Here is a 922746-nt window from a genome sequence, read left to right on the forward strand (position 1 = left end):
ATGCCAGACATAACTCAAATTTGGTTTGAGGCATCGAGTAAGATGCAACACTATTTAAGTGGACCAAGTTATGAAACTTGGATTAAACCATCCAAACCCATTAGTATTGAAGGGAATACATTTACTATATCTACTCCAGAAAAATTCATGCAAGAACGCTTAAGAGCAAATTATGTGGATATTATTTCTGAAATTATTGAAGGTGTCACTGGCCAACGCTTTAGCATTCGTGTCATTGTGGAAGGCGAAGAAAATGATGCCTCTGCTTCAGACAATACAAAAGCGGTAACAGAGTCCCGTGCCGATTATAAACAACACGGTGAACTCAATCTTAATCCTAAATACGATTTTGATTCTTTTGTTATTGGTAGCGGTAATCGTTTTGCTCATGCAGCTTCATTGGCTGTAGCGGAAGCACCAGGTAAAGCTTATAATCCATTGTTTCTTTATGGTGGTGTTGGCTTAGGTAAAACCCATTTAATGCACGCTATTGGTCATTATGTGCTAGAGCATAATCCCAATTCACGAGTGCTTTATTTATCATCTGAAAAATTCACAAATGAGTTTATTAACTCTATACGTGATAACCGCGCAGAAGAATTTCGTAATAAATACCGGAATGTTGATATTTTATTGATTGATGATATTCAATTTATTGCAGGTAAAGAACAAACTCAGGAAGAATTTTTCCATACGTTTAACGCTTTATATGAAGAGCAAAAACAGATTATCATCTCTAGTGATCGTCCACCTAAAGAAATTCCAACTTTAGAAGATCGTTTACGTTCTCGTTTTGAGTGGGGGCTTATCACAGATATTACCCCGCCAGATTTAGAAACGCGAATTGCAATATTACGTAAAAAAGCGGATACTGATAGCTTAGATATTCCTAATGAAGTGATGCTTTACATTGCAAATCAAATCGATACCAATATTCGTGAGCTTGAAGGTGCTTTAATTCGCGTTGTGGCTTACTCATCACTTGTTAATAAAACGATTGATGCTAGCCTTGCAGCAGAAGCATTAAAAGACATTATCCCAAATTCTGCTCCAAAAATTATTACTATTGCTTCGATTCAAAAAGAGGTAGGCGAGTTTTATCATGTAAAACTTGAAGATTTTAAAGCAAAAAAAAGAACGCAGTCTATTGTATTCCCTCGACAAATAGCAATGTATCTTTCAAGGGAACTAACTGATTCATCATTGCCAAAAATTGGTGAAGAATTTGGTGGGCGAGATCATACAACTGTCATTCATGCCCATGAAAAAATTTCAACTAAGCTTAAAACTGATGAAAAACTAAGACGCGAATTAGAGTCAATTAGTAAGACTTTAAAGGTATAAGCATGCTTTTCTCCCTGTGTATAACTCATGATTTTCATGCACGTCCATCCACAGGTTATTAAAGGCTCTAACTTTTGACGCTCTAAGTACTAACGGACTTATCCACATATCCACAGGCCCTACTACTACTACTAACTTAATTATTAATATATAAAAGGAGATTCTTCCATGAAAATTACAATTAAACGTGATTATTTAATTCAAGCCCTTAACGAGGTAACACGAGCAATTTCATCAAGAACAGCAATTCCAATATTAACAGGTATCAAACTAACGATTAATGATGAAGGTGCTATTTTAACGGGTAGTGATTCTGATATTTCGATTGAAGCGTTTATTCCTTTAGAAAAAGACGATGAACAATTGATCACTGTTGAAAAGTACGGTAGCATCGTTTTACCGTCACGTTACGTGACAGACATTGTTAAACGTTTACCTAACGATGAAGTTTCCATTGAAGTAACAGAAGGTTTCCAAACATTGATTACTTCTGGAACAGCTTCTTTTACATTAAACGGTTTAGATGCAAACGATTATCCACAATTACCTGAAATTGGAAATGCACCGACATTAAAAATTCCAGCAGATATGTTGAAAAATTTAATTCGTCAAACAGCATTTGCTGTAAGTACTGTTGAAGTACGACCAGTATTAACAGGTGTTAACTGGATTTTAAAAGAAGGAACATTATTATCTGTTGCAACTGACTCACATCGTTTAGCATTACGTAAAATTAATGTTGATTTACCTGAAGAAGCGAAGTTCAATATCGTTATTCCTGGTAAAAGCTTAACTGAATTGAATAAAATTTTAGATGATACTACTGAAAAAGTAGAAGTAGTTGTTAATAACAATCAAATCCTTTTCAAAGTAACCGATGTTTTATTCTATTCTCGTCTTTTAGAAGGGAATTATCCTGATACAACACGTCTTATTCCAACATCAAATACAACAACAGTTGCGATTGCAGCTAAAAGTTTATTACAAGCAATTGATCGTGCCTCATTATTAGCACGTGATAATCGTAATAATGTTATTAAATTAGTTTCAACGGATAATAAAGAAATTGAAATTTCATCAAACTCGCCAGAAGTAGGTAATGTTAGTGAAGATTTAATTCCTGTTAGTTTTGAAGGTGAATCAATTTTAATCTCATTTAACGGTAAATATATGATTGATGCGTTACGCGTGTTTGAAAATCAAGATGTTAAAATCGAGTTCTCTGGTTCAATGCATCAATTTGTGATCCGTCCAGTTGATCATGAAGAGGGCAACGATATTTTACAGCTGATTACACCGGTTCGTACATTCTAAACAATCTAATAAACGACAAAAAAAGTTATCCACATGTGGGTAACTTTTTTTGTGTTCTAAAAGCGTTATACGCGATTTAAAGTAAAAGTAAGGACCTAAGCTCTAATGTGATTAAAATAAGAATTTAGAAGTCTCTGAGCGCTGTATGGCCTCATTTTTACAGCAGTGTTAAGAATTTACTATTTACTTTGCTATCTCTAAATGAGTTAACAAACTGTCTCTAATAAAGAACTTGCAGTTTCAGTAATAAAAAAGCGTTTTAGATGACTATAAAAAACATATAAATTAAAGGATAAAACAAGCATAACGAACACGTTAATCCACTTATAAAAAACATTATTCTTTGTATTACGACTAAAGACCATAGGCAATGTTAATAAACCAAATGGTGCGATTGGGATAGATATTATCATGATAATGGCTAATAACCAACTTTCATCAGCGTTTTTAGAAATTGTTACTTTATTTTCTGTTTGTTCTTCTTTTGTTAAATCAGCAATGGATAGTTCATAAAAAGCACTTAATTTTTTTAAAGTTTCAATGTTCGGAGTACCTGTGCCATTTTCCCATTTCGAAAGAGACTGTCGTGAAAAATTGAGTGCATCAGCAACTTCTTGTTGCGTTATTTTTTTTCGTTTACGCGCTTTTTTCAGTCGATTAGCCAGCATAATATCGCTCCTTAAAATAAAAAATGAAGTTATCTTTATTATAACAAAGACAACTTCATTTTTTACTAGTTAATTTGACTAAAAAAATGTTATTTCCCCCAAATTTAAAAATCACTTTATTTTTAGGTAAATAAGAAATACGCGTTCATATTTTTTTACTTCAGAATCAATATTGTTTTCATCAAAAGTGAATGTATTGTGTATTTTATTGGAAAATGCAATTGTTCCTAATAAGTTTTCACCTTTTTTTAATGTTTCTTTCCCTGCAAAAATACTGCTTTTATTTTTATAGACTTGGTTAGCTAAGGTGATATCGCTTAAAGAGATGTATTCTTTAGCGCTAATACCATATCTAAAATATTCTTTGTTCCCTTCAGAAAGAGTCCCTATAAAGAGACTGTCTGTTACACCTGAAAAGGTATGAGTATCTGCTTCTTGTTTAACACCATTTTGATAGCTAATAGTATAAACTTCAAGATCTAATGGTTTACTTAATTTATAAGTGGTAAGATCATCGAATAAAAATTCAAACGAGCTGTCTTTAACTGTTTTGATGGTAATTTCATTAGCATCTTTCTTAGCTTCGTCTTTATTGACAGTCTGAAAAATAATAGTTGCTACCCCGATAACGATTATTACAGAGCATAGTATAATTAATAAACGACGCATTTAGTATCAATCCCATCTTTGTTTATTTTATAATTTAAATATACATGTATTAAATAAAAAGTAACGCACCAAATAGTAGCAATACTACTTTACATAATGGCATTGGTGTTGCACTGCAGAGATAAAAGGTAATAACCTTTTAAAAGTTATAAAATAAAATTAGTATTTTTAATAGATATTTCCTCGGAAATACAAATTTTTCGCTTTAAAAGGCGTAAGCAAACCGGTAGCAAACAATTCTTTCTTGCTATGTAGTTTGAAATAGCAGACGATATTAACAGATAAAGGAGTGTGCCTATGAATAACTTTGGTGAGAAGTTAAAAATGTTACGGGAACAAACTGACATTACACAAGAGAAAGTCTCTCAAAAATTAAACGTCACAAGACAATCTGTTTCCAATTGGGAAAACAATAAAAATTATCCAGACCTAACGACCTTAGTAACTCTTAGTCAGCTCTATAATATTTCTTTAGATGATTTACTTAAAGATGAAAATAACGTGGTTAAATCCATGAAAACTGAATTGAATTCATATCGTTCTTCAGAATTAATAAAGCTGATTATTTTTTCGGTACTAGCATTTTTATTACCCATTATCGGTATTGTATTTGGCATTCTTTTGCTTTGTACTAAGAAAAGAGTTGAATATTATAGAATAGCTAAAATAATCGGTACAATTAGTTTGATATGGCAAGCTGTTCCAATTGTTCTTGCTGTAATAAATTACAGTACCTTCTAAATTGAACGTAAAAAGTACTGAAATGTGAAATTAAGTTAATTTGCCCCTTATTTTCCTTGTAACAAATTTTTAAACTATCGTGTATATCTCTATATACAGTCATAAAAACAGCATATTGCTGTTTTTTTTGACGTTTATTTGTAATCGCCTATGAAATCTAGTAAAATAGAAGTATGAATTACTAAACTCGAGGTGAGATAAATTGGAAAAAGTAAATATCAATACAGAATATATTACACTAGGCCAAATGCTGAAAATTACTGACATCATTTCTTCAGGTGGTATGGCCAAATGGTTTTTAAGCGAGCATGAAATCAATGTGAATGGCGAACCTGACAACCGTCGTGGTCGTAAGCTTTATCCTAATGATAAAATAGAGGTTATTGGCTTCGGAGAATACCAAATTTTTCAAGCTGACTGAGAGGGGCAATTATGTTTCTAGAAACGATGAGTATTGATCATTTTCGAAATTATGATCATGCCGAACTGGAATTTGGTCAAGATGTCACTTTATTTCTAGGGCAAAATGCGCAAGGGAAAACCAATGTGCTCGAAGCGATTTATACTTTGGCAATGGCTAAATCTCACCGTACGACAACAGATAAAGATTTAATACAATGGCAAGCGGAGTATGCTAAAATAGAAGGTAGAGTCCGTAAGCGCGGACAGTCTGTACCAATGAGTCTTATCGTTACTAATAAAGGGAAAAAAGCAAAAGTGAATCATCTGGAGCAAAAGCGATTAAGCAATTATATCGGTCATTTAAACGTTGTTATGTTTGCACCAGAAGATCTTTCATTAGTTAAAGGCTCACCAAGCGTTCGACGTCGTTTTATCGATATGGAACTCGGTCAGATGTTACCAATCTATCTATACGATTTAACGCAATTCCAGCGAATATTACAACAACGCAATCATTATCTCAAAAGATTACAGACACGCAAAACGACAGACACAACAATGCTTGATGTCTTGGATGAACAATACAGTGAATTAGCAGCTAAAATTACACTGAGACGTCGCGATTTTGTAGTGCAACTATCGGAGTACGCAATCCCTATTCATTCGGAAATCTCACGACAAAAAGAAACGTTAGAGATACATTATGAATCCTCAGTAAAATTACTTGAGGCGGTCGCAAAAGATAAAGAACTTGATGAAGTGCGTGCACAGTTAATCACTGATTTGCAAAGCAAGCGTCAACGTGAAATCGACCGTGGTGTATCTTTAATAGGACCACATCGCGACGATTTAACTTTTATTGTAAACGAGCGTAATGTCCAAGTGTTTGGCTCTCAAGGTCAACAGCGTACAACTGCATTAGCTGTTAAATTAGCAGAAATAGATTTGATTTTTCAAGAAACAAATGAATATCCGCTTTTGTTATTAGATGATGTATTAAGTGAACTTGATGAGCATCGTCAAACACATTTGCTAAACGCAATACAGGGTAAGGTACAAACTTTTGTTACAGCAACAGGAGTAGAAGGCATTCATCACCAAACTTTGGCGGATGCTACTTGCTTTTATGTAGAAGAAGGAACCATTAAAAAAATGGATGAGGTGGATAACGATGACAGATAAACATCTAAATGATATCGATAATAATGGTGGGGATTACGATGCAAGTCAGATTCAAGTATTAGAAGGATTAGAAGCTGTTCGTAAACGTCCAGGTATGTATATTGGATCAACAAGTGCACGTGGACTTCACCATTTAGTTTGGGAAATCGTCGATAATGCAATTGATGAAGCACTGGCAGGTTATTGTGATGAAATACATATTACAATTGAACCAGATAACAGTATTACAGTTGTCGATAATGGTCGTGGAATCCCTGTTGGGATCCAAGAAAAAACGGGTCGACCAGCAGTAGAAGTTATCTTTACAGTCTTACATGCCGGAGGTAAATTCGGTGGTGGTGGATATAAAGTTTCTGGTGGTTTACACGGTGTTGGGGCTTCTGTTGTTAATGCTTTGTCAACAAAATTAGAAGTTACTGTTTCTCGAGATGGCCAGTTGTATTACCAATCATTTGAACGTGGGAAAGTAATGGAAGACATGTCAATCATTGGTGAAACTGAAGGTCGTGGAACAAAAGTCCACTTTTATCCTGATGATGAAATTTTCACTGAAACAACTGACTTTGACTTTGATACATTAGCAGTTCGTACACGAGAACTTGCTTTCTTAAATAAAGGTTTAACTCTGATCATTGAAGATAAACGTGAGGAAAAACCGGCTAAGAAGAAATATTACTATGAAGGTGGTATTAAATCTTACGTTGAGTTCCTTAATGGGAAAAAAGAATTGTTACATGAAGAACCCATTTATACAGAAGGCGAAAAAGACGGTATAACTGTCGAAGTAGCTATGCAATATAATGGTGGATTTGCTAGCAATATTATGTCGTACGCGAATAATATTCATACGTATGAAGGGGGTACACATGAGTCAGGTTTTAAAATTGCACTGACACGTGTTGTTAACGACTACTCACGTAAGCAAAAATTATTAAAAGAGGCTGAACCAAACTTAACGGGTGACGATATCCGTGAAGGATTGACAGCAATTATTTCAATTAAACACCCTGATCCACAGTTTGAAGGACAAACTAAAACAAAACTGGGGAACTCTGAAACACGTAATATTACAGATCGTTTGTTCTCAGCCGCATTTGAAAAATTCCTCATGGAAAATCCAGATGTAGGTCGCAAAATTGTTGAAAAAGGAATTATCGCTTCTCGTGCAAGAATCGCAGCAAAACGTGCGCGTGAAGTTGCTCGTAAGAAGAGCGGTTTAGAAATATCAAGCTTGCCAGGTAAATTAGCGGATTGTTCATCACGTAAACCTGATTTGAGTGAACTTTTTATCGTCGAGGGTGACTCGGCTGGTGGTTCTGCTAAACAAGGTCGTGATCGTATGTTCCAAGCTATTCTACCTATTCGTGGGAAAATTCTTAACGTTGAGAAAGCAAGTTTAGATCGCATCTTAGCCAACGAAGAAATTCGTACAATATTTACAGCAATGGGAACTGGTTTTGGTGGCGAGTTTGATGTCGCAAAATCACGTTATCATAAATTGGTTATTATGACGGATGCTGATGTAGATGGTGCACATATTAGAACGTTATTATTAACGCTATTTTATCGTTATATGCGCCCACTCATCGAAGCTGGTTATGTTTATATCGCACAACCACCGCTGTATAAGATTGCTTATGGTCGTAAAGAACATTATGTATACAGTGATAAGGAATTAGAAACGTTCTTAGCAACTCTCCCTGAAAACACTAAATATGGCTTACAACGCTATAAAGGTTTAGGAGAGATGAATGCCGAGCAACTATGGGAAACAACAATGGATCCTGAACATCGTGTCTTGTTGCAAGTGAAGTTAGCGGATGCAATTGAAGCAGATGAAACATTTGAGATGTTAATGGGAGATCGCGTAGATCCTCGTCGTCAATTTATCGAAGAAAATGCAGAGTACGTTGATAACCTTGATATTTAAGCATCTATTACCCGGGAAATAGGAGGTTCTGATTCATGTCGGATACACCAGAGCAAAGAGTGGAAGAAGTTAATTTAAGTAAACAAATGAAAACAGCCTTTTTAGATTATGCAATGAGCGTTATTGTAGCACGTGCCTTACCAGATGTTCGTGATGGTTTGAAACCGGTCCACCGTCGTATTCTTTATGCGATGAATGACTTAGGTATGACAAGCGACAAGGCTTATAAAAAGTCTGCACGTATTGTTGGTGAAGTAATCGGTAAGTATCACCCACACGGTGACTCTGCTGTTTATGAAACAATGGTACGTATGGCGCAAGACTTTAGTTATCGTTACATGTTGGTAGATGGCCATGGTAACTTTGGTTCTGTCGATGGTGATTCTGCAGCGGCAATGCGTTATACAGAAGCACGTTTATCTAAAATTTCTAATGAATTATTACGTGACATTAACAAAGACACGATTGATTATGTTGAAAACTTTGATGGCAGTGAAAAAGAACCTGCGATTTTACCCGCACGTTTTCCAAACTTGCTTGTTAACGGTTCGTCAGGTATTGCTGTAGGTATGGCAACAAACATCCCGCCACATCAATTGGGTGAAGTAATTGATGGCGTTTTAGCACTCAGTCATAACTGGGATATCACTATCCCTGAATTAATGGAGCATGTTAAAGGACCTGATTTTCCAACAGCAGGTTACATTATGGGTGCAAGTGGTATTCGTCGTGCGTATGAAACTGGTAAAGGTAGCATTACAATGCGTTCTAAAGTCGAAATTGAAACTAAGCCAAATGGTAAAGAGACAATTATCGTAACGGAATTACCTTATCAAGTAAATAAAGCACGTTTAATTGAGCGTATTGCTGAATTAGCGCGTGAAAAACGTATTGTCGGTATCAGTGATTTAAACGATGAATCAGATCGTACAGGTATGCGTATTGTAATTGAAGTACGTCGCGATGCAAGTGCGAGTGTCATCCTTAATAACCTTTACAAGATGACGGCCTTACAAACAACGTTTGGTATTAATATGTTAGCGTTGGTCAACAATCAACCAAAAGTATTAAATCTAAAAGAAATGTTATATCACTACTTAAAACATCAAGAAGTTATCGTTAGACGTCGTGTAGAGTTTGATTTACGTCGAGCACAAGCACGTGCACATATTCTTGAAGGATTACGTATTGCTTTAGATAATATCGATGCAATTATTAAATTAATTCGAGCATCATCTTCAGATACGATTGCCAAAGAAGGTTTGATGACTCAATTCAAATTGAGTGATAAACAATCCCAAGCGATTCTAGACATGCGTTTACGTCGTTTAACCGGATTAGAACGCGATAAAATTGAAGAAGAATACCAAAATCTAGTTGCGTTGATGTCCGAGTTAGAAGGCACACTTTCAAGCAAGGAAAATCTTTTACAAGTTATCCGTGAAGAGTTGTTAGAGATTAAAGAACGCTTTAACGATATCCGCCGTACTGAAATCACCGTCGGAGATATTTTATCTGTTGAAGATGAGGATTTAATTGAGCAAGAAGATATTGTCATCACGATCACTAAGAACAACTACATTAAACGTTTGCCAGCATCAACTTATCGTGCGCAAAATCGTGGGGGTCGTGGTGTTCAAGGAATGGCAATTCATGAGGGTGATTTTGTAGAGCAATTACTTGCAACATCGACTCATGATACCATCCTATTCTTCACAAACACAGGTAAAGTATACCGAGCAAAAGGTTACGAAATTCCTGAGTTTAGTAGAACAGCGAAAGGCTTACCGGTTGTGAACTTATTGGGCATTGAAAAAGATGAAGAAATCAGTGCAATGATTTCGATTAAAGATGTACCAGAAGATCACTTTATTTTCTTTGCAACGAAGCAAGGTGTTGTTAAACGAACACAGTTAACACAGTTTGCAAACATCCGTACAAGCGGCTTACGTGCCATCGATTTACGTGAAAACGATGAATTGATTCGTGTGCAAATTACCAATGGTGCAAACCATGTTATTATGGCAACACACTTAGGTCAAAGTATTCACTTTAGTGAAGAGGATGTCCGAATTATGGGACGTACAGCTGCCGGAGTTCGTGGTATCCGCTTAAATGAAGAGGATTACGTTGTCGGGATGGAAGTTGTTAAACCAGAAGATAAAGTTTTAATCGTTACTGAGAATGGTTACGGTAAACAAACACCGATTGCACAATATTCTGTCCAAGGACGTGGTGGTAAAGGTGTTAAAACGGTAAGCATTACAGATAAAAATGGTCCGCTTACAAACATGATTACCGTTCATGGCGAAGAAGATTTGATGATTATGACGGTTGAAGGTATCCTTATTCGTATGTCAGTGGATTCGATTTCTGAAACAAGTCGATCAACAATGGGTGTGCGCTTGATTCGTTTAGATGATAACGATAAAGTTGCAACGATTGCACCGACTGAAAAAGAAGAAGATGAAGTAGTTGAAGATGCTATTGCTGTCGAAGGTGAAGTTACTGAAACAGCAGTGGTAGATGAAGCAGTTACTGAAGAAACGAATACTGATGAACCTAAAACTGAAGAATAAGTAATGAATAAATAAAAGCTGTTTCGACATCTATTGTTGAAATGGCTTTTATTATTTTTTGTAATTGTGTCTAAAATATGAACATGATTGTTAGGAAATAGGGTTGTTATAAATTGGTCGAAATTGTGTCTGCACCGTAACGTTACAATTTTTTTGTTTTTGAAAAAAAACAATTTCGATTAAATTCATTGATGACAAAGACTTGCCAAGGATATTGATGATAAAAATTGATTGAAAAAATACCCTATTAGGGTTATATTAGTGTTGGTAGTCTTTTGTCTAAAATTAAAACTTTTTGTTAATTTATTTCAGATAAAAGCATTTATAAAAGATAGGGCGAATTAGAAGTTTCTATCTAAAATATGAGAAAGTGGGGGATTATATTGGCAAAGCGTTTTAAACTGCTCTTATTAACAGGTATATTAAGTATTGCAGCATTAGTAAGCGGATGTAGTAACATAGCAGTTTTGGATCCAAAAGGACCTGTTGCAAAAACACAAAGTGGACTAATCATGTACTCAATTATTTTCATGCTTGTGATTGTAGTAGTCATAATGATTTTACTTGCCGTTATGCTCGTTAAGTATCGCGAACGTACGAACTTATCAAACTACGAACCGAATATGCACGGAAGTTTAAAATTAGAAGTTATTTGGACGGTTATTCCGGTCTTAATCGTCATTGCCTTAACAGTTCCAACCGTTAAAGCAATTTATTCTTTAGAAAAGGCACCTAGTGTAACTAAAGATCAAAAGCCGCTTGTTATTCATGCAACATCAGCTGACTGGAAATGGTTCTTTAGCTATGAAGATAGCGATATTGAAACAGTTAACTATGTAAACATTCCTGTTAACCGTCCTGTTGAGTTTAAATTGGTAGCGGCTGACACAATGACATCTTTCTGGGTACCTCAATTAGGTGGTCAAAAATATGCGATGACTGGCATGCAAATGGACTTGTTCTTACAAGCCGATCATGAAGGTACTTATAAAGGACGAAATGCTAACTTTAACGGCCGTGGATTTGAAGGTCAAAAGTTTGACGTTGTCGCTCAATCTGATGCTGACTTTAATGCATGGATTAAAAAATCTCAAAAAGCGCCTAAACTAACTCAGGATAAATACGATAAAATGTTAATTCCTGGTCACGAAGAAGTACAAACTTTTAGTGGAACACATTTAGGTTTTGCTAATCATGTAACGGATCCGGAATATGTTTTCTATGCATGGAAGAGATATAACTATATCCCATTGAATCCGCACAACCCGAACCAAAAACAAGAACTTTCAGACAAACCTTTACTACCAGCACGTAGTAAAACAATTACAAATGCTCGATACACAGAAGATGGTAAGATGAAACATGGACCAACAACTGCTAAAACATCGCAATAAAAAGGATGTTTGAGAGCGAGATAATTTTTAACAATTCAGAGGAGGTTCAAAACAAATGGCGGACATTTTATCTGTATTAAGTGAGTACATCATTACTGGTGACCCACTTATACTGGGAGCACAAATTTCCATTGTTTTTGCTAGTATTGCGATAGTAGCAGGCTTAACATACTTCAAAAAATGGAAATGGTTGTTCAGTGAATGGATTTCAACAGTAGATCATAAACGCATCGGTGTAATGTATATGATTTCTGCAATTATCATGTTATTCCGTGGAGGCGTTGATGCATTAATGATTCGTACCCAATTGGCTTTGCCAGGTATGAAATTTTTAGATGCACAGCATTATAACGAGGTATTCTCGACACACGGTGTTATTATGATCATCTTTATGGCAATGCCTTTCTTACTTGGTTTAATGAACCTTGTAATGCCATTACAAATTGGGGCGCGCGATGTCGCTTTCCCAGTATTAAACAACTTAAGTTTCTGGGCGTTCTTCTTAGGCGCAATGCTATTCAATATTTCATTTGTTGTCGGTGGTTCACCAGATGCTGGTTGGACAAACTATGCGACACTTGCCACAACACCATTTAATGCAGGGTATGGTATCAACTTCTACTTACTCGGTATACAGTTATCTGGTGTGGGTACGTTAATGACAGGTATTAACTTTATTGTTACTATAATGCGTATGCGTACAAAAGGTATGACATTATTAAACATGCCAATGTTTACTTGGACAACTTTAATTACAAGTTTAATCATTATTCTAGCTTTCCCAGTATTAACAATTGCTTTAGCGTTACTTACATTTGACCGTTTATTCGGTTCAGCATTCTTCACACTTGCACAGGGTGGTATGCCAATGATGTGGGCTAACTTATTCTGGGTATGGGGTCACCCTGAGGTGTATATCGTTGCGATTCCTGCATTTGGTATCTTCTCAGAAATTATTGCAACCTTCTCTAAAAAGCGTTTGTTTGGTTACAACGCAATGGTTGGTTCAATCTTAGCGATTTCATTTTTAAGTTTCTTAGTATGGGTTCACCATTTCTTTACTATGGGTAATGGCGCGGCAGTTAACTCATTCTTCTCAATTACAACAATGTTGATATCCATCCCAACAGGGGTTAAGATATTCAACTGGCTCTTTACGATGTACAAAGGTCGGATTTCGTTTACAACACCAATGATATGGGCAATTGCCTTTATCCCTAACTTTGTTATTGGTGGGGTAACAGGGGTTATGCTTGCAATGGCAGCTGCGGATTATCAATATCATAATACGTACTTCCTTGTTTCGCATTTCCATTATGTTCTAATAGCAGCGACAGTATTTGCTTGTTTTGCTGGTTTCATTTATTGGTACCCATTAATGTTTGGGCATAAATTAAATGAACGTATTGGACGTTGGTTCTTCTGGTTCTTCATGATTGGGTTTAATGTCTGCTTCTTCCCTCAATACTTCTTGGGATTAAACGGTATGCCTCGTCGTATTTACACATACAGTGCAGCTGATGGCTGGACAACATTGAACTTTGTTTCTTCTATAGGAGCATTATTAATGGCGATTGGTTTCCTTATCTTGGCTTACAACATCTACTACAGCTTCCGTTATTCAAAACGTGAAGTTAGCGGAGATGCTTGGGGACAAGGACGTACGCTTGAATGGGCAACAACGTCAGCGATGCCACCATTCTACAACTTTGCGGTTGAACCTGAATGGAATGATCATGATGATTTCTATACACAAAAAGAGAAAAATAAAGTGCGTCAATACACTGAAAAAGACTATAAACCAATTCATATGCCAAGTAATACATATTTTGGTATCGCAATTTCATTCTGTATGTTTATCGGTGCAGCTGGACTTGTATTCTACTGGTATTGGTTAGGAATTGTTGGTTTAATCGGTATCTTCGCTTGTATGATTTACCGTTCATTCACATCGGATGATGGTTATTACGTATCAGTTGAAGAAATTGCTGCAATTGAAAATAAAATCAAAGCAGATCAAGCAGCAGATAAGGGGGGTGAAGCATAATGTCAGCACATCAAACTGATGTCAATAAACCTTTGGAGTACCAAGATCATCAAGGTCGTTTAAATATCATTGGCTTTTGGATTTTCTTAGGTGCTGAGGTAGCGCTTTTCTCTACGCTATTTGCTACTTATTTCGTAATGAAAGCTGGTGGTTCTGATGCCGGCTTCCATCCAGCGGATATGTTTGAACTGCCCCTAGTATTAATTATGACTTTCTTGCTTCTTGCAAGTAGTTTCACATGTGGTCTTGCATTGCATGCCATGCGTGATCAAAAATGGGGTCAATTTATGACCTACCAAATCATTACGCTAGTATTAGGTATTGGCTTTGTTGGTTTTGAAATTTATGAGTTTGCACACTATGTTGGCGAAGGCGTAACATTAAGTGTTGGATCATATTGGTCATCGTTCTTTGTCTTACTAGGAACTCACGGTGCCCACGTTTCTTTAGGTATTTTCTGGATTATCGGGTTATTAATCCAATTTAAAATGCGTGGTGGAATGACACCTAAACTTGCTTCTAAATTCTTTGTTTCAAGTCTTTATTGGCACTTCTTAGATGTTATCTGGATCTTTATTTATACAGGTGTTTACTTATTCGGACTTATGCAATAGAAAAGGAGGTAAGGAATATTATGGCAGAAAAAACTTCAGCAAAATCACATAGTGGGTTTCCCTGGAAACACGTTATTGGGTTTGTTTTATCAATCGTTTTAACTTTGTTAGCCGCTGTTGCCGCTTATTCTGGTTTAAGCGTTAATATTATCCTTGTGTTTATCTTCATCATGGCATTTGTACAAGCAGGTATCCAACTGTTCATGTTCATGCATGTGAATGAAGAAGATGCGGATCACACGCAATTGGGGAACTTCCTCTTTGCGGCAGTTATCGCTGTTATTATTGTAATTGGCTCATACTGGGTTATGGAAATGGCTCACGCGAACCACCTTATGTAAGTATTACTCGCTGACTCTCTGCAATAGAGAGTCAGCATTTTTTTATCAAAAGATGGGAGGTTAACTATATGCCCTTTAAGCGAACACTCTTGATAATTTTAGAGTTGGTCATTGTCTTTTTCGTAGGTTGGTTTTTAAGACATTCAGTCTCAGTTGTGGCAGGAACAGCTTTGGTAATTATCGGAACACTCTGTGTTATGTGTTTATGGTACCTATATCCAAGAGTAACTGGCAAAACAAAGCCAAAGTGGCAAAAGATCGTGATGGTTATAGCTGACGTGAGTTTAGTGGCAATCAACGGCTTATTGTTGAAATAATCTGACTATTTAAATACTAGTCTCAGGTTGTTGACAAGTGCTTGTTTTACTGTTAATCTCGTAATTAATATTAAAAATAAAGGGGATGGATGCGCGGTGTGGGAAAATAAATTTGTTAAGGAAGGTCTAACATTCGACGATGTTTTGTTAGTTCCGGCTAAATCGAACGTATTACCAAATGATGTTGATTTAAGTGTTGCTTTAACACCGACTCTTAAATTGAACATTCCAATTATCAGTTCAGCAATGGATACTGTAACAGAAGCTAAAATGGCGATTGCAATGGCACGTCAAGGCGGGTTAGGTGTTATTCATAAGAACATGTTGATTGAACAACAAGCCGAAGAAGTTGAAAAAGTTAAACGTTCTGAAAGTGGCGTTATCATTGACCCATTTTATTTAACTCCAGACAATCAAGTTTTTGATGCAGAACACTTGATGAGTAAATACCGCATTTCAGGCGTGCCGATTGTTAACAATCGTGAAGATCGTATTCTTGTTGGTATTATCACAAACCGTGATATGCGTTTCATCCAAGATTATTCAATCTTAATCAATGATGTTATGACTAAAGAAAATCTTGTAACAGCAAAAGTAGGAACAACACTACAAGAAGCTGAACAAATTCTTCAAAAACACCGTATTGAAAAATTACCACTTGTTGATAATAAAGGTGTTTTGAAAGGTTTAATTACAATTAAAGATATTGAAAAAGTTATCGAATTTCCAAATGCAGCCAAAGATACGCTGGGTCGTTTACTTGTTGCCGCAGCTGTTGGTGTTTCTAATGATACTTTCCAACGTGCCACACAGCTTGTAAAAGCAGGTGTTGATGCTTTAATCATCGATACAGCACATGGTCATTCTGTTGGCGTAATGAAAAAATTCGAGGAAATGCGCGCTGCATTCCCTGACACAAACATTATTGCTGGTAACGTAGCGACAGCAGCTGCTGCTCGTGACTTATTTGACCTTGGTGTTGATGTTGTCAAAGTTGGTATTGGTCCTGGTTCTATTTGTACAACACGTGTTGTTGCAGGTGTGGGTGTTCCTCAAATTACAGCGATTAATGATTGTGCTTCTGTTGCCCGTGAGTATGGTAAAACAATTATCGCTGATGGTGGTATTAAATATTCAGGCGATATCGTAAAAGCAATCGCAGCTGGTGGGAATGCAGTAATGTTAGGTAGTATGCTTGCAGGTACTGATGAATCACCAGGTGATACAGAAATATATCAAGGTCGCCGTTTTAAAACATACCGTGGTATGGGTTCATTAGCAGCAATGGAAAATGGTTCGAAAGATCGTTACTTCCAATCTAATACAGATGCTAAAAAATTAGTACCTGAAGGTATTGAAGGTCGTATGGCTTACAAAGGTTCATTATCTGATGTTATCTTCCAATTAATCGGTGGTTTACGTTCAGGTATGGGTTATACGGGTTCTGATAGTATCTATGATTTAATTGAAAATGCTCAATTTATCAAAATGACGGGTGCTGGCTTACGTGAGTCTCATCCGCATGATATTCAAATTACAAAAGAGGCTCCAAACTATAGTATCCAAAGCTAGTTAAAACTAAAACAACTGTTTGAACAGTGTGAACTTAAAATTCCGTAAGGTATCTAAGTGACACCGTCAACAGTTGTTTTTTTGAATTAGAGGATAAAAAACTATCATTAAAAATGACTGTTTTAAAACGATTAAGGGGGACAAATAATGAAATTGATAATTGAGACGGATGTAATGGCAACGATGCGTGATGGTGTAAAATTGGCAGCCGATATTTATCGACCTGATGATAATAAACGTTACCCGGTTTTATTGAGTCGCCTACCTTATAATAAGACCTATTCATTTGATTTTATGAGACCACACGTCTTAGCGAGCCAAGGTTATATCGTTATTTTACAAGATGTACGTGGTCGATACGCATCTGAAGGTGTGTTTGAAGGCCCTTATATCGCGGAACAAACTGATGGTTACGATACTGTTGAATGGGCAGCAACATTGCCTTATAGTGACGGTAAAGTAGGCATGCTAGGCTTATCTTACTTTGGGTACACACAGATGTTAGCTGCGATGACGCAACCGCCACATTTAACTGCAATTGCTCCCACGATGAGTCAAAATAGCTTTACGGAGGTCAGTCAAGACCATAATGGTGCAACTGAACTATCAATGTGGCAAACATGGAGTTTAGAAAGTATCGCAGCCAACCTATTGGAAAGAACCTATACAGATCCTAAAGAATTGGCAACAAAAAGATTAATCTTACAAAATAACATTACGAATATTCCCTACACTTACGATAGTTATCCTTACGAACAGTGGCAACCTATTACCAGTCTATTTCCTGATTTTTACTTGTTTGATATGTACCGCAAGCCATTAACAGATCCATTTTGGGATAAAATTACTGTTAAAAATCAGTATGAGAAGGTCAAAACGCCTGGTTTACACATCGCTGGTTGGTATGACTGCTTTTTAAAAGGGACGCTTGAAAACTTTAAAAATGGTCAGCAAAAAGGGTTGGGAGATCAGTTAATTATTGGCCCTTGGGTGCATGGTGATTTTAGTGCACGTAGTGGTGAACTTTATTATGGAGAGCAAGCACGAGCAGAACTCTATCGTTGGCACCTTGAATGGTTTAATCACCAATTAAAAGGTCTACCGTTGATGGATTCAACACCCGTACGCTATTTTACAATGGGAACAAATGAATGGCATTCTGCAACGACCTGGCCTCCAGCGAACACTAAAGAAAAACGCTATTATTTAAATCGTCGTGAGCTCGTGTTAGAGCGTTCTGCATCAGAAAGTTCACTAAGTTATGAACACGACCCTAAAAGCCCTGTCAGGACACGTGGGGGTGTAACATTCATGCATGGGTTGGAAGTTGAGGGTCCGAAAGAGCAATTGCCAATTACTTCATTAAAAGATACGTTATCTTTTGAAACAGAAGCTTTAAAAGAGCCTTTGAATGTGACGGGGAATGTGCGTGTTTTATTGGAAGTAAGTACAGATGCTACCTCTGTTGATTTTACAGCTAAATTGAGTGACGTATATCCTGATGGTACAGCTTATAATTTAACAGATGATATTGTGAGAATAAAACACGTTAATAAAAATGAAAGATTCACCGTTGAAATTGAATTGTGGGGAACGAGTAATGTCTTTTTAGAAGGTCATCGTTTAAGGTTGGATATAGCTTCTAGTAACTTCCCACGCTTCGATGTTAATCCAGGAACGGGCGGTTCATTTTTCGATTCAACAGAAACAGTGGTAAGCAAACAAACAGTTTATGTGGGTGGCAACAACATTTCCCAGGTAATTTTACCGATTGTTACTTTTTGATAACAGGCTGTAATAGTCGTCATATCACTACTATTAAGGGTTGGAATGTGATAAAATAGCCTAGTAATTGCACAACTTAAGTGTGCGAATAAAATAGGAAAATATAAGATACTGGAGGCCCTTGATTACGATGTACTTTAAAAAAATCATTACGTTTATGTTAGTTACAGTAGTTGCAACAACATCATTCATTTTGCCTGCGCAAGCAGCGTCAAAAACAAAAGCACCACTTGATATTCAGGCAAATGCGGCCTTTATGATTGAAGCCTCAACTGGAAAAGTGTTATACAATAAAAATGGCGATAAACAATTAGGAATTGCTTCAATGACTAAGATGGTTACCGAATATTTATTGATGGAAGCTATTAAAGAAGGGAAAATTAAATGGGATGATCAATTACCAATTTCAAAATCAGCCTATAATGTTTCTCAGGATAATACACTTTCTAATGTACCTTTACGACAAGATAAAACCTATTCAGTTCGTGAATTAACAGAAGCAATGTCTATCTATTCAGCAAATGGTGCAACGATTGCAATTGCTGAAAAATTAGCCAATGGTGATGAAAATAAATACATTAATATGATGGATAAGTTAGCTAAAAAACTTGAATTGGGTCCTCATAATTTTGTGAACTCAACAGGTTTAAGTTACGAAGATATTCGTGGGAAAACAACTCAAAAAGATAAAGGTGAAAATGAATTAACAGCTCGTGGTGTTGCAAAATTATCACGTGCATTAATCCTTGATTATCCTGAAATTTTAGATTTTGCTAAAGTAGAAGAAAAAAGTTTCCAAGCGGGGACTTCTGATGAAATTAAAATGGAAAACTGGAACTGGATGTTACCAGGTCTGATAAATTCTGATAAGAACTTACCTGTGGATGGTTTGAAAACGGGGACCACTGATCATGCAGGCATGACGTTCGCCGGAACTGCTGAGAAGAATGGTATGCGTTTAATTACAGTTATTATGAATGCAAAAGATAAGAAAAATCCTAAAGACGAACATAGTGGTATTCGTTTTGTTGAAACGGCTAAAATGATGAACTATGGCTTTAACAATTATGATTTGATTAGTAAAGGGCTTGGTAACCAATTTAAAGTTAACGTTTATAAAGGCGATAAGTTGACTGAAACATTGACTACTCAAAAAGAACCGAAATTTGTTGTTCCTAAAAACGCTAAAGTTGAGACAGCTGCCAAAATGACTTTAAAAGAAGATAAAACAAATAGCAACGGTGAGCTTGTTGCGCCAGTTGCAAAAGGTACTGTTGTAGGCAAAGCAGTTGTTGCAGCGAATGATCCGTTTAACTATGGTTACCTCGATAATTCTGAGGGTGTAACAATTGATGTCATCACAGATCATGATATTGAAAAAGCCGGTTTTTTCCTTCGTAGCTGGCGAGTGACTAAAGACGGATTAAATGTTGCTAAAAACTACGTTGTTGATGGAGCTAAAGGTTGGTTTAAGTAGGTCTTTGTTATCAAGTTACTAATGAACCTTTCTATTTTTATGAAAGTATTGTAGAATGGTTGTAAGTTAATAGATAAAACGATGATAAGAAATAGTAATAGAGGTTGTTGTTGCAAAGAGAGTCAGTGGTTGGTGTGAACTGATGAATAACCCTTTATGAATCCATCTTTGAGTGAACAGTGGAATGAGCGTGCTCTATTAAATTGTTCCGGTGATAAGCCGTTAAACAAATTAAGTGGGAAAACAAAGCAATTGTTTTGTTTTCCAATTAGGGTGGCACCGCGATAGATACTCGTCCCTTCTTGTTATGACAAGAGGTAGGACGAGTTTTTTTATACACAAATTTATTTAGGAGGTTTTACAAAATGTTAGATATCAAGGTTTTAAGAACGGATTTTGAAGGTGTAAAAGCCAAATTGGCACATCGTGGTGAAAATTTAGGTGACCTCGAAAAATTTCCAGAGTATGATACTTTGCGTCGTGAGTTAATCATTAAAGCAGAGGAGTTGAAGAGTGAACGAAACCGTGTATCGGGTGAAATTGCTAAGAAAAAGCGTGCGAAAGAAAATGCTGACGCTGAAATCGCTGCAATGCAAACAACAGGTGAAGCGATTAAAGCTTTGGATGAACAATTGGTGGAAGTTAATACTAAATTAAACCAATTAATGTTATCTATTCCGAATATTCCACATGAGTCTACACCGATTGGTGAAACAGAAGATGACAATATTGTTATCCGTACAGGTGGTACACCACGCGAGTTTAACTTCGAACCAAAACCACATTGGGATTTAGGAACAGATTTAGATATTCTTGATTTTGAGCGTGCGGGTAAAGTAACAGGTAGCCGTTTTGTATTCTATAAAAAAGCGGGTGCACAATTAGAGCGTGCGTTAATTAACTTCTTTATGGACATTCATGCAAGTGAGCATGGGTATGAAGAGATGTTACCGCCGTACATGGTAAACCGTACAAGTATGACGGGAACAGGTCAACTTCCTAAGTTTGAAGAAGATGCGTTCTTAATTGAGGATAACGACACTTTCTTAGTGCCGACAGCTGAAGTTCCTGTGACAAACTATCACCGTGATGAGATTCTTAAAGCGGATGAACTACCCATCAAATATGTAGCTTACAGTGCGTCATTCCGTTCAGAGGCAGGTTCTGCAGGTCGTGATACGCGAGGTCTTATCCGTCAACATCAATTCAATAAAGTTGAAATGGTTAAGTTTGCTAAGCCAGAAGACTCTTATGCGGAGTTAGAAACATTAACACAAGATGCAGAGGATATCCTTAAGCGTTTAGAGTTACCGTATCAAGTCTTGAGCATGTGTACTGCAGACTTAGGTTTTACAGCAGCTAAGAAATATGATATTGAAGTTTGGATTCCAAGCCAAAATGTTTACCGTGAGATTTCTTCATGCTCAAACTTCGAAACGTTCCAATCACGCCGTGCGAATATTCGCTTCCGTCGTGAAGTGAATGGTAAAGTAGAATATGTGCATACAATCAACGGTTCTGGTTTAGCAGTTGGCCGAACAGTCGCTGCAATTATGGAAAACTATCAAGAAGAGGACGGTACAATTACAGTACCAACAGCCTTACAACCTTATATGCGTGGTCTTAAAACAATCAAGTGAGAAGGAGTCGAATAAATTTTGTCGAAACAAATAACGTATTATTTTATCCGTCATGGTAAAACTGAGTGGAATGAACAAGGTTTAATGCAAGGATGGGGAGATTCACCGCTCATTCAAGTTGGAATTGATGGTGCTAAGGCAGTAGGAGATGTGTTAAAAGATGTTGATTTTAACGCTTGCTTTACTAGTACAAGCGGTCGCACACAACAAACCGCTGATTATATTTTAGCGAACCATTCAGATGTACCCCGTTATGCGAAACCTGATCTACGTGAAATGTACTTCGGTATTTGGGATGGAATGTCATCAACAGCAGCTAAAGAGTACGAAGAATTCCATACGATGCGTGACACACCCGCGAAGTATCGTGCGCAAGTAAGTGGTGGTGAAACCTATCAACAAATGTTAGACCGTACAATGCGAGTATTAAAACGTATTGAAGAGACGGATGTTGAAGGAAACGTTCTGATTGTTAGCCATGGTATGGTATTACGTCAGTTGATGTATGTACTAGGTGGTGGCGATTGGCGTGAACACCGTGATAAGAGTGAAAATATCCTTAATACGAGCATAAGCATTGTTGATTATAAAGATGATACATACACTGTTCGTGAAGTGAATAAGATAGACCACCTTGAAGGTTTAGGGTTGGACTAAAAATTAAGTGAGTTAGTATAATGGCTTAGTTTTAGATTACTTTATTTAAAAGCTAAAAGCATCGTAATGACATGATATAAATGTCATTACGATGCTTTTTTTGGGTGAAATAGCAAATACTCATTTGAAAAATTGATAACCAGACGTTACAGAATTTCATCGTGCTTTTCCAATCTCTACAGTTCTGACCAGCATATTTTACTTTTAATGTTGTTCTCTAGCAAAAACCAAACAACTACAGCAAAATTTCAAAAATAACATTTTGATAAAAAGAATCAAACTTTTATTTTCTCCAATTTTTTTGTAGCTGACCGTTTGTTTTACTTTTATTTTTTTCTCCAGTAAAATATGCCAAAACTTGTGAGATTTCAAAGCAACTCCCAGCGATAAAAATAATCGCCGGTCGTGCTTTTCCAATCCCTACAGTTCTGACCGACATATTTTACTTTTAATGTTTTCCAGTAAAAAAGCCAAACAACTACAGCAAAATTTCAAAAATAACATTTTGATAAAAAGAATCAAACTTTTATTTTCTCCAATTTTTTTGTATCTGACCGTTTGTTTTTACTTTTAATGTTCTTGTTCTCTTAAAACGACGCGCATGATTTTACCAGAGTTTGTCTTAGGGAGTTCATCTACAAAACTAATTTTACGCGGATACTTGTAGGGTGCGGTAATCTTTTTAGTGAAGTCTTGTAATTCCTTAACTAGCTCATCTGAAGCGGTATAGTTTTCTGTTAATACAATGAATGCTTTGACGACAGCGCCGCGTAATTCATGTGGGCTTGCAACAACACCAACTTCTTTTACAGCAGGATGTTTGGTTAAAGCGTCTTCGACCTCAAAGGGTCCAATTGTATAACCCGAGCTAACGATGATATCATCGTTACGACCTTGGAACCAAAAATAATTATCTTCATCATAAGTGGCGCGGTCACCGGTTACGAAATAGTCGCCGCGGATAGCTTTAGCTAAACGTTCAGGTTCTTTGTGATAGGTCTTAAATAAGGCGGGATAACTGCGTAAAATAGCAATATCACCAACTTCACCTGGTTTTACACGTTGTCCATTATCGTCAATAACGTGTGTGAATTCTGGTAGGAGAGGTTGCCCCATTGAACCTGGACGAATTTCTGCATCTTTAAGTGTTCCGATAATCAATGTGCTTTCTGTTTGTCCATAACCATCACGAACTTTGAGCCCAAATTGATCGTTAAATATTTTGATGACCTCACGGTTGAGTGGTTCACCTGCTGAAACAGTACTGCGTAAATCAGGTAGTGTGAAGCGTGAGAGCTGCTCAACTTTTGCAATTAAGCGGTATTCTGTTGGTGTACAGCATAACACGTTAATATGATGCTTTTCTAAAAGAAATAATTGTTTTTCAGCGTTGAAGCGACCTTCGTAAAGGAAACCAGTTGCTCCGCGTCCTAAAACAGATAAAAAGGGTGTCCAAATCCATTTTTGCCACCCTGGACCAGCAGTCGCCCAAACGATATCGGACTCACGTATGTCTAACCAGCGTTCAGAAGCAGTACGTAGATGGGCAAAACCCCAGCCGTGAACATGAACAACACCTTTGGGATTGCCAGTGGTTCCTGAAGTGAAACCAATCAATGCAGGATCGTTACTTTTGGTAACAATATTAGTAAAGTTACTATTTTCATTCGCACTTAGTAAGTCGAAATTTTCCCAGTTAGTGAGTTTTTCACCCACACTTATTTTGAGCGTTAACTCAGGACAATCGGCAGCTGCTTTGGACACTTCCTCGTGGTAATCATGATGAGAAATGACACCTTTAATGTCAGCGAGTTCAAAACGTAACTTCAAATCTTTTGCTTTTAACATTTCTGAACCTGGGCTAATAACAGCGCCAACTTTCCAAAGAGCGATATAAGCGATATACGTTTCAATTGAACGATGCATCATTACGAGAAACCCATCACCTTTTTTTACGCCTTTTTTAACCAAAGCGTTTGCAAGTTGATTCGCTTTATTGAGCAATGAACGATAGCTGATTTTTGTGACATCGCCATTGTCTTTCTCCAAAATAAGCGCTGTTTTATCTGAGTTGTATTTTTCAATGTCATCGACAATATTGTAATTGTCAGGTGCAAGTAAATCATTTAATTCCATTTTTTAACACTCCCTCTTAGTACCTGATACTAATGACAGGTTATCATTTTCTGACAATTGAGTCAACAGTTGAATCTCGAGAAATTTTAAGTAATATATGATAAATTAGAACAGAGACGTAAAAAGGAGTTAATTATGACGACAAAAGAAGAGTATATGCAGATGGCATTGGAAGAATCAAAAAAAGCAGAAGCAATCGGAGAGGTGCCTATTGGTGCTATTGTTGTTTTTGAAGATAAAGTTGTTGGACGTGGGCATAACTTGCGTGAAACGAGTCAAGAAGCAACGAGCCATGCTGAAATTTTGGCTATTCAAATGGCGTGCCGTGAGATTGGCTCATGGCGTTTGGAAGAATGCGATATTTATGTCACATTAGAACCTTGTCCAATGTGCAGTGGTGCTTTAATTCTTTCGCGTATGCGTAAAGTTTATTATGGTGCAGCTGATGAAAAAGCAGGTGTTGCAGGAACTTTAATGAACCTACTAACGGATGAACGTTTTAATCATCAATGTGAGGTGGAGTCAGGCGTGTTGGAAGAAGAATGTGGTCAAATATTAACGAACTTCTTTAGAGGGATCAGAGCACGACAAAAAGAAGCAAAACGGTTACGTCGCTTAGCTGCTGAAAAAGAATAAAAAAAACTCCATTTCTGGAGTTTTTTTATTGGTTTAATTTAATCACCGTTGAAGATTGAATTTTTCACAACGACATAATCGACGTTACGGATAGCATCTAATTTTTTCCCACCAGAGTAAGAAATTGCTGATTGTAAATCTTGTTGCATCTCAACAAGGGTATCATTTAGACTCCCTTTATTTTCAACATGCATTTTTTTACCTTCAACGTTTTTCTTTTCACCTTTTTGGAATTCAGAAGCGGATCCGAAGTATTCTTTATAGAACTTACCTGCGATTTCAATCGTTGTACCTGGTGATTCTTCATGACCAGCAAATAAAGAACCGATCATTACCATCGATGCACCGAAGCGAACAGATTTAGCGATATCACCGTTTGTACGGATACCACCATCGGCAATAATTGGTTTAGAAGCAGCTTTGGCACACCAGCGTAATGCTGCTAATTGCCAACCACCAGTTCCGAAACCAGTTTTAATCTTAGTAATACAAACTTTACCTGGTCCAATACCAACTTTTGTTGCATCAGCTCCTGCATTTTCTAGTTCACGAACAGCTTCAGGTGTTCCGACGTTTCCAGCAATAACAAAACTATCAGGTAAATGTTTTTTTAGATGTTTAATCATATTGATAACAGCGTTTGAGTGGCCGTGGGCAATATCGATTGTGATGTACTCTGGTACGAGATTTTGAGCTGCAAGCTCTTCGACAAATGGGTATTCTTCTTCTTTTACACCAATGCTGATTGATGCTATAAGTGATTTTTCATGCATTTGAGCAATGAAGTCTGCGCGTTTTTGCGGTTCAAAACGATGCATTATATAGAAGTAACCGTCTTTAGCTAATTTTTCGGCGATTGTTTCATCAATGATTGTTTGCATATTTGCAGGGACAACCGGTAGTTTAAATGTGTGTTTTCCTAAAGTAACAGATGTATCACACTCTGCGCGACTATCTACGATGCATTTTGCGGGTATTAGCTGAATATCTTCATAATCAAATACGTTGTCCATAATATACACTCCTAAATACGAATGAAATTTAATCCGTAATAATAATTGTTCGTCCTTTAGTAATTTACACTATTTTGAGATAATTGTCAAAGATAGAAATTTATGAATAATCAATCATAAATTACCGGTTATTAATAGTTGGAAAAGGGAATTATAAAAAGGCCTCAACAAGTCATATTTTAGCTAAAAAAAACATTTTTTTGATGTTTTGCACAGTTATTAAGTAAATTGTGTCGGTTAGACAAGAAATAGATGTTATTTAGATGCAATTCGTTCACAAATATAGGTCTAAAGTCTTATCCTAAATGAAGTGATATGTTCTATTGTTGAGGTATGGCATTTTAGTATGTATTTATATATGAAATTTAATAGGTTCGGAGGAGAAAAAATGGATCAGTTACTATTAGCACGTTTTCAATTTGCATCAACTACAATCTTTCACTTTCTATTTGTTCCATTAAGTATTGGTCTTGTATTCATGGTTGCATTGATGGAAACATTACACGTATTTAAGAAAAAACCAGTCTATCGTAAAATGGCGATATTCTGGGGGCATTTATTCTTGCTCAATTTTGCTGTGGGTGTTGTTACCGGTATTATACAAGAGTTCCAGTTTGGGATGAACTGGTCTGATTACTCTCGTTTTGTAGGGGATGTTTTTGGTGCGCCTTTAGCGATTGAAGCACTCTTAGCATTCTTTATGGAATCAACATTTATTGGTATTTGGATCTTTGGACGTGATCGTTTATCACCTAAAGTTCATTTGATGAGTATTTGGTTAGTGGCACTTGGAACTATTTTATCAGCTTTCTGGATTTTAGCAGCCAACTCGTTCATGCAAGAACCTGTAGGTTTCCAAATGGTTAATGGTCGTGCAGAAATGAATGATTTTGCCGCGTTATTAACAAATCCGCAATTGATGGTGGAATTTCCACACGTTATTTTCGGTGCGCTTTGTACAGGTGCTTTCTTTATCGCAGGTGTCAGTGGTTTCCAAATGGCGAAAAAACGACACATGGAATTCTATAAACCATCATTACGTATTGCTTTGATTGTTGCATTGGTAGGAGCACTTGGTGTTGCATTTAGTGGGCATTGGCAAGGTCAGCACCTTGTAAAAACACAACCAATGAAAATGGCTGCAGCTGAAGGGTTATGGGAAGATTCGGCTGACCCAGCAGCGTGGTCATTGATTGCTAATATTAATGTTAAGGAACAAAAAAATGATTTTGATCTTGAAATACCTTATGCGCTAAGTTATCTTTCGTATTCGAAGTTTAGCGGTAGCGTCGAGGGAATGAAAACATTGCAAGCGAAGTATGAAAAGAAATATGCAAGTGTGGCAGGTGAGAATATGAACTATATTCCGCCAGTTAAAACAACATATTGGAGTTTCAGAGGGATGGTATTTTCAGGCATGGCAATGTTATTTATGGCTGCGCTTGGTTTATTCCTAGACTGGAGACGTAAGTTAGAAAGCAGCACGCTTTATTTGAAATTATTAGCGCCTGTGATTGCATTACCATTCTTAGCGAATTCATTCGGCTGGGTAATGACAGAGATTGGTCGTCAGCCGTGGGTTGTATTTGGCTATCAAACAACTGCGAATGCGGTATCACCTAACGTTTCTGCAGGAAGTATTTTATTCTCAACGATTCTCTTTATTGCTATTTTTGCTATTTTGGCGGCAGTTCTTGTCTTCTTGATGGTGAAAACAATTAAAGCAGGACCTTATCATGATGAAGAGCATCAAGATAAAGAAACAGTAGATCCATTTGAAGAAGGAGGTTACAAACATGAGTCTTAATGAATTTTGGTTCCTCTTAGTTGCTGTGCTGTTTATCGGATTCTTCTTCCTTGAAGGATTTGATTTTGGTGTGGGTATGAGTATGCGTTTTTTAGCAAAGGATGAAAAAGAGCGTACAATGCTTGTTTCAACAATTGGACCTTTCTGGGATGCCAATGAAGTTTGGTTGATTACTGCTGGGGGCGCACTGTTTGCGGCTTTCCCGAACTGGTATGCGACAATGTTCAGTGGTTACTATCTACCGCTATTTGCCGTTTTAATGTTGCTGATTGGTCGAGGTGTATCCTTTGAGTTCCGTCGTAAGCACGATCATCCAAAATGGACACCGACATGGGACTGGGTCATCTTCATTTCAAGTACACTTATTCCACTGTTGTTCGGTGTTTTGTTTACAAGTATGTTAAAAGGTATGCCGATTGATGCAGAAATGAACATGTATGCTGGCTTTACAGATTATATTAATGTTTACTCTGTTTGGGGCGGTATCACTTTAATGTTGTTATGCTTCTATCATGGTTTGTTATACATTACATTGCGTGTTGACCACAGCATGCGTGAACGTGCGCGTAACTTAGCTGTGAAAGTAGGTTTAGGTGTATTGGTTTCGCTCGTAGTCTTTGTACTTCTTTCAATGAAATACACTGATATTTTTAGCCATAACCTTGTAGGCGTATTGATTACAATTGGATTTATTGTTGTGAGTTATGCCTTATCGTTATTATTCACACTTAAAGGTTCTGAAAAATTATCATTTACTTTCTCTGGTCTCGGTATTGCCGGAACAATTTCACTGATTTTTGTTTCATTGTTCCCACGTGTAATGGTCAGCAGTTTAGGTGAAGCATTTAACTTAACAATTTCCAATGCATCAAGTGGTAACTATTCGTTAAAAGTAATGACAATTGTAGCTATTACATTGTTGCCATTCGTTCTTGGTTACACAATTTGGAGTTATTACGTTTTCCGCAAACGTATCACTCAAGAAGATGAACACATTTATTAATGGATAAAAGTCTTTTTAAATATAAAGGCTTCAAAATAGTGATGGTAGCCTTGATGATCTTGTCGATTATTCAAGGTTTTTCCATTATTATGCAGGCGATTTACTTAGCAGGTTCCTTAAGCGATTTGTTTGCGGGACATTCATTTCAAGAAGTGAGAGGACAGTTGCTAGGATTTCTGATAATGATCGCTGTACGTTATTTGATAACAGCTGTCAAAAGCCGCATTGCTTATCTTTTTGCTGCTAAGACAGGGACCGCTTATCGTGAAGCTGTCATTGAAAAGTTATTTCAATTAGGCTCAGGTTTTTTAAGTCAGATGGGGAGTGGGCAGACTGTTACGCTGATGATGGAGGGGGTTGCCAAGTTCCGTCGTTATTTAGAGTTGTTTATCCCTAAATTTTCCAGTATGGCAGTTATTCCGTTGATGATTGGTATTTACATGCTGTTTGTTGATTTGAAATCAGCGATTGTTTTAGGCGTGACGTTTGTTATTTTAATTTGTTTTATGATTTTGTTAGGTTGGGCTGCACAAAAAAATGCGGATGCCAAATGGGAATCGTATGAAAAATTAAGCAACCACTTCGTAGATTCTTTAAGAGGAATTGAAACATTACGTTATCTGGGGATTAGCCGTCGACATGAAAAACAAATAGCCTTTGTGAGTGAAAACTATCGTAAGTCAACGATGTCAACTCTACGGGTGGCATTCTTATCTTCATTTGCTCTAGATTTTTTCACGATGTTAGGTGTTGCAACAATTGCTGTCTTTTTAGGTGTGCAGCTAATTGATGGCACAATGATGCTTTACCCTGCGTTACTCTCATTGATTTTAGCGCCAGAATTCTTTTTGCCTGTGCGTGAAATTGGAACGGATTTCCACGCCTCACTCGATGGTCAGGAGGCTGGTAAAGCATTACAAGAAGTGTTGGATATACCTGTTTCACATGAAACAAGTTCAACTATAAAAGAATGGTCAACAGACAGTGAGTTAATACTTAACGGTGTTGTAATTAAAGGTGAAGAAGAGCGTGAAAGATTACGTATTGATAAAAAAATAGAGCTTTCTGGAGTGTGCAACATCGGTGTTATAGGTGCTAGTGGTTCAGGAAAGTCGACATTTGTTAGTTTATTAGGCGGTTTTTTAGAAGCGCAAGCAGGTGATATACAGGTGAATAAACAAGATATAAGTAGTTTGGCACAAACTGCTTGGCGAGAACAAGTGACATTTATACCACAACATCCGTATATCTTTAATTTATCGTTGCGTGAAAACATTCGTTTTTATCGTCCGACAGCCACTGAAGCTGAAGTTATTGAAGCGGCAGAACGTGCAGGTTTAAATGACTTGATTGATAGTCTAGAGTTTGGTCTTGATGCTTTCGTTGGTGAAAGTGGTCGTCAAATGAGTGGTGGTCAAGAACAACGTGTAGCACTTGCACGTGCTTATATCGAGGAACGTCCGGTGATGTTACTTGATGAGCCGACAGCGCATTTAGATATCGAAACAGAATCAGAGTTAAAAGAGACGATGCTGCCATTGTTTGAAAATAAGCTGGTGGTATTAGCAACACATAGGTTACATTGGATGAATGAAATGGATTGGGTTATCGTCCTTGATAAAGGGCAAGTGGTTGAGCAAGGTCTTCCTCATGAATTATTTGCTAAAAAAGGGACGTACTATCAGTTGGTACAAGCCCAGTTAGGAGCATAAAGATGTTACAAGATAGTTGGATTCGCCCTTATGTAAAAAAATACCGTCGGATGTTCATCGGAGTGCTAACCTTGGGAACACTGACCTTTATCTTATCGGGAGCGTTAATGTATGTCTCAGGTTATTTAATTACAAAGTCAGCTACGCAACCCGAATCAATTTTAATGGTGTATGTACCAACAGTTGCCGTACGGGCATTTGGAATAGGACGTTCGGTATCGCGTTATACTGAACGTCTAACGAGTCATAACTTAATTTTGAAGATTTTAGCAGAAATGCGTAGCCGATTGTATCGCGTGATTGAACCACAAGCATTGTTTATTCGCAAACGATTTAAAACAGGTGACATGTTAGGAGCCTTATCGAATGACATTGAACACTTGCAAGATTATTATTTAAAAACACTCTTTCCTGCAGTGGTATCACTGATAATTTATGCGATTGTGATTGTGGCGATAGGTGCTTGGTCGATTCCATTCGCGATTTTACTAGGTTGCTTAATTGGTTTACTCGTATTTGTGGGTCCATTGCTTTCGATGTTGTATGTCGGTGCCAAAAACGAACAGTTAAAGGCTGGTCGTGGGCAACTTTACAATAAGTTTGCAGATGCTATTTTAGGGATGAGCGATTGGATATTTAGCGGACAGTCACAAGTGTTTGTGAAAAAATATGATTTATTAGAAGAAGAACTATTAGTAATAGAAAATCGTAAAAACCGTTTTACAGCCTATCGTGATTTTTTAAGTCAGTTAATCATCGGTATTGGTGTGGTTTTGATTATTTGGTGGTCGAATGAGCAAGTTGGTTTAGGTGTCTTTTCACCGACGCTTGTCGCTGCCTTTGCCTTAGCGTTGTTATCGCTAGGAGAAGTCTTTATGCCGGTAGCAAGTGCAATAAGTGAACGAACCAGCTATGTGGCCTCTGTACAACGTCTACATGCAATGGAAGATAACAGCTTACCAAACTGGGAGGCTGAAGGGAAAGAAGCAGAAAAAACGATGATTTTTCCTGAAATGGCGCCATTAAAAGTTGAACGGTTAGGGTATCAGTATCCTGGCAGTGCAGCGAAGGTAATTAATAATCTAAGTTTAACGATTCAGCCCGGCGAAAAATGGGCGATTATTGGTCGTTCTGGCACGGGTAAATCAACATTGTTACAATTACTGCAAGGAGTGCTTCAAGCTGATTCAGGTTTTGTAACATATGGTGATATTAATTTGGCGACAGTGGGTGTTCATGGGTCAGATTTGATGGGCGTATTAAACCAAAAAGCTTATTTATTTGATACAACCGTCGAAAATAACATTCGAATGGGGAAAATGACTGCGAAGTCAGAAGAGATTCGAGCTGTTGCTAAGCAAGTAGGACTTGATGATCTTATTAGTCAGCTGCCTAATGGTTATAAGACGCAAATGCAAGAGGCTGGTGAGCGTTTTTCTGGTGGCGAGCGCCAACGTATTGCTTTAGCGCGAGTACTCTTACAGGAGACACCAATCGTTATTTTAGATGAACCCACTATCGGCTTAGATCCAATTACAGAAAAAGAATTGTTAGCTACAATGTTTGAAACATTAAAAAATAAAACAGTTATCTGGGTGACTCATCACTTAATCGGTGTAGAAAAAATGGACAATATTATCTTTTTAGAAAATGGCTCAATTGAGCTAGAAGGTAAACATAATCAGCTTTTAGCGACAAATGAACGTTATCAAAGATTGTATCAATTAGATAAACCATCTTTTGATTTTGAACGTTGAGCTATTATTTATAGTTAATACTTGCGCTTTTGTTAAATAATAGGTAAAATATGTATATCGTGCTAGATGGGATGTTAGCGGTATCCTGTAACTCGCAATCCGCTTAGCGAGATTGAATTCCTCTTGGGAGGACGTTAATAGGGATAGCAGCCAGAAGTAAGTGATGTTGAGGCTCGGGTCTTACGCAATGAATCTCCATGAACCATGTCAGGTCCGGAAGGAAGCAGCATTAAGTGGATCAATTCATGTGCCGTGGGGTAGCCTGAGTGGAGTTAACTGCTTGTGTAACGTGTTTTTATTGCGTTCGATGAGAGGTGCACGACTTATTATAAAAGTTGATGAACCATCATAATATAAAAAAAGGCTCTGACAGCAATTTGCTGTCAGAGCCTTTTTAGACTGTAAAGAAATTACGCCATCTATATTCAGAGCTAGGTCTCAAGGCATTTTCCAAAACGATTATACAGAGAATTATTTTATTGAGTTTTCAAAAGGCGTTTAATAGTATTATTTCCGAGGGAATTATTTTTTTGTGAAAGCAATTTTCCGACCTTTTAGAATAACGAAAAAGTAAATTGTAATAAACAGATAAGTTATCCCAGCAAACAGCCAATTGATAGTAGTAATCGTTTTATTGGAAACTAACGAGATTATGCTACTTCCAATATAGATTAGGAGTAGTGTTGACAGCAATGCTATCAATAAGATGATGAACATCCTTTTGAAATTAAACGTATCCGTAAGTTTTTCTTGTAGTTTAATATCTGATTTAATCAATTCATCTAAAGACACATCATACATATTGCTTAGTGTAATTAAGTTAAACAAGTCAGGGTAACTTTTACCACACTCCCATTTAGAAACAGCTTGGGTTGTGACATTTATTTTTTTTGCGAGTTCTGTTTGAGATAAACAGGCTCTTTTGCGAAGTTCACGTAGCTTATCTGAAGTTTCCATAACTAATCCTCCCTGTTTTATTTTTACTTACTTATATCTTAACGAAGAGAAGGTTTAAAAGATAGCAACCGCTAGTTGAAGACTGATTCTCTAAGTATAAGTTAAGTGGTTTTTTTAATTTAAATGTGTGGATTTTTAATATTATAGACATATTATCGAAAAAAATCGAAATATCCTGTCGTATTTTAGTTTATTTTTGAATAAAATAATGTTATCGTTAAATTATAGCTTAAGCAAATGCCAAATTGCTTCAGTGGTTAATTTCTAATGTTTCTCCCTTTTTACAGGGCCAATCGTTTTGCCAAACGATTGGCTTTTTTTGCGTCTAAAAAAGAGTTGTAAGTTATTTTATGTTAGATAAAACCTGTTTTTGATTGAAGAAAACCGTTATTGGAATAGTAGCAAAGTGGCGACTTTATGTTGTATAATATAAGATATGAAGTAAACAAAGGGAGTTCTTGATGATGAGCTATCGTGCTATGTATCGTGTGTGGCGTTCGCAAACATTTGCAGATGTTGTAGGGCAACAACACATCACGCATACGCTACAAAATGCTATTTTGCAAAATAAAACGTCGCATGCCTATCTTTTCTCTGGTCCACGAGGAACAGGTAAAACAAGTGTCGCTAAAGTTTTTGCTAAGGCAATTAACTGTGAACATAAAACTGAAGCGATGGAACCATGTAACACTTGTGATGTCTGTCAATCAATTACAAATGGCACGCTCGATGATGTCTTAGAAATTGATGCGGCATCAAATAATGGTGTAGATGAAATTCGTGACATTCGCGACAAGGTGAAATATGCGCCTACGCGTGTGAAATATAAAATTTATATTATTGATGAGGTTCATATGTTATCAACAGGTGCATTTAATGCTTTGTTAAAAACATTAGAAGAGCCCCCATCAAATGTTATATTTATTTTAGCAACAACAGAACCACATAAATTACCATTAACGATTATCTCACGTTGTCAACGCTTTGACTTTAAACGTATCACTACTGCTGATATTGTGGGGCGCATGCAATTTATTTTAGATACTGAAAAAATTACTTATGAAGAAGAAGCATTACAAATTATTGGGCGTGCTGCAGAAGGTGGTATGCGTGATGCGCTTAGTCTGTTAGATCAAACAATTGCCTATAATCCAGCCGAAATTCTTGTGGAAAATGCATTGATGATTACAGGTGCCTCATCACAACAATTATTAACTAGCATGGTATCTGCTGTTGCTAGTGGTGATGCTCAAGGTGCAGTGAAAACGTTGTTGCACCTCTTGAATGAAGGTAAAGATGCTACGCGTTTGGTAGAAGATTTATTGCTGTATTACCGTGATGTTATGTTGTACAAACAAGCACCGGAATTTACAGAAACCTTTGAACGTGTAACAATTGATGAAGCTTTTAAAGAAGTTGCCGAACACGTTGAAACGGCATTGATTTATCGTTATGTAGCGCAATTAAATGAGGCACAACAACAAATGCGATTCTCTAATCATCCTCAAATATATTTGGAAGTGACGTTAGTCAATATGTCGCAAGAGTCGATTGGGACAGCGATAAAAACACCTACAAATGCAGAGGTAACTAATACCGATTCTGAGGTGTCGCATGGTATAATTGAAGCGCTCCAACAACAAATTAAACAAATGCAAAGTCAAATTAGTGATTTGTCGAGTAGAGAGCCTGCTCAAGGCAATCAACCAGCAGTTAAACCAGCTCGTTCTGGCGGTCGCTCTGCACATTCATCAGGTCGTCGGGCAAAGGTTGAAACAAATGCAATCCATAACGTGTTGGATAATGCAACAAGTGATCAACTAGGATTGATTCGTCAAAATTGGTCGGATATTCTTAATATGTTGATGAAATCACAAGCAGCATTATTGGCTGAAGCAGAACCAGTTGCAGCATCTGATCAGTCGTTTGTTATCAAATTTAAATACGACATTCATTGTCAAATGGCAATGGGAAATGCGACATTTGTAGAGGATGTTAAGGCCCATGTGCTACGACTAACTCAACAACAACTTAACATTGTTGGTGTGCCAGAGGAAGCGTGGGAATCAATTCGCTCTAATTTTATAGCGAAAAGAAAATCAACAGACTCAACCGATTCAACGAATACATCAGAAACAACAGATGCAATTGACAGTATGGAGACACCAGTAACAACCAATGTTAGTCCCGCAGTGGCACAAGCAGTGGCATTGTTTGGAGAAGAACTTGTTGAAATAAAAGAAGATTAATAAGGAGGCGCTAATTATGCGTGGAATGGGAAATATGCAAGGTATGATGAAGAAAATGCAAAAAATGCAAAAAGAAATGGCTAAAGCACAAGAGGAGTTAGAAGTAACACTTTTTGAAGGAACAGCAGGCGGCGGTGTTGTTAAAGTAACTGTTGCTGGAAATAAAATGGTACAAAGCGTTGTTTTAGATGAAGACGTTGTTGATCCAGAAGATATCGAAATGTTACAAGATCTTATCTTAACAGCTACAAACGAAGCGCTTAAAAAAGTAGAAACACAAACAGCTGAAACAATGGGCAAATATACAAGTGGTATGAATATCCCAGGATTGATGTAACCGTTTAAAAATCAATACAAACACACCTTTTGTTAGAATTGACGAAAGGTGTCTTTTTTAATAATAATTCAATTATAAAGGACTGACAGGCATGCATTACCCAGAACCAATTACGAAATTGATGGATAGTTTTTCTAAATTACCAGGAATCGGTCCTAAAACAGCGTCACGTCTTGCTTTTTTTGTACTTGATATGAAAGAAGATGACGTGCTAGATTTTGCGCAAGCGCTTATTAAAGCAAAGCGTGACCTTGGTTTTTGTTCAGTATGTGGACATATCACAGATACCGATCCATGTTATATTTGTGAAGATAAAACACGTGACCGCAGTTTAATTTGTGTTGTTGAAACACCGCAGGATGTTATTGCAATGGAAAAAATGCGCGATTTTGGTGGATTATATCACGTGTTGCACGGTACAATCAGCCCGATGGATGGTATTGGACCCGAGGATATAAATGTCCCTCAATTACTTAAAAGATTGCAAAACGATGAGGTCAAAGAGGTTATTTTAGCAACGAATCCAAATGTTGAAGGTGAAGCAACGTCAATGTATATTTCACGATTGATTAAGCCTTCAGGTATTTCAGTGACAAGGATTGCTCATGGTCTACCTATGGGTGGAGATTTGGAGTACGCTGATGAAGTGACACTTTCAAAAGCAATGGAAGGTCGCCGTGAATTATAAACAATTAAAGGAGTCATAAAAATGGCTAAGAATAAAAAACGTAAGCTACACAAAGAGTACGATGAAAAATTATTACAACTTTCTAAGCAAACACATGACAATTGGAAGTTAGCGGAACATTTATATCAATTAAGTGACGATACGAATAATGCTGTTGCTTTTAATGAACAACGCACGAAAGCGATGTACTATTTTGTATTGCGAGAAGTGCGTTATCAAAACCTTGCAAGTAGTCCCAAGTATATGAGACGTTTTCAATATTAAGGAATCTCTAGGCATCATATAAAGCGTTCTCATGAGACTGTACTAGTTTCCATATAGCTGTTTTGTGTATATCTAAATAAAAAATAGTAGTATTTGCTATAAAAAAATGTGAAATCTATGCTGATTTGCGATATAATGGGTTAATATAATATTTAAAATGAGGTTTTTAGATGTTATAAGAAGCGATGATCATCCGATTTTCACAGAAATAATTATTGAATGGGGTAATCATTATGACAAAAGGTTTTTTCATGACACTAGAGGGACCAGAGGGATCTGGAAAAACAACCGTTGCCAAATTGTTAGTCGAACGCTTAGAAAAAGAGGTTGAAAAATCGATAGTTCTAACGCGTGAGCCAGGAGGTATAGCGATTGCTGAAAAAATTCGTGATGTCATATTGGATGTCTCACACACGATGATGGATGCGCGAACTGAAGCGTTGTTATATGCAGCGTCAAGACGTCAGCATCTAGTGGAGAAAGTGATGCCGGCCTTAACTGATGGTAAAGTAGTTGTTTGCGATCGTTTTGTAGATAGTTCGCTTGCTTATCAAGGGTATGGTAGAAATATTGGTGTTGATAATGTTTGGGAAATGAATCAGTTTGCAATAGCTGATTTGATGCCACAAGTAACTTTTTATCTCGATGTGCCTATTGAGGTTGGGTTTGAACGTATTTATGCAAATAAAGATCGTGAAATTAATCGATTGGATCTTGAGAAAAAAGAGTTCCATGAAACTGTTGTTGAAGGATATCGTCAAGTGATTGAACGTTTTCCAGAACGAATCGTTGTGATTAATGCAAATCAAGCAGTTGAAGAAGTAACAGAGGCAATTATTCAGACGCTAAAACAGCGCTTTCCCGACATATTCAGAACTTTAAAAGGAGGAATTTAAAATGAAATTAATTTTAGCAATTGTACAGGACCAAGATAGTGGAAAACTGCAAACTAAGTTAATGAAAGCTAAATTTCGTACTACTAAGTTGGCGACAACAGGGGGCTTCTTGAAAGCCGGAAACACAACATTTATTATTGGTACAGAAGATGAAAAAGTGGACGACGTCTTAGAAATAATCAAAGAAAATTGTAAAGCAAGAGAACAAGCTATTTCTCCTGTGGCATCACTAAGCGTAACCGTCGACACTTATGTACCTTATCCAGTTGAAGTACAAGTGGGTGGCGCAACAGTGTTCATCTTACCAGTAGATCATTTTTATCGCTTCTAATCTAGGACAGAAAAAAACCTCTAACAAGCACTAACAAATATCTTTGTTAATTACGAGAGGAATGTTTTAAAAAATGTCAGTAGACCAGAAAAACACAGATACAGGATTTTTCGGACACCCTAAAGGGCTGTCTACGCTCTTCTTTACCGAACTATGGGAACGTTTTTCATACTACGGTATGCGTGCGATTTTAATCTACTATATGTACTATTCAATTTCTAAAGGTGGATTAGGTCTTGATGAATCGTTGTCAATTGCGCTGATGTCAATTTACGGTTCGTTAATCTATATGACGGGTGTTTTAGGTGGTTGGTTAGCCGATCGCGTATTTGGTACAAGAAAAGCTGTTTTCTATGGTGGTATTCTTATCATGGTAGGACATGTTGTACTATCATTACCTAATGCAGGTGTTACGGGATTATTCAGTTCAATGGTGTTTCTAGCTATTGGTACAGGGTTGTTAAAACCTAACGTGTCCTCGATGATTGGGGATTTATATTCACCCGAAGATGCGAGACGCGCAGGTGGTTTCAGTATTTTCTACATGGGAATTAACCTTGGTGGTTTCCTTGCGCCGTATGTTACAGGTTCATTAATGAAAATAAGTTTCCATGTTGGTTTCTTAATAGCTGCTGTTGGTATGGCTCTAGGTTTAATTTTCTTTGTAATCACTCAAAATAAATTTTTAGGTGATGCAGGGAAAAACGTACCAAATCCAATTGCAAAAGAAGAGCGTGGTAAAGTTACATTACTCTTCGGATCGATTTTAGGTGGTTTATTAATCATCGCATTGGTTGGTTATCTAACAGGAACACTAATCGTTGGAAATGTTATCAATTTTATTAGTTTTGTAGCGATTTTGTTACCAATTCTTTACTTTGTAGTGATGTTGCGAAGCAAAAAAACAAACACAGAAGAGCGATCGCGTTTATTGGCTTATATTCCATTATTCCTAACTTCTGTAATGTTTTGGATGATTCAAGAACAAGGTTCAAGCGTACTCGCTGTGTTTGCAAATAAACGTGTTTCACAAACGTTGTTTAATTTTGAAATTTCACCAGCGTTTTATCAGTCGTTTAACCCGCTCTTTATTATCTTCTTATCGCCTGTTTTTGCTCTGATATGGACAAAATTAGGTAAGCGTCAACCGTCTACACCACGTAAGTTCTCTCTAGGGTTACTGTTTGCTGGATTTTCATTTTTAATCATGATGATTCCCGGTCTTATTGGTGGCACTGCAGAACACACTGCAAGTCCAATCTGGCTTATTTTAAGTTTCCTTCTGGTAACTGTCGGAGAACTATGTTTATCACCAGTCGGTTTAGGTGTTACAACACAATTAGCACCACGAGCATTTGCTGCACAAACAATGGGTGTGTGGTTCTTATCTAATGCTATGGCACAAGGTATTAATGCTCAAATTGGTCAAATATTTACACCGGACATTGAAGTTCAATATTTCGGTACACTCGGAATAATTGCTGTTATTGTTGGTTTAATTATGTTTATGGTTACACCGCAATTACTTAAGTTAATGAAGGGTGTTAAATAATAGCAGCTCATAATAAAAAGTCGTGAAATAGATTATATTTCACGACTTTTTTGTTTTTTAAAAGTATTTATACGCAAGCAAAAGCTACTCTAATGAAGAGATTCTTAGAAAAAAAGACAATTTTGGTAACTAAATATAATAGTCTAGCTATCTAATGAGTGCTAAAGAGCCGTTTAAGTTGTATAATAAGAGAAGATGATTTTCAATAAAAGGAGAAGGTATACGTGAACATGCAAGCTGAATATCTAAAAAGACAACCTGTTGTGATGCGTATACTTACCCAAAGTATCACTGAAAATCGACTGGGTCATGCTTACATATTTGAAGGAGCACGAGGAATTGGGAAACGCGAAGTTGCTTCTTGGTTAACAAAAGCACAATTTTGTATGCAAGCTTCACCTGAAAATAGGGTATGTAATAAGTGTGTAAACTGTCGACGGATTGAAGAAAGTAATCATCCAGATGTTCACTTTGTTGAACCAGATGGTGCCTCGATAAAAACACAACAAATTAAAGATTTACGCCAAGCCTTTGTTAAACGAGGTATGGAATCAGATAAAAAAATAATTATCATTGATCAGGCTGAAAAAATGACTGCGAAGTCAGCGAATAGCCTGTTAAAATTTATTGAAGAACCAGAAGCTGAAGTTTTGATTGTTTTTTTGACAACAGCTGTTCAACGTTTATTACCTACTATTCAATCACGTTGCCAATTATTGACGTTTCAGCCACTTGCAACGGAGGTTTTAGTGCGTGAATTAGAAACGCAAGGTATATCAGAAGCACGTGGTCGAGTTGTTGCACATTTAACTCAGAGTAGTTCTGAAGCAATCGAGATGGCCCAAGACGAATGGTTTGTTGAAGCGCGTAAACATGTGGTTCAACTTTATGGGTATCTGAGGGTTGCCGATCCAATGGCGTTGATTTATATTCAAACAGATTGGATAGGTCATTTTAAAGAAAAAAATAACACGCAGTTGGGTTTAGATTTATTGCTTGCGTTGTATGAAGATAAATTGCATCTACAATTGGTGAGTGAACAACCGCTGATTTGTATGCAGCAAGAAAAGATGTTGAAGCAAGACGCATTGAATACAAAATTACTCACAACCACTTATGAGATTGAACAGATTTTAACTGCAAAGAAACGAATAGAAGCAAATGTAGGCGCACAATTAGCAATGGAAGAGCTTGTGTTGACCTTTGTAGCAATAAAAAATTAGGAGGGAACTAAATGATAGAGGTCGTAGGCATTCGTTTTAAGCCTGTTGGTAAAATATATTATTTTGAGCCACCGTACAAACCGCTAAAAGAGGGTGATGCGGTCATCGTTGAAAACTCTCATGGTTTGGAATTTGGTAAAGTTGTTTTTACCAAACGTGAAATGGATGAAGAAGATGTTGTTTTACCACTGCAAAAGGTGATGCGAAAAGCAACGCCAGCAGATATTGATAAAGTGATTGAAAATGAATCACGTGAGAAAGAAGCTGTTGTTCTTGCAAAAGAACGCATCAAAAAAAGAAAATTAGATATGCAATTAGTAGATGTTGAAATTGCATTTGATCGACATCGAATGATTTTTTATTTTACAGCAGAAGGTCGTATCGATTTTAGACAACTTGTTAAGGATTTAGCCGCTGTTTTTAGAACGCGTATTGAGTTGAGACAGATTGGTGTTCGTGATGAAGCCAAATTATTAGGTGGAATCGGCCCTTGTGGACGAATGCTTTGTTGCTCTACCTTTTTAGGTGATTTTGAACCCGTATCAATCAAGATGGCGAAGGATCAAAATTTATCGTTAAATCCAACGAAAATATCTGGTCTTTGTGGTCGATTGATGTGTTGCTTAAAATATGAGAACGATACATATGAAGAAGCTAAAAAAGCGATGCCTGATGTTGGGCGTAAATTGGTTACTGCTGCAGGAAAAGGGCGAGTAACAGGCTTAAATATGTTACAGCGTATTGTGCAAGTTAAATTAGAAGATAATGCTGGAGTAGTTGAATATTCATTAGAAGAATTAATTGAAATGAAGAGTATAAAAGGTTAGTAAAGGGCGGATGTTGTATGGATAAAAAAGCTTTTTTTGATTCTGTGACAAACATGGAAGAACAGATTGGTGATCTATATGGTCAATTGAGTGGCTTAAAAGATAATTTACAAATTGTTTTGGAAGAAAACAATCGCTTAACTATCGAAAATACACATTTACGTGAGGCGCTAAATCAACAGCAGGATGTGCCGGCCGAAGATGGTGGCGATAAAGTGTCAGAAACAACGCAAACAGTAACGCCTGATCAATCAGCAGGGCATGATAATCTTATGCAATTGTATAAAGAAGGCTTTCATATTTGCAATGTGCACTTTGGAAGTCCCCGTACAAATGGTGAAGACTGCTTGTTTTGTCTCGGTTTTTTAGGACATAAAAATCAATAATTTCAAAGAGTCGCCGTTAAAATAGGAGGCTCTTTTTTTGCATAACAGCGTTATCGTATCAAGGAGGAGTAAGAGTGGAAGTAATTTTAAAAACAGATGAACGTCTTGATCATCTATTGGCGCAATCATTGCGTATTATTCAAAGTCCCAGTGTTTTTTCATTCTCATTGGATGCAGTTTTGCTAGCTAATTTTTGTCGTATTCCCTATAGTAAAGGGAAAATAATGGATTTATGTAGTGGTAATGGTGTTATCCCATTATTGCTTAGTTCAAAAACAAAGGTCACCATTGACGCGCTTGAAATACAACCCCGTTTAGCAGACATGGCCCAGAGGTCAGTTGAATATAATGAACTCTCACAGCGTATTCATATCTATGAAGGTGATTTACGCGAGGCGACTCAACAGTTCGATAATGAAAGTTATAGTTACGTGACTGTCAATCCGCCTTACTTTTCAACACCTCCTGCAGGTGAAAAAAACAAGAATGAACATCATACAATCGCGCGACATGAAGTGATGTGTACGCTGGAAGATGTAGTGCGTACAGCGAGTTCATTAACTAAACAAAATGGTAAAGTAGGCATGGTTCATCGTCCAGAACGTTTGATTGAAATTATTGATTTAATGCGCCGTTACCGCTTAGAACCAAAGCGCATTCAATGGGTACATCCAACGCCTGATAAAGCAGCGAATACTATTTTAGTTGAAGCGATTAAGGATGGGAAACCCGGTGTCATCTTTGAACCGCCTATCTTTGTTCATGAAGCAGATGGCTATACAAAACAAATCAAGGAATGGCTATATGGAACAAACTAAACATTATTTTTATGTGTTGATGTGTGCAGATAATACTTATTATGGTGGTTACACAACTGATATTGTGAGGCGAGAGGCCGAACATAATCGCGGTTTTGGTTGTAAGTATACATTCACTCGTCGCCCTGTAGAATTAATCCATCACGAAGTATTTGAGAATCGTTCATTAGCGATGAAGGCGGAGTATGCCTTTAAAAAACAATCGCGTCTGGCGAAGGAACGTTATCTAAAAAGCAAAAAAGTAGAGGAGAGTTAACATGCAAACGCAACAAAGTTTTCAGCCGTCTGATGCGGGGAAGTTGTACCTTGTGCCAACACCGATTGGTAATTTAGAAGATATGACATTTCGTGCAATTAAAATACTAAAAGAAGTAGATGCAATCGCTGCGGAAGATACACGTAATACGATTAAACTACTTAATCATTTTGAAATTAAAACACCCATGGTCAGTTATCATGAACATAATAAACGTACACGTGGCGATGAATTAGTTCAACGTTTACTTGTAGGTGAAAATATTGCACAAGTGAGCGATGCAGGCATGCCATCTATTTCAGATCCTGGACATGAGTTGGTACTAGCAGCGACAGCTGTTGGAATAACTGTTGTGCCGTTGCCAGGGGCAAATGCGGCGTTAACAGCTTTGATTTCTTCAGGAATTACGCCACAACCTTTTCTATTTTATGGCTTTATCTCACGCTCTAAAAAGGAACGCCAAGAAGAAATTGAGAAATTAGCTAAAAAACCAGAAACTTTGCTTTTTTATGAGTCACCGCATCGTTTGAAAGAGACATTAAATGCTCTTTATAAAGGGATGGGAAATCGCCAAATAACACTTTGTCGTGAGTTGACTAAGCGATATGAAGAGTTTATTCGTGGCACGATTGAAGAAATCATTGAGTGGGCCAAAACATCGGAGATACGTGGCGAGTTTGTGATTGTAGTTGCTGGTAATAATCATGTGGTTGATGAAGATGTTATCACGTTTGATCACCTTAGCCTAAAAGAACACGTCGAAGAAATAATGGCGCAACAAAACTTAACGTCAAAGCAAGCCATTAAAGAAGTTGCAGTATTACGAGGCATCGCTAAACGTGAAGTATACGCGGAATATCACGATATAGATGAAAGTGAAACTAGCTCGCTTGGTCTCTAAAGAATGAAAATTACGGGTGTATTTTGCTATAATTTTATTTTTTTCTTCTATTAAAATGTTTATTGAAGTATGAAATGCTATAATGTTATAAATAGTCTGAGGAAAATATAGAAATTCCTGGGAAAGTAATGATTATCATGAGGAGGGCTTCATTTGCCAATCGAAAAGAAACCATTTTATTTAACGACACCGATTTATTATCCAAGTGGCCGTTTACATATCGGACATGCATACACGACAGTTGCGGGAGATGCAATTGCACGATACAAACGCTTAAAAGGTTTTGATGTGTTTTATCTTACGGGAGTTGACGAACATGGTCAAAAAATTCAACAAAAATCAGATGAACTTAATGTAACGCCACAAGCTTATGTTGATACAATGGCAGAAGGTATCCAAAAATTATGGAAAAAATTAGATATTTCAAATGATGATTTCATCCGAACAACTGAAGATCGTCATAAAAAAACAGTTGCAGCTATTTTTGACCGTTTATTAAAACAAGGTGATATATATTTAGACCAATATGAAGGTTGGTACAGTATTCCAGATGAAACGTTTTACACAGAAACGCAATTGGTTGATGTTGAACGCGATGCGGACGACAATATTATCAAGGCGAAAAGTCCAGATAGTGGGCATCCTGTGGAACTAGTAAAGGAAGAATCTTACTTTTTCCGCGTCAGCGAATATGCTGATCGTCTATTAAAATATTATGATGAACATCCGGATTTTATCCAACCAGAATCACGTAAAAATGAAATGATTAATAACTTTATCAAACCAGGTCTTGAAGATTTAGCCGTTTCACGTACAACATTTGATTGGGGTATTAAAGTGCCGAGCGATCATAAACATGTCATCTACGTGTGGATTGATGCGTTGGCTAACTATATCACGGCATTAGGATACGATAGTGATAATCCTGCGAAATTTGATAAATACTGGCCAGCTAACGTACAAATAGTTGGGAAAGAAATTGTACGTTTCCACACAATTTATTGGCCAATTATATTAATGGCGTTGGACTTACCATTGCCAAAACAAGTATTTGCACACGGCTGGTTATTGATGAAGGACGGTAAAATGTCTAAATCTAAAGGTAATGTCGTTGATCCCGAAGTTTTGATTGATCGTTATGGTTTAGATGCATTACGTTACTATCTATTACGTGAAGTACCTTTTGGATCAGATGGTATTTTTACACCTGAAGATTTCATTGATCGCTCAAACTTTGACTTATCAAACGACCTTGGTAATTTATTGAACCGTTCGATTTCAATGATCAATAAATATTTTGACGGTGAAATACCAGCGTACGAAGCAAATGTTACTGAATTTGATGAATCGCTCGTTAATTTTAAGGATGAAATGACAATCAAATTTGACAGTGCCATGGACGGTTTCCAATTTTCAGTGGCTTTAAGCGAACTTTGGGGTTTTGTGCGTCGTACGAACAAATATATTGATGAAACAGCACCTTGGGCGTTGGCGCGTGATGAAGAAAAACGTCATGAACTTGCAAGTGTTATGTCTCATTTAGCTGAGTCATTGCGCATTACAGCAGTGATGTTACAGCCGTTCTTGACGGAGGCACCGAAAAAAATGTTTGAACAATTAGGTTTGGATGCAACTGGATTGAATGATTGGTCAACTGTTGAGGGTTTTTCAGCGATACCTGCAGGAACTAGAGTCATTGAAAAGGCAGTACCGATGTTCCCTCGTTTAGATACAGAAGAAGAAGTTAAATTCATCGTGTCACAAATGGGTGGCGGCCAAGTTGAAAAAACAGAGGCAGCAGCGGTTGAAGTAGAACATTTACCTGAAATTACAATTGATGATTTCCGTAAAATGGAATTGCGTGTTGCTGAAGTTATAGAGGTAGAAAAAGTTAAAGGAACAGATAAACTCCTTTGCTTCCAATTAGATGCAGGCGAAGGTAAATTACGCCAAGTTATCTCAGGGATTGCAGAATATTATAAACCGGAAGATTTAATTGGCAAGAAAGTTACCATTGTAGCGAACCTTAAACCAGTTAAATTGCGTGGTAAATTATCAGAGGGCATGATTTTGTCTGGCGAACATGATGGCAGATTACGCGTCATTGAAGCTAATTCTGAACTGCCTAACGGGTCTTTAATCAAATAAGGATAAATTATATGACTGAAGAAAAAAGAGCAGTCAGCACGTTATACAAACGAATAAAGACGAGGGTAGAATTATCCCTGTCTCTGACGGGGATGAGGATGTAATATCCTCGTCTTTTTTTAAATTGAGGAGGAAGAATAGATGTTATTTGATACACATGTACATATTAATGACGAAGCATACAATGATGACCTGGAAAGTGTTTTAGAGAACGCTAAACAACATGATGTAAAATATATGGCCGTTGTAGGATTTAATGAAGAGACCATTAAACGTGCTTTAGAATTAGCGGATCGTTATTCATTCGTTTACCTTATTTTAGGTTGGCATCCTTGTGATGCAAATGATTTTAAACCTGAGCATTTACAATGGTTAAGAGAACTTTGTTCACATCCCAAGATGGTTGCACTGGGAGAAATGGGGCTTGACTATCATTGGGACACAGCTCCAGAAGCTGTTCAAAAAGATGTTTTTCGTCAACAAATTCGCTTAGCTCATGAAATGAATAAACCTATTGTTATTCATAATCGTGAAGCAACAGCGGATACTTTGACGATTTTAAAAAAAGAGCATGCTGAAAAAGTAGGTGGTATTATGCACTGTTTTGGCGAGACAGAAGATGTTCTAGCTGAGGTTCTTAAGCTAGATTTCCATATTGGTATTGGGGGCACAGTTACTTTTAAAAATGCGAAATTGCCTAAAATCGCGGCTCAAAAAGTACCTATTGATCGTTTATTAGTTGAAACAGATTGTCCTTATTTAGCACCAACTCCCCATCGTGGCAAACGAAATGAACCCGCTTATGTTCAGCTAGTTGCTGAAGAAGTTGCTCAATTAAGGGGTGTAGATTACAGTGAAATAGCTGAAAAAACAACTGAAAATGCTCTTTCCTTATTTAGAATTAATGAAAATCAATGAAAATTCACAAACGATGGGTAGTAGAATACTTTATATCAGTGATGAAAACAGCTGTTTAAGAGAAAGTATGTGAAAAGTGTTACATACTTGTAACACTAATAACATATAAACTAATAAAAAAAGCCTGCTAAATCGAATGAGTGCTGATTTAGTGGGCTTTTTGGCGTTTTTGATACATTTGCAACATTTTGCAATATTTAGATTGTGTTAGAGAGCTGTTTTGCGCTAAAACCCCTATAAAACAACGATTAAGAGTGTGTTTCTTTTTTTAAAGCTTCCTTTTATTTGGGCGGTTGCAATTGAGAGGTCACTCCATCTATACTATGTGAAGTAGAAAGGGGGAGCAAAAAAAATGAAAGTCTTAAAACAAATTTTGCCCCACTGGTCAATTAGCGTAGCGTTGATTGCCGTATTGATAGCGAGTTCGAGTATTATTTCAACAACAAATAAATCCGTGATGACGGTTCATGCGTCAACAACAACAACTCAGGCTAAAGCTCCTGTAATTAAACCAGGTGCACTAGTATCAGAAATTGTTAAAGTTGATGTTATCGATTCAAAAGGAAACAAAATAACTTTTTCAGCGATTAAAGGTAGTACGCTAGAAGCAGCAATGAAATTAGCTAAGGTTACAGTACCTACAACTGATGAATTACCAATGCCGCTTAGCACAGTATTAGAAAATGATATGAGTGTTGTTTTAACAGCGACTAACGAAACGGTTAAAAACAAAAACATTCGTTTTAAAACTGTTGAAAAAGAAGATGATTCTCTAGCTGAAGGTAAAACTAAAGTCGCTCAAAAAGGCGAACAAGGTAAAAAAGAAATGACATATGAAACTGTTGTTGCTAACAACACAGTTCAATCAACTAAAAAAATATCTGAAACAACTGTTCAAGAACCAGTTGATAAAATTGTATTAGTAGGTACGAAAGTGAAAGAAACAAAAGAAGTCGTTGCTACAAAAACAGAAAAACCAGTTGCTGAAAAAGAAGAGAAAACAACTCAAGCTGCAACTTCAACTGAAGAGATTGTAGAAACAAAAGCAGAAGCTCCAGCAGCTGCAACAAGTGGTCGTACGATGCAAGTAGAAGCAACAGCTTATACAGGCGGTGGCATAACAGCGACGGGTATTAATCTTAACGATAACTCAAAAGTTATTGCTGTAGATCCCTCAGTTATTCCATTAGGCAGTCGTGTGTTAATTGATGGTTATGGTGAATACATTGCTGGTGATACTGGTGGTGCAATCAACGGTAACATTATCGACGTATACGTTGCTTCGCATAGTGAAGCTATTTCGTTTGGTCGTCGTGCATTAACAATTCATGTCCTTAACTAAAACATTTTAAGCTGTTTACTCTAACGTTTTAATTAACGAGAGTAGGCAGCTTTTTTCTGTTGTGGTAATATAAGTAAGAGATTAAATGAAGTGAAGGACGGTTTCTATGAAAATTAAAGAAATTATCGTAGTAGAAGGCAAGGATGATACAATAGCGATACATCGAGCTGTTGCGGCAGATACAATCGAGACAAATGGTTCAGCAATATCAAAAAAAACGCTAGAACGTATAAAGAAAGCCCAGGAAATAAGAGGGGTTATTGTTTTAACGGATCCTGATTTTCCGGGGAATAAAATTCGTCAAACCATCGACCGATATGTTCCTGGCTGTAAACATGCTTTTATTGAGCGCGGGGCAGCTCAATCAAAACGAGCAGGTGCTAGTTTAGGTGTAGAACATGCATCAGACGACGTTATCAGGGAAGCTTTAGCGAATGTTTACACGACCGATAACGAGGCATTCACGTCAGAAATAACGCAAGAAGAATTGATCGCTCTAGGTTATTTGGGTGGGCCAGGTTCTAAAGAGAAACGCGCGATTTTAGGTGATGTTTTGAAAATAGGTTATACAAATGGTAAACAATTAATGAACAGACTGCGAATGTTTCATATTACGCGTGAACAATTTGAAGCCGCATTAGCAGAAATAGAGAAGGGACGACTAAAATGACACGACAATTAGCAATTGCAACACCAACAAGAACAAAAGAAATTCTACAAAAATATGATTTTATGTTTAAAAAAAGCTTAGGTCAAAACTTTATTGTTGATACGAATGTGTTACTTAACATTGTAGACGCTGCTGGCATCGACGAAAACTCGAATGTGATGGAGGTTGGACCAGGTATCGGTGCTCTTACAGAGATATTAGCACGACATGCACACCGTGTATTGGCTTTTGAAATTGATCAGCGTTTACTGCCAATCTTAGATGATACGTTGTCAGCTTATGATAATGTACATATTCATCATCAAGATGTTTTAAAAGCAGATGTTTCTGCATTGATTGATGAGTATCTTCCAGCTGAAGGCGGAGTAGATGTTGTCGCTAATTTGCCGTACTATGTTACAACCCCCATTATTTTGGGATTATTAAAAGTACCGCGTATTGATTCATTTACTATCATGCTACAAAAAGAAGTGGCGGATCGTATTTCAGCAAAACCTGGAACAAAAGCTTATGGTAGCTTATCGATCGCTATTCAATATTATATGACCGCTGAAGTGGCTCTGATAGTCCCTAAGACGGTTTTTATGCCGCAGCCTAATGTTGAGTCAGCCGTGGTGCATTTACGACGTCACGAACAGCCAGTGGCACAAGTGGACGATGAAGAATTTTTCTTCACTGTAACACGCGCTTCGTTCCAACAACGTCGTAAAACACTGTGGAATAATTTAACATCAAGTTATCCGCAATTGAAGGAGCAAAAAGAAACTTTCGAAGCAGAATTAGCAACATATGATATTGCTCTTATTCAACGTGGTGAGACATTATCTATTCAAGATTTCGCTAATTTATCTAACATTTTGAAAAAATATGTTCAAAATCCTGAGAACTAGAATACTGACAGCAAGCCTTTTAGCGTTCTGTTTTTGATGAAAAAGAATAAAATTGTAACCTTTTCAAAAAAAATAAAAAATATCGGTAAAATCAATTGACTTGACGGTGTAGTACTGATAAAATAGTTGGTTACTTGATAAAAATGTGCATTTGTGCTATCATTAGGTATAGTGAGGTGGATGCGCATGTCAAAAACACTGGCAACTATCAAAAAAAATCTTGATAGTCATTTAGGTGATCGTTTAATGTTAAAAGCAAATGGTGGTCGTAAAAAGATTGTTGAGCGTAGTGGAATTTTATCCGAAACGTATCCGTCAGTTTTTGTGGTTGAGTTAGATCAAGACGAAAACAATTTCGAACGTGTTTCATATAGTTACGCAGACGTTTTAACAGATGCAGTGGAAATTGTATTTGATGAAGTAAAAGCGATCGAAGCGTAAACTAGATTAACAAAAATGAGTTATTTTTCATGTGGCGAACACTGCGTTTGCCTTTTTTTATGCCCTTTTATACTTATCTTTTTTCAATATCTGCCAATAATCTTCTTTAATATACAGAAAACATGCTATAATAAAAAAATTAAGTTTAAGTGCGTATAAAAGAAGTACTAACGAGTGCGGATTTCTTATCATAAATGAAAAAGTGGGAGACGACGGCGATGGATATTACAGTGAAAGCAACAGCTAAACTCAATTTAGCTCTAGATATTTTAGGGAAACGTGATGATGGTTATCATGAATTGGAAACAGTAATGGCAATGGTGGATTTAGCCGATTACCTCGATTTTTCGTTGCGTTTAGATGGTAATATTAAGTTGGAATCCAGTTCTAATGCAGTTCCTGAGGATGGGCGTAATTTGATAGTTAAAGCAGGACTTTTATTGCAACGTCGCTTTCAAGTCACTAAAGGTGCAACGATAAAGTTAGATAAAAAAATTCCAATTTCAGCAGGTATGGCCGGAGGTAGTAGTGATGCTGCGGCAACGCTACACGGTTTAAACCAACTTTGGGAATTGAATTTATCACTTGATGAACTCGCTGAAATAGGTGCTGAAATTGGTTCAGATGTATCTTTTTGTGTATATGGTGGCGTAGCCATGTGTAATGGACGTGGTGAAAAAATCACACCCTTACCTTCGTTACCCCCTTGCTGGGTTGTTCTTGCTAAACCGGCTATATCTGTTTCGACTCGAGACGTTTTTTCACACTTAGAAGTCAATGACATACAACACCAACATTCTGAAAAGATGTTAGCTGCTATTGCTTCGGGGGATTATTATCAGATGGTGGAAGCGCTAGGGAATGATTTAGAAGACTATTCTTTAGAAAAGTATGCCGAAATTTCTTATTTGAAAAAACAATTTGAAGCCTTTGGGGCAGATGCAGTGTTGATGAGCGGGACAGGTCCGACGGTTTTTGCAATTGTAAAAACTGAGAAAAAAGCGAAAAGACTATATAACAGTGTCAGTGGTTTTTGTAAAAATGTGCACATGGTACGATTTTTAAAACCGCAATTTGAATAAAAAACAAGCATAATGCCATTGTTTCTATTATAATAAAATATATACGAATGAAATCGATAAAAAAACACTGAATGTTTGTGTTTAAGATTGTAGAAGGGTGTGAGACGGTGAAAGTAAGAAGAAGTGAACGATTGATTGATATGACTCAGCATTTATTGACGCATCCAAGAACGCTTATTTCATTAAGCTTTTTTGCGAATCGTTATGAATCAGCGAAGTCATCAATTAGCGAGGATTTAATGATTGTCAAAAAAACGTTTGAAAATAGAGGGATCGGTACGTTAGAAACCTTACCTGGTGCTGCTGGTGGTGTGCGTTACCTCTCGAAAATTAGCCGTGAAAATGCAGAGCTTTTTGTTGATGATTTATGTCAACGCATCGCAGATAAAGAGCGCTTGTTACCAGGAGGCTACTTATTTTTATCTGATATTTTAGGCGAGCCAGAAACGCTGCACACAATCGGTAAAATTTTTGCATCTAAATTTGTGGATACAAAAATTGATATGATTATGACAGTTGCAACGAAAGGAATTCCGATTGCACAAGCTGTAGCGAGTGAACTTAATGTTCCGTTCGTTATTGTGCGTCGTGATAATAAAGTGACAGAGGGTTCGACAGTAAGTATCAATTACGTATCGGGATCGTCGAATCGAATTGAAAAAATGGCGTTATCCAAACGCAGTCTACCTACAGGCTCAAATGTATTAGTTGTAGATGACTTTATGAAAGCTGGCGGAACCGTCAATGGAATGAAGAGTTTGTTGGAAGAATTTGATGCTAAATTAGCTGGTATCGGTGTGTTGGTTGAAGATGAAAATGTGGGTGAAAAACTGGTAGATGATTATGTATCGGTAATTCGTGTGCAGAACGTGGATGTTCGTCAACAATCGATAGAAGTTGAAAAAGGTAATATTTTTAATTCGCCAACAGATAGTAAATAAGAAAAAAATCATTATTAAAAAGATAGACGTTTACTTTGAAGTAATGATGGGTAATTGTTAAAGAATCCTCTAGCACGGTGACAGACATCTTAGAGGTGTTCGCCCATCATGAATAAAGGACGTGTTAAAAATGGAAGTAACTGACGTTAGATTGCGCAGAGTTGAGACAGACGGACGAATGAAAGCGATCGCATCGATTACATTCGATGGTGAATTTGTTGTGCACGATATCCGAATTATCGATGGTAATAATGATTTATTTGTTGCGATGCCAAGTAAGCGTGGTGCTGATGGTGAATTTAGAGATATTGCCCATCCGATTAACTCAGATACACGAGCTAAAATTCAAGAGGTTGTTTTAGCGGCATATGCAGCTGCGGAAGAAGAAGCTAAGGCGAAACTAGCAGAATCGACAACGGAAGATATTCCGGTTGATGATGAGTGATTTTTATAATGATTAAGAGTTCAGGCTAAAGAAAACGTTGTGATTCGAGAGCGTTTTTCTTTAGCCTATTTTTTTATTTGTGCTTATTACCTTGAAAAAAACACGAATTTAAGCTATCATATTGATGTATATAACCTTTTCCATAATTGGAAATAAGGAGGATTCGGAAGATGCCAAATCACTACGCAATCGTACTCGCCGCAGGGCAAGGGACGCGTATGAAGTCTAAATTGTATAAAGTTTTACATCCTGTTTGTGGCAAACCGATGGTTGAACATGTGGTTGAGCAAATCAATCACTTAAATGTTGATGAAATTGTGACGGTCGTTGGTCATGGTGCAGAAGCAGTTGAAGCGCACTTGAAAGAGAACAGTTCTTTTGTTCAGCAAACTGAACAGCTTGGTACAGCCCATGCTGTTATGCAGGCACGACCACTTTTGGAAGATAAAGAAGGAATTACACTTGTTTTATGCGGAGATACACCACTTCTAACGAGTGATACATTATCTGAATTGATTATGTATCATAACGAAAAGAAAGCTAAAGCGACTGTCTTAACTGCAGTAACGGAGAATCCTACAGGCTATGGTCGTATTGTTCGAAGTGATTTAGGAATTGTTGAACAAATTGTTGAACAAAAAGATGCAACAGATCAAATTAAAGCGATTAAAGAAATCAATACGGGTACTTTTTGTTTCGATAATAAAGCTTTGTTTGCTGCGTTGCAAAAAGTAACGAATGACAATGCTCAAGAAGAATTTTACTTAACAGATGTTATTGGTATTTTACGCGAGCAAAATGAAGTTGTTGCTGCTTATAGCATGCACGATTTTTCAGAGTCGCTTGGTGTAAATGATCGTGTTGCGCTTGCTGAAGCTCAACGTTTGATGCAAAAACGTATCAATATAAAACATATGCAACAAGGTGTTTCGATTTTAGACCCATTAACAACTCATATCGGTAGTGATGTTGTTATCGGCGCCGATACAATTATAGAACCGGGTGTTCGTTTGAAAGGGCACACTGTTATCGGAGAAGATTGCGTTATTTCAGGAGATACAGAAATTATCGACTCGACGATTGGTGACAAGGTTGTTATTCGTTCGTCATCAATTGAAGAAAGCGTTGTTGGTAATGAGGTTCAAGTTGGACCTTATGCTCACTTGCGTCCACAATCTAAATTAGGCGATACAGTTAAGATTGGTAATTTTGTTGAAGTTAAAAATGCAACAATAGATCAAGGTTCTAAAATACCACACCTTAGTTACATTGGTGATGCGGATGTCGGCCAAGATGTTAATATTGGCTGTGGAAGTATTACAGTTAATTATGATGGTACAAATAAACACCGTACATCGATTGGTAATCAGGTGTTTGTGGGTTGTAACAGTAACTTACTGGCCCCAGTTACGATTGAAAGCCATTCATTCATTGCAGCAGGATCGACTATCACCAAAAATGTACCAGAGCATGCATTAGCAATTGCTCGTGCGAGACAAACAAACAAAGAAGGCTATGCCAAAAAATTTGGCTATTCTAAAAAATAAACTGTGGAGGTTCTCATGTCTAAATTGTACGAAGATTCAAAGCTCAAGATTTTCTCGTTAAGTTCTAATCCTAAACTAGCAGAAGAAATTGCCAATAAGGTTGGTGTACCACTCGGTAAGTCATCGGTCACACATTTCAGTGATGGTGAAATCCAAATTAGTATTGAAGAAAGTATTCGTGGTTGCCATGTATACATTGTTCAATCAACATGTGGTCCAGTTAACTCGAATCTAATGGAATTACTTATTATGATTGACGCACTTAAACGTGCTTCAGCAGCTACAATTAATATTGTAATGCCTTATTATGGTTATGCGCGCCAAGATCGTAAAGCGCGTTCACGCGAACCAATTACTGCTAAGTTAGTAGCGGATTTAATTGAAAAAGCGGGTGCCACTCGTGCAATCATGATTGATTTACACGCTCCTCAAATTCAAGGCTTTTTCGATATGCCAATTGATCATTTAACTGGTGTGCCATTATTGTCTGAACACTTTAAAAATACAATTGATACAAGCAATGTCGTTGTTGTATCACCTGATCATGGTGGTGTAACACGTGCGCGTAAAATGGCGGATAAATTAAAGGCGCCGATCGCTATTATTGATAAACGTCGTCCTCGTCCAAATGTGGCTGAAGTTATGAACATTGTTGGCCATGTTGAAGGCGCGACGTGTATTTTAGTAGATGATATTATCGATACAGCAGGAACAATTACTTTAGCTGCTCAAGCATTGCTAGATAGTGGCGCTAAAGAAGTTTATGCATGTTGTACGCACCCTGTATTATCAGGACCTGCAATCGAACGTATTAGCAATTCTAATATCAAAGAAATGGTTGTAACAAACACGATTGTTTTAACTGAAGATAAACAATGTGATAAGATTACACAAATTTCTGTTGGTGAATTGTTAGGCGAAGCAATTCTACGCGTTCACGAAAATCGTTCAGTGAGTGATTTGTTCGAATAAAAACAGTGAAAACCCCTTTCGGAACATTCCGGAAGGGGTTTTTTGTATTTAATTTATTTATTAAGCGGTGTAAAAGAGTCTGCAATGATTTTTTTCAAAGTGTTGGCAGAGTGGGTCAATTCTGCTTTTTCTTTTTCGTTTAAAGGAACTTCGGCAATTGTATTGATACCTTCACGTCCGATAACAGCAGGTGTTCCGAGATAAACATCTTCTATCCCATAATGTGATCCATCCATGTAGGCACTTACTGGTAATACAGCATTTTCATTGCGGAAAATAGCTCGTGTAATTCGAGCCAAGGCGCTTGCGACACCATAGGAAGTTGACCCTTTTTTCTCAATGATAGAATAGGCTGCATCACGAACTGCTACACGGAAATCTTCTTTGGCTTGATCCGTGAAGTCAGGAATCCATTTTTCAATAGGTAAATTTCCGATGCGAATATTAGACCAAGCGATAAAACCAGTATCTCCATGCTCACCTAGCACATAACCGTGAACGCTACCCGCTTCAATGTTGATTTTTTCAGCAAGTGTTTGACGAAGACGAGCTGTATCCAATGAAGTCCCGGAACCGATGACGCGTTCAGCAGGAAAACCGCTCCATTTGTAGGTTGCGTAGGTAAGAATATCAACAGGGTTCGCAGCTAATAAGAAAATACCATCAAAGCCAGTGGCCATGACCGAATCGATAATGCTTTTTAAAATTTTCAAGTTGCGTGTCACTAAATCAAGGCGTGTTTCTCCGGGCTTTTGTGCTGTGCCGGCAGTAATACAAATAATATCTGCATCAGCACAATCGCTATATTCAGCTGAGTACACTTTTTTTGGTGAAAGAAAGGGCAAAGCATGTCGTAAATCGAGCGCATCTCCCTCTGTACGATTTTTATCGACATCGAGGATACCTAATTCATGACCGATACCTTGATTAACCAGTGCGAAAGCATAGGCAGAACCAACAGCACCGTCACCTATTAAAATGACTTTTTGATTATTAGAAATTCCCATCTCTATTACCTCCTTATTATATGTACAACTTGTTACAGTTTTATTATAAGGTTATCTTTGATGCGATTGCAAGGCTTGGCAAATAACAAAAAGATAAGTTGGTTTCGGCGTTAATAAACGAAAAAAAGGGGTATATTATTAGGCCTTTTTAAAATATGATGGTTAGAATAAATATAAACGGGTATATTAATAGAGAAGTCTATTACAACAGGAGGAATTGATTATGACCATTGAATTGAAAACTAGACCGAGATCTTTAGAAAACCATTCAGAAGCAAAAAGTATTCGTAGAGCAGGCGCAGTGCCGGCTGTTGTTTATGGCTACGGTATCAAAAATACCAACGTTGCTGTTGATGAGATTGATTTGATCAAAGCGTTGAGAGAAAATGGACGTAATGCAGTATTGACACTTGAATTAGGCGGAAAGAAAACGAATGTCATTTTACACCAATACCAAAAACATCCGTTAAACGGTGAATTAGTACATGCTGATTTTTTAGCAGTTAACATGAAAGAAGAGTTAGAAACAGAAGTTGCTATTCGATTAGTAGGTGAACCGAAAGACAAGGCGGGAGTATTAGAGCAAGTATTATACAATGTGCTCTTATCCGCTACGCCATCTAATGTACCTGAGAGTTTAGAAATCGATATTTCGAAACTCACTATCGGTGATGTGATAACTGTGGCAGATTTAACAACAGCCAAAGAATATGCTATTTTAGCAGATGCTGAAGATGTTGTGGCTATTTTACAGGCGCCACAAAAATTAGAAGAAGCAACGGATGAAGTTGCGGAAGCCGCTGAACCAGAAGTTATTAATGGCGGAGAAGAAAAAGAATAACCATCAACTCATGATGGTATCCATATAAAATAAAAAGCGAGCCGCCATTGATTTGATATCTTTGGTGGTTCGCTTTTATTATGCGTATTATGAATGAGTGAAATCGGCATTTAAGACTTCCGATTCGGGTTCAATATGAATTAAAATCTCTGCTTGTGAAAAATGTTGTTGAATTGAATATTCAATTTCATCACATAGTTCATGCGCGCGTCCGACTGACATTTCTTGTGCAACGATTAAATGGAAATCAATGTAAATCTCAGTGCCAGCTCTACGTGTTCTAAAATCATGGTATTCAATATAATTTGATTGGTATGTTTCGATTGCGTCCGTAATGAGAAGTTCTTCTTTTGTTGAAAGACGTGAATCCATTAATGGTGGAAAGGATTCTTTTAGTAAGACGGTTGCTTCATACATGATATATAATGCAGTCAACATCCCGATGACAGGGTCAAGCCATAACATACCTGTATAGTGAACTAACAAAAGACTCACAGCAACACCAAGCGAGGTGAGTACATCAGTGGTTAGATGAAGGGCGTTTGATTTCATAGCAACCGATCCTAATTTGTCAGCTGAACGTTTAACTAAATACCCCACAATCCCATTGACTAATGCCCCGAATAACATGACGCCAATACCTAAGAAAGGTAAGGTTATTTCCGCAGGGTGTCGCAGTTTGTCGATACATTCAATGATAATCCAAATTCCGGCAACATAAATAAGTAATGTTTCTACAGTACCGGAGAGGTTTTCAGCTTTTCCATGGCCATATGGGTGTTTTTTATCTGCTGGTTGACGTGCGATTTGAATCGAAAAATAAGTGAGTATAGAAGCGAATAAATCCATTGAAGTGTGGATTGCTTCTGAGATGATTGCAACGGAACCTGTAACGAAGCCAACAATGAGTTTAAGGATAAACATAGTTAGATTACTAATGATAGATAATAGCGTGATATTAGTGTGTGATTTCATAATGAAACCTCCAGTCAATAAGTTTGTACATGCGTAACGAAATCATGTTTTATTATCATAGCATGTGGGTGATGAGTGGGTCTATAGCAACGTTTTTAGCTATGAGATAGAGTCTGAGCCATGTCAACTAATGTTGGTTAACTGCAAAAGAAAACGAGTGTTTCACATGGAACTAAACTGAAGATAGAAGTTAAAAGTAGGGGGTGAAAGAGAGCTATGTTATAATTATAAAAAGTAGTTATAAGGAAATGTGTGTGCTGTTTTAAACAGTAATGCTCAATTGTTCAACAAGTAAACCACTCTGATAAAAGTTTGGTGTTATTTAAGTGTTCCGAGGTAATTGCACATGATAAATGGAGGAAAGTTAAAATGAAAATGATTGTAGGTCTGGGAAATCCAGGTAAAAAATATGAAGACACACGCCATAATGTTGGGTTTATGGTGATAAATGAATTAAATGAACGTTTCAATGGTTCTTTCAAGGTAACAAAATACAATGGTGAAGTCAGTACGATAGTGCACAAGGGTGAAAAAGTGCTATTGGTTAAGCCACTCACTTATATGAACGAATCAGGGCAGTGTATTCGACAATTAGCAGATTATTATGAAATTCCAACTGACGATATTGTTATTGTTTATGACGATCTTGATCTACCAGTAGGGCAGTTACGCCTACGTCAAAAAGGTAGTGCAGGCGGCCATAATGGAATTAAATCAACCATTCAACATTTGGGCACACAGGATTTTAAACGTGTGAAAGTTGGCATAACACGTCCAGATGATGGAAATATTATCAATTGGGTATTAGGGCGATTTAGCAAAAAAGAACAACCGGATGTAGCTATTTCAATTAAAGAGGCAGCTGATGCGTTAGAAATGTGGTTAACTGCTGATTTTATTCAAGCGATGAATCGCTATAATCAAGCTGCAAAATAAGGAGAATCGAAGCATGTTGAGTCAAATAAAACAGCAATTCATGAAACAACCTGAAATGAAACAAGTCACACAAATGATTTCTGAAGATGGACGACCACAATTAGTGACTGGCCTGACGGGTTCAGCGCGCTCACTTTTCACAGCGCTTATCGCGGAATCGCTTAATCGCCAAGTCATTTATGTTGCTCATAATTTATACCAAGCACAACAAGTTCATGAATCGTTGCGTTCATTTTTATCGGAACAACAAGTGAAGCTTTACCCTGCGGATGATTTTGTAGCAACAGATATGAGTATTTCTAGTCCTGAACTTCGAGCACAACGATTGGAAACGCTTGAATTTATGCAAAGTAATACGACGGGTGTTGTCATTATACCGATATCAGCCTTGAGAAAACGAATGACTCCCGTGTCACAATGGACAGAAGCAAAACAAGTCTTTACTATTGGTGATGAAATCGATCTGACGTCATTCCGTAAACAAATGGCTGAGAGCGGTTATTTATATGTAGAAAAAGTGAGTTTACAAGGCGAGTATAGCATCCGTGGTGGAATTATTGATATTTTCCCGATGACAGAAACAAATCCGTTGCGTGTAGAACTATTTGATACAGAAGTAGATTCTATTCGTGCGTTTGATGTCGATAGCCAACGCTCATTAGATACGCGAGAAAAAATTGTTTTGTTACCAGCCAAAGAATGGTTGCTTAACGAGTCTGATCGCTCATATCTTACAAAAGAATTAGCCAAAGAACTAAAAAAAGCATTAAAAAAGGTCAAAGAGGAAGCAGATCAGTTGCACCTCATTGAGACGATTGAACATGATATCGCAAATATAACAGAGGTTATGTTACCGACAGATATCTTAAAGTATAATGCATACTTCTATAAGAAACCCGCAAATTTATTAGATTACACAGCTGATAATGCCGTGCTTATTATTGATGAATTATCACGTTTACAAGAGGCTGATGAACAGCTGCATCAAGAAGAAATCAACTGGTTGATGGATGGAATCGAACGCGCAGAAATTTTACCGCAGACAAGTTTACATCAGTTGTTTGCAGATACGTTAAAACATGCGGTTCAATCGCGTGTTTATCTCTCGTTGTTTCAAAAAAAAATGGGAAGCCATCGACTCTACCTTTCAACTAATTTTGTACATAAGCAAATGCAACAATTCCATGGTCAAATGCCGGCAGTCCAAACAGAAATGGCAAGTTGGCAAAATAATGAAATGGCCACTATTGTGGTTGTACCCACGGAAGAGAGACTAGGTAAAATCAGCCAGACATTTAGCGACTACGATATTTCAACGCAATTATTGAACGAAACCGATGAATTGGTATTTGGGCAAGTGCAACTTGTTGTGGGGCAATTAAACGAAGGCTTTGAATTACCTTTGGGACGTCTCGTTGTAGTGACGGATGCTGAATTATTTGGTCATAAAACAAAACCAACGATGAAAAGACAGAAAATGTCGAACGCAGAACGTATTAAAGATTATAATGAGCTCAAAGTAGGCGATTACGTTGTGCATGTCAGCCATGGTGTGGGCCGTTATGTCGGGATGGAAACATTAGATATAAAAGGTGTACACAAAGATTATTTATTAATTATTTATCGTGGTGAAGATAAACTATATATTCCTGTTGAACAACTAGAATTGGTGCAAAAATATGTCGGTTCTGAAGGTAAAACACCGAAGTTGAATAAATTAGGTGGTGCAGAGTGGAAACGTGTCACAGCGCGTGTTCAAAAATCAGTCATCGATATTGCGGATGATTTGATTAAGCTTTATGCTAAACGAGAAGCTGAAAAAGGTTTTGCTTATAGTCCAGATGACGCATTAATGCATGAGTTTGAAGAAGCCTTTCCTTATGAAGCAACAGAGGATCAAGGGCGCTCTGTTAAAGAAATCAAACGTGATATGGAAAGTATTCGTCCGATGGATCGTTTGTTAGTCGGAGATGTAGGATATGGCAAGACTGAAGTTGCACTAAGGGCAGCGTTCAAGGCGATGATGGATGGTAAACAAGTGGCTTTCTTGGTGCCAACCACCATTTTAGCGCAACAACACTATGAAACGATGATTTCCCGCTTTGCTAATTTTCCGATCAATATTGGTATACTGAGCCGCTTTCGTACTAAGAAACAACAAGAAGAGACACTAGCTGGTTTAGGTTCTGGCAAAATTGATATCGTTGTTGGAACACATCGGTTATTATCAAAAGATGTCGCTTACAGGGACTTGGGATTGTTAGTCGTCGATGAAGAACAGCGTTTTGGTGTAACTCACAAAGAGAAAATTAAACAGTTACGAGCAAATGTGGATGTACTGACATTGACAGCAACACCCATACCGAGAACGTTACACATGTCGATGGTAGGTGTTCGTGATTTGTCTGTTATTGAAACGCCACCAGCCAATCGCTACCCCATCCAAACTTATGTGGTCGAACAAAATGATATCTTGATCAAAGAAGCAATTGAGCGAGAGTTATCTCGTTCAGGACAAGTGTTTTATCTACATAACCGTGTGGATAGTATCGTTCAAAAAGCAGATCGTATTCAAGCTTTAGTTCCGAATGCACGCGTGGGATATGCACATGGACAAATGACTGAAAATGAATTGGAATCGACTATTTTACGCTTTTTAGAAAATGAATTTGACGTACTGGTAACGACAACAATTATCGAAACGGGTGTCGATATCCCTAATGTTAATACATTGTTAGTTGAAAATGCAGACCGTATGGGCTTATCACAATTGTATCAATTAAGAGGGCGTGTCGGTCGTTCAAATCGTATTGCTTATGCTTACTTCATGCACGAAAAAAATAAAGTGTTGCGCGAGGAAGCTGAAAAACGTCTCCAAGCAATTAAAGAGTTTACAGAATTAGGCTCAGGCTTTAAAATAGCGATGCGTGATCTTAGCATACGAGGTGCCGGAAATATCTTAGGCGCACAACAACATGGCTTTATTGATTCAGTAGGATTTGATCTTTACTCGCAAATGTTGAGCGATGCTATCAATGAGCGTATGCCACAAGTTGGTGAAAAACAAGGCGAATCCAGCACAGTGGAAATTGACTTGCCACTGGATGCGTATATTCCTGACTACTATATCGAAGACAGTCGCCAAAAAATTGAAATGTACAAACGCTTCCGTCAGATAACGACGACGGAAAATATTATGCAATTACAAGATGATATGATTGATCGTTTTGGGGAGTACCCACAACAAGTCGCTGATTTGTTTATCATTTCAGAAATTAAATTGAATGCTGAAAAAGTAGGTATTCAAACAATTAAATTGAAGAAAAATAGTATCGAGTTATTACTGAGTGAAGAAGCAACACAATTAATAGATGGTGCAAAAGTGTTTAAAGCTTTGGATATGTTGGGACGTCAGTCAGGTGTTGGAATGACAGAACAGCAGCTAGCGGTGACGTATCGTCTTCCAGGCACAGACCCAGCACAATGGTTGCCAACTTTAAGTAAATTTATTGAACAATTAACGTATGCAACTAAGGATGAAATAAAGTAACGACAAAGGAGTGAGGAGAATGGGGACCAAAATAAACACAACGCTTTTTCAAGGTGCCCTCATTCTAACGTTGGCATCATTACTTTCAAAATTATTGTCAGCTGTTTATCGTGTACCTTTTCAAAATATGGTCGGCGATGAAGGGTTTTATATTTTTCAACAGGCGTATCCTTTTTATGGTATAAGTATGACATTATCTTTAACAGCTGCACCTCTCTTTATTTCTAAAGTTGTTGCTGAATACAACGGTGATTATAATGCTCAAAGATGGTTCTTGGAACGAAGTAAACGTTATTTAGGGGTGTTGGGTTTTGTGTTATTCATAGCCCTTTTTATTGCGGCTCCTTGGTTAGCTAATACGATGGGTGATCCCAGTTTAACGGGTATTATTCGCGTAACAAGTGTCACGTATTTACTGTTACCTTATTTAGGCAGTTACCGCGGTTTTTATCAAGGGGATAATGATATGACGCCTACCGCAGTATCTCAGGCGGTAGAGCAGGTTGTGCGTGTTGCAATTATCATTGTGGGTGCCTATATAGGTGTATATGTTTTAGATGTATCGCTTTATCATGTGGGTGAATTGGCCATGTCAGGTGCGATTATTGGTGGTGCAGCCGGTGCAATTATATTGGCAGTGTTCGATAAAAAGCGCCGTGGTTTACAGCAGATACCTACAATGCGACCGGAAAACCTCCAGTTACCACGTGGAATTTGGCGGGACATGTTTGCCGTGATTATAACGAGTGCTTTACTGATTTGGTTTCAAATGGCAGATGCTTTTCAAATTTTTCGTTTGTTAGTTGCTAGCGGGATTGAGACAGATCAAGCTAAAATTCTTAAGGGAGTGTATGATCGGGGGCAACCATTAATACAATTAGGTGTGGTGGTTGTTACGAGCTTTAGTCTTTCTATCATACCGATGATATCAAAAGCACGCATTCAGCGTGAACGTGTTAAATTGCAACGTTTGGTTTCTTTCTTCATGCGAACAGGAATTGCATTGGGTTTGGCAATTACTGTGGCGTTAGTTGTGATGATGCCAACATTGAACTATACATTGTTTGCTGATTATGAAGGTGTTGATGTGCTGCAAGTTTTTGTAGCAGGGCTGTTTTTATTAACCTTGTTAGTTATCATTACGAGTGTATTGCAAGGATTTAATAGTATGAAGGCACCTGCAATTGCAGCGGTGTGTGGCATAATTATCAAAGTAATGTTGAATGGTGTTTGGTTACCTGAACATGGTATTATAGGAGGTGCATGGGCGACGAATAGCGCTTTGTTGGCCAGTGTATTGATTAGCGTTGTGATTTTAAAACAATCAATCAATTTTGAATGGCCGTCATGGCAGTTTTTAATTAAATTAAGCTTTAGTGTAGCACTGATGGCGGCGCCTTTAATTATTATTAATTATTTGCCGTTTGTAACAAACCATCGAATTGTTGGTCTAGTAGTGTTAATTATAGCTAGTTTGATAGGTGCGTTGCTGTTCCTGTTTAGTGCGAGTTACTTACGAGTGATTACCAGACAAGATATTGTGATGCTGCCGATGGGTAGAAGTGTAATAAAGCTTATCAAAAAAATGAAAAGGTGAGGATATAATATGGATGTAACAATGAGATTAGATAAATTTTTGAAAATATCACGAATTATTAAACGTCGTGCTGTCGCTAAAGAAGCGGCAGAAAAAGGCCGTATCCAAATCAATGGGAATGTCGCAAAACCAAGTGCAAATGTAAAAGTTGGTGATGAGCTTACTATTCAGTTTGGTGCTAAAATAATTACAGCTAAGGTGGAACGCCTTGATACATCAACAAAAAAAGAAGATGCGGAAAAAATGTATACCCTTTTAAGCGAATAAAGAGATTATTTTCAATAAGTATTACTTTAGTCAATATTTGAATGGTATAATATTGATTAGATGATTAAGTCAATTGTTTTTATCTTTTTTTGTTATAACTAATAGACAAAAAGAGCTAAACTTGCTATTCTAAGCATATAACTACTTATTGTCGAAAGTGAGGTCAGATAATGCCGAAATCGAAGCCATCAGTTACACAGATGAATAATGAATACGTTCAAAGTAAAGCGAAAGACGAGAAACGTCATCAGAAATTCAAACTGATATTCAGACGTCGTGTGTTGTTTTACTCCGTAGTCGCAACGTTGGTTATAGGTATTCTTGTTTTTAATCTTGTGAAACAGCAACACTTGTTGGCGACAAATAAAAAACAAAGTACAGAGCTACAAACAAAATATAACCACTTAATGCAGCAAGAAACAGCATATAAAGAGCAAGTGGAGCAATTGAAAGATCCAGAGTATGTTGCTAAACTTGCTCGCAGTGAGTATTATTTATCCAAAAATGGTGAAATCATTTTTACGATACCATCAAAAAAAGATTAGGCTATAAAGGAACAAAAATATAGATATTATAAAATTAAGAAGGAGCATTCTATTTATGTCGATTGAAGTAGGTACTAAGGTAACGGGTAAAGTGACAGGAATTACAAATTTTGGAGCTTTTGTTGAACTTGAAGGTGGAAAAACAGGTCTTGTTCATATCAGTGAAGTTGCAGACAGCTATGTTAAAGATATTCATGATATTTTAACTGTTGGTGACGAGGTTACTGTTAAGGTAATGAACGTTGGGGATGATGGTAAGATTGGTCTATCGATTCGTCGTGCCATTGATAAGCCTGAAAGTGAAAAAACGACAACAACATCAAGTTATTCTTCACGTAAACCGAGAGCAGCGGTTAAAAAACCAACTTTCGACAAACCAGAAGATTTTGAATCGAAAATGTCACGCTTCCTTAAAGATAGTGATGAGCGTCTTACGACTATCAAACGTCAAAGTGAGTCTAAACGTGGCGGTAGAGGCGCACGTCGCAGCTAATATTTGCACGAATTGAGCTTGAAAGCAGAGCTCGTCGTCAATTTTGAGCATCGCTGTATGTTTACGCGATGTTCTTTTTTTATTAAGGAGAGGCTATGATTTTTAATAAGCAGGTAGAGACATACAGCCAACAGCACGAATTACTACGCCCAGGCGATCATTATCTCCTGGGTGTTTCTGGTGGCGTTGATTCAATCGTATTATTACATTATTTTGTGAATAACCCTATGCTTAATAAACAGCTGACAGTGGTGCATGTTAATCATCAGTTACGACCAGAAGCTGACATGGAAGCGAAGTTTGTGCGGGAGATTTGTGAAGCCTATGATGTTCCATTTATGGAAAAAATAATTGATGTACAAGGTATTCAAAAGTCTGAAAAAATCGGTTTAGAAGAAGCCGCACGTCAAGGACGTTACCGTTGTTTTGAAGAAGTAATGGTCAGTGTTGAAGCGTCTTCGCTAGTACTCGCTCATCATGCGGATGACCAGGTGGAAACGATATTAATGAGATTAACACGCGGCAGTCAAGGTAGCGGTTACGCAGGTATGCCGATTAAAAGAGCATTTAGCAGAGGTCAATTAATTCGACCTTTCTTAGCTGTTACAAAAAAGGATATTATGCTTTACGCTAAGGCTAATAAGTTAAAACATGTGGAAGATGCATCGAACGCTGAAGATGATGCTACTCGCAATCGATTCAGACATCATGTTGTACCTTTATTGCAACAAGAAAACCAGCAAGTTGCAAAGCAGTTTTCAGCTTTTCATGAGGAGCAAACAGATTTAAGTGAATTTGCTACAACAATGATGCTAAAGCAAATAGAGGATGTTATCCTAAAAGAAGATAAACGATATGTTGTACAAATTGAAAAATTTAAAAAGCTGCATAAAATCATCCAAACTTTAATGATACGACAGGTTATCCGAGAATTATTACCGGATAATAGTGTGAGTATTAGCAAAAATAACATTATTGATGTGTTGGATTTATTGAAAGCAGCGTCTCCGTCTGCTAAACTATATTTACCTTCCGGATTACAATTGTTCCGCGTTTATGACGAAGCTTATTTCCAATTTGATAACATGGAGAAAAGTGAACGCTTTTATTATGAAATGCAACCATTAACAACAGTCCAGTTGTCGGGAAACGGCTCAATTAGCTGCGAAATACTAACAGAAGATACAATAATACATCCTGAAAAAACACAGTTGGTGCTAAATGCAACAGACATTGAATTTCCGCTGATTATAAGGTCCCGTTTACCTGGTGATCGTATAAAACTAAAAAAAACGGGCGGTACTCGCAAGCTGAAAAATATTTTGATTGATGAAAAAATACCGCAACATTTACGAGATGGTATCCCTGTTGTGACAGATGCAGCTGGTGAAATCATTTGGTTACCCACTTTAAAACATTCCGCCTTTTTGGCGTGTGTCAATAAAAAGCAACAACAATACTTGATTCAATATAATAGTCTATAGGAGGACGAAATTAGATGCGTGAAGATATTTTAGAAGTACTTATTTCAGAAGAAGAGATTGCCCAAAAGGTTGAAGAGTTAGGAAAAGAGCTTACAGCTACTTATCAAGATAAGTTTCCATTAGTTATTGGGATTTTAAAAGGTGCAACACCATTTATGATGGATTTAGTACGTACAATTGATACGCAAGTAGAATTTGATTTTATGGATGTTTCAAGCTATGGTGCAGGCGTATCTTCAAGTGGTGAAGTTAAAATCATTAAAGATTTAGATGCTTCAGTTGAAGGTCGCGATTTAATCATCGTTGAAGATATTATTGATAGTGGTCGTACATTAGCTTACTTAATGAACATGCTGAAAAATCGTAAAGCTCGTTCAATTAAATTAGTAACACTGTTGGATAAACCAGCTGGACGCGTTGTTGATATTGAAGTAGATCATGCATGTTTTAACGTGCCAAATGAATTTGTCGTGGGTTATGGTCTTGATTATGCAGAACGATATCGTAACTTGCCGTACATCGGTATTTTAAAACCTGAAGTGTACACGGATTAATTATAAGTGAATAAAGGTCAAATTATTGGGAAAAGAAAATCCTTTATGCTATTATTAATGTAGCTTTTTAAGACGAATTGCAAGGGGTAAACTCCTGAGCTTTAAGTAAAATTAAGTATTTTAAGAGTGTAAGTGCGAGTGGGAAAATTTGTATCAGTGGAACAAAATAAATAGCTCTTTATGCTATTAGTGGGTACTGTTGATCAGAAAAACACTTACATCAGAGGAGGTAAGGAATGAACCGTATTTTTAAACAAGGTATACTTTATGTCATTGTACTCGTTGTTATAGTGGGGATTGTTAACTTTATAAGTGGCGATAAAAACCAGCAACGTGACATTCGTTACGATGAATTTACAACTGCATTAAAAGACAACAAAGTTGAGTCGTACTCAATTAAACCAAGCCGTGGTGTTTTTCTTATTGAAGGTACATATAAAGACAGCGCAGCGAATAAAAGCGATAAGAAAGATACTTTAGAATTTACAACATTTTCTGTCGATTCTGAAGTAACTGTTGCTGATATTAAGGCAGATACTGCTAAGGGTGTTAAAACTGAGGTTCTTCCTCAGGATCAACCAAGTGGTTGGGTAACATTCTTAACAACATTACTACCATTCTTGTTATTGTTACTCTTCATTTTCTTTATGATGAGCCAAGCACAAGGCGGCGGTGGCGGCGGTAAGATGATGAACTTTGGTAAGAGTAAAGCGAAAATGTATGATAACTCTAAAATCAAAGTGCGTTTTTCTGACGTAGCGGGTGCTGATGAAGAGAAACAAGAACTTATTGAAGTTGTTGATTTCTTAAAAGATCCACGTAAATATGCAAGTCTAGGTGCAAGTATTCCTAAAGGTGTTCTTTTAGTAGGACCTCCGGGAACTGGTAAAACATTGCTTGCAAAAGCTGTTGCAGGTGAAGCCGGTACACCATTCTTCTCAATTAGTGGTTCTGATTTCGTTGAGATGTTTGTTGGTGTTGGTGCTTCACGTGTACGTGATTTGTTTGAACAAGCGAAGAAAAATGCACCGTGTATTATCTTCATTGATGAAATTGATGCTGTTGGTCGTCAACGTGGCGCTGGTGTCGGTGGTGGACATGATGAGCGTGAGCAAACATTAAACCAGTTACTTGTTGAGATGGATGGTTTCCAAGGAAACGAAGGAATTATCATGATTGCAGCAACTAACCGTGCGGATGTTCTTGACCCTGCACTTTTACGTCCAGGTCGTTTTGACCGTCAAATTACTGTTGATCGCCCTGATGTTAAGGGACGTGAAGCTGTACTTAAAGTGCATGCTCGTAACAAACCATTTGCTGACGATGTTGATTTGAAAGCAATTGCACAACGTACGCCAGGTTTCTCTGGTGCTGACTTAGAAAACCTTTTAAACGAGGGTGCTCTTGTTGCAGCGCGTCGTGATAAAACTAAAATTGATATGTCTGATATTGATGAAGCAACAGACCGTGTTATTGCGGGTCCTGCTAAGAAAAATCGTGTTATCAGTAAGAAAGAACGTAAAACAGTTGCTTTCCATGAAGCAGGCCATACGATTATTGGTACTGTTCTTGATGAAGCCGAAGTGGTGCATAAAGTAACGATTGTCCCTCGTGGACAAGCCGGTGGTTATGCTGTCATGATGCCAAAAGAAGATCGTTTCTTGTTAACTGAAAATGAATTGCTTGATCGTATCACTGGCTTGCTAGGTGGACGTGTTGCTGAAGATATCACTTTTGGTGAAGTATCAACAGGCGCAAGTAATGACTTTGAACGTGCAACTGAAATGGCTTACCGTATGGTAACCGAATGGGGAATGAGCAAAAAAATCGGACCTCTTCAATTCAAAGGTAGCAATGACAATGTATTCTTAGGTCGCGATATGAATAGCGGAAAAGGTTTCTCTGACCAAATCGCTTATGAAATCGATACTGAAGTTCAACGCATTATCACAGATTGTTATACACGTGCGAAAGATATCTTAACTGAACACGAAGTGCAGTTAGGTGTTATCGCTAATAAATTACTTGAAATTGAAACGCTTAACGCGAAAGAAATCCGTAGCCTCTTTGAAACAGGCGAAATGCCAGCTGAAGAAGAAGCAGAAGATACAACAGCAGTTGTTGATGCAACAGCAAACGTATCGGTGGATGAAATTGGCGATAAAGAAACAACAGATGCTGTTGATAAACCAACAATCGATACAACTACTGCTGAAACAGTAAATGAATCGACAATTGATAACCCAACAACAGAAGATAAAAAATAAAAATTAGCATGAGTGAGCCAGGGAATGCGTGGCTCACTTTTTGTTTAGAGGAGCTATGGAAATGAAAGATTATTTAATTAAAGCAGTTGCTTGTGATTCACAAGTTCGTGCTTTTGCAGCAATTACAACAAATACTGTGGGAGAAGCTCAAAGCCGTCACAATACTTTGCCGGTCACATCGGCAGCTCTAGGACGTTCGATGACAGGTGCATTGATGTTGGGTATGAGTGGAAAAGGTGATCAAAAAATCACTTTGAAAATTGAAGGTGATGGACCAATCGGCGCTATTATTGCCGACAGTGATGCACATGGTAAAGTGCGAGGTTATGTACAAAACCCGCATGTTCATTTTACAGAGTTGAATGAGAGCGGCAAACTTGATGTGCGTCGTGGAGTTGGAACAACAGGTACGGTTACAGTAACAAAAGACATTGGTATGCGTGAAAAAATTAATGGGCAAGTGCCGTTGATTTCAGGTGAAATAAGTGAAGATATCACATATTACTTAGCGACAAGTGAACAAATTCCTTCGGCAGTTGGCGCAGGTGTTTTAGTTAATCCAGATGCAACAATTCAAGCATCTGGCGGTTTTATGATTCAATTATTACCAAATGCATCTGATGAAGTTATTTCACAAATTGAGAATAAACTAGCAGCAATGCCAACAATCTCTAAATTAATAGATGAAGGTCGTACGCCAGAAGAAATCTTAACTGATATTCTTGGCGATGATGTTAAAGTTTTGGAAAAAGTTCCTGTTGAGTTTGAGTGTGTGTGCTCTAAAGAGCGCTTTTCATCAGCAATTGTGACTTTAGGTGAAAAAGAAATTCGTGATATGATTGAAGAAGATGGTGGGGCAGAAGCAAGTTGTCACTTCTGTGGTAATAAATACGATTTTTCAGTCACAGACTTAGAGGGTTTAATCGAAGAAACAAAAAACAAATAAACAGTCTAATCTTGACAAGAATACTAGGAATTGATAAAGTTGATTTAACAACAAACTGAAGGAGTGTTAAAAATGGCAATTTATAATTCTGCACTAGATTTAGTAGGAAGCACACCGATTGTTAAGTTAAATCGCTTAGTCAAAGAAGGCGACGCTGAAGTTTATGTGAAGCTTGAGTATCAAAATCCTGGCGGAAGCGTTAAAGATCGTATTGCGAAAGCGATGATTGAAGATGCTGAAAAAGCAGGTTTGTTAAAAACAGGCGATACTATTGTTGAACCTACGAGTGGGAACACAGGTATTGGATTAGCTTTTGTTGCAGCAGTCAAAGGTTATGCCTCTGTGTTTGTGATGCCTGATACAATGAGTATTGAACGTCGTAAACTTTTAGAGGCCTACGGTGCTAAGTTGGTTTTAACACCAGGTGCAGAAGGAATGAAGGGCGCCATTGCAAAAGCAAAAGAACTGTCGGAAACAGACGGTTATTTTATGCCTCAACAGTTTAGTAATCCTTCCAACCCAGCTATTCACGAAACCACAACAGGACCTGAAATTCTTGCTGATTTTGGTGATAAAGGTTTAGACGCCTTCATTGCAGGCGTTGGAACAGGTGGCACAATTTCTGGTGTTGGCCATGTATTGAAAAAAGCAAATCCTGACGTGAAAATTTATGCATTAGAACCATTGGAGTCGCCTGTACTTGCAGGTGGTAATCCCAGTCCTCATAAAATCCAAGGTATTGGTGCAGGTTTTATCCCAGATACTTTAGATACAGAAGTTTATGATGGTATTTTACAAGTATCAAGTGAAAATGCATTAAAAACAGCACGTCTTGTTGCGAGTCAAGAAGGTCTGCTAGTAGGTATTTCTTCAGGTGCAACTATTTATGCAGCATTAGAACAAGCAGCTAAATTAGGTGCAGGTAAAAAAATATTAGCGATTGTTGCGAGCAATGGGGAACGATACTTAAGTACACCTTTATATGAATTTGATGATCAGGTTTAATTCAAATTAAACGATACATTATTTTAGCACTTTGATACAGCCGATTTAGGTTGATTCAGAGTGCTTTTTTTATAAAAGCTTTTTTTTATAAAACAGTCATATGATTTTATACAATAATAACGTAAAATAGAATAGGTAAACATTGTTATTTTCGAAAGGGGTTATTACTAATGACGCTTTTGTGGAACAGGCCCCACCCTACCTATGTGATGGGGATATTAAATATTACACCAGATTCTTTTTCTGACGGTGGTCAATTCAATACAACGACTTTAGCGGTTAATCGTGCATTGGAAATGGTAGAAGATGGTGCTCATCTGATAGATATCGGTGGGATATCAACGCGCCCAGGTTATTCGGAAGTGCCGTTAAAAGAGGAGTTAAATAGGGTGTTGCCTATTATTGAAATGATTTCTTCTAAAAGTAATATTCCACTGTCTATTGATACTTATCGTGCTGAAACAGCTTATCAAGCGATTCAAAAAGGAGCATCATTGATTAATGATCAATGGCGAGCAACATATGATAATGAGATGGCAAGTGTAGCAGCTGAACAAAATGTTCCGATTGTGTTAATGCATAATCGTCAAAAGTCAGACTACAAACATTTTTTTGAGGATTATTTGGAAGATATGGAAGAAAGTATAACTATCTGTTTAAAAGCAGGTGTGCCGAAGCAGCATATTATATTAGATCCTGGTTTTGGATTTGTAAAAACAGCGCAACAAAATATAGAAGTAACACGTCGTCTAGGCGAGCTTGCTAACTTGGGATATGATGTTCTTTATGCGGCCAGCCGCAAGCGGACAATTGGTGCGATGTTAGGTGATTTGCCCGTCGATCAAAGAATGGAAGGAACAGGTGCAATGTCAGCTTATGCAGTGATGCAAGGCGCTGCAGCTGTGAGAGTACATGATGTGAAAGAAATAACACGAATGATGCGTGTGATTGATATTATGAAACGAAAGGTTGAGTGGAATGGATAAAATATTTTTGAAAAATTGTGAGTTTTATGGTTTTCATGGTGTGTTACCCGAGGAAACAGCTCTAGGTCAAAGGTTTGTTATATCGTTAATATTAGAGATGGATACGCGTATACCAGGCAAGAGTGATGAGGTATCTGATACAGTGAGTTATGCCGATGTATTTGATACTATGCGTGTGATAGTTGAGGAAGAGTGTTATAAATTATTGGAAACGTTAACGGATCGATTAGCGATGGTTATTTTAGAGCAGTATCCACTAATTGAGTTTGTCACTGTTACTGCGGAAAAACCACGTCCACCTATTAATGGCCATTTTGAGTCTGTGGCTGTTGAAATTAAACGTAGCCGTAAGGATATCGAATGATGACAGTGTATCTCAGTTTAGGTAGTAACATGGGAGAACGAATTGACTTTTTAAGCGCTGCAATTAAACGAATCGGCGAAATTGAGGGTGTAAAAGTTGTTAATTGTTCGTCCGTATACGATACGCCACCATGGGGATACATTGAACAGGCTACTTTTTATAATTGTGTTCTCGCCATTCAAACTGATTTAGAGGCAGAAGTGTTGTTGCAAAAGTTGTTAGCAATTGAAAAGGATTTAGGTCGAGAGCGTTTGTTCAAATATGGTCCGCGTGTGATCGATATTGATATTTTGTTATATGGTGATGAGATTCATGATAGTGAAACGTTATCTGTACCGCATCCGTTCATGTATGAACGTGCATTTGTACTGGTACCACTACGCGAGATTGCACCTGAGCATGTGCCTTTAGACAGTCCAGGACTGAATGATACATCAGGTATTGTTAAAGTATCTGAACCCTTGCAATAATGTTGCGTGGCATCATCTAGTTATGTTAGTATGAGTATGCTGAAAAGAGTTTGTTTTCAAAAAGACATTAGACATTAGGCTAGTGTTTTTTTATAAGGTTTTTTGTAGTCATTGTGAAAATATTGGTAAGTAATTGATTTCAAAAAGCGTTCGATAGAGTGCCTAACTAAAATGTATAAAAGAGGAGTGTCCACTGTTATGAATCAACCACATGAAGAAATGAATGATCAGTTACAAGTGCGTCGTGAAAAATTACAACATTTATATGATGAAGGGATTAATCCTTTCGGACAAAAATTTGAGCGTACAGCTGATTCTAAAACAATTAATGAAAAATATGCAGAAATTGATAAAGAAGCATTAGAAGAACAAGCAATTGAGGTAACTATTGCTGGACGTTTAATGACAAAACGTGGAAAAGGAAAAGTCGGTTTTGCTCATATACAAGATCGTTATGGTCGTGTTCAATTGTATGTTCGTAAAGATGCTGTTGGTGATGCGGACTATGAATTGTTTAAAACAGCGGACTTGGGTGATATTGTTGGTATCACAGGGTTCTTGATGCGTACTAATACAGGTGAATTGACTGTTAAAGCCACATCTTACATGATTTTAAGTAAAGCGCTGCGTCCGTTACCAGATAAATACCATGGCTTAACAGATGTAGAACAAATATACCGTCAACGTTACCTTGATCTTATTGCGAATGAAGAAAGTCGTGAGCGTTTTGTTCAACGTAGCCAAATTATTCGTTCATTGCGTGACTTTTTTGCTCAAAAAGAATATATGGAAGTTGAAACACCAACACTGCATTCAGTTGCAGGTGGTGCAGCAGCGAAACCGTTTGTTACACATCATAATGCCTTAGACATTGAAATGAATCTTCGTATTGCGTTGGAATTACATTTGAAACGCTTAATCGTCGGTGGCCTTGAACGTGTTTACGAAATTGGTCGTGTATTCCGTAATGAAGGAACAAGTACTCGCCATAACCCTGAATTCACGATGCTTGAATCTTATGCAGCCTATGAAGATTTCCAAGATATCATGGATCTAACAGAAGGTGCATTCGTTTACTGTGCTAAGGAAGTATTGGGTAAAACAGCGATTACTTATGGCGAATATGAGTTAGATTTAGGTAAAAAATGGACTCGTATTCATATGGTAGAAGCAATTAAACAATATTCTGGTGTTGATTTATGGGAAGTAGATACAGAAGAAGCCCGTCGTTTAGCCAAAGAGCATAATGTAGCAATCACTGAACATATGACATATGGACACGTTGTTAATGAATTTTTCGAAACGTTTGTTGAAGAGAAATTGATTGAGCCGACATTTGTTTTCGGGCATCCGTTGGAAATCTCGCCTTTAGCGAAGAAAAATGTTGAAGATCCACGTTTTACTGATCGTTTTGAGTTATTTATAGTAGGGCGTGAACACGCCAACGCATTTAGCGAGTTGAATGACCCAATTGATCAAAGAGAGCGTTTTGCTGCTCAAATAAAAGAGCGTGAAGAAGGTAATGATGAAGCTCATGAAATGGATGAAGATTTCTTAGAGTCTTTAGAATATGGTATGCCGCCTACTGGTGGACTTGGTATCGGTGTTGATCGAATGGTGATGTTATTAACGAATGCCGCATCTATTCGTGATGTATTGTTATTCCCGACAATGCGTCCGCACGATAAATAAGCAGTTTAAAAAGCCCAATAGAACTTGTTCTGTTGGGCTTTTTATATCTTTTATTAAATATATATAAGAATTTGCAGATAGATGATTGACAACGTCTTGTTATCGTTGTATTATATAAAAGTTACCACTTCTAAAAGAGATAAAACATTTTAAAAAGTATTTAAATAACTATTGATTATATCAAATAGTTATGATAATATTATATAAGTTGAAACGAGCTAATAGTGTTCGTACTAAACTTTTCAAAACCGTTGACATCCCTTGATAGACATGGTATGATTTAAAAGTTGTGTTAGTCAAATGACAAACAATAACAACTGAAAAAATAATAACAAAAGTTGTTGACTTTGAACTTCTTCTTATGTATAATAAAGAAGTTGTCACAAAAGAGACAGCGATTGACCTTTGAAAACTGAATGAACGAAAAGACATATTATATGCTTAAACTCTTCGGAGTTTAACCAATTAATTTCGTAACGCAAACAAGTAACAAATTTTTAGCTAGCGAACTAGTTAAGGATCATTTGATGGTTTAAACACTATCACTTTTTAACGAGAGTTTGATCCTGGCTCAGGACGAACGCTGGCGGCGTGCCTAATACATGCAAGTCGAACGAACGGATAAAGAGCTTGCTCTTTTGAAGTTAGTGGCGGACGGGTGAGTAACACGTGGGTAACCTGCCTCACAGCTGGGGATAACATCGAGAAATCGATGCTAATACCGAATGTGCTGAACATCATAAGATGTTCAAGTGAAAGACGGTTTCGGCTGTCACTGTGAGATGGACCCGCGCTGGATTAGCTAGTTGGTAAGGTAATGGCTTACCAAGGCGACGATCCATAGCCGACCTGAGAGGGTGATCGGCCACATTGGGACTGAGACACGGCCCAAACTCCTACGGGAGGCAGCAGTAGGGAATCTTCGGCAATGGACGAAAGTCTGACCGAGCAACGCCGCGTGAGCGAAGAAGGCCTTCGGGTCGTAAAGCTCTGTTGTTAGAGAAGAACATGGGTGAGAGTAACTGTTCACCCCTTGACGGTATCTAACCAGAAAGCCACGGCTAACTACGTGCCAGCAGCCGCGGTAATACGTAGGTGGCAAGCGTTGTCCGGAATTATTGGGCGTAAAGCGCGCGCAGGCGGTCTCTTAAGTCTGATGTGAAAGCCCCCGGCTCAACCGGGGAGGGTCATTGGAAACTGGGAGACTTGAGGACAGAAGAGGAGAGTGGAATTCCAAGTGTAGCGGTGAAATGCGTAGATATTTGGAGGAACACCAGTGGCGAAGGCGGCTCTCTGGTCTGTTACTGACGCTGAGGCGCGAAAGCGTGGGGAGCAAACAGGATTAGATACCCTGGTAGTCCACGCCGTAAACGATGAGTGCTAAGTGTTAGGGGGTTTCCGCCCCTTAGTGCTGCAGTTAACGCATTAAGCACTCCGCCTGGGGAGTACGACCGCAAGGTTGAAACTCAAAGGAATTGACGGGGGCCCGCACAAGCGGTGGAGCATGTGGTTTAATTCGAAGCAACGCGAAGAACCTTACCAGGTCTTGACATCCTTTGACCATTCTGGAGACAGAACTTTCCCTTCGGGGACAAAGTGACAGGTGGTGCATGGTTGTCGTCAGCTCGTGTCGTGAGATGTTGGGTTAAGTCCCGCAACGAGCGCAACCCTTGATTTTAGTTGCCAGCATTTAGTTGGGCACTCTAAAGTGACTGCCGGTGTAAGCCGGAGGAAGGTGGGGATGACGTCAAATCATCATGCCCCTTATGACCTGGGCTACACACGTGCTACAATGGATAATACAAAGGGTCGCGAAGCCGCGAGGTGGAGCCAATCCCATAAAATTATTCTCAGTTCGGATTGCAGGCTGCAACTCGCCTGCATGAAGCCGGAATCGCTAGTAATCGTAGATCAGCATGCTACGGTGAATACGTTCCCGGGCCTTGTACACACCGCCCGTCACACCACGAGAGTTTGTAACACCCAAAGCCGGTTTGGTAACCTTCGGGAGCTAGCCGTCTAAGGTGGGATAGATAATTGGGGTGAAGTCGTAACAAGGTAGCCGTATCGGAAGGTGCGGCTGGATCACCTCCTTTCTAAGGAATAGGAACACATCTTCGGATGTGATAATGTTACAAATTAATTGTTATATGTTATGTCTAGCGTTCATTTAGTTTTGAGAAGTCAATCTTCTCCAAAGGGCCTATAGCTCAGCTGGTTAGAGCGCACGCCTGATAAGCGTGAGGTCGATGGTTCGAGTCCATTTAGGCCCACCATTAAATTACATACCCTTAAACGGGGCCTTAGCTCAGCTGGGAGAGCGCCTGCCTTGCACGCAGGAGGTCAGCGGTTCGATCCCGCTAGGCTCCACCAATTTTAAATTTGTTCTTTGAAAACTGAATACTAATTGATATTAAATAGAAAGACCAAGTAACAACCGAGACTCATTTTAGGTGATTTATAATCATCAGATCGTATCGCACGATCAACCAGACATGTGTTCATCATGTCGAACTTTGCCTCTTCGGAGGCAAGGTAAAGGAATACAACCATTGAAGTGTAGGAGTCATCTTACATCGAAAGACATTGTAAACCTGAAGGTTAAGTTAGAAAGGGCGCACGGTGAATGCCTTGGCACTAGGAGCCGATGAAGGACGGGACTAACACCGATATGCTTTGGGGAGCTGTACGTAAGCTTTGATCCAGAGATTTCCGAATGGGGAAACCTACTATGCTTGATCGCATAGTGTCTTCAACTGAATACATAGGTTGTTGACGGCAGACGCAGGGAACTGAAACATCTTATTACCTGCAGGAAGAGAAAGAAAAATCGATTTCCTAAGTAGCGGCGAGCGAAACGGAAACAGCCCAAACCAAAGAGCTTGCTCTTTGGGGTTGTAGGACACTCTACACGGAGTTACAAAAGAAACGTTTAGTTGAGTAACCTGGAAAGGTTAACCAAAGAGGGTAACAGTCCCGTAAACGAAAAGCGTTTCTCTCCAGAGTGGATCCTGAGTACGGCGGGACACGAGAAATCCCGTCGGAATCCACGGGGACCATCCCGTAAGGCTAAATACTCCCTAGTGACCGATAGTGTACCAGTACCGTGAGGGAAAGGTGAAAAGAACCCCGGAAGGGGAGTGAAATAGTTCCTGAAACCGTGTGCCTACAAGTAGTTAAAGCCCGTTAATGGGTGATAGCGTGCCTTTTGTAGAATGAACCGGCGAGTTACGTTTACTAGCAAGGTTAAGTTGATAAGACGGAGCCGCAGCGAAAGCGAGTCTGAATAGGGCGAATTAGTTAGTAGGCGTAGACCCGAAACCAGGTGATCTACCCATGTCCAGGATGAAGGTAAGGTAAAACTTACTGGAGGTCCGAACCCACGTAAGTTGAAAATTGCGGGGATGAGGTGTGGGTAGCGGAGAAATTCCAATCGAACCTGGAGATAGCTGGTTCTCTCCGAAATAGCTTTAGGGCTAGCCTCGAGGTTGAGAGTCATGGAGGTAGAGCACTGTTTGAACTAGGGGCCCATCTAGGGTTACTGAATTCAGATAAACTCCGAATGCCATCGACTTATACTCGGGAGTCAGACAGTGAGTGATAAGATCCATTGTCGAGAGGGAAACAGCCCAGACCACCAGTTAAGGTCCCTAAATATACGTTAAGTGGAAAAGGATGTAGTATTGCTTAGACAACTAGGATGTTGGCTCAGAAGCAGCCACCATTTAAAGAGTGCGTAATAGCTCACTAGTCGAGTGACACCGCGCCGAAAATGTACCGGGGCTAAACGTATTACCGAAACTGTGGATGGACATCTAAGATGTCCGTGGTAGGAGAGCGTTCTAAGGACAGTGAAGTCAGACCGAGAGGACTGGTGGAGTGCTTAGAAGTGAGAATGCCGGTATGAGTAGCGAAAGACGGGTGAGAATCCCGTCCACCGAATATCTAAGGTTTCCTGGGGAAGGCTCGTCCGCCCAGGGTTAGTCGGGACCTAAGCTGAGGCCGATAGGCGTAGGCGATGGACAACAGATTGATATTTCTGTACCAGTCATTAATGTTTGAGCGATGGGGGGACGCAGGAGGATACGAACGCATGCTGATGGATATGCATGTACAAGCAATTAGGCAGGGAAGTAGGCAAATCCGCTTTCCGTGTAAGCTGAGTTGTGATGTGGTGGCACCTAGTGCCGTAGGTTCTGATTCCACACTGCCAAGAAAAGCCTCTAGTTAGTTAATGACTGCCCGTACCGCAATCCGACACAGGTAGATGAGGAGAGAATCCTAAGGTGAGCGAGAGAACTCTTGTTAAGGAACTCGGCAAAATGACCCCGTAACTTCGGGAGAAGGGGTGCTCTATTAAGGTGAAAGCCTGAGAGAGCCGCAGTGAATAGGCCCAAGCGACTGTTTACCAAAAACACAGGTCTATGCAAAATCGTAAGATGACGTATATGGGCTGACACCTGCCCGGTGCTGGAAGGTTAAGAGGAGTGCTTAGCGCAAGCGAAGGTGCGAATTGAAGCCCCAGTAAACGGCGGCCGTAACTATAACGGTCCTAAGGTAGCGAAATTCCTTGTCGGGTAAGTTCCGACCCGCACGAAAGGTGTAACGATTTGGGCACTGTCTCAACAAGAGACTCGGTGAAATTATAGTACCTGTGAAGATGCAGGTTACCCGCGACAGGACGGAAAGACCCCGTGGAGCTTTACTGCAATCTGATATTGAATGTTTGTGTCACTTGTACAGGATAGGTAGGAGCCTTAGATTCCGGAGCGCTAGCTTCGGAGGAGGCGTTGGTGGGATACTACCCTTGTGACATGACCATTCTAACCCGCACCCCTTATCGGGGTGGGAGACAGTGTCAGATGGGCAGTTTGACTGGGGCGGTCGCCTCCTAAAGAGTAACGGAGGCGCCCAAAGGTTCCCTCAGAATGGTTGGAAATCATTCGCAGAGTGTAAAGGCACAAGGGAGCTTGACTGTGAGACCTACAAGTCGAACAGGGACGAAAGTCGGGCTTAGTGATCCGGTGGTTCCGCATGGAAGGGCCATCGCTCAACGGATAAAAGCTACCCCGGGGATAACAGGCTTATCTCCCCCAAGAGTCCACATCGACGGGGAGGTTTGGCACCTCGATGTCGGCTCATCGCATCCTGGGGCTGTAGTCGGTCCCAAGGGTTGGGCTGTTCGCCCATTAAAGCGGTACGCGAGCTGGGTTCAGAACGTCGTGAGACAGTTCGGTCCCTATCCGTCGCGGGCGCAGGAAATTTGAGAGGAGCTGTCCTTAGTACGAGAGGACCGGGATGGACACACCGCTGGTGTACCAGTTGTTCCGCCAGGAGCATCGCTGGGTAGCTATGTGTGGAAGGGATAAACGCTGAAAGCATCTAAGCGTGAAGCCCCCCTCGAGATGAGATTTCCCATCACTTTATGTGAGTAAGACCCCTGAGAGACGATCAGGTTGATAGGTTCGGAGTGGAAGTACAGCAATGTATGGAGCGGACGAATACTAATAGGTCGAGGACTTAACCTTATTAATTTTTAAAAAAGCGAAAATGACGATTGGTTGTCGCAAATTCTTTCTATATCAATAAGTATTCAGTTTTGAGAGTGCAAATTCTCTTGATAATTTCATATTATCCAAGCAATAATAAATTTTAGATAAGCAAGTTGTTCTAGGCGTTTATGAATCGATTGAGGAACATACTTATGGTATGTGACGATTGAGAGGAAGAAGACAACGAAGAAAAGCGAAGCTTAGGTAGAATTTAAAAACTGTTTGGTGACGATAGCAAAGAGGATACACCTGTTCCCATCCCGAACACAGTAGTTAAGCTCTTTAGCGCCAATGGTAGTTGGGGGTTTCCCCCTGTGAGAGTAGGACGTTGCCAAGCAATGGGGGATTAGCTCAGCTGGGAGAGCATCTGCCTTACAAGCAGAGGGTCGGCGGTTCGAGCCCGTCATCCCCCACCATTTTTTGCCGACTTAGCTCAGCTGGTAGAGCAACTGATTTGTAATCAGTAGGTCGCGGATTCGACTTCTGCAGTCGGCATTCATCTTTTTTAAAAAGATGCTGTCAAAAAATAATATCTAACTTGTTGAAAAACAAGAGCCGTTAGCTCAGTTGGTAGAGCATCTGACTTTTAATCAGAGGGTCGCTGGTTCGAGCCCAGCACGGCTCATAGTTAGCGGATGTGGCGGAATTGGCAGACGCACCAGATTTAGGATCTGGCGCCGCAAGGCGTGGGGGTTCAAGTCCCTTCATCCGCATTATGCGAAAGTAGTTCAGTGGTAGAACATCACCTTGCCAAGGTGGGGGTCGCGAGTTCGAATCTCGTCTTTCGCTCCATTTATATTTTTTTGTTTATTTACACCCTTGCCGGGGTGGCGGAACTGGCAGACGCACAGGACTTAAAATCCTGCGGTGAGTGATCACCGTACCGGTTCGATTCCGGTCCTCGGCACCATATATAGCGCCCATAGCTCAATTGGATAGAGTACTTGACTACGAATCAAGCGGTTAGAGGTTCGACTCCTCTTGGGCGCATTATACATACGGGAAGTAGCTCAGCTTGGTAGAGCACTTGGTTTGGGACCAAGGGGTCGCAGGTTCGAATCCTGTCTTCCCGATACGTGAAACAACTCATAATTTATGGGTTGTTTTTTTGTTGTTTAAAAAGATAATTAAGCCACTATTTAATATAAGCTGCTAAATTACCCAAGTTATGCTTGTTTGTATTTTAAAGCATTCGGCTTTACTTCTTAAAAAGTAATGGGGTATGATATGTTTTATCCATTCGAGTTGGATGAGTTGATATGTTTGCACTCGGAATTGCTATTCAGTATAATGAGTATAAGTCAAATTAGGTCAATCAAATTTTGACGGAAACTTGGAGGTTGATACTGATGAGCAATATGTCGGATGTTATAGAAGCCTATATTAAAAGATATCTTGAAGCAGAAGAAGCGATAGAATTAAAACGCAATGAAATGGCACTACATTTTCAATGCGTCCCCTCACAAATCAACTATGTGATTAATACACGATTTACAACAGAACGTGGTTATACAGTTGAAAGTAAACGTGGTGGCGGTGGCTATATACGTATTGTAAAAGTACGATTAAGTACTCATAGTCAATTAGTAGAAGCTTTGTTACATTTGCTTGAGGATAAGGAAATTACGGAAAATGTCGCTACAGATGTCACTTATCGACTGTATAAAGAAAATGTTGTCACAGAAAGAGAAGCTAACTTAATGATGGTTTCTTTAAGACAAAATTTATTAGGTGATAAAACAGGCGATAACGAAATAAGAAAACAATATTTACGTGCTTTTCTTGAACATTTAAAATACGCAGAATAAAAAATAGAAGTAATTATAAAGGAGTGGCTGATTATGTTTGGACGATTTACACAACGCGCACAAAAGGTTATTGCGTTATCGCAAGAAGAAGCAATACGTTTACGTCATAGTAATTTAGGAACGGAACATATTTTATTAGGTCTCATTCGTGAAGGTGAAGGCATTGCTGCTCAAGCTTTAAAAGAATTAGGGTTAGATACTGCCAAAATTGAAGCAGCCGTTGCAGAGCTAATCACAGAAGGTCAGGATGATGTACAAATCATTCGATATACACCGCGTGCTAAAAAAGTGATTGAACTTTCAATCGATGAAGCCCGTAAATTAGGCCATACTTACGTTGGGACAGAACATATCTTATTAGGATTGATTCGTGAAGGTGAAGGCATCGCTGCACGAATTTTTAGCAACTTAGATATCAGTCTTAACAAAGCGCGTCAGCAAGTACTACAATTGTTAGGTGTCAGTACACAACCTAACCAAGCAAATAGAGCTAATGTGCAAGGAACGCCTACTCTAGATGGTTTAGCTCGTGATTTAACTGAAACAGCACGAGAAGACAAATTGGATCCCGTTATCGGTCGTTCAAAAGAGATTCAACGTGTGATTGAAGTATTAAGTCGTCGTACAAAAAACAACCCAGTACTTATTGGTGAACCGGGTGTGGGTAAAACAGCAGTAGCTGAAGGACTCGCTCAACAAATTGTTAATAACGAGGTACCCGAAACGCTTCGTGGAAAACGTGTCATGACATTAGATATGGGGACAGTTGTTGCGGGAACAAAATACCGTGGTGAATTTGAAGACCGTCTTAAAAAAGTAATGGAAGAAATTCGTCAAGCAGGTAATGTTATTCTCTTTATTGATGAATTGCATACTTTAATTGGTGCAGGTGGTGCTGAAGGTGCAATTGATGCTTCAAATATTTTAAAACCGTCACTTGCCCGCGGTGAGTTGCAGTGTATTGGTGCAACAACACGTGATGAATACCGTAAATATATCGAAAAAGATGCAGCTCTTGAACGCCGTTTCCAACCAGTTCAAGTCGAAGAACCGTCAATTAAAGATTCAATTATGATTCTGCAAGGTTTACGTGATCGTTATGAAGCTCATCATGGTGTTGAGTTTACAGATGAAGCAATTGAAGCTGCTGTTACAATGTCACAACGCTATATTCAAGACCGTTTCCTACCAGATAAAGCAATTGATTTAATTGATGAAGCTGGCTCAAAAGTACGCTTGAAATCATTTGTAACACCTGTAAATGTTAAAAAACTTGAAAACGAATTAGCGAGTATTCGTCAAGAAAAAGACGCTGCAGTCCAAGGACAAGAGTTTGAAAAAGCAGCTGCTTTACGTGATAAAGAAAAACACTGTGCTAACAACTTGAAAGAATGCAAAGAAACATGGGACAGTGAAAAATTAGGCGATCACCAACAAGTTGATGCGCAAGTCATTGCTGAAGTAGTTGCTAGTTGGACAGGTATTCCGGTTGCGAAATTAGCAGAAACAGAATCACAACGATTATTAAATCTTGAAAAAATCTTGCATGAACGTGTTATCGGACAAGATGCGGCAGTTAAATCAATTTCTAAAGCAGTTCGTCGTGCGCGTGCGGGACTTAAAGATCCAGCGCGTCCAATTGGTTCATTTATCTTCCTTGGGCCTACAGGTGTAGGTAAGACCGAATTAGCACGTGCATTAGCTGAAGCGATGTTTGAAGATGAAGATGCAATGATTCGTATTGATATGAGTGAGTACATGGAGAAATTCTCTACGGCACGTTTGGTAGGAGCGCCTCCAGGTTATGTGGGTTATGAAGAAGGCGGACAGTTAACAGAAAAAGTACGTCAAAAACCATATGCTGTATTATTGCTTGATGAAATTGAAAAAGCCCACCCAGATGTCTTTAATATTTTATTACAGGTATTGGATGATGGTCGTTTGACTGATTCAAAAGGTCGAGTAGTTGATTTCAGTAACACGATTATTATTATGACATCTAATATTGGTGCACATGAGATAAAAGTGGATAAAACAGTTGGCTTTGGAGCAGTAGACCCTTCAAAAGATTTTGATGTCATGCAAAAACGCGTGTTAGCGTCATTGAAAAATGCATTCCGTCCTGAATTCTTAAACCGTATTGATGAAAATGTAGTGTTCCATTCACTCGGTGAAAAAGAATTAACTAAAATTGTTAAATTGATGGTTACACAACTTGAAAAACGTTTATCTGAACAAGATATTCACATTTCATTAACACCGAAAGCAATTAAAAAGATTGCCAAAGAAGGTTATGATCCAGAATATGGTGCACGTCCAATTCGTCGTGCCATCCAAAAAAATATTGAAGATTTACTTTCTGAAGAAATTCTTCGAGGCAATGTTATTAAAGGACAAGCAATTTCAATTGATTTAGATAAAGATGATACGTTCATCGTCAAAAAACCGCGTAAAAAAGCAGCGGTTAAATCAAAAGAAACAGCAAAACCAAAAACAAAAGCAACAAAAAAAACAGCGATTAAAACAAAATAAAACAATGTGTGTAAAGTTTGAGCAGAGGTCTAGAACCTCTGCTTTTTTTATTGAACTATAGATACAATTAATATCTGAATCCAATTTGAGAGATATAAGAGCCAGTTTCTGTATTTTGTTCGTTTTCAGAATAGGCTTATACCTGTTGTTTCCCTTAAAATATGTTAAACTTATTAGAAAATATACTATTGTAAAGAAGGTGCGTTATGGCAAAGAAAAAAGCGAGTACTAAATTTGTCTGCAACGCCTGCGGATATGAGTCTCCAAAATGGATGGGGCGTTGCCCTAACTGTAGCGAATGGAACCAAATGGTCGAATTTGTTGAGGCAAAAGTCCAAAAAGGACGAACTAGTTTTAATCATACAGAAGAAATGGAAAGTCAGCAGGCATTGCCTCTTTCTAAAATAACAAGTGAAACTGAACAACGTATCTTAACAGATATGCCAGAATTGAATCGTGTCCTCGGCGGGGGATTAGTTAAAGGTTCATTGGTGTTGGTCGGTGGTGACCCAGGGATTGGTAAATCAACACTATTGTTGCAAGTATCAGCACAACTCACAACAGCAAAACGCAAAGGCCTTTATGTTTCGGGAGAAGAATCAATCAAGCAAACAAAACTACGGGCTGAACGTTTAAATGTGGATGGGGATTTATTATATGTTTATGCGCAAACCGACTTAGAAGTCATCTCTAAAACAATTCAGACTTTACAGCCGGAATTTGTCGTGATTGATTCGATCCAAACCATCTATCACCCTGATGTGACAAGTGCAGCAGGGAGCGTCACACAAGTAAGAGAGTGTACGTCAGAATTGATGCGTCTTGCAAAGACGTTAAACATTGCCATCTTCATTGTCGGTCATGTGACAAAAGAGGGGACAATTGCAGGTCCACGTATGTTAGAACATATGGTTGACACTGTTTTATACTTTGAAGGTGAACGCCACCATGCCTACCGGATTTTACGCGCCGTAAAAAATAGGTTTGGATCTACCAATGAAATGGGTATCTTTGAAATGCGCGATGTCGGTTTGGTAGAGGTCGACAACGCCTCAGAAGTGTTTTTAGAAGAGCGTTTAGAAGGAGCTGCTGGTTCTGCAGTTGTTACCTCAATGGAGGGGACACGTCCTGTTCTGGTAGAGATTCAAGCATTGGTGTCACCGACTGTTTATGGAAATGCACGTCGAATGGCAACAGGAATGGATTATAATCGTGTTTCTCTAATTATGGCGGTACTTGAGAAACGTGAAGGTTTAATGCTTCAAAATCAAGATGCCTATCTTAAAGCAGCAGGTGGTGTGAAGTTAGACGAGCCTGCAATTGATTTAGCAATAGCAATAAGTATTGCATCGAGTTATTATGATACACCAACAGCAGCAATGGATTGCTTTATTGGTGAAGTCGGTTTAACGGGAGAGTTACGTCGTGTTGCTCGTATTGATCAACGCGTACAAGAAGCTGCAAAACTAGGTTTCAAACGTATTATTATACCAGCGAACAATATCGGTGGTTGGACATTCCCTGCTGAGATTGAAGTAGTAGGTGTATCAACATTAAAAGATGCGATTCATAAAGCATTTCCAAATAGATAAAAAGGAGGAGTTAGCGTGGCTAAAATATTAATTTATATCTGTTATGCTATTGTAGGGAGCACACTCGGCGTTGTCGGAGCCCCTTATCTATGGCATGCAATTTTTGGCAATGATGTATCACCGTTTTTAGACAACTCGATTGTTAATACGATTATTGGTCTTATAGTGTTTGTAGTATTATTTTCTTGGGCAATTAAACATATCGAGCGTGGTTTAAGAACAATTGAAAGTTTCCTTGCAAAAACATCGAATACAAGCGTTTTGTTCGGTAGTTTAGGATTGATTGTAGGTTTGATTATTTCATTTTTACTTAGCTTACCAATTGGCCAAATTGAAGTGCCAATTATAAGCAATGTTTTACCAATCTTATTAGCGATTTTCTTTGGGTATTTAGGTGTTCGCATGGGGATTACTCGTAAAGAAGAATGGATCAATATCATAACGCTTAAAAATACTGGTAAGAAGAAACAAGCTGAAGCAGTTGTTAAAGAAAAAGAAATTAAAGAAAAACCGAAATTTCTAGATACAAGTGTTGTCATTGATGGTCGTATTGCTGATATTATCCGTACAGGATTTTTAGAAGGGCCTATTATGATTCCGTTGTTTGTGCTAGAAGAATTACAACATATTGCAGATAGCTCAGATTCACTGAAACGTACAAAAGGTCGACGTGGATTAGATATACTTAATGCATTGCAAAACGAAAAACAAGTTGAGGTTAAAATGTTTGAAGGCGATTATGAAGATATTACAGAAGTGGATAGCAAACTTGTTCGTGCAGCGAAAGAATTCGAAGGAATTGTTGTCACTAACGACTATAACTTAAATAAAGTGTGTGAGTTCCAAAAAATTCCTGTATTGAATATTAACGATTTAGCTAACGCAGTAAAACCCGTCGTATTACCTGGGGAAAAATTAAATTTACTTGTCGTTAAAGACGGTAAGGAAAGAAACCAAGGAATTGGTTACCTTGATGATGGAACGATGATTGTTGTAGAAGAAGGTCGTCGCTATATCAACCAGACCATTGATGTTGTGGTTACTAGTGTGTTACAAACATCGGCTGGTCGTATGATATTCGCTAAAGCGCATAAATAAGCGAGGCTAAATTATGGAAAAATATGATGCAATCGTATTGGCTGCTGGTGTTGGTCGCCGAATGGCAGCAACAAAAAATAAAGTCTTATTAACACTTGATGATGGACGAACGATTATAGAACATACTGTAATGGCATTTTTAGAGGACAGCCAGTGTGCGAGAATTGTGTTAGTTGTACAAGCCGATGATCACTCCGAAATAACGGATATCATTGCCAACGTTGAAGGTAATGAAAACATTATGTTAGTCATTGGTGGACGAGAACGCCAAGATAGTGTGAAAATAGGGTTGCAAGAATTACAAAATGGTGCGAATATAGTAATGGTACATGATGGTGCTCGCCCCTTTATTCAAAATGAAACACTTGAACGAGTGTTTGAAAAAGCACGGGAAACTGGTGCTGCAATTGTGGGTGTGCCAGTGAAGGATACGATTAAACGAGTGATCGAAGGTGCTGTTGTAGAAACAGTTGAGCGCGCGTGTTTATGCCAAGCGCAAACACCACAAGCATTTCGGCTAGAGCTATTAAAAGCTGCGCATAAATATGCTGAAGAAGTCGCTTTTCTAGGTACTGATGAAGCGTCACTGGTTGAACAACTAGGTATCACCGTTCACGTGGTCAAGGGTTCTTATCAAAACATTAAAATAACAACACCAGAGGATATGGTACTAGCGCAAGCTATTCTTAAACAGTTAAAAGAGGAGCGATAACGATGAGCGTGAGAATTGGTCAAGGATACGACGTACATCAACTTGTTGAAGGGCGTTTACTTGTCCTTGGAGGAATTGTGATTCCTCATACAAAAGGACTGTTAGGTCATTCTGATGCCGATGTTTTATTACATGCTATCATAGATGCATTACTGGGAGCTGCAGGACATCGTGATATTGGGTACTTCTTTCCAGATACAGATGACGCGTTTAAAGATATCGATTCAAAACAACTGTTGCGACAAGTTTGGGTGAAAGTGCAGCAAGAGGGTTATCAGTTAGGTAATATTGATAGTACCATCGTGGCGCAAAAACCACATCTTTCAATTCATATCCCGTTAATGCAACAAACAATTGCGGATATTATGAAGGTAGACCCAACACAAATAGGTATTAAGGCAACAACCAATGAACACCTCGGCCCTATTGGTCGGGAAGAAGGGATTGCTGCATTAGCTGTGGCACTCTTAGAAAAATAAATTAAAAGCAACATTCCATAAGGAGGAATTTTACAGTGAGTAAACGTATTCGTGTGCGTTATGCACCAAGCCCAACAGGACATTTACATATTGGTAATGCCCGTACAGCAATTTTTAACTATTTATATGCCCGTCATGCAGGTGGCGATTTTGTTTTACGTATTGAAGATACAGATTTAAAACGTAACGTCGCAGATGGTGAAACAAGTCAAATCGAATTTTTACAATGGTTAGGACTTGAGTGGTCAGAAGGCGTAACAAATGAAGGGCAAACAGGCGAGTTTGGACCTTATCGTCAATCTGAGCGTAATGAAATTTATGCGGAATTGATTGAAGAATTGTTAGAAAAAAACTTAGCCTATAAAGCTTACGATACAGAAGAAGAGTTAGCAGCAGAACGTGAAGCTCAAATCGCTGCAAGCACGATGCCACGTTACTCTGGTCGTGATGCCAACTTAACAGAAGCGGAAATCGCTGCCTATGAAGCAAAAGGCCTAAAACCAAGTATTCGTTTCCGTGTACCAGCAAATCGTACGTTTGCTTTTGACGATATTGTCAAAGGGAATGTATCATTTGAATCAAAAGATATCGGTGACTGGGTTATCTGCAAGAAAGATGGTATTCCAACTTATAACTTCGCTGTTGTAGCAGATGATCATCTGATGGAAATGACACATATCTTGCGTGGGGATGACCACATCTCAAATACACCAAAACAATTGATGATTTATGATGCATTTGGTTGGGACGTGCCTGTCTTTGGCCATATGACATTAATCGTAAATGACCAACATAAAAAATTAAGTAAACGTGATGAGTCAATCATCCAATTTATTGAACAATATGCGGAATTGGGTTATTTACCAGAAGCGTTATTCAACTTTATTACAATGTTAGGTTGGTCACCAGAAGGTGAAGAAGAAATTTTCAGTAAAGAAGAGTTTATTAAAATATTCGATCCTGCTCGTTTGTCACATTCACCAGCTGTTTTTGATAAAGCGAAGTTACAATGGATGAACAACCAATATGTTAAACAACTGAACTTGGAACAAGTGGTTGAGTTGGCATTACCATTCTTGCAAAAAGCAGGTCGTTTACCAGAAACGCTTACTGAGGAACAACATGCTTGGGCGACAAACTTGATTTCTCTTTACCACCAACAAATGAGTTATGGCGCTGAAATTGTTGAATTGACAGATATGTTCTTTACAGAGCATGTGACATTTAACGACGAAGAAAAAGAAGTGTTAGCTGGCGAAACAGTACCAACAGTTTTAGCAGCATTTGCCGCACAATTAGAAGCGTTAACTGACGAAGAATTTGTGGCTGAAAACATTAAGCCAACAATTAAAGCGGTACAAAAAGAAACAGGCGTGAAAGGTAAAAACCTCTTTATGCCAATACGTGTCGCAACAACGGGACAAATGCATGGCCCAGAATTGCCACAAGCAATTGAAGTGTTAGGTAAAGAAGTTGTACTTGCTCGTCTGCGTAAATTAGCGTAATTATTTTTCAGTTGCATGAATGTTATATTCTGCGTATAATTAAGTTAACTATAAAATGATCGTCAATAAGAAGAAGTAATCGAATCCGTTTTTTATAGAGACAATCAGCTAGGCTGGAACTGATTGAAAGACACTCGATGAAATGCCTCTTAGAGACTCTATTTGAATTAAGTAGGATAGAGCGTTCACTGTGCGTTAAACAGATAAGTTGGGAGTGTTCGATTGCTCCAAACAGAGTGGAACCGCGTGAACACGTCTCTGTCATTAGACAGGGGCGTTTTTTGTGCGAAAATCAAAAGAATTCGAGGGATAGTTTATGTTTCGTCATATTAAAGAACAACTTGATGTTGTACTATTGAATGATCCAGCAGCCTCTTCACGCTTGGAAGTGTTTTTGACATACTCGGGTGTGCATGCAATTTGGAGCCATCGACTGGCACATTTTTTCTACCGTCATCGCTGTAAATTGTTGGCACGTATTATTTCACAAGGGAATCGATTTTTTACAGGTATTGAAATTCACCCAGGTGCTAAAATTGGCCGTCGTGTGTTTATCGATCATGGTATGGGATTGGTTGTAGGTGAGACATGTGAGATTGGTAATGATGTTATCTTGCATCATGGTGTTACCTTAGGTGGAACAGGGCATGACACGGGCTGGCGTCATCCGATTATTAAAGATCGAGCATTTATATCCGGTGATGTGCAAATACTGGGTCCAATTATTATTGGCGAAGATAGCAAAATTGGGGCAGGTGCAGTGGTCATTAATGATATACCTGACAAAGCTACTGCTGTTGGCGTACCTGCGAGAGTCATCCGTATAGGTGATAAACGAATTGACGTAGCCGATAAAGCAAAACAACTTGAAAATCGAATCGATGAATTAAATACTGAATTAAAAAAATTAGTAAAAGAAGTAGCAGCAATTCGCGAAGGAAAAGAGGAGAAATAATGAGTATACAAGTTTATAATACGTTGACCCGACAAAAAGAAGTTTTTGAACCGATCAAAAAAGGCGAAGTGAAAATGTATGTGTGTGGACCGACTGTTTACAACTATATACATATCGGCAACGCGCGTCCTATTATTGTGTTTGATACTGTTCGTCGTTATTTTGAATACCGAGGATATAATGTGAAATTTGTTTCGAATTTTACAGATGTTGACGATAAGTTAATTCGTGTGGCAAATGAATTAAAAATGACGGTACCTGAAGTGGCTGATCGTTTTATTAAAGCCTATAAAGAAGATACAAGTGCATTAGGTGTAACGGAAGCGGATGTTCATCCACGTGTTACAGAAAATATGCCTGAGATTATTTCATTGATTGAAACGTTAGTGGCGAAAGATTTTGCTTACGAAAGTAACGGTGATGTATATTACCGTACGCGTAAATTTAAAACATACGGACAATTAGCACAACAATCATTACATGATTTGAAAGTTGGCGCTCGTGTTGAAGCGGATGAAGCGAAACAAGATCCACTAGATTTTGTATTGTGGAAAGCAGCGAAACCAGATGAAATTAGTTGGACAAGTCCTTGGGGCGAAGGTCGTCCAGGCTGGCACATCGAATGTTCAGCAATGGCTGAAAAATATTTAGGCAAAACAATTGATATCCATGCGGGTGGACAAGATCTGACGTTCCCTCATCATGAAAATGAAATTGCACAGTCTGAAGCGGCACATGATCAAACATTTGCACGTTACTGGATGCATAATGGTTACATGAATATTGACGATGAAAAAATGTCAAAATCGGTAGGAAACTTTATCACCGTTCATGATATGTTAAAAACACATGACCCCATCGTCTTCCGATTCTTTATGCTAAGTGTCCATTATCGTAACCCCATCAACTATAGCCCTTCATTGTTGGAAGACGCTAAAAGTGGGTTAGAACGTTTGCAGACAGCTTATTTTAACTTGAAGCATCGTTTGTCTGTTGCGTTGGAAAATGAGCCTGTTGATGCGGATGAATGGTATGAACAACTCAATGATGTTCAACGTGATTTTGAACATGAAATGGATGATGATTTCAACACAGCGAATGCCATTACAACGCTTTACGATTTAGCAAAACGTGCTAATATTTATATAGCTAAAGATCAGGTTGGTTTTGGTGTTTTAGAAGCCTTCATGCATGCTTTTGAAAAATATTTTGCTATCTTAGGCTTAACGCTAGAAGTGCAACACACTATTTCTGATAATCATTTAAGTGATGAAGCAATTGAAGCGTTGATTGAAGAACGTGATACTGCTCGTAAAGAGCGTGATTTTGAACGTTCTGACGAAATTCGTGACTTGTTTAAAGAACAAAACATTACATTAGAAGATACCCCACAAGGGACTCGCTGGAAAAGAGGATAAACATGGCTGATTTAAAACAACTGAATGGATTAGCGTTAGCCTATATGGGTGATGCGATTTTTGAAGTTGCTGTACGTGATCATTTATTACGTCAAGGAAAAACAAATCCGAACCGTCTGCATACAACAGCGACACAGTATGTAAGTGCTAAAGCACAAGATCAAATTTTGAAACATTGGCTAGCGACAGAAGCACTCACTGATTTTGAAGTAACAATCGTAAATCGTGGACGTAATGCCAAATCAAAAACGGTTCGTAAAAATACAGATTTAATGACATATCGTTATTCGACCGCTTTTGAAGCATTGATAGGTTATCTTTATTTAACAGAAGCGACGGAACGTTTAAATGAATTAATGAATTCAGCGATTGCTTTTCATGACGCTGTAATTGAAAAAGGAGGAAAATAAAATGGCAGATGATATTATTGCAGGACGTAACCCCGTCCTTGAGGTATTACGCTCAGATCGTGATATTAATAAAGTATGGTTACAAGAAGGAACAGAAAAAGGTGTAGGTTCACAAATTTTAGCACTTGCTAAAAAACGTGGCGTGCAAGTACAGATGATTCCTAAACAAAAGATGAGCCAATTAACAGATCAAGTGCACCAAGGAGTTGCAGCTCAAGTTGCAGCGTATCAATATGCTGAATTAGAAGATTTATTTAAAGCCGCAGAAGAAAAAGGCGAAGATCCTTTCTTCTTAATCTTGGATGAATTGGAAGATCCTCATAACTTAGGTTCGATTATGCGTACTGCTGACACTGTAGGTGCACACGGTATTATTATTCCCAAACGTCGTGCAGTTGGTTTGACAGCGACTGTTGCGAAAGCTTCAACTGGAGCAATTGAACATGTACCCGTTGTTCGTGTAACGAATATTGTTCGTACGATTGAAGATTTACAAAAAAGAGGCGTTTGGATTTTCGGAACAGACGCATCAGCAAAAGAAGATTATCGTTCAATGGACCCAACTTTACCTTTAGCATTAGTTATCGGAAGTGAAGGTCGTGGGATCTCACGCCTTGCTGTTGAAAAATGTGATTTCTTGGTGAGCTTACCAATGCGTGGACATGTAACATCATTGAACGCTTCAGTTGCTGCCAGTTTATTGATGTTTGAAGTCTTGCGTAAACGTTTGCCACTAGGTAAGTAATATGAAGACGATTCTGTTTGTCGACGGATATAATGTCATTGGCAATTGGGAACATCTTGAACGGATTAAACGGCAATCCATTGCGCAAGCGCGCGATCAATTGCTTGAAGAATTGGCAGACTACATTGCTTACACAGGCTATCGAACAATTGTTGTGTTTGATGCGCAATTTGTACAGGGTAAAGAAAGTGAAAGCATGTATAAGAAAATGAAAATTGTCTTTACAGAAGAAAACCGTATCGCAGATGAATATATTGAAGCGCATGCACGTGATTATATGAATGCGTCTACAAATGTAATTGTTGCTACAAGTGATGCGACTGAACAGTGGCAGATTTTTGGGCAAGGGGCGTTAAGACTTTCAGCGCGAGAGTTGTTGATTGAAATTCGTGAAATGGCTAGCCAAGTTCAACAAGATATTAAGGCTATCCATCAGAAAACACCTAAATTGACATCTAATTTAGATCCCAAAACCAAAGAAACGTTAGAACGCTGGCGTCGTGGAAGTATGCCTAATGATTGACGTTTTTCACGTACTTACTTATAATGAAGTCACTTAATAGATTGATGAGACATGAGGTGAATGCTAATGTCAGTAGATTCAATACAACGTGAAGAAGAAGCGCGAATGATTGTTGCAGCTAAAAATGGTGACTTAATGGCATTCAATCAGTTGTTAAAGCAGTTCAATCCACTTATAAAAGGCGTTGTTAGCAGCTACTATTTAAAGATGGGCGACCGCGATGATTTAATGCAAGAAGCTTCAATTGGTTTTTTTAAAGCAGTCCGAGACTATGACTTTGAGGCAGAGGCATCCTTTCGAACCTTTGTGAGATTGTGCATTGATCGACAACTTATTACAGCAATAAAAAGTGCAACACGAAAAAAACACGAAATGTTAACAAATTCACTATCTTTGGACATGCCTCTAGCGACTGATGCATCAGAAGATTGGACGTTGTTAGATATTATATCAGCGCAAAAAGCATACGGATCACCGGAAGAAGCGCTAATGGAGCAAGAAGGAGAGTCGCGCTTATTAAAAAAACTTAATGAGCGTTTGACTGCTTTTGAAAAAAAAGTCGCGGTGGAATATATTTCTGGTAAAAGTTACCAAGAAATTGCTAAAGCCTTGTCGAAGACGGAAAAATCGATTGACAATGCTCTGCAACGGATTCGTAAAAAAGCTAGTTTACCTTAAAAGTGTTATCGGCTGAATTTGACAAAAAAAAACGAACGTGTTACGATTTTTTATAGATTAAGTACAGAAACAAGAGGAGTGTCAAACGTGCAAAAAAAAGCATCCTTAGCGTGTGTGGAGTGCGGTTCTCGTAATTATACAATTACGTTGGGTGCATCAGCTCGTACAACTCGTTTAGAAATGAATAAACATTGTAAATATTGTAAAAAACATACAAAACACCGTGAAACAAAATAGTAGAGATGAGAGAGAATTGAGGTAATTAACCATGGCAAGCAAACAAGGTTTTTTCAAAGGCGTTAAAAGTGAATTAGGAAAAGTAGTTTGGCCAACAGGCAAAGAAGTAATTAACTACACAACAATCGTTGTTTTCACTGTTGCCTTTTTAGCGTTATTCTTTATGCTAACTGACTGGGGCATTGGCTCATTAGTTGAAATGATTACAAAGGATTAACTTTTATTTTGGCAATGATAGTGCTATACTAGGACTACGAGAGAAACCCGCATGCGAAAAACGGGTTTTTTATTTTGGTGAAATTAACTATTTTTATATGAGGAGGGTTGAGAAAGCTCCAACGGAGACTTTCTAATAAATTATGAATAAAGATTGGTATGTAGTACACACTTACTCTGGTTACGAAAATAAGGTGAAAATCAACCTTGAAAAACGAATTGAATCAATGGGAATGGATGATAAAATCTTCCGCGTATTAGTTCCTGAAGAAGAAGAAACAGAAACAAAAAATGGTAAAACAAAAGTTGTTAAACATAAAGTATTCCCAGGATACGTATTAGTAGAATTAATTATGACAGATGATTCTTGGTACGTTGTACGTAACACACCAGGCGTAACAGGATTTGTTGGTTCAGCTGGTTCGGGTTCTAAACCATCACCAATGCTTGATGAAGAAATCGAACGCGTATTCCGTAACATGGGCGTTGAAGATAACACAGTGGAATTAGATTACGTATTAGGCGATACAGTAATGGTTAAAGAAGGACCGTTTGCTGAATTTGCAGGTAAAATCACTGAAATTGATGAAGCTAAAGGTAAAGCACGTGTTATCGTTGATATGTTTGGCCGTGAAACACCAGTCGAAGTTGATTTCGATCAAATCGAAAAACTTTAAGAAATGAAAGTATCTTTAACATTTCTCTAAAAAATTGGAAAAACAAAAACATTCATTAGACTAGAAATCTTAAATGAGGGTTGACTGATTCACGTCGACTTTACTATTTAGATTTCAGCTCTAATGTTTTTTGTTGTTCTGAAATTACTGTTATCGTTGCGAGTTTACTCGCTTACGAGAACAGTATGGGACGGGGCTTATCATGGGGAATTGAGTGCCATTTCTTTATTAACAGGAATTGAGTACCATTAGATCGAGGTGCTAGAGAACAAAAACAACGTTAGAGATACCGAATACCAAAATAGATTCTACGGTCGAAAATAAAAAACCAGTGTTAGGGAGATACATTTTTAAATATATCAGCGTTAGCTATTCTGCTAACGATAAAAAATACAGTATTAAACGGATGGTTGACTTCACATCATTTTCAGTAAAGGGTGGAACTCGAGATGCTCAGCTAAGTTTATACAGAAAATGATATTATTTTTTTGTATGAATAAATATAAGGGCGGCATGTTACTATATCAAATAAAGACAACTATTATTGAAATATTATGTTGACGAAATCATTTTGAGATGATAGAATTCAAAGGTACGTGTTCAAACGTATCAGCCAAGAGCAAAGATGAGTGGGAGGGTGTAAAGCACCCAATTTAACCACATCACTGACTTAAGGAGGTGTGTCTCATGGCTAAGAAAGTAACGAAAGTAGTAAAATTACAAATCCCTGCAGGTAAAGCAAATCCAGCGCCGCCGGTAGGTCCTGCGTTAGGTCAAGCAGGTGTTAACATCATGGGCTTCTGTAAAGAGTTTAACGCTCGTACACAAGACCAAGCAGGTTTAATTATCCCTGTAGTTATTTCTGTATTTGAAGATCGTTCATTTACATTTGTAACAAAAACACCACCAGCAGCTGTTTTACTTAAAAAAGCAGCAGGTCTTGAAAAAGGTTCTGGTGAACCAAACAAAGTCAAAGTTGCAACTGTTAAACGCGATAAAGTACGTGAAATCGCTGAAACAAAAATGCCTGACTTAAACGCAAGTAGTGTTGAAGCTGCTATGCTTATGGTTGAAGGTACTGCACGTTCAATGGGTATCACAATCGAAGATTAATCTTTGAGGATGCTTTTGAATAGGCATGTTTTGTTTTAAAAGGTTGTGCTTTTGGTACGACCTTAAAGGTGGGAGGAAATTCCGCTAATACCACATTTGAGGAGGAGAATAAAAAATGGTTAAGAAAAGCAAAAAATATATCGAAGCTGCTAAAAAAATTGACGCAGATAAAGCTTATGTTGCATCTGAAGCTCTTGATTTAGTGCAAGAAATTGACTTTGTTAATTTCGACGCAACAATCGAATTGTCATACCGCTTAGGAGTAGATCCTAAACAAGCGGATCAACAAATTCGTGGCGCTGTTGTTTTACCGAACGGTACTGGTAAAACTCAACGTGTTTTAGTATTAGCAAAAGGCGCTAAAGCTGCTGAAGCTGAAGCTGCTGGTGCTGATTACGTAGGTGAATCTGAATACCTTGAGAAAATCCAAGGTGGATGGTTTGATTTCGACGTAATCGTTGCAACTCCAGACATGATGGGCCAAATTGGTCGTTTAGGCCGTGTATTAGGACCTAAAGGTTTAATGCCTAACCCTAAAACTGGAACAGTTACAATGGACGTTACTAAAGCTGTTAACGACATTAAAGCTGGTAAAGTTGAATACCGTGTTGATAAAGTAGGTAACCTACAATTCATCATTGGTAAAAAATCTTTCGGTACTGAAAAATTAATGGAAAACTTCAAAGCTGTACATGAAGTTGTTCTTAAAGCTAAACCGTCATCATCTAAAGGTGTTTACATTAAAAACTTAGCAGTTGCTTCAACAATGGGACCTGGTCTTAAAGTTGATCCTTCAACTCTTGGTTAATAGTTGACAACATCCGATTGTTCTGATATTATTTAGAACATTGGTGATAACTAAATATCTCTTACCGTAGACAGTAGGGAACGCTTGCGTTTTAAAAACCTACCGAGGATTTTTTGATTGCTGATTTATCAGTAAAACCTCTGACGCTATCTACGGTGTGCAGAGGTTTTTTATTGCTTATAATGAAGTGTCAATAATTTTAGAGGAGGTGTAAATTTTGAGTCAAGCTGCTATTGAAGTCAAAAAAGGTTTGGTTTCTGAAATCCAAACAAAATTAGAAAATAGTGTATCTACTATCGTCGTTGACTATCGTGGTCTTACAGTTGAGCAAGTAACCGAATTACGTAAACAATTACGTGAAGCTGGTGTTGAACTTAAAGTGTTGAAAAACGGTTTAGTTCGTCGTGCTGCTACTGCTGCAAACTACGAAGGTTTAAACGAGGTTTTAACAGGTCCTAACGCAATCGCATTCAGTAATGATGACGTTGTTGCTCCTGCTAAAATCCTTTACGATTTCGCGAAAGTGAATGAAGCGTTAGAAATTAAAGCTGGCGTAATCGAAGGTAACGTGGTTAGTGCTGAAGAAATTAACACTATCGCTTCCCTACCATCACGCGAAGGTTTACTTTCAATGTTGGTATCAGTTTTACAAGCGCCAATGCGTAATTTCGCAATGCTTACTAAAGCTGTTGCAGAACAAAAAGAACAAGAAGAAGCATAAAAAAACTATAATAATGGAGGAATAATATCATGGCCTTAAATATTGAAGATATCATTGCATCTGTAAAAGAAGCAACTGTTGTAGAATTAAACGATTTAGTAAAAGCAATCGAAGAAGAATTTGGTGTAACTGCTGCTGCTCCTGTAGCTGCTGCTGCTGCTGGTGCTGCTGCTGAAGAAAAAACTGAGTTTGATGTTGAATTAACATCTGCTGGTTCTTCTAAAGTTAAAGTAATCAAAGTAGTACGTACTGTTACTGGCTTAGGCTTAAAAGAAGCTAAAGAAATGGTAGATAACGCTCCTAAAGTAATCAAAGAAGCTGCTGCTAAAGCTGAAGCTGAAGAAATTCTAGCTCAACTTGAAGAAGCTGGCGCAAGCGCTGTTATTAAATAATTATTATTTAAAACGAAGCGTAAATACAGAACTGTTTGTTTAAGTTGTAACTAACCTGTCTAAGGATGTGTTAGATATGATTGTTGGTGTGTCTTGCCGTCGTTGATTTATATCAATTGCGGTAAGTAAATCAACAAGGGCTTAATACAAACAGCTCTTTTTTTCTTTATTTATAAGAATAAGATTCCTCTATAAAGAAAAGGAGGGATAAAAATGGAACGACACTATTATACGAAGAATACAGATTTAGCACATGAACGAAAACAGCTTGAATTTCAACTTAGAGGACAAGCTTTACGTTTTACTAGCGATGCAGGTGTGTTTTCTAAAAACACAATCGATTTTGGAACGCGCGTATTACTCGAAGCCTTTGAAATGCCAACGATAGCGGGAGATATTCTCGATGTTGGTTGTGGATATGGGCCTATTGGTTTGGCTTTAGCGAAAGAAGCGAGCGAACGAACAGTGCATATGGTTGATGTTAATGATCGAGCGTTGGAATTATCGCTTGAAAATGCACAAATTAACGGAGTGGCGAATGTGAGTGTGTACGAAAGTGCAGCTTATGCTCAGGTTGAAAAACAAGATTTCGCAGCGATTTTAACAAACCCTCCGATTCGGGCAGGGAAACAAGTTGTGCACGAAATTTTAGCGCAGTCTTATGAGTATTTAAAAAGCGGTGGATCGATTTGGGCTGTGATTCAAAAGAAACAAGGTGCGCCATCGGCACAAGAGAAGTTGATTACTGTTTTTGGCAACTGTGAGATTGTAACGAAAGAAAAAGGCTATTGGATATTACGCAGCGAAAAGTCTTGACAGTAGTACGGTATTGTTGTATGATATTATAATGCCAATATAATAGGTATCATTGGGCGGTTTTTTTGTTGGCCTAAAAACCTAATGATAGCTTTTTAAGGTTGGAAACAGGCTATATAGCGGTGTTTTCAGCTATGGATAAACGGTGTATTGCACTGTTTAAAAAATACGAATCTTTGAGGGGTGAATGGGTTGACAGGACATGTTGAACAGTATGGACGTCATCGCCAACGCAGAAGTTTCGCACGTATCAGCGAAGTGTTGGAGTTACCAGATTTAATCGAAATTCAAACAGCTTCTTATCAGTGGTTTTTAGATGAGGGCTTAAAAGAAATGTTTCATGATATTTCTCCGATTGAAGATTTTGCGGGGAACTTATCTTTGGAATTTATTGATTATTCGTTAGGAGATCCCAAGTATTCAATTTGGGAATCAAAAGAGCGTGACGCTACTTACTCCGCGCCATTACGTGTGAAATTGCGTTTGATTAATAAAGAAACTGGCGAAGTGAAAGATCAAGAAGTCTTCATGGGTGATTTCCCATTGATGACGGAAATGGGTACTTTCATTATCAACGGAGCGGAACGTGTTATCGTTTCGCAATTAGTACGTTCTCCAGGCGTGTATTTCCATGATCGTATGGATAAAAATGGACGTCAAGGTTACGGGTCAACTGTGATTCCGAACCGTGGGGCTTGGTTAGAATTAGAAACTGATGCTAAAGATGTTGTTTACGTACGTATTGATCGTACGCGTAAATTACCTGCAACAGTATTATTGCGTGCATTAGGTTTCAGTACAGATCAAGAAATTGTCGATTTAATCGGTGATAACGAGTACTTGCGCAATACGCTTGAAAAAGACAACTCAGAAAACACTGACAAAGCGTTGCTAGAAATTTATGAGCGCTTACGTCCTGGTGAACCACCAACAGTAGAAAATGCTAAAAACTTATTGTACACGCGTTTCTTTGACGCACGTCGTTATGATTTAGCAAACGTTGGTCGTTATAAAATTAATAAAAAATTACATCCACAAAACCGTCTCTTTAATCAACGTTTAGCAGAAACATTAGTCAACCCTGAAACAGGTGAGATTGTTGCTTCTAAAGATGAGATTTTAGATCGTCGTAAATTGGATGCAATCATGGAGCAATTAGAGTCTGGTCTTGGATTCACGACTTTAACACCTCATGGTGGAGCACTTGAAGAACCAATTACTATTCAATCTATTAAAGTCTACTCTCCTACAGATGAAGACAAAGTGGTTAATGTTATTGGTAACGCGTACCTTGAAGATACAGTTAAGCATGTAACACCTGCTGATATTGTTGCTTCTGTAAGTTACTTCTTTGGCTTGTTACACGGCATCGGCGAAACAGACGATATTGACCATTTAGGTAACCGTCGTTTACGTTCTGTTGGTGAGTTGTTACAAAATCAATTCCGTATCGGTTTAAGCCGTATGGAACGTGTTGTACGTGAGCGTATGTCAATTCAAGATATGACTACAATTACGCCGCAACAATTGATTAACATCCGTCCAGTTGTAGCAGCAATTAAAGAGTTCTTTGGTAGCTCTCAATTATCACAATTCATGGATCAAACGAACCCGCTTGCCGAATTGACACATAAACGTCGTCTTTCAGCATTAGGACCTGGTGGTTTGACACGTGAACGTGCTGGTTTCGAAGTGCGAGATGTACATTATTCTCACTACGGCCGCATGTGCCCGATTGAAACGCCTGAGGGCCCGAACATCGGTTTAATTAACTCATTGTCTTCATATGCACGTGTAAACCGTTATGGCTTCATTGAAACGCCATACCGTCGTGTAGACCCTGAAACAAACGTTGTAACTAACGATATTGATTACTTGACTGCTGACGAAGAAGATAACTACGTTGTAGCTCAAGCAAACTCATTGTTAGATGAAAACGGTCAATTCTTGGATGAAGAAATCAAAGCGCGTTTCCGTTCTGAAAACTTAGCGGTAACAAAAGAACGCCTTGATTACATGGATGTTTCACCTAAGCAAGTTGTATCTGCCGCAACGGCATGTATTCCTTTCTTGGAAAACGATGACTCCAACCGTGCCCTCATGGGTGCCAACATGCAACGTCAAGCTGTTCCATTATTAAACCCTGAAGCGCCGTTTATCGGTACAGGTATGGAACACGTTGCTGCGCGAGATTCTGGAGCAGCAGTTAAAGCGAAACATGATGGTATCGTTGAACACGTTGAAGCGAAATACATTAAAGTACGTCGTATTGCAGAGATTGATGGTGCGGAAACAGAAGGACAAACTGATGTTTACCAACTTCAAAAATTTGCACGTTCTAACCCTGGTACTTGCTATAACCAAACACCAAGCGTAAGCGAAGGTGACCGTGTTGTTGTTGGTGACATCTTAGCTGATGGACCATCAATGGAACTTGGTGAAATGGCTTTAGGTCGTAACGTTCTTGTTGCTTTCATGACATGGGATGGTTACAACTATGAAGATGCGATTATCATGAACGAACGCCTTGTAAAAGACGACGTTTATACATCTGTTCATATTGAAGAGTATGAATCAGAAGCGCGTGACACGAAGCTTGGACCTGAAGAAATGACACGCGATATTCCAAACGTCGGCGACGACGCTTTGAAAGACTTAGACTCACGCGGTATTATCCGTGTTGGTGCTGAAGTTAAAGATGGTGATTTATTAGTTGGTAAAGTAACGCCTAAAGGTGTAACTGAATTAACTGCTGAAGAACGTCTATTGCATGCAATCTTTGGTGAAAAAGCACGTGAAGTACGTGATACATCACTTCGTGTACCTCACGGTGGTGGCGGTATTATCCTTGATGTTAAGACATTTACACGTGAAAACGGCGATGAATTAGCACCAGGCGTAAACCAATTAGTACGTGTTTATATCGTACAAAAACGTAAGATCCATGTCGGAGATAAAATGGCTGGACGTCACGGTAACAAAGGTGTTATCTCACGTATCCTTCCAGAAGAAGACATGCCTTATCTTCCAGATGGCACACCGGTTGACGTAATGTTAAACCCATTAGGTGTACCTTCTCGTATGAACATCGGACAAGTTCTTGAGTTGCACTTAGGTATGGCTGCTAGCAAATTAGGCATTCATATTGCAACACCTGTATTCGATGGCGCGAGTGAAGAAGACGTATGGAGCACAGTTGCAGAAGCTGGTATGGCAGAAGATGCGAAAACAATCGTATATGATGGTCGTACAGGTGAAGCAATGGATAACCGTGTTTCTGTTGGTATCATGTACATGATTAAATTAGCCCACATGGTTGATGATAAATTACATGCTCGTTCAACAGGACCTTACTCACTTGTTACGCAACAACCTCTTGGTGGTAAAGCACAATTTGGGGGACAACGTTTCGGTGAGATGGAAGTTTGGGCACTTGAAGCTTACGGTGCAGCTCATATCCTCCAAGAAATTCTTACTTACAAATCTGATGATGTTGTTGGACGTGTGCAAACATACGAAGCCATCGTCAAAGGTGAGAACTTACCACAACCTGGAATTCCTGAATCATTCAAAGTATTGATTAAAGAATTACAAAGTTTAGGTATGGATGTTAAAATGATGTCTGCTGAGGATGAAGAAATCGAATTACGTGAGCTTGATGATGAAGATTACGTAAAAGATGATGAGTTCTTAACACCATCTGCAGCTGTTAAAAAAGATGAACCTATTCAAGAAGAAACAAAACAAGACTAATTTAATGAAAACATGCGCACGAGCTGTATTTACAGTTCGTTATGCGTGTTTATATAAGAAAATGTCGGAGTTTTAACAGATAAACAAAAAACGATAGGGAGGTTGACCCCTTGTTAGATGTTAATAATTTTGAGTATATGAAAATAGGTTTAGCGTCACCTGATAAAATCCGCTCGTGGTCTTTTGGCGAAGTCAAAAAACCTGAAACAATTAACTACCGTACTTTAAAACCAGAACGTGATGGTCTTTTCTGTGAGCGTATCTTTGGACCAACCAAAGACTGGGAATGTTCATGTGGGAAATACAAACGCGTACGTTATAAAGGTGTTGTCTGCGATCGTTGTGGCGTTGAAGTCACAAAATCAAAAGTCCGCCGTGAACGTATGGGACACATCGAACTTGCTGCACCAGTATCACATATTTGGTACTTTAAAGGAATCCCAAGCCGTATGGGTCTTGTCTTAGACATGTCTCCTCGTGCGTTAGAAGAAGTTATCTACTTTGCATCATATGTAGTAACAGAAGCTGGCGATACTGCTTTAGATAAAAAACAATTATTATCAGAACGCGAATATCGCGCATACCGCGAAAAATATGGTCAATCTTTCCAAGCAGGAATGGGTGCTGAAGCAATCAAACGTCTTTTAGACGCTGTTGATTTAGAAGGCGAAGTTACTGAATTGAAAGAAGAGCTTAAATCAGCTCAAGGTCAACGTCGTACACGTGCTATCCGTCGTCTTGAAGTATTGGAAGCTTTCCGTCACTCCGGCAACAAGCCGAGCTGGATGGTATTAGACGTGTTACCTGTTATTCCACCGGAAATTCGTCCGATGGTACAACTTGAAGGTGGCCGTTTTGCAACAAGTGATTTAAATGATTTATATCGTCGTGTTATCAACCGTAACAACCGTTTGAAACGTTTACTAGACTTAGGTGCTCCAAGCATCATCGTTCAAAACGAAAAACGTATGTTACAAGAAGCTGTTGATGGCTTGATTGATAATGGTCGTCGTGGCCGTCCAGTAACTGGACCAGGTAACCGTCCATTGAAATCATTGTCACACATGTTAAAAGGTAAACAAGGGCGTTTCCGTCAAAACTTACTTGGTAAACGTGTTGACTACTCTGGTCGTTCAGTAATCGTCTGTGGACCTTCATTGAAAATGTACCAATGTGGTTTACCGCGCGAAATGGCAATTGAATTATTCAAACCATTCGTAATGCGTGAATTAACTCAACGTGGATTAGCTCACAACATCAAGAGCGCTAAACGTAAAATCGAACGTCACTCACCAGAAATTTGGGACGTTTTAGAAGACGTTATCCGTGAACACCCAGTGTTACTTAACCGAGCACCTACGCTTCACCGTTTAGGTATCCAAGCGTTTGAGCCAATCTTAGTTGAAGGCCGTGCGATTCGTCTTCACCCGTTAGTATGTACTGCATACAACGCCGATTTCGATGGTGACCAAATGGCGGTCCATGTACCTCTATCACCAGAAGCACAAGCTGAAGCACGTATCTTAATGTTAGCAGCAAACCACATTCTGAACCCTAAAGATGGTAAACCAGTTGTAACACCATCTCAAGATATGGTTCTTGGTAACTACTACTTAACATTAGAGCGTGAAAACATTGTTGGTGAAGGTCTTGTCTTTACTGATATTAACGAAGCAATGATTGCTTACCAAAACGGATACGTGCATTTGCACTCTCGTGTTGCGGTTGCAGCAGCTTCATTAGGAAATGAAACGTTCACAGCTGAGCAAAACAACCAGTTGTTGATCACTACTGTTGGTAAAATGATTTTCAACTCAATCTTACCACCATCATTCCCTTACTTGAATGAACCAACTAAAACGAATCTTGAAGTGGCTACGCCGTCTCAATATTTTGTTCCTACTACAACAGATGTGAAAGCACATATTGAAAAACAAGCGTTCTTATTACCTTTCAAAAAGAAAAACTTGGAAGAAATTATCGCTCAAATTTTCAAATTGTTCCACATTACTGAAACTTCAAAAATGTTAGACCGCATGAAAGATCAAGGTTTTAAATACTCGACACTTGCTGGTATTACAGTTGGTATCTCTGATATCATCGTCGTGAAAGATAAACCTGAAATTCTTGCTGCTTCTCATGATGAAGTGGATAACGTAACAAAAATGTTTAAACGTGGTTTAATGACAGACGAAGAGCGTTATGAACGTGTTATTGCGATTTGGAATGCAGCAAAAGATCAGTTACAAAACAAACTGATTGCAGGCTTAGATCGCTTAAACCCAATCTTCATGATGCAAGACTCTGGTGCCCGTGGTAACATCTCTAACTTTACGCAGTTAGCTGGTATGCGTGGTTTGATGGCCGATCCTTCTGGACGTATCGTTGAATTACCGATCACATCTAACTTCCGTGAAGGTCTAAACGTTCTTGAATACTTTATCTCATCACATGGTGCTCGTAAAGGTTTAACGGATACAGCTCTTAAAACAGCCGATTCAGGTTACCTTACTCGTCGTCTTGTAGATGTTGCGCAAGATGTTATCGTGCGTGAAACAAATGACGGTTCTGATCACGGTCTTCTTGTTTCTGATATTGTTGAAGGACCAGAGGTTATCGAAACATTAACTGAACGTCTTGAAGGTCGTTATTCTGCGAAGACAGTACGTCATCCAGAAACAAACGAAGTAATGATTCGTCCTGATGAATTATTCACACAAGAAATTGCTGAAGCAATTCCTGCTGCTGGTATTAAAGAAGTATGGATTCGTTCTGTATTTACATGTAATACTAAGCACGGTGTAAGTAAAATCAGTTACGGTAAAGACTTGTCAACCGGCTCAGAAGTTGAAGTTGGTGAAGCAGTTGGTATCGTTGCCGCACAATCTATCGGTGAGCCTGGTACACAGTTAACAATGCGTACTTTCCATACTGGTGGGGTTGCCGGATCGGATATTACACAAGGTTTACCTCGTATTCAAGAAATCTTCGAAGCACGTAACCCTAAAGGTCACGCTGTTATTACTGAATTAACTGGTGAAGTTAAAGCAATCGAAGAAAAAGCTAACCGTCAACGTGAAATCACTGTTACAGGTACACAAGAAACACGTACTTATACTGTACCAATGGTTGCTCGCTTGAAAGTTAAAGTCGGAGATGCAGTTCGTCGTGGTGATCCATTGATGGACGGTTCAATCGACCCTAAAGAATTACTTCATGTAACTGATGTTATCACTGTTGAAAACTATCTATTAGGTGAAGTTCAAAAAGTTTACCGTATGCAAGGTGTTGAAATCGCCGATAAACATATCGAAGTAATGGTTCGCCAAATGCTTCGTAAAGTACGTGTTCTTGATCCAGGTGAAACTGATATTTTACCAGGAACATTAATGGATATCAGCGCGTTTAAAGATGCCAACACAGATACAATCCTTTCTGGTGGTCAACCAGCTACGGGTCGTCCAGTGTTACTCGGTATTACTAAAGCATCTCTTGAAACTGAATCATTCTTATCTGCGGCTTCATTCCAGGAAACAACACGTGTGTTAACTGATGCAGCAATTAAAGGTAAGCGCGATAACTTAATCGGATTGAAAGAGAACGTTATCCTTGGTAAACTTGTACCAGCTGGTACAGGTATGCCTAAATATCGTAAAGCTGAAGCTAAACTCGTAGGCGCACAAGTTGCTACTGCGACAGAAGGTTCTGCTGAATAAATAAATTTTGTTTAACATTGGCGTTCGCACTCTCGCTAAGAGGGTGTGAACATTCTTTGTTAAAATAAAAATTCATTTGCGGTTGACGGATAGAATTCTAAATGGTAAGATATTTAAGGTACTTCATTTAGAAGTCATGAGATTTATAAAAACATGATCTGGTCGTTGTAGTTAACTACAACATTTTATTTTAAAATAAAAATGATACGCTTGGATATGTGTGCTTATTAAATCACAACAAACTATTACAATTTTCGGGAGGAGGAAAACAAAAATGCCTACTATTAACCAATTGGTACGTAAGCCGCGTAAAGCGTCTGTATCAAAATCAAAATCACCAGCATTAGGTAAAACTTACAACAGCTTCAAAAAAGCGCAATCAAACGTGAACTCTCCACAAAAACGTGGTGTATGTACGCGTGTTGGTACGATGACACCTCGTAAACCTAACTCGGCTTTACGTAAATATGCACGTGTTCGTTTGACTAACTCAATCGAAGTAACTGCATACATTCCAGGTATCGGTCACAACTTACAAGAACATAGTGTTGTTCTTATTCGTGGGGGACGCGTAAAAGATTTAGCTGGAGTACGTTATCACATCGTTCGTGGTGCTTTAGATACTGCAGGAGTAGACGGTCGTCTACAATCGCGTTCTAAATACGGAACTAAGAAACCTAAAAAATAATCTAACTAAGAAGGGAGGACATCTCAATGCCTCGTAAAGGTCCTGTTCAAAAGCGTGACGTTTTACCAGATCCAATGTACAACTCGAAATTGGTAACTCGTTTAATCAACAAAATGATGGTTGATGGTAAGCGCGGAAAATCACAAGCAATTTTATACTCAGCATTTGCTAAGATTGAATCAACTACTGGAACTCCAGCAATGGAAGTATTTGACCAAGCAATCAACAACATTATGCCAGTACTTGAAGTTAAAGCACGCCGTGTCGGTGGAGCTAACTACCAAGTGCCAATCGAAGTTCGTCCAGATCGTCGTTCAACTCTAGGGTTGCGTTGGTTAGTAAACTATTCACGTCTTCGTGGAGAGAAAACAATGGAAGAACGTTTAGCTAACGAAATCATGGATGCTGCTAACAACACTGGAGCAGCTGTTAAGAAACGTGAAGATACACACAAAATGGCTGAAGCCAACAAAGCTTTCGCTCACTACCGCTGGTAGGATTAAACAAGCAGTTTTTAGTACGTTTAGGAACTGCTGTTTAATTTAAATTACAATATGGAAGGAGAAATACCATAATGAAAAGAGAGTTCTCCTTAGAAAATACGCGTAACATTGGTATTATGGCTCATATCGATGCTGGTAAAACTACTGTTACAGAACGTATTCTCTTTTATACAGGTAAAATCCACAAAATTGGCGAAACACACGATGGTGGCGCGCAAATGGACTGGATGGAACAAGAGCAAGAACGTGGTATCACTATCACTTCTGCTGCAACAACAGCTGCATGGAAAAATCACCGTATCAACATTATCGATACACCAGGACACGTAGACTTCACTGTTGAAGTTGAACGTTCTTTACGTGTACTTGATGGTGCTGTGGCAGTACTTGATGCTCAATCAGGTGTTGAACCACAAACTGAAACAGTATGGCGTCAAGCTACTACTTACGGTGTTCCTCGTATTGTATTCATCAACAAAATGGATAAAATCGGAGCAGACTTCTTATACTCTTTAGGTACATTACATGACCGTTTGGATGCAAATGCAGGCGCAATTCAATTACCTATCGGTGCAGAAGATACGTTCAAAGGTGTTGTCGATTTAGTTGAGATGCAAGCTTATCTTTATGAAAATGAGTTAGGTGACGATCCTCATACTGTTGCTATCCCAGAAGATATGCAAGAGTTAGCTGAAGAGTACCGTGATAAATTAGTTGAGTCTATTGCAGACGTTGATGAAGCTATCATGGAAAAATACTTAGAAGGCGAAGAAGTTTCTACTCCTGAGCTTAAAGCTGCGATCCGTCGCGCAACACTTGCGGTAGAATTCTACCCTGTAGTTTGTGGTACTGCATTCAAAAACAAAGGTGTTCAACCAATGTTAGATGCTGTACTTGCTTACTTACCAGCTCCAACTGATGTACCTGCAATCGAAGGTACAACAATGGATGGCGAGCCAACTTCTCGTCCTTCATCAGATGAAGCAGAATTTTCTGCTTTAGCATTTAAAGTTATGACAGACCCTTATGTTGGTCGTTTAACATTCTTCCGTGTATACTCTGGTGTTTTACAATCCGGTTCTTACGTATTGAACTCATCTAAAGATAAACGTGAACGTGTTGGTCGTATTCTTCAAATGCATGCAAATCACCGTGAAGAGATTCCTGAAATCCACGCTGGTGATATCGCTGCTGCTGTAGGACTTAAAAACACAACTACTGGTGATACTCTATGTGACGAGAAACATCCCGTTATCTTAGAATCAATGGAATTCCCAGAACCAGTAATCTCGGTTGCTATTGAGCCTAAATCAAAAGCAGATCAAGATAAAATGGGTCAAGCTTTAGTTAAATTAGCTGAAGAAGATCCAACTTTCCGCGCTGAAACTGACCAAGAAACTGGTCAAACAATCATCTCTGGTATGGGTGAACTTCACTTAGATATCATTGTTGATCGTATGCGTCGTGAATTTAACGTTGAAGCTAACGTTGGTGATCCACAAGTTTCTTACCGTGAGTCATTCAAAACTTCAGCATCAGTTCAAGGTAAATTCGTTCGTCAATCAGGTGGTAAAGGTCAATACGGTGACGTATGGGTTGAGTTCTCTCCTAATGAAGAAGGAAAAGGCTTTGAATTTGAAAACGCAATCGTTGGTGGTGTTGTTCCTCGTGAGTACATCCCAGCAGTTGAAAAAGGTTTAGCAGACTCAATGGCCAATGGTCAATTAGCTGGTTACCCATTAATCGATGTTAAAGCTAAGCTTTATGATGGTTCTTACCATGATGTCGATTCAAATGAGACAGCTTTCCGTGTCGCTGCATCTTACGCATTGCGTGAAGCTTACAAAAAATGTAACCCTGCATTGTTAGAACCAATTGAACTTGTTGAGGTAGTAATGCCTGAAGAGTATCTTGGTGATATCATGGGTGACATCACAAGTCGTCGTGGTCGTGTAGACGGTATGGAAGCTCGTGGAAACGCTCAAGTTGTCCGCGCATTCGTACCATTATCTAACATGTTTGGATATGCTACTGACTTACGTTCTAAGACTCAAGGTCGTGGTGTTTATTCTATGCAGTTTGATCATTATGAAGAAGTTCCTAAATCTGTAGCTGAAGAAATCATTAAAGCCAATAAAGGTGAATAATTGATTTTTTACTGATTTTGAAGTATAAATATCATAGGTGGCATTATTACTGCCTATGATGTTACTTAAACTAAAAATAACTTATATATCCAAGGAGGAAATATCAAAATGGCAAAAGAAAAATTCGATCGCTCAAAAGCCCATGTAAACGTTGGTACTATCGGACACGTTGACCATGGTAAAACTACTTTAACTGCAGCTATTACAACTGTATTATCTAAGAAAGGTTTCGCAGAAGCTTCAGCATACGACGCTATCGATGGCGCTCCTGAAGAACGTGAACGTGGGATTACTATCTCAACTGCACACGTTGAATACGAAACTGAAACTCGTCACTACGCTCACGTTGACTGTCCTGGACACGCGGATTATGTTAAAAACATGATCACTGGTGCTGCTCAAATGGATGGTGGTATCTTAGTAGTATCTGCTGCTGATGGTCCAATGCCTCAAACACGTGAACACATTTTACTTTCTCGTCAAGTTGGTGTTCCTTACATCGTTGTATTCTTAAACAAATGCGACATGGTTGATGATGAAGAATTATTAGAATTAGTTGAAATGGAAGTTCGTGACTTATTAAGCGAATATGACTTCCCTGGTGATGATATTCCAATCATCCAAGGTTCAGCTCTTAAAGCATTACAAGGAGAACCAGAATACGAAGCTAAAATCGACGAATTGATGGCAGCTGTAGATTCTTATATCCCAACTCCAGAACGTGACACTGACAAACCATTCATGATGCCAGTTGAGGATGTATTCTCAATCACTGGACGTGGAACTGTTGCTACAGGCCGTGTTGAACGTGGTGTTATCAAAGTTGCTGACGAGATCGAAATCGTTGGTATCCACGATACTAAAAAATCAGTTGTTACTGGTGTTGAAATGTTCCGTAAATTGTTAGATTACGCTGAAGCTGGCGATAACATTGGTGCATTATTACGTGGTGTTTCTCGTGAAGATATCGAGCGTGGACAAGTACTTGCTAAACCAGGTACTATCACTCCTCATACTTCTTTCACTGCAGAAGTATACGTATTATCTAAAGAAGAGGGTGGACGTCATACTCCATTCTTCAACAACTACCGTCCACAATTCTACTTCCGTACTTCTGACGTAACTGGTTCAATCACGTTACCAGAAGGTACTGAAATGGTTATGCCTGGTGATAACGTTTCTATCACTGTAGAATTACACGCTCCAATCGCTATCGAAGATGGTACTAAATTCTCTATCCGTGAGGGTGGACGTACTGTTGGTGCTGGTGTTGTAGCATCAATCAACAAATAATAATTAATTATTTTACCGATACAGGTTTTCCTGTATCGGTTTTTTTATGTGTTAAATTAAGCAGGAATGAACGGAGTTGTGTTAATCTATTGATGTAGCAAAATCATGATGTTCCAATAAAGAGCATTGGAAGGGTGTGCCAACTGAAAATGAAGAAAATATATAATAGAAGAAACGGGTTTTTTGTAACACTGTTGCTTGTTGTTGTCGTTATGCTAAGCGCATGCGGACCTAGGAGCAGTGATCAATCAACTGCAGGGGAAAAGGCATCCGCAAAACAACCAAGCATTGACGAGCCGATGAGTGCTGTTGTATTTATTCATGGGTACAACGGATCTGAGAATAGTATGGCACCGATGATCAAGCGCCTTGCTAAAAAAGAAAAGTCCTTTGCTAGTGGTGTAACGTTTACAATTGAACCAAATGGTAGTTACGAGAAAAAAGGTGAGTTTGTTGCTCATAAAAAGAATCTCGTTAATGTAGTGTATGCTGATAGCCAAACAGAGGCAGCTACCGAAGGTGAACAACTCGCAACAGTGATGAGTGCTTTGCGTGAGGCGGGGATAAAGACTGTTGATTTTGTAGCTCATTCTATGGGAGGGACAACAATCACGTATTATCTTGAATCTCAACCAGATGAAACAAAAGTGCCGAAAGTGGAAAAGTTTGTTGCAATTGGAACGCCGTTTGCTTGGGCAGGAACAGCTGCAGCGTCTGAAAACAATGTATTGGAACAAAATAAAGTGGATTTGCCGACTAATCTGTCAGTTTATGGTATTATAGGGAATGTTGGTGATGAATCAGATGGTACAGTACCATATGCTGATGCGCATTTCGCTAAACGTTTGTTTGCTAATTATCAAGAGGCGATTATAACAGGTGATAAAGCAGCGCATAGTAAGTTACGCAACAATGATAAAGTGGATGAAATTATTCTGCGATTTTTGACGAACTAAAAAAGAATTAAGAAGCACTTGAAAGTTAGTCCGAAATAATGTATAATTGTAAAAGTGTGAAACCAAAGGGGTTCGTATGCCTATTACGGGCGAACGAAATCTAGCAGTGCCCACAAAAATGTTGAAGTGGGAGGTTGCGATACACCCGGCCGCTTTGTCATGGCGCTTGTATTGGAAATTTCCATGGAATATGCTTGGACAACAAGCAAAAAGGAGGGAAAATAATGGCAAAACAACAAATTCGTATTCGTTTAAAAGCTTATGACCACCGTATTTTAGATCAGTCAGCAGAAAAAATCGTTGAAACAGCGAAACGTGCAGGTGCGGAGGTATCTGGCCCGATTCCGTTGCCAACAGAACGTTCTGTATATACTGTTATCCGTGCGACTCACAAGTATAAAGATTCTCGTGAGCAGTTCGAAATGCGTACTCACAAACGTTTAATCGATATCGTAAACCCAACACCAAAAACAGTTGACTCGTTAATGCGTCTTGACTTACCAAGTGGTGTGGACATCGAAATCAAATTATAATTCAAACAAAAAAACAGGAGGTGTAACCCATGACTAAAGGAATCTTAGGTAAAAAAGTAGGTATGACACAAATTTTTACTGCTAACGGTGAATTAATTCCAGTAACTGTAATCGAAGCAACTCCAAACGTTGTTTTACAAAAGAAAACAGTTGAAACTGATGGCTATGAAGCTATTCAACTTGGATTTGACACTAAGCGTGAAAAATTGTCGAACAAACCAGAGCAAGGTCATGCAAGTAAAGCTAATACTGCTCCTAAGCGCTTCGTTAAAGAATTTGACGGCGTTAGCTTAGACGAGTATGAAGTTGGTTCAGAAATCAAGGTTGATATATTCGCAGCAGGTGACGTCGTTGATGTTACAGGTACTTCGAAAGGTAAAGGTTTCCAAGGCTCAATTAAACGCCATGGTCAATCACGTGGACCTATGTCTCACGGTAGCCGTTATCATCGTCGTCCTGGTTCAATGGGTCCCGTTGCACCTAACCGCGTATTCAAAAATAAAAAACTTCCAGGACAAATGGGTGGTACTCAAATTACAATCCAAAACCTTGAAGTTGTACAAATCGACTCAGAACGTAACTTGATCTTGATCAAAGGAAACGTACCTGGTCCTAAAAAATCTTTAATCCAAATTAAAAAAGCTTTAAAAGCTTAATTAATGATTCAGAAAGGAGGAACTAGAAATGCCTAAAGTAGCACTTTTAAAACAAGATGGTACAAACGCTGGTGAGTTAACACTAAATGATTCTATTTTTGGAATCGAGCCTAACGAAAATGTCGTATTCGATGCAATTATTATGCAACGTGCTTCATTACGTCAAGGTAACCATAAGGTTAAAAATCGCTCTGAAGTACGTGGTGGTGGTCGTAAGCCATGGCGTCAAAAAGGAACTGGACGTGCGCGTCAAGGTTCTATCCGCTCACCTCAATGGGTTGGTGGTGGTGTTGTATTCGGTCCTACTCCACGTAGTTACTCTTACAAATTACCTAAAAAAGTTCGTCGTTTAGCTCTTAAATCAGTTTTATCTGACAAAGTTGCAAACGAAAAATTGGTAGCTTTAGAAGGCTTAGCTTTCGATGCACCAAAAACTAAAGATTTTATCGCAGCATTAGCTGGTCTTAAAATCGAAGGTAAAACATTAGTAGTCATTGATGACGCTAGTGTAAATGCAGAAATCTCTGCACGTAACCTTCAAGGAGTTACAGTTGTCAAAGCAGACGGAATTAACGTATTAGATATCGTTGCACACGATAACCTAATCATTACTAAATCTGCTGTTGAAAAAATAGAGGAGGTGCTTGCATAATGGATGCACGTGACATCATTAAGCGCCCAGTCATCACTGAACAATCAATGACTTTCGTTGAAGAAAACAAATATGTTTTCGAAGTAGACGTTAAAGCTAACAAAGTAGCTGTCAAAAAAGCTATCGAAGAAATTTTCGATGTTAAAGTTGCTAAAGTTAACGTTTTAAACTACAAAGCGAAATTTAAACGTATGGGTAAATACGCTGGTTATACTAATAAACGCCGTAAAGCGGTTATTACATTAGCTGAAGGTAGTAAAGAAATTACATTATTCGAAAACTAATACAGTAAGGAGGATAACCAATAATGGGAATCAGAAAATATAAACCAACCACAAACGGTCGTCGTAACATGACTTCACTTGATTTTGCAGAGATTACTACTAATAAACCAGAGAAATCGTTGCTACAATCTAAGTTCCGTCAAGCTGGCCGTAACAACCAAGGTAAAATTACTGTTCGTCACCATGGTGGGGGACATAAGAAACAATACCGTATCATCGACTTTAAACGTAATAAAGATGGCATTCCAGGACGCGTTGCAACGATCGAATACGATCCAAACCGTACTGCTAATATCGCTTTAATTCATTACGCTGATGGAGAGAAACGTTACATCATCGCTCCTAAAGGTCTTGTTGTTGACATGGTAATCTATTCAGGCGAAGGCGCTGATATTAAAATCGGTAACGCTTTAGCTTTGAAAAACATTCCAGTAGGTACTGTCGTTCATAACATTGAACTTAAACCAGAAAAAGGTGGACAACTTGTTCGTTCTGCCGGTACTTCTGCTCAAGTTCTTGGTAAAGAAGGCACTAAATACGTACTTGTACGTTTAAACTCTGGAGAAGTTCGTATGATCTTGGCTGAATGTCGCGCGACAATCGGACAAGTTGGTAACGAACAACACGAATTAGTGAACATCGGTAAAGCTGGTCGTTCGCGTTGGTTAGGTAAACGTCCAACAGTTCGTGGTTCTGTAATGAACCCTAACGATCACCCACACGGTGGTGGTGAAGGTAAAGCTCCGATTGGTCGTAAATCACCAATGTCTCCATGGGGTAAACCAACTCTTGGTAAGAAAACACGTAAGAAAACGAACAAGTCCGATAAATTTATCGTTCGTGGACGTAAAAAATAATCGTTACGCAGCGTAGCTTTTGCTACGCGGCCATTATCCGAAGGGAGGCAATCTAATGGGTCGTAGTCTTAAAAAAGGACCTTTTGCTGATGATCACTTAGTTAAAAAAGTGGAAGCTGCAAAAACGTCTGAGAAAAAAGTTGTAATTAAAACTTGGTCACGCCGTTCTACAATCTTCCCATCATTTGTCGGCACTACAATTGCTGTCTATGATGGACGTAAACACGTTCCAGTTTTCATTCAAGAAGATATGGTTGGTCATAAACTAGGTGAATTTGCACCTACACGTACTTACCGTGGTCACGGTAGTGACGATAAAAGAACTCGTTAAATTTGAGAGGAGGGTTTTCCAATGGCAGAAATCACATCTGCAAAAGCAATTGTAAAAACAGTGCGCATTGCTCCTCGTAAAGCACGTCTAGTTGCTGATTTAATTCGAGGCAAGCAAGTTGGAGAAGCTATCGCTATCTTGGCATTAACGCCACGTGGTGCTTCACCAATTATCACTAAAGTATTAAACTCTGCTATCGCTAACGCGGAGCATAACTATGATTTAGACATCAACAAATTAGTTGTATCTGACATTCAAGTGAATGAAGGACCAACGTTGAAACGTTTCCGTCCACGTGCGATGGGTCGTGCAAGTCAAATTAACAAACGTACAAGTCACATCTCTGTAGTAGTGACAGAAAAATAAAGGAGGGATAGTCGTGGGTCAAAAAATTAATCCAATAGGTATGCGTGTTGGTATTATCCGTGACTGGGATGCCAAATGGTATGCTGGTAAAGATTACGCAGACTTATTACACGAAGATTTACACATTCGTGAATATATCGCTAAACGCTTAAAAGATGCTTCAGTTTCACGTGTTGAAATTGAACGTGCTGCAAAACGCGTTAACGTTTCGATTCATACTGCTAAACCAGGTATGGTTATTGGTAAAGGCGGAGCTGAAGTTGAAACTTTACGTAAAGCATTAAACGACTTAACAGGTAAACGTGTTCATATCAACATCGTTGAAATCAAACGTGCTGATCTTGATGCTAAATTAGTTGGGGAGAACATTGCTCAACAATTAGAAAACCGTGTATCATTCCGTCGTGCACTTAAACAAGCTATGCAACGTACTATGCGTGCAGGCGCTAAAGGGATCAAAACGCAAGTTTCTGGTCGTTTAGGCGGAGCTGACATGGCTCGTACAGAACATTATAGTGAAGGAACTGTTCCTCTTCATACATTACGCGCAGACATTGACTACGCATGGGAAGAAGCAGATACTACTTTTGGTAAACTAGGCGTTAAAGTTTGGATTTACCGCGGTGAAGTCCTTCCAACGAAGAAAAATATTGAAAAATCGGAAGGAGGCAAATAAAGATGTTAGTACCTAAACGTGTTAAATATCGTAGAGAACACCGTGGGAAAATGCGTGGTTTTACTAAAGGCGGCGCAGAAGTAGCATTCGGTGAATACGGCTTACAAGCTGTTGAATCATCATGGATCACTAACCGTCAAATCGAAGCATCTCGTATTGCTATGACTCGTTTTATGAAACGTGGCGGTAAGGTTTGGATTAAAATCTTCCCTCATAAATCATACACTGCTAAAGCAATCGGTGTTCGTATGGGTTCTGGTAAAGGTGCTCCTGAAGGTTGGGTAAGTCCAGTTAAACGTGGCAAGATTCTTTTTGAAGTTGCCGGCGTTCCTGAAGATGTAGCTCGCGAAGCTCTTCGATTGGCATCACATAAATTGCCAATCAAAACAAAATTCGTAAAACGTGAAGAAATTGGTGGTGACTCAAATGAAAACTAAAGAAATTCGTGACTTGTCCACTACTGAAATTCAATCAAAAGAAAAAGAGTTAAAAGAAGAGTTATTCAACTTACGTTTCCAACTTGCAACGGGTCAATTAGAAAACACTGCTCGCATTCGTCAAGTACGTAAAGCAATTGCTCGTGTTAAAACTATCGTTCGCGAACGTGAATTAGCGTAAATTAACTTTTTAAGTTATAATAAAATCTTTTGAGAAGGAGGATTACACTCATATGTCAGAAAGTAATCAACGTAAAGTATACACTGGCCGTGTTGTTTCAGATAAGATGGACAAAACAATTACTGTAGTAGTTGAAGGTGTCAAAAAACATAAGTTATACGGCAAACGTGTGAAATACTCGAAAAAATTCAAAGCACATGATGAAAATAATACAGCTAAAGTTAACGATATCGTTCGTATTGAAGAAACTCGTCCGTTATCAGCTACTAAACGCTTCCGCATCGTTGAAATCGTGGAAACTGCTGTTGTTATCTAATCGCGTTAAATCAATCGTGCATATATCGCAAGTCGATGTTGCATAGAAGGAGGAATATCAGTGATTCAACAAGAAAGTAGAATGAAAGTCGCTGACAACTCTGGTGCTCGCGAAGTTTTAACAATTAAGGTACTTGGTGGATCTGGCCGCAAAACTGCTGGCATCGGTGATATCGTTGTAGCTACTGTTAAAAATGCAACACCAGGTGGCGTTGTCAAAAAAGGTGAAGTTGTTAAAGCTGTCATCGTTCGTACTAAGTCTGGCGCTCGTCGTCCTGACGGTTCTTACATCAAATTTGACGAAAACGCATGCGTTATCATCAAAGATGACAAGAGTCCTAAAGGAACTCGTATTTTCGGACCTGTTGCACGTGAATTACGTGAAAGCAACTTCATGAAAATCGTTTCTCTTGCTCCAGAAGTACTTTAAGAAATACATGCAACCCATTCCGAGTGAAAAAGGAGGTGCCTATAGATATGCATCTAAAAAAAGGTGATAAAGTTCAAGTATTAGCAGGAAAAGATAAAGGTAAACAAGGCGTTATCTTATCAATCATCGCTAAAAAAGATCGCGTCATTGTAGAAGGTATCAACATGATTAAAAAACATGCTAAACCATCGAATGATAACCCTCAAGGTGGTATTTTAAATATCGAAGCACCGATTCATATGTCAAACGTTGCTCTTCTTGACCCTAAATCTGGTAAACCAACTCGCGTTGGATACAAGATTGTTGGAGACGAAAAAGTACGTGTAGCTAAAAAATCAGGTGAAGTAATTAAATAATCTCTTTAAGAAAGGAGGACTACATTATAATGAGTCGCTTCAAAGACATTTATAAAAAAGACATTGCACCTGCGTTAGTAACTAAATTCGGATACGAATCAGTTATGCAAGTGCCTCAAGTAGATAAAATCGTTATCAACATGGGTGTTGGTGATGCAACTTCAAACGCTAAGTTATTAGACAAAGCTGTTGAAGAATTAACATTAATCGCAGGTCAAAAACCTGTTATTACTAAAGCTAAGAAATCTATCGCTGGTTTCCGTTTACGTGAAGGTGTTCCAATCGGAACTAAAGTTACTTTACGTGGCGAAAAAATGTACGAATTCCTTGATAAATTAGTATCTGTATCACTTCCTCGTGTACGTGATTTCCGTGGTGTTTCTAAAAAAGCATTTGACGGTCGCGGTAACTACACTTTAGGTGTTAAAGAACAATTAATTTTCCCGGAAATTAGTTTTGACTTAGTTGATAAAACTCGCGGAATGGATATCGTTATTGTTACAACTGCTAACACTGACGAAGAAGCTCGTGAATTATTAACTGGATTTGGATTCCCATTCCAAAAATAATAAACATTGCGTAGGCGATGTAAAATAAGGAGGCAACATTGTGGCTAAAAAATCAATGGTAGCTAAACAACAACGCACACCTAAACATGCGGTTCAAGCGTACACTCGCTGTGAACGTTGTGGTCGTCCGCACTCAGTTATCCGCAAATTTAAACTTTGCCGTATTTGTTTCCGTGAATTGGCTTACAAAGGTCAAATTCCTGGTGTTAAAAAAGCAAGCTGGTAAGTATTCAGTATTGGAAGGAGGTTAATTAAAAATGGTCATGACAGATCCAATTGCAGATTTCTTAACTCGTGTTCGTAACGCTAACATGGTTCGCCACGAGAGCTTAGAGGTTCCGGCTTCTAACGTCAAAAAAGAAATCGCTGACATTCTTAAACGCGAAGGTTTTATCCGTGAAGTTGAGTATATCGAAGATGACAAGCAAAATGTTATCCGCGTATTCTTAAAATATGGTGCTAACGACGAACGCGTTATTACAGGTTTAAAACGTATTTCTAAACCAGGTTTGCGTGTATATGCGAAAGCTGATGAAGTTCCTAAAGTATTAAACGGTTTAGGTATCGCTATCGTATCAACATCAAACGGTTTATTAACAGATAAAGAAGCACGTGCCAAACAAGTTGGCGGCGAAGTACTCGCTTACGTGTGGTAATAATTTAGAACATAAGGAGGTGCAAACATGTCACGTATTGGTAAAAAACCAGTCGTTATTCCAGCTGGCGTAACCGTTACTATCACTGATAACAATCACGTAACTGTAAAAGGTGCATTAGCAGAATTAACAAATCAATTTGACTCAAATCTTACTATCAAACAAGAAGGCGAAGAGATTACGATCGCTCGTTCTTCTGAAGATAAAAAAGTACGTGCTCTTCATGGTACAACTCGTGCGTTAATCGCGAACATGGTAGAGGGTGTATCTACAGGCTTTACAAAAGGCTTAGAACTTATTGGTGTTGGTTACCGTGCTCAAAAGCAAGGTACTAAACTAGTTCTTAACGTTGGATACTCTCACCCAGTTGAGTTTGAACCAGAAGCAGGTATTGAAGTTGAAGTTCCTGCCGCAACATCAGTAATCATCAAAGGTTCTGATAAAGAAAAAGTTGGCGCATTAGCTGCTAACATTCGTGCGGTACGTCCACCAGAGCCTTACAAAGGTAAAGGTATTCGTTACGTAGGCGAGTATGTTCGTCGTAAAGAAGGTAAAACTGGTAAATAATGCTGCCTAGCATTTTTACTAAGTCTATGAGAAAAAGAGGTGACTCATTGTGATTACGAAATTGGATAAAAACAAAACTCGTAAAAAACGTCATGGCCGCGTCCGTTCTAAAATTAGCGGAACTGCTGCATGTCCACGTTTAAACGTATTCCGTTCAAACACTAACATTTATGCTCAATTGATCGACGACGTTAATGGTGTAACTTTAGCTAGCGCATCTAACATCGAAAAAGATTTCGACGTTAAAGGCTCTAAAACTGAACTTGCTCAAGCTGTTGGTAAATTAGTAGCTGAACGTGGTGTTGCTAAAAACATCGAAAAAGTTGTCTTTGACCGTGGAGGTTACTTATATCACGGACGTGTTGCAGCATTAGCTGACGCAGCTCGTGAAAACGGTTTGAAATTCTAAAAAAGGAGGTAAATACATTCATGGCTTATATTGATCCAAACACATTAGGAGAATTGGAAGAACGCGTTGTTACTATCAACCGTGTTGCAAAAGTTGTAAAAGGTGGACGTCGTTTCCGTTTTACTGCTTTAGTAGTTGTCGGTGACCGTAATGGACACGTTGGTTTCGGTACTGGTAAAGCTCAAGAAGTTCCAGATGCAATTCGTAAAGCAGTTGAAGATGCTAAGAAAAACTTAGTTGTTCTTCCAATTGTTGGAAGTACTATTCCACACCGTGTACTCGGTAACTTTGGCGGCGGTTCTGTTCTTATGAAACCTGCAGCAGAAGGTTCTGGTGTAACAGCTGGTGGACCTGTACGTGCTATCCTTGAATTAGGTGGCGTTGCTGATGTATCTTCTAAATCTTTAGGTTCAAGCACTCCAATTAACATGGTACGTGCGACAATCGAAGGAATTAAAGAACTTAAAACAGCAGAAGACGTAGCTCGTTTACGTAACATCTCTGTTGAAGAATTATTAGGATAAGGAGGTACTACATTATGGCTGAAAAATTAGTAGTAACATTGAAACGCAGCTTAATCGGACGTCCTCAAGATCAACGTGATACTGTAAAAGCTTTAGGCTTAGGTAAAACTAACAGTACTGTTGAGAAAAACGATACTCCTGCGATTCGCGGCATGATCAACAAAGTGTCTCATTTAATTGAGGTCACTGAAAAATAATACAGTACTCCTTTAGGGGAGTGTTGTAAATTTTTTGTTAAAATATATAAGGAGGTGCAATATATAATGAAACTTCATGAATTAAAACCTTCTGAGGGATCTCGTAAAGTACGTCACCGTGTTGGACGTGGATCTTCATCAGGTATGGGTAAAACTTCTGGACGTGGACAAAAAGGTCAAAACTCTCGTTCAGGTGGTGGTGTTCGTTTAGGTTTTGAAGGTGGTCAAACTCCTTTATTCCGTCGTTTACCAAAACGTGGTTTTAACAATATCAACCGTAAAGATTACGCAGTTGTTAACGTTGAAACATTAAACCGTTTTGAAGATGGAACTGTAGTAACTCCTGCTTTATTAATTGAAACAGGCGTAATCAGTAAACAATTAAACGGAATTAAAGTGTTGTCGAACGGTACTTTATCTACTAAACTTACTGTTCAAGCACATAAATTTTCACAAGCTGCAAAAGAAGCTATCGAAGCAGCTGGTGGTAGTGTAGAGGTGATTTAATGTTTCAGACATTTATGAACTTCTTCAAAGTAAAAGACATTAGACGTAAAATTCTTTTTACTTTGGCATTATTGATCGTCTTTCGTATTGGGGCGCACATACCAATTCCTGGTGTTGATGCGTCACAATTAAAAGCGTTGAATACATCGCTAGTAGGTTTCTTGGACTTATTTGGTGGTGGCTCGCTATCCAACTTCTCAATTTTTGCTGTTGGTATCATGCCGTATATTACGGCGTCTATCATTGTGCAATTGTTGGAAATGGATGTCGTTCCAAAGTTTGCTGAATGGGCTAAACAAGGTGAAATGGGCCGTCGTAAGTTGAATCAATTTAAACGCTATTTAACGATTGCACTAGGCTTAGTACAATCTTTCGGTGTTTCATATGGTTTCAACAATATGACAGGCGCTACACTTGTTCCTAACGCTTCTGTCGGTCAATTCGCATTAATGGCTATCATCCTAACAACAGGAACTATGTTCTTGATGTGGATGGGTGAACAAATTACTGAAAAAGGTATCGGAAACGGTGTATCAATCATTATTATGGCTGGTATTATCGCAAACGTTCCTTCATCAGTTGGTCAATTGCTTACGACACAACTTGCTAAAACAGGCACACCGCTTTTCATCACTGTGATTGAAATGCTATTACTTGTTGTAGCTGTAATTGTTATCGTTGCGTTAGTTGTATTCGTACAACAAGCGTCACGTAAAATTCCTGTTCATTATTCAAAACGTGCGTCTACTCCGACTGCCCCTCGTGGTGCTCAAGTATCGCATTTACCTTTGAAAGTGAACTCAGCAGGTGTTATTCCGGTTATCTTTGCTTCAGCGTTTATCATTACTCCTCAAACACTCTTGACCTTTGCGGATCAAGATAAAGGATGGGTACAAACATTAGGTAAAGTATTTAACCTTCAACAACCAGCAGGAATGGTATTATATGTTATCTTGATTCTTGCTTTCACATACTTCTATGCATTCATTCAAGTGAATCCAGAAAAAGTTGCTGAAAACTTACAAAAACAAGGTGGCTATGTACCAACAATTCGTCCTGGTAAAGATACAGAAAAATATCTATCGTCAGTGCTTATGCGTTTGACATTCGTAGGTTCAATTTTCTTAGCAGCAATTGCAATCTTACCAACAATTGGAACACAGCTGTTTGGCTTACCTCAAGGCTTAGGCATTGGTGGAACATCACTACTTATCATGGTAGGGGTTGCGCTAGACACTATGAAACAATTAGAAGGACAACTTGTGAAACGTAACTATAGAGGATTTCTTAAGTAAGTGTTAAATGGGAGCAAGATTATTCTTCGCTTCCATCTGCCTTACCCTCAGAAAGATTTATAGATCTTTGCAAGGTAGCAACAATATTCGAAAAACAAAGCATGCTTTGGCTTTGAAGAATGGGAGAAAAACCAATATGAACTTAGTTTTAATGGGGCTTCCGGGTGCAGGAAAAGGCACGCAAGCTGAGCGCATTGTTGCTCAGTACCATATACCGCATATTTCAACTGGAGATATGTTCCGCGCTGCAATTAAGAACGGAACAGAGCTTGGTTTGAAAGCTAAAGCGTTTATGGATGAAGGAAATCTAGTACCTGATGAAGTAACGAACGGTATTGTTCGTGAACGTCTTGCACAAGATGATGCTAAAGAAGGCTTTTTGCTTGATGGTTTCCCAAGAACTGTCGCTCAAGCTGATGAATTAGAAAAAATCTTAAAAGATTTGAATCGTAGCTTAGACGCTGTCATCAATATTCAAGTTGATCAATCATTATTAATGGAACGCTTAACAGGTCGATGGATTTGCCCGACGTGTGGACGTACGTATCACGCGACTTACAACCCGCCGAAAACTGCTGGTGTTTGTGATGATGATAACGCAACATTGTATCAACGAGAAGATGATAAACCTGAAACAGTTGAAAATCGTTTGGCTGTTAATACGAAACAAACCCAACCATTGCTTGATTTTTATAACCAATTAGGTTATTTAAAAGAGATTGATGGTGGACGAGCGATAGATGAAGTCTTTAAGGATATTAATAAACTATTATCGAAATAGTTGTTAAAACGCCCGAAGTCTAGTATAATGGATAACTGGCAACGAATTGTTGAATTTTATTACTTTTATGTTGTAATGTGTTCAATTATACGTAGAAATAATGCGTCTTTTTCGTAAGATCCCGTTATTTTTAGAAGTGTCAAGTTGGTTAAGTAATAACTAAACTTCCGAACGGCGGATAAAGACGATTCCAAAGTTCAAGACAAAAAGGAGGTAACGAGGTAATGGCGAAAGAAGATGTAATTGAGGTTGAAGGTGTAATTAAAGAAACTTTACCGAACGCTATGTTTAAGGTTGAGTTAGAAAACGGTCATGCGGTACTTGCTACTATTTCAGGTAAGATTCGTATGCACTATATTCGTATTTTACCGGGGGACAAAGTAACTGTTGAACTTTCTCCGTACGATTTAACGCGCGGAAGAATAACATACCGTTTCAAATAATCTGAACTCCGGCATATTGAAGGAGGTATTCTACGATGAAAGTAAGACCATCCGTGAAACCGATCTGCGAAAAATGTAAAGTTATTCGCCGTAAGGGTAAAGTCATGGTAATTTGTGAAAATCCGAAACATAAACAAAGACAAGGTTAATAATTAGGGAGGTGCACATAAATGGCACGTATTGCTGGAGTGGATGTTCCACGTGAAAAACGCATCGTTATTTCATTGACATACGTATTCGGTATTGGTACGACTACTGCTCAAAAAGTTTTAGAAGAAGCAGGCGTTAACCCAAATACTCGTACTCGTGATTTAACAGAAGACGAATTAACTAAAATTCGTGAAGTTGTTGATACAGTTAAAACAGAAGGTGACTTACGTCGTGAGGTCGCATTAGACATCAAACGTTTACAAGAAATCGGTTCTTTCCGAGGAATTCGTCACCGTCGTGGTTTACCTGTTCGTGGTCAAAACACGAAAAACAACGCTCGTACTCGTAAAGGTCCATCGAAATCTATCGCTGGTAAGAAAAAATAATAATAAGCAAGGAGGTCAACTAACAAATGGCACGTAAAACAAACACTCGTAAACGTCGTGTGAAAAAGAATGTTGAATCTGGTATTGCACATATCCGTTCTACTTTCAATAACACTATCGTTACATTAACAGATATGCAAGGAAACGCTTTAGCTTGGTCAAGTTCAGGTTCATTAGGTTTCCGTGGTTCTAAAAAATCAACACCGTTCGCTGCTCAAATGGCTGCAGAAACTGCTGCTAAAGTAGGTATGGAACATGGTTTGAAAACATTGGAAGTAACAGTTAAAGGTCCTGGTTCAGGTCGTGAAGCTGCTATCCGTGCTTTACAAGCTGTTGGTCTTGAAGTAACTGCTATTAAAGATGTTACTCCAATTCCTCACAATGGTTGTCGACCACCAAAACGTCGTCGTGTATAATTAACAATTGAACATTGCTTTAATTACTAAATTATATTCAAATTGTAACAAGACGTTTATCATGGGAGGTATAATAAATGATCGAAATTGAAAAGCCGAAAATTGAAACGATTGAGATCAGTGAAGATAGCCGTTATGGGAAGTTCGTCATTGAACCACTAGAACGCGGTTATGGTATCACTTTAGGCAACTCCTTGCGTCGTATCCTTTTATCTTCATTACCAGGTGCAGCGGTTACTTCTATCCAAGCAGACACAGTTTTACATGAATTCTCAGCAATTGATGGTGTCGTTGAAGATGTAACACGTATTATCTTGAACTTGAAGAAACTTGCTTTGAAAATCTATTCTGATGATGAAAAAACATTAGAAATCGATGTTCAAGGACCAGGTGTGGTTACGGCAGCTGATATTAACTTTGATAGTGATGTTGAAATCTTAAATCCAGATTTACATATTGCAACTCTTAGTGAAAATGCACATTTCCATATGCGCTTGCATGCAAGTCGCGGTCGTGGATACCGTCCAGCTGATCAAAACAAACGCGAAGATATGCCAATTGGTGTTTTACCAATCGATTCTATCTTTACGCCAATTCTTAAAGCTAACTACCAAGTTGAAAATACTCGTGTAGGTCAAAATCCTGATTTTGACAAATTAACGTTTGACTTAACTACTGATGGAAGCATCGGCGTTAAAGAAGCGATTAGTTTAGCTGCTAAAATCTTAACGGAGCATTTGAACATCTTTGTTAACTTAACAGATGAAGCTCAAAATGCAGAAATTATGATTGAAAAAGAAGAGAGTAAAAAAGAAAAAGTGCTCGAAATGACAATCGAAGAACTCGATTTATCAGTTCGTTCATACAACTGTCTAAAACGTGCTGGTATTAATACTGTGCAAGAATTAGCAGATAAATCGGAAGAGGATATGATGAAAGTACGTAACCTTGGACGTAAATCACTTGAAGAAGTTAAGGTTAAATTAACTGATTTAGGATTAGGTCTTCGTAACGAAGATTAATTAAAGGAGGCAAAACACTAATGTGTTACCGTAAATTAGGCCGTACAAGCTCGCAACGTAAAGCTATGTTACGTGATTTAGCAACAGACTTAATTATCAACGAACGCATCGAAACTACTGAAGCTCGCGCTAAAGAACTTCGTAAACTTGTTGAAAAATTAATCACTGCTGGTAAACGTGGAGATTTAAGCGCTCGTCGTCGTGCAGCTGCAATCGTACGCCATGAAATCGTAGGTTATGTAGAAAAAGAAGTTACAGATAAAGAAGGAAACACAGTGACTAAGGAACGTCCAGTATATGCATTGCAAAAATTATTTGATGATGTAGCAGGTCGTTACACAGAACGTCAAGGTGGTTACACTCGTATCTATAAAAAAGGTCAACGTCGTGGCGATGGCGCACCAGTTGTCATTATTGAATTGGTAAAATAATACAAATTCGATCATTTATATGAAAACGTCTAAAGCATTGGCGTGTTATGATAAGGTGATTGATTTATTCATCATCTTGTCTAGCGCTGTTGTGCTTCTTAATTCTTTGCGGAGACTAAGGAGCACGGCTTTTTTTGTTTTTAAAATGTGAGAATATAATTTGGCTTTTGAAAATCGATCTATTCGATGGACAAAGGTCCTTTTTATATTTCCAGAAAAAAAGAGTGATTTGTTATCTTTTTTTATAGAAAGTTAACAAATCAGTCTTTTTTGCGTTGTTTTTTTTGATGAACGTGTTAGAATAACAGTTAATAATGACATTTTTTGATAGAGGAGAACTCAATGAACACAAAAGATATAGTAACTTTGGAGAACATTTCGTTTTATTATGATACAGAACCAGAGAAACAAGTGTTACATGATGTTTCACTTCAAGTTAAACATGGTGAGTGGTTAGCGATTGTGGGGCATAATGGATCTGGTAAATCGACAATGGCAAAAATTATCAATGGACTTTTGTTTGCGCAGTCAGGTAATGTGACGATTGCTGGCTATGATATGACCGAAGAAAACATTTGGGACATTCGCCGTCAAGTGGGAATGGTTTTTCAAAACCCTGATAATCAATTTGTCGGAGCTACTGTTCAGGATGATGTTGCTTTCGGATTAGAGAATAATGGTATCGCTCAAGTCGAGATGGTGGAACGGGTTGCTCAAGCGCTCGCTGACGTCGGTATGACAGGTTTTGAAACATATGAACCTATTCGCCTGTCTGGGGGTCAAAAACAGCGTGTAGCGATAGCTGGAGTGGTTGCATTGCGCCCTCAGCTCATTATCTTAGATGAAGCGACATCTATGCTTGACCCTGAAGGTCGAGAAAGTGTATTAGCAACGATTAAGCGTCTAAAAGAGCAACATGATTTAACAGTTATCTCAATCACACATGATTTGGAAGAAGCGAGTTTAGCGGACCGTATGATTGTGATGAATAAAGGCGAGTATATGATGGAAGGTCATCCCTCAGCTATTTTTAAAGAAACAGAAAAATTACAAGCAATTGGATTAGATGTCCCATTTGTTAATCAATTGCAAAACGATCTAAGTAGACAAGGCTTCGTTTTCGAAGATGTTTATTTTTCGGAAGGAGAATTAGTGAACGCCTTATGCCAATTACGTTTGAAAAAGTAGGATACACGTACCAAGTCGGTGGTCCGTTTGAGAAAACAGCATTGAAAGACATTTCTTTTTCTGTGGAAGACGGGACTTATACGGCGATTGTCGGTCATACTGGTTCTGGTAAATCAACTCTGTTACAACATCTAAATGTGATATTGCAACCAACTGCGGGGAAAGTTATTTTTGATTCACGTGAAATTATTGCGGGTCAAAAATATAAAAACTTAAAAGAAATTCGTCAAAAAATTGGTGTTGTTTTTCAGTTTCCAGAAGCACAGTTATTTGAAGAAACAGTTGTGAAAGATATCATGTTTGGACCAATGAACTTTGGTGTATCAAAAGAAGATGCGAAAAAACGTGCAGAAAGCTTATTGCCAATCGTTGGCTTGCCAGAAAGTATTAAAGAAAGTTCGCCGTTTGAATTATCAGGCGGACAAATGCGTCGTGTAGCGATTGCAGGAGTGTTGGCGATGGAACCTGACATCTTAGTCCTAGATGAGCCAACTGCTGGCTTAGACCCGCGTGGACGTCGTGAAATGATGGATCTTTTTAATCGTTTACACAAGGAACAAAACATTACGATTATTTTGGTTACACATAATATGGATGATGTGGCAGAATTTGCCGATAAGATGATTGTGTTACAAGCGGGTAAAGTGAGTGCTGTTGGCGAACCACGTGCATTGTTTGCAGAAGATGAGCGCATGCATGGTTTGGCAATTGGACAACCGAGTGCACTCGTTGTACAACGTCAAATTGAAGCACAAACAGCTGAAAAATGGCCGGTGACCTGTTTAACACGGGCAGAATTAGTGGCGTATTTAACGACTGATTGGCGAGGGGGACAAAACGATGAATAATATGATTTTGGGTCGTTTTATTCCGGGGAACTCGTGGCTACACCGCATTGATGCGCGTGCAAAATTAATGGCGGTTATGTATTTTATTATCATGGTCTTTTTTGCGAATAACATCTGGACGTATGCTTTATCCTTCGTTTTGGTATTAGCGCTCTTATATATTTCGAAAGTACCGTTTTTGTTCTTTATCAAAGGATTACGCCCGATATTGTTTCTTATTTTGCTTACCGTTATTTTACAACTATTTTTCACAAAAGATGGGAATGTGCTGTGGCATATTGGGCCGTTGTATATCACTGATTTTGGTATTCGTAACGCGATATTTATTGCGCTGCGTTTTGTGCTCATTATCTTTATGACAACACTCTTATCCTTAACAACAAGCCCAATCGAATTAACAGATGCGATTGAAGCGTTATTAAATCCTTTACGAAAAATCAAATTCCCTGTGCACGAGATGGCATTAATGCTGAGTATCGCATTACGTTTTATCCCCACGTTGATGGATGAAGCTGAAAAAATAATGATGGCTCAAAAATCTCGTGGTGTTGAATTTAACAGTGGCTCTCTTCTGGCCCGTGTAAAAGCAATTATTCCGTTATTGATACCGCTCTTTATCAGCGCTTTTAAACGCGCGGAAGATTTAGCAATTGCGATGGAAGCTCGTGGTTACCATGGCGGAGAAGGGCGCACAAAGTACCGCATTTTAAAATGGGAAGCACGTGATACACTACTGATACTAATTATGGTGTGTTACACAATAGCACTCTTTATGTTGCGAGGAGGTTAGTATATGACACGTTATAAAGCAGTGATTCAGTATGATGGTTCAGGCTTTTTAGGCTATCAAATTCAAGCAACAGGTCGGACAGTTCAAGAAGAAATTCAAAAGGCATTAACAAAAATGCATAAAGGGCAAAAGACGGTGGTCAATGCATCAGGCCGCACCGATACAGGTGTTCATGCAAAAGGCCAAGTGATCCATTGGGATTCACCCTTCAGTATTCCTGTTGAAGGGTATTATCGTGGATTGGAGACGTTGACACCAGATGATATTGCAATTGTGTCAGTTGAAGAAGTCGCGGCTGATTTTCATGCGCGTTACGATGTTAGTGGTAAGGAATACCGTTATTTTGTGAAACGTTCACCACAACATGATCCTTTTTCCCGTCATTATGCATTGCGCTATCCATTTGATTTGGATGAGTCATTAATGAATCAAGCTGCACGTATTTTGGAAGGGGAACATGACTTTACAAGTTTTTGTTCTGCTCGAACAGATCGTGAAAGTAAGGTCCGTAATCTCTACGCAATTAAAATAATGCCCACAGAAGATGGTTGGATTTTCTCTTTCTCAGGCAGTGGTTTTTTATATAATATGGTGCGTATTTTAGTCGGTGCGTTACTGTACGTTGGGCAAAAAAAATTAACACCTGCGGAAATTAAAGTTGCGCTCGATAAAAAAGATCGAACTGCTTTAGTGAGTAGGACTGCACCACCACAGGCGTTATATTTATGGGAAGTTTTTTATGAGAAGGATAATAAAAAATAATAATGTGATGCTTGACTTAAGAGGTGAAACATTGTAGTATTGAATATGGTATTGTTTACCCCATGATAAGCCCCGGAAACTTATTATGCTTATATAACAATGACAGAGTTTTTAAATAAAAAAAAAGAATGAATTTATCATTTAGGAGGCAAAACAAATGCGCACAACATATATGGCAAAATCAGGCGAAGTACAACGTGACTGGTATGTCGTAGATGCAACTGACGTTCCACTTGGTCGTTTATCAAGTGAAGTCGCTGCAATCTTACGCGGTAAAAACAAACCAACTTTCACACCACACATCGATACTGGTGACTTCGTTATCATTATCAACGCTGAAAAAATCGCTTTAACAGGTAACAAAGCTGATGGGAAAATTTACTACCGTCACTCTGGTTACGCAGGTGGTTTAAAATCAATTACTGCTGGTGAACTTCGTACAAACCGTCCTGACCGTTTGTTAGAATTATCAATCAAAGGTATGTTACCAAAAACAACTTTAGGCCGTAAACAATTTACAAAATTGAACGTGTACGCTGGTACTGAACATCCACATGCTGCTCAATCACCAGTTGAATACAAAGTACGCGGATAATAGGAGGAGAAAAATAATATGACACAAGTACAATATTATGGAACTGGTCGTCGTAAAAGCTCTGTTGCCCGTGTTCGTTTAGTTCCTGGCGATGGTACAATTACAATCAATGGCCGCGATGTAGAAAACTACATCCCATTCGAAGTTTTACGTTCAGTTATCAAACAACCTTTAACTCTTACTGAAACTGTAGGTAACTACAATGTTTTCGTAAACGTTGATGGTGGTGGATACACTGGTCAAGCAGGAGCTATCCGTCACGGTGTTGCTCGTGCGTTATTACAAGTAGATCCTGAATACCGTTCAACTCTTAAACAAGCTGGTCTCTTAACTCGTGACCCTCGTATGAAAGAACGTAAAAAACCAGGTCTTAAAGGTGCACGTCGTGCTCCTCAATTCTCAAAACGTTAATAACAACTTTTGGATGTTTCGCACAATTTTGTTGCGAAGCATCTTTTTTATTTAGATAAGTAGAAATGAATTTTATTTATTGTAAAAAACATTCGAAATAAAGGTGGTATGGAAGATGGATAAACAGGCAAAAGAGAAATTATTAGAGTTGATTAAAAAGAAAAAAACCGGTGGCGGTAGATCGAAAAAGATGGCTGCACCAAAGAATGATGTGAAGAATATGCGTAGTGGTCCACATATTTTTAATAAGTAGGAGAAGTATTGAAGCATCGGCTATTGGCGGGTGCTTTTTTTAATTGGAGTCAGTGTTAAATAACGTTGTTTTCCAAAAAAAAGTAAAATAAGTCATTTTTGCAGCTGCCTTTTTTGGTAGCTGTTTATTTTTAGTCGTTTTTTACGTGAGGGAAGTTGCTGCGGTGACTTAATTTTTCAGTGATTTTAAAAATGTCGCTATTTTTTGCGGAAAATAACCATCAGTAAAATTTAACCAACACCGTAAATGATAGAGGCCTTGTTTATGTGGAAAAATGTAAACTAGCCCGAAAATGATAACTTTGTTAAACTAAGAGCAGTTAATTTTTAAGGGGGCATAAAAATGGATGTAAAAGAATTTCAACAATGGGTGAGTGATTATTACGAAAAACGTGGTTGGTCGGAGCTAGATATCTTTGTTCGCATTGGTTTTTTAGCAGAAGAAACAGGTGAAGTTGCGCGTGCGATTAGAGCATTAGAAATTGGTCGTGACCGGCCGGACGAGATTGTTACATCTGTGGAGCAAAATAAAGCTAACTTAGTTGAGGAATTGGGCGATGTTTTGGGTAATGTAATCGTCATTGCAAATAAATATAATATTTCATTAGAAGAGGTATTTAGCTCTCATAAAGAAAAATTGGCTAAACGTTATGCCAAAGAAGAATAATGGGCTCGGGTTTATTAAATGAGTAGGAGGTGAGAGCGTGTCATTATTAAAAACACATTTCGGTGTTTACGCCGTTTTTTTTCAAGAAGATAAATTGTTATGTATCAATAAAGCAACTGGGCCTTATCGATATCGTTATGATCTACCTGGCGGCAGTCAAAAAAGTGGTGAAAGTTTAATTGAAACATTAGCACGTGAAGTTCTGGAGGAAACAGGTTATGAAGTAATTACGAATGAGAACAATCGTTGTTATGACGTATTTGTAAAAGAAGAAGGAACGGCTCTAACGGTTCATCACATGTTTGTTCTGTTTGATATAAAAGCTAAAGCCATTCATGATAAAGTTGCACAATTACAATGTGAAGTTAATGATTCTGCTGGTTTTGAATGGATCGGTCTTAATAAGTTAAATAGCGACAATGCGTCGCCACTTGTACTTAAAGTGCTACAAGAACAAAAAAATGATAAGACAACGAATATAAATGAAGCTGTACATTATGAAGCATGGGAAGTTAAAGCTGATAATTGCTAAAGTTATAAAATAGATGTCCACAACTTATACAGTGTAAGTGCATAAGTTTTCTGTGAAAGAGTTATCCACATGTGGATAACTCTTTTTTTAACAGCTAAAACTATCTTTCGATTGTAAGATAACTTAAAATAAGAAGAGAGAAGCTAGAGATAGAAATGAGGGTGAGAAATGGTGCCGAAAATTGAGATGACAGTTAAATCTGCCAAAATAGCATTAGAAACAATTGAAACGGTTGATTTTCATGTGAATGATGATTTAAAAGTGTTATTTATTTTGGCTGATCACTTAGAGGTTTTAAAGCAAGGGAAGGTCATTTTATTAAAAGCGGGTGACATTTTTCTTGTTAATCCCGGTGAAATAATTGGGATGGTGGGAAGCTCTAAAAACCGTGTTTTAATGCTGAATATACAGTTGCTGGAGTTTGAAAAATTAGTCGGTCAGTTTAAGTTAACCCGTCCACTCTCGTTAAGTTATCATCATGATGCCTATAAAAATTTAACGAAATTACTCTCCCGCTTGTATATTGAACAAATGCAAAAGAAAAAAGGCTATCAAGCAATAATTAATGGGTGTGTCTCTTTAGTTCTTGGGACATTGCTGCGAACATTAACAATTGAGCCGCTATCATTTAATCGAACGATAGATAATGATAATAAAATTAAAAACAGAGAAGTGATGGCCTATATTAATGAACATCATACCGAAAAATTAACTTTACAAAAGCTGGCGGATCACTTTTATGTGAGTAAATTTTATCTGGCACATCGTTTTAAAGAAGATTTAGGAATGTCAGTAGGTAAGTACCTTAAGGAGATTCGTTTGTTATACGCGATACGTCAGTTGGAAACGAGTCATTTATCGGTGGGAGAGATTGCGATTAATAATGGCTTTCCAAATGTGCGAAGTTTTAGTGATGTTTTTAAAGAACGAAATGGAATGACACCAACAGAATTCCGTAAAAAGAAACCGATTTTATTTACTGATACGCCAGGTATAGAAGAGTCAGATGTCTATCAATTACTGGAAAACTATATAACAATTGAGGAAATAAGTGAATTAAAGAAACATGATTTTGAGCTTTTTAATAAGAGCATCGATCTTTCTCGCGTTATTGGAAAAATGGCTATTAAAAATTTTGTTGTCAAACTAAATCCACTTAATTTAACAAATACAACTGCTTTGAAACTGATGCAATTAGGTGTGCGTTATATTGCTGTGGAAAAAATCATTTTGAAAGTTAAACATAATGCTAAAAAAGAAATCTGTTTTAAAGATGTGACCGATATAATTGATAATATTTTACAACAGGGGTTCTTACCCTATATTCAGTTACAGACAGTGGATTGGGAAGCGATAAAACCATCTGAAAAAGCTGTTTTTTTAAAAGTATTAAAACAACTGTCTTATCATCTACAAAGTAACTATCCAGATATGACAGGTTGGGTCTTAGAGTTTAGATGTTTTTATGAAGAGGGAAACGATAGTTCACTTTGTAGAGAGTTAGTCGAGGCAATTCCATATTTTGTAGAGATAATCCCTATCCATCTTCATTTTCCGAGGCATCCACATAACATTGCTGACGTTGAAAATAACAGTGGTATTATGATAAAAAGTATTGATGATTTTTCTCAAGTCAGAGAGCTGCCGTTAGAACAGGCAATGGTTGCCTTGGAAGCACCTGCAATTATTGATCGAATTGTAGAGATGGAAAATATTAAAGGTCAGACAGCAATACTTAAGCAAATGGCATCGTTTGATCAGGATGAGTATTTGATAAAAATGACCGAGCTGACAATGGCCAATTCTACAGTATGGTATATGCTTAACCAGCTCAAAAGTGACGGTGCTTATTATATACCACTTTCGTTAGATGCTACGCCGCTTTTTAATTATTTTCCAACAGAATTAGCAGCGAAAATGGCTCTCATGGACGCGTATGGTTTTTTCAAAGTGAACATTCATGCGTATCAATTCATCAGTGAACTATATCGAGAGATTGTATACCAAGATGAACATTGTATTGTTACGAAGAGGCGAGAAAATTATCGGATTTTAATGGTTCGTCCCGAAAAAAGTAGTCGTCGTTTATCACCCAAAATTAAACAACAACAAGACGAATTAATAGTGCTGGATAAAACAGCAACTCCTTCGTTAATGGATGTTATGGCTTATAATAACGTACATCAACCAGCAATCGAAATAGAAAAAATAATAGAAGAGAATTACCATTTAGAAGTATCCTTACCGTTATTGGGCATTTATTATATTCAATTAGATAAAATGCTGGATTAAACTGTTAAATATTGCTGTCTATCGTTACATGGTGTAATGATAGGCAGCAATATTTTGTTGTTTTTCAACAATAAAACAACCTCAAAACTGTAAGCGTTATCATATAATGATGATGTAAAACATAATTGGGGGGTTAGTCTGATGAATGAGAAAAAAGAACGCAAACTAAAAATAGCAAAACAAGTAAAAACTGACAAAGAATTAGCAAAAAAACAACGGCTAATGTCAAAGAATTTAACAGTAACTGAACGTGATGAATTAAAAAAGAAAGCTAAAGCAGTTAAAAAGGTAACACAAGAGGAATTTAAAACTTTAAGTAAATCAGTGAAAAAACAACGAAAAAAAGATGCAAAGCTCTATCGTAAAATTAAAAACAGACCACGAAATCTCATGATTTGGTCGGTTGTTGCGCTTGCGGTTGTTGGTGTCGGTATTAAAGTAGGTCCAACTGCTGCACATATGTATAATGTGATGACAGGTAAAAACATAACAATTAACACAGAGACGCCGGCAGGTGAAAAAGCTCGAGCTGCAGGTAATGAAGTGGCTCGTAAGATCGCTAATGAGGGTATTGTATTGATGAAAAACGAAGATAGAAGTCTACCATTAGACGATAAACCGTTAATGTATTTGGAACAGCTTCATTTGATTTCCGTTACGGTGGAGGCGGTTCTGGTGGCATTGATACATCAGAAGCCGTTAATTTATTTGATGGTTTGAAGAATGCGGGCATTGAGTATAATAAACAATTATATCAATTTTATACAGAACTCGATGAGGTTAAGGCACTCCAAAAGCAAAAAAATGAAAATGGTTTAACGCAAGTTCTGAAATCGATGGTTTCAGGAACCGATAAAGATGAACCGAATGTTTCTTATTTGAAAGATAATGTGCTAAAACAGGCTAAAGATTATTCAGATAATGCCGTGGTATTACTTACAAGTTCGGGTGTTGAAAGCAGTGATATGTCAGAGGAGCAGTTACGATTAACGGCGAATAAAAAAGCGCTAATTAAAAAAGTGGCAGAAAACTTTGAAAATGTGACTATTGTCGTCAATGCAGGTAATGCGCTTGAATTAGGTTATCTAGAAGAATTCCCGCAGATTAAATCGATTGTTTGGGTGGGGATACCAGGGCCATTCGGTACGGAAGCTTTGGGTGATGTATTAGCGGGTAAAGTTAATCCATCGGGACGTTTAACAGATACGTATGCCTATAATAGTCAATCAGCGCCAGCAACTGAAAATTTTGGTGATTATAACTATACAAATTTAAAACAGTCATTTGTTAATTATCAAGAAGGGATATACATTGGGTATCGTTTTTACGAAACGTATTATAAAGGCGATGAACAAGGCTATCAAAAAGCAGTACAATTCCCTTACGGACATGGTTTAAGTTACACAACATTTGATTGGAAAGTAGCCAGTCAAAAAATGACTGACAAAAAAATAAGTGTTGAGGTAGAAGTGACAAATACAGGTAAGGTAGCAGGTAAAGACGTCGTACAACTTTATTATTCAGCACCGTATACAAAAGGTGGTTTAGAAAAAGCGGCAGTTGCTTTAGGTGCCTATGATAAAACAAAGGAGTTACAACCTGGAGAAAAACAAACGTTGAAACTATCATTTGCAACGAATGATATGGCGTCATACGATTCTCAAACAGAGGAAGCCTATGTGCTAGATGAGGGTAAGTATCAGCTTAAGTTAGCAAAAAATGTGCATGATAAAGGAAAAAAATTAACGTATGAGGTTGCGAAGCGTCAAGTTATTAAAGAAGATTCCGCAACGGGTACGACAATCAAAAATCAATTTGAGGCAAGCGAAGCAGGATTAACCTATTTATCACGTGATGATTGGAAAGGAACCTACCCGTCAGATAAAAAAATCAACGATGAAGCGCCACAATTTGTTTTAGATGATTTAGCAAAAACGCCAACAGATTCTAAGTTGGATATGCCGGCGTTTGGCAAAGATAATGGTCTGAAGTTAAGTGATTTAAAAAATCTAGCACATGATGATCCAAAGTGGGAGCAGTTCTTAGATCAATTTACGAAGGATGAATTAATTAATTATGTTGTAAAAGGAGCGTATCAAACAGAGGCGATTGACCGTTTAGGGATACCAGCTTCAATGTTATTGGATGGACCGGCTGGACTGAATTCGTTCTTCAAAAAGTTCAAAGCCGCCTCGTTCCCATCGGAAAATGTTTTGGCAGCAACATGGAGCAATGCGCTTGGTTATGAGATGGGTGAAGTAGTTGGAAAGGAAGCAAAAGTATATGGCGTTCATGGTTGGTATGCGCCTGCTGTTAATCTTCATCGAACAGCAATGGGTGGACGTAACTTTGAATACTTTTCAGAAGACCCGCTATTATCAGGAAAGATGGGGGCTGCTGTAATAAAAGGAGCGCAAGAGCAAGATATTATTGTATTTATGAAGCATTTTGCGATGAATGATCAAGAAAAAAATGCTCGCTCAGGTTTATATGTTTGGGGGAACGAACAATCGATTCGTGAATTGCATTTACGCCCCTTTGAAATAGCCGTGAAAGAAGGTAAGAATTTAGGAACAATGTCAAGTTTTAGTATGATTAATGGTAAATGGGCAGGTGGCAATACAGAGTTGTTAAATGATGTATTACGTGATGAGTGGGGCTTTAAAGGGATGGTTTCGAGTGATGCTGTTTTTGGTTTCATGCATGCGGATGATGCCATTGTAGCGGGTAATGATTTAATGCTCGATACAATGAGTGCGCCTAAAAATATAAAACGGATTGAGCAAGCCTATAAAGCAGATCCATCTGGCACAGCATTAGGGCTTAGAACGAGTGTGCATAATATTTTATATGCGTTATTACAAACATATTTAATTAAATAAAAGTTAGAGCAGAGGGGGTGAATCACGTTGAAATATGAAGCGTTGATTAACAAGATGACACTAGAAGAAAAAGCATCACTGATGTCAGGAGAAAATTTTTGGAATACAAAAGCGATTAAACGCTTAAATATCCCAGGGATCATGATGACAGATGGACCGCACGGTTTAAGGAAACAAGGTGGGAAAGCCGATCACTTGGGACTTAATGCGAGTATTCCAGCCACGTGTTATCCGACTGCAGCCACGTTGGCGAATAGTTGGGATAAGCAACTGGTTGAAGAAGTGGGGCAGTTTTTAGCGCGGGAATGTGTCTCTGAAAATGTGAGTGCCATACTAGGTCCCGGTTTAAATATAAAACGTAATCCGCTTTGCGGACGTAACTTTGAATATTTTTCAGAAGACCCATTTCTAACGGGAACTTTAGCGAGTGCACAAGTAACGGGGATTCAAAGTGAGGGTGTAGCAGCTTGCCCTAAACACTTTGCGGTTAACAGTCAAGAACACATGCGTATGACGATCGATGAAATTGTGGATGAGCGCTCATTGCGTGAACTTTATCTAGAAGGCTTTCGTAGAGTGGTAGAAAAAGCGGCGCCGCAAATGATGATGTCATCGTATAATAAAATTAATGGTATCTATGCCAATGAACATCCTCATCTTATGAATGAAATTTTGTATGATGAATGGAACTATCAAGGTGTGGTTGTGACAGACTGGGGCGGCAATAATGAGCGTGTAGCAGGTTTAAAGGCGGGTAATCAATTGGAGATGCCCGCTACTAACGGCATTACTGATAAGGAAATTGTTGAGGCTGTTACGGACGGTAATCTTGCGGAAACGATTCTTGATGAAGCTGTTGATCGCATGTTATCACTTGTTTTCACGACTCATGCAGTGGCAGAAAGAGAGTTAACAATTGATTTGGAAGAACATCATCAGAAGGCTGTGGAAGCTGCAAAACGTTCAATGGTATTATTAAAAAATTCAGCTGAAATTTTACCGTTACACCCACAAGAAAAAGTGGCCATTGTGGGTGATTTTGCGAACAAACCACGTTACCAAGGTGCGGGAAGTTCTTTGATTAATCCCACGCAACTTCAAAGCCCGTTGGAACTGTTGGAGAAAACGCAGTTGGATGTAGTGGGCTATGCACAAGGTTTCAAGCGGATGGGTGGCAAAAGCAAATCGTTAATCAAACAAGCGGTTGAACTTGCTGTAAATGCAGATAAAGTGTTAGTGTTTATGGGGTTGGATGAGAGTAGTGAAGCGGAGGGGATAGATCGAGATACGCTTGAATTACCTGACAATCAATTACAACTTATCAACGAATTACTAAAAGTAAATCAAGAAATCGTAGTTGTCTTAGCAGGTGGTGGCGTTCTTGAGTTGCCTTTTGCTGATGAGTCAGGTGTGAAAGGTCTAGTGCATACGTATCTTGCAGGTCAAGGAAGCGCAGAAGCTTTGATCGCAGTGTTATTAGGTGAATACAATCCTAGTGGAAAGCTCAGTGAAAGTTACCCCTTTACCTATGGGGATGTTCCATCAGCACCCTATTATCCAGGGCGAGAAGCGACGTCTGAACATCGTGAAGGTTTGTTTATTGGTTATCGTTATTTTGATACGATGAACGTGCCGGTGCGTTATTCGTTTGGTTATGGTCTATCCTATACGCAGTTTGCCTATTCGAACATTGTTCGCACAGATCTAAGTGTGTCGTTTAATATAACGAATACGGGGAAAGTTGCGGGTGAAGAAATCGCCCAACTTTATGTTGAAAAGGCCGATACAAAAATCATTCGAGCAAAACGCGAATTAAAAGGGTATGCAAAGGTGAGGCTAGAACCCGGTGAGACTAAAACGATTACAATAAATTTGGACGAGCAAGCTTTTGCTTATTATAGTGTGATGCATGAAGATTGGGCAATTGAAGCGGGGGTATACCGTATTCAAATAGGAAGTTCACTACAAGATATTCGTTTAGAAACAACAATTGAATGTGCTGCTAAAAATGAGAGTGATGAATTTAATCTAGATAGGTATCCTGAATATGCATCTGGAAATATTCAGGCGATATCCGATGAGGAGTTTCACAAACTATTAGGTTATTATCCGCCAGCTGCGTTATGGTCACCTGCTGATCCATTGGGAATGAATGATACTATTGCACAAGCTAAAAATAAAAATTGGCTTGGTAAATTAACCTATGGCACAGTGATGTTAGTGAAAAACTGTCTAACTATCGTTAAACAGCCTCTGTGGGCGAATAATATTTACTTTGTATTGAACATGCCATTTCGACAGATTGAACGTTTCACTGGAGGCAAAGTTAGTCGTAAAAAAGTAGAACGTTACTTACGTTGGATAAACGGCAATACAAAGTAGTTTAAAAAGATAACTACTAATACTATCTTCTTAGTCTGAGCACCTTCCAAATAATTTGGAAGGTGCTTTTTTATTTTTCAGCAAATTTTTTTCTAGTACTTCAACTAAAACAATGGTTTGGTACTTAATTGCTTGAGAAATCTTCGTCCCATACTGTTCTCGTAAACGGATAAATCCGTAACGATGTCAGTAATTTCATAAACGCAAAAAAATCACTACAAGACCTGAAATTTCTAGTCTAATGAGTGATTTTTTAGCATTCCAATTTGGATAAAGTAGAATGAGCTTGTTATTCTTTTACTTTTTCTCCAGAATTCCAAGCTTACTTTATCAAAATTTCATAAACGCAAAAAACTCACCAGACCTGAAATTTAAGTGCTTTAGTAGGCGTGAATCAGCCTACCCCAACTGAAATTTCTAGTCTAATGAGTGATTTTTTAGCATTCCAATTGAGATAAAGTAGAATGAGCTTGTTATTCTTTTACTTTTTCTCCAGTTGGAACACCTATCCTCCAGATAAATTTCAAAACAAAAAAACATTAGACCTGAAATTTAAGTTTTAAATAGACATGGACCAGTCTATACTAACTAAAATTTCTAGTCTAACGAATGTTTTTTTATTTTTCCAATTTATTGAAGGATGAGCTAGGTGTTTTCACTTTTACTTCAAAAATGGATTTGTTGCTTTTTCATGTCCGATTGTTGTGCTGTCACCATGGCCTGGATAGGCTGGCAATATATCGGGTAAAGTAAGTATGTTATCGCGGATACTTTGTACGAGTTGTTCTTGACTGCCTAAGTAGAGATCAGTTCGTCCAATACTTCCTTTAAACAGGGCGTCGCCGCATACGATAAAGTCTTCAAAAACAATGGTTACGCTGCCTGGTGAATGTCCGGGTGTTTCAACGACATGAAAAGAAATATCACCTAGTGTATAGGTTTTACCTGTTTCAAATAGTTCTTCGGCGGCTTTTGCTACAATCGGGTTACCGCTGCCTGCTGAAAGATTTAACTCAGGATTAACAAGCCATTCTTTTTCAATGGGGCTGACATAGACCGGAATTGTGTAAAGGTCGCGTATAGGTTGTAAAGAGGCGATATGATCAAAATGCGCATGTGTCAATAAAACTGCGACTGGTTTCGTTGCTGTTTTCTCTATTGTTGCAACGATTGTCTCATAATCTTCACCAGGATCGATAATTAAGCTATAACGATCATTATGTACGATATAACAGTTTTCTTGAATGTTTCCGTTAACGATACGTTCAATTTTCAACATAAAAAACCCTCCTTCTATTAGATGCAAAACCATTATAACATGAAATAAATTTCAAATAGAAATCATAATGTTCAAGGTTGTTCACAAATTAAGAAACTTTATTACAAATAATTAATAATTAACTTGAAATATAATTTCATGTGCGATACACTTGTTTTGTAAACGTGTACATATCTATATTAAAGGAGTGGGAATAAATGATTGAACATTTAAACACTGAAAAACGTAACGAGAAAACAGCGGACTTAGATCAGATGTCTGTCTTAGAGATACTAACTGTGATGAACCAAGAGGATGAAACAATTCCGAAAGCGATTGCTAAAGAATTACCTGCGATTGAAAAAATGGTCAAAGCGGTTATTACGGCTTTTGAAAAAGGGGGTCGCTTATTTTATATTGGTGCTGGAACGAGTGGTCGTTTAGGTATCCTTGATGCGGTTGAATGTGTGCCAACGTTTGGTACTGAACCGGAAATGGTACAAGGCTTAATTGCGGGTGGCGCGAAAGCGATTAAAGATGCAGTTGAAGGTGCTGAAGATTCAGAGGAATTAGCGGTTGCTGATTTGAAAGCTGCCCAATTAACTGAGAACGATGTTGTCATTGGTATCGCGGCGAGTGGTCGTACACCTTATGTTATTGGTGGTTTGGATTATGCGAAAAACATAGGTGCAACGACGGGAAGTATAGCGTGTAACGCACCTGCTGAAATTAGTGAGCATGCTGATATTGCAATTGAAGTTGTATCAGGGGCAGAGATACTAACGGGTTCAACGCGTCTAAAAGCTGGAACAACACAAAAATTAGTGTTGAATATGATTTCAACGACAGCAATGATTGGTATCGGTAAAGTATATAAAAACTTAATGGTAGATGTTCGTTCAACAAATATTAAATTAGTGCGACGTGCCAAAAATATCATTAAAGATGCAACAGGTTGTGATGAAGCGACAGCTGAACGTGTGTTTGAAGAGAGTAATCACCATGTGAAAACGGCGATTGTAATGGTATTAACAAATATGAGTTATGAAGAAGCGACAAATAGCTTGGTTGAGAATAAAGGCTTTGTCCGTCGCACAATTGCAAAAGACTAAGGGGGGAACATAATGAGTAAAGAAACAGAATTAGCACAACGGATTTTAGGGCAAATTGGTGGCCTTGAAAATATTAGAGTTGTCAATCACTGTATGACACGTGTGCGTTTGAGTTTGCGTGATAACGATCAAGTCCAAATGGATGCCTTGAAACAAGTAAAAGGTGTGATGGGTGTTGTTGAAGAAGATACCATTCAAATCATCGTGGGTCCTGGTACGGTTAACAAAGTTGCGAAAGCGATGACGGATATGACGGGCGTGGAATTGGGTGCTGAGATTCCAACGGGGAATACGCACACAAGCGGTGGCAGTAATCGTGAAAAAGTAGAAGCCTTAGCTTCAGAAAATAAAGCGAAATATAAAAAAGGCGGCAACGGACGATTTAAACGTATTTTAGCGACAATTTCCGGTATTTTCATTCCGTTAATTCCAGCGTTTGTTGGTGCGGGGTTAATTGCGGGTATTGGTGCAATTATCTCGAACATGTTAGTAGCAGAGCGAATTCATGGGATGCAATGGGAGCAAATCGTTTTAGTGTTGAATGTCATTAAAAACGCATTGTTTACCTTCTTAAATATCTATGTCGGTATTAATGCAGCGAAACAATTTGGTGCGACGTTGCCTCTGGGTGGTGTCATTGGTGGTGTTGTCTTGCTTAGTGGTGTGACACCTGATCAAACGATCCAAAATATCTTTACAAATGAACCTTTGATTGCTGGTCAAGGTGGGATAATTGGTGTAATACTTGCTGTTTACCTCTTATCATTTATTGAAAAAGGGTTACGTACGTTTGTGCCTAATGCGATTGATATTATTGTGACACCAACGATTGCATTGCTTGTGACAGGTCTGGCGACAATCTTCTTGATTATGCCGGGCGCAGGTTATATCTCAGATGGTTTGTTAACAACAATTAACTGGGTGATTGGTACAGGTGGCGCAATTTCCGGCTTCTTGTTAGCGGTATTGTTTTTACCGATGGTAATGTTTGGTTTACACCAAGTGTTAACGCCGATTCATATCGAAATGATTGCTCAAACAGGAATGACAACATTATTGCCGATTATTGCAATGGCAGGTGCCGGTCAAGTTGGTGCAGCAATTGCGTTATGGGTTAGATGTCGTAAAAATAAACCGTTAACAAACATCATTAAAGGTGCTTTACCAGTTGGTGTGCTTGGGATTGGAGAGCCACTCATCTATGGTGTAACATTACCATTAGGACGTCCATTTATTACTGCTTGTTTAGGTGGTGGTATTGGTGGTGCTGTGATTGGGTTATTCGGTAATGTGGGTTCAATTGCAATCGGACCGTCAGGTGTTGCCTTGATTCCGCTAATTAATACAGGTCATTGGATGATTTATATTTATGGCTTATTAGCTGCTTATGCTGCAGGTATGGTATTAACCTATTTCTTTGGTGTACCAAAATCAGCAATGGAAGCGATTGATGAAGACTAGAGAAAAGCAGACTGCTAATAAAAGTCTGTTCCAGATTGTAGACAAAGTATCGAAAAGCTTCTTTTTTCTTTGCAGATGATTTAAACGACTTTGACTACGATATGAGAAGGCTGAATAGAAATGCTGTTATAGTAGGAACAACGAGCGAGTGACGGTGCGCGTACTAATGGTACGTAATCCCAAGCAAGCAAGAAGTGACGACCTGGAACAGTGTTTATCTTCAGTCTCAAGCAGACTGCTAATAACAGTCTGCTCTTTTATTTTAAGGAGTGATAATATGTTGGGTTTTTTAGTATCATTAACAGAACAAAGTATCGCAGAAAATAAGCGTTTGATTAAACAGATGTCAACCGCAGGTAGTCGTTACGTGTTTACTTCGTTACAAATGCCTGAAGAAAGGGACCGTGATTTAACAGCTGTTATAAAAGAGCTAGGTGACTGTATGAAAGAGCAGCAGTTACAATGGATAGCTGACGTATCGCCCGCAACATTTGAACGTTATACTGAAGCGGATTTAGCATCATGGGGATTCACTGGTTTAAGGATTGATGATGGCGTGACAATGAGACAAATTGCGGGGATGACACAACGATGGCAAATTATTTTGAATGCCAGTACCTTAACGGCTGCTGATTTAGCCGAACTAACAGCGGAACAGGCTGTATTTGAAAACTTAAGTGCCTGGTATAATTATTACCCACGTCCTGAAACGGGATTGGCACGTGAGGCAGTGAGAGCGCATACGAGCTTCATCAAAAGCCATGGTTTAACAACAGGTGCATTTATTCAAGGAGATGGTCAACAAAGAGGGCCGATTTTTGCTGGTTTGCCAACATTAGAAGCACATCGTGACCTGCATCCATTGGCGCAGTACTTCAATCTGCTAGATATTGGTATCGATACGGTTTTAATTGGTGATTTGAGTTTAGCTGAATCAACATTAGTACAGTTTAAGAAATGGTTTAATGAACGCATTATCCAGTTACATGTGACCGTTTTAGAAAATACCGTGGATTGGTTATCACCTGTTTATCAAGTGAGACGTGATGTGGCACGCGATGTCATCCGAGCAGCAAATAGTCGCATTGAATTTTCTAACCATTATCATCCAATAGCACCTGCTAACTGTCAGGAACGTTTACGAGGAAGTGTTACGATTGATAACGCTGCTTATTTAAGGTATGAAGGTGAATTACAAATTATACTCGGTGATTTGTTAGCGGATGAGAAGGTGAATGTTGTGGGTAGAGTAGTAATGGAAGAACATGTACTATTGCGCTATGTGAATAAGCCAAACTCTCGCTTCACATGTGTCGTACGATAGTGATAGAATAGAAATAATGAAGAGAACGGGGGAGAATGGATGAGTGGGTTAATCAGTCATCGTATAGAAATGAATCTAAGCAAGCTATCTAAAGTGGAACAACAGGTGGCGCAGCTTATTCTGGATAAAGGCCATGCGATTGCACAACTATCAACGCAGGAAATTGCAAAACAAGCACAAACCAGTCCTGCATCAGTGGTGCGTTTTTGTCGTTCGATGGGATTGAAGGGCGTACCTGAGTTAAAGATGGCCTTGTCTGCTGAAAGTGGTCAGGATAAGATGACAGGTTACTATGACATCCGTTCAGATGAAGCCCCCGATATCCTTATACGTAAGTTAAAAGCCAATACCATTCAAACGTTAGAAGATACACTTGCCATGGTTGATGTGAAGCAGCTTCAAACGATAGCGGATAAGATGGTTGAAGCGGAGACGATATTTATATTTGGTATCGGAGCTTCTTGGCTCGTAGCAGAAGACTTTATGCAAAAATGGTTACGATTAGGTAAACATGTTTATGCGGTACAAGATACCCATTTAATGGCAACCATTATGACGACAGCGCCTAAGAAAGCGATGTTCTTTGGTATCTCATACAGTGGTGAGACAAGAGAAGTCATCAAGTTGCGCGATATTGCTAAATTTAATGGGATACAAACAGTTTCGTTAACAGGATTTGGTAGCAATACGCTAAATCGTGAAGTAGATCATGTATTACAAACATCTCATGCGCCAGAAGCCCTTTTAAGGAGTGCAGCAACGAGTTCAAGAACGGCGCAAATGTTTATTGTTGATTCGCTCTTTTATGTATACGCAGCTAAGGATATTGCACGTACACAACAGCTGTTACAGGAAACGCGCGGAACTATTGCCGATTTAAAATGAGAGGATGATCAAAATGAAAACTAAAAGAAGTATGCAGCTGAAAGTGTTTTATTGGGCGTTGATGGCGATCCTTTTTACCATCGTAGCATGGCTGAATACAGAACCTTTTTATCGTTGGATTGCCATTACGTGGGTTGTTATCTGCATCGTGTATATCTTTGTGTTGATTAGAAACTATCATAGAACAAAAAATGCACCCTCAAAAACAGAGGATGCATCAGAGTGAATTCAAGCAGTAAATCGTACACACGGTTTACTGCTTTTTTAATTGAAGAAGAATAAACATCCGCCGATAATAGCTAGCCATAGTAACGTATAATAAACGTCAACGCGTGAAAAAGTCGTTGTGTAATAAAACGTACGTGGGCCAGTCGTGAATTTTTTTGCTGACATGGCGACTGAGATTCGAAAGGCTCTGCGAATTGATTGAGATAACATGGTAATGCTGTAACGTTTCATTTTTTCCCAAACACCACGGGGCCCCTTAATACGAGAAACGCCACGCACACGCATTGCTTTATTTAAAATCGTAATCTCTTCTGCCATGATAGGAATCAATCGAAAGACTGTGAGGAAACTATATGCAATAAAGGTAGGGACTTTGAATTGTTGCATCGCTGAATAAAAGAATAAAACAGGGTTCGTCGTTGTAGCGAATGACAACCCGATTAATGAGAAAAACAATGTACGTAAGATAATCATCGTTCCGTGAGCTAAACTTTCACTAGAAATGCGCCACCATAAAAATTGAAATAACACATCATCTCCAAGGCCAAAGAGAATGACGGTAATACCACTGAAAAATGCTAAAAGAACAAAGGGTAATAATAAGCCTACCTTCCATTTTAAAGTTAAGGGCGAAAAGATGAGATATACCAATAAAGCACAACCAGATAAAGCAGCTAAGAGAGTCACATCACGTAAAAAAATCGTTAATAATGTGATGATAAAGAAAATTAAAAACTTATAGGCCGGATTTACACGGCGAAAGAAAGCTGTTTCAGTTACCATCGTCAAACCCCTCCTTTTACAGTAGCGATACCATCTTTGACATTGATCACACCTGTTGCGTAACGCTCGATGATTTCTGGCTCATGGGTAATCATTAGGATGGCCATGCCTTTTTTGCGCCAATGTTCTAGACTCTCAATCAAGCGGAAGGTATTACGGGCATCTTGACCAAAAGTGGGTTCATCTAGTAATAATAGTTGTGGTTCTGTAATAACGCTTGAAGCAACGCTTAAACGTCGTTTTTGCCCCATTGATAATGAGAGCGGATGAATTGCTTGGCGTGCCGTCAGGCTGAAATAGTCTAAATAGGCGAGGATACGTTCCTCTTTAGCCTCTTCAGTGAGTTTTTCGAATTGTAAGCCAAAGGCCAAATCCTCTTTTACTGTATCACATACAAATTGATAATCAGGATTTTGGAAGACGAAGCCCGTTGTTTCTTGTGAACCATTTGGGAAAGTGAGTTTTCCGCTTGTTTTAAGCAAGCCGCGAAGTCCTTCTAACAAGGTGGATTTCCCTGAGCCGTTCTCCCCGGAAATACAAAGCCAATCCCCCGTTTGAACAGTGAGGTTATCTAGGGAAACCACTGTTTGTTTTTTTCGTTTTACTTTGAACTGTGAAGCGGTGAGTAAATTTTCAGGAGATGCGATAGGAATACGCTCGAATTTTGGAGCAAGTGTCCAACTTTCAGGGTGCCAAATCCCGGCATCGTGCAGATAGTCTGTATGTGTTGTCAAAATTTCAGCAGTAGGTCCATCCGCTATAATGGAGCCATCTTCTGACATAATGACTATGCGCGAGACATAATCGATAATTTCGGTAATCTTATGTTCCACTACGATGACCGTTTGTTGCTGAGTGAGCTGTTTCATTTGTTCCCAAAAATACTGTGTTGCTTCAGGGTCAAGCATTGCTGTGGGTTCATCTAGGTAGTAGAAATCACTTTTCAGAGCTAATAAACTCGCTAATTGCAAACGTTGCTTCATTCCGCCTGACAATTTATTGATGGCGGTATGTGTATCCGTTGTAACGTTAGCAAGTGCCATGTAATGAGCAATACGCTCCGGCATCTCTGCTGAGGGAATTTGTTGATTTTCAAATACGAACGCAATTTCTTCATCCGTGTAAGGCATGTTGAATTGCGCATCAGGATCTTGAAAGAAATACGCGGTGTTATCAGGGACACGTAAATCATCCCATTTAGCAGGGACATCAATAATGGTTGGAATAAGCCCAGCTAATACTTCGAGTAAGGTGGATTTACCAGCACCACTAGGGCCTAAAACTAAGATTTTTTCACCGCTTGTATAAGAAAAATCCAGATTTTTAAGAAACGCTTCTTTCATACCTGGAAATAACAGTCGTAGATTTTTTGTGCCATACTCGTTATTTGAGAGCATCGTAGTCATCCTTTGTGATGGGACGTACCATTTGAGCAACACCTGTTTTCTCCATTGCTTTAGCAAGGTAGTAAGTTAAGAAACCGGTAATGATGATTGTACCAATGAAGCGGAAAACAATGATAAGAGTCAAAGCCCAAGGTTGAACAGCGAGGTAACCATATGGCCAGTCAATTAAGAAAGAAGCAAGGCAAGCTAGTAAGCCTGATATAATAGCCGTATCTAATGTGAAACGACGGTAACGCGTCATCAAAAAGATGAGTTCACAAGCAAGTCCTTGACCAATACCGTAAACAAAACTTTGCATCCCCATACCTCCTGCTAAAAATGTTTCAATTAGCGCCGCAGCTGCTTCTGCTATTAAGGCTACACCAGGTTTGCGGATAATTAACATTGCAAATGGCCCGGCCATGAACCAAAACCCATAAATCACTTGTTCCAATTGTAAACCAAAGGGTTTTAATAAATCATAAGGAATCGTACCTACTTTATAAATAATCCCGAACACTAATGCAATGACAATCGCTACCAAGGTATCCTTTAATGTGAGTGTCTTTTTCATCTGAATCTCCCCTTTTATCTTATTTTAGGGCATAAAAAAAGCCCCGTTTACATTACCCAAAACCAGGGTTGTAAGCGAAACGTGTTAAAGGTACAGACTTAACCTTTATAATAAATAGACGTTTCCACTTTCCTACGCTGGTATTAACCAAATCAGGTTCAAAGGGATTAGACATACCGTCTATCTCAGCTAAATGAATAGCACCCCTAGTGGATAAATATAAGTTGGTTAAAATATAACACAGACGTTTCACATTAGCAAACGCCGCTCTTTTGTTAACTTTTAAAATAAAAGGTTGACATTGTTGGTGAGGAAAGTTAAAATTTACTTATTCGAGGAATAGGGGAGATTCAGATGAAAACACATTCAATTGCATTTATAGGGATAATGATAGCAGTACTTATTATTTTAGGATTTATACCACCGATCACGATAGGAATCATACCCGTTCCAATTGCAGTACAAAGCATGGGTGTCTTATTAGCAGGATTGTTATTAGGTAAGCGGAACGGTACTATCGCAGTATTGTTATTGTTGCTGCTTGTTGCAGTAGGTTTACCTGTTTTGGCAGGAGGTCGTGGTGGGTTCGCGTTGTTTTACAGCCCAACTGCTGGTTATATAATTGCTTATCCAATCGCTGCTTTTTTAATTGGCTGGTGGAGTGGTAAGTTAGGCGAAAAGCCCTCATTTCTTCGGTTGTTCGCAGTGACTGTTATAGCTGGGGTGCTAGTCATCGATTCATTTGGAGCAATTGGTTTACACTTTGTTACGGGTATGCCTTTAAAAGCTGCATTCTTATCGAACTTGGTATTTATTCCAGGTGATTTACTAAAAGCGATATTGAGCGTTATCATTTTACAACGATTACCCAAAAATTTACGCTACAAGTTAAGAGCCTAATAAAAAAGTCCTATATCGGCTATGGTTAGCGATATAGGGCTTTTTGTTGTTTCTGGAATAATCAATTAGAAGTGTTATAATGACTGTAAGTTAATAATTAGTGTATGAGTGTTAGTGCCAGATATAAATTGATAAAATTTTATAAAATACGTCAATAAAAGGAGAACGATATGACAAGAAAAAAATGGCTTGTTGTGGGCGGTGTGATTGTTGCATTGGTTTTGGTAGCGAGTGTTTTTGGTGTGAAAAAGTATCAAAATGCTAAGGCCGAACGAGAAAAATTAGCAGCTGTTCAGACTGTTGCTAATAATTATGTGAAAAGTTTGCAGTCAAAAGATTTTAAGAAGTTAACAACACTATTATCCAATGATAGCATTAAAGCTGAAGGTTTAGACGAAAAAGAATTGGTAACAAAATACACTAATATTTATGAAGGTATTAATGCTACGATTACGAACATTAAGGCAGATGAAGTTAGCTACGATGAAGCTGATGATAGTTACTCGTTTTCTTATGATATGAAGATGACAACAACTCTTGGTTCATTACCCGTTAAGCGTTATACTGTCAAATTTGTATCAGATAATAATGAATGGAAGGTTAAATGGCTCACAAGTTTAATTTTTCCGGAAATGAAAAAAGGTGACAAATTACACATTGAAACGTTCTCTCCAGTTAGAGGGACGATTAGTGATAAAGATGATGCGCCATTAGCGAAAGACAATGATGAAGGAATACGAAATTATGAATTAGGAGCAGCGGATTCAGCGATAACGGGTTATGTTCGTCCTGTAACAGCAGATGATATTAAAGATAATCCTTTGTTAGGTGAGCATGATGTGATTGGAGCTGCCGGTTTAGAAGAAACCTTTGACAAAGAACTACGTGGTGAACGTGGAGGGAAAATTAGTATCGTTAAAGAGGATGGAAAAGAACGTGCTGAACTACAATTGAAAGAAACCAAGAATGGTAAGGATTTCACTACAACAATTGATAGTAAGTTGCAAAAGGCTTATTATGCTGCGTTTGCAAATGATAAAGCAGCAGTGACAATGCTTAATCCACAAACGGGTGAAGTGATGGCAGCAATCAGTACGCCGTCATATAATCCAAACGACTTTGTTAAAGGTTTAAGTGCTACTCAGTGGGAGGCATACAATGATGCTGACAAAAAACCATTATTAAATCGTTTAACTGTCCGTTATGAACCAGCTTCTACTTTCAAAGCATTGACGGCTAGTGCAGGGATAGAGCACGGGACATTGATTCCAGATGAGGAATTGAATATTAAGGGATTGAAGTGGCAAGCAAGCAGCGATTGGGGCGATTATAAAGTAACACGAGTAAGTGATGTTAATCCTGTCGATCTTAAGAAGGCACTCGTATACTCAGATAATATTTACTTTGCACAACAAGCTATAAAAATGGGGCAGAAAGCATTTACTTCAAAAATGGAACAATTTGGTTTCAATGGAGAGGATAAATTCCCGCTTGAGACAAAGGCGCCACAACTCTCAACAGATGGTTTGAAAAGTGAGGTGCTTCTGGCGGACACTTCTTATGGACAAGGGCAAGTATTAATGTCACCTATCCAGTTAGCGCGTAGTTATACTCCTTTTGCGAACAGCGGTAAGCTTATAGAACCACAATTGATGAAAACAACAGAGAAGAGCCCAGAAACAAATGCCATATCTGAGGAAACAGCAAACATAGTCATGAAAGATTTAGAAGCAGTGGTGTCTGATTCGCAAGGTACTGCGCATGAGTTGCGAATTTCAGGCCATAGATTAGCTGCTAAGACGGGGACGGCTGAAGTGGGTAAATTGACTCAAGACAGTAAAGGTTCCGAAAATTCTAGCTTGGTTGTTTTGGACGCAGATAAAAAAGAGTATGTATTAGCAGGTATATTAGAAGGTAGCGATAAAAAACCAAGTCATCATCTTATAAAACAAGTGAAAAAAGTTTTGGAAGAATATTATAATTAATTAAACAAAGAGTATTCTCGAATAAAGAGAATACTCTTTGTCGCTTTATATAGAAGAGAAATACTTTTAGTGGATCATTATTACTGAGTTAATGCTGGTTTAACAACAATCATAGTCGTTCATCTTAAGGTAGGTAATTGTCGGTTTTTAATGGATTTATCTAGCTTAGAGTGGCTGTTAGATGTTTTTTACAATGTACTTTGTATTCTTAAAAAGAAAAAGATGATAAAGTGTTGACTTAATACAGTATCTGTTATATTATATAAAAGTTGCATCAAACAGAAAAGCAAGTTTTCAACTGTGATTAAGTCGTATAACTGAATGTTAAAAACGCCTTGACACGAAAGAGATTAGCATGCTATACTGTAAAAGTTGCATCAGACAAAAAGTTTTGTTGCTTCAAAAAATATTATAAAAACTTGTTGACATAATGTCGGCAATGAAGTATTATTAAGAAGTTGTCAAAAAGAGTTTGACGGCGATTGACCTTTGAAAACTGAATGAACGAAAAGACATATTATATGCTTAAACTCTTCGGAGTTTAACCAATTAATTTCGTAACGCAAACAAGTAACAAATTTTTAGCTAGCGAACTAGTTAAGGATCATTTGATGGTTTAAACACTATCACTTTTTAACGAGAGTTTGATCCTGGCTCAGGACGAACGCTGGCGGCGTGCCTAATACATGCAAGTCGAACGAACGGATAAAGAGCTTGCTCTTTTGAAGTTAGTGGCGGACGGGTGAGTAACACGTGGGTAACCTGCCTCACAGCTGGGGATAACATCGAGAAATCGATGCTAATACCGAATGTGCTGAACATCATAAGATGTTCAAGTGAAAGACGGTTTCGGCTGTCACTGTGAGATGGACCCGCGCTGGATTAGCTAGTTGGTAAGGTAATGGCTTACCAAGGCGACGATCCATAGCCGACCTGAGAGGGTGATCGGCCACATTGGGACTGAGACACGGCCCAAACTCCTACGGGAGGCAGCAGTAGGGAATCTTCGGCAATGGACGAAAGTCTGACCGAGCAACGCCGCGTGAGCGAAGAAGGCCTTCGGGTCGTAAAGCTCTGTTGTTAGAGAAGAACATGGGTGAGAGTAACTGTTCACCCCTTGACGGTATCTAACCAGAAAGCCACGGCTAACTACGTGCCAGCAGCCGCGGTAATACGTAGGTGGCAAGCGTTGTCCGGAATTATTGGGCGTAAAGCGCGCGCAGGCGGTCTCTTAAGTCTGATGTGAAAGCCCCCGGCTCAACCGGGGAGGGTCATTGGAAACTGGGAGACTTGAGGACAGAAGAGGAGAGTGGAATTCCAAGTGTAGCGGTGAAATGCGTAGATATTTGGAGGAACACCAGTGGCGAAGGCGGCTCTCTGGTCTGTTACTGACGCTGAGGCGCGAAAGCGTGGGGAGCAAACAGGATTAGATACCCTGGTAGTCCACGCCGTAAACGATGAGTGCTAAGTGTTAGGGGGTTTCCGCCCCTTAGTGCTGCAGTTAACGCATTAAGCACTCCGCCTGGGGAGTACGACCGCAAGGTTGAAACTCAAAGGAATTGACGGGGGCCCGCACAAGCGGTGGAGCATGTGGTTTAATTCGAAGCAACGCGAAGAACCTTACCAGGTCTTGACATCCTTTGACCATTCTGGAGACAGAACTTTCCCTTCGGGGACAAAGTGACAGGTGGTGCATGGTTGTCGTCAGCTCGTGTCGTGAGATGTTGGGTTAAGTCCCGCAACGAGCGCAACCCTTGATTTTAGTTGCCAGCATTTAGTTGGGCACTCTAAAGTGACTGCCGGTGTAAGCCGGAGGAAGGTGGGGATGACGTCAAATCATCATGCCCCTTATGACCTGGGCTACACACGTGCTACAATGGATAATACAAAGGGTCGCGAAGCCGCGAGGTGGAGCCAATCCCATAAAATTATTCTCAGTTCGGATTGCAGGCTGCAACTCGCCTGCATGAAGCCGGAATCGCTAGTAATCGTAGATCAGCATGCTACGGTGAATACGTTCCCGGGCCTTGTACACACCGCCCGTCACACCACGAGAGTTTGTAACACCCAAAGCCGGTTTGGTAACCTTCGGGAGCTAGCCGTCTAAGGTGGGATAGATAATTGGGGTGAAGTCGTAACAAGGTAGCCGTATCGGAAGGTGCGGCTGGATCACCTCCTTTCTAAGGAATAGGAACACATCTTCGGATGTGATAATGTTACAAATTAATTGTTATATGTTATGTCTAGCGTTCATTTAGTTTTGAGAAGTCAATCTTCTCTATAAAAATTTGTTCTTTGAAAACTGAATACTAATTGATATTAAATAGAAAGACCAAGTAACAACCGAGACTCATTTTAGGTGATTTATAATCATCAGATCGTATCGCACGATCAACCAGACATGTGTTCATCATGTCGAACTTTGCCTCTTCGGAGGCAAGGTAAAGGAATACAACCATTGAAGTGTAGGAGTCATCTTACATCGAAAGACATTGTAAACCTGAAGGTTAAGTTAGAAAGGGCGCACGGTGAATGCCTTGGCACTAGGAGCCGATGAAGGACGGGACTAACACCGATATGCTTTGGGGAGCTGTACGTAAGCTTTGATCCAGAGATTTCCGAATGGGGAAACCTACTATGCTTGATCGCATAGTGTCTTCAACTGAATACATAGGTTGTTGACGGCAGACGCAGGGAACTGAAACATCTTATTACCTGCAGGAAGAGAAAGAAAAATCGATTTCCTAAGTAGCGGCGAGCGAAACGGAAACAGCCCAAACCAAAGAGCTTGCTCTTTGGGGTTGTAGGACACTCTACACGGAGTTACAAAAGAAACGTTTAGTTGAGTAACCTGGAAAGGTTAACCAAAGAGGGTAACAGTCCCGTAAACGAAAAGCGTTTCTCTCCAGAGTGGATCCTGAGTACGGCGGGACACGAGAAATCCCGTCGGAATCCACGGGGACCATCCCGTAAGGCTAAATACTCCCTAGTGACCGATAGTGTACCAGTACCGTGAGGGAAAGGTGAAAAGAACCCCGGAAGGGGAGTGAAATAGTTCCTGAAACCGTGTGCCTACAAGTAGTTAAAGCCCGTTAATGGGTGATAGCGTGCCTTTTGTAGAATGAACCGGCGAGTTACGTTTACTAGCAAGGTTAAGTTGATAAGACGGAGCCGCAGCGAAAGCGAGTCTGAATAGGGCGAATTAGTTAGTAGGCGTAGACCCGAAACCAGGTGATCTACCCATGTCCAGGATGAAGGTAAGGTAAAACTTACTGGAGGTCCGAACCCACGTAAGTTGAAAATTGCGGGGATGAGGTGTGGGTAGCGGAGAAATTCCAATCGAACCTGGAGATAGCTGGTTCTCTCCGAAATAGCTTTAGGGCTAGCCTCGAGGTTGAGAGTCATGGAGGTAGAGCACTGTTTGAACTAGGGGCCCATCTAGGGTTACTGAATTCAGATAAACTCCGAATGCCATCGACTTATACTCGGGAGTCAGACAGTGAGTGATAAGATCCATTGTCGAGAGGGAAACAGCCCAGACCACCAGTTAAGGTCCCTAAATATACGTTAAGTGGAAAAGGATGTAGTATTGCTTAGACAACTAGGATGTTGGCTCAGAAGCAGCCACCATTTAAAGAGTGCGTAATAGCTCACTAGTCGAGTGACACCGCGCCGAAAATGTACCGGGGCTAAACGTATTACCGAAACTGTGGATGGACATCTAAGATGTCCGTGGTAGGAGAGCGTTCTAAGGACAGTGAAGTCAGACCGAGAGGACTGGTGGAGTGCTTAGAAGTGAGAATGCCGGTATGAGTAGCGAAAGACGGGTGAGAATCCCGTCCACCGAATATCTAAGGTTTCCTGGGGAAGGCTCGTCCGCCCAGGGTTAGTCGGGACCTAAGCTGAGGCCGATAGGCGTAGGCGATGGACAACAGATTGATATTTCTGTACCAGTCATTAATGTTTGAGCGATGGGGGGACGCAGGAGGATACGAACGCATGCTGATGGATATGCATGTACAAGCAATTAGGCAGGGAAGTAGGCAAATCCGCTTTCCGTGTAAGCTGAGTTGTGATGTGGTGGCACCTAGTGCCGTAGGTTCTGATTCCACACTGCCAAGAAAAGCCTCTAGTTAGTTAATGACTGCCCGTACCGCAATCCGACACAGGTAGATGAGGAGAGAATCCTAAGGTGAGCGAGAGAACTCTTGTTAAGGAACTCGGCAAAATGACCCCGTAACTTCGGGAGAAGGGGTGCTCTATTAAGGTGAAAGCCTGAGAGAGCCGCAGTGAATAGGCCCAAGCGACTGTTTACCAAAAACACAGGTCTATGCAAAATCGTAAGATGACGTATATGGGCTGACACCTGCCCGGTGCTGGAAGGTTAAGAGGAGTGCTTAGCGCAAGCGAAGGTGCGAATTGAAGCCCCAGTAAACGGCGGCCGTAACTATAACGGTCCTAAGGTAGCGAAATTCCTTGTCGGGTAAGTTCCGACCCGCACGAAAGGTGTAACGATTTGGGCACTGTCTCAACAAGAGACTCGGTGAAATTATAGTACCTGTGAAGATGCAGGTTACCCGCGACAGGACGGAAAGACCCCGTGGAGCTTTACTGCAATCTGATATTGAATGTTTGTGTCACTTGTACAGGATAGGTAGGAGCCTTAGATTCCGGAGCGCTAGCTTCGGAGGAGGCGTTGGTGGGATACTACCCTTGTGACATGACCATTCTAACCCGCACCCCTTATCGGGGTGGGAGACAGTGTCAGATGGGCAGTTTGACTGGGGCGGTCGCCTCCTAAAGAGTAACGGAGGCGCCCAAAGGTTCCCTCAGAATGGTTGGAAATCATTCGCAGAGTGTAAAGGCACAAGGGAGCTTGACTGTGAGACCTACAAGTCGAACAGGGACGAAAGTCGGGCTTAGTGATCCGGTGGTTCCGCATGGAAGGGCCATCGCTCAACGGATAAAAGCTACCCCGGGGATAACAGGCTTATCTCCCCCAAGAGTCCACATCGACGGGGAGGTTTGGCACCTCGATGTCGGCTCATCGCATCCTGGGGCTGTAGTCGGTCCCAAGGGTTGGGCTGTTCGCCCATTAAAGCGGTACGCGAGCTGGGTTCAGAACGTCGTGAGACAGTTCGGTCCCTATCCGTCGCGGGCGCAGGAAATTTGAGAGGAGCTGTCCTTAGTACGAGAGGACCGGGATGGACACACCGCTGGTGTACCAGTTGTTCCGCCAGGAGCATCGCTGGGTAGCTATGTGTGGAAGGGATAAACGCTGAAAGCATCTAAGCGTGAAGCCCCCCTCGAGATGAGATTTCCCATCACTTTATGTGAGTAAGACCCCTGAGAGACGATCAGGTTGATAGGTTCGGAGTGGAAGTACAGCAATGTATGGAGCGGACGAATACTAATAGGTCGAGGACTTAACCTTATTAATTTTTAAAAAAGCGAAAATGACGATTGGTTGTCGCAAATTCTTTCTATATCAATAAGTATTCAGTTTTGAGAGTGCAAATTCTCTTGATAATTTCATATTATCCAAGCAAGTGAGATGAATTCACTTATGAAGCGAAGGATTTCTAGACGGCTTTGAGTCGATTGAGGAGCATACTTATGGTATGTGACAATTGAGACGATAAGACAACAACGAAATACACAGCTTACTAAGAGAATGGCATCAAAAAACGTTTGGTGACGATAGCAAAGAGGATACACCTGTTCCCATCCCGAACACAGTAGTTAAGCTCTTTAGCGCCGATGGTAGTTGGGGGTTTCCCCCTGTGAGAGTAGGACGTTGCCAAGCAATCTATCATGTGATTTATGCTTGACATTGATCGCTAAACATGGTAAGATTAAATAGCTGTTCAATCAGCGATTGACCTTTGAAAACTGAATGAACGAAAAGACATATTATATGCTTAAACTCTTCGGAGTTTAACCAATTAATTTCGTAACGCAAACAAGTAACAAATTTTTAGCTAGCGAACTAGTTAAGGATCATTTGATGGTTTAAACACTATCACTTTTTAACGAGAGTTTGATCCTGGCTCAGGACGAACGCTGGCGGCGTGCCTAATACATGCAAGTCGAACGAACGGATAAAGAGCTTGCTCTTTTGAAGTTAGTGGCGGACGGGTGAGTAACACGTGGGTAACCTGCCTCACAGCTGGGGATAACATCGAGAAATCGATGCTAATACCGAATGTGCTGAACATCATAAGATGTTCAAGTGAAAGACGGTTTCGGCTGTCACTGTGAGATGGACCCGCGCTGGATTAGCTAGTTGGTAAGGTAATGGCTTACCAAGGCGACGATCCATAGCCGACCTGAGAGGGTGATCGGCCACATTGGGACTGAGACACGGCCCAAACTCCTACGGGAGGCAGCAGTAGGGAATCTTCGGCAATGGACGAAAGTCTGACCGAGCAACGCCGCGTGAGCGAAGAAGGCCTTCGGGTCGTAAAGCTCTGTTGTTAGAGAAGAACATGGGTGAGAGTAACTGTTCACCCCTTGACGGTATCTAACCAGAAAGCCACGGCTAACTACGTGCCAGCAGCCGCGGTAATACGTAGGTGGCAAGCGTTGTCCGGAATTATTGGGCGTAAAGCGCGCGCAGGCGGTCTCTTAAGTCTGATGTGAAAGCCCCCGGCTCAACCGGGGAGGGTCATTGGAAACTGGGAGACTTGAGGACAGAAGAGGAGAGTGGAATTCCAAGTGTAGCGGTGAAATGCGTAGATATTTGGAGGAACACCAGTGGCGAAGGCGGCTCTCTGGTCTGTTACTGACGCTGAGGCGCGAAAGCGTGGGGAGCAAACAGGATTAGATACCCTGGTAGTCCACGCCGTAAACGATGAGTGCTAAGTGTTAGGGGGTTTCCGCCCCTTAGTGCTGCAGTTAACGCATTAAGCACTCCGCCTGGGGAGTACGACCGCAAGGTTGAAACTCAAAGGAATTGACGGGGGCCCGCACAAGCGGTGGAGCATGTGGTTTAATTCGAAGCAACGCGAAGAACCTTACCAGGTCTTGACATCCTTTGACCATTCTGGAGACAGAACTTTCCCTTCGGGGACAAAGTGACAGGTGGTGCATGGTTGTCGTCAGCTCGTGTCGTGAGATGTTGGGTTAAGTCCCGCAACGAGCGCAACCCTTGATTTTAGTTGCCAGCATTTAGTTGGGCACTCTAAAGTGACTGCCGGTGTAAGCCGGAGGAAGGTGGGGATGACGTCAAATCATCATGCCCCTTATGACCTGGGCTACACACGTGCTACAATGGATAATACAAAGGGTCGCGAAGCCGCGAGGTGGAGCCAATCCCATAAAATTATTCTCAGTTCGGATTGCAGGCTGCAACTCGCCTGCATGAAGCCGGAATCGCTAGTAATCGTAGATCAGCATGCTACGGTGAATACGTTCCCGGGCCTTGTACACACCGCCCGTCACACCACGAGAGTTTGTAACACCCAAAGCCGGTTTGGTAACCTTCGGGAGCTAGCCGTCTAAGGTGGGATAGATAATTGGGGTGAAGTCGTAACAAGGTAGCCGTATCGGAAGGTGCGGCTGGATCACCTCCTTTCTAAGGAATAGGAACACATCTTCGGATGTGATAATGTTACAAATTAATTGTTATATGTTATGTCTAGCGTTCATTTAGTTTTGAGAAGTCAATCTTCTCTATAAAAATTTGTTCTTTGAAAACTGAATACTAATTGATATTAAATAGAAAGACCAAGTAACAACCGAGACTCATTTTAGGTGATTTATAATCATCAGATCGTATCGCACGATCAACCAGACATGTGTTCATCATGTCGAACTTTGCCTCTTCGGAGGCAAGGTAAAGGAATACAACCATTGAAGTGTAGGAGTCATCTTACATCGAAAGACATTGTAAACCTGAAGGTTAAGTTAGAAAGGGCGCACGGTGAATGCCTTGGCACTAGGAGCCGATGAAGGACGGGACTAACACCGATATGCTTTGGGGAGCTGTACGTAAGCTTTGATCCAGAGATTTCCGAATGGGGAAACCTACTATGCTTGATCGCATAGTGTCTTCAACTGAATACATAGGTTGTTGACGGCAGACGCAGGGAACTGAAACATCTTATTACCTGCAGGAAGAGAAAGAAAAATCGATTTCCTAAGTAGCGGCGAGCGAAACGGAAACAGCCCAAACCAAAGAGCTTGCTCTTTGGGGTTGTAGGACACTCTACACGGAGTTACAAAAGAAACGTTTAGTTGAGTAACCTGGAAAGGTTAACCAAAGAGGGTAACAGTCCCGTAAACGAAAAGCGTTTCTCTCCAGAGTGGATCCTGAGTACGGCGGGACACGAGAAATCCCGTCGGAATCCACGGGGACCATCCCGTAAGGCTAAATACTCCCTAGTGACCGATAGTGTACCAGTACCGTGAGGGAAAGGTGAAAAGAACCCCGGAAGGGGAGTGAAATAGTTCCTGAAACCGTGTGCCTACAAGTAGTTAAAGCCCGTTAATGGGTGATAGCGTGCCTTTTGTAGAATGAACCGGCGAGTTACGTTTACTAGCAAGGTTAAGTTGATAAGACGGAGCCGCAGCGAAAGCGAGTCTGAATAGGGCGAATTAGTTAGTAGGCGTAGACCCGAAACCAGGTGATCTACCCATGTCCAGGATGAAGGTAAGGTAAAACTTACTGGAGGTCCGAACCCACGTAAGTTGAAAATTGCGGGGATGAGGTGTGGGTAGCGGAGAAATTCCAATCGAACCTGGAGATAGCTGGTTCTCTCCGAAATAGCTTTAGGGCTAGCCTCGAGGTTGAGAGTCATGGAGGTAGAGCACTGTTTGAACTAGGGGCCCATCTAGGGTTACTGAATTCAGATAAACTCCGAATGCCATCGACTTATACTCGGGAGTCAGACAGTGAGTGATAAGATCCATTGTCGAGAGGGAAACAGCCCAGACCACCAGTTAAGGTCCCTAAATATACGTTAAGTGGAAAAGGATGTAGTATTGCTTAGACAACTAGGATGTTGGCTCAGAAGCAGCCACCATTTAAAGAGTGCGTAATAGCTCACTAGTCGAGTGACACCGCGCCGAAAATGTACCGGGGCTAAACGTATTACCGAAACTGTGGATGGACATCTAAGATGTCCGTGGTAGGAGAGCGTTCTAAGGACAGTGAAGTCAGACCGAGAGGACTGGTGGAGTGCTTAGAAGTGAGAATGCCGGTATGAGTAGCGAAAGACGGGTGAGAATCCCGTCCACCGAATATCTAAGGTTTCCTGGGGAAGGCTCGTCCGCCCAGGGTTAGTCGGGACCTAAGCTGAGGCCGATAGGCGTAGGCGATGGACAACAGATTGATATTTCTGTACCAGTCATTAATGTTTGAGCGATGGGGGGACGCAGGAGGATACGAACGCATGCTGATGGATATGCATGTACAAGCAATTAGGCAGGGAAGTAGGCAAATCCGCTTTCCGTGTAAGCTGAGTTGTGATGTGGTGGCACCTAGTGCCGTAGGTTCTGATTCCACACTGCCAAGAAAAGCCTCTAGTTAGTTAATGACTGCCCGTACCGCAATCCGACACAGGTAGATGAGGAGAGAATCCTAAGGTGAGCGAGAGAACTCTTGTTAAGGAACTCGGCAAAATGACCCCGTAACTTCGGGAGAAGGGGTGCTCTATTAAGGTGAAAGCCTGAGAGAGCCGCAGTGAATAGGCCCAAGCGACTGTTTACCAAAAACACAGGTCTATGCAAAATCGTAAGATGACGTATATGGGCTGACACCTGCCCGGTGCTGGAAGGTTAAGAGGAGTGCTTAGCGCAAGCGAAGGTGCGAATTGAAGCCCCAGTAAACGGCGGCCGTAACTATAACGGTCCTAAGGTAGCGAAATTCCTTGTCGGGTAAGTTCCGACCCGCACGAAAGGTGTAACGATTTGGGCACTGTCTCAACAAGAGACTCGGTGAAATTATAGTACCTGTGAAGATGCAGGTTACCCGCGACAGGACGGAAAGACCCCGTGGAGCTTTACTGCAATCTGATATTGAATGTTTGTGTCACTTGTACAGGATAGGTAGGAGCCTTAGATTCCGGAGCGCTAGCTTCGGAGGAGGCGTTGGTGGGATACTACCCTTGTGACATGACCATTCTAACCCGCACCCCTTATCGGGGTGGGAGACAGTGTCAGATGGGCAGTTTGACTGGGGCGGTCGCCTCCTAAAGAGTAACGGAGGCGCCCAAAGGTTCCCTCAGAATGGTTGGAAATCATTCGCAGAGTGTAAAGGCACAAGGGAGCTTGACTGTGAGACCTACAAGTCGAACAGGGACGAAAGTCGGGCTTAGTGATCCGGTGGTTCCGCATGGAAGGGCCATCGCTCAACGGATAAAAGCTACCCCGGGGATAACAGGCTTATCTCCCCCAAGAGTCCACATCGACGGGGAGGTTTGGCACCTCGATGTCGGCTCATCGCATCCTGGGGCTGTAGTCGGTCCCAAGGGTTGGGCTGTTCGCCCATTAAAGCGGTACGCGAGCTGGGTTCAGAACGTCGTGAGACAGTTCGGTCCCTATCCGTCGCGGGCGCAGGAAATTTGAGAGGAGCTGTCCTTAGTACGAGAGGACCGGGATGGACACACCGCTGGTGTACCAGTTGTTCCGCCAGGAGCATCGCTGGGTAGCTATGTGTGGAAGGGATAAACGCTGAAAGCATCTAAGCGTGAAGCCCCCCTCGAGATGAGATTTCCCATCACTTTATGTGAGTAAGACCCCTGAGAGACGATCAGGTTGATAGGTTCGGAGTGGAAGTACAGCAATGTATGGAGCGGACGAATACTAATAGGTCGAGGACTTAACCTTATTAATTTTTAAAAAAGCGAAAATGACGATTGGTTGTCGCAAATTCTTTCTATATCAATAAGTATTCAGTTTTGAGAGTGCAAATTCTCTTGATAATTTCATATTATCCAAGCAAGTGAGATGAATTCACTTATGAAGCGAAGGATTTCTAGACGGCTTTGAGTCGATTGAGGAGCATACTTATGGTATGTGACAATTGAGACGATAAGACAACAACGAAATACACAGCTTACTAAGAGAATGGCATCAAAAAACGTTTGGTGACGATAGCAAAGAGGATACACCTGTTCCCATCCCGAACACAGTAGTTAAGCTCTTTAGCGCCGATGGTAGTTGGGGGTTTCCCCCTGTGAGAGTAGGACGTTGCCAAGCAATCTATCATGTGATTTATGCTTGACATTGATCGCTAAACATGGTAAGATTAAATAGCTGTTCAATCAGCGATTGACCTTTGAAAACTGAATGAACGAAAAGACATATTATATGCTTAAACTCTTCGGAGTTTAACCAATTAATTTCGTAACGCAAACAAGTAACAAATTTTTAGCTAGCGAACTAGTTAAGGATCATTTGATGGTTTAAACACTATCACTTTTTAACGAGAGTTTGATCCTGGCTCAGGACGAACGCTGGCGGCGTGCCTAATACATGCAAGTCGAACGAACGGATAAAGAGCTTGCTCTTTTGAAGTTAGTGGCGGACGGGTGAGTAACACGTGGGTAACCTGCCTCACAGCTGGGGATAACATCGAGAAATCGATGCTAATACCGAATGTGCTGAACATCATAAGATGTTCAAGTGAAAGACGGTTTCGGCTGTCACTGTGAGATGGACCCGCGCTGGATTAGCTAGTTGGTAAGGTAATGGCTTACCAAGGCGACGATCCATAGCCGACCTGAGAGGGTGATCGGCCACATTGGGACTGAGACACGGCCCAAACTCCTACGGGAGGCAGCAGTAGGGAATCTTCGGCAATGGACGAAAGTCTGACCGAGCAACGCCGCGTGAGCGAAGAAGGCCTTCGGGTCGTAAAGCTCTGTTGTTAGAGAAGAACATGGGTGAGAGTAACTGTTCACCCCTTGACGGTATCTAACCAGAAAGCCACGGCTAACTACGTGCCAGCAGCCGCGGTAATACGTAGGTGGCAAGCGTTGTCCGGAATTATTGGGCGTAAAGCGCGCGCAGGCGGTCTCTTAAGTCTGATGTGAAAGCCCCCGGCTCAACCGGGGAGGGTCATTGGAAACTGGGAGACTTGAGGACAGAAGAGGAGAGTGGAATTCCAAGTGTAGCGGTGAAATGCGTAGATATTTGGAGGAACACCAGTGGCGAAGGCGGCTCTCTGGTCTGTTACTGACGCTGAGGCGCGAAAGCGTGGGGAGCAAACAGGATTAGATACCCTGGTAGTCCACGCCGTAAACGATGAGTGCTAAGTGTTAGGGGGTTTCCGCCCCTTAGTGCTGCAGTTAACGCATTAAGCACTCCGCCTGGGGAGTACGACCGCAAGGTTGAAACTCAAAGGAATTGACGGGGGCCCGCACAAGCGGTGGAGCATGTGGTTTAATTCGAAGCAACGCGAAGAACCTTACCAGGTCTTGACATCCTTTGACCATTCTGGAGACAGAACTTTCCCTTCGGGGACAAAGTGACAGGTGGTGCATGGTTGTCGTCAGCTCGTGTCGTGAGATGTTGGGTTAAGTCCCGCAACGAGCGCAACCCTTGATTTTAGTTGCCAGCATTTAGTTGGGCACTCTAAAGTGACTGCCGGTGTAAGCCGGAGGAAGGTGGGGATGACGTCAAATCATCATGCCCCTTATGACCTGGGCTACACACGTGCTACAATGGATAATACAAAGGGTCGCGAAGCCGCGAGGTGGAGCCAATCCCATAAAATTATTCTCAGTTCGGATTGCAGGCTGCAACTCGCCTGCATGAAGCCGGAATCGCTAGTAATCGTAGATCAGCATGCTACGGTGAATACGTTCCCGGGCCTTGTACACACCGCCCGTCACACCACGAGAGTTTGTAACACCCAAAGCCGGTTTGGTAACCTTCGGGAGCTAGCCGTCTAAGGTGGGATAGATAATTGGGGTGAAGTCGTAACAAGGTAGCCGTATCGGAAGGTGCGGCTGGATCACCTCCTTTCTAAGGAATAGGAACACATCTTCGGATGTGATAATGTTACAAATTAATTGTTATATGTTATGTCTAGCGTTCATTTAGTTTTGAGAAGTCAATCTTCTCTATAAAAATTTGTTCTTTGAAAACTGAATACTAATTGATATTAAATAGAAAGACCAAGTAACAACCGAGACTCATTTTAGGTGATTTATAATCATCAGATCGTATCGCACGATCAACCAGACATGTGTTCATCATGTCGAACTTTGCCTCTTCGGAGGCAAGGTAAAGGAATACAACCATTGAAGTGTAGGAGTCATCTTACATCGAAAGACATTGTAAACCTGAAGGTTAAGTTAGAAAGGGCGCACGGTGAATGCCTTGGCACTAGGAGCCGATGAAGGACGGGACTAACACCGATATGCTTTGGGGAGCTGTACGTAAGCTTTGATCCAGAGATTTCCGAATGGGGAAACCTACTATGCTTGATCGCATAGTGTCTTCAACTGAATACATAGGTTGTTGACGGCAGACGCAGGGAACTGAAACATCTTATTACCTGCAGGAAGAGAAAGAAAAATCGATTTCCTAAGTAGCGGCGAGCGAAACGGAAACAGCCCAAACCAAAGAGCTTGCTCTTTGGGGTTGTAGGACACTCTACACGGAGTTACAAAAGAAACGTTTAGTTGAGTAACCTGGAAAGGTTAACCAAAGAGGGTAACAGTCCCGTAAACGAAAAGCGTTTCTCTCCAGAGTGGATCCTGAGTACGGCGGGACACGAGAAATCCCGTCGGAATCCACGGGGACCATCCCGTAAGGCTAAATACTCCCTAGTGACCGATAGTGTACCAGTACCGTGAGGGAAAGGTGAAAAGAACCCCGGAAGGGGAGTGAAATAGTTCCTGAAACCGTGTGCCTACAAGTAGTTAAAGCCCGTTAATGGGTGATAGCGTGCCTTTTGTAGAATGAACCGGCGAGTTACGTTTACTAGCAAGGTTAAGTTGATAAGACGGAGCCGCAGCGAAAGCGAGTCTGAATAGGGCGAATTAGTTAGTAGGCGTAGACCCGAAACCAGGTGATCTACCCATGTCCAGGATGAAGGTAAGGTAAAACTTACTGGAGGTCCGAACCCACGTAAGTTGAAAATTGCGGGGATGAGGTGTGGGTAGCGGAGAAATTCCAATCGAACCTGGAGATAGCTGGTTCTCTCCGAAATAGCTTTAGGGCTAGCCTCGAGGTTGAGAGTCATGGAGGTAGAGCACTGTTTGAACTAGGGGCCCATCTAGGGTTACTGAATTCAGATAAACTCCGAATGCCATCGACTTATACTCGGGAGTCAGACAGTGAGTGATAAGATCCATTGTCGAGAGGGAAACAGCCCAGACCACCAGTTAAGGTCCCTAAATATACGTTAAGTGGAAAAGGATGTAGTATTGCTTAGACAACTAGGATGTTGGCTCAGAAGCAGCCACCATTTAAAGAGTGCGTAATAGCTCACTAGTCGAGTGACACCGCGCCGAAAATGTACCGGGGCTAAACGTATTACCGAAACTGTGGATGGACATCTAAGATGTCCGTGGTAGGAGAGCGTTCTAAGGACAGTGAAGTCAGACCGAGAGGACTGGTGGAGTGCTTAGAAGTGAGAATGCCGGTATGAGTAGCGAAAGACGGGTGAGAATCCCGTCCACCGAATATCTAAGGTTTCCTGGGGAAGGCTCGTCCGCCCAGGGTTAGTCGGGACCTAAGCTGAGGCCGATAGGCGTAGGCGATGGACAACAGATTGATATTTCTGTACCAGTCATTAATGTTTGAGCGATGGGGGGACGCAGGAGGATACGAACGCATGCTGATGGATATGCATGTACAAGCAATTAGGCAGGGAAGTAGGCAAATCCGCTTTCCGTGTAAGCTGAGTTGTGATGTGGTGGCACCTAGTGCCGTAGGTTCTGATTCCACACTGCCAAGAAAAGCCTCTAGTTAGTTAATGACTGCCCGTACCGCAATCCGACACAGGTAGATGAGGAGAGAATCCTAAGGTGAGCGAGAGAACTCTTGTTAAGGAACTCGGCAAAATGACCCCGTAACTTCGGGAGAAGGGGTGCTCTATTAAGGTGAAAGCCTGAGAGAGCCGCAGTGAATAGGCCCAAGCGACTGTTTACCAAAAACACAGGTCTATGCAAAATCGTAAGATGACGTATATGGGCTGACACCTGCCCGGTGCTGGAAGGTTAAGAGGAGTGCTTAGCGCAAGCGAAGGTGCGAATTGAAGCCCCAGTAAACGGCGGCCGTAACTATAACGGTCCTAAGGTAGCGAAATTCCTTGTCGGGTAAGTTCCGACCCGCACGAAAGGTGTAACGATTTGGGCACTGTCTCAACAAGAGACTCGGTGAAATTATAGTACCTGTGAAGATGCAGGTTACCCGCGACAGGACGGAAAGACCCCGTGGAGCTTTACTGCAATCTGATATTGAATGTTTGTGTCACTTGTACAGGATAGGTAGGAGCCTTAGATTCCGGAGCGCTAGCTTCGGAGGAGGCGTTGGTGGGATACTACCCTTGTGACATGACCATTCTAACCCGCACCCCTTATCGGGGTGGGAGACAGTGTCAGATGGGCAGTTTGACTGGGGCGGTCGCCTCCTAAAGAGTAACGGAGGCGCCCAAAGGTTCCCTCAGAATGGTTGGAAATCATTCGCAGAGTGTAAAGGCACAAGGGAGCTTGACTGTGAGACCTACAAGTCGAACAGGGACGAAAGTCGGGCTTAGTGATCCGGTGGTTCCGCATGGAAGGGCCATCGCTCAACGGATAAAAGCTACCCCGGGGATAACAGGCTTATCTCCCCCAAGAGTCCACATCGACGGGGAGGTTTGGCACCTCGATGTCGGCTCATCGCATCCTGGGGCTGTAGTCGGTCCCAAGGGTTGGGCTGTTCGCCCATTAAAGCGGTACGCGAGCTGGGTTCAGAACGTCGTGAGACAGTTCGGTCCCTATCCGTCGCGGGCGCAGGAAATTTGAGAGGAGCTGTCCTTAGTACGAGAGGACCGGGATGGACACACCGCTGGTGTACCAGTTGTTCCGCCAGGAGCATCGCTGGGTAGCTATGTGTGGAAGGGATAAACGCTGAAAGCATCTAAGCGTGAAGCCCCCCTCGAGATGAGATTTCCCATCACTTTATGTGAGTAAGACCCCTGAGAGACGATCAGGTTGATAGGTTCGGAGTGGAAGTACAGCAATGTATGGAGCGGACGAATACTAATAGGTCGAGGACTTAACCTTATTAATTTTTAAAAAAGCGAAAATGACGATTGGTTGTCGCAAATTCTTTCTATATCAATAAGTATTCAGTTTTGAGAGTGCAAATTCTCTTGATAATTTCATATTATCCAAGCAATAATAAATTTTAGATAAGCAAGTTGTTCTAGGCGTTTATGAATCGATTGAGGAACATACTTATGGTATGTGACGATTGAGAGGAAGAAGACAACGAAGAAAAGCGAAGCTTAGGTAGAATTTAAAAACTGTTTGGTGACGATAGCAAAGAGGATACACCTGTTCCCATCCCGAACACAGTAGTTAAGCTCTTTAGCGCCGATGGTAGTTGGGGGTTTCCCCCTGTGAGAGTAGGACGTTGCCAAGCCAATTATCCGCAATAGCTCAGTTGGTAGAGCACACGACTGTTAATCGTGTTGTCGTAGGTTCGAGCCCTACTTGCGGAGTATTTAGAAATTAGAGTGCAACTTAGTTGTGCTCTAATTTTGTATAATGCCGTTTTAGCTCAGTTGGTAGAGCGCATCCATGGTAAGGATGAGGTCGCCGGTTCGATCCCGGCAAATGGCTTCTATTATACATATAAGAGGATCACTATCATACGATAGTGATCCTCTTTCTTATTTGTTTGCAATAAAGTTCGGTGCTTGTAAAGCAAGGCTAGTAAAGTAGTTTACAATAGGTAAGAGTATTTTATCGTCAGCTTCAAACTTGGGATGATGTAGCGCGTAAGGTCCACCAGAACCAATGAAAACGAAGGCTCCTGGTATTTGAAGTTGGAAATTCGCAAAATCTTCACCTATAGATAATGGGGACATTGAGGTTGTTGAAAAACCAGATTCAGAAGCAACTAATGTTGCGAAATCGGTTAATTCTGGGTTGTTATTTGTTGCTGGTGAAAATTCTTCTACCCATTCTAAATCGATTTTTGCATCGTTTGTGACGGCTAATCCAGCTAATATTTGAGACATACGTTTTTTTATGGTTTCAACAATTGCGGGATCAAATGCACGAACGGTGCCACTGAGACTGACTGTTTCAGGAATTACATTTCTATTGTTCCCACCGTGCATTTGAGTAATACTCACTACCGCATTTGTTTGTGATGGAAGGTAGCGACTAATAATTGTTTGAAAGGCAGTAAGAACTTGTGCTGCTATAATAAAGGGATCATTACCTTCATTTGGTTTAGCAGCATGTGAACCTTTACCCGTTATTTTTATGTCAAAGGCATCGACTGAAGCAGTAACAGGGCCATGAGCACTTGCAACTGTTCCAATTGGGAGCTCTGGATCATTATGCCAGCCAAAAATAGCAGATACATCGTCTAGAAGATGTGTTTTTAACATCTCAGCAGCACCATAGGCAATTTCTTCGCCGGGTTGGAAAATAAAACGGATAGTGCCTTTTATTTTATCTTTTAATTGTGACAGACGGATTGCCGCACCTAATAGAACTGTTGTATGTAAATCGTGTCCACAAGCATGCATTGCACCTTTATTTAATGAGCGAAAAGAGATATTACTTTCCTCTTCAATGGGTAGAGCATCTATATCACCGCGCAATGCAATGACTGGACCAGGTAAATCACCTTTTATCTCAGCAATAATCCCTGTTGGCATAGAAAGAGGTAGAATATCGATATTGTGTGCAATTAGTTGCTCACGAATACGTCTGGTAGTTTCAAATTCTTGTTTAGAAATTTCAGGATGTTGATGTAATTCATGTCGGAAATCAATTAAATAAGTTTCAAATGTTGTCATTGTAAGCCTCCTCTAGATGATATTAATATTAATCTGTAAAATAATAAAAATCAAATTTAACAATTAGTAACTTACTTACTTTTAGTTAGACAAAGAAGACGGAATATGTTTTAATAGAGTTATAGTAATTAAAGGGAGTCGATTAATATGAACTATCAAAGTGATATGCAATTAGGAACAGTAGCTTTAAACATAACTAATTTAAAAAGAGCTGTCGATTTTTATAAAAATACGCTTGGTTTAACTGTATTATCTGAGAATGAAAATTATACTGATTTGGGAATAAGTGAGGATACTATGCCACTTATTAGATTAGTAGAGGGTGCAACCAATAATTCTAATACGGATCATGCGGGCTTATATCATGTTGCAATTTTACTACCCACACGTGAAGCACTTGCTCAATTTGTGTACCATATGGCAACCAATAACTTTGAAATTGGTGGTGCAGGTGATCATTTATACAGCGAGGCTTTTTATTTGAATGATCCTGATGGAAATGGCATTGAAATTTATGCAGATCGTCCTTATGATACGTGGGATATAAGTGAAAGTGGCATGATTACATCTGCAACGAATGCAGTCGATGTTAATGATTTGTTAACAGAGATTAAAGAACCATTTTGGGATGGTATGCCAAAGGGCACAATTGTAGGACATGTCCATTTACAAGTAAGTGATATTGCCGAAAGTCGTAAATTTTATCATGAAATTCTGAATTTTGATATTAAAACTTTAATACCGCGTGCTTTATTTATGTCCCGAGGTTTATATCATCATCAAATAGCAACTAACAATTGGATTGGACATCAATTAGACCCACGTTTAACTGAAGATGTTGGTTTGATTTACTATACGATGATATTTGATAATCGTGAGCAAATCATAGCGAAATTAGTAGCTGGAGGTTATACAATTAATAATAAAGCTGCAGGTGTATTTGTTGTTGATCCTAATGGAATAACAATAAAATTAGAGCAAAGTTCTAAGCGTACGTAAATGTCACTTTGGGTAGATTTTTTGTAAGATTCATCGATGGTTGCCGCGTACTTTTTTATGTATAGTTGATGGTAGATACTATAGGTAAGAAGGAGCGATAAATAAATGAAATATTTTTTAGGTGTATTAATACTAGCCGTACTACTTTTTGGTGGCTATAATTGGTATATGGGACAAACGAATGATTATTATGTGAAAATTACAAATGAAGGTAAAAAAGTTGTGACAAAAGCTGATAATGAAACGTACACTTCCTATGCATATGAATTGAATGGTTATGATGAGGACGGCACAAAAAAAGTAATGGCGTTTAATGGCAATTTAGAGAGACCACTTAAACTTAATCATTATTTAAAGGTCAGTGAATTTAAACACAAAAGCGGTGTTAAAACATATGAAGAAGTACAATTTAAAGATATCCCAGACAAAGCAAAAGCTCCGCTAAAATAGATATATATTTTACAAAGAACAGATTTTTGAAAACAATTCTAAAAATCTGTTCTTTTTGTAGTGTTTATAGTGTAGAATAAGGATAAGTAATATTTTTCAAGGTGTTATTTTTCGTTATATGGTTAAAATATGTTTTTAGGGAGGCGCTTATAATGGTTAAGAAAAAGTGGAAACGCAATGAATTGTTAGAAATTTTAGACAATGAGTTTTTATCTACCCAGGAAGTCTTAGATACATTACAAATCACCAAACAAGCGCTCTATTCACTTGTGCTCCGAAATAAAATCGAACAAGTGCAAAAGGGCAGTGTTAAACTCTATTTTAGATCAGATATTGAAAAAAGACGAATTGAACAAGCTGCACTTAGAAAGAAATATCGACCTTACGATTTCAAAGAAACATCAAATTAACAATCCACAGACTTACATAGTAAAACGCAAGACTATTGTTTTAATTCAGTAGTCTTTTTTGTACGTGAAAACTAATAAAAATACAATCAAGTTGTATAAATATTCATTTTAAGATATAATAAATAAAATAAATGAAATAAAAGGTGGTTAGTATAAATGCCGACATTGAATTCATTAACAGCAGATAATTTACTGACAGAGAAAGAAATATTAACCATACTAGACCTTGCTTTTAAATTAAAAGCTCAAAAAAAAGCAGGGAAACGTCCCCAGTTATTAGCAGGTAAAAATATTGCTTTGTTATTCGAAAAAACTTCAACGCGAACTCGTGCGGCATTCACTGTCGCGGCTAATGATTTAGGCGCTTTTCCAGAATTTTTAGGCAAAGCTGATATTCAATTTGGGACCAAAGAATCGTTAGAAGATACAGCAAAAGTATTAGGTCGCATGTTCGATGGGATTGAATATCGTGGGGCTAAACAATCTGTCGTAGACGGTTTAGCGCAACATTCAGGCGTACCTGTTTGGAATGGTTTGACTGATGAATGGCATCCAACACAAATGTTCGCAGATCTATTGACTCTAAAAGAACATTTTGGGTATTTAAAAGGTCTCACGGTGTGTTTTGTAGGAGATGGACGTAATAATGTCGCTAATAGCTTAACCATCGGTTGTCTTAAAGTAGGCGTTAATGTTGTTATAATTGCACCAAAACAATTACAGCCAGCAGCAAACATTGTCGATATCGCACAGCAATGTTCACAGATATCTGGAGCAACCTATTTTGTTTCAGATAACATAGAAGATGTTAAGGGTGCGGATGCTATTTATACAGATGTTTGGGTCTCCATGGGGGAAGAAAATCAGTATGAAGAGCGTATTAAACTTCTGAAAAACTATCAAGTAAATGAAGCGCTGATGACAGCTACCGGTAAAAAAAGCGTGTTTCTTCATTGTCTACCTGCTTTTCATGATTTGGAAACTGAAGTAGGAAAAGAAGTGTATCATAGTTATGGTCTAGCAGAACTGGAAGTTACTGATGCTGTTTTCCGTTCGAAGGATTCATTGGTTTTTGATCAGGCTGAAAATCGGATGCATACAATTAAGGCGATTATGGTTGCGAGTTATCATCAATTATAACGGTTTATTATGCGTATATACTACGGGAAATGTAATAGAATATGATTGTTATTTGTAAAATCATTGAGTCTTGGTTTTACTAGGGTTAAAAAAGAATCTTTTGAAAAGGTTCTTTTTTTTGAGAATAATGTAAAAAAGTTACTAGTTATAAGGCTCGTGGTATAATAAACTTATTGAAAAAAGAGAAAAGGAAGATGTGTTATGAGCTTGTTAACGGGTATACAAGAGTGGCGTTGGATAAATCAAGCTGCTCCTTTATCAACTGAATCGGCCCTGTATTCATTTGCAACTGATGACGTTTTAAGTGAAAGTATCAGCAAAGAAATGGGGATGTCAGGATTACTTCGTTCGTGGTGTCATCCTAAAACGATTGTTGTAGGTATTCAAGATCAAAGACTGCCTTATTTTAAAGAAGCAGTGCAGTTTCTAAAAGAGTCAGGTTATGATGTGGTAATGCGCCATTCGGGTGGTTTGGCTGTTGTATTGGATGAAGGTGTCTATAATTTATCGTTAATCCTTAATGAGCCAAAGGAGTCTATCAGTATAGATGATGGCTATGAGGCAATGAAAGCCTTGATTTCAGAGATGTTCGCTGATTTTCCAGTGGAAATTGAAGCTAAAGAAATTGTACACTCATATTGCCCAGGGAGTTATGATTTAAGTATCAATGGTAAAAAGTTTGCAGGCATTTCACAACGTCGTGCAAATGGTGCAATTGCAGTGCAAATCTATTTAAGTGTAAACGGTGATCAGGCGCAACGTGCAGATTTAATTCGTGACTTTTATGCCATTGGGAAAAAGGGAGAAGAAACGCGTATTCAATACCCAGTTGTGAAAAATGAAGTGATGAGTACATTAAGTGATTTATTAGCAATCCCTCTTAGCTTAGAAGACGTCAACCAACGATTGTTAACGTTGATGCAAACAAGTGAGATACCCTTAACAGAGGAAGAATATGCACGGTTGCCCTATTTTATGGAACGATTAAAGAAACGAAATCAAGCGATTGTTGACTATTAAATACCAAGAGAGGTGAGGGCATGATTAATAAATTAAAGGATGAAAAAGTCATTAAAGATCCGATTCATCGTTATATCCATGTTCAGGATACTTTGATTTGGTCGTTGATTCAAACAAAAGAAATGCAAAGATTACGTCGTGTTAAGCAATTAGGAATGACTAATTTAACATTTCCGACAGCAGAACATAGTAGATTCACGCATTCTTTAGGTGTTTATGAAATCATGCGCCGCATATTAGGTATTCGTGAAAATACGAATGGTTGGGCTATCACTAAAGATACAGAAGAGTATCTGGTTGCTTTATCAGCTGCCCTTTTACATGATGTTGGACATGGTCCTTTTTCGCATACATTTGAAGCTGTTTTTGATACAGATCATGAGGAATACACAAAAAAGATTATTTTAGATCCACATACTGAAGTCAACCAGATATTATCACAAATCAATGCTGATTTTCCGATGAAAGTTGCCAAGGTAATTGATAAATCGTATGAAAATCAAGTGATTGTTAACTTGATATCCAGTCAGATTGATGCCGATCGGATGGATTATTTACTGAGGGATGCTTATTTTACGGGTGTTAGTTATGGCACCTTTGATATCGAGCGTATTTTACGTGTGATGATGCCTTTTGGCAATACAGTTGTGATAGAAGAAAAAGGAATGCACGCTGTCGAAGATCATGTGATGAGCCGTTACCAAATGTACATGCAGGTATATTTTCATCCGGTAACACGCAGCGCGGAAGTGATTGTTAACCAAATATTTAGACGAGCAAAGGCATTATATTTGAAAGGTTATCAATTTAAACATGAGCTATTTTTGTTAATTCCTTTCTTTGAGCGCACAGTATCTTTAGCAGATTATTTGAAGTTAGATGATGATGTCATGCGTTATCATTTCTTAATTTGGCAAGAAGAGGAAGACTCGATATTGAGGGATTTATGTTCACGTTATATGAACAGGAAACTTTTTAAATACTGTGATTATGATCCAGATACAGATAGTGTTTTTTATGAAAAATTGCGTCAGCTCTATCAAGAAGTTGGGTATAATCCTGAGTATTATATACAAATCCATTCTTCAAGTGATTTACCCTATGATTTATATCGACCAGGTAAGAATCAACGGTTACCTATCACGATAAAACAAAAAGATAATACATTAATGGAACTGTCTGAATGTTCACCCATTGTCAAAGCAATCAGTGGTAAAACTAAGACTGATATAAAAATATTCTATCCAGAAGATATAGAGACAAAGGCCACTGAAAAACAAATGATAGCTATTAAAAAGCTTATTTCAGCACATAAAAGATCAAAATTATAAGAGGCGGTAGTTATGAAAAAGAAAACAACTCCCTTGAGTTACGGGAAAATCAGTAATGTAAATACCTTGCGTGGTTTACGTATGGATCCAAAGTACCAAGAAGAACAAGAAGTATGGCTCGTTGAACAGAAACGAACAGATACAACCAAGCCTGTAACAATAGCAGAAAATACTTTTGCAAACTTGGAACAAACACTGCAGCAACTGCCAATTAGAGAGCGATTACAGACGATAAGTATTTGGACATCCAGCTGGCTGGCTACAAAACAAAAACAACACGTTACATTAGCTGTTGACGATATGATGACGTTATTACAATTATTAGAAAACACAGGTGAACGATTATCAGATGAAGTGATTGTCCAACAGACAGCCCTATTGTTAGGTGTATTACGCCGCTTAATACGCAACGCATAAAAAAACTACTATCCGAGGATAGTAGTTAATATTTGTTCAATTGGTGAGCAGATAAAGCTTGAAGCGGTTTAGATATCGCTTTTCAATACGCCTTCAGTGGCATAATCTGATTTAGCCATATCTTCCAAAATAATATGGATGTTTTCTTTTGGGGCATTAGCAGTGCGAGAAATAGCTTCAGTTACTTCTTTTACAAGCGCTCGTTTTTGTTCGATTGAACGTCCTTCAAGTAGTTTGATTGTTACGATGGGCATTAGAGTACCTCCTGTAATATGTGATAACTTAAATATACGCCAATTGAAAGAAAAAATATAGCGATTCACAAAAAAGAATTATTTTCATAAATAAATGAAAGCTTTAACTGGTATATGAATTTAAATTGCAAGAAACAATCAAAAAACCATTTATTTGTGATAAAATGGCATATGGTATTGTTTTTAGAAGGAGTCGATAATATGACAAATAAAAACAATGAAATGAAGCGACAACCTGTGAAAATTAATCTTGTAACTGAAATAACAGGTGAACAGGAAGAGAAAGTCGCACAATTCTTTGAAGGCAGTGTTTATGAAGATGGTGCCACACTATATTTGCGATACAATGAGTATATGGACGGTAACGAGGTGCGTACAACTATTAAGTTGATGGCCGATCGTGCGTTGATTATCCGACGAGGAGCAATCAATATGAATTTACCACTAGTACCTGAAACAACATCTGTTGGGACCTATGAGACGAGTCAAGGTAAAATGCGTTTGGCAACCAAACGAACAATGATTCATCGTAAACAAGTGACAGATCGTATCTATCAAATAGAACTGCATTATGACTTACACAGCGAAGATGGACAGCATAGTATGGGAACATTTCAAATGAAATTTAGAATTGAGGAGGAAATAACGAATGAGTATTAAGTTACAAAAAGAAGCAGCGATTCGTCAAGGGATTGCTGACGCAGTTATTGCAGCAGGATTAACTGATGCTGAAAATATGCCGTCGATTATATTAGATACACCTAAGGACAAAACACATGGTGATTTTGCAACTAACATTGCGATGCAGTTAGCAAGAGTCGCAAAAAAAGCGCCACGTGCAATTGCAGAAGCTTTGGTTGAAAAGTTAGATACAGAGGCGTTGAATATTGAAAAAGTAGATATTGCAGGACCAGGCTTTATTAATTTCACATTAAACAATGCGTATTTAACAGAATTAGTTTCACAAATCATTACTGAAAAAGATGCCTATGGACAAAGTGAATTTGGTGAAAAAGAACGTGTGTTGATTGAGTTCGTTTCGGCAAATCCAACAGGTGATTTACATTTAGGTCATGGACGTGGCGCAGCTATCGGTGACTCGTTAGCCAACATCATGAATAAAGCTGGCTTTGATGTATCACGTGAGTATTATATCAATGATGCGGGTAATCAAATTATGAATCTCGTACTTTCAACTGAAGCGCGTTATCATGAGGTGTTAAATGTTGAATGGGAATTTCCAGAAGATGGTTATCGCGGACAAGATATTTTAACGTTAGCTCAACAATTGGTTGATAAATATGGCGATCAATTTATTGGCGAAGATAAATTAGAAGAACGTCGTCGCGTTTTCCGTGAAGAAGGTTTGGCATATGAATTAGCTAAATTGAAAAAAGATTTGAGCGATTTCCGCGTTAATTTTGATACGTGGTTCTCGGAACAAACGTTATATGATGATAACAAAGTATTGCCGACGTTGGATGTTATGAAAAAAAGTGGTCGTATCTTTGAAGAAGGTGGAGCAACTTGGTTTAAATCAACTGAATTTGGCGATGATAAAGACCGTGTGTTAATTAAGTCAGATGGTAGTTACACTTATCTGTTCCCAGATATTGCCTACCATAAAAATAAATTTGATCGCGGCTTCGATACATTAATTGATGTTTGGGGAGCGGATCATCATGGGTATATCGCGCGTATGAATGGGGCAATTCAAGCGCTAGGTTATAACGCGGATCAGTTTGAAGTCCAAATTATTCAATTAGTTCGTTTAATGAAGGGCGACGAAATTGTTAAGATGAGTAAGCGTACTGGTAAATCAGTGACTATGCGTGATTTAGTTGATATGGTTGGATTAGATGCTGCGCGTTATTATTTTGCAATGCGTTCAAGTGATACTCATTTAGATTTCGATTTAGATTTAGCAACATCACAATCAAGTGAAAACCCTGTCTTTTATGTGCAATATGCTCATGCACGTATTTGTCGTATGCTTTCTTCAGCAGCTGAAAAAGGTATTGTTGGCGGTTATGCTGATTATGATGCATCACTTCTTGAAAATGAAAGTGAACTTGCTGTATTGAAAATGCTTGGTGATTACCACAGTGTCGTAATTGAAGCAGCTAAAAAACGCGCACCACAACGTATTACACGTTACTTACATGATTTAGCAAGCACATTCCACCGTTTTTATAACCATTCGCACGTAATTGATGTGGAAAATATTGCACAATCAAAAGCGCGTTTAGCTCTTTGTGAAGCGGTTCGTATTACATTACAAAATGCATTATCATTGATTGGCGTTTCTGCACCTGAAAAAATGTAATTGAGGTGATTAGGGTGAAAAAAAGCATTATTTGGCTTGTTTTGTTTATTGCGTTTAGTATTACGCTCTATTTTGTGTACGATAAAATGCTCGGATCAATCCCGATAATGCTACTCAGTGTACTACTGTTTGTTTTGAGTTGGGATTTGTTGAAAAAATAGTCATAATGTAGTAGAATTAGATTTATATTGTATAAAATAGGCAAATTATGGTTAAAGCCCTATATTTGTGCGTTTTAATTTAGCGCGGTAACAAACATTGGTAGATGTAAATTTGAAAGGACGTGTCGATTTTGATCTTGAATCATTTGACGGATGAACAACGCCAAGAAATGTCGTTGATAGAACTTGCGTATCACATTTTAGATGAGAAAAAAGAAGTTATGCCATTTAAAGACCTCACGACTGTTATGAGTGAATTTAAAGGGATGAGCCAAACGGAAATGCAAGAGCGTTTAGTTCAATTCTATACAGATTTGAATACTGCTGGAACATTTATCTCATTAGGACATAACACATGGGGCTTACGCGATTGGTATCCATTAGATGCAATCGATGAAGAGGTTCAAGAGTTAGCGAAACCTAAAAAACGTCGTAAAAAAGCAGCAGTTGCTGAAGTTGACGAAATCGAAGATGAAGAAGAAGACTTCGAAGAAAAAGAACCTGAACTTGGTGAAGAACCAATCGTATTATCTGATAAAAATGCAGATGATGACGATATCGATGGTGACTTAAAAGATCACTTGCCAGACGGTATTGAAGGCGAATTGACAATTGTCGATGATAAAGATGAAATTTAATATCGTATAATCACTTGACGAATTAAATATTTTTCGGTATTATTCTTTTTGGGCTCCTTACATTAAATTAAGGACAAATAAGTAATCGTAACGAAGTGCTCCCTTACTTTTTTTATTAAGTAACGGGGGCACTTTATCTTTTTTAACACGAGGTAAGCAACCTGACAGTAACAGTAAAAATTCGCCGATTTATAGCGATAATTCAAAGGAGGAAACGAACGTGACGAAGTATATTTTTGTAACAGGAGGCGTGGTTTCGTCTATTGGAAAAGGAATCACAGCCGCATCTTTAGGGAGATTATTAAAGAACCGAGGATTAAGTGTCACTATTCAAAAATTTGACCCTTATATTAATGTGGATCCAGGGACAATGAGTCCTTATCAACATGGTGAAGTATTTGTAACTGATGATGGTGCGGAAACTGACCTTGATTTAGGGCATTATGAGCGTTTTATTGATATTAACCTTAATCAAAACAGCAATGTAACAACTGGTAAAATTTATTCAGAAGTATTGAAAAAAGAACGCCGTGGCGATTATTTGGGCGGAACAGTTCAAGTTATCCCGCATATTACAAATGAAATTAAAGACCGTGTTTATCGCGCGAGTCGCTTAACAAAAGCGGATATTGTTATCACGGAAATTGGTGGTACTGTTGGTGATATTGAATCGTTACCATTTATTGAAGCCATTCGACAAATTAAAACAGAAGTGGGTTCAGAAAACATTTTATACTTGCATACTACTTTGATTCCTTATATCAAAGCTGCAGGTGAAATGAAAACAAAACCAACACAACATAGTGTTAAAGAGCTGCGTAGTTTAGGAATCCAACCAAATATTATTGTTGTGCGTGCAGATCGTCCGATTACAGAAAGCATGCGTGAAAAATTAGCGATGTTCTGTGATATTAAAAAAGAAGAAGTTATTGAGTGTATTGATGCACCGACATTATATGAAATTCCGTTAGCGTTACAAAAACAAAACTTAGATCAAATTGTTTGTGATAAGTTAAATATTGATGCACCAGAAGCGAACATGGAAGAGTGGGGCGCTTTGGCGGCTAAAGTTCAGAATCTGTCTAAAGAAGTTAATATCGCGTTAGTAGGTAAGTATGTAAGTTTGCAAGATGCTTATTTATCAGTAGCAGAAGCGCTTCGTCATGCGGGTTATAGTCATGATGCTAAAATAAATATTGATTGGGTACAAGCAGAAGATATCACTGCTGAAAATGTTGCCGAGGTATTAGGTAAAGCTGATGGTATTTTAGTTCCAGGTGGTTTTGGTGATCGAGGTATCGAAGGTAAAATTCAAACAATAAAATACGCACGTGAAAATAAAATTCCGTTCTTCGGTATTTGTTTAGGTATGCAATTAGCAACAATTGAATACGCACGTCATGTAGTTGGTTTGGAGGGTGCTAATTCAGCAGAGATTGATCCTGAAACAAAACATCCAATTATTGCATTGTTACCAGATCAAAATGGTGTTGAAGATTTGGGTGGAACGCTTCGTTTAGGTCTTTATCCAAGTGTTCTTAAAGCGGGAACAAAAACGGCTGCTGCTTATGGCAATGTAACAGAAGTCGAAGAACGTCACCGTCACCGTTATGAATTCAATAACACGTATCGTGAGCAACTTGAAGAAGCAGGTATGATCTTCTCAGGTGTTTCACCGGACGGTCGTCTTGTTGAAATTGTCGAACTTGAAAATCATCCTTGGTTCATAGCAGCGCAATTCCATCCGGAATTCGTTTCTCGTCCTAATCGTCCTCAAGGTTTGTTTGCAGATTTTATCGCAGCATCTATTAAAACTAAATAATATAACGGAAAGTGATTGTCTCATTACCAAAAATGAGACAGTTGCTTTTTTTGTCTTTTTTTTGAAACATATAAATACCAATAAAGAATAGTAATTAAAATACAAAGTAATCGTATGATGTTATACTAAAGTTAATTATAAAGATGGGTATAATGCTATACTTACATCATTCGTTAAGATATAAAGGCAGAATGTCTACAACAATAGAGTGAGATTCCATAAAAAAAGTGACCTAGCGATATGATATGAAAATTAATTTAAAGGAGTAACCTATGACAACAGATGTATTTAAAATTAAGGGTGGCAAACCATTAAATGGAAAAGTAAAAATAGATGGATCGAAAAACAGTGCGGTTGCGTTAATACCTGCTTTGATTTTAGGTGATGAACCCGTTATTTTGGAAGGCGTACCAGATATATCAGATACACATACTTTGTTTGAAATTTTGTCAGAAATTGGTGGAACTGTCACCGAATTAGCACCAGGTACTTTTGAGATTGATCCTCGAGCAATGGTTTCTATGCCGTTGCCGGAAGGTAATGTGAAAAAATTACGTGCTTCTTATTATCTGATGGGAGCAATGTTGGGTCGTTTTAATGAAGCTGTTGTCGGTTTACCGGGTGGCTGCTATCTTGGACCCCGACCGATTGATCAGCATATTAAAGGTTTCGAGGCACTGGGTGCAAAAGTAACGAATGAACAGGGTGCCATTTATTTGCGTGCTGAAAAAATGTTAGGTAACCGTATGTATTTAGATACTGCAAGTGTGGGTGCGACAATTAATCTAATGCTAGCTGCTGTTAAAGCAGAGGGGCAAACAGTGATTGAAAATGCAGCGAAGGAACCTGAAATTGTAGATGTGGCATCCTTATTAAATCAAATGGGTGCACGTATTGTTGGAGCAGGGACGGATCGTATCCGTATTGTAGGAGTGGATTACCTTCACTCTTGTCGTCATGTTGTTATCCCTGATCGTATTGAAGCGGGAACATATATGATTATGGCTGCTGCTACAAATGGTCATGTGCAAATTGACAATGTTATCCTAGAGCATCTTGAACCGCTTGTTGCTAAGTTGCTAGAGATGAATGTGCCGCTTGAATTGGGTGAGGATTACGTTATTGTGAAACCGCATGAGGAATTGTTACAACCTGTTGATATTCAAGCGATGACATATCCTGGATTTCCGACAGATTTGCAGCAACCATTTGTGACGTTATTAACACAAGCTGATGGCGCTTCTGTTGTTACTGATAACATTTATTCTGCACGTTTTAAACAGGTCGATGAATTGAATCGTATGGGCGCGCATATATATGTCGAAGGTCGAACAGCGATCGTAAAAGAGGCTGCAACACTTAGTGGAACAGTTGTTACTGCTTCGGATTTAAGAGCAGGTGCTGCGCTTGTTACTGCAGGTTTGATTGCATCTGGTGAAACAATTATTCAAGAAGTCAGCCATATTGAACGTGGCTACTCTAATATTATTGAAAAATTACAAGGTTTAGGTGCGGAAATTGAGCGAACGTCGCATAAATAAAATAGATAAAGGTGTGAATGAAATGGCAGAGATGTCAATGGCGCAATTGGAGAGGCAGACGCTAAAAGAGCTTTATTCAGTTGCGAAATCGTTAAAGTTATCAAATTTTAGTAAGTTATCTAAAAGAGAGCTTATTTTAGAAATTATTAAAGTGAATGTTGAAAATGATGGTTTTGCATTCATGGAAGGCGTTCTAGATATCATCGCCTCAGAAGGATTTGGGTTCTTGCGTCCGATTAATTATGCACCAAGTTCAGCAGATATTTATATTTCTGCATCACAAATCCGCCGTTTTGAATTACGTAATGGAGATAAGGTACAAGGGAAAGTCAGGGCACCTAAAGAAAATGAACGTTATGCAGGTTTATTGAAAGTTGTTTCTGTGAATGGTGAAAATCCTGAAGTAGCAAAAGATCGTGTACATTTTCCGGCGCTAAAAGCCCTATATCCTGATCGTCATATGAACCTGGAGTCTTCGCCAGAAGATGTATCCGCGCGTTTGATTGATTTGGTGGCGCCGATTGGTTTTGGCCAACGTGGCTTGATTGTTGCACAGCCTAAAGCTGGGAAAACAATGTTGTTGAAAAAAATTGCGAATGCTATTAGTATTAACCATCCCAAGGCGGAGTTAATTATGCTATTAATTGATGAACGACCTGAAGAAGTAACAGATATTGAACGATCAGTTAATGCTGAAGTGGTGAGTTCGACTTTTGATGAAGTGCCTGAAAATCATGTGCGAATTGCAGAATTGGTTTTGGAGCGTGCTAAACGATTAGTGGAACAAAAGCGTGATGTTATTATTCTAATGGATAGTATTACACGCTTAGCGCGTGCCTATAATCTTGTTGTCCCACCGAGTGGTAGAACATTATCAGGCGGAATTGATCCGGCTGCGTTCCATCGTCCGAAGCGCTTTTTTGGAGCAGCGCGTAATATCGAAGAGGGTGGCAGTTTGACAATTGTCGCTACAGCCCTAATTGATACCGGTTCACGGATGGATGATATTATTTACGAGGAGTTTAAAGGGACGGGTAATATGGAGTTACATCTGTCGCGTCAATTATCAGAACGGCGTATCTTCCCAGCCGTTGATATTAGATCTTCGGGTACTCGTAGAGAGGATTTATTACTTTCTAAGGATAAATTGGAACGTTTATGGAAAATCCGTAAAGCGATGCCAGCTCAAGGCGATAATTTAGAGCTAACAAATCGCTTTATTAAATACATAAAACAAACCAAAACAAATGAGGATTTTTTCGAATACATAGCGAAACAAGAACAAAAAAAGAAATAATTACGTGGGATTTTAATTTTATAATTTCAGCTTTGGTTTGTTTGCATAATTGACTTTTGCGTAGTATAATGTTTTTATGTGCCAATAGGGCGTAAATAACTCTGTTTCAGATGATTCAGGGCAAAGGAGTGAAATAATCATGAAAAAAGGTATCCACCCAGAGTATAATAAAGTTGTATTTATGGATTCAAGTACTGACTTCAAATTTTTAACTGGTTCTACTCGTACTTCAGAAGAAACAATCGTATGGGAAGATGGCAACGAATACCCAGTAATTCGTGTTGAGATCAGTTCTGACTCTCACCCGTTCTACACAGGTAAACAAAAACATGCCGCTGCTGACGGACGTGTTGATCGATTCAACAAAAAATACGGCATCAAATAATTATCATACAAGCTATGGTAAAGGCTTCTTGAATATAGCCTAATTAAGAACACCTCTTATGAAGGGAAGCTTCCCCATAAGGGGTGTTTTTTCTCTTTCAGCATTTTTAGCTCGGTGTCACTCATTGTTGTATCTGCGCTTGCTTAATCACATACAGTAAGTATGTTCATGTCGCATTGCTCGATACGCCGCGATTGCCATCCGAGCTAAAAACGCTGATTATAGAAAGTGTTGTCATCGCTTAGTGTTGTATCTGCGCTTGCTTAATCACATACAGTAAGTATGTTCATGTCGCAGTGCGCGATACGCCGCGATTGCCATCCGAGCTAAAACGCTGATTATAGAAAGTGTTGTCGTCGCTTAGTGTTGTATCTGCGCTTGCTCGATAGGCTACGATTGTTATTTGAGCTAAAGCTGTTGATCATTGTGAAAAAAAGGACGAACATTTTTTAAAGAGAGTAGTTATCTTTTGCTATAGCTTGTATAATAAATAAGGTAGATATTTTATAAATAAGGGGTAGAGTTGATGGCACAATTATTTTTCAGATATGGTGCAATGAATAGTGGCAAGACGATTGAAATTTTAAAAGTTGCGCATAACTATGAAGAGCAACACAAAAAAGTGTTAATTTTAACATCGAGCGTAGATGATCGCGACGGGGTAGGTTATGTTTCTAGTCGTATTGGCATGAAGCGTGAAGCGATTGCAGTTGGAGCGAATACTGATATTTATGAATTGGTAAATGCTTTAGATGAAAAGATATATTGTGTGCTATTCGATGAATCTCAATTTGTAACAAAACAACACGTGGAACAAATGGCTCGTGTCGTAGATGAATTGAAAATACCAGTGATGTGTTTTGGTTTGAAAAACGATTCGCGTAACGAATTGTTTGAAGGATCGAAGTATTTATTAGTCTATGCTGATAAAATAGAAGAAATAAAAACAATTTGTTGGTTCTGTGAAAAAAAAGCGATTATGAACTTACGTATTAATGCAGATGGTACACCGAATTATGGTGGTGAACAAATTCATATTGCAGGCAATGAAAGTTATTATCCCGTTTGTCGACGTTGTTATAAAAACCCGAAATTGTAGAAAAAGGAGCGATTAGATAATGTATGATCGATTACAGATGGTGGAAGATCGTTATGAATCACTCAATGAATTATTGAGTGATCCAGCGGTAACAAGTGATACAAATAAATTGCGTGATTATTCGAAAGAGCAATCATCAATTGCTGAAACGGTTCGAGTTTACCGTCGTTATAAGGAAGTGCAAGAACAATTAGCAGGCGCAAAAGAGATGTTTAATGAGAAATTAGATGATGAAATGCGCGAAATGGTAAAAATGGAAGTAGCGGAACTTGTGGAAGAAAATAGCGAGTTAGAGCAATCGCTTAAAATTCTATTATTACCAAAAGATCCCAATGATGATAAAAACGTTATTATTGAAATTCGTGGTGCAGCTGGTGGAGATGAAGCGGCGTTATTTGCCGGTGATTTATTTAATATGTATGCACGTTATGTTGAAAGTAAAGGCTGGAAAATTGAAGTGCTTGATTCAAACGAAACGGGCGTTGGGGGCTACAAGGAGGTATCAGCGATGATTACCGGCCAAGGTGCTTACTCTCGATTGAAGTATGAAAATGGCGCACACCGCGTACAACGTGTACCTGAGACTGAATCTGGTGGTCGTATCCATACGTCAACTGCAACGGTGGCTGTAATGCCTGAAGCAGAAGAAGTAGATATTGAAATTGCTGATAATGATGTGCGTGTTGATATTTATCATGCAAGTGGCGCGGGTGGGCAACATGTTAATAAGACAGCATCAGCTGTTCGTTTAACTCACCTTCCGACAGGGATTGCTGTAGCGATGCAAGATGAGCGTTCACAGCTTAAGAACCGTGAAAAAGCATTTAAAGTATTACGTGCGCGTGTATATGATAAAATTTCATCTGAAATTCAAAGTGAAATCGATCAAAATCGTAAATCTGCTATTGGTACAGGTGACCGTTCAGAGCGTATTCGTACGTATAACTTCCCGCAAAATCGTGTAACAGATCACCGTATTGGATTAACAATTCAAAAATTAGATCAAATTTTAACGGGTAAAATTGATGAGTTTATCGATGCTTTAATTATGGAAGATCAAACAAGTAAACTTGAAAGCCTAACGAATTAATGAAAGTGACAGAGTGGCTCGCCCAAGCCAAAGCCACTTTGCAGACAGCTGAGTTAGAGCCTGTTATTTCTGAGGTGTTAATGCAACGGCAAATGGGTTGGACAAAAACACAGATGGTGTTGTCGAGACATGAATTAGTGCCAACGACAGTGCTTGCTATGCTAGATGAACAATTATCGCGTGCGCTGGCTGGTGAACCCGTTCAATATATCACGGGTGAAGAAGTTTTTTATGACCGTGTTTTTTCTGTGAGTGAGGCGGTTCTGATTCCGCGACCCGAAACAGAAGAATTGGTCGAGCATGTATTATCAGTGTTGAAAAAATTTCCTGACGATGCACGTGTGGTGGATGTGGGCACCGGCAGTGGTGCAATTGCGATTACATTAAAAAAAGAACAACCGACATTGCGCGTTTTTGCGTCGGACATTTCTGTTGAAGCGCTTGCTGTGGCTGAAAAAAATGCGCAAACATTGGCAGCAGAAATTACATTTGTTCAAGGTGATTTATTGCAGCCGTTGATTGATAGTGGTGAAAAATTTGATGTTGTTGTTTCGAATCCGCCTTACATCGCTTATTCGGAAACGGATGTTATGGATGTTTCGGTGATAGAGTACGAACCACATCTTGCGCTCTTTGCAGAGAATGACGGGCTCGCTTTATATCAACGATTGATTCAACAGTTACCCTCTTGTTTGAAAAAGGGTGGCGTTGCAGCTTTTGAAATTGGTTACCATCAGGGTGAAGCGATAAAATCAGCGTTAGCCGAGGCTTATCCACAAGCAAAAATAGCAGTGGTGAAAGACTTGTCAGGGAATGACCGTGTGGTATTGATGGAAACATAGAAGCGTAAGGTCAGTGTGTTTGGCTTAATCACGCGTTTGTAAATAATTATCGCAGTTAAGAAGAGGTAAAACAGTTTTTCTTATTTTTAGATACTTACTAAGGTTAGGGCGTGCCCTGACCTTTTAATTTATAAAAAAATAACGATACCAACAAGTTATCCACAGTTTATAAACAGTTCAATCGCTCTAAAGTGCCTTTATTACAGTAGAAACGATGTAATGAAAATGTAATATAAAAAAGTTGTTGATAGTTATCCCTTTATTACCAGTGACTTTAAAGGTTATGCACATAGTTATCAACAAAAAACACACATTGACAAAATTGTTATCCACAGTCTGTGCATAAGCTGTGTGTATCATGGTATTTAAAAAAAGGTTGAAGTGTATTTGGATGTTAATGTTCGCTTTTAAATCATTTTAAATCAATTTATAATGTTTTAAAGAGTTATTATAACTTAAAGACGAACGATTTCCGTTATTTTTGCTGAAAAATAAACATTAAGTTAATAAAATGCTATTTTTATAGTGACAAAAGCGTTGCTCATCGTTACAATAGAAACTATATGAAGGGATGTATGAAAATGAAAACGTCATTTAAAGAAGCAACAACGACTGATATTGATGCTGCGGCTGTGCTCTTGCAAGAAGGAGAGTTAGTGGCATTTCCGACCGAAACGGTTTATGGTTTAGGTGGTGATGCAACAGTATCGGATAGTGTGAAAAAAATATACGAAGCAAAAGGTCGTCCATCGGATAATCCATTGATTGTGCATGTGGCAGAACGCACGCAGTTAGATGCGTTTGTGACTGACGTTTCTGATGAGGCTCAACGTTTAATGGATGCTTTTTGGCCAGGGCCACTCACTATTTTGTTGCCAGTTAAAGAAGGGGCGTTAGCACCAGAAGTAACCGCAGGTCTATCGACGGTTGCTGTGAGAATACCTTCTCATCCTGTTGCTTTGGCGATTTTGAAAGCTGCGGATCTACCTATCGCAGCGCCTAGTGCGAATACATCGGGTAAACCTTCACCAACCAAAGCAAGTCATGTGAAAGAAGATTTAGCGGGACGCATCGCCTGTATCATTGATGGCGGTACGACGGGCGTAGGTGTCGAATCGACCGTTTTAGATTGCTCAGGCTCACAACCTGTTATTTTACGACCAGGCGGAGTAACAAAAGAAGCCTTGGAAAATGTTGTGGGACCTGTATTAACAGATGTGGCGCTCAAGCAAACGACGGCGGCACCCAAAGCGCCGGGAATGAAATATACACATTACGCCCCAGTAGCGCCAGCTTATCTAGTTGATGGGACGACGGATTACTTCCAAGCCTGCATTCGCCTGTTTCAATTAGAAGGTGAGGTTGTTGGCGTTTTGGCGACAACAGAAACCCTTGCAGATCTGGATGCTGATGTTAAAGTGTCCTGTGGTACGCAATCTGATTTAGCGAGTATTGCGGCGGAGCTTTATGATGGTTTACGAACGTTCAATCATCATGAAGAAGTCACTGTTATATTAGCAGAAACATATGCGGAAGCAGGCATTGGTCAAGCCATTATGAATCGTTTAGAAAAAGCGGCCGGTCACCGTTATCTTCGTGCGACCGATCGTTAAAGTAAAGTAATCCAAGAAAATCTTCTTGTTACTATAGATAGCAATTAAACGCTCACGAGGCGTAATCCTAAGGAGGAACATATTATATGTCAATTTTATCGCATTCTGATTCAGCTGTTTTTGAAGGGATTCAACAGGAAAAATCACGTCAACGTGCAAAGATAGAACTTATTGCCTCTGAAAATTTTGTTAGCCAAGCTGTAATGGAAGCTCAAGGGTCTGTATTAACAAACAAGTATGCGGAAGGGTATCCGGGTCGTCGTTTTTATGGCGGTTGTGAACATGTTGATGTCGTTGAAGATATTGCGCGTGATCGTGCTAAGGAACTTTTTGGTGCTGAACATGCAAACGTTCAACCCCATTCAGGTGCACAAGCAAACATGACAGTTTACTTTGCGGTATTGGAACCTGGTGATACAGTGTTAGGCATGAACTTGGCTCACGGTGGTCACTTAACTCATGGAAGTCCTGTTAACTTCAGTGGGAAATACTATAATATTGCTGCCTATGGTGTTGATCCTGAAACGAAAGAAATTGATTATAATGACGTGCGTGAAAAAGCGTTAGCAAATAAACCGAAAATGATTATTGCAGGGGCAAGTGCTTATCCTCGTGCAATTGACTTTAAAAAATTTCGTGATATCGCAGATGAAGTAGGGGCATATTTGATGGTAGATATGGCTCATATTGCAGGTCTTATTGCTGCGGGTGAACATGAAAATCCAGTGCCATATGCGGATTTTGTCACCTCAACAACGCATAAAACACTTCGTGGACCTCGAGGTGGTTTGATTTTATGTAAGGAAGAATATGCTAAAATCATTGATAAGACATTATTCCCTGGCGTTCAAGGTGGGCCATTAATGCATGTTATCGCAGCGAAAGCTGTTGCATTTGGTGAGGCTCTGCAACCAGATTTTAAAGATTACGCAAAACAAGTCATTGTGAATGCGAAGGCAATTGCAAAAGCGCTTCAAACGGAAGGTGGCGAAATTTTAACAGGTGGTACTGATAACCACTTGTTGTTATTGGACACACGTTCGTTTGATTTAACAGGTAAAGAAGCGGAGCATATTTTAGACGCTGTAGGTATTACAACGAATAAAAATGCGATCCCGTTTGATCCGGCAAGTCCGTTTATTACTAGTGGTGTTCGTATTGGCTCAGCCGCTATTACTTCACGCGGTTTTGATGAAGAAGCGTCATACAAAATTGGTGAGTTAATCGCGAAATCATTGCGTAACCCAACAGATGAAGCGATTCAAGCAGAAGTGGCGAAAGATGTTCTTGCATTAACAGATTCATTCCCGCTTTACGAATAAAGAGTAACGTTATGCGTTTTATTCAGTTTTTGTGTAGCTTATTTGATTAAAAATATTCCAGCATTTTGGTACAGTCATGATGATTGTAAGGAAGTGCTGGGATTTTATTGTGCACACAATGTCGCAATGTAATTGTTTTTATATGATTAAGAACCGTATTTAAAGTGTTTTTTTCTGTTTGAAAAAAGAATTTCATTAGACAAATGCGAGCTTTCTCTATACAATAGAAAAGAAGTTTATTAGTGAACGGAGGAATTATTAATGGGAATAGGACAAGTACATGTAATGGATCATCCATTGATCCAACACAAGTTAACAATTATTCGTGATAAAGCAACGGGGACAAAGGTTTTCAGGGAAGTTGCTGATGAGATTGCAATGTTGATGGCGTATGAAATTACACGTGATTTAGAGTTAGAAGATACAATGGTGGAAACGCCAGTTGTAACTGCAAAAGCAAAAACATTATCAGGTAAAAAATTAGGTGTTGTTCCAATTTTACGTGCAGGACTTGGTATGGTTGAAGGTGTTGTGAATATGATTCCAGCAGCTAAAGTAGGTCACATTGGTATGTATCGTGACGAAACAACGTTTGAGCCGGTAGAATACTTTATTAAAATGCCGTCAGATATTAGCGAACGTACATTGATTGTTGTTGATCCAATGTTAGCTACAGGTGGATCTGCTATCTTAGCAATGGATGCATTGAAAAAACGTGGTGCAACTAATATTAAATTTATGTGTATGGTTGCGGCTCCTGAAGGTGTTAAAGCTTTACAAGAAAAACATCCAGATGTAGATATTTATATCGCTGCATTAGATGAAGGTCTAAATGAAGATGGTTACATCGTACCTGGTTTGGGCGATGCTGGCGATCGTCTTTTCGGAACGAAATAATATGGTGAATCCGGTGAAAAAACTCAAGGTCATGCCGATTTTCGGAACGCGTCCAGAAGCTATTAAAATGGCGCCCGTTATTGCAGCACTAAAGCGCTTTTCGGATATTGAAACGGTTGTAACAGTAACAGCACAACATCGTCAAATGCTCGATCAAGTACTGGAGATTTTTGATATTCACCCCACACACGATTTAGACATCATGCAAGATAAACAGACATTAAGTGGTATCACAAGTCGAGCATTACTCGGATTAGAAGAAGTTATCGCTGCTGAAAAACCAGATATTATTTTGGTTCATGGTGATACGACAACTACTTTTTCGGCTTCGCTTGCCGCTTTTTATCAACAAGTTAAGGTGGGTCATGTCGAAGCAGGGCTACGTACGTACCAAAAGTACTCGCCTTTCCCAGAAGAAGTGAATCGCCAAATGACATCTGTTTTGACAGATATTCATTTTGCACCAACGCAACAAGCACACGATAACCTCATTAGTGAAAATATTCCGGCTGATAACGTTTATATTACGGGTAATACTGTGATTGATGCTTTGGAAACGACAGTTACCGAAGAGTATCATCATCCTGTATTGACGGAGTTAAACGGTGCGCCTTATATTTTGTTGACCACACATCGTCGCGAAAATTTAGGTGAACCAATGAAACGTATTTTCCGAGCGGTACAGGGAATTTTAACAGCACGTGAGGATGTGCATATTGTTTTTCCAATTCATCTTAACCCAGTGATCCGTCAAATGGCGGAAGAGATATTGGGCGATAATAAACGTGTACATTTGATTAAACCACTAGACGTATTTGATTTCCATAATCTTGCTTATCGCTCGAAATTGATTATGACAGATTCGGGTGGTGTTCAAGAAGAAGCGCCAAGTTTAGATGTCCCTGTTCTGGTGTTACGTGATACAACAGAGCGTCCAGAAGGCATTGAAGCAGGCACTTTGAAATTAGTAGGTACTGATGAAGCTTTAATTTTATCTGAAGCACTGCATTTGCTGAATGATGAAGAAGCGTATTCAAAAATGGCGACGATTCAAAATCCTTATGGTGATGGGAAAGCTTCGGAACGTATCGTAGAAATTATACGTTATGAATTTGGACAGCAATCCGAAAAACCACAAGAATTTTTATAAAAATAAAGGATGGTAAGCTACTTGTTAGCTACCATCCTTTTGTTTAAGGTTAAACTGTTTTTTGATATGCTGAAATGTCAAGCGTAGCAAGGGTCCGTTAAAATATGCAATTGTTACCATTAAGTTAAACTTTGTGAATAGTATTGTTTTGTAGGTTGATTTTATGCTAGGATTACAGCAATGAATGCTTTGAAAATGTTCTTTGAAATCCGAAATAAGGGTAAAAGCGAACACTTTTTGAACATTTTGTGAACACTTGCAATTGTGCCGAAAATGTGTCCAAGTGTAATATTGACAACGCTTGCTGGTTGTTGTAAGGTGTTATTATGGGAATTGTAACGCTTTCAATGGATTGCAAAGGGCAGGGTATTTGATATTGTACGTGTCTGATGTTGGCTTTTGAAGCTAACAAAAGACATAATGACACTATATTTTCCGCATGCTTGTTCTCGTGATTTTTCTCAGGTAACAGGCATTTTTTGTGCGTTCATAAAAAATAATAATGTTTCATTGAGAAGAAATAAAGAGACAATTTACATGATGGCTAATAACTAAGAGGGGGTGAGAGAGAGCATGGAACATGAACAACCCATTATTTATATTGGTGGCCTAGGTTTTAACTTAGCAAATATATTGCCAATGGCTGCAACGTTTTTAATTGTATTGTTGCTGGCAATCATTTGTACGCGTAACCTTAAAATCAAACCGACTGGAAAACAAAACTTTATTGAGTGGATTATGGATTTTGTGAAAAATATCATTAAAAGCAATATGGATTGGAAAACAGGCGGTCGTTTTCATGTATTAGGAATAACACTCTTAATGTATGTGTTCGTTGCCAACATGTTAGGACTGTTTATCACAGTAACAATTGATGGCACACAGTGGTGGAAATCACCAACTGCGGATCCATTAATCACATTAACCTTAGCGGTAATGGTGGTAGGTCTAACACATCTTTATGGTGTGAAACAACGTGGTTTAGGTGGGTATCTTAAAGGTACTTATGCGACACCGTATGCATTCTTGTTACCATTCAAACTGGTGGAAGAATTTTCGAATACCTTAACGTTAGGTTTACGTTTATACGGTAATATTTACGCGGGTGAGGTATTGCTTACTTTAATCGCGACTCAGTTATCACATATGAACACAGGGGTTTACATTTTATCGTTCATCCCATCTGTCGTATGGCAAGGATTCTCGGTCTTTATCGGGTCAATTCAAGCCTTTATATTCACAATGTTAACCATGGTTTATATGGCACATAAAGTGAACGACGATCACTAGTTTTAAACAGTAAGTGAACACAATGAATAAAAAAAATTAGCAACATACAAATGAGGAGGAAATTTATTATGGGTTTAGGTGTAATTGCAGCTGCAATAGCAGTAGGTTTAGGTGCTTTAGGAGCAGGTATTGGTAATGGTTTAATCGTTTCAAGAACAGTTGAGGGTATTGCTAGACAACCAGAGGCACGTGGTGCTTTACAAACAGTTATGTTCATCGGTATCGCAATGGTAGAAGCTATTCCAATCATCGCTGTCGTTATTGCTTTCATGGTTCTTAACAAATAATTAGAGTATACACTTTTATATTTGAAATTAATTAGTAATTGAAAGGAGTGGACTGCTCGTGTTAGGAACACAATTTACCATTGGTGCGGCAAAAGGCGTGATGTGGGGAGATGCAATCTTCCTAATCATAAGTTTCGTACTCTTACTTATTTTGATTCGAATCTTTGCTTGGAAACCGTTAATGGATATGATGAAAAAACGTGAAGAACATATCGCTGCCGAAATCGACAATGCTGAAAACGCACGTGTTGAATCAGCAGCTATACTTGAAGAACAACGTCAAGCGTTAAAAGCGGCACGTGTTGAAGCGCATGAATTAATTGATAGTGCAAAACATCAAGGCGTTTTAGAACGTGAAAAAATTGTTGCTGCTGCAAAAGAAGAAGCAACACGCTTATACAACGAGGCGAAAGCTGACATCAATAGCGAACGAGAAAAAGCTGTTGCGGAAGTACGTGGACAAGTTGCCAATCTTTCAGTCTTAATTGCGTCTAAAGTAATTGAGAAAAACCTGAATGAAGCGGATCAAAGCGAACTCGTAGCAAGTTATATTGATGGGTTAGGAGATACTAAATGAGTGTAAACATTGGGATTGCTAACCGTTACAGTATGGCACTTTTGGAAGTTGCAAAAGAAAGAGACAACGTTCAAGAGTTAACTGCTGAAGTAACAGCAGTCAAGGATATTCTTGGTCAAAATCCTGAATTCATCTCTTTTTTATCTTCACCAGCAGTGTCAATGAAAACAAAAAAAGAAGCCGTTAAGGCAGCTTTTGAATCAGCGGATGACGTTGTGTCAAACCTGATCTATGTATTGATTGATAACAAGCGTGCAGGACTTTTGCTAACAATTATCGACCATTATATTTCGAGCGTCAACGCTTACTTAAACGTAGGCGAGGCAGACGTTTATTCTGTTGTGGAATTATCTGAAGCAGAAGAAGCGAAACTTGCTGACGCATTTGCGAAATTTACTAACAATAAACAAATGATCTTGCGTAAGCACATTGATGCTTCACTAATCGGCGGCGTTAAAGTTGTTATGGGTAGTGTGGTTTATGATGGAAGTTTACGTTCTAAATTAAATGGTTTAGCACATCAAATTAAGATGTCATAATAGCCGTGAGAGGTGAGACTAAATGAGCATTAATGCTGAAGAAATTAGCACGATAATTAAGAAACAAATTTCGAATTATCAAGCAGACATGAACGTAACAGAAGTGGGTACAGTTACTTATATCGGTGATGGTATTGCACGTGCACATGGTCTTGATAATGCAATGGCCGGAGAGTTACTTGAGTTCTCTAACGGAACAATGGGTATGGCTCAAAACTTAGATGAAAATGATGTTGGTATCATCATTCTTGGACCTTACACTGATATTGCTGAAGGTGACGAAGTTCGTCGTACGGGTCGTATCATGGAAGTGCCAGTTGGAGAAGAATTGCTTGGCCGTGTTGTGAATCCATTAGGTATTCCAATTGATGGTTTAGGCGAAATCAAAACAACTAAAACACGTCCTGTAGAATTCCAAGCACCTGGTGTTATGGATCGTAAAAGTGTTTTCGAACCTTTCCAAACAGGAATTAAAGCGATTGATGCTCTTGTTCCAATCGGTCGTGGTCAACGTGAGTTAATCATCGGTGACCGTCAAACAGGTAAAACTTCTTTAGCAATCGATGCTATCATTAACCAAAAAGGTCAAGATATGATCTGTGTTTATGTTGCAATCGGTCAAAAAGAATCAACTGTTCGTGGTGTTGTTGAAACATTGCGTAAACATGGTGCGCTTGAGTACACAATAATTGTATCAGCAAGTGCTTCTTTACCTGCTCCATTATTGTATTTAGCACCTTATTCTGGTGTTGCTATGGGTGAAGAATTTATGTACAACGGTAAGCATGTCCTTGCAGTTTATGATGATTTATCTAAACAAGCAGCTGCATATCGTGAACTTTCACTCTTGCTTAAACGTCCGCCAGGTCGTGAAGCATACCCAGGTGATGTTTTCTACTTACACTCGCGTTTATTAGAACGTGCAGCTAAGTTGAATGATGCATTAGGTGGCGGTTCTTTAACTGCGTTACCGTTCGTTGAAACACAAGCTGGAGATATCTCTGCTTACATTCCAACAAACGTTATCTCAATTACAGATGGTCAAATTTTCCTTGAGTCTAACTACTTCAACGCAGGTATTCGTCCAGCGATTAACGCCGGTCTTTCAGTATCACGTGTTGGTGGGGCTGCTCAAATCAAAGCAATGAAAAAAGTAGCGGGTAACCTTCGTCTTGACTTAGCTTCATATCGTGAGCTTGAAGCCTTTGCACAATTCGGTTCAGATTTAGATGAGCAAACACAATCTAAATTAGAGCGTGGTAAACGTACAGTTGAATTGCTGAAACAAGGATTGAACCAACCGTTAGGCGTTGAGAAACAAGTTGTGAGTCTTTACTCATTAACACGCGGTTTCTTAGATGACGTTCCTGTTAAAGACATCAACCGTTTTGAAGGTGAATTAATCGCATTTATTACGAATAATCACCAAGGTCTCTTCGATACAATTATCGAAACTAAAGGCTTACCAAACGAAGATGAATTAAAAGCAGCAATTACAGAATTTAAAGCAACATTTATTGCATCCGAAGTCTAGAAACTGGAAGCAGCAAACATGAAAAGGTGGTGAAATGTTTTGGCTTCTTTACTTACGATCAAACAACGTATTTCTTCTACTAAGAAGACAAGTCAAATAACGAGTGCCATGAAGATGGTCTCGGCATCTAAACTTGGTAAAGCTGAACGTAACGCCCGCAATTACGAGCCTTATGCAGATAAGATTCGTAACATTGTGGCGCATCTTGCGTCAAACAATTCAGCAAGCGATCCGATGCTTGAAAACCGCCCAGTTCATCGAGTAGGTTATATTGTTTTAACCGCTGACAGTGGATTGGCAGGTGCTTATAGTAGCAATGTTATTAAAACGGCTGTTAAATTGATTAAAGAAAGACATAACAATAATGCTGATGAGTACGAAATTATCGCGTTAGGAAATATGGGACATCATTTCTTTAGCAAAAACGACTATAATGTAGCGTTGCAAATTACCGGTATTTCGGATCACCCAAGCTTTAATGAAATTCAAAATATTGCGAATGATACAATTCAGTTATTTGTAGAAGGTCGAATTGATGAGTTACACATGATTTACAATCATCACGTTAACCCAATCACGCATGAACAACGCACTGTTCAACTATTGCCAGTGGCAGCAGTTGAAGGGGCTGAAACCTCAGGGTTGAGTTCATACGAATTCGAGCCTTCAGAAGAAGCTGTGTTAGAATCTATTCTTCCACAATATATTGAAAGCTTAATCTTTGGCTCTATTTTAGACGCTAAAGCAGCAGAACATGCTGCACGTATGACTGCGATGTCAAGTGCGACTGATAATGCAAATGAAGTTATCGGTGACCTTACATTACAATATAACCGTGCGCGTCAAGCTGCAATCACGCAAGAAATTACTGAAATCGTCGGCGGAGCTGCCGCGTTAGAATAATGATTGAATTGAAACAAGGAGGAGAAAACATGACTGTAGGACATGTAACTCAGGTAATGGGACCAGTAGTAGACGTTCGTTTCCCTGAAGGTAACTTACCTAAGATTAATAGCGCACTTCGCGTAAAAAGTGAAACGACTACGATTACACTTGAAGTAGCCATTCAACTTGGCGATAACGCCGTACGTACAATTGCAATGTCATCAACTGATGGTTTGCAACGTAACGCAGAAGTTGTGGATTCTGGTTCACCGATTACGGTACCAGTTGGTGAAATCACTTTAGGTCGTGTCTTCAACGTTTTAGGAGAAAACATCGACTTAGAGGCACCAGTGCCAGCGGATGCAAAACGTTTACCGATTCACCGTGAAGCACCTAAATTTGAGGATTTATCAACTCAAACTGAAATTCTTGAAACAGGTATTAAAGTTGTCGATTTATTAGCACCTTACGTTAAAGGTGGTAAAATTGGTTTGTTTGGTGGAGCCGGTGTTGGTAAAACCGTACTTATTCAAGAGTTAATTAACAACATTGCACAAGAACACGGTGGTATTTCAGTATTCGCCGGTGTTGGTGAGCGTACGCGTGAAGGGAACGATTTATTCTTTGAAATGACTGATTCAGGCGTTATCGCTAAGACTGCAATGGTCTTTGGTCAAATGAATGAGCCACCTGGTGCGCGTATGCGTGTTGCTTTAACTGGTTTAACAATTGCGGAATATTTCCGTGATGAAGAAGGCCAAGATGTTCTTTTATTCATCGATAACATCTTCCGCTTTACTCAAGCTGGTTCTGAAGTATCTGCCCTTTTAGGTCGTATGCCTTCAGCAGTTGGTTACCAACCAACATTAGCAACTGAAATGGGACGTTTACAAGAGCGTATCACTTCAACTAAAAAAGGTTCTGTTACATCGATTCAAGCAATTTACGTGCCAGCGGATGATTATACTGACCCTGCTCCGGCAACAACATTTGCCCATCTTGATGCAACAACCAACTTAGAGCGTAAATTAACTGAGCAAGGTATTTACCCTGCGGTTGATCCTTTAGCATCTTCTTCTCGTGCATTAAGCCCAGAAGTTGTTGGTGAAGAGCATTATGAAGTTGCGACTCAAGTTCAACAAGTATTACAACGTTATAAAGAATTACAAGATATTATCGCAATCTTAGGTATGGATGAAATTTCTGATGAAGAAAAACTAATCGTTAACCGTGCGCGTCGTATCCAGTTCTTCTTATCACAAAACTTCCATGTTGCTGAACAGTTTACAGGTCAAAAAGGTTCATACGTACCTGTAGCTGATACAATCAGTGGCTTTAAAGAAATCTTAGCTGGTAAATATGATCACTTACCTGAAGATGCATTCCGTCTTCTTGGTGGGATTGATGATGTTATCGCGAAAGCGAAAGAAATGGGTGTTGAGGTTTAAGACCTCAATAACAGCCTCATTTTAAGGAGGAAAACGTATGGCTACTTTACAAGTGTCGATTGTTACTCCTGATGGTCCAGTTTTTAATGGTGAAGCAACAATGGTTAGCGCTGTAACTAAAAGTGGAGAACTTGGTATTTTACCAGGTCATATCCCGTTAGTTTCTCCAGTTGATATCGATATCGTTCGCATTAAAGATGCAGAAGGTAAAGAACACTGGATTGCGGTCAATGGTGGTTTTTTAGAAACCGACGGCAAAGAAGTTAACATTTTAGCTGAGTCGAGTGAAGCTGACGAGGACATTGAGTTATCACGTGCGGAGCGTGCGAAACAACGCGCTGAAGAACGTCTAACACATACACAATCGAATCAAGAAGAAATGTTAAGAACACAATTGGCATTGCGTCGTGCGATTAATCGAATTAACGCCGCGTCGCATCGTTAATTAAAAAAACTGAAGGGCTTTTGCCTTTCAGTTTTTTTTGCATACAATTGTATAAAATCGCCAGATAATGAGCACCTTTAAACAGAGGGCTGTTAAAAATTTCACGTGTCATTTTATGCTATTTTACGATATTATTGAAAAAACCGTTATTTTTTCATAAAAATAAGCACCAATGAAGATTCGTTCATGTTATAAAGTGGAGAACCATAAGGTTTTGAGATAGTTAATGTGATTGAAATAATAATTCTGTCAAACAGTTATGTATTTTTGTAAATAGATTGGAATTTTTGCTATAATAAAGGTTGTATAGAAGGAGGTTTTGCAAAAAGTGAATGTTGTCACGGATTCAGCAATTTTGACATTGGTATCACATTTAGTATTTATGGGGATTGCATTCTTCTCGTTGCAAGCGCTAGATTTAGAAAAGATGATTCGTAAAAATAAAGTAGTGCAAGCACGTCTGTTATACATTCTTCTTGCTGTTGCTTTAGGTTACGGCGTTAGTTCATTTTTCTTATCTTATCTTTTAGCTGCACAAAATTTACCATCCTTTTAAGTGATTTACAATTGCAAAAGACTTAAATCTTTGAAATCAAGGAACGAAGTATGGAAAAAAAGTGCACATCGTGATAGTATTAAGAAGTTAGAAAAAACATACAAAATGAAATTTTAGCATAAATAATACAGAAATATAATCTAAATGGTTAGTTAGCGGAGGGATTTTAAATTGGAAAAAATTATCGTTAGTGGGGGAAAAAGACTTGAAGGTTCTGTTCATATTGAAGGAGCCAAAAATGCAGTATTGCCAATTATTGCAGCGACTTTATTAGCAGAAGAAAATCAAGTGACATTACATAACGTACCTAAGTTATCAGATGTTTATATGATTAATGAATTATTGCGTTACTTACAAGCTGATGTTGTGTTTGAAGGGGATAAAGTAACCGTTGATGCAACACGTACAATCGGATCGGAAGCACCGTTTGAATATGTAAGCCAAATGCGCGCTTCAATGGTAGTAATGGGACCGATGTTAGCACGTACTGGTCGTGCACGTGTAGCGTTACCAGGAGGCTGTGCCATTGGTTCGCGTCCCGTTGATTTACACTTGAAAGGTTTTGAAGCAATGGGTGCTGTTGTTAAAATCGAAGATGGTTATATGGAAGCAGCAGCAGAAAAATTAACTGGTGCAAACATTTACTTAGATTTTCCAAGTGTAGGTGCAACGCAAAATATTATGATGGCAGCAACATTAGCTGAAGGTACAACTACTTTAGAAAACGTTGCACGCGAACCTGAAATTGTTGACTTAGCAAACTTTTTAAATAAAATGGGTGCAAAAGTTATCGGTGCAGGAACAGAAACGATTCGTATTGAAGGCGTAAAAAAATTACATGGTGCGGAGCATTCAATTATTGCCGATCGTATTGAAGCCGGCACATTTATGATTGCTGCAGCAATTACAGAAGGTAATATTTTCATTGATAACGCAGTGCCTGAGCATGCTGTTGCACTTATTGCGAAATTGCGTGAAATGGGCGTTGAAGTAATTAGTGAAAACGAAGGTCTTCGTGTGATTGGACCAAAAAAATTGAAACCTGTAGATGTTAAAACAATGCCACACCCAGGTTTTCCAACGGATATGCAATCACAAATGATGGTTGCGCAAATTTGTGCGGATGGAACTTCAATGATGACAGAAACAGTTTTTGAAAATCGTTTTATGCATGTTGAAGAAATGCGTCGCATGAATGCAGATATGAAAATTGAAGGCCGTACAGTTATTATGAATGGTCGCAAACCACTTCAAGGTGCAGAAGTTTCAGCAACTGACTTACGTGCAGCAGCAGCCTTAATTTTAACAGGTCTTGTATCTGATGGTTATACTCGTGTTACTCATCTGGAATATTTAGATCGTGGTTATACAGATTTCCATCTTAAATTACGCGATTTAGGAGCAACAATTCATCGCTTTGATGATGAAGCAATGACTGAAGAAGAAGCAATTTCACAACTTCAAACGGTTTAATCGAGGGTTTTGTGAGAATGAAATAAGTGAAAAAGTCTGATACTGTGTAAAACAGTATCAGACTTTTTAAGATATACGTCGGCATTCGACAGTAACTATGATATAATGATGTGATTGTAATTATAGAAAACAGTGAATATTAGGAGGAAATATAAAGATGGCAAAAGATATTGGAATCGACTTGGGGACCGCCAACGTTTTGATTTTTGTAAAAGGTAAAGGCATTGTCCTTAATGAACCCTCAGTTGTTGCATTAGATACAGCGACAAATAAAGTGTTAGCAGTTGGAGAAGAAGCCTATCAAATGGTTGGACGTACACCGGGAAGTATCGTAGCAATTCGTCCGATGCGTGATGGTGTTATCGCTGATTTTGATATTACTCAAGCGATGTTACAGTATTTCATTAACAAGTTAAAAGTTAAGAGTATGTTCTCACGGCCACGTATTTTAATTTGCTGTCCAACGAACATTACAAGTGTTGAACAAAAGGCGATTCGTCAAGCAGCAGAATCAACAGGTAGTCGTAATGTATTTATCGAAGAAGAGCCAAAAGTAGCAGCTGTTGGTGTTGGAATGAACATATTTGAACCAAGCGGCAATATGGTAATCGATATCGGTGGAGGTACAACAGATGTTGCAGTACTTTCAATGGGTGGTATTGTAACAAGTGAGTCATTAAAAATGGCAGGTAACACACTTGATAACGACATTCTTAATCATGTAAAACGTGAACATAATTTATTAATCGGTGAACGTACAGCTGAAGCCATTAAAATTACTATTGGTACAGCAACTCCGACTGATACTGAAGAAACAATGGATATTCGTGGACGTGATTTATTAACAGGTTTACCACGTACATTAACAATCAATGAAACTGAGATTCGTGAAGCAATGCGTGAATCAGTTTACGCTATTGTAGATACAGCTAAAACAGTCTTAGAGAATACTCCGCCAGAACTTTCTGCAGATATTATTGATCGTGGTGTTGTTGTAACAGGTGGTGGGGCTTTGTTAAGAGGCCTTGATAAATTACTTTCTGATGAATTGAAAGTACCAGTTGCAGTAGCTGATTCACCATTAGATGCAGTTGCAATGGGAACAGGCGTATTATTAGATCATTTAGTTAACCAAAAATAATGAGGAGGTAGTTCATAATGATGACAAGTAATGAAATTAAACAAGCGTTACCACATCGTTACCCTTTTCTATTAGTCGATCGTGTTATTGAAGTAGAAGCTGGGAAACAAGCACGTGCGTATAAAAACGTTTCGCATAACGATCCCTTTTTCGAAGGTCATTTCCCGCAATTCCCAGTGATGCCAGGTGTTCTTATTTTAGAAGCATTGGCACAAACAGCAGGATTAGCAATGGCGAATAAAGAAGAGACTAACAAAATTGGATTGTTTGCAGGTGTTGATAAATGCCGCTTTAAAAAACAAGTTGTACCAGGTGATCAGTTGCATTTAGCAGCTGAAATCACACGACAAAAAGGTGCGATTGCAAAAGCACACGTTATTGCGACAGTTGATGGTGAAATCGCGTGTGAAGCAGACATAATGTTTGCAATGGCTGAAGTGTAATAAAAGTGAAACACCCTGTTCATTCTTCAAGAAATTGGAAAAACTAAAAAACATTCGTTAGACTAGAAATTTTAGTTAGGATAGACTGGTCCATGTCTATTTAAAACTTGAATTTCAGGTCTAATGTTTTTTATTTGTTCTGAAATTTCGCAAGAGAATAGGTGTTTCAACTGAAGATAGGCAATAAAGCGAGAAACACTAATACTACCATTTAGATTTCAGGTCTCGTTATATTATTGAATCCCGTTATGAAATTTTGATAAAGTTGGCTTAGTTTTTGGAGGAATGCCTACTAAAGCACTTAAATTTCAGGTCTTGTAGTGGTTTTTTTATAGGTGTATGAAATTTTAAGTTTTTTTGGTTGAAGTACTAGAGACGATAAAAGTGAAACACCCTGTTCATTCTTCAAGAAATTGAAAAAACTAAAAAACATTCGTTAGACTAGAAATTTTAGTTAGGATAGACTGGTCCATGTCTATTTAAAACTTAAATTTCAGGTCTAATGTTTTTTATTTGTTCTGAAATTTCGCAAGAGAATAGGTGTTGCAACTGGAGATAGGCAATAAAGCGAGAAACACTAATACTACCATTTAGATTTCAGGTCTCGTTATATTATTGAATCCCGTTATGAAATGTCGATAAAGTAAGCTTAGTTTTCTGGAGACATGTCTGTTTCTGATTCGAATTTCAGGTCTCGCTTTAATTTTATGTCTTTACGATATCTCGATAAAGTAGTTTCAAACGATGATACAAGCCGTAAGCATGTGATGCTTACGGTTTTTTTGATGATTGTGGTCTAATTGTGATAAACTGTTAAAGAGAATATAAGAACGGTGGAGATTAATATGGCACGTAAAATCACAGTGTTAGGGATTCCTTTTTATAATACAAAATTACAAGAGATGGTTTCTGAACTAACGGATAGAATTGATTCGCAACAAAAAACATTTGTAGTGACCGCCAATCCTGAAATTGTTATGAAAGCATACGATGACCCATCGTTTAAAGCACATATTACACAAGCTGATTACATTACTGCTGATGGTATCGGGGTAGTGAAGGCGACCGAACATCTAAAAGAGCCTTTGCCTGAGAGAGTAACAGGGTTTGATATGTTTCAAAACCTGTTAGAAAGAGGGAACGCGAAGGGCTATTCGCTTTATCTCGTGGGTGGTACAGAAGAGGTAATCAATAAAACACATAAAGTCGTGCGCTCTTCTTATCCAAATATTAACTTAAAGGGATCACATAGTGGTTTTTTTGTGACAACAACAGAACGGTGTGACGTTCAAAATGCTATTATTGATAGCAAAGCAGATATGGTATTTGTAGCGATGGGCAGCCCGTATCAAGAGACCTTCATCACCGAAATTTTACCGCAAATACAAAAAGGACTTTTCATGGGAATAGGCGGAAGTTTTGATGTATTAAGTGGCACTGTCAAACGCGCTCCGCTCTTCTGGCAAAAGTTAGGATTGGAGTGGTTTTATCGCTTAGCTTCACAACCCACACGTCTTTGGCGTATGAAAGATTTGGTGCGTTTTTATCTTGCGGCACGTAAAGAAGCTAAACGATAGGAGGTCACATGATGAAATTCGTTGAAATGAAAATATATCGTATGAAACTGCCGCTCGCGCAGTCGTTTTCTAATTCGCAAACAACATTAACCTACCGTCGCTTTGATTTAGTGCGTTTGACTACAACAACTGGAGAAGTTGGCTGGGGTGAGACCGTAGCTTTTGAGACGCCTTGGTACACCTCCGAAACAGTGACGACTTGCCATGATGCGTTAGTGAATTATATTTGGCCACTTATCAGAAATAAAGAAATTGCTGACCCGAAAGCGCTTAATCTTATTTTAAATAAGCTAAAAGGGCATCATATGGCCCGTTCAGCTGTCGAAACATCCTTTTGGGGTATTTATGCAAAAAAAAACAAACAACCGTTGTATCGGCTTTTAGGTAGTGATAATGCCGCTGTTGCTGTTGGGATTAGTCTAGGTATGAATAATTTAGAAGATTTAATGCAAGAAGTACAAGCAGCTGTTGAAAAAGGCTATACCCGTGTTAAAATAAAAATAAAACCCGGTTGGGATATTCTACCCGTTCAAACAATCCGTCAGTCTTATCCGCATTTGAAATTAATGGTGGATGCGAATGGGGCCTATGATCTAGCAGATGTTGACGTGTTTAAAGCATTAGATGCCTATGATTTGGAGATGATCGAACAGCCGCTCGGAGATGATGATTTTATTAATCATGCAAAACTTCAACGTATCATCCGGACAAAAATATGTTTAGATGAAAACATCCATAGCATAGAAGATGTTAAAGTGGCACATCAATTAGGTAGTGCTCGTGCCATCAATTTGAAGTGGGCGAGAGTCGGCGGTTTGTTTAACGCGTTAGAGATTATTCAATACTGTCAAAAGCATGACCTATTGGTGTGGTGTGGCGGTATGTTTGAATCAGGTGTTGGTCGATCATATAATTTAGCATTGGCATCGCTTGAGGGGCTGGATTTCCCTGGTGACATATCAGAATCTTCTCGGTATTGGTCGGAAGATATCGTTGAACAGCCACAAAAATTGGTAGAGGGTCGTTTACTCATACCAAAAATTAGCGGAGCTGGATTCAACATTAGTAAAAAGCGTGTAGAGAAATATAGTGAAAAAATAGAGTCGTTCATCTGACTGGATTTTCAGAGGTGTTCTTGAGGAGGAAACAAAGTGGTTACAATTACTTTGATAGTAGTATTTTTAGCATCGGTCATATTAACACCGCTTGTGCGTAAATTTGCGTTTGCAATCGGGGCCGTTGATGTACCGAACGATCGACGTGTCAATAAAAAAGCAATGCCAACATTAGGTGGATTAGCTATTATTTTAAGTTTTTTAATTGGTTTTGTCATATTGCCTGTTGATTTGAGTTCGTTTTGGCCTATTTTAGTCGGAGCTTTTGTTGTGACATTAGTAGGTGTATTGGATGACCGCTTTGAATTGACAGCCGGCATGAAGCTATTTGGGCAATTTTTAGCAGCTTCTGTTGTTGTATTTGGTGGAAATCTAATGATTAATTACTTAACCTTACCACTAATTGGTCAAATTAATTTTGGTTGGTTTGCCGGACCTTTCACCATTATCTGGATTATTGCCATTATGAATGCAATCAATTTAGTTGATGGTTTAGATGGTTTAGCAGGTGGTATCTCATCAATCGTCTTAATCTCAATTGCGGCGATGGCGTATGTATTGAATGATTTTATTGTTTTTCCGTTAGCGATGGTGCTTGTTGCTGCCATTCTAGGTTTTTTAATTTACAATTTCCATCCTGCCTCTATTTTCATGGGAGATACAGGCGCGCTCTTTTTAGGGTACATGATAGGTGTATTATCTGTGATGGGCTTTAAAAATGTGACGTTTATCTCATTGATTATCCCAATTATGATTTTAGGTGTACCATTTTCAGATACATTTTTTGCAATTGTAAGACGACTAGCACAAAAAAAATCGATTTCTGAAGCGGACCATTCACATCTGCATCATCGTTTATTGGCACTAGGCTTTACACATCGCCAAACAGTAATATTAATTTATGCTTTAAGCGCACTGTTTGCGATTGGCGCCTTTACTTTTTTTATCTCGTCTTTCGTCGGCTCAATTATGTTGTTTATACTATTGCTACTAGCGTTGGAGTTACTTGTAGAGTTTGTCGGTTGGATTAGTCCAGAATATCGTCCAATCATTAATTTTTTCCAAAAATGGATGAGTAACATTACAAAATATCGCAAAAATAAACGCAAAACGAAGTAAAAGCAACTTATTGTTGCAAAACGTGTTTGATTTTCATAAATGAATGAAAAACCCTTATAAAACGGCGTTTCACAGCCGGTTTATAAGGGTTTTTTTTTTGATTTGGCAGCTATTAAAATAAAAAAATAGCGTTATTTTAATAATTAAATGTAAAAATATGGGAAAAAGTGGTGAGCTATTGCAATTCATGTTCAAAAATTGACGTGTAATGAACTTTAGTTTCAATGAGATTGACGATAAGATTAGTCATAGGGAAAAACAAATGGTTCTATATAGAACTGAAAAACATTTATTGAAGGAAGATTAGATTGAATAAGAAGAAAATTTTTGGCATAGCAATGAGTATCAACTTAATTGCGTCACCGCTATTGGTGGATGTAGCACCTGTTTTGGCAAAAGCAGATGAGAAAACTCCGCAAAAAGAAAGCCGTTTTGTGAATCAAAACATTAACTTGTTGAAAAATCCAGAAATGGCACCAGCAGCAAATGGTTTAGGTGTTTTAGGTTATAACTTATATAGCTATAACATTACAACTGGAGAGTTAGATGCATCTCAAAACAAATCAGGTACATATGGAACACAAGTAAACCATGACACGTATGTTCAACAAGCTGAAAGTGGCAAGTTACGTTTCACCACTGATCTTGGAGGAGTTCAGGTTATTAAAGGAACAGATGGACCTGTCGTAGAACAACAAGTGCCTGTGATTGCCGGTCAAACATATGAGTTTTCTTTTAAAGCTCAATTAGAAGGAGATAGCAGCTATTGGACACGTAAAGACTTTGCTGTTCTTTATTCAATGGGAGCGGCTCTTACCAAAGATATATATGATGACACAGCTACACGTACTTTTAAAACAACTTATACAGCAACGAAAACAGGTACAGTTCCAATTCGTTTCGGAATTTACCGTTCATACCGTGCGAATACCGCAGGAGCAACACAACATAACTATGTGTGGGATGCTAAGGTAGTTAACGTTGACAAATCAGCGCCAGCAGCACCAAAAGCTAACCGTCTCGATACAGATAGTAGTGCACTAACAGGAACTGCTGAAGCAAATACATCGATATTGATCAAAGATAGTGCAGGTCAATTACTTTCAACAATAAAAGTTGATGCGAAAGGTAACTACTCATTCGATGTTAAAAACCCCGCGTATAACACTGTCTACTATATTGCTAACAAAGATATCGCTGGTAATATCAGTGATGATACAAAGGTGACTGTAGCACAAGGTAACGTTATTGCACCTGTATTAGATCGTGTGGATGATGAGATGGCAACTGTGGTAGGTCACACAGAACCAAAATCAAAAGTAACTGCAACATATAATAATGCGCAAAATGAAATGATTACTTCTGAAGCAATGGCTGATGACAACGGTGATTTCAGTTTGGAAATTAAGAGTGGTATTAAAGCAGAAACAGATTTCAAGGTGATTTCAGAGCTTAACGGCGTGAAGAGTAAAGAAACTTCTTTCCATGTTATTGAGAAGACTTATGAAACAGCTGTTGTAACTGTTGATAATTTGTTCGTAGATAAAACACACGCAGCGATTATTAAGGGCATGGATGAATCAATTATTGCAAATGCACAAGCTGATGTTGATTTAGTGAAAAATGCTGATCGTAAAGCAGAATTGCAAGTATTAGTGGATTCAGCAACAGCGATGTTAATCGAACGTAATAAACAATCAGCATTATCAACAGATATGGCAGACGTTTTTGCAAATGCTGAAGAAACAGTATTAGTTGACGGTGTAACAGAAGAGCAATTAGAAAAAATTGGTGCAGCAATTGCTGATTTAACAGATAAAGAGAAAGCAGCAGAATTTGAACAACGATTAGAAAATGCTCAAACGTTATTAACAGAACGACGTCATCAAGAAGCAGCAACAGCGGCGATTGAAGCGTTATTCACTGATAATACACATGAAGCGATTGGCAAAGATGTTGTAAAAGAAGCAATCGATGCAGCGACAGAATTAGTATCTAAAGTAACCGATGCAGATAAAAAGGCAGAGTACACAGAACAAATTAAAGTGGCACAAGAGTTATTAGATACTCGTATTGAAAATGCTCGTCTATTAGGATTAGCAAATGATGCAGTAGCAGCATTATTTACAACAGCTGATAAAGCAGAATTGATTGCTGGTATGACTCAAGAAACAATCGATGCAGCTGCAGAAGTTGTTGCAGGTGTAAACGATGCAGATGAAGCGGCTAGAACAGCGTTAGAGTCAGATATCAAACATGCAACAGCATTGTTAGTAGAGCGTCACAATCAAGAAGCCGCAACAATAGCAATCGATAAGTTGTTTGCAGATGATACTCATTCTCAAATGCACCCAGACTTAACACAAAAACAAATTGATGCAGCACAAGCATTGGTTGATAAAGTGAAAGATGCTGAACCATTAGCGAAATTCACTGCAGAAATCAAAGCAGCTCAAAAATTCCTTGATATTGAAAACGCACATCTTGCACACTTAGCAGCGACTCAAGATGCTGTTGAAAACTTATTCACAGGACCAAACCATACAGCTATTAAGAGTACAACAGATCAACGTGAAATTAATGATGTTCAAGCATTAGTTAACGCGGTTGCTTACCCAGAAGAAAAAGCGAAGTTACAAGCAGAAGTTGATAAAGCACAAGATTTCTTGACTAACACAACAGCTGTTGTTATAGAAAAAATCGCTGCTCTTTCAACAGATTTAATTGCAAATGACAAACTCACAGCAAATGGTGCAGTGGCAATGATCACAGACCAAACGCAAATCGATGATGTTTATAATGCGATTGTTAAAATGCCTGCAAGTGTAAAAGATAAAGCAACTTACACAGCGCAAGTTAAAGCAGTTGAAGATTTATATAAAAACCGTACAAATGAGCAAGTCGGAAACCTCGCGCAAAATAATGAGTTTGACCTTGGTATTACAGAATGGACAACTTGGATGTCATCAACAGCAAAACGTCCAACAACTGTTCGTGATGGTGCTGAAGGCAACAACGTTATTAAACTAGAAGGTAACTCAAGTGCTGAGCAAATTATCGAAGATTTAGATCCAAATACAACGTACACATTAACTGCATACGTTAAAGCAGATAAAGGTGGACGTATCAAGTTAGGCGCTAAAAACTTTGGTGGTGTTAATACACTTGGTTCAAACTTTACTCAAGATAAATACTCTAAAGGTGAAGTAACATTTACAACGGGACCAAATAATACAAAAGCAACAATCTATCTTTATAACCCAACAGACTTAAACGGTTATGCAGATGTTGTATTACTTAAAAATGCATCAAGTGATTTAAATAAACCAGTTGTTAGTGCAGCAGTTGACGCGCTTTATGTTAACCAAATTGTAGCGGGTGGCGGTAAAGCACAACATGTCGTTCAACAAGGTGCATTACATGCAACAACAACAGTAGAAAAAATCGCTGCAGCAAAAGCTTTAGTAACTGCTTTAGATGATAAATATACAATTAAAGCAACATTGCTTGATACATTAGCTGAATCAACACTCTTGTTACAACAACGTGAAGATAATAAACACAGTAACCTTTTAGTGAACAGCGATTTTGCAGCTGACTTCTCTAACTGGAAAGTATGGACAGGTGGAACAACTGCTCCTGTTATTACACAAGACAGCAACATGACAGGTAATGTTGTAGAAATTTCTCCAAATTCATCACTAGAACAAAAAGTGCAAGGATTGAAAGCCAATACAACATATGAATTGACTGTACAATCAAAAACAGATAATAACGAACCATTCAGTATCGGCGTTAAGAATACGGGTGCTGCTACTCCAACGGTTGCATTGATTAACGGCCGCACATATAACGAAGCAGTTGTTAAATTCACAACAGGTGATAACCCTGCCAACACAACAGTATACATGTACAAATCTGGTGGTAACGGTAAAGGTTACGCAGGTTTAACAACAGTTCATGAAGTAGTAAGTAATGATGATGTTGTAGCAGAAGTAACAAACTTGTTTGTGAAAAACAACAAGAAACAGACAGCGTTAAACTGGAAAGTTACAACAGAAACTTTAGATGAATTACAAACAAAAGTTAACGTGATTGAAGATGTTGTTGTTAAAGAACGCATGAACAAACGCTTGAAAGAAGCGCAAGAATTATTAGCAAAAGTAACTGCTGAAAGACTTAACAATCAAGTGTCTACAAACGCTGATTTCTCTCTTGGTTTAGATGGTTGGAAACCATGGAATAGCGCAATTGCAAAAGTTCCAACAGTAGTGGAAAACACAGCATCATTTGATCAAGCACTCACACTTAATGGTGAAAGTAGTGTTGAACGTACAATTACATTAAAACCAAACACAGCTTATAAATACACAGTTTATGGTAAATCATATGAAACAGAACGTGTAGCAATGGGGATGAAAGCAATGGCTGATACTGTTGTTAACAGTGTGTTGATTGATGATTCGGCAGTTGATGCTGAAACAACAATTGAATTTACAACTGGACCAGCAACAACATCAGGTCGTCTCTTCATCTACAAATCTGTTGGTAGTGTTGATACATTTATCCAATCAGTACGAGTAAGTGAAGTAACAAAATAATAAATGGCTACCATTTAACACCATGACAATACAGATAAAGCTGAGTTTACACTTGTAGACTCGGCTTTATCATCTTTTTTAAATGAAATAGGAGGAACAAAAAATGAAAAAAAAGCTTGTTATATTAGTTACCCTAGCTATCTGCCTAATTATGGTAGGTTGTGCTAACACAAACAAAGAAACCAAAGCAATTACCGATTGGAAAAATGATGACGGTAATGTTTCTGACAAAGAATTTAAAGAATACACAAAAAATAATAACAGCCTTAGCTATGAAAAAGATAAATTCGTGATTAAAAAGAGCGAAAATGTCAATAAAGCCACTGCTGATGATACAAACATTACAACTTATAGCGTTTCTGATGTTTATTTGCCTAAAGATATGGCACGAAAACTATTAAAAGATGACCTCACAAAAACAGAGTTGCTAACGAAATATATAGGTGCAGCACAAGCAATTACTGTTGATGGGGATAAAACGACTGTATCTTTTGTTACAGGACCAAGAGGTTATGAAAATATAACTTTCGTTTTTGAAAAAGATAAATTAGTTGATAAAAAGAAAGATTTCTAAGAGACAGAAGTTCCTTCAATCGCAGTAGATGAAATAGAGTGAAAAACCGAAGAAAGCTGTGCGATGTATGAGGGAAAATAGGGAAAAAAACGAAACGGATAAAGGAGTAATTTATGACAGAGACAATCGGTGTTAAACAAATTTGGAACATTATTTCCCGGGGAAAGAAAATATTATTCGCCAGCACATTTATATGTTTACTCATTTCAGCTACTTACGCATTTGTGATCGCCACACCTATGTATTCAAATAGTGCGCAAATATTGGTCAATCAAACGAATCGAACGACAAATGGTCTAGCAGATGTCCAAGTGGATTTGAGTCTAGTAGATACGTATACCACCATTATTACAAGTCCGCGTATTTTAAACGAGGTCAATCATCAATTAAACGGTGATTACAGCATTGAAGGTTTAACGAAAATGTTACGCATCGAAAGTGATGCTTCTTCACAAGTCATCAAAATATCTGCAGTGGCAACGAGTCCTAAAATCGCTACAGAAATAGTAAATACAGTTGTTCAGGTATTTAAAGAACAAGTACCTACCATTATGTCAGTTAACAACGTATCAATATTGTCCGAAGCACGTGTAATGAATAAACAAAAACAAATACAACCGCAAAAACAGATGATTATGATTGTTGGCTTTTTAGCAGGGATTATCAGCGGTGTGTTGATTGTGCTCGCTCGCTTTTTCTGGGATACAACGATTAAAGAGCCCGAAGAATTACAAGCTGTGTCTGGTTTACCACTCTTAGGTGTGATTCCACATTTCAGCCAGGATGATGTTTTTGAAGAAAGGGGACGCAAAAAATGAAACGAAAATTAAAGCAAAATCTTATTACATTTTACAATTCAAAATCACCGGTATCTGAACAGATAAAGGCGGTGCGAACGAGTCTTAATTTTGCGACTATCGATCAAGATGCACAAGTCATTTTAATTACGTCACCGACACCTTCTTCAGGAAAATCCGTTGTCTCTTCGAATTTAGCAGTTTCTTATGCACAACAAGATAAAAAAGTTTTGATTATCGACGGTGACTTAAGAAAAGCAACGCAGCATTACCAATTTAAAGCAGATCCTTATCGCGGCTTATCTTCATTGTTAATCGGAAAACTATCGATAGCAGATGCAATTCAAGAAACGTTTGTACCCAATTTATCAGTCTTAACAAGTGGTCCGATGCCCCCCAATCCTGCTGAATTATTATCAACAAATAAACTTGATACATTAATGGATGAATTCAAAAAAAGCTTCGATATTATTATTATCGATACGCCGCCTGTCATTAATTTAACAGATGCAGTCGTTATTTCACGAGTAGCAGACGGTATCATTTTAGTGGTTCGAGCAAACCATACGCAAAAAAATGAAGTATCACGCAGTGTGGAAATTTTAAAAACAACGAATAAAAAATTATTTGGAACGATACTGAATGACGCGAAGCATGAAGTTTCTGATTACTATTATTACTAAGGAGTGACGACAATGATTGATTGCCATTCGCATTTGCTACCCGAACTTGATGATGGAGCAACAAATAAATATGTTGCCATTACAATGGCAAAACAAGCAGTAAGTATGGGTATAACAGATGTTATTGTTACACCACATTATAAAACCGCAGAATATTCCGTATCGAAAGCAGAAATGTTAATCGCACTTACAAATTTTAAAAATGAGTTGGAGTTAAATGATATACAACTTGTTTTACATGCCGGACAGGAGGTTCGAATCTATGGTGAATTGGTAACTGATCTAGAAGCCGGCAATGTTCAAACATTGGCTAATAGTCGTTATGTGTTGATTGAATTTCCAAGTACATTTATTCCAAGTTATACGAAACGTCTTTTTTATGATTTATTAGTTGCGGGATTTGTGCCAATTATTGCACATCCTGAAAGGAATCAAGAGTTTAGGAATAACAGTGATTTATTATTCGAATTAGTGAGTAAAGGCGCTTTAGTACAAATAACTGCCGCAAGTTTTATTGGTGATTTTGGTCGAGCCGAAAAACGAGCTGCGATAAAATGGTTGAAGCAAAAGTTAGTTCATTTTATTGCATCGGATGCTCATAATGCAACAAAACGCAGTTATAAACTGCAAAAAGCAATGAAAAAAATTACAAGGCTAACTTCAAAAGAAGAACAACGACGTTTGCAAGATAATACGCAAAAAATTATTCGGAATGAAGCATTGGTGATAGATAGTGACGGAATCGGTTCATCACAAAGATGGTGGTATCGAAAAAAACGAAGAGAATAGAGGGAATAAAATGGTGGAAAAAATATTGATTACAGGTGGCGCAGGATTTATCGGATCACACTTGGTCGACCTTTTAGCAACAAAAGGTTATGACGTTTATATTGTAGATAATTTAAGCAGTGGTCGTATGGAGAATGTGAGTACGCGTGAAAATGTCTTTTTTATAATGGGTGATATTCGTAATGTTGATTTGATGAAATCACTTATTATCAAGCACCAATTTGATTATGTTTTTAACTTAGCGGCAGTTGCAAGTGTGGCTGAATCAATTGATAACCCACTAGAAACACATAAAGTGAATCATGAAGCAGTCGTTCATTTATTAGGTTTATTAAGAGAATATAACAGCAATCTTAAACGGTTTATTTTCTCATCATCAGCTGCAGTATATGGTAATTGTCCAGAGTTACCGAAAAAAGAGACGTCCGATATTCGTTTGTTGTCACCCTATGCAATCGATAAATATGCATCTGAGCAGTACGTTTTAGCATACGGTCGTTTATATGACTTGCCAATGGTAGCCGTTCGTTTCTTTAATGTTTATGGTCCGAGACAAAATCCAGCATCAGATTATTCAGGTGTGCTTTCAATTGTTAAAAATTGTTTTGAACAAAATAAACAGTTCACGATATATGGAGATGGTAGACAAACACGAGACTTTGTTTATGTGAAAGATGTTATTCAAGCCTTGGAGTTAGTAATGTTAAAAAATGAAATGCAGCATGCGGTCTACAATGTTGGAACAGGTCGTTCGACTAGTTTGAATGATATTATCGCCGCATTATCTAAGAGTTTTGAAAAAGAACTGAACATAACAGTAAAAGCCAGCCGTGCAGGTGATATTAAAGATTCATTGGCGGATATATCAGCGATTACGTCGCATGGTTATCAACCACATTATGATATTAATAGAGGATTAAGTGAATACGTGAAGGAGGAATTAGAAATATGTTTCAAATAGCCAATCGTAGTATTTATAACTATACTAAAAAAATTCAACATTTAGAAAGTGTACATACACCTTATATCAAAATAAAACGTTTCAGTGATGTGAGTATCAGTTTATTGCTTTTTATTCTGACAGCACCGATTATTTTAATTGCAGGGATTGCTATTCGTATAGAATCGAAAGGCAGTATGTTTTATCGACAAGAGCGTGTCGGTTTTATGGGACGTCCAATTATCATTATTAAATTGCGTTCAATGTACACTGACGCTGAAAAAAATGGTGCGCAATGGGCTAAGGAAGAGGATTCACGCGTCACAAAGATAGGGGCATTTATTCGCAAAACACGCATTGATGAATTGCCACAACTATTAAATGTTATACGAGGGGACATGAGTTTGATTGGTCCACGTCCAGAACGTCCGATATTTACGCGTCAATTTTGTGCAGAAGACTTTGGTTTTGAACGTCGTTTAGTTGTGAAGCCAGGTTTAAGTGGCTGGGCTCAGGTTAACGGTGGGTATGACATAACCCCGAAAGAAAAATTGCAGCTTGATGTAGAGTATATCCGTAACTATGGCTTAAAGATGGATATGCAAATATTTTTTAAAACAATAAAGGTGGTATTTAATGGTGATGGAGCAAGATAAACAGTTAGTCAGCGTTATTGTACCAACGTATTGTCGTCCAGTAGCGATTATTGAACGAGCAATTGCTTCAATCGCTGCTCAAACATATGAACGAGTTGAAATAATATTAGTGGATGATAACGCAGAACATCCGGAGTATCGTGAAAATAATCGTCGGGCATTTAGTAACAGAGATCAGCTTGTTTTAATAGAAAATGAAAAAAATCTAGGTGGTGCTTTGAGTCGCAACGCAGGAATTGTTGCGAGTCAAGGTAGCCATATTACTTTCCTCGATGATGATGATAAATATCTCCCTGAAAAAATAGCCAAACAGTTGGCATTTATGCAAGAAGTCGCATGTGATTTATCATTCGCAAATCTCAATATCGTGAATCAACAAGAAAAAACAGTGGATTATCGCGAATTTTCTAACCTCGTTGATTTTAAAACAGACACCCTCATGAAATACCATTTGCAACACCATATTACAGGCACGCCAACGTTTATGTTTAAACGGGAAGCGCTTTTTAAAATTGCGCTTTTTGATGATATCAGTATGGGGCAAGAATACATACTCATGTTGAAAGCAATCGAACAAAAATTGACGATTCGCTATTTTGATAGTTGTGATGTTGTTGCTTATCGTCATGATTTAGGTAGTATTTCACAAGGTCGTAATAAAATTATTGGTGAAAAAAACATGTATAAAATAAAAGAAACATACTTTGATCAATTGAATACAAAAGAAATTAATTATGTGAAATTTAGACACCGTGCAGTTTTAACAGTGGCTTATAAACGTAATAAACAAATAACAAAAGCATTAGGATTGGCTTTATATACCGCGTGTTCACACCCGTTGGTATTAATGCAATCTGTCTATCAATTTATAAGAAAGATTCAAATGAATCGACAGGAGTTGGAAAAATGAGTGTACAACAATTAATAGATAATAAAGCAAAAGTAGCCGTTATTGGCTTAGGATATGTGGGCATGCCCTTAGCAGTTGGTTTTTCTGCTAAAGGAATCGCTGTGATTGGTTATGATCTCAATGAAACACGTATTGCGGCCTATCAAGCAGGCATCGATATGACCAATGAAGTGGGTAATGAGGTCATTGCTGCGACAACTGTTGAATTCACGGCAGATGAAAGCAAACTGCAAGAGGCGATGTTTCATATTATCGCGGTACCAACACCAGTTAATCAAGATAAAACACCCAATCTTTACCCGGTTGAATCTGCGAGCCGTACAGTCGGTCGTCAGTTAAAAAAAGGGTCGTATGTTGTCTATGAATCAACAGTTTATCCAGGTGTCACAGAAGAAGTATGTATTCCGCTTTTGGAAGAAGCGTCGGGTTTAATTTGCGGCAAAGACTTTTTTGTCGGTTATTCTCCAGAACGTATTAATCCAGGCGATCAAGAAAATCGTTTAGAAAACATTGTGAAAATTGTATCAGGAACAGATGCTGCGACATTAGAAACAATTGCAAATCTGTATGAAATTGTTGTTGAAGCGGGTGTACACCGTGCCAGTTCGATTAAAGTAGCCGAAGCTGCTAAGGTTGTTGAAAACAGTCAACGTGATATCAATATTGCTTTCATGAATGAATTATCGAAGGTGTTTGACCGTATGGGCGTAAATACTTTTGAAGTAGTGGAAGCGATGAATACCAAATGGAATGCGTTAGGTTTTTATCCAGGGCTTGTTGGCGGTCATTGTATCGGAGTTGACCCGTATTACTTCATCTATGAAGCAGAAAAATTAGGTTATCATTCACAAATCGTCTTAGCAGGTCGCCAAATTAATGATTCAATGAGTGAATTTGTATCAGAAAATATTATCAAAAAAATCATTGAAGCTAACCTGTTAGTGAAAGGTGCCAAAGTCGTTATTTTAGGTGTAACGTTTAAACCGAACACACCAGATATTCGCAACTCGAAAATTTATGAAATCGTCCAAGGGTTGTTAAGTTATGGCGTTGATGTACAACTGTGTGATGCGTTAGCCAATGGAGCAGATGTACAAGAAATGTACGGTTTGCCATTGCAAACAATTGCTGATATTAAAGACGCGGATTGTGTTGTGATGGGCTCAGTACATGACGAGTATCAAAAATTAACCCCAGAAATTATTGACACGCTGTATAAACAAACAAATGAGCAGAAAATAATGATTGAAATGCAGAGTCGCTTTTATAATGAGTATCATGCAAATGCTGATTACTTATATTGGAGTTTATAAGGAGGAATTATGACAACCATTGAATTTTTAGTTGCCACAATGAATCAACCTCATTTAACTTTTTTTGAGAAAATGAACATTAATACGCAGGCAGTAATTGTAAACCAACTGACGCATAAAACTAAGGGTTCCTGTGTTATTCCTGAAAAGGAAGCGGTCAAATGTATCAGTTATGAAGGTAAAGGTCTCAGTAAAAGTCGCAATATTGCGCTACAACAAGCGACAGCAGATATTGTCGTTGTAGCTGATGATGATGTGCAGTACGTTGATGATGTTGTCGCAATCATTGACACCGCTTATCAGACTTATCAAGAGGCTGATATGATCTGTTTTATTGTAGAACGCACAGGTACACCTACACCAAAAAAATTCCGCACAACTTCTAGTGAGGAAAACTACCTCTCAATTTTAAAAGTGTCATCCGTGGAAATAACTTTTAAACGTTCAGCTATTGAGGAAAAAGGTTTGTTATTTAATGAATTAATCGGTGCGGGGGAAGCACTCTATTGTGGTGAGGAAAGTGCCTTTTTATATGCAGCTTTACGCGCAGGTTTGACCGTTCGGTATGTGCCCATAAAAATCGGAACCACAGATATGAGTACATCCACTTGGTTTAGTTCGTATAATCAACAATATTTTGAATCAAAAGGTGCCGCATTCTATGCAATGACATCGAGGTGGTACCGTATTTTAATGATACAATTCATCATCAGGAAACAAAAAATAGTCAAAGGTGACTACAGTTACTTTGCAGTCTTAAAGATGATGAGTAATGGTGTGAAGGCATATAAAAAGGCACGGGATGCCAAATAGTTATTCAAAATAAAGGGAGAGTGTTTAATAGTGACATTACAGGATAATCGTCAATGGAAATGGTCAGAAATATTTGTATTGTTAGTGATGCTCTCACTTTATTTTGGTATTTTTAATATCTATGTGGGTTTTTCCGTTAAGTTGTACATGATAGTGTTGGGAATTGGGGCGATATTTAGTATCAAAACGCTTGCTTTTGATAAATTATTATTCTTTGAAACACTGATGATTGCCTTTTTTATGATCTCGATTTTCTCTGCACTCCAATTTAGATATCCTGCAGAACAGTTGCGTTTTATCGTTGTTGTGCTGATTTTGCTCAGCTATTACTTCATTATGCGAGGCACTCTTGTCCGCCTCTCAATAAAAAAAATTGAAACGATGATCGAAATATCTGGATTAATCGGAATTAGTATTTCATTAGTATATTATGTGTTGGGTATTATGCAGGTAAACATGGTTTTTAAAGGAAACGGTATTCAAGTCTTAGGCGCGTTAATTGACCGTCAGGCACCTCGTTTAACAGGTGTAGCAAGTACGGACCCTAATATATTTGTGTTGTTTGTGACGTTGTATTTCTTCTACACATTTACACATTTAAATAAGTTTCGTAATATTCTTGGCTTTATTTTAACTTTATCGGCCATCGTCTTAACTTTTTCACGTGGCGGATATGTCGGTATTGTCTTAGGCGCAGTGTTGTTGCTCTTTATTGGTAAAAATTATGGTAAAAAAATAAAGATCGTTATGGGTGTCTGTATAATTGTAATAATTGCGTATTACTTTCAAAACCAATTACCAATCAATCCTTTTGAACAGTTAGAAAATCGGTTTTCATCTATTGGCTCAGATGGTGGGAGTGGCCGTAACGTATTATGGGCCAATGCGTGGCACACGTTCACACAACATCCACTTTTAGGAATCGGCATCAATAGTACGCTAAGTTATTCCCTAGATCAAGGTGAGTTATTGGCACGTTATATCCATAATACTTATTTAGAGATATTGTCAGAATTAGGAATCGTAGGCTTTATTACGTATTTCTCTTTCTGTATAATGCTACTTTACACATCGCTTAAATTAATTAAGCATAAAGTGTATTTTTTCTTGCCGGTATTTGTTGCGTTGTTTGTGCAGATGTTTTTTTTATCGGTGGAGTACAATGAAATGTTTTACCTCTGTGTGGTGCTGCTCTATCGGTATGCGAAAGAATATAAAATCAATGGTTAATATGTGTATAAGGAGAAAATTATGAAAATCGCTAAAAATTTCATCTATAATACCAGTTATCAAATTTTGGTGTTGCTGTTACCGTTAGTGACTGTGCCTTATATTGCGCGTGTATTAGGACCAGAAGGAGTAGGGGCGAAAAGTTATACTTTTTCAATCGTCCAGTACTTTATTTTAATTGCAATTTTAGGTTTGGACGCTTATGGTATCAGGGAAGTTGCTAAAGTCAAAGACAATCGTAAAAAGTTGAGTGAGACGTTTAAAAGTTTATTTATATTGCGTGTAATGACCGTGAGTGTCGCCTTTATTTTATTCTGTTTATTTATGTATTGGAACACGGAATTCATCTCTCTTTTTTGGATACAATCGCTTTATATTGTTATTGTGGCTTCAGATGTCGCATGGTTATTTATGGGTTTGGAACAATTCAAAAAAATTGTTATTCGTAATACAATCACAAAATTGGCAGGATTAATCGCCATCTTTATGTTCGTCAAACAAAAAGAAGATTTACCGCTCTATATCATTATTTTAATAATTTCCCAAGTAGCAGGACAAGTGACATTATTTCCCTATATACCAAAATATATTGACCGTGTAAAAGTTTCTTGTCTCAGTGTTATCAAGCATTTGAAACCGACGTTAGCCATTTTTATTACACAATTGGCGATGCAGGTGTATCTTGTGTTAAATCGGACACTGTTGGGAATTTATAGCACCACGAGCGAAGTAGGGATTTTTGATAGTTCGTATAAAATTATCAGCATCGCACTCGCTTTGATGACGTCTATTAGTACAGTGATGTTACCTCGTATCTCTGCGCTTGTATCAGAAGGTGAGCACGCCACTGTGCGCTTGTTTTTGAACCGGACGTTGAGTATCACGTTGTTATTTGCTGTTGGACTCATGTTCGGCATCGCCGGAATATCTGGGAATTTTATGGGATGGTTTTTAGGGGCAGGTTTCACAGGCGCAGGCAGTGTTTTAGTGTTACTAACACCAGTGATTCTATTCTTAGCTTGGGGTTCAATTATCGGTAATCAATTTTTACTGCCGATGAATCGGATGAGGGGATATAGTATTGCGGTATGTTCAGGATTATTCGTCAATGTAATCATCAATGTGCTGTTGATACCACAGTACGGAGCTCAGGGAGCGGCTGTGGCAACTTCTATATCAGAAGGCGTTGTTCTGTTAGCGATGATGATTATTGTGCGTGAGAGCCTTGATCAGTGGGTTTGGTTAAAAGAGCTAACGTTACTTATCATAGCAGGCGGCGTGATGGTGAGCGCTCTGTTAGTTATGAATAAATTACCAATACAACCAGTGGGACTAACGTTTTTACAAATTATTGTGGGGATAGGGATTTATCTTGTTATACTCTATCTCTTTAAAACAAAAACATTGAACTGGTTGCTTGATAAAATAAGCGTTGTAATTAATAAAAGACGTCAGAAATAGTGTTGTTTTTTTAAAATAGTCATTATACTCTTACTAACAGATTATGAACGTATTTAAACTATCCATTCTAATGTGAAGAGAGTCGTTACTGTGATATTAGCATTCCTGAATATTAGGGGAAGTTCATAGTTTTTTAGTTAGAGGCAATTATAGTGGTGTGTTGGGGTAAATTGAAGTGTTAAAACGAATATAATTCAGGACCGATTTGATTAATTATCATTTAATGAAAAATCTCTTATTTTTGAATCTAATAAGTATACAATTCCGATGAAACAATAAGAGGATCCAAACAGAATAAAGAAAATATTAGGATTAATATATAGTGAGAGCCACCCGAAAAAAAGTGAACCCAGAGGCATTGTTATAATGCTGATGCTTGCTTTAGTACTGAATACTTTCCCTAAATGTTGTTCAGGTATAAGTATTTGATAAAAAGGTTTATTAGAAACATGTGTTACTCCTAAAAATATAAAAGAAATCGCTAATGAAACGATAATGAATTTCGAAGAAACAAACAGAGCATTAGCAAGCAACGTTACCCCGAAAAATAAAGTTGCAAATACCTGTATTCTACCAATAGTATATTTTGAAAGAACAATTTTGCTAGCTATTGTTGAGCCTATAAGGGTTCCTATGGCCATTGATGACATGATGAATCCATATAAGATCGGACTATTCTGATCGTTTGCAATTATAACTTGGTAGATGCTTAACCCACCAAAACAGAAATTGACTAGAGCACCCCCAAGTGTGAGTTTCAAAATTGATTTTTCTGAGAAGATGTATTTAAAACCTAAAAAAACAGTTTTGTTTTTTTCAGTAGTTAAAATTTTTGGTAGTTTTTCTTTATAATTAATTTTAGAAAATGTAATAATTGCAATCATGAGTGCAAATACATCAATCATTAATAAATATAATAGCGATAAATATTTCAGCATAATACCTGTTAAGGCATTGAAAACATAATCAACCGCATTATATGAAAAAGACATGTACATCTGCGCATGGGCTAAATCTTTTTTTGAGACCAATTTAGGAATAAAGGCATCTTGGATAGTGTAGGTATTCATCCCAAAAAAGGAAGCCGTCGCTACTATGATACAGATGATATAAGGGTTTTCAATACCATTGAAGACAATGAGAGTTAATGCCATAATAGGTAATAGTTGTCCCCATTCACAAATAATTAATAGCATTCTTTTATTGTATTTATCGATGTATGGGCCGATTAAAAAAGAAAGTGCATTAGGTATAAAAATAGCGAAGTTAAATACACCTAACACCTAACCATAAACCAGAATCAGTAACCTGCATGATGTACCAAGAAAGTGCAATATAATAAATGCTATCCCCTAGATTACTCATTGTTCGCCCCAACAATAAATATTTGAAATTTACATTTTTAAGCATCTGTTACCTCCAAAAAGTCCATAAAATTTTCAAATGTAATTTTTTCTATATGCGATAGTATTAATTGAATCCAAGCATCATAAGTGAGTCTACATGTATAGAGGTCTAGTTTTATAATTAGGAGAGGTATTGAGAGGTTATTTAATGTAATAGAAGTTCATTTCTATTACTAGTTATATACTAGCATCTATTACGCGCTAAGTAAACTGATAATTCTGTTTAATTTAAACTTTATAACTAAAAAAATAATTAGATTTTATCTTTAAGTAGTTATTTTTAGTTATATTTATATTTGATTTTATGCTAAATCGTTTCAACAATTTCTATGAATTGATTCTTTGTAGTTTATCTTTAATAAGGATAGGTACTCTTAAGGAATCAACATAAGGAGTGGTACTCAATTGCTTGAAGGTTTGGTACTCGCTGTCGCTGCGTCCCATACTACTCTCGTAAAGCGAATAAATTCGCAACGATATTAGCACCCATACTGTTCTCGTGAGCGAATAAATTCGCAACGATAACAGCAATTCGTAATGATAACAACAAATAAACAGCTACCCAAAGGTAGCTGTTTATTTTTGTTTTATTGATTTTTGAAATAAAAATACTATTTTACAACAAGCTTTTATTTAAGGAGTAACTGCTGGTGTTTCAGTTCCGATTCCAGTGTCAGTTGTTACTTCGTCGCCTGTAGTGTTCGTTGCATCTGGGAAGGGTAGATCAAAATCCAATTCCTTCGCTAAAGTATTAGCAGTTTTATGTAGCTCTTCATTGTCTAATCGGTAGTAGTAAATATTATCAATTGTTGAATCTGCACCTTTTAAGTTGAGTGATTTAACTTTGAAATCGTCTTTATTGTTGATGGCATATTTTGCAAGTGACATCATCGTTTCGAAATCCATATCAGTTTTCATGTTATTTCCAACTGTATCAATGATCGAACCGTATTTTGAAATAGATCCCATTTGTAACGCTTTTTTGATAATGGCTTCAATAACAAGTTGTTGTCGTTTACCACGTTCGATATCGTTATCAATATGACGTGTTCGAGCAAGAGCTAATGCTTGCTCACCATTTAGTTCTTGTAGTCCTTTTTTCAGTGTGATTGCGCCCGCTTTATCCTTTGAATCTTGCTCAGTAAAGGATACAGGTACATCAACTTCAATACCGCCTAAAGCATCGACAATCTCTAAGAAAGATGTGAAGTTGAAACGCACGTATTTATCAACGGGTAGTTGTAACGTGTTTTCGACAGTTTTAACACTGAGTTCAGGTCCGCCGTATGCATGAGCATGGGCAATTTTTGTCCATTGTTCAGTGCTGTTTTCTGTGCCTGGTACAAGAACATAGGAGTCACGCGGAATACTAAGTAATGTGAGTGCATGTGTTTTTATGTTTAAAGTTCCATATAATAAAGCATCTGAGCGAGCATTACCTTTAAAGTTACGAACATCGCTATCATCAACTCCGATGATAAGAAATGACATATTATCTTTAGCTGCTACGACGTTTTTAGTACGTAAATCAGAACCTTTACCGTCACGTATTGAAGAGAATGCCTTATCAAACGCATTTTCGCCTTTTGAATAAAGATAAGTTGCATAGACTGAAACAACCATAATTATAAGCATTATTGGAATCATAATCGAGAAAAGAATAATTCTTCTTCGACGAAATTTTTTGTGCTTATTCTGTCGCAAATCGGACATTTAGAAAACCCCTTTTTTATATAGTTCATATTTTGAAAAACTGAACAGAATGACATCATTATTTCATTATACATAAAACAAATGTGTAAATATAGCTAGTTTAGATTAAAATTAGGTAAGAAAATTCTTTTTTTGCAAAATAAAATAAGAAATATGGATATTTTTATCAAGTTCAACATTAAATTCCCAACTTTGAAATTGTTGCTCAAAGTTAAACGAACGCAGCAATTCTTTTGAAGGCATATTGGCGCTATCTACTTTTGCGTAAATAGAGTCATCAGTTAATGACCAAATAAAAGGCAGTAGACATAAAAAAACTTCGCGCATAAAACCTTGACGACGATACATCGCATGTAGTTCATAACCAATTTCAATCCCTTTAGGTGTCCAATCATTAATGCCAACGGTACCAATTAGTGAGCCGTTAGCTTTCAATCGAATGGCATAACGTATTGCGAAACGATCGTCTTCAAGCATTTTCACCATATCTTGAACAGTACTTAAATCGTCAAGCGGTTTAACGTGTAGATAATGCATGGTTTCAGCTTCAGACCATAATGAGAGCAAATCAACAGCGTCAATCATCGTGAGTGGTGTAAGTGTTAAACGCGAGCTATCAAGAGCGCGTTTAAAAGTCGAAGAACTTTTTAGCATGGCACCACGTGCTCTTGGTATAAAACATCGCCAATCGTTATATTAGCAGTCCCGTTTGTTACATTTATCAACCAATCTGAAATCTCACTTACTTCGGAATGTTTGACATAAATAGAAAGTGATACATTTTCACTGTAGTCTATCTTTTGTATGCCTAATGCTTTTTTTTGTAATAGATTTTCGAGAATCGGCAATAGCGGGTAGGCGACAGCACACGTTACAATTGTCATTAATTCACAGCGAACAATTCCAATTGTATTGAGTGTCTCGCTGACAGCACTGCCATAAGCACGTACTAAACCGCCTGCACCGAGTTTGGTACCACCAAAATAGCGCGTTACAACAACGGTCACATTTTTCAATTGACGTTTTTTTAGAACTTCAAGCATCGGCACGCCAGCAGTGCCACTTGGCTCACCGTCATCATTTGCTTTTTGAAACTGGTCTCTATCTCCAATAAGATAGGCTGAGCAGTTGTGTGACGCTTGGTAGTGCGCCTTTTTTATGCTCTGAATAAAGTGCTGTGCATCAGCTTCGTCAACTGTTCGTTTTACGTGAGTAATGAAACGAGATTTTTGAATAATTATTTCATGACTTCCGTTAGTTTTTACAGTTAAATATGTATCTAGCATGGGGAAAACCTCTCTTTTGAAATTTAAAAGTTATTTGTAAATCTTAAATCACCGTCGTTTAAAAATTAAATGAATACAAAAACAGGCTCACTTTTACTTTGGTGATATTTTTTTATAGCTGAGTGAGATGGTACTTTTGTTTGATGAAGCTTAACATCTTACTATTTATTATAGAGCTTATTGAGAAACCATTCAAATATCTATCGTATATTGTGTGAAAATTGTTTTTTTTATTTCTTTTTTAGAGCTGCTGAACTTATTCTTAGAAAGAGATAATGTTTTTTTTATTCATTTTTTTGTATGGATGTTAGCTATCACAGTTTGTTTTTAGAAAGGAAGTCTTTTATTTATAACGTTTTGAATTGTTTAATAGTTTAAAGTAATGAATTATTATTCAATACCCATTGGTTTGGTGTGCATTATCTATGCCAAATTGATATTAATAGGTACTATTTGAAAAGTAAATAAAGTTTGTTTGTTAGGTCAAATTTACTTATAATAGAAAATATATAAACGGTTTTTATGGGCTAAAAGAATCATGACTGAGTATTTTATTTTTTATGGTTAAAAAACACAACTTGAGGATGAGGGTAAATGCAGACAACAATAATGATTATAGATGATCACCAGTTATACCGAGAAGGATTACGACATATTTTAAATGGAGATGATGACCTACAAGTTGTTCATGTAACGACTCTATCTGATTCAATCATTGCTGAGTACGAAGAGTATAAACCGCAAATCGTTTTTGTGGATGGTAATTCTGAAAAAAATACTATTTTAAATGAAATGTTAATTTATATGAGTGATAAAGAAGAAACGCAAGTTGCGTTATTATCTGATTTTGTTACCAATCAAGAAATTGCAGCAGCGATTCAAAAAGGTGTGGTAGGATTCCTACTTAAAGATATGGACAGCCAAGAGTTTATTGCTGCTGTAAAAGAATTGAGTAATGATAATGCGTATATTCATCCTAAAATAAGTAAACGTTTACTTTTGCTACTATCAAAAAGTTCAAATGATAGTATTAGTTTAGGGAGTTTATCGGCTTCAGATGTTCAGTATCCGTTGCATATTTTGACACATCGAGAGTGTGAAGTGTTACAATTATTGGCAGCTGGGAAAAATAATCGTGATATTGGTGTGGACCTTTATATCAGTGAAAAAACTGTGAAAAATCATGTCAGCAGTATCTTGAAAAAATTAGATGTTGCTGATCGAACACAGGCTGTTTTGAAAGGTATTCGCAACAACTGGGTGGGGATTAGTTAAAGGAGAGAAAGAGATGAAAATAGCACTTGTATCTGATACGACTGCAACGCTTGATCAAGCAGTCATTGAAAAGTACGCGATTCATACCGTACCGTTAACCATAACGATTGATGGGAAGTCTTATCGAGAGCAAGAAGATTTAACGAATAAAGAGTTTTATCAGCTTTTAAAAGAAAGTGACGCGTTACCAACAAGTTCTCAACCTTCGCCAGGCGAATGGTTATCACTTTACGAACGCTTAGCGAAAACACACGATGCCATTATTGTTTTAACATTATCTGAAAAAATTAGTGGTACGTATCAAACAGCTCATGCAATGGCACAAGAAGTGAAAGATGTTGATATTCATGTGATTGATTCCAATTACAGTAGCCGACCACAAGCTTATCTTGTTGAAGAAGCAGGGCGCATGATTGCTCAAGACCAGCCAATCACAGCCATTCTCGCGAAAATCGAACAGATGATTGATGCGATGGATGCTTATATTATTGTTGATGACTTGAACCACTTGGCAAGAGGCGGACGGATGTCTAGCGCAACAGCATTAGTTGGAAGCATGTTGAAAATCAAGCCAGTCATTCGTTTTGTGGATAAAAGCTTAGTAATGTTTGAAAAAATTAGAACACAGAAAAAAGCGATTGCTCGAGTTGAAGTGTTGTTTGCTGAAGTTTACAAGAATGATAAGCAGCTGCGTGCAACCGTATTACATTCGGATGTAGAAACGAAGGCAAAAGCTATCTATAATGAAATGATTGTGAAGTACCCAGAAGTAGAATGGGACGTTAGTGAGTTCGGTCCTGTTTTGGGAACGCATTTAGGCCCAGGTGCACTCGCTATTGTTTGGACAATTAAATAATCGATTTGCTATTATACTATTTTTATTAAATTATAAACGTATTTGTGAGGTGTTTAACGCTCGCAAATACGTTTTTTGTGTTTTAACAGGGAGAAAATCCAAGGGACAAGAATAGTGGGAAGATGGAGGTGATTAAAAATGAAGAGTAAAGGGCAGTTGCACTTGGTTCCAATAAACTGCGAGGTCCTTGAAGGATGGCAAACGTTTCCGACATTTGAAAAGGAACAGTGTTGGCGATGTGGAAGTGATACAAACAAAGAAATTATTCAGGTGACGCATGGCGTGTCGGAACCTTATTATTATTGTCGGTCATGTTTAGCTGTTGGATCGGCAAATACATGTCAAAAATATATATGGCAGCCGCCGTTACAGCGTAAAGGTACTGACGTTAACTTGCTTGAATGGGAGGGATGTCTCACACCAGAACAATCAGTTATAAGTAACCACTTGAAAGAAGCAGTAGAAAAAGGCTGTGAACGGTATTTTATTTGGGCAGTTACAGGTGCAGGTAAAACAGAAATTTTATATGAAACCATCGCTTTCTTTTTACAAAACGGTGGCCAAGTTGCCTTTATAAGTCCACGGCGGGCAGCTTGCATAGATGTTTCTAAGCGGCTAAAAAAAGTATTTAGTCGAACGCAGCAGGTGACATTGCACCAAACGAGCGAAGCAGTTTATAAAGATGAACAATTAGTCATTGCCACAGCGCCACAAATGTGGCGTTTTTACTGTGCCTTCGATTTAATCATTATTGATGAAGTTGATGCGTTTCCTTATGTTTCCAGTTTGCAGCTTCAGTATGGTACAAAACGTGCGCTGAAGAAAACGGGTAGCAGCGTGTTGCTTAGTGCCACGCCCACGAAAACACAAAAGCAGGAGATGCGTACTGGCATTTTACCGTATGCTCATCTGAACAAACGATATCACGGATATGCTTTGGTTGTGCCACGTCTTAGGTTAGATGTACAAGGTGCAAAATGTTTAATGCGTGGGATAATACCCGATAAACTGAAAAAGTGGTTGCTAAAGCATGAGAAGCGACACGTTCTTATTTTTGTCCCAGAAATCAGCTGGATTTCATCATTGGTCACTATGTTAAAAGAGACGGTGGACATTAATGTTGCAGGTGTTAGTGCTGAAGATAAGGAACGTGAACAAAAAATTGAAGCATTTCGAACTAGAAAGCTACGTCTTTTAGTGACCACTACTATTTTAGAACGTGGTGTTAATTTTACGGATATTGATGTGGTGATTATGAATGCACATCATCGTCTTTATAATTTAGCTGTATTAATACAAATTGCAGGTCGTGTTGGTCGATCAAAAAACTTTCCTACAGGAGCAGTTATCTGTTTTCATGCGGGCAAAACGGCAGCTTTGAATAGTATGATCAAAGAAATAAAAAAACATAACCATGAGGCAGCCTCAGATGGATGATTGTTTATTGTGTGGAGGTTCCAGTGAAACTGTATCCTGGACATTATTTTTTAAAACAACAGCAATCTGTAAAAAATGTCGGATACGCTTTAAAAAATGGGAGGCGCAGTCAGAAACGCCATTGATTAAAAGGAACGAGCGATTTTTAATGAAGCAAAGTGGTTTACAACTTAAAATTCATAGTCTGTACGAGTATGATGAAACAGCTCAATCTTTTATGACTCAATTTAAGTATCAAGAAGATTGGTTACTTGCTGGCTGCTTTCGAAAGGAAGTCCGTCAGTTATTGCAGCTGCACAAAAGTAAAGCAGTTATCGTACCAATTCCTCAAGCTGAAAGGAGTAAGCGTTTTTTTAATCAAACAGAAGCGCTTTTAAATGAAACGAAAATGAGTTATGAACCGATACTGATGACAAATTCAGCAAAACGACAAGCACGAAAAACGAGAATAAATCGTTTGACAGCAACGGATGAATTCGAATGTATTCGAACGTGTTCCCGAACGCAAGCCTTGCTGTTTGATGATGTTTGTACGACAGGTGCAACCCTCTATCGAGCCCAACGCTGTTTATTGAAACAAGGGATAGAAGTTATTGGTGCATGCGTTCTTTTTCGTGTCAAAAAATGATGAATAATAGTCTATAAATGAAGTGTTTAAATATTTGCATAATTTAACGAAACAAGGTAGTATAAGTGTAAGGATAAGTATAGCTAATCAATAGCTATCAGTACTTATCTGGCTTGTATTTTAAGGAGGAATTATTATGTTGAATTATAATATCCGTGCTGAAAATTTTGAGGTCACAGACGCTATCCGAGGTTATGTTGAAAAGAAAATTTCTAAATTAGAACGTTATTTTGATGACATTCCCGAAGCTAATGTGAATGTAAAGATGAAAACATATTCTGATAAAACAGCAAAAGTTGAAGTCACTATTCCTTTACCTCGTTTGGTGTTACGTGCCGAAGAAGCGAGCGAAGATTTATATGCAAGCATTGATTTAGTATCTGATAAATTAGAGCGTCAAATTCGAAAACATAAAACAAAAATTCACCGCCGTTCACGTAAAGGAAGCGAATCTGTAAAAACAGAAACAGTACCTCCTACGGATGAACACGAAGCGGATTTTGATATTGTAAGAACAAAACAATTTCAATTGAAACCAATGAACAGTGAAGAAGCTGTCCTACAAATGAACATGTTAGGTCATGACTTTTTCATCTATAATGATGCTGATTCAGAAACAACAAATATTGTTTATAAACGTCGTGATGGCAAGTTTGGCCTTATCGAAACGGAATAGACGAACTTATTAAGGCGATAGTTTGTTGGATGTATTGAAGGAACATGTCAAGCGATTGCTAAACAACTTAGACCTTTCATTGCTAACACAGCGATTGAAAGGTCTTTTTACGTCAGATTGAATAGAAACGCTAATCTAGGTCGTTGCAACTTATTCATTCGGGATTGCGTACAATGAGTACGCGCACCTTCATTCGCTCGTTGCGTCTACTATCTCAGCATTTCTATTCAATCTGAACAGTTCGAAAAATGAAAAGTGGATGTTAATCTAGGTCGTTACAACTTATTCATTCGGGATTGCTACTAAAAGCACCTTCAAACTGCTCAGCACAATGATAAATTGGAATTTATAAAAAATGCTTTCCAGACTAGAAATTTTCAGTTGTGTTAGTTTGCAGTGCTAGAAAACAATGAGTACGCGCACTTTCATTTATTCGTTGTGGATACTATCTCAGCACCACTATGGAAGTCTGGAGTAAATGCGGGAGCAATAGTATCGTTTTATCACGAGACTTAATCGGATAACAATTAAAAGTGCAACCGTTGGTATATTCTCCAAGTATAGTAAGAGTGATGAAATGTATGCCGTTTCAATCAGGTGTTTTGAGGTGCTTCTGAAAATAAGTATAAGTTATGAATGTTCATGGAAAAAGCGCTTAAAGTAGAAGAGTGATACATTAAATATTTGTGTACTATAGCTAAGAAGTGTTATTATAAGCAATATATATTACTATTTGATGCCCAATTTGAGGGGCACTAATAAAGAGGAGAGACATAATGGCTGGACTATTAAAAAGATTATTTGAGTCAGGTAAAAAAGATGAGCGACATTTAGAAAAAAAAGCAGATTTAGTTGAAGCCTTTGCAGATGAAATGTCAGCTTTAAGTGATGAAGAACTTAAAGCTAAAACACCCGCGTTACAAGCGCGTTTTCAAGCAGGTGAAACATTAGATCAATTATTACCCGAGGCATTTGCAGTGGCTCGTGAAGGTGCAAGACGTGTATTAGGTATGTACCCATTCCGCGTTCAAATAATGGGTGGCGTAGTTTTACATGAAGGTAATATCGCAGAAATGAAAACAGGGGAAGGTAAAACATTAACTTCAACATTACCTGTTTATTTAAATGCGTTATCAGGTAAAGGCGTTCATGTTGTTACTGTCAATGAGTATCTTGTTAGTCGTGATGCTAAAGAGATGGGTGAATTGTTTGAATTCCTTGGTTTAACAGTGGGTATCAACATCAATGCATTATCAACGGATGAAAAAAGAGCACAATATGCGTGTGATGTTACTTATTCAACAAATAATGAACTCGGCTTTGATTATTTGCGTGACAACATGGTTGTTTATAAAGAGCAAATGGTACAACGTCCACTTTCGTTTGCTGTTATTGATGAGGTTGACTCGATTCTAATTGATGAGGCACGTACACCGTTAATCATTTCAGGTGAAGCTGAGAAATCAACATTAGGTTATACGCGAGCATCAGCTTTTGCAAAAACGTTAACAGAAGATAGCTATATCTATGACTTGAAAACAAAATCTGTTTCATTGAATGAAGACGGAATGGATAAGGCTGAAAAATACTTCCAAGTTGATAATATCTTTGATTTATCAAATGCAGCGACTTTACATTACATTGCACAAGCGCTTAAAGCGGAAGTGACAATGCATAAAGATGTTGACTACGTTGTTCAAGATGGCGAAGTGTTAATCGTTGATCAATTTACGGGTCGTATCATGGAAGGGCGCCGTTTCTCTGATGGCTTGCACCAATCCTTAGAAGCTAAAGAAGGCGTTGCAATTAAAAGTGAATCAAAAACAATGGCAACAATTACGTTCCAAAACTACTTCCGTATGTATGCTAAATTGTCAGGTATGACAGGTACAGCTAAAACAGAAGAGGAAGAATTAACGGATATTTATAACATGCGTGTTATTCAGATTCCAACAAATAAACCAATTCAACGTGAAGATCACGCTGATTTAATTTACGGATCAATTAAAGCTAAATTTGAGGCAGTTGCTGAAGATATTGCAACGCGTCATAAAAATGGGCAGCCTGTACTTGTAGGTACAGTAGCGATTGAAACTTCTGAATTAATCTCAGATAAATTAACGCGTAAAGGTATCCCTCACAATGTCTTAAACGCAAAACAGCATGAGCGTGAAGCGGATATTATTATTAATGCCGGTGAAAAAGGCGCAGTAACAATTGCAACTAACATGGCTGGTCGTGGTACCGATATTAAACTAGGCGAAGGTGTTGTTGAAGTTGGTGGCTTGGCCGTTATTGGTACAGAGCGTCATGAGTCTCGTCGTATTGATAATCAGTTGCGTGGTCGTGCCGGTCGTCAAGGTGACCCAGGTGCAACACAATTTTATCTTTCAATGGAAGATGAATTAATGAAACGTTTCTCATCTGATAACGTTAAACGAATGATGGATCGTTTTATGGCTGAAGACGAAGCAATCCAAAGTAAAATGCTAAGTCGTGCGGTTGAATCAGCACAAACACGTGTTGAAGGGAATAACTTTGACTCACGTAAACAAGTCCTGCAATACGATGATGTTTTACGTCAACAACGTGAAGTTATTTATGGTCAACGTTATGAAGTTATCACAACAGAAGATAGTCTTGATGATATTATTTTAGGTATGATCGAGCGTGTGGTTTCTAACCTTGTTGCTGATTACACATCAGGTCTTGAACGAGAAGAATATAAATTAAAAAATATTGTTGAGTTCATTGAAGCTAACTTACTGAATGAAACTGATGTAACAGAAGCAGAATTGCAAGGCAAAGACCCAGAGGAAATTGAAACTTATATTTGGGATATTGTACAAAAAGAATATGATGTTAAGCGTGCATTGTTAGATGCAGAACAATGGCTTGAGTTTGAAAAAGTGGTCATGTTACGTGTTGTTGATACTAAATGGACAGATCATATTGATGCGATGGATCATTTACGTGAAGGAATTAACTTACGAGCGTATGGTCAAATCAATCCTTTACAAGAGTATCAAGCAGAAGGTTACCGTATGTTTACAGCAATGGTTGAAAGTGTTGATGATGACGTTACGCGTTACGTAATGAAAGCTGAGATTCGCCAAAACCTTGAGCGTAAACAAGTTGCTAAAGGAAATGCTGTTTCAGGCGAACAATCATCAAGTAAAGAAGTTAAAAAAATGCCAACACGTAAAGACCAACATATTGGTCGTAATGATGAATGTCCATGCGGCAGTGGTAAGAAATATAAAAACTGTCATGGTCGTGGCGAGTAAACGAACGCAATATTTAAAAAGAACGTGCTAAGGGCATTCATGTGCTGAGCACGTCTTTTTTAAAGTAACTAACAATAAAGGGGAATGGACAATGGAATTAGCAGAAATTAGAAATGCATTGGAAAAATCACGCGAACAAGTCACACAATTTAGGGGGTCACTTTGACTTAGAAGAGCTTGAAGCGCGTATTCAAGAAATTGATGAAGTGATGTCAGAACCAGGATTTTGGGATAACCAAGAAACCGCACAAAGTAAGATTAATGAATCAAATAGCTTAAAGGCACAATATGAAGTGTTCCATCAAATTGATGAAACACAAGAAGAATTAGAAACGATGTACGAAATGCTTAAAGAAGAGCCTGATGAAGAACTATTGGCTGATTTGGAAACAGAATTAAAGGCTTATCAAAAAACGATTGCTGATTATGAATTGAGTCAATTGTTAGATGGTACGTATGATCGTAATAATGTGTTGTTAGAATTACATCCTGGCGCAGGTGGTACGGAGTCACAAGATTGGTGTGATATGCTATTGCGCATGTATACACGTTGGGCTGAAAAACATAAATTCAGCGTACAAACACTGGATTATCAAGCAGGTGATGAAGCGGGCGTTAAAAGTGTTACCTTATTAATCAAAGGTGAAAACGCTTATGGTTATATGAAATCTGAAAAAGGTATTCATCGTCTGGTTCGTATCTCGCCGTTTGATTCAGCTGGCCGTCGACACACGTCATTTGTATCTTGTGATGTTATGCCAGAATTAACAGATGAAGCAGCAATTGAAATACGTCCAGAAGATTTACGAGTAGATACCTATCGTGCATCAGGAGCTGGGGGTCAACATATTAATAAAACTGATTCGGCGGTACGATTGACACATATTCCGACAGGTTTAGTGACAGCGTCACAATCAGAACGGTCACAACTTAAAAACCGCGATCATGCAATGAGTATGTTGAAAGCGAAAATCGCTCAAAAACAAGAAGAAGAAAAAGCACAACAACTTGCTGAAATTCGTGGTGAACAAAAAGAAATTGGTTGGGGTAGCCAAATTCGTTCATACGTGTTCCATCCTTATTCGATGGTGAAAGATCATCGTACAAATGCTGAAACAGGTAATGTACAAGCTGTAATGGATGGGGACATTGATTTATTTATCGATGCATATTTACGTTTAGGTTTTGCAAATTAAAATCATGTAGGGGGATTTGACCGTGGGAGCAATTGAACGCCATGTGCCAAAATATATTGTTGAAGCGTTATTTGTTATACTAGGTTCATTTGTAATTGCCATCGGTTTTAATGGCTTTTTACTTCCCAATCAAATTGCATCAGGCGGTTTTAGCGGGGTCAGTATTGTTGTAAGTGCCTTAACAGATTGGAAGCCAGCTTACATTTTATGGGCGTTAAATGGGACGTTTTTTTTAATCGGTTGGTTAGTACTAGGTAAAGGCTTTGCAGCTAAAACTTTTTTAGGCACCGCATTGTTACCGTTGTTCTTTCTATTGACGGAGGGATTGCCAGCCTTAACACATAACACACTTGTTGGCGCCATTTTTGGTGGATTGTTAGTCGGATTAGGATTGGGCATTGTTTTTTTAGGAAATGCCTCAACAGGTGGAACGGATTTGATTGCAATGATACTCCATCGCTTCGCCAAAATATCTTTAGGTAAATCAGTCGCTGTGATTGATGGGCTAGTTGTTATCAGTTCAATGCTTATTTTTAGTGTTGAAAAAGGACTGATTGCGCTAATTGCACTTTATGTCACCATCAAAGTGATCGATATCGTACAGTTAGGTATCAAGCAAAAAACAGCTAAAAATGTGATGGTTATATCGCGCAAAGAAGCAGAAATTCGTGACGGTTTAATCAACCAATTAAAATTAGGCGTGACACGTTTGGATGCTCAGGGTGGTTATTCGCAAGTTAATAATGGTGTGTTGATGATTATTATACCAACGCCTGAATTTCAGCGCGTGAATGATTATGTAATGGGCATTGATCCTCAGGCATTTGTGATTGTGATGGATGCGTCAGAAGTGCAAGGATTAGGATTTACTCGTGCTCGAAATGCAAATGACATCGCATTGTAATAGGAATGAAGTTAAACTGCAAATAATCCATGTTATACTAATAAAGTTGTAAAAAAAGTACAGGGAAGTAGGAGACCATCACTATGATAAAAATGGAAAATGTTTATAAAAAATACAGTAATGGGATTTCCGCTGCAAATGGTTTTGACATCGAAATTAAACAAGGAGAATTTGTTTATATCGTTGGTCCAAGTGGCGCAGGGAAATCGACCTTTATTAAATTAATATACCGTGAAGAACAAGCAACTTCCGGACAAATTAACGTGAATGATTATGATTTAATTAAAATGAAAAATAGAGAAGTACCATACTTACGTCGTGGGATTGGTGTAGTCTTCCAAGATTTTAAATTGCTACCAACACTCACTGTCTTTGATAATATTGCCTTCGCGATGGAAGTTGTTGAAAGTGATAAAGAAACAATCAAAACACGTGTTATGGAAGTCTTAGATTTAGTTAACTTGAAGCACAAGGTACGTATGTTACCAAGTGAACTTTCTGGTGGGGAGCAACAACGTATTTCAATTGCACGCTCAATTGTTAATAAACCGAAAGTGATTATTGCCGATGAACCAACCGGTAACCTTGACCCTGATACTTCATGGGAAATTTTAAATATTTTAGAAGAAATTAATCGTCAAGGAACAACGATTGTTATGGCAACGCACAATAGAGAAATCGTTAATACGCTAAAACACCGTCTTATTGCTATTGAAGATGGTCGTATTATTCGTGATGAAGCGGAAGGGGTGTATGATTTTGAAGCCTAGAACAATGGGACGTCATTTTAGAGAGAGTTTTAAAAGTCTTCATCGTAATGGGTTGATGACTTTTGCAGCAATTAGTGCTGTAACTGTTACACTCGTTTTAGTTGGTTTCTTCATGATTACAATGTTGAACGTCAACAAGTTAGCATCCGATGTTGAAGATAATGTGAAAATTAATGCAAATGTTGATTTGTCTGCAAATAAAACAGATAAACAACAGATTGAAAAGGATTTACAAAATTTAAATGGAGTGGCCAACGTCACTTACTCATCAAAAGAAAATGAATTAAAGAAAATGGTTAAAGCTTATGGCGATAGTTTTGAGCTATTTGAACAATCAAATCCTTTACACGATGTGTATGTCGTTGAAGCTAAAACACCATCAGATGTTGATCAGGTAGCGAAAGCTGCTGAAAACGTCAAAAATGTTGACTCAGTTTCTTATAATGCAAAAACAGTTGGAAAAGTGTTTGATGTTGTGAAATGGGTGCGCTATATTGGTGTTTTCTTAATTGCAGCTTTATTATTAACAGCGATGTTCTTAATTTCTAACACAATTAAGATTGCGATATACTCTCGTCGAACAGAAGTAGAAATACAAAAACTTGTAGGTGCAACAAACGGCTTTATCAGATGGCCATTTTTATTAGAAGGTGCATGGATTGGTTTCCTCGGAGCAATTATTCCGATTGGACTCACATGGGCAGTTTACTATCAGGTCTATAAATTTGTGATGCCATCATTAGCATCAACGTATTATTCATTGTTACCTGTAGGTCAAATGGTAGGAATCGTAACGATTACAGCCTTAGCAATTGGGATTATTATTGGGATGGTAGGAAGTATCTTATCTATTCGTAAATTCCTTAAAATATAAAAAGAAGAAAAACCAATCGAGTACATTAGTGCTCGTTTGTTGGTTATCTTCAATCCGAAGTCCCAGAATATTTCTGGGGCTTTTTTTAGACGCAATTTCACAACATGTTTTGAGAGTTTTTTTTCCTCTAAACCTTAGTCTTAATGAAAAACACATACTTGCGTAATGATTGTAAAAGAGGTAGCGATAGGAAAGTAAGGGTCTATATCTAGTATCAATCGAAACTTTGTCATAACAATAAACGACTGTTGTCTATCGACATGAGAACCGTGTAACACAACTGTAACAAAAGACGCTATAACGTAAATTGTAATGTATGAAAGGATGCTATAGAATGGTATAAGTAGTCAACACGCATATATATATAATTGTTCGTTAAAAATAAATAAAAAACATGATTTACGAGAGGGGAAACAACATTTTGAAGAGTTCAAAAATTATCGCTATCGCATTAGCAGCAGCTATTACAGTATCACCATTTGCAGGTATTGCTTCAACAAGCGTTTCAGCAAGTGAATCAAGTGCAACAATCGCATCTAAAAAAGCAGACATGAAATCACAATTGGCTGATATCGTTCAACAAGAATCAGAAGTTTCTGCTAAAGTAGCAGCGAATCAAAAAGAGTTTACGCAATTGAAAAAAGATCAAGTTAAACTTGAAAAATCAATTGAGGAAACAAAAGCAGCAATTGATAAACGTAAAGGTAAATTAGAAGAACGCGCACGCGCAATGCAAACTTCTAGTGCAACAACATCAATTGTAGATTCAGTTCTTGAAGCAGACAGTATTACTGATGCAGCAGCGGCTGTTATAGCATACTCGAAATTCCAAAGTGCTGATGTTAGTATTGTTGAAGCACAACAAAAAGATGAAAATAAATTAGCGGCAGATAATAAATCACTTAGCGCTAAAATCGATAACCAACGTTCAGTAATCGCTTCAAGCGAAGTAGCAGCTGGTAAATTAGCAGCACAAAAAGCTGAAAAAGAAGTACTTGTTGCTAAATTAGCTAACGATGAAAAACGTGCTCAAAAAGCTGAAAAAGTAGCAGCAGAATTAGCAGCAGCAGCTGCAGTACAACCAATCAAAACAGATGTTAAAGAAGTTGCAAAAGCAGATGAAAAAACATCAACTGTTGCAAAAGCAGAAACAAAAACTGAAAATGTCGTATCTGTAGTTAACACAAGCACTAACAAAACAGACGATACTAAAAAAACAGAAAACAAACCTGCTAAAGAAACAACAGATAACAACGCTGGTTCAGTCGTTTCTGGTGTTTCAGGAGCAATCCAAGAAGCTTACAAATATGCTGGTCAAGCATACGGTGGTGGCGCAGTACCTGGTAACTTTGACTGTTCAGGTCTTGTAATGTATTCATATGCTAAAGCTGGTATTAGCTTACCGCGTACAGCAGCAGCACAATATGGTGCAACGACTCGTATCTCTGAAAGCCAAGCACAAGCAGGCGACTTAGTATTCTTCTCTGATGGCGGAATCAGTCACGTAGGTATTTACCTTGGTGGCGGTCAAATGTTCAACTCGCAAAATAATGGTATCCAAACAGATAACATTCATGGCGCATACTGGGGCGAGCACTTAGCTGGTTTTGGACGTATTAACTAAATGAAATAGTATGTTTCTCTCGTGAAGCAACTGATATAGATAGATCCACACTAACCATGTGGGTCTATTTTTTTCTTTAGAGAACTGTAGGGGTATGTTATGATAAAGATACCATATTAAGTATGAAGGAGATGGGGCAATGGAGCTGTCAATAATTCTGGTCTATATAACAGCAACTGTACTTGTAGTTAACATGTTACTTGCACTTTTAACTGTTTTCCTTGAGCGCCGTGAATCTTCAGTGATTTGGGCTTGGCTTTTAGTGTTGACGTTTGTACCAATAGTAGGTTTTATTTTATACCTAATTTTTGGTAGGAATTTATCACGAGGAAAGATTTTTGACTGGAAAGCGCAAGAGCGTATAGGGATAAATGATATTATAAAATCGCAAATTAACCTCATTAAAGAAGGCGTTTTTCCGTTTGTAGAAGATACACCGGAGAAACATAAAGAAATGGTTTATCTATTGTTAGTTAATGATGGTGCACCGCTTACACAAGATAATGATGTTGAAATATTAATCGATGGTAAGAAAAAATTCGAATCGTTATTCAGGGATATAGAAGCTGCAAAAGATCATATCCATTTAATTTATTATATCTTTAGATTTGATGAACTCGGTACGAGTTTGGTGGATTTATTAGTGAAAAAAGCCAAGGAAGGTGTCGAGGTTCGTTTTATCTATGATGCAATGGGATCTCGTTCTGTCAGACCTTCGGCTTTTAAAGAATTAGAAAAACATGGTGGAAAAGCCTACCCGTTCTTCCCATCTAAATTACCGTTAATCAACTTTCGCTTAAATTACCGCAATCATCGTAAATTAGCAATTATAGATGGTGAAATTGGTTATATCGGTGGGTTTAACATCGGGGATGAATATTTAGGTAAATCGAAGAAATTTGGTAATTGGCGAGATACGCATTTACGTGTCAAAGGAAGTGCCAATTTTGCGATGCAAGCCCGTTACATTATGGATTGGAATTCAGCAGCAACTCACAAAGCCGACAAAATTAAATACGATGAACGTTATTTTCCTTTGGCTTATAAACATGAGGGGAATATACCAATGCAAATTGTATCAAGTGGTCCAGATACTGATTTGGAACAAATTAAAAATGGTTACATAAAGCTGATAAATTCTGCTAAGGATACTATTTTTATCCAAACACCTTACTTTATTCCGGATAACAGTGTGTTAGAATCTCTTAAAATTGCTGCATTATCAGGCGTAGACGTTCGCGTGATGATTCCATCTATGCCAGACCATCCGTTTGTATACTGGGCAACGACAAATCACGTGAGTGAGCTGTTAAAGTGTGGTGCAAAAGTTTACCGTTATAATGATGGCTTCTTACATGCGAAAACAGTGATTGTTGATGCAGAAGTATCTTCGGTTGGGACAGCAAATATAGATAATCGTAGTTTTAGATTGAATTTTGAAGTGAATGCCTTCATATATGATGAAGAAATGGGTCGAGAATTACATAATATCTTCTTGGATGATATGTTAGTGTCATCTGAAATGACATTGGAAGAATATGAAAAACGATCAAACTGGATTAAATTTAAAGAAGGCGTTTCTCGTCTTCTATCACCGATTCTTTAAATGGAGGTGCATGATTTGGGAAATATCACAACAAGCTTACTCTCGTACTTTATACATCCACTACTTTGGATAGTACTCATCACAACAGTGCTTGTTGGTATTATTCGTGTGAGAAAAGAGCGGCAATTTTTTAATACACGCTTATACCCGGCAACATTAGAAAGCACACGCTTACTCCTGATTGGACTTGTTTTAGGTTTAATTGTATCTGCTATGACCTGGTATACGGGCATTATTGTCGATGTTAGTTGGTTGCTGTTATTCAATATAGTGAGTGTGGTGTTATTTGCTACTTTAGGCTATCGTGGCTTAACAGCAAGTTATACATTGGCACTTACTACATTAGGGTTGATTGGTATCAACTTATTATTGTTAATTAAACCAGAAGACAGTATTACTGCTGTTTTTTCAACGCAGTTAATCATGCAACCGAATATATTGATTGGATTGAGCATTTTGTTAGCAGTCGGTTTATTTATTGAAGGGTTCTTACTTTATTTATTTTCAAGAAAACCGCTACAACCAGAGCTAATTAAAATCCGACGTGGTACAATAAAAGGGCAATTTAAATATAGAGGTGCTTTTTTATTACCAGTTTTTATGCTTTTTCCTGTAGCAAAGGATGGTTTTTTTAGTACGAGTGAGTGGTGGCCTATCTTTTCAGTTGGTAAAATGGAATTTTTACCATTGTTTGTACCGCTTGTCATTGGTACACGTGTCATTGTTCGTTCGCAACTGCCCAAACGCTTATTGAAAAAGCGGATGTTTGCAATTATTGCTTTAGCAGTAATAGTAACGTTGTTAACAATAGTAACATACTTCTATAATTGGTTTACCTTAATGCCATTTGTAATGGCGCTGTTAGGTCATATTGCGATTGATATTTACTTTTGGGTAGTGGATGAACCGGATACGGAACGTTACCATCAAACGTCTAAGGGCGTGTGTGTGATAGGAACCCGAGAAGATACTGCCTCGCGTAAAATGGGGATTTTACCAGGAGAACTGATTACCTCGTGTAATGGCAATCCTGTGAAGAATAGACAAGAGCTTTATGATGCATTAAATATTAATCGGGCCTATGTTAAATTAACAGTGTGTGATGAATTTAATGAACCGCGCTTTGTCGAAACCGCTTTATTTGAAACAGATTCATTTGAATTGGGATTATTATTTATTGAAGAAAGTGTTGTAGAGGAGATGAAAGATAGTGTTGAAAGTTGATGGAGATAAATTAAAGGTGTTTGCCTTGAGTTCAAATGAACCGTTGGCACAAAAAGTTGCAGATGAATTAGGCGTATCTTTGACTAATATTGGGTTGCAACGTTTTAGTGATGGTGAAATAGCAATTAATATTGAAGAAAGTGTACGTGGTGCAACGGCTTATCTTGTGCAATCAACCGTGGATCCCGTTAATGATAACATCATGGAATTATTGATCATGATTGATGCCTTGAAACGTTCGGCAGTAAAAACAATCAATGTTGTGATGCCTTATTTTGGTTATTCACGCCAAGATCGCAAAGCGTTAGCACGTGAGCCAATTACGGCTAAACTAGTAGCGAATCTTATTGTTGAAGCAGGCGCACATCGTCTAACAACCATTGATTTGCATGCAGCGCAATTACAAGGGTTTTTCAACATTCCAATTGATCATTTAACAACATCACACTTATTAGCTGATTATGTGAATGAAAAATACGGTCAAGAGAATATTGTGGTTGTTTCACCAGATCATAGTGGCGTTTCGCGCGCGCGTAATTTTGCAGAAAAACACGATTGGCCAATTGCTATTTTAAATCGTAAACCACGCCCTAATAAAAACCAAATTTTAAATATCATAGGTGATGTAGAAGGCAAAATGGCAATTGTTGTGGATGATATTATCGATACGGGGTACCGCACAATCAGTTCAGCAGATGCCCTAATTGCAGCGGGCGCTAAAGATGTCAAAGCCTGTGCAACACATGGTGTTTTATCAGCTCATGCGAGCCAACGTATTGGAGACTCAGCAGTAAGTGAGTTAATTTTAACAGATACTGTTCGTTTGAAAGATGAGGATCAATCAGATAAAATCAAGGTTTTAACAGTTGCACCAATGTTGGCAGAAGCGATTGAAGCGATTCAAAATCATCATTCAATTCATTAATCAATCGTTCGTTTGAAAGAGAGAGTCAGTGCGAGTTAGTTTGTTTTACGACAAATTTCTGTGCATTGGCTTTTTTTCATAGCGTAAATCATGGTATAGTGAAAATGCTAGAAGCTCGTAATTATAATGATGAAAAGGTAGGGTGACTTAAAGTGGCGCATATTTTAGTGGTAGATGATGAACCAACGATTGTGAAGTTACTAACGTTTAACATTGAACAAGAAGGGCATACGGTGTCATCGGCAACAAACGGGACTACCGCATTGGAGATCGCTTCAGAACAGGCAATCGACTTAATCGTATTAGATTTGATGTTACCTGGTATGACAGGTATTGATGTGTGTAAGGAATTACGCAAACAAGAAAATTATACGCCAATTTTGATGTTGACTGCTAAAGATGGCGAGTACGATAAAATTATCGGCTTGGAGTTAGGCGCGGATGATTATATGACGAAACCATTTAGTCCACGTGAAGTAACTGCCCGTATTAAAGCAATATTACGTCGTGTTGAAATGTCGCCAACTGAGGCGCGTGCTGGAAAAACAGTTGAAACCGTCATTGAAATTGGAACATTGCGGATTGATCGTGAACGTCACACTGTGTATCGCGCAGGTGAAAAACTGACATTAACACCTAAAGAATACGAATTATTATGTTTTTTAGCCGAGAACAAAGGCAAGGTATTTGGCCGTCACCATCTACTAGATGTTATCTGGGACTATGATTATGCCGGTGAAACACGGATTGTTGACGTGCATGTGAGTCACCTGCGTGAAAAAATTGAAGAAGACACCAAAAAGCCACGTTACATTGTTACTGTACGAGGGTTTGGTTATAAAATGGATGATGTGCAATGAAACCATTATGGCAACGCCTCGTGCTTGTTTTTTGTATCATTACAATTTTAGTAGTCGGTGTACTCGGTTTTTTCAGTGCGTCAATTATTAAACGTAATTATATTGAAAACCGTGAAGCGCAAATGCTTCAAAGTGCAAAATTAATGATTGAAAACATTGAGGCATCAGGTATTTCGATTAAAGAACCGAACGAAGCGCTTAACGCACAGTTACATAAAGAAGGTGGACTACTGGATTCGCGCTTAACGATTGTCGATAAAGCTGGGAATGTGATTGCAGATACAGAAGAAGACTACCGACAAATGGGCAACCATAAAAATCGCCCTGAAATAAAAGCGTTGTTGTTGGATAAAAATCTTACATCAGCTTCTAATCAACGTCAAAGCAGCAGCTTAGGATACAGCATGCTTTACACAGCAGTCCCAATTATGGAAGACGGTAAATTAGTTGGTTTTATGCGTGTAGCCGTGAGCCTTGAATTAATTGAATCAGCCATTACGCAATTGCAAATCAGTCTGATTATTATGGCAGGTGTTATTATTGTAGTGGCAACGCTCGTCATTATTATCATGGTGCGACGAATTGCCCGTCCCATCACAACAATTACAGACGTAACGCATAGTTTGGCAGAAAAAGACTATTCGCAACGCGTGATGTTATTGCCTAGTGGGGAAATTGGAGAATTAGCAAAATCGGTCAATTTACTTGGAGAAAAATTACAAAAAAATGTGTCTGAAATACAGGAAAAAGAACTGCGTTTAACAGGTGTGTTGAACAACCTCGTCAGTGGTGTTTTATTAGTCAATATGGAGCATCGTATCACCTTGGCTAATCCAGCCATGTTTGAACTGATGGAAAAAAATCCGCTCAATCATAATTATTTTGAAGTTTTGCCAAGTTACCAGTTAAGTAATCTCATCAAACAAGCATTTAAAACGGGAGATAAACAACAAGCAGAAGTGATTCTTTATGGTCACAACTCAGAGAAGCGTGTGGATGCTAATGTTGTACCCATTCAAGATAAACACAATCAGCGTTTAACAGGTGTTATATTGGTCTTGCACGATATTACAGAGATTCGCCATTTAGAAACGTTGCGTTCTGAATTTGTATCGAATGTATCACATGAATTAAAGACCCCTGTCACGTCAATCAAAGGCTTTTCTGAAACACTCTTAGATGGTGCAGTAGAAGATCCTGAATTACGCAAAGAATTTTTAACAATTATTCGAGATGAAAGTAATCGTTTAACCCGTTTGATTGAAGATATTTTACAATTATCTAAAATTGAACAACAACAGATTAAGCCGCATTTTGAAAGTGTGGATTTTGTCGATGTTGTTCAACGGGTACTCAAAGTTGTGCGTAAGCCATTAAAAGAAAAGCGGATTGAACTGGTGTTAAATTTACCAGAAAGTTACCCACTCACAAGCGAGAGTGATGGTCTGCACCAGATTGCGTTGAATTTGATTAGCAATGCGATTACCTATACACCTGCAGATGGCCGTATCGAATTGTCAATCGAAAACGCAGTAGAACAGGCACACGTTGTATTCCGTGTCAGTGATACAGGTATTGGCATTCCAGAAGACGATCAACAGCGTGTGTTTGAACGATTTTATCGTGTGCATAAATCAAGAGAACGTGAAACAGGTGGGACAGGATTAGGCCTATCGATTGTGAAGCATTTAGTGGAACGTTATCATGGTGAAATTACTTTAACATCAGTGGAAGATGAAGGCACAACCTTTGAAGTTATTTTACCGACCCATCCTTTAAATTAATATAAAAGACGACCTTTACATAAACTTTACAAATTCTCAATAAACTATTGATGTTTATTGATTATGATGAGTTTAAGAGAAAAGGGCGTCTTTTTTTTATGGACGTCAAAAGAGAGTAGGGAATAAACAATGAGTGAAATAACAAGATCAAATAAAAAAAACCTTGAACGATTTGGGAAAATAATTAGTTTTATCTGTGTATCTGTCATGGCCATTGGTGCATTAGTCATTATTTATTTTGTTGCCTCAAAAGGATTATCAACCTTTTTTGTCAATAAAGTATCAATTTGGTCATTCTTAACAAGCCAAGATTGGCAACCGTCAAAAGTAGATGCCAGTGGTAATCCGTTAGTGGGTGCATTGCCGATGATCATCGGATCATTTGGAGTAACGCTCTTGGCAGCGCTCATTGCAGCCCCTCTTGCTATTGGAGCCGCCATTTTTATGGTAGAAATATCACCTAAATTTGGTAAACGTATTTTACAACCCGTGATTGAATTACTCGTTGGTATTCCATCCGTTGTCTACGGTTTAATCGGATTGAGTGTAATTGTACCGATGATGCGTCATTTCTTTGGAGGGACCGGCTTTGGTATCGGCGCCGGAACGCTCGTGTTAACAGTAATGATTTTACCGACAGTCACAAGTTTATCCGTGGATGCCATTTCAGCCGTTCCACGACATTATCGTGAAGCATCACTCGCTTTAGGCGCGACTCGTTGGCAAACAATTTGGGGTGTTATCCTTAAAAGTTGCCGCTCAGGTTTATTAACCGCTTTAGTATTTGGGATGGCACGTGCGTTTGGTGAAGCCTTAGCCGTTCAAATGGTAATTGGGAATGCAGCGATTATGCCAACATCATTAGTAGAGCCAGCCTCAACATTAACAAGTATTTTAACAATGAGTATGGGAAATACAATTCCAGGTCAGCTTGAAAACAATGTGTTATGGTCACTCGCGTTAGTCTTGTTATTAATGTCACTATTCTTTATTATCATCGTTCGATTGATCGGAAAGCGAGGGAGCATTAAATGAATTCAAAATTAAAAGATCGGTTTGCAACATCAATCCTCTATGTGATTGCCGGTATTATTTGTGCATTGCTGTTAGGTATCATCGGTTATGTTTTGGTACTAGGCGTGCCACAAATTAGTTGGAATTTTTTAACAGCCCCGTCCGAATCATTTTCAGCAGGTGGTGGGATTGGACCACAGTTGTTCAACTCCTTCTATCTTTTATTCTTAACTCTATGTATCAGTGTTCCGATTTCATTAGGAGCAGCTATCTATCTGTCGGAATATGCGAAAGATAATTGGATCACTAAAAGCGTGCGTTTAATGGTAGAAGTATTATCATCATTACCCTCTATCGTTGTGGGACTCTTTGGCTTCTTAATCTTCGTTATCTACTTCGGTTGGAGTTTTTCAATCTTGTCAGGTGCCTTGGCATTGACGTTGTTCAACTTACCCATCTTAGTACGTGTAATGGAAGAATCGTTAAAATCAGTTGCGTCAACGCAACGTGAAGCCGGTTTAGCATTAGGGTTAACACGCTGGGAAACAGTTATTTATGTGTTGGTGCCAACAGCTTTACCAGGTATTATCACAGGAATCATCTTATCTGCAGGACGTGTTTTTGGTGAAGCTGCAGCCTTAATTTATACAGCTGGACAAAATGCACCTGCTTTGAACTTTGCGAATTTTAATATCTTTAGTCAAGAATCGCCATGGAATATTATGCGGCCAGCTGAAACGTTAGCTGTACATATTTGGAAAGTAAACAGCGAAGGGGTTGTACCCGATGCCACCGCTATTTCAAACGGGACAGCAGCTATTTTGATTATCGCGATTTTATTGTTTAATGTATTAGCACGAGTGATTGGAAAATATGTCTATCGTTTGATGACATCATCATAAAGGAGTGACGGAAATGTCAGAATTTGCAATTGAAACAAAAAAACTTAATGTCCACTATGGCGACAAACATGCCATTAAAGATGTCAGCTTGGCTTTTCCAAAAAACCAAGTTATTGCCTTAATTGGACCCTCAGGCTGTGGGAAATCAACTTATTTACGCTCACTCAACCGTATGAATGATGAAATTGAAGGGTGTCGTAGTGAAGGTCCTATCCTTTACCATGGACGTGATGTAAATACAGCTGCAGAAGATTTATATGAACTACGTAAAAATATCGGTATGGTGTTCCAAAAACCGAATCCTTTTACCAAATCTATCTACAAAAACATTACATTTGCGCTTAAACGCCACGGTATTAAGGAAAAACACGTGTTGGAAGAACGTGTTGAAAAAAGCTTAAAAGCCGCAGCCTTATGGGAAGAAGTAAAGGATACATTAAATAAAAGTGCTCTCAGTTTGTCAGGCGGACAACAACAACGTTTGTGTATCGCGCGAACAGTCGCAACGGAACCCGATATTTTGTTGTTGGATGAACCAGCATCAGCCCTAGATCCCATTTCAACATCTAAAATTGAAAATTTAATTACACAATTAAAAGAGCATTACACTATTATTATCGTGACACATAATATGCAACAAGCCGCACGAATTTCAGATAAAACAGCCTTCTTTTATCTGGGTGAAGTGATTGAATATAATGATACAGCAACGATATTCACGAACCCATCGCATGAAAGAACACAAGCGTATGTTTCAGGAAACTTTGGTTAGGAGGAACAGTCATGACAGTTGTAGAAACGAAAGCATTAAATTTATTTTACGGTAACAAGCAAGCGCTGTTCGACGTATCGCTTACGTTCCCTAAAAATCAAATCATTTCTTTAATAGGCCCTTCAGGCTGTGGGAAATCAACCTTTTTGAGAACCCTTAACCGTATGAACGACTTGATACCGAATGTGAAAACATCCGGCGACATTTTTGTTAAAGATATCAAAGTGACCTCTTCACGTACTGATTTAGTAGACCTACGTCAACGTGTAGGAATGGTGTTCCAGCAACCGAATCCTTTTCCATTTTCAATTTATGACAACGTTGCTTATGGCCCACGCTTACATGGGACAACAAATAAATGGGAACTCGATAAAATTGTGCAAGAAAGTTTGATGAAAGCATCGTTATGGGAAGAAGTACAAGATCGTATGCACACCTCAGCCTTAGGGTTATCAGGTGGACAACAACAACGTTTATGTATTGCGCGTGTGTTGGCAGTCAAACCAGAAATCATCTTGATGGATGAGCCAACAGCCGCGTTAGATCCAATATCAACAGCAAAGATTGAATCCTTGATTGTTGAATTGAAAGAGAAATACACCATATTGATTGTGACACATAATATGCAACAAGCATCACGTATCTCTGATTTAACAGCCTTTTTCTTAAACGGGCACGTCGTTGAATACGATGATACTAAAAATATCTTTTTAAATCCAAAAGAGAAAGAAACACAAGATTATATATCTGGCCGCTTTGGCTAAGAAGGAGGGTTACTTATGAATGGACGTCAATTGTTAGATCAAGAAATGAGAAATTTACAACAACAACTAGCTGAGATGGGATTGCTTGTAAACGAAGCAATTTTGAAAGCAGGAAAGGCATTTGCTACAAAAGATGCCGATGCAGCGAACGAAGTGATTCGTAACGATGAAGTAATTAATGAGAAAGAACAACAATTGGAGCAACATATCATTGAAGTGATTGCGCTTCAACAACCAGTAACCCTTGATTTACGTCGAGTGATTACGATGATTAAAATCAGTGCCGATTTGGAACGAATGGGCGATCACGCCGTTGTATTAGCTAAAGCCGCACGCTCAGCAGAAAAGCACGACATTGATATCTCGTTAAAAGAATGTGAAAAAATCACGCAATTATTGAGTGAAACATTAACAGAAACACTGGAAGCTTATGGTGAAATGAACGAGGAGAAAGCTAAAAAAATCGCCCTCAAAATCTTTTCAATCAACCAATTATCTCATCAGCTTGGCAAACAAATTTTATCAAACATTGTACCCTATCCAGAACACGTTAAACCCATCTCAAAATTATTTAATGGCATTAAAAGCTTTGAACGAATAGGCGCCTACACATTAAACATCTGTGAATGGGTCATCTATTTGAAAACAGGCACGATGGTCGAACTTGAAGAAGAAGAGTAAAAGTAAAAGTAAAAGTAAAAGTGAAAGAACGACAAGCTCGTTTTACTTTATCCAAATTGGAATGCTTAAAAAAATCACTCATTAGACTAGAAATTTTAGTTGAGGTAGGCTGATTACCGAAAGAAAGCTAAGCGCGCCTTACTTTATTCAAATTGGAATTTATAAAAGCTCGCCTCTCGAAAGACTAGGAATTTTAATTAGGATAGACTGATTCAGGTCTATTGCCAATTTAAATTTCAGGTCTAAGGTGAGTCTAATAAAGTTATGAAATTTTGATAAAGTTGGCTTAGTTTTCTGGAGGAATGCCTACTAAAGCACTTAAATTTCAGGTCTAGTGATTTTTTTGCGTTTATGAAATTTTGATAAAGTAAGCTTGGAGTTCTAGAGACAGAGTAAAAATATCTTCAAACTCGCAAAAAAACACGGAATTTGAAAGTATCGCAAGGGTTGTTAACTTTAACTAAATGTGGAGAAAGAGTATTTTGATTTTTAGTCAGAATGCTCTTTTTGTTTTTTTAAAGTTAATTAAGTAATTAACCATTGATAAAAAGTTGAATATTTGTTATTATATGAATAGATAGTCATATAACGATATAACGTGTGCTATTATAATAATAATCTTTATATAATGGTGTCGATCGAATCACTATATGGGTAGATAACAATATAAAGGGGGCTTTCTCGATGGAAAAACATAAAATAACGGGAATAGATTGTGCGAATTGTGCGTTAGAATTAGAACGTGATATTCGTAAAGTTCCAAATGCCAAAGAAGCCAAATTAACATATGCAACAGAAACACTGGTGTTACCAGAAAATGTTGATTTAGATCAGGTCTCTAAAGTTTTGGCACGTGAAGGTGCAGCGTTTGCAGAAATACCAAACAACCACTCAGATCATGACCATGGACACGACCACGATCATTCTGCTGGGAGTCATAAGAAAGAATTAACGCTATTGGCAGTATCAGCTGTTTTATTTGCTGCTGTTATGATGATGGAAGCTAATCTTCCGCGTTGGGCAGAGTTAATCCTCTACTTAATAGCGGCCAGTATTAGTGGTTATACAACCTTTTTAAGAGGGTTGCGTAATCTATTCCGTTTCCGTTTTACAATCGATACATTAATGACTATTGCAATGATTGGTGCCTTCTTAATTGGTGAATGGCGCGAAGGAGCAATGGTAGCGATTTTATTCGGTTTAAACGAATACTTAGAAGGTTACGGTATGCGTCGTGCACAACAGTCAATGAAGAGTTTATTGTCGTTGGCACCAGAAACAGCGACGCTGATTATTGACGGTAAAGAGCGCGAAGTTGGTATTGAAAACTTAGCAGTTGGCGATAAAGTTATTGTTAAAGCGGGTGAAAAAATCCCATCTGATGCCCGTGTTTATTCAGGCAGTAGCAACGTCAATGAAGCTGCAATTACAGGAGAAGCTGTTCCAGTTAAGAAACGGGAGGGCGACGATGTTTTTGGTGGCGCAGTTAATCAAGATGGTACGTTGATATTAAGCATTACAAAGGTATACAAAGAATCATCGATGGCGAAAATTTTTGCTCTAGTAGAAGAAGCTCAAAGTCAACAAACGCCGTTAGAGTTGGCGATTGATAAGTTCGCTCGTTTTTATACCCCTGTTATTTTAGTATTAGCGATGCTCGTGATGTTAGTACCGGGTGCAATTACAGGTGATTGGAATCTATGGGTCTACCAAGGGTTAGCGATTTTAATTATCGGTTGTCCTTGTGCACTGGTTTTATCATCACCCATTGCTCTAATGGCTGGTTTAACACGTAGTGCAAAAATTGGCGTACTCGTTAAAAGCGGCGTGTTCCTTGAACAACTTGCGAAGTTAGATGAAGTGGTAATGGATAAAACAGGGACATTGACTAAAGGTGAATTAAGCGTGGTATCAACATGGTTAGCGCCGGCTGATCCAACGATTAATGTCTTTGAAATTGTTCGTAAAATGGAAGGTGAATCACATCATCCACTTGCATTAGCGCTTATTACAGAAGCCGAAAAACAGGGGGCCAACAATACCTTAGCAGATGGGTCTGTTAGAACAATCGCGGGTAAAGGCCTTGAAATGACAACTGAAGACACAAGTTATTTCTTGGGAAATAATCGTTTGTTTGAAGAAGCAACGTGGTCTATTGATGCAAAACATGCGTATGATTTAATGCTTAAAGAAGGTATGACCGTTGCTATATTGGGCACAAAAACAGACATTCTTGCTATTTTCGGTATTCGTGATCAATTGCGTGAGGAAGCAAAAGAAACAGTGGCTGCGCTTAAACGCAGTGGTGTTAAACAAGTGACAATGCTCACAGGAGATAATGCAGAGAGTGCGCAATTAATGGCAGAAAAAGCAGGGCTTGATCAGTTTAAAGCTAATCTATTACCAGAAGATAAAGTGGCTTATATTAAAGAAGCAAAAGAAAAACGTTTAGTGGCCATGGTGGGTGATGGTATCAATGATTCACCTGCTTTAGCAACTGCACAAGTTGGGATTGCGATGGGTCAAGGGAGCGATTCAGCAATTGAAGTTGCAGATGTCGTCTTAATGCAGAGTCATTTAAAACGTTTACCATTTGTTGTTGATATTGGACACAAAGTACAACGTGTCATTCATTGGAACATTGGTATTGCGTTAGGATTGAAAATCATCGCGCTATTATTGACGATTCCAGGCTGGCTCACATTGTGGTTTGCTATCTTATCAGATATGGGAGCAACAGTGCTAGTAACGTTGATAAGTCTCACGCTTTTAATTCCAAGTAAAGCCGAAAAAGAATTGTTGGTTGGAAAGAAAGTTGAAGAGTAATAAGTTAAGCTAAGTACCATAAATTAAAACCACCTTTAAAGAGGTGGTTTTTTTACGATGACTAAAGTGGGCAAAAAGACCTGTTTTATGATATGATTACGAGAAATAGAAAAGACTGAAGGATGTGAAAATATGGGAATTCATCACTTTTTTGGTAGCTTATCCGATTTAGAATTAATCGTACGTTGCCCAGGTAAATTTAAATATCAACCACATAATGTGGCAGCACATAGTTTTAAGGTGGCTCAAATTGCACAATTTTTAGGCGTTGTAGAAGAACAATCCGGCCAAACGATTGATTGGCGTTCGCTCTATGAGAAATCATTAAATCATGATTATTCAGAATTGTTTATTGGTGATATTAAAACACCTGTAAAATACGCATCTGTAGAACTTCGTGAAATGTTAAGCGATGTTGAACATAGTATGACTCAAAATTTTATTAGCAAAGAAATTCCTGAGCGTTTTCAAGCTGATTTTGCACGTTTTTTTAAAGAAGGTAAAGATGAAACGTTAGAAGGTCAAATTTTAGCTGTCGCAGATAAAGTTGATTTACTTTACGAATCTTATGCTGAAATTCAACAAGGCAATAGTGAACCGCTTTTCTTTGAAATTTATGCTGAAGCATTGGAAACAATCATCAAATACCGTCATTTAGCTTCTGTTACTTATTTTATTGAAGAAATCTTGCCAGATGTATTAAAACAAAATGATGCCAGCGCAAGTCATCTTGCAACCACTACACAAGCGTTGTTGAAAGAAGCGACACGCAAATGAGTTTAGATGTTTTTTTATCGGCACTATTGTTGCCGATGTTAATGGTTATCGTATTAACAAAAGTAACATATAGTCGCATTATGGCAGTTGTTTTAACTGTTATTCTGATTATGACGAGTGCTTTTTTAGGGTATACAAATAGCCTAGCAATAATCATAGTAGATGCTTTTTCTATTACAGTCGGTTTAATAATTGTGAATTACTTTAAAAAGAAGAATGAGGAAGGAAAAGAGCAATAAACACGATTGTTGTTCTTTTTCTTGTCGTCTTTAAAAAACCTTTAATAAAAGTAATCGTACTTTTTAAAAAATCTGATAGCGTTTTTAACGCTATTCTTTTTTTTCTTAAAAAGCGAACGTATTTTCGCTTTTTGGTGTTTTTTCTGCTAAAATCAGAGTATGAATATATTAAAAGGAGCGTAAATAATGGGTAACGAGACATTTAAATTAGAATCACCGTATCAACCTGCGGGTGATCAACCACGAGCAATTGAAAAATTAGTGAAAAACCTGAAAAATGGCGTTAAACAGCAAACTTTGTTAGGCGCAACAGGAACAGGGAAAACATTTACTGTCTCGAATGTGATTCGAGATTTAAATAAGCCGACCCTTGTCATCGCTCACAATAAAACGTTAGCAGGGCAACTTTATAGTGAGTTCAAGGAGTTCTTTCCGGAAAACGCTGTGGAGTATTTTGTTAGTTATTATGATTTTTTTCAACCAGAAGCCTATGTGCCATCAAAAGATCTTTATATTGAAAAAGATTCGAGTGTGAATGACGAAATTGATCAACTGCGACATTCTGCTACCGCCTCATTACTAGAGCGTCGCGATACAATTGTTATTGCCAGTGTATCTTGTATCTATGGTTTAGGTGATCCAAAATCTTATTTTGATCGTCTGATTTCTTTACGTGAAGGGATGGAAATTGAACGCAATACATTATTGCGTCGTTTGGTCGACATTCAATTTGAACGTAACGACATTGATTTTCAACGCGGGCGTTTTCGTGTGCGCGGGGATGTTGTGGAAATTTTCCCAGCTTCACGTAGTGAACGTTGTTTGCGTATTGAATTTTTTGGCGATGAAATCGAACGAATTCGTGAAATGGATGCCTTAACAGGCGAAATAATCGCTGACCGTGAGCATGTAACGATTTTCCCTGCGACTCACTTTGTGACAGCACCTGAAAAAATGGAAGTAGCGATGCAAAATATCCGTGTTGAGTTGGCTGAACAGCTCAAATACTTTCGTGATGAAGGGAAGTTAATTGAAGCGCAACGTTTGGAACAGCGCACAAACTATGATTTAGAAATGTTGGAAGAAATTGGTTATTGTTCAGGAGTGGAAAACTATTCACGACAAATTGAATTACGCCCGCCAGGTTCAACACCTCATACATTGATTGATTACTTTCCAGATGATTTCCAAATTATTATTGATGAATCGCATGTGACAATGCCGCAAATTAGAGGGATGTTTAATGGGGATCAAGCGCGTAAACAAATGCTTGTCGATTATGGCTTCCGTTTACCATCAGCACTTGATAACCGCCCGTTACGCTTGGAAGAATTCGAAGAACACGTCAATCAAATTACTTATATTTCAGCAACACCAGGTCCTTATGAATTGGAACAAAATCCAGATGTTATTGAACAAATTATTCGTCCGACAGGTTTGCTTGATCCCGAAGTTGAAATCCGTCCAATTGATGGTCAAATTGACGATCTTATTGGTGAAATTAATAAGCGGATTGAAGTGGACGAACGGGTATTAATTACAACTTTGACAAAACGAATGTCGGAAGATTTAACAGATTATCTCAAAGAGTTAGGCATTAAAGTGCAGTACCTCCATTCAGAGGTGAAGACGATTGAACGTTTAGAAATATTACAAGATTTACGTCGTGGTAAGTTTGATGTGTTAGTTGGAATTAACTTGTTAAGAGAGGGAATTGATATTCCAGAAGTTTCTCTTGTTGCCATTTTAGATGCCGATAAGGAAGGTTTCTTACGTTCTGAGCGCTCACTTATTCAAACGATGGGACGCGCGGCTCGTAATGCCAACGGTCACGTGTTAATGTATGCGAATCGTATTACTGATTCGATGCAAAAAGCATTGGATGAAACGGAACGTCGTCGTATTATTCAAAAAGCTTATAATGAAGAACATGGTATTACACCAACGACGATTAAGAAAGCGATTCACGAAGTTGTTTCTGCGGGTAATACGGATGTCGTTGAAGAGGTTGAAGAAGTAATCGATACACGTACAATCGCGGAATTAGAAGATGACATGAAAGAGGCAGCCCGTATGCTCGATTTTGAAACGGCTGCAGCGATTCGTGATAAAATATTAGCACTCAAAACAAGTGATGAAGAAGAGTAGGGAGGCCATACGAAATGGTGAGAAAAAATGAAATCAGTGTGCAAGGCGCACGCGTTAATAACTTAAAGAATATCGATGTGGTAATTCCGCGCGATAAATTAGTAGTGATCACTGGGCTATCAGGCTCTGGTAAATCATCGTTAGCATTTGACACGCTATACGCTGAGGGACAACGTCGTTATGTTGAATCATTGTCGGCATACGCACGTCAATTTTTAGGTCAAATGGATAAACCTGATGTGGATACAATCGAAGGCTTATCGCCTGCGATTTCAATCGATCAAAAAACGACGAGCCATAATCCGCGTTCAACAGTCGGGACAGTAACTGAAATTAATGATTATTTACGTTTGCTTTATGCACGTGTCGGCCATCCTATTTGTCCAAATCACAATATCGAAATTAAAGCGCAAACGATTGAGAAAATGGTTGAACGTATTATGGCTTTGCCAGAACGCTCACGTATTCAAATATTATCACCGCTTGTTCGTGGAAAAAAAGGTGAACATAAAAAGCTCTTACAAGATATCAAAAAAGAAGGTTATGTTCGTGTCCGTGTTGATGGGGAGCTTTATGATGTCTCAGATGAGATTACGTTGGAAAAAAATAAAAAACATAATATTGATATTATTATTGACCGTATTGTTGTAAAAGAAGGCATCGAAACACGTTTGTCAGATTCATTGGAAGCCGCTTTACGTTTAGCAGATGGTTATGCAGTCATTGATGTCGCTGAGAGTGAGGAACTACTCTTTAGTGAACATTATGCGTGTCCTTATTGTGGTTTTAACGTTGGGGAACTTGAACCTAGACTGTTTTCTTTCAATGCACCATACGGATCATGTGAAACATGTGATGGGTTAGGAAGAACATTAAAAGCGGATATCGAGTTAGTGATACCTGATATGCAGAAAACACTTAATGAAGGTGCGTTTGTCGCATGGAATCCAATCAGTTCAAAATATTACCCACAAATGTTAGCAAGTGCGTGTCACGATTTTAATATCGATATGGATACACCGTTTGCGGACTTAAGTGCGGATGATCAACAGCTGTTATTAAACGGTTCTGGTGAGCGCTTATTCCATTTTCATTACACCAACGATTTTGGGAATACCAAAGATGTTGATATTCCGTTTGAAGGTGTGATGACAAATATTGAGCGTCGTTACAAAGAAACAAATTCTGATTTTGTGCGTGATACAATGATGGGTTATATGGCAGAACAACCGTGTAAAGCGTGTTCTGGTTACCGTCTTAATGAAAAAGCGCGTTCAGTTAAAATTGCAGGACGCCATATTGGTGAAATTTGTGAATTGGCAATTGTTGATTCGGTTAAATGGGTTGAAGCACTTACTTTAGGTGCACAAGACGCTCAAATAGCAGAACCCATCGTTAAAGAAATTTGTAACCGTTTAGGTTTTCTTGATAACGTCGGTTTGGAGTACTTAACTTTAGCGCGTACAGCAGGAACATTATCAGGTGGGGAAGCCCAACGTATTCGTTTGGCAACTCAAATCGGTTCAAAATTGACAGGTGTTCTTTATATCTTAGATGAGCCTTCTATCGGGTTACATCAGCGTGATAACGCGCGTTTGATTGATGCATTGAAAGAAATGCGTGACATCGGAAACACATTAATTGTCGTTGAACATGATGAAGATACGATGATGGCTGCCGATTATTTAATTGATGTTGGCCCTGGTGCGGGTGAACATGGTGGTGAAATTGTTGCTGCTGGAACGCCAGAAAAAGTCATGAAGAACCGCAAGTCATTAACCGGGCAATATTTAAACGGTAAAAAGTTTATTACGGTTCCAACAGAAAGACGTAAAGGTAACGGTAACTTCTTAAAAGTAACCGGGGCAACAGAAAACAATTTGAAGAATATTGATTTTACAGTCCCATTAAATACCTTTACAACAGTAACCGGTGTCTCGGGTTCTGGTAAAAGTACTATTGTGAATGAAATTGTGCGTAAAGCATTATCGCGTCATGTCAATCGTGCGAATGTTAAACCTGGTAAACATAAAAAGATCACAGGTATGGAACACATTGAGAAAATAATTGATATTAATCAATCGCCTATTGGTCGAACACCACGTTCGAACCCAGCGACGTATACAGGTGTATTTGATGACATTCGTGATTTATTCACCGCGACAAATGAAGCGAAAGTACGTGGCTATAAAAAAGGTCGTTTTAGTTTTAATGTGAAAGGTGGTCGCTGTGAAGCTTGTCGTGGCGATGGTATTATTAAAATTGAGATGCATTTCTTGCCAGATGTGTATGTCCCTTGTGAAGTTTGTCACGGTAAACGTTACAACAGTGAGACGCTCGATATTCATTATCGCGGTAAAAATATTAGTGATATATTGAATATGACGATTGAAGAAGGCGTTGAATTTTTCCAAAATGTGCCGCGCATCGAACGTAAGTTAAGAACAATCGTTGATGTTGGTTTAGGTTATGTTCGTCTAGGTCAACCAGCGACAACTTTATCGGGTGGTGAAGCACAACGTGTTAAATTAGCCTCAGAGCTACATAAACGTTCGGCTGGTAAATCATTCTATATCTTAGATGAACCGACAACAGGTTTGCATGCTGATGATATCAAGCGTTTATTAACAGTGATGCAGCGTTTAGTCGATAATGGTGATACGGTGTTGGTGATTGAGCATAATCTTGATGTGATTAAACAAGCCGATAATATCATTGATTTGGGACCAGAAGGTGGAGCTGGCGGTGGACAAGTAATCGCAGTTGGGACACCGGAAGAAATTTGTAAAGTCCCTGAATCATATACAGGTAAATATTTAAAAGAAGTACTAGAACGTGATAAGGCACGCGTGAGTGCCACAGTGAAAAAAGCTAAAGCGAAATAAATTGAATCATAACGTGTTGAGAAGTCAGCTTCTCAGCACGTTTTTTTGTTTGGGCGCTATCATTTAGGGAGTAGGTAAATTTTTATAGCTGGCTATTTTTCACCTTGAGGATATAATTGGAACGCGACACTAAAAAATAGTTAAGGGATGATGTACGATGGATGGAAGGATGCTCAATTGACATCATAAGCAAATGAATTTGCAACGGTGTTAGCAAAGGATTGGTACTCAATTGCTTACGCAATCTCCGTCCCATACTGTTCTCGTAAAGCGGATAAATCTGCTACGATGTCATTAAATGAAGGATTGGTACTCAATTGCTTACGCAATCTCCGTCCCATACTGTTCTCGTAAAGCGGATAAATCTGCTACGATGTCATTAAATGAAGGATTGGTACTCAATTGCTGCCGCAATCTCCGTCCCATACTGTTCTCGTAAAGCGGATAAATCCGCTACAATGTCATTAAATGAAGGATTGGTACTCAATTGCTGGCACAATTTCCGTCCCATACTGTCATTGTAAGCTCATGTCTTCGCAACAATGACAGTAGCAAGTCCGATACGAAAATCAACCTTAGGTCCTATGACAAAAAAGCTGTTGTGCTTGATAATAGAGATATAAGAGAGAAGACCTCTCATAATAAATAGAGGCAGACAGGGGCGATTATAATGGAGAATGAAAGAAAACGAATTTTAGAATTTGTGAAACAAGGTGTAATTACGACAGAAGAAGCGCTTGTTTTATTAGAGAATATGGCTAAAAAAGAGGGCGCAACTGTTGCTGAAGAAAAAGTGAACCGTACAGATTCACAAAACCAAGAGCAAAATAAGCGTACGGAACCGCAAAATGAAAAAGCTCAATCACAATATAAACGTAATGATTCCAATGAATGGGAGCAACATAAAGAACAATCTACAAAAGAAACGTCCGAAGGTACTGACTGGAATCGTATGGGTGACCAAATTGGTAGTTTCATGAATGATGCATTCAAACAATTGAAAGAAGTGGCGGTACCTTTTCTGAAATCAGCTCGCTTAGAACGTCATTTTGTATATAACAAACCAACTGCTTCTAATATTACACTCGATGTTTTTAATGGGCATGTTGAGGTTGTTGAAAGTGATAATGAAGACATCCATCTTTTTGTCAAAGCGCAAAACTATAAACCAATTAAACAAGAAGATATGGAAAGTTACTTTTTCAAACAAACAAGTTTACAAAATGATGACGATAATTTTGTGTTTAAATCACCTTCGAAAGGGATCCGTGTGGATGTTGTTTTACAATTACCAGCGGGTAAATATGATCTGATTTCAGTTAAAAGCTTGAATGGTAATATTTCTATTAGTGAACTTAGCTGTAATGATTTATTAGCAAAATCAACGAACGGCAACATTATTATAGGTAAATTGGATGCGACAGATGCAGAAATTCAATCAGTTAATGGTGAATTACGCATTGATAAAGCAACATTGCGTCAAATTGAAATGACTACTGTTAACGGGCCGATTCATTACACAGGTGATTCTAAACAAGTTGAATTACAAACTAAAAACGGTTTGATTAATGCCCGCATTGAAGGTATTGATACAGAAGAAGCGAAGATCCGCACAACGGCAGGTACAATTAAAGTTGCTGTACCTAATGACATCGGTATTGATGGCGATATCCGTTCGAACTTTGGTAAGATTCAATTAAATCTCTCGGATTTTGATATTTTACAAGACGAGAAAGATAAAGTGAAAAAACATACCATCTTTAGTAAAATGCCTGTATCACCAGGTAACATTACACTGGTGTGTGATAGTTCAGCCGGTAATGTTCAAATAGAAGAATATAGAATATAGGAGAGTGACAAATATGAGTAAAAAATTAACTAAATCACGTAGTGATCGTAAACTAGCAGGTGTATGTGGTGGCTTAGCAGCTTATTTTAATATTGATGCAACGATTGTACGTCTAATCTTTGCTATTGGCGCCTTGTTTAGCTTTGGAACATTATTACTTATCTACATTGTGTTATACTTTGTATTACCTGATGAAACGGCAGGCAATACATATCGTTCAAGTACAGAAGACGAAGCCAATAAATCATGGTAAAAGATAAAAAGGAGTGAGCAATATGAAATGGTTAAGTGGGATTGTTATTAATGCCATCGTGTTTATCGCCATTGCAGGATTCACTCAAAGTTTCCATGTGGCATCGATATGGGTTGCACTTGGTGCAAGCTTTGTTCTAGCAGTGCTAAATATATTACTAAAACCAATTTTAATTATACTAACACTGCCAATTAACTTTTTAACACTCGGTTTTTTCACCTTTGTTATTAATGCGTTTTTATTACAATTGACATCAAAAATCGTAGGTAGCAGTGCTTTCCATATCGATACCTTTGGTATCGCTCTTCTAATCGCAATTGCGATGACAATTGTAAATATGGCAATCAGTTCGGCGTTTAGAAAAGAAGGTTAACAGTAAGCAGACTTCTGCAAGATTAGTAAGCAGGCACTATAAGCAAGGTGTAACGACCTAAATGAGTGTTTGTCTTCAGTCTGAAGCAGTGAATCGCATAAGCGGTCCACTGCTTTTTTTGCTATTAATGTAACGCTGTCATTAGTCAGAAAGCTCAACAAATGGTAAACTAGAGAAAAAGAGCGAAAGAGGTGACAGGTTTCAACGAAGTATCGTTGAGCCGTAAATTATGGTAGAACCAAGTGTAACTGTAGAAGCCTTATATGAAAACATGGATTTTAAATTATTAGCAGGAGAAAAAGGGTTAAATCATGAGGTACAAGTCAGTGATTTATCACGTCCAGGCCTTGAATTATCGGGTTTTATGAACTACTACCCAGAAGACCGTATTCAATTATTTGGGATGGCTGAAACATCCTATTTAGAAAATTTGACAAGCGCTGAAAAAACAGTGCTATTTGATAAATTATGTACGCCGCGCACTCCCGCGTTTGTCATTGCGCGTAGCTTACCGGCACCACAAGAATTAGTAGATATTGCCAATGAACGTGGTATTCCCGTTTTAAGTTCAAAACTGAAAACAACGCGTTTATCAGTGTATATTACGAACTTTTTAGAAACTGAGTTGGCACCTATATCAACTATGCATGGTGTACTTGTTGATATTTATGGTGTGGGTGTTCTCATTCGTGGAAACTCGGGTGTAGGCAAAAGTGAAACGGCATTGGAATTGGTTCAGAGAGGTCATCGTTTGGTGGCTGATGATTCAGTTGAAATCCGTCAACTTGATGGCATTACTTTAATTGGTCGTTCACCTAAGTTAATTGAACACCTTTTGGAAATTCGTGGTTTAGGTATCATCAATGTGATGGATCTGTTTGGTGCGGGTTCAGTACGACCAGATAAAAAAATCTCATTGGTGATTGAATTAGAATTATGGGATGCACAAAAACAATACGATCGTGTGGGCTTAGAAGAACATACGACGGGGATTTGCGATGTTCAAGTTCCTAAAATTACAGTGCCTGTACGTCCAGGACGAAACCTTGCTGTCATCATCGAAGTTGCCTGTATGAATTTCCGTTTGAAACAACTGGGAAATAATGCGGCGCGTAAATTTACAGACAGTCTAACACAAGAAATCCAAAGTAAAAATAACAATAACTAATAATCAGTTAAACACTAACGAGGTGAAATTATGACAGAACCACTTAATCCAATTGCATTACAAATTGGTGGATTAGCTATTCATTGGTACGGCATTATTATTGCATCAGCAGTAGTCATTGCTTTTTTATTAACGATTCCTGAAGCTAAAAGACAAAATTTTGATCATGAAAAATTTATTGATTTACTTATTTGGGCAATCCCACTGGCAATTATATCGGCTCGTATATATTACGTGGCCTTTGAATGGTCATACTACAGTCAGCATCCAGGAGATATCATCAAGATTTGGGAAGGCGGTATCGCTATATACGGCGCTTTAATCGGAGCTGTTGTGACTGCTATTATCTTTACGCGTATTAAGAAAATTTCTTTTTGGCAAATTGTTGATATTGCAGCACCATCCCTGATTATTGCCCAGGCAATCGGTCGTTGGGGAAACTTTATGAATCAAGAGGCATATGGAGAAGCCGTATCGCGTACTTATTTAGAAGGTCTACACTTGCCAACGTTTATAATTAACCAAATGAACATTGAGGGCGTTTATCACCACCCAACTTTCCTTTATGAATCACTTTGGAGCATTGTCGGTTTTATCGTCTTGTTGGTGATCCGTCGCTTGTTACCACTCAAAAGCGGTGAAGTATTTATTAGTTATGTGATTTGGTACTCATTTGGACGTTTCTTTATCGAAGGAATGCGAACAGATAGTTTAATGCTCGATATTTTTGGAGCAGATTTACGTGTATCGCAAGTATTAGCGTTGTTATTAGTACTTGGTGGCATTGGTTTATGGGTGTATCGTCGTTTGACGAACAAAAACTTGCCTTACTACAAAGATGCTGAACGCTAATACCACTATTTAATTCACTATTTTCTTTACAACTGTACTGAAAATTATCTTTAGACAGACGTGCTTTCTATTTATCAACCGTTGATTTTTATAGGCGGATAATAAGATGAAGCTTTTCTGATGAACGATCATAGAATTATTTTCAGCTCAAGCCCCAGAGATATTCTGTGGGCTTTTTTTAAATTGTAGGGTGGTTTCTATAGGTTGGATTCATTTAGTTGTTTTGTTCAAAGTGTTACAATTAGAGTGAATCATCAATCAGAGGAGGGTGTTTTTAATGGATAAAACTAAAATCGAAACGCTGATAGAGGAAGTCCCGAAAGGGTTATTTATTAATGGCCAATGGCAAGAAGCTGATGGTGGAAAACAGACAGAAGTAATTAACCCAGCAACAGGGCAAGTGATTGCTCATGTAGCAAATGCGGGTGAAAAAGAAACCGAACAAGCGATTACAGCAGCTGAAAAGGCTTTTCCGAAATGGTCTGGTTTAACAGCCGATGAACGTGGCGCGTGGTTACATAAAATGGCTGACGCAATTCGTGGTGCAGCAAAAGATTTAGCGGTCGTGATGACCATTGAACAAGGGAAACCATTAAATCAAGCCGAAGCGGAAATTTTATCTGGTGCCGCTTGTCTGGATTGGAACGCAGAAGAAGTGAAACGTTTGAAAGGTGAAACAATTCCAGGGCCAACTGGAGAACTCTTACTTGTGCAACATGAACCTTTGGGTGTCGTCGCAGCAATTACGCCATGGAATTTCCCATCGGCAATGATTACACGTAAAATGGCACCTGCAATTGCTGTAGGGAATACAGTGGTACTAAAACCATCGCCAGAAACACCGTTATCAGCGCTTGCATTAATGGCGTTGTTTGATAAAATTGGATTGCCTGCTGGTGTTGTAAACATTGTAACAGGTGATGCAAAAGCAATTGGTGGTGTACTAACCGCAGACAATCGTGTGCGTAAATTAACGTTTACTGGTTCGACTGCAGTGGGTAAAATGTTATTTGCGCAATCAGCAGATACGGTTAAAAAACTATCATTGGAACTGGGTGGTCATGCGCCGTTTATCGTGTTTGAAGATGCAAATGTGGATAAAGTAGTCGCTGATTTAGTAGCGGCTAAGTTTAGAAATAACGGTCAGGTGTGCACATCTCCAAATCGTATTTTTGTTCATGAATCAATTCAAGCGACATTCACTGAAAAATTAGTGTCTGCAGTAGAGCAAGTTAAAATCGCTAACGGTTTAGATGAAAATGCCAGCGCAGGTCCACTTATTCGTGAAGATGCGATTGAAAAAATTGATAAGCAACTTGATGATGCTAAAGGAAAAGGTGCAAAAATTCTTAGCGGTGGTGAACGTTTAACCGGTGCTGAGTTTGACGATGGTTATTTTTACAAACCAACTGTGATAACAGGTATTACAAAGGAAATGGCTATTTTCTATGAAGAAACCTTTGGCCCGGTATTACCGATTATTACATTTAATGAAGATGATGAAGTGATTGAAGCGGCTAACGATACACTGTACGGTTTAGCAAGTTACTTCTATACGAATGATATTGGTCGTATCGCTGAAGTTGGACGCCGTTTACAATATGGTATGGTTGGTGTCAATTCAATCAATATCTCATATCCACAAACACCGTTTGGTGGCGTGAAACATTCTGGTTTCGGTAGAGAAAATGGTGCACAAGGATTGTCTGATTATATACAAGTCAAATTTTTAAATATTACCTATAAAAAATAAAGAGTCTAAAATTAATAACAGGTATATAGCTCTGCTGTAGTAGGTTCCCTGTTTTATCTTTTTATTGGCGTTTGTTCGTCTGTTGCAGAGGGTAAAATATGATATACTTACATACGGAAATAAGAGAAGTGAAAGGAGTGCAGATATGCCTGAATCAGATTCAACGCGAATACATTTTTTAAATCCTACGCCCGAATTTTATTTTTCTAAAGGTACGAAAGCTTTTGAACAGAGTGACTTGCCGGCAGCGATTAAATATTTAACGCGTGCAGCAGGGTTAGCCCCTAAAAACACGTTGATCATCTGCCAACTTGCAATCTGTTACACTGAAAATGGTGAATGTGAAAAATCAAACGAGCTACTAAGTGACGCATTAAAAATAGAGTATAAACCTTATTTTTATTATTTTATGGCGAATAACTATGCCTATTTGGCAAATTTCAAACAGGCAATCTACTATTCAAGACGTTATCTTCAAGAGAAGCCACGTGGTGAATATGCAGGGCCTGCCCGAGAATTAGTTGCGGTTTTAGAGGAACGGTTTGAAGCGGAGCAACAAGATGAAGCAGTTAAACCACTCGTTAGAGAGAGCACGCCGTTGGAGAGACAACAACAAGCAGTTGTAGATCAAGTCGAAAGTTATGTGAAAGAAGGTTATGTGGATAAAGCCGTCCGTTACTTGGAAACGGCAATGTTGACAGAAACCTTGCCGATATATGCACTAGAATTAAGTGTATTATATTATCGGAACAATCGAAAATCCGAAGCAGAGGCACTGATTGCTGGTGTTGAAACAGCATACGAAGGTCATTATTTAGCACGATGTCATCGGGCAATTTCAGCGTATTACAGCGGTGATTGGCAGTTGTTTCAAAGTTACGTGACACAGTTGGAAGCAATTTATCCATTTACAAGCCATGAGCAGTTGCAATATGCGATTGTTAAAACGTTGGCGAAAGATTATGAGGATGCTCTGGCTATTTTCACAAAATTAAATGAAAATATTGGTGCACATCGCAAATTTTATTTTTATGCTTCTAAAGCAGCTTTTTATTCTGGAAATCAAGCGTTGGCAGATTATTATTGGCAACAATTCGGTAACTATGATACGACCGAACCCTATGCTAATATTTGGCGTGAAATGAGTGATGACAATATAATTGAGGCGGATGCTCAACTAATGTTTTCACTGCTGAACAGCACAGAACAAGCAGACCGTTTAATGGCGTTGATGCTGGTTCATTTGACGAAAAACAAAGTGGAAGCTTTATTGTTTTCGTATCATTTTACACCTGGCTTTTTCACGGAAATGGAAAAAGGCTTTTATGCAGATGCTTCTATAATAACTAATTCAAAGCAAACATTGGCTTATAAAAATGGTGGTTTCACCAAACAAGTTGCTTTAGCTTTGAGTGCAGAAGGTTGTAAAGTTACACGTGAAACAATTGATGTCTATAAGCTTTTGTTCAGATTTACAACTGAGCAAACAGAAAAAGGTATTATCTGTCAGGAAGAAGACCAAGAAGCTTTAGTTGCGGCATTATTTCATGAAAATCAGCAAAAGATGGCAGATAAATTAACCAAAAGAACACTGATAAAACGTTTTGGTGTTACGCAAGGGCAGTTAAATAAATATATAAAGAAAATACAAGCATATAAATAGACGCATCCACTAGAAATAATTAGTATAGAGATATGAAGTTTAAGAGGAGGATGACTATGTCAACCGAAGAAAAAGTATATGATGTTATTATTATTGGTGCAGGACCAGCGGGAATGGCTGCGGCACTTTATGCTTCTCGTTCAGAATTAAGTACATTAATGATTGAACGTGGTGTGCCAGGCGGTCAAATGGTTAACACTGCAGAAGTTGAAAACTATCCTGGTTTTGGTAATATTACGGGGCCAGACTTATCAACAAAAATGATGGATGGTGCTAAACAATTTGGTGCTGAATATGCCTATGGCGATATTAAAGGTATCGAAGATCACGATACTTATAAAATTGTAACAGCAGGTAAAAAATCATTTAAAGCACGTGCAGTTATTATTGCAACAGGTGCAGAACACCGTAAAGCTGATGTTGCGGGTGAAGATGATTATAGTGGACGTGGTGTATCATATTGTGCAGTATGTGATGGTGCCTTTTTCAAAGATCAAGAATTGATTGTTGTCGGTGGTGGAGACTCTGCTGTCGAAGAAGGAACTTACTTAACGCGTTTCGCAAGCAAAGTAACAATCGTTCATCGTCGTGATAAATTGCGCGCATCACCACTTATTCAAAAACGTGCCTTTGATAACGAAAAAGTAGATTTCGTATGGAATCATACGATTAAAGAAATCAAAGGTGATGATAAAAAAGTATCATCAGTTGTTCTTGAAAGTACGACAGATGACACCACTCAAGAAATAAATGCTTCAGGTGTATTCGTTTATGTTGGGATTATCCCGTTAACAGAACCATTTAAAGATTTAGGTATCTTAAATGAAGAAGGTTACATTAAAACAAATGCAAACATGGAAACAGAAATTCCAGGTATCTTTGCAGCCGGTGACGCACGTGATACAAACTTACGTCAAATTGTTACTGCAGCAGCCGATGGCGGAATTGCTGGACAATTCGTGTTGAAATACCTTGAAGAATTGGAAGAACGTGTAGCAGAAACTGCAAATAATTAATGAAAATAACGTTAAACCCGTTCAGAACGGATTAAATGTGAGAAAACACTATTTTGACATTCTTTGTCAGGATAGTGTTTTTATTCGAAAATCAGTAGAATTAGTTATTTATGCGGCTATCTTTTAGGGCTGTCAGACTGAAGAAAAGTAGTAATCCATCGTATCGTGGTTTGCTGCTTTTTTTTATTTGTATTTTAAGGTCAGAAATCCCTTTTTAAAACAATTTTAAGCTTATAAAAAAAGCTATAATATTGTCGTAAGTATTTTTGGAATAATACTTACGCTATTGAATAAATAATAGTAGTAGAAAAAGGGGTAGAAAAATGAAAAAAATAGTGATTACTTTATTATGTACCACTTTAATCTTGACGAATGTTGTTATGATGAATAGTGAGGTACAGGCAAGCGAAGACGGAACAGTGTTGTTTGAAAAGGGGATAGTCGATGAGCTATCACCCCAACCATTGGTAAATGTAGCAATTGAAGAAAAAAACGAACGATTTATTGCTGAAACAGATGAATCGCAAGTAACGATACCTAAAGATATGGAAGAACCCGCTATCTTAAGTGATAATGAAGAAGGTCAATCACTCAGTATGCAGGTGAATCTTGACGAAAAGCAAAATGAGACGATTTCAGCCGAGGATACCGTTGTTTATGAAACAAAAAACACGAGTTTAGGTATAGATGCGTTCGATGGAGGCCTAAGGCACACCTATGTGATGGAAAATAAAGAGGCACCCAATACATTTGAAGTTAAATATGATGCAGATAATATATCGCACCTTGAGTTGTCTAAAGATGGAGAAGGTAAAACAGATGGTTCGATTCTGATTTACGATAAAGCGGGTGAAACATTAGCGGCTTTAGATATTCCTTGGGCTAAAGATGCTAATGGTAAGGATGTTGAAACATACTATCAAATAAATGAAAACAATACAGTTAAACAAGTTATTAAAGTAACGGATGAAGTTGTTTATCCAGTCATCGCAGATCCAACAACATTTACAACATATTTTTCTAGCGGTAAGTGGATAGTTCGAGGTAAAGGTAAATATAATAGAAGTCTTTCATTGGTTCCTAAAGCAAAATTAAGAGCATCAGGCGCGTTTTCTTTTTCTTTACCATTTGTAGTATTGTCCAATGCCGTTGCAAAAGATTCTTGGAATAAGGTGTATAATAAATATAAAAACAGTAAGCATTGGGAAAAAACAACTGGGATGAAGAATCAATATATGTGTCATTTTAATTTTGTTTGGGGGAAATCAGCCTTTAACTTAGAACCTAAGAGACCTGTGAAAAACTATTTAATGACAGTCGCAAATGGCTGTAATCCAAAGTAGGGTGTTGCTATATGAAAATAAACATAATGAGTTTAAGGATAATCGCGATATTAACGCTATTAGTTTCTATAGCGTATTGGTATGTGTTAGTATATAAAACGGATTTTATTATAATCGGAAGTACCTACTTAAATATCTATAATTTAGTACAAACATTTAGTTTTCTATTTTCATTTATAATATTGATAGCGACAGCATTTCCATTCTTCAAAAAGCAGTGGTTTATGTTTTGTACGATTGTAATTCTTGCTACAAGTATTAGTGTGCTTGTTTTTTTCCACCCAACTATGACCAAATTTTAGCAAATCAAGATAGAACAATAGAAACACAAAATATAAAAGAAATTACATGGGATGAATTAAAAGAATTAGAAAAGGAAAGCGATCATAATCGCTTGGTTTATGTTGGACGGGAAGATTGCCCCACTTGTCAAAAATTCAAACCTGAAATAGCCGTAGTTGCTTATAATAATGATTTTATCGTTTATTATTACAATACGACGAAAGACAGACAGGAAGCAGACTTTGATGATAAAATTAAACACTTGAAAATTGATCGTGTTCCAAGTGTTTTAATAGTTGGTAAAGGCAAGGTAACTAATATAACAGATAAGATTACAGACAGTGAGGAACTAGACGCCAAATTCGAGTATTTAGATGAAAATAAAGGTAAATTATTTAAGTAAGGGCTGTTGACACCGTTGCTATTACCGTTGCAAATTTATTCGCTTACGAGGGTAGTATGGTTGCTAATATCGTTGCGAATTTATTCGATTTACGAGAGTAGTATGGGACGCAGCGACAGAGAGTACCAAACCTTGAAGCAAGCGAGTACCATTCTATAAAAAAGTACCTTTCCATAAAAAAGTAGTATTCCTCTATTCATTACAGTCACACGAAAAGTGAGGCTGTTTTTTTGCGTAGTAACGTTGTTATTAAAAGTTCTTTTCACAGGAAATAGCGTAGCTGTCAGTATTGTTCTTTTTTTGTTTATTAAATCCACTTTAAACTAAGAGAATGTGGTATTATATAATTAAGAGCCGGGTGTGTCATTTTATTGATAACAAAGAGAGACATGGTGAATGATATGAGAAAAAGACGAATTGTAATTATAGGTGGCGGTACAGGGTTACCAGTCATTTTAAGAGTACTACGTAAGCATTATTTAGATATTACTGCAGTGATAACTGTTGGAGACGATGGTGGTAGCTCAGGTAAAATAAGAAAACAAATAGATGTTATTCCACCAGGCGATATTCGTAATGCATTATCTGCTTTATCAGAAAGTGAAAGTAGTATTGCGCGCGTCTTTCAATATCGGTTTCAAAATGAAGGCGAATTAAAAGGGCATGTGGTAGGAAATCTACTATTAGCAGCTTTAGCAGATATGCATGGCGATGCTTTGGAAGCAATTGCGGATCTTAGCAATATTTTGAATGTTAAAGGTGTGGTGTTGCCAGCAACAACAATTCCTCTGCAACTCCAAGCGAAAATGACGGATGGCAGTGTTGTTGTTGGAGAATCTAATATACCAAAAGTTCGTAAACCAATAGAGCAGCTGGAAATTGTTCCTGATGATGCACGCGCATCACAGCGAGTTGTTGATGCCATCAAAGAAGCAGATTTAATTGCGTTTGGACCGGGAAGTTTATATACCAGCATTTTACCGAATTTATTAGTTCATGATATCGCGCAAGCAGTGATATCATCAAAAGCTCAAAAAGTTTATGTCTGTAACATTCTTACACAATTGGGTGAAACGGAAGGTTTTTCAGATGCCGATCATGTGAGAATATTACACGAACATGTAGGTGAAAAATTTATTGATCATGTATTGGTTAATGAAAAAACAGTTGCACCAGCCCTTATTTTCCCAGAAGGTGTCACGCAAGTAGATTCGAATATTAAAGGAATGGAAGACCAAGAAGTCGCGCCAATTTTTGATGACTACCTTGATACGTCAGACGGTTTTGTTCGTCATGATGCCGAGCGTGTGGTTGAAAGATTAATTGCCTTGATTGATAAAAGTCGTCATTCTTAAAGAAAGAGGTTAGTGTGATGTCTTTTGCATCGGATACAAAAAAAGAAATTACGCAGTTAAGTGTTTCTAATGAAGAAGCGCGCGCAGAGTTATCTGCTATTATTCGTATGAATGGTACGTTATCAATTTCAAACGGTATCAGTGTCGTGAACATACAAACGGAAAACGCAGCGATTGCACGTCGTATCTATTCGTTATTGAAACAAGTCTATAATCTGCCAATAGAATTATTAGTGCGTAAAAAAATGCAGTTGAAAAAAAACAATGTTTATATTGTGCGTTTGAAAGTAAACGCAACAAAAGTATTGGCAGACCTTAACATCACAGAAGGCGGCTTTATATTTTCGGATGAACTCCCATTATTTTTAAATACAAATCAGCTGTATGCCCGTGCGTATTTAAGAGGTGCTTTCTTAGCGAGTGGTTCAGTTAATAACCCAGATAAAGCATCGTATCATATGGAAATTATGACGGTGTACCAGGAACATGGTGAAGCTTTGCGTGAATTATTTAATCGCTTTGATCTAAATGCGCGGATTTTAAGTCGCAAAAAAGGTTATATTATCTATCTGAAAGAAGCTGAAAAAATCACGGATTTCTTGAATTTAATAGGTGCCCATGTCGCCTTGATGCATTTTGAAGATATTCGCATCTTACGTGATATGCGAAATTCAGTGAATCGGTTAGTCAACTGTGAAACGGCGAATTTAAACAAAACAATTAGTGCAGCTGTTCGTCAAATTGATAATATTAAATACATTGCTAATACAGTGACGGTCGAGGCACTGCCTGATAAATTACGTGAAATTGCGCAGTTGCGCGTCAAGTACCCAGATGTTTCTTTAGCAGAATTAGGCGAAATGTTATCGACAGGACCGATAAGTAAATCGGGTATTAACCATCGTCTACGAAAAATCGATCAAATTGCTAATCGTTTAAAAGCAGGGGAAGAATTGAAAGATATTGCATTTAAATAAAGAAGGAGTGTGTCAAGCGTGTTTCATAATCAAAAGATATTACCAGCTGTACGCTCTATGAAAGATTTTGACAAAATGCTGAAAACGTCGTTTGAATACGGCGTTATTTTAAATGTCCATATTAATATGTTGGAAAGCTTGGTTGATTATGCCAATCGCTCAGGCAAAAAAATGTTTTTACACGCAGATTTAATCAGTGGATTAAAAACAGATGAGGCAGGGACAGAATACTTGTGCCAGAAAATAAAACCATATGGTATTATTTCGACGAAAGGTAGCGTGGTAATGGCAGCAAAACAAAAAGGTGTTGTTGCCACCCAACGTGCATTTATCTTAGACTCGAGTGCATTGGAACGCAGTATAAAAATTATTAGTAAAACCGATCCCGACTATGTTGAAGTTTTACCCGGTGTCGTACCGAAAGTAATTAAGATGGTGATTGAAAAAACAGGTAAACCTGTATTTGCGGGTGGTTTAATTGATACTGCAGAAGAAGTAGAAGCCGCTTTAGCAGCAGGGGCTTCGGCAATCACAACATCTAATTATGAATTGTGGCAAATTTATGACGAAAAATGATTGACAGCGCTTACAATTAAATATACACTATATTTATAAGTTAATAGTTATGTGTTGAGAAAACCGAGAACAACGAAACTTTCCTTTACGTAAGGGATGAGTTTCGTTGTTTTTTTTGAAAGTGTTTCTTCCATACTATGCTTAACAAGTACCTAATAGAAAAATAAAAAATAGAATGGGGAGTGTTAACATGAGAAGAATAATTGCACATCGAGGGCTGCCACAACTAGCCCCGGAAAACACACTGTCAGCATTTGAAAAAATGCAAGACTACCAAATTGAGTGGTTTGAAACAGATGTCAGTATCACGAAAGACGAACAAGTCATTATTATTCATGATGATTATTTGGATCGTACAACTAATCAAAGTGGTCCTCTAGATCAAGCAACTTCTGAAATCGTTGATATTGCAGATGCTGGTTCTTGGTTTGACCCTTCTTTTAAAGGAGAACGTATTCCTCGTCTCGAAGAGTTGATAACATTTATTAACCAGAGTCGAATGAATGTAAACATTGAATTGAAAGCAGTGACTGGAGCAGCAGGAAATCGTTTGGCAGATAGTTTAGTAAAACAGTTATCGGATGCAATTCAACTGATAAACCCAGCGGTTAAGGTAATTGTTTCGAGTTTTAATCCATTGATGTTATTGAAGATGAAAGCTTTACAACCGCAATTAGAATACGCTATTTTATTTGAAAATCATACTATTTATGAGGATTGGCCACTCATTGTTGATGCTGTTGGCGCAAACTACGTTCATCTAGAAAGTGACGGCTTAACACAATCATTGGTAAAAACTGTTATAGAGCGTGGCTATCATCTTAATGTATGGACAGTTAACACGAAAGATCGCGCCAATGAGTTATTTAATTGGGGCGTAGAGGGCATTTTTACGGATAATGCAGAAAATTTTGTTGCTAAAAAAACAGTGGTGACGTCTTATGAATAAAATAGGAGCGAAATTAGGTTTTAAAACAAAAGAACAATTTTTAGGTTTTTCAGCAGTAGTGCTTTCTGGTCAATTAATATATTCGTCGTTTGAGGCTTTTAAAGGGACTTTTTATGATTTATTATTAGAAATATTACAAGTGAATAATGCGCAATTAGGTGTTATTTTTAGTTTGATAGGGATTTCAATTTTCTTTTATATTCCTGGTGGTTGGATTAATAACCGCTTTTCAGTCAAATCAATATTAATTGTTGGTTTGGTGATAAGGATGCTTACTACCTGCATTATTATCTTTTTCACACCGACCTTCACAGTGTTGAAAATTGTCGCTGTTATTTGGGGACTTGTTGATGCCTTCTTTTGGCCTGCTGTTCTTAACGGTGTTGTGTTGTTATCAGGTGAAAATAATAAAGGTGTCGCCTTTGGTATTTTAGAATCGGGTAGGCGTGCACTTGAGATGTTCATGAATTTATTAATCGTTGCGGTAATGGCTTTGATAGGAGGTATCGCTGTATTTAAAGGCGGTATGCTGGTTTATAACCTACTGATCATTCCAGTTATTATTATCATTATTAAATATGTGCCCGTCAACGGTATTGCAGCAACTGAAAAAACAGCACCTGAAAAGAAAAAATCAATTGAAGCTTTAAAAGGGATGTTAGAAGTAATTAAAATGCCGACCGTATGGCTCGCTTCAATTACAGCACTAACGATTTATTGGTCGTATATCAACTTGATATACACCGTACCTTATCTACAAGCAGTATTTGGTATTAGCCGAAGTCAAGCGGCGCTTTTTGGAATTATCAACACGGGTGCAATGGGAGTTGTTGCAGGTATTATTTCAGGAGCATTATCCGATTATGTCTTTAAATCATCATCTAAAATGATGTTTGTTGCATTGTTTATGACCTTTTTAGCATTGTTAACCACTTTGTTGATTCCTAAAACGCCAGCTACGATGGGGATTAGTATCGCGCTTTTAATGGTCTTCTCTTTCTCAATCTTTTTAGCGAAGTCTGTTATATTAACACCAATCGCAGAATCAAAAATACCGGAAGAGTATTCGGGCTCATCAATGAGTATTGGTTCATTCGCTGCATACGCCCCTGTTTTTTGGGCTTATAACCTCAACGGGACCATAATTGATAAGTATGAAGCAGTTGTTGCCTATGAAAAAATATTTCAAATAGGAACAGCCGTCGCCTTATTTGGAGTGGTGTGTTCGTTGGTGTTGGTTATTGTCAATAAACGCAGTGCGCGTAATGTAGCGAAGTAAATATCTTTATTCGTAGTATAAAGCGGGTATTATCGTGAAAGAAGAACATATCAATAAAATATGTCTGAAATATGTCAAAATCAATTGACAACGCTTTCATTGTGATTTATACTTAGGTTAAGTTAATGGAGACGTGATGAGACACTGAGATCTGCGGGAGAGAACCTATACTATTAGGGTATTTCATCGCGGATTTTTTTGTATGAGTGATAATGAGTAGTGCGCTTTTAATAATTTTTAATAAACCGTCTCAATATCATGTTATCTGTCTAGAGGGCAGATCTTACGTTCATTACATAAATAGGAGGTATTATTATGGATACAAGTTTAGGGTTACAATTTGTAGGGGAAATATTAGGGACATTCATCTTGATTTTATTCGGTGGAGGTGTTGTCGCTGGTGTTGTTTTAGATAAAACAAAATCAAACAACGCAGGATGGGTTGTCATCACAATTGCTTGGGGTCTTGCAGTAGCGATGGGAGCTTATGTTTCAGGATATCTTAGTTTAGCACATTTAAACCCAGCTTTAACATTAGGTTTAGCATTCGCAGGCGAATTCCCTTGGGCAAACGTACCTGCTTATATTGGTGGACAATTTATCGGTGCCTTTTTAGGTGCAACAATTGTTTGGTTACACTATTACCCACATTGGAAAGCAACAAAAGATCAAGGTGCTAAATTAGGCGTATTTGCAACTGGACCAGCAATTCGTCACTACACATCAAACTTATTTGGTGAAACAGTAGGTACATTCGCATTAGTATTTGGAATTATGTCAATTGGAGCAAATGAAATTAGTGCAGGATTAAACCCATTAATCGTTGGTTCATTAATTGTTGTTATTGGTATGGCTCTTGGTGGAACAACCGGTTATGCAATTAACCCTGCCCGTGACTTAGGTCCTCGTATCATGCATGCTATTTTACCAATCTCAGGAAAAGGTTCATCTGATTGGGCATACTCATGGGTACCCGTTGTAGGTCCTATATTAGGTGCAACAATCGCTGCAACAGCGTATAATGCAATTATCAACCACAACGTTAGCGTTTGGTTATATGTAAGTGTTGCGGTCTTAATCGTATTTGAATTCATCGCAATGTCAATGGATAAAAAACAAGCATAGAGAGTTATAAGTTTACAGGTTCAAAATACAGCGACACAAAGGAGAAATAACATTATGGAGAAAAAATATATCTTAGCATTAGACCAAGGAACAACAAGTACACGTGCGATGATCTTGAATAAAGAAGGTAAAGTATTAGGAACAGAGCAACGTGAATTCACACAACATTTTCCGCAGTCAGGTTGGGTAGAACATGATGCCAATGAAATCTGGAGTACTGTATTAGCAACGATGTCAGGTGTTTTAGTTAAAACAGGCGTTAACGCTCAAGAAATTGCAGGTATTGGGATTACAAACCAGCGTGAAACAGCTGTTGTTTGGGATCGTGAAACAAGTAAACCAATCTATCATGCAATTGTGTGGCAATCACGTCAAACAGTGGATATTTGTACAGACCTTAAAGAAAAAGGTTACGAAAAAATGGTAACGGATAAAACTGGTTTATTACTCGATCCTTATTTTGCAGGAACAAAAGTACGCTGGATTTTAGATCATGTTGATGGGGCACAAGAACGCGCTGAAAAAGGCGAGTTGGCTTTCGGAACAATTGATACTTGGTTAATTTGGAAATTAAGTGGCGGTAAAGCACACGTAACAGATTATTCGAATGCAAGTCGTACATTGTTATATAATATTTACGATTTAAAATGGGATAACGAATTGTTAGAAATGCTTAACGTGCCAGAATCAATGTTACCAGAAGTACACGACTCATCATATGTATACGGCAAAACGATTGGTTATCATTTCTTCGGACAAGAAACACCGATTGCAGGCGTTGCTGGTGACCAGCAAGCTGCGTTATTTGGTCAAGGTTGTTTTGAAAAAGGTATGGGTAAAAACACATACGGCACAGGTGGCTTCTTGCTTATGAACACTGGAGACGCAGCAATTAAGTCTAAAAATGGTTTGTTAACTACGCTCGCGTGGGGAATTGATGGGAAAGTTAGCTATGCACTTGAAGGTAGTATCTTCGTTGCTGGATCAGCTTTACAATGGTTACGTGACGGTATGCGTATGGTTAAAACAGCACCTGAAACTGAAGATTATGCAACGCGTGTTGATTCAACAGAAGGTGTTTATGTTGTACCTGCCTTCGTTGGTTTAGGAGCACCTTATTGGGATGCAGAAGCTCGTGGGGCAGTGTTTGGTTTAACGCGTGGAACTACGAAAGAACATTTCATTCGTGCGACGCTAGAATCATTAGCTTATCAAACACGTGATGTTATTGATAGCATGGAAAAAGATTCAGGCATTAAATTAGAAACGCTTCGTGTTGATGGTGGTGCGAGTGCGAACAACTTCTTAATGCAATTCCAAAGCGACTTGTTACAAGTGCCGGTGGAACGTCCTGAAAACAAAGAAACAACTGTTTTAGGTGCTGCATTCTTAGCTGGATTGGCCGTTGGATTCTGGAAAGATAAAGAAGAAATCCAAAAATACTGGAGCTTAGAAAAACAATTTGAGCCAGTAGAAGGTACTGAAAAAGAAGAATTGCTTTATGAAGGATGGAAAAAAGCAGTGAAAGCAACACAGGTTTTCAAATAGGCAAAACGTGTAACTAAATTTAACGTTTTTGTGTACGAAAGCTGTTACTTCAGCTGGATACTTGTAAAAATAGATAATTTGTGATACACTTGTGTCAAGTTAATAAATTGGTCGGAGATTCCGAGAGACTGCACAAGTTTAGTTTGATACTAAGCGCTGTTGCAGTCTCTTTTTTTATATCTTCACTCAAGGCCAAACTTAAATATAAGGAGACGATAATCATGGCAACAACATTTTCAGGATTAGATCGCAAAAATAAATTAGAACAATTGACTACCGAAGAATTTGATATTCTTGTTATTGGTGGCGGTATTACAGGTGCTGGTATTGCGCTTGATGGTGCAACACGAGGCTTGAAAGTTGCCGTTGTAGAAATGCAAGATTTTGCTGGTGGTACTTCAAGTCGTTCGACAAAATTAGTACATGGTGGTTTACGTTACTTGAAACAATTCCAAATTGGAGTGGTTGCTGAAGTAGGTCGTGAGCGTGCGATTGTCTATGAAAATGGTCCTCATGTAACGACACCAGAATGGATGTTATTGCCATTCCATAAAGGTGGAACATTTGGTTCGTTCTCTACATCAATTGGTTTAAAAGTATATGATTTCTTAGCACAAGTTAAAAAAGGTGAACGCCGTAAAATGTTGTCGCCAACTGAAACATTGAAAAAAGAGCCACTTGTTAAAAATAAAAACCTCAAAGGCGGAGGATATTATGTTGAATATCGTACGGATGATGCACGTTTAACAATTGAAGTTATGAAAGCTGCGATTGCCAAAGGCGCGTTAGCAATTAACTATGTTAAATCAAACAACTTCATTTACGATGACAACCGTCAAATCATTGGGGCAGATATTGTTGATGTTCAAACAGGTGAAGCTTATAAAGTGAAAGCAAAACAAGTTGTTAATGCTGCAGGACCTTGGGTAGATGAAGTGCGTGGAAAAGATTATGCTAAAAACAATAAACAATTGCGTTTAACAAAAGGTGTACACATTGTGTTTGATCAATCCGTTTTCCCATTACGACAAGCCGTCTACTTCGATACACCCGATAAACGTATGGTATTTGCGATTCCACGTGATGGCAAAACTTATGTTGGAACTACAGATACTGTTTATGAAGCAGATAAGTTACACCCTAAAGTAAACAAAGCTGATCGTGATTATATTATTGAAGCGATTCATTATATGTTCCCTAAAGTAAACATTACAAAAGACGACGTTGAGTCAAGCTGGTCAGGTGTTCGTCCGCTGATTTTTGAAAAAGGGAAAGACCCATCAGAGATTTCACGTAAAGATGAGATTTGGGAAGGCGAGAGTGGTCTTTTAACAATTGCAGGTGGTAAGTTGACTGGTTACCGTAAAATGGCTGAGAACATCGTTGACGTTGCTGTAAAACGTATGCCAGGTCATGGCTTTAGTGAAAAAACCCAAACAGAACACTTACCAATTTCTGGTGGTGACTTCGGTGGTTCTAAAAATTACGATTCATTTGTAGCTAAAAAAGCAAGAGAAGCAGTTAACTTTAACCTTACTGAAGAAGAAGGTCATTTCTTAGCTAGCAAATATGGTACAAACGTTGATGCGTTGTATGCTTATGCTAAAGCATCACAAGAAGCAGATATCGATCCAATGGTTGATGCTCAACTAATGTATGCAATCGAAAATGAAAGTGTTGTACGACCTGTTGATTTCTTTATTAGACGTACAGGTGCTGTGTTCTTCAACGTAAAATGGGCTCAAAAATGGGAAGCACCAGTTATAGCTAAAATGGCACGTTTGTTTAACTGGACAGATGCTCAAATCCAAGAATACACAACAGATTTAGATATCGAAATTAAAGATTCAATCAAACCGGTTGATGAAGATTAAACGGTTGATTAAATAAATAGTCTTTGTCGTTCACATTTCCGAAATGACAATACGCCCAAAGCCCACTACAATTCTGTAGTGGGTTTTGAATTGGAAATAAAGACCAATCTAGGTCGTTATTCCTTGCTCATTCGGAATTACGTACTACATGTACGCGTAACATCTTTCGCTCGTTTTGCTTACTATCTTAATAGGCTAATTAAGTCCGCTGTTAGTCTGCAGTGGGCTTTTTGGCTGTTAGGTTATTATCTGTTGCTAACAGAAGTGACGTTGCTTAAAAAGCTAATGAGTAGGCGATTTTGGGCATTAAAAAACACCCCCTATTAAATCCGGATGATCCGAAATGTAATAGGCGGCGTTGAGTATTAATTAAGCTTTTTGTTTTGCAAATTTAGAGAATATTAATGTAAGGATGAATGGGATAACAATCGCTACTAGCATACCCAGAGCAAAGATTGCCCAACCTGGTTTCATAATTGATACGATACCTGGAAGCCCACCGACACCAATACTGAACGCTTTTACTTTTGCGACAGTGATGATACAACCAGCAACACCAGAACCGATAATTGCGGCATAGAATGGGTAACGATAACGTAAGTTAACCCCAAACATCGCGGGTTCGGTAACCCCTAATGAAGCGGTTAGTGCAGATGTACCCGCTAATGAACGATTTTTTTTCTTTTTGAAGATAAAGAACATGGCTAATGCAGCAGCACCTTGAGCAAGGTTAGACATGACTACGATTGGCCATAAGAACGTGCTACCTGTTGAACCAATCAGCTGTAAATCGACAGCTAGGAAAAGGTGATGCATACCTGTAATAACAAGCGGTGCATATAACGTACCATAGATAAGGCCACCAAGAGCTGGCGCGAAATCGAAGATATTAACGATACCTGTTGTAATTAAGTTTGCAATAAACATTGTTACAGGTCCAATAACGATGAAAGAAAGGATACCAGTAACAAGTAATGAAATTGGAGCAACTAGTAAGAGCTGGAATGAATCTGCGATACGTTTTTTCAAGAACAATTCAATCTTAACTAAAACATAGGTAGCAGCAAGTATAGGAAGAACTTGTGCTTGGTAACCAACTTTTTCTATATGCCATCCAAAGAGGTTCCATGTAGGTACATCGCCAGCAAGACGAGCATCAGCTAAACCGTATGCATTTAGTAATGCCGGGTTAACAAGTACAAGTCCAAGAACGATACCGAGCAGTGGGCTACCACCGAATTTCTTACTTGCGGACCACCCAACTAAAACGGGTAGGAAGGCAAAGGCGGTTCCTGCAATAATGTTAATCATATCAGCAACGCCAGCCCATTGTGGGTAGGCTTCGATGACAGGTTGTTTCATGAAAATATCTGGGCCAGTTAAGAGGTTGTTAACACCTAGTAGTAAACCGGCAGTAATAATTGCAGGTAAAATAGGAACGAAAATTTCAGCAAGACCTAATAATGCTTTTTGGAACCAGTTTGATTTTTCTGCGGAAGCTTGTTTTACTTCTTCTTTTGTCGTATCCGTATCGATACCTGTTAGTTCAGCAAAAACGGCAAATACTTTTTCGACCGTTCCGGTACCGATAATAACTTGGAATTGACCGTTAGCAGAAAATGAACCTTTAACAACATCAATATTATCTAACGCAGCTTCATCGACGATTTTTTCGTCTTTTAAAACTAAACGTAAGCGTGTAACACAATGCGTTGCTGTGATAATGTTTTCCTTACCACCAACGGCATCGATGATTTTTTGGACTTCTTCTCTTGAAAATGACATGATGTTCACCTCATTCTTTCGTATTTGTAAGCGCATACAGATTTAGCAATATATTGCTCAGTTAATTAACAACTCAATCTTACCTTGTATATACAAGGTTGTCAATTTATTTTTTCGGACAGAAAAAAACACCTAAAACAAAGTTCTAGGTGTTTCATATTTCTGAGAGAATGAACAAGGCATTTTACTTTTTATTTAAGTGCTTGGCTACTAACAACGATATCATCGATTAAACCATATGCTTTTGCTTCTTCAGCAGTCATAAAGTTATCACGATCAGTATCTTGTTCGATTTTTTCAATCGGTTGACCCGTACGTTCTGAAATAATTTTATTTAATTTAGCACGTGTCGCCAAGATATGGCGCGCTGCAATTTCAATTTCAGTTGCTTGACCTTGAGCACCACCTAAAGGTTGGTGAATCATGATTTCAGCATTTGGAAGAGCGAATCGTTTACCAGGTGCACCTGCAGTTAAAAGGAATGAACCCATTGAAGCGGCCATACCCATTGCCATTGTTTGCACATCAGCTTTAACAAATTGCATCGTGTCATATATTGCCATACCAGCGGTTACACTACCACCGGGTGAGTTGATGTATAAGTAGATGTCTTTGTCAGGGTCTTGAGCATCAAGGAATAACAATTGTGCAATGATAGAGTTAGCAACATCATCATTAACTTGGCTACCTAACATAATAATGCGGTCTTTGAGCAGGCGTGAATAGATATCGTACGCGCGTTCACCACGTGATGTTTGTTCGATTACTGTTGGAATTAAGTTCATATTGTAGACCTCCCTTTATTTTAACAAGCTATCAATTATACTACACTCTAGGTCAGCCAAGGTCAAATGAATAGACTTGCTAGTTTTGTAGTTTTTAGATAGGCTTTTATAAACTAAAAATGAACGTTGTTTAGTGTTATTTATACACAACATTTTGATTTAGTTATATAATCGTTTTGAGAAACGTTTATATAGGATATTCTATCACATTTAGTAAGATAATAACGAGTGTAAGACATTGACACTCTTGTATATACAAGTTAAAATAGAAGTGTAAAAGGAAGGTGGAATTTGTGATGACGAAGAAAAATTGGCGCGAAGCCAGTATATATCAAATTTATCCAAAAAGTTTTAACGATGCTAATGGAGATGGTATCGGAGATATTCAAGGGATACGTGAAAAAATACCCTATCTAAAAGAATTAGGTATCGATATGGTATGGCTTACGCCAATGCAACCCTCTCCTCAAAAAGATAATGGGTATGATGTTTCAGATTATTGTGCAATCAATCCAGTATACGGTACAATTGAAGAATTTAAAGTGTTGTTAGAAGAGTTACATGCAGAAGGTATCGATATGATGTTAGATATGGTGCTTAACCATACATCCACGGAACATCATTGGTTCCAGGAAGCAAAAAAATCAAAAGATAATCCTTACCATGATTATTATATTTGGCGTGAAGGTGAACCTGAAACGCTACCAAATAATTGGCAATCAAAATTTGGTGGGAGTAGCTGGGCATATAATGATGCAACATCGGAATTCTATTTGCACCTATTTGATGTGACTCAAGCTGACTTGGATTGGCGCAACCCTAAAGTGCGTGAAGAAATAAAAGCCGTATTGAAATTTTGGGCTGATTTAGGCGTAGATGGTTTCCGTTTAGATGTGATTAACTTGATATCAAAAGACGACACATTCCCAGACGATTATGTTGGTGATGGGCGTCGTTTTTATACAGACGGTGAGCATGTCCATGCTTATCTAAATGAAATTAATACAGAAGTCTTCACACCATATGGTATTTTAACTGTTGGTGAAATGTCATCAACTTCAATGGAAGCATGTATACAATACACGCAACCAGAAAACAAAGAATTAGATATGACATTTAACTTCCATCATTTAAAAGTCGATTATAAAGATGGTGATAAATGGCAATTAAAAGATATGGATTTTAGCCAGTTGAAAACATTGTTAAGTGATTGGCAAACAGGTATGCAAGCAGGTGGAGGTTGGAATGCATTGTTCTGGTGCAATCACGATCAACCCCGAATTGTTTCACGCTATGGTAATGATTCTGTTGAATACCGTGAAAAATCAGCAAAAATGTTAGCGCTAGCTATGCACGGTTTACAAGGAACACCCTATATTTATCAAGGTGAAGAAATTGGAGCAACAAATCCGAAATGGCGTTCAATTGACGAGTTTATGGATGTTGAATCAACTAATATGTTTGAAATCATGATTAAAGAAGGCCGAACAGAGGCAGAAGCCTTTGAGATTGTTTGTCAACGTTCACGCGATAACAGCCGTACGCCAATACCTTGGAGTTCAGCAGACAACGCTGGGTTTACTACTGGAAAACCATGGTTGAAAATAGCAGAGAATTATACTACTATTAACGTAACGGAAGCACTCGAACGAAAAGACTCAGTATTCTATTTTTACCAACACTTGATTGCTTTGCGAAAAGCTGAAAAGACGTTAGTTAACGGTCTTTTTAAACGTCAAGATCAAGATGATGCGGCTGTTTTTGCTTATGATCGAGTAGATGGTAAAGAAGTATTGCGCGTTGCGGCAAACTTTACAGATGAAACAGTAACGTTTGAGTGGTCAGAAGATATTCGTCTAGCGGAGACTTTGCTGACAAACTATGAAGGAGAGGCGACAACGTATCAAACCAAAGTACAGTTACGCCCTTACGAGAGCATTATCTGGAAAGGTGAAACGTTAGCCTAACAGGTTCAAGAATATGGGAAATAAGAATAAATTCATGGATATCTATAAGGATCTAGCTCGTGCAATTGATGGGAAAGTGTATCGTGTCGGAGAGCCTTTGCCTAGTGAAAACGAATTGGCACAAAAACATAACGTGTCACGAGAGACGGTTCGTAAAGCTTTAAGACGACTAAGCGAAACAGGCTATATTCAAAAACGACAGGGAAAAGGCTCAATTGTATTAGATAAAACACGGTTTGATTTTCCTGTCTCAGGTTTAACAAGTTTTAAAGAATTGATGGATACTAACTTGTCTGATAATTATACAAAAATCATCCGTAATGAGGAGATGTTTTTGCCGGCTGAACTCGCAGATTCTATGGCAATGCCGCATGACTTTCCTGTTATTCGCCTCACACGCGTACGTTATATTGATGGTGAAGCGGTTATTATTGATGACGATTATTTGTCGAAGAAGTATGTAGAATCGATTCCGGATGAACGTGCTATGATTTCAATTTATGATTATATGGAAAATGATTTAGACTTGAAAATTGATTTTGCACATAAGCAATACACAGTAGAACCTGTTTCTAAGGAAGATGAAACCTTGCTTGATCTCCATGAAGATACACATGTTGTGGTAGTACGAAGCGATGTTCATTTAGAGAATACTGAATTTGTTGAATACACTATTTCGCGTCACCGTTTAGATAAGTTTCGTTTTGTTGATTTTGCGCGACGACAACACTAAATTTAAACAAACGCTTGTCACGATAGAGTTGTGATTGACTTTAATGCTATTGACCTATAAAATAACAAGTGTATTCTAAAATGGATACACTTGTTTATATTTTACAAAAGTAACAACCAACGCCCTTGTAGTATAATGGATAGAACATAAGATTCCGGTTCTTAAGATGGGGGTTCGATTCCCCCCGAGGGCATACTTAGTTAAGTTTTTAAAATGCACGAAAATGTTTAAATGCGGTATAACAGCGTTTTCCCGTTATTTCCAAGCATGAATATAATCTATTGTGAATCAATATTAATTTTATTTTGACATTATTTTGACATTCGTTTATATAATTTTTTTCATAAATTCATTAACTTTAGTGTATTCTTTTTGTTCCATCTCATCCATAACGTGCGAGTATGTTTGAAGTGTAGTAACGATGGTTTCGTGTCCTAATCTTTTTGAAACGTATTTGATATTACAGTCATTGTATAGAAGTAAAGTCGCATGAGTGTGCCTTAAACCGTGACAGGTAATGACTGTAATATTTTCTTTTATACATATGTTTCTTAAGCATTTATTAACAGCATTGTTAGTTATCGGTTTAACTCCGTCATCTGTAAATACTAGATTGTTGCCTGAAAGTTCAACAATGCGGTTTTGTCGCATTTCAGCAAGCCAAGCGACTGTATTATCATCTATAGTAATTGTTCTATTAGATGATGCATTCTTAGTTTTCTTAAATCCACTATTATCAAGATAGTTCCAAGTTTTGTTTATTTTAACCGTTTTGTTTTTCAAATCTACACAGTCCCATGTTAACCCTAATATTTCAGAAAAACGACAACCTGTAGCAATTGCGAATTTTATAAAGTACCTGGACTTGTATTTTAGTGTAAGATTTCGATTGACTGCTTGTAATAATATAGTTGTTTCTTTTTCTGTAAGACACTTTAAAGTATCGTTTTCGTTTTCTCTCCCCGTTAATTCTATTCGAGCGGTTGGATCACGTGCTATTTTACCTTCTTCAAACATCTCTCTTATAAATGATCTAAAGTAAGTATGCCGTTTACGCGTCGTTTCTTTATGATGACTATCTCCAAAATCGTTCAAAGCTGCCTGATACATTTCTTTGGTTAAATCTTTTAGTGCTGTGTCGCTGAAATACTGTTTCGCGAACTTAATTGCGTAAAAATAGTGCTTGTCGTTTTCGATTGTCCGTTTCCCTTTTTTGTATATTTCGAACCATTCTTGGAACGATTCAACAATATCATTATTACCGGCATTTACATCATGACCTTGAAATAATTTTTTTTCAACTTCTGCTGCAGCTATGTTAGCCAATTTTTGGTTAGAAAAACCTGACTTCGATATTGTTTTATATTTACCGTTCTTTTTATAAGAAATGCGATAGCGATAATTACCTTTACTCAATTTTTGTATACTTGCCATAGTTTTAGGCTCCTTTCTATGGTAAAATAGAAAACATAAAGAACCCCCAAATGGTACTTTATACACAATTCACTTTTGAATAAGCACTCCTTAACTTTGGTCGGTTGGGGGAGTGCTTATTTTTTTAGTTTTTAACTTTGAACTCTTTAGGATTTACGATCATTCTGTTTTCCGTAAATAAAACATCGTCATCAGAGTAGTGCATTTTTATATCGAGCGACATGGCATCAGGCGTTCCTATAGTTGTTGCTAAAGCTCCTGATGCAGCGCCATAAAAAACTTGACCTAAACCGTCAGCAGCTTTTTGCTTTTGTTCTTTAGAAACGTATTTAATATCTTGACTTACTTTAACATCGACAGCAATGCTAGTACTATATTTTTTTACTGAGTAGCTCGATACCAAAACAGAAATAGAGTCATTTGCATCGATACTCATCTTAACCAATTCTTTAAATTCTTTTTGATATTCTTTCCATTGATCCTCGCTCATTTTATCGTCTTTCACTTCTTTTTTACTGACTTCTTTTTTGTTATCACTAGCTTTGTTGTTAACTTCGTCCTTTGCTCCTATGCCTATCCCTACGAATATCATTACCAAACTAACTAACATAATTAAAAGTAAAACTTTCACATTCTTTCTTCTGAAATAATTCACGAAGAACAGAACTAAGCTAACAATAAAGATAATTACTGAAATAACACCTACAACTAACATTAAAATTCCTCCAATATTCTTTTTTTATAAAACAACTTTGCCAATAATACGTACGCGTTCAGGCGATAGCTCTCTGTCGTCGTATTTGCTGTTTAACGATTTAAGTATAACAATATTGTCATCGTAGTTGAAATAAACTTTTTTACAAGTGACACCATTACCATCAATATCTACGATAGCGACCTCGCCATTTTCAACTTCGCATTGTTGTTTGTAAAAAACAATTGACCCATCATGTAACAAAGGTTCCATTGAATCACCTTGAATAACTAGTGCGCAATCAGCATTGCGAGGGACATTAGTATCTATCGTTTCATCATATACAGCATCGCCATAACTTACTTCTGTCGGGTTTGCTGCTGTCTTACCTAACACGTAAACTTTTTTATTCTTATCTATAGAAGTGACATTGCTATTTTGTTCTTCTAATTGACGTGAAGCGTAGTTGTAAACTTTCGTTTGACGTTGTTCGTTTAGTTGGCTGTAGATAGACGTAATGTCTTCATCTTCAAACCCAAGAATGTACTCAGATGTACTATCCAAAACACGAGCGAAGTCTTCAACTTTGTTTAAAGGGAACTCTCTTGTTTTATTGAAATAACGAGATAATGCAGATTTAGCCATGCCAACCCTTCGTGCTAATTCACTTAAAGAAAGCTCTTTTTTATTTTTTAAATCAGTTAATATAGTAATTATTTCATCGTTTGAACGCATGTTGTAACCTCCATTTGAATTATATCTACATTATAGCACCGTTCCCAAACGGATACAATAGTTATCTTTTTGAATTCTTTTTGAATGTTATTCCGTTTTTATTGTTGACATACGGGAACGGTGCGTGTTATATTTTAAATGTTCCCAAAAGAGAACGAGAGAAGGAGGTGTAACTTATGACAATTGATTTAAAAAGAATTAAAGCAGAACGTATCGCAAAAGGTTTCACTCAAGATGAGATGGCGGAACAATTAGGTTGGAAAACAAGAACACCATACGCTAAAAGAGAAAACGGTTTGGTGGGGATAGGCGCGGATGAGTTAGGACGTATTGCACACGTATTAGGTTATTCAACAAACGAGTTAGGTATTTTTTTTACCAAGAACGTTCCCGATGAAGAACGAAAATTACAAAAAGTATAGGAGGAAAACAAATGCAAATTCAAAATAAAAAGCCCCGAACTAAAAAAGTTCAGAGCTATAAAAAGATTGACGCTAATAAATTAAGTTGTGGGAAACTTAATTTTCACCTTTTAAAACACCTATCTCAACCAAAAGATTGATTGTAGCGACAAGAGTATTTTTGGTAATGCTTTTCGCTAATAATTCTGATGAAGAATTAAGTAACATTAATTGTTTTTCGTTCAACGGAACATCGGCTTGTTCAAATAAAGAAGGAAGAACAGTTGTTAAGGTAGCTAAACCGCCTGTGTCATAAACTTCATTAGTTTTAGCAGAAATGATTTTTTCAAGTTCAGTAGCGTTCATATCAATATCACCTCCTTTCACATTAATTATAGACGAAAGGAAATACATTATAAAGGAGAAAAAAATGCAAACAATCGAACGAACAATCACAAGTAATGAAGTATCTGAAATGGTAGGGAAGGAACACAGCAAGTTAATCAGAGATATTCGCACTTACGTTGGTTATTTAGCCGAAGCCAAAATTGGCTCGGGCGATTTCTTTATCGAATCATCTTATTCAGATTCAAACAAGCAAGAACGTCCGAATTATTTACTAACCAAACAAGGTTGTGAAATGGTATCAAACAAATTAACAGGAGCTAAAGGTGTTCAATTTACAGCTAGATACGTATCGCGCTTTAACCAAATGGAAAATCATATCAAGCAACAATCAGACACATCAAACCTTAGTCCCGAACTTCAAATGTTCAACGGTATCTTTCAATCGCTCGTTAAACAAGAGCAAGCAACAAAGCAACTCGAAAGTAAAGTGGATAACATCAGCGACATTGTAGGTGTTAATTATACAAACTGGCGTGAAGAATGTAACAAACTTATCAATAAAGTAGTTAATGTAAGAGGCGGTTTTGATGAACACAAGAACGTTCGTAGTGAAATTCACAAAGAAGTGGATAAGCGAGCAGGGGTTTCATTAAGTATACGACTAACTAATAAGCGCCGCCGAATGGCAGACAATGGTGTGAGTGTTTCTCAACGTAACAAGCTTAGCAAGACGGATGTTATTGCAGAAGATAAAAAGCTAATTGAGATTTATACAGTTGTTGTTAAAGAGTTGGCAATAAAATACAAAGTGTTTTAGGAGGGACTTAGAAATGACACGAAATGAAGAAATGAAAGTGAAATTATCTGTCGAAGGTATTGACGCAATGCAAATTAAAGTGGGGAAGTTAGCAGAAATATTAAAAGAAGCCAAAACGTTGGCAGACGAATTGGCTTCTATGGAGATTGAAATAAAAACTAAAGATTAAGTTTGATTTTTTTACCACAAGAACACGTTGTGCCGTTCAAAGGGACTTTGATTTTTTTCTGACAGTTAGGACAATCGATTTCTATACCGTTGTTATTGTCGATTACCTTTTTAGCGAGCTCTTTAGGATCATTAAGTTGTTTCATTAGTTTATCAAGTCCTGTAATTTTAACACCCATATCAATCACCACCTTTCACTTAAATTATATCACGATAAAAAACATTACTGGAGGAACATAATATGCAAGAATTCGAAAATGTAAAACAAGCGTTGCGAGCTGCATTTGATTTAGTAGATGCAAAAGGAATTACAACAGACGGAGCAGTTGCTACTACAGAACAAGTACAAGAACTTATTAAAGAGAACTTGGTTAACCTTGCTGACTTGCTAGGTATGGAAGAGTTGTATCTTGATTAAAAGATAGGAGGGAATTAAAAGTGGAAGTACAAATTGAAGAACGATTAAAAATTATTGAGAATTTGTTAAAAAGACAAAATCTTAACGAGATGACAAATTGGACAGTTAAAGAGTTAGTTGAATCTACCGGGCGTTCATCACGATACATCAAAGAACGTTTGCTTCATAACTCAAAATTCATGCCTAAACTTGAGTCGGAAGGAGTTGTGATATATCCGGAGGGTGTCGGTGGAGCAATAAACATCAACACAAAGAAAATGTTGCACTTCATCGAAGTCAATCACTCTAAAATTTTCGGGAGAGAGGTGTACAAGTGATGCCAATCACATTTTGGATTTTAGTATCACTATGGTCAGCAGTAGTTTTTGGAGGCACGCTGTACTACATGTTTTTGCAAGATTACTTAGCAGAACGTAAGCGATACAAAGCACAAGATTACCGTTTTAACAACTTGATGCGAGAAATCAATTCAATACGTTTTGATGCGAAAGGAGAAGCGAAATGACTTACATCCTTTTAGCAATATTAGTAGCCAACATCACCAACACATATCTCATTTTAAAATATATCAAATAGGAGGAATCGAAATGAAAATCACTTTCGAAGGTACGCCAGAAGAAATAAAAGAAATGCTCCAAGCTATTGGTAGTAGCAAGGAGCAAAAAGAAATCAGTTTTAACATCAATGATAGCGTAAGAAAAAAATACTCACAATCAGAAAGTGCTGAAGAACCTACAAGAAACGGTGTAATCGGTCATTCCTAATTAATTAAAAATATCGTTTCTTAGAAAATCCCAATTTTCTTGGGAAGCCCAACCATAATAATTTTTTTCAAGTGCGCAAATGAAAATAAAATCATCGTTATCCAAAACTGGCTTCAATTTAAGGTACATTTGTTCACTAGTTAAATTAGTTTTAACTAACCAAACAGATTTTTGAAATCTTATTGATGAGCCGAAACTTTGAATAGTTTCATAAACTTTTTCGTAATTAGCGCCAGGTGTCCCTAAATCATAAGTTACAACAAAAGGTTTGTACATGATTACACCTCCTTATCAATTATTTCAGCTACAAATGCTGATAAGCAAATTATAGCAAACAACCATCATAGGAGGGAGAAAATAATGAACATTGAAGAATCGAACAAAAAAATCAAAGTATTCAAAACAAGGAAGGTAGAGTGCCGATGTGGCAAGGAATATCACAGAGAAGTAGCTAATTATTGCTCAAACTGTGGAGCTAAGCTGTCTACAAGAAAGGAAGATGAGTGAAATGAGGTTCACATTAACAAGCATTGGAGAGGTGCAAAATAACTTCTCTAAAATACTAGGCGAACGACTGTTGAAAATAACTAAAGTTAGTGAAGATACAGGCATCGCAAGAAGTACATTAACTCGTATTTACTACAAAAAAAATAAAGCGATTAGCTTTGATGTACTTGTTCTACTTTGTGATTACCTGGACATTGAATTGTCGGAATTAATTAGCTACAAACCGCTAAGAAAGGAAGAACGATGACCATTTTAAGTTTTGCATTATCAGTCATAGCATTAGCGTTATCAACATCAACATTAACACTAGCTGTTTATCTTTATCTAGCTAAAAAAGGAAAGTAGGTGGAAGAATGCACGTTCCAGACAATTACGATCAATACGAAGCGTACGAAAGGAGATTGAGTGAGGCTGAAAGAGCCGAAGAAGAGGAGTTGTTAGCGATGGAGTACGGAGAAATTAAGTGTAATCAGTTTAGAGATGAAGAGTTTATTCATTCAAAAGAACAATAAAAAAACACCCTTGGCAGAGGGTGCATCAACAAATATTAATACCAAAAATATAACACACATCGGAGGAAATGGAAATGAAAAAAAGACAACGCAATAAAGTAAAAGAGAATTTTCTGAGCGAAGAAGAGTTGATGGTTGTTCAATTATTCAGAACTTGCGACAAAGTTTGGTTTACTAAGCATGGTTTCGAGAGTCGTGGAGAAGCCTTGTCTTATGGTTCGATACTCGGTGAAATAAAAGTTGTAGAACTTACAGATAGCGATGTTTACTCTTCTAAAAAAGGGAAGGTTGAAGTTAGTGCTTTCCGCTGCAATAAAGAGGTGGCTAACAATGACTGAAAACAAACTCCCTAAATTTGAAGCACCAGAAGCAAATGTTTTCGATGAAATAACAACAGAAATGCAAGTATCAGAAGCGATTGGTTACATTGATTGGACATCGTACCAAAAACAAAAAAATCAAGAAATGTATGAGGAAGCTGTAAAACCGTTCGTTGAACGAATAGAACATGCAGATGCTTGGTTGAAAGAACAAAACGACAAGTTAGAAACGTCTGTATCTAACCTCACAGTCAATTTAAAGGTATATCTTATGCGAGATAACCAAAAGCGTGTAGAAAGCGGCAAGAAAGCACGTAAGACTGTGAAAACACCATTCGGTAACTTTAGCTTAAAGAAACAACAGCCACAATTTGTAAAAGAAGAAAAGCTCTTGATGGAGTACGCAAAAGCAGCTGGCAAAGTTAACGAGAAAACAACGGTATCTATTGATTGGGCAGCTATCAAAAAAGAAAGTCAAATTATCGATGGGAAAATCATTGATCCAAACGGCGAAGTTGTACCAGGAGTGAAAGTAGTCGAACAGGACGATAAAGCAACGGTAACACTAAACAAGGGAGTTGATGAGTGATGAACAAGAAAGAGTTGCAGGATAAATTTGAATTGATGGAAGAAATGGGTGCCGATAACTTTCATTTCAGCCTTGAAGAAGTTTTAGGGAAAACTGATTATACAGTGGTTCAATCTTTTTACATCGGCGTAAAACCCGCTCACGAAGTATTACCAGAACTTGAATCATTTTTAGAAGAACAGGGTTATAAAGATGTGATTGAAAAGCTAGAAGAAATCCAACTAGAAGCGAGTGGTGATGAGTAATGAAAACTAGCGAAAGTATAGTTAAATTGTCGGTAGGTTTAACGAAATTAAGAGCGGAAATTGTGCAACCTAAAAAAACGGCAAATAATCCATTTTTCAAAAACAGTTATGTGCCTTTGAACATGGTAATGGCTGCAATAGACAACGCATCTAAAGGGACAGGGGTTTCTTATATAAACATGCCAGTTAGCGGTGAAAAGACTATCGGGACAGTTTTGCGTATAAATCATGAATCGGGCGAATTTATGGAGTTTGACCCTTTCATGATGCCGCTTGAAAAAAACACAGCTCAAGCAGCGGGTAGTGCATTAACTTATGCCAAGCGTTACGTTTTATCAGCAGCTTTTGGTATAGATAGCGAAGTTGATGATGATGGTAATGCGGCAAGTGGAAACAACGGAAATAACAACTCAAATCAACAAAAGCAACAAAGTAAACCTAAAGAAATCACTAAAGTACAGATTGATAACATCAAAACTAAAGCTAATCAACTTGCAGAAAAAAATGGCGGAGATTTAGGGGCAGTATATCAAGCGTTGAAAATAGCAGACGTTAACACGTTATCCAAATCATACGCAGATGAATGTATAGCTACTTTAGATCAATGGCTAGGAGGCGTGTAAATTGGCACAACGAAGAATGTTTAGCAAAGATATTACAACAAGCGACATTTTTGTAGACATGCCGATGTCTAGTCAACTTTTATATTTCCATTTGGGAATGGAGGCTGACGATGAGGGGTTCATCGGAAACGCAAAAATGTTAAGTAGGGCTTACGGATCAAATAATGATGATTTAACACTGTTAAAAGCTAAGGGTTTTATCATCATGTTTGATAGTGGAGTTAGCGTTGTTAAAGATTGGAACTTAAACAACAGAATACGAAAAGACAGAATAAAAGAGACGATTTATCGCTCTGAAAAAAGTCTGTTAACCGTTGATTCTCTAGGCGTTTACCAAGTTGGCAACCAAATGACAACCAGTTGTCAACCAATTGACAACCAAATGTCCGCACAGTATAGGTTAGGTAAGGTTAGGTTAGTAGAGGTTAGTAAAGATATTGTTCCGCAAAGCGAAACTGTTTCTCCTTATAAAATAATAATTGATTATCTAAACGATAAAACAGATAAAAAATTTAGAGCTAGTGCCGATAAAACAAAAAGATTTATAGATGCTAGATTGAAAGATGGTTTCACCGTAGATGACTTTAAAAAAGTTATTGATAACAAATGCTTTGAGTGGATGATTCCAGGTAAACAAATTAACGGAACGCCAGCAAGCAACTATTTAAGACCTGAAACCTTGTTCGGGACTAAGTTTGAATCTTATCTAAATCAAGGAGGTGGAGAAAGTGCAATCTATTCAGAAGATGTCAACAAATTCAGCAATGCGCCAGTTACAGACGATGACACACTCCCTTTCTGATGAAGAACTAGCAGAAGTGAGAGCGCAAGTTGAACGTGAGAACAATCAATTCCGTATCAGAGCAATTGAAGCTGAGAACAAAAAGAAACAAGAAGCTATTTTCAAAGGCAGCTATATCAGTGAACGATTGAAAGAAGCAACTTTTGATAATTATGTCTCAGAGAACAAAGCACAAGAAAAAATCAGATTAACGTGTAAGCGATATGTTGAGATATTCGACAAAAAAAAACCGATGAACCTTTTTTTAACAGGAAACTATGGCACAGGTAAAAGTCATTTAGCCGCAGCGATACATCAAGAGTTATCCAGTAAAAAGAAAATGAACAATGAAACGCTTGTTGATCAATACGAATACAAGTCATTGTTTATTAACTTACCCGACTTAGTAGACGAGCTTACATCGGGTTACGCAGATAACTCACGTAGAGAAAAGTTTGAAAGTATTAAAAATGTGGACCTATTAATCATTGATGATTTTGGTGCAGAAAAGAAAGACAACGAACGCGGCTCAATTAGTAGCGACTTGTTGATGATATTTAAAAATAGGGATGAATCAAAGCACACAGTGATAACGACTAACTTAAAGCCAAAAGAGATTTTGCAACGTTATGGCAAACGTTTGGCTGAGGTTGTGCTTAATGACCGAGTAACGACGACACTCGTTTTCGATTGGGAGAGCGAACGTAATATAAATACATGGTAAAACACGCACAGGAGGCTTTGTATGGCATTTAACTACATTGGTGGGGCAATTGCCCCTCATGCGACTATTAACTGGTTAGAGAAAGGCGTAGCGAAGTTTAAAACAGTTTGTTATGACGAACAAGAAGTTTACGAGGCAACAAAAGCATTTGTTAATCAAGAAAGTAGCATGAACGCTTTAGCAGATGACTTCGATGTTGAACGTTATGAAAAGGAGAGTGCGGAATGATTCTTTGTAAATTTTGTTATACGGATATCACTAAAGAAGAGGGTTATGTAAGTTGTTATGCTCAAAGAGAGTTAATTACGCAGTCTGCTTCTGAAGAGTCTGTAGTAACTGACAAAGATGTAGAAATATTTAGCAAATACGCAAAAGTAGAGGTGACGGACGATGGACATTGAAATATTCGATAGTTTAAATCAACAAGGGAAGCTAAACGTATGTAGAGACCTTAATTCATTCGTTACTTATAACGGTATTTCTAAAGATACTATCATCCACATATTCAAATGGCTTTACAGTGTATCAGTTGAAGAAACCGAGGTGACGGAATGAAATTTATAAAAGTTGTAGGTACGCCACCTATTTACATTGCAGTTGATAAAATAACCGTTGTTTACCATAGCAAAAATTCGGGGCGCACACGTATTAAGTTTAATAGCAACGATAATTATGTACTTGTCTCAGAAACACCCGAACGAATAATGCAGATGATTAAGGATGTGACGGAATGAGGGAAATGTTTTTCAGGGCAATAAGTAAAAAAACAGGAGAATTTGTTTATGGTGTACCAGCGCCAAATAGTTTTGGAAAGTATATTTTTATGGTGTGTTTAACACTAGATGATACATGTGCTTATCCGATGTCAAAGTTGCCAGATTTCTGCGAAGAAATTATACCGGAAACATTAGGCGAGTATTCGGGGGTTCGCGATGGAACTGGAGAATTTATTTTTGAGGGTGATAGTGTTGAATTTTGTGACTTTGATTCGCTGAGAACAGGTGGCAATACAAGCGATAAAACTCGTAAGGCAAAGGTTGTATTTATACAGGGTGGCTACTTTGTTAAAGATGGCGATTATGAAGCATTGCTATATGATGCCTTGATTAACGACTCGGACTTAACAATCATCGGAAATATATATCAAAATAAAGATTTATTGGAGGACAAATAAATGAATAAAACAATGTTAACTGGAAGATTAGTCAAAGATGTTGATTTAAAATATACACAAGGTGGTTCAGCAATTGCAACTGCTACGGTGGCAGTTAAGCGGGGCTATAAAAATAAAGAGGGGGAGTATGAAAGTGACTTCCCAAGAATCAAAGCGTTTGGTAAAACAGCAGAGTTTTTCGCTAACTATTTCAAAAAAGGCGATGTGGTAGAAATTTGCGGCTCAATTCAAACTGGAAAATATGAAGATAGCGACGGTAAAACAATATATACAACTGATATTGTGGCTGATGGTTATGGCGGCGTTGGATTTGCGCTTAAACAGTCACATGATAACGCACAACAAACGCAACAACAAAATGGTAATCAGTATAACCAAAATAGCCAAAGTGGCTCACAGGGGCAAACAAGCAACTTTAGCAATCCGTTTGCTAGTGGCGGTCAATCATACAATATCGATGATAAAGACCTGCCTTTCTAATATGAGAGAAGCTAATAGATTAGCGGCAATCCAAAAAATAACTAAAGAAGTAGGCGTACCGACAAGTATTAGAGAGTATGCCTATGACAATGATAAGTTTAATTTTTGGGTAGGAAATCAAGAACTTTATGGAACGGTCTATCATGGCGAATTAAAGATTGAATGGAGCAAGACTGTTGGAGGACAAAAACAATTAACTTTATTTTAGGGGGTAAACATGAAACTAACTTTTGATATAGAACCAGTTGCCCAGGGGCGACCAAGATTTTCGTCCTTTGGTAAACATATGAGAGCGTATGATCCACCACCATCAGCAATGTTCAAAGGTCAATTGAAGCAGATGGTAATGCCTATGTTACCAACTGACTTCGTTCCGTATGACACAGCTATAAAAGTCGACATAGCTTTTTATAGACAGGATAAGAAACGGTTATCAAAATCTGAAAAAGAATTGAAAGAAAAAGGTAAATATCGACCAGTAACACGACCAGATGTTGATAATTATGCTAAAGGCGTATTAGATGCGTTGAGTGGGATTGTATACACAGACGATAATATCATCGTTGATTTGCATGTAAGTAAGCATTACTCAGATGAACCTAGAATCGAGTTTGAAATCGAGGTGATTTAGATGCGTTATATGTTGAGGAATAACAAGAAGATGGAATTTATTAAACAACTTGCTGATGCTCGCAAAAGAGGTCATAAAGTTATCAAGATAAAAACTGAAACTAAAACGCGCGGAAGTGCTGAAAGAGATGCTTATTCGTATAAACGATATAAAAAACATGAAACGAGCGTTGACCTTATCTATGTAGCATTAATAGAAATGAGTGATAAACATGCACAAACTAGCAAAAATACACAGGTTTAAGCACCATGAGGGGCAAACGCTAATCTACGCAACGATTGACGAGTTGGTATCAGAGGATAAGTTCAATCAATTCAGAAACGCAAACACAGGTTATTTAGAGGTTGATATTGATTTCAAGGATAATCGCAACATATCTGTTGAACAACGCAAAAAGATATATGCCTTGTTGAGAGATATAAGCAGATATAACGGTCATGGTGTTAGTCGTAATAAAGAAACTCTGAAAAACGATTACATCGCCGATAAAAGAATAGAACCTTTTAGCCTAAGCGATACATCAGTGTCCAATGCTAGGGAGTTTATAAGCTATCTGATAGAGTTGTGCTTTTTGTATGACATACCATTTAAAAACAAAGGTATACACATGACAGACGACATCAATCGTTATCTGTATTTATGTTTAAAGTTTCGTAAGTGTGCAATTACTGGCAGACCAGGAGAGGTGCATCACATCGACACGATAGGCGCAGGGCGTGATAGACGGCATGTAGATCATTCGCAACACAGACTTGTATGCCTAAGTAGGGAAATGCACATAAAAGCTCATACTATGGGGTGGGAAGAGTTCGCAGCATTACATCACATCGATGGTATAAGGTTGACAGCTGAACAGGTTAAGGAAATTAAATATAAATAAGGAGTGAGGTAATGACTTTATCAGAGGACAAAGCTAAAAAAACAGCCTTAATATTAAAAATAAATAATCTGATTGATAAACACAGACGCGAAAACAGACGTAAAGTTTTCGGAACAGAAGAAACTGTCGAGGTAGGTGTGAAACTTGCGTGCGGGTGTGATACTTGCTCGGAAATAGAAAAACTAGGCAACGAATTGAGCGAATTAAGAACGAGAAAAGAAGAAGATAGAATTGTGAAAAAGAGCTACACCTATACAGTTAGCAAAAAAGGTGAGAAAACAAAAATTTACAAAACGATAAAATCACTTTCTAAACATCTTGATTTTGAGATAGGTATGATTGAATCTCGATTCAGACGGTGCGTAAATAATGAAGTTGAAGTAAATGATTTTGTGATAAAAAGGAAAGTTATTGCAAAATCTTATAAATATAAGAAAAAGGCAAAGGAAAGTGATTTATTACGTTCTAGCATTTTAGAGAAGGAGGCATATTTATGATTTATGAAGGTAAGGAGTATAAAGAAGTAACAGATGGTAGTGCTGAAATTGGCGATTTAATTCATGTCACTAATACGAGTGGTGCAGAATGTGATGTTTGGTGTTTTTCGAATGATGATAATTTTGAAACACCTTGCGTAGGAGGTGCACTTCCGGGTAGCTATTATTGTTTAGATAATGAATTCGATGACTATAAACGCTACCGTTATCTTAAAGATGTTGAGGAAACACCTGTTAAGTTTAAATCAGGTGACCGTGTGAGATTAACAGAATTTGAACTAAATGGACAAATTAACTTCGGTAATTTTAATGGATATGTTGACGGGGAAAAATTTGACGGAGATTATAAAGTTAAATTCGATGATGGATCATTTGTATTTTTTCCACAATCATCGCTTGAATTAATCAAAAGTTATACGATAGGTCAATTAAAAGCTTGCGAGGATTTCAAAAAAATGATAGATGAATTAAAGGCTATAGGGCCGTTAAGGAATGACGTTGGAGTAACACCTACAAATGCTGTGCCCAAAAAAGTTTTGAAATCACCATTAAAAAAAGAACAAATAATCCCACTAACAAACCCTAAAAAAGAACACGAATTAATCAATCAAACATCAAAAAATATCAAACAAACCGACACGGTCAATTCACCATCGCTATCAGAAAACATCAATGATCTATTCGCAGAAATAAAAAACATAATCGTTTATAAAAACGAGAATTATGGCGATTCATTTTCTAAACAATATAAAAAATATGGCATTGTAAGTGTAGAGATGCGATTAAACGATAAATTTATGCGATTAGAGCAACTTGTAAAAGGTGAGAAGGACAAAGTAGGGGAGAGTATTGAAGATACGCTAAAAGACATTATAGGTTATGCAACATTAGCTTTGATTGAGTTGAAGGACAAGGGATGAGAGGTGTCGCGGTATTTACTTTCAAAGACATGTCACAAATAACACTGGACATAGAAGATACAGAGGGATGCTTGTTTGCATTAGGGGGTTTAACGATGATAGTTGTTAACGAAACAAGGAGCATCTCGTATAACACGTCAGATATAGCTCAAGTAGAAATTAACGATTGTGGGGAGGATGAGTGATGTTGGAACAAATTGAGTTGATAGATAAGATACAAGAATATAGAGATACTCAGCCAAGTGACTTGAATCTTAAATTGACGGAAGAAAGCATTGTATTGTTGATCACAGCATTTAATAAAGAGGTGCTAAAAGCAGGTGGTCGTATAGAACCTAAAGTGACACCCGGCTATTCTATTATGCCGCCTAGTTTCAGCAATGAATTTCACAGCTCAACCGAATCTGCTGCTTTAGATAACATTGAAAACTTTGAAATGGTAGATTACTTTTTCAATAAGATACAAATGGGGCAAGAAAGTATTGACTGTGTACTTAATTCAGATAGGAAGAGCAGACGGAAAAGAATATTTGCGATGCGATTTATACAGGGGATGGACAGACCGAGCATTATGGAAGAACTAGCAATTGAAACAACTGTCTATCATGAGGATATGGCAATGGCTATCACACAATTTGCTTGTGCTTTAGGTATCGAAGTTAAGAAAAGCTGAAAAACGGACTTTTTGCGGACTTTTAACGGAGTTATATGAATTTTTAACGTGATAAAATGGTATTAGGTAAGAATCTCGTAAGCGAGTGTTAGCGTAGCTGAAAGGAAAACGGTATATGCTTCACAGGGCTTGACTAGAGAGCGACACTCTAGCGAGATGTAGGTAGAATAGGCTCGGAAAAGCCACTACCGAAACACTGTTTGCAGCTGGCACGCTTAGTGCAATCCTTTGTGAGTATCGATTTAAAACAACAACTCTCGGCGATAGTGGCGGAACAGGTAGACGCATTAGAGTGGCATCGGCTAACACTGAATGCATGCAAGGTGCAAATCCTTGCCTATCGCATATCCCGACGTTCTGAAAATAGAACAAAATAATAAAACGTAGACGTACGTGTATGTGGCTATACGGGTCTTGCTACATGCTTTAATGAGATATAGCTCAATGGTAGAGCAACGGCTTCCAAACCCGTGTGTTACAGGTTCGAGTCCTGTTATCTCAGTAGAAAAAATAAAAGGAGTGATACAAATGGATAACGAACAGTTTGTAAATTACTGTAAAGAGTTAGTCTATAAATACACGAAAGAGAAGTTGGGTACAGGTATTGCTTTTACAAAAGATGATGTATATGTCGTTTGGTTGAGTAAGACATTGCAAAACAACAAAGCATTGCTAAGCACGAACGTGAGCGACGGTATGTATTACGAAGTTACTTACAACGGAGATAAACAAGAAGCTTACTTTGATGCATATAAGAAACAAGAAAACATTAAGTATGATTTAGCTAACTAGACATCCAATCGGGTGTCTTTTTTCATACATTAAATTAAGTAAAGGAGTGGTTGATATGAATAAAACAAGTTACATGCAGATTGATCTATTTGAGTTAGGTAAGCAATTAGAAGCAGGCAATGCAGAGAACTTGTTCATGGAAAGTGGCGACAGTTTAATTTGTTGTGCGGGTTGTAAAGTGTCTATTAATTCAATTGCAAATAATAAATGGTTTTTGCGTTGTGAACAAGAAGAGCGAAGTGAGGCTGTAAAAAACATTACAGTTACATTAGATTCAAAAGAACTTGGCGCTGTATGTGGTTATCGCCCAGAAGTGAGTGAATAACCTACAGCATTGAAAGGTGGTGATGGAAAGTGAGGAAACTTAGTCTTAAACAACAGATATTTGCTGATGAGTACATCATTACTGGTAATGCAACAAAGTCAGCTATCAAAGCAGGTTACAGTGAAAAGTATGCAAACACAAACGCAAGTAAATTACTACAAAATACTACAATCAAAGCATATATAGAAAAAAGGTTGGCAGAATTAAAAAAAGAGCGTACTTTGACAATGGAAGAAGCATTGGAGTTAACGAGTTCGATTGCAAGAGGTGAGCCGCAACGTTTCGTTACGCGTTCTAAAGACCCGAAAACAGGCGATGTGTTAGAGGAAGAAGTCAACGAGTTCTCGGCAGGCTTTAAAGAGCGTAATCAAGCATTGGAACACTTCTATAAAATTAATGCAGCGTTTATTGATAAGCAACAAGTGGAGTTATCGGAAGTTCCAACGTTTATAGATGATATCAGCGGTGATGATGATGGTTAAAAAGTTATCCGAGTTAATACCTAAGCCGTTCCATTCTGTTTGGAGTGCTACCTTAAGCGAACAGATATTAAACATCGTGTGCAAAGGTGGTCGTGGCTCAGGTAAGTCTTCAGATATAGCTCATGTTATTACGCAATTATTGATGCGTTACGCAGTTAATGCTGTAGGTATTCGTTACGTTGACAATACGCTTGAACAATCGCTGTATGAGCAAATGAAGTGGGCTATTGAACAGCAGGGCGTTACACACTTGTTTAAGTTCAATAAATCACCTTTAAGGATCACTTATATCCCTCGTGGGAATTATATGATATTCCGAGGTGCTCAGAACCCTGAACGTATTAAGTCACTTAAAGATAGTAAGTTTCCTTTTGCTATCGGTTGGATTGAAGAGTTAGCAGAGTTTAAAAATGAAGAAGAAGTCACGACTATTACCAACTCGCTTTTACGTGGGGAATTAGGTAATGGTCTTTTTTATAAGTTTTTTTACAGTTATAACCCTCCCAAAAGGAAACAATCATGGGTTAACAAGAAGTACGAGACTAGTTTTCAACCCGAAAATACATTCGTTCATCATTCAACGTACAAGGACAACCCTTTTATAGCTAAAGAGTTCTTGAAAGAGGTTGAAGCAGCAAGAGAACGCAATCCTAGACGTGCTGAGTGGGAGTATGACGGTAAAGCTATTGGTTCGGGTGTTGTACCATTCGATAATCTCAAAGTTGTTGCTGGGTCAATTACCGATGATATGACTGCTAATTTTGACAACGTAAGAAACGCAGTCGATTTTGGGTATGCAACTGACCCGCTCGCTTTTGTCCGTTGGCATTACGATAAGAAACATAATTGCATCTATGCGATTGACGAGTATTTTGGGCAAAAGATTAGTAATCGTCAGTTTGCTAAGTGGGCCCAATCGAAAGGTTATCAATCTGATGAAATATATGCAGATAGCGCAGAGCCTAAGTCGATTGCAGAGTTAAGGCAAGAACACAGTATGCCGAGAGTAATCGGTGTTAAGAAAGGCCCTGACAGCGTTGAATATGGTGAGGAGTGGCTAGATGATTTAGATGCCATTTATATTGATCCGATTAGAACACCTAACATTGCAAGAGAATTTGAAAACATCGACTATCAAACTGATAAAGATGGCAATCCTAAGCCACGCTTAGAAGATAAAGACAATCACACGATAGATGCAACGCGTTACGCTTTCTCAAGAGATATGTTGAGTGGTAACAAAATCAAACTATTTAAAGGAGGTTTATAAATGGAGTATATGAAAAAAGGTTTTGAGCCTTTTGAGTTTCCGAGAGATGAAGAAATTACAGGCGAAGTTATTCAAGAGTACATCGATAAGCATACGGCAGCATTACGAAGACTAAAAGTGCTTAACGATATGTACAAAGGTAATGCAGCTATATTCGAACGAGATAACAAGGCTTTACACAAGCCGGACAACCGAATTGATATTAACTTTCCAAAGTACATCACAGACACGTTTTGTGGTTTTTTTAACGGTATACCAGTTAAGAAAAAACATGAGGACGAAACTTTCTCAGAAGCTATTACTAAGTTTGATAACATGCAAGATATGCAAGATGAAGATGCAGAGTTAGCTAAGTTGGTGAGTATATTCGGTTATGCTTTTGAGTTGCTTTATCAAGATGAAAACACACAGACAAATGTTGTTTCGGTGTCTCCATTAGACATGTTTATTGTTTACGATGAATCGATTGCTAGTAAGCCTTTATTTGCTGTAAGATACGGCCTTAACAGTCGTACAGATGCTGTTGAAGGTGTTCTTTATACAGAAGAAGCATTCACACAGTTTAAAGCTGATGGAGATAACCTTGTTTTTGGAGAAACAAAAGAGAATATATATGATGGATTGCCGGTTATTGAATACATTTTCAACAAGGAGCGTATCGGCATCTTTGAAACAGTCAAATCAATGATAGATGCACATGACAAAGCATTGTCAGAAAAAACGAATGATGTTGATTATTTCAGTGATAGTTACTTGAAAATACTCGGTGCTGATTTAGATGATGAAACATTAGTAGCTATCAGAGATAACCGAATCATAAATTTACCTAATGCTCAAACAGGCGTTGTTGTTGAATTTTTGGATAAACCCGATTCTGATGCACAGACTGAAAACTTGTTAAATAGATTAAAGGAGCATATTTTCCAAATTGCAATGACAGCTAATATCAGTGATGAAAACTTTGGTAGTTCAAGTGGTGTTGCATTAGCTTATAAATTGCAACCAATGAACAACCTGGCTGCTGCTTTTGAACGTAAGTTTCAAGCGGGTATGAATAAACGCTACAAATTGTTCGCTTCATTACTTACTAACGTTCCCGATAAACTTTCCGATGCTTGGAGTGATATTGAATATAAATTCACTCGTAACATGCCTAAAAACATCCTAGAAGAAGCGCAAACAGCAGTTCAATTGGCAACTATCGCATCAAAAGAAACGGCGCTATCTGTATTATCCGTAGTGCCTGATGTTCGAGCTGAGATAGATCGCATGGATTCCGAGCGTAAAGACAGCATCAATCTTTTAGATTATCAGCAAGAAGTGCCTGAGAAAGAAACTGTTGAAATAGTCGAAAAGGAAGATAGCTAATGAAATCATCATCTTACTGGAAGAAACGTGAAGAAAAAGCGATTCAAGAACGTATTGATTTCGATACAGAAAAAGCTTTGAAGATTAAGCGTATGTTAGATCAAACGATGAAAGACATCGAACAAGATATTCTTGCAGATATGTCACGGTACAGTTTAGGAACAAGCACAGACTTTCCGGAAGTGATGCAACGTGTGAGTGATTTTGAAGTAAAAGAGTTCTCAAGCATAGCTAAACAGATGGTTAAAGATAAGGACTTCTCGAAACAGGCTAATTCGCTGCTTAAGGTCTACAACTTAAAAATGCGTATAAATAGACTAGAATACATTAAATCCAAGATAGGGCTTGCTACAGTGTCGTTAGGTGAGGATTTAATCAAATACTTTGATGAAGTGTTCACCGAAGCAGTAATAAACGAGTTTAAGCGTGATGCTGGTATATTGAATAACGCTACAGGAAGCTCTGTAAGTTATCTAAAACAAGCAAGGCGTATAGTTGACGATTCATCATTCGTTAATGCTTATAGCCGCAACGTGTGGTCAAATACACAACTATTACAGCTTGATATAGAAAAACTACTCTTTAAACATTTAGCGACTGGATCACATAGCAGAATTTTAGCAGCAGATTTAAGAAAATCTTTCGATGTATCTAAATATCAGGCAGAGCGTTTAATGCGGACAGAAGTCGCAAACGCTCAAATTAACGCGCAAAAAGACAGCTATAGTACAAATGAAATTGATATGTATGAGTTCATAGCAGAGCCAAGCGCGTGTAAGTTGTGCAAGCCGCTTGACGGTAAAAAGTTCAAGGTAAAAGACATGGAAAAGGGAAAGAACGCTCCTGTCATGCATCCTAATTGCAGATGTTCAACAGCACCTTATGTTGATGATAAAGCCTTCTATGACGACTTATTGAACAGAGGTGTCATAAACGAACAAGAGTACAAAGAGGCATTCGAAACAACTAAAGCGGCAAATGATGCCTTTGACGAATTGCTCAATAAAAGAAAAGGGAGAAGATAACAATGAATCTTGTGAAAATCGATAAAGGTCTTCATGTAAATGGAACAAGAATCGAACATTTTTCCGATGTTAATATTGCTTCTAATATGGATGGGCTTACTAAGTTCACAATATCTTTTTATGGAACTCTGGATGGCGTAGATAATATAGAGCCATCATTGGAATTTAAATCATCAAAAAATGGTATAGGTATGAGCAAAACGAACGAGGGTTAATTACTAACGTCCGTTTCCGTTTGTTGTGGACGTTAAATAAAACACGAGTAGTCTCCCAAGACGTTAAATGCGAGTGGAGGTAATCGTTATGGAACAAGATAATTTATTAAAGTTAAACATTCAATACTTTGCCGAAGAAGGTGACGGAGGTAGTCAAGGTGGTTCTGATCAGACCAATGGCGATGAAACTGGAACAGGCGAAGACGGAGCAACTAACGGTGCAACTGATGATAAAGGCTCTGATACAGGAACTGATGATAACACAGCTAAAGTATTAGAAAAGTTAAAAGCGCGCATCGGTAAAGAACAAGCAGAAAAAAATGAGACTAAAACGCAGTTAGAACAAGCAATGGCTCGAATTCAAGAGCTTGAACAAGGTAAGAAAGGCGTTAAAGAAAAGTCTGCAGAAGAAAAATTAGCAGAAGCACAACAACAGAAAGATGATGAAATTGCATCACTTCAAAAGCAAATTAAACTTTCTTCTATGACACAAGAAGCTGACGAAGTTTTAAAAGAGGGCGGTTTAGTTGTGCCTAAGGACGTTTTAAAATTGATTGTTAGCGATGATGAAACAAAGACATTCGATAATGTCAAAACGTTCTTAACATTCTTAGAATCTCAGCAACAAGCTTGGGAAACAAAACGTAACACTGGTACAACACCTAAGAAAACAGGTGGAACACAAGGAACAGTAACAACAGAGCAGTTCAATGCTATGAGCTATCTCGAAAAGGCCAAGTTAGCATCTGAACAGCCTGAAAACTTCAAAAAAATAACAGGAGGTCATTAATATGACAACGAAATTAGTAGATTTAGTAAATCCAGAGGTTATGGCACCAATCGTATCTTACGAGTTAAAAAACGCTTTGCGATTCACGCCATTAGCACAAGTAGACAACACTTTAACTGGTACGCCAGGTGATAAATTGACTTTTCCAGCCTTTACTTATATTGGCGATGCTACGGATATCGCAGAAGGCGAAGCGATTCCATTGGATAAAATCGGAACGACTACAAAAGAAGTCAAAGTAAAAAAAGCGGCAAAAGGTACAGAAATTACAGATGAAGCAGCATTGAGCGGATATGGAGACCCTGTCGGTGAATCCAATAAGCAACTAGGTTTGTCATTAGCTAACAAAGTAGATAATGACCTTTTAACAGCAGCAAAAGAAACGACTCAAAAAGCAACAATTGAAGCGACGGTTGAGGGATTATCTACAGCACTAGACGTGTTTAACGATGAAGATGGACAAGGATATGTTTTGATTGTAAGTCCCTTAGATGCTAGTAAATTACGTTTATCAGCAGGAAAAGAGTGGTTAAATGGTACAGAGTTAGGCGCTGAACGATTAATTTCAGGTTCTTACGGTTCGCTATTAGGTGCTGAGGTTGTTCGTTCTCGTAAATTAGCAGAAGGTGAAGCTCTGTTATTCAAAGTCGTTGCTAATCAACCTGCGCTTAAATTAGTTAGCAAACGAGCTGTGCAAGTAGAAACTGATCGTGATATTACACGTAAAGTTACTATCATTACAGCTGACAATCACTATGCAGCTTATTTATACGATGAAACTAAAGTAATTGACTTAACGATCGCAAAAAAGTAGTTGACCCACAAGGAATCACACTGGACAAAACAGAATTAACTTTGGAAGTGGGACAAAGCGACACGCTAACAGCAACTGTTGTGCCTGAAAACGCAGAGGATAAAACAGTTACGTTTACATCTGGCAACGACAAGGTTGCGACAGTTACACCTAAGCAAGGCAAAGTGACAGCTGTTGCTAAAGGGGCTACCGAAATCGAGGGTGTCACAGCTAATGGCATTGTGGTTAAATTGCCTGTCACTGTGACAGAGCCGGCAGGAGGTTAAACCTATGTCAGTGTTAGAAGACGTTAAAAAGATGTTAGGCGGCAATGTAGACGAACAGTTGGAAGTTATTAACCGAAGAACAACCGAGCGAGTAGTTAGCTTGATTGGGCTTGAGGATGACAATAAAAAATATGTTGAGATTGTCGCAGCTGTAGATACTATCATTTACGAAGTATCTCTCAAACGTTTTAACCGCATTGGTAATGAGGGTATGCAGTCCTATTCACAAGAGGGGCTGTCTATCTCATTTCCCGATTCTGATTTTGATGAATACCAAGACGAGTTGAGTCGGTGGCGTAAGAAAATATCTGATGAGACAGATGGTAAATTCGGGAGGGTGTCTTTCGTATGAGATATAACGATGAAGTGACCTTCGTTAAAAAAGGTAAACAACAGTATGATCCTGATAAAGGCGAGTGGAGTGATGGTGCTAAAACTGAAACAGTTGCTAATGTCAATGTCACTGATATAGGCACTGATAGAAGTTTAGTCATTTTTGGGAATATTAGACAAGGGGCTAAAGTCATTAGGACTTTGCCTCTTTTTGATGTTCCAGAGTTCGATTATATCGTTATCGAAGGATTGTCATATCAGCAAGTAACACTTAGAAGCCCTTTGTTCAGAAACAGCATCATCTTAGAAGAGGTGACAGTAGATGAGTAGAGCTTTTAAGATAACAGGGACTAAAGAGCTGCAAAAGGCGTTGAGAGCTAAAACGAGTTTGCAAGACGTTAAAAATGTTGTTAAAAAGCATACGGTAGGATTAGAAGCTGGTATGAAAAGAGAATCGCAAAATGTATTGACTGGTCATTATGAGGGCGGTAAATTTGTCAAGCCCACAGGGCAAACCAAACGAAGCATAACAAGTAACTTTTCAGAAAATGGGATGACTGGCAGAGTCGGACCAACTACAGACTATTCTGAGTACCTATTTTATGGAACACGATTTATGGCTAAACGTGATTTCATGAGCAAGCCTTATAAACGACAAAAAACTATTTTCATTAAAGACTTATCAGCCTTGCTTAAGAAAGTGAAGTGATTGTCATGATAAAAACACGAGATCAATCTATTTTTGATGAGGTTTTTAAGCGATGCCAATCTTTAGGATATGTCACGTACGACTACAAACCAATGAACGAGGTAGGTTATCCCTTTGTTGAAATCGAGGGAACAACAACTAACCACGTTGCCAACAAAACGGATGTTAAAGGTTCTATCGAGCTGACTTTATCTGTTTGGGGTTTGCAGCAAAAACGGAAGCAAGTGTCAGATATGGCAAGCAACATCCTTTACCAATCATCGCTTATACAAGCCACAGACGGCTATTATTGGTCGTTGGGCTATAATCAGTCAACTATCCAACTAATGGACGACACAACAACAAATACACCACTTAAAAGGGCGATAATAACGCTAACTTTTACTGTGAGATAAGGAGACTATAAAATGGCAGAAGCAAAAAAAGGAATTGACGTAATACTTTTGTATCGAGTATTGAAAAACGAGGCAAAAGAAGCTGCATGGAAAATGGCATTTCAAACTGAACACAGCAATGGAAAAAGCCGTGATGCGGATTCTACTGCAACCAAAGATGGTCCTATCCAAAATATGGCAGCTATCGAGTACGATTTTTCGGCAACTTCTATTGTCGCAGTCGGTGACAAACATATCGACGAATTAGACGATGCATTTGATAACAGCGAATTAATCGAAATTTGGGAAATTGATAAGGCTGAAAAAGGAACTGACACAGATGTCGATAAGTACAAAGCAACATACTTTCAAGGTTATGTATCAAGTTTTTCTAAAACACCTAACTCTGAGGATGCTTTGGAACTTGAAATCGAGTTTGCGATTAACGGCATCGGACAAAAAGGTTATGCAACATTAACAACAAATCAAGCTGAAGTTGTATCTTATGTGTTTAAAGATACTGTCAAGGTAGAAGGAAGCTAGGGAAATCCTAGCTTTTTTTAATTTAAAGGGGGAATTTAAAATGGAATTAAAAATCAACGGTGAGATTAAAAACTTTATTTTTGGAATTAAATTTGTACGAGAGTTAGATAAGAAGTTCTTTATTGAGAACAACGGTATGAAGTTTGGTACAGGTTTATCAACGAAACTAATTGAAATTCATTCAGGCAGCATTGTAGCGCTTGCTGACGTTTTGTATTGTGCAACATCAACAGAACCCAAGCGACCGTCTTTAGAAGACGTTGAACAGTATTTAGAGACATGTGAAGACATCGAAAAAGTGTTTGATGATACCTTAGCTGAAATCGAAAGCAATAACGCGGGAAAGCTAATAGCGAGAGATACGAAAAAAGCGATGAAAGCGAAGTAGAAGTAGATTCATTAGAGAACTATGAACAAATCATCATCAACTGTTTCAGATACCTTGACATAGCAGATTTAAAAACAATAGAACGCATGTCGCTATATGAATACACTATGAAAATGACTGCTTTTAAATTAAAGCTAGTGGATCAAGAGTATATATTGCATAAGACAGCTTGGTTAGCACAACAAGTCAAAGCTACTAAAAAAGTTGGTAAGGATATAAAACCTTATTATCAATCTTTCGATAAGTTTTTCGACTATGCAAAACAAGAGCGTTCTGCTTTAGGTGAAACAAACGAGGAATTAAAAGACAGTAATTTATCTAACTTGCTTAGGAAAGCGAATAAATAAGAAAGGAGGTTAAATATGGAAACTCATAAAATTGAAGCCATACTGAGCGCTGATGACCGTAATTTCAGTTCGGGTATGTCAAGAGCTGAAAAAGCGGCAGGAGCTGTCGGTAACGGTGCTGATAAAGCTGGTAAGGCAACAGGTAGAATGGGCGTTGGTTTAGGCACTATGCTCAAAGGTGCAGGAGTTTTTGCTATCGTATCAGCAGGTATTAACGGAGTTAAAGGCGCTACTAGTGGAGCTATAGACCGCTTCGACACACTTAATAACTCCACAAGGTCTTTTGAAAACATGGGCTTTAAAACAAAAGAGATAACAGGGACGATGGATGCTTTAAAAGGAAGTATTCAAGGCTTGCCAACGCCTTTAGATGGAGCTATAAAGAACGTTCAATTATTAGCTGCTTCTACTGGTAACTTAGGCAAATCCCAAGAAGTGTTCGCAGCGATGAATAACGCTATATTAGGATTCGGCGGAACAACAGACCAAGTCCAAAATACAGTCACTCAGTTATCACAAGCGTTATCTAATGGCAAGGTCGATGCTGAAACATGGAACTCAATGATAAACGGCGGTATGGGTCCGACCCTAAATGCTTTAGCTAAGACATTCGATATGACAACAGGCGAAATGAAAGCAGCGTTATCAGACGGAACGATTTCAGTAGAGCAGTTCCAAGATAGCTTAATTCAGTTGAATGAAAAAGGTGGAGGCGGATTGAAGCCTTTATCTAAAATCGCACAAGATGCGATGGGTGGTATTAAAACTGGTATATCTAACGCAAAAACAGCAGTGGTCAGAGGTCTAGCTACTGTTATAACTGCTATTAACGATAACTTACAAAAGATGAACTTGGGTTCTATCGGTGAAATTATCGGTAAAATCGGTAGTTCATTTGAAGGAGCAATGACGACATTTGCTGCTTATATACCTGTTTTAATGGGTAAAATCGGGGCGTTTGTTTCGTTTTTTAAAGCACATAGCGAAACAATTATTCCGATAATAAAAGTTGTAGTTGCTACTTTGCTAACGTTCGGAACTTTAGTATCTGTTATCAGAGCAGTGCAGAATGCGATAGTTGCTTTTAACCTTGTTATGACCGTGATGACAGGCCCTATAGGAGCTGTAATATTAGCTATCGGTGTTTTAGTGGCTATTGGAATGTATCTTTATAATAATTGGTCGTCTATTGGTCCATTGTTGAGCGGTATATGGCAAACTTTTAAAGATACGACTGTAGCAATATTCAATAGTGTTGTTGAATTTTTCAAAAAATGGGGACCGATGATGTTAATCGCTTTGGGTGGTCCAGTGGTATGGATCGTGGCACTAATCGTTAAAAACTGGGATAAAATCAAAGCAGTAACTTCAACAGTTTGGAATGGCATAAAAGATTTCTTTATTGGTTTGTGGGATGGTATAAAATCTATCTTCTCTAATGTGTTGAATTGGGTTGTCCGATTCGTTTCATCTCAATTTTACGCTGCTGTTGGCTTGGTCAAAAGTATTTGGGGCGGCATTTCTGGTTTCTTTAGTGGAATGTGGGATAAAGTCGTTGGTCTTTTTCAAGGTGGCGTGAACAATGTCAAAGGTTGGATAGATAAACTTTTAGGCGTATTCAATAAGATAAAAGAGTTTAGCTTGGCTGATGCAGGTCGTGCGATTATTGACGGCTTTGTTAACGGTTTGAAAGCAGCATGGGAAGCTGGGAAGAAATTTGTTAGTGGCATCGGGGATTGGATTAAAGACCATAAAGGACCAATTTCTTATGACAAGAAACTTCTAATTGAGAACGGACAAAGTATTATGTTCGGTCTTGATAAAGGCTTACAGGGTGGATTTGGTGATGTTATGGGAAACGTTAACGGCATGGCAAAATCAATCGGCAGTTCTTTTACAGCAGATGCTAACCAAGCTAACAAAACAGCAGTCACGCCTTTGGATTTATCCGTTAAAATTGGCAAGCAAGATTTTAAATATTTTGTTGAAGATATTTCACAACAAATGGGCGGAGATGCTCAAATAAACAAACAGTTCTAGGAGGTGAGTATTTGTATTATTTTAAGGACACAAAAAAATATCCACTCGAAACATTTAAATTCATACCGACATCCGCCATGTTTTATGACGGATTACTACTGGAAGACTTAATCGAGGGTTACACAACTTTAAAGGTTGAAGGACGAGAGATGACTTCACTGACTATCGACAGCACAGCTGTTAAAGTGGGGGCAATTGTAAGCAATCAAAAAATAAACACTCGTTCTATCACTGTCACATACCAGCTTAAAAACAAGAGCAGTCAAGCTATACAAGAAGATTTTAAAAAAATGATGGCGCATTTATATCGTGAAGAAGATGTTGCTATTTATTTTGAGGACGAACCGACAACGCTTTATTACGGACGTTACCAATCTGCTGAATCTGTCGATGGTAGTAGCAACAGTATCATTAGTTCATTTACTATATTCTGTTCAGACCCTTATAAATACGGCTCTCAAATCGTTTCTGCAGGAGTTATCAATACAGTGTTACGTCAACCAGTAATGCCGATGAAAATAGAAGCAACGGTCACTAAGAGTGGACCTATGAAGATTGTTAAAGGTAGTCAATCGATAAGCATGTCACGAGCTAATTTCAAAGTAGGCGATAATGTTGTTATTGATTTTGTTGTTGGGAAAGTATTTGTCAATAATTTAAACAGAACTCGATTTCTAGATTTAGATAGTGACTTCTCGAACTTTAAATTGAATTCAAACGATAAAATTACATGCTCGTCAGCTAATTTGAAAATATACTACAGGAGTGTTGATTTATGAGTGTTTACTTTTTTGACAATAAACAGCAATTAATTAAAATCAAGAACAGCAGAACGTTATTACAATGTTTACAAGAAAAAGAAATCACAAGCGATAAATCAGACTTGATGAAAGATATATTGACTGTTAGCTGTTTGCATGATGCGGAGCTTGAACAGTGCCATTTCATGGCTGTTAGAGAAAGCAAGGGCATTTACTCGCTTTATAAAATTTTAGAAGAAGAAATTGATTCTGAAATAATGAACTTTAAAGGCGTCAACTTCGGAGCTGAGGAGCTTAACAATTACGTTGTATCTGATGCACGTCCAGTTAAGAAAACAATCACAGATATAGTTAAGCAAATTTTAACTTACACTGATGACGAGTGGCTGATGACTGGTGGTGTCGATAAAATAGGTAGTGCTAATTTTTATTATACTTCGGTTAAAGAAGCTTTGAAAATAGTGCAACAATTAGGTTGTGAATTACTGTTCTTTTGTGACATTGATGGCTCTGGAATATCCAGTAAATGGGTAGAAGTGAGAGAGAGAATCGGAAAAGAAAGTGATGATCGTTTTGAAGTAGGCTCTACAGCTATAAAAGTCGTTAAAACAAAAGACCGAACCAATATCGTTACTAGCCTAGTTGGTCGAGGAAAAGGCGAAGAAGTTGGCGATGGTTACGGCAGACGATTACAATTCGATACAGTCGAGTGGACAAAGCCTGTGCCAAAGCCAAAAGGACAAACTTTCATTGAAATCAAAGAACTTACTGAACAATATGGCATCCCCACAAAAACTGGAAAGATGCGAAAGCGTGAACAAGTTGTTATTTTCGATGATATAGAGGATAAAAACGAATTGTTAAACGCAACGTATCAAACGTTATTAGATAATTCTCGTCCTTTAATTCAATTTTCTAGTGAAGTGATTGGTGCTAGCTCGATTGGCGATATAGTGACTATCCATGATTATGATAAAAACTATCATTATCAAACTCGTGTGTTTGCGATTAAAAACGACATCCTTAATAACAAAATCGAATCTAGTTTAGGCGACAATCTAAAAGGGTCGTCAGCATCTAATCAGTTATCAAAAGCAAGCAGCGGTATATCAGAACTAAAAAGCATGAAGATGAATTTTTACGATTCAACAGAAATCAGCAAATGGCAAAGCGATATTATTCGTGGAGCAAAAGGCGGTTCAGTGCTATTGATGTCACCGTGGGACACGAATAAAGGGAAATCAAGAGAGCCTTATCAGATGGTTATCATGAACAAAGGTAGCCTAAAAGAATCCAATCACTTCTTAGTGATGAACTCGGAGGGCATCGGTTTTATTAATGGCGATTTTGATAAAGATAAATTTGAAACAGCTTGGACAATCGACGGTACTTTTAATGCTAAATTTATACGCGCTGGTGTGTTAAGCGGTATTTTGATTAAAGGTAATATTATAAAATCTTCTGATGAAGGTGATTTCCAAATTGTGTTAGATGGAGGCGAACTTACTTTTGAAAAGAAATACGACAGCGAAGATATTGACGATCAGCACGGCCATCCTATGCTTACTATGAAAGCACTATACACAGACGATAAGCTTAACGGTATCTCTATGGTGCAAATACCTAACTACTCTTTCGGCATAAATTCGGGAGGTTTGATGGTATCGAAACCAGTAATTGAAATACCTAAAGAGTCAACGATTGACAGTAGAAAGTTGAATCTTTTTGGAGAAGTTAGAGTGGTAGGTGACTTTTATGTCAACGGTGTAAAAATTGACAGCAACGGTGGAAGTGGCGGTAGTGGTGGCGGCTCTGGTGGCTGGAATGGTCAATATCCACCTGAGATAACAAGTGACGTTGATAAGCGAGCTTGGGCTATTTGGAGTACGTTAAGAGGGCATGACTACAGTAAAGCGGCATCTGCAGCTATACTCGGAAATATACAAGGTGAATCGGGTCCTCAAATGAACCCCGACACAGAACAAGTCGGAGGTCCTGCGTACGGACTTGTTCAGTGGGATGGTTCAGCTTATCCACTTGTTGGTCAACCGACCTACAATGGTCGTGAATACGTTCAAAGGCTGATGAAAGCTGCAAATATCGCTGACGATTACAGAACAATTGGGTCGCAAGTTAATCTAATTGAATGGAGCATGAAAAACGGTCAGTGGATAGGCGCAGTAGAACCTAAAACAGTCAGCGGATTCAAGGCTTCAACATCGCCACGAACAGCAGCAAGGGCATTTCTTTATAACTTTGAAAGACCTGCAACAGGTCATCCCGAACGTGAAGATTATGCGCAGACTTGGTATGACAAGTTTAAGGATTTAAAACAGCCTGGTGGAAAATACGGCATGCCAGTTGGGCCAGGTTATCAAATAACTTCGTGGTTTGGTAATCGTGACAATCCGAAAGACCCAGGTAACCTAGAAACACATAAAGGCATGGACTTCTCAGATAAAGTCGGAAGCCCTATTTTTGCGGTTGAAAACGGGGAAGTTATCGCTTCATTACCAACAGCATCAAGTGGTGGTTTTGGTGAATATATTGTTATCAAACATTCAGACGGTAACTTTACAGGTTACGCACACATGACGTTGAGAATGGCAAGTCAAGGTGCTAAAGTATCGAAAGGTCAACAAATTGGGACTATGGGTTCTACAGGTGAATCAACAGGGTCTCATCTGCATTTTAGTGTAGGCGATGGCCTTTTTGGTAACTATCAAGACCCAGCTCCTTATTTAGGATTGAAAAGGCCTTAAAAAAAGAAAGAGGTGCAAAAATGGTTGAATTAGATAAATATTTACCTGTTAATCGTGAGGAAGCTTTTCGCAATGGAGTAAATAAAAATTTCGCGAAAATAGAACAAGGATTTAGTCAACGCGATGCAGTGATGGCTAATCACCAAACAAGTCAGAAAAGAGCGCATGATTCCGGGCAAATTACGCATGACGGATGGACCATTGAAAAAGAAATGAAATATCGTGCTGCACAAGTAAAAAATCTTGTGGTTGGAGCAAACGGTGACGGTATAGCTGAGACGAAAGATGCGCGAGTTGATTTATATGCAGAAATACATGCAACTTTATCAGAAAGGCTTTTATCAGACTTTAAACGATTAACGAAAAGATTAGACCGTGTTGTACATGTCGATGATTTTGGAGCTGTAGCAGACGGTAAATCTGATAGCACACAAGCGTTTAAAGATGCGCTATCTGGCGGTAACGTTAGAGTGCATATCGGCGCAGGGACATATATTGTTAACGAAAGTGTCAAAATGCCCTCTTATAGCCAATTGATTGGACAAGGACAAGGTATTTCAGAAATCAAGTTATCTGATGATGCACCGGCAAAAGAATTGGTAATTGTTAACGCTGACTTCAAAACACGAAAAAATACGCATATACACATTCGGGATTTAACAGTAAATGGTAACAAAAAAAGACAAGGTGGAGTTTTAGCGCCTGCGGGCGGCTCTAAGTCGTCAGGTATACGTTTAGCAGGTGTTAGGTATGGATACATTGAAAATGTAGATACAAAAGCAACGCTTTTACACGGTATTGACATAACAAACGCAACAGTTGACGAAGAATATCCTTATACAGGCGATGGCACTCGTGGCAACGATACAGGAAGTCAATATATTTGGATTGATAATTGTACAGCTACAGATTTCGGTGATGACGGCATTACAACTCACCATAGCGACTATTTGCAAATCACTAACTGTTATTCCCATCATCCCACACTAAACGATGACGGTACTGGACGAGGCAATAACAATGGATTCGAAATTGACGACGGTAGTCGCTATGTATTCTTAGCTAACAATAAATCGGAAGAATGCTTTGGTGGACTTGAAATTAAAGGACACGCAGATATTAGTGCTGCACAAGGTATATTTGTTAACGGTCATACATCTATTAGAGATAATCGTTCGTATAATTTCCGACATATCGGTCACCATTCTGCGACAGATGAAGAAAGTAAAACAGCGTACGACATCGTAGCTAAAAACATAGTATCTCTTTATCCTTACGAAAATAATGTTTATCAAGGTTCCAAGTCACGCGCTTTAGTTGTAAGTGCATATAAAAATGTAGTAATTGATGGCTTTACTGCGATTGGTGATAAAACACATTCGGACGATCAACCTGTTATCGCCTTTCAATACCGTTCTGAAAATATTACGTTTACGAACGTTAATATTCGAGGATTTGTCAATGCATCAGAAGATATAAGCATCATTGGCGGTGGTAATAGACCTGCAGGTGTCACGCTATCTAATATCAATATTTATAAATCGGCAAAAATTGGTATAAGCAATGGTTCTAGCATTTACGATACTAAAATTTCTGGTGCAAGTCTTGTTGGAAATGGAGGTTTAGCGATTGTAAGTTATAACAACACATTACAAATTATCGCTGTTACACAGTCGGGATACGAAACAGCAGCAAAAATAGCAGGTCGTGATTACGCTTATATGCCTACAGTGGTAAAGGGTGGTTTTTCCGCAGCGAGTACATCCGCTGGTTCGCTTCATGAAACTGCGGCAGTGATAGCATCTACAGGCGCATCATATGCTCATGACACAAAAACTTGGCTTTTGGGTGTTTCGGATGGCGCTAACGCGTATGGCTCACGTGCAGGGATAATAAACTCATTAAACAGCGAAACAGAAAAAGACGGTTATGCTCAACTTGTTTTTAACTCAAACGGAGTTAAAGCGCCAGGGAATTATCAGGCAGTTGGCGGATATGGAGAAGGAGAAGCATCCACATCCAATGTTAAAATCAATCTCAACACTTTTAACGGAAATATTAAATCAGCAGGAACAGTCACAGGGTCATCGTCATTTGCTGATTACGGCGAATATTTCGAGAGCCTTTCGGGTGAATCGATTCCAAATGGAACAGTAGTAGCATTATCAGGTCGTTATATCGTGCCAGCGGAAAAAGGAGATAAACCGCTAGGTGTAATTTCTGGTACAGCTGGCATCGTTTTGGGTGAAAATACTTATCACCACAAAGGCAAATATCTAAAAGATGATTTTGGCGTTACATTGTATGAATATAGAGATATTGTGGAAAATCATACAGATGAAAATGGTGATGCTTTTGAAAACAAAGTCACTCGTTGCATGCCAGTTGAAAATCCAGATTATGATAGCGACCTGAAAGAATCATATGCGTCTCGTTCGGAACGTCAAGAATGGAACGTGGTTGGCTTGTTAGGTCAAGTCTATGTGCGTATTGACAACACTGTAGAATCAGGTGATAGTTTAGATTTTGAAAAAGGGCGCGCGACGAAAAGTGATAACGGACATTGGCAAGTAATGAGCATCACAACACCTTTTGAACTTTCAAAAGGATACGGCGTTGCGTTAGTTATTGTTAAATAAAGGGAGGTTTATAGATGAGCATTACAAAAATAGCAAAAATGACGACAGAAATAACTGCAGATTATCAAAAACTAAGCGACTTAAATGTCGCTTTTTATAATCAAGATATTAATACATCGATTTTACAGTTTAATGTGACACGCAACGATGCGCCAGTTCCTTTAGGTAAAACTAACGTTGATGGTTATATCGTTTTGCTGCATGAGGATGGCAGCCGCATACAAGACAACCTTGTGATTGTTGACGAAATGGAAGGTGCTATTCAATACACAATCCCACGCGAATTTTTAAAGCATACTGGCAAGGTATTAGGACAAGTATATGTTGCTGTCAAAGGTGTAGACGACACAGCAGTTATGCGACAGTTTAGTTTTGATATTGAGCAGGATTTAATGACAGCTTTTAGCTCAACTAAAAAGTTAGAGTATATAAAAACTTTTGATGATTTACAAACGAAAATAAAGCAGCGTGTCGAGGCTATTGAAGAAGCAATTTCTAACGGAGAAGATTATGTCGCTCAAATGATCGAAACGCTTGATACAGGTAAAAAAGAGATTGCTGCTACTGTCGTAAAAGCTAATGCAGACATTAACAAAGTAGCTACTGGTGCTACTAAAAACATTACTGATACTAGTAATACAGCAGTTGCAACTGTAAATGCCAAAGGTGATGCAGTTTTAAAAACATTCGCAGAGAATGGACAGACGTCAAAGATTACATCTGATAATGGCACATCGCTAACGTTGAATAATTATGACTTATTAAACATCGAAGATATTAAGAATTTTGATGGATATGTTACAAAAGCAACAAACAGTCCGACAGTAGTTAACGACGGCTACCTCAAACGTAAATATAGAACAGGATATATTGAGGTCGCTTACAGTCCGTACAACGCAAATGTGACATACCGCAACGCTTACCATTTCGGAACTAAAGTTTGGTTCGGGTGGGAGAAAATTATCTCTCAATCTGACACAAGCACGTATCAAAAACAAAAAATTACGAATGATGCTGGTGACGCAAAAGTATACCTATCCGGCACTACAACAGATGTGTATGCAGAGTTACTTAAACTAGAGAAAGGTTTTTATAGTGCTTACATCGGCTCAACAGCTGCCAATTCAGCGGAATCTACAGTCCGCGGCTACGTATTTGTACAAGAAAAAGGTCGTTGGATAAGTGTTTCTGGAGTTGGGTCAAATAATAAAACTTATTCTCTGCATTTTGCTGATGGTACGTGGACAGGCTGGGAATCTGCTGTAAAAGCGCAAGAATTAACAGCAATTAAACCAGTGACTTTGTGGCAAGGCTCTGCAAACAGTGTGTCAGACACTGCTTACAATCTTACTGCAGCTATTAACACGTTTAGAGTTGCTATGGTAACTTATAAAACTGCATCAGGCAACAACAAAGTACAAACGTTTAGCGTTGCAACAGACAGTAATCGTATAGTTATCAGCGAAACTAATATAGCTGACGCTGATGCATCTTCAGCTTTGATTTACGAGTGCCGAATCGATACATCAGCATCGACAAGCTTTAAAATCATCGCAGACAATATTTTCAACATTAAAACTAGCGTTGCAACAACAGATGCAAACACACACACGATACTGAAAATCGAAGGAGTGATGTAACATGCAAGTATTATTAGATGATAAAAAAGCAATTTTAGCGTATGCAGTCGTCGGCGAAATCGATGGCGCTGTACAGATTGACGATACACAAATCCCGATTAATTTTGAGGATGATTTCAAGCCTCTTTATTTTGTGTTAAAAAATGATGAAGTAATTAAAAATGAAGATTTTGAAAAAAATGATGAAGTAATCGGCGACGACGAAGTGCCGACCATCGAAAGAATTTCACAGTTAGAAAACTTAGTTTTACAGTTATTGAGTGGAGGTGATGAGCTATGATGACTTTTTTATTGAGCATGTATAAACAAAAACGTATTGATAACGAGTATCTAAAAAAAGTCGTTAAAAACGGTCATATCACAGCAGAGCAATACAACAACATTACAGGGATTGATTACACCAAAGAACAGGCGGGAGATGATTAGGTGGATTTGAACGAATACTTAAAAGGTATCGCATCGCTCGTATCATCTATTATTGTCGTTGGCGGCGCTTTAATTTGGATTTACAAGAAGTTGGTATCTGATCCGGACAAAAGAATAGCAGAACAGATACAACGCGAAAACTCTGAATCATTAAAAAAAACAGTTCAGCCGCTAACGCAATCAATCGAATTACTGAACAACAATCTTAAACAATCGGAAAAGGATAGAGAACAGCTTAATAAAAAGGTTAACTTGCACGACAACGTTCTAAACAATCACGAAACACGTATTACTGTTTTAGAAGAATTTAAAAAAGGAGTGACCGATAAATGAAAGTAAATTGGCACAGCAAAATTTTATGGACATCACTAACAGCACTGTTTGTTGTATTTATACAGCAAGTGGGTGCTGTTTTTGGTTGGTCTTTTGACAGTGAAAAAGCGCAACAACTAACAGGAATCATCAATACAGTATTAACGATTCTAGCAACACTAGGAATCGTATATGACACAACAACTAACGATGAAAAAGGAGAATAACATGACAAAAACAATAAAATTAATTACGGCAGGTGTTTTAGCAGCAGGACTATTTTTAGGGAGTATTGTCACAGTGTCAGCAAATGATATTAAAAATCCCAAGATTGCGGATGTATCGGAATGGCAAGGCAACATTAACTGGTCGCTTGCTAAGGACGATTTAAACATGGCTATCATTAGAGCGCAATACGGAACAAACTACAAAGATAAGTATTTAGACCGCAATCAATCAGAAGCAATCAAACATGATGTGCCATTTGGGACTTATGCATACGCACGTTATATCAATGCTGCTGATGCAAAAACAGAGGCACGAGCGTTGTATAATCGCACAAGTGATAAAGCAAAGTTTTACGTTATCGATGTAGAAGAATTTACCGTCACATCTGGAACGATGCGTGAAGCAACAAATGCTTTTGTGAAAGAATTACGATCATTGACCAATAAAAAAATCGGGTTATATGTAGGACATCACACTTATACGCAATTTAATTTAGATACTAGCAAGTTTGATTTCGTTTGGATTCCTGCTTATCGCTCATGGGAACCCGACTATAAGCACGACATTTGGCAATACACTGATGGCGGACAGGTAAAAGGTATTGTTGGCGGTGTTGACTTAAACAAGCTATCAAACGCTGATAAACCACTCTCATACTATGTAGGAAAAACAGAGGCGAACGAGCAAGCTAATCAATACACTGCCGGCGGATTTAAAGTTAATCAGCAAGTGAAATTAAAATCAACAGCTACGAAATACCACACAGGTCAAAAAATCCCTGATTCAGTTAAAAATAAAAAATATAAAGTACTAGAAACAAAAGTAGTTGCTCAATCACACTCAAAACAAGCTGTATTGCTGAGTGGCATTAATAGTTTGGTATTAGCACAAGATGTCGCTAAAGTAACTACTGCAGCAACTGGCAGCTATTACAACGCAAATCCTAAGCGTGTCACACTCACTAAAGCATCCACTTTGCGTAAAATCAATGCGCAAAACGGTAAAGATTGGGACAAGCAGTCAAACAAAGTCGCTAACTTTAAAAAAGGCACAGAATTTGTGATTAAAAGCATCAAAAAATCAAGTGCTGGAACACCTCGTTTAGTCACTCAATCTGGACACTTACTCACTGCTAACAAATCGTATGTTAAGCAAGTATCAGCAACGCCTACAAAACAGTATCACACTGTAAAATCGGGCGATACAGTAAGCGCAATAGCAACTAAATATAAAACTACAACATCAAAAATTAAGAGCTTAAACAAGCTATCAAACGTTAACAAAATCTATGTCGGTCAAAAATTACAGGTAAAATAAAACTAAAGCCCCCAGCTCCTTAGAGTTGGTGGCTTTTTTGTTTATTAAATATTATTTTAGCAATTGTTGACATTATTTTGACAGGAAAGGAACAAAAACACCGTTAAATGCTTCTGTATCAATCTTTTTCCACGCAATATGATTCCCCCCGAGGGCATAAAAAGCACTTTAGAATGAAGATAAACATCAATCTAGGTCGTTAATCCGCATTCATTCGGAATTGCGTACCCTGATGTACGCGCAACGTCATTCGTTTGTCGAGCCTACTATTCTTAAATTTTCAGTTGAATTTTGGTATTTAGTAGATAAAATATTTGAAAAGTTATTGTATAATAGTTTGGAAATTTTCGATTGTGAAAATTCGAAAAAAGAATAATCGTATACGAATATCTGAAGTGGGCACTGTGTCAAATAGTGTGGATGAGAAAAAACAGATTAAATTAACAAGCATTTTGGATTGTAGATCAAATTCTACAATCCTTTTTTGCTGTTTTCTTATCTGCTTAAGCATTAGAACAAAGAAGAATTCGATTATGGAAATTAATCAGGTTAAAAAAAGTTTTATTCAGTTTTTTTTTATGAATGGTATAGATATCGGTTAGTAAGTAAATTAATTCAATTTTTTTGTTTAACTTTATCATAACTATTTTAAAATAATTTGCGACTATTTTTTTTGATAACTATAAATGATTAAAGGTCATTTTTTAATAGGTATTTATATGTTAAAGTGGTTTATAAGTGCAACAAATATACGGCTAGTATTACTGCTGCAAAACTGGAACAGAACAAACCTGTGGAAAGGTGCGAGTAAAATCAAACAATATAAAGTAACTTCTAAATTAGGAAAAAATGCGACAACAGCTAAAAGAAAATCGGCAGTTGCATAGGGCTTAAAGCAAAAAGGAGAGCCTTATAAACTTAAAACAGCTTTGACTAATGAATCCAGTTGGTATTGTTCGAAACTTACTCACAAAATGTTGGATAAACAAGGATATGATCTGAGAGCTGATATCTTGAATTTTTATGTAACGCCATCAAATATTAAAGATGATTTAAACACAAGAGAAGTTAAAAACTGGGGTTCGAAATTACCGTCCGCTTACTAGTTTTTAAATTTAATAGAAGGGGTGTCTTATGAAGTTGAAAATTCTTTTGCTTATTTTCATCGTTATCTTAGCTGGATGTTCTCAACCAGAAACGAAGGAAATTACTTCTGAAAAAATAACGAACTTTAAGCCGGGTTCATCAGGTAATTTATTTTTATTTTATCCGTCTGATAATAGGGTGTCACAGTTGAAAACCTATGTAAAAGAAGTGGATAATGCAGGTGAAGTTATAAACGTTTTTTCGATTGAGGATGCTGATTTTAGACGCGCAGAACCTTTTCAAAATCCGCTTTATCCCAATACAATTTATTTGAGTTTATTTGGTGAGGCAAAAATCGAAAATTTTTTCTATGAGTTTGATTTAGATACAAAGACTTTTGCAAAGAAAAAAATAGACTACTTTAAGGAACCGCTAGGGGTGTCTAATGTTTTTCACTATGGTAAACAGTTGAATTTTTCAACCATTTTATCGCATGAAACGGGAGAGAAAAACGAAAAGGATGGTCTTTTCAATGTTTCTATTTCTAATATCGATTCAGAAAAAACTGTCGAAACGCCTTATGGTGCTTCACCGGCATATACACCGTTACTAGGGTTTAATAATAATGTGTTTTATGGTGCTAATCTTACATTGAATAAAAAAGATGAGTTCACTGGGAAGGGCATTGTTTCAACTAATCTAGAAACGGGGGAATTTAAATTTTTAAATCCTGAGAATGATACGACTGCTTCGTATCTACCTTTTTATACAAATGATGATTTTATGTTCTTCTTATCTGATAGTGGTGTTTTCTATAAGTATGATAAAGACATGCGCGTTACGCATCACAAGTTTTTAACGTCTGAACAGCTCGATAAGGGCTATAGTATTGATATTGAAAATAAACCGTTATTTATCAACAAACATGAGGCGTTATATACGGTATCTCATTCAAAAACGGCGCTTCTTTTGTTAATAGATATAGATACTTTATCTTTTAAAGAAATACCTATCAAAGGTTCGTATGAATCGATACGTTTAATGTCATATGATAACACCAAAGATGAGATATACATATTGGGCGAAAAGGGGGATTCAGCTGACTTACTAACGTTAGACGATATAACCTTACATATTGAAAATAAATTCAAGGTCGATTATCCGCATTTATTGGATTTCGTAATCAAGTATTGAGTTTAGTTTGATTTCAAAATACTAATTCAGCTAAGAAAATAAGAATGAAAAGTTAAGATAGATACTAATAATCGAGTTCGAAATAGCCCGAAAATGATTATTATGTATAATGTTTTTAAAACACTATTGTATAATAGGGCTTTTTATAGTAACGTTAGATAGGTTAAACTAACTTATTGGGGGTAATCTATAATGAATAATAATTTAAGTATTGAAGAACAACTTTTAGTTAATTCTGAAGTTGCAAAAAAGGGAAAAAATATCGTTTTAGCATATGTTTTAGCAATATTTGTAGGTATTTTAGGAATCCATCGTTTTTATTTAGGTCGTAAAGGATCTGCTATTGCGATGTTAATCATCGGTTTGTTTTCTTTCGGATTAATAACAGGTGTATGGGTAATCGTTGATTTATTCTTAATCCCAGGTATTGTAAAAGAGAACAACGCTGTTATTGAAGCAGAATTAACAAATGAAATTATTGCATCACGTGAACAAAACTAAGTGATGCTAGTCGTATTAAATTATCACAGTAAAATGTGATAAACAAAAACACTTCTTGTAAATTCAGTTTTCTGAATGCGTAAGAAGTGTTTTTTGATGCAAAATATCGTACTTTAGGTGAAAAAACAGTACAGTGCGGTTGTTCTTCTTAATTTACAGCATAAAAAAAGCGCTAGCGAGAGGTCGCTAACACCTTGGGCTATTTCTGTTTTTTATCAACAGGTGTTTTTTTCTTTGCCTGAGACATACGGTATTTACTAATATCCATTAATACCATTAATAGAAGCACACCGATAACAATTAACAATAAACTACGATCTATTTTTTGGTCACTGAGTGCAGTGAAGACCAATGCTAATATGGGTAAGATATAATACCAGCCTTTTTTTAGCCAAGCCATGTTTAAACCCCCTCTAAAAATCACTTTCTTCTATAGTAACATGTGGATTATGAGATGTCATATCATAATATCTTTGCATAGCGTTGACTCAACAGAGAAGAGATAGCTTGAATGTGTACTTTTATTGTCAGTAGCTTTACGATTAATTCTAGTTACTAGTTGAAATATTATGTTATATCTGTTATTATAATGGTGTAAGTTAATACTTGTTGCACAGGTATAACTTATAGTGTTTCATTTTTTTTACCTATAGTGGGACGCGAAAATGACCGCTGGGTCAAAAAACGTCCAGATAGCGAGGGATGCCTGAACATGCATGATTTGTTGAAAGTTCAAAAACGTTTAGTACCAGACATGTTCATGGTTATGCAAAAGAGATATCGGATTTTAAGATCGATTTACTTTTCGCAGCCAATCGGAAGACGTGCGCTTGCAGAGATGCTCGACATGTCCGAAAGAGTCTTACGTACAGAAGTTGCTTTTTTGAAGGAACAACAACTGATTACAATGGCGTCTGCTGGCATGTCTATCACAGATACAGGTAAGGAAGTGTATCATCAATTGATTTCGGTTATTGATGAAACATCTGAAATCAGACAACTCGAAGAAGCTTTAGCTGAGAAGCTAGGCATCGCAAGAGTGGTCATTGTTCAAGGCGATAGCGACTCAGCATCTTGGGTAAAACAAGATCTGTGTCGTGAAATGGTTAACGAATTGGACAAAGTTTTAATTGATGGTGATGTTATTGCCGTCAATGGTGGAACAACGATGGCTGAAATTGCTGGGATTGCACCATCAAATTTTGCAAACGGACGCGATTTATTGTTTGTCCCAGCCCGAGGCGGTTTAGGTGAAGATTTAAGAAATCAAGCCAACACAATTTGTTCTCGATTAGCTGAGAAAACACTCACACGTCACCGGGCACTCTATGTTCCTGAACAAGTGACAGAATCGACGTACCGCTCATTACTTGCAGAACCAACAGTACGTGATACATTGAATTTGTTGCATTCAGCAAATGCAGTGCTACACGGTATTGGGGATGCAGTGACAATGACGCAGCGTAGGCATTCAGGTAACAACACTCTCGAGATCATCAAAGAAAAGCAAGCCGTTGGTGAAGCTTTTGGTTATTATTTTGATGAAAAAGGGAATGTAGTATATCAAGTGCCGACGATTGGATTACAACTTGGAGAGTTAACGAATATCCCACACGTTTTTATTGGTGCTGGTGGTAAGTCCAAGGCGAAAGCCATCGCGTCATTTGTCAAACACGCCCCTTATCATGCGATATTATTCACAGATGAGGGCGCGGCACATAAGCTTTTAGAAGGCTAACCCTTTTAAAATATAGAACTTTCAATCATTGAAGGAGGAATTTACTCATGACAGTAAAAGTAGGTATTAATGGTTTCGGACGTATTGGTCGTTTAGCGTTCCGTCGTATTCAAAACGTAGAAGGTTTAGAAGTTGTGGCAATCAACGATTTAACTGATGCTTCACAATTAGCACATTTGTTAAAATATGATACAACTCAAGGTCGTTTTGACGGCGAAGTTGAAGTGAACGATGGTTTCTTCAACGTTAACGGTAAAAAATTAGTTGTTTCTGCTCAACCAGATCCAGCTCAAATCCCTTGGGGAGACTTAGGCGTTGATATCGTATTAGAATGTACTGGTTTCTTCACTACTCAAGAAAAAGCTGAATTACACTTAAAAGGTGGCGCTAAAAAAGTTGTTATCTCTGCACCTGCTTCAGGCGACATGAAAACAATCGTTTATAACGTTAACCACAGTGAATTAGACGGTTCTGAAACAGTTGTTTCTGGTGCTTCATGTACTACTAACTGTTTAGCTCCAATGGCTAAAACTTTAGAAGATTCTTTCGGAATCACTTCTGGTTTAATGACTACTATCCACGCTTACACAGGTGACCAAAACACATTAGATGCTCCAAACCGTAACGGTGATTTACGTCGTGCACGTGCTGCTGCAGCTAACATTGTTCCAAACACTACTGGTGCTGCTAAAGCAATCGGTTTAGTATTACCATCATTAGTTGGTAAATTAGACGGTGCTGCTCAACGTGTTCCAGTTCCTACAGGTTCATTAACTGAATTAGTAACTGTTTTAGACAAAAAAGTTACTGTTGAAGAAGTAAACGCTGCTATGAAAGCTGCTTCTGACGCAATTCCAGAAACATTCGGTTACACAAATGACCCAATCGTTTCTTCTGATATCGTAGGTATTACTTATGGTTCATTATTTGATGAAACACAAACTAAAGTTATGACTGTTGGAGATACTCAATTAGTTAAAACTGTAGCATGGTACGACAACGAAATGTCATACACTGCACAATTAGTTCGTACTTTAGCTTACTTTGCTAAATTATCTAAATAATAACTATCTGAGCTATATACATTCGCATAAGATATGAATATTAGCGGAAACGAGAGTTTCCGCTTTTGTTCAATAGTCGTTTAAAAGCGATGAATTATATAATAAAACTGGAGGCTATGACACATGAACAAAAAAACAATTCGTGACATCGATGTTAAAGGTAAAGTTGTCTTCACTCGCGTTGATTTTAACGTGCCACTACAAGATGGTAAAATTTCTGACGATACTCGTATCCGTGCAGCGTTACCAACAATTAAGTATTTAGCAGACAACGGCGCTAAAGTTTTATTAGCAAGTCACTTAGGTCGCCCTAACGGTGAAGTTGTAGAAGAATTACGCTTAAACGAACCAGCAAAACACTTAGCTGACTTACTTGGTAAAGAAGTTAAAAAAGTAGATGAAGCATATGGTGCTGGCGTTAAAGCTGAAATTGAAACAATGAACGATGGTGACATTTTAGTTCTTGAAAATGTTCGTTTCTACCCAGGAGAAACAAAAAATGATCCTAAATTAGCAAAAGAATTTGCTTCATTAGCAGATATCTTTGTAAACGATGCTTTCGGTGCAGCTCACCGTGCGCACGCTTCTACAACTGGTATTGCTCATGAGATTCCTGCAGTTGCTGGTTTCTTAATGGAAAAAGAGTTAGAAGTTCTTAGCAAAGCAATGGAAAACCCTGATCGTCCATTCACAGCAATTATCGGTGGCGCTAAAGTTAAAGATAAAATCGGCGTAATCGAAAACTTGCTTGATAAAGTAGATAACTTAATCATTGGTGGAGGTTTAGCATATACTTTCGCTAAAGCTAAAGGCCTTGAAATTGGTAAATCATTACTTGAAGCTGACAAACAAGACTTAGCGCTTTCTTTCCTTAAAAAAGCAGAAGAAAAAGGCGTGAAATTCTTGGAGCCAATCGATGTTGTTGTCGCTGATGGATTTGGTGAAGACGTACCGCGTAAAGTTGTACCAATTACTGAAATTCCAGCTGACTGGGAAGCTCTTGATATCGGACCAAAAACTGTTGAATTATACAGCAAAGTCATTTCAGAATCTAAATTAGTTATCTGGAACGGACCAATGGGTGTATTTGAATTAAACGCTTTTGCTGACGGTACTAAAGGTGTTGCTCAAGCATTAGCTGATTCAGATGCATACTCAATTATCGGTGGTGGAGATTCTGCAGCAGCAGCTGAAAAATTCCACTTAGCAGATAAAATGAGCCATATTTCAACTGGTGGTGGTGCTTCACTTGAGTTTATCGAAGGTAAAGTATTACCAGGCGTTGAAGCATTAAACAACAAATAAGAACGAACAATCATTTAAGCTGAAAGGGAGTTTTATTAATGCGTAAACCAATTATTGCAGGTAACTGGAAAATGAATAAAACAGCTGCTAAAGCGGCACAATTTATTGAAGAAGTAAAAGGCAATGTACCGTCACACACTGAAATTGATTCAGTTGTAGCAGTTCCTGCTCTTTTCTTACAAGAAGTTAGTCGTTTAACAGAAGGAACTGAATTACGAGTTGCTGCTCAAAACAGCCATTTTGAAGATGAGGGTGCTTTCACTGGTGAAAACAGCCCATTCGCAATTGCTGATTTAGGCGTTAACTATGTTGTTATCGGTCACTCTGAGCGTCGTGAGTTTTTCAACGAAACTGACGAAGCTGTTAACAAAAAAGCGCATGCTATCTTAAAACATGGTATGACACCAATCATCTGCTGTGGTGAAACATTAGAGCAACGTGATGCTGGTATTACAAATGATTTTGTTGGTGGACAAGTTAAAGCAGCTTTAGCTGGCTTAACTGAAGACCAAGTAAAAGCATCTGTTATTGCTTACGAACCAATCTGGGCAATCGGAACTGGTAAATCTTCAACAGCTGAATTAGCAAACGAAACATGTGCTGCTATTCGTGAAGTTGTAGCAGAAGCTGTTTCTCCAGCAGCTGCAGCAGCAGTACGTATTCAATACGGTGGTTCTGTTAAACCAGAAAACATTGCATCATATATGGCTCAAAGCGACATTGATGGCGCTTTAGTTGGTGGCGCAAGCCTTGAATCTGCTTCATTCTTAGCATTATTAGAAGGTGCTAAATAATGAGTAAATCCCCTGTTGCAATTATTATTTTGGATGGCTTTGGTTTACGTAATGAAACTGTAGGTAATGCAGTAGCACTTGCTAATAAACCAAACTTCGATCGTTACATGGCTGAATTTCCACATGGTCAATTGAAAGCTGCCGGCTTAGATGTTGGGCTTCCAGAAGGCCAAATGGGGAACTCTGAAGTAGGCCACACAAACATTGGTGCAGGACGTATCGTCTACCAAAGTTTAACTCGTATTGATAAAGCAATTGCTGACGGTGAGTTCCAAACGAACCCTATCCTAAACAAAGCCTTTACTCATACGAAAGAAAATGATTCAAACTTACACTTGTTTGGCTTGTTGTCAGATGGTGGTGTTCATAGCCATATTAATCATATGCTATCACTATTAAGCACAGCAAAAGAGCAAGGCGTAAAAAACGTTTATCTACATCTTTTCTTAGATGGACGTGACGTAGCACCTCGTTCGGCATTAGGTTACATTGACACTGTTAATGAAGCTATTGCTAAACTTGGTTACGGCGAAATTGCTACAGTTTCTGGTCGTTTTTATGCAATGGACCGTGATAAACGTTGGGAACGTGTTGAAAAAGCATACAACGCTATCGCAAACGGTGTAGGAGAAACAGCAGTATCCGCAAAAGAAGCAGTTGAAGCTTCTTATGCTGCTGGAAAAACAGACGAATTTGTAGTGCCAACTGTCATCACAAAAGATGGTCAACCAGTTGCAAAACTTAGCGAGAACGACGCTGTTATTTTCTTTAACTTCCGTCCAGACCGCGCAATTCAATTATCAAATGCCTTCACTGACAAAGAATGGGAATTCTTTGATCGTAAAGGACATATCGACAATGTGAAATTCATTACAATGACATTATATAACCCAAGCATTGATGCGGAAGTGGCGTTTGCGCCAATGCCGATGACTAATGTTTTAGGTGAAGTGTTATCAAATGAAGGGTTAGCACAATTACGCATTGCCGAAACTGAGAAATACCCTCACGTTACTTTCTTTATGAATGGTGGACGTAACGAGGAATTCCCGGGAGAAAGTCGTATTTTAATCAACTCGCCAAAAGTTGAAACATACGATTTACAACCGGAAATGAGTGCTTATGAAGTGGCTGATGCGCTGGTTGCAGACATCGAAGCTGATAAGAACGATGCCATTATCTTGAATTTTGCCAATCCAGACATGGTAGGCCATTCAGGTATGGTTGAACCAACAATCAAAGCAATTGAAGCCGTGGATGAAAACCTTGGTCGCGTTGTAGATGCTATCCTTGCAAAAGGTGGAGCAGCGATTATCTTCGCAGATCATGGTAATTCTGAAACAATGACAACGCCTGAAGGCGAACCACACACTGCACATACAACTGTGCCAGTACCTGTGATTGTCACTAAAAAAGGCGTGACATTACGTGAAGGCGGACGCTTAGCGGATGTTGCACCAACGATGTTAGATTTATTAGACGTCAAAAAACCAGTTGAAATGACTGGAGAATCACTCATTATCAAATAAAACATCACTTGATTTTGTTTTTGAGAAAAAACAAGGTAGAATAGAAATGTAAATAAAATAACTTAACTTAAAAGGAGAGAATTATATTATGTCAGCTATTATCGATGTATATGCACGCGAAGTCTTAGACTCACGTGGTAACCCAACAGTAGAAGTAGAAGTATTCACAGAAGCAGGCGGCTTTGGCCGCGGAATCGTTCCTTCAGGAGCATCAACTGGTGAGTATGAAGCAGTTGAATTACGTGATGGCGATAAATCACGTTACTTAGGTAAAGGTGTTACTAAAGCAGTAGCAAACGTTAACACTACAATCTCTGAAAAAATCATTGGTATGGATGTAACTGACCAACCAGCACTTGACAAATTAATGATTAAATTAGATGGTACTAAAAACAAAGGTAACCTCGGAGCAAACGCTATTTTAGGTGTTTCAATTGCAGCAGCACGTGCAGCAGCAGACGAATTAGGTATGCCTCTTTACAAATATCTTGGTGGAACAAACGGTAAAGTATTACCTGTACCAATGATGAACATCATCAACGGTGGTTCTCATGCTGATAACAGCATCGACTTCCAAGAGTTCATGATTATGCCAGTTGGCGCTCCTTCATTCAAAGAAGCATTACGTATGGGTGCAGAAATCTTCCACGCATTAGCTTCTATCTTGAAATCAAAAGGTTTAGCTACTTCTGTAGGTGACGAAGGTGGTTTCGCTCCTAACCTTGGTTCAAACGAAGAAGGATTTGAAGTTATCATCGAAGCAATCGAAGCAGCTGGTTACAAACCAGGTGAAGACGTATTACTTGCTATGGATGCAGCTTCTTCTGAATTCTACGACAAAGAAAAAGGTGTTTACGTATTAGCTGATTCTGGCGAAGGCGAAAAAACAACTGCTGAAATGATCGATCTTTACAAAAACTTATGCGAAAAATACCCAATCGTATCTATCGAAGATGGCTTAGATGAAAATGACTGGGATGGTTTCAAAGAATTAACTGTTGCTTTAGGCGACAAAGTTCAATTAGTTGGTGACGATTTATTCGTTACAAACACTGAAAAATTAGCTGAAGGTATTGAAAAAGGAATCGCTAACTCAATCCTTATCAAAGTTAACCAAATCGGTACATTAACAGAAACATTTGATGCAATCGAAATGGCTAAACGTGCTGGTTATACAGCAGTTATCTCTCACCGTTCAGGTGAAACAGAAGATTCAACAATCGCTGATATCTCTGTAGCTTTAAACGCTGGACAAATCAAAACTGGTTCATTATCACGTACTGACCGTATTGCAAAATACAACCAATTATTACGTATCGAAGATGAATTAGAAGATTTAGCTGAATACCATGGTAAAGCAACATTCTACAACATCAACAAATAATAAATGACTAATAGGAAAAGCCTCACTCCCGCAAGGGTGAGGCTTTTTTGCTGTCCTTGTTACTGTTATCGTAGCGGATTTATCCGCTTTACGAGAACAGTAGGGGTGCTGACATTGTTGCGAATATATGAGCTTACAAAGACAGTATGGGACGGAGCGCAAGCGAGTACCAATCCTTATGCCTTTATCGTTGCGAATTTATTCGCTTTACGAGAGTACCAAACCTTCAAGCAATTGAGTGTTAATTCCTTAGAGCAGGCGAGTGCCAATCCTTATGTTAATTACTTAAGAGTACCAATCTTTTGCTAATATCCCAACGTGTTCATCTGATTTTTAATTTATAAATATATATCATGTTCTATAATTTAGTGTGCTAGCGACATATAGTCAGCGACGCACTAAATTATAGATTTTTTTATGAATTTAATTTGAGAATAAGAGCATTCAGATGAATTAAAAGAGATGAAAAATGTGATGGAAGATTATTATCTTAGTGGATTGAAACAAAGTGAAATTGCTAAAAAAATAATTTATCGAAATCAAAAGTATCACGCTTAATTAATGAAGCGAAGGAAAAAGGTTATGTTGAAATAAAATAAATAGTCTTATTCAATGTGTTCTTTAGTTAAATCACATGACAGGTTAGTATCTGACTTTTTTTGACAAATCAACATTTTTTCAAAAACAAATAAACTTTTTCGCATCCCAAAATAGATATGTATTTTAAAAATTCAAAAAAAGATGAATCCAATTCAAGCTATAGAGGGCGTGGCTTTACATCGATTTTTAAAAAATAAAGTGAACAAATTATGCAGAATAATTCTGAGTTGAAAAGTCGGAATAACAGATACCCCCTAGACAACTAGGGGGTATAAGCGTTATAATTGACTCAAGAGATATTTAACTTTTAACTTTTAAAAATGTTTATTTTTGAAAAAAAAGGGAAATGCTAAAGAAGTATTTGTTATATCTCAATGAAGCCTTTTAAAATCGAAAGGGGTGCTGGAATATGGTAACAATATATACTACTCCAAGTTGTACATCTTGTCGTAAAGCAGTTGCTTGGTTGAAAGAGCATAATATTCCATTTAAAGAACAAAACTTATTTAAACAAAAACTATCTCGTGATCAATTAAAAGAGATTTTAAGCTTGTCTGAAAATGGAACTGATGATGTGATTTCACAAAAATCAAAAGCATTTCAACATGTAAAGAAAGACATTGATAACTATACATTGGATGAACTTTTCACTCTAATGATTGAAAATCCAACTATTATGAAACGTCCAATATTGATTGATGAAAAAAGACTTGAAGTAGGCTTTAACCAAGAGGATATCCGCAGCTTCTTACCACGTAAAGTAAGAAACTATGAACTCTCTGAATTACAAGCTAAACTTAATCTTGAAGAAGCAATCTAATAAAAACAGTAAGTGATTCTATAACTAGGAAGGCGTAACTCATAGGGTGCGTCTTTTTGTTTATAGAAAAATGTAAGGGGGATATTTGTGTGCAGTACGTTGAAGAGGGTGTGAACCTGTTTGCGAGGAGCAACACGTTATACTTTAATAATGGGAACAAGCTCTATAAAAAAACTAATCAAAGACCTGTAGAACTTATTAACGATGAAAATTACATCGCAGCAAAGTTTGGGGAAGCTTGGATTGCTGTGTTTGAAGTGATAGAAAAAAAGAATGAAAATTGGTTAGATGTTCACGCACAGTTTTATGATGATAAGCTGTTAGTTGCGATGCCCTTTCCAACAAAAGAAATCTACTTGTTTGATAAGTTAGGCCTTATTGTAACACACCATTTTTTAGAGGAGCCCATCTCGGCTATCGATATCAATAAACGCACAAAAGAAATTATAACATTGAGTGATGATGGCAGCCTACTTTCTTATTATAGCTATGAAAATAATGTGTTGGTATTGGTTAAACAACTGCAATTAAAAGTGCAATACACACAAATGTGTTATTGCCATAAAGGCATTTTACTTGTTAATACTTCTGAACAAAAAGTTATTCTTTGTAATGAAGAAACAGAGTCAGATTGGTTGAAGTTTGAAGGTAAAATATTTGATATTATTAGTTTGGATAAACCTGTATTTTATGGGATGTTTTTAGGTGGTATTTATCAAATTGAACCAGCAGAACTTATTGTATAATAAAGAAGAGCAGATTAATCTAAACAATAAAAAACCACAAGATTATTATTTTGTGGTTTTTTATTGTTTAGATTAACATTTCAGGAGAAATAATAATGAGAGTTTTTAAATGCCTGTGGGTGAATCTTTTTTAGATTTGTCAGTTTGACTAATTCTAATGATAAGGTGTTTGCAAAAGACCATGCCCCAATTTCTTTGACATTTTGTAGTTTGATGAGGTGTAGTTTTTTTGCATTATTAAATGCATAAGGTGGTATATTTGTTATATCTGATGTAATTAATATTTCTAAGCTATTCCAGCAGGAATAATTTAATACATTGTTTGATATTGAGAAGCTATTAGGTCCTTCAATAGTGAGATGTTTTATACTATTGGTGCCTTTATCGATAATGGAATCTAATGCTCCGATGAATTCTTGGAAGGTAATTTTTTCTAGGATACGAACAATAACATAAACCTTATTATTTTTATTGCTAAATGATGAAATACAGAACTTTTCATTGTAAGTATTTTCGTTACACATACTATTAATACACCTCCATAACTGTTTATATAGTGTTTTCGTTACTACGCTGTAATAAACTACTTGTTTATTTTAAATGAAATAATTTTTTAAAAAACATTTTTTTTTTAGAAAATAATAAAATAAAAGAAGAATGATAAAAATTTGTACTTTAATAAAAAGAATGCTAAAATTCCATACGGATAGAAAATAACGTAAGAGGAGAGAATTTGATGATAAATATGCATGATTTTTTAGAAACAAATGATCGTAATAAATTATATTTAATACATTTTCTAGAAGCAGATATGAATCATTACTTTCCGATAGATTCGTTAATGAAAAACTTGGGTATATCAAGATTTAAAGTTGAAAATTTGATTGAGGAATTAAATGTTGAATTAGCTGAACTCAAATTAAATAAACTTGAAATTATTAACATTCATTTTGTAACAGCAACCAATATCAACGAAGAAACTATTATACGTTTGAGAAGAAGTTATGTGAGAAAATCATACTATTTCTGTTTGTTTGAGGAATTACTTTATAGGAAGACAAGTCTAGCAGAATTTGCAGAGAAGTTTTTTATAAGTGAATCAAAAGCATATGATGTTAAAAAGAAATTATCTAGTATGTTAAAACCGTTATCTATATCAATAAAAAATGGACAGATACAAGGTGATGAGGAAAAAATCAGACTGCTTTATTTTGATGTATATTACTTTTTCTTTAATGGATGCAAAGATATATTTAAAGTCAGAATAGATGAAATTAAAGAACATGAAGAGATTATTTCAAATTTAAAAGGGAGTATACCTTTAAGTCAGGAAGAAAAGATATATATTTTCATGAGGATTATTAATAAAAGGATTAAGAATGAAAACTATGTTGAAATCTCCTCTACAGATTTCAATAGTGAAAATGATACTTTAAAAGCTTATCAAAAATACATTCCTATGAAAGATAAGGATATAAAAATACAAGAAACACTTTATTTTTCACGGTTTTTATATGCTGAAAACTTCATACCGATTGAAGATACTGATATAGGTAAAGCAAATATACGCTTAGTTAATAAGATAGGTACAGATTTTTCTGAAAAAATAGTGAGAGAATTGTTGCAGGAGATCAATGCAATTAATGATAGTGAAATATTGCCTCAGTTAATGGCGAATATCAATCGTATTAACTTTCGCTGGATATATTTTCAATATTCGACAAATACCTTTATAACGGATAACCAATGGAAGTACTTTGAAGAAGTGTATCCAGAATATTTTGAGTTTGTTATTTCATTTATTGAAAAGGCGGCATTTATTAAATCTGAAAGTGCAAAAAAAACATTGTTTTATGATTATCTTTTTGCGATTATAACGATAGTACCAATCTCTTACCTTTCAAGAAGTATTAATATATGTATCGACTTTTCAAGAGGAAAAACTTATACTGACTATATATCAAATAATATTTTACAGTTTCAGTCAATGGACATAAATATTAGTACTAAACCTGATGATAAAACGGATTTATATATCAGATTATAATTCTGAGTTTGTATCTTGTAATCAAATAATATGGAAAGAGCCACCCACTAATAAAGATTGGAAGAATTTTGGGAATACGCTTGTATTTATACGAAGGGAGAAACAACGTGAAAAAGCAAAATGAATTCATTGGTTTCACAATAATATTTTTGAGCGCCACGATTATTATGTTACCTCATTCGGTACAAGCTGCTGATACATATAGTGCGAATGATTCTATTAAAATTAATTTCAGGAATAAAAAAATGGTGAAAGAAAAAAAAAGCAAGCCAGATGACACACAAAAAAATTTCAAAAAAATTGAGCAGCAATTAGCTATAATGCAAGGAGAAAAAATTGAAGATGATAATACTGATACGTATTTAGGTGGTTTTTTCTCTTCATTAGCCGGAACGGTTTTTTTTGCAGAATAAGTAAATAATATAAATTAAAGAAGGAAAAAACATGTTGCAGATACTGCGACATGTTTTTTTGTTTTTTAAAAAAATAATAAAAAAATAAAAAGAAAAAAAAGAATATACTACGTTACACTAAATATTAGGGTATTAAGTTTATATACTGTTTTGATAGTTTAAGCTTAATTAAAGTATACAAATAATCGTTGTATGATTTTGAAAAATAAATTTAAGAATTTTGGAGGAAAGAATATGCATAAAATTAAAGAATCATTGACTAAACAACTCTTAATAATTGTGGCAGTGATTGTTGCAATTAGCCAGATAGGAATTATTTCAGTTATTGCCGATGTAAATGAACCAACTAGTGATGTTCTCATTACATCTGAAAAAACAAACGTTGGAATTGACGAAGTTTTTAAAGTGAATGTAAAAGGAGATGAAGTTGATCTTACCGATTTCAAAATCTCATATCCAAAATCATTGACACTAGTGAGTGAAAAAAACATCAACAAAAAACATATTGAATACCAGTTTAAAGCTTCTACTGAAGGTGAATTTACAGTAAATGGATTACTAAAAGATAAAGAATTAGAAGGCGTAACAATAAAGGTGAAAAATGAGAAAGAAGCAGAAAAGGCCAAAGAAGCAGATGCTACGCCTAAAGCTTCTTTAAATAAATCAGTTGTCGCGGAGAAAGATCCCATCGACAAGGGAACTAAAAATGCAACATTAGAATATGATGTTAATTTAAGTGCGCAAAAAGATGTCGATTTTTCGTCAGGTGAAAATTATTTAGGGTTTCCGTATAAAGTTACAATAAACTCGACAGCAAATGCAACGAATACTCTTGCAGGTGTAAACTTAACTTTCAAGATTCCTTCGGGTTATAAGTTATCCTCAGATGGCGAAAACTCAGGGATAGTTACAGGTCCTGATTCGATTGTAAAGGAGTATACAATCAATGACGACGGGACAATCAATATTGTGCTAAATGAGATTACTAAAACAATTGCTGAATTTACGATTGCGATTGTTCCCATCACGGATGCCGGTAGTGAAGCTAATATTCATGATAGATATGATGGTGAGATTCTTACTGGATCAATTGTAGGGTCAGAAACAGTGTCGGGTAAGGTACCACAATCAGAGCAACAAACAACATTACACGGCACAACAGATTATGCTGTTAATAAAACAGCAGCCACTGCCCCAGGTTCAACGAATCGACTAGTCACCTATTCATTCAATGTTAATCGTGTAGGTTCTAATAAAGAAATTACATTACAAAATTTAAAATTAGAAGATAACATCCCGGCAGGTGCAATTATTAAGAGTAGCAATAATTCGGGTGGTAAGTGGATCATAACAGGTGATCAAAATACAGGATGGAAAGCGATTTGGGAAAGGGACAAACAGTTTTACGGTGCAGGTAATTCCCTATCTTCACAAGATGGTGAAATACCATCACTAGTAGTGGAGTATCCTGAAGATAAATTTCCTGATGATACAAGGCCACCTAAAAACATCGTAACGATGTCGGCTAATGATAATAACCCTGAGAGTACAGAAATAGTAGGGAAACCTAGTGAAGCACAAGGTCCAATCTTATCCAGTGGTGAGGATGATTCTAGCGGTCTTGATAAAAAGATATTAACCAACACATGGTTATCAGGAAGTATTTATTCTAACTATGAGGTGAATGGTAGTTTTGTTGCAGATAAAAATTCGAAAAAAAGTGTTAAAAATATGACAATTGAAGACAGTATGGATCGTTTTGGGAACGGGGTTTTTTGGAGCCATTTTATAATTTCAAATATAAATATACAGTTAAATACACCGATTGTAGAGGGTGATACAAAATTGACTGTGAGTTATAAAACAAATAAAAACGGCTGGAGAAACGCTAGTGATGCAAAAGCTAAATCGGTTTTAAAGATAGGTTTTCATGTTGTAGGGAGTCTTAATTATGCCCAAACGGACAAATCAGATTTACAGATTGATTTACAACCGGGTGAAGTTTTAACTGGTTGGAAAGTATCGGTAGTAAATGAAAAAGATAAAGCTGAGAATGTACAACCGAAAATTATTGTAAACGGTATTTCTTCTTTTGCGAACATTTTTGATCAAACAATTGACCATAGCATTAAATCGATACAAAACACTGCTAGCCAAGAAGTTGAGTTTAAAGATGGTTCGATAAGCGAAGAAAAGACATCTGAAGCAAAAGTTAATTTACAACCCAATTTAAACTTAAATACGATTGTCAATGTCCCTTCTACATTAACAGTTGGAAAGACAAATAATTTTACAGTTTACGCGAATAATCTAACACCAGAAGAAGATGTTGACGGTGCAATTATGAGGGTAGTTCTACCTGCAGGAGTAACTTTGGATTCTAGTAAGGGTGTTAGTGCAGCTGAAAAAAAATTAGGTGCACCATACAATATTGACGTTCCTCAACCAGGTAACGATATTGATATTACGACAGAAGTATTGCCAGCGACGGCTGATTATAACGCATCTCGACAAGTTGTAGTGTTCAAGTTCAAAAAAGCATTAGCAACATTACAAAAAGCAGGTTCCGCATCAGATAGAAATATCGGGAATTCAGGCTTTAAGTATAACTTACCTGTTAATGTTTCTCAGGTTGCATATGATGCTTTTATTGAAAATAATCAAAAAGCGCCAATAGAAAGTTGGATTACTACTGATTCCGAAAAATTCAAAGACTATTCGGTCGTTGCCTATGGAAGCCGAAATCATCAAGACATTCATGATTTTGATAAAAATAGAGACTCGATTGTATGAGACAGTAAGTTTTCACAGGTGATTAGTGACGGAGGGTTGATATTATCTAAATCAGTTGAGGGCGCAGTTAACACTGGTTTTTCTGATCAAGCAACCACTAGTAATGGCGAAAATGCAACCTGGAAATTACTTTTGAATAATACATTATCAACTCAAGTAGTTTCTCCTGTTATTTTCGATGATATTAGTAAACTAAATGGGAATTCCGATTTTATAACGAAGTTAACTGGACCAATAGAAGTTAGTAAGGGTGCAGTTGTAGAGTACTCTAAAGATGCCACATCTAGTAATAATGGTTCTTGAAGTAGTGATTGGAAAGAGGCTAAATCTTTTAAAATCACTAAAAATGTATTGAATATTGGAGAAAAAATAGAAGCCTTTGTTCCAGTCACAAGTCCTATAAGTGCAAAACAAGGTGAGCTAACAATCAATACTGCTCAGGGTGAAGCTATTTTAAATGGTAATACGTTACCGTTCACTTCAAATGAGGCACAAATTAATATAGTAGTCGATACAAACACTGTCGTGTTAAGCAAAACAGACGATACTACAAAGGAAAAATTACAAGGTGCAGTTTTTGACTTGCAAGATTCGAACGGAAAAGTGTTGCAAAGTGGTTTAACAACAGATGATGAAGGCAAGATTACTGTTGATGAATTAGTTGTTGGAACATATCAATTTGTGGAAACCAAAGCTCCAACAGGTTATGAGTTGGATGCCACACCGATTAAGTTCGAGGTCAAAAAAGGCCAAACAGAAGTGGTACAAGTAAGCATGACAAACGAATTAACAAAAGGTGGTTTCGTATTAACGAAAACTGACGACAAAACAGGCGAAGCTTTACAAGGTGCTGCTTTTGAATTACAAGACACCGACGGAAAAGTATTACAAAGTGGTTTAACGACGGATGCTTCTGGTAAAATAGCTGTTTCTGATTTAACACCCGGCAACTATCAATTAGTCGAAACGAAAGCCCCAACAGGTTACGAGTTGGATAGCACACCGATTAAATTTGAAGTTGAAAAAGGTCAAACAGAAGCTGTTCAAGTAAGCATGACGAACGAATTAACTAAAGGTGGTTTCGTATTAACTAAAACTGACGATAAAACAGGCGAAGCTTTACAAGGTGCTGTTTTTGAATTACAAGACACCGACGGAAAAGTATTACAAAGTGGTTTAACGACGGATGCTTCTGGTAAAATAGCTGTTTCTGATTTAACACCCGGCAACTATCAATTAGTCGAAACGAAAGCCCCAACAGGTTACGAGTTGGATAGCACACCGATTAAATTTGAAGTTGAAAAAGGTCAAACAGAAGCTGTTCAAGTTTCGATGACAAATACATTAACAAAAGGTGGGTTTGTTTTAACAAAAACCGATGATAAAACAGGCGAAGCTTTACAAGGTGCTGTTTTTGAATTACAAGACACCGACGGAAAAGTCATTGAAAGTGGTTTAACGACGGATGCTCCAGGAAAAATAGCTGTTTCTGATTTAACACCCGGCAACTATCAATTAGTCGAAACGAAAGCCCCGACAGGTTATGAGTTGGATGCCACACCGATTAAATTTGAAGTTGAAAAAGGTCAAACAGAAGCTGTTCAAGTTTCGATGACAAATACATTAACAAAAGGTGGGTTTGTTTTAACAAAAACCGATGATAAAACAGGCGAAGCTTTACAAGGTGCTGTTTTTGAATTACAAGACACCGACGGAAAAGTCATTGAAAGTGGTTTAACGACGGATGCTTCAGGAAAAATAGCTGTTTCTGATTTAACACCCGGCAACTATCAGTTAGTAGAAACGAAAGCCCCAACAGGTTATGAGTTGGATAGCACACCGATTAAGGTCGAGGTTAAAAAAGGCCAAACAGAAGCTGTTCAAGTAAGCATGACGAACGAATTAACTAAAGGTGGTTTCGTATTAACGAAAACTGACGATAAAACAGGTGAAGCTTTACAAGGTGCTGTTTTTGAATTACAAGATGCCGAAGGCAAAGTCATTGAAAGTGGTTTAACGACGGATGTTTCTGGTAAATTAGCAATCGATCAGTTAAAACCAGGCAACTATCAATTAGTAGAAACGAAAGCCCCAACAGGTTATGAGTTGGATAGCACACCGATTAAGTTTGAGGTTAAAAAAGGTCAAACAGAAGCGGTACAAGTAAGCATGACGAACGAATTAACAAAAGGTGGCGTTATTTTAACGAAAACAGATAACGTATCAGGCGAAGCTTTACAAGGCGCAGTATTTGAATTACAAGATGTCGAAGGCAAAGTCATTGAAAGTGGTTTAACGACGGATGTTTCTGGTAAAATAGCTGTTTCTGATTTAACACCCGGCAACTATCAATTAGTAGAAACAAAAGCCCCAACAGGTTACGAGTTGGATAGCACACCGATTAAGGTCGAGGTTAAAAAAGGCCAAACAGAAGCTGTGCAAGTAAGCATGACAAATACATTAACAAAAGGTGGGTTTGTTTTAACAAAAACCGATGATAAAACAGGCGAAGCTTTACAAGGTGCTGTTTTTGAATTACAAGACACCGACGGAAAAGTATTACAAAGTGGTTTAACGACGGATGCTTCAGGAAAAATAGCTGTTTCTGATTTAACACCCGGCAACTATCAATTAGTCGAAACGAAAGCGCCAACAGGTTATGAGTTGGATAGCACACCGATTAAGTTTGAGGTTAAAAAAGGTCAGACAGAAGCTGTACAGTTAGCAATGACAAATGAGTTAAGTAAAGGTGATGTTATTCTAACAAAAACAGATAACGTATCAGGCGAAACTTTACAAGGCGCAGTATTTGAATTACAAGATGCCGAAGACAAAGTCATTGAAAGTGGTTTAACGACCGATGTTTCTGGTAAATTAGCAATCGATCAGTTAAAACCAGGCAACTATCAATTAGTCGAAACGAAAGCGCCAACAGGTTACGAGTTGGAAACCACACCGATTAAATTTGAAGTTAAAAAAGGTCAAACAAAAGCCGTGCAATTAGCAATGAAAAATGAGCTAAGCAAAGGTGGGTTTGTATTAACTAAAACCGATGATCAATCAGGTGAAGTTTTACAAGGTGCTGTTTTTGAATTACAAGATGCCGAAGGCAAAGTCATTGAAAGTGGTTTAACGACCGATGTTTCAGGTAAATTAGCAATCGATCAGTTAAAACCCGGCAACTATCAATTAGTAGAAACCAAAGCGCCAACAGGTTACGAGTTGGAAACCACACCGATTAAATTTGAAGTTAAAAAAGGTCAAACAAAAGCCGTTCAATTAGCAATGACAAATGAGCTAAGCAAAGGTGGGTTTGTATTAACTAAAACCGATGATCAATCAGGTGAGGTATTACAAGGCGCAGTATTTGAATTACAAGATACTAATGGCAAAAAAGTTCAACGAAATTTAACCACGGATAGTGCTGGTAAAATAGCTGTTGCTAAATTAAAGCCAGGTAAGTATCAATTAATAGAAACAAAAGCACCTCAAGGTTATGAATTAGATGCTACTCCGGTGACATTTGAAGTTATGGGGAATCAAAAAGAAATAATTAAGGTAGCTAAGACAAATAAAGCGATAACAAATGAAAAAGAGGTCGTTCCCCCAGTACCAAATAAAAAACTTCCTAGTACTGGTGATGAAAAAGAGTCTATGCCATACGCAGGTATCCTGCTTTCAGTCTTGTCTTTCGTATTGTTATGGAAGAGACGTGTACAACATCGTCAATAAATAGGTAAGAAGATTTTTCGAAGATTCTTAAATCTAGCATCTATATTTATTAAAAAGTAGTAAGCCCAACAGGGTTTACTACTTTTTTTTATGAAAATATCAGGGTGGAATGGTGCTGTCAAATAGTAATATAAGGAATGGTACTCTTAAGAGCATTAACAAATGGATTGGTACTCGCTTTCGCTCCGTCCCATACTGGCCTTGTATGCTCATGTCTTCGCAACAATGTCAGCACCCATACTGTCCTTGTAAGCTCATAACTTCGCAACGATATTAGCACCCATACTGTTCTCGTAAAGCTCATAACTATTGATTGGTACTCAATTGCTAGAAGGAATGGTACTCGCTGTCGCTGCGTCCCATACTGGCCTTGTATGCTCATGTCTTCGCAACAATGTCAGCACCCATACTGTTCTCGTAAAGCGAATAAATTCGCAACGATATTAGCACCCATACTGTTCTCGTATAGCGAATAAATCCGCTACGATAACAACAAAAAAGCTGCACAGAAGTGCAGCTGTAAAAATTACGTATTTTAAAGTGAAAATTAATTCATTATAAGGGATGCAGTCGTAGCAGCCGTAGCGTGCACTAAGTCGGGGCCTGACAAAATAATTTGTAAGCCACGTTTACCCGCAGAAACAGCGATTTTTTCTTTTTCAAGAATCGACTGATGCATAAAAGTAGGCAAGCTTTTTTTCATGGCGAGTGGAGAACAACCCCCTCGTATATAACCGGTAATAGGGAGTAATGTTTTCACTTCAATCATGTCCACGCGTTTATTACCACTGATACGGGCAAGTTGTTTTAAATCAATATGTTCATTAGCAGGGATACAGGCGACAAGATGCCCTGTTTTATCACCGATTAATACAAGTGTTTTGAAAACAGCATCTGCTTCCATGCCGATTGACTCACTTGCATGAGTAGCATCAAGTTGTTCAGGATGCCATTCATAGCTAGTAATATCGTAAGTGACACTCAATTTGTCTAATTCACGCATTGCATTTGTTTTTTTGCTTTTTGCCATCTGCTTCTGCCATCCTTTAATTTACTTTATCTAAAAAATCCTCATCATACAAATAAGTATAGATGTTGTGAATCAATTCGTCGGGTGTATCACCTTTAATTACTTCGCCTTCGACTAATGCGTAAGGGGAAGTTGCGCAGGTATCGCAATAAGTGAGACAGCTATAACTAACAACGTCTAAGCGGTCATCGTTTTCTAATTCTTGTAGTGCTTTTTCTGCGCCAGATAATAAATTATTCACGCAAAATTCAATCAAGGGGTTCATTAAATCACATTCTCTTTCTTTCGGGAAACAGGCGTATAGCCGTTATCTTCCATATAGCGATATACTTTCTTTAAACGAGGTTGCCCTTCTGTTAATATCTCATTATCAACAACTACTACCGGATAAAATAAATCCTCTTCAATGATTTGATGGGCCATATTTAAATGAATGTCATCTTCTGGAGGCGAATAAATATCGATATAGGTCACTGAAAATAGTTGGTCAGGAAACTTGCGTCCGATAGCAGCACGTAGCCACCCTTCAGTATCCTTAGAAGAAGGCATGTTCACACAACTCGGGCATAGTATAGTAGCACCGTATACAAAAAATTCGACGTTTTTTTTCATACGTATTGTCCCCTTTATTGGTTGTTTACCCTTATTTTAAGTCAAAAAAATAAATTTAGCCATTAATTGGATTGATTTGAAAGATTTCTACAGTCGCTTTTTATGACCAAAGACTTTATAATGAAGAAAGGAATACTATTTGAAAGGCAGGTGGGCAAAGTGAGTCAAGAAGAGCAGATTGAAATTGAACGAACGCTCGATAAATTGCGCCCTTATTTACTCAAAGATGGTGGAAATTGTGAATTTGTAGATTTCCAAAATGGTATTGTTGAAGTGCGGTTATTAGGTGCTTGTGCAACATGTCCAAGTTCCGATTTCACTTTAACGGCAAGCATTGAACAACGTTTGTTAGATACACTACCATATATAAAAGGCGTTAAACAAGTTTTTTAACAAGGAGGCAGGAATGATGACGACAGAACGAACAGTTGATTTCACAGAGAATGCACAAAAAGAAATAAGAGATGCAATGAAAAAAAACGAACTTGAAGGTTATGCTTTTAACCTTTACTTAGAACGTAATGAATACGGTGGTTTAGGCTATGGTATGCAATTAACGGATGAACAGGTAGCCGATGACGTGGAAGAAACTTTTGAAGGCTTTGTATCGGTTGTTCGTAAAGAAGATGTTCCTTTCTTAGCAGGAACAACAGTTGATTATGGCGTTCAACATGGTAGCGAGGGTTTTATTATCGATAATCCTAACATACAGCAACAACAATCTGGTTGCGGATGTGGTGGTCATGGACATGATCATGATCATGGACATTCACATGCTCATGCAGAATCAGGTTGTGGTTGCGGTGGACATGGTCACGGACATTCACACGTAGAAGAAGCGACAGAAGAACGCACATGTAAATGTGGACGTAAAGACGGTAGCAATCCTAACGGAGAATGCCAGTGTCAGAAAGAAAAAGCATAAAAACTGATTGAAGTTTAGACTAAAACAACATGTTATAATTTTTCATAAAAAAACCAGAATATCAAGTGATATTCTGGTTTTTTTTTTTACTATAAGATACTTTTTAAAGCCCATACTTTTGAGCGCCAACGATAAGCCATTAATCCTCCACGGAGGCCCTCATCGATGATGTAAGCAATCCAAATCCCAGCTAACCCTATGTGTAACGGAACACTTAAAAGATACGCAAACGGCAAGCTGACAATCCACATGATAATCAAACCAACGATGAGTGGAAAACGAACATCACCCGTTGCATTAAGTGAGTTAATTAAGATGATATTTGTTGCCCGCACCGTTTCGAGTACCAACCCAAGTAAGAAAAGATTTTTGGACAATTCGATAACTTCGGGATCGTTTGTGAAGAAGCTCATAATTGGTGTTGAAAAAATATAAAGCAAAAAACTGCCGATAAGTGCGAGCGCAGTTCCAATAATCCAGCCATGCCAACCTTGACGATAAGCTTGATCGGGATTTCGAGCACCGACTTGATGCCCAATCAAAATCTGTGTTGCTTGCCCAATTGAAATGGGTAATAAAATGACGAACTGTGAAATACTAGAAACATAAACTTTTGTTGTCAATGCAGTTGAACCCAGCACAGCAACAATAGTAGTAATAATAATTTGAGAACCATTATACGAAATCGATTCACCAGAAGATGGGAGACCCAGTCTTAAAATAGCATAGCTAAGTTTATAGGTGACATCTTTTACTTTTTTAAATGAGAAGGTATAGCCTACGTGACGTTTGAGAAGGTATAGAGCTAATAATAACCCCACAAAGTTAGCGAGGGCAGTTGCAATACCAACACCTGCCATACCTAATACAGGGATTCCGAAAGGTCCAAAGAGGAACAAGTAGTTTCCGATTACATTTAAAATACTCGTAACAACAGGAACATACATGGCTTGTTTAACATAGCCGTGGCTTCTTAATATAGGAAGAATGGCTACTTGGATCGCAATGACAATAGATGCACCACCGATCCATTGTAAGAAAGGCGTTCCTAATGCAATTAAATTATCATCGAGTCCTAACCAGCTTAAAAAGTGTGATGAAAAGAAGAGGAATACAACAGTGAGAATAATACCTAAGATAGCAGCTAGTACTAATCCAGTTGTAATAACATGCTCAATTTCTTTTCCACGTTTTGCGCCTAACAACTGCGACACCAGGATTTGTAAACCAACAGAAACAAACCCATAAATATAGATTGTTAAGACGATTATTTGGTTGGCGACACCTGCAGCTGTAGCTGCTTTATCAGAATAAAAACTCAGTTGAAAGATATCGATGTTTGTCATCAAAACTCTCAAAAATTGTTCTGTAAAGATAGGCCAAGCGAAGGTTAATAAAGCAATTGTCATCAATTTGATAGACATTTTGCCAGAGAGATTAAATTTAGATTGCATAGTACACTCCTTCATAACAAATACATTTTACACATCTTAACTATTATAAACCTCTATCTCAGAGTTGCAAGTGCCATATTTCTTTATACTAAGGTTACAATCTTTGATATAATAGTGATAAACGTACGTTATAAGGAGGGAATCGAGTGTTTAAAAACTCTAAATTATTTTTTTGGACAGTAGAAATTTTAGCAATTGCATTATTGTTATACTTATTTACACAGATGTCATTTTTATTTGGTCCGATTCGAACATTCATTTCCACTATTTTTATGCCAATGTTATTGGCGGGTTTTATTTTTTATATGCTAAACCCAGTGGTTGGATTGATAGAAAAGTTGAAAGTTAAACGAATATGGGCAATTGTTATAGTATTCTTTTTAATTATCGGGGTTATCGGCCTCTTTGCTTACATGATTTTTCCACCGTTAGCGAATCAATTAGTGGAGCTTGGAAAAGCTGTACCTGGTTATTGGAGTAAAGCAAATGATTATTTTGATAAGTTATTAACAAATCCACAAATTCAAAATCTTGATATCGAAAATATGTTAAAAGAAGCAAATCTTAATGTATCTAAAATAGTCAATTCCATTATATCTAATGCAACAAGCAGTATTACAAGTATCATTGGTGTGATTGCGAGCGTAACGATTACAATCGTAACAGTACCATTCATTGTTTTCTTCATGTTTAAAGATGGTCATAAATTCAGCGGTAAGGCTGTGAAATTTTTCCCACGTGCTGTTCAAGAAGAAGCGGGAACAATATTATCACAAATGAGCAAAACAATTTCATCTTATATCAGTGGACAAACGTTAGATTGTCTTTGTGTAGGTATTTTGACATTTGTTGGTTATTTGATTATCGGTCAACCTTATGCATTGTTATTAGGTGTTATTGCCGGAAGCACAAATATCATTCCTTACTTAGGACCATGGATAGGTTTATTGCCTGCTGTGATAATTGGTATCTTTATTTCACCATGGCAAGCCATTGCCGTTATTATTGTTGTTTTAATTGTACAGCAAATTGATTCAAACATTATGAATCCATTGATTGTGGGTCGTTCATTAAACGTCCATCCGTTAACAATTATTATTGTGTTGCTTGTAGCTGGTAATCTTGCGGGATTATTAGGAATGTTGCTTGCAGTGCCAACATACGCTGTTGCTAAAACAGTTATAATTAATATCGCTAAGATGTGGCGTTTAAACAAAGAAAGTCGTCTGGAAGTTAAAGAGCCTTAGTGTTCTTAAAATTTAAAATATGATAAAATAGAGACGAAAATGAGTATAAAAGGGGCGAATATAAAAATGAGTAAAACATTAGTTTTTGGACATAAAAATCCAGATACAGATACAATTACAGCAGCGCTAAGCTACGCTGCCTTAAAACAAGCTTTAGGATTTGACGTAGAGGCTGTTCGTTTAGGAACGATTAATCCTGAAACACAATTTGCTTTAGATTATTTCAAAGCAGAGGCACCACGCCTTGTTGAAACAGTGGCTAACGAAACCAACCAAGTTATTCTCGTAGATCACAATGAAGCACAACAAAGTGTGGATGATCGCGCGGCTGTTACTATTACTGAAGTGATTGATCATCACCGTGTTGCCAACTTTGAAACGCTTGATCCATTGATGATGCGTATCGAGCCAGTGGGTTGTACAGCAACAATTATCTTGAAACTTTACACTGAAAATAACATTGTACCAACACAACAAAATGCAGGATTAATGTTATCAGCTATAGTATCAGATACATTGTTATTCAAATCACCAACATGTACAGAACAAGATGTTGCAGCAGCTGCAATTTTAGCTGAAATAGCACAAGTTGATGTTCAAGTATACGGCTTAGACCTTTTAAAAGCAGGCGCAGATGTTAGTACAAAAACAATTGATGAATTAATTACATTGGATGCGAAAGAATTTGATATGGGCAACCAAAAAGTTGAAATAGCACAAGTTAACGTTGTTGATCCATTAGATGTACTTATTCGCCAGCCTGAAATTGAACTTGCCATCAACGAAAAAATCGCAAGCAAAGGATTAGATATGTTCTTGTTTGCAATTACTAATATTTTGACAAACGATTCAGTTGTGCTTGTATTAGGTACAGCAGCAGGTAAAGTAGAACAAGCGTATGATGTTCAACTTGTAAATAACTTAGCAACATTACCAGGTGTTGTTTCACGTAAAAAACAAATTGTTCCTATTATTACTCCTTTCTTTGAGTAAAAACGAAAACAGCCCGTTCAATGGCTCCTAGCTTGGAGAAAAATGAAGGAGGCTATCTGTGCCTGCTGATTTTTTTGAAAGAGAGTGAGGCATTGGCTGTTGCAGTTGGAGAAAAGTAAAAACGAAAACAGCCCGTTCAATGGCTACTAGCTTGGAGAAAAATGAAGGAGGCTATCTGTGCCTGCTGATTTTTTTGAAAGAGAGTGAGACATTGGCTGTTGCAGTTGGAGAAAAGTAAAAACGAAAACAGCCCGTTCAATGGCTACTAGCTTGGAGAAAAATGAAGGAGGCTATCTGTGCCTGCTGATTTTTTTGAAAGAGAGTGAGACATTGGCTGTTGCAGTTGGAGAAAAGTAAAAACGAAAACAGCCCGTTCAATGGCTACTAGCTTGGAGAAAAATGAAGGAGGCTATCTGTGCCTGCTGATTTTTTTGAAAGAGAGTGAGACATTGGCTGTTGCAGTTGGAGAAAAGTAAAAGCAGAGCACACTTGTTCAACAATGGATAAACCTAAAAACCTTGATGATTAACTAATAATCAAGGTTTTTTCTCTTGTGTTTTTACTAAGGTTAGCATACAATTAAACGTAATGGTTACGTTTTAGATGCAGGGAGTGGAAATGATGGATTATATTCAAGTGAAAGATATTATGTTTAAATACGATGATGAACCTGTGTTATCCGATGTTTCATTTCATATTAGTGAAGGTGAATTTGTGTCATTAACAGGAGAAAACGGCGCGGCAAAATCAACGTTATTAAAAATTGTTTTAGGCCTATTAAAACCAGCAAGTGGTGAAGTAACGCGAACATTAGTGAATACTGAAGGTGAAAAATTTCAAATTGGTTATTTACCACAACAAGTTGCTTCATTCAATGAAGGATTTCCAAGTACAGTAATTGAATTGGTACGTTCAGGACGTTTTCAGAGAGGCAAGTGGTTTAAACGCTTGTCACAAACGGATCATGAAAAAGTAGAAGAAGCTTTGCGTTCTGTTGATATGTGGAAGTATAAAGATGCTCAAATCGGTGAGTTATCTGGCGGTCAAAAACAACGTATTTGTATGGCACGTGTTTTAGCTGCTGAGCCAGATTTATTTGTTTTAGACGAACCTACAACAGGAATGGATAAAGAAAATCGTAAAAACTTTTATAAATTAATGCGTCATTATGCGGATTCACATAATCGTGCAATCTTAATGGTGACTCATGATGATGAGGATTTAACACGATATGTCGATCGTGAATTACGCTTAACACGAAAGGAAGATACCGAGTGGAGATGTTTTTGCATGAATTCATGCAGCGCGCATTCATCGCAGGAACATTAATTGCGATTTTAGCACCGCTGTTTGGTTTATTTGTTATATTAAGAAGGCAGTCGTTGATTGCTGATACACTCGCACATATTTCGCTTGCCGGAGTAGCTGTTGGTTTTACAATTGGCGTCAACCCAACATTAACAACAATTGCGGTTGTGGTATTAGGTGGCTTGACGATTGAAGTAATGCGCAGTTTTTTCAAGACATATTCTGAATTATCAATTGCAATCCTCATGTCTGGTGGTTTGGCAATTGCGCTTGTATTGACTAGTTTTAACGGTGGAAATTCAACTGCGAGTATTTCACAATATTTATTTGGATCGATTGTTACAATCGATGCTGAAAGTGTTTTTTGGTTATTGGGACTTGCTATTGTGGCAGTCACACTGTATTTATTATTCCGTCGACACATGTATGTGTTAACATTTGATGAGGATACAGCTTATACAAGTGGATTAAACACACGTTTGATTTCAATGGTATTTAGTGTGCTTACAGGTTTAGCAGTAGCGATTATGATGCCGATTGTAGGCGCATTATTAGTCTCATCATTAATGATTTTACCTTCAGCTATCGCTATTAAATGGGTGAAAAGTTTTGATTTCGCTATCATATTGAGCATTGTAATGGGATTAATTGGTGTTTACAGTGGATTAACGATGTCTTACCAAGTGGGATCACCACCAGGCGCATCGATTACGATTGTATTAATTGTGATGTTTATTATATCAATGATTGTTCGCACAATTTGGTTGCGTAGCAAGGGACGAAAATACAAATAAGAAGAGGTGAAACGATGACAAATGTTGTATTAGTAGGCGTAGAATTGCCTCGAGTAAATGATTTTGCTGAATCGATGATAGAACTCCATGGCTTAGCTGAGGCAGCTGATTTGAATGTAACGCATGTACTCACGCAAAAACGTGAACGTGTCCATGCGGGAACTTATCTAGGTAAAGGTAAATTAGCAGAGTTACAAGGTTACTTAGAAGGCACTGAGAGTGAAGCTATTATTGTGAACGATGAATTAACACCTAGTCAAATCAAGAATCTAGAAGCGGTACTGGAATGTGAAATAATGGATCGTACGATGTTGATTTTAGCTATATTTGCAGAACGTGCACAAACTCGTGAAGCAAAATTACAAGTGGAAGTTGCACGACTACAATACCTGATGCCACGTCTTGCTGGAATGGGTATTTCAATGAGCCGTCAAGGTGGTGGTTCATCAGGATTGGCAAACCGTGGTGCGGGTGAAACAAAACTAGAACTTGATCGTCGAACAATTAGTGATAAAATCAACCAGTATCAGCGAGAGCTGAAAGTCGTAGCAAATGAGCGCGATAATCAACGTCGTTCACGTCAGAAAAAAGGTTTGCGTGTAGCAGCATTAGTCGGGTACACAAACGCAGGTAAATCGAGCATTATGAATACTTTGGTTTCTTCATACCATCCGCAAACGACAGAAAAACAAGTGTTAGAAAAAGATATGTTATTTGCAACGTTAGATACTTCTGTGCGTCGAATCCATCCAAAATACCATCAACCATTCTTGTTGACTGATACAGTTGGTTTTGTTGATAAATTACCAACACAATTGGTAAAAGCATTCCGGTCAACACTTGAAGAAGTTGTTCAGGCCGATGTGTTAATCCATGTGATTGATGCTTCTAGTCCTGATTCTGAAAAACGCCAACGTGTGACAGAAGAAACGTTGAAAGCAATCGGTGCAGAAGACAAGCCAATGATATATGTTTGGAATAAAGCTGATTTGGTACCTGAAGTATCTCAGATTATGCCGAAAAATCATCTTTGGGTATCAACTTATACAGGTAAAGGTATTTCTGAACTGATGAGTGCTGTTGAAGCTGAGTTATTTGCCGATGAAGAGCAGCATGTTTGGTTAGTTCCGTATGATCGTGGCGATGTTGTTGCACTTATGAATGAAGAAGCCCGTATTATTGAACTTGAATATGTCGAAGAAGGCACACAAATCACTGCGATTACACCTCAGCACTTTATAAGAAATTATGGAGAGTTTATCGTCAAATAAAAAAACGTTGTATCTCATGGGATACAACGTTTTTTATTTATTTATTTTTAAAGATTTTCTCGATTGTTTTGTATTGTTTCTCTGTTAATAGAGGCTCATATTCTTCAAGTAATTCATCGGATTCAGCTGCTGAGAACGAACTGAAATCTTCTTTTTCTAACTCTTTGACCAACTCTTTAAATTCATCGTCAGCCATATTAAAATCGCCATCAAGTTCTTCATCAAGTTCTTCATCAAGTTCTTCATCAAGTTCTTCATCAAGTTCATCACTTAGATAAGGCGCTAAAATAGCCTCGATTTCCTTAACATTAACGATTTCTTTTTTCGCAGGTAGTTTAATGGCTACCTGTTTATCATTGGGTTTATAGTTATATAAAACCTCAATTAAGTCAATAAAACCTTCATCTTTTTTATCAAAAGTAGAAGTCAGTGCCACAGCAAGATCATTTGTTTTAGTATTTAAATTAAATTTAGCATCAAGCGCTTTAGGAAGATTTTTAATCATTTCATCGAAATCAGGGATAACGAATTCTTTGTATTCTTTTTTAGATTTAGAAAGTGTATTGAATTTTTCAGCTAAAACAACAACATCTTTTTTAGTTAGTTTAAAAGTAACCACATCATTCTCTTTTGTGAAACGTTCTTCGTCTAGTGAAGTGAAATAGTTAGATACCTCTTTTTGAAATTCCTTAGTAAGATTTGTTGCGCTTTTGCTGTCTATTTCTAAAGTATCTGCATCAGAAAGTTTAAGGTACTTACCGTCAAAAGTGCTAAGAGTCTTTTCATCAGAGGGTAATTCTGAGTTAAACTGAGAAGCTATTTTTGAAATCCCTCTGAAAATATCTAAAGAGAAATACATATCGTCATTTTTACTTATAAATTCTAACGGTATTTTTTGTCCGAGTGCTTCAATATTTAACTTTGTATTTGTTGCTTTTTCCGATACATCGTGTTGCATCGAGCCGGTTACTTTAATGTCCTTTAATTGAGTAACCATCACGTTGGCTTCAGGCGAATCTTTCATATCCGCTGTTAGTTTAATATCTTTAATGGTCATTGAGATATCGTTGCTTGAATTCTCTGTAACGTTCTTTTTCGTATAATCAAAAAATTCTTCTTTAGCAGATTTACCACAACCTGCTAAAATAATAACGCTCAAGATAATCAGTAACGCTAACTTTATTTTTTTCATTTCCCCACTCCTTAGTTATAAATGTTCATATTATAACTATAACAATCTTGTTATTTATTACAAGTTCATAAAGTGTAGTGTAATCTTCAAAAAAACAAACACTTTAAAAGCAATCAAATTTAAGTAAAAAACAATTCTTTCTAAAAAAAAACGTTGTACTTCATGGGATACAACATTTTGTTATTATTTATTCTCTAATAAAGCTTTTTCCATCGCTTTATATTGTTTAGGTGTTAGAATTTCTTTATAATTTGCTAAAAGTGAATCGATATCATTTTTGGTTAAAGCACTTAAATCTTCTGTTGTGATTGCTTCTAGCAACTGATTAAATTCAGCATCATCGATTTTAACATCGTCATAAGAAGCGTTCAATTGGGACTCTTCAGTAGCAGCTAAAAGCTCGGATACTTCATCCATTGTCATAATGTTTTTCTTAGCAGGTACCTTGATAGCAACTTTTTTATCATTAGGTTTTAGCGTATACAATAATTCTACAGACTTAATTGGTACTTGCTCATTTTTATCAAATTCAATAAGCATTGTCATATCAGACGCTTGGGATTTAGTGTTATTGTTTATTTTAAGAGTGATGTTTTTTGGTAATGATTTTATGACTTTATCAAGATCAGGAATAACATACTCAGCATAAGTCTTTTTCGATTTCGCAACTTTATTGTATTCTTTAGCTAATTCGACAATGTCTTTTTTTGTGATAGAAAACGTAACAACATCATCTTTTTTAGTGAAGCGCTCTTCACTTAGCGAGTCAAAGTATTTTGTTACTGATACTTGATAATCCTTACCAAATGCTTTTGCATTTTTAGTATCAATATCCAATTCGTTTTTTTCGGAGATGTTGATGTATTTACCTTCAACCTCTTTAAATGTTAATTCATCAAACGGTAAACTAGCACCAAACTGAGTAGAGATATTTGCAATCCCTTTTAAAATGTCTAATGAGAGATACATATCATCATTTTTGCTAATAAAGCTTAAGGGTAGCTTTTGACCAAGTGCCTCAATTTTCAAGTCAGTGGCAGATAACTTTTCTTTAACATCTTGCTGAATAGAACCAGTTACTTTAATGTCTTTCAATTGAGTCACCATGGCATTAACTGACGGATCACCACTCATATCAGATGTTAATTTGATATCTTTTATCTTCATTGAAAAATCATTGCTTGAACTTTCTGTAGCTGTTTTTTTAGCAGCATCAAAAAATTCTTCTTTAGCAGACTTACCACAACCTGCTAAAACAATAATACTTAATAAAACAAGTAGAGCTAACTTCATTTTTTTCATTAATTTCCCTCCATGTAAAGCATAGTCATATTTCTATTTAAATATAACAATTAGTAGGGGGAACTACAATTTATGATTTTAGCTAAAATCATAAAAAGAAAAATGTTTTCAAATCTTTACAGACAGTGTAGACTAAATACAAGATAACATTCAGAAAAAGAGGTGAGTGAATTCATGGTTAAAACAGTGAGAATTGGTCATCTTACAATTGGAGAAGGGGCACCCAAACGCTGTGTTTCTTTTATAGGTAATAATAAGGCTGCTATTAAAACAGAAATTATGTTGTTTAAGCAAAAAAAACAGGCGATTGATATGATTGAATGGCGTGTTGATTGTTTGGATAAATGGCAAGAGCGAACAGAATGCGAAGCAATTGCACAACTAATTAAAGCTGAGATTGGAGAAACACCAGTAATTTTCACTTGTCGAACAATGCGAGAAGGTGGTCTTGCACAAGTAACCGCCGAATCTTACAGTGAATTATTAAATTGGGCAATAAATACCTCCTTTTTTGATGCAATTGATATTGAGCAGGCATGGGAAGAAGAGATGAGTGGTTCATTAATTCAAAGTGCAAAATCAAACGGTTTAGTGTCATTAGTATCTCATCATAATTTTGAAGAAACACCTTCGATAGAAGCAATGGTGACGTTATTGTCAAAAGCAGAACAATTAGGTGGCGATATCCCTAAACTAGCGGTAATGCCACAAACTAAAATGGATGTATTGCGATTGCTAGAAGCAACCCTATTATTGTCAGAGCGCTCAAAAGCACAACCAGTTATCACCATGTCAATGGGAGAATTGGGACAAGTTAGCCGTGTTATTGGTTCGTTTAGTGGGTCAGCACTGACATTTGGATCGTTGCAGCAAGCTAGTGCACCAGGCCAAATTGAAGTTGAAACACTTGCACAAATAATGAACTAAGGAGAGAAGCAGATGATTCGTCACGTAGAATTGAAAGATGCAGAAGCGATACAAACTATTTATAATGATGCTGTACTCAACACTACAGCTATTTATGCTAATGATCCTGTGACAGTCGCTAATCGCGAGCAATGGATTAAAGAAAAGTTGGCTGCGAACTGGCCATTATTTGTGTTTGAACTAGAAGGTCAGGTTGTAGGTTATGCTACATATGGTGTATTTAGAGATTATCCCGGTTACATACATACCGTAGAACATTCAATTTATGTTAACCCACAATTTTCAGGGCGTAAAATTGCAACATTGTTGATGACAACTTTAATTGCAGAGGCTCGTCAACAAGGTTATCACACGATGATAGCAGGGATTGATAGCTCTAATGAAGCAAGTATTTACTTACATAAGAAATTAGAATTCGAGTTTTCAGGACGTTTAAAAGCAGTCGGATATAAATTTAATCGCTGGCTCGATGTTGATTTTTACCAGTTGATTTTGCAAGAAAACGAGTAAAAAGAAGAGTGACCTAACAGTTAATTGGTTAGGCCACTCTTCTTTTTGGTTTTTTTGAAGCTTAAATTAAATTATTTAACTCATTTTTTAATTGTCTGCTTTTGTGCTGGGCATAGAAGTAGAATCCGATTATATGTACTATCAAAGTTAATAAAATAATGCCTATCCAAAAGGGTTTCATCAAGTTAAACATATCTATAGAATATAACCTTACTCCTAAAAAAACACAAAAAATATTAGCTACTGTACTAATTAAAATATTAGTTGAAGCTTTGAATATTGAGTAATTCCATAAATATGGATAAATAATGCCAAAAACTAAGCCGAATAATATGCCAATTAATAACAGGTTCCATATAAATGTAAAAGGAATATTTTGTTTTAAATTACTAATATTGGCTAACAGAAAAATCCAAATGATGCTTCCTAATGTTGCTTGGTTAAAACTGTTTTTTAGTGTATGTGTCATGATAATCGCTCCTTAATATTTTTTGCATAGTGTCTACTAACTAAGTACGTGTTTTGTTTTTTAGTAACAACCTCTAACCTAGAATTTGCGCTAACATTAAACGAAATTATATCATCTACATTTAAAATAGTAGATTGATTAATTCGATAAAATAAGTGTTTTTCTAAATAGGTTAACTCTTTCAATTTTTTATTGAAGTAATATTTCTTTCCTTCGGAAGTTGAAATTTGACTCAAGTGCCCTAAAGATGTAATAACTTCTATATCGGATAATTGAATCAACACATTTCTACTGCTCTTAATTTCTATTACACTTATTTTTTTGGATTTTTTTAGGCATTCGTGCATATTTTCTACAATATGTTCATTTAAAGGGTGACTTATTATATCTATTTGATTAGTCACTTTATTGTTATCCCAGATATTATTTATTTTCATTTTGAGTACCTCCTATAAAGAATTTATCATACTTCTTAAAGAAAGATTATATCTATTCGATTAGTTGCAAAAACAATTAACTTTGTTGCAATTTATTTTGGGGCTGACCATTTATTTTTACTTTCGTTATTTTTGAGTACTTCAATCTAAAATATCTTAAAATTGCATAACGGGATTTAATAATATAACGAGACCTGGAATTTAAACTGTAGTATTAGTGTCCCTAACTTTACTGTCTGTCTCCAATTGCAACACCAATTCTCTTACAAAATTTCAGAACAAACAAAAAACATTAGACCTGAAATTCAAGTTTTAACTCTTTATCTCTATAACGTTGTTCTTTGTCTCCAGAACTCCAAGCTTACTTTATCAAAACTTCATAAACGTAAAAAACTCACTAGACCTGAAATTAAAACTGAAGTGTAGACGTGAACCAGTCTATAACAGTTTTAATTCCTCAGTCTAACGAGTAATGAATGTTTTATTTCTCTAACTACAACAACCGATGTTTTTAGCTATTTCAAAAAAATCATCAGGGATAGGTAGCTTGTTTCATTTTTCTACAATATCTTCGACACCAAACAGGTTGTTTTCATTGTGAAATCTTCCAATTTATCAATGTTTTTACGAGGTTGAATATACTTTCGCTTAAAAGTAATCAGAGTAGTAAGGGACGTCTGTTGGTATAATACTTTCAAGTAATTGAACGTGTTCAGGTGATGCTTGTAAACGCCCGATTTTTTGCAAATACGTGGGGCGTTTATAACCTAGGAACATCGTTGTAAGTGTGGGAATATTAATAACGGAATCAGCTTCTTTATCAGTAAGCGCGATTGTTATTTTGCCATCACAAAATGTGAGTCGATACGTATGACGATTCCAATCAGCTAAAGGATCTTCAACTTTAAAAAGCCATTCACCGTTTATTTTTGATAACGTTTTGAATGGGAATTTCTCAAGGAAAGGTAAAACATCAACAATTCTTCCCATATAATAAGGAGAAATTGTTTCTTTGATCTCACTATCATCTAATAAGAAGGCAAGTGGCTCATCTGTATAAGTTGAACCTTTAACTTCGGTCACCATTGAGAAATGAGCTGAAATGAAGTTCCATAAACCAATACGGGCTTCTTCATTCAGAAAGACCATTTCTTTCAGGTAAAAGACCTCATCGGCTAATCGATAAAATAAAAATCCAGTAGGCGTGCCTTCAGTATCACGGTAAACAGCAGCCATCATTTCATCTGATTCCCAGCGCCAGTATTCATCCCATGCGAGTTGGTTACGAATCATACTGCCGTGTTGCTGTGACGCAAAGCGATTATAAATATCAAAGATAAGTGGATCATCACATTCAGTACGTTCAACCATGCCTAATACTTGTTTCGTTTTAGGGAGCTGTGTATCTTTTACAGTAAATGTCATTTTATCACTGATTATTTCCCAACCTTTGCGACGGTAAAACGGAATTGAGTAGGGATAAAGATACGAGATATATTGCTGGTTTTCACGCATTTTTTCTAATGCACTCACCATCAATTGATTCATTAAACCAAGTCCAGCATATTCTGGATACGTACCAACACCTGTAACACCACCCATTGCATATTCTGTCCCAAAAATATTGACTGTAAAAGGATAAATAGCGATTTGTGATATTAATTTTTGTTGATCAAACCAACCGATGACATCGGCTTGTTCAAGCACTGGTAATTTTGCTTGTTTAATTTCATCTTCTTCCCAGCCAAATGTTTGTAAATCATCACTTGTTACTTGAAAAACGTAACGTAATAATTCATTAAATTGTGTGACATCATCTTTGTTAACTAGTTTCAATTCAAAATTATGTTTTAGAGCTTTCGGCTCCATAGTTTCGACCTCCAAATTTTTTCAAAAAAAGTTTATCTAACAATAATATACCATAGAGAGCGGTATTAAAAAAAGAACTCTCCTTTTTTATGGTAATCCTTTTAAAATACTAACAATTTTATGCTGTAAATAGTTAAACAATGGTAGCGTTTGCATGTTCTTAATCTAAAAGTGATATAATTATAGACCTTTGTCACAGAAAAAACAATAGTAATTTTGTAAAAAGTGTATTAGACTTAATAAGAATCTATTGAGGATATTTAATTGGAGGAAATTAGTCGCATGTCAATTCAAGAAAATCAGAAAGAACTGAAACAAGGATTAAGCGGACGCCATGTACAATTCATCGCTTTGGCGGGTATGATAGGAACGGGTATTTTTAAAGGAAGTGCAGAGACACTACAAAAAGCTGGACCAGCAGTTGTCTTTGCGTATCTTGCAGGTGGTTTATTACTGCTGATTGTGATGACAGCTTTAGCTGAAATGGCATTGGCTCATCCCAAGCATAATGTGCAAATGTTAATTCATAAAGCAATGGGATCACGCAGTGCTTTTGTAACGGGATGGCTTTATTGGGTTAACTGGGTGATTGTTACCACAGTTGAAATCGTTGCTGCAGGTAGTTTTTTACAGTATTGGTTTGATATGCCATTGTGGGTATTGTCACTCATCTGTGGTGTGCTTATTATCGCCATTAACTTAACGCAGGTGAAAAATTATGGTGAATTAGAATTTTGGTTTGCCGGTATTAAGATAACAACATTAATCTTGTTTATTATTTTAGGGGCATGTTTGATTTTTGGTATCGTCCCAAGTTCGGCAGTTAGCCCAGCAGAAAATCTTACTGGAAATGGTGGCTTCATGCCATTTGGTTTAACTGGTGTGGCATCAGCGTTTCTAGTTGTTGTCTTTTCATATGGTGGCGCGGAACTTGTTGGCGTAGCAGTGACAGAGACAAAAGATGTTGAGAAAATATTACCACGCGTTATTCGAGGCACTGTTTTCCGTGTCATCACGTTCTATATTTTCCCTATCTTAATTATTTGTGCGCTCATCCCATGGAATTCAGTAACTGGTGAAGTTAGTCCGTTTGTGCAGGTGTTTGATATGTTACATATCCCAGCAGCGGCAGATATAATGAATTTTGTTTTGCTTACTGCTGTGTTATCGGCAGCCAATTCAGGTATTTATGCAACAAGTCGTACATTATATTCAATGTCACGTAGCGGTGAAGCGCCTGCCAAATTTGGCGAGCTATCAAATAAAGGTGTGCCACGTAGGGGGATTCTGATGACAAGTATCTTTATTTTTCTGGGTGTACTTGTGGCCTACTTAACTGAAAGTCGTGCTTTGAATTTATTGATGCAAATACCTGGTTTTACAATTATGATTGTATGGTTAGCTATCTGTGTATCTCAAATCATTCTGCGTAAACGTTCGACAGAAATACCATCATTCAAAGTGTGGTTTTTCCCATTCACAACTATTTTTGCAATTGTTTGTTTCAGTATCATTTTTATCTCCTCACTGCTCAATACAGAAAACCTTGTTGGATCAAGTGTTTGCGTGGGAATTATGGTTATATTGATTATTGCAGCTTTTATTCACGATAAATATAAAAAACAAAGTCGATAATCTTAGGAGGCCTCCGTTCAAATAGAATGGGGGCCTTATTTTACAAGCTAAACAAGGATTGATATGATAGAACAAAGAGAAGGGGGTAATAAGTTATGGGGTTATTAGTGCAAGTATTAATGTATTTTATGTTGGCTTTAGGCGTTATTCAACTTTTCAAGCGCAATATTGATTGGGCTGTGATGTGGTTGTTAATTGGTGCGGGTTTGTTCATTTTAGTAAAATTTTATGTTTAGAAAGAAGCGTTGAGAGTGAAAAAAGTTAGTCTTTATATTATTTTAGGAACACTGTTATTTAGCTCGATGGAAATTGTGTTGAAGTTAGCAGGCAGCACTTTCCATCCGTTGCAGTTAAATTTAATTCGTTTTACAATTGGAGCCTTCGTCTTATTGCCTTTTGCTTGGCATCGATTGCGTCAACAAAAACGACATATAGTTTGGAAAGATGGTCTACTCTTTGCAGTCACAGGTTTTATCTGTGTGATTGTGAGTATGACTTTTTTTCAATTGGCAATAGAACAAACAAAAGCATCCACTGTGGCAGTGCTCTTTAGCTGTAATCCTTTGTTTGCTATTCTTTTTGCTCTTGTTTTTTTGAAAGAAAAAATCACACGGATAACAACAATTTCATTGAGTTTATCAATCGTTGGATTACTTTTTATCGTGAATCCGTTTGAATTACATGATGGCTTAGGTATTACATTTGCATTACTCGCAGCAGCGACATTTGGTCTATATAGCATATTATCTCGTTGGGGTTCAAAAAGACGAGGTTTTAATGGCTTAACAATGACCTGCTTTACTTTTTTTGCAGGTGCGTTTGAGTTATTACTTTTAATTGGTTTAACTCACATCCCATTTATTAAATCTGCATTAAGCAGCCATAAGCAATTAGCAGAATTTTCGGCAATCCCAATTTTTCAAGGGATTTTCAGTGAGACGCTATTACTGCTACTTTATATCGGTATTTTTGTAACTGGAGGGGGTTTTGCTTTTTATTTTCTAGCGATGGAAGCCAGCAGTGTTTCGATGGCTGCGTTAGTTTTTTTCATTAAGCCAGGTTTAGCCCCGCTACTTGCGCTTTTAATTTTAAACGAAGTAATTACTAAAAATACAATTGTTGGTATTTGTATCATTTTAGCAGGTTCTTGTTTAACCTTTATCGGTGAAACTAAACAGAAAAGCAGACGGGTATAACAGGTCTATTATCAAGAGTAACATTAAAAAACTTTTTGTTTGATTCAGAAAAATGGATCAACCAAAGTTTTTTTTTGCTAATTTACTTGTGAAAAAGTGAGAAATATACAAAAGTCAGGTCGTTCATCTTGATACAATAGAGAGTAGTATAGTATTAGAAAAATCGAAGAAATTGAAGCAGCAGGAGCGATTTTGGATTCAAGTAAAGAGGCTGATATGAGAATGAAAGGGCTGTATTTTGCTAAAATTGAAGAGTCAGGTAAGAAACAACCCAAATATTCATTGGTCTTTAAATTCCAAGTTAAAAAATGAAATAATGACATCATCCGGTTGTTAGTGAAACGCTTCGATTATAGTAGACGTTAGAAAAAATTCTAATGTGCTTATCATGATGGAGCGTTTTAGATTTTTTACAGTACATTTACTAAGTGACTACAAAAAAATCCGCCTGAACTTTGGCGGATTTGCTAGTTATGAGCCACTATCATCAGCTGAAAATGGTAAAACGCTTATGAAAACTTATGTCGTTCAATCTGAAAAAAGAAGGCTACACGCATTATGCTATTGACCGAACATGCTTGTTGAATGCATCGGTTGTACACGTGTTTTTGGGTTGATATAATTCATGGCATTGTTTACTGCAGTAGGCGCTTCACCAAGTCCAGTAGCAATTAAAGCAACTTTACCAGGATAGGTACAAACATCACCCACCGCATAAATCCCCTTACGATTTGTTTCCATACGAGAGTTGACAACGATTGTGTTTTTTTCCAATTCTAACTCCCATGTCTTAATGGGGCCAAGCGTTGAAATAAAACCATAGTTGACGATAAAATCATCAATCTCAACAGCTGATTCTTCGCCTGATTTCATTTTTTTCAAAAGGACGCTTGTAAGATGTCCCGCATCGGCAATTGTTAAGTCTGTGGGTACATAAGGCGTAATCAACTTAACTGATGAATCTCGTAATCTTTGCACACTACTTTCGTGTGCACGAAAGGCATCACGTCGATGAATTAATGAAACGGATTGCGCAATCGGTTCTAACATTAACGCCCAATCCACAGCAGAATCGCCGCCGCCGCATATCGCAACGTTTTTCCCCGCAAAACGGTTCATATCTTTAATATAGTAATGCACGTGTTGACCTTCTAAAAGAGATGCGTTTTCGATATCAACACGACGTGGTTCAAACGCGCCGTTTCCGGCTGTTATAATAACTGTTTTCGATAAATGCACACCTTTATTTGTCACAAGTTGGACACAACCATCGTCGGTATGATTAAGTTCTAAAACCTCTTCTTCTAAACAAATGGTCGGTTTAAAGGACTCTGCTTGTTCAATTAATCTATCTGCTAATTCTTGAGCTTTTATCTTAGGAAATCCTGCCACATCATAGATGAATTTTTCAGGATAAAGCATTGAAAGTTGACCACCCAAAGTGGGGAGCGTCTCGATTATTTTAACTTTAGCGCTTCTTAAACCACCATAAAATGCTGAAAATAAACCAGCGGGTCCACCGCCGATAATTGTAATATCATATAGTTCTTCATGTAAATCCGTCAACGTAAATACCCCCATTTTAATAATATGATTCGAAAAAATAATCACTTTCTACATATAATACCATAAAAAAAAGTAAGGATAGGCGAATTTTGATTTTGATAAAAAATGAAATGTGACCATTAAATGAATTAATTATTCTCAAAGGCTTGAAAAGATATGTAAAAACCGATAGAATTGGTAATGGAAATGTGTTTTTTTAGTGTGAACGACATCTACACAAATATAATTATATGAAAAGAGTGATTTACAGTGGCGAAGAAGAAAATTGTCATTTTAGGTGCAGGTTACGGCGGTCTCCGTACTTTACGTAATCTTCAAAAAGCAAAACCAGATGCAGAAATTACAATCATTAACAAAAATGATTACCACTACGAAGCAACATGGTTACATGAAGTAGCGGCGGGAACGATTGAAGCTAACGATGCTTGTTTCCCAATTAAAGATCAAGTAAAAGGTGATACAAAATTCATCCAAGATGCAGTGGTAAAAGTGAACAAAGATGATAAAACTGTTGAATTAGAACAACATGGTCTTATCTCATACGATTACTTATTATTTGCTCTTGGTTTCGAATCAGAATCATTTGGTACACCAGGTGTTGAAGAATATACATTACCAATTGCTGATATTCCATCAACAAAACGTATTCGTGAGCACATCGAAACAAAATTTGCTGAGTGGAAAACAACACAAAATGATGAGTTATTAACTATCATCGTTGGTGGTGCTGGATTTACTGGTTTTGAATTCTTAGGTGAATTAACAAACCGTATTCCTCATCTTGTGAAGCAATATGATGTTCCACGTGAAAAAATCCGTATCATTTGTATCGAGGCAGCACCAAGCGTATTGCCAATGTTTACAAAAGACTTAGCAAACTATGCTATTTCACGTCTTGAAGACCGTGGTGTAGAATTCAAAATTGGTCACCCAATTAAAGAAGCTACGCCAGACTCAGTTATTTATGCTGATGGTGAAGAGCTTAAAGAAATTAAAGCAGCAACATTCATCTGGGGTGCTGGTGTTCGTGGTTCAAGCGTTGTCGGTGCTTCTGGCTTTGACGAACGTCGTGGCCGCGTAATGGTTAACGCAAACTTAACTGTTCCAGGTAACGAAGAAATCTTAATCATTGGTGACTGTTCAGCTGTTATGGATCCTGCAAACAACCGTCCATACCCAACAACTGCTCAAATTGCTATTCAACAAGCTGATTACGCAGCAGCAAACTTAGTAGCGCTTATTAATGGCCAACCATTAAAAGACTTCGTTTACAAACCTAAAGGAACTGTATGTTCATTAGGCGATAACGATGCAATGGGTCTTGTTGGTGACAAACCACTTAAAGGTTACCGTGCATCAGTTATTAAAAAAGTAATCGATGACCGTTCAATCTTAATGCTTGGTGGTATTGGAACAATGCTTAAAAAAGGTAAATTCCAATTCTATAAATAAGAAGTAGAAAAAGCACTGATACAAACGTATCAGTGCTTTTTTTGTGCAAAAAAGCTAAGGCAAGAATGCCTTAGCTTCAACATTAGAGATGATATAAGTAATTAACAAGGAAACCAATTGCAATACCTGTCAAGATACCGAAGAAAACTTCAGTCGGTTTATGACCTAAAACCTCTTTAAGACGTTGAAGACCAGCTTCGGGATCTTTTTCGGCATTTGCTTTTCCTAAATTAGTAATTGCTTGGAAGTCGGCAATTAGTTTGTTGATTGTAATCGCTTGTTCACCGCTTTGACGACGAACACCCATTGCATCAAACATCACGATAACGCCGAATATTGCGGCGATAGCGAAGTAAGGTGAGTTCATTCCGTACTCGATAGCTAAAACAGTCATCAGCGCACACACGGCCGCTGAATGTGAACTAGGCATACCGCCAGTTGCAGTCAGTAGCGACCAATTAGCACGTTTGTTCATGAGTGCTTGAATGGGGACTTTAATTGCTTGAGCAAAAAAGATTGCGATCAAGGCTGCCATTAAAGGCACGTTATTCCAAAAATCCATTTAAATGCCTCCTTTATGAATTAATTCGTGTTGTCATCATCATCGTCATTCAATTCTTCTGTAGGGCTAAGTGGCGTTTTAATTTCAGCTTGAAACGCTTCTGCTTCCTCTTGTTCATGTTGCAATAAGCGCTTATCGCGCATCGCATCAACAAGTTGAGTTAATTGAATTACTTTTTCATAATCTTCTTCTTCACGAACTTCACGCTGGAGTCGTTCAGCACGTAATGCTTGTATTTCTTCTTTTTTCACAGGATAGAGTTCATCAATTTTGTGCTTTTTAGTTAAAGGCACACCGATATGGTAAGCCGAACGTGTGATTAAATGGTTGGCAATCGGAGCTGTTAAAAAGATGAAAACAAGTGCCAGTATAATTCTTGGCAATAAATTGACCGATGAAAAATAAGTGAAGTATAACGATAAAGCTAACATCATTATAGTGATACCGAGTGTGTTCCCAATACCAGCGGCATGTGCTCGCGTATAAGTATCGGGTAAACGAATTAAACCGATAGCTGCAATAAGACTTAGTATAGACGATAAAATGATTAAAATCGAGATAATAATCTCAAGACTTAGTTCGATCACGCACAATCACCTTACCTTTCTCTTCAAAACGAGCATATGAGACAGTTCCAATAAAGGCGAGTAGACCGATTATTAGAAGAACATCAACAAATACAGGTGTGTTTTGAAGCATTGAAATCAAGGCAGCGATTGAAACCAAGGCGATACCAATACAGTCTAATGCTAAAACGCGATCAGCTATAAAATAACCTTTAATGACGCGATAAAGAAATAGCAGGATGGATACACCAAATAAAACGAGTGATATATAGATTGAGGCCTGTAATATCATTTGCGAAACACCTCCACAATATGACGTTCGAAACCGTTACGAATTTTACTACGCTCTTCTTCAGGATCACTAAGATCGATACAGTGAATATAGAAAGTATGTGAATCTTCATCCACCTCAATACATGTTGTACCGGGTGTGAGTGAAATGAGTGATGTTAGCAACATAACTTCCCAATCTGATTCTAGAACGGTACGGTATTTGAAAATACCGGGTGTAATATCGATATCTTTTGCAAGGATGACTTTCGACATGGCAATCGAACTTGTCACCACGTCACCCAGGAACATCACGATTAAACGAACAATTGAAAACGCGCGTTCAAGGTAAAAGCAACCTTTGAAAAAGCGACGCATAGTGAATAACATGATGATACCGATGATATAGCCGATTAAAAAAGTACTGAAGGTGAAATCCGCCTGTAGAAACTGCCAGAGTAAGGCAATGAGGCTATTAAGAAAAATTTGAAAAACCATTTAATTGCCTCCTAACACAGATTGGATATAAATCATTGGGTTAGCCAATGAATCGGCAGCTATTTGGACATACGGTGTTACAAATTGTATACCAATTCCAAACGCAACCGTTAAACATACGAGCAAGATAGTGGGGAACATCATTTGACGATAGCCGTATACCATATGACGCGGGCCACGTTCCTTACCCCAAAATCCGAGGATGAAGATACGTAATAATGATAAAAGTACAAATAGGCTAGAGATCAAAATCAATAGTCCACCGACGATATCGCCACTCTGGAAGACACCTTTAATCAGGTAAAGTTTTCCAATGAAACCACTAAACGGTGGAATGCCTGCAAGGCCAAGCATAGCGATAAAGAAGATAAAGGTTAGACCTGGATAACGAAGGATCAAACCAGAGAAATCTCGAATATCTGGCGTTCCCGTTATGAATAGGATAACACCGATAATCATAAAGAGTGCGACTTTGATTAACATATCATGAATCGTATAAAAAACACTCCCAGTCATTCCGTCTAATGTGTGGCTCGAAAAGCCGACAAGAATAACGCCAATAGCAATAAGAATATTATAAATTACGATATTTTTCATATTACGGTAACTCATAGCGCCAATAACACCAATGATGATGGTTAAGTAGGCAGACCAACGGAGGAAACTCCATTCAATACCTGGTTCGGCAGAGAAGAACAAGCTGAATGTACGCATGATTGCATATAAACCAACCTTTGTAAGAAGGCCTCCAAAAAGCGCAAGAATGGGCATAGGCGCACTTACATATGAGCTTGGCAACCAGACGAACAGCGGGAAAATACCGGCTTTTGATCCAAATACAAACAGAAAGAAGATGGCAATCACACTGATTAAACCAGCATCCGCTTGTCCTTGGACTTCGCTCAGCTTTTGTCCGATATCTGCCATGTTCAAAGTACCAACTACGCCATAAAGCATCGCGACAGACACAATGAAAAAGGCAGAAGCAATCACGTTAAATACCAAGTACTTTACGATTCCTTGAAGCTGGACACGAGTACCGCCTAACACAATGATGCCATAAGATGCCATTAACATCACCTCGAAGAAAACAAAGAGGTTGAAAATATCACCCGTCAAGAAGCTTCCGTTTACACCTGTGATCATGAAGAATACAAGTGAATAGTACAAACCTTCTTCACGTGGCACGCTAATCGTTTTGATTGAATAAAGAATAATAAACGGAAGGATGACCGTTGTTGTTAAAACAAGTAATATTGCTAACATATCAGCAACGATACTAATACCAAAAGGTACGGGCCAATCACCCATTGTCACAACTAATGTTCCTTCTTTAATCACTTTGGTGAAGGTGAAAATTGTAAAAGCAAGTAAAACCAAACTCCAAATAATTGCTGCTGGACGCTGGTACTTGATTTTATGCGGTAGAATCAATAAGCAAATCGCAGCAACAAAAGGTATTAGGATGGGAAGTAAAGCAAAGTTAGTCATCATCATCATCATTTCCTCTCGTGCGGTTTACCATATCTGTTCCAATTTCTTGGTAAGCCCTGTAAGCCACTACTAAAAAGAGAGCAGTGACAGCAAAACCAATTACAATGGCTGTTAAGATTAAGGCTTGCGGAATCGGGTCGTTGAACAGTTTGAGTCCATCTAATAAGATAGGGGCACTACCGTTCTTAATGCCTCCAATAGTTAAAAGAGTTAAGTTCGCACCGTGGCTAACGATAGCCGTTCCGATAATAATACGTAAGATATTTTTCGATAGGATGAGATAAACACCGGCTGTAAACATTAAACCGATTAATAAACTCATTAATAACTCCATTTAATCACTCTCCCCAATCGCTAAGATTATTGTTAAAATGGCACCGAGTACAACCATCAATACGCCAATATCGAAGAGGGTAGAAGTGTAAAGTCCAGTATGGCCAAAAAGAGGCAAGTCTACATACACGGATGAGTGCGTTAGAAATGATTGGCCTTTAAAAAGACTAATACTTGAACTGATAAGGATAATTAATAAACCGGAACCAGCAAGACGTAACGGGTTAAACGGTAAAATTCGTTTGACGAGATTTAAATCGTAAGCAATTGCCAGTAAAGCGAATGCAGAAACGATAATCAAGCCACCAATAAACCCTCCCCCTGGAAGATTATGTCCAGAGAAAAAAGAATCAGCACCAAAAATTAAGATGATAAAGACGATAATTTGAGAAGCCATTCGGAGTAAGACATCATTATTCTTCATGTTGTTTATCTCCTTTGTTGAGACGTAAGCGAATTAATGAGTAGATGCTCATCGCAGCCACCGTAAGTACAGCCGATTCGAAGAATGTATCGAATCCACGGAAATCGACCAGGGTTACGTTGACCACATTTTTACCGCCGCCCTTAGTATAGGCATTTTCAATGAAGTAAGGCGAAAGAACTGAATCGAAAAATGTTGTGTTGAATGATGAAAAGACAACGATAAACATTACGAAACCAACAGCCATACTAATCCATAAACGCCAAGAGAACGGTGTTATTTTTTCTTCATCTTTACCTATTTGCGGCAAGAAGCGGAAAGCAAGCAGATAAAGAATAACTGAAATTGTTTCGACAACTAACTGTGTTAAAGCTAAATCAGGTGCACGCGCGATCATAAAGATAATTGCGATGAGATACCCAAGAGCACCTAGCAAAATAACAGAGGTTAGACGTGCTTTAGAAAGCATAATCGCTAACAATACAACGACAGCAGCTGCAAAAATCAGCCAATCAACAACATCAATCGGTGAGAGTTTAGCTGTCGAAAAGTTCAATGACGACGTGGTGGTTACACCAATAATTGTCGCAAAGATAAACGTCATAAAGAGAATAATCAGATAAAAGCGTAAATTCCCATTCATGACACTTGTCATTGAACGATAAGATAGTTTTTCAAAGTAGTAGTTACCACGGTTATAAACATCATTCCAACTGAATAGAAAGCGTAATGGGCGTTGGATGAGTGGTTTCCATTTGAGGTACGTTGCCGCTAAAATAGAACCGATAATTATAATAGCAATGGTTAACCAAAGTGCCGGAGTGAAACCGTGCCATAGAGATAAGTGTAATTGATAGTCCGGATTCAATGTTGTTTTAACACTATGTATTGCGGGTGTAATCAACGGTGTTGCTAAGAGATTTGGAAATAAGCCACTTACAACAACAATGATTACCAAGATTAATGGAGAAGTCGCCATCCCGATGGGTGTATGTGTCGCTTTTTTAGGTTGTAACCATGGTTTCATTTTTCCAGTGAAAGGACGGAAGAATAAAATCATGCTGTAGACAAAGGTGATGACACTTGCAATCCAAGCAACAAACAAAAAGATGTAAGAAAGCACAGTTAATGAAGGTGCTTGAATAGTCGAAAGATTAACAAAGGATTCTAAAAACATCTCTTTGCTGACAAAACCATTAAATGGTGGAATTCCAGCCATGGCAAATGTACCGACAAAAGCGAGTGTTGCAGCTAAAGGCATCACGTTCATTAAACCGCCGAGACGACGTATGTCTCGTGTGCCTGTTTCATGATCGATAATACCAACAACCATGAATAATGCGCCTTTGAACGTTGCATGGTTGAATAAGTGTAAAAGAGCAGCAGCTAGAGCAGCGACATAAAAACCGTTCGCCTCACGCAGTGAGTTTGAACCGAGCCCTAATAAAGACATGATTAAACCTAATTGACTGATGGTTGAATAGGCGAGAATTCCTTTTAAATCCACTTGTTTTAAAGCATTGAAGGAACCCCAGAACAATGTCGTAAGACCCACGATCATAATAATGACTGACCAAGACTGGTGAGTGGGTGCGAACACCGGAGTCATTCGAGCAACGAGATAGATACCTGCTTTAACCATAGTCGCGGAGTGAAGGTAAGCGCTAATCGGTGTTGGCGCTTCCATCGCATCGGGCAGCCAGATGTGGAATGGAAACTGTGCTGACTTTGTAAAAGCTCCGAGCAAGATGAAAATCATCGCGAGCATGAAGAATGGAGAGTTACTAAAGGTTGAAGCTTCTGCTATAACGGTTTGAATACTAAAGCTACCCGCAAGGTTAGAAAGAATACTCATTCCCCCGAGCATCATCAAACCACCGAAAACGGTAATATACAATGCTTTTTTTGCACCATAACGTGAACGCTCACGTTTATGCCAATAGCCAATCAATAGGAAGGAACTGATCGAAGTCATCTCCCAGAAAAGGTACAGCACCATCATATTATCTGATAGTACAAGACCAAGCATTGCTGTCATGAAGATTAAGAGGTAAGCATAGAAGTAGTGCAGTTGTTCTTTCTTCTTGCTGAGGTAAAAGATGGAGTACAGTGTTACTAAAGCGCCTATACCAGTAATCAGTAAGACGAAAAGTAGACTCAGCCCATCCACACGCAAAACGTAGTTGATGCCTAGGTCAGGAATCCATTTCATAAGGTAAACAAGTGGTTGTGAGGTCAGGTCTCTTGATAAGAAACTAAGGAAATAACAAAACAATCCAAAAGGTACAACGAGAACTAACCATCCGAGATGCCATTGTTTTAAATACTTATGTGTAAATGGAATAAGGGCAGCTACGATGAGTGGTAATAAAACTGCTAAGTGTAAAAAATTCACAAAAATGAATCGCTCCTTTCAAAATATCTAATATCAATTAAAATTGATAGTTACTAACAAGTATAACGAAAAAAATAACGCTTAACAAATGATAGTTAATGAAGCTCAATATTTCGTTTACGATCCGAACGTATACTAAGACGTAATAATCCGTAGGTTAAAATAAACATAAACGCCGTGAAGTAAAACACGAATGAGATGTTGAACAGGCTGGCGAGTTCTCCGCCAATAACCGGTCCAATCACATTTCCGAGGAAACGTGCACTCTGGTTATAACCAAGTACTTCACCTTGAATTGAAACAGGAGATGCTAATCTGATATAGGCGGTGGTTAACGGGATTAAGCCACCGATAACAATCCCAAATAAGAAACGTAAGAAAATAAAAAGTGTCATTGAATTGATAAAAGCTAAAGGTATAACCGCAAGTGCTGAACCGAGTAGTAGATAACCAATTATTTTTTCATAACCATGTTGATCACCTAAAATACCCCACCGTCGCGTCATAATTAAGTTACCAAAACCAGTTGCTGAAAATGCAAGCCCTGAGAGTAACGCGATGTTATTGGTGTGCGGTGCGAGTTCTTTAACATATAAAGCTAACAATGGTTGTAAACTAAAGTTTGCGATTTGTACCATACTGGTTGCGACCATCATCATTAACAATACACGTATATGTAGGATGTATGAAATTGTGTTTGGAACTTTTTCGCTTTTCTTTGAAGTAGCAGTATGTGATACAGTATCTTTCAAAACAAAGACAACAAGAAAGAAAACAACCAGTAACGAAGCACTGCTTATGTAGAATGTTTGTTGAAAGCCGAATACATCGGCAAGATAACCTCCGATTAGAGGACCAAATAACATACCAGTAACACTACCTAGTTGTAAGGTACCAAGCACGCGACCGGATTCTTCACGTGGTGTTTGTCTAGCGATAAAAGCATTTGAAACACCGACGAATCCCGTTACAATCCCCATGAATATTCTGAGGAAAAAGAGATGTGACACTGAACTTACTTGGCCCATTAAAAAGAGCGAGATAGATAAGCCTAATGATGTGAAAATCAGAATAGGTTTGAAGCCATGACGGTCACCAATTTTCCCCCATAGAGGTGAAACAAGGAAGGCGGCAAGAAAAGTCACGCCAAAAATATAGCCAGACCAACGTTGGACAGAATCTTGTGAAAAGTTACCGAAGGTTTCAATATATAAAGATAAGAAGGGCATAATCATTGTCATACTGATTGAAACCAGGAAATTGGCACCCATTAACAAGTATAGATTTTTTTTCTTTTGAGACATAAAAAGCAAATCCTTTCTATTTATATTTGTCATATTAAATTAGGAAAAATGCAACGCTTAAAAGGGATAACCTTACGAACAAATAATTGATGTTTAAGGTAAGTAGTCACCTTACATCTTATATCGAGTAATGGTATGAAATGAAACTGTTTTTAATATAGCGTCACTGATTTGTGTAGCTGTTCCTTCACTTTCAGGCGCAGTGAATAAAAAATTATCCCACAGTTATAAATTTTTCGTTTGGTTATAAGGTTGTTCAATGTTAAAATAAAGTGAAATAAATTATAAAGGAGATTGAATTATGTCATTCCCACAATTAACAACTGAAGTACAAGAAAATGAACGCCTTGTTGCGTTTGAAACAAGTAAAGGTACAATTAAAATTAAACTTTTCCCTGAGGAAGCACCAAAAACTGTAGAAAACTTTTTAACTCACGTTGAAAATGGTTACTACGATGGTTTAATTTTCCACCGTGTTATTAAAGATTTTATGCTCCAAGGTGGCGACCCAACAGGAACTGGCATGGGCGGCGAAAGCATCTGGGGAAGCTCTTTTGAAGATGAATTTTCTCGCAACCTCTTTAATTTCCGTGGTGCGTTATCAATGGCAAATGCTGGACCTAATACAAACGGTAGTCAATTCTTTATCGTTCAAGCAAGTGAAGTGCCTAAAAACATGACACGTCAAATGAAAGATGCAGACTTCCCGGAAGAAGTTGTTAATGCGTATAAAGAAAATGGTGGTACGCCATGGTTAGACTACCGTCATACAGTCTTTGGTCAAGTAGTTGAAGGTATGGATCTTGTTGATCTTATCTCAGATGTACCAAAAGGTGCACAAGATCGTCCTGTTGAAGATGTTGTGATCAACACAATCAAAATTGTAAAATAATAGGTATGATAATGAAGCATTAGCTATCTCTTAAAGAGGAGGGCTAATGCTTTTTTCTTTGACACCTAATTCTTTAAAGGCAGCCACAATTTTAGTGATTCCCTCTGTTACAAGTACTGATGAAGTGGCGATATTGACGCGAATAAAACCATCACCTTCGATGCCGAATTGAGAACCCGGTGTGACACCCACACCTTGTTTTGCTAATTCCGCCATTACAGCATTTTCTGCGATGCCTGTTTTACGATAATCAATCCACAATAAATAAGAAGCATCCAGTGGTGTTGTTTCTATATAAGAGAGTGTTTGTAAAAGATTGTGTGAAAGAGTGATCATTTCGGTTAAGTGTGTACGTAGTTCTTCTAACCAATCGCCCCCAGTCTGATAAGCAGCAGCCATAGCAGCAGCTCCAAAACGGTTGATTGATGGATAAGAGCGTTGTTTGCGGATTTGTTCTAAGCGTTGTCGTAAAAGCGGGTCCTCACAAATCATAAAGGCAGCATTTAACCCTGCTAAATTAAATGTTTTTGAAGGTGCCATTAACATGACGGTTTTCACCGTTTTTAAATCCAAAGAAGCGGTAGGTGTATGCTTTTTAAAAGCGAGGTCTGCATGGATTTCATCTGATATAAGCGACACTTGATGATCGTCACATAAAGCGATGACGTGTTCCAGTTCAGTTTGTGACCAGATACGTCCAGCCGGATTATGCGGTGAACAAAGTAAAAATACGGTCGTTTTTGGATCCGCTAGTTTTAAGGAAAGGTCAGTGAAATCAATTTCATAACGATTGTTGTTGTAATTCAAAGGCGAAGTCACAACATTTCTATTGAGTAGTAAAGGGACCTCGCTAAAGGGATGATAAACAGGTGGTGTGATGAGGACGTTCTCGCCTGGATTTGTGAGCGCCTCAATAGCGACCGAAATACCGGAAACAACATTATGGTTATAGATGATGCTAGTTGAATCGATTTTCCATTGGTAATGCGACAACAACCAAGCTTGAATTGCTTTATTAGTTGATTCAGGCACAAACGAGTAGCCGTAAATGTTGTGATCAACAACGGATTGTAAAGCTTTAGTTACGCCTATCGGTGGTGCGAAATCCATATCTGCTACCCACATAGGGAGGACATCCGTGCCATATATTGCTGTGGATTGATCCCATTTTATAGAGTTTGTCTTTTTACGAGTAATTAAATGATTAAAATCAGTCATGATTGATCGCACCTTTCTGTTTTTTTAAGGACTATTTTAATTGTACATCAATATCAATGCCAATAAAAATATAAAAGCGCATAATATAGTAGAAGCTAATTGAATTTTGAAGAAGGTAGAAGATGCTTAGTAAGGGCTAAAAGTGCTATAATTAAAACAATTAAAAATATATCAGATTAGAAAGAAGGCACATTATGGCTAAGTTCAAGGTTGGTGACGTTGTTGAGGGAACTGTGGATGGCATACAAAAGTATGGCGCATTTATTAAATTTCCTGATGAGACACAAGGATTGATACATATTTCCGAAGTGACACATGGTTTTGTCAAAGATATAAATGACTACTTGCACGTAGGTCAGAAAATCAAAGTGGAAATCGTTAGTATGGAAGAAGATAAGAAACGTATGAGTTTATCTCTGCGAGCGATGGAAGATCATGAGAATAGCGAAGAGGGTAAAGCAGGATTCGAACCATTAAGAAAACAAATGCCAATTTGGATTGATGCTTTTTTACCAAAAGATGGGATTAGCGAATAGCACCTCTAGTGTTGTTGATAAAACAACATGTTAATTACGAGAAAGAATTCGTCACAAACTATTCGTAAATTAAATGTCAATTGAAGTATTTTTTTATTGAAAAAAGCACGTCATTGGTATAAGGTTAGTATGTTAATAAAAAATACTGGAGGTTTCGAAATGACTCATATTAAATTTGATTATTCAAATGCGTTGAAATTTTTCGGTCAACATGAAATGGACTATCTACAAAGTGCTGTAACAGCTGCCCATAATGATTTACATAATGGTACAGGTGTTGGTAACGACGCACTAGGTTGGATTGACTTGCCAACAAACTACGATAAAGAAGAATATGCTCGTATTCAAGCAGCTAGCAAAAAAATCCAAAGCGATTCAGAAGTATTAATCGTAGTCGGTATCGGTGGTTCTTATTTAGGAGCACGTGCAGCTATTGAATTTATTAAAAGCTCATTTAACAACGTCGACAGCAAAGAAGTTCGAAAAGCTCCACAAGTATTCTTTGCAGGTAACAGCATTAGCTCTACCTATTTACATGATCTAATCGAATTTGTTAAAGATAAAGATTTCTCGGTTAACATCATTTCAAAATCAGGTACAACAACAGAACCAGCATTAGCGTTCCGCGTGTTGAAAAACTTGTTAGTAGAAAAATATGGTAAAGAAGAAGCAAAATCACGTATTTATGCTACAACAGATAAAGCAAAAGGTGCATTGAAAACAGAATCTGATAACGAAGGTTACGAAACGTTTGTTGTACCAGATGATATCGGTGGCCGATTCTCAGTGTTAACAGCAGTAGGTCTTTTACCAATTGCAGCAGCTGGAATCGATACGGATGCTATCTTAGCAGGTGCACGTCAAGCAAGTGAAGACTTACGTAGTCCGAAAATCTCTGAAAACATTGCTTACCAATATGCAGTAGCGCGTAATGTTTTGTACAGCAAAGGTAAAACTGTTGAGATGTTAATCAACTATGAACCAAGCTTGCAATACTTTAACGAATGGTGGAAACAATTGTTTGGCGAAAGTGAAGGTAAAGATCAAAAAGGTATCTATCCTTCGTCAGCAAATTACTCAACAGATTTACACTCTTTAGGTCAATATGTTCAAGAAGGTCGTCGTATTCTTATGGAAACAGTTGTTAAAGTTGCAGAACCACGCTTTGATATTGATATTCCATCTGATGAAAAAAATCTTGATGGTTTGAACTTCCTTGCTGGTAAAACAGTTGATTATGTAAATGAAAAAGCTTTCCAAGGTACTTTGTTAGCACATACTGATGGTGATGTTCCTAACTTTGTAGTAGAAATCCCTAAATTAGATGAATTTTCTTTAGGATACTTGATTTACTTCTTTGAAAAAGCAGTTGGTCTTTCTGGTTACTTATTAGGAGTTAACCCATTTGATCAACCAGGTGTTGAAGCGTACAAGAAAAATATGTTTGCGCTTTTAGGAAAACCTGGTTTTGAAGCAGAAAAAGCTGAACTAGAAGCCCGCTTAGATAAATAAATATTAGCTAAACCGCTTGGGGACTATATCCCTGAGCGGTTTTATCTTTTTTTTGATTTAATACACATAAAAATGTTGCCAAAAGTATTGGTTATCATATATACTAAGTAAACAGTTCGCAAAAACATATGCACTATCTAGAAGCGGTTTAAATGTTTCTTATGAGAAAAAGTTTTTTATTAAGAAAAACTGTTGACATATAAATGCGTAGCTGATATGATAGTATTTGTTGAGTGAGAGACGCTTATAGCAAGCGAAACACCTGCTAAACATTATTTAAAATAATGTTGACACAGAGCACACAACGTGATAGTATTAAGAAGTTGTCAGCGAGAGTTTGACAGCGATTGACCTTTGAAAACTGAATGAACGAAAAGACATATTATATGCTTAAACTCTTCGGAGTTTAACCAATTAATTTCGTAACGCAAACAAGTAACAAATTTTTAGCTAGCGAACTAGTTAAGGATCATTTGATGGTTTAAACACTATCACTTTTTAACGAGAGTTTGATCCTGGCTCAGGACGAACGCTGGCGGCGTGCCTAATACATGCAAGTCGAACGAACGGATAAAGAGCTTGCTCTTTTGAAGTTAGTGGCGGACGGGTGAGTAACACGTGGGTAACCTGCCTCACAGCTGGGGATAACATCGAGAAATCGATGCTAATACCGAATGTGCTGAACATCATAAGATGTTCAAGTGAAAGACGGTTTCGGCTGTCACTGTGAGATGGACCCGCGCTGGATTAGCTAGTTGGTAAGGTAATGGCTTACCAAGGCGACGATCCATAGCCGACCTGAGAGGGTGATCGGCCACATTGGGACTGAGACACGGCCCAAACTCCTACGGGAGGCAGCAGTAGGGAATCTTCGGCAATGGACGAAAGTCTGACCGAGCAACGCCGCGTGAGCGAAGAAGGCCTTCGGGTCGTAAAGCTCTGTTGTTAGAGAAGAACATGGGTGAGAGTAACTGTTCACCCCTTGACGGTATCTAACCAGAAAGCCACGGCTAACTACGTGCCAGCAGCCGCGGTAATACGTAGGTGGCAAGCGTTGTCCGGAATTATTGGGCGTAAAGCGCGCGCAGGCGGTCTCTTAAGTCTGATGTGAAAGCCCCCGGCTCAACCGGGGAGGGTCATTGGAAACTGGGAGACTTGAGGACAGAAGAGGAGAGTGGAATTCCAAGTGTAGCGGTGAAATGCGTAGATATTTGGAGGAACACCAGTGGCGAAGGCGGCTCTCTGGTCTGTTACTGACGCTGAGGCGCGAAAGCGTGGGGAGCAAACAGGATTAGATACCCTGGTAGTCCACGCCGTAAACGATGAGTGCTAAGTGTTAGGGGGTTTCCGCCCCTTAGTGCTGCAGTTAACGCATTAAGCACTCCGCCTGGGGAGTACGACCGCAAGGTTGAAACTCAAAGGAATTGACGGGGGCCCGCACAAGCGGTGGAGCATGTGGTTTAATTCGAAGCAACGCGAAGAACCTTACCAGGTCTTGACATCCTTTGACCATTCTGGAGACAGAACTTTCCCTTCGGGGACAAAGTGACAGGTGGTGCATGGTTGTCGTCAGCTCGTGTCGTGAGATGTTGGGTTAAGTCCCGCAACGAGCGCAACCCTTGATTTTAGTTGCCAGCATTTAGTTGGGCACTCTAAAGTGACTGCCGGTGTAAGCCGGAGGAAGGTGGGGATGACGTCAAATCATCATGCCCCTTATGACCTGGGCTACACACGTGCTACAATGGATAATACAAAGGGTCGCGAAGCCGCGAGGTGGAGCCAATCCCATAAAATTATTCTCAGTTCGGATTGCAGGCTGCAACTCGCCTGCATGAAGCCGGAATCGCTAGTAATCGTAGATCAGCATGCTACGGTGAATACGTTCCCGGGCCTTGTACACACCGCCCGTCACACCACGAGAGTTTGTAACACCCAAAGCCGGTTTGGTAACCTTCGGGAGCTAGCCGTCTAAGGTGGGATAGATAATTGGGGTGAAGTCGTAACAAGGTAGCCGTATCGGAAGGTGCGGCTGGATCACCTCCTTTCTAAGGAATAGGAACACATCTTCGGATGTGATAATGTTACAAATTAATTGTTATATGTTATGTCTAGCGTTCATTTAGTTTTGAGAAGTCAATCTTCTCCAAAGGGCCTATAGCTCAGCTGGTTAGAGCGCACGCCTGATAAGCGTGAGGTCGATGGTTCGAGTCCATTTAGGCCCACCATTAAATTACATACCCTTAAACGGGGCCTTAGCTCAGCTGGGAGAGCGCCTGCCTTGCACGCAGGAGGTCAGCGGTTCGATCCCGCTAGGCTCCACCAATTTTAAATTTGTTCTTTGAAAACTGAATACTAATTGATATTAAATAGAAAGACCAAGTAACAACCGAGACTCATTTTAGGTGATTTATAATCATCAGATCGTATCGCACGATCAACCAGACATGTGTTCATCATGTCGAACTTTGCCTCTTCGGAGGCAAGGTAAAGACGAAGTTGTTTTTTTATCAATCGAGGAAGAACGAGCACTCGTAAGTAATTGTACTTCGGTACATGTCTGAGAGCGCGCAATTCTGACAAAGAGAGATAGGAAAAGAAGTAAGTCTGAAGGTTAAGTTAGAAAGGGCGCACGGTGAATGCCTTGGCACTAGGAGCCGATGAAGGACGGGACTAACACCGATATGCTTTGGGGAGCTGTACGTAAGCTTTGATCCAGAGATTTCCGAATGGGGAAACCTACTATGCTTGATCGCATAGTGTCTTCAACTGAATACATAGGTTGTTGACGGCAGACGCAGGGAACTGAAACATCTTATTACCTGCAGGAAGAGAAAGAAAAATCGATTTCCTAAGTAGCGGCGAGCGAAACGGAAACAGCCCAAACCAAAGAGCTTGCTCTTTGGGGTTGTAGGACACTCTACACGGAGTTACAAAAGAAACGTTTAGTTGAGTAACCTGGAAAGGTTAACCAAAGAGGGTAACAGTCCCGTAAACGAAAAGCGTTTCTCTCCAGAGTGGATCCTGAGTACGGCGGGACACGAGAAATCCCGTCGGAATCCACGGGGACCATCCCGTAAGGCTAAATACTCCCTAGTGACCGATAGTGTACCAGTACCGTGAGGGAAAGGTGAAAAGAACCCCGGAAGGGGAGTGAAATAGTTCCTGAAACCGTGTGCCTACAAGTAGTTAAAGCCCGTTAATGGGTGATAGCGTGCCTTTTGTAGAATGAACCGGCGAGTTACGTTTACTAGCAAGGTTAAGTTGATAAGACGGAGCCGCAGCGAAAGCGAGTCTGAATAGGGCGAATTAGTTAGTAGGCGTAGACCCGAAACCAGGTGATCTACCCATGTCCAGGATGAAGGTAAGGTAAAACTTACTGGAGGTCCGAACCCACGTAAGTTGAAAATTGCGGGGATGAGGTGTGGGTAGCGGAGAAATTCCAATCGAACCTGGAGATAGCTGGTTCTCTCCGAAATAGCTTTAGGGCTAGCCTCGAGGTTGAGAGTCATGGAGGTAGAGCACTGTTTGAACTAGGGGCCCATCTAGGGTTACTGAATTCAGATAAACTCCGAATGCCATCGACTTATACTCGGGAGTCAGACAGTGAGTGATAAGATCCATTGTCGAGAGGGAAACAGCCCAGACCACCAGTTAAGGTCCCTAAATATACGTTAAGTGGAAAAGGATGTAGTATTGCTTAGACAACTAGGATGTTGGCTCAGAAGCAGCCACCATTTAAAGAGTGCGTAATAGCTCACTAGTCGAGTGACACCGCGCCGAAAATGTACCGGGGCTAAACGTATTACCGAAACTGTGGATGGACATCTAAGATGTCCGTGGTAGGAGAGCGTTCTAAGGACAGTGAAGTCAGACCGAGAGGACTGGTGGAGTGCTTAGAAGTGAGAATGCCGGTATGAGTAGCGAAAGACGGGTGAGAATCCCGTCCACCGAATATCTAAGGTTTCCTGGGGAAGGCTCGTCCGCCCAGGGTTAGTCGGGACCTAAGCTGAGGCCGATAGGCGTAGGCGATGGACAACAGATTGATATTTCTGTACCAGTCATTAATGTTTGAGCGATGGGGGGACGCAGGAGGATACGAACGCATGCTGATGGATATGCATGTACAAGCAATTAGGCAGGGAAGTAGGCAAATCCGCTTTCCGTGTAAGCTGAGTTGTGATGTGGTGGCACCTAGTGCCGTAGGTTCTGATTCCACACTGCCAAGAAAAGCCTCTAGTTAGTTAATGACTGCCCGTACCGCAATCCGACACAGGTAGATGAGGAGAGAATCCTAAGGTGAGCGAGAGAACTCTTGTTAAGGAACTCGGCAAAATGACCCCGTAACTTCGGGAGAAGGGGTGCTCTATTAAGGTGAAAGCCTGAGAGAGCCGCAGTGAATAGGCCCAAGCGACTGTTTACCAAAAACACAGGTCTATGCAAAATCGTAAGATGACGTATATGGGCTGACACCTGCCCGGTGCTGGAAGGTTAAGAGGAGTGCTTAGCGCAAGCGAAGGTGCGAATTGAAGCCCCAGTAAACGGCGGCCGTAACTATAACGGTCCTAAGGTAGCGAAATTCCTTGTCGGGTAAGTTCCGACCCGCACGAAAGGTGTAACGATTTGGGCACTGTCTCAACAAGAGACTCGGTGAAATTATAGTACCTGTGAAGATGCAGGTTACCCGCGACAGGACGGAAAGACCCCGTGGAGCTTTACTGCAATCTGATATTGAATGTTTGTGTCACTTGTACAGGATAGGTAGGAGCCTTAGATTCCGGAGCGCTAGCTTCGGAGGAGGCGTTGGTGGGATACTACCCTTGTGACATGACCATTCTAACCCGCACCCCTTATCGGGGTGGGAGACAGTGTCAGATGGGCAGTTTGACTGGGGCGGTCGCCTCCTAAAGAGTAACGGAGGCGCCCAAAGGTTCCCTCAGAATGGTTGGAAATCATTCGCAGAGTGTAAAGGCACAAGGGAGCTTGACTGTGAGACCTACAAGTCGAACAGGGACGAAAGTCGGGCTTAGTGATCCGGTGGTTCCGCATGGAAGGGCCATCGCTCAACGGATAAAAGCTACCCCGGGGATAACAGGCTTATCTCCCCCAAGAGTCCACATCGACGGGGAGGTTTGGCACCTCGATGTCGGCTCATCGCATCCTGGGGCTGTAGTCGGTCCCAAGGGTTGGGCTGTTCGCCCATTAAAGCGGTACGCGAGCTGGGTTCAGAACGTCGTGAGACAGTTCGGTCCCTATCCGTCGCGGGCGCAGGAAATTTGAGAGGAGCTGTCCTTAGTACGAGAGGACCGGGATGGACACACCGCTGGTGTACCAGTTGTTCCGCCAGGAGCATCGCTGGGTAGCTATGTGTGGAAGGGATAAACGCTGAAAGCATCTAAGCGTGAAGCCCCCCTCGAGATGAGATTTCCCATCACTTTATGTGAGTAAGACCCCTGAGAGACGATCAGGTTGATAGGTTCGGAGTGGAAGTACAGCAATGTATGGAGCGGACGAATACTAATAGGTCGAGGACTTAACCTTATTAATTTTTAAAAAAGCGAAAATGACGATTGGTTGTCGCAAATTCTTTCTATATCAATAAGTATTCAGTTTTGAGAGTGCAAATTCTCTTGATAATTTCATATTATCCAAGCAATTAACAGGTAATGTATCTGTTAATATGAATTTTGTAAAAGCGAGTTATTCTAGGCGTTTATGAATCGATTGAGGAACATACTTAGGGTATGTGACAATTGAGATGAAGAAGACAACAACGAAAAACGAAGCTTAGATAAAATTCAAAAAAACGTTTGGTGACGATAGCAAAGAGGATACACCTGTTCCCATCCCGAACACAGTAGTTAAGCTCTTTAGCGCCGATGGTAGTTGGGGGTTTCCCCCTGTGAGAGTAGGACGTTGCCAAGCTGATTATCCGCAATAGCTCAGTTGGTAGAGCACACGACTGTTAATCGTGTTGTCGTAGGTTCGAGCCCTACTTGCGGAGTTAATATGGAGAGTTGTCCGAGTGGCCGAAGGAGCACGGTTGGAAACCGTGTAGGCAGTGTAAACTGTCTCAAGGGTTCAAATCCCTTACTCTCCGTACTAGACACTCCGAATATAACATTATGTCTTAAGGCCCGTTGGTCAAGCGGTTAAGACACCGCCCTTTCACGGCGGTATCACGGGTTCGAATCCCGTACGGGTCATTGCTTATACTATTATAAGTAGCAACATTGAAAGTCAGGGGGCTTAGCTCAGCTGGGAGAGCATCTGCCTTACAAGCAGAGGGTCGGCGGTTCGAGCCCGTCAGCCCCCACCATTTTTATTAATATTATCGCGGGATGGAGCAGTCTGGTAGCTCGTCGGGCTCATAACCCGAAGGTCGTTGGTTCAAATCCAGCTCCCGCAATTGCAAGTTAGCTTGCAAACAAGTTTTTGGTCTGGTAGTTCAGCTGGTTAGAATGCCTGCCTGTCACGCAGGAGGTCGCGGGTTCGAGTCCCGTCCAGACCGTTAGTTTTATGGCTCAGTAGCTCAGTTGGTAGAGCAACGGATTGAAGCTCCGTGTGTCGGCAGTTCGACTCTGTCCTGAGCCATTGCAACATCTATATGGAGGAGTAGCGAAGTGGCTAAACGCGACGGACTGTAAATCCGTTCCTTAGGGTTCAGTGGTTCGAATCCACTCTCCTCCACCATTTTTTATTTATATATTTTTTGATAGGGGCATAGTTTAACGGTAGAATAGAGGTCTCCAAAACCTTTGATGTGGGTTCGATTCCTACTGCCCCTGCCATTTTTTTACATTTAAACTATTATTACTATTATGGCGGTTGTGGTGAAGTGGTTAACACACCTGATTGTGGTTCAGGCATGCGTGGGTTCGATCCCCATCATCCGCCTTTTTTATATAGATAATATCCTTGGGGTGTAGCCAAGCGGTAAGGCAATGGATTTTGATTCCATCATGCGTAGGTTCGATCCCTGCCACCCCAGTTAATTAAATTAATTATTTTGCGAAAGTAGTTCAGTGGTAGAACATCACCTTGCCAAGGTGGGGGTCGCGAGTTCGAATCTCGTCTTTCGCTTTTTATTTTGTGGCGGTATAGCCAAGTGGTAAGGCAGAGGTCTGCAAAACCTTCACCACCGGTTCAAATCCGGTTACCGCCTCCATTATAATTATAATAAGTATATGCCGGCGTGGCGGAATTGGCAGACGCGCTGGACTCAAAATCCTGTGACCGCAAGGTCGTGCCGGTTCGACCCCGGCCGCCGGTATACTTAGAACCCCAACGCTTTTCGGAGTGTGAGAGGGTTCTTTTTTTTGTTTAAAACTGTTTTGAGTGACCACAAAGTGTCCATTCTCTTGTATAACTGATTAAAAAGGCTCTATAATTTATAGTGTTAGCGACATATTTCGTCACCAATACTATAAATTATAGAGCCTTTGTTTATCCTTTTTCTATTTAATTTTACCAGTGAAAATAGATTTTAGAAAGCCAATAAATGTTTGCTTGAATTTCAATTTATTTATTTGGTCACCTTGATTTCCAAAACGCATATTTGAAGATATTGAGAAGTAAGAAATACGTCCATCCATTTCTAATTTCACTTGATAACAGGGTATAATTCCTATTGTGCGTAATTTGAAGACACAAAAAGTATCAGGTTCTAACTGTATCATTTTGTATGGTTTGAAAATAATAGGAGTATAATTTTTTTTAAGACGTTTACGAAGATTAGTTTCAATGGTTGAATCTGTAGTAGCATTATACTTGTATAATTTTACATTTAGTTGCTTGTCATGAGAACCGAAAATCCAATAGAAAGTATCCACTCCTTCGGAATTATCATCGTAAAATAGAGTGCTTTTTTCTTTTTCATTAAATTTTTCATATTCTTCTTTTGATGATTTGCGTATTATAATATCTTTATATGAAAATCTTTTTTCGGTATACCAAATCCACAGGACTCCCAAAAGGAAAAGAGCACTAATGATCACTTTCCAGCCCAATCCCTTAATATCAAAATGAAATAACTCAGTAATTATGGTGTCCCAATTCATGAACTCACTCCTATATTATTTTTAATAAGTATATCAAAAAATAAATTATTATGGTAATAATTATTTCCAATTTCACTGTGAAGCTAATAAAATAACTCATCCAATCTATCAGCAGTATTTTTCTGCTTATTAGGAAACAGATGCCCATAAACATCCATTGTAGTTGTAATAGAAGCATTACCAAGACGCGCCTTAATGATAAGGGCGTCTCTTTGTTATCGATTAATAGTACTACATGTGAATGACGGAAATTTTTTTGAGAACATGCAAGCAGAAGAAGCAAAAACATTAGAACAAGATACAACAACGTTAGAAAATAACAGAGAATCGCAAGAAGATGCTATGAATGAATCAGCAACAAATACAGCTGATGCTACAGATGTTATTGAAGAAGTACGTCAATTAGAAGCAACACCACAGCAAGAAAGCGCACGTAAAGAAAAAGAAGCGGTTAAGGAAGTTGAGACTGATACAAAGAATACTGAGGATTTAACACCAGATGAAACACGTCAGGAGGCAGACCATGAAGAAGTTAATCGGACTGAGTAGCCTATTGCCAATGTTGATTTTAGTGCCAGTGTTGTTAATCGTTATCGTGTTTAGTCGTGGCGATACAGAAATGAATTTAGGAGGAGAAGGAACGTTAATTGGCGTAAATGCTGAGACACTTGCCTTCAAAGAACCAATTTTAAAAGAAATGCAGAAACAACAGCTCGATAAAAAATGGTTCAATCTCTTATTAGCCCATGTCATGTAGGAAAGCCATGGTGGGTTGTTAAGTGATGATATTTTTCAATGCTCTGAAAGTTTAGGACTACCACCCAACTCATTAGGTGTTAAAGAAAGTATTGTGCAAGGTATTTCATTCTTTAAAGCACAACTCAAAGCCGTTGCATCCACAACAGGATATGAGCCATCACCAACAAATGAAGGCGATATGAATATTTCTTCCGTTTTATATCAATTTCCAACGTTTGGTCCATGGCTCAAAAAAGAACGTAATAGAAAATGGTCAGAAGAAGCCAATTATTACTTTTATAAAAATATCGTGGCAGGCTTTGGTGCAGGACCAGGAGATAAAGATTATTTAAAAAATATCCTCCAATACTATGATTGTAGCAGTGGTAATCTCGTTGGTGGTGGCACAGGGAAGTACATTATTCCCGTAGATAATCCGATTGTAAGCTCAGGTTTTGTTGATCGCATCAATCCAGTGACAGGTCAACGGGAACAACATAAAGGCTTAGATTTTGCACAACCGATGAATTCAGCCATTAAATCCGCAGATGATGGCGTGGTAGTTTTTGCTGGAATGGGAAGCAATAGCAATGGCTTTAATAATTATGGAAATGTTGTGTTGTTGGAACATAAGAAGAGTAAAGAATGGACACTTTACGCCCATCAAAATGCTGTCAGCGTGACGAAAGGACAGAAAGTGAAACAAGGACAAGTCATCGGTAAAGTCGGTAGTACAGGGCAATCAACAGGGGCTCATTTGCATTTTGAAATCAGAAAACAACAATGGGGCGGACAAATTGATCCTGCACCAATTCTAGGAGTAACCGGAAAGTAGGGAGGAAATGAAACGAAAAGTGATGATAGCCGTAGCGATTGTTTTAGTGTTGTTTTTAATCAGTCGCTTAATCAGTGTAACGAATAATAACGAAGCGCTGCTCGTGAGTAATCAACAAATTGAGAAAGAGAAGCAAGCCAAAGAACGTGAGTTGAAAAAGCTCCGTTCACTTTCTAATGCTAAGGAAGAACCAGCAACAACACTCGATGAAATGAAGACAATCAAAGACATTAATTATCAATTGATGGAGTCATTGTTTGCCTATGAATCGTTGGATGAACGTGATAAACAAATAACACCTTATGTAATAGAAGAAACAAAGAATAACATGACACGATTCAAAAGTGATTATGACCAAAACGATACAAGTTCATTACTCTTATCAAGTGAAGCATTTGTCGCAAAATCATTCAATTCAAATGAAATAAATGTTATTAATGATGTTGTATCTGAACTCACTTTTAATAAAGAAGCACAGAAACAACATATGTATGTTAAAGTGAAATATGTAAAAGATACAGGTCAATGGCAAGCGAAGAGTTTTAATTTTTCGAAGTATGTTGAAGATTGAGGGGAAAACGGATTAGAGCAACTGCCAACTTAAATTAACCTCTTTTAATGATAGTGCTACTATTGTTAAAATTAAAAATTATGCTCCTATATCAATATATATTGTATAACTTCATTTATTTAAAATGTAATGAATGTTATAATTTTAGAATATTGAAATTAAGAGAGGTGTATTATATATGGCTACTAGTATGTTAATTTTAGCAATAATTTCTATGATTCTATGGATTTTAGTATCACGTAATCTTATGGCTACTTCAAAAACGAAAAGTAAGGGTTCGATGTATACTTTATTTTCAGCAAGTGTAATTTCAACAGTGTTTTTGCTGGTTATTATTTTTAGAAAATTACAAATTTTTTGAAGGTATGAATAGCTTTAAGGTCCGGTGTTATTTTATCACGGACTTTTCGATGTATATGGTTAAACACAATCTATAGTTTTCGAAAAAAGATTGATACAGGAGAGAGAAATGAACAAAATGATAATTTTAGAGGGTGTTGTTTCTAATCAGTCGCTTAATCAGTGTAACGAATAGTAATGAAGCATTGCTCATGAACAATCAACAAACTGAGAAAGAGAAGCAAGCCAAAGAACGTGAGTTGAAAAAGCTCCGTTCACTTGCCAATACTAAAGAAGAGCCAGCAACAACACTTGATGAGATGAAGATAATCAAAGATATTAATTATCAATTGATGGAAGCATTGTTTGCCTATGAATCGCTTGATGAACGTGATCAACAAATAACACCCTATTTAATAGAAGAAACAAAGAACAATATGACACGATGTAAAAGTGATTATGACCAAAACGATACAAGTTCTTTACTCTTATCAAGTGAAGCGTTTTTCGCAAAATTATTTAATTCAAATGAAATTAATGTGATTAATTATGTCGTCTCTGAACTCACTTTTAATAAAGAAGCACAGAAACAACACATGTACGTGAAAGTAAAATATGTAAAAGATACAGGTCAATGGCAAGCGAAAAGTTTTAATTTTTCGAAGTATGTGGAAGGGTGAGGAGGAAGGCATGCGAGAGGGTGTCTGTTTTGTGTTCAGTTATTAATAAATTATTCTAGGTAGAAGCTTAATTTATTGATATACTCTATATAGTACTGTATATGTTTAGTTAGTATATTATAAGTGTTAAGGATTTCATGTAGTATCTTGTTTAATAAGAGGAGTTAGTGAGTTTGAAAATGAATAATTGTATTCATTGAACAAAATATAGAAAACTAAGTATTGTAAAGTTATAATAATGGTTGAGAAAAATCTTGAAATTGAACAAGGAACACATGATATTATGTTGAATATAAAAAAGGAAGTTCTGTTTAACTTTTTTTGTTTTTTCATATCAAATAAATTGTTACGGAGGAAAATTATAATGAAAATAGAACCGAAGATCTTTGATGAATTAAAAAAAATATTATTACTTTTTACAGATAAGTATTTTATTGACGAAGAATTAAATCGTACAAAATTAAGTGAGGATTTAAGAAAATATGATGAAGAATTACTTGATAAATTATTTCAATCAGATTTTATAAAACAACATTTTTTAAAAGAAGTTGCGGGTCAAAAGTTATTTCAAATTGATCAACTAGAAGAAGCAGTTCTCTATAATGACTATTGGGAAACGAGTTATACTAAATATGAAAATCGTATTGGGTTAGGATATAAAGGGCATTTTTTAGCTGATAGTTAAGATGTATTATTAGATTTTCCTTTTAAAGATGGGGTTTTAACAGCATCCATGACAAAAGAAAATACTGAAGGTGGATATGATGATGCTTTCTTAAATGAAGTTATTGAAAAAGATGAAATCGATCGATTATTTGATAAAAAAATATTTGTGAATAGTAAACTATACAATGAAAATGGAGAATCGACGGTAACGGATTTTAATTCTGAAACAGATAACCTAATTATTAAAGGGAATAATTTACTTGCTTTGCATACCTTGAAAGAGAATTATACGGAAAAAGTAAAGTTTATATATCTTGACCCGCCTTACTTTTTTAATAAAAGTAAACCTAGTGATACATTTTCATATAACTCAAATTTTAAATTATCATCTTGGTTAGTATTTATGAAAAATCGTCTTGAGATTGCTCGTGATTTATTAGATAGTGACGGAGTTATTTTTATCTCTATCAGTGAAGATGGTCAAGCTTATTTGAAAGTTTTAATGGATGAAGTTTTTGGAGGCGATAATTTTGTGGAAACATTTATATGGAGAAACACTGATAATGCGGATTCTTTGGGAAATAAAAGTAGATCTGGATTAGAGTATATTCATTCATATGAAAAAGTGAAAAATCCTAATAGAAAGTGGATTGGAAAAGATACTGAAAATGGGGATGCTCCATTATTGAATTCTAGTAATGGAATTGGTGAACTACGATTTGAAAAAGGGAATATTAGATTCAATATCCCAGATGGGGAGTATAAATCAGGAATGTACCCTAAAGTTGAATTATTGGATGATCTTCATGTTAAAGAAGGGAAAAATATAAATGCTGTAAGGTTGAAAGGAAAATTCAAGTGGAGTCAAGAATATCTTGATGAAGAAGTTAGAAAAGGGGGAGATTTTATTATTAAATCTAAACAATTTTCTATTCGATATCAAAAATCCAAAAGTAATGCTATGGCCCCTGAAAAAATGATCGATACAAGTTACCTTTCTAAAATTTTTGGTGTTGGAAGTTATGAAGATTCTAATTCTCATTTAGAAGAAATGAAAATAAATTTTACTTATTCCAAGCCGGAGTCGTTGATTGCGTTTTTGATAAGAGCAACAACTGATGAAGAAGATATTGTATTAGATTTCTTTATGGGATCTGGAACAACACAAGCTGTTTCATTAAAGATGAATAGAAAGTTTATTGGGATAGATCAGATGGATTATATAACTACAGATACAGTTCCAAGACTCATAAAAGCTATTGATGGAGAACAAGGAGGTATCTCTAAAGATGTCACATGGAAAGGCGGAGGCTCATTTGTATATACAGAGCTAATGCCTAAGAATATGGGGTACTTACAAGATATTATTCATTCGGATACTATAAACGAATTGAAAGTTGTATATCAGCGAATGCTAGAAGGAACAGATATATTAGATCCCGCTGATATTTCTTTCCGTGCTGATTTAAATAAAATTAATTGGTTGGAAAGTTTCAGTGATAATAAACGATTACTGATTAAACTACTGGATAAAAACGGTTTATATTATAATTATTCAGAAATTGAGGATGTAAATGTACGAAGTTTACTTTCTGATGCTGATTATCTGTTTAATAAAAAATTCTATAAAGGTGGTGAATAAGATGACTAATAATAGTATATCAAAAATTCGTCACTTTCCTTTGCTAGAGGAAGCTAAATTAGCAGAAATGGATTTGTTTCATGAACATCAGAGCTATGTAATACCTGATTATTTGAATAATAATCTAATTCATACCCTGCGGTACTATCAAAATGAATCTATACGTAATTATCACTATACAAGGCAAAATATGAAACTAAGTCCTCAACAGGTTTTATTTAATATGGCAACAGGTTCTGGTAAAACAGATCTGATGGCTGGATTAATTTTATATCTCTATAAAGAATATAATTATCACAACTTTTTGTTTATTGTGAATACTAATTCTGTTTTGTTGAAAACCAAAGATAACTTAGTCAATAAAAATAGTGATAAGTATCTTTATAAAGAAAAAATAGCAATTGATGGCAAGCAGATTTCTATTTTAGAAGTGGAACAATTCCCCAGGATACAACAAGAAAATACCATCTATATCAAATTATCCTCTGTTCAAAAAGTTTCAGAAGATTTATTTGTAGTAAGAGAAAACACTATGGGATTAACTGATTATGAGCGACAACCAGTGGTCATATTGGCGGATGAAGCACATCATTATTCTGCTAATACAAAAAAAGAAAAAGATGATGAGAACACTTGGGAGTATGCGATTAATAAAATTCTAAACGCACGTAATGACTTCGAGCAAAAGAATCTTCTTCTAGAATTCACTGCAACTGTTGATTTTTCTAAAGATGTTATCTACAATAAATACAGAGATAAAGTAGTTTACCGTTATCCATTAAGTAAATTTATGTTTGATGGTTATTCTAAGCAGGTAAAACGAATTGAAACGTCTGCAAGTGATGAGGATAAAATGTTGAATGTCGTGTTACTTTCCCAGTATAGAAAATATAGAGCCAATTCAGAAGGCGTCACCAGTACATTCAAACCAGTGATTTTATTCAAATCATCTAAAGTAGATGTTTCAATCGAAGCAAATGCAAAATTCAATCAAATCATTGGAAATTTAAATGTTAGAGATTTGATTAAATTTATTAATCGGCAACAATTAATGGATAGTAATGTGAGTTCCGCGTTGAGTTTGGCTTATGATTTTTATCTTAAAAATGAAGGTGCAATGGAGAGAATTATTCGAGAAATAAAACATGATTTTGATTCTAGGAACGTATTAAATGCAAATGATACGAGTGGAAATATGCTTGAAAAAGGACAATATCAAGCATTAAATACACTTGAAAATCCTAATAATCTATATCGTGTTGTGTTTGCTGTTGCAAAACTAACAGAAGGATGGGATGTACTTAATTTATATGATATAGTTCGTATTGAAAAAGGAGCTGGCACAAATAAAAATGCAACAATGGCTGAAGCGCAGTTGATCGGACGGGGAGCAAGGCATTATCCGTTTGAACTAATGGGACGAAAAAGTTATCAACGGAGATTTGATAATGATTTATCTAACACGCAACTTTTTATTGAAACACTACACTATCATACAATGGATGAGCCACAATATATAAAACAATTGATAGGATCACTGAAAAAAGTGGATTTACCTACGGGTGAAGATAAAAAAACCCCACCTATTGAAATTAAACTGAAATCATCTTTTAAGAAAACAGAAGCCTATAAAAAAGGTAAGATTTATTATAATGAAGTGAAAGAAGTAGAAGATGAATGGTTTAATTCGATTGCTAAGTATGGTATTAACCACAAAGCAGATATTATAAGATGTCTTAACTATGGTAGTCGAGAAGTTTCCTATCAAGCGACTGTGGGTTCTGATGAAACAAAAATTATAAGAGTAGAAGAATTTGATGTCAGATATATAAAAAAAGCTATACAACGCTTAGAGTTTTTTAGATTTGAAAATCTTAAAAAATATATACCGTTGCTTACATCGATAAAAGAATTTATTTATGATGAGAAGTGGTTAAATATAAATGAAGTGAATTTATTTTTAACGGTCCCAAAAGACTTTCAACTAAAGGATATTTCTCCTGATGATATATTAGATGTTACTTTAGCGCTTTTAAAAGAATATGAAGTGAAATTCAAATCAGGTTATATTAAACAAAGAGGAACAAAAAAATTTATTGGTTATCCAATAAATGAGTATCTAACAAATTATAATAAACGGGTTCCGGCATATGATACAGCGAATATGTTTAATGAAAATATGCAAAAAATTGAGGCCTATGAAATTAAAGATGAGTTTTATGTTTACGAAAAAGCTATCGTGAATAAACTAGAATATGAATTGATAGAACGTGTTAAAGTACATGTGAATGAGTTGAAAAAGAGGTATCAGAAATCTGTCTATCTACTGCGTATGGATGAAAACATGCATCGTGAATCTGTGAAAAGTGAAAAGTTAAAACTCCATCAATATGGCTCTCGTGAAAATCGAGCAGGTGAAATTACAGACATACATATACAAGGATTTCAACCTGACTTTATTTTATTCCTTGAAGATAGTGATTTTTATTTTCAAATATTTATTGAACCTAAGGGTATGAGTGGAGAAAGATTTATTAGTGAATTATGGAAACAAGATTTACTTTTATATATGGCAGATAATCAAGGAGAGATGGAGTTTGCAGCGAATGAAAAAAACGTTTTGATTAGTGGGGTGAAGTTTTATACTAAGGGAGACGGGCAAAATACTATCGAGAGATTAAAGTCATTATAAAAATCCAGTGATTTTTATTTTGAATTTTATTTTTTTGTTATTTAATAGCTATATTATGTTTTTGGTCTATTGTTAGCTGTGGAGGTATTTGCTTTGTTAAACATTAGTGAGAAAACAGCAAGTACTTCATAAACATCAATTATAGTTGTAATAAAAGCATGACCAAGACGCGCCTTAATCATAAGGGCGTCTTCTTTATTATCAACTAATAGTGCGTTACATGTGAATGTGAAAAACCATGGAGACGAATTTGTTTGACTTTATTGCTTAGTTCGAAGATGAGTTTCAATTTGTTATGAAAGCTATCTTTATTGCTGATTGATAATGATTAGATTTATAATAAAAGGTGACGATGATGTGATTCTATCTCAGAGTACATTTTTCATATAAGGATATCTTTAAATAATGCATTTAAATAGATTATATGGTGGTAATGAAGTAGTTTTTTTGAAAATATAACTTATATTAGTGCAAGGAATACTTTACTGCAATATATATAGGAAAAGATAAATTAATGAACAAATAATTAGAACTATAAGCAAATATAATATCATGAGAGTATTATATAGTTTGGGTATTGTTGTGTGGGCAGCCAGTATTGAATTAGATATTCAGTCTATAGGTTATACTATAGCTACAATTATGTTATTTAATTCTTTTTTTGCTATTTAGTACATTAATATAAATTTTAGCTCTCGATATATATAATACAAATTGACTATCTATATTTTTCTTTTTGATGAATGTTAGTTTTACGACTGCTGATACAATTCGTACCACAGGATCCTTTTTGGTCATTTTAAAGATGAAACAAATTATAAAGAGTGCTTGAATTTAAAGGAGTTATAGGAGATTATAGATGACTATATGGATTTTTACAATAACGAACGTGGTCAGTGGAATCTGAAAAAATGTCTCCTGTGGAATACAGGAAGCATTTTTATCGGAAGTTGCATAGAGTCTTTTTTATTTAGAATCACCTTAGCTTTACACGTATTAATATGAAAGTCAATATTTTTTTTGGTCTTTTAAAAATATTTAATTTAATAGTATAATAAAGGTGAAGATGTTATTAGAGTAAGGAATTAACGTTTCGATTTTCTTTTGATTTACTTTTGAAGTATGAAAGTGTTGGAAATAGGGAATCTCGTACATATTTAAGTAGTCATTTTAAGAAACCAGTATGATAGCAATTAAACGTAGTTTGAAACGTATGGAAGATGATTTTGTGAATGGTAAATAATTAAATTTCTAGTCCACAAAAAGACCATTTGCACCAAACCCATGTGGTTTCAGTGGTTCAAATACCTTGATATAACAGCATTTGTATTTCGCAAATTGTTGTCATCATACTCAAAATCCTGTGACCGCAAGGTCGTGCCGGTTCGACCCCGGCCGCCGGTATACTTAGAACCCCAACGCTTTTCGGAGTGTGAGAGGGTTCTTTTTTTGCTTTTAAAACAAATTCATAGAGCATTTCATTGTAAATGCTTTAATGGGAATGGGTAACATGATTATAAAGAAGTCCATATTGCAAATAGTGAAATCATTGCCAGGCACAGCTAGATTTGTTAAATGAACGTGTAAAGAAACTGGCCAAAGTGTAGACGATTACGTTTTGTCTAATTTTATGAGTACGATAAGCACTAGCAGTAATGAGAGGTGATTACTGATACTTTCATGGGAAATCTGTATCAGTTATACTAAAGGTATAGAAAAAGACACTAGCGCAAACTAGCGTCCGTGTAGAACCGTTTAAGACGGTGGCTACGCAATTATAATACTAAAGTAATCGTTGACTAGCCAAAGTTCAGACGATTACTTTTTTTTGTCTAATTTTGTGAGTACGACAACTACATTCATTAAAAAAAGGTAATAACTGATGGTTGCAAGGGCAACCTACATCAGTTATTCTAGCAGTATAATGACTATTTTTAAGAAGCTCTGTAACATACGTAAAGCCTCACGTTTATGCTGTTTTTTATATGGATTATGAAAGGAGCAATTTATGCACTATACAACTGCCTATTTCACATCTCTTTTGGAAAAATTGACTGATATTCCATTTACCTTGATTCATGATGATGCGACGTTGACACATTACGGCGCTATCGTGTCACCACCAAATACTGAACCTCCATTGTTTATAGACCACTATGTCCCTTCTTATATCAATCCTAAACAACCTATTATCTATATTACACCTCATTTAGAACGTTTTATATTTATATCGTTGGAAGCGCATTGTCCTGGGAAACTTGTTATTGGACCATTCATTTCTTCGGTTATTCCTAAAGAATTTCTTCATTCTGTGCTCAATGATACAGCTGTGTGTGATTATCCTAAGTACATCGATTATTACCAACAGTTATATACGCTCTCCAGTGAAAAACAACATGCCTTAATACAATTAATCTACTTTATGCTATTTCGACAAACATTAGATGAAATAGATATTATCATACAAGATAACTGGTTACAATTACCAGAAAAAACGATGTCGTCCACGCTTGAAGCATCGCTAAAGTTACAACCAACCCAACATTGTATCGCTACTGAACAGCAATTTCTTTATCTAATAAAGGAAGGGAAAAGCGATGATTTAACAGTGCTATTAAACCAAGGGCCGCTTTTTTTCTCTGATAGAGTGGGTCTTCTTTCAAAAAACGACACATTACGTCACTATAAAAACAGTAGCATTGTTTGTATCGCGTTGGCTACCCGTGCGGCCGTTTCAGGGGGCGTTTATACAGAAGAAGCCTATAATTTAAGTGATTTTTACATTCAATCCCTCGAAGACTGTACGTCTACTTCTTCTGCAGATGTCTTGGTGAAAAAAGCGTTGCTAGATTTCACACAACTAGTCACGCATCAACAGCATACCAATCTGTCACCACATGTTATGCATGCCAAATACTATATCAAAAATCATCTTTATGAAGTGCTAAAAATAAAAGATGTGGCCGAGCATTTAAATCTTACACCTAATTATTTATCTGCCTGTTTCAAAAAAGAAACGGGCGATTCTTTAGCTATTTATATACGAAAAAAACGAATTTCAGAAGCTAAACAACTGATACTCCAACAAAAAATGTCTTATATCGAAATAGCGATCCTCCTTAAGTTTCATGACCATAGTCACTTTTCAAAAATTTTCAAACAAGAATGTGGTATTAGTCCTAAAACCTATAAAGAACAACATGTGGATAAATAAAAAATTGCGGCGCCTTTGTAAAATCGTATTGCTAGTCAAAAGTGAGGGTATCCTTGTGAATTTATTCGCTTACGAGGACAGTATGAACGGAATTATTAAAAAGTTCTTTTTGTTAGCTGTTTATTTTATATACATGCTTAAAGTGAAGGATACTGCTATGACTTTTCCTTCGATGTTACTCAAAAATTGAATCCTACGCGATGCCCCCATACAAAAAGCAGTTACACCAAAGAGGATAACTGCTAAATAAATAATCGTTATTTTGTGATATTCGATTCACGAATTGCTGCTAAATCAGCTGAAATTTTGGGGAATTGTTTATCTAGTTTATAGAACACTAGAATTATAATCATTAATGTATCAAAAATAATAGGTAGCCATAAGAAAATAAACATTATCATGCTTTGAGCTGACTCAGGTTGTACATGTGCCCCTGAAATGAAACCTGAGCCTGCTAGCATCCACCCTACAACTGCGGCACCAAAACCTGTTCCTACTTTAGCGCCAAAGCTACCCGCTGAATAAACCAGACCTTCAGTACGTACACCGTTACGCCATTCGCCGTACTCAATCGTATCAGCCAATAATGCGAACATTACAGCGACTAATGCAGAACCACCAGCCCCTTTAATCACATTGGTAATAATAATTAATGATATACTGTATGGATCGATAAATATGATAAAACACCCAACAAGTGATACGACCATGCCAATTATAGCCACATTTCGTTTACCAAATCGTTTGACTAGTGGTAACGATACTAACATAGCGATGACAGAAGGTACTATTTTAGTAAATGTTAATAACATCATTAATGATTCTGTCGACATACTTTTACCGACTTGTGCAACCTGTGCTACAAAGAAGGTACTTACAGCTGTACCTACACCATTGCCTGTGTTTTGAACTAAAAAGAGTGCTAAAATAAGTAACCAATATTTATTTCTAAATAAAAATTTCATTGATAATTTAAACGGTATTTTTCTATCTTCCAGTTCTTTAATCGCTGGTTTAACACGTTCTTTGGTATTTTTAAAACATAACATCAAACAGACAAAACCGACGGCAGAGAAAATAATTGCCATTGTAATCCAACCTTTTTGCCCATCACCTAATACTTTTACAATTGCTAATGTTCCCATACCAGCAATTAAACCAGCGAAGGTACTGAATAGCATACGTGACACGTTCAAAACAGAACGTTCATATTGATCTTGTGTAATTAATGAAGCAAGCGTTCCATACGGAATATTAACTGCCGTACAAGCAAATGATAATAAGTTATAAGAAATAGTTATATAAACTAACTGCCAGCCCGTACTCACATCAGGTACCGTATAAAGAAGAATCCCGCTGATTAGAAAGGGGATTGCTCCCCATAAAAGCCAAGGGCGTGCCTTACCGTATTTACTATGTGTTTTATCAACAATAAAGCCCATCCCAATATCTGTGACACCATCGAAAATTTTAGAAGCAAAGATAATCGTTCCAATTGTCGCTGGGTTTAAACCAATTACCATCGTATAATAAAACATTAAAAACATTGATGAAACATGCCACACGATTCCTGTAGCAAAATCGCCTGCGCCATAAGATAGTTTTTCTTGCATCGATACTTTTTGAATGTTTGTATTCGTTGCCATCTTTTTTCCTCCCAGTCATTAAACGCGTTATTATACCTGATTTAATTGATTTAAAAACTCTGTTAATTTTTCTTCTGTGAAATAACCTTGACTAAAATTAATTAATCCTCGTAAAGGCATATTTTTTAACATTGCAGGTCCTAATTCAAGCGTTTCAGCTGTGAAATCCATTTTTGCAATATTAGATGCTAGTTCAGATTGATTGAAATGTTTTTTCGCAATCTTACTTGTTCGTGGATCTAACATAATGTCGCCGATTGTTGTATTACGATTTATTTTAAGCGGTAATAATACGGTAGAATTAACAGTAAGTGTTTCTTTTAACTCAATTTGAGCAGAAGAACGACCCACAAGTATCTCAAATTCCCCACTTTCAATATGCCAATCTTGTATAGCTGTATCATAGTAACTAAATGAACGGTTATTTAACGTGATTGTGATTGTTTTTTCTTCACCAGGATTAAGCATAATTTTCTCAAATCCTTTTAATTCTTTTAGTGGACGTTTAACGGTACTCTTCACATCTGCAACGTATAATTGCACTATTTCTTTCCCTGCAACTGCTCCCGTATTACGTACGGTTATTTCCACGTCAACCATTTCTTTATCGGTAATATTTTTTTACTAAGCGTCATTTTTTCATACGTGAATTCTGTATAGCTTAAGCCATGACCAAATGGATATAAAGTATTCATTGCTTTCATATCATAGTAGCGGTAACCAACGAAGATGCCTTCGTTATATGACACAACATCATTCTCACCTGGAAAGTTGAAGTAGGCGGGTGTATCTTCTAATTTCATTGGAAATGTTTCAGCTAATTTAGCACTGGGATTAACATCACCGTATAATAAATCACTCAACGCGCCACCCATGGCTTGACCTCCGAGATAGACTTCAAAAATAGCTTGGACATCTTTTTCCCAAGGCATTTCAACTGGTGCACCGTTACTTAACAACACAATGACATTCTCATGAATAGCTGTGATCCGTTCAATCAAGGCTAACTGGTTATCTGGTAAGCGTAAATGATGACGGTCATATCCTTCAGATTCAAAGCGATCAGGCAACCCTAAAAATAGAATGATTTTATCTGCTTTTTCTGCAGTAGTGATAGCTTCTTCAATCAATGTTTCTGATAAATCATCAGATGTCATATCATAACCAGCTGCATATTTAATCAATGCATCGGGTGCACTTTTATGCATTTCATCCAGTAAACTTTCAATTTTCGTTGGATTGATTTTTGAGCTACCACTTCCTTGGTAACGTGGTTTTTCTGCAAGTTCTCCTAAAACCACTATATTTTCAGTTTTCTGTAAAGGTAACATCTCTGCGTCATTTTTAAGCAATATCATACTTTCTGATGCCACACGACGTGCAAGTTTATGATGTGCTTCTTTATTGTATTGTGCGGGATTAGTTTGAGGTGCAGTCATTTCAATCAAACGTAATACACGTTCTGCTGCTTGATCAACCACTGCTTCATCTAATTCGCCATTTTTAACTGCTGAGACAATTAAAGTGTCAGAATAACCATTATTAGAAGGCATATCTAGTTCTAATCCTGCTTTTAAGGCTGCTACTCTGTAATTAACCGCGCCCCAATCTGAAACAACAGCCCCTTTAAAACCCCATTCATCGCGAAGAATAGTAGTTAATAAACGTTCACTTTCAGCTGCATATTCACCGTTTACGCGGTTATATGAGCTCATTACTGTCGCTGGCTGTGCTTCTTTAACAACCCCTTCAAAAGCAGCTAAATAAATTTCTCGCAATGTACGCTCATCTACCTGAGCATCCACTGTCATTCGACGTTCTTCTTGGTTATTTACTGCAAAGTGTTTGAGTGATGCCCCTATAGGATGTGTTTGCATCCCTTTGACTTGTTCAGTTGCTCATTGTGAAGCTAAAAAAGGATCTTCTGAAAAATATTCAAAGTTACGCCCACATAATGGTGAACGCTTAATGTTCACGCCAGGTCCTAATAACACAGAAACTTGCTCTGATACACATTCTTCACCCAGTGCTTCACCTACCTCGAACAACATTTCTCTGTTCCAAGAAGAAGCCATACCTGCGGCAGAAGGGAAACAAATTGCTGGTACACTATCAAACACACCAAGATGATCATTTGCATCGGGTCGTTGTTTTCTCATACCATGTGGCCCATCTGTCATCATAATCGAGGGGACATTAAGACGTTCAATCCCTTTCAAATGCCAAAAATCTAATCCTGAGCATAAACTTGCTTTTTCCTCTAACGTTAACTCTTTTACTATATTGCTATAATTTTTCATGTATGATTCCTCCTTATTTTTGAAAGCGCTATCAACTAGATTTATCATACTGTTGTGTTCATAGCATTACTAGTATATTTCTACTATCATTTGTACAAATCGAATACTGTTTTCATGTTATTTTTTTTCGAAATTTTCCATCATAGAAAATAAATCTTATATACTAGCGTATAAAGAATCATTTGAAGCCTATGTTTATAATGATAGGGAGCCTTTTTTATTTATTTATTTAATCCACTGATAGACGATTGCTTTTTTTGTCTCATTTTATGAGTACGACAACTAAATAAAGTAATGAAATAATAAATATTCCAAAGCCAAATATTAGTTGAAGTGACTCAAAATCTGTCAAAAAGGCATTTCATTTCATAGATTGGCTACCTATTTTAATAAGCATCATCAACTTTCGGGATAGCCACCGTCTTTCACTTCTCTACGAGTCTGTTGTAACATAAAAATAGCCCATGATTTATTAATAACAGTGTGGTTAAAAATTAAAACAATCAATTTAAGGCACCGCTATTGTTACAAACTTAAGATTTTACGCACATGAGTATCATGAGAAAAAGGTATTTTTGTACATAGTTGAGATTAGTAAACACTTAAAAAATAGATTATGATAGAGTAGTAATTAAATATAATAAATTCCTTTGAAAGGAGATAGAGAATGTTTACTTTATTACATGAAGGATCTAAAGATGAAGCTTATTTTTTATTTCATGGTACAGGCGGAAATGATTTTCAATTACTGCGAGTGATGGAAGAACTAAATCCTAATGCGACTATTATAGGCGTAAAGGCAACTGAGGGTGTAGGAAGTAATCGACGTTATTTTTCACCATTGATAAATGGCCAACTGGATAGAAAAGATTTTGAATCAAATATAAATGGTTTCATGGAAGAGTGGAAAAAAAGAGGATTCGCATTTAAGAAAAAGGTATTTTTAGGCTACTCGAATGGTGCGAATTTCATCATAGGGATAATAGAAAAATATCCACATATTATGTCCCAGGCCATCTTACTTCACCCATCTAATCTAAACTATCATTTTGAAGTTGAGTCAGGGATGAAAGTGATAATGACTTCCGGAGCTACAGATAATTTAGCATTGCCAGGTGATGTTTTAAAATTAAAAGAGACGATGAACAACTATTATAAGAACTTGACTTACTTTTTATTTGATGGCGGCCATGAGCTTACAGAAGTTGAAATTAAAGCGATTAAAGACTCACTGTGAAAAAATAACGAGAAGAAGATTCTACTTAAGCGTTTGTAAATAGATATGTAAAGGATGATTGATATGAGACCATTGATACACCATGTTTCTGTGATTAATAGTGATATGAAAAAGTCATTTGAATTTTATAAACACATTTTAGGAATGAAGTTAGTTATTAAAACCGTTAATCAAGATGATCGAGAGATGTACCATTTGTTTTTTGGAAACGCTAAAGGAAGTGCAGGCAGTGAATTCACAGTATTTGAAATGTCAGGTATTCCTAACAGGAAATTTGGAAATAACTCAATCGATCGGACCATCTTTAAAGTAAACACTGAAGAATCTTTAGATTATTGGCAAAAAAGATTGGAAGCGTTTGATATTTGTCATTATGGTATTGAAGAATATAATAACAAAAAACTATTAAGATTTGAAGATTACGATGGCACGCCTTTAGGTTTAACCATAAAAAACAAGGATGAACTCGCGCATAATTTTCATCCAAATAAAACTGCAGATATTCCAATAGAGCATTCAATTCTAGCAATTGATTCTGTCCATTTGAGAATTCCGTTTCCTAAAGCCAGCCAGAAAATTTTAGAGGATTTATTAAAGTGGAAGACGTGTTCAAAAATGATAGGTTTTAATAAAGCTGAAACGATTATTTTAAGTAATGAGTCCACTGACTTATATCAAGAAGTTCATTTGATCCATGATAACAGTGCAGTTCCAGAAACAATGGGAATTGGCGGCACTCATCATGTTGCGTTCTCTGCCGAGTCATATGGCACATTAATGGGTTATGAAGAATGGCTAATCAACTATAATATGATGTCTTCAGGTATTAAAGATCGAGAAATATTTAAATCTTTGTATTTTAGAGAGGCTAACAGAATATTATTTGAAATAGCGACAGAGGAAATGAACCATGATATATTAGAAAATGATTTTGCTGACGTTGATGAATATCCTCTCTACTTACCTGCTTTTTTAGAGAAAGATCGAGAAAAAATAGAATACAATTTAAAATAAACCATTCATTCTAGCTACAATATCTCGTTGTTTATTTGAAAAAAGTGATGAAAGCTTATTTTTTCAAGTTGTAAAGCTCTATAAAACTTAATGATAGGTAACTATTTGTTCAATATAAAATAGACAAGTAATCTAACGAGGTATTTAACTTATCTGAGCATCCGCTTTTTGGTGATTTAGAGATAATTGTCTATATACGATACTATAAAGCTTGTAGTATACTTAAATTATTATGTAGGGAAAGGTGGAAAATAGGTTACCTAGTATTGTGCTTTGGGCTTTTGGCCTTGTTTTAACTTTATGGGGTTTATACTCGATGAATAGAGCGTTTAAAAAGAATAAGACTAAAAATAATTTAATTCAGTTGTTATTAACAGGGGAAGCTTCTGGAATTGGACAATTTATTTCAGGTATAGTTACTATAGCTGTGGGCTTCGTTGTTTTGTATTTCCAAAACAAATAATTTTAAGTTAATGAATTCATAAGGAACCAGCAGCGAGTCTATTGTTAGTGGTTAGGCATGGTTATGAAATTATTAAAAATGATTATAGTGGTGGATTTTATCTAGAAGAAGTTTAATAGCTTTAGTGGTTAAAATTAAATAATACAAAAAGAAACAAGCATTAATAGATATCTGTATGGTAGATAAGCAATTAATGCGAAAAAAGTAATCGTCAACTCAAAGTTGAAACGGTTACTTTTTTTTGCGATTTAATTAGTAGGTTAACTCATTTCAACTATGAAATGAGTCATATTCCAAAATTAAGTCTTTTTAAATAGAGTAATGAAAACCTAGGATGTAAGCATCAGCAAAAATTATGATAAAGTTGTAGGCTCACTCTTTGTGGATAGGCTACACTAAGTTAGACAGAATAAATGAGGGCTTGTAAACTAAGACTACTAATAAAAAGGAGTGTGCTACTATGCCACGTCAACGTCGAACATTTACGCCTGAATTTAAACTGCAAATGGTGAAGCTTTATGAAAATGGAAAGTCACGTGCTGATATTGCTCGTGAATATGATTTAACCCCTTCGGGATTAGATAAATGGATTAAAAATCATCAAGCTACTGGCTCGTTCGCAGCTAAAGATAATCGAACAGAAGATGAAATAGAACTAAATAAATTACGTAAAGAAAATCAGCGGTTACTAATGGAGAATGATATTTTAAAGCAAGCGGCGCTGATCATGGGACGAAAATAAATGTGATTCGTAATAACGCTCACCTTTATTCGGTATCAGCAATGTGTGCCGTCCTCGAGATTAAAAGGAGCACCTATTATTATCATATAAATTTAGATGCCACTTCGCAGCGAAAAACAGAGGACATCGCACTTTCAAAAGAAATTGAACGGATTTTCAAAGAAAGCCGTAATAATTATGGTACGCGTAAAATCAAAAGAGAATTATTAAAGTTAGCTGAACCTAAACATGTATCAAGACGCCGAATTAGCCGCATAATGCATTCGTTAGGTTTAGTTTCAAACTACACTGTGGCTCAATTTAAACCGCAAAAATCACGTTCGAATGAGGCACTTATAAGAAACGAGTTAAAACGTGCGTTCATTCAAGAAAAAGAATTAGCTGTCGTTGTAAGTGATTTAACATACGTTCGTGTCGGTGGAAAGTGGCATTATGTATGTTTATTTGTAGACCTTTTCAATCGTGAAATTATTGGACATAGTGTAGGAGAAAACAAGACTGCAAGTCTTGTCTATGAAGCATTAGCAAGCATTTCTGCAAATTTAAATGACATACAGCTGTTTCACACGGATCGAGGGAAAGAATTTGATAATCGGTTGATTGATGAAGCGCTTGAAACATTTAATATTCAACGTTCACTAAGTATGAAGGGTTGTCCTTACGATAACGCTGTAGCGGAAGCAACATTCAAAGTGTTTAAAACAGAATTCGCAAACCAAGCTCACTTTTCCAATCTTAATCAGCTGGAACTTGAATTAAATGATTACGTTCATTGGTTTAATAACATCCGTATTCATGGAACATTGGGTTATTTAACGCCTACCGAATTTAAATTACAGCCCTTATAATTTTTGTTCAATTTACTGTTGCCATTCCATTGTTAAAGAAAAAAGGAGTGTAGGATGCATCATAATAGTGCACTGAAATCATGTTCAATGATGTCTTGTAATACAAATTGGTCGTCCTGATAATGATATTTAAAGAAGGAACAGTTTTGAATTTTAGTATTCTTTTTAACAGTACCAGTGTGTTCCCAGTGACGATAAAAATTTGCAATTGCGGCACCGTGTGAAACAATTAAAATACTATCGGCCGGACTATTACTTACAATATCGGCTACGGTAGTACTAATACGGTTTTCAAGTTCTATTTGTGACTCTCCGCCAAATTGTACAAAAAAATCGTTATAAGGGAGTGGCGGGTTTAAATGTTCGCCTTCACCTTCATAAGAACCGAAATTCCATTCACGTAAATTTTTAATCCGTTGATAAGGCTGATGAGTTAATAGTTCAAGCGTATCAACCGCTCGTTCCGATGTTGAGCTATAGGCTTCATCAAATGTGATTTTTTCTGTTTGTAAGTGAGCGTGTGCAATTTTTGCTTGTTGAATACCAATAGCTGTTAGAGGGGAATCACAAAAACCTTGTATTTTATGTTGCGCATTGAATAAGGTTTGTCCATGTCTCACTAAATATAATGTTGTCATTTTTTTAACTCCTTTATCACATATATATGATAAGTATAGCTTAAAGTATCGTGGAATTCAGTGGATTTAAATGATGAAATGTGACAACATCAAAGCTATCAGATGTTTTTATAACCCATAACTTGCATTTTATGTATTTTTTGTACAATGATATTAGGTGTTAAGTTGCTAACAAATTTTTGGTTATATTATTTCTGTATGTTGTATTCAGTAACATAATTCTCTATAATCAAGGTGACTCTAAATAAGATGAACGTCTTATTTATAAAAACTAGTCGTAAACAAACGTTACATTGGGAAACGTTATGTTGCAATTGAGTTAATAAAGAGTGGTTTACGCGGAATACATTAATTGGGGGAACTCCTGTGAAAAAACGTCCATTACAGATACTCGTCGTTTCATTGTTGGCAATTTTAATCGTAGGCGGTATTTTCTTAAACAATAAATATGCTAAGGTTGCTAAGTCAGAAACAAATAATAGCAGCGAAATACAAGCAGATAAAACAGCGGACAGTGCTGGAAAAACGAGTAACACCGATGCAAAAAAAGAAAAATCTGCTGAAAAAGAAAAAACTAAACTGAAAAAAGAAGAAACGAAATCTAGTAAAGTTAAAGAAAAAGCAACAAAAGAAACAATTGAATCAAACAAAGATAAGCAGATAAAAAACAATGAAAAAACGAAACAAGAAAAGTCTCAAGTAGCTAAAAACGAAAAAATAAATGAGCGAAAAACGATTGATAATTCTAATAAAACAAGGGTCAAAGGTGAGGCAACAAAGTCAGGGGAAACGCCAGTACCTCATCCTAATAAGTCATCAGCTAAACAACCTAATACTCAACCAAATAAAGGGTCTGTGAAGCCTCCATCTCAGCCATCAAAACCTTCCAATCCTTCAAAACCAACGCCTGAAAATAAGCCACAACCAGAGGCTAAAAAAGAAATTACGTTATCAATCAGGGGAACGGTCGCTAACTCCTCTACCTATTTTATAAGTCCTCAAAAAGTGACAATAAAAGAAGGGGAGAGCGTTATGGATGTACTTGGTGATTTTTGTCGTGATGATGGTATCCAAGTGGGAATTCGTAACGGAAATTATGTTGCGGGTATTAATAATCTATATGAATTTGATAAAGGATCAGAAAGTGGCTGGCTTTATCGCGTGAACGGCGTTTTCCCTAGTTATGGTGCGGCGCAATACACCTTGAAAGTTGGCGATACGATTGAATGGATGTACACAGAAGATTTAGGTCATGATGTAGGTGCACCACAAGGTTAATAGGACGTTTTTTAAAGACTGGAATTTTCCAGTCTTTTTTGTTTGTTATGAAAAATAATAAAGTAGCATTATTTTGTTGTCACAAAATGGCATCTCCGACTTTAAATAGCGCTATAGAAACAACTGCTCGTGTTAGTTATTTCCTTTTTGAAAAATAATAAAGAGATATATTTGTGCATCCCTGTATATGACCTTGTAAGACCGTAAAATTTTACCTATAATTAAGGATAGAAAGTATAACAAATCGATATGTATTAAGATGTAGGGAAAGAGGTGTAATTCCTCTACAGCCCCAATCTACTGTGAGAAGGACGAAATCTCAATGACCACTGAATAGTTAGCTATTTGGGAAGGTGAGAGAGTAGGATGAATTTTAGTCAGAATACCTCGCTTAATACTTATAGTTACTACAATTCTTATTGGAAGAATTATCTAGTACAATTCATCAGATAAAACAAAGGACCGCGTCTTTGTGTATCTATTTTTTAGCATGAGTCTGTTTCTAGCCATCCTTCGATAACGATTGGATGTCTTTTTTTGTGAACTTTACTAATATTTGGGGGTCGAATAATGAAAAATATTAAACAAAAAATATTGATTATATTGGCAACATTGAGTTTAGTTATTGGTTTTTTTGCAGTACCAGCAGGTGTTTTTGCTGCTGTCACTGTGGATGAGGCAATCGATGGTGGCACATCAAAAATATTATCTACGGGTAAATTAGCGGATGATTGGCAGTCTTTAGGCGTCGCACGATCAAATACGCCAGCAAGTAAAGAAGTTCGTCAAGCGCGTTATAATGATATTGTGGCTTATTTAAATCAATCAGATCGTCTTTCAGCAACTGATTTTGAACGTACAATCATTGGCGTTGTGTCAATTGGTGGGGATCCCACTCATATTCCTGAGGCAACAACCCATAAAAATCTTGTAGAAGAACTCTATCAAAGCAATGCAATGAATTCAGGGGTAAACGCTATAATCTATGGTTTGCTTGCTTTACAGACGAAAGAGTATGCAGTACCTGAAAATGCAAATTTCTCTATTCAAGAAATGGTTGATAAACTACTGAGCTTACAAAAAGCAGATGGTGGTTGGGCTCTTGGTGGTGCAGTTGGTGATGTTGATATGACAGGTATGGCGATTACTGCTTTAGCTAAATATAAAGATATGCCGGGTGTGTCCACAGCTTTAGATCGTAGCGTGGCATGGTTATCATCAGTTCAGTTAAAATCAGGTGGTTTCAAAGGCTGGTCAAATGAAAATTCAAACTCACTTTCTCAAGCCTTGATGGCAATTACATTAACTGGTAATGACCCAAAGGGCGCGCTGTTTACCAAAGATAGCGATATGATCACCGCATTGATGACGTATCGAACAGCTGACGGTGGTTTTAAATGGTTACCGACAGATACACAAAGCAATGGTATGGCTTTAGAACAAGCCTTGTATGCATTAACACAATATAAATTTTATTTGAATGGTTCGGGTTCAATTTATGATTTTGTTAACAATCCCGTGCCACAGTTGATTGAAACACCAGTAGAACCTGATCCAAGTACAGAGGAACCGAGTTCAAGTGCAGAACCAGGCACAGAGGATTCAGATAGCAGCGATTCAAATAGCAGTGATTCAAATGTGAGTTCAGAAGACTCAAGCACAACAACGTCTATTTCAGATGGTTCAGACGAAAATACTGAAGAAACAATATCCGATTCAGAAGGTTCAAGTAATGTAGAAAAAAACACTACTGATTCAAGTGAAGCGGGTATCATCGGGGATACAGATTCAAGTACAACAGCACCGTCAAAAGAAGCTGAGGAAGAGGCTGTCCAAAATACAAGTAATAATGCTAATTCAGATAACGCCAAAAGCTTACCAAGCACAGGTGAGGCAAATGATTACATGTTTTTAAGTGTATTACTAGGCGCGAGTATGTTATTAGTGGGTGTATTTTTCTTAGCAAAAAACAAACGCAAACAGAACAATTAAATAATCAGAAAAACGGTGCTTCAAATAGAATAGTCAGCTATTTTATTTGAGGCACTTCCCTTATGAGAGAGGAGTTTTCAGGTGGGAACAGTATTAAATTCGGTTCATCCGTTTACAAGCTTTTTTTATTTTGTTGGTGTGATTATTTTGAGTATGATGTTCTTACACCCTGTCTTTTTAGTTATAGAGTTACTCTTGTTAGTACTGTATAATTTGGTTCAAAAAAATGGTGCTAAACTTAAACAAACAATGAAAGGCTCATGGTTTTTGATTCTAGCAATTATTATTATTAATCCATTACTCAATCATCGTGGCAGTCATTTTTTATTCTATATCGGTAACAATCCGATTACATTAGAAGCAGTTGTCTATGGTATTATCATGGCACTCTCTTTTAGTTGTTTGCTTATTACTTTTATTTCATATAACAGCGTGATTACAAGTCATAAATTTTTATACTTATTTTCCAGAATATCACCCCAGCTAGCGTTGTTAACAATGATTACAATGCGCTTTGTCCCTCTTTTTATTCGTCGGTTAACGACAATAAGTGCTATTCAGAAAACACGTGGCATTCAAATGACGAGCGGAAAAATAAAAAAACGTGCCCATAGTGGTATGCGTTTAGTACAAATTTTGCTGGTGTGTTCATTAGAAGAAGCTTTGCAAACAGCTGATTCGATGGAAGCACGTGGTTATGGCATAAAAAAACGAACAACCTATTTAAGTTATCAATTAGAACGGCGTGATATCATCAGCTTAATTGGTGGTCTCTTAATATTACTTATTTGTATTTATAGCAAACTACAGGGATTCGGTAATTTACAAATTTATCCTGAATTGGGGAGAATGGGTTTAGATCTGATTCAAAACCAAATAGTACTGATATTAACCGTGTTATTTGTAGGTTACCCACTTATTTTGGAAGGACGTGAATTATTATGGTGGTCTTGGCAGAAATAAAAAATTTAAACTTTAAATACCCTGAAGAACAAGAAACTGCGTTACTTTCAAGTTCATTGATCATTGAAGAAGGCGATTTTCTTGTTTTAGCGGGCTCATCAGGTAGCGGTAAAACAACGCTATTACGACATTTGAAAAAAGAATTATGGCCGATTGGTGAGCGAACAGGTGAGATTCTTTATCAGGGTGAGCGTTACCAATATTTAACAGAAGTGCAATCAGCAACAGAAATTGGAATGGTCTTTCAAAACCCAGAAAACCAAATTGTAATGGATAATGTGATGGGTGAGTTAGCTTTTTCACTTGAAAACATTGGATGCCCTCCTAAAATTATTGAAAAACGAATTGCAGAGCTTATTAGTTTTTTAGGTTTTCAAAATATACTTGAACAATCGATTCATACATTATCAGGTGGACAAAAACAGTTGGTAAATTTAGCCTCTGTTTTGATTTTACAACCCAAATTATTAGTTTTGGATGAACCAACTGCTCAACTTGATCCGATTGCGACACGTGATTTTTTAGGGTTATTGAAAAGGATTCATGAAGAATTAGGCATCACGATTGTTATGAGTGAACATCGCTTGGATGAAGTCATTCCGATGGCAACACGATTAGTGATGATGGAGGATGGCAAGATTATAGAAAATAATCGTCCAGAGACTGTCGTGGGGAATCTCTGGCAAGAGCGGGGAAATGCCTTGTTTATTCCACAAGTTCCGCGTTTGTTTTTAGAAATGGGTTCATCGGTTTTGCCATTTTCAGTGTTAGAGGGGCAACGTAACTTGCCTCGATTACAAGAGAACGTAACAGTAGCCAAAAAGGCGGATAATGCGCCTGAGAGAGAACCTATATTAAAAGCAAAATCAATTGCTTTTCAATACGAAAAAAATGGTCGTTTTATTTTGAGAGATCTTAATTTCAGTATCGCTAAGGGAGAATGGGTCGGGATAGTTGGTAAAAATGGCACCGGAAAATCGACTTTTTTAATGGTATTAGCAGGGTTGTTAAATGCGCGAAGAGGTAAGGTAACATTTGCAGGGCGAACACTTAATAAAATCGATTTACAAGAACGATACGAGCGTATTGGCTATGTTTCGCAAAATCCTGCGTATCATTTTGCTTATGACACGGTGTTTGATGAATTTTATCAGCGTGCTATTCAAATAAAGCTTCCACAACCTGAAGAAGCGGTTCAGACAATGTTGCAAGAATTGCAAATAACCCATGTTTCTAAGAGAAATCCGCTTGATTGTAGTGGTGGTGAACAACAGCTGGTTTCATTAGGTTTGGTGTTATTATCAAAACCTGAAATTTTGTTATTAGATGAGCCTACGAAAGGCTTAGATCCTGTTCGAAAACATCATTTAGGAGAGCTTTTAAAGTCTCTGCAAGCCAAAGGAACAACACTTGTAATGGCAACTCACGATATGGAATTTGCGGCAGCATATGGAACAAGGGCAGCGTTACTATTTGACGGTAAAATTTTATCGGAGGCTTCTGTAGCAGATTTTTTCAGCGATAATTTCTTCTATACGACCTCTATTAATCGCTTGGTTCGTAAATACTTACCACAGGCTTTAACATGGGAGGATGTTATACCACATGTCGAAAACTCAAAGAAATTTAATTAAGTTAATCCTTTTTTTGATTTTTATGTTAGTACTATCAGTTGCTATAACCGATAAGTATTATTTATTAATCAGTCTTTTATTTTTGGTTGCAACAATGGTACCGTTATACCGTCGTTTTGAGAACAAAAAAATTCAATCACGTGAAATTGTTTTTATTGCTGTACTTGCAGCTATTGCTGCGACCAGCCGTGTACCATTTGCGATGATTCCGAGTGTTCAACCGACGACTTTTGTGATTATTGTATCTGCCATGGTATTAGGGAGTGAAAGTGGCTTTGTCATTGGTGCGACATCGGCGCTAGTATCTAACATGTTTTTAGGTCAAGGTCCATGGACACCGTGGCAAATGTTTTGTTGGGGCATGATTGGATTCACAGCAGGACTTTTGAAAGATTCCCCAATCTTGAAAGAGATGTGGAGTCGTTTAGTATTTGGCTTTGTATGCGGCTTTCTTTTTGGATGGATTATGAATTTATGGTATGTTGTGGCATATATCAAACCGTTAAGTTGGATTGCATTTGTGCAGGCATATGCTGCTAGTTTTTATTTTGACTTAGCTCATGCACTTTCAAATGTATTTTTCTTACTACTGTTCAGTGCATCGTGGTTGAAGATTATTCGACGATTTCAAAAAAAATATGGTCTAGTCGATTTAAGTAAAGAACAACTTTAATTGCATAGTTAGCTAAACTGTCAAATTTAGAAGGTAGACAAAAAACAACTTATGTTACAATGAATAGGTAAGAAGAACACGATTATAGTATTTTAGAATAATGGAAGTTTGGTGAAAATCCAACACGGTCCCGCCACTGTAATAAGCAAAGAGTGCTTTAAGTCAGGTCTTTTATCTAAATTAAACTGGTACTGTTGTTTCGAGGCAAAAACAATAGTCGCTTATTCCAGTAGACATGTGTCTCTGGTTTTTTTTATTGCACAATGATGTGCAGTTACAAGCTGTTTAATTATTTCTGTTAGAAACCACAGAGGCAGTAAAGAGAGTAATAAATTTTATAATTCACTACAATGTATTTAAAAACTGAATAGTATCTTACAAGGATGTAGGATAATCTAATATAGCAAAGAAGCTCTAGAAAGGTGTGCAGAAAACTGCCTTTTTTCTAAAGCTTCTTTTTATTTTTTTGAAAATAGTAGCGTAAGAGTAAGGGAAGGAATGATTCGAAAATGGAGAAAATAACGTTTAAAAGTGATTTGTTTATTGGAGAAAATGCACTTGATCGTTTGTGCGAGTTTAAAAACGAAAAAATCTTCATTATAGCCGATCGTTTTATTACTAACCTTGGCATCATTGAAGCCATCACCACACGCATCACTGAACACAACACATTTTTTGTTTTCAATGACATCAGTCCAAAACCACAGATTGAACATATCATCGCTAGCATTGCGGCATTAAATGAATTTGATGGTACGATGCTGCTAGCTATAGGTAGCTGTGCTGCGATAGATACAGCTAAAGGTGTTAAGTTTTTTGGACAAAAATGTGGCACTCTTAAAGCAATGCCATTTGTTGTGATTCCAACTGCTGACGGTAATACCTCAGAAGCGGCATCTCTTTCAGTTGTTGAAAAACAAACAGAAACACTAAAATATCCCGTTGTCACCGATGCGATTTTACCAGATGAAACAATACTGGATACGGCATTGATTCAAATGATTTTTCCGAAAGTAGAAACAGAACAATGGAATGTCCCCCATCAAATAACTGCTTATTCAGCAAAAAATGGAAATCAATACAGCAAAGCCTTTGGTTGAAAATAATAAAGGATATAAAAAAACTAACGAATTCAATAGCTAGATTCGTTAGTTTTTTGTGTGGTTAAGAGGTGGAATTTTTCCTATATTCCTTCGGTGTCATCTCAAATTCTTTTTTGAATGTTTTTGAAAAATAACTCATTTGAGTGAACCCTAAACTTTGAGCAATATGGCTGATTGTTAAATCAGAGTGACGCAATAATTCTGAGGCATGAATCATTTTTTGGTGATTCACGTAAGCAATAAAAGTAATTCCTACCTCAGATTTAAAAAGTTTACTAAAATAATAGGGGCTTAAAAATACTTTATTAGCTGTTTCTTCCAAAGTAATTGTACGGTGGAGATGAAGTTTAATATAACGTTTAGCGATTTTTATTTCTTTTTTTTGTTCTAGCAAGGATGTTTTTTCTATAGGGATTGTTCCCTTATGAGGCACTATCATTTTATGGTTTGTATAATAATCACTAAGCACACTTAAAGGATCAACATCACTAAAGCTTAAATACTCTAGATGTTGATGTGATTGCACTTTTTGTTTTAATTGATAAGTCTTTTTTGGAGTTTTAGTCATGCCCAATTAGCTCCTTCATAAATTCATCTACTAACTATAGTGTATCATGTTTGCCCTTTTATAAGTATGTCCATTCGATTAACTTTACTAGTGATATCAGCTTAAAGAGAGCGAATAATAATGAAAGATAAATAAGTAATGATAGTTTCATTTAGCTTACAAGAAAGATGCTAAAATATAGCATCAATCCGTTTTGAAAACGAACGACATTGTTTGAAATATTAATTATATATTATTTTTTCAAGTTGTTAATGAGTGTGATACTGCCTTTAATTGTAGCTTTTAAGAGTCGACTCATCTCATCATCCATTTTTCCATTTTTCATGAACATAAGAGTATTTTCAGCTTCAAGTTCATTAATTGTTTCGTTGATAATGCGTTCAATATCTGTCGCATTTTCTTTGAGGGGACTTCTATCAACAAGGTAATCAATACTGATATTAAAATAGTCTGCGATTAATTTTAGTGTGTCTAAATCTGGCACACCGTGACCCTTTTCATAACGGACAATTGAAGATTGTGTGTTTTTTAAAATCAGAGCAAGTTGTTCCTGCGTAAGCTCATTATTTTGTCGAAGACGACGTAATTTTTTACCAAAAGTTAACCCAGAAGTCATAATGATTCCCCTTTTATTAGATATTTATAATGGTAGTCTAAAAATATTTGATATGTATTATTGAAAAGATACATATGATTGTAATCGTTACCATTTAAAATAAGTATAATAAATTCTTATCACTTTCGTAAAGTAGTTGCTCAAGGTTTTTAATTGCCGTATTTTTTCTTAGTAACTAATCACAAAATAGCTGAAAGCTTTCAATTATTACAGGTTAAAATAGTGTTAGTTAATTTTCTTGAAAATGGTACGTTATTAATGATCTGATAAAGTGGCTAAATTAATAATTTTCAACAGTGTTTCTGTTATTTCAACAGGTGAATCCTTACTGCCATTGGTGATCCAGCTCCTCATAGCCTGAGTAGTACCACCTAAGATGAAGCTTTTTTGAATAGTATTTAATTGATTAAGTTGTGAATTTTCAGCAATGATTTTTTCTGAAAAAGAATAAAAAGGTTGTTCTATTAGATAGAAAAGTTGATTTTTAATTAGTAGATCCAGTGTTTCTGCATCACGTTGCCAATAGTTAAAGCTTAAATTGAGTGCGGCAGGAATAGTTACTAGTTTATTATTCGCTTTTAGTTCTTCAAAATATGCTTCGAAAAGTTGATAAGAACGTGTCAGTAAGATATCGTCTTTGTCTTTAAAGTTACGATAAAAAGTGAGTCGAGCAACACCTGCTTTGTTCGCGATATCAGTGATTGTAATGTCATGATAATTTTTTGTTTTTAAAAGTTGAATTAAAGCTTCAATAATCCATTCTTGGCTGAGTTGAGACTTCTTATTTTTTTTCGTCATGATAGCCTCCTACTTGTAACAAAATCAGGATTTCTGTATCTTGTTTCTAATGTTTATTCGCTCTACAAATTAAGAACACATGTTACTTCCTGTTGAGGGAAAGAAGGAGGATAAGGATGACTTTATTTTTAACATTATTAAGCGGTGTAGCGTGGACGATTGTTTATATTGAATTGATTCGAAATGGATTCAAATATAAAACCTATGCAATGCCTTTATTTGCATTAGGTTTAAATATTGCATGGGAAATTATATATTCAGTTAATGATTTGATTATTAGTGGGAATAGTAGTGGTATTCAAGGGAGTGTGAATTTGGTATGGGCCTGCTTTGATATTATCATTGTATACACTTACTTTAAATATGGTAAAAAATATTTCCCCGAAAGAGCAAAACGTTATTTTGTACCATTTAGCATTCTTGTTTTTGCAACTTGTTTTGCGATTCAGTTTGCCTTTTATTTTAGTTTCGAAGCGATTCCAGCTGCTCAATATTCAGCTTTTTTACAAAATGCAGCGATGTCCATTTTATTTTTAACAATGTTATTCAATAGAACAAGCACGGCAGGACAATCAGTCTTAATGGCTTTTTCTAAATGGATTGGAACTTTGGCCCCCACACTGTTAATGGGTGTTTTAACCGACATTAATAGTTACATCATTATTTGCGGTGTTATTTGCAGTGTATTTGATATTATTTATATCATTTTCTTAGTTAAAATGAAACGTTTGGAAAAGAATAGCAAAGGGGTGTCTATATAATGAAAAATATCTGCATTGTTTTTGATCACCCCTACACAGTTGATGCGTGTCATAATGAACCACATAACCGAAGTTTTTCAGCAGCGTTAGTAACAGAGGCACAAAAATCATATGAAAAAGCAGGCGTGACAGTTGATGTGATTGATCTGCATAAGGATGGGTTTGATCCTGTCATGCACAAAGAAGACTTGATCGCTTGGCGTAAAAAAAAGGTGATAGATTCTCTTGTGGCAGACTACCAAGAACGATTGTTGAAGGCTGACGAAATCGTGTTTATATTTCCGATTTGGTGGGAAGCGATGCCTGCTATGACAAAAGGCTTTTTTGATAAAGTAATCGCTAAAGGAATTATTTATGATGAACCACAGCAGGGGAAAATATTTGTGAATAAGTTGGTTAATTTGAAAAAGGTAAAGTTAGTCACAGTAATGGCAACACCACATTTACTGTATCGATGGCTATTTGGTAACCCTGTGACTAAAATTGTTTTTCGAGGTACATTTAGAAAAATGGGTTTTCATAAAGTTAAGTGGCTTAACTATGCGAATATGACAAAGTTAAGTAATGAGGAGAGAACAAAAAAACTACGTATTTTTGGCAATAAAATCATCAAGTAACTATCATATCTTTTGCTGAAAAAAGATAATACTGTATAATTAATAACGAAGGTGAGGTGAATAATCAATGAAGAAGCGTGTTTTAAAATCATTAGCAAAAGGAGTTGGTTATTCAACAGCTGTTTTCTTCTAAAATTGTCTGACTTAGGGTGAACTTTAATTTTCAGAGCGATCTCTAATATAACTACCCGACGTTAGACAATAATGAATGAGAAGAGGAAAAAGTTATGAATAACATTATTAGAAAAAACCCAGCAACTATGCCAGCACCCGTAGGGGAATATAGTCACGTCACAATTATTCCTAAAAATAGCACACTGTATACTTTTTCAGGTCAAATAGGCGTGGATCATGAAGGTAATATTCCTGAACGTCATACACAACAAGTTGTAAACACCTTTAAGAATATTGAGAGAGCTTTAAAATCTGAGCATTTAACGGCTGAAAACATCATTAAAGTGAATGTTTGGTCAGTTGATGCCATCAATTGGAATCATTTTTATGAGGTTTGGTCAAATTTTTTTGATGTTAACCCTTCGATGACAATTGCTTATATAACAGCTTTAGGGCTGCCTGAAATTAAAATAGAAATCGAAATTTTAGCTGCAGCTCCTGAATAAAGATACGTTTTTCACAAAATAAGGTGAGCTAATAAATCATAAAAAACCACAACATCTCAAAGAGAGTTGTGGTTTTTTTGTATCTCAATATAAAATGATAGCGCCAACAAGATTGTTTTAACACTGTTTAAAGAATGTACAAAAGTATATTTTTATTAGACTTTTAGCAGGTCAATACGTTATTTGAGATAGGAATAGGGGTAAGATGATAAAGGTGTACTTAAAGTAATGTATTGATACGTATATATTAATACACATAAGATAATGGGGGATGTGATGTGCTGATAAAATTAAGCAGGATTATATTAGCGTTAATGCTCATTTTTCATGTGACATTAATACCTAATATTGCCCATGCGAATACGCCAGGATTTACAGGCAGTGCAACCTATACGCCTGATCCAACGGCAAATGATGTTTGGTCAGGTGGTAAACTTTCGTTGAAAAATGAATTCAAAGTGAAGAAGGTAGATATTCAGGATGGTGAACTTCTAAACAAAGTCACGAAATTTAAAATCGTTTGGAAATTGCCACCAAATTTAACACAAGCAGATATTGCGACGGCACTAAGTGAAGATTCGTATGTGCTAGTCGGCACACAGAAAGGAATGCTAAAACCAGAAAATTTCACCACAACCGCCGCTGGTGATCTAGAGTATGTGCTTTCAGATAAGACGTTTAATTTACTAGCGCTGATTGCTTGGTTACTGACCTTATTATTAAATCCTGATGTTACCATTCAAACAAATATTGAGCTAGATGTTGCTAAATTACCCGGTAGTGTCAATGATTATAGTCCTAACAAGGTATTAACTAAAGGCAAGTTACCACCGCGCGATACTAAAACGATGGCTTTCACGACTGAGTTTATCAATGTTAAAGATGTATCTAAAGGTGATTTTACAAGTAATCTTGCAACTTGGAATACGTATCTTTCTCCATGGAACCAAGTCGTTGCAGATAGTACATTGAATGGGAAAAATGATATCACCCCGCTTGAAGTCAATGGGATTAGTCGTGTTTTACAAGGAACCAACTATAAGACACGAAATGTCCAACTGCCGATTAAGCAAAATATTGACATATCGACTTATCAACGAACGGTTAACTTGTTTTCGAAAACCGCAATTTTAGGAACTAATAATGGGCTGGTTCAAAATAGGGCACCGGTTGTCGAAGATAAAATTACCGAGTTAGCAAATGGGAAAAAACAACTTATCAGGCAATCAACTTATAATCTATTTGGTACAGATGGCACAGGAACAACTTTAAGCCCGGTACCGTTAGTATTTAAGCAAGAAACATTGCTAGATTTTAAATTAGCAGATACACAACTGAAAATTCCTGCGGGTAAAGAAACAAAATTGAAGGGCTTGTTGGAATCAGAAGGCACTGACAATAAATTTTATTATAAAATCAATGGTGGTGCAGCAAAAGATTTAACTGCTATTAAATTAGATGGACAAAATTATGAATTTACTCTACCTGGATTTAGTGCGGGGACATATACCGTAGTAATTGGTGTTTCAAATGAGTATAAATTGGGAAAAGAAGTAGGTATGAATGTTGTTGCTCAGCAAGAAGAGCTTAAAATTAGTTCCATCACAGATACGTTAGATTTTGGTACACATGAGATTCCTAAACCAGGAGATATCTTTTATAGTGAAACGCCCTTTTTAGTCAAAGTATTAGATACACAATTGACTTTAAACAAATGGAAGGTTGCTTTGGCTTTAGAAAGTGCCTTTCAAACGGTGGATGGTTCATACTTACCAGCAGATGTTTTTTTAGCGAAAAATGGTCAAAAACAACAACTTACAAATAGTTTGATAGATGTGTATGAGAATACACAAGTGAACAATAAAGTGGTAGATACAATTGCATTTAAAGAACATGAGGGGATTCATATACAAATGAAATCTTCTAATGTACTATTAAATAGAGAGTATAAGGGAACTCTCAAAGTGGTATTGAAAAAAGGGCCCTAAAAAACAAGGGGAAGAAGGAATTGAATATGAAAAAGATTGAAGTGTTGGGGATTACATTAGTGTCTGTAGCTTTATTGGGAGGAGCTGGGACAACAGCATTAGCAGCAGAAGGGGATACTGGTGCTACAACAAAAGGAACAATTATATTTAAAGCAAATGATAGGGTAACACCGCCAGTTGTTGTACCGGTGACACCTACGGATCCAACAGATCCAAATAAAGAAGGTGATAAACCAACTGGAAATACTGAACCGCTAAGAATTGATTTAGCACCTAATTTTCATTTTGGCGAATTCACAGTGGGAACAGGTGTACATACTGCTTCTAACACTCGATTAAATAGTAACAGATGGACGTGGAACTTTAGCTGGTTGGACCGTATCTGTTTCAAAAACAGCATTTACAAATAGTGGACATACTTTACCAGCAACATTCACCTTAACTTCAGCAGAAGTTAAAAATGGTACAAATGTAACTGCCGCATTAGCAGGTGATATTAAAACAGCAGTCACTGTTGATACTGCTAGCCAACCAGTATTCGCTGCAAATGCAGATGAAGGTGGCGGAACTTACTTTAAAAACTTTGATGGTAATAAAGCAACATTAACATTTAATACTGATACTGCTAAGGTAGGAGAATATCAATCAACATTAACTTGGACACTAACTTCAGCAACAGTTGAAGGAGCTCGATAAGTTTTGTTTTTTAAAAATAAATGGTTCTACTTTACTGTGATTTCTCTTAGCTTATTAACGATACCTCTTACTGTAAGTGCAACTTCTCAAGAAAATTTGTCTTATGAAGTAAAACCTTTGTTTGATGACAAACAGCAGGCTGAAGGATTGGATTATTTTTATTTTGAAGTGAAACCTTCTGAAAAGAAAACAGTAGCATTTGAAATTATTAACCATTCAAATGTAAAAAAACACTATAAAATACAGTTGAATCGTGCAGTGACAAATAAAAATGGTTTTATCGATTATAGTTTATCAAATGCACAAGATAGTGAAACGATGACAGCTGATTTTAATCAACTTGTTTCTTTTAGAGAGAAGAGTATTGAAGTCGCTGGAAATGACAAGGTGAAAGTGACAGCCGAAATTACAATTCCTGCGACAAAATTCAAAGGCATTGTTTTGGGTGGTGTTTATATCACTGAAGTTCCTGTGGAGGCAAAAGAAAATAAAGAATCGCATTCATCGGGACTCAAGTTTGATCAGCAATTAGCTTATGCAATTGCAGTTATGCTTCAAGAAGAAATTCCTTATAAAGAAGGTAAAGAAATAGTCTTGCATGCGCTCAAAGCTAAATCTGAGGCAGGTCAATCACAATTGATTCTAATGACAGAAAATTCAAAACCAAATGTTTTGAAGGATGTATCAGTAGTGGTTGATATTTATAAGGACGATCAAAAAAATATATACAAAACATTAAAAAAAGAAAAAATGTCATTTGCACCAAACAGTCGGTTTGAATTAGATATTCCTTGGGAGCAAAGTGAAATGGCTCAAGGTAATTATAAAACCGTCACAACGATTGCTTCAGAAAAAGATAAATGGGTTTTTAAAAATAGCTTCTCAATTTCGCCAGAAGAAGTTAAAAAAGCAGCGGAATCTGATCCATTTATCGAAAAACAAGACAACACGTTACGTAACATCTTAATTGGTGTCGGAGCGCTCTTACTGATACTCATCACTATTATTTTGTTAAAAAAACGTAAATAAATTAGCAGTCACTAAAAAACTCACAACCCTTTAAAGGTGTGAGTTTTTTTGACGTATAGGAGGGTTATCCTATTTTTGTGGCTGTCAATATAAAGAGTGAAGCATCCTTATTCATAAACATGTTTTTGCCATGGTAAAAGGTTTCTCTGTTGATATTCTCGAACCCACTTTTATGAAGTGTTTGAGTGAGCTTATCCTCCTTAAATCCGTTGTGTACTTTATCAGAAATAACCTGTTCATTATAGTCAAAATCCACAATTATTAGTTGACCCTTAGGAGGTAATGTCTCAGATAAATTATTTAACAGAAGAGTAATCTCTTTTACATGAAGAAGAACTTGCACCATAAAGATAGTATTTGCTTCAAGTTTAACTGTTTGTATAGATTGATTTTCAGCATCTAAACATACTGTTTTTGCATTTAAGTGAGAACTTTCCTCCAATTTTTTTTTGACGATATTAATCATATTTTGTGAGGCATCAGCAAATATCACTGTATTAAAAGCATCTAATAGATTCATACCGACAAGCCCGGTACCGCAGCCATAATCTATGGCTGTCTGTGCACTACTTTGCGGACTAAGTTTTTTAAGTATTGAATTGGCTGTTATTTTCGCTATTTTTTCTCTGTCAGGAGTATCATAATTATTTGCAATTCTTTCAAAAACATCAATATTACCCACGATTTCACCCCATTAGTTTATATATAGATTAGTTATAATTTTTATGCTACAGCATAAAAATGGGACTGTCTAATAGTAAGCTTAGAGGATTTTTCTTATTTTTCAGAAAAAAGCTATTTTCTTCTATTATATGTCATTTTTTATTTTAAAAGAACAAAACATGACACTGGATATTGAAAAATACGACTGATGTCGTATAGTATTACGGTTAGATGCGTGCTATAGTAAGAAATAATAATAAAAAAAGAAAGAAGGCAGACTTATTTAATGGAAATTTTTGAACTGATATTATTAATGTTGAGTGCAGTGTTTATATCAAATGTAATTAGCCGCTTTATTCCGAGTATTGCAGTGCCACTCATACAAGTAGCCCTAGGGATAATTTTAGCCATTCCATTAGGGGATCATTCTATGGATTTGAATCCAGAATTATTTTTACTTCTATTTATGGCACCATTATTATTTAACGATGGTGCGAATGTTGATAAAAAAGCATTATGGAGACAACGAAAATCAATTATTTCTTTATCGTTAGGCTTGGTATTTCTAACTGTGGGAGTGCTAGGGATGTTTATTCATTATCTGTTACCAACAATTCCTTATGCTGCTGCATTTGCGTTGGCTGCCGCTTTAGCACCGACAGATGCAGTGGCTGTTAGTGCGCTTGCTGAAAAAGTTCAAATGCCTCACAAAGTAATGCATACACTTGAAGGTGAATCTTTGATTAACGATGCGTCAGGATTAGTATCATTTCAATTTGCAGTTTTGGCACTCGTGACAGGCACTTTTTCATTGATGACAGCTAGCACGACATTTGTACTTTTATCTGTCGGCGGTGTTTTGTTAGGTGCGATACTAAGTAGTTTGAAAATAATGTTTATGCGTTTATTACGTCAGTTAGGAATTGAAAATGAAACTTCATTTATGTTGATGGAAATTTTATTGCCATTCCTTATCTTTATGGTGGCAGAAGCTGTAGGTGTAAATGGTATTTTAGCAGTTGTGAGTGGTGGTTTAGTACATTCAATGTCATACAAGCGTATGAATCCTGAAACTGCACAGCTCAATACATTGTCTAAAAACACTTGGTCAGTGATAACATTCAGTTTAAATGGTTTAGTGTTTGTATTATTAGGAACACAGTTACCGAGTATATTACAAAAAATATGGGCAAACCATGACCTCGATAAAGGAATGCTTTTTGTCTATATTATAGCAATCACAGGTTTATTATTAAGTATACGCTTTTTATGGTTATTATTTTTCCGCAATTTCGAAAGTGAAATTATATCATCTTGGAAAGAACGATTAAAAAGTACATTCCTCTATACCATTTCTGGTGTCCGTGGCACGATAACACTTGTCAGTGCTTTATCTTTACCACTTGTATTAGGCAATGGGAATACATTTATTGAACGAGATCTTTTGATTTTCTTAGCATCGGGTGTCATTATTACAACCTTATTATTAGCTAATTTTTCTTTACCTTTATTTGCACCTCGAAAAATTAAAGCAGAAAAAAACACAAATAATGACGTTGAAATTGATATGTTGCGAACAATCATCAAAGAGTTAAAACGTTACCAAACGGAAGCGAATAAAGCTGCCATATCTAAGGTAATAAAAATTTATAATGAACGAATTTTCGCATTAAGTGACAGTGAAGAACTGTTTGAAAGCGGTAAAAAATTACGAATAAAAGCAATCGAATGGCAATTGGAGAATACTAAAAAATTAGTACTTGAAAAAGATATCGATGTGCGTGTCGCAGTACCTGTATTTAAGCGATTATACAAAAAATACTTTGCAATGACGCGCCAAAAAAAGCGACACAAAGATTTATTTTATCGTCAAATTTGGCGTAAAAGAATACGTTCTTTACGATTAAGACCTTTAAGTGGTGAAGAGCGTCGTCAGCAACGGGCATTGTTGCAAGATGAAAATAATCGTTTTGTTGTTAAGCAAGTTAAGGAGTTACAGGATCCACAATTCAGTGAAGAGGTAAAAGATTTATTTATTTTAAGATTTGAACGTCGCGATCCTAACGTGAGTAATGAAAGTACAACGGGAAGTGTTCAAGATTTAATGGATTTTGCAACTCAAATGGAACGTGAATTAATACAAACGAACTTTGAAACAGGTAAATTGACGCGTAAAGAAATGAAGAGTTACCGTGATAATTTGTTAGCTATTGAAAATGCGATTCAATTTGTAGAATAATGGAAAAAGAAAAGCGTCTTGCATATTTTGCGGGACGTTTTTCTATGTTTTTGTCTACTAGAGGTCAAGCATTTAGGTGAAAATTAATATTGAAATACTGTGGAATAATCATATAGTAAATGAATGTATAATAATATCGAATAGAGTTACGCCAACATGACAATATTGTAATATTAGTATAAAAACGTTAAAAAGCCTTATTTTATGGTATCATAGAACATTGTAAGCCAAAATGTTATTAACAACTATCTTTAATTTATTGCAAAAACAAAAAAAATATGTAATTATGAGAATAGAACTTTGTATCACGATTGTTACATCTTGTAATTATTTTGTAACAAAGAATGGTCAGAACAAAATCTCCTTTAATTAGTGAGAAAAATATAAAAACGCTAAAGCGATGTAACAACTTAAGAAAATGCAATCTTGAGGTTGTATGAAGGAGTGTTGAAATGAAGAGTCATTTGCAAAAATTACGCGAAAATATTTGGTTAGTAAGCACCGTCAAAACTATTTTTTATTTTGCTGTATTTTTAGTATTGATTTACATTTATATTGATAATAATGCAGGCAGCAATTTCATTTATAATGAATTTTAAGATTAAGGGAGGCAGAGGCTTTTTAGCACTCGAAAACTATGAATATTATTGAAAGAATTAATGCTGTTACAAACAGTGCTCCAAATAGTAAGGCATATACAATTAATGGCGAGAGTCATTCATATGAAGAGTTGAAAAAACGTTCAGATGCAATGGCGTTTTATTTAGTTAATACAGCAAAATTAAAAAGAGGAACACCGATTGTAATTTTTGGAGGCAAACAGTTTGAAATGATTGTTAGTTTCTTAGGTGCAATTAAAGCGGGCCTTCCCTATATTCCAGTAGATAGCCATACACCATTGGCTCGACTCGAACAGATTTTAGCTGTTTCAAAACCACAGCTTATCATAGCAGTTGAGGATTTACCTAGTGATTTGAATGTGGTGAGCAAAATTGTTTCTATAAAAGAATTGAAAGAAATTGTATCATCAAATTGTGTAGAGATTCCATTAGAGCAAGCAATTAATAAAGATGAAACTTTTTATATCATCTTTACATCAGGAACAACAGGGGTACCAAAAGGCGTTGAAATTAGCCACGATAACCTTGTTAGTTTTTCAGAGTGGTTGCTCAATGATTTTGATTTAGGAACGGGTAAGAACTTTTTAGATCAGGCACCTTATTCGTTTGATTTATCGGTAATGAACCTTTACCCATCATTATTAAGTGGCGGCAACTTAGTTCCATTAGATAAAGAAACAACGCTTAACTTTAAAAGCTTATTTGAAAAATTACCAGGAATGGCTCTAGATGTTTGGGTTTCGACACCATCATTTGCAGATATTTGTTTAATGGATAAAGCATTTAATGAGGCTAATTATCCCAACTTGCAACGTTTCTTATTTTGTGGTGAAGAATTGACGCTTAAAACAGCTACTAAATTAATAGAACGTTTCCCAAAGGCTGCTATTTATAATACATACGGTCCCACAGAAGCAACGGTAGCTGTAACACAGGTATTAATTACAGAAGAAATTGTTAATAAATACGCTCGTCTTCCGATTGGTCGTGTGAAAGAAGACACTGAAATTATTATCGTTGATGACCAATTACAACCAGTTCCAACCGGTGAAATTGGTGAAATGATTATTTTAGGGCCTGCTGTATCTCGAGGATATCTTGAAAATCCTGAAAAAACAGCTGAATCATTTGTTTTAATAAATGGGCAACATGCTTATCGTACAGGTGATTTAGGAAAATTCGAAAAAGATTTACTATTTTATCAAGGACGAAAAGATTTCCAATTAAAATTTAATGGTTACCGAATCGAATTGGAAGATATCGATCATCATTTAGAAAAAGTTAGTTTTGTACAACGAGCAAGTGTGGTGCCGAAGATGTTAAATCATAAAGTGCAAAATTTAATTGCTTATGTTGTGGCAAAGCCACATGAATTTGAGAAAAACAATCAATTAACGCAAGCGATTAAAGCAGAATTAGCACCCTTGGTGATGGATTATATGATTCCGGGTCGATGGGTTTATGTTGATCAGTTACCATTGAGTGCAAATGGTAAGGTTGATCGCAAAGCATTGATTAACGAGGTGAACAAGTAAATGAGTATTCCATATAACGGGCCAATGTATCTTATTTTAATGATTATTATGTTGAGCCCGCTAGTTATAGGTCTATTGCGTGGTAAACGCTATTTGATTTATCAAAACATTGTAACACTGGTCTTACTATATCTTATTTTTGGAGGCAGTCATTGGCATCAAGGTGTTGCGATTTTATGCTACATCGCTTGGCAATGGTTGCTAGTCTATAGCTACTTTAAGTATCGCAGTAAGAAAAATAATAGTTATGTATTTTACGGGGCAGTATTGTTAGCAATTGCACCTTTAGCGGTATCAAAAATAACACCATTACTTGCACACGAAACATCAATCGTAGGTTTCTTGGGGATTTCATATCTAACATTTAAAGCCGTACAGATGGTAATGGAAATGCGCGATGGTCTCATTAAAAAATTCAGTTCTTTAAATTTTTTAGAGTTCTTACTGTTCTTCCCGACAATTTCATCAGGTCCAATTGACCGTTATCGTCGTTTTGAAAAAGAACATCATTTACCACCAACAAAAGAAAAATATGTTACGATGCTTGATAAAGGTATTTTTATGATTGTTTTGGGATGTTTGTATAAATTTATCATTGCTTATTATATCAATTTATATGCCATTGATTATTTACATAAAACAGCACTCATTAATGGTTTCTTCTCTCTCAATACATGGGCCTACATGTATAGTTATAGCCTTTACTTGTTCTTTGATTTTGCTGGTTATAGTCTATTTGCAGTTGGTACAAGTTATATCATGGGTTATACAGTGCCTATCAACTTTAACAAACCATTTTCTAGTCCAAATATTAAAGAGTTTTGGAATCGTTGGCACATGAGTCTTTCTTTCTGGTTCCGTGACTTCGTATTTATGCGTTTAGTGTTCACGATGATTAAAAAGAAAACTTTTAAGAGTAAGATATTGATTTCAAATATCAGCTATATGTCCCTGTTTCTTTTAATGGGTCTGTGGCACGGTTTAACATGGTATTATGTTGCTTATGGGTTATTTCATGGGTTAGCAATATGTGTAAACGATGCTTGGATACGTTATAAGAAGAAACATAAGAACTTACCGAGTAACTGGGCAACCTATGCTCTAGCGGTATTTATTACATTCAACACCGTCTGCTTTAGTTTCTTGATTTTCTCAGGAATACTAGATAAGATGTTCTTTAAATAAAATTTATTAAGATAAAAGGAGATTATTATTATTATGGATATTAAAACAGAGGTATTAAATATTTTAGAAGAATTAACAGGTAGTGATGAAGTGAAAACAAATCCGGATATTGATTTATTTGATGAAGGTTTATTAGACTCAATGGGCACAGTTCAATTATTAATTGAAATTGAGAGTGTTTTAGATATCACAGTGCCAGTATCAGAATTTGAGCGTGAAGAATGGGCTACTCCAACAATGATTATTAAAAAGGTTGCCGAATTTCAATGAAACGTAAGCTAATCATGGCTATAGGACCAGTTATTGTAGCCGTGGTCCTGTTAATAGCCGTGTTTACTCTTCCGATGTTTGAAGGGAAGATTACCCATGAAACGCTTAAAAATGCTGCGGTTGTTTCACAAGTTAAAGTGAAGCGCAGTGATTCCATCTACAGAGCAGCAATGAAAGACCCGCAGTTTATTCCTTTTTTTGGGTCTTCAGAATTACAACGTTATGATCCGTTTCATCCAGATGCATTAGCAGATAAATATAAACGTGATTATACACCCTTTCTAATCGGCCATGCAGGAACAGAATCACTAGATCACTATCTTACAATGCAAGCAATGGGTGACAGTTTAAATAATAAAAAAATGGTGTTCTTTGTGTCTCCCCAATGGTTTGTTAAAAAGGGTGTCTCAAAAGGTGCTTTTAATGCAAACTTTTCAACACTACATGCGATTGATTTCATCAACAATAGCGGCATCGGTGAAACGGAACGTCGTTATGTAGCAAAACGAATCTTACATTACGGCTCAACAAAAGCAGATACAATCATCACTAATGCATTAGAAAATATTAGTAATGGCGAGGAACTAACAACAATTCAAAAAAAATATATTGCTGCTAAAAGAACAATCTTAGAGAAAAATAAAGATGTTTTAGGTAGTCATATTCCAGATAATAGCTGGGATCTTTTAAACAAACAAGAAAAGAAATTACCTGAAACATATAATACACAATCATTGGACAGTCTTGCTTTGAAAATTGCTGAAAAAAACACGACTAATAATGAATTTCGTATTAAAAATTCTTTTTATACAAAACATGTCGAGCAGAATTTAGAGAGACTTAACGGCTCGCAAAAACATTTTAATTATTTACAATCGCCAGAATATGCTGATTTCCAAGTCGTTTTACAGGAATTAGCACGACAAAATGTTGATGTACAATTTGTGGTTACACCAGTTAACAGTAAATGGCGTGAATATACACAATTATCTCAAGAGATGTTAGATGAATTTTCAACTAAGATTGATCACCAAATCACTTCACAAGGTTTCAAAGTGATTGATTTAACCAAAAAAGGAACAGAACCTTACTACATGCAAGATACTATTCATCTTGGCTGGCGAGGTTGGGTTGATTTAGATACTAAAATAAAACCTTTCCTAGAAGATAAAAAAACGAATACACCTCACTATAAAATTGATTCCTATTTTATGAGCAAAGAATGGCAACAAAAAAAATAAACAAGAAACCGTAGACTTAAGTTATTTTGAGTGTGCGGTTTTTTCTCTTTTATGAAATAAATACTATAAAAAGATTGAAAAAATAAAGCATTAGAGGGATAATCAATGTAAGTAGCATTACTATTTACTAAATAGAGGCGAAATATATTTTTAAGATTCTCTTGCTGAGGATGTTAGTGTATAGAAATGGAGTGATTTAAATGAGAAAATTTAAAATGTTGTTAGTAATATCAGTACTATTCAGTTTGATGTTACTAGTAGCTTGTCAAAATGAGACAAATAGTAGCAAAACAAAAGAAACAGAAAGCAGCCAAAAAAAAGTAAGTGATTCATCTACAGAAGATACATCCGATTCTGTTGAAAACACATTAAAAGAAGAAACTGATAGTAGTGAGGCAACAACTGACGATTCTTCAAGTGAGTCAGTAACTAGTTCAGAACCAACTGTTGCTGTAGCAAGTTCAACTTCCACATCTGAAAATAGTGAAGCGGTGGAAACAGAAAGTGAAAAAAGTACGACGGAGCCAATTGCTTCTACTACTGATAAACCAGTGAGTGAATTAAACAACCAAACGGTAGATATTTTAACTGCTTTTCTAGAATATAAAGCGACACAACCTAATACAACAGTTGATTATTCAAATCTGACAATGTCTTATAAAGGTAAAAATGTTCCTTTTACAATAATAATTGGTAAAAATGAGGGGACGATACGTGAAGTTGTGGTAAATAGTGAGGAAGCACACGATACAACACTCGCTAACTATACGATCAAAGATAATACAATTAGTATTAATGTTACTACGCCATCAGGAATAGAAACCGTTCATACTAAAAAGATTCAATAAAAAAAAGACTTAGAGCCAAAAGCTCTAAGTCTTTTTATTTGTTTAGCCAATTATTTTTGCCTTTTAGATGGTAAGTTCTATGTAAGATATCAAGCAAAGTAACCCACTCAGTTTCTTCAGGAATTGAAGACCAATAATAAAACACAGCATTAGTATACCGTTCTTCTAAGTGATTCACTTTGAAATCAGAAATATACAAATCAACACTTTCATCGGGAAACGGTACGAAGGTGATGGCAACTTGACTTGATTTAGAAATGATTTTCTCAAGAAACACATGTTGAGCGTCTGAAATTTTTGAAAGCAGACAAATTTGTATTGGTGGATACATTAATCTGATTGGTTCACGTAACAACATGAAATATTGAATTCTCATTGAATCAGAGATTGCCTTACCGGTTTGTTCTTCAAGGTATTCAAAAAAAGATTCGCAGCTACTATAGATAAGCGGGTGTGATTCTTTAACAGTTTGGATATTTAATTGCATACGCGAATTGTGTTCAGAGCCTTTTAAGTAGACTTCGTGAGCATTGAATGCTGTCAGGTTGATTAAAAGGTAGAAATATTGTGATGCGGTTAATGATTGATTAAAGAAATCATTAAAATGTTTCATAAAGAGTTCCGATTTTCTAGAGAAATCAGAGGAATAACGCTCAATTGGAATATTCACACGTTCAAAATATTCAAGCGGATAGATATTTAATACTGTAGTAACAAAATGTAACACATTTATTTCAGCAGTAATCTGTTCCTCATTAAGACCTGCTTCTCTAAGAATATCTTCAATCCAAATTTTAATATCTTTATTCAGTATAATAATAGATTCAATGAGGGGTATTGGAGATGTACTATCTAAGATATACCCTTGATTAATACGTGAAAGAGTTACGGCAAGATATGTTCTCATTTTTAACAAATGGGCATAAGGCATGTCAGGATGCAATGAATGAATCTTATTTATGAGGTCAGTTAGCACATCAGGTTCAACATTGTGCGCAAAATCTGTCAAAAAATGAAACGCATCTGAGAAAAGACAGTAGTAAAAGTAACGAATTTGATGCTCGTCTCCCAACATTCGCTCACTTTTTGTAAGATCAATGGTGATGTCGAAATCTTGTAACAACTCTTTGAGCCTGTTTAACTTACGATACATTGTGGCTTTTGTTAAAAAATTATCCTCGGTAAATGTCTGTAAACTATCAAACTCATCATTAAATATCTCTAAACAGAACTCAAATTGAACATTATTCACCAGGTAATGCGTGACAAAATAATCGATTGAGAAGAGTGTTGATAACTCTAAATGAATATTTGCAGCAGTATAGGTAAAGTTCAAATAATCTGACCAATTATTAGCTACAATATCATCTTGGAGCGTGTCGAGATTTTTAATTAGTGTTCGTCGACTCCATTCTAAATCCTCCATCATTTTTTGAAAAGAAATATCATCAGTCATTCTTTTTTTAGAAAAATAACGGAGACACTGTAAACTATAATCCTCTTGTTTATCCAGTAATTTATGCATGTTGTATGAGCTCCTTTCATGCTATATGATAACTCTTTACCCTTTATAAGGCGTTCCAATACTTGCAAGCCCAGTAACTTTTTATGAACTTTCCGTATATTTGTTTCTACTGTATATTTAATATTATAACAAACAGTTACTTTTCATGTTTGGAAAAAATATTAATTGTAAAATATTACAAACTAAAAATATTTTTAAAAAAAGTAACGAGTTAAGATAGAAATAATAAATGGGGGCTAATTATTAAGACGTTGCCCTTAAGCATATATGTTAGACGAGATTATTGCTATCGAATTTATACAGACAGTTACCATTAAAAGAAAAACTGGAGGGATAGGATGAAACAAGTAATTAAAGTTATCGCAATGTTGACCGTAATATTTAGTGGTCAGACAATTATTGCATCGGCGAACGAAGGTCCCAAATATACAGTAACCCCGATTTTACCACGTAACCAAGTTATTGATGTAAAAGATCAATTTGATTTACAGGTATCACCAAATGAAAAGAAAACAATCGAAGTACTTGTAACAAACAACAGTGACGAAAAAATACATATAAAGGCAACAGCCGTTACAGGCATTACAAATAGCAATGGCATCATTGATTACACAGCAGATAAAGTAGCAGCGGATGAAACATTTAAAGATATTGCTACATTAAAAGAAAAACAAGTAATTCCCCCACGATCAAATGAAAAAATCCAAATAACATACACAGTACCGAAAAAAGGTATTAACGGTTTGATACTAGGTGGAATTAAAGTAGAAGAAGAAGCGATGAAAACAACAAAGCAAACAATTAAAAATAAATATAACTACGTTATTCCAATTAAACTACATACAGAAAAAAACTTCCTCAAGCAACAGTTAATTTCAAAGATATTGCGATTACCCAGAATGGCTTACGCAATACAATCACTACAACATTAGAAAACCCTCAAGGTGCGATTTTACGCAATATAACAATGTCTATCGACATCAAACAAAAAAACTCCAACAAGACATACTACTCAAAAGAAATAAATCAGTTAAAATTTGCACCAAATACAACGTTCGACTATCAATGGCCGATAAATAAGGAATTTGAAGCTGGAAGTTATGAAGCTACATTACATATTAAAGCAGATGGATTTGAAAAAGAATGGAACAAATCATTTGAAATGGAAGCAAAAAAAGTCAAAGATCTCAATAAAAGTACAGTATCACCGACAGATAATAACGCCGACCTACAAATGTATATTCTCATGGGGATTATAGCAGTACTTATTTTGTTGATTATCTTGATTTTAATCAAAGTAAGACGAAGAAAGGCGGATGAAAAATAAATGAAGACACTAATGAAACGATTTACTTCTATAGTATGTATTATCAGTATAGGTGCATCAGTTATACCAGTTAATGCAGCAGAAGTAGATCGAGGTATTAGCGCATCGAAAATACTGGCAGATTCGAAAGACCCTATAATAGAAGCGGAGCCTCAAGCTGAGTTACCTAAAGTACAAACACCTGAAAAAGTCGTACCCAAAGCAAATATAGAAAAAACACGTCCACAAACACGTACTAACTACTCTTATTATTTAGAGGCACGAGAATTAGAAGATTCACTTATCCCAGGTATACGTAATAACATTATTGATGCCATCAAGACGAGTAGTAAAAAGCTAGGTTACCTAAAAGGAAGTACATTAGAAGTTAAGATTCCATATATGGAAACAGTGCCTGAATTTTATTATCCACCAAATAATACAACCCATACGCTTTTCAGGACGCATCGAAATCAGTGATATTAGTTTTAATACAGATGATACGGTAAGTATTGCTTATAAACCGGGAACATTGGATACCTTAGTTTTTACAAAACTTAAAAACGAGCCCTCAAATACAAGTTTAAATCTAACTTATTCAAAAGCACATATCCTTCATACATACAGTAGATTGATTTTTTGGACGAAAGTTGAAGATGAGATTGAAAAAAGAGCAGCGGGATCAATCGGTGCTTATCAGTTGGGGTTTGCTGAAGCAGCTCCTGAGTTAGAAGTAGAAGCTAAAAAAGAGGTAACTCGACTCGTATCAAACAGTGAACATACTTTTAAAGCAGAAGACTACTATACAGTTAAAAAAAGTGCAGGTAAGGTTACTGCTAAGTTTTTAACACAACCCGACACATCAAAAATAGGTACTATGAAGGCAACAATCGAATTAACAGATGAGTATAAACAAACAACGACTATAGAAGTGCCTTTCGAAGTATACGAAGAATTGTCAGCGGATCCTGTCGCACAAGATTTGGTGTTAGGTTCTAAAATAACGACTGACATACTCCATGGTTGGGTGAAAAATGTTACGTCGCTAAGTACTGGTGAAATTTCACCAACAGATTACGAAGTGAAATTAACAGATGAATTCACAACAACCACAATCGGTGATTTTAACGTTAAGGTAAGTGTTTCTAGTAAAGTGTCAAATGATAAAGTGGAGGTTAGTGTTCCAGTCACAGTATCGATGGGAGATGCCATCGAACTTTCTAACACACAGGGAGAAAAAATTGGCGCATTAACTGTTAATGATAATCAACTAAGCTTGGTCAATGTTGATCAAAAAGTGACTGGTATTATTGGAAATGACATTGAAATAGCTGTTTTTGATGGTAATATACAACTGCCAATCTTGAATCAAACAAAGCCAAGCAAACATGCGAAATTAGCTGCGACTGCAAATAAAAGTGAATTTATAAAATTGCCAATTGCAGGAACTATCACGAAAGATACAGTGATAAAGGTAGCGAATAACGGGATGAAAGAAGATACGGAGTTGTTGATTAATTACTATAGTGGGATAAAAGAATGGAAGATGCCTTACAGATTCATCGAGGACCAAGCCATTTATTATCATTATAATGGTGAGCGTTTTGAAGCAGTTGAGGTGGCTCATTTAACCAAAAAAACAGTCGCAATTAAGCGTATGGCAACACATCAAGACCTGGATAAAGTTGGGAATGAGTTTTTCTTAAAACCAATGGATCAGACGATTAAATTCATCAGTTTTAGCGAATACCCAGATACTAGTAAAGTAGGTAAGCAACCAGGGAAAATAATTGTAGAGCAAACATTACCAGCGGGCAATAAAGTTCGATTTGAACATAACGTTGAGGCTGATATTGATACAGGAACAATTTCCTTTGCTGCTGATAAAACAATGATTTTTGATGATATTACATTAACGAATAAAAATATGACAGTGGGCCGTTTAAGTGACGATTGGCAATTAAAAGTAAATGATACACGCGTAGAGACACTTAAAAGCGATTGGCAACTGTATGCTAAAGTGTCCGGAGATAAAACACTGGATCCTTACATGACCTATGTAGATGAATCAAATGGTAAACATTCAATGTTAGAGAATGTTCCGATTTATCAACAGAAACAATCTGTAGAAGCGGCTAATGAAACGATTATAAAATGGGAAGCTAATCAAGGTATTATGCTAGATATTCCTAAAAATAGCGATTTACAAGCCGATGAAAAGTACCAATCCACCATTGAGTGGACCTTGGTTTTAGGAGAGGAATAAACCGATGAAAAAACTTTTTAGCAGTATTACAATTGTTATTTTGCACTTTAGTCTTTTTATACTCCCTGTGCAAGCAACTTCTCTTGGACAGACCGACGTTACAGTTACTGTTGAGGAAGGTCCACTAGCGAAACAAAAAGATAATGGGAATAAATCTCAAAAAATAACCAATGAACATCCATATAGCAACAAAAGTAACGTTCAAAAGTTAGGTTCACAGAAAAATTCACTACCACAAACTGGTGAAGAGAGATGTTTAACATTTGTTTGGGGCAGTATTTTAATAGTAAGTGCAAGTTTATTAATGAAAAATAAAAAACGAAAGAAGGAATAGAAAATGAAATTAGTTAAAATGATCGCAGCAGGTATGATAGTAGGAACAGTTGGAATGTCAGCAATGGGCGTATCAGCAGATGAAATTCGTGACGGACAAACAGAAGCAGAAGTAACAGTAGCAGGTGGAGAATTAACATTCTCAAACGTATTACCAAAAATTGAATTTGCTAAAGTAACATTAGATGGGAAAGACCAAACAGTGCAACAAACAGCAACCAATGAATTGGGCATCAACGATTACCGTGGTGTGACAACAGCATGGGACTTACAAGTAAAAGAGCAAGCAGCAGTAGAAGGTGAAAAAACATTCAGTGATCAGGGAATGATCATCAAATTAAACCCAACATTAAATAATACCGCAGGTACAGCTTTAGACATCACAGATGAAAATAAAACAGTTGCAACAGGTAGCCGTTTTGAAAACACAGTGGGCTTAAACGCATCGTTAGATGTGCCCAAAGATGTAACAGCGGCAACGTATACAACACAATTAGAGTGGACTTTAAAACCCGCAGAATAAAACTAAAAACCCCCCTTTGGAAGAAAATTTCCAAAGGGGGGTTTATGTCTTTTTAGAACTTTAAATTTTATTTACCATAAGCTTTGGTATTAATAAACATCGAGAGAGTAAAGACAATCAAAGCTAATACGAGGGTAAAGATGAAGACATAATGTGCACCGTTAACCATCGCTAGAGTGGCATCAGTTCCGCCAGTAGCTAAGTATGTATTTTTACCGACTGTAAGAAAGACCATTGTGAGAGCGATTGAAATCGCACCAGCAATTTGTTGAAGCGTGTTCATAATCGCTGTTCCATCAGGAGCAACTTCATGAGGTAACTGATTTAATGCATTAGTCTGAGCAGGAGACATTGTTAAAGGGACACCAATCATGAATAAAATAGTGGCTGTAATAATGTAACCAACTGAACTATCTTTTGTTGATAAAACTAACATTGTCATTGCGAGTACAGAAATAGTAGCACCAATTTTCACCAGCCATTTGGCTCCAAAACTATCAAATAAGCGTCCAGCAATTGCTGAGAAAACTCCGTTTGCTAGTCCACTTGGTAATAAGTAGAGACCAACTGCTGCAGCTGGTAACAAAAGTCCATCGAGGAAGTAGAGTGGCAATACGAGCATAACGCCCATAATCATTCCGAACGAAAGGACAATCATCAAAACACCTAATGAAAACATGCGATATTTGAAAACGCGCAAGTTAAGAATAGGAACTTCCATTGTTAATTGACGGTGAGTGAAGAAGGCTAATGAAATAATACCGATAGCCAACGTTACAACAACTTCTAAGCTTCCCCAGCCCTTGTCGCCAGCTGAACTGAAGCCGAAGACCACGCTACCAAAACCAACAATGGATAAGAGTACTGATAATATATCGATTTTAGGACGTGTAACAGTTGTGATGTTTTTCATGTAAAGTGCTGAAACGATAAATGCAATCACTAGAAAAGGCAGCATGACAATAAAAATCCAGCGCCATGATAAACTTGAAAGTAAAAAACCAGAAATAGTAGGCCCGATAACAGGAGCAAAACTAATTACTAAGCCAACAAATCCCATTGCTGTTCCACGTTTTTCAGGTGGATAAATAATTAAAATGGTATTGAAGATAAGCGGGATTAGAATCCCAGTTGCAATCCCTTGAACGACACGTCCGATAAGTAAAACTGAAAAATAAGGTGCACTTGCACAGATTATTGTCCCAGTAATAAAGATAAGGATAGAAGATAGTAAGATTTTTCTTGTTGAAACCCAACGAAGGAGTAGTCCAGATAATGGGGCTAAAATACCGATTACTAAGATATAACTAGTGCTTAGCCACTGTACCTTTCCAGGAGTGATTGAAAAGTCTTTCATGAGTTGACTTAATGCGATGTTCAGGGCAGTTTCTCCAAATAAACCAATGAATCCTGCCATCAATAAACCAATCAGAATTTGTGTTTGCTTAATGTCTTGTGTTTTATTAAGTGTTTGTTCCAAATTGTCGCCTCTTTTCTTACCGTACTAATATTTAGTATCGATTTTTGAATTATTTTAAATTAAGTACAAGATTTATTCTATATCAGAATCCTGATTGTGTATAGCGAGAAGATTACTGAATTGAAAAATAGCATTAGGCATAAGTATCTCTTTTATAAATAAACATCAAAAACACAAATAATAGGCTAATATTACTATTAAAACAACAATCAATTAAATAAAATAGCGGTATGAAAATTAAAATAATCACTAATTAACTAAAGAGGAAACAGCAACGAAAAATAATCATAAAGCAAGGCGATATACCTTAGCTTATACCAAAAGGATTATTTTTTAACTGCCTAATACACTAATGATAAGCGGGAGAAATAATCGTAAAAGGAAGTTGCTAATGGACCAACGCTTATTTGACGAAAGGATTAATTTGAAAAATAGTTGGGTAACCCTTTCGAGGAATGTTACCGTTTATTAGCTTACTACTGATTTAGACATAAAGTCATATATTTTGTGTGTATAAAGTTGGTGAAATTAGGGGTGAGTTCCGTTGGGATATGTTAGAATATAAGTAATACCTCACTAAAGACAGAAGGGTTGGATGATAAGGATGAGAGCATTCATCATCAAATTAATATTAGGTTTAATACTCGTAGGTGGAGCAACCTATGCTGCTTATTATTACACACAGGAATCACATGGTGATTTTAACGAAGAAACTGCAAAAAAAGTCAGGACAGTTGTTGATAAACGTGGTTATGTTGATAATACAGTGTCTGTTAAAGAGCTACGTAAAGATGTTGACAAAGTATCAGAAGATGTATTGCGTGGGGAGTTAGAAGCACGCTTGCCAGATATTGAAGATCGTCAAAAAGCAGATCGGATGACGCGTCGGTTAATTAAAAAAGGTGTTGTAACGGATGTAGCTTCACAGGAACGCATTCAAGCAGCCATCAATGCGATGGATGTTTTTCCAGACTCAGAATGGAAAGAAAAGCGATTGATGAGTTTGGCTGATGCTAGTCAACAGTTATCAGATAGCTATACACTTAGACGTAATATGGACGTTTGGTTAACAGGTGAGAACAAAAACAAAGAAATACCGTCTGAAACGTTTGAAAAATATCGTTTAGGAATTAGAAAATTGAAGAATGAAAAAACATATAATGAATTAACTGAAAAGCTAGGTCAATTACAAGATAGAATAAAAAAATAACAGCAGGGTGTAACGATATATAGTTAAGAGAGGGGAAATTAAAAGTGAAAAAAAGACAAGGGACTATCTTTTTAATAACATTTATATTTTTTCTAAGTCTCATGCCAACAACTTTTTCTAAAGCATCAGAATTGAATTTCTCGGTTAATGCAGTAATCCCCGACAATCAAATTGATAAAGAAAAATCATATTTTGATTTAAAAGTGACACCTGGAGAAAAGCAGAAGTTGATAGTTAAACTTCGTAATACAACTGATAAAGAGATTGTCATTAATCCACACATTCAATCTGCTAAAACAAATAAAAATGGTGTGATTGACTATACACCTAATAAGATAAAAAAAGATGATACATTAAAAATAGCAATGGAAGATATTGCTAAAGTTCCAAAAGAAGTTACAGTACCTCCACAATCAGAAAAAGATTTAACAATCGAAGTTACGATGCCAAAGGATAAATTTGATGGTATTATTTTAGGTGGTATCTATCTTAAAGAAGATACGAGTAAAAATAAAGAAGATGATAAAGAGAAGGATGTAGCAATTAAAAATGAATACTCATATGTAGTAGCTCTTCAAATGCGTCAAAATAATAATAAAGTAAAACCAATGTTACATATGAATGAAGTGAACCCGGAAACACAAAATGCTCGCAATGTTATCGTAGCTAATATTCAAAATAGTGAGCCGATGATTATCAGTAAACTTAAAATTGATGCGACTGTTAACAAAAAAGGGAGTAAGGATAACTTAGCTATCTTGAAAAAAGAAAATTTGCAAGTGGCACCGAATTCTAATTTTAATATAGCAGTGCCTTTGGAAGGTGAAAAATTAGAGGCAGGAACCTATATACTCAACATGAAAGCAGAGTCAGCAGGAAAAGAATGGCAATTCAAAAAAGAATTTAGTATTTCGGCTGATAAAGCCACAACGATGAATGAAAAAGATGTTACGTTAGAAAAAGAAACACCTACCATGCTTTATATTTTTCTAGGTGTTGCCTTCTTAATAGTTATTGCTGTAGTAATATATTTCATAATACGCCGTAATAAACGAAAATAATAGTTTACAAGTGGGTTATTTAGAGTGCTAAAAATATAAAAGCAGGTAAAAACAATTGTTTTTACCTGCTTTTTTTTGAGTGTTATTGAGCAGTGTAACCACCATCAACTAATAGTGTCGTACCAGTCACAAAAGAAGAGTCGTCACTTGCTAAGAATAAAACAGCTTTCGCAACTTCTTCTGGTGTACCTAAACGTCCCATGGGATGCAAAGCAACAAGTGCCTCTGTAATAGCAGCGTCACGGCCTTTAATAAGGGGCGTATCGATATAACCAGGACAGACCGCATTGACACGGATATTTTTATCAGCATAGTCTAAGGCTAGGCTTTGTGTTAATAATTTCACACCACCTTTAGCCGAAGCATAGGCAGTGACCCCTTTTTTACCAGCAAAGCTGTGGATTGATCCACAATTAACGATAACACCGCCAAGAGGTTGGTTCAGCATTTGGGTAATGACAAATTTATTGAATAAAAAGACCCCTGTTAAATTGATGTCAATTGTATGTTTCCAAGTGTCTACTCCAAGCTCTGTAATCGGTGCATCCGCTGCGATGCCAGCATTTGCATAGAGAATATCAATGGCACCAAAATGGTTAACACATTCAGCAACCATTTTTTCAACTTGCTCAGCATCACTCACATCGGTTTTTATGAAACTTACACGATGACCTTCCGCTTTAAGTTCAGCAGAGATGTCTGTGCCACGATCAGAAAAGTCAGCAATGATAACGGTAGCGCCTTCTGCCGCAAAAAGTCTAACAGTTGCTTCACCGATACCACTTGCACCACCTGTGACGATTGCGACTTTATTTAATAATTTCATCATAAAACCTCCTACTGCTATATTTGATAACATAATCATTGTAACAGTGAATAGGTTCTAGTAAAATGCACTTATAATGAAGTTACCTTAAGTAAAACTGAAGGAGGAAAATATGAACTTACAACAGTTTGAATATGTTCTGGCTGTCTCACATACAGGTTCATTAACGCATGCTAGTCGCGAAGCTAATATTACGTTATCCGCCATTAGTCAATCAATTAATGCCTTGGAAAAAGAATTAGGTGTTTTGATTTTCCACCGTTCTAAAAATGGCTGTGTTCCAACCCGTGAAGGACATATCATCATTCAATATGCGAAAGAAATCACGAAAACAGTCGGAAAGATGAAAACAGAACTCGCATTATCCGCTGATACGATTTCAGGAATGATTCATCTTAGTACAATACCAACATCAATGCATCTATTGATACAAATTGCTTCACGATTCAAACAAAAATACCCAGAGGTTTCTTTGCAAATCGATGAAAATAGTTCAAAAGAAATTATCGCCGGCATTCAAGATGACACACTCGATTTAGGGATTATCATTCTGTATGATGACCTATTACCAGAGTTAAAAGAGATGGTTATTGAAGAGTTGCAAGTATCACAAATGGTTGCTGTTATACCTAAAGGAACACGGTATGCAAATGTGGAAAAAATAAAGCCGGAAGAATTGATGAGTTATCAATTAGTGCTCTACCGTGATGATTTTATTATGTGGTACTTAGAAGCAGTTTTAGGAAGTTATGGTTCACCAAAATTAATGTTCAGTTCAAATAACACAAATGCAATTACGAATGCATTGAGTGAAGGTGCAGCAACGTTTGGTGTTGATTATTCTTTTTTTGAATCAGCTAAGAAAAACACACATCAATTTTCCTATATTCCAATTGATATTCCAAAAGGAGAAGCTAAAATTGTGATGATTTATAAAAAAGGAATGATTGAAATACCTGCTCTAAAAACTTTTAAAGAGCAATTAAAAGGGCATTTTCCGATTGGAGAGTACTCAGGATTATAAAAAATATAGCCGAAGTAGCTATTTTTATCTGTAAAAGCAAGTATATATCCTTTAATAATAAGCGAGGGACAAAAATGAAGTTTAGCGTTACATTATAAGTGCAATCGAATCCAACATTTAAACGTTGGAAATATAATGTGACTGGGGTTTTAAAAATGGAGCGATTAAAAAATAAAGTAGCAATTATTACAGGTGGAGCATCAGGAATGGGCGCTGCGATGGCACAACTTTTTAGCGATGAAGGTGCAATTGTGATTGCAGCTGATATCAACACCACCAATTTTAAGACGATTGAAGAAATACATAATGTTCATGCGATGAAATTAGACGTTTCTTCTGATGAAAGTTGGAAAGAGGTCGCGAATAAAACACTTTCAGAGTATGGCCGTATCGATATACTCATTAACAATGCAGGTATTTCTTCACAAAAAAGTTCTGCAGATATAACTGAACAGGATTGGACATTGATGCATAAAATTAATGCTTTTGGTCCTTTTTTAGGAATGCGTAACATTGCGGAGAAGATGAAACTGGAAAATAAAGGGGCGATTGTAAATATTTCTTCATACACGGCGATTATTGGTTCAGGTTTTAATCAATATTCAGCATCAAAAGGTTCAGTGCGTGCGATTTCTCGTGCTGCTGCCGTTGAGTTTGCTAGCTCACATATTCGCGTTAATACGATTTTCCCAGGTACGATTGAAACACCAATGACCGCTAACTTGGGCCAATATAAAGAAGCGATGGAACAATTGGTTAATGCGACACCACTGAAACGTTTAGGGACTGCAAGCGAAGTTGCAAATGCCGCCTTATTTTTAGCGTCAGATGAAGCATCGTATATTACAGGAGCGGAATTAGTAATAGATGGCGGTTATTCGGCTCAATAAAGTTAGTGTTGCAACTTTGTTTCTTTTTTAAATTATGCTATGCTAAAAAAAACAAAAGGAGCAAATCATATGACTATTAAAACGATTGTTTTCGATTTAGATGATACTTTGTTATGGGATGAAAAAAGTATCGCGTCAGCATTTGAGCGAACGTGTCACGAAGCGGCCATCGAAAAAAGGATAGATGCGACGTTGTTCGAACAAAAAGTACGAGCAGCTGCTCGCGCTTTATATGAAAGTTATCCGGTATTTGATTACACGCAACAAATTGGTATCAATCCATTTGAAGGGTTATGGGGAGGATTTGACGATCCAACGCCAGAGTTCCAACAGCTGCGTGCAATCGCACCAGACTATCGTCAGTCTGCTTGGTACGAAGGTTTGCTCTCGTTTGCAGTCGATGATAAGGAATATGCCTTAAAGCTCTCAGAACGCTTTGTAGAGGTGAGGAGAGAATCGCCTTTTCTTTATCCTGAAACATTAAGCGTTTTAGAAAAATTACAAAAAAACTACCAACTTGTGATGTTGACCAACGGTGCACCGAGTTTACAAAATGAGAAATTAGCTATTACACCGGAATTAAAAGGCTATTTTGATCGAATTATTATCTCAGGTGATTTTGGTTATGGGAAGCCAGATAAGCGTTTGTTCGAATACCTATTGCTAGAAACAGGTGCAAACATAGCTGAAACATTAATGGTGGGGGATAATTTAAAAACCGATATTTTAGGAGCTTCACGTATGGGTATGGCATCAGCATGGATTAACCGTGAAGATAAGATACCTAATTTAGAAGTCACACCAACTTACGAAATTAAGAATTTGAGTGAACTTGAACATTTACTCCATTCAATATAACAATATGAGTGACAAAAGAGACTGACTGCCAATTGATAAGCAGTTAGTCTCTTTTGTAGTGAGTGTTATTTTTTTATTAAGAGATAAATAAAGTAAGGCGCCCCGATCAAGGCAACAATAATACCAGCAGGGATACCTAAACGCTGTGCGATACTATCAGCAATCAATAAAAGTGTACCACCTAATAACAATGCCATTGGTAAGAAATGACGGTGTTTTACGCCAACAAGTGCTTTAGCAATATGTGGTCCTAATAACCCAATAAAGGAGATGCCTCCTGTTATTGAAACAGATACGCCTGCTAAAACAACAGCGCAACCAATGAATACTAAACGCCATTTTTTCAATGGGATACCGAGACCAATAATTGTTTCTCGGCTGAGTCGTAGTAAATCTAATTGGTGAGATTTGCTCAATACGAAGGGAATAATCACGAGACATAATACAAATAAGATACCAGTGTATAGCCAACTGGTGCCCCAAATAGAACCAGCTAACCAGCTCGCAAGAAAATCAACTTTTTCGCGTTGTGTCGCAGACATGAGTACAACCATAATACCAGACATGGCAAATGAAAAACCTATCCCGTTAAGAATCATTGCAGATGTTTTGTTTTTCGAGAAAAACAAGATAAGCGCTGCCGTGACACAGGCTCCGACGCAACCTGCTAAGGGTAATAAGAATGAATGGCTTGCAACTGCTAAAGGTGCGGATAGGAAAAAGACGGCAATCCCAGCCCCAGCTCCAGCATTAATCCCAATAATTCCAGGGTCAGCAAGATCATTTTTAATCACAGTTTGTAATAATGCACCTGAAAGAGCTAATGCCATCCCTGCAAACAGTGTAATTAAAATACGCGGTAAACGTAATTCCCATAGAATGAAATTTTCCATCATTGAACCTTTACCAATTAAAGTGGCGAGCACACGTGAAAAACTTAAGGCTGAACTTTCGCTTGTTAGCGCCACAAGAAAACTACCTAGTAAAATGAGTCCGAAGCAACCAAAGAGTAACCGTCTTTGAGCGGTAGTAGGGTTAATCATTGACAACACCTCCTCGTTGAACGATATAGAGGAAGAATGGTAATCCTAGGATTGATAAAATAGCAACAATAGGAATTTCAAACGGTGGATTGATCGAACGGCTTAGTGTATCTGCTAGCAATAAAATTCCTGCACCGACTAAGGCGGCCATAGGCAATTGATACCGATAGTTTGTTCCAATTAAAAAACGGGCCATGTGCGGAACAATCAAACCAACAAAAGCCATATTGCCTATTAAGGAAACAGCGGCTCCAGTTAATAGGGTGGTTAATAAGAAGAGAATTAACTTCGTGCGTTTAATGTTTAGACCTAATCCAATCCCAACATCATTACTCATACTAATCAAACCCACTTTTTTTGATAAAAAGAGACTAATAACGAGCGTTACTAAAATAATCGGTGTAATTAATTGCACTTCTTTCCATGTAACACCTATCAGTCCGCCTGCAGTCCACATGGTGATGCTTTGAGATGTTTTAAATAACAGCATAATCCCATCAGCTATCGCCATTAGCAATGCTGAAATTGCAGCTCCGGCTAGAATAACTTTAAAGATGCTTTGCGAGGAACTGATGCTCAGCACTAAAAGCGCTCCAATTGTAGCGCCAACGAAAGAAGCGCCCATGACACCTAAAAAGGGCAAAGATGGGACAAAAGCAATCGCAAGTGAAAGCCCTGCATTAGCCCCGGCTGTTAAGCCAAGTAAACCAGGATCAGCGAGTGGGTTTCGAGTGACGGCTTGCATGATACAACCAGAAACACCTAATGCAGCACCTACGAGTAGGGCAGCAACATTGCGTGATAAACGTAACTCATAAAGTGCGACAATGACCTTTTGGTGAGCACCATCAACAAAACCTTGCCACAAATAGGACAAGGTTTTGTTGGTAGCGCCGAAGGCTAAAGCGCCGATAAATAGTAGTAGAACAACCACACCAACAATGAGAAAGCGTAGCGTGCGATGTGTATGTGCGGTCACTGATAAAACCTCCGTTTATGTTATTTCATTTTCAACAAGCCATCTGTAATTGTTTTTAATTGGAAATCCAATGTTAGAGGATCGTTAAAGTAAAAACTTTCTAATTGGACTTCAATAATATGGTTATTTTTCACTGCTGGAATTTCTTTAAATGTAGCTGTTTTTTCGAAAGAGTTATCTGCACCTTTACTTGTGCTTAAAATAACATAATCGCCCATGAATTTGCCAATTTCTTCAGGAGATACAGCGTAATAACCATCTTTTAATGCTGTCTTTTTAACACTTTCAGGCATATTCAAGCCCATTTCTTGATAGATTATTTCTGAACCACGGCCCCAATTATCACCGTAAACGTAAATTTGTTTGTTATATTTTTCAAGAATAGAAATTGTAGCATCTTTACCAATATGTGCTTTAATTTTATCACCAGAAACTTTTGTACGTGCTTTAAAATCTTTAATCCAAGCAGCTACTTCTTTTTCTTGATTAATTGCTTTACCAATTTCAAGTGTTTGTTCAAGATAAGGGACTTTTCCATATGTATAGAGAACAGTAGGTGCAATTTTTTCTAATTTTTCTTTATCTTTTACTGTGTTAAGCGCGATGATAAGATCAGGTTTAAGCGCAATGATACCTTCGAGATTATCTTCACTGACTTCTTTTGTATCTTTTAATAGTTCTTTAAAGCGAGGATTTTTTTTGCTCCAGGCATCAACACCAACAACATTTTTATTAAAAGCTAGTACATTGCCAGCAAAACCTGATAAAACAACAATTCTTTTAGGATTAGCGGGTACTTTAACGGGTCCAGTTTCAGATTGATAAGTAATTGTTTTAGGTTTACTGTCTTTGTTTTCCTCAGAATTTTTTGAAGTAGAAGTGCCACAACCTGCTAATACGATCGCTAAAGCAGTAATAATTAGAATGATAAGTTTGTTTTTCATTAGTTTTCTCCCTTTTCTTGAATCAGATTGTATGAAATACATCGCGGACAATCATGATGGGTATCCCAATCAATTTCGGTAGCGATATTGAAGATATGTTTGAGCCTTTCAGGTGTAACAACTTCAGCTGGTGTACCAGCGTAAAGCATTTTACCAGCTTTCATTGCGACAATATAGTCAGCATAACGAGCAGCCTGGTTTAAATCATGTAGTACCATTATTATCGTCCGATGTTGTTGAATGTTGAGCTTTTTCAATAATTCCAACACTTCTAACTGATGTGAAATATCTAAATAGGTCGTTGGTTCATCTAGAACGATAAAATCAGTGTTTTGAGCTAAGGCCATTGCAATCCATACGCGTTGACGTTGTCCGCCAGAAAGTTGGTCGATTAAGGCATGTTTTAATTCGACGATTTGTGTCACTTTAAGTGCCCAGTCAATCACCTCTTTATCAGCAGTGGTTGCTTTTACCTTTTTTTGATGTGGATAACGCCCATAAGATACGAGGTCATGCACACTTAGCCCAATTGGTGTTTCGGGGGACTGCGGTAAAATAGCCAGTTTTTTAGCGATATCCAAAGACGCCTGAGTATGAATTTCTTTCCCGTCTAATAAGATGCTTCCTTGTTCATAAGGAATGATTCGAGCAATCGCCTTCAGGAGTGTTGATTTCCCACAACCGTTGGGACCAATAATCGCGGTGATTTGCTGATCTGGTATTTCTAAATCCACAGCTTCAACTGTTTTCTTTTTGCCATAAAAAACGTCAAGCTGAGATATATTTAAACGTGTCATGATATCGATCTCCTATCTCCTTCACAATGATTGATAATGATTATCATTTAAGTGTATAATAAACGTAATTATAAAGGCTTGTCAATCTGTTATCGAAATAATGATGCGAAGGAGTTTTACAATATGGGAAATAAAGATGTTTATGATGTACTTATTATTGGTGGTGGACCGTCAGGATTGTATGCGACCTTCTATGCTGGGTTACGCAAAATGAAGACGAAAGTCATTGAATACCAGGCTTCTCTTGGTGGGAAATTACATATTTATCCAGAAAAAATCGTTTGGGATGTGGGTGGTCAGCCACCAATTCCGGCTGGGAAATTTATTGACCAAATTGTGAACCAAGCGTTAACTTTTGCACCAACTGTTGTTTTGAAAGAACAAGTCACACAAGTATTGAAAACAGCAGAAGGATTCGAAATAACGACATCAACTGGTGAGATTCATTATTCTAAAAGCGTTATTTTTGCAGTTGGGAGCGGAATTATCACACCACAAAAGATTGCTGTGAAGGGCGCCGAACGTTTTGAAGTAACCAATTTAAATTATACCGTGAAGTCACTTGGAAGTTTTAGAGGCAAAACGGTGTTAGTATCAGGTGGTGGACATTCTGCGGTTGACTGGGCAAATGAGATTGAACCTTATGCCGAAAAAGTGTACATTGCGTGTCGAAAAAAAGAACTGACCGCACACGAAGCGGACATTGCTAAATTAGCAACGAACAAAGTTGAATGTCTCTATAATACAACTGTCGATTCATTCATTTCAGATCAGAGCAACAGTCGCATTTGTGGTGTTTCATTAAAGACTGCTGACGGAGAGCAAATTATTGATGTTGATGAGGTAATTGTTAATCATGGTTATGAAATTGACAATGCTTTAATTGAACAAGCTAAAGTTAAGATGAATGAAGATCAATTAATTGAAGGTAATGGTTTTTGTGAAACATCAGTACCAGGTATTTTTGCTGTAGGTGATATTATATCTTATGAGGGTAAGTTAAATTTAATTGCAGGTACTTTTCAAGATGCAGCAAATGCTATTAATCGATGTAAACAATATATTGAACCCTTATCTGAGGAACGCGGAATGGTATCATCGCACAATGAATTGTTTGATGAATTAAATTTAGAAATTTCGAAAGAACTTTATAGCTGATACAAAGCGATTAAGCCTTAACTTTTAAAAGAAGTTAGGGCTTTTTTAATTCGATAACTTGCATACCCCTATAGGGTATGTTAATCTAGTGTTAGAAACATAAAGGAGGAATTATTAATGAAAACTGAAATTATAAATGTGGCGGGTATGTCTTGCCAACACTGTGTCAATACAATCGAATCAAGCGTTAAAGGTTTAGAGGGTGTGTCTACTGTTGAAGTTGTATTACCAAGCGGAAGTGTCACTGTCGTGTTTGATCCACTTAAAATTGGTTTAGCGCAAATTGAAACGGCTATTAGTGAACGTGGGTATGATATAAATTAGGAGGGATTGAAATGCTGCAAGCAATAACAGTTCAAATTCAGGGGATGACTTGTGCGACTTGTTCTAATCGTATTGAAAAAGGATTGAAGGAACAGCAAGGTATAGAAAAAGCGACAGTTAACTTGGCATTAGAACAAGCCACTATTAACTTTGATCCAAATGAAGTGAGTGCAGCTGAAGTGGTACGTAATATTCAAAAAACAGGCTACGAAGTTGTGCAAGAATCAGTTGGTTTTATAGTAGTGGGTATGACTTGTGCCAACTGTGCGCAACAGATTGAAAAAACATTGAATAAAATGCCAGGGGTTATTGAAGCGACAGTTAACTTAGCGATGGAACAAGCCACTGTTAATTACTTTCCGACAACAGTAACACCAACAGATATGATTGAACGCATTAAGGGCATTGGCTACGAACTTGTTGAACCTGAGGAAAACACTACAAAAGCACGGGATTACCGTGCAGAAGCAATCAAAAAACAAAAGGTTGTCTTTTTAACATCAGCTATTTTATCTTTGCCACTACTTTGGACGATGGTTACACATTTTAGTTGGACTTCCTTTATCTGGATGCCTGATTTTTTTATGAATCCATGGTTTCAATTGATATTAGCAACGCCAGTCCAGTTCGTCATAGGGAGTCAATTTTATGTAGGGGCTTACAAGGCTTTGCGTAATAAATCAGCCAACATGGATGTGTTGGTTGCCTTGGGTACTTCAGCGGCCTACTTCTACAGTGTATACACTATATTTAAGCATTTAGATATGATAGGGACCGCACATCTACCGCTATATTTTGAAACAAGTGCTGTTTTAATCACCTTAATATTGCTTGGGAAATTATTTGAAGCAAAAGCAAAAGGACATTCTTCTGATGCGATTAAAAAGTTAATGGGACTACAAGCTAAAAGTGCCCTTGTAAAACGAGAGGGAAAATTAATCGATGTTCCAATGGCAGATATACGTCTCAAAGATATCGTAGTGGTTAAACCGGGTGAAAAAATACCCGTAGACGGTATTGTTCGAACAGGAGATTCAGCAGTTGATGAATCGATGTTGACTGGAGAGAGTATGCCGGTTAGTAAGCAAGTTGGTGACGCTGTTATTGGTGCAACACTCAATAAAAATGGTGCGCTCGAGATAGAAGCAACCAAAATTGGAAAAGAAACGACGTTAGCACAAATTATTAAAGTGGTGGAAGAGGCACAAGGTTCTAAAGCGCCTATTCAACGCATGGCGGATGTTATCTCAGGTGTTTTTGTACCGATTGTTGTGGGGATTGCATTAGCCACATTTTTAATTTGGTACTTTGGTGTCGCACCAGGTGATTTTGCAGGAGCACTAGAAAAATTCATTGCCGTGTTGGTAATCGCTTGTCCTTGTGCGCTAGGATTAGCAACCCCGACATCCATTATGGCAGGATCTGGACGAGCAGCCGAATTTGGTATTTTGTTTAAAGGCGGAGAATATTTAGAAGCCATACAAAAACTTGAGGTCATCGTTGTTGATAAAACAGGGACTGTAACAAATGGGAAGCCAGTCTTAACAGATGTGATTACAACTGAAGGTGTGACTCGAGAACAGTTGCTAATGTTGGCAATAGCATTGGAACAAAAATCAGAACATCCACTTGCCGATGCAATTGTGAAGGGGGCAGTATCAGAAGGTGTTTCCCTGTCAGAACCAGAGACTTTCACTGCAATACCAGGATCTGGAATCTCAGGAATAGTGAATGGGGAGAACGTTAGTATTGGAACACGTCAATTAATGGAACAGTCTGGAATAGATGTAACGCTCTATGAAGAAAGATTGATAACATTTGAAACACAAGGTAAGACAGCGATGTTAGTGGCTGTTAATCAGAAAATTGCTGGTATCATTGCAGTAGCCGATACAATTAAACCAACTTCAAAAGAAGCGGTTACAGCCTTACACCGCATGGGTTTGAAAGTTGTTATGTTAACAGGTGATAACCAACGTACAGCGGATTATATCGCTTCACAAGTAGGTATTGATGAAGTTTTTGCAGGTGTTCTACCAGCAGAAAAAGCACAAGTAATTGACCAATTAAAAGCAAAAGGTCAACATGTGGCCATGGTTGGAGATGGTGTCAATGATGCGCCTGCCTTAGCGACAGCTGATATTGGTATTGCAATGGGGACAGGTGCCGATATTGCGATTGAAGCTGCTGATGTAACAATCATAAAAGGTGATTTAATGAAAATTGTTGATGCGATTGCGATGAGCCGTCACACTATGAGAAACATTAAACAGAATCTCTTTTTCGCACTAGCGTACAATGTCGTTGGGATTCCAATTGCGGCCGTTGGTCTTCTAGCACCTTGGGTAGCTGGAGCTGCGATGGCTTTAAGCTCAGTATCTGTTGTACTGAATGCTTTACGATTACAACGTGTTAAATTGAAGCGCTAAGAATTGAAATGATAATATTATCATGATACTCTTAAGATATAAAAAGAGGGAGTGATTGATAATGAAAAACGTCAATAAAGTGTTGTATATTGTGTTTGCCTTATTTTTAGGACATTTTGGTGTGCATAAATTTTATGCTGGAAAAACTGGCGTTGGTGTTCTCTTTCTTATTTTTTGTTGGACGGGAATTCCAGGGGTCATCGGTATTATCCAAGGTATTTTAGCGATTTTCAAATCAGCTGATAGCGAGGGTAATATTTCAGTTTAAAGCATCCAAAAACCACCTTCACTAAGTGAAGGTGGTTTTTTATGGCATACGAACCGATTATTTTTTAATCAGGCGTTTTAATAAGGGTGGGGTAACAAGTGTTGTTACAATCACCGCAATAATAATAGGTGTGAAATATGCTTGTGAAATTATTCCAGCGGAAAGCCCGATTGATGCTGTTATCAAAGCAACTTCTCCCCTTGAAATCATGGCAGCACCGATAATCAAAGAGCCCCGCGTATCAAACCCTGTTAAACGGGCACCGATTGCTGATCCAATTAATTTAGTTGCAATAGCTACAATAGATAAGACAATAACAAGTAGCCAATGTTCAGCTAGTCCAGTGAAATTGACGGAAAGCCCAATTCCTGCAAAGAACACCGGTACAAAAAGTGTGAAGATAGCAGGCGCGAATTCTTCTTCGAAGGCATCTTTTTTAGGCATGCTTGAAAGAGAGAGGCCTGCAATGAAAGCACCGATAATATTGCTTATGCCCATTGCATCAGCAAAGTAAGCATAACTCAAACATAGTAGAATACCGAAGACTAATAAGGCTTGTGTTGATTTTATAAAGCGTTTTGTAATGAATGGTACGACTTTCCAACTCAAGGCGATAATAACGACGAAGAAGATGACTTGTTTAAGTAAAACCATTGAAAGGCTCACATCATCCGCGACAGTTAAACTCAGCATGATGGCTAATCCCATCATAACGACGATATCATCAACGACAGCAGCACCTAAAACGGTAATGCTCTCACGACTTTGTAAAACATTCAATTCACGGAACGTCTGTACAGAGATACTAACCGATGTCGCTGAAAAAACAATACCGATAAAGAGTGAGGCAATCATTCCAAGTCCCATAAAATGCCCAACCAAGTAACCACCGATAAAGGGTACAAAAATGCCCATTAAAGCAACTGCAATGGCAGGTTTTTTATTGTCACGTAGGTCTTTCATGTTTGTTTCTAAACCAGCAAAGAACATTAGGAAAATAACACCTAATTCACTGAAAATTTCTAATGTATGTGTAAATTCAATCCAACCGAGTATCGCAGGTCCGATTAAAATACCGACTAGAATCTCACCTAAAACGCGTGGTTGACCCAAACGTTGTGAAAGGTAGCCCGCACTTTTTGTTGCAAAAATAATTAAAGCTAATTGCCATAATAACGTCAATAGATTTCCTCCTCAAGACAAAAAAAGCCCGTCAATGACAGGCTCCTCCGGTTTTTTTCGTATTTTTTTAACACTTCTATTACAGTATAACATAGTTTTTAATTAACTGAGTGCAACATCTCTTCGATTGAATACTAATTGCGAAATGATATAAAACAGAACGATGTAACAGCAGAGCGCGATGATCATTTCAGTAGCAGATAATTGATAATCTAAAAACTGAGCGCTTTTTGGTAACACGGCTTCTTTTATGTTCAATGTGTTGAAAGGGTTCCAACGTAACCAGTGATACTTTTGCATAACTATGGTCGAAATAGCATTCAGTATACTAGACGAGAATAAAATAGCTGTTCCGAGTCCGACTGCCAAGGCTTGCGAACGAAACGAAGCTGAGATAAAGACTGAAATCATAATATAGAAGATCATTAGAAGAAGGTTTGCACTAATTGTTCGAAGTGCTAAGCCCATTGCTGATACAGAAACGGTACTGCTCATATTAGCTAACAGATCCACATTGTCGAAAAAGACAAGTGTTCCTAAGTATGACGAAGCAAACAATAAGAGAGATAATACGATAGCCATTACAAAGGTAGTGATGATTTTTGAAAGCATAATTTGAGTGCGACTGTATGGACGTATTAATAAAAATTTAATCGTTCCTTGACTGAATTCAGTTGCAACAATTGTACTTGCTACAATAACAATGAATAAGTTGATGAACGATGTTTGTCCGCCAAGTGTAGAAAAATAATCTGCGCCGCCAGGGACTATTTCAAATCGTTTACTAAGGTAAGCAAAACCAAAACCGAAAATAAATGTAAGGAGAATGAAAACCAAGGTTGATTTTCGATACCATAATTTTGCAATTTCATTTTGAATTAAAGCATACATTATCAATGGCCTCCTTTATGGTTGGTTAATTTAATAAAGTTATCTTCAAGTGATTCACGATGATGCTCTAGCGTAATGATGTCAATATTATCGTTAACAAGCGTGCGAATAATTTCTGCTAAAGAAGTTGATTTCAAAGTAACGACCAGTTCTGAACCAACAATCTCAGACACGTAATCAAGTGTTTCTAATGATAATTTGGCTGAGTGGTTGTCATTTGTTGTTAAACGAACAGTTTGAGTAGTTGCTAGCATTGAGTCAAGTGATTCATCTTTAATAATGACGCCATTTTCTAACACTAACAGACGAGTACAAATTTGTTCTATTTCATTCAATAGGTGACTTGAGATAAGGATCCCTACGTTTGAAGTCTGAGCAAGTTCTTTCAATAATTCTCGAAACTCACGAACCCCCTGTGGATCTAAACCGTTAGTTGGTTCATCTAAAATTAATACTGATGGATTGTGCAAAATAGCTTGGGCAACACCAAGACGTTGACGCATACCCAATGAATAAGTTTTTACTTTATTATGGATACTGTCTGTTAAATGAACTTTTTCAATAATCGCATCCAGTTCATCAGTTGTCACCTCGTAATCTGATAAACGAAGGAATTGCTGCAAGTTTTGATACCCAGTCATATAATTATAAAATTCAGGATTTTCAATAATTGCTCCAATATGTTTCAAATAATCACGATTTGTATGTCGTACTGTTTCACCTAAAACAACAATCGATCCGCTGGTGGGAAAAGTTAAGCCTACAATTTGACGCATAATTGTTGTTTTACCAGAACCATTTGGACCTAATAGACCTAATATTTCGCCTTTTTGCAATGAAAAATTAACATCTTTTACAAGGTCCTTACGTTTAATACGTTTTGTGATGTTATCTAAAGATAGTACTGTGTTTGAGTCCAATTAAATCACCGCCTATGTCTGTATAGTCTCTATTTAAATTAAATACCCTATATGATAATAAATTATCATTTTTAATGTGATAAATGCAATTGATATCTATTGTAGAGATACTTCATCTAAAAGGCAACGATTTTGTTGTGACAAAAATAAAAGCTGTTTTTATAAAAAACTATTAATGTGAAAAAAGGAGGCTTTTTAAAGGAATACGTCTTTTTTTAATTAAATCAACAGTTAATGGAGGAGATTTTTAAAAAGGAATGAAAACAATTTTGAAAATGCGACTAAAAGGCATAATTGTTCCATACATATTATGTGCAATTGCAATATGTCAATGCTATATTATAAAGATACTATGCCAAATTGGGGCGATAGAAAACAGAACGAGAAGGAGAGAATTATGAAAAGCACTGTTAATTTTGTTTTGCGTAACAAACTAGCAATTTGGATTATGACAATTATTATTGCTGGAGCAGGAATATATTCGGGTATGAAAATGAAAATGGAAACAATGCCTGATATTTCGATTCCAATCATCTCAGTATCGACAACGTATCCTGGTGCAACACCAGAACAAGTTGCAAATGATGTTTCGATACCTGTAGAAAATGCAGTTGAGTCATTAAAAGGTGTTAAGACAGTAACGTCAACATCTTATCAAAACATGTCCTCTTTACAGATTGAATACAATTATGGAGCGGATATGAAAGAAGCTCAAGAGAGCGTTAAGGAAGTCATTGAAAAATTAGAATTACCAGAAACGACTACTAAACCAGTCGTTGACCGAGTATCGATCAATGCGTTCCCAGTTATTGCATTAAGCGTATCGAATAAAGATCAATCCATTGCAGAATTAACTGATACTGTAGAAAATAATATTATTGGTGATATTCAAGGTATTGATGGTGTAGGTTCTGCAACAGCTACTGGTCAACAAGTTGATAAAGTTAAGTTGACTTATAATCAAGCTAAAATGGCTAAACTTGGTTTGACTGAAGACGCGGTTGCACAAGTTATAAAAGCAAGCGATTTGAAAATGCCATTAGGTATTTTTAACTTCGAAAAATCACAAGAATCTGTTGTGGTGGATGGAAAAGCAACAACCATTAAAGAGTTAGAAAACGTGGAGATTCCAACTGTAAACCCTGATCCTGAAAAAGCGGCAGCAGCAATTGCGGCAGGTGAACCTCTCAGCGTTAAATTAAAAGATATCGCTTCTATCAAAAAAGTAGGTGAAGTTGAATCAATTTCACGTACAAATGGCCAAGATGCGATTGCAATTCAAGTCGTTAAGGGACAAGACGCTAATACCGTAGATGTCGTTAACGCAGTTAAGGATAAAGTGAAGTCATATGAAGATCGTTATGATGTTAAGATTGATGTTACCTTAGATCAAGGTGAACCAATTGAAGCATCAGTTAAAACAATGGTTGATAAAGCCCTATTTGGTGCTTTGTTCGCAGTTATCATTATTTTGATTTTCTTACGTAACTTCCGTTCAACAATAATTTCAATTGTTTCTATCCCGATGTCGTTATTAATGGGTGTGATTGTTCTTAAACAAATGGACATTACCCTTAACATGATGACGCTGGGTGCGATGACGGTTGCGATTGGTCGTGTAATTGATGACTCGATTGTTGTTGTTGAAAATATATACCGTCGAATGCATTTACCTGATGAAAAATTAAAAGGTAAAGCTCTAATTCGTGAAGCAACATTAGAAATGTTCCGACCAATTATGTCATCTACTTTAGTAACTGTGGCAGTATTCGTTCCACTAGGTTTGGTGAGTGGTATGGTTGGTGAGTTATTCTTACCATTTGCGTTAACCATTGCTTTTGCTTTAGTAGGATCATTAATTATTGCGGTAACGATTGTTCCAGTGCTATCACATACATTGTTCAAAAAAGAGCTGAATGGTCAAAAACCAGTTAAAAAACAAGTCGAAGAACACGGTAAAATGGCTATTGGTTATACGCGTATTCTAAAATGGGTACTTAACCATAAGTGGATTACATCGTTAATTACACTAGCGGCTTTAATCGGAAGTTTAGCATTAACACCACTCGTTGGCTTTAGTTTTATGCCTGATGATGAACAAAAATTAATGTACGTTACTTACACACCAAAAGCAGGTCAAACTGATGCAGATGTTGCGAAAGATGTTAAAAAAGTTGAGAAACTTTTCATGGATCGTAAAGATGTTAAAATGACACAGCTTTCAACAGGGGGCGCAAACCCAATGATGGGCGGATCAGGTAATGGTTCGTTAATGTATGTAACATTTGATGATGATGTGAAAAACTTTGATTCAATAAAAGATAAAGTACTTAATCAAATTGAAGGCTTTAAACAAGCGGGTGAATGGAAGTCACAAGATTTCACTATGACTTCAAATAGTGAGTTAAGTTATTCCGTTTATGGTAATAGTGAGAAAGAAATTAGTGGCACAGTGAAAGACATTGAAAAAATCATGAATGAACGAAAAGATATGAAAAATGTAACTTCTTCATTAACAGAAACATATGAAGAACATACACTTAAAATTGATGGTGATAAAGTTTCAGCATTAGGATTATCAACAGCTCAAATTGGGCAAGCGATCAACCCTAATAAGCAAGCAACTGTATTAACAACAGTTAAAAAAGGTGATAAAGACATCGATGTTGAAGTTCAAAGTAGTGTGAAAGCGCCTGATAACTTTAAAGATGTCTTAAAAGAAAAAATTAAAACACCGACAGGTCAAGAAGTTGCATTATCAGAGCTTGTAAAAGTTGAAAATGGCACAACAGCTAACTCTGTTAGCCGTAGTGAAGGTAAAGTCTTCGCAACTGTTAAAGGTAAAATAACAGATAAAGATATTTCAAAAGCTTCTTCAGCTGTACAAAAGAAAATTGATAAATTAGAGACACCTAAATCAATTGATATTAGTTCAGGTGGTGCGACTGAGGATATGGCAGATGCCTTTAGCCAACTTGGATTAGCGATGGTTGCAGCAATTGCGATTGTTTATCTTATCCTTGTTATCACATTCGGTGAAGGTCTTGCACCGTTTGCAATTCTCTTCTCATTACCATTGACTGTTATTGGTTCTATCGTTGCACTACTGATTGCTAGAGAACCAATTGATGTGTCAACAATGATTGGATTATTGATGTTAATCGGTATTGTCGTCACGAATGCGATTGTACTCGTCGATCGGATTATCCATAAAGAACATGAAGGAATGCCGATGCGAGAAGCGATTCTTGAAGCAGGGGCAACGCGTTTACGTCCAATCCTAATGACAGCCATTGCAACAATTGGCGCTTTAATTCCACTTGCGATTGGAGCAGAAGGCAGTGGTTTAATTTCTAAAGGTTTGGGAGTAACTGTAATTGGTGGGCTCATTAGTTCAACACTTCTAACATTAGTTATTGTTCCATTGATGTATGAGGCACTATCAAAATTATTAAAGAAAAAACGTAATAAAACAGTCGAATAACTGACTAGAGGATGACAAACCAAATCTCACTTCCTATTAAATCAACGTTGTTGAATTTAATGGGAGGTGTTTTTAAATTAAAAGCACAAAAAATAACAGTATCAAAAGGTTGATTAAGAAATTTAAAAGTGTTTTTGTTATACTTAAAGTATATATTGTAAGAGGGGGAAAGCTAATGCCGAGTCGGTCAGAATATCGTGAAGATAAGCAACAACAAAAAAAACGTAAAAATAAAAAGCAACTGATCATAGTAGTTAGCATTTTGGCTGCACTATTCTTAATATATGTAGGTGCTCTAAAATATCAAGAGTACGCTTCAGCCAAAGAAGAAAAGCAAAAGCACACGGCGTTTAGTAAGAGTGAACAAGGATTAGAGAAAAGTGCCACACAAGCCATTGCGTCACTTTATTCAGAAGAAGAACCAGCTTTCTTAAAAAAAGATCTTAAGGAAGATGAAATCAAAGAAGCACAATTAAAAGTAGCGAAAGTGAAAAATGAAAGTACTCAAGAGAAATTAGCAACCAAATTACGTACGGTCGAATCGATGTTCACCATTCAGAGCAGCTTGAATGGCATCTTTACAACTGAAGTCATTAATGGCGACAGCACTGCCAGAGTAACGGATGCTATCTTAGATGATGACGTGAAGCCTGAATCAATTGCAACGGTTGAAAAAGCATTGGCAGAATTGCGTTTGGATAATGAATGGATGATAAGAACAAAAGCATTAACTGAAGAGGCACAAAAACAATCCTCGGCAAATGAGACGATTCTAGATGTACTTGCTAAGCAAAAAGATTTGGTCGGACTTTCGGAGCGTCGCAGTAACTATGAGGAAGCAAAAGAATTACTTAAAGAGATAAAAAATAAAGATTTACATAAGAAATATGAGGCGCAATTAGCTAAAATAGAAACGATATTGGCAATGGACGAAAAGAAAGAGCAAATTAGAGTTGAAGCTGAGGAAAAACTCCGTGAACAAGAAGCTGCTCTAGCTGAACAAAAAGCACGTGAAGAAGCGGCTGCTTTAGCAGAGCAAAAAGCACGCGAACAAGCAAATGCGGCAGAAGCTGCTGTTGAAGCTAAAAAAGCAGACGAAGCTAAGAAGGCGGACGACGACAAACAAGCAGCGGAAGCTAAGAAGGCAGAAGACGACAAAAAGGCAGCAGAAGCTAAGAAAGCAGAAGACGATAAAAAAGCAGCAGAAGCTAAGCAGGCAGAAGAAGACAAAAAAGCAGCAGAAGCTAAGCAGGCAGAAGAAGACAAAAAAGCAGACGAAGCTAAGCAGGCGGAAGATGCAAAAAAAGATAAAGATTAATCAGAGGAGCACACGTTATAAAGAGCGTGTGCTCTTAGATTATAGAAAAAGCAAGATGAAAATTGTTTACCTTCGACAACTTATGTCAGATGATTTTCTGGAAAATGAGCAGACTTAAGAGAAATGCTGATATAATAGGCACGCTGAGCGAATAATGGTGCGCGTATTAGAATACGCAATCTTGAATGAGCGAGGTGTAACGACTTAGATGAGTATTTGTCTTAAGACTGAGGCACGCGTTATAAAGAGCGTGTGCCTCTTTTTATTAAGGATTACAAAAGTGAGTTGAAATGATAGGATAGGATAACAGTAAATAATAGATAGGGGTGTTGAACCATGTTAGTAAAAGGAGATAGTATTGGTTTAATTGCGTGTTCGAATGCGAGACCCTCACGTTATGAAGAAAAAATAAAAAACGTTGAGGGTTTTATAACAGCGCTAGGCATAAATATTGTGAGAGCGGAGACATTATTAGAAACAGACGAAAAAACAACTTCAGCGCCTCAAGCACGTGCTTTAGAATTGCACAAGTTGTATGACAATGAAAAAATTAAGTTGATTTTTGATATTTCAGGTGGAGATTTAGCGAACCAAATACTGCCATTTCTCGATTTTGAACGTATAACAGCAGCAAATAAACCCTTTGTTGGATTGAGTGATTTAACTACGGTATTGAATGCTGTCTTACAGCAAACGAATCAAAAAAATTACTATTTTCAACTAATGACGCTTGCGGGTACAAAAGCAGTGGAACAGCAAAATTTCTTTAAAGAGTATTTTGTTGAGGGGCATGAAACAATTATAGAAACAAGAGGTTTAACTGATTTTAAGGAAATAGTTGGGAAAATGTATGGAGGGAATATCCGTTGCTTATTGAAGCTAGCTGGGACTTCTTTTTGGCCAGAATTCAAAGGGCATATCATTCTCTTGGAAGGTTTTTCGGGCAGCTATGAACGCAATGCCAGTTATATAGCACAATTACAGCAACTTGGTGTCTTTACTGACTGTATAGGGATTGTGTTAGGAACATTTACAGAATTGGATCAAAAAAATACGACGTTAATCGAGTCCTTGATTTTAGCAGCAGTTCCGGATGATTTACCAGTGGCCAGAACGTCAGAAGTGGGCCATGGTGATGACGGGAAGGCGATCATATTAGGTCACACCATTACAATTAGAGGGTAGCGAATATTTCGTTGTTTTCATCAAGGTGAAGCGAAGGTGTGATGGTTGAGTCGTAACCTCTTTCAATCATCAACCAAGAACGTAAGGCTTGAATAATCATTGAGCTTTCTAAGTGACAAATAATCCGTTGCCCAATTAAAACAATTGCTTCAAAAAACGGATGATTATTGGTACTGTTTCCTTTGAGTTGAATTTTCAATAAATGGCTATCTATTTGTTGATCATAACCAATAGTTGCTGTAATGGCATCTGCGATATTAGCGGATGATAAAGTTGTTGATTTGAACATAGTGCAGACACCTCCTTCTTCATAAATTTAAACGATAAGCTAATTTTAACTTAGTTTTCTGAAGAAGGTAGGTGTTTTGTGTGGTGAAATGATTAAGCTTAAGAGAGAATCTTTTAATCTTCTTTTATTATATCCCAGATTTTTTTTAATTTTTGCAAATCAGCTGGATCGGCTTCTGGTAATAAACGGTACCAGTCCAGTAAGTCATTTTCAGCTAAATGACTCATTTCGATAGGAGTGGATTCATAGCCAATTAGATAGTCGACAGAGACCTCGAAAAAGCTTGCTAACTTCATAAGCATATCTTTATCTGGAGTACGTTGACCGGTCTCATACATTGCATAAGTCGTCCGCGCTATTCCCAATGCGTTAGCGATATCGACTTGTCGCAGTTTTGTAGTTTGTCGTAAACTTTTCAAAATTTCCATGGATTGCCTCCTTGTTTCAACGTCACTTTATGTGTAGTCCTTCTTTTATTATACAGTTAGAAAGATAAACAGTAAAATAATAGTATGTATAGGCTAATAGAGGGATTTGGTTATAAATCTTTTTGATATAAAAATTTAAATCTAAAAATGATTGTCGTTTTCTTTTTTTGAGTGACTAGTAAAATAAATAGTTCATCCGTAAGGGTAACGTTTGACAATATAGGTAGAAAAAGGCTATATTTATGATACACAAAACGTGACCTTAGGAGGGGAGAAAGTTGAGAAAATGGCTTATAGAACTTCGAAAAGGAAAGTGTTTAACGCAACAAGAAGTAGCAGATGAAATTGGCGTCTCTCGAACAGCTTATGCAATGTATGAACAAGGACAGCGTAATCCGGCTGTTAAAACAGCAAAAAAAGTAGGGGAATTTTTATATTTCGATTGGACAAGATTTTTCGAATGATAAGTTACGAAATGTGTCATTTGAAGTCATGTTATAAAATGTCCAAAAGAGGATATAAAATAAATCAGGGACCTTTGTGATAAACTAGCACAGGTACTAATTTCATGTTATACTATTATTATATATTTTGTTTTTGGAGGACGTATTATGCATACTGTATTATTAGTGTTATTGATTATCACATGTGTTTTACTAGTTACTGCTGTTGTTTTACAACCTAGTAAAGATGCCGGTTTATCAGGCGCACTTACAGGCGGAGCAGAGCAATTATTCGGTAAAAAGAAAGTACGTGGCGTTGAACTTGTACTTCATCGTGCAACGGTTGTACTCTCAGTCTTATTCTTTGCGCTAGTTATTTTATTAAGCTTTTTTGTGAAGTAATTAAAACAAAGATGGTTACACAAAGAAACTGTTTGTTTTCACAGGCGACTTCACTGTATCTTCTGGATAATTGGCAATAAGAGATTCATCCCAACGATACGCGTGCGGCTGTTTGGCTACGGAAACAAGGCGATAATTCGCTCAAGCATCTGCATAAGGCAGATGCTTTTTGTTTTTTATAATATAATAATAAGCGATAGGAAAAATTTATAAGGAAGTGAATCACGATGAAATTACGTCAAGCTGAACCATTTTATTTTAAGAAGGGACCAAAAGCCTTTCTGTTACTCCATGGTTTTACAGGAAATACAGCAGATGTGAGAATGCTTGGGCGCTTTTTAGAAGATCAAAACATCACTAGCTATGCGCCTTTATATAAAGGACACGGTGGTACACCTGAATCCTTGTTAGAAACAACCCCCGAAGATTGGTGGTCTTCAGTGCTTGAAGGTTACCAATTTTTAAAGGATGAGGGGTTTGATGAAATTGTTGTTGCTGGTTTGTCATTAGGCGGCGCTTTTTCATTAAAATTAGGCTATAATTTGCCTGTAAAGGGTATCATTACTATGGCTGCTCCGTCCGAAGTGAACGGTGATTCGCCTATTATACGTGGATTCCGCAGCTTCGCTGAAAAATATAAACAGTACGAAGGAAAAGATGCTGAAACAATTGCTGCTGAAATGACAGTCTTCGATTCAGAGTCTTTTTCAACCATCACTCAATTATCGAATGAAATTCAATCAATTAGAGATAATATTGATATGATTTATGCGCCAATTATGGTCGCTCAAGGTGAGCAAGATAAAATGGTTACCAGCGATAATGCCCAATATATTTATGATCACGTAGAATCAAATGATAAAAACTTAAAATGGTATCCGAAATCGGGCCATATACTGACGTTAGACATTGAAAGAAAACAATTGCATGAAGATATACTTGCGTTTAGCGAGACATTAGATTGGAGCAATTAACAACTATGATAAGGAGGTGTTGTGCATGTCATCACAAACACAATACAAGGATGAGGTAATCGCTTTTCTAAAGACACAATCAGACAAGGCTGTATCGATAGAGGAGATTGAAAAAGGAATACATATGGGTGATGCAGACGAGTTTAAAGTATTGGTGAAATCACTTGTTCAGCTTGAAGAACGAGGTAAAATAATTCGAACAAAACGCAATCTTTACGGTCTTCCAGAAAATATGAACCATATTACAGGACGATTCCAAGCACATGAAAAAGGTTTCGGTTTTGTTATTCCAGAGGATAAAACATTAGATGATGTTTTTATTCCACCACGCATGACAAATAATGCAATGAATGGCGATACTGTTATGGCTGAAATTATGCAGTCGAAACGTAATGATTCTCGCCAAGAAGGTGTGATTATTAAAATTATTGAACGTGGCACACAAAATTTAGTTGGTCTTTATACAGAGGACACAAATGGTGACGTTTATGTTGTACCAGATGATAAAAAATTGAATTTCCGTATTCAAATTATTGAAGAGGGTAGTGTTAAAGCTGTTGCAGGACATAAAGTTGTTGTGACAATTAAAGAATACCCTGAATCTAATCAAGATGCTAAGGGGTATATTACGAGCGTTATTGGTCACAAAAATGATCCAGGCGTTGATATTTTATCTATTGTTCATGGTTTGGAAATCGACATTGAGTTTCCTGATGCGGTTATTGAAGAAGCTAACCGTGTGCCAGATCAAATCGATCCAGCAACAATCGGTTCGCGTCGTGATTTAAGAGCAGAGATGCTAATTACAATTGATGGTGAATCAGCTAAAGATTTAGATGATGCAGTAAGTGCCAAACAATTGCCAAACGGTAACTACGAATTAGGTGTTCATATTGCCGATGTTAGCCATTATGTAACTGAAGGTTCGGAATTGGACACGGAAGCAGCTGAAAGAGGTACAAGTGTGTATCTAGTTGACCGTGTTATCCCGATGATTCCTCATCGACTTTCGAATGGTATTTGTTCATTGAATCCGAAACAAGATCGTTTCACACTATCGTGTGTGATGGAAATTGATAAAAACGGGTCTGTTGTACGCCATGAAATTTTTGAAAGTGTGATTAACACAACAGAACGTATGACTTACACAGGCGTTAATCAAATTTTAACCGATCGTGATGAAGCTACTCGTGAACAATTTAAAGAAGTAGTGCCGATGGTTGAAACAATGGAAAAAATTGCACAAAGTCTCCGTCATCGTCGTGATGTTCGTGGATCAGTCGATTTTGACATTGGTGAAGCTGGCGTTATTGTTGATGAAAATGGCCACCCGACTGATGTTGTTTTACGCACACGTGGTGTGGGTGAGAAAATGATTGAAGAGTTTATGCTAGCAGCGAATGAAACTGTAGCTGAGCATTTTAATAAAATGCATGTGCCATTCATTTACCGAGTGCATGAGGAACCAAAAGAAGATCGTTTACAAACGTTCTTTGAGTTCATTACTAATTTTGGGATTACAGTTCAAAATTCTAAAGATGGTTTGAAACCAAGTGTTTTACAAGAAGTATTAGATAAAGTTAAAGGTAAACCAGAAGAATTAGTCGTATCAACAGTGATGTTACGTTCAATGCAACAAGCACGTTACGATGTTCATAGTCTAGGACATTTTGGTTTATCAACAGAATATTATACACACTTTACATCACCAATTCGTCGTTATCCTGACTTAATGGTTCATCGTTTAATTCGTTCATACCTTATTAATAAGCAAACGGATGAAGCAACGATGGCACATTGGAATGCTGAATTACCAGAAGTTGCTGAGCACACTTCAAAAATGGAACGTCGTGCTATTCAAGCAGAACGTGCAACAGATGAGTTGAAGAAAACAGAATTTATGCTTGATAAGATTGGTGAAGTATACAAAGGTGTTATCAGTTCAGCAACAAACTTTGGTTTATTCGTATCGCTGGAAAACACAATTGAAGGCTTAATTCATATCAGTGCGCTAAAAGGTGATTACTTTAACTTCAATCCTCAACAATTTGCTTTAATTGGTGAACGTTCAGGTAAAGTGTATCGTATTGGTGATGAAATTATGGTTAAGGTTGAGAAGGTAGACGTTGAAGCGCGTAAAATTGATTTCTCAGCTGTAAAAGAAGGCGATGATAGCGTAGTGGACTTAGGCGAGTTGAAAACATCAGAACGCCGTGAGTATTCAAAAGGTCGTCGCTCAAAAAAACCGCTAAATCTTAAAGGCAGAGGTGATTCACCGAAAGCTGATAAAGATAAGCCTAAATATGGTGGTGGCAGTATCTCTGGTAAAAACACCAATAAGAAAAACAATAAAAAAGGTAAAAAAACCTTTTATCAAAAATACTCTAAATAAATAAAAGTGAACGACCTTGTTATGCTTCCTGAAAATTGGAGAACCTCAACTTGGTATTTCACTTTAAAAGTAGACCTTTTTCTGCTAAAGTGGGAAGATAGACATTCATCAGAATGAGAGGGTGACAAACAGATGCCAAAAGGTGCTGGAAAACAAATCGCAGGCAACAAAAAAGCCTATCATGATTATTTCATTGAGGAAACCTATGAGGCGGGTGTTGTGTTACAAGGAACAGAGATAAAATCAGTTCGTAATGGACGCGTCAACCTGAAAGATGGTTATGCACAAATTCGTAACGGTGAGATATTCTTATATAATGTACACATTAGTCCGTATGAACAAGGGAACCGTTTCAATCATGAACCATTGCGTGTGCGTAAGTTATTATTGCATCGCAAACAAATTGACCAATTAATTGGTGATACAAAGGAATCTGGGTATTCATTAATCCCTGTGAAGATGTATCTGAAAAATGGTTTTTTAAAAGTCTTAATTGGCTTGGCTCGTGGTAAGAAAAAATATGATAAGCGTCAAGATTTAAAACAGAAGGAAGCTAAGCGCGACATCCAACGTGCCTTCCGTGATAACCAAAAATACTAGTTGATATTTAAATAGCTTTTTGTTATAATATCTATATTGGTGCCAAACCAATTGTGACGACGAACACGCAAAAAAATCGTCAAGGGAGTATGTTGCCGGATTGTAACTGCTCCCACTTTTTATACAATTTATTAAGCTATTTCGGCTTATTCCCGGAAACGCTAACCTCATAATGAGGGGACGTTACGGATTCGACAGGCATAGTTTGAGCTTGAGTGGCATGTCAGAGGGATCGTCTCTGTAAAAACGTCACAGCCAATAATAACTGGCAAAACTAACAACAACTTTGCAGTAGCTGCGTAAGTAGTTAACTAGCAAGATCCTCCTTCCATCGCCCATGTGGTAAGATCAGGGTCTCAAATTAAGTGGGATACGCCCGATTGTTTCCGTCTGGAGCATGAAGGAAGAGATTAATCAGACTAGTCTTTAGGAAGCCTGTTTGCCGGCCGACTATTTGACGAAATACTAATAGGTGAACTAAGCGTGTAGAAATTCAAGTGTCGATATGTCTGGACGCGGGTTCGACTCCCGCCGTCTCCATTTCAGTGTTAAACCTGTATGGAAATGCACAATTTTAAAAGAGCTTAAACATTGTTAAATCAGTGTTTAGGCTCTTTTTTTGTTTCAGGGGTATGGAAGTGTGAATCATTGTTTTGATATTTTTGGTACACTGTTTTATGAAAATATATTAGTATAATTTGGTTAGACAAAACGATGTTTTCGTTTGAAAATAAGTAAGTAGCTAATTGATCTGAACAGGAGAGTGAACAGATGTCTAATGAAAGTGTGTGTGGTAATTGTGAAACCATTCAAAGATTTTATGGAAAAAAGAAGAAAGTTAATTATCCAAAAGTCAAACAAAAAAAGAGAGATTGCGGCTTTTATGCGTTAGCCTATGCTGTCCAAATAATGTTAGTCAAAACAAATAACTTTAATTTAGAAAAAAATAAAATTGAAGAAATAGCGGAAAATTCTAAAGATTATATTCCTAGATTCAATGAATTAAGCAAAATAAAAAAACAACTATTTCCATCAGGAATAAAAGAAGATAGTAAGATAATGCTTGAAACTGAGTTTTTTAATATTGACGCATTAGAAGAATTTAGTAACAACTATGTAGGACCTGAATTTTTAGCAGGTAGTATTTTCAAAATAGTTGAATTTAAAGATGTAAAAGAGTTGGAAACTGAATTAGAAAAGAATAAAGATGTTCCTTTTTTATTCCCTTACGCTCCTACAAAAAACAAAAAAAGTGGAATTGGTCTTCATTGGGGCTGTGTTATTGTATCAAGCCAAAATGACAGGACTTACCTAATACAAACTGCTAAAAACAGGAACGTAAATAAGAAAGTTAAATTTAACGGAACTGTTACAGCTAAATTATTATATGAAGCTAATCAATCATTAGATTATTACGATTGGTCAAAGTTAAAAAAGAATAAGTCGCAACAATTTGAAGAATTTGAGGAAGATGTGTCTATGAATATAGGGAAAATGATGAGAGTAAAAATGGAATAGAAGTTTGATTCATGAAGCAAACTTCTAATGAAATCAGAACATAATTAGTTATTCAAAGTAAGGTACTTGTTTCATAAAAGGTTTCCCATTAACGATACCTTTTTCAAAGAGTTCTTCAGCTGTTTTAAAAAATTGGGTGTCTGAATTGGGAGCTGTTAGCAAGTAACTTTTTTCTTCATCATGTAGGCGTGAAATCCACCATTCCTCCCCATTCAAATCAAATGATAGTTCTTGTCCTTCTTCTACAATCGCTTGTCTAAAATTTTCCCATTGTGTTTCATCCATTAATATATGCCTCCAATATCAATCTATTTTATTATTATTATGCTATTTTTAACGCAAATAATCAATATCTTGAGAATCATCTGGTAAATATGAGTGTTTTGGTTTTTTATTTTCATCATAGATACCGAATGTCTCTAAATGAACACCGGTTTGACCAGCATCATAAGAACGTGAGTACATATAAGTGTAATCGACATCAGGATCATCAGAAAAATGAACTGTGCATGAGTACCAACCATATTTCCAGCTATTTTATCTAATGAAAAGGCGACAACGCTAGAAAACTCAAACTTAATTGCCGATAGTTATTACGAAAACATTAGAGCATATAGTTGGGTAAAAGTAATTATTTTTAAGACATCTGAAAAGGTGTATATATATAGATTGCTGTTAGTCTTGATACTGACTATAATGAAAGTAAATTTAATTACAAAGGTGTGATCATTTGCGGATTGAAATTAATCAGTTGGACAAAAAAATAATGAAGAAGAATCAGCCATTTTTAATATTTTCGAGGTGAGTGGTGCTGTTGAAAAGGTAATTGATATTTTGGAGAGCTCAGTGCACTTATTAGTTGTTCAAGATATTAATTCAGATGAATTTCATAACATAAAAACACACACTATCCTTTATGCCGAATACGTTGAACGTAAAATATTTTTATACACCAGTACAGAAGTTTATACAATTGGTAGTGAATCCTTAGTACAGTTTATTAAACACCTTCCAAATAATTTTATCAGAGTATCAAAAAATACGATTATAAATATTTATCAAGTACAGTCTTTTATTGCTCAGAGCAATGGTAATTTAATCATAACAATGAAGGGCAATGAAAAATTAATGGTGAGTAGAAGATATGTTAAATCATTAAAAGAAGCACTCATAATTTCTGCTTCGTGACCACAAGTGTTGGTGATACGACTACATGTGTTAAATGCTATATACGAGACTCTATTCGTTAGTTATACTCTTAATAGATTAGAAATTAGGAGGAATAAATAGGATCAACGATTTGAAAATTATAGAAGCTGCAATAATTGGTACACCAATTTGGGTTTGGATAATTTTGCTATACATCATAAAACGTGGATTGGATATGAAAAAAGATGGCATAGTAAAGGTAGGGACAACATTTGTTTTTCCATTTATTTTTATTATTTGGGGATTAGAAACAGTAGTTACAAAATTCTCTAACCCACTGGACGCAATCATTGCGTATATAATTGCTCTTATTATCGGATCATACATAGGGATCGTTTTATATTCGGCAAAGCAGAGGTTTTATATAGATGAACATCGACTGATTAGAAAAGGAAGTTCTTTACCCTTAGTAATAATTTTAATGAATTTCAGTGTTAAATATGCTTTGAATGTTCATATGAATAAGCTACAAATAGTTTGTATTTTAGTCTCGTCTATTCGCTCTTAGCTGGTTTTACAGTAGGATTATTTATAGGCGGTATTATTAATACAATCAGGAATAAAAAAATATTGGAGGGGTAATGTGGATTTATATAAAAGAATTGTTGCAGGTTTAGGAATAGGTTCATTTGTCTATTTAGTCTCACTTTATTTTAATGGAGTAACAGAAGTTACTCCAAAAACAATCATAACAGTATTTTTAATTTCCATCTTTTCAGGTGTAGCAACGATTGTCTTCGATATTGAGCGGTTGAGCTTCCTAATGTCATTGCTCATTCATTTTATAGTGACGACACTGTTTATCTTTTTACTATATGGTGGAGACTATCAACCAAAACATCTGTATGCATTGTTTACGAGTATTGTTATTATATATGTAGGTTCATATTCATTAGTTATTACACATTATAAAATAACAGCTAGGAAAATTAATAAGTTGCTTTCAAAAATAAAACAGTCTCATTAAGATGAAAAAATATTTATGTCACTTAATAAAATGTAGGAATGCAAAATAACGGTTGCTTATGCAGCGGTTATTTTTGTTTATAGTTAGCCAGTAGTCTCATTTTTAATGTAACAGCCACTATAATCAACCAGATATGTATAAAATAATACCACATGTGTTAACTGATATTTACGTTATTATAATAGCTAGATATACTCTTAATATATTAAATATGAGGAGGAGTTACATATGATGATATTAAATTTTATTGAAGCGATTTTAAAAGGAACACCCTTTTGGTTTTGGATTATCCTTATTTACGTTATAAAAAAAGGTTTTGGATAGGCTACACTAAGTTAGACAGAATAAATGAGGGCTTGTAAACTAAGACTACTAATAAAAAGGAGTGTGCTACTATGCCACGTCAACGTCGAACATTTACGCCTGAATTTAAACTGCAAATGGTGAAGCTTTATGAAAATGGAAAGTCACGTGCTGATATTGCTCGTGAATATGATTTAACCCCTTCGGGATTAGATAAATGGATTAAAAATCATCAAGCTACTGGCTCGTTCGCAGCTAAAGATAATCGAACAGAAGATGAAATAGAACTAAATAAATTACGTAAAGAAAATCAGCGGTTACTAATGGAGAATGATATTTTAAAGCAAGCGGCGCTGATCATGGGACGAAAATAAATGTGATTCGTAATAACGCTCACCTTTATTCGGTATCAGCAATGTGTGCCGTCCTCGAGATTAAAAGGAGCACCTATTATTATCATATAAATTTAGATGCCACTTCGCAGCGAAAAACAGAGGACATCGCACTTTCAAAAGAAATTGAACGGATTTTCAAAGAAAGCCGTAATAATTATGGTACGCGTAAAATCAAAAGAGAATTATTAAAGTTAGCTGAACCTAAACATGTATCAAGACGCCGAATTAGCCGCATAATGCATTCGTTAGGTTTAGTTTCAAACTACACTGTGGCTCAATTTAAACCGCAAAAATCACGTTCGAATGAGGCACTTATAAGAAACGAGTTAAAACGTGCGTTCATTCAAGAAAAAGAATTAGCTGTCGTTGTAAGTGATTTAACATACGTTCGTGTCGGTGGAAAGTGGCATTATGTATGTTTATTTGTAGACCTTTTCAATCGTGAAATTATTGGACATAGTGTAGGAGAAAACAAGACTGCAAGTCTTGTCTATGAAGCATTAGCAAGCATTTCTGCAAATTTAAATGACATACAGCTGTTTCACACGGATCGAGGGAAAGAATTTGATAATCGGTTGATTGATGAAGCGCTTGAAACATTTAATATTCAACGTTCACTAAGTATGAAGGGTTGTCCTTACGATAACGCTGTAGCGGAAGCAACATTCAAAGTGTTTAAAACAGAATTCGCAAACCAAGCTCACTTTTCCAATCTTAATCAGCTGGAACTTGAATTAAATGATTACGTTCATTGGTTTAATAACATCCGTATTCATGGAACATTGGGTTATTTAACGCCTACCGAATTTAAATTACAGCCCTTATAATTTTTGTTCAATTTACTGTTGCCATTCCAGTTTAGATTATCGTAAAGAAGGTGTGGTGTCTGTTAAACGAGCTTTTTTAATACCAGTAATATTTATTGGAGGTGGAATTGCACAAAGTTTTGGTTTGGGGTATCAACTAGACTCATTAATGACATACCTTGCCGCTTTAATTGTTGGTGCTTGTTTTGGGATTGTGTTATATTCTGCGAACCAAACATTCTATATGCAGGATAATGTTTTTACACGACGTGGCAGTTGGTTACCAATGTTTATCATTTTAGTAAACTTTATTGTCAAAGACTTTTTCAATGTCTATTTGAGTTTAGATGCCAACATACTGAGTAGTCTGACGTTTAATATTGTTTATTCAATTTTAGCAGGGTTAGCGGGTGGTTTAATCTTAGGTGGAGCACTGAATACCGTTAGAAAGAAAAAAACTATGATGGCATAAGTATGGCGTTTATATAACAACTAAAATCGTTAAAATGTGCTTTTTATTAAGAGAGGGCGTATACTTATCTTCTATAATAGAAGAGGTGATAAGGATGTATTTAGAAATTAAAGAGTCAGGCCAAAATAGTATTTTGGAGAGTGGTAAAAACCAAGTAATAAATCTTTTTTATACGTATGAATCATTGAATAGCTGTTCGTGTAGTGATGCAGGTTTGTTTATGATTGAACTTTCTGAGCAGCCTATTGCTGACTATAGTATTCAATTAGATAGTAATCATCCCGAGGTATACACAAATAAATTTAGTTTAACGTTTATGGAAGAAGAGATGCAACTTATACGCGATAAAAAAACAAACCGTTTGATATTAACAGGAAATAGCGGTGTTTTATCACCAAATGTCTCTGTCAGAGTATAAAATTAGCCAATAAAAAGGCGATAAGCAGTAAATCCTAGCAAAAGTATAATAATGATTAAGCCCGTTACTTTCCAGTTACCACCACTTTTAGATCTGTTGTTAGAGGTATGAAAATCCCCAATCTCAGCTTTTTGAAGACCATCCTTTAACGTGATTGTTGGTGTGTTTTTCTTTTTATTATGCATAAAGTTTCCTCCTGTTAAATATAATAAACGTTTCTATTTAAGTTTAGCATATATTTCGTTAATCAATTGAATTTTAGGGTAATCTCACTTGACAACCTCCTGAGCACGCGCAATAATAAAGTTAACAATTAGTTAGCGAAACTAACGAAAAACATAAATAGGATAAAAAATAGGAGGATAACATGAGCGAACATCGTCAATTGTTTTTAGCATTTACTAAAATGCAACGTCTGTATATTAAACGATTAAATGAGCGTTTAGAAAGTTTAAATGTTTCATATGCACAATGGTCTGTTCTTTATTATATCTATAGCAATGGACCTCACACCATTAGTGAAATTGCTAAGCATCAAGATGTTGAGAAACCGACAATTAGTAAGGTGGTACAAAAATTAGATGAATATGGTTATGTTACTGGAGTACAAGGTGAAGATAAGCGAGTGAAGCGTGTGACTTTGACACCTAAAGGTCAACAAAATTGCGAGGCTGTTGATGCTCATTTAGGGGCTTATCAACAAAGCTTGGCAGAAGGATTTAATGAAGAAGAACAAGCCTTTGTACGTCAGTTTATCGAATCTGTCACTGCTAAATTATAATAGAAGAAAAGCCCACACAATCTGTTAATGATTGTGTGGGCTTTAATGTTTAGGCTAATCCATTTTTTAAGGCATTGTTCACAAGTTCACGTACAGCATCTGTTGATTTTGTATTCATCAAGGAATTTCTTAATTCAGCCGCACCACTAAAATCACGAACATATATTTTAAAGAAACGGTGCAGGTGCGTGAAAGGTCGCGGCTGTGCTTCAGTAGAGTATTGATCGTATAAATCGACTTGTAGAAGTAATAATTTAAGGAATTCTTCTGGTGTATGTTCTGTTGGTTCTTTTTCAAAAGCAAATGGATTGGTGAAAACACCTCGACCAATCATGACACCATCAACACCATACTTTTCAACAAGTTTGAGTCCAGCTTCACGATCCGCAATATCACCGTTAATTGTTAATAATGTGTGAGGTGCAATTTCATCACGTAATTTTTTGATTTCAGGGATAATTTCGTAGTGAGCATCAACTTTACTCATTTCTTTACGTGTGCGTAAATGGATAGTAAGGTTAGCGATGTCTTGTTCTAATACATGACCTAACCAACCGCGCCATTCTGCAATGTCCAAATAGCCTAAACGAGTTTTAACACTAACAGGTAAACCACCTTTTTTAGCAGCCTGAATGATTTCAGCGGCGGTATCAGGATGGTTAATTAAGCCAGAGCCTTTGCCTTTAGAAGCAACGTTAGCAACGGGGCAACCCATGTTAAGGTCAACGCCTTTGAAGCCCATTTCTTTCATTCCGATACTCATTTCGGCAAATAATTCTGGTTTATTACCCCAAATATGTGCAACAAGAGGCTGTTCATCTTCTGTAAAAGTAAGGCGTCCACGAACGCTTTCTTTACCTTTTGGATGACAATAACTTTCCGTATTTGTAAACTCTGTGAAAAATACATCTGGTCGACCTGCTTCACTCACAACATGACGGAAAACAACATCGGTAACATCTTCCATTGGTGCTAATATAAAAAACGGCTTTGGTAAATCAAGCCAAAAGTTTTCTTGCTGATTCATTTCATCTTCTCCTTATATATGTAATCTTCTAAATTTTTCACTCTTATAAATAGTATCATTTATGAAGCAAAGTTGCACCGAATATTTCTTATAGCCAAGTTATTTATTTTTAATCACTTTAACTAGATTAATATTTTTCATCTATAAAACATAAAATAACAGCCTCACAAAAAATCAAACGACTTTTAATTTATCCCGGTGAAAGGCAAATAACTCCTCTGAAAATTTCAAAAACACTATCCTGACAAATTACGTCAAGATAGTGTTCTCTCTAATTTATTTTAAGCTGAACTTTTGATTTTGCTTTTATTTATGTCTAGCACTTCAAGCCAAAACTTGTGAGATTTCAAAGAGACTCATAGCGATAAAAATAATCGCTAATCATTCTTTTCCAATCTCTTCAGTTCTGAACGGCTTGAGCGTGCCTTTATTTATTAAACCCGTTATTTTCACTTAAGGCTTTAAACCAAAGGCCACTTTTCTTCATAGAGCGGGCATAATTGTTATCTAAGTCAACGCGATAAAAACCATAACGGTTTGTATAGCCGTTTAACCAAGACCAACAATCCACAAATGTCCACGTATGATAGCCAAAACAATTGCTGCCTTTTTCAATAGCATTGTGTAATTGTTGCAAATGATCTTGCATAAACTCAATACGATAATCATCTTCAATCATACCATCTTCATTGAGAAAGCGTTCTTCATTGGCAACGCCCATTCCATTTTCAGCGACATACCAAGGAATGTTACCATATTCGTCTTTAATCATCATTGCCATATCATAAATAGCCTCAGGGTAAATTTCCCATCCGCGGTAAATATTCATTTTCTTTTCTGGCCAATCATAAGGTGCATAAAAATCAGCAGGTGTTAAAGCGGGTGTTTGTGGGTTTTCAGGCGCTTGCACACGTCGCGGTTGGTAATAGTTTAACCCTAAAAAGTCAACGGTATTGTTAGCGATTCGTACGCTGTCATTTTCTGCTGTAATTGGCAATAAATCATTCTCAGCAAGTACTTCTTTTAAACCAACAGGAATTGTACCAAGAGCACAAGGGTCTAAGAAACTTTTACCGTTTAATAAATCAGCAATTTCTTTAGCACGTTGGTCTTCAGGTGATTCACTGCGAGCATAAGTGGGCGATATATTTAAAATGATACCGATTTGGCCTTCACAATTACTTGCTTTTAAAGCTTCAACGGCTGCAACGTGCGCCATTAATGTATGATACCCCACTTGGATAGCCTTTTTGAAATCGACAACATCAGGGTAGTGGTAACCATAGAGATAGCCACATTCAATATGAACAACAGGCTCATTGAATGTTGTCCAACGTTGTACTAAGTCACCGAATAATTCGAAAGCTGTTTTGGCATAAAAACCAAAAGCATCAACAGATTCACGGTTTTCCCACCCGACTTTTTCCATCAGCCACCAAGGCATGTCGAAATGGAAGAGGTTAATGATAGGTGTCACTCCAGCTTCGTTTAATTTAGTAAAGTAATCACGGTAAAAACTAACAGCTTCGGGATTAACATTTTTACCATCAGGTAAAAGACGTGTCCATGAAATCGATGTACGGTAAGAATTCATTCCAATTGCTTGCATACGTTTAACATCGTCGGCATATAGCTCATAGACATTAGACGTTGTTGCAGGCCCTTGACCCGGTTGGAATTTTTCTGGATTTTGCACGTACCATTCATCCCAAGTTGAGGCTGTTTTACCATTTGAAAGTGAATGTCCTTCTGTTTGCGGTGCGGAAGCTGCTGCTCCCCATAAAAAGTTCTTTGGAAAATTTATCATTAATAATCATCCTCACATTTTAAAATTTTATTGTTGTTTCTATGATAGCTTTTTAACGATTGAATCACGCCAAAGTATCTCGTTTGTTAGAGTGAATACTTTTCCTTCGAGTTGGTTATTATTCTTAATTTTTTCTAATAACCGTTCTGCCGCAAGCATACCAATTTCTTCGATTGGTTGTTTGATTACAGTTAGTTTAGGATGAAAAATATCACTTGCATCAAAATAATCATAACTCGCAAATGAGATATCCTTACCGATAACTAATTTGTTTTCATGGATTGTTTGCAATGCGCCGAGCGACATGTTGTAATTACAAACAAAAACGGCTGTGATACCTTCAGATAAGAGATATTCCATAGCACGTTTACCGCTAGTTTTAGAATAATCACCATAATAAATATTTGTTTCAAGTAGTCGTTTGTTATGGCTTTCATAAGCATCAAGAATACCTAAAAAGCGCTCACGGGCGACATAATCTGTTTGAGGTGCAGCAATGACGCCAATTTTTTCATGTGACAGAGATAGCATTTTAGAGATAACTTTTTTTGTGCTGGCTCGATTATCAACAATAATACTATCAGTTTTTGGGCTATCTAATGGTGTAATAATAGAAATAATGGGAATATCATAATTCTTCAAGCATTCAAGTTGTGGCCATGATTGCTCTGCACCAACTATAATCAAGCCATCAACAGCGCGTGATTCAAAAAAAGCTATCTTCTGTTCAATTCGGTTAGGATCATCCCGATAATTGGATAGTAGAATTGTATAACCTTGTTGTTCAAGGACATCATCAATTTTTGCAACTAAGGATGCACTGAAGTTGTTTTGCATATTGTTCATTAACAGGCCAATTGAACGTGTTTGATTACTTTTTAGACCTTTAGCAAAAAAGTTTTCTTTATATCCCAAAACTTCAATGGCAGTTTCTATTTTTTTAATGTTGTCGGGACGCAATTTATGACCATTTAAATAGCGAGAGACACTACCTACTGAAACACGGGCATACTTTGCAACTTCTTGAATTGTAGCCATATAAACACCTTCTTTTTCATGTATCATAATAATATTATCTATAGTTTATAACAAAACTTGAATCGATTCAAGTTTTTCTGTAAACGATTACAATAACTCATCTTAAAAAATCACAATAAAAGTAAAAATGGAAATAGGAGCTTTAGGTAGCAATTGTATTTTAACGATATAATATGTAAGCTTTTAAAAAGATAATATTTTGCAATCACAACTGTTCATCTTTATACTGAAATAGTAAACGCTTTAATTTAACACAGTTGCTTTTAAAATTTATTTTCAGATAATGTGATTAAATAAAACAGGAGTGTGATTTGAATGGTGAAGATGATAGCAGTAGATATGGATGGGACTTTTTTAAGTTCCACAAAAGAGTATAACCGTGAGCGTTTTGCTCAGTTATACACGAAAATGCAGGAACAAGATGTAAAATTTGTTGTTGCCAGCGGTAACCAATATTATCAATTGAAATCCTTTTTCCCTGAAATAGCGAGCGCCATTTCATTTGTTGCAGAAAATGGCGCATTAGTGATTAGTGAAGATGAAGAGTTATTATGCGGTAAAATGCAAGAATCACTCATTCAGGATATTTTAGTATTTCTAGAAACAATTCCTGATGTACGAACTATTTTATGCGGTCGCCAAAGTGCCTATGTCGAAACAAAATTTCTTCCAGAATTGATTGAAGAAGCACAGCAATACTATCACCGTCTTGATGTTGTACCTACGTTTAAAGAATTGCCCGAAGATGTCTTTTTCAAGTTCGCTTTGAATGTACCTGACACAGAAACAACGACAATCATGGCGATTATCAATGAGAAATTTGGTGAAAAAATAGCGGCAGTCACCAGCGGTCATGGCGATATCGATATCATTATTAAAGGACTACATAAAGCGAATGGTTTGCGTGTTTTACAAGAAAAATGGCAAATTCGTGCCGATGATATTGTAGCATTTGGTGACGGTGGTAACGATTTAGAGATGCTTCGTCATGTTGGCCATAGCTATGCAATGGAAAATGGCAGTGATATTGTCCGCGAAACTGCAAAATATCATGCACCACATAATGATACAGAAGGTGTCTTAGAGGTTATCGAAAAGTTATTAAATCGTTAAATAATAGAACGAAGCACTTTGTGGTATTGATACAAAGTGTTTTTTTATGCCTGGAATAAATAGCGGAATATTCAGTTTATTATTTGACTACGATCAAAAACTGTTTTAAAATGTAACCAGGTTAAAGTAATGGGATGATTTTTTATATGAAGGGATAGTATGGACGGCATAGGAGGTGAAACAAGATGAAACGAATCGTATTATTATTGTTTCTTGTTTTTGGTACTGTTATCGCTGGGTGTGCAACATCAGCGTCAACGTCAACGTTTGACGTTAAAAAAGAACGACAAGAAGCGGCTAAACAATTAAAGGGCTTTGGTACATTACTAGCAAATGACGCCCAATTTAGTACGTTGGATCCGACAACTCTTAAGCGTACCCTGGGGGAAAAGCTCTCTGACTACGTTACCAAAGATGAGTTGAGTAAAATGAAGAGTGAAGTGCCACAATGGTTAGCTGGTAATTTTCAAACAGATATCTTTTATTTAATGCCAGATCATAATCGAGATAAAGCAGCTTATTTAACAACAACAGCTACGTTCACTGATAGTGATGAAAAGGCGCAATCATTACTTTTTCAATTACGTTTTGATCCCGAGGCAAATGTAAGTGGTGCGACAGTTAAAATGGTTAAAGAAGATGGAAAGTGGAAAATAGCGCGCATTATTACAGAATAAATAAGAAAGCCCTCTATAGAAGTAGAGGGCTTTAGGTTGTAGAAATAGTCATTTGTCTAAGTTGCTAACCTGAAATTTTTGCTTTTACTAAAATTAGTATTCAAAATTTATATAACGATAAAATTTTCAGCCTCTATTCTCGCTTTAGCTAAAGCAAGTTTTGCTAATGGCACGCGAAAAGGTGAACATGAAACATAATCGACACCGATTGAGTGGAAGTAGGCAACAGATTCGGGATCGCCTCCCAGTTCGCCACACACACCAATTTTTAATTGTGGTTGTGCTTTTTTAGCTAAGGTAATAGCTTGTTTCATTAATTGTCCAACGCCGTCAATGTCGATTGTTTGGAATGGGTCGTGTGGTAACAGTCCTTTCTCGAGATATAACGGCAGAAACTTAGCGACATCATCACGTGAAAAGCCATAGACCAGTTGTGTCAGGTCATTGGTACCGAAACTGAAAAAATCAGCAGTATCAGCAATTTCATTAGCAGTTAAACACGCACGTGGTATTTCAATCATTGTCCCAATTTTATAGGTGAGGTGACTATTTTTTTCGACTAACAATTCAGTAATTGCTGTTTCTAAATAATGACGCATCCATTTTAATTCCGTCACACTACCAACTAATGGAATCATTATTTCGGGAATAACAGTGAGTCCTTCATCTTCAAGTACAAGGGCACTATTGATGATGGCCGTGACCTGCATTTTATATATTTCAGGGTAACTCATCGCCAAACGAATCCCACGATGCCCCATCATTGGGTTGCTTTCTTGTAATTCGCTAAGTCGTTGATCTAGCTGTGTCTTACTGATGCCCAATGCTTTAGCAAGGGCATTTTTTTCAGAAATATCATGTGGTAAAAATTCATGATAGGGTGGATCTAATAAGCGAATAGTAAGGGGGCGCTCGTTGGCACAACGAAAAAGTTCTTCAAAGTCAGACGTTTGGAAATGTTGCAGTTTATTGAGTGGTATTTCGCGTGCGGTAGCAGTATCTGCTAAAATTAACCGGCGCATTTCAATTAACCGTTCAGGTGCAAAAAACATATGCTCTGTTCGAGTTAAACCAACACCTGTAGCACCAAAACTTAAAGCAGTTTGAAGATCCGTCGCAGTATCCGCATTCGCGCGTACATCGATGTCACTCATATAAGTTAACAAGACCATTAGCTGTTCAAAAGCAGGCGTAATCGCCGTTTGGGTTAATTCAAAAACATGAGTATAAATTTTGCCAGAACTACCATCAACGGCTAACCAATCACCTTCTTTCAACTGGCCTGATGGGTGTGTAAGGGTTTGTTTTTCAGCATTAATAATGAGATCATGACAACCGGCGACGCAAGGTGTGCCCATACCGCGCGCTACAACAGCCGCATGACTTGTCATCCCCCCTCGACTTGTGATTATGGCTTCACTTACAATCATCCCTGTAATGTCCTCAGGAGATGTTTCTTGACGAACGAGGATAACCGCTTCATCATTTTCGCTGGCTAGTTGAGCGGCTTCAGCAGAAAAATAAATACGACCAACAGCAGCACCGGGGCTAGCTGGCAAACCGATAGCAAATGGTGAATGTTCAGCAAGTTCTTCTTCGGAAAAAGAGGGGTGTAAAGCTTGTTCCATCATATCAAATGTGACGTTATCAACCACTTCCTCTTTCGTTAGTAATCCTTCTGCAAGAAAGTCCATTAAAATTTGAATAGCTGCCGAGGCAGTTCGTTTACCATTACGCGTCTGTAAGAAGTAAAGCTGCCCATTATCAATGGTAAATTCAATATCTTGCATCTCTTGATAGTGTTGTTCTAATAACGCAGCACAACGCTTGAATTCAGTATAAATAGTGGGCATCGTCACTGCTAAATCACTAATTGGTTGCGGTGTTCTGATCCCAGCAACAACATCTTCGCCTTGCGCATTAAGCAAAAATTCACCATACAATTTTTTTCACCATTAGATGGATTGCGAGTAAAACAAACACCTGTGCCGCTATTCTTACCGTTATTACCAAAGACCATTTCTTGAATGGTCACAGCTGTACCTAAGTGTTCATCAATATTATTTAGCTGACGATAAGTGATTGCGCGTGGGTTGTACCATGAATTAAATACCGCTTGCGTTGCCAGTAATAGTTGTTGCATCGGATCTTGCGGGAAGCGACGACCGGTTTTTTGGCGAAAAATGTGTTGATATTCAATTGTTAAAGATTGTAAATCGTCACCTGTCAGTTCAGTATCTAATTGAATACCTCTTTGCTCTTTTAAATGGGTTAAAACTATTTCAAACGCTTCTGCTGGAATCGAATACACAACGTTACCAAACATCTGAATCAATCGGCGATAACAATCATAGGCAAAGCGTTTATCACTTGTTTGAGAGGCTAACATTTTAACGGTATCATCATTTAATCCAATATTTAAAATTGTATCCATCATGCCTGGCATTGAACGTACAGAACCGCTTCTAACAGAGATAAGTAAGGGCGCCTCTAAAGACCCAAAACCTTTGTGAGTCTGTTGTTCTAATATTTTAAGGGACTCTGCAATAGTGGTGCCTAGTGTGTCGGGAAAAACTTTACCATTTTCATAATAAGCAAGACAACAGGTCGTTGTAAGGGTAAAACCATCAGGAACTGGCAAACCAAGTCGCTTCATTTCAGCGAGGTTCGCACCTTTTCCACCTAGTAGCTGTTTCATTTCTTTTTTACCTTCAGCAAATGAATAAATGTATTTTTCCACAATAACACTCCTTTTTTAAGAATCTATAAACATGAGGCTGTTTATAAGTTCGATTATAGATGTAACCATTCCGTTTGCCTACGAATGTTCAATGTTTCGACATTTCGTCAGAGAACAGTACCTAAAATCGTCATATTCGTTCATTAATGTTCAAACATGATAAACTTACAGTGAGAACCGATTAGGGAGGTAAGTGAAATGGCACACATACAACGACGACAAGAAATTCTTGATTTATTAAAAATAAAGAAACAGTTGTCTCCAAAAACACTCTGCGAAAGATTACATGTTAGTACAGCGACGTTACGTCGAGATTTAGTTCTCTTAGAACAAGAAGGTTTAATTAAACGATTTCATGGGGTGGTCTCTATTATCGGGGTGAGCAATGTGGAGCCTTCTTATCAACAACGGGCATTAGAACAGCGTTTAGAAAAAAATCATATTTGTGATATAGCTGCTGATTTTATCGCTGACGGCCAATCATTGTTTTTAGATAGTAGCACGACTGTGAATCAGATTTGTCCTTATCTCAGTCAAAAAAATAATCTAGTGGTGATTACAAATGGTTTGCAAACGGCGTTAACTTTGAATCAAATGGAAAATATAACTGTGTTTTTAGTGGGAGGAGAAATGAAAGCGCATTCCGCTTCAACAGTAGGTGCACTCGCAACTGATTTTGTGCTGCCATTTCGCATTGATCTGGCGTTATTTTCTTGTCGAGGTTTGGATGAAGGCGGTATTTATGAAGCGAGCCACCATCAAGCTCATTTTAAAAAGCACATGATAACATTAGCAAAACAAAATATTCTATTATGCGACGATTCAAAATTTAAGCAACCTCATTTTTATAAACTGGCACAGTATGAAGATTTTAAAGCAATTATTACTAATAAAGAACCAGATGAGCAATACAAACAGCTGCTGAAAAATGCGGGTGGTGAGCTATTATGGTGAAAAGTGGTATAGGCAACGTTTAAAGTGATGGTTTTAAAGGGGTTTCAACTCTAAAAGCACAGTTTTTTTAAACTGTTATACGACACAAAAACGTTGTTATATAGCAGTTTATCGCAGTTTTTTATAAAAATTAAAGTGTGCCTGTGGTATTCTTATGAGGATTCAAAGTTCTTATGAAGTTATTGTGGAAATGAGGAGACCGTGTGATTGAGTTAACGGATGTTACGAAGGTATTTTTACAAGGTGGCAAAGAAGTGAAAGCGCTTCAAAAAATTAACCTAACAATTGCCCCTCAAGAAGTATTTGGGATTGTCGGACAAAGCGGCTCAGGAAAATCAACCTTGTTGCGTCTCATTAATCATTTGGAGCAACCTAGTAGTGGAAAGGTTATTGTTTCAGGCATAGATGCAACGCAATTATCACAGCAAGCCCAACGTCAGTTTCGTCAAAAAACGGGGATGATTTTTCAACAATTTAATTTGTTGAGCAATAAAACGGTACGCCAAAATATTGCATTACCTCTGAAATTACAAGGAAAACAGGCGATGATAAAAGTCGATCAAATGCTCTCTTTTGTCAATTTGACTGATAAGGCGGATTATTATCCGAGTCAATTAAGTGGTGGGGAAAAACAACGGGTCGCAATTGCACGCGCTTTAGTGATAGAACCCACTGTTTTATTATGTGATGAACCCACATCAGCACTAGATGAGCAACACACAGTTGAAATTTTAAAAGTATTACAACGTGTACAGGCGACGTTTGCAACGACAATTATTATTGTCAGCCATGAGTTCAGCGTTATAAAAAGCTTATGTCAACGCGCCGCTGTTTTAGATGGTGGTAAACTTGTTGCGCTAACAGATGTCACAGCTGAAAAAGTACAACCAACCTATGATTCATACGTGAATCGAGCATTGGAGCTATTGAAAAGATGAAAGCTTACTTCGAACAACTCACTTATTATCAACCCGAAATGTTACGTGCTATTGGTGAAACAGGCTATATGCTTTTAATTGCCGTTTTAGTAGCGGTACTGATTGGTTTACCGCTAGGAACATTCATCTTTTTGACTAGAAGAAATGGTGTATTAGAAAGTCCTGGTTGGTCGTTTGTTTTAAACAACTATGTTAACGTTGTACGCTCATTTCCGTTTTTATTATTTGTCGTCGCACTCATCCCAGTCACACGTTGGGTAGTAGGCTCATCTTTTGGGACTTATGCAGCAGCCTTTCCATTGGCATTTGTAGCGATTGCGCTTTATGCGCGTCTAGTTGAGCAAGTCCTGTTGGATATTCCACAGGAAGTGATTGAACTTGCTCATGTTTTAGGTGCCACTAAACGGCAGTTAATTTTTAATTTTTTATACGTAGAGGCGCGTTCAGGCTTAGTTCTAAGCTTAACATCTGTCATTATCAGTATGGTATCCTATTCAACCATTATGGGCATCGTCGGAGGCGGCGGTATTGGTGATTTTGCCATTCGTTATGGCTATCAACGTTATGAATACAGCGTAATGTATACCACAATTGCCATTATGGTAATCGGTGTGATTGGTATTCAAGTATTGGGTACAGCACTATCGCGACACTTAGATAAACGAAAAAAATAGTAGGGGGAATTTAAAATGAAGAAGAAAATGTTAGGTATGATTATTTTAACACTGGTATTAGTAGTAATGGCGGCATGTGGGAATAAGGCAGCTGATAAAACAACGGATAAAGAGGATAAAGTAATTAAAGTAGCTTCACATATGACACCGATGACCGATGTTGTTGAAAAAGCTGGAGAAGCAATTAAAAAAGATGGTTATACGATTGAATTAGTACAAGTTAATGATAACATCCAATATAATGAACTTTTAAAGAATAAAGAAGTGGATGCGAACTTTGCGCAGCACGAACCTTACATGCAAAAATTCAACTCTGAAAAAGATGCAAACCTCGTAGCTATTCAAAAAATTTACAATGCTAAAGTTGGTTTTTATTCAAAATCATATAAAAACATCGCTGATATCCCAAAAGGCTCTAAAGTAGCTATTCCAAATGATGTTTCTAATGAAGGACGTGCACTTGCTATCTTAGCTGACCAAGGATTAATTAAGTTGAAAGATGGCGTTGGTTTTAATGGCACAATCAAAGATGTGACTGAAAATAAAAAAGATTTACAATGGTTGCAAGTTGATTTACTTAATTTATCATCAGCCTATGACGAGGATAATGTTGCCTTAGTTTATAACTATCCGACGTATATTGCTAAATTGAACTTAACACCTAAAGATGCATTATTCCTTGAGAAAAAAGTGGATGATCGTTTTGCAATTAGTTTAGTCGCACGTGAAGATAATAAAGATTCAGCAAAAATTAAAGCATTGAAAAAAGCAATGACAAGTAAAGAAGTCCGCGATTTCTTAGAGAAAGAGCACTCAGCAACATTAGTACCCGCATTCTAAATGAAATGATGAGAATCAACTACGCTTAAAAGTTAGCGTAGTTGATTTTTTTGTTGACAGTTAGAAATCTAAGCGTTAAACTAATTTAAGTTAGAACTCTAACCTTTCGAAAGGCGGTCTAAATATGAATCAACAAAAAAGAGAGTCAGCTACTCCTTATATGGATTTAATACGAATCATCAGTATGAAAATGAAAGTAGCTGCTGATAAACAAGTCAGTGAGCTCGGTTTGAATGCGCAGCAAGGGCGTGTGATTGCTTATATCCATGCGCATCAAGAAAAAGGCATTATGCAAAAAGATTTGGCTGAAGTTTTTCATCGTAGAGGTGCTAGTATCACCAGTATGCTTCAGGGTCTTGAGAAAAAAGGCTATATTGAGCGTATTATTCCAAAGGATAACGAACGAATAAAACGATTATATGTCTTGCCAAAAGGAAAAGCTTTGATTGATCAATTTCATGGGAATTTTGAACGTCTTGAAGCGGATTTAATTGCAGAGTTAAATGAATCAGAGCAACAAGAATTTAAACGCTTGTTAGCAAAAGTAAATGATTCATTACCAAACATAGAATAATGCCAATCCACAGCATTATTAGCAGCTGTGGTATTTTTTTACTCTTAATAAAGATAGAACTCTAACTATTAGTTGTTAATCTTTTTTTAAGAGGGATTTTTTTAGAATAAAATAAGATAGAATTCGAACTATTAGGGGACGAATTTAAAATGGAGGGAAATAAAGTGAAAAAAAGTAATGAATACTATTTAAAAGAAGCATCAGTTAACAAGGCTATACGTCATTTATCGGTACCAATGATGTTAGGGATGTCAGTTGGCTCACTCTATACGTTATTAAATGCCTATTTTATCGGGTTATTACATAATACAGCGATGTTAACGGCTATTACGTTAGGGTTACCATTATTTATTATTTTGATGGCAGTTGGTAATTTATATGGTGTGGGAGGCGGCACGTTTATTACACGGCTGATTGCAAAAGGGCAGGACACAGAAGCCAAACAAGTAGCCAGCCATGTCGTTTATGCGAGTGTGATTATGGGATTAGTCATTGGGGTGTTAGCTGTGATATTTATTAATCCGATACTCACAATCCTTGGCACAACGGCCGATACAGTGATGTATACACGCGTTTATACAATCACAACGTTTCTCACTGGTTTCACAATTGTTTTAAACTTCACATTGGAACAAGTTGTGCGTGCTGAAGGGGCTTCAAAAGTTTCGATGAACGGTATGATTATTAGCGCATTGGTCAGTTTAGCGCTTGATCCACTATTAATTTTAGGCTTAAATTTACATGTTATGGGTGCAGCACTTGGTGTAGCCGTGGCCAATCTTGTTTCGGCAGTGTACTATATTTATTATTTGCAAAAACGTAGTGAGCATTTACGTGGTTTTTTCAAAAGTTGGCGCTTATCGTGGGCAAAACAGTGGGAAATATACAAAGTAGGAACCGCTGAATTGTTCCAAGCAACGTTTATGATTGTGACAACGTTATTGCTGAATCATTATGCGTTATCATATGGAGAGAGTGTGGTTGCAGGATTTGGTGTCGCTTTAAGGATTGTACAGTTACCAGAATTTTTAGCAATGGGTATCTTTTTGGGTTGTATGCCATTGATTGCTTATAGTCTTGCAGCAGGGAATATGAAACGTTTTAGAACAACTTTTAAACACGCGTTAATTGCTATTATTACTATTGGTGTTTTATTCCTCAGTAGTGTTTACGTTTTCCGGGCACCGATTATGCATCTTTTTACACAAGATCCGGCAGTCTTTGAAATTGGAACGTATATTATTGTAGCAATGCTTGTTTCGGCACTGTTTAACGGTGTTGCAGGTTTATTGATGACTATCTTCCAAGCAGCGGGAGAAGGTGTGCCAACAACTGTCTTAGCAGTATTACAAGGTGTCCTCTTCATTCCAATTTTATTTGTAAGTCATCATTATTTTGGTTTGCATGGTATTGTTTGGGCGATGACGATTACCGAAACAATTACTTGTTTAGTCGGGCTGCTCTTTTATATGAAATTTAGCAAAAAATTGAAAAGAAATGAAAAAAATAAAATGCTAATTGAAAATGAAGTGGCTCTATGATAACGCATACAAGTCTGACAATATGAAAGTTATGACTTTTTTTCAGGTATAAAGTCATAATTTAAAGATATTTTCAAAAAAAAAGCGTCATTTTGTGGGAATTCTTGTGATAACTTGATACAATATGAATGTAAGCTCATTAGGTATTGTATTCTTACTTGATAAGGAGTAATATTTAAGAGTATGAAATGTATATAAACTAGGAGGAATTCAATTATGGCATTAGTATCAGCAGAACAAATGTTAAAAGATGCACGCGCAGGACAATACGCAGTAGGTGCTTTCAACACTAACAACCTTGAGTGGACAAAAGCAATCTTATCAGGTGCGCAAGCAGCTAACTCACCTGTAATGATCCAAACTTCAATGGGTGCGGCTAAATACATGGGTGGATACAAAGTATGTGTGGATTTAGTTAAAAACTTAATCGATTCAATGGGTATCACTGTACCAGTTGCTCTTCACTTAGATCACGGTGATTATGCAGATGCTTTAGAATGTATCGAAGTTGGTTACACATCTGTAATGTTTGATGGTTCTCATTTACCATTTGAAGAAAACTTAGAAAAAGCTAAAGATGTTGTTGCAAAAGCACACGCTAAAGGCGTTTCTGTAGAGTGTGAAGTTGGTAGTATTGGTGGCGAAGAAGATGGTATTATCGGAACTGGTGAATTAGCTTCTCCAGAAGAATGTAAAACTATCGCTGATTTAGGAATTGATTTCTTAGCAGCTGGTATTGGTAACATTCACGGTTCATACCCTGCAAACTGGACTGGCTTAAGCTTCGATACTTTATCTGCAATCGCTGATATTACTGATGGTATTCCATTAGTATTACACGGTGGTTCAGGAATTCCTGTTGAGCAAGTTAAAAAAGCTATCTCATTAGGTGTTTCTAAAATCAACGTTAACACTGAGTGTCAAGAAGTATTCGCAGCAGCAACACGCAAATACATCGAAGAAGGTAAAGACTTAGAAGGTAAAGGCTTTGACCCTCGTAAATTATTAGCTCCAGGTACTACTGCAGTAACTGAGTTAGTTGAACAACGTATCGAATGGTTTGGTTCAAACGGAAAAGCTTAATTCATTTTAAGTTTTTAACATGAAATACGTGAAAAGCATCTTTGAAGGACATGATATTCGCTCAGGCGAGTATCCGTTCTTTGGAGGTGCTTTTTTATTTATTGCCACTGATAAAAAGGCTTTGGTATAATTAACAAAGAGCATAATGGAGGGGATAGCGAGAGTGAACAAGAACGGTATTTATCTTGTAATTAATCCTGCAGCTGGTGGTGGCAAGGGAGCAAGAGTTGGCGAACAAATAACAATATCTTTGAAAGAACGAAATATAAAGTATGAATGCGTTGAAAGTAATTATGCAGGTGACATGAAAAACATCATTAACAATTATTGTGAAAAGTATGGTGTGGAAATAGCGCGGCCATTATTGTTGATTATTGGTGGAGATGGCACGCTCAATGAAGCGATTCAATCATTGGGTAAGCGTTATAGCAATATCCCATTAAGTTATATTGCTGCCGGATCAGGTAATGATTTTGCTCGCAGTGTGGATTTACCTAAAAAACCGTTGCAAGCATTGGCTCATATTTTAGCGGTCAAGCAACCTAAATGGATCGAAGTAGGTCATTATAAGAATCAAATGGGTAGTGAAGATAATTATTTTATTAATAATCTTGGTTTGGGATTTGATGCGATGATTGTGAAACTCGCAAATGAGTCACTCGCGAAAAAGTGGTTAAATAAACTGGGATTAGGGACGTTATCGTATGTTTTTGCACTTTTAAAAAGCTATTTTAAACAAGCGTCTTATCGGATAACATTAAGTATAGATGGTCAAATAAAGACATTTGATACAGCCTTTTTGGTGACAATTACAAATCATCCTTATTTTGGTGGGGGTGTGGCGATTGCTCCAAACGCTAGCAATAGTGATGGTTTGCTAGATTTAGTCGTTGTTCCCAAAATAACATTAGCTAAATTGGTGTGGTTATTCATTAGAATGTTGTCTGGAGGGCACCATGTGCTTTCCAAGGACTATCATCATTATCAAGCTGAAAGTATTAAGGTGACGATAGAAGTTCCAGTAGAGGGGCAAAGAGATGGTGAAACGCTAGGTAAGAAGGCGTATCAAATTAGTATTAAAAGCGAAAAGAGACAGATGTGGTTATAAGTACATATTGCATAAGAAAAATGAAAAACAGTCACCCGTTTATTATAACGAGTGACTGTTTGTAGTTAGATTTTAATAAAAAGGGTACCAATTGATTTAATCATCTTGCTCAATTTCGAGAACATCTTTGGAGAAGGCATCAATTTTCACTTCGGTTTCGTTAAGACCTTCTTCTACTTTTACTGTCCAGTATGTATGTGAAAGCTCTTTTTCAAGACTTAGTTCGGTGATTTCACCAGCTGCATTTTCAGTAGCGACTTTTCCAATTTCAGTAAGTGCGACAAGTTTGCTTGTATCTATTTTTGATTCGTTACGTTTAATGCCATTTTTTTCATCACAATCAAGTTTTTTTACCTGTTTTTTAGATGTTTTTTGTGAATGAGCATCGACGCGTAGTTCATATTCTTTTTCATCGTCAAGCCCTTCAATGGTATAGGACCATTTATTAAATGATTGTTCCAGTTCAATGCTAGAAATATCTGTATCAGGGTGTTCTTGTTGGTAACTTTCAATTGCTTCAACCAAGGTTACTTTAGGAGGGAAATCATTTTTTTGCGATGTATCAGCGCTTGCGTTTTCTTTCTTTAATTGTGATTCATTAGCGGGTGCGCTGGTATTTTTGTTATCGGCTTTGTTCAGAAAATAAGTCATACTTAAAATTGCCGCCATTATAAATAGGATAATAGCTGTTTGCTTCTTAGTCATAGTAGTCTCCTTTGAGTGAATCATATTTTTATTATATAGTACTATACTAGTATAATTTTAAAAAGTGGAATAGACATCGTACTATAGTCGTAAATAATTACATTTTAAATGTTAGTTTTCGACTTTTAAACTGGATAAGAATGATAAAACTTATTAATAGTACAAAAAAGTGAAGCACCTTGATTGGCACTTCACTTTTATTTATAGAAAATTAAACTTTAATATAACCATAGCCCACAATCTGGTGATTGAGTATTTCAATTACGCCATTAGGTGTTACATCAATAAAAGGTGGTAAAAGATCAGTGTCGAGCTCTTGCGCTTTTAAAGAATTTGCGCAAGCGACCCATTTAACAGAGGATGACATTTTTTCAATCGTCACCAACTGGCTATATTCGAAGTAGTGTGAGACAGCTTCACCGTTAGCGATGACAACAATTTTATCGGCATATTCTTCAGCTAATAAGTTGAAGATGTTTTTTTCCAAATGTTGCCACTTTCTATTCTCGTTAATATGAAAAACAACAGGCATTTTTTTGCCCTCCTTTATTTTTTACCAATTAAAATTTCAAAATCTGCTGTAATAATGCCATCACTTTTCGCGATAAATTGCTGGATTAAATCTTCTTCTAAATTCCAAGTGAGTGGTGTCATATGTAGCAAGTGTGATAGTTGTTGAGCGTTAAGTTGCGTTGTGTAGTTGATTGTTTCGCGCGTGAAATTAGGAAATTGGCCTTCAAACAGAGCCACAGTATCATCGTTTGAGTAATCCGCTTTTGTCGTATCCGCAAAGAAGTAGTGACGTAATTCTTTCAGGTAATTAGACTGTGGTACTATTTTGATGACACAACCTTCTTGTGTAAGCATTCGATCAAATTCTTTGTAGTTGGCGGGTGATAAAATATTTAAAATAATATCAATTGTTTGATTGGCGAAAGGCATATTAGCTAAGTCCGCAACAAGCCATGAGACAGTTGGGTAATGTTTTGCCGCAGATAAAATACCTTCTTTTGCGATATCTGTACCGAAAGCAATAGCCAGTTTATCTCCTAAAGTCTCTTTTAGATAAGCAACATGGGAACCTTCACCACAACCCCCATCAACTAATGTTAAGGGGTTCGTTTGGTGATACGTATTGATAATTGTCGTCAGACGTTCGAGTAACGGTGTGAAAAAGGCGCTTTCTGTAATGAGTTCACGACGTGACTCAAAAAGTTCCTTATCATAATGAGTGGCGTTATTTTGTACAAGTAAGTTTAAATACCCTTGTTTTGAAAAATCAAAATTGTGACCTTGTTCACAAATAGCGCTATCAGTAATAGACATAGCGGTGTGACAGATGGGACAACTCAATAAGGTATCGTAGTGTTTAAATCGAGCGATGCTGTTCATTTTTTTACTCATGTGCTTCCTCCGTGCTATTTTAGTATGTATTTATTATAACATGAAGCCTTTTAGGAACTGCATATTAGTTGTAAAGAGTAGGGGGAATTGTAAGTGAAATAAAAAAGACACAGATATAGCCAGTAATTTACTGACAATAGCTGTGTTTTTTAAGGTTAAACTTTGCTTGTGAGCGAAAGCTCTGTTACGGGATCAAAAAGATGTGCTTTACTTAGGTCTAATCCAAGTTCAATCTTAGCATGTAATGGATATTGCGTACGTGCATTCACACGCGCAATGACATTTTGTCCGCCGATTGTTGTATGAAGCATATATTCCGCTCCGGTTAATTCAGCAACTAATACCTCGCAGTGCACAGTGTTTTCAGGTGCTGCTGATAAAAAGAGAGGTTCATCATGCATATCTTCTGGACGAATACCTAAAGTAATCGGACCGTCAGGGCGGCCGTTTAACATTTTCAATTTACCTTCAGGAACAGTTAGTTGTGTACCAGGTGCAATAAATTGATTGCCGCGCAATTCACCAGTAATAAAATTCATGGGAGGTGAACCAATAAAACTGCCAACAAAGAGATTAATTGGATTTTCATAAACATCTTTAGGTGTTCCGACTTGTTGAATGACACCATCTTTCATGATGACAATTCGAGTGGCCATCGTCATTGCCTCAGTTTGATCATGTGTCACATAAATCATGGTGGTGTTTAACTCTTGGTGTAATTTACTAATCTCGGCACGCATTTGCACACGTAATTTTGCATCTAAGTTTGACAGCGGCTCATCCATGAGAAAGAGTTTTGCTTCCCTTACAATCGCACGTCCTAATGCCACACGTTGACGTTGTCCACCTGATAACTCACGTGGCTTACGTTGTAAATAATCAGTTAAACCTAAAATATGAGCGGCTTTATCAATACGTTCTTTGATTTCTTTTTTGTTCATTTTACGTAATTTTAAACCAAAAGCCATGTTGTCATACACGCTTAAATGCGGGTAAAGGGCATAGTTTTGGAAAACCATTGCGATGTGACGGTTTTTAGGTGCGACATCATTCATGAGGTGTCCGTCCATGATAAATTCACCACGACTAATATCTTCTAATCCTGCAATCATTCGGAGGGTAGTGGACTTTCCACACCCAGAAGGACCAACAAAAACGATGAATTCTTTATCTTCAATTTCAAGATTAAAATCGGAAACAGCAGTAACTTTTTTATCATAAATTTTATCAATGTTTTTTAGTGAAATGGCAACCATACGGATCGCCCCCTTGTTTTATTTTTTTGGAATACGGAAATGTGTGATTGAGAAAACAGCTAAAACCATCGCAATTAAACCGAAAGAGAGCACTGTCATAAAGAGCATAATGTTAAAGGTGAACAGACTAATCAAGGTTGTAACAATAGCTGGTGCACCCATTAACATGGTACTGATTGCAAAGACTTCTTTACCTGAACGAATATCGCTTAATTTTGAACGTTTAACGAGTGATATGAAGAACGAGACGGCGAGCCAAGTGAGTAACTGTGTGAGTAATAAAGCAATGAACGCCATTAATAATAATGTGGGAACAATAACGCTTTGATTACTCTTAAACCACTGCTGATTGACCCATTTTTCAAAAGAAGCAGCTGTTCTAAAATCAGCGGTTGACGTGTCTTTTGTGTAAGGCAGTGAAAAGCGATAAAGGTCATTACTAATAATGGTGACCGCTTTTTCTTGAAAAACCACTGCTGTTTTTACGCCTTTAAGCGTTGGGCCATCGTCGCCTTGAACGATAGGCAACTGATTGGTTGTATCAACGGCAGCAAGTGTCTGCTCAGTTTTTGTTGTCACATCATCTGCGTGTAAACGTCCGTTTTTAAACGTTCCGTTTGAAACACTATTTAAGCTGTCCTTTAATGATAAGTTATAGGGCTCAGGCATGATAAGTGATAAGTTGAAGGTCGTCATTTTTCCAATTTGTAATGTAATGGGCACCATTAACAGCGCAACCAAAAGAAACAAGCTAAAGAGCAATTGCCAGATGTTAAATTGATTTTTCCCAGCCATAATCCGACGAGGTGAAAAAATGCGCGACAGGTAGTTAAATAAAAATGGTGTTTTTTTCATGTGTCTTCCCTCCAAAATGCTTATCGTGTTGTTTGAGCGAACTTATCCTTTTGTTCCACCAGCTGTTAGGCCTGAAACGAAATTTTTCTGTAGTAAGAAGAATAAGAGAACAATCGGTAAAGCTGTCAGTATAGCTCCTGCAGCAAACAAGGCTACTTTTTGCTGTTGTGGATCAGATACCAATGTTTGTAAGCCTACAGCTAATGTTAAACGTTCATCCGAACGTAGTAGGAATTTAGCTAATAAGAAATCGCCGAATGGTGCCATGAATGCCCATAATGCTTGTACGGCAATCATTGGTCGTGCTAATGGTAAGATGATTTGCCAGAAAATACGGAAGTGGCCGGCACCATCAATACGTGCTGATTCATCAAGGTCACGTGGGATTGTATCAAAGTAACCTTTCATTAACCAAGTATTCATTGGAATCCCACCACCGATATAGAGAATGGTTAAGAACCAATAAGTATCAAGGCCATTTAGTAGCATTGCTAAGACATAGAAAGCAGTCAAGGCAGCCATTGTCGGTACCATTTGGATAATAAGGAAGAAAATTAAGCTGTTTTTACGACCTTTAAAACGGTAACGACTATAAGTGTAACCTGCTAATGTAACAATGGTGACTTGAATCACCATTACTGCAACGGCGATGATAATTGTATTTTTATACCAAAGTAAATAATTTGTTTCACTAAATAAACGGCTAAAGCTATCCAGTGACCATTGGCCTGTAAAGTCTAATGTAAAAGCAACAACACTACTGTCTTTAAAGGCAGATGAAGCTGTAATGAGCAATGGATAGATGATGATAATCGAAAGCACGATTAAGAATAAATAAGTGAACAGGTGCGCCATGAGACGCGATTGTTTTTGACTTCTACCAAATTTTTGTGCCATCTTACATCATCTCCTCATTGTTAAAGGCGTTTGTTTTCTTAAAGGCAATCAATGATACAGAGATAACAATGATTGAAATTAAGAGTGTTACGGCTGCAGCTACAGAATATTGTGGCGCTGTACCAGTTGTAAGTTTGTAAATCCAAGAAATTAAAATATCCGTTGAACCCGCACCAGAACCAACACTTCCAGGTCCACCTTCATTAAAGAGATAGATGATTGAGAAGTTGTTAAAGTTAAACGTATATTGTGTAATTAAGACAGGTGCCGTTGCAAATAAAATCATCGGCAATGTAATATTAGAAAAACGTTGGAAGGCAGAAGCACCATCAATTTTAGCAGCTTCGTACATTTCCTCGGGAATTGATTGAAGAACGCCGGTTACCATGACATAAATGTAGGGGAAACCAAGCCAACCTTGAATCATAATAATAGCAGTTTTTGTCCAAAAAGGATCTGTCTTCCAAGCGACCGCATCAATATTTACAAATGGTAAATGATTGAGGAAGGGAATGACTTGCGCATTAATAGCACCGATACTATCATTAAACATGTTTGAAAAACTCATAATTGTAATGAATGCTGGGACTGCCCAAGGCAATAGGAATAAAATACGGAAGAGCGATTGTCCTTTAACAAATTTTTGATTCACAATAACCGCTGTGATAATCCCTAAAATAATTTGCAGTGTGGTTGCTAATAATGTCCAAATGATTGTCCAAGAGAAGACGCTCGCAAAAGTGGCACGATAAGAAGCAAGCACAAATAGATTTAAGAAGTTTTTAAACCCAACCCAGTCTAAGAGACGGAAGGGGGTAATATGTTGGAAATCATAGTTAGTAAAAGCGATGAAAATGGTTACCATAACAGGGAAACAAATAACAAACGTCATCAATAGATAGGCAGGTAAAGTAAGAAGGTAAGGAAAACCATCTTCATACAAACTGTGTAGGTTTGCTTTAGCTGTCGTGTTGACGGATAGTCCGTTACGGTATCGTTTGGTAATATTACGTGCGTCAAATATTACAAGCACGTAGAAGAAGATAAAAATCAATGTCACAATGATTTGTAAGGAACCGCGAATCATCATAAATAGTGAATTGTCAACGATAGGGGTAGTACCAAGACTTACAAAGTTCGCGAGTGCTTCAAAGCCAAAGAGGAACATTTCAACAAAAAATAGTACAAAACCAGCAAGGAAAATGCTGCCTTTAAAATATTGTTTATTATAAAATTGTCCCAATCCAGAGATGAGCGATAAATAGGTCGCTTTTTGTACAGATTGATTGGTTTCTTTCACAAGTATCTCCTCGATTCTAGGGCAAATAGGATATGAAAAAATGATGACACCTACAGAAGCCATAAGTATACGTGGCAAAATGTAAGTGTCATTTATTCTTAATTAATGGCTATTTGCTTTCGTATTTTTCACTAATATTTGTCTTGATTACCTTAACAGCTGCATCCGCAGAAGCTTGAGGTTCTTTTTTACCTGATACAGCATCAAACATCAAGTTTTCAACGCCAGTCCATACTTCACTCATTTCAGGGATAGTTGGTGTTGGTGTTGAAGTTTGGAATTGATCAATAACAGCATTTGTTAATTCATCATTTGTTTTAGCTGCTTTATCACGTGCTGTTTCGTTAGCAGGAATTTCGTTTGTGTCTTCATAAAATTTGAAGGCATTGTCTGCATTACCAGCGTAAGCTAACCATTTTTGAGCTAAATCAGGATTTTTTGAATACGATGTTGCGATCCATGCTTTACCACCAGCGAAAGGACTGTAATCTTTATCACCAGGTAATTTAGCGATAGAAGTGACACCATAATTAACCTTAGCTTTTTTGTAGGTTGCAGCTTGCCAAGGACCGTCAATAACAACAGCAGTTTTACCTTCAGTGAATTGTTTTGTTACAAAATCACCGGCACTTTTGTTATCTAACATTCCTTTAGGCCATTTTTTGTACCATTCTTTTGCGTATTCAACACCTTTTACAGCGCCAGCGTTGTTTAAACCGATATCATTTACGTCCGTGCCGTCTTTACCAAAAACGTAACCACCGTTACCTGCTAATAAACCATAGCTATAGTAAAAGTCAGTCCATTTTGCTAAAAAGGCAGTATTTGTACCAGATTCTGAAGCAAAATCGAATTTTTTATCCGTTGCTAATTTTTCTAACTCAGCAAATGTTTTAGGTGCTTCTTTAATTAAATCTTTGTTGTAATACATAACGATTGTTTCGATAACAGCAGGCACACCATATTGTTTGCCTTCAGAAGTAACTAAGCTTTTCTCTTTATCACTAAAGTCATCAGAAGAAAGTGATTTCACTTCAGCCAGATGACCTTGTTGAGCTAAACCACCGACACGGTCATAAGCGCCTAATGTAACATCGGGTGCTTTTCCAGCAGGTCCATCAAGAGGAATGGCTTCAAGTTGATCGAACATTTGCTTGGTAACGATTTTAACTTTAACATCGTTGTCTTTTTCAAATTTATCTTTGATACTTTCAACATAAGGCTTGTAAATTTCTTCAACAGAGACAGTTAACGTTTTGTTGTCACCAGCGGCCTTTTTATCATCTGTTTTACCGCCCGAGCAGCCAGCAAGTACAAGAGTGAAAGTTAAAAGAAGTGATGTAAATAACATTAATCGTTTTTTCATTGTGATATCCCCCAACATAGTTTATTTAAGAACTACCTTTAGTATAGCTATTTATGCAAACGCTTTCAATGCCTGTGAATGATGTTATCGGTAACAAGATGAGTTACGCTATATTTATAATTGGTATATCTTATTTATTGATCTTTGAAAATGATGAAATCATTTGTTTTGATTCGGATTTTTTGACCGTGACGTTCACCAGAACCAAAGATTGGTTGAGCAGATTTTGGTAACGTTGGAACAGCAATATCTTGTTCCATTGTTGCACGATTGAAAATACAATATAATGTTGTTTCATTTTCTCGCAATGAGAAGGTAATACTTTCAGATGTTGAAGGCAACCACTGTAATTCACCTTCTTGAATCGTATGGTTGTATTCTTTACGGAAGGCCATTAAAGATTTAGTAAAAGTGAGTAAGTCCTGATCTTGTTTAGTTTCATCCCAAATCATACATTTTCGGCAATCAGGATCGTTAAAACCATCAAGTCCCACTTCAGTACCGTAATAGATACAAGGTGTCCCTTTTTGTGTAAACACAAAGGCAAGCAATTGTTTAAGACGTTGCGTATCGTTATCCATGCGTGAAAGAACACGTGCTGTATCATGACTATCAAGCATATTAAACATCACACTTGTTGTTGCTTTACGATACATCATTAATTGAGTGTTCAATCCCGAAATTAGTGTTTCTTCATCAATGGAACGATCAATGAAATAATCGTTGATTGTTTCAATGTACGGGTAGTTCATTGTGGCGTGGAATTCATCGCCTTCCAACCAACGTTGAGCGCTGTGCCAAATTTCACCTAAGATATAAATATCAGGACGAACAGCAGTCAGAGCAGCATTTAATTTTTTCCAGAATTGGTGATCAACTTCATTAGCGACATCTAAACGCCAAGCATCAATTCCGAATTTTTCTACCCAGTAAGTTGCGATTGAAATCAAGTAATCTTGTACTTCGGGATTAGCTGTGTTTAATTTAGGCATATGAATCGTGAATGAGAACGTATCGAATGATAAGGTCGTTTCATTTTCAATATTGCCATTTTCGCCTTCGCGAACAGGGAAACTGTGTACATGGAACCAGTCTTTGTATTTTGATTTCTCTTCATTTTTAACAACATCTTGCCATTGTGGTGAAAGGTCGCCGATATGATTGAAGACGGCATCGAGCATAATACGCATGCCACGACGATGCGCTTCATCTACTAATAGTTGGAAAGTTTCATCATTACCAAAATGAGAATCGATTGTGAAATAATCTTCCGTATCATATTTATGGTTTGTTGGCGCTTTGAAGATAGGCGTGAAATAAAGACCGTTAATACCCAGTTCTTCGAGGTAATCTAAGTGATTGATAATCCCTTGTAAGTCACCGCCATAAAAAGCAGAGGTTATCGGCGATTCTTGGCTCCATTCTTTTACGTTAGCGGGTGATAACTCGGGTTGCCCATTAGCAAAACGTTCAGGGAATATTTGGTACCAACGGGTGTCACTTGCCCATTCAGGCGCTTTGAAAGAATCTTGTTCATGTAAGAAAGGCATTCTAAAATAGTAGTTAGAATAAGTGAGCACACGTTCGCTTACTGGGAAACACCCACGATCGCCATAAAAAATTGTTTCGTCATTATTTTCTAAAACAAAGCCATACTGCCATCTTGAGAAAGGGGGTTCAACACTAATTTCCCAATAGTCATGTGTTAAGGTTTCGGCTATTTTCGTCATTGGACGTTGTTGTTGCCACCATTTTTCAGTGTCGAAAAGGTAAGGGTCGCCTCCAAGTAGATAGGCTTTTAAAACGTCGGCTTTTTTTGTACGTAAGCGAATGTAAAAACGCCCGTCCGTGTGTAAAAAGGCATCCTCGCTTTCTGGTCTGTGAAAAATTGCTGCTAATTCCATTTAATGTTCCTCCTTTAAGGTGATAAGTATGCCATAAGGTCCTAATTGTTGGCTGTTAGGATTATAAGCTTCTGCGATCAGATGTTTTTCCTCAATTGTAGGTGGTTGAGATAATGTAATTGTCTCAGAGGAAAGGTTGACTCTTACCGCAAACGTTTGCATATCCAAATGACGGCTAATAAAAAATAAATACGGGTGTAAGGGGTCATAAAAGTGTGTGCTCCCCTTAGCGATTAAGTGCGACCATTCTTTTCGAAGTGCAATTAATTGCCTGTAAAAATGAAAGGTACTGTTTTGCTGTTCTATTTGCTGAGCATAACTCTGCCCTGTAGTTAGTAAATTGTTCCACGGTGCCACGGTCGAAAAACCATGGAAGTGACTGTCATCCCAATGCATTGTGCCACGCGCTGCTTCTTTGGATGTTTTTTGTACAATATCCAATTGTTCGTCAAGTGTTAAAAGCTGTTGGGCTGCTGCTGTGAAATTGGCGACACTCGGATCAGTGTAGTCGGATAGCTGATCGTGAGAGGCATTCGGTAAACCTAATTCTTCTCCTTGATAAATAATTGGCCAACCATGTAAGAAAAATTGTAAGGCAACTAAAGCTTTTGCACTCGGTGCTGAGCCATCACCGAAGCGTGATACCGCTCGAGGATGGTCGTGATTACTGAGATAAAGCCCTAAACCACCTGTTGTGTTTTTACTTTGTGCTTGATAAGCAGCTAGCGTATCTTTAAAGGCGACGAGATCTAATGGCTGTTTGTTATCAACCATCGGGAGGTTGTAGGGTGCTGGAACCGTTTTGAAGTGACCAAAAGTAATTAGGGCATCTAACGTTTCCAAATAAGCCGTTGTATCTTCGGGTTGAGCAGAAGCGGCTTCGCCTAATAAAACAAAAGGGAGACTAGTTTTAGCTGCAATCGTCTGTTTGAAGTCTTGCAAATGTTTAAAGTTTTTAGTGAGATTGGCATAATATTGTTCTGCAATTAGGGGTTCGTTTGTTTGAGAGGCAATAGATAAAAAGCGACGATCTTTTGCCAAGTGTGAAACAGCATCTAAACGAAAACCATCAACGCCCTGTGCTAACCAATAGGCAGCAATTTCAGCGAGTTCATCAACCATTGCTTGATTATCCCAATTTAAATCGGGCATTTCTTTAGCAAAAAGATGGAAGTAACTTTGTTGTGACGTTTCATCATAGGCCCATGTGCTACCGCCAAAAAAGGAAGCCCAATTCGTTGGGGGCGTATCTGGTGTGGCATCTTGCCAGATGTAGTAATCACGGTAGGGTGATTCTTTAGACGCTATTGCTGACTTAAACCAAGCATGTTGATCAGATGTATGATTAATAACTAAATCTAAATAGAGTGATATCCCTTGTGCATGACATGCTGCTACAACGCGTTGAAAATCTTGTAACGTCCCAAATTTTTGATCAATATGATAATAGTCGCTGACATCATAACCATTGTCCACATCAGGTGATTCAAAAATGGGATTGAGCCAGATAGCAGTAATGCCTAATGAACTTAAATAATCAATGCGCGACAATAAACCATTCAGGTCGCCTATGCCATCATTGTTACTATCTTGAAAACTCTTTAAATAGACTTGATATATAATAGGTGACATCAGTGTTCTCCTTTAATGTAAGTAGTTGTTTTCAAGCAGTGCTTGTCGTGAAGGTGTTAATGATAAAGTAGGCTCAAATAAATAACGTGTCGGAGTAGGAGCCTGTGTAATTTTATCAAGAATCATTTGTCCACAGGCGGCGCCCATTTCCAAAATAGGTTGTCGAACTGTTGTGATATGAGGGTGAGACACGCGATCTAAATAAATCCCATCAAATCCAGTGATGCCAATATCTTTACCGATTTTAAGATCTGTAAATTGTTTAACAGCTTGAAGAACACCAGTAGTGATATTGTCAGTCGCACAGACAATCCCGATACGTTCTTTTTTGAGTGTATTTAAACTTCTAGTTAAAAAATGGCGCATAAAGCGTTGTGAATCCTTGAAAGCATTGGGCATATGATAAACGGCACTGTGACGATGCCAGGCACTCATTGTATCAACATACCCTTGTTCCCGAGAACGTTCGAACGGTTCGTCAATATCTGTTCCGAAATAAAGGATACGGCTATAACCATCTTGTAACAACTGTTCTGTCGTTAAGGCAATGCCTTTGTGATTATTAATATCCACATAGTCAAATGAATGTTGATTTTCGCCAAAAAAAACAAGCGGTTCTTTGATGGATTGTATTAATTCGAGATATTGTTCCCGGAAACCAGTGACGATAAAACCATCGCAGTTACCAACTGAAATTGAATCAGGATGAACTATCTGTAATGAATAACGCTGTTTCGCTAAAGTTTGGTTAAGGCCAAGTAACAAATACATATAATAAGGTTCCGTTGTATCAATTTCTTCTAAAAATAAGAATTTTATGATTTGGGTGCGTTTGGTTACTAATGCTTTGGCAGCGTAATTAGGTGTATAATTTAGTTCTTTCATTACAGCTAAAACCATCAAGCGCACTTCTTCAGTAACTTTTTCAGGATGATTTACGACACGAGAAACGGTCATTTTGGAAACATGTGCTTGTTTTGCCACATCAGATAAAGTTGTCATTATTATCTCCTCCCTCTATAAGTAAGCGATTTCATATATTATATTTAGTGTATATGCAAACGTTTGCATTGTCAATTGTATTTTAAAAACATAAGGAAAATATTTAAAAAAACGAAAAAACAGCAAATTATTCAAAAAAAAATAAAGCCAACAAAGCTTGATTTAACAGCATTTACTTTCATTTTTTTAAAAAAGATGTCTAAAATATGTTTGAAATTTTGTTGAAGTGGAATGGTTATAGTGTAACGCATTTACGTTACCAAATACATATGAGAAGAGGGATATTATGAGTGGAGAATTCGACAAAGTAAAAGGAAAAGTGAAGGAAGTCACAGGTAAAGTCCTTAACGATGATTCATTAAAAGCTAAGGGTAAAGCTGAGCAAGTAAAAGGCGAAGCTGAAAAAAAAGCAGGTAAAGTAAAAGATAAGCTTGATGACGCTACAAAATAAGTCGACATACATAGACACACATAGTAGTAAGACAGAGGAGGAATAAGTATGTTTCATTTTATCTGGGTTTTAATTATAGGTGCAATTATAGGTGCTATCGCTGGTGCAATTACAAAAACAGCGTATGGTTGGATTGGAAATATTGTAGCAGGAATCGTGGGTTCTTGGTTAGGAGAGTCACTACTAGGTAGTTGGGGACCTTCAGTTGCCGGGATGGCAATTTTCCCATCATTAATCGGTGCTGTAATATTAGTATTTATTGCTTCGTTAGTGTTCAGAGGAATGGCTAAACGATAATAATTAATGAATTTAAAATTGAACGATAGTTTAGAATTATTTTTCAGTTGATAATATATAAGGCCACTACGTAAATGTAGTGGTCTTTTTTTTATAAAATAAGATAGGAAAGTCGGTGAACTTCTTGCGTTTTCTTGTTATAATAGAAACTATTCGAGGAGTTGAAAATAAGGTGGAATTATTAGATGAAGCGACGCGCTTTATTAATGAAGCATATGTAGAGTTAGGTAAAGAAAACCTAATTGAGCAACGATTAGCAGTTATCGCTCGTGAGATAGAAGAAAAAAACAGCTACGAACACACATTAGAAGAAATTGAACAAGGTGCACGAATGGCCTGGCGTAATAATAATCGCTGCATTGGTCGTTTATTTTGGCAACAACTGCAAATCAGAGATGCAAGAACCGTTCATACAACCGAAGAGATTAAGCAAACATTATTTAATCATATAGAAGAAGGTACCAATAATGGTGCGATACGTCCTACACTCACTGTGTTTAAACCCAATACGGTTAAAATATGGAATGAGCAATTGATCCGTTATGCTGGATATATTGTGGATGGTCAACAAATTGGTGATCCCTTATCAAACGAAATTACAGCACTCTGTCAAAGGTTAGGTTGGAAATCACCACAGACAGATTTTGATGTCTTGCCATTGTTATTTCAAAAGGATGAAACCTCTCCAATGACGATGCAATCTATTCCTAGTAATTTGGTAAAAGAAGTCGAAATTACGCATCCTGATTATCCTAAATTAGCAGAGTTAGGTTTGAAATGGTATGCGATCCCAGTCATCACGAATATGCGGTTAGAAATTGGCGGCATTTCTTACGATGCAGCACCATTTAATGGTTGGTATATGGGAACTGAAATTGCTTCTCGTAATTTTGTAGATGAACAACGTTATAATAAATTAGATGAGATTGCGGCTGCTTTTGATATTACAACGCGTAAAAATCGTGATTTATGGAAAGATCGTACGTTGTTAGAGCTTAATATCGCATTACTCCAATCGTACCAGCGTGAAAAAGTTCAAGTTGTTGATCATCACACAGCAGCTAAACAATTTGGGCAATTTGAACAACAAGAAAAAGCTCAAAATCGTGAAGTAACAGGTAACTGGGCGTGGTTAATCCCACCAATGTCACCGACAACAACGCATATTTTTCATCAGAGATATAATAACGAAGTTAAAAAACCGAATTTTTTCTATAAAAAATCCCCCTTTGACAAGGGAAATGGCTGTCCTTTTCATCAGTAAAAGAGTAATCTTAGAATAAAGTCTTTTGATAGAGGAAAGAGGAACCAAATGTTACCGTACACAATCTGTTTTTTGAAATATAAAAATCAAATTTTATTACTTAATCGTATGAAAGCTCCATGGATGGGAAATTGGAATGGTGTGGGTGGAAAATTAGAGCCTAATGAAACACCAGAAGCTTGTATACTGCGTGAAGTTGAGGAAGAAACGGGTATTGTATTAGAGGCTGTTTCAGCCCGCGGTGAAATGCACTGGACTAATTTTGGTGAAGCAAATAGCGGGATGTATGTGTACACTGCTGAGCTAACTGAGAGACCTTTTCAGACACCTATAGCAACGGCAGAAGGTATACTTGATTTTAAACCACTTGATTGGATTTTAGCGGAAGCAAATACTGGTGTGGTAAATAATCTGAAACCTTTGTTTGAAAGTGTTTTTACAGCAGAGCCAGATAGTCGTTATCTTGCAGCTTATGAAGGAAATAAACTTGTGCAATTTTGTAAAAAAAATTAAGCGCTGAATGACATGTTGAAGAGAGGGAAATAAATGGAAAAAAATAATAAAGGGCAACGAATTGATTACGGTATTATTGTGACGATGGCGTTGTTTTGTGCGGTGAGCTTAATTGCTATCCATACCGCTTTGGCCTCTAACCCTGAATACGGTCGCTCGTTAGTAATTAGACAAGGCGCATTTTATTTAATTGGTGCGATTGCAATTGCTGTGATTATGCGAATTGATCGTGAAACAATGATAAAAATAACGCCTTATCTCTATGGATTAGGTCTTTTCTTATTAGTACTTGTGTTGATTCCTGGAATTGGCGTTAAAATTAATGGGGCAAGAAGTTGGATAATGATACCAGTTATCGGTCAATTCCAGCCAGCAGAGTTGATGAAAATATTTCTTGTTATGATGCAAGGGAAGGTCATTATCGAGCATAATCAAGCGGCTAAAATCCGCACAAATCGTACTGATTGGATATTGTTATTTAAAATAGCACTCACCTCATTTATTCCGTTTGCATTAATACTAGCGGAAAATGATTTAGGTACAGGCTTGGTTATCATGGCAATCACTTTGGGAATGCTCATCATATCAGGCATAACATGGCGTATCCTCTTACCATTGATCACTTCTGTCTTTGCTTTAGGGGCAGGGATGATATACATAGTAATGACAAAACCGGAGTGGTTAGCCATTGTTGGTTTTAAACAGTACCAATTCGGTCGTATTACATCGTGGTTAGACCCTTATTCTTCTGCAGATTCAGATGGTTACCAATTAATTCTAGCGATGCAGGCAATTGGGTCGGGTGAAATTACGGGTTATAAAGGCACTAATGGTATGACAAATATCCCTGAAGGACACACAGATATGATTTTTGCGATGATTAACCACCATTGGGGGTTTATCGCAGGTAGTATTGTCATTGCATTATTTTTCATCTTAGTGTATCAAATTATTGGAACAGCACTTGACTTGAAAGATGAATTTTATTCAATTGTTTGTACAGGTGTAGTCATGACTATCATGTTCCATGTTTTGGAAAATGCGGGAATGACAATTGGTTTACTGCCGATTACAGGTATTCCACTGCCATTTATAAGTTATGGTGGTACCTCACTGGTTGTTAACTTGCTGGGAATTGGCGTCATTATGTCGATGCGTTTTAACTCAAATAATTCAATGTTCTCTAAGGAAGATAAAGAAAAAGATATTCCTACCTATGATGTAAAACAGAAAAAGAAAAATAAGCGGGCTACAAATAAACAGTAAGCCGTTTTTGAAACGTACTTCTTATTTAATTCGAGTGATGAATTTAATAGGGAGTACTTTTTTTATGAAGAGAGCTTGTTAGCTAATTCAATAGAAAGCGTTGAGAGTCTTTGATAAAAGTACAGTTTAAATACTGTTATAAAAAAAATAAGAATTATGGTAAAGTTTAGTTGTCCAAATAGTAAAAATCATCTATTATTAAGATATAAAGAGAATTCAAAAAGAGTGAGGGATAGTAAATGATTAAATTTTATCAATACCCGAAATGTACCACGTGTAAAAAGGCTTCAAAATGGCTGACAGATAACGAGGTGCCCTTCGAATCGGTGAATATCGTTGAAAATACACCCACAGCATCTGAATTAAAAGAGGTTTACAAAAAAAGTAAGCTACCGATTAAACGCTTTTTTAACACAAGTGGACAAAAATACCGTGAACTGGGTTTGAAAGATAAAGTTGATCAAATGACAGATGATGATATTTTTGCACTTTTAGCAACAGATGGCATGTTGATTAAACGTCCATTAGCCTTTGATGATGAAAAAATAACACTTGGATTCAAAGAAGATAATTATGAGAATTATTGGAACTAAAAATAAATAGATAAAGGGAGTTTTTTATTATGACAGATTATCAATCATTCAAGTACACTGAAGAACACGAATGGGTAAAAAAAGACGGTGCTAATTATTTTGTGGGAATTTCATTACATGCACAAGATGAGTTAGGTGATATTGTTTTTGTTGAAGTACCAGAAGTTGATGATGTCTTAGCAAAAGGTGATTCATTTGGTAGTGTTGAATCCGTTAAAACAGTCTCTGAACTCTATGCTCCTATTGGTGGGAAAGTTGTTTCTGTCAATGAAAAATTAGAAGATGAACCAGAAACAGTTAACCAAGATCCTTATAACGAAGGTTGGATTGTTGAATTTACAGATGTAGATGAAGCAGAATATAATGCGTTGTTAAGTTATGAAGAGTACGAAGCATTTATCAAAGAATAGTTAGTCATTAAAAACGCATGATGAGGTTCATCATTGCGTTTTTTTATATTAAGGGAGTTAATAATTATGAAAGAATGGTCTACGACTGAATTTAAAGCAGCGATACTTTCAAAAAGTGCGTTTGCGGTGCTGTTTTATACACCAATGTGCGGTGGGTGCCAGTTGGTTGAACGGTATTTACATTTTGCTGAAGCGGCAATGCCAGAAGTGCAAATTGTAAAAATGAATGTCAATTATTTACCAGAAGTGATAGCTAAATATGAGATAAAAAGTGTGCCGAGTATCTATGTTTTTAGTGACGATATGGCGGGTGAAAGGTTATCTGCCATTGATAATGTTACTCGTATTTACGAAGGATTAGAAAAACTTCGAAATTAAAGCAAAAAAGGAATTGACTTGTGCTATTATTCCGCCTATAATAACTATTAACAAGTATAACTTTATATGATATTTCTTATCAAGAGTGGTGGAGGGACTTGCCCGACGAAACCCAGCAACCCCATGAGAGTGGACGGTGCTAAATCAAGCTAAGTAAGTGATTACTTAGAAAGATGAGAAGCGGGCTATTCCTTTGTAGACGTTTCACATCTTTCTGAATTTCAGAAAGATGTTTTTTTATGCTTAAAGAAGGTTAAAGAGAGGTTGAAGTGAATGATTAAATTAGATAATGTCAGTAAAACATTCGAAACACGAAATGGTGCAGTCAATGCAGTTAAAGACGTTAATTTAGAAATTAATGAAGGTGAAATCTTCGGAATCATTGGTTATTCTGGTGCGGGTAAAAGTACTCTTATTAGAATGTTTAATGGATTGGAAGCACCGACACAAGGTGCTATTCATATCAATGATGTCATGATTTCTGATGTCAAAGGTGCAGCATTACGTGCAGCTCGACAAAAAATTGGAATGATCTTCCAACATTTTAACTTATTATGGTCACGAACAGTAGCTGAAAACATTGCTTTTCCACTAGAAATTGCTGGTGTCAAGAAAGCTGAACGTGAACGACGTGTCGCAGAACTCATTCACCTTGTAGGCTTGGATGGACGTGATAAATCATATCCTTCTCAACTGAGTGGGGGACAGAAACAACGTGTTGGTATTGCAAGAGCTTTAGCAAATGATCCTGATGTGTTACTTTGCGATGAAGCTACAAGTGCTTTAGATCCACAAACAACAAGTGAAGTTTTAAATTTACTGACAGATATTAATAAGCGCTTGGGACTTACAATCATCTTGATTACCCATGAGATGCCTGTTATCCGTAAGATTTGTAATCGTGTAGCGGTTATGGAAGGCGGAGAAGTAGTTGAATTAGGGGATGTATTATCTGTTTTTCAAACACCACAACAAGAAATTACTCGTCGTTTTGTTTCACAAGCAACAGATGATACAGCGACTGAAGAGGTGGAACAACTCCTTATTGAGACTTACCCAACAGGGTTGTTAGCACGTCTCGTGTTTAATGCTTCACAGGCAACTCAACCGATTATTACCGATTTATCTAAAAAATTCAACCTTGATATTAGTATATTACATGGGTCAATCACACAAACACAAAATGGTTCATATGGGTTCTTATTTATCCAAATTGTTGCAGAACAAGAACAGATAACACAAACAAAAGCGTACCTTGAAGAGATTGACGTTAGAATGGAAGTGATTCGTTCATGAAAGATTTATTAGTAAAATGGTTTCCTAATGTAATATGGCCTGAAGTTTGGACCGCGACGCAGGAAACGCTTATTATGACAGTGATTTCAATTGTATTTATTTTTGTTCTCGGTATTTTACTCGCGTTGTTGCTATTCTTAACACGTGATCAAGACAATTTAATCATTAAAAGTATCAATGGTGTGTCAGCAGCTTTCGTTAATATTTTCCGTTCGATTCCATTTATTATTTTAATTGTGCTTATCATGCCATTTACAAAAGTTTTGATAGGTTCTGTTATAGGAACCGCTGGTGCATTACCAGCTTTAATTATTTCAGCAGCACCATTTTACGCTCGTCTCGTTGAAATTGCCTTTGTAGAAATTGATAAAGGTGTAATAGAAGCAAGTCGTGCGATGGGTGCCAGTACATTTACGATCATTCGTAAAGTACTATTGCCAGAAGCGCTTCCTGCAATTATTTCAGGTTTGACAGTGACGACGATTTCATTAATTGGTTATACCGCAATGGCTGGTGTAGTTGGTGCAGGTGGATTAGGAAACATGGCTTACTTCACTGGTTTTCAACGTTCTCAAAATGATGTAACATTCGTCGCAACAGTCATTATTTTAATTTTAGTTTTCATCATCCAATTTATTGGCGATCGTGCCACTAACAAAATTGATAAACGATAACATATAAAAGGGAGAGTAACTTATGAAAAAAATTATTTTTGGACTATTAACAGCAGCAATCGTTTTAACTTTAGCAGCTTGTGGCAGCAATGATGCAAAGGATAAAGAGACAAAATTAGTGGTGGGGGCATCTAACGTTCCTCATGCAGAGATTCTAGAAAAAGCAAAACCTATCCTTAAAAAAGAAGGCATTGATTTAGAAATTAAAAAATACCAAGATTATATTTTACCAAACAAAAATCTAGCTGATGGCGAATTGGATGCGAACTACTTCCAACATATCCCATACTTAGACCAATATAATAAAGACAACAAAACAGATTTAATCAACGCTGGTAAAATTCATATCGAACCGTTCGGTATTTATTCAGAAAAATATAAAAAAGTTTCAGATATTAAAGAAGGATCAACTATCCTTATTAGTAACAGTACAGCTGATCAAGGTCGTATCTTAATGTTATTAGAAAAAGAAGGTCTTGTTAAAATTAAAGACTCTGTGAAAGATAAAGTAACAGCAACTATCAATGATATTGATAATGTTAAAAAATTAAAATTCTTAAATCAAATTGACCCAGGTTTATTGGCACAAGCCTATAAAAATAATGAAGCAGACTTATATGCTATTAATACCAACTATGCAATTGATGCTGGATTAAATCCCCAAAAAGATGCGCTTATCTTAGAGGATTCAGATTCGCCGTATGCTAATATCGTTGCTATTCGTAAAGAAGATAAGAACAATAAAAATATCAAAAAGTTGATTGATGTATTACATTCAAAAGAAATTCAAAAATTCATCGAAGATAAATACAATGGTGCAGTACTACCGACAAACTAACTATCAGATTTAATAGAGAGTAATCTATGTTATTACAGCTTGTTTGTCTAGTATATCGCCGGGTACAAGAACTATTGAATAGAGCGAGGCAATACTATGTCTCGCTCTGTTTTATATAAAATTTTTACAAAGTCAAAAAGATTGAATATTCGGATAGTTTGATTGGGAAAACAATAAAAGGGGGAAATGAAAATGAAAAAGATTATTTTGGGGTTAGTAAGTGTTATTTTGTTAGTGGTATTGGCAGCATGTGGAAATAGTGAAGCGGGTAAAGACAAAGAAAAAGAGACGACATTGGTAATTGGAGCATCTAATGTACCGCATGCAGAAATTTTAGAGAAGGCAAAACCTATTCTTGAAAAAGAAGGCGTGAAATTGGATATTAAGAAATATCAAGATTACATTTTACCAAACAAAAATTTGGCGGATGGCGAAATAGATGCGAACTATTTCCAACACATTCCGTTTTTAGATTTATCAAATAAAGAAAATAAAACTGATTTAGTTAATGCAGGTAAAATTCACATCGAACCTTTTGGTATTTATTCATCTAAATACAAATCAGTTGGTGATGTTAAAGAAGGGTCAACAATTTTAATCAGTAACAACGTAGCTGAACACGGTCGTATCTTAATGCTTTTAGAGAAAAAAGGTTTAGTTAAAATTAAGGATTCAGTTGATAACAAAGTTAATGCAACATTAAAAGATATTGATAACGTTAAAAAATTGAAATTCCTTAACCAAATCGATCCTGGTTTATTAGCGAAAGCTTACCAAAATGATGAAGCTGATCTTTATGCCATCAACACGAACTACGCTTTAGATGCAGGGCTAAAACCTAAAGATGATGCACTTATTTTAGAAGACTCTGATTCACCTTACGCAAATATTATTGCCGTGAAAAAAGAAGATGAAAATAAACCAGCAATTAAAAAATTAGTTAAAGTATTACATTCAAAAGAAATTCAAGATTTTATTACTGAGAAGTATAAAGGTGCTGTATTACCCGTTAAATAAATGAAACAGAACCATCTGTTGCAGTTTAAGCTGTCACGATGGTTCTTTTGTGTATTAGCAATACAGTAAATTTTTTTGAAACTAGCAGTCACTTTCAATCAGGAAAAATATAAACGCATAAAGGCATACAATAATTTGTAATTTTGTTACAATAGAAGTATGTGAAAAGCGCTAAACGATTATCAATATGATCGTTTTAAGTGATAATGCTTAAGCTGAAAGCTATCCTTATCTGATTTCAGCATTGCTTTTAGATTAAAATCATACTAAACTAATAATTATTAGAAAAGTTGGAGGGATATTGATGAGCACGTTACAAATTAAAGACTTACACGTATCAATTGAAGGCAAAGAAATCCTAAAAGGTGTTAATCTTACGATGAATTCTGGAGAGGTTCATGCAATCATGGGACCAAACGGAACAGGTAAATCGACACTATCGTCTGCAGTAATGGGACACCCCTCATACGAAGTAACTTCTGGAGAAATTCTTTTAGACGGTGAAGATGTATTAGAGATGGAAGTAGATGAACGTGCACGCGCGGGTCTCTTTTTAGCGATGCAATACCCAAGTGAAGTAACGGGTATCACTAATGCTGAATTTATTCGTTCAGCAATCAATGCTCGTCGTGAAGAAGGCGACGAATTACCAATCATGAAATATCTTAAACAATTAGATAAAACAATGGCTGGTTTGGAAATGACTGAAGAAATGGCTGAACGTTATGTAAACGAAGGCTTTTCTGGTGGTGAAAAGAAACGTAATGAAATTTTACAAATGATGATGATTAAACCTAAATTTGCGATTCTTGATGAAATCGATTCTGGTTTAGATATCGATGCATTAAAAATCGTTTCAAAAGGTGTGAATGAAATGCGCGGCGGCGAATTTGGCTGCATGATTATTACGCATTATCAACGTCTATTAAACTATATTACACCTGATCATGTACACGTTATGATGAATGGTAAAATTGCTCTTTCTGGCGGACCAGAATTAGCGAAACGTCTTGAAGCTGAAGGTTATGAAGGTATCCGTTCTGAATTGGGTATTGAACTTGATGTTAAAGAAGAAGCAAACGACTAAGAAGGAGGAATTGACAAATGGTCTTACAAACAATTGAAACCATTGATCCTGCGTTCATCACGTCTTTTGCGGAAAAAACAGCAGAACCTTCTTGGTTAACTGATTTACGTATTAAAGCATGGGGAAAAGCAGAAGAAATGGATTTACCGTATGTTGATAAAACAAAGATTAAACGTTGGAATTTCACGAAATTTAGCCAATACGCAAGTTTTGGGAAAACCGCATATGGAACAAATTTACCAGAAGCAGTAACAGATGTTGTGGATGTTAACGATGCTGAAATGTCAGTCTATATTCAACAAGATCAAACACCGTTGCATTTACATTTATCACAAGAAGCAATCGATAAAGGTGTCATCATCAAAGATTTAGCGACTGCTTTAAAAGAAAATAGCGAACTAGTAAAAGAGTATTTCATGACGACAGCTGTTAAATTTGATGAGAATCGTTTGACTGCTTTTCATGCTGCATTGGTTAACGGTGGTCTTTTTATCTACGTACCAAAAAATGTTGAGTTAGAATCACCAATTCAAGCTGTATTTGTACAAAAAGATGACCGTAAACCGTTTATCAATCATGTGATAATTGTTGCTGATGAAAGCTCTAAATTAACATATGTAGAAAACTATGTTGGTCAAACAGGTAAAGGGCGTGCAATCGCTAATATCGTTTCAGAAGTTATTGCGAAAGATAATGCAACGGTAACATATGGTGCTGTTGATACTTTAGGTGTGAATGTCACGACTTATCTTAACCGTCGCGGTCATGTATTACGTGACGCTAGTCTTGATTGGGCTTTGGGCGTTATGAATAATGGTAACACTGTGATTAATCACTTAACCAACCTTGTAGGAAACAATTCAAGTAGTGATGTTAAAACAGTAACCGTCGGAACAGGGAAACAAACACAAAACTTTACTACAGAAATTCGTCAGTATGGCCTAGCTTCTGTAGGGATGATCTTAAAACATGGGGTTGTACTCGATTCATCAACATCGATTTTTAACGGTATTGGTCATATTATGCACAATGCTAAAGGTGCTGATGCACAACAAGAATCACGTGTTTTAATGTTGAGTGATTTAGCGCGTGGTGATGCTAATCCGATTCTATTAATTGATGAAGATGAAGTAACAGCAGGACATGCTGCATCTGTTGGTCGTGTTGATCCAGAAGCACTCTTTTATCTACAAAGTCGTGGTTTAAGTTTATATGAAGCTGAACGCTTAGTTATTCATGGTTTCCTTAATCCAGTGGTTGATCAATTACCAATTAAACGTGTTCGTGAACTACTTTCGAATGTTATTGAAGGGAAAGTGAAGCGCTAATGAATATTTCGTCTGTCAGAAACGATTTTCCGATTTTAAAGCAGGAGGTAAATGAGCAAACGTTAGTGTATCTTGATAACGCTGCGACGTCTCAGAAGCCACAAATCGTCATTGATGCCGTATCGAAGTACTATGAAACAACTAATAGTAATGTACATCGTGGCGTCCATACGCTCGGTTCTCAAGCGACAGACATGTATGAAGGCGCACGCGAAAAAATACGTGAATTTATCAATGCTGCTGAAACAGCAGAAATTATATACACGCGTGGAACCACTGCAGCAATTAACATTGTTGCAACGAGTTTCGGTATCGCTAATTTATCCGCAGAAGATGAAATTGTTATCTCACCAGCAGAGCATCATAGTAATCTCATCCCTTGGCAACAGGTGGCGCGTATTACTGGTGCCACATTACGCTACTTTGAACTCGAATCCGATGGTACATTATCATTAGAAAAAGCAGCGGCAGCTATTAATCATCGCACTAAGATTGTAGCATTAGCCCATGCTTCTAATGTGTTAGGAACAATTAATCCCATCAAAGAAGTTGCGGCAATGGCGCATGCTGAAGATGCAATCATTATTGTTGATGGTGCCCAAGCTGTACCGCATATGTCTGTCGATGTTCAAGCGCTTGATGTTGATTTTTATGCTTTTTCAGGGCATAAAATGATGGGTCCAACGGGTATAGGCGTTCTTTACGGTAAGCGTGAATTACTTGAAGAGATGGAACCTGTTGAGTTTGGTGGCGAAATGATTGATTTTGTGACATTAGACGATGCTACGTGGAAAGAATTACCGTGGAAATTTGAAGCTGGCACACCGATTATCGCAGGAGCGATTGGTTTGGGTGCTGCGATTGATTACTTAAAAGAACTTGGTATGGATACAGTAGCGCAACACGGTGAAGAGATTATTACATATGCATTGGAACAACTGACGGCTATTGAAGGGCTTGAAATTCATGGACCCATTGATCCGAAGAAACGCACAGCATTAATCTCATTTAACGTCAGCGATATTCATCCACACGATCTTTCAACTGTATTAGATGAGCAAGGCATTGCTATTCGTGCAGGACATCACTGTGCTCAACCATTGATGAAATGGCTTGGAGCCTCTGCGACTGCGCGTGCAAGTTTTTACGTGTATAATACGAAAGAAGAAGTTGACTCGCTCGTTAAAGCAATCGAGCTAACAAAGGAGTATTTTGGTTATGGTGAAGCGTAATTTAGATCAATTATACCGACAAGTAATTTTAGAACACTATCGCAAACCACGAAATAGTGGGGAGCTTGAAACACAAACACATAAAATTGAAATGAATAACCCAACATGTGGCGATCAGATCTTTTTGAATCTTTATGTACAAGACGGCATTATTAAAGATGCTAAATTTACTGGATCAGGCTGTTCGATTTCGATTGCCTCTGCTTCAATGATGACTGAAACCATCAAGGGGCTAACTATCGAAAAAGCATTATTGGTCTCACGAGATTTTTCAGAGATGATGCAAGGTCATACACATGAACATTTGAGTGAAGAAAATGAAGAACTTGAAGTACTAGCAGGGGTTTCACAATTTCCCGCACGTATTAAATGTGCAACACTCGCTTGGAAAGCAATGGAAAAAGCAGTTGCTGTTGATAAAACTACGAAATAAGGAGGATGAATAATTATGGCTCCGAAAATGCCAGAATTGAGCGAATACGAATATGGCTTTCATGATAAAGATGTCTCTGTTTTCCGAACAGAACGTGGCTTAACAGCTGAAATCGTTACTGAAATATCTAATATGAAGGAAGAACCACAATGGATGTTAGATTTCCGTTTACGTTCGCTTGAACAATTTTATAAAATGCCAATGCCACAATGGGGTGGTGATTTATCAGAATTGAAATTTGAGGATATTACCTACTATGTAAAACCATCAGAAGGAACAGTAAGTGATTGGGATGAAGTCCCAGCTGAAATTAAAGCGACTTTTGATAAATTAGGTATTCCAGAAGCAGAGCAAAAATATTTAGCAGGTGCATCTGCACAATATGAATCTGAAGTTGTTTACCACAACATGCAAAAAGATCTTGAAGATAAGGGTGTTATTTTTAAAGATACTGGTTCCGCTTTACGTGAAAATGAAGAGCTTTTCCGTGAGTACTTTGGTAAGATTATTCCGCCACAAGACAATAAATTTTCAGCATTAAACTCAGCCGTATGGTCAGGTGGCTCGTTTATTTATTGCCCTCCAGGTGTGAAAGTTGAAACGCCATTACAAGCTTATTTCCGTATTAACTCACCAAACATGGGACAATTTGAGCGTACGCTTATTATTGTTGATGAAGGTGGTTCAATAAACTATGTTGAAGGGTGTACAGCACCTGTTTATACAACGAACTCATTGCATTCAGCTGTTGTTGAAATCATGGTTAAAGAAGGCGGTTATTGCCGTTATACAACAATCCAAAACTGGGCAAATAACGTTTATAACCTCGTAACAAAACGTACTTTCTGTGATGCTAACGCAACAATGGAATGGATTGATGGAAATATCGGTTCTAAATTGACGATGAAATATCCATCTGTGTATCTCCGTGGAGAAGGTGCGCGTGGGACAACGTTAACAATTGCAATCGGTGGACGAGGTCAACGTCAGGATACAGGTACTAAAATGATTCACTTAGCGCCTAATACGTCTTCGTCAATAATTTCTAAATCAATTGCGAAACAAGGTGGTAATGTTACTTACCGTGGGATTGTTCACTTTGGTCGTAAAGCTAAAAATGCACGCTCTAATATTGAGTGTGATACGTTAATTATGGATCATGAATCAACATCAGATACAATTCCATATAACGAAATTCTCAACAGCCAAATTTCTTTAGAGCATGAAGCAAAAGTTTCACGTGTATCAGAAGAGCAATTGTTCTACTTGATGAGCCGTGGTCTAACTGAAATTGAAGCAACTGAAATGATCGTTATGGGATTCATCGAACCCTTTACAAAAGAATTACCAATGGAATATGCCGTTGAAATGAACCGCCTCATCAAGTTTGAGATGGAAGGATCAATCGGTTAAGTACTACTATCGTTGCTGACATTGTTGCGAAGAGATGAGCTTACAAAGACAGTATGGGACGGAGCGCAAGCGAGTACCAATCCTTATGTTAATAACTGAGAGTACCACTCCTTTTTATTGAAAAGCGAATACTATTCTTTATGTTACTCCTTTAAGAGTATCAATTTTTATAAATTTAGCCACACAAAGTGTGGCTTTTTTTATTGCTGACATTTTCGCAATTTTAATCGCGTTATGATATTATCGTTCATTATAATATTTAAAAGTCATTGAGGCAGCTACCAGAAAGTAGCTGCCTCAATGACTTTTTTACTGATTTTTGAATAACAACACCTAAGTACATAAGGAAAACACTATAAATGGCAATTTTAGTGTCTACTCTATAACGTGCTTTTATAAAGTGAGTCGTCTTTTATTTATCCATTCCACTAGATTGTATGAAAAACTGCGAATGGTTGTAGTTATAGGTCATTTTTGAAAAATCAAAGGGTTCACCGCTCATTAAATAAAACAGTTCATCAACGTGTAAAGCCGGATCATGTGTGTTTAAATTTAAATAACTGGCTTCAGTCTGATTTAACTGACCGATTCGTAAATATTTATCAGAAAAACGGACCTTTAATTTAAGTGTCTCTTTTAAATAATGAAAAATAGAATCTTCGACAATTTCTTTATTGAGATAAGGAACATATTCTTTATTGAAGTAGGATTCTTCAATACAAAGAGCCTGTTTATTAATAAAACGGATACGTTTAACGTAATAGACTTCTTGTGTCAAAGAGCATTTTAGATTATCGCTTACTTCTTGTGTGGGTAGTATTGTTTTTACTTCAAGTACATTTGCTGAAAGATTAAAATCTGCTAAATCATCGGTAAATCCTTTATTATTAATTAAGTTAATATAACCTTTACGATTTTGGCGTCTTACAAAAATACCACTCCCACGTACTTGATAAATGACGCCATTTTTTTCTAAAATGGATAAGGCTTTAATAACTGTATTCTTACTCACCTCGTAGTTTGTAATTAAATCCTCTAAACTCGGTAATTTTTCCCCTTGTTCTAACTTTGAAACCCTAATGTATTCTTCGATTTGATTGGCAATTTCTTGGTACTTAAGCATAAATTGGTCACCCCGTGGATAGAATATAATAATATTACTTTAAGTATAGCATAATCTAAAAAAAAGAGTTGCATTATTGTATGGGTATAATTATAATGTAAGTGTACAATAAAAAGAGCGGAGGGGAAATGAATGTCAAAAAAAGTAAGAGATTATGAAAACTTAGCTAATGATATATTAGAGAAGGTAGGTGGAAAAGAAAATATAATAAAAGCAACACGTTGTGCAACAAGACTTCGATTAGTTTTGAAAACGGTACCATTAAATGCGGTTGAGGAGATTACTGAATTAGCTGGGGTGATTACCGTGGTGCAAAGTGGTGGACAATTTCAAGTAGTGATTGGACCACATGTAGGTGAAGTGTATGATTACTTTGTTAAATTAATTGATTTAGATACAGTTGACGTGGCAGACCAACCCAAAACGAGTATTTTAAATCGTATTATAGCCACTATGTCAGCCGTCTTTGCACCATTTGTGTATATATTAGCAGCAGCTGGTATATTACAAGGGCTATTAATTATCATGAAATTAATCAATCCATCATTGCAAACGACCGGTGCTTTTAAAGTGTTCGACTTCATTTCATGGACACCGTTTACCTTTTTACCGATTTTAATTGCGATTACCGCAGCGAAGCATTTTAAAACGAATCAATTTATAGCATTGGCTTGTTGTGCCGCGTTAGTTAACCCCTCGTGGGCATTGATGGCTGCTCAAATTGCTAGTGGTGAATCTATTAAATTTTTTGGAATCTCGCTATCAGAAACAACTTATACATCAACAGTGTTACCTGCAATCTTACTAGTCTGGTTATTGTCATATGTTCAACGCTTTTTCGAAAAAATCTTACCTGAAGTCATCCGCTCACTATTTGTACCATTATTTTGTATGGTCATTATGGTGCCACTAACATTATTAATTGTAGGTCCACTTTCAAACGGTGCCGCAGTTGCCATTGCTGATGGTTACAATAAATTAGTTGAGGTTGCTCCGCCATTAGCAGGCGCTTTAATCGGTGGTTTTTGGCAAGTGGCTGTTATTTTTGGTGTTCATTGGGGTATAACACCGATGTGCTTGGCTAACTTTGAAGCATATGGACGCGATTCTTTCCAAGCTTTTCAAACGATTGCAGTTATTGCACAAGTTGGCGCAGTCTTTGGTGTATTCTTAAAAACTCGCGATAAAGAAATGAAAAAAATCTCGTTATCTGCTGGTATTACCGGTTTATTCGGTATCACTGAACCTGCGATTTATGGTGTAACGTTACGATTAAAACGTCCGTTTTTAATCGGTTGTTTAGCAGGTGCTGTTGGAGGTCTTGTTGCAAGTTTCTTCAATACGTATTACTATGCTTATGCTGGTCTACCAGGTATTTTAACAAGTGTGAATGCACTTAATTCAGATAATCCAAGTTCATTTATCGGATTGATGATTGGTTCAGCGATTGCTTTATTCGGGTCAATCATTGCAATCCAAGTTTTTGGAACGGAAAATAAAAAAATAAAAACAAGTAAATAGGAGGAAAATCGAATGAAAACATCATTACCAAAAGATTTTTTATGGGGTGGCGCATTAGCAGCGCATCAATTTGAAGGTGGTTGGAATAAAGGTGGAAAAGGCGCAAGTGTGGTAGATGTGATGACTGCGGGAGCACATGGTGTTGCTCGAGAAATTACAGAAACAGTAGAGGCGGATAAGTTTTATCCAAATCATGAGGCCATTGATTTTTATCACCATTATAAGGAAGATATTGCGCTCTTTTCTGAGATGGGGTTGAACTGTTTACGTACATCAATTGCCTGGACACGAATCTTCCCCACAGGCATCGAAGAAGAACCAAATGAAGCAGGTTTACAATTTTATGATGATGTATTTGATGAATTAATTAAACATAAAATAGAACCTATCATCACGTTATCACATTTTGAAATTCCTTTGTATATTGCCCAAGAATATGGTGGTTTCCGTGATAAGCGAGTGGTTGACCTTTTTGCGAAATTTGCCGAAGTATGTTTTACTCGTTATCAACATAAGGTGAAATATTGGATGACGTTTAATGAAATAAATAATCAAATGGATACCAACACGCCTTTGTTTTTATGGACGAATTCAGGTGTAACGGTGAAACCTGGAGAAAATGCCAAAGAAGTGATGTACACCGTGGCTCATCATGAATTATTAGCAAGTGCTAAAGCTGTAGCTATCGGTAAAAAAATCAATCCGGATTTTGAAATAGGTTGTATGGTCTCACATGTACCTATCTATCCCTATTCATGTCGTCCAGCGGATATAATGGCTGCCGAAGAAGCGATGCGTCAACGTTTCTTCTTTGCAGATGTTCATTGTCGTGGTGCTTATCCCAACTATGCATTGAAAGAATTTGAACGTGAAGGATACGATATTACAATCACAGAAGAAGATAAAGACATTTTGCAAAATGGTACTGTTGATTATATTGGGTTTAGCTACTATATGTCGACCGTTGTAAAAGCAGATATTACTCAAGATAATACGGGAAATGTCGTTAATGGTGGACTCGCAAATGGTGTTGAAAACCCTTATATTGAATCAAGTGATTGGGGTTGGGCGATTGATCCAACTGGCTTACGTTATACAATGAACCGTCTCTATGATCGTTATCAATTGCCGTTATTTATTGTGGAAAATGGTTTTGGTGCGATTGATGAATTAGAAGAAGATGGCAAGATTCATGATGACACTCGTATTGATTACTTGAAGAAACATATTGATGCACTTGAATTAGCGGTGACTTATGATGGTGTACCATTGATTGGTTATACGCCATGGGGAATTATCGATTTAGTATCATTTACAACAGGAGAAATGAAAAAACGTTATGGGATGATTTATGTTGATCGTGATAATGAAGGGAACGGCTCAATGAAACGTTATAAAAAAGATTCCTTTGAATGGTACAAAAAAGTAATTGCAACGAATGGTAAAAAACGCTAAAAAATGTAGCGCTAAATAATAAAAGGACAGTACTCCTGCGATTATTTGCAAGAGTACTGTTTTTCTAATTGTGCATTTAAACGAACTAAAAAAGCCATTTAAACAGCACGATATACAAAATTGAGAAGTGAAGTTAAATGACTTTATAAATTATAGGAGTTATGTTTGATGAATTCAAAAAATGTCTTGAGTAGCGAAGAATTGTTGGTTGTATTAAGTGCTGCGACAATATTTTGATCGCTGTTAGTGCTTTCTAAATCAATAATTTTGATATGATACTTATCTGCTAAAGAGCCATCATTCATTCCTGAGTATAAAAATGATAGCCCATTTCCCACTGAAACCATTGATAAGCCTTCATCAAGGTCCTTAACGTAAGCGTTAGCTTTTAGATTGAAACCATTTTTAATACCTTGGTTAATGACGTAATCTACAATTACAGGAGAGTGTTGTCTTTCTAGTAAAATGAATGATTCTTGGCTTAAATCAGAAAAAGTAATTTTTTTTCTAGAGCTTAAGGGGTGTTCAATAGGTAAAGCAATTTGCAAATTATTTTTGATGAAGATAGTATAATCAATCGTTTGATTTGTTTGAACATAAGTGAGTAAATTGAACACAATATCATAATGGCCATTAGTTAAACCATCTGCTAAATTCATCGGTGTGTCCTGTTGTAGTAAAAATTGAGTTTCAGGACAAGCCATTTTAAAAAGCTCAAATAACTCATACATTTTTCCCATATTGAAATTCGAAAGATAGCCTACTTTTAAAATCTGTGGCGTTTTATCGGCAGTCGATTGGGGGTCAAACATATGAGTTAATTGATCAACACTTTTTAAAACCTTGGTTACTTCTAATAAAAACTGTTCTCCTGCAAGCGATAATTTTAATCCATGGGAATGTCGAATAAATAATTCTATGTTTAATTCTAATTCTAATTCCTGTATGCGCCTGCTTAAAGTAGGTTGTGAAATGTATAGTTTTTCAGAAGCTTTTGTAAAACTATTTTCAGTAGCAACAGTTACAAAATATTTTAAGGTAGATAACTTCATAGCGGCTCCATTTCAAATATATATATTTAAATAGTAGCTTTAGTATAATGTTAACACCTGTATTTTACAAGTTTTTCCTATGAGCGTGTTGCTAAAGTAGACATCAACGGTAATTGTAGATACGAAGCATACTCGCCACCAGTATGGATAATATGAGTCCCTTTATTATCAGGCGTGCAACCAAGAGTACCAGGCATTACTGAACCAAGCTCATCTTTTGTGCTGATAACGACTCTAAGTGTCTCACCAGATTTATAAGAAAGGCCAATTGGACTTAAAACGATGTCTAATTCAACAATTTGCCCTTTTTTTAATTTTTCAACACTATCAAAGCGATATGCTGGGATTTCATCGGTTGCAACTTGTTTATCAAGTAGACGTTTCGATGCTCGTAGACGTCCCCAAGCGCCTTTATATCTTAAAGCAGAAGCACCTTCCTGTGTGAAATCTTGAAGAGCAGCACCTTGATTAGGAACAACAAATTCGCTAAGGACATTGCCAAATTCATCTAATTTTTGTACCCAAACAAAAACATCCATATCATCATAACCATCTACTTCCATGAAGAGTTTTGCTTTAGGATAACCAACAAAATGTGTTTCCTCTAAAAAAGTCATTTGGAAGGATGAACGTCCTGGAAGATTAGATACCGCATACTGAACAGGTGTATCTTCCGATAGAGGAATTTCTTCTAATGAGCGAAATTTTCCATTTAAATAATAACGTTTATTTTGGCTTGCTATAGGTGGGAATGTTTTTGATGCAATGTCTGTTTGATTACCACCTTGAAAATCAAGTAGTGAATAACGTACGGTCGATCTATCAGTCCAACCGTTATCAATGTCGAGTAGATAATAATCAAAGAAACGACGTAATTCTTCAGTATTGCTTTCATCATAATAATAAGGCCATTCTTGACGGTCATGGATACGAAGCCATTTTTCATCGGAGCCTAATAATCGCCATGAGCGAAATGTTCCCATTGTATGTAAAGTGTTTGAATAACTTGCAATTACAAAAGCGGGAACAGTAATTTTACTTGGATCAGCAACTTTATCTTCCCATAGAGGGGCATTAGCTAAAGGAAAAGTAGTCATCTCTTTAATTAAATCTTCACGTTTAGCCCCTTTTGCACTCACGTGATTAATTTGGAGTCGTTCGATAAAATTTTTGTCAGGAATGCCACCGATAAAAGCTAAATCACGATAACCATCAGCAAGCCCCTCAGTAGGGTTAATACAAGTAAGATGAGGTGGTTGCTCAGCAGCAATAAACCATTGTGAAAAAGCAAGGTACGATGTACCAGTGAGAGCCGTTTTACCGCTACACCATGGTTGGTCAGCTAACCATTCGATTAAGTCATAACCATCTTGTGCTTCTTGAGAACCAATCATCGTTGTATCGCCTTCACTATGAGCAATACCACGCATGTCAGGATTGCACACAGCATAACCATTTGCACACAGCATAACCATTTGCACACCAATAAGCAGGATCTGGTGCTTCAAACTTTGTTAAACCCGAGTTCCATTGATTTCCCATCCCCAACATATTGAAGAGGTTTTTATAGCGAGGTGCAGTACCGGCACTTTTTCCATAAGGGCTCCACCCGATAAGGACAGGCACTTCTTCGTCAGTGATAGGTAGATAAATATCAGTATAAATTGTAATACCGTCACGCAATTGAACAGGAACATCTTTTAACATTCTAAGATCACATGGTAAGGGTTTAAAACCTTCGGCAATTTTTCGGCCTTTTTTTAAGAGTAATTCCTTCGTTTCAAACGGACTAAGCACGCCATGTTCAATTCCGTTGTCAACGTATTCAAAAGAAGGGATAAAACACATGTTTTCTGTGATTTTTGCAGTCATTTATATTACCTCCAATTATTCTGTTATTAATCGATTAACTATTTCAAATTATACAGCTGATAAGAAAAGGCGTACAATCGTTTATCTGCATAGGCAGTTCCGAAATAAAAGAGCTATACATAAAGTGAATATCACTTCTCTCGAAATTAAAAAAACTAAAAATACCGATGATGGTATTTTTAGCTTTGAATTTTTAAGTATTTATTATAGCCTTCAGCTAACATGATTCCGAAAGTGCAACACGCGCGGGTAGACTATATGTTTCTTCTAAAATAACATCAGCATCTTCGATTCGTTTCATTAATAATTCTATCATGACATCACACATCTCATCGATAGGTTGAACGACTGTTGAGAGATAAGGAGCTAGTTGATGGAGAAGTTTAGTGCCATCATAACCCACAACTTTTAAGTCAGTTGGGACATTGATGCCGATTCTTGTGGCAATATTGATAACTGTGACTGCTGTTAAGTCATCTGTACAAAAAATACCATCAATAGACTCATCTTTCAATAGTTTTTCAATTTCAATCTGCTTTAAAAGTTCAGATGAATCACTTTTTAAGCGGATGCCATTTGTTTCGAGGTTCTGTGCATCCATCACTGCTTTGTAACCATCAAAACGGTAATCACTAGGGGAAGCAGTGTCGTTAGCACCTGTAATAATAGCGATATTTTTTGCGCCACGAGCGATTAATGCTTCAGTGGCAGCTTTACCACCTTCAAAGTTATTTGATGAAACAATCGGAATCCCTGGAGCTAAAAAACGATCGAAAGAGATGATTGGCAGGGTAACATTTTGATATTCATCAATGTTGAGATTGTGACTACCAGCGATAACACCATCTACCTGATTTGCCGATAACATTCGCAAATACTCACGCTCTTTTTCAGGATCTTTCTCGCTATCGCACAAGATGACTTTGTATCCTTTGGCAAAAAGTTTTCGTTCGAGATTTTCGATCAGCTCACCATAAAAGGGATGACGTACAGATGGGAATACCAGACCAATCAGCATGGTGCTTTTACCTTGCAAGCTACGAGCGAGGCTATTTGGTTGATAGTTCAATTCACGCATCGCTGAATGAACTTTATCGATTGTTTTTTTACTTAAATAACCATAGTTATTAATTACACGACTAACAGTTGTGGCACTTACGCCTGCGAGCTCTGCAACGTCTGTTAATTTCACTACCATATCATCACCTCATGTTTTAGTTGTTAGTTCTTTCTAAATGATAGAATGAAGCCGTTTTTATGTTTTTTAGATGAAGGTATGTTTGATCTGTATCAGGGAAGAAACGACCAGTCAGTGTTCGCTCACCTTGATTGATGTATATTTCAATGACCGAAGTATCTGCGAAAATATTGACTGTGATGTTTTTTTCTTTAGAAACTTCAGCGGTACGAACATGACCAAATGCTTCTGCAAAAGGAATGCCAACATTACTTCTATCAAGGGTAATTTTACCATGATTCGCATCGATTGTAAGCAGTAAGCCACGACTATTTTTTTCATTAGCAAACAGAGTGAGTGTACTTACTTCGCCAGCAGGCACTTCAACTGCTAATTCGTAAGCAGTGCTTTTTATGTTAGTGGTACCAGCTGTTAATTTAGTTTGTTTCTGACGCAGGTTAAGTGTTTCTGAAACAGGATATTGGAATAATTCCCCGTTTTTTAGCGTCAGCTCTTTAACTAAACTTAAACAATTTGACCATCCTTCTGTGTCGGTAGGATAAGTTATATCGGGTAAACCAATCCAACTTACTGCAAGCGCACGTCCATCGGGTGCATTAAAAGCTTGTGTAGCATAGACATCAAAGCCCTCATCTAAGTTAGCCAATGACGACGGATTGATTAATTCATTGTTTGCAATATCAAACTCATCTGCGACAACATACATGTTGGGGAAAACATTATCATACTCTTTGATGTTTTTATCTAAACCTTGAGGGCAAAATAAAAGGAGAGGTTTGTTATCGATAAATACTAGGTTGGGACATTCCACCATATAACCTAAAGGCTTTGTAGTAAAAGTTAATTCACCAAGCTGTTTGAAATTTTTAACATCTTTGTCTGCCGAAAAATAAGTAAGGATTTTCCCTTCTCCTTCTAAATTTTTGGCTCCAATAACCATGGCAAATCCATTGTTGTAAGGAAATATCATCGGATCGCGAAAATCATCTGTATAGTGAGGATTTTCGGGGAATAGTGGCTGAGAAATTTTTGTAACAGTCCCATTGGTGTCCATCCAAGCACCGTTTTGATACGCATGACGTGTCCAATCTTTATCACGTACATTTCCTGTGTAAAATAGAAACAGCTGGTCATCAATTGGTAAAGCCGAACCTGAGTAAACACCGTGTGAGTCGAAGGGTGTATCTGGTTTTAAAGCGAGACCTTCGTATTCCCAATGAACTAAATCAGTCGAAGTAAGATGTGCCCAACTCTTTAAACCATGTGCACCGCCGAATGGGAAAGATTGATAAAATAATTGCCATTTCCCATTGAAATAGGAAAAGCCATTGGGGTCGTTCAATAAACCCGTTTCAGGCTGTATATGATATGCAAGTCGCCATTTAGATTGAGCAACTGTCTTTTTTAAATTTTCTTTATATGTAGCATTCCATTTTTCATACGGGAGATAACGAAGTTCGCTTGTCCATTCAGTGATTATCTTTTCCATAAGAGCTCCTTTAAGGTCATTTATGTAAACGACCAATTATTATTTCAGGATGTAATATCCTGCTATATTCATAAGTTTTTTTATAATACCTTCAATGAAATGATAACGCTTTATTCACTTAATGTCAATCGTATGACATACCTGCAATCTATATTGATATTAGCTTTTTTATAATTAAATATTAATTATTTAAAAATTATGATAAACGGTTGACATAAAATGAAAACGGTTGTATTATTCAAGTTATAAAAGCGTTTTCAAAAAGGGAATCTAATAAATAAGTGAAAAGGGGAGATACATAATGAAGCATAAAGAAGTAGCCCAACGAATAGCCCAAGCGATTGGAAAAGATAATCTATTAGGAGCCGCACATTGCGCCACACGATTACGTTTAGTCATCAAAGATACTTCTAAAATTGATCAAGTGGCACTGGATGAGGATGTTGATTTAAAAGGGACGTTTGAAGCAAACGGTCAATATCAAATTATCGTGGGTCCTGGTGATGTTAATGATGTTTATGCTGAACTTGTTAAAATTACAGGTGTTGGTGAAGCAGATAAAGATGAATTGAAAAAAATGACAACTCAAGGTAAAAAAGAGAACCCGATTATGGCATTGATTAAAGTCTTATCAGATATATTTGTGCCGCTCATTCCTGCATTGGTTGCGGGTGGTCTCTTAATGGCCTTGAATAATGTTTTAACAGGCGTCGGTTTATTTGGTCCCAAATCAGTTGTGGAGATGTTCCCTGGCATTAAAGGCGCAGCAGAAATTATCAACATGATGGCATCGGCACCTTTTGCTTTTTTACCTATTTTAATTGGTATATCAGCTACAAAACGTTTTGGAGGAAACCCTTATCTTGGAGCAGCAGCTGGTATGATGATGGTGATGCCTTCGCTCGTTAATGGTTATGGCGTAGCTGAAGCTGTTGCAACAGGAACAATGCCACATTGGGATCTCTTTGGTCTTCAAGTTGCACAAGCTGGTTATCAAGGACAGGTTTTACCAGTCATCGCTGTTGCTTGGATTCTAGCGACATTGGAAAAATTCTTCCATAAAAAATTAGCCAATGCGATTGATTTTACTTTTACACCGATGTTAGCAATTATTATCACTGGTTTCTTAACATTTATTGTGGTTGGGCCAGTCTTGCGAGTTGTATCTGATGCCGTTACTGATGGTATCGTATGGTTATATGCAACAACAGGAGGGATTGGTTCAGGAATCTTCGGTTTCTTCTATTCTGCGATTGTTTTAACAGGTCTACATCAAAGTTTTCCAGCCATTGAGACAACTCTACTAGCCGATATGGCAAAAACAGGCGGTTCATTTATTTTTCCAATCGCAGCAATGGCGAATGTCGCGCAGGGGGCAGCAACGTTTGCAATCTTCTTTATTACAAAGAATAAAAAGCAAAAAGCATTGGCTTCATCTGCAGGCTTTTCAGCAATGTTAGGTATAACTGAACCAGCAATGTTTGGGGTTAATCTTAAATTAAAATTCCCCTTCTTTATTGGTTTAATCGCAGCAGGGATAGCTTCAGCAGTGATTGGTTTCTTACACGTTTTAGCAGTTTCAATGGGGCCAGCGGGTGTCATTGGCTTTATCGCAATTAAGCCATCTTCAATCCCTGCTTTTATGTTAGGGATAGCGATTAGTTTTATAATCGCATTTACTACAACATATTTTTATGGACGAAAAAAAATGGTTGAAGAAAACATTACAAGTGCTGAAGAAGCATAAAGAAAAATACTCAAATTGATAAAAGTAGTATATTAGATTATTTATCATATAGTAAAGTTAAGGAGTGGTGATAATGACGGACAAATGGTGGAAAGATGCTGTAATTTATCAAATATATCCAAAGAGCTTCAATGACACGAATGGCGATGGTATTGGTGATATTGCGGGCATCAAAGAAAAATTGCCTTATTTGCAGAATTTAGGAATCGACGCTATTTGGATAAGTCCAATGTATTTATCGCCACAAGTAGACAATGGTTACGATATTACTGACTATCGTTTGATTGATCCGATGTTTGGTACGAATGAAGAGATGTATGAATTGATTGAGTTAGCGCATGAAAAAGGTATGAGAGTTATTATGGATTTTGTTGGCAATCACACGTCAGATAAATGTCTGTGGTTTGAAGAAAGCCGTAAAAGCAAAGATAATTTTTTTAGTGATTTTTATATTTGGAAAGATGCTAAAGAAGATAGCAGTGCACCAAATAATTGGGGCAGTTCATTTGGTGGGTCAGCATGGACTTGGGATGAAACGCGTCAACAATATTACCTTCATTACTACGCAGCAGAGCAACCAGATTTAAATTGGGAAAATGAAACTGTTCGTTCCTATATTTATGACATGCTACGTTTTTGGAAAGGTAAAGGTGTTGATGGTTGGAGAATGGATGTCATCACATCTATTTCTAAAAATCAAGATTTTCCTGATAATGATAGGCCACTTACAACAAAAAATCAGCAAAATGGACCTCGTATGCATGAATTTATCCATGAAATGAATCAAGAGGTATTAACACCTTTTGAAATGATGACTGTCGGTGAAAGTCCAGCAGCCAAATCACATGATGCGCATTTATTAGTAGCACCAGAGCGTCAAGAACTTGATATGATTTTTACTTTTGAACATATGCATGTTGATCGTGTGCCAAATGATATAAATGGTCGTTGGGCGCATCAAGCATTAGATTTGATCATGTTAAAACGTGTGTTGAGCAGTTGGCAAGAAGAGTTACGAAATAAAGGGTGGAATGCTTTGTATTTTGAAAATCATGACCGTGCACGTGTTATTTCACGTTGGGGTAATGATAAAGAATACCGCTACGAATGCGCCACAGCCTTTGCCACTGTTTTGCATGGTTTACAAGGAACGCCTTATATTTATCAAGGAGAAGAAATTGGTATGACAAATCCTGAATTTTCATTGGAAGAGTATCAGGATATCGAGTTAGTTGGTAATTATCGTCAATTTGTTAAAGAACGACAAACAATGACGCATGCTGAATTTTTAAAAGCTGTCCATAAACTCTCACGAGATAACGCTCGGACGCCAATGCAATGGGATAACTCAAAAAATGCGGGTTTTACGACTGCTACTCCATGGTTTAAAGTTAATCCAAACTATAAGACGATTAATGTAGACCAAGATTTAAAACAAAAAAAATCTATATTTAACTATTATAAAGCTTTAATCACATTACGACATGATTACTCTATCTTAAAAAATGGTACTTATGAGCTCTTACTACCTTCGCATAAAGAATTATTTATCTATAAACGTGTCGAAGGTGAACGTGCATGGTTGATTGTCGTTAATATGAGTGAAACGATACAATCAATCGCTCAGGTTACTGATTTTATCACAGAAAAACACACGTTTATTTTAGTGAATTACCAAAATCGTAAAGCGCTCGACGGTGATATCCAACCGTATGAAGCTATTATTATTGAACAATGGGAGAAAAAATATGAGTGAAAAACTATTAGGTAGTATTGAAGCTGGTGGTACAAAATTTGTGTGTGCGGTGGGTAATTTTGAATATGAAGTAGTTGAGACTGTTCAATTTCCAACCACAACACCAATGGAAACATTACAAAAAGCAATTGATTTTTTTCGGAAATTTGATGTGGCCGCAATTGGAATTGGCTCTTTTGGTCCAATCGATATCCATGTTCATTCAGCAACATTTGGGCATGTGTTATCAACACCAAAGAAGGGTTGGGCAGATTTTGATTTTGTTGGAACATTAAAAAAAACAATTGATGTGCCTACTGTTTTCACAACAGATGTGAATTCATCTGCTTATGGTGAGTATATTAAAGGTGCAGCACGTGAAGCGGATTCAGTGCTATACTTTACAATTGGAACGGGTATTGGTGGTGGTGCAATTCAATCAGGTGAATTTATTGGTGGAATTAACCATGCTGAAATGGGTCACGCGCTTGTCAAAAGGCATCCAAGAGATAGTGGTTTTAAAGGTGTTTGCCCTTTCCATGGTGATTGTTTAGAGGGAATGGCAGCAGGTCCATCAATCGAGGCTAGAACAGGGATTAAAGGTGAAAAAATTCCAATTGAAGACGATGTATGGGATACACAAGCCTATTATATTGCACAAGCAGCTTATTCGGCGACATTGACATTAGCCCCTGAAAAAATTATTTTTGGTGGAGGTGTTATGAGTAGACCCCATATGATTGAGTTGGTTAGAAAAAATTTCGTAATGATTAATAATCATTATGTAAAAACGCCACCTATTGAAGAGTATCTTATTACAACGGGTATTAGAGATAATGGTGCGGCAACGTTAGGTAATTTTGCATTAGCATTAAAAGAGTTCATTAAAAATTAACCATAAACAATATAAGAAGCTAGAGACGTTTATTGACAACGTTTCTAGCTTTTTTGAATGGATAAATAATAAATCTATCGATAGTAGTCTGTTACACATAATTTGTTTCAATTCAATTTTATTTAGAAGTAGTGCACTTCGCTTTTCAGTTTGGACTTTTTTCGATAAGGCTAAAAATCAAGTGAATGAATAGAGGGTTTGGAAAAGTATTTAAAATAGAGGTTCGTTTTATACAAAAAGGTATTATGAAAATAATTTTATATTTAAATTTTTTATTGATATAAAAATATATTTTCGAATTAACTAGTTAAAAATAGATTTATTAATATAGGTAATATTACTTATATTAATCCAAAGTATCAACACAATTGCGTGTGGTCTATACAGACTACTGTTTGTTTAATTAAAGGGTATATATACCTTTACTTTCGTAGTGTAAAAACATTAGCATTTAACAGAAAATTCTGTTTAATGATGTTATACTAACTTTAGTTGCTGATAAATACACCTATTTTTAGCAATTAATACGGTATTGGGGGAATTAATTTGAAAAAAGCGAAGCAATTTGATTTCAAGAAAAGATTAGAGACCAAACGTAAGATTAAACTTAAGCATGTTGCAACTGCACTGCTTTCATTAGGACTAATTACATATCCACTAACTATTGAATTTGGTGAAAAGTTATCATTCGATTATCATTCAGTAGATGCAGCTTCATTAGCAGAAGTTAACCTACTATCAAATACAACAGTTACTTCAAGTGCTGTTGCGGGACAAGAAAATACATATAACCTTTCAATGCAAGGTACAGCGTTAGCAAATCTGGAAGTATTGGGGCCAGATCGCGTTGCATTGTTTAAAGTTAATTTAGAAGATATACCAGAACAATTAAGAGACCAAGTTGAAATCACAGCCGATGGTGCTCATGTTCGCGTTGAATTATTACCAGTTACAATGCAAGATTTACCTGTTTTATCAGGTGTAATCGGTGGACTTACTGGCACAATTACATCGACAGTAGCAACTGTTACAAAGACAGTTGATGCCTTATTGGATAACGCGTTACTTAGTCCTTTTGTGCAAGTTAAAGGTGTAGACGAATTATCTGGAGCATTGGCAGCTTTGAATAATATCGATTCTGCATTGAGTCAATTACTTGCTTACGATGCAGATGTTCCAGTAACAGTAGGTCCTAATGGCGAATTAATTGTCGATTTTACTGATGGTATTGGTCAGCATTTAGAAGGTGCAATTAATGATGTTGTTATCCAAACATTACAAAACGTAGTAACGGCACTTAATGGTATCGAGCTGAAGTTACTTCCTGGAGCAGAAAATGTACCGCTTCTTGGTTCGTTGGTTAGAACATTAAATGCAACTATTAATACGACATTGGGTGTTGTAACGACGACTGCAGGTGAAGTTACAAACGTAATTAATCGAATTGCTAACGGTGGCATTGATTTAGCAACTGATTTAGCAAGTGCGCAAGTTTTAGGCGCAGTGAAGATTGATGTTAATAATGTCAAAATAAAAACACCAGAAGCACCAACGAACTCTGGGCTGGGTGGAACCTATCCAGTTTCAGTGTCAGGTGCTGCGGTTGGAACAAAAGTTATTGATCTTCAATTACTTGCTTCATTGGAAGATGCAACTTCTGTTGACATAGTTATCCAACCAGCAATCGATGAAGGTGATGCGGATGCTGATGCCGATGCCGATGCCGATGCCGATGCTGATGCCGATGCCGATGCGGATGCCGATGCTGATGCCGATGCTGATGCCGATGCTGATGCGGATGCGGATGCCGATGCTGATGCGGATGCGGATGCCGATGCTGATGCGGATGCCGATGCTGATGCGGATGCCGATGCTGATGCGGATGCTGATGCGGATGCCGATGCAGATGCCGATGCAGATGCCGATGCTGATGCCGATGCGGATGCTGATGCTGATGCCGATGCGGATGCGGATGCGGATGCCGATGCCGACGCTGATGCTGATGCTGATGCCGATGCTGATGCTGATGCTGATGCTGATGCTGATGCCGATGCCGATGCGGATGCCGATGCTGATGCTGATGCGGATGCTGATGCCGATGCTGATGCGGATGCTGATGCCGATGCTGATGCTGATGCGGATGCGGATGCTGATGCTGATGCCGATGCCGATGCTGATGCCGATGCGGATGCTGATGCTGATGCCGATGCCGATGCCGATGCGGATGCTGATGCGGATGCTGATGCCGATGCGGATGCCGATGCTGATGCTGATGCGGATGCTGATGCGGATGCCGATGCGGATGCCGATGCGGATGCCGATGCGGATGCAGATGCCGATGCTGATGCTGATGCGGATGCCGATGCCGATGCGGATGCCGATGCGGATGCAGATGCCGATGCTGATGCTGATGCCGATGCTGATGCAGATGCCGATGCAGATGCCGATGCGGATGCTGATGCGGATGCAGATGCTGATGCTGACGCCGATGCGGATGCGGATGCTGATGCGGATGCCGATGCGGATGCCGATGCGGATGCCGATGCGGATGCCGATGCGGATGCTGATGCGGATGCCGATGCTGACGCCGATGCCGATGCTGATGCCGATGCGGATGCGGATGCGGATGCGGATGCTGATGCCGATGCCGATGCCGACGGTAACGGTTCTGGTGTAATTGATTTAGGTCTGGGTGGTTCTGATGGTTCAAATGGGCCTGGTGGAACAAATGGCCTTGGTGGAACAAATGTTGGTACGACAGGTAACAGTACAGGAGGTATCAATACTGATAATGGAATCAGTGCAGGTCCTTCAAGTATCACTACAGGACAAGCATTACCAAATACGGCAACAAATACATTCAATAAAGGTCTAGCTGGAATGGCAGCAGTATTTGCTGGTTTAGCAGGGTTGGTATTTGGTCGACGTAACCGTAACAAAGAGGAAACAAAATAAGTAAACATTAAGCCGGAGCCTATATTGAGGAATCCATATAGGCTTATATAACAAAACATAAAAATAGTGGGGTAGGGTGATGAGAGATGGAAAAAATGACAAACTTACAGCAATTTAAAACAGCAGTTGAGCGTTTCCAAACAAACAAGAGATCACTATCGATAAAAGAATTATTGCCGCCAGTCATAGGAAATCATTCGAAATACATCGTTTTTTTATCAATTGGCCAACATAATCAACGCGCAAAAGTTTTCCATCATGTCTCGGAACAATCATATGAAAAAGCACAGGAGCGCGTCATGGATAAAGCATTTAAGTGGTTGCTGAAATACCAACCGAATTTCACATTTGTAAAACTTGACTACGTGACGAATGTTGAAGAAACGACCCTTTTAAAACTACAGACTAAAATAGCTAAGTATCGAAAAAATTATTTTAGAAAAGGCATCGCATTTGATAGTGATTTTTCATTATCTTTTTTGGAACAAGAAGTGAATGGTAATGCTTTTATTCGTGAGGCTAAGAATGGTGTGATGGGAATTGACGAGTTAAACATTCGTCACTATTTAAAAGTTAATCGTTATAAAGTTTTTAATTTTACTGTGAATGCTTACGCTCAAAAAAATATATACCTATTTGATACACAGGGATATTTTTTTGATGTTACTGAAAATCGTAAGTGGACAGAGCTATACAGTGGTGGTCTAGCCAACGGCATTCGAAAAGCGCCTAATTTAAAACGTGAAATTGAGCAAATCACTAAAAAGTCAACATTATTTTTAGAACAAGAAATTACATCTTCTGGAAAATTTAACTATGGTTATTTCTCGGCGTTTGATAAGAAAATCGGTACCTATAATATACTAAGACACTCGAGTTCACTATACTCTATGCTGGAAGGTTATGAAGTTATCGGTGATAAAAAAATATTAGCCTCAGCTAAAAAAAGTATTGATTATTTAATTAGCACATCACTTGTTTATCGACATGGGGAAACAGCCTATATTGTTGATAAAGCGAATGCTGATGAAATAAAATTGGGGTCAAATGCAACAGCCATCTTGGCAATCACTAAGTACACAGAGGTGTCACAAGATAGATCCTATATAGCTTATGCTCAACATTTAGCCAATGGTATTTTAGAAATGAGAAATAAAGAAGATGGACATTATACTCACGTGTTACAATATCCAACATTTGATGTGAAAGATAAGTTTCGAATTATTTATTATGAAGGTGAAGCCGTTTTTTCTTTATTACGTCTGTATCAAATTGACAATGATAAAAAATGGCTAGATGAAGTGGTTGATTATTTCGAAATATTCATAGCGGAAGACTACTGGAAACATCATGATCATTGGTTAAGTTATGCCGTGAATGAATTGACTGATTATATTTCAGATGACAAGTACTATCAATTTGGATTGAAAAACTGTGCTGATAAGTTAGATTTTATGTACCATCGAGAAACCACATTCCCAACATTTTTAGAATTAACAATGGCAGCATATAAAATGTTACGCAAAATTAAAGCAGAAAATAAAGACTACCTACTCACTGATTTTGATGAAACGTTATTAATTCAAACAATTGATAAACGCGCAGAGTATCAACGTGTCGGTTTTATGTACCCTGAATTGGCAATGTATTTTAAAACACCTGAAACAGTGTTAAATGGATTCTTCATTCGTCATCATTCATTTAGAGTGAGGATTGATGATGTTGAACATAATTTATCAGGCTATATTCAATACTTGCTACATCGCATACCCGATATTGAAAAGAAAGCTTTAGCAACAGTATAGATATTGAAGTAACTCTAAACGATTAACTTTGGGAGTGTACCTATGAAGAAAATAATTAGTATTATTATAATTGTGGCAGGTTTAATTTTTGTAGGTATTGCAGCTAGTGAGTATTTTTCGGGTAAAAAACAAGTTGAAGTAGCTCTAGCAGATGCTGAAAAAATTGTTGATAAATCAAAACAAAAAAGCTTAACAGCAGATACATTTTCGTATGAGATTGGTGATGTCATTGGCTTGTTAAAAATTCCTAGTTTAGATGAGACTTTACCAATTATTGAAGGCACTGATTATGAAATGTTGGATAGAGGAGTAGGTCACTATGAAACGACTAAACTGCCTGGCCAAAAAAAACAAATATTGTTCTCAGGACATAGAAATACCGTTTTTACTAAGTTAGGTGATTTAAAACAAGGTGATCGTTTTGTAGTTGAGATGCCTTATGGCAACTATGAGTATGAACTTAAATCTACTGAAATAGTAGATGCAAATGATCTATCCGTTATTCGTGATATGGATGAAGAGCTGTTGACATTGAGCACGTGTTATCCCTTTTCATTTATTGGGGATGCTCCTGACCGTTATATTGTTTACGCGACACCAATAGTTAAAAGCTAATTTATTTGATGACAATAAAAGTCCATGTTACTAACGTATAGATAGTCTGAGTTGAGATGTTAAAGCATCTCAACTTTTTTATTTTTTATAAATACTCAATAAGGTACATCGTTAATCTTTCAAGAATACTGCTATAATAGAAGATATATACGCAAATAAAGTGAAAGTAGGATACAACTATGACTGAAGAAATAAAAAAAACAAGACAACCTTTAGCGCAGGTAGTTGCTAACAATTTAGAAGAATTAATTAAAAGTCAAAAATACAACATTGGCGATAAATTACCTAATGAGTTCGAGTTAGCGACAGAACTTAATGTAGGGCGTGGGACTATTCGTGAGGCTATTAAGCTTATGGCTGCGCGTAATATCGTAGAAATTCGTCGAGGTACAGGAACATTTGTATCTGAAGCACCTGGTATTTCGGAGGATCCTTTGGGGTTAAGTTTTATTGCGGATAAGAAAAAACTGAGCCAAGATTTGATGGAAATGAGAAGTATAATTGAGCCTGAAATTGCACGATTGGCAGCTGAACATGCAACAGTCTCAGAAATTGAACAGATGGAGGCTCTATGTCTTGCAATTGAAAATTTAATTCAAAATGACTGCAATCATGAAGAATTAGATATTGAGTTGCATACGCTAATTGCTAAATCAAGTCGGAATTTAGTGGTACCATCACTAATACCGATTATTCAAACAGCAATCTCATTGTTTATTGATTTAACTAATCGTCATTTGAAAGACGAAACAATAAAAACCCATGCTGCAATTGTTTCGGCGATTAAACAAGGTGATGGTACAGAAGCAAAAAAACAAATGGCAGCTCATTTACAATACAATAAAACAGCGCTTCACATTGAATAAAGCCTTGCAATAAATCCTAAGTAGCATACAGTAACTAAAGTTAGTTCAAATAAAGTAGTATTGGTGTAATTACCGATACTGCTTCTTTTTCATATGCTTTCTATTGCAATAAAAAACTGATTATGAATAGTATTTAAACACCTTAGGCGATTGATAGAATGTGACAGAAAACAAAACATTCTTTCAGTATAGTATTGACAAATAAACGTGTAAGCGTTATCATTCTATTGTAGATAGACGTATGACGTCCTACGACTGGGAAGAAGTAGAACAATTGAATAAAGGGGTGTTAAAATGACAGCGTTAGATTTAGTAATCGGTATGGACATCGGTACAACAAGTACAAAAGGTGTGCTTTATGATACAGATGGTACAGTGATAGCCACATCAGATAAATTATATTCATTAATTCAAGATCAACCAGATAAAGCAGAGCAAAATCCTGATGAAATTTTAACTGCAGTTGTAAGCGTTATCTCAAATATTGTTCGTGACGCTGGTGTAAATAGAAGACGAATTGCAGGCGTTTCATTCTCAAGTGCAATGCATAGCTTGATTTTATTAGATAAAGAAGAACAATTAGTGACACAATCAATTACATGGGCTGATAATCGAGCGCATCGTTGGACACAACATATTAAAGATGAACTAAACGGGATAGAAATATACAAACGAACAGGGACACCTTTACATCCGATGTCGCCTCTAAGTAAGTTATTATGGTTGAAAAACGATGAACCAGCTCTATATAAAAAAGCGCGTTATTTTATCGGGATTAAAGAATACATTTTTTTGAGATTATTTAAACGTCGTATAGTTGATATGTCAATTGCATCAGCAACAGGAATGTACAACATTCATACGTTAGATTGGGATGAAGGTGTACTTGATTTATTAGAAATAGATGCTAGCTATTTGTCAGAGGTCGTTGAAACAAATGTTTCAATTACCGGGCTAGATAAGGAATATGCGCATGTCATGGGCTTACCTGTATCAATGCCATTTTTTATAGGTGCTAGCGATGGAGTGTTATCTAATCTTGGCGTTAATGCGATTGACGGCAAAACATTAGCCCTAACAATAGGTACAAGTGGTGCTGTACGAATGGTTGTTAATGAACCACGTGTTGATCCGAAAGGACGTACTTTCTGTTACGCATTAACAAAAGATCGATGGGTAATTGGCGGTGCTGTAAACAATGGTGGGATTGTATTTCGTTGGGTGCGCGATCAGCTCTATCCATCAGACACATTAACAAATAGTGAAAATTACAATCTTTTAACTGAAAAAGCAAGTCAAATTGCGGCAGGGTCAAATGGTTTAATCTTTCATCCGTTTTTAGGCGGTGAACGTGCACCATTATGGGATGCTGATGCAAAAGGGACATTTATTGGTTTAACACATAGACATACACGTGATCACATGATTAGAGCGGCACTTGAAGGGATTGTTTTTAATTTATACAGTGTGCTACTAGTATTAGAAGAAATTGCACCATTACCTAAACGTATTCATGCAACGGGAGGTTTCGCTCGTTCTAGTTTATGGCGTCAGTTGCTCGCTGATATTTTTGAACAAGAGGTGGTTATCCCTGAAAGCTTTGAAAGTTCGTGTTTAGGAGCAGCAGTGCTCGCAATGGAAGAACTGGATTTAGTCAATTCATTAGAATCGGTATCGTCTATGGTTGGTGTGACACATACTCATATTCCAAATAAGGCACATTTCGAGGCTTACCGTGAACTTTTTCCTATCTTTATTCGAACAACACGATTATTACAAACAGAATTTGCAACATTAGCTGATTTTCAACGTAAATATACATTATAGTTAGGGGGGCGGAATAAATGGAGTTAGTTATTGTCGGAATCGGGATTATCGTTTTATTATTACTCATTATTCAATTTAAACTGAACACATTTGTATCATTAGTGATAGTAGCAATAGGTGTAGGGATTGCATTAGGTATTCCTATGAATAAAATTATTGGTGTGGTTGAAGCAGGGATCGGTAGTCAATTAGGTCATTTAGCCCTTGTATTTGGTTTTGGAGCCGTACTTGGTAAGCTAGTGGCAGATTCAGGTGGCGCTTATCGTATATCGGTTACTTTAATTAATAAATTTGGGCGTAAAAAAATACAAATTGCTGTTCTCATTGCCTCATTCATTATTGGTATTGCACTCTTCTTTGAAGTAGGTTTAGTACTTTTAATTCCAATTATTTTTACAATTGCAAGTGAATTGGGGATTTCGATTTTATATTTAGGGATTCCAATGGCGGCAGCTTTATCTGTAACACATGGATTTTTACCTCCACATCCAGCACCAACAGCGATTGCGTTAATTTACAAAGCAAATATTGGTATGGTACTTTTATACGGCATGATTATTGCGATTCCAACCGCTTTAATTGCAGGGCCACTTTATACTAAATTCGCAAAAAAAATTGTACCAGATGCATTTGCTCGAACAGGTAACATTGCTGCTTTAGGCGAACAAAAAAAATTCGAACTTAAAGAAACACCGGGATTTGGTATAAGTACATTAACTGCGTTATTTCCAGTTATTTTAATGGCTATTGCAACGGTCTACGAGTTACTTAAAGAGTCACTAACTTTCAGTAGTAATATTAAAGTAGATGAAGCGATTGCTTTCATCGGTACACCAGGTATGGCAATGTTGTTATCCTTGTTATTCGCGATTTATAGCATGGGAATTGCCCGTAAGATTCCGATGAAAGAGCTTATGAATTCAATGTCAAAAGCAATTCAACAAATTGCAATGATGTTACTTATTATCGGTGGTGGTGGTGCTTTTAAACAAGTACTTGTAGAGGGTGGCGTTGGTGAATACGTTGCTAAAATGTTTACAGATTTAAGTTTATCACCAATTATTTTAGCATGGTTGTTTGCAGCTGTTTTACGTATTTGTCTAGGATCAGCAACTGTTGCGGCTTTAACAGCAGCAGGATTGGTAGTTCCATTGATGGCAGCTACTGGAACAAATCCAGCCTTAATGGTTATTGCAACTGGAGCGGGAAGCTTAATTGCTTCACATGTTAATGATGCAGGTTTCTGGATGTTTAAAGAGTACTTTAATCTGTCAATTAAAGAGACGTTTGCAACTTGGACAGCTCTGGAAACTGTGATTTCAATTGTAGGATTAGGTGGCGCATTGGCACTTAATTTAATTGTATGATAAAAGTAAACACAAACGTCTAGCTCTGAATAAATTGGAAAAAATAAAAGTTTGTTTTTTTAACAAAATGATATTTTTGAAATTCCACAAGTTTTGGTGATATTTACTAGAGAATATAAAAGTAAATCAACCTCATGCATTAATAAGAGAAACATTCTGATATTTTTATCAGAGTGTTTTTTCTCTTTTTAAGAGTAAAGTAAACAAATCAGCAGGATGGCAGAGAAATCTTTGCAACCAGTTAAATGTAACGATATGATAGAGAAGACAGAACTAGAAGGAGTCGAATAATGATGTGGAAAATAGGATTGACTGGTTGGACAGACCACCCACGCGTGTATCATGGACCTCAGCGTCAACAGCTAGAAGATTATGCAGCCTACTTTCCAGTTGTTGAAGTTGATACATCTTTTTACGCGATACCACGTGTTTCATCGGTCGAACGTTGGGTTCAACGTACTCCGACAACATTTGAGTTTATTGTCAAAGCTAATCGTCAAATGACTTTGCATGATGTTACTGATGTCGAGCAATTAGATGAAAGTCAACAAAAAGAAGTGTTTGCATCTTTTATGGAAGCGTTTGAACCAATGACTAAAGCGAATAAACTCGCATTTATTCTGTTTCAATTTCCACCTTATTTCACCTGTTCGGCTAAGAATATTGCCTACTTAAAAAAAATAAGAGCATGGCTCCCTGTCGAAGTTGCAATCGAGTTTAGACATGCAAGTTGGTATGACAAACTTGTACAAGCAGAGATGTTTCATTTTTTAGAACAACAGCGTTATATACACACAATCGTTGACCAACCACAGGTAGGAGAAAGTACAGTGCCTTATATCAATCGTGTGACTGCTTCAAAAGCCTTTATTCGTCTACATGGTCGTAATGAAGCAGGGTGGGTACAGGCTAAAAGAACAGATGGTGATGAATGGCGTGAAGTGAGAACTTTGTATCGTTATTCAGAAGCTGAGTTAGTAGATATTCAGAAGAAAAGCTTAGAGATAAAAGTGCCATTGTACATTGTTTTCAATAACAACTCAGGTGGTGATGCAGCAGACAATGGTTTAAGTTTGCAAAAAATAAGTGGTTTGCACTACGAAGGACTTGCTAACCGTCAGTTAAATTTATTTGATGAAGGAGAATAATGACTATGAAAATGATGAAGAATTTACACAATCCGTTTATAGAATTAGAAGGTGCAGTCAATGTGAGAGATCTAGGCAATTATTTAACAACTGAAAATCGTGTGATTAAGCCGCATCGATTGATACGTGGTGCAGCCTTAAATGCTGTAACAGATCATGACAAAGTGATGATCCATGATACGCTTAATATACGACGTGTGGTTGATTTTAGAACGTTAGCTGAGATTTCGGAGTTACCTAATCAAAAAATTGAGGGTGTTGAAGATATTCACATCGCCGTAATGACGGACTTAGGTCATGGTGCAAGTCTTGAGGATATCATTGCAGAAGTAGCTAAAGCACCAGAATCCAATGACTACTTATTAAATATCAACCGTCGCTTGGTAACAGATGAATCGGCGCAAACAGGATATCGCGCATTTATGCACGATTTGTTAGCAACACCAGACACGGCGACATATTGGCATTGTGCGGCTGGAAAAGATCGTACGGGCTTTGCAGCAGCATTAGTACTTAAAACCTTAGCAGTGGACAATAAAACGATTTTACGTGATTATTTACTTAGCAACCCAGGTCGTGCGGTTGAGAATGAGCGAATGATGTCGCAGATATTAGCAACTACTTCATTAGAACCAGTCGTTGCACAAGCAATAAAACGTGGATTGGAAGTAAATGGGGCGTATATCCTCAATGCATTAGAAACAATGGATAATACGTTTGGTTCAGTTGAAAATTATCTTTCTGAAGTGATTGGTTTTTCTAAAAAAGATATTATTGATTTCAAGAAAATTTATTTAAAGTAAAGATAATAGTTCTAAGTGAACGATTAAGGCTATAAAAAAACAGCACCGCTTAAATTCACTTACGAATTTAGGCGATGCTGTTTAATTTAAGTGTGATACATTACGTTGGAAAAATTTAAAAGACAATTATTTAGCGTCTTCACGTTGGCGACGGCTCATTTTTGCATAACATAATTTTTGATTAAATGAGAGGGCATAAGTGAAAATAATACAGCCTGCTACGAGACGTGCGAATGTCGCCCAGTGATGATTAGGTAGAAATCTGCTGATTAACCAATCACAAAGATAAAACCCGACTACACTGATAATAATAAAGATAGCAAGTTGAACAAAAAAGCGTAGAACGACTGATGAATAATGTGGCGACATTTGAGCGCCTCCTTACGATATATTTTAATAACAATCATAATTATAGGCTTAAATTTAAAAAATGCAATGCTAAATGTGAAAAAAATGAGAAATTTATCATCTAATTTTAATAATTGTATGGATTTTATTAATCCGACTAAAAAGCAAGGAATTAAAAGATGCCTTTTTTAACAAAGTAGGTTAAAATATAGTAAATAAACAAACTCAAAGTTTTCATACTCATTAATAGACAAGTTGTTTGAAGGGGGAAGATGCGTGCAATTAAAAATTTATCATACCAATGATATACATAGCCACTTGGAAAATTGGCCTAAAATAGAACGTTTTTTACAGGAGAAGAAAGCGACTGACGATAAAGCGCTCTTTTTTGATATTGGTGATTTTATTGATCGTGTGCATCCTTTAACTGAAGCAACTGCAGGACAAGCGAATACAAGCCTCTTAAATCATATTCCATATGATGCAGTTACAATTGGTAATAATGAAGGCACAACATTATCTAAAGAACAATTACAGCATCTTTATGATGACTACACAGGGGATGTGTTGTGCGCCAATATTCAAAATACAATGAGTCCTTTTAAAGATTTTGTTATTTATGAACGTGACAATGAGAAAATCGCTGTAATAGCCTTAACCGTTATTTTTTCACAATTTTATGATTTACTTGATTGGGAAACGGAAGAACCCATTGCTGCGTTAGAACGCGTGTTAGCCAGTTTACCAGAAGATGTGTCAACGATTATTCTCCTATCCCATCTTGGTTTACCAATGGACGAAAAAATTGCTGAACGTTATCCTGAAATCACATTAATTCTTGGTTCACATACACATCATTTACTTGAAGAGGGAAAGTTTGTTAACGGTGTTTTGTTAGCAGCTTGTGGTCGTTACGGGGAATATGTTGGGGAAGTAACATTAAACTTCAACTCTGAAACGATTGTGTCTAAAGAGGCAATTGCACATAAAGTAGATAACCTAGTAGCTACCACAAAAGATCATCTGCAAACACAATTGTTTTTTGAAACAGGCAAACAATTATTGAGTCAGGTTGTTGCGACACGGCCGCATGAACTTACTCATAGTTGGTATGAGGAAAGTGAACTGTCTGCTTTTGTGAATCAGAGTATATGTGAAGCGGTAGAGGCAGATACATTTTTAGTGAACGCGGGAATCTATTTAACCGATTTACCTCGAGGCGATATTACTCGTTTTGATATACATCAATGTTTACCTCATCCGTTAAACCCTTTTGTACTAAGTTTAACAGGCAATCAATTAATTTTTTTAGCAAGGAAAATAATGGAACAAGCCGATAGTTTACGAGACTACCCGTTGAGAGGTTACGGCTTTAGAGGTGAGGTCTTTGGTCAAATTTTATTCCCTCGTATTACATTTGACAAAAAAGGTTACGTTTTATGGGATAATACACCTATAATACGTGATAAAATATATAAGGTAGCAACGACAGATACTTTTATTTTTGCGCCGCTTTTTCCAGTCATAAAAGAACTCGACGTTTCATTGAAAAGCGAACAGTTCATTAGAAATATAGTAGAAGAAAATTTATTGAATGAAAAGAGGTAGAAAAGATGTTGATGATTAATGGTCAACCTTACGAGATTGCACGTGACTATCGTGAAGGTTTTCAAGAAGAAATATTTTTCGAGCGATATAGCGAAGTCCTGAAAAAATACGATTATATCGTGGGTGATTGGGGTTTTGAGAAGTTGCGTTTAAAAGGTTTTTTTGAAGATAGTAACAAAAAAGCTAATTTTGATGCGCGTATCAGTACGTTAAATGATTATTTGTATGAGTATTGTAATTTTGGTTGTGCGTACTTTGTTTTGAAAAAGTTACCGATGTCAATGGCACCAGCATTACCAACCGAAGGTGTTGCAGAAACTCAATTAGAGCAACCGACAGAAATAACAAGTCATTCAGTCGAAGAAGTTACGGATACTAAACAAGGAGATGTTGAGAGCAATGACAGAGTATAAGGCATATTTATTTGATTTAGACGGCACAATTTATCATGGAGGCAAACCAATACCAGAAGCTGTAACAATGGTTAATCATTTAGCAGATAAAGGTATTCCTTATGTTTTTGTGACAAACAACTCAACAACATCACCACAACAAGTGGCAGAACGTTTGCAAAAAATGGGCATTCCAGCAGAAGCAAAAGATGTGGTGACATCATCACAAGCAACCGTTCATTATTTAAATGAACAAGGTTGTGGAAAAGCGATGTACACGATTGGACAAGCTGGTTTGTTCAAGGAATTAGAAGCGGCAGGCTATCAACAAACTGAGGAACAACCGGATGTTGTCATTATTGGAATGAATCCAGAAGTTACTTATAAAGAATTGGCACATGCAACATTAGCGATTGCTAAAGGTGCGTTATTTATCTCAACTAATCCTGACAAGGCGCTGCCGATGGAAATAGGTTTAATGCCAGGAAACGGTGCTCTAACTGCTTTTGTAGCAACAGCAACGAGTCAGGAACCTACATTTATAGGTAAACCATTTCCAACATTGATGCATCTAGCGTTAGACCGATTAAAACTGACAAAAGACGAAGTTTTAATGGTTGGTGACAATTATTTAACGGATATTTCAGCGGGCATCAACAGTGACATCGATACTCTCTTAGTTTTATCAGGCTTCACACAACGAGCTGATTTAGAAACGGTTGAGAAACAACCGACTTATATTGTGAATTCACTCTCAGATTGGAAGGTTTAAAATGAAAGAGTCAATCAAAAACCAGCCGAAACAATATTTGCTGTTATTAGCAATTTTTGTTTTGGCAATGAACTTAAGAGCACCCATCACGCTTTTGGGTCCACTAACAAATGAAATTAAAGCGGATTTAAATATTTCGGCAACTGTTGCTGGTTTAATTACAACATTACCTGTATTAGCATTTGCGATTATTTCACCGTTTATATCACGCATTGGTAATCGTTTTGGTATGAAAAAAGTATTGTTCTTATCTATCGTATTTTTACTAATTGCTAGTATTGTCCGTTTATTTGGCGGAGTAAATATCTTTTTAATTGGAACATTTTTTGTAGGAATGTCGATTGCGTTTGCAAATGTGTTATTGCCAGCGCTAATCAAAATGGATTTTCCATTACGTATCGGATATATGACTGGATTATATACATTATTTATGAATATTACAGCCGCTATCGCATCAGGTACAAGTGTTCCTGTATCCGCAGGTCTTGGTTTAGGATGGAAGATGACAGCCGGAATATGGGCGCTTGTAGCGTTCGCAGCATTGGTTTTATGGATACCACAAATGCTCTTAAAACCAGAAGCACCGAAAGTTGCTTTGAAAACAGAGACAACGCCAGCTGTTAAAGTCAATATGTGGAAAAATCCATTGGCATGGTCAGTGACCGTCTTCTTCGGGATTCAGTCACTCTCATTTTACAGTATGGTGGCATGGTTACCAACAATGCTCAGCAATAATGGTATGGATCCAGCAACAGCAGGATGGGTATTGTTTGTTGTACAAATGGCTCAACTACCTGCATCATTTGGTGTTGCACTATTATCTGACCGCTTAAAAAACCAAAGTAGTTTGGTTTGGATTGGTGGGGGTGCCTTCTTCATCGGGTTCAGTGGATTGATTTACAGCATCTCACAACAGAGTTTCACTTTTGTATGGATCTCAGCAATCGCGATTGGTATAGCTGGTGGACTTACCTTCGGATTATCAATGATGTTATACAATTTAAAAACAGATACTGTGCGTGAGGCGTCTGACTTAGCGGGTATGTCACAAGCTGTCGGTTATCTGTTTGCCGCTATGGGGCCAACATTATTTGGACTTTTACATGATGTTACAGGCTCATGGGTATCAGTATTATATGTATTGTTAGCATCAGTATTTGTTATTGTTGGATTTGGATTATTTGCATCACAACATAAAAAAGTTAGCTTTTATAGCAACAGAAAGGAATAGCAAATGGAAAAAGTCACTTTCACAACAGCAAATCAATCAAAATTAATCGGTTATTGGTATCAAGGTGTCAATGATACAGCGGTTATTTTATCGCATGGTTTTGTTTCAAATAAAACATCAAGCAATCGCTTTACACGTATTGCGGAACGTTATAATCAATTAGGTTTTACTGTTCTCACGTTTGATTTTGGTGGATGTGGCGAATCTCCAGATGCTGTCATTACCTTAAATCAATTTATAGCAGATTTAGAAGCAGCGAAACGATTTACACGTTCACGAGGTTATCGAAAGTTAATGTTATATGGTCATAGTTTAGGCGGTTTAGTGACTTTAAATGCACTTGATGATGATGTGTTGGCGGTGGTTTTGACAGGACCTGTTACGGGTTCTGTTCCCTTTAAAGAAATATCTCAGTTGGATGATGAGCAGAAAGCATCATTGGAGGAAAAAGGTTTTTACTACGAAATTTTACCAAACGATCCTTGGCGTGAAAAAATGTGCGTCAGTCAATCACTCGTCGATACATTCGAAAATGTTAATCAAGATAAATTATGGCGTGATGTGAAAATGCCTGTTCTAATTATTCATGGGACACAAGCAGAAGAAAAGGTACTTAAACAGAGTAGCGAACGTGTGAAAGATATTTTACCAGAAGGCTCACGTATGGTTATTATAGAAGGTGCCGATCACGGTTTCTTTGAGCAGTTCGATGACATTGAACGAATGGTTGTCAAATGGCTTATTGCACATACTCGTCACAATGCTCGGACGTTTACAACTGTTTAATTCAATCATATTAAAAATAGGCGTGTCTCCTTTTTTATTAGAGGAGATACGCTTATTTTTTTGTTAGCTATTAAAAAAAGATGAAATATCTTGAGAGAGGTCAGTTGAAAGTAGCGGTTTCTAGACGGATTTTAAAGATAGTGAGTATGTTGTTTTTGAAATCCAAATCTTTTTTATTATCAGCTAAATTACGCTTTCCAATGATTTGATTTAGGAGTAAAGGTTTATTTTTCATTATTTTTATCCTTTCTATTTAAAATTAGAATAAGAGTTAAAATAAAAACGCCAAATAAAATAAAAACAAAATAATCAGTGAAATAAAGAATGAGAGTACTGGCTAGAAGTGTTCCAATCGGAATCGTTAATTCTAAGAGCGTATAGTAAACAGTTGTTAAAGCGCCAATTGTCTCTTGAACAGCATGTCGTTGAACATAGGCATATGATAGCGGTTCAATAATACTGTTTATAAATGACAGTAATGAGCCTATAATAATAAAACTGATTAAAGTGAAAGTGATGGAAGAGGATAAAAATAAAAAAATACCGAGTAGAAGAAAGGTAAAACCAAAAATTATAAGAGCAGATTTAATTAATTTGAGCGAATGGCGTGAATGAGTAAAAAAAGGTAAAATACTGCCGAAAACAGCAACAATTCCTATGATAGAGGTGATTATACCAAATGTGAGGGGATGAATTTGATAATGTTCCAATAGAAGAAAAGGGTACAATACTTGATAACTTGCCATAAAAAAACTGAAGATAAGCATTAACCAAAAGACATTGGTAATAACGGTTTGGTGAAACAATAATTTAAAACTGTTAGAAAAGCTATTAGTAGCGGAGACTGTTGATTTTTTTGGTTGAACGAAGCGAGAAAAATTCATACTAAGAATGAGTAAAAAAGGGAGTAAAGTTAATAAAAAAGCGAAGAGAGACAATAACTTTATCCCATAAAAATTCCATAAAAAGGCTGCGAGGGCAGGTTGAACAATGACGAGTAGTGAAAATGTTCCTTGCTCGACAGCGCTAGCTTTTTCAAGGTTTTTTTCACCAACAAGGGCGAGGTTGCTAGCGAGAAAGGATAAGTTAAACATTCTAATGAAAATCCCCGTATTTCCCAAGTGAAAAATAGCGATGAGTGTAAAAGGCAGAGCAGTAAAATAAAGTAATAAAGTAAAGAGCAGTGCGCTAAGGGCAATGCCTGTTATCCCAAGTAAAGCCAGTTTTTTTTTTGGATAATGATCAATCACTTTCAATAGAACGCTTGCAACAAGTAAACCAGTGAGCGGCCCAATTACTAATCCAAGACCAAAGCTAATACTACTGCCTGTTCGTTTAAGAAATTCGAGGCTGATAGCAAAATTGGTCAAACCGTTAGCTAAGAGCAAACAAAAAAGAGTGATACCTGTTTTTAACAATTGCAAAGTGATAATGTTTTTCATATATAATTATGACCTCCTTAGGAATTAACTAATTAGGGTAGCTGCTTAAATGAAACCCGAGAAAAAGATTGACTATTCTGATAATTAATCGTATCATATATTTAATAAAGTAAATAGCTTTACGTGGAGGTGAGGAAATGATTATTTTGGCATCTGAATTGGCTGAAGCGCTCATTGCTAATAAATCATCACAAATGAATTCTGATTTTTGGAGAAGTTATCAGGAAGTATATACAGAATTTGTTTTGACAGACTCAGATAAAGTAGAAAAGAAAGACTTTTAAATAAAGCCGTCTATTAGAGTAAAAAGCTAATAGACGGTTTTTTTTGACTGTTAATGAACGAATTATCATTAGAAAATAAGTGCGGCTTTTTTTAGTTTGAAATCTAAATATGTCAATAATGATAACGTTTTCAATTATATGACTGTTTTTGGAAGAAAATACTTGTTTTTGACTGTTCTTGTGTTAGAATAAAAGCGAGCGGAGGGATATTATGTTAACAGAAGAAAGACACCAACGAATCATTGCCTTAATCGAACAACAAGGGATTGTGAAATTAAATGAACTTGTAACTGCATTAGGAGCTTCTGAATCGACCATTCGTAGAGATTTAAGTGAATTGGAAGAAAAAACGTTACTGAAACGCATTCACGGTGGTGCTACCCGTTTTTACGAACCGCAGAAAGAATTAGATATGATTGAGAAAGCTGATAAACAGGTCAGTCAAAAATTACGTATTGCTCAAGAAGCCGCTTGCCTGATTAAAAATGATGAATGTATTTATATTGATGCAGGTACCACAACGCTGGCGATGATTCATTTTATTACCGCTGAAAATGTTACAGTGGTTACCAATGGCTTACCACATTCGTTAGCGTTAGCGAAACGTAACATTACAACGTATACGATTGGTGGAAAAGTAAAAATGAGTACTTTGGCAGCTGTTGGAGCGATAGCTTCTGAAACAATCCAAGGTTATCATTTTGATCGAGCGTTTATTGGAGCTAACGGCATTGATGCAGAAAAAGGTTATACAACACCTGATCCAGATGAAGCTCAAATTAAACGTTTAGGTATTAATTTGGCAAATATTGCTTATATTCTAGCAGATAGCAGTAAAATTAACCGTAGTTTCTTTTCAAAAATATGTGATAGTGGGGATGCGACCCTTATCACGAATCAGTTAACAGCTGATGAACGTGCACGTTTATCGCAAAAAATAACAATAATCGAGGGATAATTATGATTTATACTGTTACTCTTAATCCGGCAATTGATTATATTGTCGAAGTCAACGATTTAAAAATGGGTGAAGTTAATCGCATGAGCAATGATATTAAATTACCTGGTGGTAAAGGTATTAATGTGTCACGTGTATTGAATGCATTAAACGTGGAAAATCATGCATTAGGATTTTTAGGTGGGTTCACAGGTGAATTTATCAAACAAACATTGAATGATTTTGGAATTGCGAATGAATTTGTTCAAATTGCAGATGATACGCGAATTAATGTAAAACTTAAAGCAACTGAAGAAACTGAAATAAATGGTCAAGGACCAGCGATTACGGCAGAAGAAGCAGCACGTTTTTTTGCTCAAATTAAGAACTTACAAGCAGGAGATATTGTTATCTTATCAGGTAGCGTGCCACCAGCATTAGGTAATGATTTTTATGAAAAAATTATTGCGATGTGCCAAGAAGTAAAAGCTGAATTTGTGATTGATACAACGGGGGAAGCATTAGAACGTGCGTTAGCTCACCATCCGTTATTAGTAAAACCGAATCATCATGAGCTAGCAGATTTGTTTAATGTGGAATTAAAAACAAAAGCAGACATTATTAAGTACGGTCATAAATTGTTAGAACGAGGCGCTAAAAACGTATTGGTATCAATGGCGGGAGACGGCGCGGTTTTCATTACTAATGAAGGTATTTTTGAAAGTAATGTGCCAATGGGAACAGTCAAAAACTCAGTCGGTGCGGGTGATTCAATGATTGGTGGTTTTGTAGGTGCTTATGTACAGTCAGGTGATCTATTGAAAGCTTTCCAAACAGGTGTAGCAACTGGTAGTGCTACAGCGTTCTCTTACGATATTGCTACCCGTGAAGAAATCGATGCTTTGATTCCGACAGTGAATGTAACAGAAGTAAAAGGAGGGAAATAGAATGAAAATTTCAGAATTAATGTTACCACAAGTAATGGTGATGGATATGACAGCGACAACGAAAGAAGCAGCATTGGATGAATTAATTGCCAGTTTAGACAAAGCAGGACGTATTGATGATGTTGCTTTATTCAAAAAAATGATTTTAGAACGAGAGGCACAATCTAGTACAGGTATCGGTGAAGGCGTTGCGATGCCACATGCTAAAACAGAAGCAGTTTCTCAACCGACAGTTGTATTCGGTAAAAGTAAAACAGGTGTGGATTTTGACTCACTTGATGGCGCACCTGCACGACTGTTCTTCATGATAGCAGCACCTGCGAGTGGTGCGGATCTACATTTACAAACGATTGCAGCATTATCGCGTTTATTAATCGACGCTGATTTCATTGAAAAATTAGAAGCGACAACAACACCTGAAGAAGTCGTTGCTTTGTTTGATGCAAAACAAGCAGAACAAGAAGTACCAGCCTCACCAACTGTAGAAAAAGCAAAAGCAAGTAAATTTGTTGTTGCAGTTACAGCTTGTCCAAATGGTATTGCTCATACTTATATGTCTGAAGATGCTTTGCTTAAAAAAGGGGCAGAATTAGGTATTGAAATACGCGTTGAGACAAACGGCTCTGAAGGCGCTAAAAATGTGTTAACTGCTCAAGAAATTGCGCGTGCAGATGGTGTTATTATTGCAGCTGATAAAAAAGTTGAAATGGACCGTTTTGATGGTAAACCATTATTGAAACGTCCGGTAACTGATGGTTTCCGTAAAGCGGAAGAATTAGTGACACGTGCTTCTGTGGGTGATGCACCGATATTCCATGGTAGCGGATCAACAGAAACAAGCAACTCAAAAGAAAATGATGAATCAATCGGTAGCCGTATCTATAAAGATTTAATGAATGGGATTTCACATATGTTGCCATTCGTTATCGGTGGCGGTATTCTACTCGCACTATCGTTTATCTTCGAAAACAATTTTGGAACAGACAACACTATTTATAAATTACTTTCAACAATTTCAGGTGGAGAAACAGGTGCGTTCCTCTTCTTAATGCCTATTTTAGCTGGTTTTATTGCGATGAGTATTGCTGATCGTCCTGGTTTAATGCCTGGTATGGTCGGTGGTTTGATGGCAGTACATGCTAACGCAGGTTTTCTAGGTGCATTAGCTGCAGGTTTCCTTGCCGGTTATGTTGTTTTAATGTTACGTAAAGCTTTTGTTCACTTACCAAAAGTATTAGATGGTGTGAAACCTATGTTACTTTATCCAATTTTTGGTCTCCTTATCACTGGTGGGATCATGTACTATCTCTTCGATCCATTATTCGGTGGTTTAAATAAAATATTAACAACGTGGTTAGATACAATGGGAACGGGGAACGCAATTTTACTAGGCGTTGTTCTCGGTGGAATGATGGCAATTGATATGGGTGGTCCATTTAACAAAGTAGCCTATGCCTTCTCAATTGGTGTCTTTACAACAAGTGGTAACACAAACGGTTTAATGATGGCGGCTGTAATGGCTGGTGGTATGGTACCTCCATTTGCAACAGCTTTAGCTTCAACATTCTTTAAAAATAAATTCACAAGCGAAGAACGTAAAGCAGGTATTTCAAACTATGTATTAGGTGCAACCTTTATTACAGAAGGTGCGATTCCATTTGCAGCAGCTGATCCAATCCGCGTGATTGTTTCAAGTGTTATTGGTGCCGCAATTGCTGGAGGTTTAACACAAGTATGGGCGATTAACTTCCCAGCACCACACGGTGGTTTTATATTAGCAGCATTAGCAAACCATCCATGGTTGTTTGTCTTAGCTGTGTTAATCGGTTCTGTCGTTTCAGCTATTATCCTCGGATTATGGAAGAAACCAGTCACAGCCGGAAAATAAGTAAGCAAAAACAGTATGTTGACTTTAAAGTCAACGTGCTGTTTTTTTGTTAAATTATGGATGAATAATGAAAGATAATCGTATCTTAGTGAAGAAAAATAAGACGTTGAATCATCCGTGTACTATTTGTGTTATTCTAATAAGACAGTAATTAATTACAGAAGGGTGAGTATAAATGAATATAGAAAAAATTAAAGTGATTTTTGTCGATCTAGATGGTACATTATTAAACAATGAAAATACAGCAAGCGAGCGTTCGTTAAACTATTTAATGGCATTAAAAGAGCGAGGATACCATGTTTTTATCTGTACGGGTCGTACGATTGAAGAGATGAAAGGGGCTTTTCCAATTCCATTTGAACCAACAGGAATGGTAACAACCAATGGGATGGCAGTTTATTTAGATGGTAAACTTGTAGAAAAAAACGCGTTAACAAAAGAGCTTGTTAATGAACTCGTTGATCGTTCGCGTGAGGTGAATATGTATTATGAATTAAACCCAATCGCTGGAAAACGTCGCATTTATAAAGAAGATGAACAATGGGTACGTCAACATGTACTGAGCGGGCAACCGGCTTCAGTTGAAGATGGTGAATTTTTATCGCGTGAAAATGCAATGAAAGATGGCGTCATTGATTGGATTGAGGCTTCAGAACATGATGATATCGCTAAAATTTATTTTTATAACGGAGATCCGGAAGAAATCGAACGTTTTAACGAAGGACTAACAGCGTTAGGAAAAGTGCAACCTTTTGCTAATTTTTCATCATCGCTTAACAATATTGAAGTGATTGTAGAAAATATCTCTAAAGCATCGGGTATTCGATATGTTCTTAACCATTATCACTTAAAACCAGAAAATATTTTGGTGTTTGGTGATAGCTACAATGATGTACCAATGTTTGAGTTAGCAGGAAATGCTGTTGCTATGCAAAATGCAGTGCCAGAAATTAAAGCATTAGCAACGGATGTTAACCCTTATTCAAATGAAGAAGATGGCGTGTATCTTTATCTATCTAATTTGCTCAAGTAAAATAGCAGTAATTTAATATAATTGAAAGAAGGCTATTTATCATGGATATTATCAATTCTATTCTAGTGATTGTTTTGATTTTAATTACAGGTTTTTTTGTTGCTGCCGAGTTTGCTATTGTTGCTTTAAAGCCTACAAAAGTGCGTGAGTTAGAAGAATCAGGTAATAAAAATGCGAAATATGTTAAAATTATCACTTCACGGATGAATGATTACCTTGCTGCTTGTCAGTTAGGCAATACACTAGCAGCATTAGCAATTGGTTGGTTAGGAGAAGCGACCATGCATAAATGGTTGCAACCCTTATTTGATATCTTACCTTTGAATGCCACGATAGAACGACCAGTCACTGTAGCGATTTCATTTTTAATGATTACATATGTTAACGTTGTTGTAGGTGAATTAGCACCTAAAACACTCTCGATTCAAGCTGCAGACAAAACGGCATTATTTGTCGCACGTCCGCTAATAATCTGGTATTATGCCATGTATCCATTTAACTGGTTATTGAATGAGTCAGCAAATATGATTGCACGCCTTTTTGGTGTGAAACGTAATGCAGAGATAGATAATGGTGTAACACCGACTGAATTGAAAATTATTTTAAATGACAGTTATCGTCAAGGTATTGTAAATCCGATGGAATATCAATACGTACAAAACATCTTTAAATTAGATGATTTGCAGGTTCAAGAAATTATGATTCCTCGAAAAGAAGTAGAAGCAATTAATGCGGAACAAACGATTCAAGAGTTAATCGAAATGTTTAAAATTCATCCATTTGATAATTATTTAGTAGTTAGCAACAATGATAAAGATGACGTGCAAGGTATCTTACATGCTAAAACAATTATTTCACAAATGGCGAACGATCAAAACATTTTTGAAAGAACAGTGGCGTCACTGATGATCGATGCCATGAAAATTTTTGAGGGGACGCATTTACAAGATGTCTTACAGCAGATGCGTCAACAACAACAAAATTTTGCCGTTGTCACTGATGAGTACGGTGGGACTAGCGGTATAGTTACATTGGAAGATATACTGGAAGTCATTGTCGGTGATTTAGATGGTCTTAATGAATCAGGGCAAATTCGTCATTTAGCGCCCGATCATTACATGATTCCAGGTGATACGTCGTTAAGTGAGGTCGATGAATTACTAAATACAGAGTTAGCCAATCATTTAGTTTATACGCTAGCTGGTTGGGTACTTTATACGAATTTTGCTATTACAGAAGGCGAGTCGATTGTAGAAGATGGCTATCAGTTTACAGTTGTTAGTATGTCGCAACAAGCAATTCAGCTAGTTGAAGTAAAGAAAGTGAAAAAACACTAATCTAGGTCGTTACTCCTCGTTCATTCAGGATTTCATATTTATAAGTACACGCACCACCACTCATCGTGCCTACTATCGCAGCGTTTTTCTTCAGTCTCATCACATTTTGGATGAGTAATTTAAAATTTATAAAAGAATATTATTGCTGAAACAAGTCCCTAACTAGCAGGACTTGTTTTTTTTATTTTTGCAAGAAATTGTGAAACAAGTGGACTGATTTTAGCTGATTCAATCAAAAAGGCATCATGCCCATAAATTGAACTTAATTCATGATAGGTAACGGGTACGTTGTTAGCTTCAAGAATTGTTCGAGCAAAGCGACATTGTTCAATTTTAAAAAGCTGATCTTCTTTGAAGGCAATATAAAGATAGGGTGTGCGCACAGTGGCAATCGAAGTGCTTTTTTGATTAGGAGAAACAGCATCAAATAAATCGATCATACGTGTCAGGTATAAAAAACTGAGTGCGTCAAAACGTTGGATAAATTTTTCACCCTGATAATTAAGGTACGATTCAACATCAAATAACTGGTGCCAACTTTCAGTGGTTGTTGTGTTTTCATTAAGAGGGGCCATACTAAATTGCGTATCCAACATCCGATCTGTACGGTAGGTTAACATCGCTAACATTCTAGCATGTGCTAGCATTGGTGGTTGTTCTGTATAGCGTCCCTTTTTAAACTGAGGATCAGATAGGATGAGCTGACGCATCACATGATTAAAACCAACATTTTCAGGACTTGAGGCAAGTGGTGATGCAAGATTAATTACTCCCGAGATGAAGTCCGGATAATCAATTGCCCATTGAGTGGCTTGAATCCCTCCCATTGATCCACCGACAACGCAAAAAAGATGATCAATACCCAGCTGTGAAAGTAACTCTTTTTGAACACGGACCATATCACTTGCATGGATTGTTGGAAAATCAAGCAAGTAAGGTTGATTGGTTTCAGGATTAAACGATTGTGGTCCAGTCGAGCCATAACAGCCGCCTAAAACATTAATGCATATTAAAAAATAAGTATCTGTATCTAACATTTTACCTGCACCAACAAAGTCATCCCACCAGCCTTCTTGATCGTCGTCACTATGTTTCGCAACATGGGCATCCCCAGTCAAGGCATGTGTAATAAGGATGGCATTACTTGAATTTTTGTTTAAAGAGCCATATGTTTCATAGGCAACCGTAATGTTTTTTAATTGTACGTGTGATGCAAGATTTAAAGGTTTATCAGTAAATAGAACCATTTCTTTACGATGCATATGTCATCCCCCTTAAGAAAATAAAAAACGCTTAACTACAATGTCAAAATAGACAAAGAGTTAAACGTTGAATGTTAACGTTCAGCACTTATCTGTCAGTAATGACTGTTGGATGTAGCACCGTGAACAATCGTTCCGGTTGCTAAGGTATCAGCGGGCCAAGTCCCTCCACCTTTCTGGATAAGTAGATTCAATTAACATTTATTATGATTGATTGCACAACAGTTGTCAATCTTCATTTTTTTTAGACTAGTAATAGAAATTAGTTTTAAAAAAAGTTATACTAGAGTAATAGGATAAAGACACAAACAAAACAGAGAAAAGAGGCTAAAACTGTGAAAGTGACTATTTTTTCAACTTGTTTAGTAGACATGATGTTCCCAGAAGTAGGAAAAGCAATGGTAGAAGTACTGGAACGCTTTGGTTGTAAAACTGATTTACCAGGATCGCAAATTTGTTGCGGTCAACCTACTTATAACAGCGGTTATCATAAAGACAGCCGTGCTTCAATGATTAATCAGATGAAGGCGTTTAAAAACGCAGAATACGTTGTCGGACCCTCAGGTTCGTGCGTAGCAATGTTAAAAGAATATAAAGAGATATTTAAAGATGATGAAATTTACCGTGATGAAGCGGCAGCGTTGCATGACAAGACATATGAATTCACACAATTTATTGTTAACGTACTAGGTATTACAAATGTGGGTGCTCATTTAGAAGGTAAAGCAACTTACCATCGCTCATGTCACATGACGCGTTTGTTAGGAGAAAAGAAAGCACCGTATCAATTATTAGATGAAGTCGAAGGGTTAGAAATGATTCCACTAGCACACATTGAAAACTGTTGTGGTTTTGGAGGGACATTCTCTGTTAAAATGCCTGATATCTCAGAACAAATGGTGACTGAAAAAGTAGAGGATATTGTTAACACAGGTGCTGAAATTTTAATCAGTGCAGATATGGGTTGTTTAATGAATATTGGTGGGAAGTTTAATCGTGATGGTAAACGTATCCGCATTATGCATATCGCCGAAGTCTTAAACAATGATGTAAAAGTGAAAGCTTAAACGAAGGGAGCTATCAAAATGCCGATTTCAACAAGTGATAAGTCTTTTAAAGAACGAATTGATAAAGCAAAAGAAGATACATTTATGCAACGAGCAGTTGAAAAATCTCAAGATGGTCAATGGGAAAAACGTGAAGGTTCCCGTGAACGTATTGGTAACTGGGAACAATGGCGTGAGTTAGGCGAACAAATTCGCCAACATACGATTACTCATTTAGATTATTATTTAGAACAATTTAGTGATAATGTTGCCAAGCGAGGCGGTCATGTTTTTTTTGCTGAAACAGCCGAAGATGCTAGCAATTATATCGAAAAAGTCATCGAAGAAAAAAAGGCAAAAAAAATTGTTAAAGCCAAATCAATGGTAACAGAAGAGATTGGCATGAATGAAATGATTCGCGAATTATCACATATTGAATTTTTCGAATCAGATTTAGCTGAATTTATATTACAAGAAGACGATTGGGATGCTCCTTCTCATATTGTTTTCCCAGATATTCATAAAAATAGACAACAAATAAGAAAAGTTTTCCATGAAAAACTGGGCTATGATGGTGATGATAATCCTCAACGAATGGCGCGTTTTGTTCGTGGTATTTTGCGTAAACATTTTTTAGAAGCAGATATCGGTATTACAGGTTGTAACTTTGCGATTGCTAACTCAGGTCAAGTGAACCTGGTTACCAATGAGGGAAATGCGGATTTGGTAGAAAGCATTCCTAAAACGCAAATTGTGGTGATGGGGATGGAACGTATTGTCCCAAATATCGAAGATGCAGAAGTATTAGATAATCTGCTTGCGAGAAGTGCTGTCGGACAAGATTTAACAACCTATATCACGTTTGCTGGGCCAAAATTAGCAGATGAAAATGATGGTCCTGAGGATTTTCACGTTGTTATTGTTGATAACGGACGCTCAAAAGTGTTAGGAACTGAATTTCAATCAATCTTACAATGTATTCGTTGTGGTGCCTGTTTAAATGTTTGTCCTGTTTATCGTCATATCGGCGGTCATGGATATGGATCAATTTATCCAGGACCAGTAGGCGCGATTCTTTCACCGATTATTGGTGGTTATGAAGAGTTTAAAGAGCTCCCATTTGCATCCAGCTTATGTGGTGCATGTACAGATACTTGTCCCGTGAAAATCCCACTGCATAATTTATTGATTGAACACCGTCGTGTTTTAACGGATGATAAGAAAATAATGCATGGTTTTAATGATGTACAGATGCGTGCGGTAGCATTAGGAACAGCAAAACCATTCCTTTTTAAATCAGCGCTGAAAGTAGCACATTTTGGATCGGGAATTTTAACGAGTCATGATCCTGTCTCAGCGATTAATTTTTCAACAAACGGTGTCATAAAAAAAGGACCTGGAATGGTTAAAGGTTGGACAGATGTTCGCGATATGACCCGTCCGGTTAAAGAAAAAGATAATTTCCGTACATGGTTTAAAACCCGAGAGAAACAAAGAGGTGAAAATAATGACGCAAATTCATAATCGTGATAAATTTTTAGATGGTTTAGCAGAAAAATTGGGACGCCCACGCATACGTGAGGATGTACCGCATTTTGAACCAGTGAATAATTTATCGCAAACACAACTAGCAGATAAAACACAGGATGAATTATTAGCGATTTTAACAGCTAAATGCGAAACATTACTAGCAGATGTTGTTTTAACAGCTCCAGATGATTTACGTGAAACATTGCTGAAAGTTACAAATGCATACGGTAATCAGACGGTAATGATTTCAGATGATGAGCGTTTTGCAGCTAATGGATTAGCTGATTTAGCAGCAGGTGAATGGCCAGAAGCGACTGTTACAAAATGGTTGCCAGGAGATGAACATCGCGAAACTAATATTACCAATGCTTCGAACGCTAACATTGGGATTGTTTTCGGTGATTATTTATTGGCAGAATCCGGATCAGTTGCGGTTGAAACAACACCTGGTCAAGGTCGTGCATTGCACTTTTTACCCGTTCATTACATTGCAATCACTCCCAAAAGTCAATTGGTTCCCCGTATTACACAAGCCGCAAAAGAGTATAATCGACGTATTGTTGCTGGAGAACGTGTCGGATCAGTCATTAATATTATTTCTGGTCCATCGAACTCAGCTGATATTGAATCGATTTTAGTAGTAGGTGTACACGGTCCTTTAAAAGTGACCTATATTATTATTGAAGATTAGAAAAACGCTTATCACTGATGCTTTTCGCAGTGATGAGCGTTCTTTTTAAGTAAGTAATTTGTTTAATTCAGTGAAAAATAAATTCAAGTCAGAAGGACTTATTTCTGCGAACGCATCACCAAAATTTAGCTCGAATGAGCATTCTGTGACGTTTATAGGGCGAAGATAATTGGCTAAGCCAATATTTGTTTTCTCATACAAGGCTATTAGAAGCGAGGTCATTTCATCAATTGGTTTGTGAAAATGAATATGAAACATATTAGAAACAGGTACTTGGGGTACTGTGGTTATTGAGGGACATTCATTCAATAACACGGCTACTTTTTTTGCGGCTTCATAATAAAGCTCCATTTTATTTACGCGTAAATCAAAATAATAGTCAGCTGGAATAATATAGGGGTAGAGACTGATTAAGTTCCCACCGTATCTTTTTTTCCAAGTCATTGCTTTATCAATAAAGTCTTGATCACCTGCTAAAATTGCACCAGCGATACTCCCGATCCCTTTATAAAAAGAAACATAAACGCTATCAAAGAGTGCAACAATTTGAGATGCTTCTTTTTTATAATAAGGTAAAATTTCTAACAAGCGAGCGCCATCTAGATGTAAACGGATGTCGTGTGTTTTACAGAAAGCGGCAATACGTTCCAGTTCGTCAAATTTTGGCAGTTGTCCGCCGATTTCACGTTGTGGCAATTCTAATAAAATCGCAGCTACATGTTCTTTTAAACTTTGTATGGCAGTTAAATCAACGATATGATCTTTGTCGGCTAATAAAATTGTTTCGATATGATGCAGTTCTTTTAAACCATCAGACTCATGGATTTCGAGGTGACTTAAAGGATGATAGGCAACTTTATTAAGCGCTTTGTCATCGCAATGAATGCGAAGGGCAATTTGTTGAGCCATGGTACCACTTGGGAAAAAGAGTGCGGCCTCTTTACCTAAAAAACGAGCCATCTTTGTTTCAAATGCAGTGATTATTTCACCGTTACCATACATGTCAGCAGGTGTATTATCCGGTATATTTTGAAACGCTTTGTTTAATAAAGCGACTTCACGTTTACCATGATTTCCAAATTGAAAAGTCGTTTTTTCATAAGCTGTTTTTAATGTCATATTAGTGTCCTCGCATTCTTTTTTTTAAGTATATCATTGAAGTAAAAAAGGGTGTTAAGTATCTGGTCATAATATTAGACTAAACATTAATTTTTATGAGATAATAACAATAGAATTTATTACTTTAGGAGTGGGTATCGTGGCAATATTTGATTTTATCCTGGTAATGTTAATCATTATCGGATTATCCCACGTCATTAACCGTTTTATTCCATTTGTGTCTGTACCTTTGATACAAATTGCTTTAGGAGCGGTGCTTTCATTTATTCCTTCACTTTGGCATTTAGAACTTAATCCTGAATTATTTTTAGTATTATTTATCGCACCTTTACTGTTTAATGATGGTAAACGTGTGAACAGTGGAGCTCTTTGGAATATTAGAATTCCAATTATATTGTTAGCAGTGGGACTCGTGTTTGTAACAACGTTTGCTGTTGGTTATTTTATTCATTGGATGATACCAACAATTCCATACCCAGCAGCTTTTGCACTTGCAGCGATTTTATCGCCAACAGATGCGGTAGCAGTTGGTTCTTTATCTGATCGTATTAAACTTCCGAAAAACATCATGCAGTTATTAGAGGGTGAAGCCTTGATGAATGATGCATCGGGATTAGTTGCCTTTAAGATGGCAATTGCAGCCATGGTAACAGGAACTTTTTCAATTTGGAACGCTGCAGGTAATTTTGTAGTAGTGTCAGTTGGTGGGTTAATTGTTGGTGCATTGGCGGCTTTTCTAATTTTAAGAATGCGACATTTATTACGTCGTTTTGGGATGGAAGATGTTACAATCCATCTCCTTATGCAAATTGTGACGCCGTTCCTAATCTATTTACTTGCTGAAGAAATAGGTGTTTCAGGTATCCTTGCTGTAGTTATGGGTGGGGTTGTACATGGAATGGAGAAAAAAAGCGTTAACACACAAGTGGTGAAATTAAATTTGGTTTCATCAAGTACGTGGGATATTATTGTTTTTATATTAAATGGTTTAGTGTTTGTTATTTTAGGTTCACAAATACCTGATATTTTGAAAAGCATCTGGGAAGATTCAGCTATCTCAAATGAGCGAGTAATGTTATATATTGGTATTTTATATGTTATTTTAATTGTTTTACGATTTGTGTGGGTTTTCAGCTCATGGGCAATTCCACGAATACTCAACGAGAAAAAACGTAATGAGGATGATACAACTGTTAAAGAACAACTAGAATCGAGCGCAATTATCTCTATCGCAGGTGTACGTGGAGCCGTTACCTTAGCTGGTTCGATGTCTATACCATTTGTACTTGCAAGTGGCGATGCATTTCCAGAGCGGTCCTTGATTATATTTTTAGCAGCGGGTGTTATTCTGGTCTCCTTAATTATTTCGAATGTACTCTTGCCGATTTTATTGAAAGAAGATGCCGTCCATCAAGAAGGCGAAACAATTGAAGAAATGGAAGCGCGTTTGCAAATTGATATTTTCAGAGATGTTATTCGAGAATTAGAGTCTGAACCGGAACCTGAAATAAAAGCTGCCGTTCATGTTGTAATTGAGGAATATCGTACAGCTATCCGAAGAGTTCAGCGTGGACAAATCGTTAATGAGTACGGTATTCAAATGACGAACGAAGAAAAAAATCTCCGTTTGGATGTTTTACGAATTCAAGAAGAAGTTTTGATACGATATGTTCATGAAGAAAAAATCAAAAAATTGATTGCGTACAGACTTTCAGAAACGATTCAAGCAACGAAAACACGAATCGAAAAACGTGTAAGGACACGCATGCGTTATTACTTCTTAAGTATTGTTCGTTTTCTGATGCAATGGCGAACAACTCGTCGCAAAGTAGCAACGGGTGATAAAAAGAAATTTTCACCAGAGGATTTACAATCTATTAAAGATTGGCGTGAGGAAAGTTGCTTAAAGGCGATGAAGTATTTAGCTAATATTGCAACGCCAGAAAATCAACGTATTGTTAATTCATTAAAAAGTGAACAAGCAATGATTCTTAGCCGATTGAAAAATCAAACAGGTGCATTAAAGCATAGTGCTGATTTTGAAATGGTTAAAAATGATATTCGTATTCGTGCTTTGCAAGCTGAACGTGATTCTCTTCAAAAATATTATGAAGAAGGTCGTATTTCCCGAGAAATGGCACATGATATTCGTCAAAATATTAACTTTATGGAAACATACCTATTAGATAGTCAATCACCAGAGGACTAGCGATAATTAAATAACTAAAAGAAGCGTTACTGCATTTGCAGTAACGCTTCTTTTTTTGACTCAATATACGGTATTACGAGATTATATTATTAGTATGTTTTTATTAATTTTTTTCAGCTACGACAGTAAAGCGCTCATTCAAATGTTTACCAGCAAGTGCTTCATCAATAATCGCAATTGCATAATCAGCATAACTGATATAACTTTCGTTTGCTTTATTTGCTAATAAATGATCTTTTCCTGTGACATATTTACCTGTACGATTCCCTGCTGCATCGAAGAATGCTGATGGGCTTAAGAATGTCCAATGAATTGAAGAGGCTTGTAAATCTTCTAAGTTAAGACCTTGGTTAGTTGCTGTAGGTAAAAATTCTTTCGGGAAATCGGGTGTATCCATTACACGAGTGATTTTTTCAGGATCAACATAAAGGCTACCGGCACCACCCACAACAATTAAACGTGTGTCAGTATCTTTGAAAATTTTAATTAAATGACGGCCAGCTTTAACATGTAATTCTTCTTCACCAGGAAGGGTTCCAAATGCATTTATGACAACGTCAAACTGTGAAATATCCTCAGTTGTTAAGTCGAAAACTTCTTTTTCGATAATTGTTACGGGTTGTGAAATTTTTCCTTTGTCACGAACAATTGCAGTCACGCTAATATCACGCTTTAGAGCTTCGTTTAAAATAAATTGCCCTGCTTTACCACTTGCACCAATAATACCTAATTTCATAAGAATAGCCTCCAATAGTTTTATTTTTTATCTATGTAACCAGTATAGTTACAATTCTGAAAAAGGTCAAGAAAAAAGCTTTGAAAAGGATTGATTTTAGAAAAAAAAAGAGTATAATTATTTTGTTAGTAAACTTGAAGTTTACTCAAACTAAACTTCGTGATAAGTATCGATGCGATTCATTTTAATGTGAAAACTGAAAATAAGAGACTCATTATTATGAAAGATACTCAAAGAAACGAGCAGTAATTATATAAACCTAAAAATAAAAAATCGAATGTGATACAACATGAAAGAGAGGCATTAAAACAATGGATATTGGGAGTAAATTGAAAAACCTCCGTTTAAAAAAAGGATTAACTCAGGAAGAATTAGCTGAGCGAACTGATTTATCAAAAGGTTACATTTCGCAGATAGAACATGAAAGTAGCTCGCCATCAATGGAAACTTTTTTTGATATCTTAGAAGTTCTGGGCGTGACACCTCAAAGTTTTTTTGATGCGAAAGCTCAAGAACAAAAAATCGTTTATGATGTGACAGAACACACGCACTATGAAGACACTGAAAAAGGTTATCGTTTACAGTGGCTGGTACCTGAATCTAATGAAAAAGAAATGGAACCAGTTATTGTTACTTTTAGTAATGATGGTAGCTATAAACAGTTTGAACCGTCTTTATCAGAAACCTTTGGTTATTGTCTCGCAGGTGAAGTCGTTCTGGAGTTCGGAAAACAAACGCATGTTATTAAGCAAGGTGAAGCGCTCTATTATCAAGCTTCTGAACCACATCGGATATATAACGGTAGCAAAGCAGAAAGTACGATTATACTAGTAGCGACAGAGTCATATTTATAAAGGAGTGTCAAAATGGCAGAGAAAATTATTGAATTTAAAGATGTAACAAAAACATATGAAGATACAGTTGTACTTAAAAATATGAATTTCTCAATCGAAAAAGGAAAGTTTTACACATTGTTAGGACCTTCTGGTTGTGGTAAAACAACGATTTTACAATTAATTGCTGGTTTTACAGATATAACAGCAGGCAGTATTTTATTGAATGGTAAAAAAATTGATCATTTACCACCAAATAAACGTCCTATCAATACCGTTTTTCAGGATTATGCGTTATTCCCGCATCTTAATGTATTTGAAAATGTAGCATTTGGGTTACGTTTGAAAAAAACACCAGAAAAGGTAATTGTTCAAAAAGTTGAAGAAGCTTTAACAATGATGAATTTAACTGGTTTTACAGAACGTGAAATTACAGCAATGAGTGGTGGACAACGTCAACGTGTTGCGATTGCACGTGCTATTGTAAATGAACCGGATATTATCTTGTTGGATGAACCCTTGTCTGCTTTGGATTTGAAATTACGTGTAGCGATGCAAAATGAGTTACGTCAATTACAACGTCGTTTAGGTATCACGTTTATTTTTGTTACACACGATCAAGAAGAAGCTTTGGCAATGTCAGATGAAATTTTTGTATTAAACGAAGGTGAGATTCAACAAAGCGGTACACCAATAGATATATATGATGAACCAATCAATCGTTTTGTTGCTGATTTTATCGGAGAATCGAATATTATCGCAGGTGAAATGTTAGCAGATTTTAGTGTATCTTTTGCAGGTAAAGTATTTGAATGTGTTGACCAAGGTTTGCAAAAAAATGAAGTGGTTGATATTGTCATCCGTCCTGAGGATTTAGTGTTAACGTCGGTTGCAGAAGGTAAATTACAAGTAACGGTACAATCACAATTATTCCGCGGCGTTCATTATGAAATTTTCGCTGTTGATAGTGAAGGTAATGACTGGTTGGTACATTCAACTACCAAATCAGTGGTTGGTGAACAGATTGGTCTACAATTCAGTCCTGAAAATATCCATGTCATGGGGCTAGCTGAAACTGAAGCTGATTTTGATAAACGCCTTGAAGCATACAGTGAGGTGTGAAAATGAATAAAATATCGAGACGCTTATACTCTATCCCTTATTTTTTATGGATTGTTCTTTTTGTTGTATTACCCGTTTTGCTGGTCGCTTACTATTCGTTTTTTGATGTTAGCGGAAATTTCACATTCGATAACTACCGACGCTTTTTAACACCAGTCTATTTGAAAATGACAGTCAGTTCTTTTTGGTATGCTTTTTTGGTGACATTTTTCTGTTTGGCAGTTGCTTATCCGACAGCCTATCTACTGACTTATACTAAACATAAACAACTGTGGTTACTATTAATTATTTTACCAACTTGGATTAATTTACTTCTTAAAACATACGCGTTTATTGGACTTTTTGGAGCATATGGGCCAGTGAATGAATTTTTTGGCTTTATTGGTATCGGAGCCCAAAATTTGTTATTCACTGATTTTAGTTATGTTTTTGTTACAACATATATCTTTATACCTTTCATGATTATGCCGATTTTTAATTCTTTAGAGGAAATGAATATTTCTTTGATTCGTGCTTCGCGTGATTTAGGTGCATCGAGTACACAAACATTTAAACGCGTTATTTTACCGTTGACAATGGATGGTGTAAAAGCAGGCTGCCAGGCTGTGTTCATTCCAGCTTTATCTCTTTTCATGATTACACGCCTTATTTCAGGGAATCGTGTGGTGACATTAGGAACAGCAATCGAACAACATTTCCTTGTGACACAGGACTGGGGTATGGGGTCGACCATTGCAGTTGTATTAATTATTGCAATGGGGATTATTATGTATGCGACAGGTGAGCGTAAGCAGAAAGGGGGAGGCAAATGAAAAAGAGCTTGAAGTGGGGGAATGTATACCTTGTGGTTGTTTTTGCAATCCTCTATATCCCAATTCTCTATATGGCATTGTTTTCATTTAACAAAGCAGGAACAATGGTTAATTTTGAAGGCTTTACTTTAAAATATTACGCAGAGGTTTTTAAAGACCAACGCTTGATTATGATTGTGCTTGATACCTTTGCTATAGCGTTATTATCATCGACTATTGCTGTTGTAATAGGTGTTTTTGGAGCTTTAGCAATTCGTTATGCTCCGAAGCGTCAGTATAAAAATAGTATCTTAACGTTAAACAACGTTCTTATTGTCAGCCCAGATGTTATTATTGGTGCATCCTTCTTAATTTTATTTACCATGATTGGTTTAAAATTAGGTTTCGCATCAGTATTAATTGCACACATTGCTTTTAGCGTACCAATTGTTGTGCTGATGGTTTTACCGAAATTGAATGAAATGAGCCCTTCGTTAGTTAGAGCGGCACAAGATTTAGGTGCAAATCAATGGCAAGTGTTAACAAAAGTGATTCTACCATCTCTTACACCAGGGATTTTTGCCGGTTTTTTCATGGCATTGACTTACTCTCTAGATGATTTTGCTGTTACTTTTTTCGTCACAGGAAATGGTTTTTCAACACTTGGAGTTGAAATATATTCGCGAGCAAGAACAGGTGTATCGCTTTCTATCAATGCTATTTCAACCATTTTATTTGTGATTACATTAGCATTAGTTTTAGGGTATTATGCGATTAGTAGTAAAGAGAAAAAGAAACAAGGGGTGACAAAATGAAACGATTAGTGTACTTTTTCACTTCAATTTTGATTGTCGCTTTTGTCATTTTAGGAATTGCATTTAAAATGAACCAAAATGGCGGTAATACAGCTGGAAATACGTTGACAATTTACAATTGGGGAGACTATATTGACCCTGATTTAATAAAAAAATTCGAAAAAGAAACCAAAATACATGTTAGTTATCAAACGTTCGATAGTAATGAAGCGATGATGACTAAGATTGAACAAGGCGGAACAAATTTTGATCTAATTGTTCCTTCTGACTATACAATTTCAAAAATGAAAAAAGCGAATCTACTTGAAAAATTAGATCAAAGTAAGGTTCCGAATGTAAAATACCTCGACAAGCACTTTGTTAATTTAAGTTATGATGAAGGTAACCATTATTCGATTCCTTATTTTTGGGGAACTGTGGGCATCCTCTATAATAGCGAGATGTTGAATGGTATGAAAATAAAGAGTTGGAAAGATCTTTACCAACCTGAATTAAAGCATGAAATTATGTTAGTAGATGGCAGCCGTGAGGTAATGGGTATGGGCTTAAATACTTTGGGCTACTCACTTAACGATGTTAATCATCAACATTTACAAGAGGCAAAACGAAAATTACAAGAGCTGATGCCTAATGTAAAAGCAATCGTTGGTGATGAAATTAAATTAATGATTGAAAATAATGAGTCATCAGTTGGTGTAGTATGGTCAGGAGAAGCTGCTAACATTGTTCAAGAAAATCCGGCTTTGGATTATGTCATTCCTTCTGAAGGGACCAACTTATGGTTTGATACGATGGCGATACCGAAAAGTGCAAAAAATAAAGAGGCTGCTTATAAATTTATGAACTTTATGTTGGACCCCAAAAATGCAGCAATAAATGCTGAATATGTAGGTTATTCTACACCTGTTGCATCTGCGATGAAGTATTTACCAAAAGAAGTTGCTAATGATAAACGCTTTTATCCAAACCTCAATAATACCAAAGGGTTAGAGGTTTATGATGACTTAGGTAAAAAGAATTTATCCTATTATAATGAGTTATATTTACAACTAAAAATGTCAAAACGGTGACAAAAAGGGAAATTAATATTATAATAATGAGAATAACTTTTTTAGGGGGTTGACTATGGGGATAGCATTAACAAAACAATGGACATATAAAGATGATGGAACAGGTCCAGAACATTGGTGTGATTTATGTGAGGCGTTTGCGATTGCAAAAACGGGGCGTGCTCAATCACCTATTAATATCAATGTTGGTGAAACGGCACTTACAACTGAATTATTACCATTAACCTATCATTATAAAAAAACAGAATTTGATTGTGTGATGACTGAAGCAAAAGTCTTCCATGCATATCCAAAGACAGACGATAATTTTATCACATATAACGGTTTAAAATACCACTTAACAAATTGGCACATGCATATGCCGAGCGAGCATCAAGTGAATGGTGGCGTTTATCCATTAGAGGGTCACTTAGTGCATACCAATGATCAGGGCGGAATTGTCGTCATGGCTTTCTTCTTTGAAATAGGTGAAGAGGATAACAAGGAATTGAAAGGATTGCCAGAAACATGGCTACGTGCGCGTGATAAAGGGGAAACAGGCGCATGGACATTTAATCCAATCGATTTTTTAGGTAAAGAACGCAAAAATGCTTTTGTGTATGAAGGTTCACTTACAACACCTCCAACATTAGAATGTGTGACTTGGATGGTTTGGCAAAAACCAATTACACTAGGAAAAAAACAAGCAGTTAATTTATACGATTTATTATACGGCACTATACGACCTGTTCAGCCATTGAATGGTCGAAAGGTAACTCTTTATTAGGATAGCAATAAAAGTGATTTAAGGCCTCGCTGAGTGAGTTTAAGTGAGGGTGAACAACATAGAACAAGAGTGAGCATAAAATACTTAGTTTTAAACAAAAAACAACCATTAATCTAGAGGTTCTGATTAATGGTTGTTTTTTTGTTTTAGGCGCTTATTTTACAAACTTGTTAACGAGCTGTAATACATGTGAAGCTGCACGAGGCAAGTGTTCCATGTAACCGTGTGTAACACGTTCAATTTCATGGTAATCAACTGTCACATCGGCTTTCTTAAGTGCTTCAGCATATTTACGTGATTGATCGCGTAATGGATCGAACTGTGCTGAAATAATTAAGGCAGGCGGTAAATTACTTAAGTCTTTCGTACGAATAGGAGCAACTAACGGATTGTATTTTAAGTTATAATTATCCGCTATGTAGAGACTAAACATTTTATCCAAACCATCTTTTGTAAGAACAAATCCTTCATCAAATGTATCAAATGATGGATAGAGGACGCTTGCATCACGAGAGAAAATATCAGTGATTGGGCTGAATAACAGTTGTTCACTTATAGTAGCAGGCGACTTTTTATCACGGGCCATGATGCTAATTACAGCAGCTAAGTTAGCTCCAGCGCCTTCACCTGCAACGATAAATCCAGTACCATCATATCCAAGACTTGCTGGATGTGAGTGTGCCCATTCAAGTGCCGTGTAGGCATCCTCAATTGCAGCTGGGAATGGTGAATCTGGTGCAAGACGATAATCTACTGTGATAACTTTAAAGCCGGTTTCTTCGACTATATCACGAGCCAATGCATCGGTTGTTTGGATGCTGCCGTTGATAAAACCACCATCATGGAAATAAAGCATTACTTTATAGGGGCCATCAGCGATTGGTGTATAGATTCGTATTGGCAATTGTGTTCCTTTAGGTCCATTAATCTTTTTATCTTCTACGAGTCCAACATGCACAGAAGGTCGAACGGGAGTTAATTTATCTGTGATGCGGAGATATTTATAACGGGTGCCAATATCAGTTGTACTACCTTTTGATTTTACATATTCTTTAGCATCTTCATCTAAATTCTCTAAATTTTCTGGGTGAGCAACAGGTACGCCTTTTGCTTTACGGAAGATGAAAAAGAGAATAGTGAAGGGTAGCAAAATCAGCGTTACAAAGGCAACGAAAAGCCATTTTAAAAATTTATTCATGAGGTTCACTCCTTTTTGTTTTCTTACATTCTCATTATACCAATGTTTTGAAACTTTAAGCAATTATTCACAAGCTTGGCAAGTATGATATTGTTCATCAGCAGCTATTTAAAGTATAATGTAGGGAGTTGAGTTCTATAAGCATATAATAAGCAACAGATGAAAGGATAATGAAAAATGAAAGAAGCATTATACCGTAAATTCACTCGAGAAGAATGGCAGAAATTGGAGAAAATCACATTGCCAAACCTATCGATTGAAGAGCTTGCTAGAATTGAAAGTTTAAATGATAGTTTATCACTTCAAGATGTAAGTGAAGTTTATCTACCATTAATTAAACTTTTAGAGATACACATAACGGAATTTCAAACTAAAAATAATCAATTGAATCGTTTCTTTGGTCAGTTAGATAAACCGGCACCATTCATCATTGGGATTGCGGGAAGTGTATCTGTTGGTAAAAGTACAATCGCTCGTCTCTTGCAAGTATTATTAAGCTATTCATTACCAAAATTGAATGTTGATTTAGTCACTACGGATGGTTTTTTATTCCCTAATAAAGTATTAAAAGCTGAGAAGATGATGGATCGAAAAGGTTTTCCAGAAAGTTATGATGGTAAACGTATCATTCGTTTTTTAAGTGAATTAAAAAGTGGGCAAAAACAAATTAAAGTCCCAATTTATTCGCATTTAAGCTATGATGTTTTAGAAGAAAAAAAACAAACGTTGATTGAGCCAGACATTGTAATTGTTGAAGGTGTTAATGTTTTACAAGGTAATTTAAAACAACCGTTTTTCACAACGGATTTTTTCGATTTCTCAATCTACATGGATGCCGAAAAAGCCTTGATTCAGAAATGGTATGTTGAACGATTTATGATGTTGCGTGAAACGGCATTCCAAGATCCAGAATCATATTTTCACATGTATGCTGAAAAAACAGATGAAGAGGCACATGCAATTGCTAATGATGTATGGCATACAATCAATGAAATTAATCTAGAACGCCACATACAACCTACACGAAATCGAGCAAAATTGATTCTTCAAAAGGGTGTCGATCACAAGATTGAATTTATTAAATTACGTAAATAATAAGAATGATTGCAAAAATACTGAAAAAAACATACAATTAAAGTGTCAGACCGACAGACTGCCAAGCAAATCTGCTGACAATTATACTCGAAAAGAGAGGTAAACAACTCATGGGAATGCCATTCCGTGTCGCGCTTACAATTGCCGGTCTAATTTTAACGGTCTATAGCTCGTATCTCATTGTCGTTGCGGTTGCAGCGAGTAATGATGTCGACTTACATGCGCCAGTGAAATACGAAGCAATAGAGAAGTAAGTAAAAGCCACCCCTATTGGGTGGCTTTTTTCTTTGAACCTGAAATTTAAGTTTTAGGTCTAATGTTCTTGTCTCCAGAACTCCAAGCTTACTTGATCCAAATTTCATAAGCGCAAAAAAACTCACTAGACCTGAAAATATAATTGGAGTATAGACATGAACCAGTCTATAACAATTTAATTTCCTTAGTCTAATGAGTGATTTTTTTTAAGCATTCCCATTTGGATAAAGTAGAATGAGCTTGTCATTCTTTCATTGTTAATGTGTTAATTTATGTGTGAAGCCTTCACCTTCAACACTTTTAACATCATTGATAATTACAAATGCTTTATCATCAATTTCGCGAACAAAGTTTGTAACTTCACGCAATTGTTGTCGGCTAACGACGACATACAAAATTTGTTTTTCTTGTTTTGTATAATGACCATGACCATGTAAAACCGTGATACCTCGGTCGAGTTTTTTCTCAACCATATTCGCGATAATTTCATGTTTTTCAGAGATGATCATAATTGATTTCTTAACGTTAGCTCCTTCTAAAATAAGGTCTAATACTTTTGTTGAAATGTACAATGAAATTACAGTGAAAATCATGTTTTCAAAGCCAATAACAAAACCGGATGGAATGACTACAATTAAATCAAAGAATAGCAATGCGTAGCTTGTATTCCAGCCAAGGTATTTATTAGCTATTTTAGCAAGAATAGCTGAACCTGCGGTTGTACTTCCACTATTCATAATCAAACCAATACCAACACCCATTGAAATACCGGCAGCGACACTCGCCACTAATGGGTGTTCTAACTGCATACCTGTGTTATGTGTTAAACGTAAAAATAATGAAATCAAACCGATAGTCAGGATTGTGTAATAGATGGTTGATTTATCTAAGAATTTATAACCAATAATCATTAAAATACCATTTAAGATTAAGTTAGTTAAGGCCGGTGCAAGTCCGAATAGATAAAATAAGACCATGGTAGTACCTGTTACACCACCTTCACCAAGTTTGTTTGAGAGAGCAAACATGTTAACGGAAAGTGCGAAAATAAAAGATCCGATAACGATTTTAAAGATATTAAAGACAAGTTGTTTTTTCATATATTCCACCTCACTTAATAGTATCCAGAAGAAAAGACTCCTGCTAATCGCTAAATTAGCAGGAGTCTTTTCCAAAAAAAGCATTTATTAGCATCAATGTGCTATAAACTGTCTCACCATAAAAATATTTATTTGTAACATTACTTTATTATTCTAGCATGAATGTGAATGGCTATCAATCACTAATCCTCATTGGATGTGGTTTTTTTTATTGGATCGCCCGTTTGGTGGTTATAGTTATAATCTGAACGATCAGTTGCTTTAAATCCTTTAGGTGTATAGAAACGAAGTAAATCTTGTTGCAGCACCTTATCAGAGAAACCAAGTGAGTTATTCACGTAATTATGTTGAGCTTTCATTTCGTCAGTTACTTTGTCACTTGGAATGACAGCGCCTGTTTTTTGATCATAAAAGACACCATTGATATAAGACACTTTATCACTTACAAAGTTACCATTTCTAAATGGTACGGTTTGATTATGTTGTTTTGATAACATATCTGTACCAAATTGAAGGTAATCTTTACTATCAATACCTAATAGATGTAAAACAGTTGGTAATGTATCAATTTGACCACCATAAGAATGATCTACAAAACCTTTTACGCCAGGAACATGAACCATAAATGGCACGCGTTGTAATTGTGCAACATCAAAAGGTGTCACGTCGTCATTTCCTAATACTTCGCCAAGCGCAGATGAACGATTTTCTGAAGTACCATAATGGTCACCATACATAACAATTACTGAATTATCATAAAGACCAGATTTTTTCAAGTAAGTCATAAATTGTTTAACAGCCTCATCTAAATAACGTGCTGTTTGGAATGAGCTGTCTACTGTTGAATCACCTGAAGTTGCAGGTTTGATTGTTGCATCCTCTTCACTAATTGGGTAAGGGAAGTGGTTAGATAATGTAATGAATTTTGCATAAAACGGTTGTTTCAATGTTTCTAGCATTGGAATAGATTCTTTAAAGAACGGTTTATCTTTCAATCCGTAGTTTAATGTATCATTTTCATTCATATCGTAATAGCTTGAATCAAAGAAATTTTTAATACCGAATTCTTTATAGATAGCATCACGGTTCCAGAATGAACGTGTATTACCGTGGAAAACAGCACTATCATAACCATGTTGACCAAGAATAGCTGGTTGAGATTGATAAACGTTGTTACCCTTAGATGTGAAAGCTGATCCACTTGCTAAACCATATAATGAGTTTTCAAGCATCATTTCAGCATCACTTGTTTTACCTTGACCTACTTGGTGGAAATAGTTATCAAAGGCAATTGTTTCTTTATCATGGAAAAACTTATTAATTGTTGGCGTTACTTCTTCGCCATTCAATTTGAAATCAATCAAATATTGTTGGAAAGACTCAAGATGAATATAAATGACGTTTTTATTCTTGGCAACACCAAAATATTTTGAGTTAGGTTCTGCGTAATTTTTTTTAGTGAAATCAAGTGCTTGTTGTGTATCTGTTCCACTGGCACTTGCTTTTTCTTTAGTTGATTTAGCTGTTCGGTAAGTATCAAATAACATGAAGTTGGTCATACCCAGATATTTTACAAGGTAGTTATTATCAAAACCACGCGTTAATAATTGTGGACGATCAATTTCAGCTAATGAAAGGTTTGCTGCAAAAACAGCGATTGCTAATGTAAGTATACCGACTGTTTTACGCGGACGGACGCGTACTTCGCGATTTGGCACAAATACTTTGAAAACGAGTAGTAAGATTAAGATGACTACATCTGTAAACACTAGGAAGTCTGCTGGTCGCATTAAAGCAACGATACTTCCTCCCATATCACCTAAATTATTTGACTGTAACATTGTGGGTACTGTAATGAAATCAGAAAACTCACGATAATATACAACGTTACAATACAATAGTAGGCTGAGTAAGAAGTCAGCGATAATTATCCATATAAATGCACGACGCCCTTTAGCAAATAATCCTAACCCAAGGAAGAACAGTGTTGCGCTTAATGGGTTTAATAAGAGTAAGAACTTTTGCGCACCGTTTTCGATACCTAAGTTAAAGGCGGTCGAATAGGTGATATAAGATTTTACCCAAAACATTATAACTGCAATTGAGCAGAATAAAATGGCACTGCTAAACTGTTTTTTATTTTTAAAACTAATCATTAATATCTCTCCTATATATTCAGGCTTTAAATCAAATAAAAACAACAGGTTGACGTTTTTACAAAAAAAGTAAAATTCACCTGCTAGACTGAAACTATAATACCACATTCAAGGTCTAAAATCCAAAATAAAGGTAAATCAATCAGACGTGAATGTCAAAAATTGATATAGAAGAAACATAAATTGAATGACTCTGTTGCGTAATTTTATTGCAAAGAAACCTAAAAAAGTTTATCATTGAAGATAATCATTACTAAATGATAATAATTATAAAAAAGAGGTGGCGTAATGACAAATCAGCACAATGCTAAACTAACAACTAACACAGGCGCACCAGTTGGCGATAATCAAAATACGATGACTGCGGGCGTTAATGGTCCGGTATTACTGCAGGATGTTCATTTTATTGAGAAAATGGCACACTTTGACCGAGAACGTGTACCAGAACGTGTTGTACATGCTAAAGGCGCAGGGGCACATGGCGTGTTTAAGGTGACGAACGATTTAACAAAATATACGCGTGCTGATTTTTTATCTGAAGTAGGTAAAGAAACAGAAATGCTTGCACGTTTCTCTACTGTTGCGGGTGAATTAGGTTCAGCTGATACTTTACGTGATCCACGCGGATTTTCATTACGCTTTTATAGCGAAGAAGGTAACTATGACCTTGTAGGAAACAATACACCTGTATTTTTTATCCGTGATCCATTAAAATTCCCGGATTTTATTCATACACAAAAACGTAACCCACAAACGCATCTAAAGAGTACCACAGCCGTTTGGGATTTTTGGTCTTTATCACCAGAATCATTGCACCAAGTAACAATTTTAATGTCAGATCGTGGTATTCCAGCATCATTCAGACATATGCATGGTTATGGTAGCCATACATATCGTTGGACTAATGCTGAGGGTGAAAGCTTCTGGGTGAAATATCACTTTAGAACAGACCAAGGGGTACAAAACTTAACTGCTGAGGCAGCTGAAAGATTAGCTGGCCAAAATCCAGATTATCATACTGAAGATTTGTTTTATGCGATTGAAGATGGCGAATTTCCTTCATGGACATTAAGTGTACAAATAATGCCGTTGGAAGATGCAGCCAAATATCGCTTTAATTCTTTTGATGTCACGCAAGTATGGTCACAAAAAGATTATCCGTTAATCGAAGTTGGGACAATGACTTTGAATCGTAATCCTGAAAATTATTTTGCGACTATCGAACAAGCGGCTTTTTCACCAGCTAATATTGTACCAGGGATTGATTTTTCTCCAGATAAGATGTTACATGGTCGTGTGTTTGCTTACCCTGACACACAACGTCACCGCATCGGACCTAATTATAATCTACTTAAAGTAAATCAACCTAAAAATCCAATTAACAATTATCAACGAGATGGAAGTATGCGTAGCGACAATAATGGGGGGAGTGACGTATACTACGAACCAAATAGTTTTGGTGGGCCAAAAGAGTCGCCAGTTGATAAGTATGCAACACTAAAAATCGAGGGTATTGCAGGTAATCATTCATACCAAGAAGATGATTTTTACACTCAACCAGGAGATTTATATCGTTTATTAAGTGAAGATGAAAAACAACGTTTAGTAGATAATATCGTGGGTGGATTGAGTACAGTTCGTCTTGAAGAAATTAAAATAAGACAAACAAAACAATTCTATAAAGCTGATAAAGATTATGGTGAACGTGTAGCCAAAGCCTTAAACATATCGATTGATCAAATTAAATAATGCGAAAATGTTCTGACTACCAAGTCAGAGCATTTTTTTATTATTTGGAGCCATTTTGGAGCCATTTTGGAGCCGTTTTGGAGCCATTATAGTAAGATATGTTCAAAATATATTCATTAACAAGTAAAGTTTAGCGTGATTAACTGACTATATTAGGGTAAAATATAAGAGACTGAGTTATCAAATCAATCATGTCAGAGGAAAGGAAGATAAAACAAGTGAAAAAAACAAAATTAATAGTTCCGATTATTATTTTGATTATAGGTGTATTATTAATTTTATCACCTTGGATTAAAAATATGATTGTGGCAAATACCAGTAAGGTTGATTCTTCATTAACTGCAGAACAATTTGAAAAAAATAATAAAAATGCTTCTAAAAATGATTATAATGCGGTTAAACGCTTATCAACAACTTCTGTTTTTAACAACAGTATGAAAGTAGATAAAGATGCGATTATTGGTGAAATTAAAATTAACAGTGTTGATTTATACTTACCTATCCTTAAAGGGACAAATGATGCGAACCTTTTAGGCGGCGCAACGACAATGTTGGAAGAACAAAAAATGGGTGAAGGAAATTATTCTTTAGCAGGTCATCACATGCGAGATAGCTCATTGTTATTTGGACCACTATTGGAAATCAAAAAGGGTGCGGATATCGTTATCACAAATAAGAAAAAAGATTTTCATTATAAAGTGGTAGAAACTAAAATTGTTGATGAAACTGATATTGATATACTGGATGATAAAGGGGACAAACGTATTACCCTTTTCACCTGTGATACAGCAGATGCAACCAGTAAACGTTTTGTAGTAATAGGAACTTTAGATAAAGTTACCAAGCACAAATAATTACTGTGAAAAAGAAGGATAGTATTTCGACATTTTGTCGAGATACTATTTTTTTATTAAAAATTAGTAGTATGAAATTAAAGTGTTAGGATAGTTATCGGGTACAACATTGTAGTCAGTCGCTAAGTCACTTTCGTTTTTATATCGTTTTTTAATAGTATATCGATACCTATTCGCTTTTCACATATGATACAATAATAGAATAGGGAAAATATAAGGTTTGAGTTTATATTGAAGGGAATTGTAGTCGATGAAAGAGGAGACTCGCTCGAAAAATAAAATATTTGGAATTATTTTTATAATTACAATTGTTATTGTTGTGATGGCAATAATATTTGCCGTACGTCACGTTAATAACGTTAAAGCGATAGAGGATGCAAAATTAGAAAAAGCAACATTGATCGTCAATCAACTTTATCGTGAAGATCGATTAGCTGATAAAGTCACTGAGACAACATTGAAAAATGCTCGTACAGCAACACAAGAGGTTGATAATGAACAGGCTAAAGGAAGTTTGAATAAGCAAATAAATAAAGCTGAGCGTTTATTCTTGCAACAAACTGAAATTTTAGCAACCTTAGATAGTTTTTCGACAGATGATGGAAACTCATTTAGTGATGGTTTGAGTGTGACAGAATTACAGGCGCTAAAAGTTGAGAATATTAGCAATGTTAAATTACAAGCAGAGGCAATTGATAAAAAAGCAGAGTTGATATCCTGGGTAGAATATAGTGATGTTACTGAACTGTCAATAACACAATTGTTTACAGATAAAAAAGAAAATCGTTTAGCCAAAAATGTTAGCGAAAAGAATTTGAAAGATATTCGTGAAAAACTGGATGATATTAAAAATGACTCGCGTAAAAAAGAACTCAGTGATAAAATCGATAAAGCCGATAAATTATTAGCTGCTCAAAAAAAGAAAGACAAAAAACAGTAAATAAAAAAACGTCGATATGACGTTTTTTATTTACTGTTTTTTTGAAGAGCGTTAAATAATCCAGGCATCGCATCTGTAATTAAATTAAACGTTTCTTGAAAATCCCCCGTATAATAAGGGTCAGGCACATCAACTAAGTTGGTATTTGGTGAGAAGTGTAAGAGCGTGTGTAATTCACCAATATAGTTTGAAGGTGCGAGTGCTTGTATATCTTTTAAGTTCTGTGAATCCATCGCAATGATGTAATCGTAAACATCGAAGTCTTTAACATTTATTTGACGGGCATAGATATCAGCATAACTAATGTTGTTTTCAATCAGTTTTTCGCGTGTACCGCTATGTGGTTCTTTGCCTATATGCCAATCCCCAGTTCCTGCAGAATCGCTAATATAATTCAAATTGCGTATTATCGTTTCATTTCGAAAAATCGCTTCAGCCATTGTTGATCGGCAAATATTTCCTAGACAAACAAATAACACGTTTGGTTGTGTCATATCAATTCCTCCATTCATTTGTAATTTCAGTTAATAATTGTTTTGTGTGAGGCAATGCTAAGATAGATAACCAATCGTTAAGCCAATCAGCAGGTAGCTTTCGTTTGAAATATAACACTTGTTCCAAAACTGCATTTGCTATGGCTAATTGTTCCTCAACAGTACCCTCGATAAAACGTCTAGCCATCTGTTGTGTCCAAAATGTTTTGTCGGGTAGATCTTCCAACGCGTTGAGTGAAGTCAAAAAATCTTCTTGGTTATAATATTTTAGATGAAAAGTTATTTTATCGTGAGACCAATCTAGCATAGCTTCCTCTGGAGTAAAGAGATGCTGCGACATTTTAGCAATAAATTTAGTAAAGGATGTTGCGAGAACCATAGTATTTAGTGTTTCAAAATCCGCAAACAATATTACGGGAGAGACATTCTCTTCTAAATAATGAAAACCAATCATACGGGGACCATCAATTGCAAAGTAAAAAGTTGTCCCAGCTAACGTTTGCTCATGTTCATAACCAGTAGTACTTGTTACCTTTTCAATAGAAAGAAAGCGGTATGTTTCTAAAAAATCAAACCCATAAGATGTAGGTTCAATTGTTGATAAAAAATTTTTATCCAATAGCGTATCAGTATTTAATTGTGAAAATTCGAGATAATCATTAGGGATACTATAGTTTGTATTTTTTGAATCAGTCCAGTAAGAACTCATGCTTTCACCTTTTCGTTTCATCTATTTTTAAGATACGATTAACAATATTCGCAACCGTTTCACTTTCAAGTTGGTTTTCCATTTTTTTTTGTGCAGTAATCAAAGACTCATTTAATGCTTCTTCAATATTGGCACCCACTAAACAAGCTGGATTAGGGTGTTCATGGATTTGAAAAAGATTGTTTTCTTCTACACTGTCAACTGCACGATAGACATCAAGTAATGTAATATCATCTAGACTACGAATTAAAGTGGCACCTTTGGAACCACGATGATTTGCAACGAGTTGAGCATTTTTCAATTGGCCAATAATGCGTCGGATGACGACGGGATTTGTATTAACACTTGCTGCCAAAGATTCAGAAGTAATACCAGTTGCTTTATTTAAGTGTAACAGGCTTAAAATATGAATGGCGACAGAAAAACGGCTACTAATTTTCATGTGAACAGCCTCCTCTTCTTAATTATAGGAACCTGAATAGAGAGCTGTCAATGATAATGTTCTCATGTAAGTCGTATAACTAAAAAAAGGAATCGATTTGCGTTATAATAGAGGAAGTTAAGAGTTCTTAAAATTCTTTTTGGAGGTATGTCTAATGAAAACAGTTAAAGCAACAGATACTAAACAATTCTTAAATCATCAAGTAGCAAATTACGGTTTGTTTTATACAAAACTTCACCAGTTACATTGGTATGTTAAAGGATCACATTTCTTTACATTACATGTTAAATTTGAAGAATTATACGATGAAACAACAGCTATTTTAGATGAAATTGCTGAGCGTTTAATTGCAATTGGTGGGGCTCCTTATTCAACTCTAAAAGAGTTTATTGATCACTCTAGTATTGAAGAGAAACCTTATACAGAACCATTGACACAAGATCAAATGGTCGAGACTGTGATTGCAGATTTAACAACCTTACGAGATGAACTTGTTGAAGGTATCGCAATCAGTGATGAAGAAAATGACTCAGTAACCAATGATTTATTGATTTCAAAAAAAGCATCAATCGATACACACATCTGGTTCTACACAGCATTTTTAGGTCAAGATCCAGTTCCTGCTAAAAAATAATAATTTGAGTTTTTATAGCAAGCTAAAGCCTGATTATTTATAATCAGGCTTTTTTTATAAAAAATATTAAAAGTAGCGATATAACGACCTTTATATAGAGTGTTTAGGCGCAAAATATGTTAAAGTAAGATAAGCTATTAATACGTTTGAGGAGGGAAAAAAATGAAAATTAATGTAACTGATCAAGCAATGGTATTCTTTGAAGCCGAATTTGATACTGAGCGAACTCCAAATATTCGCCTGTTTGCAAAATATGGTGGTGATAGTAATATTCACCATGGTTTTTCGGTAGGTATAACAGCCGAATTACCTGAAGATCCAATTGTTACAGTTAAAGTTGGAGACTTGAATTTTTATGTTGAAGAGACAGATTACTGGTATTTTGATGGTTATGATTGGAATATTGATTATGATAAGAAAACTGATTTACTCGATTTTGGTCCAATCGTGTCGTAATCAGATCGGGGGAAAATGAAAGAATTGATTGAAATTATGCAAAAAAAATCAGTGCGTCGATTATTGATTTTTGCATTGTTAATTTTCATCTTATATACACTACGAAGTATGTTAAATGTGATGTTACTGACATTTATTTTTGCTTTCTTAGTGGATCGTTTAGAAACATTGGTTGTGAAGTATACGAAGTTACCTCGTAAATTGATTGTGGTATTAATATACACTTCTGTGGTGGCGTTATTCTATGCAACCATTACACATTACTTACCAGTAATTGTTAAGCAAGTAACACAACTGTTTAACAGTACTGTTGGATTCTTTAGTCAAGGAACAAGCAATAGATTTATTGCAATGGCTGTCGACTTTATGGATAAATATAACATAAAGAAATATATGGATACAGGTGTTGACTTCCTTGTCTCTTCATTAACAAGTATGAGCAGTATTACTCTCAATGTATTTATTGCATTGTTATTGAGTTTCTTCTTCTCATTAAGTAAAGAACACTTAGTAAGTTTCACAAAAGGATTCAAACATAGTGCTATTGGTTTTATCTATGACGAAGTAGCATATTTTGGTTCTCGATTTGTCGGAACTTTTGGTAAAGTAATGGAAGCTCAGTTTATTATTGCGTTTTTCAATACATTAGCAACAACACTTGTTTTATGGTTATTAAACTTCCCTCAACTTGTTAGTCTTGCATTAATGATTTTTGTATTGAGTTTGATACCTGTCGCAGGTGTTGTCATTTCATTGATTCCATTAAGTATTATCGGTTATACAATTGGTGGAATTACAGATGTTATTTACATGATTATTACAGTTATTGTGATACATGCAATTGAGGCATATATTCTCAATCCGAAGATTATGTCTTCAAAAACAGAATTGCCGATTTTTTATACCTTTATTGTATTGATTTTCAGTGAGCACTTCTTTGGTGTTTGGGGATTAATTATAGGTATTCCGGTGTTTATGTTCTTAGTAGATGTTATTGGTGCTAAACCAGAGCCAAAAGAAAAAAAGCCGATTATAAATAATATTACCAAAAAAATAAAACGAAAATAAAGCAAGGAAGCTAACATGACCTTCATCTTTTTTTCTTGCCAATACAAAAAGCCCTGACATAAGAGTCTGGGCTTTTTGTAATTTCTATAGTAGTTATTTTGTAGGTACAGACCACAAAAATTTGCCAATACGTTCATCAACACTATCATTTTCATGTAAACCAGAGTGAGTGCCGCTTGATCCTTTTACAATTTGTGTTTGTAAGGGGTTGTGTTTGAAAATATCTTCAGCAAGTAACGCACTTTCGAGTGTAACCGAACCATCTCCACCTTTTTCTTTATCGACATAACCAGCAACTATTAAAAAAGCAGTACTTTTTGGCAAAGTTTCAGACATACGTTGGGAAATTTTGCGCTGTGCTTTTTCTTCGTTGTTAATCTTTTTATTATAATCAGTCGGAGATAAAGGGACGCCGATATAAACTAGTTTATTAACAGTCGGACGTTCTTTATTGTCATGGTTTAAAGCTAAGTAGACAGTTAAAGAACTTCCACCCATTGAATGTGTGACGACGTTTATTTTCTTTATGTCATCTTCCTTATGTAGATAAGTCATGACATTTTTTATGTAACCAGCTTGCGTTTTTAAATTTTCCTTATTAGAAACAAAAATTACATTTATAAGTGGATTTTTTGTCGTTTTATCATAGGTTCCAATTGGAGTCACTGTTCCATCAGTGTCAACTCGAAGTGTTTGAGAAGTGGTTCCCCAACCGTACTTTGAGTTAAAACGATTAATCATTCCGCCGAATGAACGTTCATTACCATTAAATCCATGAATAAAGAGTGTAGGAATCTGTGTAGACTGAGCTTTGGGATAAGAAGGTTGTAGTGCAATCAATATTGAAATCATCACGGCAAAAGTAATTACAGGTATGAGACAATAAGAAAGCCAATTTCGTTTATTCATGATTCACCTCATTCTTTTAATACAATAATTATATCTTAATAATGAAACTTTGTGGTGTTTTTTTGTTTTAGAAAAGTAATTTAATTAAAAGGCTACTCTTTTAATTAAAATCATGTAAAATAAAGGGAATAACAATTAACAGAATTATCTAACTAAAATGGGGTGTTAGGGTGCGTGAAATAATTAAAGAGAGCCAGCGTATTGTTGTGAAAGTGGGAACTTCAACAATAATGTATTCGAATGGCAAAATCAATCTTCGTACAATTGAGCGATTGGTAAGAGTACTGGCGGATTTATCAAATCAAGGTAAAGAAGTAATTTTAGTATCATCCGGTGCAATCGGTGTTGGCAGCCATAAATTACAATTAAAGACGCCACCTGTAGAAATGGCAGAAAAACAGGCAATTGCAGCTGTAGGACAATCAGAATTAATGCACATCTATAGCAAACTATTTGGTGAATATGGTCATGTAGTTGGTCAAATATTACTCACACGTGATGTTATTGATTTTCCTGATAGTCGAAAAAATGTTACAAATACATTTGAGATGATGTTAAATAAAGGGATTATCCCAATCGTTAATGAAAATGATACCGTAAGTGTTAATGAAATTGAGCATGTTACACGTTTTGGCGACAATGATCAATTATCTGCGATTGTAAGTGAAGTCACAACGGCTGATTTACTTATTCTGTTATCGGATATCGATGGGTTATTCGATAGTGACCCTAATTTTAATCCAAACGCTAAACTTATCAGTGAGGTAAAAGAAATCACACCTTATATTGTTAATTTAGCAGGTGGTGAAGGAAGTCGCTTTGGAACCGGTGGTATGGTAACTAAAATTGAAGCGGCAAAAAGAGTTGTGAACAATCAATCGAGAATGTTAATTACAAACGGAGCAGATCCTTATATACTCTATGATTTATTAGAGGGGAAAAATATAGGTACACTTTTTAGTAATGAATAGGAGGGAAAATGATGAGTGATTTAATTAAACAAGCTGAACAAGCAAAAAAAATGGCCTACCAACTAGCAATTTTAAGTACACCTGCTAAAAATAATGCTTTGAAAGCAATAGCAATAGCACTTCGTGAAGACGTTGCTTATTTGTTAAATGAGAATAAAAAAGACTTGGAAAGTGCGGAAGCAAATGGTGTTGCAAAACCGATGTTAGCACGCTTACTTATCGATGAAGCAGCAGTTGAAGCAATGGCTATTGGTGTAGAGCAGGTTGCAACCTTACCAGACCCTGTGGGCGAACGTGTGCAATCTTGGGTCAATGAAGCAGGGCTGCGTATTTCAGAAGAACGTGTACCTTTAGGCGTAATCGGAATCATTTATGAGTCACGACCTAATGTTACGGTTGATGCGGCTGCTTTGTGTTTGAAAACAGGTAATGCAACGATTTTACGTGGTGGTAAAGAAGCGATACATTCAAATCGGGCGCTTGTTAAAGTCATTCAAAAAGCGTTACAACCATTACAACTTGAATTTGCAGTCCAGTTAGTGCAAGATACATCGCGGGAAACAGCAAAAGAATTGATGAAGTTAAATGGTTTTATAGATGTATTAATCCCACGTGGAAGTGCGGGTTTAATTCAAACAGTTGTAAAAGAAGCAACAGTTCCTGTAATCGAAACAGGAACAGGAAATTGCCATATTTATATCGATCAATCAGCTGATTTAATGCAAGCAATTGAAATTGTTAGCAATGCAAAAGTGCAACGACCGTCCGCTTGTAATGCCGTTGAAACGGTATTAGTACATGAAGCAATTGCCGCTGAAATATTACCTCGTTTGGTAGGCACTTTAGAGGATCAAGGTGTTGAAATTCGTGGGGATGAAACAGTACAAGCAATTAAAGAAACAGTAAAAGAAGCAACAGTTTCTGATTATGAGACAGAGTTTTTAGATCTAATTTTAGCAATTAAAGTAGTACCCTCAACAACAGCTGCAATTGCTCACATTGCTCAGTATAGTACAAAACACTCAGAAGCAATCCTGACTAATTCTTATCGTGATAGCCAAGTATTCACGAAGGAAGTGGATGCTGCTGTTGTCTATGTCAACGCGTCCACTCGTTTTACTGATGGATTTGAATTTGGATTTGGTGCTGAGATAGGAATTAGCACTCAAAAACTACATGCTCGTGGACCAATGGGGTTACCACAACTGACATCTATTAAGTATGTTGTGAATGGTGAGGGGCAATTGCGCCGTTAACTCAGTCTTAAGTTGTAGATAAATATCATTCTGTAGCAGCTATAGTGATTACAAACTTATTGTTATACTTAGTATATTCACAAGAGTAAGGAGATAAGAACTATGCCAATTCTATTTATGCTTCTCGTTGTAGCGTTAGGAATTTTGTTGTTCCTCTCGTTTTGGTCAGTGTTGGTGATCTGTATCGGCCTAGGATTCATTTATTACGGGCTTCAACAGTTTAAAATCGCTAAAGGATGGGTAAAGTGGTTGCATCCGATTGTCGTTATTCTCGGTATCGGATTAGTTATTAGCCAGTGGAAATTTGCACTGTTTGTAACAATCGTGAGTGTTGGCTTTTACTATATTAACAAACACAAGCGAGCAAATGCTAAAAATCGAAATCAGAGTGTATTTGAATACAAACCTTAGGAGGAATTAGATATGAGAGATGTACGTAAATCAGTAGAAGATAAAGCACGCGGATTAAAAAAACAAGTAGAAGCAAGTGTTAATGATGTGGTACGCCAAGGTAAACAAACATGGCGTAAATGGCAATATGATGATATGCCGCAATTAGAATCATATGATCGTTATATTCGTAAAGTGAAACGCGATTTAAGTGATGTTGATTCGATTATGGCAAAAAAACGCGACTTAGCACTTGAAGTAACGGAACTTTATAACAACGCACAATCGCAATTGATTAAACGCACAGCACAAGCAGCTCAAGCTGCTAAAGAAGGCGAAACACGCCTAGCTGATTTAGCGAATAAAGAAGTTGCATTTTACGAAATTCAAGTAGAAAAATTAGAAAAACTTCAAGCTAAAATGACAGAAGATCTTAGTGTCTTAGAACAACGTTACTATGAAATCCAAGTGAAATGGAAAGACATTGAAGTAGAGCGTCTAGAGTTTGTAAGTGATACAACGCAAGAACGTGCAGAAGCTAAAATGGGTGAAGTTTTACACAACCTTTCATGGGGGTCAATCGAAGAAGCTGTTCAAAACGTTGAAAAAGAAGAGCTAGAAGAAGTTAAAGAAGCAGAAACTAAAGATGCAACGACTTTAGATGAATTAATGGAGCAATTAGAAGAAAAATATCCTGATGCGCCAAAAGAAGAAACAACTAAAGAAGAAACAAAAGACTAAAATAATAAATAGAAAAGGGAGAGCATATGATATGCTCTCCTTTTTTTAGATGATATAGGTAAATACATAGAGCCCAATAAAAAGCCGCTAACTTAAAAATTAGCGGCTTTTTATTTTTTATTATAGACAAAACCTCTAAAAATATCTTTTTTTGAATATGATGTAAGCGATTTTGACTAGGATATGATAAGGCTGAATAGAAACTGAGTGACGACCTGGAACAGTGTTTATCTTCAGTCTTAGGCCGCTAAATTTTATGTTAGCCGCTCTCGTTCTACTTGATGTTGTGTGAATCTAGGAACTCAGTGACATCATTAGCAATTGTTTTAACTTGAGTGTGATGTAAGTAGTGAGGCCCTTTTAATATTTCAATTTTACCATTTGGATTTCCTTTAATTAATCCTTCGTGACCCGCTGTCCATGTGGTTGGATCGGCTTCATCACTTTCAGATGAGATGATGAAGAAAACAGGTAAATCTTTTGGAAGCGAGACTTTAGATGCTGACTTAAAGTTTTGTGTGAAACGCTTCGCTTCGTCACCAACGTCCTCATTCATCATGTTGCGGTAACCTATGTATTTTACTTGATCCTTAACTTCTTGACTTGCACGTGGAGGTAACATTAAGGCATCTGGCATAATTGATGCAATTAAACGGTTGAAGCCCATTTTGTTAAGAGTTTGTAAGCTTTCAACAGGAATATCTTCCATCGGTTGTGTTGGGTAGCTGCTATCGATACCGATAAAAGCATTCACTTCATCACCATAACGAGAAATATATTCTATTGCGTAAATACCAGCGATCGAATGTCCCATTAACGTATAATCTTTAATATCCAATTTTTGTAATACTTGGTGAAGTTCTTTGTTCATATTAGCTGTTGTACGTGGTGTTTCTGTGACATCACTCATACCGTAACCGAATGGTTCAACGATAACGATTTGATAATTTTTATCCAATAAACGACCTAACTCATCGTAATCATTACCTGGAGAAGGTGTGCCATATCCTGGTAATAAAACAATTGTTGGCTTGTCTTTCCCTTTACCAAGTGTCACAACGTTCATTTTATGACCACCATCAATAGTGACCTTTTGACCATAATCTTCAATTTTCTTAGCTTCACTCTTTAAAGCGAAGTAGTTAACAGTGAAGACGGTTGCAAAAAATAATACAACTAAGGCAATTAAGCCAATCAGAATTTTAATTGAAATACGTAAAGCCTTTTTAAAGAAATTTTTCATAAGTGGATTCCTTTCGTCACGTGCAATTATTTGTTGTTGCCATTGAGAATGTCTGCAATTTTAGTGAGTATGCTGTCATCGATGATTGGTACACCTAGGTTATCTAAAATTTGTTTAGCGACTAATATTTTGGAATTGAATTCTGCTATTGTAGCAGGATAAATCGCTGTTAAAAACCAAGTGCTTAAAACAAGCATGGTTATTTCGGATACAGCTTTTGGATTTTCTACTTTTAAAGAACCATCGGCGTTTCCTTCATCTATAAAAAAACGTATTTGAGGTGCCACAACTTCACTATTATTCAGTAATTGTTTTACTAAAAATTGGGGATTATTAATGAGTGATTGCGATTGAGCATAAAATTTTGCAAGTTCTTCATTAAAGGTAAGCGATACGAAAAAATGTTTTAATTTTTCTAGACCAGTCATATCGTCATGGGATTTGATGACTTCAAACATTTGCGTTTCTGGGAATAATCTTTGATTAACAGCTGCGATAATGGCGTCCTTAGAATCAAAATGGTGATAAATAGCACCACGAGAAAGACCATCTAAGTTAGCGACGATATCTTGAATCGTTGTTTTTTCATAACCTTTTTCAATAAATAAGGCAGTTGCGACTTGTATTATATGAGCAATTGTTTCGTCAGAATTATATTTTTTAGACATTGAATACTCCTTCCTTTAAAAAAACATTCATTCGGTATGTTTTTATAATAAACGATAAAAATTGTTCTGTCAATTATAAGTAGTATTAAAAAATCTGAATACTGTTCTAATTCAGTAAAAAAACTTGCAGTTTTATAAAGATATCGTTATAATCTTATTAATCAGACTAGAATGGTATGAATTAAAAAAGGAGGGCATGAAGATGAAGGCAATGATAGGGATTACTGGCAGTATTATGAAAAACGGGGATCAGCAATTTTGTGATCACAATCAAACGTACGTTGGTCATGACTACATCGAAGCTATTCAAGCAGTGGATGCAATTCCATTAGTGCTTCCTGTCCTTATAAATAAAGATGATGTAACAGCAATTATTTCACGGATTGATGGTTTAATTATATCTGGTGGGTATGATGTGTCTCCCGATATGTATCAACAAGATGCACATACTTTATTAGGAGATACACTTAAAGCGCGTGATATTTATGAAATGGCTTTAATTAAAGAAGCGCTACATCAAAAGAAACCGATATTGGGAATCTGCCGCGGGATGCAGTTGTTAAATATTAGTTTTGGTGGTACGTTGTATCAAGATATTTCTTTGATGAAACCAACAGCTATTCAACATATACAAAGTGGTGCTCCTTCTACAAGTAGTCATGATATTCATATAGCGAGGGAATCAGTTTTACAAGCAGTATTCTCTCAGAATACGATTGCAGTTAATTCTTTTCATCATCAAGTGGTACATCAAGTCGCAGATGGTTTTAAAATTTCAGCCATTAGTGAAGATGGATTGATTGAAGCAATCGAATCTGAAGGGGAGTTACACATACTAGGTGTACAATGGCATCCAGAAATGTTGGCAGATATGATACCGCTATTTCGCCATTTTGTGAAAGAAACACAAGTTCGACAAGTAGCAATTTAAAAGTTGGTAAAAAACAAGCGTATTTAATACAATAGAAGAATAGTAATTCAAATGCCATGGTGAGTGTTATAAAACCAAAGCACATAGAACATTCGAGGGAGATAGGTTATGACAACAGTTATTGGTATATCAGGAAGTGTATTATTGGATCCAATTTATTCACCAGTTATTATTAAGCGTTCATATGTAAATGAACAATACGTGGAAGCTATTGCACAAGAAGGAGCGGTTCCTTTTATCATTCCAGTCACTGATCCAAGTTACATTCCGGCTTTTATTGCACGAATTGATGGTTTGTTATTGAGTGGTGGTTACGATGTTAATCCCTATGAGTATGGTGAAGAAACGTTAAGTCGGGCGGGTGAAAGTTATCCAGAACGCGATTTTTTTGAAAAGGCATTATTGTTAGAGGCCGTTGCACAAGGAAAACCAGTCTTAGGTGTCTGTCGAGGCGCACAAGTAATCAATGTGACATATGGCGGTTCACTTTACCAAGATGTTTCGTATGCTTCACACGCGAAATTACAACATCTTCAAGCAACGGATGGTGCCTTTCCAGTACATGATGTAAAACTCACTAAAGATTCTTGCTTCGCTAAAATTTTTGATAAAGAAGTCATTGGTGTTAATTCATTCCATCATCAGTTGATTAAAGAACTTGCACCTGGTTTTAAGGCCACGGGTAAAACCTCTGATGGTGTTATCGAAGCGCTTGAAAAAGAAGGCGATTTATTTGTGGCAGGTGTACAATGGCACCCTGAACAAATGTATCACCAAAATGATGATATGAAACGCTTGTTTCGAGCTTTTATTGAATATAGTGCTTTATAAAATTTAGTCCTTAGGTCCTTTTCAAATGATTGGTAATCAATCAACGGAGAGGGCTTTTTTTATGGACAGTATGTTAACTCTGTATTTAATCATTTATATCATAGAGCTAGCATTTTATTTAGTAAAATTACTGTTCGACACTAATAAATGCTGTATTAAAAAATGAGGTCCGATGTTTCACTGGTATACTAGATGTTTTAATTTGGGGTAGTTTTAAATTAAACGACACGAAATGTGTAAATAAATAAACGAGAATTGTAAAAAAATGATATTTTGAACGCTTTTATAGGGTGATTTTAGCATTTATTGAGCAAGTTCTTTTTTTTATTTTTTAGATGTGTGAATATCGATTGCTACGCAAAAGGATTATCGTTATACTATTGGTATAGTCAAAAAAAGTCTGTGTTTTTCGGAAGAGGGAGATAATGGATGATTAATAAAAAATCAAAATTACCAATCTATCAGCAAATTCAAAATGAAATAAAAAAAGACATTGATAACGCTAAATGGTCAGTACATGAGGCTATCCCAGCAGAACGACAATTAGCTGAATTATTCAATGTTTCGCGAATGACTGTTCGTCAAGCGATTCAAGCATTAGTTGATGATGGCGTACTATATCGTCGAATTGGTTCGGGAACATATGTTTCGGAAGAAAAGGTAACTGAAAATATGGATGCGGTTACAAGTTTTACAAACCTTATGCTTAAGCAAGGGAAAACACCATCTTCTCATATTGTTTCTTTTTCGATGAAACCAGTCACACGTCAAGAAGCGAAGGCTTTAGAATTAGATGAGGATGATGATGTCTTACGGATTGAACGTATAAGATATGGTGACAGCACACCTATTTTGTTTGAAACAGCAGCAATACCAATGAATATTGCGAGTAAATTAACACGTGATGAATTGACGAATTCTTTATTTCAAACAGTAAGTGATAAATTTCATCTAACAATTGGTGATGCACAACAAACGATGGAGGCTGTAGCTGTATCAGAAAAAATAGCCCCATTATTGGAAGTGCCTTTAGGTACACCTGTTATGCGACTGCGACAAACAACAGCACTGAGTGATGGCACATTATTTGAATATGTTGATTCACAATATGTCGGTAGTCGTTTCAAATTCTCGACACGTATTCATGGTGGTTAACTTAATAATTGCCTGAAAATAAACTTTAAAGGGGACGAATCATAAATGAAAGCAATCGTAACGGTATTAGGAAGAGATGGCACAGGAATTATCGCAGGTGTTAGTACTTTGCTTGCACAGGAGTCAATCAATATCTTAAATGTCTCACAAACAATTTTAGATGGTAACTTCACAATGATGATGACAGTTGATATGTCGAATGCTAAAAATGATTTGGAAACTGTCAAAGTTAAAGCTGATAAACTAAGCGAACAATTAAAAGTGCAAATTGCGATTCAAAATCAAGCGATTTTTGATCGTATGCATCAATTATAAGGGGGACCACATCAAATGGAGACAGCACAAGTCTTAGAAACAATTCGTATGATACAGGAAGAAAACCTTGATATTCGTACAATTACAATGGGGATTTCCCTTCTAGATTGTATTGATAGTGATGGTGAAGTAGCGCGTCAGAAAATCTATAATAAAATTGTGACGAAGGCTGCTAAATTGGTAGAAGTTGGTGAACAGATTAGTGCCGAATATGGTATCCCGATTATTAATAAACGTATATCTGTGACACCGATTGCTTTAATTGCAGGGGCATCAGGTGATACAGATTATGTTGCATATGCTCATACTTTGGATCAAGCAGCCAAGGCAGTTGGCGTTAACTTTATTGGTGGTTTTTCAGCTCTAGTTGAAAAAGGATACAATATTGGTGATGAACGTTTGATTGCCTCGATTCCTCAAGCATTAGCACAAACAGAACGTGTTTGTTCATCGGTTAATGTAGGGACAACAAGAGCGGGTATTAATATGGATGCCGTCAAACAAATGGGTGAAATTATTAAAGAGACGGCTGAATTGACTGGGGATAACCAAGGACTGTGTTGTGCAAAATTAGTTGTGTTTGCAAATGCAGTTGAAGATAACCCTTTTATGGCTGGTGCTTTTCATGGTGTAGGTGAAGCAGATTGTGTTATTCACGTTGGTGTTAGTGGTCCTGGTGTTGTTAAGCGAGCATTGGAGCAAGTTAAAGGTGAATCATTTGATGTGGTAGCTGAGACTGTGAAAAAAACAGCCTTTAAAATCACACGAATGGGACAACTCGTTGGTGTAGAAGCCTCTGAAAGACTGGGGGTACCATTTGGTATTGTTGACTTATCATTGGCACCAACGCCTGCAATCGGTGATTCGGTCGCTCATGTTTTAGAGGAAATGGGTTTAGAAGTTGTTGGAACACACGGAACAACAGCGGCACTGGCATTATTAAATGATGCTGTGAAAAAAGGTGGCGTTATGGCCTGTGGTCATGTGGGTGGTTTGAGCGGTGCATTTATTCCTGTTTCTGAAGATGCGGGGATGATTGATGCGGTCGTAAATGGTTCGTTGACGCTCTCTAAACTAGAGGCAATGACAGCTATTTGTTCTGTTGGACTTGATATGATTGCAATTCCTGGTGATACACCAGCTGAAACAATAGCAGCAATGATTGCAGATGAAGCGGCAATCGGTGTGATTAACCATAAAACAACAGCGGTACGTCTCATTCCTGCACCAGGAACAAAAGTAGGTGATGTTGTTGAGTTTGGTGGGCTACTTGGATATTGTCCAGTTATGCCAATTAATCAATACTCTTCAGCTGAATTTATTCACCGTGGCGGAAGAATTCCGGCACCAATCCACTCATTTAAAAATTAAATGAATAATAATTTCAAAAATATGTTCTAAAATGTGATTATTATTTTCATTTTGTGGTAAAGTAATCCTATAGTAGCTAGTCAAAACTAATCGAGGAGGGCAACGTGATGAGCAAAAATATCCACACAGTTGAAGATAACCTGAATGACATAATTAATAAATTGCAAAAACAGGGCGTAGATGTTGGAAAAACTAAGTCTCGTCATGATGTTTGGAGAAGTATAGTTCAAAGACGGAGCACATTAACAGTAGTACCATCTAACAGAAAATGATTGTTAGAGATAAATAATTCATGTTGGGTCAGGTGAGCGTGGGTGGCGAAAAACGAAGTAAGCATAGACAAAAAGGTTTATTTATATTTAGATACTGTAACGAACAGTGTTATTTCAAGAGGGATTACTTTTCCTGAATTTATTGATGGTATTGGAAAAAAACGATTACCATCAGCCCTATTGTTATTAGATAAAAAATATGACACCGTTAATTACAATCAGCATACTAATTTTGGGTTTATAGATGATACAGAAAAAATGAAGCAGCGTGCTATTGTTCTAGAAAAACAAACGCAAAATTTTTCATGGTTGGATTTTGAAGAAATTGATATGTTAAATCAACTCACTGGCCAAGAAATTGCTGAAATTTTGTATCTGGCTCATCGGGGGACGCATCTCCGTTCGCCTTTTTATTATAAATTACAAAATGAGTATGCCTATTTATCGCTGGACGAAGGAGAACGTACAAAGGTTTATTACCGTGATATAACACGTTTTTATGATATGATTGCTAATGTGATAACAGATCGAATTTCCGTTCTCATACATAAAAAAACATTATTTGGGAAGCCACGTAAAAAAAGCATCGTGGGGTTACCAGTGACCTTATTACGTTCGCTTAAGTTGTTATTGAAAGAAGGTTGTGTTCTATCATTTGACCAACTTGAACGTACGAAAACAGAGATACGTTTACCGATAGCAAATAGTGATGAAGAAAACGATGAAAATATTACATTAGATGGTAATGAAAATGAAATTGTTCCAAAAGCATGGATTGTTTATTCTATTAAAAATAATGAATGGACATTTGAATACTAGAAAAAAAGCCGTTATGTACTTACGGCTTTTTTTACTTTAATAGAATTGATTTAATTTAGAAATTTTTTATAAAACATGGTAAAATATAGTGAAAGATAGGGGCACAAGCAAACTTCTAGGAGGAATTGAGAATGAAGCAAACAGTGGTGGTTTTTTATGGAGGGAAGTCTGCTGAACATGAAGTATCAGTGGTTTCAGCTTTTTCAGTTATTAAAGCATTAGATTATAATCAATTTAATATACAACCGATGTACATCAGCTATGAAGGAAATTGGATTAAAGGGCCAGAATTGCAAGCGCCTATCCAAAATTCAGAACAGTTGAAATTTACTATTAGTGAAACAGGTGACGTTTTATTAGGCGATGGCGAAAAAACACAATCTGTAGGACAAAAAATTAATATTGCCGAGTTTGCAGCATTAGAAAACATCATTGCTTTTCCTGTCTTACATGGTCCTAATGGAGAAGATGGAACAATTCAAGGTTTATTCGAAACATTAAATATCCCTTATGTGGGAGCTAACGTTATCGCATCATCAACAGGTATGGATAAAATCGTTTCTAAAGAGATCTTCAAAGCAGTTGATATCCCACAAGTACCTTTTGTTGCGGTCAGAAATGTTGACTGGCAAGACTCTAAATTAGAGATGATTGAAGCGATAAATACGCTGAATTATCCAGTATTTGTTAAACCAGCGAATATGGGATCAAGTGTCGGTATTTCAAAAGTAATGAAAGAATCAGAATTGGATGCTGCTATGACAGAAGCGTTCCTATTTGACCGCCGTATCGTCGTAGAACAGGGCGTTACAGCTCGAGAAATCGAAGTTGCGGTACTTGGGAACGAAAGACCTGAAGTCTCGTTAGCGGGCGAAATAATGCCTAAAGGCGACAGTCATGCTTTTTATACATATAAAGCTAAATATGCGGATACATCAACAGAGCTCATTATTCCTTCGCCGTTAGATGATGGTGTGTATGATCAAATTGTTGAGTATGCTAAGCAAGCTTATATTGCTTTAGACGGTACTGGTGTGTCGCGTGCGGATTTCTTTGTAACGGCAGATAACAGTATCTATTTAAATGAATTAAACACAATGCCAGGCTTTACACCAGTCAGCATGTTCCCGCTCTTGTGGGCAGAATCAGGGTTGCCATATGGTGAGCTGCTCAATCGAATGATCGAATTAGCAATGGAGCGTTATGAGCAGAAATCCCGCTTGCAAAATAAGAATAATTAATCAAAAGATACAGTCTCACATTTAAATGTGGGCTGTTTTTTTTGAGAAGAAATGAGAGGAACTCAATAAGGGGTATCATTGGGAAGTATTTTCTCGATGGATTGGTACTCGCTTTCGCTCCGTCCCATACTCTCATCGTAAGCTCATACCTTCGCAGCAATGTTAGCACGAACACAAAAAAACACCCACTCCATAAAGAAGTGGGTGTTTCTTAATCAACAATTAGTCTTTAACAACGTTAGCTGCTTGAGGACCGCGTTGACCATCTTCAACGTCGAAAGATACTGCTTGACCTTCGTCTAATGATTTGAAACCATCAGATTGGATCGCTGAGAAATGTACGAATACATCATCGCCATCTTCGCGTTCGATAAAACCGAAACCTTTTTCTGCGTTAAACCATTTTACTTTACCGTTTGCCATTTTAAAACAAACCTCCTTATGCCTTTAGGCGTATATTGATTCCTGTTGGACATAAAAATGGAAGTGAAACACTTACAAATTACTCCTACAAAAATACTATAAACTAAGAATACCACACTTTGGCAATAATTCATAATACATTTTTAAAATAATACAATAAAAAGTGAAAAAATTTAATATTTATAGATATAAAAAGTGATAAAGACTAATCGCTACGACGCCAGCAAGGAGTGGTGCCACGACTGGAACCCACGCATAATTCCAATGAGAACTCCCTTTATTTTGTAAACGCAGTACGCTATGTAAGATACGTGGCATCAAGTCCCGTGCGGGATTGAGTGCTGGTCCAGTGGAACCGCCGATACAAAGTACCAAGGCACAAACAAGGAAACCAAGTGCTAAATGGGCTGTTCTAGAATTGTCTGCGAAGAAAGGAGCTCGGGTAATTCCGACAGCACCAAAGAAAAGACTAAAACTTCCAATAAATTCATTAATAAAACCATTTAATTTACTATTTGCATTATTGTTCGTGGAAAATGTTGCTAAAATTCGTTCTGCTTCTTTTGTTTTATCGTAATAAGGTTTAAAAGCAGCAACTACAATTAATTGTCCGATTAAAGCACCAAGTAATTGTGCACCGATATAAGGAAGAACCTCTGACCAAGGGAACATGTCATTAAATGCAAGCCCAATTGTAAAAGCTGGATTAATATGGTTACCACTAATACCACCAAAAATAAGTGCGGGCATCATGACAGCAAAACCATAACCAAAAGCAATGACAATCCATCCTGAATTATGTCCTTTCGTTCCTTTAAGTTCCACATTTGCGACAGCACCATTACCGATGATAATTAAAAGAGCAGTACCAATTATTTCTGAAATAATTCTTGTTGTTAAGTCGTATGGCATGATATACCTCCAATAGTTACTAATCAAGTTGTCTCTTTTCAGAGTAAAGATAAATAATCAAGCTAGGTTGTTGCTCTTCGTTCACTCAGGATTACGTACTGTATGTACGTGCCCCGTCATTCACTTATCGCGCCTACTATCTCAATCATTCTCTTCACACTGTTCAGAGTAAAGATAAATAATCAAGCTAGGTTGATTATATTTACTCTGTTTATATTGTAGGTAATATAGGTAATAAACTGTTGTTCGCTACAATTTAAACCAAGTTCTCCTTGATCGTGTACATGTTATATAAACATTTTACCCAAAAAGGAGTATTGAAGACAACAAAATTCGTAATTGTCTTGAAATCGACAAAAGAAAAAGACAACTATGTGACGAAAAAAGCTTTGTCCACTTGGAAATTGTGCCATTTAAAATGATGGGATAAGCGATAGTAATACGTTATACTAAAGATATCAAATAAGCAGGAGTGAGTAAATTCAGATGGCAAAGAAAAAACAGTACAGAAAGATAACGAAAAAAGAGTATAAACGATTAAGTAAAATGAAGCTTTCTTCATTGTTAATCGTCATAGCATTAGCCTTGGTAGTACAGCTATATAATTATTATACGAATGATACAAAAAAGGATACTCACTCATCTAGTGTTTCAAATGAATCACGTGCAAGCAAGTACAAAAAAACTGCGCCGCCTATCAATGAAACAGATGATCATTTAACCGATAATGGTGCACCTGATTTCAGTGATGCCGATTTAGACGAGTCACAATCAGGTTATATTCATTATGGAGAGTTAGATAAGTTAGGTCGAGTAACAACAGCCGAAGCACTAATTACAAAATCAATGTATGATACGGGAACCAAAGCAGAGTATAATATAAAACCAACAGGCTTTATTTCGGGTAAAGAACCGTACTTACATTCCCGTGGTCATTTGATTGGTAAACAATTGGGTGGAAGTGGCACAGATCGTCGCAATTTGATGACTATATATCAATATCCGGTTAATTCACCAGATATGACAAATTATGAGAACGCTATTCGCCGATCAATATTAAAAGGTGATAAGGTTCGTTATAGAGTTATACCGCTTTTTAAAGACGATGAGTTAATGCCTGCTTACGTTAAAATGGAAGGTCAAAGCTTAACAACGAAAGGTGATATTAAGTTTAATGTAACAATAAAAAACGAAAGGTAGATGCGCGATGAATTGGACCAATTACCTGGATTCACTGTCAGTCGATGAATTGCTTGAAAAATTGGCTGCAGATCAAATCACGGATTATAAAGAATATTTGTTGTTTAATGCCTACGAGTTTCAAGAAAAACTGTGTGCAATTTATGAAAAACTCAAAGCTGAGGATACTGTTGTACTCAATTTATACAATCCTAATCTCGATTCAGGCGATGATTTACTCGTTGCAATGACGATTGATGGCGATTATATTATTGAGCAAAATAAAACGACACTGGTAGTTCCAGTATCGTTAGAGGCAGCAGCTGTTGAAGTTTATCCATATCCAGCTGTTCAATTTTTAAAAGCCTATACAAACAAACAAATAACATCAAATATACTTGCTGATATAATAGATTAAGGTCGTTTAGCTTTAACAGCCATTGTACAGCGACTCACAGCGATTAAGTTATTAGATTCATCAACGACTCGAACATCCCAGACATGGCTTGTACGGCCAATATGGATTGGTAAAGCAGTAGCTGTAACAGAACCTATATTAACAGCTTTTAAATGGTTAATATTTAGCTCTAAGCCAAAAATAATTTCGTTTTCTTTTATATGTTGTAACGCACCCAAGCTTGCAACAGTTTCAGCTAATGCAGCTGTTGCACCACCGTGTAAGTAACCAAATGATTGCGTTGTTGCTGCATTAACGGGCATGTTGTAAATGATTGTTTCTTTGGAAACTGAGAGGGGCTTCATTTGTAATTGATCCATTAAAGTCATAAAAATCACTCCTTAAACTATTTTGTATGCAAGTAGATATATTTCTGATATTGATAGATTGCTCTTTTAAAAATAATGAGTTAACTACTGAATTTAGTGCTAAAATCAGTATAATTATATCGTTTTTTTGAGTAAATAGAATAATCATTTAGTCTATTAGTAGACATAATTAGTCGATGCTCATTTTAATTTTTATGTAAAGCAATATTTATATAATAATAAAAAACGAAGAGTTAAAGAATCGTAACATACTTTTATAATAGTAAAATATAAAAACCTTAGAATGCCTATCTTTAAAGGTTTTCTAAGGTTTAAACTATGCCCCGAGCGGGACTCGAACCCACGGCACATCGTTTAGGAAACGAATGCTCTATCCAACTGAGCTACCGAGACTAATATAATGATTATAACAAAAGAGTTGAGTGATAAACAAGCGCTGTTTGTGTTATAATACAATTTTTTATTGAGAGAATTGTCGGGTAGTGTTATGCTAAAAGAGGATAGTGTATGAATAAGGAGGATTTTCGATGTCAGTCGCTAAAATGATAGATCACACGTTATTAAAACCAGATGCAACACAGGAAGAAATTGAACAATTGATTAAAGAGGCAAAACAATACGATTTTGCATCAGTATGTATCAATGCTTCGTGGGTACAGTTGGCTGCTCAACAATTAAAAGAAACAGAGATAGATGTCTGTACGGTTGTCGGTTTTCCATTAGGAGCAACGACAACAGCAGTTAAAAAATATGAAGCTGAAGAAGCCTTAGAAAATGGCGCAAATGAAATCGATATGGTAATGAATATCGGAGCTTTAAAAAGTGGAAATGACGAATTAGTACAAGCAGAAATAGAAACAATCGCTATATTGGTACATCGTTATAATGGGTTGTTGAAGGTAATTCTTGAAACATCACTTTTGAGTGATGAGCAAATAGAACGTGCCTGTCAGTTAGCAGTCGCTGCTGGAACTGATTATGTTAAAACGTCAACAGGATTTAATGGGGACGGTGCAACAGTTGAAGCTGTTTCATTAATGAGACGTACAGTTGGTGAAAAAGTGGGTGTGAAAGCATCAGGAGGTATTCGTACCAAGGATGATTTGCAACGCATGATTGTTGCAGGTGCGAACCGCGTGGGTGCCAGCTCAAGTATCGAACTTATTCGTTAATACAAAAAAAGACCTCCCTTAGATTTTTCTAAAGGAGGTCTTTTTTTGTGAACTATTCTGTTGTTAGCTTTCGTTGTTCCATTTTGAAGACGAAATGATAGATAACACCGCTAATTAAAGCGAGGATAGCCATCACTACAAAAGTAGGGAAGTAACCAATACCTACTGAGATAGTTACCATCAAAGGTGCAATAACACGTCCAATTGTATTTCTAAGACCTGATGCACTAAAGTACATAGCACGATTATCAATCGGCGCAATGCGTGCAACAAAACTTTGTTGGAAACCAACGACCATTACTTCGGCTATACTGAATACGATCATAGCAATAATGAATTGCCAAACCGAGATTGATGAGCCAAAAATGATTAATCCAACGGCATAAAAAATACAAGACAGTACAAACACAAGACCTTCTTTGTAGCGAGACATCCATTTTGTCACAGCAATAGCAGTCAAGGCAACGATGAAACCGTTAATTGCTAAAGTGATAGCAAAGACTTGTTCAGCATTTAATGTCATTGTTAAGAAATTAACTGTAGTCGGTATCACTTCCTTAATATAAATCGGGAAGAGCATATCTATTTGCATGATTGTTTGCATTGTTAAAATACCAGCGATGATAAACATCAAGAAAAGTTTATCACGTAACACAACTTTATAGCTGGCAAATTGTTCCTTCAATACAGCGCCAATCGTTTGTTTTGGTGCTGGTTCTTTACCAAGGACTGAAGGCGCTGTTTCATGTGTTAACTTAACTAGTGCAAGCAATAAGATGCTTTCTAAGATGATGATCACAATTACAGACTGAACAGGATAATTGATGTATAAGACAGCACCTAGTAGAGGACCTACAACAACGGCAATATTAAGCATCGTGAAGAAAATCGAAAAGACATAGGCACGGTGTTTTTCAGGTACGACATCAGCAATCATTGCCTGTGCCGCAGGTTGATAAAAAGAACCTGCGATACTTACACCAGTAAAAGCAATTAAGACGAGCAAAGGTGAATTAATCAGAGAACTACGAGCAAAAGCAAATAAAACAAAGCACATGATTTCGCCACTAATTGCAACAATTAACATGCGTTTTCGACCAAATTTATCGGCTAAAAAACCGCCAAGCAATCCAGTGAAAGCAGTGATTAGTTGTGATGTAATCAGCAAAATTCCAGCGGTTGTCCGTCCAAGTGTTTCTGAAAAATAGAGTGTTAAAAAAGGGAATATCATCCAAAAAGAAATGTCTACAAAGGCTTCTCCGTAAAGTCTTACTTTTAGGTTGACATCCCATTCGCTATAGCGCATGGTCATCCTCCTAAAATAACAGGCTTGTATCATATAATAAATCAAGTCGTCATTAATTATTTTATGTAGAATTGAAGAGTCCGACTAATGTCGAACTCTTCATTCTTCTTACAAATTGTGTTTTTTACACAATATTTAGTGAGTCATATAAATTGTTTGCGTTTAAAGTAGCAACTTAAATTGCCCAGTCACCATTACGGAAGACAGGAACAACTGTCCCATCAGCTTGCACACCATCAATATCCATTTCGCCAGATCCAACCATGAAGTCAACATGCACAGGGCCTTGGTTAATACCTTCAGCTTCAAGTTCTGCAGTGGTCATATCTTTACCACCATCAATGTTAAAGGCATAAGCACTGCCGATTGCAAAGTGGTTCGCAGCGTTTTCATCAAATAATGTTGTATAGTATAGGACACCTGATTGTGAGATTGGTGAAGGATGTGGAACTAATGCGACTTCACCAATATATTTAGCAGCTTCATCTGAATCAATGAGGTGTTTTAAAACTTCTTCACCACGTTCAGCTGTTACTTCTGTAATACGGCCATCTTTAAAAGTTAGTTTGAAACCGTCAATGACAGTACCGCCATAACTTAAAGGTTTCGTACTGCTTACAACACCATTAACGGCTGTTTTTTCAGCAGCTGAAAAGACTTCTTCAGTTGGAAGGTTTGCTGTGAAACGAGTACCCGCAGCATTTTCACTGCCTGCAGCAACCCAAAGATGTTTTTTAGGCAATCCAACAGTTAAGTCTGTACCAGGAGCAGTGTAGTGAAGTGACTCAAAATGAAGGTCATTTAAAACAGCTGCTTTGTCAGTTAACGTTTTTTCGTGTGCATACCATGCACCGATATGATCCTCGTTATCTAAACGCATTGTTTTGAAAATTGCTTCCCAAAGGGCATCAATTTGCTCTTCTGGAGCTAAATCAGGAAAGACTTTGGCAGCCCAACCTTTTGTAGGTGCACCAAGTACTGTCCAAGCAATTTTATCCGATTGTGCTAATTGTAAGAAAGGTTGCATTACTTTACCAGTTGCTTTATTACCAGCAGCAATTTTCTTAGCATCAACACCATTTAATAAATCAGGGTCTTGGCCAGCGATTGAGATAAAACAAGCATTTTCATTTGCTAGTTCAATACGTTCGTTAGCATAATGAGTCGGCTCTTGTTCAAAGATAGAAAGTGGCGCATTGTCATATTTCATTCGAGCTAGAGTTGAATCAACATACTTAACGATGACTTCACTAGCGCCAGCTTTATAAGCTTCAGCAGTAATCGCATGTGCAACATCGATGTTCTCGATGTTAACCGTCAAGTATACTTTTTGTTCAGGTTGTACGTTAACACCAACTTTTACAGCTAATTCAGCATATTTTTGTAATTTCTCGTTAAAATTTTTCATTATAAAATCCCCTTTTTAAATAAATTTTATTATGCGTCACCTGGTGTAAATACATTTAGGTGTGAAGGTAAAACTTCTAATTCCAATGGTAGATAATCATCGGGATCCCCATCAACATTTGACTTTAGAATACTTTCTTTTGAAGAAATAAAAACTTTATTCGATTTAAAGGCAATTAATCCGCCGTTTTGGCTAACTTGACCGCTAAATAGTTGTGGTAACAATTTAGTTCGTTCAATTACACTACTATCAGTGACGATAAATACATGGAATAAACCATCGTTTACCTCAGCTTCAGGCGCAAGTTTTTCAAAACCACCGACGGAGTTGGTAAGTGAGACAATGATGAGTTCAGATTCAACATTGTGAACTTCATCAGTTGTTTTCACCTCAAAATTGAATTTTTCTTTACGAGCATATGCTTTAGCGCCTTCAATAAAGTAGGCCATTGCCCCTAATTGTGTTTTTTGTTTAACACTTACGCGATCAACAGCTTCGGGTATACTGCCGATGGCAACCACATTCATAAAATAGTGACTGTTAATTCGACCAATATCTAAAGGCGTTTCTTTTGCGGTTGCAAGCATTTTAATTGCTTGTTTAGGTTTTTTTGAAATTTTCAAAGCACGAGCTAAATCATTAACAGTACCTAAGGGTACAAGACCAAATGTAGGACGATGTTTTTGCTCTGCTAATCCGTTGATGGTTTCATTAAGAGTCCCATCACCACCCATTGCAATACAGGCATCGTAACCTTTCATGGCAGATTCTTTGGCGAACGTTGTAGCATCACCAGCTTTTTCAGTTAAACGAATGTCAACTCGATCAAAGCGTTTTAATAGTGTATCTTCAGCAAGCTTTAGGTATTTCTTTCCTTTTTCTTTTCCTGAAGAAGGATTGACAATAAGCATCGCAGTGGAAGTCATTTCATCACCTCATCATTATTTAAGTATATTTTTCTAGGCATTTACTTGTTCAACAATTTTTTCAACTAACGCATTAATTGCAGCAATATCTTCTTCGCCAGGATCTAAATCAACTTTTATACCTTCACCAGCAATTGTACCACCTTGTTCTTTAAAACGCGTTTGAATAAAATCAACAAGTAGGCAATAATCATCATAAAAAGTATCACCTGAACCAAAAGAAGCACATAATTTACCTGTAAAATCAACTTCTGACATTTCTTCATAAAAATCGACAAATTCATCTGGTACTTCACCAAAATCGTATGTATAAGCGCCTACAAGACATATATCGTAGTCAAGTAAATCTTCGGGAGAGACAGTGACACACTCTTCAATATCGACTTCAATTCCGTGTTTTTCTAAGACTTCACCAAACAAGTCTGCAATTTCTTCTGTGTTACCAGTCATACTGGCATAAACAATTTTAGCAGTCGTCATCGCCTATCACGCATCCTTATCTATAAATAGTAATCTGATGTTATTCTATCATATACCGTCTTAATGTTACACTATAAGTCTGATAATTAGCATTTTTTTTGACTGAAAAGTTAATAAATTCGTAAAAACGTTCGGGTTTTAGCGATAATTATTGAATATATAAGTTAGCTAGTTTTTTTCAGAAGTGAGAGATTGTAATGATTTTTGCATTAACCTTTAAAAAAGTAGTGTTTGTGTATATAATATAGTAGGAAAGCAATGAAAGGGTGAATGAAATGATTACACTTAAATCACCTCGTGAAATCGAAGCGATGCGTCGTTCCGGAGATTTATTAGCGAGTATACATTTAAAATTAAAAGATATCATTAAGCCTGGAATAACAACATTGGAAATAGATAAATTTGTTGAAAAAGAAATCCGCGCTGGCGGTGGTATTCCTGAGCAAATTGGTTTTGAAGGTTATGAATATGCAACATGTCAAAGTTTAAATGAAGAAATCTGTCATGGTTTTCCAACAAAAATACCATTAAAAGATGGAGATATATTAACTGTTGACACAGTCATTAATTTAAACGGTGCAATAAGCGATTCAGCATGGAGCTATTTAGTTGGTGAAGTGTCTGATGAAACAAAACATTTATATGAGGTAGCGTATGAAGCTCTCTATAAAGGAATTGAACAAGCGGTTATTGGTAATCGTATTGGTGATATTGGCCATGCGATACAGTCTTATGTTGCACCACAAGGTTTGAGTGTTGTGCGCGAATTCGTGGGTCATGGCGTTGGGCCTACAATGCATGAAGCACCAGATGTTCCAGCATATGGTTTAGCAGGTAAAGGCATGCGTTTGAAAGAGGGTATGGTTATTACAATTGAACCAATGATTAATACTGGGGACTGGCGTTCTAAAATGGGCTTAAATGGTTGGACAGCCACTACGATTGATGGTGGGTTAAGTTGTCAGTTTGAACATACACTTGCAATCACTAAAGAAGGACCTGTAATTTTAACAGATCAAGGCGAACGAAAATTATCATAAAAATGAAGCGAGGTTGAAAGGATGAATAAAATGATTACATTAAAATCACCAAGAGAAATTGAAGCAATGCGACGTTCAGGAGAACTATTAGCAAGTATCCACATTAAATTAAGAGATATGATTAAACCAGGCGTAACAACTTGGGAGATAGATAAATTTGTTGAAAAAGAAATCCGTGCAGGTGGCGGGATTCCTGAACAAATCGGCTTCGAAGGTTATGAATATGCGACATGTCAAAGTTTAAATGATGAAATTTGTCATGGTTTCCCAACGAAAAAACCATTGAAAGATGGTGATTTAATAACAGTTGATACTGTAATTAATTTGGACGGAGCAATGAGTGATTCAGCTTGGAGTTACTTAGTAGGTGAAGTATCTGATGAAACCAAAAGACTTTATGAGGTAACACATACAGCGTTATACAAAGGGATTGAACAAGCTGTTGTGGGAAATCGTATGGGAGATATTGGTCATGCAATTCAGTCTTACGTTGAACCTGAAGGTTTTAGCGTTGTGCGTGAGTTTATCGGACATGGCATTGGACCAACAATGCACGAAGCGCCAGAAGTGCCGCATTACGGTTTACCAGGTAAAGGCTTACGCTTAAAAGAAGGCATGGTTATTACGATTGAACCTATGGTAAACACGGGTGATTGGCGTTCGAAGATGGGTAAAAATGGCTGGACAGCGTCAACAATTGATGGTGGTTTAAGTTGCCAATTTGAACATACACTAGCTATTACTAAAGATGGCCCAGTAATATTAACAGATCAAGGCGAAAAACGCTAAAAATCCAGTGAATAAACGGTTCTTTGAAATGATAGTTAGGTGTTATTTTATAAAATAGAAGCCTTCTGATAAACGCAGAAGGCTTTGTTTTTATTTTTGAGCTATGGTGATTTTTCCAATTTCCTCAGCTAACATATTCAACTCGTTTGTGCTAAAAGTGGTTCGCTTAGTAACGAAGTGATACATATCGTAAAGATCTTCATAATCATCAAGATTGATAGTGCGATGAGCCATAACCTCGGCATTAATCATTTGTAACTTAGTTGTGATTTCTTTAAGCATAATCGTTACGTTTTCATGTGAAGGTGTTTCGAGAGACATAAGAACATCCTTTCCTTATAAACCAATTTAAAATGAATTGTATCATAAAAATATTTGAATTGACATGTTTTATTCGTCATAAGGATGGGAAAATAATCAAGAGAGAAGGTGAGAAATCATGAACAAAATAAAACTTTTCATACAATATTTTATTGCTAATTTAAAAAAAGTTGATATTAGTGCTGTTGGCGGTCAACTTGCGTATTTTTTCTTTTTATCATTATTTCCAATGCTGTTATTTTTATCAGCATTAATTTCATACTTACATATTAATCAGGACAGTGTTTATAAAATGTTAAAAGAAATTGTACCTCATGATATGTTTGCCCTTATTCAAGGTTTGGTTGATAGTTTGCTTAATCATCAAAGTGCAAGTTTATTATCAATTGGTATTTTAGGAACAATTTGGTCTGCATCGAATGGCGTCAATGCAATTGGCAAGGCACTGGACAGTGTTTATAGTACTGCAAAACGTCGTAATTTTTTTATTCAACGTGTGTTATCAATGTTCTTTATGATTTTTCTTTTTATTATGGTAGGATCAGTTGCGATAATAGGTGTTTTTGGTCGTCAAATCGGCTTATTTATTACTAAATTATTTAATTTAGATTTTAATATCTTTGAAAATTATAATATTATGCGTTGGAGTATCGTTATTTTTGTAATATTTACAGCATTAGTGCTATTATATCGTTTCTTGCCTAACCATAAAATTAAATTTAAGGAAACTATTATCGGAGCAGCGTTTACATCGATAGCTTGGATGATTTTCTCATATCTATTTTCAATTTTCATCGATAATTTTAGTAACTATTCGGCAATATATGGCAGTATTGGAGCAGTTATTATTTTAATGTTATGGTTTTATTTATCAGGAATTATTGTTATCATAGGTGGAATGATTAATGCGGCATATGCCACCTATATAAAAACGCAGTTATCTAAAAAAAGTGTATTAGAGACGCCCTATAAATAGAGCGTTTCACAGGAGGAACAATGATGAGAGAAAGTAAGACTGGACAATATAGTCTAGGACAAAAAATGACAGTTGTTATAAAGCGTATTGGAATTAATGGTGAAGGAATTGGGTATTTCAAAAATACAATTGTATTTATTAAAGGCGCTCTACCTGGGGAACGTGTTGTTGTTAAAGTCACAAAGGTTTTCCCGAAATACTTAGAAGCAGAGTTAGTTAAAATAGAACGTGAATCAGCGGACCGAATTATACCACTTTGTCCGGTATATGAAGAATGTGGAGGTTGTCAGCTACAGCATCTTGTATACGATAAACAGCTAGTTATGAAACGTGATATTATTAGACAAGCTTTCCAGAAGCACACGAAAATACCAATGGATAAACTAACCGTGAAACATACAATTGGAATGAAAAACCCGTGGGCATATCGCAATAAAAGTCAGTTTCAAGTGCGAGAAAGCGACGGAGTTATAAAAGCTGGCTTGTATCAACAAGAGTCACATCAACTGATTGATATAGAAGAATGTGTTGTTCAGCAACCAAACACTACCAAAATCACGGCATTTATAAAAAAACAACTTCAAGATTTAAATGTACCTATTTATGATGAAGAAAAAAACAGTGGGATTGTACGAACACTTGTTATTCGTGAAGCGATTCATACGGAGGAAACTCAAGTTGTATTTATCACTAATAGTAAAAAACTGCCTAAAAAACGCGAGTTGATTGAACGCATTCAAACAGCCTTTCCTCAAGTTGTTTCGATTATGCAAAATGTTAATCAAGAAAAAACGTCACTCGTATTTGGTGATGAAACGTTTCTTGTTGCAGGAAAAGAAGTTATTTCTGAAAAAATGACAGGAATTACTTATGATTTATCAGCACGTGCTTTTTTCCAGTTAAATCCAGAACAAACAGAAAAACTATACCGCAAAGTTGCTAATGTTTTAGAGCTCAAGGGTCACGAAACAGTTGTTGATGCTTATTGTGGTGTAGGTACGATTGGCTTATCGCTTGCTCATGCTGTTAAAGAAGTACGCGGAATGGATTTTATTGCTGATTCTATAGAAGATGCTAAACACAATGCTGAACGCGCAAACATTACAAACGTGCATTATGAAGCAGGAAAAGCAGAAGAGATCATGCCACGTTGGATTGATGAAGGGTTTAAACCAGATGTTGTGATTGTGGATCCACCACGCTCTGGTTGTGATGATGCGCTACTAGATACGATAAAACAAGTGCAACCGCAAAAAATGGTATACGTGTCTTGTAACCCATCAACTTTAGCCAGAGATGTACAGCAATTGACACCTTGGTATACGATTTCAGAGATTACACCGTATGATATGTTTCCACAAACTGCACACGTTGAATCTGTTTGTTTGTTAACTTTAAAAGATTAAAAAAAGAAGTAAACCACATTGGTTTACTTCTTTTTAGTTGTACTTAATTTCTTTTTATAATCCTAATTGTTGTTTCTTTTTAGCAGAAATTCTTCCTCTGTTAAAATACTATCGTCTTATTCCAAAAAAATAATATAGTGAATTTAAGTGTTGAGATTAAAAATATATTATTATTTGTGGCATTTTTAAATCATGAATTGTAAAAATCATGTTAGATCGGTTCTTTTCGGTTTATTAGGGAGATTTTTTTTGTTATAGTAATAAAATAACATTATTATAAAAGGTCTAAAAAGAACTCAAAGGCTTGTATAGGAGTGGATTTACAAATGATCAGAAAAGCAGAATTGTCAGATATATCGGCAATTATGAAAATCGTCAAATCAACAATTAAGGTTATGCATGAAGAAAATAATCCTCAATGGGACGAATTATACCCAACGGAGGAAATTTTTAAAAATGATATTAAAGTTGGCGAATTGTTCGTTTATACCGATGAAGGAAAAGTTCAGGGGTTTATTTGTATTAGCCCTGAGAAAGAATCTGAGTATACGATGGGAGCATGGCGCGAATCAAAAACAGCACTTGTGATTCATCGCTGTGCTGTTGCGACCGACGTTAGAGGTAAAGGTATTGCGTCACAGTTCTTGGAGCTAGCAGAAAATTTAGCGATTCATAAAAAATACAACTACGTGAAAAGTGATACATATATCACGAATAAAAAAATGAATGATTTCTTTTTAAAGAAAGGTTATACGTTTTGTGGAGAAATGACACGACCAGAAATGGTGTATCCTTTTAATTGTTACGATAAGATTTTGTGAAATACAAGCTGCAAACTATTACATATAATCCTGTTGAAACCATAGAATTGTTCTATGGTTTCTTTAATTACTACGTAAATTCTATCTTATCGTTTATACTTGTAGGTAATAATAACTGAGAGGCGGGTTAAAATATGTTGTTTATTGATTGTCAGCTGCAGGATGTTAAGGTAGAAGGTACGATCAAAAAAGCAATCACACAATGGTTTTATTCGATTGATAGGAACGATGTTCGTATCAATAATATACCTACCACGCTCACTCCAGAAGATACCATTGTTTCATTTAGGGACATTTATAGGATTGGTGAAGATAAATTAGCACCGGCCAGGGTATATGATATTTATGTTTATCGAGAATTATCAGAGTTGAAAGGAGTATTGCAAAAGTATCAAGAACTTTTTTCAGCAATAGACAGTACAGACAATTCAGAAAAAATAGAAGGAGAAGTATTAGCTTTGCTATGGCATATTATTGATGGTTATCAGAATAATGATATGAATAGTCAGGTTAAATTTCAAATAAAAGATAATGGCATGTATTATTTGATAAATTTGCTTGATATTATCTATTTTGAACACGATATTAATTTAAGAAGAATACGAATTGTGACAAGTGAAAATGATTATTTTTACCGTTCTAGTTTAACGTCAGCTATGGAAAGATTACCTGATTATTTTTGTCGGTGTCATCACGGTATTATTATTAACACACGAAAAATCTCCCGAATAGATAATGAAACAGCACTTGTTTATTTTGATGATAATCGTTCGATTAAGGCATCTGTTCGGGGCTTGTATGAATTGATTAAAATGTTAAAAAAACAGTTATGATAAAGATGCTCTACTACGTTATTTTCCTGAATTACAAAATTAACCGCCACTATTGAACATCCTCTGTACTTCAAATAAAAACTCCAACATTTAAAAAAGAAAAACTGAAAATGCCTTCAGCGCATTAAAAAACATTAGATTTGAAATTTAAGTTGGGATATTAGTGTTTCTGGTGTTATTTTCGATTTCCAGTACTTCAACGTAAATCATCTGAAAATTTCATAACCGCTACAAAAAACATCCACTACTAGACCTGAAATTCAAGTCTAGTAGTGGATGTTTTATAGATTGCAATTGACCAGTGTTTTTAACACTGTTGAAAATACTTTTAATTTCTAGTCTAATGAATGTTTTTTATTTTTCCAATTTTTTAGAGAATGAAAGAGGTGTTTCCACTCTCATTATTGAATAATTTGTAATTCTTTTGGATATTGTGTGAGTGAGATTACGCCATCTTTAGTGACAACAACGTCATCTTCAATACGAACACCGGCAATGTTTGGTACATAGATGCCTGGTTCAATCGTAAAGACCATATTCTCTTCTAATAATAATTCATTGTTATCTGTAATTGATGGGAATTCATGGCATGTGATGCCGAGGCCATGTCCAAGTCGGTGAGGGAAGTAATCACCATAACCAGCATCTGCTATTGTTTGACGGGCAGCAAGGTCAATTGTTTTAGCTGCAACACCAGCTTTTACAGTGTTCATTGCTGTAAGTTGTGCTTTCAAGACTGTGTTGTAAATCTTTTCTTGCTCTTTTGTAATTGAACCAAAGGCTACTGTGCGTGAAATATCAGAGGCATAACCTTTATGCATAACGCCTAAATCAAATAAAACAAGGTCACCTTTTTGGATTTTTGTTAAACCAGGGTTACCGTGTGGTGATGCTGCATTGATTCCAGTAAGTACCATTGTTGAGAAAGACATTTCAGTAACGCCTTTTTTCTTGAGTTCGTACTCAATTTTGGCAATAATTTCTAATTCGGTCTTGCCTTCAGCAATTTCGTTGACACCAATTTGAATAGCATAATCAGCTAATTCAGCGGCTTCTTTCATAATTGCTATTTCATCAGCCGTTTTAATAACACGCATACGGTTCAGTAAATCTGTACCATTAGCAAATTCCGCGTCTGGGAAAGCTGCTTGGATAGCAAGGAAACGTTCAACTATTAAATGATCTTTCTCTATTAAGATAGAAGAAACGTCTGAAGTACGTGCTTTAAGAAGCTCTGTTATTACTTCAAAAGGTTCTTGGCTATCAGTATAACCATTGATGTCAAATTCCCAGCCAGAAGCTTTGGCATCATTAACATCTAATGATGGAGCGAATAGCAATGGAATAGTATCAGCAAAAATAAAGAGTGCAAGTACACGCTCATGTGGGTCACTGTAAAAACCAGTGATGTATCCGATATTATTTGGATTCGATATATAGGCGAAATCCAAATTGTTATCTTTTAAGTGTTGTTGGATTTTTTCAAGTTTATTTAACATATAAAAGTCCTTCCTTCATTGAATTAATTGCTCTAAATTAACGTTATCAGTGTACCATAAATTGTGCTAGGTTGCACAAAGTTAGATAGGAATCCTTCCTTTAAAATCTGTGTTATAATTTCTATAACTAAAAGTATAACAGTAAAATGTTAAAATCGTAAATATGTGAATAAGAGGAGACTAAAACCGATGACGACGAAACATGAATTGATTATGTCTTACATTGAAAAGTTACCTGTAGGTGATAAAATTTCTGTACGTAAGGTAGCACAGAATATGCACGTCAGTGAAGGAACAGCCTATCGAGCGATTAAAGAAGCTGAAAATGCGGGATTTGTCAGCACTATAAAGCGTGTAGGTACTATTAGAATAGAGCGTAAAATCAAAGAGAATATTGAAAAATTGACGTATGCTGAAATTTTAAATATGACTGATGGACAAGTCTTAGGTGGTCGTGTAGGTCTCTATAAGACACTTAATCGTTTTGTTATAGGAGCAATGACAATCGAGGCGATGACACGTTATGTCGAAGCTGATCATTTAATCATTGTCGGAAATCGAGAAAATGCCCAAAAATTGGCACTAGAAAAAGGTGCTGCTGTACTTATTACTGGTGGTTTTGGAACGAATGAAGAGGTTATTAAACTGGCGGATGAACTAGAAATGCCTGTTATTTCAACATCATATGATACTTTTACAGTTGCTACTCTAATTAACCGTGCGATTTATGATCGCTTGATAAAAAAAGAAATCTTATTTGTGTCTGACATTCTGAAACCCATGGAAGATGTGACAATACTTCAAAATAATGATACAGTTGCAACTTATTATCAACTACAGGAAGAAACAGGTCATAATCGTTACCCTGTTGTAAATAAGGCAGGACGTTTGGTAGGTGTCATTTCACCAAAAGATATTAGTGAGCACCCGAGTACAACTACGATTGATTATTTAATGACGCGTAATCCAATTGTAGTAGGAGAACAAATGACCGTACCTTCCGTTGCACATATGATGATTTGGGAAGGCATTGAACTGATACCTGTTGTCAAAGAAAACCAAGTGATTGTAGGATTAGTTAGTCGTGAAGATGTACTAAAAGCAATGCAGTTAATGCAACGTCAACCACAAATTGGTGAAACATTAGACGATACGATTGTAAATCAGTTTATTTTGCCAGAAGATAGTTACAAAAAAGAAGGTTATAAATTCCAAGTAACACCGCAAATGACAAATCATATTGGAACGCTGTCATATGGTGTGTTATCGCAAACGTTATGTGAGGTTGTACAACAAATGATGATGAGTGCACATCACCAAAATACAATGGTGGAGTCGATGACCATTTACTTCTTGAAGCCAATCCAAATGGATAGTGTTTTAGAATTTGAGCCAACGCTTTTAGAGCAGAGTCGAAAAACAGCGAAAATTGATATTACAGTGCGAGTGGACAATGTGATTATGTCAAAATCATTAATCTCAGTTCAAATTATTGAAAGGTAAGTGATAGAATAATGAAACAACAAATTTTAGATAAAATTAAAGAGTATGAAACGATTATTATCCATCGACATGTCGGTCCAGATCCAGACGCTTATGGGTCACAGTGTGGATTGGCCAATATTATTACAGAGAGTTTTCCCAATAAAAAAGTATATCGTGTAGGGAAGCATGAGGAATCACTTCGTTTTTTAAGTGATCTTGATGAAATTGATGATTCTATCTATGAAGGATCACTTGTTATTGTAGTAGATACAGCAAATTCACCTCGTATTGATGATAAACGTTTTGATAAAGGGGCTGAATTAATTAAAATTGATCATCATCCCAACAATGATCCATATGGTGATCTGGTATGGGTTGATACAACAGCATCATCAACAAGTGAAATGATTTGTGAGTTTCAAGAGACATTTGCGGAGGAATTGACATTGACTGCTGTTGCTGCTCGTTTATTGTTTACAGGAATTGTTGGCGATACAGGGCGTTTCATGTTTCCAAATACAACGTCACGCACCTTTGCATATGTGTCAAAACTGACAGCTTATGAATTTGATCGTCCAGCAATTTTCAATACAATGTATAAAAAAGATGCGCGTGTGCTGCATTTTAATGGTTATGTCTTACAGAATTTTAAAATGTCTGAAAAAGGTATGATTCATTTGAAAATCACACCCGACTTATTGACTGAATTTAACGTTACATCTAATGAGGCAGCAATGTTAATTAATACCGTTGCTCAGGTAGAAGGCGTAAAAGTATGGGTCTTTTTTGTTGAGGAACCTGAGCGTATTCGTGTACGCATTCGTTCAAAAGAAATTGTTATTAACGATATTGCAGCTGATTACAATGGTGGTGGCCATCCGTTAGCTTCTGGTGCCACTGTTTATTCGTGGGAAGAAGCAGATCGCCTAATTGCAGATTTAGAAAATGCTTGTAAGTAAAAAAATTAAGACCTTCTTTCTTAACCGAGAAAGAAGGTCTTTTTTTATGCTTTATAAATCAATCTCTAATGCAACGGGACAATGATCTGAGCCCATGACATCTTTATGGATAGCTGTTGATGTCATTTTGTCTTTCAATTTATCACTCACAACAAAGTAATCGATACGCCAGCCCGCATTGTTTGCACGTGCATTAAAACGATACGACCACCATGAATAGGCGCCTGTAAGATCGGGATTGAAATAACGGAAACTATCGGTGAAACCTTGGTCAAGTAAATAGCTAAAACAATGGCGTTCATCATCAGAGAAGCCAGGGTTATTACGATTGTTTTTAGGGTTTTTCAAATCAATTTCTGTATGTGCAACATTTAAATCACCACAAAGAATAACTGGTTTTTGTTCATTGAGCGCAACAAGGTAATCTGTTAAATCATGTTCCCATTTAATGCGATATTCTAAACGAGCTAATTCTTGTTTTGAATTGGGCGTGTAGACTGTGACAAGGTAAAAGTCATTATATTCAAGGGTAATTGCCCGCCCCTCGTGATTGTGTTCATCTTGATCAATCCCATAGCGCACAGAAAGAGGCGTATGTTTTGTGAAAATGGCTGTTCCAGAATAACCTTTACGATCAGCATAATTCCAATAACTTTGGTAACCAGGAAACTTCAAATCAATTTGACCTTCTTGTAATTTTGTTTCTTGAAGACAGAAAAAATCAGCATCGCTTTCTGTGAAAAAATCTTCAAAACCTTTTTTTACAGCAGCTCTGATTCCATTTACATTCCATGATATCAATTTCATTTTATTATCACCTCAAGGATTTTTTTTCAGTTAATACTTTTCTTCTTTTTAATATAGCACTCACAAATAAAATATTAAAGTGATTCATTCAAAAAAAGCGAACGTACTTTCCTTTTTTGGTAAATATTGCGTATAATAAAGATGCGAGCAATTAATGAGATAATGAGGAATGAAGTGGAGGCTTTTGGCATGACGACATATACACATTTACAAGTGGCGACAGCTTTTGATTTGCTATCGAGCACTTTAAAAATAGACGAGTTGGTGACAGAAGCTAAAAAAGCAGGGTTTCAGTCATTGGCAATGACAAACCATAATCAACTGTATGGTGCGATGCGCTTCCAACAAGCTTGTAAAGAAAACGGAATAAAAGCAATCTATGGGATGACGATTGATGTAGAAAGTACACTAGGAGAGTCGGACAGTTACCCTGTCATTGTACTAGCAAAAAATACAGAGGGTTATCATGAACTGATGAAGTTGACGAGTGCTTTACAAACGGAAGAACGAACATTTTTACCTAAAAATTGGTTTGATGCGTATTCAAAAAATATTGTGATTATTTTACCTGTTGAAAATGGGGAAATAACAAATCTGTTGCCAGAACAGCGCAGTATTTTGCTTGAAAGTTATCCAAATGCTTATTTGGGAGTGAGCCAACCTGATTCCAATATAACTGCTTGGGCTTTTAATGAAACGGAGCGTACCGTAGTAATCAGTGACGTACGTTATCTTTATCCAGCTGATGTTAAGAGTATGTCTGTGCTAAAGGCCATCCGTGACAATGAGATTATTGATTGGGAAACATTACCAACAGAAGGTGAACAGTATCTAATCAGCCCAATCGAGCTAGAAAAACGCTGGTTTACCGAACCAATGCGTGCTGCATTAAAGCGAACAAATGAAATAGCTGCATCAACAGATGTAAACATTGAGTTGCATCAAAAGCTGTTACCTAAATATGTTACGCCTGAAGGAAAAACGGCAGCTAATTATCTGCATGAACTGGCGTATAAAGGTTTGGCAGAAAGATTTGAAAACCCGAGTGCAATTTATCAAGAGCGTCTTTCTTATGAATTGAAGATTATCTCTGAAATGGGTTTTGATGATTATTTTTTAATTGTTTGGGATTTGATGTTTTATGCCCAAAGCAAAGGTATCTTAACAGGGCCAGGGCGTGGATCAGCAGCAGGTTCATTAGTATCCTACGTGTTGAAAATTACAGATGTTGATCCGATTGCCTATCGTTTGTTATTCGAACGTTTTTTAAACCCGGAACGCGTTTCCATGCCTGATATTGATTTGGATTTTCCTGATAACCGTCGTGATGAACTCATCACTTATACAGTCGAAAAATACGGTGTGCAGCATGTTGCACAAATTGGTACATTTGGAACGTTGGCGGCTAAAGCTGCTATTCGTGATACGGCACGTGTATTTGGATTGAATCGTGTAGAATTAAGTGAGTGGTCTAATCTCTTGCCTGCACAGGTGGGGCTAACTTTAAAAGGTGCTGAAGCGGAATCGAAAGCACTTGTACGTCATATAAAGATGTCTAAACGTAATGAAGAAATATGGCGAATAGCGACAACAATCGAAGGATTACCAAGACATATGTCAACACATGCCGCAGGTGTGATAATTAGCGATGCTCCTTTGATTGATTATGTGCCTCTACAACAAGGGAGTGGTGATGCATTGCTTACACAATATCCAATGGGGGATATTGAAGCGATTGGTTTATTGAAAATGGATTATTTAGGCTTAAGAAATTTGACGATGTTGGCAACAATTATTAAAGCCGTTCGTTTTGAAAATCCGGCATTTGATATTGAGAAAATTTCTTTGAATGATGCAGACACTTTAAAACTCTTTCAAGCAGGCGATACAAACGGTGTTTTTCAATTTGAATCACCAGGTATTCGACGGGTACTTCAACGTCTAATTCCAACTTCTTTTGAAGATGTTGTAGCGGTTAATGCGTTATATCGTCCAGGTCCAATGGAGCAAATCAGCACATTTATTGCTCGTAAACATGGGAAAGAAAAGGTAACCTATACGCACCCAGCTTTAGAAGCGATTTTAGAACCCACTTATGGCGTCATTGTTTATCAAGAACAGATCATGCAAATTGCTTCAGCACTTGCTGGTTTTAGTTTGGGAGAAGCCGATATGTTACGTCGGGCAGTAAGTAAGAAAAAAGCTGAGGTACTACAAGAACAACGTGAACATTTTATAGCTGGTGCGCAAAAACAACAAGTGGATGAAAAAATAGCAGAGGATGTTTATGATTTAATCGTCCGTTTTGCCAATTATGGTTTTAACCGTTCTCACTCTGTTGCTTATGCAAAAATTGCTTTCCAACTTGCCTACCTCAAGGCACATTATCCTGCTGCTTTTTATTCAGCGTTAATGACATCTGTTTCAGGTGATGATAATAAAATTGAGACTTATATTGCTGAAAGTCGTCAACGTGATATAAAACTGTTGCCGCCATCTGTCAATGCGAGTTTTAGTTTCTTCAGTAATGAAAATGGCAGCATTCGATACGCACTATCCAGCATAAAAAAAGTTGGGGCACAAACAGTTAGATTTATTGTCGAAGAGCGTAAAACAGCGGGTAAATATACAGATTTCTTTGATTTTTGTCGCCGCCTACCGGCGAAAGTAACAACACAACCAATTTTAGAAGCTTTAATATTAGCAGGTGCATGTGATGAATGGGGCAAAACCAGAACGACATTATTGGCCTCAATTGAAGCGGCTTTAAATCTAGCAGAATTAAGTCGTAAGGGTGATTCCCCAGTTGATTTATTCGGTGATTTGGGCGGTGGTAAATTGGCCTTGAAACCAAAATATACTGAGATGGAAGAAATGCCAGCAGTTGATCGTTTAACACAAGAAAAAGAGTATTTAGGCACCTATCTTTCAGAGCATCCATTAACAAGTTATCCACATCAACTTAAACAGGCTTTGACCCAGACTATTATGCAAGTTCCTCAAGATAAAGCGGCTAATTTTGGAGTGTACATTCATCGCTTAAAAGAAACGCGTACTAAGAACGGGGAATTGATGTGTTTTTTAACTGTAAGTGATGCGAGTATGGAGATTTCAGCCGTAGCTTTTCCGAACGCTTATCGTAATATGAAAGGGAAAATTGCTGAAAATCAAGCGGTGATTTTAAATGGTAAAGTAAGTACTCGTCAAAATAAAAAACAATTAATTGTCAATGATATGACAGTGTTAGATGAAAATGATCAGCAATACGCACCAAAACCTAAACTCTATTTAAATAGTGAAGCCGATCAAATTGATGAAATTAAACTGTTATTAGAGAGTTCTCCGGGAAGTACAGAAGTGATTGTTGTTCAAAAGAGTACTCGTCAAGCGTTAAAATTGAATGATAATTATCATGTAACACTTACCGACCGTTTAGCAGATGGATTGACGGCGTTGTTGACAGAGCGTGGCTGGGTGTTAAAATAGGTATGGATATTTGCTCATTTAAGAGTAATAGGTTATAGTTTTTTAGTAAAGAAATAATCACTGTGAAAAGTTGATTCGGTTAATTGAACTATTGGGAGGTAATTTATTTGTTAGGGGAACTTTTTTCGAAACCTAAGAAGAAAAAACATATGACGTCGAACAGCGAAGCTGCGGCTAAAGATATTCCAGAAGGCATTATGAAAAAATGTCCTGGGTGCCAAAAAATAATGTACGCTAAAGAAATTGAGAAAAACGAAATGGTCTGTCTTCATTGTGGGCATCATCATACAATTAAGGCACATGCACGTATTCAAAATTTAGTAGATGAAGGTACCTTTGTTGAAATTGATACGGAAGTGACAACAACTAATGCGTTGGATTTTCCTGGTTACATGGAAAAAATCAAAAGTGATAAAGAAAAATCAGGGCTAAATGAAGCTGTTGTAACAGGTTATGGTGAAATAGAAGGTAATGGTTGTATGCTAGCAGTAATGGACTCTTCTTTCCGTATGGGAAGTATGGGGAGTGTCGTTGGTGAAAAAATCACACGCGCTATCGAAGCTGCTGAGAAACGTCAGGTGCCAGTGATTATATTTACAGCATCAGGTGGTGCGCGTATGCAAGAAGGTATGTTGTCATTGATGCAAATGGCAAAAACATCTGCAGCACTAGAACGCTTAAGCGCCGCTGGTGGTTTATCAATCATTGTCATGACTTATCCAACGACAGGTGGTGTTTCAGCAAGTTTTGCCTCTTTAGGTGATTTTAACTTTGCCGAACCAGCCGCTCTTATTGGTTTTGCCGGACGCCGTGTTATTGAACAAACAGTAAGAGAAAAACTGCCTAAAGATTTCCAAACAGCTGAATTCTTGTTAAAAACAGGACAATTAGATGCTGTTATTCCACGTTTAGAGTTACGTGAAAAATTGGGATTCTTGGTATCATTCCATACGAAAGCGGGTGATAAATAATGGGAGCAGATTTACAATTTGAAAAACCAATTTTAGAATTGCGTAATAAGATTATCGAATTGAAGAATTATACCAAAGAAACTAATATTGATTTATCAGCCGAAATAAATAAATTAGAAGAGCGTCTTTCAAGATTAGAGACTGAAGTATATAGTGATATGGGTTCATGGGATCGTGTACAAGTTGCGCGACATCCTGAACGTCCAACCACATTAGATTATATTCCATTGTTATTTACTGATTTTATGGAATTGCATGGGGACCGTCGTTTTGGTGATGACGCAGCTATTGTTGGAGGTATTGCGCGTTATAAAGGCATGCCAGTAACAGTTATTGGTCATCAACGTGGTAAAGATACGAAAGAAAATTTAGCGCGTAATTTTGGTATGCCTCATCCAGAAGGTTACCGTAAAGCATTACGTTTAATGGATCAGGCGAATAAGTTTAAACGCCCAATCATTACGTTTATTGATACGAAAGGTGCTTATCCAGGTAAAGCTGCGGAAGAACGTGGTCAAAGTGAAGCGATTGCACGCAACCTTTTTGAAATGGCAAGCTATGAAGTCCCAATTATTTGTATTGTTATTGGTGAAGGCGGAAGTGGTGGTGCCTTAGGTATTAGTGTAGGTAACCGTATATTGATGTTGGAAAACAGCACGTATTCTGTTATCTCACCAGAAAGTGGCGCGGTTATTTTATGGAAAGATGCCACGCTTGCTAAAAAAGCAGCGGAAGCAATGCATATTACTTCCCCGGAATTATTAAAATTGGGCATCATTGATGAAGTGATTGAAGAAGTAAAAGGTGGTGCGCATCATAATGCAACGCAACAAGCAATTATGATAGACACGATGCTTGATCGTCATCTAAAAGAATTGTTAACGATGGATGGTCCAAGTTTGCGAGAAGACCGTTATCAACAACTGCGCAAGATTGGCAAGTATACAGAGAATTAATAGCTATTATATTTCTACATTCTGCAACTGCAGTGACTTAATGTCCTGCAGTTTTTTGCGTTCTTGCCCTAAAAAAGCATAATTAGTCGCTTTTTAAAGGAATAAGTGCAAAAAGCCAATAATTTGAAACATTTAAAAATGGAATAGGCCAATAGAGCGTGGTATTGCCTATGTAGAGAGGAAAAGACGGTTTTTATGTAACCGTTTTCCCTGTATTATATGTATGGAAAGTTGTGATAACAGGCCTTAGAGCTTATTTTTATACGTATCATCGATTGCTGAAAGGGTCTAATTATAATATAATAGATGTGAAAGATAACTTAAGTCAGTATACGGACAGTAAGTTGTCAGGAATGTAGTACATAAGAGAGGACGATGATTGATGAAACGAATAGCAGTTCTAACGAGTGGTGGGGACGCTCCAGGTATGAATGCAGCAGTCCGCGCAGTCGTTCGTAAAGGAATTTATGAAGGATTGGAAGTCTTTGGTGTAAAATATGGTTTCCGTGGGTTAGTTAATGGAGATATTAAAGAATTAAAACTAGGTGATGTAGGTGACTATATTCAACGTGGTGGTACGTTCTTACACTCTGCACGTTATCCAGAATTCGCTTCTGAAGAAGGTCAATTAAAAGCTATTGAACAACTTGAAAAATTCGGTATCGAGGCGCTAGTTGTTATCGGTGGTGATGGTTCATATCACGGAGCTGAGGCTCTAACAAAACGTGGTTTTAATGCGATTGGTTTACCAGGAACAATCGATAATGATATTTCAGGAACTGATTTTACAATTGGTTTTGATACAGCTTGTAATACTGCTTTAGATGCAATTGACCGTATTCGTGATACAGCATCATCTCATGATCGTACATTTATTATTGAAGTTATGGGTCGTAACTGTGGAGATATCGCTTTGTATGCTGGTATTGCAGGTGGTGCGGATGTGATTGTTGTACCTGAAGAAGAATTTAACATTGAAAAAATTGTCGAACAACTTAATGTGCGTCGTGCACGTGGTAAAGCGCACAGTATTATCGTTTTAGCTGAAGGCGTAATGTCTGGTCCTGCATTTGCCGCAGAACTTGATAAACACGGTGATTTTGATAGTCGTGCATCAGTTTTAGGTCATATTCAACGTGGTGGTAACCCAACTGTAGCTGATCGTGTATTAGCTAGTCGTTTAGGTGGGCGTGCTGTTGAATTATTATTAGAAGGCAAAGGCGGTTTAGCAGTCGGTATCGTTGCAAACCAAATTGTTGAAAATGACATTACAGATGTCTTGAAAAACAAAAGTCAAATCGATCATCGTCTCTTTGAACTCTCAAAAGAGTTATCAATCTAAAGGAAAGGACTCGAAGTTTTCAACTTCGGGCTTTTCATATGTTTTTGAAAAAAGATGAAAATTTTTTCATAATAGGTTACAATGATAGAGGCGTATTTCTTTAGAGTTAAAGTTAAGCAATATAAATTAGGAGGATTTTATTAATGAAAAAAACAAAAATTGTTTGTACAATTGGTCCTGCAAGTGAATCTGTAGAAAAATTAGTTGAGTTAATGAACAACGGCATGAACGTTGCTCGTCTTAACTTCTCACACGGTGATTTTGAAGAGCACGGTGCTCGTATCAAAAACATCCATGAAGCTGAAAAAATTTCAGGTAAAAGCGTTCCAATCTTATTGGATACAAAAGGTCCTGAAATTCGTACACATAACATGGGTGGAGATGGAAAAGTTGCTTTCCAAACTGGCGATATCGTACGTGTGTCAATGACAGAAGTTGCTGGAACACGTGAAAAATTCTCAGTAAGCTATCCTGGTTTAATTAACGACATTGAAATCGGTGGTTCAATCTTATTAGACGATGGTTTAGTAGGGTTAGAAGTACTTGAATTAGATAAAGCAAACGGCGAAATCGTTACTAAAGTTTTAAACGACGGTATCCTTAAAAGTAAAAAAGGTGTTAACGTTCCTAATGCAAGTATTAAATTACCTGGTATCACTGAAAAAGATGCAGAAGATATCCGCTTCGGTGTTCGTAATGGCGCAACATTTATCGCTGCATCATTCGTTCGTACTGCAAACGATGTATTAGAAATTCGTAACATTCTTGATGAAGAAAATGCTGCACACGTTGGAATTATTCCTAAAATTGAAAACCAAGAAGGCGTTGATAACATCGACGAAATCTTAGCAGTTTCTCAAGGATTAATGGTTGCTCGTGGTGACTTAGGCGTTGAAGTACCAGCTGAGGAAGTTCCAATTATCCAAAAAGCTTTGATTAAAAAATGTAATCTTTTAGGATTACCAGTTATTACTGCAACACAAATGTTAGATTCAATGCAAAACAACCCACGTCCAACACGTGCTGAAGCAAGTGATGTAGCTAACGCTATCTACGATGGTACAGATGCTATCATGCTTTCAGGCGAAACTGCTGCTGGATTATATCCTGCAGAAGCTGTTGCGACAATGGCTCGTATTGCAATCCGTACTGAACATGTAATCGAAGATCAAGATAAAGCATACTTGAAAATCAACCGTCAATCTTCAACAACTGAAGCAATTGGTCAAGCTGTTGCACATACAGCTCGTAACTTAGGAATTAAAGTAATTGTTGCCGCTACTACTGGTGGTCACACTGCTCGCATGATTTCTAAATTCCGTCCAAAAGCTCCTATCTTAGCATTAACATACAACAAAGAAGCATTTAACAACTTGTCTCTTTCTTGGGGTGTTTATCCTAAATTAGTTGAAGTACCAAGTGGTACTGACGAAATGTTCGCTTCATCAACTAAAGAAGCAGTAGCTGCTGGATTCGTTGAAAAAGACGATTTAGTAATCATTACTGCTGGTGTACCAGTTGGTGTAACAGGAACAACTAACTTACTTAAAATTTCTATTGCTGAGTAATAACTCATAAGATAGTAATCAAAAGCTCACCTAACATCTGTTAGGTGAGCTTTTTTTCTATTTACATTAATGTGTTTCAAACTAAAAATTTGCTAAAATATGTTATAATAACCTAATAATTGAGGTGATACTATGAAAAAACTCTTGGGCTATTGGTGCCTTTATGTCATTGCAGAAATTGGTGCCTATATGGTTGTGGGGCATTATCTATCATTCGGACGAATCTTTTTACTCGAATTGATATCAACAGCAATTGGCGTTGTGGTAATCATTATCCAATGGCAATCGTTAAGACTTTTTATTACACAAGTACAAAAATTAGATGGCGTAAGCACCAAAATCGCAGATAAGTTAGCATTATTTATTGCAGGTATCCTCTTAGTTGTACCAGGCTTTATTACAACAATTATTGGTTTATTATTGCTATTACCATTTGTTCGTAAATTAATTTTGCCAATGATTACAGCAAAAGGGAGTAACGTTATTCAAACTAAATTTAAAGTAACGACTTTTGGTCAACAAACAACGCGTAAAGAAAAAACATTTGATTATGAAGAAAAATAAGGAGCGTTAAGCAATGTTCACACAAGCATTTTTATTTTTAAGTTGTATTCTTGTCATTGCAATCGTCGCAAAAAATCAGTCACTATTGATTGCTACCGTTGTTGTTATGCTGTTGAAATTGTTTTTAGATGGTACAAAAATAATGAGTTTTATTCAATCAAAGGGCATTCATTGGGGTGTTACAATCATAACAATAGCGATCCTGATTCCGATTGCAACGGGACAAATAGGATTTAAAGATCTTTATGAGGCATTTAAAACACCGATTGGTTGGGTAGCTTTAGGTTCAGGTATTGTTGTCGCGATGCTAAGCGCACGGGGGATAAAATTGATGGGTACTGATCCACAAGTGACAGTTGCGCTTGTTATGGGAACTATTTTAGGTGTTGTCTTTCTTAAAGGTGTTGCCGCAGGACCTGTTATTGCAAGTGGTATGACCTACCTGGTTATGCAATGTGTAACCTACTTTGTTAAGTAAACTGAAAATAAATGATAGGCAGGTATTTTAACTGAAAAATTCTAATAAATATAAAAACCAACGGACAGACATTATTTAGCTGTCTGGTTTTTTATACTCAAAAGTTCGAATTTTCAGAACATTAGATAAAGCCGAGTAATAATTAAAGACAGTGATAAGCACAGCTTATCTATAAACATAAAATCAATAAGTAATTGTTTTGTTGAGGAAGTTAAGGTAAAATGAAATTTATAGCATTTTGAAAGGGTTCTCACTAAATTCGTCTGAAAATAACGAAAAGTCTGAAATATAAACTCAAGATGAACTAAATAGAGTAAGAAGTTGTATAGGGAGAATAAGGGAGGAATGAACAGATGAGCGAAATTATTCGTGGTTTAGAGGGCGTTATAGCCAACCAAACAAAGATCAGTTCAATTATTGATGACCGCTTAACTTATGTGGGTTACGATATTGGGGATTTAGCTGAAAATGCATCATTTGAAGAAGTTATTTATCTATTGTGGTACTATCGTTTACCAAACCAACGTGAGTTATCAATTTTTAAAGAACATTTGAATAGAGAGATGAAATTAGGTCATTCCATTATTGCAAGTCTTGCCGTTATTGCACATAAGCAAGTGCATCCAATGAGTGTTATGCGCACGATGGTTTCAATGTTAGGCGTATACGATACTGATTCTGAGGGGGATTCAAATCTTTCTAATTATTCGAAAGCCATGAAACTAGTAGCGAAGATGCCAGCTCTTGTAGCTGCTTATTCACGTATGCGTAAAGATGAAGTACCGATTGAACCACGTGAAGATTTGAGCTTAGCTGGAAACTTTTTATACATGTTCTCTGGTGAAGAACCAAGTGAGTTGCATGAAAAAGCAATGAATCGAGCATTAGTGTTGCACGCAGAGCATGAAATGAATGCTTCTACCTTCTCAGCACGCGTATGTGTCGCGACTTTATCTGATTTTTATTCAGGCGTTACAGCGGCGATTGGCTCATTAAAAGGTGCTTTACATGGTGGCGCTAATGAGCAAGTAATGGTCATGTTAGCTGAAATTGGCGATGTGAAAAATGTCGAAGCGTATCTTGATAATAAATTAGCTAAAAAAGAAAAAATTATGGGTTTTGGACATCGCGTTTATGAATCAGGTGATCCGCGTGCTAAGTATCTTCGCGATATGTGTGAGGAACTGACAAGTGTCACAGGTGAAACTAAATGGTATGACATTAGTGTTGCCGTTGAAAAATATGTGCTTGAGAAAAAAGGACTCAAACCTAATGTCGATTTTTATTCGGCAACAGTATACCACTGTATGGGAATTGATAAAGACTTATTCACACCCATATTTACTGTTAGTCGTATTGCAGGATGGTCTGCACATATCATTGAACAATATGAGGATAATCGCTTAATTCGTCCACGTGCAGAATACATAGGGCAAATTGGTAATACTTATATTCCAGTAAACGAACGTTAAGGGGGAGAAAAAATGACAGCAGCATCTGTGAAAATGACAGAAAAAGGACTCCAGGTACCTAATGAAGTGATTGTGCCTTACATCGAAGGTGATGGTATTGGACCAGATATATGGAAAGCCAGTAAACGTGTAATTACAACTGCTTTAAAACAAGCATATGGTTCAGAGCGTACCATTGCATGGCAAGAAATTTTAGCAGGAGAAAAAGCGTTTAATGCAACTGGAGAATGGTTGCCGACAGAAACGGTGACAGCAATTAAAGAGCACCTTGTTGCTTTGAAAGGGCCGTTAACAACACCGATTGGTGGTGGGATACGCTCGCTAAATGTTGCGCTGCGTCAACAGTTAGATTTGTATGTCTGTTTAAGACCAGTCACCTATATGGCTGGTGTCCCTTCACCCTTAAAGAAACCTGAAAATACGGACATTGTTGTTTTCCGTGAAAACACAGAGGATATTTATGCCGGGATTGAATTTGATGTGAATACACCAGAAAATCATAAGTTACGTGATTTTTTAATCAATGAATTAGCTGTAAAAACAATTCGTTTTCCAGATACAGCGGCCTTTGCAGTGAAGCCTGTTTCAGAAGAAGGGTCAGAACGTTTAATTAGAGCTGCGATTGACTATGCTCTTGCACATAAGCGTCCATCGGTAACACTTATACATAAAGGTAACATCATGAAATTTACTGAGGGCGGTTTTAAACGTTGGGGATATGAGTTAGCTGAGCGTGAGTACGGTGATGTTGTTTTCACTTGGCCTCAATATGAAGCAATCCAAGCAGCAGAAGGATTTGAAGCAGCTGAAAAAGCGTTGTCAGATGCTTCATCTGCTGGGAAATTAATTGTAAAAGATATTATTACAGATAACTTTTTACAACAAATTGTCTTACGACCAGAACAATTTGATGTTGTTGCTACGATGAATCTTAATGGAGATTATGTTTCTGATGCGTTAGCAGCTCAAGTTGGTGGTATTGGTTTATCACCTGGTGCAAACATTAATTATTTAACAGGTCATGCTATTTTTGAAGCGACGCATGGTACAGCACCAACCTTTGCGAATCAAGACCGTGCGAACCCAAGTGCGATGTTATTATCAGCAGTGATGCTGTTAGAACATTTGGGGTGGAATGAGGCGGCAACATTAATTTTGAATGCGTTGGAATCAACGATTTCACAACAAATAGTCACAGAAGATTTAGCGCAGCTCATTGATGTTACTGCTGTTTCGACTTCGGCATTTGCAGATGCATTAGAAGCAGCTATTACAAAGTAACGACTGAGATTGGTTGGTGTTATCGGCCGAGGTAGGCTGATTAGAACTGTTAATATAACAGGCACGACAAGTGAATGCGGGTGAGCGTACAGATAGTACGTAATCCTAAATGAGTGAGAAGTAACGTCTGAGATTGACGGTTATAATCTGCCTGAAGCAAGTTCCTGAAAGAAGGGGCTTGCTTCTTTTTAGCTTGAGAATGAACAGAAGTGTTATTGCGTCTAATAAATGCTAAAATAGAGGAATAGAACAGTCTGGATAGGGAGCGATGAGAGTGAAAAAATTAGTATTATTTGATGGGAATAGTTTAGCAAGTCGTGCATTTTATGCATTGCCGCTTTTAAATAATGATAAGGGTGTTTATACCAATGCAGTGTATGGTTTTGCAATGATGGTAACAAACGTTATTGAAAAAGAGCAACCAACACATGTAATGGTTGCATTTGATGCGGGGAAAACAACTTTTCGTCATAGCCAATATAAAGAGTATAAAGGTGGGCGTTCAAAAACACCGAGTGAACTTTCGGAACAATTTCCGTTTATCAAAGAGTTGTTAGATGCCTATCATGTGAAACATTACCAATTGGCTAACTATGAAGCGGATGATATTATTGGGACATTAGCCACACAAGCTGAAAAAGAAGGTATTGATAAAATTCTTATTATTACCGGAGATCGCGATTTAACACAGCTGGCTAGTGAAAAAATCACTGTTAATATCACTAAAAAAGGAATTACAGATGTTGAAGTGAATACACCAGAAACGCTGCTTGAGAAATTCAACTTAACACCGAATCAAATCATTGATTTAAAAGGATTAATGGGTGATTCATCTGATAATATTCCTGGGGTAAAAGGTGTTGGAGAGAAGACAGCTTTAAAATTACTGCATGAGTATGGTTCAGTTGAGAAGGTGTTAGAAAATACAGAGGCTGTTTCTGGTAAAAAATTGAAAGAAAATTTAACGACTTACAAAGAAGATGCACTTCTCAGTAAAACGTTAGCAACGATAGATGTGTCATCTCCAATTGAAGTAACATTAGATGATACGGCCTATAATGGTTATGAAGCAAGCGATGTGATTCCAATATACCGCGAGTTAGGTTTTAAGACCTTGCTTGAAAAAGAATTGGGCGAAGAACCCTCAGCACAAGCAGAGCCATTAGCAGAAATTGCTGTTGAAATCGTTAAAGATATTCCAACGGCAGAATTGATGGATGGCGCAAGTGTATATGTTGAAGCTAAAACAGATAATTATTTAGGATCTGATATTTTAGGTTGGAGCGTTTATACAAATGAAAAAATCTATTATTTAACACACGAAGCTGTATTGGAGGCGAAAAATCTTCAAGCCTTTCTGACAGATGAAACACTGACAAAACGGGTTTATGATGCGAAACGTTGTGTGGCCATTTTATTGCGTGAAGGAATTCATCTTAAAGGTATTACCTTTGACTTAATGTTGGCGTCTTATTTATTAGATCCATCCTTTACAATTACCGATTTTGCTGGTGTAGCAGAACTACATAGTTATTCGGCTGTTGAAAACGATGAAACCATTTACGGCAAAGGTGCTAAATGGGCGTTGCCAGAAGAACAAATACTAGCTGATCATCTTGGACGCAAAGCATTAGCGATTGCTGAACTAGAAGAAGCAATAACAATTTCTTTAAACAACAATGAGCAAGCAGACTTATTGATTGAACTGGAATTGCCATTATCGCTTGTGTTAGCTGAAATGGAAGTTCAAGGTGTCTCAATTGATACAGCTGCTTTAGAAAAAATGAAAACAGATTTGCAAGTACGTTTAGATACATTAGTCGCTGATATTCATGCAGCAGCTGGAACAGAGTTTAATGTGAACTCTCCTAAGCAACTAGGCGTTATTTTGTTTGAAGAGTTACAATTGCCAGTGATTAAGAAGACTAAAACGGGTTATTCGACCTCTGTTGATGTCTTAGAGCAATTACAAAGTGAACATCCAATCATTGACTTAGTGATGACTTATCGTCAGCTAGTGAAGCTTCAATCAACGTATATCGAAGGTTTGTTAAAAGTAACAGATGAGAAGACACATAAAGTGCATACGCGTTTCAATCAAACATTGACGCAAACAGGACGTTTGAGTTCAGTAGATCCTAACCTTCAAAATATTCCCGTTCGACTAGAAGAAGGACGTCGTATTCGTTCAGTCTTTAAAGCATCACAAGAAGGCTGGAAAATCTATGCGGCCGATTATTCACAAATCGAATTACGAGTGTTGGCACATATTGCGAAAGACGAAAACCTGATTGCGGCCTTTAATGCAGATATGGATATCCATACTAAGACAGCGATGGATGTTTTCCATGTTGAAGCGGATGAAGTGACGAGTAACATGCGTCGCCAAGCAAAAGCAGTTAACTTCGGTATTGTTTACGGCATTAGTGATTACGGTCTTTCACAAAACTTGGGAATAACACGCGCAGAAGCACAGACGTTTATTGATCGCTATTTTACAAGTTACCCGAAAGTAAAAACATTTATGGAAGAAGTTGTGGTTCAAACGAGACAATCAGGTTATGTTGAAACGATTTTACATCGTCGTCGTTACATTCCTGAAATTACAAGCCGTAACTTTAATATTCGCGGTTTTGCAGAACGAACAGCGATGAACACTCCGATTCAAGGGAGTGCGGCTGATATTATCAAACAAGCAATGGTCTTATTAGATAAAGAACTTAAAGCAACAAATATCCAAGCAACGATGCTTTTACAAGTACACGATGAGCTTATTTTTGAAGTCGCTGAAAAAGATATTGAGCGTTTGGACACACTCGTGAAAGACGTAATGGCCAACGCTGTTGAATTAGATGTACCCTTAAAAGCCGACAGTGCATATGGCGATTCATGGTACGATGCAAAATAATTTAAAACGCTGAAAGAGGAGGAACTGCAGTGCCAGAATTACCAGAAGTAGAAAATGTCCGTGCCACATTGGCGGAATTAGTCATCGGTCGCACAATTGAACAAGTAACAATTGGTGTACCAAAAATGATTCATGGTGTGGATTCACAACAGTTTGCTTATAACCTTATAGGTGAAAAATTTATGGACATCCGTCGTCGGGGCAAGTTTTTATTACTAGATACGACAAATTATACGATTTTATCGCATCTACGGATGGAAGGTAAATATCGTTTAACGTTAGATGAAGAAGAAAAAAGTAAACACACACATGTTGTTTTTCAATTAGATGGGGGACAACAATTACGTTACCTTGATGTCCGTAAATTTGGAACAATGGAAATGGTACCTTTAGGGCAAGAAGAGACCACGCGTGCGATTAAAAAATTAGGGTCTGAACCTTTTGGCGAAGACTTCCAATTAGACGTGTTTGCAAAAGCATTGTCGCGTTCAACGCGAGGTATTAAAAATGTGCTATTGGATCAAAAAGCAGTTGTTGGATTAGGCAACATCTATGTCGATGAAGTCTGTTATGTTGCAAAGGTCAATCCAATTAAACCAAGTAACGAATTAAATCAAACAGAAGTGAAACGATTGTACGATGCGACTCGCAGCATCTTAACGGAAGCTGTTAAATTAGGTGGTTCAACGATTCGGACCTATGTGAATTCACAAGGTAAAATCGGTAACTACCAAGAAAAATTGGTAGTTTATGGGCATAAAGGAGAACCATGTCCACAGTGTGGGACTGAAATTGAAAAGATTCAGTACCATGGTCGTGGCACGCATTATTGCCCCGCTTGTCAACCATTATTAAGGAAGTGATAACATGACAATAGTGATTGGGTTAACAGGTGGCATTGCCTCAGGAAAAAGCTTGGTGAGCACTTATTTAAAAGAAAAAGGTTTACCAGTGATTGATGCAGATGTTGTCGCTCATGAGGTTGTGGCACCAGGTCAGCCACTTGTGAAGGCTTTGATAAAAGAGTTTGGTGAAAAAATTGCTGAAGGTGACGGCATAAATCGGCAAGCTTTAGGTGAAATTATCTTTGCTAATCCTGAAAAACGTCAAAAACTGAATAGTTTAATGCACCCAGCGATTTTTGCTAAGATGATGATGACTTTATCCGACTATCAAAAACAGCAGGAACCCATTGTTATTTTAGATATTCCGTTGCTATTTGAAAGCAATCGTTTAGAGTTATACGATAAGATTTGGGTCGTTGCTGTTGATGAAGAAACACAGAAACAACGATTAATGCTCCGCAATGATTTAACTGAGCAAGAAGCGGTCCAACGGATTACGTCACAACTGCCATTGGCTGAAAAAATACAACGTGCAGATACTGTGATTGATAACAATGGAACGCCAACCGCGACCTTTGAGCAAGTTGATGTTGCACTCGCCGCAGTTGTATGTGATTCCTAGCGAGAAGAATGCCGTCAAACGTGAGAAATATGCTATAATAAGCATATGAAATTCTGTAAAAAACGAGGAGGTTAAAACAATGCGCTGCCCATCTTGTCAATCAAATGATACGCGAGTGATCGACTCACGGCCAACAGATGAAAACCGTTCGATACGAAGACGTCGCGAATGTGAATCGTGTAGTTTTCGTTTCACAACATTTGAAAAAATTGAAGAAAGCCCATTGATTATTGTGAAAAAAGATGGCATACGCGAAGAGTTTTCACGTGAAAAAGTTTTACGTGGTTTAGTACGTGCTTGTGAAAAACGCCCTGTATCTTTGGAACAATTAGAAAATGTTGTTAATGAAGTTGAACACGATATTCGCGCGCAGGGCACAAGTGAGATTGAATCAAATATTATCGGTGAATTTGTGATGAATAAATTAGCTGATATTGATGAAGTGTCATATGTGCGATTTGCATCAGTCTATCGTCAGTTTAAGGACTTAAGTGTCTTTATTGAAGAGCTCAAAGAAATTATGGAGAAACAAAAATAAATGCAAACAGCAAAAAAGAAGGTGAGATAATGAGACAACATCATTTGGAAGGTAACTACCAGCCTGATCCAGGGGATAGTTATGTCATTGAAACGGTAGGATTGCTAAACGATATTGATCGTCGCGTGCTAACGCAACTGTATCTACCGTTAATTAATGTTGATGCTTATACGCTCTACCAAACATTTTTTGACCATGTTCCAACAATGGGAACACAATCAGAAAAACAAACACATTATCAACTCCAAACACTGCTTGCCGATATGAGTCAAACACGATTAATTAAAGCACGCCTCGTCTTAGAAGGTGTGCGTTTACTTAAAAGTTTTGTAGTCGACAAGGGAGATTCACGGCACTATATCTATGAATTAGCACCACCAATGGACCCTTATCATTTTTTTAACGACGGTGTGCTGAACCTGTTTTTATTTAGTGCGGTAGGTGATCGTCGTTATCGGGTACTGAAAAATAATTGGGTGAAAACAGAGACCGATAAATCAGAAATGACAGAAATTACAACATCGTTCACAGAGGTATTCCAATTTCCAAAAACAAAATTAACAGCTGAAGCAAAAGCTGATACAGATAAACTTGTTGGACGTTCACAAGCAACACAATTTGATATACCGGATTCGCGGTTTGACTTTGAACGTCTTTACAGTAAATTATCGCCAACGTTTATTACTTTATCCGCGATTAATGATGAAGTGAAGGAGACCATTCGTAAACTCTACGCGGTTTACCATATCAGTGAAGACGATATGGTTAGTTTGATTTATCGTGCAATGCAATCGGATGGTAATGTTGATTTAGAGCAATTACGTAAAGTTGCGCGTGATTTTTATCAAATTAATATGGGTGAAGGTGCTTATCCGAAACTCAAGGTTAAAGAACCGGAGATCCAAACAGTTGATGTCGTCCAATCAATTGGTGATATTCAAAATGAAGGACAGCTCATTGAGTTCTTAACGCAAATTGATACTTTCAACTTAATTAAAGAACTTTCTACTTATGGGGCCGATCCCACGATTAAGGAATTGGAAGCAGTTGAGACCGTGATGTCGAAACGAAAAATGCCAATCCCTGTCATGAATGCGCTCATCTATTATACGCGTTTACAAGGAAATGGGATTGATAGTCCTGAGTACATGGAAAAAATTGCGCGTGATTGGGATATGAAAGGCGTTGTTACAGTTGCTGATGTGATTCAATCAACGAAAGCATTTGTTGATAAAAAACAAGAGGATTACGAAAAATGGCAACAGCGTCAAAATAATTCATATCGAAAAACAGATGGAAAGGCAAATGATATTATTCCTGATTGGTTACAAAAACAACTGGCAGAGGAAGACGGTGTAACCTTGCCAGCCGCTGCTGAAAAACCAGTAGAAAAAGTGACCGTCCCAACAATTATTAAAAAGAAACCCGAAATTAAAACAGATCCAGCAATGCTCGAAAAAATTGCTCAACTTAGAAAAGATTTAAAGGAAGGTAGGTGATAGCAATGGACCCGATTCAAGCAGCATTAAAAAACGTGGCGAGCAACAATAGTCGTCTGACAGCACTTTATGATGAAACGTTGCAGACCGTCTTAAATTATGATGAGATCAAACGATTCCAAGCAGAAAACCCTCAGTTAACAACAGAGCTAATTAAGCACAATATCACTAAATTATATGAGTTTGTAACGGAACATCAAAAGTATCAAAATAAAGAACGGGGCTTGCTACCAGGCTATCGACCAGAGTTATCGCTTAACAATGGTATTATAGAAGTACGTTACGCGGCGACGCCTGAAAAAATTCGTGCTGATCGTGAACGTGAACGACGTAAACGTATACGCTCGTTGCATATGCCGAAACAAATTCTTAATGCCAGTATGGAAAATTTTGAAACCGACACAGCTCAACGTGTTGAATTGTTGAATGCAATGTTTCCATTGGTACGTGCAATCAAAGATGCAAGTGACACAATGGTGCAAGGTTGGTTTGTTTATGGTTCATATGGAACAGGAAAATCCTATGTACTGGGTACGATTGCGAACATGTTGGCAGATAATGATGTCGAAACAACGATGATTTATGTGCCAGAATTTATGCGTGAAATTAAACAAGCGATTAATGACAATTCTGTGGGTGAGAAGGTTCAAATTGCGAAAGAAACGCCAGTCTTAATGTTGGATGATATCGGTGCTGAGTCATTAACAAGTTGGACGCGAGATGAAGTCTTAGGGGCAATTTTACAATATCGCATGCAAGAAGAATTACCAACGTTTTTCTCATCAAATATGGATTTTAAACAACTTCAAAAATATTTGATGGTAAATAATCGTGGTGATGAAGAGACGATGAAAGCTACTCGTATCATGGAACGTATCCGTTTCTTAGCACAACCAATTGAGCTTTCTGGTAAAAACTATCGCCAATAGTCTTGCATTTTTGGCAAAAGAAGCTATAATATAGTCATATATAACAAAAGTATTGAGAAGGATAAGGATTTAAGGAAGCTGTTTACAGAGAGGCGAGCATTGCTGAGAGCTCACCAACGATTGCACCTTACAATTCACCACCTTTGAACTGACTATCTGAACTTACAGTAAGATAGTCCGGAACCTTTTTCCGTTACCAAGGCCCATGAGGATAGCTTCGGCTATTAAATGAGGGTGGAACCACGACTGTTCATTCAGACGTCCCTTTGTATTCTATTGTTAGAATGCAGAGGGACGTTTTTTATTTTAACTAAAAAGGAGAAATGACCAATGAAAATTAAATTTCCAGATGGTGCCGTGAAAGAATTTGAAAACGGACTGAATACAGCAGAAATAGCAGGATCAATTAGCTCTAGTTTAAAGAAAAAAGCAATCGCCGGTAAAGTAAACGGTACAATTGTCGAATTAACAACACCGATTAACGAAGATGCTGATTTTGAAATTATTACACCTGAACATGAAGATGCATTAACAGTGATTAATCACTCAGCTGCACATACAATGGCGCAAGCAATTCGCCGTCTTTATCCAGATGCAAGCTTTGGTGTAGGTCCAGCAATCGATGGTGGTTTCTACTATGATTTTGATACAAAAGAAGATATTTCTGATGAATCATTTAAAGCAATCGAAAAAGAAATGAAAAAAATCATCAAACAAAACATTAAAATTGAGCGTCAAGAAGTGACTCGCGAAGAAGCGAAAGCACGTTTTGCTGACGATAAATACAAATTAGAACTAATCGATGCGATTCCAGAAGATCAACAAGTGACATTGTATGCACAAGCAGAATATGCTGATTTATGCCGAGGTGGTCATTTACCATCAACTGGTAAAATCAAAGCCTTTAAATTATTGAGTCTTGCAGGTGCTTATTGGCGTGGAGATAGTAAAAATAAAATGCTTCACCGTATTTACGGAACAGCATTCTTTTCACAAACTGACTTAGACGCGCATCTTGCCATGTTAGAAGAAGCCAAAGAACGTGATCATCGTAAAATCGGAAAAGAACTCGATCTTTTTATGATTAATAACTTAGTGGGTCAAGGTTTACCGATGTGGTTGCCAAAAGGTGCGACTGTTCGCCGTCAAATTGAAAGATATATCGTCGACATGGAAGTATCTAAAGGATATGATCATGTTTATACACCCGCTCTTGCTAATGTGGAGCTTTATAAAACAAGTGGACACTGGGAACACTACAGTGAGGATATGTTCCCACCAATGAAAATGGATGAGAATGAGTCACTTGTTTTACGTCCGATGAACTGTCCACACCATATGATGATCTACAAAAATGATATTCATTCATACCGTGAATTACCTATTCGTATTGCGGAATTAGGTTTAATGCACCGTTATGAAATGAGTGGCGCATTATCTGGTTTACAACGCGTGAGAGCTATGACACTTAATGATGCTCACATCTTTGTTCGTCCAGATCAAATTGCAGAAGAATTTAAAGCAACTGTGAAATTGTTGCATGATGTGTATAAAGATTTCAATATCACTGATTACTCATTCCGTTTAAGCTACCGTGATCCGGAAAACACTGAAAAGTATTATGATGATGATGATATGTGGGATAAAGCACAAGCAATGCTAAAATCAGCAATGGATGACCTTGGCTTAGAATATTTTGAAGCCGAAGGTGAAGCTGCTTTTTATGGTCCTAAATTAGATGTGATGGTTAAGACTGCAATTGGTAAGGAAGAAACACTTTCAACAATCCAATTAGACTTCTTATTACCAGAGCGTTTTGATCTTACTTATATTGGTGAAGATGGCGATAAACACCGTCCAGTTGTTATTCACCGTGGAATCGTATCAACTATGGAACGATTTGTGGCTTACTTAATAGAAGAATACAAAGGCGCGTTCCCAACATGGTTAGCACCAGTTCAAGTACAAATCATTCCAGTTAACCTTGATGCACATTCAGATTATGCGTTTGAATTGAAAGAAGAATTAAAACGTGCGGGATTCCGTGTTGAAGTAGATGTTAAAAATGAAAAACTAGGCTATAAAATTCGCGAAGCTCAAATGCAAAAAATTCCGTTCCAATTAGTTGTAGGGGATGAAGAAGTTGCGAACAAAGCCGTTAATGTCCGTCAATACAGTAAAAAAGAATCAAATACAGTCGCAAAAGATGATTTCATTAAACAACTCGATGATGTTGTTAAAAATAAAAAATAATGAAGTTTTAGCATCTTTCAAAAACCACATGCGTATAACATGTGGTTTTTTTGTGCAGATGTACAATAACAGTTAAATAAAATCACGTTACTTTTCATGTATTTAAAAGAGTAAACAATCGTAAGACCAGTAAAAAGAATGCGTAGGTATCGACGATTGCTAACAAACATATAGGGCTTTTCGCCAAAAATATATGTCGGAATCCACAATGAATAATTTCAGATTCAATAGTACAGTAGATTAAAGCAGAGACACTGAAAATGATAGAAAGGATGATAACAAAATGCCTACGAGTAGTGAAACGACAAAATTACCCTTCAAAATAAAACTTTCGTATTCAATGGGACAAATGGGAGATAGTCTAGGTTATAATATGTATTTTTTCTTCTTTCTTTTTTTCTTGACAGATTATGTTGGCGTGCCACCAGCTTTAGCAGGAATGATTTCATTGGTAGCGATTTTATGGGATGCTGTGTTTGATCCAGTAGTGGGACATATATCGGATAATATGCGTTCGAAATATGGTCGAAGACGTCCTTTGATGATCATGGCTGCATTACCATATTCAATCTTTGCTTTTTTAATTTTCAACAGTATTAGTTTGGGAACACAAGCGACATTTTTATACTTTTTAATAATGACAATACTTTTTTGGAGTAGCTATAAATTTTTTGTTATTCCGTATTTTGCTTTAGGTGCTGAACTAACAAATGACTTTAATGAGCGAACAACTTTACGAGCATGGTCGAGTGTGGGCTTATACGTCGCTGTAATGGTAGCATCCGCATTACCCCCTTATTTATTAGCCTTATTTGAAAAAAGCGGTATGTCTGGTCAACTGAGTTGGCGGATTATTGGTGGTATCTTTGCCGTGGGAATTCTGCTAAGCGCTTTTATTTGTTGGCACTTTACGCGTGGAAAAGAAATATATAAGCACGAAGAGCAAAAAAATAACACAATGAAAAAATCTTCACTGGTCAAAGCATTAGCCCAAATAGTGAAATTGAAACCGACTAAATTTTTGGCAGGATCAGTGTTCTTTTGGGCAGTTGCTTCAACAATGGCAATGGGCGGATTAATCTACCTGATGAAATATAATCTTGGGTACGGTGCAGAAAGGCAATCACTTTATTTTATTATTAATAGCTTAGTATGTATTGTATGGATAGTATTTATTAACAAAACAGCCCGACATTTTGACAAGAAGCATGTGTACGCCTGTTTTCTAGGAATAGGTTCATTAGGATTGCTTCTCTTCAGTATGACGGGCTTTCCTAGCTTTGCGATTCTACTGATATTTTGTGTTGTTTTCTGTCTAGGAGACAGCACCTATTGGACACTCTACTACTCGATGATGTATGACATTTGTGAATTAGATGAGTATGTCAATGATAGCCGACGAGAAGGTGTTGTAACAGCTGTAATGTCCTTCTCGCAAAAACTTGGTGCCGCTTGCGCCACTTGGATTACAGGAATGTTACTCGCTTTTGGTGGTTATGAAGGGGCAATTGAGAACCAAAGCGAGAGTGCACACCAAATGATTTTATACGTTAATACGCTTATGCCAGGAATTTTTGGTAGTTTAGCAGTATTAGCGATATTATTCTATCCAATTACTAAAAAACGCTTTGATAGTATGATGACTGCTTTACACGCGAAACGTTCACACAAAAAATACTCAGAAGAAGACTTCAAAGATATGTTATAACTACTGGTAATCGAGAGTAGTACTTATAAAAGCGGTATTTAAATTACGTTCAGCAGTGATAATCTAAGCTAAAAGTTTCTTTTTTATAAGATTAAAACAATCAATTGAAGTTGCGTATGTCACTGATAATTTAAAACAATGGAGGTATAAAAATGAGCAAAAAAAGAGTAAGAGAAGCGGGCTATACGTTACCTGGGAAAACAGGTGAATACAATGCCATCACAGATGTAGCAGGTGTAGAGGTTGGGTATAAAACGATAACGTTTGGTGAGCCAAGCGACTATAAAGGAGCAGGCTCTCCATTTGCAAGAACCGGCGTAACGATGATTTTACCACAAGGTAAAAAACGCAGCGCATTATTTGTTGGACGACATAATTTGAATGGTAATGGTGAACTGACCGGGACTCATTGGATGGATGATTCAGGCTATCTTCATGGCCCAATAGGGATTACAAACACTAATAGTGTCGGTATCGTTAGAGATACTCTGGCAAAATGGATGATTGATAACAATTATTATTATCCTTACATCCATGAAGGTAAACCAATTGAAGGGGTCGGGTATTTTTATCCAGTGGTTGGTGAAACATGGGATGGTTTAATGAATGATACCAACGGCTTTCATGTTACTGCAAGTGATGTATATGAAGCAATTGATGATGCTAAAACAGGACCAATTGCTGAGGGGAATGTGGGTGGAGGAAATGGCATGCAATGCCATGAGTTCAAAGGTGGAACGGGGACGTCTTCACGTGTTTTGACGGACGCTGAAGGTGGTTATACTTTAGGTGTGCTTGTACAAGCTAATCATGGCACACGCGCGTGTTTTGAAATGTTTGGTGTCCCGATTGGACGTTTGTTGAAAGGGGGTGAAGCGAGGCTAGAAACGTTTTCGCCAAAACCTGGGACAGGATCCATTATTGTTGTTATTGCAACAGATGCACCTGTATCGCCTCTTCAACTACAAAAAATTTGCAAACGAATACCAATTGCAATCGGTCGTCTGGGTGCGGGATTCGAGAATGATTCAGGAGATATCTTTTTAGCCTTTTCAACAGCCAATAATACTGCTTATCAAGATAATAAAGCAACGCTTATTAGTGATGATGCGCTGGACCCAATCTATAAAGCAACAGCAGAAGCAGTCGAAGAAGCAATCTTAAATGCAATGTTTGCAGCTGAATCGATGACTGGAAAAGCAAATAATCATTTTTATGCTTTGCCACAAGACGATGTATATAACATTTTGAAAGAATACCGTTCAGATATATTAAAAACATTTTAGTGAAAAGTCACATTAAAAATTGAATGTGAAACGAGCCTCACAACTTTTGCAATATAGAATATGACTGTGTTTTACTGTAATTAAGTTAAATTTGATTGGGGGACTAACGATGATTACAGTAAAAGAAGTATTATCTAAAAAAACTTTTCATTATTTGCAACAACATACTTCACAAGACGATTTAACACAACTAGTTACAGGTGTGAATCGAGTTGAAAGTATCACGCTCAAACATTTAATTCAAAGAAATGAATTAGTGGTTACTACAGGAGAAGCGATGATAAACCCTATTTCAGAATGCCTGTCATTACTAAAATACATGAAAAAAGTAGGTGCGGCTGCACTTGTTATCAATACAGGGCCTTATATAAAAAAAGTGCCAGAAGAAGTTAAACTATATGCAGAAGAAGTAGGTTGCATTGTCATTGAAATGCCTTGGAGAATAAGGATTGCAGATATGACAAAAAAGATTTTTGAAGAACTAGTCAAGCGTACAAAAAGACAGAGTGAAGAAATAGTTTTTATTGAAAAATTAATTAGTAAAAAAATCAGAAATGAGGAAATTCCTGTAGAAATCATCAATGATCTGGGGGAAGACTTTCTCTTTGAGGGTGTTGTCGTTATTGTAAAACAGACCAATAAACGTGAGATGGAAATAAACGTTTTCCATGAACGTCTTCGTGAACTATTTCATCAAAAATATAATAAATTTATTTCAGGTATTGTTGGACAAATGGTTGTTTTTGTAATTAATCGCTCTAGCCGAGTATCAGAGACAATGAACTTTACAAAGTTTGGAAAAGAACTTTACGCCTATTTTGACAAAAAAAAAATCACCATTGCCATTGGTAAAGGTGAGAGCTATCCTAATATTACTGAAGTCTATAAAAGTTATGATGAGGCGTTACAAGTTATCACTGTGGTGCAAAATCAGGATGAAAAGTGGTTGTTTAAATATAAAGATTTGGGTGTGTACCAATTTTTATTCGCTTTGAAAGATTCGCCTATCCTAACGCAATTTTGTAAAGAAATGTTAGCTGGAGTATGGGAATACGACCGTTGCAATAACCAAAAATATTATTCTTTTTTAAGAGTTTTTCTTGAGGAAAATGGACATGCCAATGCCATTTCTAAACGATTATTTATCCATCGGAACACGGTATCTTATCGTGTGCAGCGTATTGAAAAAATTTTAGACCGTAGTTTAACAAATAATTTAGATAAAACGAGTTTATCTTTAGCGATTTTGATTGATGATCTTTTTCTTCATAATCGTGCAGATGACTAAAAAGATTGAGTTAAATGCCAATAGTTGTTTTGAAAACTATTTAGTAGACTAACCATAAGAAGATAGGAGGAATGTTTTATGTTAACCAATGACCAGATAAAAAAAGCCAATCAGCATTATGTTTTACAGCCGTGGTCTAAACAAGCAAAGCGTAATCCGAAAATTATTACTGACTCAGAAGGCATTTATTTTTGGGATGAAAATAACAAAAAATTCTATGATATGAACGCTCAACTTGTTTATGCTAATCTTGGGCACAAGCATCCCAAGATAATCGAAGCTTTTAACCAGTTTAAAGAATTAGAAATTTCAGCGCCTGGTTTTGCCTCAGAATCGAAAGCAAAGCTAGCACAAAAAATTGTAGACTTGGCACCGAATAATATGGCAAAAGTATATTTTACAACTGCTGGTGCAGAAGCGAATGAGCAAGCATTAAAAATGGCTAAAGCAATTACTGGAGGTTATAAAATATTTTCTCGCTATCGTTCATACCATGGAAGCACTCTGGGTGCGGGGAACTTAACAGGTGAATCAAGGCGACTAGGTTCTGAACCTAGTCCACCAGGATTTGTTAAATTTGATATGCCTTATTTATACCGTGAATACCAAAATTTTGAAGATGAAAAAGCATTAAGTACACAATATCTTACCCGATTGGAACGCCAAATTACTTCTGAAGGCCCGGATATAATTGCTGCACTTGTGATTGAAACAATCCCTGGAAGTAACGGTGTTTTATTACCGCCTGACGGCTATATTAAAGGGATTGAAAAACTCTGTCGGCGTTATAATATCATGATGATTTGTGATGAGGTAATGTCTGGATTTGGGCGAAGTGGTGAATGGTTTGCTTGTGATCATTATGATGTCCAGCCTGATATGATTACTTTTGCAAAGGGAGTGACCGGTGGTTATTTACCATTAGGGGGTGTGATTTTGAGCAAAGAATTGTCAACTTATTATGATGACAATGTCTTTTTATCGGGAGCAACTTATAGTGGTCATACACTTGTTTGTGAAATTGGAAATGCTGCGATTAAAAGTTATGAAGATATGGATTTAATCAAGCATGTTAAACAAATGTAAATCGTAATGAATGAACGACTTGAAAAGTTACGCGTCTATAAATATGTTGGTGATGTTCGAAATAAGGGGTTGTTTGGTGCTGTTGAATTAGTAAAAAACAAGCAAACAAAGGAGCCTTTGATTGAATATGGCACCGCTCAGGGGAATGATAAACAAGGTTATATGAGGGCCTTTAGTCAACTGCTTTTAGATGAGGGTTTTTATACGTTTGCACATGAATCGCATGTATTAGTGACACCCCCACTAACAATTACAGCAGTTGAAATAAATGCTGCGATGGATCTATTTGAAAATGCATTAGTGCGTTTTGAAGAACAGTTCCCCAAGATGAACGAGGGCTATCCTGCTCATCTTTAAGGCGTAGGTCAATTCAATAATTAAAATTATAAACAATAAAAAAGAGCAAAATAACAACCGTATCTATGGCAGACACGGCAGTTATTTTGCTCTTTTTAATAAGAGTGGAATTACTTTTTTCACATTGAGAAGAGGAGCGTTTGATTTGGAAGTCACGCACAAAGCAACAGCACCTTCAACCAAGATATTAAAAGTAGAACTTAATATTAAGGCTTCTTCTGAGGTATAGCCAGCTGCTAATAACCGTTGTTCATAAATTGCTTCAAGGGTGGCATATGTTTTTTCACAAGATTTACGAATGTTTTCATTTACTAAGGCAGTTTCACTCGCAATTAGCCCGAATGGGATTGTTGAAAAATCATCGGTTTTACCAAAATCTTCAAACTTAGTGGCGATACTCGTTAAATGATGGGAGAAAGCTGTATAGATATCATCATAAAAGTCTAAGTCTGATTTCATTGCCGTTGCAATGATAACCGTAGATTGTTCAATTGCTTCAATCGCAAGCTGTTCCTTCCCACCAGGGAAATGATAGTAAAGCGATCCCTTTGGTGAAACACTCTCTTTAAGAATCTGGGAAACTCCGGTCGCATGATAACCTTGTGTGTGAAAAAGGCGCATGGCAGTTTGTAAGATTCGTTGTTTTGTTTGCTGTTTTGTTTGACTCATTAGCTAAGCCTCCATTTATTATGTATAACATCTCTTGTTTAGAATAGTCAAAGGCACTGATAAAGTCAATTATTGTTCTATTTTTGCTGTTTGACAATTATTAAAAAATATTTTATACTAAAAATTAGACCGATTGGTCTATTCGAGAAGAAAAGAGGAATTTTATTATGTATACGAACGAAAAAACAACGTTTAATCCAAACCTAATGGCTTTCGCGCTAATGTTGGCTGCCTTTGTGGGTCTGTTTGGTGAAACGGCTTTGAATATGGCCTTTTCCAATTTAATGATAGAATTTTCAATATCAGCAGCCACAGTTCAATGGTTAACAACGGCTTACTTATTAGTTTTAGGTATTTTAGTTCCAGTCTCTGCACTTTTAATTAAGTGGTTTGCAACACGAAAACTATTTATTATTTCAATGTTTTTTTCTATTACAGGGACAGTTGTTGCGGCATTTGCCACAAACTTTGAAATGTTATTAATTGGTCGTATTATTCAAGCGATTGGGACCGGCCTTGTATTGCCATTATTAATTAATGTTTTATTAGTGATTTATCCCGTTCATAAACGCGGGGCTGTAATGGGAGTAATGGGGTTAGTAATTGTATCTGCTCCAGCGATTGCGCCCACTATTTCTGGTTTAATTGTTGATAGTTTAGGATGGAATTATATTTTTTATGTCAGTGCGTTATTATTGGTCATTAACTTCATTCTAGGTATAAAAGTAATTAAAGATGTTTCTACAATCACGAAACCGAAAATCGATATTTTATCGGTGCTGTTATCAACAATCGGTTTTGGTGGGATTGTGTATGGGTTTAGCACTGCAGGGGATGCGTCAATGACGGATAACACTGTATTGATTTCATTGGCAGTCGGTCTTTTGGCACTTATTCTTTTTGTGTGGCGTCAAACTAGATTAGAACAACCAATGTTAAGAATGGGTGTATTCAAATACCCAATGTTTACATTAAGTTTACTCTTTATGATTATTGCGATGATGATTATATTAGCGGCAGCTATTCTATTACCATTGTATTTAAAAGGAAGTTTACTTGTTTCTTCAGCAATTGCAGGATTAATTTTGCTGCCAGGTGGATTCTTAAATGCAGCATTATCTCCCGTTATCGGACAATTATTTGATCGAGTAGGACCGCGTCCGTTTATCCCAATTGGTTTTTTATTAGCAGCAATTGGTTTATTCTCACTTTCACACATCACAGAAAATACGGCAATAGCATTGATTATTTTATGCCATTCCATTGTTTTTATCGGTATTACATTTATGTTTATGCCTTCACAAACTTATGGTTTGAATCAATTGCCACCAAAACTATATCCTGATGGCTCAGCTGTAATGAGCACTTTACAACAAATAGCAGGCGCTGTAGGAACAACGTTAGCTATTCTGTTAATGTCGAGTGGACAAAATACATTTGCTGCAAAAAATCCAGGTGCGGATAGCTCAGTGTTATTAGCAATGGGAGTGCAACATGCCTTTACATGGTTAGCAGTAATTGCTGCTGCTGGATTCATTGGCTCACTCTTTATCAAAGTACCCAAAAAATAGTAATCCGACCCCAGTTGTAATTGAACTGGGGTTTTTTATTGTTTTCATGGTAAAGTAATGGTAGTGCTATACAGGAGGTGTTTGTGTGAAAACGATTTTAATTGCAGATGATGATAAAAATATTCGTGAGTTGGTGAAGTACCCTCTCATTGCTGAAGGGTATCATATATGTGAAGCTGCTGATGGCGAAGCGGCATTACGCATCGTACAACAACAACAAATCGATTTAGCGATACTCGATGTGATGATGCCATACATAGATGGTTATGAAGTTGCCGAAGCAATCCGAGTAGATAATGATATTCCTATTATTATGTTAACAGCAAAAGGGGAATTGGCTGATAAGGCGAAAGGTTTTAATGCAGGTATCGATGACTATATGACAAAACCATTTGCACCAGAAGAACTACAGTTTCGGATCCAAGCGTTATTTCGCCGTTATGATGTGTCTAATAAAACACTATTAACGGTTGGACAACTAGTAATTGATCGAAAGACATACAAAGTGAGTAAAGGAACAAAAGATATCTTTTTACCTTTAAAAGAATTTGAACTAATCTACGAGCTAGCGAGTCAACCAGAGCGGATTTTCACACGCGAGGATTTAATTACTCGTATTTGGGGTGCTGACTACGAAGGGAATGATCGAACGGTTGACGTTCATATTAAACGTCTCCGCGAACATCTAGGTGACGGTAGTAATGTGGTCATTAAAACAGTCCGCGGTGTCGGTTATACGCTGGAGGTAATGGCATGAAAACACTTTATTTACGAATCGTTTACATCACATTAATTGTCATGGTGTTGAGCAGTTTACTTGGCTTTTTAGGTGCTAATTTATACTATCAGGTGAAGTTGAAGCCAGTTAATGATGAAAAAATAATGAAGGTAGCGAAAGAAATTAAAGAGTATTATTTGACGAATGATGAGGTCAAAATAGAAAATTACCTTGAGCATATAGGCGAGCTCGGTTATGAGGTATTAAAAGTAAATCAAGCAGGCGATAAAAAATATTTTGGTGAGGCCTTTAGAAAAACGGCAATAGACCAGAAAGTCATTGATGATGTCTTAGCAGGTGAACCCTATCATGGTATCTTAAACTTTAATACAGGCTGGTTTATTACAGGCTTTTTTGATAACGATGTTAGGAACACTGTGGGTGTCGAGGTGGAAGGTTATGCGCTGTTTATTCGTCCAAGCCAAGAGGATCAATTTGGAGAACTGCGTATTTTCATTGCGATGATCGCAGTATTCACAGGTATTATTAGTGTGATTGCTGTATTCATTATGACCCGTTTCATTGTAAAACCTGTCCGGATGTTAACAAAAGCTACCAAAGCTTTTTCAAAAGGCGAAACAACCATTACATTGCCGACAAAACGCCAAGATGAGATTGGACAATTAGCCCGTTCTTTTGAAGAAATGACCACAGAATTGTCGTTGGCTGAACAAAAACGGCAAGAGTTTGTGGCAAATGTCTCACATGAATTACAAACACCGTTAACCGCAATACAAGGTTTTGCTAGAATTCTTCAAAATCAAGAGCTAAGTAAAGCAGAACGCGAAAAATATTTACGAATTATTACAAATGAAACGAACCGTTTATCTGGATTGACCAATCAGTTGTTACTGTTATCCTATTTAGATCAAACGGATGAATTGTTAACGCCTGAAGAAGTTCGGGTTTCTGAGCAGATTCAACAATTTACAGCATCGACAGAATGGCGTTGGCGGGCCAAAAATATTTTTATTCAAATGGAAACAGTACCTGCGCTTGTATTGGCAAATGGCCCTTTGCTTTATCAAGTGTGGCAAAATATCATCGGTAATGCCATTAACTACACACCGATAGATGGTGAAATAAATATTAAAATGAGTCACGATAATGATTTTCTATTCGTAAGTATTTCAAATACAGGTGATAAAATACCGGCTGACGATCTTGCGCATATATTTGAACGTTTTTATCAAGCAGATAAAATGCGTGAACGTACAGAAGAGAGTAGCGGTTTAGGATTGGCAATTTCCGCTGAAATTGTTAAGCGCCATCGAGGGACAATTCAAGTGGAATCGAATGATGAAGAAACAATTTTCACAGTTATGTTACCCAAGCATAAATAACGGGAAAAGAGTATAATAATAAAAAAAGAAAGAAGGCGTTAATGATGGCAAAAATTTATCCTTATTTAATGTTTGAAAACGCAAAAGAAGCATTAACCTACTATGAAGAAGTTTTTGGTGCGACTAACATTGCACGGATACAAATGACACCAGATCAAGAAGCGGCCTTTGATACACCAGTTCCTAATTTAGAAGACTCAACGATTCATGGTACGTTTAGTGTTTTAGGTGCGGATTTATTTTGTTCAGATACATTTGGGAAAAGTCTTGTAGAGGGCAATAACACCTCACTGTTGTTGGATATTAATAGTGAAGATGAAATTGCTGCTAAAGCAGCAGATGATTTTTATGACAAAGTGTTAGCTTCAAATACGGTTAAATTAGAAATGCCTTATGCCGAACAATTTTGGGGCGGTAAGATGGGCCAATTTACTGATAAATATGGTATTCAGTGGATGTTACATTCACAACCTTATTCAAAAATTAAGCAGAAGTAACAGGCTCGAATTGTTTGTGTCTTACAACAGACAGGTTAACATTTTATGTTGGCCTGTTTTTTTATGCTAAAGTTCATATTCAGTTCATAATCCACTCCTATACTTAAGAAGTAGATAAGATAAAAAGGAGTGAGACAAATGTTTTTAGCATTAAAAGAATTAAAACATTCGAAATTACGTTATGTATTAGTGATTTTTATTATGACATTGATTGTTTGGTTAGTCTTATTTGTATCAGGTTTAGCCAATGGTTTAGCAAAGGAAAATGCTTCTGCGATTGAACAGGATTCAGCCACGCATTTTGTTGTGCAAGATGAAACAGAAAATCGTTTAGCACGTTCAGCTATTACAGATAAACAATTAGAAGAAGTAAAAGCAGAATACGGTGAAAAGGCAACGCCGTTACAAGTTAATACGGCAACAATTGTACCGAAGAACAGCAAGCAAAAAACAGACGTTACTTACTTTGGTATTGATAAAAAACAATTCATGGCTCCGGTCGTAACTGAAGGTACAGCCTTAAAAGATTTAACAGGTAATGAAGTAGTCGTGGATGACAAAATGAAAGCTGACAATTTTAAATTGGGTAGTCGTTTTACAGATGAGCGCTCTGGCGTTGTCTATACTATTAAAGGTTTTACAACTGGACAAGCTTACAGTCACACACCTGTTGTTTATATGAATGGTTCAGCATTTGACGAAATGATACCTAAAACGAAGCATACAATTGGTAAATACAGTGCCATCGTTTTAAACATTACGGATAAAGAAGCTGAAAAAGGCAACTTTAAAGGCCTCACTATTGTGACACAGAAAGATATTGTTGAAAATATCCCTGGTTATTCGGCAGAACAAGGCTCGTTGACGATGATGATTGTTTTCTTAATTGTGATTGCAACTTTTGTGTTAGCAGCATTTTTCTATGTCATAACAATTCAAAAGATGAGTCAATTTGGTGTTTTGAAAGCACTAGGTGCAACAAATGCGTATCTTTCACGTAGTTTGTTAAGTCAAATTTTAGTTTTGGCAATCATTAGTATTGTTATTAGCATTCTTTTAACTCTAGGTGTAGCAAGCATACTCCCAGCTGGCATGCCATTTGCGATGACACCAATGATGATTACCGGCATTTCTGCAATATTTATTGTTGTATCTGTCTTGGGTTCATTGTTATCACTCTATCGTGTCTTCAAAGTTGATCCAATCGAAGCTATAGGAGGTAGTAATTAATGAGTGTTAAATTTAAAATGACCAATGTGTCAAAAACGTATCAAGATGGAAAAGAAACCATTAATGTGTTGGAAAATGTTTCAATGCAAGTAAACGCGGGTGAATTTGTTGCAATCGTTGGACCATCGGGATCAGGTAAGAGTACATTCTTATCAATTGCAGGCGCACTCTTATCACCTACAAGCGGTGAAGTTGAGATTGGTGGTGTCGCAATTGAAGGGCTATCAAAAAAAGCATGGACAAAGTTACGCTTAGAAAAAATTGGTTTTATTTTTCAAGGTGCTAATTTAATTCCTTATTTAACCGTAGAAGATCAATTGAAACTGATACCTCAACTAGCTGGCAGTAAAAGCAGTGTTGATTCACACGAGTTGTTGAGCAGTTTAGGATTAGCACATCGTTTGAAACAATACCCACAACAACTTTCGGGTGGTGAAAAACAACGCGTGGCTATCGGACGTGCCTTAATGAACAATCCAGATTTAATACTAGCGGATGAACCAACGGCTAGTTTAGATGCGGAGCGTGGCTATCAAGTTGTTGAAATGTTGGCGAAAGAAGTACATGAACATAATAAAGCTGCGATTATGGTGACACATGATGAACGAGTGTTGGCATTAGTTGATCGTGTATTACGCATTGAGAATGGAACAATAACAAGTGAAACAGGGCATAAAAAGAACCCATCTTAATTGTGGATGTGAAGTCTCTAAAATTGGTATAGTTAAAATACGATAATTCAGTCACTTTTCGCTTTGAATTGTGACTGAAAATCTTTTTAATTATCATTGAAAATAAAATTTAACTGGTGTTTTTTTATTAACGAAAAGAGATATTAATGAATCTTTTTCAAAACCTCTTGCTTTATGAAAATAACTTGTAAATAAATGATGCATCAGAGAAATTTTTTCATAACTAAATAATTGTTCTTTAAAAGTACAAGAAATGAGCAAATACACGCCATATAACCATTAAATGTTCAAAATTCACAAAAAAAAAGCAACAAAGGCTTGAAAATAGTTGAGAATTAATGCTAAAAATGTTAATCTTTGTATGGATAGATTATATTTTTTTGTTAAAGATAGGTATTTATGAAAATAGTAATGAAACCGTTCTTATGCAAAATATGTAATCGTCACAACTGTATATATAAAGGAGATTTTTAATTATGGAAAAACAAACATTCACTGTTATCGACGAAACAGGTATTCACGCACGCCCAGCAACTTTATTGGTACAATCAGCAAGCAAGTTTGCTTCAGATGTTCAATTAGGTTACAACGGCAAAGATGTTAACTTAAAATCAATCATGGGTGTTATGTCTTTAGGTATTGGTAAAGGCGCTGAAATTACAATCTCTGCAGAGGGTGCTGACGAAAAAGAAGCAATCGCTGGATTAACTGAAACACTTAAGAAAGAAGGATTGGCAGAATAATGGCTAAAAAAACACTTACCGGAATAGCAGCATCAGACGGTATTGCTGTTGGACCAGCCTATTTGCTTGTAGAACCTGATTTATCGTTTGAGAAAAAGAACATTACTGACGTTGATAGCGAAATTAAACGTTTTGAAGCGGCTGTTACTGTTTCTATCTCTGAATTGGAAGCAATTCGCGATAAAGCTAAAACAGACTTAGGTGAAGACAAAGCTGCCATCTTTGATGCACATTTACTTGTTGCTCAAGATCCAGAAGTGACAGGTCAAATCGAAGAACATATTAAAAATAACATCAATGCAGAAGCTGCTCTTCAAGATGCAACTGATACGTTTATTACAATTTTTGAATCGATGGATAATGAGTACATGCGTGAGCGTGCTGCTGATATTCGTGACGTTCGTAAACGTATTATGTCGCACTTATTAAATGTTGAGTTGCCATCACCAACAATGATCGATAGTGAAGTTGTTGTCGTTTCTGAAGATTTAACACCTTCAGATACAGCACAATTGAATCGTAAATTTGTTAAAGGTTTTGTAACTGACATTGGTGGACGTACTTCTCACTCAGCAATCATGGCGCGTTCGTTAGAAATTCCTGCAATCGTAGGAAGTGGTTCTATTACTGAATCAGTAACTAACGGTACAATGATTATTGTTGATGGTCTTGAAGGGAACGTACTTGTTGATCCAACAGAAGCAGAAATTGCTGAGTACCAAGAAAAGCAAGCTGCATTTGAAGCTCAACAAGCTGAATGGGAAAAACTAAAAAATGAAAAATCTGTCTCTAAAGATGGAAAAGAAGTTCTTTTAGTTGCAAACATTGGTTCACCTGGAGACATGGAAGGTGTTATTTCTAACGGTGCTGAAGGCGTTGGTTTATACCGTACTGAATTCTTATTTATGGGTCGCGATAACTTCCCATCTGAAGATGAGCAATTTGATGCTTATAAAGCAGTGCTTGAAGGTGTTAAAGAAGGCGCTCCTGTTGTTGTCCGTACTTTGGACATTGGTGGGGACAAAAACTTATCATACCTTAAATTACCAGAAGAAATGAACCCATTCTTAGGCGTGCGTGCAATTCGTTTATGCTTCAAAGAACAAGATATGTTCCGTACTCAATTACGTGCTTTATTGCGCGCAAGTGTTTATGGTCATTTACAAATCATGTTCCCAATGATTGCAACTTTAGGCGAATTCCGTAAAGCTAAAGCAATGTTAGAAGAAGAGAAAGCAAAATTAGTTTCTGAAGGCATTAAAGTATCTAACGATATCGAAGTTGGTATCATGATCGAGATTCCTGCAGCTGCAATTATTGCTGATCAATTCGCTAAAGAAGTAGACTTTATGAGTATCGGAACAAACGACTTGATTCAATACTCAATGGCTGCTGACCGTATGAACCAAGATATTTCTTATCTTTACCAACCATATAACCCAGCAATTTTACGTCTTGTGAAAAACGTTATTGACGCAGCTCACAAAGAAGGTAAATGGGCAGGTATGTGTGGCGAGATGGCGGGCGATCAAACAGCAGTACCATTGTTGTTAGGTTTAGGCTTAGATGAATTCTCTATGAGTGCATCATCAGTCTTGAAAACCCGTTCATTAATTGCTAAATTATCTTCAACTGAAATGGCAGAGTTAGCTGAAAAAGCAATTAACTGTGCAACTCAAGAAGATGTAATTGCAACAATGGATGAATATCTTAAATAAGATGAACTTCCAAACTACCCGATAATTATATCGGGTAGTTTTTTTGTCTCAAAAAGAGGATGTCGTTAAAAGAGTAATGAAATAGACAAAAATTAAAATGATTTATAATATAAAATTAGCTGATTGTTTTTTTATTGCTGTCTAAATGGTAAGATAAGCTAAAAGGCAAGGGAGCGATAGCAATGGCAAATGTCGGATTTATTGGTACAGGTGTAATGGGTACAGGGATGATTAAGCAACTGTTAGCCAAAGGAACAGCTGTTAAAGTATATACAAGAACAGCAGAACGCGCACAAAAGGTTCTTGATGCGGGTGCTACATATTGTGAAACTGCCAAAGAGTTAGCACAACAATCAGATATTGTTTTTACTGTGGTCGGATACCCAAAAGATGTAGAAACGCTTTATTTAGGAACAGATGGTATTCTTGGGGCAGCATCTACAGGTACTATTTTTATTGATATGACAACATCTTCTCCAACATTAGCACGTGAACTGAGTGCAAAAGCAAGCGTTTTAGGTAAACATGTATTAGATGCACCTGTTTCTGGTGGAGACATCGGTGCGCAAAATGGGACCTTATCAATTATGGTAGGTGGCGAACGCGCTGCATTTGAGCAAGTGTTGCCGCTATTTGAAAAAATGGGCAAAACGATTGTTTATCAAGGCGACGCAGGAAACGGTCAAAATGCCAAAATGGTAAATCAAATCGCAGTGGCAGGAACAATGCTTGGTGTTGTAGAAGCACTTGTTTACGCTAAAAAAATGGGATTAGATGAAAAAACCGTATTGGAATCGATTGAAACAGGTGCTGCAGGTAGTTGGACATTATCAAACCTTGGGCCGCGTATTATAGCTGATGATTTTGAACCCGGATTCTTTATTAAACATTTTGTGAAAGATATGACCATTGCTAGTAACGAAGCCGCTCAAAACGGCTTTGAATTACCTGGTTTACAGACGGCGAAAAGGCTTTATGAAGTTTTAGAGAATAGTGGATTAAGTGAAAAAGGAACGCAAGCACTTTATCACTATTATTTCATGAATAAATAGATGTTCAATCGTCAATCGGTCTGTTATCATTAAGGCATTAGCTTAACGATGAGAATCATCGGGAAGGAGGAGTTTGATTGAGCATTAAAGCTGGACGAGTGATTGATATCTGTGTATTAACAGGTAAAATCATGTTGGAAAATGGTGCTGAAAACTATCGAGTAGAAGATACAATGAAACGTATTGCCAATGCTTGTTATGATGGAGCGGAGGTAGGCAATAGTTTTGCGACACCAACAGGTATTTTTATGACAATTGAAGATGAAGGTATTAAACTACAAGAGGTCACCAAGCGAACGTTAAACCTAAAAAAAGTAACCGAAGCCAATCAAATTTCTCGTGAAATTGTCAACAAAGAAATTTCTCTTGATGAAGCCTATAAAAAATTAGTGCGATTGGATACAGAGAATAATCTTTATCCTGTATGGATTCAATTCACTGCCGCTTTTATTGTGAGTGGCGCCTTAATGCTTCTTTTTGGTGGTGTATGGTCCGATTTTATTGTGACTGCGTTTATTGGCGGTATTGGTTATTTGATTTTCTACTATAACGATGAATTATTAAAAATTAAATTTTTAGCTGAAGTCCTTGCTTCAATGGCAATTGCCGCCATGGGGATTTTTGCAGTTAAATATTCAATTGTATCAACATTGAATATTGTTGTAACAGGTGCAGTGATGCCATTAGTGCCTGGTGTGCCAATTGCAAATGCTGTGCGGGATTTACTAGCGGGGCACTTAATATCAGGAATGGGTCGTGGTGTCGAAGCGATTTTATCAGCAGCATCAATAGCAATAGGGATTGCTATTACATATCGCTTTTTATTGAACTAAGGAGGTTATTGAGATGTTAACTTATATTTTACACATTGCGTTGAGTTTTGTTTCAGTGGCCACCTTTGGTGTTTTGTTGAATATTCCTAAACGTGCCTTTATCGCCTGTGGGATAATTGGTGCTATTTGTTGGACTGTTTTTGAAGCATTTCTTTTTATGGGAACAGGGAAAATCATGTCAACATTAGTGGCGTCCTTTACTGTTGCCATTGCAAGTGATCGAATGGCTCGACATATGAAAATGCCGATGATTATTTTCAATATGCCAGGAATTGTTCCACTTGTACCCGGTTTTATTGCAATGACAGCCGTAAGAGAATATGTAAATGGTGATTATTTATCTGCAATCAATAATACCGTACATGTTTGTATGGTAGCAGGAGCGATTGCAATTGGTTTGATGTTATCAGAAGTGTTTAATAACAATATCCGTCGTTTCATAGTCCGACGTGAGGGTTAACATAAAAACATGAATAAAAGCACAAACTTCCTCTATTGTTGAGAAAGTTTGTGCTTTTTTTGTTTGAAAAAAATTGGAAGTAAATATTTTTAACTGTCGGATAAGGTTCGCAATTAATGATAACGAGCCATCATTTGTTTGAGTCGTTCCATAGCAATTTTTAAATGATCCATACTAGCAGCGTAAGAAATACGGAGGTAACGATCCCCTTTTTGAGAAAAGGAGTCACCAGGTATAATAGCGACTTGATACTGTTCCGCAAAGGCTACAGCAAAATCATAACTGTTTTCTTTCACATACTCAGGTAGTTTGATAAAGAAGTAAAAAGCACCGTCAGGAGAGATAACATCAAAGCCCATTTCCTCGAGAAGAGGTTGAACATAATCGCGTCTTTGGCGATAAGCTTCACGCATTTCCAGTGAATCGTTAAAACCATTGCTGAAGGCTTCTTCTGCAGCAATTTGCGAAATACTTGTGGCACAAGTTGTTGTGACTTGGTGTATCTTCAAGACATGTCTTACGATCGATTCGGGTGCCATTAAGACACCGATACGCCAACCGGTCATCGCATGCGATTTAGAAAGCCCATTTAATACGATTGTTTGTTCACGAATCTCACGAGCAAGCGAATAATGTTCTTCACCATAAGTTAGCTCACTATAGATTTCATCTGCAATCAGATAGATACCTAATTCTTTGATTTTTGCTGCAAGAACAATGGCTTCTTCTTTTGTATAGGTAACACCTGTTGGGTTACACGGATAAGCAAGAATTAAAACCTTTGTCTTCTCAGTGACATAATTATCTAACATAGCAGGTGTTACCTTGAATTCAGTAACCGTCGTGTCCATAACGACCATCTCAGCCCCTGCAAGATGTATCGGGGCAGTATAACCAGGATAGAGAGGGTCTGGCACTAAAACCTCGTCACCGGGGTTTAAAACAGTGCTCAGTGCAAGTGAAATTGCCTCAGTCGCACCAACTGTAATGACCACTTCAGATAAGGGATCATAATCAAGACTGTATTTCTTTTTGAAATAAGCAGCAGCCGCTTGGCGTGTAGATAAAAAGCCTGCATTTGGCGTATAGTTTGTAATATTATTATCAATAGCAGCTTTAGCAGCTGTTTTGATGTGATCTGGTGTCGGAAAATCAGGAGCGCCTAAAGTAAGTGGGATAATGTTAGGTATTATTCCAACTTTTTCGCTGAATTGGCGAATGCCAGAAATTTCAATGTCATCAACTAATCTATTTAAAGGTAAAACCATTCATAAACAACTCCTTTGTATTGTGTTATGTAATTAATTTATATTTTATCATAACTATCAAACAGATGAAGATAAAAATTATGGCTTGATAAAAAAAACGAATTCTAGTATTATAAGTGATAATGATAATTATTATCATTTAGAAGAGGAGCTGTGAGTTATGTCGAACAATAAACAAATCTGTTTTTTCCAAACGAAAATAAATGGGACGCCAATTTTGTTTCAAATTGTCGGCTTTAGCCCAGTGAACTCTTGGGGAGAAATTTATGCAGAGGTAAATCAAGAAAAATATCGATTTGTTGGTTATCATCGCAATAAAGTGTTAACCTGTGCTATTTGTGAAACACAACGCCTACTAACAAATATTGTGAACAAAAACAACAGTTAAATATAAAATAAAGTAAAAAAAAACCATCTTTAATTAGTGAAAAAAAGTGTAATATCTGATAAGATAATACATGCGATGATTTTTAAAGCAAATTTTTCAATGAGAAGAGAGGGGTTTTTTACTTGTCTCAATTAGCAGGTATTATACAACGTTTGAACGCTATGAAAGAGGACGATTCTGTTGAAGTACAACAACGTCGTTTTGAAAGAGAAGGAAAAGCAATTTGTGAAGTTAAATATTACCAAGCAACTGAATCATTCGAAATTGTTATTTTGGAAGAGGATCAAAAATATCAATTCGATAACATTGATTTAGCAGCAATTGATATCTTTGAATTATTACAAGATGCTCAGTAAACAATAAGTACTTAAAAAAACAAAGTGAACAGCTGTTTGCTTTGTTTTTTTTATTGCTTTAGAAGTTTTGTGAAATGTGGTTAAATGGTAGTAAGCTCTTCTTAGCAAATACTAAAGGTGGCGTTTATTAATGAATAACTCATTAAAGGAAGAATTTGAACTTGCAATGGAAGATTATGTTATTCCAGCAAGCAAAGTAGCACATGTCTTTGAAGATAATAGTCTTGAACATGCTCTACTTGTATTAACAAACACGGGTTATACGTTAATCCCTGTTTTAGATTATGATAACAAGTATATTGGTATGATTAATAACGCCGGTATTATGAATGATATAATGGGCGTTGAAAGTATTTTGTTTGAAAATTTACCAGAAGTAAAAGTTTCTAATGTAGTTATACGTGATTATCCAGTGTTACGTGTAGGTTTTTCATTTGAAATTTTATTAAAACATTTAATTGATCACTCTTTCTTATGTGTGGTTGATGATGATAACGAATTTGTCGGTATTGTAACACGTAGGGTTGCACTTAAGCGTTTAGCGAAAGCTATTCATCAGCCTGTTGATCAGTAAAAAGCGAACAAAGGATGATAAAAAATGAGTATTACAGAATTTAGAATATTGGATATGTTAGCGGAAGAGTTGAACATGAGGAAAACCGCAGAACGCCTTTATATTTCACAACCAGCACTTTCACAAAGGCTTCAATCGATTGAAGCACGGTGGGAGAAACAGTTGTTTATTCGTACTCGAAAAGGGCTATTGCTAACACCACAAGGTGAAAAAATTATTGAGTTTGCTCGTTCTGTATTGGAAGAAGAAGAACAGGTACTTGATGAACTTTTAGCAATGGAAGGTGTTGTTCAAGGGACGTTGAAGATATATTCGGGTACAATTGTTGCTCAACGATGGCTGCCGCATGTTTTTAAAGAGTTTATCGCACAATACCCGCATGTTAATATCGAGCTTGATTCCGGCGGGAGCCGCCGTTCACAGCAAGCAATTGCAGATGGTGAAGTACACCTAGCAATTACTCGAGGAGAATCGGATTGGACAGGTGAAAAGCGCTTTTTGTTTGCAGATAACCTTTGCTTAGTCGATAAATATAATACGACAACAGCTGAAACATTGGCATCTGATCGTCCTTTTATTCGCTTCAAAACAGATTCTGATTATGATCAAGGAATAATGGATTATTGGCAACAACATTTTCATCGTTTACCTAGTAAAACATTGGTTGTTGATCAGCTTGAAACGTGTAAACAAATGGCTTTAAGTGGCATTGGGTACACGATTTTACCAGAACTCATTATCGGTAAAAATACGCAACTAAATGTGATGCCGTTGGTTCAAGAAGATGGCGAACGTTTACATCGTAATACGTGGTTGTTAGGGTATAAAAAAAGTTTCCAACTGCCACAAGTACAGGCGTTTGTACAATTAATTGAACGTTTGGATAAAGAAAAAGGACTATTGCAAATATTCTAAAATATGGCACACTATAATAAATTGATAAAAAAGGAGAATGACATTATGAAGCAAATGGATGCAAATGAAATTATTAAATTTATTCAAGAAAGCAAAAAATCAACACCGGTAAAGGTTTACCTTAAAGGTGATTTAGATAAAATAACTTATCCTGACTCTATTAAAGACTTTGTTCAATCAACTTCAGGTGTTATTTTTGGTGAATGGGATGTTGTAGAACCATTCCTTACAGAAAACGCTGCTCATATCTCTGATTATGTTTTAGAAAATGACCGTCGTAATTCAGCAATTCCAGAAGTAGACTTGAAAAAATTCAATGCTCGTATTGAGCCTGATGTTATGATTCGTGATCAAGTTGAAATCGGTGATAATGCTGTCATCATGATGGGAGCATTGATTAATATCGGTGCTGTTATCGGTAAAAACACTATGATTGATATGAACGTTACTCTTGGAGGTCGTGCGACAGTTGGCGATAACTGTCATATCGGTGCAGGTACTGTTCTTGCAGGCGTTATTGAGCCGCCATCAGCACAACCAGTCATTGTTGAAGATGATGTATTAATTGGCGCTAATTGTACTGTATTAGAAGGCGTTCGTATTGGTAAAGGTTCTGTTGTTGCAGCCGGAGCGGTTGTCATTAAAGATGTAGAACCAGGAACAGTGGTTGCCGGTATTCCAGCACGTGAAATTAAGAAAATTGATGATAAAACACGTTCTAAAACAGAAATTATGTCGGCATTACGCGAACTGTAAACGTTGAAGAAAGAAGGAACGTCGATGAACTTAACTGACTTGCAAAAAATACGCCGTGATTTACATCAAATTCCTGAATTGGGATATGAAGAATTTAAGACACAAGCGTATTTATTGGATTATCTTTCACAACTGCCACAAGCGAATATGGTCGTGAAAAAATGGCGTACGGGATTACTTGTACGTATTTCAGGAACAGATTCAAAAAAAACGATTGGTTACCGTGCCGATATGGATGGACTTCCAATCGTTGAAGAAACAGGGTTAGCGTATGCCTCTAAACATCTGGGGAAAATGCATGCCTGTGGTCATGATATGCATATGACAATCGCGTTAGGTGTCATTACAAATATCGTAACGGCCCCTCTTCAAAACGATGTTGTTTTTTATTTTCAACCAGCAGAAGAAAATCCTGGTGGTGCTCAACCAATGTTGGCATCGGATGAGATGAAAGAATGGTGGCCAGATCAAATACTTGCCTTACATGTGGCTCCTGAATATGAAGTAGGGAAAATCGCTTTGAAGCCAGGATTGTTATTTGCCAATACGAGTGAGCTATTTGTTAATTTCACTGGTAAAGGTGGACATGCGGCGTATCCTCATAAAGCGAATGACATGGTAGTTGCCGCTTGTGAATTTGTATCACAAGTGCAATCGATTATCAGTCGTAATATTGACCCACTAGACAGTGCAGTTATTACGATCGGTAAAGTTGCGGCTGGGAACACCATGAATATTATTTCAGAAACAGCTGCGATAGAAGGAACGATTCGAACATTATCAAAAGAAACAATGGCGATTGTTAATGCACGCATTGCTCAATTGATCGAGGGGATGTCAATTGCCTATGATTGTAAAATTGAGCGTTTGGAGCGTCCCGCCTATATGCAAGTCTACAATAACGAACAAGTAACCAAGGAATTTATCGATCATTTAGAAAAACAATTTCCTGAGGCCTATGTTCCTTGTCGTGAAGCAATGACAGGAGAAGATTTTGGTTATATGTTAGATAAAATTCCTGGGTTAATGTTTTGGTTAGGCATTGATACGCCATACGGATTGCATCATTCTAAAATGTCACCAACTGAAGAGGCGTTACCTTTTGCAGTGGGTGTTATTACAAGTTACTTGAAAAGTTTAGACAAATAAAAAAGAAAAGGCGCTTTCGCCTTTTCTTTTTTTTATTTTGGTTTATGTTGTTGGTGCGATTGATAGAGGCATCAATAGTTTTTTTGCTTGGAAGTTTTGATACACTTTTTGATAAAGTTCATTGCTAACAACAAATTGTGATCCATTTACTGTATTAGTTGAAATCGTCACAACGAAGTTACCTTGTTCATAACCGACAATACCAGACACAACAGGTGTATCGACGATATTTGCATTATTTCTCGTGTACTCACGAGTAGTTTCCTCGATTGCAGCAAGAGCCTTATCAATATCTTCATTTGGGTTAATTTGAATACGCACAAGCGCCAACATATTCCCACGAGAATGATTGCTTACGACCATAATTTCACGATTGGGAATAAAATGAATTGTCCCGTTGAGATCTCTGATTTGTGTTGTACGTAACCCCAATAACTCAACAGTCCCTTTAATTTCTCCAACTGTGATATTGTCACCCACATCGAGTTGACGTTCCAATAGAATAAAGAAACCAGTGACAACATCACTTACTAAGCCTTGGGCACCAAAAGCCACTGCTAAACCGACGATACCCGCACTAGCGATGATGGCACGTACGTCTACGTTAAATGTACTCAATACACTAACGCTCAAGATAAACATCAAGATATAACGAAAAGCATTTTCAATTAGACTTAAAAGTGTATTTGAACGATTTTCGCTGACATTTTCACGCTTGCTATAACTGTCGAAAATTTTACGAATAATCCTTTGCCCAATAGCGCGTACGATATAGTAAATGATTACTGTGAAAATCAGGGATAGCAGACCATTAATAATGGTATCAATAATGTTTGACCAATCAATATTATTAAAAGTGGTATTGAAACGTGTAATTTGATTTGTTACTTCATTTGAGAAAGTCTCACTCAAAAAAATCACATCCTTATTAGCTTGTTTACTCTTTAAGAGCTATTACAATTGTACTTGTTATACATAAATTAGTCTAATTTTATAAAAGTGAGAGCGTTTGCCTAATAATTGTATAAGTTTTGTACAAAATTCACTGTTTTATGACAACAATGAGAGCGTGCCGTTTAAAATAAGCGATTATAGTGGAAAGTCATGCTATAATATATGTGATAGAAAGAACTATTTAAGGAGGAAATATAAATTATGTTTAAAAAATTATTCGGTAAAGAAAAAGCAATCACAAATGAAAAAATTGTATCACCAGTAACAGGTGTATTAATTAAGATTGAAGAAGTTCCAGACCCAGTATTTGCTCAAAAAATGATGGGTGAAGGTGTTGGTGTTCAACCAACAAACGGTATCGTTGTAGCACCAGTAGACGGCGAAATTATTCAAATTGCAGAAAAAAGCAAACATGCTTTTGGTATCCGCTCTGCACTTGGACAAGAAATTCTTGTACACATTGGTTTAGAAACAGTGGCAATGGAAGGTGAAGGCTTTAAGACACTTGTTAAATTAGGCGATCACGTTAAAGCTGGTCAACCAATCATCGAAGCTGATCTTGAATTAATTAAAGAAAAAGCAGCTTCAACAGTTATTCCAGTTGTTGTTACTAATAGTAGCAATAACGAATATGACTTTGTATGGACTGAACCAGGTAATGTAACAGCTGGTGAAACAGTTATTTTTGAAACAACAGCAAAATAATAATTTAAAACGCAATGAATGGCTTTTTCATTTGTTGCGTTTTTTTTAGGGGGATATTTTACATGAATAATAACACACAGCAATTATTTAAAACTTTGACTGAAATGGCAGCACCATCAGGATTTGAACGACCAGTACGTGCTTTTATGAAAGAGCAGATGGCACCGAATGTTGATCGTTTTGAACAAGATGGTTTAGGGGGCTTGTTTGGCGTAAAAGAAAATGCAGGAGCACCACGTATTTTAGTTGCCGGACATATGGATGAAGTTGGTTTTATTGTTACTAAAATTACACCTAATGGCATGATTAAATTTGATACGTTAGGTGGATGGAGTCCACATGTGTTGTCAGCACAACGCGTTCAAATCGTTTCTGACCATGGACCTGTAATCGGTGTTATTGCATCAGTGCCACCACATCTTTTATCTGAAGCAGAACGTAACGCACCAGTTAAAGCAGCTAACTTATTGATTGATATTGGTGCAGACAACGCTGAAGAAGTTATGGAATCATTTGGTATTTTACCAGGTTATCCAATCGCACCAGTTTCAGAATTCACACCTATGGCTAACCCAAAGAAAATTTTAGCGAAAGCATGGGATAATCGTTATGGTGTTGGTTTAGCAATTGAAGCAGCAGAAGAGTTGAAAAATATTAAATTACCGCATGAATTATATATCGGTGCGACAGTACAAGAAGAAGTTGGTCTTAGAGGCGCTGAAGCAGCAGCAAGCATGATTAAACCAGAAATGTTCATCGCATTAGATGCTTCACCAGCTAATGATACAACAGGCGATAAAAGTCAATTTGGTCAATTAGGCGGCGGATTCTTGTTACGTATCTATGATCGTACGATGATCACTCATCGAGGGTTACGTGATTTTATGTTAGAAACAGCGAAGGATAATCACATTCCTTATCAATACTTTGTATCGCCAGGCGGAACAGACGCTGGAACTGTTCATAAAATGGAAGGCGGAATTCCAAGTGCAGTAATTGGTTTGCCATCACGCTACATTCATACTAGTCAATCAATTTTACATGTGGATGATTATGCAGCAGCCAAAGAAATGCTCTTGAAATTATTACCACAATTAGATGCAACAACAATCGCATCAATTAAAGAAAATGCATAAATCTCACGAAAATTAAATTGCGGGTCTAATGTTTTATCTTTGTGTTTAATTTTTAAAAAATAAAAAACGAGCTTATCAAAATTAGATAAGTTCGTTTTTTTTGCATTTTATTTTTGACATCTAAAAGTTGTGTAGTTTATTTAATCCCTTTTTGAAAAAAATGTAAAAAGTAACAAGACAACAATTAACATGATAGAAAAAGTGAGATATTGCTTCGCATGAAAATTTAACACAGTAATTATAATAGATAAAATTATCGTAAAAATTAATTTCAGCTGATCCATAGAAGTCACTCCTTCATTTTACACTCCTATTATATGACAGCCCAAACAATTCCTTGAGCTATATAACCAGCTGAGTTAGCAATCATTCTAGGCACGCCTTTTTTTGTAGAAATTGGGATACTCCAGATTTCACTTCATCCAAAGGACTTAATAATACATAAGTGCTCCACCCGGCAACGAAATTTTTTTGAGAAATTTTTTTCTTCACGAATTTTGGCATCTTGGAATATATTTTTTTAGGTAAAACTTGGGTTGTGTATCTTTTCCCGAATTTTTTTATTAAGATACGGCCAACACTTCCCCATCCTTTAGTTTGAGACGAATTCACATGATAATTTTTTTGAGTTACTTCGTTATCTAAAGAAGCACTAACAACATCTTCATTTTCAAAAGTATTATCTAATATTTTTTGTTTTCCAGTCGTTCTGCAGAAATGGTAGATGCAATCGGCGAAAAAGATGTGAAAAATAGAGTGAAAGATAAAATACCAATTAAATACTTACTCGTTTTTTTCATAACATTACTCCTGTGTTTTTTTATTTGTTTGTTAATTTAATGCTACAACAGAATGAATGTAAAGTAACGCACCGTGTAGTTGCAATTATTAAATTGAAAGAACACATAAGCTTATTAAGAACTGAAAAGAATCATTAACGATTTTTTAATCGGTAGGCGTATCTTTGAAAGCTCATAAGTTTGGCCTTTTTTTAATAGAGAGAAAAATAAAAGGACATTAATGAAATTTCTCGATTTAGGAAGATAACGCAATCAAGCAGTGGTATACTAATAGTATTTTAAAAAGGGCGGGTGAGAAAAAATGGCTATACTTATGCAAGGCGCAGAAGGGATATTAACGATTCTAGTAATGATAGGGTTAGGATATTACCTATGTAGTCGAAAGTGGTTTGACGAGCGCACAACGGGTGTTATCGTACGTTTAGTAATTGTGGTATCTTTACCGATGTATATGATTTACAATATTCTCACCGATTTCACAAGAGATAAACTAATTGACCTTGTTCCTGGTTTGATGTATCCGTTATTATCAATGGGAATATTATTCATTGTGTCATTGTTAATGACGCGGATATTTCGTGTAAGAAAGGGACGACGTGGTACGTTTGCGTCGATGTTTTTAAACTCAAATACATTATTTATCGGTCTTCCTGTTAACCTCGCGTTATTTGGGACAAGTAGTTTACCGTATGTTCTAATTTATTTTATGGCAAATACGCTTTGTTTTTGGACATTAGGTGTTTATTTGATTAGTAAGGATGGCGAAAACAGTGAAATGGGTAAACCATCGGTTAAAACAGTTTTATCACGTGTTTTTTCGCCCCCTTTTATCGCTTTTTTAGTGGCTATTTTACTTTTATTATTAAATGTCCAATTTCCTAAATTTATTATGGATGATATGAAATACATTGGTGGAATGACAACTCCGTTATCAATGATCTTTATTGGTATTTGTATTTATCGGGCAGGAATTGAAAATGTTCGTTTATCAAAAGATGCCTTTGGGATTCTATTAGGTCGTTTCATAATTGCGCCAGCAATAATGATTGGGCTCGTATACTTTGCAGATATACCCATGCTGATGAAAGAGGTGTTTATTATCCAATCAGCTATGCCAGTAATGACAAATGCACCTGTCATTGCGCGAGCGAGTGGTGCGGATGCAGATTATGCTGCAATCATGGTCACGCTGAGTACTTTGTCTGCTTTGGTAGCCATCCCATTTTTATTATTTGCTGTTTCAAAAATCCCGTTTTAATCGATTTAATAAGCTGGACAGAACGGTATCATCTTAATAAGCTATTAAAAACACTGATTTTGTTAGCTTATGTAACAAAATAAACAGAATATTCCGTATTTTATTGCTTACGTTTGAAAATCTGCCTATAATTCAATCTCATAGAAGGATAGTTTTCTAGCAACTAATCTGAAAAGGGGATGTAATTTATGGCAGATACAGGATTTGTTTTTATATGTGCACTACTAGTATGGTTGATGACGCCGGGGTTAGCATTTTTTTATGGCGGTATGGGGCAAACTAAAAATGTGTTAAGTACCGCGATGTATAGTTTTTCTGCAATCGTAGTTGTTTCTATTTTATGGGTGATTGTCGGATATAGTTTGGCATTTTCACCAGGTAATTTATTTTTTGGAGGCTTTGATTATGTTTGGTTAAAAGACGTCGGTTATAGTATTCCTAAGGAAGGTATACCTGATGTGTTGAACATGATGTTCCAATTAACTTTTTGTGCTGTAACAGTTGCAATTATTAGTGGGGCTGTGGCAGAACGAATGAATTTTACAGCTTGGTTATTATTTATTAGTTTATGGGTATTGCTTGTTTATACTTTTGTAGCCCATTGGGTTTGGGGCGGAGGTTTTATTGATGAAAAAATCGGAGCGCTCGATTTTGCAGGTGGAACAGTTGTACATATTGCATCTGGAGTAGCAGGTTTAGTACTAGCACTGATGTTAGGCAAACGTAAAGAAATTGCGTTGCCGCATAATTTAACATTGGTCGGTTTAGGTGCAACGCTTGTTTGGTTAGGATGGTATGGTTTCAACACTGGGAGTGCGCTTGGGTTAACTGATATTGCTATGCATGCTTTCGTTAATACGAATACAGCAGCCGTTTTTGGTATTGTTGCTTGGGTAGGAATTGAATGGATTGTTATAAAAAAACCCACGTTTTTAGGCACAATGAGTGGTGCGTTGGCAGGGCTTGTAGGTATTACGCCAGCCGCAGGTTTTGTCACAATTACAGGGGCGATGTGTATTGGCTTACTAACTGCAGCAGGCTGTTACTGGGCGATTGCATACTTGAAACCTCGTCTTGGTTACGATGATGCTTTGGATGCGTTTGGATTACATGGTATTGGAGGAACAATTGGGGCGTTGCTAACAGGTGTGTTTGCAACTTCATCAGTCGGAGGCACGGATGGTCTTTTCAGCGGTAACCCCATGTTAGTATGGGATCAGTTTTTAGCAGTTATTATTACCATTGCTTTTGTTGCCGTGATGACATATCTAATTGCTAAAGTGGTATCATTTATTACACCGCTACGTGTCAATCAAAAAGCAGAGCAAACTGGTTTAGATGTAACGATACATGGTGAGCGTGCTTATCGAGAATAATTCAAAAGGGGGTTTTATAGATGGTAGAGGAAACAGGTATCTTTAAAGTTGAAATTATTACACGAGATGGTAAGTTTTATGAGCTGCAAAAAGCATTAAAGGAAGTTGGTATTACTGGGATCACTGTAACAAATGCATTAGGGACAGGTTTGCAAAAAGGTGAACTGGAACTATATCGTGGTGTGAAACATGATTCTAGCGTGTTTGAACGCATCAAAATCGAAATCGTCGTTCATGATGTCCCAGTCGATACAGTGATTGATGTTACCAAACATGTTTTGGGTACAGGGCAACCTGGAGATGGTAAAATATTTGTTTATCCCATTGTTAGAGTCGTGGACATTAGAACAGGAAATGAAGGACGCGACGCATTATAATTTTTTGAAAGATTGTTTTAATAACTGAAATAATCGAAGGCGTCATATCATTATAAAATAGTTTAATTTTTTTTTTATGTAAGCCAAAGCACAAAACATTTGTTTTGTGCTTTTTTTTGCTTAATATAGTATGGGATTACACGTTCCAACTCTAAACACGAACAATAAATATATATATTGCTTTAATGTTCGATTATAGGTTGACAGTATTTTGGGTTATTTGTTACAATGATATTGAAAGTAATAGAGATAATTAAAAATTACGATATAATTAGAAATGACCCTTTCATCTTAATTTAATGGGAGAGTGTTAAACTCAATCTAACACATCGTATATCTTAAATAGATTAATTACTAAGTAAAAGTGGAGGCGTTTATGACTGTCAAAATTGGTGTGATAATGGGAAGTACATCGGATTGGCCAACAATGAAGTTGGCATGTGACGTATTGGAACAGTATGGGATTGATTATGAAAAAAAAGTAGTCTCAGCACATCGAACGCCAGATCTAATGTTTGAATATGCAGAGCAAGCGCGCCAACGAGGAATCCAGATAATTATTGCGGGTGCGGGTGGTGCTGCACATCTTCCAGGCATGGTAGCAGCTAAAACAACGCTCCCAGTGATCGGTGTCCCGATTCAATCACGTGCACTCAATGGAATGGATTCACTTTTATCCATTGTACAAATGCCAGGTGGTGTCCCTGTTGCAACAGTAGCGATTGGTGAAGCTGGTGCTAAAAATGCAGGGCTGCTTGCAGCTCAAATTTTAGGGATTAATGACAATGACATTGCCACCCACTTAGATGACAATCGAAATGATATGCGAAATACAGTGATAGAAAGTAGTGATTTTCTTGAATAAACAGTTGTATCCAGGTCAAACAATTGGTATTATCGGTGGTGGGCAACTTGGAAAAATGCTTGCTCTATCAGCAAAATCAAACGGTTTTTATGTAATAGTACTTGATCCAGTGGCAAATTGCCCTTGTGCACAAGTGAGTGATGAACAGATTGTTGCCGACTATGATGATAAAACAGCGCTTAAACAATTGGCGCAACGTGCAGATGTCCTCACTTATGAATTCGAAAACATTGATTACAATGCGCTTCAAGCTGTTGAGAATAAAACAATAGTAGCACCAAATGCAGAGATACTATCGATTACGCAAGATCGTATTTTAGAAAAAACATTTTTGACTGACTTGAGCATAAATGTGGCACCATTTGCTGTTATTGTTGATCGTACAGATATTGATGCAAAAATTGCAGGCATTGGTTTCCCATCTGTGCTTAAAACAAGTAACGGTGGTTACGATGGTAAAGGGCAAGTAGTTATGCAAGATGAGCAGGATATTGAAGAAGCTGCAAAACTATTGCAATACGGACCATGTGTACTTGAAGCATGGATTCCATTTGATTCAGAAGCTTCAATTCTTGTATCGCGTAATCATTCGGGAGACATTCAATTGTTCCCAGTCGTTGAAAACGAACATCGCGATAACATTTTACATTTAACGATTGCACCGGCTCGATTATCGGCTGAAGTCATTTTACAAGCTGAAAGTATTGCGACTAAGTTAGCGCAAAAAACAGGCTTGGTTGGTACGTTAGCCATTGAGTTGTTTATCGGTAAAAATGAGGCAGTTTATGTTAATGAATTAGCACCACGTCCGCATAATTCAGGTCATTATTCGATTGAAGCATGTGATTTTTCACAATTTGAACAACACATTAGAGCAATTGCAGATTGGCCATTACAGCGTCCACAATTATTAAAAAAAGCAATAATGGTTAATGTATTAGGACAACATGTTGATAAAGTATATGCAGCAATTCCACATCATCCAGATTGGCATATTCATATGTATGGTAAAGATGCGGCTAAGCACAATCGTAAAATGGGGCATATCACTTTGTTAACGAATGATGTTGAGTCAGCGCTAGAAGATTTAAAAAACACCCGTATTTGGGATTAATTGGAGGAAAAATTAAATGATTGAACGCTATACCCGACCAGAGATGGGCAATATATGGACAACAGAAAATCGTTATAAAGCATGGTTAGAAGTAGAAATTTTGGCTGATGAAGCTTGGGCTGAATTAGGGATGATTCCTAAAGAAGATGCGGCTAAAATTCGCGCGAATGCTTCATTCGATAGTGCGCGTATTGCTGAAATTGAAAAAGAAACACGTCACGATGTTGTTGCATTTACTCGCTCAGTATCAGAATCATTAGGCGATGAAAAAAAATGGGTGCATTATGGTCTAACATCAACAGATGTGGTTGATACGGCCAATGGTTATTTGCTTAAACAAGCAAACGATATACTTCGCACTGATTTGCATAACTTCATTGAAATTATAAAAAATAAAGCAATCGAGCACAAAGATACTGTTACAATGGGTCGTACACACGGCGTTCATGCTGAACCAACAACGTTTGGATTGAAATTGGCATTATGGTATTCAGAAATGCAACGTAACTTAGAGCGTTTTGAACATGCCGCTCATACTGTCGAATTCGGAAAAATTTCGGGTGCAGTTGGTACTTATGCAAATATCGATCCGTTTGTTGAATCGTATGTTTGTGAAAAAATTGGCATCTCTGCAGATCCAATTTCAACACAGGTATTACAACGTGACCGTCATGCTGAATATGTGAGTACGTTAGCATTGATTGCTACATCGATTGAAAAATTCGCAACAGAAATTCGTGGTTTGCAAAAATCAGAAATCCGCGAAGTTGAAGAAGCTTTTGCCAAAGGGCAAAAAGGTTCATCAGCGATGCCGCATAAACGTAACCCAATCGGCTCAGAAAATATGACTGGATTGGCACGAGTTGTTCGTGGGCATGTGATGACAGCATTCGAAAACGTAACGTTATGGCATGAACGAGATATCTCGCATTCATCTGCTGAACGTATCATTTTGCCAGATGCAACAATTTTACTTGATTATATGCTTAACCGTTTTGGAAATATTGTGAAAAACTTAACAGTATTCCCTGAAAATATGAAGCGTAATATGGAAGCAACACATGGTTTAATCTATTCACAACACGTTTTGTTAACATTGATTGATAAAGGGATGGCACGTGAAGAAGCGTATGATACGGTTCAACCACTCGCGATGACATCTTGGGAAGAATCACTTCCTTTCCGTGGCTTAGTTGAAAACAACCCGATTATTGCTGGTAAATTATCAGCAGAAGAAATCGAAGCATGTTTTGATTATAACTATCATTTAACAAAAGTAGACTTTATCTTTGAACGACTAGGTCTTATCTCCAAATAATTTTTCAACCACATACAATTGAATACAAGGTGAGCAGTGTACTTAGCAAGAAGTTGTTAAGTACAGCGCAATACCCCTGAGGGATGACGGAATAACGTCTTCTCCTCTTAAGTATTCGCAATTTTCAAAGTATTCGCTCTTAATTAACTAATAGATGGAGGACTCATCATGCAAAAAGGTCACTTGTTATACGAAGGTAAAGCAAAATCGTTATTTGCAACAGAATCACCGGATATTTTATGGATGACATATAAAGATGATACAACGGCTTTAAATGGTGCTAGAAAAACTGCGTTTACAGATAAGGGGAAATTAAATAACCAAATATCGACACTCTTATTTCATTTTTTAGAAAAAAACGGTGTGCAAACACACTTACTTGAAACATTATCAGATACGGAACAACTCGTAAAAAAAGTAACTGTAATACCTATCGAAATTATCGTCAGAAATGTTATCGCTGGTTCATTTGCTAAAAAATTAGGCGTCGCTGAAGGCGAAGAACTGGCTGAGCCAATTGTTGAATTTTACTACAAAGAAGATGCACTTGATGATCCATTCATTAATGACGACCATGTGCGTTATCTCAAACTAGCAACAACTGTCGAAATAGCGGAGTTAAAGGAACTTGCATTAACCATTAATACGCTATTACAACAACGTTTCTTAGCAGCTGATATTTTATTGGTTGATTTCAAAATAGAGTGTGGTCGTCTGAACAATCAAACAATTGTTCTAGCCGATGAAATTTCGCCAGACAGCTGTCGCCTCTGGGATGTGAACACAAAACAAAAATTAGATAAAGATGTGTTCCGCCATGACTTAGGTGATTTAGTGTCAGTGTATCAAGAGGTATTACAACGCTTATTAAATAAAACGACGGAGGTATGAAAATGTTTAAAGTAAAGGTGTATGTTACGTTGAAAAAAAGTGTGTTAGATCCACAAGGTGTCGCAGTAAAAGATTCTTTAAATAGTATGGATTATTCGGAAATTGAAGATGTACGTATTGGAAAGTACATGGAAGTCATGGTTAATCCTAAAGAACGTTCTGTTGAAACAGTTGTGAATGAAATTTGTGATAAGTTATTAGCGAATCCAGTCATGGAAAACTATTGGTATGAGATAGAGGAGGTTGAAGAAGCGTGAAATTTGCTGTGATTCAATTTCCAGGATCAAATTGTGATATTGATATGTTATCTGCTATTCGTGAAATCGTAAAAGAAGAGGCTGATTACGTTTGGTATGCTGAGACATCGCTAGAAGGTTATGATGCCGTATTATTACCCGGTGGTTTTTCATACGGGGACTATCTCCGAACAGGTGCAATTGCTAAATTTGCCCCGATTATGGCAGAAGTCATCCGCTTTGCAACAGAAGGTAAACCCGTTCTAGGCGTGTGTAATGGCTTCCAGATTTTAACTGAAAGTGGTTTGTTACCAGGCGCATTAATCCGCAATAAAAACTTGCATTTTGTGTGCAAGATGAGCCAATTGAAAATTGAAAATACAGCAACACTATTTACAAATGCCTATCAACAAAATGATACACTGTCTATTCCAATCGCGCATGGCGAAGGTAACTATTATTGTGATGAAGAAACACTTCAACGTTTAAAAGAGAATAAACAAATTGTCTTTACTTATGCGGGTGAAAATCCGAACGGTTCGATAGCTAATATCGCTGGTATTGTTAATGAACAAGGGAATGTATTAGGAATGATGCCGCATCCTGAACGAGCAGTTGAAAGTTTGCTAGGAAGTGCAGACGGATTAAACGTTTTTCAATCAATTGTTAAACAATGGAGGGAATCACATGTTAACTAATAATGAACCGACAGCAGCGATGATTGCAGAGCAACAATTATACTTGGAAATGGGATTGACTCCTTCTGAGTACGACATGGTTTGTGATATTTTAAAGCGACAACCCAATTACACTGAAACGGGATTGTTTTCAGTTATGTGGTCTGAGCATTGTAGTTATAAGAACTCTAAACCTGTATTAGCTAAATTTCCGACAACAGGTGAGCAAGTATTAATGGGCCCAGGTGAAGGTGCTGGTATTGTAGACATTGGTGATGGACAAGGCGTTTGTTTTAAAGTTGAAAGCCATAATCATCCGTCATATGTTGAGCCTTATCAAGGTGCTGCAACAGGTGTTGGTGGGATTATTCGTGATATTTTTTCCATGGGAGCCCGCCCGATTGCTTTATTAAACTCATTGCGTTTTGGTGAAATTGATAATGCTCATACGAAGTACTTGGTGAATGAAGTGGTTGCCGGTATTGCAGGTTATGGTAATTCAATTGGGATACCTACTGTAGGTGGTGAAATTCAATTTGAACCAAGCTATGCGAAAAACCCATTGGTTAATGCAATGTGTGTCGGAATTATCGACCAAAAAGATATTCAAAAAGGTAAAGCTTCTGGTGTGGGAAACTCAGTGATGTATGTGGGTGCTAAAACTGGGCGTGATGGTATTCACGGTGCAACATTTGCTTCTGTTGAGTTCAGTGAAGAAGGTGAGCAACAACGTTCAGCTGTTCAAGTAGGTAATCCTTTTATGGAGAAGTTATTGATTGAAGCTTGTCTTGAAGTGATACAAAAACATTCTGATATATTAATCGGCATTCAAGATATGGGTGCTGCTGGGTTAGTGAGTTCATCCTCAGAAATGGCATCAAAAGCAGGCTCAGGCTTACGTTTAGATATGGATGTTGTACCGAAACGTGAAACAGAAATGACACCGTATGAAATGCTTTTATCTGAATCACAAGAGCGTATGTTGTTATGTATAAAAAAAGGTGAAGAACATACGATCCAAGCATTGTTTGAACGTTATGGATTAGAAGGCGTGGTCATTGGTGAAGTAACGGATGATGGGATGTACACGATTATTCATCAAGGTGAAGTTGTAGCAGATGTGCCTGTTGATGCATTGGCAGAAGAAGCGCCTGTTTATCATAAGTTAGCAACTGAACCACAACAGTATCGTGATTTTCAAGCAGAAGCACCATTTGTACCTCAAATTACGAACGCGGCTCAAACATGGAAAGACTTACTTTCACAACCAACCATTGCGAGTAAACGCCATGTGTATGAGCAGTTTGATTACCAAGTACGTACAAATACGGTCGTGATTCCAGGGTCAGATGCAGCTGTTTTACGCGTGCGTGGTACTAATAAAGCGATAGCTATGACAGTTGATTGTAACTCACGTTATTTATACCTTGACCCAAAAGTGGGTGGACAAATTGCATTGGCAGAAGCGGCCCGCAATATTGTGTGTTCAGGTGCACAACCACTAGCCATTACAGATGGTTTGAACTTTGGGAATCCAGAAAAACCAGAAATTTTCTGGCAAATTGAACAAGCTGCTGATGGGATTGCAGAGGGGTGTCGTGTGTTAAATACACCTGTTATTTCAGGAAACGTTTCGTTGTACAACGAAACAGATGGTGAAGCCATTTATCCAACACCCGTTATTGGAATGGTTGGTTTAATAAAAGATTTAGCGCATGTTACAACACAATCTTTTGCAGCCGCAGATGACAGCATTTTTCTAATCGGTGAAACAGCTGCTGAATTTAACGGCTCTGAATTACAAAAATTACAGCTAGGTCATATTAGTGGAAAAGTACCTGCGCTTGATTTAGCAGTAGAACAAGACTATCAAGCAAAACTATTAACTGCTATTCAACAAGGACTTGTTGTTTCTGCTCATGATTTAGCAGAAGGTGGTTTAGCAATTGCACTAGCAGAATCTGCTTTTAAGGGTGAATTTGGAGTAACAGTTAGCGTTGATTTTGAACAAGCATTACTTTTTAGTGAATCACAATCTCGTTTCTTAATTTCTGTGAAGCCAGAACAGCACGAAGCTTTTGCCCAACATTTTGGTGCAGCAGCTGTGGCGATTGGAAAAGTCACTGCGGATGGTTTATTGCGTGCCCAAACAACAAATGGAACGGTAGAAGTAACAACAGCGGCTTTGAAAACCGCTTGGGAGGCTACATTGCCATGTCTGCTGAAATAAAAGGGTTAAATGAAGAATGTGGTGTTTTTGGTATCTGGGGACATCATGAAGCGCCATCAGTTACGTATTTTGGGCTACACAGTTTGCAACATCGTGGGCAAGAAGGCGCTGGTATTTGTGTGACGGACGGTGAAAAAATTGATGGGCATCGTAATCTAGGTTTGCTTGCTGATGTCTTTAAGAATGGTGAGCTGGATCAATTACATGGAGATGGGGCAATCGGTCATGTGCGTTATGCAACAGCGGGAGGTAAAACGTTAAGCAACGTTCAACCCATGTTATTTCATTTTCAAGATTCAAGTTTAGCGTTAGCTCATAATGGTAATCTGATTAATGCCCGTACTTTGCGCCGAAAGTTAGAACGTGAAGGGGCGATTTTTCAATCCAGTTCAGATACAGAAGTATTGGCACATTTAATCCAACGTGGTATTTCAGATGATTTTTACGATAATTTAAAAGCAGCTCTTTGCCAAGTAAAAGGTGGCTTTGCTTATGTGTTATTAACAGAAGATGCGATGATTTGTGCGTTAGATCCAAGTGGTTTCCGTCCATTATCGATTGGTAAAATTGGTGATGCTTACGTCGTTGCCTCTGAAACATGTGCATTTGATGTTGTAGGTGCTGAATTTGTTAGAGATGTCGAGCCGGGTGAAATGATTGTTTTTGATAAAGATGGCATGCATATTGACCATTATCGTACAGATACACAACATGCGATTTGTAGTATGGAGTATGTTTACTTCGCTCGACCTGATTCCAATATTGCAGGGGTGAATGTTCATACTGCCCGCAAACGAATGGGTGTTAGTCTGGCACAAGAAGCGCCAGTTGAGGCAGATATGGTGATTGGTGTACCTGATTCAAGTATTTCAGCTGCGATTGGTTACGCGGAAGAAGCGCAATTACCCTACGAATTAGGGTTGATTAAAAATCGTTATGTTGCTCGTACATTTATTCAACCCAGTCAAGAGTTACGCGAACAAGGGGTGAAAATGAAATTATCAGCAGTCAGCGGTGTTGTAAAAGGCAAACGTGTTGTGATGATTGATGATTCGATTGTAAGAGGAACGACCAGTAAGCGGATTGTTAAATTATTGCGGGAGGCAGGTGCTGCAGAAGTACATGTTCGCATTGCTTCACCGCCATTAAAATACCCTTGTTTTTATGGTATTGATATTCAAACGCGTCGAGAACTAATTGCTGCTAACTATACTGTTGCTGAAATTTGTGAGCAAATCGGTGCAGATTCGCTTGAATACCTCAGTTGTGATGGCTTAGTTGAAGCAATTGGGCGTCCATTCCCCGCTGAAAAATATGGCGGTATTACAATGGCTTATTTTAATGGTGATTATCCAACAGGGCTTTACGATTACGAACAAGAGTATTTAGAAAGCTTAGAAGAAAGCAGTTTACGCTAAGGGGGAAGAGACAATGACAAACAATGCATACGCTCGAGCAGGTGTTGATGTAACAGCAGGTTATGAAACGGTAGAACGTATCAAAAAACATGTCCAACGCACGGAACGTCAAGGTGTAATGGGAGCAATTGGTGGTTTTGGCGGTCTCTTTGATTTATCTGAATTGAAACTTAAACAACCAGTATTAGTATCAGGGACAGATGGCGTAGGTACTAAATTGAAAGTGGCAATCGCTGCTAATAAACATGACTCAATCGGGATTGATTGTGTGGCAATGTGTGTCAATGATATTGTGGCACAAGGTGCGGAACCGTTGTTTTTCTTAGACTATATCGCTACAGGTAAAGCTATTCCTGAACAATTAGAGCAAATTGTCGCTGGTGTTGCTGAAGGGTGTGTTCAAGCGGGCTGCGCTTTAGTCGGGGGAGAAACGGCTGAGATGCCTGGTATGTATGCTGATAACGACTATGATTTAGCAGGCTTTACAGTGGGAGCTGCTGAGAAAACAGCATTAATAACAAGCGATAATGTTAAAGCGGGTGATGTGTTATTAGGTTTGCCATCAAGTGGTATCCATAGTAATGGCTATTCCTTAGTTCGTAAGATCTTCTTTGAACAAAAAGATTTTGAATTGGATGTCATCTTACCAGAATTAGGTCAACCTTTAAGTGATGTGTTGTTAACACCCACTAAAATTTATGTAAAGCCAATTCTAGCATTAAAAGAAGCGGTTGCTATCCATGGGATTAGCCATGTGACAGGTGGAGGCTTTGTTGAAAACATTCCACGTATGTTGCCAGAAGGTTTGTCAGCGAACATTAAATTAGGGTCTTGGCCGACGTTACCTATTTTTGAAGCATTACAACATTATGGCGCACTCGATCCTCTAGAAGTTTATGAAATTTTCAACATGGGTATCGGTATGGTTGTTGCCATCGCACCTGAAGATGTAGCCAATGCACAAGCAACCTTACTTGCAGCAGGTGAATCGTCTTATGTCATCGGTACAGTTGTTGCAGATGATGCGCATCAGGTTAGATTGGAAGAGGTATAACACAATGAAAATAGCCCTCTTCGCATCAGGAAATGGTTCTAACTTTGCTGCAATGTTGGCGGCAATTGAAACCGGACATTTATCAGCTGAGATTGGTTTATTGGTTTGTGATCAACCAGAAGCCGTAGTCGTTGAACGTGCAAAGGCAAATAATATTGAAACATTTGTCTTTAAAGCTCGTCAATACAAGGATAAAGCCACTTTTGAAACGAAGATAATTGAGCAGTTACAACAACATGAAATTGAGCTGGTTGTGTTGGCAGGGTACATGCGCTTAATTGGGCCGACTCTGTTAACGGCATATGAAGGTAAAATTATTAATATCCATCCGTCGCTTTTACCCGCATATGCAGGTAAAGATGCCATTGAACGTGCTTATGCTGCAGGAGAGAAAGAAATCGGTATTACGATACACTATGTGGATGCCGGAATGGATACAGGTGAGCCAATTGCCCAATTTAAAGTTGCCCGAACAGAAGGCGATACATTAGAAAGTTTAGAAGCACGTCTTCATCAAATAGAACATGTTTATTACCCGCAAATTGTACAACAACTTATCGAAAAAATGGAAGGAACGGTGAAAGATAAATGAAACGCGCATTGATTAGTGTATCGGACAAAACAGGTATTTTAGAGTTGGTTGAGCAATTAATTGCCCTTGATTTTGAAATTATTTCAACAGGAGGCACTAAGACATTAATTGCTGAGGCAGGACTGCCTGTTATCGGTATCGAAGAAGTGACAGAATTTCCCGAAATGTTAGACGGGCGTGTCAAAACATTGCATCCCGCAATCCATGGTGGGTTATTGGCACGACGTGATGATGCATCACATATGGCAGCAATTGCTGAACATAACATCGCACTAATAGATTTGGTGATTGTAAATCTTTACCCGTTCCAAGAAACGATTACTCAACCCGATGTCGCTCTCTCTGATGCGATTGAAAACATCGATATTGGCGGACCTTCAATGTTGCGATCAGCTGCCAAGAATCATGCCAGTGTGACGGTAATTGCTGATGCCGCTGACTATGAGCATGTGCTAGCAGAGTACCGTGAATTAGGTGATACGACCTTTGATACACGTCAACGTTTAGCTGCTAAAGTTTTCCGTCATACGGCGGCCTATGATGCGTTAATCGCCGGTTTTTTAACAGAAGTAGTGGGTGAAGAATACCCAGAAAAACTAACGTTGACTTATAATCGCAAACAAGCGTTACGTTATGGCGAAAATCCACATCAATCAGCTAGTTTTTATGCAGAGCCAATTGTGAAACATGCCTCGCTTGTATCGGCTGAGCAATTACATGGAAAAGAACTCTCATACAATAATATTCGTGATGCGGATGCTGCGTTACATATCGTTCAAGAATTTGAAACTGAATGTGCGGTAGTCGCTGTTAAACACATGAATCCATGTGGTGTTGGCTTAGGTGAAACGATTGAACAAGCCTTCTTAAAAGCCTATGAAGCGGACCCAACATCGATTTTTGGTGGCGTATTAGCCTTTAACCGAGAAATTGATTTAGCAACTGCTCAACCACTCAGTGACATGTTTTTAGAGCTACTCATTGCACCTAGCTATTCAGCAGAAGCATTGGCTTTGTTGAGCAAGAAGAAAAATATTCGTCTTTTAAAAATGCCAATATATAATACTTCAGTAGCAAGTGATTATGTGAAAACAAGTGTGGCAGGAGGATTATTGGTGCAACAAGCAGATGAGATTGATGAAGACCCTACAACATGGGAGGTTGTCACCACAGTTCAACCAACAACTGAACAATTAGCAGCCTTGGCGTTCCAATGGAAAGTCGTCAAACACATTAAATCAAATGCGATTATGATTGGTGATGATTCTCAAACAGTCGGTGTAGGCGCAGGACAAATGAACCGTGTCGGATCTGCGAAAATAGCATTCGAACAGGCAGGTGACAGAACGGTAGGGGCTGTGATGGCAAGTGATGCTTTTTTCCCAATGCCCGATACAATTGAAGAAGCTGCGAAAGTTGGAATTGTTGCGATTGTTCAGCCTGGTGGCTCTATGCGTGATCAAGAATCAATCGATGAAGCGAATAAACATGGCATTAGTATGGTATTTACAAAAATTCGTCATTTTAAACATTAACATAAGAAACAATCGATTAAGCGCATAAGGATGGTATTTACAAAAAGTCCGTTATTTTAAACAACAATAAGGAGGCGCAAACAATGAAATTGCTTGTAATTGGTAGTGGTGGGCGTGAACATGCAGTGAGTAAAAAATTACTTCAAAGCAACCGAGTGACCGCTGTTTATTGTGCACCAGGTAATCCAGGAATGCATGGAGATGGTATAAAAACAGTAGCTATTGCTGAAACTGATGTTGCTGAATTGATAACATTTTCTAAACGTGAGCAGATTACATGGGCATTTGTTGGACCAGAAGTACCGTTATTAGAAGGTGTTGTTGATGCATTAGAAAAAGCAGGTATACCAACATTTGGACCACGTAAACAAGCAGCTTTAATTGAAGGTAGCAAAGATTTTGCCAAGCAGTTAATGTCTAAATATGGGATTCCAACAGCAGCATCACAAACATTCACTGATTTTGAAAAAGCCAAAAATTATTTATTGGAACAAGGCGCGCCGATTGTTGTTAAAGCCGATGGATTGGCTGCCGGTAAAGGCGTGGTTGTTGCAACAACTGTGGAAGAAGCGATTGCTGCGGCGCAAGCGATGTTATGCGATAAACAATTTGGGAATTCAGGTGCACAAATTGTCGTTGAAGCGTTTTTAGAAGGTGAAGAGTTTTCATTGATGGCATTTGTTGATGGTGCTAAAGTCTATCCGATGGTCATTGCACAAGATCATAAACGAGCTTTGGCGGGAGATAAAGGTTTAAATACAGGGGGAATGGGTGCTTATGCGCCCGTTCATCATATTCCAGCTGCTGTTGTGGAAACAGCCATTGAAACGATTTTAGAGCCAACGGCATTAGCCTTAGTGAACGAAGGACGATCATTTACAGGTGTGTTATATGCAGGATTAATCCTCACTAGTGATGGACCCAAAGTGATTGAGTTTAATGCCCGTTTTGGCGATCCAGAAACACAAGTTGTATTAGATCGACTCAGCTCTGATTTTGCTGCAGTCATTACTGACTTGTTAGCGCATCGAACACCGACACTCGTATGGCAAACTGAAGGGGTAACATTAGGCGTGGTCTTAGCGAGTAAAGGATACCCCGAGGCTTATGAAAAAGGTGCACAATTAGTGGGATTGGAAAAATTAGCAGATCATACGCAAGTGTTTCATGCTGGTGTAGCACAGAATGAAGCCAAGCAACTCATTGCCAATGGCGGACGCGTCAGCCTTTTCAGTGTGCGAGCTAAAACGATGGCAGACGCACAACAAAGCATTTATGCTGAATTAGCTAAACTTGATACCAGTGATTATGTATACCGTAATGATATCGGACATCGAGCATTAAAAGCACCTTCAAGCCCGTTCAGAACTGAAGAGATTGGAAAAGAATGATTAGCGATTATTTTTATAGCTATGAGTATCTTTGAAATTTCACAAGTTTTGGCTTGAAGTGCTGGAGATAAATAAAAGCAAAACCAAACGCTGAGCTACAAATAAATTGGAAAAAAACTCTTGTTGACGCTTTATGTCAGGAAGAGTTTTTTTTGAAATTTTAGAAGTTTTGGCATAAAATACTAGAGAACAGTGAAAGTATCTTCAATCTTGTAAGTACCAAATAAATTGGCAGTCTGCAGTCTAATAAAAAGGCAAAAGCGACAGTTGAATCAAGCTATTGTTCTTTTTCGCATCAGCATTGTCAGTTAAATAAAAAGTTATCCGACTTGCCTTTCACTAGTGTAGTGCGTTAAAATGTTAAAGAGAAGTTGTCGTTAAATTCTGTGAGGGGGATACAACTATGCAAATTGAAAAATTACGAGGTGAAGGCCTCGATGAATTCTTTCAAGCTGTTTTAACATTAAAAGATCTGGAAGAATGTTATCATTTTTTTGATGATGTTTGTACAGTAAATGAAATACAAGCGCTTTCGCAACGTTTTCAAGTAGCTAAAATGTTACGCGGAGGAAGCACCTATAGTAAAATTGAGGAAGCAACAGGCGCTAGTACAGCGACGATTTCACGCGTTAAGCGTTCGTTAAACTGGGGTAATGATTCGTATGAATTGGTAATGTCCCGACTCGAAGAAAATAAAAAAGCAGAAAATAAATAAATTTCACCAAAAACTAAAGGGCCTTATCCTTTAGTTTTTTTGATTGTAAGAAATGGCTCTATCTTACTTTTAACTGTGATATTTGTTATAATTAAAAAGAAGTTTTCAAAGTGAAGACGAAAAAATAAAGCAGAAGGAAATAGGCAGAGGGTCTCGTATTTGCCTGTTTTTTTATGTATAATAAGAACAAACGTTCTGTATAGGTGGTGCACAATGGAAATTACTGGAAAACAACTCGTAGAGGGATTGAACCCTGAACAACAAAAAGCTGTTATTACAACCGAAGGGCCATTATTGATAATGGCTGGTGCTGGTAGTGGTAAAACGCGTGTGCTAACACATCGTGTGGCTTATTTAATTAAAGAAAAGAATGTGAATCCTTACAATATTTTAGCAATTACATTTACAAATAAAGCCGCACGAGAGATGAAAGAACGTGTCGGTAAAATTTTAGGTAGTGATGCTGATTCTGTCTGGGTATCAACATTCCACTCAATGTGTGTGCGTATTTTACGTCGTGATGCTGAGAGAATGGGATTGAGTCGTTCATTTACAATTTTAGATTCGAGCGATCAATTAACAGTGGTTAAAAAAATTATGAAGGATCGTGATATTGATCCCAAACGTTATCAACCACGAGCAATGTTATCAGCGATAAGCAATGCTAAAAATGAATTAATTAATGCGACGGAATACACAAAAGAAGCAGCTGGTTATTTTGAAAAATTAGTTGCGGATGTTTATACGGATTATGAAAAAAAATTACGCAAAAATCAAGCGCTAGATTTTGATGATTTAATCATGATGACCATTGAACTTTTTCAACAAGTTCCTGAAGTATTAGAGTTTTATCAACGCAAGTTCCAATACATTCATGTGGATGAGTACCAAGATACAAACAAGGCGCAATATACGTTAGTTAAATTGATGGCTGCTCGCTTTCAAAATATTTGTGTCGTAGGTGACTCTGATCAAAGTATTTATGGTTGGCGTGGTGCGGATATTAGTAATATTCTGGATTTTGAGAAAGACTATCCAAAATCGACAACAATTGTTTTGGAGCAAAATTACCGTTCGACCAAACGTATCTTAGCTGCGGCTAACGGTGTGATTGAAAAAAACAGTAACCGACGTCCAAAAGAATTATGGACAGGTAATAGTGAAGGGAATAAAATCACGTATCATCGTGCGTTAACTGAACGTGAGGAAGCGACTTATGTGGTCGGTAAAATTCAAGACCGTCTTTCAGAATATAAGTACAAAGATATGGCGATTCTTTATCGAACCAATGCACAATCACGTGTGTTAGAGGAAACTTTAATGAAATCTTCTATTCCTTATACAATGGTCGGTGGACAAAAATTCTACGACCGTAAAGAGATTAAAGATGTTTTAAGTTATTTACGTCTTGTTGCAAATAATGCAGATGATATTAGTTTAGCACGTGTTGTTAACGTGCCTAAACGTGGTGTTGGTCCAGGCTCGCTTGATAAGCTAGCAGCTGCTTCGTTAGCTTATGATACAACGATGTTTGAAATGATGGGTCGTATCGAATTAGTAGGGCTATCAACAAAGATAAGTAAAGAGTTATTAAGTTTTTATGATATGATTATTGGTTTTTCACAACAACAGGATTATTTATCTGTCACAGAATTAATTGAACAAATTCTGGAAAAATCAGGTTACCGTGACATGTTGAAAGCGGAGAAAACGATTGAAGCAGAAACACGTGTCGAAAATATCGATGAATTTTTATCAGTGGCACAACAATTCGAAAAAGATAACGATGATAAATCATTGATTGCCTTTTTAACCGATCTTGCATTGGTTGCGGATGTTGATTCATTGCAAGATCCAGCTGAAAATCCAGCTGATGGAGCAATCACTTTAATGACATTGCATGCTGTTAAAGGGTTGGAGTTTCCCGTTGTTTATTTAGTTGGAATGGAAGAAGGCATCTTCCCGCATAGCCGTGCTTTAGATGATGAGGATGAAATGGAAGAAGAACGTCGTATTGCCTACGTAGGTATTACGCGTGCTGAAAAAGAATTATACATGACTGCGGCGTATTCACGAACATTGTATGGTCGTTCAACCAGCAATGCTGAATCGCGTTTTATCAATGAAATTCCAGAAGAACTGTTAGAGCGTGCAACAGAAACAAAAATTAAACAAGCCATTCCATTTGCAACGAATCGTCGTTCAACAGGGCAAAAAACACCCGAAGTTAAAGCGTTGCAACAAACAGGTGGTAGCCAAGCTGGTTGGTCAGTAGGCGATAAAGCGAAGCACAAAATCTGGGGTGTGGGAACAGTTGTCAGTGTGAAAAACGAAGGACGTTCAATGGAATTAGATATCGCCTTCCCAAGTCCAACTGGTGTGAAACGTCTGTTGGCAGAGTTCTCACCAATTGAAAAAGTATAGGATGGTGCAAAAAAATGAACGAACGTTTAGATGAATTAAAACAACGATTACACGAGCTGAGTTATGCGTATTATGTGCTGGATAACCCCGTCGCAGAAGATGGCGAATATGATGCGTTATATGCGGAACTTGTAACAATTGAAACAGCCCATCCAGAGCTTGTAACAGAAGATTCTCCCACGCAACGCATCGGTGGTGTTGTACTAGATAAGTTTGAAAAAGTGCCACACGATGTACCGATGTTAAGCATGGGTGATGTGTTTAACGAGGAGGAAATTCGTCAATTTGATCAACGTGTTCGTAAAGAGCTTGAAGTGGATCAAGTTGATTATACAGTGGAGCTTAAAATTGATGGTCTAGCGTTATCGCTTAAATTCGAAGAGGGTCGCTTGGTACAAGGTGCTACTCGTGGTAATGGTACCATCGGAGAGAATATAACTGCCAATGTAAAAACAATCCGTTCAGTGCCATTGAAATTACGTGAGCCCTTAACCATTGAAATACGTGGGGAAGCCTATATGCCAAAACGCTCTTTCGCCAAATTGAACGAAAGTCGTGAAGAAGAAGGCTTGGCACTTTTTGCTAATCCTCGTAATGCAGCCGCAGGTTCATTACGTCAATTAGACACTAAAATTGCAGCTTCAAGAAATCTTGACACCTTTTTATATGCGGTCGCTAATCCCTCTGTTTTAAATGTAGAACGACACAGTGAGATGTTAGCGGCAATAGAAAAAATTGGCTGTCATGTGAATAATGAATTCAAAGTGGTTCATTCGATTGAAGGTGTGATGGAGTATATCGCGAAGTGGACAGAAAAACGTAATCAATTACCGTATGATATTGATGGGATTGTTATTAAAGTTGATCGTTTTGATTACCAACGTCAACTCGGTGCCACGGTAAAAGTACCGCGATGGATGATTGCTTATAAATTCCCAGCCGAAGAACAATCAACACGTTTAATTGATATTGAGCTAAGCATTGGTCGTACGGGTGTTGTTACACCGACTGCGATTTTAAATCCCGTACAGCTAGCAGGAACGACAGTTCAACGTGCTTCTTTACATAATGCTGACTACATTAACGGGAAAGATATTCGTATAAATGATGAAGTAATCGTTAAAAAAGCAGGGGATATTATTCCAGAAGTGGTGCGAGTCCTAATCGAAAAGCGACCAGCTGATAGCGAACCTTATGTGATGCCCACTCATTGTCCTTCATGCGAAAGCGAATTGGTCCGCTTAGATGATGAAGTCGCACTACGCTGTATTAATCCTAAATGTGGGGCACAAATTCGCGAAGGTTTGATTCACTTTGCTTCTCGTAATGCTATGAATATTGAGGGGCTTGGCGATAAGGTTGTTTCACAATTACATGAACATCACTTAATTGCTGATGTTGCCGATTTGTATAAATTAAAAATGGAAGATTTATTGCCATTGGAGCGTATGGGTGAAAAATCAGCAACAAAATTATTAGCTGCTATTGAAACATCAAAAGCCAATTCATTAGAAATGTTACTATTTGGCCTTGGTATTCGTCATGTCGGTGCGAAGGCTGCGAAGTCGCTTGCACAACATTTTGGAGAAATTGAGGCGTTACAAACAGCAACGGTAGAAGAATTAATTAGTATTGATGATGTTGGTGGTATTATGGCCGATTCAATCGTAACTTATTTTAGCAATCCGCAAGTGGTCGAATTGATTGAAGAACTGCGTCAGGTCAACGTTAATTTAACTTATACCGGACCGTCTTTAGCAAATAAATCAGCGGATGAGCTAGTTTTTAATGGTCAAACAGTAGTGTTAACTGGTAAACTAGAGCATATGACACGCAATGAAGCTCAATTACTAATTGAAAGCCTCGGTGGCAAGGTAACAGGCAGCGTCAGTAAAAAAACAGATGTTGTTGTTGCAGGAACCGATGCAGGCTCTAAGCGAACAAAAGCTGAGAGTCTACAGATTCCAATTTGGTCTGAAGCGGACTTACGCGTGTACTTAAAAGATGAAGGTGACCAAAAACTATGAAAAAATTGATTATATTAGCTGCTGGACTTACACTTGTTTTAGCAGGATGTGCGCCACAATTATCAAGTGAAAAAGCCGTTAAAAATGATAGCAGTACGAGTAAAAAAGAAACTCAAATTGTTACGAAAAATAATATTTCAAGTGACTATTACCGCACAATTCTACCTTATAAAGAAAGCCCGACACGCGGATTAATCGTCTCAAACCTCAATACGCGTTTTGATATCAATGAGATGGAAATTGGTTTACAACGTATTGCAACAACGAAATACAACAGTGAAGATTATGCTTTTCAAGAGGGGCAATACCTTACCAAAGGGACGGTTACTTCGTGGTTAAATCGTAAATATTCAGATAAACAACTGAAAGAAAAGAAACTATCAGATAGTGATAACGTTGGTTTAAACCCTGTTTTTAATGGGAATGGTACTGATCGTAATCCAATTTATCTTGCACATATTTTAGAACAAAATTACCTTGAAAATAAGGGTGATACAGTAAAATTAAATGGTGTGATGATTGGTTTAGCAATGAACTCTGTTGATTATTATCAAAAAGAAAGTTACGGTGCAACTTACTCAACACCAATCAGCAAAGCGAAAATGAAGGAAGAAGGCCAAAAAATGGCAGATACGCTCATTACGCGTATGCGCCAAATGAAAGGTTTATCTGATGTGCCAATCACGATTGCAATTTTTGCACAAAATTCAAAAGATGCAATGGTATCTGGTAGTTATTTAAGCTATGCAACTGCTAAACAGGGGTCATCTGAGCTTGGTAAATGGGATGATTTAGATGAGAGCTTTGTGTTATTCCCATCTGATGAAGCCAAAAGTGATCATTTAGATGATTATAACTGGTTCAAGAGTTTCTCAGCAGATATTCAAACGTACTTTTCAAACTTTAATGGTGTCATTGGACGTGGTTTTTATGAAGGAAAAGAATTGAAAAAAATCACAATTGATATTCCTGTAAACTTCTTTGGTGAAGCCGAAATTGTTGGATTTACGCAGTTCGCCACTGATATGGTTGCGAAGCATCTTCCTTCATCTGTAGATGTTGAAGTAAATGTAACAACGACGGATAATCAAGCAAATGCGTCTTTAATTACACGTGACGCAGGTAGTAAAACAGCAAATGTTCATATTTTTGATCGTTAGTATACAATAGAGCACCTCTCAAGAGAGTTGTTTCTGTAAAGAAGTAAAATGTTGTCGAGAAATTATCGATAACATTTTGCTTTTTTTGATGTATGAAGCAAATGAGAGCTTATTTAAGTGTTAGTAAAGAATTACTTCCATAGCTTTCGTTGAATTGTGTGAACAATTCATCCTAAACGTTTATTTTAACAGCGATATCGTGTAGAATAGAGAAGTATGAATTAAAGAGTAGTTATTTTAGGAGGGTTAATATGTCTGTTATTTCTAAAGCAGAAGTTGAGAAAGTAGCGAGTTTAGCTCGCCTTGAAATCACTGAAGCAGAAGCCGAACAATACGCAACACAATTGGAACAAATCATTAACATGGTTGAGAAATTAAATGAACTAGATACAGAAAACATTAAACCAACAACACACGCTGTACCGTTGACAAATGTTTTACGTGAAGATGTAGCTGCTGAAGGCCTTGACCGTAATCTTGTGTTAAAAAATGCACCAGATTCGCAAGATGGCTATATCAAAGTACCATCAATTATGGATTAGTAGGGAAGGAGACCGAATAGACATGGCATTATTTGATTTAACTATCAAAGAATTACACCAAAAGTTGGTGAATAAAGAAGTAACTGCAGTTGATTTAGTCAATGCAGTATATGCGCGCGTGGATGAAGTGGAAGAAAAAGTTCAAGCGTTTATCACATTAACAAAAGAACAAGCATTGGCAGAAGCTGCTGCAATTGATGCGAAAGGTATTGATCCAGACAACGTTCTTGCTGGTTTACCAATCGGAATTAAAGATAATATTGTAACAAAAGATATTTTAACGACTGCTGCTAGTAAAATTTTGACTGGTTTTGAACCAATCTATGATGCGACAGCAATGGTTAAATTACATGAAAAAGATATGATCACTATTGGTAAATTAAACATGGATGAGTTTGCAATGGGATCAACTACAGAAACATCTTACTATGCAAAAACAGCCAATCCATGGGATTTATCACGCATTCCTGGTGGCTCATCAGGTGGTTCTGCTGCAGCTGTTGCTGCGGGTGAAGTTCCTGTAGCTCTAGGTTCAGATACAGGTGGTTCAGTTCGTCAACCTGCTGCATTCTGTGGTGTTGTTGGAATGAAACCAACATACGGACGAGTGTCACGTTATGGGTTAATCGCCTTTGCGTCGTCATTGGATCAAATTGGGCCAATTACACGTACGGTTGAAGATAATGCGCTTGTACTAGAAGCTATTTCAGGTGTAGATGCACATGATTCAACATCTGTGCCACAACCCAAAGCTGATTTTACAAGTGAAATTACTAAAGATATTAAAGGCATGAAAATTGCTGTACCAAAAGAATATTTAGGTGATGGTGTTCAGGATGGCGTTAAAGCACGCGTTCTTGAAGCAATTGAAACACTTAAAAACTTGGGTGCAACAGTAGACGAAGTCAGCTTACCTCATATTGAATATGGTGTTGCAGCTTATTACGTACTTGCATCAAGTGAAGCATCATCGAATCTTTCACGTTTTGATGGCGTACGTTATGGTTACCGTTCACCAGATGCACATGATTTAGAAACACTCTATACAAAATCACGTGCTGAAGGATTTGGTCCAGAAGTGAAGCGTCGTATCATGCTAGGAACGTTTGCTCTAAGTTCAGGTTATTATGATGCTTATTATAAAAAAGCACAACAAGCACGTACGATGATTATTGGTGATTTTGAAAAAATCTTTGCTGATTACGATGTAATTGTTGGGCCAACAGCGCCAACTATCGCATTTAAATCAGGTGATTATGCTAAAGATCCAATTACAATGTACATGAATGATGTGTTAACAATTCCAAGTAACATGGCAGGTGTACCAAGTTTGTCAGTTCCATGTGGATTGAGCGAAAATATGCCAGTTGGCTTACAAATTATCGGTAAACAATTTGATGAAGCGACAGTATATCGTGTAGGACATGCATTCGAACAAGCAACGAACTTTAACGAATTAAAAGCCGAATTGTAGGGAGGTTACAACAGTGAATTTTGAAACAGTAGTAGGACTTGAAGTCCATGTAGAACTAAAAACAGACTCAAAAGTATTCTCGTCATCACCAGCTCATTTTGGTGCAGAACCGAATACAAATACCAGTGTTGTAGACTTAGGTTATCCTGGGGTTTTACCAACATTAAATAAACGTGCCGTTGAATTTGCAATGAAAGCCGGAATTGCACTTAACTGTGAAATTAACCGTGAAACTAAATTTGACCGTAAAAACTATTTTTATCCTGATAATCCCAAAGCCTACCAAATTTCACAATTTGATAAACCAGTTGCTAAAAATGGCTGGATTGATATTGTTGTTGGCGGTGAAACAAAACGTATTCGTATCGAACGTGTTCACTTGGAAGAAGATGCAGGTAAATTAAACCATGAAGGTAACGGCTACTCATTAGTCGATTATAACCGTCAAGGAACACCGTTAATTGAAATTGTATCTGAAGCAGATATGCGTACAGCTGAAGAAGCTTACGCTTACCTAGAAGCGATCAAATCAATTATTCAATATACAGGTGTCTCGGATGTTAAGATGGAAGAAGGTTCATTACGTTGTGATGCCAATATTTCTATCCGTCCATTAGGGCAAGAAAAATTTGGAACAAAAACAGAAATTAAAAACTTGAACTCATTCTCATACGTTCGTAAAGGGATTGAATTTGAAGAAAAACGCCAAGAAAAAGTTTTATTAGCTGGCGGTGTTATTGGTCAAGAAACACGTCGTTTTAACGAAGCAACAGGTGAAACATTGTTAATGCGTGTGAAAGAAGGATCAGACGATTACCGTTACTTCCCAGAGCCAGACTTGGTTGATTTAGTGATTGATGATGAGTGGATGGCAGCCGTTAAAGCTGAAATTCCAGAATTACCAGGTTCACGTCGTGCGCGTTATATTAACGAATGGGGTATCCCTGCATACGATGCGATGGTCTTAACATTAACAAAAGAGATGTCGGATTTCTTTGAAGCAACTGTTGCAAATGGTGCTGAAGCGAAACAAGCGTCAAACTGGTTAATGGGCGAAGTATCAGCGTATCTTAACGCAGAACAACAAGAATTACATGATACAGCATTAACACCAAAAAACCTTGCTGGTTTAATCAAATTGATTGAAGCAGGTACAATCTCTTCTAAAATTGCTAAAAAAGTTTTCCGTGATGTTATTACGGAAGGTGGCAATCCAGAAGAAATCGTTAAAGCAAAAGGGTTAGTACAAATGTCAGATGCCGGTGAATTGACTAAAATCATCACTGAAATTATTGACAATAACCTTCAATCTGTTGAAGACTTTAAAAATGGTAAAGACCGTGCTGTTGGTTTCTTAGTGGGTCAAGCAATGAAAGTTACTAAAGGACAAGCTAATCCAAAAATGGTTAACCAAATCATTGTGGACGAATTAAACAGACGCTAAAATTAAGGACTGTCGCGCTAAAATAGGCGATGTCTGACATATATATAAAGAAGATTCCTAAAGCTAGCATTTAGGAGTCTTCTTTTTTTCTGAGGAAAATGAAGGAGTTAAGAAAATGTTAAGAATTTCTTGCATCTTTCCTAGTTTTTTATTGTTATTCTATAAAAGTAGTAAGGCGTTACAAGCAAAAGCAATGTATACTTAGGGTGATGAAAAATCAGTAGCGTAAATGAAGGGACGGAATAATGTAATGGCATACCGTGTACTAGTGGCAGATGATGATCATGATATTAGACAGGCAATCACAATTTATCTTAAAAATGAAGGTTTAGAAGTTAGCGAGGCAGCTAACGGTGAAGAAGTATTGCGTATAATTGCGAACGAAGAGGTTCATTTATTAATTTTAGATGTCATGATGCCGATTTTATATGGTTTAACAACGGCAATAAAATTGCGTGAGAATGATGAAAACATTCCGATTTTAATGTTGAGCGCAAAAAGTGAAGACATTGATAAAATTCATGGTTTACAAGTGGGGGCGGATGATTATTTAGAAAAGCCATTTAACCCACTCGAATTAATGGCACGCGTACGAGCGCATTTGCGACGATATACGAAATTAGGGACGATGGAGAAACCTGCATCAGTGTTAACTATCGAAGGTTTAACATTAGATCAGGTAACAAAAATAGTGACCATTGAAGGTCAGCCCTTAAAAATGACACCCAAAGAGTTTCAAATTTTAGCATTGTTGATGTCACATCCAAATCAGGTATTTTCAATGGAGCAAATTTATGAGCAGATTTGGAAAGAAGTGGGCTTTAATATTGAAAATACAGTATCCGTTCATATTCGTAAAATTCGCGAAAAAATTGAAATTGATCCAAAAAAACCAAAATATTTAAAGGTGGTGTGGGGCGTTGGTTACAAAATCGAACATTAAAACAGCCATCGTGCTGACTATTTTATTAACAGTTATTTGTTATACATTGATTCCCTTAGCAATGTCGCATTATTTAAGAGAACAACTAGTAATGGATAAGGATAAAGCAGTAGTGAGTAACTACAATGCAAATAATGATTCTTTGTTTTATGACTATACGAGTGAGCTTTTTTTAACAGCGTTAACACAGAAAAATAAAGACAACACGTTAAATTTAACAACAGCTGATGCGCGTTAATTGTACGATAATGAGAAAGCTAACGCTGCAGAAAATACTGACGATAAAAGTACCGAGGAAATGAAGCTTTACCGTAAAAAAATTTCTGAGGCACAAGCGAGCGGAGATACCAAAAGAGCGAAGAGTTTACGCTCAGAATTAGATGCGATGATAAAAACACAATATGATTATTATTCTGATGATAAAAAAATACTCGCTTGGGCGAATACAAAGTTACTGGCTAATTTGAAAGAAGGGCTTCTTTCACTCAAAGAAAGTAAAGAAGGGCTCGATGATACTTATTACTACTATATATTCGATACAGCCTCAAAAGAGATACTAACGAATATGCCAACTATCAAAGCAAGCTCTAGTAAAGCTGATGTACAAATGGAATTAGAGCGTCTAGGTGCTAACAAAAATAAAAAATTATTCAAACCAGAACTGTTAAAATTAACCTTAAAGATGAGTTAAATACTGAATCAATTCACATACGCAAAGCGCCATCAGCTGAATATCAAACTGTTTTTGCAGATAAAGACTTGTTGGCGAACTACTCAACCTATGTCAAAGAAGTGGGTCAAACAAAAATGATTGCTTGGTTGTATGTCATATCGGGTGGTCTTGCTTTGATCGTGTTAGTTTGGTTAGTAGCGAAAAGACAAACATTAAAAATAGCACCGCTGTTTAATTTACCACTAGATATTGCTTTAATCGGTGCACTTTTTAGCGGTGGTTTACTAATAGTGGTCTATCGAAGTACAGCTGCCTATGAACTCACACCGTTAATTTTGTCAGGTATTTTGATGGCAATTATTGTGATAAGTAGTCCACGTTTGTATCAAGCATACCGCAGTGAAACAGTCAGAAATGAACTGAAATCAGGTGTGATTGGAAAATGGCTTGAAAACTATCAGAGATTATCATTGATGATGCATGTTTTTTGTCTAATCGTGATGATGTGTATGAGTGGGGCATTGGGTCTTCTTATCGCAACACAAGAAAGCCCCTATGTAGGATTGTTCGTTTTTAGTGTCTTAGCACTGCTTAGTTTGATTATGCACATGGTTTATTATCACCGCGTTCGTGAAACAATGAAACGCCCAGCAACTATTATTCAAGCAGCTACTGGGGAAGCAATTATGCAGGTATCGAATAAAACAGTCGCAGAGGTAAATGTTGACTATGAACGTTTAGAGCAACTGATTAATCAAAAAATACAAAAAAGTGAAAAAAGTGAAAGTTTAAAAACGGATCTTATCACCAATGTTAGTCATGATTTAAGAACACCGCTCACTTCTATTGTGACATATAGTGATTTGATGCAACAACCAAATGTTACACTCGCTGACCAAGCTGCTTATGCAGAAGTGATTCAAAGAAAAGCCCAGCGTATGAAACAGTTGATTGACGATTTATTTGAAGTAACGAAGATGGATAATGGTGCAATTGAATTAAATTATACAGAAGTTGACCTTGTCGCACTTGTTAAGCAAAGTGTCGGTGAGTATACAGAAGAATTCAATTCAAGTAGTTATTTGCTAAGAACAACATACCCTGAACAACCAATAATGGTAACAATTGACAGTGATAAGATTTGGCGTGTGATTGATAATTTATTACAAAACACCTTGAAATATACGTTACCACAATCTCGTATCTATGTTACTGTGCAAGATGAGATGAACCAAAGTCGGATTATTATCAAAAACATTTCAAATTATGAACTTAATGAAGCTGCACCGCTATTAATTGAGCGTTTTAAACGAGGCGAACAAGAAAAAGCACGTGATACTGAGGGACATGGTTTGGGGTTGGCGATTGTTCAGTCGATTGTGTCGCTGCATCAAGGACAACTGATTGTTACAGTAGATGGTGATATGTTCAAAGTACAAGTTGTTTTACCACATAAAGCCGCACAAGAAAGTCAGTTTGGGCTATGAGAACCCTCGCAGCAAGTCTGATTACCGTTCTTTTCATCACTGTGATATGCATTAATTTACCCTATCATAGACCTTTGTTAGATCGCCTCAATCCGACACTGTGTGAAACAACAAGTTATGCTAAAGTACCAATGGATGTCACCAACTACAATAAGATTTTGGCATATGAAAGAGATGGAAAGCCAGTTAAGTATACGTTTAATTTTGCTGCTATCGACCAAAAAAAGTCCTTTGTTAAAATTTATCATCGTGGACTATACATCATAAAAATTGCCTATGTCCCTTTTAAAAACTTACCAAAAAGAGTTCAAAAAAAGTTAACAGAAGCTAATGTAAACTCTAGTTAATAAAAGTTGACATTCCTAGAACTGGATGTCATACTATAGCAAAAAGCGGTGAAAAAATGTTAGCGATTTATGATGATAAGCAACACGATAAACGAGTAGCTCTTGATGATGGTTGTGAGCGATATACTTGGTCTGAATTACGTGAACAAGTAGCAAAATCTGCACAAGGACTACGAAATCTTCAAACTTCAGGCACTGTGATGATTGAAATGACAAATACTGCTGAAGCACTCATCCAATTGATGAGTGCTTTTCAGGCAGGATGGGATGTTTGTCCCTTTTCTAGTAAAGCGAAACACTCGCAAGTCCAACGTTTAGTTGACACGTTACAGCCGCAGTTAATGATAGCAATACAAGGAAATCATACTATTCCAGTCTACACGCAGGCTGAATGGCGAGAGCGTTACAATTTGTTAAAACCTTATGTGAAACATCAGAGCACCAGTCATTTTGTTGGAACAACTTCTGGTACAACAGGTCTTCCGAAAATATTGTATCGTACAATTAAATCATGGCAAGCAAGTAGTGAGGCATTAGCTGATGCTTATCATAATGAGAAGGTTCAAACAGTGATTATCCCAGGTAAATTAGAACAGGGGCATTTTTTAATGGGAGCGATTGATGGTCTGTGTCGTGGTTTATCTATCCGCTTATTGTCACGTTATCACCCACAGGCTTTACGTCAGCTTATTGAGGGAACGCAAGACCCACTCGTCTACATTGTGCCGACAATGATGCAACATTTAGCAGAATTACCGACGAACACCAGTGGTTTTTGGTTATGTGGGGGTGATCACTGTCAAACGTATTGGCAAGAACGCTTAAAAACAGCCGCGCCCCGTATGCGTTTATGGCGTTATTATGGTTCAATGGAAACAAGTTTTATTAGTTTAGCTCGTGATACAGATGCACCTGATAGTGTAGGTTTTCCGATGTTAGGTGTAAACATTACATTGACGACAGAACAGAAAATTAGCGTGCGTAGCAATCAACTGTTTTCTGGTTATGATAGTAAGGAACAACACATTAATCAGTGGGAAACGAGTGATTATGGATATTTGTCTGAAGCAGGTGAATTAACGGTAATTGGGAGAGATACTAATCGTATCCAATTTGGTGCGTTAACAGTACAAGCGGAAGTCGTTGAAGCGGTTTTACAACAAACAGAGAATTTAGATGAAGTTGTGGTCATCGGACAAAACGATGCCTATTGGGGCGAAATTGTTGTTGCGTATTACACAGGACGAGCAACGAAAAAAACATTACGACAATTGTGTCGACATCAGCTTAAGGCACATGAACGCCCACGATTATTTGTACATGTAGCTGAATTACCACATACGATAACTGGCAAAATTGATCGTCAAAAAATGAAAGAGGAGGGTATCCATGAACCGAGTAGTCATTGTTGAAGTCAGTCGAACGGCGATTGGTAAACAAGGCGGTATTCATCGTAATTTAGATGAGCGGATGTTAATCACCCCCTTGCTGCAAAAGCATGTTGCTAAATTAGCACAGGTAGATGAGGTGATTTTAGGTAATATTGTGGGGCACGGGGGAAATGTTGCCCGTTTTTCAGCATTAAATGCAGGCCTGAATTGCCCTGGCTTAACGATTGATACCCAATGTATTGCAGGGCTCACTGCGTTGAAAGTGGGAATGAGTTACATTCAATCTGGCCTCGCCGACTCGTTATTAATTGGTGGGACAGAATCACTCTCAACATCGCCTTATCCAACACGCGCACAATTTTCACCAGAAGAAATAGGGGATCCTGATATGATAGAAACGGCAATACTTCAACAAAAACGTTCTGCAATGAAGCCAGACTTAATCACAGCTAAAACAAGGATGAGTTATGAACGGGCATTGGCAAGTCTTGTTCACAAAAAAACTATTTACAATAATGAAACAGATGAATTTTTAGAGCGTGCTGATTTAAAAGTGTTAGAAAGAGTATTAGCTAAACAGACAAATAGCGTGAATCCAGCTACAAGTAGCAGGTTTTCGGATGGTGCAGCTTTATTGACAGTTGTTTCTGAAAATTTTGCATTAGAGCATGATCTTCAACCAGTGTTAGAAGTTGTTGCAACAGCGACAACGGCTGTTTCACCCTATGATGTACCGGTTGCAGCAATAACAGCCACTCAAAGGCTCTTAGAAGAAAATAACCTACAAGCGAAGGACATTGACCGATTCGACATCGTTGAAGCGTATGCGACTAAAATAGTCGCTTTTCAAGAGGTTTTAGGGGTGAGTGACAGTCAATTGAATCCTGATGGAGGTGCTTTAGCCTATGGTCATCCTTACGCTGCTTCTGGAATTATATCAGTTGCGCATATCTTTAATACTTTTATAGCGGAAAAAAATATTGAACAAGCTGTTGTTGCTGCCGCAGGGGCAGGTGGAATAGGGCAAGCATTTCTTTTGAAACGCTATCATTGAAAAGAGTAAATTCCAAACCAATCGCGTGAATTTCATCATTATCTGTGGTATCTTTGAGAGAGTAATAAAACAAAAATAGATTCAAGGGGGAAAACAGATCATGACTTATACATTACCAGAATTACCTTACGAATATTCGGCTCTAGAGCCACACATTGATGCGAAAACAATGGAAATCCACCATTCTAAACACCATCAAACATATGTAACAAACGTTAACAAAGCTTTGGAAGGACATGCTGATTTAGCATCAAAATCAATTGAAGAATTGGTAGCAGATTTAGCAAGCGTTCCTGAAGATATCAAAGCTGCTGTACGTAACAGTGGTGGCGGACATGCCAATCACTCATTCTTCTGGACTTCAATTTCACCAAACGGTGGGGGAAAACCAGTTGGCGAATTAGCTGAAGCAATCGATGCTAAATTCGGTTCATTCGAAGCCTTCCAAGAAAAATTCACAGCAGCTGCAACTGGCCGCTTTGGTTCTGGTTGGGCATGGTTAGTATTATCAAACGGTGAGCTTGAAATTACTTCTACAGCTAACCAAGATTCTCCATTAACAGATGGTAAAACACCTGTCATTGGTATTGATGTTTGGGAACATGCTTATTACCTTAACTACCAAAACCGTCGTCCTGAATACATCAAAGCGTTTTACAACGTTGTTGATTGGTCAAAAGCAAACGAAGTATTTAACGCAGCAAAATAAAGAATAAGATAAAGTGTTGGTGGCTAATTGCTACCAACGCTTTTTTTACGTTTTAAAAAGGTTAGAACCGTATTTAGGATATTAACATTGACAAATGGGTTGTTACCCACTAGTATTGTATTTAACAACTTCATGAATATATGCAAAGAAGGAACGAAGTAAATCCCTTATCACTAGTTGAGAGAGCTTGTGGTCGCTGCGAACAAGTCTATATAAGGTGATTGAATTACACTCTGGAGCATTTGTACAGCAATGTACAACGGGTCATACCGTTAACTATACAAGCAGTAACCTTTTGGGGTTATTAAAATAGGGTGGTACCACGGTGAATATCGTCCCTTCGTTTCTTATAGAAGCGGAGGGGCTTTTTTGTGTCTATGAAGAAAAAAAGGAGATGGAAAAAAATGAATATTATTGAAGAATTAGAATGGCGCGATGCGATATACCAACAAACAGATGCAGCTGGTTTGAAAGAATTAACTGAAAAAGAAAGCATTTCATTGTATTGTGGTATGGATCCAACAGGAGATAGCATGCATATCGGGCATTTAATCCCATTTATGATTTTACGACGTTTCCAACTCGCAGGACATCGTCCAATTTTCTTAATGGGCGGCGCTACAGGATCAATTGGTGATCCAAGTGGTAAAGCAGAAGAGCGTCAATTACAATCGATGGAACAAATTAATCAAAATGTGGAATCATTACGTGCCCAATTAGAAAAATTATTTGATTTTTCAGGTGAAAATGGTGCGATTTTAGTTAATAACTATGATTGGACGAAGTCTTTAAGCGTGTTGGATTTCTTGCGTGATATCGGTAAACGTTTCAACGTGAACACAATGTTAAGCAAAGACATTGTCGCAAATCGTTTAGAAACAGGGATTTCATTTACAGAGTTTAGCTACCAAATATTACAAGCAATGGATTACAATCATCTATACGAACACAACAACTGTCGTTTACAAATTGGTGGAAGTGACCAATGGGGTAATATTACGGCTGGTCTTGAATTGATTCGTAAAGAGCATGGCGATAAATCGAAAGCCTTTGGTTTAACAATTCCATTAATGCTGAAGTCGGATGGAACCAAATTTGGTAAAACAGCTGGTGGTGCAATTTGGTTAAACCCAGAAAAAACAACACCGTATGAATTTTATCAATTTTGGTTAAATACAGATGACCGTGATGTCGTTAAATACTTGAAATACTTCACGTTTTTGGATGAAGCAACGATTACAGCATTGTCTGAAAAAGTAGCAACTGAACCACATCTACGTGCAGCACAAAAAACATTAGCAAGTGAAATGACAACTTTCGTTCATAGTCAAGCGGCGTTAGATCAAGCAATCAAAATATCAGCAGCGTTATTTAGTGGTGATATTAAAGGCCTAACAGCAGATGAAATTGAAGTTGGTTTTAAAGATGTGCCATCGTTTGAAGGTGATAAAAACAGCGAATTAAATATCGTTGATTGGCTTGTAGCCTTGAAAATTGAACCAAGTAAACGTCAAGCGCGTGAAGACGTAACAAATGGTGCAATTTACATCAATGGTGAGCGTCAACAAGATACAACAGCAATCATTGCTGCAGAAGACCGTATTGGTGATCGTTTTACACTTGTACGTAAAGGTAAGAAAAAATACCATCTTGTTACTTATAAATAAGTGCAAAAAAAACAGAATCGATATAATCGATTCTGTTTTTTATTTAATTTTTGTTGCGGCGTCTCAACATTACGAGTGATGAGGCGATCACTGCGATACCTAAAAGTGGCAACAATGGCGATTGCTTATCACCTGTTTTAGGTAGTAACGATGCGTTATTTTTTGTAGTTTCTGCGATGGTTGATGTTGGTACTATCGTTTGAGATGAATCAGCGGTGTTTTCATCGAATACCTCATACTCAACGTAGCTAAATTCTTCTTTTTCGTGTAGAAGGATAAACTCTTCTGAGTCATCACCAGAGTCAATTTTCTCTTGTTGCTCATTTGTTTGATCAGGAAGAGTTGGTTCAGGTAGAGTCGGTGATATTAACTCGGAAACAAGCTGGAAGCCATTAATCACCGTATGTACTTCGCCTTCTGGACTCGTTTCAGTGAAGGTTGCAAAATAACTCCCATCATCCAGACCTTTTAATAGCTCAACCAAATTGGAGATTTCAGAACCACTACCACTATATAGAACGTTACCTTCGATGTCGAGTATTTCCCATGTTAAGGTTGAATCTTCAATTGTTTGTGTCCCTGTAATTTTTTCTGGGTTGATATTTTTATCGATTGTAAGGGTCGCTTCTGGGTGTCTGACAGTAAAAACGTCATGAGAACTGTGCGTTTCGTCTTCTGGACTAATTTCTGTAAATGTAACGGTATAGTCGCCAGCTAATAATGCTAAGAGTTCTTTTTCTGGCACCTCAGAACCGATACCACTCATAACTTCTGCCCCATTTTTATCAGTAATAACCCATGTTAACTCTGATTCAGTCATTGTTTGTGTTCCTGTAATGTTATTAGGATTAAAAGGCTTGTTAACAGTTGTTGTTGTTTCAGGATGGCGAACAATAAAGTCACCAGTAGACGTATGCATTTCACCTTCAGGACTCTTTTCTGCAAATGTCACATGATAACTCCCCGGTTTTAGCTGTGCTAAAAAGTCAGTAGGGATATCAGAACCAGTACCAGATTTTATAATCGCACCTTGTGCATCAGTGAGAATCCATACTAATTCGGAATCTGATATTGTTTGTGTCCCCGTAATTTTATCAGGATTGAATGGTTTATTAACCGTTGTCGTCGTCTCAGGGTGGCGAATTGTAAATTCACCTTGTGAACTGTGAGTCTCATTTTCAGGACTCATTTCAGTGTATGTAACGACATAAGTCCCAATTGCTAATTTGTCTAATAAACTAGTAGGGACGTCAGTTCCAGAGCCTGATTCAATAAGTTTCCCACTCTCATCTTTCAATACCCATGTTAAAACAGATTCAGCAATTGTTTGTGTCCCTTTAATAGAATGGGGATTAAATGGGCAATCAATAGTCGTTGTTGTTTCGGGATGACGTACTAAAAATTTATCAGTTGATACATGTGTTTCGCCTTCAGGGCTTGTTTCCGTAAACGTTGCTTCATATTTTCCGCCCGCTAATGATGCTAACTGCTTTTCAGAAATAATTGGACCGTTCCCTGATAATACAACGGCACCTGCCTCATTGAGTAATTGCCAAGTTAGGGTTGAGTCCGCAATTTTTTTTGTTCCCGTCACTTTTTCGGGATTGATTGGCTTATCAATTGAAATAGTTGTTTCGGGGTGTCTAATTTTGAAAGAACCTTCAGAAACACTTGTTTCATTTTCAGGACTATGTTCAGTGAAGAAAACACTATAACTGCCGTCCCCTAAAGCGTTGGTTTGTTCAACGGGTACAGTATTACCTGTGCCATTAATCAGAACAGTGCCACTACTATCTTTTACTTCCCAAGTTAAAGTTGATTCAGTGATTTTTTTTGTTCCAGTAATTGATGTGGGATTATATGTACCAACAACACTAGTCGTTGATTCAGGATGACGAATTAAAAATGAATCTGTCGTTGTATCTAGTACAGGATTCCCATATTTAGAAATTAAAGTGGCCGTTGTTTCAACAGTATAAACACCTTCTGGTAATTGGTTGAGGGTTGCTTGTGATACAGCAGCAGAGGACTCCGTTGCCACAACATTTCCAGCTTCATCTATTATTTTCCAAATGTTGCTAGCCGTTGTTTTATCAGAGCCAACAGTGATAGTAGATGGATTGATTTTATCAAAAGTGCCAGTAATATCGATTGTAGCAGCGACACGTTCAATATTCATTTTCACACGACCCGTATCGAATAATGAGCCGAATTCATCGATGACGTATGAGCGTAAGGATAAAACATATTCACCATCTGGGTAAGTGGTAGCATCAGAAAAATCAATTGTTCCACCATAAGGGATTTGGATTTCACCTTGTCCAAGATTAGCTGGTCCAGATACAATTTCATAAGTTAATTTATCTTTATAAGGATCATAAGGATAGTCGACTGTTAATTGTGTCGTTAAATCAAAATTACGATAAAGTGCATCAGCTCCACTATCAAAACCGTTAAGATTATGAATAGAAAAGAGTTTAATGTCGTAAGGTGAGATTTTTTTTGTCTCGTTTTTCTCAGCATGTTTCTCGGTATTAGTTGATACAGGTTGTATATCTTTAGTCGTTTTTAAGTTCTCATCATTGGCAGACGCTAATGTAGCAGGTAACGAAGCCAACAGTGTTGAGACAGCTATTAAGCCGTAACTCATTTTTTTATTCATTTTTGTAAATCCTCCTAATTAATAATATAACAGCGAAAATCCGTAAATTTTGACAGTCTTTATACTAATTATGCAGGATAGATATCTCAAGTGTGAGTCCATTATTTGTTTTATTTTATTAAAAAAATGAGTAGCACTTAGTTAAATTAAACGATAGGTAGTTGGTATAATGTTTAGCTATTATCTAAACGGGTATAATATCTATGTAACAGGTCACCAGAAAATCGAAAGGAGTGATAACAATGATGAGACGAAACATTAGTCAGCGTCACATGTTATTTCAACTGACGATGGTGCGTGCACCGGAACGAACGGATAACACATAAAGCCATTGCGAGTCCATCCGGGACGCCCATTCAGAATGTAAGACAAACATGTGCAAAGATTGTAAAAGGTCTACAAGCAATATGCAGTTAAACATTAAGAAGGGTAAGAAAAAACGCGAAAGTCGTGAAGATAATCGTTGTTAAACCAGATGTATTAGTGTTTTGTTTAAAGAACAGCAAGGCAATTGGAAAAGTTTAAAATTAACAACCAAGTAACTGTTAGACGCGTGATTCGATAGTGCAACGTGGAAAACTAGTATGTACCGTTAATTTAAGCAAGTGAAAAAAACTGCGGAACAGAAGATTTGAAACAAAAGTACAAAATAGTGAACGATTACGTGTAGTGTATCTGAAATATAATGAGTGTTACCGTAGGTAAACAACTTGTACAAGTTGCGGAGTGAAATGAGAGAGTGTGCTAAAATGGCACTCTCTTTTTTGTATCTTTACGATGTGATATACTGATTGTACAGTTTTGCGCGTAAAAATATATATTAGGGGTGGGAATTATACTTAGGGATATTGTTGTACTGAAAGATTATTATAGCGACCAATTAGAGCATTTGGATTTAACTAAGAGAGGCATCAATCTCATAATGAGCGATGTTCCTGAAATATTTGAAAAAAAATCGTCTTGCGATCAAGCAGTGATATTGAAGATGACCGAAATGACACCTGAAAAACTAGCGGCAATGATTAAACTGGGAAAAGAAGCTAATCGCTACAAAGTGCCACTTTTATTAGAACCAATCGCAGTTGGAGAATCGATTGAACAGTTTCATTCATTTCAAGAATTGATTAAATATCTTTCTTTTGATGTGATTATCGCGGATTTCACAACGATACTTGCTTTGTCTGGCCGTAAAAGTATGGGGGATGGGCTAGAGATTATTAGAGAGAATGAACAATTATTAGCTGAAATAGCGAATGTTTATCAATCAGTTATTGTAGTTGAAGCGGAAACTGTTTTTATTAGTGCAGGAGCTTCTTTAATTGAGAATGATGCTGTACAAGCTAAAGGTTTCAATTTAGCACTAATGACGGCTAAATACTTAGCTGATGGTGAGCAAGAAGTAAGTGCAATTCAGCATGCATTATCATTCATTGAGTAAAAGTAAGGCTATCAAGACTTGAAAATTAGATTATCATCTAATTTTTGAGAGGTCTTTTTTATATTGAAAAGCTAATTTTGCTTTTGAGTCGCATAAAAATTGTTATTATTATCTTTTGAAACTAACAGAATCAAATAAAAAAACTTATTGGATTGTAGATCAGCTTCTACAATCCTTTTTTGCGTGGTTCAGCGATTTTATTTTAAAAGGAATTTATATAAATATCGATATTTTTTGGAAAAATGGTGTTAATGACATATTTCATCACCAACACCATAAATTATAAATCCGAAATTATTTACTCCTACTGCTCTGAATAAATACAGATTATCTATGAATATTTTCAAGAGTTTATTATTACTTATAATAAAAACAGCTATTGAAGAAGGAATGGTACTCTTACGACATTAATAAATGGATTGGTACTCTCATGGCATTAACATAAGGTTTGGTACTCAATTGCTATCGCAATTTCCGTCCCATACTGTTCTCGTATAGCGGATAAATCCGCTACGATAACAGCACCCATACTATTTGCGTAAGTTCATGACTTCGTTACGATAGTTGAAACAAAAAAAGCCATTCCCGTAGGAATGGCTTTTCGAATATAACGGTGTTGCTTAACGTGAGTAAAACTCAACGATAAACGCTTCGTTAATTTCTGGGTGTAATTCAGAACGTTCTGGTAAGCGTACTAACGATCCAACGATTTTTTCAGCGTCGAAAGTTAAGTATTCAGCTACTGCTGGTGCCACTTCTAAAGACTCTTTAATAGAAGAGTTGTTAAGTGATTTTTCACGAACAGAGATAACTTGACCAGGATCTACTTGGTATGAAGGAATATCAACACGTTTACCATCGACTAAAATATGACCATGGTTTACTAATTGACGAGCTCCACGACGAGTACGAGCTAAACCTAAACGGTATACTACGTTATCTAAACGTTGCTCTAAAAGGATCATAAAGTTTTCACCTTGTTTACCTTGTAGTTTACCAGCACGTAAGAAAGTGTTGTGGTATTGACGTTCAGTTATACCGAACATGTGACGTAATTTTTGTTTTTCTTGTTGTTGTAAAGCGTATTCGCTTAATTTTGTACGTTGCGTAGGGCCATGTTGACCTGGAGCATACGGACGTTTTTCTAATTCTTTACCTGTTCCTAGAAGTGAAAGGCCTAAGCGGCGAGACAATTTCCAAGATGGACCTGTATAACGAGCCATTGAGAGACTCCTCCTTTGAATTTGTTTTAGCATAAAACAAATACGGATATGATTTACTACTAGCGGATTTCATCTTTACATACCTTCACCATGCAGCCGCAGGTTACACGATACACCTCGTTGTTAAAACGGGAATGAAATACTGACCTAGCAGCCACACATCAGCTGCACTATTTTACACAATGATTAGTATAACCCGAATGTAGTTGTTAAGTCAAGCTCTACAGTTTAAAGATATGTAACTACTTGCTCTAAATAGTGTTTGTCATGGTCAGAAAAACGCTTTTTAATCGGGGCATCAATATCTAAAACACCGATTAATTTGTTATCTTTAACAATAGGGATAACAATTTCAGATAAAGAAGCACTGTCACAGGCAATATGGCCGGGGAAAGCATTTACATCTGGAACGACGATACTTTCAAGACTTTCTGCTGCGGTGCCACACACGCCTTTTCCTAATGGGATATGGACACAGGCAACTTTACCTTGGAAGGGTCCTAATATAAGTTCATCTTGTTCATAAAGGTAAAAACCAACCCAGTTAATATCTTCAAGTGTTTCGTTTAGTAAAGCAGAGACGTTGCTCATGTTGGCGATTAAGTTGTTTTCGCCCATCAAGAGTGCCTCGGTTTGTTTGATTAAACGTTCGTATTGCTTTGAATCTGTCATTAAAAATCCCTCCTATAAATAAATATACGGTTAAAACATAACTATTAGTCTGAAAAAAACAGCTCTAACATTTTATTTTTTCACGTAATAGTGTTATTATAGACTATGTCTATGGACATTTGAAAATTAAAAAATCGAAAAAAATAATGGTATACATTAATGAAGCTAACGACAGGGGGATGACCATGTTTTTAAAAGTCTTAATCGTTTTTATCGTCATTGTAATTATCATCTTAGTGGTATTTTATATGATGAGACGTCGTGCGGATAAATTAATTGAAGCACTCGAAATTAGGAAAAAAGTATTATTCGATCGACCTGTCATTGATAAACTAAATTCAGTGAAAAAGATTGCACTTAGTGGTGAAACAAAAGAAGCGTTTGAGGGTGAACGTCAACGTTGGGAGCACTTAATCGATAAAAACTTGCCGAAAGTGGAGGAATTACTTCATGAAATGGAGCAAGATAATGAGATGTTTCGTATTACATCAGTGAAACCGACAGCGTTAGAAACTGAAAGATTATTAGATAGTATGGAAAAAGAAATTGATACTATTACAAAGAATCTTGATCGTTTAACTAAACATCATGCTGAGGTAGAACGTTCTTTAGAAGAAGCTGATGATAAGTTGATAGAATCACGTAAAGTATTACTAACACAAGCGTATACATTTGGTTCACAAATAGAACGACTTGAAAGTGAAGAGAAGCGTTTGCGTGAAGAAATTACACAAGCGAATGAACAATATAATATGGGTGATTTTCTTGAGTACTATCGTAATAAAGATACGATTGAAGCGCATATTACATCTTTGGAAACACAGATCAAAGAAATTCCACCACTCCTACAAAAATTAAATCATGAATTGCCTAATGAATTCGTTCAACTTTCACGTGGTTATAATGGTATGAAAGCGCAGGGCTATTCGCTTAACCTTATCAATTGTGATCAAGCGATTGAAAGTTTTAAAGAAGAACTTAAAGGTGTAGAATCATTGGTATCTTCTGGTGATAACCAAGAAGCGACTTTAGAAATTGAACGTATTACAGAGAAAGTTAACAGTCTTTATGATCAATTGGAAGCAGAAGCTGTGGCGCGACAATTTGTTGAAAATGAACAATTGGAGACAGAGCATCAATTGAAAATGGAGCAAGATGCTGTTGAGATGCTTTATTCTGAAGCAAAAACAGTTTCTGAAAAATATGAATTAAGTGAAGAAACAGCTGCTAAACCAGCGAGCATGCGCAAAAACTTAAAGCGTGCAGAACAAAACTATGAGCAGGCTAAAATTGCCTTTTCAGAAGGTACTGTTGATCACTCGAGTATCGCTGAATTGATTGTTGCTTTACAAGAAACAATTGCTGAAAATAAAGTATTGCAACAAGAATACAGTGAACAATTGAAAAAAATTCGCAAAGATGAATTAGCAGCTAAAGCAAAAGCTAACAGTTATATTGACCGTCTTTTAAAATTAGAAAGTTATATCCAACGCTGTCGTATACCCGGTGTGCCGACTGATTTAAAAGAATCAATCGAAGAGGCTTATATCAGTGTAGGTTCATTAAATGCTTCATTAGAAGAAACACCAATTAATGTAAGCGCGATGAACAGTTTGTGGAATGAGGCGGCAAACAGAGTAGACGGGGTTGAATCAGGTATTTATGAAATGGTTGAAAATGCTCGTCTAGTTGAAGGTGTTATTCAATATGCAAACCGCTACCGTTTTAAAAATCAAGAATTAGCGATGCAATTACAAGTTGCAGAAGGTTATTATGATGACGAACATGATTATAATAAAGCTTTAGAGATTGCTGCTAAAAGTTTAGAAAAAGTTGAAGCAGGCGCAGTGAAACGTGTTGAAGAACAACTTGCAAATACAAATTATCATTATTAAAAGATTGATATTTTAGTTGAAGTCGTATAAAATTAGTTGGTAATTTAAAGACTGATATGGTTGTGTTTTAGAAAGATAAGTAGAATGAAGGTGCCAGATAAAACAGAGTGTTTATCTGACATCAGATTGTATACAAAGTCTCGAAAACTGTTTTTTCTTTGAAGATGATTTAAGCGACTGTGACTATGATATGAGAAGGCTGGATAGAAATGCTGTTATAGTAGGAACGACGAGCGCGTGACGGTGCGCGTACTTATAGTACGTAATCCCGAGCAAGCAAAGAGTGACGACCTTGAACAGCGTTTATCTTTAGTAAAAGTCACAAAGTCTCGAAAACTGTTTTTTCTTTGAAGATGATTTAAGCGACTTTGACTATGATATGAGAAGGCTGGATAGAAATGCTGTTATAGTAGGAACGACGAGCGCGTGACGGTGCGCGTACTTATAGTACGTAATCCCGAGCAAGCAAAGAGTGACGACCTTGAACAGCGTTTATCTACAGTCTGGTGCCAGATAAAACATAGTGTTTATCTGGCATTGTTGTGTAAAGAAAGGTGATAGAAATGATTTATTTGGACAATAGTGCAACAACGCAACCTTATCCTGAAGTTGTGAAAGCTTATGGGCAGGTCGCGACACAATATTTTGCTAATCCATCATCGTTACATGGATTAGGTGGTAAAGTTGAAAAGCTTTATCGAGAATCAAAAAAACAAATGGCACAACTGTTAGCAGTTGATGAAAATGAATTAATCATGACAGCTAGTGGGACCGAAAGTAATAATATGGCAATTAAAAGTATTGCTTGGACATTCCAAAATCGTGGGAAGCATTTGATTACAACTAAAATGGAACACCCTTCTGTTTTGAATACAATGGCATTTTTAGAAAAAAATGGTTTTGAAGTTACCTATTTGCCAGTTGATAAAACAGGACATGTTGCAGTAGCTGATGTTGAAGCGAGTATACGTCCAGATACAATTTTAGTATCGATTATGCATGTTAATAATGAAATTGGAAGTATTCAGCCGATTGCAGAAATTGGAAAGGTGTTAAAACAATATGATCATGTGTTGTTTCATGTCGATGCGGTACAGTCATTATCAAAAGTGCCACTTAATATTAAAGAAATGGGCATTGATTTATTAAGCGCCTCAGCACACAAGTTTCACGGCCTGCGTGGAGCGGGACTACTCTATAAGTCAGGTTATCTTCGAATTGAGCCACTATTGCATGGTGGTGGACAAGAGGCCGGTTTTAGAAGCAGTACAGAAAATGTTGCCGCTGTAGTTGCAATGGCAAAAGCCATGCGTATGGAAATGGAACGTATGAAAACAGAAGTTTCGCAACTAGCCGCATTAAAGAACGATTTTATTGCCTGGTTAACAGAAATGCCTGGCGTAACAGTTTATTCATCAACAGAGGGTGCACCACATATTTGTTGTTTTAGTGTTCAGAAACAAAAAGGTGAAGTTTTTGTACATGCGCTAGAAGCAGAAGAGATTTATATTTCAACAACCAGTGCATGTTCATCAAAATCTCCAACAAGTGATGGCACGTTAATGGCGATGAAAATTCCAAACAAAGAAGCGAAAGGCGCAGTTCGTTTTAGTTTTAACTACGATACAAGCGCTGCTGAGATGGTAAAAGTTAAACAAGCAATAACACGTGTCATCAAAAATTTAGATGAAGTGGTGAAATAAATGATAGAATATGATCGTATTTTGGTTCGTTATGGCGAGCTTTCAACAAAAGGAAATAACCGTAAAGTGTTTGTACGACGCTTAGCAAGTAGTGTCCATCAATTATTAAAAGATGTACCAGAAGTGAAGATTAATGCAGAGCGAGATCGTTTGTTTATTACATTGAATGGTGCCGATCATCAATTAATAATGGAACGATTACATTTGGTGTTTGGGATTCAAAGTTATAGTCCCGTAATCAAGGTAGAACAAGATATCGAACAAATCAAAGAGATGGCAGTTGCGTTATTGCAACGTCATTATAAAGAAGGACAATCGTTTAAAGTACGAACTAAACGCGCGGATAAAGAATTTCCTTTCGATACGAATGATGTTAATTTAATGGTCGGAGATGCGATTATGGATGCGTATAACGATGATATTGCCGTTCGTATGAAAAATCCTGATATTGAAATTACAGTTGAAATTCGTAAAGAGGGTGTCTATATCTCATCTGAAACAGTCATGGGACAAGGTGGTATGCCTGTTAGTTCTGCTGGAAAAGCTATGTTGATGCTGTCAGGTGGGATTGATAGTCCAGTTGCAGGTTATTTAGCAATGCGTCGTGGTGTTGAAATTGAAGCTGTTCATTTTTATAGCCCTCCGTATACAAGTGAACGCGCTAAACAAAAAGCAATTGATTTAACGCAAAAACTAACGCGTTATACAGGGGATATTAAAATTCATTTGGTACCTTTTACAAAAATTCAAGAAACAATTAAACAACGTATTCCTGAAGGTTATATTATGACGTCTACTCGTCGTTTTATGATGCGTATAACAGATGAAATTCGCCGTCAAAATGATGGATTAGCAATTGTTAATGGTGAATCATTAGGTCAAGTTGCTTCACAAACAATGATGAGTATGCTAGCGATTAATGATGTGACAAGCACACCGATACTACGTCCGTTAATTACAATGGATAAAAATGATATTATTAAAATTGCTGAAGAAATTGATACATTTGAGTTATCGATTCAGCCGTTTGAAGATTGCTGTACAATCTTTACTCCTAAGCAACCAAAAACACAACCTCGCTTAGACAAGGTAGAACGCTTTGAATCAAAAGTTGATTTTGATACGTTAATGGCAGAAGCAATTGCTAATGTTGAAACGATTACTGTCTCAATTGAAGCCAATAGTGCGACTTCTGAAGAATTTGAAGGCTTACTATAGGCAAAATAAATGCAATTAGGGTGTAATACCTCGTATAATAAGGATGTAGCAATTAAAAGAAGAGAGGATGATGTTCAACATGACAACATTTAAAGGCGGAGAAGTAACATTACTCGGAAACAAATTAAAAGTAGGTGACAAAGCACCAGACTTCAGCGTTTTAGATAACGGATTAGAAGAAAAAACACTTGCTGATTATAAAGGTAAAGTTAAATTAATCGCAGCTGTTCCTTCTGTAGATACAAGCGTCTGCTCACAAGAGAGTCGTCGTTTTAACGTTGATGGTGGTAGCTTAGAAAATACAGTTGTTTTGACAATATCAAACGATTTACCATTTGCACAAAAAAGATGGTGTGCAGCAGAAGGTTTACCTAATGCAGTAACATTATCTGATCATAAAGAACTTTCATTTGGATTGGCATATGGCGTAGTGATTGAAGAATTACGCTTATTAAGTCGAGCAGTATTTGTTATCAATGCAAATGATGAAATTGTTTATGTTGAATATTTAGATGAAGTTACAAATCATCCTAACTATGAAGCAGCAATCGAAGCGGCTAAAAACGCATAAATATTTCGAATTAATTTCTCAGTACTCTGCAGCAATTGTTGTTGCAGTACTGAGTTTTTTTGTTTGTTAAGGCTAGTATGTAAGAGTTTTTATTTTTGATTTAGAAAGACTTGCATAAAATCAGCGGTAACCATAGAAACATTATACGATTTCTGCTATTATAATGAATGAAGTCGATTCGTATTAATTATACGCAAACGTGTCTATAAAAAGAAACATTTAGAAATTGTTGGGCAAAAATTCGCTTGTATCACTTGCGGATAGTGCTTATTGTCGTTACAATAATGAAATGTGCAGAAGATTGTAGAAGTAGGAGAGGTGCACCAGTATGTCAAAGGATATTCAGTTTGAAGAATTGTTCGAACAACTAGATCAAGCAATAGAACCGTTGAAAAAAGCAGAGGGTATTACTTATTTGGAGGCTGTTTATCAGACAGCAGAAAATATTTTCGAACATAAAGTTCTGCAAGAAAATATGAATCCAGAACTTTCTCAAAAGTTATTAGAACAATATAACAATATTCAATTGGAAGAAGTTCCAGCTGAAGTAATTCGTCGTGCTTACCAACTTGTATTGTTGAAGGGTTTACGTGAGGATGAAATCCAAACAAATCATCAAATGACGCCAGATTCAATTGGGTTTATTATGGGTTATTTGGTCGATAAATTCACAGCCAATACAAAGGATGTTACAATATTTGATCCTGCAGTGGGTACGGGTAACTTGTTGATGACGGTTCATAATCAAATGAAAGAGCGCGAGTCAATTTCTATGACCGGTGTCGAAGTTGATGATTTACTCGTTTCACTTTCTTATGCAGGGGCGAATTTACAACACACACCTATGCGATTGATTCACCAAGACGGTTTAAGTAACTTATTAATTGATCCTGTGGATGCGGTAGTGAGTGATTTGCCGATTGGGTATTATCCGAATGATGAGGGAGCAAAAAGCTTTGAATTACGTCAAGATGAAGGTCACTCGTTTGCTCACTTGTTATTCGTTGAACAAGCTTTCAATTATTTGAAAAGTGGTGGACATGCAGTCTTACTTCTCCCGTCTAACATTTTAGCTGGTGAAGTTGGCAAGCAGTTAAACGCTTATGTTCAACAAAATGGTTCTTTAGAGATGGTGTTACAATTACCAGACTCACTTTTCAAACAAAAAGAAGCAGTTAAAAGTATCGTAGTATTCCGTAAAAAAAGTGAAGAAGTACAGCCAGCAAAAGATGTCCTTATTTCACAATTGCCTAACTTATCAGATGCAAAAAAAATGTTAGCAATTATAAAAAAATTAGAAGAATGGTTTAAAAACAACTAAAAAAGAATGGAAGAGGTAATTTAAAAATGCAAAAAATTATGGCAGTCAACGCAGGTAGTTCATCATTAAAATTTCAATTATTTGAAATGCCAAGTGAAACAGTATTAGCTAAAGGATTAATTGAACGTATTGGATTAAAAGATTCAGTAATTTCAATTAAAACTAAAGAAGGTAAAAAGCATGAACAAACGTTAGATCTTGCAGATCATGACCAAGCAGTAAAAATGATTCTTGAATTCTTAATCTCACTTGATGTTGTTAAGAGCCTTGATGAAATTACAGGAACTGGTCACCGTGTTGTACATGGCGGAGAAACATTTGCTAGCTCAGCGCTTGTAACTGAAGAAGTTCTCAAAGAAATTGATAAGTTAGCTGCATTTGCACCATTGCATAACAAGGCTAATGCAACAGGTATTCGTTCTTTCCAAGAAGCAATTCCAACAGCAACAACTGTTGCCGTTTTTGATACTGCATTCCACCAAACAATGCCAGAAACATCATTCTTATACAGTATTCCTTTCCGTTACTATAAGGAACATGGTATTCGTAAATATGGTTTCCACGGTACAAGCCATAACTATATCTCTAAAGAAACAGCAACATTCATGAAACAAGATGTAAAAGATTTACGTATTATTTCTTGTCACATTGGTAATGGTGCAAGTATTTGTGCGATTAAAGATGGTAAATCGTTAGATACTTCAATGGGCTTTACGCCGTTAGAAGGTTTAACAATGGGAACTCGTTCAGGTAACTTGGATCCAGCAGTTGTTCCATACTTAATGGAAAAAGAAAACCTTACAGCTGCAGAAGTTATTGACGTGTTTAATAAACAATCAGGCTTACTAGGTATTTCTGAACTTTCTAGTGATTTACGTGATGTAACAACTGCTGCACAAGAGGGCGTTCATCAATCAGAATTAGCTTTATCAATCTTTATCAAACGTATTAAAGAAACAATTGGCGCTTATGCAGTAGAAATGGGTGGCGTTGATGCTATCGTATTCACAGCAGGTGTTGGTGAAAATAGTGCTGTTGTAAGAAGTGGCGCAATCGAAGGTCTTGGTTTCATGGTAGTTGAATTAGATGAAGCGTTGAACCAATCTAATGAAAACCGTGATTCAGCACGTTCAATCAGTACGGATGCTTCTAAAGTTCAAGTATTAATTATCCCAACTGACGAAGAAGTAGAAATCGCTCGTGATGTTGTGACTGTTCAAAATGAAAAATAATTAAACAATATTTCTCCTAACGATAGTGATATCGTTAGGATTTTTTTATAAAAAAACACAACATAATGACATTTATGTCAACATGTTGTGCTTTTTTGGATATACAACTGTTTTATTAAATATTAAACAGTTTCTACGTCTGGAGCTGTGCCTCTTACAATTAAAACATCACATGGTGCATGACGAATAACGTACTCAGTAACACTTCCGACAAGTAAACGCTCAACAGCGTTTAAACCGGTTGCACCACACATAATAAGGTCAGCTTTGAATTTCTTAGCAATTTCACGTGAAATAACAGTTTTTGGTGAACCGTATTCAATGAAAATTTCTACATTTTCAAGGCCCTCTTTAACAGCAGATTCTTTATATTCTGTTAAGAGTGTTTCAGCATATTCTGTTGCTTTGTCTGTCATCGCTCCATCATATGAAGTAACTGCTGAAAAAGCACGTGTATCAATTGCATGTACGAGACCTAATGTTGCATTATTTCTTTTAGCAACAGCAGTGGCTTCTTTAAAAGCTTGTTCTGATGCTTTTGATCCATCAATAGCTACTAAGATTCGTTCGTAAGATAATGTCATGGTGGTTTCCCCCTTAATTAGTTAAACTATCTTTCACTTGTATTATACACCTTTTCAAGTAAAATAGCATATTTGTTAAAAAAATCAGATGAATGTTTTTATGTAATCATTGTTTGTAGTAAACAAAATTAATTGTTTTTTTTATGGATTATTATTGGAAAAAAGACTGAGCGTATCCAAGTAATAAAAAAAGCCCCCTATCAATGTAATAGGAGGACTGAGCAATTTATTTAATTACTTTTTGTTTGCGTATTAATGACGACTCTTTTGGGTTAGGAATCATTCCGTTCAATAACTGACGAAATTCATCATTGTTACGCGCTAAAATAACATCTTTCTTAGTGTTATTAGTATAAATCATACTTAGCACTTCCTTTCTTTGATATACAACAAGTCTGACTAAATTCGAATTCGAATGAAGGCGGGTTCGAAATCAAAGTTCCGTATTAATCAGCTGTATATGTATTATACCCGAAATTATAAAAAAGTAAACCCCTAATTTAAAATAGAATGCTTTTTAATTTATTTTTTTATGAAATTAAATGTTTTAAAGACTGTCACAGTCAGTAATATCATTAGTAATTGACCAAATAAGAAAGCTATAAATAAAGTAATAATAATTTTAGAGATAATAAAAAAGTCACACAAAATGATGTGTGACTACTAAATAAAAGTTATTTTTTAGCCTTATCAACACATTGGCCAATGGCATCGATAACAGCATAACGAAAATTATGTTTTTCTAATGTTTTAACAGCTTCAATTGTTGTACCACCTGGAGAACACACTTGATCTTTTAATTCGCCAGGATGTAATTGTGTTGTTTGCATTAATTTTGCGCTGCCAATAATTGTTTGGACAGCCATCTCATAAGCTTGGGCACGTGGTAAGCCCTTTGCAACTGCACCATCTGCTAAAGCTTCGATAAATATATCAACAAGGGCAGGTGATGAACCCGCGAGTGCTGAAGCTGTATTCATTAATCGTTCTTCGATCACAACTGTCTTGCCCAACGCATTAAAGAATGCTTGTACAGAGGTCAGTTCGTTCGGTGAAATATTACCATTAGGAATGATACTTGTCATACCAGCTCCAACGGCAACTGGCGTATTCGGCATAGTCCGAATAAGTTTGATTGTTGATGAGAGTTGTTCTTCATACCAATCGATTGTTAAACTTACTGCCATTGTGACTATCAATGTGTTAGGACGTGCAGCTAGCGTTTCTTTAATTTCTGCTAATAAAGCAGGCATTATGACTGGTTTAACACCAATAAATAAGATATCTGCATGTTTTGCAACTTCGATGTTACTTAAAAGGGTACCGCCAATCTCTGCTTGTAGTTTAGCTGTACGAGGGCCAGAGCCACCAGACATTATTAAATTGTTAGGACTAATGATATTTTTTGAAATTAAACCTCTTGCAATTGCGCCTCCCATGTTACCAACGCCAATAAAACCAATCGTTTGCATCGACTCACACCTTCCTTAAACTCATCTTCTTTTCATTACTTTACACGTTTAAAGCGGGATTGTCTAGCAGTTGAAATTGCTGGTAATTAATAGAAAAACATGCAAAAAAACTAAAAAAAAGATAGAATAGAAATAGTAAGAAAGGATGGTAATAATGGAACCAGTTTTATCAGTCAAACATATTAGAAAAATCTACGGTAAGAATGATGCGCTTTATACAGCAATTAATGGTATTTCATTTGATATCCCAAAAGGTGAATTTGTAGGAATTATGGGGCCATCCGGAGCAGGTAAAACATCGCTTCTTAATATATTATCGACAATTGATGAAGCCTCTAGTGGTGAGGTTTTTGTTGATGGCGTAGACCTTTTAAATTTAACAGAAAAGAAAATGGCGCAATTTCGCAAAGAAAAATTGGGTTTTATTTTTCAAGAATATAACTTAATTGAAACGTTAACAATCAAAGAAAATATTATTTTGCCCTTAACGATACTTAAATTTAATAAAAGTGAAATAGAACGACGTTATCAAAAAACGATTGAAGCGTTTCATATCGAAGATACTTCTGAACGCTTACCCTCACAAATATCGGGAGGACAGCGTCAACGAGCGGCAGCAGCACGTGCTTTTATTTCCTCCCCAGCAATATTATTTGCCGATGAACCTACGGGTGCGCTGGATTCAAATGCATCGACAGAATTTTTACAACTTTTGGCTCAAAGAAATAAGGTTGAAAAAACAACGATTTTAATGGTGACACATGATGCTTATGCGGCTAGTTATTGTGAGCGCATATTGTTTATAAAAGACGGTACTATCTTTACAGAATTATACAAAGGTAAGCGCACACGACAAGCCTTTTTGAAGAGTATTTTAGATGTACTAGCTGTAATAGGAGGAGCAAAAGATGATTTTTCAACTGGCCTTACGTAATATTAAGCGCAGTTTTGGTGTGTACCGTGTTTATTTAACATCGCTTATTTTTGCAACAGCCATCTATTTTATCTTTTCAAATCTAAAATATAATCGCCAGCTTTTAAATAATCTTGATAATGCCAATTATATTCAGTTAGGTTTTAATATGTCGGCTGTTGTACTATTTTTTGTAATGGCTATTTTCATTTTCTTTTCTAGTAACTACTTCCTAAGAGAGCGAAAAAAAGAAATCGGCACTTATTTTTTATTAGGAATGAGAAGATATCAAGTACGTGCGACATTATTTATTGAAACATTTACGATGAGCTTGATTGCCTTGTGTAGCGGTTTGTTATGTGGGGTTTTCTTTTCAAAATTAGCGACGATGATTCTATTTAAATTTGTGGGTTTTGATAAAGCATCTGGGTTTTCTTTTTCTTATCCAGCTTTAATTGAAACAGTGGTTGTGTTTACAAGTTTAATTTTTTTAACAGCAGTAACGGGAATGTATCGTGTGAAAAATTTTCCCATCATTAACTTGATTCAACCGAAGGAAAAGAAATACAAGCCTTACTTGACCGTTTTGTTTAGTACGATTGGTTTGGTACTTATTTTATTTGGCTATTCGATTGCTTGTTTGTTTGATGCCGAAGGAGAAAAGATTTTAAACATCTCTCTATTTTTATGGATTCCATTGGTTACCCTATTGGTTTGTGTAGGCACATACTTTGTTATTCAATCGCTTTTTCCATTACTATTGACCGTATTAGCAACACTGAAAATTTATGTTTACCGCGGAACAAACATGATTTGGATTGAGCAGTTACGTTCAAGAATGCACTCACAAGTTGTAATGATAACAACAATAACGATATTAAGTGCAGTGACAATGACCGCCTTTTGTATTGTGAATAGTTTGTTTTATAAAACAACAATTGATGTGAGAAATAATCCGATGATTAATTATCAATTGTTAAATGGAAATCCCAAAATGTACGATGAAGCACTTGCGAAAGTAGATCAAAGAAAACTCGATTTCAAAATACATACCAGCTTTTTAACAGGAGATATAGAAGTACCTAAAATGGTTAATAACCCTTATAATATACGTGTTATACCATGGGAAGATTATCATAAAATTGCTCGTAAATTTAATTTTAGACCAAGTGAAAAAATATTAGGCAATGAGAGTATCTTTTTGTATAGCAAAAATAATGAAGGGATAAATTTTTCTGCTAATCAAAAAAGTGTGGTATATAAAATTGGCAATGAAAAAGTTCATTTGAAAACGACTGAAATTAGGGAGAAAGAGAATGTTTTTAGTCCTTATAATAGTATACTGGTGGTAAGTAATCAGCTTTACTATGAACTCTCGCAAAAAACAAAGGCAACACCGGTATATTATATTAATTTGAAGCCGTTTACGGATAGTCGTGAATTGGTGACACAAATGAATGAAGTTGTTAGCCACTATCATGGGGCGAGTGTCATATCTATCGAAGAAGATAAAAATTGGTCTAAATTGACTTTCGGAATGATTTTGTATATTGGTTTGTTTTTATCATTGGTTTTTATTGTAACAACTGGAACTATCATTTATTTCAAGCAAATAATTGATGCGACTAAGGATATTCAAACCTATAAAATACTCTATAAAATGGGCGTATCTTATGAAGAAATGCGTATGATTGTAGCTAAACAATTAGGCTTTATCTTTATTGTGCCACTTTTTATAGCAATGAGTCATTGTTTATTTGCACTGTTTGCGTATTTTAAATTGTTAGGTTTTCAATTTGATATTTCCATTGTATTTAGCTTAAGCATTTATGCAGTGATATACTTATGCTACTATGTAATGGCTGTTTATCATTATTTAAAAATTGTCTGTCCACCAGAAATGAGAACAAACATATAAAAGATAGGAGGGTAATAATGAAAGTATACATTGTAGAAGATGATCCAATTATTTTAGAATCGATGAAACAAAATTTAATGCGCTGGGGACTAGAAGTTCACACCGTGATTGATTTTGAAAATGTAAAAAAAGAATTTTTAGATATCGAACCACACTTTGTGATTTTAGATGTTACATTGCCTAAATTTGATGGTTTTTATTGGTGTCGACAAATTCGAGATATTTCAAATGTCCCTATTATATTTATATCCTCACGTGATTCTCAAATGGATCAAATCATGGGAATGAATATGGGAGCTGATTACTATATTGAAAAACCAGTTGACATGGATATTTTAATGGCGCGGGTGAATGCATTGTTAAGAAGGGTTTATTCATATAAGGATTTAGAACAACCAACTGTGATGGAACAAGAGGGCCTCTTTTTACATATTGATACAAACGTTGTTAGTTATGAGAACAATAAAATAGACTTAACTAAAAATGAATTTTTGATATTGTATACTTTGATGCAAAATCAAACTAAAATTGTATCTCGTGATGAAATTATGAGAGTGTTATGGGAAGATGAAAGTTTTGTTGATGATAATACATTGACGGTAAACATTGTACGTTTGCGTAAAAAGTTAACTGAAATTGGAATACATGATCGTATACAAACAAAGAAAGGTCAAGGTTACATTTTGAAATAAAAGGTGGCGTAACAGTATGACTATTTTACAATATTTAAAAGAAAAAAAATCATTTTTAGCCTATGCTACTGTTTTGTTTGTGTTTATTTTGGTATTTTTGTTAACACAACCAGGGAATATTATGCGGTTGGGTGATTATCATTATCTTATGTTCATTTATTTGTGTTTAACATTATTCTACTTAGTTGTTGATTATCTAAAAATGAATCGTTTTTGGCGACAAATAAATGAAGTCTTAACAACAAATGAAACGTTAGATAATATTGCAGCCTTGCCTAAAGGACATTCGACACAACAAAAAATGTTTATGCGTTCTTTTAGACAACAAGTGAAGAACTATCATCGTTATGTCTCGAAATCAATTGATAAAGATAAAGAGAAGCAAAATTATGCACTTTATTGGGCACACGAAATTAAAACGCCTATCATCGCAAGTAAAATGATTTTAAAAGATAATAAGGCAGTATTGCCAGAAAAAGTTTATCAACAGTTGCTTTCTGAAATGAATGAAGTGGATCGATTAACCATGCAGTCACTCTATTTTTCTCGATTAGATTCATTTGAAATCGATTATTTAATTACAGAAATTAATGCTGAACGTATTGTTAAAGATGCTATCAAACGTCAGGCAACAGCCTTTATAAATAAGCGTATCAAATTAAATATTAATGTCCCTGAAATTTGGATTAGATCAGATTCGAAATGGTTAAGTTATGTATGTGATCAAATTATTTCAAACGCAGTTAAATACACACCTCAAGGTGGAGAAGTATCTTGCTGTTTGGAGGCAGATGGACGACAGGCTAAATTGATGATAAGCGATACAGGTCCTGGTATTCCTATCGAAGACCACCAGCGTGTGTTTGAAAAAGGCTATACAGGGATTCAAGGGCGAAACACTTATAAGTCAACAGGTATGGGGCTTTATCTCGCTAAGGAAATGTCGAAAAAATTAGGTCATGTGCTTTCGTTAGAATCAATTGAAGGTGTGGGTACGACAGTAAGTATTATTTTTGAAACAAAAGAACAGTACTTTATGCCTGAAAATGAGAAGGTTTATTGAACGCTCAATAATAAGAAACAGCAATCGTCACTAAATGTGAGATTGCTGTTTTTTAATAGATATGTTTTTCTAAATTACGAATCGCTGATACCACAAGTTGAGGCGTTACTTCTCCTGGTAGGAAATGAATGCTTTCACCAGGTTCGCATGCTCTATTTGCAATAATAAGCAACTCGTTGTCTGTTAAATGATTGAGATTTAAATCAGCTAAACAACGCGGTAAGTTGAAAGTGTTATAAAAAGTGGAAAGACGATCGATTTCATCCCATTTACCTTCCATTGCTAATTGAACAAGAACGCCATAGGCTACTTTTACGCCATGTAAGAACTGATGTGTTTCTGCTCGCAAAGTAAGTGCATCGTGGATTGGATGGGCAGCTGCGGTGCGACCGTACTCGTCTCCAAAACCACCAACAAGGCCACCGGCCATTATATTGGTTTCCATCACTTTGATCCAAGTGTAGGTAGGCTGTTTATTACGCATATCTTCAACAGCTTTTTCACCTAAAAGCAAGGGGGATATCATGACAAATCTGTGCGGCATAACGACAAAAATCAAGGGCTAAACTTGGTTCGTTAATTTGCGATAATATCGCATCAGCTTCGTACCATTTTGCAAGTGTATCAGCAATGCCAGCGATAAAAAAGGGAATGGGAGAATTAATAATCACTCGTGGTTCAATCAATAATAGCGATATCTGCTGAGGATAGACCTCAAAACCAGTTGAATTACCACTAGGTGTATAAAGAACACTGAGCGGTGTCCAAGCAGCACAGTTGCTCGCCATTGTAGGCAGTAGAATAACTGGGAGTGCACCAGAACGGTAAGCCGCAGCCTTAGCCGTATCCATAATTTTGCCCCCACCCAATCCGATGATTGCATCAGCTTGTTCAGATGCACATAAACTAACCAAGCGTTGTATTTCTTCTTCTGAACATTCCCCATTAAATGCGATGGGTATAATAACAATATCATCAAATATTGGAAGAAAGGGTTGAGCTACAGCCATTGATTTTGTGCCGTGCACTAAAATAGCTTTTTTTATAAAACGTTCAGCTAATTTTTCTGGGAGTGTGTCGTAGGCACCTTCTCTACAAAGATACTCTTGTGGTGCCGGTCTTGGATTTAGATTCATTAACATTTTAGTTAGCCACCTCAATATCTACATTAAAATAAGAAATTAAAAAATCTTTAAACAGTTGTTCACTCGGCGATAATCGTCGTTGTAATGTATAGCCAATACCAACGGTACGTGAGAGTGCAGGATTGGTTATATCAATAATGTGAGAATCTTTTGGGTTGTTATCAGCTAAAATAATTTCAGGCAAGATGGCAACGCCTAAACCAGCTTCGACTAAGCCGTTGATTGTATGTAGGTCAGCACTTTGGAAAATTATTTCAGGTTGGAAACCAACACTCTCACAAGCAGATGTAATATCAGTGAATAATGAAAAAGTTTCAGGAAAAAAAATGAATTTTTCATTTTTTAAATCAACCAGGTTTACTTGTTTTTTTTGAGCTAAGTGGTGATTGTTTGGAATGACAAGTTTTAATTTCTCATTAAAAAAAGTGAAAGTATCAATGAAGTTTGATTTTATCGGTAAAGGAGAAAAAAATGTTAAATCTAAATTGCCACTCAATAAATTTTCGTTGAGTTCTTTATTAGAACCTTCCACAAATTCATAATTAATATTCGGATATTTTTCACGAAATGATGAGATGAGTGTAGGTAATAAATTTGTTGCTAACGAAGTAGGAAAGCCAATTTTAACAGTACCAATTTCAGGATTAGCATATTCTGAAACGATATTCTCAGCTTTCTTAAGTTCATTTAATGCAATTTTCACTTGTGATAGATAGAGGTTTCCAATTTTAGAAAGATGTAGATTGCGGCCCATGCGATTAAATAACTCAACACCAAGCTCATCCTCTAGATTTGTAATTTGACGACTGATGGCTGATTGAGCGACGTGTAGTTGTTCAGAAGCCTTTGTCATATGTTCGTGTTTTGCTACTTCGACAAAGTACAATAGTTGCCGTAATTCCAAAAAAATCCCCCCATTTAAAATCGATTAATTATATACATGCTATCGCAAAATGGGATAACTTACTAGCTTTTTTTTATAAATTTTTTATTTAGTTAGAATTTTCAAACATTTTAACTGGGTAATGAAAATATAAGCAGTATTACTTATACTTGAAACGAGGGGAGATGACATTTAATAAAATAATGCAATATTTGAGTCTTTCTGTCATAATGAAGTAGAAGAATTGAGTAAAGAAAGGTTGTTATTTTTAAATGGATCAAACAAACTGGCCGTCAGAATGGCAAGATAAATGGAAAGCGTTAGGATATAACGAACCTACAGAAATACAAATAAAAAGTTACGAACCATTAATGACAGGAACTGATGTTGTAGCACAAGCTCCTACAGGAACTGGTAAAACATTGGCTTATGCTTTAGGGCACTTGAGTCGTGTTACTAATGAGAAAAAATGCCAATGGCTTATTCTTGCACCTTCGCAAGAACTTGTTGTCCAAATTGCAGATGTTATTCGTCCATTTTTAATTAATGGTGTAACAATGACAACTTTGGGTGGAGGCGCAAACATTAAGCGTCAATTAGAGAAATTAAAGAAAAAACCACAGGTACTTGTTGGAACTCCAGGTCGCGTGGAAGAATTAATCAAACAAAAAAAATTAAAAATGCATGAAATAAAATATATTACCATTGATGAAGCGGATGTTTTACTGACAGAAGAACATGAAGAAACAACACGTTTTATTTGTCAATCAGCAAATAGAGATCGTCAAATCAGTTTGTTTTCTGCGACAACTTCAGAGCGATTGGATAACTTTTTCGATAAAGTTGAAAGTAGTCAACAAATTGAAGTGGTAGCAGGCGAAGCTAAAATGCCTACCACAATTGATCATATCTATATTCAAGTTAATCCACGTGATAAGGTAAAAACACTTTATCGTTTGGCGCAAGTAGAAAACATGCGAGCAATCGTGTTTGTAAATACAATTGGTCGTTTAAACACTGTATATGAAAAATTAAACCACGATGGTGTTAAAATTTCTGCATTACATGGCGATTTATCCAAATTACAACGTCAAGAATCAGTTCGTGATTTTAAAAAGGGTGAAACTTCTTTATTATTAGCAACTGATGTTGCTGCTCGAGGGATTGATTTACCGAATTTACCAGCAATTATTCAATTTGATATGGCGCAAAGTTTGACGCAATATGTTCATCGCAGTGGCCGTACTGGTCGAATGGGCGAACAAGGTGCGGCAATCAGTCTTGTGACTGACCGAGAAGCGCGCGAATTGAAACAGATGGTAAAAGAAAATGATGTTAAAATGATCGAGCAAATTGTTAAATTTGGACATCTAATTGACCCTCAAAAAACGAAATAAGGGAGTAATGTAAGATGTTAGATTTGTTAATGTTAATTATTATAATGATTTTGACAGGTTTTGGAATCTTCTTTAGTCATATTCCAGTTTTTCCAGATAGCCTACTCTATGTATTATGGGGAATCATGTTATTCTATATTTTTATCCGTATTTTTTTCGGGAAATTTTTCCGCAACAGAGAAGTTACAATTGTTTTATTTACATTATTATGGCTAATTGTATCTTTCTTTATTGCATGGTTTATCTAGAACTATAAAAGATAGCTAGAATTTATTAAGGGAGTAATATAAAATGATTAAAGAAACAGTACAAACAGTTGCACGTTGGGTTGATGGTATCGTTGAAGGTGACAACTCAATTGAGATTACAGGTATTTCATTTGATACTAGAAAGATTAATAAAGGGAACTTATTTATACCATTCGTAGGTGAGCGTGATGGCCATGCTTATATTGAAGATGCTCGTGAAAAAGGGACATACGCTTCCTTTTGGCAAGCGGATTCGACTGTTGAAAAACCGACAGGATTAGCACTGATAATTGTAGAAGATACATTGGTCGCATTGCAAAAATTGGCGAAAAGTTATCTTGAAAAAATCAATCCAAAAGTTGTTGGCATTACAGGAAGTAATGGTAAAACAACAACAAAAGACATGATGGCAAGCGTGCTTGAAACAACATTCAAAGTACATAAAACACAAGGGAATTACAACAATCATATCGGGGTGCCGTATACTATTTTAAGCATGCCGCTTGATACTGAAGTTGCCGTTTTAGAGATGGGTATGAATCATGCAGGTGAAATTGCCATTTTAACTGCAATTGCACAGCCCGATATAGCGGTCATTACAAATATTGGTGAAGCACATCTTGAGTACTTAAAATCACGTGGAGGAATTGCGGACGCAAAGCTAGAAATAGCAGAAGGTTTGTCTGCTGATGGTTTATTAATTTATCCAGATGATCCATTATTAAAGGAACGACTTGTTGGTGAAGCTGTTTTTCAACGTGAAAGTTTTGGTGAATCGGAGAACAATACTGTTTATCCGACGAGTATTGAAACGTCAATGGATTCTACTGATTTCACAACATCTCTAACCGACAAAATTAAATTTCATGTGCCGATTGTTGGCGAACATAATGTGTATAACGCACTCGCGGTTTTTTTAACAGCGCGCCGCTTAGGTGTATCTGTCGCTAATATTCAAAAAGGTTTATATGAAATTGGCCGTACCTCTGATCGCTTGGAATGGATAGCGGGCAGAAATGGCATCCAAATGTTAAGTGATGTTTATAATTCAAGTCCTACAGCTTTAAAAGCTGTGTTGAAAACATTCGAACACATCAAAACAAATCGTCGCAAAATTATTGTACTAGCCGATATGTTGGAGTTAGGTGCACAGTCACCAATGTTACATGCGGGTATTGCGGATTCTTTAACTGATGAGATTGATGAAGTGTTTGCATATGGTCCTTATATGTCTTATTTTACAGAAGCAGCTAAATCTGTATTATCAGCAGAAAAAGTACATTACTTTACTGACTTAAACAAATTGACAGAAGCTTTAGAAGCTAGTGTCAGTGGTGATGAAATGATTCTATTTAAAGGCTCAAATTCGATGAGATTAAATAATGTCGTTGCCCACTTAGCCAAATAATCAGGATAGAGAAGCATGTTGATGATTTCCAATCAATATGCTTTTTTATTTGGAAAGAAAGATTGATCGTATTGCCTTTGTTTAGTTATACGAATAATCAAACAATCGTGATTGGTTGTAAAAGTGCTACTGTTTTAGTACCAGTTTTCATTATAAGAGAGATAAGCAGGTATTGATTAGTATTATGAAAGTTAATTCAACACTTTTCATAAAAAACATGAAAAAAAATGTAAAAATGTCATTCTTTAGTCAAAAAATATTGAAATGAATGCTCGTACGTGTTATTATTAGAATAGATTAGTAAGCCGAGCTAATTAGGGCGAGGGCTTTTTGAGTGAATATTAGTTTATAAGTAGTTACTGTGAGACACATTTGCTTGGTACGCAATATCAGAGACCAAGCTTTTATTATGGATAAAAACTTAAGCTGTAAAAGCAGTGACAATTGTAGAAGAGATCATACAGAAGCTCTCCTGAGTAGATGGTTTAATACCAATTTTGCACCATAAAGGAGAAGAATATATTGACTAAATTTTCAGAACTAGGTTTAGATGAAAACGTATTAAAATCAGTAGAACGCATGGGGTTTGAGGAAGCTACACCAATCCAATCAAAAACAATCCCATTAGCAATTGCAGGAAAAGATTTAATTGGACAAGCACAAACAGGTACAGGTAAAACTGCTGCTTTTGGTTTGCCACTTATTCAAAAAATCGATCCTAAAAATGATAACGTTCAAGCTATCATTATTGCACCAACACGTGAGTTAGCAATTCAGGTTGCTGAAGAGCTTTACAAATTAAGCTTTGACAAACGTGCACGTGTATTATCAGTTTACGGTGGTAGTGACATTGGTCGCCAAATCCGTTCGTTGAAAAAAAATCCACAAATCGTTGTCGGAACTCCAGGTCGTGTTTTAGACCATATTCGTCGTAAAACATTGAAATTAAACAATGTTGAAACTGTCGTAATGGATGAAGCTGATGAAATGTTGAACATGGGATTCATCGATGATATCGAAACAATCCTTAGCGAAATTCCTAAAGAACGTCAAACATTGTTATTCTCAGCAACAATGCCTGATCCGATTCGTCGTATCGCTGAACGTTACATGCAATCACCAGAAGTTGTACGTGTTGCAGCTAAAGAAATGACAGCACTTTTAATTGAACAATTTTACGTTAAAGTTCAAGAAAAAGAAAAATTTGAAGCGTTGGTACGTCTTTTAGATGTACAAGCACCAAAATTATCTATCATCTTCGGCCGTACAAAACGTCGTGTTGATGAAGTTTCACGTGCATTAGATATGCGTGGATTCAACGCTGAAGGTATTCATGGTGATTTAACGCAAGCTAAACGTTTAAGTGTATTGCGTAAATTTAAAGAAGGTAAAATTGATATCTTAGTTGCAACTGATGTTGCTGCTCGTGGATTAGATATTTCTAACGTATCTCACGTTTATAACTTTGATATTCCGCAAGATCCAGAATCATACGTACACCGTATTGGTCGTACTGGTCGTGCAGGTAAAGAAGGAATGGCTGTTACATTTGTATCGCCACGTGAATTAGGTTACTTACGTATTGTTGAACAAACAACTAAGAAACGTATGACTCCTCTTGAGCCACCAACAGAAGATCAAGCATTTTCTAGCCAATTGACTCAGTCAGTTGAGCAAGTAATGGATAAAGTACGTAAAGGTAACTTAGAAAGCTATGTTACATCTGCTCGTGACTTGCTTGAAAGTGTTTCTGCTGAAGATGCAGTTGCTGCAATGCTTGCATTAGTAACTAAAACTCCAGATCAAACACCAGTACATATTACTGAAGAGCGTCCATTGCCTAACCGTGGCGGTGGAGGAAACCGTGGCAGCAAAGGCGGCGGCGGATACAAAGGTAAACGTACTAGCAGCAGCGGCAAAGGCGGCGGCGGTTACAAAGGTAACGGCGGTTCACGTCGTAGCTCAGGTGGCGGCGCTTCAAGTGATCGTAAAGAAGGCGGCGCTCGTCGTGAACGTCCAGCTGGAAACGGCGGTTCACGTCGTAGCTCAGGCGAACGTAGTTCATTTAAAAAATAATTAACATTCAAGAGTCTAGTGATTAACTAGGCTCTTTTTTTGTTTTATCACGTTAATTTTTTTGGATAAAGCGCCTTTCATAAATGTTTGTTGTGCAGATGACCTATTGTAATGAAAACATAGAAAAGGTATAATTGTTGAAACTTAGAAATGTAAATGATTTAGATAGATAGAAAAGAGAATGTCTGTATTTTACTGAAATATGAGCAAGATGATTAGAATGAAACCAATGTTGCACTTTGTTAAAATATCATCTAGAATTAAATTAAAGAAAGGATGTTATATGTGGAAATTTTAAAGAATCAATTACCAGTAATAATAAAAAAAGTGTGGCGACAAGTTATTTTTATCGAGATGGCGATTTTTTTTGTCCTTACTATTGCCTACTTAACGCTAGCTTATTTGTTTGATTGGTCATACTATTGGGGATCTATCGGTTTAGTTATATTGTTATTATTGTATTTTGTTGAGGATAAAGTAATTAATTCTTTGCGTTGGCATCGTTTCCGATTTGAGATTCGTGAGGAAGAACTTGAAATAGCTTACGGTATTATTTTTAGACATCGTGAACTTATACCGATGGTACGAATTCAACATGTTGAAACAACTCAGGGCCCATTGCTTAGGAAGGCAGGTCTAATGACGGTTGATATCCATACTGCAGCAACTGTACATACTATTTTGGGTTTAGAAGAAAATCAGGCAGAACAACTACGAAATCAAATTATTGCGTTGGTAAAGGTGGCTGTTGAGGATGTCTAATATACATACAAAAACACGTCAAAGAGAGCATCCAATTCAGCTGTTTATCTTGTTTTTTGAATTTATTAAAACGTGGTGGTTTCTCCTAGCGATGTTGTTTTTTAACGTTGTTATAAAACAAACAGTAAGTGGTGTTTTAGTATATGGAGGTTCAATCGTTTTAATCGTATTGCTGTTATTAAAATTAGTAAGTTACTTCTTTCGTTATTACGAAGTCGCTGAAGATGGTGTTCATCAGTATGAGGGGATTTTCGTGAAAGAACATAAATTTATGCCATATGAGCGCATTCAATCCATCCATGATCAACAATGGTTTTTTTATCAGCCATTTGATGTTGTGCAAGCGAAGATAGAAGTTGCTGGTAGTGAATCGACGATTGTCTTAAATGCTGTTAAAACAAGCGATATTGATTTAATTAAAAACTATCGTAAAAAAGCAGTAGATAGTAAAAAAACGAGTGAATTAAATGAAGTAAATAAAGGGTCAAATGAGAGTGTAATCGAAAATGTTGAGAAAACAGTATGGGAAGAAACACTGCCATTTAAAAACATTATTATAAATGCTTTAAGTTCTCTAAAATCATATATAGGTTTATTTGTTTTAATTGGGATTATAAACCAGTTGCAAAGTTACATAGGTGAAAAATATATCGATGCACAAATTGAAAGATTATTTAATTATGGCGTTATAACAATTATCGTCCTAATTTTGCTGGCGTTTCTTATAAGTGTGTTAATTGCATTAGTGAGTGATTACATCAAGTATTATAATTTCACGTTACATGGCTATGAGGGCTACTTTGTAATTGAACGCGGCTTGTTTGAAAGACATAAAACAACAGTGAGCTATGATAAAGTACAAGCCGTCTCAATAAAAAAAGGGATCATTGCACATTTTTTAGGCTATGCTAGCATATCAGTCATTCAGGCTGGTGAAGTTGAGGGGACAGATAAATATGTGATGCCGCTTATTAAAGAAAATGAAATAGAAGGATTTATGAGCAAAGTTTTTCCAATGATGACATTTCCTGAAGTGCAGCAAGGATTAGCTTTAAGGACATTACATTCGTTCTTTCTAACACGTATTTTATGGTTATACGCACCACTTTTAATTGGTATTTATTTTATTTCCAAACCATGGGCATGGTTCTTGTTAATGTTACCTCTGCTGTTTTTTATAAAGTATATTATACAACGACGTTATAGTGGCTATAAAATTGCAGGACGTTTTTTGGTTTTTCAAGTGATTGGTTGGTTTACAACAGAAAAATTATACGTTAATCGTAATAGAATACAAGCGATGTATTTTAAGGATTCAATTTGGATGGAAAAAAATGATTTTAAACATGTACGATTGGCTATTAAAGAAACGACTTCATATGAGGTGAGTTTGCAATATTTAAAAAATATAGAAGCACAAAAAATTTATAATTGGTTCAGTCAAAAATAAATTAATGTTGAAGTGAGTAAGTCATACTAAAAGCCTTTACTATGACAAATAGTGTTGGTAAACTAGGAAAAGAAGGTATTTAAATGATTATTGGTATAGGTATAGATACTGTGGATCTTGATCGAATTGCACAATTGATTGAACGCAATTCGCGTTTTGCATCTCGAGTGTTAACTGAGGCGGAAATTTTAGCCTGTAATAAGTTGAAAGGGACACGCGTTATTGAGTTTGTAGCAGGGCGTTACGCTGCAAAAGAAGCTTTTTCAAAAGCATATGGTACAGGTATTGGCCCTGAATGTTCTTTTCAAGATTTAGAAATATTGAATGAAAAAGGTGGAAAACCAGTAATAACCCATCCATTTGGAATGAACGCTTTCGTGTCTATCACACATACGAGCACTATAGCAATGGCACAGGTAATATTAGAAGAGAGGTAATTATATGACGTTAGGGACACATCGTAATACATGGATAGAAGTCAATTTGAAAAACATCGAGGAAAATATCAGTAACGAGAAAAAAATATTATCTGAAAATGTTGCTGTTTTTGCTGTTGTTAAAGCAAATGGTTATGGCCATGGTGCAGTTGCGGTTGCGAAAGCTGCGAAGGCTGGCGGAGCAACTGGTTTTTGCGTGGCGTTACTTGATGAAGCTTTAGAGTTGAGAGCAGCTGGGATAAATGAACCTATAATAATTCTTGCGCCTATTCGCGCAGAAGATGTTGCGATTGCACAAAAAGAATCATTGAGTATTCCTATTTGTGATTTGGAATATTGGCAGTTAGTAAAACCTCATATTGCTGAAAGCTTGCCCCTATACTTACATTTAGTGATTGATTCTGGAATGGGACGAATTGGCTTTCGAGATGAAGAAGAAATTAAAATAATTGAAAAAAATATTGTTGAGCATCCAACGGCACAATTAGAGGGTGTTTTCACGCATTTTGCTACTGCGGATGAGCTGGATACTACTTATTTTAAACAACAGTTAAAAACATTTAAAGTATTAAAGACAGCCCTTATTACACAACCTAAATATATCCATTGTTCGAATAGCGCAGCTGCTCTCATGCACCCGGAGTTGGAAATTAGCTGCATTCGACTAGGTATTGCAATGTATGGTCTATCACCATCTATGGAAATAAAACCAATGCTACCTTATCAATTAAAACCTGCATTGGCACTTTTTTCAAAATTAACTCAAGTTAAATGGGTTGAAGAAGGTCAATCGATTGGCTACGGTGCTACATATAAAGTAGCTGAAACAGGCGAATGGATTGGCACGCTTCCGATAGGTTATGCGGATGGTTGGTTGCGTGATCGTTCAGGCAGTTTTGTTTTAATTGAAGGCCAACGTTGTCAAATTATTGGTCGTGTTTGTATGGACCAATGTATGATTCGTTTACCAAAATACTATCCGATAGATACTACAGTTACTTTTATTGGCGAAAGTTACAATGAGTCAGTTACTACTGATGATGTTGCTGATTATAGTGGCACTATTAATTATGAAATCGTTTGTCTCCTAAGCGATCGCATTCCACGTTATTATATTTAAAAAACCATCGAAGAACACATCAAAATCGATCACACAATTGAAATGTGGAAGCAGGTTTTTTCGATAACCAGCTTCATCAAATGGAGGAATGCTAGAATGATTAGAAGAGGTGAAATTTATTATGCAGACTTATCTCCTGTCAAAGGATCAGAACAGGGTGGAATTAGACCAGTGTTGATTATCCAAAATGATATCGGCAACAAGTTCAGTCCAACCGTTATTGTTGCAGCTGTTACTGCTAAAATTCAAAAAGCAAAACTTTTAACCCATGTCGAAGTAAAAAGCAGCAAAAAAGGATTGAATAAAAATTCAGTGATTTTGTTAGAACAAATTCGTACAATTGATAAACAAAGGTTAACAGACCGTGTAACAGTTCTTGATAAAAAGGTGATGAAAGAAGTAGATAACAGTCTGAAAATAAGTTTAAGCCTGGTTACTTTTTAGTAGGTCAAGTGGATTATCATACTTATAGAAACAAAATAGGCTATAATAGTATTATGCTCTATGCATATACTGAAACTAATAAAAGAAAACACCCTAAATATTATAGGCCAGGTGAACGTAATGCATATAAAATCGAAGTTTGAAATAAATAGTGAATGGGACATAATCGAAGTCCGTCAAGAAGTTAGAAAAGTGTGTAAGAAAATCGGTTTTGATTATGTTACACAAGCATATATTATTAATTTTACCAGTGGTATATGTCAAAATATGTATACAGTTGCTCAGTCAGGTGTCTTTTCAATAGAAGGAATTATTGAGGAGAAACGAATGGGAATTAAAATAATAGCAGTAGATCAGGGGCCTGGCATAGAAAATATGGCAGATTTCCTGTCTGAAAATATTGCAGTAAATCAAACAGATGGTATAAGGCTAGAAATGTTAAGCGTTAGACGCTGGTTTGATGAGTTTGAAATTGCTTCAACAGAGTTAGGGGTAGACGGGGTGGAAGTAACCGTGACAAAATGGTTAATTAAGGGGTGAAATTTGTGACTTTCCGTTTTGAGAAAGATTATAGTAAATTTCTGAATGGGTATATAAAAGAAGGGGACGAAAAATACTTATATAATATTAATAAGTGGAGTAAAGAAGCAATTTCACAAGGTGTTTCACCTGAAGAAATCGTTGGTATTCATCGTACCGCACTTCTTACGATTCCAGAAAAATTACCGGATATTGTATTGTCGTCTTTAGAGGTATTGATGACGGTAATGGTGAATTATGGTGCGGATTATAGACGGAATCTTATTATAAAAAAACAACAGGAAGAACTGCAAAAAGAAATTTTAAAAGCTGGGAAAATCCAAAAATCATTGTTACAAACAGAAATTCCAAGTAAAGAACATTTGGATGTTGGTGTGTGTGATAAGCCTGCTAACCAAATGAGTGGTGATTATTATCATTTTTTTGAAAATGAAACAGCCATCACTGTCAGTCTAGCGGATGTGATAGGTAAAGGGATACCCGCAGCGCTAGCAATGTCGATGCTTAAGTATGGTATGCAAAATGCTCCTGATGATGTAGTAAGTGTGAGTGGTATGTTATCCTACCTTAACAAGGTGGTTGAAGAAAATATTTCAGATAATATGTTTATTACGATGTTTTTAGGGGTATATGATAAATCGAATAAAGTGTTTACCTATTCGTCTGCAGGTCATGAAATTGGTTTTTGGTATAACGCATTAGATAATGAATACCAGGATCTATATGCCAAAGGATTAATGTTAGGTATTCAAGAAGAAGTCACTTATCATGAGTACCAGCGTTCGCTTAGTATAGGTGATTTTATTGTGGTGTTATCAGATGGTGTGACAGAGACACGAATTGGTGACGGGTTTATTGAACGTGAAACATTAAAAGAGTTAATCTACTCGTTCCATGAATTATCGGCACAGGATATTGCTGATAATGTGTATAAAAAATTAGTTGAGCTACAAAATTTTAAACTATATGACGATTTCACATTAATTATCATCAAACGTATAGCTTAAAAATAGGGGGGATATTAAATGGTTTTAAACACAAGTGTCGAAGAAACGAATGATAATACAGCCATTTTCACATTAAGGGGTGAAATTGATGGTAATACGGCACCTCGTTTAGAAATTGAAATGTCTAAGTTTGCTGAGATTGAAAATTTTGTAATACGAGTCAATTTGAGTGAAGTAACTTATATGGATAGTACAGGCTTAGGAGTTTTTGTCGGTATTTATAAAAGTCTTGTTAAGGTAAATGGACAGTTGTTAATTGAAGAAGTACCTAAGCGACTAGACCGCTTATTTACAATTACCGGTCTAGACAATATAATGTCGATAAATCGAAAGGAAAAGGATGACGGTGCTGATGACAATTAAAAAAATTGATTGTATTGAAATGAAAATACCTGCTAAATCCGAATATATTTCTTTAGGACGTTTAACGCTTTCGAGTATTGCTAATCAATGTGGTTTCAGTTATGAAATCATCGAGGATTTGAAAATTGCTATTAGTGAGGCAATTACTAATGCAGTCACTCATGCTTATCAAAATAGTGAAGAAGGCATTATTGAAATTATATTTTCACGCTATGAAGACCGGCTAGGAATACGTGTTAAAGATGAAGGCGTTACTCCAGCAGATGGTGTAAAGCTTTCAAGTGATCGTAAACCCTATACAGCAGATGTAACTGCTGATACTTTAGAAGTGGGTGGCTTGGGGTTGTTTTTGATTCAAGCCTTAATGGATGATGTGGTACTTAAAGAAGAAAATGGTGTGGAAATCGAAATGATTAAATACTTTGATAAAGAGTAGGTGACTACAATATATGGTGCACAGAGGAAAAGCAACTGATCCGACTAAGGAACAAATAGATGAATGGATTCAACAAGTGCAAAAATCAAATGACGAAGAGGCTAAAACAAAGTTGGTTCTTCATTATTCTGGTCTTGTAGAAGCTTTGGCGCGTAAATACTCTAATGGAAAACAATCCTATCACAATGATTTAGTTCAAGTGGGTTATTTGGGATTATTAGGTGCAATTGCTCGTTTTGATGCCTCATTTGATCGTAAGTTCGAATCTTTTGCAATCCCTACAATTATTGGTGAAATTAAACGTTACTTGCGTGATAAAACCTGGAGTGTACATGTACCAAGACGAATAAAAGAACTTGGTCCAAAGATAAAAAATACAGTAGAAGAGTTAACGATTGCTCTTCAACGTTCTCCAAGTATTCAAGAAATTGCTCAGAGTATTGACTACACACAAGAAGAAGTACTAGAAGCAATGGAAATGGGTCAAAGTTATCAAGCATTATCTGTGGATCATACCTTTGAAACAGATAATGATGGTTCGCAAATGAGTTTATTAGATGTTGTTGGTGAAGATGGTTATGAAATGATAGAACAACGCATGCTGCTTGAAAAGGCTATGCCTGTCCTTAATGACCGTGAACGTATGGTATTACAACTAACTTTTTTTGATAATAAAAGTCAAAAAGAAGCTGGTGAAGAAATGGAAGTATCACAAATGCACGTCTCACGATTACAACGTGGAGCAATTAAGAAATTACGTGCCGCATTATTAAAAATGCAATATGACGAATAAAAGGACAGTACTCACAATTTATGTGCGTGGTGTCTTTTTTTTATAACTCATCTTTTTTTAAAAAGGCGTGCGAGTGTGATAAAATTGAATTATGACGAAGGAAAAATTAGTATAAAGGGGTTTTAAACGAATGGATGCAATCATCATACAACAATTAACCAGCGAATTAACACTGCGGAAAAAACAAATTGAAACAACCTTAGAATTGCTAGAAGAAGGCAATACTGTTCCGTTTATTGCACGTTATCGTAAAGAAGCCACAGGAGAACTAGACGAGGTTCAAATCCGTACAATTGAAGAACGTTATAACTATTTAGTGAAGTTATCGCAACGTAAAGAAGATGTATTACGAACCATTGCGGAACAGGGTAAGTTAACAACTGAGTTAAAACAAGCAATTGAAAAAGCGACAAAACAACAAGTTGTTGAAGATTTATACCGCCCTTATAAAATAAAGAAACGTACGAAAGCAACAATCGCTAAAGAACAAGGTTTAGAACCGTTGTCAAATTGGTTATTAGGATTGCCTACAACGGGTAGTGCAGTAGCGGAAGCTGAAAAATATATCAATGCGGAACAAGAAATCAACTCAAGTGAAGAAGCATTAGCAGGTGCTCATGAAATTCTGGCAGAAGTTATTAGTGACAATCCTGTTTATCGTAGCTTCATACGTGAGATGACATATAATCGTGGTCGTTTAACAGCAACTAAGAAAAAGAAAGCGGTTGATGAGCAAGAAGTCTTTGCAATGTACTACGATTATGATGAGGCAGTAAAATCAATCGTTCCTCATCGTGTGTTAGCGCTTAACCGTGGAGAGAAAGAAGACGTCTTAAAAGTAAACCTTGAGGTTGATGAAGAAGCCGTTCAACGCTACATTGCCTTGCAGGTGATGCGTAAACAAGAGACAGTAGCCCAAGCTGCAATTATTGCCGCGATTACAGATGCATACAAACGTTTCATTGGACCGGCGATAGAGCGTGAAATACGCAGTGAATTAACGGAGCATGCAGAGACGCATGCGATTGATATTTTTGGTCAAAATTTACGTAAATTATTGCTGCAATCGCCATTAAAAGACAAATGTGTGTTGGCATTAGATCCAGCCTATCGTACAGGATGTAAATTAGCTGTGCTGGATAAGCAAGGCAAGGCAGTAACAACATCAGTTATTTATCCCCATAAACCAGTAAACAAATTGGTAGAAGCGCAAAAAATAATGTTGGATCTTATTAAGAAATACGATGTTGAAATTATTGCTATTGGTAATGGGACAGCGTCACGTGAATCCGAACAATTTACATCTGAATTAATCAAAGATAATCATTTGTCAGTTGCCTATATTATTGTGAATGAAGCGGGTGCGAGTGTTTATTCTGCTAGTGAAATGGCACGTGAAGAATTCCCTGATCTCACAGTTGAAAAACGGTCGGCAATTTCAATTGGTCGTCGTTTACAAGATCCATTAGCCGAATTGGTTAAGATTGATCCTAAATCTGTTGGAGTTGGACAATATCAACATGATGTTTCCCAAAAAGAATTATCAGATACCCTAACATTTGTAGTTGAAACGGCAGTTAACCAAGTAGGTGTTAATGTCAACACGGCATCAAGTGCACTATTACAATACGTCTCTGGTCTTAACAAAACAACCGCACAAAATATCCGTCGTTATCGTGAAGAAAACGGCCCGTTCTTAAGTCGAGCACAATTGAAAAAGGTCCCACGTTTAGGCGCAAAATCTTATGAGCAAAGTATTGGTTTTTTACGTATTCCTGACGCTAAGAACAAGTTGGATGAAACTGCTATTCACCCAGAATCATACGATGTTGCAAAACAAATTTTAACCCAATTACAATTAAAACCAAGTGATTTAGGTACGGAAGAATTGGTTAAAGGGATTGCGAATATTAATATTGAGTCATTGAGTGAAAGCACAGGTGTTGGTGTTGCAACATTAACCGATGTTATTGCTTCAATGAAAGCACCGAGTCGAGATTTACGCGACGATATGGAAGCGCCGTTATTACACCAAGATGTATTATCGATGACTGATTTAAAAGAAGGTATGGAATTACAAGGCACTGTTAGGAACGTTGTTGATTTTGGTGCATTTATCGATATTGGTGTGAAACAAGACGGTTTAGTTCATGTTTCTAAACTCAGCGATAAATTTGTAAAAGACCCAATGAAAGTAGTCTCAGTGGGTGATATAGTAACCGTTTGGGTTGTAAGCGTTGATACAAACAAACAACGTGTTGCTTTATCGATGATTCAACCGCGTGTTAAAGCATAACAATGACGGATGAACAGTTACAACAATGGATGGAAAGGGTGTCTGAAGTTTTTTTCGGACATCCTTTTGTTCACCAAGCGCGTTTTAATAAACGACTGCAGACAACGGGCGGTCGGTATCTATTAGCGACACATGCTATTGAAATGAACCATAAATATTTAGATGCCTATGGTGAGGAATATTTTGAAAAAATAATGAAGCATGAGCTATGTCATTATCATTTACATCTTCAAGGAAAAGGATACCAGCACCGTGATGTTGATTTCAAAACAATGTTAAGAGCTGTTGGAGGAACCCGTTTCTGTAAACGAATTGAAACAGCGAATGATCATCAATACGAATGTCAAACATGCCATTTTATTTATCATCGTAAGAAACAGCTTAATGTTGTAAAATATGTTTGTGGTAAGTGTAAAGGTAGATTGAAAAAAATAACTGACAAATAACAACTGAAGTTTTCTACGACACTTTTTTAGTTTAGAGAAACTTTTTTCAGACAAATTAATATAGTTTCTTAAAAACTATTGACGATGTCGGAGAAAGCCTATATAATACTAAGAGTAGTCAAGAGATAACTTCTTTTAGGGGAAATACTCAAGTGGCTGAAGAGGCGCCCCTGCTAAGGGTGTAGGTCGCGAAAGCGGCGCGAGGGTTCAAATCCCTCTTTCTCCGTATTTATATTTAGGCCCGTTGGTCAAGCGGTTAAGACACCGCCCTTTCACGGCGGTATCACGGGTTCGAATCCCGTACGGGTCACTTTTATTGGTCTGGTAGTTCAGCTGGTTAGAATGCCTGCCTGTCACGCAGGAGGTCGCGGGTTCGAGTCCCGTCCAGACCGCCAGTTTTTTTAAACGTAGTTTTGTGACAAGTAACAAAGTAGTTTACAACTTATTAAACGGTCTGGTAGTTCAGCTGGTTAGAATGCCTGCCTGTCACGCAGGAGGTCGCGGGTTCGAGTCCCGTCCAGACCGCCAGTTTATGGGGTGTAGCCAAGCGGTAAGGCAATGGATTTTGATTCCATCATGCGTAGGTTCGATCCCTGCCACCCCAGTTCTTAAGTCTCTATTTATAATAGAGACTTTTTTATTTGCGTGAATTTAAAAGTATTCTAAAGATATGAAGAATCGTCTGGAAATCATGCATTAGTATAGCTTAATTATTTATATAATTAATAAAAACTATTTGTGTACTAAACGTGTTAAAATAAATAGTGCATTGCTTTACGCTTACATAACTATGTTAAGCTAATAACAAAAAATAATAGAACAACTTAAATTATAGATAACTCATGGGTCGCATGAATAATAACACGTTTATTATTTGCTTTGTCTTAAAATAGTAAGCAACGATGCGATGCATTTGAACAGCTGTAATTTAAATACAAGGAGCGTGTCATATGTTTTCAAAGTATCCAATTAAGGTCGATTACAAAAAAGAAGTACTCGCTGGTTTAACAGCATTTTTTGCGATATCTTATGTAATTATTGTGAACTCAATGATTTTAGCAGAAGCAGGAATTCCTCCAGAACTCAGTGTATTTGGTACTATCATTATTTCGATTATCGGTTGTGTTGCAATCGGTTTATTTGCTAAAGTACCCATTGTCATTACGACAGGGATGGGAGTCAATTCGTTTTTTACATATACGCTTGTTTATTCATTGAAACTGAGCTGGCAAGAGGCATTGGCTGTAAGTTTCTCTGCAAGTGTTATTTATTTAATTGTTGCATATACACCATTAACAAATTTATTAGCAGATGCAGTGCCAGAAAGTTTAAAACATGCGATTACAACAGGAATTGGTTTGTTCTTAGTTATAATCGGATTAGAGAAAGGTAGTGTCATTGTAAAAGGTGATCATACCTTTATGCAATTAAATGATTTTTCATCACCGTTATTATTAATGACCTTGTTTACCTTGGTTTTAACATTATTTCTCTTTTTTAAAGGAATTCAAGGGAGTTTCTTTATAGGAATACTAATCACAACAGTAATTACGAATGTATTCAATATTATTCCACGAGAAAAGAGTCTATTTTCGTTACAAGCAATTACTGATTATCCTCAAATTGTTGGGAAATTAGATTTTAGCGGCTTTTTATCAGGTGGCTTTATATTAGGGACTTTTTCTTTAGCGATGATTTTAATTTTTGAATCTATGGGATTATTTAATGGCATATTACCTGGCATCGATAATCATCGTTTTAAAAAGGCTTTTCGTGTTAACGGTATTGTGATGCTCTTTTCAAGTTTATTAGGTACAAGTCCGACTATTCCAGCTGCAGAAAGTTCAACGGGAATTCAAGAAGGTGGACGTACAGGAATCACTGCCATAACGGTTGGTATTTGTTTTGTAGCGGCTATTTTTATGATTCCATTACTATCGTTTATTCCAAGCTCTGCCTTAGCACCAGTCATTATCATCACAGGTTGTTTAATGATGCAGAATATTCGTTTTATCAATTTGGTTGATTTGAGCGAATGGTTCCCAGCGTTCTTAATGATTGTAATGATGGCTTTTTCTATGAGTATTTCAGATGGATTAGCTTTTGGTTTTGTAGCGTATCCACTTGTAAAAGTATTTGTAGGGAAAATTAAACAAATATCCAAAATGACTTGGGTAATCTCCGCTTTGTTTTTTGCATATTTAATTGTGAAAATTTGGATTTAATTAGTATTAAACAGTTACTATGCTTAAAGGTAACTGTTTTTTTTTGAATAAATAAGCAAATAATATACGTTAAATCGAATAAAAAAAGAAGAAATACATAAAAGCTGTTGACAGCGAAAGTTAATTACGGTAATATAAGTAATGCAAGTGTAAGCGGCCATGGCGGAATTGGCAGACGCGTCAGACTAAGGATCTGGTGCCCGTTTAGGGCGTGGAGGTTCAAGTCCTCTTGGCCGCATAGTTAAAGATAGCCAGATTATATCTGGCTATCTTTTTTATTTTTTAAGAGTATAAGGAGGAGAACAATGAGCTATTTGCTTATGTTTTTATTTGGTTCACTTGGAGGAATGTCACGTTATGGCATTGGTTTGTTATTTCAAAGCGATGGTTTTCCTTACGGGACGTTAATTGTGAATCTACTCGGTTGTTTTGTTTTGGTTATTGTGAATGAATATATGAGTATCGCAACTAAAATACCTAAAATGATCATTATGGCCATCGGCACTGGATTTATCGGTGCGTTTACAACTTTTTCAGCATTCAGCATTGATTTTGTACGGTTATTTAAAGCAGGAGAGATCGTACTCGCGCTAAGTTATTTCTCAGTAAGTTTAATCGGTAGTTTTTTGATGATTCAACTTGCTTATTATCTTGTACATAAACTTCTAAATAAGAGGAGGACAAAAGGATGAGTTTTCTTCTTGTTGGTCTAGGCGCTGGTTTAGGTGCCTTATGTCGATATCTCGTGACACAAATAATCTCTTTTGTATATAAAGGAATCTTTCCATTAGCAACCTTTATCGTTAATATGGTAGGGTCTTATGCGATGGCGGCATACCTTTTGCAAAAACCAGATGAAACACAATTATTGTTAGTTGTTATTGGTTTTTTTGGTGGTTTAACTACTTTTTCAACATTTAGTTTAGAAAGTTTTAAACTATTGAAGCAAAAAGAGCTTTATACATTTATTTACTATATTAGCATGTCCTATGTTGTTGGCGTTCTTTTAGCTACCATTGTACATGTTCTATAATTCAAAAGGATTAAAAGTAAACGAAAGGTGGAAAAATTATGGCATTAGATGAACATCATACGGTAAAGACACAGGGTGTAAAACGCCAACTGAAAACGCGTCATTTATCGATGATTGCCATCGGAGGTAGTATTGGTACAGGTTTGTTTGTTGCGAGTGGCTCAGCAATTTCAACGGCAGGTCCTGGTGGTGCACTCGTCGCTTATGTTGGTATTGGGTTAATGGTTTTTTTCCTGATGACTAGCTTAGGTGAAATGGCAACTTATTTACCAGTATCAGGCTCTTTTAGCACGTATGCAACCCGTTTTGTTGATCCAGCCTTTGGATTTGCAATGGGCTGGAACTATTGGTTTAACTGGGCAATTACATTGGCTGTTGATGTTAGTACAGCGGCTTTGATTATGCGTTTTTGGGTACCGCAAATCCCTGGCTGGATCTTCAGCGTTTTCTTTCTGTTGATTATTTTTGCATTGAATGCATTAACAGTTAAAGCGTTTGGTGAAGCTGAATATTGGTTTTCAATCATTAAAGTCATAACAGTGATTGCTTTTATTATCATCGGTATTTTAACTATCTTTGGAATATTAGGTGGGCACTATTATGGTTTATCTAATTTCACTTATAAAGAAGCGCCTTTTGTTGGTGGTGTTCCAGCAATTCTAGCAATGTTTGTTATTGCAGGTTTTTCGTTCCAAGGAACAGAACTGATTGGTATAACAGCTGGTGAATCAAAAACACCAGAAAAAAGTATTCCTAAAGCTATCAAAACGATTTTTTGGCGAATATTATTATTCTATATCTTAGCTATTGCAATTATTGCAGCGATTATTCCTTATACAAGCCCTGATTTATTAGGCGGAAGTGAAACAAATGTCGCAATGAGTCCTTTTACATTGATATTTAAAAATGCGGGATTAGCGATGGCAGCTGGTGTGATGAATGCGATTATTTTAACGTCAGTTTTATCGGCAGGTAACTCAGGTATGTACGCTAGTACACGTATGTTGATGGCGATGGGGCAATCAGGTCAAGCGCCTCGTCGTATGGGACGTGTTAATAAAAGAGGTATTCCAATGAATGCTCTTATTTTCACAGGTATTGTTGCTGGTTTAGCTCTTTTAACATCCATTTTAGGACCACAAGTTTACTTATATTTAGTAGCAGCAAGTGGATTAACTGGTTTTATTGCGTGGATTGGTATCGCTGTATCTCATTACAGGTTCCGACGAGCTTATAAATTACAAGGACATTCATTAGATGAGTTAAAATACAAAGCTAAATGGTTCCCATTAGGCCCCATATTAGCATTGGTTTTATGTATTTTAGTTATTGTAGGGCAAGATTTAGCTTCTTTTGCTAAATGGGATATTCAGGCGATACTAGTCACTTATATGAGTATACCGTTATTCCTTTTCTGCTATTTCTTCTACAAAATCAAGCACAAAACAAAACTTATTCCATTAGAAAAAGTGGACTTAGAAAAAACTGTGGTTGTTACAGATGAAAAATAATTTTTAATAACGAGAGAATGCAGACAAATGTTAGGTCGTTTGTCTGTTTTTTTTTATGGGGAAACAAAATGTATTTCCTAGGAAATAAGATGCATAAAATAAACTGTTTAAAATAGTGAGGAAAAAGCAGGTTGTTTTTATGCTACAATAAATAAGAGAAGAATTAACAGCGTGATTGCTGTATCAGGAGGAAATTATGAGTACTAATTCATTTGAAAAATTTAACTTAAGCGAAGAAATAGTGAGAGCTATTAACATTTTAGGATATACAGAACCAACAAGCGTTCAAGAGAAAGTTATTCCGCAACTATTGCAAGGTAAGGATTTGATTGTTAAGTCACAAACAGGTAGTGGTAAAACAGCCGCGTTTGCTATTCCTATGTGTGAAATAATTGAGTGGGAAGAGCGTAAGCCACAGGTATTGGTTTTAACACCAACGCGTGAACTTGCCTTACAAATACAAGAAGATATTTTTAATATTGGTCGTTACAAACGAATCAAAGTGGAGGCAGTTTTTGGACGTAGTTCATTTGAAAAACAAGAAAAAAATCTTAAACAAAGAACACACGTAGTGGTTGCAACACCAGGGCGTTTAATTGATCATTTAACAAGAGGTACTATAGACTTAAGTAAGATTACCAACGTTGTAATCGATGAATCAGATGAAATGATGGCGATGGGATTCATTGAACAAATAGAAAATATTATTAAAGCAATTCCAAATAAACGCACGATGGCATTATTTTCTGCAACCATGCCGCCAGCAATCAAAAAGTTATCACAAAGTTATTTGAAAGCACCACAATTTATTGAAGTTAAAGCTGAAAATAAAATTATTGATCGTATTCAACAACATTATTATGAAGTTGATTATGATAATAAAGTGGCATTATTAGAAGATGTTATTGTTGTAGAGAATCCTGAAAGTAGTATTATCTTTTGTAATACAAAGGCGGCTGTTGAAGAAATTGCAGATGCACTATTTGAGTTAGGTGTTGAAGTCGCGACTTTACATGGTGGGATGGAACAACGTCATCGAACAGCGGTAATTAACGATTTTAAACATGGTTATTTCCGTTACTTGGTGGCAACTGATGTTGCATCACGTGGGTTGGATATTGCTGATATTGCACTCGTGTTAAACTTTGATTTACCAGAAAACGTTGAAAGTTATGTGCATCGAATTGGTCGAACTGCACGATTTGAAAATCATGGGCAAGCTGTATCGTTTGTAACTTCTTCTGATTATCGTTACCTTGAGCCAATTATGGAAACGATGGAAGGCACGATTGAAAAGGTAGCACATCCTACAACGGAACAAGTTGAAGCATCGTTGCCGGCTTTTGAACAAAAACAGGAAACAAAAATGCAAATTAAAAAAGAAAAAGGCCATGATTTTAAAGATGAAATCATGAAATTACATATTAATGCAGGTAAGAAAACGAAGATGCGTGCGGGTGATGTAGTTGGTGCTTTGTGTGGGATAGAGGGCATGACAGGTGAAGATATCGGCGTTATTAGTATTTTAGATGTATCTACATTCGTAGAGATTTTAAATAGTAAAGGTGAAATGGTACTTGAAAAGTTACAGGATTTCCCAATTAAAGGTCGCGTTCGACGCGTCAACAAAGCAAATGAAACAACATACGAAAGTGATTTAAAAAATAGTATCAATCCAGAGTAATAAGGTATTTACGAGAAGATAGATGAAACAGTCAGCTGACTGTTTTTATTGTGTTTAAGTTGGTATATCAGTGAAAAACATTTATACTTTAGGGGAATAGCTATTCAGAAAGGCGGAATGTACATGTTAAAAAAAATGAAAGCCGTAGGTTTATTTCAAGGTTTACCGATTACTGAAAGCACGAGCTTAGTTGATCTTGAACTGACGATTCCAGTAGCAAGTGGTCAAGATGTTTTAACTGAAGTAATTGCTGTTTCTGTCAATCCAGTAGATACAAAATTACGTCAAAATACTGCTGCTTTAACTGAAGCTCGCATATTAGGTTTTGATGCAGTCGGAGAAGTTGTGTCAGTTGGAGAGGACGTAACAAAATTTGCTGTTGGCGATCGTATTTATTATGCAGGTTCAGCACAACGTCAAGGCAGTAATGCCGCGTATCAACTAGTGGATCAGCGCTTAGCAAGCAAAGCACCACATAATATCTCTACAGCCGAAGCAGCAGCTATGCCATTGACCGCTTTGACAGCCTATGAGTTGCTGTTTGAAAAAATCGGTTTTGTAGCAGAAGCTAATGCGAATAGTGGTCAAACGTTATTGGTAATTAACGGTGCAGGTGGCGTAGGATCAATCGCAATACAATTAGCAAAATGGGCAGGGATAGAAGTAATTGCGACCTGCAGCCCCAAAAACAATGATTGGGTGAAAAAAAATGGTGCTGATGCAGTGATTGATTACCATGATAACATGACAGAACAGCTACAAAAACTTGGACATGAATCATTAGAAGCGATTATTATTTTACATTCAACCGAGCGTTATTTTGATGAAGCTGCAGCACTCATTGCACCATTTGGACATATTGCATCAATCGTTGAAGCGACAGATACATTGAATATGAATGTATTGAAAAATAAATCAGCTAGTTTTGATTGGGAATTTATGTTTGCTAAAGCGAACTACAGTTACAAAATGGAAACACAAGGAGAGATATTAGCCTTTATTGCTGAGCGTTTAGATAGTGGTGAATTGACGTCAACCTTAACACAGGAAATGACAAATGGTATCAATGCTAAATCTTTGAAGGAAGCGCATGCTTTGTTAGAAAAAAGTCAAATGGTCGGAAAATTAGTCTTAACAGGCGGTTTTGTAGGCGAGAACTGAAAAAGTTAGTAGTGTCTTGAGAAAAATCAATGCACTGTTATTAAATAAAAATTAAGTAAAAGAAAAAACCAGTTGATTTTGCTAGTAGCAAATCAAGCTGGTTTTTATTTTTATTTTTGATCATCTTTATTTTTGCGAGTTAACATCACTAAGTTAACAACTCGAATAAAATCGATAGCCGCAAATGAGATCAATAGGATGGGATAAATTGTCCATCCATTCTCGGAAACAGGGCGAATGGCTAAATATGTAAAAATAACACCAAACAAGAGGTTAAAGATAATTTGTCCACGGACAGACTGCATAATAAAACTCCATTCTATTAATTTGTTAGTTTTGTAAAGATCCTGCTAGCGCAACAACCGCATTCATCAACATATGAATAGCATATGAAACATAGATACGTTTGGTTTTATAGTAGAAATAAGCAAATACGAGTCCCATTCCAGTGTACACAAGTAAATAAGAAAAGTCGAAGTGTATGACTGCAAAAATCACGGCGCTGACAAGCGCAGCTGAAGCGACAGGCATTTTGTTAGTCAGTGCACCAAAAATAACTTTTCGGAAAATAATTTCTTCCAAAAATGGGGCAACAAAAACAATTAAAACGATGAACAAGGGATTTTCAAATAGCACGCCCATTAAGTTAGCTGTGTTTTCCGATTGTTCGAGCCCTCCATTGATGATAGCTGTAATCGTGGATGTGATTGCCTGTGTTATGAAAGCGACAAAGACACCACCGATAATAAACCAAATACTTTTAGTCCAAGCCATTTTAGGTTGGCGATCAATATAAGTTGTTGAAGGTGCATTTCGTAACAAGAGTAATACAATGAAGGCACCGATGATAAAAATACCAATAGACCAGTTAGAGATAATTACGTTCGCTTGTTGATCTGATACAGGGCGAAACTGTTTCATTACCATAACACAGAAAACGCCTAAAGATGAAGTAATCTGTATGATGAGATACACTGCAAGTATCCACCAATATCTTTTATTCATAACCTGATAACTCCTTTGTCTTCTGTTTTTATTGCTAGTATCATTGTAGCGATAATATGACAAATCAGCAACTAAAATAAATATCCGTATAACTTGCAAATTTGACCAAAATTGTCTATTATAATAGTTGTGATTAGCACTTGAGAGTAACGAGTGCTAAAAAATTCTACTATCTGAGGAGGTTGTTAGTATGTTAAAACCATTAGGCGATCGCGTAGTGATTGAAATTATTGAAACTGAGCAAAAAATGATAGGTGGTATTGTGCTGCCAGATTCTGCTAAAGAGAAACCCTCTGAAGGCATCGTTGTTGCAACAGGAGCAGGTCGTATCTTAGAAAATGGAACTAAAACAACATTAGAAACAAAAGTAGGTGACCGTATTGTGTTTTCGAAATATTCGGGAACAGAAGTAAAATACGATGACAAAGAATATTTAATTTTACGTGAAGATGATATTTTAGCAATTGTTGAATAGAATAAAGAACGAATAGAGGAGGAACTTATAATGGCAAAAGATTTGAAATTCAGTGAAGACGCACGTGCGTCAATGTTGCGTGGGGTTGATCAATTAGCTAATGCAGTTAAAGTAACTTTAGGACCTAAAGGACGAAACGTTGTTTTAGAAAAAGCCTTTGGTTCACCTTTAATTACAAATGATGGTGTAACAATCGCCAAAGAAATTGAGTTAGAAGATGCTTTTGAAAATATGGGTGCAAAACTTGTGTCTGAGGTAGCAAGCAAAACAAACGACGTTGCCGGTGATGGTACAACAACTGCAACAGTATTAGCGCAAGCATTGATTCAAGAAGGATTAAAAAACGTCACTTCGGGTGCTAACCCAGTAGGTATTCGCGAAGGAATGGAAAAAGCAACTGCAGCAGCAGTTGAAGCATTACAACGTATTTCAACAACGATTACAGGGAAACAATCAATTGCACAAGTTGCTGCCGTTTCAGCGGGAAGCCAAGAAATTGGTGAATTAGTCGCAGAAGCAATGGAACGAGTGGGTAACGACGGTGTTATCACTTTAGAAGAATCAAAAGGTTTTAAAACAGAATTAGATGTGGTTGAAGGTATGCAATTTGACCGCGGTTATTTATCACCGTATATGTCAACAGACCAAGAAAAAATGATTGCTGAATTAGAAAATCCATATATATTGGTGACTGATAAAAAAATCAACAACATTCAAGAGATTTTACCTGTCTTGCAACAAGTTGTTGAGCAAGGACGCGCACTATTAATTATCGCTGAAGATGTTGAAGGTGAAGCGTTAGCAACATTAGTATTAAACAAATTACGTGGTACATTTAATGTTGTTGCTGTTAAAGCACCTGGCTTTGGTGATCGTCGTAAAGAAATGTTGCAAGATATTGCAATCATCACGGGAGCGACAATGATCACTGATGAGTTAGGATTAGAATTAAAAGATACGGAACTTGATCAGTTAGGAACAGCAAGTCGTGTCAATGTAACGAAAGAAAATACAACAATTGTCGAAGGTGCTGGACAAGCGCTTAATATTGAATCACGTATCGGACAAATAAAAGCACAATTAGAAGCATCTACTTCTGAATTTGATCGTGAAAAATTACAAGAACGTTTAGCTAAACTTGGTGGTGGTGTTGCAGTTATTAAAGTTGGGGCTGCTACAGAAACTGAGTTAAAAGAGCGTAAATTACGTATTGAAGATGCATTGAACTCTACACGTGCAGCAGTTGAAGAAGGTATTGTTGCCGGTGGTGGTACAGCGTTGGTTAATGTGTACAACGATGTTGCGGCATTAGAAGAAACTGGTGATGTACAGACAGGTATTAATATTGTACTCCGTGCGTTAGAAGAACCAGTGAGACAAATTGCTTTAAATGCTGGCGTTGAAGGTGCAGTAATTGTTGAACGTTTGAAAAAAGAAGCTGCAGGAATTGGTTACAATGCGGCAAATGGCGAATGGGGTAACATGGTAGAATTAGGAATTGTTGATCCTACTAAAGTGACGCGTTCGGCATTACAAAATGCTGCATCAGTCGCAGCGCTCTTCTTAACAACAGAAGCAGTCGTTGCTAACAGACCGGCACCAGAATCACCAATGCCTCAAGATATGGGCGGTATGGGTGGAATGGGCGGAATGATGTAATTCATCAGTCACTCTAAACAAAAAATAAAAAAAGATGGTGTTGGTAATGATAAATTCCAGCACCATCTTTTTCTTTTATGGAAAAGATACAAAGCTATTAGTCATACTCAGTTTTTTTAGTAAGATAACAAGTTAAAATGACTGATTGTTAAGGATTAACTTTAATCGTTCTAACGTCTGTGTGTTGAATAATAATTATTAGGTGATTTTTGAAAGTCATAAAATAACTATTAGGATAGTGAGTAATCGGCAGAATAGTTTATTCCTGAATCATCTGTGCTTTGCCATCCCCGAAGGACCAGTTTTCAAGTGGGACTTCATTGAGTAAAATGAAGATGTTTTCTTTGGTTAAAGACGTTTTCAAGTCGATTTGTTCAGCAATCGTTTGATAGAGCGCTTTTTTTTGTGAAATTGTACGACCAGGTCCACAAAAAATTTCAATATAAAGAAACTGGTTGTTCCGTTGTCCACCAGCTAGTAGATAACAATCATCGACAAAATTATTTTTTTGCGTCATTGGAACCCACAATTGGAAGGTATCATCTGCTGGGATTTTAAAACAATTTTCGAGCGAATGATGAATAACAGTATTGATTGTTTCAATCGTTTCAGTAGTATAGGTGTCCCCGTAATATAATTTAATTAATGGCATAATCTAACCTCCTTATTTAATGATTTTAGTATACACTATTAGCAATGATTGATAGATAAAGAAAGTTTTAAGGAATTTTGTTATTTAATGTTGTTATTAACCGTGTCTTTCATTAAGATACACCCTATGTTATAATGATTCTAAAGTAGTAATTAATATAAATGCTGACGGGCCTTATTGGGTTTCGTCGGCATTTGTTGTTTTAATAGCTGTTTGAGAGTGATTTTCATTATCAGTAGAGGAGTGTTCTAATTGAGAATAGGTAAAAAAATGGATTTAATTGAGAAAATGACAGAGTATAAGGAATTAATTGCCGTTGGTATTGCAGGTGTTTTAATTGCAATCGCGCTGATTTTAAGTGCGTTTAATGATGTGAAGGTTGCGACTGCTTGTTATTTGTTAGCTTACATTATTGGTGGTTATGCTAAAGCTAAAGAAGGTTTGTTGGAAACGTTCGAAAAAAAGGCATTAAATGTGGAGTTGCTAATGATTATGGCGGCGATTGGTTCTGCATTGATTGGTTATTGGATGGAGGGCGCCATTTTAATTTTTATCTTTGGTATCAGTGGCGCGCTAGAAACATATGCGATGAATAAAAGTAAAAAAGAAATTACCGCATTAATGGGTATGCAACCCCAAGAAGCTTGGCGTATTGAGGAAGATGGTGCAACTGTACTTGTCCCTGTTACAGAACTCAAGATTAATGATCGAGTATTGATAAAACCAGGCGAACAAGTGCCAACGGATGGTGTTGTTAGTGAAGGCGAAACGACAATAAACGAAGCTGCTATTACAGGTGAATCACTTCCTGTTCTAAAAATACCTGGAAAAGAAGTGTTTGCGGGAACCCTTAACGGTAGTGGCGCAATTGAAATACGGATGACGAAGTTAACATCCGAAACGGTGTTCCAGAAAATTATTGATTTAGTTGCAACTGCTCAAGCAGAGCAATCTCCCGCTGAACAATTCATCGAACGTTTTGAAGGCCGTTATGTCAAAGTTATTTTAGGTATCGTTGGATTGATGTTATTTGTCCCGCATTATTTGGTGGGTTGGGATTGGACAACAACCTTTTATCGTGCCATGATTTTATTAGTTGTTGCATCACCCTGTGCTTTGGTTGCGTCTATTACACCCGCATCACTTGCTGCTATCTCTAATGGCGCCAAACGTGGGATTTTAGTAAAAGGCGGCAGTTATATCGAAGCTTTGAGTGAGGTTAAAACAATAGTGTTCGATAAGACGGGTACTTTAACACAAGGACGACCAACTGACGTTTCAATCTATTCTTTACCACTTTTAGAAGAAGCGGAGATACTAGCAATTTTATCAGGAATTGAAAGGCAATCGAATCATCCAATTGCTCAGTCAATCTTTAGACAACTAGAAAAACAAGGCGTTGTATCGCAGCAAGATTTTTTGGTCGAAGAATTTCCTGGTTGGGGAATCAAAGGAACAGTTGCTGGTATTACTTATAAAGTGGGGAAAGAAAGCTGGATGAATCAAGTGTCTGTGAAGCAGTTTTTAAAAGCCTCAGGATTTATTGCACCAATCGTTGGGAAGACCGTTGTGTTCATGGAACGTGATGATGAAGTTGTTTTGATGGCGACGTTGGAAGATGAAGTACGACCGGAAGCACAAGCAGCGATTGCTGAGATACAAGCATTAGGTATTCAAACAATCATGTTGACAGGTGATAATGAAACAACTGCAAAAAAAATCAGCACAACAGCTGGTGTACCGGTATATATTGCAAATTGCTTGCCTGCGGATAAAGTGACAGAAATTAAAAAATTGAAAGGTAACAATGATTTAATTGCGATGGTCGGTGATGGCATTAATGATGCACCTGCTCTTGCGATTGCAGATGTTGGTATAGCGATGGGGAAAGGGACTGATGTAGCTCTAGAAACAGCTGACGTGGTATTAATGAAGGATGATTTAACTCAAATTGCGAGCACGATTAAATTATCGCGAAAAATGAAACGTATCGTTAAACAGAATATTTCTTTTTCCATAAGTGTGATGTTAATACTAATTGTTTCAAACTTTTTCCAAATGATGAATTTACCATTCGGTGTTATCGGACATGAAGGCAGCACGATTTTAGTCATTTTGAATTCGTTACGTTTACTTAGAAGTAGTCATTAAAAAAGCTCCACTCACTATAAACAGTGAGGGAGCTTTTTCGTTATTTAGCAATTAATTTTTGATGTCAGGAAAGGCCGGGCTATATTGTTTTGGTACATCTGTTTGTTTATGAAGCTCTGCCGCTGTATTTAATGACCAGTAAGGGTTGCGTAGAAGTCCACGACCCACAGCGACCATATCAGCTTGATTGTTTGTAATAACTGAATTAGAAAGAGCTGCGTCAGATAAATTCCCCACGGCTATAATAGGTACATTGAATTTATTTTTAAATGCTTGAGCCAGACCTAATTGATAGCCTGCATCACTACCGATTGTAGCGGAAGGACCGTTTTGACTTTCACCACCTGCACTTACATGAAACACATCAATTCCAGCAGTTAGATAATCAGCAGCAAGATTAAGACTATGTTCTAAACCGTAACCTTCTGGATGAAATTCGATGGCTGATGTTCTTAAGAAAAGTGGCATTTCTGCAGGTATGCTATTTTTTACAGCCGAAATGACACGTTCACCAAATAAGCCAAGTTTTTCGCCATATTTATCAGAGCGTTTATTCGTTAATGGTGATTGGAATTGATGAATAAGATAACCATGAGCACCATGTAATTCAATTGCATCAACGCCAGCTTTAACAGCACGTTTTGCCGCTTCTGCGTATTTATTAATAAGAACATCAATTTCAGATGTTGTTAATTCGTGTGGTGTTTTAGAATTCGAATCAAATGCGATAGGAGAAGAAGAAACAGGTGTAGCAGCATCAGTCGCTTTGCGCCCTGCATGAGCGATTTGAATCGCTACTTTTGCTCCCGCAGCATGACAAGCTTCAACAATTTTAGCGATACCTTCTATTTGACCATCTTCCCATAAACCAAGACAGTTATTTGAAATTCGACCATCAGGTTCGATATTGGTCATTTCAATGATAATTAATCCCGTACCACCAATTGCTCGTGTTGCGTAGTGTGAAACATGCCAGTCTGTTGTATACCCGTCTTGGTCACGAGCGGAATACATGCACATCGGTGGCATTACAATACGATTCTTCAATGTCATGTTTTTGATACTAATCGGTGAATATAAATCGGTAGTCATAAAAATTCCTCCTATAATTTGTTGATAATTTAGGGCTTTTTGTGTCAAATAAATGTGACAACAAGCTTTATATACATAATAAGCTTATTTAAAGTAAGTGAAAAGTAGGAACAAAAAAGTACCTATTAAAAACCCCCACTCTATTGAATGGGGGATGAAAAATTAAGTTTCTTGCCCACGAACGTTCCATGTAAAGGCAAATACGATAGCTGCAAGGATACAAGAAATGAAGATAAGTGTAAAGCCAACATCCCAACTATACGCATCAACAACAAAACCAAGCAAAGCATTTGCCATCACGGCACCGCCAAGATAACCAAAAAGTCCAGTTAAGCCCGCGGCGGTACCTGCTGCTTTTTTAGGTACAAGATCAAGCGCCTGAAGTCCAATCAACATTACTGGACCGTAAATTAAAAAGCCGATAGCTATTAAGGCAACGTTATCAATCCAAGGGTTGCCTGGAGGATTGAGCCAATAAACAAGGACTGCAGCAGCAACACCTAACATAAAGACAACGCCTGCCGGACCACGACGTCCTTTGAAAAATTTGTCGGAAATCCAACCGCATAAAAGAGTGCCAGGGATACCTGCCCATTCATAAAGGAAGTAAGACCAACTTGTTTCGCTTAAATTCATTCCTTTTTCTTCGCTAAGATAGGCTGGTGCCCAATCGAGTACGCCATAACGTGTAAAGTAGACAAAGATATTAGCAACTGCAATCATCCAGACCCATTTATTATTTAAAACATATTTAAAGAGAATATCTTTAGCACTCAATTCTTCTTCAATTGTTTCATGTGAGGCATTAGGATAATCATTACGATATTCTTCAATAGGTGGTAAACCTTCAGATTGAGGTGTGTCACGCATTAAAATATATGCAAGTATTGCAACGATAATGGCTATTAATGCTGGTAAAATAAAGACACCGTTAAAGGCTTTTATACCAATAATGTAAGTAGAGGTTAAACTAATACCGGCTACTGCGATTGGCGCCATGATACCACCACCGACATTATGAGCAACGTTCCAAATGGCTGTTTTACCGCCACGCTCATTCAGAGAGAACCAATGTACAAGTGTTCTACCAGCAGGTGGCCAACCCATTCCTTGGAACCAACCGATTAAGAATAGCATAATAAACATGGTTGTGATTGAAGATGTGAAAAAAGGAATAAAGCCGAGTAATAAATTAATGATAGCAGCTAAAATGAGACCTAAAGGTAAAAATATTCTTGCGTTACTTCGATCGGAAACAATACCCATTATAAATTTACTGATACCGTAGGCGATTGAAACAGCGGATAACGCTAATCCTAATTCGCCTTTTGTGAAGCCTTCTTCTGTTAAACCAGGGATAGCGAGAGAAAAGTTTTTTCGTAATAAGTAATACCCGGCATAACCAATGAAAATACCAATAAATACTTGCCACCGTAAGCGTTTATAAACCGGATCGATTTCATCTTTTGGTAAACGTTCTTTTGGTGCGGGTGGTTTTAAAAATTTCATAAATAAACCTCCTATTGTAGATATATGTGTTGGTACAACATGAGTATAGCACCTAAAATAAAGCGTGTAAACGTTTTCTTTGATTATGAAACTATAGTCCTTTTCAGTAAAATGTCTGGAAAAGTATAACAATGTTGATATAGTTGAGGATTTCAATGATAATTAACTGAAAGGATATAAGTCGAAAGACCTAACCAAGTGCCTGCATTTTTCTGAACAAAAAAACACCTCTTTCTCAAATTCGAAATGAATTGAGGTAGAAGTGTTTTAGTTCATCAATTAAAATTGTGGTAGGTCTTTGATTTTATCCGCACAGAATGTAAGTATTTCTGCTTCTTCATCTTCGTCAAGGGCAATGTCTAGTTGCGTGTCTGTATCAATCGATTTGATATAGTAAGTAACGATTCTAGAAATGTCTTCCTTTTGTCCGATTAATACACGTAACTCAAGTCCGTTAGCTTCAAATAATTCGTCATCTTCATCAACATTAAACACGATGAAAAATTCATAACGTTCACCTTCAATGATGCCCGTAGGGTCATGTAGTTTTTCAACAGTATGAGAAATAATATTCATTTTGTAATCCGCTCCTTTAGTATAATACTCTCTCCTATTATCTGCGGTAATGTTAAATTAGTAAAGGTTTTTCTTTTAACCTAGGTGAGGCAAGAATGATTAAATCGGAACGTTGTGTAAAAGGCTCGTCTCATCTATAATTTACTTTAAAATATAAAAATAGAAGTGGAGGGTAAACATGCGACATTCTAAAACAAATCATCTAGCGACTGAAAAGTCCCTTTATTTACAACAACATGCAGCCAATCCTATAAATTGGTATCCTTGGGGCGATGAAGCATTTGAATTAGCCCAACATGAAAATAAGCCAGTATTGTTAAGCAGTGGATACTCTACGTGTCATTGGTGTCATGTTATGTCTGATGAAGTCTTTATGGATAGTGAAGTCGCTGATTACCTGAACGAACATTTTATTGCCATCAAAATAGACAGGGAAGAGCGTCCGGATATTGATGCCATCTATATGAAGGTTTGCCAGATGTTAACTGGACAAGCTGGATGGCCACTTAACGTTTTTTTAACAGCAGAACAAGCGCCATTTTATGCCGCTACATACATACCGAAGGATGACACTCATAATCAACCAGGAATGATGTCGATTATCAAACATTTGAAGCGGGTGTATGATGAAATGCCCGAACAGATAGAAGGTATTAGTCAGCAACTAATAAAAGGATTGGCAGCCCCTCCTAACAATACGCTGGAAGATTATGCAGATAAAGAAGTGGTAGAGCACCTTTACGGTAATTTAAGAGCACAATTTGATTTGGAAAACGCTGGTTTTGGTAAAGCACCAAAATACCCAACAAGCCAGCCTATACAATTTTTAATGAACTATTCGACTCGATATTCCTCTATTGAGGCAGATGAAATGTTGAGTAAGACGTTAGAAGAATGGCGTTACAGTGCTTTGTTTGATCAAATAGATGGTGGTTTCTTTCGTTATACCGTAGATGAGCGTCATCGTTCCCCACATTTTGAAAAAATGCTTTATGATCAGGCATTGTTGCTTGACTCTTATGTCACTGCATACCAGTATCAGTCAAAAGAGTTATATAAAGAAACAAGTAGACGTTTAATTGATTTTGTAGACCGTTTATTGATGTCTGAGAATGGTGTTTTTCACAGTGCGATTGATGCTGATGTAAAAGGTGTTGAAGGTGCCTATTATAAATGGCGGTGGGATGAAGTTGTGTCAGTTCTTGGTAGTGAAACAGCTGTGTTATTTGCTTATCGTTTTGGTTTAATAACACAAGAGCAAGGAGCAGAGGGAAATATACTGTATGTTAATGAGAGAGACAGTGAACTACGTGGAAACAAATTAATCGATAGTTTAGCTAAGTTAAGTAATCATCGTAAACAAGAACTGTCTCCTTTTGTAGAAACTAAAATTAAAACGTCGTGGAATGCATTAATGGTTAAGTCGTTAGCCAAAGCTAGCCGTATATTGGGTGATCAATCTTATCAGAGAAGAGCAGAGGACTGTTTTGATGCGTTAATCAACGTCAATTATAGAGACGGTAATCTTTATGCCACTTCAATGGAGGGCGTCGTAAAAGAGATTGCTTTTCTTGATGATTATGCTTATCTGATAGAAGCATGTATTGAGCTTAACCAACTGACATTCAAACACAAATATATCGAATTAGCGATTGTGTTAGCTAATGTTTTAACTGAACATTTTGAGGATAAGCAAGCCGGTGGTTTTTATTTTACAGATGATCGTGAATTACCGTTGATCATAAGAGATAAAGAAGGTTTAGATACGGCGCTTCCGAATGCTAATGCCAGCATAACGTTCTCATTTTGGCAATTGTCGCAATTAACGAATGATTCGTTTTACAGTGAATGCGCTAAAAAAACATATCATTTTTTTGAAGAAGATATCATGCGTTATCCGACTGTTTCTTTTTCTTGGGGCCGTTATCTTATGCGCGACATTTGTGATGCTAAAGTTCTTAAGTTTAGAGGTGAGGGTGCATTGTTACTTGCGAAAGAATATCAAAAATACAAGAAAGATAGTGAAATATGGTGTGTAGATGAAAAAGGCGAGGGGTCTTTACGTTTAGAGTTTTGTGAAAAATATACTTGTAAAATTTATGAAGGTGTCGATATAATAAAGAAGTTCTTAAGAGAAATATATGTAAGTGTATAGGGGTGAAGACGATGTACGCAAGAGAAATGAAAAAAGAAGATTTACCAAGGTTGCGAGAAATATTTTTAAAAGTTAGAACGGCTGCGTTCGCCTGGGATAAAACAGAAACTTATAAACTTGAAGACTTCGACAAACAGACAATTGATGAAGAAGTTTTATTAATAGAAGAAGAGGGTGAAATATTAGGTTTTGTCTCTACATATGTCCCGGATAGTTTTATCCATCATTTGTTTGTTGATACTACTAAGAGTAGAAAAGGAATTGGTTCTCAATTAATTGCTGAAGCTCTCAATCGAATAGAGTTGCCTGCGACATTAAAATGTGTGACTGAAAACGAAAAAGCATTGGCTTTTTATGCTAAAGAGGGTTGGGTAAAAACGATTCAGGAAAAAGATGATGGGATCAGTTATTGGGTAATGAAATATACCAATTAGTTTTTTTATTTAAAGTGTTGACTTTTAAATCAACGGATGATAATATTAAGAAGTTGTCAAAACGACGACTTCAAATTATCTCCTGAAAACATTTTGCGAAAGATGTTGACGTGAGTTAATAGATATGTTATATTAAAGTAGTTGTCAGCGAGAGTTTGACGGCGATTGACCTTTGGAAACTGAATGAACGAAAAGACATATTATATGCTTAAACTCTTCGGAGTTTAACCAATTAATTTCGTAACGCAAACAAGTAACAAATTTTTAGCTAGCGAACTAGTTAAGGATCATTTGATGGTTTAAACACTATCACTTTTTAACGAGAGTTTGATCCTGGCTCAGGACGAACGCTGGCGGCGTGCCTAATACATGCAAGTCGAACGAACGGATAAAGAGCTTGCTCTTTTGAAGTTAGTGGCGGACGGGTGAGTAACACGTGGGTAACCTGCCTCACAGCTGGGGATAACATCGAGAAATCGATGCTAATACCGAATGTGCTGAACATCATAAGATGTTCAAGTGAAAGACGGTTTCGGCTGTCACTGTGAGATGGACCCGCGCTGGATTAGCTAGTTGGTAAGGTAATGGCTTACCAAGGCGACGATCCATAGCCGACCTGAGAGGGTGATCGGCCACATTGGGACTGAGACACGGCCCAAACTCCTACGGGAGGCAGCAGTAGGGAATCTTCGGCAATGGACGAAAGTCTGACCGAGCAACGCCGCGTGAGCGAAGAAGGCCTTCGGGTCGTAAAGCTCTGTTGTTAGAGAAGAACATGGGTGAGAGTAACTGTTCACCCCTTGACGGTATCTAACCAGAAAGCCACGGCTAACTACGTGCCAGCAGCCGCGGTAATACGTAGGTGGCAAGCGTTGTCCGGAATTATTGGGCGTAAAGCGCGCGCAGGCGGTCTCTTAAGTCTGATGTGAAAGCCCCCGGCTCAACCGGGGAGGGTCATTGGAAACTGGGAGACTTGAGGACAGAAGAGGAGAGTGGAATTCCAAGTGTAGCGGTGAAATGCGTAGATATTTGGAGGAACACCAGTGGCGAAGGCGGCTCTCTGGTCTGTTACTGACGCTGAGGCGCGAAAGCGTGGGGAGCAAACAGGATTAGATACCCTGGTAGTCCACGCCGTAAACGATGAGTGCTAAGTGTTAGGGGGTTTCCGCCCCTTAGTGCTGCAGTTAACGCATTAAGCACTCCGCCTGGGGAGTACGACCGCAAGGTTGAAACTCAAAGGAATTGACGGGGGCCCGCACAAGCGGTGGAGCATGTGGTTTAATTCGAAGCAACGCGAAGAACCTTACCAGGTCTTGACATCCTTTGACCATTCTGGAGACAGAACTTTCCCTTCGGGGACAAAGTGACAGGTGGTGCATGGTTGTCGTCAGCTCGTGTCGTGAGATGTTGGGTTAAGTCCCGCAACGAGCGCAACCCTTGATTTTAGTTGCCAGCATTTAGTTGGGCACTCTAAAGTGACTGCCGGTGTAAGCCGGAGGAAGGTGGGGATGACGTCAAATCATCATGCCCCTTATGACCTGGGCTACACACGTGCTACAATGGATAATACAAAGGGTCGCGAAGCCGCGAGGTGGAGCCAATCCCATAAAATTATTCTCAGTTCGGATTGCAGGCTGCAACTCGCCTGCATGAAGCCGGAATCGCTAGTAATCGTAGATCAGCATGCTACGGTGAATACGTTCCCGGGCCTTGTACACACCGCCCGTCACACCACGAGAGTTTGTAACACCCAAAGCCGGTTTGGTAACCTTCGGGAGCTAGCCGTCTAAGGTGGGATAGATAATTGGGGTGAAGTCGTAACAAGGTAGCCGTATCGGAAGGTGCGGCTGGATCACCTCCTTTCTAAGGAATAGGAACACATCTTCGGATGTGATAATGTTACAAATTAATTGTTTTAAAATGATGAGAAACACTCGCATACACCGTTATCAATGCACACTCTCAGACACGTACGTAAAGTACGCTTTCTTATGAGTATTGTTGATACCTAGTATGACAAACGTCATCACTCACTTTAAAATATATATGATATGTCTAGCGTTCATTTAGTTTTGAGAAGTCAATCTTCTCTATAAAAATTTGTTCTTTGAAAACTGAATACTAATTGATATTAAATAGAAAGACCAAGTAACAACCGAGACTCATTTTAGGTGATTTATAATCATCAGATCGTATCGCACGATCAACCAGACATGTGTTCATCATGTCGAACTTTGCCTCTTCGGAGGCAAGGTAAAGACGAAGTTGTTTTTTTATCAATCGAGGAAGAACGAGCACTCGTAAGTAATTGTACTTCGGTACATGTCTGAGAGCGCGCAATTCTGACAAAGAGAGATAGGAAAAGAAGTAAGTCTGAAGGTTAAGTTAGAAAGGGCGCACGGTGAATGCCTTGGCACTAGGAGCCGATGAAGGACGGGACTAACACCGATATGCTTTGGGGAGCTGTACGTAAGCTTTGATCCAGAGATTTCCGAATGGGGAAACCTACTATGCTTGATCGCATAGTGTCTTCAACTGAATACATAGGTTGTTGACGGCAGACGCAGGGAACTGAAACATCTTATTACCTGCAGGAAGAGAAAGAAAAATCGATTTCCTAAGTAGCGGCGAGCGAAACGGAAACAGCCCAAACCAAAGAGCTTGCTCTTTGGGGTTGTAGGACACTCTACACGGAGTTACAAAAGAAACGTTTAGTTGAGTAACCTGGAAAGGTTAACCAAAGAGGGTAACAGTCCCGTAAACGAAAAGCGTTTCTCTCCAGAGTGGATCCTGAGTACGGCGGGACACGAGAAATCCCGTCGGAATCCACGGGGACCATCCCGTAAGGCTAAATACTCCCTAGTGACCGATAGTGTACCAGTACCGTGAGGGAAAGGTGAAAAGAACCCCGGAAGGGGAGTGAAATAGTTCCTGAAACCGTGTGCCTACAAGTAGTTAAAGCCCGTTAATGGGTGATAGCGTGCCTTTTGTAGAATGAACCGGCGAGTTACGTTTACTAGCAAGGTTAAGTTGATAAGACGGAGCCGCAGCGAAAGCGAGTCTGAATAGGGCGAATTAGTTAGTAGGCGTAGACCCGAAACCAGGTGATCTACCCATGTCCAGGATGAAGGTAAGGTAAAACTTACTGGAGGTCCGAACCCACGTAAGTTGAAAATTGCGGGGATGAGGTGTGGGTAGCGGAGAAATTCCAATCGAACCTGGAGATAGCTGGTTCTCTCCGAAATAGCTTTAGGGCTAGCCTCGAGGTTGAGAGTCATGGAGGTAGAGCACTGTTTGAACTAGGGGCCCATCTAGGGTTACTGAATTCAGATAAACTCCGAATGCCATCGACTTATACTCGGGAGTCAGACAGTGAGTGATAAGATCCATTGTCGAGAGGGAAACAGCCCAGACCACCAGTTAAGGTCCCTAAATATACGTTAAGTGGAAAAGGATGTAGTATTGCTTAGACAACTAGGATGTTGGCTCAGAAGCAGCCACCATTTAAAGAGTGCGTAATAGCTCACTAGTCGAGTGACACCGCGCCGAAAATGTACCGGGGCTAAACGTATTACCGAAACTGTGGATGGACATCTAAGATGTCCGTGGTAGGAGAGCGTTCTAAGGACAGTGAAGTCAGACCGAGAGGACTGGTGGAGTGCTTAGAAGTGAGAATGCCGGTATGAGTAGCGAAAGACGGGTGAGAATCCCGTCCACCGAATATCTAAGGTTTCCTGGGGAAGGCTCGTCCGCCCAGGGTTAGTCGGGACCTAAGCTGAGGCCGATAGGCGTAGGCGATGGACAACAGATTGATATTTCTGTACCAGTCATTAATGTTTGAGCGATGGGGGGACGCAGGAGGATACGAACGCATGCTGATGGATATGCATGTACAAGCAATTAGGCAGGGAAGTAGGCAAATCCGCTTTCCGTGTAAGCTGAGTTGTGATGTGGTGGCACCTAGTGCCGTAGGTTCTGATTCCACACTGCCAAGAAAAGCCTCTAGTTAGTTAATGACTGCCCGTACCGCAATCCGACACAGGTAGATGAGGAGAGAATCCTAAGGTGAGCGAGAGAACTCTTGTTAAGGAACTCGGCAAAATGACCCCGTAACTTCGGGAGAAGGGGTGCTCTATTAAGGTGAAAGCCTGAGAGAGCCGCAGTGAATAGGCCCAAGCGACTGTTTACCAAAAACACAGGTCTATGCAAAATCGTAAGATGACGTATATGGGCTGACACCTGCCCGGTGCTGGAAGGTTAAGAGGAGTGCTTAGCGCAAGCGAAGGTGCGAATTGAAGCCCCAGTAAACGGCGGCCGTAACTATAACGGTCCTAAGGTAGCGAAATTCCTTGTCGGGTAAGTTCCGACCCGCACGAAAGGTGTAACGATTTGGGCACTGTCTCAACAAGAGACTCGGTGAAATTATAGTACCTGTGAAGATGCAGGTTACCCGCGACAGGACGGAAAGACCCCGTGGAGCTTTACTGCAATCTGATATTGAATGTTTGTGTCACTTGTACAGGATAGGTAGGAGCCTTAGATTCCGGAGCGCTAGCTTCGGAGGAGGCGTTGGTGGGATACTACCCTTGTGACATGACCATTCTAACCCGCACCCCTTATCGGGGTGGGAGACAGTGTCAGATGGGCAGTTTGACTGGGGCGGTCGCCTCCTAAAGAGTAACGGAGGCGCCCAAAGGTTCCCTCAGAATGGTTGGAAATCATTCGCAGAGTGTAAAGGCACAAGGGAGCTTGACTGTGAGACCTACAAGTCGAACAGGGACGAAAGTCGGGCTTAGTGATCCGGTGGTTCCGCATGGAAGGGCCATCGCTCAACGGATAAAAGCTACCCCGGGGATAACAGGCTTATCTCCCCCAAGAGTCCACATCGACGGGGAGGTTTGGCACCTCGATGTCGGCTCATCGCATCCTGGGGCTGTAGTCGGTCCCAAGGGTTGGGCTGTTCGCCCATTAAAGCGGTACGCGAGCTGGGTTCAGAACGTCGTGAGACAGTTCGGTCCCTATCCGTCGCGGGCGCAGGAAATTTGAGAGGAGCTGTCCTTAGTACGAGAGGACCGGGATGGACACACCGCTGGTGTACCAGTTGTTCCGCCAGGAGCATCGCTGGGTAGCTATGTGTGGAAGGGATAAACGCTGAAAGCATCTAAGCGTGAAGCCCCCCTCGAGATGAGATTTCCCATCACTTTATGTGAGTAAGACCCCTGAGAGACGATCAGGTTGATAGGTTCGGAGTGGAAGTACAGCAATGTATGGAGCGGACGAATACTAATAGGTCGAGGACTTAACCTTATTAATTTTTAAAAAAGCGAAAATGACGATTGGTTGTCGCAAATTCTTTCTATATCAATAAGTATTCAGTTTTGAGAGTGCAAATTCTCTTGATAATTTCATATTATCCAAGCAAGTGAGATGAATTCACTTATGAAGCGAAGGATTTCTAGACGGCTTTGAATTGATTGAGAAGCATACTTAAGGTATGTGACGATTGAGATGATAAAGACAACAACGAAATACAAAGTTAATGAAGAGAATAAGTTTGGTGACGATAGCAAAGAGGATACACCTGTTCCCATCCCGAACACAGTAGTTAAGCTCTTTAGCGCCGATGGTAGTTGGGGGTTTCCCCCTGTGAGAGTAGGACGTTGCCAAGCAAACGAAAACACCTGAAAGGGTGTTTTTTTTTGTAGCTTTATAAAAAAAATAGTGAAGAGCAGATACACATTAACAATAGCTGTTCTCAGTGAACGCTATAATTATAGGGGTAAATATGCTAAAATAAGGATAAATAATAAATGAGTTTGAGGTGGAATATTTGGTGAATTTTGATGTTGTTGTTATCGGAGGCGGCCCTTCGGGTTTAATGGCTTCGATTGCGGCGTCAGAGCAAGGGAAAAAAGTTTTACTTATAGAAAAAGGACATAAACTAGGGCGTAAACTAGTGATGTCAGGTGGTGGCAGATGTAATGTTACAAATCGCTTGCCAGTAGACGAAATAATTAAACACGTTCCGGGAAATGGTCGTTTCTTATATAGTGCATTTGCGATGTATGATAACGAAGATATAATTAGTTTCTTTGAATCAGTGGGTGTAGGCCTTAAAGAAGAAGATCATGGTCGCATGTTTCCGACAACGAATAAGTCACGAGATGTATTAGAGGCATTAGCGCAACGAATGGAAGAGCTAGATATTACTATTTGGCAAGATTGTCCTGTGAAAAAAATACACTATAAAAATCAAACCATTGATTATGTTGAGACAACTCGAGGAGATAAAGTATACACTCCTAATGTTGTTGTGTCTGTCGGTGGCCAAGCTGTACCAAAAACGGGATCAACTGGCGATGGTTATGTTTGGGCTAAAGAAGCCGGGCATAAAATTACGCCACTTTTTCCAACTGAAGTTCCAATTTTATCAGATGAACCTTTTATTTTGGACAAAACGTTACAAGGTATTTCATTAAGAGAAATAGATTTAACTGTGCTGAATCCTAAAAATAAAGTTGTTGTCACACATAAAATGGATATGATTTTCACTCACTTTGGCATATCTGGACCTGCGGCATTAAGATGTAGCTCTTTTGTTATTAAAACAAAAGAAAAATACAAAGTAGATACAGTTACAATGAAATTAGATCAGTTTCCCGATTTGAAATTAAAAGATTTAGAAGAAGATATTATGCAACGCGTTAAAAATGATCCTAAAAAACAAGTGAAAAATGCATTGAAAGGGTTAATACAAGAACGTTTATTACTATTTTTTATTGAGCGTTTAGAAATTGATCCAGAAGAGATGTGTGTGGCAATATCTCCTAAAAAATGGGTGCAGCTAGCGAGTGTCTTAAAAGATTTCCGTTTTGTTGTAAAAGGTACCTATGACTTTGATAAAGCATTTGTAACTGGTGGTGGTGTATCTGTTAAAGAAATTATTCCTAAAGAAATGCAAAGTAAGAAAATTGCAGGTCTTTATTTTAGTGGTGAAATTTTAGATATTCATGGCTACACAGGTGGTTTTAACATTACTTGTGCGCTTGTTACAGGACGTTTGGCAGGTTATCATGCTGGAACGCGTGATATAAGTGTAATTGATGAGGAGAGTGTTGATAATGAATGAGCGTGAATTATCACAACGCTTAAAAACAGTTGTGGATTATTTCCCAGAAAAAGCAAGAGTTGCGGATATAGGTTCTGATCATGCATACTTACCATGTTATGCAATAATTGAGAAGAAGGCTGTGTTTGCGATAGCTGGTGAAGTTGTTGAGGGACCTTATCAATCTGCGTGTACACACGTTCAAGGTCTTGCACTCACAAAAGATATTAGCGTTCGTAAAGGTAATGGATTAGCAGTTATAAATTCAGAGGATAAAATTAATACAATTGTTATTGCTGGAATGGGTGGCCCGCTGATACGTTCAATACTAGAAGCAGAACCACAACGTTTAACAGACAACATGCGTTTGATATTGCAACCCAACGTAGCGGCAAATTCGATCCGAGAGTGGGCACAACTCAATCAGTATCAAATTATATCTGAAACTATTTTAGAAGAAGATGAAAAAATATATGAAATTCTTGTACTTGAAAAAAGTGCAACGACAGTTTCTTACAACACCAATGAAATAAAATTTGGTCCATTTTTACAAAATGAAAAATCAACAACATTCATAAAATTTTGGAAGAGTGAACGAACTACATTACAAACAATCATTAAACGAATTGAAAAAGGTAGTCAAAATGAAGCAAGCCATGCGAAAATTACAACTTTACAGCAGCGCATTCAGGAGATTGACGAGGTGTTAGCATAATGGTAACAGTGGGTGATATTGTAAAAAGTATGGAACGTATAGCACCACCAGAACTTAAATTAGGGAAAGACCCGATTGGTTTACATATTGGTGATGAAATGCAAGTTGTTACAAAGGTGATGGTAACGTTAGATGTTTTAGAAACTGTTGTTGATGAAGCAATTGCTAAGGGTGTAAATATGATTATTGCGCACCATCCGTTACTATATGTACCAATTAAAAATATTGATACAAGCACATCACGTGGACGTTTGATTGCGAAACTATTGAAACATGATATCGCAGTTTTTGCTGCTCATACTAATTTAGATGTAGCAGAAGGCGGTGTTAATGATATGTTGGCACAGTCTTTAGAATTACAGTCTATCACCTATTTAGAGAAAACAACCGAGCGTTATCAGGTTGATTATGGCATTGGCCGTATTGGTGAATTAGCAGAAGTGACGACTGTTTCTGCTTTGAGCGAACAAGTCAAAAAATTATGGGACTTGCCAGGTGTTCGTTTTATTGGTCCAGCTGATCGCGAAATTAAAACAGTCGCAATCCTTGGTGGTGATGGTAACAACTACATTCGCACAGCAGCTTTATCAAAAGCAGACGTTTTAATTACGGGGGATATCTATTACCATCTAGGGCATGATGCAATGGAATTAGACTTTCCCGTAATCGATGCCGGTCATACCATTGAAAAAATTATGATTAACGGTTTAATTACACTCTTGCAAGAACAGCACTCAATTAGTTTTATTGCTTCTCAAGTGGATACCAATCCATTCAACTATAGATAAAAACGAAAGATGAGGTGTCCGAGAATGTCGGCGAATTATTTATCAGTAACATTATTGACAGGTTATATTGCTCGAAAATTCAGTTCGGATCCTTATTTAAAAAAAGTATATGTTCAAGGTGAAATTTCGAACTTCAAACGCCAAGCAAGTGGGCATCTTTATTTGACGATAAAAGACGAGAAGGCTCAAATTAGAGCTGTGATGTTTGCAAAAGCAGCACAAAAAATTAATTTTCAACCAGAAGATGGAATGAAAGTTCTGATACAGGGACGTGTTGATGTTTTTGAGCGCGGTGGCAACTACCAATTTTACGTTGAAGATATGCAACCAGATGGCGTCGGGGCATTATTTGTGAGGTTTGAACAATTAAAAAAGAGTTTGACAGAGCAAGGTGTTTTCAATGTATCACATAAATTAGTGTTACCCACCTACCCTAAACGCATTGGTGTTATTACTTCTCCAACTGGAGCAGCGGTGCGTGATATTATTACAACATTAAAACGCCGTTCTCCACAAACAGAAATCGTACTTTTTCCAGCGGCGGTTCAAGGCGATAAAGCGATTGATGAAATCAGTCATCAAATAAAGCGCGCAGGGGTATTCTCGCCAGAGATTGATGTGCTTATTGTAGGTCGTGGCGGTGGTTCTATTGAGGATCTGTGGGCGTTTAACGAAGAAAAAGTTGTACGTGCTATCTATGAATCACGGATTCCTATAATATCTGCTGTGGGACATGAAACGGATACAACGTTGAGTGACTATGCGGCTGATTATCGAGCGCCAACACCCACTGCTGCAGCGGAAATAGCAGTAAGACAAACGGTTGATATCTTAACAAATGTACTGACAACTCAACAACAACTTGCACAATCAATGAAACATATCATTGCAATGAAAAATCAACGTTTACTTGTTCATCGTAATGCTTTAGCGGCACATCAACCGCAACGTATCATTGAACAAAACTATCAGCGCATAGATAACTATAAGCAGCGTTTAAGCAATTTGTTAGAAGGTAAAGTAAGCCAACAAAAATTTGCCTTAGAGCGTGTTAATTGGCGTTTATTACAAGCTAGTCCGGCTGATAGAATTCAACGATATCATGAAAAATGGGAAAATCAATCACAGCAACTGACAAAAAACTATCGTAAACAAATAGATGATAAACGCTTAGCGCTTGCACATGTGGTAGAGAAAATTGAAGCAGTAAGCCCGATGCAAGTCATGAAACGTGGTTTCTCTTTGATTGAAACACAACAGCATAAAATGGTTAAAAGTGTAGAAGAAGTCGCTATTAATGAAACGCTTCAGATTCGTCTGAGTGATGGTATAATTAAAGCAACAGTAACCGATAAGGAGATGGCATCTAATGAATGAGGAAACAAATGTAACGTTTGAGGAAGCAATGATACAGCTTGATAATGTTGTCAAACAATTAGAAAATAATGAAATTGGCCTCGAAGAAGCAATGAACCTTTATCAAAATGGTGTGAAATTAGCGGCACTTTGTGAGAAACAATTAAAAAATGCAGAAGAAAAAATGGTACAACTTGTGCAAGCTGATGGTGAAACAACTGATTTTGAAATGAAGGAGCCAGAAGCATGAGTTTTGAAACCTTTTCAAAAGAAAGTAAAGTTAAATTAGACCAAGCACTTGTAAAAACAATTGAAACATTACAAAATGTTGAATCACGCCACCAAGAAGCACTAAAGTACTCGTTATCCGCAGGTGGAAAACGCATTCGTCCACTGCTGTTATTAGCAACATTTGGTTTATTTGAAAAAGAACTAGATAAAGCAATGATTCCTGCGATTGCGATGGAGATGATTCATACGTATTCGTTAATACACGATGATCTACCAGCGATGGATAATGATGATTATCGCAGAGGTCGCTTAACCAGCCATAAAGCTTTTGATGAAGCCACTGCTATTTTAGCAGGTGATGGTTTATTGACATTAGCATTCCAACTTTTAGCAGAAGCACCAGAAATAGATGATACAACTCGAATTAAACTCATCCAGCTCTATGCTCAATCTGCAGGTCCTTCAGGTATGATTAGTGGGCAGCAGGCTGATATAGAGGCTGAAAAAACAACGGTATCGTTGGAAGCTTTAGCTGAAATACACAGTCAAAAAACAGGCGCCTTATTAACGGCAAGTGTTTGTAGCGGAGCTATTATAGGCAAAGCAAGTTCAGATGAGTACAGAATCTTAGAGGAATACTCTAAGAAAATCGGAATCGCCTTTCAAATTCAAGATGATATTTTAGATGTCATTGGTGATTCTAAAAAAATGGGTAAAAATACAGGTGCAGATCAAGTACTCAATAAAAGCACCTATACATCTTTGTTAACGTTAGAAGGCGCACAAAAAGAGCTAGCTAACTATACATCAGAGGCGTATGAATTACTGTCGCAGTTACATCAAGATACAACAAACTTAGAAGCACTAACGGCTTTAATTGCTGAACGCGATGCATAGAGAGATAAGGAGTTGAATAAACACAATGGGAGCGTACCGAAAATGGTTAACACCAGAACAATTGAAAGTGGCGTCTTTTGAAGAACTTATACAGCAAGCAAGCGCTGTTCGTCAATTTTTAATTGAATCTCTCGCAGAGACAGGTGGTCATTTGGCACCAAATCTTGGCGTTGTTGAATTAACTATTGCGCTTCATCGTGTGTATACAAGTCCTAAAGATAAATTGATTTGGGACGTAGGTCATCAAGCTTATGTTCATAAACTTTTGACAGAGCGAGGCAATCATTTCCATACGTTACGTCAATGCGATGGTTTAGATGGTTTTCCTAAAAGAAGTGAATCGTTACATGATGTTTGGGAATCTGGTCATAGCTCAACATCATTATCTGCTGCAAGTGGCTTTGCGATTGCTCGTGACTTATTCAAACAATCACATGCGATTGTCCCAATTATAGGTGATGGTGCCTTAACCAGCGGACTCGCTTATGAAGCTTTGCAAACAATCGGTGATAAACAGTTAAATATAACCATTGTACTTAACGACAATGGTATGTCGATTGCACCTAATGTTGGCGCACTCCATAAGATGTTACAAAGCATTAGAACAAAACCGTTTATTCACAATATGAATGATGCAGAGGGAACTGCTCCTTTTTTTGAATCGTTAGGATTAAAATATATTGGTCCGATAGATGGTCATGATATTCAGTCGCTAAGTTATTTTTTAGAAAAAAGTAAACAGGTAGAGGGTCCAGTTATTTTACATGTATTAACCGTTAAGGGTAAAGGTTACTTACCAGCCGAAGAAGACCAACGTGGTATCTGGCATGGTGTAGCTCCATATGATATCGCAACGGGTAATCTAAAAACTATCGCTAAAATGCAAAATTGGTCAGAATTTATTAGTGATACTTTAATTGATTTTGCACAGCAAGACGAGGCGATTGTTGCGATAACACCTGCAATGAGTGTAGGATCACAGCTAGAAAAATTTCAACGTCGTTTTCCTAACCGCTTTTTTGATGTCGGTATTGCCGAACAACATGCGATGACGATGGCTGCTGCAATGGGAATGAATGGCTTAAAACCATTTGTATCAATCTATTCTACTTTTTTACAAAGAGCTTATGATCAGCTGATACATGATGTATGCCGTCAATCCACCAATGTTTTTATTGGTATTGACCGTAGTGGTTTAGTTGGAGCTGATGGTGAAACACATCAAGGTATTTATGATGTATCTTTTTTAATGGCCGTTCCCGATTTAGTGGTAATGATGCCCAAAAATGCAGTCGAAGCGCAAGTTTTAATGCGCACAGGTTTTGCTTATGAGGGGCCCATTGCTATGCGTTACCCAAGAGGGTATATTGATCATCCGCCATTAAAAGAAACAATAGCGACGGTTCCAATTGGTTCGTGGGAAGTGACACTTCCAGGTGCAACTGTGGCTATTATTGCTTATGGGCCAATGGTTAAAACGGCGATTGAAGTTGCTGCATTATTAAAAGTAAAAGGTATTTTAATAGAAGTGGTAAACGCCCGTTTTATAAAACCAATGGATTTTACTTATTTAAATGATTTAGCCAATCGAAAAATACCAGTCTTTATTATTGAAGAAGCCATTACAACGGGGGGATTAGGTGAAAGTGTGTTATCCTATCTTCATGATAAGACAGCTGCACCTATTCAAATAATGGGGTTACCTAATCACTTTATACCTCATGGAAAACCAGATGAACAGTTACATCTTTTTGGTATAGACACAGTTACTATCGCTAAGAAAATACATGACTTTATAGAGAACATGGAATGAAGGAGTAAACTAAATGAAAATTAAAGAACGTGTGGATGTACTTTTGGTACAACAAGGATTATTTGATACACGCGAACAGGCGAAACGTGCTGTAATGGCAGGCCTTGTCTATATTAAAGAAGAACGAGTGGATAAACCAGGTGAAAAAATTGAAATTACGGTAGAGTTGAATGTAAAAGGCCAACGGATGCCATACGTTAGTCGTGGCGGCCTAAAGCTGGAAAAAGCTTTAGAAGTATTTGATTTTGATATTCAAGATAAAATTATGCTGGATATCGGTAGTTCGACAGGTGGTTTTACAGATTGCGCCTTACAGAATGGTGCGAAAATGAGTTATGCACTTGATGTTGGTTCTAACCAATTAGCGTGGAAATTGCGCAATGATGAACGTGTTGAAGTCATGGAACATACTAACTTCCGTTACGCAGAATTAGCTAGTTTTACAAAAGGACAACCAGAATTTGCAACAATCGATGTCTCATTTATTTCATTGCGTTTAATTTTACCCAACTTAACCACTATTTTAGCAACAAATGGTGATGTGATGGCTTTGATTAAACCCCAGTTTGAAGCGGGTCGTGAACAAGTAGGTAAAAAAGGAATTGTACGCGATGTTAAAGTACATAAAGCAGTGGTAGAAGAAGTGCTGGATTTTGCTCGTAAATTGGGATATGAAGTTCGTAATCTAAGTTTTTCGCCTATTACAGGTGGAGAGGGTAACATTGAATTCATCGCACATTTACGTTGGACTGCAGATACAACTGTTGAAGCAGAATATAATGCGCCTGAAAGTATCGATGACGTTGTAATTAAAGGGCATCATACATTAAAAGGCTAATAGTAATGTTGTCTGTCAGCTAGAAAATACCCAAATGTTAGTGTGTTAAATAAAAGATTATTAACTGTTACTTAAAGAGCAATTTGCCAGATGGCATTTATTGCTCTTTTTTTTGATAAAATGATCGTAGTATAACTAGAAATAATAATTATTGTATAGTTGATAATCGCTTTAGATGCATAAAAATGGTATAATTATTTAGCATGTTACAGAGGGGAGCACCCTCACTAAAAGAAGGAGTGAAAGTTATGAATAAAGCACAACGTCATGTTCTTATCAGGGATTTAATTGCAAATAACGATATTGATACACAAGAGGAGTTAGTTACTTTACTAGAGGAAAAAGGTAATAGTGTAACGCAAGCGACTGTATCGCGTGATATCAAAGAATTACACCTAGTCAAAGTGCCATCATTAAGAGGTGGTTATCGTTATAGTTTGCCTGCAGACAATCGTTTTAATCCATTAGACAAGTTAAAACGTACACTCGTAGACTCTTTTATACGTATGGTGAAAGTGAATAATACATTAATTATGCATACATTACCAGGTAATGCGAATGCGATTGCATCATTGATTGATAACTCACAATTCAAAGGGATTGCAGGCACAATTAGTGGTGATGATACAATTCTGGTTATTTGTTTGTCAGAACAAAGTGCTGATGAGTATGAGACAATGTTCTTAGAAATGCTATAATACGTTAAATCACACGAAAGGGATGAAACCATGCTCCAAGAATTATCGATACGTCATCTTGCAATCATCGAGGAAATTTCATTATCTTTTAAAAAGGGTCTTACAGTTTTGACTGGTGAAACAGGTGCCGGAAAATCAATTATTATTGATGCATTGGGACTTATTGTTGGTGGTCGAGCATCGAACGATTTAATCCGACATGGTGCAGATAAGGCCGATTTAGAAGCATTGTTTACTATTGAAAAAAATAAGCGTGCCCATTCTGTTCTAGAAGAATTAGGGATTGAAGTCGAGGATGAGATGGTCGTTTTACATCGAACATTGATGAGAAGTGGTAAAAATGTCTGTCGAATCAATGGGAAATTAGTGACAACAACTAATTTGCGTGATGTAGGCGAGACGTTATTAGATATTCATTCCCAACATGAGAGTCAAGATTTAATGAATGATGCTCATCATATCTATTTAATAGATCAGTTTGCAGCAGAAAAAATAGCTGAACCTTTAAAAGCATACCAATTATTCTATGCCGAGTTGAAAAATAAACGTCAAGAATTTAATCGTTTTAATAAAAACGAACAAGAATTGGCACAACGAATTGATATGTTACACTTTCAAAATAAAGAATTAGAAGCAGCTAATCTCGTATTAGGTGAAGAAGAAGAGTTGGCAGCAGAACGTTCGTTATTGGCAAATTATGAAAAAATAAATCATAATGTTGAAGCAAGTTATGACTTATTACAAGGTGAGCAGTCAACGTTAGATCAAGTAGCAAAAGTGATGAATCATTTAACTGCAATTCAAGAAGTTGATGGACGTTACAAAGAATGGTTTGAAACAGTGCAAACTGCTTATTTCAGCTTATCCGATGTTGCGAGCGATTTAAATCAAGAACTGTCAACATTGGAATATAATCCTGAGCAATTAAATAATATAGAAACACGGATGGATATCATCAACCAATTAAAACGTAAATATGGTGATTCAGTTGATGAAATGATGGCTTACCATGAAAAAATAAGCCAAGAAATTGAACACTTAGAACATAGTGAGTCACACTCAGAACAATTGCAAAAAGAAATCGAAATCGTGAATGAGAAGTTACAACTCCTAGCGAATGATTTAACCGTTATACGCCAGCAGGCAGCTGAAGAGTTAACTGTATCAATTCATGATGAATTTAAAGAACTTTACATGGATAAAGCAATTTTTAAAGTGAATTTTGAAACACAAGAGTTAGGTGAGCGCGGTAATAATCGTATTCAATTCTATACATCTACTAACCCTGGTGAACCTTTGAAACCTTTGCATAAAATTGCATCAGGTGGGGAATTGTCACGGATGATGTTAGCAATGAAAACCATCTTTTCTAAGCATCAAGGTATTACAAGCATCATTTTTGATGAAGTTGATACCGGTGTTAGCGGTCGAGTGGCACAAGCGATTGGTCAAAAGATATACTCTGTGTCAGTAGGATCACAAGTGTTGTGTATTTCACATTTACCACAGGTTGCAGCAATGGCAGACAACCATTATCATATTGAAAAAACTGTCTCTGCATCACGTACACGTACGACGGTTTCTGAACTGTCGTTAGATAAACGTGTTGCTGAAATAGCGATGATGATGAGTGGTGTTGAAATGACAACTTCAACTGAGATGCATGCACGTGAACTGATCCAACAATCAGAAAAAATGAAGAATATTGGCTAAAATAATAATCAGGGTGTCACCGATATAAAAACGGTTGATATCCTGTCTTTTTTTACGAGGGTACAATCCTTGATGAAAAAATAAAAGTAAAATAAGATAGATAGTAAGCAAGTTATTATGAGGTGAACCCAGGGGGTATAAGGGATGTTAGGAAAAAAACGTATTTTAATTATCAATACAGGGGTACAATCAATTAAAATTGCAATATTTGATGAGGATAAGGTCGTTTTTAATAAAACCATTCGGGAGCAAAAAGTTCAACCAATAAATGATTATATAACATTACAAAAACAGTTAACAGCCACAAAGCAACGCCTATTACTGCAGTTAAAGAAAGCTAAAATAGAAATGAAAAGCATTGATCTTATTGTCAGTAATACGGGGTATATTCAACCTGTTAAAAGTGGTGCCTATACGATTAATGAAGCAATGGTGAGCGACCTAATAGAGCACTCTTTTTATGAAGCGGAAGGTAGTTTTGGTGCAATTTTAGCTCATAGCCTTGCAGAGTATTATCAAGTGCCTGCGATTACTTATGATCCACCCACAGTGGATGAATTGCAAGATGTGGCACGTGTATCGGGACACCCTGATTTTGTGCGACGCAGCTATTTTAATGCACTTAACCAAAAGGCTGTGGGACGCCATATTGCAAAAAAAATTGGAACAACCTATGAAGAAGCTAAATTCATCATTGTGCATTTGGGCTCAGCGGTATCTGTCGGCGCCCATGAAAATGGCAAAGTGATTGATGTTAACAATGGTTATTATGGAGAAGGACCTTTTAGTACTATCCGAACAGGATCATTGCCAATGGAAGCAGTGATGAAAAAATACATCGCATCACCAGAAGAAGTTAAAGAGTTACCGTTAATATTGAAACAAGGTGGTTTTTTAGGGTATTTGGGGACTGATTCTTTAACAGATGTTGAGTGGCGAATTGTTGAGGATGACCAGGAAGCAATTGCTATTTATGACGCGATGACTTATCAAATTGCAAAAGAAATTGGTGCATATGCAACAGTTCTTAAAGGGAATGTTGATGCTGTTATTCTTACGGGAGGGATGTCTATCAGTCCATTTCTAGTGAAAAAAATCAGTGAATATATCAAGTGGATTGCACCTATTCATATAGTGGAAGATCAACTAGAAATGCAAACTTTATCTCAAGTGGGTTTGCGTGTATTGAACAATGAAGAAGAAGTAATGATGTATACATCGTGTGACGCCAAAAGACATAAATAGGCTGTAGTGCAAATCTTAACAATTTAGTACATAAAAAAAGCTTGTCTTCCGCGTTAGAAGAAAAGCAATCGTTTTTAAAAGAAGAATAAAGCGCTACTTAAAAGTGACGAGGCAACAAGTACAAAAATTAATACATAGACAACAATTTTAACCATTTTATTTGATCCCAATTTAAAAACTCCTTTTTATCGATAGATAGTTATTCTCTACCTATTGTAACTAATAATATCAAAAAAATAAACCTAAACAATAAAATGAGAACAAACTGGGTATTAAACATTTAAATAGTGAGTTTTTTAAAGAATATCGGGTGTTGTATTATTGATGTAATAGTAATATTTTGATATGATGATACGGTAAGTCAATGTTAACATCGGGTTGTTAACATCGTATTCATAAAATTTATGAAATGGAAGGACGATTAAATCATGAGCAAACAAGAAATCGGTGTTATTGGAATGGGCGTTATGGGTAAAAACCTTGCGTTGAATATTGAAAGCAGAGGTCATTCGGTATCAATTTTTAACCGTTCAGCTTCAAAAACAGAAGATGTTATCAAAGATCACTCAGATAAAAATTTAGTACCTTTTTATACTGTAGAAGAGTTTGTAAACTCACTTGAATCACCACGTCGTATTCTTTTAATGGTACAAGCTGGCGATGCTACAGATAAAACAATCGATGCAGTTAAACCTTTCTTAAATAAAGGTGACATTCTTATCGATGGTGGTAATACATTCTATAAAGATACAATTCGACGCAACGCTGAATTAAGTGCAGAAGGCTTTAACTTTATCGGTACTGGTGTATCTGGTGGAGAAGAAGGTGCTTTAAAAGGACCTGCAATCATGCCTGGTGGACAAAAAGAAGCGTATGAATTAGTAGCACCTATTTTTGAAGAAATCGCAGCACGTGCTGAAGATGGCGAACCTTGCGTTGCCTATATCGGTGCTGATGGCGCGGGACATTACGTGAAAATGGTACATAATGGTATCGAGTATGGCGACATGCAATTAATTGCAGAAGCTTATGCGCTACTTAAACATCACGTAGGTCTTTCACATGATGAATTAGCAGATGTATTTGAAGACTGGAACCAAGGCGAATTAGATAGTTATTTAATTGATATCACAAAAGATATCTTGAAGAAAAAAGATGCTGAAACTGGTTTGCCGCTAGTTGACGTTATCTTGGATCGCGCTGGAAATAAAGGAACAGGTAAATGGACAAGCCAAAGTGCTTTAGATTTAGGAACACCATTACCGTTAATTACTGAATCTGTATTTGCACGTTATATTTCAGCTTTGAAAGAAGAACGTGTAGCAGCAAGTAAAGTATTAACAGGACCTGCTAAAACACCATTTACAGGTGATAAAGAAGCGGTTGTTGAAGCAGTACGTCGTGCACTTTACCTAAGTAAAATTGCATCATACGCACAAGGATTTGCTCAAATGCGTATGGCTTCAGATGAAAACAACTGGGACTTAAACTTTGGCGAAATCGCTAAACTTTTCCGTGCAGGTTGTATCATCCGTGCTCGTTTCTTACAAAAAATCACTGATGCTTTCAGTAAAGAACCAGAATTGAAAAATCTTTTCTTGGATCCATACTTTAAAGATATCGCTGACAACTATCAAGAAGCATTGCGTGATGTAGTAGCAACAGCAGTTAAAGCTGGTATTCCAGTACCAACATTCTCTGCAGCTATTTCTTATTACGATAGTTACCGTACAGAAACATTACCAGCTAACCTTATTCAAGCACAACGTGACTACTTTGGAGCTCACACATATGAACGTACTGATAAAGAAGGTACATTCCACACTGAATGGTTAGAAAAATAATAAAAGTATATTCTACCTTGTAAAACAATGATAAATTGTAATCTATCAAACATCCACTACTCTTTAGGCTAGAAATTTTAATCGTTATAGACTGATCCATGTCTATTTCTGATTTGAATTTCAGGTCTAGTAGTGGATTTTTTTGTAGCGTTATGAAATTTAGCAGGAGTGGTTTGGCTTTTACTGGATAATAATAAAAGTAAAACCAAACGTTCAGATCCAATAAAAACGAAAATAGCCCGTAGAATGGCAGGGATATTGTAGAAAAACTCTTTTTGACGCTTTTTGTCAGGAAGAGTTTTTTTGAGATTTAGTAGGAAGGTGGCTTTTGCAACAGCAGATAAAAACACGGCTAGCGCTATTATTAACTACTGATGAGTATTATTCCCTTTTTAAAAATTAAGTGAGTACCAATCGATAGTTTAGTTTAAAGCACAATGGAACACTTCGATTAAATAACTGAAAATTCAAACAAATACTTGACGTACGAATAAAGCATCAGTTATGATAGAAACAATTAAATAAATCGATTAATAAGATGACTGGCGTTATCTTTATTAATTCTTATCTAGAGTGGTGGAGGGACAGGCCCTATGAAACCCGACAACCAGCGTTTTGCGTATGGTGTTAATTCCTGCAGGTTTAAACCTGAAAGATGAGAGTTCAGCATTGTAAAAAGCTGCCTCTTTTAGAAGAGACGGCTTTTTTGTATTTAATGCACCTTCTCTACATAAGTTATTTGATTAATAACATTAAAAGGAGCGGTTAAAATGACAAAAGAACATCAGTTTCAATTCGAAACCTTACAAATCCATGCGGGGCAAGAACCCGATCCAACAACAGGGGCACGAGCTGTTCCAATTTATCAAACAACATCGTTCGTATTCAAAAATGCAGAAGAAGCAGCTGATTTCTTCCAGCTACGTAAGCCAGGTAATGTATACGGACGAATTATGAACCCAACACAAGATGTATTTGAACAGAGAATTGCACAATTAGAGGGTGGGACAGCTGCTTTGGCAACTGCTTCGGGCGCTTCAGCTATTTTTTATGCGATTTTAAATGTGGCTAACTCAGGTGATCATATTGTTGCAGCAAGCACATTATATGGTGGAACATACGAATTGTTTAAGTCAACGTTAAGTAAATTAGGAATCACTGTGAGTTTTGTAGATCCAGATGATAGCACTAATTTTGAGACAGCGATTAAACCTAATACAAAGGCAATATTTGCTGAAACAATAGGGAATCCGCGTATCAATGTGTTAGATATTGAAGCTGTAGCAGCTGTGGCTCATGCAAATGATATTCCACTTATCATTGATAACACATTTGGAACGCCCTATTTAATTCGCCCGTTTGATTTTGGAGCTGATATTGTTGTACACTCTGCAACTAAATTTATTGGAGGTCACGGGACAACCTTAGGCGGTATTTTAGTAGACAGTGGTAAATTTGATTGGCGAGCAAGTGGTAAGTTTCCCGACTTTACAACGCCTGATGAAAGTTATAGTGGGTTAGTATATGCTGATGTTCCGGACGTAGCCTTTGCTCTCAAAGCGCGTGTGCAATTATTGCGTAATACTGGAGCAGCAATTAGTCCGCAGAGTGCCTTTTATTTATTACAAGGATTAGAATCTTTATCATTGCGTGTAGAAAGACACGTGTCAAATGCTCGAGCGGTGGCAAACTATTTAAATGAGCATCCTGCTGTTGAATGGGTGAGTTATCCTGAATTAGACGGAAATCCTTATCAAGACTTGTCGAAAAAATATTTACCTAAAGGCGCTGGTTCAATCTTTACATTTGGAATTAAAGGTGGTGTGACAGCTGGAAAAACATTTATTGATAGCATAAAGTTATTTTCATTGCTTGCAAATGTTGGTGATTCTAAATCATTAGTTATTCATCCAGCAAGTACAACGCACTCTGAGCTATCAGAAGCAGATCAAGCTAAAGCTGGAATTACACCCGACCTAATACGTCTTTCTATTGGATTAGAAAATATAGATGATATCCTTTGGGATATTGAACAAGCGCTTGAAAAAACACAAAAGTAACCAATGAATCATCTTCTTGAAAATGCTGTAAGCTCTCAGTTGAATTTTTCTGTCAACAAGCCTATAGTGAAAGGGAAGAGGAGATGATGACTATGATCAATATTGTATCGGTACTTTTTAACCGAAACACAGAAAGTGAAAATGCATTATCCGATTTACGCAGCAGTATGGCAGGTTTTAGTGTCCTAACTGCAGTTGTGCTAAAAAAAACAGCCACAGGTATTTCTCGATATGATGGCTTCAACGTTGATAAAACAGATGATAGTTGGTCCACCGGAGGTTTAATTGGTGGGATTTTTGAAATTATTGACGGTCCATTAGGGGCATTATTAGGACCAGATTTAGGTCCATTAATGGGAAGTGCGTCGATTGACGATAAAACGATCGTTGAAGCAATTAATAATAACCTTGCATTAAACCAAAATGCACTCTTGTTAATTGTAGAAGAGGAAGAAAATGGTTTATTGGACCAGTACTTAAACGAACGTGGCGCTCATACTGTTGTACGTGAACCAGCTGTTACTGTGGAATTTCAAGTGTTACATGCGCAAGAAGTTGAAGCAGAGTTACGTGAAGAAGCGATTACTAAATTACAAGAAAATCGTAAACATAAATTAAATGACCGCGTTGAAGATAGTATTGGCACTATGGAAGAACGTTTTCGCAATTGGTTAAAAAAATAGTAACAAACGGCCTCTCATTTACTTGAGAGGTCTTTTTTGCGGCAATCATTAACTTAAGAGTCTTAGTATCTGTAGAATAAAATTAATGTTTTAAAAGAAATCGATAGACTGTATCATATTGTAGGATTTTTTTAATAAAACGAACGACTTGAATAAAAAGGTAGCTTCACGTAAAATAAAGAACGTTGAGTAAGAAAGGAAGGCCAATAATGACAGCCGTTTATATACACATTCCATTTTGTGAACACATTTGCTATTACTGCGATTTTAACAAGGTATTTTTAGAGGGGCAGCCTGTAGATCAATACATCGATACGTTATTACTAGAGATGAAAATGCGCCTTGAGGAACGACCCGTTGAAAACGTTGAAACAATATTTGTTGGAGGGGGAACACCCACAACGCTTACACCAAAACAACTTGATAAACTTTGTGGTGGTATTCGCGAGTTATTACCTTATGATGAAGCTACAGGTGAATTTTCATTTGAAGCTAATCCTGGTGATTTGTCGCTTGATAAGTTAGAAGTTATGCGTCAGCACGGTGTTAATCGTCTAAGTATGGGCGTACAAAGTTTTAATCAAGACCTTTTGAAAAAAATTGGACGTATTCATACTGTAGCTGATGTTTATCAATCAGTAAAAAATGCGCATCAAGTTGGTTTTGAAAATATTTCAATTGATTTAATTTTTAGTCTTCCTGGACAAACAGAAGAAGATTTTAAAGATACGCTATCAAAAGCACTCACTCTTGATTTGCCACATTATTCAGCATATTCTTTAATCGTGGAACCTAAAACAATCTTTTATAATTTGATGCAAAAAGGGAAGTTAATCTTACCTGGACAAGATGCAGAAGCTAACATGTATGGTTACTTGATGGATACAATGGCAGCACATGGTCGCCAACAGTATGAAATAAGTAATTTCTGCAAACCTGGTTATGAAAGTCGCCATAACATTACGTATTGGGCAAATGAAGAATATTACGGATTTGGTGCAGGCGCGCATGGATTTCTTGGTGATACACGTTATTCTAATGCCGGTCCACTGAAGAAATACATGACGCCCTTAGAAGCAGGAGAATTACCTACATTTCAAACGAAGGATTTAGGTTTAAATGAACACATTGAAGAAGAAATGTTTTTAGGATTACGCCGTACAAAAGGCGTTTCTATTTCTCACTTTAAAGAAAAATTCGGTAAAGACATGTTTGATGTATATCATGAACCGATTAATCGTTTTGTGGATAAAGGTTTGATGCAAGTGGAAGGTGACCAAGTTAAATTATCACGACAAGGACGTTTTTTAGGTAATGTAGTATTTCGTGATTTCTTATTTGAGCGCTAATACCACTAAAAGCAAAACCAAACGTTCAGCTACAAAGAAATTGGAAAAGAACTCTTTTTGACGTTTTTTGTCAGGAAGAGTTTTTTGAAATTTAGCAGGAGTTGTTTGGATTTTGTTGGAAAACAATAAAAACGAAAACAGCCCGTCATTAAGTAAATAGATATAATAAATAGCTAGTTAACCAGATTATTGACAAAAAAATGTTAAGTCTTACTTTTTCTAAACACTGCAGCTCTTCCAATTTGGGAGAGTTTTTTTTAGAGAAACAAGTAAAAATAAAAAATAGGTCAAAAAAGGTCATTTTTCGAGTGTAAGTTATTGACATAGTCTGACTTATTTGTTAAATTAAGAATGTAGTTAGCACTTGACACCTTAGAGTGCTAAAAGGAGTGATGTTAAATGTTATCAGAAAGACAGTTACTGATACTTAAGACAATTGTTCGCAACTACATCGGAACGGCAAAACCAATTGGATCTAGTGCATTGGTTAATGAAAGTAATTTGCCTTTCAGTTCAGCTACCATTCGTAATGAAATGGGAATTTTAGAACAACGAGGTTTTATTGAAAAAACGCATTCGTCATCAGGTCGCGTACCTTCTGAACAGGGGTATCGCTACTATGTTGATTTTCTCGTTGGGAAAATGGCGATTCACCCGTCTGATATGCAACTGATTCATCAGTTGTTCAGTCGTGAATACTCAGAAATGGGGGAATTGATTCGGAATTCAGCTGATATTTTGTCTAATTTAACGAACTACACAGCAATTGTGTTAGGGCCAAATATGCAGTTGAATCGACTTGCAAGCTTTCAGTTGATACCGACTAGTGCTCGGCAAGTAGTTGCTATTTTAGTGACAACTACTGGGCATGTTGAGAATCACCGTTTCAATCTTGTAACCGATGTTTCCGCATCTGATATTGAGCGGGTTGTCGCAATTCTTAATGAGAAGTTGGTTAATCTTCCTTTAAATGAAATTAAGGGAAGGTTACCGCGAGAAGTAAATGAATTATTGCAGCGTCATACCAGTGAATTTGAAGCAATTCAAACGCTTTTAACAAGTGTTTTTCACCAGACGCCGCAGGAAAAGATTGTTTTTTCCGGACAATCGCATATCTTAAATCAACCAGAATTTAGTCAGACCTCACAAATACGTGATGTGATTAAACTGCTTGAACAGAGAGACGATGTTTTTGAGCTAGTCAATGATGTGCCAGAAGGTATCAATGTTATGATTGGTGATGAAATTTCCAACAACCTGTTCAAGGATTTCAGCTTGATAACAAGCACTTACAAAGTGGACGACCAAAAAGCGGGTGTTATTGCTTTATTGGGGCCGACGCGTATGTCTTATGACCGTTCAATTCAAGTAATTGATGAAGTCAGTAAAGATTTATCCCACTTTTTAACACATCATTATGATGAGGGAGAAAATAAAAAAACATAAAGTGAGGTAATAATGTGAGTGAAGAAATTAAGAAAGAAACAGTTGATGAAACTGTAGATACAACAAAAGAAACAAATGAAACAGAAGAAATAATTAATGAATCTGAGGCAGAAACAAGCGAAGAAGTTGTAGAGCCATCAGAATTAGAAGTGTTAACTGAAAAATATGATGAGTTAGAAACACGTTATTTAAGATTACAAGCTGATTTTGATAACAGTCGTCGTCGTCAAAAAATCGAATCGGCAAGTGCAGCGAAATTTCGTTCACAATCATTAGTTGAAAAACTATTGCCAGTATTAGATAATTTTGAACGAGCAATGGCAACAGAATTGGCGGGGGAAGATACGAAGTCATTCCTAGAAGGAATTGAAATTGTCCAACGCCAATTAGAAGCAGCAATGGAAGCTGAAGGTGTAGAAGTTATTGCAACTGTCGGTGAAACATTTGATCCAAACGTGCATCAAGCAGTCATGCAAGATGATGACAAAGCTTTTGATAGCAACGTGGTCACTGCTGAACTACAAAAAGGTTATAAATTAAAAGATCGTGTGATTCGCCCTGCGATGGTTAAAGTAAATCAATAACCACAAACAGGTTAAAATAACTAAAAAAGATATATTAGGAGGAAGATTATTATGAGTAAAATTATTGGTATTGACTTAGGTACAACAAACTCTGCTGTTTCAGTTCTTGAAGGTGGAGAAGCTAAAATTATTCCAAACCCAGAAGGTGGCCGTACAACGCCATCAGTTGTAGCATTTAAAGATGGTGAACGTCAAGTTGGTGAAGTTGCAAAACGTCAAATGATTACTAACCCACATACAATTTCATCTATTAAACGTTACATGGGTACAGATCATGTTGAAAATATTGATGGTAAAGATTATTCACCACAAGAAATTTCAGCAATTATCTTACAATATCTTAAAGGATATGCTGAAGACTACATAGGTGAAGCGGTAACTAAAGCAGTTATTACAGTTCCAGCTTATTTCAACGATGCACAACGTCAAGCAACTAAAGATGCAGGTAAAATTGCTGGTTTAGAAGTTGAACGTATTGTAAATGAGCCAACAGCAGCAGCACTTGCATATGGTATTGAAAAAACTGAGGAAGACCAAACAGTTTTAGTATTTGACCTTGGTGGTGGTACTTTCGATGTTTCTATTCTTGAATTAGGCGACGGTGTGTTTGAAGTATTAGCAACAGCTGGTGATAACTCACTTGGTGGAGATGACTTTGACCAAGCGATTATTGACTACTTGGTAGAAGAATTCAAAAAAGAAAATGGTATTGATTTGTCTAAAGACAAAATGGCTTCACAACGTTTGAAAGATGCAGCTGAAAAAGCTAAAAAAGATTTATCAGGTGTTTCTTCAACTCAAATCTCATTACCATTTATTACTGCAGGATCAAATGGTCCTATGCATTTAGAAATCACATTAACTCGTGCGAAATTTGATGATATCACTGCTTCATTAGTAGAGCGTACTGTTATTCCTGTACGTCAAGCAATGAAAGATTCTAAATTATCTGCGAGCGATATTGATCAAGTTATCTTAGTAGGTGGATCAACTCGTATTCCATCTGTACAAGATGCAGTTAAAAAAGAATTAGGTAAAGAACCGCATAAAGGTGTGAACCCTGATGAAGTTGTAGCAATGGGTGCAGCAATTCAAGGTGGTGTTATTACAGGTGACGTTAAAGATGTTGTATTGTTAGATGTTACACCATTATCATTAGGTATTGAAACAATGGGTGGCGTGTTAACAACATTAATCGAACGTAACACAACAATTCCAACTTCTAAATCACAAGTGTTCTCAACAGCCGTTGATAACCAACCAGCTGTAGATATTCACGTATTACAAGGTGAACGTCCAATGGCTAAAGATAACAAAACATTAGGTCGTTTCCAATTATCTGATATCCCAGCTGCACAACGTGGCGTACCACAAATTGAAGTATCATTTGATATTGATAAAAACGGTATTGTTACAGTTAACGCTAAAGATTTAGGTACTGGTAAAGAGCAAAACATCGTAATCAAATCTTCATCAGGTTTAACTGACGAAGAGATTGAACGCATGGTTAAAGATGCAGAAGCAAACGCTGAAGCAGATGCAAAACATAAAGAAGAAGTTGATACACGTAACGAAGCTGACCAATTAATCTTTAGTGTTGATAAAACATTGAAAGATTTAGAAGGTAAAGTGGATGCTGAAGAAGTAACAAAAGCAGAAGCAGCTCGTGATGAATTGAAAACAGCTCTAGAAGGCGAAGATTTTGAAGACATCAAAGCTAAAAAAGATACTTTGAATGAAATCGTTCAAAACTTATCTGTAAAACTTTATGAAGAAGCAGCTAAAGCACAACAAGGTGCAGAAGGCGCTGAAGCGGGAGATGCTAACTCTGACGTGGTTGATGCAGAATTTGAAGAAATCAACGATGACGAAGATAAAGACAAAAAATAAGTAGTATGATTGTCAGAATAAAAGGCCATGTCCGCATTTTGTGACTATGGTCTTTTATTTGTAACTGGCGTCCTTTGTAATCCCGTGTTAAAGTTATACAATATGTTTAAGGAGTGATGAATTAAAATGGCAAACAAAGATCCATATGAAGCTTTAGGCGTAAGTAAATCAGCCACAGCTCAAGAGATAAAGAAAGCGTATCGAAAATTATCAAAACAGTATCATCCAGACATTAATAAAGATGGTGGAGCCGATGCTAAGTTTAAAGAGATATCAGAAGCTTATGAAATATTAAGCGATGATCAAAAGAAAGCACAATATGATCAATTTGGTCATACTGACCCTAACGCAGGATTCGGCGGTGGTGGTTTCGGTGGAGGCGGCGCAGGTTTTGGCGGCGGTGGCTTCGAGGATATTTTTGAAAGTTTCTTTGGCGGCGGACGACGTCGTGATCCGAATGCACCACGTGCAGGTCAAGATATGCAATACACAATGCGTTTGAAATTCCGTGAAGCGATTTTTGGTAAAGAAGTTGAAATCAGTTACCGTCGTGAAGAAATCAATGAAAAAACAAAAGAACGTGAAGTGAAAGTTAAAAAACTTAAATTAAAAGTTCCGGCAGGAGTAGATGACGGTCAACAAATGCGCGTTTCAAACCAAGGAGCAGCCGGTTATAATGGCGGCCCTAACGGTGACCTTTATGTCGTATTTGATGTTATCCCAGATGAGTTCTTTGAACGTCATGGTGATGATATTTATGCGGAAGTACCGATAACATTTACTCAAGCGGCATTAGGAGCAGAAATTGAAGTGCCTACGCTACATGGTAATGTCCGATTGAAAATACCAGCAGGTACACAAAACGGTACGAACTTCCGTTTAAGAGGTAAAGGAGCACCGCGCTTACAACGTTCTGGTCATGGTGATCAACACATTCAAGTGCGTGTAGTTGTACCACAAAAACTAACAGACGCGCAACGCAAAGCCATTAAAGAACTTGCTAAAGCAACAGACGGCGACAATGCCAATGACGGTTTCTTTGATAAAATGCGCAAAGCATTTAAAGGTGAATAAAAGCATCTTCATACCCATTTAAAATTGAAGAGATTGGAAAAAATACCATTTTGACGTTATTTGTCAGGATGGTATTTTTGAAATATCACAAATTTTGGTATGAAGTGCTAGAGATAAATAAAAACGAAAATAGCCCGTTTAATGGCAACGAGCTTGGAAAAAATGAAGGAGGCTATCTGAGCCTGCTGATTTTTTGAAAGAGAGTGAGGCATTGGCTGTTGTAGTTGGAGAGAATAAAAAGCAAAACCAAACGTTCAGCTACAAATAAATTGGAGAAAACCTCTTGTTGACGCTCTATGTCAGGAAGAAGTTTTTGAAATTTAGCCGTAGTTGTTTGGCCGTTGCTAGAGAAGAATAAAAGTAAAAGCAAGCGTCCAGCTCTAAATAAATTGGAGACAACAATAAGTTAACGTTTTTTGTTAAGCTATTGTTTTTGAAATTTTGAAAGAGTTGCTATGATTTTACTAGAGACAAATTAAAAGCAAAACCAAACGTTCAGCTACAAATAAATGCTAATATCGTAGCGAATTTATTCGCTATACGAGAGTGCCATTTCTTTGTTAAAAAAAGTGTAGTGAAAGCACCTTCATACCCAGTTGAAATCTAGCAGGAGTTATGGACTTTTATTAGATAGAACTAGCAAACAATGCTAGCTGTAATAAAAATAAAAGCACCTTTAACCCCGTAAAAACACTTGGTTCATTCTTAAAAGCTGATTTAATTTAACTAAAAAAACAGTGTATTGACATAGTTGTCAATACGCTGTTTTTTTGTATAACTGGCTACAAGAAGATTAAAAGTTTAATTGATTTCGAATGAATTGCTTGATTGGGACTTTCACGCTTTCGATGGATAGGGTACAATCATACAGAGTGCTATATTAAAGGAGATGTTAGTAATGGATTTTATCGAAGTGAGTGTGACAACAACACATGCCGCAATGGATGCGATTTCAAATGTGTTTATGGAAAACGGTGCAAACGGCGTTGCAATTGAAGATAGTGCAGAGATGACACGTGAGCATCCGCAACAATTTGGTGAGATGTATGCATTAGATTCGGAGGACTATCCGAATGAAGGTGTTGTTGTTAAAGCGTATTATACAGCTGACGAACATGAAAATACTGATTTTGAAGCCATTCATGAATTAATAAAAGGCCTCGTTCAATATGATATTGATTTAGGACCGATTGATTGGACGCTCACTGAAGTTAAGCAAGAAGAATGGGCTAATGCATGGAAAGAGTTTTATCACCCTGTACAGGTCACAGACAAGCTGACAATCGTTCCAACATGGGAGGAATACACACCTCATTCTGCTGATGAGCATATTATTGAGTTAGACCCAGGCATGGCTTTTGGTACAGGTACGCATCAAACAACGCGTTTATGCCTAGAGGCTGTTGAAAAATATGTTAAAGCTGGAGATGATGTTATTGATGTCGGTACAGGTTCAGGTGTATTAAGTATTTTGGCAGCTAAATTAGGTGCTAAATCTGTCCTTGCGTTAGATCTTGATGATGTTGCTGTGCGTGCTGCACAAGAAAACATTGATTATAATAAAGTTGATGGTGTGGTCGAAGTGACAACTGGTAATTTACTGGAAGGTATAGAACGTAATGCTGAAGTTGTAGTTGCAAATATTTTAGCTGACATTATTTTATTATTCCCTAATGATGTATACCGCGTGTTGAAACCAAACGGTTTATTTATTGCTTCAGGCATCATTGAGGAAAAAGTTGATGAGGTAGCAGCTGCGATTGAAGCAGCAGGAATGACTATTATTGAGCGCGACAACAAGGACGATTGGTTTGTGTTAGTCGCTCGAAAAGAGGCGTAAAATGCAACGTTATTTTATAGACAGTAATGTACCAGAATCACAAAAAATCAGCATAGGCATTCCACATTATCATCACATTATTAATGTGATGCGCCATGTATCAGGCGATCAGTTGATATTTGTTTTTAACGCAGGTGAAACTTATATTGTAACGATAGAAGAAGTAGAGAAAGAAACAATCAGCTGTCATTTAACTGAGCGATTGGAAAAAACAGTTGAATTGCCAATTGATGTTACATTAGCGTGCGGACTTCCAAAGGGTGACAAATTAGATTTGATTGTGCAAAAAACAACTGAGTTAGGTATTTTTTCGATTCAGCCATTTGAAGCCGAGCGTTCAATTGTGAAATGGGATGAAAAAAAAGAAACGAAAAAACGTCAACGCCTTCAAAAAATTGCTCAAGAGGCTGCAGAACAATCACATCGTGTTCATGTGCCCGAAATTTTACCGTTGTTAACATCAAAAAAATTGTTGCTGGAATTAGCACAGTATACGCATGTTTTTATTGCTGATGAAGAAGAAGCTAAAATAAATGAGCAAAAAGTCTTTAAAAAGCTCTTAAATACGATGAAAATTAATGACAAATTACTTATCATAACAGGTCCAGAAGGTGGTCTTTCTAGAAACGAAGTGACTAGTTATATTGAAAAAGGTGCAATATCAGGGTCTTTAGGTCCAAGAATTTTAAGGACAGAAACAGCGCCACTTTATGCAATGGCAGCAATTTCATATGAATTTGAATTATAAGCGATAAAAAGTTGACGTTTATTTCTTACTATTATATAATTGCATAGAGTGGTTGTTCGTTTAGAGGAATAATCATCTAAGTATTAAAATAATACTTAGCAGTAAATATTGCTTCACGATATTTATTGAGTAACTCCAGTGTGCGGAGGGAGGGTTAAGAGATGTCAAAAACAGTTGTTCGCAAAAACGAATCGCTTGAAGATGCTCTTCGTCGCTTTAAACGTTCGGTATCGAAAACAGGTACTATGCAAGAATTTAGAAAGCGCGAATTTTATGAAAAACCAAGCGTAAAACGTAAGAAAAAATCAGAAGCAGCACGTAAACGCAAGTTCTAATTAGTGAGGATGAAAATTCATGAGTCTTTTGGGACAATTAAATCAAGATATGAAGGATGCAATGCGTGCGAAAGATAAAGCACGATTATCTGTCATTCGAATGGTTAAAGCTGCAATCCAAAATGAGTCTATTAAAAAAGGCGACGAATTGGATTCAGAAGAAGAACTAACCGTGTTATCTCGAGAATTTAAACAACGTAAAGAATCGTTGGGCGAATTTGAAAGTGCAGGCCGCGAAGACTTAGTAGCTGGACTTAATGTCGAGCTTAAAGTTATCGAAGAATATTTACCAACCCAACTTACTGAAGAAGAAATTTTAGCTATTGTCGAAGAAGTTATCGCTGAAACTGGTGCAACATCTAAAGCTGATTTTGGTAAAGTAATGAAAGTTATCTTACCAAAAGTTAAAGGTAAAGCTGATGGATCAGTAATTAGTAAACTTTTACAACAAAAATTATCTTAAGTAAATTAAAACTGTAGAGCCAGGAGAACACTTGTTTTCCTGGCTCTTTTTAAAAAATAATATAAAAGAGGTGAGGCTGATGAGGAAGTCTAAAAAGGTTTTATGGCTCCTTATTGCAAGCGTAGCCGCCATTGCATTTCCTGCTCAACAAGTATTGGCAGCTTCGCAAATGCAATCATCTGCTATGGATCGTATAGCTACGTTTTTAACGCAACCATTGGTTATAGCGGCATTATTAATCCTAGCAGGTCTGAGCTTTGGTATTGAACTTTTCACAAAAGGATTCAGTGCTTTTGGGATCATTGGTTTGATATTTGTTTTTATATATTTCTTCAGTCATATAATGTTGGGTTCCGCTAGTTGGGTACTCGTTCTCATATTCGTTATTGGTTTTGTGCTTGTCCTGTTAGAAGTAGTTGTACCAGGAGGCATTGTTGGTACATTAGGAGTGTTAGGCGTCCTTATTAGTATTTTCCTAGCTGGTTTTGAAGATTGGTTCACAATCATGATCGCATTAGCATGTGCGCTTCTAGTTATGTGGGCGACTATTTTAATTATGATAAAGGTGTTGGGAAAACGAATGAATATTTTTCGTAAACTTGTGTTAAGAGAATCCACAAAAACAGAAGAAGGTTATGTCTCAAGTGAAAACCGTCCTGAATTAGTGGGTAAATCTGGTAAGACCAAAACTGCCTTGCGTCCTGCGGGAACAATGGTATTGGATGGCAATCTTATCGATGTTGTTTCTGAAGGCGACTTCATTGAAAGCGATGTCACTGTAACAGTAGTTAAAGTAGAAGGTATGCGGGTTGTTGTTAGAAAAGGTGAATAAGTAACTCTTTTTTTAAAAAGATGTCACAAATTTCTGACAGAACCTAAATATAAGCAACTATGAAAAAGCAACATACAATACTAGGAGGTATACACTATGGAAGATTTAATAGCAGGAAACATCGTAATGATTATTTTAGCGATTTTTGTAATAATCTTATTGATGATTATTTTTACAATCGTTCCCGTTGGTTTGTGGATTAGTGCATTAGCTGCAGGCGTTCGTGTCAGCATTACAACATTAATTGGTATGCGTTTGAGACGTGTACGTCCAGGTAGCATTGTTAACCCGTTAATTAAAGCTCAAAAAGCGGGCTTAAATACAACGATTAATCAATTGGAGAGTCATTATTTAGCCGGAGGTAACGTTGACCGCGTCGTGAATGCGCTTATCGCTGCTCACCGTGCAAATATTGAGTTAACATTTGAACGTTCAGCTGCAATTGATTTAGCAGGTCGTGACGTGTTACAAGCAGTTCAGATGTCTGTAAACCCTAAAGTTATTGAAACGCCATTTATTTCAGGTGTGGCAATGAACGGTATTGAAGTAAAAGCAAAAGCTCGTATTACAGTACGTGCTAACATCGAACGTTTAGTCGGTGGTGCTGGTGAAGAAACAATCATCGCTCGTGTTGGTGAAGGTATTGTATCAACAATCGGTTCATCAGTAGAACACAACAAAGTACTTGAAAACCCAGACTTGATTTCTAAAACAGTATTATCTAAAGGTTTAGATGCCGGTACTGCTTTTGAAATTCTTTCAATTGATATTGCGGATGTCGACATTGGCACAAACATTGGTGCTGAATTACAAACAGAACAAGCGGAAGCGGATAAAAATATCGCTCAAGCTAAAGCTGAAGAACGACGCGCTATGGCCGTTGCTTCTGAACAAGAGATGCGTGCAAAAGTAGAAGAAATGCGTGCGAAAGTTGTTGAATCTGAAGCAGAAGTACCACTTGCAATGGCAGAAGCTTTGCGTAATGGTAAAATCGGCGTTATGGATTATTACAACCTTAAAAATATTGAATCAGATACAGATATGCGTGAAGCGATCAGTCAATTAAATGATTCAAGTGAAGAAAGCAAGAATAAAAAACAATAGCTTTAACATGGAGGCGAAATAATGGAGTTTCTATTGATGATCATCGGTGGTGCGGCTTGGTTAATTACCATGTACCTCGATGACAAGAAGAAAAAAGAGCGCAAAGCTGCCGAACAATCAGCTAAGCAATCGGCACCTGTTCGTCCGCCTGTTGAGACAAAACGTCGTAGTGTTGATCGTAGTCAATCACGTCAAAAACCGACACCTGTTGCTTCTAAAAAGGTAGCTGTTGATGAAGTGCCTGTTAGGAATCGTCGTTCTACCGAAGGACGTCGTCCTGCAGTGCGTGAAAATTCGACTCGACAAGCGGCACTCGATGCCAATCGAGGCAGTCGTCAATCAACACGTAATAATGGTGAGATTAATGAGTCACGTGTATCTCATCGCGCAAGTGCTAAAAAAACAGTTGTTAAGGGACCATTAGCTAAGACGGGGACTTCTCTTTTAGAGAAAGAAAACGTTTTAAAAGGGTTGGTAATGGCTGAGATTTTAGCACCACCAAAAGCGTTGGAAAATAGTAAAGCGAAACATATCTAATTAAAAGGGCACCTAACTTCATTGTTGGGGCCCTTTTTCTATTGATTAAAGAGATAGTTTGGTCAAAAAGAGACTTTTTGCTTACTAAGATTTTGAATGTTGGCGTTATTAGGGTAAAATGGAATAATAAGTCAATTAAAAAGGAGCATAACATATGAATGATACTGCCAATCAACTAACTGATACTTTTGATGTTACAAACACAGAACATGCACAGCTCTTAATTGGTACTAACGATTCAAATATTCGTTATCTCGAAAATTTTTTCAACGTAAAAATTATCACTCGTGGTGGAACTTTTACATTTTCAGGTGAAAGTGAACAAGTGAAGTTTGTGAAGCAAACATTTATTGCAATCAATGAAGTGATTGAGAAACAAATAAATATTGATTTACGCGATGTTACACAAGCCAGTAAAATGGCTGTTAATGGAACAATTGATTTCTTTGCCACATTATACGATGAAGTTATATATAAAACTGTTAAAGGTAAACCGATCCGTCCTAAGACATTTGGTCAAAGACAGTATGTCCATTCGGTAAAAGCTAAAGATATTACATTTGGAATCGGTCCGGCAGGGACAGGTAAAACGTACCTTGCAGTCGTAATGGCTGTGGAAGCTTTGAAAAAAGGCCAAGTGAGCAAGATATTACTAACACGACCTGCTGTTGAAGCAGGAGAAAGTCTCGGCTTCTTACCAGGGGACTTAAAAGAGAAAGTTGATCCTTATTTACGCCCAGTTTATGATGCGTTATATGATGTTTTAGGTAGAGATTCTACCAATCGTTTAATGGATCGTGGTGTGATTGAAATTGCACCGTTGGCATATATGCGCGGGCGTACAATTGATGAAGCATTCGTGATCCTTGATGAAGCTCAAAATACAACAAAAGCCCAAATGCAGATGTTTCTGACCCGATTGGGTTATGGTTCAAAAATGATTGTTAATGGAGATAGTACACAGGTCGATTTACCAAAAGGTGTAATGAGTGGTTTGATTCATTCTGAGCGATTGTTAAAAAATATTAAAGACATCGGTTTTATAACATTCCAAACAGAAGATGTAGTCAGACACCCGCTGGTCGGAAAGATAATTGATGCCTATGGTGCCGAATATCAAGCGCCCAATATAGAGGAGCGTGAAGAGAGCAATGAAAAAGAATAAGAAGCGCCAAGAAAATAAGCGACGGGAGAAATTAACGGCGTTAATAACGCTGTTTACTTTTGCGATTGTTATCGCAGTCGTCCTTAACTTTTCTAGTGCAGTGAGACCTTATCAAATCATTAAAAATGAAGTCTCAACTGCCACTGTCAGAGCGCCTCAAACAGTTGTAGATGATAAAAAAACTGCTAGTGAAAGAGCAATAGCAGGTGATAATGTCCCGGATGTTTATACGATCAATTCAAACATCACGCAAAATCAAAATGATTCTGTTACGGCTTTGTTTACCTCAATCCGTCAAGTGCAATCTGATGAAAAAAAAGCCAAGGCTGCAGCTATAAAGGATAAAAAACAATTCACAGCCTTTGATGAGAAAGAAATTACTACACGTGTGCGTGCGTTATTATCAAAAAATGATTTAACATTTGAACATACTAATATTAGTGATGATAGTTTTGTTAAGTTATATAAAGTTGCACCTGATAAACTAACTGATTTAGAGACTACAATAGGAAGTGTTATCGCTAAACAACTACAAAAAGGTGTAACAGAAGGCCAGCTTTTAAATATTAGAGCAGACCTCCAACTAAACATAAGCGAGTTGGCGATTGCTTCGAATCTACGTTCAGCTGCTTCAGATATTCTTAATGCAGCCATTACTGTTAATAGTTTCTATGACTCTGATGCAACATCTCAGCAACGTTCAGTGGCTGAAAATAATGTGCAACCTGTGCGTATTTTGCAAGGTCAGGTCATTATACAAGAAGGTCAACTTGTAACGGACGATATATACCGTCAGCTCGAGTTATTACACCTAGTCAAATCACAAATGAACATATTACAAATTATCGGGAATACTTTGATAGCAATGGTTATTGCTTTGACAACCTATTTTCTTATCTATCGTGCACGTAAAAAGCGGAAAGACTTTACAATAGCCTTTGTGATATTCACAGCAATTATTAGTTTAAGTTATGCGATGCTGCTAGTTTTCAGGTACATTTCTGAACGTGGCATCGACAATCTCTTTTTTGTACTACCCGTAGTTTTTGTTCCAATGGTACTGCAATTGCTAGGTTATCGTGAACTTCGACTTCTCGGCATCATGCAGATTGTTTTAGCCTCAGTATTAGTTTTACAAAATGCTCAAAATATGGCTAATATCATTTATTTTACTGTTTATATTTTAATTACTGGACTTGTAGCGACGCTAATTTTAAATAAACCAAAAACACGCAATGATTTGTTTATTGATTCAATGTATATCACCGCCTTTAATGGTGTTTCAGTCTTTATCATACAATTAATTAACAATACAGCGATTTCAAGTTTATCATTTTGGTGGCCTATCTTTTATGGTATGATAGGAGGGTTGATAGCATTTATACTCAGTTTAGGGCTACAGCCACTCTTTGAAACGATTTTTGGAGTATTATCGCCTAATCGATTACTTGAGCTAGCAAGCCCCTCACAGCCTTTATTAAAACAGATGATGAACGAGGCTCCCGGGACATATCATCACAGTTTAATGGTGGCTAATTTAGCTGAAGCAGCAACTGAGGCAATTGGAGCGGATTCTTTATATACAAGAGTTGCTTGTTATTATCATGATGTTGGTAAAATGATTAACCCCGCCTTTTTTGTTGAAAATCAATATAGCGACAAAAGTCCTCATGATTTGTTAACTGCTGCAGAAAGTCGTGATATTATTATTGAACACGCTTCTGGGGGTGCTGAAATATTAAAACGTCATCATTTTCCACAACCAATAATAGATATGGCACAACAACATCACGGAACAACTATTTTGAAATTTTTCTATCATGCTGAAAAGCAAAATAATCCAGAAGTAGATGAAGCTGATTTTCGATACCCAGGTCCGAAGCCTCAAACGCGTGAAATTGCGGTTGTTAATATCGCGGATTCTGTTGAAGCAGCTGTGCGTTCAATGAAAGCACCTTCGATTGATAAGATGAAGGATTTGATTGAAGCCATTACGACGGATCGTCTTTTAGACGGACAATTTGATGAATGTGAGTTGTCGATGAAAGATATTGTTACTGTAAAGGAAACGTTATTAAAAGTTTTAGTGGGTGTTTATCATCAACGAATTGAATACCCTAAATAAGGATATAGAAAGAAGGTACGGTATGCGTTTTGTAATTGATAGTGTAGATGAAACAGGCAAGTTAAAAGCGACAGAAATTGAAGCTGTTGAAGAATTAATTCAATTTGCTGGTAATAATCTAGCACTCGAAGCGGATAGTGAGGTTTCAATCTCTTATGTTACTAACGAAGAAATACGTGTAATCAATCGTGATTATCGCGATAAAGATGCCCCTACTGATGTTATCTCATTTGCATTAGAAGAGGAAAGTGATGAGGAAGTAACGATTGTTTGGGAAGATGATCAGCCGCAACCACGAATATTAGGAGATATCATTATTTCAATTGATCGTGCAAGAGAACAAGCTGAAAGTTTTGGTCATTCATTTGAGAGAGAAATTGGCTTTCTGGCCTTACATGGGTTGTTGCATCTACTTGGATATGACCACATGGAACCGGGAGAAGAAAAAATAATGTTTGATAAACAAAAAAACATTTTAGAAGCGTATGGTTTAACTCGTGACTAATCAAAAACCAGTGCTGAAATTTAAAAACAAAACCTTTAGACGTTCATTCCGGTTAGCGTTTAACGGTATCAAACTTGTTTTTAAATACGAAAAAAACATGAAGGTGCATTGTCTTGCTAGTGTTCTAATTGTGATTTTCGGTTTATTTTTCAGCCTGAAGCAAACAGAATGGCTTTTCCTTGTTATTGCAATAACAAGTGTTATTTTTGCAGAAATGGTCAATACAGCATGCGAACGTATTGTTGACCTCTGCACTTCAGAATATAACGAATTAGCTAAACAAGCTAAAGATATTGCAGCGGGAGCAGTATTGATTGCGACTATTGGTGCTGTGATTACAGGAAGCGTCATTTTTATTCCGTATTTAATTGAATGGCTTACAAACTAAAAGGAGTGATTGATAATGCAAACACTACAATTGATAGAAGAAGCGAAAGCTGCTCGTGAACGTGCCTATGTACCTTATTCTAAGTTCAAGGTAGGCGCAGCGTTAATGACAAAAGAAGGCAAAGTTTATGGTGGATGTAATATTGAAAATGCATCCTATGGCCTGACAAATTGTGCTGAAAGAACAGCAATTTTCAAAGCTGTTTTTGAAGGGGAACGCACTTTTGAGAAAATGGTAATTGTTGGAGAAACTGATGGACCAATTTCTCCTTGTGGTGCTTGTCGACAAGTGATTGCCGAGTTTTGTGAGCCTGACATGCCAGTAATTTTAACAAATCTTAATGGAAATACACAAGAAACAACTGTGAGCGAACTATTACCAGGCGCTTTTACAGGAAAGGATATGAACTAACTATGACAAAAGAAGGTTTTAAATCAGGATTTGTGGCGATTATTGGTCGTCCAAACGTTGGGAAATCAACGTTAATGAATCATATTGTAGGGCAAAAAATTGCTATTATGAGTGATAAAGCACAAACAACACGAAATAAAATTCAAGGAGTATATACAACAGATACTGCTCAAATGGTATTTATCGATACGCCTGGGATACATAAGCCTAAGCATAAATTAGGTGATTTTATGGTTAAGAGTGCTTTAAGTACATTACGTGAGGTAGAAGTAATTTACTTTATGGTAAATGCGATGCAAAAATTGGGGCCTGGGGATGAATTTATCATTGATAAATTGCAATCAGTAGTTGGCGAAACACCAATTTACCTAGTAATTAATAAGATTGATCAAGTACACCCAGATTATTTGATGGGCTTCATTGATGAGTATCGTCAATTATTAGACTTCACAGAAGTTGTACCAATTTCTGCTCTTGAAGGAAACAATGTACAAAATCTTTTAAGCATCACTGAGAAACAACTTTCAGAGGGACCAATGTACTACAGTGAAGATCAAGTAACAGATCACCCAGAACGTTTCATTATCTCTGAATTAGTACGTGAGAAAGTGCTTGAATTAACTCGTGAAGAAATTCCTCATTCTGTGGCTGTAACAACTGATAAAGTTCGTCAAGAAAATGATGGCGAAAAAATTCATGTTATGGCAACGATCGTGGTTGAGCGTTCGTCACAAAAAGGTATTATCATTGGTAAACAAGGTTCAATGTTAAAACAAATTGGTACAAAAGCGCGTAAAGATATTGAAATTTTACTAGGCTCAAAAGTTTATTTAGAGTTATGGGTAAAAGTTCAAAAAGATTGGCGTAATAAAGAGCTTTATTTAAATGATTATGGTTTTAATAAAGACGAATACTAGGATAAACTTGAAAAGCCCTGACTCTAAGTCAGAGCTTTTTTTCTTTGTTGTGAGTGAACGGTTTGGACTTGTTTTTAAACTGTCTCTATCAACTGTCAAACAACTCCTGCAAAATTAAAAAAACACTACCTTGACAAAGTAAGTCAAAATAGTGTTTCATTCAATTTATCTGTTGTTGAGCCAGAGTGCTTTGCTTTATTTAAAGCGTGGCTTCTGCTTTAAATTTTTCTAACAAAGGAATGGTACTCTTAAGTAATTAACATAAGGAGTGGTACTCGCTTACGCTCCGTCCCATACTACTCTCGTAAAGCTCATGAATTCGCAACGATATTAGCAATTTATTTGTAGCTGAACGTTTGGTTTTGCTTTTAGTTTTTTCTAACTACAGCAGCCAATGGCTTATTCACTTTCAAAAAAATAAGCAGTCATAGATAGTCTTCTTCATTCTTCTCCAAGCTAGTAGCCATTTAACAAGGAGCTTTCGTTTTTATTTCTCTCTAGCACTTCAAGCCAAAACTTGTGAGATTTCAAAGACATTCATAGCGATAAAAATAATCGCTAATCATTCTTTTCCAATCTCTTCAGTTCTGAACGGGCTTAAAGGAGCTTTCGTTTTTATTTCATTTCTAAAAGGTGTTGTTTTAACTCAGTTTCCATTTGTAACAATTCTTTTTCAGCGGATTGACGTTTTTGGCGTCCATCTTCCTGAATGGCAAGTGTTTCTTTGATTGTTTCAATCAATTTACCCTGTGTTTCTTTTAACGTTTCAATATCAACAAGGCCACGTTCATTTTCGATGGCAGTTTCAATTGTGTTTGTTTTCAATAATTCGGCGTTGTGTTTCAATAAATCATTGGTTGTTTTGGAAACTTGTTGCTGTGCTTTAACTGCTTGTTGCTGGCGCATTAAAGTTAAAGCGATCGCTACTTGATTTTTCCATAATGGGATTGCAGTCATGATGGATGATTGTATTTTTTCAGCTAACACCTGGTTAGTATTTTGTATTAAACGAATTTGAGGTGCAGACTGAATTGTAATTTGACGACTCAATTTTAAATCATGTACTCGCTTCTCTAAACGAGTTGCAAATTGACGTAAATCATTCACATCTTGCACAAGCATTTGATCATTACTTTTTTCTGCTTCAGCTTGAAGAGTAGGAAGTTCTTTAGTTAAAATATCTTCTATTTTTTGTTCTCCAGCTGCAATGTATATATTGAGAGCTTGGAAATAGTCTTTATTTTTATCATAAAGTTCATCTAAGAAAAGGTTATCCTCAACTAAAACTTTTTTAGATTGATCCAGCTTAATCGCGATACGATCAATTTGAGTGCCCATTTGTTGATATTTTGAAGTTATTTCATTAATAGAACGTTTCATTTTGGAGAAGAAGCGAGAAAAGGCATTGCTATTTGTGCCAAGCTCTTCTGGGCTTGCTTCTTCAATTTTATGCATTAAATCAGTAATAATATCACCAATAGGCCCTACATCTTTACTTTGAACATGTTGTAACATCGACTGTGAAAAGTCATGCAGTTTCTCCTGTGCAGGCGCACCATATAAAAGAACAGATTGGCTATTTCGGGCATTGATTTGTCCTACTAAATCATCCGCCATTTTTTTGCTTTCAAGTGGAAGTTGATCATAAAGTGAAGCGGGTTTTGCTTCACTATTATTTTCAACCGCAATCCCTGGATGAGTGGGAGTATCTGAAAAAGGATTAGCCATCAGGCTCTCCAATTCAGATGATATACTTTTTGATGAACTTTGCTTTTCTTCTGTCATAATATCTACGCCTTTCTATTTTGAGTTCTGTTTATTCTTTACAGCGTGACGTGCGACTTCGACTTCATAGTCAAGTGTTTCCACATCTTTATTAAGAAGGGCAAATAAATCATCACGAATCACGGTATCCATTTCTAAAATCATTTTTTCAGTTTCTACAAGAGTATTTGTCATTTTTTCATCTTTAAATGGTTGAGAAACTAGGAAGTCATAACGGCTTACCAATTCGACCATTGAATCTAAATGTGAAAAGAAAAATGCCTCTGTGGTAAAAAAACGTTTAGGGTCTTGATTAACAATACCATAAATTTGTTTAGTAATCTTAATTGAACTATCTTTTCCTTTTAAACAAGGAATCGTTTTGTTTCGATAAGCAACTTTTTGTAATTTAATAATTTTTTTACGTGCCTCAGTGAGGTTGCTTGAGATATAACGCATTTCTTTCCTTGTAAGACCGTGTGCTTGGTTTGTTTGAGTTGCTTTTGTTTTGTTAGTGAAAAAGTAAGCAAGCCCGCCAATCAGTAGCGTTATTATAATCGAAGCGAGGATATGTTCACCTCTGTTTACAATTAACATAATAATGAAAAATGTTAAAATGTACCAAGTTCGTAGGGAAAAGCGTATAACATTGATGATTGTTTTCATTCTGTTCACTCCTTAATAGTTGCTCATAGCTTTTATCTTCTTAAAACAAGTTTAGCATATTACAGTAGCACTTGTATCAGTCGTTGGTTGTAGTTTTACCCCCGCTATACGTATGATATAATTCCAATGAATGGAGGGAGACATACATTGAAAAATTTAACTGAAGAAACGCAAAGCACAACAGAAATATTTAAAGGTAATGTCATCGCATTAGAAATTGATACGGTGAGACTTCCAAATGGCGAAACAGCTACGCGTGAAATCATTCGTCATCCTGGTGCAGTGGCAATTTTGGCGATTACCACAGACAAGAAAATGGTGTTTGTCGAACAATACCGTAAACCAATAGGGGCTATATTGTTTGAAATTCCGGCTGGCAAAATAGATGATGGCGAAACAAATCCACTCGTAACCGCCAAACGAGAATTAGAAGAAGAAACAGATTATCGTGCCGAAAAGTGGCAACGTTTAACAGCATTATATACGGCTCCCGGTTTTGCTGATGAAGTTATTCATATCTATGAAGCAACGAAGCTTACAATTGCTTCGAATGCATTGAAGCTAGATGATGATGAATTTCTTAATGTGCATTTACTTTCATTAGATGAAGCGAAACAATTAATTGGCTCGCAAAAAATTGTCGATGCAAAGACCGTATTTGCCATTCAACACTTCGAACTAAATTATAATAATTATTAAGTAAGTATTACTTAATTGATAATCAAGGTGTTTTAAATATCAGAATACTCTTTGAATACCCTTTAGATAAAGATAATAGACATTTTTGGGAAGGTGTGTTATTTTTAGATTATGTTAATCTAATTGAGAATATCCAAAGTGCTATTATTAAATAAGAGTAAGAGGCGATACAATGGGAACGAGAATGGAAGGTATCAAAAAACAACTGCATAGAGAAAAATATAAACTAACACCGCAACGTGAAGCGACGTTACAAGTTTTGATTGAAAATGAAAAAGCGCACCTTAGCGCAGAAGAAGTTTATTTGTTGGTAAAAGACAAAGCACCAGATACTGGACTAGCGACAGTCTATCGCACGCTTGACTTATTATCGGAACTGAATATTCTTGATAAAATTAATTTTGGCGATGGTGTTGCACGTTATGAAATCCGTAAAGAGGGTGTAAAACACTTCCATCATCATTTAATTTGCTTGGAGTGTGGCGAAGTAAATGAGATACAAGAAGACCTTTTGAGCGATGTTGAAGAAAAAGTTGCCTCAAAATATAATTTCCTTGTAAAGGATCATCGTTTAATTTTTCATGGTATTTGTGAAAAATGCCAAAAAATAAAATAAAAAACTTTGAAAAACTTAAGGTGAACCCTTGAGTTTTTTTTATGCAAAAAAAGCAATCAAATATAATTAAAGTCGGAAAAAGAGCGTTTAACTATAGCCATAGCGTCAAGTAACATGTAGGGGAATCGCGTTTTTTATGCTATAATAAACTAGATTAATTACGTTTCAATCAAGGGAGAGTGGTTGTTGGTGAAAAACAGTATTGAAGACTTTGTTCATTATATTCGTATTGAAAAAGGTTTGTCCGATAATACCCTTCTAGCCTATCAAAGAGATTTAACTGCTTACTTAACTTTTTTGATAGAGCAACGTCATATCAATGATCTATCAGATATAACACGTGAAGATGTGGTTGGATTTATGGGATTAATGAAAGAAGAAGGAAAGTCTGCTAGATCGATTGCACGTTATATGGCATCGATTCGTTCTTTTCATCACTTTTTACTAATTGATCAAAAATCAACTACGGATCCAACGACACGAATTGCTACTCCTAAGCAAGCCCAAACATTGCCCGCTATTTTACATGTTGATGAAGTGGATGCTTTACTAGCTACACCTGATAAAACAACAGCACTCGGCTTACGTGATGCAGCAATGTTAGAATTACTTTATGCTACTGGATTACGGGTATCTGAATTGATTACTTTGAAATTATCAGATCTGCATCTCAATATGGGATTTATCCAAACAATTGGAAAAGGGCATAAGGAACGGATTATCCCACTTGGTCAAACTGCGACAACCGTTATTAACGAGTATTTAGAGTTGTCACGTTCCCAACTTTATCGGGAAAAATATAAAAATGATACATTGTTTTTGAATTTTCATGGTCGTCCTATGACGCGACAAGGTTTTTGGAAGAATCTGAAAAAAATGACACTTCAAGCAGGTATAAAAAAAGAAATCACACCGCATACATTAAGGCATTCATTTGCAACACATTTGTTGGAAAATGGTGCGGATTTACGCTCTGTTCAAGAATTGTTGGGTCATTCAGATATAGCAACAACACAAATATATACACATGTCACAAAATCAAGACTTGCTGATGTTTACCAACAGTTTCATCCGCGTGCTTGACAATAACTAATGAAAAGGGGAATGAATTATGTATGAACAAGCATTAGAATCAAAAAAATATATCGAAGATAAAATTGGCTCTTTACCAACAGTAGGTTTAATTTTAGGATCAGGTTTAGGTGTCTTAGCGGACAAAATTGCTAATCCAGTGGTTATTCCTTATAAAGATATCCCACACTTCCCGGTATCAACAGTCGAGGGTCATGCTGGACAACTTGTGATTGGTGAATTACAAGGTAAAGTCGTTATTGCAATGCAAGGACGTTTCCATTTTTATGAAGGTTACACGATGCAACAAGTAACTTTCCCAGTTCGTGTGATGAAATTACTCGGTGTTGAAAAAATGATTATCACAAATGCAGCAGGTGGCATCAATGAAACATTTACACCCGGTACATTAATGTTATTAACAAACCAAATCAACTTTACTGGAACAAGTCCTTTAATCGGTAAAAACGATGAACGTTTTGGACCAAGATTCCCTGATATGACAACTGTATTCGACAAAAAAATGTTAGAAATTGCACGTCAATCAGCAACCAAACTTTCAATTGATAGTGTACGTGAAGGTGTTTATCTTGGTTTAACAGGTCCAGCTTATGAAACAGGTTCAGAAATTCATATGATGCGCGGTATGGGAGCTGATGCTGTCGGAATGTCGACAGTCCCTGAAGTTATTGTGGCGGCACATATGTCAATTCCAGTATTAGGAATTTCATGTATTACAAATCTTGCTGCTGGTATCCTTGATCAACCGTTAAATCATGCAGAAGTTATTGAAGTAAGTAATCGCGTACAAGCTGAATTCTTAGCATATATGGAAGATATTATTGCATCAATCTAGGTGAACTAAAGGAGGGCTCAGATTGGAATTACATGGGACGAGTACAATTAACACACAAAACCATTTAGAAATTGGTGGTGTGGACACAGTTACGTTAGCAAAAGAATACGGTACACCACTTTACATCTATGACGTAGCAGCGATTCGTCAACATGCACGTGGTTTTAAAGAAACATTTGAAAAAGCGAAAGTCTCTGCGCAAGTTGCTTATGCAAGCAAAGCTTTTTCATCAATTGCCATGTATGAACTGATTAATGAAGAAGGGCTTTCCCTAGACGTTGTTTCTGCTGGTGAATTATACACAGCGGTTAAGGCTGGCTTCCCAGCAGAACGTATTCATTTTCATGGTAACAACAAAACTGAAGCTGAATTACGCTATGCAATTGACCAAAACGTCGGTTGTTATGTGATTGATAATTTTCATGAAATTGAATTGCTTAACCGTTTGGCTAAAGAAATTGGTACAAAAGTTGTTGCCTTACTTCGTGTAACACCTGGTGTAGGTGCCCACACACATGAATTTATTACGACAGGCCAAGATGATTCTAAATTTGGTTTTGGGTTAACGAATGGCCAAACTGAGGAAGCGATTCAACGTGTTCTTGCAACTGATACAATTACCCTAAAAGGGGTTCATTGCCATATTGGATCACAAATTTTTGAAATGGATGGCTTTATTGCTGCAGCCGACCGTATTATCGATCAAATGGTTATTTGGAATGAAAAATATAATTATAAAACAGAAGTGCTTAATCTCGGTGGTGGATTCGGAATTCATTATACTGATGAAGATCAACCACTTGAGCCAGAAACCTATGTTGCGAATATAATTACTGAGGTACAAGCTAAAATTAGTGCCAATCAATTAGCAATGCCAGAGATTTGGATTGAACCTGGTCGTTCACTTGTTGGTGAAGCGGGGACAACACTTTATACAGTAGGTTCTTCGAAAGATGTTCCTGATGTGAGACGTTATGTTGCAGTTGATGGTGGTATGGGTGATAATATCCGTCCGGCATTATATGATGCAAAATATTCAGCAGTGCTTGCAAATAAAATGGCTGACCAAGCGGATACGATCGTATCAATTGCAGGCAAATATTGTGAGTCTGGTGATATGCTAATTTGGGATATTCCTTTGCCGAACCCACAACCAAATGATTTATTGGCAATTTTCAGTACTGGAGCTTATAGTTATTCGATGGCGAGTAACTATAATCGCGTACCGCGAGCAGCTGTTGTGTTTGTCGAACATGGTGAACATCAACTTGTCGTAAAACGTGAAACATTTGAAGATATCATTCAAAATGATTTACACTTAACTAAGAGGTGAGTAACGTGACAGAAATGACCTTTAAGACGGCAGTGTTCGAGGGACCGCTTGATTTGCTGTTACATTTGATTAAAGAGTTAGAAATTGATATTTATGATATTCCGGTAGCACAAATTACGGATCAATATTTGGAATATATCCATACGATGAAAGAATTACAACTGGATATTGCAGGTGATTATATCGTTATGACTGCTACACTGCTCGCAATTAAGAGTCGGACACTATTACCTAAAAAAATAGTTGAAGAAGATTTGCTAGTTGAAGATTACGAAGGTGAAGACCCACGTGAAGAGTTAGTTGAACAACTAGTAGCGTATAAACAATTTAAAGAAGTAGCCGTTGATTTAAAGGATAAAGAAAAAGAACGACAACAACTATTTACAAAAGCGCCGTTGCCATTAATTGAAGAGGTTGCCCTACCTGAAACGGAAGAGGAACGTGTATCAATGGCAGATTTGTTAGGTGCTTTTCATAAAATGATGAGACGAAAAAAATTAGCGAAGCCACTCCAAACAACAATTGCGCGTTCTGAAATTTCTATAGAAGAACGAATGAATGATATGATAGAATTAATAAGTAGAAATAAAGAAGCTGTAATGTTCGAAACGTTATTTGAAGAAAATAGTCGTTCAATGCTGGTTGTTTCTTTTCTCGCTTTGCTTGAGCTGATGAAACGACAAACTATTACAGTGGAACAAGAAGGCAGCTTTGCTGGTTTAATGGTATCTTTAAAGGAGAGACAATAATGAATTTTGCAAAAGAACAAGCAATTGTAGAAAGTTTATTATTTGCTGCGGGCGACGAAGGTTTATCTTTAAAACAATTGTCCGAAGTGATGTCTATTCAACGTGATGTGCTCTTAGTAGTGCTTGAAAAACTACAAAAGAAATATGAGGAAGATGAAACATCAGGCATACAATTAACAGAACTTGCTAATAGTTATCAACTAACAACAAAAGCTAAATTTGCTGATTATCTACAAAAATTAGTAGATAGTCCACATGTTTCTGCGTTAACACAAGCATCATTAGAAACGTTAGCAATTGTTGCATACAAGCAGCCAGTCACTCGTATGGAGATTGAAGAAATTCGAGGCGTTAATGCTGATGGACCTGTGAGAACGTTAGTCACACGTGGGCTAATTGAAGAAAAAGGCCGTTCTGAAAAAGTAGGACGCGCTATGTTATATGGTACGACGAAAGAATTTCTGGATTATTTTGGCCTTGCCAATTTAAAAGGATTACCCGATGTTTCTGAGGAATGGGAAAACGATAAGATTCAAGAAGAAATGGATCTATTCTTTAAAACCTTCCAAGATACAACAATAAAAGGACGTGTTGAAGATGGAAAGACTACAAAAAGTAATAGCTAATGCTGGTATAGCATCACGACGTAAGGCAGAAGAATTAATCACTAATGGTCGTGTAACAGTAAATGGTAAAACAGTAAGAGAACAAGGTATCAAAGTTACGGGTTCGGATAAAGTTGAAGTTAACGGTGTACCATTATCAAAAGAAGAACATCGTTACTTTGTTCTTTATAAGCCACGAGGCGTATTGTCTGCTTCGTCAGATGATAAAAAACGTAAAGTTGTTACGGATTATTTTGATATGATTCCTGAACGAGTATATCCTGTGGGCCGTTTGGATTATGATACTTCTGGTTTGATCGTATTGACAAATGACGGCGATTTCGCCAATATTTTAATGCATCCTAAATACAAAGTTGAAAAAACATATGTTGCGCGTGTTAAAGGTATTCCTACGCGTGAAACAATTAAGCAATTACAAGATGGCGTTCGTATCGATGGCCGTAAAACTGCTAAAGCACGTGCTCATTTTATGTCAGGTGATAAAGGCAAGGACAAAGCAATCGTTGAGTTAACGATTCATGAAGGTCGTAACCATCAAGTGCGTAAAATGTTCGAAGCAGTGGGTCACCCTGTTCAAAAGTTAAAACGTGAACAATATGGTATGCTTGTATTGGGAAATCTTGCACCAGGAGAATGGCGTGAACTTTCTGTACACGAAGTAAAACAAATGTACGCTTTAGCGACAACCGGAAAAAAATAAAAAATTGAATCGGGGGCATTCTTGTGGAAACCGTTGAAAATAATATTAATATTTTAGTAGTTGACGATGAGGATAGAATTAGACGCTTATTAGCGATGTACTTAGAACGTGAAAATTATAACGTCACACAAGCTGACAATGGCATAAGTGCTTTGGACTTAGCATTAAACAATGATTATGATATTATTTTACTTGATATCATGATGCCTGGAAAAGATGGTTTAGAAGTGCTTAAAGAATTACGCCAAGTCAAAAAAACACCAGTCATTTTATTAACTGCAAAAGCTGAAGAAATAAATGTTATTGATGGTTTTAATACTGGCGCAGATGATTATGTTGCAAAACCGTTTAGCCCACGCGAAATAGTATTGCGTGTAAAATCTTTGTTACGCCGTGTGAATGAAAATCCGCAACAAACAATGGGCTCTGAAAATAGTGATGTTGTTGTTTACCATGAATTGTATATTGATAATGACGCACATCGTGTGACTGTAGCAAATAATACGGTCAGCTTAACACCCAAAGAATATGATTTATTAATTTTCTTAGCAAAAGCCCCTAATAAGGTTTTTGAACGCGAACAACTATTGAAAGAAGTATGGCAATATGATTACTTTGGCGATTTAAGAACGGTCGATACTCATATTAAACGTTTACGTGAAAAACTTTATAAACATTCTGAAGAAGTATCAAAAATGATTGTTACTGTCTGGGGAATTGGTTATAAGTTTGAAAGTAGAGATTAATCTATAGTAGAAGAAGTGCTCGTCTCGTTCTGAAATTTGGACGAGGCTTGTTTTCTTTTCAAAAGAAAGGAGCAAGGCATGAAGCAGTTTTTTATTAGTGTTGTTGGTAAATTGTGGGTCACTATCATTTTGCTTTCAACGATTGGTCTTACAATTATTGTATTACTACTCATTCAAATTTTCATCCAAAGCAACCTTAAAGACAATAAACAGTTACTCCAGCAAACAACCACACAAATTGTACAGATGGTGGATAAGCATTACGATAATAAAGCAATTCAAACTCAGGCTTTGGATATGCTGCCTAAAAACATGAATGCGTTAATTGTTTTTCCGGATGAAAAAGAGTTATTTCATTCAGCCAATGAACATGCGTTAAGTACAAAGATGTTAGAAAAATTACGCGAAGAAATTAAAGGCAATTCAAATAAAACAAACTTTCAAAAAATCGAACTTCAAGATGAACAACGTGGCGAAAAAATTTCATTGTATGTAAGTAGCGCCTCGTTTGAATCTCCAAATGGTAAGAGCAAAGGAGATATTTATGTCTTTAAATCCAACCAAGACATTTATAAATCAGTCGTGACGATGTCTCAAACTGTAGCGGTCTTTTACTTTTTGAGTATTATTGCTGTGACTGTATTTGCACTCTTTCTCTCCACCCGTATTGCTGCACCTATTCGAGCAATGCGTAATGCCGCAAGTCAGATTGCGTCTGGGGATTTTGATATTAAGGTTCAGATTGTATCCAATGATGAAATTGCTGATTTAGGTCGTTCCTTTAATCGAATGGGACGCGATTTAAAAGCGAATATCCAAACGATTGAAGCGGAAAAAGATCAACTTAGTGGTTTGTTAGGTGCGATGGCAGATGGTGTGATTCGTTTTTCACGTGAGGGGAAAATGATGCTAAAAAATCCACCAGCTGATATTTTCTTATCAAAATGGCAAGCATCTACTGATAATTTAGATAAGAGTGCAATTCCACCAGTATTAGCTGATGCGATCCAAGAAGCCTTAGCTTCTCAAAGTACACAAGAGGTAGAGATAGATATCGATAACTACTCTTACGCTGCCGTCTTAACATTAATACGTGATGAGAGTGGCGAATTGAATGTTATTGTTATCACAAGAGACTATACAGAATTGAAACGTATGATAAAAATGCGTATTGATTTTATTAGTAATGTGTCTCATGAGTTGAAAACCCCGTTATCAATGATGACAGGTTATAGTGAGGCCATCATTGATGGTGTTGCTGAGTCAAAGGAAGAGATTATCGAATTTTCTACGATCATTAATGAAGAGGCAAATCGACTCGCGAGACTTGTTAATGATTTGCTGGATGTTACACGAATGGAATCGGGTTTTGTTGACCTTAACTTAAATTTCCAAGAACTACGTCCTTTAGTAGAAAAAGTATTATATAATTATGAAAACTTTGCAATGGAACATAAAGTGGAGATGATTTCTGAATTTGAAACAGCAGATTTTGTTTATAACTTTGATGCAGATCGAATGCATCAAGTATTCGTCAATTTAATATCGAATGCTTTGCGTTACGCATCTGATCTTGAACATGGTGGTCAGGTAACAATTAAGCAATATGTCACCGATTATTTTGTAGTGCTAGATATTATTGATAACGGTCCTGGTATTACTGCAGAAGACTTGCCTTATGTTTTTGATCGTTTTTACAAGGCTGACAAAGCTCGTAAACGACATAAAACAGTTGGGACAGGTATTGGGCTAGCGATAGTGAAAAGTATCATTGAAGCCCATAATGGACGTATCAGTGTATTGAGTAATTATGGTGAAGGTACAACATTTAGAATTGAGTTACCGCTATTAGCAAAAAGCACATTAACAATTGATAAGGGAGAGAAATAAAGTGATGAAAATGAATAAAACGTGTACGGAATCATTTACGGCTAAAACAAGCCGAGTGTTTCCATTTGATATTAACGCATTTGATACATTGTTTGGAGGGAATTTGATGTCGATGGTAGATGACATCGCTTCTGTCAGCGCATCACGTCATTCGCAACGCAATTGTGTAACGGCAAGTACTGATAATGTAAGTTTTTATGCTCCAATACACTTGAATGATTCGGTTTGTTTACAATCGTATGTGTGTTATACAGGGCGTACGTCAATGGAAATTTTCATTAAAGTAGTCAAAGAAAATATGATGACGAGCGAACGTGAGTTGGCAGCAACTGCATTTATGACTTTTGTTGCAATCGGTGAAGATGGCAAGCCGACTGAAGTACCAACAGTTGAACCTGTAACTGAAGAGCAGAAATTCATTTGTGCAGGTGGCGAAGCGCGAGCAATCGAACGTAAAAAACGAATGATAGAACAAAAAGAAATGGCGAGTCAATTAGGTTTATCTCGTCCATGGGAACAATAAAATATAGCGAAACGTTAGCTCATTCAGGGCTAACGTTTTTTTATGGGCTGAAAATTTTTTGTAATGAAGTAGGTGGAACAGTAATCTTAGAATATTAGTAAGAGGATAGGTACTCACAGTTATTAATTTAAGGAGCGGTACTCGCTTTCTTGAAGGAGTGGTACTCGCTTGCGCTCCGTCCCATACTACTCTCGTAAAGCGGATAAATCCGCTACGATATTAGCAAAGGAGTGGTATTCTTAAAGCATTTAACATAAGGATTGTTAATCTCACGATGTTAATACAAGGAGTGTTACTCTTAAAGCATTTAACATAAGGAGTGGTACTCGCTTGCGCTCCGTCCCATACTACTCTCGTAAAGCGGATAAATCCGCTACGATATTAGCACCCATACTGCTCTCGTAAAGCGGATAAATCCGCTACGATATTAGCAAAGGAGTGGTACTCGCTTGTGCTCCGTCCCATACTGTTCTCGTAAGCGAATAAATTCGCAACGATAACAGCAGCAGATAGTGTTGAATTTAGAAAAGTCTGTGCTATACTAATAATGTATTAAAATAAAACGTTCATCTTCAGGGCAGGGTGTAATTCCCGACCGGTGGTAAAAGTCCACGAGCTTCTTTCGAGAGGTTGATGCGGTGTAATTCCGTAACCGACTGTAAAGTCAGGATGGGAGAAGATGTGATCGCAGGAATGATACGCGGTCCTTATTTCCCTTTGCCTAAATTTATAGGTTAAGGGATTTTTTGGTATATACGTGGCAATCAATAACAGGTAGTCTTGTTAAATGCGTTGATTTTTGGCGAACTCTTCACTTGATGAACAACAAGGGAGAGAATTTGTATGTCAAATTCAAAAGTAAGAATGTTAGTTAGTGTTTCAATGTTAAGTGCGTTATCGTATTTGTTAACGTTTATTAAGTTTCCATTGCCGGTTTTTCCTGATTTCCTCACGATTGATTTCAGTGATATTCCTGCGATGATTGGTACTTTTATTTTTGGACCATTAGCTGGAACCTTAGTATTGTTAATCAAAAATATTATTAATTACATTACGACAGGTAGCCCAGTTGGTTTTCCTGTTGGACAAGTGGCGAATTTCGTTGCAGGTATGTTATATGTAATGCCGATGTACTATATTTACCGTCACTTTAAAGGTAGTAAACGAGGGTTGTTAGTAGGTATTGGTACTGGAACACTCGCAATGACCTTGTTTATGTCGCTGTTTAATTATATAATTTTATTACCGTTATATTTAAAACTACTTAACTTTGATTTAGGTGTCTCTTTTGCTAAGGCGGTTGTAGTGAGTATCATGCCGTTCAATCTCATCAAAGGGGTGTTAGTTGGTTATCTCTTTATGTTGATGTTTGGTCGGTTGAAAAAATGGATTGAGAGACAACAACTTCAGCGCTAAAGGAAGTGTGAAAAATGGCATTATATACAATCATTGATAAATCAACGTGTATTGCTTGTGGTATGTGTGCAGTTTGCGCACCAACAACGTATGATTATGATGATGAAGGCATTGCCTATGTTGTGCACGATGATAATACAGGAACACAGGCTGTTGCTGTTGATATAGAAGAAGATGTCATTGAGGCAGAAATGAGTTGCCCTAGTGCTTCTGTACGAACGGCGGAGAGCTCTTTTCAAGGAGATCCCGATCGTTTTGAATAAAATGAAGTAACCTCTGAAAATAATTGTTTTTCAGAGGTTTTTTTAAGGAGCTAATTAAATGAGGATTGAACGCCTATTCAATATTTTATTGTATTTATTAAATCATCAAAAAGTAACGGCCGCTCAATTATCTGAGGTTTTTCAGGTAAGTAAACGCACAATTTATCGTGATATTGATACGCTATCGTCTAGTGGAGTGCCATTATTTACAGTGTTGGGTGTGAACGGTGGTATTCAACTAATGGAAAATTATCGCTTGAATCGTTTTACTTTTAGTGAGGCTGAAAAAAACATATTGATTCAAAGTTTAAATACACAGCATACGTTAATTGAGACAGATAAGGCGACAGAATTAGTGTATAAGATTAATCTTTTACAAGAGGGAGAACAAACATCAGTCTTTCAGGTCAATTTTACTGAAGCAACATTACATCGTGGGAGCATCGAACGTGACGTTCAAAATAAGTTAAGTGCTATTCAAACGGCAATGAGTGTTGGTGAAAAAATCCAGATTAATTATATCGCTGGAGATGGTACAGCGACAAAACGGATTGTGCAACCGCTAGAACTGTTATTAAAGGATGGGAGTTGGTATTTATCAGCTTACTGTGAGTTGAGAAAATCCCAGCGACTATTCAAATTGACGCGCATCAGGTCATTTGAGCATTTGCCGATTAAAAGTGATTATCTATCTAAAGATGATTTGATGGTTGAAACACCAAATTTAACCACAATCGAATTACAATTTGAAAAAAATCAGTTAGGAAAACTTTACGATTACTTTCTAGAAAAAGAGATGTCACTTTGTGACACTTGTATTAATGTGCGTTTCAAATATGACTCTCGAAAAAATATTTTGCCGTTTTTACTGATGTTTGGTAGCAATGTAAAAGTCATAGCGCCTATAGCGCTTAAGAATAGTTATCAAGATGAAGTGAAAAAAATGAATGAAAGTTGACAAACAGTTGTCAGCTTTATCCTGTTAAGCTCCTTATATAAGGGAGGATGATTTAAATGAAAAAACAAATTGTTTATGGCGAAAAAATTAGAACAAATAACCAAACGTTTGCCGGAATTGCTGAATTATGGCAACGTGTAGCAAAACGAGGTGATAAAGCACCGCTTTATGCCGTCTATCATAATTACGAATCGGATGAGAAAGGTGATTATGATTTATTAATTGGCACAACGATACCTGATATACTTTTGTCTGACATAACATTAGGCAAAAACAACTATTTAACGTTTGCTGTAGATACAAAGAAGGAACAGGGCGTGTATGAAAAGTGGTGCGAAATTTGGGCGACTGATTTAAAGCGTCTTTATACAACGGATTATGAGTATTATGACGTTAACGGTGAAATAACTATTTTTATCGCAGTCAAAGATTAAGCGTCTCGTTAGCAGTGCATAAAAAACTAGAACACATTTTTAGTGTTTTAGTTTTTTTGTCTGTTTGTTAAATACGGTGGTATTTGCTTTCATCTTCGCTATAATAGATAGTGAATAGAGAGGAGGCTTTGGCGGTGAATGATTATCAACGAGTAATACTTGATCTTATTCGACAGTTGAATGGATCGAAAAAATTAAAGCAAGTGACTGATATTTTACAAGGTGTTAAAACTAGCCAAAACATGGTCGATTTATTCCTCTATCGTATACAGCCGTTTTTCGGTGTGTTTGAAAATAAAGCCTTTTTTGATCTGAAAATGACATGTGATAATTTAATAACAGATGGTTACATCATCTTAAAATCAGAAGATCGTTTAGCGTTGTCATCGCTAGGCTTATCAACGGTATCTAATTTCACTTTACAAGCAAACTACCAAAATGTGAATGGTTGGCGGTGGCATAGAAGGTTACCTGTTTTTGCTTTAAGTTTACAGTTAGCCACTCAAATGACAGCCAATCGTTATCATGAAATCGCTCATTACTTTCCAATTGTACGTGATACAACAATACAAGCCTTATGTAAACGTTGGTGGTTAGGTTTGGAGAAAGATGACGAACAGGTTTTGGCGAAAAATTATCATGATGAATTGACGAGTTTACTTGATTCTTTAACGGTATCACCTGAAATTGTAGTGGATCGTTTAACAGGAGGGCAAACGATTGGTTTAACAGCGGAACAAAGCGCTAATAAACATCATTTGGAAAAAAACACGTATGATATGCAGTGGCTTGAAGCACTCTCGCAAATGATGTTCCTATTAGAACGTTATCCCAAAAGTTGGCCCCTTTTATCCCAATTGTTACTTGATCGCCCTGTAGCACAATTAACTGAATCGGCTCAAATCACCTATCAATTATTACTGGATGGGACATCTGTAGCAGATATTCAACAACAAAGGCGTTTGAAAAAATCAACGATCGTGGATCATTACGTCCAATTGATTGGGTTAGAAATTATGCCGTTAGATGCATTTGTAAATAAAGCCAATCGTGAATATTACGAAGCGAATAAAAAAATGGCAACATCGCTGAAAGAAGCACGAATGAATATGCCTGAATTAAGTTACGATACGTTAAAACTATGTCTTGTATCAGGGAGGTGAAAGTATGCTTGAAAATGATTTGAAAACCTATCTAGGATTTGATGAGTTCCGTCTTGGGCAAAAAGAAGTAGTTGAGGCTGCTGTTGCAGGGGAAGATACGTTTGTAATGTTACCGACAGGCTCAGGTAAAACCGTTTGTTTTCAATTAGCAGGCTACTTAAGAGAAGGTTTAGTTGTGATTATTTCACCACTGTTATCATTGATGCAAGATCAAGTAGAGCGGATGAAAGTATACGGTGAAAAGAGAGTTGTTGCATTAAACTCATTTTTGAATGCTAACGAAAAAACAACAATCCTCAATCAATTAGAACGTTATAAATTCGTATTTATTTCGCCTGAAATGATACAACAGGAGCACGTTTTGGCAGCTTTTCAACGACAAAAAATTGGTTTGTTTGTCATTGATGAAGGACATTGTATCGCACAGTGGGGCCCTGATTTCCGCCCTGATTATTTGCAATTAGGTGCTGTTAGAGAAACGCTTAATTACCCTGTAACGATGGTTCTAACCGCAACAGCGACAGAAACGGTGCGTGCAGAAACACAAAAAGTGTTGAATTTGAAAAATATGAAACAATTTATATATAGCGTTAATCGTGAGAATATTGCTTATAAAGTTATTACATGTGAACAAAGAAAAGATAAGGATACGGAGTTGTTAAAGTTAGTAAAAGAATTAGAAGGCCCGGGTATTATTTATTTTAGCAGCCGTCAAAAATGCCAAGATATGAGTTTGCTTTTGAGCGAACGCCTTAATCTAGATGTGGCATACTATCACGGTCGAATGGACCCTGCAGATCGTATTGCAATTCAACAGCAATTTACGCATCACCAACTTGATATTATTTGTGCAACTAGCGCCTTTGGTATGGGGATTGATGTACCTGATATTCGATTTGTTATCCATTATCATCCCGCGCAAAATATCGAAAGTTTTGTGCAAGAAGCGGGCCGTGCCGGTCGAGATGGAAAGCCATCATTAAGCATTTCGCTCTGCCATCAAGAAAGTGATTATTACCTAGCGCAGTCATTATCTGTTCGTGATTTACCGGACTATAATACAATTCTTAATCCACAATCTTATACGCGCGAGGCATTGGAAAATAACTGGGTAACAGATACACAGTGGCGTTTTCTAAAAACATACAAAGAAATGGGTTTTAATCCGAATGCGATATGGGAAGTTGTGCAAGCACGACAAACACTAAAAAAAGAGCAAATTGATGCTTATTTTAAATGGTTGCAAACAACACAGTGTCGTCGAGATCGACTTTTACGTTTTTTTGGCGAAGCGGATATTCATCAAGAATTTCAATGCTGTGATAATTGTGACTTAGACGAAAGTATCTATCATAAAGTAGCGAATGATTTCACTAAAGTGGTTAAAAATGACTGGAAAAAGACGTTGTGGGAAATGTTTGTAAAGAAAATGTAATATTTATAGTGATATTTCTTGTTGTCAAAAGGTTTTATCGCTATACTGATATATATAGATAAATTTTATAAAAGCGATATTGTTTTGGAGGTGCTAAGGAAATGTCTGAATTTAACAACGATGATTTTAAACGAGAAGAAGAAGATACGGATAGTGAGATAAGTCGAGCGAGTCGACGTCATCACAGAAAGAAAAATGTGATATTTAGATACCCATTTTTAAGTACGTTACTTATTGCAATTATTATTATTCCATTAGCATGCCTGATTACATATGCCTACGTTCATGAGAATGCTAAAAATAATAATGATGTTGTAACAGATACAAGTTCAGAAGATAGCAGTGTTGTTATCGAAAAAAACACGTCAGCTGCATCTAAAGAAACTGTAAGTTCTTCTGAAAAGGCAAAAGAAGAAGCAAAAAAAGCAAAAGCTGAAAAAGAAAAACAAGCGAAAGCTGATGAAGAAAAAGCTGAATCTGAACGAATTGTGAAGGAAGAAGCAGATGCGAAAGCTAAAGCTGAATCTGAATCGCAAGCGAAAGCAGAGGAATTAGCTAAAACAGAGGCTGAAAAAGAAAGACTTGCCCAAGAAAAGGCTGAGTCAGAAGAAAAAGCTTCAAGTGAGAGCGAAAAACAGGAAACTAAATCATATACTGTCAAAGCGGGCGACACATTATACAACATTGCGTTGACTCATTACGGTTCTGGTAATGCTGATAATCAACAATTGATTCGTTCCGCTAATGGGATTTCAGGAAATTCAATTCCAGTCGGAACAGTATTAACAATTCCACCAAATAATTAAAAGTAAACAGGTGCAAAAGGTTAACTACTTTTGTTACCTGTTTTTTTATGGCGGAATTTTATTGCATATCATGTAAAAGATAGGTATCATAGTGAGTGGATAAATAACAGTTTTACTAGGAAAGAGAGTGAGAAAATGTCTGGAATTTGTATTGCAATTGATGGACCGGCTGCAGCCGGTAAAAGCACTGTTGCTAAGATAGTTGCAAATCGTTTAGGATATATCTATTTGGATACGGGAGCGATGTACCGTACATTAACATATGCTGCTTTGAAAGCAGGTATTGAATTATCAAATGAAACACAATTGAAAATGTTGATGCCGAAAATTAATATTACATTTTCACCTGATGAAAAAAATGGCGGGCAACGTGTTTTTCTAAATGGTGAAGACGTTAGCGATGCTATTCGCTCAGAATCTGTTACTAGCAATGTTTCAGAGGTTGCGATGGTATTAGCTGTTCGTGAAGAAATGAAAGCACGTCAATTAGCATTTGCTGAAAATGGTGGAGTGGTAATGGATGGGCGTGATATCGGTACGAATGTTTTACCGAACGCAGAGTTGAAAATCTTCTTGCTTGCGTCAGTTGACGAACGAGCAATTCGTCGTTTTAATGAAAATAAAGCCAAAGGTTATAAACATGTACCATTGGACGTTTTAAAACAAGAAATTGAAGCGCGTGATCACTTGGATTATACGCGTGAACATGCACCCTTGAAAAAAGCAGAGGATGCAATTGAGTTAGATACAACTTCATTGTCAATTGAAGATGTTTCAACACGTATTTTCACATTGGCTCAAGCGAAAATCAACGACTAAAAAAACGATTTTATTTTTTAGCAAGTTATGTGTTAAAATAAGGATAACTGTATATTAAACAGATAGATGGTAGAGAGAGGATGAATGAAATGACTGAAGAAATGTTTTCATTTGAAATTGCAGAATTAAAAAAAGGTGACACAGTTGTAGCGACTGTATCAAGTGTAGAAGATAAAAAAGTATATGTAAGCATCCCAAACGCAAAACAAGATGGTTTATTACCAGCATCTGAATTATCAGTTGAGCCTGTAGAAGACGCTCATACATTAGTAAAAGTTGGCGATGAGTTAACGCTTGTTGTTACTCGTGTTGAGGATGATTTGATTGTTTTATCTAAAACTAAAGCTGCAGAAGGCGAAGTTTGGACAGACTTAAAAGAAAAATTTGAAAATGGTACAATCTTTGATGCAACAATTACAGAGGTTGTAAAAGGTGGACTGGTTGCTAACGTTGGTATTCGTGCGTTTATTCCAGGTTCATTAGTAACAGATCATTTTGTTGAAGATTTTTCAGCATATAAAGGCGAAACATTAGCGGTTAAAATCGTTGAGTTTGTTCAAGAAAAAGGCCGTGTTGTTTTATCACATCGTGCGATTGTTGAAGCTGAGAAAGCTGTTAAACAAGCAGAATTATTTGCAACAATTAACGAAGGCGATGTTGTTGAAGGAACAGTTGCACGTTTAACTAATTTTGGAGCGTTTGTAACTGTTAACGGTGTTGATGGACTTGTTCATATTTCACAATTAGCAAACAAACGTGTAAGCAACCCGAGCGAAGTCGTAGCAGTTGGTGATGAAGTGAAGGTTAAAGTTCTTAGCGTTGATACAGAGAAAAACCGCTTAGCACTTTCAATCAAAGCAACTTTACCGCAACCATGGGATAACATTTCTGAGCAAGTAGCTCCTGATGATGTTCTTGAAGGAACAGTTGCGCGTTTAACAACATTCGGTGCTTTCATTAACATTTTACCAGGTGTAGATGGCTTGGTTCATATTTCTGAAATCGCACATGAGCGTATTGGTACGCCACAAGAAGTTTTATCTGAAGGTCAAGCTGTGACTGTTAAAGTTCTTAGCGTTGATACTGCAGAACGTCGTATTGGTTTATCAATCAAAGCTTTAAGCGATGCGCCTGTAACTGAAGAAAAAGCAAAATCAACAGCAACTAAAGAAGTTGTTGAATCATATAAAATGCCAGAAGAAGAAACTGGTTTTTCATTAGGCGATTTACTTGGTGCAGATAAGTTGAAAGAAATGGATTTAAAAGATTAATCGTATGATAGGAAAGCGTCTCTCTTGTCTTCAATCACACGTTTGCTTAAGCTAGAGATGTGTGATGTACAGGTGAGGCGTTTTATTAATTGAGGAAAAGAAGGTGAGCGTATGGCAAAACCAGTAATAGCAATTGTTGGACGTCCAAATGTAGGAAAGTCAACAATTTTCAATCGTATCGTAGGTGAACGTATTTCAATCGTTGAAGACGTAGCAGGTGTAACACGTGACCGTATTTATTCATCGAGTGAATGGTTAACACAACAATTTAATGTCATTGATACAGGTGGTATTGATATTGGTGACGAACCGTTCTTGGAACAAATTCGTCAACAAGCAGAAATCGCAATCGAAGAAGCAGACGTTATTATCTTTATCGTTAATGGACGTGAAGGCGTAACTGATGCAGATGAGACTGTCGCTAAAATTTTATACCGTTCAAAAAAACCAGTTGTTTTAGCTGTAAATAAAGTCGATAACCCAGAAATGCGTTCAGAAATTTATGATTTCTATTCGCTTGGCTTTGGTGAACCGTATCCAATTTCAGGTTCACATGGTTTAGGTATCGGGGATTTATTAGATAAAGCAATTGCAAGCTTCCCTGAAAAAGAGGAAATTGAATATGAGGAAGGTACGATTAAATTTAGTTTAATTGGACGTCCTAATGTTGGTAAATCATCAATGATTAATGCCATGTTAGGTGAAGAACGTGTTATTGTTTCTGATATCGCAGGTACAACACGTGATGCTATTGATACACCGCATACGTTTGATGATCAAGAGTATGTTATGATTGATACAGCAGGGATGCGTAAAAAAGGTAAAGTATACGAGAACACAGAAAAATATAGTATTTTGCGTGCATTGCGTGCAATTGAACGTTCTGATGTTGTTCTTGTCGTTATCAATGCTGAAGAAGGTATCCGTGAACAGGATAAGAAAATCGCTGGTTATGCTCATGAGGCAGGCCGTGGTGTCATTATTGTTGTTAATAAATGGGATACACTAGAGAAAAATGATAAAACACTCGACAAATTTACAACTGATATTCGTGAACAATTTGTATTTTTAGACTATGCTCCGATTTTATTTGTATCAGCTAAAACACGTCAACGATTAGTTAAGCTGTTTCCGATTATTAACGAAGTATACAATAACCACTCAATGCGTGTACAATCAAGCGTGTTAAATGAGGTCATCACAGATGCAGTTGCAGTTAACCCTGCACCACAAGATAAAGGGCAACGTTTACGTATCTACTATGCAACACAGGTAGCGATTCAACCACCAACATTTGTAGTATTTGTTAACAATCCTGAATTAATGCATTTCTCTTATCAACGTTTCCTTGAAAATCGTATTCGAGACGTCTTTACGTTTGAGGGAACACCAATTCGTTTGATTTCACGTCAACGTAAATAAATTCATGTGAATGAAAGGTGATAATTATGGGTAAAATTGCGCTTTTAGGTACAGGAAGTTGGGGAACAGCTTTAGGGCTTGTTCTTGCTGATAACAATGAAGAAGTCATGATGTGGTCACACCGTGAAGAAGCAGCACTTGAAATTAACGAGCAACATCGTAATCATAAGTACTTGCCAGATATAGTGTTGCCTGAACGGTTGAGAGCGACTTCATCTATTCAAGAAGTTTTGTCTGGAGCAAACATTGTTATTTTAGCCGTTCCAACGAAAGCAATTCGTGAGGTTATTGGGCAAATAAATCAATACTTAACGCAGCCAGTTATTGTCGTACATGTAAGTAAGGGGATTGAGCCCGAAACAAACAAACGTATTTCTGAAATTATTGCTGAGGCAATGGATTCAACACTTGTTTCAGCGATTGTAGCGTTATCTGGGCCTAGTCATGCAGAAGAAGTATGCAGACGTATGCCTACAACGTTAACAGCGGCTTCTACAGATATTGTAGCAGCTCAAACAGTTCAGAATGCGTTTTCTAATTTAAACCTGCGTGTGTATACACATGATGATATTATCGGTACTGAAATTGGTGGGGCTTTAAAAAACATCATTGCTCTCGGTGCGGGTATATCTGATGGTTTAGGTAATGGTGATAATGCAAAAGCAGCTTTGATTACACGCGGAATGAGAGAAATAATTCGTCTCGGTGATGCGGTTGGAGCTGATGAAGGCACATTTTCTGGTCTGACAGGTATTGGTGACTTAATTGTTACTTGTACAAGTCAACATTCACGAAATTGGCGTACAGGTTATCGACTTGGAAAAGGTGAAACGCTTGGAGAGGTTCTTGAATCTGTCGGTATGATTGTTGAGGGTGTTCGTACTACAAAAGCAGTTTATTTGTGGTCGAAAGAACTCGAGGTATCAATGCCAATTACGACAGCGATTTATGGGATTTTATACGAAGGTAAAAATCCTCAAGTAGCTGTTGATGAGTTGATGGGACGTCAGAAAAAAAGCGAATATTGAGCTAAATATAGTTATAATATAGTCTAAAAGACTTGAAAACGCTTAAAAAACGTGCAATCACTTGCAGTGACAAGGTTTATGTGATAATCTTTTAATGAAATTAAGAATTTATAAAAATTCATAATTTTTAACAAATAAGTTTTTCTAATATCCTTTTCAAGGAGGTGAAAACATAATGGCAAATAAGACAGATTTAGTAAATAGCGTTGCAGAAGCAACAGAATTATCTAAAAAAGACGCAACTAAAGCGGTAGAAGCGGTTTTCGCTTCTATTCAAGAAACTTTAGCTAAAGGTGACAAAGTTCAATTAATTGGCTTTGGTAACTTTGAAGTTCGTGATCGTGCAGCTCGTAAAGGCCGTAACCCACAAACTGGTAAAGAAATCCAAATTCCAGCAAGTAAAGTACCTGCATTCAAACCAGGTAAAGCACTTAAAGATGCTGTAAAATAATTACATATTTTACAGAGTGAAAAAAGAGGACTGCTTCGGCGGTGCTCTTTTTTTGTTTAAATTGAGGAATCGGTGTCAATAAACAGAAATTTGATTACGTTGAATAACAGCATAGTAGGTGTTTTTATAGGGTTTAAATCTTCATTTTATAAAAGCCTTTTCATCGTTAATTTTACAAGGTTATTACATTAGACTGAAAGACTGTATTTATTTATAAAAGGGTGTATGATATGATATATTAGAAGTATTTTATAAGGTGGAGAAGCCGTCTATGACTGTAAATAAAGAGAAAATAGCATTAGCTGTGAAAGATATATTAGAGGCTGTGGGTGAAGACCCCAACCGTTCAGGCTTATTAGATACACCGATGCGTGTTGCACGGATGTATGAAGAAATTTTTAGTGGATTAGAAAAAGATCCTAAAAAACATTTAGAAACAGTATTTGAAGAAGAATACAGTGAAATGGTCCTTGTGAAAGACATTGGGTTTCATTCTGTATGTGAACATCACTTGGTACCATTTTATGGTAAAGTAAGCATTGCTTATCTACCTGCGGATGGAAATGTCGTTGGTTTGAGTAAGTTGGCTCGTATTGTTGAAGATATTAGCAAGCGTCCTCAGGTACAAGAACGTATTACCAAAACAATTGCTGATTTAATCGAAACAGAATTGAAAGCTGTGGGCGTTTTTGTTTATGTTGAGGCAGAACATATGTGCATGGCGATGCGCGGTGTAAAAAAACCAGGAGCAGTAACAATTACAACAGCAGCCCGTGGTTTATACGCGAATGATGCGGATGCACGTATCGAAATTTTGACAATGATAAAGTAAGTTATGAGAAAGGGGTACACGATGTTTCAGCAAAAAATAGATGGATTGGATAGTGCGTTATCTTACGTTCGTAAACGTGCGAATTATCCTTATTTGAAAGAAAATCTGGCACAACTTGCAAGCATTGATACTGAAGTGTTAATCAGTTATGAATTGATAAATAAACACAGTCATACTAATAAAGAATTAAATCATATTATGTGTGCCCTATTATTAATTAAGCAAGCATTGGATATTCATGAATCAGTCACTGAGGGGAACCTTACTTCTGAAAAAATGAGAAAGCAGCGACAATTAACTGTTTTAGCTGGCGATTTTTATAGTGGCTTATATTATCGTGAACTAGCTATGTTGGATAAACCACAATTAATTGAGATTTTTGCAGAAGCCATTGCAGGAATTAATCAAGCACGAGCTAATTCTTACCAAGCGCTTCAAGCTGGAAAATTTAAAATTGAAAATTTAATATTAGCAGAGAGTTATATTCATCAACATCTAGCTCGCTATTTTGGCGAATCAACAGAATATATTAACGTGATTAAAACTGCTATGACCTTAGCTCGATTGAAAGGCAACAAAAATAATGTAATAGATGTTAAAATAGAAGCTAAGAATCTGTGGATACAGTTTCTTGAAACAGAGCTTACAAAACAATTAAATAAGATAAAAAACGGGGAATTAAGTGATCGTCTTAAAAATCATTTAACCGCGCTTATACAACCGAAACACGAAGGGGAGTTAATCATATTATGAGCCAAGAAGAATTAGATCAACAATCCAAGTTAGAAAAAGTGCACAATGTGTTTGAAAAAGTATCACCAGGTTACGATAAAATGAATGCTGTTATCAGTTTTCAATTGCATAAAGGCTGGCGAAAAGAAACAATGGATGACATGATGATTGTACAAGGTGCAAAAGCCTTAGACGTTTGTTGTGGGACTGCTGATTGGACTTTATCGATGGCTGAGGCTGTTGGCGAAGAGGGCGAAGTGATTGGTTTTGATTTTTCTGCAAATATGTTAGCTGAAGGTCAAAAGAAAGTGGATGCTTCTTCGTTTGAAAATATTACTTTAATTGAAGGTAATGCTATGGAATTACCATTTGAAGATAATTCGTTTGATTACGTAACTATTGGTTTTGGATTGCGTAATGTTCCTGATTATTTAACGGTATTAAAAGAGATTAATCGCGTGTTAAAACCAGGCGGTTTGTTTGCATGCTTAGAAACATCGCAGCCTACTCTACCTGTTTATCGTCAATTGTATTTTGGTTATTTTAAATATGTAATGCCATTATTTGGGCGTGTTTTTGCCAAGAGCTATAAAGAATATGCTTGGTTAAATGATTCCACTCGTCTATTCCCTGATAAGGAACGATTAGCACAACTCCTTGTAAAAGCTGGTTTTGTTGCTGTTACCTACAAATCGTTTTCAGGCGGGGCGGCAGCTACTCATATGGGAGTTAAAAAAAGCTAAATGGTTTTGAAAAAAGGAAATACATTTGATTTATTGAGTCTTTATAGTTCTTTGAAGAAAGACCTCAAGAAAATCGACCAAGCGCTGTTAGATATTGTCATATCGGAGGAATCACCGATTATTGAAGCAGCGGCACATCAATTGTTAGGAGCTGGAGGAAAACGCATCCGCCCTATCTTTGTATTAATCTGTGCACGGCTTGGAGATATCGATAAAGAAGCAGCGATGAAGTTAGCGTTGTCTGTGGAATTGATTCATTCGGCATCTATTTTACATGATGATGTTGTTGATGATTCCGACGTACGTCGAGGTAGAACCTCTGTTAAAGCGATGTGGGACAATCATGTTGCCATGTATGCCGGTGATTATTTGTTTGCTAAAAGCTTAACCAGTGTGGCAACATTGAATAATCCGCTGATACATGACGTTTTATCACAAACAACATATGAATTGAGTTTAGGTGAAATTGAACAGATACGCTATCAGTATGATAGCACGCAATCTTTGCGTGTGTATCTGCGACGAATTAAACGTAAAACGGCAGTTCTTATAGCGGCTAGCTGTCAACTAGGTGCAATTGCTGGTGGAATGGAAGATAAGGCAAAACGCCTTTACTTATTTGGGTATTATGTCGGCATGTCATTCCAAATAAGAGACGATATTCTTGATTACACAATGACGGAAGCTGAAATAGGCAAACCTGTCGGAGGTGATTTACAGCAGGGGAATATAACTTTACCAGCCTTTATTGCGATGGAAGATCCTGTATTGAAACGCCAAATTGAAAAAATTAATGAAAAAACGACAAGTTCTGAAATGGTTGATGTATTAGAAGCCATACGAACGAGTGGTGCCTTAGAAAAAGCACAGAATATCAGTGAGAAATATTTACAAAAAGCAGTCGCAGTTTTAGATGAGTTTAATGATCCTAAAGCGACAAAACCGCTGCGACAAATTACTAACTATTTATTAGACCGCGCAGATTAATCAAAAAATGTAAGAGACTAAGCTTTGAACGGAACGATTTTTTACAAACTTAATTTAACTAGGGGTGTATTGAAATGGAAAAAACATTTATTATGGTTAAACCAGATGGTGTTAAACGTCATTTAATCGGTGAAGTAGTAAAGCAGTACGAACAAAAAGGATTGATATTGGTGGCAGGAAAATTAATGGTAATATCAGAAGAGTTGGCGAAAAAACATTATGCAGAGCATGTTGATAAGCCGTTCTTTGGAGAACTTGTATCGTTTATAACATCGGGACCAGTTTTTGCAATGGTATGGCAGGGAAATGATGCAGTAGTGATTGGACGTAAAATCAATGGTAAAACAAAACATTTAGAAGCAGACCTAGCCTCTATCAGAGGACGCTTTGCAACAGACACAGCTTTTAACGTTGTTCATGGCTCAGACTCTCTGGAAAGCGCTGAACGTGAAATTAACCTGTTCTTTGATGAAAGTGAGTTTGTATAGTGAAAGCACCTTCACACCCATTTAAAATTGAAGAGATTGGAGAAAATACCATTTTGACGCTATTTGTCAGGATGGTGTTTTTGAAATATCACAAGTTTTGGTGTGAAGTGCTAGAGAAAAATAAAAACGAAAATAGTCCGTTTAATGGCGACGAGCTTGGAGAAAATAAAAGCAGAACCAAACGTTCAGTTACAAATAAACTGAAGAAAATAAAAGTTTGATTCATTTTATCAAAATGTCATTTTTGAAATTTTGCTGTAGTTGTTTGGGTTTTGCTAGACAATAATGACAACGAGCGAATGATGTTACATATACTGATGGTACGTAATCGTGAGAGAGTAGTAAAAAGCTAGCTTTTTGTTTATCTTCAGTCTGAAACCCAATGTATGAGTGCATTGGGTTCTTTTACATAATGAATTGTGAGATAATTGTGACAGTTATAAACTAAAAGCGTATGAGGTTGAAGTTAACGAAAATATATGATAAAATGCTAATATACTTTAAAGCGATAAAGAATAGGGAGTGTAAATAATGAGATATTTAACAGCTGGAGAATCACATGGTCCACAACTAACAACGATTATTGAGGGATTACCTGCAGGGTTTACAATATTGGCAGAAAATATTAACGTAGATTTAAAACGTCGTCAAGGCGGTTATGGCCGTGGGGGACGTATGAAAATAGAAAAAGATCAAGTTGCAATTACCGCGGGTGTACGTCATGGTAAAACGTTAGGTTCACCTGTAGCGTTAAGTGTAACGAATCTTGATTACCGTCATTGGTTAAAAGAGATGGGAAGCGAGCCAGTAGCTGATGATGTTGTTGTTAAACGTACTGTAACACGTCCACGTCCCGGTCATGCTGATTTGGTGGGTGGAATCAAGTATGGACACAGAGATTTGAGAAACGTCTTAGAACGCTCGTCAGCGCGTGAAACAACGATGCGTGTGGCAGCTGGTTCTGTAGCCAAACAATTACTGAAAGAATTAGGCATTGATGTGAGTAGTCATGTGCGTAAAATTGGTGGGGTGACTGCAACTGTTGATATTTCAAACCTATCAGCAATTGAAATTCAAGAACGAGCAGAAGCGTCAGAAACACGTACATTGGATGAAGAAGCCAACGAAAAAATGAAAGAACGAATGGACCAAGCACGCCGCGATGGCGATACTATTGGTGGTTTAGTTGAAGTGGTCATTGATAATGTGCCAGAAGGTATCGGAAGCTATGTTCACTTTGATCGTAAACTCGATGCCCGTATTGCAGCAGCTGTAATGAGCATCAATGCCTTTAAAGGCGTTGAATTTGGTTTAGGGTTTGAAATGGCAAACATTCCAGGTAGCCAAGTACAAGATGAGATTTTATATGATGAACAACAAGGATACACACGCGCAACGAATCACTTGGGTGGTTTTGAAGGAGGTATGTCGACAGGGATGCCTATCATAGTGCGTGGTGTCATGAAGCCGATACCGACTTTATACCGTCCGTTACAAAGTGTTGATATTGATACTAAAGAGCCGTTTAAAGCAAGTGTTGAACGTTCTGATTCATGTGCTGTACCAGCAGCAAGTGTTGTAGCAGAACATGTGGTTGCATGGGAAGTAGCCAATGCGATTTTAGAGGAGTTCTCGCATGCGACATTAGCTGATTTAAAACGTGAAGTTGACGCAAGACGTCAAGCAGCGAAGGAGTTTTAACGATGGTAGCTATCGAAGTGAACACAGCAACAGCAAATTATCCTGTCTTAGTAGGAAAAAATTGTTTGAACACTGAAGAAGCGACGATTAAAGCTCAATTATCAGGCTATTCAAAAGTTCTGTTTATTACCGATGAGAATGTCGCAGCACACTATGCACACGTGATGGTCACGTTGACTGAGGGATTAGATCAAACCGTCCCAGTTTATATTACACCAGCAGGTGAAGCCGCTAAAACATTTTCTGTCTATGAAAAAGTAATGACGCATTTGATTCAACAGGGTTTGGATCGTAAGAGTGTCATCGTAGCTTTTGGTGGAGGTGCCGTTGGTGATTTAGCAGGCTTTGTTGCCGCTTCATTCATGCGAGGCATCGATTTTATTCAAATGCCCACAACCATATTAGCACACGATAGTGCTGTAGGTGGAAAAACAGCCATCAATCACCCCTTAGGTAAAAATCTTGTGGGTGCCTTTCATCAACCGGTAGCTGTTTATTATGACACGGCATTGTTAGAAACCTTACCCGAACGTCAAATGCGTTCTGGTTTTGCTGAATTGATTAAACATGGTCTAATTGCAGATAATGTATTGTTAGAGAAAGTAATGACACAGTATCCGACAATGGCTTCGTTATATAAAAATGACATGACAACCTATTTGGAAGAAGGCATCCAGATCAAAGCGAATATTGTAGCTGTTGATGAGAAAGAACAAGGCATTCGTGCGCACCTTAATTTTGGTCATACGTTTGGTCATGCGATTGAAGCGGCTGGTAATTTCAGTCGTTGGTTTCATGGTGAGGCGATTATGGTAGGTATGAAATTTGCACTGTTATTATCGGAAGAAGTTACGGGATTACAATTTGAACGTGAGCGTTGGGAAGCTTGGAGTGAAACGCTTGGATATGACTTGAGTGTGCCAGACGATTTAACGTTCGAAGAATTGTTTAAAAGTATGTTACATGATAAAAAAACAACCTATCAGGCGATACATTTTGTCCTGTTAAATAAAATTGGTGAACCAAGTATCCATGTCGTTGAAAAAGAAATACTTCAGCGCGTTTTTGAAAAAATGAGATAATTGAAGGTAAAGAAAGAGGCGAAGATGATGATAAGAGGTATCCGAGGCGCAACAACTGTTGCAGAAAATAGCGTCACAGCAATTGAGGAAGCAACGATAGCATTACTGGAAGAACTATTCAGAGAAAACAAGTTAGAAGCGGATGCAATTACATCAATTTTCTTTTCGGCAACAGCCGATGTGAACGCCTGCTTTCCAGCAAAAGTTGTTCGCACCTTTAAGGGATTTGAATATGTGCCTGTGATTAGTATGGTTGAAATGGATGTACCAAAGGCTTTGCCACTTTGTATTCGCGTCATGTTGCACTGTGATACAACAATCGCACAGTCTGATGTTCATCATGCTTATCAAAAGGGTGCACAGCATCTTCGTCCGGATTTATCACAAAAAGAGGTGTAAAGGTATGCGAAAGAAATTATTAGTCATCGGTATTGGCTTAATTGGTGGATCGATTGCCTTAGCAGTTAAACGCGGGCGACCTGATGTTACAATTTTAGGCTACGATGCTAATCCAGAGACGTTATCAGAAGCGTTGCGATTAGGTGTCATTGATGAACGTGTTATCAATTTGGATGAAGCAGCGACGTCAGCTGACCTTATTTTGTTAGCGGCACCTGTGCGACAAACAAAACAATTAATTTCACATTTAGCACAATTACCCTTAAAACAGTCAGTGTTAATCACTGATGCCAGCAGTACGAAAACAACGATTGAAGCAGCAGCTAAAGAGCTGACAGCTAAAAACTACAGCTTTATTGGTGGTCATCCAATGGCAGGTTCACACAAAAGTGGCGTTCAAGCAGCTAAGGAAATCCTCTTTGAAAATGCACTTTACATATTAACACCAGCGGATGAACAAGCAGCAGCACGCGTTCCAGAGTTAGAAAACTACCTGGTTGGAACAAAAGCACATTTTTTAATTAGTTCAGCAAGTCAACATGATAAAATGGTAGGGATGATCAGCCATTTACCGCATTTAATTGCTTCAGGGCTCATCCAACAAACAGCCAAATTTACAGAGGAACTGCCACAAACAATTCAATTAGCAGCAGGTGGTTTTAGAGATGTAACCCGTATCGCTGCTAGTGACCCTAAAATGTGGACAGATATTACGATGGAAAACAGAGAAAACCTGATGCAGTTGTTAAGTTCGTGGCAAACAGAAGTTGGAGCCATTCAAGACTTGGTAGCGACCGGTAGCGAAACAGATATTTACCGCTTTTTCGACGATGCTAAACGTTACCGTGATGAGTTACCAGATAAACAGCGTAATGCGCTTCATTCTTATAGCGATTTAATGATTGATATACCAGATTACCCAGGGGTTATTTCTGAGGTGACAAGTTTATTAGCACGTGAAGAAATCAGCATTACAAATATTCGAATTATTGAGACACGTGAAGATATCATGGGTATTTTACAAGTGAGCTTCCAGTCAACTCAGGAACGCCAGCGTGCTAAATCAGTGATAGAAGCGACGACTAATTTTGAATGTAGTGTGCTAGGTTAGGAGCAGATAAATGAAAACAGTTAATGCAATTAAACAACTTAACGGGACCATTGAGGTACCCGGTGATAAATCAATTTCGCATCGCGCAATTATGTTTGGTGCTTTAGCAAATGGACAAACGACCATCGAACATTTTTTACATGGTGAAGATTGCCTCAGCACAATTGCTGTATTTCGTCAGCTAGGTGTTGCTATCGATGTTTCATCTGATAAAATCACAGTGCACGGGACTGGCATTGAGTCGCTTAAACAACCTTCAACTATTTTAGATGTGGGTAATTCAGGCACGACCATTCGTTTAATGATGGGAATTTTAGCAGGACGACCCTTTGTAAGCCAATTGACAGGTGACGCCTCTATTCAAAAACGACCAATGAATCGTGTCATCACACCATTAAAAACAATGAGTGCAGCAATCAGTGCTCAAGAAGGTGGCTTGGCACCAGTGACAGTTTCAGCTGTTGAGGCTATTACGGGCATTAATTATGATATGCCAGTTGCAAGTGCACAAGTCAAAAGCGCCTTGTTATTTGCAGGTATGCAAAGTGATGATGTCACAATTATTAATGAAAAAGAAAAATCTCGTGATCATACAGAGCGTATGCTGCAACAATTTGGTGGTGAAATTACCATCAATGGTTTAAGCATCAGTATTACAAAACAACCACCGTTACAAGGGCAAAACATCTACGTGCCAGGTGATATTTCCTCAGCAGCATTTTTCCTTGTTGCAGCAAGTTTATTAGCCGGTTCAAAGGTGACGCTTAAAAATGTGGGGATGAACCCAACGCGAACAGGTATCATTGATGTATTGCGTGATATGGGTGCCGCTATTGCTGAAACAAGTCAACCGACAACGGGTGAACCATTATCTGATTTGACTGTAAGCGCAGCGCCATTGAAAGCTACTGAAATTGGTGGCAGTCTTATCCCTCGTCTCATTGATGAGCTGCCGATTATTTCCTTGCTGGCCACTCAGGCAGAAGGAACAACAGTGATTAAAGATGCAGAAGAATTAAAAGTTAAAGAAACCAATCGAATTGATACGGTGGCAGAAGAATTAACTAAAATGGGTGCCGATATTACAGCGACACCAGACGGCTTAATTATTAAGGGGCCAACAGCGTTGCATGGTGCCACAGTTTCTTCACATGGTGATCATCGTATCGGTATGATGTTAGCAGTCGCAGGATGTATTGCGTCGTCACCAGTAGAATTAGAAGATGCAGAAGCCATTGCCGTTTCTTATCCCAACTTCTTTGAACACGTTGAACAATTAAGTAAATAATAATAAAAACGAATTCAACCAAGTTAAAAAAATCGTAAAGCTTCATATATTCTCAAAACGTTCATATTTTTTATATCAACGTTTTCAGGCGTTTCACAATTCACTTTGCGAAGCGTCTTTTTTATTATGCAATATATCAAATAAGTCGTTATTAATTCAGCTGCACTTTTGTTGCTTATATTGTTGCGAAAGTATGAGCTTACAAAGACAGCATGAGTGCTAATATGGGGCGGAGGTTTCCCAAGAAAATCAGTACCAGTCCATCAATTGAGTACCATTCCAAGTCATTCCTCATGTGAGGGAAGCTTTCTGCGTGTGACTCCTTATCCTCCTCGCTCCGCTGTGGGGTATTCGGACGCCACTTTTCCCGCTAGAGTCCCCCTCACAACCGTCATGACTGTACATGTTTATGATTAAAGCTAAGTAGAATTCGATTGCAGAAATTTTTTTGATAATTTTAATTTTGTTGTTGCTGACATCGTTGCTTATTTATTCGCTTACGAAGACAGTATGGGACGGAGATTTCAGGAGAAATTGAGTACTATGCAATCAATCGTTTCAAGACATTTTCCATTTATTTGAAAGATGTCTTTTTTTGTTGAAAAAAATAGTCTATTTTGAGTTGGAAATAAGAATTTGTTTCTTGCCAACATTGATTGAGGACAAGAAAAGTTAGTCGAAGATTCTCGATGGAAATACGGAACGCCACCTAAAAATAATGCCAACTATGCTTGGATACAACACATGGCATCAAAATTAGCACCAGAAGGTACAGCAGGCTTTGTTTTAGCAAATGGTAGTATGTCTACATCAACGAGTGGCGAATTTGAGATACGTAAAAACCTTATAGACAATGACATGGTGGAATGTATTGTAACGCTACCTAGTCAAATGTTCTATTCAACACAAATTCCAGTTTGCTTATGGTTTATTACGAAATCTAAGACTAAGAAAAAAGAACGTAATCATCCAGGTGAAATATTGTTTATTGATGCCAGAAATGAAGGGTTCATGGCAGATAGAACGACTAAAGAGTTTAGCAAAGAAGATATTAATAAAGTAGCAGATGTTTATCATGCATGGAAAGGTACTTCTGAAACAGACTATCAAGATATAGCAGGATTCTGTATGTCTGCTTTATTAGAAAAAGTTCAAGAACATGATTATATATTAACGCCTGGTCGTTATGTCGGATTAGAAGATGAAATCGAAGATTCAGAACCATTTGAAGAAAAGATGGAACGCTTAACAACGACTTTGTCGGAACAATTTATTAAGTCCCATAAATTAGAGGAAGATATAAGAAAAGCTCTAGGGGGAATTGGATATGAAATATAAGATTAAGGATGTAGTTAATTTAAATCATAGTTCAATAAAGAAAGATGAACTGACTAATATTTTATATTTGGACACCGCTAATCTAAACCAGAATACAATAAATGAATTAACAGAATATAATTTTGTTATAGATAAAGTCCCGAGTAGAGCAAGGAGAAAAGTTAATAATAATGATATTTTATTGTCAACAGTGAGACCTAATCAAGAACATTATGGTATTTTAGATAATCCTCCGACTAATTTAATAGTATCGACAGGCTTTGCAGTATTATCACCAAAAAAAGATATAGTAAATCCTAATTATTTATATGCTTACTTAACTCAAAGAAGAATAACGGATTATTTGCAAATAATTGCAGAAAATAGTACGTCAGCTTATCCTTCTATAAAGCCTTCTGTTATTGCAAATTTGGATATAGAATTACCCAGTATGGAAAAACAAAATTCTATTGGGGAATTTTCAAAAAGTTTGGAAAATAAAATTAAATTGAACAACCAAATCATATCCACCCTAGAAGAACTAGCCTCAACCCTATTCAAAAGATGGTTTGTAGATTATGAATTCCCAGATGAAAATGGTAATCCATATAAATCAAGTGGTGGGAAGATGATAGAGAGTGAGTTAGGTGACATACCAGAGGTATGGGAAGTATTAAATTTAGCTGATGTATCGGAAGACATAATTACAGGAAAGACCCCTAGTACCAAAGAAAAAGAAAACTACGGTGATGAGATACCTTTCATAAAAATTCCTGATATGCATAATAATACTTATGTTGTTAATACAGAAAGTTCTCTTTCTTCTCTCGGAAGTAGTCTGCACCCTAAAAAACTATTACCTAAAAATACTATTTGCGTTAGTTGTATTGCAACGCCTGGGCTTGTATCCATTACATCAGAAGAAAGTCATACCAATCAACAAATAAATGCAATATTACCAAAAAAAAATGATTTATATTTTCTATACTTGAATATGAAGTCAAAAAGTAATTTAATTAAGGAGCTAGGGAGTGGGGGCAGCACTACTTTAAATTTAAACAAAACCCAATTTGGAAAGATTAAATTAGTATACCCGCCAGAAATCATTAAAGAGACTTTTAATGATTTCTGTTCTCCACTATTTTTAAAAATTTTATTACTTAAGAGGAGTAATAATCAGTTAGTAAACCTGAGAGATTCTTTATTGCCTAAGTTGTTATCAGGTGAAATAGAAATACCACAAGGTGAGGATGTGTAATTTTTGGCAGAAGAGTATGTATTTAATGAAAATGAGTTAGAACTTGTTGCATTACGTTGGTTAGAAGAAGTAGGCTATACTTCTGTATCTGCAAAAGAACTAGAAGATAGTGGGATGTCTAAACGCAACGATTATAAAGAAGTCGTGTTGAAAGACCGTTTACAAGAAGCATTAATTACAATCAATCCCAACATTTCAATAGAAGTAATCGATGAAGCTCTTAAAAAGATAACAGTTCCAGAGCACCCAAACATGGAAGTAAACAATCAGACTTTCCATAAATATATTACAGATGGCATAGAGATTCAAACTAGAGAAAATAATACGAACGTTACTAAACGAATCCTATTATTTGATTTTAATGAACCAAGGAATAATGATTTTTTAGCAGTCAATCAATTTATAGTGGAAGAAAACAATCAACGTAAACGGACAGATATTATTTTATTTATTAATGGATTACCACTTGTTCTATTTGAATTGAAAAACGCCACTGATGAAGCAGTTGGCACTTCTGATGCCTACAATCAACTACAAACTTATAAACAAGAAATACCATCTTTATTAACCTTTAATGAGTTCATGGTCGCAAGTGATGGTGTTCATGCTAAAGTGGGCACATTGTCAAGTAATGAAGAACGCTTCATGGTATGGAGGACAATTGATGGTCAAATTGAGTATGGAACAGCCAGTAGTCAATTAGAAGTTTTAATTAAGGGGATGTGTAATCCAGAAGTATTATTGGACTTAATTCATCATTTTATTTTGTTTAAAACAGATGGTGATAAAACAATTAAGATTCTTGCTGCTTATCATCAATATCATGCTGTCAATAGTGCTGTTGAAGAAGCCAAAAGAGCTGTTAGTTCAGAAGGTGATAACAAGATAGGTGTTATTTGGCACACACAAGGCTCAGGTAAAAGTTTATCTATGGTGTTTTACACAGGAAAATTGGTTCAAGAGCTTAATAACCCAACCATTGTCGTTTTGACAGATAGAAATGACTTAGATGACCAGCTGTTCTTAACTTTTAGTCAATCTAGTGATTTACTAAGGCAAACGCCTAAACAAGCCAACAATAGAAACGATTTAAGAGAGTTATTATCCGTTAACGCAGGTGGGGTGATTTTTAGTACCATGCAAAAGTTCTCCCCAGAATCTGGCAATCAAATGGATGTTTTAACTGATAGACGGAATGTAATTGTGATGGCAGATGAAGATCATCGTTCACAGTACGGTTTTAGTGCCGATATTAAAGAATCAGACGGAACTATCAAATATGGTTATGCCAAATATCTTAGAGATGCCTTACCTAATGCTTCTTACATAGGATTTACAGGTACGCCAATATCTAGTACCGATAAGTCAACTAAGGCTGTTTTTGGTGATTATATTGATGTGTATGACATGACCCAATCTGTGGAAGACGGAGCAACGGTTAAAATTTATTATGAGAGCCGTATTATTCCAGTATCATTACCAGAAGACTTAGAAATAGATGATTTAGTAGAGGAAATCGTAGAAGGACAAGAAGATACCATTGCCTCTAAATCTAAAGTAAAATGGAGTCGAGTCGAGGCCATTACAGGTGCACAACCACGATTAGAACAATTGGCAAAAGACTTTGTGACACACTTTGAAACAAGACAAGAAGCTTCCTTTGGTAAGTCGATGATTGTGGCAATGTCTAGACGGATTGCGATTGATTTGTATCAAGAAATAATTAAGTTACGTCCCAAATGGCACTCAGATGATGATGACAAAGGCAAGATTAAAATTGTAATGACAGGTTCGAGCAGTGACCCTGATTACTGGCAACCATTTATTGGCAATAAGTCAAGACGTGATAAATTGGCTACACGTATGAAAGATGATTCTGATGAACTACAAATTGTTATTGTACGGGATATGTGGTTAACAGGCTTTGATGTGCCTTCAATGAACACGATGTACATTGATAAGCCAATGCAAGGACACAATCTCATGCAAGCAATAGCACGTGTAAATAGAGTATTTAAAGATAAAACAGGTGGCTTAGTGGTCGATTATATAGGAATAGCACCTAAACTTAAATCAGCCTTACAAGAATATACACCAAGCGACCAAGCACAAGCGGGGATAGACACTAAAATTGCGGTTAATCTAGTCAAAGAAAAATATGACCTAATTACCAATACAATCATAGATAAATTTGATTATTTAGAGTTTAACTCATCAGACCATGTTAAAAAGTTAACAGTAATTACCAATGCAGCTAACTATATATTAGGGTTAGATGATAAAGAAGAAGTCAAACGATTCAAAGACCTAGTAACTGAAATTACAAGAGCCTATGCGTTATGTGTAACCGAGGAAGAGGTTCAACAGTATAATGCTGAAATAGCCTTCTTTAAAGCGGTTAAAGTTTACCTAATAAAATTGAATTTTGTAGATGGAGTAAAATCACCACAGCAGATTGATGAAGAACTTAAACAGTTAATTTCTAAATCTGTTGTGACAGAAGATATTGTGGATATATACGAATCATTAGGACTAGAAAAAGCTGAGCTATCAATTTTATCTGATAAGTTCCTAGAAGAAATCAAGGAAATGCCACAAAAAAATCTAGCACTACAGCTATTAGAAAACTTATTAGCAGGCAAAGTAAAGTCAATTCAACGCACCAATATTGTGCAAGCTAAAAAGTATTCAGACCTACTTCAACAATCGATTGATAAGTACAATTTAAGAGGAATTGATTCAGAAATTGCTATTCGAGAATTGATTGAGTTAGCAAAAGAAATGAAGAATATGAAAGAAGAAGGCGAAGAATTAGGCTTAACGGTAGAAGAAAAAGCCTTTTACGATATCATATCTAAAGATTCCGAAGTAGATAAACAAGTACTTAAAGATATTTCAGTGGATATTGCTAAAACAGTCAATGACAATATGACGTTGGATTGGACAAAACGTGCTTCTGAAAAAGCTGGAATGAGAGTAGAAGTAAAAAGGCTACTAAGAAAACACCAATTCAAAGCTAGTCCTGAAACAATTCAATTAGTAATTGAACAAGCGGAATCAATGGCAGGTAATTTAACAGAATAAACTAGTCTATAGGCTATATAAAATGTTATTTAAAAGCTATTGTGACGGTTGAAATTGGGTCTTTAAAAACAGTCTATAACTGTTAAAAATGTCATTTAATAAGAAATCGTGAGAAGTTCAAACAAGTATTTGAAATCAGAAAAAGCCTATTAAATAAGCTTCCGTTCAGCACTTAAATCTAAAGGTTTACTTACTCGTGACTCACGTATGGTTGAGCGTAAAAAACCAGGTCTTAAAAAAGCCCTTAAAGCAAGTCAATTCTCTAGGCGTTAATTGCTGGATCCGTGGTGAATTCATTCGTTTACGATTACAGTATAGGACGGAGATTTTAGGAGGAATTGAGTACCATTAAATCAATCGTTTCAAGATATTTTCCATTTATTTGGACTCTGTGTCAAATAGTGTTGGTGAGAAAAATTGCTAATATCGTAGCGAAGTCATGAGCGTACGAGAGTAGTATGGGACAGAGCGAAAGCGCCAATCCATTCTATTAAGTTAAGAAGCTTTTTGGATTGTAGATTAAGTTCTACAATCCTTTTTTATATGATTAATTAGTGAAACAGAGAAGAATGATACTTTCGGAAATTAGTGCAATTCTTGCAACCAAAACTAACATGTTTGATAAGCTTAATCTTGTTGTTGCTACTATCATAGAGAAGTTAGTAGTATGGGACGGAAGTTTCGCCAGAAATTGAGAGCCATTCATTCTATCTATCTCGGTTGAATAATAATAGACGAAACTCGTGTGAATATTTGTGTAAGTGATATAGGCTCTTTTTCAAATAGCGAGCAGCACAGTTATATTTCTATTTTTTTTGCTTAAAAATAGTGTTAGTGACTTATTCCGTCATGAATACATAATTTATAAAGTTTTTTTATTTGTCCACAAGCAATCACCAGTCATTTATTATGTATATATGGTACAATTAATAACCATGAGTAAGAGAAAGGATTTGAAAACAATGGCATACGGTTTAAAAATGATAGAAGCGTTACATAACGAGGATTTAGAAGGGGCACATGCTTTATTGGATCAGGCAATTGAGAATGATTCAGATGAGGAGCATTTTGACTTAGCAGAACAACTTTTACAACTAGGGTTCTTAGATGAAGCAGAGGCATTATATGGCACATTGCTTATTAATTATCCTGGTGAAGGTGAATTGCTTGTTGCCCTTGCTGAAATCAGTGTTGATCGCGACGATGAAGATACAGCTTTAGCTTATCTTGAACAAGTACATCCAGAAGATGAAAACTACCCACGTGCATTATTGGTGTTAGCAGATTTGTATCAATCACAAGGTTTATTTGAAGTGACTGAACAAAAATTACAAGAGGCAAAAGATATGTTACCAGAAGAGCCAATTATCGATTTTGCCTTGGCAGAACATTACAATCAAATGGGACGTTTTTCAAATGCAATTAACCATTATAATGCAGTAAGTGAAGCGGGTATTGATGAAATATCTGGCGTATTAATGCATCAACGATTAGCAGAATGTTACAGTAGTGGGGGTGCCTTTGAAGAAGCGATTCGTCACTATGAAGAAGCTTTGGAACAACGTGCCAATACGGACACTTTATTCGGTTTAGCGTTTACAGCTTATCAAGCACATAAGATGGTACGTGCGATTGAAGCGTTTAACCAACTTAAAGAATTAGATCCAAACTATACATCGTTGTATCCATATCTAGCGAAAGCTTACGAACATGAAAATCGCTTAGTAGAAGCATTTACAGTGATTAAAGAAGGTACAGTGTTAGATAACTTTAATAAAGAGTTATACTATGAAGGTGGAAAACTCGCATTGAAATTGGATGATGAAAAAGCCGCTGAAAAATATTTGCGTGAGACACTTGTACTAGATCCACACTTTATGGAAGCCGCATTAACGTTGAATAAATTATTCTTAAAACAAGAAGACTACCCAGCAGTAATCGATTTAAGTGGTTGGATGGAACAAGAGAACGAAGAAATTGATCCACAACTAGATTGGGATATGGCTTTAGCACATAAAGAGTTAGAAGAGTATGATAAAGCAGGTAAAGCTTTTGAGAAGGCATTGACACGTTATCAGGATAACCCATTATTCTTAAAAGACTATGGTTATTTTATGCGTGAAGAAGGAAATGTTAAACGAGCACTTGAATTATGGAATAAATACCTCGGTTATGAACCGGAAGATGATGAAATTATTCAAGAAGTGAGTTATTTAAACGAAAGAGAATAAGGAGTGTTGTATTTTGAATATAACAACGGCTGAAAAACGCGACTTTTTAACATGGTTTCTGCAGCATTATCGTGTACATATTCCAGAGGTCATTATCTTGTTAGATTTTTTGAAAAACAATGATGAAGTATTGGAATCTGTCCATTTTGTCAATGATATTACACGTTGTGAACGCGCGATGATTGTTTCAACAGATAATCTTGATCAAGAGCCTTTTTTGTTTTTTAAGAAGCACTTGGTTACAACTGATCCTCAAAAAGCATTTCATGATATTAGAATGCATCCAGAACAAGCGATCTATGTACAAGTTGATTTTCCTCATGCATTAACATCGCCAGAATATGTCGGCGTTAAGGAAGACAACCCGTATCAAATGATGCAAACCTTATCGAATGCTGAGCGAAGTGAAGTCAACACGTTTATCAGTGAAACATTACGTCAGGAAAGAATTGCTGATGTAACAGAATTGATTAATCAAGCCTTGGACGAAGGTAATCTTGACGATTTTAACGAGTGGACACGTGTTTTAAAAGAATTAAAAGAAATTTCACTTGCAAAGTAATGAGATTTAGCAATTGAGCCCTTTATTGATTGCGTATAAAGGTCAAAGTATGTAAAATATAAGGTAATACTAAAAACAAATGGGAAGTGAAAATATGGGAGCTTATTTAATTTATTTTGTGTTTATTATGATTATTCCACTCTGGGCACAATTCAGAGTGAAATCAACTTATGCAAAATATCAAAAAGTACAAAACCGCACGGGAATGACCGGTGAACAAGTAGCACGTCGTATACTTGACGAAAATGGTTTGTATGACGTAACAATACATGCTGTTAAAGGTCATTTAACAGATCATTACGATCCAAGTAAAAAAGGTGTCTTTTTATCAGAAGATAATTATTTTGGAACAACAATTGCTGGAACTGCCGTAGCAGCTCATGAGGTTGGACATGCAATTCAAGATGCTCAAAATTATAACTTTATGCGTGTACGTTCTGCACTTGTACCCGTAGCAAATTTAAGTTCTAATATGGCTTATGTGTTCATTTTAATTGGTATTATTTTTACAGCGCTTAACAGTTTCTTGTTAATTGGTATTGCTTTGATGGCTGCAGGTGTTCTTTTCCAATTGGTAACATTACCAGTTGAGTTTGATGCATCAAGCCGCGCGTTGAATCAATTAGTCTCAACAGGCATATTGCAAAGTGATGAAGAACCTCAAGCACGAAAAGTACTTAGTGCAGCAGCAATGACTTATGTTGCAGCAGCAGCAGTTGCAGTAATGGAACTATTACGTCTATTGCTTATCTACTTAGGTCGTCGCGATTAAACATAATAAAAGAGAGTAACGCTCATTGAGTGTTACTCTTTTTTTTGCTCAGTTTCAAATAGTGTTGCTATTCAAAATCCAGCAAAATAAGTTACTTAGGCAGCTATCTTTTTGTAGCTGTTTACTTTAATCATTCATCTTGCTGACATCATGACGATACATTTTTATTATTGAAGCCAAGTAGAATTCTCACGACAGTTTTTACAGAAGCTTTTGTTTGGTGCGAATAACTGAGAACATATTCTTTGAGATGATATCTACTACTAACTAGGAAGCATATCAATGATTTCATTATTTTTAGCATCTGTAAAAAAATCTTATCTCACTGTCGGCACTTTTACTGATTTTAATTTATATATTGAAAGGTGATATGTTAAGAAGGCTTATATTATGGTTACTATTATAATTCCTCCTTTGGATCGGCTCAGCGACTTTATTTTAAAGAAAATTTATAAATGTCGTCTAGACTATAGATTGTAGAGTCTGAATTATAAATAGGAGTACATCGAAGTGTTATTTACTTAATCTTAAATATTGATTAAGTGATTTATCGATTTAAATATACCTAGTCATATAGTTTTTTTCAAGGATAACAGAGTTACATAGTTTTTTTAAATAATCTTTAATATTCATTTGTTTTTCAAAGAAAGTGAAAATATAGATATATAGTTTTTTGTCTGTTTCAAAATAGTTATTTGTAGTTCTTTGAATATTAAAATATGGTATTATAGATACAGTCATATTTAAAATTTTAATGTAAAAAGGGAAGGTCTTATATGTGTTTTAAAAGATGATGATTTTATATGTTACGTTTAATTGGTATAGGAATAGCTATAGCCTTGGATTATCGATTATCTACACGAATTATTTCAAACAAATAATTCAAAGCTAGAGATTATTGTATATAGTGAAAATACTTTGGTGAAATGAAAAGTTTCCCTGAATTACTTAGTTTCACCAAACATTAATAAGTATGAAAAAATACTCTCCATTCGTCAATTATTTGATGGGTGTTTTGTTGAATAATAACCCAAATGAAGTGGGCGGTTATAAAAAGAAGGGACTCATATACTTTAATATGAGTAGATATTTAGGATGTCGCAGTGATGACGTGGACCTAAATATTAAAGAACTAATAAATAGCCAAAGATAGGAGTTGTTATTTTTGAAACGAAATGTTCTTGAAATTACAAATCTGAAAAAAAATATGCAGACACTCACGTGGTGAATATTTCAAAAATGACATTTGAAAAAGGAAAAATGATTGGTGTTCTTGGGCCAAACGGTGCCGGTAAATCAACTTTAATTAAAATTTTGATGGGTTTAACTCAATTTGATAATGGTGAAGTTCTTTATAATGGTAATACGAATTTACAAAAAGAAATTTTAGGTTTAGTACCACAGGATTTGGCACTGTATATGGAACTAAATGCTTATGAAAATCTAACTTTTTTTGGTTCGCTTTATAACAATAAAGAACAAGATTTAAAGCAAACTGTTAAACAGATGATTCAAAAAATAGGGTTAGAAGATAAAGCGAAAAAAACAATTAAAACCTATTCTGGTGGTATGAAGCGTAGGGTGAATATTGGAGCTGCCTTAATTCATAACCCTGAAATTATCTTTATGGATGAACCAACAGTCGGTATTGATCCTCAATCACGCAACAAAATTTATGAAATAATTGAAGAACTAAAAAAAGCAGAAAAAACAATAATTTATACTACGCACTACATGGAAGAAGTCGAAAAAATGTGTGATTATATTTATATTTTAGATGAGGGTGAAATTATTAAAGAAGGCGATTTATCGACGTTATTAAAACAAATAAATAATGGTGTGATAGAAGTCGTATTCGCTGATGCTAATGCAGATGTAATCTTGGAGATATTAAATACTTATAGTGCAGTTGATTTAGTAAAGTACGATGATATGAAATATACCTTGTTAATAAAAGATGAACTACAAGTAGTTACAGCAGAACTAATGTCACTATTTAAGCATGAAGATATTGTCATAAGAGATTTCAGCTTTCACAAACCAAATCTTGAAACGTTATTTTTGTTAATAACAGGCAAAACACTAAGAGAATGAGGTGCAATTTATGAAGTGGTACTCTATCGCAAAAAAAGATATCAAGTTGATGTTGAAAGATCCGAGTGCAATTGTGGTCTTACTCCTTTTACCGATTATGTTTATTACAATAATGAGCCTCGCTCTTAGTTCAACATATGGAAGTGTAGATGCACCGATAGAAATAGTTTACTTGGATTAAGATCAAACTAAAATGTCAGATAAATATATTAATAGGCTTCAAAAAATAGATGGTATTATGTTGAAAAAAACAGTCAGTGAAAAAGAGGGCAAGAAGCAAATTGATAAAGGTAAATATCCAATGTTTTTAATTGTACCAAAAGCATTTTCTGAAGAACTATCCAAAAATGGATCAATAACATTGAAAATTTATAGTGATTCTATGCAAAAATCAACAGTTGGTATTTTTGAACAGACAATTAGAGGTATATCCAAACAGTTTGAATTAGAATCTCAACTTGAACTCTATGGTGTTTCACAAGAAAAAATCATTGGAAATTATTTGAATGGCAAGATTAAAGAGCTAGAGAATAGATTTGACACACAGAGTTATTTAGCTAGTAACACTGATAATTTAGTAGATGGAGGTTTATCTGAATCAATCAAATCTTCAATGAATAGTATTCTTAAAAAAAATGTTATTAAACAAGAAGCGCGAACCAATAATTCTAGCATAGTAGAACCAGATACTTTTCAACAAAACGTACCTGGATACACTGTTATGTTCGCTTTTTTTATTATTATGTGGGCAGGTAAATCCTTTTTATCAGAAAAAAACAATGGGACTTGGGATAGACTCATGATTTCTAATATATCAACGGCAGAAGTATATTTGGGTAAATATGTCCCTAACTTTCTAATTGGTTTATTGCAAGTGACACTTTTGTTTTCGTTTGGTCACTTTGCCTTCGGTATGGGTCTGGGGAGCTCTCCTATTTCTGTGGGGATACTTAGCGTTGCATTGATTATTTGTAGTACATCTTTAGGGATGTTGATTTCCTCCATCGCTAAAACAGATTCACAAGTTACAGGCGTATCATTATTTATCGTTTTAACATCAGCTGCTATAGGTGGAACAATGGTACCTTTAACGGTTATGCCTGACTTTATGCAAAAAATAGCAAAGTTTGTACCTCAATCTTGGGCGTTAGAGGGATATCAAAACCTAATAGTAAGAAATCAAGGGTTCCAAAGTATTTTGCCGAACATTTTGGTATTACTTTCTTTTTCGTTAGTGTTTCTAGTTGTAGCGTTTGTATTTATTAGAAGAGCTATAAAAAAATAAGACGGTGTTTTGAATGAAAATACATTATTAGCGATAGCAAATATATCCGCGATAGAACCTGACAGAGTTGCTTTTCTTACGAGTAATAGAAAATGGACTTACAGTGATATATGGATTAATATAAAAAGAATAGTTTCTTCGAGTAAAACATACTTCTTGGAAAATGATGACATCATACTATTCGATAAAACAGAATCTATTTTAGAAAATAACTTTCCAAAATCTGTGTTGCTTCAAAAAGAAATCACTCACCAAGAAAATCATTGAAATATTGTGCATCAGTTGAAGTGTTTTTGAGTTACGTAAATTAAGAGGAATTGTCCATCTTAAATGGATGATTCCTCTTATAGTGTTACTCATAGTTAGTAATATAAAGGGATGGTACATGGAATGGTACTCGGACTTGAAGGAATGGTACTCTTAAGACATTAACATAATGATTGGTACTCGCTGTCGCTGCGTCCCATACTACTCTCGTAAAGCGGATAAATCCGCTACGATATTAGCAGCAGCAGCAAAAAAAAATCATGGCGATTATATCCCATGATTTTTTCATTATTTAATTAGGGCGATTTTTTGAATTTTCACATCATTTACAAGGATGTTTCCATTACTTTCGTTTGACCAAAAAGGACCTTGTAATCGCGCACGTTTCTTATCAGAAAGAATATGTTTTTCTTTGTAAGAAACTTCTACTTCGTAGCGACGATTGATTTTTATAGCATCCCATGTTTTTTTATCAACACTAAAAACGAAATGTTCACTTCCAGCACCTTCAATTAGTCCTGAAATTTGTTTTGTTGTATCCTTTTCTTGTACAAGCATGACAAATGTTAAATCAACACGCTTTGAACTAAATTGTTGGAAAAGGAAAAAAGCACCAATGAGTATAACGAAAACAATCGTTACAATCGGAAATCGTTTCATAATGTATCACTCCAGTCGAAGAAGGCATAGCTCATTCTTTACTTATACGTTCACCCTTTATTATATAGAGGTATTGTGTAAAAGACAAAGGATAACTAGTGAGCTGTTAGACCACTCATTTTTTATTCTTGTCAAAAATGTCTGAAGCAATCATTACTAATAAGATACTGAAAAGAGCAGCCCCAAAAAACATTGATCCTAATTGTCCATATAAAAAGTTGTTGAAACTACTTTGGAAAATAGATAAAGCCAAGAAAATCAAACTGGTTATGACAAATACAGCAGGCATCAGCAGTAAAAAACGGTTTTGTAAAAATTTAAGCTGCAATGCCGTTAGTAAAAGCGCAAGGGCATATATGCCAATTAGTGCAAACCAAAAATAAGTAAAAGTAGACGTCATAGTTATCGTCCTTTCTCGCTAAATATAGAACATGTACCCTGCAGGACCTTCAGTTTCTTTATAGTTAGCAAGATCCTCAATTGTCGTTGAATCAAGTACGTCTTTCACAGCATCGCGGATACGTCCCCATAAATCACGTTTAGCAGGTTCTTCATTTTCCATACCCTCAACGAGAGATATTGGCCCTTCCAACAAACGAATCACATCGCCGGCAGTAATTTCAGAAGGCTCCTGTGCAAGTATATAACCACCATAGGCACCACGAACCGAACGTACGATTCCAGCATTTCGTAAGGGTGAAATAAGTTGTTCAAGATAATGCTCACTTAAGTCGTGTGTTTTTGCAATCGTCTTTAACGAAGTAGGACCTTGTCCGGTGCGTTTTGCCAATTCAATGACAATAGTTAAACCATAACGTCCTTTTGTTGATATTTTCAAAAAAATAACCTCCTACACAATATTGTATCTATCTAAAATTATAACATAAATATTGTGAGGTCAAGCAATCATTAACTATACAATAAATCTTAGATAACCTCTAAAAAGGAAGCTTGCTGTAATATGTGATAAAATGGAAGAATATGACATTGGATAATGTTTACAATTAGAAGTTAAGGAGTTGAACAAAATGGGGATGGATGCACCGTTAGCTTATCGTATGCGACCAACTGACCTGAGCGAAATCATCGGTCAAAGTCATTTAGTAGCAGAAGGTGAAATCATTGAAAGAATGGTACGAGCTAAACGTCTGACCTCCATGATTTTATATGGCCCACCAGGGATTGGTAAGACGTCGATTGCAAATGCAATTGCCGGGAGTACAAAGTATTCGTTTCGAAAATTGAACGCTGTTACAAACAATAAAAAAGACTTAGAAATTGTTGTAGCTGAAGCACGTATGAGTGGGCATGTGATTTTATTGTTAGATGAGGTTCATCGTCTTGATAAAACCAAGCAAGATTTTTTATTGCCGCATTTGGAAAGCGGTCGTATTATTTTGATAGGCGCAACAACCAGCAACCCTTATATTGCAATTAACCCAGCGATTCGTAGCCGTGCGCAAATTTTTGAATTGAAGCCGTTAGTAGTCTCAGATATTTTAATAGCATTAAATCGAGCGCTCACTGATGAGGAACGTGGTTTAGCAAGTTATAAACCAAAGGTAACAAAAGAAGCGTTAGAGCATTTTGCAGTGAGTAGTAACGGCGATGTTCGTGGTGCTTTAAATGGCTTAGAGTTAGCCGTTATTTCAACGCCAGCAAATGATGAAGGCGTCGTTTTGATTGATGTAAAAACAGCTGAAGTTTGTTTACAACGTAAAAGTCTTGCGATGGATAAAGATGGTGATGGGCATTATGATGTGTTAAGTGCTTTACAAAAATCAATCCGAGGCAGTGATGTTGACGCGTCTTTACATTATTTAGGACGTTTAATTGAGGCAGGTGATCTTTTTAGTATTAGCCGCCGTATTTTAGTGATGGCTTATGAAGATATTGGGTTAGCGAACCCTCAAGTCGGTGTTCACGTTTTGGCAGCAGTACAGACTGCTGAAAAAATTGGATTTCCAGAAGCGCGAATTCCACTAGCTAATGCAGTAATTGAATTAGCATTGGCACCTAAATCAAATTCAGCTTATCTTGCAATTGACGGTGTTTTAAGTGACATTCGTAAGGGTGTCAGTGGAGAGATTCCAGATCATCTCAAAGACGGTCATTATAGTGGTGCTGAAAAATTAGGCCGTGCAATCGGTTATCAATACCCACATGATTTTCCCACAAAGCAGTTTCCTGGTTACTGGGTAGACCAACAATATTTACCAAATAACATAAAAAATAAGCAGTACTACTCACCTAAACGTTCTGGTAAGTTTGAAAATGCTTTGGCTGATATGTATGTTTTAATTGAAAAAAATAAAAAATAAAAAAAGAATCCCGATCGCGCCGTCGATTTTCCCTAAATTTTGTACCCGCACTTATAGCAGGTGGGTGACCCTCACCATTGATTACAAGTCCTCATGAAAAGGCTTTTGTTCTCAATGTTTGTTGCGTCTCCCGTAACAAACATGTTCGGTCAAAATAAATAGGTACTCTAACGTACACATCAGGATTTCTTTATGACCCTAATATAGCATTTTTTTTTTGAATAATCAAATGAAGTTAACTGAAAAAGCAGATAAAAAAAAGATAAACAGCAAATTTGCTTTTTAGCGTATTTTTTTCTAAAATCAATAAATATGGTTTAAAAGAACGGCTTTAAAATAGAGGAGATGCTTTCGAGTGAAACAGTTATATATCGATCATGCGGCTACATCGCCAATTGATCCCGAAGTTATGTCAGCAATGGTTGACAATATGTTATCTATCAGCGGTAATCCGAGCAGTGTACACCGTTACGGACGCGAAGCGCGATATGCCTTAGATACCGCTCGTGCTGTATTGGCAGCATCAATCCACGCGAAAGAAAGTGAGATTGTTTTCACGAGTGGCGGTACAGAAAGTGATAACTTAGCGTTGTTAGGAACAGCCTATGCGAGACAATCAGAAGGAAAACATATCATTACAACAGCGATAGAACATTCAGCTATATTGAAAACTGCACAGGCGTTGGAAAAAGATGGTTTTGAAATAACCTACTTACCTGTTTCTAAAAATGGTGAAATTTCACTTAATGATTTACAAGAAGCTTTACGTCCAGATACAATCTTGGTATCGATTATGTATGGAAACAATGAGGTTGGGAGTCGACAGCCAATTCAAGCGATTGGATTAATGTTGGAAACACACCCGTCCTACTTTCATACAGATGCCGTGCAAGCTTATGGTTTAGAGAAACTAAATGTTGATGAACTCAAAGTTGACTTGCTCTCAACAAGTGCGCATAAATTAAATGGTCCTCACGGTATCGGTTTTTTATATGTACGATCACAAATACGGTTAAATTATACGATGTTTGGTGGCGATCAGGAGCGTAAGCGACGTGCTGGAACTGAAAACTTACCGGCAATTGTAGGCTATGCTAAAGCAGTTGAGTTAGCAGAAGAAACACGTGCTGATAAGCGTGATAGTTACGAAAAATTCAAACAGATTATTATAAGTGCATTGGATATTGCAGGTGTTAAATATGAGATTAATGGAACGATTGACAACAGTCTTAGCCATATCTTAAACATTCATTTTATTGGCGCCTCAGTTGAAGCATTTTTAGTAAACTTAGATATGGCAGGTGTTGCTGTATCAAGTGGTTCGGCATGTATGGCAGGTAGTATTGAACCCTCGCATGTGTTAGTGGCGATGTATGGGGAAGATACACCTGTATTGAAAGAAAGTCTGCGATTTAGTTTTGGTGCAGGTTTAACAAAAGAAGATATCACTTATGTAGCTGATGAAACAGTACGTATTTATCAACGCATTGTAAAATAAGAGGAGTGGAAAAAAATGACTAAAAACGATAATGCCAATACACGAGTAGTTGTTGGTATGTCAGGCGGCGTGGATTCATCCGTTACCGCACTTATGTTAAAAGAACAAGGTTATGATGTTATTGGTGTCTTTATGAAAAACTGGGATGATACAGATGAATTTGGTGTTTGTACAGCAACTGAAGATTATGAAGATGTACGTAAAGTAGCGAACCAAATAGGGATTCCTTATTATGCCGTTAACTTTGAAAAAGAGTATTGGGATAAAGTTTTCACATACTTTTTAGCAGAGTATAAGTTGGGACGCACACCTAACCCGGACGTTATGTGTAATAAAGAAATCAAGTTCAAAGCATTCTTGGAACATGCAGAAAATCTTGGAGCAGATTATGTTGCAACAGGTCATTATGCACGTGCCGTTCGCGATGAAAATGGCGAAGTGAAAATGTTACGTGGGCAAGATCAAAATAAAGACCAAACCTATTTCTTGAATCAATTATCGCAAGCACAATTGCAAAAAGTAATGTTCCCATTAGGGGAAATTGAAAAACCAGAAGTGCGTCGATTAGCAGAAGCAGCAGATTTAGCAACAGCTAAGAAAAAGGACAGTACAGGTATTTGTTTTATTGGAGAACGTAATTTTAAAGAATTTTTAAGCGAATATTTACCAGCTCAACCAGGTAACATGTCTACGCTTGATGGAAAAGTAATGGGTAAACACGATGGTTTAATGTACTATACAATCGGCCAACGTCAAGGCTTAGGAATTGGTGGCGAAGGTGAACCCTGGTTTGTAGTTGGAAAAGATGTTGAAAGTAATACACTGTTTGTAGAACAAGGATTTGATCACCCAGCAATGACCTCTACAGCTTTGATTGCGAATCAAGTAAGTTGGACATCATCAACACCAAAAACAGGAACATTTGATTGCACAGCGAAATTCCGTTACCGCCAAGCAGACGTTCCAGTAACAGTTGAAGTTAATGAAGATGAAATTAAAGTAACCTTTAAAGACACAGCACGCGCTGTAACACCAGGACAATCAGTTGTGTTATACGACGGAGACGAATGCCTTGGCGGCGCAACAATTGACCGTATTTACCGTGATGGAGAAATAATCACATACCTCGGATAAGTGAAAGTGGAAACACCTCGTTTATTCTCTGAGAAATTGGAAAACTAAAAAATATTCGTTAGACTAGAAATCTTAAATGAGGGTCGACTGATCCATGTCGACTTTACCATTTAAATTTCAGGTCTAATGTTTTTTATTTGTTCTGAAATTAATCGAGAGAATAGGTGTTATAACTGGAGAAAAGTGAAAGTGGAAACACCTCGTTTATTCTCTGAGAAATTGGAAAACTAAAAAATATTCGTTAGACTAGAATTGAAAGAACGACAAGCTCATTCTACTTTATCTAAATTGGAATGTGAAAAAAGTCACTCGTTAGATTAGAAAATTCAATTAGGATAGACTGATTGTTGAAAGAAAGTTAAGCTCGCTTTATTTTATCCCAATTGAAATACTAAAAATATCACTCATTAGGCTAAGGAAATTAAATTGTTATAGACTGCTCCATGTCTATACTCCAATTTGATTTTCAGGTCTAGTGATTTTTTTATGTGTTTATGAAATTTTGATAAAGTCAGCTTAGTTTTCTGGAGACTATTCTATTTAAAATTAAATTTCAGGTCTAGTGATTTTTTTAACGTTTATGAAGTTTTGATAAAGTAAGCTTGGAGTTCTGGAGACAGAAGGAAACATCAAAGACAATAATATTTAAAATTTAAATTTCAGGTCTAATGTTTTTTATTTGTTCTGAAATTAATCGAGAGAATAGGTGTTATAATTAGAGATAAGTGAAAGTATTTTCAAGCCCGTTTGAAAATGAATAAATTGGAGAAAACACTATTTTGACGTATTTTGTCAGGATAGTGTTTTTGAAATTTCAGAAGTTTTGGCTTGGTTGAGTAGCGTCCCTTAATCACTAAAATCACCTAAATAATGAGCAGTTATAATTAATTCCTTCAAACAAATTTTTTTATTGTGATAAAAGCTGTTTTTACAGAGGTCAATGGTTTTAAAAAGCGGAATATATGGTAAAATGGTCTAATGAAGATATTAAGAAGAGGAGCGGGACAATGACTGATTTAAATGCACAAGCGTTAGAACATATGCAAAAAGGTGAAGTAGAAGAAGCAGTGAAGGTTTTAACTGAACAAATTGAAAAGGTACCTACAGATGTAGTCGCATATATTAACTTTGGGAATGTTTTATTATCAATGGGAGATGTAGAACGCGCGGCACGTTTTTATGATCGTGCGATTGAAATCGATTCAAATGTACCAACGGTTTATTATAGCTATGGGAACTTGTATTACCAAGCCCAAGAATATACTAAGGCCGCACAAAAATTTCAAATGGCACTTGAAAAAGGACTGGATGAAGCGGATGTTTACTTTATGTTAGGTATTTCATTGTTGAATCAAGGTGAAGCTAAATTAGCAATGCCTTATCTTTTAACAGCAACTGAAAAAAATCCCGATGATATTGAAGCGTGGTTCCAATATGCATTAGTATTAGCACAATTATCACTATTTGACGAAGCAATTAATGCTTTTAACCAAGTGTTGGCGATGGATGACACGCATGCAGATGCTCTTTATTATTTAGGTACAGCTCGTCTGATGAATGGTGAAGATTCAACAATCATTAAACCGCTGTTTGAAAAAGTTGTCACATTACAACCGGAACATGAAATGGCGTTAAGTGCGTTAGATGCAATTACAGCTTACGAAAAATAATAAACAAGGAGGTGGAGGAAGATGACGGATACAATGAACACATCAGAGGGTGAAAATATACCACCGTATGTTAAAGGCAATGTGGTCACCACCATCTTTCATAATGCCACTAACTTGTTTTCTGTGTTGCGTATGGAAGTGAAAGAAAGTAATGTCGAATGGGATGACCGTGAAATTGTCATCACCGGTTATCTACCAGAACTTTCACAAGAAGACCGTTATCATTTAGAAGGAACGGTATCAGAACATCCAAAGTATGGACGACAGTTTCAGGTCACAACTTTCAGAAAAGAAATGCCTGCTACTAAGGCGGGTGTTTCTACTTATTTATCTGGAGAAATGTTCAAAGGTGTCGGTAAAAAGACTGCTGAACGAATTGTCGATATACTAGGTAACGATGCCATTTCACGGATTTTACAAGATCCAACTGTGTTAGATCAAGTCCCAAAATTAACAACAAAATTAAAAGAATCATTAGCCAAAACACTTCAAGAAAATGAAGGCATTGAATTGGTGATGATTAAACTTAATGAAATGGGATTTGGTCCCCAATTAGCGATGCGTATTTTTCAAACATACCAACAAAAAACGATGGAAGTTATTAATGAAAATCCGTATCAATTGATTCATGATGTCACAGGTATCGGCTTTAATCGTGCGGATGAACTGGGCCAAAAAATTGGTATGGGTGGTAATCATCCTTCTCGTTTAAGTGCAGCACTGATGTTTACGGTTGATTCGGAAAGTATGCAAAACGGTCATGTTTATATGGAATATGATGAAACGGTATTAGCTACAAAGCGTTTATTATTAAGTAGTAATGGCTCTTCTGTCATTGCGGAAAATGAAATTAGTGACGCATTGCAAGAACTATTACAAAATAATGAGCTTGTGCAAGAAGAGACACGCATCTATTTACCATCGTTGTATCATGCCGAAAAAGGTGTCGCACATCATTTAATGCGACTTGAAAAAGCACAGGCGAAGCGTACAACTTTTCCGAAGTCAGAGTTTTTAAAAGCGCTTGGTGAATTGGAAGAACGTATTAATGTAACCTATGCACCGTCTCAAAGTGATGCGATTGAAACAGCTTTAAATTCGTCAACAATGATTTTAACAGGTGGACCAGGTACAGGTAAAACAACTGTTATTAAAGGGATTGTTGAATTGTTTGCTGAATTAAATGGCGTTAGTCTAGATCCAAGTGAATATAAAGATGGAAAAACATTCCCTGTCGTTTTGGCAGCACCCACGGGACGAGCAGCAAAACGTATGAGTGAATCGACTAATCTACCTGCGATGACAATTCATCGTTTATTGGGGATGACAGGTCAAGAAAATAAGTCTGAAGATGTTGATCGTGATATTGAAGGACAATTGCTTATTATCGATGAAACAAGTATGGTTGATATTTGGCTAGCAAACCAACTGTTGCGAGCTGTGCCAACTAATATGCAGGTTATTTTTGTCGGTGATAAAGACCAGTTGCCATCAGTAGGGCCGGGTCAGTTTTTAAAAGATATTTTAAAATCAGAAGTCATTCCAACAATTTCGCTAACAGAAATTTATCGACAAGCAGAAGGCTCATCGATTATTGAATTGGCTCACCATGTAAAAGATGGCGTTTTGCCTGCTGATTTTACTGAAAATCAGTCAGATCGTTCGTTTTTCCGTTGTAATACACAACAGTTGTCAGAAGTAGTGGGGCAAGTGGTTAAAAATGCCGTGAAAAAAGGTTTTACTTCTAAGGATATTCAAGTGTTGATCCCGATGTATCGTGGTCCTGCTGGAATTAATAAAATGAATGAAGAGCTGCAGGAAATTTTAAATCCTAACCCTGAGGGTAAGCGGAAAGAAATAACCTATGGCGATGTGATTTATCGTGTGGGTGATAAAGTGCTGCAACTTGTTAATCAGCCTGAGAGTAACGTTTTTAATGGTGATATGGGAACAATTGTATCAATTATCTATGCGAAGGAAACCGTCGAAAAACAAGATACGCTTGTCATTGAATTTGATCAAACAGAAGTGACATACTTACGCGGTGATTTGAACCAAATTACGCATGCCTATTGTTGCTCTGTGCATAAAGCACAAGGATCTGAATTCCCAATTGTTATTTTACCGTTATTAAAAAGTTATTATCGAATGTTACGCCGTGATATTTTATACACAGCGATGACTAGAAGTCGGCAATTTTTAATTATGTGTGGCGAAGAAGATGCCTTTGCGCAAGCGACAGTGAGGCAATCAGATGTTGCACGACAAACATCTTTATTTGAACGACTTACTCGCACAACTGCAGAGTTAGAACCGGTGAATGAAGCAGGAGAATATATTTTAACACCTGAAAATATTCATTCAATTGACCCAATGATTGGTATGGTAGAGAGTCCGTAGTCTAATTATAGATACTGCAACCTACAGCGATAAACTGTGGGGTGCAACTGAAGATAAACGCTGTTCCAGTTCGTCACTTACTCGTTGTTCCTACGATCACAGCATTTCTATTCAGCCTTCTCATATTGGAATCAAAGTTGCTTAAATCATGTTCAACGAAAAAAGAAGTTTTCAAGACTTTGTCAACAATCTGAACCCACAGTGATAAACTGTGGGTTTTTTTGGAGTAATAGATTGTTTTGAGCAAAAAAAATGACACGTTTTAAAAAGTATGGTAAATTATATTGTACACAACTTAATTGTGAAAAACTTAATCGGAGGTAACAACGATGAAAAAATTATTTGAAACGACGGTAATTAATACAGGTGGACGTAAAGGTGAAGTTTCTTCACCAGATAATGTTTTTTATTATGATATTTCTGCACCAACTGAACTTGGTGGCGATGGCGGTTCTGGTACAAACCCGGAACAATTATTCGCAGCTGGTTACAGTGCATGTTTTAACAGTGCCTTGGAATTAGTATTACAACGCTCAAAAATAACTGCGGAAAGTAAAGTTTCTGCAACAGTGTCACTTTATAGCGATCCTGAAGACAACGGTTTTAAATTAGGTGTTATAATGGATGTTGAATTACCTGGCGTTGAAAAAGAATTAGCGCAATCATTGGTAGAAAAAGCGCATCAAGTATGTCCGTACAGTAAAGCTACAAGCGGAAATATTGATGTGACACTTAACCTCATCAATGCTTAAGCAAAAAATCAGGAAGAGGTGATGTCCAGTGACTCTAGATCAACAACTCTGTTTTACTGTCCATAAACTCGCCAGACAGTTCGACCAACTCTATCGTCCTATTTTAACGAAACATGCCATTACTTATCCTCAATACTTGGTATTGCTCGTTTTATGGAAAAACGATCGATTAACGGTGACTGAAATAGGCAATCAACTAAAGCTTGATTCGGGTACATTATCCCCAATGTTAAAACGAATGGAAAAAAGCGAATTGATTGTTAGAAAACGTGCACTGACAGATGAACGACGTGTTGTTATCGCTTTAAGTGATACAGGACGTGCGCTTGAAGAAGCGTTGAAAAATGACGTTGCTGATTGTTTTGCAGCGTTCAAATTACCCGTAACAAAAGAATCGGAAATTCTTATAAAGCTTAATGAATTAAGCAAATTACTAAACGAAGGAAGTCTTAAAAATGAATAAAGATATTAAACTAATTGATGCGATTAACAATCGTCACTCCGTAAAAGAATTTGATCCAAATGTTAAAATCTCTAAAGAAGAAATGGAAGAAATGTTAAGTTTAGCAACCCGTGCACCTTCTTCGATTAACTTACAACCATGGCGTTTTGTCATTGTTGAAGCTGAAGAACAAAAGCAACAATTGGATAAACTTGTACGTTTCAACCAAACACAATTACATACATCTTCAGCAATGATTTTAGTGTTAGGTGATAATAATCACGCGGATAAAGTTGAAGAAATCTTCAGCCAAAATGTTGCAGCAGGATCAATGACAGAAGATATTAAAAACTATTATATCCAAGCTGTAACAGAACAAATTATTAAAGCACCGGTTGAAGTTCGACGTCAATTAGCTATTTCTGATGCTAACCTTGTAGCGATGCAAATTATGTTAGTTGCAAAAGCATATGGTTATGATACGAATCCTATTGGTGGTTATGAACGTAAAGAAGTCATGGATGTTCTTAATATTGATAGTGAACGCTATACGCCAGCAATGTTTATTGCGATTGGTAAAAGCGTAAAAGAGGCACACGGTTCTGAACGTCTTCCAATTAAAGCTATCGCTAGTTGGAATACAGGAACTAACGGTGTAGTAGGAGAGTAAAAAATGACAATCTTAGCATATATTTTAATTATGATTGTAGCAATTGAACATCTTTATATTCTAGCTTTAGAAATGTTCTTTTCAACCTCTACAGCAGCACGACGTACGTTTGGTGTCACTGAGGAGTTTATTGCAAACAAGCAAGTGCAATCACTATTTGCTAATCAAGGTCTATACAATGGCTTTTTAGCAGCAGGTTTAATTTGGGGCTTATTGATTGTGCCGAGCGCTTTTCAATTTAGTGCGGTGGTCTTCTTTTTAAGCTGTGTTATTATCGCCGCGGTTTATGGTGGTTTAACAGCGAATAAAGGGATCTTAATTAAACAAGGATCACCTGCAATTCTAGCGTTAATTGTTACGTTAATCGCCTTAGGTTAATAAAAAAGCAGGTCTGCTATATTTAGCGGACCTGCTTTTTTTATTATTTAACTTCACCGTGGAATTTTTTTAAAATTTTATCGGTTGTTTTGTAATCATCTTCTGTGACGATATATTTTTCACGTTTATATACTTTTTGACGTTCGCCCCAACCTTCACTTGTGCGAGGACGTTCCATTTTGTATTCTTTGTATTCAATTGTTAATGTTTTTTGAGCAACTGGAACGTTAACACGTTTAAGTTTATAAACATCTAACATTGAATAAAAAGCTTTTTTGCGAATTTCACTTGTTGATGATGGGTCCTTAATTACTGTCATTGCAGCGGACATGATCTCTGCTTCGGGAGCATCGTCACCATAGATAAAATCAGCATCGTTAACGATTAATGAAGCATCAAAAGCGTTGTCTTCAGTTAAACCATAAACTGCTTTTATTTTTGAAACAAGGGCTTTGTGATCCATTGCATCCTTTGCCTTTTTAGTCGTTGTTTTCTTGAATTCATTTGAGTAAAAGATATCTCTTACCATTGCAAGGTCTATTGCCTTGTCCATTATTTTCACACGTCGAGCCATTAAAAAATTCCTCCTCTATATCTACATCATTAAAAGTATAACACATTATCTCCAGAAAAGAATCATCACTTTAAGGATGATTAAAGATTATTCGTTTAACTTAAACAGTCAGCAAAGGCAGTTTTATAATGAAGCAAGTACCAGAACCTTCTTCACTTTTAACTTCAACAGTACCATCATGAAAGGCGATAAGTTGTTTTACAATCGATAAACCAATACCTGATTCACCATATTTTGTGTTTGTTCGCGAGATATCCGCTTTATAGAATCGTTCCCAAATCTCTTCGATATCTTCCTGTTTAATACCGATTCCCGTATCTTCAACTTCAATCACCGTATGATGACTTGTGTTGTAACCTCTAAGAGCAACTGTTCCATTATCTGTAAATTGAATACTATTCTTAACTATATTAATCAATACTTGCGTCATACGATCGTAGTCAGCATGTAACATGATTTTTTCAGAAACATCTACCGTGATTTGATCGCCTTTTTTATCAGCAGCAAATGCAAGAGAATCTTTGACAATTTCAAACAATTCTTGTAATTGGAACGTTTCTTTTTTGAGCGTCACTTGATTTGTACGGATTCTTTCATAATCAATATTTTCGTTGACCAATCGTATCAGACGTTTGGATTCAGTTTGGATTAAACGAATACTTTCTTCTGCATCTTCAAGCGGTATAACATTTGTAGCTAAAGCATCGGAAACGCCGCTAATCGTTGTGAGTGGTGTACGTAATTCATGTGAAACATCGACTGTAAACTGACGACGACGACGTTCTTGCAATGCAACTTCTTCATTGGATTGTTTGAGTGAAGAAGCCATTTTATCGAAATCATTCGCTAAATCACCAATTTCATCACGATCTTTTGAATTTAGTTGAACATCAAAATCACCACTTGTAATCGATTGTGTTGCTCGTTGTAATTTAGTGATGCGATTAACTTGGAAACGAGAGAACATGTAGCTAAGAACCAAAGCAATTAACAATGAAGCACCGCTTGCAATAATGACATTATTTCGTAAAAGAGCGATAGCTTTTTGTGTTTCTGAAACAGGGGACATCAGTAATATACCACCTGCAAATGTACCGTTATTGTTAGTTATAGGTGTCAGTACGAAGGAGACCGTACGGTTAAATCGTGTATCTTCAAAAGGAACTGAGACTTGATTCCCATTCTTTAGATTTTCCCATTCTTGAGAGTCAATTTGAAAAGAGACACCGGGTTGAGCATAACGAAATCTTTTTTCTGAATCAAATAAAATGATGGTAGCATCTTTGGCATTGAGTAGCGTTTGGTATTTTTCGACAGTTTCGATACTAATCGTATTATCTGTTTTTTTAAACTCCTTGGCCATCGCAGAGCCAAAACGCTTGAGCTCATCAACTTTTCCTTCGTAAACATAGTTAGAAAGAAAATGCGTCATTAAAATTGCAATTGTGGCACTTGTGGCAAGGACGATAAATAAATTTGTAAGAAAAAGCTGTGTGAAATATTTAATTTTCATAACAATCATTCCGTTTCATCAAATTTATAACCAACACCCCAAACTGTATGAATGAAGGAATGTGACTCAGTCGATATTTTTTTTCGAAGACGTTTAATATGAACATCGACCGTACGTTCGTCACCATAAAATTGATAACCCCATACATGTTCTAATAACTGTTCACGTGAAAAAACTTGGCGTGGATGTTCCATTAAAAAGTAAAGTAAATCAAATTCCTTGGGTGTAAGTGCCGCCAGAGCAGTACCTTTGTAAAATAATTCGTGTGTCACACGGCTGATTTTAAAATATTCAGTTGTTAAAGTATCTGTATCTTCCGTTTCTTCTTTTTTTACACCGCTAGACGATCGGCGCGAAACGGCCTTAATACGAGCCATTAAAGTGAGGGCATTAAAAGGTTTAGTGACATAATCATCAGCACCTAATTCCAAACCTAGTACTTGATCAGCTTCTGATTCTTTCGCAGTTAAAATAATGATTGGCACGTTACTAAATTCACGGATTGCCATAACAATGGACATACCGTCGAGTGAAGGCAACATCAAATCCACAATTAAAATATCAAAATCTTCAGGTGTCGCTTTAAACAAATCAAGACCTTCTTGGCCATCGTGTGCAAATACAGACTCAAAGCCTTCTTTTTTGAAAAACATATTTACCATTTTACAAACGCTCTCATTATCTTCTATCATTAGTAGTTTCATTTGTTTTATCCCCCAGAGTTCATAGTAACTGGCTACATAAAATAGCTTTACCTTTACTATACTCGAAAAAAACTAGAATAGTGTGTAAAAACTATTAACAAATCATTAAAAGTACAATTACTTTAGTATTAACAGAAAATTTCAGTTGAAATAAGCAAGAATATCATCTAAAATGATTGTATAAGAATAAAGTGAAATTTTGAAAAGGAATATTTTGCAAAGGTGAATGAAAGAGAGGCGGTTGCACGGCTGAAACAACTGCTCATCATCAGTGAAATACGCTACCTTTTTCGAGCATAACCTGCCGTCTCATCAACGTTAAATGATGTTTGAGAGGTAATGATGTCTATGTCGTTGCAATTAGGGTGGTACCGCGAATTTTCGTCCCTAATATTGCAAAGGGATAGCTTTTTTTATTTATATAGAGGAGGAATTTAACTAATGAAAGCTTTAAAGGGTGCAGAAATACGTCAAATGTTTTTAGAATTTTTTGAATCAAAAGGTCATAAAATTGAGCCAAGTGCTTCACTTGTGCCAAAAGAGGACCCGACTTTACTATGGATTAATTCGGGAGTAGCAACATTGAAAAAATATTTTGACGGTACAGTTATCTCAGACAATCCTCGTTTAACAAATGCTCAAAAAGCAATTCGTACGAACGATATTGAGAATGTCGGAAAAACAGCACGTCATCATACATTTTTTGAAATGCTTGGTAACTTTTCTATCGGCGATTATTTCCGTGAAGATGCCATTAAATGGGCTTGGGAATTATTAACAAGTGATGAGTGGTTCGCAATGCCAAAAGATAAACTATATGTGACTGTTTTTCCAGAAGATACGGAATCAATTGCTGTATGGAAGTCGTTAGGTTTATCGGATGATCGTATTATTCCGATTGAAGATAACTTCTGGGAAATTGGTGCTGGACCTTCCGGACCAAATACAGAAATTTTTTACGATCGTGGCGAAGCGTACGATAAAGAAAAAATTGGTTTGCGTTTGTTAGCAGAGGATTTAGAGAATGACCGTTACATTGAAATATGGAACGTAGTACTTTCACAATTTAATGCTGATCCAGCAGTTCCTCGTAGTGAGTACAAAGAGCTTCCAAACAAAAACATTGATACGGGGATGGGTCTTGAACGAATGGCTTGTGTGTTACAAGAAGTTGAAACTAACTTTGAGAGCGATTTATTTATGCCCATCATCAATCATGTTGAAAAAATTGCAGGTGTAAACTATTCTACAAGCGATGTACAAACAAAAACAGCATTTAAAGTAATTGCTGATCATATTCGTACGGTTGCTTTTGCAGTAGGTGATGGTGCATTACCTTCAAATGAAGGTCGTGGATATGTACTTCGTCGTTTAATTCGTCGAGCAGTTCGTTACGCTAAGTTCTTAAATATCGAAAAACCATTCATGTATGAATTAGTAGGCACAGTTGCTAAAAACATGAGTGACTTTTATCCAGAAGTATTACAAAATCAAGCGTTTATCGAAAAAGTGATTCGTAATGAAGAAGAGCGTTTCCATGAAACATTAAATGATGGTTTAGCAATTTTGGAAAAATTAATTACAGATGCGAAAGCTGCAGGTACAAAAGAACTACCAGGCGAAGCTATCTTTAAATTATATGATACATATGGTTTTCCAGTCGAGTTAACAGAAGAGTATGCCGAAGATCAAGGGTTAAAAGTTGATCATGAAGCGTTTGAAATTGAAATGAATAAACAACGTCAACGCGCACGTGATGCACGTTCAACAGAAGGATCAATGAATATTCAAAGCGATGTTCTTTCAAAAATAACAGTTGCAAGTGAATTTGTAGGTTATACTCACACTGCTATTGAAGCGAACATTGTTGCAATCATTAAAGATGGTGAACAAGTAAAAGAATTGGCAGCTGGTGAAACGGGTGACGTTATTTTTGATAAAACACCTTTTTATGCTCAAGCCGGTGGTCAAGTTGCTGATATAGGGACAATTACTTCTGCTGATGTTGCAGCAAGTGTAACAGCCGTTCAAAAAGCACCACAACAACAAAATCTTCACAGTGTTAGCGTAGAAAAAGGAACGTTAGCGGAAGGTTCTAGCTATCATTTGGAAATTGATGCTGCAGCGCGTCGTTTGATTGTTAAAAATCATACAGCGACTCATTTATTACACCGTGCACTCAAGAATGTTTTAGGTGAACATGTTAACCAAGCAGGTTCATTAGTTGATTCTGAACGTTTACGTTTTGATTTCTCGCATTTTGGTCAAATTACAGCAGATGAATTAAAAGTAATTGAAGCTGAAGTTAATGCACGTATTTGGGATGAAATTCCTGTTGTTATTGAAGAAAAAGGTATTGAAGAAGCCAAAGAATTGGGCGCAATGATGCTCTTCGGTGAAAAATACGGAGATGTTGTGCGTGTTGTTCAAGTAGGCGATTATAGTCTGGAATTCTGTGGAGGCGTACATGTAAAAAATACTTCTGAAATCGGTATTTTTAAAATTGTTTCCGAAAGTGGAACAGGAGCAGGTATCCGTCGTATTGAAGCAGTAACTAGCCAAGCTGCATATGCTCATGACAATCAATTAATCGAAGCGTTAAGCACAACAGCAACAACGCTTAAAACGTCAGTAAGTGATGTGCCTGTTAAAGCGTTACAATTACAAGCAGATTTAAAAACAGCACAACAAGAAAATGAAAAATTAACAGCACGTTTGTCTGCGCAAGCGGCACAATCATTGTTTGAAAACCCAGAACAAATTGATGGTGTAAATGTTACGGCAGCAAAAGTAGATGTAAAAGATATGAACCAATTACGTCAATTAGTAGATTTATGGAAACAAAAAGAAGAAAGTGGTATTGTCGTATTAATTGCATCACCAGAAAGTGATAAAGTAAATATTATTGCAGCAGTATCACCTGATTTAATTAAAAAAGGCTTCAAAGCAGGGGCACTTGTAAAAGAAGTAGCGGTTATAACAGGCGGTAACGGTGGTGGACGCCCTGATATGGCTCAAGCTGGAGGGAAAGATGCAAGTCAAATTCCAGCCGCTTTAGAGGCAGTTAAAGCATGGGTAAAAGCTTAATCGTATTTTAAATCATAGTTGAAATGTCATAATTTCTAGCTTGTTGAGTTGAAAATATGAAAATAAAGACAGTAAACTGAAAAAGCAACGTTTTGACGATTTTTGTCAGAATGTTGCTTTTCTCATTGCTATAGTTGAGTAATGTTAGTATTGAAACATAATTAAAGTAATGTAAAAAGAGTAATGATACATTTAAGTTAATTGCAGAAAAAATTATTATTTTAAAAACACTTTTTTTGAGCAATCCACTCGCATTTTTAAGTGTTAACATATAAAATATTACACAGTGCTTACAATCAGACAGATTTACTTTATGTTTGTGAGATACTGATAAATGGTGTAGAATAAGATTGTATTCTAGCTTAGGAAGAAGAGGTGTTTATGATGCGTCCTTTTGACGAAACAATGAGATACGATTTTGGTGATGATCTGAATAAACCAGCCATAAAAGATGTGTTGCAAAAAGTTTATGTTGCACTCGAAGAAAAAGGATACAACCCCACAGGGCAAATAGTGGGATATCTTTTAAGTGGTGACCCTGCTTATATTCCGCGACATAATGAAGCTAGACAATTAATTCGTGGACTTGAGCGCGATGAAATTATCGAAGAATTGGTTAACAGTTATTTAAAAGTGGAAAGTGAGAGCAACTAACTTATGAGAACGATGGGACTGGATGTTGGTTCACATACAGTGGGCGTTGCAATCAGTGACACACTTGGATGGACAGCTCAAGGAATAGAAACAATACGTATCAATGAAGAAAAAGAAAATTTCGGATTTGATCGTGTCGCAGAATTGATTAAGGAGTATACTGTAACGAAAGTTGTAGTAGGATATCCAAAGAATATGAATAATTCTATTGGGCCAAGAGCAGAAGCTGCTGAGCGTTATGCAGCCTCGATTGGTGAACTCTTTAACCTTCCTGTTGTTTTATGGGATGAACGTCTAACGACAGTTGCTGCAGAGCGAATGCTAATAGAAGGCGATGTCAGACGAAACAAACGTAAAGGTGTTATTGATAAAATTGCTGCAGGATTAATTTTACAAGGCTACCTTGATTCACAATCTTAATTAATAAGGAGAGATATATTATGAGCGAAAACAATCACGAACACGAACATGCACACGATCATGAACACATTACAGTTATTGATGAAAATGGTAACGAGGAACTCTATGCAGTATTATTAACATTTGAACCAGAAAAAGAAAGTCCTTTCTTCGGTAACTCTTATGTTTATTGCTACCCAGAGAGTGAACATGATGCAGAGGAAGTTGAATTACAAGTTTACACTTACATCCAACAACCTGATGGTACTGCTGGTGAATTAAAACCAGTTCTTGAAGATGACGAGTGGGAAATGGTAGAAGAAGTATTAAACACATTCCTAGTTGACGAAGAAGAAGCTGAATAATAAATGAGTCACCCTTTCTTTCCTATTAGGAGAGAAAGGGTTTTTTATTTTTAAAATAATTACCATAACGTACATTTCTATAATTGTTAACTATTAACCCTTGAAAAAAATCACGAATATCGCTATTATAGATAAAGGAACTTGAGGACGTACAGAAAAGAGGAGAAAAATGAAAAAACGTAAAAAGTCATCCAATAAAGGTAAGATGATTGTTTTAATTGTTTTGAGTTTTATCGTTATTTTAGCAATCGGAGGTTATTTTTACTTCGTGTATACTATTTCTGCAGTGGATAAAGATAATAAAACAGATATTTACATTAAAGTGAAACAAGGTGAAACAATGAGCAGTTTAGCCGACGAATTGAAGAAAAAAGATTTGATTCATCAACCGCTTATTTTCACGTATTATGCGAAATACTTGCAACAAACTGAGTTAAAAGAAGGTCAATACATTGTTGATAAAACAATGAATGCCAAAAAAATTATCGATAAGTTTGTTAATGGGGAGCAAGCTAAAGCGCCTGCACTTACAATTCCTGAAGGATTGAATATCCCTCAAACAGCAGAAAAGATTTCTGCTTATACAAATCTTAAAGACGCAGATGTAATGGCTCAGCTAAACGATAAGGTTTTTGTTAAAAAAATGATTGAAAAGTACCCCAATTTAATCACAGATAATGTGCTGCAAGAGGGAATCAAGTATCCGTTAGAAGGTTATCTTTTCCCAGCAACATATACATTCCCAGTTGGAGATAAACCAACTGTGCAACAAATTGCAGAGGAAATGATTCAGAAAACAGATAAAGTTATCACACCACATTTGGAAGAGATTAAGAAAACTAATTTAAGTGTAAATCAGTTTTTGGCTTTCACATCTCTCCTTGAAAAAGAAGCGACTGCACATACGGACCGCTCAAAAATCGCAAGTGTATTCTATAACCGTTTAGAAGCAAAAATGCCTATTCAATCAGATGTTACAGTGTTATATGCATTGAATAAAACAGGCACAACATTTGTGAGTTATAAAGATATCAAAGTAGATTCACCGTATAATACTTATCTCATTGATCATTTGCCGATTGGTCCGATTAGTAATAGTAGTGAACTTTCAATTAATGCAGCACTTAACCCTGCTAAAACGGATTATTACTACTTCTTAGCAGATACAGAAACTGGCGATGTTTATTATGCTAAAACACTCAAAGAGCATAATCGTCTAGCAGCAAAACACGTAAAATAAACTTAAGGGGAATCATATATGGGTAATCAATCAATCGTCATCGGAATAACAGGGGGAACAGGCTCTGGTAAAACAAGTGTCTCGCGATCAATAATTGAATATTTTTCAGGAAAATCAATTTTGATGATTGAACAAGACGCTTATTATAAAGACCAAAGTCATCTTTCTTTTGAAGAAAGATTAAACACGAATTACGACCACCCCTTTGCGTTTGATACTGACCGTTTTATCGATGATATTAAAGCGTTACGACAAGGGAACGCAATCGAAAAACCTGTTTATGATTACGCCGCACATACAAGATCAGATAAAACAATTTATCAAGAATCACAAGATGTTATTATAGTTGAAGGTATTCTTGTTTTAGCAGATGAGCGTTTGCGAGATTTAATGGACATTAAAGTTTATGTCGATACCGATGATGATATTCGGATCATTCGACGTATGCTTCGTGATATTAAAGAACGTGGTCGTACAATTGAATCGGTTGTAGAGCAATATACTACAGTTGTAAAACCGATGCACAATCAATTTATTGAACCAACTAAAAAATATGCAGACGTTATTATTCCAGAAGGTGGCGAAAACAAAGTTGCGATTGATTTATTGCAAACAAAAGTAAGCCACTTCTATCAAAATAAGGACTGATAGTAGACAGTTCAAGTAGCAGTGTGTTACATTGTAACGTATAATGCGAATCGTGTGTATACACTGTTCACATGTATTATTATGTTCTTATAACAATCAAAGGAGCGATTACTGTGGAAGAAAAAGTATTCCCAATGACATTAGAAGGTAAGAAGAAATTAGAAGATGAAATTCATGAACTAAAGACAGTTAAACGTAAAGAAGTAGTAGAGCGTATCAAAATTGCCCGTGGTTTTGGTGATTTAAGTGAGAACTCTGAATACGATGCAGCTAAAGATGAGCAAGCATTTGTAGAAGGTCGTATCACAACGCTTGAAAATATGGTTCGTAACGCTGAAATCATTGATAGCTCAGATTCAGCAAATGATATCGTTTCCATCGGAAAAACTATCACTTTTAAAGAATTGCCTAAAGGTGATGACGAAACTTATACAATCGTTGGTAGTGCTGAAGCAGATCCGTTTAAAGGTCTTATTTCTAACGATTCACCAATTGCCAAAGCATTACTTGGACATAAAGTGAATGAAGAAGTATCAGTTCCAACACCAAGCGGTGAAGTTAACGTTCGTATTGTGGATATTAAAGCGTAATAGCTCTATATCGCATGAGGATGAGAAAGTAAGAATTATTTTGGATTGTAGATTAATTTCTACAATCCTTTTTTGATACTTTTATAGCGAGAAGTATGTGAATTAAAGAGACAAAAATGAGCAAGTTTTATGTTAAAGTAACTGACTTGCTACAGCTAGAAAATAGATGCCACTCAAAACTAAAGGATTGAACATTAGCAATTACATATTTAGCTGGTGTAAAAAATAGTGTTAGTCACTTTTAACGATGTAAACTTTAGATTAATTTGTTTTTTTATGATAGTATTGTTATGTACTTTGGAGGTGTAAAGAATGAGTCGTCAAGAAAAATACCATAACAAATCTGAAAAAAAGCAATATGTAACCCCGAAAGAAACGCCGAATTATGGAATTGATGATAATGAAGGCGAGATGAATGAATCGTCACGTTTAAGCAAAAGCCAAAAACGTAAACGAACAAACTTCATCTTAAATATTATGATTGTTGTTTTATTGATAGCAATCGCTACAACGTTGTACTTTGTCATTTTAACGACAGACACACCAGGTAAACAACCAGAGGGTGTTAAAACGGCAAGTGGTGAATCGTCATCTGAACAGGTAATAAAAAAGAAAAGTTCAGATGATGATAATTCATCATCTAAAAAGAAAACAAAAGAAACATCCGATATTAAAATAACTAAAAAAGCGGGTCCAGCTGATTCTAATATCAAAGAAGAGTGGACAGCAGACTGGCAACCGATAGGTACTAAACAAACAGGGCAACACGTTAATTCTTATGAGAGTGGTAGTGATGATTGGGCTGAAAAAATTGCTGCAATTGCCAAAACACTTACTATTTCTGAAACTAACGTTCAAACATGGTATATTGAAAATGGTGTAGGTTCAGGCAGCGATGCAATTGCGACAGTCTCTCCTAAAGATAAAGAGGATGATACCTACCGTTTGTATTTAAGCTGGGTTGATAAAAAAGGTTGGAAAACCGACAAGGTAGAAGAATTAAAAACAAACGATAAAAAATAAAGATGGGAATGACTAACAATGAAATTTGGGATTATTGGTGCAATGCAAGAAGAAGTTGAGTTATTAAAAGGAATGTTGGTTGATCGAGAAGAACACCAGATTGCTAATGGTTTATTTTACACCGGTCAATTAGAAGGTCGCGATGTTGTCTTATTACAGTCGGGTATTGGAAAAGTTAATGCCGCATTGACGACATCAATTTTAATCGATCGTTTTTCGCCAGATGTAGTAATCAATACAGGTTCTGCAGGTGGACTAGATACGAATTTAAACGTAGGAGACGTTGTGTTAGCCAAACAACTTACTTATGGTGATGCTGATGCAACAGCCTTCGGTTATAGCTATGGGCAAGTGCCTCAAATGCCAGCATTTTATGAGCCTGAAGCTGAATTACAGTCGAAAGTATTGGCATTATTAAAAGCTATTAGTACAGATTATCAAGTGGTGGAAGGACTTATCTTAACGAACGATTCCTTTATTCACCGACCTGATCAACGTGAACATCTGTTAGCACATTTCCCTAATGCACAAGCTTCGGAAATGGAAGCAACAGCTATTGCACAAACAGCGTTCCAATTTAAAATACCAAGCATTGTTATTCGTTCATTATCAGATATTGCTGGAAAAGAATCTTCAATGACATATGAAGAATTTTTGCCATTAGCTGCTGAAAATTCTGCAAGAATTGTTAAAACAATTGTGACGGAGCTTAATTAAACAATAAGCGATGAGTAGCTCGATATGCTGTGCGCTGATATTAAACTCCTAGTTTGAGGTGTTTGAGACTGAAGATAAATACTGTTCTAGGTCGTCACTCCTTGCTCGCTCGGGATTACGTACCATCAGTACGCGCACCGTCAATCGCTCGTCGTTTCTACTATAACAGCATTTCTATTCAGCCTGCTCATATCGTAGACAAAGTGGCTTAAATCATTTTCAAATGAAAAGCAGTTTTGCGAGACTTTGTCTACAATCTGGAACACCTCTTTAGGTTTTTTTTTATAAACTGATGTTATTAATAGGGAGGGAAGCGTTATGGATAAATTATCGGGTTCTGAGCTATATTCAAAACAATGGGGACAACCTACACATGACGATACACAATTATTTTACTTGCTGACAGTAGGTACTTTTCAAGCAGGGCTTAGTTGGAAGATGGTCACCAATAAAAGAGAGGTATTTCTTCGAAACTTCCACAATATGTCTATTCGAGATGTAGCGGGAATGACTGAAGCAGACGTTGATAACATATTGAACGATCCAGAGATGATTCGTAATTATCGTAAAATAATGGCAACGGTGATAAACGCACAAGCCATTGTTAAGATACAAGCAGAGTACGGTAGTTTTGCACGTTATCTTTGGGAATATGTCGAGGGAAGACCGCGTGAAATAATTTATACTCACAGTGATGAAATTTCTAACGTCTCACCCTTTGCAAGTATCGTAGCGAAAGATTTGAAAAAACGTGGTTTTAAATTTGTTGGTCCAGTGGTAACTTATATGTTTTTAAAAGCAGGTGGGATTGTAAAAGATATTGTTATTGATCAATAAATAAAGATGAATTAGAGAAAACACTATCCTGACAAAGAACGTCAAAATAGTGTTTTCTTTAATTCATTCAATTGTTAAAAAGATGGATTGATGGAATGGTACTCTCGTAAAGCGGATAAATTCGCTACGATAGTAGCAATTTTTTTGTAGCTGACCGTCTTTTTTTACTTTTAATTTTTTTCTCTAGCAAAAACCAAACAACTCCTGTTAAATTTCAAAAAACTCTTCCTGACAAAAAGCGTCAAAAAGAGTTTTTACTGTTCTCTAACTACAACAGCCAATGGCTTACTCTCTTTCAAAAAAATCAGTAGGCATAGAGAGCCTCCTTCATTTTTCTCCAAGCTAGTAGCCATTGTATGGGCTGTTTTCGTTTTTATTGGAGCTAAGCGTTTAGTTTTTACTTTTATTTATTCTCCAGTAAAAAAAGCCAAAACTTGTGAGATTTCAAAGATACTATTCTGACAAATTACGTCAAACTATTTTTTATCTACCTTCAGTGAAAGACAAACAACTCCTACTAAATTTCAAAAATAACATTTTGATACAAAAAATCAAACTTTTATTTTCTCCAATTTCTTTGAAGCTCAACGTTTGCTATCACTTTCAATTATTCCAATCTCTTCAGTTCTGACTGTCTTTTTTTACTTTTAATTTTTTTCTCTAGCAAAAACCAAACAACTCCTGTTAAATTTCAAAAAACTCTTCCTGACAAAAAGCGTCAAAAAGAGTTTTTTTCCAATTTATTCGGAGCTAATCGTTTAGTTTTTGCTTTTATTTCGTCAATTCTAAAAATTCGTCGATGTCTTTTAAAATGATGTCGACTGCAGCTTGCCAAAAATCAGGTTTTGTAAGGTCAACGTTCAAGTGTTTTTGTGCGAGTTCTTCAGTTGTCATTGAACCTGTATCTTGTAACAAGGCAATATAAGCATCCTCATAGCTGCCTTCCACTGTTCCAGCGTGCGCATATATACCGGCTGAGAAGAGGAAGCCAAACGTATAAGGGTAGTTATAGAACGGAATATCATCAATATAGAAATGTAATTTTGATTGCCAAAATGTTGGGTGGTAATCTTTCAAGCTATCAACGTAGGCTTCTTTTTGAGCATCTTCCATTAACTTGTTCAAACCTTCAACTGTAACGGCACCGTCTAAACGTGCTTTATGGAAGCGTTTTTCAAAGAGGAAACGAGAATGAATGTTCATAAAGAAAGCGACGCTGCGTTGAATTTTATCTTCGAGTAATTGGATATGTTCTTCTTTAGAGGCTGCTACCTTAATAGCTGCATCCGAAATAAGAATTTCTGCAAAAGTTGATGCTGTTTCAGCAACATTCATCGCGTAATCACGATTTAGAGGTGACTGGTCACGCATAACATGTGAATGGAAAGCATGGCCTAACTCATGTGCTAACGTAGAGATTGTATTCGCAGATCCATCATATGTCATAAAGATACGGCTTTCGCCATCTTCAGGAAATTCAGTGCAAAATCCGCCTGGTCGTTTATTATCACGATCTTCAGCTTCAATCCAGTTGTTTTCAAACGCATTGCGTGCAAATTCGGCCATTTTTGGACTGAACTTGGCAAAGTGTTCTTCAATAAATTCAGCGCCTTCTTGGAATGTCAGTGTTGTTTGAGTGTCAGTTAAAGTTAAGGGCGCTTCTACATCAACCCAACCCAGTTTATCAAGATTAAGCATTTTCGCTTTACGCTCTAGAAAGGCTAAAACAGGTGCTTTGTTATTTGAAACAACATCCCAAATGCTATTTAAAGTTGCTTCTTCTAAACGATTGAGGCGCAATGACTCATCAAGGATATCCCACTCACGCGCTTGATATTTTGCTAATCGGAAGCCAATTAAGTGGTTTAAGGTATCAGCAAATAACGCGCCTTTTTCTTGCCACGTTTGTTCCCAAACTTTAAAGGCGTTGTGGCGAACGTCATAGTTAGCTGAGTTCAAAAGGTTGTCAGTCTGACCTGCTGATAACGAAACAGCCTCACCTTGCTCATTAACAACATCAAAACGCATAGAATGAACAAGCGTATCATAATGCGCTGACCAGCCAGCATACCCATCAACACTTAAATTATTGATAAGTGTCTCTTCTTTATCAGAGAGCAGGAAGGTTTGGTTCGTGCGTAACTCATCTAATACAAAAGCAATTTCTTTTAAAGCATCAGTTTCTAACCATTGTTGCCAATGTTCATCAGATAATAAGGTTGTTTTCTTTGAAAGTTCATTAGAAGCATTTTGTAGGGTTGCATTTAATGAACCCAAACGGTTGAGCAGTGTGTCGCTATACGTATCACTAGCATCAGCAGCTGAGAAACACTCCACAAATGAACCCATTTGGAAAGTGGCCATTCCTAAATTCGCATAACTGGATGTTAACTCAGTAAAGACGGTGTAATCTTGACCATCCCACTCTGAGACTGCTGTAGTAAAAGCAGCCAATTCTTTGCTTGTTTGTTCTAATTTAGCTTGAAGCTCAGCTGAATGTGAGCCACCTTTGAAAAATGAATCAATATCCCAAGATAGCGAATAATTTTTTTTCGACATGGATAATACATCTCCCTTATAGTTAATAGTAGAAGTAACAGAAGTTCCAAAGTGGATTTTTAAGCAACTTGCAAAGATTCGTTAGAAAGATAACAAACCTCTTAAGAAGGTGTTTTTCCAATAAGGACAATAACTTCCTATTGAATTATACACTTAGTTTTTGTTAAATTCAAAATATTGGGACAAGAGAAATATTTTGTGCAAGGTAGCGTGTTTGTTAATAGGTCACTATAATTAATTAAAACGTTCAGCTAATTGATTGTGGTTTATCTAACAGGAACTTCTAAAGTTTATGCGACAAACACCATTTTTTCAGTTATAATGTATAAGAATGAGAAAAAGCGAGGTGCCTGAAATTTTGTTGAAAATGTTTTTACCCAATCGAATGGTTACATCACCGTATGTAATCACGCCGGAACAACTACAGCGAAATGGAATTAAAGTCGTGTTTACGGATCTTGATAACACACTAATTGCATGGGATGATGAAGCGGCGCCTGAACAATTACACAATTGGATTAAAGAATTGAAAACAGCTGGAATCGAGCTGACAATTGTTTCTAATAATAATGAAGAACGTGTGAGCAAATTTGCGGAAGAGGTTGGCGTTCCGTTTGTTTATCGTGCAAAAAAACCATTGAACTCCGGTTTTAAACGAGCAATGCGTATCTATGCAGTTCGTCGTGACGAAGTAGCAATGATAGGAGATCAGCTTTTGACGGATATTCTCGGTGGTAACCGTGCCCGTTTATTTACGATTTTAGTTCAGCCAGTTAAGCAAAGTGATGCTTGGAACACTAAAATTAATCGTCAGATTGAAAAGTTGATTGTGTCATTATTAAAACGAAAGAATCCATTAAAATGGGAGGATACACTATAAATGGAAAATGAAGAATTACATTGTATTGGTTGCGGGGCAATCATTCAATCAGAAGATCCAAACGCGCTAGGCTATGCTCCGGCTTCAAGCCTAGGAAGAGAACAAGTTATTTGTAAACGTTGTTACCGCTTGAAACACTATAACGAGGTTCAAGATGTATCTTTAACAGATGATGATTTCTTGCGTATTTTGAACGGACTAGGCGCTAAAAAAGGTTTAATTGTTATGATAGTTGACATCTTTGACTTTGATGGTAGCTGGTTACCTGGGTTACAACGTTTTGTTGGAAATAACCCGATCCTTTTATTGGGAAATAAAGTTGACTTACTGCCACATTCGCTTAAACGTCCTCCACTAATGAACTGGATGCGTGGTCGTGCAAAAGAGTTAGGTATGAAACCTGTTGCAGTTGATTTAATCAGCTCGTTAAGAGATGGTGAAATTAGTCCTGTGTTAGAATTGATTGAAAAACACCGTAATGGTGGGGATGTTTATGTTGTCGGTTGTACCAATGTTGGGAAATCAACATTTATCAATCGTATTATCCACGATGTGAGTGGTGAAAAAGACATTATTACAACGTCTCATTTCCCAGGCACAACACTTGATACGATTGAGATTCCGTTAGATGACGGCAGCATGTTAGTTGATACACCAGGAATTATAAATCATCATCAAATGGCACATGTTGTCACAAGCAAAACATTAAAAGCAATCACACCGAAAAAAGAAATCAAACCAGTTAGCTATCAATTGAATGAGGAACAAACACTCTTCTTTGGTGGACTTGCAAGATTAGATTATATTTCAGGTGGTAGACGCTCACTTACATGTTACTTGCCAAACAGCATTAAAATCCATCGTACCAAATTAGAAAAAGCAGATGAGCTTTATGCAAATCATTTAGGTGAGTTATTACAACCGCCATTTGCTGAGGATGTTGCTGATTTCCCTAAACTAGTGGGGCAAGATTTTCATGCGAAAGCGAAAATGGACATTGTTTTTTCTGGACTTGGCTGGGTAACAGTAGAAGAAGGTGCCCATATTAAAGCTTGGGTTCCTGAAAATGTGAATGTTACAATTCGTAAATCAATCATGTAACAAAAGGACGGTGATGGATCGATGAAAAAAACATATGCGGTAATTGGTTATCCAGTTTCTCATAGTATCTCTCCAGCAATTCATCAGCAAGCGTTAAATGCATTGGAAATTGATGCGAGTTATGTACCATTTGAAATTACTTGTGCGAATCAAGCAGCTGCTTTTAGTGGTTTGAAAGCTTTAGGTATAGATGGGTTTAATATAACAGCACCTTATAAAGAAGCGATTATTCCATACTTGGATGAATTAGCAGATAGTGCAAAGTTAGCGCAGGCGGTAAATACTGTTAAGAAAACTGACACAGGCTACGTGGGTTACAATACTGACGGCGATGGTTTTATTGCCAGCCTGAAAGAAGATTTTAAAGCTTTAACACTGGAAACTCGCTTCTTGATTATCGGTGCAGGTGGCGCTGCAAAAGGGATATTAGAGGCTATGAAAGCGCAAGGTTACAACAATATCACCATCACTAACCGTACACTTGCAACAGCTGAAAATTTAGCGGAGCTTTTAAATTGCCAGTCAATGGACTTAGAAACGGCGCAAGCAAACTTAGCAGATTTTGACTGTATTGTTCAAACAACATCAGTAGGAATGGATGCAAGTAGTGAGGCGTTACCAATTGAACTGACAGGTTTAAGAGCAGATACGTTCGTCAGTGATTTAATATATAATCCGCAAGAAACTGCTTTTTTGAAAGCAGCAGGAAGCAATCCTAAACAAAATGGTTTAGGAATGTTAATTTATCAAGCCGCATTGGCATTTGAAATCTGGACAGGTAAATGGCCTGATATTGATTTAATGTACAATGCTGCAAATGAGAAAGGGTTTAAAAAATGCTAAAAGGTAAACAAACACGTTATTTAAGAAGTCAAGCACACCATATCTCACCAATTTTCCAAATTGGTAAAGGTGGAATTAATGAAAATATGATTCGTCAAATTAAAGAGGCTTTAGAAGTTCGTGAGCTAATCAAAGTGAGCGTTCTCCAAAACAGTGATGAAATTCCAGCTGAAGTAGGTTTGACGATTGCTAAGAAAACAAAAGCGCAATTAGTCCAAGTAATTGGTAAAACAATTGTTCTTTACCGTCCATCAAAAAACGATCCTAAAATTCAACTCCCATCATAAAATAATCGGGGTGTAACAATGACAAAACGTATTGCTATACTAGGTGGAACATTTAATCCACCTCACTTAGGACACTTATATATTGCAGAACAAGTTTTCGAAATGTTAAACTTGGATGAAATAAGATTTATGCCTAATGCTGTCCCGCCTCATAAAAAGGTGACTGAGGGTATTAGTGATGAAAACCGTGTTGAGCTTGTTCGTAAAGCAATTGAAGGTAATTCACATTTTAAAATGGAATTATATGAAATTGAAAAAGGTGGCGCATCATACACCTACGATACAATGTTAGAATTGACTAAGCGAGAGCCAAATACGGAATTTTATTTTATCATCGGAGCTGATATGGTTGAATTTTTACCGAAATGGTATAGAATAGACCGTCTAATGGAGTTAGTGACCTTTATCGGTGTGACAAGAAGTGGTTTTCAATTGAACACTGATTATCCGATGAAAAAATTAGAATTGCCCTTGTTTGATGTCTCTTCATCAGGCATCAGGGCTCAAATAAAGGCGGATAAATCAGTGCGCTATATGGTGCCAGACAATGTTTATTACGCTATAAAGGAGTGCCGATTTTATGAATCGTGAAGAAGCTTTAGAGTTGGTTAAACCACATTTAACGGAACAGCGCTATATCCATACATTAGGCGTGGAAAAAACAGCAATTGAATTAGCGAGACAGTATGGTGTCGATCCTGAAAAAGCTAGTTTAGCGGCAATTTTTCATGACTATGCTAAAGTTCGCGACATCGATGAGATGCGTCATATTATTATAAAAGAAGATTTAGATCAAAGTTTATTACAATATCATCCTAACCTCTGGCATGCACCAGTTGGAGCAGTGTTAGTTAATAAGGAAATGGGCATTGATGATCCTGAAATTTTAGGTGCAATCACTTTCCATACGACAGGTCAACGTAATATGTCACCACTTGAAAAAGTTATTTTTGTGGCAGACTACATTGAGCCAAATCGTGAATTTCCAGGTGTAGAAGAAGCGCGTGAGCTAGCAAAAAAATCGTTGGATGAAGCCGTTCGTTTTGAATTATCACAAACGATGATTTATCTTATCCAAAGACAACAAACGATTTTTCCTGATACGTTCGAAGCGTATAATATGATTACAAAACAGTTAAAAGAAGAAGGAGAGCGAAATTTTGATAAATAGTAAAGAGGTATTAATGCTTGCAGCTAAAGCAAGTGACGATAAACGTGCAGAAGATATTATGGCGCTTGATATGACAGAGTTAAGCTCGATGGCAGATTATATTTTAATCGCTCATGGTAACTCTGAGAAACAAGTACAAGCTATTGCAAATGAAATTAAAGATAAAGCAAGTAAACAAGGTATTACAATCGAACGTATGGAAGGTTTATCTGCAGCGCGTTGGATCTTAGTTGATTTAGGCGATGTTGTTGTACATGTTTTCCATCACGAAGATCGTGCTTACTATAATTTAGAAAAACTATGGGGTGACGCACCACTTGTTGACGTTACTGCTGCGTTTGAATAAATGAAAGAAAACTACGATACGTTTCCACTTGTTTATGATGATTTGATGGATAAATCACTCTATGAAAAGTGGGTGGATTTTGTAGTACGCCATACACAATCGCAATCAACTTTGTTGGACTTAGGTTGTGGTACTGGAGAATTCGCTTTACGTTTAGCTGAAAAGTATGATGTTTCAGGACTTGATCTTGCAGCAAATATGTTGGTTTTAGCACAGGATAAATTTGAAGAAGCATCTTTAACGATTCCTTTGTTTGAAGCTAACATGCTTGATTTTGATTTAGGTCAATCGTTTGAAACGATTACATGTTTAAGTGATTCACTGAACTACATGACTGATGAAGCGAGTGTAAGTAAAGTATTTGAACGTGTACAGCAACACTTAACAGAGACAGGGACATTTATTTTTGATGTTCATAGTATCTATAAAGTAGATGTGCTATTTGATAATTATGTATTTGCTGATAATGATGACGATGTCTCATTTATTTGGCGCTCATACAAAGGCGAAGAAGCGCATACTGTAGAACATGATTTATCATTCTTCCTCTATGACGAAGAAATGGATATGTACACGCGTCGTGATGAATTACATTGCGAACGTACATATTCAGTCGAGACTTATGAAAAGCTATTACTAGCAGCTGGTTTCTCTAAAGTTGGTGTTTATGCCGACTTTACTGATGAGGCTCCGTCTGAAACGTCAGAACGCTTGTTTTTTGTCTGTCAAAAATAATCGAAAAAGATTCTAAGATAGTATAAATCTTAGAGTCTTTTTTTGTGCAAATTAATAATTATGTATAAGATTTTCCCTGTTTTAAATAGCTATTTAACATGAAAGGTATCTAAAAATAAAGATTAAATCGATACTGGCATCTATCAATAATAAGGAAGGTTGATAGATAAGAGCGAAAAGTTAAACAGGAAGAGGTGGACGCCATGAGAAAGATAAAAACATTTTATCAAGAATATCGATTAATATCTTATGTTGTGATAGGCGTTTTTATAACGGGGATATTAATCTTTTTGTTACCAGAGGTAAAGGTAGAAGAAACGCCGCAAGTGAATGCGGTCCAAACAGAGCCTATGAAAGAGAAAAAAACCGATGCAGAAGTAACACATTTTACAGTTGATGTAAAAGGGGCAGTAGGAAAACCTAATGTGTATGAAATAGCAATTGATGCACGGATTAAAGATGTTATCCATTTGGCAGGTGGTGTGACCGAAAAGGCGGATACTAGCCAGTTGAATTTAGCACAAAAGGTCGTAGATCAAATGGTCGTTAACGTGCCTTTTGAAGGTGATTTACCATCTGATCAAGTAGATGAAACAGATGCTGCACCAGTCAAAATCAACATTAATCAGGCGAAAGTAACTGATTTTGAAGGCGTTCCCGGAATTGGAGCTGTAAAAGCAGCGACAATTATTAGCTATCGTGAAGAAAATGGTTTGTTTGAAAATATCGAGGCACTGACTAATGTAACTGGCATAGGTGACAAAACAGTTGAGCGCTTAAAGGATTACCTTGATGTATAACGCTTTTTATTGAAAAGAGATTGACGGGTAGTAAGTTGTGTGATTATACTGATAATAAGAAGATAAACAGAGGAGCGACATTTAATGGAGAGAATATCATGGAATCAATACTTTATGGCACAGAGTCACTTGCTAGCTTCACGTAGCACGTGTCATCGTTTAATGGTGGGAGCAACAATTGTTCGCGATAATCGTATCATTGCAGGTGGATATAATGGCTCTGTAGCACGAGAGGCCCACTGTATTGATGGTGAGTGTTTAATGGATCACGGGCATTGTATCCGAACAGTTCATGCTGAAATGAATGCGATTTTACAATGTGCTAAATTTGGTGCATCTACTGAACAAGCTGAACTGTATGTGACACACTATCCGTGTGTTAATTGTAGTAAGGCCATTATACAAGCGGGTATAAAAAAAGTGCACTTTGCTCAGGATTATCATAATCACCCCTATGCTCAGCAGCTATTTAAACAAGCACAAGTAGAAACTGTTCATGTGCCTTTAGATCCTGTTTATTCTCAACATTTCGCTGTCGAATTAAAGAAAGATGTGCTTGCTGCACTCTCACAATTACCTGAAACAACAGAAAATGTAACGTTGATTAAAGCGGTGAAAAAACAGCTTTAAAACGGAGGTGATGTTATGGCACGCCATCTGTTAGTGATAAGTTGTGTGATGTTATTTATTGCTGTAGCGATGGAAAAAGAAGCCTTTAGCTTTGTTATTATTGTGCTCATAATATGTTGCTTATTAAGTTGGAAATATAAACAGCTTTTATATTTTTTACCGATGTTATTGTTGCTGATGATTATTTATCAGTCCAGCGCTGAACAGAGTTTTCGCAAAAGCGCACCTGATTTTTTAAAGTCTTTTAAGATTAGTGCTGAACCGCTGATTGATGGTGATCGTTTCCAAGCGATAGTTACACAAGGAAAACAAACAAGTAAAATGAGTTATGTGATGAATACAGAAAACGAAAAGGATGCGTTAAGGCATATAAAACCTGGCGATAATTTACAGATTAGTGGTGAAACACGTAGCCCTAATCGTGCAAAAAATCCTCATCAATTTGATGAACGGTTGTATTTAAAGTACCAGCATATCCACCATGTTATTACGGCTGTTTCGATTGACAAACTAGCAGACAGCAAACCCTCGTGGCATACAAAAATTCTACAGCTACGCCATTATTTATTGGCCGTAGTAACAGAAAAAGCACCATCTAAAGTAGGTTCTTATACAAGAGCGCTGATTTTTGGTGAACGAGATAGTCTTGAAGAGGAGACTGTTGAAGCCTATCGATCATTAGGTGTCATACATCTTTTAGCGATTTCTGGTCTACATGTACACCTCATCGGTGCGATTTTATTTATGATAACGCTTTATTTAGGGGCTACAAGACGTTTAAGTGCAAGTCTTGCTATTGTCTTCTTATTGTTCTATCTCGTGTTAGCAGGTGCTAATGCGCCTGTTGTGAGAGCAGTAAGCATGATGTGTTTGCTTTTTTTTAATGAGATCATCCCTTCGAAAATATCCACGTTCACTGCTTTGATTATAAGTTTCAATTTGCAAATCCTCCTCGATCATTATCAACTCTTTTCTATAGGCTTCCAGCTGTCGTATGCCGTCTGTTTAGGATTGGTTTTAAGTCGGAATATTATCCGCCAATCTCAAAGTAGAGTAGTTGAAGGACTGAAAATATCAATTATTGCGACGTTAATGTCTCTTCCTTTAATTAGTTACCATTTTTTTGAAATTTCACTTGCAAGTATTTGGAGCAATTTAATTTTTGTACCCCTCTATACACTATTCATCATTCCTGCATGTTTGGGAACAGCCCTTATTTTACCACTTTTTGAAATACCCACCCCGCTTTTAACACTGTTTGAAAAAGTGTTGAGTTTGAGTGAAACGTTTGCGATCAAATTAAATGAGTTACCGTTTAACACATACATTACTGGACGAGCCCCATTAGTTAGCTATTTTATAATAGTTGTACTTTTATGGAGTTTTTTTATAGCCTGGGAGCGGAAGTGTTATTTAAAGACATTGACTTTACTGTTGATTATAACAATCCTGAGTTTGCCAATCCAAACACAATGGAGCAATAAAGGCAGGGTCGTTATGATTGATGTGGGTCAAGGCGATAGCCTTTTTATACAGCTACCAAATAATAAAGGTAATATGTTAATCGATACAGGCGGACAATTTGATTGGCAGCCACGGGAGGAATGGCAGAAACGTAAACGTGTCTATACCATAGGGAAAAACGTCCTAAACCCTACACTTAAAGCATTAGGTGTTAGTCGAATTGATCAAGTTATCCTTACGCATAGTGACTTCGATCACATGGGGGCGTTGGTGGAATTAGCTGAAGAGATCAAGCTTGGTGAAATTATAATCGGACGTGGTAGTGCCAGTGACAAGTTATTAGCAACAATGTTAACAAAATTGAAAGCTATTCCTCAACGAGAAGTTGTTGAAGGCGATGAATTAGTGTTGGGGAAGATTAGGTTCACTGTTTTAAATCCACAAGCAGAAGGCGGTATAGGTGAAAATCGCGATTCTGTAGTATTGCATGCGGTTATTGCTGGAAAAAGTTGGTTGTTTACTGGTGATATGGAAAAAGAGCAAGAACAGCGTATCATGAAGGAATACCCTAAATTAGGCCTCGATTATTTAATGGTAGCTCACCATGGGAGTAAACATTCGACAGATGCCACTTTTGTTGAAAACATGCAGCCAAAAGAGGCGTGGATTTCTGTAGCCGAAAAATCAAGATATGGACATCCTCATCCCGAGGTTTTAGAAATTTTAGCAAATAATAATGTTCGTATTCGTAGTACGGCATTATAGGGCGCTCTTATTTATCATTTCGATTATTAAAAATAACAGAGTAGGGAATTCATCCTTAAAAAGAGAAAGCAGTTCGATAATAATGCCATTTTCAGTTATAATAAAGAGGTGAGAATATATTGGTAAAGAGTTGGGGATGAAAAGATGATCAAAGAATGGCAAACGATTGAACGTGGAGAGTTTTCTCCTGTTTATTTAATCATTGGAACAGAGGCGTATATTATTCAGGAAACGCTGAAACGTATCGAAGAAAATGCGCTGATTGCAGACGAAGCTGAGTTTAATTATGCGAATTTCGATTTAACTGAAACATCGATTGAAGTAGCGATTGGCGAAGCTGAATCCGTTCCTTTTTGGGGGGATCGTAAAGTTGTAATCCTTCAACGCCCCACTTTTTTAACTTCTGAAAAAGACAAGGTGGATCATCAAATAAAGGGTTTTGAAAATTATTTGAATGAGCCTGTACCGTTTACAATTCTTGTTATTGTGGCGGGTGTAGATAAGTTGGATGCACGGAAAAAAATAAGTAAATTAGTGCAAAAAAATGCTGTTGTTATCGATGCAACTGCACCCAACGAACAAAGTTTATTACGCTGGTTATCTGAAAGAGCGACCGCTTTAAATATGGATTATGAACCGGCAGCAATGCAAGAGTTAATGGTATTAACTAATTTCCAACTATCTGTAGCCATTCAAGAATTAGAAAAAATAGCGTTGTTTGTAAATGGTGGTTTGATGACTGTTCAAATTGTAGAAGATATGGTTGTAAGATCGTTGGAACAAAATGTTTTTCAATTGACTGAAAAAGTGGTTAATAAAGAGACAGGTAAGGCCTTGCGTATCTACCAAGATTTAATTAAACAAAAAGAAGAGCCGATTAAGATATTGGCATTATTGATTAGCCAATTTCGTTTGATGAACCAAGTTAAAATTATGAAGAAAAAAGGATACAGTGATCCAGAAATGGCACACACGCTAAAAGTCCATCCTTATCGAGCGAAGTTAGCAGCACAATCTGTCCGTAATATTGAATTGATACATTTACAAACAGCATTAGCGGCGTTGGCAAAAGCTGACTTTGAATTAAAGACAGGTAGAGGATTACCAGGCCAAAAAGTTGAGTGGTTTATTTTCAATTGGCATGCCTAACAACAAACAAAAAAGTAACGTCTCTGAGAAATTTTCTCGAAGACGTTACTTTTTAATTTACTTGAATACCAACAGTATCTACATTAAGATGGATTAAATTTGCTGTTGAATCAAAGCTTTTTAGATCAGCCATTAAAGCTGCAGTTTTTTCAGGCTGAGATAAGATTAAGACTGTGGGTCCTGCACCTGATAAACAGCAACCATAAGCATCGAAAGTTTTAACGCGTTCACGTAAAAGCTCTAATTGAGGCACGAGTGATTTACGATAATGCTCGTGGAAAAGATCCTGCGCCATCATTTCACCCATTTGTTTTAAATCACCTGACAATAAGCTCGATAACATCACATTGCTAATCGCACTTGCTTTAACCGCTGTGCCATAAGGTAATTCCTCAGGTAAAACACTGCGACTCAGCGTTGTCGCTAATTCAGTTTGTGGAATAAAGGCAACAATGTCACAGTTTGGAAAGTTATGACGTGTGTAGCGTGTCTCTTCACCGAGTTGAACAGCAATCACCAAACCGCCAAATACGGCAGGCGCAACATTATCCGGATGACCTTCAATGTTAGTCGCGATGCGCATTTTTTCTTCTGCGGAAAGCTTGAGCTCACCTAACTGATTGGCAAGTTCAATTCCCGCAACAATCGCAGCAGCGCTACTTCCCAATCCACGAGTGGATGGAATATCACAACGCATCACGAGATGTTGTGGTTGAATATGCGGTGCGAGTGCAAGTGCTGTTTCAATAATAAGATTAGAGGCATCTGTTGGGATACCGTCACCTAATTGATGCTCAATGAACCAAGTGTCTGCAGGGGTCACATCAAGTTCTAAATAAAGGGAAAGAGCCAAACCACAAGAGTCGAACCCAGGCCCTAAATTTGCTGTGGTAGCAGGCACCTTGATGCGCATCATTCTGCTGTTGCCGCTGCTAAATGTTTGGCAATTTCATCATATGTATTGAGACGATGAATTGTAGCAGGGACTTTATTGATAGCTGAATCAGGGTCTTTTAAGCCATTACCTGTAAAGACCGTCACGACTGTTTCACCCGGTTTGATTTGACCACTCTTCACATGCTTAATGACACCAGCTAAAGAGGCAGCTGAGCCCGGTTCAATAAAGATACCATCCATACGAGCGACAGCTTGATAAGCAGCTAAAATTTCATCATCGCTAACAGCGTCAATAAAACCATTGGATTCATCACGAGCCGCTTCTGCAAAAGCCCAACTTGCCGGGTTTCCAATACGAATTGCTGTTGCAAATGTTTCAGGAGCAGCGATTGGCGCTCCTTGGACGATTGCTGCAGCGCCTTCTGCTTCAAAACCGTGCATACGGGGAAGACCGCTTTGTTTTTTGTCATTAAATTCTTTAAAGCCTTTCCAATAAGCAGTGATATTACCAGCATTTCCAACTGGAATTGCTAAAACATCAGGTGCTTTACCAAGTTGTTCAACAACCTCGAAAGCAGCTGTTTTTTGACCTTCGATACGATAAGGGTTAACAGAGTTAACAAGGGTTACCGCTTCTTTTTCAGCAATATCACGAACCATAGTAAGAGCGTCATCAAAGTTACCATCAATTGAAATAATATCAGCACCGTACATAACCGCTTGCGCAAGTTTTCCAAGTGCAACTTTACCCTCAGGAATAACGATGTATGCTTTTAAACCAGCACGTGTTGCATAAGCTGCAGCCGCAGCTGAAGTATTACCCGTAGAGGCACAAATAACTGCTTTGGCTCCATCTTCTTTTGCTTTAGCCACGGCCATCACCATCCCACGATCTTTAAACGAACCTGTGGGATTCACACCTTCTGTTTTAGCATACAATGTAATGCCTAATTTTTCTGATAGGTGAGGTAAAGGCACTAATGGTGTATTACCTTCATGTAATGATAATAAAGGTGTGTTCTCATTAACCGGTAAAAATTCTTTGTATTTTTTTAATAATCCCTCATACATAATTAATCCTCCACTCGATAATGTGAGTTAACCACAATACCACTCTCATTTTTTAAAGTCTCTAACGCAAGATGCAGGTTTTCACGACTTGTTTCGTGTGTAATGATAACGACAGTTGCTTGTTCATTTGATTCAGGTAATTGTAGAATACGGCTGAATCCAATTTTTTGTTCAGTGAAACGCTGTGTCATTTTTAAGAAAGTACCTGTTTCATCAGTCATCTTTAGACGAACAAAGTATTTTGCGAGGCAATCTTTGTCAGCCAATTTATTTGTTTCATGCACATAAGAACTAAAAGCATTCCCATTTGTGCCAAGTTTTGTATTTTTTGCAACAGTAATGATGTCGCTGACAACGCTTGAAGCCGTTGGTAATTCACCAGCACCAGGGCCATAATACATCGTTTCACCTGCAGCTTCACCTAACACAAATACAGCATTATTTTCATTGTGAACACCTGATAAAGGATGCGTTTTTGGAAGCAGGGTAGGTGTGACGCAAACATCTACGGCACCGTTGTGTTCTTCAGCAATCCCTAAAAGTTTAATTGTATAACCTAATTGATCGGCTAATTTGATTTCGTCCACTGTTAATTGACGAATCCCAGTTGTCGAAACATCATCTAGTGAAACATTCATACCGAAGCTTAAACGAGTTAAAATAACCATTTTACGTGCAGCATCAATCCCATCAACGTCATTAGTTGGGTCGCTTTCAGCAAAACCAAGTTCTTGTGCTTGTTTTAAAGCAGTTTCGTATGAAAGTCCTTCGCTGGTCATTTTAGTCAACATGAAGTTAGTGGTACCGTTAACGATCCCCATTACTTTTTTCAAATGATCTGATGCAAGGCCGTTAACAATTGTACGTAAAATTGGAATTCCGCCTGCAACACTTGCTTCATAGAAGAGGTCGCAATTATTTTCACGAGCAACTGTGATCAAGTGATCGCCGTGTAAAGCAATAAGATCTTTGTTTGCTGTTACAACATGTTTACCAGCGCGTAACGACTTAAGTACATAATCGTAAGCGATATCGATTGTGCCCATTACTTCGACGATGATTGAAATTGATGGATCACCAATTACATCATTTACATTGTCAGTAACAGCAACATCAACGTCTTCATAACGTCGCGTTTTCGTGAGATCACGAACCAAAACCTTTGTTACTTTAATATCATAACCAGTAATCTGGCTAATCTTACTCTTATGTTCGTCTAAAATTCTCACGACGCCACTTCCGACAGTCCCGAATCCGAGAACACCTACATTCAATGATGACATAAAATACCTCCTTGTAATTTTCATTTCTATTAAATTTAGAATTGTTTGATTTATTAGAAAATTAATATTCTCAGTATAATAAAAATCCCACTATAAAGCAAGGTAAGATTATAGGACCTTGTAATATAATGGGATAATAAATTTTGGATAAAACAAAAGAGCCCTATACAACAGGCTCCCAAAGAGATTATTTAGCTAATTTTTTAGCAAGACGTGATTTACTACGGTCTGCTTTGTTTTTGTGAATCAAACCTTTTGAAACAGCACCATCAAGTTTAGAAACAGCTTGGCTATATAATTCACTTGTGTTATCAGCGTTAGCTACAACAGCAGCGTCGAATTTTCTAACAGCTGAACGAACAGCAGCACGTTGTGAAGATTTTAATTCATTACGAGTTTCTGTTTGTTTTACGCGTTTAATAGCGGATTTAATGTTAGGCATTTATGTCACCTCCGTTGAAATAATCATACTATGGCTCATCTAATTAGATAGCTCTAATTCCAACCATAAGACAGACTTAATTATATATGAAAATTGAAGGGATTGCAAACGTCTATTCTAAATTTATTTTTAAAAGGCTTTTTTTAATAGTAGAAAGAGCTTTAATACATAAATAACAAGGGATTTGCCAAACAATTGTAGCTACTATATAATAAAGTTAGATAAATGCCTTCTTATAATGAAGCTGAAGTGAAACGCAAATAGAGATGAAATTGTATTGTCTGCTATATGAGTATTTATAAGAGTGTTTGCAAAGAGTGATAGGAGTGGACAAATTGGATTTAAACCAGATGAAAGCGCGTCAAAAAAATATACGTAATTTTTCAATCATTGCCCATATTGATCATGGTAAGTCAACATTGGCTGACCGTATCTTAGAAAAAACGAATGCACTGACGCACCGTGAGATGAAGCATCAATTGCTTGATTCCATGGATTTAGAGCGTGAACGTGGTATTACAATTAAATTGAATGCCGTACAACTTTCTTACAACGCTAAGAACGGTGAAACATATACGTTCCATTTAATAGATACACCAGGACATGTCGATTTCACATATGAAGTATCTCGAAGCTTAGCTGCCTGTGAAGGTGCTGTTCTTGTAGTTGATGCTGCTCAAGGGATTGAAGCACAAACATTAGCTAACGTTTATTTAGCATTAGATAATGATCTTGAAATTTTACCAGTTATTAATAAAATTGATTTACCCGCAGCTGACCCTGAACGTGTGCGTGGTGAAATTGAAGATGTAATTGGATTAGATGCAAGTGAAGCTGTCTTAGCGTCAGCAAAAGCTGGTATTGGTATCGAAGAAATTTTAGAACAAGTTGTTGAACATGTACCTGCTCCAACAGGGGACTTAGAAGCGCCGTTACAAGCGTTGATTTTTGACTCTGTTTACGATGCATACCGTGGTGTTATTACGAGTATTCGTGTCATGAGTGGTACAGTAAAAGCAGGCGATAAAATTTACATGATGCAAACAGGTAAATCATTTGAAGTAACTGAAGTAGGTGTATTTGACCCGAAAGTATCGCCACAAGATGTCTTGATGGCAGGTGATGTTGGTTACCTTACTGCAGCAATCAAGCAAGTAGCAGATACACAAGTAGGGGATACGATTACGCATGCAGAAAATCGTGCAGCTGAACCTTTACAAGGTTATCGTAAAATGAACCCGATGGTTTATTGTGGTCTTTACCCAATCGATTCGTCAGATTATGTTGATTTACGTGATGCACTTGAGAAACTTGAATTGAATGATTCAGCATTACAATATGAAGCTGAAACATCACAAGCACTAGGATTTGGTTTCCGTTGTGGTTTCTTGGGACTTCTACACATGGAAATTATTCAAGAACGTATTGAACGTGAATTTAATATCGACTTAATTACCACAGCACCAAGTGTTATCTATCATGCAACATTAACAGATGATACAGAAGTGGTGGTATCGAATCCATCAGAAATGCCAGATCCATCATTAATTGCTTATGTTGAAGAACCTTATGTTAATGCATCAATCATGGTACCAAATGAATATGTCGGTGCCGTTATGGAGTTAACGCAACGTAAGCGTGGTAATTTCATCACAATGGATTATATGGATGATATTCGTGTTAACGTTAAATATGAAATTCCACTATCTGAAATTGTTTACGATTTCTTTGACCAACTCAAATCGAACACGCGTGGTTATGCGTCATTAGATTATGAAATTATCGGATACCGTCAATCTAAACTAGTGAAGATGGATATCTTATTGAACAGCGAAAATGTCGATGCTTTAAGCTTTATTGTTCATCGTGATTTTGCTTACGATCGTGGAAAAGTGATTGTTGAACGTTTACAAAAACTCATTCCGCGTCAACAATTTGAAGTGCCAATTCAAGCGGCAATCGGTAATAAAGTGGTCGCACGTTCAACGATTAAAGCGTTGCGTAAAAACGTCTTGGCTAAGTGTTACGGTGGCGATATTTCTCGTAAACGTAAATTACTCGAAAAACAAAAAGCTGGTAAAAAACGTATGAAATCAGTTGGTTCTGTTGAAGTGCCTCAAGAGGCATTTATGGCAATCCTTAAAATTGATGAAGATACAAAAAAATAAAGGCTTATATCATTTAGAGCAGTCACATGTGTGGCTGTTTTTTATTTTAAGTAACCATTATATAGAAGTGTGTTCATATAGAAAAACACATCGTTTTGTTTGCTATCTGAGCAATCAACCACTAAACTAAGAAACATAATAAGTTGTGATAGTGGGTGAAAAAATGATCATTAAGACAAAAAAATCAAAAAAGAAAAAGCGTCAAGACTTAATTATTACAGGGATAGTCTGCCTAGTATTTGTCGTGTTTTTAAGTATAATTATTGGGAAACTATCACAAGAAGAAGCGGCACCTGTAATTACAGAAGTTGACGAAGCAAAGATAACTGCCGAGAAAAAACAAACCTTTATAAAAAAAATATCACCAATAGCGAAAAAAAATCAAAAAGATAGTGGCTTGTTAGCAAGTGTGAGTATGGCCCAAGCTATTTTAGAGTCTGATTGGGGTACGAGCGATTTGGCTGTCGAAGGAAAAAATTTATTTGGTATCAAAGGTCAATATAAAAAACAATCGATCAAGTACCCAACACAAGAGTTTGAAAATGATGAATGGATCACGGTTGAAGCGGCATTTAGAAAATATTCTAGCTGGGAAGAATCGATGAACGATCATGTTAAGCTTTTTAAGGATGGTACGACTTGGAATGCTAATCAGTATAAAGAGGTGCTGGTTGCAAAGGATTATAAAAAAGGCACAATGGCTTTACAAAAAGCAGGTTATGCGACAGATCCAGACTATGCGGACAAGCTAGTTTCAGTAATTGAAAAATATAAATTAATGGAGTATGATTAGCCTATGATTACTTGAAAATAGACTTTAGGAGCTGAGATATAATGGAAAAAATCACAGAGCGTTTAATTACTTATGCTAAAATCGATACTCAATCTGATGAGAATAGTACAACAACACCTTCAACACCCGGACAATGGGATTTGTTGCATCACCTTGAGAAAGAAATGAAAGAAGTGGGATTAACAGATGTCCATTTAGATGAGAATGGTTATTTAATGGGAACTGTACGTGGTGATTTAGATGTCGCAACAATCGGTTTTTTAGCACATGTTGATACGGCAACCGACTTTACAGGTAAAGATGTCAAACCACAAATACATGAAAACTACGATGGCAAAGATATTGTTTTGAACAAAGAACATAATATTGTGATGACAACGGCTGATTTTCCAGAGTTGAGTGACTATAAAGGTCAAACATTAATAACAACTGATGGAACAACCTTGTTAGGCGCAGATGATAAAGCTGGTATTGCAGAAATTATGACGGCAATGGAATATTTAATTGCACATCCAGAAATTAAACACGGTGATATCCGCGTAGCCTTTACACCTGATGAGGAAATTGGACGTGGACCTGAAAAATTTGATGTGGAACGATTTAATGCCGATTTTGCTTACACAATGGATGGTGGTCCTGTTGGAGAATTGGAATATGAATCATTCAATGCTGCAGGAGCAGTCATTACTTTCCAAGGAAATAGTGTTCATTCAGGTACCGCAAAAGGTAAAATGGTAAATGCAGGTGCACTGTTTGCAGAGTTTCATGCGTTGTTACCAGCTGATGAAGTACCAGAAAAAACAGAAGGTAAAGAAGGGTTCTTCCATCTGAATAATATGAGCGGTAGCGTAGAAAGTGCAAAAGCCTCATATATTATTCGTGATTTTGATCGTGAAGAATTTGAAGAACGTAAACGAGTGTTAACTGCAGCGGTTAAACAAATGCAAGCTAAGTACGGTGAAAAAGTTATTACAATTGAAATGGCAGATCAATATTACAATATGCGTGAAAAAATAGAGCCTGTTATTGAAATTGTTGCGTTGGCACAAAAAGCCTATGATAAGTTAGGCATTACGCCACATATCATTCCAATTCGTGGTGGAACAGATGGCTCACAATTGTCTTATATGGGTTTACCAACACCGAACGTATTTGCAGGTGGTGAAAACATGCATGGTAAGTTTGAATATGTCGCAGAAGAATCAATGATCCAAGCGATGAAGGTCATCATTGAAATCGTTAAAGAACACGCAAATTAATAAAAAAGATAGAAGTGTTGTCATCATGGCAACTGCTTCTATCTTTTTAAAATAATCGAACTGAAAGAAATTACCCGAGTTAAACTAATAGATATCGTTCTTTTGAAAAAAACATGCTATAATTACAGGTGATATAAAATTAAAAGAGGTGAGACTTTGAAAAACATAAGCTTGATTAAAAATGAGGCGAGAGCAGCATTAAAAGGTCATTGGGGAATTGCGATTGGTGTTTTCTTATTGATGCTTGTGATCAATGGTGCATTGAACATGGTTGCTCCATTTGATGCTACAACAGAATCTACAGGAAATACGATTCTATCATTCATGAGTGTTTTGGTCACAATATTCGTAAGCATTCCTTTGACAACAGGATTTCAATGGTTTTATTTAAGTCTTTTTGACGGTGAATCATTGAGTGTTAAAAAAATGTTTTCAGCTTTTGGTAAAGGCTTTTACTTAAAAGTTATTTGGGCAAATATTTTAGTGGGTATCATGGTATTTATCTGGACTTTACCGGCAGTACTTATTGGTATATTAGTAGTTATTCTAGGCATGACTGAAGTGATGAGCTTATGGTTGCTCATTATTCCAATTATCTTACTTATCTTACCGATTATGAAAGCTTATAGTTACACGCAAACATTTTTCCTAATCAAAGATAATCCTACGCTTTCAGCTTGGGATGCAATTAAAACAAGTAAAGAAATTATGTCGGGGAAACGTATGAAACTTTTCCTCACAGAATTATCATTCATCGGTTGGATGATCTTACCATTAGTGATTGGTTTATACGGCGCATGGTTGATGTTCAGTGCTTTTATCTCAAATACTGGTACGTCAGCTGTTGGATTTGGTATTGGTATTTTGTTTATCGGACTCGCATTTTTCATCGGTATGATTGTCTGTATTTATTTAGCACCATACTACCAAACAACAGTGGCTTCATTTTATCGTATGCTTCAACCAAAAGAAGTTATTGTGGAAGAAGTCATCATAGAAAATGATTCATATGTTGAAGAAGTAAGTACTTTAGATAACAATACGGATGAAACGAACCGTTAGAATAATTTTCGGAAATTTGAGAGAGGCTTTTGCTTCTCTCTTTTTGTTTAGTAAGTGTATAAAAAACAACCGTCTGACATTTTTTGTCAGACGGTTGTTTTAGTTTTGATCTAGCTTTACTTAAACGGATAAAATTTGAAACCAAGCTTACCATCAATTTGGTCTTTATTAACAAATCCAATCATACGACTATCCGTGGAATTTTCGCGATTATCACCTAACACATAATAAGAATCTGCTGGTACAGTGACTTCGTCAATATCGTCAGTTACACCTTGAGTAGTAAAGGATTGTGTTGTTTTTTTACCATTAATATACAATTCATTATGACTCACTTTTACGGTATCACCAGGCATTCCGATAATTCGTTTGACAAAAATGCTACCAGAACCAATTTCGTCAAATATGACAATATCAAATCAATCAATACTGGCTTGTTTATAGGCGATATGACGGTCACGGTCGTTTAAAGTAGGGTCCATTGAGTGACCATCAATCACAACAGGTGAAAAGAAAAAGACACGTGCAATAATAATAAGGATGATGACAGCTGCAACAAAAGCATATTCTCTAACTATTTTTTTCATAAAATCCTCCGATGTATAGATTGAAATTTAACTTCTTATCATTTTTTTAAGTCATTAATAGTCAATTTATCTTTTATAACTAATTGAAATAATAAAAAACGAGAGTTATTAGTGACATTATACCACGTCGCAATACTTTGGTCATATGATATTGTGCGGAGAGTCATTGTTTTTATCAATTTCTAAATGTGCTAACAAGAGAGGCTGATTAAGCGCTCCGTTGAACAAAATATAGAAGTCACTTACTTCTTATTTTTTTTATTGCCTAACCATCCTTTACGATAGAGCCATAGAGCAACAAGACCAGTGAAAAAGAGTATCAACAAGAGTGAGTAAAGATAACCGTATTTTAAATAAAGTTCGGGCATTACACGGAAGTTCATCCCCCAAATTGCTCCAAATACAATGACAGGTGTGGTTAATACTGTGAACATAGTAAGAGCATTCATAATTTCATTGCCACGGTATGAAGCAAATGTTGTACTTAAGTCTAACATTGATGAAAGTTGTTTTTCATATTGATTAAGCAAGTCTGTCGTTCGTTCAAAGCGTTTATTAAACGAGTGAATCGCATGTTTTTGCAAATGGTTGTTTGTGTATATTTCTTCTGTCGCTAGTTTGATTTCTTGTAGCGGTAACGTAAGGTGTCGCAATCGTAATAAATCTGAACGCCAATTAAATAATTGTTGTACCTGCTTTTGTTTAAACTTATCATAGTGTCGTTTTTCAGCAGTAACAACGCTACGTTCGAAATGATCTATTTCAGATAAAAACGGATTTAGTGTTTTTGTTAATAGAAAATAAAGTGCTTCAATAGGTGTCTCAAAAGATTTTAATATGGCAACGGTTGTAGCTAAAGAATGCCCCGTTAAGTCAGGGATATTTAAATCAGTTAATAATAATTGATATTGGTCGACATAAAAATGAGCGAGCAGATTGGATTGTGAGGAAGTCTTTGTAATATAATGAAAAGAACCGATCATACAATTTTTTTCAGATGCTATAAAATCATTTGTTACGTGTAAGTAATTTGTATCAGTTAACAAGGCGCTTTCTTCTATAAAAGGCGTGTATTGGGGGAATACATTTGCGATTTTGCTAAAGTCAGATGGTTCATTGAGTAAGCAATAATGAAATTGCCAATTACCACAGGAGACGGTTTCAATAAAAGCTGGTTTCATACGTCAACTTCCTTCCAAAATATGATATAGTTACTATGTAAATGAAGTATACCACGTCCATTAAAGGAGGTAACCATGGAAATATTAGAAAACTACATCAAACAGATGGTTGCCGATAAAATAATTCCTGGTGCAACATACGGTATTTATCAACAAGGAAAATGGGTTAATGCTCAAGTGGGCAGTTCGCAACTCCTTCCAACGGCATTAGTGTTACAAGAGAATGCCATTTACGATGTCGCATCACTTACTAAAGTATTGGTAACGACACCGTTATTATTGAAATTGTATGAACAAAAACAAATTGATATTTTAAAACCTGTGCACTATTATTTGCCGCGTTTTAAATACCTAGAAGTGACAGTTAAGCAACTAACCACACATCAGTCAGGATTGGCAAAAAACATTCCTAACTATCCAATAAAAACAGCGACTGATGTAGAAAATTATATGTACGATATTCCACAAGATAATACTGCTGGAGATACAATCAATTATTCAGATGCCAATTTTCTGTTGCTAGGTGCAGTGATTGAAGCGGTGACCAAACAACCAATTGATAGACTTTTTAGCGAACAAATCACTAAACCACTGGCTATTGAAAATTTATTATTTAACCCTAAAAACAAAGCGAAATTAGAGTGTGTCCCAACTGAATTACATACACAGCGTGGACTAATTAAAGGGGATGTACATGATCATAAAGCATACTGTCTTGGCGGTATTGCGGCACATGCGGGTTTATTTGCGAATATTGAAGCGATTGAAAAGTTAATCAATCATTTAATGGGGTGGAATAGTCCAGAATTACTGACGGATGAAAGTCGAAAACTAATTCAAACAGTACAAGGAGAAGATCGTGTGAATAAGCGATCGATTGGATGGGATTTACGTTTTAATCAGGCACAACAACCCATCATGTACCATACAGGATTTACAGGAACGTTTATCTTAATTAATCCGATGAAAACTGAAGCGGTGATTGTTTTAACCAACCGTATTCACCCCAATAGAGAAAACCAACTATTTCTAACAGTACGGGATAAATTTATAGAAGCTTATTGTAAACGATAAAAAAGGGGCGATAATGATGAAAAAAGTAGCAACAATACAAGAATTCAACACAATCATTCAGACAGGTAAAACGATTGTTATGTTTAGTGCAGATTGGTGTGGTGACTGTGTTTATATCGAGCCGCAATTACCCGAAATTGAAGCGGATAACCCAACATTTAATTTTATTCATGTGGATCGTGACGAATTGCTTGAGCTTTGCCAAGACTTAGCTATTTTTGGTATTCCTAGTTTTGTAGCATTCGAAAACGGTAAAGAAACGGGCCGTTTTGTTAATAAAGAACGTAAAACGAAAGAAGAAATCAATCGTTTTGTAGCGTCTTTGAGCAGTCAGGAGCGTAGTGAATGAAACCAACTATCTTTACTGTAAAAGAATTATTAATTAATAAACTAAATAATCCTGACTATCGTTATACCTTTGATAAGGACTCAGGCACGTTACAAGTTAAAAATGATCGTGTAAAAAATGCTGTTACGATTCAATTGGCCGAACTCGTCAAACTCATAGAGCGTGATGGAGAATCTGCACTTGATAAGCAAGTGTATTATATTACCAGCAGTTTTGCGGCAGCGCAAAATACGAAACGTGTAGAAGATCATATGGACGATCTTTATCCCGTTATACGTTCAAGCTCATTCCCACTTGAAACAAAAGAAGGGGAGCCGTTTATTGTTACAGACCATACAGCAGAAACGCGAATTTATTACGTTTTAGATTTGGGCAATACCTACCGTTTATTAACTCAGAAAGATACAAGTGTGTTAGCGGTAGAAAAGATCAAAAGTCAGGCGTTAATCAACCTCAATACTAAAAAGATTCCATTAAAAGAAGATAATGTAGCAGGAAACCGTTTTTACTTTGTTAGAACCAATGATGGTTATGATGCGAGTCGTTTGCTCAATGAAAAATTCATGGAAAAAATGGAAAAAAACGCAAAAGGTCAGATCGTTGTAGCAGTACCACATCAGGATGTGTTATTATTAGTAGATGTAGTGAATGAAGCGGGTTATGATGTTATTGGGCACTTAACACTTGATTTTTATGCCTCAGGACCGGTGCCAATTACAACATTGGCATTTGAGTATTCAAAAGGTCATTTAACACCTGTATTCATTTTGGCTAAAAACAAACAAAAGGGGTTATAAAAATGATAGTAAATGTATTTTATAATGAAAAAGGAATTGGCGATGTATTGATCGTTCAAATGAACGGTAAAAAAGCTGAAAAAACAATAACTGAATCTAACAATAATGTGACTGAAATTAAAAATGCCGATACGAATGAAGTAATTGGCTATAACTTATTTAAAGTGAAAGAAAAGACAGCGTTAAACGTGACAGATAAAGTAGAAGTCACAGACGAAACAATTGCAATTATTAACGAACAATTGAGTGCTGCCGGTTTTGAAACATTAAAAGATGTGGATACAAGTCCTAAATTTGTTGTCGGTTATGTAAAATCAAAGGCAGAACACAGTAACTCAGACCATCTTAGTGTATGCCAAGTTGATTTGGGTACACATGTTGAGCAAATTGTTTGTGGTGCACCAAACGTTGATGAAGGGCAATACGTTGTGGTAGCTAAAGTTGGCGCAGTAATGCCAAGCGGTTTAATCATTGAACCTTCTGCATTACGTGGTGAAAAAAGTAACGGTATGATCTGTGCAGCACGTGAATTAGCTATTCCTGATGCACCAACTGAAAAGGGCATTATGATTTTAGAAGGATCAGACTATAAAGCAGGTCAAGCATACGCAATCCTCTTTTAAGTTAAACAATGGCTCAGTGTAGCATTGAAGACTATAGTTTGGTAAAATTAACTATATAAGAAGAGAAACGAGGGTGATGCAGATGGCTGGTTGGTTTAAAAAAATGTTGAATTTAGACGAAGATGAAACAAGCTCACAGAAACAAAAGGTAGTAAGACCAATCGCTGATAGTAAAAAGGAACGGCGCACACCCGCACCAATTAAAAATAAACAAGCACCAGATTATAATGAAGGTCGTGTGCGAACTGTCACAATGGATTCTGCAAGTAAGACACCGCGCACCAATAGAAAACCAATTATAGAACAAGAAAAAGTGGTTGAAAAAGTTAAACCACCTACAAAAGAAGTGAATAAAGAAATTGAAACAACCTCAGACGAGATAAAGTGGCATTCTGCATCACGAGAATCTCATTTTAAGGCGAGAGATATTCCTTCGCCTGTCTTTGGATTTCAAAAAAGAAATATGAGCCAATTCTATCCCAAACGACAGGAGCTAGAAACACCTGTCTTTGACGATCATATAAAGCATGAGGAAAAACCTATTGAAAGTAATAACCCTGCACTAACAAGTGAGTCAGTAGAAGTATTGCATGATACTTTAGAAGTGGAGAACGTGGAATCGTTGGTTGAAACCAGCACTGAAGTTAACAGTGAAATAGGACCGATTGAAGAAACAAGCGAAACTGAAAATAGTGATGTAGCAGAAATTGTTAGCGATAAGCTTGATAAACGTACGGATGTCATTGAAAATAATAAAGCAGTTGAAGCAGTTGAAGCAGTTGAAGCAGTTGAAGCAGTTGAAGTTCGTGCTGAAGATCAGCCGGATGTTTTAACGATTACTGCGGATGGCAAAGTTAAATTACCGAAATCAATTAAACCCAGTGGGGATCATTTTACTGATGCTGAAATTCAACAAATTGCTCGTGTAGCTGCTGTTGAAATGACACGTAAAATTCGTTCGAAGCGACTGAATGCAGGAACAGCACAACAAGAGTTGAACGCTCGTTTACGTTCTGTTGAAGAAATAATGAGAAAACGAAAATAACCAATGAAACTAAATTAGTAATAATGGAGGCTTTTATAATGAGTACATATCATTTTATAGGGATTAAAGGCACAGGTATGAGCGCGTTAGCACAGATTTTACATGATGAAGGCGAAACTGTCCAAGGTTCGGATATCGATAAATTTTTCTTTACGCAAAATGCACTTGAACGTGCGAATATAAAGATGTTACCTTTTTCAAAAGAAAATATTTCAGCAGAAATGACTGTCATTCAAGGGGCAGCATTCCCAGATTCGCATGAAGAGGTTATTGCAGCAAAAGCAATCGGAGCAAAAGTTATTCCTTATAATGAATTTTTAGGATCTTTAATTAAAGGTTATGCCAGTATTGCTGTGACAGGTTCACATGGTAAAACATCAACAACGGGATTATTATCACATGTATTAGAAGGTGTTACCTCAGTTTCTTATCTAATTGGTGATGGGACTGGTCATGGAGTTAAAAATTCGGATTATTTTGCGTTAGAAGCATGTGAGTATCAACGTCATTTCCTCGCGTATAAACCAAATTTCACAGTTATTAATAATATTGATTGGGATCACCCTGATTATTTTAAAACTGAAGGTGATGTGATTGATGCCTTTCAATCAATGGTTGAACAGACAAGTAAAATGGTAATTGCAAATGGTGATGATGATAAAGTGCGTGCATTGAATTATACAACACCGGTAGTTTATTTTGGTATTGGTGAAAATAATAACTATCGTGCAGTTAATATTAATCGTCATACTGCGGGTTGTAGTTTTGATGTTACAGTTGATGGTAAGTTATACGGCTCGTTTAACGTACCAACTTTCGGCGAACACAATGTTCGTAATGCACTTGCTGTTATCGTATTTACGCATCTTGAGGGCTTATCAATTGAAGCGGTTCAATCGAGACTACGCACATACGAAGGTGTAAAACGTCGTTTTAGCGAAAAAGTAATTGGCGATCAAGTACTGATTGATGATTACGCTCATCATCCAGCAGAAATTGAAGCAACTATTAACGCAGCTCGTCAAAAATATCCAGATAGAGAAGTGGTTGCGATTTTCCAACCGCATACTTTTAGTCGTACAAATACGTTTTTAAACGCCTTTGCTGAATCCCTAAGCAAAGCTGATGAGACGTATCTATGTGATATTTTTGGTTCTGCACGTGAACAAACCGGAAACTTAACCATTCAAGACTTAGCGGATTTAATTGAAGGAAGCCATGTTATTCAAGAACAACATACAGAAGTATTGAAGCAATTCAAAACAGGAGTATTGTTATTTATGGGTGCAGGAGATATCCAGAAATTCCAAAAAGCTTATGAGTTAACAATGACAATTCAGAGCTAAAATAAAGCTAGATAGTGAGTATCCTATTTATTTCTATGATTCTGATTGAGGTATACCTAAATTTTCTAAGAGTAAAAGCCACAGTAATTAAAATGTGGCTTTTTTATTATGGAAAAGAACAATATAAAGGCGAAAAAAAGTCAGTGGCAAGCGGTTTTATCTTTTTTGACACAGATATAAGTGAAATGTGTCTTTTTTTGTCACAAACTATGAAAGTTATCTGAAAACTTATTGACAATGATAATCATTATCACTTACAATTGATGAAGTATAGGAATTAAATACATTGGGAGCGTTTTATAGGACGTAAAAGTTCTGTATCACGACTTATATAGGAGGAATACAATGAAAAAATTATTAGCGACAGTCGTAATGATTACTACATTGACACTTTCACTGTTTATATTACCGCAAACAACGCATGCAGCAGTTGCAGATGGTACTTATTCAGTTGATTATACAGTATTACAGGGAGGTAGTGACTCGGTTTCAATGGCGAATGATTATTTTGATAAGCCAGCAACTGTAACAGTTTCAGGTGGTGAAACAACTGTGGATATTCAAGTGAATCACAGTAAATGGATTACAGGCTTATGGTTAAACTCAGCTAGCGAACAAGTCATTAGTTCCGATAAAGGGGCAGATACACGTAAAGTTCGTTTTAATATAGGGACTTTAGAAGAACAAATTCCTGCAAAAATAAAAGTTGATATTGATGATAATGATTTGAATTATCACCATGAGTACAAAATTGTTTTGAAATTTGTATTGCCAAAAAACACTGAAAAAGCCAGTGGTACGAGTGATTCAAAAAACACAGATGCAGTAGTTGCAAAAGGGACTGATACAAGTGGTAGCAGTGCAACAACTTCGACTGAAAAAGTGGCAAATCCCAAATCTGGGGATAATTCTTCAATGATGCTTTATGGTGGATTGGGACTTTTAGCATTAATCGGTTTAGTGGTAGTTAGAAAAAAAACAGCAACAAAATAGGGGGAGATAATATTGATGAAAACGGTGATTAATAAATTTAGTGTATTTGTCCTCATTGCTATGTTAGTAGTAAGCTTTTTCCCATCTTATGTAGCAAGCGCTGATTCAACAGTGTTAAAAGATGGTGGCGAATATAAAGTTAATGTTAATTTCTTTAAAGATAAAACTGGCTCGACAACAAAAGAAAAGTCGGTAGCAGATGATTATATTAATAATGAAGCAACAATTAAGGTTGAGAATAATCAACCCTATTTATATTTAAACGTAAAAAATAGTTCTTGGTGGAAAGCAATGGCAGTTAGTGAAACGGGTAACCGTCCAGAAACGCCAAATCCAAAAGAGGATTACGCTGGAAAATATAACGATGTTCAAATCGTTTCAAAAGATGATAGCACTCAAACGCAAGTAATCAAAATTAAAGTAGAAGATTTGAATAAAATCGTTTATTCGTATATGCATATCGTTGTGGATACAATTCCTGGATTTACTTACGACAACTGGTATCAAATTGATCTTGTCATTGATCCAGCATCGGTACAAGTTATTTCTGAACCAGAAGAAAAACCAGCAGCATTAGCAGATGGCACGTACAAAGTCCCATTCGCTGCAAAACATGCAACACAAGACAAAGCAAGCAGCATGCAAAAATATTTTGATAATCCCGTTTACATCCAAGTAAAAGATGGCAAACGTACGGCAGCAATGACAATTAATGACACAGATACGGTGAAAGAGTTCCAAACAACCGTGGATGGCGCATTTAAAGAAACAACAACGTTGTCAACTAAAGATAAAACACGTACGGTTCAATTTAATGTACCGGATGAAAACGCAGATTTATTGGCACACGTGAACTATGAAGCGCCATTTAATGGTGGTGTTCATAAAGGCAGCGCAGATTTCCGTCTAGCATTTGATACAACACAAGCAACAAAAGTAGCAGATTCAGAGTTCCCAGTGGCAACGCCCACAGAACCTGAAAAACCAGCAGCATTAGCAGATGGTACGTATAAAATCCCATTCGCTGCAAAACATGCCACTGAAGACAAAGCAAGCAGCATGCAAAAATATTTTGATAATCCCGTTTACATCCAAGTAAAAGATGGCAAACGTACGGCAGCGATGATAATTAATGACACAGATACGGTGAAAGAATTCCAAACAACCGTGGATGGCGCATTTAAAGAAACAACAACGTTGTCAACTAAAGATAAAACACGTACAGTTCAATTTAATGTACCGGATGAGAATGCAGATTTATTGGCACACGTGAACTATGAAGCGCCATTTAATGGTGGTATTCATAAAGGTAGTGCAGATTTCCGCTTAGCATTTGATACAACACAAGCAACAAAAGTAGCAGATTCAGAGTTCCCAGTGGCAACGCCCACAGAACCTGAAAAACCAGCAGCATTAGCAGATGGTACGTATAAAATCCCATTCGCTGCAAAACATGCCACTGAAGACAAAGCAAGCAGCATGCAAAAATATTTTGATAATCCCGTTTACATCCAAGTAAAAGATGGCAAACGTACGGCAGCGATGACAATAAATGACACAGATACGGTGAAAGAATTCCAAACAACCGTGGATGGCGTATTTAAAGAAACAACAACGTTGTCAACTAAAGATAAAACACGTACGGTTCAATTTAATGTACCGGATGAAAACGCTGATTTATTGGCACACGTGAACTATGAAGCGCCATTTAATGGTGGTGTTCATAAAGGTAGTGCAGATTTCCGCTTAGCATTTGATACAACACAAGCAACAAAAGTAGCAGATTCAGAGTTCCCAGTGGTAACGCCCACAGAACCTGAAAAACCAGCAGCATTAGCAGATGGTACGTATAAAATCCCATTCGCTGCAAAACATGCCACTGAAGACAAAGCAAGCAGCATGCAAAAATATTTTGATAATCCCGTTTACATCCAAGTAAAAGATGGCAAACGTACGGCAGCGATGACAATAAATGACACAGATACGGTGAAAGAATTCCAAACAACCGTGGATGGCGTATTTAAAGAAACAACAACGTTGTCAACTAAAGATAAAACACGTACGGTTCAATTTAATGTACCGGATGAAAACGCTGATTTATTGGCACACGTGAACTATGAAGCGCCATTTAATGGTGGTGTTCATAAAGGTAGTGCAGATTTCCGTCTAGCATTTGATACAACACAAGCAACAAAAGTAGCAGATTCAGAGTTCCCAGTGGCAACGCCCACAGAACCTGAAAAACCAGCAGCATTAGTAGATGGTACGTATAAAATCCCATTCGTTGCAAAACATGCCACTGAAGACAAAGCAAGCAGCATGCAAGGTTACTTTACAAATCCAGCTTATATCAAAGTTGAAAATGGTAAACGCACGGTTGCTATGACTATTACAGATTCTAAGACAGTCACAAGCTTCCAAACAATGGTTGCCGGTGCACTTAAAGATGTTAAAGTATTATCAACAGATAGCAAAAATAATACGCGCACGGTTTCATTTGAAATCGATGATGAAAAAGCAGATCTTTTTTCACATGTGACATATGCCGTAGATATGGGCAATGCACGCGCAATATATGAAGGTAAAGCAGATTTTCGTTTAGCGTTTGATCCAAAAAATGCGATGATTGTTTCACCACTTGAGTTTCCTCAAGCTGAGACACCAACAGAGCCAGAAAAACCATCAACGATTGATCCTTTGAAATTAAAAGATGGCTCAACTTATACAATTGATTTTGAAGTCACAAAAGAAAACAGTAAAGAAGTTTCAATGATGGATGAATATATGGTGAAACCAGCTGTAATCAAAGTTGAGAAAAAACAGCCATTTGCCTATGTTACACTAAAAAACAGTCATTGGATTCAAACGTTTGAAACAGAACAGAATGGAAAATATATTGCTGCTGAAGTAGTTGAAAACAATAAAACAAAGGATACACGTGTTGTAAAATACCCTATAAAAGATGCAACTGTGTCGACAAAAGTACGCACACACGTTAAAATTACCGACGTTCCTGGATTGAAGTATGATGAAACGTATGGCGTTAATGTAAAATTAGATGCCAAATCAATCAAAGAAACAACTCCAACAGAACCTGGTAAACCAACAGAACCTGGCAAACCAACAGAACCTGGTAAACCAACAGAACCTGGTAAACCAACAGAACCTGGTAAACCAACAGAACCTGGCAAACCAACAGAACCTGGCAAACCAACAGAACCTGGCAAACCAACAGAACCTGGTAAACCAACAGAACCTGGTAAACCAACAGAACCAAGTAAACCAACAAAACCTAGCAAGCCAGCACCTGTTGATCCATTAAAGTTAAAAAACAATCATCAGTATACGGTGAACTTTAAAGTTTTGAAAGAAAAATCAACAGAATTATCAATGATGGATGGTTATACACAAAAACCAGCCGTTATCAAAGTTGAAAAAAATCAAGCCTATGCTTACGTTACATTAAAAAATAGTCACTGGATCAAAACATTTGAAACGAAACAAAATGGTAAATTTGTTGCAGCACAAGTTGTAAGCAAAGATGCTAAAAAAGACACACGTGTCGTGAAATATCCTGTGAAAAATGCTGCTGACTCAACAGAAGCGCGCACTCACGTTAAAATTACAGATGTACCAGGATTAAAATATGACAATGTTTATAAAATAACGGTTAAGTTGGATGGTAAATCAATTAAAGATGTCACAACAACCAAACCAGTGTTGCCAGTGAAACCTCAACCACCAGTAAAACCAACAACGCCAGTAAAACCAAGTAAGCCTGTAACGCCAGTAAAACCAAGTAAGCCTGTAACGCCAGTAAAACCATCTCAACCAGTAAAAACAGCAGTGGTTAACCCTAACAAATTACAAGAGGGTAAAAGTTACTCAACAAATTTCACTATCCTAAAAGAAAATTCAAACGCTGTTTCAATGATGGATAGCTACACGCAAAAACCAGCTATTATCAAAGTTGAACAAGGGCAAGCTTATCTTTACTTGACACTGACTAATAGCCATTGGATAAAAACGTTTGAAACAAAACAAAATGGTAAATTTATTGCGGCTCAAGTAGTATCAAAAGATACGAAAAAAGATACGCGTGTCGTAAAATATAAGATTCCAAATGGAGCAGCAGCAACAGAAGCACGTACACATGTCAAAATTGATGATGTTCCAGGTTTAGATTATGACAATTACTACAATGTTACTGTGAAACTTGATCCAAAAACATTAACAGATACTACCGGGAAAAAAGTTGTTCAATTGGCAGTTGTAACTAATGCGAACAATACATCAGGTACTGGACCAAATGGGACAGCGAACACTGTGTCAACTTTGGCACAACCAAATAATAATGCAGGTGCAGCTTTGCTAAAACCAACTTTTGCAAAAGCAGAACAAGCACCCATTAAACAAACGGCAGCAACTAAACAACAAAATGTGAAGACTGGCGATAAAGCAAGTATGTTCATTTACGGATTATTTGTTATACTAGCTAGTGGGTACTTTATCAGAAGATTCCAAGTGAGAAATCGATAAACACTGCTAATACTGTTTAGTTAATTACAAAAACTTTTTAAGACAGGCCTTAGCATTAATGCTAAGGTCTTTATTTTATGAGAGAGGTGACTTCATAGTGAAATTTAAAAAAATAATTGTACTAAGCGCCGCCTTACTTTTATTAGCGGGTTGCGGTAGTCCAAAATCAGCAGCAGATGAAACAAGCACAAAAAAAATGGAACAAGAAAAACGTGTTGTCACAACTACAGTTGCGACAACTGAAATAATGGCAAAATTAAATGTTGATTTAGTGGGCATCCCGACGTCTTCTAAAAAATTACCAGAGCGTTATGCAAAGGTACAAAAAACAGGCTCTCCAATGAGCCCAGATTTGGAGATTATTCGTTCATTAAAGCCAGATGTTGTGTTAGCTACTAAAACGTTAGAGGCTGATCTGAAAGATGGTTTTGAACAAGCCCAATTAAAAGCAGAATTTCTTGATTTTCGCAGTATATCTTCAATGGAGGATGAAATAACAAAGTTAGGGAAAACATTAGAGCGTGAAAAGGAAGCAAAAGTATTGAATGAAACATTATCACAACACGTATCTAATATAAAAGCAGAAGTTGCTGGAAAAAAACAGCCAACAGTGCTCATCTTAATGGGAATTCCAGGCAGTTATTTAGTTGTCACTGAGCATGCCTATATTGGCGACTTGGTGAAAATTGCGGGGGGAAAGAACATTATTCAAGACCAACCCCAAGAATATTTAGCATCTAACACTGAATTTTTACAAAAAAGTAACCCTGATATTATTTTGAGAGCATCACATGGAATGCCGAAAGAGGTCGTTGAGATGTTTGATAAAGAATTTAAAGATAATGATATTTGGAAGCACTTTAACGCTGTCAAAAAGGGTCGAGTTTATGATTTAGATGAAAATTTATTCGGTATGACAGCTTCTTTGAATGCACCAGATGCATTAGACAAAACAGTAGAGTACCTCTATGAAAAATAGAGTGATTTGGCTGTATGTTATTGTAACTACCGTTTTGATTCTTGCGATACTGTGGTCATTACTATCCGGCAGTATTTCTATCACTTTTTGGGAAATAGCAACACAATTGTTCAGTTCGGGAAATGAAAATGTTGCGATTATTCGTGATTTACGCTTACCACGTATTATATTAGCGTTATTTGCAGGAGCGGCACTCTCTGTTTCAGGGTTATTATTACAAGCTGTTTTAAAAAATCCGCTTGCAGATGCAGGTGTTATTGGTATTTCAGCGGGAGCGCAGTTGTTTGTGTTGAGTTTACTCACTTTTTCACCTCAAATGTACAATTGGTCACCGGTTGCCGCTTTTATAGGAGGGAGTATCGCTTGCGTGTTAGTCTTCCTATTTAGTATTCGTTCAGGGCTTAACCCACTCTATTTGATTATCATTGGAGTGGCCGTTAACGCTGTTTTCACTGGATTAGGTGATCTAGTATCTGGAATTGGTGCACAAGTCAGTAGTCAGGCATCTGGGAGTGCTATTGGCTTTGGTATGAAGAAATGGTCAGATGTATCAATGTTAGTGGGTTACGGTGGTTTAGGATTGCTGTTATCATTTTTCCTTGCAAAGCGCTGTAACTTATTGGCTTTAACAGATGATGTTTTGGTTGGATTAGGAGCACCGATAGCCCGTATCAGAATTATGATTGCTGCTGTTGCCGTTTTGTTGGCAGCCATTGCAACTGCAGTGGTAGGCGTCATTGCTTTTGTAGGATTATTAGTACCACACATGGCGAGATCCTTATTAAAAACAGCAGATCATCGTATATTACTGCCTTTTTCAATGCTGTTAGGTGGTTTGTTATTAATTATTGCAGATACGTTGGGACGGATTATGTTTGAGCAAGTTGAAATTCCAGCGGCAATTATCATGTTGATCATTGGTGGACCATTCTTAATCCTATTGATGTGGCGTAATAAAGTAATTCGTTAAGAGGGGGAAGCAGATGAAACGAAAGATACTCAATCTTATTATGCTTGCTGTGCTTGTTTTTTCGAGTTACCAAATAATAAAAACATATCGTGAAAATAAACATAATCAAACAGTTTTAACAGAAGTACAAACGTTATATAAAGAAGAGATACAAACAACGCCTAAGGGGGAGGAACAAAAATTCCCTGCTTTTAAAAAGTTACAAACGATTAATCCGGATATTATTGGTTGGTTAACAATTGCGGATTCAACAATTAACTATCCTGTTTTACAAACGGATAATAACGATTATTACTTGAAGCATAATTATCAAGGCGAGTCAGCTCGCGCAGGTAGCGTTTTTAAAGATTTTCGTAATACTAACCAAGATGAAAAGAATACGATTATTTATGGGCATAATATGAAAGATGGTTCAATGTTTGCTGATATTCAAAAATACATGGATAAAGATTTTTTTAAGTCACATCCCACATTTGAATATAATACAGAAACAGAAAACTATAAGGTTGAGGTATTTGCTGTCTATGAAACGACGACTGATTTTTATTATATTGAGACTAATTTTAATGAAACAGCTTCTTTTGCGCGATATCTGAGTGAAGTTCAAAAAATGTCCGTTTATAAAACCGATGTGAAGGTTTCTGATGAAGACCATATCATTACTTTATCAACGTGTGATACTGGTTTTGATTATGAAAAAGGGCGGTATGTGGTGCAAGGTAAAATTGTTAAAAGTGATTAAAATAAAAAGGTAGGGAACCAGAGGTTTCCTACCTTTTTTATGCTTATTTTAAGTTGTCAGGATTTAATGCCTCAAGTTCTGGCAAAACAAACAATCCGTTATCACGAATAAGAACATCATCGAAGAAAATTTGGCCACCACCATAATCAGCACGTTGGATATTTACCATATCCCAATGAATGCCTGATGTATTGCCATTGTATGCTTCATCGTAGCATTGTCCCGGAGTAAAGTGGAAGCTGCCACGAATTTTTTCATCAAATAAGATATCTTGCATAGGTTCTGCGATGTAAGGATTAACACCAATAGCAAACTCACCGATATAACGTGCGCCTTCATCAGTATCGAGTATCGCATTCAATTTTTCAGGTTCATTTGAACATGTCGCATCTACAATCTTTCCATCTTTGAACGTTAATTTAATGTTTTCAAAAGTTGTACCATTATAGGGTGACGGTGTGTTGTGAGTAAGAACACCATTAACTGAGTCTTTAACAGGAGCAGTATATACTTCGCCATCAGGAATGTTGTTTTGTCCAGAACATCGAATAGCTGGAATATCTTTGATAGAGAAGCTCAAATCAGTGCCAGGTCCAACTAAGCGAACGCGATCAGTTCGTTCCATTAAACTTTGTAAAGGTTTCATTGCTTCATCCATTTTACTATAGTCTAAATTACAAACATCGAAGTAAAAATCTTCAAATCCTTCTAAACTACGCCCCGCTAACTGAGCCATTGCTTGATTCGGATAACGTAAAACAACCCATTTTGTTTGTTTTACACGCACGTTAGAGTGCATGTATTGCACTGTTTGGCTGTAAATGCCATTTTTATCAGCAGGCACATCCGCTTTAGCGTTGATATTGTCAAAGGCACGTAATCCAATATAGGCATCCATTTCTTTCATTACTGCCGTTTCAAAATCGGCTTGTAATTTAAATTGCGGTAAAGTTGCGCCAAGTAATAATTCACGCTCTATTTGGTTATCTTTTAAAGAAACAAAAGGTTGACCGCCAGCGGCATAAGCTTCTTTAACAAGTGCCTTTACGAATTCACGTTGAATACCAAAGTTTTCAATCAGAACCTTTTCACCAGGTTTCAAATCGATTGAATAGTTAATTAAATTGTGAGCAAGTGTATCTAGACGTTGGTCTCTCATTATATATCCCCCTTAAATTGTAATCTCTTACATTTTACCTTAAACGCTGTGATTACTCAACAAAAGGCTGTTAAATCGGACTTTATTAAAAAAATAAAGCCAAAAAATTCCAATAGAATTGAAAAAAAAGAAACGCTCTAAAAAAAAACAAGTAAATGATTATGAATTACGCCCGTTTATTGCTAGAATAAGAGAAAGGGAACGTTATTCCTTTCGAAAGTAGCAAAATAAGTAATAAGAGGAAGGTGTAGAAATGATTGCAATATTATATTGGGCTGCATTTATTGCCGCAATCGCTTTACTCATCGGTGCTATCTTTTTAGCCCGTGCATTTGTAGCGATGTCGAAAACAATGGATGCTGTTACAAAAACAATGGGGACGCTTGATACACAAGTTACAGGTATCACAACTGAGACACAGTTAATCTTAAACAAAACCAACACTTTAGTTGAGGATGTTAATGGTAAAGTTGCAAGACTAGATCCAATCTTCGATGCAATGGGTGATATTGGTGTTTCTGTGCAAGATTTAAACACGTCAATCCGTAATATGTCTTCAACGGTATCAAATAGCGTAAAGATGACGGAAGAAAAAGTGAGTAATACGGTATCGTACAGCAATGCATTTATGGTTGTGCGTGATATCTTGAAGAAACGCAAAGCTAACAAAGAAGTTAAATAAAACAACTACTATTAGGAGGAATTTAACATGACAGAGAAAAAATGTGTATCAACTCAAAATTTTGTTTTAGGGGGACTAATTGGTGCGGCTGTTGGATCAGTTGTAGCATTATTACTTGCTCCAAAATCAGGCCGTGAATTACGTTCAGATATTAATGATCAAGTGCAATCTGCTAAAGAGAAAGCATATGATGTAAAAGATGCAGCTTTAGAAAAAGGTGCAGAATTAAGTGATTATGCTAAAATTCAAACAGATTCATTAAAAGAGCAGACAGCTCGCTTTACAGATACTGTAAAATCAAAAGCAAGCGAAGTTTCTGGAGCAGCTAAAAAATATGGTATTAAAATTAAAGCTGATACTGAAGATGCAATAGAAGAGGTTTCTGGTAAAGTAGAGGACACTCAAGAAGTTGTAGCCGATAAAGTAGATGAAGCAAAAGATAAAGCTAAGGATGTAGCTGATAAGGTATCTGATAAAGTAGATGAAGCAAAAGATAAAGCAGAAGACGTGAAAGATAAAGCGGAAGATGTGAAAGATGTTGCTCATTCTGAAGCAAAAGACGTTAAAAAAGCAGCTAAAAAAGCAGCTAAAAATGTTGAAAAAGAAATTAAAAAATAAGGATTATAACGAGATACATACGGTATAACACTTAAACTAATTAGGCTGCATATTTCCGAAAGTTTAGCGGAAGTATGTGGTCTGATTTTTTTAATAGGAAGATTTCAGAGAGACATTCACAGACAGGACACTAATTAAACATCAATTGACTTAACTTTTCGAATTGTTAGATAATATCAATCAAAACTGTGTTAAAATTAAAGAAATTTATGTTTCAAAGTTGAAAGAGTTCAAGAGGTATGTTATTATAAAAATACACCTACACTTTAACGCTTGAAAGTGTAAAAACAATTTGAGATGAGAGGGATTTTATAATGAATAATCAACCGTTAGATGAACTAAGAGCTAAAATTGACCTAGTCAATAAAGAAATTCTTGATGCAGTGAACAAACGTCAATCGTATATCGCTGAAATTGGAGATGTTAAAAGCAAACAAGGTGTTCACCGTTACGATCCTGTTCGTGAACGTGACATGTTAAATAAATTGATTGCCGTTAATGAAGGTCCCTTAACAGATCAAGAACTTGAATACACTTTTAAAGAAATTTTTAAAGTTGGACTTGAGAAGCAAGAACAAAGTAAGAAAAAAGAATTATTAGTATCACGTAAACGTCAACCAGAAAATACTGTTGTTACTATAAATGGAGTTGAAGTTGGAAATGGTAAACCGGCTTTTGTCTTTGGACCATGTGCGGTAGAATCATTTGAACAAACTTCTTCAGTTGCTGATAAAATTAAAAGTAAGGGTCTTAACTTGATGCGAGGTGGTGCTTTTAAACCACGTACATCACCATATGACTTCCAAGGATTGGGCGTTGAAGGCTTAGAAATTCTTGATAAAGTACGTAAAGGATCTGGACTTGGTGTTATTAGTGAAATCGTTTCACCACTAGATGTTGAAGTCGCATGCGAGCACATTGATGTTATTCAAATTGGTGCACGTAACATGCAAAACTTTGAGTTGCTAAAAGCGGTAGGTAAAACTAATAAACCAGTTTTATTAAAACGTGGACTTGCAGCAACAATTGATGAGTTTATTCATGCAGCAGAATACATCTTGGCACAAGGTAATCCAAACGTTATTTTATGTGAGCGCGGTATCCGTACTTACGAAAAAGCGACACGTAATACGCTTGATTTATCAGCAGTTCCAATCTTAAAACAAGAAACACACTTACCAGTAATGGTAGATGTGACTCATTCTACAGGTCGTAAAGATATCATGTTACCATGTGCAAAAGCTGCTCTTGCAGTAGGTGCAGATGGCGTAATGGCAGAAGTACATCCTGATCCAGCAGTTGCACTTTCAGATTCAGCACAACAAATGGATTTTGAAGAATTTGACGCTTTCTGGGATGAATTAAAAGCATTCGCAGCTAAGTAATATGTAAAAGGTGAAAACACCTTGTTGTTTCTCTAAGGAATTGGAGGACAATAAAATCAAATATTAAGCGCCAAAGAAATTATAATTATTAAAAACCACGGGATTCCCGTGGTTTTTATTTTTGTTTTTTTCATTCGTTTTCAAAAAAAATAAAAAAATCATGAAAACATTTGCAAAAGACGTCAAACAGGAGTATTATAAATGTATATTGGTTACGTTTACATTTCATACATTAAGTGAATATAAACTATAAAAGCTAAAAAATATAAACATAATAAAGGAGAATTTACATGACAATTACAATTTACGATGTCGCCCGTGAAGCTAATGTATCAATGGCTACGGTCTCACGTGTCGTCAATGGCAATCCAAATGTTAAACCTGTAACAAGAAAAAAAGTTTTAGACGTTATCGAACGCTTAGGTTATCGTCCAAATGCTGTAGCAAGAGGTTTAGCAAGTAAAAAAACAACAACAGTAGGGGTAATTATTCCTGATATTTCAAACGTTTTTTATGCAGAACTTGCGCGAGGTATTGAAGATATTGCAACAATGTATAAATATAACATCATTTTGAGTAATTCTGATAATAATGAAGAGAAAGAATTAGTCGTACTGAACACACTTCTAGGTAAACAAGTAGATGGTATTGTTTATATGGGTAATAAAATTACAGATAAGCTACAAGACGAACTTAAACGAGCGAATACACCTGTTGTACTCGCTGGGGTATTAGACGCAACTGAGAAACTTCCTAACGTTAATATTGATTATAAACAATCAACCTATGCGGTTGTAACGGAACTGATTGGTAAAGGTCATACTAAGATAGCTTTCTTGAGCGATGGTATCGAAAATACAAATACGCGCGCGAAGTATGAAGGTTACTTGATGGCATTATCTGAAGCTAAGATTGAATTAAACTCAGCGTTAATCGTTGAATTAGAAGGTAATAATTACCATCAAGGTACAATTGGCTGGTCACGTTTAACTGAAAATAAAGTTGAGGCAACAGCTATTTTTGCATCGGATGATGAAATTGCGATAGGTGCTTTGAATGCAGCCCAAGACGCTGGCGTTAAAGTACCAGATGAGCTTGAAGTAGTGGCATCAAACAATACTAAAATTACTTTAATGGCACGCCCACAATTGACAACAGTTGTTCAACCGTTGTATGATATCGGTGCTGTAGCAATGCGCTTATTAACTAAATTGCTTAACAAAGAAGAGATTACGTCACCACATGTGACTTTGCCATACAGTATTCAAAAACGAGGCACAACGAAATAAAAGCACACAGGGCGATTGGGTCAACCTTTGACTTAGTGGCCCTTTGTCTTTTAAGGCGCTTGTGATGAAGGAGAGAAATTTTATGTACCAAGCACCACCCGTTAATAAAAATGAAGAAATTGAACTAACCGTAGAAAGCTTATCACACGAAGGTGTAGGCGTATGTAAGGTTAATGGTTATCCTTTATTCGTTAAAAATGCCTTGCCAGGTGAAACCGTCAATGTAAAAGTAACGAAGACATTAAAAAATTATGGTTTTGGTCGTTTACAAAAAATTGTAACGCCAAGTATCGATCGTGTCACACCGCCTTGTGCTGTTTATTCGCAATGTGGTGGTTGTCAGCTGCAACATTTATCTTACCAAGGGCAAAAGAATTTTAAGCAACAACATGTAATAGATGTTTTTCGTCGATTAGGCCATTTTACAGATGCGAATGTCCTTGAAACAAAAGGGATGGATAATCCATGGGCGTATCGAAATAAATCACAGTTACCTTATGGGACTGTTAATGGCATGAATCAACTAGGTTTTTATCGTGAGCGAAGCCATGATTTGATTGCGACAGATACGTGTCTGATACAAAATACGCACAATGACCGAGCGATGCAAGCAATCAATGCGATTTTAGCTAAACATGAGGTCTTTCCTTATAATGAACGAACACACAAAGGCGTATTACGTCATGTAATGCTACGTTATGGTCGTAGTACTAATGAATTGATGGTTGTGTTGATTACTCGTACACCAGATATGCCAAGTCGCCGAGTGATTGTTGAGGAAATCATTGCCGCAGTGCCAGAAATTGTGAGCGTCTATCAGAATGTTAATAATAAAAAGACAAACGTTATTTTTGGAGAGCAAACGATTCATTTGTATGGTCAAGAAACGATTGAAGATACGATTCATGATGTTAAGTTTAAAATTTCACCACGCTCATTTTATCAAATCAATCCAGACCAAACCGAAATTCTTTATGCAGAAGCATTGAAGAGTGCTGCGTTAACTGGAAATGAGAACGTAATTGACGCTTATTGTGGGATTGGCTCTATTTCATTGTGTCTTGCTAAGGATGCCAAACATGTGTATGGCGTTGAAATAGTACCTGAGGCAATTGAAGATGCGAAAGAAAATGCGATTATTAATGGCTTGGAAAATACGACCTTTGAAGCAGGACCAGCTGAAGTTGTTATCCCTAATTGGTATAAACAAGGAATCACAGCAGATGTTATTTGTGTTGATCCACCGCGTAAAGGGTGCGACGAGAAGTTATTAAATACATTATTGAAAATGAAACCACGTCGAATTGTATATGTATCATGTAACCCTGCAACCTTAGCGCGAGATGCTCGCGTGTTAGTAGATGGTGGTTATAAATTAGAAGATGTGCAACCTGTTGACATGTTTCCACAGACAACTCACGTGGAGGTAGTCACGGCTTTTACGTTAGTTGATTAGTAGCAAGACTATTGTTAAGAGTTAAATAAAACGCTGAGGGAGATGCTGATTATGCACACTGAAAAACCTAAAGATGTGGCGGAATACATATCTAATCAAGCAGAAGTTGCTCGCCCACTCTTAGAAGCAATACGAGCGCTTATTAAAGAAGCGGTACCAGAAGCAGAGGAAACAATTAGCTGGAATGCACCGTTTTATAAACATCATGGTATGTTGGCTGGGTTTGCTGCTTATAAACAGCATATTCGTTTTGGAGTAGTAGGGAGTGAGATTGATAGTGTTATTAGGGAGAAACTCACAGAGCGCGGATATAATGTGCTTGAGCGAGGTCTTCAAATTAAATTTGATCAAGAAATACCAATGGTTGAATTAACACAAATTTTACAAACAAAAGCGCAGGACAACGAGAAAAAACAAAAAAACAAAAAATAAAAATACCCGTTAGTCTCAATTAGAAAATGAGTCTAGCGGGTGTTTTTATGTGATAGTAGTTAGCTATACGAATTCAATTTCTACAATGGCATCATTGAGTGAATCTAACATTTCGTTTTTATCAATAAACTCAGACCATTCTGATACAGAAGGGTCTTTCTTGATTTCAACTTTAATTTTTTCATGAACGTTGCCAGAAAAGTCTAACCACATTTTATAGGCAGCACGTTCCATTTTTTCTTCAGTCCAACGTTTTTTATTCGGACGACGTTTATTTTTTTCTTGCTGATAATCCAGTGCATTAGATAGAAAGACAGTGTGATTCGAGAGGTTCTTCTCTAAGTAATCTGTTAACTCTTGTTTTGTCATGGTTAAGCTCCTTTTTAGTTGTGGTGCATGTGTAAAATACGACACAATATTTTTCTTGTTCTTTAATTATAGCACTCGTAGGAGTTGGAAGACACACTATATTACTTCTTTGTTTAATTTCATAAATTGACGGGAATTATCAGACAAAAAGCCTTAATAAATAAAAAAAGGTTATTTTGAAAAAAAAATAAAAAAATTGAGCATTTTATGTTGCTTTTTTAAGAAAATGGTATTATATTGTATTAGGGACATCAAAAGACCCTAAAGGACAATCAATATCTCTATCGGAAAGGAAGTAGGCCAATGAAATTTTCCAAAAGTATGAAGCAGGCAATATGCATCATGGTTTTGTTAGCGACGCAGATACCAGAGAAATCGCTTAAATCACAAGATATTAGTGAACGATTACAGATGTCACAAGCGTATTTGAAAAAGATTATGCGTAAATTGGTTGTTGCAGGACTGATAAAATCAGTTTCAGGTAACAACGGAGGTTATATGATTGTGAAATCAATTAATGAAATGACACTGTATGATATTTACCATGCTGTTTGTGGGCCAGTTCAAACATTCAGTGATGAAGATAATATGTTGTTAGATGCATTTAATGGTGCGATGCAGGCTAAAAATGGTTTGCAAGAACTTGAAGAAGTTTTTTCTTTAATGGATAGAGGCATTGAAAAGTTTTTAAAGGGTATCATAGCAGGTCCGTTTTTAAAGAATATTCTTGGCGTCTCTGAAGTGCCAGTTGTTGACTGGACAGACGTTGAAAAGAGTATCAAAGATAATTTAAGGGAGGTATGAGTTATATGTGGAAAAAACAATGGAAAGAACTTTTAGGTAACCGTGTGTTACTCATTTCTGTTATCGTCTTACTATTCATACCGATTATGTATGCAGGGACGTTCTTAGGATCAATTTGGGATCCATATGGTAAAACAGAGAATTTAAAAATTGCAGTCATCAATGAAGATAAGCCTGTCGAAATGGAAGGCAAAAAATTGGATGTCGGGGATCAATTAGTTAGTAACTTGAAAAAGAACGATTCTTTTGACTGGCAGTTTGTGTCCAACAAAGAAGAGGCAAATAAAGAGTTACGAACTGGTGATTATTACATGATTATCACCATTCCAAAAGATTTCTCGAAAAACGCTTCAACAGTGTTAGATAAAAAGCCCAAAGAGATGCAATTAAACTACACAACAAACCCGGGTAAAATTATGACAGGTGATTTGCTGGGTACTCAAGGTGCTACAGCAGTTAACCAAACAATTTCAGAATCAGTAACAGAACAATATAGTAAAACTATTTTTACTGTTATCGAAAAAATGGGCGATGGATTCGGAGAAGCATCAAAGGCTTCTGATAAATTAGCCAAAGGAACAAACACAGTAAAAGACGGTAATAAAAAAATTGCAACAAACCTTGAAAAAATGGCAGACAGCACACTTACTTTCCAATCAGGAAGTAAAAAATTAGTAGTGGGTGTGGATGCCTTACAATCAGGTGTTTCGCAATTAAATACCGGTGCAACAAAATTAAATACAGGTATTGGTACATATACAAACGGTGTGGATCAACTAGCTAGCGGTTCTAATAAATTGGTAGCAGGTGCTGATCAATTAACTGCAAACTCAGGCGCATTGAACAATGGTGCGAGCAGTTTAGCAAATGGTTTATCACAATTACAAACAGGTAGTTCAGCATTGCAAAATGGTGTAGGTGCTGTAGCTGATGGTAATAAACAATTAAGTGATGGCTTAGGACAGCTTGCTGGTAAAACACCAGAACTTGTAGATGGTATTAACCAGTTAGCTGAAGGACAAAAAAGTTTAACAGCTGGTTTAGATAAAATGAATAAAAATACTGAGCCGTTAACTAATGGTTTAGCAAGTATGAAAGATGGTATCGATCAATTGAGTGCTGGCTTAAATGGCACTGAAATGCCCAATATTGATGCAGCTAAATTGAAGGCTCAATTAACGGCGGTAGGTACAAGTTTAGAAAACATTGCTGCCACTGTGCAAGCGCCGGATCAATCGGATGAAGTTAAAGCCGTGGCTAATACAGCAGCATTCAAAGCGATGACGCCAGAACAACAAAAAGAACTTATGACAGCTCTACAAACTGCAGTTGGTGGCAAAGCGCAAAAACAAGCTGCTAGTCTTGCAAGTGCTAAAGAAAATCTTCAAAGCGTCGGAGGCACATTAAACGCTCTTGATACTGAAGCCTTAACACAACAAATCACAAAATTAAAAGCTGGCGTTGCAGAGTTACAAGCAGGTGTAAATAAATTAGCACCAGGTTCAGTTACTCTTGCTAACGGTATTGCAGATGCCCATGCTGGAAGTGAAAAACTTCAAGCGGGTGCAGAACAATTACAAGCGAGTGCACCAACTTTAACAGGAGCAATCAATAGTGCGTCTGCTGCCAGTCAAAAACTAGCAGATGGTGCATCTAAAGCAAATGCGGGTGTCGGTCAATTAGCGACTGGTATTAACAGTGCTGCTGACGGTTCTCAAACATTAAACAATGGTTTATCTACTTACACAGCAGGAGTTGGTACTTTAGGTAACGGAGTGTCTACTTTAAATGGTGGGGCTTCAAAACTTGCTGCAAACTCAGGTCAATTACAATCAGGTGCTTCACAATTAGCAACTGGTACAAATCAATTAGCAGAGAAAACACCAGAACTTGCTTCAGGTGTGGGTCAATTAAATGACGGTGCTGGTAAATTACACGACGGTGCCACACAATTAGCAGAGGGTTCAAATAAATTAACTGATGGTTTAACAAAAGTATCGGATGGAACAATCAAATTAGGTGACACATTAGGTGATGCTTCAACAAAAGTTTCCGATACAAATCTTAACCCAGCAAACGCAAAAATGATTTCAAAACCAACAGATTTAAATCACACAGAAATTAGTAAAGTACCAAATTACGGTCACGGTTTAGCACCATATGTAATCGCATTAGCACTTTTTGTTGGGGCGTTGACATTCAACGTTATCTTCCCAATCGAAGTACCTGTTGCGTATCCAAAAACAGCCGTATCATGGTGGTTCAGTAAATTTAGTGTATTAGTCGTACATGCAGTAGCTCAAGCATTATTGCTAGATGTTATCATGTTGCTATTCTTAGGATTGGAAGTCGATCATGTCGGGCAGTTCGTTATGATTACAGTGTTTACATCATTAGCTTACATGTCGATTGTAGCATTCCTAGCAATTACATTAGGTAACCCAGGTCGCTTTATTGCGATGGTCTTACTTGTTATTCAATTAGGTGCAAGTGCCGGAACGTTCCCATTACCATTAACAAATGGCTTCTTCCAAGCAATGCACCCATTCATGCCAATGACATATGCCGTTAACGGTTACCGTCAGGCGATGACGAGTGGTTTATCAAATGGTGTTTTCTGGCAAACAATGGGCGTTATGGTCGGTATAGTGATCGTATTCAACGCATTGTTAATTGCTGTGCTTCACTTACAACGTAAAAAGAACTATCGTTTAGACCCTAACGAAAATTAAAAAACAATGAATAAGAAAAGTATCGAGTTGAGAATGGAAACGTTTCTCAATTTGATGCTTTTTTTTGATGTTCGGGTATTGTAACGATATGACAAAAATGTAAGTTGAGATGCAGTGGTAATTTATCACTAAAACAGATAGAATAAACTATATACGCAAAAAAAGTTGGGAGTCTGAATATATGAAGCAACGCTTATCGCAAATTATTACTTATTTACAAAAAAATAGTGGCATTGTTCGTCTAGTTTTTATTGGCCTAATTGTGGCTATCCTTTCTTTTGTTCTGATATCTGAAGGGCGAAATATTAATTTTCCATTACTTAAATCTTATATGGTTGCACAATCTCCAAGTACAATATTATTAATTTTATTGATAGGATCAGTCGCTTTAATACCGATGATTCTCTATGATTTTGTATTAGTGGCGTTATTGCCTCATAAATTTTCTAAGTGGCGAATTATTCAAGCTGGTTGGATTGCAAATACGTTTGCAAATATTGGAGGCATGGGAGGCGTCGTTGGGGCATCAATTCGTTTGATGTTTTATGGCGATGAACAAGTGAAGAAAAAAGATTTATTGTTTGCATTATCAAAGATAGGAATGTTTTTACTATCTGGGTTATCAGTTTTGTCTATCGCTATTTTAGGAGCATTCTTAATCCCAGGGTATGCAAATCATTTTATCCATTATTGGCCATGGCTCTTAGGGGCAGGTTTGTATTTTCCGATTTTATGGATTATCACAAGTACCAAAAAATATGGATTTTTCAGTGACTTAACGACCAATAAAAAAGTAGTGCTAATTTTAGCATCTACGATGGAGTGGTTTGCAGCAGCAGGAGCGTTTGTTGCAATTGGTTGGTTATTGAATGAACCGGTTGATGTCATTAAATTATTCCCTGTATTTGTAATAGCTTCAATTATTGGGATGGCCTCATTGATTCCGGGAGCGTTGGGTTCCTTTGACCTTGTGATGATTTTAGGGATGAGTGCATTAGGAATCAACAGTGAGATGGCAGTAGCTTGGGTATTATTTTACCGAATCGCTTATTACTTTGTACCATTCTTCATTTCATTGATAATGCTACTTGTTCGTGGGCTCAGAAAATTAAATGCCTTTTTTGAAGGTATTCCTGCTGCAGGGCTTCGCAAAACAGCCCATATGGGACTGGTTGTTTTTGTCTACTTAGCAGGTCTGATCCTGATTGTAACATCTACGTTACCATATGCCGGCGATCATTTTAAGATTGTCTCTGACTTTAGGTCTTACGGTTTTGTCTTTTTATCCCAACTAACTTCGGTTACCTACGGCTTTATATTAATTGGTTTAGGTCGTGGGATTGAACGGAAAACGAAAAAAATGTATTTAGTTACGTTAATCGTGTTAGTTGCAGCGATAACTAATACACTCGTAAGGGGTGTTTCAGTTAAACAAACGGTTATTCTTTCGATTGTGCTGATTTGTTTGATATTGGCGCGTAAAGAATTTTACCGTGTGAAGTTTGTCTATACGTGGAGTCGTGCGATTATTGATACTGTTATCTTTGTGAGTGCGATTATATTATATATTTGGATTGGTATCTATAATCGTCCATCAATTAAAAATCCGCATTTTGTACCCGATTGGTTAGTGATAAAATCTCAGCAAATTTGGTTTTTAGGAATTGTAGGAATCCTGCTCGGTATCCTTGTGTTAGCATTATTGTATGTATACACCAGCTATACGACAGATAGTCTAGGGTCGCCTTATAATCGTCAAAAAGTTGAGCGTCATTTGAAGAAGTATGGCGGAAATGATATTTCTCATTTGGTTCATTTACGCGATAAAAATATTTTTTGGTCAAAAGACGACAAGCTGATGTTCCTCTATCGAACATATGCTGATAAAATGGTGATTATGGGAAATCCAATCGGAGATCTTTCCTATACACAATCAGCAGTTGAAGAATTGATGGAACGAGCAGATTTGTTCGGTTTCCGACCTGTTTTTTATGAAATTGATGAATCGATGATTACCATGTTACATGAACACGGGTTTGATTTCATGAAAATTGGTGAACAAGGTTATGTTGATGTTCAAGAATTTACACTTTCAGGTAAAAAGAAAAAAGGGTTACGTGCGGCTATTAATAAATTAGAGCGTGAAGAATTTGTTTTTGAAGTCGTCCAACCACCATTTACTCTTGAAATGATGCAGCAACTCAAAGCTGTTTCTGATGATTGGTTGGGATCTCGTTTAGAAAAAGGGTTCTCATTAGGTTTCTTTGATGAAAGTTATATACGCGAAGCGGGAGTTGCTGTTGTAAAAAACAAAGAGAGCGAAATAATCGCCTTTGCAACAATAATGCCGTCTAATACAGATGAGTTAATTTCGATTGATTTAATGCGTCAGTCTCATAAAGCACCTTCTGGTATTATGGATTTCTTGTTTGTTAATTTATATATTTGGTCGAAAGAAAATGGGTATCAAGAATTTAATTTAGGAATGTCACCGTTGTCCAATGTAGGTGAAAGTCGTTATGCGTTTGCTAGTGAGCGAATTGCTGGTTTAATTTACCGTTTCAGTCAAGATTTTTATGGTTTTCAAGGATTGCGTAACTATAAAAATAAATATGTGAAGGAATGGCGTCCGCGCTATATCGCTTTCCGTAAGAGTAGTTCGGTTGCCTTCACGATGATTCAATTAATGTTATTGATCAGTAAACGTCGTTTGTTACCAGCGAATGAAATTGAATATCACGATCATGTGAACGAAAATAGCGAAAAGATAGAAGAAAAGCCAAGTGATGATGCTCAGAAACAGTTATAACTTTATTTATAAGGTTAAAATGTGCTATGATTTAGCAGTAATTAAATCATGAAAGTGAGCGATTAAATGACTATCATACAGAATATTATTAGCTTTATTATACACATCGATAAGCATCTTGTTGAAATCATTAATATGTTTGGCGTTTGGTCTTATGTAATTCTATTCGCCATTGTTTTTGTTGAAACAGGATTGGTTATTTTTCCTTTCTTACCAGGTGATTCGTTATTATTTGCGGGTGGTGCACTTGCAGCATTGGGATCGTTTAATTTAACGACGCTTGCTATTACATTCTTTGTAGCAGCAGTCATCGGTGATACAGTAAATTATCATATCGGTAAGTGGTTAGGTACTTCAATACCTAAAGGAAGTTGGCTCAGCAAAGTTATTAGTGAAGAACGAATTGCAATTGCAAATGGCTTTTTTGAGAAACATGGAGGTAAGACGATTATAATTGCACGTTTTATGCCGTTTATTAGAACATTTGCACCGTTTGTTGCAGGGGCTTCGCACATGTCTTACCGCAAATTCTTTATGTACAATGTAATTGGCGCATTCATTTGGGTTGGATTGTTTACATATGCAGGTTATTTCTTTGGAAACATTCCATTTGTTCGTGATAATTTTTCAACTGTAATTTTAGCGATTATATTTGTGTCAATATTACCAGCGGTCATTGGATGGATACGTTCGCGTATCACTAAAAATAAATAAATGAAAAACAACCACTTTTGTGGTTGTTTTTTTGAACTCTTTTATTTGTTAGTCAAATCTATCAGTGCTTGACGTAACGTAGGGTATTTAAATATAAACCCATTTTGTGTTAATTTTGTTGGCACCGCATGCTGCCCTTTTGTAACAAGCATCGCCGATTCACCAAAAACAGTGTTAATTGCAAAGCGTGGTACAGGTATAAAAGTCGGACGATGTAAAATATCACCTAGCTCTTTGGCGAATTCATGTTGACGAACCGCATCTATTGACGTGAAATTCACTACGCCAGCAAAAGCTTCTACTGTAACAACGAACGCTAATGCCTTGATACAGTCATCAATATGTATCCAAGAATACCATTGATTACCATCTGCTATTTTGCCGCCAGCACCAAGCTTTGAACTCTTGAGCAAAGGTGGAAAAGCTCCTTTATCGGAGTCAAGGATAAGGCCGAATCGGCTATAAATGACACGAATATCATATTGAGAAAGAGGGGCTGTTGCTTGCTCCCAATCTTTTACAACGGAACCGAGAAAATCTTTAGCATACGGGTAATCTTTTGTATCATCATAAACGGTTGAAGAAGGCTCGTAACCGCCGATAGCACTTGCGTTAACCCAAACAGAAGGTTTGTGTTCTAAATGATGGACAAGTTCAACTAAAGCCTTTGTACTGTCAATACGACTGTTGCGTATTTCTTTTTTGACGGCGCTGGTCCAACGTCGAGGCCCAATAGGTGCACCGCTTAAATTATAGATAACATCAATTACGATGTTATTTTCTTGAAGCTGTTGTAAAACCTTTTGATAAGATGGTGGCTGCCATGTGATAAAATGAATGTATGTAGACTCTGTTTGTTGAGGGTGTCGTGTGAGAATATACACCTGATGTTTTTGTTCGGTTAATAATCGTGTTAGTTTTTCACCGATCATTCCGGTACCACCGCTGATTAAAATATTCATTAATTTACACCTCCAAAGTTTCTATAGGTTAATTGTAACGCAAAATATGTTAGATGGAAGGAAGAATGACTTGAAAAAAATTACAAAAATAGAAGTTCAAAAAAAGAACGAGCAACGTTTTAATATATATATAGATGAAGCATTTGCCTGTGGGGTTGATATTGCTGTCTTAACAGAGTTTGGTTTAGCAAAAGGGATGGAAGTGACCGATGAATTATTAGAGCAGCTGACGGATCATGAAACCCATCGAAAAGCAATTAACCGCGCGTTGGTTTATTTAGGGGCACGTGTACGATCAGAAAAAGAAGTTATTGAAGATTTGCAAAAAAAGGAATATGAAGAAGATGCCATTGATGCAGCAATGTTGTATCTAAGAGAGAATAAATTTGTTGATGATAATGCCTTTGCAAAAATGTTTTGTCGTACGATGGTTAATACAACCCTCAAGGGACCACAAACAATTAAACGTGAGTTACGTCAAAAAGGTATTGGGGAGAACGATACAGAAGAAGCATTGGAGTACTTTACGGATGAATTACAGGATGAACATCTATACAAGGTGTTAACTAAAGCCGCACGAACGCAGCATAATGTCTCTCAGGTTAAGTTGAAACAAAAATTACAAACAGCTGTTATGACAAAAGGTTACTTTAATAACAAAGATATTATGGACGCTGTGTTGCAAGAGTTTGTATCTGACGAAGAAGAAGAAGATGCGCTTAAATTACAGTATGAAAAGTTCGAAAGAAAGTTCAGTAAGTACAAAGGTTATGAACGAAAGAGTAAAATTGTTAAAGGTTTGATGCAAAAAGGTTTCCGTTATGAGGATATCCAAAACTTTTTAGCAGCGCAAGAAGAATATTGAATGCAAAAGGACTGTCGCTTATTAAAAGCAACAGTCCTTTTTTATAACTATAAGTATTGTTCATCCAAGAAAAGTTTTTTCTGTAATTTTCCTTCAGTGAAAATCCAACCAGTATAAGAAGAGTGAATTTTCAAGGTGCTATCGAGTTTAACAACAGCTACAAATGGATAATGGCCATTGCTGCGATAACGAAGGTCTGTAAAAACAACCAAAAAGCCATTATCTGGCAAACGTTCGAGATGCCAACGGTAAACTTTTGAAAAAGACAGGAACGATTTAACGTTTTCATCTTTAAGAGCGTTAAGTATGATTGGATCTTCTTTAGGTAAGGGGATACGATCAAAACTTTCTAAAAACATTACTTGCGTGCGATAGGCACGAGCGACATAATATTTATTTTTAGTTGTAACAGCGACACGCCACTGAAAGAAACGTGAAGTTGAAGCGATGATGATTTGTTCAACCTCGTCGTCTAGAAGGCGAGTAACAGAACGCTTGACACTTCGCTGGATTAAATAACGAATAATATAATAGACGGCAAGAATCAAGTAAAGAGTATCGAAAATTAGTAAAGGTTGTTTGTATATTAACCATAGAGCAATAGCGATGACATGTGTTCCAAAAATGAACCAATCAAACGTATTGATAAAACCAAGCCCAATCCAAGTTTTTGTGATGGGTCTTAATGCTTGTGTACCATATGAATTGAAAATATCTACAAAAACATGCAAAAACACTGCAAAAAAGCTCCATAAAAAGAGATGAGTCATGTTTAGGTTAAATAAATAACCAAAAACAATCGTAATGAGCGCAGGCCATATAAACAGAAAAGGTAAAGAATGGGTAATCCCACGGTGATTTCGAATGTAGATACCATTGCCTTTTAATTTTAAGACAGTATCAATATCAGGTGCTTGTTGCGATATTATCATGGCGCCCATTAATCCAATCATACTTACATCAGCTGATTGGAAAGTGGGGTCAACTGTCGCTAGTCCACCAATCGCAACGCCCATAGCTAAATGTGTTGCTGAGTCCAATAGATTTCCTCCTAGTAATCAGAGTTATTAGTCGTTATAATAATAGAGGATAACAATGATTGATTAGTGTGTCAGGCATAATTAAGTTACGCTTAATCTTATTATACAGCGTTATGGCTGATGTATCAAAAAGGAGTCTCTAAGATTTTGATGGCAAAATGGAGTGAAATAGAAAAAGAGCAGTTTTCAGAAGTACTTGTCGAGTGGTATGAACGTGAAAAAAGAGAGTTACCCTGGCGTGAAAATACTGAAGCGTATAGGGTTTGGGTATCTGAGATTATGTTACAGCAAACACAAGTGGATACAGTGATTCCTTATTTCGAACGTTTCATGTCATTATTTCCAACAATGAAAGACTTTGCTTATGCACCAGAAGAACAAATTTTAAAAGCTTGGGAAGGTTTAGGATACTATTCCCGCGTTCGGAATTTGCAAACGGCAATACGCGAAGTAACAGAAGCTTATGATGGGGTAGTTCCTCAATCTAAAGAGGCTATTTTATCTTTGAAAGGTGTCGGTCCATATACTGCTGGCGCAATATTAAGCATTGCCTACAATCAACCTGAAGCTGCAGTTGACGGCAACGTTTACCGTGTTTATTCACGATTAATGCGCATTGATGATGATATATCTAAGGCAAAGACACGTAAAGTGTTCGAGCAAGCAGTCAATCAAACGATTTCTCAGGATAAACCAGGTGCATTTAATCAGGCATTAATGGATTTGGGTGCTACGATATGTACGCCAAAGAACCCTAAGTGTGATATGTGTCCAGTGCAAAAATACTGTCGTGCCTATGCTGAAAACGATATTGAAAAGTATCCGTTCAAATCTAAAAAGTTAAAAACGAAACAAAAATATTTAGTTACAGCAATTATCCAAAGTAATGATGGGCGTTTTTTAGTACAGCAACGCCCCTCTGAGGGACTATTGGCTAATTTATGGATGTTCCCTTCTATAGAAGAAGAAAAACCAGTTGAAGATTTGGTTGAAAGTTATCAGGCGGGTGTATCGATGCCTCTATATCTAAACAATCAATCCTTAGGTAAAGTGAAACATGTTTTTTCACATTTGAAATGGGATGTAGAAATAATCACAGGAGTAATGGATGAAGCAGATTTAATAGAGGGTTATCGTTTAGTTACGTTAGAAGAGATGAAAGTATTACCGTTTCCAGTACCCTATCAAAAAGTTTGGCAATTATACTTAAAAACAAGGAGTGAGTTATAGATGAATAAAGTAGCGCTAGTAACAGGAAGTAGTAGAGGGATAGGACGTTTGATTGCATTGAGATTAGCTGGTCAAGGTTATGATATTGTTGTTAACTTTAACCGTAATCGTAAGAAAGCAGAGGAGGTCCAAGCTGAAATAGAGGCATTAGGACAAAAGTGCTTAATCGTCAAAGCTAATGTTGGAGATGTTGAAAAAATCAAAGAAATGTTTGCGACGGTGTTATCAGAATTTGGACGTTTAGATATATTTGTTAACAACGCTGCAAGTGGTGTTTTGAAACCTGTAATGGAACTTACAGAAAAACACTGGGATTGGACAATGTCAATCAATGCCAAATCGCTTTTATTTGCAGCACAAGAAGCGGCTAAAATGATGGAAGCTAATGAAACAGGTGGATCGATTGTAAGCCTAAGTTCATTAGGATCAATGCGTGTGTTAGAAAATTACACAACTGTGGGAGTATCAAAAGCAGCAGTAGAGTCATTGACGCGTTATTTGGGAGTTGAGCTTGCGCCAAAAGGTATACGTGTTAATGCGGTTTCCGGTGGGCTTGTTGAAACGGAAGCGTTAGATCATTTTCCGAATCGTGAAGAGTTGCTAGAAGATGCTAAAAAACGCACTCCAATGGGTCGTATGGTACAAGCGGATGATTTAGTTGATGCCGTTGATTTTCTTGTGTCGGATAAAGCGAAGATGATTTGTGGACAAACTATTCTTATTGATGGTGGACGATCGTTGCCAGTTTCATAAAAACATAGGTAGGACTTTATATATAATAAGGGGTTATGGTATACTATATTATGAAATTAGTTGTAACAATAAATAAAAGCGTATTGCAAACAACTGTCCAAAAACAGCCACGAATAAACCATGAGCAATGCAGAGCTTGCCGAATTTCCTTCTCTTCCTTTTATTCAAGAAAAGGAGTGTGAGGCTTCTTATGTATCAGTCATGAGAGATTCCAGAAAGTAGGTTATAACAATGTGTCTTCCAAATGAAGGGGACGTCATTAAGATTCAAAGTTATAAACACGACGGTAAGCTCCATCGTACCTGGAAAAAAACGACTGTTTTAAAGGCGACTGATCAATTACTAATAGGCGGAAATGATAGAACGCTTGTTATAGAGTCTGACGGCAGAAAGTGGGTAACGAGAGAACCGGCGATTTCTTATTTCCATAAAGAACACTGGTTTAATGTTATCTCAATGATTCGGGCGGATGGTGTTCATCATTATTGCAATATTGGTTCTCCTTATCTCATTGATAATGAAGCGCTGAAGTATATCGATTATGATCTTGATATTAAAGTGTTCCCAAATGGGAGTTTTCATTTATTAGATGAAGATGAATACGAGGCCCGTAAACGTTCGATGCACTATCCTGCTGAAATTGATCTTATCCTGAAACAACAGCTTGGAATTCTGACAGAATGGGTACTCGATAAAAAAGGTCCTTTTTCAGATGACTACATCGATTTTTGGTACTATAATAAATACCGTTCGATTCATCCAAACAATGACGTAGAAAAAGATGCCAAACACTAAGTGTTGGCATCTTTTTTTATTTTAATGTGAAAAGCTGTATTTGAATGTCTATCATTTAAAGTATAAAAGCTTATGGAGTTAAAGAAGAATTATTGACACGAAGGTCTTTTTAACAGTATTATAGAGATAATGTATAAATAGCAATTGAAAGGGTGGTTAATAATGGAGCATACTCATGTTCATAACGATAATCATCTAGACAGTGCAATCGATATTTTAAAACATGCAGGTGTACGTATAACGCCCCAACGTCGAGCGGTGCTTGAATTTATAATCAACTCACACTCGCATCCTACTGCAGATGAAATATATAAAGCTTTAGGGCGAGATTTCCCAAATATGAGTGTAG

864 protein-coding genes, 37 tRNA genes, 18 rRNA genes, 3 other RNA genes, 13 pseudogenes, 7 riboswitches and 5 other annotated features (1 of these 947 only partly in view) are annotated in these 922746 nt (G+C 37.1%); of the genes and pseudogenes, 778 read left to right on the forward strand and 157 right to left on the reverse strand.

Going from position 1 to position 922746, the window contains the following annotated elements:
* Together dnaA and dnaN are read left to right on the forward strand one after the other, a co-directional pair.
* Positions 1 to 1344: a chromosomal replication initiator protein DnaA gene (gene dnaA, locus V6S17_RS00005; protein WP_029091328.1), complete on the forward strand. Its 1344-nt coding sequence runs from the start codon at positions 1 to 3 to the stop codon at positions 1342 to 1344.
* Positions 1345 to 1512: 168 nt separating this feature from the next.
* Positions 1513 to 2658, forward strand: coding sequence for a DNA polymerase III subunit beta (dnaN, locus tag V6S17_RS00010; protein ID WP_029091327.1), 1146 nt, complete (start codon positions 1513 to 1515; stop codon positions 2656 to 2658).
* 206 nt (positions 2659 to 2864) lie between these two features.
* Here dnaN and V6S17_RS00015 read toward each other — a convergent pair whose 3' ends face one another.
* Positions 2865 to 3326, reverse strand: a complete 462-nt coding sequence (locus tag V6S17_RS00015) for a helix-turn-helix domain-containing protein (RefSeq protein ID WP_051535961.1) — start codon at positions 3324 to 3326, stop codon at positions 2865 to 2867.
* Positions 3327 to 3437: 111 nt separating this feature from the next.
* Entirely contained in the window at positions 3438 to 3995 is a 558-nt protein-coding gene (locus V6S17_RS00020) for a hypothetical protein (RefSeq protein WP_029091326.1), read from the reverse strand.
* Positions 3996 to 4292: 297 nt separating this feature from the next.
* Between V6S17_RS00020 and V6S17_RS00025 the strand changes: the two genes are divergently transcribed.
* The 15 genes from V6S17_RS00025 to V6S17_RS00095 all read left to right on the forward strand — a co-directional run bounded on the left by V6S17_RS00025 (position 4293) and on the right by V6S17_RS00095 (position 22673).
* The gene (locus V6S17_RS00025; protein WP_051457270.1) at positions 4293 to 4736 is read left to right on the forward strand and encodes a helix-turn-helix domain-containing protein; all 444 of its coding nucleotides are present in this window, start codon (positions 4293 to 4295) and stop codon (positions 4734 to 4736) included.
* A gap of 202 nt (positions 4737 to 4938) precedes the next feature.
* The gene (gene yaaA, locus V6S17_RS00030) at positions 4939 to 5157 is read left to right on the forward strand and encodes a S4 domain-containing protein YaaA (protein ID WP_029091325.1); all 219 of its coding nucleotides are present in this window, start codon (positions 4939 to 4941) and stop codon (positions 5155 to 5157) included.
* A gap of 11 nt (positions 5158 to 5168) precedes the next feature.
* Positions 5169 to 6320 carry a DNA replication/repair protein RecF gene (gene recF, locus V6S17_RS00035; protein ID WP_029091324.1) on the forward strand — a complete coding sequence of 384 codons (1152 nt, stop codon included), beginning with the start codon at positions 5169 to 5171 and terminating at the stop codon, positions 6318 to 6320.
* Positions 6310 to 8250 carry a DNA topoisomerase (ATP-hydrolyzing) subunit B gene (gyrB, locus tag V6S17_RS00040; protein ID WP_029091323.1) on the forward strand — a complete coding sequence of 647 codons (1941 nt, stop codon included), beginning with the start codon at positions 6310 to 6312 and terminating at the stop codon, positions 8248 to 8250. The genes recF and gyrB overlap by 11 nt, the downstream gene beginning before the upstream one ends.
* Before the next feature lie 35 nt (positions 8251 to 8285).
* Complete coding sequence (gene gyrA / locus V6S17_RS00045; protein ID WP_029091322.1) at positions 8286 to 10829, forward strand: DNA gyrase subunit A; 2544 nt, start codon at positions 8286 to 8288, stop codon at positions 10827 to 10829.
* Between the two features lie 383 nt (positions 10830 to 11212).
* Positions 11213 to 12223, forward strand: a complete 1011-nt coding sequence (gene qoxA / locus V6S17_RS00050; RefSeq protein ID WP_051457488.1) for a cytochrome aa3 quinol oxidase subunit II — start codon at positions 11213 to 11215, stop codon at positions 12221 to 12223.
* Between the two features lie 55 nt (positions 12224 to 12278).
* Positions 12279 to 14270 (forward strand): cytochrome aa3 quinol oxidase subunit I, encoded by a 1992-nt coding sequence (qoxB, locus tag V6S17_RS00055; protein ID WP_051457489.1) that lies wholly within the window; start codon positions 12279 to 12281, stop codon positions 14268 to 14270.
* Complete coding sequence (gene qoxC / locus V6S17_RS00060; RefSeq protein WP_029091321.1) at positions 14270 to 14884, forward strand: cytochrome aa3 quinol oxidase subunit III; 615 nt, start codon at positions 14270 to 14272, stop codon at positions 14882 to 14884. The genes qoxB and qoxC overlap by 1 nt, the downstream gene beginning before the upstream one ends.
* A gap of 20 nt (positions 14885 to 14904) precedes the next feature.
* Positions 14905 to 15225 carry a cytochrome aa3 quinol oxidase subunit IV gene (gene qoxD / locus V6S17_RS00065; RefSeq protein WP_029091320.1) on the forward strand — a complete coding sequence of 107 codons (321 nt, stop codon included), beginning with the start codon at positions 14905 to 14907 and terminating at the stop codon, positions 15223 to 15225.
* 68 nt (positions 15226 to 15293) lie between these two features.
* Positions 15294 to 15542, forward strand: a complete 249-nt coding sequence (locus V6S17_RS00070) for a hypothetical protein (protein WP_029091319.1) — start codon at positions 15294 to 15296, stop codon at positions 15540 to 15542.
* 96 nt (positions 15543 to 15638) lie between these two features.
* Entirely contained in the window at positions 15639 to 17114 is a 1476-nt protein-coding gene (gene guaB, locus V6S17_RS00075; RefSeq protein ID WP_029091318.1) for an IMP dehydrogenase, read from the forward strand.
* Between the two features lie 147 nt (positions 17115 to 17261).
* A complete protein-coding gene (locus V6S17_RS00080; protein WP_029091317.1) occupies positions 17262 to 18899 on the forward strand; it encodes a CocE/NonD family hydrolase in 1638 nt (545 codons plus the stop codon).
* 130 nt (positions 18900 to 19029) lie between these two features.
* Complete coding sequence (locus V6S17_RS00085; protein ID WP_036027163.1) at positions 19030 to 20376, forward strand: D-alanyl-D-alanine carboxypeptidase family protein; 1347 nt, start codon at positions 19030 to 19032, stop codon at positions 20374 to 20376.
* A gap of 72 nt (positions 20377 to 20448) precedes the next feature.
* Positions 20449 to 20679, forward strand: a binding site (T-box leader).
* Between the two features lie 62 nt (positions 20680 to 20741).
* The gene (gene serS / locus V6S17_RS00090) at positions 20742 to 22016 is read left to right on the forward strand and encodes a serine--tRNA ligase (protein ID WP_029091315.1); all 1275 of its coding nucleotides are present in this window, start codon (positions 20742 to 20744) and stop codon (positions 22014 to 22016) included.
* A gap of 18 nt (positions 22017 to 22034) precedes the next feature.
* On the forward strand, positions 22035 to 22673 hold the full coding sequence (locus V6S17_RS00095) for a histidine phosphatase family protein (protein WP_029091314.1): 639 nt from the start codon (positions 22035 to 22037) through the stop codon (positions 22671 to 22673).
* A 570-nt stretch (positions 22674 to 23243) separates the two neighbouring features.
* Here the strand turns inward: V6S17_RS00095 and V6S17_RS00100 are convergent.
* Positions 23244 to 24809: an acyl-CoA synthetase gene (locus V6S17_RS00100; RefSeq protein ID WP_029091313.1), complete on the reverse strand. Its 1566-nt coding sequence runs from the start codon at positions 24807 to 24809 to the stop codon at positions 23244 to 23246.
* A 135-nt stretch (positions 24810 to 24944) separates the two neighbouring features.
* On the opposite strand from V6S17_RS00100, the gene tadA reads away from it, so the two are divergent.
* The gene (gene tadA, locus V6S17_RS00105; RefSeq protein ID WP_029091312.1) at positions 24945 to 25445 is read left to right on the forward strand and encodes a tRNA adenosine(34) deaminase TadA; all 501 of its coding nucleotides are present in this window, start codon (positions 24945 to 24947) and stop codon (positions 25443 to 25445) included.
* A gap of 38 nt (positions 25446 to 25483) precedes the next feature.
* On the opposite strand, the gene guaC is transcribed toward tadA, so the two are convergent.
* Positions 25484 to 26458, reverse strand: coding sequence for a GMP reductase (gene guaC, locus V6S17_RS00110; protein ID WP_029091311.1), 975 nt, complete (start codon positions 26456 to 26458; stop codon positions 25484 to 25486).
* A 388-nt stretch (positions 26459 to 26846) separates the two neighbouring features.
* Here guaC and V6S17_RS00115 point away from each other — a divergent pair, with 388 nt between their 5' ends.
* The 5 genes from V6S17_RS00115 (at position 26847) to ffs (ending at position 33059) form a co-directional block, all read left to right on the forward strand.
* A complete protein-coding gene (locus V6S17_RS00115; RefSeq protein ID WP_029091310.1) occupies positions 26847 to 28265 on the forward strand; it encodes a cytochrome ubiquinol oxidase subunit I in 1419 nt (472 codons plus the stop codon).
* Positions 28255 to 29268 (forward strand): cytochrome d ubiquinol oxidase subunit II, encoded by a 1014-nt coding sequence (cydB, locus tag V6S17_RS00120; RefSeq protein ID WP_029091309.1) that lies wholly within the window; start codon positions 28255 to 28257, stop codon positions 29266 to 29268. Before V6S17_RS00115 ends, cydB begins: the two co-directional genes overlap by 11 nt.
* A complete protein-coding gene (gene cydD, locus V6S17_RS00125) occupies positions 29268 to 30980 on the forward strand; it encodes a thiol reductant ABC exporter subunit CydD (RefSeq protein ID WP_029091308.1) in 1713 nt (570 codons plus the stop codon). The genes cydB and cydD overlap by 1 nt, the downstream gene beginning before the upstream one ends.
* 2 nt (positions 30981 to 30982) lie before the next feature.
* On the forward strand, positions 30983 to 32737 hold the full coding sequence (gene cydC, locus V6S17_RS00130) for a thiol reductant ABC exporter subunit CydC (RefSeq protein ID WP_029091307.1): 1755 nt from the start codon (positions 30983 to 30985) through the stop codon (positions 32735 to 32737).
* Between the two features lie 57 nt (positions 32738 to 32794).
* An RNA gene (gene ffs / locus V6S17_RS00135) (signal recognition particle sRNA large type) lies at positions 32795 to 33059 on the forward strand.
* Positions 33060 to 33259: 200 nt separating this feature from the next.
* Here ffs and V6S17_RS00140 read toward each other — a convergent pair.
* A complete protein-coding gene (locus V6S17_RS00140; RefSeq protein WP_069124563.1) occupies positions 33260 to 33694 on the reverse strand; it encodes a helix-turn-helix domain-containing protein in 435 nt (144 codons plus the stop codon).
* Positions 33695 to 34158: 464 nt separating this feature from the next.
* Between V6S17_RS00140 and dnaX the strand changes: the two genes are divergently transcribed.
* The 24 genes from dnaX (at position 34159) to V6S17_RS00260 (ending at position 55818) form a co-directional block, all read left to right on the forward strand.
* On the forward strand, positions 34159 to 35943 hold the full coding sequence (gene dnaX, locus V6S17_RS00145) for a DNA polymerase III subunit gamma/tau (protein ID WP_029091306.1): 1785 nt from the start codon (positions 34159 to 34161) through the stop codon (positions 35941 to 35943).
* A 16-nt stretch (positions 35944 to 35959) separates the two neighbouring features.
* Positions 35960 to 36280: a YbaB/EbfC family nucleoid-associated protein gene (locus V6S17_RS00150; RefSeq protein ID WP_029091305.1), complete on the forward strand. Its 321-nt coding sequence runs from the start codon at positions 35960 to 35962 to the stop codon at positions 36278 to 36280.
* Positions 36281 to 36371: 91 nt separating this feature from the next.
* The gene (gene recR / locus V6S17_RS00155) at positions 36372 to 36968 is read left to right on the forward strand and encodes a recombination mediator RecR (RefSeq protein ID WP_029091304.1); all 597 of its coding nucleotides are present in this window, start codon (positions 36372 to 36374) and stop codon (positions 36966 to 36968) included.
* A 21-nt stretch (positions 36969 to 36989) separates the two neighbouring features.
* Complete coding sequence (locus tag V6S17_RS00160; protein ID WP_029091303.1) at positions 36990 to 37232, forward strand: DUF2508 family protein; 243 nt, start codon at positions 36990 to 36992, stop codon at positions 37230 to 37232.
* 233 nt (positions 37233 to 37465) lie between these two features.
* A complete protein-coding gene (tmk, locus tag V6S17_RS00165; protein WP_029091302.1) occupies positions 37466 to 38128 on the forward strand; it encodes a dTMP kinase in 663 nt (220 codons plus the stop codon).
* A gap of 1 nt (position 38129) precedes the next feature.
* On the forward strand, positions 38130 to 38459 hold the full coding sequence (locus V6S17_RS00170) for a cyclic-di-AMP receptor (RefSeq protein ID WP_029091301.1): 330 nt from the start codon (positions 38130 to 38132) through the stop codon (positions 38457 to 38459).
* A 73-nt stretch (positions 38460 to 38532) separates the two neighbouring features.
* The gene (locus V6S17_RS00175) at positions 38533 to 40011 is read left to right on the forward strand and encodes a peptide MFS transporter (RefSeq protein WP_029091300.1); all 1479 of its coding nucleotides are present in this window, start codon (positions 38533 to 38535) and stop codon (positions 40009 to 40011) included.
* Between the two features lie 230 nt (positions 40012 to 40241).
* Positions 40242 to 41234: a DNA polymerase III subunit delta' gene (gene holB, locus V6S17_RS00180; protein ID WP_096699497.1), complete on the forward strand. Its 993-nt coding sequence runs from the start codon at positions 40242 to 40244 to the stop codon at positions 41232 to 41234.
* Between the two features lie 11 nt (positions 41235 to 41245).
* Positions 41246 to 42061, forward strand: coding sequence for a PSP1 domain-containing protein (locus tag V6S17_RS00185; protein WP_029091298.1), 816 nt, complete (start codon positions 41246 to 41248; stop codon positions 42059 to 42061).
* Positions 42062 to 42078: 17 nt separating this feature from the next.
* A complete protein-coding gene (locus V6S17_RS00190) occupies positions 42079 to 42447 on the forward strand; it encodes an initiation-control protein YabA (protein WP_029091297.1) in 369 nt (122 codons plus the stop codon).
* 83 nt (positions 42448 to 42530) lie between these two features.
* Positions 42531 to 43265, forward strand: coding sequence for a tRNA1(Val) (adenine(37)-N6)-methyltransferase (locus tag V6S17_RS00195; RefSeq protein WP_029091296.1), 735 nt, complete (start codon positions 42531 to 42533; stop codon positions 43263 to 43265).
* Positions 43252 to 43521, forward strand: coding sequence for a GIY-YIG nuclease family protein (locus tag V6S17_RS00200; RefSeq protein WP_029091295.1), 270 nt, complete (start codon positions 43252 to 43254; stop codon positions 43519 to 43521). Before V6S17_RS00195 ends, V6S17_RS00200 begins: the two co-directional genes overlap by 14 nt.
* A 1-nt stretch (position 43522) precedes the next feature.
* On the forward strand, positions 43523 to 44422 hold the full coding sequence (gene rsmI, locus V6S17_RS00205; protein WP_029091294.1) for a 16S rRNA (cytidine(1402)-2'-O)-methyltransferase: 900 nt from the start codon (positions 43523 to 43525) through the stop codon (positions 44420 to 44422).
* Between the two features lie 153 nt (positions 44423 to 44575).
* Positions 44576 to 46570 carry a methionine--tRNA ligase gene (metG, locus tag V6S17_RS00210; RefSeq protein ID WP_029091293.1) on the forward strand — a complete coding sequence of 665 codons (1995 nt, stop codon included), beginning with the start codon at positions 44576 to 44578 and terminating at the stop codon, positions 46568 to 46570.
* 141 nt (positions 46571 to 46711) lie between these two features.
* Positions 46712 to 47488, forward strand: a complete 777-nt coding sequence (locus tag V6S17_RS00215; RefSeq protein ID WP_029091292.1) for a TatD family hydrolase — start codon at positions 46712 to 46714, stop codon at positions 47486 to 47488.
* A 352-nt stretch (positions 47489 to 47840) separates the two neighbouring features.
* Positions 47841 to 48830: a G5 and 3D domain-containing protein gene (locus tag V6S17_RS00220; RefSeq protein WP_051457444.1), complete on the forward strand. Its 990-nt coding sequence runs from the start codon at positions 47841 to 47843 to the stop codon at positions 48828 to 48830.
* Positions 48831 to 48936: 106 nt separating this feature from the next.
* Complete coding sequence (gene rnmV, locus V6S17_RS00225) at positions 48937 to 49500, forward strand: ribonuclease M5 (protein ID WP_029091291.1); 564 nt, start codon at positions 48937 to 48939, stop codon at positions 49498 to 49500.
* Positions 49497 to 50390, forward strand: a complete 894-nt coding sequence (gene rsmA / locus V6S17_RS00230; protein ID WP_029091290.1) for a 16S rRNA (adenine(1518)-N(6)/adenine(1519)-N(6))-dimethyltransferase RsmA — start codon at positions 49497 to 49499, stop codon at positions 50388 to 50390. Before rnmV ends, rsmA begins: the two co-directional genes overlap by 4 nt.
* A 186-nt stretch (positions 50391 to 50576) precedes the next feature.
* Positions 50577 to 50831 (forward strand): biofilm formation stimulator Veg, encoded by a 255-nt coding sequence (veg, locus tag V6S17_RS00235; protein ID WP_029091289.1) that lies wholly within the window; start codon positions 50577 to 50579, stop codon positions 50829 to 50831.
* A gap of 218 nt (positions 50832 to 51049) precedes the next feature.
* Positions 51050 to 51913, forward strand: a complete 864-nt coding sequence (gene ispE, locus V6S17_RS00240) for a 4-(cytidine 5'-diphospho)-2-C-methyl-D-erythritol kinase (protein WP_029091288.1) — start codon at positions 51050 to 51052, stop codon at positions 51911 to 51913.
* 107 nt (positions 51914 to 52020) lie between these two features.
* On the forward strand, positions 52021 to 52854 hold the full coding sequence (purR, locus tag V6S17_RS00245) for a pur operon repressor (RefSeq protein ID WP_029091287.1): 834 nt from the start codon (positions 52021 to 52023) through the stop codon (positions 52852 to 52854).
* A 130-nt stretch (positions 52855 to 52984) separates the two neighbouring features.
* The gene (spoVG, locus tag V6S17_RS00250) at positions 52985 to 53299 is read left to right on the forward strand and encodes a septation regulator SpoVG (protein ID WP_029091286.1); all 315 of its coding nucleotides are present in this window, start codon (positions 52985 to 52987) and stop codon (positions 53297 to 53299) included.
* A gap of 170 nt (positions 53300 to 53469) precedes the next feature.
* Positions 53470 to 54846, forward strand: a complete 1377-nt coding sequence (gene glmU / locus V6S17_RS00255; RefSeq protein ID WP_029091285.1) for a bifunctional UDP-N-acetylglucosamine diphosphorylase/glucosamine-1-phosphate N-acetyltransferase GlmU — start codon at positions 53470 to 53472, stop codon at positions 54844 to 54846.
* Positions 54847 to 54861: 15 nt separating this feature from the next.
* Positions 54862 to 55818 carry a ribose-phosphate diphosphokinase gene (locus V6S17_RS00260; protein ID WP_029091284.1) on the forward strand — a complete coding sequence of 319 codons (957 nt, stop codon included), beginning with the start codon at positions 54862 to 54864 and terminating at the stop codon, positions 55816 to 55818.
* 53 nt (positions 55819 to 55871) lie between these two features.
* On the opposite strand, the gene V6S17_RS00265 is transcribed toward V6S17_RS00260, so the two are convergent.
* Positions 55872 to 56819, reverse strand: coding sequence for an L-lactate dehydrogenase (locus V6S17_RS00265; RefSeq protein WP_029091283.1), 948 nt, complete (start codon positions 56817 to 56819; stop codon positions 55872 to 55874).
* 229 nt (positions 56820 to 57048) lie between these two features.
* Between V6S17_RS00265 and V6S17_RS00270 the strand changes: the two genes are divergently transcribed.
* Positions 57049 to 57666, forward strand: coding sequence for a 50S ribosomal protein L25/general stress protein Ctc (locus tag V6S17_RS00270; RefSeq protein WP_029091282.1), 618 nt, complete (start codon positions 57049 to 57051; stop codon positions 57664 to 57666).
* 87 nt (positions 57667 to 57753) lie between these two features.
* On the opposite strand, the gene V6S17_RS00275 is transcribed toward V6S17_RS00270, so the two are convergent.
* On the reverse strand, positions 57754 to 58641 hold the full coding sequence (locus tag V6S17_RS00275) for a cation diffusion facilitator family transporter (protein ID WP_036027157.1): 888 nt from the start codon (positions 58639 to 58641) through the stop codon (positions 57754 to 57756).
* Positions 58642 to 59010: 369 nt separating this feature from the next.
* Between V6S17_RS00275 and pth the strand changes: the two genes are divergently transcribed.
* The 98 genes and pseudogenes from pth to V6S17_RS00765 all read left to right on the forward strand — a co-directional run bounded on the left by pth (position 59011) and on the right by V6S17_RS00765 (position 141868).
* Positions 59011 to 59577: an aminoacyl-tRNA hydrolase gene (gene pth, locus V6S17_RS00280; RefSeq protein ID WP_029091280.1), complete on the forward strand. Its 567-nt coding sequence runs from the start codon at positions 59011 to 59013 to the stop codon at positions 59575 to 59577.
* 16 nt (positions 59578 to 59593) lie between these two features.
* Positions 59594 to 63127, forward strand: coding sequence for a transcription-repair coupling factor (gene mfd / locus V6S17_RS00285; RefSeq protein ID WP_141229263.1), 3534 nt, complete (start codon positions 59594 to 59596; stop codon positions 63125 to 63127).
* A gap of 19 nt (positions 63128 to 63146) precedes the next feature.
* Entirely contained in the window at positions 63147 to 64724 is a 1578-nt protein-coding gene (locus tag V6S17_RS00290) for a putative polysaccharide biosynthesis protein (protein ID WP_029091278.1), read from the forward strand.
* 21 nt (positions 64725 to 64745) lie between these two features.
* The gene (locus V6S17_RS00295) at positions 64746 to 64991 is read left to right on the forward strand and encodes an RNA-binding S4 domain-containing protein (protein WP_278403469.1); all 246 of its coding nucleotides are present in this window, start codon (positions 64746 to 64748) and stop codon (positions 64989 to 64991) included.
* 170 nt (positions 64992 to 65161) lie between these two features.
* A complete protein-coding gene (locus V6S17_RS00300; protein WP_036027152.1) occupies positions 65162 to 65536 on the forward strand; it encodes an FtsB family cell division protein in 375 nt (124 codons plus the stop codon).
* Positions 65537 to 65591: 55 nt separating this feature from the next.
* A complete protein-coding gene (locus V6S17_RS00305) occupies positions 65592 to 66029 on the forward strand; it encodes a S1 domain-containing RNA-binding protein (RefSeq protein ID WP_029091275.1) in 438 nt (145 codons plus the stop codon).
* 95 nt (positions 66030 to 66124) lie between these two features.
* Positions 66125 to 67513: a tRNA lysidine(34) synthetase TilS gene (gene tilS, locus V6S17_RS00310; RefSeq protein ID WP_029091274.1), complete on the forward strand. Its 1389-nt coding sequence runs from the start codon at positions 66125 to 66127 to the stop codon at positions 67511 to 67513.
* A 14-nt stretch (positions 67514 to 67527) separates the two neighbouring features.
* Positions 67528 to 68067, forward strand: coding sequence for a hypoxanthine phosphoribosyltransferase (hpt, locus tag V6S17_RS00315; RefSeq protein ID WP_029091273.1), 540 nt, complete (start codon positions 67528 to 67530; stop codon positions 68065 to 68067).
* Between the two features lie 236 nt (positions 68068 to 68303).
* A complete protein-coding gene (gene ftsH, locus V6S17_RS00320; RefSeq protein ID WP_029091272.1) occupies positions 68304 to 70334 on the forward strand; it encodes an ATP-dependent zinc metalloprotease FtsH in 2031 nt (676 codons plus the stop codon).
* Between the two features lie 61 nt (positions 70335 to 70395).
* The gene (gene hslO / locus V6S17_RS00325) at positions 70396 to 71280 is read left to right on the forward strand and encodes an Hsp33 family molecular chaperone HslO (protein WP_029091271.1); all 885 of its coding nucleotides are present in this window, start codon (positions 70396 to 70398) and stop codon (positions 71278 to 71280) included.
* Between the two features lie 72 nt (positions 71281 to 71352).
* Entirely contained in the window at positions 71353 to 72285 is a 933-nt protein-coding gene (gene cysK, locus V6S17_RS00330; protein WP_029091270.1) for a cysteine synthase A, read from the forward strand.
* Positions 72286 to 72455: 170 nt separating this feature from the next.
* Positions 72456 to 73271 carry a dihydropteroate synthase gene (gene folP / locus V6S17_RS00335; RefSeq protein ID WP_029091269.1) on the forward strand — a complete coding sequence of 272 codons (816 nt, stop codon included), beginning with the start codon at positions 72456 to 72458 and terminating at the stop codon, positions 73269 to 73271.
* Entirely contained in the window at positions 73264 to 73635 is a 372-nt protein-coding gene (gene folB, locus V6S17_RS00340; RefSeq protein WP_029091268.1) for a dihydroneopterin aldolase, read from the forward strand. Before folP ends, folB begins: the two co-directional genes overlap by 8 nt.
* Positions 73632 to 74105 (forward strand): 2-amino-4-hydroxy-6-hydroxymethyldihydropteridine diphosphokinase, encoded by a 474-nt coding sequence (gene folK, locus V6S17_RS00345; RefSeq protein WP_029091267.1) that lies wholly within the window; start codon positions 73632 to 73634, stop codon positions 74103 to 74105. Before folB ends, folK begins: the two co-directional genes overlap by 4 nt.
* A 198-nt stretch (positions 74106 to 74303) precedes the next feature.
* The gene (lysS, locus tag V6S17_RS00350; RefSeq protein ID WP_029091266.1) at positions 74304 to 75797 is read left to right on the forward strand and encodes a lysine--tRNA ligase; all 1494 of its coding nucleotides are present in this window, start codon (positions 74304 to 74306) and stop codon (positions 75795 to 75797) included.
* A 548-nt stretch (positions 75798 to 76345) separates the two neighbouring features.
* Positions 76346 to 77893 (forward strand): 16S ribosomal RNA (locus tag V6S17_RS00355).
* 103 nt (positions 77894 to 77996) lie between these two features.
* A tRNA-Ile gene (locus V6S17_RS00360) sits at positions 77997 to 78073 on the forward strand.
* Between the two features lie 21 nt (positions 78074 to 78094).
* Positions 78095 to 78170: transfer RNA gene (locus V6S17_RS00365), tRNA-Ala, on the forward strand.
* 226 nt (positions 78171 to 78396) lie between these two features.
* A 23S ribosomal RNA gene (locus tag V6S17_RS00370) occupies positions 78397 to 81325 on the forward strand.
* A gap of 245 nt (positions 81326 to 81570) precedes the next feature.
* Positions 81571 to 81686: ribosomal RNA gene (gene rrf, locus V6S17_RS00375) — 5S ribosomal RNA — on the forward strand.
* The 16S, 23S and 5S rRNA genes sit together here with 10 tRNA genes alongside, the layout of an rRNA operon.
* A gap of 3 nt (positions 81687 to 81689) precedes the next feature.
* Positions 81690 to 81765: transfer RNA gene (locus V6S17_RS00380), tRNA-Val, on the forward strand.
* Between the two features lie 6 nt (positions 81766 to 81771).
* A tRNA-Thr gene (locus V6S17_RS00385) sits at positions 81772 to 81844 on the forward strand.
* A 57-nt stretch (positions 81845 to 81901) separates the two neighbouring features.
* Positions 81902 to 81974: transfer RNA gene (locus tag V6S17_RS00390), tRNA-Lys, on the forward strand.
* A gap of 6 nt (positions 81975 to 81980) precedes the next feature.
* Positions 81981 to 82062 (forward strand) — tRNA-Leu (locus V6S17_RS00395).
* Between the two features lie 4 nt (positions 82063 to 82066).
* A tRNA-Gly gene (locus tag V6S17_RS00400) sits at positions 82067 to 82141 on the forward strand.
* Positions 82142 to 82170: 29 nt separating this feature from the next.
* Positions 82171 to 82259 (forward strand) — tRNA-Leu (locus tag V6S17_RS00405).
* Between the two features lie 6 nt (positions 82260 to 82265).
* Positions 82266 to 82339 (forward strand) — tRNA-Arg (locus tag V6S17_RS00410).
* 9 nt (positions 82340 to 82348) lie between these two features.
* Positions 82349 to 82422 (forward strand) — tRNA-Pro (locus V6S17_RS00415).
* Between the two features lie 276 nt (positions 82423 to 82698).
* Complete coding sequence (locus V6S17_RS00420) at positions 82699 to 83157, forward strand: CtsR family transcriptional regulator (protein ID WP_029091570.1); 459 nt, start codon at positions 82699 to 82701, stop codon at positions 83155 to 83157.
* Between the two features lie 30 nt (positions 83158 to 83187).
* Positions 83188 to 85689 (forward strand): ATP-dependent Clp protease ATP-binding subunit, encoded by a 2502-nt coding sequence (locus tag V6S17_RS00425; RefSeq protein WP_029091569.1) that lies wholly within the window; start codon positions 83188 to 83190, stop codon positions 85687 to 85689.
* Between the two features lie 206 nt (positions 85690 to 85895).
* Positions 85896 to 87281, forward strand: coding sequence for a DNA repair protein RadA (radA, locus tag V6S17_RS00430; RefSeq protein WP_029091568.1), 1386 nt, complete (start codon positions 85896 to 85898; stop codon positions 87279 to 87281).
* A 15-nt stretch (positions 87282 to 87296) separates the two neighbouring features.
* Positions 87297 to 88379, forward strand: coding sequence for a PIN/TRAM domain-containing protein (locus V6S17_RS00435; RefSeq protein ID WP_029091567.1), 1083 nt, complete (start codon positions 87297 to 87299; stop codon positions 88377 to 88379).
* 13 nt (positions 88380 to 88392) lie between these two features.
* Positions 88393 to 89091, forward strand: coding sequence for a 2-C-methyl-D-erythritol 4-phosphate cytidylyltransferase (gene ispD / locus V6S17_RS00440; protein WP_036027310.1), 699 nt, complete (start codon positions 88393 to 88395; stop codon positions 89089 to 89091).
* Between the two features lie 2 nt (positions 89092 to 89093).
* Positions 89094 to 89570, forward strand: a complete 477-nt coding sequence (ispF, locus tag V6S17_RS00445) for a 2-C-methyl-D-erythritol 2,4-cyclodiphosphate synthase (protein ID WP_029091565.1) — start codon at positions 89094 to 89096, stop codon at positions 89568 to 89570.
* A gap of 35 nt (positions 89571 to 89605) precedes the next feature.
* Positions 89606 to 91075 carry a glutamate--tRNA ligase gene (gene gltX / locus V6S17_RS00450; RefSeq protein WP_029091564.1) on the forward strand — a complete coding sequence of 490 codons (1470 nt, stop codon included), beginning with the start codon at positions 89606 to 89608 and terminating at the stop codon, positions 91073 to 91075.
* A 53-nt stretch (positions 91076 to 91128) separates the two neighbouring features.
* Positions 91129 to 91338, forward strand: a binding site (T-box leader).
* A 53-nt stretch (positions 91339 to 91391) separates the two neighbouring features.
* Positions 91392 to 92030 (forward strand): serine O-acetyltransferase EpsC, encoded by a 639-nt coding sequence (gene epsC / locus V6S17_RS00455; protein ID WP_029091563.1) that lies wholly within the window; start codon positions 91392 to 91394, stop codon positions 92028 to 92030.
* Positions 92030 to 93448, forward strand: a complete 1419-nt coding sequence (gene cysS, locus V6S17_RS00460; RefSeq protein WP_029091562.1) for a cysteine--tRNA ligase — start codon at positions 92030 to 92032, stop codon at positions 93446 to 93448. The genes epsC and cysS overlap by 1 nt, the downstream gene beginning before the upstream one ends.
* A gap of 2 nt (positions 93449 to 93450) precedes the next feature.
* The gene (locus V6S17_RS00465) at positions 93451 to 93858 is read left to right on the forward strand and encodes a Mini-ribonuclease 3 (protein WP_029091561.1); all 408 of its coding nucleotides are present in this window, start codon (positions 93451 to 93453) and stop codon (positions 93856 to 93858) included.
* A 1-nt stretch (position 93859) separates the two neighbouring features.
* The gene (gene rlmB, locus V6S17_RS00470; protein ID WP_029091560.1) at positions 93860 to 94603 is read left to right on the forward strand and encodes a 23S rRNA (guanosine(2251)-2'-O)-methyltransferase RlmB; all 744 of its coding nucleotides are present in this window, start codon (positions 93860 to 93862) and stop codon (positions 94601 to 94603) included.
* A 1-nt stretch (position 94604) separates the two neighbouring features.
* Entirely contained in the window at positions 94605 to 95126 is a 522-nt protein-coding gene (locus V6S17_RS00475) for an NYN domain-containing protein (RefSeq protein ID WP_029091559.1), read from the forward strand.
* Between the two features lie 66 nt (positions 95127 to 95192).
* Positions 95193 to 95804: a sigma-70 family RNA polymerase sigma factor gene (locus tag V6S17_RS00480; protein ID WP_036027306.1), complete on the forward strand. Its 612-nt coding sequence runs from the start codon at positions 95193 to 95195 to the stop codon at positions 95802 to 95804.
* A gap of 87 nt (positions 95805 to 95891) precedes the next feature.
* Positions 95892 to 96041, forward strand: a complete 150-nt coding sequence (rpmG, locus tag V6S17_RS00485; RefSeq protein WP_029091557.1) for a 50S ribosomal protein L33 — start codon at positions 95892 to 95894, stop codon at positions 96039 to 96041.
* A 31-nt stretch (positions 96042 to 96072) separates the two neighbouring features.
* Positions 96073 to 96258 (forward strand): preprotein translocase subunit SecE, encoded by a 186-nt coding sequence (gene secE / locus V6S17_RS00490; RefSeq protein ID WP_029091556.1) that lies wholly within the window; start codon positions 96073 to 96075, stop codon positions 96256 to 96258.
* 142 nt (positions 96259 to 96400) lie between these two features.
* A complete protein-coding gene (gene nusG, locus V6S17_RS00495) occupies positions 96401 to 96934 on the forward strand; it encodes a transcription termination/antitermination protein NusG (RefSeq protein WP_029091555.1) in 534 nt (177 codons plus the stop codon).
* 687 nt (positions 96935 to 97621) lie between these two features.
* The gene (gene rplK, locus V6S17_RS00500; RefSeq protein WP_029091554.1) at positions 97622 to 98047 is read left to right on the forward strand and encodes a 50S ribosomal protein L11; all 426 of its coding nucleotides are present in this window, start codon (positions 97622 to 97624) and stop codon (positions 98045 to 98047) included.
* Between the two features lie 115 nt (positions 98048 to 98162).
* Positions 98163 to 98855 (forward strand): 50S ribosomal protein L1, encoded by a 693-nt coding sequence (gene rplA, locus V6S17_RS00505; RefSeq protein WP_029091553.1) that lies wholly within the window; start codon positions 98163 to 98165, stop codon positions 98853 to 98855.
* 46 nt (positions 98856 to 98901) lie between these two features.
* Positions 98902 to 99036, forward strand: a sequence feature (ribosomal protein L10 leader region).
* A 36-nt stretch (positions 99037 to 99072) separates the two neighbouring features.
* Positions 99073 to 99576: a 50S ribosomal protein L10 gene (gene rplJ, locus V6S17_RS00510; RefSeq protein ID WP_152792286.1), complete on the forward strand. Its 504-nt coding sequence runs from the start codon at positions 99073 to 99075 to the stop codon at positions 99574 to 99576.
* A 29-nt stretch (positions 99577 to 99605) separates the two neighbouring features.
* Positions 99606 to 99968 (forward strand): 50S ribosomal protein L7/L12, encoded by a 363-nt coding sequence (rplL, locus tag V6S17_RS00515; protein WP_029091551.1) that lies wholly within the window; start codon positions 99606 to 99608, stop codon positions 99966 to 99968.
* Between the two features lie 213 nt (positions 99969 to 100181).
* A complete protein-coding gene (locus V6S17_RS00520) occupies positions 100182 to 100784 on the forward strand; it encodes a class I SAM-dependent methyltransferase (protein WP_029091550.1) in 603 nt (200 codons plus the stop codon).
* A 192-nt stretch (positions 100785 to 100976) separates the two neighbouring features.
* Entirely contained in the window at positions 100977 to 104537 is a 3561-nt protein-coding gene (gene rpoB / locus V6S17_RS00525) for a DNA-directed RNA polymerase subunit beta (RefSeq protein ID WP_036027303.1), read from the forward strand.
* Between the two features lie 110 nt (positions 104538 to 104647).
* The gene (rpoC, locus tag V6S17_RS00530) at positions 104648 to 108253 is read left to right on the forward strand and encodes a DNA-directed RNA polymerase subunit beta' (protein WP_029091549.1); all 3606 of its coding nucleotides are present in this window, start codon (positions 104648 to 104650) and stop codon (positions 108251 to 108253) included.
* A 274-nt stretch (positions 108254 to 108527) separates the two neighbouring features.
* Entirely contained in the window at positions 108528 to 108941 is a 414-nt protein-coding gene (rpsL, locus tag V6S17_RS00535; protein ID WP_029091548.1) for a 30S ribosomal protein S12, read from the forward strand.
* A 26-nt stretch (positions 108942 to 108967) separates the two neighbouring features.
* Complete coding sequence (rpsG, locus tag V6S17_RS00540) at positions 108968 to 109438, forward strand: 30S ribosomal protein S7 (RefSeq protein WP_029091547.1); 471 nt, start codon at positions 108968 to 108970, stop codon at positions 109436 to 109438.
* A 77-nt stretch (positions 109439 to 109515) separates the two neighbouring features.
* A complete protein-coding gene (gene fusA / locus V6S17_RS00545; protein WP_029091546.1) occupies positions 109516 to 111591 on the forward strand; it encodes an elongation factor G in 2076 nt (691 codons plus the stop codon).
* Positions 111592 to 111699: 108 nt separating this feature from the next.
* Entirely contained in the window at positions 111700 to 112884 is a 1185-nt protein-coding gene (gene tuf / locus V6S17_RS00550; RefSeq protein ID WP_029091545.1) for an elongation factor Tu, read from the forward strand.
* A 149-nt stretch (positions 112885 to 113033) separates the two neighbouring features.
* Positions 113034 to 113840 (forward strand): alpha/beta hydrolase, encoded by an 807-nt coding sequence (locus tag V6S17_RS00555; RefSeq protein ID WP_029091544.1) that lies wholly within the window; start codon positions 113034 to 113036, stop codon positions 113838 to 113840.
* Positions 113841 to 114064: 224 nt separating this feature from the next.
* Positions 114065 to 114373, forward strand: coding sequence for a 30S ribosomal protein S10 (gene rpsJ / locus V6S17_RS00560; RefSeq protein ID WP_029091542.1), 309 nt, complete (start codon positions 114065 to 114067; stop codon positions 114371 to 114373).
* 29 nt (positions 114374 to 114402) lie between these two features.
* A complete protein-coding gene (gene rplC, locus V6S17_RS00565) occupies positions 114403 to 115029 on the forward strand; it encodes a 50S ribosomal protein L3 (protein WP_029091541.1) in 627 nt (208 codons plus the stop codon).
* A gap of 28 nt (positions 115030 to 115057) precedes the next feature.
* Positions 115058 to 115681, forward strand: coding sequence for a 50S ribosomal protein L4 (rplD, locus tag V6S17_RS00570; protein WP_029091540.1), 624 nt, complete (start codon positions 115058 to 115060; stop codon positions 115679 to 115681).
* Entirely contained in the window at positions 115681 to 115965 is a 285-nt protein-coding gene (gene rplW, locus V6S17_RS00575) for a 50S ribosomal protein L23 (RefSeq protein ID WP_029091539.1), read from the forward strand. Before rplD ends, rplW begins: the two co-directional genes overlap by 1 nt.
* Positions 115966 to 115988: 23 nt before the next feature.
* Positions 115989 to 116822, forward strand: a complete 834-nt coding sequence (rplB, locus tag V6S17_RS00580) for a 50S ribosomal protein L2 (RefSeq protein ID WP_029091538.1) — start codon at positions 115989 to 115991, stop codon at positions 116820 to 116822.
* A gap of 55 nt (positions 116823 to 116877) precedes the next feature.
* The gene (rpsS, locus tag V6S17_RS00585; protein WP_029091537.1) at positions 116878 to 117153 is read left to right on the forward strand and encodes a 30S ribosomal protein S19; all 276 of its coding nucleotides are present in this window, start codon (positions 116878 to 116880) and stop codon (positions 117151 to 117153) included.
* A 21-nt stretch (positions 117154 to 117174) separates the two neighbouring features.
* Positions 117175 to 117530 (forward strand): annotated as a pseudogene (gene rplV, locus V6S17_RS00590) (50S ribosomal protein L22).
* A gap of 2 nt (positions 117531 to 117532) precedes the next feature.
* A complete protein-coding gene (gene rpsC, locus V6S17_RS00595) occupies positions 117533 to 118195 on the forward strand; it encodes a 30S ribosomal protein S3 (protein ID WP_029091535.1) in 663 nt (220 codons plus the stop codon).
* Positions 118196 to 118197: 2 nt separating this feature from the next.
* Positions 118198 to 118632, forward strand: a complete 435-nt coding sequence (rplP, locus tag V6S17_RS00600) for a 50S ribosomal protein L16 (protein WP_029091534.1) — start codon at positions 118198 to 118200, stop codon at positions 118630 to 118632.
* The gene (rpmC, locus tag V6S17_RS00605) at positions 118622 to 118813 is read left to right on the forward strand and encodes a 50S ribosomal protein L29 (RefSeq protein ID WP_029091533.1); all 192 of its coding nucleotides are present in this window, start codon (positions 118622 to 118624) and stop codon (positions 118811 to 118813) included. The genes rplP and rpmC overlap by 11 nt, the downstream gene beginning before the upstream one ends.
* A 52-nt stretch (positions 118814 to 118865) precedes the next feature.
* Positions 118866 to 119129, forward strand: a complete 264-nt coding sequence (gene rpsQ, locus V6S17_RS00610) for a 30S ribosomal protein S17 (protein ID WP_029091532.1) — start codon at positions 118866 to 118868, stop codon at positions 119127 to 119129.
* Positions 119130 to 119189: 60 nt separating this feature from the next.
* Positions 119190 to 119558: a 50S ribosomal protein L14 gene (gene rplN / locus V6S17_RS00615; RefSeq protein ID WP_029091531.1), complete on the forward strand. Its 369-nt coding sequence runs from the start codon at positions 119190 to 119192 to the stop codon at positions 119556 to 119558.
* Positions 119559 to 119605: 47 nt separating this feature from the next.
* Positions 119606 to 119914 carry a 50S ribosomal protein L24 gene (rplX, locus tag V6S17_RS00620; protein ID WP_029091530.1) on the forward strand — a complete coding sequence of 103 codons (309 nt, stop codon included), beginning with the start codon at positions 119606 to 119608 and terminating at the stop codon, positions 119912 to 119914.
* Between the two features lie 29 nt (positions 119915 to 119943).
* Complete coding sequence (rplE, locus tag V6S17_RS00625) at positions 119944 to 120483, forward strand: 50S ribosomal protein L5 (protein ID WP_029091529.1); 540 nt, start codon at positions 119944 to 119946, stop codon at positions 120481 to 120483.
* A 40-nt stretch (positions 120484 to 120523) separates the two neighbouring features.
* Positions 120524 to 120709 carry a type Z 30S ribosomal protein S14 gene (locus tag V6S17_RS00630; protein WP_029091528.1) on the forward strand — a complete coding sequence of 62 codons (186 nt, stop codon included), beginning with the start codon at positions 120524 to 120526 and terminating at the stop codon, positions 120707 to 120709.
* A 31-nt stretch (positions 120710 to 120740) separates the two neighbouring features.
* Positions 120741 to 121139: a 30S ribosomal protein S8 gene (gene rpsH / locus V6S17_RS00635; protein WP_029091527.1), complete on the forward strand. Its 399-nt coding sequence runs from the start codon at positions 120741 to 120743 to the stop codon at positions 121137 to 121139.
* 27 nt (positions 121140 to 121166) lie between these two features.
* The gene (gene rplF, locus V6S17_RS00640; RefSeq protein WP_029091526.1) at positions 121167 to 121706 is read left to right on the forward strand and encodes a 50S ribosomal protein L6; all 540 of its coding nucleotides are present in this window, start codon (positions 121167 to 121169) and stop codon (positions 121704 to 121706) included.
* Between the two features lie 49 nt (positions 121707 to 121755).
* Positions 121756 to 122115 carry a 50S ribosomal protein L18 gene (rplR, locus tag V6S17_RS00645; protein ID WP_029091525.1) on the forward strand — a complete coding sequence of 120 codons (360 nt, stop codon included), beginning with the start codon at positions 121756 to 121758 and terminating at the stop codon, positions 122113 to 122115.
* Positions 122116 to 122135: 20 nt separating this feature from the next.
* Entirely contained in the window at positions 122136 to 122639 is a 504-nt protein-coding gene (gene rpsE / locus V6S17_RS00650; protein ID WP_029091524.1) for a 30S ribosomal protein S5, read from the forward strand.
* A 14-nt stretch (positions 122640 to 122653) separates the two neighbouring features.
* Positions 122654 to 122836, forward strand: coding sequence for a 50S ribosomal protein L30 (gene rpmD, locus V6S17_RS00655; RefSeq protein ID WP_029091523.1), 183 nt, complete (start codon positions 122654 to 122656; stop codon positions 122834 to 122836).
* A gap of 66 nt (positions 122837 to 122902) precedes the next feature.
* The gene (gene rplO, locus V6S17_RS00660) at positions 122903 to 123343 is read left to right on the forward strand and encodes a 50S ribosomal protein L15 (protein WP_029091522.1); all 441 of its coding nucleotides are present in this window, start codon (positions 122903 to 122905) and stop codon (positions 123341 to 123343) included.
* Complete coding sequence (gene secY, locus V6S17_RS00665; RefSeq protein WP_029091521.1) at positions 123343 to 124638, forward strand: preprotein translocase subunit SecY; 1296 nt, start codon at positions 123343 to 123345, stop codon at positions 124636 to 124638. The genes rplO and secY overlap by 1 nt, the downstream gene beginning before the upstream one ends.
* Positions 124639 to 124774: 136 nt before the next feature.
* Positions 124775 to 125419, forward strand: a complete 645-nt coding sequence (locus tag V6S17_RS00670) for an adenylate kinase (RefSeq protein WP_029091520.1) — start codon at positions 124775 to 124777, stop codon at positions 125417 to 125419.
* 224 nt (positions 125420 to 125643) lie between these two features.
* A complete protein-coding gene (gene infA / locus V6S17_RS00675; RefSeq protein WP_029091519.1) occupies positions 125644 to 125862 on the forward strand; it encodes a translation initiation factor IF-1 in 219 nt (72 codons plus the stop codon).
* A 35-nt stretch (positions 125863 to 125897) separates the two neighbouring features.
* A complete protein-coding gene (gene rpmJ / locus V6S17_RS00680) occupies positions 125898 to 126011 on the forward strand; it encodes a 50S ribosomal protein L36 (RefSeq protein WP_029091518.1) in 114 nt (37 codons plus the stop codon).
* Positions 126012 to 126032: 21 nt separating this feature from the next.
* Entirely contained in the window at positions 126033 to 126398 is a 366-nt protein-coding gene (rpsM, locus tag V6S17_RS00685; protein ID WP_029091517.1) for a 30S ribosomal protein S13, read from the forward strand.
* Between the two features lie 26 nt (positions 126399 to 126424).
* Entirely contained in the window at positions 126425 to 126814 is a 390-nt protein-coding gene (rpsK, locus tag V6S17_RS00690) for a 30S ribosomal protein S11 (protein ID WP_029091516.1), read from the forward strand.
* Between the two features lie 77 nt (positions 126815 to 126891).
* Entirely contained in the window at positions 126892 to 127836 is a 945-nt protein-coding gene (locus tag V6S17_RS00695; RefSeq protein ID WP_029091515.1) for a DNA-directed RNA polymerase subunit alpha, read from the forward strand.
* A gap of 20 nt (positions 127837 to 127856) precedes the next feature.
* Positions 127857 to 128267, forward strand: a complete 411-nt coding sequence (rplQ, locus tag V6S17_RS00700) for a 50S ribosomal protein L17 (RefSeq protein WP_029091514.1) — start codon at positions 127857 to 127859, stop codon at positions 128265 to 128267.
* A gap of 342 nt (positions 128268 to 128609) precedes the next feature.
* Positions 128610 to 129455: an energy-coupling factor ABC transporter ATP-binding protein gene (locus tag V6S17_RS00705; RefSeq protein WP_036027296.1), complete on the forward strand. Its 846-nt coding sequence runs from the start codon at positions 128610 to 128612 to the stop codon at positions 129453 to 129455.
* Positions 129431 to 130303 (forward strand): energy-coupling factor ABC transporter ATP-binding protein, encoded by an 873-nt coding sequence (locus V6S17_RS00710; protein WP_029091512.1) that lies wholly within the window; start codon positions 129431 to 129433, stop codon positions 130301 to 130303. The genes V6S17_RS00705 and V6S17_RS00710 overlap by 25 nt, the downstream gene beginning before the upstream one ends.
* A complete protein-coding gene (locus V6S17_RS00715) occupies positions 130296 to 131093 on the forward strand; it encodes an energy-coupling factor transporter transmembrane component T family protein (protein ID WP_029091511.1) in 798 nt (265 codons plus the stop codon). Before V6S17_RS00710 ends, V6S17_RS00715 begins: the two co-directional genes overlap by 8 nt.
* A gap of 3 nt (positions 131094 to 131096) precedes the next feature.
* The gene (gene truA, locus V6S17_RS00720; protein ID WP_029091510.1) at positions 131097 to 131855 is read left to right on the forward strand and encodes a tRNA pseudouridine(38-40) synthase TruA; all 759 of its coding nucleotides are present in this window, start codon (positions 131097 to 131099) and stop codon (positions 131853 to 131855) included.
* Between the two features lie 157 nt (positions 131856 to 132012).
* Positions 132013 to 132450: a 50S ribosomal protein L13 gene (rplM, locus tag V6S17_RS00725; RefSeq protein ID WP_029091509.1), complete on the forward strand. Its 438-nt coding sequence runs from the start codon at positions 132013 to 132015 to the stop codon at positions 132448 to 132450.
* A gap of 18 nt (positions 132451 to 132468) precedes the next feature.
* Positions 132469 to 132861 carry a 30S ribosomal protein S9 gene (rpsI, locus tag V6S17_RS00730; protein WP_029091508.1) on the forward strand — a complete coding sequence of 131 codons (393 nt, stop codon included), beginning with the start codon at positions 132469 to 132471 and terminating at the stop codon, positions 132859 to 132861.
* A gap of 115 nt (positions 132862 to 132976) precedes the next feature.
* Positions 132977 to 133114, forward strand: coding sequence for a hypothetical protein (locus V6S17_RS00735; RefSeq protein ID WP_036027293.1), 138 nt, complete (start codon positions 132977 to 132979; stop codon positions 133112 to 133114).
* A 342-nt stretch (positions 133115 to 133456) separates the two neighbouring features.
* Positions 133457 to 133780 carry a MazG nucleotide pyrophosphohydrolase domain-containing protein gene (locus V6S17_RS00740; RefSeq protein ID WP_029091507.1) on the forward strand — a complete coding sequence of 108 codons (324 nt, stop codon included), beginning with the start codon at positions 133457 to 133459 and terminating at the stop codon, positions 133778 to 133780.
* Positions 133781 to 133817: 37 nt separating this feature from the next.
* Positions 133818 to 134312, forward strand: a complete 495-nt coding sequence (locus V6S17_RS00745) for an NUDIX hydrolase (RefSeq protein WP_029091506.1) — start codon at positions 133818 to 133820, stop codon at positions 134310 to 134312.
* 168 nt (positions 134313 to 134480) lie between these two features.
* Positions 134481 to 136604 (forward strand): AraC family transcriptional regulator, encoded by a 2124-nt coding sequence (locus V6S17_RS00750; RefSeq protein ID WP_029091505.1) that lies wholly within the window; start codon positions 134481 to 134483, stop codon positions 136602 to 136604.
* Between the two features lie 141 nt (positions 136605 to 136745).
* A complete protein-coding gene (locus tag V6S17_RS00755) occupies positions 136746 to 137324 on the forward strand; it encodes a hypothetical protein (protein WP_051535974.1) in 579 nt (192 codons plus the stop codon).
* Positions 137285 to 139486 (forward strand): beta-glucosidase, encoded by a 2202-nt coding sequence (locus V6S17_RS00760; RefSeq protein WP_244877106.1) that lies wholly within the window; start codon positions 137285 to 137287, stop codon positions 139484 to 139486. The genes V6S17_RS00755 and V6S17_RS00760 overlap by 40 nt, the downstream gene beginning before the upstream one ends.
* Positions 139487 to 139513: 27 nt before the next feature.
* Complete coding sequence (locus V6S17_RS00765) at positions 139514 to 141868, forward strand: beta-glucosidase (protein ID WP_036027289.1); 2355 nt, start codon at positions 139514 to 139516, stop codon at positions 141866 to 141868.
* 661 nt (positions 141869 to 142529) lie between these two features.
* Here the strand turns inward: V6S17_RS00765 and V6S17_RS00770 are convergent.
* Complete coding sequence (locus V6S17_RS00770) at positions 142530 to 143147, reverse strand: MBL fold metallo-hydrolase (protein WP_029091504.1); 618 nt, start codon at positions 143145 to 143147, stop codon at positions 142530 to 142532.
* Between the two features lie 197 nt (positions 143148 to 143344).
* Here V6S17_RS00770 and murQ point away from each other — a divergent pair, with 197 nt between their 5' ends.
* The 5 genes from murQ to V6S17_RS00795 all read left to right on the forward strand — a co-directional run bounded on the left by murQ (position 143345) and on the right by V6S17_RS00795 (position 148134).
* Positions 143345 to 144238, forward strand: coding sequence for an N-acetylmuramic acid 6-phosphate etherase (murQ, locus tag V6S17_RS00775; protein WP_029091503.1), 894 nt, complete (start codon positions 143345 to 143347; stop codon positions 144236 to 144238).
* A gap of 12 nt (positions 144239 to 144250) precedes the next feature.
* On the forward strand, positions 144251 to 145699 hold the full coding sequence (locus V6S17_RS00780; protein ID WP_029091502.1) for a PTS transporter subunit EIIC: 1449 nt from the start codon (positions 144251 to 144253) through the stop codon (positions 145697 to 145699).
* Between the two features lie 277 nt (positions 145700 to 145976).
* On the forward strand, positions 145977 to 147023 hold the full coding sequence (locus tag V6S17_RS00785) for a MupG family TIM beta-alpha barrel fold protein (RefSeq protein ID WP_029091501.1): 1047 nt from the start codon (positions 145977 to 145979) through the stop codon (positions 147021 to 147023).
* Between the two features lie 39 nt (positions 147024 to 147062).
* Positions 147063 to 147908 (forward strand): MurR/RpiR family transcriptional regulator, encoded by an 846-nt coding sequence (locus V6S17_RS00790; RefSeq protein WP_029091500.1) that lies wholly within the window; start codon positions 147063 to 147065, stop codon positions 147906 to 147908.
* Between the two features lie 13 nt (positions 147909 to 147921).
* Complete coding sequence (locus V6S17_RS00795; RefSeq protein ID WP_029091499.1) at positions 147922 to 148134, forward strand: hypothetical protein; 213 nt, start codon at positions 147922 to 147924, stop codon at positions 148132 to 148134.
* A gap of 38 nt (positions 148135 to 148172) precedes the next feature.
* Here the strand turns inward: V6S17_RS00795 and V6S17_RS00800 are convergent, their stop codons facing one another.
* From V6S17_RS00800 to V6S17_RS00810, 3 genes are read right to left on the reverse strand one after another with little or no spacing between them, the layout of a single operon-like run.
* Positions 148173 to 148919 carry an energy-coupling factor transporter transmembrane component T family protein gene (locus V6S17_RS00800; RefSeq protein WP_036027287.1) on the reverse strand — a complete coding sequence of 249 codons (747 nt, stop codon included), beginning with the start codon at positions 148917 to 148919 and terminating at the stop codon, positions 148173 to 148175.
* 2 nt (positions 148920 to 148921) lie between these two features.
* Positions 148922 to 150316 (reverse strand): ABC transporter ATP-binding protein, encoded by a 1395-nt coding sequence (locus V6S17_RS00805; protein WP_051457428.1) that lies wholly within the window; start codon positions 150314 to 150316, stop codon positions 148922 to 148924.
* A complete protein-coding gene (locus V6S17_RS00810; protein ID WP_029091498.1) occupies positions 150303 to 150878 on the reverse strand; it encodes an ECF transporter S component in 576 nt (191 codons plus the stop codon). The genes V6S17_RS00805 and V6S17_RS00810 overlap by 14 nt, the downstream gene beginning before the upstream one ends.
* 112 nt (positions 150879 to 150990) lie before the next feature.
* Positions 150991 to 151096: riboswitch (TPP riboswitch) on the reverse strand.
* A gap of 136 nt (positions 151097 to 151232) precedes the next feature.
* Here V6S17_RS00810 and V6S17_RS00815 point away from each other — a divergent pair.
* The 13 genes from V6S17_RS00815 (at position 151233) to V6S17_RS00875 (ending at position 170550) form a co-directional block, all read left to right on the forward strand.
* Positions 151233 to 151778, forward strand: coding sequence for a biotin transporter BioY (locus tag V6S17_RS00815; protein WP_029091497.1), 546 nt, complete (start codon positions 151233 to 151235; stop codon positions 151776 to 151778).
* A 170-nt stretch (positions 151779 to 151948) separates the two neighbouring features.
* On the forward strand, positions 151949 to 153763 hold the full coding sequence (locus V6S17_RS00820) for a penicillin-binding transpeptidase domain-containing protein (protein ID WP_029091496.1): 1815 nt from the start codon (positions 151949 to 151951) through the stop codon (positions 153761 to 153763).
* A 632-nt stretch (positions 153764 to 154395) separates the two neighbouring features.
* Positions 154396 to 155943 (forward strand): 16S ribosomal RNA (locus V6S17_RS00825).
* Between the two features lie 325 nt (positions 155944 to 156268).
* A 23S ribosomal RNA gene (locus V6S17_RS00830) occupies positions 156269 to 159197 on the forward strand.
* A 256-nt stretch (positions 159198 to 159453) separates the two neighbouring features.
* Positions 159454 to 159569: ribosomal RNA gene (rrf, locus tag V6S17_RS00835) — 5S ribosomal RNA — on the forward strand.
* Positions 159570 to 159791: 222 nt separating this feature from the next.
* A 16S ribosomal RNA gene (locus tag V6S17_RS00840) occupies positions 159792 to 161339 on the forward strand.
* Between the two features lie 325 nt (positions 161340 to 161664).
* A 23S ribosomal RNA gene (locus tag V6S17_RS00845) occupies positions 161665 to 164593 on the forward strand.
* Positions 164594 to 164849: 256 nt separating this feature from the next.
* Positions 164850 to 164965, forward strand: a 5S ribosomal RNA gene (rrf, locus tag V6S17_RS00850).
* 222 nt (positions 164966 to 165187) lie between these two features.
* Positions 165188 to 166735: ribosomal RNA gene (locus tag V6S17_RS00855) — 16S ribosomal RNA — on the forward strand.
* A 325-nt stretch (positions 166736 to 167060) separates the two neighbouring features.
* Positions 167061 to 169989: ribosomal RNA gene (locus tag V6S17_RS00860) — 23S ribosomal RNA — on the forward strand.
* A 245-nt stretch (positions 169990 to 170234) separates the two neighbouring features.
* Positions 170235 to 170350 (forward strand): 5S ribosomal RNA (rrf, locus tag V6S17_RS00865).
* A gap of 6 nt (positions 170351 to 170356) precedes the next feature.
* Positions 170357 to 170429, forward strand: a tRNA-Asn gene (locus V6S17_RS00870).
* A 48-nt stretch (positions 170430 to 170477) separates the two neighbouring features.
* Positions 170478 to 170550, forward strand: a tRNA-Thr gene (locus tag V6S17_RS00875).
* 50 nt (positions 170551 to 170600) lie between these two features.
* On the opposite strand, the gene V6S17_RS00880 is transcribed toward V6S17_RS00875, so the two are convergent.
* On the reverse strand, positions 170601 to 171743 hold the full coding sequence (locus tag V6S17_RS00880) for an amidohydrolase (protein WP_029090903.1): 1143 nt from the start codon (positions 171741 to 171743) through the stop codon (positions 170601 to 170603).
* 147 nt (positions 171744 to 171890) lie between these two features.
* Between V6S17_RS00880 and V6S17_RS00885 the strand changes: the two genes are divergently transcribed.
* From V6S17_RS00885 to V6S17_RS00915, 7 genes are all read left to right on the forward strand, one after another.
* Positions 171891 to 172742, forward strand: coding sequence for a VOC family protein (locus V6S17_RS00885; protein WP_029090902.1), 852 nt, complete (start codon positions 171891 to 171893; stop codon positions 172740 to 172742).
* A 105-nt stretch (positions 172743 to 172847) separates the two neighbouring features.
* Positions 172848 to 173192: a YxeA family protein gene (locus tag V6S17_RS00890; protein ID WP_029090901.1), complete on the forward strand. Its 345-nt coding sequence runs from the start codon at positions 172848 to 172850 to the stop codon at positions 173190 to 173192.
* Positions 173193 to 173344: 152 nt separating this feature from the next.
* Complete coding sequence (locus V6S17_RS00895) at positions 173345 to 173602, forward strand: hypothetical protein (RefSeq protein WP_036026879.1); 258 nt, start codon at positions 173345 to 173347, stop codon at positions 173600 to 173602.
* 156 nt (positions 173603 to 173758) lie between these two features.
* On the forward strand, positions 173759 to 174742 hold the full coding sequence (gene argF / locus V6S17_RS00900; protein WP_036026868.1) for an ornithine carbamoyltransferase: 984 nt from the start codon (positions 173759 to 173761) through the stop codon (positions 174740 to 174742).
* Positions 174743 to 174943: 201 nt separating this feature from the next.
* Positions 174944 to 175762, forward strand: a complete 819-nt coding sequence (locus V6S17_RS00905; RefSeq protein ID WP_029090898.1) for a lipoate--protein ligase family protein — start codon at positions 174944 to 174946, stop codon at positions 175760 to 175762.
* A 20-nt stretch (positions 175763 to 175782) separates the two neighbouring features.
* Entirely contained in the window at positions 175783 to 177093 is a 1311-nt protein-coding gene (locus V6S17_RS00910) for an HD domain-containing protein (protein WP_029090897.1), read from the forward strand.
* A gap of 12 nt (positions 177094 to 177105) precedes the next feature.
* Positions 177106 to 177510: a hypothetical protein gene (locus V6S17_RS00915; RefSeq protein ID WP_029090896.1), complete on the forward strand. Its 405-nt coding sequence runs from the start codon at positions 177106 to 177108 to the stop codon at positions 177508 to 177510.
* A gap of 68 nt (positions 177511 to 177578) precedes the next feature.
* Here the strand turns inward: V6S17_RS00915 and V6S17_RS00920 are convergent, their stop codons facing one another.
* Positions 177579 to 177764 (reverse strand): 2-hydroxymuconate tautomerase, encoded by a 186-nt coding sequence (locus tag V6S17_RS00920; protein WP_029090895.1) that lies wholly within the window; start codon positions 177762 to 177764, stop codon positions 177579 to 177581.
* 201 nt (positions 177765 to 177965) lie between these two features.
* On the opposite strand from V6S17_RS00920, the gene V6S17_RS00925 reads away from it, so the two are divergent.
* The 41 genes from V6S17_RS00925 (at position 177966) to V6S17_RS01125 (ending at position 223143) form a co-directional block, all read left to right on the forward strand.
* Entirely contained in the window at positions 177966 to 178424 is a 459-nt protein-coding gene (locus V6S17_RS00925; protein WP_051457465.1) for a DUF1934 domain-containing protein, read from the forward strand.
* Positions 178414 to 180090, forward strand: a complete 1677-nt coding sequence (gene argS, locus V6S17_RS00930) for an arginine--tRNA ligase (protein WP_029090894.1) — start codon at positions 178414 to 178416, stop codon at positions 180088 to 180090. The genes V6S17_RS00925 and argS overlap by 11 nt, the downstream gene beginning before the upstream one ends.
* 292 nt (positions 180091 to 180382) lie before the next feature.
* The gene (gene rpoE / locus V6S17_RS00935) at positions 180383 to 180889 is read left to right on the forward strand and encodes a DNA-directed RNA polymerase subunit delta (RefSeq protein WP_029090893.1); all 507 of its coding nucleotides are present in this window, start codon (positions 180383 to 180385) and stop codon (positions 180887 to 180889) included.
* Between the two features lie 220 nt (positions 180890 to 181109).
* The gene (locus tag V6S17_RS00940) at positions 181110 to 182711 is read left to right on the forward strand and encodes a CTP synthase (protein WP_029090892.1); all 1602 of its coding nucleotides are present in this window, start codon (positions 181110 to 181112) and stop codon (positions 182709 to 182711) included.
* Positions 182712 to 182983: 272 nt separating this feature from the next.
* Positions 182984 to 184252, forward strand: a complete 1269-nt coding sequence (locus tag V6S17_RS00945) for a UDP-N-acetylglucosamine 1-carboxyvinyltransferase (RefSeq protein ID WP_029090891.1) — start codon at positions 182984 to 182986, stop codon at positions 184250 to 184252.
* A 22-nt stretch (positions 184253 to 184274) separates the two neighbouring features.
* Positions 184275 to 185549, forward strand: a complete 1275-nt coding sequence (gene rho / locus V6S17_RS00950; protein WP_029090890.1) for a transcription termination factor Rho — start codon at positions 184275 to 184277, stop codon at positions 185547 to 185549.
* Between the two features lie 139 nt (positions 185550 to 185688).
* A complete protein-coding gene (locus V6S17_RS00955; RefSeq protein ID WP_029090889.1) occupies positions 185689 to 185934 on the forward strand; it encodes a type B 50S ribosomal protein L31 in 246 nt (81 codons plus the stop codon).
* Positions 185935 to 186460: 526 nt separating this feature from the next.
* Positions 186461 to 187033: a thymidine kinase gene (locus V6S17_RS00960; protein WP_029090888.1), complete on the forward strand. Its 573-nt coding sequence runs from the start codon at positions 186461 to 186463 to the stop codon at positions 187031 to 187033.
* Between the two features lie 19 nt (positions 187034 to 187052).
* Positions 187053 to 188123 (forward strand): peptide chain release factor 1, encoded by a 1071-nt coding sequence (gene prfA / locus V6S17_RS00965; protein ID WP_029090887.1) that lies wholly within the window; start codon positions 187053 to 187055, stop codon positions 188121 to 188123.
* A gap of 5 nt (positions 188124 to 188128) precedes the next feature.
* Positions 188129 to 188965, forward strand: coding sequence for a peptide chain release factor N(5)-glutamine methyltransferase (prmC, locus tag V6S17_RS00970; RefSeq protein ID WP_157759378.1), 837 nt, complete (start codon positions 188129 to 188131; stop codon positions 188963 to 188965).
* A gap of 581 nt (positions 188966 to 189546) precedes the next feature.
* Entirely contained in the window at positions 189547 to 190578 is a 1032-nt protein-coding gene (locus V6S17_RS00975; RefSeq protein ID WP_244877098.1) for an L-threonylcarbamoyladenylate synthase, read from the forward strand.
* An 86-nt stretch (positions 190579 to 190664) separates the two neighbouring features.
* On the forward strand, positions 190665 to 191900 hold the full coding sequence (gene glyA / locus V6S17_RS00980; RefSeq protein ID WP_029090884.1) for a serine hydroxymethyltransferase: 1236 nt from the start codon (positions 190665 to 190667) through the stop codon (positions 191898 to 191900).
* Between the two features lie 267 nt (positions 191901 to 192167).
* Positions 192168 to 192797 (forward strand): uracil phosphoribosyltransferase, encoded by a 630-nt coding sequence (gene upp / locus V6S17_RS00985; RefSeq protein ID WP_029090883.1) that lies wholly within the window; start codon positions 192168 to 192170, stop codon positions 192795 to 192797.
* A 1-nt stretch (position 192798) separates the two neighbouring features.
* Positions 192799 to 193947 (forward strand): non-hydrolyzing UDP-N-acetylglucosamine 2-epimerase, encoded by a 1149-nt coding sequence (gene wecB / locus V6S17_RS00990; protein ID WP_036026864.1) that lies wholly within the window; start codon positions 192799 to 192801, stop codon positions 193945 to 193947.
* Positions 193948 to 194520: 573 nt separating this feature from the next.
* Positions 194521 to 195237: a F0F1 ATP synthase subunit A gene (gene atpB / locus V6S17_RS00995; RefSeq protein WP_029090881.1), complete on the forward strand. Its 717-nt coding sequence runs from the start codon at positions 194521 to 194523 to the stop codon at positions 195235 to 195237.
* A 68-nt stretch (positions 195238 to 195305) separates the two neighbouring features.
* Positions 195306 to 195524, forward strand: coding sequence for a F0F1 ATP synthase subunit C (gene atpE / locus V6S17_RS01000; RefSeq protein ID WP_029090880.1), 219 nt, complete (start codon positions 195306 to 195308; stop codon positions 195522 to 195524).
* 100 nt (positions 195525 to 195624) lie between these two features.
* Positions 195625 to 196101 (forward strand): F0F1 ATP synthase subunit B, encoded by a 477-nt coding sequence (gene atpF / locus V6S17_RS01005; RefSeq protein WP_051457466.1) that lies wholly within the window; start codon positions 195625 to 195627, stop codon positions 196099 to 196101.
* Positions 196098 to 196640, forward strand: a complete 543-nt coding sequence (locus V6S17_RS01010) for a F0F1 ATP synthase subunit delta (RefSeq protein WP_029090878.1) — start codon at positions 196098 to 196100, stop codon at positions 196638 to 196640. Before atpF ends, V6S17_RS01010 begins: the two co-directional genes overlap by 4 nt.
* A 22-nt stretch (positions 196641 to 196662) precedes the next feature.
* Positions 196663 to 198174 carry a F0F1 ATP synthase subunit alpha gene (atpA, locus tag V6S17_RS01015; protein WP_029090877.1) on the forward strand — a complete coding sequence of 504 codons (1512 nt, stop codon included), beginning with the start codon at positions 196663 to 196665 and terminating at the stop codon, positions 198172 to 198174.
* Between the two features lie 39 nt (positions 198175 to 198213).
* Positions 198214 to 199077, forward strand: a complete 864-nt coding sequence (atpG, locus tag V6S17_RS01020) for an ATP synthase F1 subunit gamma (RefSeq protein WP_029090876.1) — start codon at positions 198214 to 198216, stop codon at positions 199075 to 199077.
* 29 nt (positions 199078 to 199106) lie between these two features.
* Positions 199107 to 200507, forward strand: coding sequence for a F0F1 ATP synthase subunit beta (atpD, locus tag V6S17_RS01025; protein WP_029090875.1), 1401 nt, complete (start codon positions 199107 to 199109; stop codon positions 200505 to 200507).
* Positions 200508 to 200544: 37 nt separating this feature from the next.
* Positions 200545 to 200952 carry a F0F1 ATP synthase subunit epsilon gene (locus V6S17_RS01030; RefSeq protein WP_029090874.1) on the forward strand — a complete coding sequence of 136 codons (408 nt, stop codon included), beginning with the start codon at positions 200545 to 200547 and terminating at the stop codon, positions 200950 to 200952.
* Positions 200953 to 201280: 328 nt separating this feature from the next.
* Positions 201281 to 201508, forward strand: a complete 228-nt coding sequence (locus V6S17_RS01035) for a DUF1146 family protein (RefSeq protein ID WP_036026856.1) — start codon at positions 201281 to 201283, stop codon at positions 201506 to 201508.
* Positions 201509 to 201679: 171 nt separating this feature from the next.
* Complete coding sequence (gene murA / locus V6S17_RS01040; RefSeq protein ID WP_029090872.1) at positions 201680 to 202981, forward strand: UDP-N-acetylglucosamine 1-carboxyvinyltransferase; 1302 nt, start codon at positions 201680 to 201682, stop codon at positions 202979 to 202981.
* 157 nt (positions 202982 to 203138) lie between these two features.
* Entirely contained in the window at positions 203139 to 204122 is a 984-nt protein-coding gene (locus tag V6S17_RS01045) for a rod shape-determining protein (RefSeq protein WP_036026854.1), read from the forward strand.
* 17 nt (positions 204123 to 204139) lie between these two features.
* Positions 204140 to 204565, forward strand: coding sequence for a 3-hydroxyacyl-ACP dehydratase FabZ (gene fabZ, locus V6S17_RS01050; protein WP_029090870.1), 426 nt, complete (start codon positions 204140 to 204142; stop codon positions 204563 to 204565).
* An 845-nt stretch (positions 204566 to 205410) separates the two neighbouring features.
* Positions 205411 to 206142, forward strand: coding sequence for a WecB/TagA/CpsF family glycosyltransferase (locus tag V6S17_RS01055; protein ID WP_029090869.1), 732 nt, complete (start codon positions 205411 to 205413; stop codon positions 206140 to 206142).
* 8 nt (positions 206143 to 206150) lie between these two features.
* Complete coding sequence (gene menC / locus V6S17_RS01060; RefSeq protein WP_080712864.1) at positions 206151 to 207257, forward strand: o-succinylbenzoate synthase; 1107 nt, start codon at positions 206151 to 206153, stop codon at positions 207255 to 207257.
* 36 nt (positions 207258 to 207293) lie between these two features.
* A complete protein-coding gene (locus V6S17_RS01065; protein ID WP_051535946.1) occupies positions 207294 to 208376 on the forward strand; it encodes a glycosyltransferase family 4 protein in 1083 nt (360 codons plus the stop codon).
* 308 nt (positions 208377 to 208684) lie between these two features.
* Positions 208685 to 212977: a toxin Cry1Ac domain D-VI-related protein gene (locus tag V6S17_RS01070; protein ID WP_051457460.1), complete on the forward strand. Its 4293-nt coding sequence runs from the start codon at positions 208685 to 208687 to the stop codon at positions 212975 to 212977.
* A 103-nt stretch (positions 212978 to 213080) separates the two neighbouring features.
* The gene (locus tag V6S17_RS01075; RefSeq protein ID WP_029090867.1) at positions 213081 to 213551 is read left to right on the forward strand and encodes a hypothetical protein; all 471 of its coding nucleotides are present in this window, start codon (positions 213081 to 213083) and stop codon (positions 213549 to 213551) included.
* Positions 213552 to 213664: 113 nt separating this feature from the next.
* The gene (locus V6S17_RS01080; protein ID WP_029090866.1) at positions 213665 to 214369 is read left to right on the forward strand and encodes a YveK family protein; all 705 of its coding nucleotides are present in this window, start codon (positions 213665 to 213667) and stop codon (positions 214367 to 214369) included.
* The gene (locus tag V6S17_RS01085; protein ID WP_029090865.1) at positions 214366 to 215031 is read left to right on the forward strand and encodes a CpsD/CapB family tyrosine-protein kinase; all 666 of its coding nucleotides are present in this window, start codon (positions 214366 to 214368) and stop codon (positions 215029 to 215031) included. Before V6S17_RS01080 ends, V6S17_RS01085 begins: the two co-directional genes overlap by 4 nt.
* A gap of 12 nt (positions 215032 to 215043) precedes the next feature.
* Entirely contained in the window at positions 215044 to 215820 is a 777-nt protein-coding gene (locus V6S17_RS01090) for a tyrosine-protein phosphatase (RefSeq protein ID WP_051457459.1), read from the forward strand.
* Positions 215821 to 215830: 10 nt separating this feature from the next.
* Positions 215831 to 216781 carry an NAD-dependent epimerase/dehydratase family protein gene (locus tag V6S17_RS01095; protein ID WP_036026852.1) on the forward strand — a complete coding sequence of 317 codons (951 nt, stop codon included), beginning with the start codon at positions 215831 to 215833 and terminating at the stop codon, positions 216779 to 216781.
* The gene (locus V6S17_RS01100) at positions 216769 to 217416 is read left to right on the forward strand and encodes a sugar transferase (protein ID WP_029090863.1); all 648 of its coding nucleotides are present in this window, start codon (positions 216769 to 216771) and stop codon (positions 217414 to 217416) included. The genes V6S17_RS01095 and V6S17_RS01100 overlap by 13 nt, the downstream gene beginning before the upstream one ends.
* Positions 217397 to 218326, forward strand: coding sequence for a glycosyltransferase family 2 protein (locus V6S17_RS01105; RefSeq protein WP_051457458.1), 930 nt, complete (start codon positions 217397 to 217399; stop codon positions 218324 to 218326). Before V6S17_RS01100 ends, V6S17_RS01105 begins: the two co-directional genes overlap by 20 nt.
* Positions 218323 to 219639 (forward strand): nucleotide sugar dehydrogenase, encoded by a 1317-nt coding sequence (locus V6S17_RS01110; RefSeq protein WP_029090862.1) that lies wholly within the window; start codon positions 218323 to 218325, stop codon positions 219637 to 219639. Before V6S17_RS01105 ends, V6S17_RS01110 begins: the two co-directional genes overlap by 4 nt.
* Positions 219640 to 219648: 9 nt before the next feature.
* Complete coding sequence (locus tag V6S17_RS01115; RefSeq protein WP_051457457.1) at positions 219649 to 220452, forward strand: glycosyltransferase; 804 nt, start codon at positions 219649 to 219651, stop codon at positions 220450 to 220452.
* 30 nt (positions 220453 to 220482) lie between these two features.
* Complete coding sequence (locus V6S17_RS01120) at positions 220483 to 221682, forward strand: O-antigen ligase family protein (RefSeq protein WP_029090861.1); 1200 nt, start codon at positions 220483 to 220485, stop codon at positions 221680 to 221682.
* 21 nt (positions 221683 to 221703) lie between these two features.
* Complete coding sequence (locus V6S17_RS01125) at positions 221704 to 223143, forward strand: flippase (protein ID WP_051457456.1); 1440 nt, start codon at positions 221704 to 221706, stop codon at positions 223141 to 223143.
* Positions 223144 to 223352: 209 nt separating this feature from the next.
* Here the strand turns inward: V6S17_RS01125 and V6S17_RS01130 are convergent, their stop codons facing one another.
* The 4 genes from V6S17_RS01130 to V6S17_RS01145 form a co-directional block, all read right to left on the reverse strand.
* Complete coding sequence (locus tag V6S17_RS01130; RefSeq protein WP_051535945.1) at positions 223353 to 224426, reverse strand: MFS transporter; 1074 nt, start codon at positions 224424 to 224426, stop codon at positions 223353 to 223355.
* Between the two features lie 756 nt (positions 224427 to 225182).
* A complete protein-coding gene (locus V6S17_RS01135; protein ID WP_051457149.1) occupies positions 225183 to 226262 on the reverse strand; it encodes an LCP family protein in 1080 nt (359 codons plus the stop codon).
* A gap of 111 nt (positions 226263 to 226373) precedes the next feature.
* Entirely contained in the window at positions 226374 to 226916 is a 543-nt protein-coding gene (locus V6S17_RS01140; RefSeq protein ID WP_051535944.1) for a GNAT family N-acetyltransferase, read from the reverse strand.
* Positions 226910 to 227548 carry a YigZ family protein gene (locus V6S17_RS01145; protein ID WP_029090860.1) on the reverse strand — a complete coding sequence of 213 codons (639 nt, stop codon included), beginning with the start codon at positions 227546 to 227548 and terminating at the stop codon, positions 226910 to 226912. The genes V6S17_RS01140 and V6S17_RS01145 overlap by 7 nt, the downstream gene beginning before the upstream one ends.
* Before the next feature lie 594 nt (positions 227549 to 228142).
* Here V6S17_RS01145 and V6S17_RS01150 point away from each other — a divergent pair.
* The 26 genes from V6S17_RS01150 to uvrA all read left to right on the forward strand — a co-directional run bounded on the left by V6S17_RS01150 (position 228143) and on the right by uvrA (position 260482).
* Positions 228143 to 228823, forward strand: a complete 681-nt coding sequence (locus V6S17_RS01150) for a response regulator transcription factor (protein WP_029090859.1) — start codon at positions 228143 to 228145, stop codon at positions 228821 to 228823.
* A 13-nt stretch (positions 228824 to 228836) separates the two neighbouring features.
* On the forward strand, positions 228837 to 229679 hold the full coding sequence (locus V6S17_RS01155; RefSeq protein WP_029090858.1) for a DegV family protein: 843 nt from the start codon (positions 228837 to 228839) through the stop codon (positions 229677 to 229679).
* Between the two features lie 138 nt (positions 229680 to 229817).
* On the forward strand, positions 229818 to 231116 hold the full coding sequence (locus tag V6S17_RS01160) for a DEAD/DEAH box helicase (RefSeq protein ID WP_051457150.1): 1299 nt from the start codon (positions 229818 to 229820) through the stop codon (positions 231114 to 231116).
* A gap of 148 nt (positions 231117 to 231264) precedes the next feature.
* On the forward strand, positions 231265 to 231744 hold the full coding sequence (locus V6S17_RS01165; protein ID WP_141690170.1) for a ComF family protein: 480 nt from the start codon (positions 231265 to 231267) through the stop codon (positions 231742 to 231744).
* A gap of 136 nt (positions 231745 to 231880) precedes the next feature.
* Positions 231881 to 232420, forward strand: coding sequence for a ribosome hibernation-promoting factor, HPF/YfiA family (hpf, locus tag V6S17_RS01170; RefSeq protein ID WP_029090856.1), 540 nt, complete (start codon positions 231881 to 231883; stop codon positions 232418 to 232420).
* 776 nt (positions 232421 to 233196) lie between these two features.
* Positions 233197 to 235707 carry a preprotein translocase subunit SecA gene (secA, locus tag V6S17_RS01175; RefSeq protein ID WP_029090855.1) on the forward strand — a complete coding sequence of 837 codons (2511 nt, stop codon included), beginning with the start codon at positions 233197 to 233199 and terminating at the stop codon, positions 235705 to 235707.
* A gap of 91 nt (positions 235708 to 235798) precedes the next feature.
* Positions 235799 to 236903, forward strand: a protein-coding gene (prfB, locus tag V6S17_RS01180; protein ID WP_096879627.1) for a peptide chain release factor 2 whose coding sequence is annotated in 2 segments (ribosomal slippage) — positions 235799 to 235870 and positions 235872 to 236903 — 1104 coding nt in all. Because the reading frame shifts where the segments join, the coding sequence is not laid out codon by codon here.
* Positions 236904 to 236925: 22 nt separating this feature from the next.
* Positions 236926 to 237807 carry a YitT family protein gene (locus V6S17_RS01185; protein ID WP_029090853.1) on the forward strand — a complete coding sequence of 294 codons (882 nt, stop codon included), beginning with the start codon at positions 236926 to 236928 and terminating at the stop codon, positions 237805 to 237807.
* Between the two features lie 83 nt (positions 237808 to 237890).
* Complete coding sequence (gene ftsE, locus V6S17_RS01190; RefSeq protein WP_029090852.1) at positions 237891 to 238577, forward strand: cell division ATP-binding protein FtsE; 687 nt, start codon at positions 237891 to 237893, stop codon at positions 238575 to 238577.
* On the forward strand, positions 238567 to 239451 hold the full coding sequence (ftsX, locus tag V6S17_RS01195; RefSeq protein ID WP_029090851.1) for a permease-like cell division protein FtsX: 885 nt from the start codon (positions 238567 to 238569) through the stop codon (positions 239449 to 239451). The genes ftsE and ftsX overlap by 11 nt, the downstream gene beginning before the upstream one ends.
* Positions 239452 to 239872: 421 nt before the next feature.
* Positions 239873 to 241075 (forward strand): NlpC/P60 family protein, encoded by a 1203-nt coding sequence (locus V6S17_RS01200; RefSeq protein WP_029090850.1) that lies wholly within the window; start codon positions 239873 to 239875, stop codon positions 241073 to 241075.
* Positions 241076 to 241214: 139 nt separating this feature from the next.
* Positions 241215 to 242681: a cardiolipin synthase gene (gene cls, locus V6S17_RS01205; protein ID WP_080712861.1), complete on the forward strand. Its 1467-nt coding sequence runs from the start codon at positions 241215 to 241217 to the stop codon at positions 242679 to 242681.
* A 15-nt stretch (positions 242682 to 242696) separates the two neighbouring features.
* Positions 242697 to 243905 (forward strand): hypothetical protein, encoded by a 1209-nt coding sequence (locus tag V6S17_RS01210; protein ID WP_029090848.1) that lies wholly within the window; start codon positions 242697 to 242699, stop codon positions 243903 to 243905.
* The gene (locus V6S17_RS01215; RefSeq protein ID WP_232515081.1) at positions 243892 to 244830 is read left to right on the forward strand and encodes a ribose-phosphate diphosphokinase; all 939 of its coding nucleotides are present in this window, start codon (positions 243892 to 243894) and stop codon (positions 244828 to 244830) included. The genes V6S17_RS01210 and V6S17_RS01215 overlap by 14 nt, the downstream gene beginning before the upstream one ends.
* Positions 244831 to 244982: 152 nt before the next feature.
* Positions 244983 to 245690 carry a response regulator transcription factor gene (locus tag V6S17_RS01220; protein ID WP_029090846.1) on the forward strand — a complete coding sequence of 236 codons (708 nt, stop codon included), beginning with the start codon at positions 244983 to 244985 and terminating at the stop codon, positions 245688 to 245690.
* A complete protein-coding gene (gene pnpS, locus V6S17_RS01225; protein ID WP_029090845.1) occupies positions 245687 to 247474 on the forward strand; it encodes a two-component system histidine kinase PnpS in 1788 nt (595 codons plus the stop codon). The genes V6S17_RS01220 and pnpS overlap by 4 nt, the downstream gene beginning before the upstream one ends.
* 129 nt (positions 247475 to 247603) lie before the next feature.
* Positions 247604 to 248509 (forward strand): phosphate ABC transporter permease subunit PstC, encoded by a 906-nt coding sequence (gene pstC, locus V6S17_RS01230; protein ID WP_029090844.1) that lies wholly within the window; start codon positions 247604 to 247606, stop codon positions 248507 to 248509.
* A complete protein-coding gene (gene pstA, locus V6S17_RS01235) occupies positions 248506 to 249390 on the forward strand; it encodes a phosphate ABC transporter permease PstA (protein ID WP_029090843.1) in 885 nt (294 codons plus the stop codon). The genes pstC and pstA overlap by 4 nt, the downstream gene beginning before the upstream one ends.
* A 13-nt stretch (positions 249391 to 249403) precedes the next feature.
* Positions 249404 to 250162: a phosphate ABC transporter ATP-binding protein PstB gene (gene pstB / locus V6S17_RS01240; RefSeq protein ID WP_051457153.1), complete on the forward strand. Its 759-nt coding sequence runs from the start codon at positions 249404 to 249406 to the stop codon at positions 250160 to 250162.
* Positions 250163 to 250173: 11 nt separating this feature from the next.
* Entirely contained in the window at positions 250174 to 250926 is a 753-nt protein-coding gene (gene pstB, locus V6S17_RS01245; RefSeq protein WP_029090841.1) for a phosphate ABC transporter ATP-binding protein PstB, read from the forward strand.
* Positions 250927 to 250941: 15 nt separating this feature from the next.
* On the forward strand, positions 250942 to 251607 hold the full coding sequence (gene phoU, locus V6S17_RS01250; RefSeq protein ID WP_029090840.1) for a phosphate signaling complex protein PhoU: 666 nt from the start codon (positions 250942 to 250944) through the stop codon (positions 251605 to 251607).
* A gap of 684 nt (positions 251608 to 252291) precedes the next feature.
* Positions 252292 to 254433 carry a heavy metal translocating P-type ATPase gene (locus V6S17_RS01255; protein ID WP_029090839.1) on the forward strand — a complete coding sequence of 714 codons (2142 nt, stop codon included), beginning with the start codon at positions 252292 to 252294 and terminating at the stop codon, positions 254431 to 254433.
* Between the two features lie 132 nt (positions 254434 to 254565).
* Positions 254566 to 255210 carry an HD domain-containing protein gene (locus tag V6S17_RS01260; protein WP_029090838.1) on the forward strand — a complete coding sequence of 215 codons (645 nt, stop codon included), beginning with the start codon at positions 254566 to 254568 and terminating at the stop codon, positions 255208 to 255210.
* On the forward strand, positions 255207 to 255449 hold the full coding sequence (locus V6S17_RS01265; RefSeq protein ID WP_029090837.1) for a DUF2198 family protein: 243 nt from the start codon (positions 255207 to 255209) through the stop codon (positions 255447 to 255449). Before V6S17_RS01260 ends, V6S17_RS01265 begins: the two co-directional genes overlap by 4 nt.
* 186 nt (positions 255450 to 255635) lie before the next feature.
* Complete coding sequence (uvrB, locus tag V6S17_RS01270; RefSeq protein ID WP_029090836.1) at positions 255636 to 257597, forward strand: excinuclease ABC subunit UvrB; 1962 nt, start codon at positions 255636 to 255638, stop codon at positions 257595 to 257597.
* A 17-nt stretch (positions 257598 to 257614) separates the two neighbouring features.
* Entirely contained in the window at positions 257615 to 260482 is a 2868-nt protein-coding gene (gene uvrA, locus V6S17_RS01275) for an excinuclease ABC subunit UvrA (RefSeq protein WP_029090835.1), read from the forward strand.
* 379 nt (positions 260483 to 260861) lie between these two features.
* Here the strand turns inward: uvrA and V6S17_RS01280 are convergent, their stop codons facing one another.
* Entirely contained in the window at positions 260862 to 260993 is a 132-nt protein-coding gene (locus tag V6S17_RS01280; RefSeq protein WP_280512790.1) for a hypothetical protein, read from the reverse strand.
* 159 nt (positions 260994 to 261152) lie between these two features.
* On the opposite strand from V6S17_RS01280, the gene V6S17_RS01285 reads away from it, so the two are divergent.
* The 18 genes from V6S17_RS01285 to V6S17_RS01370 all read left to right on the forward strand — a co-directional run bounded on the left by V6S17_RS01285 (position 261153) and on the right by V6S17_RS01370 (position 281120).
* Positions 261153 to 262331 (forward strand): DUF4097 family beta strand repeat-containing protein, encoded by a 1179-nt coding sequence (locus V6S17_RS01285; protein WP_029090834.1) that lies wholly within the window; start codon positions 261153 to 261155, stop codon positions 262329 to 262331.
* A gap of 13 nt (positions 262332 to 262344) precedes the next feature.
* Complete coding sequence (locus V6S17_RS01290; RefSeq protein ID WP_029090833.1) at positions 262345 to 262584, forward strand: PspC domain-containing protein; 240 nt, start codon at positions 262345 to 262347, stop codon at positions 262582 to 262584.
* A 22-nt stretch (positions 262585 to 262606) separates the two neighbouring features.
* On the forward strand, positions 262607 to 262957 hold the full coding sequence (locus tag V6S17_RS01295; protein WP_029090832.1) for a phage holin family protein: 351 nt from the start codon (positions 262607 to 262609) through the stop codon (positions 262955 to 262957).
* Positions 262958 to 263186: 229 nt separating this feature from the next.
* Positions 263187 to 264125 (forward strand): HPr(Ser) kinase/phosphatase, encoded by a 939-nt coding sequence (hprK, locus tag V6S17_RS01300; protein WP_036026849.1) that lies wholly within the window; start codon positions 263187 to 263189, stop codon positions 264123 to 264125.
* Between the two features lie 30 nt (positions 264126 to 264155).
* Positions 264156 to 264977, forward strand: coding sequence for a prolipoprotein diacylglyceryl transferase (gene lgt / locus V6S17_RS01305; protein WP_029090830.1), 822 nt, complete (start codon positions 264156 to 264158; stop codon positions 264975 to 264977).
* 277 nt (positions 264978 to 265254) lie between these two features.
* Entirely contained in the window at positions 265255 to 266730 is a 1476-nt protein-coding gene (locus V6S17_RS01310; RefSeq protein ID WP_029090829.1) for an NAD-dependent succinate-semialdehyde dehydrogenase, read from the forward strand.
* Between the two features lie 145 nt (positions 266731 to 266875).
* Positions 266876 to 268393, forward strand: a complete 1518-nt coding sequence (locus tag V6S17_RS01315; protein WP_029090828.1) for a tetratricopeptide repeat protein — start codon at positions 266876 to 266878, stop codon at positions 268391 to 268393.
* Positions 268394 to 268449: 56 nt separating this feature from the next.
* Entirely contained in the window at positions 268450 to 269409 is a 960-nt protein-coding gene (gene trxB, locus V6S17_RS01320) for a thioredoxin-disulfide reductase (RefSeq protein WP_029090827.1), read from the forward strand.
* A gap of 323 nt (positions 269410 to 269732) precedes the next feature.
* Positions 269733 to 270752 carry a DUF2599 domain-containing protein gene (locus tag V6S17_RS01325; RefSeq protein WP_051457154.1) on the forward strand — a complete coding sequence of 340 codons (1020 nt, stop codon included), beginning with the start codon at positions 269733 to 269735 and terminating at the stop codon, positions 270750 to 270752.
* Positions 270753 to 271146: 394 nt separating this feature from the next.
* Positions 271147 to 271437, forward strand: a complete 291-nt coding sequence (locus V6S17_RS01330) for a thioredoxin family protein (protein WP_029090825.1) — start codon at positions 271147 to 271149, stop codon at positions 271435 to 271437.
* A gap of 392 nt (positions 271438 to 271829) precedes the next feature.
* The gene (locus tag V6S17_RS01335) at positions 271830 to 272792 is read left to right on the forward strand and encodes a gluconeogenesis factor YvcK family protein (RefSeq protein WP_036026843.1); all 963 of its coding nucleotides are present in this window, start codon (positions 271830 to 271832) and stop codon (positions 272790 to 272792) included.
* 17 nt (positions 272793 to 272809) lie between these two features.
* Positions 272810 to 273769, forward strand: coding sequence for a DNA-binding protein WhiA (gene whiA / locus V6S17_RS01340; protein ID WP_029090823.1), 960 nt, complete (start codon positions 272810 to 272812; stop codon positions 273767 to 273769).
* Between the two features lie 18 nt (positions 273770 to 273787).
* A complete protein-coding gene (locus V6S17_RS01345) occupies positions 273788 to 274345 on the forward strand; it encodes a glycerol-3-phosphate responsive antiterminator (protein ID WP_036026841.1) in 558 nt (185 codons plus the stop codon).
* 190 nt (positions 274346 to 274535) lie between these two features.
* Positions 274536 to 275294, forward strand: coding sequence for a glycerophosphodiester phosphodiesterase family protein (locus V6S17_RS01350; protein ID WP_029090821.1), 759 nt, complete (start codon positions 274536 to 274538; stop codon positions 275292 to 275294).
* On the forward strand, positions 275287 to 276573 hold the full coding sequence (locus V6S17_RS01355) for an MFS transporter (protein WP_029090820.1): 1287 nt from the start codon (positions 275287 to 275289) through the stop codon (positions 276571 to 276573). Before V6S17_RS01350 ends, V6S17_RS01355 begins: the two co-directional genes overlap by 8 nt.
* Positions 276574 to 276885: 312 nt before the next feature.
* On the forward strand, positions 276886 to 277698 hold the full coding sequence (locus V6S17_RS01360; protein WP_029090819.1) for an MIP/aquaporin family protein: 813 nt from the start codon (positions 276886 to 276888) through the stop codon (positions 277696 to 277698).
* Positions 277699 to 277752: 54 nt separating this feature from the next.
* A complete protein-coding gene (gene glpK / locus V6S17_RS01365; RefSeq protein ID WP_029090818.1) occupies positions 277753 to 279246 on the forward strand; it encodes a glycerol kinase GlpK in 1494 nt (497 codons plus the stop codon).
* A 221-nt stretch (positions 279247 to 279467) separates the two neighbouring features.
* Positions 279468 to 281120, forward strand: coding sequence for a glycerol-3-phosphate dehydrogenase/oxidase (locus V6S17_RS01370; RefSeq protein ID WP_029090817.1), 1653 nt, complete (start codon positions 279468 to 279470; stop codon positions 281118 to 281120).
* Positions 281121 to 281489: 369 nt separating this feature from the next.
* Here the strand turns inward: V6S17_RS01370 and treP are convergent, their stop codons facing one another.
* Together treP and clpP are read right to left on the reverse strand one after the other, a co-directional pair.
* The gene (gene treP, locus V6S17_RS01375) at positions 281490 to 282905 is read right to left on the reverse strand and encodes a PTS system trehalose-specific EIIBC component (protein ID WP_029090816.1); all 1416 of its coding nucleotides are present in this window, start codon (positions 282903 to 282905) and stop codon (positions 281490 to 281492) included.
* A gap of 191 nt (positions 282906 to 283096) precedes the next feature.
* A complete protein-coding gene (gene clpP, locus V6S17_RS01380) occupies positions 283097 to 283690 on the reverse strand; it encodes an ATP-dependent Clp endopeptidase proteolytic subunit ClpP (protein ID WP_029090815.1) in 594 nt (197 codons plus the stop codon).
* Positions 283691 to 283986: 296 nt separating this feature from the next.
* Here clpP and treC point away from each other — a divergent pair, with 296 nt between their 5' ends.
* The 3 genes from treC to V6S17_RS01395 all read left to right on the forward strand — a co-directional run bounded on the left by treC (position 283987) and on the right by V6S17_RS01395 (position 286583).
* Positions 283987 to 285657: an alpha,alpha-phosphotrehalase gene (gene treC, locus V6S17_RS01385; RefSeq protein ID WP_029090814.1), complete on the forward strand. Its 1671-nt coding sequence runs from the start codon at positions 283987 to 283989 to the stop codon at positions 285655 to 285657.
* A gap of 13 nt (positions 285658 to 285670) precedes the next feature.
* A complete protein-coding gene (gene treR, locus V6S17_RS01390; protein WP_029090813.1) occupies positions 285671 to 286390 on the forward strand; it encodes a trehalose operon repressor in 720 nt (239 codons plus the stop codon).
* Positions 286391 to 286511: 121 nt separating this feature from the next.
* Positions 286512 to 286583, forward strand: a tRNA-Arg gene (locus V6S17_RS01395).
* Positions 286584 to 286717: 134 nt separating this feature from the next.
* Here V6S17_RS01395 and V6S17_RS01400 read toward each other — a convergent pair.
* The 3 genes from V6S17_RS01400 to V6S17_RS01410 form a co-directional block, all read right to left on the reverse strand.
* Entirely contained in the window at positions 286718 to 287824 is a 1107-nt protein-coding gene (locus V6S17_RS01400; protein ID WP_029090812.1) for a site-specific integrase, read from the reverse strand.
* 124 nt (positions 287825 to 287948) lie between these two features.
* Positions 287949 to 288539: a hypothetical protein gene (locus V6S17_RS01405; protein ID WP_036026838.1), complete on the reverse strand. Its 591-nt coding sequence runs from the start codon at positions 288537 to 288539 to the stop codon at positions 287949 to 287951.
* A gap of 24 nt (positions 288540 to 288563) precedes the next feature.
* Complete coding sequence (locus tag V6S17_RS01410; RefSeq protein WP_029090810.1) at positions 288564 to 289253, reverse strand: XRE family transcriptional regulator; 690 nt, start codon at positions 289251 to 289253, stop codon at positions 288564 to 288566.
* A gap of 176 nt (positions 289254 to 289429) precedes the next feature.
* On the opposite strand from V6S17_RS01410, the gene V6S17_RS01415 reads away from it, so the two are divergent.
* Positions 289430 to 289675, forward strand: coding sequence for a helix-turn-helix domain-containing protein (locus V6S17_RS01415; protein ID WP_029090809.1), 246 nt, complete (start codon positions 289430 to 289432; stop codon positions 289673 to 289675).
* 96 nt (positions 289676 to 289771) lie between these two features.
* Here the strand turns inward: V6S17_RS01415 and V6S17_RS01420 are convergent, their stop codons facing one another.
* Positions 289772 to 290020, reverse strand: a complete 249-nt coding sequence (locus tag V6S17_RS01420) for a hypothetical protein (RefSeq protein WP_029090808.1) — start codon at positions 290018 to 290020, stop codon at positions 289772 to 289774.
* 64 nt (positions 290021 to 290084) lie between these two features.
* On the opposite strand from V6S17_RS01420, the gene V6S17_RS01425 reads away from it, so the two are divergent.
* The gene (locus V6S17_RS01425) at positions 290085 to 290819 is read left to right on the forward strand and encodes a Rha family transcriptional regulator (protein WP_029090807.1); all 735 of its coding nucleotides are present in this window, start codon (positions 290085 to 290087) and stop codon (positions 290817 to 290819) included.
* 13 nt (positions 290820 to 290832) lie between these two features.
* Entirely contained in the window at positions 290833 to 290988 is a 156-nt protein-coding gene (locus V6S17_RS01430; protein WP_016038754.1) for a hypothetical protein, read from the forward strand.
* Here V6S17_RS01430 and V6S17_RS01435 read toward each other — a convergent pair.
* The gene (locus V6S17_RS01435) at positions 290978 to 291166 is read right to left on the reverse strand and encodes a hypothetical protein (RefSeq protein ID WP_029090806.1); all 189 of its coding nucleotides are present in this window, start codon (positions 291164 to 291166) and stop codon (positions 290978 to 290980) included. The genes V6S17_RS01430 and V6S17_RS01435 overlap by 11 nt on opposite strands.
* Positions 291167 to 291228: 62 nt before the next feature.
* On the opposite strand from V6S17_RS01435, the gene V6S17_RS01440 reads away from it, so the two are divergent.
* From V6S17_RS01440 to V6S17_RS01455, 4 genes are all read left to right on the forward strand, one after another.
* A complete protein-coding gene (locus V6S17_RS01440) occupies positions 291229 to 291405 on the forward strand; it encodes a hypothetical protein (protein WP_169733725.1) in 177 nt (58 codons plus the stop codon).
* 20 nt (positions 291406 to 291425) lie between these two features.
* Positions 291426 to 291722 (forward strand): DUF771 domain-containing protein, encoded by a 297-nt coding sequence (locus V6S17_RS01445; protein ID WP_029090805.1) that lies wholly within the window; start codon positions 291426 to 291428, stop codon positions 291720 to 291722.
* Positions 291722 to 291910 carry a hypothetical protein gene (locus V6S17_RS01450; protein WP_029090804.1) on the forward strand — a complete coding sequence of 63 codons (189 nt, stop codon included), beginning with the start codon at positions 291722 to 291724 and terminating at the stop codon, positions 291908 to 291910. Before V6S17_RS01445 ends, V6S17_RS01450 begins: the two co-directional genes overlap by 1 nt.
* Positions 291911 to 291992: 82 nt before the next feature.
* On the forward strand, positions 291993 to 292169 hold the full coding sequence (locus tag V6S17_RS01455; RefSeq protein ID WP_169733724.1) for a hypothetical protein: 177 nt from the start codon (positions 291993 to 291995) through the stop codon (positions 292167 to 292169).
* Here V6S17_RS01455 and V6S17_RS01460 read toward each other — a convergent pair whose 3' ends face one another.
* Positions 292170 to 292445 carry a hypothetical protein gene (locus V6S17_RS01460; protein WP_029090803.1) on the reverse strand — a complete coding sequence of 92 codons (276 nt, stop codon included), beginning with the start codon at positions 292443 to 292445 and terminating at the stop codon, positions 292170 to 292172.
* 232 nt (positions 292446 to 292677) lie between these two features.
* Here V6S17_RS01460 and V6S17_RS01465 point away from each other — a divergent pair, with 232 nt between their 5' ends.
* The 51 genes from V6S17_RS01465 to V6S17_RS01715 all read left to right on the forward strand — a co-directional run bounded on the left by V6S17_RS01465 (position 292678) and on the right by V6S17_RS01715 (position 326672).
* Complete coding sequence (locus tag V6S17_RS01465) at positions 292678 to 292923, forward strand: helix-turn-helix domain-containing protein (protein WP_080712860.1); 246 nt, start codon at positions 292678 to 292680, stop codon at positions 292921 to 292923.
* A gap of 106 nt (positions 292924 to 293029) precedes the next feature.
* Positions 293030 to 293188, forward strand: a complete 159-nt coding sequence (locus V6S17_RS01470; protein WP_169733723.1) for a hypothetical protein — start codon at positions 293030 to 293032, stop codon at positions 293186 to 293188.
* Between the two features lie 74 nt (positions 293189 to 293262).
* The gene (locus V6S17_RS01475) at positions 293263 to 293526 is read left to right on the forward strand and encodes a hypothetical protein (RefSeq protein ID WP_029090801.1); all 264 of its coding nucleotides are present in this window, start codon (positions 293263 to 293265) and stop codon (positions 293524 to 293526) included.
* Positions 293519 to 294097, forward strand: coding sequence for a host-nuclease inhibitor Gam family protein (locus tag V6S17_RS01480; RefSeq protein WP_029090800.1), 579 nt, complete (start codon positions 293519 to 293521; stop codon positions 294095 to 294097). Before V6S17_RS01475 ends, V6S17_RS01480 begins: the two co-directional genes overlap by 8 nt.
* The gene (locus V6S17_RS01485; RefSeq protein ID WP_141690168.1) at positions 294094 to 294342 is read left to right on the forward strand and encodes a hypothetical protein; all 249 of its coding nucleotides are present in this window, start codon (positions 294094 to 294096) and stop codon (positions 294340 to 294342) included. The genes V6S17_RS01480 and V6S17_RS01485 overlap by 4 nt, the downstream gene beginning before the upstream one ends.
* Positions 294342 to 294965 (forward strand): ERF family protein, encoded by a 624-nt coding sequence (locus tag V6S17_RS01490; protein WP_029090798.1) that lies wholly within the window; start codon positions 294342 to 294344, stop codon positions 294963 to 294965. The genes V6S17_RS01485 and V6S17_RS01490 overlap by 1 nt, the downstream gene beginning before the upstream one ends.
* Position 294966: 1 nt before the next feature.
* Positions 294967 to 295767, forward strand: coding sequence for a conserved phage C-terminal domain-containing protein (locus tag V6S17_RS01495; protein WP_029090797.1), 801 nt, complete (start codon positions 294967 to 294969; stop codon positions 295765 to 295767).
* A complete protein-coding gene (locus V6S17_RS01500; RefSeq protein WP_029090796.1) occupies positions 295694 to 296470 on the forward strand; it encodes an ATP-binding protein in 777 nt (258 codons plus the stop codon). The genes V6S17_RS01495 and V6S17_RS01500 overlap by 74 nt, the downstream gene beginning before the upstream one ends.
* Before the next feature lie 21 nt (positions 296471 to 296491).
* Positions 296492 to 296698, forward strand: a complete 207-nt coding sequence (locus tag V6S17_RS01505; protein WP_029090795.1) for a hypothetical protein — start codon at positions 296492 to 296494, stop codon at positions 296696 to 296698.
* A complete protein-coding gene (locus tag V6S17_RS01510) occupies positions 296695 to 296871 on the forward strand; it encodes a hypothetical protein (protein ID WP_154657728.1) in 177 nt (58 codons plus the stop codon). The genes V6S17_RS01505 and V6S17_RS01510 overlap by 4 nt, the downstream gene beginning before the upstream one ends.
* A 150-nt stretch (positions 296872 to 297021) precedes the next feature.
* Positions 297022 to 297204, forward strand: coding sequence for a hypothetical protein (locus tag V6S17_RS01515; protein WP_029090794.1), 183 nt, complete (start codon positions 297022 to 297024; stop codon positions 297202 to 297204).
* On the forward strand, positions 297201 to 297644 hold the full coding sequence (locus V6S17_RS01520) for a YopX family protein (RefSeq protein WP_029090793.1): 444 nt from the start codon (positions 297201 to 297203) through the stop codon (positions 297642 to 297644). Before V6S17_RS01515 ends, V6S17_RS01520 begins: the two co-directional genes overlap by 4 nt.
* A complete protein-coding gene (locus tag V6S17_RS01525; RefSeq protein WP_029090792.1) occupies positions 297645 to 298124 on the forward strand; it encodes a single-stranded DNA-binding protein in 480 nt (159 codons plus the stop codon). It begins immediately after the preceding gene.
* Position 298125: 1 nt separating this feature from the next.
* Complete coding sequence (locus V6S17_RS01530) at positions 298126 to 298332, forward strand: hypothetical protein (protein ID WP_029090791.1); 207 nt, start codon at positions 298126 to 298128, stop codon at positions 298330 to 298332.
* A gap of 9 nt (positions 298333 to 298341) precedes the next feature.
* Positions 298342 to 298755, forward strand: a complete 414-nt coding sequence (locus tag V6S17_RS01535; RefSeq protein ID WP_029090790.1) for a RusA family crossover junction endodeoxyribonuclease — start codon at positions 298342 to 298344, stop codon at positions 298753 to 298755.
* A gap of 30 nt (positions 298756 to 298785) precedes the next feature.
* Positions 298786 to 298998 carry a hypothetical protein gene (locus V6S17_RS01540; protein WP_211250319.1) on the forward strand — a complete coding sequence of 71 codons (213 nt, stop codon included), beginning with the start codon at positions 298786 to 298788 and terminating at the stop codon, positions 298996 to 298998.
* The gene (locus tag V6S17_RS01545; protein ID WP_029090788.1) at positions 298967 to 299635 is read left to right on the forward strand and encodes a putative HNHc nuclease; all 669 of its coding nucleotides are present in this window, start codon (positions 298967 to 298969) and stop codon (positions 299633 to 299635) included. Before V6S17_RS01540 ends, V6S17_RS01545 begins: the two co-directional genes overlap by 32 nt.
* A gap of 11 nt (positions 299636 to 299646) precedes the next feature.
* Positions 299647 to 300132 carry a hypothetical protein gene (locus tag V6S17_RS01550; protein WP_029090787.1) on the forward strand — a complete coding sequence of 162 codons (486 nt, stop codon included), beginning with the start codon at positions 299647 to 299649 and terminating at the stop codon, positions 300130 to 300132.
* Entirely contained in the window at positions 300129 to 301052 is a 924-nt protein-coding gene (locus V6S17_RS01555) for a nucleotide modification associated domain-containing protein (protein WP_029090786.1), read from the forward strand. The genes V6S17_RS01550 and V6S17_RS01555 overlap by 4 nt, the downstream gene beginning before the upstream one ends.
* A gap of 184 nt (positions 301053 to 301236) precedes the next feature.
* Entirely contained in the window at positions 301237 to 301725 is a 489-nt protein-coding gene (locus tag V6S17_RS01560) for an ArpU family phage packaging/lysis transcriptional regulator (RefSeq protein WP_029090784.1), read from the forward strand.
* 430 nt (positions 301726 to 302155) lie between these two features.
* Positions 302156 to 302227 (forward strand) — tRNA-Trp (locus V6S17_RS01565).
* A gap of 26 nt (positions 302228 to 302253) precedes the next feature.
* Entirely contained in the window at positions 302254 to 302517 is a 264-nt protein-coding gene (locus V6S17_RS01570) for a DUF6275 family protein (protein ID WP_029090783.1), read from the forward strand.
* A gap of 55 nt (positions 302518 to 302572) precedes the next feature.
* Entirely contained in the window at positions 302573 to 302842 is a 270-nt protein-coding gene (locus tag V6S17_RS01575; RefSeq protein ID WP_029090782.1) for a hypothetical protein, read from the forward strand.
* A 29-nt stretch (positions 302843 to 302871) separates the two neighbouring features.
* Positions 302872 to 303324, forward strand: coding sequence for a terminase small subunit (locus tag V6S17_RS01580; protein ID WP_029090781.1), 453 nt, complete (start codon positions 302872 to 302874; stop codon positions 303322 to 303324).
* A complete protein-coding gene (locus tag V6S17_RS01585) occupies positions 303314 to 304594 on the forward strand; it encodes a PBSX family phage terminase large subunit (protein WP_211250325.1) in 1281 nt (426 codons plus the stop codon). The genes V6S17_RS01580 and V6S17_RS01585 overlap by 11 nt, the downstream gene beginning before the upstream one ends.
* The gene (locus tag V6S17_RS01590) at positions 304595 to 305962 is read left to right on the forward strand and encodes a phage portal protein (protein ID WP_029090779.1); all 1368 of its coding nucleotides are present in this window, start codon (positions 304595 to 304597) and stop codon (positions 305960 to 305962) included.
* Positions 305962 to 306987, forward strand: a complete 1026-nt coding sequence (locus V6S17_RS01595) for a minor capsid protein (protein WP_029090778.1) — start codon at positions 305962 to 305964, stop codon at positions 306985 to 306987. Before V6S17_RS01590 ends, V6S17_RS01595 begins: the two co-directional genes overlap by 1 nt.
* 2 nt (positions 306988 to 306989) lie before the next feature.
* The gene (locus tag V6S17_RS01600; RefSeq protein ID WP_036026830.1) at positions 306990 to 307202 is read left to right on the forward strand and encodes a hypothetical protein; all 213 of its coding nucleotides are present in this window, start codon (positions 306990 to 306992) and stop codon (positions 307200 to 307202) included.
* A gap of 88 nt (positions 307203 to 307290) precedes the next feature.
* A complete protein-coding gene (locus tag V6S17_RS01605; RefSeq protein WP_029090777.1) occupies positions 307291 to 307992 on the forward strand; it encodes a capsid assembly scaffolding protein Gp46 family protein in 702 nt (233 codons plus the stop codon).
* A gap of 1 nt (position 307993) precedes the next feature.
* Positions 307994 to 308806 carry a N4-gp56 family major capsid protein gene (locus tag V6S17_RS01610; protein ID WP_211250318.1) on the forward strand — a complete coding sequence of 271 codons (813 nt, stop codon included), beginning with the start codon at positions 307994 to 307996 and terminating at the stop codon, positions 308804 to 308806.
* 20 nt (positions 308807 to 308826) lie between these two features.
* Positions 308827 to 309072 (forward strand): Ig-like domain-containing protein, encoded by a 246-nt coding sequence (locus tag V6S17_RS01615; RefSeq protein WP_029090775.1) that lies wholly within the window; start codon positions 308827 to 308829, stop codon positions 309070 to 309072.
* Between the two features lie 4 nt (positions 309073 to 309076).
* Positions 309077 to 309424, forward strand: coding sequence for a phage head-tail connector protein (locus V6S17_RS01620; protein ID WP_029090774.1), 348 nt, complete (start codon positions 309077 to 309079; stop codon positions 309422 to 309424).
* Positions 309421 to 309735 (forward strand): hypothetical protein, encoded by a 315-nt coding sequence (locus V6S17_RS01625; protein ID WP_029090773.1) that lies wholly within the window; start codon positions 309421 to 309423, stop codon positions 309733 to 309735. The genes V6S17_RS01620 and V6S17_RS01625 overlap by 4 nt, the downstream gene beginning before the upstream one ends.
* Complete coding sequence (locus V6S17_RS01630; RefSeq protein ID WP_029090772.1) at positions 309728 to 310114, forward strand: HK97-gp10 family putative phage morphogenesis protein; 387 nt, start codon at positions 309728 to 309730, stop codon at positions 310112 to 310114. The genes V6S17_RS01625 and V6S17_RS01630 overlap by 8 nt, the downstream gene beginning before the upstream one ends.
* A 5-nt stretch (positions 310115 to 310119) precedes the next feature.
* Complete coding sequence (locus tag V6S17_RS01635) at positions 310120 to 310509, forward strand: hypothetical protein (protein WP_029090771.1); 390 nt, start codon at positions 310120 to 310122, stop codon at positions 310507 to 310509.
* A gap of 12 nt (positions 310510 to 310521) precedes the next feature.
* Positions 310522 to 311031, forward strand: coding sequence for a phage major tail protein, TP901-1 family (locus V6S17_RS01640; protein ID WP_029090770.1), 510 nt, complete (start codon positions 310522 to 310524; stop codon positions 311029 to 311031).
* 40 nt (positions 311032 to 311071) lie between these two features.
* Positions 311072 to 311419, forward strand: a complete 348-nt coding sequence (locus V6S17_RS01645) for a tail assembly chaperone (protein WP_029090769.1) — start codon at positions 311072 to 311074, stop codon at positions 311417 to 311419.
* A 107-nt stretch (positions 311420 to 311526) separates the two neighbouring features.
* Positions 311527 to 311766: a hypothetical protein gene (locus V6S17_RS01650; protein WP_211250313.1), complete on the forward strand. Its 240-nt coding sequence runs from the start codon at positions 311527 to 311529 to the stop codon at positions 311764 to 311766.
* Positions 311767 to 311781: 15 nt separating this feature from the next.
* The gene (locus V6S17_RS01655; RefSeq protein WP_036042196.1) at positions 311782 to 313806 is read left to right on the forward strand and encodes a tape measure protein; all 2025 of its coding nucleotides are present in this window, start codon (positions 311782 to 311784) and stop codon (positions 313804 to 313806) included.
* Positions 313807 to 313817: 11 nt separating this feature from the next.
* The gene (locus tag V6S17_RS01660; RefSeq protein WP_029091996.1) at positions 313818 to 314585 is read left to right on the forward strand and encodes a distal tail protein Dit; all 768 of its coding nucleotides are present in this window, start codon (positions 313818 to 313820) and stop codon (positions 314583 to 314585) included.
* Positions 314582 to 317329 carry a phage tail tip lysozyme gene (locus tag V6S17_RS01665; RefSeq protein ID WP_069124559.1) on the forward strand — a complete coding sequence of 916 codons (2748 nt, stop codon included), beginning with the start codon at positions 314582 to 314584 and terminating at the stop codon, positions 317327 to 317329. Before V6S17_RS01660 ends, V6S17_RS01665 begins: the two co-directional genes overlap by 4 nt.
* A 20-nt stretch (positions 317330 to 317349) precedes the next feature.
* Positions 317350 to 319968, forward strand: a complete 2619-nt coding sequence (locus V6S17_RS01670; RefSeq protein ID WP_029091884.1) for a peptidase G2 autoproteolytic cleavage domain-containing protein — start codon at positions 317350 to 317352, stop codon at positions 319966 to 319968.
* Positions 319969 to 319982: 14 nt separating this feature from the next.
* Complete coding sequence (locus V6S17_RS01675; RefSeq protein ID WP_051457161.1) at positions 319983 to 321608, forward strand: BppU family phage baseplate upper protein; 1626 nt, start codon at positions 319983 to 319985, stop codon at positions 321606 to 321608.
* Position 321609: 1 nt separating this feature from the next.
* On the forward strand, positions 321610 to 321888 hold the full coding sequence (locus V6S17_RS01680) for a DUF2977 domain-containing protein (protein ID WP_036027472.1): 279 nt from the start codon (positions 321610 to 321612) through the stop codon (positions 321886 to 321888).
* The gene (locus V6S17_RS01685) at positions 321885 to 322034 is read left to right on the forward strand and encodes an XkdX family protein (RefSeq protein ID WP_080712935.1); all 150 of its coding nucleotides are present in this window, start codon (positions 321885 to 321887) and stop codon (positions 322032 to 322034) included. The genes V6S17_RS01680 and V6S17_RS01685 overlap by 4 nt, the downstream gene beginning before the upstream one ends.
* A complete protein-coding gene (locus V6S17_RS01690; protein WP_051457162.1) occupies positions 322035 to 322367 on the forward strand; it encodes a hypothetical protein in 333 nt (110 codons plus the stop codon).
* Positions 322364 to 322573: a phage holin gene (locus V6S17_RS01695; protein WP_036027474.1), complete on the forward strand. Its 210-nt coding sequence runs from the start codon at positions 322364 to 322366 to the stop codon at positions 322571 to 322573. The genes V6S17_RS01690 and V6S17_RS01695 overlap by 4 nt, the downstream gene beginning before the upstream one ends.
* 1 nt (position 322574) lies before the next feature.
* Complete coding sequence (locus V6S17_RS01700) at positions 322575 to 323891, forward strand: GH25 family lysozyme (protein ID WP_051457163.1); 1317 nt, start codon at positions 322575 to 322577, stop codon at positions 323889 to 323891.
* A gap of 719 nt (positions 323892 to 324610) precedes the next feature.
* Positions 324611 to 324778, forward strand: a complete 168-nt coding sequence (locus V6S17_RS01705) for a hypothetical protein (protein WP_161633712.1) — start codon at positions 324611 to 324613, stop codon at positions 324776 to 324778.
* 247 nt (positions 324779 to 325025) lie between these two features.
* The gene (locus tag V6S17_RS01710) at positions 325026 to 326171 is read left to right on the forward strand and encodes a hypothetical protein (protein WP_029091886.1); all 1146 of its coding nucleotides are present in this window, start codon (positions 325026 to 325028) and stop codon (positions 326169 to 326171) included.
* A gap of 192 nt (positions 326172 to 326363) precedes the next feature.
* Positions 326364 to 326672, forward strand: coding sequence for a TM2 domain-containing protein (locus V6S17_RS01715; protein ID WP_029091887.1), 309 nt, complete (start codon positions 326364 to 326366; stop codon positions 326670 to 326672).
* A 199-nt stretch (positions 326673 to 326871) separates the two neighbouring features.
* On the opposite strand, the gene V6S17_RS01720 is transcribed toward V6S17_RS01715, so the two are convergent.
* A complete protein-coding gene (locus V6S17_RS01720) occupies positions 326872 to 327072 on the reverse strand; it encodes a hypothetical protein (RefSeq protein ID WP_029091888.1) in 201 nt (66 codons plus the stop codon).
* Positions 327073 to 327384: 312 nt separating this feature from the next.
* Here V6S17_RS01720 and V6S17_RS01725 point away from each other — a divergent pair, with 312 nt between their 5' ends.
* The 9 genes from V6S17_RS01725 to V6S17_RS01765 all read left to right on the forward strand — a co-directional run bounded on the left by V6S17_RS01725 (position 327385) and on the right by V6S17_RS01765 (position 336652).
* On the forward strand, positions 327385 to 328410 hold the full coding sequence (locus V6S17_RS01725) for a sugar-binding transcriptional regulator (protein WP_029091889.1): 1026 nt from the start codon (positions 327385 to 327387) through the stop codon (positions 328408 to 328410).
* 47 nt (positions 328411 to 328457) lie between these two features.
* The gene (gene gap / locus V6S17_RS01730) at positions 328458 to 329474 is read left to right on the forward strand and encodes a type I glyceraldehyde-3-phosphate dehydrogenase (RefSeq protein ID WP_029091890.1); all 1017 of its coding nucleotides are present in this window, start codon (positions 328458 to 328460) and stop codon (positions 329472 to 329474) included.
* Positions 329475 to 329597: 123 nt separating this feature from the next.
* Positions 329598 to 330779 (forward strand): phosphoglycerate kinase, encoded by a 1182-nt coding sequence (locus V6S17_RS01735; RefSeq protein WP_029091891.1) that lies wholly within the window; start codon positions 329598 to 329600, stop codon positions 330777 to 330779.
* 38 nt (positions 330780 to 330817) lie between these two features.
* Positions 330818 to 331573: a triose-phosphate isomerase gene (tpiA, locus tag V6S17_RS01740; RefSeq protein WP_029091892.1), complete on the forward strand. Its 756-nt coding sequence runs from the start codon at positions 330818 to 330820 to the stop codon at positions 331571 to 331573.
* Positions 331573 to 333102: a 2,3-bisphosphoglycerate-independent phosphoglycerate mutase gene (gpmI, locus tag V6S17_RS01745; RefSeq protein WP_029091893.1), complete on the forward strand. Its 1530-nt coding sequence runs from the start codon at positions 331573 to 331575 to the stop codon at positions 333100 to 333102. The genes tpiA and gpmI overlap by 1 nt, the downstream gene beginning before the upstream one ends.
* Positions 333103 to 333190: 88 nt before the next feature.
* Positions 333191 to 334486, forward strand: a complete 1296-nt coding sequence (gene eno, locus V6S17_RS01750) for a phosphopyruvate hydratase (protein ID WP_029091894.1) — start codon at positions 333191 to 333193, stop codon at positions 334484 to 334486.
* Positions 334487 to 334600: 114 nt separating this feature from the next.
* Positions 334601 to 334795 carry a hypothetical protein gene (locus V6S17_RS01755; protein ID WP_141690167.1) on the forward strand — a complete coding sequence of 65 codons (195 nt, stop codon included), beginning with the start codon at positions 334601 to 334603 and terminating at the stop codon, positions 334793 to 334795.
* Between the two features lie 700 nt (positions 334796 to 335495).
* Positions 335496 to 335906 carry a transcriptional regulator Spx gene (gene spx, locus V6S17_RS01760; RefSeq protein WP_029091895.1) on the forward strand — a complete coding sequence of 137 codons (411 nt, stop codon included), beginning with the start codon at positions 335496 to 335498 and terminating at the stop codon, positions 335904 to 335906.
* 89 nt (positions 335907 to 335995) lie between these two features.
* On the forward strand, positions 335996 to 336652 hold the full coding sequence (locus V6S17_RS01765; RefSeq protein ID WP_029091896.1) for a hypothetical protein: 657 nt from the start codon (positions 335996 to 335998) through the stop codon (positions 336650 to 336652).
* 80 nt (positions 336653 to 336732) lie between these two features.
* On the opposite strand, the gene V6S17_RS01770 is transcribed toward V6S17_RS01765, so the two are convergent.
* Positions 336733 to 337176, reverse strand: coding sequence for a leucine-rich repeat protein (locus V6S17_RS01770; protein WP_029091897.1), 444 nt, complete (start codon positions 337174 to 337176; stop codon positions 336733 to 336735).
* Between the two features lie 212 nt (positions 337177 to 337388).
* On the opposite strand from V6S17_RS01770, the gene V6S17_RS01775 reads away from it, so the two are divergent.
* The 5 genes from V6S17_RS01775 (at position 337389) to V6S17_RS01795 (ending at position 345637) form a co-directional block, all read left to right on the forward strand.
* Positions 337389 to 338699, forward strand: a complete 1311-nt coding sequence (locus V6S17_RS01775; RefSeq protein WP_029091898.1) for a helix-turn-helix domain-containing protein — start codon at positions 337389 to 337391, stop codon at positions 338697 to 338699.
* Between the two features lie 107 nt (positions 338700 to 338806).
* Complete coding sequence (locus V6S17_RS01780) at positions 338807 to 339112, forward strand: hypothetical protein (RefSeq protein WP_029091899.1); 306 nt, start codon at positions 338807 to 338809, stop codon at positions 339110 to 339112.
* A 234-nt stretch (positions 339113 to 339346) separates the two neighbouring features.
* Entirely contained in the window at positions 339347 to 341905 is a 2559-nt protein-coding gene (locus V6S17_RS01785; protein ID WP_029091900.1) for a hypothetical protein, read from the forward strand.
* An 18-nt stretch (positions 341906 to 341923) separates the two neighbouring features.
* Positions 341924 to 342208 (forward strand): hypothetical protein, encoded by a 285-nt coding sequence (locus V6S17_RS01790; protein ID WP_029091901.1) that lies wholly within the window; start codon positions 341924 to 341926, stop codon positions 342206 to 342208.
* Positions 342209 to 342256: 48 nt separating this feature from the next.
* Positions 342257 to 345637: a SpaA isopeptide-forming pilin-related protein gene (locus tag V6S17_RS01795; protein WP_338515709.1), complete on the forward strand. Its 3381-nt coding sequence runs from the start codon at positions 342257 to 342259 to the stop codon at positions 345635 to 345637.
* A gap of 547 nt (positions 345638 to 346184) precedes the next feature.
* Here the strand turns inward: V6S17_RS01795 and ybaK are convergent.
* Genes ybaK through V6S17_RS01810 form a run of 3 tightly spaced genes read right to left on the reverse strand, consistent with a single transcriptional unit; the run spans position 346185 to position 347279 of the window.
* Positions 346185 to 346667 (reverse strand): Cys-tRNA(Pro) deacylase, encoded by a 483-nt coding sequence (gene ybaK / locus V6S17_RS01800; RefSeq protein ID WP_029091994.1) that lies wholly within the window; start codon positions 346665 to 346667, stop codon positions 346185 to 346187.
* 16 nt (positions 346668 to 346683) lie between these two features.
* On the reverse strand, positions 346684 to 346932 hold the full coding sequence (locus V6S17_RS01805; RefSeq protein WP_029091993.1) for a DUF1450 domain-containing protein: 249 nt from the start codon (positions 346930 to 346932) through the stop codon (positions 346684 to 346686).
* On the reverse strand, positions 346932 to 347279 hold the full coding sequence (locus V6S17_RS01810; RefSeq protein WP_029091992.1) for a YuzD family protein: 348 nt from the start codon (positions 347277 to 347279) through the stop codon (positions 346932 to 346934). The genes V6S17_RS01805 and V6S17_RS01810 overlap by 1 nt, the downstream gene beginning before the upstream one ends.
* Before the next feature lie 120 nt (positions 347280 to 347399).
* Between V6S17_RS01810 and V6S17_RS01815 the strand changes: the two genes are divergently transcribed.
* Positions 347400 to 347672 carry a NifU family protein gene (locus V6S17_RS01815; protein ID WP_051457420.1) on the forward strand — a complete coding sequence of 91 codons (273 nt, stop codon included), beginning with the start codon at positions 347400 to 347402 and terminating at the stop codon, positions 347670 to 347672.
* A gap of 13 nt (positions 347673 to 347685) precedes the next feature.
* Positions 347686 to 348204: an iron-sulfur cluster biosynthesis family protein gene (locus V6S17_RS01820; RefSeq protein WP_080712951.1), complete on the forward strand. Its 519-nt coding sequence runs from the start codon at positions 347686 to 347688 to the stop codon at positions 348202 to 348204.
* An 89-nt stretch (positions 348205 to 348293) separates the two neighbouring features.
* Here the strand turns inward: V6S17_RS01820 and V6S17_RS01825 are convergent, their stop codons facing one another.
* Positions 348294 to 349658: an MATE family efflux transporter gene (locus V6S17_RS01825; protein ID WP_375152868.1), complete on the reverse strand. Its 1365-nt coding sequence runs from the start codon at positions 349656 to 349658 to the stop codon at positions 348294 to 348296.
* Positions 349659 to 349804: 146 nt separating this feature from the next.
* On the opposite strand from V6S17_RS01825, the gene V6S17_RS01830 reads away from it, so the two are divergent.
* The 5 genes from V6S17_RS01830 to hflX all read left to right on the forward strand — a co-directional run bounded on the left by V6S17_RS01830 (position 349805) and on the right by hflX (position 355271).
* Positions 349805 to 350905, forward strand: coding sequence for an AI-2E family transporter (locus V6S17_RS01830; RefSeq protein ID WP_029091989.1), 1101 nt, complete (start codon positions 349805 to 349807; stop codon positions 350903 to 350905).
* A gap of 66 nt (positions 350906 to 350971) precedes the next feature.
* Positions 350972 to 351898, forward strand: a complete 927-nt coding sequence (locus V6S17_RS01835) for a manganese-dependent inorganic pyrophosphatase (RefSeq protein ID WP_029091988.1) — start codon at positions 350972 to 350974, stop codon at positions 351896 to 351898.
* A gap of 621 nt (positions 351899 to 352519) precedes the next feature.
* A complete protein-coding gene (locus tag V6S17_RS01840; protein ID WP_029091903.1) occupies positions 352520 to 353227 on the forward strand; it encodes a metal ABC transporter ATP-binding protein in 708 nt (235 codons plus the stop codon).
* On the forward strand, positions 353173 to 354000 hold the full coding sequence (locus V6S17_RS01845; protein ID WP_029091904.1) for a metal ABC transporter permease: 828 nt from the start codon (positions 353173 to 353175) through the stop codon (positions 353998 to 354000). Before V6S17_RS01840 ends, V6S17_RS01845 begins: the two co-directional genes overlap by 55 nt.
* Positions 354001 to 354014: 14 nt before the next feature.
* The gene (gene hflX / locus V6S17_RS01850) at positions 354015 to 355271 is read left to right on the forward strand and encodes a GTPase HflX (protein ID WP_036027485.1); all 1257 of its coding nucleotides are present in this window, start codon (positions 354015 to 354017) and stop codon (positions 355269 to 355271) included.
* Positions 355272 to 355308: 37 nt separating this feature from the next.
* Here hflX and V6S17_RS01855 read toward each other — a convergent pair whose 3' ends face one another.
* Both V6S17_RS01855 and V6S17_RS01860 read right to left on the reverse strand, forming a co-directional pair.
* Positions 355309 to 356463: a hypothetical protein gene (locus V6S17_RS01855; protein WP_029091906.1), complete on the reverse strand. Its 1155-nt coding sequence runs from the start codon at positions 356461 to 356463 to the stop codon at positions 355309 to 355311.
* A 183-nt stretch (positions 356464 to 356646) separates the two neighbouring features.
* Positions 356647 to 357765 carry a hypothetical protein gene (locus V6S17_RS01860; RefSeq protein ID WP_029091907.1) on the reverse strand — a complete coding sequence of 373 codons (1119 nt, stop codon included), beginning with the start codon at positions 357763 to 357765 and terminating at the stop codon, positions 356647 to 356649.
* 174 nt (positions 357766 to 357939) lie between these two features.
* Between V6S17_RS01860 and aroD the strand changes: the two genes are divergently transcribed.
* Both aroD and V6S17_RS01870 read left to right on the forward strand, forming a co-directional pair.
* Positions 357940 to 358692, forward strand: a complete 753-nt coding sequence (gene aroD / locus V6S17_RS01865) for a type I 3-dehydroquinate dehydratase (RefSeq protein ID WP_029091908.1) — start codon at positions 357940 to 357942, stop codon at positions 358690 to 358692.
* Positions 358693 to 358704: 12 nt separating this feature from the next.
* A complete protein-coding gene (locus tag V6S17_RS01870; protein WP_029091909.1) occupies positions 358705 to 359202 on the forward strand; it encodes a GNAT family N-acetyltransferase in 498 nt (165 codons plus the stop codon).
* 61 nt (positions 359203 to 359263) lie between these two features.
* Here V6S17_RS01870 and V6S17_RS01875 read toward each other — a convergent pair whose 3' ends face one another.
* The 3 genes from V6S17_RS01875 to V6S17_RS01885 form a co-directional block, all read right to left on the reverse strand.
* Complete coding sequence (locus V6S17_RS01875; RefSeq protein WP_029091910.1) at positions 359264 to 359671, reverse strand: hypothetical protein; 408 nt, start codon at positions 359669 to 359671, stop codon at positions 359264 to 359266.
* Entirely contained in the window at positions 359668 to 360108 is a 441-nt protein-coding gene (locus V6S17_RS01880; protein WP_029091911.1) for a LytTR family DNA-binding domain-containing protein, read from the reverse strand. Before V6S17_RS01880 ends, V6S17_RS01875 begins: the two co-directional genes overlap by 4 nt.
* Before the next feature lie 648 nt (positions 360109 to 360756).
* Positions 360757 to 361977: a GNAT family N-acetyltransferase gene (locus V6S17_RS01885; protein WP_029091912.1), complete on the reverse strand. Its 1221-nt coding sequence runs from the start codon at positions 361975 to 361977 to the stop codon at positions 360757 to 360759.
* A gap of 288 nt (positions 361978 to 362265) precedes the next feature.
* On the opposite strand from V6S17_RS01885, the gene V6S17_RS01890 reads away from it, so the two are divergent.
* The 3 genes from V6S17_RS01890 to V6S17_RS01900 all read left to right on the forward strand — a co-directional run bounded on the left by V6S17_RS01890 (position 362266) and on the right by V6S17_RS01900 (position 364808).
* Positions 362266 to 363612: an amino acid permease gene (locus V6S17_RS01890; RefSeq protein ID WP_029091913.1), complete on the forward strand. Its 1347-nt coding sequence runs from the start codon at positions 362266 to 362268 to the stop codon at positions 363610 to 363612.
* 95 nt (positions 363613 to 363707) lie between these two features.
* Positions 363708 to 363848: a hypothetical protein gene (locus V6S17_RS01895; protein WP_154657741.1), complete on the forward strand. Its 141-nt coding sequence runs from the start codon at positions 363708 to 363710 to the stop codon at positions 363846 to 363848.
* 15 nt (positions 363849 to 363863) lie between these two features.
* Positions 363864 to 364808, forward strand: coding sequence for a DMT family transporter (locus V6S17_RS01900; protein WP_029091914.1), 945 nt, complete (start codon positions 363864 to 363866; stop codon positions 364806 to 364808).
* Between the two features lie 561 nt (positions 364809 to 365369).
* On the opposite strand, the gene V6S17_RS01905 is transcribed toward V6S17_RS01900, so the two are convergent.
* Complete coding sequence (locus tag V6S17_RS01905) at positions 365370 to 366374, reverse strand: NAD(P)/FAD-dependent oxidoreductase (protein WP_278403893.1); 1005 nt, start codon at positions 366372 to 366374, stop codon at positions 365370 to 365372.
* A 249-nt stretch (positions 366375 to 366623) separates the two neighbouring features.
* Here V6S17_RS01905 and V6S17_RS01910 point away from each other — a divergent pair, with 249 nt between their 5' ends.
* Positions 366624 to 367826: an NAD(P)/FAD-dependent oxidoreductase gene (locus tag V6S17_RS01910; RefSeq protein ID WP_029091916.1), complete on the forward strand. Its 1203-nt coding sequence runs from the start codon at positions 366624 to 366626 to the stop codon at positions 367824 to 367826.
* 82 nt (positions 367827 to 367908) lie between these two features.
* Here the strand turns inward: V6S17_RS01910 and V6S17_RS01915 are convergent, their stop codons facing one another.
* The 9 genes from V6S17_RS01915 to V6S17_RS01955 form a co-directional block, all read right to left on the reverse strand.
* Entirely contained in the window at positions 367909 to 368388 is a 480-nt protein-coding gene (locus tag V6S17_RS01915; protein WP_029091917.1) for a divergent PAP2 family protein, read from the reverse strand.
* Between the two features lie 20 nt (positions 368389 to 368408).
* A complete protein-coding gene (mnhG, locus tag V6S17_RS01920) occupies positions 368409 to 368975 on the reverse strand; it encodes a monovalent cation/H(+) antiporter subunit G (protein ID WP_051457418.1) in 567 nt (188 codons plus the stop codon).
* Positions 368956 to 369246, reverse strand: a complete 291-nt coding sequence (locus V6S17_RS01925) for a Na(+)/H(+) antiporter subunit F1 (RefSeq protein ID WP_029091918.1) — start codon at positions 369244 to 369246, stop codon at positions 368956 to 368958. Before V6S17_RS01925 ends, mnhG begins: the two co-directional genes overlap by 20 nt.
* Positions 369243 to 369722 carry a Na+/H+ antiporter subunit E gene (locus V6S17_RS01930; protein WP_029091919.1) on the reverse strand — a complete coding sequence of 160 codons (480 nt, stop codon included), beginning with the start codon at positions 369720 to 369722 and terminating at the stop codon, positions 369243 to 369245. The genes V6S17_RS01925 and V6S17_RS01930 overlap by 4 nt, the downstream gene beginning before the upstream one ends.
* Positions 369723 to 371216 carry a Na+/H+ antiporter subunit D gene (locus V6S17_RS01935; RefSeq protein ID WP_029091920.1) on the reverse strand — a complete coding sequence of 498 codons (1494 nt, stop codon included), beginning with the start codon at positions 371214 to 371216 and terminating at the stop codon, positions 369723 to 369725.
* Entirely contained in the window at positions 371206 to 371550 is a 345-nt protein-coding gene (locus V6S17_RS01940) for a Na(+)/H(+) antiporter subunit C (RefSeq protein ID WP_029091921.1), read from the reverse strand. Before V6S17_RS01940 ends, V6S17_RS01935 begins: the two co-directional genes overlap by 11 nt.
* Entirely contained in the window at positions 371551 to 371973 is a 423-nt protein-coding gene (locus V6S17_RS01945; protein WP_029091922.1) for a Na(+)/H(+) antiporter subunit B, read from the reverse strand. It abuts the gene before it with no gap.
* A complete protein-coding gene (locus V6S17_RS01950; protein ID WP_029091923.1) occupies positions 371963 to 374368 on the reverse strand; it encodes a Na+/H+ antiporter subunit A in 2406 nt (801 codons plus the stop codon). Before V6S17_RS01950 ends, V6S17_RS01945 begins: the two co-directional genes overlap by 11 nt.
* Positions 374369 to 374463: 95 nt before the next feature.
* Positions 374464 to 375672: an MFS transporter gene (locus tag V6S17_RS01955; protein ID WP_029091924.1), complete on the reverse strand. Its 1209-nt coding sequence runs from the start codon at positions 375670 to 375672 to the stop codon at positions 374464 to 374466.
* A 301-nt stretch (positions 375673 to 375973) separates the two neighbouring features.
* Between V6S17_RS01955 and V6S17_RS01960 the strand changes: the two genes are divergently transcribed.
* Positions 375974 to 376564 carry a peptidylprolyl isomerase gene (locus V6S17_RS01960; RefSeq protein WP_029091925.1) on the forward strand — a complete coding sequence of 197 codons (591 nt, stop codon included), beginning with the start codon at positions 375974 to 375976 and terminating at the stop codon, positions 376562 to 376564.
* A 30-nt stretch (positions 376565 to 376594) separates the two neighbouring features.
* On the opposite strand, the gene V6S17_RS01965 is transcribed toward V6S17_RS01960, so the two are convergent.
* Positions 376595 to 377782 carry a MalY/PatB family protein gene (locus V6S17_RS01965; RefSeq protein WP_051457416.1) on the reverse strand — a complete coding sequence of 396 codons (1188 nt, stop codon included), beginning with the start codon at positions 377780 to 377782 and terminating at the stop codon, positions 376595 to 376597.
* A 194-nt stretch (positions 377783 to 377976) separates the two neighbouring features.
* Between V6S17_RS01965 and V6S17_RS01970 the strand changes: the two genes are divergently transcribed.
* The 21 genes from V6S17_RS01970 (at position 377977) to V6S17_RS02070 (ending at position 387100) form a co-directional block, all read left to right on the forward strand.
* Positions 377977 to 378318: a CvfD/Ygs/GSP13 family RNA-binding post-transcriptional regulator gene (locus V6S17_RS01970; protein ID WP_029091926.1), complete on the forward strand. Its 342-nt coding sequence runs from the start codon at positions 377977 to 377979 to the stop codon at positions 378316 to 378318.
* Positions 378319 to 378477: 159 nt separating this feature from the next.
* Positions 378478 to 379830, forward strand: coding sequence for a glucose-6-phosphate isomerase (locus V6S17_RS01975; RefSeq protein WP_029091927.1), 1353 nt, complete (start codon positions 378478 to 378480; stop codon positions 379828 to 379830).
* A gap of 497 nt (positions 379831 to 380327) precedes the next feature.
* Positions 380328 to 381875, forward strand: a 16S ribosomal RNA gene (locus V6S17_RS01980).
* Positions 381876 to 381978: 103 nt separating this feature from the next.
* Positions 381979 to 382055, forward strand: a tRNA-Ile gene (locus V6S17_RS01985).
* Positions 382056 to 382076: 21 nt separating this feature from the next.
* Positions 382077 to 382152: transfer RNA gene (locus V6S17_RS01990), tRNA-Ala, on the forward strand.
* Positions 382153 to 382439: 287 nt separating this feature from the next.
* Positions 382440 to 385368: ribosomal RNA gene (locus V6S17_RS01995) — 23S ribosomal RNA — on the forward strand.
* Positions 385369 to 385636: 268 nt separating this feature from the next.
* Positions 385637 to 385752 (forward strand): 5S ribosomal RNA (rrf, locus tag V6S17_RS02000).
* A 6-nt stretch (positions 385753 to 385758) separates the two neighbouring features.
* A tRNA-Asn gene (locus V6S17_RS02005) sits at positions 385759 to 385831 on the forward strand.
* A 7-nt stretch (positions 385832 to 385838) separates the two neighbouring features.
* A tRNA-Ser gene (locus V6S17_RS02010) sits at positions 385839 to 385927 on the forward strand.
* A 34-nt stretch (positions 385928 to 385961) separates the two neighbouring features.
* Positions 385962 to 386033 (forward strand) — tRNA-Glu (locus V6S17_RS02015).
* Positions 386034 to 386070: 37 nt separating this feature from the next.
* A tRNA-Val gene (locus V6S17_RS02020) sits at positions 386071 to 386146 on the forward strand.
* A gap of 16 nt (positions 386147 to 386162) precedes the next feature.
* Positions 386163 to 386236, forward strand: a tRNA-Met gene (locus V6S17_RS02025).
* A gap of 28 nt (positions 386237 to 386264) precedes the next feature.
* Positions 386265 to 386338, forward strand: a tRNA-Asp gene (locus V6S17_RS02030).
* A 10-nt stretch (positions 386339 to 386348) separates the two neighbouring features.
* Positions 386349 to 386421, forward strand: a tRNA-Phe gene (locus V6S17_RS02035).
* A gap of 15 nt (positions 386422 to 386436) precedes the next feature.
* Positions 386437 to 386520 (forward strand) — tRNA-Tyr (locus V6S17_RS02040).
* A 24-nt stretch (positions 386521 to 386544) separates the two neighbouring features.
* Positions 386545 to 386618: transfer RNA gene (locus V6S17_RS02045), tRNA-Trp, on the forward strand.
* Between the two features lie 33 nt (positions 386619 to 386651).
* A tRNA-His gene (locus V6S17_RS02050) sits at positions 386652 to 386724 on the forward strand.
* A gap of 22 nt (positions 386725 to 386746) precedes the next feature.
* Positions 386747 to 386818, forward strand: a tRNA-Gln gene (locus V6S17_RS02055).
* A gap of 20 nt (positions 386819 to 386838) precedes the next feature.
* A tRNA-Gly gene (locus V6S17_RS02060) sits at positions 386839 to 386910 on the forward strand.
* A gap of 11 nt (positions 386911 to 386921) precedes the next feature.
* Positions 386922 to 386995 (forward strand) — tRNA-Cys (locus V6S17_RS02065).
* Between the two features lie 21 nt (positions 386996 to 387016).
* Positions 387017 to 387100: transfer RNA gene (locus V6S17_RS02070), tRNA-Leu, on the forward strand.
* 184 nt (positions 387101 to 387284) lie between these two features.
* On the opposite strand, the gene V6S17_RS02075 is transcribed toward V6S17_RS02070, so the two are convergent.
* Positions 387285 to 387887, reverse strand: coding sequence for a hypothetical protein (locus V6S17_RS02075; RefSeq protein ID WP_029091944.1), 603 nt, complete (start codon positions 387885 to 387887; stop codon positions 387285 to 387287).
* Positions 387888 to 387970: 83 nt separating this feature from the next.
* Positions 387971 to 388140, reverse strand: a pseudogene (locus V6S17_RS02080) (site-specific integrase); the annotation flags it as partial.
* Between V6S17_RS02080 and V6S17_RS02085 the strand changes: the two are divergent.
* The 11 genes and pseudogenes from V6S17_RS02085 (at position 388125) to V6S17_RS02135 (ending at position 399264) form a co-directional block, all read left to right on the forward strand.
* Complete coding sequence (locus tag V6S17_RS02085) at positions 388125 to 388436, forward strand: hypothetical protein (protein WP_029091945.1); 312 nt, start codon at positions 388125 to 388127, stop codon at positions 388434 to 388436. The pseudogene V6S17_RS02080 and the gene V6S17_RS02085 overlap by 16 nt on opposite strands.
* Complete coding sequence (locus V6S17_RS02090; RefSeq protein ID WP_029091946.1) at positions 388411 to 388644, forward strand: hypothetical protein; 234 nt, start codon at positions 388411 to 388413, stop codon at positions 388642 to 388644. Before V6S17_RS02085 ends, V6S17_RS02090 begins: the two co-directional genes overlap by 26 nt.
* Before the next feature lie 12 nt (positions 388645 to 388656).
* Positions 388657 to 388926 (forward strand): annotated as a pseudogene (locus V6S17_RS02095) (lysozyme family protein); the annotation flags it as partial.
* Between the two features lie 174 nt (positions 388927 to 389100).
* Positions 389101 to 389460, forward strand: a complete 360-nt coding sequence (locus V6S17_RS02100; RefSeq protein WP_338515866.1) for a M23 family metallopeptidase — start codon at positions 389101 to 389103, stop codon at positions 389458 to 389460.
* Between the two features lie 7 nt (positions 389461 to 389467).
* Positions 389468 to 390031: a hypothetical protein gene (locus tag V6S17_RS02105; protein ID WP_029091947.1), complete on the forward strand. Its 564-nt coding sequence runs from the start codon at positions 389468 to 389470 to the stop codon at positions 390029 to 390031.
* Between the two features lie 551 nt (positions 390032 to 390582).
* Positions 390583 to 391050: a hypothetical protein gene (locus V6S17_RS02110; protein WP_141690156.1), complete on the forward strand. Its 468-nt coding sequence runs from the start codon at positions 390583 to 390585 to the stop codon at positions 391048 to 391050.
* 364 nt (positions 391051 to 391414) lie between these two features.
* Positions 391415 to 391735, forward strand: a complete 321-nt coding sequence (locus tag V6S17_RS02115) for a site-specific DNA-methyltransferase (RefSeq protein ID WP_161633713.1) — start codon at positions 391415 to 391417, stop codon at positions 391733 to 391735.
* A 48-nt stretch (positions 391736 to 391783) separates the two neighbouring features.
* On the forward strand, positions 391784 to 393358 hold the full coding sequence (locus V6S17_RS02120) for a site-specific DNA-methyltransferase (protein ID WP_080712945.1): 1575 nt from the start codon (positions 391784 to 391786) through the stop codon (positions 393356 to 393358).
* A 1-nt stretch (position 393359) separates the two neighbouring features.
* Positions 393360 to 396050, forward strand: a complete 2691-nt coding sequence (locus tag V6S17_RS02125; protein WP_029091950.1) for a DEAD/DEAH box helicase family protein — start codon at positions 393360 to 393362, stop codon at positions 396048 to 396050.
* A gap of 786 nt (positions 396051 to 396836) precedes the next feature.
* Positions 396837 to 397024 (forward strand): annotated as a pseudogene (locus V6S17_RS02130) (IS3 family transposase); the annotation flags it as partial.
* Positions 397025 to 398058: 1034 nt separating this feature from the next.
* Positions 398059 to 399264 (forward strand): helix-turn-helix domain-containing protein, encoded by a 1206-nt coding sequence (locus V6S17_RS02135; RefSeq protein WP_029091951.1) that lies wholly within the window; start codon positions 398059 to 398061, stop codon positions 399262 to 399264.
* Positions 399265 to 399521: 257 nt separating this feature from the next.
* Here V6S17_RS02135 and V6S17_RS02140 read toward each other — a convergent pair whose 3' ends face one another.
* From V6S17_RS02140 to V6S17_RS12645, 3 genes and pseudogenes are all read right to left on the reverse strand, one after another.
* Entirely contained in the window at positions 399522 to 400910 is a 1389-nt protein-coding gene (locus V6S17_RS02140; protein WP_029091953.1) for an MFS transporter, read from the reverse strand.
* A 30-nt stretch (positions 400911 to 400940) separates the two neighbouring features.
* Positions 400941 to 403210 (reverse strand): annotated as a pseudogene (locus V6S17_RS02145) (glycoside hydrolase family 3 C-terminal domain-containing protein).
* 262 nt (positions 403211 to 403472) lie between these two features.
* The gene (locus tag V6S17_RS12645; RefSeq protein WP_080712946.1) at positions 403473 to 403562 is read right to left on the reverse strand and encodes a putative holin-like toxin; all 90 of its coding nucleotides are present in this window, start codon (positions 403560 to 403562) and stop codon (positions 403473 to 403475) included.
* Between the two features lie 315 nt (positions 403563 to 403877).
* Between V6S17_RS12645 and V6S17_RS02150 the strand changes: the two genes are divergently transcribed.
* The 3 genes from V6S17_RS02150 (at position 403878) to V6S17_RS02165 (ending at position 407514) form a co-directional block, all read left to right on the forward strand.
* Positions 403878 to 404447 carry an alpha/beta hydrolase gene (locus V6S17_RS02150; RefSeq protein ID WP_029091954.1) on the forward strand — a complete coding sequence of 190 codons (570 nt, stop codon included), beginning with the start codon at positions 403878 to 403880 and terminating at the stop codon, positions 404445 to 404447.
* Positions 404448 to 404510: 63 nt separating this feature from the next.
* Positions 404511 to 405461 (forward strand): VOC family protein, encoded by a 951-nt coding sequence (locus V6S17_RS02155; protein WP_029091955.1) that lies wholly within the window; start codon positions 404511 to 404513, stop codon positions 405459 to 405461.
* Between the two features lie 923 nt (positions 405462 to 406384).
* Positions 406385 to 407514, forward strand: a protein-coding gene (locus V6S17_RS02165; RefSeq protein WP_141690152.1) for an IS3 family transposase whose coding sequence is annotated in 2 segments (ribosomal slippage) — positions 406385 to 406631 and positions 406631 to 407514 — 1131 coding nt in all. Because the reading frame shifts where the segments join, the coding sequence is not laid out codon by codon here.
* Positions 407515 to 407573: 59 nt separating this feature from the next.
* Here the strand turns inward: V6S17_RS02165 and V6S17_RS02170 are convergent.
* Positions 407574 to 408152: a histidine phosphatase family protein gene (locus V6S17_RS02170; protein ID WP_029091624.1), complete on the reverse strand. Its 579-nt coding sequence runs from the start codon at positions 408150 to 408152 to the stop codon at positions 407574 to 407576.
* A gap of 366 nt (positions 408153 to 408518) precedes the next feature.
* Between V6S17_RS02170 and V6S17_RS02175 the strand changes: the two genes are divergently transcribed.
* The 6 genes from V6S17_RS02175 to V6S17_RS02200 all read left to right on the forward strand — a co-directional run bounded on the left by V6S17_RS02175 (position 408519) and on the right by V6S17_RS02200 (position 415792).
* Positions 408519 to 409430, forward strand: coding sequence for a DUF4430 domain-containing protein (locus V6S17_RS02175; RefSeq protein ID WP_029091625.1), 912 nt, complete (start codon positions 408519 to 408521; stop codon positions 409428 to 409430).
* A 239-nt stretch (positions 409431 to 409669) separates the two neighbouring features.
* A riboswitch (cobalamin riboswitch) is annotated at positions 409670 to 409839 on the forward strand.
* A gap of 161 nt (positions 409840 to 410000) precedes the next feature.
* Positions 410001 to 411422, forward strand: coding sequence for an LPXTG cell wall anchor domain-containing protein (locus V6S17_RS02180; RefSeq protein ID WP_029091626.1), 1422 nt, complete (start codon positions 410001 to 410003; stop codon positions 411420 to 411422).
* Positions 411423 to 411503: 81 nt separating this feature from the next.
* Entirely contained in the window at positions 411504 to 412385 is an 882-nt protein-coding gene (locus V6S17_RS02185) for an energy-coupling factor transporter transmembrane component T (protein WP_029091627.1), read from the forward strand.
* Positions 412364 to 414019 carry an ABC transporter ATP-binding protein gene (locus V6S17_RS02190; protein WP_036027349.1) on the forward strand — a complete coding sequence of 552 codons (1656 nt, stop codon included), beginning with the start codon at positions 412364 to 412366 and terminating at the stop codon, positions 414017 to 414019. Before V6S17_RS02185 ends, V6S17_RS02190 begins: the two co-directional genes overlap by 22 nt.
* Positions 413991 to 414692 (forward strand): ECF transporter S component, encoded by a 702-nt coding sequence (locus V6S17_RS02195; RefSeq protein WP_029091628.1) that lies wholly within the window; start codon positions 413991 to 413993, stop codon positions 414690 to 414692. The genes V6S17_RS02190 and V6S17_RS02195 overlap by 29 nt, the downstream gene beginning before the upstream one ends.
* Positions 414693 to 414768: 76 nt before the next feature.
* Positions 414769 to 414916, forward strand: a riboswitch (adenosylcobalamin (AdoCbl) riboswitch).
* A gap of 285 nt (positions 414917 to 415201) precedes the next feature.
* Complete coding sequence (locus tag V6S17_RS02200; protein ID WP_051457431.1) at positions 415202 to 415792, forward strand: iron-containing alcohol dehydrogenase; 591 nt, start codon at positions 415202 to 415204, stop codon at positions 415790 to 415792.
* A gap of 64 nt (positions 415793 to 415856) precedes the next feature.
* On the opposite strand, the gene V6S17_RS02205 is transcribed toward V6S17_RS02200, so the two are convergent.
* The 3 genes from V6S17_RS02205 to V6S17_RS02215 all read right to left on the reverse strand — a co-directional run bounded on the left by V6S17_RS02205 (position 415857) and on the right by V6S17_RS02215 (position 417777).
* Positions 415857 to 416363, reverse strand: a complete 507-nt coding sequence (locus tag V6S17_RS02205; protein ID WP_080712919.1) for a helix-turn-helix transcriptional regulator — start codon at positions 416361 to 416363, stop codon at positions 415857 to 415859.
* A gap of 232 nt (positions 416364 to 416595) precedes the next feature.
* Positions 416596 to 416979, reverse strand: a complete 384-nt coding sequence (locus tag V6S17_RS02210) for a helix-turn-helix domain-containing protein (protein WP_036027351.1) — start codon at positions 416977 to 416979, stop codon at positions 416596 to 416598.
* 255 nt (positions 416980 to 417234) lie between these two features.
* The gene (locus V6S17_RS02215) at positions 417235 to 417777 is read right to left on the reverse strand and encodes a TetR/AcrR family transcriptional regulator (RefSeq protein WP_036027353.1); all 543 of its coding nucleotides are present in this window, start codon (positions 417775 to 417777) and stop codon (positions 417235 to 417237) included.
* 116 nt (positions 417778 to 417893) lie between these two features.
* On the opposite strand from V6S17_RS02215, the gene V6S17_RS02220 reads away from it, so the two are divergent.
* The 7 genes from V6S17_RS02220 (at position 417894) to V6S17_RS02245 (ending at position 423488) form a co-directional block, all read left to right on the forward strand.
* Positions 417894 to 418538, forward strand: coding sequence for a hypothetical protein (locus V6S17_RS02220; protein WP_029091631.1), 645 nt, complete (start codon positions 417894 to 417896; stop codon positions 418536 to 418538).
* The gene (locus V6S17_RS02225) at positions 418538 to 419155 is read left to right on the forward strand and encodes an NAD(P)H-dependent oxidoreductase (protein WP_029091632.1); all 618 of its coding nucleotides are present in this window, start codon (positions 418538 to 418540) and stop codon (positions 419153 to 419155) included. The genes V6S17_RS02220 and V6S17_RS02225 overlap by 1 nt, the downstream gene beginning before the upstream one ends.
* Before the next feature lie 227 nt (positions 419156 to 419382).
* Entirely contained in the window at positions 419383 to 419775 is a 393-nt protein-coding gene (locus V6S17_RS02230) for a RidA family protein (RefSeq protein ID WP_029091633.1), read from the forward strand.
* 278 nt (positions 419776 to 420053) lie between these two features.
* Positions 420054 to 421763, forward strand: coding sequence for a hypothetical protein (locus V6S17_RS02235; RefSeq protein WP_029091634.1), 1710 nt, complete (start codon positions 420054 to 420056; stop codon positions 421761 to 421763).
* A 26-nt stretch (positions 421764 to 421789) separates the two neighbouring features.
* Positions 421790 to 422173 carry a WxL domain-containing protein gene (locus tag V6S17_RS02240; RefSeq protein ID WP_081311922.1) on the forward strand — a complete coding sequence of 128 codons (384 nt, stop codon included), beginning with the start codon at positions 421790 to 421792 and terminating at the stop codon, positions 422171 to 422173.
* Positions 422103 to 422459: a WxL domain-containing protein gene (locus V6S17_RS12650; RefSeq protein WP_081311923.1), complete on the forward strand. Its 357-nt coding sequence runs from the start codon at positions 422103 to 422105 to the stop codon at positions 422457 to 422459. The genes V6S17_RS02240 and V6S17_RS12650 overlap by 71 nt, the downstream gene beginning before the upstream one ends.
* 3 nt (positions 422460 to 422462) lie before the next feature.
* Positions 422463 to 423488: a DUF916 domain-containing protein gene (locus tag V6S17_RS02245; RefSeq protein ID WP_029091635.1), complete on the forward strand. Its 1026-nt coding sequence runs from the start codon at positions 422463 to 422465 to the stop codon at positions 423486 to 423488.
* Positions 423489 to 423552: 64 nt separating this feature from the next.
* Here V6S17_RS02245 and V6S17_RS02250 read toward each other — a convergent pair whose 3' ends face one another.
* The gene (locus V6S17_RS02250) at positions 423553 to 424170 is read right to left on the reverse strand and encodes a class I SAM-dependent methyltransferase (protein WP_029091636.1); all 618 of its coding nucleotides are present in this window, start codon (positions 424168 to 424170) and stop codon (positions 423553 to 423555) included.
* Between the two features lie 267 nt (positions 424171 to 424437).
* Here V6S17_RS02250 and V6S17_RS02255 point away from each other — a divergent pair, with 267 nt between their 5' ends.
* The 7 genes from V6S17_RS02255 to V6S17_RS02285 all read left to right on the forward strand — a co-directional run bounded on the left by V6S17_RS02255 (position 424438) and on the right by V6S17_RS02285 (position 432089).
* Positions 424438 to 426390 (forward strand): cation:proton antiporter, encoded by a 1953-nt coding sequence (locus V6S17_RS02255; RefSeq protein ID WP_029091637.1) that lies wholly within the window; start codon positions 424438 to 424440, stop codon positions 426388 to 426390.
* 452 nt (positions 426391 to 426842) lie between these two features.
* Entirely contained in the window at positions 426843 to 426989 is a 147-nt protein-coding gene (locus V6S17_RS02260; RefSeq protein WP_080712920.1) for a teichoic acid D-Ala incorporation-associated protein DltX, read from the forward strand.
* Positions 426990 to 427027: 38 nt separating this feature from the next.
* Positions 427028 to 428545 carry a D-alanine--poly(phosphoribitol) ligase subunit DltA gene (gene dltA, locus V6S17_RS02265; RefSeq protein WP_029091638.1) on the forward strand — a complete coding sequence of 506 codons (1518 nt, stop codon included), beginning with the start codon at positions 427028 to 427030 and terminating at the stop codon, positions 428543 to 428545.
* A complete protein-coding gene (gene dltB / locus V6S17_RS02270) occupies positions 428546 to 429730 on the forward strand; it encodes a D-alanyl-lipoteichoic acid biosynthesis protein DltB (RefSeq protein WP_029091639.1) in 1185 nt (394 codons plus the stop codon).
* Positions 429731 to 429763: 33 nt separating this feature from the next.
* The gene (gene dltC / locus V6S17_RS02275) at positions 429764 to 430000 is read left to right on the forward strand and encodes a D-alanine--poly(phosphoribitol) ligase subunit DltC (RefSeq protein ID WP_029091640.1); all 237 of its coding nucleotides are present in this window, start codon (positions 429764 to 429766) and stop codon (positions 429998 to 430000) included.
* Positions 429997 to 431241, forward strand: coding sequence for a D-alanyl-lipoteichoic acid biosynthesis protein DltD (gene dltD, locus V6S17_RS02280; protein ID WP_051535978.1), 1245 nt, complete (start codon positions 429997 to 429999; stop codon positions 431239 to 431241). The genes dltC and dltD overlap by 4 nt, the downstream gene beginning before the upstream one ends.
* A 200-nt stretch (positions 431242 to 431441) precedes the next feature.
* The gene (locus V6S17_RS02285) at positions 431442 to 432089 is read left to right on the forward strand and encodes a hypothetical protein (RefSeq protein ID WP_029091642.1); all 648 of its coding nucleotides are present in this window, start codon (positions 431442 to 431444) and stop codon (positions 432087 to 432089) included.
* A 34-nt stretch (positions 432090 to 432123) separates the two neighbouring features.
* Here V6S17_RS02285 and V6S17_RS02290 read toward each other — a convergent pair whose 3' ends face one another.
* On the reverse strand, positions 432124 to 433614 hold the full coding sequence (locus tag V6S17_RS02290; protein WP_029091643.1) for a helix-turn-helix domain-containing protein: 1491 nt from the start codon (positions 433612 to 433614) through the stop codon (positions 432124 to 432126).
* 338 nt (positions 433615 to 433952) lie between these two features.
* Between V6S17_RS02290 and V6S17_RS02295 the strand changes: the two genes are divergently transcribed.
* From V6S17_RS02295 to V6S17_RS02320, 6 genes are all read left to right on the forward strand, one after another.
* Positions 433953 to 434546: a DUF916 domain-containing protein gene (locus V6S17_RS02295; RefSeq protein WP_029091644.1), complete on the forward strand. Its 594-nt coding sequence runs from the start codon at positions 433953 to 433955 to the stop codon at positions 434544 to 434546.
* A complete protein-coding gene (locus V6S17_RS02300; RefSeq protein WP_244877108.1) occupies positions 434504 to 434941 on the forward strand; it encodes a WxL protein host-binding domain-containing protein in 438 nt (145 codons plus the stop codon). The genes V6S17_RS02295 and V6S17_RS02300 overlap by 43 nt, the downstream gene beginning before the upstream one ends.
* Positions 434942 to 435400: a hypothetical protein gene (locus tag V6S17_RS02305; RefSeq protein ID WP_029091646.1), complete on the forward strand. Its 459-nt coding sequence runs from the start codon at positions 434942 to 434944 to the stop codon at positions 435398 to 435400.
* A gap of 151 nt (positions 435401 to 435551) precedes the next feature.
* A complete protein-coding gene (locus tag V6S17_RS02310; RefSeq protein ID WP_141690159.1) occupies positions 435552 to 437186 on the forward strand; it encodes a hypothetical protein in 1635 nt (544 codons plus the stop codon).
* A gap of 4 nt (positions 437187 to 437190) precedes the next feature.
* The gene (locus V6S17_RS02315; RefSeq protein WP_029091648.1) at positions 437191 to 437520 is read left to right on the forward strand and encodes an LPXTG cell wall anchor domain-containing protein; all 330 of its coding nucleotides are present in this window, start codon (positions 437191 to 437193) and stop codon (positions 437518 to 437520) included.
* A 3-nt stretch (positions 437521 to 437523) separates the two neighbouring features.
* Positions 437524 to 438042 carry a hypothetical protein gene (locus tag V6S17_RS02320; RefSeq protein WP_029091649.1) on the forward strand — a complete coding sequence of 173 codons (519 nt, stop codon included), beginning with the start codon at positions 437524 to 437526 and terminating at the stop codon, positions 438040 to 438042.
* A 67-nt stretch (positions 438043 to 438109) separates the two neighbouring features.
* On the opposite strand, the gene V6S17_RS02325 is transcribed toward V6S17_RS02320, so the two are convergent.
* Positions 438110 to 439522: an MDR family MFS transporter gene (locus tag V6S17_RS02325; RefSeq protein WP_051457429.1), complete on the reverse strand. Its 1413-nt coding sequence runs from the start codon at positions 439520 to 439522 to the stop codon at positions 438110 to 438112.
* A gap of 604 nt (positions 439523 to 440126) precedes the next feature.
* On the opposite strand from V6S17_RS02325, the gene V6S17_RS02330 reads away from it, so the two are divergent.
* Both V6S17_RS02330 and V6S17_RS02335 read left to right on the forward strand, forming a co-directional pair.
* Positions 440127 to 440732, forward strand: a complete 606-nt coding sequence (locus tag V6S17_RS02330; RefSeq protein ID WP_029091651.1) for a hypothetical protein — start codon at positions 440127 to 440129, stop codon at positions 440730 to 440732.
* Positions 440733 to 440776: 44 nt separating this feature from the next.
* Positions 440777 to 441793, forward strand: a complete 1017-nt coding sequence (locus tag V6S17_RS02335; protein ID WP_029091652.1) for a DUF916 and DUF3324 domain-containing protein — start codon at positions 440777 to 440779, stop codon at positions 441791 to 441793.
* A gap of 82 nt (positions 441794 to 441875) precedes the next feature.
* Here the strand turns inward: V6S17_RS02335 and V6S17_RS02340 are convergent, their stop codons facing one another.
* Positions 441876 to 442619, reverse strand: a complete 744-nt coding sequence (locus V6S17_RS02340) for an SDR family NAD(P)-dependent oxidoreductase (RefSeq protein WP_029091653.1) — start codon at positions 442617 to 442619, stop codon at positions 441876 to 441878.
* Between the two features lie 112 nt (positions 442620 to 442731).
* Here V6S17_RS02340 and V6S17_RS02345 point away from each other — a divergent pair, with 112 nt between their 5' ends.
* The 3 genes from V6S17_RS02345 to V6S17_RS02355 all read left to right on the forward strand — a co-directional run bounded on the left by V6S17_RS02345 (position 442732) and on the right by V6S17_RS02355 (position 445391).
* The gene (locus V6S17_RS02345; RefSeq protein ID WP_051457480.1) at positions 442732 to 443643 is read left to right on the forward strand and encodes a LysR family transcriptional regulator; all 912 of its coding nucleotides are present in this window, start codon (positions 442732 to 442734) and stop codon (positions 443641 to 443643) included.
* Between the two features lie 155 nt (positions 443644 to 443798).
* The gene (locus V6S17_RS02350; protein ID WP_029091654.1) at positions 443799 to 444533 is read left to right on the forward strand and encodes an SDR family NAD(P)-dependent oxidoreductase; all 735 of its coding nucleotides are present in this window, start codon (positions 443799 to 443801) and stop codon (positions 444531 to 444533) included.
* Between the two features lie 69 nt (positions 444534 to 444602).
* Positions 444603 to 445391 (forward strand): HAD family hydrolase, encoded by a 789-nt coding sequence (locus V6S17_RS02355; RefSeq protein WP_029091655.1) that lies wholly within the window; start codon positions 444603 to 444605, stop codon positions 445389 to 445391.
* A 65-nt stretch (positions 445392 to 445456) separates the two neighbouring features.
* Here the strand turns inward: V6S17_RS02355 and V6S17_RS02360 are convergent, their stop codons facing one another.
* The 4 genes from V6S17_RS02360 to V6S17_RS02375 are packed head-to-tail and all read right to left on the reverse strand — an operon-like array spanning position 445457 to position 449154.
* On the reverse strand, positions 445457 to 446434 hold the full coding sequence (locus tag V6S17_RS02360) for a FecCD family ABC transporter permease (RefSeq protein WP_029091656.1): 978 nt from the start codon (positions 446432 to 446434) through the stop codon (positions 445457 to 445459).
* Complete coding sequence (locus tag V6S17_RS02365; protein WP_029091657.1) at positions 446427 to 447413, reverse strand: FecCD family ABC transporter permease; 987 nt, start codon at positions 447411 to 447413, stop codon at positions 446427 to 446429. The genes V6S17_RS02360 and V6S17_RS02365 overlap by 8 nt, the downstream gene beginning before the upstream one ends.
* Positions 447414 to 447433: 20 nt before the next feature.
* A complete protein-coding gene (locus V6S17_RS02370) occupies positions 447434 to 448357 on the reverse strand; it encodes an iron-hydroxamate ABC transporter substrate-binding protein (protein ID WP_051535979.1) in 924 nt (307 codons plus the stop codon).
* On the reverse strand, positions 448357 to 449154 hold the full coding sequence (locus tag V6S17_RS02375; RefSeq protein ID WP_029091659.1) for an ABC transporter ATP-binding protein: 798 nt from the start codon (positions 449152 to 449154) through the stop codon (positions 448357 to 448359). Before V6S17_RS02375 ends, V6S17_RS02370 begins: the two co-directional genes overlap by 1 nt.
* A gap of 123 nt (positions 449155 to 449277) precedes the next feature.
* On the opposite strand from V6S17_RS02375, the gene V6S17_RS02380 reads away from it, so the two are divergent.
* The 4 genes from V6S17_RS02380 to V6S17_RS02395 all read left to right on the forward strand — a co-directional run bounded on the left by V6S17_RS02380 (position 449278) and on the right by V6S17_RS02395 (position 453333).
* Positions 449278 to 450312, forward strand: coding sequence for an NAD(P)/FAD-dependent oxidoreductase (locus V6S17_RS02380; RefSeq protein WP_029091660.1), 1035 nt, complete (start codon positions 449278 to 449280; stop codon positions 450310 to 450312).
* A 117-nt stretch (positions 450313 to 450429) separates the two neighbouring features.
* A complete protein-coding gene (locus V6S17_RS02385; protein WP_029091661.1) occupies positions 450430 to 450636 on the forward strand; it encodes a copper ion binding protein in 207 nt (68 codons plus the stop codon).
* 11 nt (positions 450637 to 450647) lie between these two features.
* A complete protein-coding gene (locus tag V6S17_RS02390) occupies positions 450648 to 453065 on the forward strand; it encodes a heavy metal translocating P-type ATPase (protein ID WP_029091662.1) in 2418 nt (805 codons plus the stop codon).
* Between the two features lie 61 nt (positions 453066 to 453126).
* Positions 453127 to 453333 (forward strand): TM2 domain-containing protein, encoded by a 207-nt coding sequence (locus V6S17_RS02395; RefSeq protein ID WP_036027357.1) that lies wholly within the window; start codon positions 453127 to 453129, stop codon positions 453331 to 453333.
* Positions 453334 to 453390: 57 nt separating this feature from the next.
* Here V6S17_RS02395 and V6S17_RS02400 read toward each other — a convergent pair whose 3' ends face one another.
* The 3 genes from V6S17_RS02400 to V6S17_RS02410 all read right to left on the reverse strand — a co-directional run bounded on the left by V6S17_RS02400 (position 453391) and on the right by V6S17_RS02410 (position 456326).
* Positions 453391 to 454515: a cation:proton antiporter gene (locus V6S17_RS02400; RefSeq protein WP_029091664.1), complete on the reverse strand. Its 1125-nt coding sequence runs from the start codon at positions 454513 to 454515 to the stop codon at positions 453391 to 453393.
* A gap of 102 nt (positions 454516 to 454617) precedes the next feature.
* Complete coding sequence (locus V6S17_RS02405) at positions 454618 to 455406, reverse strand: ABC transporter permease (protein ID WP_029091665.1); 789 nt, start codon at positions 455404 to 455406, stop codon at positions 454618 to 454620.
* 2 nt (positions 455407 to 455408) lie between these two features.
* The gene (locus V6S17_RS02410; protein ID WP_029091666.1) at positions 455409 to 456326 is read right to left on the reverse strand and encodes an ABC transporter ATP-binding protein; all 918 of its coding nucleotides are present in this window, start codon (positions 456324 to 456326) and stop codon (positions 455409 to 455411) included.
* Positions 456327 to 456723: 397 nt separating this feature from the next.
* Between V6S17_RS02410 and V6S17_RS02415 the strand changes: the two genes are divergently transcribed.
* From V6S17_RS02415 to V6S17_RS02425, 3 genes are all read left to right on the forward strand, one after another.
* Positions 456724 to 459810 (forward strand): efflux RND transporter permease subunit, encoded by a 3087-nt coding sequence (locus V6S17_RS02415; protein ID WP_029091667.1) that lies wholly within the window; start codon positions 456724 to 456726, stop codon positions 459808 to 459810.
* 175 nt (positions 459811 to 459985) lie between these two features.
* Positions 459986 to 461128: a cell division site-positioning protein MapZ family protein gene (locus V6S17_RS02420; protein ID WP_051535980.1), complete on the forward strand. Its 1143-nt coding sequence runs from the start codon at positions 459986 to 459988 to the stop codon at positions 461126 to 461128.
* A 336-nt stretch (positions 461129 to 461464) separates the two neighbouring features.
* Positions 461465 to 462313, forward strand: a complete 849-nt coding sequence (locus tag V6S17_RS02425) for an LD-carboxypeptidase (protein WP_029091668.1) — start codon at positions 461465 to 461467, stop codon at positions 462311 to 462313.
* On the opposite strand, the gene V6S17_RS02430 is transcribed toward V6S17_RS02425, so the two are convergent.
* Positions 462303 to 462602, reverse strand: coding sequence for a hypothetical protein (locus V6S17_RS02430; RefSeq protein WP_029091669.1), 300 nt, complete (start codon positions 462600 to 462602; stop codon positions 462303 to 462305). The two genes, V6S17_RS02425 and V6S17_RS02430, sit on opposite strands and share 11 nt — an antisense overlap.
* 113 nt (positions 462603 to 462715) lie before the next feature.
* Positions 462716 to 463030, reverse strand: coding sequence for a helix-turn-helix domain-containing protein (locus V6S17_RS02435; protein ID WP_029091670.1), 315 nt, complete (start codon positions 463028 to 463030; stop codon positions 462716 to 462718).
* A 278-nt stretch (positions 463031 to 463308) separates the two neighbouring features.
* On the opposite strand from V6S17_RS02435, the gene V6S17_RS02440 reads away from it, so the two are divergent.
* The 7 genes from V6S17_RS02440 to V6S17_RS02470 all read left to right on the forward strand — a co-directional run bounded on the left by V6S17_RS02440 (position 463309) and on the right by V6S17_RS02470 (position 469359).
* A complete protein-coding gene (locus V6S17_RS02440) occupies positions 463309 to 463494 on the forward strand; it encodes a helix-turn-helix transcriptional regulator (protein WP_029091671.1) in 186 nt (61 codons plus the stop codon).
* Positions 463495 to 463641: 147 nt separating this feature from the next.
* Positions 463642 to 463875, forward strand: coding sequence for a preprotein translocase subunit SecG (gene secG / locus V6S17_RS02445; protein WP_029091672.1), 234 nt, complete (start codon positions 463642 to 463644; stop codon positions 463873 to 463875).
* A gap of 227 nt (positions 463876 to 464102) precedes the next feature.
* Complete coding sequence (locus V6S17_RS02450; RefSeq protein ID WP_029091673.1) at positions 464103 to 464849, forward strand: alpha/beta hydrolase; 747 nt, start codon at positions 464103 to 464105, stop codon at positions 464847 to 464849.
* A gap of 25 nt (positions 464850 to 464874) precedes the next feature.
* On the forward strand, positions 464875 to 467241 hold the full coding sequence (gene rnr, locus V6S17_RS02455) for a ribonuclease R (RefSeq protein ID WP_036027359.1): 2367 nt from the start codon (positions 464875 to 464877) through the stop codon (positions 467239 to 467241).
* A 132-nt stretch (positions 467242 to 467373) separates the two neighbouring features.
* On the forward strand, positions 467374 to 467841 hold the full coding sequence (gene smpB / locus V6S17_RS02460) for an SsrA-binding protein SmpB (protein ID WP_029091675.1): 468 nt from the start codon (positions 467374 to 467376) through the stop codon (positions 467839 to 467841).
* Positions 467842 to 468017: 176 nt separating this feature from the next.
* Positions 468018 to 468384: a transfer-messenger RNA gene (gene ssrA / locus V6S17_RS02465) on the forward strand.
* A 228-nt stretch (positions 468385 to 468612) separates the two neighbouring features.
* On the forward strand, positions 468613 to 469359 hold the full coding sequence (locus tag V6S17_RS02470) for a hypothetical protein (RefSeq protein WP_029091676.1): 747 nt from the start codon (positions 468613 to 468615) through the stop codon (positions 469357 to 469359).
* Positions 469360 to 469407: 48 nt separating this feature from the next.
* Here the strand turns inward: V6S17_RS02470 and V6S17_RS02475 are convergent, their stop codons facing one another.
* Both V6S17_RS02475 and V6S17_RS02480 read right to left on the reverse strand, forming a co-directional pair.
* The gene (locus V6S17_RS02475) at positions 469408 to 469644 is read right to left on the reverse strand and encodes a hypothetical protein (protein WP_029091677.1); all 237 of its coding nucleotides are present in this window, start codon (positions 469642 to 469644) and stop codon (positions 469408 to 469410) included.
* A 48-nt stretch (positions 469645 to 469692) separates the two neighbouring features.
* Complete coding sequence (locus V6S17_RS02480) at positions 469693 to 469824, reverse strand: hypothetical protein (protein ID WP_259455488.1); 132 nt, start codon at positions 469822 to 469824, stop codon at positions 469693 to 469695.
* Between the two features lie 381 nt (positions 469825 to 470205).
* Between V6S17_RS02480 and V6S17_RS02485 the strand changes: the two genes are divergently transcribed.
* The 6 genes from V6S17_RS02485 (at position 470206) to V6S17_RS02510 (ending at position 473929) form a co-directional block, all read left to right on the forward strand.
* The gene (locus V6S17_RS02485) at positions 470206 to 470547 is read left to right on the forward strand and encodes a LytTR family DNA-binding domain-containing protein (protein WP_051535981.1); all 342 of its coding nucleotides are present in this window, start codon (positions 470206 to 470208) and stop codon (positions 470545 to 470547) included.
* A gap of 112 nt (positions 470548 to 470659) precedes the next feature.
* Entirely contained in the window at positions 470660 to 471076 is a 417-nt protein-coding gene (locus tag V6S17_RS02490; RefSeq protein ID WP_051457476.1) for a hypothetical protein, read from the forward strand.
* Between the two features lie 75 nt (positions 471077 to 471151).
* Positions 471152 to 471535, forward strand: coding sequence for a DUF3021 family protein (locus tag V6S17_RS02495; RefSeq protein WP_029091678.1), 384 nt, complete (start codon positions 471152 to 471154; stop codon positions 471533 to 471535).
* Between the two features lie 395 nt (positions 471536 to 471930).
* A protein-coding gene (locus tag V6S17_RS02500) for an IS3 family transposase (RefSeq protein WP_141690152.1) occupies positions 471931 to 473060 on the forward strand; the annotation gives its coding sequence in 2 pieces (ribosomal slippage) (positions 471931 to 472177 and positions 472177 to 473060; 1131 coding nt in all).
* 55 nt (positions 473061 to 473115) lie between these two features.
* Complete coding sequence (locus tag V6S17_RS02505) at positions 473116 to 473511, forward strand: DUF1453 family protein (protein ID WP_029090766.1); 396 nt, start codon at positions 473116 to 473118, stop codon at positions 473509 to 473511.
* A 94-nt stretch (positions 473512 to 473605) separates the two neighbouring features.
* Positions 473606 to 473929, forward strand: a complete 324-nt coding sequence (locus V6S17_RS02510; RefSeq protein WP_029090765.1) for an iron-sulfur cluster biosynthesis family protein — start codon at positions 473606 to 473608, stop codon at positions 473927 to 473929.
* A gap of 2 nt (positions 473930 to 473931) precedes the next feature.
* Here the strand turns inward: V6S17_RS02510 and V6S17_RS02515 are convergent, their stop codons facing one another.
* Positions 473932 to 474114, reverse strand: a complete 183-nt coding sequence (locus V6S17_RS02515) for a hypothetical protein (protein WP_036026774.1) — start codon at positions 474112 to 474114, stop codon at positions 473932 to 473934.
* Positions 474115 to 474296: 182 nt separating this feature from the next.
* Between V6S17_RS02515 and V6S17_RS02520 the strand changes: the two genes are divergently transcribed.
* Positions 474297 to 474710 (forward strand): MarR family winged helix-turn-helix transcriptional regulator, encoded by a 414-nt coding sequence (locus tag V6S17_RS02520; protein ID WP_029090764.1) that lies wholly within the window; start codon positions 474297 to 474299, stop codon positions 474708 to 474710.
* 49 nt (positions 474711 to 474759) lie between these two features.
* On the opposite strand, the gene V6S17_RS02525 is transcribed toward V6S17_RS02520, so the two are convergent.
* The 3 genes from V6S17_RS02525 to V6S17_RS02535 form a co-directional block, all read right to left on the reverse strand.
* On the reverse strand, positions 474760 to 475737 hold the full coding sequence (locus V6S17_RS02525; protein ID WP_029090763.1) for a tRNA dihydrouridine synthase: 978 nt from the start codon (positions 475735 to 475737) through the stop codon (positions 474760 to 474762).
* A gap of 427 nt (positions 475738 to 476164) precedes the next feature.
* Positions 476165 to 477544 carry a glycoside hydrolase family 1 protein gene (locus tag V6S17_RS02530; protein WP_029090762.1) on the reverse strand — a complete coding sequence of 460 codons (1380 nt, stop codon included), beginning with the start codon at positions 477542 to 477544 and terminating at the stop codon, positions 476165 to 476167.
* A gap of 39 nt (positions 477545 to 477583) precedes the next feature.
* The gene (locus V6S17_RS02535) at positions 477584 to 478582 is read right to left on the reverse strand and encodes a LacI family DNA-binding transcriptional regulator (protein ID WP_029090761.1); all 999 of its coding nucleotides are present in this window, start codon (positions 478580 to 478582) and stop codon (positions 477584 to 477586) included.
* A 315-nt stretch (positions 478583 to 478897) separates the two neighbouring features.
* Here V6S17_RS02535 and V6S17_RS02540 point away from each other — a divergent pair, with 315 nt between their 5' ends.
* On the forward strand, positions 478898 to 479695 hold the full coding sequence (locus V6S17_RS02540) for a Cof-type HAD-IIB family hydrolase (protein WP_029090760.1): 798 nt from the start codon (positions 478898 to 478900) through the stop codon (positions 479693 to 479695).
* A 185-nt stretch (positions 479696 to 479880) separates the two neighbouring features.
* The gene (locus V6S17_RS02545) at positions 479881 to 480372 is read left to right on the forward strand and encodes a DUF3828 domain-containing protein (RefSeq protein WP_029090759.1); all 492 of its coding nucleotides are present in this window, start codon (positions 479881 to 479883) and stop codon (positions 480370 to 480372) included.
* A 107-nt stretch (positions 480373 to 480479) separates the two neighbouring features.
* Here V6S17_RS02545 and ppdK read toward each other — a convergent pair.
* Positions 480480 to 483112, reverse strand: a pseudogene (gene ppdK, locus V6S17_RS02550) (pyruvate, phosphate dikinase).
* A 198-nt stretch (positions 483113 to 483310) separates the two neighbouring features.
* On the opposite strand from ppdK, the gene V6S17_RS02555 reads away from it, so the two are divergent.
* From V6S17_RS02555 to V6S17_RS02590, 8 genes are all read left to right on the forward strand, one after another.
* On the forward strand, positions 483311 to 484066 hold the full coding sequence (locus tag V6S17_RS02555) for a DeoR/GlpR family DNA-binding transcription regulator (RefSeq protein WP_029090758.1): 756 nt from the start codon (positions 483311 to 483313) through the stop codon (positions 484064 to 484066).
* A 203-nt stretch (positions 484067 to 484269) separates the two neighbouring features.
* The gene (locus V6S17_RS02560; RefSeq protein ID WP_029090757.1) at positions 484270 to 485004 is read left to right on the forward strand and encodes a methionine ABC transporter ATP-binding protein; all 735 of its coding nucleotides are present in this window, start codon (positions 484270 to 484272) and stop codon (positions 485002 to 485004) included.
* Positions 485001 to 485678, forward strand: a complete 678-nt coding sequence (locus V6S17_RS02565) for a methionine ABC transporter permease (protein WP_029090756.1) — start codon at positions 485001 to 485003, stop codon at positions 485676 to 485678. The genes V6S17_RS02560 and V6S17_RS02565 overlap by 4 nt, the downstream gene beginning before the upstream one ends.
* A 15-nt stretch (positions 485679 to 485693) precedes the next feature.
* Positions 485694 to 486518 carry a MetQ/NlpA family ABC transporter substrate-binding protein gene (locus V6S17_RS02570; protein ID WP_029090755.1) on the forward strand — a complete coding sequence of 275 codons (825 nt, stop codon included), beginning with the start codon at positions 485694 to 485696 and terminating at the stop codon, positions 486516 to 486518.
* Between the two features lie 124 nt (positions 486519 to 486642).
* Complete coding sequence (locus V6S17_RS02575) at positions 486643 to 487092, forward strand: MarR family winged helix-turn-helix transcriptional regulator (protein WP_029090754.1); 450 nt, start codon at positions 486643 to 486645, stop codon at positions 487090 to 487092.
* Between the two features lie 164 nt (positions 487093 to 487256).
* Positions 487257 to 488633 (forward strand): MATE family efflux transporter, encoded by a 1377-nt coding sequence (locus V6S17_RS02580; protein ID WP_211250306.1) that lies wholly within the window; start codon positions 487257 to 487259, stop codon positions 488631 to 488633.
* A gap of 216 nt (positions 488634 to 488849) precedes the next feature.
* Complete coding sequence (locus tag V6S17_RS02585) at positions 488850 to 489716, forward strand: class II fructose-bisphosphate aldolase (protein ID WP_029090752.1); 867 nt, start codon at positions 488850 to 488852, stop codon at positions 489714 to 489716.
* A gap of 163 nt (positions 489717 to 489879) precedes the next feature.
* Positions 489880 to 490824 (forward strand): diacylglycerol/lipid kinase family protein, encoded by a 945-nt coding sequence (locus tag V6S17_RS02590; RefSeq protein WP_029090751.1) that lies wholly within the window; start codon positions 489880 to 489882, stop codon positions 490822 to 490824.
* Positions 490825 to 490920: 96 nt separating this feature from the next.
* Here the strand turns inward: V6S17_RS02590 and V6S17_RS02595 are convergent, their stop codons facing one another.
* The 11 genes from V6S17_RS02595 to V6S17_RS02645 all read right to left on the reverse strand — a co-directional run bounded on the left by V6S17_RS02595 (position 490921) and on the right by V6S17_RS02645 (position 503145).
* Entirely contained in the window at positions 490921 to 491529 is a 609-nt protein-coding gene (locus tag V6S17_RS02595) for a PepSY domain-containing protein (protein WP_051457253.1), read from the reverse strand.
* A gap of 211 nt (positions 491530 to 491740) precedes the next feature.
* On the reverse strand, positions 491741 to 492061 hold the full coding sequence (locus tag V6S17_RS02600; protein WP_029090749.1) for a DsrE family protein: 321 nt from the start codon (positions 492059 to 492061) through the stop codon (positions 491741 to 491743).
* 14 nt (positions 492062 to 492075) lie between these two features.
* Positions 492076 to 492933, reverse strand: coding sequence for a putative RNA methyltransferase (locus V6S17_RS02605; RefSeq protein ID WP_029090748.1), 858 nt, complete (start codon positions 492931 to 492933; stop codon positions 492076 to 492078).
* 155 nt (positions 492934 to 493088) lie between these two features.
* Entirely contained in the window at positions 493089 to 494189 is a 1101-nt protein-coding gene (locus tag V6S17_RS02610; protein ID WP_029090747.1) for an ABC transporter ATP-binding protein, read from the reverse strand.
* A gap of 18 nt (positions 494190 to 494207) precedes the next feature.
* Positions 494208 to 495044, reverse strand: coding sequence for a DUF1189 domain-containing protein (locus V6S17_RS02615; RefSeq protein ID WP_029090746.1), 837 nt, complete (start codon positions 495042 to 495044; stop codon positions 494208 to 494210).
* A gap of 42 nt (positions 495045 to 495086) precedes the next feature.
* Positions 495087 to 495899: a sugar ABC transporter permease gene (locus tag V6S17_RS02620; RefSeq protein WP_373453439.1), complete on the reverse strand. Its 813-nt coding sequence runs from the start codon at positions 495897 to 495899 to the stop codon at positions 495087 to 495089.
* Positions 495900 to 495942: 43 nt separating this feature from the next.
* On the reverse strand, positions 495943 to 497241 hold the full coding sequence (locus tag V6S17_RS02625) for a sugar ABC transporter permease (protein ID WP_422388460.1): 1299 nt from the start codon (positions 497239 to 497241) through the stop codon (positions 495943 to 495945).
* A gap of 109 nt (positions 497242 to 497350) precedes the next feature.
* A complete protein-coding gene (locus V6S17_RS02630; protein WP_029090743.1) occupies positions 497351 to 498607 on the reverse strand; it encodes an extracellular solute-binding protein in 1257 nt (418 codons plus the stop codon).
* A 134-nt stretch (positions 498608 to 498741) separates the two neighbouring features.
* A complete protein-coding gene (locus V6S17_RS02635) occupies positions 498742 to 500511 on the reverse strand; it encodes a glycoside hydrolase family 13 protein (protein WP_029090742.1) in 1770 nt (589 codons plus the stop codon).
* Positions 500512 to 502143, reverse strand: a complete 1632-nt coding sequence (locus V6S17_RS02640) for a glycoside hydrolase family 13 protein (RefSeq protein ID WP_036026772.1) — start codon at positions 502141 to 502143, stop codon at positions 500512 to 500514.
* Positions 502144 to 502155: 12 nt separating this feature from the next.
* Positions 502156 to 503145: a LacI family DNA-binding transcriptional regulator gene (locus tag V6S17_RS02645; protein WP_036026771.1), complete on the reverse strand. Its 990-nt coding sequence runs from the start codon at positions 503143 to 503145 to the stop codon at positions 502156 to 502158.
* A gap of 286 nt (positions 503146 to 503431) precedes the next feature.
* On the opposite strand from V6S17_RS02645, the gene V6S17_RS02650 reads away from it, so the two are divergent.
* From V6S17_RS02650 to sufB, 17 genes are all read left to right on the forward strand, one after another.
* Complete coding sequence (locus V6S17_RS02650) at positions 503432 to 503596, forward strand: CsbD family protein (protein ID WP_080712854.1); 165 nt, start codon at positions 503432 to 503434, stop codon at positions 503594 to 503596.
* A 48-nt stretch (positions 503597 to 503644) separates the two neighbouring features.
* Complete coding sequence (locus tag V6S17_RS02655) at positions 503645 to 503893, forward strand: GlsB/YeaQ/YmgE family stress response membrane protein (RefSeq protein ID WP_029090740.1); 249 nt, start codon at positions 503645 to 503647, stop codon at positions 503891 to 503893.
* A 172-nt stretch (positions 503894 to 504065) separates the two neighbouring features.
* Positions 504066 to 505157: a nitric oxide synthase oxygenase gene (locus V6S17_RS02660; protein WP_029090739.1), complete on the forward strand. Its 1092-nt coding sequence runs from the start codon at positions 504066 to 504068 to the stop codon at positions 505155 to 505157.
* A gap of 48 nt (positions 505158 to 505205) precedes the next feature.
* A complete protein-coding gene (locus V6S17_RS02665; RefSeq protein ID WP_029090738.1) occupies positions 505206 to 505670 on the forward strand; it encodes an NUDIX hydrolase in 465 nt (154 codons plus the stop codon).
* A 33-nt stretch (positions 505671 to 505703) separates the two neighbouring features.
* Positions 505704 to 506936 carry an FtsW/RodA/SpoVE family cell cycle protein gene (locus V6S17_RS02670; RefSeq protein WP_051457435.1) on the forward strand — a complete coding sequence of 411 codons (1233 nt, stop codon included), beginning with the start codon at positions 505704 to 505706 and terminating at the stop codon, positions 506934 to 506936.
* A 239-nt stretch (positions 506937 to 507175) separates the two neighbouring features.
* On the forward strand, positions 507176 to 507529 hold the full coding sequence (locus tag V6S17_RS02675; protein ID WP_029090737.1) for an arsenate reductase family protein: 354 nt from the start codon (positions 507176 to 507178) through the stop codon (positions 507527 to 507529).
* A gap of 29 nt (positions 507530 to 507558) precedes the next feature.
* Positions 507559 to 507939, forward strand: coding sequence for a glycine cleavage system protein GcvH (gene gcvH, locus V6S17_RS02680; RefSeq protein WP_029090736.1), 381 nt, complete (start codon positions 507559 to 507561; stop codon positions 507937 to 507939).
* Positions 507940 to 508005: 66 nt separating this feature from the next.
* Positions 508006 to 508317, forward strand: coding sequence for a thioredoxin family protein (locus tag V6S17_RS02685; protein ID WP_036026768.1), 312 nt, complete (start codon positions 508006 to 508008; stop codon positions 508315 to 508317).
* Positions 508318 to 508390: 73 nt separating this feature from the next.
* A riboswitch (SAM riboswitch) is annotated at positions 508391 to 508497 on the forward strand.
* A 93-nt stretch (positions 508498 to 508590) separates the two neighbouring features.
* A complete protein-coding gene (locus tag V6S17_RS02690) occupies positions 508591 to 509613 on the forward strand; it encodes a methionine ABC transporter ATP-binding protein (RefSeq protein WP_029090735.1) in 1023 nt (340 codons plus the stop codon).
* Positions 509610 to 510287 (forward strand): methionine ABC transporter permease, encoded by a 678-nt coding sequence (locus V6S17_RS02695; RefSeq protein ID WP_029090734.1) that lies wholly within the window; start codon positions 509610 to 509612, stop codon positions 510285 to 510287. The genes V6S17_RS02690 and V6S17_RS02695 overlap by 4 nt, the downstream gene beginning before the upstream one ends.
* Before the next feature lie 22 nt (positions 510288 to 510309).
* Positions 510310 to 511125 carry a MetQ/NlpA family ABC transporter substrate-binding protein gene (locus V6S17_RS02700; protein ID WP_029090733.1) on the forward strand — a complete coding sequence of 272 codons (816 nt, stop codon included), beginning with the start codon at positions 510310 to 510312 and terminating at the stop codon, positions 511123 to 511125.
* Between the two features lie 192 nt (positions 511126 to 511317).
* The gene (locus V6S17_RS02705) at positions 511318 to 512142 is read left to right on the forward strand and encodes a MetQ/NlpA family ABC transporter substrate-binding protein (RefSeq protein WP_029090732.1); all 825 of its coding nucleotides are present in this window, start codon (positions 511318 to 511320) and stop codon (positions 512140 to 512142) included.
* 304 nt (positions 512143 to 512446) lie between these two features.
* A complete protein-coding gene (sufC, locus tag V6S17_RS02710; protein ID WP_029090731.1) occupies positions 512447 to 513229 on the forward strand; it encodes a Fe-S cluster assembly ATPase SufC in 783 nt (260 codons plus the stop codon).
* Between the two features lie 17 nt (positions 513230 to 513246).
* On the forward strand, positions 513247 to 514557 hold the full coding sequence (gene sufD / locus V6S17_RS02715) for a Fe-S cluster assembly protein SufD (protein WP_029090730.1): 1311 nt from the start codon (positions 513247 to 513249) through the stop codon (positions 514555 to 514557).
* Entirely contained in the window at positions 514557 to 515789 is a 1233-nt protein-coding gene (locus tag V6S17_RS02720) for a cysteine desulfurase (RefSeq protein ID WP_029090729.1), read from the forward strand. Before sufD ends, V6S17_RS02720 begins: the two co-directional genes overlap by 1 nt.
* Complete coding sequence (gene sufU, locus V6S17_RS02725; protein WP_029090728.1) at positions 515776 to 516222, forward strand: Fe-S cluster assembly sulfur transfer protein SufU; 447 nt, start codon at positions 515776 to 515778, stop codon at positions 516220 to 516222. The genes V6S17_RS02720 and sufU overlap by 14 nt, the downstream gene beginning before the upstream one ends.
* A 15-nt stretch (positions 516223 to 516237) precedes the next feature.
* On the forward strand, positions 516238 to 517635 hold the full coding sequence (gene sufB, locus V6S17_RS02730; protein ID WP_029090727.1) for a Fe-S cluster assembly protein SufB: 1398 nt from the start codon (positions 516238 to 516240) through the stop codon (positions 517633 to 517635).
* A 412-nt stretch (positions 517636 to 518047) separates the two neighbouring features.
* On the opposite strand, the gene V6S17_RS02735 is transcribed toward sufB, so the two are convergent.
* The gene (locus tag V6S17_RS02735; protein WP_029090726.1) at positions 518048 to 518758 is read right to left on the reverse strand and encodes a GntR family transcriptional regulator; all 711 of its coding nucleotides are present in this window, start codon (positions 518756 to 518758) and stop codon (positions 518048 to 518050) included.
* A 132-nt stretch (positions 518759 to 518890) separates the two neighbouring features.
* Between V6S17_RS02735 and V6S17_RS02740 the strand changes: the two are divergent.
* Together V6S17_RS02740 and V6S17_RS02745 are read left to right on the forward strand one after the other, a co-directional pair.
* Positions 518891 to 520246: pseudogene (locus V6S17_RS02740) on the forward strand (PTS transporter subunit EIIC); the annotation flags it as partial.
* 45 nt (positions 520247 to 520291) lie between these two features.
* Entirely contained in the window at positions 520292 to 521734 is a 1443-nt protein-coding gene (locus V6S17_RS02745) for a 6-phospho-beta-glucosidase (protein ID WP_029090725.1), read from the forward strand.
* A gap of 143 nt (positions 521735 to 521877) precedes the next feature.
* On the opposite strand, the gene V6S17_RS02750 is transcribed toward V6S17_RS02745, so the two are convergent.
* From V6S17_RS02750 to V6S17_RS02765, 4 genes and pseudogenes are all read right to left on the reverse strand, one after another.
* Positions 521878 to 522786 carry a LysR family transcriptional regulator gene (locus tag V6S17_RS02750; protein WP_029090724.1) on the reverse strand — a complete coding sequence of 303 codons (909 nt, stop codon included), beginning with the start codon at positions 522784 to 522786 and terminating at the stop codon, positions 521878 to 521880.
* Between the two features lie 77 nt (positions 522787 to 522863).
* A pseudogene (locus tag V6S17_RS02755) lies at positions 522864 to 524658 on the reverse strand (CocE/NonD family hydrolase).
* A 217-nt stretch (positions 524659 to 524875) separates the two neighbouring features.
* Positions 524876 to 525856, reverse strand: a complete 981-nt coding sequence (locus V6S17_RS02760) for a LacI family DNA-binding transcriptional regulator (RefSeq protein WP_029090723.1) — start codon at positions 525854 to 525856, stop codon at positions 524876 to 524878.
* Between the two features lie 16 nt (positions 525857 to 525872).
* A complete protein-coding gene (locus tag V6S17_RS02765) occupies positions 525873 to 527345 on the reverse strand; it encodes a sucrose-6-phosphate hydrolase (RefSeq protein WP_211250304.1) in 1473 nt (490 codons plus the stop codon).
* 301 nt (positions 527346 to 527646) lie between these two features.
* Here V6S17_RS02765 and V6S17_RS02770 point away from each other — a divergent pair, with 301 nt between their 5' ends.
* From V6S17_RS02770 to V6S17_RS02820, 11 genes are all read left to right on the forward strand, one after another.
* Positions 527647 to 529092, forward strand: coding sequence for a sucrose-specific PTS transporter subunit IIBC (locus V6S17_RS02770; RefSeq protein ID WP_080712853.1), 1446 nt, complete (start codon positions 527647 to 527649; stop codon positions 529090 to 529092).
* A gap of 73 nt (positions 529093 to 529165) precedes the next feature.
* The gene (locus V6S17_RS02775; protein ID WP_029090721.1) at positions 529166 to 530848 is read left to right on the forward strand and encodes an alpha-glucosidase; all 1683 of its coding nucleotides are present in this window, start codon (positions 529166 to 529168) and stop codon (positions 530846 to 530848) included.
* Entirely contained in the window at positions 530841 to 531722 is an 882-nt protein-coding gene (scrK, locus tag V6S17_RS02780) for a fructokinase ScrK (RefSeq protein WP_029090720.1), read from the forward strand. Before V6S17_RS02775 ends, scrK begins: the two co-directional genes overlap by 8 nt.
* 546 nt (positions 531723 to 532268) lie before the next feature.
* Positions 532269 to 534677, forward strand: a complete 2409-nt coding sequence (locus tag V6S17_RS02785) for an adhesive domain-containing protein (protein ID WP_338515710.1) — start codon at positions 532269 to 532271, stop codon at positions 534675 to 534677.
* Between the two features lie 86 nt (positions 534678 to 534763).
* The gene (locus V6S17_RS02790) at positions 534764 to 536482 is read left to right on the forward strand and encodes a hypothetical protein (protein ID WP_051457244.1); all 1719 of its coding nucleotides are present in this window, start codon (positions 534764 to 534766) and stop codon (positions 536480 to 536482) included.
* Positions 536483 to 536524: 42 nt separating this feature from the next.
* Entirely contained in the window at positions 536525 to 537097 is a 573-nt protein-coding gene (locus V6S17_RS02795) for a class D sortase (RefSeq protein WP_029090718.1), read from the forward strand.
* A gap of 179 nt (positions 537098 to 537276) precedes the next feature.
* Positions 537277 to 537963 carry a FadR/GntR family transcriptional regulator gene (locus tag V6S17_RS02800; RefSeq protein ID WP_029090717.1) on the forward strand — a complete coding sequence of 229 codons (687 nt, stop codon included), beginning with the start codon at positions 537277 to 537279 and terminating at the stop codon, positions 537961 to 537963.
* Between the two features lie 294 nt (positions 537964 to 538257).
* The gene (gene gntK, locus V6S17_RS02805) at positions 538258 to 539790 is read left to right on the forward strand and encodes a gluconokinase (protein WP_029090716.1); all 1533 of its coding nucleotides are present in this window, start codon (positions 538258 to 538260) and stop codon (positions 539788 to 539790) included.
* A gap of 17 nt (positions 539791 to 539807) precedes the next feature.
* Positions 539808 to 541157: a gluconate:H+ symporter gene (locus V6S17_RS02810; protein WP_029090715.1), complete on the forward strand. Its 1350-nt coding sequence runs from the start codon at positions 539808 to 539810 to the stop codon at positions 541155 to 541157.
* Between the two features lie 290 nt (positions 541158 to 541447).
* Entirely contained in the window at positions 541448 to 542305 is an 858-nt protein-coding gene (locus tag V6S17_RS02815; protein ID WP_051535938.1) for a DUF72 domain-containing protein, read from the forward strand.
* Positions 542306 to 542310: 5 nt separating this feature from the next.
* Positions 542311 to 543108, forward strand: coding sequence for a tyrosine-protein phosphatase (locus V6S17_RS02820; protein ID WP_051457241.1), 798 nt, complete (start codon positions 542311 to 542313; stop codon positions 543106 to 543108).
* Between the two features lie 126 nt (positions 543109 to 543234).
* Here the strand turns inward: V6S17_RS02820 and V6S17_RS02825 are convergent, their stop codons facing one another.
* The gene (locus tag V6S17_RS02825; RefSeq protein ID WP_029090713.1) at positions 543235 to 543477 is read right to left on the reverse strand and encodes a hypothetical protein; all 243 of its coding nucleotides are present in this window, start codon (positions 543475 to 543477) and stop codon (positions 543235 to 543237) included.
* Positions 543478 to 543732: 255 nt separating this feature from the next.
* On the opposite strand from V6S17_RS02825, the gene V6S17_RS02830 reads away from it, so the two are divergent.
* From V6S17_RS02830 to V6S17_RS02850, 5 genes are read left to right on the forward strand one after another with little or no spacing between them, the layout of a single operon-like run.
* Entirely contained in the window at positions 543733 to 545064 is a 1332-nt protein-coding gene (locus V6S17_RS02830) for a bifunctional metallophosphatase/5'-nucleotidase (RefSeq protein WP_036026765.1), read from the forward strand.
* A gap of 5 nt (positions 545065 to 545069) precedes the next feature.
* The gene (locus V6S17_RS02835) at positions 545070 to 545477 is read left to right on the forward strand and encodes a YutD family protein (RefSeq protein ID WP_069124588.1); all 408 of its coding nucleotides are present in this window, start codon (positions 545070 to 545072) and stop codon (positions 545475 to 545477) included.
* Positions 545464 to 546228 (forward strand): TIGR01457 family HAD-type hydrolase, encoded by a 765-nt coding sequence (locus V6S17_RS02840; RefSeq protein ID WP_029090711.1) that lies wholly within the window; start codon positions 545464 to 545466, stop codon positions 546226 to 546228. The genes V6S17_RS02835 and V6S17_RS02840 overlap by 14 nt, the downstream gene beginning before the upstream one ends.
* 1 nt (position 546229) lies before the next feature.
* Positions 546230 to 547459, forward strand: coding sequence for a CynX/NimT family MFS transporter (locus tag V6S17_RS02845; protein ID WP_036026764.1), 1230 nt, complete (start codon positions 546230 to 546232; stop codon positions 547457 to 547459).
* A 3-nt stretch (positions 547460 to 547462) separates the two neighbouring features.
* On the forward strand, positions 547463 to 548245 hold the full coding sequence (locus V6S17_RS02850) for an alpha/beta hydrolase (protein ID WP_029090710.1): 783 nt from the start codon (positions 547463 to 547465) through the stop codon (positions 548243 to 548245).
* A gap of 224 nt (positions 548246 to 548469) precedes the next feature.
* On the opposite strand, the gene V6S17_RS02855 is transcribed toward V6S17_RS02850, so the two are convergent.
* Positions 548470 to 549687: an MFS transporter gene (locus tag V6S17_RS02855; RefSeq protein WP_029090709.1), complete on the reverse strand. Its 1218-nt coding sequence runs from the start codon at positions 549685 to 549687 to the stop codon at positions 548470 to 548472.
* A gap of 137 nt (positions 549688 to 549824) precedes the next feature.
* Between V6S17_RS02855 and V6S17_RS02860 the strand changes: the two genes are divergently transcribed.
* From V6S17_RS02860 to V6S17_RS02885, 6 genes are all read left to right on the forward strand, one after another.
* Positions 549825 to 549971 carry a hypothetical protein gene (locus V6S17_RS02860; protein WP_154657727.1) on the forward strand — a complete coding sequence of 49 codons (147 nt, stop codon included), beginning with the start codon at positions 549825 to 549827 and terminating at the stop codon, positions 549969 to 549971.
* Positions 549972 to 550182: 211 nt separating this feature from the next.
* On the forward strand, positions 550183 to 550929 hold the full coding sequence (locus tag V6S17_RS02865; protein ID WP_029090708.1) for a DeoR/GlpR family DNA-binding transcription regulator: 747 nt from the start codon (positions 550183 to 550185) through the stop codon (positions 550927 to 550929).
* 2 nt (positions 550930 to 550931) lie between these two features.
* Positions 550932 to 551855, forward strand: coding sequence for a 1-phosphofructokinase (gene pfkB / locus V6S17_RS02870; RefSeq protein ID WP_029090707.1), 924 nt, complete (start codon positions 550932 to 550934; stop codon positions 551853 to 551855).
* Position 551856: 1 nt separating this feature from the next.
* Entirely contained in the window at positions 551857 to 553743 is a 1887-nt protein-coding gene (locus V6S17_RS02875; RefSeq protein ID WP_029090706.1) for a PTS fructose transporter subunit IIABC, read from the forward strand.
* A 175-nt stretch (positions 553744 to 553918) separates the two neighbouring features.
* Positions 553919 to 554776 carry a Cof-type HAD-IIB family hydrolase gene (locus tag V6S17_RS02880; protein ID WP_029090705.1) on the forward strand — a complete coding sequence of 286 codons (858 nt, stop codon included), beginning with the start codon at positions 553919 to 553921 and terminating at the stop codon, positions 554774 to 554776.
* A 41-nt stretch (positions 554777 to 554817) separates the two neighbouring features.
* On the forward strand, positions 554818 to 556113 hold the full coding sequence (locus V6S17_RS02885; protein WP_029090704.1) for a hemolysin family protein: 1296 nt from the start codon (positions 554818 to 554820) through the stop codon (positions 556111 to 556113).
* A gap of 158 nt (positions 556114 to 556271) precedes the next feature.
* On the opposite strand, the gene metX is transcribed toward V6S17_RS02885, so the two are convergent.
* Positions 556272 to 557375, reverse strand: a complete 1104-nt coding sequence (metX, locus tag V6S17_RS02890) for a homoserine O-acetyltransferase MetX (RefSeq protein ID WP_029090703.1) — start codon at positions 557373 to 557375, stop codon at positions 556272 to 556274.
* A gap of 85 nt (positions 557376 to 557460) precedes the next feature.
* Positions 557461 to 557562: riboswitch (SAM riboswitch) on the reverse strand.
* Positions 557563 to 557710: 148 nt separating this feature from the next.
* On the opposite strand from metX, the gene V6S17_RS02895 reads away from it, so the two are divergent.
* From V6S17_RS02895 to V6S17_RS02905, 3 genes are read left to right on the forward strand one after another with little or no spacing between them, the layout of a single operon-like run.
* Positions 557711 to 558442, forward strand: a complete 732-nt coding sequence (locus tag V6S17_RS02895; protein ID WP_029090702.1) for a (Fe-S)-binding protein — start codon at positions 557711 to 557713, stop codon at positions 558440 to 558442.
* An 18-nt stretch (positions 558443 to 558460) separates the two neighbouring features.
* Positions 558461 to 559945 (forward strand): LutB/LldF family L-lactate oxidation iron-sulfur protein, encoded by a 1485-nt coding sequence (locus V6S17_RS02900; protein ID WP_029090701.1) that lies wholly within the window; start codon positions 558461 to 558463, stop codon positions 559943 to 559945.
* Positions 559929 to 560642 carry a LutC/YkgG family protein gene (locus V6S17_RS02905; protein WP_036026763.1) on the forward strand — a complete coding sequence of 238 codons (714 nt, stop codon included), beginning with the start codon at positions 559929 to 559931 and terminating at the stop codon, positions 560640 to 560642. The genes V6S17_RS02900 and V6S17_RS02905 overlap by 17 nt, the downstream gene beginning before the upstream one ends.
* 45 nt (positions 560643 to 560687) lie before the next feature.
* Here the strand turns inward: V6S17_RS02905 and V6S17_RS02910 are convergent, their stop codons facing one another.
* Positions 560688 to 561761 (reverse strand): threonine aldolase family protein, encoded by a 1074-nt coding sequence (locus V6S17_RS02910; protein WP_029090699.1) that lies wholly within the window; start codon positions 561759 to 561761, stop codon positions 560688 to 560690.
* A 139-nt stretch (positions 561762 to 561900) separates the two neighbouring features.
* On the opposite strand from V6S17_RS02910, the gene V6S17_RS02915 reads away from it, so the two are divergent.
* Positions 561901 to 563970, forward strand: coding sequence for a Na+/H+ antiporter (locus tag V6S17_RS02915; protein WP_029090698.1), 2070 nt, complete (start codon positions 561901 to 561903; stop codon positions 563968 to 563970).
* 103 nt (positions 563971 to 564073) lie between these two features.
* Here the strand turns inward: V6S17_RS02915 and V6S17_RS02920 are convergent, their stop codons facing one another.
* Positions 564074 to 564706: an NAD(P)-dependent oxidoreductase gene (locus V6S17_RS02920; RefSeq protein ID WP_029090697.1), complete on the reverse strand. Its 633-nt coding sequence runs from the start codon at positions 564704 to 564706 to the stop codon at positions 564074 to 564076.
* A gap of 311 nt (positions 564707 to 565017) precedes the next feature.
* Here V6S17_RS02920 and V6S17_RS02925 point away from each other — a divergent pair, with 311 nt between their 5' ends.
* The 6 genes from V6S17_RS02925 to V6S17_RS02950 are packed head-to-tail and all read left to right on the forward strand — an operon-like array spanning position 565018 to position 570103.
* Positions 565018 to 565560 carry a helix-turn-helix domain-containing protein gene (locus tag V6S17_RS02925; RefSeq protein ID WP_029090696.1) on the forward strand — a complete coding sequence of 181 codons (543 nt, stop codon included), beginning with the start codon at positions 565018 to 565020 and terminating at the stop codon, positions 565558 to 565560.
* A 12-nt stretch (positions 565561 to 565572) separates the two neighbouring features.
* Positions 565573 to 566661, forward strand: coding sequence for an ABC transporter ATP-binding protein (locus V6S17_RS02930; RefSeq protein WP_029090695.1), 1089 nt, complete (start codon positions 565573 to 565575; stop codon positions 566659 to 566661).
* Between the two features lie 2 nt (positions 566662 to 566663).
* Positions 566664 to 567473, forward strand: a complete 810-nt coding sequence (locus V6S17_RS02935) for an ABC transporter permease (RefSeq protein WP_029090694.1) — start codon at positions 566664 to 566666, stop codon at positions 567471 to 567473.
* On the forward strand, positions 567470 to 568267 hold the full coding sequence (locus V6S17_RS02940; RefSeq protein ID WP_029090693.1) for an ABC transporter permease: 798 nt from the start codon (positions 567470 to 567472) through the stop codon (positions 568265 to 568267). The genes V6S17_RS02935 and V6S17_RS02940 overlap by 4 nt, the downstream gene beginning before the upstream one ends.
* A complete protein-coding gene (locus V6S17_RS02945) occupies positions 568264 to 569337 on the forward strand; it encodes an ABC transporter substrate-binding protein (RefSeq protein WP_029090692.1) in 1074 nt (357 codons plus the stop codon). The genes V6S17_RS02940 and V6S17_RS02945 overlap by 4 nt, the downstream gene beginning before the upstream one ends.
* 55 nt (positions 569338 to 569392) lie before the next feature.
* A complete protein-coding gene (locus V6S17_RS02950; protein ID WP_036026761.1) occupies positions 569393 to 570103 on the forward strand; it encodes a carbonic anhydrase in 711 nt (236 codons plus the stop codon).
* A 154-nt stretch (positions 570104 to 570257) separates the two neighbouring features.
* Here the strand turns inward: V6S17_RS02950 and V6S17_RS02955 are convergent, their stop codons facing one another.
* Positions 570258 to 571301: an alpha/beta hydrolase gene (locus V6S17_RS02955; RefSeq protein ID WP_029090690.1), complete on the reverse strand. Its 1044-nt coding sequence runs from the start codon at positions 571299 to 571301 to the stop codon at positions 570258 to 570260.
* Positions 571302 to 571478: 177 nt separating this feature from the next.
* On the opposite strand from V6S17_RS02955, the gene coaA reads away from it, so the two are divergent.
* A complete protein-coding gene (coaA, locus tag V6S17_RS02960; protein WP_029090689.1) occupies positions 571479 to 572396 on the forward strand; it encodes a type I pantothenate kinase in 918 nt (305 codons plus the stop codon).
* A 110-nt stretch (positions 572397 to 572506) separates the two neighbouring features.
* Positions 572507 to 572650, forward strand: coding sequence for a hypothetical protein (locus tag V6S17_RS02965; protein WP_154657726.1), 144 nt, complete (start codon positions 572507 to 572509; stop codon positions 572648 to 572650).
* 258 nt (positions 572651 to 572908) lie between these two features.
* Here V6S17_RS02965 and V6S17_RS02970 read toward each other — a convergent pair whose 3' ends face one another.
* Positions 572909 to 573751, reverse strand: a complete 843-nt coding sequence (locus V6S17_RS02970) for a YitT family protein (RefSeq protein WP_029090688.1) — start codon at positions 573749 to 573751, stop codon at positions 572909 to 572911.
* 182 nt (positions 573752 to 573933) lie between these two features.
* Entirely contained in the window at positions 573934 to 575907 is a 1974-nt protein-coding gene (locus V6S17_RS02975; RefSeq protein WP_029090687.1) for an LTA synthase family protein, read from the reverse strand.
* A gap of 288 nt (positions 575908 to 576195) precedes the next feature.
* Between V6S17_RS02975 and V6S17_RS02980 the strand changes: the two genes are divergently transcribed.
* The 3 genes from V6S17_RS02980 (at position 576196) to V6S17_RS02990 (ending at position 579450) form a co-directional block, all read left to right on the forward strand.
* The gene (locus tag V6S17_RS02980) at positions 576196 to 577656 is read left to right on the forward strand and encodes a catalase (RefSeq protein WP_029090686.1); all 1461 of its coding nucleotides are present in this window, start codon (positions 576196 to 576198) and stop codon (positions 577654 to 577656) included.
* Between the two features lie 218 nt (positions 577657 to 577874).
* Positions 577875 to 578510: a class A sortase gene (locus V6S17_RS02985; RefSeq protein ID WP_029090685.1), complete on the forward strand. Its 636-nt coding sequence runs from the start codon at positions 577875 to 577877 to the stop codon at positions 578508 to 578510.
* 250 nt (positions 578511 to 578760) lie between these two features.
* Positions 578761 to 579450, forward strand: a complete 690-nt coding sequence (locus tag V6S17_RS02990; RefSeq protein ID WP_029090684.1) for a hypothetical protein — start codon at positions 578761 to 578763, stop codon at positions 579448 to 579450.
* Positions 579451 to 579476: 26 nt separating this feature from the next.
* Here V6S17_RS02990 and V6S17_RS02995 read toward each other — a convergent pair whose 3' ends face one another.
* From V6S17_RS02995 to V6S17_RS03005, 3 genes are read right to left on the reverse strand one after another with little or no spacing between them, the layout of a single operon-like run.
* Entirely contained in the window at positions 579477 to 579944 is a 468-nt protein-coding gene (locus tag V6S17_RS02995) for a low molecular weight protein-tyrosine-phosphatase (protein ID WP_051457237.1), read from the reverse strand.
* Position 579945: 1 nt separating this feature from the next.
* Positions 579946 to 580653, reverse strand: coding sequence for an SMI1/KNR4 family protein (locus tag V6S17_RS03000; protein ID WP_029090682.1), 708 nt, complete (start codon positions 580651 to 580653; stop codon positions 579946 to 579948).
* Positions 580654 to 580657: 4 nt separating this feature from the next.
* On the reverse strand, positions 580658 to 581095 hold the full coding sequence (locus V6S17_RS03005) for an Rrf2 family transcriptional regulator (RefSeq protein WP_029090681.1): 438 nt from the start codon (positions 581093 to 581095) through the stop codon (positions 580658 to 580660).
* 154 nt (positions 581096 to 581249) lie between these two features.
* Between V6S17_RS03005 and V6S17_RS03010 the strand changes: the two genes are divergently transcribed.
* The 3 genes from V6S17_RS03010 to V6S17_RS03020 all read left to right on the forward strand — a co-directional run bounded on the left by V6S17_RS03010 (position 581250) and on the right by V6S17_RS03020 (position 583253).
* The gene (locus V6S17_RS03010) at positions 581250 to 581729 is read left to right on the forward strand and encodes a Dps family protein (RefSeq protein ID WP_029090680.1); all 480 of its coding nucleotides are present in this window, start codon (positions 581250 to 581252) and stop codon (positions 581727 to 581729) included.
* A 162-nt stretch (positions 581730 to 581891) separates the two neighbouring features.
* Positions 581892 to 582185 carry a HesB/YadR/YfhF family protein gene (locus V6S17_RS03015; RefSeq protein ID WP_029090679.1) on the forward strand — a complete coding sequence of 98 codons (294 nt, stop codon included), beginning with the start codon at positions 581892 to 581894 and terminating at the stop codon, positions 582183 to 582185.
* Positions 582186 to 582200: 15 nt separating this feature from the next.
* Positions 582201 to 583253 (forward strand): AI-2E family transporter, encoded by a 1053-nt coding sequence (locus V6S17_RS03020; protein WP_029090678.1) that lies wholly within the window; start codon positions 582201 to 582203, stop codon positions 583251 to 583253.
* Between the two features lie 93 nt (positions 583254 to 583346).
* Here V6S17_RS03020 and V6S17_RS03025 read toward each other — a convergent pair whose 3' ends face one another.
* Entirely contained in the window at positions 583347 to 584162 is an 816-nt protein-coding gene (locus V6S17_RS03025; RefSeq protein WP_029090677.1) for an alpha/beta hydrolase, read from the reverse strand.
* Between the two features lie 170 nt (positions 584163 to 584332).
* Between V6S17_RS03025 and proB the strand changes: the two genes are divergently transcribed.
* The 4 genes from proB to V6S17_RS03045 all read left to right on the forward strand — a co-directional run bounded on the left by proB (position 584333) and on the right by V6S17_RS03045 (position 587520).
* Complete coding sequence (gene proB, locus V6S17_RS03030) at positions 584333 to 585133, forward strand: glutamate 5-kinase (protein WP_029090676.1); 801 nt, start codon at positions 584333 to 584335, stop codon at positions 585131 to 585133.
* A gap of 11 nt (positions 585134 to 585144) precedes the next feature.
* Positions 585145 to 586389 (forward strand): glutamate-5-semialdehyde dehydrogenase, encoded by a 1245-nt coding sequence (locus tag V6S17_RS03035; RefSeq protein WP_029090675.1) that lies wholly within the window; start codon positions 585145 to 585147, stop codon positions 586387 to 586389.
* Positions 586390 to 586491: 102 nt separating this feature from the next.
* Complete coding sequence (locus V6S17_RS03040; RefSeq protein ID WP_029090674.1) at positions 586492 to 586800, forward strand: hypothetical protein; 309 nt, start codon at positions 586492 to 586494, stop codon at positions 586798 to 586800.
* A 12-nt stretch (positions 586801 to 586812) separates the two neighbouring features.
* Positions 586813 to 587520 carry a hypothetical protein gene (locus V6S17_RS03045; RefSeq protein WP_029090673.1) on the forward strand — a complete coding sequence of 236 codons (708 nt, stop codon included), beginning with the start codon at positions 586813 to 586815 and terminating at the stop codon, positions 587518 to 587520.
* A 274-nt stretch (positions 587521 to 587794) separates the two neighbouring features.
* Here the strand turns inward: V6S17_RS03045 and V6S17_RS03050 are convergent, their stop codons facing one another.
* Positions 587795 to 588763 carry an alpha/beta fold hydrolase gene (locus tag V6S17_RS03050; RefSeq protein WP_029090672.1) on the reverse strand — a complete coding sequence of 323 codons (969 nt, stop codon included), beginning with the start codon at positions 588761 to 588763 and terminating at the stop codon, positions 587795 to 587797.
* A 26-nt stretch (positions 588764 to 588789) separates the two neighbouring features.
* Positions 588790 to 589431 carry a TetR/AcrR family transcriptional regulator gene (locus V6S17_RS03055; RefSeq protein ID WP_029090671.1) on the reverse strand — a complete coding sequence of 214 codons (642 nt, stop codon included), beginning with the start codon at positions 589429 to 589431 and terminating at the stop codon, positions 588790 to 588792.
* A 202-nt stretch (positions 589432 to 589633) separates the two neighbouring features.
* Between V6S17_RS03055 and V6S17_RS03060 the strand changes: the two genes are divergently transcribed.
* The 8 genes from V6S17_RS03060 to V6S17_RS03095 all read left to right on the forward strand — a co-directional run bounded on the left by V6S17_RS03060 (position 589634) and on the right by V6S17_RS03095 (position 596366).
* A complete protein-coding gene (locus V6S17_RS03060) occupies positions 589634 to 590362 on the forward strand; it encodes a gamma-glutamyl-gamma-aminobutyrate hydrolase family protein (RefSeq protein ID WP_051457235.1) in 729 nt (242 codons plus the stop codon).
* Positions 590363 to 590470: 108 nt separating this feature from the next.
* Positions 590471 to 591193: a gamma-glutamyl-gamma-aminobutyrate hydrolase family protein gene (locus V6S17_RS03065; RefSeq protein WP_029090669.1), complete on the forward strand. Its 723-nt coding sequence runs from the start codon at positions 590471 to 590473 to the stop codon at positions 591191 to 591193.
* Between the two features lie 429 nt (positions 591194 to 591622).
* Positions 591623 to 592348, forward strand: a complete 726-nt coding sequence (locus V6S17_RS03070; protein WP_029090668.1) for a GntR family transcriptional regulator — start codon at positions 591623 to 591625, stop codon at positions 592346 to 592348.
* Between the two features lie 45 nt (positions 592349 to 592393).
* The gene (locus V6S17_RS03075) at positions 592394 to 592663 is read left to right on the forward strand and encodes an ACT domain-containing protein (protein ID WP_029090667.1); all 270 of its coding nucleotides are present in this window, start codon (positions 592394 to 592396) and stop codon (positions 592661 to 592663) included.
* A gap of 15 nt (positions 592664 to 592678) precedes the next feature.
* Positions 592679 to 594034, forward strand: coding sequence for a PFL family protein (locus tag V6S17_RS03080; RefSeq protein ID WP_029090666.1), 1356 nt, complete (start codon positions 592679 to 592681; stop codon positions 594032 to 594034).
* Positions 594035 to 594141: 107 nt separating this feature from the next.
* A complete protein-coding gene (locus tag V6S17_RS03085; protein WP_154657725.1) occupies positions 594142 to 594306 on the forward strand; it encodes an Lmo0850 family protein in 165 nt (54 codons plus the stop codon).
* A 42-nt stretch (positions 594307 to 594348) separates the two neighbouring features.
* Entirely contained in the window at positions 594349 to 595125 is a 777-nt protein-coding gene (locus tag V6S17_RS03090; protein WP_029090665.1) for a hypothetical protein, read from the forward strand.
* A 131-nt stretch (positions 595126 to 595256) separates the two neighbouring features.
* Positions 595257 to 596366 (forward strand): D-alanine--D-alanine ligase, encoded by a 1110-nt coding sequence (locus tag V6S17_RS03095; RefSeq protein ID WP_029090664.1) that lies wholly within the window; start codon positions 595257 to 595259, stop codon positions 596364 to 596366.
* 222 nt (positions 596367 to 596588) lie between these two features.
* Here the strand turns inward: V6S17_RS03095 and V6S17_RS03100 are convergent, their stop codons facing one another.
* The gene (locus tag V6S17_RS03100) at positions 596589 to 596789 is read right to left on the reverse strand and encodes a cold-shock protein (RefSeq protein ID WP_029090663.1); all 201 of its coding nucleotides are present in this window, start codon (positions 596787 to 596789) and stop codon (positions 596589 to 596591) included.
* Positions 596790 to 596969: 180 nt separating this feature from the next.
* Complete coding sequence (locus V6S17_RS03105; protein ID WP_029090662.1) at positions 596970 to 597701, reverse strand: MIP/aquaporin family protein; 732 nt, start codon at positions 597699 to 597701, stop codon at positions 596970 to 596972.
* A gap of 486 nt (positions 597702 to 598187) precedes the next feature.
* Here V6S17_RS03105 and V6S17_RS03110 point away from each other — a divergent pair, with 486 nt between their 5' ends.
* Together V6S17_RS03110 and V6S17_RS03115 are read left to right on the forward strand one after the other, a co-directional pair.
* Positions 598188 to 598901 carry a DNA/RNA non-specific endonuclease gene (locus V6S17_RS03110; protein WP_029090661.1) on the forward strand — a complete coding sequence of 238 codons (714 nt, stop codon included), beginning with the start codon at positions 598188 to 598190 and terminating at the stop codon, positions 598899 to 598901.
* A gap of 7 nt (positions 598902 to 598908) precedes the next feature.
* Positions 598909 to 599298, forward strand: a complete 390-nt coding sequence (locus V6S17_RS03115) for a hypothetical protein (RefSeq protein WP_051457232.1) — start codon at positions 598909 to 598911, stop codon at positions 599296 to 599298.
* Here V6S17_RS03115 and V6S17_RS03120 read toward each other — a convergent pair.
* Complete coding sequence (locus V6S17_RS03120; RefSeq protein ID WP_029090660.1) at positions 599295 to 599666, reverse strand: PaaI family thioesterase; 372 nt, start codon at positions 599664 to 599666, stop codon at positions 599295 to 599297. The genes V6S17_RS03115 and V6S17_RS03120 overlap by 4 nt on opposite strands.
* A 319-nt stretch (positions 599667 to 599985) precedes the next feature.
* A tRNA-Arg gene (locus V6S17_RS03125) sits at positions 599986 to 600059 on the reverse strand.
* A 134-nt stretch (positions 600060 to 600193) separates the two neighbouring features.
* Between V6S17_RS03125 and deoC the strand changes: the two genes are divergently transcribed.
* Complete coding sequence (gene deoC, locus V6S17_RS03130; protein WP_029090659.1) at positions 600194 to 600838, forward strand: deoxyribose-phosphate aldolase; 645 nt, start codon at positions 600194 to 600196, stop codon at positions 600836 to 600838.
* A gap of 52 nt (positions 600839 to 600890) precedes the next feature.
* On the opposite strand, the gene V6S17_RS03135 is transcribed toward deoC, so the two are convergent.
* From V6S17_RS03135 to V6S17_RS03150, 4 genes are all read right to left on the reverse strand, one after another.
* Entirely contained in the window at positions 600891 to 602144 is a 1254-nt protein-coding gene (locus tag V6S17_RS03135) for an MDR family MFS transporter (RefSeq protein WP_029090658.1), read from the reverse strand.
* Positions 602145 to 602319: 175 nt separating this feature from the next.
* Positions 602320 to 603552: an aminopeptidase gene (locus tag V6S17_RS03140; protein WP_029090657.1), complete on the reverse strand. Its 1233-nt coding sequence runs from the start codon at positions 603550 to 603552 to the stop codon at positions 602320 to 602322.
* A 29-nt stretch (positions 603553 to 603581) separates the two neighbouring features.
* Entirely contained in the window at positions 603582 to 604478 is an 897-nt protein-coding gene (locus V6S17_RS03145; protein ID WP_029090656.1) for a diacylglycerol/lipid kinase family protein, read from the reverse strand.
* 33 nt (positions 604479 to 604511) lie between these two features.
* Positions 604512 to 604958, reverse strand: coding sequence for a flavodoxin (locus tag V6S17_RS03150; protein ID WP_029090655.1), 447 nt, complete (start codon positions 604956 to 604958; stop codon positions 604512 to 604514).
* Positions 604959 to 605233: 275 nt separating this feature from the next.
* On the opposite strand from V6S17_RS03150, the gene map (V6S17_RS03155) reads away from it, so the two are divergent.
* Both map (V6S17_RS03155) and map (V6S17_RS03160) read left to right on the forward strand, forming a co-directional pair.
* Entirely contained in the window at positions 605234 to 605998 is a 765-nt protein-coding gene (gene map, locus V6S17_RS03155; RefSeq protein ID WP_029090654.1) for a type I methionyl aminopeptidase, read from the forward strand.
* Positions 605999 to 606028: 30 nt separating this feature from the next.
* Positions 606029 to 606787, forward strand: a complete 759-nt coding sequence (map, locus tag V6S17_RS03160; protein WP_029090653.1) for a type I methionyl aminopeptidase — start codon at positions 606029 to 606031, stop codon at positions 606785 to 606787.
* Positions 606788 to 606877: 90 nt separating this feature from the next.
* Here the strand turns inward: map (V6S17_RS03160) and V6S17_RS03165 are convergent, their stop codons facing one another.
* On the reverse strand, positions 606878 to 607108 hold the full coding sequence (locus V6S17_RS03165; protein ID WP_029090652.1) for a DUF1128 domain-containing protein: 231 nt from the start codon (positions 607106 to 607108) through the stop codon (positions 606878 to 606880).
* Between the two features lie 118 nt (positions 607109 to 607226).
* On the opposite strand from V6S17_RS03165, the gene V6S17_RS03170 reads away from it, so the two are divergent.
* From V6S17_RS03170 to V6S17_RS03185, 4 genes are all read left to right on the forward strand, one after another.
* Positions 607227 to 608084: a YihY/virulence factor BrkB family protein gene (locus tag V6S17_RS03170; RefSeq protein WP_051535937.1), complete on the forward strand. Its 858-nt coding sequence runs from the start codon at positions 607227 to 607229 to the stop codon at positions 608082 to 608084.
* Between the two features lie 23 nt (positions 608085 to 608107).
* On the forward strand, positions 608108 to 609490 hold the full coding sequence (gene rlmD / locus V6S17_RS03175) for a 23S rRNA (uracil(1939)-C(5))-methyltransferase RlmD (protein WP_029090651.1): 1383 nt from the start codon (positions 608108 to 608110) through the stop codon (positions 609488 to 609490).
* Positions 609491 to 609816: 326 nt separating this feature from the next.
* Positions 609817 to 610311, forward strand: coding sequence for a GNAT family N-acetyltransferase (locus tag V6S17_RS03180; RefSeq protein WP_029090650.1), 495 nt, complete (start codon positions 609817 to 609819; stop codon positions 610309 to 610311).
* A gap of 134 nt (positions 610312 to 610445) precedes the next feature.
* A complete protein-coding gene (locus V6S17_RS03185; protein ID WP_029090649.1) occupies positions 610446 to 611144 on the forward strand; it encodes a LytTR family DNA-binding domain-containing protein in 699 nt (232 codons plus the stop codon).
* A 401-nt stretch (positions 611145 to 611545) separates the two neighbouring features.
* On the opposite strand, the gene V6S17_RS03190 is transcribed toward V6S17_RS03185, so the two are convergent.
* Entirely contained in the window at positions 611546 to 612643 is a 1098-nt protein-coding gene (locus tag V6S17_RS03190) for a M24 family metallopeptidase (protein WP_029090648.1), read from the reverse strand.
* 189 nt (positions 612644 to 612832) lie between these two features.
* On the opposite strand from V6S17_RS03190, the gene V6S17_RS03195 reads away from it, so the two are divergent.
* Both V6S17_RS03195 and V6S17_RS03200 read left to right on the forward strand, forming a co-directional pair.
* A complete protein-coding gene (locus V6S17_RS03195) occupies positions 612833 to 614146 on the forward strand; it encodes a DRTGG domain-containing protein (RefSeq protein ID WP_029090647.1) in 1314 nt (437 codons plus the stop codon).
* A gap of 11 nt (positions 614147 to 614157) precedes the next feature.
* Positions 614158 to 615087, forward strand: a complete 930-nt coding sequence (locus V6S17_RS03200) for a DHH family phosphoesterase (RefSeq protein WP_029090646.1) — start codon at positions 614158 to 614160, stop codon at positions 615085 to 615087.
* Between the two features lie 51 nt (positions 615088 to 615138).
* Here the strand turns inward: V6S17_RS03200 and V6S17_RS03205 are convergent, their stop codons facing one another.
* Positions 615139 to 615894: an exodeoxyribonuclease III gene (locus tag V6S17_RS03205; RefSeq protein ID WP_029090645.1), complete on the reverse strand. Its 756-nt coding sequence runs from the start codon at positions 615892 to 615894 to the stop codon at positions 615139 to 615141.
* 189 nt (positions 615895 to 616083) lie between these two features.
* Here V6S17_RS03205 and dnaE point away from each other — a divergent pair, with 189 nt between their 5' ends.
* The 20 genes and pseudogenes from dnaE (at position 616084) to V6S17_RS03305 (ending at position 643331) form a co-directional block, all read left to right on the forward strand.
* Positions 616084 to 619380, forward strand: a complete 3297-nt coding sequence (gene dnaE / locus V6S17_RS03210; protein WP_036026755.1) for a DNA polymerase III subunit alpha — start codon at positions 616084 to 616086, stop codon at positions 619378 to 619380.
* 149 nt (positions 619381 to 619529) lie between these two features.
* Positions 619530 to 620351, forward strand: coding sequence for an acetyl-CoA carboxylase, carboxyltransferase subunit beta (gene accD / locus V6S17_RS03215; protein ID WP_141229162.1), 822 nt, complete (start codon positions 619530 to 619532; stop codon positions 620349 to 620351).
* The gene (gene accA, locus V6S17_RS03220; protein WP_029090642.1) at positions 620351 to 621307 is read left to right on the forward strand and encodes an acetyl-CoA carboxylase carboxyl transferase subunit alpha; all 957 of its coding nucleotides are present in this window, start codon (positions 620351 to 620353) and stop codon (positions 621305 to 621307) included. The genes accD and accA overlap by 1 nt, the downstream gene beginning before the upstream one ends.
* A gap of 382 nt (positions 621308 to 621689) precedes the next feature.
* On the forward strand, positions 621690 to 622649 hold the full coding sequence (pfkA, locus tag V6S17_RS03225; protein ID WP_029090641.1) for a 6-phosphofructokinase: 960 nt from the start codon (positions 621690 to 621692) through the stop codon (positions 622647 to 622649).
* A gap of 143 nt (positions 622650 to 622792) precedes the next feature.
* Positions 622793 to 624208: pseudogene (gene pyk, locus V6S17_RS03230) on the forward strand (pyruvate kinase); the annotation flags it as partial.
* A gap of 141 nt (positions 624209 to 624349) precedes the next feature.
* Positions 624350 to 624781, forward strand: a complete 432-nt coding sequence (locus V6S17_RS03235) for an FxsA family protein (protein WP_029090640.1) — start codon at positions 624350 to 624352, stop codon at positions 624779 to 624781.
* A 13-nt stretch (positions 624782 to 624794) separates the two neighbouring features.
* On the forward strand, positions 624795 to 625259 hold the full coding sequence (locus V6S17_RS03240) for a DUF441 domain-containing protein (protein ID WP_029090639.1): 465 nt from the start codon (positions 624795 to 624797) through the stop codon (positions 625257 to 625259).
* Positions 625260 to 625612: 353 nt separating this feature from the next.
* Positions 625613 to 626731 (forward strand): citrate synthase, encoded by a 1119-nt coding sequence (citZ, locus tag V6S17_RS03245; RefSeq protein ID WP_029090638.1) that lies wholly within the window; start codon positions 625613 to 625615, stop codon positions 626729 to 626731.
* A 12-nt stretch (positions 626732 to 626743) separates the two neighbouring features.
* Positions 626744 to 628012: an NADP-dependent isocitrate dehydrogenase gene (gene icd / locus V6S17_RS03250; protein ID WP_029090637.1), complete on the forward strand. Its 1269-nt coding sequence runs from the start codon at positions 626744 to 626746 to the stop codon at positions 628010 to 628012.
* Between the two features lie 274 nt (positions 628013 to 628286).
* Positions 628287 to 630920 carry a DNA polymerase I gene (polA, locus tag V6S17_RS03255; RefSeq protein WP_029090636.1) on the forward strand — a complete coding sequence of 878 codons (2634 nt, stop codon included), beginning with the start codon at positions 628287 to 628289 and terminating at the stop codon, positions 630918 to 630920.
* A 29-nt stretch (positions 630921 to 630949) separates the two neighbouring features.
* Positions 630950 to 631783, forward strand: a complete 834-nt coding sequence (gene mutM / locus V6S17_RS03260) for a DNA-formamidopyrimidine glycosylase (protein ID WP_029090635.1) — start codon at positions 630950 to 630952, stop codon at positions 631781 to 631783.
* A gap of 4 nt (positions 631784 to 631787) precedes the next feature.
* Positions 631788 to 632387 carry a dephospho-CoA kinase gene (gene coaE, locus V6S17_RS03265; RefSeq protein ID WP_029090634.1) on the forward strand — a complete coding sequence of 200 codons (600 nt, stop codon included), beginning with the start codon at positions 631788 to 631790 and terminating at the stop codon, positions 632385 to 632387.
* Positions 632388 to 632466: 79 nt separating this feature from the next.
* Complete coding sequence (gene nrdR, locus V6S17_RS03270; protein ID WP_029090633.1) at positions 632467 to 632925, forward strand: transcriptional regulator NrdR; 459 nt, start codon at positions 632467 to 632469, stop codon at positions 632923 to 632925.
* Positions 632926 to 632954: 29 nt separating this feature from the next.
* A complete protein-coding gene (locus V6S17_RS03275; protein WP_029090632.1) occupies positions 632955 to 634424 on the forward strand; it encodes a replication initiation and membrane attachment family protein in 1470 nt (489 codons plus the stop codon).
* Between the two features lie 5 nt (positions 634425 to 634429).
* Entirely contained in the window at positions 634430 to 635353 is a 924-nt protein-coding gene (dnaI, locus tag V6S17_RS03280) for a primosomal protein DnaI (protein WP_029090631.1), read from the forward strand.
* A 43-nt stretch (positions 635354 to 635396) separates the two neighbouring features.
* Positions 635397 to 635622 (forward strand) — a binding site (T-box leader).
* Positions 635623 to 635683: 61 nt separating this feature from the next.
* The gene (thrS, locus tag V6S17_RS03285; protein WP_029090630.1) at positions 635684 to 637606 is read left to right on the forward strand and encodes a threonine--tRNA ligase; all 1923 of its coding nucleotides are present in this window, start codon (positions 635684 to 635686) and stop codon (positions 637604 to 637606) included.
* A 283-nt stretch (positions 637607 to 637889) separates the two neighbouring features.
* Positions 637890 to 639314: an MFS transporter gene (locus V6S17_RS03290; protein ID WP_029090629.1), complete on the forward strand. Its 1425-nt coding sequence runs from the start codon at positions 637890 to 637892 to the stop codon at positions 639312 to 639314.
* Positions 639315 to 639466: 152 nt separating this feature from the next.
* Positions 639467 to 640600, forward strand: a complete 1134-nt coding sequence (locus tag V6S17_RS03295; RefSeq protein WP_051457229.1) for a P1 family peptidase — start codon at positions 639467 to 639469, stop codon at positions 640598 to 640600.
* Positions 640601 to 640709: 109 nt separating this feature from the next.
* Complete coding sequence (locus tag V6S17_RS03300) at positions 640710 to 641888, forward strand: PucR family transcriptional regulator (protein WP_029090628.1); 1179 nt, start codon at positions 640710 to 640712, stop codon at positions 641886 to 641888.
* A 78-nt stretch (positions 641889 to 641966) separates the two neighbouring features.
* Positions 641967 to 643331, forward strand: a pseudogene (locus V6S17_RS03305) (aminotransferase class III-fold pyridoxal phosphate-dependent enzyme).
* A gap of 81 nt (positions 643332 to 643412) precedes the next feature.
* On the opposite strand, the gene V6S17_RS03310 reads toward V6S17_RS03305, so the two are convergent.
* Positions 643413 to 644000, reverse strand: a complete 588-nt coding sequence (locus V6S17_RS03310; protein WP_029090627.1) for a TetR/AcrR family transcriptional regulator — start codon at positions 643998 to 644000, stop codon at positions 643413 to 643415.
* A 167-nt stretch (positions 644001 to 644167) separates the two neighbouring features.
* Here V6S17_RS03310 and V6S17_RS03315 point away from each other — a divergent pair, with 167 nt between their 5' ends.
* The 11 genes from V6S17_RS03315 (at position 644168) to V6S17_RS03365 (ending at position 654917) form a co-directional block, all read left to right on the forward strand.
* Positions 644168 to 645571 carry an MDR family MFS transporter gene (locus tag V6S17_RS03315; protein WP_029090626.1) on the forward strand — a complete coding sequence of 468 codons (1404 nt, stop codon included), beginning with the start codon at positions 644168 to 644170 and terminating at the stop codon, positions 645569 to 645571.
* An 85-nt stretch (positions 645572 to 645656) separates the two neighbouring features.
* On the forward strand, positions 645657 to 646328 hold the full coding sequence (locus tag V6S17_RS03320) for a response regulator transcription factor (protein ID WP_029090625.1): 672 nt from the start codon (positions 645657 to 645659) through the stop codon (positions 646326 to 646328).
* Entirely contained in the window at positions 646325 to 647692 is a 1368-nt protein-coding gene (locus tag V6S17_RS03325) for a sensor histidine kinase (RefSeq protein WP_029090624.1), read from the forward strand. Before V6S17_RS03320 ends, V6S17_RS03325 begins: the two co-directional genes overlap by 4 nt.
* 44 nt (positions 647693 to 647736) lie before the next feature.
* Positions 647737 to 648189 (forward strand): VOC family protein, encoded by a 453-nt coding sequence (locus V6S17_RS03330; protein ID WP_029090623.1) that lies wholly within the window; start codon positions 647737 to 647739, stop codon positions 648187 to 648189.
* Between the two features lie 138 nt (positions 648190 to 648327).
* On the forward strand, positions 648328 to 649419 hold the full coding sequence (locus tag V6S17_RS03335) for an ABC transporter permease (RefSeq protein ID WP_029090622.1): 1092 nt from the start codon (positions 648328 to 648330) through the stop codon (positions 649417 to 649419).
* Positions 649419 to 650111 (forward strand): ABC transporter ATP-binding protein, encoded by a 693-nt coding sequence (locus V6S17_RS03340; protein ID WP_029090621.1) that lies wholly within the window; start codon positions 649419 to 649421, stop codon positions 650109 to 650111. The genes V6S17_RS03335 and V6S17_RS03340 overlap by 1 nt, the downstream gene beginning before the upstream one ends.
* A gap of 476 nt (positions 650112 to 650587) precedes the next feature.
* Positions 650588 to 650854 carry a phosphocarrier protein HPr gene (locus V6S17_RS03345; protein ID WP_029090620.1) on the forward strand — a complete coding sequence of 89 codons (267 nt, stop codon included), beginning with the start codon at positions 650588 to 650590 and terminating at the stop codon, positions 650852 to 650854.
* Positions 650854 to 652572 carry a phosphoenolpyruvate--protein phosphotransferase gene (gene ptsP, locus V6S17_RS03350; RefSeq protein WP_029090619.1) on the forward strand — a complete coding sequence of 573 codons (1719 nt, stop codon included), beginning with the start codon at positions 650854 to 650856 and terminating at the stop codon, positions 652570 to 652572. The genes V6S17_RS03345 and ptsP overlap by 1 nt, the downstream gene beginning before the upstream one ends.
* 182 nt (positions 652573 to 652754) lie before the next feature.
* A complete protein-coding gene (locus tag V6S17_RS03355; protein ID WP_029090618.1) occupies positions 652755 to 653624 on the forward strand; it encodes an NAD(P)-dependent oxidoreductase in 870 nt (289 codons plus the stop codon).
* Positions 653625 to 653701: 77 nt separating this feature from the next.
* A complete protein-coding gene (locus V6S17_RS03360) occupies positions 653702 to 654457 on the forward strand; it encodes a threonine/serine exporter family protein (protein WP_227001998.1) in 756 nt (251 codons plus the stop codon).
* Positions 654458 to 654470: 13 nt separating this feature from the next.
* Entirely contained in the window at positions 654471 to 654917 is a 447-nt protein-coding gene (locus V6S17_RS03365) for a threonine/serine exporter family protein (RefSeq protein WP_036026744.1), read from the forward strand.
* Between the two features lie 113 nt (positions 654918 to 655030).
* On the opposite strand, the gene V6S17_RS03370 is transcribed toward V6S17_RS03365, so the two are convergent.
* Entirely contained in the window at positions 655031 to 656185 is a 1155-nt protein-coding gene (locus V6S17_RS03370) for an aminotransferase class I/II-fold pyridoxal phosphate-dependent enzyme (RefSeq protein WP_029090615.1), read from the reverse strand.
* A gap of 160 nt (positions 656186 to 656345) precedes the next feature.
* On the opposite strand from V6S17_RS03370, the gene V6S17_RS03375 reads away from it, so the two are divergent.
* The 6 genes from V6S17_RS03375 (at position 656346) to V6S17_RS03400 (ending at position 660323) form a co-directional block, all read left to right on the forward strand.
* Positions 656346 to 656573 carry a hypothetical protein gene (locus V6S17_RS03375; protein WP_029090614.1) on the forward strand — a complete coding sequence of 76 codons (228 nt, stop codon included), beginning with the start codon at positions 656346 to 656348 and terminating at the stop codon, positions 656571 to 656573.
* A gap of 122 nt (positions 656574 to 656695) precedes the next feature.
* On the forward strand, positions 656696 to 656929 hold the full coding sequence (locus V6S17_RS03380) for a YkuJ family protein (protein ID WP_029090613.1): 234 nt from the start codon (positions 656696 to 656698) through the stop codon (positions 656927 to 656929).
* Positions 656930 to 657059: 130 nt separating this feature from the next.
* Entirely contained in the window at positions 657060 to 657503 is a 444-nt protein-coding gene (cbpB, locus tag V6S17_RS03385; protein WP_029090612.1) for a cyclic-di-AMP-binding protein CbpB, read from the forward strand.
* Positions 657504 to 657527: 24 nt separating this feature from the next.
* On the forward strand, positions 657528 to 658418 hold the full coding sequence (locus V6S17_RS03390) for a LysR family transcriptional regulator (protein WP_029090611.1): 891 nt from the start codon (positions 657528 to 657530) through the stop codon (positions 658416 to 658418).
* Between the two features lie 45 nt (positions 658419 to 658463).
* Positions 658464 to 659174 carry a 2,3,4,5-tetrahydropyridine-2,6-dicarboxylate N-acetyltransferase gene (gene dapD, locus V6S17_RS03395; RefSeq protein WP_029090610.1) on the forward strand — a complete coding sequence of 237 codons (711 nt, stop codon included), beginning with the start codon at positions 658464 to 658466 and terminating at the stop codon, positions 659172 to 659174.
* Positions 659175 to 659198: 24 nt separating this feature from the next.
* Complete coding sequence (locus V6S17_RS03400) at positions 659199 to 660323, forward strand: N-acetyldiaminopimelate deacetylase (protein WP_029090609.1); 1125 nt, start codon at positions 659199 to 659201, stop codon at positions 660321 to 660323.
* Between the two features lie 42 nt (positions 660324 to 660365).
* Here the strand turns inward: V6S17_RS03400 and V6S17_RS03405 are convergent, their stop codons facing one another.
* Positions 660366 to 661235 (reverse strand): mechanosensitive ion channel family protein, encoded by an 870-nt coding sequence (locus tag V6S17_RS03405; protein WP_051457228.1) that lies wholly within the window; start codon positions 661233 to 661235, stop codon positions 660366 to 660368.
* A 243-nt stretch (positions 661236 to 661478) separates the two neighbouring features.
* On the opposite strand from V6S17_RS03405, the gene V6S17_RS03410 reads away from it, so the two are divergent.
* The 33 genes from V6S17_RS03410 (at position 661479) to tyrS (ending at position 698307) form a co-directional block, all read left to right on the forward strand.
* A complete protein-coding gene (locus V6S17_RS03410) occupies positions 661479 to 661982 on the forward strand; it encodes a PTS sugar transporter subunit IIA (protein WP_029090607.1) in 504 nt (167 codons plus the stop codon).
* 62 nt (positions 661983 to 662044) lie between these two features.
* Positions 662045 to 663118: a M42 family metallopeptidase gene (locus tag V6S17_RS03415; protein ID WP_029090606.1), complete on the forward strand. Its 1074-nt coding sequence runs from the start codon at positions 662045 to 662047 to the stop codon at positions 663116 to 663118.
* Between the two features lie 1101 nt (positions 663119 to 664219).
* Positions 664220 to 665176, forward strand: a complete 957-nt coding sequence (locus V6S17_RS03420; RefSeq protein ID WP_029090605.1) for an AEC family transporter — start codon at positions 664220 to 664222, stop codon at positions 665174 to 665176.
* A 188-nt stretch (positions 665177 to 665364) separates the two neighbouring features.
* Positions 665365 to 666552: an ammonium transporter gene (locus V6S17_RS03425; RefSeq protein WP_029090604.1), complete on the forward strand. Its 1188-nt coding sequence runs from the start codon at positions 665365 to 665367 to the stop codon at positions 666550 to 666552.
* Positions 666553 to 666572: 20 nt separating this feature from the next.
* On the forward strand, positions 666573 to 666929 hold the full coding sequence (locus tag V6S17_RS03430; RefSeq protein WP_029090603.1) for a P-II family nitrogen regulator: 357 nt from the start codon (positions 666573 to 666575) through the stop codon (positions 666927 to 666929).
* Between the two features lie 376 nt (positions 666930 to 667305).
* Positions 667306 to 667794 (forward strand): 5-(carboxyamino)imidazole ribonucleotide mutase, encoded by a 489-nt coding sequence (gene purE / locus V6S17_RS03435; RefSeq protein WP_029090602.1) that lies wholly within the window; start codon positions 667306 to 667308, stop codon positions 667792 to 667794.
* The gene (gene purK, locus V6S17_RS03440; RefSeq protein WP_029090601.1) at positions 667787 to 668908 is read left to right on the forward strand and encodes a 5-(carboxyamino)imidazole ribonucleotide synthase; all 1122 of its coding nucleotides are present in this window, start codon (positions 667787 to 667789) and stop codon (positions 668906 to 668908) included. The genes purE and purK overlap by 8 nt, the downstream gene beginning before the upstream one ends.
* Positions 668909 to 668924: 16 nt before the next feature.
* Complete coding sequence (purB, locus tag V6S17_RS03445) at positions 668925 to 670226, forward strand: adenylosuccinate lyase (RefSeq protein ID WP_029090600.1); 1302 nt, start codon at positions 668925 to 668927, stop codon at positions 670224 to 670226.
* A 168-nt stretch (positions 670227 to 670394) separates the two neighbouring features.
* Positions 670395 to 671117 (forward strand): phosphoribosylaminoimidazolesuccinocarboxamide synthase, encoded by a 723-nt coding sequence (gene purC, locus V6S17_RS03450; protein WP_029090599.1) that lies wholly within the window; start codon positions 670395 to 670397, stop codon positions 671115 to 671117.
* A 2-nt stretch (positions 671118 to 671119) separates the two neighbouring features.
* Positions 671120 to 671374, forward strand: a complete 255-nt coding sequence (purS, locus tag V6S17_RS03455) for a phosphoribosylformylglycinamidine synthase subunit PurS (RefSeq protein WP_029090598.1) — start codon at positions 671120 to 671122, stop codon at positions 671372 to 671374.
* Positions 671371 to 672051: a phosphoribosylformylglycinamidine synthase subunit PurQ gene (purQ, locus tag V6S17_RS03460; protein ID WP_029090597.1), complete on the forward strand. Its 681-nt coding sequence runs from the start codon at positions 671371 to 671373 to the stop codon at positions 672049 to 672051. The genes purS and purQ overlap by 4 nt, the downstream gene beginning before the upstream one ends.
* Entirely contained in the window at positions 672041 to 674260 is a 2220-nt protein-coding gene (gene purL / locus V6S17_RS03465) for a phosphoribosylformylglycinamidine synthase subunit PurL (protein ID WP_029090596.1), read from the forward strand. The genes purQ and purL overlap by 11 nt, the downstream gene beginning before the upstream one ends.
* The gene (gene purF, locus V6S17_RS03470; protein WP_029090595.1) at positions 674245 to 675678 is read left to right on the forward strand and encodes an amidophosphoribosyltransferase; all 1434 of its coding nucleotides are present in this window, start codon (positions 674245 to 674247) and stop codon (positions 675676 to 675678) included. Before purL ends, purF begins: the two co-directional genes overlap by 16 nt.
* Before the next feature lie 13 nt (positions 675679 to 675691).
* Complete coding sequence (purM, locus tag V6S17_RS03475; protein ID WP_029090594.1) at positions 675692 to 676732, forward strand: phosphoribosylformylglycinamidine cyclo-ligase; 1041 nt, start codon at positions 675692 to 675694, stop codon at positions 676730 to 676732.
* 4 nt (positions 676733 to 676736) lie between these two features.
* Entirely contained in the window at positions 676737 to 677324 is a 588-nt protein-coding gene (gene purN, locus V6S17_RS03480) for a phosphoribosylglycinamide formyltransferase (protein ID WP_029090593.1), read from the forward strand.
* Positions 677321 to 678859, forward strand: coding sequence for a bifunctional phosphoribosylaminoimidazolecarboxamide formyltransferase/IMP cyclohydrolase (gene purH / locus V6S17_RS03485; protein ID WP_029090592.1), 1539 nt, complete (start codon positions 677321 to 677323; stop codon positions 678857 to 678859). The genes purN and purH overlap by 4 nt, the downstream gene beginning before the upstream one ends.
* 83 nt (positions 678860 to 678942) lie before the next feature.
* Complete coding sequence (gene purD / locus V6S17_RS03490; RefSeq protein WP_029090591.1) at positions 678943 to 680250, forward strand: phosphoribosylamine--glycine ligase; 1308 nt, start codon at positions 678943 to 678945, stop codon at positions 680248 to 680250.
* Positions 680251 to 680653: 403 nt separating this feature from the next.
* On the forward strand, positions 680654 to 680965 hold the full coding sequence (locus V6S17_RS03495) for a YerC/YecD family TrpR-related protein (RefSeq protein ID WP_029090590.1): 312 nt from the start codon (positions 680654 to 680656) through the stop codon (positions 680963 to 680965).
* A 213-nt stretch (positions 680966 to 681178) separates the two neighbouring features.
* Positions 681179 to 683389 (forward strand): DNA helicase PcrA, encoded by a 2211-nt coding sequence (pcrA, locus tag V6S17_RS03500; protein ID WP_029090589.1) that lies wholly within the window; start codon positions 681179 to 681181, stop codon positions 683387 to 683389.
* A gap of 14 nt (positions 683390 to 683403) precedes the next feature.
* On the forward strand, positions 683404 to 685416 hold the full coding sequence (gene ligA, locus V6S17_RS03505) for an NAD-dependent DNA ligase LigA (protein WP_036026739.1): 2013 nt from the start codon (positions 683404 to 683406) through the stop codon (positions 685414 to 685416).
* Complete coding sequence (locus V6S17_RS03510; RefSeq protein WP_029090588.1) at positions 685413 to 686576, forward strand: CamS family sex pheromone protein; 1164 nt, start codon at positions 685413 to 685415, stop codon at positions 686574 to 686576. Before ligA ends, V6S17_RS03510 begins: the two co-directional genes overlap by 4 nt.
* A gap of 251 nt (positions 686577 to 686827) precedes the next feature.
* Positions 686828 to 687118: an Asp-tRNA(Asn)/Glu-tRNA(Gln) amidotransferase subunit GatC gene (gene gatC / locus V6S17_RS03515; RefSeq protein WP_029090587.1), complete on the forward strand. Its 291-nt coding sequence runs from the start codon at positions 686828 to 686830 to the stop codon at positions 687116 to 687118.
* 22 nt (positions 687119 to 687140) lie between these two features.
* Positions 687141 to 688592 carry an Asp-tRNA(Asn)/Glu-tRNA(Gln) amidotransferase subunit GatA gene (gene gatA / locus V6S17_RS03520; RefSeq protein WP_029090586.1) on the forward strand — a complete coding sequence of 484 codons (1452 nt, stop codon included), beginning with the start codon at positions 687141 to 687143 and terminating at the stop codon, positions 688590 to 688592.
* Between the two features lie 13 nt (positions 688593 to 688605).
* Positions 688606 to 690036, forward strand: a complete 1431-nt coding sequence (gene gatB, locus V6S17_RS03525; protein WP_029090585.1) for an Asp-tRNA(Asn)/Glu-tRNA(Gln) amidotransferase subunit GatB — start codon at positions 688606 to 688608, stop codon at positions 690034 to 690036.
* A gap of 250 nt (positions 690037 to 690286) precedes the next feature.
* Positions 690287 to 690979: a response regulator transcription factor gene (locus tag V6S17_RS03530; RefSeq protein WP_029090584.1), complete on the forward strand. Its 693-nt coding sequence runs from the start codon at positions 690287 to 690289 to the stop codon at positions 690977 to 690979.
* Positions 690957 to 691217, forward strand: coding sequence for a hypothetical protein (locus V6S17_RS03535; protein ID WP_029090583.1), 261 nt, complete (start codon positions 690957 to 690959; stop codon positions 691215 to 691217). Before V6S17_RS03530 ends, V6S17_RS03535 begins: the two co-directional genes overlap by 23 nt.
* The gene (locus V6S17_RS03540) at positions 691218 to 691670 is read left to right on the forward strand and encodes a hypothetical protein (protein ID WP_029090582.1); all 453 of its coding nucleotides are present in this window, start codon (positions 691218 to 691220) and stop codon (positions 691668 to 691670) included.
* Between the two features lie 68 nt (positions 691671 to 691738).
* Positions 691739 to 693139, forward strand: a complete 1401-nt coding sequence (locus V6S17_RS03545; protein WP_051535936.1) for a sensor histidine kinase — start codon at positions 691739 to 691741, stop codon at positions 693137 to 693139.
* Complete coding sequence (locus tag V6S17_RS12655) at positions 693136 to 693486, forward strand: YxeA family protein (protein ID WP_029090581.1); 351 nt, start codon at positions 693136 to 693138, stop codon at positions 693484 to 693486. The genes V6S17_RS03545 and V6S17_RS12655 overlap by 4 nt, the downstream gene beginning before the upstream one ends.
* A gap of 56 nt (positions 693487 to 693542) precedes the next feature.
* Positions 693543 to 694898 carry an AMP-binding protein gene (locus V6S17_RS03550; RefSeq protein WP_029090580.1) on the forward strand — a complete coding sequence of 452 codons (1356 nt, stop codon included), beginning with the start codon at positions 693543 to 693545 and terminating at the stop codon, positions 694896 to 694898.
* The gene (locus V6S17_RS03555) at positions 694876 to 695931 is read left to right on the forward strand and encodes a hypothetical protein (protein WP_029090579.1); all 1056 of its coding nucleotides are present in this window, start codon (positions 694876 to 694878) and stop codon (positions 695929 to 695931) included. Before V6S17_RS03550 ends, V6S17_RS03555 begins: the two co-directional genes overlap by 23 nt.
* Before the next feature lie 100 nt (positions 695932 to 696031).
* Complete coding sequence (locus V6S17_RS03560; protein WP_029090578.1) at positions 696032 to 696640, forward strand: superoxide dismutase; 609 nt, start codon at positions 696032 to 696034, stop codon at positions 696638 to 696640.
* A 136-nt stretch (positions 696641 to 696776) separates the two neighbouring features.
* Positions 696777 to 696983 (forward strand) — a binding site (T-box leader).
* 61 nt (positions 696984 to 697044) lie between these two features.
* Positions 697045 to 698307 carry a tyrosine--tRNA ligase gene (gene tyrS, locus V6S17_RS03565; RefSeq protein ID WP_029090577.1) on the forward strand — a complete coding sequence of 421 codons (1263 nt, stop codon included), beginning with the start codon at positions 697045 to 697047 and terminating at the stop codon, positions 698305 to 698307.
* A 43-nt stretch (positions 698308 to 698350) separates the two neighbouring features.
* Here tyrS and V6S17_RS03570 read toward each other — a convergent pair whose 3' ends face one another.
* The gene (locus tag V6S17_RS03570; RefSeq protein ID WP_029090576.1) at positions 698351 to 700969 is read right to left on the reverse strand and encodes an LPXTG cell wall anchor domain-containing protein; all 2619 of its coding nucleotides are present in this window, start codon (positions 700967 to 700969) and stop codon (positions 698351 to 698353) included.
* An 826-nt stretch (positions 700970 to 701795) separates the two neighbouring features.
* Between V6S17_RS03570 and V6S17_RS03575 the strand changes: the two genes are divergently transcribed.
* A complete protein-coding gene (locus V6S17_RS03575) occupies positions 701796 to 702407 on the forward strand; it encodes a hydroxyethylthiazole kinase (protein WP_146135195.1) in 612 nt (203 codons plus the stop codon).
* 620 nt (positions 702408 to 703027) lie between these two features.
* On the opposite strand, the gene rpsD is transcribed toward V6S17_RS03575, so the two are convergent.
* Together rpsD and V6S17_RS03585 are read right to left on the reverse strand one after the other, a co-directional pair.
* Positions 703028 to 703630: a 30S ribosomal protein S4 gene (gene rpsD, locus V6S17_RS03580; RefSeq protein ID WP_029090574.1), complete on the reverse strand. Its 603-nt coding sequence runs from the start codon at positions 703628 to 703630 to the stop codon at positions 703028 to 703030.
* Between the two features lie 228 nt (positions 703631 to 703858).
* The gene (locus V6S17_RS03585) at positions 703859 to 704302 is read right to left on the reverse strand and encodes a GAF domain-containing protein (RefSeq protein ID WP_029090573.1); all 444 of its coding nucleotides are present in this window, start codon (positions 704300 to 704302) and stop codon (positions 703859 to 703861) included.
* Positions 704303 to 704487: 185 nt separating this feature from the next.
* Between V6S17_RS03585 and V6S17_RS03590 the strand changes: the two genes are divergently transcribed.
* The 6 genes from V6S17_RS03590 to V6S17_RS03615 all read left to right on the forward strand — a co-directional run bounded on the left by V6S17_RS03590 (position 704488) and on the right by V6S17_RS03615 (position 712242).
* Positions 704488 to 706197: a septation ring formation regulator EzrA gene (locus V6S17_RS03590; RefSeq protein ID WP_029090572.1), complete on the forward strand. Its 1710-nt coding sequence runs from the start codon at positions 704488 to 704490 to the stop codon at positions 706195 to 706197.
* Positions 706198 to 706760: 563 nt separating this feature from the next.
* Complete coding sequence (locus V6S17_RS03595) at positions 706761 to 707900, forward strand: cysteine desulfurase family protein (protein ID WP_029090571.1); 1140 nt, start codon at positions 706761 to 706763, stop codon at positions 707898 to 707900.
* A 3-nt stretch (positions 707901 to 707903) separates the two neighbouring features.
* On the forward strand, positions 707904 to 709118 hold the full coding sequence (thiI, locus tag V6S17_RS03600; RefSeq protein WP_029090570.1) for a tRNA uracil 4-sulfurtransferase ThiI: 1215 nt from the start codon (positions 707904 to 707906) through the stop codon (positions 709116 to 709118).
* A 79-nt stretch (positions 709119 to 709197) separates the two neighbouring features.
* Positions 709198 to 709689, forward strand: coding sequence for a thiol peroxidase (tpx, locus tag V6S17_RS03605; RefSeq protein WP_029090569.1), 492 nt, complete (start codon positions 709198 to 709200; stop codon positions 709687 to 709689).
* Positions 709690 to 710017: 328 nt separating this feature from the next.
* A complete protein-coding gene (locus V6S17_RS03610; RefSeq protein ID WP_029090568.1) occupies positions 710018 to 711010 on the forward strand; it encodes a class I SAM-dependent methyltransferase in 993 nt (330 codons plus the stop codon).
* Positions 711011 to 711036: 26 nt separating this feature from the next.
* Positions 711037 to 712242 carry an acetate/propionate family kinase gene (locus V6S17_RS03615; RefSeq protein ID WP_029090567.1) on the forward strand — a complete coding sequence of 402 codons (1206 nt, stop codon included), beginning with the start codon at positions 711037 to 711039 and terminating at the stop codon, positions 712240 to 712242.
* A 122-nt stretch (positions 712243 to 712364) separates the two neighbouring features.
* Here V6S17_RS03615 and V6S17_RS03620 read toward each other — a convergent pair whose 3' ends face one another.
* The 3 genes from V6S17_RS03620 to proC form a co-directional block, all read right to left on the reverse strand.
* Positions 712365 to 712826 (reverse strand): universal stress protein, encoded by a 462-nt coding sequence (locus V6S17_RS03620; protein WP_029090566.1) that lies wholly within the window; start codon positions 712824 to 712826, stop codon positions 712365 to 712367.
* 226 nt (positions 712827 to 713052) lie between these two features.
* Positions 713053 to 713187: a hypothetical protein gene (locus tag V6S17_RS03625; RefSeq protein ID WP_256084907.1), complete on the reverse strand. Its 135-nt coding sequence runs from the start codon at positions 713185 to 713187 to the stop codon at positions 713053 to 713055.
* Between the two features lie 313 nt (positions 713188 to 713500).
* Positions 713501 to 714298: a pyrroline-5-carboxylate reductase gene (gene proC, locus V6S17_RS03630; RefSeq protein WP_029090565.1), complete on the reverse strand. Its 798-nt coding sequence runs from the start codon at positions 714296 to 714298 to the stop codon at positions 713501 to 713503.
* 154 nt (positions 714299 to 714452) lie between these two features.
* Here proC and V6S17_RS03635 point away from each other — a divergent pair, with 154 nt between their 5' ends.
* From V6S17_RS03635 to V6S17_RS03650, 4 genes are read left to right on the forward strand one after another with little or no spacing between them, the layout of a single operon-like run.
* Positions 714453 to 715232, forward strand: a complete 780-nt coding sequence (locus V6S17_RS03635) for an ABC transporter ATP-binding protein (protein WP_029090564.1) — start codon at positions 714453 to 714455, stop codon at positions 715230 to 715232.
* Positions 715207 to 717129, forward strand: a complete 1923-nt coding sequence (locus V6S17_RS03640; RefSeq protein ID WP_029090563.1) for an FtsX-like permease family protein — start codon at positions 715207 to 715209, stop codon at positions 717127 to 717129. Before V6S17_RS03635 ends, V6S17_RS03640 begins: the two co-directional genes overlap by 26 nt.
* A gap of 17 nt (positions 717130 to 717146) precedes the next feature.
* The gene (locus tag V6S17_RS03645; protein WP_036026733.1) at positions 717147 to 717821 is read left to right on the forward strand and encodes a response regulator transcription factor; all 675 of its coding nucleotides are present in this window, start codon (positions 717147 to 717149) and stop codon (positions 717819 to 717821) included.
* A 16-nt stretch (positions 717822 to 717837) separates the two neighbouring features.
* Positions 717838 to 718884 carry a sensor histidine kinase gene (locus tag V6S17_RS03650; protein ID WP_029090561.1) on the forward strand — a complete coding sequence of 349 codons (1047 nt, stop codon included), beginning with the start codon at positions 717838 to 717840 and terminating at the stop codon, positions 718882 to 718884.
* 52 nt (positions 718885 to 718936) lie between these two features.
* Here V6S17_RS03650 and V6S17_RS03655 read toward each other — a convergent pair whose 3' ends face one another.
* From V6S17_RS03655 to V6S17_RS03665, 3 genes are read right to left on the reverse strand one after another with little or no spacing between them, the layout of a single operon-like run.
* Entirely contained in the window at positions 718937 to 719368 is a 432-nt protein-coding gene (locus V6S17_RS03655) for an iron-containing alcohol dehydrogenase (protein WP_157678956.1), read from the reverse strand.
* A 16-nt stretch (positions 719369 to 719384) separates the two neighbouring features.
* Complete coding sequence (locus tag V6S17_RS03660; RefSeq protein ID WP_051457224.1) at positions 719385 to 720026, reverse strand: iron-containing alcohol dehydrogenase; 642 nt, start codon at positions 720024 to 720026, stop codon at positions 719385 to 719387.
* A 1-nt stretch (position 720027) separates the two neighbouring features.
* Positions 720028 to 720933, reverse strand: a complete 906-nt coding sequence (locus V6S17_RS03665) for a LysR family transcriptional regulator (RefSeq protein ID WP_029090560.1) — start codon at positions 720931 to 720933, stop codon at positions 720028 to 720030.
* A 251-nt stretch (positions 720934 to 721184) separates the two neighbouring features.
* Here V6S17_RS03665 and V6S17_RS03670 point away from each other — a divergent pair, with 251 nt between their 5' ends.
* From V6S17_RS03670 to V6S17_RS03805, 28 genes are all read left to right on the forward strand, one after another.
* Positions 721185 to 722309 (forward strand): DEAD/DEAH box helicase, encoded by a 1125-nt coding sequence (locus V6S17_RS03670; RefSeq protein ID WP_029090559.1) that lies wholly within the window; start codon positions 721185 to 721187, stop codon positions 722307 to 722309.
* A gap of 14 nt (positions 722310 to 722323) precedes the next feature.
* Complete coding sequence (locus V6S17_RS03675) at positions 722324 to 722557, forward strand: hypothetical protein (RefSeq protein ID WP_029090558.1); 234 nt, start codon at positions 722324 to 722326, stop codon at positions 722555 to 722557.
* Between the two features lie 43 nt (positions 722558 to 722600).
* A complete protein-coding gene (locus V6S17_RS03680) occupies positions 722601 to 723965 on the forward strand; it encodes a UDP-N-acetylmuramoyl-tripeptide--D-alanyl-D-alanine ligase (protein ID WP_232011767.1) in 1365 nt (454 codons plus the stop codon).
* 522 nt (positions 723966 to 724487) lie between these two features.
* Positions 724488 to 726041: a DEAD/DEAH box helicase gene (locus V6S17_RS03685; protein ID WP_029090556.1), complete on the forward strand. Its 1554-nt coding sequence runs from the start codon at positions 724488 to 724490 to the stop codon at positions 726039 to 726041.
* Between the two features lie 285 nt (positions 726042 to 726326).
* Positions 726327 to 726803, forward strand: coding sequence for a PH domain-containing protein (locus V6S17_RS03690; protein ID WP_029090555.1), 477 nt, complete (start codon positions 726327 to 726329; stop codon positions 726801 to 726803).
* Entirely contained in the window at positions 726796 to 728253 is a 1458-nt protein-coding gene (locus V6S17_RS03695) for a PH domain-containing protein (RefSeq protein WP_029090554.1), read from the forward strand. The genes V6S17_RS03690 and V6S17_RS03695 overlap by 8 nt, the downstream gene beginning before the upstream one ends.
* 83 nt (positions 728254 to 728336) lie before the next feature.
* Positions 728337 to 728690 (forward strand): holo-ACP synthase, encoded by a 354-nt coding sequence (acpS, locus tag V6S17_RS03700; RefSeq protein ID WP_029090553.1) that lies wholly within the window; start codon positions 728337 to 728339, stop codon positions 728688 to 728690.
* Positions 728691 to 728694: 4 nt separating this feature from the next.
* Positions 728695 to 729810 carry an alanine racemase gene (alr, locus tag V6S17_RS03705; RefSeq protein ID WP_029090552.1) on the forward strand — a complete coding sequence of 372 codons (1116 nt, stop codon included), beginning with the start codon at positions 728695 to 728697 and terminating at the stop codon, positions 729808 to 729810.
* A gap of 96 nt (positions 729811 to 729906) precedes the next feature.
* Positions 729907 to 730254, forward strand: coding sequence for a type II toxin-antitoxin system PemK/MazF family toxin (locus tag V6S17_RS03710; protein ID WP_029090551.1), 348 nt, complete (start codon positions 729907 to 729909; stop codon positions 730252 to 730254).
* A 120-nt stretch (positions 730255 to 730374) separates the two neighbouring features.
* Positions 730375 to 730794 carry a hypothetical protein gene (locus tag V6S17_RS03715; RefSeq protein WP_029090550.1) on the forward strand — a complete coding sequence of 140 codons (420 nt, stop codon included), beginning with the start codon at positions 730375 to 730377 and terminating at the stop codon, positions 730792 to 730794.
* A 5-nt stretch (positions 730795 to 730799) separates the two neighbouring features.
* On the forward strand, positions 730800 to 731801 hold the full coding sequence (locus V6S17_RS03720) for a PP2C family protein-serine/threonine phosphatase (RefSeq protein WP_029090549.1): 1002 nt from the start codon (positions 730800 to 730802) through the stop codon (positions 731799 to 731801).
* 18 nt (positions 731802 to 731819) lie between these two features.
* Complete coding sequence (locus V6S17_RS03725; RefSeq protein WP_029090548.1) at positions 731820 to 732164, forward strand: STAS domain-containing protein; 345 nt, start codon at positions 731820 to 731822, stop codon at positions 732162 to 732164.
* Positions 732154 to 732600, forward strand: a complete 447-nt coding sequence (gene rsbW / locus V6S17_RS03730) for an anti-sigma B factor RsbW (RefSeq protein ID WP_036026725.1) — start codon at positions 732154 to 732156, stop codon at positions 732598 to 732600. The genes V6S17_RS03725 and rsbW overlap by 11 nt, the downstream gene beginning before the upstream one ends.
* Before the next feature lie 13 nt (positions 732601 to 732613).
* The gene (gene sigB, locus V6S17_RS03735) at positions 732614 to 733393 is read left to right on the forward strand and encodes an RNA polymerase sigma factor SigB (protein WP_029090546.1); all 780 of its coding nucleotides are present in this window, start codon (positions 732614 to 732616) and stop codon (positions 733391 to 733393) included.
* 130 nt (positions 733394 to 733523) lie between these two features.
* Positions 733524 to 735689, forward strand: coding sequence for a Tex family protein (locus tag V6S17_RS03740; RefSeq protein ID WP_029090545.1), 2166 nt, complete (start codon positions 733524 to 733526; stop codon positions 735687 to 735689).
* 2 nt (positions 735690 to 735691) lie between these two features.
* Positions 735692 to 736135 carry a SprT family protein gene (locus tag V6S17_RS03745; protein WP_029090544.1) on the forward strand — a complete coding sequence of 148 codons (444 nt, stop codon included), beginning with the start codon at positions 735692 to 735694 and terminating at the stop codon, positions 736133 to 736135.
* A gap of 138 nt (positions 736136 to 736273) precedes the next feature.
* Positions 736274 to 736361: transfer RNA gene (locus tag V6S17_RS03750), tRNA-Ser, on the forward strand.
* Positions 736362 to 736373: 12 nt separating this feature from the next.
* Positions 736374 to 736445, forward strand: a tRNA-Glu gene (locus tag V6S17_RS03755).
* Between the two features lie 8 nt (positions 736446 to 736453).
* A tRNA-Asp gene (locus V6S17_RS03760) sits at positions 736454 to 736530 on the forward strand.
* Positions 736531 to 736586: 56 nt separating this feature from the next.
* Positions 736587 to 736663: transfer RNA gene (locus tag V6S17_RS03765), tRNA-Asp, on the forward strand.
* A 5-nt stretch (positions 736664 to 736668) separates the two neighbouring features.
* A tRNA-Gln gene (locus V6S17_RS03770) sits at positions 736669 to 736740 on the forward strand.
* A 345-nt stretch (positions 736741 to 737085) separates the two neighbouring features.
* Positions 737086 to 738360 (forward strand): NCS2 family permease, encoded by a 1275-nt coding sequence (locus V6S17_RS03775; protein ID WP_029090543.1) that lies wholly within the window; start codon positions 737086 to 737088, stop codon positions 738358 to 738360.
* A 153-nt stretch (positions 738361 to 738513) separates the two neighbouring features.
* A tRNA-Leu gene (locus V6S17_RS03780) sits at positions 738514 to 738598 on the forward strand.
* Between the two features lie 67 nt (positions 738599 to 738665).
* Positions 738666 to 739052 (forward strand): fluoride efflux transporter FluC, encoded by a 387-nt coding sequence (locus V6S17_RS03785; protein WP_029090542.1) that lies wholly within the window; start codon positions 738666 to 738668, stop codon positions 739050 to 739052.
* Entirely contained in the window at positions 739049 to 739393 is a 345-nt protein-coding gene (locus V6S17_RS03790; protein WP_029090541.1) for a fluoride efflux transporter FluC, read from the forward strand. The genes V6S17_RS03785 and V6S17_RS03790 overlap by 4 nt, the downstream gene beginning before the upstream one ends.
* Positions 739394 to 739431: 38 nt before the next feature.
* Positions 739432 to 740904, forward strand: coding sequence for an amino acid permease (locus tag V6S17_RS03795; RefSeq protein ID WP_029090540.1), 1473 nt, complete (start codon positions 739432 to 739434; stop codon positions 740902 to 740904).
* 196 nt (positions 740905 to 741100) lie between these two features.
* Positions 741101 to 742588, forward strand: coding sequence for a DEAD/DEAH box helicase (locus V6S17_RS03800; protein ID WP_029090539.1), 1488 nt, complete (start codon positions 741101 to 741103; stop codon positions 742586 to 742588).
* A 123-nt stretch (positions 742589 to 742711) separates the two neighbouring features.
* On the forward strand, positions 742712 to 743749 hold the full coding sequence (locus V6S17_RS03805; protein ID WP_244877095.1) for a zinc-binding alcohol dehydrogenase family protein: 1038 nt from the start codon (positions 742712 to 742714) through the stop codon (positions 743747 to 743749).
* A gap of 110 nt (positions 743750 to 743859) precedes the next feature.
* Here V6S17_RS03805 and V6S17_RS03810 read toward each other — a convergent pair whose 3' ends face one another.
* Positions 743860 to 744054 carry a YdiK family protein gene (locus tag V6S17_RS03810; protein WP_036026723.1) on the reverse strand — a complete coding sequence of 65 codons (195 nt, stop codon included), beginning with the start codon at positions 744052 to 744054 and terminating at the stop codon, positions 743860 to 743862.
* A 25-nt stretch (positions 744055 to 744079) separates the two neighbouring features.
* Entirely contained in the window at positions 744080 to 744754 is a 675-nt protein-coding gene (locus V6S17_RS03815) for a CPBP family intramembrane glutamic endopeptidase (RefSeq protein ID WP_036042381.1), read from the reverse strand.
* Positions 744755 to 744944: 190 nt separating this feature from the next.
* On the opposite strand from V6S17_RS03815, the gene groES reads away from it, so the two are divergent.
* Complete coding sequence (gene groES / locus V6S17_RS03820) at positions 744945 to 745229, forward strand: co-chaperone GroES (protein ID WP_029090537.1); 285 nt, start codon at positions 744945 to 744947, stop codon at positions 745227 to 745229.
* 30 nt (positions 745230 to 745259) lie between these two features.
* Positions 745260 to 746888, forward strand: a complete 1629-nt coding sequence (gene groL / locus V6S17_RS03825; RefSeq protein ID WP_029090536.1) for a chaperonin GroEL — start codon at positions 745260 to 745262, stop codon at positions 746886 to 746888.
* A gap of 259 nt (positions 746889 to 747147) precedes the next feature.
* On the opposite strand, the gene V6S17_RS03830 is transcribed toward groL, so the two are convergent.
* Complete coding sequence (locus tag V6S17_RS03830; RefSeq protein ID WP_029090535.1) at positions 747148 to 747540, reverse strand: tautomerase family protein; 393 nt, start codon at positions 747538 to 747540, stop codon at positions 747148 to 747150.
* A 270-nt stretch (positions 747541 to 747810) separates the two neighbouring features.
* Here V6S17_RS03830 and V6S17_RS03835 point away from each other — a divergent pair, with 270 nt between their 5' ends.
* A complete protein-coding gene (locus V6S17_RS03835; RefSeq protein ID WP_036026778.1) occupies positions 747811 to 749691 on the forward strand; it encodes a heavy metal translocating P-type ATPase in 1881 nt (626 codons plus the stop codon).
* Between the two features lie 51 nt (positions 749692 to 749742).
* Here the strand turns inward: V6S17_RS03835 and V6S17_RS03840 are convergent, their stop codons facing one another.
* The 3 genes from V6S17_RS03840 to V6S17_RS03850 form a co-directional block, all read right to left on the reverse strand.
* Complete coding sequence (locus V6S17_RS03840; RefSeq protein ID WP_036026719.1) at positions 749743 to 750783, reverse strand: NADH:flavin oxidoreductase/NADH oxidase; 1041 nt, start codon at positions 750781 to 750783, stop codon at positions 749743 to 749745.
* Between the two features lie 162 nt (positions 750784 to 750945).
* Positions 750946 to 752292, reverse strand: a complete 1347-nt coding sequence (gene glpT / locus V6S17_RS03845; RefSeq protein WP_036026716.1) for a glycerol-3-phosphate transporter — start codon at positions 752290 to 752292, stop codon at positions 750946 to 750948.
* 279 nt (positions 752293 to 752571) lie between these two features.
* Positions 752572 to 752868, reverse strand: coding sequence for a DUF6509 family protein (locus V6S17_RS03850; protein WP_029090531.1), 297 nt, complete (start codon positions 752866 to 752868; stop codon positions 752572 to 752574).
* A 178-nt stretch (positions 752869 to 753046) separates the two neighbouring features.
* Here V6S17_RS03850 and V6S17_RS03855 point away from each other — a divergent pair, with 178 nt between their 5' ends.
* The 16 genes from V6S17_RS03855 (at position 753047) to buk (ending at position 772859) form a co-directional block, all read left to right on the forward strand.
* Entirely contained in the window at positions 753047 to 755023 is a 1977-nt protein-coding gene (locus V6S17_RS03855; RefSeq protein WP_051457220.1) for a thioredoxin domain-containing protein, read from the forward strand.
* 11 nt (positions 755024 to 755034) lie between these two features.
* Positions 755035 to 755457 (forward strand): GNAT family N-acetyltransferase, encoded by a 423-nt coding sequence (locus V6S17_RS03860; RefSeq protein WP_029090530.1) that lies wholly within the window; start codon positions 755035 to 755037, stop codon positions 755455 to 755457.
* Between the two features lie 315 nt (positions 755458 to 755772).
* Positions 755773 to 757320 (forward strand): 16S ribosomal RNA (locus V6S17_RS03865).
* Between the two features lie 515 nt (positions 757321 to 757835).
* A 23S ribosomal RNA gene (locus V6S17_RS03870) occupies positions 757836 to 760764 on the forward strand.
* A 246-nt stretch (positions 760765 to 761010) separates the two neighbouring features.
* Positions 761011 to 761126: ribosomal RNA gene (gene rrf, locus V6S17_RS03875) — 5S ribosomal RNA — on the forward strand.
* 164 nt (positions 761127 to 761290) lie between these two features.
* A complete protein-coding gene (locus tag V6S17_RS03880) occupies positions 761291 to 762586 on the forward strand; it encodes an NAD(P)/FAD-dependent oxidoreductase (protein WP_029091141.1) in 1296 nt (431 codons plus the stop codon).
* Positions 762579 to 763280 (forward strand): tRNA (adenine(22)-N(1))-methyltransferase, encoded by a 702-nt coding sequence (locus V6S17_RS03885; protein ID WP_029091142.1) that lies wholly within the window; start codon positions 762579 to 762581, stop codon positions 763278 to 763280. The genes V6S17_RS03880 and V6S17_RS03885 overlap by 8 nt, the downstream gene beginning before the upstream one ends.
* The gene (locus tag V6S17_RS03890) at positions 763280 to 764068 is read left to right on the forward strand and encodes a Nif3-like dinuclear metal center hexameric protein (protein WP_029091143.1); all 789 of its coding nucleotides are present in this window, start codon (positions 763280 to 763282) and stop codon (positions 764066 to 764068) included. The genes V6S17_RS03885 and V6S17_RS03890 overlap by 1 nt, the downstream gene beginning before the upstream one ends.
* Before the next feature lie 24 nt (positions 764069 to 764092).
* On the forward strand, positions 764093 to 765445 hold the full coding sequence (gene xseA, locus V6S17_RS03895) for an exodeoxyribonuclease VII large subunit (protein ID WP_029091144.1): 1353 nt from the start codon (positions 764093 to 764095) through the stop codon (positions 765443 to 765445).
* Positions 765438 to 765674, forward strand: coding sequence for an exodeoxyribonuclease VII small subunit (gene xseB, locus V6S17_RS03900; protein ID WP_029091145.1), 237 nt, complete (start codon positions 765438 to 765440; stop codon positions 765672 to 765674). The genes xseA and xseB overlap by 8 nt, the downstream gene beginning before the upstream one ends.
* Positions 765671 to 766552 carry a polyprenyl synthetase family protein gene (locus V6S17_RS03905; RefSeq protein WP_029091146.1) on the forward strand — a complete coding sequence of 294 codons (882 nt, stop codon included), beginning with the start codon at positions 765671 to 765673 and terminating at the stop codon, positions 766550 to 766552. Before xseB ends, V6S17_RS03905 begins: the two co-directional genes overlap by 4 nt.
* Before the next feature lie 25 nt (positions 766553 to 766577).
* Positions 766578 to 768365, forward strand: a complete 1788-nt coding sequence (gene dxs, locus V6S17_RS03910) for a 1-deoxy-D-xylulose-5-phosphate synthase (protein WP_051457368.1) — start codon at positions 766578 to 766580, stop codon at positions 768363 to 768365.
* 13 nt (positions 768366 to 768378) lie between these two features.
* On the forward strand, positions 768379 to 769203 hold the full coding sequence (locus V6S17_RS03915; RefSeq protein ID WP_029091148.1) for a TlyA family RNA methyltransferase: 825 nt from the start codon (positions 768379 to 768381) through the stop codon (positions 769201 to 769203).
* 248 nt (positions 769204 to 769451) lie between these two features.
* Positions 769452 to 769901 carry a transcriptional regulator AhrC/ArgR gene (ahrC, locus tag V6S17_RS03920; RefSeq protein WP_029091149.1) on the forward strand — a complete coding sequence of 150 codons (450 nt, stop codon included), beginning with the start codon at positions 769452 to 769454 and terminating at the stop codon, positions 769899 to 769901.
* Between the two features lie 30 nt (positions 769902 to 769931).
* On the forward strand, positions 769932 to 771614 hold the full coding sequence (recN, locus tag V6S17_RS03925; protein WP_029091150.1) for a DNA repair protein RecN: 1683 nt from the start codon (positions 769932 to 769934) through the stop codon (positions 771612 to 771614).
* Positions 771615 to 771758: 144 nt separating this feature from the next.
* Positions 771759 to 772859: a butyrate kinase gene (gene buk, locus V6S17_RS03930; RefSeq protein ID WP_029091151.1), complete on the forward strand. Its 1101-nt coding sequence runs from the start codon at positions 771759 to 771761 to the stop codon at positions 772857 to 772859.
* A gap of 74 nt (positions 772860 to 772933) precedes the next feature.
* Here the strand turns inward: buk and V6S17_RS12660 are convergent, their stop codons facing one another.
* On the reverse strand, positions 772934 to 773014 hold the full coding sequence (locus V6S17_RS12660; RefSeq protein ID WP_227002028.1) for a hypothetical protein: 81 nt from the start codon (positions 773012 to 773014) through the stop codon (positions 772934 to 772936).
* A 273-nt stretch (positions 773015 to 773287) separates the two neighbouring features.
* Between V6S17_RS12660 and gndA the strand changes: the two genes are divergently transcribed.
* The 21 genes from gndA to era all read left to right on the forward strand — a co-directional run bounded on the left by gndA (position 773288) and on the right by era (position 795159).
* Entirely contained in the window at positions 773288 to 774703 is a 1416-nt protein-coding gene (gene gndA, locus V6S17_RS03935) for an NADP-dependent phosphogluconate dehydrogenase (protein WP_029091152.1), read from the forward strand.
* Positions 774704 to 775264: 561 nt separating this feature from the next.
* Positions 775265 to 775365: riboswitch (SAM riboswitch) on the forward strand.
* 108 nt (positions 775366 to 775473) lie between these two features.
* Entirely contained in the window at positions 775474 to 776763 is a 1290-nt protein-coding gene (locus V6S17_RS03940) for an O-acetylhomoserine aminocarboxypropyltransferase/cysteine synthase family protein (RefSeq protein WP_029091153.1), read from the forward strand.
* A 92-nt stretch (positions 776764 to 776855) separates the two neighbouring features.
* Complete coding sequence (locus V6S17_RS03945) at positions 776856 to 777446, forward strand: hypothetical protein (protein WP_029091154.1); 591 nt, start codon at positions 776856 to 776858, stop codon at positions 777444 to 777446.
* A gap of 209 nt (positions 777447 to 777655) precedes the next feature.
* Complete coding sequence (hemW, locus tag V6S17_RS03950; protein ID WP_029091155.1) at positions 777656 to 778795, forward strand: radical SAM family heme chaperone HemW; 1140 nt, start codon at positions 777656 to 777658, stop codon at positions 778793 to 778795.
* Between the two features lie 399 nt (positions 778796 to 779194).
* Entirely contained in the window at positions 779195 to 780241 is a 1047-nt protein-coding gene (gene hrcA, locus V6S17_RS03955) for a heat-inducible transcriptional repressor HrcA (RefSeq protein WP_029091156.1), read from the forward strand.
* 14 nt (positions 780242 to 780255) lie between these two features.
* A complete protein-coding gene (gene grpE, locus V6S17_RS03960) occupies positions 780256 to 780825 on the forward strand; it encodes a nucleotide exchange factor GrpE (RefSeq protein ID WP_029091157.1) in 570 nt (189 codons plus the stop codon).
* 51 nt (positions 780826 to 780876) lie between these two features.
* A complete protein-coding gene (gene dnaK / locus V6S17_RS03965) occupies positions 780877 to 782715 on the forward strand; it encodes a molecular chaperone DnaK (protein WP_029091158.1) in 1839 nt (612 codons plus the stop codon).
* 126 nt (positions 782716 to 782841) lie between these two features.
* Positions 782842 to 783789 (forward strand): DnaJ C-terminal domain-containing protein, encoded by a 948-nt coding sequence (locus V6S17_RS03970; protein WP_029091159.1) that lies wholly within the window; start codon positions 782842 to 782844, stop codon positions 783787 to 783789.
* Positions 783790 to 784687: 898 nt separating this feature from the next.
* Complete coding sequence (prmA, locus tag V6S17_RS03975) at positions 784688 to 785629, forward strand: 50S ribosomal protein L11 methyltransferase (RefSeq protein ID WP_029091160.1); 942 nt, start codon at positions 784688 to 784690, stop codon at positions 785627 to 785629.
* A 1-nt stretch (position 785630) separates the two neighbouring features.
* Complete coding sequence (locus tag V6S17_RS03980) at positions 785631 to 786377, forward strand: 16S rRNA (uracil(1498)-N(3))-methyltransferase (RefSeq protein ID WP_029091161.1); 747 nt, start codon at positions 785631 to 785633, stop codon at positions 786375 to 786377.
* Between the two features lie 161 nt (positions 786378 to 786538).
* Complete coding sequence (rpsU, locus tag V6S17_RS03985; protein ID WP_029091162.1) at positions 786539 to 786712, forward strand: 30S ribosomal protein S21; 174 nt, start codon at positions 786539 to 786541, stop codon at positions 786710 to 786712.
* Between the two features lie 19 nt (positions 786713 to 786731).
* Positions 786732 to 787175 carry a GatB/YqeY domain-containing protein gene (locus V6S17_RS03990; protein ID WP_029091163.1) on the forward strand — a complete coding sequence of 148 codons (444 nt, stop codon included), beginning with the start codon at positions 786732 to 786734 and terminating at the stop codon, positions 787173 to 787175.
* A gap of 79 nt (positions 787176 to 787254) precedes the next feature.
* Complete coding sequence (locus V6S17_RS03995; protein WP_051457365.1) at positions 787255 to 788007, forward strand: NfeD family protein; 753 nt, start codon at positions 787255 to 787257, stop codon at positions 788005 to 788007.
* A 96-nt stretch (positions 788008 to 788103) separates the two neighbouring features.
* A complete protein-coding gene (floA, locus tag V6S17_RS04000; RefSeq protein WP_036027084.1) occupies positions 788104 to 789111 on the forward strand; it encodes a flotillin-like protein FloA in 1008 nt (335 codons plus the stop codon).
* Between the two features lie 21 nt (positions 789112 to 789132).
* A complete protein-coding gene (locus V6S17_RS04005) occupies positions 789133 to 789648 on the forward strand; it encodes a hypothetical protein (protein WP_029091165.1) in 516 nt (171 codons plus the stop codon).
* Positions 789649 to 789802: 154 nt separating this feature from the next.
* A complete protein-coding gene (locus V6S17_RS04010; protein ID WP_029091166.1) occupies positions 789803 to 790813 on the forward strand; it encodes a PhoH family protein in 1011 nt (336 codons plus the stop codon).
* The gene (locus tag V6S17_RS04015; protein WP_051535957.1) at positions 790800 to 792938 is read left to right on the forward strand and encodes an HD family phosphohydrolase; all 2139 of its coding nucleotides are present in this window, start codon (positions 790800 to 790802) and stop codon (positions 792936 to 792938) included. Before V6S17_RS04010 ends, V6S17_RS04015 begins: the two co-directional genes overlap by 14 nt.
* Positions 792939 to 792960: 22 nt before the next feature.
* The gene (ybeY, locus tag V6S17_RS04020; protein WP_029091168.1) at positions 792961 to 793443 is read left to right on the forward strand and encodes an rRNA maturation RNase YbeY; all 483 of its coding nucleotides are present in this window, start codon (positions 792961 to 792963) and stop codon (positions 793441 to 793443) included.
* Positions 793436 to 793831, forward strand: a complete 396-nt coding sequence (locus V6S17_RS04025; RefSeq protein WP_069118876.1) for a diacylglycerol kinase family protein — start codon at positions 793436 to 793438, stop codon at positions 793829 to 793831. Before ybeY ends, V6S17_RS04025 begins: the two co-directional genes overlap by 8 nt.
* Positions 793832 to 793846: 15 nt before the next feature.
* A complete protein-coding gene (locus tag V6S17_RS04030; protein WP_029091170.1) occupies positions 793847 to 794242 on the forward strand; it encodes a cytidine deaminase in 396 nt (131 codons plus the stop codon).
* A 2-nt stretch (positions 794243 to 794244) separates the two neighbouring features.
* Positions 794245 to 795159 carry a GTPase Era gene (era, locus tag V6S17_RS04035; protein ID WP_029091171.1) on the forward strand — a complete coding sequence of 305 codons (915 nt, stop codon included), beginning with the start codon at positions 794245 to 794247 and terminating at the stop codon, positions 795157 to 795159.
* Between the two features lie 615 nt (positions 795160 to 795774).
* On the opposite strand, the gene V6S17_RS04040 is transcribed toward era, so the two are convergent.
* Entirely contained in the window at positions 795775 to 796944 is a 1170-nt protein-coding gene (locus tag V6S17_RS04040) for a toxic anion resistance protein (RefSeq protein WP_029091172.1), read from the reverse strand.
* Between the two features lie 15 nt (positions 796945 to 796959).
* Positions 796960 to 797589 (reverse strand): 5-bromo-4-chloroindolyl phosphate hydrolysis family protein, encoded by a 630-nt coding sequence (locus V6S17_RS04045; RefSeq protein WP_080712886.1) that lies wholly within the window; start codon positions 797587 to 797589, stop codon positions 796960 to 796962.
* Positions 797590 to 797736: 147 nt separating this feature from the next.
* On the opposite strand from V6S17_RS04045, the gene V6S17_RS04050 reads away from it, so the two are divergent.
* From V6S17_RS04050 to V6S17_RS04265, 44 genes and pseudogenes are all read left to right on the forward strand, one after another.
* On the forward strand, positions 797737 to 798288 hold the full coding sequence (locus V6S17_RS04050) for an NUDIX domain-containing protein (RefSeq protein WP_029091173.1): 552 nt from the start codon (positions 797737 to 797739) through the stop codon (positions 798286 to 798288).
* A 172-nt stretch (positions 798289 to 798460) separates the two neighbouring features.
* Complete coding sequence (locus V6S17_RS04055) at positions 798461 to 798904, forward strand: Fur family transcriptional regulator (protein ID WP_029091174.1); 444 nt, start codon at positions 798461 to 798463, stop codon at positions 798902 to 798904.
* Positions 798905 to 799093: 189 nt separating this feature from the next.
* The gene (gene xerD / locus V6S17_RS04060) at positions 799094 to 799987 is read left to right on the forward strand and encodes a site-specific tyrosine recombinase XerD (RefSeq protein WP_029091175.1); all 894 of its coding nucleotides are present in this window, start codon (positions 799094 to 799096) and stop codon (positions 799985 to 799987) included.
* Positions 799988 to 800015: 28 nt separating this feature from the next.
* Positions 800016 to 800831: a purine-nucleoside phosphorylase gene (locus tag V6S17_RS04065; RefSeq protein ID WP_029091176.1), complete on the forward strand. Its 816-nt coding sequence runs from the start codon at positions 800016 to 800018 to the stop codon at positions 800829 to 800831.
* Positions 800832 to 800853: 22 nt separating this feature from the next.
* A complete protein-coding gene (lysA, locus tag V6S17_RS04070; protein ID WP_029091177.1) occupies positions 800854 to 802164 on the forward strand; it encodes a diaminopimelate decarboxylase in 1311 nt (436 codons plus the stop codon).
* A gap of 5 nt (positions 802165 to 802169) precedes the next feature.
* Positions 802170 to 802913, forward strand: coding sequence for a segregation/condensation protein A (locus tag V6S17_RS04075; RefSeq protein WP_029091178.1), 744 nt, complete (start codon positions 802170 to 802172; stop codon positions 802911 to 802913).
* On the forward strand, positions 802913 to 803539 hold the full coding sequence (gene scpB, locus V6S17_RS04080; protein WP_029091179.1) for an SMC-Scp complex subunit ScpB: 627 nt from the start codon (positions 802913 to 802915) through the stop codon (positions 803537 to 803539). The genes V6S17_RS04075 and scpB overlap by 1 nt, the downstream gene beginning before the upstream one ends.
* The gene (locus V6S17_RS04085) at positions 803511 to 804239 is read left to right on the forward strand and encodes a pseudouridine synthase (protein WP_029091180.1); all 729 of its coding nucleotides are present in this window, start codon (positions 803511 to 803513) and stop codon (positions 804237 to 804239) included. Before scpB ends, V6S17_RS04085 begins: the two co-directional genes overlap by 29 nt.
* Positions 804240 to 804262: 23 nt before the next feature.
* Positions 804263 to 804985: a response regulator transcription factor gene (locus tag V6S17_RS04090; RefSeq protein WP_036027089.1), complete on the forward strand. Its 723-nt coding sequence runs from the start codon at positions 804263 to 804265 to the stop codon at positions 804983 to 804985.
* Between the two features lie 78 nt (positions 804986 to 805063).
* On the forward strand, positions 805064 to 806875 hold the full coding sequence (locus V6S17_RS04095; RefSeq protein WP_029091182.1) for a sensor histidine kinase: 1812 nt from the start codon (positions 805064 to 805066) through the stop codon (positions 806873 to 806875).
* A 4-nt stretch (positions 806876 to 806879) separates the two neighbouring features.
* Positions 806880 to 807398: an acyl-CoA thioesterase gene (locus tag V6S17_RS04100; protein WP_029091183.1), complete on the forward strand. Its 519-nt coding sequence runs from the start codon at positions 806880 to 806882 to the stop codon at positions 807396 to 807398.
* 564 nt (positions 807399 to 807962) lie between these two features.
* Positions 807963 to 808083, forward strand: a riboswitch (FMN riboswitch).
* Between the two features lie 158 nt (positions 808084 to 808241).
* Positions 808242 to 808814 (forward strand): ECF transporter S component, encoded by a 573-nt coding sequence (locus V6S17_RS04105; protein ID WP_029091184.1) that lies wholly within the window; start codon positions 808242 to 808244, stop codon positions 808812 to 808814.
* Positions 808815 to 808828: 14 nt separating this feature from the next.
* Positions 808829 to 809077: a ferredoxin gene (locus tag V6S17_RS04110; protein WP_029091185.1), complete on the forward strand. Its 249-nt coding sequence runs from the start codon at positions 808829 to 808831 to the stop codon at positions 809075 to 809077.
* A 58-nt stretch (positions 809078 to 809135) separates the two neighbouring features.
* Positions 809136 to 810035, forward strand: a complete 900-nt coding sequence (locus V6S17_RS04115) for a helix-turn-helix transcriptional regulator (protein ID WP_029091186.1) — start codon at positions 809136 to 809138, stop codon at positions 810033 to 810035.
* Between the two features lie 56 nt (positions 810036 to 810091).
* Entirely contained in the window at positions 810092 to 810469 is a 378-nt protein-coding gene (locus V6S17_RS04120) for an effector binding domain-containing protein (protein ID WP_029091187.1), read from the forward strand.
* 134 nt (positions 810470 to 810603) lie between these two features.
* Positions 810604 to 811632 carry a helix-turn-helix domain-containing protein gene (locus V6S17_RS04125; RefSeq protein WP_029091188.1) on the forward strand — a complete coding sequence of 343 codons (1029 nt, stop codon included), beginning with the start codon at positions 810604 to 810606 and terminating at the stop codon, positions 811630 to 811632.
* Positions 811633 to 811636: 4 nt separating this feature from the next.
* Positions 811637 to 813067 carry a RecQ family ATP-dependent DNA helicase gene (locus V6S17_RS04130; RefSeq protein ID WP_029091189.1) on the forward strand — a complete coding sequence of 477 codons (1431 nt, stop codon included), beginning with the start codon at positions 811637 to 811639 and terminating at the stop codon, positions 813065 to 813067.
* 101 nt (positions 813068 to 813168) lie between these two features.
* Positions 813169 to 813873 carry a LysM peptidoglycan-binding domain-containing protein gene (locus V6S17_RS04135; protein ID WP_029091190.1) on the forward strand — a complete coding sequence of 235 codons (705 nt, stop codon included), beginning with the start codon at positions 813169 to 813171 and terminating at the stop codon, positions 813871 to 813873.
* A gap of 135 nt (positions 813874 to 814008) precedes the next feature.
* Positions 814009 to 814692 carry a (d)CMP kinase gene (gene cmk / locus V6S17_RS04140; RefSeq protein WP_029091191.1) on the forward strand — a complete coding sequence of 228 codons (684 nt, stop codon included), beginning with the start codon at positions 814009 to 814011 and terminating at the stop codon, positions 814690 to 814692.
* 89 nt (positions 814693 to 814781) lie between these two features.
* Positions 814782 to 815963, forward strand: a complete 1182-nt coding sequence (gene rpsA / locus V6S17_RS04145; RefSeq protein ID WP_029091192.1) for a 30S ribosomal protein S1 — start codon at positions 814782 to 814784, stop codon at positions 815961 to 815963.
* 111 nt (positions 815964 to 816074) lie between these two features.
* Positions 816075 to 817385: a ribosome biogenesis GTPase Der gene (gene der, locus V6S17_RS04150; RefSeq protein WP_029091193.1), complete on the forward strand. Its 1311-nt coding sequence runs from the start codon at positions 816075 to 816077 to the stop codon at positions 817383 to 817385.
* A gap of 20 nt (positions 817386 to 817405) precedes the next feature.
* Entirely contained in the window at positions 817406 to 818413 is a 1008-nt protein-coding gene (locus tag V6S17_RS04155; protein ID WP_280512623.1) for an NAD(P)H-dependent glycerol-3-phosphate dehydrogenase, read from the forward strand.
* Positions 818414 to 818588: 175 nt separating this feature from the next.
* Positions 818589 to 818864 (forward strand): HU family DNA-binding protein, encoded by a 276-nt coding sequence (locus tag V6S17_RS04160; RefSeq protein WP_029091195.1) that lies wholly within the window; start codon positions 818589 to 818591, stop codon positions 818862 to 818864.
* Positions 818865 to 819135: 271 nt separating this feature from the next.
* Complete coding sequence (gene folE / locus V6S17_RS04165; protein WP_036027092.1) at positions 819136 to 819696, forward strand: GTP cyclohydrolase I FolE; 561 nt, start codon at positions 819136 to 819138, stop codon at positions 819694 to 819696.
* Between the two features lie 21 nt (positions 819697 to 819717).
* Complete coding sequence (locus tag V6S17_RS04170) at positions 819718 to 820449, forward strand: heptaprenyl diphosphate synthase component 1 (protein ID WP_029091197.1); 732 nt, start codon at positions 819718 to 819720, stop codon at positions 820447 to 820449.
* On the forward strand, positions 820446 to 821171 hold the full coding sequence (locus V6S17_RS04175) for a demethylmenaquinone methyltransferase (protein ID WP_036027094.1): 726 nt from the start codon (positions 820446 to 820448) through the stop codon (positions 821169 to 821171). Before V6S17_RS04170 ends, V6S17_RS04175 begins: the two co-directional genes overlap by 4 nt.
* Entirely contained in the window at positions 821172 to 822158 is a 987-nt protein-coding gene (locus V6S17_RS04180; protein WP_051457361.1) for a polyprenyl synthetase family protein, read from the forward strand.
* Positions 822159 to 822232: 74 nt separating this feature from the next.
* Positions 822233 to 822646, forward strand: coding sequence for a nucleoside-diphosphate kinase (gene ndk, locus V6S17_RS04185; RefSeq protein ID WP_029091200.1), 414 nt, complete (start codon positions 822233 to 822235; stop codon positions 822644 to 822646).
* Complete coding sequence (locus tag V6S17_RS04190) at positions 822646 to 822867, forward strand: hypothetical protein (protein WP_029091201.1); 222 nt, start codon at positions 822646 to 822648, stop codon at positions 822865 to 822867. The genes ndk and V6S17_RS04190 overlap by 1 nt, the downstream gene beginning before the upstream one ends.
* Positions 822868 to 823177: 310 nt before the next feature.
* Positions 823178 to 824347, forward strand: a complete 1170-nt coding sequence (gene aroC / locus V6S17_RS04195; protein ID WP_029091202.1) for a chorismate synthase — start codon at positions 823178 to 823180, stop codon at positions 824345 to 824347.
* Positions 824348 to 824349: 2 nt separating this feature from the next.
* Positions 824350 to 825429, forward strand: a complete 1080-nt coding sequence (gene aroB / locus V6S17_RS04200) for a 3-dehydroquinate synthase (protein ID WP_029091203.1) — start codon at positions 824350 to 824352, stop codon at positions 825427 to 825429.
* Positions 825430 to 825453: 24 nt separating this feature from the next.
* Positions 825454 to 825828: a chorismate mutase gene (gene aroH, locus V6S17_RS04205; protein ID WP_051457360.1), complete on the forward strand. Its 375-nt coding sequence runs from the start codon at positions 825454 to 825456 to the stop codon at positions 825826 to 825828.
* Between the two features lie 4 nt (positions 825829 to 825832).
* Positions 825833 to 826939 (forward strand): prephenate dehydrogenase, encoded by a 1107-nt coding sequence (locus tag V6S17_RS04210; RefSeq protein ID WP_029091205.1) that lies wholly within the window; start codon positions 825833 to 825835, stop codon positions 826937 to 826939.
* Positions 826940 to 826949: 10 nt separating this feature from the next.
* Entirely contained in the window at positions 826950 to 828227 is a 1278-nt protein-coding gene (aroA, locus tag V6S17_RS04215; RefSeq protein WP_029091206.1) for a 3-phosphoshikimate 1-carboxyvinyltransferase, read from the forward strand.
* Between the two features lie 660 nt (positions 828228 to 828887).
* A pseudogene (locus V6S17_RS04220) lies at positions 828888 to 829565 on the forward strand (N-6 DNA methylase); the annotation flags it as partial.
* A complete protein-coding gene (locus V6S17_RS04225; protein WP_029091207.1) occupies positions 829555 to 830802 on the forward strand; it encodes a restriction endonuclease subunit S in 1248 nt (415 codons plus the stop codon). The pseudogene V6S17_RS04220 and the gene V6S17_RS04225, both read left to right, overlap by 11 nt.
* A 3-nt stretch (positions 830803 to 830805) precedes the next feature.
* Positions 830806 to 833886: a type I restriction endonuclease subunit R gene (locus V6S17_RS04230; RefSeq protein WP_029091208.1), complete on the forward strand. Its 3081-nt coding sequence runs from the start codon at positions 830806 to 830808 to the stop codon at positions 833884 to 833886.
* A gap of 159 nt (positions 833887 to 834045) precedes the next feature.
* Positions 834046 to 834159, forward strand: a pseudogene (gene rpsI, locus V6S17_RS04235) (30S ribosomal protein S9); the annotation flags it as partial.
* A gap of 689 nt (positions 834160 to 834848) precedes the next feature.
* Positions 834849 to 836117, forward strand: coding sequence for a tetratricopeptide repeat protein (locus V6S17_RS04240; protein WP_029091209.1), 1269 nt, complete (start codon positions 834849 to 834851; stop codon positions 836115 to 836117).
* Between the two features lie 13 nt (positions 836118 to 836130).
* Positions 836131 to 836679, forward strand: a complete 549-nt coding sequence (locus V6S17_RS04245) for a YpiB family protein (protein WP_029091210.1) — start codon at positions 836131 to 836133, stop codon at positions 836677 to 836679.
* Positions 836680 to 836773: 94 nt separating this feature from the next.
* A complete protein-coding gene (locus tag V6S17_RS04250) occupies positions 836774 to 837451 on the forward strand; it encodes a zinc metallopeptidase (RefSeq protein ID WP_029091211.1) in 678 nt (225 codons plus the stop codon).
* Between the two features lie 1239 nt (positions 837452 to 838690).
* The gene (locus V6S17_RS04255; RefSeq protein WP_080712889.1) at positions 838691 to 839545 is read left to right on the forward strand and encodes an ABC transporter ATP-binding protein; all 855 of its coding nucleotides are present in this window, start codon (positions 838691 to 838693) and stop codon (positions 839543 to 839545) included.
* A gap of 10 nt (positions 839546 to 839555) precedes the next feature.
* Positions 839556 to 839726, forward strand: coding sequence for a hypothetical protein (locus V6S17_RS04260; RefSeq protein ID WP_154657730.1), 171 nt, complete (start codon positions 839556 to 839558; stop codon positions 839724 to 839726).
* Between the two features lie 12 nt (positions 839727 to 839738).
* A complete protein-coding gene (locus V6S17_RS04265) occupies positions 839739 to 840830 on the forward strand; it encodes an ABC transporter permease (RefSeq protein WP_051457355.1) in 1092 nt (363 codons plus the stop codon).
* 555 nt (positions 840831 to 841385) lie between these two features.
* Here V6S17_RS04265 and V6S17_RS04270 read toward each other — a convergent pair.
* The 3 genes from V6S17_RS04270 to cymR form a co-directional block, all read right to left on the reverse strand.
* Complete coding sequence (locus V6S17_RS04270) at positions 841386 to 841757, reverse strand: hypothetical protein (RefSeq protein WP_029091213.1); 372 nt, start codon at positions 841755 to 841757, stop codon at positions 841386 to 841388.
* Positions 841758 to 841872: 115 nt separating this feature from the next.
* A complete protein-coding gene (locus V6S17_RS04275) occupies positions 841873 to 842157 on the reverse strand; it encodes a hypothetical protein (protein ID WP_029091214.1) in 285 nt (94 codons plus the stop codon).
* An 18-nt stretch (positions 842158 to 842175) separates the two neighbouring features.
* On the reverse strand, positions 842176 to 842595 hold the full coding sequence (gene cymR / locus V6S17_RS04280) for a cysteine metabolism transcriptional regulator CymR (RefSeq protein WP_029091215.1): 420 nt from the start codon (positions 842593 to 842595) through the stop codon (positions 842176 to 842178).
* 196 nt (positions 842596 to 842791) lie between these two features.
* Between cymR and V6S17_RS04285 the strand changes: the two genes are divergently transcribed.
* Entirely contained in the window at positions 842792 to 844078 is a 1287-nt protein-coding gene (locus V6S17_RS04285; RefSeq protein ID WP_154657731.1) for a replication-associated recombination protein A, read from the forward strand.
* 3 nt (positions 844079 to 844081) lie between these two features.
* Here the strand turns inward: V6S17_RS04285 and ssrS are convergent.
* Positions 844082 to 844267, reverse strand: a non-coding RNA gene (ssrS, locus tag V6S17_RS04290) — 6S RNA.
* A 166-nt stretch (positions 844268 to 844433) separates the two neighbouring features.
* Here ssrS and V6S17_RS04295 point away from each other — a divergent pair.
* The 8 genes from V6S17_RS04295 (at position 844434) to V6S17_RS04330 (ending at position 853022) form a co-directional block, all read left to right on the forward strand.
* Positions 844434 to 845576: a cysteine desulfurase family protein gene (locus V6S17_RS04295; RefSeq protein WP_029091217.1), complete on the forward strand. Its 1143-nt coding sequence runs from the start codon at positions 844434 to 844436 to the stop codon at positions 845574 to 845576.
* Between the two features lie 15 nt (positions 845577 to 845591).
* Positions 845592 to 846710 (forward strand): tRNA 2-thiouridine(34) synthase MnmA, encoded by a 1119-nt coding sequence (mnmA, locus tag V6S17_RS04300; RefSeq protein WP_029091218.1) that lies wholly within the window; start codon positions 845592 to 845594, stop codon positions 846708 to 846710.
* A 1007-nt stretch (positions 846711 to 847717) separates the two neighbouring features.
* On the forward strand, positions 847718 to 848380 hold the full coding sequence (locus V6S17_RS04305; protein WP_029091219.1) for a tetratricopeptide repeat protein: 663 nt from the start codon (positions 847718 to 847720) through the stop codon (positions 848378 to 848380).
* Between the two features lie 21 nt (positions 848381 to 848401).
* On the forward strand, positions 848402 to 850780 hold the full coding sequence (locus V6S17_RS04310; protein ID WP_029091220.1) for an ATP-dependent RecD-like DNA helicase: 2379 nt from the start codon (positions 848402 to 848404) through the stop codon (positions 850778 to 850780).
* A 329-nt stretch (positions 850781 to 851109) separates the two neighbouring features.
* On the forward strand, positions 851110 to 851532 hold the full coding sequence (locus V6S17_RS04315) for an organic hydroperoxide resistance protein (protein ID WP_029091221.1): 423 nt from the start codon (positions 851110 to 851112) through the stop codon (positions 851530 to 851532).
* Positions 851533 to 851560: 28 nt separating this feature from the next.
* Entirely contained in the window at positions 851561 to 851995 is a 435-nt protein-coding gene (locus V6S17_RS04320; protein WP_029091222.1) for a MarR family winged helix-turn-helix transcriptional regulator, read from the forward strand.
* A complete protein-coding gene (locus V6S17_RS04325) occupies positions 851988 to 852644 on the forward strand; it encodes a nitroreductase family protein (protein ID WP_029091223.1) in 657 nt (218 codons plus the stop codon). Before V6S17_RS04320 ends, V6S17_RS04325 begins: the two co-directional genes overlap by 8 nt.
* Positions 852645 to 852647: 3 nt before the next feature.
* Positions 852648 to 853022: a DUF1304 domain-containing protein gene (locus V6S17_RS04330; protein WP_029091224.1), complete on the forward strand. Its 375-nt coding sequence runs from the start codon at positions 852648 to 852650 to the stop codon at positions 853020 to 853022.
* Positions 853023 to 853065: 43 nt separating this feature from the next.
* On the opposite strand, the gene V6S17_RS04335 is transcribed toward V6S17_RS04330, so the two are convergent.
* The 3 genes from V6S17_RS04335 to V6S17_RS04345 all read right to left on the reverse strand — a co-directional run bounded on the left by V6S17_RS04335 (position 853066) and on the right by V6S17_RS04345 (position 855813).
* Entirely contained in the window at positions 853066 to 853596 is a 531-nt protein-coding gene (locus V6S17_RS04335) for a hypothetical protein (RefSeq protein ID WP_029091225.1), read from the reverse strand.
* 100 nt (positions 853597 to 853696) lie between these two features.
* Positions 853697 to 855109, reverse strand: a complete 1413-nt coding sequence (locus V6S17_RS04340) for a sensor histidine kinase (protein WP_029091226.1) — start codon at positions 855107 to 855109, stop codon at positions 853697 to 853699.
* Between the two features lie 5 nt (positions 855110 to 855114).
* Positions 855115 to 855813: a response regulator transcription factor gene (locus V6S17_RS04345; protein ID WP_029091227.1), complete on the reverse strand. Its 699-nt coding sequence runs from the start codon at positions 855811 to 855813 to the stop codon at positions 855115 to 855117.
* 441 nt (positions 855814 to 856254) lie between these two features.
* Here V6S17_RS04345 and alaS point away from each other — a divergent pair, with 441 nt between their 5' ends.
* The 10 genes from alaS to V6S17_RS04395 all read left to right on the forward strand — a co-directional run bounded on the left by alaS (position 856255) and on the right by V6S17_RS04395 (position 865373).
* On the forward strand, positions 856255 to 858900 hold the full coding sequence (gene alaS / locus V6S17_RS04350; RefSeq protein ID WP_029091228.1) for an alanine--tRNA ligase: 2646 nt from the start codon (positions 856255 to 856257) through the stop codon (positions 858898 to 858900).
* A gap of 384 nt (positions 858901 to 859284) precedes the next feature.
* Positions 859285 to 859554: an IreB family regulatory phosphoprotein gene (locus V6S17_RS04355; protein ID WP_029091229.1), complete on the forward strand. Its 270-nt coding sequence runs from the start codon at positions 859285 to 859287 to the stop codon at positions 859552 to 859554.
* Between the two features lie 3 nt (positions 859555 to 859557).
* Positions 859558 to 859974: a Holliday junction resolvase RuvX gene (gene ruvX, locus V6S17_RS04360; RefSeq protein WP_029091230.1), complete on the forward strand. Its 417-nt coding sequence runs from the start codon at positions 859558 to 859560 to the stop codon at positions 859972 to 859974.
* A gap of 20 nt (positions 859975 to 859994) precedes the next feature.
* Positions 859995 to 860318 (forward strand): DUF1292 domain-containing protein, encoded by a 324-nt coding sequence (locus V6S17_RS04365; RefSeq protein ID WP_029091231.1) that lies wholly within the window; start codon positions 859995 to 859997, stop codon positions 860316 to 860318.
* A 169-nt stretch (positions 860319 to 860487) separates the two neighbouring features.
* Positions 860488 to 861558, forward strand: coding sequence for an endolytic transglycosylase MltG (gene mltG / locus V6S17_RS04370; protein ID WP_029091232.1), 1071 nt, complete (start codon positions 860488 to 860490; stop codon positions 861556 to 861558).
* An 18-nt stretch (positions 861559 to 861576) separates the two neighbouring features.
* Positions 861577 to 862206 carry a uridine kinase gene (gene udk, locus V6S17_RS04375; protein WP_029091233.1) on the forward strand — a complete coding sequence of 210 codons (630 nt, stop codon included), beginning with the start codon at positions 861577 to 861579 and terminating at the stop codon, positions 862204 to 862206.
* A 113-nt stretch (positions 862207 to 862319) separates the two neighbouring features.
* The gene (greA, locus tag V6S17_RS04380; RefSeq protein WP_029091234.1) at positions 862320 to 862796 is read left to right on the forward strand and encodes a transcription elongation factor GreA; all 477 of its coding nucleotides are present in this window, start codon (positions 862320 to 862322) and stop codon (positions 862794 to 862796) included.
* A gap of 312 nt (positions 862797 to 863108) precedes the next feature.
* Entirely contained in the window at positions 863109 to 863819 is a 711-nt protein-coding gene (locus V6S17_RS04385; RefSeq protein WP_051535960.1) for a YrrS family protein, read from the forward strand.
* An 18-nt stretch (positions 863820 to 863837) separates the two neighbouring features.
* Positions 863838 to 864536: a 5'-methylthioadenosine/adenosylhomocysteine nucleosidase gene (locus tag V6S17_RS04390; protein ID WP_029091236.1), complete on the forward strand. Its 699-nt coding sequence runs from the start codon at positions 863838 to 863840 to the stop codon at positions 864534 to 864536.
* Between the two features lie 318 nt (positions 864537 to 864854).
* Positions 864855 to 865373, forward strand: a complete 519-nt coding sequence (locus V6S17_RS04395) for a DNA-3-methyladenine glycosylase I (protein ID WP_029091237.1) — start codon at positions 864855 to 864857, stop codon at positions 865371 to 865373.
* Positions 865374 to 866144: 771 nt separating this feature from the next.
* Here V6S17_RS04395 and V6S17_RS04400 read toward each other — a convergent pair.
* Entirely contained in the window at positions 866145 to 867932 is a 1788-nt protein-coding gene (locus tag V6S17_RS04400) for a M3 family oligoendopeptidase (RefSeq protein WP_029091238.1), read from the reverse strand.
* Positions 867933 to 868293: 361 nt separating this feature from the next.
* Between V6S17_RS04400 and V6S17_RS04405 the strand changes: the two genes are divergently transcribed.
* The 12 genes from V6S17_RS04405 to holA all read left to right on the forward strand — a co-directional run bounded on the left by V6S17_RS04405 (position 868294) and on the right by holA (position 878103).
* A complete protein-coding gene (locus V6S17_RS04405; protein ID WP_029091239.1) occupies positions 868294 to 868812 on the forward strand; it encodes a YqeG family HAD IIIA-type phosphatase in 519 nt (172 codons plus the stop codon).
* On the forward strand, positions 868813 to 869913 hold the full coding sequence (gene yqeH, locus V6S17_RS04410) for a ribosome biogenesis GTPase YqeH (RefSeq protein ID WP_029091240.1): 1101 nt from the start codon (positions 868813 to 868815) through the stop codon (positions 869911 to 869913).
* 21 nt (positions 869914 to 869934) lie between these two features.
* The gene (aroE, locus tag V6S17_RS04415; RefSeq protein ID WP_036027100.1) at positions 869935 to 870756 is read left to right on the forward strand and encodes a shikimate dehydrogenase; all 822 of its coding nucleotides are present in this window, start codon (positions 869935 to 869937) and stop codon (positions 870754 to 870756) included.
* The gene (gene yhbY, locus V6S17_RS04420) at positions 870750 to 871043 is read left to right on the forward strand and encodes a ribosome assembly RNA-binding protein YhbY (RefSeq protein ID WP_029091241.1); all 294 of its coding nucleotides are present in this window, start codon (positions 870750 to 870752) and stop codon (positions 871041 to 871043) included. The genes aroE and yhbY overlap by 7 nt, the downstream gene beginning before the upstream one ends.
* 18 nt (positions 871044 to 871061) lie before the next feature.
* Entirely contained in the window at positions 871062 to 871634 is a 573-nt protein-coding gene (locus V6S17_RS04425; protein WP_029091242.1) for a nicotinate-nucleotide adenylyltransferase, read from the forward strand.
* The gene (gene yqeK / locus V6S17_RS04430; RefSeq protein WP_029091243.1) at positions 871624 to 872214 is read left to right on the forward strand and encodes a bis(5'-nucleosyl)-tetraphosphatase (symmetrical) YqeK; all 591 of its coding nucleotides are present in this window, start codon (positions 871624 to 871626) and stop codon (positions 872212 to 872214) included. Before V6S17_RS04425 ends, yqeK begins: the two co-directional genes overlap by 11 nt.
* Positions 872207 to 872560 (forward strand): ribosome silencing factor, encoded by a 354-nt coding sequence (rsfS, locus tag V6S17_RS04435; RefSeq protein WP_029091244.1) that lies wholly within the window; start codon positions 872207 to 872209, stop codon positions 872558 to 872560. The genes yqeK and rsfS overlap by 8 nt, the downstream gene beginning before the upstream one ends.
* Positions 872561 to 873295, forward strand: coding sequence for a class I SAM-dependent DNA methyltransferase (locus tag V6S17_RS04440; RefSeq protein WP_029091245.1), 735 nt, complete (start codon positions 872561 to 872563; stop codon positions 873293 to 873295). It abuts the gene before it with no gap.
* A gap of 203 nt (positions 873296 to 873498) precedes the next feature.
* Positions 873499 to 874095, forward strand: coding sequence for a helix-hairpin-helix domain-containing protein (locus V6S17_RS04445; protein WP_051457349.1), 597 nt, complete (start codon positions 873499 to 873501; stop codon positions 874093 to 874095).
* Positions 874096 to 874179: 84 nt separating this feature from the next.
* Positions 874180 to 874725, forward strand: coding sequence for a ComE operon protein 2 (locus tag V6S17_RS04450; RefSeq protein WP_080712890.1), 546 nt, complete (start codon positions 874180 to 874182; stop codon positions 874723 to 874725).
* A 15-nt stretch (positions 874726 to 874740) separates the two neighbouring features.
* The gene (locus V6S17_RS04455) at positions 874741 to 876954 is read left to right on the forward strand and encodes a DNA internalization-related competence protein ComEC/Rec2 (protein WP_029091247.1); all 2214 of its coding nucleotides are present in this window, start codon (positions 874741 to 874743) and stop codon (positions 876952 to 876954) included.
* A 144-nt stretch (positions 876955 to 877098) separates the two neighbouring features.
* A complete protein-coding gene (gene holA, locus V6S17_RS04460; protein ID WP_029091248.1) occupies positions 877099 to 878103 on the forward strand; it encodes a DNA polymerase III subunit delta in 1005 nt (334 codons plus the stop codon).
* A gap of 52 nt (positions 878104 to 878155) precedes the next feature.
* On the opposite strand, the gene thrB is transcribed toward holA, so the two are convergent.
* The 4 genes from thrB to rpsT all read right to left on the reverse strand — a co-directional run bounded on the left by thrB (position 878156) and on the right by rpsT (position 881796).
* Entirely contained in the window at positions 878156 to 879016 is an 861-nt protein-coding gene (gene thrB, locus V6S17_RS04465; RefSeq protein WP_029091249.1) for a homoserine kinase, read from the reverse strand.
* Positions 879016 to 880071: a threonine synthase gene (gene thrC, locus V6S17_RS04470; protein ID WP_029091250.1), complete on the reverse strand. Its 1056-nt coding sequence runs from the start codon at positions 880069 to 880071 to the stop codon at positions 879016 to 879018. The genes thrB and thrC overlap by 1 nt, the downstream gene beginning before the upstream one ends.
* A 2-nt stretch (positions 880072 to 880073) precedes the next feature.
* Complete coding sequence (locus V6S17_RS04475; RefSeq protein WP_029091251.1) at positions 880074 to 881354, reverse strand: homoserine dehydrogenase; 1281 nt, start codon at positions 881352 to 881354, stop codon at positions 880074 to 880076.
* A gap of 187 nt (positions 881355 to 881541) precedes the next feature.
* Positions 881542 to 881796, reverse strand: coding sequence for a 30S ribosomal protein S20 (gene rpsT / locus V6S17_RS04480; protein ID WP_029091252.1), 255 nt, complete (start codon positions 881794 to 881796; stop codon positions 881542 to 881544).
* A gap of 350 nt (positions 881797 to 882146) precedes the next feature.
* Between rpsT and lepA the strand changes: the two genes are divergently transcribed.
* From lepA to V6S17_RS04500, 4 genes are all read left to right on the forward strand, one after another.
* Positions 882147 to 883964 (forward strand): translation elongation factor 4, encoded by a 1818-nt coding sequence (lepA, locus tag V6S17_RS04485; RefSeq protein ID WP_373453451.1) that lies wholly within the window; start codon positions 882147 to 882149, stop codon positions 883962 to 883964.
* A 163-nt stretch (positions 883965 to 884127) separates the two neighbouring features.
* A complete protein-coding gene (locus tag V6S17_RS04490; protein ID WP_036027104.1) occupies positions 884128 to 884757 on the forward strand; it encodes a glycoside hydrolase family 73 protein in 630 nt (209 codons plus the stop codon).
* Positions 884758 to 884795: 38 nt separating this feature from the next.
* Positions 884796 to 886016: a peptidase T gene (pepT, locus tag V6S17_RS04495; protein ID WP_029091255.1), complete on the forward strand. Its 1221-nt coding sequence runs from the start codon at positions 884796 to 884798 to the stop codon at positions 886014 to 886016.
* 156 nt (positions 886017 to 886172) lie between these two features.
* On the forward strand, positions 886173 to 887078 hold the full coding sequence (locus V6S17_RS04500; protein ID WP_029091256.1) for a DUF975 family protein: 906 nt from the start codon (positions 886173 to 886175) through the stop codon (positions 887076 to 887078).
* A 116-nt stretch (positions 887079 to 887194) separates the two neighbouring features.
* On the opposite strand, the pseudogene lepB reads toward V6S17_RS04500, so the two are convergent.
* Positions 887195 to 887665 (reverse strand): annotated as a pseudogene (gene lepB, locus V6S17_RS04505) (signal peptidase I).
* A gap of 242 nt (positions 887666 to 887907) precedes the next feature.
* Positions 887908 to 888846 (reverse strand): CorA family divalent cation transporter, encoded by a 939-nt coding sequence (locus V6S17_RS04510; protein WP_029091257.1) that lies wholly within the window; start codon positions 888844 to 888846, stop codon positions 887908 to 887910.
* 75 nt (positions 888847 to 888921) lie between these two features.
* Between V6S17_RS04510 and V6S17_RS04515 the strand changes: the two genes are divergently transcribed.
* From V6S17_RS04515 to srtB, 11 genes are all read left to right on the forward strand, one after another.
* Positions 888922 to 889920, forward strand: coding sequence for a serine hydrolase domain-containing protein (locus V6S17_RS04515; RefSeq protein ID WP_051457347.1), 999 nt, complete (start codon positions 888922 to 888924; stop codon positions 889918 to 889920).
* 16 nt (positions 889921 to 889936) lie between these two features.
* The gene (locus V6S17_RS04520) at positions 889937 to 890269 is read left to right on the forward strand and encodes a thioredoxin family protein (RefSeq protein ID WP_029091258.1); all 333 of its coding nucleotides are present in this window, start codon (positions 889937 to 889939) and stop codon (positions 890267 to 890269) included.
* A complete protein-coding gene (locus V6S17_RS04525) occupies positions 890266 to 891066 on the forward strand; it encodes a DUF1444 domain-containing protein (RefSeq protein ID WP_029091259.1) in 801 nt (266 codons plus the stop codon). The genes V6S17_RS04520 and V6S17_RS04525 overlap by 4 nt, the downstream gene beginning before the upstream one ends.
* Positions 891067 to 891068: 2 nt before the next feature.
* Complete coding sequence (ytpR, locus tag V6S17_RS04530) at positions 891069 to 891689, forward strand: YtpR family tRNA-binding protein (RefSeq protein WP_029091260.1); 621 nt, start codon at positions 891069 to 891071, stop codon at positions 891687 to 891689.
* An 82-nt stretch (positions 891690 to 891771) separates the two neighbouring features.
* Positions 891772 to 892734, forward strand: coding sequence for a hypothetical protein (locus tag V6S17_RS04535; RefSeq protein WP_069124546.1), 963 nt, complete (start codon positions 891772 to 891774; stop codon positions 892732 to 892734).
* A 38-nt stretch (positions 892735 to 892772) separates the two neighbouring features.
* Positions 892773 to 894080: a UDP-N-acetylmuramate--L-alanine ligase gene (murC, locus tag V6S17_RS04540; RefSeq protein ID WP_029091262.1), complete on the forward strand. Its 1308-nt coding sequence runs from the start codon at positions 892773 to 892775 to the stop codon at positions 894078 to 894080.
* 345 nt (positions 894081 to 894425) lie between these two features.
* Positions 894426 to 895073 carry a heme uptake protein IsdC gene (gene isdC, locus V6S17_RS04545; protein WP_029091264.1) on the forward strand — a complete coding sequence of 216 codons (648 nt, stop codon included), beginning with the start codon at positions 894426 to 894428 and terminating at the stop codon, positions 895071 to 895073.
* A 15-nt stretch (positions 895074 to 895088) separates the two neighbouring features.
* Positions 895089 to 899612, forward strand: a complete 4524-nt coding sequence (locus V6S17_RS04550; RefSeq protein WP_069124544.1) for an NEAT domain-containing protein — start codon at positions 895089 to 895091, stop codon at positions 899610 to 899612.
* Positions 899613 to 899670: 58 nt separating this feature from the next.
* Positions 899671 to 900591 (forward strand): heme ABC transporter substrate-binding protein IsdE, encoded by a 921-nt coding sequence (gene isdE, locus V6S17_RS04555; protein WP_120487780.1) that lies wholly within the window; start codon positions 899671 to 899673, stop codon positions 900589 to 900591.
* Positions 900581 to 901561, forward strand: coding sequence for a FecCD family ABC transporter permease (locus V6S17_RS04560; RefSeq protein WP_029092643.1), 981 nt, complete (start codon positions 900581 to 900583; stop codon positions 901559 to 901561). Before isdE ends, V6S17_RS04560 begins: the two co-directional genes overlap by 11 nt.
* A 13-nt stretch (positions 901562 to 901574) precedes the next feature.
* On the forward strand, positions 901575 to 902303 hold the full coding sequence (srtB, locus tag V6S17_RS04565) for a class B sortase (protein ID WP_029092644.1): 729 nt from the start codon (positions 901575 to 901577) through the stop codon (positions 902301 to 902303).
* A gap of 43 nt (positions 902304 to 902346) precedes the next feature.
* On the opposite strand, the gene V6S17_RS04570 is transcribed toward srtB, so the two are convergent.
* Positions 902347 to 903462, reverse strand: coding sequence for an aminopeptidase (locus V6S17_RS04570; protein WP_029092645.1), 1116 nt, complete (start codon positions 903460 to 903462; stop codon positions 902347 to 902349).
* Between the two features lie 253 nt (positions 903463 to 903715).
* Between V6S17_RS04570 and V6S17_RS04575 the strand changes: the two genes are divergently transcribed.
* The 6 genes from V6S17_RS04575 (at position 903716) to V6S17_RS04600 (ending at position 909324) form a co-directional block, all read left to right on the forward strand.
* Complete coding sequence (locus V6S17_RS04575) at positions 903716 to 904144, forward strand: DUF948 domain-containing protein (RefSeq protein ID WP_029092646.1); 429 nt, start codon at positions 903716 to 903718, stop codon at positions 904142 to 904144.
* A gap of 27 nt (positions 904145 to 904171) precedes the next feature.
* On the forward strand, positions 904172 to 904762 hold the full coding sequence (locus V6S17_RS04580; protein ID WP_029092647.1) for a YtxH domain-containing protein: 591 nt from the start codon (positions 904172 to 904174) through the stop codon (positions 904760 to 904762).
* Positions 904763 to 905076: 314 nt separating this feature from the next.
* Positions 905077 to 906147, forward strand: a complete 1071-nt coding sequence (locus V6S17_RS04585; protein ID WP_029092648.1) for a bifunctional 3-deoxy-7-phosphoheptulonate synthase/chorismate mutase — start codon at positions 905077 to 905079, stop codon at positions 906145 to 906147.
* Positions 906148 to 906437: 290 nt separating this feature from the next.
* Positions 906438 to 907436 (forward strand): catabolite control protein A, encoded by a 999-nt coding sequence (gene ccpA / locus V6S17_RS04590; protein ID WP_029092649.1) that lies wholly within the window; start codon positions 906438 to 906440, stop codon positions 907434 to 907436.
* 82 nt (positions 907437 to 907518) lie between these two features.
* Positions 907519 to 908892: a 23S rRNA (uracil(1939)-C(5))-methyltransferase RlmD gene (gene rlmD / locus V6S17_RS04595; protein ID WP_036027808.1), complete on the forward strand. Its 1374-nt coding sequence runs from the start codon at positions 907519 to 907521 to the stop codon at positions 908890 to 908892.
* Positions 908893 to 908943: 51 nt separating this feature from the next.
* Positions 908944 to 909324 carry an iron chaperone gene (locus tag V6S17_RS04600; RefSeq protein WP_029092651.1) on the forward strand — a complete coding sequence of 127 codons (381 nt, stop codon included), beginning with the start codon at positions 908944 to 908946 and terminating at the stop codon, positions 909322 to 909324.
* A 63-nt stretch (positions 909325 to 909387) separates the two neighbouring features.
* Here the strand turns inward: V6S17_RS04600 and V6S17_RS04605 are convergent, their stop codons facing one another.
* On the reverse strand, positions 909388 to 909693 hold the full coding sequence (locus tag V6S17_RS04605) for a hypothetical protein (RefSeq protein ID WP_029092652.1): 306 nt from the start codon (positions 909691 to 909693) through the stop codon (positions 909388 to 909390).
* Positions 909694 to 909996: 303 nt separating this feature from the next.
* Here V6S17_RS04605 and V6S17_RS04610 point away from each other — a divergent pair, with 303 nt between their 5' ends.
* The 4 genes from V6S17_RS04610 (at position 909997) to V6S17_RS04625 (ending at position 916752) form a co-directional block, all read left to right on the forward strand.
* Positions 909997 to 910497, forward strand: coding sequence for an RrF2 family transcriptional regulator (locus tag V6S17_RS04610; RefSeq protein ID WP_029092653.1), 501 nt, complete (start codon positions 909997 to 909999; stop codon positions 910495 to 910497).
* Between the two features lie 5 nt (positions 910498 to 910502).
* Positions 910503 to 913229 (forward strand): YhgE/Pip domain-containing protein, encoded by a 2727-nt coding sequence (locus V6S17_RS04615; RefSeq protein ID WP_161633716.1) that lies wholly within the window; start codon positions 910503 to 910505, stop codon positions 913227 to 913229.
* Positions 913230 to 913410: 181 nt separating this feature from the next.
* On the forward strand, positions 913411 to 916038 hold the full coding sequence (mprF, locus tag V6S17_RS04620; protein WP_029092655.1) for a bifunctional lysylphosphatidylglycerol flippase/synthetase MprF: 2628 nt from the start codon (positions 913411 to 913413) through the stop codon (positions 916036 to 916038).
* A 66-nt stretch (positions 916039 to 916104) separates the two neighbouring features.
* Positions 916105 to 916752 carry a DedA family protein gene (locus V6S17_RS04625; RefSeq protein WP_029092656.1) on the forward strand — a complete coding sequence of 216 codons (648 nt, stop codon included), beginning with the start codon at positions 916105 to 916107 and terminating at the stop codon, positions 916750 to 916752.
* 41 nt (positions 916753 to 916793) lie between these two features.
* Here V6S17_RS04625 and V6S17_RS04630 read toward each other — a convergent pair whose 3' ends face one another.
* A complete protein-coding gene (locus V6S17_RS04630) occupies positions 916794 to 917714 on the reverse strand; it encodes a TIGR01777 family oxidoreductase (RefSeq protein WP_029092657.1) in 921 nt (306 codons plus the stop codon).
* Between the two features lie 70 nt (positions 917715 to 917784).
* Between V6S17_RS04630 and recX the strand changes: the two genes are divergently transcribed.
* Complete coding sequence (gene recX, locus V6S17_RS04635; protein WP_029092658.1) at positions 917785 to 918579, forward strand: recombination regulator RecX; 795 nt, start codon at positions 917785 to 917787, stop codon at positions 918577 to 918579.
* 47 nt (positions 918580 to 918626) lie between these two features.
* Here recX and V6S17_RS04640 read toward each other — a convergent pair whose 3' ends face one another.
* Positions 918627 to 919619: a metal-dependent hydrolase gene (locus V6S17_RS04640; protein WP_029092659.1), complete on the reverse strand. Its 993-nt coding sequence runs from the start codon at positions 919617 to 919619 to the stop codon at positions 918627 to 918629.
* A gap of 150 nt (positions 919620 to 919769) precedes the next feature.
* Here V6S17_RS04640 and mutY point away from each other — a divergent pair, with 150 nt between their 5' ends.
* From mutY to perR, 4 genes are all read left to right on the forward strand, one after another.
* Complete coding sequence (mutY, locus tag V6S17_RS04645; RefSeq protein ID WP_029092660.1) at positions 919770 to 920849, forward strand: A/G-specific adenine glycosylase; 1080 nt, start codon at positions 919770 to 919772, stop codon at positions 920847 to 920849.
* Positions 920850 to 921602 (forward strand): enoyl-[acyl-carrier-protein] reductase FabL, encoded by a 753-nt coding sequence (gene fabL / locus V6S17_RS04650; protein WP_029092661.1) that lies wholly within the window; start codon positions 920850 to 920852, stop codon positions 921600 to 921602.
* Positions 921603 to 921833: 231 nt separating this feature from the next.
* Positions 921834 to 922397, forward strand: a complete 564-nt coding sequence (locus V6S17_RS04655) for a nucleoside tri-diphosphate phosphatase (protein ID WP_051457446.1) — start codon at positions 921834 to 921836, stop codon at positions 922395 to 922397.
* Positions 922398 to 922559: 162 nt separating this feature from the next.
* On the forward strand, positions 922560 to 922746 hold the start of the coding sequence (perR, locus tag V6S17_RS04660; RefSeq protein ID WP_036027813.1) for a peroxide-responsive transcriptional repressor PerR. The gene runs 263 nt beyond the window's last position; the window shows 187 of its 450 coding nt (coding positions 1-187); its start codon is at positions 922560 to 922562; its stop codon lies beyond the right edge, outside the window.

Source organism: Brochothrix thermosphacta DSM 20171 = FSL F6-1036 (assembly GCF_036884295.1).
GTDB lineage: Bacteria > Bacillota > Bacilli > Lactobacillales > Listeriaceae > Brochothrix > Brochothrix thermosphacta.

Excerpts from the sequence above, each read along its gene's own strand:
- era (WP_029091171.1), top strand. The coding sequence starts at position 794,245 with ATGACAAAAGAAGGTTTTAAATCAGGATTTGTGGCGATTATTGGTCGT.
- wecB (WP_036026864.1), top strand. The coding sequence starts at position 192,799 with ATGGTGAATCCGGTGAAAAAACTCAAGGTCATGCCGATTTTCGGAACG.
- V6S17_RS02925 (WP_029090696.1), top strand. The coding sequence starts at position 565,018 with ATGGATATTGGGAGTAAATTGAAAAACCTCCGTTTAAAAAAAGGATTA.
- V6S17_RS02395 (WP_036027357.1), top strand. The coding sequence starts at position 453,127 with ATGAAAAACGTCAATAAAGTGTTGTATATTGTGTTTGCCTTATTTTTA.
- V6S17_RS00815 (WP_029091497.1), top strand. The coding sequence starts at position 151,233 with ATGAAAACACATTCAATTGCATTTATAGGGATAATGATAGCAGTACTT.
- V6S17_RS02990 (WP_029090684.1), top strand. The coding sequence starts at position 578,761 with ATGAAAGAGGAGACTCGCTCGAAAAATAAAATATTTGGAATTATTTTT.
- V6S17_RS02665 (WP_029090738.1), top strand. The coding sequence starts at position 505,206 with ATGTTACCGTACACAATCTGTTTTTTGAAATATAAAAATCAAATTTTA.
- sufC (WP_029090731.1), top strand. The coding sequence starts at position 512,447 with ATGAGCACGTTACAAATTAAAGACTTACACGTATCAATTGAAGGCAAA.
- V6S17_RS01925 (WP_029091918.1), bottom strand. The coding sequence starts at position 369,246 with ATGATATTACAGGCCTCAATCTATATATCACTCGTTTTATTTGGTGTA.
- V6S17_RS02750 (WP_029090724.1), bottom strand. The coding sequence starts at position 522,786 with ATGAAGTTATCTACCTTAAAATATTTTGTAACTGTTGCTACTGAAAAT.
- V6S17_RS00420 (WP_029091570.1), top strand. The coding sequence starts at position 82,699 with ATGAGCAATATGTCGGATGTTATAGAAGCCTATATTAAAAGATATCTT.
- V6S17_RS02695 (WP_029090734.1), top strand. The coding sequence starts at position 509,610 with ATGAAAGATTTATTAGTAAAATGGTTTCCTAATGTAATATGGCCTGAA.
- folE (WP_036027092.1), top strand. The coding sequence starts at position 819,136 with ATGACTGTAAATAAAGAGAAAATAGCATTAGCTGTGAAAGATATATTA.
- V6S17_RS02535 (WP_029090761.1), bottom strand. The coding sequence starts at position 478,582 with ATGGCTACAATTCAAGAAGTTGCAAAGTATGCCCGTGTTTCAGTAGGT.
- V6S17_RS01680 (WP_036027472.1), top strand. The coding sequence starts at position 321,610 with ATGCAAGTATTATTAGATGATAAAAAAGCAATTTTAGCGTATGCAGTC.
- V6S17_RS01505 (WP_029090795.1), top strand. The coding sequence starts at position 296,492 with ATGGCATTTAACTACATTGGTGGGGCAATTGCCCCTCATGCGACTATT.
- nusG (WP_029091555.1), top strand. The coding sequence starts at position 96,401 with ATGAATAAAGATTGGTATGTAGTACACACTTACTCTGGTTACGAAAAT.
- V6S17_RS02540 (WP_029090760.1), top strand. The coding sequence starts at position 478,898 with ATGGTGAAGATGATAGCAGTAGATATGGATGGGACTTTTTTAAGTTCC.
- recN (WP_029091150.1), top strand. The coding sequence starts at position 769,932 with ATGCTCCAAGAATTATCGATACGTCATCTTGCAATCATCGAGGAAATT.
- V6S17_RS01325 (WP_051457154.1), top strand. The coding sequence starts at position 269,733 with ATGAAAAAAATAGTGATTACTTTATTATGTACCACTTTAATCTTGACG.
- pfkA (WP_029090641.1), top strand. The coding sequence starts at position 621,690 with ATGAAACGAATAGCAGTTCTAACGAGTGGTGGGGACGCTCCAGGTATG.
- V6S17_RS03240 (WP_029090639.1), top strand. The coding sequence starts at position 624,795 with ATGTTCACACAAGCATTTTTATTTTTAAGTTGTATTCTTGTCATTGCA.
- V6S17_RS01685 (WP_080712935.1), top strand. The coding sequence starts at position 321,885 with ATGATGACTTTTTTATTGAGCATGTATAAACAAAAACGTATTGATAAC.
- V6S17_RS02330 (WP_029091651.1), top strand. The coding sequence starts at position 440,127 with ATGAGAGCATTCATCATCAAATTAATATTAGGTTTAATACTCGTAGGT.
- V6S17_RS02470 (WP_029091676.1), top strand. The coding sequence starts at position 468,613 with ATGTCTAATGAAAGTGTGTGTGGTAATTGTGAAACCATTCAAAGATTT.
- V6S17_RS03550 (WP_029090580.1), top strand. The coding sequence starts at position 693,543 with ATGTTAGCGATTTATGATGATAAGCAACACGATAAACGAGTAGCTCTT.
- rpsI (WP_029091508.1), top strand. The coding sequence starts at position 132,469 with ATGACACAAGTACAATATTATGGAACTGGTCGTCGTAAAAGCTCTGTT.
- rplE (WP_029091529.1), top strand. The coding sequence starts at position 119,944 with ATGAGTCGCTTCAAAGACATTTATAAAAAAGACATTGCACCTGCGTTA.
- V6S17_RS04630 (WP_029092657.1), bottom strand. The coding sequence starts at position 917,714 with ATGAATATTTTAATCAGCGGTGGTACCGGAATGATCGGTGAAAAACTA.
- V6S17_RS04225 (WP_029091207.1), top strand. The coding sequence starts at position 829,555 with ATGAAATATAAGATTAAGGATGTAGTTAATTTAAATCATAGTTCAATA.
- purM (WP_029090594.1), top strand. The coding sequence starts at position 675,692 with ATGACAAACAATGCATACGCTCGAGCAGGTGTTGATGTAACAGCAGGT.
- holB (WP_096699497.1), top strand. The coding sequence starts at position 40,242 with ATGCAAGCTGAATATCTAAAAAGACAACCTGTTGTGATGCGTATACTT.
- V6S17_RS01105 (WP_051457458.1), top strand. The coding sequence starts at position 217,397 with ATGGTGATGGAGCAAGATAAACAGTTAGTCAGCGTTATTGTACCAACG.
- rpmD (WP_029091523.1), top strand. The coding sequence starts at position 122,654 with ATGGCTGAAAAATTAGTAGTAACATTGAAACGCAGCTTAATCGGACGT.
- V6S17_RS01670 (WP_029091884.1), top strand. The coding sequence starts at position 317,350 with ATGGTTGAATTAGATAAATATTTACCTGTTAATCGTGAGGAAGCTTTT.
- V6S17_RS03585 (WP_029090573.1), bottom strand. The coding sequence starts at position 704,302 with ATGACAGATTCAAAGCAATACGAACGTTTAATCAAACAAACCGAGGCA.
- rpsU (WP_029091162.1), top strand. The coding sequence starts at position 786,539 with ATGTCAAAAACAGTTGTTCGCAAAAACGAATCGCTTGAAGATGCTCTT.
- aroH (WP_051457360.1), top strand. The coding sequence starts at position 825,454 with ATGATGATAAGAGGTATCCGAGGCGCAACAACTGTTGCAGAAAATAGC.
- V6S17_RS04390 (WP_029091236.1), top strand. The coding sequence starts at position 863,838 with ATGAAATTTGGGATTATTGGTGCAATGCAAGAAGAAGTTGAGTTATTA.
- V6S17_RS00880 (WP_029090903.1), bottom strand. The coding sequence starts at position 171,743 with ATGACAACATTTGAAACTTATTTAATTGATTTCCGACATGAATTACAT.
- V6S17_RS01725 (WP_029091889.1), top strand. The coding sequence starts at position 327,385 with ATGCATGATTTGTTGAAAGTTCAAAAACGTTTAGTACCAGACATGTTC.
- V6S17_RS01695 (WP_036027474.1), top strand. The coding sequence starts at position 322,364 with ATGAAAGTAAATTGGCACAGCAAAATTTTATGGACATCACTAACAGCA.
- V6S17_RS03080 (WP_029090666.1), top strand. The coding sequence starts at position 592,679 with ATGGAGACAGCACAAGTCTTAGAAACAATTCGTATGATACAGGAAGAA.
- dnaN (WP_029091327.1), top strand. The coding sequence starts at position 1,513 with ATGAAAATTACAATTAAACGTGATTATTTAATTCAAGCCCTTAACGAG.
- V6S17_RS02975 (WP_029090687.1), bottom strand. The coding sequence starts at position 575,907 with ATGATTAGTTTTAAAAATAAAAAACAGTTTAGCAGTGCCATTTTATTC.
- V6S17_RS02450 (WP_029091673.1), top strand. The coding sequence starts at position 464,103 with ATGAAATTACGTCAAGCTGAACCATTTTATTTTAAGAAGGGACCAAAA.
- V6S17_RS00465 (WP_029091561.1), top strand. The coding sequence starts at position 93,451 with ATGGCTGATTTAAAACAACTGAATGGATTAGCGTTAGCCTATATGGGT.
- V6S17_RS04385 (WP_051535960.1), top strand. The coding sequence starts at position 863,109 with ATGAGTCGTCAAGAAAAATACCATAACAAATCTGAAAAAAAGCAATAT.
- gcvH (WP_029090736.1), top strand. The coding sequence starts at position 507,559 with ATGACAGATTATCAATCATTCAAGTACACTGAAGAACACGAATGGGTA.
- rsmA (WP_029091290.1), top strand. The coding sequence starts at position 49,497 with ATGACACGACAATTAGCAATTGCAACACCAACAAGAACAAAAGAAATT.
- V6S17_RS03840 (WP_036026719.1), bottom strand. The coding sequence starts at position 750,783 with ATGACTACCGATTTATATTCACCGATTAGTATCAAAAACATGACATTG.
- V6S17_RS01435 (WP_029090806.1), bottom strand. The coding sequence starts at position 291,166 with ATGGGTGTTAAAATTACAGGACTTGATAAACTAATGAAACAACTTAAT.
- V6S17_RS02435 (WP_029091670.1), bottom strand. The coding sequence starts at position 463,030 with ATGGAAATTTTGAAAAGTTTACGACAAACTACAAAACTGCGACAAGTC.
- V6S17_RS02820 (WP_051457241.1), top strand. The coding sequence starts at position 542,311 with ATGAAAATGATGAAGAATTTACACAATCCGTTTATAGAATTAGAAGGT.
- dltC (WP_029091640.1), top strand. The coding sequence starts at position 429,764 with ATGGATATTAAAACAGAGGTATTAAATATTTTAGAAGAATTAACAGGT.
- V6S17_RS04450 (WP_080712890.1), top strand. The coding sequence starts at position 874,180 with ATGGAGAGAATATCATGGAATCAATACTTTATGGCACAGAGTCACTTG.
- V6S17_RS02105 (WP_029091947.1), top strand. The coding sequence starts at position 389,468 with ATGAAACGAAAAGTGATGATAGCCGTAGCGATTGTTTTAGTGTTGTTT.
- V6S17_RS03185 (WP_029090649.1), top strand. The coding sequence starts at position 610,446 with ATGTTGTTTATTGATTGTCAGCTGCAGGATGTTAAGGTAGAAGGTACG.
- V6S17_RS03555 (WP_029090579.1), top strand. The coding sequence starts at position 694,876 with ATGAACCGAGTAGTCATTGTTGAAGTCAGTCGAACGGCGATTGGTAAA.
- V6S17_RS02520 (WP_029090764.1), top strand. The coding sequence starts at position 474,297 with ATGAGCGAACATCGTCAATTGTTTTTAGCATTTACTAAAATGCAACGT.
- V6S17_RS01705 (WP_161633712.1), top strand. The coding sequence starts at position 324,611 with ATGTTAAAGTGGTTTATAAGTGCAACAAATATACGGCTAGTATTACTG.
- V6S17_RS04510 (WP_029091257.1), bottom strand. The coding sequence starts at position 888,846 with ATGAAACCAGCTTTTATTGAAACCGTCTCCTGTGGTAATTGGCAATTT.
- V6S17_RS03775 (WP_029090543.1), top strand. The coding sequence starts at position 737,086 with ATGTTTTCAAAGTATCCAATTAAGGTCGATTACAAAAAAGAAGTACTC.
- V6S17_RS03710 (WP_029090551.1), top strand. The coding sequence starts at position 729,907 with ATGATTAGAAGAGGTGAAATTTATTATGCAGACTTATCTCCTGTCAAA.
- lepA (WP_373453451.1), top strand. The coding sequence starts at position 882,147 with ATGAAAGCGCGTCAAAAAAATATACGTAATTTTTCAATCATTGCCCAT.
- V6S17_RS03885 (WP_029091142.1), top strand. The coding sequence starts at position 762,579 with ATGAATGAGCGTGAATTATCACAACGCTTAAAAACAGTTGTGGATTAT.
- dltA (WP_029091638.1), top strand. The coding sequence starts at position 427,028 with ATGAATATTATTGAAAGAATTAATGCTGTTACAAACAGTGCTCCAAAT.
- V6S17_RS02770 (WP_080712853.1), top strand. The coding sequence starts at position 527,647 with ATGAAGCATAAAGAAGTAGCCCAACGAATAGCCCAAGCGATTGGAAAA.
- gap (WP_029091890.1), top strand. The coding sequence starts at position 328,458 with ATGACAGTAAAAGTAGGTATTAATGGTTTCGGACGTATTGGTCGTTTA.
- V6S17_RS03205 (WP_029090645.1), bottom strand. The coding sequence starts at position 615,894 with ATGAAATTGATATCATGGAATGTAAATGGAATCAGAGCTGCTGTAAAA.
- V6S17_RS00740 (WP_029091507.1), top strand. The coding sequence starts at position 133,457 with ATGGATGTAAAAGAATTTCAACAATGGGTGAGTGATTATTACGAAAAA.
- radA (WP_029091568.1), top strand. The coding sequence starts at position 85,896 with ATGGCAAAGAAAAAAGCGAGTACTAAATTTGTCTGCAACGCCTGCGGA.
- isdE (WP_120487780.1), top strand. The coding sequence starts at position 899,671 with ATGCTAAGGTCTTTATTTTATGAGAGAGGTGACTTCATAGTGAAATTT.
- V6S17_RS02920 (WP_029090697.1), bottom strand. The coding sequence starts at position 564,706 with ATGAAATTAGGTATTATTGGTGCAAGTGGTAAAGCAGGGCAATTTATT.
- mutY (WP_029092660.1), top strand. The coding sequence starts at position 919,770 with ATGGCAAAATGGAGTGAAATAGAAAAAGAGCAGTTTTCAGAAGTACTT.
- V6S17_RS00670 (WP_029091520.1), top strand. The coding sequence starts at position 124,775 with ATGAACTTAGTTTTAATGGGGCTTCCGGGTGCAGGAAAAGGCACGCAA.
- V6S17_RS01055 (WP_029090869.1), top strand. The coding sequence starts at position 205,411 with ATGGCACGTAAAATCACAGTGTTAGGGATTCCTTTTTATAATACAAAA.
- serS (WP_029091315.1), top strand. The coding sequence starts at position 20,742 with ATGTTAGATATCAAGGTTTTAAGAACGGATTTTGAAGGTGTAAAAGCC.
- V6S17_RS03400 (WP_029090609.1), top strand. The coding sequence starts at position 659,199 with ATGAACTTAACTGACTTGCAAAAAATACGCCGTGATTTACATCAAATT.
- V6S17_RS04550 (WP_069124544.1), top strand. The coding sequence starts at position 895,089 with ATGAAAACGGTGATTAATAAATTTAGTGTATTTGTCCTCATTGCTATG.
- V6S17_RS00555 (WP_029091544.1), top strand. The coding sequence starts at position 113,034 with ATGAAGAAAATATATAATAGAAGAAACGGGTTTTTTGTAACACTGTTG.
- atpE (WP_029090880.1), top strand. The coding sequence starts at position 195,306 with ATGGGTTTAGGTGTAATTGCAGCTGCAATAGCAGTAGGTTTAGGTGCT.
- V6S17_RS03410 (WP_029090607.1), top strand. The coding sequence starts at position 661,479 with ATGTTTAAAAAATTATTCGGTAAAGAAAAAGCAATCACAAATGAAAAA.
- V6S17_RS04325 (WP_029091223.1), top strand. The coding sequence starts at position 851,988 with ATGAATAAAGATATTAAACTAATTGATGCGATTAACAATCGTCACTCC.
- V6S17_RS01855 (WP_029091906.1), bottom strand. The coding sequence starts at position 356,463 with ATGAAAAAAATAAAGTTAGCGTTACTGATTATCTTGAGCGTTATTATT.
- glpT (WP_036026716.1), bottom strand. The coding sequence starts at position 752,292 with ATGAAATTTTTAAAACCACCCGCACCAAAAGAACGTTTACCAAAAGAT.
- V6S17_RS03650 (WP_029090561.1), top strand. The coding sequence starts at position 717,838 with ATGACTATTTTACAATATTTAAAAGAAAAAAAATCATTTTTAGCCTAT.
- V6S17_RS01090 (WP_051457459.1), top strand. The coding sequence starts at position 215,044 with ATGATTGATTGCCATTCGCATTTGCTACCCGAACTTGATGATGGAGCA.
- V6S17_RS03170 (WP_051535937.1), top strand. The coding sequence starts at position 607,227 with ATGAACAAAATAAAACTTTTCATACAATATTTTATTGCTAATTTAAAA.
- V6S17_RS02350 (WP_029091654.1), top strand. The coding sequence starts at position 443,799 with ATGGAGCGATTAAAAAATAAAGTAGCAATTATTACAGGTGGAGCATCA.
- isdC (WP_029091264.1), top strand. The coding sequence starts at position 894,426 with ATGAAAAAATTATTAGCGACAGTCGTAATGATTACTACATTGACACTT.
- V6S17_RS04560 (WP_029092643.1), top strand. The coding sequence starts at position 900,581 with ATGAAAAATAGAGTGATTTGGCTGTATGTTATTGTAACTACCGTTTTG.
- rpsE (WP_029091524.1), top strand. The coding sequence starts at position 122,136 with ATGGCTTATATTGATCCAAACACATTAGGAGAATTGGAAGAACGCGTT.
- rsbW (WP_036026725.1), top strand. The coding sequence starts at position 732,154 with ATGACAATTAAAAAAATTGATTGTATTGAAATGAAAATACCTGCTAAA.
- V6S17_RS03940 (WP_029091153.1), top strand. The coding sequence starts at position 775,474 with ATGACAAAAGAACATCAGTTTCAATTCGAAACCTTACAAATCCATGCG.
- V6S17_RS03055 (WP_029090671.1), bottom strand. The coding sequence starts at position 589,431 with ATGTCTAAAAAATATAATTCTGACGAAACAATTGCTCATATAATACAA.
- purC (WP_029090599.1), top strand. The coding sequence starts at position 670,395 with ATGCAAAAAGGTCACTTGTTATACGAAGGTAAAGCAAAATCGTTATTT.
- V6S17_RS03590 (WP_029090572.1), top strand. The coding sequence starts at position 704,488 with ATGTTTTTAAAAGTCTTAATCGTTTTTATCGTCATTGTAATTATCATC.
- dnaI (WP_029090631.1), top strand. The coding sequence starts at position 634,430 with ATGGACCCGATTCAAGCAGCATTAAAAAACGTGGCGAGCAACAATAGT.
- V6S17_RS02620 (WP_373453439.1), bottom strand. The coding sequence starts at position 495,899 with ATGGCGCACCTGTTCACTTATTTATTCTTAATCGTGCTTTCGATTATC.
- V6S17_RS01570 (WP_029090783.1), top strand. The coding sequence starts at position 302,254 with ATGGATAACGAACAGTTTGTAAATTACTGTAAAGAGTTAGTCTATAAA.
- ispD (WP_036027310.1), top strand. The coding sequence starts at position 88,393 with ATGGAAAAATATGATGCAATCGTATTGGCTGCTGGTGTTGGTCGCCGA.
- V6S17_RS01935 (WP_029091920.1), bottom strand. The coding sequence starts at position 371,216 with ATGATGACTAACTTTGCTTTACTTCCCATCCTAATACCTTTTGTTGCT.
- V6S17_RS00805 (WP_051457428.1), bottom strand. The coding sequence starts at position 150,316 with ATGCTCTCAAATAACGAGTATGGCACAAAAAATCTACGACTGTTATTT.
- V6S17_RS04400 (WP_029091238.1), bottom strand. The coding sequence starts at position 867,932 with ATGTCGAAAAAAAATTATTCGCTATCTTGGGATATTGATTCATTTTTC.
- tyrS (WP_029090577.1), top strand. The coding sequence starts at position 697,045 with ATGAATATTATTGAAGAATTAGAATGGCGCGATGCGATATACCAACAA.
- rplL (WP_029091551.1), top strand. The coding sequence starts at position 99,606 with ATGGCCTTAAATATTGAAGATATCATTGCATCTGTAAAAGAAGCAACT.
- V6S17_RS04255 (WP_080712889.1), top strand. The coding sequence starts at position 838,691 with ATGACATTTGAAAAAGGAAAAATGATTGGTGTTCTTGGGCCAAACGGT.
- V6S17_RS00910 (WP_029090897.1), top strand. The coding sequence starts at position 175,783 with ATGATTAATAAATTAAAGGATGAAAAAGTCATTAAAGATCCGATTCAT.
- V6S17_RS02690 (WP_029090735.1), top strand. The coding sequence starts at position 508,591 with ATGATTAAATTAGATAATGTCAGTAAAACATTCGAAACACGAAATGGT.
- V6S17_RS01860 (WP_029091907.1), bottom strand. The coding sequence starts at position 357,765 with ATGAAAAAAATGAAGTTAGCTCTACTTGTTTTATTAAGTATTATTGTT.
- cydC (WP_029091307.1), top strand. The coding sequence starts at position 30,983 with ATGTTACAAGATAGTTGGATTCGCCCTTATGTAAAAAAATACCGTCGG.
- V6S17_RS04250 (WP_029091211.1), top strand. The coding sequence starts at position 836,774 with ATGGGAGCTTATTTAATTTATTTTGTGTTTATTATGATTATTCCACTC.
- cls (WP_080712861.1), top strand. The coding sequence starts at position 241,215 with ATGGAGCTGTCAATAATTCTGGTCTATATAACAGCAACTGTACTTGTA.
- dxs (WP_051457368.1), top strand. The coding sequence starts at position 766,578 with ATGGGAGCGTACCGAAAATGGTTAACACCAGAACAATTGAAAGTGGCG.
- V6S17_RS03345 (WP_029090620.1), top strand. The coding sequence starts at position 650,588 with ATGGAAAAACAAACATTCACTGTTATCGACGAAACAGGTATTCACGCA.
- qoxD (WP_029091320.1), top strand. The coding sequence starts at position 14,905 with ATGGCAGAAAAAACTTCAGCAAAATCACATAGTGGGTTTCCCTGGAAA.
- V6S17_RS00025 (WP_051457270.1), top strand. The coding sequence starts at position 4,293 with ATGAATAACTTTGGTGAGAAGTTAAAAATGTTACGGGAACAAACTGAC.
- ftsH (WP_029091272.1), top strand. The coding sequence starts at position 68,304 with ATGAACCGTATTTTTAAACAAGGTATACTTTATGTCATTGTACTCGTT.
- V6S17_RS03375 (WP_029090614.1), top strand. The coding sequence starts at position 656,346 with ATGTCGAACAATAAACAAATCTGTTTTTTCCAAACGAAAATAAATGGG.
- V6S17_RS00915 (WP_029090896.1), top strand. The coding sequence starts at position 177,106 with ATGAAAAAGAAAACAACTCCCTTGAGTTACGGGAAAATCAGTAATGTA.
- V6S17_RS01955 (WP_029091924.1), bottom strand. The coding sequence starts at position 375,672 with ATGTCTCAAAAGAAAAAAAATCTATACTTGTTAATGGGTGCCAATTTC.
- V6S17_RS01520 (WP_029090793.1), top strand. The coding sequence starts at position 297,201 with ATGAGGGAAATGTTTTTCAGGGCAATAAGTAAAAAAACAGGAGAATTT.
- V6S17_RS01805 (WP_029091993.1), bottom strand. The coding sequence starts at position 346,932 with ATGAACCCCTTGATTGAATTTTGCGTGAATAATTTATTATCTGGCGCA.
- V6S17_RS01560 (WP_029090784.1), top strand. The coding sequence starts at position 301,237 with ATGTTGGAACAAATTGAGTTGATAGATAAGATACAAGAATATAGAGAT.
- V6S17_RS02215 (WP_036027353.1), bottom strand. The coding sequence starts at position 417,777 with ATGACGAAAAAAAATAAGAAGTCTCAACTCAGCCAAGAATGGATTATT.
- V6S17_RS03150 (WP_029090655.1), bottom strand. The coding sequence starts at position 604,958 with ATGACGACTGCTAAAATTGTTTATGCCAGTATGACTGGTAACACAGAA.
- V6S17_RS02210 (WP_036027351.1), bottom strand. The coding sequence starts at position 416,979 with ATGACTTCTGGGTTAACTTTTGGTAAAAAATTACGTCGTCTTCGACAA.
- V6S17_RS02905 (WP_036026763.1), top strand. The coding sequence starts at position 559,929 with ATGACGCAAATTCATAATCGTGATAAATTTTTAGATGGTTTAGCAGAA.
- atpA (WP_029090877.1), top strand. The coding sequence starts at position 196,663 with ATGAGCATTAATGCTGAAGAAATTAGCACGATAATTAAGAAACAAATT.
- spx (WP_029091895.1), top strand. The coding sequence starts at position 335,496 with ATGGTAACAATATATACTACTCCAAGTTGTACATCTTGTCGTAAAGCA.
- alaS (WP_029091228.1), top strand. The coding sequence starts at position 856,255 with ATGAAAGCTTTAAAGGGTGCAGAAATACGTCAAATGTTTTTAGAATTT.
- V6S17_RS01665 (WP_069124559.1), top strand. The coding sequence starts at position 314,582 with ATGAGTGTTTACTTTTTTGACAATAAACAGCAATTAATTAAAATCAAG.
- folP (WP_029091269.1), top strand. The coding sequence starts at position 72,456 with ATGACGCTTTTGTGGAACAGGCCCCACCCTACCTATGTGATGGGGATA.
- yqeK (WP_029091243.1), top strand. The coding sequence starts at position 871,624 with ATGAATCGTGAAGAAGCTTTAGAGTTGGTTAAACCACATTTAACGGAA.
- rnr (WP_036027359.1), top strand. The coding sequence starts at position 464,875 with ATGTCATCACAAACACAATACAAGGATGAGGTAATCGCTTTTCTAAAG.
- V6S17_RS00215 (WP_029091292.1), top strand. The coding sequence starts at position 46,712 with ATGTTATTTGATACACATGTACATATTAATGACGAAGCATACAATGAT.
- V6S17_RS01075 (WP_029090867.1), top strand. The coding sequence starts at position 213,081 with ATGAAAAAAAAGCTTGTTATATTAGTTACCCTAGCTATCTGCCTAATT.
- V6S17_RS02945 (WP_029090692.1), top strand. The coding sequence starts at position 568,264 with ATGAAACGATTAGTGTACTTTTTCACTTCAATTTTGATTGTCGCTTTT.
- V6S17_RS02835 (WP_069124588.1), top strand. The coding sequence starts at position 545,070 with ATGTTGATGATTAATGGTCAACCTTACGAGATTGCACGTGACTATCGT.
- rpsM (WP_029091517.1), top strand. The coding sequence starts at position 126,033 with ATGGCACGTATTGCTGGAGTGGATGTTCCACGTGAAAAACGCATCGTT.
- V6S17_RS02415 (WP_029091667.1), top strand. The coding sequence starts at position 456,724 with ATGAAAAGCACTGTTAATTTTGTTTTGCGTAACAAACTAGCAATTTGG.
- V6S17_RS02530 (WP_029090762.1), bottom strand. The coding sequence starts at position 477,544 with ATGATAAATTTTCCAAAGAACTTTTTATGGGGAGCAGCAGCTTCCGCA.
- mnmA (WP_029091218.1), top strand. The coding sequence starts at position 845,592 with ATGACTAAAAACGATAATGCCAATACACGAGTAGTTGTTGGTATGTCA.
- V6S17_RS02260 (WP_080712920.1), top strand. The coding sequence starts at position 426,843 with ATGAAGAGTCATTTGCAAAAATTACGCGAAAATATTTGGTTAGTAAGC.
- V6S17_RS04490 (WP_036027104.1), top strand. The coding sequence starts at position 884,128 with ATGATCATTAAGACAAAAAAATCAAAAAAGAAAAAGCGTCAAGACTTA.
- V6S17_RS02120 (WP_080712945.1), top strand. The coding sequence starts at position 391,784 with ATGACAAAAGAAAATACTGAAGGTGGATATGATGATGCTTTCTTAAAT.
- V6S17_RS02840 (WP_029090711.1), top strand. The coding sequence starts at position 545,464 with ATGACAGAGTATAAGGCATATTTATTTGATTTAGACGGCACAATTTAT.
- V6S17_RS03095 (WP_029090664.1), top strand. The coding sequence starts at position 595,257 with ATGAAGCAAACAGTGGTGGTTTTTTATGGAGGGAAGTCTGCTGAACAT.
- V6S17_RS02795 (WP_029090718.1), top strand. The coding sequence starts at position 536,525 with ATGAAGAAAATAATTAGTATTATTATAATTGTGGCAGGTTTAATTTTT.
- V6S17_RS04610 (WP_029092653.1), top strand. The coding sequence starts at position 909,997 with ATGAAATTTTCCAAAAGTATGAAGCAGGCAATATGCATCATGGTTTTG.
- V6S17_RS00300 (WP_036027152.1), top strand. The coding sequence starts at position 65,162 with ATGCCGAAATCGAAGCCATCAGTTACACAGATGAATAATGAATACGTT.
- V6S17_RS03370 (WP_029090615.1), bottom strand. The coding sequence starts at position 656,185 with ATGGTTTTACCTTTAAATAGATTAGTTGATGACATTGAAATTTCTGGC.
- lysS (WP_029091266.1), top strand. The coding sequence starts at position 74,304 with ATGAATCAACCACATGAAGAAATGAATGATCAGTTACAAGTGCGTCGT.
- tilS (WP_029091274.1), top strand. The coding sequence starts at position 66,125 with ATGATTTTTAATAAGCAGGTAGAGACATACAGCCAACAGCACGAATTA.
- V6S17_RS02190 (WP_036027349.1), top strand. The coding sequence starts at position 412,364 with ATGGTGGTCTTGGCAGAAATAAAAAATTTAAACTTTAAATACCCTGAA.
- prmA (WP_029091160.1), top strand. The coding sequence starts at position 784,688 with ATGGATTTTATCGAAGTGAGTGTGACAACAACACATGCCGCAATGGAT.
- treP (WP_029090816.1), bottom strand. The coding sequence starts at position 282,905 with ATGTCATTTTCAAGAGAAGAAGTCCAAAAAATCATCGATGCCGTTGGT.
- V6S17_RS04285 (WP_154657731.1), top strand. The coding sequence starts at position 842,792 with ATGGATGCACCGTTAGCTTATCGTATGCGACCAACTGACCTGAGCGAA.
- V6S17_RS02195 (WP_029091628.1), top strand. The coding sequence starts at position 413,991 with ATGTCGAAAACTCAAAGAAATTTAATTAAGTTAATCCTTTTTTTGATT.
- ahrC (WP_029091149.1), top strand. The coding sequence starts at position 769,452 with ATGAATAAAGCACAACGTCATGTTCTTATCAGGGATTTAATTGCAAAT.
- V6S17_RS02955 (WP_029090690.1), bottom strand. The coding sequence starts at position 571,301 with ATGAATAAATTTTTAAAATGGCTTTTCGTTGCCTTTGTAACGCTGATT.
- tpx (WP_029090569.1), top strand. The coding sequence starts at position 709,198 with ATGACAACATTTAAAGGCGGAGAAGTAACATTACTCGGAAACAAATTA.
- V6S17_RS00710 (WP_029091512.1), top strand. The coding sequence starts at position 129,431 with ATGCCAATTACGTTTGAAAAAGTAGGATACACGTACCAAGTCGGTGGT.
- V6S17_RS00170 (WP_029091301.1), top strand. The coding sequence starts at position 38,130 with ATGAAATTAATTTTAGCAATTGTACAGGACCAAGATAGTGGAAAACTG.
- V6S17_RS01915 (WP_029091917.1), bottom strand. The coding sequence starts at position 368,388 with ATGGATTTTTGGAATAACGTGCCTTTAATGGCAGCCTTGATCGCAATC.
- V6S17_RS03120 (WP_029090660.1), bottom strand. The coding sequence starts at position 599,666 with ATGACTTTAATGGATCAATTACAAATGAAGCCCCTCTCAGTTTCCAAA.
- V6S17_RS02155 (WP_029091955.1), top strand. The coding sequence starts at position 404,511 with ATGAGACCATTGATACACCATGTTTCTGTGATTAATAGTGATATGAAA.
- V6S17_RS01880 (WP_029091911.1), bottom strand. The coding sequence starts at position 360,108 with ATGAAAATAAATAATATCTGGGATAACAATAAAGTGACTAATCAAATA.
- V6S17_RS03075 (WP_029090667.1), top strand. The coding sequence starts at position 592,394 with ATGAAAGCAATCGTAACGGTATTAGGAAGAGATGGCACAGGAATTATC.
- V6S17_RS03325 (WP_029090624.1), top strand. The coding sequence starts at position 646,325 with ATGAAAACACTTTATTTACGAATCGTTTACATCACATTAATTGTCATG.
- V6S17_RS00715 (WP_029091511.1), top strand. The coding sequence starts at position 130,296 with ATGAATAATATGATTTTGGGTCGTTTTATTCCGGGGAACTCGTGGCTA.
- ybaK (WP_029091994.1), bottom strand. The coding sequence starts at position 346,667 with ATGGCAAAAAGCAAAAAAACAAATGCAATGCGTGAATTAGACAAATTG.
- V6S17_RS03045 (WP_029090673.1), top strand. The coding sequence starts at position 586,813 with ATGAGAGATGTACGTAAATCAGTAGAAGATAAAGCACGCGGATTAAAA.
- prfA (WP_029090887.1), top strand. The coding sequence starts at position 187,053 with ATGTATGATCGATTACAGATGGTGGAAGATCGTTATGAATCACTCAAT.
- V6S17_RS01895 (WP_154657741.1), top strand. The coding sequence starts at position 363,708 with ATGGGGTTATTAGTGCAAGTATTAATGTATTTTATGTTGGCTTTAGGC.
- V6S17_RS04600 (WP_029092651.1), top strand. The coding sequence starts at position 908,944 with ATGCACACTGAAAAACCTAAAGATGTGGCGGAATACATATCTAATCAA.
- V6S17_RS01945 (WP_029091922.1), bottom strand. The coding sequence starts at position 371,973 with ATGAAGAATAATGATGTCTTACTCCGAATGGCTTCTCAAATTATCGTC.
- V6S17_RS03805 (WP_244877095.1), top strand. The coding sequence starts at position 742,712 with ATGTTAAAAAAAATGAAAGCCGTAGGTTTATTTCAAGGTTTACCGATT.
- V6S17_RS00295 (WP_278403469.1), top strand. The coding sequence starts at position 64,746 with ATGAGATTAGATAAATTTTTGAAAATATCACGAATTATTAAACGTCGT.
- V6S17_RS00895 (WP_036026879.1), top strand. The coding sequence starts at position 173,345 with ATGGTTAAGAAAAAGTGGAAACGCAATGAATTGTTAGAAATTTTAGAC.
- atpB (WP_029090881.1), top strand. The coding sequence starts at position 194,521 with ATGGAACATGAACAACCCATTATTTATATTGGTGGCCTAGGTTTTAAC.
- V6S17_RS01885 (WP_029091912.1), bottom strand. The coding sequence starts at position 361,977 with ATGGAGCCGAAAGCTCTAAAACATAATTTTGAATTGAAACTAGTTAAC.
- V6S17_RS02510 (WP_029090765.1), top strand. The coding sequence starts at position 473,606 with ATGTATTTAGAAATTAAAGAGTCAGGCCAAAATAGTATTTTGGAGAGT.
- gatA (WP_029090586.1), top strand. The coding sequence starts at position 687,141 with ATGGCATTATTTGATTTAACTATCAAAGAATTACACCAAAAGTTGGTG.
- V6S17_RS02630 (WP_029090743.1), bottom strand. The coding sequence starts at position 498,607 with ATGAAAAAACGATTAATGTTATTTACATCACTTCTTTTAACTTTCACT.
- V6S17_RS01610 (WP_211250318.1), top strand. The coding sequence starts at position 307,994 with ATGACAACGAAATTAGTAGATTTAGTAAATCCAGAGGTTATGGCACCA.
- V6S17_RS01875 (WP_029091910.1), bottom strand. The coding sequence starts at position 359,671 with ATGACACATACACTAAAAAACAGTTTTAACCAAGCAACATTAGGAAGC.
- rpsD (WP_029090574.1), bottom strand. The coding sequence starts at position 703,630 with ATGGCTCGTTATACAGGTCCATCTTGGAAATTGTCTCGCCGCTTAGGC.
- glmU (WP_029091285.1), top strand. The coding sequence starts at position 53,470 with ATGCCAAATCACTACGCAATCGTACTCGCCGCAGGGCAAGGGACGCGT.
- V6S17_RS02355 (WP_029091655.1), top strand. The coding sequence starts at position 444,603 with ATGACTATTAAAACGATTGTTTTCGATTTAGATGATACTTTGTTATGG.
- V6S17_RS04210 (WP_029091205.1), top strand. The coding sequence starts at position 825,833 with ATGCGAAAGAAATTATTAGTCATCGGTATTGGCTTAATTGGTGGATCG.
- ruvX (WP_029091230.1), top strand. The coding sequence starts at position 859,558 with ATGAGAACGATGGGACTGGATGTTGGTTCACATACAGTGGGCGTTGCA.
- argS (WP_029090894.1), top strand. The coding sequence starts at position 178,414 with ATGAGTATTAAGTTACAAAAAGAAGCAGCGATTCGTCAAGGGATTGCT.
- V6S17_RS01630 (WP_029090772.1), top strand. The coding sequence starts at position 309,728 with ATGAGTAGAGCTTTTAAGATAACAGGGACTAAAGAGCTGCAAAAGGCG.
- V6S17_RS03725 (WP_029090548.1), top strand. The coding sequence starts at position 731,820 with ATGGTTTTAAACACAAGTGTCGAAGAAACGAATGATAATACAGCCATT.
- mprF (WP_029092655.1), top strand. The coding sequence starts at position 913,411 with ATGAAGCAACGCTTATCGCAAATTATTACTTATTTACAAAAAAATAGT.
- V6S17_RS03615 (WP_029090567.1), top strand. The coding sequence starts at position 711,037 with ATGCAAAAAATTATGGCAGTCAACGCAGGTAGTTCATCATTAAAATTT.
- rpsQ (WP_029091532.1), top strand. The coding sequence starts at position 118,866 with ATGTCAGAAAGTAATCAACGTAAAGTATACACTGGCCGTGTTGTTTCA.
- pcrA (WP_029090589.1), top strand. The coding sequence starts at position 681,179 with ATGGAAATTACTGGAAAACAACTCGTAGAGGGATTGAACCCTGAACAA.
- tadA (WP_029091312.1), top strand. The coding sequence starts at position 24,945 with ATGACGACAAAAGAAGAGTATATGCAGATGGCATTGGAAGAATCAAAA.
- V6S17_RS03990 (WP_029091163.1), top strand. The coding sequence starts at position 786,732 with ATGAGTCTTTTGGGACAATTAAATCAAGATATGAAGGATGCAATGCGT.
- V6S17_RS03850 (WP_029090531.1), bottom strand. The coding sequence starts at position 752,868 with ATGAATATTATTTCTCATACTGTTGAAAAACTACATGACCCTACGGGC.
- V6S17_RS00705 (WP_036027296.1), top strand. The coding sequence starts at position 128,610 with ATGAACACAAAAGATATAGTAACTTTGGAGAACATTTCGTTTTATTAT.
- V6S17_RS02570 (WP_029090755.1), top strand. The coding sequence starts at position 485,694 with ATGAAGAAGAAAATGTTAGGTATGATTATTTTAACACTGGTATTAGTA.
- purE (WP_029090602.1), top strand. The coding sequence starts at position 667,306 with ATGACTGTCAAAATTGGTGTGATAATGGGAAGTACATCGGATTGGCCA.
- ybeY (WP_029091168.1), top strand. The coding sequence starts at position 792,961 with ATGCGTTTTGTAATTGATAGTGTAGATGAAACAGGCAAGTTAAAAGCG.
- V6S17_RS03105 (WP_029090662.1), bottom strand. The coding sequence starts at position 597,701 with ATGCCATACGACTTAACAACAAGAATTATTTCAGAAATAATTGGTACT.
- V6S17_RS03005 (WP_029090681.1), bottom strand. The coding sequence starts at position 581,095 with ATGAAAATTAGTAGCCGTTTTTCTGTCGCCATTCATATTTTAAGCCTG.
- V6S17_RS02705 (WP_029090732.1), top strand. The coding sequence starts at position 511,318 with ATGAAAAAGATTATTTTGGGGTTAGTAAGTGTTATTTTGTTAGTGGTA.
- guaC (WP_029091311.1), bottom strand. The coding sequence starts at position 26,458 with ATGGACAACGTATTTGATTATGAAGATATTCAGCTAATACCCGCAAAA.
- V6S17_RS01115 (WP_051457457.1), top strand. The coding sequence starts at position 219,649 with ATGACAACCATTGAATTTTTAGTTGCCACAATGAATCAACCTCATTTA.
- secG (WP_029091672.1), top strand. The coding sequence starts at position 463,642 with ATGCATACTGTATTATTAGTGTTATTGATTATCACATGTGTTTTACTA.
- epsC (WP_029091563.1), top strand. The coding sequence starts at position 91,392 with ATGTTTCGTCATATTAAAGAACAACTTGATGTTGTACTATTGAATGAT.
- V6S17_RS01415 (WP_029090809.1), top strand. The coding sequence starts at position 289,430 with ATGACAATTGATTTAAAAAGAATTAAAGCAGAACGTATCGCAAAAGGT.
- cysS (WP_029091562.1), top strand. The coding sequence starts at position 92,030 with ATGAGTATACAAGTTTATAATACGTTGACCCGACAAAAAGAAGTTTTT.
- V6S17_RS02150 (WP_029091954.1), top strand. The coding sequence starts at position 403,878 with ATGTTTACTTTATTACATGAAGGATCTAAAGATGAAGCTTATTTTTTA.
- V6S17_RS03790 (WP_029090541.1), top strand. The coding sequence starts at position 739,049 with ATGAGTTTTCTTCTTGTTGGTCTAGGCGCTGGTTTAGGTGCCTTATGT.
- V6S17_RS03945 (WP_029091154.1), top strand. The coding sequence starts at position 776,856 with ATGATCAATATTGTATCGGTACTTTTTAACCGAAACACAGAAAGTGAA.
- V6S17_RS04570 (WP_029092645.1), bottom strand. The coding sequence starts at position 903,462 with ATGAGAGACCAACGTCTAGATACACTTGCTCACAATTTAATTAACTAT.
- ytpR (WP_029091260.1), top strand. The coding sequence starts at position 891,069 with ATGATAGTAAATGTATTTTATAATGAAAAAGGAATTGGCGATGTATTG.
- alr (WP_029090552.1), top strand. The coding sequence starts at position 728,695 with ATGACGTTAGGGACACATCGTAATACATGGATAGAAGTCAATTTGAAA.
- V6S17_RS02635 (WP_029090742.1), bottom strand. The coding sequence starts at position 500,511 with ATGGAATTAGCAGCAATTTTTCACAGACCAGAAAGCGAGGATGCCTTT.
- rplD (WP_029091540.1), top strand. The coding sequence starts at position 115,058 with ATGCCTAAAGTAGCACTTTTAAAACAAGATGGTACAAACGCTGGTGAG.
- V6S17_RS00785 (WP_029091501.1), top strand. The coding sequence starts at position 145,977 with ATGTTGGGTTTTTTAGTATCATTAACAGAACAAAGTATCGCAGAAAAT.
- V6S17_RS03235 (WP_029090640.1), top strand. The coding sequence starts at position 624,350 with ATGAAAAAACTCTTGGGCTATTGGTGCCTTTATGTCATTGCAGAAATT.
- tmk (WP_029091302.1), top strand. The coding sequence starts at position 37,466 with ATGACAAAAGGTTTTTTCATGACACTAGAGGGACCAGAGGGATCTGGA.
- gpmI (WP_029091893.1), top strand. The coding sequence starts at position 331,573 with ATGAGTAAATCCCCTGTTGCAATTATTATTTTGGATGGCTTTGGTTTA.
- V6S17_RS02675 (WP_029090737.1), top strand. The coding sequence starts at position 507,176 with ATGATTAAATTTTATCAATACCCGAAATGTACCACGTGTAAAAAGGCT.
- V6S17_RS01635 (WP_029090771.1), top strand. The coding sequence starts at position 310,120 with ATGATAAAAACACGAGATCAATCTATTTTTGATGAGGTTTTTAAGCGA.
- hpf (WP_029090856.1), top strand. The coding sequence starts at position 231,881 with ATGTTGAATTATAATATCCGTGCTGAAAATTTTGAGGTCACAGACGCT.
- V6S17_RS04030 (WP_029091170.1), top strand. The coding sequence starts at position 793,847 with ATGCAAACACTACAATTGATAGAAGAAGCGAAAGCTGCTCGTGAACGT.
- V6S17_RS03970 (WP_029091159.1), top strand. The coding sequence starts at position 782,842 with ATGGCAAACAAAGATCCATATGAAGCTTTAGGCGTAAGTAAATCAGCC.
- nrdR (WP_029090633.1), top strand. The coding sequence starts at position 632,467 with ATGCGCTGCCCATCTTGTCAATCAAATGATACGCGAGTGATCGACTCA.
- V6S17_RS00945 (WP_029090891.1), top strand. The coding sequence starts at position 182,984 with ATGACAACAGATGTATTTAAAATTAAGGGTGGCAAACCATTAAATGGA.
- V6S17_RS02605 (WP_029090748.1), bottom strand. The coding sequence starts at position 492,933 with ATGAGTAAAAAAATGAACAGCATCGCTCGATTTAAACACTACGATACC.
- V6S17_RS03860 (WP_029090530.1), top strand. The coding sequence starts at position 755,035 with ATGTACGCAAGAGAAATGAAAAAAGAAGATTTACCAAGGTTGCGAGAA.
- V6S17_RS02995 (WP_051457237.1), bottom strand. The coding sequence starts at position 579,944 with ATGACACAACCAAACGTGTTATTTGTTTGTCTAGGAAATATTTGCCGA.
- rplC (WP_029091541.1), top strand. The coding sequence starts at position 114,403 with ATGACTAAAGGAATCTTAGGTAAAAAAGTAGGTATGACACAAATTTTT.
- thrS (WP_029090630.1), top strand. The coding sequence starts at position 635,684 with ATGAAAATTAAATTTCCAGATGGTGCCGTGAAAGAATTTGAAAACGGA.
- V6S17_RS03310 (WP_029090627.1), bottom strand. The coding sequence starts at position 644,000 with ATGAGTCAAACAAAACAGCAAACAAAACAACGAATCTTACAAACTGCC.
- V6S17_RS00480 (WP_036027306.1), top strand. The coding sequence starts at position 95,193 with ATGTCAGTAGATTCAATACAACGTGAAGAAGAAGCGCGAATGATTGTT.
- V6S17_RS01585 (WP_211250325.1), top strand. The coding sequence starts at position 303,314 with ATGATGGTTAAAAAGTTATCCGAGTTAATACCTAAGCCGTTCCATTCT.
- rnmV (WP_029091291.1), top strand. The coding sequence starts at position 48,937 with ATGAAAATTAAAGAAATTATCGTAGTAGAAGGCAAGGATGATACAATA.
- V6S17_RS02135 (WP_029091951.1), top strand. The coding sequence starts at position 398,059 with ATGCACTATACAACTGCCTATTTCACATCTCTTTTGGAAAAATTGACT.
- V6S17_RS01870 (WP_029091909.1), top strand. The coding sequence starts at position 358,705 with ATGATTCGTCACGTAGAATTGAAAGATGCAGAAGCGATACAAACTATT.
- V6S17_RS00140 (WP_069124563.1), bottom strand. The coding sequence starts at position 33,694 with ATGGAAACTTCAGATAAGCTACGTGAACTTCGCAAAAGAGCCTGTTTA.
- hrcA (WP_029091156.1), top strand. The coding sequence starts at position 779,195 with ATGTTATCAGAAAGACAGTTACTGATACTTAAGACAATTGTTCGCAAC.
- V6S17_RS00175 (WP_029091300.1), top strand. The coding sequence starts at position 38,533 with ATGTCAGTAGACCAGAAAAACACAGATACAGGATTTTTCGGACACCCT.
- purH (WP_029090592.1), top strand. The coding sequence starts at position 677,321 with ATGAAACGCGCATTGATTAGTGTATCGGACAAAACAGGTATTTTAGAG.
- V6S17_RS02170 (WP_029091624.1), bottom strand. The coding sequence starts at position 408,152 with ATGACAACATTATATTTAGTGAGACATGGACAAACCTTATTCAATGCG.
- V6S17_RS03800 (WP_029090539.1), top strand. The coding sequence starts at position 741,101 with ATGAGTACTAATTCATTTGAAAAATTTAACTTAAGCGAAGAAATAGTG.
- V6S17_RS03180 (WP_029090650.1), top strand. The coding sequence starts at position 609,817 with ATGATCAGAAAAGCAGAATTGTCAGATATATCGGCAATTATGAAAATC.
- metX (WP_029090703.1), bottom strand. The coding sequence starts at position 557,375 with ATGCATCGTAAAGAAATGGTTCTATTTACTGATAAACCTTTAAATCTT.
- V6S17_RS01525 (WP_029090792.1), top strand. The coding sequence starts at position 297,645 with ATGAATAAAACAATGTTAACTGGAAGATTAGTCAAAGATGTTGATTTA.
- accD (WP_141229162.1), top strand. The coding sequence starts at position 619,530 with ATGACGTCGAACAGCGAAGCTGCGGCTAAAGATATTCCAGAAGGCATT.
- V6S17_RS03355 (WP_029090618.1), top strand. The coding sequence starts at position 652,755 with ATGGCAAATGTCGGATTTATTGGTACAGGTGTAATGGGTACAGGGATG.
- aroC (WP_029091202.1), top strand. The coding sequence starts at position 823,178 with ATGAGATATTTAACAGCTGGAGAATCACATGGTCCACAACTAACAACG.
- V6S17_RS04175 (WP_036027094.1), top strand. The coding sequence starts at position 820,446 with ATGAGCCAAGAAGAATTAGATCAACAATCCAAGTTAGAAAAAGTGCAC.
- lgt (WP_029090830.1), top strand. The coding sequence starts at position 264,156 with ATGACAGAACCACTTAATCCAATTGCATTACAAATTGGTGGATTAGCT.
- V6S17_RS01600 (WP_036026830.1), top strand. The coding sequence starts at position 306,990 with ATGAATCTTGTGAAAATCGATAAAGGTCTTCATGTAAATGGAACAAGA.
- V6S17_RS03275 (WP_029090632.1), top strand. The coding sequence starts at position 632,955 with ATGAGACAACATCATTTGGAAGGTAACTACCAGCCTGATCCAGGGGAT.
- V6S17_RS02875 (WP_029090706.1), top strand. The coding sequence starts at position 551,857 with ATGAAAATTTCAGAATTAATGTTACCACAAGTAATGGTGATGGATATG.
- V6S17_RS03165 (WP_029090652.1), bottom strand. The coding sequence starts at position 607,108 with ATGTCTCTCGAAACACCTTCACATGAAAACGTAACGATTATGCTTAAA.
- yhbY (WP_029091241.1), top strand. The coding sequence starts at position 870,750 with ATGCTAAAAGGTAAACAAACACGTTATTTAAGAAGTCAAGCACACCAT.
- V6S17_RS01030 (WP_029090874.1), top strand. The coding sequence starts at position 200,545 with ATGGCTACTTTACAAGTGTCGATTGTTACTCCTGATGGTCCAGTTTTT.
- secA (WP_029090855.1), top strand. The coding sequence starts at position 233,197 with ATGGCTGGACTATTAAAAAGATTATTTGAGTCAGGTAAAAAAGATGAG.
- gyrB (WP_029091323.1), top strand. The coding sequence starts at position 6,310 with ATGACAGATAAACATCTAAATGATATCGATAATAATGGTGGGGATTAC.
- rho (WP_029090890.1), top strand. The coding sequence starts at position 184,275 with ATGGCAGAGATGTCAATGGCGCAATTGGAGAGGCAGACGCTAAAAGAG.
- V6S17_RS00790 (WP_029091500.1), top strand. The coding sequence starts at position 147,063 with ATGAGTGGGTTAATCAGTCATCGTATAGAAATGAATCTAAGCAAGCTA.
- purB (WP_029090600.1), top strand. The coding sequence starts at position 668,925 with ATGATTGAACGCTATACCCGACCAGAGATGGGCAATATATGGACAACA.
- V6S17_RS01460 (WP_029090803.1), bottom strand. The coding sequence starts at position 292,445 with ATGTACAAACCTTTTGTTGTAACTTATGATTTAGGGACACCTGGCGCT.
- V6S17_RS01930 (WP_029091919.1), bottom strand. The coding sequence starts at position 369,722 with ATGGTTTTTCAAATTTTTCTTAATAGCCTCATTGCCTTACTCTGGCAG.
- thrB (WP_029091249.1), bottom strand. The coding sequence starts at position 879,016 with ATGCGCATCAAGGTGCCTGCTACCACAGCAAATTTAGGGCCTGGGTTC.
- V6S17_RS02860 (WP_154657727.1), top strand. The coding sequence starts at position 549,825 with ATGATTATTTTGGCATCTGAATTGGCTGAAGCGCTCATTGCTAATAAA.
- V6S17_RS00080 (WP_029091317.1), top strand. The coding sequence starts at position 17,262 with ATGAAATTGATAATTGAGACGGATGTAATGGCAACGATGCGTGATGGT.
- V6S17_RS02855 (WP_029090709.1), bottom strand. The coding sequence starts at position 549,687 with ATGAAAAACATTATCACTTTGCAATTGTTAAAAACAGGTATCACTCTT.
- V6S17_RS00100 (WP_029091313.1), bottom strand. The coding sequence starts at position 24,809 with ATGGAATTAAATGATTTACTTGCACCTGACAATTACAATATTGTCGAT.
- ftsE (WP_029090852.1), top strand. The coding sequence starts at position 237,891 with ATGATAAAAATGGAAAATGTTTATAAAAAATACAGTAATGGGATTTCC.
- V6S17_RS01510 (WP_154657728.1), top strand. The coding sequence starts at position 296,695 with ATGATTCTTTGTAAATTTTGTTATACGGATATCACTAAAGAAGAGGGT.
- V6S17_RS03610 (WP_029090568.1), top strand. The coding sequence starts at position 710,018 with ATGTCAAAGGATATTCAGTTTGAAGAATTGTTCGAACAACTAGATCAA.
- trxB (WP_029090827.1), top strand. The coding sequence starts at position 268,450 with ATGTCAACCGAAGAAAAAGTATATGATGTTATTATTATTGGTGCAGGA.
- V6S17_RS04105 (WP_029091184.1), top strand. The coding sequence starts at position 808,242 with ATGTCAAATTCAAAAGTAAGAATGTTAGTTAGTGTTTCAATGTTAAGT.
- aroE (WP_036027100.1), top strand. The coding sequence starts at position 869,935 with ATGAAAAAAACATATGCGGTAATTGGTTATCCAGTTTCTCATAGTATC.
- V6S17_RS04345 (WP_029091227.1), bottom strand. The coding sequence starts at position 855,813 with ATGAAACTACTAATGATAGAAGATAATGAGAGCGTTTGTAAAATGGTA.
- V6S17_RS02525 (WP_029090763.1), bottom strand. The coding sequence starts at position 475,737 with ATGAATCAGCAAGAAAACTTTTGGCTTGATTTACCAAAGCCGTTTTTT.
- V6S17_RS01825 (WP_375152868.1), bottom strand. The coding sequence starts at position 349,658 with ATGCAATCTAAATTTAATCTCTCTGGCAAAATGTCTATCAAATTGATG.
- V6S17_RS00220 (WP_051457444.1), top strand. The coding sequence starts at position 47,841 with ATGAAAGTCTTAAAACAAATTTTGCCCCACTGGTCAATTAGCGTAGCG.
- scrK (WP_029090720.1), top strand. The coding sequence starts at position 530,841 with ATGAGTGAAAAACTATTAGGTAGTATTGAAGCTGGTGGTACAAAATTT.
- V6S17_RS02200 (WP_051457431.1), top strand. The coding sequence starts at position 415,202 with ATGGAGAAAATAACGTTTAAAAGTGATTTGTTTATTGGAGAAAATGCA.
- V6S17_RS04330 (WP_029091224.1), top strand. The coding sequence starts at position 852,648 with ATGACAATCTTAGCATATATTTTAATTATGATTGTAGCAATTGAACAT.
- V6S17_RS00520 (WP_029091550.1), top strand. The coding sequence starts at position 100,182 with ATGGAACGACACTATTATACGAAGAATACAGATTTAGCACATGAACGA.
- dnaA (WP_029091328.1), top strand. The coding sequence starts at position 1 with ATGCCAGACATAACTCAAATTTGGTTTGAGGCATCGAGTAAGATGCAA.
- accA (WP_029090642.1), top strand. The coding sequence starts at position 620,351 with ATGGGAGCAGATTTACAATTTGAAAAACCAATTTTAGAATTGCGTAAT.
- yqeH (WP_029091240.1), top strand. The coding sequence starts at position 868,813 with ATGGAAAATGAAGAATTACATTGTATTGGTTGCGGGGCAATCATTCAA.
- V6S17_RS04525 (WP_029091259.1), top strand. The coding sequence starts at position 890,266 with ATGAAACCAACTATCTTTACTGTAAAAGAATTATTAATTAATAAACTA.
- V6S17_RS01290 (WP_029090833.1), top strand. The coding sequence starts at position 262,345 with ATGAGTAAAAAATTAACTAAATCACGTAGTGATCGTAAACTAGCAGGT.
- V6S17_RS02965 (WP_154657726.1), top strand. The coding sequence starts at position 572,507 with ATGGGAATGCCATTCCGTGTCGCGCTTACAATTGCCGGTCTAATTTTA.
- V6S17_RS02825 (WP_029090713.1), bottom strand. The coding sequence starts at position 543,477 with ATGTCGCCACATTATTCATCAGTCGTTCTACGCTTTTTTGTTCAACTT.
- xseB (WP_029091145.1), top strand. The coding sequence starts at position 765,438 with ATGAATGAGGAAACAAATGTAACGTTTGAGGAAGCAATGATACAGCTT.
- V6S17_RS03660 (WP_051457224.1), bottom strand. The coding sequence starts at position 720,026 with ATGTTAATGAATCTAAATCCAAGACCGGCACCACAAGAGTATCTTTGT.
- V6S17_RS04085 (WP_029091180.1), top strand. The coding sequence starts at position 803,511 with ATGGAAAGACTACAAAAAGTAATAGCTAATGCTGGTATAGCATCACGA.
- V6S17_RS01550 (WP_029090787.1), top strand. The coding sequence starts at position 299,647 with ATGACTTTATCAGAGGACAAAGCTAAAAAAACAGCCTTAATATTAAAA.
- V6S17_RS04475 (WP_029091251.1), bottom strand. The coding sequence starts at position 881,354 with ATGTCATCATTGAATGTAGGTGTTCTCGGATTCGGGACTGTCGGAAGT.
- V6S17_RS01410 (WP_029090810.1), bottom strand. The coding sequence starts at position 289,253 with ATGCGTTCAAACGATGAAATAATTACTATATTAACTGATTTAAAAAAT.
- V6S17_RS03645 (WP_036026733.1), top strand. The coding sequence starts at position 717,147 with ATGAAAGTATACATTGTAGAAGATGATCCAATTATTTTAGAATCGATG.
- V6S17_RS03670 (WP_029090559.1), top strand. The coding sequence starts at position 721,185 with ATGGATCAAACAAACTGGCCGTCAGAATGGCAAGATAAATGGAAAGCG.
- V6S17_RS01465 (WP_080712860.1), top strand. The coding sequence starts at position 292,678 with ATGAGGTTCACATTAACAAGCATTGGAGAGGTGCAAAATAACTTCTCT.
- V6S17_RS01575 (WP_029090782.1), top strand. The coding sequence starts at position 302,573 with ATGAATAAAACAAGTTACATGCAGATTGATCTATTTGAGTTAGGTAAG.
- rpsG (WP_029091547.1), top strand. The coding sequence starts at position 108,968 with ATGCCTCGTAAAGGTCCTGTTCAAAAGCGTGACGTTTTACCAGATCCA.
- V6S17_RS04115 (WP_029091186.1), top strand. The coding sequence starts at position 809,136 with ATGAGGATTGAACGCCTATTCAATATTTTATTGTATTTATTAAATCAT.
- V6S17_RS00735 (WP_036027293.1), top strand. The coding sequence starts at position 132,977 with ATGGATAAACAGGCAAAAGAGAAATTATTAGAGTTGATTAAAAAGAAA.
- V6S17_RS01045 (WP_036026854.1), top strand. The coding sequence starts at position 203,139 with ATGGCAAAAGATATTGGAATCGACTTGGGGACCGCCAACGTTTTGATT.
- V6S17_RS02220 (WP_029091631.1), top strand. The coding sequence starts at position 417,894 with ATGACTTTATTTTTAACATTATTAAGCGGTGTAGCGTGGACGATTGTT.
- V6S17_RS01620 (WP_029090774.1), top strand. The coding sequence starts at position 309,077 with ATGTCAGTGTTAGAAGACGTTAAAAAGATGTTAGGCGGCAATGTAGAC.
- V6S17_RS01295 (WP_029090832.1), top strand. The coding sequence starts at position 262,607 with ATGAAATGGTTAAGTGGGATTGTTATTAATGCCATCGTGTTTATCGCC.
- V6S17_RS02765 (WP_211250304.1), bottom strand. The coding sequence starts at position 527,345 with ATGGAAAAGATAATCACTGAATGGACAAGCGAACTTCGTTATCTCCCG.
- V6S17_RS01840 (WP_029091903.1), top strand. The coding sequence starts at position 352,520 with ATGGATTATATTCAAGTGAAAGATATTATGTTTAAATACGATGATGAA.
- rpsH (WP_029091527.1), top strand. The coding sequence starts at position 120,741 with ATGGTCATGACAGATCCAATTGCAGATTTCTTAACTCGTGTTCGTAAC.
- V6S17_RS01010 (WP_029090878.1), top strand. The coding sequence starts at position 196,098 with ATGAGTGTAAACATTGGGATTGCTAACCGTTACAGTATGGCACTTTTG.
- V6S17_RS02760 (WP_029090723.1), bottom strand. The coding sequence starts at position 525,856 with ATGGTAGTGAAATTAACAGACGTTGCAGAGCTCGCAGGCGTAAGTGCC.
- V6S17_RS01595 (WP_029090778.1), top strand. The coding sequence starts at position 305,962 with ATGAAATCATCATCTTACTGGAAGAAACGTGAAGAAAAAGCGATTCAA.
- V6S17_RS04355 (WP_029091229.1), top strand. The coding sequence starts at position 859,285 with ATGCGTCCTTTTGACGAAACAATGAGATACGATTTTGGTGATGATCTG.
- purS (WP_029090598.1), top strand. The coding sequence starts at position 671,120 with ATGTTTAAAGTAAAGGTGTATGTTACGTTGAAAAAAAGTGTGTTAGAT.
- V6S17_RS02515 (WP_036026774.1), bottom strand. The coding sequence starts at position 474,114 with ATGCATAATAAAAAGAAAAACACACCAACAATCACGTTAAAGGATGGT.
- V6S17_RS01735 (WP_029091891.1), top strand. The coding sequence starts at position 329,598 with ATGAACAAAAAAACAATTCGTGACATCGATGTTAAAGGTAAAGTTGTC.
- purD (WP_029090591.1), top strand. The coding sequence starts at position 678,943 with ATGAAATTGCTTGTAATTGGTAGTGGTGGGCGTGAACATGCAGTGAGT.
- V6S17_RS02425 (WP_029091668.1), top strand. The coding sequence starts at position 461,465 with ATGTTAGTAAAAGGAGATAGTATTGGTTTAATTGCGTGTTCGAATGCG.
- V6S17_RS04535 (WP_069124546.1), top strand. The coding sequence starts at position 891,772 with ATGGCTGGTTGGTTTAAAAAAATGTTGAATTTAGACGAAGATGAAACA.
- gyrA (WP_029091322.1), top strand. The coding sequence starts at position 8,286 with ATGTCGGATACACCAGAGCAAAGAGTGGAAGAAGTTAATTTAAGTAAA.
- V6S17_RS02390 (WP_029091662.1), top strand. The coding sequence starts at position 450,648 with ATGCTGCAAGCAATAACAGTTCAAATTCAGGGGATGACTTGTGCGACT.
- V6S17_RS03390 (WP_029090611.1), top strand. The coding sequence starts at position 657,528 with ATGAGTATTACAGAATTTAGAATATTGGATATGTTAGCGGAAGAGTTG.
- phoU (WP_029090840.1), top strand. The coding sequence starts at position 250,942 with ATGAATGGACGTCAATTGTTAGATCAAGAAATGAGAAATTTACAACAA.
- V6S17_RS03335 (WP_029090622.1), top strand. The coding sequence starts at position 648,328 with ATGTTTTTAGCATTAAAAGAATTAAAACATTCGAAATTACGTTATGTA.
- murC (WP_029091262.1), top strand. The coding sequence starts at position 892,773 with ATGAGTACATATCATTTTATAGGGATTAAAGGCACAGGTATGAGCGCG.
- V6S17_RS04270 (WP_029091213.1), bottom strand. The coding sequence starts at position 841,757 with ATGAAACGATTTCCGATTGTAACGATTGTTTTCGTTATACTCATTGGT.
- V6S17_RS03830 (WP_029090535.1), bottom strand. The coding sequence starts at position 747,540 with ATGCCATTAATTAAATTATATTACGGGGACACCTATACTACTGAAACG.
- truA (WP_029091510.1), top strand. The coding sequence starts at position 131,097 with ATGACACGTTATAAAGCAGTGATTCAGTATGATGGTTCAGGCTTTTTA.
- rplX (WP_029091530.1), top strand. The coding sequence starts at position 119,606 with ATGCATCTAAAAAAAGGTGATAAAGTTCAAGTATTAGCAGGAAAAGAT.
- V6S17_RS03425 (WP_029090604.1), top strand. The coding sequence starts at position 665,365 with ATGGCAGATACAGGATTTGTTTTTATATGTGCACTACTAGTATGGTTG.
- V6S17_RS00475 (WP_029091559.1), top strand. The coding sequence starts at position 94,605 with ATGAAGACGATTCTGTTTGTCGACGGATATAATGTCATTGGCAATTGG.
- holA (WP_029091248.1), top strand. The coding sequence starts at position 877,099 with ATGATCAAAGAATGGCAAACGATTGAACGTGGAGAGTTTTCTCCTGTT.
- V6S17_RS01940 (WP_029091921.1), bottom strand. The coding sequence starts at position 371,550 with ATGGAGTTATTAATGAGTTTATTAATCGGTTTAATGTTTACAGCCGGT.
- V6S17_RS02850 (WP_029090710.1), top strand. The coding sequence starts at position 547,463 with ATGGAAAAAGTCACTTTCACAACAGCAAATCAATCAAAATTAATCGGT.
- eno (WP_029091894.1), top strand. The coding sequence starts at position 333,191 with ATGTCAGCTATTATCGATGTATATGCACGCGAAGTCTTAGACTCACGT.
- V6S17_RS02240 (WP_081311922.1), top strand. The coding sequence starts at position 421,790 with ATGAAAAAGATTGAAGTGTTGGGGATTACATTAGTGTCTGTAGCTTTA.
- V6S17_RS04275 (WP_029091214.1), bottom strand. The coding sequence starts at position 842,157 with ATGACGTCTACTTTTACTTATTTTTGGTTTGCACTAATTGGCATATAT.
- pstA (WP_029090843.1), top strand. The coding sequence starts at position 248,506 with ATGAATTCAAAATTAAAAGATCGGTTTGCAACATCAATCCTCTATGTG.
- V6S17_RS02575 (WP_029090754.1), top strand. The coding sequence starts at position 486,643 with ATGAATCAACAAAAAAGAGAGTCAGCTACTCCTTATATGGATTTAATA.
- V6S17_RS02405 (WP_029091665.1), bottom strand. The coding sequence starts at position 455,406 with ATGTATGCTTTAATTCAAAATGAAATTGCAAAATTATGGTATCGAAAA.
- purN (WP_029090593.1), top strand. The coding sequence starts at position 676,737 with ATGAAAATAGCCCTCTTCGCATCAGGAAATGGTTCTAACTTTGCTGCA.
- V6S17_RS04130 (WP_029091189.1), top strand. The coding sequence starts at position 811,637 with ATGCTTGAAAATGATTTGAAAACCTATCTAGGATTTGATGAGTTCCGT.
- V6S17_RS03890 (WP_029091143.1), top strand. The coding sequence starts at position 763,280 with ATGGTAACAGTGGGTGATATTGTAAAAAGTATGGAACGTATAGCACCA.
- rlmB (WP_029091560.1), top strand. The coding sequence starts at position 93,860 with ATGGCAGATGATATTATTGCAGGACGTAACCCCGTCCTTGAGGTATTA.
- dapD (WP_029090610.1), top strand. The coding sequence starts at position 658,464 with ATGAAGCAAATGGATGCAAATGAAATTATTAAATTTATTCAAGAAAGC.
- V6S17_RS04095 (WP_029091182.1), top strand. The coding sequence starts at position 805,064 with ATGAAGCAGTTTTTTATTAGTGTTGTTGGTAAATTGTGGGTCACTATC.
- V6S17_RS02800 (WP_029090717.1), top strand. The coding sequence starts at position 537,277 with ATGACTGAAGAAATAAAAAAAACAAGACAACCTTTAGCGCAGGTAGTT.
- V6S17_RS03200 (WP_029090646.1), top strand. The coding sequence starts at position 614,158 with ATGAAACAACAAATTTTAGATAAAATTAAAGAGTATGAAACGATTATT.
- V6S17_RS01715 (WP_029091887.1), top strand. The coding sequence starts at position 326,364 with ATGAATAATAATTTAAGTATTGAAGAACAACTTTTAGTTAATTCTGAA.
- sufU (WP_029090728.1), top strand. The coding sequence starts at position 515,776 with ATGGTGAAGCGTAATTTAGATCAATTATACCGACAAGTAATTTTAGAA.
- V6S17_RS01085 (WP_029090865.1), top strand. The coding sequence starts at position 214,366 with ATGAAACGAAAATTAAAGCAAAATCTTATTACATTTTACAATTCAAAA.
- glyA (WP_029090884.1), top strand. The coding sequence starts at position 190,665 with ATGTCAATTTTATCGCATTCTGATTCAGCTGTTTTTGAAGGGATTCAA.
- V6S17_RS01970 (WP_029091926.1), top strand. The coding sequence starts at position 377,977 with ATGGCTAAGTTCAAGGTTGGTGACGTTGTTGAGGGAACTGTGGATGGC.
- V6S17_RS00770 (WP_029091504.1), bottom strand. The coding sequence starts at position 143,147 with ATGTTGAAAATTGAACGTATCGTTAACGGAAACATTCAAGAAAACTGT.
- V6S17_RS00920 (WP_029090895.1), bottom strand. The coding sequence starts at position 177,764 with ATGCCCATCGTAACAATCAAACTACTTGAAGGACGTTCAATCGAACAA.
- pstB (WP_051457153.1), top strand. The coding sequence starts at position 249,404 with ATGTCAGAATTTGCAATTGAAACAAAAAAACTTAATGTCCACTATGGC.
- hflX (WP_036027485.1), top strand. The coding sequence starts at position 354,015 with ATGACAAATGTTGTATTAGTAGGCGTAGAATTGCCTCGAGTAAATGAT.
- mltG (WP_029091232.1), top strand. The coding sequence starts at position 860,488 with ATGAAAAAACGTAAAAAGTCATCCAATAAAGGTAAGATGATTGTTTTA.
- whiA (WP_029090823.1), top strand. The coding sequence starts at position 272,810 with ATGTCTTTTGCATCGGATACAAAAAAAGAAATTACGCAGTTAAGTGTT.
- scpB (WP_029091179.1), top strand. The coding sequence starts at position 802,913 with ATGAATTTTGCAAAAGAACAAGCAATTGTAGAAAGTTTATTATTTGCT.
- V6S17_RS01080 (WP_029090866.1), top strand. The coding sequence starts at position 213,665 with ATGACAGAGACAATCGGTGTTAAACAAATTTGGAACATTATTTCCCGG.
- V6S17_RS03015 (WP_029090679.1), top strand. The coding sequence starts at position 581,892 with ATGAAAATTAATGTAACTGATCAAGCAATGGTATTCTTTGAAGCCGAA.
- V6S17_RS02700 (WP_029090733.1), top strand. The coding sequence starts at position 510,310 with ATGAAAAAAATTATTTTTGGACTATTAACAGCAGCAATCGTTTTAACT.
- V6S17_RS00750 (WP_029091505.1), top strand. The coding sequence starts at position 134,481 with ATGGTGCCGAAAATTGAGATGACAGTTAAATCTGCCAAAATAGCATTA.
- veg (WP_029091289.1), top strand. The coding sequence starts at position 50,577 with ATGTCAAAAACACTGGCAACTATCAAAAAAAATCTTGATAGTCATTTA.
- V6S17_RS02970 (WP_029090688.1), bottom strand. The coding sequence starts at position 573,751 with ATGAAAAAACAACTTGTCTTTAATATCTTTAAAATCGTTATCGGATCT.
- rlmD (WP_029090651.1), top strand. The coding sequence starts at position 608,108 with ATGAGAGAAAGTAAGACTGGACAATATAGTCTAGGACAAAAAATGACA.
- V6S17_RS01770 (WP_029091897.1), bottom strand. The coding sequence starts at position 337,176 with ATGTGTAACGAAAATACTTACAATGAAAAGTTCTGTATTTCATCATTT.
- xseA (WP_029091144.1), top strand. The coding sequence starts at position 764,093 with ATGTCGGCGAATTATTTATCAGTAACATTATTGACAGGTTATATTGCT.
- V6S17_RS03070 (WP_029090668.1), top strand. The coding sequence starts at position 591,623 with ATGATTAATAAAAAATCAAAATTACCAATCTATCAGCAAATTCAAAAT.
- V6S17_RS02545 (WP_029090759.1), top strand. The coding sequence starts at position 479,881 with ATGAAACGAATCGTATTATTATTGTTTCTTGTTTTTGGTACTGTTATC.
- gndA (WP_029091152.1), top strand. The coding sequence starts at position 773,288 with ATGAGCAAACAAGAAATCGGTGTTATTGGAATGGGCGTTATGGGTAAA.
- V6S17_RS01285 (WP_029090834.1), top strand. The coding sequence starts at position 261,153 with ATGGAGAATGAAAGAAAACGAATTTTAGAATTTGTGAAACAAGGTGTA.
- rplM (WP_029091509.1), top strand. The coding sequence starts at position 132,013 with ATGCGCACAACATATATGGCAAAATCAGGCGAAGTACAACGTGACTGG.
- pstB (WP_029090841.1), top strand. The coding sequence starts at position 250,174 with ATGACAGTTGTAGAAACGAAAGCATTAAATTTATTTTACGGTAACAAG.
- V6S17_RS03020 (WP_029090678.1), top strand. The coding sequence starts at position 582,201 with ATGAAAGAATTGATTGAAATTATGCAAAAAAAATCAGTGCGTCGATTA.
- V6S17_RS01125 (WP_051457456.1), top strand. The coding sequence starts at position 221,704 with ATGAAAATCGCTAAAAATTTCATCTATAATACCAGTTATCAAATTTTG.
- V6S17_RS02125 (WP_029091950.1), top strand. The coding sequence starts at position 393,360 with ATGACTAATAATAGTATATCAAAAATTCGTCACTTTCCTTTGCTAGAG.
- V6S17_RS02285 (WP_029091642.1), top strand. The coding sequence starts at position 431,442 with ATGAGAAAATTTAAAATGTTGTTAGTAATATCAGTACTATTCAGTTTG.
- qoxC (WP_029091321.1), top strand. The coding sequence starts at position 14,270 with ATGTCAGCACATCAAACTGATGTCAATAAACCTTTGGAGTACCAAGAT.
- V6S17_RS01420 (WP_029090808.1), bottom strand. The coding sequence starts at position 290,020 with ATGAACGCTACTGAACTTGAAAAAATCATTTCTGCTAAAACTAATGAA.
- hprK (WP_036026849.1), top strand. The coding sequence starts at position 263,187 with ATGGTAGAACCAAGTGTAACTGTAGAAGCCTTATATGAAAACATGGAT.
- V6S17_RS01100 (WP_029090863.1), top strand. The coding sequence starts at position 216,769 with ATGTTTCAAATAGCCAATCGTAGTATTTATAACTATACTAAAAAAATT.
- der (WP_029091193.1), top strand. The coding sequence starts at position 816,075 with ATGGCAAAACCAGTAATAGCAATTGTTGGACGTCCAAATGTAGGAAAG.
- rpsA (WP_029091192.1), top strand. The coding sequence starts at position 814,782 with ATGACTGAAGAAATGTTTTCATTTGAAATTGCAGAATTAAAAAAAGGT.
- icd (WP_029090637.1), top strand. The coding sequence starts at position 626,744 with ATGACAGCAGCATCTGTGAAAATGACAGAAAAAGGACTCCAGGTACCT.
- V6S17_RS01135 (WP_051457149.1), bottom strand. The coding sequence starts at position 226,262 with ATGTCCGATTTGCGACAGAATAAGCACAAAAAATTTCGTCGAAGAAGA.
- V6S17_RS01960 (WP_029091925.1), top strand. The coding sequence starts at position 375,974 with ATGTCATTCCCACAATTAACAACTGAAGTACAAGAAAATGAACGCCTT.
- V6S17_RS02205 (WP_080712919.1), bottom strand. The coding sequence starts at position 416,363 with ATGACTAAAACTCCAAAAAAGACTTATCAATTAAAACAAAAAGTGCAA.
- V6S17_RS04040 (WP_029091172.1), bottom strand. The coding sequence starts at position 796,944 with ATGACAGAAGAAAAGCAAAGTTCATCAAAAAGTATATCATCTGAATTG.
- V6S17_RS02815 (WP_051535938.1), top strand. The coding sequence starts at position 541,448 with ATGATGTGGAAAATAGGATTGACTGGTTGGACAGACCACCCACGCGTG.
- tuf (WP_029091545.1), top strand. The coding sequence starts at position 111,700 with ATGGCAAAAGAAAAATTCGATCGCTCAAAAGCCCATGTAAACGTTGGT.
- cysK (WP_029091270.1), top strand. The coding sequence starts at position 71,353 with ATGGCAATTTATAATTCTGCACTAGATTTAGTAGGAAGCACACCGATT.
- qoxB (WP_051457489.1), top strand. The coding sequence starts at position 12,279 with ATGGCGGACATTTTATCTGTATTAAGTGAGTACATCATTACTGGTGAC.
- V6S17_RS00085 (WP_036027163.1), top strand. The coding sequence starts at position 19,030 with ATGTACTTTAAAAAAATCATTACGTTTATGTTAGTTACAGTAGTTGCA.
- V6S17_RS00960 (WP_029090888.1), top strand. The coding sequence starts at position 186,461 with ATGGCACAATTATTTTTCAGATATGGTGCAATGAATAGTGGCAAGACG.
- dnaE (WP_036026755.1), top strand. The coding sequence starts at position 616,084 with ATGACGACATATACACATTTACAAGTGGCGACAGCTTTTGATTTGCTA.
- V6S17_RS03025 (WP_029090677.1), bottom strand. The coding sequence starts at position 584,162 with ATGAATAAACGAAATTGGCTTTCTTATTGTCTCATACCTGTAATTACT.
- rpmJ (WP_029091518.1), top strand. The coding sequence starts at position 125,898 with ATGAAAGTAAGACCATCCGTGAAACCGATCTGCGAAAAATGTAAAGTT.
- V6S17_RS01540 (WP_211250319.1), top strand. The coding sequence starts at position 298,786 with ATGGAATTTATTAAACAACTTGCTGATGCTCGCAAAAGAGGTCATAAA.
- V6S17_RS00800 (WP_036027287.1), bottom strand. The coding sequence starts at position 148,919 with ATGGTAACTGAAACAGCTTTCTTTCGCCGTGTAAATCCGGCCTATAAG.
- V6S17_RS02930 (WP_029090695.1), top strand. The coding sequence starts at position 565,573 with ATGGCAGAGAAAATTATTGAATTTAAAGATGTAACAAAAACATATGAA.
- dltB (WP_029091639.1), top strand. The coding sequence starts at position 428,546 with ATGAGTATTCCATATAACGGGCCAATGTATCTTATTTTAATGATTATT.
- V6S17_RS02810 (WP_029090715.1), top strand. The coding sequence starts at position 539,808 with ATGGAGTTAGTTATTGTCGGAATCGGGATTATCGTTTTATTATTACTC.
- V6S17_RS02345 (WP_051457480.1), top strand. The coding sequence starts at position 442,732 with ATGAACTTACAACAGTTTGAATATGTTCTGGCTGTCTCACATACAGGT.
- V6S17_RS02650 (WP_080712854.1), top strand. The coding sequence starts at position 503,432 with ATGAGTGGAGAATTCGACAAAGTAAAAGGAAAAGTGAAGGAAGTCACA.
- V6S17_RS02610 (WP_029090747.1), bottom strand. The coding sequence starts at position 494,189 with ATGGTTGCCATTTCACTAAAAAACATTGATAAAATTTATGATAAAAAA.
- V6S17_RS04515 (WP_051457347.1), top strand. The coding sequence starts at position 888,922 with ATGGAAATATTAGAAAACTACATCAAACAGATGGTTGCCGATAAAATA.
- rplK (WP_029091554.1), top strand. The coding sequence starts at position 97,622 with ATGGCTAAGAAAGTAACGAAAGTAGTAAAATTACAAATCCCTGCAGGT.
- dltD (WP_051535978.1), top strand. The coding sequence starts at position 429,997 with ATGAAACGTAAGCTAATCATGGCTATAGGACCAGTTATTGTAGCCGTG.
- V6S17_RS02115 (WP_161633713.1), top strand. The coding sequence starts at position 391,415 with ATGAAAATAGAACCGAAGATCTTTGATGAATTAAAAAAAATATTATTA.
- V6S17_RS02595 (WP_051457253.1), bottom strand. The coding sequence starts at position 491,529 with ATGACTAAGAAGCAAACAGCTATTATCCTATTTATAATGGCGGCAATT.
- V6S17_RS03295 (WP_051457229.1), top strand. The coding sequence starts at position 639,467 with ATGAGCAAAAAAAGAGTAAGAGAAGCGGGCTATACGTTACCTGGGAAA.
- V6S17_RS01440 (WP_169733725.1), top strand. The coding sequence starts at position 291,229 with ATGCAAGAATTCGAAAATGTAAAACAAGCGTTGCGAGCTGCATTTGAT.
- V6S17_RS02745 (WP_029090725.1), top strand. The coding sequence starts at position 520,292 with ATGAAAACATCATTACCAAAAGATTTTTTATGGGGTGGCGCATTAGCA.
- V6S17_RS01720 (WP_029091888.1), bottom strand. The coding sequence starts at position 327,072 with ATGGCTTGGCTAAAAAAAGGCTGGTATTATATCTTACCCATATTAGCA.
- V6S17_RS03315 (WP_029090626.1), top strand. The coding sequence starts at position 644,168 with ATGTATACGAACGAAAAAACAACGTTTAATCCAAACCTAATGGCTTTC.
- aroA (WP_029091206.1), top strand. The coding sequence starts at position 826,950 with ATGAAAACAGTTAATGCAATTAAACAACTTAACGGGACCATTGAGGTA.
- V6S17_RS03110 (WP_029090661.1), top strand. The coding sequence starts at position 598,188 with ATGGCAAAGAAAAAACAGTACAGAAAGATAACGAAAAAAGAGTATAAA.
- V6S17_RS02255 (WP_029091637.1), top strand. The coding sequence starts at position 424,438 with ATGGAAATTTTTGAACTGATATTATTAATGTTGAGTGCAGTGTTTATA.
- V6S17_RS00885 (WP_029090902.1), top strand. The coding sequence starts at position 171,891 with ATGAACTATCAAAGTGATATGCAATTAGGAACAGTAGCTTTAAACATA.
- V6S17_RS04585 (WP_029092648.1), top strand. The coding sequence starts at position 905,077 with ATGAATAATCAACCGTTAGATGAACTAAGAGCTAAAATTGACCTAGTC.
- V6S17_RS00275 (WP_036027157.1), bottom strand. The coding sequence starts at position 58,641 with ATGAAATCACACACTAATATCACGCTATTATCTATCATTAGTAATCTA.
- V6S17_RS01590 (WP_029090779.1), top strand. The coding sequence starts at position 304,595 with ATGGAGTATATGAAAAAAGGTTTTGAGCCTTTTGAGTTTCCGAGAGAT.
- V6S17_RS04425 (WP_029091242.1), top strand. The coding sequence starts at position 871,062 with ATGACAAAACGTATTGCTATACTAGGTGGAACATTTAATCCACCTCAC.
- V6S17_RS02180 (WP_029091626.1), top strand. The coding sequence starts at position 410,001 with ATGAAAAATATTAAACAAAAAATATTGATTATATTGGCAACATTGAGT.
- V6S17_RS00020 (WP_029091326.1), bottom strand. The coding sequence starts at position 3,995 with ATGCGTCGTTTATTAATTATACTATGCTCTGTAATAATCGTTATCGGG.
- hslO (WP_029091271.1), top strand. The coding sequence starts at position 70,396 with ATGAAAGATTATTTAATTAAAGCAGTTGCTTGTGATTCACAAGTTCGT.
- coaA (WP_029090689.1), top strand. The coding sequence starts at position 571,479 with ATGAAAGAAGCATTATACCGTAAATTCACTCGAGAAGAATGGCAGAAA.
- V6S17_RS02720 (WP_029090729.1), top strand. The coding sequence starts at position 514,557 with ATGAATATTTCGTCTGTCAGAAACGATTTTCCGATTTTAAAGCAGGAG.
- V6S17_RS01655 (WP_036042196.1), top strand. The coding sequence starts at position 311,782 with ATGGAAACTCATAAAATTGAAGCCATACTGAGCGCTGATGACCGTAAT.
- V6S17_RS01710 (WP_029091886.1), top strand. The coding sequence starts at position 325,026 with ATGAAGTTGAAAATTCTTTTGCTTATTTTCATCGTTATCTTAGCTGGA.
- folB (WP_029091268.1), top strand. The coding sequence starts at position 73,264 with ATGGATAAAATATTTTTGAAAAATTGTGAGTTTTATGGTTTTCATGGT.
- purL (WP_029090596.1), top strand. The coding sequence starts at position 672,041 with ATGTTAACTAATAATGAACCGACAGCAGCGATGATTGCAGAGCAACAA.
- V6S17_RS01150 (WP_029090859.1), top strand. The coding sequence starts at position 228,143 with ATGCAGACAACAATAATGATTATAGATGATCACCAGTTATACCGAGAA.
- V6S17_RS04335 (WP_029091225.1), bottom strand. The coding sequence starts at position 853,596 with ATGGCTCGACGTGTGAAAATAATGGACAAGGCAATAGACCTTGCAATG.
- V6S17_RS00185 (WP_029091298.1), top strand. The coding sequence starts at position 41,246 with ATGATAGAGGTCGTAGGCATTCGTTTTAAGCCTGTTGGTAAAATATAT.
- V6S17_RS02340 (WP_029091653.1), bottom strand. The coding sequence starts at position 442,619 with ATGAAATTATTAAATAAAGTCGCAATCGTCACAGGTGGTGCAAGTGGT.
- V6S17_RS00820 (WP_029091496.1), top strand. The coding sequence starts at position 151,949 with ATGACAAGAAAAAAATGGCTTGTTGTGGGCGGTGTGATTGTTGCATTG.
- V6S17_RS01965 (WP_051457416.1), bottom strand. The coding sequence starts at position 377,782 with ATGACTGATTTTAATCATTTAATTACTCGTAAAAAGACAAACTCTATA.
- V6S17_RS02370 (WP_051535979.1), bottom strand. The coding sequence starts at position 448,357 with ATGAAAAACAAACTTATCATTCTAATTATTACTGCTTTAGCGATCGTA.
- V6S17_RS03040 (WP_029090674.1), top strand. The coding sequence starts at position 586,492 with ATGCCAATTCTATTTATGCTTCTCGTTGTAGCGTTAGGAATTTTGTTG.
- rplF (WP_029091526.1), top strand. The coding sequence starts at position 121,167 with ATGTCACGTATTGGTAAAAAACCAGTCGTTATTCCAGCTGGCGTAACC.
- V6S17_RS02385 (WP_029091661.1), top strand. The coding sequence starts at position 450,430 with ATGAAAACTGAAATTATAAATGTGGCGGGTATGTCTTGCCAACACTGT.
- V6S17_RS04615 (WP_161633716.1), top strand. The coding sequence starts at position 910,503 with ATGTGGAAAAAACAATGGAAAGAACTTTTAGGTAACCGTGTGTTACTC.
- V6S17_RS04260 (WP_154657730.1), top strand. The coding sequence starts at position 839,556 with ATGAAGTGGTACTCTATCGCAAAAAAAGATATCAAGTTGATGTTGAAA.
- rlmD (WP_036027808.1), top strand. The coding sequence starts at position 907,519 with ATGTACCAAGCACCACCCGTTAATAAAAATGAAGAAATTGAACTAACC.
- V6S17_RS03300 (WP_029090628.1), top strand. The coding sequence starts at position 640,710 with ATGATTACAGTAAAAGAAGTATTATCTAAAAAAACTTTTCATTATTTG.
- purF (WP_029090595.1), top strand. The coding sequence starts at position 674,245 with ATGTCTGCTGAAATAAAAGGGTTAAATGAAGAATGTGGTGTTTTTGGT.
- V6S17_RS02555 (WP_029090758.1), top strand. The coding sequence starts at position 483,311 with ATGGCACACATACAACGACGACAAGAAATTCTTGATTTATTAAAAATA.
- V6S17_RS02645 (WP_036026771.1), bottom strand. The coding sequence starts at position 503,145 with ATGACAACTTTATCTGATGTGGCAAAACAAGCACATGTTTCCAAAATG.
- V6S17_RS01555 (WP_029090786.1), top strand. The coding sequence starts at position 300,129 with ATGATTTATGAAGGTAAGGAGTATAAAGAAGTAACAGATGGTAGTGCT.
- V6S17_RS04455 (WP_029091247.1), top strand. The coding sequence starts at position 874,741 with ATGGCACGCCATCTGTTAGTGATAAGTTGTGTGATGTTATTTATTGCT.
- pnpS (WP_029090845.1), top strand. The coding sequence starts at position 245,687 with ATGAAACCATTATGGCAACGCCTCGTGCTTGTTTTTTGTATCATTACA.
- V6S17_RS03680 (WP_232011767.1), top strand. The coding sequence starts at position 722,601 with ATGATTAAAGAAACAGTACAAACAGTTGCACGTTGGGTTGATGGTATC.
- V6S17_RS03855 (WP_051457220.1), top strand. The coding sequence starts at position 753,047 with ATGCGACATTCTAAAACAAATCATCTAGCGACTGAAAAGTCCCTTTAT.
- V6S17_RS03905 (WP_029091146.1), top strand. The coding sequence starts at position 765,671 with ATGAGTTTTGAAACCTTTTCAAAAGAAAGTAAAGTTAAATTAGACCAA.
- clpP (WP_029090815.1), bottom strand. The coding sequence starts at position 283,690 with ATGAACTTAATTCCAACAGTAATCGAACAAACATCACGTGGTGAACGC.
- V6S17_RS03640 (WP_029090563.1), top strand. The coding sequence starts at position 715,207 with ATGATTTTTCAACTGGCCTTACGTAATATTAAGCGCAGTTTTGGTGTG.
- ptsP (WP_029090619.1), top strand. The coding sequence starts at position 650,854 with ATGGCTAAAAAAACACTTACCGGAATAGCAGCATCAGACGGTATTGCT.
- V6S17_RS03595 (WP_029090571.1), top strand. The coding sequence starts at position 706,761 with ATGATTTATTTGGACAATAGTGCAACAACGCAACCTTATCCTGAAGTT.
- V6S17_RS03115 (WP_051457232.1), top strand. The coding sequence starts at position 598,909 with ATGAATTGGACCAATTACCTGGATTCACTGTCAGTCGATGAATTGCTT.
- rplQ (WP_029091514.1), top strand. The coding sequence starts at position 127,857 with ATGTGTTACCGTAAATTAGGCCGTACAAGCTCGCAACGTAAAGCTATG.
- map (WP_029090654.1), top strand. The coding sequence starts at position 605,234 with ATGATTACACTTAAATCACCTCGTGAAATCGAAGCGATGCGTCGTTCC.
- spoVG (WP_029091286.1), top strand. The coding sequence starts at position 52,985 with ATGGAAGTAACTGACGTTAGATTGCGCAGAGTTGAGACAGACGGACGA.
- rpsT (WP_029091252.1), bottom strand. The coding sequence starts at position 881,796 with ATGCCTAACATTAAATCCGCTATTAAACGCGTAAAACAAACAGAAACT.
- V6S17_RS01425 (WP_029090807.1), top strand. The coding sequence starts at position 290,085 with ATGCAAACAATCGAACGAACAATCACAAGTAATGAAGTATCTGAAATG.
- V6S17_RS02430 (WP_029091669.1), bottom strand. The coding sequence starts at position 462,602 with ATGTTCAAATCAACAACTTTATCATCCGCTAATATCGCAGATGCCATT.
- V6S17_RS04015 (WP_051535957.1), top strand. The coding sequence starts at position 790,800 with ATGAAAAAGAATAAGAAGCGCCAAGAAAATAAGCGACGGGAGAAATTA.
- V6S17_RS01625 (WP_029090773.1), top strand. The coding sequence starts at position 309,421 with ATGAGATATAACGATGAAGTGACCTTCGTTAAAAAAGGTAAACAACAG.
- V6S17_RS01145 (WP_029090860.1), bottom strand. The coding sequence starts at position 227,548 with ATGCTAGATACATATTTAACTGTAAAAACTAACGGAAGTCATGAAATA.
- sigB (WP_029090546.1), top strand. The coding sequence starts at position 732,614 with ATGGTGCACAGAGGAAAAGCAACTGATCCGACTAAGGAACAAATAGAT.
- V6S17_RS00810 (WP_029091498.1), bottom strand. The coding sequence starts at position 150,878 with ATGAAAAAGACACTCACATTAAAGGATACCTTGGTAGCGATTGTCATT.
- V6S17_RS02315 (WP_029091648.1), top strand. The coding sequence starts at position 437,191 with ATGAAAAAACTTTTTAGCAGTATTACAATTGTTATTTTGCACTTTAGT.
- dnaK (WP_029091158.1), top strand. The coding sequence starts at position 780,877 with ATGAGTAAAATTATTGGTATTGACTTAGGTACAACAAACTCTGCTGTT.
- srtB (WP_029092644.1), top strand. The coding sequence starts at position 901,575 with ATGAAACGAAAGATACTCAATCTTATTATGCTTGCTGTGCTTGTTTTT.
- V6S17_RS02225 (WP_029091632.1), top strand. The coding sequence starts at position 418,538 with ATGAAAAATATCTGCATTGTTTTTGATCACCCCTACACAGTTGATGCG.
- V6S17_RS01350 (WP_029090821.1), top strand. The coding sequence starts at position 274,536 with ATGAGAAGAATAATTGCACATCGAGGGCTGCCACAACTAGCCCCGGAA.
- V6S17_RS02640 (WP_036026772.1), bottom strand. The coding sequence starts at position 502,143 with ATGTCACCTATTATATATCAAGTCTATTTAAAGAGTTTTCAAGATAGT.
- V6S17_RS03655 (WP_157678956.1), bottom strand. The coding sequence starts at position 719,368 with ATGCGTAATAAACAGCCTACCTACACTTGGATCAAAGTGATGGAAACC.
- secE (WP_029091556.1), top strand. The coding sequence starts at position 96,073 with ATGGCAAGCAAACAAGGTTTTTTCAAAGGCGTTAAAAGTGAATTAGGA.
- rplW (WP_029091539.1), top strand. The coding sequence starts at position 115,681 with ATGGATGCACGTGACATCATTAAGCGCCCAGTCATCACTGAACAATCA.
- pstC (WP_029090844.1), top strand. The coding sequence starts at position 247,604 with ATGAGTGAAATAACAAGATCAAATAAAAAAAACCTTGAACGATTTGGG.
- V6S17_RS03635 (WP_029090564.1), top strand. The coding sequence starts at position 714,453 with ATGGAACCAGTTTTATCAGTCAAACATATTAGAAAAATCTACGGTAAG.
- V6S17_RS04365 (WP_029091231.1), top strand. The coding sequence starts at position 859,995 with ATGAGCGAAAACAATCACGAACACGAACATGCACACGATCATGAACAC.
- fabZ (WP_029090870.1), top strand. The coding sequence starts at position 204,140 with ATGATGACAAGTAATGAAATTAAACAAGCGTTACCACATCGTTACCCT.
- gntK (WP_029090716.1), top strand. The coding sequence starts at position 538,258 with ATGACAGCGTTAGATTTAGTAATCGGTATGGACATCGGTACAACAAGT.
- V6S17_RS01165 (WP_141690170.1), top strand. The coding sequence starts at position 231,265 with ATGAAGCAAAGTGGTTTACAACTTAAAATTCATAGTCTGTACGAGTAT.
- V6S17_RS02320 (WP_029091649.1), top strand. The coding sequence starts at position 437,524 with ATGAAATTAGTTAAAATGATCGCAGCAGGTATGATAGTAGGAACAGTT.
- V6S17_RS03560 (WP_029090578.1), top strand. The coding sequence starts at position 696,032 with ATGACTTATACATTACCAGAATTACCTTACGAATATTCGGCTCTAGAG.
- ispF (WP_029091565.1), top strand. The coding sequence starts at position 89,094 with ATGAGCGTGAGAATTGGTCAAGGATACGACGTACATCAACTTGTTGAA.
- V6S17_RS02290 (WP_029091643.1), bottom strand. The coding sequence starts at position 433,614 with ATGCATAAATTACTGGATAAACAAGAGGATTATAGTTTACAGTGTCTC.
- dnaX (WP_029091306.1), top strand. The coding sequence starts at position 34,159 with ATGAGCTATCGTGCTATGTATCGTGTGTGGCGTTCGCAAACATTTGCA.
- V6S17_RS01775 (WP_029091898.1), top strand. The coding sequence starts at position 337,389 with ATGATAAATATGCATGATTTTTTAGAAACAAATGATCGTAATAAATTA.
- V6S17_RS03570 (WP_029090576.1), bottom strand. The coding sequence starts at position 700,969 with ATGAATAAAAAAATGAGTTACGGCTTAATAGCTGTCTCAACACTGTTG.
- V6S17_RS02090 (WP_029091946.1), top strand. The coding sequence starts at position 388,411 with ATGAAGAAGTTAATCGGACTGAGTAGCCTATTGCCAATGTTGATTTTA.
- V6S17_RS03330 (WP_029090623.1), top strand. The coding sequence starts at position 647,737 with ATGGCAAAAATTTATCCTTATTTAATGTTTGAAAACGCAAAAGAAGCA.
- V6S17_RS00905 (WP_029090898.1), top strand. The coding sequence starts at position 174,944 with ATGAGCTTGTTAACGGGTATACAAGAGTGGCGTTGGATAAATCAAGCT.
- V6S17_RS00975 (WP_244877098.1), top strand. The coding sequence starts at position 189,547 with ATGAAAACGTCATTTAAAGAAGCAACAACGACTGATATTGATGCTGCG.
- V6S17_RS03795 (WP_029090540.1), top strand. The coding sequence starts at position 739,432 with ATGGCATTAGATGAACATCATACGGTAAAGACACAGGGTGTAAAACGC.
- V6S17_RS02735 (WP_029090726.1), bottom strand. The coding sequence starts at position 518,758 with ATGCTTAAGTACCAAGAAATTGCCAATCAAATCGAAGAATACATTAGG.
- pfkB (WP_029090707.1), top strand. The coding sequence starts at position 550,932 with ATGATTTATACTGTTACTCTTAATCCGGCAATTGATTATATTGTCGAA.
- rplO (WP_029091522.1), top strand. The coding sequence starts at position 122,903 with ATGAAACTTCATGAATTAAAACCTTCTGAGGGATCTCGTAAAGTACGT.
- V6S17_RS01645 (WP_029090769.1), top strand. The coding sequence starts at position 311,072 with ATGGAATTAAAAATCAACGGTGAGATTAAAAACTTTATTTTTGGAATT.
- V6S17_RS03810 (WP_036026723.1), bottom strand. The coding sequence starts at position 744,054 with ATGCAGTCTGTCCGTGGACAAATTATCTTTAACCTCTTGTTTGGTGTT.
- V6S17_RS01820 (WP_080712951.1), top strand. The coding sequence starts at position 347,686 with ATGATGACGACAGAACGAACAGTTGATTTCACAGAGAATGCACAAAAA.
- V6S17_RS04445 (WP_051457349.1), top strand. The coding sequence starts at position 873,499 with ATGAGAAAGATAAAAACATTTTATCAAGAATATCGATTAATATCTTAT.
- V6S17_RS03060 (WP_051457235.1), top strand. The coding sequence starts at position 589,634 with ATGAAGGCAATGATAGGGATTACTGGCAGTATTATGAAAAACGGGGAT.
- V6S17_RS02360 (WP_029091656.1), bottom strand. The coding sequence starts at position 446,434 with ATGATTAACCCTACTACCGCTCAAAGACGGTTACTCTTTGGTTGCTTC.
- V6S17_RS04305 (WP_029091219.1), top strand. The coding sequence starts at position 847,718 with ATGACTGATTTAAATGCACAAGCGTTAGAACATATGCAAAAAGGTGAA.
- V6S17_RS01400 (WP_029090812.1), bottom strand. The coding sequence starts at position 287,824 with ATGGCAAGTATACAAAAATTGAGTAAAGGTAATTATCGCTATCGCATT.
- V6S17_RS01095 (WP_036026852.1), top strand. The coding sequence starts at position 215,831 with ATGGTGGAAAAAATATTGATTACAGGTGGCGCAGGATTTATCGGATCA.
- V6S17_RS02775 (WP_029090721.1), top strand. The coding sequence starts at position 529,166 with ATGACGGACAAATGGTGGAAAGATGCTGTAATTTATCAAATATATCCA.
- V6S17_RS00270 (WP_029091282.1), top strand. The coding sequence starts at position 57,049 with ATGACCATTGAATTGAAAACTAGACCGAGATCTTTAGAAAACCATTCA.
- V6S17_RS03495 (WP_029090590.1), top strand. The coding sequence starts at position 680,654 with ATGCAAATTGAAAAATTACGAGGTGAAGGCCTCGATGAATTCTTTCAA.
- V6S17_RS00150 (WP_029091305.1), top strand. The coding sequence starts at position 35,960 with ATGCGTGGAATGGGAAATATGCAAGGTATGATGAAGAAAATGCAAAAA.
- buk (WP_029091151.1), top strand. The coding sequence starts at position 771,759 with ATGTTAGGAAAAAAACGTATTTTAATTATCAATACAGGGGTACAATCA.
- cmk (WP_029091191.1), top strand. The coding sequence starts at position 814,009 with ATGTCTGGAATTTGTATTGCAATTGATGGACCGGCTGCAGCCGGTAAA.
- V6S17_RS02475 (WP_029091677.1), bottom strand. The coding sequence starts at position 469,644 with ATGGATGAAACACAATGGGAAAATTTTAGACAAGCGATTGTAGAAGAA.
- V6S17_RS00305 (WP_029091275.1), top strand. The coding sequence starts at position 65,592 with ATGTCGATTGAAGTAGGTACTAAGGTAACGGGTAAAGTGACAGGAATT.
- menC (WP_080712864.1), top strand. The coding sequence starts at position 206,151 with ATGATGAAATTCGTTGAAATGAAAATATATCGTATGAAACTGCCGCTC.
- V6S17_RS03625 (WP_256084907.1), bottom strand. The coding sequence starts at position 713,187 with ATGATTTATACTAATAACACTAAGAAAGATGTTATTTTAGCGCGTAAC.
- V6S17_RS01675 (WP_051457161.1), top strand. The coding sequence starts at position 319,983 with ATGAGCATTACAAAAATAGCAAAAATGACGACAGAAATAACTGCAGAT.
- pth (WP_029091280.1), top strand. The coding sequence starts at position 59,011 with ATGAAAATGATTGTAGGTCTGGGAAATCCAGGTAAAAAATATGAAGAC.
- V6S17_RS02380 (WP_029091660.1), top strand. The coding sequence starts at position 449,278 with ATGGGAAATAAAGATGTTTATGATGTACTTATTATTGGTGGTGGACCG.
- V6S17_RS03835 (WP_036026778.1), top strand. The coding sequence starts at position 747,811 with ATGGATTTAATTGAGAAAATGACAGAGTATAAGGAATTAATTGCCGTT.
- V6S17_RS04315 (WP_029091221.1), top strand. The coding sequence starts at position 851,110 with ATGAAAAAATTATTTGAAACGACGGTAATTAATACAGGTGGACGTAAA.
- V6S17_RS00015 (WP_051535961.1), bottom strand. The coding sequence starts at position 3,326 with ATGCTGGCTAATCGACTGAAAAAAGCGCGTAAACGAAAAAAAATAACG.
- V6S17_RS01480 (WP_029090800.1), top strand. The coding sequence starts at position 293,519 with ATGACTGAAAACAAACTCCCTAAATTTGAAGCACCAGAAGCAAATGTT.
- V6S17_RS03530 (WP_029090584.1), top strand. The coding sequence starts at position 690,287 with ATGGCATACCGTGTACTAGTGGCAGATGATGATCATGATATTAGACAG.
- V6S17_RS03340 (WP_029090621.1), top strand. The coding sequence starts at position 649,419 with ATGAGTGTTAAATTTAAAATGACCAATGTGTCAAAAACGTATCAAGAT.
- V6S17_RS03620 (WP_029090566.1), bottom strand. The coding sequence starts at position 712,826 with ATGACATTATCTTACGAACGAATCTTAGTAGCTATTGATGGATCAAAA.
- V6S17_RS02655 (WP_029090740.1), top strand. The coding sequence starts at position 503,645 with ATGTTTCATTTTATCTGGGTTTTAATTATAGGTGCAATTATAGGTGCT.
- V6S17_RS02910 (WP_029090699.1), bottom strand. The coding sequence starts at position 561,761 with ATGACATTAAAAACAGCTTATGAAAAAACGACTTTTCAATTTGGAAAT.
- V6S17_RS04655 (WP_051457446.1), top strand. The coding sequence starts at position 921,834 with ATGTGTCTTCCAAATGAAGGGGACGTCATTAAGATTCAAAGTTATAAA.
- V6S17_RS03065 (WP_029090669.1), top strand. The coding sequence starts at position 590,471 with ATGACAACAGTTATTGGTATATCAGGAAGTGTATTATTGGATCCAATT.
- V6S17_RS02790 (WP_051457244.1), top strand. The coding sequence starts at position 534,764 with ATGGAAAAAATGACAAACTTACAGCAATTTAAAACAGCAGTTGAGCGT.
- V6S17_RS03100 (WP_029090663.1), bottom strand. The coding sequence starts at position 596,789 with ATGGCAAACGGTAAAGTAAAATGGTTTAACGCAGAAAAAGGTTTCGGT.
- V6S17_RS02900 (WP_029090701.1), top strand. The coding sequence starts at position 558,461 with ATGCCGATTTCAACAAGTGATAAGTCTTTTAAAGAACGAATTGATAAA.
- V6S17_RS01355 (WP_029090820.1), top strand. The coding sequence starts at position 275,287 with ATGAATAAAATAGGAGCGAAATTAGGTTTTAAAACAAAAGAACAATTT.
- infA (WP_029091519.1), top strand. The coding sequence starts at position 125,644 with ATGGCGAAAGAAGATGTAATTGAGGTTGAAGGTGTAATTAAAGAAACT.
- V6S17_RS01650 (WP_211250313.1), top strand. The coding sequence starts at position 311,527 with ATGAAAATGACTGCTTTTAAATTAAAGCTAGTGGATCAAGAGTATATA.
- V6S17_RS00755 (WP_051535974.1), top strand. The coding sequence starts at position 136,746 with ATGAATGAGAAAAAAGAACGCAAACTAAAAATAGCAAAACAAGTAAAA.
- V6S17_RS02950 (WP_036026761.1), top strand. The coding sequence starts at position 569,393 with ATGGGGATAGCATTAACAAAACAATGGACATATAAAGATGATGGAACA.
- V6S17_RS00260 (WP_029091284.1), top strand. The coding sequence starts at position 54,862 with ATGTCTAAATTGTACGAAGATTCAAAGCTCAAGATTTTCTCGTTAAGT.
- V6S17_RS03195 (WP_029090647.1), top strand. The coding sequence starts at position 612,833 with ATGACGACGAAACATGAATTGATTATGTCTTACATTGAAAAGTTACCT.
- V6S17_RS03190 (WP_029090648.1), bottom strand. The coding sequence starts at position 612,643 with ATGTTAAATAAACTTGAAAAAATCCAACAACACTTAAAAGATAACAAT.
- V6S17_RS00795 (WP_029091499.1), top strand. The coding sequence starts at position 147,922 with ATGAAAACTAAAAGAAGTATGCAGCTGAAAGTGTTTTATTGGGCGTTG.
- floA (WP_036027084.1), top strand. The coding sequence starts at position 788,104 with ATGGAAGATTTAATAGCAGGAAACATCGTAATGATTATTTTAGCGATT.
- secY (WP_029091521.1), top strand. The coding sequence starts at position 123,343 with ATGTTTCAGACATTTATGAACTTCTTCAAAGTAAAAGACATTAGACGT.
- uvrB (WP_029090836.1), top strand. The coding sequence starts at position 255,636 with ATGGGTAACGAGACATTTAAATTAGAATCACCGTATCAACCTGCGGGT.
- V6S17_RS01605 (WP_029090777.1), top strand. The coding sequence starts at position 307,291 with ATGGAACAAGATAATTTATTAAAGTTAAACATTCAATACTTTGCCGAA.
- V6S17_RS02845 (WP_036026764.1), top strand. The coding sequence starts at position 546,230 with ATGAAAGAGTCAATCAAAAACCAGCCGAAACAATATTTGCTGTTATTA.
- map (WP_029090653.1), top strand. The coding sequence starts at position 606,029 with ATGATTACATTAAAATCACCAAGAGAAATTGAAGCAATGCGACGTTCA.
- V6S17_RS04170 (WP_029091197.1), top strand. The coding sequence starts at position 819,718 with ATGTTTCAGCAAAAAATAGATGGATTGGATAGTGCGTTATCTTACGTT.
- V6S17_RS02865 (WP_029090708.1), top strand. The coding sequence starts at position 550,183 with ATGTTAACAGAAGAAAGACACCAACGAATCATTGCCTTAATCGAACAA.
- V6S17_RS01975 (WP_029091927.1), top strand. The coding sequence starts at position 378,478 with ATGACTCATATTAAATTTGATTATTCAAATGCGTTGAAATTTTTCGGT.
- V6S17_RS03430 (WP_029090603.1), top strand. The coding sequence starts at position 666,573 with ATGGTAGAGGAAACAGGTATCTTTAAAGTTGAAATTATTACACGAGAT.
- V6S17_RS00955 (WP_029090889.1), top strand. The coding sequence starts at position 185,689 with ATGAAAAAAGGTATCCACCCAGAGTATAATAAAGTTGTATTTATGGAT.
- atpD (WP_029090875.1), top strand. The coding sequence starts at position 199,107 with ATGACTGTAGGACATGTAACTCAGGTAATGGGACCAGTAGTAGACGTT.
- V6S17_RS03145 (WP_029090656.1), bottom strand. The coding sequence starts at position 604,478 with ATGACTTCCACTGCGATGCTTATTGTCAATCCTTCTTCAGGAAAAGAA.
- deoC (WP_029090659.1), top strand. The coding sequence starts at position 600,194 with ATGTCAGTCGCTAAAATGATAGATCACACGTTATTAAAACCAGATGCA.
- groES (WP_029090537.1), top strand. The coding sequence starts at position 744,945 with ATGTTAAAACCATTAGGCGATCGCGTAGTGATTGAAATTATTGAAACT.
- aroB (WP_029091203.1), top strand. The coding sequence starts at position 824,350 with ATGGTAGCTATCGAAGTGAACACAGCAACAGCAAATTATCCTGTCTTA.
- V6S17_RS01160 (WP_051457150.1), top strand. The coding sequence starts at position 229,818 with ATGAAGAGTAAAGGGCAGTTGCACTTGGTTCCAATAAACTGCGAGGTC.
- V6S17_RS02375 (WP_029091659.1), bottom strand. The coding sequence starts at position 449,154 with ATGACACGTTTAAATATATCTCAGCTTGACGTTTTTTATGGCAAAAAG.
- rpmC (WP_029091533.1), top strand. The coding sequence starts at position 118,622 with ATGAAAACTAAAGAAATTCGTGACTTGTCCACTACTGAAATTCAATCA.
- V6S17_RS02075 (WP_029091944.1), bottom strand. The coding sequence starts at position 387,887 with ATGAATTGGGACACCATAATTACTGAGTTATTTCATTTTGATATTAAG.
- V6S17_RS03980 (WP_029091161.1), top strand. The coding sequence starts at position 785,631 with ATGCAACGTTATTTTATAGACAGTAATGTACCAGAATCACAAAAAATC.
- coaE (WP_029090634.1), top strand. The coding sequence starts at position 631,788 with ATGACAATAGTGATTGGGTTAACAGGTGGCATTGCCTCAGGAAAAAGC.
- V6S17_RS04310 (WP_029091220.1), top strand. The coding sequence starts at position 848,402 with ATGACGGATACAATGAACACATCAGAGGGTGAAAATATACCACCGTAT.
- hemW (WP_029091155.1), top strand. The coding sequence starts at position 777,656 with ATGACAGCCGTTTATATACACATTCCATTTTGTGAACACATTTGCTAT.
- V6S17_RS03995 (WP_051457365.1), top strand. The coding sequence starts at position 787,255 with ATGAGGAAGTCTAAAAAGGTTTTATGGCTCCTTATTGCAAGCGTAGCC.
- V6S17_RS01110 (WP_029090862.1), top strand. The coding sequence starts at position 218,323 with ATGAGTGTACAACAATTAATAGATAATAAAGCAAAAGTAGCCGTTATT.
- V6S17_RS03000 (WP_029090682.1), bottom strand. The coding sequence starts at position 580,653 with ATGAGTTCTTACTGGACTGATTCAAAAAATACAAACTATAGTATCCCT.
- V6S17_RS03510 (WP_029090588.1), top strand. The coding sequence starts at position 685,413 with ATGAAAAAATTGATTATATTAGCTGCTGGACTTACACTTGTTTTAGCA.
- V6S17_RS01265 (WP_029090837.1), top strand. The coding sequence starts at position 255,207 with ATGAGTTTAGATGTTTTTTTATCGGCACTATTGTTGCCGATGTTAATG.
- V6S17_RS04395 (WP_029091237.1), top strand. The coding sequence starts at position 864,855 with ATGGATAAATTATCGGGTTCTGAGCTATATTCAAAACAATGGGGACAA.
- V6S17_RS01810 (WP_029091992.1), bottom strand. The coding sequence starts at position 347,279 with ATGAAAAAAAACGTCGAATTTTTTGTATACGGTGCTACTATACTATGC.
- murQ (WP_029091503.1), top strand. The coding sequence starts at position 143,345 with ATGATTGAACATTTAAACACTGAAAAACGTAACGAGAAAACAGCGGAC.
- V6S17_RS04580 (WP_029092647.1), top strand. The coding sequence starts at position 904,172 with ATGACAGAGAAAAAATGTGTATCAACTCAAAATTTTGTTTTAGGGGGA.
- V6S17_RS04005 (WP_029091165.1), top strand. The coding sequence starts at position 789,133 with ATGGAGTTTCTATTGATGATCATCGGTGGTGCGGCTTGGTTAATTACC.
- rplP (WP_029091534.1), top strand. The coding sequence starts at position 118,198 with ATGTTAGTACCTAAACGTGTTAAATATCGTAGAGAACACCGTGGGAAA.
- V6S17_RS02980 (WP_029090686.1), top strand. The coding sequence starts at position 576,196 with ATGACAAATCAGCACAATGCTAAACTAACAACTAACACAGGCGCACCA.
- V6S17_RS03695 (WP_029090554.1), top strand. The coding sequence starts at position 726,796 with ATGTCTAATATACATACAAAAACACGTCAAAGAGAGCATCCAATTCAG.
- V6S17_RS01405 (WP_036026838.1), bottom strand. The coding sequence starts at position 288,539 with ATGTTAGTTGTAGGTGTTATTTCAGTAATTATCTTTATTGTTAGCTTA.
- V6S17_RS04180 (WP_051457361.1), top strand. The coding sequence starts at position 821,172 with ATGGTTTTGAAAAAAGGAAATACATTTGATTTATTGAGTCTTTATAGT.
- V6S17_RS02565 (WP_029090756.1), top strand. The coding sequence starts at position 485,001 with ATGAAAGCTTACTTCGAACAACTCACTTATTATCAACCCGAAATGTTA.
- V6S17_RS00070 (WP_029091319.1), top strand. The coding sequence starts at position 15,294 with ATGCCCTTTAAGCGAACACTCTTGATAATTTTAGAGTTGGTCATTGTC.
- V6S17_RS02885 (WP_029090704.1), top strand. The coding sequence starts at position 554,818 with ATGGATATTATCAATTCTATTCTAGTGATTGTTTTGATTTTAATTACA.
- V6S17_RS02585 (WP_029090752.1), top strand. The coding sequence starts at position 488,850 with ATGGCATTAGTATCAGCAGAACAAATGTTAAAAGATGCACGCGCAGGA.
- V6S17_RS04135 (WP_029091190.1), top strand. The coding sequence starts at position 813,169 with ATGTCTGAATTTAACAACGATGATTTTAAACGAGAAGAAGAAGATACG.
- V6S17_RS00890 (WP_029090901.1), top strand. The coding sequence starts at position 172,848 with ATGAAATATTTTTTAGGTGTATTAATACTAGCCGTACTACTTTTTGGT.
- V6S17_RS03915 (WP_029091148.1), top strand. The coding sequence starts at position 768,379 with ATGAAAATTAAAGAACGTGTGGATGTACTTTTGGTACAACAAGGATTA.
- V6S17_RS03745 (WP_029090544.1), top strand. The coding sequence starts at position 735,692 with ATGACGGATGAACAGTTACAACAATGGATGGAAAGGGTGTCTGAAGTT.
- rpsL (WP_029091548.1), top strand. The coding sequence starts at position 108,528 with ATGCCTACTATTAACCAATTGGTACGTAAGCCGCGTAAAGCGTCTGTA.
- cydD (WP_029091308.1), top strand. The coding sequence starts at position 29,268 with ATGGATAAAAGTCTTTTTAAATATAAAGGCTTCAAAATAGTGATGGTA.
- V6S17_RS04240 (WP_029091209.1), top strand. The coding sequence starts at position 834,849 with ATGGCATACGGTTTAAAAATGATAGAAGCGTTACATAACGAGGATTTA.
- V6S17_RS01280 (WP_280512790.1), bottom strand. The coding sequence starts at position 260,993 with ATGGGACGGAAATTGTGCCAGCAATTGAGTACCAATCCTTCATTTAAT.
- V6S17_RS01370 (WP_029090817.1), top strand. The coding sequence starts at position 279,468 with ATGGCAACAACATTTTCAGGATTAGATCGCAAAAATAAATTAGAACAA.
- ligA (WP_036026739.1), top strand. The coding sequence starts at position 683,404 with ATGAACGAACGTTTAGATGAATTAAAACAACGATTACACGAGCTGAGT.
- V6S17_RS04120 (WP_029091187.1), top strand. The coding sequence starts at position 810,092 with ATGAAAAAACAAATTGTTTATGGCGAAAAAATTAGAACAAATAACCAA.
- citZ (WP_029090638.1), top strand. The coding sequence starts at position 625,613 with ATGAGCGAAATTATTCGTGGTTTAGAGGGCGTTATAGCCAACCAAACA.
- rpsJ (WP_029091542.1), top strand. The coding sequence starts at position 114,065 with ATGGCAAAACAACAAATTCGTATTCGTTTAAAAGCTTATGACCACCGT.
- V6S17_RS00190 (WP_029091297.1), top strand. The coding sequence starts at position 42,079 with ATGGATAAAAAAGCTTTTTTTGATTCTGTGACAAACATGGAAGAACAG.
- ndk (WP_029091200.1), top strand. The coding sequence starts at position 822,233 with ATGGAAAAAACATTTATTATGGTTAAACCAGATGGTGTTAAACGTCAT.
- V6S17_RS02480 (WP_259455488.1), bottom strand. The coding sequence starts at position 469,824 with ATGTACTCACGTTCTTATGATGCTGGTCAAACCGGTGTTCATTTAGAG.
- V6S17_RS01430 (WP_016038754.1), top strand. The coding sequence starts at position 290,833 with ATGACACGAAATGAAGAAATGAAAGTGAAATTATCTGTCGAAGGTATT.
- V6S17_RS03815 (WP_036042381.1), bottom strand. The coding sequence starts at position 744,754 with ATGAATAAAAGATATTGGTGGATACTTGCAGTGTATCTCATCATACAG.
- treC (WP_029090814.1), top strand. The coding sequence starts at position 283,987 with ATGACGAAGAAAAATTGGCGCGAAGCCAGTATATATCAAATTTATCCA.
- V6S17_RS04100 (WP_029091183.1), top strand. The coding sequence starts at position 806,880 with ATGAAAATGAATAAAACGTGTACGGAATCATTTACGGCTAAAACAAGC.
- rsmI (WP_029091294.1), top strand. The coding sequence starts at position 43,523 with ATGCAAACGCAACAAAGTTTTCAGCCGTCTGATGCGGGGAAGTTGTAC.
- V6S17_RS03715 (WP_029090550.1), top strand. The coding sequence starts at position 730,375 with ATGCATATAAAATCGAAGTTTGAAATAAATAGTGAATGGGACATAATC.
- V6S17_RS00160 (WP_029091303.1), top strand. The coding sequence starts at position 36,990 with ATGGCTAAGAATAAAAAACGTAAGCTACACAAAGAGTACGATGAAAAA.
- sufB (WP_029090727.1), top strand. The coding sequence starts at position 516,238 with ATGGCTCCGAAAATGCCAGAATTGAGCGAATACGAATATGGCTTTCAT.
- V6S17_RS01785 (WP_029091900.1), top strand. The coding sequence starts at position 339,347 with ATGCATAAAATTAAAGAATCATTGACTAAACAACTCTTAATAATTGTG.
- V6S17_RS01450 (WP_029090804.1), top strand. The coding sequence starts at position 291,722 with ATGCCAATCACATTTTGGATTTTAGTATCACTATGGTCAGCAGTAGTT.
- sufD (WP_029090730.1), top strand. The coding sequence starts at position 513,247 with ATGGTCTTACAAACAATTGAAACCATTGATCCTGCGTTCATCACGTCT.
- V6S17_RS02305 (WP_029091646.1), top strand. The coding sequence starts at position 434,942 with ATGAAGACACTAATGAAACGATTTACTTCTATAGTATGTATTATCAGT.
- V6S17_RS02230 (WP_029091633.1), top strand. The coding sequence starts at position 419,383 with ATGAATAACATTATTAGAAAAAACCCAGCAACTATGCCAGCACCCGTA.
- V6S17_RS01835 (WP_029091988.1), top strand. The coding sequence starts at position 350,972 with ATGAGTAAAACATTAGTTTTTGGACATAAAAATCCAGATACAGATACA.
- atpF (WP_051457466.1), top strand. The coding sequence starts at position 195,625 with ATGTGGGGAGATGCAATCTTCCTAATCATAAGTTTCGTACTCTTACTT.
- V6S17_RS01640 (WP_029090770.1), top strand. The coding sequence starts at position 310,522 with ATGGCAGAAGCAAAAAAAGGAATTGACGTAATACTTTTGTATCGAGTA.
- V6S17_RS12655 (WP_029090581.1), top strand. The coding sequence starts at position 693,136 with ATGAGAACCCTCGCAGCAAGTCTGATTACCGTTCTTTTCATCACTGTG.
- tpiA (WP_029091892.1), top strand. The coding sequence starts at position 330,818 with ATGCGTAAACCAATTATTGCAGGTAACTGGAAAATGAATAAAACAGCT.
- V6S17_RS03365 (WP_036026744.1), top strand. The coding sequence starts at position 654,471 with ATGTTAACTTATATTTTACACATTGCGTTGAGTTTTGTTTCAGTGGCC.
- V6S17_RS02880 (WP_029090705.1), top strand. The coding sequence starts at position 553,919 with ATGAATATAGAAAAAATTAAAGTGATTTTTGTCGATCTAGATGGTACA.
- fusA (WP_029091546.1), top strand. The coding sequence starts at position 109,516 with ATGAAAAGAGAGTTCTCCTTAGAAAATACGCGTAACATTGGTATTATG.
- V6S17_RS04440 (WP_029091245.1), top strand. The coding sequence starts at position 872,561 with ATGAAAGAAAACTACGATACGTTTCCACTTGTTTATGATGATTTGATG.
- cydB (WP_029091309.1), top strand. The coding sequence starts at position 28,255 with ATGAGTCTTAATGAATTTTGGTTCCTCTTAGTTGCTGTGCTGTTTATC.
- V6S17_RS02420 (WP_051535980.1), top strand. The coding sequence starts at position 459,986 with ATGCCGAGTCGGTCAGAATATCGTGAAGATAAGCAACAACAAAAAAAA.
- V6S17_RS03785 (WP_029090542.1), top strand. The coding sequence starts at position 738,666 with ATGAGCTATTTGCTTATGTTTTTATTTGGTTCACTTGGAGGAATGTCA.
- V6S17_RS04110 (WP_029091185.1), top strand. The coding sequence starts at position 808,829 with ATGGCATTATATACAATCATTGATAAATCAACGTGTATTGCTTGTGGT.
- V6S17_RS01535 (WP_029090790.1), top strand. The coding sequence starts at position 298,342 with ATGAAACTAACTTTTGATATAGAACCAGTTGCCCAGGGGCGACCAAGA.
- cbpB (WP_029090612.1), top strand. The coding sequence starts at position 657,060 with ATGAATAACTCATTAAAGGAAGAATTTGAACTTGCAATGGAAGATTAT.
- V6S17_RS04625 (WP_029092656.1), top strand. The coding sequence starts at position 916,105 with ATGACTATCATACAGAATATTATTAGCTTTATTATACACATCGATAAG.
- V6S17_RS01255 (WP_029090839.1), top strand. The coding sequence starts at position 252,292 with ATGGAAAAACATAAAATAACGGGAATAGATTGTGCGAATTGTGCGTTA.
- V6S17_RS00695 (WP_029091515.1), top strand. The coding sequence starts at position 126,892 with ATGATCGAAATTGAAAAGCCGAAAATTGAAACGATTGAGATCAGTGAA.
- proC (WP_029090565.1), bottom strand. The coding sequence starts at position 714,298 with ATGCAAACGATTGGTTTTATTGGCGTTGGTAACATGGGAGGCGCAATT.
- udk (WP_029091233.1), top strand. The coding sequence starts at position 861,577 with ATGGGTAATCAATCAATCGTCATCGGAATAACAGGGGGAACAGGCTCT.
- hpt (WP_029091273.1), top strand. The coding sequence starts at position 67,528 with ATGCGTGAAGATATTTTAGAAGTACTTATTTCAGAAGAAGAGATTGCC.
- rpsK (WP_029091516.1), top strand. The coding sequence starts at position 126,425 with ATGGCACGTAAAACAAACACTCGTAAACGTCGTGTGAAAAAGAATGTT.
- V6S17_RS04160 (WP_029091195.1), top strand. The coding sequence starts at position 818,589 with ATGGCAAATAAGACAGATTTAGTAAATAGCGTTGCAGAAGCAACAGAA.
- rpsS (WP_029091537.1), top strand. The coding sequence starts at position 116,878 with ATGGGTCGTAGTCTTAAAAAAGGACCTTTTGCTGATGATCACTTAGTT.
- V6S17_RS00115 (WP_029091310.1), top strand. The coding sequence starts at position 26,847 with ATGGATCAGTTACTATTAGCACGTTTTCAATTTGCATCAACTACAATC.
- V6S17_RS03135 (WP_029090658.1), bottom strand. The coding sequence starts at position 602,144 with ATGCGCTATAGCGAATGGGATGTCAACCTAAAAGTAAGACTTTACGGA.
- V6S17_RS00290 (WP_029091278.1), top strand. The coding sequence starts at position 63,147 with ATGGGGACCAAAATAAACACAACGCTTTTTCAAGGTGCCCTCATTCTA.
- argF (WP_036026868.1), top strand. The coding sequence starts at position 173,759 with ATGCCGACATTGAATTCATTAACAGCAGATAATTTACTGACAGAGAAA.
- smpB (WP_029091675.1), top strand. The coding sequence starts at position 467,374 with ATGCCAAAAGGTGCTGGAAAACAAATCGCAGGCAACAAAAAAGCCTAT.
- V6S17_RS03035 (WP_029090675.1), top strand. The coding sequence starts at position 585,145 with ATGAGTGATTTAATTAAACAAGCTGAACAAGCAAAAAAAATGGCCTAC.
- V6S17_RS03140 (WP_029090657.1), bottom strand. The coding sequence starts at position 603,552 with ATGAAAAATTTTAACGAGAAATTACAAAAATATGCTGAATTAGCTGTA.
- V6S17_RS01315 (WP_029090828.1), top strand. The coding sequence starts at position 266,876 with ATGCCTGAATCAGATTCAACGCGAATACATTTTTTAAATCCTACGCCC.
- V6S17_RS01815 (WP_051457420.1), top strand. The coding sequence starts at position 347,400 with ATGAAGAAAGGAATACTATTTGAAAGGCAGGTGGGCAAAGTGAGTCAA.
- V6S17_RS02935 (WP_029090694.1), top strand. The coding sequence starts at position 566,664 with ATGAATAAAATATCGAGACGCTTATACTCTATCCCTTATTTTTTATGG.
- V6S17_RS02685 (WP_036026768.1), top strand. The coding sequence starts at position 508,006 with ATGAAAGAATGGTCTACGACTGAATTTAAAGCAGCGATACTTTCAAAA.
- V6S17_RS03290 (WP_029090629.1), top strand. The coding sequence starts at position 637,890 with ATGCCTACGAGTAGTGAAACGACAAAATTACCCTTCAAAATAAAACTT.
- folK (WP_029091267.1), top strand. The coding sequence starts at position 73,632 with ATGATGACAGTGTATCTCAGTTTAGGTAGTAACATGGGAGAACGAATT.
- V6S17_RS01310 (WP_029090829.1), top strand. The coding sequence starts at position 265,255 with ATGGATAAAACTAAAATCGAAACGCTGATAGAGGAAGTCCCGAAAGGG.
- thrC (WP_029091250.1), bottom strand. The coding sequence starts at position 880,071 with ATGTATGAGGGATTATTAAAAAAATACAAAGAATTTTTACCGGTTAAT.
- V6S17_RS02140 (WP_029091953.1), bottom strand. The coding sequence starts at position 400,910 with ATGGCAACGAATACAAACATTCAAAAAGTATCGATGCAAGAAAAACTA.
- V6S17_RS04265 (WP_051457355.1), top strand. The coding sequence starts at position 839,739 with ATGTCAGATAAATATATTAATAGGCTTCAAAAAATAGATGGTATTATG.
- fabL (WP_029092661.1), top strand. The coding sequence starts at position 920,850 with ATGAATAAAGTAGCGCTAGTAACAGGAAGTAGTAGAGGGATAGGACGT.
- V6S17_RS04065 (WP_029091176.1), top strand. The coding sequence starts at position 800,016 with ATGTATGAACAAGCATTAGAATCAAAAAAATATATCGAAGATAAAATT.
- V6S17_RS04605 (WP_029092652.1), bottom strand. The coding sequence starts at position 909,693 with ATGACAAAACAAGAGTTAACAGATTACTTAGAGAAGAACCTCTCGAAT.
- V6S17_RS02110 (WP_141690156.1), top strand. The coding sequence starts at position 390,583 with ATGAACAATCAACAAACTGAGAAAGAGAAGCAAGCCAAAGAACGTGAG.
- V6S17_RS01455 (WP_169733724.1), top strand. The coding sequence starts at position 291,993 with ATGAAAATCACTTTCGAAGGTACGCCAGAAGAAATAAAAGAAATGCTC.
- V6S17_RS04340 (WP_029091226.1), bottom strand. The coding sequence starts at position 855,109 with ATGAAAATTAAATATTTCACACAGCTTTTTCTTACAAATTTATTTATC.
- V6S17_RS01260 (WP_029090838.1), top strand. The coding sequence starts at position 254,566 with ATGGGAATTCATCACTTTTTTGGTAGCTTATCCGATTTAGAATTAATC.
- V6S17_RS12660 (WP_227002028.1), bottom strand. The coding sequence starts at position 773,014 with ATGGTTAAAATTGTTGTCTATGTATTAATTTTTGTACTTGTTGCCTCG.
- V6S17_RS02940 (WP_029090693.1), top strand. The coding sequence starts at position 567,470 with ATGAAAAAGAGCTTGAAGTGGGGGAATGTATACCTTGTGGTTGTTTTT.
- V6S17_RS01700 (WP_051457163.1), top strand. The coding sequence starts at position 322,575 with ATGACAAAAACAATAAAATTAATTACGGCAGGTGTTTTAGCAGCAGGA.
- V6S17_RS01490 (WP_029090798.1), top strand. The coding sequence starts at position 294,342 with ATGAAAACTAGCGAAAGTATAGTTAAATTGTCGGTAGGTTTAACGAAA.
- V6S17_RS04520 (WP_029091258.1), top strand. The coding sequence starts at position 889,937 with ATGAAAAAAGTAGCAACAATACAAGAATTCAACACAATCATTCAGACA.
- V6S17_RS01470 (WP_169733723.1), top strand. The coding sequence starts at position 293,030 with ATGCACGTTCCAGACAATTACGATCAATACGAAGCGTACGAAAGGAGA.
- V6S17_RS04045 (WP_080712886.1), bottom strand. The coding sequence starts at position 797,589 with ATGAAAACAATCATCAATGTTATACGCTTTTCCCTACGAACTTGGTAC.
- V6S17_RS01530 (WP_029090791.1), top strand. The coding sequence starts at position 298,126 with ATGAGAGAAGCTAATAGATTAGCGGCAATCCAAAAAATAACTAAAGAA.
- V6S17_RS01475 (WP_029090801.1), top strand. The coding sequence starts at position 293,263 with ATGAAAAAAAGACAACGCAATAAAGTAAAAGAGAATTTTCTGAGCGAA.
- recF (WP_029091324.1), top strand. The coding sequence starts at position 5,169 with ATGTTTCTAGAAACGATGAGTATTGATCATTTTCGAAATTATGATCAT.
- V6S17_RS03420 (WP_029090605.1), top strand. The coding sequence starts at position 664,220 with ATGGCTATACTTATGCAAGGCGCAGAAGGGATATTAACGATTCTAGTA.
- V6S17_RS03740 (WP_029090545.1), top strand. The coding sequence starts at position 733,524 with ATGGATGCAATCATCATACAACAATTAACCAGCGAATTAACACTGCGG.
- V6S17_RS00200 (WP_029091295.1), top strand. The coding sequence starts at position 43,252 with ATGGAACAAACTAAACATTATTTTTATGTGTTGATGTGTGCAGATAAT.
- rplB (WP_029091538.1), top strand. The coding sequence starts at position 115,989 with ATGGGAATCAGAAAATATAAACCAACCACAAACGGTCGTCGTAACATG.
- aroD (WP_029091908.1), top strand. The coding sequence starts at position 357,940 with ATGGTTAAAACAGTGAGAATTGGTCATCTTACAATTGGAGAAGGGGCA.
- glpK (WP_029090818.1), top strand. The coding sequence starts at position 277,753 with ATGGAGAAAAAATATATCTTAGCATTAGACCAAGGAACAACAAGTACA.
- ispE (WP_029091288.1), top strand. The coding sequence starts at position 51,050 with ATGGATATTACAGTGAAAGCAACAGCTAAACTCAATTTAGCTCTAGAT.
- V6S17_RS03415 (WP_029090606.1), top strand. The coding sequence starts at position 662,045 with ATGAATAATAACACACAGCAATTATTTAAAACTTTGACTGAAATGGCA.
- gatC (WP_029090587.1), top strand. The coding sequence starts at position 686,828 with ATGTCTGTTATTTCTAAAGCAGAAGTTGAGAAAGTAGCGAGTTTAGCT.
- acpS (WP_029090553.1), top strand. The coding sequence starts at position 728,337 with ATGATTATTGGTATAGGTATAGATACTGTGGATCTTGATCGAATTGCA.
- V6S17_RS04575 (WP_029092646.1), top strand. The coding sequence starts at position 903,716 with ATGATTGCAATATTATATTGGGCTGCATTTATTGCCGCAATCGCTTTA.
- V6S17_RS03050 (WP_029090672.1), bottom strand. The coding sequence starts at position 588,763 with ATGAAAAATTTCTTTAAAAAGGCTTTACGTATTTCAATTAAAATTCTG.
- V6S17_RS02295 (WP_029091644.1), top strand. The coding sequence starts at position 433,953 with ATGAAACAAGTAATTAAAGTTATCGCAATGTTGACCGTAATATTTAGT.
- V6S17_RS03085 (WP_154657725.1), top strand. The coding sequence starts at position 594,142 with ATGAGCAAAAATATCCACACAGTTGAAGATAACCTGAATGACATAATT.
- recR (WP_029091304.1), top strand. The coding sequence starts at position 36,372 with ATGCATTACCCAGAACCAATTACGAAATTGATGGATAGTTTTTCTAAA.
- V6S17_RS04055 (WP_029091174.1), top strand. The coding sequence starts at position 798,461 with ATGGGAACGAGAATGGAAGGTATCAAAAAACAACTGCATAGAGAAAAA.
- V6S17_RS01515 (WP_029090794.1), top strand. The coding sequence starts at position 297,022 with ATGAAATTTATAAAAGTTGTAGGTACGCCACCTATTTACATTGCAGTT.
- V6S17_RS04010 (WP_029091166.1), top strand. The coding sequence starts at position 789,803 with ATGAATGATACTGCCAATCAACTAACTGATACTTTTGATGTTACAAAC.
- V6S17_RS03675 (WP_029090558.1), top strand. The coding sequence starts at position 722,324 with ATGTTAGATTTGTTAATGTTAATTATTATAATGATTTTGACAGGTTTT.
- rplA (WP_029091553.1), top strand. The coding sequence starts at position 98,163 with ATGGTTAAGAAAAGCAAAAAATATATCGAAGCTGCTAAAAAAATTGAC.
- V6S17_RS00780 (WP_029091502.1), top strand. The coding sequence starts at position 144,251 with ATGAGTAAAGAAACAGAATTAGCACAACGGATTTTAGGGCAAATTGGT.
- V6S17_RS02670 (WP_051457435.1), top strand. The coding sequence starts at position 505,704 with ATGGAAAAAAATAATAAAGGGCAACGAATTGATTACGGTATTATTGTG.
- V6S17_RS00925 (WP_051457465.1), top strand. The coding sequence starts at position 177,966 with ATGACAAATAAAAACAATGAAATGAAGCGACAACCTGTGAAAATTAAT.
- groL (WP_029090536.1), top strand. The coding sequence starts at position 745,260 with ATGGCAAAAGATTTGAAATTCAGTGAAGACGCACGTGCGTCAATGTTG.
- V6S17_RS01155 (WP_029090858.1), top strand. The coding sequence starts at position 228,837 with ATGAAAATAGCACTTGTATCTGATACGACTGCAACGCTTGATCAAGCA.
- V6S17_RS01545 (WP_029090788.1), top strand. The coding sequence starts at position 298,967 with ATGCACAAACTAGCAAAAATACACAGGTTTAAGCACCATGAGGGGCAA.
- V6S17_RS03010 (WP_029090680.1), top strand. The coding sequence starts at position 581,250 with ATGAAAACAGTTAAAGCAACAGATACTAAACAATTCTTAAATCATCAA.
- ccpA (WP_029092649.1), top strand. The coding sequence starts at position 906,438 with ATGACAATTACAATTTACGATGTCGCCCGTGAAGCTAATGTATCAATG.
- V6S17_RS02615 (WP_029090746.1), bottom strand. The coding sequence starts at position 495,044 with ATGAAAAAAACACCATTTTTATTTAACTACCTGTCGCGCATTTTTTCA.
- V6S17_RS02600 (WP_029090749.1), bottom strand. The coding sequence starts at position 492,061 with ATGCCTGTTGTTTTTCATATTAACGAGAATAGAAAGTGGCAACATTTG.
- treR (WP_029090813.1), top strand. The coding sequence starts at position 285,671 with ATGGGAAATAAGAATAAATTCATGGATATCTATAAGGATCTAGCTCGT.
- V6S17_RS01140 (WP_051535944.1), bottom strand. The coding sequence starts at position 226,916 with ATGCTAAAAAGTTCTTCGACTTTTAAACGCGCTCTTGATAGCTCGCGT.